844 protein-coding genes, 32 tRNA genes, 1 other RNA gene, 18 pseudogenes and 1 riboswitch (2 of these 896 running past the window's edge) are annotated in these 899,121 nt (G+C 67.2%); of the genes and pseudogenes, 364 read left to right on the forward strand and 531 right to left on the reverse strand.

Annotated elements, in window-relative coordinates; translation table 11 throughout:
* The 3 genes in view from acnB to LG380_RS04980 are tightly spaced (at most 44 nt apart) and all read right to left on the reverse strand, a layout consistent with a single transcriptional unit that may run on beyond the window.
* Window positions 1-1,100: the beginning of a bifunctional aconitate hydratase 2/2-methylisocitrate dehydratase gene (gene acnB, locus LG380_RS04970; RefSeq protein WP_225763868.1), read on the reverse strand. The gene continues 1,492 nt to the left of window position 1, outside the view; the window shows 1,100 of its 2,592 coding nt (coding positions 1-1,100); it begins with the start codon at window positions 1,098-1,100; its stop codon lies beyond the left edge, outside the window.
* Window positions 1,101-1,144: 44 nt separating this feature from the next.
* A complete protein-coding gene (locus LG380_RS04975) occupies window positions 1,145-1,546 on the reverse strand; it encodes a type II toxin-antitoxin system VapC family toxin (RefSeq protein WP_225763869.1) in 402 nt (133 codons plus the stop codon).
* Complete coding sequence (locus tag LG380_RS04980; RefSeq protein ID WP_225763870.1) at window positions 1,543-1,776, reverse strand: AbrB/MazE/SpoVT family DNA-binding domain-containing protein; 234 nt, start codon at window positions 1,774-1,776, stop codon at window positions 1,543-1,545. Before LG380_RS04980 ends, LG380_RS04975 begins: the two co-directional genes overlap by 4 nt.
* A gap of 192 nt (window positions 1,777-1,968) precedes the next feature.
* Here LG380_RS04980 and bamE point away from each other — a divergent pair, with 192 nt between their 5' ends.
* Window positions 1,969-2,334 (forward strand): outer membrane protein assembly factor BamE, encoded by a 366-nt coding sequence (gene bamE, locus LG380_RS04985; RefSeq protein ID WP_225763871.1) that lies wholly within the window; start codon window positions 1,969-1,971, stop codon window positions 2,332-2,334.
* A 211-nt stretch (window positions 2,335-2,545) separates the two neighbouring features.
* Window positions 2,546-5,302 carry an aconitate hydratase AcnA gene (gene acnA, locus LG380_RS04990; RefSeq protein ID WP_225763872.1) on the forward strand — a complete coding sequence of 919 codons (2,757 nt, stop codon included), beginning with the start codon at window positions 2,546-2,548 and terminating at the stop codon, window positions 5,300-5,302.
* A 103-nt stretch (window positions 5,303-5,405) separates the two neighbouring features.
* Here the strand turns inward: acnA and LG380_RS04995 are convergent, their stop codons facing one another.
* Complete coding sequence (locus LG380_RS04995) at window positions 5,406-5,846, reverse strand: nuclear transport factor 2 family protein (RefSeq protein ID WP_225763873.1); 441 nt, start codon at window positions 5,844-5,846, stop codon at window positions 5,406-5,408.
* Window positions 5,847-5,949: 103 nt separating this feature from the next.
* Between LG380_RS04995 and LG380_RS05000 the strand changes: the two genes are divergently transcribed.
* From LG380_RS05000 to LG380_RS05010, 3 genes are all read left to right on the forward strand, one after another.
* Window positions 5,950-7,626, forward strand: a complete 1,677-nt coding sequence (locus LG380_RS05000; RefSeq protein WP_225763874.1) for an AMP-binding protein — start codon at window positions 5,950-5,952, stop codon at window positions 7,624-7,626.
* Window positions 7,627-7,824: 198 nt separating this feature from the next.
* The gene (locus LG380_RS05005; RefSeq protein WP_225763875.1) at window positions 7,825-9,504 is read left to right on the forward strand and encodes a long-chain fatty acid--CoA ligase; all 1,680 of its coding nucleotides are present in this window, start codon (window positions 7,825-7,827) and stop codon (window positions 9,502-9,504) included.
* 166 nt (window positions 9,505-9,670) lie between these two features.
* Window positions 9,671-10,537, forward strand: a complete 867-nt coding sequence (locus LG380_RS05010; protein WP_225763876.1) for a crotonase/enoyl-CoA hydratase family protein — start codon at window positions 9,671-9,673, stop codon at window positions 10,535-10,537.
* 67 nt (window positions 10,538-10,604) lie between these two features.
* On the opposite strand, the gene LG380_RS05015 is transcribed toward LG380_RS05010, so the two are convergent.
* The 4 genes from LG380_RS05015 to prfB form a co-directional block, all read right to left on the reverse strand.
* Window positions 10,605-12,791, reverse strand: a complete 2,187-nt coding sequence (locus tag LG380_RS05015) for a response regulator (protein ID WP_225763877.1) — start codon at window positions 12,789-12,791, stop codon at window positions 10,605-10,607.
* A gap of 1 nt (window position 12,792) precedes the next feature.
* Window positions 12,793-13,848, reverse strand: a complete 1,056-nt coding sequence (locus LG380_RS05020) for a two-component system response regulator (RefSeq protein WP_318780093.1) — start codon at window positions 13,846-13,848, stop codon at window positions 12,793-12,795.
* A 389-nt stretch (window positions 13,849-14,237) separates the two neighbouring features.
* The gene (gene lysS, locus LG380_RS05025; protein WP_225763878.1) at window positions 14,238-15,755 is read right to left on the reverse strand and encodes a lysine--tRNA ligase; all 1,518 of its coding nucleotides are present in this window, start codon (window positions 15,753-15,755) and stop codon (window positions 14,238-14,240) included.
* Window positions 15,756-15,850: 95 nt separating this feature from the next.
* Window positions 15,851-16,976, reverse strand: a protein-coding gene (prfB, locus tag LG380_RS05030; protein ID WP_225763879.1) for a peptide chain release factor 2 whose coding sequence is annotated in 2 segments (ribosomal slippage) — window positions 15,851-16,900 and window positions 16,902-16,976 — 1,125 coding nt in all. Because the reading frame shifts where the segments join, the coding sequence is not laid out codon by codon here.
* Between the two features lie 165 nt (window positions 16,977-17,141).
* On the opposite strand from prfB, the gene LG380_RS05035 reads away from it, so the two are divergent.
* Window positions 17,142-18,284: an ABC transporter substrate-binding protein gene (locus LG380_RS05035; RefSeq protein WP_225763880.1), complete on the forward strand. Its 1,143-nt coding sequence runs from the start codon at window positions 17,142-17,144 to the stop codon at window positions 18,282-18,284.
* Window positions 18,285-18,423: 139 nt separating this feature from the next.
* On the opposite strand, the gene recJ is transcribed toward LG380_RS05035, so the two are convergent.
* The 7 genes from recJ to LG380_RS05070 form a co-directional block, all read right to left on the reverse strand.
* Window positions 18,424-20,202, reverse strand: a complete 1,779-nt coding sequence (recJ, locus tag LG380_RS05040; protein ID WP_225763881.1) for a single-stranded-DNA-specific exonuclease RecJ — start codon at window positions 20,200-20,202, stop codon at window positions 18,424-18,426.
* Window positions 20,203-20,309: 107 nt separating this feature from the next.
* Entirely contained in the window at window positions 20,310-21,230 is a 921-nt protein-coding gene (locus LG380_RS05045) for a phosphoglycerate mutase (protein WP_225763882.1), read from the reverse strand.
* 1 nt (window position 21,231) lies between these two features.
* The gene (greA, locus tag LG380_RS05050) at window positions 21,232-21,708 is read right to left on the reverse strand and encodes a transcription elongation factor GreA (protein WP_225763883.1); all 477 of its coding nucleotides are present in this window, start codon (window positions 21,706-21,708) and stop codon (window positions 21,232-21,234) included.
* Window positions 21,705-24,947 (reverse strand): carbamoyl-phosphate synthase large subunit, encoded by a 3,243-nt coding sequence (gene carB, locus LG380_RS05055; RefSeq protein ID WP_225763884.1) that lies wholly within the window; start codon window positions 24,945-24,947, stop codon window positions 21,705-21,707. The genes greA and carB overlap by 4 nt, the downstream gene beginning before the upstream one ends.
* Before the next feature lie 99 nt (window positions 24,948-25,046).
* On the reverse strand, window positions 25,047-26,174 hold the full coding sequence (gene carA / locus LG380_RS05060; RefSeq protein ID WP_225763885.1) for a glutamine-hydrolyzing carbamoyl-phosphate synthase small subunit: 1,128 nt from the start codon (window positions 26,172-26,174) through the stop codon (window positions 25,047-25,049).
* 207 nt (window positions 26,175-26,381) lie between these two features.
* On the reverse strand, window positions 26,382-27,098 hold the full coding sequence (dapB, locus tag LG380_RS05065; RefSeq protein ID WP_225763886.1) for a 4-hydroxy-tetrahydrodipicolinate reductase: 717 nt from the start codon (window positions 27,096-27,098) through the stop codon (window positions 26,382-26,384).
* Between the two features lie 62 nt (window positions 27,099-27,160).
* A complete protein-coding gene (locus LG380_RS05070) occupies window positions 27,161-27,667 on the reverse strand; it encodes a nuclear transport factor 2 family protein (protein WP_225763887.1) in 507 nt (168 codons plus the stop codon).
* Between the two features lie 82 nt (window positions 27,668-27,749).
* Between LG380_RS05070 and LG380_RS05075 the strand changes: the two genes are divergently transcribed.
* The gene (locus LG380_RS05075) at window positions 27,750-28,511 is read left to right on the forward strand and encodes a 3-oxoacyl-ACP reductase (RefSeq protein WP_225763888.1); all 762 of its coding nucleotides are present in this window, start codon (window positions 27,750-27,752) and stop codon (window positions 28,509-28,511) included.
* Between the two features lie 57 nt (window positions 28,512-28,568).
* Here LG380_RS05075 and LG380_RS05080 read toward each other — a convergent pair whose 3' ends face one another.
* The 3 genes from LG380_RS05080 to LG380_RS05090 are packed head-to-tail and all read right to left on the reverse strand — an operon-like array spanning window position 28,569 to window position 30,927.
* Window positions 28,569-28,823 carry a DUF6587 family protein gene (locus LG380_RS05080; protein ID WP_225763889.1) on the reverse strand — a complete coding sequence of 85 codons (255 nt, stop codon included), beginning with the start codon at window positions 28,821-28,823 and terminating at the stop codon, window positions 28,569-28,571.
* Window positions 28,824-28,825: 2 nt separating this feature from the next.
* Window positions 28,826-30,682 (reverse strand): ferrous iron transport protein B, encoded by a 1,857-nt coding sequence (gene feoB / locus LG380_RS05085; protein WP_225763890.1) that lies wholly within the window; start codon window positions 30,680-30,682, stop codon window positions 28,826-28,828.
* Window positions 30,679-30,927 carry a FeoA family protein gene (locus LG380_RS05090; RefSeq protein WP_225763891.1) on the reverse strand — a complete coding sequence of 83 codons (249 nt, stop codon included), beginning with the start codon at window positions 30,925-30,927 and terminating at the stop codon, window positions 30,679-30,681. The genes feoB and LG380_RS05090 overlap by 4 nt, the downstream gene beginning before the upstream one ends.
* A 122-nt stretch (window positions 30,928-31,049) precedes the next feature.
* Between LG380_RS05090 and LG380_RS05095 the strand changes: the two genes are divergently transcribed.
* The 5 genes from LG380_RS05095 (at window position 31,050) to yeiP (ending at window position 36,766) form a co-directional block, all read left to right on the forward strand.
* Complete coding sequence (locus LG380_RS05095) at window positions 31,050-31,838, forward strand: enoyl-CoA hydratase-related protein (protein WP_225763892.1); 789 nt, start codon at window positions 31,050-31,052, stop codon at window positions 31,836-31,838.
* Between the two features lie 22 nt (window positions 31,839-31,860).
* Window positions 31,861-32,754: a hydroxymethylglutaryl-CoA lyase gene (locus LG380_RS05100; RefSeq protein WP_225763893.1), complete on the forward strand. Its 894-nt coding sequence runs from the start codon at window positions 31,861-31,863 to the stop codon at window positions 32,752-32,754.
* 167 nt (window positions 32,755-32,921) lie between these two features.
* Window positions 32,922-35,303, forward strand: a complete 2,382-nt coding sequence (locus tag LG380_RS05105) for an EAL domain-containing protein (RefSeq protein WP_225763894.1) — start codon at window positions 32,922-32,924, stop codon at window positions 35,301-35,303.
* A gap of 69 nt (window positions 35,304-35,372) precedes the next feature.
* A complete protein-coding gene (locus LG380_RS05110) occupies window positions 35,373-36,143 on the forward strand; it encodes an SDR family NAD(P)-dependent oxidoreductase (RefSeq protein WP_225763895.1) in 771 nt (256 codons plus the stop codon).
* A gap of 56 nt (window positions 36,144-36,199) precedes the next feature.
* The gene (gene yeiP, locus LG380_RS05115) at window positions 36,200-36,766 is read left to right on the forward strand and encodes an elongation factor P-like protein YeiP (RefSeq protein WP_225763896.1); all 567 of its coding nucleotides are present in this window, start codon (window positions 36,200-36,202) and stop codon (window positions 36,764-36,766) included.
* Window positions 36,767-36,833: 67 nt separating this feature from the next.
* Here yeiP and LG380_RS05120 read toward each other — a convergent pair whose 3' ends face one another.
* Genes LG380_RS05120 through LG380_RS05130 form a run of 3 tightly spaced genes read right to left on the reverse strand, consistent with a single transcriptional unit; the run spans window position 36,834 to window position 40,362 of the window.
* Window positions 36,834-38,612 carry a DUF4105 domain-containing protein gene (locus LG380_RS05120; RefSeq protein WP_225763897.1) on the reverse strand — a complete coding sequence of 593 codons (1,779 nt, stop codon included), beginning with the start codon at window positions 38,610-38,612 and terminating at the stop codon, window positions 36,834-36,836.
* Entirely contained in the window at window positions 38,612-38,923 is a 312-nt protein-coding gene (locus LG380_RS05125; RefSeq protein WP_225763898.1) for a DUF2388 domain-containing protein, read from the reverse strand. The genes LG380_RS05120 and LG380_RS05125 overlap by 1 nt, the downstream gene beginning before the upstream one ends.
* 50 nt (window positions 38,924-38,973) lie before the next feature.
* Window positions 38,974-40,362 carry an FAD-binding oxidoreductase gene (locus LG380_RS05130; protein WP_225763899.1) on the reverse strand — a complete coding sequence of 463 codons (1,389 nt, stop codon included), beginning with the start codon at window positions 40,360-40,362 and terminating at the stop codon, window positions 38,974-38,976.
* Window positions 40,363-40,567: 205 nt separating this feature from the next.
* Here LG380_RS05130 and serA point away from each other — a divergent pair, with 205 nt between their 5' ends.
* Window positions 40,568-41,809: a phosphoglycerate dehydrogenase gene (serA, locus tag LG380_RS05135; RefSeq protein ID WP_225763900.1), complete on the forward strand. Its 1,242-nt coding sequence runs from the start codon at window positions 40,568-40,570 to the stop codon at window positions 41,807-41,809.
* An 18-nt stretch (window positions 41,810-41,827) separates the two neighbouring features.
* Here serA and LG380_RS05140 read toward each other — a convergent pair whose 3' ends face one another.
* Entirely contained in the window at window positions 41,828-42,382 is a 555-nt protein-coding gene (locus LG380_RS05140) for an NUDIX hydrolase (RefSeq protein ID WP_225763901.1), read from the reverse strand.
* 174 nt (window positions 42,383-42,556) lie between these two features.
* Between LG380_RS05140 and LG380_RS05145 the strand changes: the two genes are divergently transcribed.
* The 6 genes from LG380_RS05145 (at window position 42,557) to LG380_RS05170 (ending at window position 48,265) form a co-directional block, all read left to right on the forward strand.
* Entirely contained in the window at window positions 42,557-44,032 is a 1,476-nt protein-coding gene (locus tag LG380_RS05145; protein ID WP_225763902.1) for an amino acid permease, read from the forward strand.
* 55 nt (window positions 44,033-44,087) lie between these two features.
* Entirely contained in the window at window positions 44,088-45,533 is a 1,446-nt protein-coding gene (locus tag LG380_RS05150; protein ID WP_225763903.1) for an amino acid permease, read from the forward strand.
* Window positions 45,534-45,550: 17 nt separating this feature from the next.
* A complete protein-coding gene (locus tag LG380_RS05155; RefSeq protein ID WP_225763904.1) occupies window positions 45,551-46,192 on the forward strand; it encodes a methylthioribulose 1-phosphate dehydratase in 642 nt (213 codons plus the stop codon).
* 112 nt (window positions 46,193-46,304) lie between these two features.
* The gene (locus tag LG380_RS05160; protein ID WP_225763905.1) at window positions 46,305-46,871 is read left to right on the forward strand and encodes an acireductone dioxygenase; all 567 of its coding nucleotides are present in this window, start codon (window positions 46,305-46,307) and stop codon (window positions 46,869-46,871) included.
* A gap of 3 nt (window positions 46,872-46,874) precedes the next feature.
* Complete coding sequence (gene mtnC / locus LG380_RS05165; RefSeq protein ID WP_225763906.1) at window positions 46,875-47,576, forward strand: acireductone synthase; 702 nt, start codon at window positions 46,875-46,877, stop codon at window positions 47,574-47,576.
* A 194-nt stretch (window positions 47,577-47,770) separates the two neighbouring features.
* Window positions 47,771-48,265 (forward strand): MgtC/SapB family protein, encoded by a 495-nt coding sequence (locus LG380_RS05170; RefSeq protein ID WP_225763907.1) that lies wholly within the window; start codon window positions 47,771-47,773, stop codon window positions 48,263-48,265.
* A 3-nt stretch (window positions 48,266-48,268) separates the two neighbouring features.
* On the opposite strand, the gene LG380_RS05175 is transcribed toward LG380_RS05170, so the two are convergent.
* Both LG380_RS05175 and LG380_RS05180 read right to left on the reverse strand, forming a co-directional pair.
* Window positions 48,269-49,435, reverse strand: coding sequence for a metallophosphoesterase (locus LG380_RS05175; protein ID WP_225763908.1), 1,167 nt, complete (start codon window positions 49,433-49,435; stop codon window positions 48,269-48,271).
* A 176-nt stretch (window positions 49,436-49,611) separates the two neighbouring features.
* Window positions 49,612-51,429: a DUF885 family protein gene (locus LG380_RS05180; RefSeq protein ID WP_225763909.1), complete on the reverse strand. Its 1,818-nt coding sequence runs from the start codon at window positions 51,427-51,429 to the stop codon at window positions 49,612-49,614.
* 222 nt (window positions 51,430-51,651) lie between these two features.
* On the opposite strand from LG380_RS05180, the gene LG380_RS05185 reads away from it, so the two are divergent.
* The 3 genes from LG380_RS05185 to LG380_RS05200 all read left to right on the forward strand — a co-directional run bounded on the left by LG380_RS05185 (window position 51,652) and on the right by LG380_RS05200 (window position 56,367).
* Window positions 51,652-52,923, forward strand: a complete 1,272-nt coding sequence (locus LG380_RS05185; protein WP_225763910.1) for an amino acid permease — start codon at window positions 51,652-51,654, stop codon at window positions 52,921-52,923.
* Window positions 52,924-53,178: 255 nt separating this feature from the next.
* Window positions 53,179-55,404 carry a methyl-accepting chemotaxis protein gene (locus LG380_RS15830; RefSeq protein WP_318780077.1) on the forward strand — a complete coding sequence of 742 codons (2,226 nt, stop codon included), beginning with the start codon at window positions 53,179-53,181 and terminating at the stop codon, window positions 55,402-55,404.
* A 186-nt stretch (window positions 55,405-55,590) separates the two neighbouring features.
* Window positions 55,591-56,367, forward strand: coding sequence for an oxygenase MpaB family protein (locus tag LG380_RS05200; protein WP_225763911.1), 777 nt, complete (start codon window positions 55,591-55,593; stop codon window positions 56,365-56,367).
* Between the two features lie 22 nt (window positions 56,368-56,389).
* Here the strand turns inward: LG380_RS05200 and LG380_RS05205 are convergent, their stop codons facing one another.
* From LG380_RS05205 to LG380_RS05225, 5 genes are all read right to left on the reverse strand, one after another.
* Entirely contained in the window at window positions 56,390-57,079 is a 690-nt protein-coding gene (locus tag LG380_RS05205; protein ID WP_225763912.1) for a VIT family protein, read from the reverse strand.
* Between the two features lie 107 nt (window positions 57,080-57,186).
* Window positions 57,187-57,405 carry a polyprenyl synthetase gene (locus tag LG380_RS05210; protein WP_225763913.1) on the reverse strand — a complete coding sequence of 73 codons (219 nt, stop codon included), beginning with the start codon at window positions 57,403-57,405 and terminating at the stop codon, window positions 57,187-57,189.
* A gap of 138 nt (window positions 57,406-57,543) precedes the next feature.
* Window positions 57,544-57,750: a hypothetical protein gene (locus tag LG380_RS05215; RefSeq protein ID WP_225763914.1), complete on the reverse strand. Its 207-nt coding sequence runs from the start codon at window positions 57,748-57,750 to the stop codon at window positions 57,544-57,546.
* A gap of 207 nt (window positions 57,751-57,957) precedes the next feature.
* Window positions 57,958-60,081, reverse strand: a complete 2,124-nt coding sequence (locus LG380_RS05220) for a M13-type metalloendopeptidase (protein ID WP_225763915.1) — start codon at window positions 60,079-60,081, stop codon at window positions 57,958-57,960.
* A gap of 89 nt (window positions 60,082-60,170) precedes the next feature.
* Window positions 60,171-61,121 (reverse strand): IS481 family transposase, encoded by a 951-nt coding sequence (locus LG380_RS05225; RefSeq protein ID WP_225763916.1) that lies wholly within the window; start codon window positions 61,119-61,121, stop codon window positions 60,171-60,173.
* 131 nt (window positions 61,122-61,252) lie between these two features.
* Between LG380_RS05225 and LG380_RS05230 the strand changes: the two genes are divergently transcribed.
* Entirely contained in the window at window positions 61,253-62,200 is a 948-nt protein-coding gene (locus LG380_RS05230) for a C13 family peptidase (protein ID WP_225763917.1), read from the forward strand.
* Here the strand turns inward: LG380_RS05230 and LG380_RS05235 are convergent.
* From LG380_RS05235 to LG380_RS05285, 11 genes and pseudogenes are all read right to left on the reverse strand, one after another.
* Window positions 62,197-64,140, reverse strand: coding sequence for a hybrid sensor histidine kinase/response regulator (locus LG380_RS05235; RefSeq protein WP_225763918.1), 1,944 nt, complete (start codon window positions 64,138-64,140; stop codon window positions 62,197-62,199). The two genes, LG380_RS05230 and LG380_RS05235, sit on opposite strands and share 4 nt — an antisense overlap.
* Window positions 64,127-64,990 carry an ATP-binding protein gene (locus LG380_RS05240; protein WP_225763919.1) on the reverse strand — a complete coding sequence of 288 codons (864 nt, stop codon included), beginning with the start codon at window positions 64,988-64,990 and terminating at the stop codon, window positions 64,127-64,129. Before LG380_RS05240 ends, LG380_RS05235 begins: the two co-directional genes overlap by 14 nt.
* The gene (locus LG380_RS05245) at window positions 64,987-66,003 is read right to left on the reverse strand and encodes an ATP-binding protein (RefSeq protein ID WP_225763920.1); all 1,017 of its coding nucleotides are present in this window, start codon (window positions 66,001-66,003) and stop codon (window positions 64,987-64,989) included. The genes LG380_RS05240 and LG380_RS05245 overlap by 4 nt, the downstream gene beginning before the upstream one ends.
* Window positions 65,994-66,392: an anti-sigma regulatory factor gene (locus LG380_RS05250; RefSeq protein WP_225763921.1), complete on the reverse strand. Its 399-nt coding sequence runs from the start codon at window positions 66,390-66,392 to the stop codon at window positions 65,994-65,996. Before LG380_RS05250 ends, LG380_RS05245 begins: the two co-directional genes overlap by 10 nt.
* Complete coding sequence (locus LG380_RS05255) at window positions 66,389-66,754, reverse strand: STAS domain-containing protein (RefSeq protein WP_225763922.1); 366 nt, start codon at window positions 66,752-66,754, stop codon at window positions 66,389-66,391. The genes LG380_RS05250 and LG380_RS05255 overlap by 4 nt, the downstream gene beginning before the upstream one ends.
* A gap of 1 nt (window position 66,755) precedes the next feature.
* Window positions 66,756-67,598, reverse strand: coding sequence for an STAS domain-containing protein (locus LG380_RS05260; RefSeq protein WP_225763923.1), 843 nt, complete (start codon window positions 67,596-67,598; stop codon window positions 66,756-66,758).
* Window positions 67,599-67,802: 204 nt separating this feature from the next.
* On the reverse strand, window positions 67,803-68,639 hold the full coding sequence (locus LG380_RS05265; protein WP_225763924.1) for an aldose epimerase: 837 nt from the start codon (window positions 68,637-68,639) through the stop codon (window positions 67,803-67,805).
* Window positions 68,632-69,657: pseudogene (locus LG380_RS05270) on the reverse strand (glycoside hydrolase family 43 protein). Before LG380_RS05270 ends, LG380_RS05265 begins: the two are co-directional and overlap by 8 nt.
* Before the next feature lie 8 nt (window positions 69,658-69,665).
* Entirely contained in the window at window positions 69,666-71,156 is a 1,491-nt protein-coding gene (locus tag LG380_RS05275) for an MFS transporter (protein ID WP_225766453.1), read from the reverse strand.
* A 62-nt stretch (window positions 71,157-71,218) separates the two neighbouring features.
* A pseudogene (locus tag LG380_RS05280) lies at window positions 71,219-73,642 on the reverse strand (glycoside hydrolase family 3 C-terminal domain-containing protein); the annotation flags it as partial.
* A 184-nt stretch (window positions 73,643-73,826) separates the two neighbouring features.
* Window positions 73,827-75,359 carry a calcineurin-like phosphoesterase C-terminal domain-containing protein gene (locus LG380_RS05285; RefSeq protein ID WP_225763925.1) on the reverse strand — a complete coding sequence of 511 codons (1,533 nt, stop codon included), beginning with the start codon at window positions 75,357-75,359 and terminating at the stop codon, window positions 73,827-73,829.
* Window positions 75,360-75,467: 108 nt separating this feature from the next.
* Here LG380_RS05285 and LG380_RS05290 point away from each other — a divergent pair, with 108 nt between their 5' ends.
* Window positions 75,468-76,106, forward strand: a complete 639-nt coding sequence (locus tag LG380_RS05290) for a cation transporter (protein ID WP_225763926.1) — start codon at window positions 75,468-75,470, stop codon at window positions 76,104-76,106.
* Between the two features lie 34 nt (window positions 76,107-76,140).
* Here LG380_RS05290 and hisIE read toward each other — a convergent pair whose 3' ends face one another.
* From hisIE to LG380_RS05335, 9 genes are read right to left on the reverse strand one after another with little or no spacing between them, the layout of a single operon-like run.
* Entirely contained in the window at window positions 76,141-76,785 is a 645-nt protein-coding gene (hisIE, locus tag LG380_RS05295) for a bifunctional phosphoribosyl-AMP cyclohydrolase/phosphoribosyl-ATP diphosphatase HisIE (RefSeq protein WP_225763927.1), read from the reverse strand.
* Complete coding sequence (gene hisF / locus LG380_RS05300; RefSeq protein ID WP_225763928.1) at window positions 76,775-77,551, reverse strand: imidazole glycerol phosphate synthase subunit HisF; 777 nt, start codon at window positions 77,549-77,551, stop codon at window positions 76,775-76,777. Before hisF ends, hisIE begins: the two co-directional genes overlap by 11 nt.
* Window positions 77,545-78,279 carry a 1-(5-phosphoribosyl)-5-[(5-phosphoribosylamino)methylideneamino]imidazole-4-carboxamide isomerase gene (gene hisA, locus LG380_RS05305; protein ID WP_225763929.1) on the reverse strand — a complete coding sequence of 245 codons (735 nt, stop codon included), beginning with the start codon at window positions 78,277-78,279 and terminating at the stop codon, window positions 77,545-77,547. Before hisA ends, hisF begins: the two co-directional genes overlap by 7 nt.
* The gene (gene hisH, locus LG380_RS05310; protein WP_225766456.1) at window positions 78,276-78,872 is read right to left on the reverse strand and encodes an imidazole glycerol phosphate synthase subunit HisH; all 597 of its coding nucleotides are present in this window, start codon (window positions 78,870-78,872) and stop codon (window positions 78,276-78,278) included. Before hisH ends, hisA begins: the two co-directional genes overlap by 4 nt.
* 14 nt (window positions 78,873-78,886) lie before the next feature.
* Window positions 78,887-79,960 (reverse strand): bifunctional histidinol-phosphatase/imidazoleglycerol-phosphate dehydratase HisB, encoded by a 1,074-nt coding sequence (hisB, locus tag LG380_RS05315; RefSeq protein WP_225763930.1) that lies wholly within the window; start codon window positions 79,958-79,960, stop codon window positions 78,887-78,889.
* Window positions 79,957-81,039, reverse strand: coding sequence for a histidinol-phosphate transaminase (gene hisC / locus LG380_RS05320; protein ID WP_225763931.1), 1,083 nt, complete (start codon window positions 81,037-81,039; stop codon window positions 79,957-79,959). Before hisC ends, hisB begins: the two co-directional genes overlap by 4 nt.
* Window positions 81,036-82,331: a histidinol dehydrogenase gene (hisD, locus tag LG380_RS05325; RefSeq protein ID WP_225763932.1), complete on the reverse strand. Its 1,296-nt coding sequence runs from the start codon at window positions 82,329-82,331 to the stop codon at window positions 81,036-81,038. The genes hisC and hisD overlap by 4 nt, the downstream gene beginning before the upstream one ends.
* The gene (gene hisG / locus LG380_RS05330) at window positions 82,328-83,239 is read right to left on the reverse strand and encodes an ATP phosphoribosyltransferase (RefSeq protein ID WP_225763933.1); all 912 of its coding nucleotides are present in this window, start codon (window positions 83,237-83,239) and stop codon (window positions 82,328-82,330) included. Before hisG ends, hisD begins: the two co-directional genes overlap by 4 nt.
* 24 nt (window positions 83,240-83,263) lie before the next feature.
* Window positions 83,264-83,575: a YerC/YecD family TrpR-related protein gene (locus LG380_RS05335; RefSeq protein WP_225763934.1), complete on the reverse strand. Its 312-nt coding sequence runs from the start codon at window positions 83,573-83,575 to the stop codon at window positions 83,264-83,266.
* Window positions 83,576-83,915: 340 nt separating this feature from the next.
* On the opposite strand from LG380_RS05335, the gene LG380_RS05340 reads away from it, so the two are divergent.
* The 15 genes from LG380_RS05340 to brxL all read left to right on the forward strand — a co-directional run bounded on the left by LG380_RS05340 (window position 83,916) and on the right by brxL (window position 102,325).
* Window positions 83,916-84,281, forward strand: a complete 366-nt coding sequence (locus LG380_RS05340; protein ID WP_225763935.1) for a ribose-phosphate pyrophosphokinase-like domain-containing protein — start codon at window positions 83,916-83,918, stop codon at window positions 84,279-84,281.
* A 95-nt stretch (window positions 84,282-84,376) separates the two neighbouring features.
* On the forward strand, window positions 84,377-84,907 hold the full coding sequence (locus tag LG380_RS05345; RefSeq protein ID WP_225766458.1) for a phosphoribosyltransferase family protein: 531 nt from the start codon (window positions 84,377-84,379) through the stop codon (window positions 84,905-84,907).
* Window positions 84,858-86,014 (forward strand): IS3 family transposase gene (locus tag LG380_RS05350; protein ID WP_225763936.1). Its coding sequence is split into 2 segments (ribosomal slippage): window positions 84,858-85,098 and window positions 85,098-86,014, totalling 1,158 coding nucleotides; the frame shifts between segments, so codons are not numbered across the junction. The genes LG380_RS05345 and LG380_RS05350 overlap by 50 nt, the downstream gene beginning before the upstream one ends.
* Before the next feature lie 321 nt (window positions 86,015-86,335).
* Window positions 86,336-86,545, forward strand: coding sequence for a helix-turn-helix domain-containing protein (locus LG380_RS05355; RefSeq protein WP_225763937.1), 210 nt, complete (start codon window positions 86,336-86,338; stop codon window positions 86,543-86,545).
* Window positions 86,538-87,149, forward strand: coding sequence for a DUF1819 family protein (locus LG380_RS05360; RefSeq protein WP_225763938.1), 612 nt, complete (start codon window positions 86,538-86,540; stop codon window positions 87,147-87,149). The genes LG380_RS05355 and LG380_RS05360 overlap by 8 nt, the downstream gene beginning before the upstream one ends.
* Complete coding sequence (locus LG380_RS05365) at window positions 87,146-87,802, forward strand: DUF1788 domain-containing protein (protein WP_225763939.1); 657 nt, start codon at window positions 87,146-87,148, stop codon at window positions 87,800-87,802. The genes LG380_RS05360 and LG380_RS05365 overlap by 4 nt, the downstream gene beginning before the upstream one ends.
* A gap of 11 nt (window positions 87,803-87,813) precedes the next feature.
* Complete coding sequence (brxC, locus tag LG380_RS05370) at window positions 87,814-91,359, forward strand: BREX system P-loop protein BrxC (RefSeq protein WP_225763940.1); 3,546 nt, start codon at window positions 87,814-87,816, stop codon at window positions 91,357-91,359.
* Window positions 91,360-91,378: 19 nt separating this feature from the next.
* The gene (dinD, locus tag LG380_RS05375; protein ID WP_225763941.1) at window positions 91,379-92,239 is read left to right on the forward strand and encodes a DNA damage-inducible protein D; all 861 of its coding nucleotides are present in this window, start codon (window positions 91,379-91,381) and stop codon (window positions 92,237-92,239) included.
* A complete protein-coding gene (gene pglX / locus LG380_RS05380; RefSeq protein ID WP_225763942.1) occupies window positions 92,239-94,050 on the forward strand; it encodes a BREX-1 system adenine-specific DNA-methyltransferase PglX in 1,812 nt (603 codons plus the stop codon). Before dinD ends, pglX (LG380_RS05380) begins: the two co-directional genes overlap by 1 nt.
* Window positions 94,047-95,192, forward strand: a complete 1,146-nt coding sequence (locus LG380_RS05385; protein WP_225763943.1) for an AAA family ATPase — start codon at window positions 94,047-94,049, stop codon at window positions 95,190-95,192. The genes pglX (LG380_RS05380) and LG380_RS05385 overlap by 4 nt, the downstream gene beginning before the upstream one ends.
* On the forward strand, window positions 95,189-95,743 hold the full coding sequence (locus tag LG380_RS05390) for a hypothetical protein (protein WP_225763944.1): 555 nt from the start codon (window positions 95,189-95,191) through the stop codon (window positions 95,741-95,743). The genes LG380_RS05385 and LG380_RS05390 overlap by 4 nt, the downstream gene beginning before the upstream one ends.
* Window positions 95,736-95,960 carry a hypothetical protein gene (locus tag LG380_RS05395; protein WP_225763945.1) on the forward strand — a complete coding sequence of 75 codons (225 nt, stop codon included), beginning with the start codon at window positions 95,736-95,738 and terminating at the stop codon, window positions 95,958-95,960. Before LG380_RS05390 ends, LG380_RS05395 begins: the two co-directional genes overlap by 8 nt.
* Entirely contained in the window at window positions 95,957-97,726 is a 1,770-nt protein-coding gene (gene pglX, locus LG380_RS05400; protein WP_225763946.1) for a BREX-1 system adenine-specific DNA-methyltransferase PglX, read from the forward strand. Before LG380_RS05395 ends, pglX (LG380_RS05400) begins: the two co-directional genes overlap by 4 nt.
* A 1-nt stretch (window position 97,727) precedes the next feature.
* Window positions 97,728-100,235 (forward strand): BREX-1 system phosphatase PglZ type A, encoded by a 2,508-nt coding sequence (gene pglZ, locus LG380_RS05405; protein ID WP_225763947.1) that lies wholly within the window; start codon window positions 97,728-97,730, stop codon window positions 100,233-100,235.
* 11 nt (window positions 100,236-100,246) lie between these two features.
* Complete coding sequence (brxL, locus tag LG380_RS05410) at window positions 100,247-102,325, forward strand: BREX system Lon protease-like protein BrxL (RefSeq protein ID WP_225763948.1); 2,079 nt, start codon at window positions 100,247-100,249, stop codon at window positions 102,323-102,325.
* 203 nt (window positions 102,326-102,528) lie between these two features.
* On the opposite strand, the gene hisS is transcribed toward brxL, so the two are convergent.
* Window positions 102,529-103,929 (reverse strand): histidine--tRNA ligase, encoded by a 1,401-nt coding sequence (gene hisS, locus LG380_RS05415; RefSeq protein ID WP_225763949.1) that lies wholly within the window; start codon window positions 103,927-103,929, stop codon window positions 102,529-102,531.
* Window positions 103,930-104,039: 110 nt separating this feature from the next.
* On the opposite strand from hisS, the gene LG380_RS05420 reads away from it, so the two are divergent.
* Complete coding sequence (locus LG380_RS05420; RefSeq protein ID WP_225763950.1) at window positions 104,040-104,798, forward strand: helix-turn-helix domain-containing protein; 759 nt, start codon at window positions 104,040-104,042, stop codon at window positions 104,796-104,798.
* 228 nt (window positions 104,799-105,026) lie between these two features.
* On the opposite strand, the gene thrC is transcribed toward LG380_RS05420, so the two are convergent.
* The 5 genes from thrC to LG380_RS05445 form a co-directional block, all read right to left on the reverse strand.
* Window positions 105,027-106,331 (reverse strand): threonine synthase, encoded by a 1,305-nt coding sequence (thrC, locus tag LG380_RS05425; RefSeq protein ID WP_225763951.1) that lies wholly within the window; start codon window positions 106,329-106,331, stop codon window positions 105,027-105,029.
* Between the two features lie 25 nt (window positions 106,332-106,356).
* On the reverse strand, window positions 106,357-107,277 hold the full coding sequence (locus LG380_RS05430; protein ID WP_225763952.1) for a homoserine kinase: 921 nt from the start codon (window positions 107,275-107,277) through the stop codon (window positions 106,357-106,359).
* Window positions 107,274-109,781 carry a bifunctional aspartate kinase/homoserine dehydrogenase I gene (gene thrA, locus LG380_RS05435; RefSeq protein ID WP_225763953.1) on the reverse strand — a complete coding sequence of 836 codons (2,508 nt, stop codon included), beginning with the start codon at window positions 109,779-109,781 and terminating at the stop codon, window positions 107,274-107,276. The genes LG380_RS05430 and thrA overlap by 4 nt, the downstream gene beginning before the upstream one ends.
* A 475-nt stretch (window positions 109,782-110,256) precedes the next feature.
* The gene (locus LG380_RS05440) at window positions 110,257-111,201 is read right to left on the reverse strand and encodes a DMT family transporter (RefSeq protein ID WP_225763954.1); all 945 of its coding nucleotides are present in this window, start codon (window positions 111,199-111,201) and stop codon (window positions 110,257-110,259) included.
* Between the two features lie 162 nt (window positions 111,202-111,363).
* Window positions 111,364-111,440: transfer RNA gene (locus tag LG380_RS05445), tRNA-Arg, on the reverse strand.
* Window positions 111,441-111,589: 149 nt separating this feature from the next.
* Here LG380_RS05445 and LG380_RS05450 point away from each other — a divergent pair.
* The 5 genes from LG380_RS05450 (at window position 111,590) to LG380_RS05470 (ending at window position 116,698) form a co-directional block, all read left to right on the forward strand.
* The gene (locus tag LG380_RS05450) at window positions 111,590-113,122 is read left to right on the forward strand and encodes an aldehyde dehydrogenase family protein (RefSeq protein WP_225763955.1); all 1,533 of its coding nucleotides are present in this window, start codon (window positions 111,590-111,592) and stop codon (window positions 113,120-113,122) included.
* A 115-nt stretch (window positions 113,123-113,237) separates the two neighbouring features.
* The gene (locus tag LG380_RS05455) at window positions 113,238-113,519 is read left to right on the forward strand and encodes a DUF4190 domain-containing protein (RefSeq protein WP_225763956.1); all 282 of its coding nucleotides are present in this window, start codon (window positions 113,238-113,240) and stop codon (window positions 113,517-113,519) included.
* Window positions 113,520-113,685: 166 nt separating this feature from the next.
* Window positions 113,686-114,741, forward strand: coding sequence for a quinone-dependent dihydroorotate dehydrogenase (locus LG380_RS05460; protein ID WP_225763957.1), 1,056 nt, complete (start codon window positions 113,686-113,688; stop codon window positions 114,739-114,741).
* Complete coding sequence (gene murB / locus LG380_RS05465; RefSeq protein ID WP_225763958.1) at window positions 114,738-115,778, forward strand: UDP-N-acetylmuramate dehydrogenase; 1,041 nt, start codon at window positions 114,738-114,740, stop codon at window positions 115,776-115,778. The genes LG380_RS05460 and murB overlap by 4 nt, the downstream gene beginning before the upstream one ends.
* 20 nt (window positions 115,779-115,798) lie before the next feature.
* Window positions 115,799-116,698, forward strand: a complete 900-nt coding sequence (locus LG380_RS05470; RefSeq protein WP_225763959.1) for a DMT family transporter — start codon at window positions 115,799-115,801, stop codon at window positions 116,696-116,698.
* Between the two features lie 3 nt (window positions 116,699-116,701).
* Here LG380_RS05470 and LG380_RS05475 read toward each other — a convergent pair whose 3' ends face one another.
* Window positions 116,702-117,415 carry an LrgB family protein gene (locus LG380_RS05475; protein WP_225763960.1) on the reverse strand — a complete coding sequence of 238 codons (714 nt, stop codon included), beginning with the start codon at window positions 117,413-117,415 and terminating at the stop codon, window positions 116,702-116,704.
* Entirely contained in the window at window positions 117,405-117,824 is a 420-nt protein-coding gene (locus tag LG380_RS05480; protein WP_083490102.1) for a CidA/LrgA family protein, read from the reverse strand. The genes LG380_RS05475 and LG380_RS05480 overlap by 11 nt, the downstream gene beginning before the upstream one ends.
* Window positions 117,825-117,894: 70 nt before the next feature.
* On the opposite strand from LG380_RS05480, the gene LG380_RS05485 reads away from it, so the two are divergent.
* Both LG380_RS05485 and LG380_RS05490 read left to right on the forward strand, forming a co-directional pair.
* Entirely contained in the window at window positions 117,895-118,788 is an 894-nt protein-coding gene (locus LG380_RS05485; RefSeq protein WP_057640563.1) for a LysR substrate-binding domain-containing protein, read from the forward strand.
* Window positions 118,789-118,874: 86 nt separating this feature from the next.
* Window positions 118,875-119,078, forward strand: a complete 204-nt coding sequence (locus LG380_RS05490) for a hypothetical protein (RefSeq protein ID WP_225763961.1) — start codon at window positions 118,875-118,877, stop codon at window positions 119,076-119,078.
* 110 nt (window positions 119,079-119,188) lie between these two features.
* Here LG380_RS05490 and LG380_RS05495 read toward each other — a convergent pair whose 3' ends face one another.
* Window positions 119,189-119,827, reverse strand: a complete 639-nt coding sequence (locus LG380_RS05495) for a hypothetical protein (protein ID WP_225766460.1) — start codon at window positions 119,825-119,827, stop codon at window positions 119,189-119,191.
* A gap of 702 nt (window positions 119,828-120,529) precedes the next feature.
* Here LG380_RS05495 and LG380_RS05500 point away from each other — a divergent pair.
* Entirely contained in the window at window positions 120,530-121,498 is a 969-nt protein-coding gene (locus LG380_RS05500) for an IS5 family transposase (protein WP_225763962.1), read from the forward strand.
* A gap of 114 nt (window positions 121,499-121,612) precedes the next feature.
* On the opposite strand, the gene LG380_RS05505 is transcribed toward LG380_RS05500, so the two are convergent.
* Window positions 121,613-122,326 carry a hypothetical protein gene (locus tag LG380_RS05505; protein WP_225763963.1) on the reverse strand — a complete coding sequence of 238 codons (714 nt, stop codon included), beginning with the start codon at window positions 122,324-122,326 and terminating at the stop codon, window positions 121,613-121,615.
* Window positions 122,327-122,381: 55 nt separating this feature from the next.
* Between LG380_RS05505 and LG380_RS05510 the strand changes: the two genes are divergently transcribed.
* Window positions 122,382-123,143: an IS5 family transposase gene (locus LG380_RS05510; protein ID WP_137138293.1), complete on the forward strand. Its 762-nt coding sequence runs from the start codon at window positions 122,382-122,384 to the stop codon at window positions 123,141-123,143.
* Window positions 123,144-123,208: 65 nt separating this feature from the next.
* Here LG380_RS05510 and LG380_RS05515 read toward each other — a convergent pair.
* Window positions 123,209-124,105, reverse strand: a pseudogene (locus tag LG380_RS05515) (NADH-quinone oxidoreductase subunit M); the annotation flags it as partial.
* Window positions 124,106-124,360: 255 nt separating this feature from the next.
* Window positions 124,361-125,836, reverse strand: coding sequence for a transposase (locus LG380_RS05520; protein ID WP_225766461.1), 1,476 nt, complete (start codon window positions 125,834-125,836; stop codon window positions 124,361-124,363).
* Between the two features lie 109 nt (window positions 125,837-125,945).
* On the opposite strand from LG380_RS05520, the gene LG380_RS05525 reads away from it, so the two are divergent.
* Window positions 125,946-126,140 (forward strand): hypothetical protein, encoded by a 195-nt coding sequence (locus LG380_RS05525; RefSeq protein ID WP_019186234.1) that lies wholly within the window; start codon window positions 125,946-125,948, stop codon window positions 126,138-126,140.
* 57 nt (window positions 126,141-126,197) lie between these two features.
* Here the strand turns inward: LG380_RS05525 and LG380_RS05530 are convergent.
* Window positions 126,198-126,338 (reverse strand): annotated as a pseudogene (locus LG380_RS05530) (ATPase); the annotation flags it as partial.
* Window position 126,339: 1 nt separating this feature from the next.
* Here LG380_RS05530 and LG380_RS05535 point away from each other — a divergent pair.
* Window positions 126,340-126,909 (forward strand): YoaK family protein, encoded by a 570-nt coding sequence (locus LG380_RS05535; RefSeq protein ID WP_225763964.1) that lies wholly within the window; start codon window positions 126,340-126,342, stop codon window positions 126,907-126,909.
* 81 nt (window positions 126,910-126,990) lie between these two features.
* On the opposite strand, the gene LG380_RS05540 is transcribed toward LG380_RS05535, so the two are convergent.
* The 3 genes from LG380_RS05540 to LG380_RS05550 form a co-directional block, all read right to left on the reverse strand.
* Window positions 126,991-130,059 carry an efflux RND transporter permease subunit gene (locus LG380_RS05540; protein WP_053506937.1) on the reverse strand — a complete coding sequence of 1,023 codons (3,069 nt, stop codon included), beginning with the start codon at window positions 130,057-130,059 and terminating at the stop codon, window positions 126,991-126,993.
* Window positions 130,060-131,154 (reverse strand): efflux RND transporter periplasmic adaptor subunit, encoded by a 1,095-nt coding sequence (locus LG380_RS05545; protein ID WP_053506936.1) that lies wholly within the window; start codon window positions 131,152-131,154, stop codon window positions 130,060-130,062.
* A 298-nt stretch (window positions 131,155-131,452) separates the two neighbouring features.
* Window positions 131,453-131,557 carry an alpha/beta hydrolase-fold protein gene (locus LG380_RS05550; RefSeq protein WP_225763965.1) on the reverse strand — a complete coding sequence of 35 codons (105 nt, stop codon included), beginning with the start codon at window positions 131,555-131,557 and terminating at the stop codon, window positions 131,453-131,455.
* A gap of 10 nt (window positions 131,558-131,567) precedes the next feature.
* Between LG380_RS05550 and LG380_RS05555 the strand changes: the two are divergent.
* Window positions 131,568-131,732: pseudogene (locus LG380_RS05555) on the forward strand (VOC family protein); the annotation flags it as partial.
* 57 nt (window positions 131,733-131,789) lie between these two features.
* On the opposite strand, the gene LG380_RS05560 reads toward LG380_RS05555, so the two are convergent.
* From LG380_RS05560 to LG380_RS05580, 6 genes and pseudogenes are all read right to left on the reverse strand, one after another.
* Complete coding sequence (locus LG380_RS05560) at window positions 131,790-132,353, reverse strand: hypothetical protein (RefSeq protein ID WP_225763966.1); 564 nt, start codon at window positions 132,351-132,353, stop codon at window positions 131,790-131,792.
* Between the two features lie 313 nt (window positions 132,354-132,666).
* Window positions 132,667-133,269, reverse strand: a pseudogene (locus tag LG380_RS05565) (transposase); the annotation flags it as partial.
* Between the two features lie 246 nt (window positions 133,270-133,515).
* Window positions 133,516-133,860 carry a hypothetical protein gene (locus LG380_RS15920; RefSeq protein ID WP_343237797.1) on the reverse strand — a complete coding sequence of 115 codons (345 nt, stop codon included), beginning with the start codon at window positions 133,858-133,860 and terminating at the stop codon, window positions 133,516-133,518.
* Window positions 133,843-134,283, reverse strand: a pseudogene (locus tag LG380_RS15925) (mechanosensitive ion channel domain-containing protein); the annotation flags it as partial. The gene LG380_RS15920 and the pseudogene LG380_RS15925, both read right to left, overlap by 18 nt.
* 157 nt (window positions 134,284-134,440) lie before the next feature.
* On the reverse strand, window positions 134,441-134,860 hold the full coding sequence (locus tag LG380_RS15835; protein WP_080376624.1) for an OmpA family protein: 420 nt from the start codon (window positions 134,858-134,860) through the stop codon (window positions 134,441-134,443).
* A gap of 101 nt (window positions 134,861-134,961) precedes the next feature.
* Window positions 134,962-135,342: a hypothetical protein gene (locus LG380_RS05580; protein ID WP_263973776.1), complete on the reverse strand. Its 381-nt coding sequence runs from the start codon at window positions 135,340-135,342 to the stop codon at window positions 134,962-134,964.
* A gap of 77 nt (window positions 135,343-135,419) precedes the next feature.
* Here LG380_RS05580 and LG380_RS05585 point away from each other — a divergent pair, with 77 nt between their 5' ends.
* A complete protein-coding gene (locus LG380_RS05585) occupies window positions 135,420-135,842 on the forward strand; it encodes a hypothetical protein (RefSeq protein ID WP_053506971.1) in 423 nt (140 codons plus the stop codon).
* A gap of 55 nt (window positions 135,843-135,897) precedes the next feature.
* Here LG380_RS05585 and LG380_RS05590 read toward each other — a convergent pair whose 3' ends face one another.
* Window positions 135,898-136,299: a hypothetical protein gene (locus tag LG380_RS05590; protein ID WP_154583201.1), complete on the reverse strand. Its 402-nt coding sequence runs from the start codon at window positions 136,297-136,299 to the stop codon at window positions 135,898-135,900.
* Between the two features lie 50 nt (window positions 136,300-136,349).
* Between LG380_RS05590 and LG380_RS05595 the strand changes: the two genes are divergently transcribed.
* Entirely contained in the window at window positions 136,350-136,964 is a 615-nt protein-coding gene (locus LG380_RS05595; protein WP_053506972.1) for a glutathione S-transferase N-terminal domain-containing protein, read from the forward strand.
* A 102-nt stretch (window positions 136,965-137,066) separates the two neighbouring features.
* Here the strand turns inward: LG380_RS05595 and LG380_RS05600 are convergent, their stop codons facing one another.
* The 3 genes and pseudogenes from LG380_RS05600 to LG380_RS05610 form a co-directional block, all read right to left on the reverse strand.
* Window positions 137,067-137,558 (reverse strand): potassium channel family protein, encoded by a 492-nt coding sequence (locus LG380_RS05600; protein ID WP_225763968.1) that lies wholly within the window; start codon window positions 137,556-137,558, stop codon window positions 137,067-137,069.
* A gap of 19 nt (window positions 137,559-137,577) precedes the next feature.
* Window positions 137,578-137,821 (reverse strand): annotated as a pseudogene (locus LG380_RS05605) (citrate/2-methylcitrate synthase); the annotation flags it as partial.
* A 260-nt stretch (window positions 137,822-138,081) separates the two neighbouring features.
* Entirely contained in the window at window positions 138,082-138,510 is a 429-nt protein-coding gene (locus LG380_RS05610; RefSeq protein ID WP_225763969.1) for a hypothetical protein, read from the reverse strand.
* 12 nt (window positions 138,511-138,522) lie between these two features.
* Here LG380_RS05610 and LG380_RS05615 point away from each other — a divergent pair, with 12 nt between their 5' ends.
* Window positions 138,523-138,879, forward strand: coding sequence for a hypothetical protein (locus tag LG380_RS05615; protein ID WP_225763970.1), 357 nt, complete (start codon window positions 138,523-138,525; stop codon window positions 138,877-138,879).
* Between the two features lie 575 nt (window positions 138,880-139,454).
* Here LG380_RS05615 and LG380_RS05620 read toward each other — a convergent pair.
* From LG380_RS05620 to LG380_RS05675, 12 genes are all read right to left on the reverse strand, one after another.
* Window positions 139,455-139,847 carry a hypothetical protein gene (locus tag LG380_RS05620; RefSeq protein WP_047290294.1) on the reverse strand — a complete coding sequence of 131 codons (393 nt, stop codon included), beginning with the start codon at window positions 139,845-139,847 and terminating at the stop codon, window positions 139,455-139,457.
* A gap of 672 nt (window positions 139,848-140,519) precedes the next feature.
* Window positions 140,520-140,861 carry a monovalent cation/H(+) antiporter subunit G gene (locus LG380_RS05625; protein ID WP_047290293.1) on the reverse strand — a complete coding sequence of 114 codons (342 nt, stop codon included), beginning with the start codon at window positions 140,859-140,861 and terminating at the stop codon, window positions 140,520-140,522.
* Entirely contained in the window at window positions 140,858-141,169 is a 312-nt protein-coding gene (locus tag LG380_RS05630) for a monovalent cation/H+ antiporter complex subunit F (RefSeq protein WP_047290292.1), read from the reverse strand. The genes LG380_RS05625 and LG380_RS05630 overlap by 4 nt, the downstream gene beginning before the upstream one ends.
* Window positions 141,166-141,513, reverse strand: coding sequence for a Na+/H+ antiporter subunit E (locus LG380_RS05635; RefSeq protein WP_047290291.1), 348 nt, complete (start codon window positions 141,511-141,513; stop codon window positions 141,166-141,168). The genes LG380_RS05630 and LG380_RS05635 overlap by 4 nt, the downstream gene beginning before the upstream one ends.
* A 34-nt stretch (window positions 141,514-141,547) precedes the next feature.
* Window positions 141,548-143,011: a proton-conducting transporter membrane subunit gene (locus LG380_RS05640; protein ID WP_047290290.1), complete on the reverse strand. Its 1,464-nt coding sequence runs from the start codon at window positions 143,009-143,011 to the stop codon at window positions 141,548-141,550.
* On the reverse strand, window positions 143,008-143,436 hold the full coding sequence (locus LG380_RS05645; protein ID WP_047290289.1) for an NADH-quinone oxidoreductase subunit K: 429 nt from the start codon (window positions 143,434-143,436) through the stop codon (window positions 143,008-143,010). Before LG380_RS05645 ends, LG380_RS05640 begins: the two co-directional genes overlap by 4 nt.
* Window positions 143,433-143,876: an MnhB domain-containing protein gene (locus tag LG380_RS05650; RefSeq protein ID WP_225763971.1), complete on the reverse strand. Its 444-nt coding sequence runs from the start codon at window positions 143,874-143,876 to the stop codon at window positions 143,433-143,435. The genes LG380_RS05645 and LG380_RS05650 overlap by 4 nt, the downstream gene beginning before the upstream one ends.
* Window positions 143,873-146,164, reverse strand: coding sequence for a hydrogen gas-evolving membrane-bound hydrogenase subunit E (gene mbhE / locus LG380_RS05655; protein ID WP_263973777.1), 2,292 nt, complete (start codon window positions 146,162-146,164; stop codon window positions 143,873-143,875). The genes LG380_RS05650 and mbhE overlap by 4 nt, the downstream gene beginning before the upstream one ends.
* A gap of 2 nt (window positions 146,165-146,166) precedes the next feature.
* Complete coding sequence (locus LG380_RS05660; RefSeq protein WP_225763972.1) at window positions 146,167-147,252, reverse strand: calcium/sodium antiporter; 1,086 nt, start codon at window positions 147,250-147,252, stop codon at window positions 146,167-146,169.
* A 20-nt stretch (window positions 147,253-147,272) separates the two neighbouring features.
* Window positions 147,273-147,506, reverse strand: coding sequence for a lipopolysaccharide assembly protein LapA domain-containing protein (locus tag LG380_RS05665; RefSeq protein WP_047290286.1), 234 nt, complete (start codon window positions 147,504-147,506; stop codon window positions 147,273-147,275).
* 152 nt (window positions 147,507-147,658) lie between these two features.
* On the reverse strand, window positions 147,659-148,138 hold the full coding sequence (locus tag LG380_RS05670; RefSeq protein WP_047290285.1) for a TerB family tellurite resistance protein: 480 nt from the start codon (window positions 148,136-148,138) through the stop codon (window positions 147,659-147,661).
* 48 nt (window positions 148,139-148,186) lie between these two features.
* On the reverse strand, window positions 148,187-148,342 hold the full coding sequence (locus tag LG380_RS05675; protein WP_154583166.1) for a hypothetical protein: 156 nt from the start codon (window positions 148,340-148,342) through the stop codon (window positions 148,187-148,189).
* 72 nt (window positions 148,343-148,414) lie between these two features.
* Here LG380_RS05675 and LG380_RS05680 point away from each other — a divergent pair.
* Window positions 148,415-149,178, forward strand: a protein-coding gene (locus LG380_RS05680) for an IS5 family transposase (protein WP_225763973.1) whose coding sequence is annotated in 2 segments (ribosomal slippage) — window positions 148,415-148,730 and window positions 148,730-149,178 — 765 coding nt in all. Because the reading frame shifts where the segments join, the coding sequence is not laid out codon by codon here.
* Between the two features lie 341 nt (window positions 149,179-149,519).
* On the opposite strand, the gene LG380_RS05685 is transcribed toward LG380_RS05680, so the two are convergent.
* From LG380_RS05685 to LG380_RS05770, 18 genes are all read right to left on the reverse strand, one after another.
* A complete protein-coding gene (locus tag LG380_RS05685) occupies window positions 149,520-150,431 on the reverse strand; it encodes a nucleotidyl transferase AbiEii/AbiGii toxin family protein (protein ID WP_225763974.1) in 912 nt (303 codons plus the stop codon).
* Window positions 150,428-151,165 carry a type IV toxin-antitoxin system AbiEi family antitoxin gene (locus LG380_RS05690; protein ID WP_047290281.1) on the reverse strand — a complete coding sequence of 246 codons (738 nt, stop codon included), beginning with the start codon at window positions 151,163-151,165 and terminating at the stop codon, window positions 150,428-150,430. The genes LG380_RS05685 and LG380_RS05690 overlap by 4 nt, the downstream gene beginning before the upstream one ends.
* 94 nt (window positions 151,166-151,259) lie before the next feature.
* A complete protein-coding gene (locus LG380_RS05695; RefSeq protein WP_047290280.1) occupies window positions 151,260-151,520 on the reverse strand; it encodes a DUF2274 domain-containing protein in 261 nt (86 codons plus the stop codon).
* Window positions 151,517-152,794: a TrbI/VirB10 family protein gene (locus LG380_RS05700; RefSeq protein ID WP_047290279.1), complete on the reverse strand. Its 1,278-nt coding sequence runs from the start codon at window positions 152,792-152,794 to the stop codon at window positions 151,517-151,519. Before LG380_RS05700 ends, LG380_RS05695 begins: the two co-directional genes overlap by 4 nt.
* A gap of 2 nt (window positions 152,795-152,796) precedes the next feature.
* A complete protein-coding gene (trbG, locus tag LG380_RS05705; RefSeq protein WP_033979859.1) occupies window positions 152,797-153,789 on the reverse strand; it encodes a P-type conjugative transfer protein TrbG in 993 nt (330 codons plus the stop codon).
* Window positions 153,786-154,490, reverse strand: a complete 705-nt coding sequence (gene trbF / locus LG380_RS05710; RefSeq protein ID WP_012076301.1) for a conjugal transfer protein TrbF — start codon at window positions 154,488-154,490, stop codon at window positions 153,786-153,788. Before trbF ends, trbG begins: the two co-directional genes overlap by 4 nt.
* Window positions 154,491-154,502: 12 nt before the next feature.
* Window positions 154,503-155,888 (reverse strand): P-type conjugative transfer protein TrbL, encoded by a 1,386-nt coding sequence (trbL, locus tag LG380_RS05715; protein ID WP_033979860.1) that lies wholly within the window; start codon window positions 155,886-155,888, stop codon window positions 154,503-154,505.
* Entirely contained in the window at window positions 155,885-156,217 is a 333-nt protein-coding gene (locus LG380_RS05720; protein WP_033979861.1) for a hypothetical protein, read from the reverse strand. Before LG380_RS05720 ends, trbL begins: the two co-directional genes overlap by 4 nt.
* Window positions 156,218-156,229: 12 nt before the next feature.
* Window positions 156,230-156,955, reverse strand: coding sequence for a P-type conjugative transfer protein TrbJ (gene trbJ, locus LG380_RS05725; protein WP_033979862.1), 726 nt, complete (start codon window positions 156,953-156,955; stop codon window positions 156,230-156,232).
* The gene (gene trbE, locus LG380_RS05730) at window positions 156,952-159,405 is read right to left on the reverse strand and encodes a conjugal transfer protein TrbE (protein WP_225763975.1); all 2,454 of its coding nucleotides are present in this window, start codon (window positions 159,403-159,405) and stop codon (window positions 156,952-156,954) included. Before trbE ends, trbJ begins: the two co-directional genes overlap by 4 nt.
* Window positions 159,406-159,420: 15 nt before the next feature.
* A complete protein-coding gene (locus LG380_RS05735; RefSeq protein ID WP_016452334.1) occupies window positions 159,421-159,693 on the reverse strand; it encodes a VirB3 family type IV secretion system protein in 273 nt (90 codons plus the stop codon).
* Entirely contained in the window at window positions 159,690-160,073 is a 384-nt protein-coding gene (locus tag LG380_RS05740; RefSeq protein WP_044316518.1) for a TrbC/VirB2 family protein, read from the reverse strand. Before LG380_RS05740 ends, LG380_RS05735 begins: the two co-directional genes overlap by 4 nt.
* Window positions 160,070-161,134 carry a P-type conjugative transfer ATPase TrbB gene (gene trbB / locus LG380_RS05745; RefSeq protein ID WP_225763976.1) on the reverse strand — a complete coding sequence of 355 codons (1,065 nt, stop codon included), beginning with the start codon at window positions 161,132-161,134 and terminating at the stop codon, window positions 160,070-160,072. Before trbB ends, LG380_RS05740 begins: the two co-directional genes overlap by 4 nt.
* Complete coding sequence (locus LG380_RS05750) at window positions 161,131-161,595, reverse strand: CopG family transcriptional regulator (RefSeq protein ID WP_225763977.1); 465 nt, start codon at window positions 161,593-161,595, stop codon at window positions 161,131-161,133. The genes trbB and LG380_RS05750 overlap by 4 nt, the downstream gene beginning before the upstream one ends.
* Window positions 161,592-163,595 carry a conjugal transfer protein TraG gene (locus LG380_RS05755; RefSeq protein ID WP_225763978.1) on the reverse strand — a complete coding sequence of 668 codons (2,004 nt, stop codon included), beginning with the start codon at window positions 163,593-163,595 and terminating at the stop codon, window positions 161,592-161,594. Before LG380_RS05755 ends, LG380_RS05750 begins: the two co-directional genes overlap by 4 nt.
* A 235-nt stretch (window positions 163,596-163,830) precedes the next feature.
* Window positions 163,831-164,094, reverse strand: coding sequence for an EexN family lipoprotein (locus LG380_RS05760; protein ID WP_225763979.1), 264 nt, complete (start codon window positions 164,092-164,094; stop codon window positions 163,831-163,833).
* Window positions 164,091-165,035, reverse strand: coding sequence for a LysR substrate-binding domain-containing protein (locus LG380_RS05765; RefSeq protein WP_225766463.1), 945 nt, complete (start codon window positions 165,033-165,035; stop codon window positions 164,091-164,093). The genes LG380_RS05760 and LG380_RS05765 overlap by 4 nt, the downstream gene beginning before the upstream one ends.
* A 77-nt stretch (window positions 165,036-165,112) precedes the next feature.
* Entirely contained in the window at window positions 165,113-165,400 is a 288-nt protein-coding gene (locus tag LG380_RS05770) for a hypothetical protein (protein ID WP_225763980.1), read from the reverse strand.
* Between the two features lie 144 nt (window positions 165,401-165,544).
* On the opposite strand from LG380_RS05770, the gene LG380_RS05775 reads away from it, so the two are divergent.
* From LG380_RS05775 to LG380_RS05805, 7 genes are all read left to right on the forward strand, one after another.
* The gene (locus tag LG380_RS05775; RefSeq protein WP_225763981.1) at window positions 165,545-166,246 is read left to right on the forward strand and encodes a TorF family putative porin; all 702 of its coding nucleotides are present in this window, start codon (window positions 165,545-165,547) and stop codon (window positions 166,244-166,246) included.
* Window positions 166,247-166,301: 55 nt separating this feature from the next.
* On the forward strand, window positions 166,302-168,011 hold the full coding sequence (kdpA, locus tag LG380_RS05780) for a potassium-transporting ATPase subunit KdpA (RefSeq protein ID WP_225763982.1): 1,710 nt from the start codon (window positions 166,302-166,304) through the stop codon (window positions 168,009-168,011).
* A gap of 10 nt (window positions 168,012-168,021) precedes the next feature.
* Entirely contained in the window at window positions 168,022-170,061 is a 2,040-nt protein-coding gene (gene kdpB, locus LG380_RS05785) for a potassium-transporting ATPase subunit KdpB (RefSeq protein WP_225763983.1), read from the forward strand.
* Between the two features lie 10 nt (window positions 170,062-170,071).
* Window positions 170,072-170,716 (forward strand): potassium-transporting ATPase subunit KdpC, encoded by a 645-nt coding sequence (kdpC, locus tag LG380_RS05790; RefSeq protein WP_225763984.1) that lies wholly within the window; start codon window positions 170,072-170,074, stop codon window positions 170,714-170,716.
* Complete coding sequence (locus LG380_RS05795; RefSeq protein ID WP_225763985.1) at window positions 170,713-171,093, forward strand: PTS sugar transporter subunit IIA; 381 nt, start codon at window positions 170,713-170,715, stop codon at window positions 171,091-171,093. The genes kdpC and LG380_RS05795 overlap by 4 nt, the downstream gene beginning before the upstream one ends.
* A gap of 164 nt (window positions 171,094-171,257) precedes the next feature.
* Entirely contained in the window at window positions 171,258-174,002 is a 2,745-nt protein-coding gene (locus LG380_RS05800) for a sensor histidine kinase KdpD (protein WP_225763986.1), read from the forward strand.
* Complete coding sequence (locus LG380_RS05805) at window positions 173,983-174,717, forward strand: response regulator transcription factor (RefSeq protein ID WP_225763987.1); 735 nt, start codon at window positions 173,983-173,985, stop codon at window positions 174,715-174,717. The genes LG380_RS05800 and LG380_RS05805 overlap by 20 nt, the downstream gene beginning before the upstream one ends.
* A 42-nt stretch (window positions 174,718-174,759) precedes the next feature.
* Here the strand turns inward: LG380_RS05805 and LG380_RS05810 are convergent, their stop codons facing one another.
* From LG380_RS05810 to LG380_RS05850, 9 genes are all read right to left on the reverse strand, one after another.
* Window positions 174,760-176,742: a relaxase/mobilization nuclease and DUF3363 domain-containing protein gene (locus tag LG380_RS05810; protein ID WP_225763988.1), complete on the reverse strand. Its 1,983-nt coding sequence runs from the start codon at window positions 176,740-176,742 to the stop codon at window positions 174,760-174,762.
* A gap of 461 nt (window positions 176,743-177,203) precedes the next feature.
* Entirely contained in the window at window positions 177,204-177,803 is a 600-nt protein-coding gene (locus LG380_RS05815; protein WP_225763989.1) for a S26 family signal peptidase, read from the reverse strand.
* Window positions 177,800-178,357, reverse strand: a complete 558-nt coding sequence (locus tag LG380_RS05820; protein ID WP_225763990.1) for a DUF2840 domain-containing protein — start codon at window positions 178,355-178,357, stop codon at window positions 177,800-177,802. Before LG380_RS05820 ends, LG380_RS05815 begins: the two co-directional genes overlap by 4 nt.
* Entirely contained in the window at window positions 178,354-178,617 is a 264-nt protein-coding gene (locus LG380_RS05825) for a chromosome partitioning protein ParB (protein ID WP_197597097.1), read from the reverse strand. The genes LG380_RS05820 and LG380_RS05825 overlap by 4 nt, the downstream gene beginning before the upstream one ends.
* Window positions 178,614-179,252 (reverse strand): ParA family partition ATPase, encoded by a 639-nt coding sequence (gene parA / locus LG380_RS05830; RefSeq protein ID WP_225763991.1) that lies wholly within the window; start codon window positions 179,250-179,252, stop codon window positions 178,614-178,616. Before parA ends, LG380_RS05825 begins: the two co-directional genes overlap by 4 nt.
* Window positions 179,253-179,493: 241 nt before the next feature.
* Window positions 179,494-180,351 (reverse strand): replication initiator protein A, encoded by an 858-nt coding sequence (locus LG380_RS05835; protein WP_225763992.1) that lies wholly within the window; start codon window positions 180,349-180,351, stop codon window positions 179,494-179,496.
* A 26-nt stretch (window positions 180,352-180,377) separates the two neighbouring features.
* A complete protein-coding gene (locus LG380_RS05840) occupies window positions 180,378-180,659 on the reverse strand; it encodes a helix-turn-helix domain-containing protein (protein WP_041863808.1) in 282 nt (93 codons plus the stop codon).
* 83 nt (window positions 180,660-180,742) lie between these two features.
* Complete coding sequence (locus tag LG380_RS05845; protein ID WP_225763993.1) at window positions 180,743-181,513, reverse strand: DUF2285 domain-containing protein; 771 nt, start codon at window positions 181,511-181,513, stop codon at window positions 180,743-180,745.
* A 308-nt stretch (window positions 181,514-181,821) separates the two neighbouring features.
* A complete protein-coding gene (locus LG380_RS05850; RefSeq protein WP_114482147.1) occupies window positions 181,822-182,172 on the reverse strand; it encodes a DUF2958 domain-containing protein in 351 nt (116 codons plus the stop codon).
* Between the two features lie 243 nt (window positions 182,173-182,415).
* Between LG380_RS05850 and LG380_RS05855 the strand changes: the two genes are divergently transcribed.
* The 3 genes from LG380_RS05855 to LG380_RS05865 all read left to right on the forward strand — a co-directional run bounded on the left by LG380_RS05855 (window position 182,416) and on the right by LG380_RS05865 (window position 184,160).
* A complete protein-coding gene (locus LG380_RS05855; protein WP_114482148.1) occupies window positions 182,416-182,706 on the forward strand; it encodes a helix-turn-helix transcriptional regulator in 291 nt (96 codons plus the stop codon).
* Between the two features lie 89 nt (window positions 182,707-182,795).
* On the forward strand, window positions 182,796-183,167 hold the full coding sequence (locus LG380_RS05860) for a TIR domain-containing protein (RefSeq protein ID WP_114482149.1): 372 nt from the start codon (window positions 182,796-182,798) through the stop codon (window positions 183,165-183,167).
* Between the two features lie 18 nt (window positions 183,168-183,185).
* Window positions 183,186-184,160, forward strand: a complete 975-nt coding sequence (locus LG380_RS05865; RefSeq protein ID WP_114482150.1) for a caspase family protein — start codon at window positions 183,186-183,188, stop codon at window positions 184,158-184,160.
* Window positions 184,161-184,246: 86 nt separating this feature from the next.
* Here LG380_RS05865 and LG380_RS05870 read toward each other — a convergent pair whose 3' ends face one another.
* Entirely contained in the window at window positions 184,247-184,561 is a 315-nt protein-coding gene (locus tag LG380_RS05870) for a DUF736 domain-containing protein (protein WP_225766464.1), read from the reverse strand.
* 820 nt (window positions 184,562-185,381) lie between these two features.
* Here LG380_RS05870 and LG380_RS05875 point away from each other — a divergent pair.
* Window positions 185,382-185,684, forward strand: coding sequence for a PadR family transcriptional regulator (locus LG380_RS05875; protein ID WP_027457582.1), 303 nt, complete (start codon window positions 185,382-185,384; stop codon window positions 185,682-185,684).
* The gene (gene chrA, locus LG380_RS05880) at window positions 185,681-186,910 is read left to right on the forward strand and encodes a chromate efflux transporter (RefSeq protein WP_225763994.1); all 1,230 of its coding nucleotides are present in this window, start codon (window positions 185,681-185,683) and stop codon (window positions 186,908-186,910) included. Before LG380_RS05875 ends, chrA begins: the two co-directional genes overlap by 4 nt.
* 284 nt (window positions 186,911-187,194) lie before the next feature.
* Here the strand turns inward: chrA and LG380_RS05885 are convergent.
* The 3 genes and pseudogenes from LG380_RS05885 to LG380_RS05895 all read right to left on the reverse strand — a co-directional run bounded on the left by LG380_RS05885 (window position 187,195) and on the right by LG380_RS05895 (window position 190,432).
* Window positions 187,195-187,406, reverse strand: a pseudogene (locus LG380_RS05885) (hypothetical protein).
* A gap of 62 nt (window positions 187,407-187,468) precedes the next feature.
* The gene (locus LG380_RS05890) at window positions 187,469-189,529 is read right to left on the reverse strand and encodes a ParB/RepB/Spo0J family partition protein (RefSeq protein ID WP_043371610.1); all 2,061 of its coding nucleotides are present in this window, start codon (window positions 189,527-189,529) and stop codon (window positions 187,469-187,471) included.
* Window positions 189,530-189,607: 78 nt separating this feature from the next.
* On the reverse strand, window positions 189,608-190,432 hold the full coding sequence (locus tag LG380_RS05895) for a DUF932 domain-containing protein (protein WP_225763995.1): 825 nt from the start codon (window positions 190,430-190,432) through the stop codon (window positions 189,608-189,610).
* 526 nt (window positions 190,433-190,958) lie between these two features.
* Here LG380_RS05895 and LG380_RS05900 point away from each other — a divergent pair.
* Window positions 190,959-191,627 carry a hypothetical protein gene (locus LG380_RS05900; protein WP_047289089.1) on the forward strand — a complete coding sequence of 223 codons (669 nt, stop codon included), beginning with the start codon at window positions 190,959-190,961 and terminating at the stop codon, window positions 191,625-191,627.
* A gap of 29 nt (window positions 191,628-191,656) precedes the next feature.
* On the opposite strand, the gene LG380_RS05905 is transcribed toward LG380_RS05900, so the two are convergent.
* Both LG380_RS05905 and radC read right to left on the reverse strand, forming a co-directional pair.
* Window positions 191,657-192,007 (reverse strand): DUF2958 domain-containing protein, encoded by a 351-nt coding sequence (locus tag LG380_RS05905; RefSeq protein ID WP_047289092.1) that lies wholly within the window; start codon window positions 192,005-192,007, stop codon window positions 191,657-191,659.
* Window positions 192,008-192,284: 277 nt separating this feature from the next.
* On the reverse strand, window positions 192,285-192,794 hold the full coding sequence (gene radC / locus LG380_RS05910) for a DNA repair protein RadC (protein ID WP_047289094.1): 510 nt from the start codon (window positions 192,792-192,794) through the stop codon (window positions 192,285-192,287).
* Between the two features lie 424 nt (window positions 192,795-193,218).
* On the opposite strand from radC, the gene LG380_RS05915 reads away from it, so the two are divergent.
* Window positions 193,219-193,596, forward strand: coding sequence for an AlpA family phage regulatory protein (locus LG380_RS05915; RefSeq protein WP_047289095.1), 378 nt, complete (start codon window positions 193,219-193,221; stop codon window positions 193,594-193,596).
* A gap of 16 nt (window positions 193,597-193,612) precedes the next feature.
* Here the strand turns inward: LG380_RS05915 and LG380_RS05920 are convergent, their stop codons facing one another.
* The 15 genes from LG380_RS05920 to ndk form a co-directional block, all read right to left on the reverse strand.
* Entirely contained in the window at window positions 193,613-194,137 is a 525-nt protein-coding gene (locus LG380_RS05920) for a DNA-binding protein (protein ID WP_047289096.1), read from the reverse strand.
* Window positions 194,138-194,141: 4 nt separating this feature from the next.
* On the reverse strand, window positions 194,142-194,417 hold the full coding sequence (locus LG380_RS05925; RefSeq protein ID WP_047289098.1) for a hypothetical protein: 276 nt from the start codon (window positions 194,415-194,417) through the stop codon (window positions 194,142-194,144).
* A 60-nt stretch (window positions 194,418-194,477) separates the two neighbouring features.
* Window positions 194,478-195,734, reverse strand: a complete 1,257-nt coding sequence (locus LG380_RS05930) for a tyrosine-type recombinase/integrase (protein WP_047289100.1) — start codon at window positions 195,732-195,734, stop codon at window positions 194,478-194,480.
* A gap of 310 nt (window positions 195,735-196,044) precedes the next feature.
* Entirely contained in the window at window positions 196,045-197,610 is a 1,566-nt protein-coding gene (gene guaA, locus LG380_RS05935) for a glutamine-hydrolyzing GMP synthase (protein ID WP_225763996.1), read from the reverse strand.
* Between the two features lie 84 nt (window positions 197,611-197,694).
* Window positions 197,695-199,152, reverse strand: coding sequence for an IMP dehydrogenase (gene guaB, locus LG380_RS05940; protein ID WP_225763997.1), 1,458 nt, complete (start codon window positions 199,150-199,152; stop codon window positions 197,695-197,697).
* 108 nt (window positions 199,153-199,260) lie between these two features.
* Window positions 199,261-200,142 (reverse strand): bifunctional methylenetetrahydrofolate dehydrogenase/methenyltetrahydrofolate cyclohydrolase FolD, encoded by an 882-nt coding sequence (folD, locus tag LG380_RS05945; protein WP_225763998.1) that lies wholly within the window; start codon window positions 200,140-200,142, stop codon window positions 199,261-199,263.
* 42 nt (window positions 200,143-200,184) lie between these two features.
* The gene (locus LG380_RS05950; RefSeq protein ID WP_225763999.1) at window positions 200,185-202,044 is read right to left on the reverse strand and encodes a monovalent cation:proton antiporter-2 (CPA2) family protein; all 1,860 of its coding nucleotides are present in this window, start codon (window positions 202,042-202,044) and stop codon (window positions 200,185-200,187) included.
* A 69-nt stretch (window positions 202,045-202,113) separates the two neighbouring features.
* A complete protein-coding gene (gene moeB, locus LG380_RS05955; RefSeq protein ID WP_225764000.1) occupies window positions 202,114-203,250 on the reverse strand; it encodes a molybdopterin-synthase adenylyltransferase MoeB in 1,137 nt (378 codons plus the stop codon).
* Window positions 203,251-203,380: 130 nt separating this feature from the next.
* Window positions 203,381-204,778, reverse strand: a complete 1,398-nt coding sequence (gene der, locus LG380_RS05960; protein WP_225764001.1) for a ribosome biogenesis GTPase Der — start codon at window positions 204,776-204,778, stop codon at window positions 203,381-203,383.
* A gap of 11 nt (window positions 204,779-204,789) precedes the next feature.
* Window positions 204,790-205,998 (reverse strand): outer membrane protein assembly factor BamB, encoded by a 1,209-nt coding sequence (gene bamB / locus LG380_RS05965; protein WP_225764002.1) that lies wholly within the window; start codon window positions 205,996-205,998, stop codon window positions 204,790-204,792.
* On the reverse strand, window positions 205,998-206,639 hold the full coding sequence (locus tag LG380_RS05970; RefSeq protein ID WP_225764003.1) for a tetratricopeptide repeat protein: 642 nt from the start codon (window positions 206,637-206,639) through the stop codon (window positions 205,998-206,000). The genes bamB and LG380_RS05970 overlap by 1 nt, the downstream gene beginning before the upstream one ends.
* 60 nt (window positions 206,640-206,699) lie before the next feature.
* Window positions 206,700-207,533, reverse strand: a complete 834-nt coding sequence (locus LG380_RS05975; RefSeq protein ID WP_225764004.1) for a helix-turn-helix domain-containing protein — start codon at window positions 207,531-207,533, stop codon at window positions 206,700-206,702.
* A gap of 6 nt (window positions 207,534-207,539) precedes the next feature.
* Window positions 207,540-208,346, reverse strand: a complete 807-nt coding sequence (pilW, locus tag LG380_RS05980) for a type IV pilus biogenesis/stability protein PilW (RefSeq protein ID WP_225764005.1) — start codon at window positions 208,344-208,346, stop codon at window positions 207,540-207,542.
* Window positions 208,333-209,538, reverse strand: coding sequence for a 23S rRNA (adenine(2503)-C(2))-methyltransferase RlmN (rlmN, locus tag LG380_RS05985; protein WP_225764006.1), 1,206 nt, complete (start codon window positions 209,536-209,538; stop codon window positions 208,333-208,335). Before rlmN ends, pilW begins: the two co-directional genes overlap by 14 nt.
* A 15-nt stretch (window positions 209,539-209,553) precedes the next feature.
* Window positions 209,554-209,979, reverse strand: a complete 426-nt coding sequence (gene ndk / locus LG380_RS05990) for a nucleoside-diphosphate kinase (protein WP_225764007.1) — start codon at window positions 209,977-209,979, stop codon at window positions 209,554-209,556.
* A 231-nt stretch (window positions 209,980-210,210) separates the two neighbouring features.
* On the opposite strand from ndk, the gene LG380_RS05995 reads away from it, so the two are divergent.
* The 3 genes from LG380_RS05995 to LG380_RS06005 all read left to right on the forward strand — a co-directional run bounded on the left by LG380_RS05995 (window position 210,211) and on the right by LG380_RS06005 (window position 214,553).
* A complete protein-coding gene (locus tag LG380_RS05995; RefSeq protein ID WP_225764008.1) occupies window positions 210,211-210,870 on the forward strand; it encodes a TetR family transcriptional regulator in 660 nt (219 codons plus the stop codon).
* 27 nt (window positions 210,871-210,897) lie between these two features.
* The gene (locus LG380_RS06000; protein WP_225764009.1) at window positions 210,898-213,270 is read left to right on the forward strand and encodes a 3-hydroxyacyl-CoA dehydrogenase/enoyl-CoA hydratase family protein; all 2,373 of its coding nucleotides are present in this window, start codon (window positions 210,898-210,900) and stop codon (window positions 213,268-213,270) included.
* Window positions 213,271-213,347: 77 nt separating this feature from the next.
* On the forward strand, window positions 213,348-214,553 hold the full coding sequence (locus LG380_RS06005) for an acetyl-CoA C-acyltransferase (RefSeq protein WP_225764010.1): 1,206 nt from the start codon (window positions 213,348-213,350) through the stop codon (window positions 214,551-214,553).
* Between the two features lie 150 nt (window positions 214,554-214,703).
* Here the strand turns inward: LG380_RS06005 and galU are convergent, their stop codons facing one another.
* The 8 genes from galU to cmk form a co-directional block, all read right to left on the reverse strand.
* Window positions 214,704-215,579: a UTP--glucose-1-phosphate uridylyltransferase GalU gene (gene galU, locus LG380_RS06010; RefSeq protein ID WP_225764011.1), complete on the reverse strand. Its 876-nt coding sequence runs from the start codon at window positions 215,577-215,579 to the stop codon at window positions 214,704-214,706.
* 5 nt (window positions 215,580-215,584) lie between these two features.
* Window positions 215,585-217,489: a nucleoside-diphosphate sugar epimerase/dehydratase gene (locus LG380_RS06015; protein ID WP_225764012.1), complete on the reverse strand. Its 1,905-nt coding sequence runs from the start codon at window positions 217,487-217,489 to the stop codon at window positions 215,585-215,587.
* The gene (locus tag LG380_RS06020; protein WP_225764013.1) at window positions 217,486-218,475 is read right to left on the reverse strand and encodes a glycosyltransferase family 4 protein; all 990 of its coding nucleotides are present in this window, start codon (window positions 218,473-218,475) and stop codon (window positions 217,486-217,488) included. The genes LG380_RS06015 and LG380_RS06020 overlap by 4 nt, the downstream gene beginning before the upstream one ends.
* Window positions 218,475-219,653, reverse strand: coding sequence for a lipopolysaccharide assembly protein LapB (gene lapB / locus LG380_RS06025; protein WP_225764014.1), 1,179 nt, complete (start codon window positions 219,651-219,653; stop codon window positions 218,475-218,477). The genes LG380_RS06020 and lapB overlap by 1 nt, the downstream gene beginning before the upstream one ends.
* Window positions 219,654-219,659: 6 nt before the next feature.
* Complete coding sequence (locus LG380_RS06030; RefSeq protein WP_225764015.1) at window positions 219,660-219,953, reverse strand: hypothetical protein; 294 nt, start codon at window positions 219,951-219,953, stop codon at window positions 219,660-219,662.
* Between the two features lie 68 nt (window positions 219,954-220,021).
* Complete coding sequence (locus LG380_RS06035; RefSeq protein WP_225764016.1) at window positions 220,022-220,327, reverse strand: integration host factor subunit beta; 306 nt, start codon at window positions 220,325-220,327, stop codon at window positions 220,022-220,024.
* 83 nt (window positions 220,328-220,410) lie between these two features.
* The gene (gene rpsA, locus LG380_RS06040; RefSeq protein WP_225764017.1) at window positions 220,411-222,102 is read right to left on the reverse strand and encodes a 30S ribosomal protein S1; all 1,692 of its coding nucleotides are present in this window, start codon (window positions 222,100-222,102) and stop codon (window positions 220,411-220,413) included.
* Between the two features lie 195 nt (window positions 222,103-222,297).
* Complete coding sequence (gene cmk, locus LG380_RS06045) at window positions 222,298-222,975, reverse strand: (d)CMP kinase (RefSeq protein WP_225764018.1); 678 nt, start codon at window positions 222,973-222,975, stop codon at window positions 222,298-222,300.
* A gap of 183 nt (window positions 222,976-223,158) precedes the next feature.
* Here cmk and ykgO point away from each other — a divergent pair, with 183 nt between their 5' ends.
* The 6 genes from ykgO to LG380_RS06075 all read left to right on the forward strand — a co-directional run bounded on the left by ykgO (window position 223,159) and on the right by LG380_RS06075 (window position 227,647).
* The gene (gene ykgO / locus LG380_RS06050; protein ID WP_005409283.1) at window positions 223,159-223,284 is read left to right on the forward strand and encodes a type B 50S ribosomal protein L36; all 126 of its coding nucleotides are present in this window, start codon (window positions 223,159-223,161) and stop codon (window positions 223,282-223,284) included.
* A gap of 131 nt (window positions 223,285-223,415) precedes the next feature.
* Window positions 223,416-223,745, forward strand: coding sequence for a hypothetical protein (locus tag LG380_RS06055; protein WP_225764019.1), 330 nt, complete (start codon window positions 223,416-223,418; stop codon window positions 223,743-223,745).
* A gap of 75 nt (window positions 223,746-223,820) precedes the next feature.
* On the forward strand, window positions 223,821-224,861 hold the full coding sequence (locus LG380_RS06060; RefSeq protein ID WP_225764020.1) for an agmatine deiminase family protein: 1,041 nt from the start codon (window positions 223,821-223,823) through the stop codon (window positions 224,859-224,861).
* Between the two features lie 135 nt (window positions 224,862-224,996).
* A complete protein-coding gene (locus LG380_RS06065; RefSeq protein ID WP_225764021.1) occupies window positions 224,997-225,881 on the forward strand; it encodes a carbon-nitrogen hydrolase in 885 nt (294 codons plus the stop codon).
* A 9-nt stretch (window positions 225,882-225,890) separates the two neighbouring features.
* Window positions 225,891-226,421, forward strand: a complete 531-nt coding sequence (locus tag LG380_RS06070; protein ID WP_225764022.1) for a GNAT family N-acetyltransferase — start codon at window positions 225,891-225,893, stop codon at window positions 226,419-226,421.
* Window positions 226,422-226,426: 5 nt separating this feature from the next.
* The gene (locus LG380_RS06075) at window positions 226,427-227,647 is read left to right on the forward strand and encodes a TraB/GumN family protein (protein WP_225764023.1); all 1,221 of its coding nucleotides are present in this window, start codon (window positions 226,427-226,429) and stop codon (window positions 227,645-227,647) included.
* Between the two features lie 315 nt (window positions 227,648-227,962).
* Here the strand turns inward: LG380_RS06075 and LG380_RS06080 are convergent, their stop codons facing one another.
* From LG380_RS06080 to LG380_RS06090, 3 genes are read right to left on the reverse strand one after another with little or no spacing between them, the layout of a single operon-like run.
* The gene (locus LG380_RS06080; RefSeq protein WP_225764024.1) at window positions 227,963-231,040 is read right to left on the reverse strand and encodes an efflux RND transporter permease subunit; all 3,078 of its coding nucleotides are present in this window, start codon (window positions 231,038-231,040) and stop codon (window positions 227,963-227,965) included.
* Window positions 231,037-234,555 carry an efflux RND transporter permease subunit gene (locus LG380_RS06085; protein WP_225764025.1) on the reverse strand — a complete coding sequence of 1,173 codons (3,519 nt, stop codon included), beginning with the start codon at window positions 234,553-234,555 and terminating at the stop codon, window positions 231,037-231,039. Before LG380_RS06085 ends, LG380_RS06080 begins: the two co-directional genes overlap by 4 nt.
* Window positions 234,555-235,688, reverse strand: a complete 1,134-nt coding sequence (locus LG380_RS06090; RefSeq protein ID WP_225764026.1) for an efflux RND transporter periplasmic adaptor subunit — start codon at window positions 235,686-235,688, stop codon at window positions 234,555-234,557. The genes LG380_RS06085 and LG380_RS06090 overlap by 1 nt, the downstream gene beginning before the upstream one ends.
* A gap of 196 nt (window positions 235,689-235,884) precedes the next feature.
* Between LG380_RS06090 and LG380_RS06095 the strand changes: the two genes are divergently transcribed.
* Window positions 235,885-236,280 carry a c-type cytochrome gene (locus tag LG380_RS06095; protein WP_225764027.1) on the forward strand — a complete coding sequence of 132 codons (396 nt, stop codon included), beginning with the start codon at window positions 235,885-235,887 and terminating at the stop codon, window positions 236,278-236,280.
* A gap of 9 nt (window positions 236,281-236,289) precedes the next feature.
* On the forward strand, window positions 236,290-236,724 hold the full coding sequence (locus tag LG380_RS06100; RefSeq protein ID WP_225764028.1) for a cytochrome c: 435 nt from the start codon (window positions 236,290-236,292) through the stop codon (window positions 236,722-236,724).
* 47 nt (window positions 236,725-236,771) lie between these two features.
* Here the strand turns inward: LG380_RS06100 and LG380_RS06105 are convergent, their stop codons facing one another.
* Both LG380_RS06105 and LG380_RS06110 read right to left on the reverse strand, forming a co-directional pair.
* Window positions 236,772-238,508 (reverse strand): hypothetical protein, encoded by a 1,737-nt coding sequence (locus LG380_RS06105; protein WP_225764029.1) that lies wholly within the window; start codon window positions 238,506-238,508, stop codon window positions 236,772-236,774.
* A gap of 20 nt (window positions 238,509-238,528) precedes the next feature.
* A complete protein-coding gene (locus tag LG380_RS06110; RefSeq protein ID WP_225764030.1) occupies window positions 238,529-239,128 on the reverse strand; it encodes an NfuA family Fe-S biogenesis protein in 600 nt (199 codons plus the stop codon).
* Window positions 239,129-239,211: 83 nt separating this feature from the next.
* On the opposite strand from LG380_RS06110, the gene LG380_RS06115 reads away from it, so the two are divergent.
* The 3 genes from LG380_RS06115 to zupT all read left to right on the forward strand — a co-directional run bounded on the left by LG380_RS06115 (window position 239,212) and on the right by zupT (window position 240,844).
* Window positions 239,212-239,553, forward strand: a complete 342-nt coding sequence (locus LG380_RS06115; protein WP_225764031.1) for a 4a-hydroxytetrahydrobiopterin dehydratase — start codon at window positions 239,212-239,214, stop codon at window positions 239,551-239,553.
* Between the two features lie 3 nt (window positions 239,554-239,556).
* Entirely contained in the window at window positions 239,557-239,970 is a 414-nt protein-coding gene (locus LG380_RS06120; protein ID WP_225764032.1) for an energy transducer TonB, read from the forward strand.
* Between the two features lie 64 nt (window positions 239,971-240,034).
* Window positions 240,035-240,844: a zinc transporter ZupT gene (zupT, locus tag LG380_RS06125; protein WP_225764033.1), complete on the forward strand. Its 810-nt coding sequence runs from the start codon at window positions 240,035-240,037 to the stop codon at window positions 240,842-240,844.
* Between the two features lie 43 nt (window positions 240,845-240,887).
* On the opposite strand, the gene LG380_RS06130 is transcribed toward zupT, so the two are convergent.
* Window positions 240,888-241,862, reverse strand: a complete 975-nt coding sequence (locus tag LG380_RS06130; protein ID WP_225764034.1) for an RluA family pseudouridine synthase — start codon at window positions 241,860-241,862, stop codon at window positions 240,888-240,890.
* Window positions 241,863-242,267: 405 nt separating this feature from the next.
* Here LG380_RS06130 and rne point away from each other — a divergent pair, with 405 nt between their 5' ends.
* Window positions 242,268-245,399: a ribonuclease E gene (rne, locus tag LG380_RS06135; RefSeq protein WP_225764035.1), complete on the forward strand. Its 3,132-nt coding sequence runs from the start codon at window positions 242,268-242,270 to the stop codon at window positions 245,397-245,399.
* A gap of 424 nt (window positions 245,400-245,823) precedes the next feature.
* Here rne and LG380_RS06140 read toward each other — a convergent pair whose 3' ends face one another.
* The 3 genes from LG380_RS06140 to ispG all read right to left on the reverse strand — a co-directional run bounded on the left by LG380_RS06140 (window position 245,824) and on the right by ispG (window position 248,723).
* Window positions 245,824-246,471 (reverse strand): response regulator, encoded by a 648-nt coding sequence (locus tag LG380_RS06140; RefSeq protein WP_225764036.1) that lies wholly within the window; start codon window positions 246,469-246,471, stop codon window positions 245,824-245,826.
* A gap of 280 nt (window positions 246,472-246,751) precedes the next feature.
* A complete protein-coding gene (locus LG380_RS06145; RefSeq protein ID WP_225764037.1) occupies window positions 246,752-247,477 on the reverse strand; it encodes a phosphatase PAP2 family protein in 726 nt (241 codons plus the stop codon).
* Window positions 247,458-248,723, reverse strand: a complete 1,266-nt coding sequence (gene ispG / locus LG380_RS06150) for a flavodoxin-dependent (E)-4-hydroxy-3-methylbut-2-enyl-diphosphate synthase (RefSeq protein WP_225764038.1) — start codon at window positions 248,721-248,723, stop codon at window positions 247,458-247,460. The genes LG380_RS06145 and ispG overlap by 20 nt, the downstream gene beginning before the upstream one ends.
* A gap of 113 nt (window positions 248,724-248,836) precedes the next feature.
* On the opposite strand from ispG, the gene LG380_RS06155 reads away from it, so the two are divergent.
* Together LG380_RS06155 and LG380_RS06160 are read left to right on the forward strand one after the other, a co-directional pair.
* Complete coding sequence (locus LG380_RS06155; protein WP_225764039.1) at window positions 248,837-250,057, forward strand: ATP-binding protein; 1,221 nt, start codon at window positions 248,837-248,839, stop codon at window positions 250,055-250,057.
* Window positions 250,054-250,623 (forward strand): response regulator transcription factor, encoded by a 570-nt coding sequence (locus LG380_RS06160; RefSeq protein WP_225764040.1) that lies wholly within the window; start codon window positions 250,054-250,056, stop codon window positions 250,621-250,623. Before LG380_RS06155 ends, LG380_RS06160 begins: the two co-directional genes overlap by 4 nt.
* Window positions 250,624-250,659: 36 nt before the next feature.
* Here the strand turns inward: LG380_RS06160 and pgi are convergent, their stop codons facing one another.
* The 6 genes from pgi to pcnB all read right to left on the reverse strand — a co-directional run bounded on the left by pgi (window position 250,660) and on the right by pcnB (window position 256,202).
* Entirely contained in the window at window positions 250,660-252,174 is a 1,515-nt protein-coding gene (gene pgi / locus LG380_RS06165; RefSeq protein ID WP_225764041.1) for a glucose-6-phosphate isomerase, read from the reverse strand.
* Window positions 252,171-252,551 (reverse strand): aspartate 1-decarboxylase, encoded by a 381-nt coding sequence (gene panD / locus LG380_RS06170; RefSeq protein ID WP_225764042.1) that lies wholly within the window; start codon window positions 252,549-252,551, stop codon window positions 252,171-252,173. The genes pgi and panD overlap by 4 nt, the downstream gene beginning before the upstream one ends.
* Before the next feature lie 114 nt (window positions 252,552-252,665).
* Window positions 252,666-253,508 (reverse strand): pantoate--beta-alanine ligase, encoded by an 843-nt coding sequence (gene panC / locus LG380_RS06175; protein ID WP_225764043.1) that lies wholly within the window; start codon window positions 253,506-253,508, stop codon window positions 252,666-252,668.
* A complete protein-coding gene (gene panB / locus LG380_RS06180; protein ID WP_225764044.1) occupies window positions 253,505-254,320 on the reverse strand; it encodes a 3-methyl-2-oxobutanoate hydroxymethyltransferase in 816 nt (271 codons plus the stop codon). The genes panC and panB overlap by 4 nt, the downstream gene beginning before the upstream one ends.
* A gap of 34 nt (window positions 254,321-254,354) precedes the next feature.
* A complete protein-coding gene (folK, locus tag LG380_RS06185; RefSeq protein WP_225764045.1) occupies window positions 254,355-254,840 on the reverse strand; it encodes a 2-amino-4-hydroxy-6-hydroxymethyldihydropteridine diphosphokinase in 486 nt (161 codons plus the stop codon).
* A gap of 3 nt (window positions 254,841-254,843) precedes the next feature.
* Window positions 254,844-256,202: a polynucleotide adenylyltransferase PcnB gene (gene pcnB / locus LG380_RS06190; RefSeq protein ID WP_225766466.1), complete on the reverse strand. Its 1,359-nt coding sequence runs from the start codon at window positions 256,200-256,202 to the stop codon at window positions 254,844-254,846.
* Between the two features lie 55 nt (window positions 256,203-256,257).
* Here pcnB and LG380_RS06195 point away from each other — a divergent pair.
* Window positions 256,258-256,332 (forward strand) — tRNA-Glu (locus LG380_RS06195).
* 164 nt (window positions 256,333-256,496) lie between these two features.
* Window positions 256,497-256,820 (forward strand): ferredoxin FdxA, encoded by a 324-nt coding sequence (fdxA, locus tag LG380_RS06200; RefSeq protein WP_225764046.1) that lies wholly within the window; start codon window positions 256,497-256,499, stop codon window positions 256,818-256,820.
* 70 nt (window positions 256,821-256,890) lie between these two features.
* On the opposite strand, the gene LG380_RS06205 is transcribed toward fdxA, so the two are convergent.
* Window positions 256,891-257,397, reverse strand: coding sequence for a hypothetical protein (locus LG380_RS06205; RefSeq protein ID WP_225764047.1), 507 nt, complete (start codon window positions 257,395-257,397; stop codon window positions 256,891-256,893).
* Window positions 257,398-257,427: 30 nt separating this feature from the next.
* Entirely contained in the window at window positions 257,428-258,321 is an 894-nt protein-coding gene (gene dapA, locus LG380_RS06210; protein ID WP_225764048.1) for a 4-hydroxy-tetrahydrodipicolinate synthase, read from the reverse strand.
* 163 nt (window positions 258,322-258,484) lie between these two features.
* On the opposite strand from dapA, the gene LG380_RS06215 reads away from it, so the two are divergent.
* The 9 genes from LG380_RS06215 (at window position 258,485) to LG380_RS06255 (ending at window position 264,349) form a co-directional block, all read left to right on the forward strand.
* A complete protein-coding gene (locus LG380_RS06215) occupies window positions 258,485-259,045 on the forward strand; it encodes a glycine cleavage system protein R (protein WP_225764049.1) in 561 nt (186 codons plus the stop codon).
* A 71-nt stretch (window positions 259,046-259,116) separates the two neighbouring features.
* On the forward strand, window positions 259,117-259,596 hold the full coding sequence (locus tag LG380_RS06220; protein ID WP_225764050.1) for a peroxiredoxin: 480 nt from the start codon (window positions 259,117-259,119) through the stop codon (window positions 259,594-259,596).
* 81 nt (window positions 259,597-259,677) lie between these two features.
* A complete protein-coding gene (locus tag LG380_RS06225; protein WP_225764051.1) occupies window positions 259,678-261,078 on the forward strand; it encodes a PhoH family protein in 1,401 nt (466 codons plus the stop codon).
* Between the two features lie 186 nt (window positions 261,079-261,264).
* The gene (locus LG380_RS06230) at window positions 261,265-261,711 is read left to right on the forward strand and encodes a hypothetical protein (protein WP_225766468.1); all 447 of its coding nucleotides are present in this window, start codon (window positions 261,265-261,267) and stop codon (window positions 261,709-261,711) included.
* A 12-nt stretch (window positions 261,712-261,723) separates the two neighbouring features.
* Window positions 261,724-262,392: a YoaK family protein gene (locus tag LG380_RS06235; protein WP_225764052.1), complete on the forward strand. Its 669-nt coding sequence runs from the start codon at window positions 261,724-261,726 to the stop codon at window positions 262,390-262,392.
* A gap of 42 nt (window positions 262,393-262,434) precedes the next feature.
* Window positions 262,435-263,244, forward strand: coding sequence for a bifunctional hydroxymethylpyrimidine kinase/phosphomethylpyrimidine kinase (thiD, locus tag LG380_RS06240; protein ID WP_225764053.1), 810 nt, complete (start codon window positions 262,435-262,437; stop codon window positions 263,242-263,244).
* Window positions 263,241-264,101 carry an alpha/beta fold hydrolase gene (locus LG380_RS06245; protein WP_225764054.1) on the forward strand — a complete coding sequence of 287 codons (861 nt, stop codon included), beginning with the start codon at window positions 263,241-263,243 and terminating at the stop codon, window positions 264,099-264,101. Before thiD ends, LG380_RS06245 begins: the two co-directional genes overlap by 4 nt.
* 40 nt (window positions 264,102-264,141) lie before the next feature.
* Window positions 264,142-264,218: transfer RNA gene (locus tag LG380_RS06250), tRNA-Arg, on the forward strand.
* A 54-nt stretch (window positions 264,219-264,272) separates the two neighbouring features.
* A tRNA-Arg gene (locus LG380_RS06255) sits at window positions 264,273-264,349 on the forward strand.
* 582 nt (window positions 264,350-264,931) lie between these two features.
* Here LG380_RS06255 and LG380_RS06260 read toward each other — a convergent pair.
* The 6 genes from LG380_RS06260 to lexA form a co-directional block, all read right to left on the reverse strand.
* Window positions 264,932-265,024: transfer RNA gene (locus LG380_RS06260), tRNA-Ser, on the reverse strand.
* 74 nt (window positions 265,025-265,098) lie between these two features.
* Window positions 265,099-265,299 carry a carbon storage regulator CsrA gene (gene csrA / locus LG380_RS06265; protein WP_225764055.1) on the reverse strand — a complete coding sequence of 67 codons (201 nt, stop codon included), beginning with the start codon at window positions 265,297-265,299 and terminating at the stop codon, window positions 265,099-265,101.
* A gap of 151 nt (window positions 265,300-265,450) precedes the next feature.
* Window positions 265,451-268,105 carry an alanine--tRNA ligase gene (gene alaS / locus LG380_RS06270; protein ID WP_225764056.1) on the reverse strand — a complete coding sequence of 885 codons (2,655 nt, stop codon included), beginning with the start codon at window positions 268,103-268,105 and terminating at the stop codon, window positions 265,451-265,453.
* A gap of 103 nt (window positions 268,106-268,208) precedes the next feature.
* A complete protein-coding gene (recX, locus tag LG380_RS06275) occupies window positions 268,209-268,700 on the reverse strand; it encodes a recombination regulator RecX (protein ID WP_225764057.1) in 492 nt (163 codons plus the stop codon).
* A gap of 116 nt (window positions 268,701-268,816) precedes the next feature.
* Complete coding sequence (gene recA, locus LG380_RS06280; protein ID WP_225766470.1) at window positions 268,817-269,845, reverse strand: recombinase RecA; 1,029 nt, start codon at window positions 269,843-269,845, stop codon at window positions 268,817-268,819.
* Window positions 269,846-270,019: 174 nt separating this feature from the next.
* Window positions 270,020-270,661 carry a transcriptional repressor LexA gene (gene lexA / locus LG380_RS06285; RefSeq protein WP_225764058.1) on the reverse strand — a complete coding sequence of 214 codons (642 nt, stop codon included), beginning with the start codon at window positions 270,659-270,661 and terminating at the stop codon, window positions 270,020-270,022.
* A gap of 105 nt (window positions 270,662-270,766) precedes the next feature.
* Between lexA and LG380_RS06290 the strand changes: the two genes are divergently transcribed.
* Both LG380_RS06290 and LG380_RS06295 read left to right on the forward strand, forming a co-directional pair.
* The gene (locus LG380_RS06290; protein ID WP_225764059.1) at window positions 270,767-271,339 is read left to right on the forward strand and encodes a hypothetical protein; all 573 of its coding nucleotides are present in this window, start codon (window positions 270,767-270,769) and stop codon (window positions 271,337-271,339) included.
* The gene (locus LG380_RS06295) at window positions 271,339-271,569 is read left to right on the forward strand and encodes a helix-turn-helix transcriptional regulator (RefSeq protein WP_225764060.1); all 231 of its coding nucleotides are present in this window, start codon (window positions 271,339-271,341) and stop codon (window positions 271,567-271,569) included. Before LG380_RS06290 ends, LG380_RS06295 begins: the two co-directional genes overlap by 1 nt.
* A gap of 19 nt (window positions 271,570-271,588) precedes the next feature.
* Here LG380_RS06295 and ubiB read toward each other — a convergent pair whose 3' ends face one another.
* From ubiB to rlmE, 9 genes are all read right to left on the reverse strand, one after another.
* Window positions 271,589-273,268 carry a 2-polyprenylphenol 6-hydroxylase gene (gene ubiB / locus LG380_RS06300; RefSeq protein ID WP_225764061.1) on the reverse strand — a complete coding sequence of 560 codons (1,680 nt, stop codon included), beginning with the start codon at window positions 273,266-273,268 and terminating at the stop codon, window positions 271,589-271,591.
* A gap of 34 nt (window positions 273,269-273,302) precedes the next feature.
* On the reverse strand, window positions 273,303-273,797 hold the full coding sequence (locus tag LG380_RS06305) for a CinA family protein (protein ID WP_225764062.1): 495 nt from the start codon (window positions 273,795-273,797) through the stop codon (window positions 273,303-273,305).
* Between the two features lie 133 nt (window positions 273,798-273,930).
* A complete protein-coding gene (hflX, locus tag LG380_RS06310) occupies window positions 273,931-275,241 on the reverse strand; it encodes a ribosome rescue GTPase HflX (protein ID WP_225764063.1) in 1,311 nt (436 codons plus the stop codon).
* A 17-nt stretch (window positions 275,242-275,258) separates the two neighbouring features.
* Window positions 275,259-275,531, reverse strand: a complete 273-nt coding sequence (gene hfq, locus LG380_RS06315; RefSeq protein WP_225764064.1) for an RNA chaperone Hfq — start codon at window positions 275,529-275,531, stop codon at window positions 275,259-275,261.
* Between the two features lie 106 nt (window positions 275,532-275,637).
* Window positions 275,638-276,591, reverse strand: a complete 954-nt coding sequence (miaA, locus tag LG380_RS06320) for a tRNA (adenosine(37)-N6)-dimethylallyltransferase MiaA (RefSeq protein ID WP_225764065.1) — start codon at window positions 276,589-276,591, stop codon at window positions 275,638-275,640.
* A complete protein-coding gene (gene folP / locus LG380_RS06325) occupies window positions 276,591-277,487 on the reverse strand; it encodes a dihydropteroate synthase (protein ID WP_225764066.1) in 897 nt (298 codons plus the stop codon). Before folP ends, miaA begins: the two co-directional genes overlap by 1 nt.
* A 72-nt stretch (window positions 277,488-277,559) precedes the next feature.
* Complete coding sequence (locus tag LG380_RS06330) at window positions 277,560-277,745, reverse strand: hypothetical protein (RefSeq protein ID WP_225764067.1); 186 nt, start codon at window positions 277,743-277,745, stop codon at window positions 277,560-277,562.
* A 97-nt stretch (window positions 277,746-277,842) separates the two neighbouring features.
* Entirely contained in the window at window positions 277,843-279,786 is a 1,944-nt protein-coding gene (gene ftsH / locus LG380_RS06335) for an ATP-dependent zinc metalloprotease FtsH (protein WP_225764068.1), read from the reverse strand.
* 51 nt (window positions 279,787-279,837) lie between these two features.
* On the reverse strand, window positions 279,838-280,470 hold the full coding sequence (gene rlmE / locus LG380_RS06340) for a 23S rRNA (uridine(2552)-2'-O)-methyltransferase RlmE (protein WP_225764069.1): 633 nt from the start codon (window positions 280,468-280,470) through the stop codon (window positions 279,838-279,840).
* Window positions 280,471-280,536: 66 nt separating this feature from the next.
* On the opposite strand from rlmE, the gene yhbY reads away from it, so the two are divergent.
* Window positions 280,537-280,842 carry a ribosome assembly RNA-binding protein YhbY gene (gene yhbY / locus LG380_RS06345; protein WP_225764070.1) on the forward strand — a complete coding sequence of 102 codons (306 nt, stop codon included), beginning with the start codon at window positions 280,537-280,539 and terminating at the stop codon, window positions 280,840-280,842.
* 17 nt (window positions 280,843-280,859) lie between these two features.
* Entirely contained in the window at window positions 280,860-281,237 is a 378-nt protein-coding gene (locus tag LG380_RS06350; RefSeq protein WP_225764071.1) for an Mth938-like domain-containing protein, read from the forward strand.
* 92 nt (window positions 281,238-281,329) lie between these two features.
* Here LG380_RS06350 and LG380_RS06355 read toward each other — a convergent pair whose 3' ends face one another.
* Genes LG380_RS06355 through surE form a run of 4 tightly spaced genes read right to left on the reverse strand, consistent with a single transcriptional unit; the run spans window position 281,330 to window position 284,199 of the window.
* Window positions 281,330-282,115, reverse strand: a complete 786-nt coding sequence (locus LG380_RS06355; protein ID WP_225764072.1) for a peptidoglycan DD-metalloendopeptidase family protein — start codon at window positions 282,113-282,115, stop codon at window positions 281,330-281,332.
* The gene (locus LG380_RS06360) at window positions 282,112-282,726 is read right to left on the reverse strand and encodes a DedA family protein (RefSeq protein ID WP_225764073.1); all 615 of its coding nucleotides are present in this window, start codon (window positions 282,724-282,726) and stop codon (window positions 282,112-282,114) included. The genes LG380_RS06355 and LG380_RS06360 overlap by 4 nt, the downstream gene beginning before the upstream one ends.
* Window positions 282,727-282,745: 19 nt before the next feature.
* Window positions 282,746-283,423: a protein-L-isoaspartate(D-aspartate) O-methyltransferase gene (locus tag LG380_RS06365; RefSeq protein WP_225764074.1), complete on the reverse strand. Its 678-nt coding sequence runs from the start codon at window positions 283,421-283,423 to the stop codon at window positions 282,746-282,748.
* On the reverse strand, window positions 283,420-284,199 hold the full coding sequence (gene surE / locus LG380_RS06370) for a 5'/3'-nucleotidase SurE (RefSeq protein ID WP_225764075.1): 780 nt from the start codon (window positions 284,197-284,199) through the stop codon (window positions 283,420-283,422). Before surE ends, LG380_RS06365 begins: the two co-directional genes overlap by 4 nt.
* Window positions 284,200-284,298: 99 nt before the next feature.
* Between surE and LG380_RS06375 the strand changes: the two genes are divergently transcribed.
* Window positions 284,299-284,835, forward strand: a complete 537-nt coding sequence (locus LG380_RS06375) for a Smr/MutS family protein (protein ID WP_225764076.1) — start codon at window positions 284,299-284,301, stop codon at window positions 284,833-284,835.
* A 24-nt stretch (window positions 284,836-284,859) separates the two neighbouring features.
* Here the strand turns inward: LG380_RS06375 and truD are convergent, their stop codons facing one another.
* From truD to LG380_RS06415, 8 genes are all read right to left on the reverse strand, one after another.
* Window positions 284,860-285,891: a tRNA pseudouridine(13) synthase TruD gene (gene truD / locus LG380_RS06380; RefSeq protein ID WP_225764077.1), complete on the reverse strand. Its 1,032-nt coding sequence runs from the start codon at window positions 285,889-285,891 to the stop codon at window positions 284,860-284,862.
* Window positions 285,888-286,388 (reverse strand): 2-C-methyl-D-erythritol 2,4-cyclodiphosphate synthase, encoded by a 501-nt coding sequence (gene ispF, locus LG380_RS06385; protein WP_225766472.1) that lies wholly within the window; start codon window positions 286,386-286,388, stop codon window positions 285,888-285,890. The genes truD and ispF overlap by 4 nt, the downstream gene beginning before the upstream one ends.
* Before the next feature lie 52 nt (window positions 286,389-286,440).
* Window positions 286,441-287,139, reverse strand: a complete 699-nt coding sequence (gene ispD / locus LG380_RS06390; protein ID WP_225764078.1) for a 2-C-methyl-D-erythritol 4-phosphate cytidylyltransferase — start codon at window positions 287,137-287,139, stop codon at window positions 286,441-286,443.
* Window positions 287,136-287,486, reverse strand: coding sequence for a cell division protein FtsB (gene ftsB, locus LG380_RS06395; RefSeq protein ID WP_225764079.1), 351 nt, complete (start codon window positions 287,484-287,486; stop codon window positions 287,136-287,138). Before ftsB ends, ispD begins: the two co-directional genes overlap by 4 nt.
* Before the next feature lie 4 nt (window positions 287,487-287,490).
* On the reverse strand, window positions 287,491-288,783 hold the full coding sequence (eno, locus tag LG380_RS06400; protein WP_225764080.1) for a phosphopyruvate hydratase: 1,293 nt from the start codon (window positions 288,781-288,783) through the stop codon (window positions 287,491-287,493).
* A gap of 163 nt (window positions 288,784-288,946) precedes the next feature.
* On the reverse strand, window positions 288,947-289,777 hold the full coding sequence (gene kdsA / locus LG380_RS06405; RefSeq protein ID WP_225764081.1) for a 3-deoxy-8-phosphooctulonate synthase: 831 nt from the start codon (window positions 289,775-289,777) through the stop codon (window positions 288,947-288,949).
* Between the two features lie 90 nt (window positions 289,778-289,867).
* The gene (locus tag LG380_RS06410) at window positions 289,868-291,532 is read right to left on the reverse strand and encodes a CTP synthase (RefSeq protein ID WP_225764082.1); all 1,665 of its coding nucleotides are present in this window, start codon (window positions 291,530-291,532) and stop codon (window positions 289,868-289,870) included.
* A 125-nt stretch (window positions 291,533-291,657) separates the two neighbouring features.
* Window positions 291,658-291,903 carry a hypothetical protein gene (locus LG380_RS06415; RefSeq protein WP_225764083.1) on the reverse strand — a complete coding sequence of 82 codons (246 nt, stop codon included), beginning with the start codon at window positions 291,901-291,903 and terminating at the stop codon, window positions 291,658-291,660.
* A gap of 153 nt (window positions 291,904-292,056) precedes the next feature.
* On the opposite strand from LG380_RS06415, the gene parE reads away from it, so the two are divergent.
* Window positions 292,057-293,946: a DNA topoisomerase IV subunit B gene (gene parE / locus LG380_RS06420; protein ID WP_225764084.1), complete on the forward strand. Its 1,890-nt coding sequence runs from the start codon at window positions 292,057-292,059 to the stop codon at window positions 293,944-293,946.
* A gap of 187 nt (window positions 293,947-294,133) precedes the next feature.
* Here the strand turns inward: parE and LG380_RS06425 are convergent, their stop codons facing one another.
* Window positions 294,134-295,255: an inorganic phosphate transporter gene (locus tag LG380_RS06425; RefSeq protein ID WP_225764085.1), complete on the reverse strand. Its 1,122-nt coding sequence runs from the start codon at window positions 295,253-295,255 to the stop codon at window positions 294,134-294,136.
* Between the two features lie 12 nt (window positions 295,256-295,267).
* Window positions 295,268-295,894, reverse strand: a complete 627-nt coding sequence (locus tag LG380_RS06430) for a pit accessory protein (protein ID WP_225764086.1) — start codon at window positions 295,892-295,894, stop codon at window positions 295,268-295,270.
* Between the two features lie 282 nt (window positions 295,895-296,176).
* Here LG380_RS06430 and LG380_RS06435 point away from each other — a divergent pair, with 282 nt between their 5' ends.
* The gene (locus LG380_RS06435; protein ID WP_225764087.1) at window positions 296,177-297,487 is read left to right on the forward strand and encodes a hemolysin family protein; all 1,311 of its coding nucleotides are present in this window, start codon (window positions 296,177-296,179) and stop codon (window positions 297,485-297,487) included.
* Window positions 297,471-298,124, forward strand: a complete 654-nt coding sequence (locus tag LG380_RS06440) for an exopolysaccharide biosynthesis protein (RefSeq protein WP_225764088.1) — start codon at window positions 297,471-297,473, stop codon at window positions 298,122-298,124. The genes LG380_RS06435 and LG380_RS06440 overlap by 17 nt, the downstream gene beginning before the upstream one ends.
* A gap of 3 nt (window positions 298,125-298,127) precedes the next feature.
* Here LG380_RS06440 and LG380_RS06445 read toward each other — a convergent pair whose 3' ends face one another.
* The 4 genes from LG380_RS06445 to LG380_RS06460 all read right to left on the reverse strand — a co-directional run bounded on the left by LG380_RS06445 (window position 298,128) and on the right by LG380_RS06460 (window position 300,963).
* On the reverse strand, window positions 298,128-298,625 hold the full coding sequence (locus tag LG380_RS06445; protein ID WP_225764089.1) for a pyridoxamine 5'-phosphate oxidase family protein: 498 nt from the start codon (window positions 298,623-298,625) through the stop codon (window positions 298,128-298,130).
* Between the two features lie 71 nt (window positions 298,626-298,696).
* Window positions 298,697-299,689: an LLM class flavin-dependent oxidoreductase gene (locus tag LG380_RS06450; protein WP_225764090.1), complete on the reverse strand. Its 993-nt coding sequence runs from the start codon at window positions 299,687-299,689 to the stop codon at window positions 298,697-298,699.
* Between the two features lie 105 nt (window positions 299,690-299,794).
* A complete protein-coding gene (locus LG380_RS06455) occupies window positions 299,795-300,556 on the reverse strand; it encodes a sulfurtransferase (RefSeq protein ID WP_225764091.1) in 762 nt (253 codons plus the stop codon).
* Window positions 300,557-300,600: 44 nt separating this feature from the next.
* On the reverse strand, window positions 300,601-300,963 hold the full coding sequence (locus LG380_RS06460; protein ID WP_225764092.1) for a DUF6164 family protein: 363 nt from the start codon (window positions 300,961-300,963) through the stop codon (window positions 300,601-300,603).
* Between the two features lie 62 nt (window positions 300,964-301,025).
* Here LG380_RS06460 and LG380_RS06465 point away from each other — a divergent pair, with 62 nt between their 5' ends.
* Both LG380_RS06465 and LG380_RS06470 read left to right on the forward strand, forming a co-directional pair.
* Window positions 301,026-301,457: an FKBP-type peptidyl-prolyl cis-trans isomerase gene (locus tag LG380_RS06465; RefSeq protein WP_225764093.1), complete on the forward strand. Its 432-nt coding sequence runs from the start codon at window positions 301,026-301,028 to the stop codon at window positions 301,455-301,457.
* 8 nt (window positions 301,458-301,465) lie between these two features.
* Entirely contained in the window at window positions 301,466-302,710 is a 1,245-nt protein-coding gene (locus LG380_RS06470; protein ID WP_225764094.1) for a TIGR03862 family flavoprotein, read from the forward strand.
* 18 nt (window positions 302,711-302,728) lie between these two features.
* Here the strand turns inward: LG380_RS06470 and LG380_RS06475 are convergent, their stop codons facing one another.
* The 5 genes from LG380_RS06475 to LG380_RS06495 all read right to left on the reverse strand — a co-directional run bounded on the left by LG380_RS06475 (window position 302,729) and on the right by LG380_RS06495 (window position 307,773).
* Window positions 302,729-304,351: an FMN-binding glutamate synthase family protein gene (locus tag LG380_RS06475; RefSeq protein WP_225764095.1), complete on the reverse strand. Its 1,623-nt coding sequence runs from the start codon at window positions 304,349-304,351 to the stop codon at window positions 302,729-302,731.
* Window positions 304,352-304,378: 27 nt separating this feature from the next.
* Window positions 304,379-305,668 (reverse strand): nucleotide sugar dehydrogenase, encoded by a 1,290-nt coding sequence (locus LG380_RS06480; RefSeq protein WP_225764096.1) that lies wholly within the window; start codon window positions 305,666-305,668, stop codon window positions 304,379-304,381.
* Between the two features lie 57 nt (window positions 305,669-305,725).
* A tRNA-Leu gene (locus LG380_RS06485) sits at window positions 305,726-305,812 on the reverse strand.
* Between the two features lie 68 nt (window positions 305,813-305,880).
* Window positions 305,881-307,290, reverse strand: coding sequence for an oxygen-independent coproporphyrinogen III oxidase (gene hemN, locus LG380_RS06490; protein ID WP_225764097.1), 1,410 nt, complete (start codon window positions 307,288-307,290; stop codon window positions 305,881-305,883).
* A gap of 63 nt (window positions 307,291-307,353) precedes the next feature.
* On the reverse strand, window positions 307,354-307,773 hold the full coding sequence (locus tag LG380_RS06495) for a group III truncated hemoglobin (protein WP_225764098.1): 420 nt from the start codon (window positions 307,771-307,773) through the stop codon (window positions 307,354-307,356).
* Between the two features lie 185 nt (window positions 307,774-307,958).
* Between LG380_RS06495 and LG380_RS06500 the strand changes: the two genes are divergently transcribed.
* Window positions 307,959-308,267: a hypothetical protein gene (locus LG380_RS06500; protein ID WP_225764099.1), complete on the forward strand. Its 309-nt coding sequence runs from the start codon at window positions 307,959-307,961 to the stop codon at window positions 308,265-308,267.
* A complete protein-coding gene (locus LG380_RS06505; protein WP_225764100.1) occupies window positions 308,264-309,367 on the forward strand; it encodes a 4Fe-4S dicluster domain-containing protein in 1,104 nt (367 codons plus the stop codon). The genes LG380_RS06500 and LG380_RS06505 overlap by 4 nt, the downstream gene beginning before the upstream one ends.
* A gap of 108 nt (window positions 309,368-309,475) precedes the next feature.
* Here LG380_RS06505 and LG380_RS06510 read toward each other — a convergent pair.
* The 27 genes and pseudogenes from LG380_RS06510 to uvrB all read right to left on the reverse strand — a co-directional run bounded on the left by LG380_RS06510 (window position 309,476) and on the right by uvrB (window position 336,835).
* A tRNA-Cys gene (locus LG380_RS06510) sits at window positions 309,476-309,549 on the reverse strand.
* Window positions 309,550-309,629: 80 nt separating this feature from the next.
* Window positions 309,630-309,705 (reverse strand) — tRNA-Gly (locus LG380_RS06515).
* A 159-nt stretch (window positions 309,706-309,864) separates the two neighbouring features.
* Window positions 309,865-309,940 (reverse strand) — tRNA-Gly (locus tag LG380_RS06520).
* Window positions 309,941-309,991: 51 nt separating this feature from the next.
* Window positions 309,992-310,609 carry a CDP-diacylglycerol--glycerol-3-phosphate 3-phosphatidyltransferase gene (gene pgsA, locus LG380_RS06525; protein WP_225764101.1) on the reverse strand — a complete coding sequence of 206 codons (618 nt, stop codon included), beginning with the start codon at window positions 310,607-310,609 and terminating at the stop codon, window positions 309,992-309,994.
* Window positions 310,610-310,618: 9 nt separating this feature from the next.
* Entirely contained in the window at window positions 310,619-312,466 is a 1,848-nt protein-coding gene (gene uvrC / locus LG380_RS06530) for an excinuclease ABC subunit UvrC (protein WP_225764102.1), read from the reverse strand.
* Window positions 312,463-313,878, reverse strand: a complete 1,416-nt coding sequence (locus LG380_RS06535; protein ID WP_225764103.1) for a hypothetical protein — start codon at window positions 313,876-313,878, stop codon at window positions 312,463-312,465. The genes uvrC and LG380_RS06535 overlap by 4 nt, the downstream gene beginning before the upstream one ends.
* Window positions 313,875-314,363: a low molecular weight protein-tyrosine-phosphatase gene (locus tag LG380_RS06540; RefSeq protein WP_225764104.1), complete on the reverse strand. Its 489-nt coding sequence runs from the start codon at window positions 314,361-314,363 to the stop codon at window positions 313,875-313,877. Before LG380_RS06540 ends, LG380_RS06535 begins: the two co-directional genes overlap by 4 nt.
* On the reverse strand, window positions 314,360-315,145 hold the full coding sequence (gene kdsB, locus LG380_RS06545; protein ID WP_225764105.1) for a 3-deoxy-manno-octulosonate cytidylyltransferase: 786 nt from the start codon (window positions 315,143-315,145) through the stop codon (window positions 314,360-314,362). Before kdsB ends, LG380_RS06540 begins: the two co-directional genes overlap by 4 nt.
* 76 nt (window positions 315,146-315,221) lie before the next feature.
* Window positions 315,222-316,232, reverse strand: a complete 1,011-nt coding sequence (lpxK, locus tag LG380_RS06550) for a tetraacyldisaccharide 4'-kinase (protein ID WP_225764106.1) — start codon at window positions 316,230-316,232, stop codon at window positions 315,222-315,224.
* Window positions 316,232-317,977 carry a lipid A export permease/ATP-binding protein MsbA gene (gene msbA / locus LG380_RS06555; RefSeq protein ID WP_225764107.1) on the reverse strand — a complete coding sequence of 582 codons (1,746 nt, stop codon included), beginning with the start codon at window positions 317,975-317,977 and terminating at the stop codon, window positions 316,232-316,234. The genes lpxK and msbA overlap by 1 nt, the downstream gene beginning before the upstream one ends.
* Window positions 317,974-318,396, reverse strand: coding sequence for a biopolymer transporter ExbD (locus LG380_RS06560; RefSeq protein ID WP_225764108.1), 423 nt, complete (start codon window positions 318,394-318,396; stop codon window positions 317,974-317,976). The genes msbA and LG380_RS06560 overlap by 4 nt, the downstream gene beginning before the upstream one ends.
* A gap of 4 nt (window positions 318,397-318,400) precedes the next feature.
* Window positions 318,401-319,069 (reverse strand): MotA/TolQ/ExbB proton channel family protein, encoded by a 669-nt coding sequence (locus tag LG380_RS06565; RefSeq protein WP_225764109.1) that lies wholly within the window; start codon window positions 319,067-319,069, stop codon window positions 318,401-318,403.
* Window positions 318,963-321,436, reverse strand: a pseudogene (locus LG380_RS06570) (DNA internalization-related competence protein ComEC/Rec2). Before LG380_RS06570 ends, LG380_RS06565 begins: the two are co-directional and overlap by 107 nt.
* 147 nt (window positions 321,437-321,583) lie before the next feature.
* Entirely contained in the window at window positions 321,584-322,720 is a 1,137-nt protein-coding gene (locus LG380_RS06575) for a type IV secretion system protein (RefSeq protein ID WP_225764110.1), read from the reverse strand.
* A 74-nt stretch (window positions 322,721-322,794) separates the two neighbouring features.
* Window positions 322,795-323,553 carry a hypothetical protein gene (locus LG380_RS06580; RefSeq protein ID WP_225764111.1) on the reverse strand — a complete coding sequence of 253 codons (759 nt, stop codon included), beginning with the start codon at window positions 323,551-323,553 and terminating at the stop codon, window positions 322,795-322,797.
* Window positions 323,554-323,595: 42 nt separating this feature from the next.
* Complete coding sequence (locus tag LG380_RS06585) at window positions 323,596-326,037, reverse strand: VirB4 family type IV secretion/conjugal transfer ATPase (RefSeq protein ID WP_225764112.1); 2,442 nt, start codon at window positions 326,035-326,037, stop codon at window positions 323,596-323,598.
* Window positions 326,038-326,092: 55 nt separating this feature from the next.
* Window positions 326,093-326,398, reverse strand: a complete 306-nt coding sequence (locus LG380_RS06590; protein WP_225764113.1) for a VirB3 family type IV secretion system protein — start codon at window positions 326,396-326,398, stop codon at window positions 326,093-326,095.
* Window positions 326,391-326,780 (reverse strand): TrbC/VirB2 family protein, encoded by a 390-nt coding sequence (locus LG380_RS06595; RefSeq protein ID WP_225764114.1) that lies wholly within the window; start codon window positions 326,778-326,780, stop codon window positions 326,391-326,393. Before LG380_RS06595 ends, LG380_RS06590 begins: the two co-directional genes overlap by 8 nt.
* Window positions 326,781-326,848: 68 nt before the next feature.
* Window positions 326,849-327,712 carry a lytic transglycosylase domain-containing protein gene (locus tag LG380_RS06600; protein ID WP_225764115.1) on the reverse strand — a complete coding sequence of 288 codons (864 nt, stop codon included), beginning with the start codon at window positions 327,710-327,712 and terminating at the stop codon, window positions 326,849-326,851.
* A gap of 55 nt (window positions 327,713-327,767) precedes the next feature.
* Window positions 327,768-328,811 carry a P-type DNA transfer ATPase VirB11 gene (gene virB11, locus LG380_RS06605; RefSeq protein ID WP_225764116.1) on the reverse strand — a complete coding sequence of 348 codons (1,044 nt, stop codon included), beginning with the start codon at window positions 328,809-328,811 and terminating at the stop codon, window positions 327,768-327,770.
* Window positions 328,812-328,823: 12 nt separating this feature from the next.
* A complete protein-coding gene (locus tag LG380_RS06610; protein WP_225764117.1) occupies window positions 328,824-330,035 on the reverse strand; it encodes a TrbI/VirB10 family protein in 1,212 nt (403 codons plus the stop codon).
* A pseudogene (locus tag LG380_RS06615) lies at window positions 330,032-330,803 on the reverse strand (TrbG/VirB9 family P-type conjugative transfer protein). The gene LG380_RS06610 and the pseudogene LG380_RS06615 overlap by 4 nt, the downstream one beginning before the upstream one ends.
* On the reverse strand, window positions 330,800-331,738 hold the full coding sequence (locus tag LG380_RS06620; RefSeq protein WP_225764118.1) for a type IV secretion system protein: 939 nt from the start codon (window positions 331,736-331,738) through the stop codon (window positions 330,800-330,802). The pseudogene LG380_RS06615 and the gene LG380_RS06620 overlap by 4 nt, the downstream one beginning before the upstream one ends.
* Before the next feature lie 73 nt (window positions 331,739-331,811).
* Window positions 331,812-332,240 (reverse strand): hypothetical protein, encoded by a 429-nt coding sequence (locus LG380_RS06625; protein WP_225764119.1) that lies wholly within the window; start codon window positions 332,238-332,240, stop codon window positions 331,812-331,814.
* 405 nt (window positions 332,241-332,645) lie between these two features.
* On the reverse strand, window positions 332,646-334,316 hold the full coding sequence (locus LG380_RS06630; RefSeq protein ID WP_225764120.1) for a type IV secretory system conjugative DNA transfer family protein: 1,671 nt from the start codon (window positions 334,314-334,316) through the stop codon (window positions 332,646-332,648).
* A gap of 313 nt (window positions 334,317-334,629) precedes the next feature.
* Window positions 334,630-334,704, reverse strand: a tRNA-Val gene (locus LG380_RS06635).
* Between the two features lie 100 nt (window positions 334,705-334,804).
* Window positions 334,805-336,835, reverse strand: coding sequence for an excinuclease ABC subunit UvrB (gene uvrB / locus LG380_RS06640; protein WP_225764121.1), 2,031 nt, complete (start codon window positions 336,833-336,835; stop codon window positions 334,805-334,807).
* A 162-nt stretch (window positions 336,836-336,997) separates the two neighbouring features.
* Between uvrB and LG380_RS06645 the strand changes: the two genes are divergently transcribed.
* Together LG380_RS06645 and LG380_RS06650 are read left to right on the forward strand one after the other, a co-directional pair.
* Entirely contained in the window at window positions 336,998-337,552 is a 555-nt protein-coding gene (locus tag LG380_RS06645) for a GspH/FimT family pseudopilin (protein WP_225764122.1), read from the forward strand.
* A 61-nt stretch (window positions 337,553-337,613) separates the two neighbouring features.
* A tRNA-Asn gene (locus tag LG380_RS06650) sits at window positions 337,614-337,690 on the forward strand.
* Between the two features lie 6 nt (window positions 337,691-337,696).
* On the opposite strand, the gene LG380_RS06655 is transcribed toward LG380_RS06650, so the two are convergent.
* Window positions 337,697-338,692: a site-specific integrase gene (locus LG380_RS06655; RefSeq protein ID WP_225764123.1), complete on the reverse strand. Its 996-nt coding sequence runs from the start codon at window positions 338,690-338,692 to the stop codon at window positions 337,697-337,699.
* Between the two features lie 37 nt (window positions 338,693-338,729).
* Window positions 338,730-339,880 (reverse strand): IS3 family transposase gene (locus tag LG380_RS06660; protein WP_225764124.1). Its coding sequence is split into 2 segments (ribosomal slippage): window positions 338,730-339,634 and window positions 339,634-339,880, totalling 1,152 coding nucleotides; the frame shifts between segments, so codons are not numbered across the junction.
* Between the two features lie 184 nt (window positions 339,881-340,064).
* Between LG380_RS06660 and LG380_RS06665 the strand changes: the two genes are divergently transcribed.
* Together LG380_RS06665 and LG380_RS06670 are read left to right on the forward strand one after the other, a co-directional pair.
* Window positions 340,065-340,589, forward strand: coding sequence for a GspH/FimT family pseudopilin (locus LG380_RS06665; protein WP_225764125.1), 525 nt, complete (start codon window positions 340,065-340,067; stop codon window positions 340,587-340,589).
* A gap of 121 nt (window positions 340,590-340,710) precedes the next feature.
* A tRNA-Asn gene (locus tag LG380_RS06670) sits at window positions 340,711-340,787 on the forward strand.
* A 100-nt stretch (window positions 340,788-340,887) separates the two neighbouring features.
* On the opposite strand, the gene LG380_RS06675 is transcribed toward LG380_RS06670, so the two are convergent.
* The 11 genes from LG380_RS06675 to grxD form a co-directional block, all read right to left on the reverse strand.
* The gene (locus LG380_RS06675; RefSeq protein WP_343237792.1) at window positions 340,888-341,328 is read right to left on the reverse strand and encodes a type IV pilin protein; all 441 of its coding nucleotides are present in this window, start codon (window positions 341,326-341,328) and stop codon (window positions 340,888-340,890) included.
* Between the two features lie 14 nt (window positions 341,329-341,342).
* The gene (locus LG380_RS06680) at window positions 341,343-345,227 is read right to left on the reverse strand and encodes a PilC/PilY family type IV pilus protein (protein ID WP_225764126.1); all 3,885 of its coding nucleotides are present in this window, start codon (window positions 345,225-345,227) and stop codon (window positions 341,343-341,345) included.
* Window positions 345,228-345,237: 10 nt separating this feature from the next.
* Window positions 345,238-345,759: a PilX N-terminal domain-containing pilus assembly protein gene (locus tag LG380_RS06685; protein ID WP_225766502.1), complete on the reverse strand. Its 522-nt coding sequence runs from the start codon at window positions 345,757-345,759 to the stop codon at window positions 345,238-345,240.
* Window positions 345,760-345,778: 19 nt separating this feature from the next.
* Window positions 345,779-346,909, reverse strand: a complete 1,131-nt coding sequence (locus LG380_RS06690) for a PilW family protein (protein WP_225764127.1) — start codon at window positions 346,907-346,909, stop codon at window positions 345,779-345,781.
* Window positions 346,906-347,400 (reverse strand): type IV pilus modification protein PilV, encoded by a 495-nt coding sequence (gene pilV, locus LG380_RS06695; protein ID WP_225764128.1) that lies wholly within the window; start codon window positions 347,398-347,400, stop codon window positions 346,906-346,908. The genes LG380_RS06690 and pilV overlap by 4 nt, the downstream gene beginning before the upstream one ends.
* Window positions 347,401-347,412: 12 nt before the next feature.
* Entirely contained in the window at window positions 347,413-347,934 is a 522-nt protein-coding gene (locus LG380_RS06700) for a GspH/FimT family pseudopilin (RefSeq protein ID WP_225764129.1), read from the reverse strand.
* Window positions 347,935-348,094: 160 nt separating this feature from the next.
* The gene (ppnN, locus tag LG380_RS06705) at window positions 348,095-349,483 is read right to left on the reverse strand and encodes a nucleotide 5'-monophosphate nucleosidase PpnN (protein WP_225764130.1); all 1,389 of its coding nucleotides are present in this window, start codon (window positions 349,481-349,483) and stop codon (window positions 348,095-348,097) included.
* Between the two features lie 112 nt (window positions 349,484-349,595).
* Window positions 349,596-352,982, reverse strand: coding sequence for a carboxypeptidase regulatory-like domain-containing protein (locus LG380_RS06710; RefSeq protein ID WP_225764131.1), 3,387 nt, complete (start codon window positions 352,980-352,982; stop codon window positions 349,596-349,598).
* Between the two features lie 105 nt (window positions 352,983-353,087).
* Window positions 353,088-353,690, reverse strand: coding sequence for a YhgN family NAAT transporter (locus LG380_RS06715; protein WP_225764132.1), 603 nt, complete (start codon window positions 353,688-353,690; stop codon window positions 353,088-353,090).
* A complete protein-coding gene (locus tag LG380_RS06720) occupies window positions 353,687-354,418 on the reverse strand; it encodes an SDR family NAD(P)-dependent oxidoreductase (protein ID WP_225764133.1) in 732 nt (243 codons plus the stop codon). Before LG380_RS06720 ends, LG380_RS06715 begins: the two co-directional genes overlap by 4 nt.
* A 5-nt stretch (window positions 354,419-354,423) precedes the next feature.
* The gene (gene grxD / locus LG380_RS06725; protein WP_225764134.1) at window positions 354,424-354,741 is read right to left on the reverse strand and encodes a Grx4 family monothiol glutaredoxin; all 318 of its coding nucleotides are present in this window, start codon (window positions 354,739-354,741) and stop codon (window positions 354,424-354,426) included.
* Window positions 354,742-354,854: 113 nt separating this feature from the next.
* On the opposite strand from grxD, the gene LG380_RS06730 reads away from it, so the two are divergent.
* The gene (locus tag LG380_RS06730) at window positions 354,855-355,433 is read left to right on the forward strand and encodes a Fe-Mn family superoxide dismutase (protein ID WP_225764135.1); all 579 of its coding nucleotides are present in this window, start codon (window positions 354,855-354,857) and stop codon (window positions 355,431-355,433) included.
* Between the two features lie 33 nt (window positions 355,434-355,466).
* Here LG380_RS06730 and LG380_RS06735 read toward each other — a convergent pair whose 3' ends face one another.
* On the reverse strand, window positions 355,467-356,621 hold the full coding sequence (locus LG380_RS06735) for a 5-(carboxyamino)imidazole ribonucleotide synthase (protein ID WP_225764136.1): 1,155 nt from the start codon (window positions 356,619-356,621) through the stop codon (window positions 355,467-355,469).
* Window positions 356,618-357,121, reverse strand: coding sequence for a 5-(carboxyamino)imidazole ribonucleotide mutase (gene purE, locus LG380_RS06740; RefSeq protein WP_225764137.1), 504 nt, complete (start codon window positions 357,119-357,121; stop codon window positions 356,618-356,620). Before purE ends, LG380_RS06735 begins: the two co-directional genes overlap by 4 nt.
* A gap of 59 nt (window positions 357,122-357,180) precedes the next feature.
* Between purE and LG380_RS06745 the strand changes: the two genes are divergently transcribed.
* From LG380_RS06745 to LG380_RS06760, 4 genes are all read left to right on the forward strand, one after another.
* Window positions 357,181-357,450 carry a Trm112 family protein gene (locus LG380_RS06745; RefSeq protein ID WP_225764138.1) on the forward strand — a complete coding sequence of 90 codons (270 nt, stop codon included), beginning with the start codon at window positions 357,181-357,183 and terminating at the stop codon, window positions 357,448-357,450.
* On the forward strand, window positions 357,450-358,307 hold the full coding sequence (gene nadC, locus LG380_RS06750) for a carboxylating nicotinate-nucleotide diphosphorylase (protein WP_225764139.1): 858 nt from the start codon (window positions 357,450-357,452) through the stop codon (window positions 358,305-358,307). Before LG380_RS06745 ends, nadC begins: the two co-directional genes overlap by 1 nt.
* Window positions 358,308-358,372: 65 nt before the next feature.
* A complete protein-coding gene (locus tag LG380_RS06755; RefSeq protein WP_225764140.1) occupies window positions 358,373-359,284 on the forward strand; it encodes a DUF2272 domain-containing protein in 912 nt (303 codons plus the stop codon).
* 76 nt (window positions 359,285-359,360) lie between these two features.
* On the forward strand, window positions 359,361-359,711 hold the full coding sequence (locus LG380_RS06760; RefSeq protein ID WP_225764141.1) for a DUF3301 domain-containing protein: 351 nt from the start codon (window positions 359,361-359,363) through the stop codon (window positions 359,709-359,711).
* Between the two features lie 141 nt (window positions 359,712-359,852).
* On the opposite strand, the gene LG380_RS06765 is transcribed toward LG380_RS06760, so the two are convergent.
* The 6 genes from LG380_RS06765 to LG380_RS06790 all read right to left on the reverse strand — a co-directional run bounded on the left by LG380_RS06765 (window position 359,853) and on the right by LG380_RS06790 (window position 364,849).
* Window positions 359,853-360,293 carry a ClpXP protease specificity-enhancing factor gene (locus LG380_RS06765; RefSeq protein ID WP_225764142.1) on the reverse strand — a complete coding sequence of 147 codons (441 nt, stop codon included), beginning with the start codon at window positions 360,291-360,293 and terminating at the stop codon, window positions 359,853-359,855.
* Window positions 360,294-360,362: 69 nt separating this feature from the next.
* Window positions 360,363-360,998: a glutathione S-transferase N-terminal domain-containing protein gene (locus LG380_RS06770; protein ID WP_225764143.1), complete on the reverse strand. Its 636-nt coding sequence runs from the start codon at window positions 360,996-360,998 to the stop codon at window positions 360,363-360,365.
* A 169-nt stretch (window positions 360,999-361,167) separates the two neighbouring features.
* Complete coding sequence (locus tag LG380_RS06775) at window positions 361,168-361,911, reverse strand: cytochrome c1 (RefSeq protein ID WP_225764144.1); 744 nt, start codon at window positions 361,909-361,911, stop codon at window positions 361,168-361,170.
* On the reverse strand, window positions 361,904-363,166 hold the full coding sequence (locus LG380_RS06780; protein WP_225764145.1) for a cytochrome bc complex cytochrome b subunit: 1,263 nt from the start codon (window positions 363,164-363,166) through the stop codon (window positions 361,904-361,906). Before LG380_RS06780 ends, LG380_RS06775 begins: the two co-directional genes overlap by 8 nt.
* Before the next feature lie 2 nt (window positions 363,167-363,168).
* Window positions 363,169-363,789: a ubiquinol-cytochrome c reductase iron-sulfur subunit gene (petA, locus tag LG380_RS06785; RefSeq protein WP_225764146.1), complete on the reverse strand. Its 621-nt coding sequence runs from the start codon at window positions 363,787-363,789 to the stop codon at window positions 363,169-363,171.
* A 124-nt stretch (window positions 363,790-363,913) separates the two neighbouring features.
* Window positions 363,914-364,849, reverse strand: coding sequence for a lytic transglycosylase domain-containing protein (locus tag LG380_RS06790; RefSeq protein WP_225764147.1), 936 nt, complete (start codon window positions 364,847-364,849; stop codon window positions 363,914-363,916).
* Between the two features lie 241 nt (window positions 364,850-365,090).
* On the opposite strand from LG380_RS06790, the gene miaB reads away from it, so the two are divergent.
* From miaB to LG380_RS06825, 7 genes are all read left to right on the forward strand, one after another.
* Window positions 365,091-366,476 carry a tRNA (N6-isopentenyl adenosine(37)-C2)-methylthiotransferase MiaB gene (gene miaB, locus LG380_RS06795; protein ID WP_225764148.1) on the forward strand — a complete coding sequence of 462 codons (1,386 nt, stop codon included), beginning with the start codon at window positions 365,091-365,093 and terminating at the stop codon, window positions 366,474-366,476.
* A 224-nt stretch (window positions 366,477-366,700) separates the two neighbouring features.
* Window positions 366,701-367,687 carry a PhoH family protein gene (locus LG380_RS06800; RefSeq protein WP_225764149.1) on the forward strand — a complete coding sequence of 329 codons (987 nt, stop codon included), beginning with the start codon at window positions 366,701-366,703 and terminating at the stop codon, window positions 367,685-367,687.
* The gene (ybeY, locus tag LG380_RS06805; protein ID WP_225764150.1) at window positions 367,684-368,169 is read left to right on the forward strand and encodes an rRNA maturation RNase YbeY; all 486 of its coding nucleotides are present in this window, start codon (window positions 367,684-367,686) and stop codon (window positions 368,167-368,169) included. Before LG380_RS06800 ends, ybeY begins: the two co-directional genes overlap by 4 nt.
* Window positions 368,170-368,249: 80 nt before the next feature.
* Window positions 368,250-368,831, forward strand: coding sequence for a hypothetical protein (locus tag LG380_RS06810; protein ID WP_225764151.1), 582 nt, complete (start codon window positions 368,250-368,252; stop codon window positions 368,829-368,831).
* Window positions 368,832-368,901: 70 nt separating this feature from the next.
* Complete coding sequence (locus tag LG380_RS06815) at window positions 368,902-369,780, forward strand: transporter associated domain-containing protein (protein WP_225764152.1); 879 nt, start codon at window positions 368,902-368,904, stop codon at window positions 369,778-369,780.
* 47 nt (window positions 369,781-369,827) lie between these two features.
* Window positions 369,828-371,009 carry a DUF4105 domain-containing protein gene (locus LG380_RS06820; RefSeq protein ID WP_225766505.1) on the forward strand — a complete coding sequence of 394 codons (1,182 nt, stop codon included), beginning with the start codon at window positions 369,828-369,830 and terminating at the stop codon, window positions 371,007-371,009.
* A 15-nt stretch (window positions 371,010-371,024) separates the two neighbouring features.
* Window positions 371,025-372,029 (forward strand): magnesium and cobalt transport protein CorA, encoded by a 1,005-nt coding sequence (locus LG380_RS06825; RefSeq protein ID WP_225764153.1) that lies wholly within the window; start codon window positions 371,025-371,027, stop codon window positions 372,027-372,029.
* Between the two features lie 39 nt (window positions 372,030-372,068).
* Here the strand turns inward: LG380_RS06825 and LG380_RS06830 are convergent, their stop codons facing one another.
* From LG380_RS06830 to LG380_RS06865, 8 genes are all read right to left on the reverse strand, one after another.
* On the reverse strand, window positions 372,069-373,463 hold the full coding sequence (locus tag LG380_RS06830) for an NAD-dependent succinate-semialdehyde dehydrogenase (RefSeq protein ID WP_225764154.1): 1,395 nt from the start codon (window positions 373,461-373,463) through the stop codon (window positions 372,069-372,071).
* 59 nt (window positions 373,464-373,522) lie between these two features.
* Window positions 373,523-374,368 (reverse strand): ABC transporter permease subunit, encoded by an 846-nt coding sequence (locus LG380_RS06835; protein ID WP_225764155.1) that lies wholly within the window; start codon window positions 374,366-374,368, stop codon window positions 373,523-373,525.
* Window positions 374,365-375,276, reverse strand: coding sequence for an ABC transporter permease subunit (locus LG380_RS06840; RefSeq protein WP_225764156.1), 912 nt, complete (start codon window positions 375,274-375,276; stop codon window positions 374,365-374,367). Before LG380_RS06840 ends, LG380_RS06835 begins: the two co-directional genes overlap by 4 nt.
* Window positions 375,273-376,412 (reverse strand): polyamine ABC transporter ATP-binding protein, encoded by a 1,140-nt coding sequence (gene potA / locus LG380_RS06845; RefSeq protein ID WP_225764157.1) that lies wholly within the window; start codon window positions 376,410-376,412, stop codon window positions 375,273-375,275. Before potA ends, LG380_RS06840 begins: the two co-directional genes overlap by 4 nt.
* A 262-nt stretch (window positions 376,413-376,674) precedes the next feature.
* The gene (locus LG380_RS06850; RefSeq protein WP_225764158.1) at window positions 376,675-377,796 is read right to left on the reverse strand and encodes a polyamine ABC transporter substrate-binding protein; all 1,122 of its coding nucleotides are present in this window, start codon (window positions 377,794-377,796) and stop codon (window positions 376,675-376,677) included.
* Between the two features lie 73 nt (window positions 377,797-377,869).
* Window positions 377,870-379,234, reverse strand: coding sequence for an aspartate aminotransferase family protein (locus tag LG380_RS06855; protein ID WP_225764159.1), 1,365 nt, complete (start codon window positions 379,232-379,234; stop codon window positions 377,870-377,872).
* Between the two features lie 76 nt (window positions 379,235-379,310).
* The gene (locus LG380_RS06860; RefSeq protein WP_225764160.1) at window positions 379,311-380,702 is read right to left on the reverse strand and encodes a glutamine synthetase family protein; all 1,392 of its coding nucleotides are present in this window, start codon (window positions 380,700-380,702) and stop codon (window positions 379,311-379,313) included.
* 3 nt (window positions 380,703-380,705) lie between these two features.
* Window positions 380,706-381,461, reverse strand: coding sequence for a gamma-glutamyl-gamma-aminobutyrate hydrolase family protein (locus LG380_RS06865; RefSeq protein ID WP_225764161.1), 756 nt, complete (start codon window positions 381,459-381,461; stop codon window positions 380,706-380,708).
* Between the two features lie 121 nt (window positions 381,462-381,582).
* Between LG380_RS06865 and LG380_RS06870 the strand changes: the two genes are divergently transcribed.
* From LG380_RS06870 to LG380_RS06880, 3 genes are all read left to right on the forward strand, one after another.
* Window positions 381,583-382,962, forward strand: a complete 1,380-nt coding sequence (locus tag LG380_RS06870) for a glutamine synthetase family protein (protein WP_225764163.1) — start codon at window positions 381,583-381,585, stop codon at window positions 382,960-382,962.
* Window positions 382,962-384,263 (forward strand): FAD-binding oxidoreductase, encoded by a 1,302-nt coding sequence (locus LG380_RS06875; protein ID WP_225764165.1) that lies wholly within the window; start codon window positions 382,962-382,964, stop codon window positions 384,261-384,263. The genes LG380_RS06870 and LG380_RS06875 overlap by 1 nt, the downstream gene beginning before the upstream one ends.
* A gap of 67 nt (window positions 384,264-384,330) precedes the next feature.
* Window positions 384,331-385,653, forward strand: coding sequence for a diguanylate cyclase (locus LG380_RS06880; protein WP_225764167.1), 1,323 nt, complete (start codon window positions 384,331-384,333; stop codon window positions 385,651-385,653).
* Window positions 385,654-385,674: 21 nt separating this feature from the next.
* On the opposite strand, the gene LG380_RS06885 is transcribed toward LG380_RS06880, so the two are convergent.
* Window positions 385,675-386,988, reverse strand: coding sequence for an MFS transporter (locus tag LG380_RS06885; protein ID WP_225764170.1), 1,314 nt, complete (start codon window positions 386,986-386,988; stop codon window positions 385,675-385,677).
* A 149-nt stretch (window positions 386,989-387,137) separates the two neighbouring features.
* On the opposite strand from LG380_RS06885, the gene LG380_RS06890 reads away from it, so the two are divergent.
* The 3 genes from LG380_RS06890 (at window position 387,138) to LG380_RS06900 (ending at window position 389,151) form a co-directional block, all read left to right on the forward strand.
* The gene (locus tag LG380_RS06890; RefSeq protein ID WP_225766507.1) at window positions 387,138-387,560 is read left to right on the forward strand and encodes a YqaA family protein; all 423 of its coding nucleotides are present in this window, start codon (window positions 387,138-387,140) and stop codon (window positions 387,558-387,560) included.
* A 124-nt stretch (window positions 387,561-387,684) separates the two neighbouring features.
* Window positions 387,685-388,119: a PepSY domain-containing protein gene (locus LG380_RS06895; RefSeq protein WP_225764171.1), complete on the forward strand. Its 435-nt coding sequence runs from the start codon at window positions 387,685-387,687 to the stop codon at window positions 388,117-388,119.
* 168 nt (window positions 388,120-388,287) lie between these two features.
* Window positions 388,288-389,151: a PA4780 family RIO1-like protein kinase gene (locus LG380_RS06900; protein WP_225764172.1), complete on the forward strand. Its 864-nt coding sequence runs from the start codon at window positions 388,288-388,290 to the stop codon at window positions 389,149-389,151.
* A 51-nt stretch (window positions 389,152-389,202) separates the two neighbouring features.
* Here the strand turns inward: LG380_RS06900 and rlmF are convergent, their stop codons facing one another.
* The 3 genes from rlmF to LG380_RS06915 form a co-directional block, all read right to left on the reverse strand.
* The gene (gene rlmF, locus LG380_RS06905; RefSeq protein ID WP_225764173.1) at window positions 389,203-390,207 is read right to left on the reverse strand and encodes a 23S rRNA (adenine(1618)-N(6))-methyltransferase RlmF; all 1,005 of its coding nucleotides are present in this window, start codon (window positions 390,205-390,207) and stop codon (window positions 389,203-389,205) included.
* Between the two features lie 56 nt (window positions 390,208-390,263).
* Window positions 390,264-390,746, reverse strand: coding sequence for a hypothetical protein (locus LG380_RS06910; RefSeq protein WP_225764174.1), 483 nt, complete (start codon window positions 390,744-390,746; stop codon window positions 390,264-390,266).
* A gap of 94 nt (window positions 390,747-390,840) precedes the next feature.
* On the reverse strand, window positions 390,841-392,343 hold the full coding sequence (locus LG380_RS06915; RefSeq protein WP_225764175.1) for an aldehyde dehydrogenase: 1,503 nt from the start codon (window positions 392,341-392,343) through the stop codon (window positions 390,841-390,843).
* A gap of 162 nt (window positions 392,344-392,505) precedes the next feature.
* On the opposite strand from LG380_RS06915, the gene LG380_RS06920 reads away from it, so the two are divergent.
* The 7 genes from LG380_RS06920 to LG380_RS06950 all read left to right on the forward strand — a co-directional run bounded on the left by LG380_RS06920 (window position 392,506) and on the right by LG380_RS06950 (window position 398,893).
* Window positions 392,506-393,816 carry an aspartate aminotransferase family protein gene (locus LG380_RS06920; protein ID WP_225766509.1) on the forward strand — a complete coding sequence of 437 codons (1,311 nt, stop codon included), beginning with the start codon at window positions 392,506-392,508 and terminating at the stop codon, window positions 393,814-393,816.
* 27 nt (window positions 393,817-393,843) lie between these two features.
* Window positions 393,844-394,959, forward strand: a complete 1,116-nt coding sequence (gene ald / locus LG380_RS06925; RefSeq protein ID WP_225764176.1) for an alanine dehydrogenase — start codon at window positions 393,844-393,846, stop codon at window positions 394,957-394,959.
* A gap of 119 nt (window positions 394,960-395,078) precedes the next feature.
* Window positions 395,079-395,945, forward strand: coding sequence for a plasmid replication/partition related protein (locus LG380_RS06930; protein ID WP_225764178.1), 867 nt, complete (start codon window positions 395,079-395,081; stop codon window positions 395,943-395,945).
* Window positions 395,946-396,012: 67 nt separating this feature from the next.
* Complete coding sequence (locus LG380_RS06935; RefSeq protein WP_225764180.1) at window positions 396,013-396,657, forward strand: DUF5671 domain-containing protein; 645 nt, start codon at window positions 396,013-396,015, stop codon at window positions 396,655-396,657.
* Entirely contained in the window at window positions 396,654-397,115 is a 462-nt protein-coding gene (locus LG380_RS06940; protein ID WP_225764181.1) for a hypothetical protein, read from the forward strand. Before LG380_RS06935 ends, LG380_RS06940 begins: the two co-directional genes overlap by 4 nt.
* A gap of 10 nt (window positions 397,116-397,125) precedes the next feature.
* Window positions 397,126-398,436 (forward strand): DUF445 family protein, encoded by a 1,311-nt coding sequence (locus LG380_RS06945; RefSeq protein ID WP_225764182.1) that lies wholly within the window; start codon window positions 397,126-397,128, stop codon window positions 398,434-398,436.
* A gap of 61 nt (window positions 398,437-398,497) precedes the next feature.
* Window positions 398,498-398,893, forward strand: coding sequence for a DUF4124 domain-containing protein (locus LG380_RS06950; protein WP_225764183.1), 396 nt, complete (start codon window positions 398,498-398,500; stop codon window positions 398,891-398,893).
* 106 nt (window positions 398,894-398,999) lie between these two features.
* Here the strand turns inward: LG380_RS06950 and rlmKL are convergent, their stop codons facing one another.
* Together rlmKL and LG380_RS06960 are read right to left on the reverse strand one after the other, a co-directional pair.
* Window positions 399,000-401,141, reverse strand: a complete 2,142-nt coding sequence (gene rlmKL / locus LG380_RS06955) for a bifunctional 23S rRNA (guanine(2069)-N(7))-methyltransferase RlmK/23S rRNA (guanine(2445)-N(2))-methyltransferase RlmL (RefSeq protein ID WP_225764184.1) — start codon at window positions 401,139-401,141, stop codon at window positions 399,000-399,002.
* Between the two features lie 167 nt (window positions 401,142-401,308).
* Window positions 401,309-401,836, reverse strand: coding sequence for a hypothetical protein (locus tag LG380_RS06960; protein WP_225766511.1), 528 nt, complete (start codon window positions 401,834-401,836; stop codon window positions 401,309-401,311).
* Between the two features lie 51 nt (window positions 401,837-401,887).
* Here LG380_RS06960 and LG380_RS06965 point away from each other — a divergent pair, with 51 nt between their 5' ends.
* Window positions 401,888-402,454, forward strand: coding sequence for an N-acetylmuramoyl-L-alanine amidase (locus LG380_RS06965; protein ID WP_225764185.1), 567 nt, complete (start codon window positions 401,888-401,890; stop codon window positions 402,452-402,454).
* Window positions 402,455-402,463: 9 nt separating this feature from the next.
* Here LG380_RS06965 and LG380_RS06970 read toward each other — a convergent pair whose 3' ends face one another.
* The 4 genes from LG380_RS06970 to LG380_RS06985 all read right to left on the reverse strand — a co-directional run bounded on the left by LG380_RS06970 (window position 402,464) and on the right by LG380_RS06985 (window position 406,044).
* Window positions 402,464-403,420 (reverse strand): DUF1684 domain-containing protein, encoded by a 957-nt coding sequence (locus LG380_RS06970; protein ID WP_225764186.1) that lies wholly within the window; start codon window positions 403,418-403,420, stop codon window positions 402,464-402,466.
* 74 nt (window positions 403,421-403,494) lie between these two features.
* Window positions 403,495-404,391: a sulfurtransferase gene (locus LG380_RS06975; RefSeq protein ID WP_225764187.1), complete on the reverse strand. Its 897-nt coding sequence runs from the start codon at window positions 404,389-404,391 to the stop codon at window positions 403,495-403,497.
* The gene (locus LG380_RS06980; RefSeq protein WP_225764188.1) at window positions 404,388-405,191 is read right to left on the reverse strand and encodes a CoA pyrophosphatase; all 804 of its coding nucleotides are present in this window, start codon (window positions 405,189-405,191) and stop codon (window positions 404,388-404,390) included. Before LG380_RS06980 ends, LG380_RS06975 begins: the two co-directional genes overlap by 4 nt.
* Before the next feature lie 151 nt (window positions 405,192-405,342).
* Window positions 405,343-406,044 (reverse strand): FKBP-type peptidyl-prolyl cis-trans isomerase N-terminal domain-containing protein, encoded by a 702-nt coding sequence (locus LG380_RS06985; RefSeq protein WP_225764189.1) that lies wholly within the window; start codon window positions 406,042-406,044, stop codon window positions 405,343-405,345.
* 168 nt (window positions 406,045-406,212) lie between these two features.
* Here LG380_RS06985 and LG380_RS06990 point away from each other — a divergent pair, with 168 nt between their 5' ends.
* The 3 genes from LG380_RS06990 to nth are packed head-to-tail and all read left to right on the forward strand — an operon-like array spanning window position 406,213 to window position 408,046.
* On the forward strand, window positions 406,213-406,995 hold the full coding sequence (locus tag LG380_RS06990) for an enoyl-CoA hydratase-related protein (protein ID WP_225764190.1): 783 nt from the start codon (window positions 406,213-406,215) through the stop codon (window positions 406,993-406,995).
* 5 nt (window positions 406,996-407,000) lie between these two features.
* Window positions 407,001-407,369 (forward strand): hypothetical protein, encoded by a 369-nt coding sequence (locus LG380_RS06995; protein WP_225764192.1) that lies wholly within the window; start codon window positions 407,001-407,003, stop codon window positions 407,367-407,369.
* Entirely contained in the window at window positions 407,366-408,046 is a 681-nt protein-coding gene (gene nth / locus LG380_RS07000) for an endonuclease III (RefSeq protein WP_225764194.1), read from the forward strand. Before LG380_RS06995 ends, nth begins: the two co-directional genes overlap by 4 nt.
* A 22-nt stretch (window positions 408,047-408,068) precedes the next feature.
* On the opposite strand, the gene LG380_RS07005 is transcribed toward nth, so the two are convergent.
* Window positions 408,069-408,920, reverse strand: a complete 852-nt coding sequence (locus tag LG380_RS07005) for a 2OG-Fe(II) oxygenase (protein ID WP_225764196.1) — start codon at window positions 408,918-408,920, stop codon at window positions 408,069-408,071.
* A 163-nt stretch (window positions 408,921-409,083) separates the two neighbouring features.
* On the opposite strand from LG380_RS07005, the gene LG380_RS07010 reads away from it, so the two are divergent.
* From LG380_RS07010 to rnt, 20 genes are all read left to right on the forward strand, one after another.
* Entirely contained in the window at window positions 409,084-410,565 is a 1,482-nt protein-coding gene (locus tag LG380_RS07010; protein WP_225764198.1) for a hypothetical protein, read from the forward strand.
* 146 nt (window positions 410,566-410,711) lie between these two features.
* Window positions 410,712-413,348, forward strand: a complete 2,637-nt coding sequence (locus LG380_RS07015; protein WP_225764201.1) for a TonB-dependent receptor — start codon at window positions 410,712-410,714, stop codon at window positions 413,346-413,348.
* 361 nt (window positions 413,349-413,709) lie between these two features.
* Complete coding sequence (locus LG380_RS07020) at window positions 413,710-414,366, forward strand: hypothetical protein (protein WP_225764203.1); 657 nt, start codon at window positions 413,710-413,712, stop codon at window positions 414,364-414,366.
* Between the two features lie 26 nt (window positions 414,367-414,392).
* Window positions 414,393-416,429 (forward strand): type II secretion system secretin GspD, encoded by a 2,037-nt coding sequence (gene gspD, locus LG380_RS07025; RefSeq protein ID WP_225766513.1) that lies wholly within the window; start codon window positions 414,393-414,395, stop codon window positions 416,427-416,429.
* A complete protein-coding gene (locus LG380_RS07030; protein WP_225764204.1) occupies window positions 416,426-417,913 on the forward strand; it encodes an ATPase, T2SS/T4P/T4SS family in 1,488 nt (495 codons plus the stop codon). Before gspD ends, LG380_RS07030 begins: the two co-directional genes overlap by 4 nt.
* Window positions 417,910-419,103, forward strand: a complete 1,194-nt coding sequence (locus LG380_RS07035) for a type II secretion system F family protein (protein WP_225764206.1) — start codon at window positions 417,910-417,912, stop codon at window positions 419,101-419,103. Before LG380_RS07030 ends, LG380_RS07035 begins: the two co-directional genes overlap by 4 nt.
* Window positions 419,104-419,118: 15 nt before the next feature.
* Window positions 419,119-419,556 carry a type II secretion system major pseudopilin GspG gene (gene gspG, locus LG380_RS07040; RefSeq protein ID WP_225764208.1) on the forward strand — a complete coding sequence of 146 codons (438 nt, stop codon included), beginning with the start codon at window positions 419,119-419,121 and terminating at the stop codon, window positions 419,554-419,556.
* A gap of 3 nt (window positions 419,557-419,559) precedes the next feature.
* The gene (gene gspH, locus LG380_RS07045) at window positions 419,560-420,009 is read left to right on the forward strand and encodes a type II secretion system minor pseudopilin GspH (RefSeq protein ID WP_225764210.1); all 450 of its coding nucleotides are present in this window, start codon (window positions 419,560-419,562) and stop codon (window positions 420,007-420,009) included.
* Window positions 419,993-420,352, forward strand: a complete 360-nt coding sequence (gene gspI, locus LG380_RS07050; protein WP_225764212.1) for a type II secretion system minor pseudopilin GspI — start codon at window positions 419,993-419,995, stop codon at window positions 420,350-420,352. The genes gspH and gspI overlap by 17 nt, the downstream gene beginning before the upstream one ends.
* Window positions 420,349-420,957 (forward strand): type II secretion system minor pseudopilin GspJ, encoded by a 609-nt coding sequence (gene gspJ / locus LG380_RS07055; protein ID WP_225764213.1) that lies wholly within the window; start codon window positions 420,349-420,351, stop codon window positions 420,955-420,957. The genes gspI and gspJ overlap by 4 nt, the downstream gene beginning before the upstream one ends.
* Window positions 420,957-421,958, forward strand: a complete 1,002-nt coding sequence (gene gspK, locus LG380_RS07060; RefSeq protein ID WP_225764214.1) for a type II secretion system minor pseudopilin GspK — start codon at window positions 420,957-420,959, stop codon at window positions 421,956-421,958. The genes gspJ and gspK overlap by 1 nt, the downstream gene beginning before the upstream one ends.
* A complete protein-coding gene (gspL, locus tag LG380_RS07065; protein WP_225764215.1) occupies window positions 421,921-422,997 on the forward strand; it encodes a type II secretion system protein GspL in 1,077 nt (358 codons plus the stop codon). The genes gspK and gspL overlap by 38 nt, the downstream gene beginning before the upstream one ends.
* On the forward strand, window positions 422,994-423,515 hold the full coding sequence (gene gspM / locus LG380_RS07070; RefSeq protein WP_225764216.1) for a type II secretion system protein GspM: 522 nt from the start codon (window positions 422,994-422,996) through the stop codon (window positions 423,513-423,515). Before gspL ends, gspM begins: the two co-directional genes overlap by 4 nt.
* Window positions 423,516-423,603: 88 nt before the next feature.
* Complete coding sequence (locus tag LG380_RS07075) at window positions 423,604-424,749, forward strand: porin (protein WP_225764217.1); 1,146 nt, start codon at window positions 423,604-423,606, stop codon at window positions 424,747-424,749.
* A gap of 239 nt (window positions 424,750-424,988) precedes the next feature.
* Window positions 424,989-426,056 (forward strand): phosphate ABC transporter substrate-binding protein PstS, encoded by a 1,068-nt coding sequence (pstS, locus tag LG380_RS07080; RefSeq protein ID WP_225764218.1) that lies wholly within the window; start codon window positions 424,989-424,991, stop codon window positions 426,054-426,056.
* 81 nt (window positions 426,057-426,137) lie between these two features.
* Complete coding sequence (pstC, locus tag LG380_RS07085; protein WP_225764219.1) at window positions 426,138-427,103, forward strand: phosphate ABC transporter permease subunit PstC; 966 nt, start codon at window positions 426,138-426,140, stop codon at window positions 427,101-427,103.
* Window positions 427,103-427,960 carry a phosphate ABC transporter permease PstA gene (pstA, locus tag LG380_RS07090; RefSeq protein ID WP_225764220.1) on the forward strand — a complete coding sequence of 286 codons (858 nt, stop codon included), beginning with the start codon at window positions 427,103-427,105 and terminating at the stop codon, window positions 427,958-427,960. The genes pstC and pstA overlap by 1 nt, the downstream gene beginning before the upstream one ends.
* 19 nt (window positions 427,961-427,979) lie before the next feature.
* Window positions 427,980-428,810: a phosphate ABC transporter ATP-binding protein PstB gene (pstB, locus tag LG380_RS07095; RefSeq protein WP_057665758.1), complete on the forward strand. Its 831-nt coding sequence runs from the start codon at window positions 427,980-427,982 to the stop codon at window positions 428,808-428,810.
* Between the two features lie 124 nt (window positions 428,811-428,934).
* Window positions 428,935-429,657, forward strand: coding sequence for a phosphate signaling complex protein PhoU (phoU, locus tag LG380_RS07100; protein ID WP_225764222.1), 723 nt, complete (start codon window positions 428,935-428,937; stop codon window positions 429,655-429,657).
* A gap of 81 nt (window positions 429,658-429,738) precedes the next feature.
* Complete coding sequence (gene rnt / locus LG380_RS07105; protein ID WP_225764224.1) at window positions 429,739-430,371, forward strand: ribonuclease T; 633 nt, start codon at window positions 429,739-429,741, stop codon at window positions 430,369-430,371.
* A gap of 30 nt (window positions 430,372-430,401) precedes the next feature.
* Here the strand turns inward: rnt and LG380_RS07110 are convergent, their stop codons facing one another.
* From LG380_RS07110 to LG380_RS07120, 3 genes are all read right to left on the reverse strand, one after another.
* Window positions 430,402-433,422: a ligand-binding sensor domain-containing diguanylate cyclase gene (locus LG380_RS07110; RefSeq protein WP_225764226.1), complete on the reverse strand. Its 3,021-nt coding sequence runs from the start codon at window positions 433,420-433,422 to the stop codon at window positions 430,402-430,404.
* A 167-nt stretch (window positions 433,423-433,589) separates the two neighbouring features.
* The gene (locus LG380_RS07115) at window positions 433,590-434,996 is read right to left on the reverse strand and encodes an ATP-binding protein (RefSeq protein ID WP_225764228.1); all 1,407 of its coding nucleotides are present in this window, start codon (window positions 434,994-434,996) and stop codon (window positions 433,590-433,592) included.
* Entirely contained in the window at window positions 434,993-435,694 is a 702-nt protein-coding gene (locus LG380_RS07120) for a response regulator (RefSeq protein WP_225766515.1), read from the reverse strand. The genes LG380_RS07115 and LG380_RS07120 overlap by 4 nt, the downstream gene beginning before the upstream one ends.
* Before the next feature lie 223 nt (window positions 435,695-435,917).
* Between LG380_RS07120 and LG380_RS07125 the strand changes: the two genes are divergently transcribed.
* From LG380_RS07125 to LG380_RS07135, 3 genes and pseudogenes are all read left to right on the forward strand, one after another.
* On the forward strand, window positions 435,918-437,270 hold the full coding sequence (locus tag LG380_RS07125) for an efflux RND transporter periplasmic adaptor subunit (protein ID WP_225764231.1): 1,353 nt from the start codon (window positions 435,918-435,920) through the stop codon (window positions 437,268-437,270).
* Window positions 437,267-439,219, forward strand: coding sequence for a MacB family efflux pump subunit (locus tag LG380_RS07130; protein WP_225764232.1), 1,953 nt, complete (start codon window positions 437,267-437,269; stop codon window positions 439,217-439,219). The genes LG380_RS07125 and LG380_RS07130 overlap by 4 nt, the downstream gene beginning before the upstream one ends.
* Window positions 439,219-440,640 (forward strand): annotated as a pseudogene (locus LG380_RS07135) (efflux transporter outer membrane subunit). The gene LG380_RS07130 and the pseudogene LG380_RS07135 overlap by 1 nt, the downstream one beginning before the upstream one ends.
* Before the next feature lie 70 nt (window positions 440,641-440,710).
* Here LG380_RS07135 and rlmB read toward each other — a convergent pair.
* The 3 genes from rlmB to rnr are packed head-to-tail and all read right to left on the reverse strand — an operon-like array spanning window position 440,711 to window position 444,505.
* Window positions 440,711-441,457 (reverse strand): 23S rRNA (guanosine(2251)-2'-O)-methyltransferase RlmB, encoded by a 747-nt coding sequence (gene rlmB / locus LG380_RS07140; RefSeq protein WP_225764233.1) that lies wholly within the window; start codon window positions 441,455-441,457, stop codon window positions 440,711-440,713.
* Window positions 441,458-441,515: 58 nt separating this feature from the next.
* Window positions 441,516-441,995: a GFA family protein gene (locus LG380_RS07145; protein ID WP_225764234.1), complete on the reverse strand. Its 480-nt coding sequence runs from the start codon at window positions 441,993-441,995 to the stop codon at window positions 441,516-441,518.
* 50 nt (window positions 441,996-442,045) lie between these two features.
* Window positions 442,046-444,505, reverse strand: a complete 2,460-nt coding sequence (rnr, locus tag LG380_RS07150) for a ribonuclease R (RefSeq protein WP_225764235.1) — start codon at window positions 444,503-444,505, stop codon at window positions 442,046-442,048.
* Between the two features lie 113 nt (window positions 444,506-444,618).
* On the opposite strand from rnr, the gene LG380_RS07155 reads away from it, so the two are divergent.
* Window positions 444,619-444,703 (forward strand) — tRNA-Leu (locus tag LG380_RS07155).
* 121 nt (window positions 444,704-444,824) lie between these two features.
* A tRNA-Leu gene (locus LG380_RS07160) sits at window positions 444,825-444,909 on the forward strand.
* A gap of 174 nt (window positions 444,910-445,083) precedes the next feature.
* Here the strand turns inward: LG380_RS07160 and LG380_RS07170 are convergent.
* Window positions 445,084-445,662 carry a glutathione S-transferase gene (locus LG380_RS07170; RefSeq protein WP_225764236.1) on the reverse strand — a complete coding sequence of 193 codons (579 nt, stop codon included), beginning with the start codon at window positions 445,660-445,662 and terminating at the stop codon, window positions 445,084-445,086.
* A gap of 120 nt (window positions 445,663-445,782) precedes the next feature.
* Here LG380_RS07170 and LG380_RS07175 point away from each other — a divergent pair.
* Window positions 445,783-445,867, forward strand: a tRNA-Leu gene (locus LG380_RS07175).
* Window positions 445,868-445,993: 126 nt separating this feature from the next.
* On the opposite strand, the gene LG380_RS07180 is transcribed toward LG380_RS07175, so the two are convergent.
* Genes LG380_RS07180 through LG380_RS07195 form a run of 4 tightly spaced genes read right to left on the reverse strand, consistent with a single transcriptional unit; the run spans window position 445,994 to window position 450,680 of the window.
* A complete protein-coding gene (locus tag LG380_RS07180; RefSeq protein WP_225764237.1) occupies window positions 445,994-447,562 on the reverse strand; it encodes a DHA2 family efflux MFS transporter permease subunit in 1,569 nt (522 codons plus the stop codon).
* Between the two features lie 7 nt (window positions 447,563-447,569).
* The gene (locus LG380_RS07185; RefSeq protein ID WP_225764238.1) at window positions 447,570-448,748 is read right to left on the reverse strand and encodes an efflux RND transporter periplasmic adaptor subunit; all 1,179 of its coding nucleotides are present in this window, start codon (window positions 448,746-448,748) and stop codon (window positions 447,570-447,572) included.
* A 10-nt stretch (window positions 448,749-448,758) separates the two neighbouring features.
* Window positions 448,759-450,237, reverse strand: coding sequence for an efflux transporter outer membrane subunit (locus tag LG380_RS07190; protein WP_225764239.1), 1,479 nt, complete (start codon window positions 450,235-450,237; stop codon window positions 448,759-448,761).
* On the reverse strand, window positions 450,234-450,680 hold the full coding sequence (locus LG380_RS07195) for a MarR family transcriptional regulator (RefSeq protein WP_225764241.1): 447 nt from the start codon (window positions 450,678-450,680) through the stop codon (window positions 450,234-450,236). The genes LG380_RS07190 and LG380_RS07195 overlap by 4 nt, the downstream gene beginning before the upstream one ends.
* A 267-nt stretch (window positions 450,681-450,947) precedes the next feature.
* On the opposite strand from LG380_RS07195, the gene parC reads away from it, so the two are divergent.
* Complete coding sequence (gene parC / locus LG380_RS07200; RefSeq protein WP_225764243.1) at window positions 450,948-453,191, forward strand: DNA topoisomerase IV subunit A; 2,244 nt, start codon at window positions 450,948-450,950, stop codon at window positions 453,189-453,191.
* A gap of 272 nt (window positions 453,192-453,463) precedes the next feature.
* Here parC and bfr read toward each other — a convergent pair whose 3' ends face one another.
* Window positions 453,464-453,952: a bacterioferritin gene (gene bfr / locus LG380_RS07205; protein ID WP_225764245.1), complete on the reverse strand. Its 489-nt coding sequence runs from the start codon at window positions 453,950-453,952 to the stop codon at window positions 453,464-453,466.
* 133 nt (window positions 453,953-454,085) lie between these two features.
* Here bfr and LG380_RS07210 point away from each other — a divergent pair, with 133 nt between their 5' ends.
* Together LG380_RS07210 and LG380_RS07215 are read left to right on the forward strand one after the other, a co-directional pair.
* Window positions 454,086-456,422, forward strand: coding sequence for a penicillin acylase family protein (locus LG380_RS07210; protein ID WP_225764247.1), 2,337 nt, complete (start codon window positions 454,086-454,088; stop codon window positions 456,420-456,422).
* 133 nt (window positions 456,423-456,555) lie between these two features.
* Entirely contained in the window at window positions 456,556-457,665 is a 1,110-nt protein-coding gene (locus tag LG380_RS07215; protein WP_225766517.1) for an alkene reductase, read from the forward strand.
* A 75-nt stretch (window positions 457,666-457,740) separates the two neighbouring features.
* Here LG380_RS07215 and LG380_RS07220 read toward each other — a convergent pair whose 3' ends face one another.
* From LG380_RS07220 to map, 7 genes are all read right to left on the reverse strand, one after another.
* The gene (locus tag LG380_RS07220) at window positions 457,741-458,547 is read right to left on the reverse strand and encodes a hypothetical protein (RefSeq protein ID WP_225764250.1); all 807 of its coding nucleotides are present in this window, start codon (window positions 458,545-458,547) and stop codon (window positions 457,741-457,743) included.
* Between the two features lie 147 nt (window positions 458,548-458,694).
* Entirely contained in the window at window positions 458,695-460,392 is a 1,698-nt protein-coding gene (gene asnB, locus LG380_RS07225; RefSeq protein WP_225764253.1) for an asparagine synthase B, read from the reverse strand.
* 426 nt (window positions 460,393-460,818) lie between these two features.
* A complete protein-coding gene (gene dapE / locus LG380_RS07230; RefSeq protein WP_225764255.1) occupies window positions 460,819-461,946 on the reverse strand; it encodes a succinyl-diaminopimelate desuccinylase in 1,128 nt (375 codons plus the stop codon).
* A 56-nt stretch (window positions 461,947-462,002) separates the two neighbouring features.
* The gene (locus LG380_RS07235) at window positions 462,003-462,362 is read right to left on the reverse strand and encodes an arsenate reductase (protein ID WP_225764258.1); all 360 of its coding nucleotides are present in this window, start codon (window positions 462,360-462,362) and stop codon (window positions 462,003-462,005) included.
* A 12-nt stretch (window positions 462,363-462,374) separates the two neighbouring features.
* Window positions 462,375-463,454, reverse strand: a complete 1,080-nt coding sequence (gene dapD, locus LG380_RS07240) for a 2,3,4,5-tetrahydropyridine-2,6-dicarboxylate N-succinyltransferase (protein WP_225764260.1) — start codon at window positions 463,452-463,454, stop codon at window positions 462,375-462,377.
* The gene (locus LG380_RS07245) at window positions 463,454-466,090 is read right to left on the reverse strand and encodes a [protein-PII] uridylyltransferase (RefSeq protein ID WP_225766519.1); all 2,637 of its coding nucleotides are present in this window, start codon (window positions 466,088-466,090) and stop codon (window positions 463,454-463,456) included. The genes dapD and LG380_RS07245 overlap by 1 nt, the downstream gene beginning before the upstream one ends.
* Window positions 466,091-466,092: 2 nt before the next feature.
* Complete coding sequence (gene map, locus LG380_RS07250; RefSeq protein WP_225764262.1) at window positions 466,093-466,872, reverse strand: type I methionyl aminopeptidase; 780 nt, start codon at window positions 466,870-466,872, stop codon at window positions 466,093-466,095.
* A gap of 307 nt (window positions 466,873-467,179) precedes the next feature.
* On the opposite strand from map, the gene rpsB reads away from it, so the two are divergent.
* From rpsB to LG380_RS07345, 19 genes are all read left to right on the forward strand, one after another.
* Complete coding sequence (gene rpsB, locus LG380_RS07255) at window positions 467,180-467,980, forward strand: 30S ribosomal protein S2 (protein WP_225764264.1); 801 nt, start codon at window positions 467,180-467,182, stop codon at window positions 467,978-467,980.
* A 135-nt stretch (window positions 467,981-468,115) separates the two neighbouring features.
* A complete protein-coding gene (gene tsf, locus LG380_RS07260; RefSeq protein ID WP_225764266.1) occupies window positions 468,116-469,000 on the forward strand; it encodes a translation elongation factor Ts in 885 nt (294 codons plus the stop codon).
* Between the two features lie 134 nt (window positions 469,001-469,134).
* The gene (locus LG380_RS07265) at window positions 469,135-470,658 is read left to right on the forward strand and encodes a GGDEF domain-containing protein (protein WP_225766521.1); all 1,524 of its coding nucleotides are present in this window, start codon (window positions 469,135-469,137) and stop codon (window positions 470,656-470,658) included.
* Window positions 470,659-470,768: 110 nt separating this feature from the next.
* Complete coding sequence (gene pyrH, locus LG380_RS07270; protein WP_225764268.1) at window positions 470,769-471,497, forward strand: UMP kinase; 729 nt, start codon at window positions 470,769-470,771, stop codon at window positions 471,495-471,497.
* Between the two features lie 93 nt (window positions 471,498-471,590).
* On the forward strand, window positions 471,591-472,145 hold the full coding sequence (frr, locus tag LG380_RS07275; protein WP_225764270.1) for a ribosome recycling factor: 555 nt from the start codon (window positions 471,591-471,593) through the stop codon (window positions 472,143-472,145).
* Between the two features lie 13 nt (window positions 472,146-472,158).
* A complete protein-coding gene (gene uppS, locus LG380_RS07280) occupies window positions 472,159-472,917 on the forward strand; it encodes a polyprenyl diphosphate synthase (RefSeq protein WP_225764272.1) in 759 nt (252 codons plus the stop codon).
* A complete protein-coding gene (locus LG380_RS07285) occupies window positions 472,914-473,735 on the forward strand; it encodes a phosphatidate cytidylyltransferase (protein WP_225764273.1) in 822 nt (273 codons plus the stop codon). The genes uppS and LG380_RS07285 overlap by 4 nt, the downstream gene beginning before the upstream one ends.
* A gap of 2 nt (window positions 473,736-473,737) precedes the next feature.
* Complete coding sequence (locus tag LG380_RS07290; protein WP_225764274.1) at window positions 473,738-474,934, forward strand: 1-deoxy-D-xylulose-5-phosphate reductoisomerase; 1,197 nt, start codon at window positions 473,738-473,740, stop codon at window positions 474,932-474,934.
* A 26-nt stretch (window positions 474,935-474,960) separates the two neighbouring features.
* Window positions 474,961-476,319: an RIP metalloprotease RseP gene (gene rseP / locus LG380_RS07295; RefSeq protein ID WP_225764275.1), complete on the forward strand. Its 1,359-nt coding sequence runs from the start codon at window positions 474,961-474,963 to the stop codon at window positions 476,317-476,319.
* 72 nt (window positions 476,320-476,391) lie between these two features.
* Window positions 476,392-478,821, forward strand: coding sequence for an outer membrane protein assembly factor BamA (gene bamA / locus LG380_RS07300; protein ID WP_225764276.1), 2,430 nt, complete (start codon window positions 476,392-476,394; stop codon window positions 478,819-478,821).
* Window positions 478,822-478,899: 78 nt separating this feature from the next.
* Entirely contained in the window at window positions 478,900-479,958 is a 1,059-nt protein-coding gene (gene lpxD / locus LG380_RS07305) for a UDP-3-O-(3-hydroxymyristoyl)glucosamine N-acyltransferase (RefSeq protein ID WP_225764277.1), read from the forward strand.
* A complete protein-coding gene (gene fabZ / locus LG380_RS07310; RefSeq protein WP_225764278.1) occupies window positions 479,955-480,410 on the forward strand; it encodes a 3-hydroxyacyl-ACP dehydratase FabZ in 456 nt (151 codons plus the stop codon). Before lpxD ends, fabZ begins: the two co-directional genes overlap by 4 nt.
* A 10-nt stretch (window positions 480,411-480,420) precedes the next feature.
* Window positions 480,421-481,212 (forward strand): acyl-ACP--UDP-N-acetylglucosamine O-acyltransferase, encoded by a 792-nt coding sequence (gene lpxA, locus LG380_RS07315; protein WP_225764279.1) that lies wholly within the window; start codon window positions 480,421-480,423, stop codon window positions 481,210-481,212.
* A complete protein-coding gene (lpxB, locus tag LG380_RS07320) occupies window positions 481,209-482,468 on the forward strand; it encodes a lipid-A-disaccharide synthase (RefSeq protein ID WP_225764281.1) in 1,260 nt (419 codons plus the stop codon). Before lpxA ends, lpxB begins: the two co-directional genes overlap by 4 nt.
* On the forward strand, window positions 482,465-483,178 hold the full coding sequence (locus LG380_RS07325) for a ribonuclease HII (protein WP_225764283.1): 714 nt from the start codon (window positions 482,465-482,467) through the stop codon (window positions 483,176-483,178). The genes lpxB and LG380_RS07325 overlap by 4 nt, the downstream gene beginning before the upstream one ends.
* 120 nt (window positions 483,179-483,298) lie before the next feature.
* Window positions 483,299-486,886 (forward strand): DNA polymerase III subunit alpha, encoded by a 3,588-nt coding sequence (gene dnaE, locus LG380_RS07330; protein ID WP_225764285.1) that lies wholly within the window; start codon window positions 483,299-483,301, stop codon window positions 486,884-486,886.
* A gap of 73 nt (window positions 486,887-486,959) precedes the next feature.
* The gene (locus LG380_RS07335; RefSeq protein WP_225764287.1) at window positions 486,960-487,919 is read left to right on the forward strand and encodes an acetyl-CoA carboxylase carboxyltransferase subunit alpha; all 960 of its coding nucleotides are present in this window, start codon (window positions 486,960-486,962) and stop codon (window positions 487,917-487,919) included.
* Window positions 487,920-488,253: 334 nt separating this feature from the next.
* Window positions 488,254-488,916, forward strand: coding sequence for an alpha/beta fold hydrolase (locus LG380_RS07340; protein ID WP_225764289.1), 663 nt, complete (start codon window positions 488,254-488,256; stop codon window positions 488,914-488,916).
* Window positions 488,917-488,944: 28 nt separating this feature from the next.
* Window positions 488,945-489,103, forward strand: coding sequence for a hypothetical protein (locus tag LG380_RS07345; protein WP_225764291.1), 159 nt, complete (start codon window positions 488,945-488,947; stop codon window positions 489,101-489,103).
* 18 nt (window positions 489,104-489,121) lie between these two features.
* On the opposite strand, the gene LG380_RS07350 is transcribed toward LG380_RS07345, so the two are convergent.
* The gene (locus tag LG380_RS07350) at window positions 489,122-489,574 is read right to left on the reverse strand and encodes a CopD family protein (RefSeq protein WP_225764293.1); all 453 of its coding nucleotides are present in this window, start codon (window positions 489,572-489,574) and stop codon (window positions 489,122-489,124) included.
* Between the two features lie 160 nt (window positions 489,575-489,734).
* Here LG380_RS07350 and LG380_RS07355 point away from each other — a divergent pair, with 160 nt between their 5' ends.
* On the forward strand, window positions 489,735-490,328 hold the full coding sequence (locus LG380_RS07355) for a class I SAM-dependent methyltransferase (protein ID WP_225764294.1): 594 nt from the start codon (window positions 489,735-489,737) through the stop codon (window positions 490,326-490,328).
* A 112-nt stretch (window positions 490,329-490,440) separates the two neighbouring features.
* Window positions 490,441-491,670, forward strand: a pseudogene (phaZ, locus tag LG380_RS07360) (polyhydroxyalkanoate depolymerase); the annotation flags it as partial.
* Between the two features lie 182 nt (window positions 491,671-491,852).
* On the opposite strand, the gene LG380_RS07365 reads toward phaZ, so the two are convergent.
* From LG380_RS07365 to LG380_RS07390, 6 genes are all read right to left on the reverse strand, one after another.
* Window positions 491,853-493,253: an XVIPCD domain-containing protein gene (locus LG380_RS07365; protein WP_225764298.1), complete on the reverse strand. Its 1,401-nt coding sequence runs from the start codon at window positions 493,251-493,253 to the stop codon at window positions 491,853-491,855.
* Window positions 493,254-493,307: 54 nt separating this feature from the next.
* A protein-coding gene (locus tag LG380_RS07370) for an IS3 family transposase (RefSeq protein ID WP_164081901.1) occupies window positions 493,308-494,407 on the reverse strand; the annotation gives its coding sequence in 2 pieces (ribosomal slippage) (window positions 493,308-494,149 and window positions 494,149-494,407; 1,101 coding nt in all).
* A gap of 168 nt (window positions 494,408-494,575) precedes the next feature.
* Window positions 494,576-495,184, reverse strand: a complete 609-nt coding sequence (locus LG380_RS07375) for a hypothetical protein (RefSeq protein ID WP_225764299.1) — start codon at window positions 495,182-495,184, stop codon at window positions 494,576-494,578.
* Between the two features lie 150 nt (window positions 495,185-495,334).
* Complete coding sequence (locus LG380_RS07380) at window positions 495,335-495,559, reverse strand: DUF6289 family protein (protein ID WP_225764301.1); 225 nt, start codon at window positions 495,557-495,559, stop codon at window positions 495,335-495,337.
* 111 nt (window positions 495,560-495,670) lie between these two features.
* The gene (locus LG380_RS07385) at window positions 495,671-496,627 is read right to left on the reverse strand and encodes a sensor domain-containing protein (protein WP_225764303.1); all 957 of its coding nucleotides are present in this window, start codon (window positions 496,625-496,627) and stop codon (window positions 495,671-495,673) included.
* Window positions 496,624-496,989 (reverse strand): PadR family transcriptional regulator, encoded by a 366-nt coding sequence (locus LG380_RS07390; protein WP_225764305.1) that lies wholly within the window; start codon window positions 496,987-496,989, stop codon window positions 496,624-496,626. The genes LG380_RS07385 and LG380_RS07390 overlap by 4 nt, the downstream gene beginning before the upstream one ends.
* Before the next feature lie 144 nt (window positions 496,990-497,133).
* Between LG380_RS07390 and LG380_RS07395 the strand changes: the two genes are divergently transcribed.
* Together LG380_RS07395 and LG380_RS07400 are read left to right on the forward strand one after the other, a co-directional pair.
* Window positions 497,134-498,051, forward strand: a complete 918-nt coding sequence (locus LG380_RS07395) for a peptidylprolyl isomerase (protein WP_225764306.1) — start codon at window positions 497,134-497,136, stop codon at window positions 498,049-498,051.
* A gap of 140 nt (window positions 498,052-498,191) precedes the next feature.
* Complete coding sequence (locus tag LG380_RS07400; RefSeq protein WP_225764307.1) at window positions 498,192-498,485, forward strand: hypothetical protein; 294 nt, start codon at window positions 498,192-498,194, stop codon at window positions 498,483-498,485.
* Between the two features lie 54 nt (window positions 498,486-498,539).
* Here the strand turns inward: LG380_RS07400 and LG380_RS07405 are convergent, their stop codons facing one another.
* Window positions 498,540-498,896, reverse strand: a complete 357-nt coding sequence (locus tag LG380_RS07405; RefSeq protein WP_225764308.1) for a GFA family protein — start codon at window positions 498,894-498,896, stop codon at window positions 498,540-498,542.
* Between the two features lie 106 nt (window positions 498,897-499,002).
* A protein-coding gene (locus LG380_RS07410) for an IS3 family transposase (protein ID WP_225764309.1) occupies window positions 499,003-500,159 on the reverse strand; the annotation gives its coding sequence in 2 pieces (ribosomal slippage) (window positions 499,003-499,919 and window positions 499,919-500,159; 1,158 coding nt in all).
* A gap of 71 nt (window positions 500,160-500,230) precedes the next feature.
* On the opposite strand from LG380_RS07410, the gene LG380_RS07415 reads away from it, so the two are divergent.
* From LG380_RS07415 to LG380_RS07425, 3 genes are all read left to right on the forward strand, one after another.
* On the forward strand, window positions 500,231-502,033 hold the full coding sequence (locus LG380_RS07415) for a DUF885 domain-containing protein (RefSeq protein WP_225764310.1): 1,803 nt from the start codon (window positions 500,231-500,233) through the stop codon (window positions 502,031-502,033).
* A 293-nt stretch (window positions 502,034-502,326) separates the two neighbouring features.
* Window positions 502,327-502,623: a hypothetical protein gene (locus LG380_RS07420; protein ID WP_225764311.1), complete on the forward strand. Its 297-nt coding sequence runs from the start codon at window positions 502,327-502,329 to the stop codon at window positions 502,621-502,623.
* A gap of 70 nt (window positions 502,624-502,693) precedes the next feature.
* Window positions 502,694-503,884 carry a tetratricopeptide repeat protein gene (locus LG380_RS07425; RefSeq protein WP_225764312.1) on the forward strand — a complete coding sequence of 397 codons (1,191 nt, stop codon included), beginning with the start codon at window positions 502,694-502,696 and terminating at the stop codon, window positions 503,882-503,884.
* Between the two features lie 91 nt (window positions 503,885-503,975).
* Here LG380_RS07425 and LG380_RS07430 read toward each other — a convergent pair whose 3' ends face one another.
* Window positions 503,976-504,899 carry an IS110 family transposase gene (locus LG380_RS07430; RefSeq protein ID WP_225764313.1) on the reverse strand — a complete coding sequence of 308 codons (924 nt, stop codon included), beginning with the start codon at window positions 504,897-504,899 and terminating at the stop codon, window positions 503,976-503,978.
* Window positions 504,900-505,645: 746 nt separating this feature from the next.
* Between LG380_RS07430 and LG380_RS07435 the strand changes: the two genes are divergently transcribed.
* Window positions 505,646-506,062 (forward strand): OsmC family protein, encoded by a 417-nt coding sequence (locus LG380_RS07435; RefSeq protein WP_225764314.1) that lies wholly within the window; start codon window positions 505,646-505,648, stop codon window positions 506,060-506,062.
* Window positions 506,063-506,137: 75 nt separating this feature from the next.
* Window positions 506,138-506,617, forward strand: a complete 480-nt coding sequence (locus tag LG380_RS07440) for a nuclear transport factor 2 family protein (protein WP_225764315.1) — start codon at window positions 506,138-506,140, stop codon at window positions 506,615-506,617.
* 8 nt (window positions 506,618-506,625) lie between these two features.
* On the opposite strand, the gene LG380_RS07445 is transcribed toward LG380_RS07440, so the two are convergent.
* Together LG380_RS07445 and LG380_RS07450 are read right to left on the reverse strand one after the other, a co-directional pair.
* Window positions 506,626-507,669 carry an LD-carboxypeptidase gene (locus tag LG380_RS07445; RefSeq protein WP_225764316.1) on the reverse strand — a complete coding sequence of 348 codons (1,044 nt, stop codon included), beginning with the start codon at window positions 507,667-507,669 and terminating at the stop codon, window positions 506,626-506,628.
* Window positions 507,670-507,754: 85 nt separating this feature from the next.
* Entirely contained in the window at window positions 507,755-508,147 is a 393-nt protein-coding gene (locus LG380_RS07450) for a GFA family protein (RefSeq protein WP_225764318.1), read from the reverse strand.
* A gap of 119 nt (window positions 508,148-508,266) precedes the next feature.
* Here LG380_RS07450 and LG380_RS07455 point away from each other — a divergent pair, with 119 nt between their 5' ends.
* The gene (locus tag LG380_RS07455; RefSeq protein ID WP_225764319.1) at window positions 508,267-508,641 is read left to right on the forward strand and encodes a VOC family protein; all 375 of its coding nucleotides are present in this window, start codon (window positions 508,267-508,269) and stop codon (window positions 508,639-508,641) included.
* A 19-nt stretch (window positions 508,642-508,660) separates the two neighbouring features.
* The gene (locus LG380_RS07460; protein WP_225764320.1) at window positions 508,661-509,050 is read left to right on the forward strand and encodes a putative quinol monooxygenase; all 390 of its coding nucleotides are present in this window, start codon (window positions 508,661-508,663) and stop codon (window positions 509,048-509,050) included.
* Window positions 509,051-509,101: 51 nt separating this feature from the next.
* On the opposite strand, the gene LG380_RS07465 is transcribed toward LG380_RS07460, so the two are convergent.
* Window positions 509,102-510,640 carry a serine hydrolase gene (locus LG380_RS07465; protein ID WP_225764321.1) on the reverse strand — a complete coding sequence of 513 codons (1,539 nt, stop codon included), beginning with the start codon at window positions 510,638-510,640 and terminating at the stop codon, window positions 509,102-509,104.
* Window positions 510,641-510,777: 137 nt separating this feature from the next.
* Here LG380_RS07465 and LG380_RS07470 point away from each other — a divergent pair, with 137 nt between their 5' ends.
* The 3 genes from LG380_RS07470 to LG380_RS07480 all read left to right on the forward strand — a co-directional run bounded on the left by LG380_RS07470 (window position 510,778) and on the right by LG380_RS07480 (window position 513,105).
* On the forward strand, window positions 510,778-511,269 hold the full coding sequence (locus tag LG380_RS07470) for a VOC family protein (RefSeq protein WP_225764322.1): 492 nt from the start codon (window positions 510,778-510,780) through the stop codon (window positions 511,267-511,269).
* Complete coding sequence (locus tag LG380_RS07475; protein WP_225764323.1) at window positions 511,262-512,086, forward strand: DUF72 domain-containing protein; 825 nt, start codon at window positions 511,262-511,264, stop codon at window positions 512,084-512,086. The genes LG380_RS07470 and LG380_RS07475 overlap by 8 nt, the downstream gene beginning before the upstream one ends.
* Before the next feature lie 71 nt (window positions 512,087-512,157).
* Window positions 512,158-513,105, forward strand: a complete 948-nt coding sequence (locus tag LG380_RS07480) for a DMT family transporter (protein ID WP_225764324.1) — start codon at window positions 512,158-512,160, stop codon at window positions 513,103-513,105.
* Here the strand turns inward: LG380_RS07480 and LG380_RS07485 are convergent.
* From LG380_RS07485 to LG380_RS07510, 6 genes and pseudogenes are all read right to left on the reverse strand, one after another.
* Window positions 513,079-514,185, reverse strand: a complete 1,107-nt coding sequence (locus LG380_RS07485) for a sensor domain-containing diguanylate cyclase (RefSeq protein ID WP_225764325.1) — start codon at window positions 514,183-514,185, stop codon at window positions 513,079-513,081. The two genes, LG380_RS07480 and LG380_RS07485, sit on opposite strands and share 27 nt — an antisense overlap.
* 34 nt (window positions 514,186-514,219) lie before the next feature.
* Complete coding sequence (locus LG380_RS07490) at window positions 514,220-514,942, reverse strand: pseudouridine synthase (RefSeq protein ID WP_225764326.1); 723 nt, start codon at window positions 514,940-514,942, stop codon at window positions 514,220-514,222.
* Window positions 514,943-515,017: 75 nt separating this feature from the next.
* Entirely contained in the window at window positions 515,018-515,167 is a 150-nt protein-coding gene (locus LG380_RS07495; protein ID WP_225764327.1) for a hypothetical protein, read from the reverse strand.
* A gap of 61 nt (window positions 515,168-515,228) precedes the next feature.
* Window positions 515,229-516,146 (reverse strand): annotated as a pseudogene (locus tag LG380_RS07500) (GGDEF domain-containing phosphodiesterase); the annotation flags it as partial.
* Window positions 516,043-517,551, reverse strand: a pseudogene (locus LG380_RS15890) (sensor domain-containing diguanylate cyclase); the annotation flags it as partial. The pseudogenes LG380_RS07500 and LG380_RS15890, both read right to left, overlap by 104 nt.
* A 41-nt stretch (window positions 517,552-517,592) precedes the next feature.
* Complete coding sequence (locus tag LG380_RS07510; protein ID WP_225764328.1) at window positions 517,593-519,482, reverse strand: DEAD/DEAH box helicase; 1,890 nt, start codon at window positions 519,480-519,482, stop codon at window positions 517,593-517,595.
* A 211-nt stretch (window positions 519,483-519,693) separates the two neighbouring features.
* Here LG380_RS07510 and LG380_RS07515 point away from each other — a divergent pair, with 211 nt between their 5' ends.
* Window positions 519,694-519,912: an RNA-binding S4 domain-containing protein gene (locus LG380_RS07515; protein ID WP_225764329.1), complete on the forward strand. Its 219-nt coding sequence runs from the start codon at window positions 519,694-519,696 to the stop codon at window positions 519,910-519,912.
* Window positions 519,913-519,915: 3 nt separating this feature from the next.
* Here LG380_RS07515 and ubiM read toward each other — a convergent pair whose 3' ends face one another.
* The 4 genes from ubiM to LG380_RS07535 form a co-directional block, all read right to left on the reverse strand.
* Window positions 519,916-521,103, reverse strand: coding sequence for a 5-demethoxyubiquinol-8 5-hydroxylase UbiM (gene ubiM, locus LG380_RS07520; RefSeq protein ID WP_225764330.1), 1,188 nt, complete (start codon window positions 521,101-521,103; stop codon window positions 519,916-519,918).
* A 67-nt stretch (window positions 521,104-521,170) separates the two neighbouring features.
* A complete protein-coding gene (locus LG380_RS07525) occupies window positions 521,171-521,563 on the reverse strand; it encodes an MAPEG family protein (protein ID WP_225764331.1) in 393 nt (130 codons plus the stop codon).
* 60 nt (window positions 521,564-521,623) lie between these two features.
* Window positions 521,624-522,169: a DUF4019 domain-containing protein gene (locus LG380_RS07530; protein ID WP_225764332.1), complete on the reverse strand. Its 546-nt coding sequence runs from the start codon at window positions 522,167-522,169 to the stop codon at window positions 521,624-521,626.
* A gap of 65 nt (window positions 522,170-522,234) precedes the next feature.
* Window positions 522,235-523,347, reverse strand: a complete 1,113-nt coding sequence (locus LG380_RS07535; protein WP_225764333.1) for a hypothetical protein — start codon at window positions 523,345-523,347, stop codon at window positions 522,235-522,237.
* A 159-nt stretch (window positions 523,348-523,506) separates the two neighbouring features.
* Here LG380_RS07535 and LG380_RS07540 point away from each other — a divergent pair, with 159 nt between their 5' ends.
* Genes LG380_RS07540 through LG380_RS07550 form a run of 3 tightly spaced genes read left to right on the forward strand, consistent with a single transcriptional unit; the run spans window position 523,507 to window position 526,774 of the window.
* Window positions 523,507-524,982 carry a DNA-3-methyladenine glycosylase 2 gene (locus LG380_RS07540; RefSeq protein ID WP_225764334.1) on the forward strand — a complete coding sequence of 492 codons (1,476 nt, stop codon included), beginning with the start codon at window positions 523,507-523,509 and terminating at the stop codon, window positions 524,980-524,982.
* A complete protein-coding gene (locus LG380_RS07545; protein ID WP_225764335.1) occupies window positions 524,979-525,494 on the forward strand; it encodes a methylated-DNA--[protein]-cysteine S-methyltransferase in 516 nt (171 codons plus the stop codon). Before LG380_RS07540 ends, LG380_RS07545 begins: the two co-directional genes overlap by 4 nt.
* A 38-nt stretch (window positions 525,495-525,532) precedes the next feature.
* A complete protein-coding gene (locus LG380_RS07550; RefSeq protein ID WP_225764336.1) occupies window positions 525,533-526,774 on the forward strand; it encodes an ectonucleotide pyrophosphatase/phosphodiesterase in 1,242 nt (413 codons plus the stop codon).
* 101 nt (window positions 526,775-526,875) lie between these two features.
* Here LG380_RS07550 and LG380_RS07555 read toward each other — a convergent pair whose 3' ends face one another.
* Both LG380_RS07555 and LG380_RS07560 read right to left on the reverse strand, forming a co-directional pair.
* A complete protein-coding gene (locus LG380_RS07555; RefSeq protein WP_225764337.1) occupies window positions 526,876-527,058 on the reverse strand; it encodes a 30S ribosomal protein THX in 183 nt (60 codons plus the stop codon).
* 107 nt (window positions 527,059-527,165) lie between these two features.
* Complete coding sequence (locus LG380_RS07560; protein WP_225764339.1) at window positions 527,166-527,576, reverse strand: MerC domain-containing protein; 411 nt, start codon at window positions 527,574-527,576, stop codon at window positions 527,166-527,168.
* A 116-nt stretch (window positions 527,577-527,692) separates the two neighbouring features.
* Between LG380_RS07560 and LG380_RS07565 the strand changes: the two genes are divergently transcribed.
* The 5 genes from LG380_RS07565 (at window position 527,693) to LG380_RS07585 (ending at window position 534,665) form a co-directional block, all read left to right on the forward strand.
* A complete protein-coding gene (locus tag LG380_RS07565; protein ID WP_225764341.1) occupies window positions 527,693-529,906 on the forward strand; it encodes a TonB-dependent receptor in 2,214 nt (737 codons plus the stop codon).
* A gap of 151 nt (window positions 529,907-530,057) precedes the next feature.
* Window positions 530,058-530,621 carry a TetR/AcrR family transcriptional regulator gene (locus tag LG380_RS07570; RefSeq protein ID WP_225764343.1) on the forward strand — a complete coding sequence of 188 codons (564 nt, stop codon included), beginning with the start codon at window positions 530,058-530,060 and terminating at the stop codon, window positions 530,619-530,621.
* Entirely contained in the window at window positions 530,618-532,288 is a 1,671-nt protein-coding gene (locus LG380_RS07575) for an MFS transporter (RefSeq protein ID WP_225764344.1), read from the forward strand. The genes LG380_RS07570 and LG380_RS07575 overlap by 4 nt, the downstream gene beginning before the upstream one ends.
* On the forward strand, window positions 532,285-533,385 hold the full coding sequence (locus tag LG380_RS07580) for an HlyD family secretion protein (protein ID WP_225764345.1): 1,101 nt from the start codon (window positions 532,285-532,287) through the stop codon (window positions 533,383-533,385). Before LG380_RS07575 ends, LG380_RS07580 begins: the two co-directional genes overlap by 4 nt.
* A 374-nt stretch (window positions 533,386-533,759) precedes the next feature.
* The gene (locus LG380_RS07585; protein WP_225764346.1) at window positions 533,760-534,665 is read left to right on the forward strand and encodes a hypothetical protein; all 906 of its coding nucleotides are present in this window, start codon (window positions 533,760-533,762) and stop codon (window positions 534,663-534,665) included.
* 44 nt (window positions 534,666-534,709) lie between these two features.
* Here LG380_RS07585 and LG380_RS07590 read toward each other — a convergent pair whose 3' ends face one another.
* The 7 genes from LG380_RS07590 to creB all read right to left on the reverse strand — a co-directional run bounded on the left by LG380_RS07590 (window position 534,710) and on the right by creB (window position 542,407).
* Complete coding sequence (locus tag LG380_RS07590) at window positions 534,710-535,195, reverse strand: transcriptional repressor (RefSeq protein ID WP_225764347.1); 486 nt, start codon at window positions 535,193-535,195, stop codon at window positions 534,710-534,712.
* Window positions 535,196-535,211: 16 nt separating this feature from the next.
* Window positions 535,212-536,615, reverse strand: a complete 1,404-nt coding sequence (gene gltX, locus LG380_RS07595; protein WP_225764348.1) for a glutamate--tRNA ligase — start codon at window positions 536,613-536,615, stop codon at window positions 535,212-535,214.
* A 138-nt stretch (window positions 536,616-536,753) separates the two neighbouring features.
* Window positions 536,754-538,340 (reverse strand): M20/M25/M40 family metallo-hydrolase, encoded by a 1,587-nt coding sequence (locus tag LG380_RS07600; RefSeq protein WP_225764349.1) that lies wholly within the window; start codon window positions 538,338-538,340, stop codon window positions 536,754-536,756.
* A gap of 86 nt (window positions 538,341-538,426) precedes the next feature.
* Window positions 538,427-538,828: a hypothetical protein gene (locus LG380_RS07605; protein WP_225764350.1), complete on the reverse strand. Its 402-nt coding sequence runs from the start codon at window positions 538,826-538,828 to the stop codon at window positions 538,427-538,429.
* A gap of 8 nt (window positions 538,829-538,836) precedes the next feature.
* Entirely contained in the window at window positions 538,837-540,165 is a 1,329-nt protein-coding gene (creD, locus tag LG380_RS07610) for a cell envelope integrity protein CreD (RefSeq protein ID WP_225764352.1), read from the reverse strand.
* Window positions 540,166-540,246: 81 nt separating this feature from the next.
* Window positions 540,247-541,686 carry a two-component system sensor histidine kinase CreC gene (gene creC / locus LG380_RS07615; protein ID WP_225764354.1) on the reverse strand — a complete coding sequence of 480 codons (1,440 nt, stop codon included), beginning with the start codon at window positions 541,684-541,686 and terminating at the stop codon, window positions 540,247-540,249.
* 16 nt (window positions 541,687-541,702) lie between these two features.
* Window positions 541,703-542,407 (reverse strand): two-component system response regulator CreB, encoded by a 705-nt coding sequence (gene creB, locus LG380_RS07620; RefSeq protein ID WP_225764356.1) that lies wholly within the window; start codon window positions 542,405-542,407, stop codon window positions 541,703-541,705.
* Between the two features lie 35 nt (window positions 542,408-542,442).
* Here creB and rlmJ point away from each other — a divergent pair, with 35 nt between their 5' ends.
* The 4 genes from rlmJ (at window position 542,443) to LG380_RS07640 (ending at window position 548,269) form a co-directional block, all read left to right on the forward strand.
* Window positions 542,443-543,300: a 23S rRNA (adenine(2030)-N(6))-methyltransferase RlmJ gene (gene rlmJ / locus LG380_RS07625; RefSeq protein ID WP_225764358.1), complete on the forward strand. Its 858-nt coding sequence runs from the start codon at window positions 542,443-542,445 to the stop codon at window positions 543,298-543,300.
* 117 nt (window positions 543,301-543,417) lie between these two features.
* A complete protein-coding gene (locus tag LG380_RS07630) occupies window positions 543,418-543,966 on the forward strand; it encodes a GNAT family N-acetyltransferase (protein WP_225764360.1) in 549 nt (182 codons plus the stop codon).
* A gap of 136 nt (window positions 543,967-544,102) precedes the next feature.
* Window positions 544,103-547,585, forward strand: a complete 3,483-nt coding sequence (gene mfd, locus LG380_RS07635) for a transcription-repair coupling factor (RefSeq protein ID WP_225764361.1) — start codon at window positions 544,103-544,105, stop codon at window positions 547,583-547,585.
* A gap of 126 nt (window positions 547,586-547,711) precedes the next feature.
* Window positions 547,712-548,269: an HD domain-containing phosphohydrolase gene (locus tag LG380_RS07640; RefSeq protein WP_225766523.1), complete on the forward strand. Its 558-nt coding sequence runs from the start codon at window positions 547,712-547,714 to the stop codon at window positions 548,267-548,269.
* 103 nt (window positions 548,270-548,372) lie between these two features.
* Here LG380_RS07640 and LG380_RS07645 read toward each other — a convergent pair whose 3' ends face one another.
* Together LG380_RS07645 and gpmA are read right to left on the reverse strand one after the other, a co-directional pair.
* Window positions 548,373-550,454, reverse strand: a complete 2,082-nt coding sequence (locus LG380_RS07645; RefSeq protein WP_225764362.1) for a M13 family metallopeptidase — start codon at window positions 550,452-550,454, stop codon at window positions 548,373-548,375.
* 202 nt (window positions 550,455-550,656) lie between these two features.
* Window positions 550,657-551,406 carry a 2,3-diphosphoglycerate-dependent phosphoglycerate mutase gene (gpmA, locus tag LG380_RS07650; protein ID WP_225764363.1) on the reverse strand — a complete coding sequence of 250 codons (750 nt, stop codon included), beginning with the start codon at window positions 551,404-551,406 and terminating at the stop codon, window positions 550,657-550,659.
* 346 nt (window positions 551,407-551,752) lie between these two features.
* On the opposite strand from gpmA, the gene LG380_RS07655 reads away from it, so the two are divergent.
* The 4 genes from LG380_RS07655 to LG380_RS07670 all read left to right on the forward strand — a co-directional run bounded on the left by LG380_RS07655 (window position 551,753) and on the right by LG380_RS07670 (window position 555,635).
* Entirely contained in the window at window positions 551,753-552,214 is a 462-nt protein-coding gene (locus LG380_RS07655; RefSeq protein ID WP_225764364.1) for a hypothetical protein, read from the forward strand.
* Between the two features lie 227 nt (window positions 552,215-552,441).
* Window positions 552,442-554,511, forward strand: a complete 2,070-nt coding sequence (locus LG380_RS07660; RefSeq protein ID WP_225764365.1) for a carbon starvation CstA family protein — start codon at window positions 552,442-552,444, stop codon at window positions 554,509-554,511.
* A complete protein-coding gene (locus LG380_RS07665) occupies window positions 554,511-554,735 on the forward strand; it encodes a CstA-like transporter-associated (seleno)protein (RefSeq protein ID WP_225764366.1) in 225 nt (74 codons plus the stop codon). Before LG380_RS07660 ends, LG380_RS07665 begins: the two co-directional genes overlap by 1 nt.
* A 156-nt stretch (window positions 554,736-554,891) precedes the next feature.
* Complete coding sequence (locus LG380_RS07670; protein ID WP_225764367.1) at window positions 554,892-555,635, forward strand: ankyrin repeat domain-containing protein; 744 nt, start codon at window positions 554,892-554,894, stop codon at window positions 555,633-555,635.
* A gap of 81 nt (window positions 555,636-555,716) precedes the next feature.
* On the opposite strand, the gene LG380_RS07675 is transcribed toward LG380_RS07670, so the two are convergent.
* The 3 genes from LG380_RS07675 to LG380_RS07685 all read right to left on the reverse strand — a co-directional run bounded on the left by LG380_RS07675 (window position 555,717) and on the right by LG380_RS07685 (window position 561,220).
* Window positions 555,717-556,973, reverse strand: a complete 1,257-nt coding sequence (locus LG380_RS07675) for a DUF819 family protein (protein ID WP_225764368.1) — start codon at window positions 556,971-556,973, stop codon at window positions 555,717-555,719.
* A gap of 78 nt (window positions 556,974-557,051) precedes the next feature.
* Window positions 557,052-559,115 carry a S9 family peptidase gene (locus LG380_RS07680; protein ID WP_225764369.1) on the reverse strand — a complete coding sequence of 688 codons (2,064 nt, stop codon included), beginning with the start codon at window positions 559,113-559,115 and terminating at the stop codon, window positions 557,052-557,054.
* Between the two features lie 137 nt (window positions 559,116-559,252).
* Window positions 559,253-561,220, reverse strand: coding sequence for an oligopeptide transporter, OPT family (locus LG380_RS07685; RefSeq protein ID WP_225764370.1), 1,968 nt, complete (start codon window positions 561,218-561,220; stop codon window positions 559,253-559,255).
* Between the two features lie 143 nt (window positions 561,221-561,363).
* On the opposite strand from LG380_RS07685, the gene LG380_RS07690 reads away from it, so the two are divergent.
* Window positions 561,364-563,127 (forward strand): oligopeptide:H+ symporter, encoded by a 1,764-nt coding sequence (locus tag LG380_RS07690; RefSeq protein WP_225764371.1) that lies wholly within the window; start codon window positions 561,364-561,366, stop codon window positions 563,125-563,127.
* 65 nt (window positions 563,128-563,192) lie between these two features.
* Here the strand turns inward: LG380_RS07690 and LG380_RS07695 are convergent, their stop codons facing one another.
* The 3 genes from LG380_RS07695 to LG380_RS07705 form a co-directional block, all read right to left on the reverse strand.
* Window positions 563,193-565,580: a catalase gene (locus LG380_RS07695; RefSeq protein ID WP_225764372.1), complete on the reverse strand. Its 2,388-nt coding sequence runs from the start codon at window positions 565,578-565,580 to the stop codon at window positions 563,193-563,195.
* 109 nt (window positions 565,581-565,689) lie between these two features.
* Complete coding sequence (locus LG380_RS07700; RefSeq protein WP_225764373.1) at window positions 565,690-566,355, reverse strand: DUF6766 family protein; 666 nt, start codon at window positions 566,353-566,355, stop codon at window positions 565,690-565,692.
* A gap of 72 nt (window positions 566,356-566,427) precedes the next feature.
* Entirely contained in the window at window positions 566,428-567,444 is a 1,017-nt protein-coding gene (locus LG380_RS07705; protein WP_225764374.1) for a CorA family divalent cation transporter, read from the reverse strand.
* Between the two features lie 130 nt (window positions 567,445-567,574).
* On the opposite strand from LG380_RS07705, the gene LG380_RS07710 reads away from it, so the two are divergent.
* The gene (locus tag LG380_RS07710) at window positions 567,575-568,258 is read left to right on the forward strand and encodes a DNA-3-methyladenine glycosylase (RefSeq protein ID WP_225764375.1); all 684 of its coding nucleotides are present in this window, start codon (window positions 567,575-567,577) and stop codon (window positions 568,256-568,258) included.
* Between the two features lie 4 nt (window positions 568,259-568,262).
* On the opposite strand, the gene LG380_RS07715 is transcribed toward LG380_RS07710, so the two are convergent.
* From LG380_RS07715 to LG380_RS07725, 3 genes are all read right to left on the reverse strand, one after another.
* Entirely contained in the window at window positions 568,263-568,919 is a 657-nt protein-coding gene (locus LG380_RS07715; RefSeq protein WP_225764376.1) for an OBAP family protein, read from the reverse strand.
* 148 nt (window positions 568,920-569,067) lie between these two features.
* Window positions 569,068-571,737, reverse strand: a complete 2,670-nt coding sequence (gene ligD / locus LG380_RS07720; protein WP_225764377.1) for a DNA ligase D — start codon at window positions 571,735-571,737, stop codon at window positions 569,068-569,070.
* 11 nt (window positions 571,738-571,748) lie between these two features.
* Window positions 571,749-571,925 carry a DUF3606 domain-containing protein gene (locus tag LG380_RS07725; RefSeq protein ID WP_225764378.1) on the reverse strand — a complete coding sequence of 59 codons (177 nt, stop codon included), beginning with the start codon at window positions 571,923-571,925 and terminating at the stop codon, window positions 571,749-571,751.
* 172 nt (window positions 571,926-572,097) lie between these two features.
* Between LG380_RS07725 and LG380_RS07730 the strand changes: the two genes are divergently transcribed.
* Both LG380_RS07730 and LG380_RS07735 read left to right on the forward strand, forming a co-directional pair.
* The gene (locus LG380_RS07730) at window positions 572,098-573,252 is read left to right on the forward strand and encodes an ATP-binding protein (protein ID WP_225764379.1); all 1,155 of its coding nucleotides are present in this window, start codon (window positions 572,098-572,100) and stop codon (window positions 573,250-573,252) included.
* On the forward strand, window positions 573,249-573,596 hold the full coding sequence (locus LG380_RS07735; protein ID WP_225764380.1) for a response regulator: 348 nt from the start codon (window positions 573,249-573,251) through the stop codon (window positions 573,594-573,596). Before LG380_RS07730 ends, LG380_RS07735 begins: the two co-directional genes overlap by 4 nt.
* A gap of 88 nt (window positions 573,597-573,684) precedes the next feature.
* Here the strand turns inward: LG380_RS07735 and LG380_RS07740 are convergent, their stop codons facing one another.
* A complete protein-coding gene (locus tag LG380_RS07740; protein ID WP_225764381.1) occupies window positions 573,685-574,206 on the reverse strand; it encodes a single-stranded DNA-binding protein in 522 nt (173 codons plus the stop codon).
* A 266-nt stretch (window positions 574,207-574,472) separates the two neighbouring features.
* Here LG380_RS07740 and LG380_RS07745 point away from each other — a divergent pair, with 266 nt between their 5' ends.
* Complete coding sequence (locus LG380_RS07745) at window positions 574,473-575,471, forward strand: polyprenyl synthetase family protein (RefSeq protein ID WP_225764382.1); 999 nt, start codon at window positions 574,473-574,475, stop codon at window positions 575,469-575,471.
* Window positions 575,472-575,521: 50 nt separating this feature from the next.
* On the opposite strand, the gene murD is transcribed toward LG380_RS07745, so the two are convergent.
* The 3 genes from murD to LG380_RS07760 all read right to left on the reverse strand — a co-directional run bounded on the left by murD (window position 575,522) and on the right by LG380_RS07760 (window position 580,937).
* The gene (gene murD / locus LG380_RS07750) at window positions 575,522-576,931 is read right to left on the reverse strand and encodes a UDP-N-acetylmuramoyl-L-alanine--D-glutamate ligase (RefSeq protein ID WP_225764383.1); all 1,410 of its coding nucleotides are present in this window, start codon (window positions 576,929-576,931) and stop codon (window positions 575,522-575,524) included.
* A complete protein-coding gene (murL, locus tag LG380_RS07755) occupies window positions 576,912-578,264 on the reverse strand; it encodes a UDP-N-acetyl-alpha-D-muramoyl-L-alanyl-L-glutamate epimerase (protein WP_225764384.1) in 1,353 nt (450 codons plus the stop codon). The genes murD and murL overlap by 20 nt, the downstream gene beginning before the upstream one ends.
* A gap of 69 nt (window positions 578,265-578,333) precedes the next feature.
* Window positions 578,334-580,937 carry a bifunctional aspartate kinase/diaminopimelate decarboxylase gene (locus LG380_RS07760; protein ID WP_225764385.1) on the reverse strand — a complete coding sequence of 868 codons (2,604 nt, stop codon included), beginning with the start codon at window positions 580,935-580,937 and terminating at the stop codon, window positions 578,334-578,336.
* Window positions 580,938-581,080: 143 nt separating this feature from the next.
* On the opposite strand from LG380_RS07760, the gene LG380_RS07765 reads away from it, so the two are divergent.
* From LG380_RS07765 to LG380_RS07775, 3 genes are all read left to right on the forward strand, one after another.
* Window positions 581,081-581,938 carry a PhzF family phenazine biosynthesis protein gene (locus tag LG380_RS07765; protein ID WP_225764386.1) on the forward strand — a complete coding sequence of 286 codons (858 nt, stop codon included), beginning with the start codon at window positions 581,081-581,083 and terminating at the stop codon, window positions 581,936-581,938.
* Between the two features lie 33 nt (window positions 581,939-581,971).
* Window positions 581,972-582,850, forward strand: coding sequence for a PhzF family phenazine biosynthesis protein (locus LG380_RS07770; RefSeq protein WP_225764387.1), 879 nt, complete (start codon window positions 581,972-581,974; stop codon window positions 582,848-582,850).
* 162 nt (window positions 582,851-583,012) lie between these two features.
* Window positions 583,013-583,366: a response regulator gene (locus LG380_RS07775; protein WP_225764388.1), complete on the forward strand. Its 354-nt coding sequence runs from the start codon at window positions 583,013-583,015 to the stop codon at window positions 583,364-583,366.
* A gap of 45 nt (window positions 583,367-583,411) precedes the next feature.
* Here LG380_RS07775 and LG380_RS07780 read toward each other — a convergent pair whose 3' ends face one another.
* Together LG380_RS07780 and LG380_RS07785 are read right to left on the reverse strand one after the other, a co-directional pair.
* Entirely contained in the window at window positions 583,412-585,103 is a 1,692-nt protein-coding gene (locus LG380_RS07780; RefSeq protein ID WP_225764389.1) for an amidohydrolase, read from the reverse strand.
* 71 nt (window positions 585,104-585,174) lie between these two features.
* Complete coding sequence (locus tag LG380_RS07785) at window positions 585,175-585,609, reverse strand: OsmC family protein (RefSeq protein WP_225764390.1); 435 nt, start codon at window positions 585,607-585,609, stop codon at window positions 585,175-585,177.
* Between the two features lie 199 nt (window positions 585,610-585,808).
* On the opposite strand from LG380_RS07785, the gene fusA (LG380_RS07790) reads away from it, so the two are divergent.
* The 5 genes from fusA (LG380_RS07790) to LG380_RS07810 all read left to right on the forward strand — a co-directional run bounded on the left by fusA (LG380_RS07790) (window position 585,809) and on the right by LG380_RS07810 (window position 590,131).
* Entirely contained in the window at window positions 585,809-587,854 is a 2,046-nt protein-coding gene (gene fusA, locus LG380_RS07790) for an elongation factor G (RefSeq protein WP_225764391.1), read from the forward strand.
* A gap of 151 nt (window positions 587,855-588,005) precedes the next feature.
* Entirely contained in the window at window positions 588,006-588,404 is a 399-nt protein-coding gene (locus LG380_RS07795; protein WP_225764393.1) for an HU family DNA-binding protein, read from the forward strand.
* Between the two features lie 180 nt (window positions 588,405-588,584).
* Window positions 588,585-588,884, forward strand: a complete 300-nt coding sequence (locus tag LG380_RS07800) for a DUF3861 family protein (protein WP_225764395.1) — start codon at window positions 588,585-588,587, stop codon at window positions 588,882-588,884.
* A 50-nt stretch (window positions 588,885-588,934) separates the two neighbouring features.
* A complete protein-coding gene (locus LG380_RS07805) occupies window positions 588,935-589,465 on the forward strand; it encodes a hypothetical protein (RefSeq protein WP_225764396.1) in 531 nt (176 codons plus the stop codon).
* A gap of 75 nt (window positions 589,466-589,540) precedes the next feature.
* Window positions 589,541-590,131: a DUF1439 domain-containing protein gene (locus LG380_RS07810; protein ID WP_225764397.1), complete on the forward strand. Its 591-nt coding sequence runs from the start codon at window positions 589,541-589,543 to the stop codon at window positions 590,129-590,131.
* A 25-nt stretch (window positions 590,132-590,156) separates the two neighbouring features.
* Here the strand turns inward: LG380_RS07810 and LG380_RS07815 are convergent, their stop codons facing one another.
* A complete protein-coding gene (locus tag LG380_RS07815) occupies window positions 590,157-590,699 on the reverse strand; it encodes a type 1 glutamine amidotransferase domain-containing protein (RefSeq protein WP_225764398.1) in 543 nt (180 codons plus the stop codon).
* Window positions 590,700-590,830: 131 nt separating this feature from the next.
* Window positions 590,831-591,298, reverse strand: a complete 468-nt coding sequence (locus LG380_RS07820) for an SET domain-containing protein-lysine N-methyltransferase (protein WP_225764399.1) — start codon at window positions 591,296-591,298, stop codon at window positions 590,831-590,833.
* Between the two features lie 171 nt (window positions 591,299-591,469).
* On the opposite strand from LG380_RS07820, the gene LG380_RS07825 reads away from it, so the two are divergent.
* From LG380_RS07825 to LG380_RS07915, 19 genes are all read left to right on the forward strand, one after another.
* Entirely contained in the window at window positions 591,470-591,997 is a 528-nt protein-coding gene (locus tag LG380_RS07825; protein WP_225764400.1) for a cytochrome C, read from the forward strand.
* 70 nt (window positions 591,998-592,067) lie between these two features.
* A complete protein-coding gene (locus LG380_RS07830; protein WP_225764401.1) occupies window positions 592,068-592,517 on the forward strand; it encodes an SUF system Fe-S cluster assembly regulator in 450 nt (149 codons plus the stop codon).
* A 17-nt stretch (window positions 592,518-592,534) separates the two neighbouring features.
* Entirely contained in the window at window positions 592,535-594,010 is a 1,476-nt protein-coding gene (gene sufB, locus LG380_RS07835; RefSeq protein WP_225764402.1) for a Fe-S cluster assembly protein SufB, read from the forward strand.
* 65 nt (window positions 594,011-594,075) lie between these two features.
* On the forward strand, window positions 594,076-594,840 hold the full coding sequence (sufC, locus tag LG380_RS07840) for a Fe-S cluster assembly ATPase SufC (protein ID WP_225764403.1): 765 nt from the start codon (window positions 594,076-594,078) through the stop codon (window positions 594,838-594,840).
* Window positions 594,840-596,102 (forward strand): Fe-S cluster assembly protein SufD, encoded by a 1,263-nt coding sequence (gene sufD, locus LG380_RS07845; RefSeq protein WP_225764405.1) that lies wholly within the window; start codon window positions 594,840-594,842, stop codon window positions 596,100-596,102. The genes sufC and sufD overlap by 1 nt, the downstream gene beginning before the upstream one ends.
* Complete coding sequence (locus LG380_RS07850) at window positions 596,102-597,367, forward strand: cysteine desulfurase (RefSeq protein WP_225764406.1); 1,266 nt, start codon at window positions 596,102-596,104, stop codon at window positions 597,365-597,367. The genes sufD and LG380_RS07850 overlap by 1 nt, the downstream gene beginning before the upstream one ends.
* Window positions 597,368-597,484: 117 nt before the next feature.
* Entirely contained in the window at window positions 597,485-598,024 is a 540-nt protein-coding gene (locus tag LG380_RS07855) for a GNAT family N-acetyltransferase (protein ID WP_225764407.1), read from the forward strand.
* Window positions 598,021-598,353 carry a non-heme iron oxygenase ferredoxin subunit gene (locus LG380_RS07860; RefSeq protein ID WP_225764408.1) on the forward strand — a complete coding sequence of 111 codons (333 nt, stop codon included), beginning with the start codon at window positions 598,021-598,023 and terminating at the stop codon, window positions 598,351-598,353. Before LG380_RS07855 ends, LG380_RS07860 begins: the two co-directional genes overlap by 4 nt.
* A gap of 197 nt (window positions 598,354-598,550) precedes the next feature.
* Window positions 598,551-598,979, forward strand: a complete 429-nt coding sequence (locus LG380_RS07865; RefSeq protein ID WP_225764409.1) for a hypothetical protein — start codon at window positions 598,551-598,553, stop codon at window positions 598,977-598,979.
* 104 nt (window positions 598,980-599,083) lie between these two features.
* Window positions 599,084-601,390 (forward strand): TonB-dependent receptor, encoded by a 2,307-nt coding sequence (locus LG380_RS07870; protein WP_225764410.1) that lies wholly within the window; start codon window positions 599,084-599,086, stop codon window positions 601,388-601,390.
* 44 nt (window positions 601,391-601,434) lie between these two features.
* Window positions 601,435-602,154: a tetratricopeptide repeat protein gene (locus tag LG380_RS07875; protein ID WP_225764411.1), complete on the forward strand. Its 720-nt coding sequence runs from the start codon at window positions 601,435-601,437 to the stop codon at window positions 602,152-602,154.
* A gap of 9 nt (window positions 602,155-602,163) precedes the next feature.
* A complete protein-coding gene (locus LG380_RS07880; RefSeq protein ID WP_225764412.1) occupies window positions 602,164-602,841 on the forward strand; it encodes a Fe2+-dependent dioxygenase in 678 nt (225 codons plus the stop codon).
* Between the two features lie 248 nt (window positions 602,842-603,089).
* Window positions 603,090-605,558, forward strand: a complete 2,469-nt coding sequence (locus tag LG380_RS07885) for a TonB-dependent receptor (protein WP_225764414.1) — start codon at window positions 603,090-603,092, stop codon at window positions 605,556-605,558.
* 111 nt (window positions 605,559-605,669) lie between these two features.
* The gene (locus tag LG380_RS07890) at window positions 605,670-606,752 is read left to right on the forward strand and encodes an acyltransferase (protein WP_225764415.1); all 1,083 of its coding nucleotides are present in this window, start codon (window positions 605,670-605,672) and stop codon (window positions 606,750-606,752) included.
* A gap of 97 nt (window positions 606,753-606,849) precedes the next feature.
* Window positions 606,850-607,497, forward strand: coding sequence for a PepSY-associated TM helix domain-containing protein (locus tag LG380_RS07895; RefSeq protein ID WP_225764416.1), 648 nt, complete (start codon window positions 606,850-606,852; stop codon window positions 607,495-607,497).
* Between the two features lie 22 nt (window positions 607,498-607,519).
* Window positions 607,520-608,041, forward strand: a complete 522-nt coding sequence (locus LG380_RS07900; protein WP_225764417.1) for a DUF2271 domain-containing protein — start codon at window positions 607,520-607,522, stop codon at window positions 608,039-608,041.
* 30 nt (window positions 608,042-608,071) lie between these two features.
* Complete coding sequence (locus LG380_RS07905; protein WP_225764418.1) at window positions 608,072-608,875, forward strand: DUF4198 domain-containing protein; 804 nt, start codon at window positions 608,072-608,074, stop codon at window positions 608,873-608,875.
* A gap of 44 nt (window positions 608,876-608,919) precedes the next feature.
* Window positions 608,920-609,891, forward strand: coding sequence for an FAD:protein FMN transferase (locus tag LG380_RS07910; protein WP_225764419.1), 972 nt, complete (start codon window positions 608,920-608,922; stop codon window positions 609,889-609,891).
* Window positions 609,888-611,492: a sulfite reductase flavoprotein subunit alpha gene (locus tag LG380_RS07915; RefSeq protein ID WP_225764420.1), complete on the forward strand. Its 1,605-nt coding sequence runs from the start codon at window positions 609,888-609,890 to the stop codon at window positions 611,490-611,492. Before LG380_RS07910 ends, LG380_RS07915 begins: the two co-directional genes overlap by 4 nt.
* Window positions 611,493-611,499: 7 nt before the next feature.
* Here LG380_RS07915 and LG380_RS07920 read toward each other — a convergent pair whose 3' ends face one another.
* The 3 genes from LG380_RS07920 to LG380_RS07930 form a co-directional block, all read right to left on the reverse strand.
* Window positions 611,500-611,958, reverse strand: a complete 459-nt coding sequence (locus tag LG380_RS07920) for a GNAT family N-acetyltransferase (protein ID WP_225764421.1) — start codon at window positions 611,956-611,958, stop codon at window positions 611,500-611,502.
* Entirely contained in the window at window positions 611,958-612,557 is a 600-nt protein-coding gene (locus LG380_RS07925) for a HutD family protein (protein WP_225764423.1), read from the reverse strand. Before LG380_RS07925 ends, LG380_RS07920 begins: the two co-directional genes overlap by 1 nt.
* A gap of 95 nt (window positions 612,558-612,652) precedes the next feature.
* A complete protein-coding gene (locus LG380_RS07930) occupies window positions 612,653-614,488 on the reverse strand; it encodes a D-(-)-3-hydroxybutyrate oligomer hydrolase (RefSeq protein WP_225764425.1) in 1,836 nt (611 codons plus the stop codon).
* A 111-nt stretch (window positions 614,489-614,599) separates the two neighbouring features.
* Between LG380_RS07930 and LG380_RS07935 the strand changes: the two genes are divergently transcribed.
* Window positions 614,600-615,400: a 3-hydroxybutyrate dehydrogenase gene (locus tag LG380_RS07935; RefSeq protein ID WP_225764426.1), complete on the forward strand. Its 801-nt coding sequence runs from the start codon at window positions 614,600-614,602 to the stop codon at window positions 615,398-615,400.
* 17 nt (window positions 615,401-615,417) lie between these two features.
* A complete protein-coding gene (locus tag LG380_RS07940) occupies window positions 615,418-616,083 on the forward strand; it encodes a response regulator transcription factor (protein WP_225764427.1) in 666 nt (221 codons plus the stop codon).
* Between the two features lie 68 nt (window positions 616,084-616,151).
* Here the strand turns inward: LG380_RS07940 and LG380_RS07945 are convergent, their stop codons facing one another.
* The gene (locus LG380_RS07945; protein WP_225764428.1) at window positions 616,152-619,520 is read right to left on the reverse strand and encodes a PAS-domain containing protein; all 3,369 of its coding nucleotides are present in this window, start codon (window positions 619,518-619,520) and stop codon (window positions 616,152-616,154) included.
* 143 nt (window positions 619,521-619,663) lie between these two features.
* Window positions 619,664-621,907: a TonB-dependent receptor gene (locus tag LG380_RS07950; RefSeq protein ID WP_225764429.1), complete on the reverse strand. Its 2,244-nt coding sequence runs from the start codon at window positions 621,905-621,907 to the stop codon at window positions 619,664-619,666.
* Between the two features lie 164 nt (window positions 621,908-622,071).
* Here LG380_RS07950 and LG380_RS07955 point away from each other — a divergent pair, with 164 nt between their 5' ends.
* Complete coding sequence (locus LG380_RS07955; protein WP_225764430.1) at window positions 622,072-623,475, forward strand: GntP family permease; 1,404 nt, start codon at window positions 622,072-622,074, stop codon at window positions 623,473-623,475.
* A 562-nt stretch (window positions 623,476-624,037) separates the two neighbouring features.
* Here LG380_RS07955 and LG380_RS07960 read toward each other — a convergent pair.
* Both LG380_RS07960 and LG380_RS07965 read right to left on the reverse strand, forming a co-directional pair.
* A complete protein-coding gene (locus LG380_RS07960) occupies window positions 624,038-624,208 on the reverse strand; it encodes a hypothetical protein (protein WP_225764431.1) in 171 nt (56 codons plus the stop codon).
* A gap of 196 nt (window positions 624,209-624,404) precedes the next feature.
* Complete coding sequence (locus LG380_RS07965; RefSeq protein ID WP_225764432.1) at window positions 624,405-624,743, reverse strand: ComEA family DNA-binding protein; 339 nt, start codon at window positions 624,741-624,743, stop codon at window positions 624,405-624,407.
* A 198-nt stretch (window positions 624,744-624,941) separates the two neighbouring features.
* Here LG380_RS07965 and LG380_RS07970 point away from each other — a divergent pair, with 198 nt between their 5' ends.
* The 4 genes from LG380_RS07970 (at window position 624,942) to murU (ending at window position 628,563) form a co-directional block, all read left to right on the forward strand.
* Window positions 624,942-626,435 (forward strand): M20 family metallopeptidase, encoded by a 1,494-nt coding sequence (locus tag LG380_RS07970; protein WP_225764433.1) that lies wholly within the window; start codon window positions 624,942-624,944, stop codon window positions 626,433-626,435.
* A 76-nt stretch (window positions 626,436-626,511) separates the two neighbouring features.
* Window positions 626,512-626,787 carry a GlsB/YeaQ/YmgE family stress response membrane protein gene (locus LG380_RS07975; protein WP_225764434.1) on the forward strand — a complete coding sequence of 92 codons (276 nt, stop codon included), beginning with the start codon at window positions 626,512-626,514 and terminating at the stop codon, window positions 626,785-626,787.
* 49 nt (window positions 626,788-626,836) lie between these two features.
* Window positions 626,837-627,847, forward strand: a complete 1,011-nt coding sequence (locus LG380_RS07980; protein ID WP_225764436.1) for a phosphotransferase — start codon at window positions 626,837-626,839, stop codon at window positions 627,845-627,847.
* Window positions 627,844-628,563 carry an N-acetylmuramate alpha-1-phosphate uridylyltransferase MurU gene (gene murU / locus LG380_RS07985; RefSeq protein ID WP_225764439.1) on the forward strand — a complete coding sequence of 240 codons (720 nt, stop codon included), beginning with the start codon at window positions 627,844-627,846 and terminating at the stop codon, window positions 628,561-628,563. Before LG380_RS07980 ends, murU begins: the two co-directional genes overlap by 4 nt.
* Before the next feature lie 42 nt (window positions 628,564-628,605).
* Here murU and hda read toward each other — a convergent pair whose 3' ends face one another.
* From hda to LG380_RS08000, 3 genes are read right to left on the reverse strand one after another with little or no spacing between them, the layout of a single operon-like run.
* On the reverse strand, window positions 628,606-629,313 hold the full coding sequence (gene hda / locus LG380_RS07990; protein ID WP_225764441.1) for a DnaA regulatory inactivator Hda: 708 nt from the start codon (window positions 629,311-629,313) through the stop codon (window positions 628,606-628,608).
* Window positions 629,310-630,479: an AI-2E family transporter gene (locus LG380_RS07995; protein WP_225764443.1), complete on the reverse strand. Its 1,170-nt coding sequence runs from the start codon at window positions 630,477-630,479 to the stop codon at window positions 629,310-629,312. Before LG380_RS07995 ends, hda begins: the two co-directional genes overlap by 4 nt.
* Entirely contained in the window at window positions 630,476-631,606 is a 1,131-nt protein-coding gene (locus LG380_RS08000) for a DUF2066 domain-containing protein (RefSeq protein WP_225764445.1), read from the reverse strand. The genes LG380_RS07995 and LG380_RS08000 overlap by 4 nt, the downstream gene beginning before the upstream one ends.
* 98 nt (window positions 631,607-631,704) lie before the next feature.
* On the opposite strand from LG380_RS08000, the gene purM reads away from it, so the two are divergent.
* The 5 genes from purM to LG380_RS08025 all read left to right on the forward strand — a co-directional run bounded on the left by purM (window position 631,705) and on the right by LG380_RS08025 (window position 635,576).
* Window positions 631,705-632,763 carry a phosphoribosylformylglycinamidine cyclo-ligase gene (gene purM, locus LG380_RS08005; protein ID WP_225764447.1) on the forward strand — a complete coding sequence of 353 codons (1,059 nt, stop codon included), beginning with the start codon at window positions 631,705-631,707 and terminating at the stop codon, window positions 632,761-632,763.
* Window positions 632,764-632,775: 12 nt separating this feature from the next.
* Window positions 632,776-633,384 carry a DUF2238 domain-containing protein gene (locus tag LG380_RS08010; protein WP_225764449.1) on the forward strand — a complete coding sequence of 203 codons (609 nt, stop codon included), beginning with the start codon at window positions 632,776-632,778 and terminating at the stop codon, window positions 633,382-633,384.
* Window positions 633,381-634,064: a phosphoribosylglycinamide formyltransferase gene (gene purN, locus LG380_RS08015; RefSeq protein WP_225764451.1), complete on the forward strand. Its 684-nt coding sequence runs from the start codon at window positions 633,381-633,383 to the stop codon at window positions 634,062-634,064. The genes LG380_RS08010 and purN overlap by 4 nt, the downstream gene beginning before the upstream one ends.
* A 97-nt stretch (window positions 634,065-634,161) precedes the next feature.
* Complete coding sequence (locus tag LG380_RS08020) at window positions 634,162-634,887, forward strand: DUF3108 domain-containing protein (protein WP_225766527.1); 726 nt, start codon at window positions 634,162-634,164, stop codon at window positions 634,885-634,887.
* Between the two features lie 2 nt (window positions 634,888-634,889).
* Entirely contained in the window at window positions 634,890-635,576 is a 687-nt protein-coding gene (locus LG380_RS08025; protein WP_225764453.1) for a DUF3108 domain-containing protein, read from the forward strand.
* 53 nt (window positions 635,577-635,629) lie between these two features.
* Here LG380_RS08025 and LG380_RS08030 read toward each other — a convergent pair whose 3' ends face one another.
* Genes LG380_RS08030 through LG380_RS08040 form a run of 3 tightly spaced genes read right to left on the reverse strand, consistent with a single transcriptional unit; the run spans window position 635,630 to window position 637,459 of the window.
* On the reverse strand, window positions 635,630-635,938 hold the full coding sequence (locus LG380_RS08030) for an EF-hand domain-containing protein (protein WP_225764454.1): 309 nt from the start codon (window positions 635,936-635,938) through the stop codon (window positions 635,630-635,632).
* Entirely contained in the window at window positions 635,935-637,209 is a 1,275-nt protein-coding gene (gene murA / locus LG380_RS08035) for a UDP-N-acetylglucosamine 1-carboxyvinyltransferase (protein WP_225764455.1), read from the reverse strand. Before murA ends, LG380_RS08030 begins: the two co-directional genes overlap by 4 nt.
* Before the next feature lie 19 nt (window positions 637,210-637,228).
* Entirely contained in the window at window positions 637,229-637,459 is a 231-nt protein-coding gene (locus LG380_RS08040) for a BolA family protein (RefSeq protein ID WP_225764456.1), read from the reverse strand.
* 52 nt (window positions 637,460-637,511) lie between these two features.
* Between LG380_RS08040 and LG380_RS08045 the strand changes: the two genes are divergently transcribed.
* The 15 genes from LG380_RS08045 to LG380_RS08115 all read left to right on the forward strand — a co-directional run bounded on the left by LG380_RS08045 (window position 637,512) and on the right by LG380_RS08115 (window position 649,293).
* The gene (locus tag LG380_RS08045) at window positions 637,512-638,513 is read left to right on the forward strand and encodes a KpsF/GutQ family sugar-phosphate isomerase (RefSeq protein ID WP_225764457.1); all 1,002 of its coding nucleotides are present in this window, start codon (window positions 637,512-637,514) and stop codon (window positions 638,511-638,513) included.
* A gap of 33 nt (window positions 638,514-638,546) precedes the next feature.
* Entirely contained in the window at window positions 638,547-639,095 is a 549-nt protein-coding gene (locus LG380_RS08050; protein ID WP_225764458.1) for an HAD hydrolase family protein, read from the forward strand.
* The gene (lptC, locus tag LG380_RS08055; protein WP_225764459.1) at window positions 639,092-639,658 is read left to right on the forward strand and encodes an LPS export ABC transporter periplasmic protein LptC; all 567 of its coding nucleotides are present in this window, start codon (window positions 639,092-639,094) and stop codon (window positions 639,656-639,658) included. Before LG380_RS08050 ends, lptC begins: the two co-directional genes overlap by 4 nt.
* On the forward strand, window positions 639,636-640,166 hold the full coding sequence (gene lptA / locus LG380_RS08060) for a lipopolysaccharide transport periplasmic protein LptA (RefSeq protein ID WP_225764460.1): 531 nt from the start codon (window positions 639,636-639,638) through the stop codon (window positions 640,164-640,166). The genes lptC and lptA overlap by 23 nt, the downstream gene beginning before the upstream one ends.
* Window positions 640,166-640,885, forward strand: a complete 720-nt coding sequence (gene lptB, locus LG380_RS08065) for an LPS export ABC transporter ATP-binding protein (protein ID WP_225764463.1) — start codon at window positions 640,166-640,168, stop codon at window positions 640,883-640,885. The genes lptA and lptB overlap by 1 nt, the downstream gene beginning before the upstream one ends.
* A gap of 42 nt (window positions 640,886-640,927) precedes the next feature.
* A complete protein-coding gene (locus LG380_RS08070) occupies window positions 640,928-642,349 on the forward strand; it encodes an RNA polymerase factor sigma-54 (protein ID WP_225764464.1) in 1,422 nt (473 codons plus the stop codon).
* Window positions 642,350-642,401: 52 nt separating this feature from the next.
* Window positions 642,402-642,719, forward strand: a complete 318-nt coding sequence (raiA, locus tag LG380_RS08075) for a ribosome-associated translation inhibitor RaiA (protein WP_225764467.1) — start codon at window positions 642,402-642,404, stop codon at window positions 642,717-642,719.
* 18 nt (window positions 642,720-642,737) lie between these two features.
* Complete coding sequence (locus LG380_RS08080; protein ID WP_225764469.1) at window positions 642,738-643,190, forward strand: PTS sugar transporter subunit IIA; 453 nt, start codon at window positions 642,738-642,740, stop codon at window positions 643,188-643,190.
* Window positions 643,187-644,137 (forward strand): HPr(Ser) kinase/phosphatase, encoded by a 951-nt coding sequence (gene hprK, locus LG380_RS08085; RefSeq protein ID WP_225764471.1) that lies wholly within the window; start codon window positions 643,187-643,189, stop codon window positions 644,135-644,137. The genes LG380_RS08080 and hprK overlap by 4 nt, the downstream gene beginning before the upstream one ends.
* Window positions 644,134-645,012 (forward strand): RNase adapter RapZ, encoded by an 879-nt coding sequence (gene rapZ, locus LG380_RS08090; RefSeq protein WP_225764473.1) that lies wholly within the window; start codon window positions 644,134-644,136, stop codon window positions 645,010-645,012. The genes hprK and rapZ overlap by 4 nt, the downstream gene beginning before the upstream one ends.
* Window positions 645,013-645,077: 65 nt before the next feature.
* Complete coding sequence (locus LG380_RS08095; protein WP_225764475.1) at window positions 645,078-645,470, forward strand: PTS fructose IIA subunit family protein; 393 nt, start codon at window positions 645,078-645,080, stop codon at window positions 645,468-645,470.
* Entirely contained in the window at window positions 645,463-645,732 is a 270-nt protein-coding gene (locus tag LG380_RS08100) for an HPr family phosphocarrier protein (protein WP_225764476.1), read from the forward strand. The genes LG380_RS08095 and LG380_RS08100 overlap by 8 nt, the downstream gene beginning before the upstream one ends.
* Window positions 645,733-645,790: 58 nt before the next feature.
* Complete coding sequence (gene ptsP, locus LG380_RS08105) at window positions 645,791-647,512, forward strand: phosphoenolpyruvate--protein phosphotransferase (protein ID WP_225764478.1); 1,722 nt, start codon at window positions 645,791-645,793, stop codon at window positions 647,510-647,512.
* Between the two features lie 121 nt (window positions 647,513-647,633).
* A complete protein-coding gene (gene mgtE, locus LG380_RS08110) occupies window positions 647,634-648,995 on the forward strand; it encodes a magnesium transporter (protein WP_225764479.1) in 1,362 nt (453 codons plus the stop codon).
* 31 nt (window positions 648,996-649,026) lie between these two features.
* A complete protein-coding gene (locus LG380_RS08115; protein WP_225764481.1) occupies window positions 649,027-649,293 on the forward strand; it encodes a hypothetical protein in 267 nt (88 codons plus the stop codon).
* An 84-nt stretch (window positions 649,294-649,377) separates the two neighbouring features.
* On the opposite strand, the gene LG380_RS08120 is transcribed toward LG380_RS08115, so the two are convergent.
* The 3 genes from LG380_RS08120 to LG380_RS08130 are packed head-to-tail and all read right to left on the reverse strand — an operon-like array spanning window position 649,378 to window position 651,366.
* A complete protein-coding gene (locus LG380_RS08120; RefSeq protein WP_225764483.1) occupies window positions 649,378-650,325 on the reverse strand; it encodes an aspartate carbamoyltransferase catalytic subunit in 948 nt (315 codons plus the stop codon).
* Between the two features lie 17 nt (window positions 650,326-650,342).
* Window positions 650,343-650,807: a Holliday junction resolvase RuvX gene (gene ruvX, locus LG380_RS08125; RefSeq protein WP_225764486.1), complete on the reverse strand. Its 465-nt coding sequence runs from the start codon at window positions 650,805-650,807 to the stop codon at window positions 650,343-650,345.
* Window positions 650,800-651,366, reverse strand: coding sequence for a YqgE/AlgH family protein (locus LG380_RS08130; protein WP_225764488.1), 567 nt, complete (start codon window positions 651,364-651,366; stop codon window positions 650,800-650,802). Before LG380_RS08130 ends, ruvX begins: the two co-directional genes overlap by 8 nt.
* A gap of 86 nt (window positions 651,367-651,452) precedes the next feature.
* Here LG380_RS08130 and LG380_RS08135 point away from each other — a divergent pair, with 86 nt between their 5' ends.
* On the forward strand, window positions 651,453-651,992 hold the full coding sequence (locus tag LG380_RS08135; RefSeq protein ID WP_225764490.1) for a DNA-3-methyladenine glycosylase I: 540 nt from the start codon (window positions 651,453-651,455) through the stop codon (window positions 651,990-651,992).
* 49 nt (window positions 651,993-652,041) lie between these two features.
* A pseudogene (locus LG380_RS08140) lies at window positions 652,042-652,542 on the forward strand (DUF72 domain-containing protein); the annotation flags it as partial.
* A gap of 72 nt (window positions 652,543-652,614) precedes the next feature.
* Here LG380_RS08140 and LG380_RS08145 read toward each other — a convergent pair.
* The 3 genes from LG380_RS08145 to LG380_RS08155 form a co-directional block, all read right to left on the reverse strand.
* Window positions 652,615-653,385, reverse strand: coding sequence for a YitT family protein (locus LG380_RS08145; protein ID WP_225764492.1), 771 nt, complete (start codon window positions 653,383-653,385; stop codon window positions 652,615-652,617).
* A gap of 157 nt (window positions 653,386-653,542) precedes the next feature.
* Entirely contained in the window at window positions 653,543-654,673 is a 1,131-nt protein-coding gene (locus LG380_RS08150) for a PilT/PilU family type 4a pilus ATPase (protein ID WP_225764494.1), read from the reverse strand.
* A gap of 102 nt (window positions 654,674-654,775) precedes the next feature.
* Window positions 654,776-655,813: a type IV pilus twitching motility protein PilT gene (locus tag LG380_RS08155; protein ID WP_225764495.1), complete on the reverse strand. Its 1,038-nt coding sequence runs from the start codon at window positions 655,811-655,813 to the stop codon at window positions 654,776-654,778.
* 86 nt (window positions 655,814-655,899) lie between these two features.
* Here LG380_RS08155 and LG380_RS08160 point away from each other — a divergent pair, with 86 nt between their 5' ends.
* The 3 genes from LG380_RS08160 to LG380_RS08170 are packed head-to-tail and all read left to right on the forward strand — an operon-like array spanning window position 655,900 to window position 657,921.
* The gene (locus LG380_RS08160; protein WP_225764497.1) at window positions 655,900-656,577 is read left to right on the forward strand and encodes a YggS family pyridoxal phosphate-dependent enzyme; all 678 of its coding nucleotides are present in this window, start codon (window positions 655,900-655,902) and stop codon (window positions 656,575-656,577) included.
* Window positions 656,578-656,606: 29 nt separating this feature from the next.
* Window positions 656,607-657,449 carry a pyrroline-5-carboxylate reductase gene (gene proC, locus LG380_RS08165; RefSeq protein ID WP_225764499.1) on the forward strand — a complete coding sequence of 281 codons (843 nt, stop codon included), beginning with the start codon at window positions 656,607-656,609 and terminating at the stop codon, window positions 657,447-657,449.
* A gap of 7 nt (window positions 657,450-657,456) precedes the next feature.
* Window positions 657,457-657,921 (forward strand): DUF4426 domain-containing protein, encoded by a 465-nt coding sequence (locus LG380_RS08170; RefSeq protein WP_225764501.1) that lies wholly within the window; start codon window positions 657,457-657,459, stop codon window positions 657,919-657,921.
* Between the two features lie 8 nt (window positions 657,922-657,929).
* Here the strand turns inward: LG380_RS08170 and LG380_RS08175 are convergent, their stop codons facing one another.
* From LG380_RS08175 to LG380_RS08240, 14 genes are all read right to left on the reverse strand, one after another.
* The gene (locus LG380_RS08175) at window positions 657,930-659,906 is read right to left on the reverse strand and encodes an alpha/beta fold hydrolase (protein WP_225764503.1); all 1,977 of its coding nucleotides are present in this window, start codon (window positions 659,904-659,906) and stop codon (window positions 657,930-657,932) included.
* Window positions 659,903-660,916 (reverse strand): DUF4105 domain-containing protein, encoded by a 1,014-nt coding sequence (locus LG380_RS08180; RefSeq protein ID WP_225766529.1) that lies wholly within the window; start codon window positions 660,914-660,916, stop codon window positions 659,903-659,905. Before LG380_RS08180 ends, LG380_RS08175 begins: the two co-directional genes overlap by 4 nt.
* Before the next feature lie 273 nt (window positions 660,917-661,189).
* Window positions 661,190-661,264: transfer RNA gene (locus tag LG380_RS08185), tRNA-Val, on the reverse strand.
* Window positions 661,265-661,327: 63 nt separating this feature from the next.
* On the reverse strand, window positions 661,328-661,681 hold the full coding sequence (locus LG380_RS08190) for a PilZ domain-containing protein (protein WP_225764505.1): 354 nt from the start codon (window positions 661,679-661,681) through the stop codon (window positions 661,328-661,330).
* Window positions 661,678-662,637: a DNA polymerase III subunit delta' gene (locus tag LG380_RS08195; protein ID WP_225764507.1), complete on the reverse strand. Its 960-nt coding sequence runs from the start codon at window positions 662,635-662,637 to the stop codon at window positions 661,678-661,680. Before LG380_RS08195 ends, LG380_RS08190 begins: the two co-directional genes overlap by 4 nt.
* Window positions 662,634-663,686, reverse strand: coding sequence for an endolytic transglycosylase MltG (mltG, locus tag LG380_RS08200; RefSeq protein WP_225764509.1), 1,053 nt, complete (start codon window positions 663,684-663,686; stop codon window positions 662,634-662,636). Before mltG ends, LG380_RS08195 begins: the two co-directional genes overlap by 4 nt.
* Window positions 663,687-663,755: 69 nt before the next feature.
* Window positions 663,756-665,114, reverse strand: coding sequence for an aminodeoxychorismate synthase component I (locus LG380_RS08205; protein WP_225764511.1), 1,359 nt, complete (start codon window positions 665,112-665,114; stop codon window positions 663,756-663,758).
* A gap of 112 nt (window positions 665,115-665,226) precedes the next feature.
* Window positions 665,227-666,486: a beta-ketoacyl-ACP synthase II gene (fabF, locus tag LG380_RS08210; protein ID WP_225764513.1), complete on the reverse strand. Its 1,260-nt coding sequence runs from the start codon at window positions 666,484-666,486 to the stop codon at window positions 665,227-665,229.
* Between the two features lie 122 nt (window positions 666,487-666,608).
* Window positions 666,609-666,848, reverse strand: coding sequence for an acyl carrier protein (gene acpP, locus LG380_RS08215; protein ID WP_225764514.1), 240 nt, complete (start codon window positions 666,846-666,848; stop codon window positions 666,609-666,611).
* Between the two features lie 152 nt (window positions 666,849-667,000).
* Window positions 667,001-667,744 carry a 3-oxoacyl-ACP reductase FabG gene (gene fabG, locus LG380_RS08220; RefSeq protein ID WP_225764516.1) on the reverse strand — a complete coding sequence of 248 codons (744 nt, stop codon included), beginning with the start codon at window positions 667,742-667,744 and terminating at the stop codon, window positions 667,001-667,003.
* A gap of 82 nt (window positions 667,745-667,826) precedes the next feature.
* Window positions 667,827-668,771, reverse strand: coding sequence for an ACP S-malonyltransferase (gene fabD, locus LG380_RS08225; RefSeq protein ID WP_225764518.1), 945 nt, complete (start codon window positions 668,769-668,771; stop codon window positions 667,827-667,829).
* Window positions 668,772-669,143: 372 nt separating this feature from the next.
* Window positions 669,144-670,121 carry a beta-ketoacyl-ACP synthase III gene (locus LG380_RS08230; protein ID WP_225764520.1) on the reverse strand — a complete coding sequence of 326 codons (978 nt, stop codon included), beginning with the start codon at window positions 670,119-670,121 and terminating at the stop codon, window positions 669,144-669,146.
* Window positions 670,122-670,208: 87 nt separating this feature from the next.
* Window positions 670,209-670,406, reverse strand: a complete 198-nt coding sequence (gene rpmF, locus LG380_RS08235; RefSeq protein ID WP_225764522.1) for a 50S ribosomal protein L32 — start codon at window positions 670,404-670,406, stop codon at window positions 670,209-670,211.
* Window positions 670,407-670,511: 105 nt separating this feature from the next.
* Complete coding sequence (locus tag LG380_RS08240) at window positions 670,512-671,024, reverse strand: YceD family protein (protein WP_225764523.1); 513 nt, start codon at window positions 671,022-671,024, stop codon at window positions 670,512-670,514.
* A gap of 109 nt (window positions 671,025-671,133) precedes the next feature.
* Here LG380_RS08240 and LG380_RS08245 point away from each other — a divergent pair, with 109 nt between their 5' ends.
* Window positions 671,134-671,706, forward strand: a complete 573-nt coding sequence (locus LG380_RS08245) for a Maf family nucleotide pyrophosphatase (protein ID WP_225764524.1) — start codon at window positions 671,134-671,136, stop codon at window positions 671,704-671,706.
* A 26-nt stretch (window positions 671,707-671,732) separates the two neighbouring features.
* Here LG380_RS08245 and LG380_RS08250 read toward each other — a convergent pair whose 3' ends face one another.
* The gene (locus tag LG380_RS08250) at window positions 671,733-673,568 is read right to left on the reverse strand and encodes a glycosyltransferase family 39 protein (protein WP_225764525.1); all 1,836 of its coding nucleotides are present in this window, start codon (window positions 673,566-673,568) and stop codon (window positions 671,733-671,735) included.
* Window positions 673,569-673,610: 42 nt separating this feature from the next.
* Between LG380_RS08250 and LG380_RS08255 the strand changes: the two genes are divergently transcribed.
* The 4 genes from LG380_RS08255 to LG380_RS08270 are packed head-to-tail and all read left to right on the forward strand — an operon-like array spanning window position 673,611 to window position 677,989.
* A complete protein-coding gene (locus LG380_RS08255; RefSeq protein WP_225764526.1) occupies window positions 673,611-674,564 on the forward strand; it encodes an AAA family ATPase in 954 nt (317 codons plus the stop codon).
* Window positions 674,564-675,520 (forward strand): DUF58 domain-containing protein, encoded by a 957-nt coding sequence (locus LG380_RS08260; protein ID WP_225764527.1) that lies wholly within the window; start codon window positions 674,564-674,566, stop codon window positions 675,518-675,520. Before LG380_RS08255 ends, LG380_RS08260 begins: the two co-directional genes overlap by 1 nt.
* Window positions 675,513-677,468 carry a DUF3488 and transglutaminase-like domain-containing protein gene (locus tag LG380_RS08265; protein ID WP_225764528.1) on the forward strand — a complete coding sequence of 652 codons (1,956 nt, stop codon included), beginning with the start codon at window positions 675,513-675,515 and terminating at the stop codon, window positions 677,466-677,468. The genes LG380_RS08260 and LG380_RS08265 overlap by 8 nt, the downstream gene beginning before the upstream one ends.
* Window positions 677,465-677,989 carry a Slp family lipoprotein gene (locus LG380_RS08270; RefSeq protein WP_225764529.1) on the forward strand — a complete coding sequence of 175 codons (525 nt, stop codon included), beginning with the start codon at window positions 677,465-677,467 and terminating at the stop codon, window positions 677,987-677,989. Before LG380_RS08265 ends, LG380_RS08270 begins: the two co-directional genes overlap by 4 nt.
* A 70-nt stretch (window positions 677,990-678,059) precedes the next feature.
* Here LG380_RS08270 and LG380_RS08275 read toward each other — a convergent pair whose 3' ends face one another.
* The 4 genes from LG380_RS08275 to dnaX form a co-directional block, all read right to left on the reverse strand.
* Window positions 678,060-678,416, reverse strand: a complete 357-nt coding sequence (locus LG380_RS08275) for a histidine triad nucleotide-binding protein (RefSeq protein ID WP_225764530.1) — start codon at window positions 678,414-678,416, stop codon at window positions 678,060-678,062.
* Window positions 678,417-678,494: 78 nt separating this feature from the next.
* Window positions 678,495-679,094 carry a recombination mediator RecR gene (gene recR, locus LG380_RS08280; protein WP_225764531.1) on the reverse strand — a complete coding sequence of 200 codons (600 nt, stop codon included), beginning with the start codon at window positions 679,092-679,094 and terminating at the stop codon, window positions 678,495-678,497.
* Between the two features lie 91 nt (window positions 679,095-679,185).
* Window positions 679,186-679,506, reverse strand: coding sequence for a YbaB/EbfC family nucleoid-associated protein (locus LG380_RS08285; RefSeq protein WP_225764533.1), 321 nt, complete (start codon window positions 679,504-679,506; stop codon window positions 679,186-679,188).
* A gap of 6 nt (window positions 679,507-679,512) precedes the next feature.
* Window positions 679,513-681,375 carry a DNA polymerase III subunit gamma/tau gene (gene dnaX, locus LG380_RS08290; protein ID WP_225764534.1) on the reverse strand — a complete coding sequence of 621 codons (1,863 nt, stop codon included), beginning with the start codon at window positions 681,373-681,375 and terminating at the stop codon, window positions 679,513-679,515.
* A gap of 142 nt (window positions 681,376-681,517) precedes the next feature.
* On the opposite strand from dnaX, the gene LG380_RS08295 reads away from it, so the two are divergent.
* Window positions 681,518-681,610: transfer RNA gene (locus LG380_RS08295), tRNA-Ser, on the forward strand.
* A 91-nt stretch (window positions 681,611-681,701) separates the two neighbouring features.
* An RNA gene (ffs, locus tag LG380_RS08300) (signal recognition particle sRNA small type) lies at window positions 681,702-681,798 on the forward strand.
* Window positions 681,799-681,851: 53 nt separating this feature from the next.
* Here the strand turns inward: ffs and LG380_RS08305 are convergent.
* On the reverse strand, window positions 681,852-682,592 hold the full coding sequence (locus tag LG380_RS08305; RefSeq protein WP_225764535.1) for an MBL fold metallo-hydrolase: 741 nt from the start codon (window positions 682,590-682,592) through the stop codon (window positions 681,852-681,854).
* Complete coding sequence (locus LG380_RS08310) at window positions 682,592-683,341, reverse strand: 3-deoxy-D-manno-octulosonic acid kinase (protein ID WP_225764536.1); 750 nt, start codon at window positions 683,339-683,341, stop codon at window positions 682,592-682,594. Before LG380_RS08310 ends, LG380_RS08305 begins: the two co-directional genes overlap by 1 nt.
* A 21-nt stretch (window positions 683,342-683,362) precedes the next feature.
* On the opposite strand from LG380_RS08310, the gene LG380_RS08315 reads away from it, so the two are divergent.
* Window positions 683,363-684,406 carry a glycosyltransferase family 9 protein gene (locus LG380_RS08315; RefSeq protein WP_225764537.1) on the forward strand — a complete coding sequence of 348 codons (1,044 nt, stop codon included), beginning with the start codon at window positions 683,363-683,365 and terminating at the stop codon, window positions 684,404-684,406.
* 25 nt (window positions 684,407-684,431) lie between these two features.
* Here the strand turns inward: LG380_RS08315 and LG380_RS08320 are convergent, their stop codons facing one another.
* Entirely contained in the window at window positions 684,432-684,830 is a 399-nt protein-coding gene (locus tag LG380_RS08320) for a DUF6165 family protein (protein WP_225764538.1), read from the reverse strand.
* Between the two features lie 135 nt (window positions 684,831-684,965).
* Window positions 684,966-685,056 (reverse strand) — tRNA-Ser (locus LG380_RS08325).
* Window positions 685,057-685,250: 194 nt separating this feature from the next.
* Between LG380_RS08325 and LG380_RS08330 the strand changes: the two genes are divergently transcribed.
* The gene (locus LG380_RS08330) at window positions 685,251-685,955 is read left to right on the forward strand and encodes a protein phosphatase 2C domain-containing protein (protein WP_225764539.1); all 705 of its coding nucleotides are present in this window, start codon (window positions 685,251-685,253) and stop codon (window positions 685,953-685,955) included.
* Between the two features lie 10 nt (window positions 685,956-685,965).
* On the opposite strand, the gene dnaQ is transcribed toward LG380_RS08330, so the two are convergent.
* The 3 genes from dnaQ to LG380_RS08345 are packed head-to-tail and all read right to left on the reverse strand — an operon-like array spanning window position 685,966 to window position 687,747.
* Window positions 685,966-686,700: a DNA polymerase III subunit epsilon gene (gene dnaQ, locus LG380_RS08335; protein ID WP_225764540.1), complete on the reverse strand. Its 735-nt coding sequence runs from the start codon at window positions 686,698-686,700 to the stop codon at window positions 685,966-685,968.
* Between the two features lie 7 nt (window positions 686,701-686,707).
* Window positions 686,708-687,160 carry a ribonuclease HI gene (gene rnhA / locus LG380_RS08340; protein WP_225764541.1) on the reverse strand — a complete coding sequence of 151 codons (453 nt, stop codon included), beginning with the start codon at window positions 687,158-687,160 and terminating at the stop codon, window positions 686,708-686,710.
* Window positions 687,161-687,177: 17 nt separating this feature from the next.
* Entirely contained in the window at window positions 687,178-687,747 is a 570-nt protein-coding gene (locus LG380_RS08345) for a hypothetical protein (RefSeq protein WP_318780078.1), read from the reverse strand.
* A gap of 81 nt (window positions 687,748-687,828) precedes the next feature.
* Here LG380_RS08345 and gloB point away from each other — a divergent pair, with 81 nt between their 5' ends.
* Entirely contained in the window at window positions 687,829-688,593 is a 765-nt protein-coding gene (gloB, locus tag LG380_RS08350) for a hydroxyacylglutathione hydrolase (RefSeq protein WP_225764543.1), read from the forward strand.
* A complete protein-coding gene (locus LG380_RS08355) occupies window positions 688,590-689,792 on the forward strand; it encodes a lytic transglycosylase domain-containing protein (protein WP_225764545.1) in 1,203 nt (400 codons plus the stop codon). The genes gloB and LG380_RS08355 overlap by 4 nt, the downstream gene beginning before the upstream one ends.
* A gap of 272 nt (window positions 689,793-690,064) precedes the next feature.
* On the opposite strand, the gene LG380_RS08360 is transcribed toward LG380_RS08355, so the two are convergent.
* The 15 genes from LG380_RS08360 to LG380_RS08430 all read right to left on the reverse strand — a co-directional run bounded on the left by LG380_RS08360 (window position 690,065) and on the right by LG380_RS08430 (window position 699,959).
* Window positions 690,065-692,035, reverse strand: a complete 1,971-nt coding sequence (locus LG380_RS08360) for a peptidyl-prolyl cis-trans isomerase (RefSeq protein WP_225764547.1) — start codon at window positions 692,033-692,035, stop codon at window positions 690,065-690,067.
* A 152-nt stretch (window positions 692,036-692,187) separates the two neighbouring features.
* Window positions 692,188-692,264 (reverse strand) — tRNA-Asp (locus LG380_RS08365).
* Between the two features lie 49 nt (window positions 692,265-692,313).
* Window positions 692,314-692,390: transfer RNA gene (locus tag LG380_RS08370), tRNA-Asp, on the reverse strand.
* Between the two features lie 84 nt (window positions 692,391-692,474).
* A tRNA-Asp gene (locus LG380_RS08375) sits at window positions 692,475-692,551 on the reverse strand.
* Window positions 692,552-692,578: 27 nt separating this feature from the next.
* Window positions 692,579-692,653: transfer RNA gene (locus LG380_RS08380), tRNA-Val, on the reverse strand.
* A gap of 11 nt (window positions 692,654-692,664) precedes the next feature.
* Complete coding sequence (locus LG380_RS08385; protein WP_225764548.1) at window positions 692,665-692,937, reverse strand: HU family DNA-binding protein; 273 nt, start codon at window positions 692,935-692,937, stop codon at window positions 692,665-692,667.
* Between the two features lie 210 nt (window positions 692,938-693,147).
* Window positions 693,148-695,601: an endopeptidase La gene (gene lon / locus LG380_RS08390; RefSeq protein WP_225764549.1), complete on the reverse strand. Its 2,454-nt coding sequence runs from the start codon at window positions 695,599-695,601 to the stop codon at window positions 693,148-693,150.
* Window positions 695,602-695,749: 148 nt separating this feature from the next.
* Entirely contained in the window at window positions 695,750-697,039 is a 1,290-nt protein-coding gene (gene clpX, locus LG380_RS08395) for an ATP-dependent Clp protease ATP-binding subunit ClpX (protein WP_225764550.1), read from the reverse strand.
* A gap of 129 nt (window positions 697,040-697,168) precedes the next feature.
* Window positions 697,169-697,795 carry an ATP-dependent Clp endopeptidase proteolytic subunit ClpP gene (gene clpP / locus LG380_RS08400; protein ID WP_225764551.1) on the reverse strand — a complete coding sequence of 209 codons (627 nt, stop codon included), beginning with the start codon at window positions 697,793-697,795 and terminating at the stop codon, window positions 697,169-697,171.
* A 69-nt stretch (window positions 697,796-697,864) separates the two neighbouring features.
* Window positions 697,865-699,157, reverse strand: coding sequence for a trigger factor (gene tig, locus LG380_RS08405; protein ID WP_225764552.1), 1,293 nt, complete (start codon window positions 699,155-699,157; stop codon window positions 697,865-697,867).
* Between the two features lie 181 nt (window positions 699,158-699,338).
* Window positions 699,339-699,423, reverse strand: a tRNA-Leu gene (locus LG380_RS08410).
* A 76-nt stretch (window positions 699,424-699,499) separates the two neighbouring features.
* Window positions 699,500-699,575 (reverse strand) — tRNA-Lys (locus LG380_RS08415).
* Window positions 699,576-699,651: 76 nt separating this feature from the next.
* A tRNA-His gene (locus LG380_RS08420) sits at window positions 699,652-699,728 on the reverse strand.
* A gap of 33 nt (window positions 699,729-699,761) precedes the next feature.
* Window positions 699,762-699,838 (reverse strand) — tRNA-Arg (locus LG380_RS08425).
* 44 nt (window positions 699,839-699,882) lie between these two features.
* Window positions 699,883-699,959: transfer RNA gene (locus LG380_RS08430), tRNA-Pro, on the reverse strand.
* 151 nt (window positions 699,960-700,110) lie between these two features.
* Here LG380_RS08430 and LG380_RS08435 point away from each other — a divergent pair.
* Window positions 700,111-700,872: a Bax inhibitor-1/YccA family protein gene (locus LG380_RS08435; RefSeq protein WP_225764553.1), complete on the forward strand. Its 762-nt coding sequence runs from the start codon at window positions 700,111-700,113 to the stop codon at window positions 700,870-700,872.
* 114 nt (window positions 700,873-700,986) lie between these two features.
* Here LG380_RS08435 and LG380_RS08440 read toward each other — a convergent pair whose 3' ends face one another.
* The 3 genes from LG380_RS08440 to grxC form a co-directional block, all read right to left on the reverse strand.
* Complete coding sequence (locus LG380_RS08440) at window positions 700,987-701,991, reverse strand: isocitrate dehydrogenase (protein ID WP_225764554.1); 1,005 nt, start codon at window positions 701,989-701,991, stop codon at window positions 700,987-700,989.
* Between the two features lie 129 nt (window positions 701,992-702,120).
* Complete coding sequence (locus LG380_RS08445) at window positions 702,121-702,516, reverse strand: carboxymuconolactone decarboxylase family protein (RefSeq protein ID WP_225764556.1); 396 nt, start codon at window positions 702,514-702,516, stop codon at window positions 702,121-702,123.
* Between the two features lie 55 nt (window positions 702,517-702,571).
* A complete protein-coding gene (gene grxC / locus LG380_RS08450; protein ID WP_225764557.1) occupies window positions 702,572-702,844 on the reverse strand; it encodes a glutaredoxin 3 in 273 nt (90 codons plus the stop codon).
* Window positions 702,845-702,995: 151 nt separating this feature from the next.
* On the opposite strand from grxC, the gene LG380_RS08455 reads away from it, so the two are divergent.
* From LG380_RS08455 to lpxH, 6 genes are all read left to right on the forward strand, one after another.
* Complete coding sequence (locus LG380_RS08455; RefSeq protein ID WP_225764558.1) at window positions 702,996-704,642, forward strand: M48 family metalloprotease; 1,647 nt, start codon at window positions 702,996-702,998, stop codon at window positions 704,640-704,642.
* 70 nt (window positions 704,643-704,712) lie between these two features.
* Window positions 704,713-705,402, forward strand: a complete 690-nt coding sequence (phoB, locus tag LG380_RS08460) for a phosphate regulon transcriptional regulator PhoB (protein WP_225764559.1) — start codon at window positions 704,713-704,715, stop codon at window positions 705,400-705,402.
* Window positions 705,403-705,479: 77 nt separating this feature from the next.
* Complete coding sequence (phoR, locus tag LG380_RS08465) at window positions 705,480-706,811, forward strand: phosphate regulon sensor histidine kinase PhoR (protein ID WP_225764560.1); 1,332 nt, start codon at window positions 705,480-705,482, stop codon at window positions 706,809-706,811.
* A gap of 4 nt (window positions 706,812-706,815) precedes the next feature.
* Entirely contained in the window at window positions 706,816-708,900 is a 2,085-nt protein-coding gene (gene ppk1 / locus LG380_RS08470) for a polyphosphate kinase 1 (protein WP_225764561.1), read from the forward strand.
* A gap of 57 nt (window positions 708,901-708,957) precedes the next feature.
* Window positions 708,958-710,484: an exopolyphosphatase gene (ppx, locus tag LG380_RS08475; protein ID WP_225764562.1), complete on the forward strand. Its 1,527-nt coding sequence runs from the start codon at window positions 708,958-708,960 to the stop codon at window positions 710,482-710,484.
* A 60-nt stretch (window positions 710,485-710,544) separates the two neighbouring features.
* Window positions 710,545-711,291: a UDP-2,3-diacylglucosamine diphosphatase gene (gene lpxH / locus LG380_RS08480; protein ID WP_225764563.1), complete on the forward strand. Its 747-nt coding sequence runs from the start codon at window positions 710,545-710,547 to the stop codon at window positions 711,289-711,291.
* 30 nt (window positions 711,292-711,321) lie between these two features.
* Here the strand turns inward: lpxH and LG380_RS08485 are convergent, their stop codons facing one another.
* The 8 genes from LG380_RS08485 to LG380_RS08520 all read right to left on the reverse strand — a co-directional run bounded on the left by LG380_RS08485 (window position 711,322) and on the right by LG380_RS08520 (window position 720,586).
* Window positions 711,322-711,750: a hypothetical protein gene (locus tag LG380_RS08485; protein WP_225764564.1), complete on the reverse strand. Its 429-nt coding sequence runs from the start codon at window positions 711,748-711,750 to the stop codon at window positions 711,322-711,324.
* Window positions 711,751-711,875: 125 nt separating this feature from the next.
* Window positions 711,876-712,709, reverse strand: a complete 834-nt coding sequence (locus LG380_RS08490) for a ferritin-like domain-containing protein (RefSeq protein ID WP_225764566.1) — start codon at window positions 712,707-712,709, stop codon at window positions 711,876-711,878.
* Window positions 712,710-712,722: 13 nt separating this feature from the next.
* Window positions 712,723-714,180 (reverse strand): amidophosphoribosyltransferase, encoded by a 1,458-nt coding sequence (gene purF, locus LG380_RS08495; RefSeq protein WP_225764568.1) that lies wholly within the window; start codon window positions 714,178-714,180, stop codon window positions 712,723-712,725.
* A 29-nt stretch (window positions 714,181-714,209) separates the two neighbouring features.
* Window positions 714,210-714,950: a CvpA family protein gene (locus tag LG380_RS08500; RefSeq protein WP_225764570.1), complete on the reverse strand. Its 741-nt coding sequence runs from the start codon at window positions 714,948-714,950 to the stop codon at window positions 714,210-714,212.
* Window positions 714,951-715,026: 76 nt separating this feature from the next.
* The gene (locus LG380_RS08505; RefSeq protein ID WP_225764572.1) at window positions 715,027-716,052 is read right to left on the reverse strand and encodes an SPOR domain-containing protein; all 1,026 of its coding nucleotides are present in this window, start codon (window positions 716,050-716,052) and stop codon (window positions 715,027-715,029) included.
* A 63-nt stretch (window positions 716,053-716,115) separates the two neighbouring features.
* Window positions 716,116-717,378, reverse strand: a complete 1,263-nt coding sequence (gene folC / locus LG380_RS08510) for a bifunctional tetrahydrofolate synthase/dihydrofolate synthase (protein ID WP_225764574.1) — start codon at window positions 717,376-717,378, stop codon at window positions 716,116-716,118.
* A gap of 250 nt (window positions 717,379-717,628) precedes the next feature.
* Complete coding sequence (locus LG380_RS08515) at window positions 717,629-718,273, reverse strand: histidine phosphatase family protein (RefSeq protein WP_225764575.1); 645 nt, start codon at window positions 718,271-718,273, stop codon at window positions 717,629-717,631.
* Window positions 718,274-718,420: 147 nt separating this feature from the next.
* Window positions 718,421-720,586 carry a S46 family peptidase gene (locus LG380_RS08520; RefSeq protein ID WP_225764576.1) on the reverse strand — a complete coding sequence of 722 codons (2,166 nt, stop codon included), beginning with the start codon at window positions 720,584-720,586 and terminating at the stop codon, window positions 718,421-718,423.
* A gap of 149 nt (window positions 720,587-720,735) precedes the next feature.
* Here LG380_RS08520 and tdh point away from each other — a divergent pair, with 149 nt between their 5' ends.
* Window positions 720,736-721,770 carry an L-threonine 3-dehydrogenase gene (tdh, locus tag LG380_RS08525; RefSeq protein WP_225764577.1) on the forward strand — a complete coding sequence of 345 codons (1,035 nt, stop codon included), beginning with the start codon at window positions 720,736-720,738 and terminating at the stop codon, window positions 721,768-721,770.
* A gap of 94 nt (window positions 721,771-721,864) precedes the next feature.
* Here the strand turns inward: tdh and LG380_RS08530 are convergent, their stop codons facing one another.
* The 5 genes from LG380_RS08530 to LG380_RS08550 form a co-directional block, all read right to left on the reverse strand.
* Window positions 721,865-722,560 (reverse strand): TorF family putative porin, encoded by a 696-nt coding sequence (locus tag LG380_RS08530; RefSeq protein WP_225764578.1) that lies wholly within the window; start codon window positions 722,558-722,560, stop codon window positions 721,865-721,867.
* Between the two features lie 108 nt (window positions 722,561-722,668).
* On the reverse strand, window positions 722,669-723,697 hold the full coding sequence (locus LG380_RS08535) for a sulfate/molybdate ABC transporter ATP-binding protein (protein ID WP_225764579.1): 1,029 nt from the start codon (window positions 723,695-723,697) through the stop codon (window positions 722,669-722,671).
* A gap of 10 nt (window positions 723,698-723,707) precedes the next feature.
* Window positions 723,708-724,640: a sulfate ABC transporter permease subunit CysW gene (gene cysW, locus LG380_RS08540; protein WP_225764580.1), complete on the reverse strand. Its 933-nt coding sequence runs from the start codon at window positions 724,638-724,640 to the stop codon at window positions 723,708-723,710.
* Window positions 724,637-725,518, reverse strand: a complete 882-nt coding sequence (gene cysT, locus LG380_RS08545) for a sulfate ABC transporter permease subunit CysT (RefSeq protein ID WP_225764581.1) — start codon at window positions 725,516-725,518, stop codon at window positions 724,637-724,639. The genes cysW and cysT overlap by 4 nt, the downstream gene beginning before the upstream one ends.
* 37 nt (window positions 725,519-725,555) lie before the next feature.
* Entirely contained in the window at window positions 725,556-726,578 is a 1,023-nt protein-coding gene (locus LG380_RS08550) for a sulfate ABC transporter substrate-binding protein (protein ID WP_225764583.1), read from the reverse strand.
* 351 nt (window positions 726,579-726,929) lie between these two features.
* Here LG380_RS08550 and kbl point away from each other — a divergent pair, with 351 nt between their 5' ends.
* Window positions 726,930-728,129 (forward strand): glycine C-acetyltransferase, encoded by a 1,200-nt coding sequence (gene kbl, locus LG380_RS08555; RefSeq protein ID WP_225764585.1) that lies wholly within the window; start codon window positions 726,930-726,932, stop codon window positions 728,127-728,129.
* 52 nt (window positions 728,130-728,181) lie between these two features.
* Here the strand turns inward: kbl and LG380_RS08560 are convergent, their stop codons facing one another.
* The 4 genes from LG380_RS08560 to LG380_RS08575 all read right to left on the reverse strand — a co-directional run bounded on the left by LG380_RS08560 (window position 728,182) and on the right by LG380_RS08575 (window position 731,201).
* Complete coding sequence (locus LG380_RS08560) at window positions 728,182-728,499, reverse strand: hypothetical protein (RefSeq protein WP_225764587.1); 318 nt, start codon at window positions 728,497-728,499, stop codon at window positions 728,182-728,184.
* A gap of 100 nt (window positions 728,500-728,599) precedes the next feature.
* The gene (locus LG380_RS08565) at window positions 728,600-729,373 is read right to left on the reverse strand and encodes a pseudouridine synthase (RefSeq protein WP_225764590.1); all 774 of its coding nucleotides are present in this window, start codon (window positions 729,371-729,373) and stop codon (window positions 728,600-728,602) included.
* A gap of 27 nt (window positions 729,374-729,400) precedes the next feature.
* Window positions 729,401-729,898: a hypothetical protein gene (locus LG380_RS08570; protein ID WP_225764592.1), complete on the reverse strand. Its 498-nt coding sequence runs from the start codon at window positions 729,896-729,898 to the stop codon at window positions 729,401-729,403.
* Window positions 729,899-730,094: 196 nt separating this feature from the next.
* On the reverse strand, window positions 730,095-731,201 hold the full coding sequence (locus LG380_RS08575) for an OmpA family protein (RefSeq protein ID WP_225764594.1): 1,107 nt from the start codon (window positions 731,199-731,201) through the stop codon (window positions 730,095-730,097).
* A 350-nt stretch (window positions 731,202-731,551) separates the two neighbouring features.
* On the opposite strand from LG380_RS08575, the gene LG380_RS08580 reads away from it, so the two are divergent.
* From LG380_RS08580 to LG380_RS08595, 4 genes are all read left to right on the forward strand, one after another.
* Window positions 731,552-732,577 carry a zinc-binding alcohol dehydrogenase family protein gene (locus LG380_RS08580; RefSeq protein ID WP_225764595.1) on the forward strand — a complete coding sequence of 342 codons (1,026 nt, stop codon included), beginning with the start codon at window positions 731,552-731,554 and terminating at the stop codon, window positions 732,575-732,577.
* Between the two features lie 89 nt (window positions 732,578-732,666).
* Window positions 732,667-734,700: an NADPH-dependent 2,4-dienoyl-CoA reductase gene (locus tag LG380_RS08585; protein ID WP_225764596.1), complete on the forward strand. Its 2,034-nt coding sequence runs from the start codon at window positions 732,667-732,669 to the stop codon at window positions 734,698-734,700.
* Window positions 734,701-735,007: 307 nt separating this feature from the next.
* Window positions 735,008-735,466, forward strand: a complete 459-nt coding sequence (locus LG380_RS08590; RefSeq protein WP_225764597.1) for a cell wall hydrolase — start codon at window positions 735,008-735,010, stop codon at window positions 735,464-735,466.
* Between the two features lie 61 nt (window positions 735,467-735,527).
* A complete protein-coding gene (locus tag LG380_RS08595) occupies window positions 735,528-736,142 on the forward strand; it encodes a glutathione S-transferase N-terminal domain-containing protein (protein ID WP_225764598.1) in 615 nt (204 codons plus the stop codon).
* Window positions 736,143-736,220: 78 nt separating this feature from the next.
* On the opposite strand, the gene LG380_RS08600 is transcribed toward LG380_RS08595, so the two are convergent.
* The 4 genes from LG380_RS08600 to LG380_RS08615 all read right to left on the reverse strand — a co-directional run bounded on the left by LG380_RS08600 (window position 736,221) and on the right by LG380_RS08615 (window position 740,501).
* Window positions 736,221-736,706: a hypothetical protein gene (locus LG380_RS08600; protein ID WP_225764599.1), complete on the reverse strand. Its 486-nt coding sequence runs from the start codon at window positions 736,704-736,706 to the stop codon at window positions 736,221-736,223.
* A gap of 126 nt (window positions 736,707-736,832) precedes the next feature.
* On the reverse strand, window positions 736,833-738,707 hold the full coding sequence (prpE, locus tag LG380_RS08605; RefSeq protein WP_225764600.1) for a propionate--CoA ligase: 1,875 nt from the start codon (window positions 738,705-738,707) through the stop codon (window positions 736,833-736,835).
* A gap of 204 nt (window positions 738,708-738,911) precedes the next feature.
* Window positions 738,912-739,898: a malate dehydrogenase gene (locus tag LG380_RS08610; RefSeq protein WP_225764601.1), complete on the reverse strand. Its 987-nt coding sequence runs from the start codon at window positions 739,896-739,898 to the stop codon at window positions 738,912-738,914.
* Between the two features lie 108 nt (window positions 739,899-740,006).
* Window positions 740,007-740,501 (reverse strand): peptidylprolyl isomerase, encoded by a 495-nt coding sequence (locus LG380_RS08615; protein ID WP_225764602.1) that lies wholly within the window; start codon window positions 740,499-740,501, stop codon window positions 740,007-740,009.
* Between the two features lie 209 nt (window positions 740,502-740,710).
* On the opposite strand from LG380_RS08615, the gene typA reads away from it, so the two are divergent.
* The 3 genes from typA (at window position 740,711) to LG380_RS08630 (ending at window position 744,685) form a co-directional block, all read left to right on the forward strand.
* Entirely contained in the window at window positions 740,711-742,540 is a 1,830-nt protein-coding gene (gene typA / locus LG380_RS08620; protein ID WP_225764603.1) for a translational GTPase TypA, read from the forward strand.
* 68 nt (window positions 742,541-742,608) lie between these two features.
* Window positions 742,609-743,028 carry a DUF2127 domain-containing protein gene (locus LG380_RS08625; protein WP_225766531.1) on the forward strand — a complete coding sequence of 140 codons (420 nt, stop codon included), beginning with the start codon at window positions 742,609-742,611 and terminating at the stop codon, window positions 743,026-743,028.
* Between the two features lie 82 nt (window positions 743,029-743,110).
* Window positions 743,111-744,685: an amidase gene (locus tag LG380_RS08630; protein ID WP_225766533.1), complete on the forward strand. Its 1,575-nt coding sequence runs from the start codon at window positions 743,111-743,113 to the stop codon at window positions 744,683-744,685.
* Window positions 744,686-744,691: 6 nt separating this feature from the next.
* On the opposite strand, the gene LG380_RS08635 is transcribed toward LG380_RS08630, so the two are convergent.
* The 49 genes from LG380_RS08635 to LG380_RS08875 all read right to left on the reverse strand — a co-directional run bounded on the left by LG380_RS08635 (window position 744,692) and on the right by LG380_RS08875 (window position 783,523).
* Window positions 744,692-745,822: a mechanosensitive ion channel domain-containing protein gene (locus LG380_RS08635; RefSeq protein WP_225764605.1), complete on the reverse strand. Its 1,131-nt coding sequence runs from the start codon at window positions 745,820-745,822 to the stop codon at window positions 744,692-744,694.
* Window positions 745,823-745,879: 57 nt separating this feature from the next.
* On the reverse strand, window positions 745,880-747,289 hold the full coding sequence (locus tag LG380_RS08640; RefSeq protein WP_225764606.1) for a 3-deoxy-7-phosphoheptulonate synthase class II: 1,410 nt from the start codon (window positions 747,287-747,289) through the stop codon (window positions 745,880-745,882).
* 31 nt (window positions 747,290-747,320) lie between these two features.
* Window positions 747,321-747,836 (reverse strand): disulfide bond formation protein B, encoded by a 516-nt coding sequence (locus LG380_RS08645; protein WP_225764608.1) that lies wholly within the window; start codon window positions 747,834-747,836, stop codon window positions 747,321-747,323.
* 144 nt (window positions 747,837-747,980) lie between these two features.
* Window positions 747,981-748,364 (reverse strand): 50S ribosomal protein L17, encoded by a 384-nt coding sequence (gene rplQ / locus LG380_RS08650; RefSeq protein WP_225764609.1) that lies wholly within the window; start codon window positions 748,362-748,364, stop codon window positions 747,981-747,983.
* Window positions 748,365-748,564: 200 nt separating this feature from the next.
* The gene (gene rpoA / locus LG380_RS08655) at window positions 748,565-749,563 is read right to left on the reverse strand and encodes a DNA-directed RNA polymerase subunit alpha (protein ID WP_225764610.1); all 999 of its coding nucleotides are present in this window, start codon (window positions 749,561-749,563) and stop codon (window positions 748,565-748,567) included.
* A 54-nt stretch (window positions 749,564-749,617) separates the two neighbouring features.
* Window positions 749,618-750,247 carry a 30S ribosomal protein S4 gene (gene rpsD, locus LG380_RS08660; RefSeq protein ID WP_225764611.1) on the reverse strand — a complete coding sequence of 210 codons (630 nt, stop codon included), beginning with the start codon at window positions 750,245-750,247 and terminating at the stop codon, window positions 749,618-749,620.
* Between the two features lie 14 nt (window positions 750,248-750,261).
* The gene (gene rpsK, locus LG380_RS08665) at window positions 750,262-750,651 is read right to left on the reverse strand and encodes a 30S ribosomal protein S11 (RefSeq protein WP_225764612.1); all 390 of its coding nucleotides are present in this window, start codon (window positions 750,649-750,651) and stop codon (window positions 750,262-750,264) included.
* A gap of 12 nt (window positions 750,652-750,663) precedes the next feature.
* Entirely contained in the window at window positions 750,664-751,020 is a 357-nt protein-coding gene (gene rpsM, locus LG380_RS08670; RefSeq protein ID WP_225764613.1) for a 30S ribosomal protein S13, read from the reverse strand.
* A gap of 343 nt (window positions 751,021-751,363) precedes the next feature.
* On the reverse strand, window positions 751,364-752,719 hold the full coding sequence (gene secY, locus LG380_RS08675; protein ID WP_225764614.1) for a preprotein translocase subunit SecY: 1,356 nt from the start codon (window positions 752,717-752,719) through the stop codon (window positions 751,364-751,366).
* Between the two features lie 7 nt (window positions 752,720-752,726).
* Window positions 752,727-753,170 (reverse strand): 50S ribosomal protein L15, encoded by a 444-nt coding sequence (gene rplO, locus LG380_RS08680; RefSeq protein WP_225764615.1) that lies wholly within the window; start codon window positions 753,168-753,170, stop codon window positions 752,727-752,729.
* A gap of 6 nt (window positions 753,171-753,176) precedes the next feature.
* Entirely contained in the window at window positions 753,177-753,368 is a 192-nt protein-coding gene (gene rpmD, locus LG380_RS08685) for a 50S ribosomal protein L30 (RefSeq protein ID WP_225764616.1), read from the reverse strand.
* Entirely contained in the window at window positions 753,361-753,903 is a 543-nt protein-coding gene (gene rpsE, locus LG380_RS08690) for a 30S ribosomal protein S5 (protein WP_225764618.1), read from the reverse strand. Before rpsE ends, rpmD begins: the two co-directional genes overlap by 8 nt.
* A 158-nt stretch (window positions 753,904-754,061) precedes the next feature.
* Window positions 754,062-754,415 carry a 50S ribosomal protein L18 gene (gene rplR / locus LG380_RS08695; protein ID WP_225764620.1) on the reverse strand — a complete coding sequence of 118 codons (354 nt, stop codon included), beginning with the start codon at window positions 754,413-754,415 and terminating at the stop codon, window positions 754,062-754,064.
* A 32-nt stretch (window positions 754,416-754,447) separates the two neighbouring features.
* Window positions 754,448-754,975 (reverse strand): 50S ribosomal protein L6, encoded by a 528-nt coding sequence (gene rplF, locus LG380_RS08700; RefSeq protein ID WP_225764622.1) that lies wholly within the window; start codon window positions 754,973-754,975, stop codon window positions 754,448-754,450.
* Window positions 754,976-754,990: 15 nt separating this feature from the next.
* Entirely contained in the window at window positions 754,991-755,389 is a 399-nt protein-coding gene (gene rpsH, locus LG380_RS08705) for a 30S ribosomal protein S8 (RefSeq protein ID WP_225764624.1), read from the reverse strand.
* 215 nt (window positions 755,390-755,604) lie between these two features.
* Window positions 755,605-755,910, reverse strand: coding sequence for a 30S ribosomal protein S14 (gene rpsN / locus LG380_RS08710; RefSeq protein WP_225764626.1), 306 nt, complete (start codon window positions 755,908-755,910; stop codon window positions 755,605-755,607).
* 17 nt (window positions 755,911-755,927) lie between these two features.
* Window positions 755,928-756,470 carry a 50S ribosomal protein L5 gene (rplE, locus tag LG380_RS08715; protein WP_225764628.1) on the reverse strand — a complete coding sequence of 181 codons (543 nt, stop codon included), beginning with the start codon at window positions 756,468-756,470 and terminating at the stop codon, window positions 755,928-755,930.
* An 11-nt stretch (window positions 756,471-756,481) separates the two neighbouring features.
* Window positions 756,482-756,799 carry a 50S ribosomal protein L24 gene (rplX, locus tag LG380_RS08720; RefSeq protein WP_225764630.1) on the reverse strand — a complete coding sequence of 106 codons (318 nt, stop codon included), beginning with the start codon at window positions 756,797-756,799 and terminating at the stop codon, window positions 756,482-756,484.
* A gap of 16 nt (window positions 756,800-756,815) precedes the next feature.
* Entirely contained in the window at window positions 756,816-757,184 is a 369-nt protein-coding gene (gene rplN / locus LG380_RS08725; protein WP_019186153.1) for a 50S ribosomal protein L14, read from the reverse strand.
* Between the two features lie 13 nt (window positions 757,185-757,197).
* Entirely contained in the window at window positions 757,198-757,467 is a 270-nt protein-coding gene (rpsQ, locus tag LG380_RS08730; RefSeq protein WP_225764631.1) for a 30S ribosomal protein S17, read from the reverse strand.
* 11 nt (window positions 757,468-757,478) lie between these two features.
* Entirely contained in the window at window positions 757,479-757,664 is a 186-nt protein-coding gene (gene rpmC, locus LG380_RS08735) for a 50S ribosomal protein L29 (protein WP_225764632.1), read from the reverse strand.
* Complete coding sequence (rplP, locus tag LG380_RS08740; protein ID WP_225764633.1) at window positions 757,664-758,077, reverse strand: 50S ribosomal protein L16; 414 nt, start codon at window positions 758,075-758,077, stop codon at window positions 757,664-757,666. The genes rpmC and rplP overlap by 1 nt, the downstream gene beginning before the upstream one ends.
* Window positions 758,078-758,082: 5 nt before the next feature.
* Window positions 758,083-758,817: a 30S ribosomal protein S3 gene (gene rpsC, locus LG380_RS08745; protein WP_225764634.1), complete on the reverse strand. Its 735-nt coding sequence runs from the start codon at window positions 758,815-758,817 to the stop codon at window positions 758,083-758,085.
* Window positions 758,818-758,819: 2 nt separating this feature from the next.
* Complete coding sequence (rplV, locus tag LG380_RS08750; protein WP_028918209.1) at window positions 758,820-759,155, reverse strand: 50S ribosomal protein L22; 336 nt, start codon at window positions 759,153-759,155, stop codon at window positions 758,820-758,822.
* 12 nt (window positions 759,156-759,167) lie between these two features.
* The gene (gene rpsS, locus LG380_RS08755; RefSeq protein ID WP_225764635.1) at window positions 759,168-759,437 is read right to left on the reverse strand and encodes a 30S ribosomal protein S19; all 270 of its coding nucleotides are present in this window, start codon (window positions 759,435-759,437) and stop codon (window positions 759,168-759,170) included.
* A gap of 6 nt (window positions 759,438-759,443) precedes the next feature.
* Complete coding sequence (gene rplB, locus LG380_RS08760) at window positions 759,444-760,271, reverse strand: 50S ribosomal protein L2 (RefSeq protein ID WP_225764636.1); 828 nt, start codon at window positions 760,269-760,271, stop codon at window positions 759,444-759,446.
* Between the two features lie 10 nt (window positions 760,272-760,281).
* A complete protein-coding gene (gene rplW / locus LG380_RS08765; protein ID WP_225764637.1) occupies window positions 760,282-760,581 on the reverse strand; it encodes a 50S ribosomal protein L23 in 300 nt (99 codons plus the stop codon).
* Window positions 760,578-761,183, reverse strand: a complete 606-nt coding sequence (gene rplD, locus LG380_RS08770) for a 50S ribosomal protein L4 (RefSeq protein WP_225764638.1) — start codon at window positions 761,181-761,183, stop codon at window positions 760,578-760,580. The genes rplW and rplD overlap by 4 nt, the downstream gene beginning before the upstream one ends.
* Before the next feature lie 12 nt (window positions 761,184-761,195).
* Complete coding sequence (gene rplC / locus LG380_RS08775) at window positions 761,196-761,846, reverse strand: 50S ribosomal protein L3 (protein WP_225764639.1); 651 nt, start codon at window positions 761,844-761,846, stop codon at window positions 761,196-761,198.
* An 11-nt stretch (window positions 761,847-761,857) separates the two neighbouring features.
* Window positions 761,858-762,169 (reverse strand): 30S ribosomal protein S10, encoded by a 312-nt coding sequence (gene rpsJ / locus LG380_RS08780; RefSeq protein WP_225764640.1) that lies wholly within the window; start codon window positions 762,167-762,169, stop codon window positions 761,858-761,860.
* A gap of 333 nt (window positions 762,170-762,502) precedes the next feature.
* On the reverse strand, window positions 762,503-763,693 hold the full coding sequence (tuf, locus tag LG380_RS08785) for an elongation factor Tu (RefSeq protein ID WP_225764642.1): 1,191 nt from the start codon (window positions 763,691-763,693) through the stop codon (window positions 762,503-762,505).
* Window positions 763,694-763,742: 49 nt separating this feature from the next.
* Window positions 763,743-765,872 (reverse strand): elongation factor G, encoded by a 2,130-nt coding sequence (gene fusA, locus LG380_RS08790; RefSeq protein WP_225764644.1) that lies wholly within the window; start codon window positions 765,870-765,872, stop codon window positions 763,743-763,745.
* A 134-nt stretch (window positions 765,873-766,006) separates the two neighbouring features.
* Complete coding sequence (gene rpsG / locus LG380_RS08795; RefSeq protein WP_225764645.1) at window positions 766,007-766,474, reverse strand: 30S ribosomal protein S7; 468 nt, start codon at window positions 766,472-766,474, stop codon at window positions 766,007-766,009.
* Window positions 766,475-766,484: 10 nt separating this feature from the next.
* Window positions 766,485-766,859, reverse strand: coding sequence for a 30S ribosomal protein S12 (gene rpsL, locus LG380_RS08800; protein WP_004145320.1), 375 nt, complete (start codon window positions 766,857-766,859; stop codon window positions 766,485-766,487).
* A gap of 224 nt (window positions 766,860-767,083) precedes the next feature.
* Complete coding sequence (rpoC, locus tag LG380_RS08805) at window positions 767,084-771,316, reverse strand: DNA-directed RNA polymerase subunit beta' (protein WP_225764646.1); 4,233 nt, start codon at window positions 771,314-771,316, stop codon at window positions 767,084-767,086.
* Between the two features lie 89 nt (window positions 771,317-771,405).
* The gene (rpoB, locus tag LG380_RS08810) at window positions 771,406-775,596 is read right to left on the reverse strand and encodes a DNA-directed RNA polymerase subunit beta (protein WP_225764647.1); all 4,191 of its coding nucleotides are present in this window, start codon (window positions 775,594-775,596) and stop codon (window positions 771,406-771,408) included.
* A gap of 293 nt (window positions 775,597-775,889) precedes the next feature.
* On the reverse strand, window positions 775,890-776,258 hold the full coding sequence (gene rplL / locus LG380_RS08815; protein WP_225764648.1) for a 50S ribosomal protein L7/L12: 369 nt from the start codon (window positions 776,256-776,258) through the stop codon (window positions 775,890-775,892).
* A 64-nt stretch (window positions 776,259-776,322) separates the two neighbouring features.
* Window positions 776,323-776,856: a 50S ribosomal protein L10 gene (gene rplJ, locus LG380_RS08820; protein ID WP_225764649.1), complete on the reverse strand. Its 534-nt coding sequence runs from the start codon at window positions 776,854-776,856 to the stop codon at window positions 776,323-776,325.
* A gap of 385 nt (window positions 776,857-777,241) precedes the next feature.
* Window positions 777,242-777,940: a 50S ribosomal protein L1 gene (rplA, locus tag LG380_RS08825; RefSeq protein WP_225764650.1), complete on the reverse strand. Its 699-nt coding sequence runs from the start codon at window positions 777,938-777,940 to the stop codon at window positions 777,242-777,244.
* A 4-nt stretch (window positions 777,941-777,944) separates the two neighbouring features.
* Window positions 777,945-778,373, reverse strand: a complete 429-nt coding sequence (rplK, locus tag LG380_RS08830) for a 50S ribosomal protein L11 (RefSeq protein WP_225764651.1) — start codon at window positions 778,371-778,373, stop codon at window positions 777,945-777,947.
* Between the two features lie 190 nt (window positions 778,374-778,563).
* On the reverse strand, window positions 778,564-779,121 hold the full coding sequence (gene nusG / locus LG380_RS08835) for a transcription termination/antitermination protein NusG (protein ID WP_225764652.1): 558 nt from the start codon (window positions 779,119-779,121) through the stop codon (window positions 778,564-778,566).
* 10 nt (window positions 779,122-779,131) lie between these two features.
* Entirely contained in the window at window positions 779,132-779,539 is a 408-nt protein-coding gene (secE, locus tag LG380_RS08840; RefSeq protein WP_225764653.1) for a preprotein translocase subunit SecE, read from the reverse strand.
* 51 nt (window positions 779,540-779,590) lie between these two features.
* Window positions 779,591-779,666: transfer RNA gene (locus LG380_RS08845), tRNA-Trp, on the reverse strand.
* A 99-nt stretch (window positions 779,667-779,765) separates the two neighbouring features.
* The gene (tuf, locus tag LG380_RS08850) at window positions 779,766-780,956 is read right to left on the reverse strand and encodes an elongation factor Tu (protein WP_225764642.1); all 1,191 of its coding nucleotides are present in this window, start codon (window positions 780,954-780,956) and stop codon (window positions 779,766-779,768) included.
* A 45-nt stretch (window positions 780,957-781,001) separates the two neighbouring features.
* Window positions 781,002-781,077, reverse strand: a tRNA-Thr gene (locus LG380_RS08855).
* 32 nt (window positions 781,078-781,109) lie between these two features.
* Window positions 781,110-781,183: transfer RNA gene (locus LG380_RS08860), tRNA-Gly, on the reverse strand.
* Window positions 781,184-781,211: 28 nt separating this feature from the next.
* Window positions 781,212-781,297, reverse strand: a tRNA-Tyr gene (locus LG380_RS08865).
* A gap of 137 nt (window positions 781,298-781,434) precedes the next feature.
* Window positions 781,435-782,451 carry an isoaspartyl peptidase/L-asparaginase gene (locus tag LG380_RS08870; protein ID WP_225764654.1) on the reverse strand — a complete coding sequence of 339 codons (1,017 nt, stop codon included), beginning with the start codon at window positions 782,449-782,451 and terminating at the stop codon, window positions 781,435-781,437.
* Between the two features lie 64 nt (window positions 782,452-782,515).
* Entirely contained in the window at window positions 782,516-783,523 is a 1,008-nt protein-coding gene (locus LG380_RS08875; protein WP_225764656.1) for a cyanophycinase, read from the reverse strand.
* Window positions 783,524-783,693: 170 nt separating this feature from the next.
* Between LG380_RS08875 and LG380_RS08880 the strand changes: the two genes are divergently transcribed.
* Window positions 783,694-786,438 carry a TonB-dependent receptor gene (locus tag LG380_RS08880; RefSeq protein WP_225764658.1) on the forward strand — a complete coding sequence of 915 codons (2,745 nt, stop codon included), beginning with the start codon at window positions 783,694-783,696 and terminating at the stop codon, window positions 786,436-786,438.
* 254 nt (window positions 786,439-786,692) lie between these two features.
* Here the strand turns inward: LG380_RS08880 and ychF are convergent, their stop codons facing one another.
* The 8 genes from ychF to LG380_RS08920 all read right to left on the reverse strand — a co-directional run bounded on the left by ychF (window position 786,693) and on the right by LG380_RS08920 (window position 793,555).
* Window positions 786,693-787,784: a redox-regulated ATPase YchF gene (gene ychF / locus LG380_RS08885; RefSeq protein ID WP_225764659.1), complete on the reverse strand. Its 1,092-nt coding sequence runs from the start codon at window positions 787,782-787,784 to the stop codon at window positions 786,693-786,695.
* 76 nt (window positions 787,785-787,860) lie between these two features.
* Window positions 787,861-788,439 carry an aminoacyl-tRNA hydrolase gene (pth, locus tag LG380_RS08890; protein WP_225766535.1) on the reverse strand — a complete coding sequence of 193 codons (579 nt, stop codon included), beginning with the start codon at window positions 788,437-788,439 and terminating at the stop codon, window positions 787,861-787,863.
* Between the two features lie 51 nt (window positions 788,440-788,490).
* Window positions 788,491-789,099 carry a 50S ribosomal protein L25/general stress protein Ctc gene (locus LG380_RS08895; RefSeq protein ID WP_225764660.1) on the reverse strand — a complete coding sequence of 203 codons (609 nt, stop codon included), beginning with the start codon at window positions 789,097-789,099 and terminating at the stop codon, window positions 788,491-788,493.
* A 103-nt stretch (window positions 789,100-789,202) separates the two neighbouring features.
* Window positions 789,203-790,162, reverse strand: a complete 960-nt coding sequence (locus LG380_RS08900; protein ID WP_225764661.1) for a ribose-phosphate diphosphokinase — start codon at window positions 790,160-790,162, stop codon at window positions 789,203-789,205.
* A 96-nt stretch (window positions 790,163-790,258) separates the two neighbouring features.
* Window positions 790,259-790,335: transfer RNA gene (locus LG380_RS08905), tRNA-Gln, on the reverse strand.
* A gap of 3 nt (window positions 790,336-790,338) precedes the next feature.
* Window positions 790,339-791,211 (reverse strand): 4-(cytidine 5'-diphospho)-2-C-methyl-D-erythritol kinase, encoded by an 873-nt coding sequence (gene ispE, locus LG380_RS08910; RefSeq protein ID WP_225766537.1) that lies wholly within the window; start codon window positions 791,209-791,211, stop codon window positions 790,339-790,341.
* 5 nt (window positions 791,212-791,216) lie between these two features.
* Window positions 791,217-791,882, reverse strand: coding sequence for a lipoprotein insertase outer membrane protein LolB (gene lolB / locus LG380_RS08915; RefSeq protein ID WP_225764662.1), 666 nt, complete (start codon window positions 791,880-791,882; stop codon window positions 791,217-791,219).
* Window positions 791,879-793,555, reverse strand: coding sequence for a tetratricopeptide repeat protein (locus tag LG380_RS08920; protein ID WP_225764663.1), 1,677 nt, complete (start codon window positions 793,553-793,555; stop codon window positions 791,879-791,881). The genes lolB and LG380_RS08920 overlap by 4 nt, the downstream gene beginning before the upstream one ends.
* Before the next feature lie 66 nt (window positions 793,556-793,621).
* On the opposite strand from LG380_RS08920, the gene hemA reads away from it, so the two are divergent.
* From hemA to LG380_RS08935, 3 genes are read left to right on the forward strand one after another with little or no spacing between them, the layout of a single operon-like run.
* Window positions 793,622-794,905, forward strand: coding sequence for a glutamyl-tRNA reductase (gene hemA, locus LG380_RS08925; RefSeq protein ID WP_225764664.1), 1,284 nt, complete (start codon window positions 793,622-793,624; stop codon window positions 794,903-794,905).
* Window positions 794,883-795,965, forward strand: coding sequence for a peptide chain release factor 1 (prfA, locus tag LG380_RS08930; protein WP_225764665.1), 1,083 nt, complete (start codon window positions 794,883-794,885; stop codon window positions 795,963-795,965). The genes hemA and prfA overlap by 23 nt, the downstream gene beginning before the upstream one ends.
* Before the next feature lie 42 nt (window positions 795,966-796,007).
* Window positions 796,008-797,708, forward strand: coding sequence for a tetratricopeptide repeat protein (locus LG380_RS08935; protein WP_225764668.1), 1,701 nt, complete (start codon window positions 796,008-796,010; stop codon window positions 797,706-797,708).
* A gap of 27 nt (window positions 797,709-797,735) precedes the next feature.
* Here LG380_RS08935 and LG380_RS08940 read toward each other — a convergent pair whose 3' ends face one another.
* From LG380_RS08940 to LG380_RS08950, 3 genes are read right to left on the reverse strand one after another with little or no spacing between them, the layout of a single operon-like run.
* Complete coding sequence (locus tag LG380_RS08940; RefSeq protein ID WP_225764669.1) at window positions 797,736-798,002, reverse strand: acylphosphatase; 267 nt, start codon at window positions 798,000-798,002, stop codon at window positions 797,736-797,738.
* Window positions 798,002-798,571: a TlpA disulfide reductase family protein gene (locus tag LG380_RS08945; RefSeq protein WP_225764670.1), complete on the reverse strand. Its 570-nt coding sequence runs from the start codon at window positions 798,569-798,571 to the stop codon at window positions 798,002-798,004. Before LG380_RS08945 ends, LG380_RS08940 begins: the two co-directional genes overlap by 1 nt.
* Entirely contained in the window at window positions 798,568-799,842 is a 1,275-nt protein-coding gene (locus tag LG380_RS08950; RefSeq protein ID WP_225764671.1) for a YihY family inner membrane protein, read from the reverse strand. The genes LG380_RS08945 and LG380_RS08950 overlap by 4 nt, the downstream gene beginning before the upstream one ends.
* 77 nt (window positions 799,843-799,919) lie before the next feature.
* On the opposite strand from LG380_RS08950, the gene wrbA reads away from it, so the two are divergent.
* From wrbA to LG380_RS08965, 3 genes are all read left to right on the forward strand, one after another.
* Window positions 799,920-800,513 carry an NAD(P)H:quinone oxidoreductase gene (gene wrbA / locus LG380_RS08955; RefSeq protein ID WP_225764672.1) on the forward strand — a complete coding sequence of 198 codons (594 nt, stop codon included), beginning with the start codon at window positions 799,920-799,922 and terminating at the stop codon, window positions 800,511-800,513.
* Window positions 800,510-800,854, forward strand: coding sequence for a DUF2069 domain-containing protein (locus tag LG380_RS08960; RefSeq protein ID WP_225764673.1), 345 nt, complete (start codon window positions 800,510-800,512; stop codon window positions 800,852-800,854). Before wrbA ends, LG380_RS08960 begins: the two co-directional genes overlap by 4 nt.
* 102 nt (window positions 800,855-800,956) lie before the next feature.
* The gene (locus LG380_RS08965) at window positions 800,957-801,442 is read left to right on the forward strand and encodes an asparaginase domain-containing protein (protein WP_225764674.1); all 486 of its coding nucleotides are present in this window, start codon (window positions 800,957-800,959) and stop codon (window positions 801,440-801,442) included.
* A gap of 98 nt (window positions 801,443-801,540) precedes the next feature.
* On the opposite strand, the gene LG380_RS08970 is transcribed toward LG380_RS08965, so the two are convergent.
* The 3 genes from LG380_RS08970 to sufT all read right to left on the reverse strand — a co-directional run bounded on the left by LG380_RS08970 (window position 801,541) and on the right by sufT (window position 805,285).
* A complete protein-coding gene (locus LG380_RS08970) occupies window positions 801,541-803,265 on the reverse strand; it encodes a S8 family peptidase (RefSeq protein ID WP_225764675.1) in 1,725 nt (574 codons plus the stop codon).
* Window positions 803,266-803,574: 309 nt separating this feature from the next.
* On the reverse strand, window positions 803,575-804,672 hold the full coding sequence (locus tag LG380_RS08975; protein ID WP_225764676.1) for a branched-chain amino acid aminotransferase: 1,098 nt from the start codon (window positions 804,670-804,672) through the stop codon (window positions 803,575-803,577).
* 61 nt (window positions 804,673-804,733) lie between these two features.
* Window positions 804,734-805,285: a putative Fe-S cluster assembly protein SufT gene (gene sufT, locus LG380_RS08980; RefSeq protein WP_225764679.1), complete on the reverse strand. Its 552-nt coding sequence runs from the start codon at window positions 805,283-805,285 to the stop codon at window positions 804,734-804,736.
* Between the two features lie 107 nt (window positions 805,286-805,392).
* Here sufT and LG380_RS08985 point away from each other — a divergent pair, with 107 nt between their 5' ends.
* From LG380_RS08985 to LG380_RS08995, 3 genes are all read left to right on the forward strand, one after another.
* A complete protein-coding gene (locus LG380_RS08985; RefSeq protein ID WP_225764680.1) occupies window positions 805,393-805,809 on the forward strand; it encodes a hypothetical protein in 417 nt (138 codons plus the stop codon).
* A gap of 198 nt (window positions 805,810-806,007) precedes the next feature.
* Complete coding sequence (locus LG380_RS08990) at window positions 806,008-808,902, forward strand: TonB-dependent receptor (RefSeq protein WP_225764681.1); 2,895 nt, start codon at window positions 806,008-806,010, stop codon at window positions 808,900-808,902.
* A gap of 106 nt (window positions 808,903-809,008) precedes the next feature.
* Window positions 809,009-809,536 (forward strand): 2OG-Fe(II) oxygenase, encoded by a 528-nt coding sequence (locus tag LG380_RS08995; RefSeq protein WP_225764683.1) that lies wholly within the window; start codon window positions 809,009-809,011, stop codon window positions 809,534-809,536.
* Here the strand turns inward: LG380_RS08995 and LG380_RS09000 are convergent.
* Genes LG380_RS09000 through LG380_RS09010 form a run of 3 tightly spaced genes read right to left on the reverse strand, consistent with a single transcriptional unit; the run spans window position 809,521 to window position 811,579 of the window.
* Entirely contained in the window at window positions 809,521-809,742 is a 222-nt protein-coding gene (locus LG380_RS09000) for a hypothetical protein (RefSeq protein WP_225764685.1), read from the reverse strand. The two genes, LG380_RS08995 and LG380_RS09000, sit on opposite strands and share 16 nt — an antisense overlap.
* Window positions 809,742-810,185 carry a sulfotransferase gene (locus LG380_RS09005; RefSeq protein WP_225764686.1) on the reverse strand — a complete coding sequence of 148 codons (444 nt, stop codon included), beginning with the start codon at window positions 810,183-810,185 and terminating at the stop codon, window positions 809,742-809,744. Before LG380_RS09005 ends, LG380_RS09000 begins: the two co-directional genes overlap by 1 nt.
* Complete coding sequence (locus LG380_RS09010; protein WP_318780079.1) at window positions 810,182-811,579, reverse strand: tetratricopeptide repeat protein; 1,398 nt, start codon at window positions 811,577-811,579, stop codon at window positions 810,182-810,184. The genes LG380_RS09005 and LG380_RS09010 overlap by 4 nt, the downstream gene beginning before the upstream one ends.
* Window positions 811,580-811,703: 124 nt before the next feature.
* Here LG380_RS09010 and LG380_RS09015 point away from each other — a divergent pair, with 124 nt between their 5' ends.
* The gene (locus tag LG380_RS09015; protein WP_225764688.1) at window positions 811,704-812,597 is read left to right on the forward strand and encodes an AraC family transcriptional regulator; all 894 of its coding nucleotides are present in this window, start codon (window positions 811,704-811,706) and stop codon (window positions 812,595-812,597) included.
* Between the two features lie 18 nt (window positions 812,598-812,615).
* On the opposite strand, the gene LG380_RS09020 is transcribed toward LG380_RS09015, so the two are convergent.
* Genes LG380_RS09020 through LG380_RS09030 form a run of 3 tightly spaced genes read right to left on the reverse strand, consistent with a single transcriptional unit; the run spans window position 812,616 to window position 814,848 of the window.
* Window positions 812,616-814,055, reverse strand: coding sequence for an NAD(P)(+) transhydrogenase (Re/Si-specific) subunit beta (locus tag LG380_RS09020; RefSeq protein ID WP_225764689.1), 1,440 nt, complete (start codon window positions 814,053-814,055; stop codon window positions 812,616-812,618).
* Complete coding sequence (locus LG380_RS09025) at window positions 814,052-814,549, reverse strand: hypothetical protein (protein WP_225764690.1); 498 nt, start codon at window positions 814,547-814,549, stop codon at window positions 814,052-814,054. The genes LG380_RS09020 and LG380_RS09025 overlap by 4 nt, the downstream gene beginning before the upstream one ends.
* Window positions 814,546-814,848, reverse strand: coding sequence for an NAD(P) transhydrogenase subunit alpha (locus LG380_RS09030; protein ID WP_225764691.1), 303 nt, complete (start codon window positions 814,846-814,848; stop codon window positions 814,546-814,548). The genes LG380_RS09025 and LG380_RS09030 overlap by 4 nt, the downstream gene beginning before the upstream one ends.
* Window positions 814,849-814,971: 123 nt before the next feature.
* Here LG380_RS09030 and LG380_RS09035 point away from each other — a divergent pair, with 123 nt between their 5' ends.
* Genes LG380_RS09035 through LG380_RS09045 form a run of 3 tightly spaced genes read left to right on the forward strand, consistent with a single transcriptional unit; the run spans window position 814,972 to window position 816,292 of the window.
* Window positions 814,972-815,529: an RNA polymerase sigma factor gene (locus LG380_RS09035; RefSeq protein WP_225764692.1), complete on the forward strand. Its 558-nt coding sequence runs from the start codon at window positions 814,972-814,974 to the stop codon at window positions 815,527-815,529.
* Entirely contained in the window at window positions 815,526-815,873 is a 348-nt protein-coding gene (locus LG380_RS09040; RefSeq protein WP_225764693.1) for a hypothetical protein, read from the forward strand. The genes LG380_RS09035 and LG380_RS09040 overlap by 4 nt, the downstream gene beginning before the upstream one ends.
* 5 nt (window positions 815,874-815,878) lie before the next feature.
* Complete coding sequence (locus LG380_RS09045; RefSeq protein ID WP_225764694.1) at window positions 815,879-816,292, forward strand: DUF3106 domain-containing protein; 414 nt, start codon at window positions 815,879-815,881, stop codon at window positions 816,290-816,292.
* 35 nt (window positions 816,293-816,327) lie between these two features.
* Here the strand turns inward: LG380_RS09045 and LG380_RS09050 are convergent, their stop codons facing one another.
* Together LG380_RS09050 and LG380_RS09055 are read right to left on the reverse strand one after the other, a co-directional pair.
* Complete coding sequence (locus LG380_RS09050) at window positions 816,328-817,416, reverse strand: NAD(P) transhydrogenase subunit alpha (RefSeq protein WP_225764695.1); 1,089 nt, start codon at window positions 817,414-817,416, stop codon at window positions 816,328-816,330.
* A 127-nt stretch (window positions 817,417-817,543) separates the two neighbouring features.
* Window positions 817,544-819,838: a DUF1631 domain-containing protein gene (locus LG380_RS09055; RefSeq protein ID WP_225764697.1), complete on the reverse strand. Its 2,295-nt coding sequence runs from the start codon at window positions 819,836-819,838 to the stop codon at window positions 817,544-817,546.
* A 290-nt stretch (window positions 819,839-820,128) separates the two neighbouring features.
* Here LG380_RS09055 and LG380_RS09060 point away from each other — a divergent pair, with 290 nt between their 5' ends.
* Genes LG380_RS09060 through LG380_RS09075 form a run of 4 tightly spaced genes read left to right on the forward strand, consistent with a single transcriptional unit; the run spans window position 820,129 to window position 822,974 of the window.
* Window positions 820,129-820,704 (forward strand): nitroreductase, encoded by a 576-nt coding sequence (locus LG380_RS09060; RefSeq protein WP_225766539.1) that lies wholly within the window; start codon window positions 820,129-820,131, stop codon window positions 820,702-820,704.
* Window positions 820,704-821,651 (forward strand): 5'-3' exonuclease H3TH domain-containing protein, encoded by a 948-nt coding sequence (locus LG380_RS09065; protein WP_225764698.1) that lies wholly within the window; start codon window positions 820,704-820,706, stop codon window positions 821,649-821,651. The genes LG380_RS09060 and LG380_RS09065 overlap by 1 nt, the downstream gene beginning before the upstream one ends.
* Window positions 821,648-822,199: an NUDIX hydrolase gene (locus LG380_RS09070; protein ID WP_225764699.1), complete on the forward strand. Its 552-nt coding sequence runs from the start codon at window positions 821,648-821,650 to the stop codon at window positions 822,197-822,199. Before LG380_RS09065 ends, LG380_RS09070 begins: the two co-directional genes overlap by 4 nt.
* On the forward strand, window positions 822,180-822,974 hold the full coding sequence (locus LG380_RS09075; protein WP_225764700.1) for an N-formylglutamate amidohydrolase: 795 nt from the start codon (window positions 822,180-822,182) through the stop codon (window positions 822,972-822,974). The genes LG380_RS09070 and LG380_RS09075 overlap by 20 nt, the downstream gene beginning before the upstream one ends.
* 61 nt (window positions 822,975-823,035) lie before the next feature.
* Here LG380_RS09075 and pip read toward each other — a convergent pair whose 3' ends face one another.
* Together pip and prmC are read right to left on the reverse strand one after the other, a co-directional pair.
* Window positions 823,036-823,977 (reverse strand): prolyl aminopeptidase, encoded by a 942-nt coding sequence (pip, locus tag LG380_RS09080; protein WP_225764701.1) that lies wholly within the window; start codon window positions 823,975-823,977, stop codon window positions 823,036-823,038.
* Between the two features lie 67 nt (window positions 823,978-824,044).
* Window positions 824,045-824,881 carry a peptide chain release factor N(5)-glutamine methyltransferase gene (prmC, locus tag LG380_RS09085; RefSeq protein ID WP_225764702.1) on the reverse strand — a complete coding sequence of 279 codons (837 nt, stop codon included), beginning with the start codon at window positions 824,879-824,881 and terminating at the stop codon, window positions 824,045-824,047.
* A 293-nt stretch (window positions 824,882-825,174) separates the two neighbouring features.
* Here prmC and ahpC point away from each other — a divergent pair, with 293 nt between their 5' ends.
* From ahpC to LG380_RS09110, 5 genes are all read left to right on the forward strand, one after another.
* Window positions 825,175-825,738 carry an alkyl hydroperoxide reductase subunit C gene (ahpC, locus tag LG380_RS09090; protein ID WP_225764703.1) on the forward strand — a complete coding sequence of 188 codons (564 nt, stop codon included), beginning with the start codon at window positions 825,175-825,177 and terminating at the stop codon, window positions 825,736-825,738.
* 175 nt (window positions 825,739-825,913) lie between these two features.
* Window positions 825,914-827,506: an alkyl hydroperoxide reductase subunit F gene (gene ahpF, locus LG380_RS09095; protein ID WP_225764704.1), complete on the forward strand. Its 1,593-nt coding sequence runs from the start codon at window positions 825,914-825,916 to the stop codon at window positions 827,504-827,506.
* A 76-nt stretch (window positions 827,507-827,582) separates the two neighbouring features.
* Window positions 827,583-828,536 (forward strand): DNA-binding transcriptional regulator OxyR, encoded by a 954-nt coding sequence (gene oxyR, locus LG380_RS09100; RefSeq protein WP_225764705.1) that lies wholly within the window; start codon window positions 827,583-827,585, stop codon window positions 828,534-828,536.
* A gap of 131 nt (window positions 828,537-828,667) precedes the next feature.
* A complete protein-coding gene (rnk, locus tag LG380_RS09105) occupies window positions 828,668-829,093 on the forward strand; it encodes a nucleoside diphosphate kinase regulator (protein WP_225764707.1) in 426 nt (141 codons plus the stop codon).
* Window positions 829,094-829,129: 36 nt separating this feature from the next.
* Window positions 829,130-830,101 carry a transaldolase gene (locus LG380_RS09110; protein WP_225764709.1) on the forward strand — a complete coding sequence of 324 codons (972 nt, stop codon included), beginning with the start codon at window positions 829,130-829,132 and terminating at the stop codon, window positions 830,099-830,101.
* A gap of 71 nt (window positions 830,102-830,172) precedes the next feature.
* Here LG380_RS09110 and LG380_RS09115 read toward each other — a convergent pair whose 3' ends face one another.
* The 3 genes from LG380_RS09115 to LG380_RS09125 are packed head-to-tail and all read right to left on the reverse strand — an operon-like array spanning window position 830,173 to window position 831,624.
* Window positions 830,173-830,670 carry an NAD(P)H-dependent oxidoreductase gene (locus LG380_RS09115; protein ID WP_225764711.1) on the reverse strand — a complete coding sequence of 166 codons (498 nt, stop codon included), beginning with the start codon at window positions 830,668-830,670 and terminating at the stop codon, window positions 830,173-830,175.
* On the reverse strand, window positions 830,670-831,341 hold the full coding sequence (gene msrA / locus LG380_RS09120) for a peptide-methionine (S)-S-oxide reductase MsrA (RefSeq protein ID WP_225764713.1): 672 nt from the start codon (window positions 831,339-831,341) through the stop codon (window positions 830,670-830,672). The genes LG380_RS09115 and msrA overlap by 1 nt, the downstream gene beginning before the upstream one ends.
* Before the next feature lie 10 nt (window positions 831,342-831,351).
* Window positions 831,352-831,624 (reverse strand): DUF2007 domain-containing protein, encoded by a 273-nt coding sequence (locus tag LG380_RS09125; protein ID WP_225764716.1) that lies wholly within the window; start codon window positions 831,622-831,624, stop codon window positions 831,352-831,354.
* A 154-nt stretch (window positions 831,625-831,778) separates the two neighbouring features.
* Here LG380_RS09125 and LG380_RS09130 point away from each other — a divergent pair, with 154 nt between their 5' ends.
* From LG380_RS09130 to LG380_RS09155, 6 genes and pseudogenes are all read left to right on the forward strand, one after another.
* Window positions 831,779-833,530 (forward strand): glutamine--tRNA ligase/YqeY domain fusion protein, encoded by a 1,752-nt coding sequence (locus LG380_RS09130; RefSeq protein ID WP_225764717.1) that lies wholly within the window; start codon window positions 831,779-831,781, stop codon window positions 833,528-833,530.
* Between the two features lie 113 nt (window positions 833,531-833,643).
* Window positions 833,644-834,207: a nucleoside deaminase gene (locus LG380_RS09135; RefSeq protein WP_225764718.1), complete on the forward strand. Its 564-nt coding sequence runs from the start codon at window positions 833,644-833,646 to the stop codon at window positions 834,205-834,207.
* Window positions 834,208-834,240: 33 nt separating this feature from the next.
* Window positions 834,241-835,290, forward strand: coding sequence for a 23S rRNA (cytidine(2498)-2'-O)-methyltransferase RlmM (gene rlmM / locus LG380_RS09140; protein ID WP_225764719.1), 1,050 nt, complete (start codon window positions 834,241-834,243; stop codon window positions 835,288-835,290).
* A 119-nt stretch (window positions 835,291-835,409) separates the two neighbouring features.
* Window positions 835,410-836,132 (forward strand): hypothetical protein, encoded by a 723-nt coding sequence (locus LG380_RS09145; RefSeq protein WP_225764720.1) that lies wholly within the window; start codon window positions 835,410-835,412, stop codon window positions 836,130-836,132.
* Window positions 836,133-836,346: 214 nt separating this feature from the next.
* Window positions 836,347-836,550: pseudogene (locus tag LG380_RS09150) on the forward strand (EF-hand domain-containing protein); the annotation flags it as partial.
* A 76-nt stretch (window positions 836,551-836,626) separates the two neighbouring features.
* Window positions 836,627-837,001 carry an EF-hand domain-containing protein gene (locus LG380_RS09155; protein ID WP_225766541.1) on the forward strand — a complete coding sequence of 125 codons (375 nt, stop codon included), beginning with the start codon at window positions 836,627-836,629 and terminating at the stop codon, window positions 836,999-837,001.
* 15 nt (window positions 837,002-837,016) lie between these two features.
* Here LG380_RS09155 and LG380_RS09160 read toward each other — a convergent pair whose 3' ends face one another.
* Both LG380_RS09160 and ubiH read right to left on the reverse strand, forming a co-directional pair.
* On the reverse strand, window positions 837,017-838,195 hold the full coding sequence (locus tag LG380_RS09160; RefSeq protein ID WP_225764721.1) for a UbiH/UbiF family hydroxylase: 1,179 nt from the start codon (window positions 838,193-838,195) through the stop codon (window positions 837,017-837,019).
* Window positions 838,192-839,400, reverse strand: coding sequence for a 2-octaprenyl-6-methoxyphenyl hydroxylase (gene ubiH, locus LG380_RS09165; protein ID WP_225764722.1), 1,209 nt, complete (start codon window positions 839,398-839,400; stop codon window positions 838,192-838,194). The genes LG380_RS09160 and ubiH overlap by 4 nt, the downstream gene beginning before the upstream one ends.
* Window positions 839,401-839,492: 92 nt before the next feature.
* On the opposite strand from ubiH, the gene LG380_RS09170 reads away from it, so the two are divergent.
* From LG380_RS09170 to LG380_RS09210, 9 genes are all read left to right on the forward strand, one after another.
* Window positions 839,493-840,095 (forward strand): DUF6580 family putative transport protein, encoded by a 603-nt coding sequence (locus LG380_RS09170; protein WP_225764723.1) that lies wholly within the window; start codon window positions 839,493-839,495, stop codon window positions 840,093-840,095.
* 8 nt (window positions 840,096-840,103) lie between these two features.
* Entirely contained in the window at window positions 840,104-840,658 is a 555-nt protein-coding gene (locus LG380_RS09175; protein ID WP_225764724.1) for a cob(I)yrinic acid a,c-diamide adenosyltransferase, read from the forward strand.
* A gap of 24 nt (window positions 840,659-840,682) precedes the next feature.
* Complete coding sequence (locus LG380_RS09180; RefSeq protein WP_225764725.1) at window positions 840,683-841,594, forward strand: histone deacetylase family protein; 912 nt, start codon at window positions 840,683-840,685, stop codon at window positions 841,592-841,594.
* Between the two features lie 109 nt (window positions 841,595-841,703).
* Window positions 841,704-844,067, forward strand: a complete 2,364-nt coding sequence (gene lptD, locus LG380_RS09185) for an LPS-assembly protein LptD (RefSeq protein WP_225764727.1) — start codon at window positions 841,704-841,706, stop codon at window positions 844,065-844,067.
* Window positions 844,064-845,398, forward strand: a complete 1,335-nt coding sequence (locus LG380_RS09190; RefSeq protein WP_225764728.1) for a peptidylprolyl isomerase — start codon at window positions 844,064-844,066, stop codon at window positions 845,396-845,398. Before lptD ends, LG380_RS09190 begins: the two co-directional genes overlap by 4 nt.
* A gap of 3 nt (window positions 845,399-845,401) precedes the next feature.
* A complete protein-coding gene (pdxA, locus tag LG380_RS09195; protein ID WP_225764730.1) occupies window positions 845,402-846,382 on the forward strand; it encodes a 4-hydroxythreonine-4-phosphate dehydrogenase PdxA in 981 nt (326 codons plus the stop codon).
* Complete coding sequence (gene rsmA, locus LG380_RS09200; RefSeq protein WP_225764732.1) at window positions 846,379-847,179, forward strand: 16S rRNA (adenine(1518)-N(6)/adenine(1519)-N(6))-dimethyltransferase RsmA; 801 nt, start codon at window positions 846,379-846,381, stop codon at window positions 847,177-847,179. Before pdxA ends, rsmA begins: the two co-directional genes overlap by 4 nt.
* Before the next feature lie 38 nt (window positions 847,180-847,217).
* Window positions 847,218-847,601, forward strand: a complete 384-nt coding sequence (gene apaG / locus LG380_RS09205; RefSeq protein ID WP_225764734.1) for a Co2+/Mg2+ efflux protein ApaG — start codon at window positions 847,218-847,220, stop codon at window positions 847,599-847,601.
* Window positions 847,602-847,614: 13 nt separating this feature from the next.
* Entirely contained in the window at window positions 847,615-848,580 is a 966-nt protein-coding gene (locus tag LG380_RS09210; RefSeq protein ID WP_225764736.1) for a symmetrical bis(5'-nucleosyl)-tetraphosphatase, read from the forward strand.
* Between the two features lie 41 nt (window positions 848,581-848,621).
* Here LG380_RS09210 and LG380_RS09215 read toward each other — a convergent pair whose 3' ends face one another.
* The 10 genes from LG380_RS09215 to LG380_RS09260 form a co-directional block, all read right to left on the reverse strand.
* Complete coding sequence (locus LG380_RS09215; RefSeq protein WP_225764737.1) at window positions 848,622-849,125, reverse strand: dihydrofolate reductase; 504 nt, start codon at window positions 849,123-849,125, stop codon at window positions 848,622-848,624.
* Between the two features lie 8 nt (window positions 849,126-849,133).
* Complete coding sequence (locus LG380_RS09220; protein ID WP_225764738.1) at window positions 849,134-849,928, reverse strand: thymidylate synthase; 795 nt, start codon at window positions 849,926-849,928, stop codon at window positions 849,134-849,136.
* Complete coding sequence (gene lgt, locus LG380_RS09225) at window positions 849,925-850,812, reverse strand: prolipoprotein diacylglyceryl transferase (protein WP_225764739.1); 888 nt, start codon at window positions 850,810-850,812, stop codon at window positions 849,925-849,927. Before lgt ends, LG380_RS09220 begins: the two co-directional genes overlap by 4 nt.
* Window positions 850,813-850,876: 64 nt before the next feature.
* Window positions 850,877-851,368 (reverse strand): TPM domain-containing protein, encoded by a 492-nt coding sequence (locus LG380_RS09230; protein ID WP_225764740.1) that lies wholly within the window; start codon window positions 851,366-851,368, stop codon window positions 850,877-850,879.
* Window positions 851,368-852,282 carry a TPM domain-containing protein gene (locus tag LG380_RS09235; RefSeq protein ID WP_225766543.1) on the reverse strand — a complete coding sequence of 305 codons (915 nt, stop codon included), beginning with the start codon at window positions 852,280-852,282 and terminating at the stop codon, window positions 851,368-851,370. The genes LG380_RS09230 and LG380_RS09235 overlap by 1 nt, the downstream gene beginning before the upstream one ends.
* Window positions 852,283-852,289: 7 nt before the next feature.
* The gene (locus LG380_RS09240; protein ID WP_225764741.1) at window positions 852,290-852,895 is read right to left on the reverse strand and encodes a LemA family protein; all 606 of its coding nucleotides are present in this window, start codon (window positions 852,893-852,895) and stop codon (window positions 852,290-852,292) included.
* A 76-nt stretch (window positions 852,896-852,971) separates the two neighbouring features.
* Window positions 852,972-853,721 carry a TerC family protein gene (locus LG380_RS09245; protein ID WP_225764742.1) on the reverse strand — a complete coding sequence of 250 codons (750 nt, stop codon included), beginning with the start codon at window positions 853,719-853,721 and terminating at the stop codon, window positions 852,972-852,974.
* 31 nt (window positions 853,722-853,752) lie between these two features.
* A complete protein-coding gene (locus tag LG380_RS09250) occupies window positions 853,753-854,142 on the reverse strand; it encodes a diacylglycerol kinase (RefSeq protein ID WP_225764743.1) in 390 nt (129 codons plus the stop codon).
* Between the two features lie 166 nt (window positions 854,143-854,308).
* On the reverse strand, window positions 854,309-855,580 hold the full coding sequence (locus tag LG380_RS09255; protein ID WP_225766545.1) for a HAMP domain-containing sensor histidine kinase: 1,272 nt from the start codon (window positions 855,578-855,580) through the stop codon (window positions 854,309-854,311).
* A gap of 123 nt (window positions 855,581-855,703) precedes the next feature.
* Window positions 855,704-856,417 carry a response regulator transcription factor gene (locus LG380_RS09260; protein ID WP_225764744.1) on the reverse strand — a complete coding sequence of 238 codons (714 nt, stop codon included), beginning with the start codon at window positions 856,415-856,417 and terminating at the stop codon, window positions 855,704-855,706.
* Window positions 856,418-856,665: 248 nt separating this feature from the next.
* On the opposite strand from LG380_RS09260, the gene LG380_RS09265 reads away from it, so the two are divergent.
* The gene (locus LG380_RS09265) at window positions 856,666-857,019 is read left to right on the forward strand and encodes a DMT family protein (protein ID WP_225764745.1); all 354 of its coding nucleotides are present in this window, start codon (window positions 856,666-856,668) and stop codon (window positions 857,017-857,019) included.
* Between the two features lie 202 nt (window positions 857,020-857,221).
* Here the strand turns inward: LG380_RS09265 and LG380_RS09270 are convergent, their stop codons facing one another.
* Window positions 857,222-857,419: a hemin uptake protein HemP gene (locus LG380_RS09270; RefSeq protein ID WP_225764746.1), complete on the reverse strand. Its 198-nt coding sequence runs from the start codon at window positions 857,417-857,419 to the stop codon at window positions 857,222-857,224.
* Between the two features lie 72 nt (window positions 857,420-857,491).
* A complete protein-coding gene (locus LG380_RS09275) occupies window positions 857,492-858,463 on the reverse strand; it encodes an aldo/keto reductase (RefSeq protein ID WP_225764747.1) in 972 nt (323 codons plus the stop codon).
* 185 nt (window positions 858,464-858,648) lie between these two features.
* Between LG380_RS09275 and LG380_RS09280 the strand changes: the two genes are divergently transcribed.
* The 5 genes from LG380_RS09280 (at window position 858,649) to LG380_RS09300 (ending at window position 863,730) form a co-directional block, all read left to right on the forward strand.
* Complete coding sequence (locus tag LG380_RS09280) at window positions 858,649-859,947, forward strand: nucleoside transporter C-terminal domain-containing protein (RefSeq protein ID WP_225764748.1); 1,299 nt, start codon at window positions 858,649-858,651, stop codon at window positions 859,945-859,947.
* A 31-nt stretch (window positions 859,948-859,978) separates the two neighbouring features.
* Window positions 859,979-860,935, forward strand: a complete 957-nt coding sequence (locus LG380_RS09285) for a ribokinase (RefSeq protein ID WP_225764749.1) — start codon at window positions 859,979-859,981, stop codon at window positions 860,933-860,935.
* A 118-nt stretch (window positions 860,936-861,053) separates the two neighbouring features.
* Window positions 861,054-861,674, forward strand: coding sequence for a DUF4893 domain-containing protein (locus tag LG380_RS09290; RefSeq protein WP_225764750.1), 621 nt, complete (start codon window positions 861,054-861,056; stop codon window positions 861,672-861,674).
* A 54-nt stretch (window positions 861,675-861,728) separates the two neighbouring features.
* Entirely contained in the window at window positions 861,729-862,718 is a 990-nt protein-coding gene (gene dusB / locus LG380_RS09295) for a tRNA dihydrouridine synthase DusB (protein ID WP_225764751.1), read from the forward strand.
* Between the two features lie 190 nt (window positions 862,719-862,908).
* Window positions 862,909-863,730, forward strand: coding sequence for a methyltransferase domain-containing protein (locus LG380_RS09300; protein ID WP_225764752.1), 822 nt, complete (start codon window positions 862,909-862,911; stop codon window positions 863,728-863,730).
* Window positions 863,731-863,748: 18 nt separating this feature from the next.
* On the opposite strand, the gene LG380_RS09305 is transcribed toward LG380_RS09300, so the two are convergent.
* Entirely contained in the window at window positions 863,749-864,828 is a 1,080-nt protein-coding gene (locus tag LG380_RS09305) for a metal-dependent hydrolase (RefSeq protein ID WP_225764753.1), read from the reverse strand.
* 196 nt (window positions 864,829-865,024) lie between these two features.
* On the opposite strand from LG380_RS09305, the gene metK reads away from it, so the two are divergent.
* Together metK and LG380_RS09315 are read left to right on the forward strand one after the other, a co-directional pair.
* Window positions 865,025-866,260 (forward strand): methionine adenosyltransferase, encoded by a 1,236-nt coding sequence (gene metK, locus LG380_RS09310; RefSeq protein ID WP_225764754.1) that lies wholly within the window; start codon window positions 865,025-865,027, stop codon window positions 866,258-866,260.
* Between the two features lie 121 nt (window positions 866,261-866,381).
* Window positions 866,382-866,882, forward strand: coding sequence for an acyl-CoA thioesterase (locus tag LG380_RS09315; protein ID WP_225764755.1), 501 nt, complete (start codon window positions 866,382-866,384; stop codon window positions 866,880-866,882).
* A gap of 8 nt (window positions 866,883-866,890) precedes the next feature.
* Here LG380_RS09315 and ppc read toward each other — a convergent pair whose 3' ends face one another.
* Both ppc and LG380_RS09325 read right to left on the reverse strand, forming a co-directional pair.
* Window positions 866,891-869,602 (reverse strand): phosphoenolpyruvate carboxylase, encoded by a 2,712-nt coding sequence (gene ppc, locus LG380_RS09320; RefSeq protein WP_225764757.1) that lies wholly within the window; start codon window positions 869,600-869,602, stop codon window positions 866,891-866,893.
* A gap of 168 nt (window positions 869,603-869,770) precedes the next feature.
* Window positions 869,771-872,270, reverse strand: a pseudogene (locus LG380_RS09325) (prolyl oligopeptidase family serine peptidase).
* Between the two features lie 137 nt (window positions 872,271-872,407).
* A riboswitch (S-adenosyl-L-homocysteine riboswitch) is annotated at window positions 872,408-872,515 on the forward strand.
* Window positions 872,516-872,551: 36 nt separating this feature from the next.
* Here LG380_RS09325 and ahcY point away from each other — a divergent pair.
* Window positions 872,552-874,000, forward strand: a complete 1,449-nt coding sequence (ahcY, locus tag LG380_RS09330; RefSeq protein ID WP_225764758.1) for an adenosylhomocysteinase — start codon at window positions 872,552-872,554, stop codon at window positions 873,998-874,000.
* Window positions 874,001-874,088: 88 nt separating this feature from the next.
* On the opposite strand, the gene LG380_RS09335 is transcribed toward ahcY, so the two are convergent.
* Genes LG380_RS09335 through LG380_RS09345 form a run of 3 tightly spaced genes read right to left on the reverse strand, consistent with a single transcriptional unit; the run spans window position 874,089 to window position 875,679 of the window.
* Window positions 874,089-874,493 (reverse strand): hypothetical protein, encoded by a 405-nt coding sequence (locus LG380_RS09335; protein ID WP_225764759.1) that lies wholly within the window; start codon window positions 874,491-874,493, stop codon window positions 874,089-874,091.
* Between the two features lie 26 nt (window positions 874,494-874,519).
* Entirely contained in the window at window positions 874,520-875,341 is an 822-nt protein-coding gene (locus tag LG380_RS09340) for a zinc-binding dehydrogenase (protein ID WP_225764760.1), read from the reverse strand.
* Window positions 875,242-875,679 carry an alcohol dehydrogenase catalytic domain-containing protein gene (locus LG380_RS09345; protein WP_225764761.1) on the reverse strand — a complete coding sequence of 146 codons (438 nt, stop codon included), beginning with the start codon at window positions 875,677-875,679 and terminating at the stop codon, window positions 875,242-875,244. Before LG380_RS09345 ends, LG380_RS09340 begins: the two co-directional genes overlap by 100 nt.
* A gap of 374 nt (window positions 875,680-876,053) precedes the next feature.
* Between LG380_RS09345 and LG380_RS09350 the strand changes: the two genes are divergently transcribed.
* On the forward strand, window positions 876,054-876,668 hold the full coding sequence (locus tag LG380_RS09350; RefSeq protein WP_225764762.1) for a hypothetical protein: 615 nt from the start codon (window positions 876,054-876,056) through the stop codon (window positions 876,666-876,668).
* A gap of 28 nt (window positions 876,669-876,696) precedes the next feature.
* On the opposite strand, the gene LG380_RS09355 is transcribed toward LG380_RS09350, so the two are convergent.
* A complete protein-coding gene (locus tag LG380_RS09355; protein WP_225764763.1) occupies window positions 876,697-877,251 on the reverse strand; it encodes a DUF3228 family protein in 555 nt (184 codons plus the stop codon).
* A 473-nt stretch (window positions 877,252-877,724) separates the two neighbouring features.
* Here LG380_RS09355 and metF point away from each other — a divergent pair, with 473 nt between their 5' ends.
* Together metF and LG380_RS09365 are read left to right on the forward strand one after the other, a co-directional pair.
* Window positions 877,725-878,555, forward strand: coding sequence for a methylenetetrahydrofolate reductase [NAD(P)H] (metF, locus tag LG380_RS09360; protein WP_225764764.1), 831 nt, complete (start codon window positions 877,725-877,727; stop codon window positions 878,553-878,555).
* A 49-nt stretch (window positions 878,556-878,604) separates the two neighbouring features.
* Window positions 878,605-879,192: a DUF4124 domain-containing protein gene (locus tag LG380_RS09365; RefSeq protein WP_225764765.1), complete on the forward strand. Its 588-nt coding sequence runs from the start codon at window positions 878,605-878,607 to the stop codon at window positions 879,190-879,192.
* A gap of 9 nt (window positions 879,193-879,201) precedes the next feature.
* Here LG380_RS09365 and LG380_RS09370 read toward each other — a convergent pair whose 3' ends face one another.
* The 3 genes from LG380_RS09370 to LG380_RS09380 all read right to left on the reverse strand — a co-directional run bounded on the left by LG380_RS09370 (window position 879,202) and on the right by LG380_RS09380 (window position 884,086).
* Window positions 879,202-880,140: a Nudix family hydrolase gene (locus tag LG380_RS09370; RefSeq protein WP_225764766.1), complete on the reverse strand. Its 939-nt coding sequence runs from the start codon at window positions 880,138-880,140 to the stop codon at window positions 879,202-879,204.
* Between the two features lie 115 nt (window positions 880,141-880,255).
* A complete protein-coding gene (gene secA, locus LG380_RS09375) occupies window positions 880,256-882,985 on the reverse strand; it encodes a preprotein translocase subunit SecA (RefSeq protein ID WP_225764768.1) in 2,730 nt (909 codons plus the stop codon).
* 150 nt (window positions 882,986-883,135) lie between these two features.
* Entirely contained in the window at window positions 883,136-884,086 is a 951-nt protein-coding gene (locus LG380_RS09380; RefSeq protein ID WP_225764770.1) for a M23 family metallopeptidase, read from the reverse strand.
* Between the two features lie 12 nt (window positions 884,087-884,098).
* Between LG380_RS09380 and LG380_RS09385 the strand changes: the two genes are divergently transcribed.
* Complete coding sequence (locus LG380_RS09385) at window positions 884,099-884,521, forward strand: DciA family protein (RefSeq protein WP_225764772.1); 423 nt, start codon at window positions 884,099-884,101, stop codon at window positions 884,519-884,521.
* A 197-nt stretch (window positions 884,522-884,718) separates the two neighbouring features.
* Here the strand turns inward: LG380_RS09385 and lpxC are convergent, their stop codons facing one another.
* From lpxC to LG380_RS09445, 12 genes are all read right to left on the reverse strand, one after another.
* Window positions 884,719-885,630 (reverse strand): UDP-3-O-acyl-N-acetylglucosamine deacetylase, encoded by a 912-nt coding sequence (gene lpxC, locus LG380_RS09390; protein WP_225764773.1) that lies wholly within the window; start codon window positions 885,628-885,630, stop codon window positions 884,719-884,721.
* Between the two features lie 250 nt (window positions 885,631-885,880).
* Entirely contained in the window at window positions 885,881-887,098 is a 1,218-nt protein-coding gene (gene ftsZ / locus LG380_RS09395; RefSeq protein WP_225764775.1) for a cell division protein FtsZ, read from the reverse strand.
* Between the two features lie 210 nt (window positions 887,099-887,308).
* Window positions 887,309-888,544, reverse strand: a complete 1,236-nt coding sequence (ftsA, locus tag LG380_RS09400) for a cell division protein FtsA (RefSeq protein ID WP_225764776.1) — start codon at window positions 888,542-888,544, stop codon at window positions 887,309-887,311.
* Complete coding sequence (locus LG380_RS09405) at window positions 888,541-889,263, reverse strand: cell division protein FtsQ/DivIB (RefSeq protein ID WP_225764777.1); 723 nt, start codon at window positions 889,261-889,263, stop codon at window positions 888,541-888,543. Before LG380_RS09405 ends, ftsA begins: the two co-directional genes overlap by 4 nt.
* A complete protein-coding gene (locus LG380_RS09410) occupies window positions 889,260-890,228 on the reverse strand; it encodes a D-alanine--D-alanine ligase (RefSeq protein ID WP_225764778.1) in 969 nt (322 codons plus the stop codon). Before LG380_RS09410 ends, LG380_RS09405 begins: the two co-directional genes overlap by 4 nt.
* The gene (gene murC / locus LG380_RS09415; RefSeq protein WP_225764779.1) at window positions 890,228-891,661 is read right to left on the reverse strand and encodes a UDP-N-acetylmuramate--L-alanine ligase; all 1,434 of its coding nucleotides are present in this window, start codon (window positions 891,659-891,661) and stop codon (window positions 890,228-890,230) included. Before murC ends, LG380_RS09410 begins: the two co-directional genes overlap by 1 nt.
* Before the next feature lie 37 nt (window positions 891,662-891,698).
* Window positions 891,699-892,787, reverse strand: a complete 1,089-nt coding sequence (murG, locus tag LG380_RS09420; RefSeq protein ID WP_225764780.1) for an undecaprenyldiphospho-muramoylpentapeptide beta-N-acetylglucosaminyltransferase — start codon at window positions 892,785-892,787, stop codon at window positions 891,699-891,701.
* Window positions 892,784-894,088, reverse strand: coding sequence for a putative lipid II flippase FtsW (gene ftsW / locus LG380_RS09425; RefSeq protein ID WP_225764781.1), 1,305 nt, complete (start codon window positions 894,086-894,088; stop codon window positions 892,784-892,786). Before ftsW ends, murG begins: the two co-directional genes overlap by 4 nt.
* A complete protein-coding gene (mraY, locus tag LG380_RS09430) occupies window positions 894,088-895,173 on the reverse strand; it encodes a phospho-N-acetylmuramoyl-pentapeptide-transferase (RefSeq protein ID WP_225764782.1) in 1,086 nt (361 codons plus the stop codon). The genes ftsW and mraY overlap by 1 nt, the downstream gene beginning before the upstream one ends.
* Entirely contained in the window at window positions 895,163-896,557 is a 1,395-nt protein-coding gene (gene murF, locus LG380_RS09435; RefSeq protein WP_225764784.1) for a UDP-N-acetylmuramoyl-tripeptide--D-alanyl-D-alanine ligase, read from the reverse strand. Before murF ends, mraY begins: the two co-directional genes overlap by 11 nt.
* Complete coding sequence (locus LG380_RS09440) at window positions 896,554-898,038, reverse strand: UDP-N-acetylmuramoyl-L-alanyl-D-glutamate--2,6-diaminopimelate ligase (RefSeq protein WP_225764785.1); 1,485 nt, start codon at window positions 898,036-898,038, stop codon at window positions 896,554-896,556. Before LG380_RS09440 ends, murF begins: the two co-directional genes overlap by 4 nt.
* Window positions 898,035-899,121, reverse strand: partial view of a penicillin-binding protein 2 gene (locus tag LG380_RS09445; protein ID WP_225764788.1) — the 3' portion only. 758 nt of this gene lie beyond the right edge of the window; 1,087 of the gene's 1,845 nt are visible here — the last part of the coding sequence; the start codon falls outside the window, past its right edge; the stop codon is at window positions 898,035-898,037. Before LG380_RS09445 ends, LG380_RS09440 begins: the two co-directional genes overlap by 4 nt.

The following is an 899,121-nucleotide window of genomic DNA, read 5'->3' on the forward strand; positions in this document are numbered from 1 at the left end:
TCGGTGGCCGGCAGGCCCAGCGCCTCGCGGGCCTTGGCGGTCAGGCCGCGGCCGACGATCAGCGGGATGCGGCCACCGGCGCGCACTTCATCAAACAACACATCGGACTTGACCTTGAATTCGGCAATCACTTCACCGTTCTTCAGGGCCTTGCCTTCGTACGGGCGCAGCTCGACCACGTCGCCGTGGTTCATCTGCGACACGTCCAGCTCGATCGGCAGGGCGCCGGCATCTTCCATGGTGTTGTAGAAGATCGGAGCGATCTTGCCCCCCAGGCAGACGCCACCGGCGCGCTTGTTCGGGATGTACGGGATGTCATCGCCGGTCCACCACAGCACCGAGTTGGTGGCCGACTTGCGCGAGGAACCCGTACCGACCACGTCGCCGACGTAGGCGACCAGGTTGCCCTTTTCCTTCAGGCCCAGGATTTCCTGGATCGGGCCGCGCTTGCCGTCTTCTTCCGGCACGAACGGGGCATCGGGACGCTTGTTCTTCAGCATCGCCAGCGCGTGCATCGGGATGTCCGGGCGGGTGGTGGCGTCCGGGGCCGGCGACAGGTCGTCGGTGTTGGTCTCGCCCGGCACCTTGAACACGGTCACGGTCAGGCTGGCCGGCACTTCCGGGTTGGAGGTGAACCACTCGGCGTCGGCCCAGCTCTGCAGCACGGCACGGGCGTTGGCGTTGCCGGCCTTGGCCTTCTCCTCGACGTCGTGGAAGGCGTCGAACACCAGCAGGGTCTTCTTCAGGCCGTCAGCGGCGATCGCGCCGACGCTGGCATCGTCCAGCAGCTGGATCAGCGGGGCCACGTTGTAGCCGCCCAGCATGGTGCCCAGCAGCTCGGTGGCGCGCTCGCGCGAAATCAGCGCGTTCTTCTCGCTGCCAAAGGCGATGGCGGCCAGGTAGGAGGCCTTGACCTTGGCGGCGTCGTCCACGCCAGCCGGGACGCGGTGGGTGATCAGGTCGAGCAGGAACTCGGCCTCGCCTGCCGGCGGGTTCTTCAGCAGCTCGATGACGTCGGCGGTCTGCTGGGCAGACAGCGGCAGCGGCGGGATGCCAAGCGCGGCGCGCTCGGCGACGTGGTGGCGGTAGGCTTCCAACATGGACAACTCCCGGAGGGTACGGATAGGTAAGAAAGGGGTTGGGCTCAGGCTTGCGGCACGATCAGCTTCAGGCCCTTGAAGTAGTCGCGATAAAAGGTGTCGTTCCAGGTGATAAGACCGTCGCACTGGAGCATGGCGTGGGCGCCGACCATGAAATCGTCGATCCTGCGCGTGTCACCGGCATTGCGCTGGCGGTGGCGACGGTGCATCTCGCCGGCCCGCAGCGCGGATTTGGCTTCCAGCGGGCTGAAATGGATGCCCATTTCCTCCAGCGCCTCCTGCACCTCGGCGCCGCCGCGCAGGCTGGCGCAGATCTCGGCCAGGGTGGTGCCACAGACGACCACGCGGCCACTGACCAGGGCCTGGCGCAGGCAGGCTTCCACAGCGTCGGCACGTGGGCCGTCGCTGAGCAGTTCGATCAGGACCGGGGAATCGACAGCGATCACCCGTGGCTGTCCTCGTCACGCACGGTGCGCACGGCCTCTTCGGCCGACTCGAACCCGTCCAATGCGAACTTGCCGCGGGCCCGGGAAATGGCGTCGTCAACACTCTTGCGCAGGATGATCCGGCTGCCTTCCAGTTCGACCTTGAGCTGGGTGCCCTTGGTCAGGCCGAGGGCATCGCGAACGGCCTTGGGCAGCGTGATCTGACCGCGTTCAGCGACGGTGGCTTCCATGGGGGTAGGCCTCAAAAAGTATGCACGAATTATACATACCGAACGGATCCTTCACAAACCGGATATGTGATCGCGGCCCATTCGGGGAACACCCTCCCCGCTAGACTTCGCCGGCAGCCTTCAGGCTGCCCCCGGGCAGGAAGCCCCGGTGCCCTGTCCGGGCATTTCCCTATAAGAACAAGGAGGTTTTACATGCGGGCAATCACCCTCGCCCTGTTCCTTGCCGCCCCGCTGGCCCTTTCGGCCACCGACGCCCAGGCCTTCGGTGCCCACGTCACCGGCGTCCACATCACGGCCGCGCAATTGGATGCGCTCCAGGTCGGCACCACCCGCCAGGACGACATCCGCGGCCAGTTCGGCACCCCGGCGCGACGCGAGCAGGTCGGCGACACCCAGATCTGGTACTACGACTACGTGAAGATCCCGCCGTTCGGGAAGAACATCCAGGAATCCACGGTGTTCGAGTTCAATGCAAAGGGCGTGCTGGTCGCCAAATCCAAGACCAACGCCGTCGGCAAGACCGGCAACCCCCTGCTCGACGCCGCCAACGGCAAGTAAGCCGCAACACAGTGGTGCAGGCCGGTTCGGCCTGCACCACCTCCCTTCTGACGCCAAGGCTACATAAGCAGCGGTAATCTCCCATGGAGAGCCAGCTGCCTGGCCTTGGGATTCGTGGATACTGCGGCTCCGGGGCCGGAATCCCGCCGTCACACGCAAGCAGGCCCCTCGTGGGCCACTGCAAGCCATCCGCAAGAAGGAGCATCCCCGCATGAGCGATTCGTTCTCCACCCGCAGCCAGCTGCAAGTCGGCGGCCGGACCTACGATTACTTCAGCCTGCGCAGGCTCGGCGAGCGCTTCGACATCTCGCACCTGCCCTACTCCATGAAGATCCTGCTGGAGAACCTGCTCCGGCACGAGGACGGCGGCGCCACCGTGGGCAAGGACCACATCCAGGCCGTGGCGCAGTGGGATCCCACCGCCGAGCCGGATACCGAGATCGCCTTCATGCCGGCGCGCGTCGTGCTGCAGGACTTCACCGGCGTGCCGTGCGTGGTCGATCTGGCCGCCATGCGCGATGCCGTGGTCAAGCTCGGCGGCCGCCCGGAACAGATCAACCCGCAGATCCCCTCCGAACTGGTGATCGACCACTCGGTGCAGGTGGACGTGTTCGGCAAGCCCGGCGCGCTCGACCTCAACGGCAAGATCGAATTCCAGCGCAACCAGGAGCGTTACGGCTTCCTGCGCTGGGGCCAGAAGGCGTTCGACAACTTCAAGGTGGTGCCACCCAACACCGGCATCGTCCACCAGGTGAACCTGGAGCACCTAGCCCGGGTGGTGATGACGGCTGACAGCGATGGCGCGTCCATCGCCTACCCCGACACCGTGTTCGGCACCGACAGCCACACCACGATGATCAACGGCATCGGCGTGCTGGGCTGGGGCGTGGGCGGCATCGAGGCCGAGGCCGCCATGCTTGGCCAGCCCTCGTCGATGCTGATCCCGCAGGTGGTCGGCTTCAAGCTCACCGGCAAGCTGCCCGAGGGCGCGACCGCCACCGACCTGGTGCTGACGGTCACCCAGATGCTCCGCGCCCACGGCGTGGTCGGCAAGTTCGTCGAGTTCTACGGTGACGGCCTGCAGCACCTGCCGCTGGCCGACCGCGCGACCATCGGCAACATGGCACCGGAATACGGCGCCACCTGCGGCATCTTCCCCATCGATGCCGAATCGTTGAACTACCTGCGCCTGTCCGGGCGCGGCGAGGACCAGATCGCCCTGGTCGAGGCGTACGCCAAGGCCCAGGGCCTGTGGCACGAGCCAGGCAGCCCGCACGCCAGCTACAGCAGCACGCTCGAGCTGGACATGGGGCAGGTCAAGCCGTCGCTGGCCGGTCCCAAGCGCCCGCAGGACCGCGTGCTGCTGCAGGACGTAAAGGCCAATTACCGCGAAAGCCTGGCGCCGTTCGTCGCCACCCGCGACAAGCGCAGCCCGGAGGTGGCCACTTTCATCGCCGAGGGCGGCACTGCCGCGGTCGGCAACGAGGGCGTGCGCAAGGGTTCGGCCAACATCGAGATCGACGGCCAGCCGGTCAAGCTCAAGGACGGTGCGGTGGTGATCGCCGCGATCACCTCCTGCACCAACACATCCAACCCGGCGGTGATGCTCGCTGCCGGCCTGCTGGCGAAGAAGGCCGCCGCCCGTGGCCTGACCCGCCAGCCGTGGGTCAAGACCTCGCTCGGCCCGGGCTCGCTGGTGGTCACCGATTACCTGCGCAAGGCCGGCCTCCTGGAGGAACTGGAGAAGATCGGCTTCTACCTGGTCGGCTACGGCTGCACCACCTGCATCGGCAACTCCGGTCCGCTGCCGGCCGAAGTCAGCGCCGGCATCGCCGCAGGCGACCTGGTGGTGACCTCGGTGCTGTCGGGCAACCGCAACTTCGAGGGCCGCATCCACCCCGAAGTGAAGATGAACTACCTGGCCTCGCCGCCGCTGGTGGTCGCCTATGCCATCGCCGGCACCACCGACATCGACCTGACCACCGAGCCGCTGGGCACCGACAGCGACGGTCAGCCGGTCTACCTGCGCGACATCTGGCCGAGCAACAAGGAAATCGGCGACACCATCGCCGCGACCATCGGCCCGGAGATGTTCAAGCAGAACTACGCCGACGTGTTCAAGGGCGACAACCGCTGGAACACCATCCAGTCGCCCGACGGCGAACTGTACGAATGGGATGCCAGCTCGACCTACATCAAGAACCCGCCCTACTTCGAAGGTATGACCATGGACGTTGGCCACATCGCCGACATCCAGGGCGCTCGGATCATGGGTCTGTTCGGTGACTCGATCACCACCGACCACATCTCCCCGGCCGGCAACATCAAGAAGGACTCGCCGGCGGGCCGCTTCCTGCAGTCCCGTGGCGTGCAGCCGGCCGACTTCAACAGCTATGGCAGCCGCCGAGGCAACGATGACGTCATGGTCCGCGGCACCTTCGCCAACATCCGCATCAAAAACCTGATGCTCGGCGGCGAGGAAGGCGGCAACACCCTGTACTTCCCGCCGGGCGGCGGTGAACCGCAGAAGCTGGCGATCTACGACGCGGCCATGAAGTACAAGGCCGACGGCGTGCCGCTGGTGGTGCTGGCCGGCAAGGAATACGGCACCGGCTCCTCGCGCGACTGGGCGGCCAAGGGCACCAACCTGCTCGGGGTCAAGGCGGTGATCGCCGAAAGCTTCGAGCGCATCCACCGTTCCAACCTGGTGGGCATGGGCGTACTGCCGCTGCAGTTCCTCGATGGCCAGAACGTGCAGAGCCTGGGCCTGGACGGCTCGGAAACCGTCAGCATCGAAGGCCTGCGCGATGGCGCCAGCAAGCGTGCCACCGTGACCGCCACCGCAGCCGATGGCAGCCGCAAGACCTTCGAGGTCGCGGTGATGCTGCTGACCCCGAAGGAAGTGGAGTACTTCAGGCACGGTGGCCTGCTGCAGTACGTGCTCCGCCAGCTGGCCGCGCGCGGCTGACGGACCACCGGGCCTCCAATAAGACAAAAAGCCCCCGCTCGCGGGGGCTTTTTCATTGGGCCACGGGCCCGTAGTCATCGAGGAAAACACAGGCGGGCTGCGGCTATTCCCGGGCGTCCTCCCATCGGGCGTGGTACAGCTGCCACTGCCCGTCGACCTCGCGCCAACCGCTGGTGATGGCCAGCACGCGGCCCCGCTCGGGCAGCATACGGCCACTGCCGCCGGTCAGGGCGACCGTACAGCGCACGGTGGCCGAGCCCTGCTGCAGCTCGATCTGCAGCGGCCCCGGATGCACCCCGATCTTCGTATTGAGCAGCATCTGTGCACGCAGCATCCGCTGCAGTTGCTCCCGGTCCATGCCGCCATCGCCGACGAAGTCGGCAGCCACGTGGCGCAGGGCGCCGCGCTGGTCGCCCTCCTCCACCGCGGCCTGCATCTGCTCGATCGCCTGGCGCAGGCGCTGCTCCGGCGCAGCCCGGCTGCAGGCCAGCAGAAGCATCGAAACGCACGCCAGCAGCACCAGACAGCGGGTTTTTGTCTGCATCCCTCTTCGCCTTGTCCATTCGGGCAGGTATGCTGCCCCGTGCGGCGGGCGCCCCCGGTGCCCGCCTATACCAATAACTATATTCATTCCTGGAGGGGGAACCATGATGCAGGAACGTCCCTGGTTGCAGAGCTATCCGAACGGCGTGCCCGCCGAAATCGACATCAACGAGTTCCGCTCGATCTCGGCGGTCTTCGACTCCTCTGTGGCCAAGTTCCGTGATCGCGCAGCCCTTTCCAGCTTCGGCAAGGAACTGACCTACGGGCAGATGGAAGAAAAGGTGGAGCAGTTCGCCGCCTATCTGCAGTGCGAGCTCCAGCTCAAGAAGGGTGATCGGATCGCGATCATGATGCCCAACTGCCTGCAGTACCCGATCGCCATCTTCGCTGCGCTGCGCGCCGGCCTGACCGTGGTCAACGTCAACCCGCTGTACACCGCGCGCGAGCTCAAGCACCAGCTGTGCGACGCGCAGGCCAACGCCCTGCTGGTGGTCGACAACTTCGGCCACACGGTGCAGGAAGTGGCGGCCGAGCTGCCGGTGCGCCACATCATCACCACCGGCCTGGGCGATCTGCTCGGCGCGAAGGGCGCGATCGTCAATTTCGTCCTGAAGTACGTCAAGAAGATGGTCCCGGACTACGATCTGCCCGGCGCGGTGCGTTTCAAGCAGGCGCTGAAGCTGGGTGCCCGCCACCAGCGTCCGGCGGTGGTCACCGACCACGAGGACATCGCTTTCCTGCAGTACACCGGGGGCACCACCGGCGTGGCCAAGGGCGCGATCCTGACCCACCGCAACCTGATCGCCAACATGCAGCAGATCAGCGCCTGGATCGGACCGGCCAAGCTCAACCCCGGCGAGGAAGTGGGCATCACCGCGCTGCCGCTGTACCACATCTTCTCGCTGACGGTGAATGGCCTGGTGTTCACCAAGCTCGGCATCAAGAGCGTGCTGATCACCAATCCGCGCGACATGCCCGGCTTCATCAAGGAACTGGGCCAGCACAAGGTGAGCGTCATCACCGGCGTCAACACCCTGTTCAACGGCCTGCTCAACACCCCGGGCTTCGACGCGCTTGATTTCTCCAGGCTGCGCCTGAGCATCGGCGGCGGCATGGCGGTGCAGCGCGCCGTGGCCGAGCGCTGGCAGAAGGCCACCGGTTGCCCGTTGATCGAAGGCTACGGCCTGACCGAGACCTCCCCGGTTGCCTGCGTCAACCCGCTGGACGCCACCGAGTACAGCGGCGCCATCGGCCTGCCGCTGCCGTCCACCGATGTCTGCGTCAAGGACGACAACGGCCAGGTCCTGGGCGTCGGCGAGGTAGGCGAGCTGTGCGTGCGTGGCCCGCAGGTGATGCGCGGCTACTGGCAGCGTCCGGACGAGACCGCCGCCACCATCGACAGCGGCGGCTGGCTGCACACCGGCGACATGGCGCGGATGGAGGCGAACGGCTTCTTCTACATCGTCGACCGCAAGAAGGACATGATCCTGGTCTCCGGCTTCAACGTGTATCCCAACGAGGTCGAGGACGTGATCGCGATGATGCCCGGCGTGCTGGAAGTGGCCGCCGTGGGCGTGCCGGACGAGAAGTCCGGCGAAGTGGTCAAGGTCGTGATCGTCAGGAAGGATCCGGACCTGACCGCCGAGCAGGTCAAGGAGCACGCCCGTGCACACCTGACCGGTTACAAGCACCCGCGCGTCGTCGAGTTCCGCAAGGAACTGCCCAAGACCAACGTCGGCAAGATCCTGCGCCGCGAACTACGCGACGCACCGGCCCAGTAATACCGGCCGCCAACGCCGTTGGACCGAACGCCCCGGGTGCAAGCCCGGGGCGTTTTTTTGTATGGGTCGACGATCCAATCGACCGCACCGTATCTCTCCGGCGCTGGCCATGCTGCAGCCTGGTAAAGGTATGCTGGTCCCAGCGGCTGGCAGGGGCAGCGCCAGTCCAACAACGAATCACTTTCCTGGAGGGGGAATATGAGTCAGGACCGTCCTTGGTTGCAGAGCTATCCCGCCGGCGTGCCGGCCGAGATCGATGTAGACGAATTCAAGTCCGTCGGCGCCGTATTCGACGCCTCGGTCGCCAGGTTCCGCGACCGTCCTGCCTACTCGAACCTGGGCAAGACCGTCACCTACGGCCAGGCCGACGAGCTGGTGACCCGGTTCGCGTGCTACCTGCTCAACGAGCTCCAGCTCAAGAAGGGTGACCGCGTCGCCCTGATGATGCCCAACTGCCTGCAGTACCCGATCGCCACCTTCGGCATCCTGCGGGCTGGCCTGACCGTGGTGAACGTCAACCCGCTGTACACCGCGCGCGAGCTCAAGCACCAGCTGGTGGATTCGGGGGCCTCGGTGCTGGTCGTGATCGACAACTTCGGCCATACCGTGGCCGAGGTCATCGCCGACACCTCGGTCAAGCAGGTGATCACCACCGCGCTGGGGGACATGCTCGACTTCCCGAAGCGCCCGATCGTCAATTTCGTACTGAAATACGTCAAGAAGATGGTGCCCGATTACCACCTCCCCGGCGCGGTGCGTTTCCGTACCGCATTGGCGCTGGGCAACGGGCATGGCCTGCCGCAGGTGGAAGTCGACCACGATGACGTTGCGTTCCTGCAGTACACCGGCGGCACCACCGGCGTGTCCAAGGGCGCCATCCTCACCCACCGCAACCTGATCGCGAACATGCAGCAGGCCTCGGCCTGGATCGCGGGATCAGGCGTGAAGCCCGGCGAGGAGGTGATCATCACCGCGCTGCCGCTGTACCACATCTTCGCGTTGACGGCGAACGGACTGGTCTTCATGAAGCTCGGCGGCCTCAACCACCTGATCACCAATCCGCGGGACATGCCCGGCTTCGTCAAGGAGATCAGGAACCTCCGCTTCACCGCCATCACCGGCGTCAACACCCTGTTCAACGGCCTGCTCAACACCCCCGGCTTCGACCAGGTCGATTTTTCCGGCTTGAAGGTCACCCTGGGCGGTGGCATGGCCGTGCAGCGCGCCGTGGCCGAGAGATGGAAGATGGTCACCGGCGCGACCCTGGTCGAAGCGTACGGCCTGACAGAAACCTCGCCGGCCGCCTGCATCAACCCGCTGACCCTGGCCGAATTCAACGGCGCGATCGGCCTGCCGATTCCGTCCACCGACGCCTGCGTCAAGGATGACAACGGCCAGACCCTTCCGGTCGGCGAGATCGGCGAGCTGTGCATCCGTGGCCCGCAGGTGATGCGTGGCTACTGGCAGCGTCCGGAGGAGACCGCCGCCGCCATCGACAGCGAAGGCTGGCTGCACACCGGCGATATGGCGCGGATGGACGAGAACGGCTTCTTCTACATCGTCGACCGCAAGAAGGACATGATCCTGGTGTCCGGCTTCAACGTGTATCCCAACGAGATCGAGGACGTGATCGCGATGATGCCCGGCGTGCTGGAAGTCGCCGCCGTGGGCGTGCCCGACGACAAGTCCGGGGAAGCGGTCAAGGTCGTGATCGTCAGGAAGGATCCGAACCTCACTGCCGAGCAGGTCAAGGAGCACGCCCGTGCACACCTGACCGGATACAAGCATCCGCGCATTGTCGAGTTCCGCCAGGAGCTGCCCAAGACCAACGTCGGCAAGATCCTGCGCCGCGAACTGCGCGACGCCCCACCCGCCTGATCGCCCCATGCCGCCTCCCAGGTGGCATTGGCACCGAACGGCCCCTTCCGGCAACGGTCGGGCCGTTTCCTTTGGGGTGGCGGGGGCCAGTGTAGGATCGGCCCGTGGATAGCGCCTGCCCGCCGCCCACGCCCTCCTGCGGGCTACCTCCTGAAGGAACTCCCACATGAGCATGATCGACTCGCTGCCCCTCCGTCGGCTCTATTCCACCATCCGCGTCGATTCCAGCGCCGACCACGACGTGCATTGGCTCTACATGCATGCCGACGCGGCGCCGGGTGTCCGCCCGTGTTTCCGGCGTCCAATGATGGTGGACATGCACCAGTTCCTTGATTCGATCTCGCGCGAGGACCAGCGCCGTCCCGGCCGCCTGCAGCACCTGGTACTGGCCTCCGATGCCGGCGCCTTCAACCTGGGCGGCGACCTGGAAGTGTTCTCCGAGCTGATCCGCCAGCAGGATGGCGCGGCCCTGCTGCGCTATGCCCGCAGTTGCATCGACGGCGTTTACCGCTTCCACCAAGGCCTCAACGGGGACTTCCGCACCATCGCGCTGTTGCAGGGCGACGCGCTGGGCGGCGGTCTGGAAATGGCGCTTTCCTGCCACACCATCGTCGCCGAGGAAGGCGTGGGCATGGGCCTGCCGGAAGTGCTGTTCGGCCTGTTCCCGGGCATGGGCGCCTACAACTTCCTGTGCCGCCGGGTGTCGCCGCAGCTGGCCGAGCGCATCATCCTCGATGGCCGGGTCTACAGCAGCGAGGAAATGCACGCGATGGGCGTGGTCGACGTGCTGGTGCCGCGTGGCCAGGGCGAACAGGCGGTACGCGACCTGATCCGCCAGCAGCAGCGCATCCCGCACTCGTGCCTGGCCATGAACGCGGTGCGTCGCCTGTCCAACCCGGTGACCTACCAGGAACTGCTGGACATCACCCAGGTGTGGGTCGACACCGCACTGGCGCTGGGTGACAAGTCGCTGCGGACCATGGACCGCCTGGTACGTGCTCAGACCCGTCGCAGTGCGATGGATCACGCCTGATCGGGACCTGTCCTGCGGGGGAACCAGGCCCGGCGTAAGCGCCGGGCTTTCCTTTGCCTGCTCCGGCCTACTGCCGGTCGCGGTCGGTGTGCTTGGCCTGGGCGCGTTCGCGCGCCTCGAGCATCTGCCGGCCTTCGCCCAGGCAGCTGGTCAGCCGTGCGTGGCGCTGGCGCCATTCGGCCTTGAGCTGCCAGTCGGGCATGCGCATCAACTCGCCACCGTGGCTGGACACGCGCAGCAGGCCGAGGTTGCTGGCCACGCCCTTGATCGCATGCGCATGCTCGCGCAGACGCTCCCAGTTGCCTTCTTCCGCCGCATGGGCGATACCGCCCAGGCAGCCGTCGGCATCGTTGAGGCACTGGCGTATGAACTCCCGCTCGAAGCCCTCGCCCATGCCCAACGCGGCCAGTTCGTCGAGCACGCCCGGATCGAAGACGCCGTCGGGGCTGACCGGCGTCCGCACTGCGGGCGTTCCGGTGGCCGCGACGCGACCGTTGGACGCGATCTCGGCCAGCTGGTCCAGCAGCCGGTTGGCCACCACCGGCTTGGCCAGGAAGGCATGTGCGCCGGCCTGGTGGCAACGCTGGATGGCCTCGGGGGTGACGTCGGCACTGAGCACCACCACTGGTGTACGCGGCCCGCCACCGGCCTGCATCACCCGCAGCTCGCGCAGCATGTCCAGCCCGCTCATGCCAGGCATGTGGAGGTCGCAGATGACCGCGTCGAATTCGGAACCGGCCAGTGCCTCGAGTACCGCCTCGCCACCATCGACACAGGTCACCCGGTGTCCGGCCTTCTGCAGCAGACGCTGCAGCACCATGCGGTTGGCATGGTGATCGTCGGCCACGAGGATCTGCATGCTGCGAACGCGCGCGCGGTGGCGCAGGAACGGATCGGCAAAGGCGATGACGTTGCCGGTGTCGGGCTGGAGGGCTTCCTCCTCGCGCAATGCCGGGGTGGACTGAAGCGAATGACGGCGTTCGGCCGACAGCGGCGCGGCGAATGGCAGCTCGACCCGGAAGCGGCTGCCCGCCGGCTCATTGGGGCTGTAGGAGATGGTGCCGCCCAGCGCTTCGGCCAGCGCCTTGGCGATGGTGGTGCCCAGCCCGGTGCCCTCGTGGCGCCGGGCCATCGAGACGTCGGCCTGTTCGAACGCATCGAACAGCCGCGGGCGCAGCGCTTCGGCCACGCCGACACCGGTATCGATGATGTCAAAACGCAGGCGCTGGCCATCATCGCCGGTAATGCCCAGCGAGGTGACCTGCAGCTGGACGCTGCCGGTGTCGGTGAACTTGACCGCGTTGCCGGCCAGGTTGAGCAGGATCTGCCGCAGATGGTCCGGATCGCCGCGCAGGCGGTCCTGCACGTCCTCGGCCACCCAGACGCGGTAATCCAGCCGCTTGGCCTTGGCCTGCGGCAGCAGGATCAGGCCGATGGCGCGGATGATCTCCCCCAGCGAGAAGTCCTCCTGGCCCACGCGCAGCTTGCCGGCCTCGATCGCCGAGATGTCCAGCACCTCCTCCACCAGCGCCAGCAGGCTCCTGGCCGAGGCCTGGATGGTGCCCACGCACTCGCGCTGCTCGTCATCCAGGCGCGTGGTCGCCAGCAGTTCGGTCATGCCGGACAGACCATTGAGCGGCGTGCGGAACTCGTGGCTCATGTTGGCCAGGAACCGGCTCTTGGCCTCGCTGGCACGCCTGGCCGCCTCGGTTGCCTCGGTCAGCTGGCGCAGCAGGCTGGAGAAATACAGCGGGATCGCGGCCAGCCCAACCAGCAGGCCCACCCCCAGGCCCAGGTTGGCCCGCCAGTAGCTGCTGGTGGCCAGGGTGAAGCCGAAGCTGGCCGTTGCCATCGCCACCGCGAGCATCAGGTAACGATTGCCAAAGCGCATGCCGTTGCCGACCGTCACCCACATCACCACGACGTAGATGCAGGCCATCGGCTCGCCAATGGTGCTCATCGCCGCAGCCATCAGCCCGTAGTCGTTGACCATGCCCATGACGCGGCGCAGGTCCGAGCGTTCGGGCCTCCACAGCAGCCAACCCATCAGCACCAGCGAAAGCGCCTGCGCGGTGAGGATCAGGCCGACCACCAGGCGCAGTTCCTCTGCGGGCATCTTCCAGCGGCCGGCCGACAACAGCACGTAGCCCAGGATCAGCGCGATCATCACGATGCGGATGAACGCCTGTCCGTGTTCGCTGTCCTGGCGCTGCGCCAGGCGCTGCTTCACCCAATCCAGTAAGGTGATGGCCATCTCACGCCCCCGGCCTCGGCGAGGCGGTCGAGTGCTTGGCGCAGATCTGCTCAAGCGCCGGACGGCTGCGCATCAGCGCGTCCACGCAGCGCGGGCAGAACAGACGGCCACGCTGGGCATAGAGGTAGGCCAGCGCGGCATCCATGCTCCAGGCGTCCTTGTACGGGCGCGGCGACAGCAACGCGTCGAACACGTCGGCCACCGCCACGATCCGCGCCTCCAGCGGAATGGCCTCGCCGACCAGGCCATCGGGATAGCCGCTGCCGTCGTAGCGCTCGTGGTGGCGCAGGGCGATCAGGGCCGCGACCTGGATGAAACGGTTCTGGCTGCCACTGAGCAGCTCGTAGCCGATGCGCGGATGCCGGCGCATGACCGCCATCTCTTCCTCGTCGAGCTTGCCCGGCTTGAGCAGCACCGCGTCGGGAATGGCGATCTTGCCCATGTCGTGCAGCGGCGCGGCCATCTCGATGACCCGCACCTCTTCCTCGGGCAGGCCCAGCTGCTCGGCGATCAGGCCGGCCACGTGCGACATGCGTTCGAGGAAGGCGCTGGTGCCCGCGTCGCGGTACTCGATGGCGCGTGCCAGCCGCGACAGTGTCTCGCGCTCGCGCTCCTCGACCTCGTGCATGCTGGCCAGCAGGCGCTGCTCCAGCGAAAGCGCACGCTGCTTGACCGTTTCGGTCTGCTTCCGCAACCGCAGCAGATTGTGGCAACGGGCGCGTAGTTCGCGCGGGCGGATCGGCTTGACCAGAAAATCGATCACGCCGGCTTCCAGCGCGGCCTGGCGCACCGGCTCGTCGCCGACAACGGTGATCAGGATCACCGGGATGTCGCGGTTGCGCGGCAGGCGCCGGAAGCGGCGGGCGAATTCCAGCCCGTCCATGCCGGGCATGCGGTAATCCAGCAGCAGCAGGTCGACGCGATGGCTCTCGCACCATGACAACGCCGACAGCGGATCAGCGAAGTCGTGCACGACCAGCTCGGACGCGATGTCCTCGATCACGTGGCGCAGCATGGTGCGCGCCGACGTCTGGTCGTCGACGATGACGATATTCAACTCGCTGCCCGCGGCAGCGCCCCAATCGTGGGGACTGGCGGGGAAGCTGGCGGCCTGTGCGGCACCGCCCGGTGGACTGCTCTCGATCATCCCTCCCCCTCCCATGGCGTTGGTGACGTCGTGCGGTTGTTGCACTCTAGCGCCGTGGAGCCGGGGTTTCATCCATTGGCCCTGCCACGGCGCATCGGATTTTCCCTGACGTCCCCCTCCGCGATGCGAGCAAAAGCCCTCATCCGTACCGGGAATGCGGCGGACCGCGGCCGCGCGCCTTTCCCATTCAGATTCAGGCGGAAGGGCGGCCCAGAATAAAAACCCCCAGCGGGCGCCCGGCCTGGACCAGGACACCGTCGGGGGTGGACGCAGCGCGGACTACAGGCCCGCCGGGCCGGTCAGTTTTCCGGGCGCATGTACGGGAACAGCAGCACGTCACGGATCGAGCTGCTGCCGGTCAGCAGCATCACCAGGCGGTCGATGCCGATGCCCAGGCCGCCGGTCGGGGCCATGCCGTACTCGAGCGCGCGGATGTAGTCGGCGTCGAAATGCATGGCCTCGTCGTCGCCGGCATCCTTGGCCTCGACCTGGGCCTTGAAGCGCGCGGCCTGGTCTTCCGGGTCGTTCAACTCGGAGAAGCCGTTGGCCAGTTCCTTGCCGTTGATGAACAGTTCGAAGCGGTCGGTGTAGCCGGGCTCGGTGTCGCTGGAACGGGCCAGCGGCGAGACCTCGACCGGGTGGTCAGTGATGAAGGTCGGCTGCACCAGGTGGTGCTCGACGGTGGCCTCGAAGATCTCCAGGAGCAACTTGCCCCAGCCGTAGGACGGCTTGACCCGGATCTTCAGGCGCTCGCAGTGGCGTAGCAGCGCCTCGCGATCGGTGCAGTCGGCGGCGGTGATTTCCGGGTTGTAGTGGCGCACGGCCTCGTCCATGCGCCAGCGGCGGAACGCCGGGCCCAGGTCGATCTTCGCGCCGTCCCACTCCACTTCGGTGGTGCCCAGCACCTGCACGGCGACGTCGCGGATCACGCCTTCGGTCAGGTCCATGACCTCGTGGTACGTGGCGTAGGCCTCGTACAGCTCCATCATGGTGAATTCCGGGTTGTGGCGGGTGGACACGCCTTCGTTGCGGAAGTTGCGGTTGATCTCGTACACGCGCTCCAGGCCACCGACGACCAGGCGCTTGAGGTAGAGCTCCGGCGCCACGCGCAGGTACAGGTCCAGGTCCAGCGCGTTGTGGTGGGTGGTGAACGGCTTGGCCGTCGCGCCGCCGGGGATGTAATGCATCATCGGCGTCTCGACTTCGAGGAAGTCGCGGTTGTCCAGCCACGCGCGGATCGCACGGATGATCTTGGAGCGCTTGATGAAGACCTCGCGTGACTCGGGAGTCACGATCAGGTCGACATAACGCTGGCGGTAGCGCTGCTCCACATCGGCCAGGCCGTGGAACTTGTCCGGCAGCGGACGCAGCGACTTGACCAGCAGGCGGATCGCACTGGCCTTGACCGACAGCTCGCCGGTCTTGGTGCGGGTCAGCCCGCCCTCGACGGCGATGATGTCGCCGATGTCCCAGCCCTTGAAGGCGGCGTAGACATCACCCAGCGCGTTGGACTGCAGGAACAGCTGGATGCGGCCGGACTCGTCCTGGATCTGGGCGAAGCTGGCCTTGCCCATCACGCGCTTGGCCATCAGCCGGCCGGCCATCCTCACCGTACGGCCAGAGGCTTCCAACGCTTCGGCGCTCCACGTCTCCGCATCGGCGAACTCGGCCTGCAGCGGGCCGGCGAACTGCTCTCGGCGGAAGTCGTTGGGGTACGCGATGCCCTGCCCCCGCAGCGCGGTGAGTTTGGCCCGGCGTTCGGCGATGAGGCTGTTCTCGTCGACGGCGGGTTGCGGCGCGGGGTTCTGGTCGTTCATGGCGTTGGGTCAGCTATTGCGGGGGAAGGAAACAACCGGCCGTTCGGCCGGGATGGAACAAGGCAACGGCCGTCCGCGGGGACGGCCGTGCCCAATCACGCGTCGGCGCGTTTGGCGCCGGCCTGCAAGCCGGACTTCAGGCTGGCCTCGATGAACTCGTCGAGGTCGCCGTCGAGCACCTTCTGCGTATCGGTACGCTCGATGCCGGTACGCAGGTCCTTGATGCGGCTCTGGTCCAGCACGTAGTTGCGGATCTGGCTGCCCCAGCCGATGTCGGACTTGGTGGCTTCCACCGCATCGCGCTCGGCGTTGCGCTTCTGCACTTCCAGCTCGTACAGGCGCGCGGCCAGCATCTTCATCGCGCGGTCGCGGTTGGCGTGCTGGCTGCGTTCGGTCTGGCAGGCCACGACCACGCCGGTCGGCACGTGGGTGATGCGCACCGCCGACTCGGTCTTGTTCACGTGCTGGCCGCCGGCACCGGAGGAACGGTACACGTCGGTCTTCAGGTCGGCCGGGTTGATGTTCACTTCGATGCTGTCGTCGACTTCCGGCGACACGAACACCGAGGTGAAGCTGGTATGGCGACGGTTGTCCGAGTCGAACGGCGACTTGCGCACCAGGCGGTGCACGCCGGTCTCGGTCTTCAGCCAGCCATAGGCGAAATCGCCCTCGACGCGGAACGTCGCCGACTTGATGCCGGCCACGTCGCCGCCGGAGACTTCCAGCAGCTCGGTCTTCCAGCCACGGCTTTCGCACCAGCGCAGGTACATGCGCAGCAGGATCTCGGCCCAGTCCTGGGCTTCGGTACCACCGGCGCCGGCCTGGATGTCGACGAAGGCGCTGGCCGAGTCCATCTCACCGGAGAACATGCGCTGGAATTCCAGCTTCTCGATATGGGCCTGGTACTTGTCCAGGTCGGCGACCACCGCCAGCGCGGTCTCCTCGTCCTGTTCGGATTCGGCCAGCTCGAGCAGCTCGCTGCCCTCGGACAGGCCATCAAGGACCGAGGCGATGCCGAGCACGGTCTTTTCCAGGCTGGAACGCTCGCGACCCAGGTTCTGGGCGTATTCGGCGTTGTTCCAGACGTCGGGGCTTTCCAGCTCCCGGGTTACTTCCTCAAGACGCTCTTTCTTGGCGTCGTAGTCAAAGATACCCCCTGAGCGAGACCACGCGATCGGTCAGATCGGTGATTCGCTGGCGGATGGGATTGAGTTCGATCATGGGTCAATGCTTGGAAGGCAGACAAGGGCCAAATTCTAGCATCGCGCCGCCCTGCAGGCGCGGCTTGCGACCCGGCCTCGCCCCTCCACGACAGAGCGCTCGCCCGCGTAGAATTCCGCGCTTCGCGCCAGGCACGGCGCCTACTCCGACCCAAGGAAGCCCCGCTTGAACATCCGTCCCGCATTGCTGCTGCTCGCCCTGTCCCTGCCGCTGGCCGGGGTCTCCTGCAAGAAGGTCGACTTTGGCGCCCCTGCGAAACTGCAGACCGGCCAGACGGTTTCAGGCGAGATCACCTCCTCCAGCCCGCTCAACTACAACAACGGCAGCCACCACCGCGTCTACGAGCTCAGCATGCAGAAGGACCAGGCCGTGGCGCTGGAACTGACCGGCGCGCTGTCCGGCCAGCTGTCGGTGTTCGATGGGCGCTCGCTGTTGGCACGCGCCATTGACGCGGCAAATGGGGATGGCGAGGAAAGCCGCCGCGGCACCGTGGGCCTGGCCTTCCGCGCTCCGCACGACGGCAATTACCTGGTGGCGGTGAGCGGGGAAAGCGCCGACGCCTTTGGCCCGTTCCAGCTCTCCACCACCCGCATCACCCCGTACGAAGGCAAGCCGCTGCCGGTCGCGGGCGAGATCACCGACTGGATGCTGCAGGACAAACAGCAGTACACGCTGGAGGTCGAAAACGCTGGTCTCTACAAGATCAGCATGGACTCTGACGTGCTGGATCCGAAGCTGGCCCTGTCCGGCAAGGACGTCGAGGCCGAGGATGACGACGGCGGAGAGAACCTCAATGCGCGCATCAGGACCTACCTGCAGCCGGGCAAGTACACCGTCTCGGCGACTGCTGTGAACGGGAACACCGGTGAGTTCAAGCTGCGCATCGCATCCGATGCCACGGACCCGGCACTGGCCGTGCGCGACGGCACGGCGCTGGTGCCGGGCCAGGCCGTGCGTGGCGTGGTCGATTCGCGCGGGCGTCGCAGCTTCACCCTGGAGCTGAGCAAGATCACCGGCATCCAGCTGGATGCAATCTCCGATGATTTCGACACCGTGCTGTCGATCAGCGGCCCGGGCGTCCGTCAGGAAGACGACGATGGCGGGGCCGGCACCAATTCGCGCCTGGTCCTGGGCCTGGATCCGGGCCGCTACACCGTTACCGTGGCCAGCCTCGGCGACCGGCAGGGCACGTTCGAGCTGGAAGCGACCCTGCTGGACGCCTCCGACCTGCGGCGGATGATCTCGGAAGCCGCTGCGGAAGCAACTGCCGCTGCCGAGTCCGCAACTGCCGAAGCCGAAGCCGAGTAAGCCAGCTCAACCGCCCTCCCTTGTCCATTACAGGCAAGGAGTGGCCAGCGCGACGACGCCTACCCCGCGCGCCTTGATTCCAGCGCCTGCCGCAACAGCGGCAGGCAGCGGCGGCGTCGCGCGGCGCCACCGGCCTTGATCAGGCCGGAGTGGCTTCCATCCGTACGCCGGCAGCAACGCCGGCATCCTCGATCGCGGCGCAGTATTCGACGATCAGCTGGACCGCATCGCCACCTCGGTAATCGTCCTCGGCAAGACGGTAGGCCAGGTGCACGCGCGCTGACGGCGCCACGCCCTGCCAGCCACCGAAATGGATGGCGTTGAGCTCACGGCCACCGGCGGTACGCAGCACCAGCCTGAGGTGACGCTCCTTGAGCACGCGCCACTGCACGACCGAGAACACCCCATCAAACAGCGGCTCTTCAAAGCCCTGCCCCCACGGTCCGGCGGCACGCAACGCCCGCGCGTGCGAGGCATCCAGCTCGTGGTCGGCCAGTTCGCCATCGCTGAGCAGTTCGGCCTGCAGCTGGTGCGGTTGCAGACAGCGGCCTGCTTCGGCCTGGAAGGCGGCGGTGAACGCAGCCAGGTGTTCGGCAGGGAGACTCAGGCCCGCGGCCATGGCGTGGCCACCGAACTTGTCCATCAGCCCCGGCGCGAGCGCATTTACTGCTGCCAAGGCATCGCGGATGTGGAAGCCGGGAATCGAACGCGCCGAGCCGCGCAGCATCGTGCTGCCGGGTTCGGCCGGGGCGAAGGCGATCACCGGACGATAGAGCTGGTCCTTCATCTTCGAGGCGACCAGGCCGATCACGCCCGGGTGCCACTCCGGGTCATACAGGCAGGCCGCCAGCGGGCGGGAATCCAGTGACAGCCCCTGCACCCGTGCCACCGCCGCCTGCGCCTCATCGGTCATCTGCTGCTGGACCGCGCGACGTTCGCTGTTGATCTCTTCCAGCAGCTGGGCGATGTCGGCGGCACGCGCCGGGTCGTCGGTGAGCAGCAGCTCGATGCCCAGCGACATGTCTTCCAGGCGACCGGCGGCGTTGATGCGCGGGCCCAGTGCGAAGCCAATATCGCTGGCCGACAGCTTTGCCGCGTGGCGGCCACTGGCGCGGATCAGCGCCTGCAACCCGACACTGCCCTGCCCGGCACGCAGGCGGCGCAGGCCGGCGGCGACCAGGGCCCGGTTGTTGGCATCCAGCGGCACCAGATCGGCCACGGTGCCCACGGCCACCAGGTCCAGCAGCACGCCAAGGTCCGGTTCGGCACCGGGCGCGAACACGCCCTGGCGGCGCAGGTGCGCACGCAGGGCCAGCAGCACGTAGAACATCACGCCCACGCCGGCCAGCGCCTTGCTGGGAAAGCCGTCGTCGCCCCGGTTGGGATTGACGATGGCATCGGCCGGCGGCAACTGCGGACCGGGCAGATGGTGATCGGTGACCAGCACCTGCCAGCCCAGCGCCTTGGCCGCAGTGACCCCGGGCAGGCAGGCAATGCCGTGATCGACGGTCACGAGCAGGTCCGGCTGCAGCGCCGCCAGCTCGGCGACCAGTCCGACCGAGAGGCCGTAGCCATGTTCGATGCGGTTGGGCACCGCGTGCACCACGTCAGTGGCCCCCAGCAGGCGCAGGCCGCGGACTGCCAGCGCGGTGGCGGTCGCGCCATCGCAGTCGAAGTCGCCGACGACCAGGATGCGCTTGCGCTGGGAAATCGCCGTGGCCAGCAGTTCCACGGCGGCGTCGATGCCCTGCAGTTGTTCCGGCGGATGCAGCTGGGCCAGGCGCGGCTGCGCGAGGTGGGCGTCGGTGGCGCCGCGCGCGGCGTACAGCCGGCACAGCAGCGGCAACATCTGCGCAGGCCACTGCCCGGGATCAGGGATCGGGCGACGGCTGATGCGCGGACTATGGCTGGAATTCAAGGCAACAACTCACGGGGCGGTCGCCATGTGGCGACGGTTGGACGCAATGATAGCCGCGCGGTTTGCCGGCTCCCGCCGGTTCAGCCCAAGCGGCCGCGACGCGGCACTCAGGCCGCGTGCAGTTGCGCTGGACGACGCCAGAAACGCCAGCGCTGCGACGCTTCCAGGCTGTAGCGCGCGCCGTCGGCGAAATCCAGTACCAGCCGGCGCAGCTCACCACGCCCCAGAGCGGCCAGCAGCGGCGTGATCGCCTCGTTGCCAAGCTGGTCCAGCGAACGCAGGTGGCGCAGGTCCACCAGCGCATCGACCTGCTGGCGGTTGTCGACGTCGGCACCTGCGGCCTTGGCCAGCGCCTGCAGCAGGCTGTCGCGGCTGCGTACCTGCATGTGCGGCGAATCCACCGCCTGCGGCAGGCTGCCCGCGCCCCAGAACCACAGCGAATTGATCGCCGGTTTGCCCTGCGCCTTGCGCACGTGGTTCCACGGATGCTGGTGCAGCAGCACCTGCGCCTCGGTCAGCAGCGCACGCCAGCGGCGCGCGCCCTCGCCTTCGGGCAGGTAGGCGAACAGGTCATCGCCGAGCACTTCGTCCGGGCCGGTGAATACCGGCAACGCGGCATCGGCCGGCAGCCGTACGTACCAGCGCGACGGCACCGGTGCGTCGATCCCGAAACCGGCTTCGGCGAACAACGTCTGCAACGCCGGCAGCAGGGCGGCGGCGTCCTCTTCGGTCGGCGCCAGGGTCTCGCCATGGCCCATCAGCCGCGCACCCTGCATGTCCGGCACCACGTAGGCCGGATCGGCACGCAACCAGCAGGCCTCGGCGGCGTCGCCGACGTCGAGCTGGCGGGTCAGTGCGGCGACCGGCCAGCCGTCTGGGCTGATGCTGAAATGGCGACGCAACTGCGGCTGCTCGCCCGGCTGCTCCTGGCTGTGGTCGGAGCGGCCCAGTGCACGGGCCACGCCGTCCGGCAGCGCGGTGGCCGGAAACCGATCACGCGCCGGCAGCAGCAGCGTGGCCGTGGACATGTCAGTCGATGTACTCGACGGTGACGATCTCGTACTCGCGCTGTCCGGCCGGGGCGTCGATCACGATGGTGTCGCCTTCCTGCTTGCCGATCAGCGCACGCGCCACCGGCGAGGAGATCGCGATCAGGCCGAGCTTGATGTCGGCCTCGAGGTCGCCCACCAGCTGGTAGCGACGCTCCTCGTCGGTTTCCACGTCGGCCAGGGTGACGGTCGCGCCGAACACCACCTTGGTGCCCGCATTGAGCTTGCTGATGTCGATGATCTCGGCGTGCGAAAGCTCGCCTTCCAGCTGCTTGATGCGGCCTTCGATGAAGCCCTGCTCCTCGCGCGCGGCGTGGTACTCGGCGTTCTCCTTCAGGTCGCCATGCTCGCGCGCCTCGGCGATCGCGGCGATGACCTTCGGCCGCTTGACCGACTTCAGGTGTTCCAGCTCCTCACGCAGGCGCTGGGCGCCCTTTGCGGTGATCGGTGCCCTCATGCTTCCAGCTCCTTGTGCAGTTCCTGCAGGGCCCAGACCGGACCGGTGCCACGGAATTCCAGCGATTGCACCAGCGCCTTGGCGCCGGCGACGGTGGTCGAATAGGTCACGCGCGCCTGCAGCGCCTCGCGACGGATCGAGAACGAGTCAGTGATGGCCGAACGGCCCTCGGTCGTGTTGACGATATACACGATCTCGCCGTTCTTGATCGAATCGACGATGTGCGGACGGCCTTCGACCACCTTGTTGACGATTTCGCATTCCAGCCCGTTCTCCTGCAGCCACGCGCCGGTGCCACGGGTGGCGACCAGGGTGTAGCCGCGCTCGACCAGCGCCTGGGCGACCGGCAGCACGCGCTTCTTGTCCGGGTCACGCACCGACACGAACGCCTTCCCCAGCGGCGGGGTCTTGATGCCACCGGCTTCCTGCGCACGCGCGAAGGCGGCGCTGAAGGTGCGGCCCACGCCCATCACCTCGCCAGTGGAACGCATTTCCGGCCCGAGGATCGGGTCCACGCCCTGGAACTTGGCGAACGGGAAGATCGCTTCCTTGACCGAGTAGTAGTCCGGCACGATTTCCCGGGTCGCGCCCTGCTCGGCCAGCGTGGTGCCGGCCATGCAGCGGGCGGCGATCTTGGCCAGCGGCATGCCGGTGGCCTTGGACACGAACGGCACGGTGCGCGAGGCGCGTGGGTTCACTTCCAGCAGATAGACGACGTCGTTGCCGTCCTCGCCGACCTGGATCGCGAACTGGGTATTCATCAGGCCGACCACGTTCAGGGCCTTGGCCAGCTCCACCACCTGGCGGCGCAGCTCGGCCTGGGTGGCCGCCGACAGCGAGTACGGCGGCAGCGAGCACGAGGAGTCGCCCGAGTGCACGCCGGCTTCCTCGATGTGCTCCATCACGCCGCCGATCAGGACGTTGCCGTCCTTGTCGGCAATGATGTCCACGTCGCACTCGACCGCGGCATCGAGGAAGCGGTCCAGCAGCACTGGCGAATCATTGGACACCTTGACCGCGTCGCGCACGTAGCGCGCCAGGTCGGACTCGCCGTAGACGATCTCCATCGCGCGGCCACCGAGCACGTAGCTCGGGCGCACGACCAGCGGGTAGCCGATCTCGCGGGCCAGCACCAGCGCCTCGTCGGCGTTGCGGGCGATGCGGTTCGGCGGCTGCTTCAGGCCCAGCTTGTCGACCAGCTGCTGGAAGCGCTCGCGGTCCTCCGCCAGGTCGATCGAATCCGGACTGGTGCCGATCACCGGCACGCCGTTGGCTTCCAGCGCACGGGCGAGCTTGAGCGGGGTCTGGCCGCCGTACTGCACGATCACGCCCTTGGGCTGCTCGAGCTCGACGATCTCCAGCACGTCTTCCAGCGTCAGCGGCTCGAAGTACAGGCGGTCGGAGGTGTCGTAGTCGGTGGAAACCGTCTCCGGGTTGCAGTTGACCATGATGGTTTCATAGCCGTCCTCGCGCAGGGCGAGCGCGGCATGCACGCAGCAGTAGTCGAACTCGATACCCTGGCCGATGCGGTTCGGACCGCCGCCCAGGATCATGATCTTCTCGCGATTGCTCGGGTTGGCCTCGCACTCGTCCTCGTAGGTCGAGTACAGGTAGGCGGTGGAGGTGGCGAACTCGGCCGCACACGAGTCCACGCGCTTGTACACCGGGCGCACCTTGTGCGCGCGGCGCAGGGCACGGATCGCGGCCTCGTTGGTGCCGGTCAGCTGGGCCAGGCGGGCGTCGGAGAAACCGGCGCGCTTGAGCTTGCGCAGGCGCGCACCGTCCAGCGCGTCGATGCCTTCAGCGGCGACCTGCTGCTCGGCGGCGATGATTTCCTCGATCTGGTCCAGGAACCACGGGTCGATGAACGACAGGTTGTAGACCTCTTCCACGCTCATGCCGGCGCGGAACGCATCACCCACGTAGAACAGGCGCTCCGGGCCCGGGGCCTTGAGCTCGCGCTTGAGCGTGGTGATGTCGTCGGCGTTGGCCAGGTCCAGGCCGGTCGGGTCCAGGCCGATCTTGCCGGTCTCCAGGCCACGCAGCGCCTTCTGCAGCGACTCCTGGAAGGTGCGGCCCATGGCCATCACCTCGCCCACCGACTTCATCTGGGTGGTCAGGCGTGCATCGGCGGCCGGGAACTTCTCGAAGGCGAAACGCGGGATCTTGGTGACGACGTAGTCGATCGACGGCTCGAACGACGCCGGGGTCAGGCCGCCGGTGATCTCGTTCTTCAGCTCGGCCAGGGTGTAGCCGACGGCCAGTTTCGCGGCGACCTTGGCGATCGGGAAGCCGGTGGCCTTGGAGGCCAGCGCCGAGGAACGCGACACGCGCGGGTTCATCTCGATCACCACCACGCGGCCATTGCGCGGGTTGATGCCGAACTGCACGTTGGAACCGCCGGTGTCCACCCCGATCTTGCGCAGCACGGCGATGGAGGCATCGCGCAGGCGCTGGTATTCCTTGTCGGTCAGGGTCTGCGCCGGGGCCACGGTGATCGAGTCACCGGTGTGCACGCCCATCGGGTCCAGGTTCTCGATCGAGCAGACGATGATGCAGTTGTCCGCGGTGTCGCGGACCACTTCCATCTCGAATTCCTTCCAGCCCAGCACCGACTCTTCCACCAGCACCTCGGTGGTCGGCGACAGCTCCAGGCCGCGGTTCACGATCTCGATCAGTTCCTCGCGGTTGTAGGCGATGCCGCCACCGCTGCCGCCCAGGGTGAAGGACGGACGGATGATGGTCGGGTAGCCGACGGTAGCCTGGATCTCCAGCGCCTCTTCCAGGGTGTGGGCGACGGCGGCCTTCGGGCACTCCAAGCCGATCTCGCCCATGGCCACGCGGAACAGTTCGCGGTCCTCGGCCATGCGGATGGCTTCGCGCTTGGCGCCGATCAGCTCGACGTTGTACTTCTCCAGCACGCCGTGGTCGGCCAGGTCCAGCGCGCAGTTCAGCGCGGTCTGGCCGCCCATGGTCGGCAGCAGCGCGTCCGGGCGCTCCTTGGCGATGATCTTCTCGACGGTCTGCCAGTTGATCGGCTCGATGTAGACGGCGTCGGCCATCTCCGGGTCGGTCATGATCGTGGCCGGGTTCGAGTTCACCAGCACCACGCGGTAACCCTCGTCGCGCAGCGCCTTGCACGCCTGCGCGCCGGAATAGTCGAACTCGCAGGCCTGGCCGATGACGATCGGACCGGCGCCGATGATCAGGATGGTTTTTAGGTCGGTGCGCTTTGGCATCTTCGTACTCGAAATTTGGTGCGGCGGGACCGCAGGGGCGGCGTGGGCGCGAAGGCCCGGCGCCTACGACCCGCCGCACGCGGCGGACCAGGCAATGACTCAGGCGCGGGCGGCGGCCATCATCTCGACAAAACGGTCAAACAGCGGCGCCACGTCATGCGGACCCGGCGAGGCTTCCGGATGGCCCTGGAAGGAGAACGCCGGCACGTCGGTGCGGGCGATGCCCTGGTTGGTGCCGTCGAACAGCGAGCGGTGGGTCACGCGCAGGCTCGCCGGCAGGCTGGCCTCGTCCACGGCGAAACCGTGGTTCTGGGAGGTGATCATCACCCGGCCGCTGTCCAGGTCCTGGACCGGATGGTTGGCGCCGTGGTGGCCGTGGCCCATCTTGACCGTCTTGGCACCGGAGGCCAGCGCCAGCAACTGGTGGCCCAGGCAGATGCCGAAGGTCGGGATCTTCCTTTCGGTGAACACCTTGATCGCGGCGATCGCGTAGTCGCACGGCTCCGGGTCACCGGGGCCGTTGGACAGGAACACGCCGTCCGGATTCATCGCCAGCACGTCGGCGGCCGGGGTCTGCGCCGGCACCACGGTGACCTCGCAGCCGCGCTCGGCGAGCATGCGCAGGATGTTGGTCTTCACGCCGAAGTCGTAGGCCACCACCTTGTACTGCGGCGCGGCCTTGACGAACTCGTTGCGGTCCAGGTCCAGCTGGCCGTCCTTCCACGCGTACGGCTTGTCGGTGGACACGACCTTGGCCAGGTCCATGCCCTTCAGGCCCGGGAACTTGCGCGCTGCTTCCAGCGCCTTTTCCACGTCGATCTCGCCGGCCATCAGCGCGCCGTTCTGCGCGCCGCGCTCGCGCAGGATGCGCGTCAGCTTGCGGGTATCGATGCCGGCGATGGCGACCACGCCGCGCTGCACCAGCCAGTCCTGCAGCGACATCTGGCTGCGCCAGTTGCTGGGACGACGCGGTACGTCGCGCACGATCAGGCCCGCGGACCAGACCTTGGCGGCCTCGTCGTCCTGGTCGGTCATGCCGGTGTTGCCGATGTGCGGATAGGTCAGCGTGACCATCTGACGGGCGTAGGACGGATCGGTCAGGACTTCCTGGTAGCCGGTCATGGCGGTGTTGAACACCACCTCGCCGACGGACAGGCCGTTGGCGCCTACGGATTCGCCCTCGAACACGGTGCCGTCTTCGAGGACAAGGATTGCGGGTTGGGTCACGGGAATCTCGCTCTGTCTGCGGGGGACTCCGATGCGCACCGGGGCAAAAACCGGTTGCAGCAAAGCGCGGACGCAGTCCCAAGGACCGGTCCGACGCTGGGTTCGGGCAAGCGGGAATTGTAGCGACAAGGACCCGGCAGCACCAGTGTGAATGCGGTCGCGAGGCCGTGCGTGGTCACCCGCGACGACGCCGGTTCAGGCTGGCGATCAGTCCAGCAGGTCGCGCACCCGGTAGCTGCCGGGCGCCTTGCCCCGCAGACGCCTTGCGGCGTGGAGCGCGCCACGGGCGAAGATGTCGCGGTTGGTGGCGCGATGCACCAGTTCGATGCGCTCGCCCAGCCCGGTGAACTGCACCAGGTGCTCGCCGACGATGTCGCCGGCGCGCAGGCTGGCGTAATGCGGCTGTGCCCCGCCCCGCTGCGCCGCCGCCCCCAGGGTCAGGGCGGTGCCCGAAGGCGCGTCCTTCTTCTGGGTGTGGTGCGACTCGACGATGTCGCAGTCCCACGCGGCGAGCGCCTGGGCGGCACGCTCGACCAGCTCATCGAGCACGGCCACGCCGAGGCTGAAATTGGAGGCCCACACCAGCGGGATCTTCCCGGCCGAGGCGGCCAGGGCCTCGCGCTGGGCCGGGCTGATGCCGGTGGTGCCGGACACAAAGCCCGCGCCGCGGGCCACGCACAGGGCCAGGATAGGATCGAAGCCTTCGGGCAGGCTGAAATCTATCGCCACGTCGAAGGCCGGCGCCCCGCCCATTTCCCGGGCGGCGAAGTGTGGCACGCCGTCGATCACGCGCTGGCTCGGCGGCCGCCCGACCACGGCACCGACGACCTGCAGGCTTTCGTCCTCGGCCGCCAGCCGCAGCAGGGCCTTGCCCATGCGGCCGGAAGCACCGTGGATGAGTACGCGAAGTGGAGTGTTGTTCATCGCCGCACGCTAACGCCCCGGCGTGCCAGCGGCAAGGGTCGATGCGCCCCGATTGCTGCCACTCAGCGGTAGGCCGGGCCCATCAGGGTGGTGCCGGTGCTGCGCGTGGCAAGCATCTTCCAGCGCTTGCGCACCACCACGTCGCGCGTGCGCGAGGTCATGCGGATGCCGGGCATTTCCAGCGTGGAGCGGCTCTCCACCTCGGCCGAGCGCTTGTCCGGCGCGATCCTGATGCTGACCAGGGTGTACTTGAGCCGGACCGGCGAGCGCCCGCCCATCGCCCCCTGCAACTGGCGCAGCCGCGCCATCGTTTCGGCCGTGGCCCGGCAGTAACCCTCGCGGTCGAACGTTTCGCGCTGTTCCATCGACTCGATGCGGGTCACGCTGACCTGCTCGAAGTCCTCGTCCACCATCGCGCAAAGCCGCTCGTCGTCGAAGGCGAGCATCGCCTGCTCGGCACTGGCGTAGTAATCACGGACCTTCGCTTCGTCCAGGCGATTGCCGCCGACGTTGTAGAACACCACGGCAGCCACGAAAACCGCCAACAGCACCAGTACCCGCATTGCCATTCCCCCTTGATCCCGCTTCCTGCGATAGACGAAGTCTATATGGCTGCTACGCTTGCGTGCCATCCAATCGAGCGGATCGACCATGCAGATTTCCAGCCAGCTCGTCCTCGTCACCGGCGCGGCCCGGGGCCTGGGCCAGTCACTGGCACGCGCCTTTGCCGGCGAAGGTGCGCAGTTGCTGATCAACTACCACCGCAGCCACGACGCCGCCCAGGCGCTGGCCGCCGAGCTCGGCCCGCAGGCGCTGGCCATCGCCGCGGACGTGCGCGACCCGGCCCAGGTGCAGGCGATGGTGGCGAAGGCGGAGCAGCACTTCGGACGCCCGGTCAGCACCGTGGTCAACAACGCGCTGGTGGATTTTTCCTTCAACGGCGACGCGCGGCCAAAGCCGGACCGCATCGACTGGCAGGCGTTCAATGCCCAGTTCGAAGGCAGCGTGCGCGGCGCGCTCAATACCGTGCAGGCCGCCCTGCCCGGCATGCGCACGCAGAAGTTCGGGCGGGTGATCAACGTCGGTACCAACCTGTTCCAGAACCCGGTGGTGCCGTACCACGACTACACCGCCGGCAAGGCCGCCCTGCTCTCGCTGACCCGCACCCTGGCCGGCGATCTCGGGCCCGACGGGATCACGGTCAACATGGTGTCCGGTGGCCTGCTGCGTACCACCGACGCCAGCGCGGCCACGCCGGAAGCGGTGTTCGACTACATCGCCGCCAACACCCCGCTGCGCAGCGTGACCACGCCGGATGAGTTCGCCGATGCGGCGCTGTTCTTCGCCAGCCCGTGGTCGCGTGCGGTGACCGGGCAGAACCTGGTGGTCGACGGCGGCCTGGTCCGCGACTGAGTCGCGGGATTCCAGACTCAAGAAACAAGAAGCCGGCATTGCGCCGGCTTCCTTCATTCAGTGTTGCCGCGGCTTGGTCGGCCCGCAACTGTCGCAGCCACCACAGGCGCTGCCGCCCCCCACGGCGGGCGGTGCCAGCTTCCTGCCCAGCCGCCGCAGCCACGCCGCGCGCCCGTCGCGTACCAGCCACAGCGCCAGCGCACCGCGCAACGAGCGTTCCAGTCCCGGCGCACGTTTACGGACCACCACCGCGGCGCTGACCAGCACCGCGATCGCGATCACCACGTACTGCCAGAACAGCGCCGCGTCCATGCTCAGCCGGCCCCCAGCGCCACGGCCACCTGGTAGGTCACCAACGCGGCCAGACAGGCCAGGCCGAACAGGTAGAAGGTGGCAAAGCCGGTCTGCTTCCAGCTGTTGGTCTCGCGCTTGATGGTGGCCAGGGTGGAGATGCACATCGGCGCGTAGATGAACCAAACCAGCAGCGACAGGCCGGTGGCCAGCGACCAGCCATCGCTGATCACCGGCGACAGCGCCTCGATCGCCGCATCGTCATCGGCCGCCGACAGCGCGTACACCGTGGCCAGCGAGGACACCGCCACCTCGCGCGCCGCCATGCCCGGGATCAGCGCAATGCAGATCTGCCAGTTGAAGCCCAGCGGCGCGAAGAACACCGCCATCGCGTGGCCGATGCGGCCGGCGAAGCTGTAGTCGATGGCCGGCATCGTCGCATCGGCCGGCGCGGCCGGGAACGAGAGCAGGAACCACAGCAGGATGGTCAGCGCCAGGATGATGCCGCCCACGCGCTTGAGGAAGATCATGCCGCGCTCGTACAGGCCAACGGCAAGGTCGCGCGGATGCGGGATGCGGTAGGACGGCAGTTCCAGCAGCAGCGGGTGCTCGCCCTTGTCGCGGCGGAACTTCTTCATCACCCAGGACATGGCCAGCGCGCTGAGGATGCCGGCCACGTACAGCCCGAACAGCACCAGGCCCTGCAGGTTGAACCAGCCGACCTCGCGCGACGGGATGAAGGCGCCGATCAGCAGTGCGTAGACCGGCAGCCGCGCCGAACAGGTCATCAGCGGCGCCACCAGGATGGTGGCCAGGCGGTCACGCGGGTCCTGGATCGAGCGGGTGGACATGATTCCCGGCACCGCGCAGGCGAAGCTGGACAGCAGCGGGATGAACGAGCGCCCGGACAGGCCGGCGGCGGCCATCATCCGGTCCAGCAGGAACGCTGCGCGCGGCAGGTAACCCGATTCCTCCAGCGCGAGGATGAAAAGGAACAGGATCAGGATCTGCGGCAGGAAGATGATCACCCCGCCCAGGCCGGCAATGATGCCGTCGCTGATCAGGCTGGCCAGCGGGCCTTCGGGCAGGGTTGCCGCGGCCCACTCGCCCAGCGCGCCGGTGCCGGCGTCGATCAGGTCCATCAGTGGCGTGGCCCAGGCATAGACCGCCTGGAAGATCAGGAACATCACCACCGCCAGCGTGGCGAGGCCGGCAACCGGATGCAGCAGCCAGCGGTCCAGCGCGTCGTCCACGCGCGAGGTGCGCGTCGGCATGGTCACCGCGGCGGCGAGGATGTCGCGGACCTGGGCGTGGTAGTCCACGTCCTGGGCGGCCACGGCCACCGGCTCGGGCAGTTCGCTGCCGAGCGCGTCGATGCGTTCGACCAGGGCACGGGCGCCATTGCGCCGCACGGCCACCGTCTCCACCACCGGCACGCCCAGCGCCTGCTCCAGCGCGGCCACATCGACATGGATGCCACGGCGCTGCGCGGCGTCGACCATGTTCAGGGCCACGATCATCGGCCGGCCCAGCTCGCGCAGCTCCAGCGCAAAGCGCAGGTGCAGGCGCAGGTTGGTGGCGTCGATCACGCACACCAGGGCGTCCGGCGCGTCCTCGCCCGGGTAGAAACCCCGGCACAGGTCGCGGGTGATCGCCTCGTCCAGACTGGCCGGTTGCAGGCTGTAGGCGCCGGGCAGGTCCAGCACCGCGTATTCGCGGCCGGACGGCCCGCGCATGCGGCCTTCCTTGCGCTCCACGGTCACCCCCGTGTAGTTGGCCACCTTCTGGCGGCTGCCGGTGAGCTGGTTGAACAGCGCGGTCTTGCCGCTGTTCGGGTTGCCAACCAGGGCCAGGCGCAACATGCCGCTGGCAGCGCTCATGCAGCCGCTCCCGGGACCGTGACCTGGACCCGCGCCGCCTCGCTGCGACGCAGGGCGAACCGGGTGAAGCCGACCTGCACCAGCAGTGGCTCGGCGCCTACCGGACCACGGGCCACGACCTTCACTTCCTCTCCGTTGACGAAGCCAAGTTCCCTCAGCCTTCTGGCGATCGCATCGTTGGCGTGCAGTTCGCTTACCGACTCCACCAGCGCGGAGCCGTACAGCGGCAGGTCTGACAACATCACAGGGCTCAGGCCTTCACATTAATCAGGAATCGTTCTCATTCTAGCATCGCCGCGCCGCATCATGGCCGGGCCGCGGTGGCCCGCTATGATCCACGGCTGCCTTTATTCCGGATCAAACAAGAATGAGTGACGCCCTGCTGGTCGAGCTGCGTGGCCCGGTACTGGAACTGCGGTTGAACCGCCCCGACCTGCACAACGCCTTCGATGCCGGATTGATCGCCATCCTGACCCGCGCCCTGGAAGCCGCGGCCGACGACGAGCGCGTGCGCGCGGTTCTGCTCAGTGGCTCCGGCGCCTCGTTCTCGGCCGGCGCCGACCTGCAGTGGATGCGCGGCATGGCGGCGGCCAGCGAGGAGGAGAACCGCCAGGACTCGCTGGCGCTGGCCCGGCTGATGCGCACGCTGGACGAACTGCCCCGGCCCACCCTCGCCCGCGTCCACGGCCCGGCCTTCGGCGGCGGCGTCGGCCTGGTGGCCTGCTGCGACATTGCCATCGCCACCCCGCAGGCGCGCTTCGGGCTGACCGAAAGCCGGCTTGGCCTGCTGCCGGCGGTGATCTCGCCCTACGTGATCGACGCGATCGGCCCGCGCCAGGCACGGCGCTGGTTCGCCACCGGCGAACATTTCGATGCCGCCACCGCCCAGGCCATCGGCCTGGTGCACGAGGTGGTCGAGGCGGACGCGCTGGATGCGGCCATCGCCCGCCAGCTCGACCTGCTGGGCAAGGCTGGCCCGATTGCCGCGGCCTCGGCCAAGTCACTGGTCCGCCGAGTCCACGCCGGCACTGACCGCGACGTGCTGGATGCCGACAACGCCGCACTGATCGCCCGCCTGCGGGTCTCGCCCGAAGGCCAGGAAGGCCTGGGCGCCTTCCTCGAGAAGCGTGCGCCGTCCTGGACCACCCGGGGCTGAGCCTCCCGCAGGAAACATCGCCATGAACGATTTCGTCCGTATCGTCGAGGTCGGCCCGCGTGACGGGCTGCAGAACGAGAAGACCCATGTTGCCACCGCCGACAAGATCCAGCTGATCGGCCGGCTCTCGGCCACCGGCCTGAAGACCATCGAGGCCACCAGCTTCGTCAGCCCCAGGTGGGTGCCGCAGCTGGCCGACGCCGCCGAGGTCTATGCCGGCATCCAACGCCGGCCGGGGGTCGCCTATCCGGTACTGGTGCCCAACGAGCAGGGTTACGAGCGCGCCCTGGCCGTGGGCGTGCGCGAGGTCGCCGTGTTCACCGCGGCCTCCGAGCAGTTCAACCGCACCAATACCAACGCCGGCATCGACGAGTCGCTGCAGCGCTTCGCGCCGATTCTGGCCCGCGCCGCGGCCGACGGAGTCAAGGTGCGCGGCTACGTCTCCACCGTGCTCGGCTGCCCCTACCAGGGCGAGGTGCCGCTGGCCGACGTGGTGCGGGTGGCCGCGGCCCTGCACCGCATGGGCTGCTACGAGGTCTCGCTGGGCGACACCATCGGCGTGGGCACCCCGCGCAAGGCCCGGACCATGCTCAAGGCGGTTGCCGCCGAGGTCCCGGTCGACGCACTGGCCCTCCATTTCCACGACACCTATGGCCAGGCGCTGGCCAATATCGCGTCTTGTCTTGAAGAGGGGGTGCGCGTGGTGGACGCGGCGGTGTCCGGCGCCGGCGGCTGTCCCTATGCCCGTGGCGCAAGCGGCAATGTCGCCAGTGAAGATGTGGTGTATATGTTGCACGGAATGGGGATTGAGACTGGCGTCGACCTCCTGGCCCTGGCCGAAACCGGCCGGTGGCTGGCAGGCCGCCTCGGCCGGGAAACGGGAAGCAGGACAGGAAGGGCATTGGCGCCTACATGAGCACAGCCGACCAGCGCAACGACACGGATGCCGGTGACCACGTCACTGCCTAGCTTGATGCGCTGTCGGAGCTCGACCAGGCCCTCTCACATCCCCACCCGGCCAACCTGCACCGGCTGCTGCAGGCCGCACGCGATGCCCTGCAGCAGGCCATCGACGACCGCCGCTTGGCGCAGCCGCGCTACGCCGCCCTGTTCGACGCCCTGCCCGACCCGGTCAGCATCCTCAGCGAGACCGGCATCGTCCTGGAGGTCAACCGGGCCGGCATCAGGGCCTATGGCCGCCCGCGCGAGGAGATCGTCGGCCAGCCGATCGAGCTGCTCAATCCCGACCTGCCCCGCAACCACCTCGAGCCGGTCTGGGAAAAACTCAGCCACGGTGACACCTACGTCATCGAGGTCACCAACATGCGCGGCGACGGCAGCCGCTTCCCGGTGGAGGTGCACTCGGCCGCGCTCGAGCTGGACGGCCAGCGCGGCATCGTGGCGATTGCCCGTGACCTGAGCTCACGCTGGCAGGCCGAGTCGCGCCACCGGCTGCTGATGGAGTCCATCGACAAGGGCGTGCTGCTGTTCGACCGCGACATGAACGTGGTCTCGGCCAATCCGGCCGCGCACCGCATCCTCGGCATCGGCGACGAGGCGACCCTGCGTCTGACTGGTGCGCCGGAGGAATGGACCATCGTCGACGAGCACGGCCGCGCGCTGCCGGTCGCGCAGTTGCCGGCAAGCCTCGCCCTGGCGACCGGCCGCATCATCCGCAGTACCACCATCGGCATGTACCACCGCCCGCGTGGGCGGATGATCTGGATCTCGACCACCAACGTGCCGGTGTTCTCTCCCGGCCAGTCCACGCCGGACTTCGTGTTCGGGCTGTTCAGTGACATCACCGAGCTCAAGCGCGACAACGCCCTGTTCGACCGCGCGCAGTCGCTGGCGCATATCGGCGGCTGGGAATGGGACCGCAGCCAGTCGCGGCTGTACCTGACCGGCGAGGCCCGCCGCATCCTGGGCCAGCACCATCCCATGGAATGCATGGAAGACCTGATGCAGTGCCTGGGCCGCGACGACGAGCTGCGCCTGCAGCAGGCCCTGCAGGAAGCGATCGAGCATCGCGCCTGCTTCGAGCTGGAAATGCAGGGCCACCGCAGCGACGGGCATGCGTTCTGGGTGCGGATGATCGGCGAAGTGGAAGCCGGTGACCTGGCCTCCACGCGCATCGCCGGCACCCTGCAGGACATCACCGACCGCAAGCAGGCCGAGGAAACCCTGCGCATCCAGGCGCGTACCGATCCCCTGACCGGGATCATGAACCGCGATGCGGTACTGGGCGACCTGGCCACGCGCCTGGCCAACCCGACCCACGCCCAGGTCGCGGTGCTGTACATCGACCTGGACCGCTTCAAGACCGTCAACGACGTGCTTGGCCACAACGCCGGCGACGAACTGCTGGTCGAGGCTGCCCGCCGCATCGCCGCCGCGGTCGGCACCGAGGGCCTGATCGCCCGTTTCGGCGGCGACGAATTCCTCGTCGTGTGCGATGCACGCGACCGCCCGCAGCGCCCGCAGCAGCTGGCCGAGGCGATCAATGGCAACTTCGCCCCGCCGTTCCGCTTCGGCAAGGAGGAGTTCTCGGTCACCACCAGCATCGGCATCGCCCGCGCCCCGCAGGACGGCACCACGCCGCAGCAGCTGATCCAGAGCGGCGACGTGGCGATGTACGACTGCAAGCGCCGCACCCGCAACGGCTGGCAGTTGTTCTCGCCGGAGCTGGCGCAGCGCCAGCAGGACCGCCTGCAGATCGAGGGCCGGCTGCGCCGCGCGCTGGACACCAACGAGTTCCGGCTGGTCTACCAACCGCAGGTGGACCTGCGCCACGGCCGCGTGGTCGCTGCCGAGGCGCTGATCCGCTGGCAGAACGAGGAGCTCGGCGAGCTGCGCCCGGACCTTTTCATTTCCCACGCCGAAAGCACCGGCGACATCGTGCGCATCGGCGACTGGGTGCTGCGCGAGGCCTGCCGCCAGGTGCGGCAGTGGCTGGACCAGGGGCTGGGCGTGGTGCGCGTGGCGATCAACGTGTCCTACCGCCAGTTCACCGGCAACGACCTGGCGCGCAAGGTGCGCGCGGTGCTGGACGAGTTTGGCCTGCCGGGGACCGCGCTGGAACTGGAGTTCACCGAGCGGGTGCTGATCGAGGATGCACCGGCCACGCTGCAGACCTTCGCCGACCTGCGCGCGATGGGCGTGATGCTGACCATCGACGATTTCGGCGAGGGCTACAGCGCACTGAACTACCTGCGCCGGCTGCCGATCCACGGACTCAAGCTCAGCCAGCTGTTCGTCTCCGGCGTGCCCGGCAACCGCTCGGACGTGGCGGTGTGCGAGGCGGTGTGCGGCATTGCCCGCAGCCTGGGCCTGGCGCTGGTGGCCGAGGGCGTGGAATCCGAGGCGCAGCGGCAGTTCCTGCTGGAACTGGGCGTGCCCGTCGGCCAGGGCTTCCTGTTCGCGCCTGGCCTGCCGGCCGACGAACTGGCGCGGCGGCTGGCCTGATCGCGCTGCCGCAGAGCGAAAGCCCGCTTCGGCTAGAATCGGCGGTTCTTCATCCCGCAGGATTGCCTGATGCAGCTCGATACCGTCCGCGCCGTGATCACCGGCGGCGTCTCCGGCCTTGGACTGGCCGTGGCCCAGTACATCGTCGCCCATGGCGGCAAGGTCGCCCTGTTCGACCTCAATGACGATAAAGGTGCCGCCGCGGTGGCCGCGCTGGGCGAAGGCAATGCCCGCTACTTCAACACCAACGTCACCGACGAGGCCGGCGTGGTCGCCAGCCTCGCCGCCGCCCGCGAGTTCCTCGGCGGCCTGAACGTGGCCATGAACTGTGCCGGCATCCTCGGCGCCGGCCGCGTGCTGGGCAAGGAAGCGCCGATGCCGCTGGCCAACTTCCAGACCACGGTGATGGTGAACCTGGTCGGCAGCTTCAACGTGGCCAAGGCCGCGGCCAACCTGATGCAGCACAACGAACCGGGCCAGGATGGCGAGCGCGGCGTGATCATCAACACCGCCAGCGTCGCGGCCTACGAAGGCCAGATCGGCCAGGCCGCCTACTCCGCCTCCAAGGGCGGCGTGGTCGGCATGACCCTGCCGATGGCGCGCGAACTGGCCCGTTTCGGCATCCGCGTGATGACCATCGCCCCGGGCGTGTTCTGGACGCCGATGGTCGACGGCATGCCCGAGTCGGTGCAGCAGTCGCTGGCCGCCTCGATCCCGTTCCCCTCGCGCCTGGGCAAGCCGGAGGACTTCGCGTCCCTGGTCGGCCACATCGTCGGCAACCCGTACCTCAACGGCGAGACCATCCGCCTGGACGGCGCCACCCGGCTGGCTCCGAAGTAATCTTCCAGGGCGCCAGCGGCGCCCTTCCTCCCTTTACCCACCAGCGACCCAATCGCATGAAAGCCAGCGAAATCAAGAAAGGCAACGTCGTCGAGTTCAACAACGGCGTCTACCAGATCCGTGACATCGAGCGCTCCTCCCCGCAGGGCCGCGGCGGCAACGTCCGCTTCCGTTTCATCATGTACAGCGTGCCCGGTGGCACCAAGCTCGACGCCAGCTTCGATGCCGATGACCAGCTGACCGAAGTCGAGCTGCTGCGCCGCCAGTCCACCTTCTCGTACATGGACGGCACCGCGTTCGTGTTCATGGACGACGAGGACTACACCCCGTACACGCTGGATGCGGACGTGATCGGCGATGACGCCGGCTACATCACCGAAGGCCTGGCCGGCATCTACGTGCAGGTGATCGACGAACAGCCGGTCGCCATCCAGCTGCCGCAGCACGTCACCCTGGAAGTGGTCGAGACCCCGCCGGAACTGAAGGGCGGCACCGCGACCAAGCGTCCGAAGCCGGCCAAGCTCAACACCGGCATCGAGATCATGGTCCCGGAATACATCGCCAACGGCGAGAAGATCCTGGTCAACACCACCACCGGCGAGTTCGGCGGCCGCGCCGACTGATCCGGCGGCAATCGCTATTATCGACAACGGCGCCTGTGGGGGCCGTTGTCGTTTCAAGATAAACCGCTCAATCCTGCCCGGCAGCCAGCTCGCGCACCCGCGCGCCCAGCCAGGCCACGCGCTCGCGGGCCTGCGCGACCTGCAACCGGTCGCGCGCCGGCAGCGCGTCCTCGCCGGCCTGCTGCAGCTGCCGCCAGTGCGCGCTGGCCGACTGGTTCCACCCCGCCAGGGTGGCCGGCACCGTCTCCAGTTCGGCGGGCTGCGGTATGCCGTAGCCATCCCCCCGGATGACGTTGCCCGGTGCGGACAATGCGCCGAGGTGACCACTCCAGTCGCGTGCGTCCTCGCGCACCTGCGCCATCGCCGGGTCGCGGCGTGTCCATTGCCGCTTCAGCACGTCCGCCGCGCGCAGCTCGGCGCGCCTGAGCGCGGCGGTCTCCAGCACCAGCCACGCGGCAGCATGTTCGAGCGTGACGTCCGCCGGAACCTCCCCGCGGGTGGCGGCGTCGCTGTCCAGCCAGCGCTCCAGCGGCAGCGCCGGCAACTGCCCGGCCCCGCGCAGCATCGCATGCAGCTGCTGGTATTCGGCACGCGCCGATGGGAAATAACTGCCCTCGCGCTGCGCGGCATGCGCATCGTCATGCGCCGCCGGGTCGACCAGCCCATCCCTGGCCAGCACGCGCAGCACGCCGCGCGGGGTGGTCCGGCGGTAGTGGCGGCCGCGCTGCGGATCCAGGGCGAGGTCGAGCAGGCGACCGGTCTCGACCGCGCAGTTGTTGCCGACGAAGGTGTAGTCGCCGTCGTAGCTCCAGTGCGTGCGCGCCGCTGCCTCCAGCAGGCCGCCGATCTGTTTTCGGTCCAGCGCCAGTGGCCACGCGCGCAGGTCGCGCAGCTCGATGCGGTTGTATTCGTCGATGACCTGGTCCAGCGGCAGCATGAACAGCCGCGAGGGATAGCCGCCGGTCAGTCCGCGCCAGCTGGAAATCTGCACGTCGTCGACGAAGGCGCGGAAGGACAGCACCCGGTGGTGGGCCAGGTCCATGCGGCAGCGCGGACCGGGTTCGCGTCCGGGCGCGCAGACGACCAGGCGCAGCATGCTGTGGCCGAAACGGCTCATCGGTGGGCCGCCGCTGTCGGCCAGCAGGTAGTCCACGGCGTAGACCCGGGCCGGATCGAGGTCTTCCAGTGCCAGCGTGCCGGCCACGCTACCGGTGCCAAGCAGCGGCAGTCCACTGTCGCAGGGAGATCGCTCCAGCGGTGCCTGGCCCAGGGTGGACTCGAACCAGCGCGCCAGCGCCGGGCGGCGGCAGGCATAAGTCGGATCGAGCAGGTACCACTCGAGGTTCACCGCGAACGCTTCGGCCGGGCTGTGGCGTTCGTAGTCATCGGGACTGCGCAGGCGGTAGCGATTGACGCCGCCGATGCGGTCCCAGCCGGCGAGCCGGCGAAAACCCTGCTGCGCGGACCAGCCACCACCCTGACCGCGGTCGAAGGCATGGGCGATCTCGTGCAGCAGCGCCGCCAGTGCCGGGTCGTGCGGCGCATCCGGTGCCGGGGCATCCAGCAACCGCGTGGACAGGCGGAGTTCGCCGCGCCAATGGCGACCGGCGACATGTCTGGGAAGCTGTTCGTCGAAGACCACGCGCAGCGTGCGCGGGTCGGCCTGCCAGTCCGCTGGCAGGGCCGACACCGCCTGGCTGGCCACTGCTTCGGCACGCGACCGTGCAGCCGCCGGCAGATCGGCCAGCTGAAGGTCCAGTTCAACCGCGATGGCGGGCCGGGCCGCCAGCAGGCAAGCCAGCAGCAGCCCGCCCCACGCAGCGGCGCGGCGGGCGCCGGCAGGCATCAGCGTGCCAGGATGGCGCGGGCCAGCTCCAGGTCGCTGGCGTCGGTGGCAACGTTGCCCTGCTCGCGCAGGTGCAGCAGCGCGGCCTGCAGGCGCACGCCACGCACGGCGCCATTGGTTGCGACGAAGCCGGCGGCCTCCTCGCGGGCGGCGCGGACGATCTTGTCGTCACCGGAGCTGCTGCCGCTGGAGGCGGAGCTGCCATCGGAGGCGGAGTTGGCCGACGAACCGGCGGTTGTGCCGGCAAAGCTGGAGGCCAGCGCGGACAGCGGCAGGGCCAGGAGGGCGCACAGCAGGATCGAACGGGTCATTGCGGAAGCCAGACGACGTGAGGAAATCGTGAAGGTTAGCGTCCCGCGCCTCAGGCGTCGAACACCTTGCCCGGATTCAGCAAGCCACTGGGATCGAACGCACGTTTTACCCCCTGCATCAGGGCGATCTCGGCCCGGCTGCGGGTGCTCGACAGGTATGGCTTCTTGACCAGGCCGATGCCGTGTTCGGCCGAGATGCTGCCGTCATAACGTGCCAGCACCTGGGCCAGCAGCTTGGTGACGTGCTCGCACTGGCCGACGAAATCGGCGTCAGAAGTGTCGTCGGGCTTGAGCACGTTGATGTGCAGGTTGCCGTCGCCGATGTGTCCGAACCACACCACCTCGAAATGTGGGTAGGCGTCGCCGATCAGCGACTGGGTCTGGGCCAAGAATGCCGGCATTGCCGAGATCCGCACCGACACGTCGTTCTTGTAAGGCTTGTGGCGGGCCACGGCCTCGGTGATGCCCTCGCGCAGCCGCCAGATCTGCTTCGCCTGCTCGACCGAGGCACTGATCACCCCGTCCAGCACCCAGCCCTGTTCGGCGCAGTGCTCGAACGCGGCCATCGCCGCGGCCTCGCCGGCCTCATCGCCGCTGGCGTACTCGGTGACCACGTAGTACGGATACGTCTGCTCGAACGGATAGTGGGCGCCGTGGGATGTGGTGTGCCTGACCGCAAGGTCGGTGAAGAACTCGAAGGCTTCCAGCTGCAGCCGCTCGCGGAACGCGGAGAACACCTGCATCAGCACCTCGAACGAGGGCAGCGCCAGCAGCATCACGTTGCTGGCCGGCGGCGGGTCCGTCAGCCGCACGGTCGCCTCGACGATCACGCCCAGCGTGCCTTCCGAGCCAACAATCAGCTGGCGGAAGTCATATCCGCTGGAATTCTTGATCAGCCCCTTGTTGAGCTCCAGCACTTCGCCATCGACGGTCACCACCTTCAGCCCGGCCACCCACTCGCGGGTGTTGCCGTAGCGGATCACGCGGATGCCGCCGGCGTTGGTGGCGATGTTGCCGCCGATCGTGCACGAACCGCGCGCGGCGAAGTCCACCGGGTAGATCAGGCCGTGCTCAAGCGCGGCGTTGTGCAGGGCCTCCAGCGGCATGCCGGCCTGCACGGTCAGGGTGCGGTCCACGGCATTGAAGTCCAGGGCCTTGTTCATCCGCTCCAGGCTCAGCACCAGCTCGCCATTGGCTGCTACCGCGCCACCGGACAGGCCGGTGCGGCCGCCGGAGGGCACCACCGCCACCTTCTGTGCGCTGGCCCAGCGCAGCACCGCCTGCACTTCCTCCACCGTCGCCGGCAGGGCGATTCCCAGCGGCGCCGGGGTCCAGCGCCGGGTCCAGTCGCGACCGTAATGCTCCAGGTCGGCGGGATCGGTCTTCAGGCGCAGGCCGGGGCAGGCTTGCAGCAGGGACTCCAGGCGCGGGTCGTTCATGGGAGCGTTCGCTGGCAGCGTGAAAGCCAGCAAGCGTGCCAGCCGCGCCGCGGCGCGTCCAGCCTGCGTGGCCGGTACGCAGGCATCCCCGATCGCTGCAGATGAAACCTTTTGCCATCAAGGCGTTGCAGGGTTGCGCAGCGCACAAAAGGGCCGGCGCTTCTGGCATAGTGCGGTGCTTCCTCCTGTCGTTTTGCGTACCGCCATGTCGCCGAAGAAGACCTCGTTCCCGAAACAGGACATCCGCGTTTTGTTGGTCGAGGGGGTCAGCCCGACGGCGGTGGAGACCTTCAAGGCGGCCGGCTACTCGCAGATCGAGCTGCACGCCAAGTCGCTGCCGGAAGACGAGCTCATCGCGCGCATCGCCGAGGCCCACATCATCGGCATCCGCTCGCGCACCCAGCTCAGCGCCGAGGTGCTGTCGCACGCCAAGCGCCTGATCGCGGTGGGCTGCTTCTGCATCGGCACCAACCAGGTGGACCTGGAAGCAGCCGAGCTGGCCGGCATCCCGGTATTCAACGCGCCCTACTCCAACACCCGCTCGGTGGCCGAACTGGTGATCGCCGAGACCATCATGCTGACCCGCGGCATCCCGCAGAAGAACGCGCAGTGCCACCGCGGCGGCTGGTCCAAGTCGGCCGCCGGCAGCCACGAGGTGCGCGGCAAGACGCTGGGCATCATCGGCTACGGCCACATCGGCACCCAGGTCGGCGTGATGGCCGAGGCGCTGGGCATGCATGTGATCTTCCACGACATCGAGACCAAGCTGTCGCTGGGCAACGCCCATCCGGCGGCGAGCCTGGATGACCTGCTGGCGCGCTCGGACGTCGTGACCCTGCACGTGCCGGAAACCCCGGCCACGCAGTGGATGATCGGCGCCGACCAGCTGGCGAGGATGAAGAAGGGCGCGCACCTGATCAATGCCGCGCGCGGCACCGTGGTCGACATCGATGCGCTGGACGCGGCGCTGCGCTCGGGCCACCTCGGCGGCGCGGCGGTGGACGTGTTCCCGGTCGAGCCCAAGGGCAACGACGACCTGTTCGAAAGCCCCCTGACCGCGCACGACAACGTGATCCTGACCCCGCATGTCGGCGGTTCCACGCTGGAAGCGCAGGACAACATCGGCGTGGAAGTGGCGGCCAAGCTGGTGCGCTACAGCGACAACGGCAGCACCCTGTCGGCGGTGAACTTCCCCGAGGTCACCCTGCCCGAGCACGCCAACAGCCTGCGCCTGCTGCACATCCACCGCAACGTGCCGGGCGTGCTGTCCAGGGTCAACGAGATCTTCTCCCGCCACCACGTCAACATCGACGGCCAGTTCCTGCGCACCGACCCGAAGGTCGGCTACGTGGTGATCGACATCACTGCCACCGAGCAGCAGGCAGCCCTGGTCAAGGAAGAACTGGCGGCAATCCCGGGCACGCTGCGTACCCGCATCCTCTACTGACCCTCTCCGCGGGGCGGATCAGGCGCGGCCGGCGAGCCACTTGCCGGCCATGCGCCGCAGCGACCCGTCAGCCGCAGGGTCGGCGTGGATCCCGGCAACCGGCCGCCACGCCAGAGCCAGCGACTCGGCGCTGACCTTGAATCGTTCATCGGCACCGGCCCGCACCACGTAGCGGACGTCGTAATGCCAGTGCCCGGCCACTTCGCCCCGTGCGGGGATCCAGTGCCGGTCCAGGTCGAAGATCGCCGCTGATCCCAGCGACAGGCCCGGCAGTCCCGATTCTTCTTCTGCTTCGCGCAACGCCACCGCGGCCAGGTCGGCATCGCCATCGGCATGTCCGCCCAGCTGCAGCCACCGGTCAAGCTTGCGGTGATGGGTCAACAGCACGCGCTGTCCGTCGCCGCTGACCAGCCAGGCGCTGCCGGTGAAATGGCCGGCCATGCGCTCGCGCACGAACGGATCGGCGCCGTCGTCGAGCAGCGCAAGGAATTCCTCCACGACACCGGCTTCGTGCGGCGAGCGCCGGCGGTAGTCATGCAGTTGCTGCTGTAGCGCAAAACGAAGGACGGCCATCGGACAATGCCAGGGAAAGCGGCCGACGATTATCGCGGCGATGTTGCATCCGCGCTTGTGGAGGCCGTCGGGCTTTGGCAAGGTAGGGCGATTGCATAACCCGCGCTGAATGCGCACGTCCATCCGCCGTTCGTATGCCGTTCGGCGTTACCTAGAACCTGGGGAAGCTTGCGAATGCTGAAGTCTTTGTTGAGGGTCAAGCCGGTGGAGCCTGCCGGTCACGTCGATGCGGGTGAACCGATAGAAGGCAGCCTGGACGGCGAAGCGACACTCAAGAGGACTCTCACCGCACGCCACCTGGTCCTGCTGGGCATGGGCGCGGTGATTGGCGCCGGCATCTTCGTGGTCACCGGCCAGGCCGCGGCCAACCACGCCGGCCCGGCGATCATGCTGTCCTTCGTGCTGGCCGGCCTGGCCTGTGCCTTCGCCGGCCTGTGCTACGCCGAGTTCGCGGCGATGCTGCCGGTCTCCGGCAGCGCTTACTCGTATGCCTACGCCACCCTCGGCGAGGGCATGGCCTGGTTCATCGGCTGGTGCCTGGTACTGGAATACCTGTTCGCCTCGTCCAGCGTGGCGGTGGGCTGGTCGGCGTACATGATCAGCTTCCTCACAACGACGCTGCACCTGCCCTTCCCCGACGCGCTGACCGCCGCGCCGATCCTCTGGCAGGACGGCGAGTTCATCAGCTCCGGCAAGCTGTTCAACCTGCCGGCGGTACTGATCGTGCTGGCCATCGCCGGCCTGCTGTACGTCGGCGTGACCCAGTCCAGCTTCGTCAACGCGATCATCGTGGCGATCAAGGTCACGGTGATCTGCCTGTTCGTCGGCTTCGGCGCGATGTACGTGGACCCGGCCAACTGGACCCCGTTCATCCCGGAGAACACCGGCACCTTCGGCGAGTTCGGCTGGAGCGGCGTGCTGCGCGCGGCCTCGATCGTGTTCTTTGCCTACATCGGCTTTGACGCGGTCTCCACCGCCGCCGGCGAGACCAAGGACCCGCAGCGCAACATGCCGATCGGCCTGCTTGGCTCGCTGGCGGTGTGCACGCTGATCTACATCGTGGTCTGCGCGGTGATGACCGGCCTGATGTCCTACACCTCGCTGGGCACCGACAAGCCGGTGGCCACCGCGCTGCAGGCCTACGCGCAGCTGGGCTGGCTCAAGACCTGGGTGGAGATCGGCGCGATCGCCGGGCTGTCCTCGGTGATCCTGGTGATGATGATGGGCCAGACCCGCGTGGCCTACACCATCTCCCGCGACGGCCTGCTGCCGCCGGTGTTCGGCCGCGTGCATCCCAAGTTCCGTACCCCGCACCTGAGCACGATCGTGGTCGGGCTGATTGCCGCCACGCTGGCCGGCCTGGTGCCGTTGAGCGTGCTGGGTGAGCTGGTTGCCATGGGCACCCTGCTGGCCTTTGCCGCGGTGTGCATCGGCGTGCTGGTGCTGCGCCGCACCCGCCCGGACATGCACCGCGCCTTCCGCGTGCCTGCAGTGTGGTTCGTCGCACCGGCCGGCGCGCTGATCTGCCTGGGCCTGTTCGCGATGGCCTTTGCCGACCACTGGCAGGTGTTCGTGCTGTGGACCCTGCTGGGCCTGGTGATCTACTTCGGCTACGGCATCCGCCACAGCCGCCTGGCGCGCGGCGCCTGAGCCTGGGCGGGCCGCGCATGCGGCCCGTTCCGTCCCATCTTCCGGAATCGACTGCATGCTCAAGCAACTGTGGGCCACCAAGCATCCACACGCCGCGCACGAGGAGGCCAACGGCCTCAGCCTGCGCCGCACCCTGGGCCCGTGGGGGCTGACCGCGCTGGGCATCGGCGCGGTGATCGGCGGCGGCATCTTCGTGATCACCGGCCAGGCCGCGGCCAACCATGCCGGCCCGGCGATCATGCTGTCCTTCGTGCTGGCGGCCATCTGCTGCGCGTTCTGCGCGCTGGCCTACGCCGAGTTCGCCTCAATGGTGCCGGTCTCCGGCAGCGCCTACACCTACACCTACGCCACCTTCGGCGAGCTGTCGGCCTGGTTCATCGGCTGGATGCTGGTGCTCGAGTACGGGGTTTCGGCGTCGGCGGTGGCGGTGAGCTGGACCGGCTACTTCCTCAGCCTGCTCGACCAGTTCGACATCCACCTGCCCGCCGCCCTGGTCAGCGCACCGCTGGACGCACAGCTGCGTCCCACCGGCTCGATCGCCAACCTGCCGGCCGCCGCGCTGGTGCTGCTGCTTACCTGGCTGTGCTACGTCGGCATCCGCAAGTCCACCGCGATCAACATGGCGATGGTGGTGCTCAAGACCGGCTTGATCATCCTGGTGATCTTCGCCGGCTGGAAGTACATCGATCCGGGCAACTGGACCCCGTTCATCCCGGAGAACGAAGGCCCGGGCAAGTACGGTTTCGACGGCGTGCTGCGGGGCGCGGCGATGGTGTTCTTCGCCTACATCGGCTTCGAGGCGGTGTCGGTGGCGGCGCAGGAATCGCACCGCCCGCAGCGCGACATGCCCATCGGCATGCTGCTGTCGCTGGTGATCTGCACCATCCTCTACATCGCCATGGCCGCGGTGATGACCGGCCTGGTGCCTTACACCCTGCTGGGCACCGATGAGCCGGTGGTGACCGCGGTGGCGGCGCATCCGCAGCTGGGCTGGCTGCGCATCATCGTCGAGATCGGCGCGCTGATCGGCCTGTCCTCGGTGGTGCTGGTGATGGTCATCGGCCAGCCGCGCATCTTCATGATCATGGGCCGCGACGGCCTGCTGCCGCCGGTGTTCACCCGCATCCATCCCAAATACCGCACCCCGCACATCAATACGGTGATCACCGGCATCGGCATCGCGCTGCTGGCTGCGCTGTTCCCGCTGGACGTGCTGGGCGAGCTGACCTCGATGGGCACGCTGATCGCTTTCGCCGCGGTCTGCGCCGGCGTGCTGGTGCTGCGCTGCACCCGCCCGGAGCTGCCGCGTCCGTTCCGGATCCCCGCCGCGTGGCTGGTGTGCAGCCTGGGCGTGCTCAGCTGCCTGGCCCTGCTCAGCGCAATGACCCTGCACAACTGGATGCTGATGGGCGTGTGGACGGTGGCCGGCTTTGCCATCTATTTCCTGTACGGCTTCCGCAACTCGCGCCTGCGTGCGGGCGTCGGCAACGACGCCGGCTGACCAGTAGAATGGCGGGCATGAATGCACCCGCCATCCTTCCCTACGACGAACAGCGCCTGCAGGTGCTGGCGCAACTGCTGATCGACAACATCCGCGAGCTGGCCCAGGCCGGCTGGACGCCAGCCACCAGCAGCAATTTCTCGCACCGGCTCGATGACCGGCACGCGGCGATCACCGTGTCCGGCCGCGACAAGGGCCGGCTGGTGGAGGACGACATCATGGTGGTGGACATGGACGGCCAGGCCGTCGGTCGTCCGCTGCGCCCATCGGCCGAAACCCTGCTGCACACCCGCCTGTACCGCCGCTTCCCGGAAGTGGGCTGCGTGCTGCATACCCATTCGCCGGTGCAGACCATCGCTTCGCGCCTGTACGCGCCGCAGGGCCATATCCGCCTGGAAGGCTACGAGCTGCTCAAGGCGCTGCACGGCAACAGCACCCATGAAACCGCCGTCGACCTGCCGGTGTTCGCCAACACCCAGGACATGAACGTGCTGTCCGACCAGGTGGATGCGCTGCTGGACCAGCAGTCGATGTGGGGCTACCTGATCGACGGCCACGGTCTGTACGCCTGGGGCCGCGACATGGCCGAAGCCCGTCGCCACCTGGAAGCGTTCGAGTTCCTGCTGCACTGCGAACTCGAACTGCGCAAGCTGCGCTGAAACCACGCCCCCGCCGGCGCGCTGGCCCGAGGTGCTCCCGTTGCCGTACGTTGCCCCTGCAGTGGCAACTGCGCTGTACCCTTTCCCTCCCCCCACCGTCGAGGCCCCTGCCATGAGCCGCCTGCGCATCTTCAACGACACCGCCCCCGACGCTCCGCTGCTGGACAGCCGCGACGGCGACGTCATCGCTGCCGAGCTGAAGAAGATCGGCGTGACCTTCGAGCGCTGGCAGGCCAAACATCCGGTCGCGCCGGGCGCCAGCCAGGAAGAGATCTTCGCCGCCTACCGCGAGGACATCGACCGCCTGGTCGCACAGCACGGCTTCAAGAGCGTGGACGTGGCCTCGATCGGCCCGGACAACCCCAACCGCGAGGCAATGCGCCAGAAGTTCCTCGACGAACACTTCCACAAGGAAGACGAGGTGCGCTTCTTCGTCGCCGGCTCGGGCCTGTTCACCCTGCACGTGGACGACAAGGTCTACGAGGTGGAGTGCGTCAAGAACGACCTGATCGCGGTCCCGGACGGCACCACCCACTGGTTCGACATGGGCCCGGAGCCGAGCTTCGCCGCGATCCGCTTCTTCACCGAGCCCGATGGCTGGGTCGGCCATTTCACCGGCACCGACATCGCGCAGAAGTTCCCCCGCTACGAACCCTCCCACCGCGGCGGGGAAGGCTGATCCATGACCCGACCGCTCGCGATCCTGACCGACATCGAAGGCACCACCAGCAGCATCTCCTTCGTCAAGAACGTGCTGTTCCCGTACGCCCGCGCCGCCCTGCCCGGCTTCGTGCGCGAGCACGGCCAGCAGCCGGCGGTGCGCCGGTGGCTGGACGCTGTGGCCACCGAGATCGCCGCCAGCGCCTGCCAGGACGAGGTGATCGTGGAAACGCTGCAGGGCTGGATCGACCAGGACCGCAAGCACACCGCGCTCAAGGCCCTGCAGGGCATGATCTGGGACGCCGGCTACCGCAACGGCGACTACACCGCGCACCTGTACCCGGAAGTGGCCGCCGCGCTGCGCGGCTGGCATGCCGCGGGCATCCCGCTGTACGTGTATTCGTCCGGCTCGGTGGCCGCGCAGAAGCTGTTCTTCGGCTTCAGTGACGCCGGCGACCTGACCGCGCTGTTCTCGGGCAACTTCGACACCGAGATCGGCGGCAAGCGCGAGGCCGCCAGTTACGCGCGCATCGCCCAGGCCATCGGCACCGCGCCGCACCAGATCCTGTTCCTGTCCGACGTGGTCGAGGAACTGGATGCCGCCCGCGAGGCCGGCCTGCAGACGGTGCTGCTCGACCGCTTGGACGATTACCCAATGCCGCGCACCGGCGAGGCCGCCAATGGCCACACCCGGGCGGAGAACTTCGGCCAGATCACGCTCTGAGCCGCGTCCTGTAAAGCAACACCACGACGGGCCTGCGGGCCCGTCTTTTGTTGGGCAGGCCATCACCTGGTTCCCACCCGGCGCGGACCAGACTTCCCGGCATCATCGCCACCGGTCGCTGCCATGCACGCGCTGAATCCAATTGCTGCTGTCGTCCCAGATCCGGGCACCGTACTGCCGCGCGGGGTGCAGCAATGAGCCTGGGCGCGCAGATCAGCCAGGCACTGGCCACGGAGTTCGCGCTGCCGGAAGTGTCAACGGTCGTGACCATCGTCAGCCGCCTGCTGACCGCCTTCGTGCTGGGCGGCGCGCTGGGCCTGGAACGCGAGGCCAAGGGCCGGGCGGCCGGCCTGCGCACCCATATCCTGGTGTCGGTCGGTTCGGCACTGTTCGTGCTGGCGCCGCTGATGGCGGGCGCCTCGATGAACGACGCCACCCGCGTCATGCAGGGCATCGTCTCGGGCATCGGCTTCCTCGGCGCCGGCGCGATCCTCAAGCTGGACCGGACCGAGCGCGTGCAGGGGCTGACCACCGCCGCGGGCATCTGGCTGACCGCGGCCATCGGCATGGCCGCCGGCATGGGCATGGAGATGCTGGCGCTGGCGACCACCATCGCCGCCCTGCTGGTGGTCAGCGCACTGCCGCACGTCATGCCCGAAAGGCGCGACGACGCGGCCAGCGACCGCTGAAGCTCAGTCCCCGTCGCCTGCGCGTCGCAGCACCAGCACGTCGATGCTCGACGGGACGCCCAGCCGCGCGGTGAAGCCGTCCCACTGCCCCGCCCCGCTACTGACGAAAAGCACCATGTCCTCGACCTGGTAGCGCCCGCGCACGTAGCCATCGTTGAACGGCGCCACCAGCCAGCGGTCCATGCCCAGGATGTGGCCGCCATGGGTGTGGCCGGAAAGCTGCAGGTCCACCGAGCCGCTGGCCGCGCTGGCCCGCGCCTGCCTGGGCTGGTGGGCGAGCAGCAGGTGGAAGTCGGCATCGGCCGCCTGGTGGTTGACTGCCGCCAGGTCCGGGGCCAGTCCCCCCCTTGCACCGCCGGGTCCGCCCTTCAGCGCGGCAAGGTCACCGATGCCGGACACCGCCAGCGTTCGCCCATTGACCTGCAGCCGCACGCTCTGGTTTTCCAGCACGCCCAGGCCCAGCTCGCGGAAGTGCTGCATCCAGCGCACGTAGCCGTGGTAGTACTCGTGGTTGCCCGCGGCCAGCCACACGCCGTGCGGCGCCGACAGCCGCGCCAGGGCCGCCACGTGCGGCGCGCTGACGTCGACCTCGCCATCGACCATGTCGCCGGGCAGCACGATCAGGTCCGGACGTGCGGCCAGCACGTCGGCGACGATGCGCTCGGTGCGCCAGGCGCCCTTGGCCGGGCTGGCGTGGATGTCCGCCAGCACCGCCACGCGCAGCCCGTCCAGTTCCGCCGGCAGGCTGGCGACGACCAGCTCGCGCTCGTGCACGCGCGGCGGCTTGATCCCGTTCCAGATCGACAGCGTGGCAATGACCACGATCACCGCGATTGCCCAGCGGTTGAAGCGCAGCCCGTGCCACAGACTGATGCCCAGGTCGCGGCGCCCGCACAACCGCGACAGCAGCCAGCCGGCCTCGCGCAGCAGCAGGAACACCAGCAGCAGCACGAAGCCGACCAGCAGCCAGCCGAACGCCAGTTGCAACCGGGCGATCACGGCATAGCCGAGCACGTCCATGCGCCAGACCGCCGCGAAGGCCAGCGGCAACAGCGCCAGCAACGCGGTGAGTCCGACATGCCAGCGACGCTGGCGGCGGGACAGCGGATTGACGGGCCACCACAGCCAGACGGCCATCAGCGGCAGGATGAGGGAAACGATCAGCGACATGTGGGATAAGCGCGGCCACGGATGGGCGGCCGTGCCGGAACAGGTTCAGACGGGGGCGGCCACTTTCGCATGCCGGCCGGCGACACCGGCTGGCATGGGTGGAACAGTACGTGCGGCGGGACTGGACAAGCCTTCACGGGACACAGGCACGCGTGCCGGTGCCCCGCGCAGGTGGATCAGGCCTTCTGCGAGGCGATCCAGGCGTCGATCTTTTCTTCCAGCACATCCAGCGGCACCGAGCCGTCCTTGAGCACCTCGGCATGGAACTGGCGGATGTCGAAGCGCTCGCCCAGCTGCTGCTCGGCACGCCCACGCAGTTCCTTGATCTTCAGCTCGCCGGTCTTGTACGCCAGCGCCTGTCCCGGCCACGCGATGTAGCGCTCGGCCTCGGCGATGGCATCGGGCTCGCTCACCGAGGAGTTGGCGAACATGTAGTCCAGCACCTGCTGGCGGGTCCAGCCCTTGCTGTGCAGGCCGGTGTCGACCACCAGGCGCACCGCGCGCCACAGCTCGCCCTGCAGGCGGCCGAAGTAGCTGTACGGATCGGTGTACACGCCCAGGTCCTTGCCCAGGCTCTCGGCGTACAGGCCCCAGCCCTCGGCAAACGCGGTCTCGCCGCCGAAGCGGCGGAACGCCGGCACGCCTTCCAGTTCCTGCTGCAGGGCCAGCTGGAAGTGGTGGCCCGGGATGGCTTCATGCAGGAACAGATCCTCGGCATCCCAGGTCTTGCGCGTCGGCAGGTCGTAGGTGTTGACGTAGAAGATGCCCGGGCGGCTGCCGTCCTCGCTGGGGCTCATGTATTCGCCACCGGCCGCCGACTGCGCGCGGAACGCCTCGATCGGGCGGATCTCGAACGGCGACTTCGGCGTCAGCGAGAACAGTTCGGGGATGCGCTGGTTGATCCTGGCTTCCAGCCCGCGGTAGTGCGCCAGCAGCGCGTCCTCGTCCTTGAACTCGAACTGCTTGTCGGTCTGCATGAACTTGAAGAAGTCCTGCAGCGAGCCCTTGAAGCCGACCTGCTCCATCACCTGGCGGATCTCACCGTGGATGCGGGCGACCTCGTCCAGGCCGATCTGGTGGATCCGCTCGGGCGTCTGCTCGGTGGTGGTGCTCTGCCGCGCGGCGAATGCGTACCACGCCTTGCCGTCGGGCAGCGCGTCCAGGCCGACGCTGTCGCGGCAGGCCGGCAGGTACTCGCTGGCGATGAAGTCACGCTGCTTGCGGATCGCCGGCAGCAGCCTGCCGTCGATCAGCTCGCGATAGGCCTCGGTGAGCCGCTGCCTGTCCTCGGCGGAGAACTCCGCCGGCATCGCCTTGATGGGCCCCCAGAACTGGCTGTCCTCGGCCTTGCCGGCGAGGATCGCGTCCATCTGCGGCAGCACCTTCTCCATCACCACCTTCGGCTGCACCACGCCGGCCTTGATGCCCTCGCGCATGTTGGCGATGTCGGTGTCGATCAGCACCGGGATGCGCCCGGCACGCGCCAGCCAGTTCTCGTAGTCCTTGACCGTCTTGAACGGCTGCGCCACCTGGCCCGAGCCCAGCATCACCGCGTAGCTCACCAGGCTGCCCATCTGGTTGACCGGCATCATCCAGTCCGGGAATTTCTCCGCGTCCAGCGCGTTGCGCCGCTCGCGCACGAAGATGCGGTAGCTGAGCAGGTCCTGGCCCTGCAGGCCGTCCTCGCCGATCGCCTCGACCTTCTCAAGCCAGCGCTGGTTGAAGTCATGCATCTGCTGTCGGAACTCGGCCGAGCCGAAATCCGGCAACTGGTCGTTGTAGCGGTTGTCGCCCTGGAAGGTGGCCTGGATCGGGTTGAGCTTGAGCGTCTCTTCCCAGAAATCGGCATAGAGCGCGGTCAGCTGGCCCGCCTTGTCCGCCTGCTTGCTGCTGGCGGTTGTGGCACCACTGCCCTCCGGGGCGGACGGCGAACAGGCCACCAGGGCCGCAGCCAATGAAAGCGAAACAGCAAGGGCAATCGGGCGCATGCGCATGGGTCAGGTCCAACCGTCGGGATGATCGCCGCAGCGTCCACTTTCTCGCGGTACGGCGGCAACGGCCAAAGGTCACATGGCACTGCCCCCGGTGCCTGCGCCTGCCCAGTGGCCACGGCAGGCCGCATAATTGGCGCCCGCGCCGGCTCCCGGCCGCCCGCGTTCCCCCTTGTCTGGCCACCTGCCCTGCGCAGGCTGGCCCTTGCCATGCCTGCTTTCCGAATGAATACATCACGCCGCCCGCTGGGCTTCTGGTCCGCCACCGCCCTGGTCGTGGGCAGCATGATCGGCTCGGGCACCTTCCTGCTGCCTGCCGCCCTGGCCCCGTACGGCGCGGCGTCGATCCTGGGCTGGGGCATTACCTTGTGCGGCGCGCTGCTGCTGGCCATCACCTTCGCCCAGCTGGCGCGGCGCTGGCCGCAGACCGGTGGCCCGTACGTCTTCGCGCGCAACGCCTTCGGCGAGCTGCCCGGCTTCGTCATCGCCTGGAGCTACTGGATCTCGATCTGGTGCGCGATTGCCGCCATTGCAGTGGCCTTTGCCGGCAGCGTGGGCGCGATCTTTCCGGCCCTGACCGCCACGCCGGTGCGCGCCGCCGGCTGCGCCCTGGTGGCGCTGTGGCTGTGCGCCGGGGTCAACCTGCTGGGCGTGCGCGAGGCCGGCCGCATGCAGTTGCTGACCACGGTGCTGAAGGTGGTGCCGTTGCTGCTGTTCGGCGGTGTGGCGCTGTGGTTTGTCGACACCAGCCACTACGTGCCGTTCAACCGCAGCAGCGACAGCCTGCCCGCCGTCGCCAGCGCCACCGTCGCCCTGACCCTGTGGGCGATGATCGGACTGGAAGCGGCCACCGTGCCGGCCGAGGCCGTCGACGATGCGCCGCGTACCGTGTCCCGCGCCACCGTGGCCGGCACCGCGATTGCCGGCATCGCCACCATCCTGGCCTGCACCACGGTGATCGGCCTGCTGCCGGCCGACGTGCTGGAGAATTCCTCCGCGCCGATGGCCGATGCTGCTGCCTCACTGTGGGGGCCGACCTCGGGCACGCTGCTGGCGGTGGTGATGGCGATCTCCTGCCTGGGCGCGCTCAACGGCTGGATCCTGCTGTCGGCGCAACTGCCGATGGCCGCGGCACGTGACGGCGTGCTGCCGGCCGCCTTTGCCCGCCTCAACCCCCGTGGCACCCCGGCCTTCGGCGTGGTGGCCAGCAGCGTGCTGGCCACCGTGCTGGTGATCGCCAACTACAACCGCTCGCTGGTGCAGCTGTTCACCTTCTCGGTGCTGCTGTCCACCGCCGCCACCCTGTTGCCCTACGTCACCGGCGCGGCCGCGTGGGTGTGGCGTGGCACCGGCCTGACCACGCGTGTGCTGGCCGCCGGGGCGCTGGCCTACAGCCTGTATGCGGTGATCGGCGTTGGTGCCGAAGCGTTGCTGTGGGGTGCGGCGCTGGTGCTTGCCGGCCTGCCCATTTATTTCTGGCTGCGCTGCCGACGCTGATTTGTCTAGTCAAATCAGACACTTCGACAAACCCCCAACCCGGTCACAGGACCGGGTTTTTCGTATGCGACTTTGGTAGGCAGGACCTAAATAAGCAATTGAGCGTGTCGATACCCCACTGCCCCCGACAGTGGCGTCCGCGCGCTCTCCCGTGGATGGATGCTGGCCGGGGATCCATTCCCCCCGACGGCCACAGTTGCGCATGAAGTGCAGTGCGGCCGACGGCCAGTTTCGCCCCCACCCCCCAGGTCAGTCATGAACGAGTTCCTCCAACGCTTCACTGTCGGCAAGCGGATGTTTGCCGGCTTCGGCTTCCTGCTGGTGCTGATGGCCGCCATCGCCATAACGGCTGCATTCTCGTTGTCCACGCTGGAAGAGCACCTGCAGACCATCGCGGTCGAACGCACCACCAAGACCAAGCTGTCCAACGAGCTGTATGACGATGCCAACGAGCTGTACATCAGCCTGCAGGCCATCCTGCTGAGCGAGGACGAGGCGGGGCGCCAGGCGGCGCAGGATCACATCAAGCAGACACGCGCGAAGTTCGTCGCTTCCTACGACAAGCTCTCCGCCATGCCGGCGCGCGAGGAAGGCAAGAAGCTGGTGGCCGCCATCCAGGAGGCACGCCTGGCCGCCGCTCCGCTCAACGACGAGGTCGTCAACCTCGCCATGGCCGGCCAGCGTGACGAGGCGGTCGCCTACCTCAACCAGAAGGCCGTCCCCGGCCTGCAGGCCTGGCGTAACGCCGTCACCGCCAACCTGGAGCGCGAGTCCAGGCAGATGCAGATCGCCTACGACGAGGCCCAGCAGGCCGCCTCGCGCGCCCGCACGATCCTGTTCGTGGTACTGGGCCTGGCCATCCTCATCGGCGTGTTCCTGGGGGCCACCTTCACCCGCAGCCTGACTGGCCCGCTGGGCCGTGCCGCCGCCGCCGCGCGTGAACTGGCTGCTGGCAAGCTCGATGGCGAGCGCCTGGTGGGTGGCGCCGACGAGGCGGGCGAAGTGCTGCGTGCCGTGCAGGCCACGCGCGAATCGCTGCAGACCCTGATCACGGGCTTGGAGGAAGTGGGTCGCGAGCACGACCGGGGCAATATTTCCGTGCGCATGGATGCCAGCAGATTGCAGGGCGAGTACCGCAATCTGAGCGAGATCATCAACAACCAGCTGGGCGAACACATCGGCACTGCCATGGCCGCCGGCCGCCTGGCGGCCGCCTATGCCCGCGGCGACCTGCGCGAGGACTTCCCGCGCGTGCCGGGCGAAAAGGCTGTGGTCATGAACGCGCTGGACAGCGTCAAGGCCAACCTGCTGGCACTGAGCCAGGAAATCGGCACGATCAGTCAGGCCGCGGTCCATGGTGATTTCAGCCTGCGCGGCGACGAGTCGCGCTTCGAGTACGGCTTCCGCGACATGGTGGTCAACCTCAACCAGCTGATGGCCACCGCCGACGGCAGCCTGCAGTCGCTGTCGCACCTGCTCAAGGCCATCGCCAGCGGCGACCTGACCACCCGCATGGAAGGCAACTACGACGGCGTGTTCGCCGACATGCGCGATGATGCCAACGCTACCGTGCGCAACCTGACGGCGATCATCGGCCGCATCCAGGAAGCTTCGGCCAGCATCAACAACTCGGCTTCGGAAATCGCCGAGGGCAATGCCGACCTGTCGCGCCGTACCGAGCAGCAGGCCGCCAACCTCGAGGAAACGGCCGCCTCGATGGAGGAACTGACCTCCACCGTGCGCCAGAACGCCGAACACGCACGCCAGGCCAACCAGCTGGCGATCGGTGCGGCCGACGTCGCCTCCACCGGTGGCGCCGTGGTCGGCCAGGTCGTGGAGACCATGACCGCGATCGAGGCCTCCTCGAAGAAGATCGCCGACATCATCTCGGTCATCGACGGCATCGCGTTCCAGACCAACATCCTGGCGCTCAACGCTGCCGTGGAAGCCGCCCGTGCCGGTGAGCAGGGCCGCGGTTTTGCCGTGGTTGCCTCGGAAGTGCGCACCCTGGCACAGCGTTCGGCCGGCGCCGCCAAGGAGATCAAGTCGCTGATCGATGATTCGGTGGACAAGGTGGCCGATGGTTCGGCGCTGGTGCAGAAGGCCGGCTCGACCATGGCCGAGATCGTCAGCAGCGTGCAGCGCGTGACCAGCATCATGGCCGAGATCTCCGCGGCCTCGCAGGAGCAGACTGCCGGCATCGAGCAGGTCAGCCAGACCGTGGTGCAGATGGAACGAGACCACCCAGCAGAACGCCGCGCTGGTGGAAGAGGCCTCCGCCGCCGCCCGCTCGATGGAAGAGCAGGCCAACCAGCTGGTCGAGGCCGTCGCGGTGTTCCGCCTGGCGTCGGACGCGACGTCCGCCTTCGCCGCCCCGCGCCCGGCGGCGCGACCGGCTGCCCGCAGCGTTGCCGCTGCGCCGGCGCAACCTGCCCCGGTCCCGAAGGCTCGGGCGAAGGTCGAAGCCATTGCCTCGGCTGACGAGGGCGACTGGCAGGAGTTCTGAGCCTGCATTACGGCCGGGAGATGTCTTCCCTGCCCGACTGACAGAAACGCCGGTCACCGCGAGGTAGCCGGCGTTTTTTGTGCTCATACGCAGAACCCGAGTGCCGCAGCGGCCTCGGTGGGTTCAAAGGCCACTCACGCGCGACCACCCAGAATCGCGTGATGCCACGCCCCGCTTCCCCACCCACCCTGGCCACCATCAACCGCGAGGCCTACATCTATTTTGGCGCCGGCGTCACCGTGGCCTGGCAACTGGCCAATCCCGGCGTCGGCCGCGGCGTGGCGCGCCACAGCCGCACGCTGGACCATCCGCTGCAACGCCTGCGCGCCACCATGTCATACGTGTACGCGGTGACGCTGGGTACCGACGTGGATCGCGCCACCATTGCACGTCACGTCAACCACGCCCACCGTCCGGTGTCGGGTCCGGGGTACAACGCGTTCGACCAGGACCTGCAACTGTGGGTCGCCGCGACCCTGTATCGCGGCGCAGTGGATGTGTACGAGCTCTTCGTGGACCCGGTCCCGGCGCACGCTCGCGAGGGGCTGTACCGGGAAGGCTGGGCATTCGGCCGCAACCTGCAGGTACGCGACGCGCAATGGCCGGCCGACAGCGTGGGGTTTGACCGCTGGTGGCAGGCGCAGGAAGCCGGACTGACGGTGGACGACGAGGTACGTGCCTATTTCCAGGCAGTGCTGCGCGGCGGTCAGGCGCCCTGGTACCTCAAACCCGCCCTGCCCCTGCAGCGATTCGTCACCCGGGGATTGATGACGCCCCGCCTTCGCGAACTGTTCGGGCTGGCCTGGAGCACCCGTGACGAGCGCAACTGGCAGCGTTTCCGGCGCTGGGCACCACGCGTGTACTGGGCCATGCCGCATTGGCTGCGGCACTGGCCGGCGCGCCATTACCTGGCGCAACTGCGCAGGATGGCCACCTGAGCCATCCGTGCACCGGGGTGGATCAGGCCTGCACGCCGAACAGTGAACCCACGGCCGTGGTCAGGCCCATCGCCAGCGCACCCCAGAACGCGACACGCAGCACGGACCTCATTACCGGCGCACCCCCGGTACGCGCGGCCACCGCGCCCAGAGCGGCGAGGAACAGCACCGAGCTGGCACCCACGCCCCACATCAGGCCACTGCCCGGCAGCACCAGCACCGCCAGCAGCGGCAGCATCGCGCCGGCCGAAAACGCCGCGGCAGAGGCGAGCGCGGCCTGCACCGGGTTGGCAGCCAGCACTTCGGAGATACCCAGCTCATCACGGCCATGCGCCGCCAGTGCGTCCCTGGCCATCAGCTGGGTGGCGACCTGCTCGGCCAGTGGCCGGTCCAGTCCGCGCTGCATGTAGATGCCGACCAGCTCCTCGTGTTCCTGCTCCGGGAACTCGGCCAGTTCCCTGCGTTCGCGCTCGAGGTCAGAGCGTTCGGTGTCGGCCTGCGAGCTGACCGACACGTATTCGCCGGCCGCCATCGACATCGCACCGGCCACCAGGCCGGCGATGCCGGCCAGCATCACCGCGCGGGTTCCGGTACCGGCTGCCGCCACGCCCAGCACCAGGCTGGCGGTGGAGACGATGCCATCGTTGGCGCCCAGCACGGCGGCACGCAGCCAGCCGGTGCGCTGGGTGCGGTGTCTTTCACTGTGTCGCATCGGCTCCCCAGGGTTCAAAGAGGTCGCCGATAGCGTACGCCTTCCCGGTCGGGACGGCATGGATCACGCAAGGGGGCAGCGCCGCTGCAGCGCAACCCACCGGTGGATCAGGCCTGCAGGGCCCTGACGATCTCGCGGACCGACAGCCCGAGCTCCAGCTGCAGGCGCACGTATTCGCGTTCCTTGCGCGAAAGGTTGCGGCCCAGCTCGATCCGCACGTCCTCCGCTTCGAGGATGCGCATGATGCGCGGCAGCGCGGAGCCGATCGCGTCCTGGCTGTAGCCGGCTTCGCGCAGCGCGGCGGTGATGAGGTCTTCGGTTTCCATGACACATCCGGGGGAGACAGGGCTGCATTGTGCGCCCTTCCGGACCCGGCAACCCTGAACTTTCCGCGTGCCCAATGCGGGCCAACAAAAAAGGCAGGCCCGGAGGCCTGCCCTTGTCGTGCGAGCAGTAGAGGAAACTTATTCCTCTTCGTCGTTCATGCCGCCCTGCTGGCCCTGACCGCGCTGGTTCTGCTGCTGGCTCTGCTGGTCCTGCTGGTTCTGCTGGCGGTTCTGCTGGTTCTGGCCCTGGTTCTGGTCCTGCTGGTGCTGGCGCTGGCCCTGCTGGTCCTGCTGCCCCTGCTGGTCCTGACGATTGTTCTGGTTCTGCTGATTCTGGTTACCCATCTTCGCTTCTCCATCCGGCAGCGGAATGCCGCCGGTTGAGGGACATTCTGCGCATCGCCCCGTTAGCCACCCGTGCCAGATGCATCGCTGCCAGGTGAAAACCGCACACTCATGTTCGGCAGCCATGAATCCTTCAGCAGCCGGAGGCGGCCTTAAAAAAAACGGAGGCTCCGCAGAGCCTCCGTCCGTGGCCAACCGGCTGGCCGGTTACCAGATACGCACGCGGTCTTCCGGCGCGACGTACAGCGGGTCGTTGGCGGTCACGTTGAACGCTTCGTACCAGGCGTCGATGTTGCGCAGCGGGGCGAACGCACGGATGTGGCCCGGCGAGTGGGTGCCGTTGACCAGCTGCTGGCGCAGGGCGTCATCACGCCACAGGGTGCGCCATACCTGCGCCCAGCCCATGAACAGGCGCTGCTCGCCGGTGAAGCCGTCGATCACCGGCGCCGGCTTGCCGCCCAGCGAGCGACGGTAGGCTTCCAGCGCGATGGTCAGGCCGCCGAGGTCGCCGATGTTCTCGCCCATCGCGACCTTGCCGTTGATGTGCATGCCCGGCAGCTGCGGGAACTCGTAGGCCTCGTACTGCGCGCCCAGCTTGGCCGCCTGCACTTCGAACTTGGCCGCGTCATCTGCGGTCCACCAGTCACGCAGCACGCCGGCGCCATCGGACTTGCGGCCCTGGTCGTCGAAGCCGTGGATGATCTCGTGACCGATCACGCCACCGATGCCACCGTAGTTCACCGCCGGATCGGCGTCCGGATCGAAGAACGGCGGCTGCAGGATCGCGGCCGGGAACACGATCTCGTTCTTGACCGAGTTGTAGTAGGCATTGACCGTCTGCGGGGTCATGCCCCACTCGGCCTTGTCCACTTCCTTGCCGAGGCGGGCGCGGCGGTAATCCCATTCGAAGCGGCCGGCACGCAGGGCGTTGCCGAACACGTCGCCGTTGCGGATCTCCAGCGCGCTGTAGTCACGCCACTTTTCCGGGTGGCCGATCTTCAGGCCGAAGCCCTTGAGCTTGGCGTGGGCCTCGGCCTTGGTCGCCGGGCTCATCCACTCCAGCGCATCCAGGCGTGCGCCCATGGCGGCCTTCACGTTGGTCACCAGCGAATCCATCTTCGCCTTGGCGTCGGCCGGGAAGTACGTCTTGACGTAGTCGCGGCCGATGGCCTCGCCCATGATGCGCTCGGCGTAGGCCACCGCGTTCTTCCAGCGCGGGCGCGGCTCCGGCTGGCCGGACATGAACTTCGCACGGAACTCGTAGTTGGTATCGACGAAGGCCTTGCTCAGCAGCGGCGCGGCTTCATCGGTGGTGTGGAAGGCCTGCCACGCCTGCAGCGTGGCGACGTCGGTGGCGCCGAACACCTTGGCCATCGCCGGGATGGCGCTGGCCTGGCGCAGCACCACGCGCTCGGCCTGGCCGACGCCGGCGGCATCGAAGAACACGTCCCACGGGAACTGCGGCGCCTGCGCCTTCAGTTCGGCACGGGTCACCGGGTTGTAGGTCTTGTCGCGGTTGCGGCTCTCGGCGCGGGTCCAGTGGGCCTTGGCGATTTCGGTCTCTAACGCCATCACTTTGGCGGCGGCGTCAGCCGGCTTGTCCCAGCCGGCCATCCCCAGCAGTTGCTCGATGTAGGCGACATAACGCTCGCGCTGCGGCGCGAACTTCTCGTCCAGGTACATCTGGCGGTCGCCCAGGCCCAGCCCGGACTGGCCCATGTACAACGTGTAGCGATCCGGATCGCGCTGGTCGTCGGACACCGACAGGCCGAACAGGCTGGCGCCCATGCTGCCGTGGTTGGCCCCCATCAGGCGCGCCATCGCGGTCCTGTCCTTGCCGGCCCGGATGGTAACCAGCAGCGGCTTGAGCGGCTCGATACCGGCCTTCTCCACGGCGGCCTCGTCGAGGAAGCCACGGTACAGCGCGGCGATCTTGGCGCCGTCGCCATCGGTGGCCGGGTTGCCCAGCGCATAGCCTTCCAGCTGCTGGTGGACGCGCACTTCGGACAGGTCGCGCAGCATCATGAAGGAGCCGAAGCTGGACTTGTCCGACGGGATATCGGTGTTGCTCGCCCAGCTGCCGTTGACGTAGCCGAAGAAGTCCTCGCCCGGCTTGACCGAGGTGTCCATGCCAGCGGTATCGATGCCCCAGCTGCCGTAGCGCTGCGTGGTGCCTGCGGCACCGGCGCCGGTGGAGCCGGCCTCGTCGGCGAACAGCACCTGGCTTGCGCACGCCTGGTCCAGGCACTCGTGGGACGGATGGGCAACAGCGGTGCCGGCCAGGCCAAGGGCCAGTACGGTGGCCGAGGTCAGCAGGGTCTTCTTCAACATGGATGCTCCTGGTGGTTGGACGCGGCAGGCCGCGCAGTACTTCCCCCGACTTTAACCGCTGCCACGCCCGTACCCATGTGCTGGAAGGCCTAGCTGTGTAAACCCAGGACGTTGTTCAGTGGAAGCTGGATGCGGCTGATCGGGGGTTGGTAGCCAAGGCTGGCGTGCGGCCGGTGCCAGTTGTACTGGTGCAGCCAGCGAGGAAGAGCGTGCCGACGCTGCTCCGAGCTGTCGTAGGAGCGGGCATAGGCCCATTCGCGCAAAGCGGTCTGGACCAGGCGTTCGGCCTTGCCGTTGGTACGCGGGGTGTAGGGTCGCGTGCGCAGATGGCGCAGGCCCAAGCGGCGCAGGAGCCGGCGGAAGCGCCGGGACTTGTAGCAGGCACCGTTGTCGGTCATCACCCGGGTGAAGGTGACGCCCAGGCCGCGGTAGTAGCGCAGGGCTTGAAGCAGTGCGCGGCAGGCGCTGGATCCGCGCTCATCATCTTCGATGGTGCCGAAGGCGACTCGTGAGTGATCGTCGATGGCGAGGTGGACGAACTCCCAGCCTGCGCCATCGGAGGCGCCCTGGCGATCGCCCGTGACCCGATGGCCAGGGCGCCAGAAGCGACCCAGCATCTTGATATCAAGATGCAGCAGGTCCCCGGCCTGGTGATACTCGTAGCGATTGTCCGGGGGCGCAGGATCCAGCTCGGCCAACCGGTGCAGCCCGGCACGGCGCATCAGTCGGGCAATGGTGCTCAGGCCGACCGGCAGGGCCAATGCGCTCTGGCGGTAGGTCTCGCGTTGACGGCGCAGCGCGGTCACCTCGGCGGCCACCGATGGTGGGGTGGCATGCGGACAGCGGTGCGGGCGCGATGACCGGTCATCCAGGCCTGCCCAGCCTTCCTCGCGAAAGCGGCGCAGCCACTTGTAAGCGGTTCTGACGCTCACGCCCGCGGCATGCGCTGCCTCCTCGACCCGCAGGCCATGGTTGATCACTCGCTCCACAAGCAAGGCTCGACCGCGAGGCGTAAGACGGGCATGTTTATGCAGGTTCATCCGGGGCTCCTGGAGGGGTGGCTGATTCGCACCTCCAGTCTTCCGGGATCACCCCGGATGAACAACCTACTGAGAGATCACACCTAGCCGCGCGGCTGTACACCTTCCACCGGCTTGGGCACTCTTGCCGCATGCACCACGCCACTTTCCTGCCCGGGCTGATCCGTCGGCTGCGCCCGCTCGCGCTGGCCGCCGTACTGCTTGGCGGGGTGATGCCGATCCAGGCTGGCAATGGTGAGCCCGCGGCCTGGAAGCCCACCACGCCGGCGCTGGACCGCAGCGAACGCGCACGCCTGGAAGCCGGCCTTGCCGCGCTGGCGCCGCAACGCCCCGGCCTGACGGACATGTATGTACTGGGCGTGGCCGGCGACGCCGCCGAGGACGTGTTCCGCAACGAAGTCGCCTACCTGCAGGACCTGTTCGGCCAGCGCATGGGCAGCCGTGGCCGCACGCTCGCACTGGTCAACCATCCCGAACGTACGGGCACGGCCGCCATCGCCACCTGGGAAAGCCTGGGCGAGGCGCTGGACGCACTGGGCCGCACGCTCGACCCCGACGAGGACGTGCTGTTCCTGTACATGACCAGCCACGGGCTGGAGGACAGCAGCTTCTACCTGCAGACCGCACCCGGCCAGGAAGACGTGATCACGCCGGAGGACCTGGCACAGCTGCTGGATGAAGCCGACATCGGCAACACGGTGATCGTGGTCTCGGCCTGTTATTCGGGCGGCTTCGTGCCGGTGCTGGCCTCGCCGCAACGGTTGGTGATCACCGCCGCGCGCCACGATCGTCCATCGTTTGGTTGCGGCAATACCGACAGCGCGACCTGGTTCGGTCGCGCGTTCCTGGTCGAGGCGCTCAACCAGACCGCGGATTTCGTCGCCGCCTTCGAGCAGGCACGCAGCGAGGTCGCCCGCCGCGAGCAGGAACAGGGCGAGCTGCCTTCAGAGCCGCAGATCCATGCCGGTGAGGACATCCTGCCGGTGCTGGCGCGGTGGCGCTCGACCCTGGCCGGGACGCCGCCGCTGCCCTACCCGTTCGAGCAAGTCCCGCCCGACGCTGCCGCCGCTCCGCCCTAGCCGGCGCGTACTGGCTGGCGCCGGTCCAGGCTCTGGCGTACCGCGCGCAGCAGTTCGTTGAGGCTGAACGGCTTGGGCAGCATTTCCATGCCTTCGGCGAGGAACTCCTGACGGTTCTGCGCGTTCTCGGCGTAGCCGGTTATGAACAGCACCGGCATCTCGGGACGGCACTCGCGGATGCTGTCTGCCAGTTGCCGGCCGTTCATGCCGGGCAGGCCAACGTCGGTGAGCAGCAGGTCGAAATCACGTTCGCCGGCCGCATCCAGCGCGGCCGTGCCCTCGGAACAGGTGAACACGTCATAGCCGGCCTCGACCAGTACTTCCTGGGCCATGGCGCGGACCATCTCGTTGTCGTCGACCAGCAGGATGCTCTCGGCGCCGCCCTCGGCGACTTCCTCTTCCGGCTCGGGCTCCGCTTGCACGGCCTCGCCACGCGGCAGCAGCAGCTCGACCGTGGTGCCGTCCCCGACCGCACTGCGGATGCGCGCGGCGCCACCGCTCTGGCGGGCAAAGCCGTAGGTCATCGACAGGCCCAGGCCGGTACCCTCGCCAATCGGCTTGGTGGTGAAGAACGGCTCGAAGACCTTGTCGACGATGTCGGGCGGGATGCCCGGGCCATCGTCGCTGACCGACAACAGCACGTAATCGCCCGCGGCCACGTCACTGCCGCCTCCCACCGTCGCCGGACGCGCAGAAATGGTAATGCGGCCGACCCCCTTCATCGCGTCGCGCGCATTGAGCACGAGGTTCAGCACCACGTTTTCCAGCTGGTTGGCATCGGCCACCACCACCAGCCCCTCGCGCGGCATGTCGAACTCCAGCGCGATGTTCTCGCCGATGGTTCGGCCCAGCAGGTCGCTGAGCGAGGTGATCTGGGCACCGACGTCAAAGGCAGTGGTATCCAGCGACTGCTTGCGGGCGAAGGCGAGCATGCGCTGGGTCAGCGCCGCGGCGCGGTAGGCCGAGGTGGCCGCCATCTCGGCATAGCGCGGGACGCGCTCGACGTTGCCGCTGCTCACCGCCACGCTGATCATGTCCAGCGCGCCGATGATGCCGGTCAACATGTTGTTGAAATCGTGGGCGATGCCGCCGGTGAGCTTGCCCAGCGCATCCATCTTCATCGCCTGCTGCAGCTCGGCCTCGGTGCGCTCGCGCTCGGCGATCTGTACCGCCAGCTCGGAGGTGGCCGAATCCAGCTGCTGCCTGTGCTCGCGCTCGCGCGCGTGCTGTTCGGTCTGGTCCTCGACGTAGAGCAGGCCCACGCCACGCTCCTTGTACGGGGTGACGCGCCATTCGGTGATGCGCTCGCCGTTGGTGGTCTGCAACGAGAACATGCCGTTCCAGCTCCGGTCCTCGCGCAGCGCTTGCTGCAGCTCGACGGTGGACTGCTGACCGAACAGCTCGCGCAGCGTGGTCACGCCGGCGACGGACATCAGCTTGCGGAACGCCGGGTTGGCGTCGCGCACTTCCAGGTTCTCGGACACCGCGGCGATTGGCGCGCTGATGTTCTCGAAGATCTCGCGGAAGCGCGCTTCGTGGGTATGCAGTGCTTCCTCAGCCTTGCGCACGCGCAACAGGGTGCGCAGCGTGGCCAGCAGCACGTCATGGTCTACCGGATGGATCAGGTAGGCGTCGGCGCCGGCATTGAGGCCGGTGATCATGTCACCGGTGGCAATGGAAGCGGCCGAAACATGCACCACCGGCAGCAGGCTGGTACGCGGGGACTCGCGCAGCTTGCGCACCAGGTCAAAGCCGCTCATGTCCGGCAGGTTGACGTCCAGGATAAGGGCGTCGTAGGCCTCGGTGGACAGGCGCTCCAGGCCCTCGCCGCCGGTGCCGGCCTCGTCTACCTGGAAACCATGGTGTTCCAGCACGCGGCGCACCGAGTAGCGGGTGGCGACATTGTCGTCCACCACCAGGATGCGACTAACTTCGGTCATGCTCCGTCTCCGACTGCAACTTGATCGGCAGGGTCACGTGGAACTCCGACCCTTCCCCGACAACACTTTCCACCCCTACTTCCCCGCCCAGCAACTGGGCAAAACGCCGGCACAGCGCCAGGCCCAGTCCGGTCCCGCGCAGGCGCTTCTGGAGGGGCGAATCAACCTGGATGAAGTCCTCGAACAACGCGCCCAGCATGTGCTCGGGAATACCGATGCCGGTATCACGCACGCTGAAACGCACGTGGCCATCGCCTTCCGGACGCGCCGACACCCGCACATGGCCGCGCGGGGTGAACTTGAGCGCGTTGGAGATGAAGTTGCGCAGGATCTGCGCCAGCTTCTTGTCATCGGTGTACAGCATCGGCAGCGGGGGCGGATCCTCGAAGATCAGGTCCACGTTGCCGGCCCCCTCCACCAGCGGCCGGAACATGCCGCGCAGGGCCGAGAACAGGTCCATCAGGTCGAACCACCCCGGCGAGATCGAGATGCGGCCGGCCTCGATCTTGGCCAGGTCCAGCAGGTCGTCGACCATGTCGCGCAGCTCCATCGCGCCGGTACTGATGAAGCGCACCTGCTTGAGCTGTTCGTCATTGAGCTGGCCGTCCATGCCCTCTTCCAGCAGCCGGGTCATGCTCAGGATCGAGCCCAGCGGCGTACGGAACTCGTGGCTCATGTAGGACAGGAACCGGCTCTTGAGCTCGGAGACTTCCTTGAGCTGCTCTGCCTGCTGGTCAAGCTCGGCATACAGCGCCAGCACGCCCTGGTTGGTTTCCTCCAGCTCGGCGCGCAGCGCCTCGTTTTCCTCGCGCAACTGCTGCAGCTGCATGTCCGCGTCCAGCACGCTCATTGCAATCCTCCCAGTCGCACCACCAGGACCCCGGTATCATCCCTGCCCCTGTCGAAATCTCGATGAAGCACCGCCGCTACCACCGCCGGATGGCGGAAGAACAGGCCGTCGTACTGCTCCAGGTTCCATCGGGTCTGCAGGCCGTCGCTGTGCATCACCAGCAGCATCCCCGGCATCACCTGGGACAGGAACGGCTGCATGCGACGGTACTGGCCGCCCACGATCCCCGGATGCGACACCATGCCACGGGAAGGCACGCCCGGGCCATGCACCGAGGCGGAAATGTTGCCGATGCCGGCAAACTGCGCCGCTCCGGTGCCCAGCTCGCACGAGAACACCGCCACCGCACCACCGCGGGTACGCGACATGCGCGCATGGATGCGCTCGATCATTTCATTGGGTGGCAGCGGCCCAGCCTCGGCTGCCGCGGCCGTGCCCAGGTCGGCGGCCTCGCTGGCCAGCAGACCATGGCCAAGTCCATCGATCAGGGTAACTGTCAGGCGTCGATCCTGCCAGTCCAGGTGCCAACCATCGCCGCAGGCGCTTTCATAGCGCATCGGCACCCGCAGGCCGCCGTAGGCCAGGTCGTCACTGCCAGCGTGGTCGGGGTAGATACGGGACAGCACCACGGCGCCGGAAGCGTCGGACCAGGCGTCGAACACGGCGCTCTGGCGCTGGATCGCGCCGAGGCCCTGACCCTGGCTGCCAGCCGTGGAAAAGCCATCGGGAAGGCAGCGCGGCAGCGAGAAGCCAGGACCGCGGTCCACGCCACAGATCTCCACGCCCTGGCTGCTGCGGCCATGCACCAGCGACAGCATCACCCGCCCGCCCTGGCCATGGCGCAGCACGTTGGTGGCGATCTCGGTCGCCACCAGCGCCACGCGCCCCCCATCCACCTCATCGAACCCGGCCCGTACCGCGATCTGCGTGGCCTCGCGGCGCACCTGGCCAACCTGAGACGACTCTTCTACGGGGATGATGCGGGTGACCTGACCTGTAAAACTCATGCCCATTTGGTGATCGTCACCCGGGTACCGCGTCCGGGCCCGCTATCGAGCTCGAATGCATCCACCAGACGCCGCGAGCCGGACAGGCCCAGGCCCATGCCCTTGCCCGAGGTCCAGCCATCGGTGAGCGCCTGGTCGATGTCCGGAATGCCCGGCCCCTGGTCCACGAAATCCAGGCGCACGCCCTTGCGGATGCCGTCGATCACCACGTCCCACTGCATGTGGCCGCCGCCGCCATAGACGACGGTATTGCGGGCCAGCTCGCTGGCCGCGGTGATCAGCTTGGTCTGGTCGACAAGGCGCAGGCCGCAGGCGGCGGCTACCTGACGCGCGGCCTGGCGTGCGAGGACCACGTCCTGCTCGGTACGGATGGGCAACTGGCCGGAAGGATTCATCGGCGGTCGTCGCCCATCTCGCGCAGCAGTTTCATGCCGCGCTCCACGTTCAACGCGGTGCTTACCCCGGTCAGGTTGAGGCCCAGCTCGACCAGGGTGATCGCCACGGCCGGCTGCATGCCCACCACCACCGTGCGCGCATCCATGATCGCCGCCAGCGAGGAGATCGTGGCGATCATGCGGCCGATGAAGGAGTCGACGATATCCAGCGCGGAGATCTCGATCAGCACGCCCCGCGCCGAGGTGGCACGGATGCGTTCGGTGAGGTCGTCCTGCACGGTCAGTGCAAGCTGGTCATGCATGTCCACCTGGATCGTGACCAGGAGGATGTCGCCCATCTGCAGGATCGGAATCCGTTCCATGTCAGTCCGCCTTGGAGACGGTCAGGCCGACGCGCTTGAGGGCCAGGGCCAGTGCATCGGCCAGGTTGGCCTTGGTGACGATGCCCTGCAGGTCCAGGCCCAGGTGGACGATGGTCTGCGCGATCTGCGGGCGCACGCCGCTGATGATTGCATCGGCGCCCATCAGGCGGATCGCGGTGACGGTCTTGAGCAGGTGCTGGGCAACCAGCGTATCCACGGTCGGCACGCCGGTGATGTCGATGATCGCGATTTCCGAGCCGGTCTCGACGATCCGCTGCAGCAGCGATTCCATCACCAGCTGGGTACGCTGCGAATCCAGCGTGCCGATCATCGGCAGCGCCAGCACGCCGTCCCACAGTTTCACCACCGGGGTGGAGAGCTCGAGCATCTCCTCCTGCTGGCGCGCGATCACTTCCTCGCGCGACTTCTGGAAGGCCTTGACCGTATGCAGGCCCAGCATGTCCAGAAGCTCGGAAACGGTCCAGGTTTCGGAAGCCAGTTCCTGCGGCGAGTCCTTGTAGCCCTGCTGGACCAGGTCGAACAGCGGACGCTTGAGCGAGAAGATGAAGATCGCGGTCTCGGCCGAGTTGAAGCCCTTGAGTACGCGCTCGCGCGACAGGTCTTCCAGGAAACGGCGCATCTCTTCCCAGCCACGTCCTTCGAACTGGGCGGCATCCGTGGCGCCCACGGCGCCAAGGAACAGGGTCCAGAAATCACGGACCTGGGCCTCCAGCGAGACGCCGGAAGTGCTGTGGCCGGACTGGGCCAGCTGGGCTTTCCAAGCGTCGAGGATTTCCGCCTGACGGGCGGTGATGAGATCTACCGTGCGTTGTTTCAGTGCCATTGAATGGATCCCATGGAAAGAGCGGCCGGGGCCGCTGGAATGTGAACTGTGCGCCGAGGGTATATGAATTCCATACCCCCGTCAGCAATGTGTAGAAGAGGTGCGAAGGGAGCAGAAGCCACATGAAAATGGCGTGAAAGGCAATCACGCGATGAAGTGTTCAGCTCCTGCAGAAGTAGCGGCGGGTGCGAAGCCGCTGACTACCTACGCGCGTTCCCACTCAAGAGTCAGCCGCACCCTCATCCGCTGACCCGGGTGCAGGACATCCGGGCCGAGGTTGTAGGCATCCGGCGGACCGGTCTGTGGCTCCACACAGATGGCATGGGCGGTGCCGTCATAGACCACCCAGTGGGTGCAATCCGAGATCATGCGCAGCAGATAGCCATCGCGCTCCAGGGCGGCGCCGTCGTGGCTGATGAAGCAGTCATCCCACGGCCGGGGGGCCGGGGCCACGGTCGGCCGCAGCGCAATGCCCTCGGCATCACGCGGATACATCGCGCCTGGAGAAAACTGCAGCCGGGCCGGCTTGCGGAACCAGGGATGCCAACCCAGCACCACGGGCATGGACACGTGGCCGGCCTGTATCTCCAGCGTGAGGTGCAGGGACGAGTCCGCCAGCACGATCCGTTGCCGGGCGACGCCGCCAAAGGGCCAGCGGCTGTCGCATGGCAGCGGCAGCAGCAGCTCCGCACTGTCCTGCGTGCAGGACACCACCTGCCACGGCAGGACGAAGCCAATGCCGTGGATGGCGTGCCCGCCCAGGTTGGGCGGCAGCTGGTAACGGGTGCCAGCGACGTCAAAACGGCCGGCGCGTACCCGCCCTGCCCACGGCACCATCGGATAGCAGCCCCAGGCGATCGCGCCCGGCCAGCCGTCATCCGGGCCGACCAGCCACTTCTGTCCATCCACGCGGATCTGGGCAATGCGACCGCCAGTCTCGGGCGCAAGCTCGACCTCGAGCGCGCCACGCCGCAGGCGCAGCGTCCTGCCCGGCGGCAGCGGCGCCAGTGCGGCATCCTGCGGGAGTACGTGCTCAGCCACCGTAAGGGTCAATGGTGCGGATGCTGCCGTCGGCCTCGTGGTGCAGCTCGGTGCACTTGATCGAACGCAGGTGGGTGGCCCCGCCCGACTGCAGGCTGTCGTGATAGAACAGGTACCAGCGCCCGTCGACCTCGCAGATCGAATGGTGCGTGGTCCAGCCCACCACCGGCTTGAGGATCACGCCCCCGTAGGTGAACGGCCCGTACGGGTTGTCGCCCACCGCGTAACACAGCAGGTGGGTGTCGCCGGTGGAATACGAGAAGTAGTAGCGGCCACCGTGACGGTGCAGCCACGGCCCCTCGAAGTAGCGCCGCGCGTGGTCACCGGCACGCAAGGGCTGGCCCTGCTCGTCCAGGATCACCACCGCGCGGGTCGGCTCGGCGAGTGCGGTCATCCCGGCATCGAGCCGGGCCACGCGCGCGCCGAGCGCCGGCTCGTCGTCGCCGGGTTCGGCATGGGTGGCGGCATGGACATTGTCTCGGTAGTGCTGCAGTTGCCCGCCCCAGATCCCACCGAAGTACAGGTAGTGCGCGCCGTCCGCGTCCTCGAATACCGCCGGGTCGATCGAATAGGTGCCGGCGATGGGCTCGGGTTCGGCAACGAACGGGCCCTCGGGGCGATCGCCGCTGGCCACGCCGATGCGGAACAGACCGTCCGCGCACTTGGCCGGAAAGTACAGGTAGTAACGGCCGTCGCGCCGCGCCGCATCCGGTGCCCACATCTGTTGCGCGGCCCACGGTACGTCGCGCAGGTGCAGGGCCAGGCCACAGTCGGTGGCCGGACCGTCCGGCGAATCCAGGCGCAGGACGTGTTAGTCCTCCATCACGAAGTGCCCACCGTCATCATCGAACGCCGTGCCCCCATCGATGTCGTGCGAGCAGTAGATGTAGAGCCGCCCGTCGAACACGTGCGCGGAGGGATCGGCGGTGTAGATCGAGGTCAGCAGCGGCCTGGAGATGGCGCACGCGGCAAGGCGCTGCAGTTGCTCGTCCTGCAGCGACGGCCCCTGGTTGATCATGTGGTCGGTCATGGCCGTGCCTCCTGCTGCGACACTGACGCGCCGCGCCGGCGCTGGTTGAGCTCGCGCTCGATGCGGACCTCCAGGCGGTGGTCGATCTCGTAGGCGAACAGCAGGCCCACCGCGACCAGGAAGGGAATCGAGCGGTACACGCTCACGGTCATGCGGATGCCGTCGACCGCCACCTGTGGCTGCGTGGACGCGCCAGCCTGGTAGCCGTAATGGGCGAGGATGCCGGCGACCAGCGCGCCACCGACACTCAGGCCGATCTTCAGGCCGCACAGCATCGCCGAGAAGATGATGGCCGTGGCACGGCGGTGGTTCTTCCACTCCGAGTAGTCGGCCACGTCGGCGATCATCGCCCACAGCAGCGGGATGGTGATGCCGTAGCAGAAGCCGTGGGCCATGAAGGCCAGGAACACCGGCACGATGGCGGTCGGCGCGAACAGGTAGAACGCCAGCAGGAACACCGTGGGGACCAGCAGCGCGGCGCCGAACACATCGCGCTTGCCGAAGCGCTGGGCCAGCCGGCGCGAGAAACCGATGCCGATGATCATGCAGATGATGCCGCTGCCATTGAACAGCCTGACGGCCGAGGTGGCCGGATCTTCCGGCCACTGGAAGCCAGCCAGTCCGACGCGGGTCAAACCGGCGTTGAGCGCGGCGATCACGCCGTTGAAGCCGGAGTCCCGCAGGAAGCCGGCCAGCGCCGCTTCGTCGAGGTAGTACTGGAAGTAGTAGATGTAGGTGCCGCCCTTGAGCGCCAGGGTGACGAACACCAGCACGGTCAGCGCCAGCATCAGCTGCCAGGGTCGGTTGCGGGCCAGGTCGGAGAGGTCCTGCATGACCCCGCCGGACTGTTCGACCGTGGGCACCACGCGCTCGCGGGTGGTGGTGAAAGTGATCAGGAAGAACACGGTGCCGACGATGGCGAACACCGTCATCACGTTCTCGAAGCCGCGCACGCGGTCGCCATCGCCCAGTATCAGCACCAACGGCATCAGCAGCACCTGGATGATGAACTGGGCGATCATCACCGCCACGAAGCGGTAGGCCGACAGTCTGTTGCGCTGGTCCATGCTGCCGGTGAGCACGCCGCTCAGCGCCGAATACGGCAGGTTGTTGGCCGCATACACCATCACCAGCAGGCTGTAGGTGGTCAGCGCGTAGATCACCTTGCCGCGCTCGCCCAGGTCAGGGGTGCTGAAGGCCAGCAGCGACAGCACGCCGAACGGCACCGCCGTCCACAGGATCCACGGTCGGAACTTGCCCCAGCGGCTGCGGGTGCGGTCGGCGAGCACGCCAATGACCGGGGTGAACACGAGGGCGGCGCACAGGCCGACCACAAAGATGATCGTCGCCGCCGGCAGCCGGTAGACATCGGTATAGAAGAACGCCAGATAGGTGATCAGCGTCTGGAAGATCAGGTTCGCGGCCAGGTCACCGAGGCTGTAACCCAGCTTCTCGCTGACGGAAAGGCGCTGCTCGGTGCCGGACATCGGGACTTCCCCTTCGGTGGCGTTTGCACGCGGCCACGGGGCCGGTGCGGTCGTCGTTTCGCTCATCGTGCCTTCTCCACACGCAGTCGGGTACGGGCGCGGACGTCGGCGCTGGATGCGCCGACCTGCACTTCGTAATCGCCTGACGCCACCACGTAGGCCTGGGCGGCCTCGTCGTAATGGCGCAGGTCGCGGTCCACATCGATGGTGAAGGCCACGGTGCGGCGCTCATCGGGCTGCAGGTGCACTCGCTGTATGCCGCGAAGCTCCTTCAGCGCCCTGCCCTGCGCGGCCTGCAGCGGTCGCACGTAGAGCTGTACGACCTCGTCACCGGCGCGTTGGCCACTGTTGGCCACCTCCACCTGCACCTGCACGCGGCCATCGGCATGCACGCGGGGGGCATCCACGCGCAGGCCGCGGTAATCGAAGCGGGTGTAGGACAAGCCATGGCCGAACGGATACAGCGGCCTGCCCTGGAAGTAGCGGTAGGTGCGGCCGTCCATCGCGTAGTCGTCGAAGGCCGGCAGTTGCTCGTCGGCGCGGTAGAACGTCACCGGCAGGCGTCCTGCCGGATTGGTCTGGCCAAACAGCGCCTCGCCCACCGCGGTGCCGCCCTGCTGACCGGGATAGCACGCCATCAGGATCGCCGGCAGGTGCTGGTCGGCCCAGTCCACCGCCAGCGCCGAGCCGCCGGTGAGCACCAGCACCACCGGCTTGCCGATGGCCTGCAGCGCTTCCAGCAACGAGCGCTGGGTGGCGGGCAGGCGCAGGTCGGTGCGGTCCCCGCCGGCAAAGCCAGGATAGTTGACCGTCATCTCCTCGCCTTCGACATCGCCGGTCAGCCCGCCGGCGAACACCACCACGTCGGCATTGCGCGCGGCCTCCAGCGCCTCCTCGAACGGCGACCGGGCGCCGGGTTTGTCCCAGGCCAGGCGCACGGCGGCATCGCGTTCGCCGTCGTAGTACTCCAGTCGCAGGTCGTAAGCGCGGCCGGCCTCCAGGTCCAGCTCCACGCTGTCGGCGCGCATGCGGTCGGCCTTGCTCCAGTGGTCGAGCACGCGCCTGCCATCGACATACAGGCGGAAACCATCGTCAGCCGCGGCCTCCAGCCGGTAGCGACCGGATACCGGCGGCATCCGCTGGCCGGTCCAGCGGATGCTGAAGTGATCGTTCGGTACGCCCTGCCCCGGACCGGCCTCGCCGCGCGCCATCAGGTTGTCGGTGGGCGAGCCTCGGTCCCAGCGGAAGCCGATTTGCGCATCGGTGCGCACCAGCTTTGGCTTGCCGGCCAGGTCGGGGTTGTCGAAGTGTTCGCCGCGCAGCCCCCGCTCGGGTGAATCGACCGAAGGACGCAGGTAGGTGGCCTCGATCAGCGGCGTGGCCGTCGGGTCATCACGGCCTTCGACCAGGTCCACGCCACGCGCATAGGTGACTTCCACCGACGGTGCAGCCTTGCGGATACCGGCCAGGATCGTCACCGGCGCGGCCGGCGTGCCGAAGTAGTTGCCCAGCAGGGCCATGGTGTCGTCGGCGGTGGGGCCAACCACGGCGATGCGCCGGGTGTCGGCCGGCAACGGCAGGATGCCGTCGTTCTTCAGCAGTACCAGCGATTCGCGCGCGGCCTTCAGCGCCAGCGCGTCATGGGCGGGCGCCTGGTTGGCCGAGTACGGGATGCTGGCCCAGCGCACGCGCTCGGGCGGGTCGAACATGCCCAGGCGCATGCGCGCGGTGAACAGGCGGGTGACCGCATCATCCATTTCCGCCTCGCTGATCAATCCCTGCTTCACAGCGGCCGGCAGGGTCTCGTATTCCTGCCCGCATTCCAGCTCGGTGCCGTTCTTCACCGCCAGCGCCGCCGCTTCCTCGCGGGTGGCGGTGATCCTGTGGTGCTTCCAGATGTCGACGATGGCCCAGCAGTCCGAGACCACGTAACCCTTGAAGCCCCAGTCGCGGCGCAGCACGTCGCGCAGCAGGAACTGCCTGGCGCTGGCCGATTCGCCGTAGACGCGGTTGTAGGCGCCCATCACCGCATTGACCTCGCCCTCCTTCACCAGCGCCTCGAACGCGGGCAGGTAGGTGTCGTACAGATCGCGCCGACCCGGCTTCGCATCGAAGTGATGGCGGTCGGCCTCCGGTCCGCTGTGTACGGCAAAGTGCTTGGCGGTCGCATCGAGCTTGCGGTAGGTCGGGTCATCGCCCTGCAGCCCGCGCACGAAGGCCACGCCCATGCGCGCGGTCAGGCAGGGGGCCTCGCCGTAGGTTTCCTGCCCGCGGCCCCAGCGCGGATCGCGGAAGATGTTGATGTTCGGCGACCAGAAGGTCAGGCCCTGGTAGCGGCCGCGCGCGTGCCCGCGGGCGAACTGGTGGTGCTTGGCGCGGGCCTCGTCGCTGATCGCGCTGGCCACCTCGCCCATCAGCGGCACGTCGAAGGTTGCGGCCAGGCCGATGGCCTGCGGGAATACCGTGGCCTGGCCGGCCCGGGCCACACAGGCAAGCGGCGGCACATGGCCGTCGAGGCTTCCAAGGCAGCCAGGGCGGACAGACCTGCCCGGCTCCAATCTTCAGGAAAACCCTTTCTTAAGAGGCGGGACAGCGTCCGGAGACCGAGGGAGACGCAATCCCTCGCCCTGCCAGGCCGCCCGTCCAGTACGGACGGGACGGGCCGGAGGATCAGGGACCGGCATGCTGCAGCGCATAACGGGTCTGCGCACCTGCCTGGCCGCTGTCCAGCCGGGCGCGCACTTCGACCACGTGCTCGCCCACTTCCAGCGTGGTCGGCAGCGCGCCGCGCCAAAGATGCGAGGACGGGCTGGCCTCCGGCGAGCGGTCATAGCCACGCAGCACAGCGCTGGTGTCATCGGCCACGTTCTGCGCCAGCAGCCACGGATCGGGACGCAGCACCTTCTTCATCGGCGTCCACGGGCCACCGTCGACACGGAATTCGACCTCGGTGTCCTCGTGGCCCATGAACACATTGGCGTATACGCCCCATGCCGGATAGGCACCGCGCCGCAGTACCCTCGGCGCATGCAGGCGCATCTGCTCGCTGGCCTCGCCACGGGCGACCCGGTATTCCAGCATGTAGCGGCCGTCGGCCTGCACGGTGAGCAGGCCATGACCGTTGGGCGTGCCGTCGCTCATCGTGGTGTCCGGGATGCCCTGGGCATCCTTGACGCCGGACCAGAACGCGCCGCAGGCCGCACCGACGTTGTATTCGTGCAGCCGCCCCTCGCCCTTCCAGCCGGCGGCCACATCGTGGAAGACGTGCTGCTGCTGGTGGGTGTGGGCGCTGAGCACCAGCCGCTTCGGGAAGCGCGCCAGCAGGTCGAACAGGCGCTGGCGATCGGCTGGGCGGAACGACGGATCGAACAGCGGCATGTGCACGCCGATCACGACCAGCCGCGAGTCGTCCAGCCCGCCCAGGTACTGCTCGAGGAAGGTGAACTGTTCCTCGCGCAGGCCGGCGACGTAGGCCGGCTTCGTGCCGGGCCGGGCGATCACGTCGTCCAGGCCAATGAACACCATCTGCCGTTCTTCCCAGGCATAGGTGTCCGGGCCGAGATGGCGGTGGTAGCTGCGCAGCGAGTCGGCATCACTGGTGGCATCCACGTCCATGTCGTGGTTGCCGGGCACGTGCAGCCATGGCACGCCCAGCGACGTGGTCGCCGCCACCAGCGCGGGGTACAGCGACGGATCGTCGTTGGTGATGTCACCCAAGGTCATGCCCAGCTGGGCGCCGTGCCGGCCACGCAAGGGTTCGATGATGTCGCGGCGGAAGTAATCGACGTCCAGCTGCGAGGCGGTCTGGCTGTCGGCCATCACCAGTGCCTTCAGCGTCTGCGGCGCCCTGGGCTCGGGCACCAGCGCAAACGCGCGGCAGGCACCGGCTGCATCCGTATCTGCCTGCCCTGCCTGCCGCCAGATGTCCGGCAGGCCATCGGCGCGGGCCGCTGCGCGGTAGCCGGCCGGCTTGACCACGGTGACCATCGCCGCCTCGCCCGGCAGCTGGAAGCGGCCCTCTCTATCGGTCACCACTACCTGCGTGCCATCGCTGACGCGGATTCCGGCCAGCCCGCGCTCGCCGGCATCACGGCGGCCATTGCCGTTGCGGTCCTCGAACACGCTGCCCTGCTGGCAGGGCGAAGCGACGGCAACGACAGGGGCGATGGCCAGCAGCAACGCGGCCAGCAGCGGTGTACGCATGGGCAACTCCAGCAGTAACGAACGCGGCATTATCGCCCGTAACCTTCACTGGTTCCCCGCAGCGGCATCCGGCGCGATAATCCGCCTGTCATCCAGTGGATCCGGGCAATGGGCGAGTGTTGTGGCTGCAGCAAGGGCGTGGACGTGGCGGCGCTGGAGGCGCGGCAGAAGCGCGTGCTGAAGGCGGTGCTGGCGATCAACGTCGCCAGCTTCGCGCTGATGGCGCTGGCCGCCTGGCATGGCGGCTCCTCCTCGCTGCTGTCCGGCAGTCTGGACAGCCTCGGCGATGCGCTGACCTATGCGATCAGCCTGGCGGTGGTCGGCGCCAGCACCAGGGCCAAGGCCCGCGTGGCCCTGCTCAAGGGCGTGCTGATCATGGCTGCGGCGCTGTGCGTTGCCGTGCAGATCGGCTGGCGCCTGGCCCACCCGGGCACGCCGCTGTTCGAGACGATGGGGATCGCCGCCCTGCTCAATCTGGGCGCCAACCTGGTCTGCCTGTGGCTGCTGACGCCTTACCGCAGCGGCGACGTCAACCTGGCCTCGGCCTGGGAATGCTCGCGCAACGACATCTTCGAAGGCTGTGCCGTGCTGCTGGCAGCCGTGGCGGTGTGGATCTTCGGTGCGGGCTGGCCGGACCTGCTGATTGCCTCGGCCCTGCTGGTGCTGTTCCTGCGCTCGGCCCTGCGCGTGCTGCGCATGGCCTGGCGCGAACTGAAGGCCGCCCCGCGGGCAGCTGCCTCCGCCTGACGCGGGCACCGGCAAGGCCGGCGCCCTGCCCCGCTCAGCGGCGCGACTTCTCCGCTGCCTTGGCATGCCGTTCTTCCAGCACCGCCACCGCGTCGGCCAGCGACAGCCCGCGGGCACGCAGCAGCACGATCAGGTGGAACAGCAGGTCGGCCGATTCGCCCAGCAGTTCCTCGTCGCGCTGCACGACGCCGGCCAGCGCGGTCTCCACGCCCTCCTCGCCCACCTTCTGCGCGATACGGCGAATTCCCTTCTCGAACAGGCTGGTGGTGTAGCTGTTGATCGGGCGGTCGTGCTCGCGCTGCTTCACCAGCGCATCCAGTTCGCCAAGGAAGTTGCCCGGCACCTCGCCGAAGCAGCTGTTGCTGCCGGTATGGCAGGTCGGGCCATGCGGATAGGCGGTGACCAGCAGGGTGTCGCGGTCGCAATCGAGCTTGATGTCGACCACGTCCAGGCGGTTGCCCGAGCTTTCGCCCTTGGTCCACAGGCGCTGCTTGCTGCGGCTGTAGAAGGTGACCCTGCCGCTGCGACGGGTCTCGGCCAGCGCCTCGGCATTCATGTAGCCGAGCATCAGCACGCGCAGCGTGCCGGCGTCCTGCACGATCACCGGCAGCAGGCCATCACCCTTGGCCCAGTCGGGAGACAACATCGGGTCCACCGGACCGAACACTTCAAAGGACATCACGAACCTCGATCTGTTGCGTACGCAGGAACTGCTTGAGTTCCGGAATGGGAATGGCGCCGGAGTGGAACACGCTGGCAGCCAGCGCGCCGTCCACGTCGGCCTGGTCGAACACATTGGCGAAGTGGACCATCTCGCCGGCACCGCCCGAGGCAATCAGCGGCACCTTGCACAGCGAACGGGCCGCGCGCAGCTGGGCGATGTCGTAGCCACGACGCACCCCGTCGTTGTCCATGCAGTTGAGCACGATTTCGCCGGCACCGCGCTGCTGCACTTCCACCACCCAGTCCAGGGTGCGGCGGGCCTCGCTGCGGGTCTTGGCCGGATCGCCGGTGAACGAGCGCACGTGCCAGTGGCCGTCCTCCTCCTTCACCGAATCGATGCCGACCACCACGCACTGGCGGCCGAAGGCCTCGGCCAGCTCGCTGATCAGCGCCGGGCGCTGCAGTGCCGGGGTGTTGATCGAGATCTTGTCCGCACCGGCATGCAGGATGTCACGCGCGGTCTCCACGTCCTTGATGCCGCCGGCCACGCAGAACGGGATGTCGATCAGGCGGGCGACGCGCTCGATCCAGCTGCGGTCCACGCTGCGCCCTTCCGGGCTGGCGGTGATGTCGTAGAACACCAGCTCGTCGGCACCGTTGTCGCGGTAGCGCAGCGCCAGCTCGACGATGTCGCCCATGTCGACGTGGTCGCGGAACTTGACGCCCTTGACCACGCGGCCTTCGCGCACGTCCAGGCAGGGAATGATGCGGCGGCTCAGCATGCCAGTGCCTCCGTCAGCTGCAGGCGCCCTTCGAGCAGGGCCTTGCCGAGCACCGCGCCGCCACAGCCTGCGGCCTTGGCGGCGGCCACATCGGCCAGATCGCGCACGCCGCCGGAGGCTTGTACCGCGACGCCCGGCAACAGCGCGACCAGATGTTTGTAGAGATCGATGTTCGGCCCGGACAGCATGCCGTCGCGGGCGATGTCGGTGCACAACAGGTGCTTCATCCCGGCCTGCGCATAGCGGGTGGCCAGCTCGTCAAGGGTGACATCTCCGGTCTCGGTCCAGCCATGCACCGGCAGGTGCCACACACCGTCCTCGCCCTGGCGGGTATCCAGTGCGATGGTGATGCGCTCGGCACCGAACTCGGCCAGCCAGCCGATGACGGTGTCCGGATCGCGTACCGCGACCGAACCGACCACCACGCGCGAGGCGCCGGCGGACAGGATCGCGGCCACGTCATCGCGGCAGCGCACGCCACCGCCGGTCTGGATCTTCAGGCCGGTCTGCGCGCTGATCGCACCCAGCGTTCCGGCCAGGGTGTAACCGCCCGCCTTGGCGGCGTCCAGGTCGACCAGGTGCATCCAGGTCGCACCGGCATCGGCGAAGCCCTGCGCGCGTGGCAACACGTCGTCACCGTAGGTGGTCTGCTGGTTGTAGTCGCCCTGGACCAGGCGCACGACCGCGCCGTTGCGGATGTCCAGCGCGGGGTAAACGGTGAAACTCATGAGAAATCCATCGCAAGGAAGTTGCGCAGCAGGCGGTCACCGGCGGCGGCCGAGCGTTCGGGGTGGAACTGCGCGCCGCAGTAATGTCCGCGCTGGACGATGGCGGTGAACAGGCCACCGTGGTGGCAGGCCGCCACCGTGTCGCTGGTCACCGGCGCGGCGTAGCTGTGCACGAAATAGGCCGAGGACCCAGCCGGAATGCCGTCCAGCAGCGGCGACTCGCGCAGCGCCAGCAGCTTGTTCCAGCCCATATGCGGCACGCGGATGCCCACCGCAGGATGCAGGTGGCGCACGACGCCGGGCAGCAGGCCCAGTGCATCGACATTGCCTTCCTCGCTGGCCTCGAACAGCAGCTGCATGCCCAGGCAGATGCCCAGCAGCGGCTTGTCCAGCGCACGCAGCGGCTCGACCAGGCCCTGGCGGGTCAGCCGGCCCATGCCTTCGGCCGCGGCACCCACGCCGGGCAGGATCACCCGGTCGACGTTCTCCAGCTCCCCGGCCCCGCGCACCAGGCGCACGTCCACGCCGATCCGCTCCAGCGCATAGCGCACCGAGCCGAGGTTGGCGCCACCGGCATCAACCAGGCCGACAATCTGTTTGCCGTCGCTCACAACGCCCCCTTGGTGGAAGGCAGATCAGTGCCGGCACGGGCGATGGACTGGCGCAGCGCGCGTGCAAACGCCTTGAAGCCGGCTTCGATCTTGTGGTGGTCATTGTCCCCTTCCACCGTGAGGTGGAGGTTCATTCCCGATGCGTCGCACAACGAACGCCAGAAGTGTTCAACCAGCTCGGTCGGCAGGTCACCCACCTTCTCGCGCTTGAAATCGGTCCTGAAGACCAGGTACGGGCGACCCGAGAAATCCAGCGCGCACGAGGCCCGGGTCTCGTCCATTGGCAGGGTGAAGCCGTAGCGGCCGATGCCGCGCTTGTCGCCCAGTGCCTCACGCAGGGCCTGGCCCAGGGCCAGGGCGGTGTCTTCGACAGTGTGGTGCTCGTCGATATGCAGGTCCCCCTTGGCCACCACGTCCAGCGCAAAACCGCCGTGGCGGGCGATCTGCTCGAGCATGTGGTCAAAGAACGGCAGGCCGGTATCGAAGCGGCACGGGCCGGTCGCATCCAGATCCACGGCAATGCGGATCTGCGTTTCCTTGGTATTGCGCTGGACCACCGCGCGGCGCGGCGCATCGGCCAGTTCGTGGGCGATGCCGTCCCAGTCCCACTCACCGCCGAATTCGTCGGTCTTGAGCTGGAAGGCGCGGATCTTCATGTTGTCGGCGAACTGCACATCTGTCGGGCGGTCGCCGACCATGGCACTGCGCGGCCAGTCGATGCTGCGGTCCTGCAGGTAGCCGACCATCATGCCGATGCCCGGCTTGCGGTTGGCGCTGGCGTCGGCCGGGAAGCTCGGGTCGATCAGCACGTCGCGGAACGTGATGCCCTGGCTTTCGAACACCTGCATCATCAGCTTGTGCGGACCGTCGAAGCTCTCCTGCGGATAGGCCGGGGTGCCCAGGCCATCCTGGTTGGAGACGATGACGAACTGCCAGCCGGCGTCACGCAGCTTGATCAGCGCCGGGATGACGTTGCGCACGAAGCGCAGCTTCTCGAACGCATCGATCTGGTAGTCGGTCGGTTCCTCGATCAGGGTACCGTCGCGGTCGATGAACAGGATCGGGGTCATGCAGTGGCCTTCAGGGCGGAGAGCGTGGCGATCACGCAGTCATTCTGTTCGGGAGTACCCAAGGTGATGCGCAGGGCATCGCCCAGCTGCGGCGCGGCGCGCTGGTCACGGACCACGATGCCTGCCGCCAGCAGCGCCTGGAAGGCAGCCTCGGCATTCGCGAAGCGGACCAGCACGAAGTTGGCGTCCGAAGCGTACACCCGGCTCACGACCGGCAGCGCGGCTAGCGCATCCTGCAGCCGGGCACGTTCAGCACGCACCTCGGCCACACGGTTGGCGGTCAGTGCCAGCGCCTCAGGCGTCAGGCCGGCCAGTGCCAGCGCACTGCACGGGGCCGGGATCGGGTACGGCGCCTGCACCTTGCGCAGCAGCGCGACCAGGCCGGCATCGGCGACCAGCGTGCCGATGCGCGCCGCGGCCAGGCCATGGGCCTTGGACAGCGTGCGCAGCACGGCGATGTTGGCGTACTGGCCCATCAGCGTGACCGCGGACGGCTCATCGGCAAACTCGCCATAGGCCTCGTCAACGACGACCAGCGCGCGCCCGGCCAGCGCTTGCGCCACGCGCACGACGTCGGCCAGCGGCACGCTCCTGCCGCCCGGATTGGACGGCGAGCACAGGAACACCAGCTTGGCGTTGCCCTCGATGGCCGCAGTGATCACCGCCTCGATGTCCGGCACCAGACCGGCCTCGGTATCGAGCAGCGGCACCTCGATCGGCTTTGCCCCCTGCAGACGCGCGGAAACGGCGTACATGCCGAACACCGGCGGGGTGAACAGCACGCCATCGCGGCCGGGTTCGCACAGCGTGCGCACCAGCAGGTCGATGGCCTCGTCGCTGCCGCGACCGACCAGCACCTGTTCCGGCTGCGCGCCATACAAGGTGGCCAGTGCCTGCACCAGCGCCGGCGGCTGCGGCTCTGGATAACGGCGGCAACTGCCGTCGGCATCCCCGGGGTTGGCCCAGGCCGATTCGTTGGCGTTGAGCCAGACATCCCCGCTCAGCTTGGCGGTACGCGCCGAGGAATAGCCGCCGAAACCGGCAAGGTCCTCGCGCACCAGCGAAAGCACGTCGCTCACGGCTGTACTCCCAGGCGCAGCGCGACCGCGTTGGCGTGTGCGCCCAGACCTTCGGCGCGGGCCAGGGTCAGCGCGCACGGGCCGATCGCGGCCATGCCTTGCGCCGTGGCCGACTGCACCGAGATCTGGTTCTGGAAGCTGGCCACGCTGACGCCCGACCAGGCACGCGCGGCACCGGCGGTCGGTAGCACGTGGTTGGTGCCCGAGCAGTAGTCGCCCAGCGCCTCGGGGGTGTAATCGCCGAGGAACATCGAACCGGCGGCCTCGACCTGGTCGAGCCAGTTCTGCGGCTGGCGCAGGGCCAGGATCAGGTGCTCGGGCGCGTAGCGGTTGGAGATCGCGAAGGCTTCCTCCAGCGCCTCGACCTGGATCAGGCGCGAGGCGGCCAGCGCCTTGCGCGCTATGTCGGCACGCGCCAGCACTGCGACCTGCTTTTCGACCTCGTCGGCGACGGCGGCAATCAGGTCGTCGCTGTCCGACAGCAGCAGCACCTGCGAATCCGGGCCGTGCTCGGCCTGCGACAGCAGGTCGGCGGCGACAAACGCGGGATTGGCGCCGGCATCGGCGATCACCAGCACTTCGGACGGGCCGGCCGGCATGTCGATGGCCACCGCACCGTCCTGGGCCACCTGCTGCTTGGCCTCGGTGACGAAGGAATTGCCTGGCCCGAACAGCTTGTCGCTGGCCGGCACGCTTTCGGTGCCGTAGGCCATCGCCGCGATCGCCTGGGCGCCGCCGAGCTTGAACACGCGCTGCACGCCGGTCAGGCGCGCGGCCACCAGCACCGCCGGGTCGGCGCTGCCATCCTTGCGCGGCGGCGTGCACAGCACGACCTGGCGACAGCCGGCAAGCTGGGCGGGAACGCCAAGCATCATCGCGGTCGAGGGCAACGGCGCGCTGCCGGCCGGCACGTACAGGCCGACGCGGCCGATCGGACGGATCACCTTGCCGCAGTTCACGCCCGGCGCGGTCTGCACCGAATACGGCTGGGCCATGCCGGCCTGGTGGTAGGTACGGATGCGCGCAATCGCCTCCACCAGGGCCTGACGCAGTTCCGGCGACACCGCCGCTTCGGCGGCAGCGAATTCCTCCTCGCTGACTTCGAAGCTTTCCGGCGACACGCCATCGAAACGCTGGGTGATTGCACGTAGGGCGGCATCGCCGCCGGCGCGTACTTCGGCAATCAGGTCGGCCACGGCCTGGCGGGTCTGCGCGGCCACGGTCTGCACCGGGCGGGTCAGCGCGGCGGCCTGCTCATCCGGGGAAAGTTGGTTCCAGATCAGGGTGTTCATGCCAGCGACTTCTCCACGGCCAGCACCATCAGGCCCGAAGCCCCGGCGCGCTCGATCTCTTCCAGCTGCTGCCAGCTCAGGCCGGTCCCGCACATGGCCTGCAGGCGCAGGGAATCAGCGCCGCCGGGCAGGCGCACCACGTCGGCGCTGGCCGGCAGCAGCGCGGTGATCGCCGGCAGCCTGTCCTCGGCGGCGTTGAACATCAGCAGCTTCTGCTCGCGGGTGGCGTTGATGCCGTCCAGGCGGCGCAGCAGCATCGCCATCAGGTTGGCACGGCTGTCGTTGAGCTCGCGTACCGGACCGGCCAGCACCGCGGTCGATTCCATCAGCACTTCCACCGGCTTGAGCTGGTTGGCGCGCAGGGTCGCACCGGAGGACACCAGGTCGGCGATCAGGTCGGCCGTGCCCAGGCGCGGGGCGATTTCCACCGAACCGGACAGCTCGACCACGTCGGCGGCGATGCCTCGCTCGGCCAGCCAGGCGGTGAGGATGGCCGGGTAGCTGGTGGCAATGCGCTTGCCCTGCAGCATTTCCACGCCGGTCCACTCCCACTCCTCGGGAATGCCGAGCATGAGCCGGCACTCACCGAAGCCCAGTTCGCGCAGCGGGCGGTAGGCATCGGGCAGGCCGATCTGGCGACGCGCCTTGGCCTGCTCGTCGAGCTCGTTGAAGCCGACGATGCCGAGGTCGCAAACGCCATCGGCGATAAGGCCGGGGATGTCGTCATCGCGCACCAGCAGCAGGTCCACCGGCAACGATTCACCGAAGCAGAACAGCTTGTCGCGCGATTCGCGCCAGCTCAGCCCGCAGGCGGTCAGCAGGGCACGGGCCGGGTCGGCCAGGCGGCCCTTCTTCTGGATGGCAATGCGGAGGCGATCACGCGCCGGCGCGGCAGGGGTCGGGGACATGGGAACTCTCTGAAGAAAAAGGATTCAGCGCGCGGGAAGGCGTTCGATGGCCACGGCATAGCCGCCATGACCGGACTCCAGGGTGCGCGCCACGCGGCCGGTGGTGGTCACGCTGACCCCGGTGCGTTGATGGATGTCGCGATACGGCACGCCGTCGAGCAGCAACGGCACCACCCGCCAGCGGTCGACCATCGCTTCCAGCTCGGCCGGGGTGCACAGGTCGCGCAGGAACGCGATGCGTTCCTCGTCGGACACCAGCGTTCCGAGTGCCTGCACCAGGGGCAGCAGGGCTTCATCGGTCAGGCGCGGCAGGGGGGAAAGCGGACGGGGTTTCATGCGTATCAATGTAATAGCGTGCTGTTACATTACGCCGCGATGCAGCAATCGTCAATCGCCGCGGGGCTTCCCGGGACCGGGATTCAGCCGGCAGCGGGTCCGCGCGCTCCGGCGCTTGCTGATTGGGGTCAATGTCGCCGGCACCACAGGACTGGAATACTCGGCTTGCGTGGCGGGAGCCCATGCCCGCTGGTGCCGGGCAAGCCCGCCCCCACCGGCAACTTCCACTGGAGACAGCGATGAGCAGCATCGGCGCACCCCTTTTCCATCCGTTCCCGCCCCAGTCGGGGAACTGGCCGCTGGCCTGCCTGCCCGCTGCCGCTGCCATCAAGGCCGGCTGATGCAGCGCCTGATTCTCGCCGTCCCCGGCAACGAGACGTTCGCCGCGCAGCTGGTCGCAGCCACCGGTGCCGGGCACGGCCGTATCGAGGCCCGCCGCTTCCCCGATGGGGAGCATTACGTGCGCCTGCACGCCGACGTCGCCGGCAAGGTGGTCGACCTGGTCTGCACCCTCGCCCGCCCGGACGGGAACCTCACCACCCTGCTGTTCGCCGCCGACTGCGCGCGCGAACTTGGCGCGGCCGAAGTCAACCTGGTCGCACCGTACCTGGCCTACATGCGCCAGGACATCCGCTTCCAGCCCGGCGAGGCCGTCACCTCGCGAACCTTCGCACCCTGCTCTCGGCCCACTTCGATGCGCTGCTGACCGCCGACCCGCACCTGCACCGGCATCCGACGCTGGCGGCGATCTACACGATCCCGACCACGACCCTGCATGCCGCCCCGCTGCTGGCCGGGTGGATCGATGCCAACGTCCCGCGGCCATTGATCGTGGGCCCGGACGAGGAGAGCGAGCAGTGGGCCGGTGCCATCGCCGCCCACATCGGCGCCCCGCACACGGTCCTGCGCAAGGTCCGCAGTGGCGACCGCGACGTGGCCATCGCGCTGCCCGACTTGCGCCACTTCCGCGACCGCACCCCGGTGGTGGTCGACGACATCGCCTCCTCCGGCCGCACCCTGCTGGTGGCGGGCCGCCAGCTGATCGAACAGGGCCTGCCCACGCCCGAATGCGTGGTCGTCCACGCCCTGCTCGATGGCGAGGCACACGCGGAGCTTCTGCGGGTGTTCAGCCGGTTCACCTCCACCGATTCGGTGCCGCACCCGAGCAACCGCATCGCGCTGGCGCCACTGTTCGCCCGCGCTCCGCTCGAGGGCCAGCGGGGTTCACCCCCGTTTTCACGGACACTTGCAAGAAGGCCGATCCAGGCCATGAGGAGTGTTCATGTCGAAGCGAAGGAAGTTCAGCGCCGAGTTCAAGCGCGGCGCGGTTGAGCAGGCCAGCCAGCCGTGTGTGAGCTGTGCCCAGGTGGCCCGGGAGCTGGGGATCCGCGACACCCTGCTGACCCGCTGTAAGCGGGAGGCGCAGAGCCAGGGCAACACCTCCTTCGGCGGCACCGGCACGCCGCGGGACGAGGAACTGGCCCGGCTGAAGCGCGAGTTGGCCCGGATCAAGAAGGAACGGGATTTTTTGCGAGAAGCGGCGACGTTCTTTGCCAAGGGATCATCCTGAGGTATCAGGTGATCGAACGTTGCCGCGACGAGTTTCCGGTTCGACTGATGTGCCGTTGCCTGCGGGTGTCGGCCAGCGGTTACTACGACTGGAGCAAGCGCTTGCCCAGCGCCCGACAGCGCGACAACCAGCGCTTGGCCGTGCGCATCCGCGAGATGCACGAAGACAGCCGGGGCACTCTGGGCGCCGGGCGCATGCACGAAGACCTGGCCGACCAAGGCGAGAGCGCCAGCTTGAACCGGGTGGCGCGCCTGATGGCGGTCGAGGGCCTGCAGGGGTGGCCGCGTCCCAAGCGGCGTGGCCAGCGCGGCCAGCCGGCGCTGACGCCCCCGGGCGTGCGCAACCTGCTGGAGCGAGACTTCACCGCGCTGGAGCCGGAGACCAAGTGGGTCACCGACATCACCGAGATCAAGACCGGCCAAGGCAAGCTGTATCTGTGCATCGTGCTGGATTTGTTCGACCAGCGGGTGGTCGGCTGGTCGATGCATTACCGGCAGGACCGGCACATGGTGATCCGGGCGGTGCAGATGGCGGTCTGGCAGCGGCAAGGCAGCGGCCCGGTGATCCTGCATTCCGATCGCGGCAGTCAATTTCGAAGCGGCGACTACCAGCGGTATCTGGCGGCCAACGGTCTGGTGTGTTCGATGAGCGCGGTGGGTCACTGCGGCGACAACGCCGCCTGCGAAGGGTTCTTCGGAATGCTCAAGCGCGAACGCGTCTACCGCATGACGTACCCGACACTCGATGCGGCAAGGACTGATGTGTTCGAATACGTCGAGCGGTTCCACAACCCAAGGATGCGGCGACGGGTCGCCAGGCACGATCGGAAGTTCCAAGCTCTTTCACAACCGTCCGTGATTTCGGGGTAGAACCCCTTTGGTGCTGTACGAACCCGATCATCGACCCAGCCCAAGTCCTTGAATCCGGGTGTCGCCTTAACGCGTGACACTTGCGTTTAGCTTGAGAGCCAACCGCAGCCCGGCATTCGGGCCTTTGCAGGTTTCCAACTAGCAAAGCATTCCAGTTCGACTGGAGCTGCCTGTGCGCCTTTCTCGGGAGCTACCCCAGAATGCTGCTGGAGGTCGGCCACGCACAGGCCGCCCCTTTGATTTCCTGTTAAATCATGCCTGATCGTGTTAAATCCAGTAAAATCTCCTTCTTGTACACAAGACTGCTACGAATCCATTGCCATGTCCGACCGTTGGCTGAGCGTCGAAGAAATCACCGAACACCTCGGGGTCAGCAAGGACACCGTCTACGCCTGGATCGCCAAGCGCAACATGCCCGCCCATAAAGTGGGGAGGCTCTGGAAATTCCAGAAAGCGGAAGTCGACGCCTGGGTCAAGGCCGGCGGAGCCAGCGACAGTGACGATGCCCGGCAGGAGCGCGATGATGGTTGAGCGCTACCGCCTATCTTTCACCACAGGCGGTCTGTTCCTGCTCGAAGCCCCGGCGATTGCAGCGCACTACCTGACCACACAGGACTGGGAACAAACACGTTCGCATGTGCGTAGCGGGAACGTGCTGCAGGTCAGGACGGCTACCGCGTCCACCCGCATCAGCAAAGAGTTGATCGCGCGTCTTGAACTACTCGACTTTGAAGAGTTGGAAGTCCTAATCGACTCCAACTTGCGAGACCGCGCCTATCTGCTCTGGGTCGCTGCCTGCCGGCGCTACGCCTTTGTCCGTGACTTTGCCAGGGAAGTACTGCGGGAGAACCTTCTCGTTCTGCGACGTCAGTTGAGCGCGGCCGACTACGAGGCTTTCGTCAGCGCCAAAGCACTCTGGCATGACGAACTGGACGAATTGGCACCGTCCACCCAACGCAAGCTTAGGCAGAACCTGTTTCGCATGTTGCGCGAGGCTGAATTGGTCTCCGAGCAATTGCTGATCCAGCCAACGGTACTGACTCCACAGCTCGCTCTGCTGCTGGCTCGGCGGGGTGTCGATGAGCTTCTGGTGTTCCCGGCAAGTGACCAAGAGATCAAGAGGTGGCTGAAATGATCCAGAAGATCAGCCAGCAGCCGCTGGCAAAACGCTTCGACCATTTGCGCGAGGTCATTGCCAGTCCTCGATTCCTGCAAATGCGAGGGTTGAACAACGACCTGCCCTTTTACATCTGCGAGTTCAAGGCATCAGAGGCCTTCGAGATCCAGCGCATGCGTCGCCAGTTGGTCAACACATTGGCAGGCCTGCAGGTGGAATGCCTGCAGGGCCGGGGCGTCAAGGTACTGGAGATCAACCTCTACGACCTGACCATCGACATGCTCAAGGCGCGTGAAGGCAGCAGTGAGGGCAGCAATCTGTGGGATGAGATTCTTGCTGCCGAGCCGGAGGTCGAGAAAGAAGCCTTGCAAGAGCTGTTGCAGAACGTCATGGACATCAAGGGGCATCTGATCCCGCAGATCGGCGAGCGACTGGCGCAAAGTGACTACGACGTGCTGTTCCTCAGCGGGGTCGGTGAAGTCTTCCCCTATATCCGCTCGCACAACGTGCTGAACAACCTGCAGAGCACTGCCAAGGAGAAGCCCACCGTGATGTTCTTTCCGGGGGAGTACCGCCACTCGCTGGAACAAGGGGCGTCCCTGGAGTTGTTCGGGCTGCTGCACGACGACAAGTACTACCGCGCATTCAATATTTTCGACATCCAGGCGTGAGGAAACACCCGATGGAACTCAAAGGCATTTTCAAGCGCCCGGTCAGCCGCCCGATCGAAGGCGTCATCAAGGCAGACGATGAGGCCAGCCTGTACACCGAGCTCAGCGAGTACGTGCTGACCGACGAAGTCGCCAAGCGCCTCGAACACTTTCTCGATGCCTACACTGACTATCAGGTTGCCAACGGCGTGTGGGTATCTGGCTTCTTCGGCTCGGGCAAGTCGCATCTGCTGAAAATGCTGGCCTTGCTGCTGGAAAACCGTGAGGTCGGCGGCAGCACTGCACTGGATCTGTTTCTGCCCAAGATCCCTCAGGACGATGAACTGCTGCGCGCCAAGCTGAAGCAGGCCGTCGCCATTCCATCCAAAAGCATTCTGTTCAACATCGACCAGAAGGCCGACATCATCAGCAAGACCCAAGTCGATGCGCTGCTGTCGGTGTTCGTCAAGGTGTTCAACGAAACCTGCGGCTACTACGGCAAGCAGGGCTACATCGCGCAGTTCGAGCGCGACCTGGACGGGCGTAGCCAGTTCCAAGCGTTCAAGGCGGCCTACCAGGACCTGGCCAACAAGCCGTGGGAACGCGGCCGGGAACAGGCGTTGCTTGAATCCGGCAACATCACCAAAGCCTACGCTGAGGTCACCGGCGAAGACGCCGCGCATGCCAAGGGCATCCTGGACAAGTACCGCAGCCAGTACAGCGTGTCCATTGAGGATTTCGGCAATCAGGTCAAGGCCTGGCTCGACCAGCAACCGGCCGACTTCCGCCTGAACTTCTTCGTTGACGAAGTCGGGCAGTACATCGCCGACAACACCAAGCTCATGACCAACCTGCAGACGGTGGCCGAAAGCCTGGCCACCAAATGCCAAGGCCGCGCCTGGATCATCGTCACCGCCCAGGAGGACATGACCGACGTGCTGGGCGACATGAGCAAGCAGCAAAGCAACGACTTTTCCAGAATCCAGGCCCGCTTTGCCAACCGGCTCAAACTCACCAGTGCCGATGTGGCCGAGGTGATCCAGAAGCGCTTGCTGGCCAAAAACGATGACGGTCGCCAACTGCTGCAGGGCGTGTATGCGCAGCAGGCCAACAACTTCAAGACTCTGTTCGAGTTTGCCGATGGCGGCCAGCGCTATCAGAACTTCCGCGATGAAGAGCACTTCATCTACGCCTATCCCTTCGTTCCCTACCAATTCCCGCTGTTCCAGGCCGCCATTCGCGGGCTGTCGCTGCACAACGGCTTCGAAGGTAAGGCCAACTCAGTCGGCGAGCGCTCCATGCTTGGCGTCTTTCGCGATGTCGCCATGGCGATCGAGAACGAATCGGTCGGTCAGTTGGCCACTTTCGACCGCATGTTCGGGGGTATCCGCAGTGCACTGAAAGGCGGCATCCAGAGCGCCATCAACGTAGCCGAACGCAACCTCAACGACGCATACGCCGTGCGCGTCCTCAAGGCGCTGTTCCTGGTCAAGTACGTCAAGGAGTTCAAGGCCACACCGCGCAACCTGAGCGTGCTGATGCTGGAACGCTTTGGCGAGGACATTCCCGCCCAACACAAGAAGCTCGAAGCGGCGCTCAATCTGCTGGAGCAGCAGACCTACATTCAGCGCAATGGTGATGTCTATGAATACCTGACCGACGAAGAAAAAGACGTCGAACAGGAAATCAAGAACACCGACATCGAGAACGCCGACCTGGCCAAGGAGCTGGAGAAGCTGCTGTTCGATGGCGTCATCAAGCAGCGCAAGATCCGCCACAGCCACGGGCAGGACTATCCTTATACCCGCAAGCTCGACGATCGTGTGCTCAGCCGCGAGCATGAACTTGCCATCCATGTCATCTCGCCGCTGACCGACGGCTTTGACGATTCCGAAGGATTCCTCACGCAGCAACGCATGCAAAGCATGGGGCGCGATGAGTTGCGGGTGGTCCTGCCGGCCGATGCGCGCTTCATGCAAGACCTGGCCATGCACAAGCGCACCGAGAAATACATCCGCCAGAACAGCAATACCCAGCAAGAAACCGTCAAACGCATTCTCGACGCCAAGGGCTCCCAGAACACCGAGCGCCTGAACGATCTGCAGGTTCGCGCGCGTGTGCTGCTGGGCAAAGCCAGGCTCATCATCAACGCGTCAGACGTGGACGTTGGCGGCGAAGATGGCCAGATCCGCGTGCTCAAGGGCTTCGAGCAACTGGTGCAGACCGCATACCCCAACCTGCGCATGTTGCGCGACGACGTGGTATTTGCTGAAGCCGACATCGGCAAACACCTGCGCACAGCCAAGGACGGCTTGCTGGCCAACGATGCTGCCAGTCTGACCGAGCCGGAGCAGGAGCTGCTGGCCTTCATCCAGAGCAATGCCCGTGGCGGCGTGCGCACTACGGTCAAGAGCTTGCTTGAGCGCTTCGAGCGCAAGAATTACGGCTGGTATCACGCCGCCATCCTGTGCAACCTGGCCCTGTTGTGCGCCCGCGGCAAGGTCGAGGTCCGGCAGGACAGCAATCCGCTTGACGGCGATGCGCTGGAGCGCCGCTTGCTTAATACCCATGCCCATCCTTCGCTGGTGCTCGAGCCGCAGGTCGAGTTCAGTGCCTCGCAGCTGCGCACGCTCAAGGAGTTCTACGCTGAGTTCTTCGATCAGCCCGCCGCCGGCAACGAAGCCCGGGCACTGGCCCGTGAAACCGTCGATGCACTGAAAACGCTGGAAACCGAATTGAGCGCGCTGCACGGGCAAAAAGCGCAATACCCCTTCCTGAGCGCATTGGCGCCGGTGCTGACCACCTTGAAGGACATGGCCAGCAAAAACCCGAACTGGTTCCTTACGGATCTGGCCCGGGCCGAAGATGCACTGCTGGACACCAAGGAGAACATCATCGACCCGCTGCGGCGCTTCATGCGCAGCCCGCAGAAATCCATCTACGACCAGGCACGCCAGCTGGTTGCCGAGCAGGAAGACAACTTCGCCTACGTTGGCGCAACCGAAGTCGATGCGGTGCGCGGTTTGCTGGATGATAAAAGTCCCTGGCAAGGCAACCGCCTGCAGCAGCTCAAGCCGCAGTTGGACGCCCTGCAGCACGCCATTGACCAGCAGCTCGCGCAGGAGAAGACGCAAGCCAGCGAGCGCCTCTTGGAGCTGGAACAGCGCCTGCAAGACGCGGCGGAATTCGGCCAGCTGAACCCGACTGACCGCACGCGGCTCATCCAGCCCTTCGGTGACGCTCGGCAAAGCATCCAGGTCCACAAGCGCATCGCCATGATCCGCGATCAACTGCGCCGGTTTGAAGACGAGGACTACCCCCGGCTGCTGCTGCAACTGGAACAATTGGCCCGGCCAGCACCGTCCGGTGCTGCGCCAGAACCCGCATCACCCGGCCCAGACGGCGAGGCTCCCCCGCCCGTACAAGCACCCGAACCCAAGCTGGTGGCGGCACGCACCATCAAGGTCAGCTATGCCAAGCCGTGGCTGGCTTCGGAGGCCGAGCTGGACGACTACCTGCGAAAGCAGCGCGAAGCCTGGCTGAAGGAAATCCAGGCCGGCAATCGGGTACAGATCTGAGACAAAGGGAGACAGCGACATGGCCAACGAAGTCATCCAGCGCATGCAGAACCATCTGGATGCATTGGTGCAGGGGATGCCCGGTGAGAACATCGAGTTCTGGTACGCCCGCGACCTGCAGCAACCCCTGGACTATGCCCGCTGGGAGAACTTCATGACCGCCATCCGGCGGGCCATGGAGGCTTGTGAATCAACGGGTTACAGCGTGGACGACCATTTTCGTGGCGTCACGAAAATGGTCCCTCTTGGCAGCGGTGCCGAGCGCCCGGTCGACGACTTCATGCTCACCCGCTACGCCTGCTACCTGGTAGCCATGAACGGCGACCCCCGCAAGGAAGCCATTGCGTTCGCCCAGAGCTACTTCGCCACCCAGACCCGCAAGCAGGAGCTGATCGAGGAGCGCATGCGTCTGCAGGCTCGCCTGGATGCCCGCGACCGCCTGCGCGAATCGGAAAAAGCCCTATCCCAGAACATCTACGAACGGGGCGTGGACGATGCCGGCTTCGGTCGCATTCGCTCCAAGGGCGATACCGCCCTGTTCGGCGGCAACAGCACCCAGAAGATGAAAGACCGCCTGGGAGTTGCCCCGGCCCGGCCGCTGGCGGACTTCCTGCCAACCCTCACCATCGCGGCCAAGAACCTGGCCACGGAGATGACCAACCACAACGTGCAACAGGCGAATCTGCAAGGCGAAACCCGCATCACCGACGAACACGTGCAGAACAACCTCAGCGTGCGCGGCATGCTTGGCCAGCGCGGCATCCAACCGGAGCACCTGCCGGCAGAAGAGGACATCAAGAAGCTGGAGCGACGGGTGAAGGCCGACGAAAAGAAACTCGAAAAACGCTCGAGCAAGCTGCCCGGCAAGAAGGCCGATTGATGGACACCAGCAAACTCAAGAAATTCGCCCAGTTCGCCCGCCGCACCTTGCGCGAGCAGGTCAGTGCCAAGCTGGCCCTGGTGCTGTCGCCCAATAGCGCAGCCCGGCGCGAAAACCCGCAAGCCGTGAAGAAGCTGGAAGAAGCCATTGTGCAAAGCGATGGCCAGGATCCGGTCATCGAGCGCGTGGCCTACACCTGGTTCAACCGCTTCTGCGCCCTGCGTTTCATGGATGTGAACCGCTACACGCGCATTGGCGTGGTGTCGCCCGCTGAAGGCCAGTTTCAGCCGGAGATCCTGCTCGAAGCCAAGATGGGCCACTTCGACGAAGACATGGTGCCACCCAAGGTACAGCAGAAAATCGCCGATCTGCTGGCGGGCCGCACGCCCAGCCATGACGGCCAGGGCGAGGCTTACCGCCTGCTGGTGGTCGCCGCCTGTAATGCCTGGCATCAGGCCATGCCCTTCCTGTTCCAGCGCATCGACGATTACACCGAGCTGTTGATGCCCGACGACCTGCTCTCGGGTAACGCCATCCTGGCCTACACCCGCGAGGCCATGACGCCGGATGCCTGCAAAAGCGTGGAAGTCATCGGCTGGCTGTACCAGTTCTACATTTCGGAGAAGAAGGACGCCGTCTTCGAAGGGCTGAAGAAGAACCAGAAGATCACCCCGGACAACATCCCGGCGGCCACCCAGCTCTTCACCCCGCACTGGATCGTGCGCTATCTGGTGGATAACTCACTAGGCCGCCTGTGGCTGCTCAACCGCCCGGCATCAAAGCTGGCTGAGCAAATGGTGTACTACATTCCACCGGAAAAGCCCGAGACCGATTTCCTCCGCATCAACGGCCCGCAGGACATCAAGGTCTGCGACCCGGCCTGCGGCTCGGGCCACATGCTCACCTACGCCTTCGACCTGCTCTACGCCATGTACGAAGAGGACGGCGTCGACCCGGCGCAGATCCCGGAGCTGATCCTTACCCACAACCTGTTCGGCATCGAGCTGGACGAACGCGCGGGCGAACTGGCCGCTTTTGCGCTCAGCATGAAGGCACGCGCCCGCCAGCGGCGCTTTTTCAACAAGCGCATCAAGCCCAATATCTGCGTGCTGGAAAAGGTCAAGTTCGAGCGTGACGAGCTGGACGAGTACATGGGCCACACCGGCCGCGACCTGTTCACCCACGAGCTGCGCGAAACCCTGCAACAGTTCGGCGAGGCCGATAACTTCGGCTCGCTGATCCGGCCCCGGTTGGCCAGCGCGGCCGATGCACTGGCGACGCTGCAAGCTCAGGACATGGGCGGCAACCTGTTCCTGGCGGAAACCCACCGCAAGGTGCTGACCGTACTGCGTATGGCCGAGTACCTGAGCCCGCGCTATCACGTGGTCGTCGCCAACCCGCCGTACATGGGCAGCAAGGGCATGAATGGGCGGTTGAGCGCGTGGGCCAAGGAGAACTACCCCAACAGCAAGTCTGACCTGTTTGCGATGTTCATCGAGCGCAACCTGGACATGGCATTGCCGGGGGGCGCAGTGGCGATGATCACCATGCAAAGCTGGATGTTCCTGTCATCGTTCGAAGCTTTGCGCGGCCGCATCCTCAACCAGAACACCATTCTTTCCATGGCACACCTGGGCGCGCGGGCCTTCGACAGTATCGGTGGCGAAGTCGTTTCCACCACGGCGTTCGTGCTGGAGAACGCACACAAGCCGGACTATCGGGGCGCGTATCTGCGACTGGTGGATGGCAATTCGGAAGCGGAGAAGATGGAAATGCTGACCAAGGCGATTGAACAAGGAAGGACGAAATGATCAGCAAGCTGCACCTCAAAAATTTCATCGCCTTCACCGACCTGAGCATTGACTTCTCGCCAGGCATCAACATCGTCATCGGCGAGAACGGTACTGGCAAAACCCAACTGCTCAAGGCCATTCTGGCGCTAAGTGGGCCGGAGGCCCGTGGGGAACATGCTGATGAGCAGCTCGCCCGCAAGCTGTGCCGGCTCTATCACCCGCTGAGTGATCAAGTTGGCGAACTGCGCCGCGCTGGCGAACGCGGCGAGGCCATGCTGAGCGTCACCTTTGCATCCGGTCATGAAATCACCGCCCAGTTCAGCGGCGCCGCCACGGTGGTCAAAGTCAGCACCAACGCACAAGGTGAGGCTTCTCCCGCCATCTTCATTCCGACCAAAGAGGTGTTGTCACTGGTGCGCGGCCTCACGGCCGAACAGCCCCATCTGCCCACCATCGAACGCATCTTTGACGACGGCTATCTGGATCTGGCCAACCAGTTGGCCAAAGAAGGCACATCCGACCTGGACGCTAAAGTTCAACTCGATCCACGCTTTGCCAGCATCGTGCCTCGTCTGACCAATCTGATTGACGGGCAATACCGGCTGGAAAACGGCCGCTTCGTCTTCGAGGCTGGCCGCTACGTGGAGAAGGACGCCGCCACGCGCAGCAAAGCCCAGCACGCGCAGATGTACCAGGACAGCACCGAATGGAGATTCATGCCCAGCAGCAAGCAGCACCTGTCCAGCGGCATGACGGCCGAGGGCTTCCGAAAAATTGGCGTGCTTCAGCGCCTCCTCAGCAATGGCAGTCTTAACCCCGGCATCACTGGTCCACTGCTGTGGGATGAGCCCGAATCCAACCTCAACCCCAAGCTGATGAAGGATCTGGTGCAGGTGCTACTGGAACTGGCTCGCAACGGCCAGCAGATCATCCTTGCTACTCATGACTATGTACTGCTCAAGTGGTTTGACCTGTTGATGGACAAGGGCAAAGGGGATCAAGTGCGATTCTTCAGCCTTTATCGCGACTCCTCCACAAGAGACGTAAAAGCATCAACGACTGACGATTATCTTCACATTACTCCCAACCCCATTGATGACACTTTCGGCTATCTCATCAATCAGGAGATCGAGAATGACATGGGGGATCTTGGGAAATGAAGGTCGTTGTTGCCGATGGATTTGAGTTTCGCTTCTCTGATGCGATAGATGCCTATGTATTCGACGAGAAGGATAGCAGTAAGCCTACATTCCACGGTGCACCGATGAAGGGTGTCGATATCGTCGCAGAATTCGATGAGGCATACGTTTACGTCGAAATAAAGGACTATGACGATCCGTCTGCGTATGACGTGGCGAAGGCCGCGAATGATGATGAGCGCCAGGGACGCCAGGACAGTTTTAAGTGGCTTAAAGGCTACCTGAAATACAAATTCAGGGATTCGCATCTTTATCGTTATGCCGAAGGGAAAGTCGATAAGCCTGTCCATTACATCTGCGTCCTGACATTCGACAATGCCCTAAATAGCAGGATGCTCAATGAGCTAAAGCGCGAGCTCCCCGTCGGGAAAAAACCTAGGCGCTGGACTCAAGCGCTGGCGAAAAGTTGTCAAGTGGTGAATCTGGAAAAGTGGAACGAAGTATTCCCAAAGTGGCCTGCGAGTCGCGTCATGCCAGCCGCACCTATACCAGAGGAGGCTGGATATGCTTGATTACATCAGTGGTTTGTTCAGGGGGAGTTGGACGCGCGATGCGCTGAGCATCAAGGGCGGCGTCACCGACCATTGTGTGATCGGCGAGATCGACGTGAAGGCGCTGCGCCAGTTCCAGAGTGGCTACCGCTCGCGGGACAAGCCATTCAAGCCGGTGCCGGATGGATTCGAAATTGATGTTGGCCGCAAAGTGTTGCCGGCGGGAGAAGCAGAATGAGCAGAAATCAGAACAGCAGCCGTGAGCAGGGGGTGGAGAAGTATTTCTATCGAGCTTCAGCTGTTGATTTTAAGAAAATTCCGTCCAATCCAATTGCTTATTGGGCAAGAGAAGGAATCCTTGAGTCATTTGATAAAGACAAACTGATTGAAGATGTCGCTCAAGTAAAGATTGGAATGGGCACCGGGCGAAATGCGATATTTGTTAGAAACTGGTGGGAGGTAGGTCAAAATTTGATCGACTTCTCTTTGACTGATGTCACGCAATTGGAAGGCAGCAAGGCGCGATATTTTCCTTACAACAAAGGGGGGGACTTTAGGCTTTGGTATGGAAATCAGCAACACGTGCTCTGGTTTGATTCTGCTGGTCGCAACTACATGGATACCATGTCCGGGCACAGAGAGAATGGCGGATGGAGTCATTACTTTAGACAAGGATTGACGTGGTCATTCATCAGTTCATCTAAATTTGGAATTCGCTTCCTTCCAACGGGTTTTGCTTTTGATGTTGCAGGCTCCACACTTTTTCTTGATGCAAGAGATATTAAATATGTCCTTGGTTTCCTGTCTTCAGTGGTTTGCTTTGAAGTGCTCGCACTTCTTAATCCAACGCTAAATTATCAAGCTGGAAATTTAAAAAGCCTACCTATCAAGGTGGAAAATGAATCACGCGGGAAGGTTGAGAAAAATGTTGACAGCAATATTTCGTGCTCTCGCAGTGATTGGAACGCCTACGAAACCTCCTGGGACTTCACCGCCTTCCAACTACTGCATCCCGACTACCGCCAGTCGACTCTACAAGCCAGCTATCAATCCTTACGCACTCACTGGCGCGAGATGACGCTGGAAATGCAGCGTCTGGAAGAAGATAACAACCGCATCTTCATCGACGCCTACGGCCTGGAGGATGAACTGACGCCCGAGGTGCCGTTGGCGGAGATCACGCTCACCTGCAACCCACACTACCGCTATGGCGGTGACAAGAGCGAAGACGAACTGGAAGCCCTGTTGCTGGCCGACACCATGCGCGAGCTGGTGAGCTATGCCGTGGGCTGCATGTTCGGCCGCTACAGCTTGGACAAGCCGGGGCTGATCCTGGCCAACCAGGGCGACACGCTGGCTGATTACCTGGCCCAGGCGCCGCAGCCACGCTTTCCCGCCGATGACGACAACGTGATCCCCATGCTGGATGGCGACTGGTTCCCGGATGACGTCACGCTGCGGGTGCGCCAGTTCCTGCGCGTGGCGTTTGGCGACGCGCATTACGAGGACAACCTGGCGTTCATCGAGCAGGCGCTCAACATCAAGGGCAAGCGCAACTACGGCCTGCGCGATTACCTGCTGGGCGAGTTCTATGCCGAGCATGTGAAGCGCTACAAGAAGCGCCCAATTTACTGGCTGTTCTCCAGCCCCAAGGGCAGCTTCAATGCGCTGATCTACATGCACCGCTACCGCCCGGACACGGTGAGCGTGGTGCTGCGCTACCTGCGCGACTACCGCGAAAAGCTTGTCACCGAGAAAGAACGCCAAGCCGCCATCAGCATCAACCCGGCCATTAGCCAGGGCGACAAGACCCGTGCCTTGAAGGAAACCGATCGTCTGGCCAAGGTGCTGGCCGAACTGGAAGGCTACGAGCGCGATGTCCTCTACCCGCTGGCCACCCAGCAGGTACCGATCGACCTGGATGACGGGGTGAAGGTGAACTACCTCAAGTTCGAGGGTGCGCTGAAGAAGATTCCGGGCCTGGCCGCCAAGGACGAGGACTGACATGAGCAACAGCCGAATCCACGAGGCGTTGGCCAACCTGTTCGACAAGCAGCGCATCGTGTTCTGGTATGACACGCGCCGGGAATTCCGTAGCGCGTTCGAAACGCTGACGCTGCCCGAGGTGGAAAAGATCGAACTGGCCAACAACGAGTTCGGCGTGAAATACCGCGTGCTGCGTGAGCAGGCGCAGCAGAAGTTCCTGCTGTACCGGGAGGGGCCCGAGCCGGCCCATCTGGATAATTGGCTGCTGGACGTGCAGTTGGCCAGCGGGCGGATCTTCCAGACCGATCAGGTGGCCCTGTGGCTGGCGGAATTGGGCCTGGGGCCCAACGACTACACGCTGGTGGAAACGCACCAGGTCTTCTTTGAGTCTGCCAAGCGCCGCGACGCCCTGATGAAACTGCTGCAACCGGGCGATTCGCAAACACAGTTGCAGCGCAAGATGCTGGCCGTGTGCACGGGCGGCGAGCCTCGCCTGGATGCCATTCTGGAAACCTTGCTGGCCGAGCTGGCCCAGGGGCGTGATACCTGCATCAAGCTGATCGAACGCAGTCAATTGAATGACTATCTGTGGCAGCAGATCAAGCGTGCCTATGGTTATGACTCGCCGCAGCCGGGCCTGCAGGACTTTGTGATCGAGCTGTTCAAGAACAGCTTCCTGACCGGCATCGACCCTTCCTGCGTCAGCACCTTGTCCTCCGAGTCGCTGGTGTTCCTGCGCCGCTGGAAAGACAGCCGCTCGCACAAGGCCAGTTTTGAGGCGCTCTCCGGGCAGTGTGCGCAGCTCCTGCAAATCGACGAGAAACTGCAGGCGTTGGACTATCGAAAGTTGGCAGAACTGGATTACTTCGAGCTGATCGACCGCAAGGTTCTCAGCGAGTTGGTGCATGCGGTAGTGGCGCGCACCATCACCGCCGCCGAGGTGGAGCAATGGGTGCGCCTGCGCCGGCAGAGCCATTGGTTCGAGAACTTCGAACATGTGTACTTGGCACTGGAACACGCGGCCCAGTTCATGCATCTGCTGGACACCACGTCGCTGGAGATGCGTTCGCTGGATGATGGCGTGCGCAAGTACGCGGCCCACTGGTTCCGGCTGGATCAGCGCTATCGCAAGTTCATCTATCACATGCGCGAATCCGGACAGGCGTCGCTGCTGGGGCAACTGGCAACCAGCGTCGAGAACTTCTACAGCACCAACTATCTGACCCACCTCAACAACCAGTGGCAACAGCATGTGGACGCCGCGCAGCATTGGAAGGTGGAGTCGGTACCGCTGCAGCGTGACTTTGCCAAACGTTATGTCCAGCCTTTTCTGGAGCGCAAGGCCAAGGTATGCGTGCTGATTTCCGATGCTTTCCGTTACGAGGTGGGTGAAGAGCTGCAGAGCCTGATCCGGCAGGAAGACAAGTACGAGGCCAGCCTGGAGCCGATGCTGTCGATGTTGCCCAGCTACACGCAACTGGGCATGGCGGCGCTGTTGCCGAACACGCGCCTCGCACTGGCCGACGGCGACAGCGGTGATGCGCTGGTCGATGGCCAGAGCGCACAGGGTTCGGCTAACCGGCGCAAAATACTGGCCGCTGCAGTACCGGCCTCGACGGTGGTGCTGGCCAAGGACGTGCTGGCCATGGGCAAGGAAGATTCCCGCGCCTTGGTACGCGACCATGATGTGGTTTACGTCTATCACAACCTGATCGACAAGACCGGCGACACCCGGGATACCGAAGAGCGCGTGTTCGCCGCCGCGCAGGAGACGCTGGAAGAGCTGGTCGGGGTGATCAAGAAGCTGTTCAATGCCAATGCCAGCAATCTGCTGCTGACGGCAGACCACGGCTTCATCTATCAACATCACCCATTGCAGGAAAGCGACTTCCTCAGCAGTGAACCAGCGGGCGAGCAGATTCTTTATCGCGACCGGCGTTTCGTGCTGGGTAGGAGCCTGCGCGAAGGGCCGGGCTTCAAGACCTTCCGGCCCGCGCAACTGGGACTGGACGGCTCGTTGGAAGTGCAGATCCCGAAGTCCATCAACCGCCTGCGGCTCAAGGGTTCCGGCAGCCGGTTCGTGCATGGCGGTGCCACCTTGCAGGAGGTAGTGATCCCTCTGCTGCACATCAACAAGAAGCGCCAGAGTGATGTTGGACGCGTGGAGGTGGATTTCATTGGTGATGGGAGCAAGACCATCACCACGGGGCAATTGGCCGTGGTGCTGTACCAGCGTGAAGCCATCACGGAGAAACGCCAGCCTCGGCGTCTGCGTGCTGGCCTGTACACGCTCACGGGTGAGTTGATCTCTGGTCAGCATGAGCTGTTGTTCGATTTCACCTCAGACAATCCGCGCGAGCGCGAATTGCCGTTGCGCCTGCTGCTCAGCCGCAAGGCGGATACAGCGAACAATCAGCAGGTGGAGCTACGACTTGAGGAGCCCGTCGAGGGCACTTCGCATCACACCAAGTACAAGGCGGTGCGCTACTCCATCCGCCGATCCTTCACCAGCGAATTCGATTTCTAGGCAGACCGGTCATGACCCAGCTTGATGACAAGATCAACCAGCATTTTGCCGGTCTGGTGGTGCGCAAGGATTTGGTGAAAGCCGTCAAGGGCAACGCCATCGTGCCCACCTATGTGCTGGAGTACCTGTTGGGACAGTACTGCGCGACCAATGACGAGGCGACCATTCAGACCGGCATTGATACCGTCCGGGAGATCCTGCGCAAGCACTATGTGCACCGTAACGAAGCGGGCCTGGTGCGCTCGACGATCAAGGAAAAGGGCCGGCACAAGGTGATCGACCGCATCAGCGTGTCGCTCAACGACAAAGATGATGTCTATGAGGCCGAGTTCGCCAACCTTGGCATCAAAAAGGTATTGATCGACTCCGGCACAGTGAAATCGCACCAGAAATTGCTGGTGGGTGGCGTCTGGTGCATTGCCGATCTGGAATACGAATACACCGAGGACAAGTCCGCCTCGCCCTGGATACTGGCCTCGCTCAAGCCGATCCAGATCTCCCGTTTCGACCTGAACGGCTACCTGGAAGCCCGCCGGCAGTTCAGCACCGACGAGTGGATTGACCTGCTGATCCAAAGCATCGGCTTCAACCCGCAGATGTTCGGCAAGCGCAACAAGTTGCTGCAACTGATTCGCCTGATTCCGTTCTGCGAACGCAACTACAACCTGATCGAACTGGGGCCCAAAGGCACGGGCAAGTCGCATGTGTACTCGGAGTTTTCGCCGCACGGCATCTTGATCTCCGGTGGCGAGGTCACGGTTCCCAAGCTGTTCGTTCACAACGGTACCGGCAAGCTTGGACTGGTGGGTTACTGGGACGTGGTAGCCTTCGACGAGTTCGCCGGCAAGCAAAAGCGCGTGGACAAGGCGCTGGTGGACATCATGAAGAACTACATGGCGAACAAGTCATTCTCGCGTGGTGTGGAAACACTCGGGGCCGAAGCGAGCATGGTGTTTGTTGGCAACACCGACCACACCGTGCCCTACATGCTCAAACACAGTGATCTGTTCGATCCATTGCCTGAAAAATTCCACGATTCCGCCTTCCTCGATCGCATCCACAGCTACATCCCGGGCTGGGAGGTAGACGTGATTCGTGCAGAGATGTTCTCTGCGGGCTACGGGTTCGTGGTCGACTATCTGGCCGAGATCCTGCGCTCGCTGCGCAGCCACGATTACTCGGACCGCTACAAGGCGTTGTTCACGCTGGGTGACGATATCTCCACGCGAGACCGCGACGGCATCAACAAGACCTTCTCCGGGCTGATGAAGCTCTTGTTCCCTGACGGGCAGGCGAGCGATGCCGAGATCGAAGAAGTCTTGCGCTGCGCCATCGAAGGACGAAAGCGGGTCAAGGACCAATTGCTGCGCATCGATGCGACCTATCCCAAGGTGCGCTTCGCCTATTCGGATGCTGCTGGGCAGGAGCGCCTGGTGCATACGCTGGAGGAAGACGAGTATCCACACCAGTACCACCGCCGTGTGGCAGCCGATGATTCGGCCGAGGCAACAGCCGGTGCGCAAGGCGCTTCAGCAGCTGTCGAGCCTTCTCAAGGCGTACCGGCAGTCGAGCAGCGACCTCGCTCAAAGACCACTGACAACCCCCTGAAAGAGCAACATCTGGTTTTTCAGGAGAACCAGCGTGGTGTGAGCTTTGACAGCTTGTTCGGCCCGTATCTGGCTGGAGCTAAGCGGATCGTCGTGACCGACCCCTACTTGCGCATGTTCCACCAGCTGCGCAACCTGATGGAGTTGATGGAAACCATCAGCAAACTCCATGGCCCCGAGGATGAAGTCGCTGTGCATGTCGTTACCGTCGAAGACGAATTCAACGGGGATCGCCAGACGGAAAATCTGCAGAAAATCGCAGATGCCTGCGCGACCGTCGGCATTCAGTTCAGTTGGACCTACGACTCCACCGGTACCAAGCATGACCGGGACATCACAACCGACCAAGGGTGGAAGATCGTTCTCAGCCGTGGCCTCGACGTATTCCAACGCTTCGAGCTTAATGATGCGTTCAATTTCGCCAACAGATTGCAGCAGCAGCGGCAATGCAAGGAGTTCAATCTGACCTACGTTCGCCTGTAGGGACGGGGGCAGAGCTCTGTCGTGTGGCTGCCGATGACGCGCGTTCACTTCCGAGATGACCTGCTGACCTTGTCCCTGCACTTTGGCTAGGTAAGTCGTTGAAACCTCGGGATTTAGTACTCTCCTCCATAAGGGCGCCCCCGGGGCAAAAAAAACCCCCGCACCAGCGGGGGCTTCCTGCATCAGGCAGCTGCAAACGCGGCTCAGCGCGCCATCGCGCGGGCCTGCTCAAGCTCGACCTGCAGCGTGGTGGCCAGCTCCTCGCGGGCGACCTCGAACTGCTGCTCGCGCACCAGGTCCTTGACCGCGACCACGCCGCGGGAAATCTCGTCCTCGCCGGCCAGCACGACGAAGCGGATGCCGGCCTTGGCCGCGTACTGGAACTGCTTGCCTATCTTCTTCGGCTCCAGCTGCACCTCGGTGTTGATGCCACCGGCGCGCAGGCGGCGGGCGATGTCCAGCGACTGCACCATGCCGGCCTCATCCATCAGCGCCACCATCGCCTGCACGCTGGATTCGGCAATGCCGGCAATCAGCCCGGCCTCGCGCAGCTGCCAGAAGAGCCGGGTCAGGCCAATGGAGATCCCCACGCCCGGCAGCTTGCTCTTGGTGTAGTGGCTGGCCAGGTCCTCGTAACGGCCGCCCGAGCAGATCGAGCCGATCTCCGGGTGGTCTGTCAGCTGCGTCTCGTAGACGGTGCCGGTGTAGTAGTCCAGGCCACGGGCAATGGAGAAGTTCAGGCGGTAGGCGGTCTCCGGCACGCCCAGGCCACGCACCAGCTCGATCACCTCGCGCAGTTCGGCCACGCCGGCACGCAGCATGTCGGTGGCTTCCGGAGCGGCGACCAGCGCGTCCAGCTGGGCCAGCGCATCGGCATGCCCGTTCGAACGCACGGCGATGAACTCCAGGATCTTCGCCACCCGCTCGGCCGGCAGGTTGAAGCCCTCGCCCATGAGCGTGTCGCGCACGTAGTCGGCGCCGCGCTTGTCGATCTTGTCGACCTCGCGCAGCACGGCCAGCTGCAGCTCGCCCTCGGCCACGCCCTGCGACTCGAAGAAGCCACGCAGGAGCTTGCGGTTGTTCAGCTGCACGGCGAAGTCGCCGATGCCAAGCTCGGAGAACACCGCGTTGATCACCGCCAGCACCTCCGCGTCATAGCGGATGGACAGGGTGTCCTTGCCGATGACGTCAATGTCGCACTGGTAGAACTCGCGGAAACGGCCGCGCTGGGCACGCTCGCCGCGGTAGACGCGCTGCATCTGGTAGCGGCGGAACGGGAAGCTGAGTTCGTGCTCGTGCTCGGCCACGTAGCGCGCCAGCGGCACGGTCAGGTCGAAGCGCAGGGCCAGCTCGGGCAGCGACTTGTCGCCGGATTCGGCGGCGTTGGCCAGCGCGCCGGTGGACTGCACGAAATACACCTGGCGCTCGGTCTCGCCGCCGCTCTTGGTCAGCAGCACGTCGGAAAGCTCGAACACCGGGGTTTCCACCGGCAGGAACCCGAACCGCTCGTAGTTGCGGCGGATGACGTCCAGCATGCGCTGGAACGCGATCTGCTCGCGCGGCAGCAACTCCATGATGCCGGCGGGCGTACGGGGCTTGATCACGGGTGAAACTCCTGCAAAACGGGGGAAGGACAGGGACGCAATTCTAGCCGCACCGGCGCTGCCCCAGCTCCATGAAGTATCATTGGCGCCTTCCCCGCCCCGCTGATGCCATGACCCGGCCCTTTCCCGGCACCGCGACATCGCCTGCAGATTCCAGCTCCACGGAAGGCCCGGCGCTGCGCGAATGCCTGCATTGCCGTGTCCGGCACCTGTCGGTGTGCTCGGCGCTGTCCTGCGACGAGGTGCTGGCGCTTGAGAAGGTCACCGTCTCGGTGCCGGTCGCCATGGGCACCACCCTGGCCCACGCCGGCGATGAACGGACCCACGTCTACACCGTGACCGAAGGTGCGCTGCGCATCGTGCGCACGCTGGCCGACGGCCGCCGCCAGGTCAGCGGCTTTTTACTGCCGGGCGACTATCTGGGCCTGTCGGGCAGCGACCACCACCGCCACGACATCGAGGCCATCGCCGACAGCCGCGTCTGCCGCGTGGCCCTGTCGCACATGCGCGAGCTGCGCCTGCGCTACCCGCACCTGGAGCGCAAGCTGCTGCAGCGCGCCTGCCAGGAGCTGGATTCGGCCCAGGATGCCGCGCTGGCGCTGGCCCGCCTGCAGCCGACCGAGAAGCTGGCCGACTTCCTGCTGCGCCTGTCCGCACGCGAAGCCCTGCACGGCCATCCGGGCACCCGCGTGCCGCTGCCGATGGGCCGTGGCGACATCGCCGACCACCTGGGCCTGACCATGGAAACGGTGAGCCGCACCTTCACCAAGCTGCGCCAGGCCGGGCTGATCGCCCTGCCCCACCTGAACGTGGTGGAGCTGCTGGACGTGCCTGCGCTGCAGAAGCTGGCCGGCAGCGAGCAGTACTGAGTCCTGCCGGCCGCCCCGCACCGGCGCCCACAAGATCCCCGAAATCCTTGTGCCTTCGTTCCCACCTCGGGCGGCCGGGCCCTGCCGGTCTTTCCTCCCTGCCCGACCGGCTGGTGAAATTTTCACCATACCGTAGCGGATGCCCGGCACCGCTGGGCGGCCGGGCGGTTATCCACAGGCTTCCTGGACAACGCTCCACACCGGATGTGGACAACCGTGGTGGCCGGCTCAGGCCCAGTTGACCAGCCTGTCGCGCAGCTCGGCGAATGACGGTTGGCACGGCTCGGCATGGGCCGGACGGCGCAGCAGCGCGGCCAGTGCAGGCGGCACCTCGAGCTCTCGGCCGATCAGCGGCTCGACCACGCTCTCGAACTTGGCCGGATGTGCAGTGGCCGCCACCGCCCAGTCCTCGCCGGAGGCTGCCTGCCCGCTGGCCCGCAGCCGTTCCAGCACCCGCACCGCCGTGGCCGTGTGCGGGCAGAAAACCTCGCCGTGGCGCTGGTAACGCTCGCGGATGGTGTCGCGGATCTCCCCGTCGTCCACCCCCTGCGACGTGAAAGCCGCGCGCAGCGCCGCGTCGTCACCGCGGTACAGCCAGCGCAGCCGCTCGAAGTTGCTGGGCGCGCCCACATCCATGGCATTGGCCAGGGTCGCCACGGTGGGCTGCGGCCGGTACTCGTCGCCGCCAAAGTAGTCCGGCAGCACGCGGTTGGCATTGGTCGCCAGCACGATCCGTCCCAGCGGCACGCTCAGCCCGCGCGCCAGGATCGCGGCCATCGCATTGCCTAGGTTGCCGGTGGGAATGACGAAGTTGAGCTTGCGTCCGGTGCGCGCATGGTGGCCGATGGCGGCGTGGGCGTAATAGGACATCTGCGGCAGCAGCCGGCCGAGACTGATGCTGTTGGCCGAGCTCAGCGGCACATGCGCCTGCAGTTCCACGTCGCCCAGCGCCTGCTTGGCCATCGCCTGGCAGTCGTCGAAGGCGCCGGCCACGCGCAGCGCGCGGATGTTGTCCCCCAGGCAGCCGAGCTGGTGCGCCTGGCGAGGCGACACCCGGCCGTCGGGATACAGCACCAGCACCCGCAGGCCCGGCTGGCGGTGGAAGGCGGCAGCGACCGCGGCCCCGGTATCACCGGAGGTCGCCACCACGATGGTCAGCGGCCGCGCGTCGGCACGCGGCAGGCGCGCGAGGCTGCCGGCGAGGAAGCGCGCGCCGAAATCCTTGAACGCGGCGGTCGGCCCGTGGAACAGCTCCAGCACGTGGTCGCCCGGCGTGGCCAGCGGCTGCAGCGGCGCCGGGAAGTCGAAGGCCTGCTCGCAGATCGCCGCCAGCTCGGGTTCAAGCGCGTCGCCGGCAAAGAATGGCGTCAGCAGCGTGGTCGCGGTCCGTGCCAGCGAATCGGCCGGGGCCAGGGTGCGCGGCGCCGGCAGCGCCTCCGGCACGTACAGGCCGCCATCGGGCGCCAGCCCGGCGGCGATGGCCTGGCTGAGCGAGACTGCCGGCGCGTTGTTGCGGGTGGAAACGAAGTTCATCGGGACTCCAACGGATACGCCACGCTCAAAGTACGCAGGCGGCAGGGGAATTGAGCGGCGACACCCAGGCCTGGCTGTCGAACCCGGCCGCGGCAAAGGCCGCCTGCACCGGGGCGACAGCGGCCTCGGCCGCCTGGCGGGTCTGGAACCAGCCGAACACGCTGGGGCCGGCGCCGGAAATGCTCGCGCCCATCGCACCGGCGGCCAGGGCGGCCTGCTTGGCCTCGTTGAAACCGGCGATCAACGGTGCACGCCGCGGCTCGACCAGCACGTCGGCCAGGCCATCGCGCACCAGGTCGGCGCGCCCGGCATGGCAACCGGCCAGCACCAGCGCCAGGTTGGCGCTCTGCGCGACGAATTCCTTCAGCTCGTAGCTGCCGGCCAGTGCGGCGCGGGCACGGCGGGTTTCCAGCACCGCGTCCGGGTGCACCAGCAGGCTGTGCCAGGCATCGGGCACCGGGATGCGCACGATCCGCTGCGCGGTGGCCAGCACCAGTCCGCCCAGCAGCATCGGGCCGAGGTTGTCGCCATGCTGGCCGCCGCTGGCCACCGCCTCGCCGACCAGGGCGAAGGGATACAGGGCTTCGGGGGGCAGCGGCTGGTCCAGCAGCGCATTGGCCGCTACCAGCGCGGCCACGCACGAGGCGGCCGAGCCGCCCATGCCCGAACCGAGCGGGATGCCCTTCTCGATGCGGACCTCGAAGCCGTAGGGCAGTTCCAGCGCCTGGCGTAGTGCGATCAGCGCCGCACCAGCGGTATTGCCGACCGCCTCGCGCGGCAGGTCGACGGTGGCCCCGGTGATCGCGCTGATGCGCACCTCCGGCGCGTCGATCCGACGCACCGCCACGGTGTCGCCCACGCCCTCGATGCCGTGGCCGAGGATGTCGAAGCCCACCGCCACATTGCCGACCGAGGCCGGCGAGAACGCACGCACCCAACCACTCACAGGCGCGCTCCTTCACCGGCGGCCACCCGCAGCACGTCGGCGAACACACCGGCGGCGGTGACCTCCGGACCGGCACCCGGCCCCTGCACCACCAGCGGGTTGTCGCAGTAGCGGCGCGTGGTGAACTGCACCACGTTGTCGGTCAGCTGCAGGTTGGCGAAGGCATGGCTGGCCGGCAGTTCCACCAGGCCGACACTGGCCGGGCCGGACGCCGGCAGCTGGGCGACATAGCGCAGCACGTTGCCGCGATCACGCGCGGCCTGCAGGCGCGTGGCGAACGCCGCGTCGACCCCGTGCAGATGCTCCATGAAGTCCTCCACGCTGGACCGGCGCAGCGATTCGGGCACCAGGCTTTCCACCTGCACGTCCTCCAGGCTCAGGTCACGGCCGGCCTCGCGCGCCAGGATCACCAGCTTGCGCGCCACGTCCACGCCGGACAGGTCATCGCGCGGATCCGGCTCGGTGTAGCCCATCGCCCGCGCCTGCGCGACCAGCGCCGAGAACGGCACGCTGCCGTCGTACTTGTTGAACAGCCACGCCAGCGTGCCGGAGAAGATGCCGGCAATCGCGGTGACCTCGTCACCGGTATCGACCAGGTCCCGCAGCGTGGTGATCACCGGCAGGCCGGCACCGACCGTGGCCTCGTAGCGGAAGCGCGCGCCACTGGCGGCCGCTGCGGCGCGGATGGCGTGGAAGCGCGGCAGGGGACCGGCACCGGCCTGCTTGTTCGGGGTGACGACATGGATGCCGGCGGCCAGCCAGCCGGCGTAGCGATCGGCCACGTCGGCGCTGCCGCTGCAGTCGATGATCATCGCGTGCGGCAATCGCGCGGCAAGCAGGTGTTCGGTGAACTGGTCCAGGTCGGCCGGCGTGGTGCTGGCGGCAAATGCGCTGCGCCAGTCGCCCTCGACTGCACGTGGCTCCAGCAGCATGCGCTTGCGTGACAGCACCGCGCGCAGGCGCAGGTCCAGCCGCGCCTTGGACAGCAGCTGCGGCTGCGCCTTGTGCAGCTGGTCCAGCAGCGCCGCGCCGACGTTGCCCGGGCCGATCACACCGACTGAAAACGTCTGCGGCGATAGCCAGAAGCCGGCATGGGCGGCACGCAGTGCCTTGGTCGCATCGCGGCTGTCGATTGCCACCGAGATGTTGCGCTCGGATGAGCCCTGGGCAATGGCCAGGATGTTGACCTGGGCGCGGGCCAGCGACTCGAACAGGCGCGCGGCCACGCCCGGCTGGCCGGCCATGCCATCACCCACCGCCGCCAGCACGCTGATCCCCGGGGTCAGCTGCACCCGCTGCACGTGGCCGAGCGAGAGTTCATGGGCAAAGGCATGCAGCAGCGCGTCGCGTGCGCGCCCGGCCTCGCCCTGGCGCACCACGCAGCAGATCGAATGTTCCGAGGAGCCCTGCGAGATCATCACCACCGACACATGGGCGTTGCGCAGGGCGGCGAACACACGCTCGGCGGTGCCGGGCACGCCGATCAGGCCGGTACCTTCCAGGTTCAGCACCGCCAGGTCCGGGCTCAGGGTCAGCCCCTTGATCGGCCCGCTGGCGGTGGCACCGGCGGCGATGCGGGTGCCCGGATGTCCGGGCTGGAAGGTGTTGCGGATGATGATCGGCAGCCCGCGCTCCATCGCCGGCGACATGGTCTGCGGATGCACCACCTTTGCGCCGAAGTAGGCCAGTTCGCAGGCCTCGTCGTAGCTGAGCGTTTCCAGCTGTACCGCCTCGGGCACGACGCGCGGGTCGGCCGAAAGCACGCCGTCGACGTCGGTCCAGATGTGCAGTTCGTCGGCATTGAACAGGGCCGCGAAGATCGCGCCGGAGTAGTCGCTGCCGTTGCGGCCCAGGGTGGTGATGCGGTCATTGCGGTCGCGGGCGACGAAGCCGGTCACCACCACGCGCGATTGCGGGTGCGATTGGCGCCAGGTAGCCAGGCGCTGCGCACTGGTTTCCCAGCCCACGTCGACGCCGAGCTCGCCGCGGTCCACCACCAGGACGTCGCGCGCATCGAGCACGGCGCAATCCTCGCCAAGCGCGCGGAAATGCGCGCCCAGCAGGTGGGCCGAATACACCTCGCCCAGGCCCTGCACGCGGTCGAGCACCTCGTTGGGCAGCTCGCCGATCACCGCCAGCGCCTCGAGGATGCGGGCCAGGTGGTCGAAACGGTCATCCAGCCACTCCACCGTCCCGCCGGCGTGCTCGCCCAGCAGCGACACCGCCGCACCACGATGGCGCGCCCGTAGTTCGTGCCAGTGTTCGCGCCAGCGGGCGTCGTCGCGTGACGCCAGCAGGGCCAGTTCGATCAGCGCGTCGGTCACGCCCTTCATCGCCGACACCACGGTGACCTGGGTCGACTCGCCACGGGCCAGCAGCAACTGCGCCACGTGGCGGTAACGGTCGGCGTCGGCGACGGAGGTTCCGCCGAACTTGTGCACCACGGTGGCGGGCACGGCGGCGCTGGCGGAAGGAAGCGGTGCGGGTTCGACGGCGGCGGACATCGGAAAAACCTCGGTTGGAGGCCCCGGCGCACCGTCAGGTTCTGGGGATCGCCCCCCGCATCCTGATCCGGGTGCGGGGCCGTTGTGTTCGGGAAACTACGCGAAGACGACGGGCCGCACCGGGCTAGTGGTGACGGTAAGGGTGGTAATGGACATGGCACCAGTCGCGGCCAGCAGCGACTTCGGTCGCTGCGGAATGATGCTGGCGGTGGCGCGGACAGGCTGCATTGCCCAAGAGGACAACAGCGGTGAAGTCCGTGTCAAGTGCTGCGGCGCAAAAATCCCTTGCCGGGATCGTCAGTCAACGTGCCGGAAAAGTTGCAAATGTGATCATCTCGCGAACTTCCGGCATTTGACCCGCCGGACCACCGGAAGTGCGCGCAACGCGTTTGGAGCGGCTTCCAGGACCGAAGCGTCGAGCAGTGACGTCGGTGCCTCGTACCGACCGGGATGCAGGGCGCCAGTGCGCGGCCCCTCAGGCCGGGGTATGTACCGGCGGCGCCGGTCGGTGCGCTGCGGCGCACAGCACCACGCCCGCCACCAGGCAGACGATGGCCAGCACTTCCAGCGGGCTCGGCCAGCGCTGGTGCCACAGGAAGCCATAGAACAGCGCGAACAGCGTCTCGAACACGATCATCTGACCGCCCAGGGTCAGGGGCAGCATCCGGGTGGCGCGGTTCCAGCAGGCATTGCCGAGGATCGAGGCCAGCACCGCCACGCCGGTGGCGACCGCCCAGAACATCGCCCACTGCCCCGGCGCATGCCCGCCTGATCCACCGACAAAGGCGAACGGGGCCAACAGCAGCGCCAGCGCGCCGGTAGCCACGCCGGTGAGCAACGACCAGTCGTGGCCGGAAATATCCGGGCAACGCGCCAGCCAGCGGGCATTGGCCACCGAGTACGTCGTCCACGACAGCAGCGCACCCACGGCACACAACAGTCCCAGCGTGCGCCGCCACGGATCGCCGCCGGCATGCGAGCCGGCAACGGCCTCGTAGCCCATCAGCAACACCCCGGCCAGGCACAGCAGCAGCGAGGGCGCCAGCCGCGGCAGCGCGATCGCCCCGGCCTGGCGGCTGCCGGCCAGCGACACCAGCACCGGCACCATGCCCACGATCAGCGAGGCGGCGGCGCCGCCACTCCACTGCACGGCCATCGCCAGCAGCACGAAGTAGACGAGGTTGCCGAGCAGGCTCAGGCGCAGCAGCGCCATCCACTCCACCCTGCCAACGCGCGAGCGCACGGCCCTCCAGCGCGGCAGCAGCAGGGCGGCGGCGATCAGTCCGTAGACCAGGTAGCGGGCAGCGGCCAACTGCACCGGGGAAAACGCGGACAGCACCGCAGGCGCGAGGAACACCACGCCCCACAGGGCTCCGGAGGCCACTCCGTTGGCGATCCCGCCCCACATCCGACTCGTCATTGCTGCCACGCCTGTTGCGACGTGATCTTCGATGCACGCCCTGACCAAACCACCACCCGGAGGAAGAAGCCCTCAAGCACGAGCCTGCGCGATGCGCGCTGACGCCTTCCGGTCCCTGCCCGCGGGCACGCCGGACGCAGCAAAGGAAGGGAGGCAAGGCGATGGCGGCCCCGACACGATTCGAACGTGCGACCTGTCCCTTAGGAGGGGACCGCTCTATCCAGCTGAGCTACGGGGCCTGAGACGCGCATTGTCGCACGAGCCCCCGCCAGCCTGCATCCCACGGCAACAGGCCGGCGCGTGCGCTCTGCTAAAATCGCCGTTCTGCACGCCGCTCCCTACGGTTGCCCCGCGGCTGCGCCCACAACGCAATGCATCAGGAGATTACATGTCCTTTGACCTGCTCAAGGCGCTCGGCCTCGCCGCTTCCAACGCGGGCACCTACCTCGGCAACGGCGAATGGTCCGCCGCCACCGGGGCTGGCGTGATCAAGCCGACCAACCCGACCACCGGCGAAGTCATCGCCGAGGTCCAGGCCACCACCGACGCCGATTACGAGACGGTCATCGCCCGCGCCCAGGAAGCCTTCAAGGTCTGGCGCACCACTCCGGCCCCGCGCCGCGGCGAGGCCATCCGCCTGTGTGGCGAGGCCCTGCGCAAGCACAAGGACGCGCTGGGTTCGCTGGTCGCGCTGGAAATGGGCAAGTCCAAGGCCGAGGGCGATGGCGAAGTGCAGGAGATGATCGACATCGCCGACTTCGCCGTGGGCCAGAGCCGCATGCTCTACGGCTACACCATGCATTCCGAGCGCCCGGGCCACCGGATGTACGAGCAGTACCACCCGCTGGGTATCGTCGGCATCATCTCGGCCTTCAACTTCCCGGTCGCGGTGTGGAGCTGGAACAGTTTCCTGGCCGCGATCTGTGGTGACGTCTGCATCTGGAAGCCGTCCAACAAGACCCCGCTGACCGCGATCGCCTCGATGAAAATCTGCAACGAGGCGCTGAAGGAAGCCGGCTTCCCGGACATCTTCTTCCTCATCAACGACGCTGGCACCGCGCTGTCGGAGAAGCTGGTCGAAGACCGGCGCGTGCCGCTGATCAGCTTCACCGGCTCGACCCAGGTCGGCCGCATCGTCAACGAGAAGGTCGCCCGCCGCCTGGGCCGCTGCCTGCTGGAGCTGGGCGGCAACAACGCCATCATCCTGGACGAGACCGCGGACCTGAAGCTGGCGGTGCCGGGCATCGTGTTCGGCGCGGTCGGCACCGCCGGCCAGCGCTGCACGACCACCCGCCGCCTGATCGTGCATGAGTCGATCTACGACAACGTGCTCGACACCCTGGTCAAGGCCTACAAGCAGGTCGAGGGCAAGATCGGCGATCCGCTGGATACCGCCAACCTGATGGGCCCGCTCAACAGTGTCGAAGCCGTGCAGCAGTTCCTGGCCTCGGTCGAGAAGGCCAAGGCATCGGGCGGCACCGTGGTCACCGGCGGCGAGAAGCTGGACCGTCCGGGCCACTTCGTCCTGCCGACCATCATCACCGGCCTGCAGAACAGCGACGAGGTCGTGCAGCACGAGACCTTCGCCCCGATCCTGTACGTGATGAAGTACTCCTCGCTGGACGAGGCCATCGAGATGCAGAACGGCGTGCCGCAGGGCCTGTCCTCGTCGATCTTCACCACCAACCTCAAGTCGGCCGAGAAGTTCCTGTCGGCTGCCGGTAGCGACTGCGGCATCGCCAACGTCAACATCGGCACCTCGGGCGCGGAAATCGGTGGCGCCTTCGGTGGCGAGAAGGACACCGGCGGTGGTCGCGAGTCCGGTTCGGATGCGTGGAAGGTCTACATGCGCCGCCAGACCAACACCATCAACTACTCCGATTCGCTGCCGCTGGCCCAGGGCATCAAGTTCGACCTGTAAGAAACCGGCGGGGGTCCGCATGGCGGGCCCCTGCCTTCTGGAATAACCGCCTGCATCGGCAAACCATCAGCATGCGTTCCGGGCCAGGCTTGCCTCTTCGCGAAGGAACCCCGCAATGAACCAGATCCGCCAGACCAGCACCCTCGCCATTGTCAGCCTGGTTGCCGGCCTCCTCGGCTGGACCCTGTTGCCGATGGTCGGCTGCATCGCCGCGATCATCACCGGCCACATGGCGCGTGCCGAGATCCGCCGCGAACCGGAGCGGCTGGAAGGCGACGGGCTGGCCATCGCCGGGCTGATCCTGGGCTGGCTGGGCATCGCCGTGTCGGTGCTGGCCGTCGTGGCGATCTTCATGCTCTTCGGCGGCCTGGCCTGGTTTGCGGCCATGCAGTCCTGAGCCGGATGCCCGCCCTGCCCGCCAGTACCCGCTGCAGTGCCCGGGTCGCGGACCATGTCCGTGGCCATGGAACCGGAGCAATGCTGTCAGCCGCCCACGTACGCGACGGCCGTGCCACCCTCCAATACCGCACCCGTGCCGTTGCCGGTACGCCGACCTGATCGCCATGTACTCCCTTGCCCGCCCCTTCCTGTTCTCCTTCGATGCCGAACGCGCCCATGGCCTCGGTCTGTCGGCCCTGGAGCTGGCCTACCGCACGGGCGCATCCTCCCTGCTGACCCGCCGGATCAAGCCGATGCCGACACCGGCGTTCGGCCTGAGCTTCCCGAATCCGGTCGGCCTGGCCGCGGGCCTGGACAAGAACGGCGAGCACATCGATGCGCTTTTCGCACTGGGCTTTGGCTTTGTCGAGATCGGCACGGTCACTCCGCGCCCGCAGGCCGGCAACCCGCAGCCGCGGCTGTTCCGCCTGCGCGACCAGCTGGCGATCATCAACCGCATGGGTTTCAACAACGACGGCGTCGATGCGCTGGTGAGGAACGTCGAGCGCTCGCGCAAGCGCACCGGCCTGCTCGGCATCAACATCGGCAAGAACAAGGACACGCCCAACGAGAACGCGCTGGACGACTACCAGCACTGCCTGGAGCGCGTGTACCCGCTGGCCGACTACATCACCGTCAACATCTCCTCGCCCAACACCGCCGGCCTGCGCGAGCTGCAGGAAGAACAGGCGCTGCGCCAGCTGATCGGCAGCCTGCGCGAGTCGCAGGAAAAGCTCTCGGCCCAGCATGGCAAGCGCGTGCCGATGCTGGTCAAGGTGGCCCCGGACCTCAACGACCGTGATATCGACGCCGCCGCACGCGTGCTGACCGAGCTGACCGTCGATGGCGTCATCGCCACCAACACCACCGTTGCGCGGCCGCTGCTGGAGGATGTCGCGGCGGCACGCGAAACCGGCGGCCTGTCCGGTGCGCCACTGATGGGCCAGTCCACCCTGGTGCTGCGCCGGCTGCGCGCGCGCCTGCCCGAGGCCATCCCGCTGATCGGCGTGGGCGGCATCCTGTCCGGCGCCGACGCGGTGGCCAAGATGTCGGCCGGCGCCTCGCTGGTGCAGTGCTACACCGGCCTGGTCTACCGCGGCCCCGAACTGATCGGCGAGTGCGTGGAGGCAATCCGTCGCCGCCGCGAGGCCCCCAGCCGCGGAGCCGTTGCGCCGCTATGACCACACCTGGCTGGTTGTTGACCGAAAACGCCTCGCTGCAGGGTCTCAATACCTTCCACGTCGCCGCCACCGCACCGCGCCTGCTGGAGGTGTTCGACCCGGCATTGCTGCCGGAGGCGCTGACTGCCGTCGCCGGTGAGCCGTTGCTGGTGCTGGGCAGCGGCAGCAATGTGCTGCTGGCCGGTGATCCGCCAGGTGTGGTGCTGGTGTTCGGCAACCGCGACCTGTCCATCCTCGAACACCGTCCCGACCACGCCATCGTCCGCGCCGGTGCCGGCGTCAACTGGCACCAGCTGGTGATGTGGTCGCTGCAGCAGGGCCTGTCGGGGCTGGAGAACCTCGCGCTGATTCCCGGCACCGCCGGCGCCGCGCCGATCCAGAACATCGGCGCCTATGGCGCGCAGGTCGGCGAGTTCATCCACGTGGTCGAGGCCTGGGATACGGCGCAACAGGCGTTCGCGCGCCTGACCGCCGAGGAATGCGCCTTCGCCTATCGCGACAGCGTGTTCAAACGCGAGGCCGACCGCTTCCTGATCACCGCCATCGAACTGCGGCTGCCGCTGCTGCACGAGCTGCGCCTGGACTACGCCGGCATCGATGACGAGCTCAAGGCCATGGGCGTGGAACTGCCCGGGGCGATCGACGTGGCCAATGCGGTCATCGCCATCCGCCAGCGCAAGCTCCCGGACCCCGACGTGCTGGGAAACGCCGGCAGTTTCTTCAAGAACCCGATCCTGCCGGCCGCGCAGGTCGAGGCACTGCTGCAGGAGCACCCTGCCCTGCCGGTGTTCGCCACCGACGATCCGGGCCAGCGCAAGGTCTCGGCCGCCTGGCTGATCGAGGCCTGCGGCTGGAAGGGTCATCGCGAGGCCAGCGATGCCGGCGTCGCGCCCAGCCACGCGCTGGTACTGGTCAACCACGGCCAGGCCAGCGGTGCCGACCTGCTGGACCTGGCACAGCGGATCTCCGCCTCGGTGCAGGAAAGGTTCGGCGTGCCGCTGGAGCCCGAGCCGCGTCTGGTTGGCGCACGCTGGTGAGCACCGGGCAGGAAAAACAGATGTCGGCGCCTCTGCGCGCCGCGCTGTTGATGCTGGCCAGCACGATGGCCTTCGGCCTGATGGCGGTGACGATCCGCCTGGCCACCGCCCATGTGCCGACCCAGGAAGTGGCGTTCTTCCGCAACGCCTTTGGCCTGCTGGCGCTGCTGCCGATGCTGATGCGTCCCGGCCGGTCGCCATTGCGGACCCAGCAGTTGCCACGTTACTTCCTGCGCAGCGCCATCGGCCTGGGCTCGATGCTGTGCGGCTTCTGGGCCGTCGGCCACCTGCCGCTGTCACAGGCGGTATCGCTGTCCTATTCGACACCCCTGTTCGTGACCATCGCCGCGGTGCTGTGGCTGGGCGAGAAGGTCCGCATCCGTCGCTGGGCGGCGGTGATCGTCGGCTTCATCGGCGTGCTGGTGATCGTGCGCCCGGGCCACCACGGCTTCGAGCCGGGCACCCTGATCGCGGTGCTGGCGGCCGTGCTCAGCGCGCTGGTCGCCATCCAGATCAAGCAGCTCACCCGCGTCGATGGCGCCGACACCGTGGTGTTCTACACCTATGTGTTCTGGGTACCGCTGTCGCTGGTGCCGGCCCTGTTCGTGTGGACCTGGCCGACCGGCATCGCCTGGCTGTGGCTGGTGGCCACCGGCATCTTCGGTACCGCCGGGCAACTGCTGTGGACCCGCGCCCTGCGCCTGGGCGAGGTCTCCGCGCTCACCCCGATCAGCTTCATGCAGTTGCCACTGGTGGCGGCATGCGGCTGGCTGCTGTTCGGCGAGACCCTGGACCGCTGGACCGTCATCGGCGCGGCCATCATCCTCGGCTCCAACGCCTACATTGCCCACCGCGAGGCGGTGCTGGCGCGCCGTACCGCCACCCAGTCGCCCAGCGCCGCCGCCAAGCCCATCGAATGAGCCTTACAACAGCAGCGCCAGCAGCGGTGCCGCAGCGACGTTGACCAGGCCGGCCATCACCATCACCAGCCCGGCGATGGCGCCTTCGCTCTCCCCCAGCTCGCGCGCCTTGGACACGCCCATGCCGTGCGCGCCCATGCCGAACAGCGCACCACGCGCCATCGCGCTGCGTACCGGCAGCACCTTGAGCAGCAGTTGCCCGAACAGGGAGCCGCAGATGCCGGTGATCATCACGAACACAGCGGTCAACTCGGGGATGCCGCCGATGCGGCCGGACACGTCCATCGCGAACGGCGTGGTGATCGAACGCGGCGCCAGGCTCAGCCGCAGTTCCGGCGACAGGTGCAGGGCGGTGGCCATCCACCATGCGGCGGTGATGGCGATGCCACTGCCCACCAGCACCCCGGCACCGAGAACCTTCCAGTGCCGTGCGATCAAGGCCCGCTGCGCGTGAATGGGCACCGCGAAAGCCACCGTCGCCGGACCCAGCATCGCCATCAGCCAATGGGTACCGCGCAGGTAGTCGTGGTAACTGGCGTGCAGCACCGAGGCCAGCGCCAGCAGCGCCAATGGCGCGACGATCAGCGGCGATGCCCATGCCCGACCGCTGCGCAGGTACAGCTGCTTGGCGCCAAGGTAGGCCATGATCGTCGCCACGGCCCAGAACACCGGCCACAGCCACTGCGCCAAGTACGCAAACCCAGGGTCAGTGTTCATCCCGCTGGCTCCTGCGCAACAACAGTTCCACCGTCATCGCCGTAGCCGCCATCACCAGCAGCGTGCCGCCGACCACCACTGCCAGCAGCTTCAGGCCCAGCCAGCCGAACATCTGCCGGTTGTCGAGCAGGATCATCGCGGCCGGTACGAAGAACAGCAGCATCTCGGCCAGCAGCCAGCGCGCGCCACCGTTGAGGGTACGCGGTGACAACCAGCCCTGGCCGAAGGCGAGCAACAGCACGCACAAGCCGACGATGCCGCCCGGCACCGGTACGCCCCACTGCCGCACCAGGGCATCGGCCAGCAACCAGACCCCGACCAGCGCCAGGATCTGCAGCACGCGGCTGCGCCGAAAGCCACGCCGCAGGCCTGCCCGGTGACGGCGCAGGGAAACAAGGAAGGTATCCATGCCTTCCGTGTACGCCTGCCCATTGCATAATTAAAATGAATTGATTGAATCCAATAAATTCCAATCAAGAATGGATATTCGCCAACTCCGGATGCTGGTCGAAGTGGTCCGGCGGGACGGTTTCTCCGCCGCGGCCGAGACCTTGTTCGCCACCCAGCCCACGGTCAGCAAGGCCATCCGCCAGCTGGAAGAGGAGCTGGGTGAAACCCTGCTGGAGCGCTCCCGCCACGGCGTGCGGCTGACGCCCGCCGGGCAGATCGTCTACCGACGCGCCCTGGCCCTGCTCGGCGAGCGCGAGGACATGCTGCGCGAACTGGAAGAACTGCGCGGCCTGCAACGAGGCGCGCTTCACCTGGGCCTGGCCTCGCTGGGCAGCGACGTGTTGTTCGCGCCGGTGCTTGCACGCTTCCGCCAGCAGTACCCGCAGATCGAACTGCACGTGCAGCAGCGAGGCAGCGAGGCCCTGGAGGAAAGCCTGCGCGCCGGTGAGATCGAGCTGGCCGCCAGCCTGCTGCCCGTGGCCGACGACCTGGAATGGCAGGCCGTGCGCACCGAGCCGCTGGTCGCGCTGCTGCCGCAGGCGCACCCGCTGGCACGGCGGCCGTCGCTGCAGTTGCAGGACCTGGCGCAGGTGCCGTTCGTGCTGTTCGAAAAGGGCTTCATGCTCAACCGCCGCATCGCCCAGGCCTGCCTGGCGCACGGCTTCACGCCACGCGAGGCCACCCGCAGCGGCCAACCGGATTTCATCATCGCCCTGGTCGCCGCCGGCCTGGGCGTGGCCCTGCTGCCGCGCATGATCGCCGTGGCCCGGCCACGCCCGGACGTGGCCATCGTGCCGCTGGACGCGCCCGAACTGGACTGGAAGATGGCCCTGACCTGGCGCCGCGGCGGTTACCTGTCCGCCGCCGCCCAGGCCTGGTTGCAGCTGGTCGCCGAACTCGCCCAGGAAGCCGGGCCCGGCTGATGCGACGAGGCGGTGCCCGCACCGCATGGATTACCACGATGCCGCGACGCTCTCCGCGCGCACCCCGCGCGGGTCAGGCGACGCGTGTGCGGGCATCGAGACGGCTGTGCTTCGCACTGCACGGGCTGGGCATCGCCTACCTGCCAGACTTCGCCATCCGCGAGCCGCTGTCCGACGGACGCCTGCTGCCGTTGCTGGAAGACGCCATCGGCGCCACCGGCGTGTTCCACATCTCCTGGCCGGCCAGCAAGCACCCTCGCCGAAGCGGCGGGCACTGGTCGACTTCCTGAGCGAGCGGGTGTTCCCGGACAATCCGCAGACAGCGCGGCAATAGCGGGTAAATGCAACCGTCGCTGCTGCCGGCAACCAGGGACAGCGCGACGCACGGCGGCAATGGCCGTCAGAGATAGCGGACCACCATCGCGCCAAATACGCGGCACAACAACACGGTCATCGCAAAGGCGGCCGCGAAGGAAAACAGCCAGTTCGTCTCGGCCTGGAGCAACCGCTTGCCTTCTTCGTCGAGCAGCCCGGCGTCGCGCCGCCGCATCTGGCGTGACAGCAGCAGCATGGAAAGCAACAGGAGCAGGACCAGCGGCACCCAGGCGAACAGCAGGGTCGCAAGGCTCCCTGCCGACGCCCATCCGGCGCTGTACCGTGCCAGGAAGCCGCTGATGGCCATCTGGTTCCCGAAGGGCAGGAACACATGCAGCAACGTCGCCATGCCGATGACCCGCAGGACGCCATGGCGCAGGCGCAACCCCCACGGCCAGTGCACGGCCGGCGGCGGCAGTGCCCACGCGGCCTTCGACGGGAACGCGGTATCGACGGGGTGCATGCCGTCGACAGCGCGCTTGCGGTCCTGATGCCAGAACTGGCGATAGAGCGCGCGATGCAGCGCGAGGAACATGCAGGTCGCCATGAAGAAGACCAGCACGATATTGAAGGCAGCCGCCCCGGCATCACGATCGGTTGCCCCCCGCAGCAACGCGACGCCGATCCAGCCACCGAACAGCAGCGTCCATCCGCCCAGGAACATCCCCACGATGACCAGCCAACGTCGCTATTTCGGCCCACGCTGCCAGATGCGCAGGTGGTCTTCCTGCACGCCCGTGCCCCGTTTTTCGTCCATCGCGCCTTCCTCGTGCGTGCCCCTGTCGCCTGCCCGCCCCCGCCGTTCCGGACGGAGGCGCAGGATAGCCATGCCGCGTCACGGCCCACAAACGGGAACGGGCATCGACCTATCGCCAATGCCCGCCCGATTCACCCACCAGTGCCCCGATCAACGCGGCTTCGCGCGGTTCACTCCCACTCGATCATCAACAAGCCACGCAAGTCCGCGTGGTTAAAGGGTTTGGCTTTGATCGACATAGGCCCATACCGCCGCTTTTACCGTCAGGGAAACACGCCCTTTCCTGGCGCGGGTTTGCGCGGCATCGGCTCATCATCAATCAGCTTTAATCATACCGAACAAGGGGCCGAACTTCATCCTCTCGCCTCGCGCTGTGATTCCGCATACGAGAGCTTCTTTCGACCCATCATGCGATGCGATGCCGAACCCAAGTGGCTGCCTCTTCAACGGAAGACATGACCCGGCACGGGAAATCGCGTTCGATGCTCAAGTGCCGCTGCGTCAGAAGCGTGTGCATAGGCCCGTCCGTCAAAAGGACATCGCAGTAGCCTAAGGATGCTCTGAACAATTCCTCGGCGACAATAGCGCAAGGTTCGACGGATGACGACGATGCAGCTGAGCTTCGGGGACGCGGAACACACGGGCAAGCGGAAGAAGACGCGACGCGAGATCTTCCTGGCGGAGATGGAGCAGGTTGTGCCGTGGAACGCATTGCTGGCGCTGATCGCACCGCACTACCCGAAGATGGGCCAGCGTGGCCGGCAGCCGTACGCGCTGGCGACGATGCTGCGCATCCACTTTCTGCAGCAGTGGTACGCGCTGAGCGACCCGGGCATGGAAGAGGCGCTGTACGAGATGCCGGTGATGCGCCGCTTTGCCCGCCTGAGTGGGCTGGACAACATCCCGGACGAAACCACGATCCTCAACTTCCGCCGGCTGCTGGAGACGCATGATCTGGCGCCGCAGCTCCTGGAGCGCGTGAACGCGCACCTGGCGCGCAAGGGCCAGAGCTTGAAGGCCGGCACGATCGTCGATGCGACGATCATTGCGGCACCGAGCTCTACCAAGAACAGGGACGGCAAGCGCGACCCGGAGATGCATCAGACGAAGAAGGGCAACCAGTGGCACTTCGGGATGAAGGCGCACATTGGCGTGGACGAGGAGTCGGGCCTGGTGCACCACGTGGAGTGCACGGCGGCGAACGTCAACGACGTGACGCAGGTGCACAAGCTGCTGCACGGCAAGGAAGACACAATCTGCGGCGACAGCGGCTACACGGGCGCGGACAAGCGCGAGGAGCTGCAAGGCGTGGAGGCTGCGTTCTGGATCGCGGAGAAGCCGTCGAAGTTTCGTGCGATGAAGAACAAGCGTGATCGCAAATACGCCGAACGCTGGGAGCACTTCAAGGCCAGCCTGCGGGCGAAGGTGGAGCATCCGTTCCGAGTGGTGAAGCGGCAGTTCGGTTACACCAAGGTGCGCTATCGCGGGTTGGCGAAGAACACGGCGCAGGTGTTGACGCTGTTCGCGCTGTCGAATCTGTGGATGGCGCGGCGACGTCTGTTGCTGCCGACGGGTTAATCCGTCTGTTGGACGGGGAAAGCCGTCGAAAAGCGCCAGAAGTGGCGAGAAAGTGATCACATCGAGGTCGATCAGGCGCCTTGGCGCTGAAATCTAGGCATCAGCGCGCTTTGATCAGACCTTCCCTAACGCAGCGCCGGCATGATGAAAGTCGAATATGTCGTTGGCATTCAGCTTCTGCGTGCGATTCCAGCGTAGCGCCGCATGCAACAGAGCACCAACTTGCAGCGTGCGCAGAGCACGCCGACCGACTGGCTTCCGGACTGCTGCCCGTAGCAAGCCGAGACACTGCCTCGTGATTCCTTCCCGCTCATCTGCTGAAGGTTGGATGCCGAGGCCGAGCGACTTCACGGCCATGTCGTGCAGCACCTCGGCGGCGATCGGAGCTGCGAGTTCCAAGACACCATTAATCTCGTCGCGATAGACCTGCGCGAAGCTCTTCATCGACGGAGCGTGCGCCGCGTTGTCACGATTCAGCCGATCGGCAATGTCGACGAATGGCGAGGCGGGCGGCCAAGCGTCCCCGATGGTCTCAACCATCGTCGATAAAGAAACCTCCCAGAGGTGGTCGAAGAACGCCTTCTGAATGACGAGTCGCTCATCCTCTGGGAAGGCTGTGGCCACTGGATGCTGGACACCCAGGATGTACGGGACCTTGGTCCAGACCAAGTGTTCCAATGGATGAACGCTGTGCCCAACATTCGCATGGAGGAAATGCGCCACTTCCGTTGCCACGCGCGTCGGTTCGGGACTAAGCGTGATGCCGCAGCTCAGCTCGTCAATCAGTTCGGCCGTTGCACCCCGGGTTACTGGGTCCGACTGCTTCATTAGGGCGTGTTAACACTAATGGCGACGGCGACGATTGCGCCAGAAAATCTCCGACATGGAGATCACGCCCGAACAATTCGCTACCATTGAACACTGCCTGCCCAGGCAGCGTGGCAACGTCAGCCTGAGCAATCTGCAGGTGGTCAATGCGATCCTCTATGTGGCCGAACATGGTTGCAAGTGGCGCGGACTGCCCAAACGCTTCGGCAACTGGCACACGATTTACACGCGCATGAATCGCTGGACCAAAGCTGGCGTCCTGGATCGCATGTTCGAGGAGTTGCAGCGTGCGCAAGTCGTGCGTATCAGGATCGAAGCCGTCTCGCTGGACTCCACAAGCATCAAGGTCCATCCCGACGGCACAGGGGCACTAAAAAAAAGTCCGCAGTCCATCGGAAAGTCCCGAGGCGGATGGAACACCAAGATTCATATGGTTGCCGCGGATGCTCGAACGGCCGTGACGTTTTGCCTCTCGCCTGGGCAGGCGCACGACGCACCCGAAGGCCGGCGCCTGCTCAGCAGTCTTGGGCCGACCAGCAGACCGGTGCATTTGTTGATGGACCGTGCCTACGAAGGCAACGAGACACGGCAGCTGGCACTGGATCTGGGTTTCATTCCGGTGGTGCCACCAATGAAGACGCGGATCGAACCGTGGGACTACGACCGCGAGATGTACAAGCGCCGCAATGAGGTGGAGCGGTTGTTCCGTCGACTCAAAGGCTATCGCCGTATCTTCTCGCGGTTCGAGAAACTCGACCTCATGTTCCTGGGCTTCATCAGCTTCGTGCTCGTCGCTGATGGACTGAGGATGTGTTAACAGGCCCTAGTAAACGGCAGCGGATTTATCGAGCTTTGTTGGTTTTGCCCACCAGAGGTGGGTAGCACCATGAAGAAGGTGAACCACGGCATCACGTTGGCCACGCCGCCGTAGTCGCGGATCATGCGCGTGTGCATGCGGTCGTAGAGCACGCCGACGCAGGAGAACATCGCGCCGGAGATGAAGCCGTGCGAGATCATCTGCACCATCGCGCCCTGCAGCCCCAGGCGCGCCGCATCCTCGCCGCCGCTCACGTCGCGCATCAGCGAGAACGCGATGAACGTGCCCAGGGTCACGAAGCCCATGTGCGAGACCGAGGAGTACGCGATGAGCTTCTTCATGTCCTCCTGGACCAGCGCCACCAGGCCCACGTACACCACCGCGATCAGCGACAGCGCGATCACCAGCCAGGCCCATTCGTGGCCGGCGTCGGGCGTGATCGGCAGGCTGAAGCGCAGGAAGCCGTAGCCGCCGATCTTGAGCATGATCGCGGCCAGGATCACCGAGCCGCCGGTCGGCGCTTCCACGTGCGCGTCCGGCAGCCAGGTGTGCACCGGGAACATCGGCACCTTCACCGCGAAAGCGGCGAGGAAGGCGAAGAACAGCCACATCTGCTCGGTCGAGGTCAGCCGCAGCGCGTACAGGTCCGGCAACTGCCAGCTCCCGGCCTTCAGGTACAGGTAGATCAGGCCGACCAGCATGAAGATCGAGCCGAGGAACGTGTACAGGAAGAACTTGATCGACGCGTACACGCGTCGCGGACCGCCCCAGACGCCAATGATGATGAACATCGGGATCAGCATGGCCTCGAAGAACACGTAGAACAGCAGCGCGTCCACGGCCGAGAACACGCCGATCATCAGGCCTTCGAGGATCAGCATGGAACCGAAGTACTGGCTCACGCGCCGGTCGATCGAGGTCCATGCGCCCACCAGCACCAGCGCGGTGGTCAGCGCGGTGAGGGTATAGGAAGTTCAACCGCCCTTTTTTGCGAGTCTGGCGGGTAGGAAGCGGCCGCGCAAGCGCCGCTTTGGGCACAGATCGGGCACAGATCGGGGGTTCATGCGTGGGTTTTCGACATCGCGGGGCCGCGCAGCGGCTCAGTGCGTAGCCATTTCTCACCGAATCCCGGCACAGGGCCGAGCGCAGCCCTGCGGGGTCGTGGCCGCATCGGATCGGACTCTGGCTTGGCTGCCGGCTGTGTGGCCGGCGCCTCATCACGCGGCGGGCGGCGGGGCGCGCGCTGCGGGCCGGTAGTGCGCTTGCTCCAGCGCGCCGTGTTTCTCGAAGTGGGCGAGGATGGCGCGAATGGCCTTGGGGTCTTCGATGCTGGCGACGATCCGCACCGCGCCGCCGCAGTGGGCGCAGGTGGTGACGTCGATGGAAAAGACCCGCTTGAGCCGTTGCGCCCAGCTCATCGCACGGCGCTTCTGCTCGGGGCTGCGCGGCTCGTCGTGGGCGCTGACGTCCACTGGCACCGCATCGCCCGCAGGCCGCTTGCCGCGCCCCGAGGGCGTCAGCTGCGCGCGCAGGTTTGCATTCGGGGCAAACACACCGTGGAAACGGGTCAGGTGGGCGCGAGGTGGCGGGACCAGTGCGGCCAGTTTCGCGATGAAGTCGACCGCATCCCATTCGACATGGGTGGTGCCATTGCGCCATGGCGTCTTGAGCTGGTAACGCACCCTGCCCTGTGGCGAGATCGATAGCCGCTGCTCGCTGATCGCCGGGCGCGTGATGTAGCGGCACAGCTTTTCGAGCTTGTGGCTTTCGTGTGCTTCCGCGGCCACGCCGGCATGCAGCGAGAAGCCGCCGACCTTGCCGGCGTCGCCCTCCAGCGAGCCTGCGTCACCGGGCAATGTTTGCAGCGTGACGACCTTGCGGCCAGCGTCGCGACCGGTGGCGATGCGGTAGGTCATCGAACTCATCCGCAGCCCATCCATGCCGTCGTCGCTACCCGCGCTGTCGGACAGGAACACGGATTCGTCTTCGCCTTCGAGCCAGCCGCGGCGCGACAGGTGCCGGCACACGCGATGCGCGATGGTGTTGGCGAGCTGCGTCAGTTGCGCAGAGGTGGGGGCGCGGCGCAGGCGCGGTTTGCGCCGCGGGGGCTCGACGTTCGCGTCGTACACGCCGTCGAGCCACAGCATGTGGAAGTGAACATTCAGGTTCAGCGCGCTGCCGAAGCGCTGGATCAGGGTCACCGCACCGCATTGCGCCGTATCCCGCGGCACGCCGGCCTGATCGGCAAGCCAACCGGCGATCACACGATGCACGATGCCCAGCACCGGGCTGATGGCCTCCGGCTTGCTGGCGAACAGGAAGCGCAACGGGTAGGGGAAACTCAGCACCCATTGCCGCACCGGCCGCGGGCCGAACACCTCGTCCACCAGATGCCGCGCCGACTCGGCCATGCGCCGTGCGCCGCAGCTCGGGCACAGCCCGCGCTTCTTGCAGGAATACGCCACCAGCCTCTCGGCACGACAGTGCTCGCAGACCACGCGCAGGAAGCCGTGCTCGAGCACGCCGCAACGCAGGTAGGCATCGAACGCCTCGCGGACATATCCGGGCAGCGAGCGGCCCTCCGCTTCGATCCGTACAATGAAGTCCGGGTAGTGCGCCTCTACCAACGCGTACAGCAGCGTGCGCTCGGGCGCGTGGCGCGCGTACCGCGAACCGGTGTGGGCGGACGGCAGTGGCGCGCATCCCGCGGCTTGCCGCCGGGATGTGGCGAGGCGCGGCACGCAGCGCTCCGGTGCGGGGACGGCTGCTCAGTGTTGCGCCTGTGTTCGCACGTTCGTATCGGTGCGTTCTGATCTTCGCGTCAGACATTGCCGCGGCGACTCCCGCCTCGACCGCCTCGACACCCAGGTGCAGGGCGCGGCCCAGAGCGCCGAATCCGCCAATCAGGGCGCCCAGCGCGCCAACCAGCGCCTCGACCAGATCGAAGGCCGCGTGCAGCAGCTGGAATCGTCGCCGCGCCGCGTGCCGCGCGGGTGAGCACGCACTCCGCTTGACCGACCGGCGCGGGGATCCGTCGCCTGCGCGGCGCGGATGAACGTTGAACACCCGGGCGAAGGCATCCCGCTTCAAATGCGCCAGCCGCCCGGTGCGGTACGCCTGATCAGGCTTCATCAGGCCCGAACCCGACGGCGTTCCGCTGCGCTGCGGATCGCATTCGACCAAGGCCACGAAGCCCGTGCTCGGCGGCCTGGGCGGGGTGCTGTCCTTTATCCTCGGCGCCATCGCCTCGACCCTGCTGGTCAACTATTCGCGGCGTCGTCGCCTGCACAGCGAGAACGCCCTGCCGCTGCTCTGCGAGGCCGCATTGCTGCTGTGCTTCGGTTTGCTCGGCGCCACCCTGGCGAGCATCGAAGGCCTGTTCGTGCCGCTGACGGTGATGCTGCTGTGTTTCATCATGGGCCTGCAGAACGCCCTGATCACCAAGCTGTCGCGGGCGGAGATTCGCACCACCCATATCACCGGCATCGTCACCGATATCGGCATCGAGCTGGGCAAGCTGCTGTACTGGAACCGCCACGGCGAACAGTTCGGCCGGGTCCAGGTCGACCGCCAGCGTCTGCAGGTGCTGAGCCTGCTGGCCCTGTATTTCTTTATGGGCGGGATTGCCGGGGCCTTTGGCTTTAACCGCCTGGGCTATGTGTCCACGCTACCGCTGGCCTTGCTGCTGATCAGCCTGGCCCTGGTGCCGATGCTGGATGACCTGCGCTCGGGCTGGCGGCGTTTTAGGCGCGCCCGTCAGATGTAGCAGGGAATAACAGCGGGTGGACAAGCTGTGCGTTGCCCACCCTACGCCACGTCACGCCAGCATAGGGTGGACAACCGCCCCTCAGACTTCTGCCTTGGTCTGCGCCTTGATCCCGTAGAACACGCAATAGAGCACCGGCAGCACCACCAGGGTGAGCAGGGTGGCGAAGCCCAGGCCGAACATGATCACCACCGCCATGCTCTGGAAGAAGGCGTCGGTCAACAGCGGGCTCATGCCCAGGATGGTGGTCAGGGCGGCCATGGATACCGGGCGTACGCGGCTGATGGAGGCCTCTTCCACGGCCTGCAGGGCGTCCTTGCCGCTGGCCAGCTGCAGCTGGATTTCATCCACCAGGACGATGCCGTTCTTCACCAGCATGCCGCTCAGGCTGAGCAGGCCGAGCAGGGCCATAAAGCCGAAGGGAATGCCGGTCAGCAGAAAGCCCAGGGTCACGCCGATCATCGCCAGGGGCACGGTGAGCCAGATCACGGTGGCGCGCTTGAACGAGTCGAACAGCAGGATGGTGATCATAAACATCACCAGATAACCCAGGGGCAGGCTGCCGAATACCGCGCCCTTGGCATTGCGCGAGCTTTCGTATTCACCGCCCCACTCCAGGCTGTAGCCCTCGGGCAGGGGGATGGCCTCGACCTCGGGCTTGATGCGCTGGAACAGCTGGGCCGCGGTTTCCCCGCTGAGCAGGGCCGGATCGGCCTGCACGGTGAGGGTGCGCTTGCGGTCCAGGCGCATGATCAACGGGTCTTCCCATTCGGTGGCAAAGCCCTGCAGCACCTGCTCGATGGGCAGATAGCTGCCCCGGGCGTTGCTCCAGATCTGCAGATCACTGAGGCTGTCGGCATTCAGCCGCTCGTTGTCCGGGGTGCGCGCGACAATCGGCAGCAGGCGGGTGCCGTCGCGGTACAGGCCCACGTTCATGCCGGAGAAGCTCATGCGCAACAGGTCATCCAGTGCACTCTTGTCCACCCCCAGTTCACGGGCGCGGGCCTCGGCAAATTGTGGACGAACCAGCTTGGTGCGCTCGTGCCAGTCGTGCATCACCGCCGTGGCCACCGGGTCCTGGCGGATACGGCGGATGGCCTCGCCACCCAGGCGGCGTAGCACTTCGGGGTCGGGGCCGCTGAAGCGCGCCTCGATCTTGCTGTCGTTGCCAGGGCCAAGCATCAGCTGCTTGAACTTGGGTTTGACCTGCGGGTACTGCTCGGCAACATGCAGTTCCAGCTGGTTGATCAGCGGCTCGATGCGCTCCAGGTTGTCGGTGCGCACCAGCAGCTGGGCATAGTTGGGGTACTGCTTCTGCGGCGAGTAGGTGAGGATAAAGCGCAGGGCGCCCTGGCCGATGCTGCTGCTGACCGTGGTCACCCCTTCCTGCTGCAGTACATGCTGATCCAGCTCGGCCACCAGTTGCTCGGTGTAGCGGATATCGGTGCCCTGGGGCAGCCACAGGTCGATAAAGAACATCGGCGTGTTGGATGGCGGGAAGAAGCTCTGACGCACCTTGCCGAAACCGCCGATGGCCACCACCAGCAGCACCGCCAGCAGCCCGAGGGTCAGGCCACGGCGCTTGAGGGCAAAGTCCAGCAGGGCACGGTAGGCGGTGAAGATCACCCCGCCGTAGGGATCGCCCTGATCCTGGCTGGTCAGGGTCTGGTTATCGCGGAAGAACAGGCTGGCGAAGAAGGGCGTCAGGGTGATGGCGGTGACCCAGCTGAGCAGCAGGGAGATCAGCAGCACCTGGAACAGCGACAGGCAGAACTCGCCGGTGGAGTCGTCGGACAGGCCGATGGGGGCAAAGGCGATGATGGCGATCAGGGTGGCGCCGAGCAGCGGCAGGTTGGTCTGCTTGACGATGGCCCGCGCCGATTCCAGAGTGCTCTGGCCACGCTGGCGGCCGACCAGGATGCCTTCGACAATTACAATGGCGTTGTCCACCAGCATGCCCAGGGCGATCACCAGGGCGCCAAGGGAGATGCGCTGCAGTTCGATGCCCAGCAGGCGCATAAAGATAAAGCTGCCGAGCACCGTCAGGGCCAGGATCAGGCCGATCAGCAGGCCGCTGCGCAGGCCCATGAAGACCAGCAGCACGACGATGACAATGACCACCGAGGCGATGAAGTTGATCACGAAGTCACGCACCGAGCTTTCCACTTCGGCGGCCTGATCGTAGAACACCTGCAGCTGCATACCGGCGGGGCGCTGGTTGTCCAGCTCGGCCAGACGTGCATTGATCGCCGCGCCCACGTCCACCACGTTGACCTTGGGTGCGAAGGACACGCCCAGGGTCAGGGCCGGCTGGCCGTTCATGCGGTAGAGGTTGCCCGGGGTTTCGCTGAAGCCACGGCTGACCTGGGCGATATCGCCCAAGGTGATCTGCTGCGGGCTACCCGGATCACTGATGACCAGGCGTTCAAGTTCGCGTACGTCCTGCAGTTCTCCCGTGGGGTGCAGGCGGATCGATTCGCTGCCGGCGAGGATACGCCCGGCGTTGGACACCACGTTCTGCTGGCTGAGCACCTGAGCCAGACGCTGCGGGGCGATGCCCAGGCTGCTCATCTTGCTGCGCGAGATTTCCACCTGCACCTGTTCCTGGCGCACGCCGGCCAGGCTGACCTTGCCCACCCCCGGCAGCAGCACCAGCTCACGGCGCAGGTAGTCGGCGAAATCGCGCAGTTCCTGGGCGCTGTAGCCCTCGCCGGTGAGCAGCAGGAAGAAGCCGAATACATCGCTGAAATCATCCCGCACCTGCGGCGGGTTGACCCCCGGTGGCAGGTTGGGCTGCAAGTCGTTGATCTTGCGCCGCAGTTCATCCCAGATTTGCGGGATCTGCTCGGCCTTGTATTGGCTGTGCAGTTCCAGGCTGATCTGCGACAGCCCGGCACTGGAGATGGAGGTGACCTTCTTGATCGAGGGCAGCTGCTGGATGGCGTTCTCCAGCGGGTAGCTGACCTCTTCTTCCACCTGCTGCGGCGAGGCGCCGGGGTAGCTGGTGATGACCATGGCGTTCTTCAGGGTGAAGGACGGGTCTTCCAGGCGGCCGATTCCGAGAAAGGCCAGCAGCCCGCCGATGCCCAGCACCAGAGTGACCAGCCAGCTGGTGACGCGACGCTGGATAAAGTAGCCGGCGATATCCATTTACAGCCCCCGCTCGCGTACCCAGGGCCTTACCGCCTGGCCTTCCTCCAGCTCGGCGCCACCCACGGCAACGATCTGCTCGCCGGGTTCGATGCCGCTGAGTACTTCGATGCTGTTGCGGCTCAGCTGGCCCACCTCGACCTGGCGGGCCGTCAGGCGTAGCACGCCGTCCTGCTCGCGAGCCACCCACACCTGCTTGACCTCGGGGCCGCTGTCGTCCGGACTGAACACCGCCTCCACCGGCACCAGCAGGCGGCTACCCAGGTCACGGCTGACCTGGGCCAAGTCAACCTTGACCGTGGCACTCATCCCCGGTAGCAGGTTGAGACCCTCGGGACGCGGCATGGACAGGGTCACCTGATAGGTCAGGGTCTTGGGATCAGGCTGGGTGCTGTGCTCCTTATAGACCGCCTCGAACTCGCGGCCGGGCAGGCTGTCGAGAATCACGCTGGGGTGATAGTCGCGGTTCTCTTCACGGCTGCGCAGGTTGGTCAGCAGGTTTTCCGGCATCTGAAACAGCACATCCAGCTGATTGCCGCTCTGCAGGGTGACGATGGGCTGCTTGGCCTGTACCACCTGGAAGTTGTCCACATGGGTATTGGCCACCACCGCGTCGAAGGGCGCCAGAATCCGCGTGTACTCCAGCTCCTGGCGGGCCAGGCTGAGGGCCGCGCTGGCCGAGTCCAGGTTGGCCTTGCGCTGGTCATGCTCGGCGCGGGAGATCATCTGCCGCTCCAGCAGCTTGGCGATGCGCTGGAACTGCACGTTGGCCAGGTCATAGCTGGCCTGGCGATCACGCAGGCGCAGGCGCTGGTCGGCGTCATCCAGGCTGGCAATCAGCTGACCGCGTTTCACCGGCTGTCCCTGCAGCACGTTGAGGGTCTTCAGCTGGCCGCCGATACGGAACGACAGCTCGGCCTCCTCGGTGGCCTTCAGGCGCGCGGGGAATTCGCGCAGGCGCGCCCCGGCCGGATCTTCCACGGTAAACAGCTTGACCAGGCGCGGCGCCTGTTCCTGGGGGGCGGGAGCCTGGTCGCAGGCACTCAGCAGCAGGCCGGCGGGCAGGCACAGAAAAAGCAGGGGACGAAGGTTCAAGGTGGCTATCCCTAATCTGGCGAGATCAATAAAAAGGCAGCCGGGTATAGGAAGTTCAACCGCCCTTTTTTGCGAGTCTGGCGGGTAGGAAGCGGCCGCGCAAGCGCCGCTTTGGGCACAGATCGGGCACAGATCGGGGGTTCATGCGTGGGTTTTCGACATCGCGGGGCCGCGCAGCGGCTCAGTGCGTAGCCATTTCTCACCGAATCCCGGCACAGGGCCGAGCGCAGCCCTGCGGGGTCGTGGCCGCATCGGATCGGACTCTGGCTTGGCTGCCGGCTGTGTGGCCGGCACCTCGTCACGCGGCCGGCGGCGGCGCGCGCGCTGCGGGCCGGTAGTGCGCTTGCTCCAGCGCGCCGTGCCCGCCCATCGAATGCCCGCTGATCGCGCGCGCGTCGGTCACCGGGAAAGCCGCAGCGCTTGCCCATGGCGGCCGCGACAACGGCGCGCCGGGCGCGCGGCCCTACCACCCCGGCTACTACGCCGCCTTCGTGCTCGACCCCGACGGCAACAATATCGAGGCGGTTTATCATGGCGAGGCAAGACGCAGCGCGCCGTCGGTGGAGATTGCGTTTTAGCGGGCTCGGACGGCCTGCCCTTCATCCGCCTGCCGGCAGCTTGCTCGGTCCCTGGCCCTAGTTCTGGTCGGCGGGCGGCGCCGGCGGCACGATATCCTTCGGCGCGGCGGTGAGGCGGGTGCGGATGTCTTCCGCCCAGTGTCGGGCGTCCTCGTCCCGGAAAAAGCCTCCGAGATGCACGGTCACGCCATCGGGCATTTTCAGCGTGATGATCGCCGCATCGTTTGCGGGATGGTCGGCCTTCAGCTCGACCTTGGCGATCCGCACGGCCGCCAGCGGATAACGCGTCACGCGCGTGCGAAGGGGCGATTGCCGCCTAAGGATCGCCTCGGCCGAGCGGCTGTCCAGCCGCAACTCGATGCCGGCGCCGAGCAGCGCATAGCCGAGCAGAAGCCCCGAAAGGCCGAGGGGCAGGATCACGAGGCCGACGGTGGCCAGCACCGCGCCCGCGACCGGCGGGTCTGCCCAATCGACGGATTGCGCGCTGTCCAGGTAGAAGAGGATGAACGGGATGCACAGCAGCACCCAGGGCAGCAGGAAGATGCGCAGCCAGAGCGGAAACCTCCGCTCATAGCTTATGCCATCGTTATCGCGGGTGATGGTTTCTTCGCTCTTCCGCATCGACTTCGGTTCGCCATGACCTCCGGATCCGCGGGGTCAACGTTTCATCCACACGACATCCCTTTCCCGGAGTATAGGAAGTTCAAACGCTCTATTCGGGCAGTCTGTCGGGTAGCCGGCGGTCGCGCAAGCGCCGGTTCGGACACGGACTGGACGTTCGCAACGGGAACTTCGGCATAACGCGGACGCGCTGCCTCGCAATCCACGGCCGTTCGAACCGAATCCCGGCACAGGGCCGAGCGCAGCCCTGCGGGGTCGTGGCCGCATCGGATCGGACTCTGGCTTGGCTTCCGGCTGTGTGGCCGGCGCCTCATCACGCGGCGGGCGGCGGGGCGCGCGCTGCGGGCCGGTAGTGCGCTTGCTCCAGCGCGCCGTGTTTCTCGAAGTGGGCGAGGATGGCGCGAATGGCCTTGGGGTCTTCGATGCTGGCGACGATCCGCACCGCGCCGCCGCAGTGGGCGCAGGTGGTGACGTCGATGGAAAAGACCCGCTTGAGCCGTTGCGCCCAGCTCATCGCACGGCGCTTCTGCTCGGGGCTGCGCGGCTCGTCGTGGGCGCTTGCGTCAACCGGCGCCGCATCGCCCGCAGGCCGCCTGCCGCGCCCCGAGGGCGTCAGCTGCGCGCGCAGGTTTGCATTCGGGGCGAATACGCCGTGGAAGCGGGTGAGATGCGCGCGAGGTGGCGGGACCAGTGCCGCCAGCTTGGCGATGAAGTCCACCGCATCCCATTCGACATGCGTGGTCCCATTTCGCCACGGCGTCGTGAGCTGATACCGCACCCTACCCTGCGGTGAGATCGACAGCCGCTGCTCGCTGATCGCCGGGCGCGTGATGTAGCGGCACAGCTTTTCGAGCTTGTGGCTTTCGTGTGCTTCCGCGGCCACGCCGGCATGCAGCGAGAAGCCGCCGACCTTGCCGGCATCGCCCTCCAGCGAACCGTCGTCACCGGGCAGCGTTTGCAGCGTGAGCGAGGGATACCAAGACCAGCAGGGCGAGAAATGACTGGGTTTCGATTGTTTTGTACATAGACGCATCCAAGTGTCGCGAAGCGATCGCGGTAGAGGAGCGCTATCTTAACGTGAGCCCGATTTTTTTTACAGGCGCCGAAAATAAGTCTAAAGAACCTTGCCCGCTGCGCGCACGCAGCGGGCAAGGCTGCGACTTTATTCCTTTGGCAGCTTTTGTACGTGGACATCCATTTGCGGAAATGGAATTTCAATGCCGGTTTCATCAAAACGCTTTTTGATGGCCTCCATCAGGGCAAAGCGCACCGGCCAGAAGTCGGCTGTTCGCACCCATGGGCGCACGACAAAGTTGATGGAGGAGTCGGCGAAAGTCATGATGCCGACGGTGACATCTTTATCTTTCAAGACGCGCTCGTCCTCACGAGTGACGGCCAGTAGTTCACGTTTTACCACTTCAATATCGGAGCCGTAACTAACACCAATTTCCAGGTCGATACGTCTTTCTGCCTGCAGCGAATAATTGACAATGTTGCCATCGAGAATACCGCCATTCGGGACGGTTATGGTTTTGTTGTCCGGGGTGACAAAGGTCGAGGAAAAAATAGAAATTTATTTCACCACACCCGCTGTTCCCGCTGCTTCTATATAGTCTCCGGCGCGAAATGGACGAAACAGAATCAGCAGTACGCCTGCAGCAAAATTTGCTAATGAGCCTTGTAAAGCGAGGCCGATAGCAAGGCCGGCAGCACCAATGACCGCAATAAATGATGCCGTCTGCACACCCAGTTGTCCGAGCGCTGCTACGGCCACCACAATCAATAAGCCGTAGTAGGAAATTTGGCGGAAGAAGCTGGATACCGCGCCATCGACACCTCGATATTCGAGGCCTTTGCTGATCACTCGGGAAATGGTTTGTGCGAGCCATTTGCCGATAAAAAAGACGGCAAGGGCCAATAGGATTTTCATGCCGTACAAGGCGGTGAGTTCGGGAATTTGGTCAATAATGGCTTGGAAATTCTCTTGCACGGGTTACCTCTCCGTTTGGTGGGGAATTGTCGTCTTCACCAGAAAACCCGGTGAAGACAGCCGATCGCGGAACTGGAGTCCGCGATCGGCAGCGGGATCAACGCTTGATGGTTTCCACGTTGGCGCTGACTTTGGCAGTTACGCGACGGTTGCGTGCGCGGTTTTCGGCGGTGTCATTGCTGACGATGGGGCTGGATTCACCGTAACCGACAGAGCTCACCCGTGAGCGGTCGATACCAAAACGCTCAACCAACACACCTGCCACCGCTGCGGCACGTTTTTCGGACAACTGTTGGTTATAGGCTTCGGAACCACGATCATCCGTATGGCCTTCGAGTACAACTTTAGTCAGTGGATATTCGCGCATAAATTGGGCGTATAGGAAGTTCAAACGCCCTTTTCGGGCAGTCTGCTGGGTAGGCGGTGGTCGCGCAAGCCCCGTTTTGGGCACGGATCGGACGTCTGTGAGTGGGATTTCGGCATCGCGGGGCCACGCAGCGGCGTTGTCAGCAGCCATGCTTCGCTGATTCCCGACAGCGGGCCGAGCGCCGCCCTGCGGATCGTGGCCGCATCGGCTCGGATTCCGGTTTCGCCGTCGGCTGTGCAGCCGGCAGATCGTCACGCGGCTTGCACTGGCGGTGCGCGCGCTGCGGGCCTGTAGTGCGCTTCTTCCCGCGCGCCCTGCTTCACGAAGTGGCCAAGGATGGCGCGGATGGCGGCAGGTTCCTCGATGCTGGCGACGATCCGCACGGTGCCACCGCAGTGGACGCAGGCGGTGACGTCGATGGAAAAGACCCGCTTGAGCCGTTGCGCCCAGCTCATCGCACGGCGCTTCTGCACGGGGCTGCGCGGCTCGTCGTGGGCGCTGACGTCCACTGGCGCCGCATCACCCGCAGGCCGCTTGCCGCGCCCCGAGGGCGTCAGCTGCGCACGCAGGTTTGCATTCGGGGCGAATACGCCGTGGAAGCGGGTGAGATGCGCGCGAGGTGGCGGGACCAATGCCGCCAGCTTGGCGATACCAGTGCCGCCAGTACTGGGTCCAGAAGATCGGCTCTCGTTTCGGAGCCCACCCAACCGTGCGTCGCTACAACAGCAGTCGAGTTTTTGAGACCTTCCCCTTTCCGGAGGGGCTGACGCTGGATATTCCAGCTAACAAAGCCAAGTCAAACCCCCATGCCGAGACGATCGCCATAGCTGCCAGGGCGCTGGTCGAAGCCCGCGACAGGTGGCTGAACCCGCCGGAATGGGTCGAATGGGTTACGACCAAGGAAGGGAAAGCGTCCAGCTTCCCGGCACGCCCTGTGGCAAAGCCTGGACATGAGGCGGACCTGGCTGGACGTACCATTGCCGCGCTTTGCAACGAAAAGCCTGCCTGGCTTGTCGCTTTGCAGGAGGATCTGGACCGCGCCGTGGCGAAAGCCTACGGCTGGGATTGGCCAATGGAACGCGCCGAGGTGCTCAAGCGATTGTTGGAACTCAACTTGGCCAGAAGCGAATGAAACGCTTACTTGTGAGAGGGCCGCAGAAGCGGCCCTACGCACGAAATTGCAGCAACTATTCCTTCCTTAGCCACACTTCCCCAGGCTGTTCTTCAAGTCGGATCTCAAAAAACTCCAACTCATCATTGGTCAGGCCAATGTTATTGATCCGGTCATAAGCCATTTCCCACGCTTCGTCTCGTGTCGCTGCTTCAACCGTGAAGTATCCCCGTACGAGGGCCGTACCTATGGCTTGGACGTTCCATGTGGGGAATTTACTTTCGTGTTGCTTCCCCAGCAGTTTCCTTGACGCATTCTTTGCACGACCTTTCTTTACGAGCTTCTCTTCTCCTCGAAGAAGACTGGCCAGTTCACCTTCTTCATCACACCTTCTTCCGGGTGGATCGATTGCCGCCGCGTCGCCGCTGAGCAGCAGCTTGCGGCGCAACGGCGCGTTGCGGCAGGACTCACGCAGCATCGCGCTGCCGGAGGCATGATGACGCCCCCTGTCCCGACTGCGAGATCGTGATGAAGCTGTATTCCAAGCCCGGCGCCTGTTCAACGGCGGACCATATCGTCCTGGAATGGGCCGGCCAACCGTATGCAACCGAGATCGTGGATGCCCAGCGGCTGAAGTCGCCGGAATTCCTGGCGCTGAATCCGGCCGGTTCGGTGCCGGTGCTGGTGGATGGCGATTTCGTGCTGACCCAGAACGCCGCCATCCTGGGTTACATCGCCGATTCGACGCCCGAGTCCGGCCTGGTCGGCGACGGCAGTCCGCGCCAGCGTGCCGAGGCGATGCGCTGGATCGCGTTCGTCAATTCCGATCTGCATCCCGCCTTCAAGCCGCTGTTCGGGCCGGGCATGTTCATGCACGGCAGCGAGCACTACGACACGGTGAAACAGGTCGCGCGCGCACGCGTGCGCAAGCTGTTCGAGTCCGCGGATGCCCGCCTGGGCGTGACCGGCAACTGGCTGGCGGGCTTCCGCAGCGGTGCCGATGCGTACCTGTTCGTCACCCTGCTGTGGGCCGACAGGGTCGGCGTGGACCTGTCCGGTCTGTCGCATCTGGATGCATTCAGGCAGCGCATGCTGGCCGATGCGGCCGTGCAGAAGGTCCTGGAAGCCGAGGGGTTGGCCTGATCGGAAGCCGAGCCTGCATCGAGGCTGCCGGTTGGTGGCACTGCGGGCTTCCATCGCATCCGCATCCAACATGAGTGCGATGTCGATGCGGACAGGAAGCGGTCAGTCGTGCTGGTCCGGCCGCGTCCAGTGCTGGTGCATTTCCAGATAGGTGAACGAGGCCGACCAGGTGATCAGCAGCAACCCGGTCACCGCTTCCATGCCGCTGACCAGGCGGATCGCACCGACCGGCGACAGGTCGCCCAAGCCCAGCGTGGTGTAGATGGTGGCCGAGAAATAGATCGCATCGAACAGGGTGCGGATGCCGTGTTCGCCGTGCACGAATCCCATGTCCGGCTGGTGCTCCAGCCAGTAGTAGGCGATGCCGTAGCACCAGATTTCCAGCACGTGCAGCAGCAGCAGGGCGAAGATCAGGCCGATGAAGCCGCGCCGGTGGCGATGTCGTTCGCGGGCATGGTGGGTGCGCGGGCCGTAGCGGCGCGCCAACCATCGCAGTCCTTCGTAGTGCAGCAGCACCACCACGGCGGTCACCGCGGCGGTGACCAGGGTCACCTTGACGTGCTCGTCCAGCGTGCCGGGCGGAATCAGCGGCATCATCGTTTCGGCATCCGCGTCAGCGGCGCTCCAGCGGCACGTACGCGCGGTCTTCCGGTCCGGTGTAGTTCGCGCTGGGGCGGATGATCTTGCCGTCCTCGCGCTGCTCGATCACGTGCGCGGCACAGCCGGTGGTGCGGGCGATCACGAACAGCGGCGTGAACATCGGCGTGGGCACGCCCATCATGTGGTAGCTGGAGGCGCTGTACCAGTCCAGGTTGGGGGAACATCTTCTTGGTGTCCATCATCAGGTTCTCGATGCGGGTAGGGTATAGGAAGTTCAACCGCCCTTTTTGGCGAGTCTGGCGGGTAGGAAGCGGCCGCGCAAGCGCCGCTTTGGGCACAGATCGGGCACAGATCGGGGGTTCATGCGTGGGTTTTCGACATCGCGGGGCCACGCAGCGGCTCAGTGCGTAGCCATTTCTCACCGAATCCCGGCACAGGGCCGAGCGCAGCCCTGCGGGGTCGTGGCCGCATCGGATCGGACTCTGGCTTGGCTGCCGGCTGTGTGGCCGGCACCTCGTCACGCGGCCGGCGGCGGGGCGCGCGCTGCGGGCCGGTAGTGCGCTTGCTCCAGCGCGCGGTGTTTCTCGAAGTGGGCGAGGATGGCGCGAATGGCGGTGGGTTCCTCGATGCTGGCGACGATTCGTACCGCGCCGCCGCAGCGGGCGCAGGTGGTGATGTCGATGGAAAAGACCCGCTTGAGCCGTTGCGCCCAGCTCATCGCACGGCGCTTCTGCTCGGGGCTGCGCGGCTCGTCGTGGGCGCTGACGTTGACCACTTCCGGGCCCAGGCGCAGGAGCAAAGGGCACGCGAGCAACGTCAGCACGAACAGGCCCTTCAGGCGTTGCAGGTCGAACTCCGCCAGGCCGCGGACCAGGTCACCGCCAAGAACGCGGAGCTGCTGAGACTCAATCGTGATAACGGCCGCCTGCTTGAACAGACCACGCACCAGCAGAAGGCGTTGACGGAGGCCGAACGCGAGGTCCGCAAAGCTCGTGAAGAACTGGAATCCTTGCGACCGCTTCCGGCACAAGTGACATCCCTCGAACAGCGAACGGCAAAGGCGATCACAGACGCAGAGGTGCTGCAGTCCCACCTGGACCAGGCGAGATCGCAACTTGAGCAAACGCGCCGAGAGCTACGCGATTCCGAACTCGAACGCGAGCGAACCCAGGCTCGGTTTGAAGGCATGCAGGCCGCGTGGGCTCAGCGTGATGCGACATTGACGCCGGCGACGGAGCCCGTCGAGCGCACCGGCAAGCGTCGCGTGCGTCCGCCTGCAGCCGAAGAGGCGACCCAAGACCTTCCTCTGAAGTAATGGGCGCCAGCGGCGCGGCGAAGGAACACAACGTCTCACTGATCTGCGGTGGCGAAATTGCTGCAGCGACAATCGGTTACCGAAGATTGTCGGACTTTTCCCGAATTAACGGCCAACCCTCGGTAACGGTGTTCATGTGAAATCTCCTGTCCCACAAGGGGACCTTGTTCAAACAATGGAAGACATAGTGAAAAGGTTGGGAAGTCAGTCGTTGCTGTGCATGGGCGCTCTCCTTGGGTGTTGGGCTCCGCAGGGGCCGCGAAGCCCTTCGCGGCCATGGGCAGCAGCTGGGGCCGGCGCGGGTGCGCCGTCAAGGGAGGAAGCGAAGGCGCTGGCGCGGCCCGCAGGCGCAGCCGAGGACACGGGCGCCGCAGCGGCCCTTGACGGGGGGAGCGCCCGCAAAGGCCAGGCAAGCCGGTGAAACCGGCGCGCAGGGGGTGCGAATCGCGCAGCACTGCCGGAGAGAAAGGGGTCGGCCCATTGGGTTGAGGGTCAACCCCAACAGCGCAGCACAGCATCAGAAAAGCGCCGCTCCCGCGATGTACGGGGCGGCGCCACAAGGCCTCAACGCAGCGTCAATCTGTCGCAGGCACCATCGCCTGCAGTTGTTCGATCACGCCAAGCTCGACAAAGACACACGGCTGCTCGGCCGCGACCGGAACGTTGAACACCCGGGCGAAGGCATCCCGCTTCAAATGCGCCAGCCGCCCGGTGCGGTACGCCTGATCAGGCTTCATCAGGCCCGAACCCGACGGCGTTCCGCTGCGCTGCGGATCGCATTCGACCAAGGCCACGAAGCCCTCCGAAAACAGGCGCTGGTGCTTGGGACACAGCCCCCAGCCCGTCGTCGTGTGGTGCTTCATGCTCGCGCGCAGGCGCCGGTCGAGCAAGATGTTGCCGGTATCAAAAGCAGTGCCGCACACCAGACAAAGCTGCTGCTCCAGCGAAACGTGTGATTTGTCGTCCATGACCAACTCCGGTGATCGGGCGGGATTGCCCGAGACCGGAAACGGCACGCCGCAGCGCAGCGGTCACAGGTTCGAAGACGGCCGAACGGCCGCCAGCGACCACAGGACGCGCAGACCTTGACAGCGAGAACGGTGTGCAAGGATGAAGGGATCAGCAAGCCAGCCCCACCACACAAGCAGGCACGAAACAGGCAAGCGCAGCGCGCAGGCCGGGGGCCCACCGACGGCCGGAGTGCGTCAGAGATCGGAGCCGAATGGCTGCGACCCGCAGGGGCGCGGGGCGCAGCCCGCAGAGCCCGACGGAGGTACGCCGAGACGCGAACGCCAATCTCTCGCACCAAACAACATCAAGTTCTGCGAGAACCACCGATGTCAAAGAACAAGCTACAAACGAAAGCAATGAATACACCTCGACCCAGCGGGCCAAAGCACAGTACGTACAGGTGGCGCCAGCCATGCGCTCGACCAAGGTTTCCCTCGTAGCCGCCTGCACCAGACCCCATATTGCCGGGGACTTCTATACCGACAACCAGTTCGTCAGTCTCGTCACCGAAACCCCCGCGACTTCGGTGTATGCATGCTCGTTGTTCAGAATAACTGGCAGCTTGATTTGAACGGCAGCAATTCAACGCTCTTGGCTGAGTTCAATCAGGCGCTGACGGAACACCTGTTTCAGTCAGGCGTTCCGTCCCAGTCCGTGTTGGAGACGAACTCCGCCGCGTCGACCGCTTGAGCCAGACCCCCTTCGCGCACTGCAGCCCGTGCCAGCAGGTGAGAAGCCACCGGCAAGGTCGCCAGCAGAAAACCCAGGATCAGCAGCAGCCGCCAGGTCCAGGCCGTGTCCTGGGCCACGAGCAAGGCGCCCACGCACACGAGCGTCAGCGCCAACGTGCCCGCCTTCGTCGCCGCGTGCTGGCGGGCCAGTGCATCGGGCAACACGATCACGCCCCAGGCTGCGATCACCAGCAACACCGCGCCAGCAGCAAGCAGCAGCCCGCCCAGGGTCGTCATCATCGCCGCTCCTCCTGCGTATCGGACGGCGCCGACCGCTCGATCAAGCGTGCCCACCCCACCGTCCCCACGAAGCCGACCAGCGCAAGGCCGATGGCCACGTCGAGGAACACGGTGCGGCGGGTGGCCAGCGAGGCCGCAACGCACAGCGCCACGGCGGCCGCCAGGAAGATGTCGAGGGCCACCACGCGATCCGCATGCCGAGGCCCGCGCACGATGCGCACGGTGGCGATCAGGGTCGCGCACAGCGCCAGCAAGGTGAGCACGGCTGTGGCCCAGCCCACCGAGGCCGCGTTCAGCAGCCCGTTCATGCCGACTCTCCAAACCAGGCCAGCAGCGGCGGCTCGAAGTCGCGCCGGATGGCGTCGACCTCAGCCGCCGCGTTGTTCGCGTCGAGCATGTGCAGCACCATCTCCCGGCGCACCAGGTCGATGTCGATCACCGTCGTCCCCGGCGTCAGCGAGATCATGCAGACCAGCAGCGCAGCGCCCTGTGGACTCATCGGCGCGAAGCCGATGCGCACGAAGGTCGCCGCAGGCGCCGTGCCGATAGCCAGGCCGCGCCGAACGATCGCGGCAACCGTTTGCACGCCCGAGGCGAGCATCGCCCAGCCAAAGCGCAGTGGCAAAAGGACGGCGGCGGTGAGCTTGTTCATGCGGCACGGCAATTCATGTGGCGGCTCCTGCGGTTCATTTCCGGCCCAGCGTCGCGGCCGCGGCCTGCGCGAACTCGATCAGTGTCTGGGGTGCAAATCCGATCGCAAGCGTCACGGCCGCCAGGCTGACCGTCGCCGCCCAGGCCGGTGCGAGCGCCACGCGCCGCGCTGGCCATACACCTTCCGCATCGGCCAAGGGATGGGGCTTCCAGAAGGCCTCGGTCCAGATCTTCATCATCGAGTAGAGCGTCAGCACGCTCACCAGCAGGGCCAGCGCGGCCCACGTGTAGCGCCCCTGTGCAAAGGCCTCCTGCAGCACCAGCAGCTTGGCCCAGAAGCCCGACAGCGGCGGAATGCCTACCAGCGACAAGGCCATCACCGCGAACAGCAGCGCCAGCATCGGCCGTGCGGCGGCCAGACCACCGATGCGCCGCAGGTCGTAGCTGCCGGCCACGCTGGCCACCATGCCGGCGGTCAGGTACAGACTGGCCTTCACCAGGCTGTGGTGCAGCGTGTAGAACAGCGCCGCGGCATGGCCGGCCGGGCCGCCCAGTGCCACCGCCAGCAGCACGTAACCGATCTGGCTGACGCTGTGGAAGGCCAGGATGCGCCGCATGTCCCAGTGGTGCGCCGCGCCCAGCACACCAGCCACCATGGTGGCCACCGCCACCCAGCCCAGCACCTCGTACAGCGCCGCACCTTCGGGCATGAACACGTCGCCCAGCATGCGCAGCACGGCGTAGGCCGCCACCTTGCCCAGCAGCGCGGCGAACAGGGCCAGCACCGGCGCGGGCAGCGTGGGGTAGGACGCCGGCAGCCAGGCATACAGCGGAAAAGCCCCGGCCTTCAGCAGCAGCCCCACCGTCAGCGCCGCCAGCAACGTGTGCAGCAGGGCCGGGTCGAGCTGGCGCGCCGCCAGTGCCAGCCCGCCGTAGTTGAGCTGCCCTGTGGCGGCATAGAGCAGCCCGATGGCGGCCAGCAGCAGGAGCGTGCCGAACAGGTTCAGGCCCAGGTACTTGAAGGCGGCATCGAGCTGGTCGCGCCGGCCGCCCAGCGCGATCAGGCCCAGGGCGCAGATCAGCATCACCTCGAACCAGACATAGAGGTTGAACAGGTCGGCGGTGCTGAAGGCACCGGCCACGCCGGCCAGCGTGCCGTGCAGCAGCGGCAGCAGCAGCCGGTGGCGCGGACCGGGGTCGGCGTCGCTGCCCAGGAAGATCAGCGTGACCAGGCCCATCAGCGCCGTCAACAGCAGCAAGGCGGTGGACAGGCCGTCGAAGCGGAACTGAATGCCGTAGGGCGCGGGCCAATCGCCGAAGCTGACGCCGACCGGGCCGCTGGCGCTGACCTGCGCCAGCAGCGTCACCGCCGCCCCCAGGAAGCCCAGGACGCCGACGAAGCTGATGGCCTGCTGCGTGCGGGACCGGCCCGAGAACAGCGCCGTCAGGCCCGCGGTGGCCAGCGGCACGAGCACGGGTGCGGTGGCGACGATGCTCACGTGTCGGCCCTCTGCGGCCGCGCATCGTCGTCGGCATGGACGGCATCGAAGGCCAGCGGCGGCTTCACGGGGTCCGCCGGCTCGGGCTCCACCAGCCGCAGCGCCAGCGCATCGTCGGTGCCGACGCGCCGCACCAACTGCATGACCAGCACGAGCGCAAAGCACATCAGCGCGAACCCGATCACGATGGCGGTCAGCACCAGCGCCTGCGGCAGCGGGTTGGCCGCCTCCTGCAGCACCCGGCCGCCCGCCTCGATCACCGCCGGCTGCGCCGACCCCAGGCGGCCCGCGGCCAGCAGCAGCAGGTTCACCGCGCTGCCCAGCAGCGCCAGGCCCACCACGCAGCGCAGCACGTCGCGCGACAGCGCCAGGTACAGCCCTGCGGTCAACGTGATCCAGAGCGCGAAGGCGACGGCCCAGATCATTGCGCGCCCTCCTCCGCCTCGTCGCTGTCGAGCAGTGCGATGGCATAACCCCCCAGCGCACCCCACACGCACAGGTAGACGCCGAGATCAAACACCAGCACCGTGGACACCGGCAGCGTCGTGAAGCCCAGCGGCACACCGGCCCACAGGTGCGTAAGGTAGGCCTTGCCCATCAGCCAGGCCGGCAGGCCCGACAGCGCGCCGACCAGCACGCCCAGCGCCGCAAGCCGCACCGGCGAGCGCAGCGGCAGGCGCTGCGTGGCGGCATCGGGTCCGTGCGCGACGGCCCACAGCACGCTGGCGGTCACCGCCAGCAGGCCGCCGATGAAGCCGCCGCCGGGCTCGTTGTGGCCGCGCAGCAGGACCACCAGCGACGCGGCCAGGATCACCACGTACAGGGGCATAGCCACTACCTCCAGGATGACCAGCCGGCGGTTCATCGTCCGGCCTCCGTGTCGCGCCGGGTGCGCACAGCACGCAGCAACGGCACCGCCGCCAGCAGCGACAGCATCACGACCGTGATCTCGCCCAGCGTGTCCAGCGCTCGGAAGTCGACCAGGATCACGTTTACCACGTTGCGGCCCTGCGCGGCCGGCACACTGTGCTCGCCGAACCAGCGCGACAGCGTGTCGTCGAAGGGCAGCGCCACGGCGGCCAGCAGCAGCGCGGTCAGCACGGTGGCGAAGGCCAGCGACAGCACGAGCGCCATCGGGCGCCAGACCGGCTCGGGCACGCTCATGGCCTTGCCTTGGCGTTTCAACGCCAACAGCACCGCCGCAACGACGATGACGAACACCGTCTCAACGACCACCTGTGTGAAGGCGACGTCCGGCGCCCCCGCAAAGAGAAACAGCACTGCGCTGCCGTAGCCCACGAGACCGGCACCCAGCAGCAGCACCAGGCGGTCCTTCAGCGTGGCGGCCGCCATGGCGCCGACAGCGATCAGTAGCACGGCACCGGCCACGCCCAATGGCGGCGCAGACCAGGCCGGCCAGGCCAGCGTGGGCGCGGCTGCCACCAGCGGGAGCCCGATGGCCAGCACCGCCGCGGCCGCCGCCACGGCCATGTAACCTGGCGAGCGTCCGTGCTGCAACGCCCGCGTACTGAACGCAGCGAGACGCGGAATCCAGTCCAGGGAACGTTCGTAGAGCCTGGCAAGGCCGAAGGTGGCTAGCCGCGGGGCAACCGCATCCACCATGCGGTGCAGCACGTCCCACAGCAGATAGACGATCGCACCCAGCGCCAGCGTGGTGGCAAAGGTCAGCGACTCTGCCAGCAGTGCCCGCGCCAGCGGCGCCAGCACAGGGTCGTCGCCGGCGGTCATGGCCACCCCCGCAGCTTCTACCATCGGCTGGGCCCAAGCCGGGAACAGCCCCAGCGCGACGCCGAAGGCGGCCAGCACCATGGGCGGCAGCACCAGCGCGGGACCGGCCTCATGCACGCCGGTGAGCGCGGGCTCGGGCGCGCTGTGCCAGAACACGCGCACGGCGGCGACACCGGCCACGGCCACCGCGATGGCCGAGAACACCGTGTTGGCCAGCGGCGCGAAAGCCAGCACGTTGTCGGCCGCCTTGGCGTCGCCGATCAGGTCCTTCACCACGAAGCCGAACGACAAGGGGATGCCGGCCATCGACATGCCGGCCAGCGCCGCCGCCGCCGCGGTCCACGGCATGGCGTGGCGCAGGTTGCCCAGTCGGTCGATGATGCGGGTGCCGGTGCCATGATCGACATTGCCAGCGACGAAGAACAGCGGCGCCTTGTACAGCGCATGCGCCAGCAGCAGCGCGCCCACAGCCACCGCAGCACCTTCGCCTGGCATGCCCACCAGCGCCACCAAGGTGCCCAGCGTGGCCACCGTCGACCAGGCCAGGATGCGCTTGAGGTCGCGCTCGCGCAGCGCCAGCACCATGCCCCAGGCGGCGGTGATCGAACCCGCGCCCTGCAGCAGCACCTGCCACAGCAGCCAGTCGTCGAGGCCGGCGTCCAGCCGCGCCAGCAGGTACACACCCAGCTTCACCATCGTGGCCGAATGCAGGTAGGCCGACACCGGTGTTGGCGCGGCCATCGCGTTGGGAAGCCAGAAGTGGAACGGGAACTGCGCGCTCTTGGTGAAGGCGCCCACGATCACCAACAGGACACCCGCCGTCAGCAGCGGGGTGGGCGCGGTGGCCGGCAGGCGTTCGACGATCACGCTGATGGTGCTGGTGCCCATCACCTGCCCGATCAGGATCAAGCCCGCCAGCAGCGCCAGGCCGCCGGTGCCTGTCACCAGCAGCGCCTGCTGCGCCGCCTTGCGGCTGACCGCGCGTTCATGGTGGAAGCCGACGAGCAGGAAGGACAGCACGCTGGTGGCTTCCCAGAACAGGAAGAGCGTGAACAGATTGTCAGCAGTGACGCAGCCGATCATCGCCACCATGAACAGCGTGAGCTGCACGAACAGCCGCCGTTGCCCCGGGTGGCTTGCGAAGTAGCCGCCGGCGTAGACGAATACCGCGCTGCCCACAGCCGTGATCATCAGCAGCATCAGCACCGCCAGGCCGTCGATGCGCCAGGCCAGCGAGATGCCCAGCGCCGGTATCCACTCGAGCGCACCACCCGTCGGCAGCTGCAGCCACAACAACATGCCCACCACGACGCCCAGCGCGGCCAGAGGCAGCGCCGTGAAGGCGGCACGAGAGGCCAGCCCCATGCCGCCATCGGCCGCCGAGCTCAGAAGCGGCGTGCCCACGCTCAGCGCCCCGCCCGCCGCAACATCGTCACGCCCAGCGTGACGATGGTCAGCGGCACCACGAACCCCAGCATCGCGTCGCCGAAGGCCTGGACGCCGTCATGGCGCTGCGCCGCCAGCACCAGGTAGGCCACATACGCGACGTAGTAGCCCAAGAACAGGCCGCCCTCCCAACGGGCGATCTCGCGACCGGTCAGGAAGACCGGCAGGCAAGCCACCAGTGCGGCGAGCATGACCCACAGATCAAACCGGGCCACGTCCGGCGGCAGCGGCAGCGCGGCACCGGTGCCCACAGCCGCCACGACGGCCCCCAGGCCAACGACGCCAAAGAGGTTGAACACGCAACTGCCCACCACGTTGCCCACGGCGATGTCGCGTTCGCCCTTGAGGCTGGCCACTACCGATGCCGCCACCTCCGGCAGCGAAGTGCCCGAGGCGACGATGGTCAGGCCGATGATCACCTCCGACAGACCGAGTGCACGCGCGAAGATGACTGCCGCCTGCACCAGCCAATCCGATCCCAGCACGAGCAGCACCAGCCCGGCGACGATCAGACAGAGCTGTGCCGGCAGCCGGGCGTCCCACCGCCCCGCCTTGGCCGGCTGCAGTGTGTCGGCGTACTCGTCGGGACCGGTCGCGGCCGGCTCCGCGCGCGACTGCCGGACCAGGAACGCGGTGTAGGCCATCAGCAGGCCGAGCAGCAGCGATCCGTCGAACAGCCCCAACGATCCGTCCAGGCCCAGGACGATGAGCAACACGGCGCCGCCGATCATGATCGGCGCCTCCTGGCGGATGACTTGCCGGTGCACCGCCAGCGGCGTGATGAGCGCGGCCAGGCCCAGGACGAACAGCACGTTGAAGATGTTGCTGCCCACGGCGTTGCCCACCGCCAGCCCGCCCTGCCCGGCCAGCACTGCGCCGGTTGTCACGGCCATCTCCGGTGCACTGGTGCCAAAAGCCACCACCGTGAGACCCACCACCAGCGGCGACAGACCCAGGCGCAATGCCAGGAGCGACGCACCGCGCACGAGGATGAAGGCGCCGGCAACCAAGGCCAGGAGCCCCCCCGCGAACAGAAGAAAAGTCATTGCCGCAAAGTCGCCATGGCTCAGTTGCTCAAGGGAGGTTTCGAGGTGGCGCCGCGCACCCAGCTGCGAACCATGGACAGGAGCGTGCCTCCCGTCAGCATGCCCAGCACGTACACCGCCAGCAGCAGCAACGACAGCGGTAGCGTCAAGCTCGCAGACAGGAACTGCACGGTCACAGTGTCGAGGTTCTGGAACTTGAAGAGAAAAACGACAGCCGTCATGGCGAGCAGCAGGGCCAAGTAGACATGTTTCATGTTGTTCCTTCTTCGCACAGCAGACAAGCTGTTGCGGGAATTATACCTTTGTTGGTCAGCTCGACAAACAACAAGGCCGACAGCGCTGCAGCGCGGCCGGCCTCGGGAATGGAGAATGGGGGAAGGGGAATCGCCTGATGCTTGATCGAACGTTAGCCCGGCATCGAGATGCCAGGGCGCGGCACCACCTGAAAGTCGAGGCCGTAGACCAGTGGTTCGACACACTCCTGGTCTTCCATCGGCAGCACCCACCGCTCAAGTGCCGCGCGCAACAACATCGACTCGCCCGGGTGCACCTCGCCGTCGGCCTCGATGACTTGAGCGCAAAGCTTGATCACCAGCGCCTGCAACGCGACGTTATCGATCTCGTCCAGCCAGGCGGCGAGCGTCGGACCGTCGATCAGGATATCCCGCCCCGGGCGAACACCGGTCATCAGGTCCTGGCACAACTCGTCCAGAACGACATGCCATTGCAGGCCATGCAGATCGAGCCGTTCGAAGGCCTGCGTGTCGGCCAGTCGCTGCCATTCGACATCCTTGATGTCGCCGTTGGCCAGCAAGGCGGTGGCCAGGATGCGCCCGGCGGCCTGAGGGCTGTTGCGGGGGTAGTGCCGGAAAACTGGGTGGTTCATTGGCTTGGTCCTCCTTAAGGGGCCATGGAGAGCGGTGGATGGCGGTGGTCAGCCGAGCCTGAACACCACGAAGACGGTCAGCGTCATGGCCAGCAGTGTCCAACCAGCGGCTCGCGCCGCGGGGTGCCAGCGGGTGACCGATGGCGTGATGGCGATGGTGGTGGCACGTTGCTGCCGGGCGCGGTGGGAATGAAGATGGTGCATCGTGAAGCTCCTGGAGTTAGGGCGTGTTAACACTAATGGCGATTTCTGCGACTGCGCGGGACAATCTCTGGCATGGAGATCACACCCGAGCAATTCGCCACCATCGAGCACTGTCTGCCCAAGCAGCGCGGCAATGTCAGCCTGAGCAACCTGCAGGTAGTCAACGCCATCCTCTATGTGGCCGAGCATGGCTGCAAGTGGCGTGGACTGCCCAAACGGTTCGGCAACTGGCACACGATCTACACGCGCATGAACCGCTGGACCAAGGCCGGTGTACTCGATCGCATGTTCGAGGTATTGCAGCGAGCCCAGGTCGTGCGCATCAAGATCGAGGCGGTCTCGCTGGACTCCACCAGCATCAAGGTCCACCCAGACGGCACCGGAGCGTTAAAAAAAACGGCCCTCAGTCCATCGGCAAGTCCCGAGGCGGATGGAACACCAAGATTCATATGGTTGCCGCGGATGCTCGAACGGCCGTGACGTTCTGCCTCTCGCCAGGACAAGCGCACGACGCACCTGAAGGCAGGCGTTTGCTCAGCAGCCTCGGGGCGACAAGCCGACCCGTTCATTTGCTCATGGACCGGGCATACGAAGGCAATGAAACCCGCCAACTTGCTCTGGACCTGGGATTCATTCCGGTCGTGCCCCCGACCAGCAAGCGCCTTGATCCTTGGGAATACGACCGGGCCATGTACAAGCGCCGCAATGAGGTCGAGCGACTGTTTCGTCGCCTCAAGGGTTACCGGCGCATCTTCTCGCGCTTCGAGAAACTCGATCTCATGTTCCTCGGCTTCATCAGCTTCGTGCTTGTCGCAGATGGACTGAGAATGTGTTAACAGGCCCTAGTTCAAGAAACAGTACATCGCTGATGGGACACACCAACTGCCCGTTGGAGACACCAGCTACGAGGGCATCCAAAAGATCCGCCGCTCCCGGTGGACTCGACGCGAGCGTGCGTGCGGCGCGCAGGTGAATCCAGAAGCACTTGTCGAGGTAGATGCGGCCCCGCGCAGCCACCCACTCACCGAGTTCGATCACGCGGCGTCGCTCATACTCATCGACCGTGATCTGTGGCGTAGAACGATGGAACGCAAATCGGTCGGCAATGCGGGGAGAAGTCACTGGGTTTCGTGTCCATTTTTTAGCGGGTCAGGCCGGCTTGTGTTGAGGAATCCCCCTACCCCAACCTTGCGGCCAGCGCATCTGCTTGCTCGGCAAACTTCTTCGCATCGGCCTTCTGCAACTGCGCCAGGTTGTGCAGCTTCCAGCGGATGCCCGGCAGTTGTTCGAGGTGTGCGATGTCCAGCAATGACCACTCCGGCGTGCCAGCGGCCAGCGACAGCAGGAAGCGCCGCTCGTCGTCGTCCAAACCCTGCTGGATTTCGCGCACCATGCGTTCTCGCGCGTCGAGCAGCGCATCAAGCGGCACCGGCTCGGTCGTCATGCCTTGGAAGTTGTGCTCGTAGTCGTGCCGGATGTCTCGCAGCGGCGTGAACAACACTTCATGGATCGGCCGGTTGCTGCTGGCCAGATAGACCACGAAGGCGCGCCGGATGCCGGGCGTGATGCCCTCGTGCGCAAAGAGCTGCATCACGTCGAACAGATCACGCGGATGCTGCCGATCCAGCGCCGCCACCAGCTTGCCGCCGTACACTTCTTCCAGCGACACCACCGGAATCTCCAGATCGGCCATCAACACGTCACGGGCCATCGGCGTCAGCAAGGCGCGGCGCACCGGCTGCACCGTGCCGCGCATGACGAAGTTGACTTCGACCTTGACCTGAATCGAGCCGCGACGCACCAGCAACTTGGTTTCCCCTGCTGCTGCCGCTGGCGCGTGTGTGTGGAATCCTCGCTTCTTCAACCGCTCCGCAGCTTGCCGGATGGCCTCGTTGATGCGCGCCAGTGCCTCGTCGCGCGGCAAGGTGTGATCGGGAAAAACCAGATCGAGATCGACCGACAAGCGCGGCATGTCGCGCACGAACAGGTTGATCGTCGTACCGCCCTTCAGGGCAAAGGTATCGTCAACAAACACCAGCGGCGCGACCTGCGTCAGCAGGCGCGCGGTATCGAGATAGGTCTGGTTCATGGCTTGAGTACCAGCAGGCCATCGGCCGATCGAGACACCCAGGGACGGTCGCTACCCGTCGGCAGCGCGGCCGGATCGAGCTTGGCCGCCCAGGGCAATGACGCCTCGCGGCCGAGTTGCAGGCACAGCCGCACGGTCTTGACGTTTGTGCAGTGTTGCAACAGCTCGCGTAACACGTCGGGGCGCAGGCTATAGGCGCTCTCCACCAGTTCGCGGGCTTCCTGTAAGGGCTGGCGCACGCCAACCTCACTCAACAGTTCCAGCAAGGCGCGCTCCGGCGCGGACACCTGCGGCGCCCCGCTGCGCTTCTCGAACGCGCCAACGTGCAACAAGGCGGCCGGCTGCTCGTCGAACAGCCGTTTGCGGTGGTATTCAGCTGGGAATCGTTCCGTGAACCATTCCGGCAAGCGTGCGGCCTTCCAGCCATACAGATGCAGCACCGGCTGCTGCGCTACGTACTGCCGCACACCGTACCAGTCCAGCGCCGACTTGCCGCCGACGTGCAGCCCCTCGAACTGGCGCTGCAACAGCAGCAGGCTGGGATGAAGCGCCGGGGGATCGTTGGGGCGGCAGAACACCCCCCGCGCCAGGCGCTTGAGCCACCCTGCCCGGACGTAGTGAACAGCCAGGTCAGCAGAGATGCCCAACGCCGCCAAGTCCAGCGAGGTCAGCGGCGTTCCCGGTGCCAACCGGGTGTAGAGCACATTTAGTCTGCTTGAATTAGTCGTAGCCATACTACGATATATATATCTTTTCCAAGAAAACGTCAATTTGATATGGAACCACCAATCGTAGGCTGGATACGACAATGGAATCTAATCCAAACAATCACCCTTTCGGCATAGCCGTGCGGGAAGAAGGTCGGGTGTCATCTCCCCTGCCCCGCCGGAATCCTCGATCCCCAGCGATAAACGCCTCCAGCATATGCGGGATCAGCGTCATGGCATCGACCGTCTCGCCATACGCCTGCGCGTGCAGCGCGGCGTAGCGGTCAAGGTCGGCTTTCAAGCTGACCGGGCACGCAAAGGTCAGCTTGATGCTCTCGGTCTTGGGCAGCGGCCCGAGCCGCAGCTTCTTGGTTGTGCTCATTGCATCGCCCCCCGTTGGAAGAACATCGGCTGGTAAGGCCGCAACACCAAATCGCGGTTGACGATGATGCGCACCGGCAGGCCCGGCCGCGTGGTCAGCGTCGGCTGGATATTCATGTTGCGCCGGGTGATCTCTTGGCCGACCTGATTGATGCTGTCCTGCGCGCTGTCGCGCCCGGCAATCACAATGCGGTTGCCGTCCTGCCGGTTCTCCGGCGCGGCCAGTTCGGCGCCCACGCCCAGCAGCGTCGTCAACACCGCGCCCGCAACGATGCGATTCCAGTGCCAGTTCACGTCATCCTCCAGGCCAGCGTAGCCGGCCGGATCGGTGCCCACTAGGTTGTCGAGCGTCAGCGAAGACGTGTCGGGCAAGATGATCCGGTTCCACACTACTTGCACGCGGCTCTGCCCGTAGCTGACCTGGCTGTTGTAGCGCCCAAGGATGCGCGCCCCCTGCGGAATCAGCAGGAACTTGCCCGTGGCTGTGTCAAAGACTGGCTCTGTCACCGTGGCGATCACGTCGCCCGGCAAGTCCGACTTGATGCCTGTCACCAGCGCACCGGCGATCACCGTTCCGGCCATCACCTGATACGGCGACGCGGGCAGCGCCAGATTGCCGGAATTGCGGGTTTCCGTAGAACCGGCTTTCAGGAACGCCTCTTTCTGGTCTTGCCGGTTCTGCACGGCGGTCGGGTCGGCGGGCTGGGCCACCGTCGAGGCAGGTCCAGCAGCGAGCGGATCAAAGGCCGCAAGCGTGCTTGCAGCCCCCGGCGCCGCCTGCGCGACCGTGGCGTCGGTCTGCGCTTGGCCGCCCGAGCGGAAGAACACCGACGAGGCCGCCGCCGCGTCCGCCTCCTTGCGCAAGGCATCTTCGGGATCATGGCCTGGCGGCGAATAGCCTGGCGTCACCGGCTGCTGCGAAGCGACGATGGCCGGGCCAAGGTCGCCGGGCAACGGCGGCCCCAGCTCGGGCACATCGGGCGGCAAGGCTGGCGGCAGCTTCGAGTAGTCCGTCGGTAGCGCATCCAGCCCTTCGGACTTCGAGACGCGATCGACGTTGTAAAGCTCGGTTTGCTCGCCCGTACCGCGCCGCTGCGGTTGCAGCGACCAGATCGTGGCCCCAAGGACGGCGACCGACAGGCCGCCGACGAGGATGGCCAGCGTGCGCCGGTTCAAGCGAGTGACCGGGCGCGGCTGGGCGCGCAGCGCCACCGCTTCCGGCGCGACCTTGCCTGCCTGCGGCGTGGCGAGGTCGGGGGTGTCGTCCTGGCTCATGGTCAGTTCCTCCGCGCAACGCCGTCCGTGCGCTCAATTCGCACCACGTCGCCCTTGTCCCCGCCCAGGCGCAGTTCGGCGGCACCGAACAGCCGATCCACGATGTAGTACGGCGAGCGGAAGCGGTAGTTGACCAGTTGCCCGTCGCCTTCCGGCCCGATTACGAACAGCGGCGGCAGCTCGCCTTGCGCGATGCCGGCGGGGAACTGGATATAGACCTTCTGCCCGTCGTCGAAGGCGCGCAGCGGCTTCCACGGCGGGTTGCTACCGCTGACCGCGTAGCGGAAGCGCAGGTTTTCCAGCGACAAGCCGGAGTCCACCGGCGCGGCGGCGCTGGCCGCCTGCGCCTGGCGCTGCAAGGCCAGCATCCGGTCACGCGGATACTCCCAAGAAGCCGAGGCCATCCACGTCTTTTCCGTCGAAGCCAACTCCAGCAGGTACGTCCTGCGGCTGGTGGTGATGACGAGATTGGTCTTGAGGCCCGAGCGGATCGGCTTGACCAGCACATTGACGCGCAGGTCAGCACCGCTGCCGCTCGACGTATCGCCCACGATCCAGCGCACGGTATCGCCCGCCGCCACCGTCACCAGTTCCTCGCCCGGCTGGAGTGAAACCACGGTCACGCGGCCCACGGCCGCATAGACTTGGTAGAGCGCGCCATCGGTGAAGGGCCACACCTGAATCGCGTTGACGTAGCCCTCGCGCGTGGGTGCGACGCGCGCCTCGGCATTGGCCCGTGAGACGCGCACCTTCTCGTCGGCTGGCTCCGGCGTGGGCTTGGCGTCCTCGGCTTCGGGCAATGGCTTCAACTGCGCCGGCATCGGCAGCACCTCGGGCACCGCCACCACCTCCACCGGCGTGGGTGGCTCGGGTAGCGGCTGGGCCTGCACCGGCTCATCGAGCGAGATGGTCGGCGGTGGCTTGCCCTGCGTAGCGCAGCCCGCCAGGGCAAGCAAGATCACCGGCAAGGCGGATTTACGGAAAAGATCATTCATGGCTTGGCTCCTTCGGAAGAATCCAGTTCGCGGCTCCATGACAGGCCGTTGACGTAGATGCCCAGGGGGTTCTGGCGCAGGCGTTCTTCGGTGCGCGGCGGCTGGAGCACGATGGACACCACGGCCGTCCACCGCTCCAAGCCCGCCGCGGCGCCGTTGACGTAGCGGCGTTCCGTCCAGCGCACGTTGAAAGACGTGTCGCTGGCGCGCACGACGCTGGTGATCTGCACCGTCACCGACTCCTTGCCGATGCGCGCGAACGGGTCGTTGACCCGTGCGTAGTCGTTGAGCACGGCCGCGCCCTTGTCGGTCGTGTAGTCGTAGGCGTCCAGCCAGTTCTGGCGGACGACGATGGGGTCGATGGACAGCGAGCGCACCAGCGTCACGAAGCGCGCGATGTGGTGCGCGGTCTGCGCATCGTTGGGCCGGTATGGCGTGGCGGCTTCACCCACGGCGCGTACCTGGCCCGCGTTGTCCACCTCCACGACGTAGGGCGTCACGATGGATTGCGCCGAGCGCCACACCAGGCCGCCGGCCATCAGCAGCGCAAGCGTCAGGCAGCCGAAGGCCATCAGGCGCCAGTTCTTCGCCTGCACGCGCGGCGAGCCGATGCGCTCGTCCCACACTTGGCCGGCAGCTTGGTACGGCGTGGCAGGTTGCGGCGTGTCGGCGTAGCGCACCTGCGGTTTCTTGAATCGCATGGTCAGTTCTCCTTATGAATCGGAATCGCGCAGGCTCGGCCCCTGGCCGGAGCCGCCGCCATCGCCACCGCGCAGCGCGTGGGCGGTGGTGGTCGCGGCGTGGGTGAGTTGCTGGCGGCGATGCAGGCGCTTGGCCCAAGCGGGCTGTTCCTGTGTCTGCGCCGTAGCGGCGCCGGATGCGGCCTCGCCTGCGGCACCCTGACCGGATGCCGCACCCGCGCCGCCATCGGCAGCAGCGCCATTCCAGCCAGCGCGGAAGGGAGCGGCCATGCGTTGCCCGGCAGCGGAAGCGCGGGATGCAGCGCCTCGCCCGGCTGCCTGCGCGCCGGTCTTAGCGACGTTGCCCAGGCCCGCCATCGCGCCCTTTGCGCCGCCGCCAGCGGCGGCGGAACCGGCCTGGAACGCCGACTTCGCACTGCTGGCCGCCGACGTGGCGGCGCGCGCACCGCTACCGGCCAGCTTGGCGGCAGCCGGGGCCATGCGCGCACCAGCAGCCACGGCGCTACCCACGCCCGTCGCGGCGGCGCCGATGGCGACAGCCGTGCCGGCAGCGCCGACAGCAGCACCGGCCATTGCGCCAGCGCCGAGCTGCGGCGCACCGGACACGAGGCCCGTGGCGATGCCGGGGCCGAAGATCCCGAGCGCCAGCAAGGTGAGCGAGGCCAGCATGATGACCAGCGCGTGGTCGATAGACGGCTCGGCGGGATGGACTTGGAACTGAGCGAACAAGCCCGAGCCGATACCGACGATCACGGCCAGCACCAGAACCTTGACGCCGGAGGCCACTACGTTGCCCAAGACCTTTTCGGCGAGGAACGCGGTCTTGTTCCAGAGCGCGAATGGCACCAGCACGAATCCGGCGAGCGTGGTCAGCTTGAACTCGATCAACGTGATGAACAGTTGGATCGCCAGCACGAAGAAGCACAAGACCACGACCAGCCACGCGAGGAACATCACCACGATGGGGTCGAGGTTCACGAACACTTCGGGAAAGCCCGCCATCTCGCCGATCTGCTCCAGAATCGGCGCCCCAGCGTCGATACCGGTTTTCGCCAGCCGGCCCGGCTGCAAGAAGTTCTCCATCGTGATGGCCGAGCCGGTGGCGGTGATGCCCAATCCCGCAAACGAGCGGAACACGATGCTGGCCAGCCAGTTGAAGTTATTGATGATGTAGGCGAAGGCACCGACGTAGAGCACCTTGCGCAGCAGCTTGGCGATCACGTCCTCGCCCTGGCCGGTGGCATGGCTCATGGCCCAATACAGGCCGGCGATCGTCATGTCGATGACGATCAGCGTGGCCGTGAGGAACGCCACTTCGCCCCGCAGCAGCCCGAAACCCGAGTCGATATAAGCGGCAAAGGTGTTGAGGAATTGGTCGATGATGGTCACATCATTCATGGCGTGTCCTCCGGTTCGGCGGGAACGGCCGGCGCCATGCCATCGGCCGGTTCCTCGAAGCTGGGTGGGATCGGCGGCAGGTCGGCCAGCGTCTGGTATTCATCCGGCCCGGCCTCGCCGGAAAAGAAGCGCCGCCGGAAGGCTTCGGCGGCGGCGCGGCAGGCGTCCTCGCCCGTGGCCTGCCGGTCGGTTGCGCATTGCGCGCGCAATGCGTTGAGCCGCACGGGATCGGCGACTAGGGCTTCGGCAAGGGGGGCGGCCGGCTGCTCGCTGCAAGCGGCCAGCAGCGCCACAAGCAGCGAAACCGACAGGGCGAGGACGCATCGCATGGCGGCCTCCCGTCAGTTGCCGTAGAAGTTCACGGACTGCGGCGTGTACGGCGTGCCTTCGCCCAGGAAACGCCGCCGTACTTCGCGGGCGCGCTCCGTGGCCGCCGCCTGCCGCGCCAGCTCCAGCGACGCCGCCCGGTCTTGCGTGATCTGGAGCCGCTGCGACTGGATCGACTGCTTGGCCTGCAAGGCCAGCAACTGATTCATGGCCTGCATCGCCTGCAACGCACCTTCGGCCGACTGGCTCTTTCCCACGAGGTCGGCCAGCACGCTTTCGTCTTCACCCAGGTTCTGCGACACCTGGGCCTGCATCCGCATGGTGGTTTGCAGGCCATTGAGCGTGTTCCTCCAACGCTCCTGCGCGTCGCGGTACATCTGGTCGCCGCTCACGGTGGCGGCGTACTGCTCCGGGTACAGGCGCTGGAACTCCCGATCCAGATTCGTCACGTCGTAGGCCAAGCCGCGAGCCTGGGCGATCAGTCGCTCGGTCGTCGCCAGGTTGGCGCGCAACTGGTTCACCACGCTAGACGGCAGGCTGGCGAGGTTGCGCGCCTGGTTCATCAGCATCTGCGCTTCGTTCTGGAGCTGCTGGATCTGGTTGTTGATCTGCTCCAGCGTGCGGATCGCGGTCAGCGTGTTCTGCACGAGGTTGGTGGGATCGACCACGACCCATTGCGCATGGGCAGTGGCGGTGCAAAGCATGGCCGCGATGGCAGCGGCGATAAGACGCTTCTTCATGGCAGGTTCTCCAGGGGTTGGTCAGCGAGGGAACCCGGCGCAAGGCCGGGGAACGAGGGCAGCAGCTCGGCCGCCCAATCGAGGCCGCGATGGCGCAGCCAGGCGCCCGCGAAGCCGGGCACGCCGGCGTCCAGCAGCACGCGGTCTATGTCGCGCTGGTCTTGCGGCGTGGACGCGCCCGCAAACGCCAGCGCTGCCAGCCCCAGGTCGAGGTCGAACAGGCGGTTGCCGAGACGGGATTGGTAGTAGTAGTCGCGCTTGGGCTGCGCGGTGGCGACGATTTCGATCTGCCGCCTGTTGAGGCCGAAGCCCTCGTAGATCGTGCGAATCTGCGGCTCGGTCGCCTGCGGGTTGGGCAAGAAAATCCGACTCGCGCAGCTCTCGATGATCGCGGGCGCGATGCTCGAATCCTTGATGTCGGCCAGGCTCTGCGTGGCGAAGATGACGCTGACGTTCTTCTTCCTGAGCGTCTTGAGCCACTGCCGGATGCGCGCGGCAAACACCGGGTCATCGAGGAACAGCCACGCTTCATCGAGGATCAGCAGCGTGGGCGCACCGTCAAAGCGTTCATCGAAACGCGCAAAGAGGTAATGCAGCACGGCCATGACGGCGGCCTTGCTGTGCATCAGCTCCTCCATCTCGAAGCACTGCACGTCGGCCATGCCCAGCCGGTCGTGGTCGGCGTCCAGCAGCTTGCCGTGGGCGCCACCCAGCACATAGGGCGACAGCGCCTGCCGCAGCGTATTCGATTGCAGCAGCACGGAAAGTCCCGTCATCGTGCGCTGCTCCACCGGCGCACCGGCGAGACTGCCCAGCGCCGACCAGATAGCCGCCTTCTCGTCGGGGCCGACCGCCACGCCTTCGTGCAGCAAACGGCCTTCGATCCATTCGGCGGCCCACGTGCGGTAGCCCTCACGGTCGATGCGCGCGAGTGGCTGGAAGGCGATTTCGCCATCCGTGCCCAGGTCGTAGTGTTCGCCGCCCAGGCCGAGGATGGCGGCCCGCATGGAGCGGCCCATGTCGAAGGCGAAGATGCGCGAGCCGTGATAGCGGCGGAACTGCATCGCCAGCGTGGCGAGCAAGACCGACTTGCCCATGCCGGTCGGCCCCGCGACCAGCGTGTGGCCCACGTCGCCGATGTGCGTCACCAGCCGGAACGGCGTGGCGCCATCGGTGCGTGTGACGATCAGCGGCGGGCCGTCCAGATGCTCGTTCTTATCCGGCCCGGCCCATACCGCCGAAACCGGCATCATGTGCGCCAGGTTCAGTGTCGAGACAATGGGCTGACGCACGTTGGCGTAGGCGTTGCCCGGAAGCGATGACAGCCACGCATCCACGGCATTGAGCGTTTCGGGGATGGTCACGAACCCGCGCCCCTGGATGACGCGCTCCACCATGCGCAGCTTCTCGTCGGCTGCGCCAGCGTCCTCGTCCATGACGGTGACGGTCGCCGTCAGATAGCCGAAGGCGACTTGATCGCTGCCCAGCTCCTGCAAGGCTGCATCCGCGTCCGCCGCCTTGTTGTTCGCGTCGGTATCGACCAGCGGGCTTTCCTGCTGGAAGATCGTTTCGCGCAGCAGCGCGATGACATTCTTGCGCTTGGCGAACCACTGGCGGCGCAGGCGTCCCAACTCCCGTTCCGCCTCGGATTTGTCGAGGCAGAGAAAGCGCGTGCTCCAGCGGTAGGCAAAGCCGAGACGGTTGAGGTCGTCCAGAATCCCCGGCCAGGTCGAGGTCGGGAAACCCCGCACCGACACCACGCGCAGGTGCTGGTCGCCCAGCATGGGCGCCAGGCCGCCGACCAATGCGGAATCGGTCAGCAGCGCGTCGATGTGGAACGGCACTTCAGGCACGCCGACGCGATAGCGTCGCGTCGAGATGGTCGCGTGTAGGTAGGTCAGCGTCTGCGCGTCATCGAGCCAGTCAATTTCCGGCATCACGCCGCCGAGCAGGTCGAAGACACGATCGGTTTCCGCGACGAAGGCTTGCAGCCGCTCGCGCCAGTCCACGCCATTCGTCGGCGTGTTCTCGTAGAGCATCTTGGCTGCACGAGCGCGGGACTCCTCCGGCGGCAGGTACACCAGCGTCAGGTGGTAGCCACTCTCGAAGTCGTTGCCCGATTCCTCGAAGGTGGCGCGGCGCTCCTCGTCCACGAGCCACGACAGCGGCTCGGGAAACTCCGAGTGCGGATAGTCGGCGGCAGGCCGGCGCTCTGCTTCGATGAACAGTGCCCAGCCCGAACCCAGCCGGCGCAGCGCGTTGTTCAGACGCGCCGACGTGGCGATCAGCTCGCCTTGCGTGGCGCTGTCGAGATCAGGCCCACGAAACCGGACCGTGCGCTGGAAACTGCCGTCCTTGTTCAAGACGACGCCCGGCGCGATCAGCCCGGCCCAGGGCAGCCAGTCGGCAAGCAAGGCCGGGCGCTGGCGGTATTCGGCGAGGTTCAGCATCGCGGCGTCCTCCCCTCACACGTCCAGCAGCGGGCGGTGCTTGATGTGCCGGGCGAAGACCTGCATGAACTGCGGATCGACGCGCGCACCCCACACCGCCAGCGAATGGCCGACGATCCAGAGCACGACGCCAGGAATCCACAGTTGCAGGCCCAGCCCGACGGCGGCGGCCAGCGTGCCGTTGGCAATCGCCACGGTGCGCGGTGCGCCGCCCAGCAGGATCGGCTCGGTGAGCGAGCGATGCAGCGGCACCTCGAACCCGGCCGCGAAGCTGTCCGGGCCGCTCATACGACAGCCCCGCCAGAGAACGAAAAGAACGACAGGAAGAACGAGGACGCAGCGAAGGCGATGCTCAAGCCGAACACGATCTGGATCAGCTTGCGAAAGCCGCCCGACGTGTCGCCGAACGCGAGCGCGAGGCCCGTGGCGATGATGATGATGACCGCGACGATGCGCGCCACCGGCCCCTGGATGGATTCGAGGATGGATTGCAGCGGGCCTTCCCACGGCATCGAGGAACCGGCGGCCTGCGCGGTTCCAGCCAGGAACAGCAGCAGCGCGGCCAGCAGCAGCCCTTGCCCCGCAGGGCGGGCCAGGCAGCGCAGCCGTGCAAGGCGCAAAGCCGGATTTACGGAAACACGGAAAGCAGGAATAGTCATCTGCGTCATGGCAGTTCTCCAAGTTGGTCAGGGGACGAGGAAGTCGCCGCAGCGGGTGCGGCATCGGAGATCGGCGGCAGTTCGGGAAACGGCGCGTCCATCGCGTCGGCCGACCCATCCGCCAATCGGTAGCCCACGCCGTCGAAGCCGACGACACGGGCGATGCTCTCGATGCGGCGCTTGCGTCCGCGCCCGGCGATGTGGATCACCACGTTGACCGCCTCGGCGATCAGCGCACGGGGCGGATTCACCGCCACTTCGAGAATCAGTTGTTCCAGGCGCAGCAGCGCGCCGAGCGCGGAGCCGGCATGGATCGTGGCGATGCCGCCGGGGTGGCCGGTGCCCCACACCTTGATGAGATCCAGCGCCTCGGCGCCGCGCACCTCGCCGACGACGACGCGATCAGGCCGCAGGCGCATGGACGAGCGCACCAGCTCGGTCATCGACACCACGCCTGCGCGCGTGCGCAGCGGAACGTGGTCGCGGGCCGCGCATTGCAGCTCCACCGTGTCTTCGAGCACCAGCACGCGGTCGCCCGTGGCGGCGATCTCGGCTAGCAGCGCATTGGCCAAGGTCGTCTTGCCGCTGCTGGTGGCCCCGGCGATCAGGACGTTCTGGCGCTCGCGCACGGCGCGAACGAGAAAGCCCGCCTGGGCGCTGGTCATCATCCCGTCGATGACGTACCGCTCCAGCGGAATCACGCCGATGGCGCGCTTGCGCAGCGCAAAGGCCGGCCCCGGCGCTGCCGGCGGCAAGATGCCCTCGAAGCGTTCGCCGGTTTCGGGCAGCTCGGCGGAGAGCAGCGGCTGGCCGCGATGGACTTCCGCGCCGACGTGGGCCGCGACGAGGCGGATGATTCGCTCGCCATCGGCCTCGGGCATCTCGACGCCCATCGGCGCACGCCCACTGGAAAGCCGATCCACCCAAAGGGTGCGATCGGGATTCAGCATCACCTCCACCACGTCGGGGTCTTCAAGCGCCGCGGCGATCAGCGGCCCCATCGCCGTGCGCAGCATCTGGATGCGGCGGTCGAGCGACGTAGCGGTCATGGACTGCGGAACGGCGCTCATGACGCACGCTCCTGCGCTTGCGCGGCTGCCGCCGCGTCCTCCATCCGCATCAGGTCGGGGTGCAGTTCCTCCACCACGTCGCGCACCAGGCTTCGACCGCGCAGCAGGTGGCGACCCAACTGTTCAACGAACTGCTCGAAGCGCGCTTTGCCCTGGGCGCGAGCGGCCTCTTGGTGCGCCTCGGGGACTGGCGTGCTGACGGTCAGGTAGTAGCGGATGAACAGCGCCAGCGTTTCGATGGCGATGTTCTGATCGCGCTCCATGCGCTCGGCCTGGCGCGACAGGCGATCCAGCCGCTTGGCGATGGCCGCTTCGCGCTGGTCGGCGGCATCGGGCGATAGCCACGATGCGAGCGCCGCCGCGACGATGGACGACTTGGACAAGCCTTTCTTGGCGGCAAGCTCATCGAGCCGCTTGGCGTGCTCGGGCTGGATAAAGAGGTTCAGGCGGTAGTGGCTCATAGCTCGATTCCATCGTTGGGGTCGAGGGAAGCCAGCCGAGCCGTGCGCTGCATGGCGGGGTCAAGCTGGCGAGGAAGGGGAAGCGGCAGGTCGTCGTCGTCATCGAGCAGCGCGAGGTCGGCCGCAGGCACGGCCAACTCGGGGGCGTAGGCGACGGTTCCCGAGAGTTCGGGCTGACGGCGCGGGCCTCCGTCGTCGGCAGAGGCAGCGAAGCCCTCGGCGGCATCGGCCGTAGGCGCGACGGGCACAGCGGGAATGGCCAGGCCACTCCAGTCGTCAGGCCGCGATGGCGGCGCATCTGCGTACTGCCCGTCCGCCAGTGAAGGCGGTAGAAACACGCGGCGCTTGAAATTGCTGTCCGCGTAGTAGCGCAGCTTCTTCGCCTTGATCGGCGCGACGCTGGACACCATCACCACGGCTTCGTCCGGTGGAAGCTGCATCACCTCGCCCGGCGTCAGCAGCGGGCGCGCTGTTTCTTGGCGCGACACCATCAGATGCCCGAGCCATGGCGCGAGCCGGTGCCCCGCGTAGTTGCGCTGCGCACGCAGCTCGGTCGCGGTGCCCAGCGTCTCGGAAATACGCTTGGCCGTGCGTTCGTCGTTCGTCGCAAACGTCACGCGCACATGGCAGTTGTCCAGAATCGAGTGGTTCTGGCCGTAGGCTTTGTCGATCTGGTTCAGGCTCTGAGCGATGAGGAAGCTGCGGATGCCGTAGCCCGCCATGAAGGCCAAGGCCGTCTCGAAGAAGTCCAGGCGGCCCAGTGCCGGAAATTCGTCGAGCATCAGCAGCAGCCTGTGGCGGCGCTCGATGCCATAGGAGCCATCGAGCGATTCGGTGAGCCGTCGCCCGATCTGGTTGAGGATCAGGCGAATCAGCGGCTTCGTCCGCGAAATGTCCGAAGGCGGAACCACCAGATACAGCGACACCGGATGTTCGGCCGCGATCAGGTCTGCAATGCGCCAGTCGCAGCGCGAGGTGACTTCGGCCACCGTCGGGTCGCGGTACAGGCCGAGGAACGACATGGCCGTGGACAGCACGCCCGAGCGTTCGTTGTCGCTCTTGTTGAGGACTTCGCGTGCGGCGGATGCCACCACGGGATGCGGGCCATCGCCGAGGTGCGGCGTGGTCATCATCCGGTGCAGGGTCAGCTCGAACGGGCTGGCCGGGTCGGAAAGGAAGTTCGCAACGCCCCGCAGCGTCTTGTCCTTGCCTGCGTAGAGCACATGCAGGATCGCGCCGACCAACAGCGCGTGGCTGGTTTTCTCCCAATGGTTCCTGCGCTCCAACGCGCCTTCGGGATCAACCAAAATGTCCGCGATGTTCTGAACGTCGCGCACTTCATGCGCGCCGCGCCGAACCTCCAGCAGTGGGTTGTAGGCGGCCGACTTCGCATCGGTGGGGTTGAACAGCAGGCAATGCGAGAAGCGCGAGCGCCAGCCGGCGGTGATCTGCCAGTTCTCGCCCTTGATGTCGTGGATGACGGCCGATGCCGACCAGCTCAACAAGGTGGGCACCACCAGGCCAACGCCCTTGCCCGAGCGCGTGGGCGCGAAGGTCAGGACGTGTTCCGGGCCTTCATGCCGCAGGTACTGGCGATCGTGCAGGCCCAGGAACACGCCGGCAGGCTGCGTGAGGCCGGCCTTGCGAATGTCCTGCGCGTTCGCCCAGCGCGCAGAGCCGTAGGTCGTGACCAGGCGCGCTTGGCGCGAGCGCCAGACCGACATGGCGATGGCAACGCCCACGGCGACCATGCCGCTCGCGCCGGCAATGGCGCCGCCGGTGTCGAAGACTTCCGGCGCATAGGCGCCGAAGAAGAACCACCACTCAAACAGCTTCCACGGGTGGTAGATCGACGTGCCAAGAAAGTCGAACCAGGGCGAGCCAAGGCGTACTTGATAGCCAAGGGCCGCTGCTGTCCATTGTGTGGCGCTCCACACGCCGGCGATCACGATGCCGAATACGGCGGCGATCTGCCCGAACAGCACATTTGTTCCTTGCATGGCCCGGCTCCCGATTTCTCCTGCGCTGATTCCTCGCTCGAAAACGGCACGCATTCGTGCCGCACAGGCGAGGATCAGAGCTAGGCTCGGTGCCGGTCAAAGACCTTTATCGGGAGAAAGGTCGAGCAAAAAACAAGAGTTCGCGCAGTGGCGAAAGAAGAAAAAACGCCGCAAGCGCGGGCGCATTGCGGCGTGTAGAGAAATCTATTTTGAGTTTGTGGTGCGGAAGCTGCGATCAGAACTTCGGTGGCTTCTCGGGCGGCGTGTAGGGCACGGTTCCGTCCCCATAGAAGCGCTTGCGCGTGGCCTCGGCCACGCGGTTGCACAACTCATCACCCAGCTTGGCGCGATCGAGCTTGCACTGTTGGCGAAGCGCCTTGAGCCGTTCGGGGTTGGCCGCAAGTTCCTCGACCGTCGGCACAGCGGCCGACGTCGGTGTCTCGGACTGACCGCAAGCGGCCAGCACTGCGGTCAGCAGGAACGGTGTGATCTTGTTCATGGCTCACTGTCCTCCGAAACATGAGATTGAGGCCGGGACCTGGTCCTGGCGCCGTCGGGCGATTCGATGGAATGCACCCGCTCAATGAATCGCACCAAGGTTCTCGATGGCTCGCCGGCTGGGCGCAGCAGGTAGGTGGTCAGCACGGGCGAACGGCCTTCGAGGGGACGGGCGACCACGCCAGGCTCGCGGCTGGCCGCAATGTGTGCTGCCCCCGTCAGGCCCAAGGCAAAGCCGGCCGAAACCAGCGCCATCATCAGGTCGCAGGATGCCACTCGTTCGGCAATCAGCGGCTCCGTCTCCGCCCGTCGCAACACCCGCTCGATCTGCTTTGCGTGGCCCTCGCACACCTGCGGATCACACAGCACCAGCGGATGACGCAGGACTTCGTCCAAGGGGATGCGCTTGTATTTGAGCAGCGTATGCCGAGCCGGCACGGCCACCATCAGCGAATCGCTCCACACCGGCTCGGCGACAAGCGCTTCACCCACTTCATCCGATTGAGCGAATCCTACGTCGTACAAGTCCTCTTGCAAGCCCTTGATCTGCTGTGACAGCGGAACCTCGAACAAGCGAATCTCTATCTCGGGCTCCTCCTGGCGGCACAACGCCAGCAGGGTTGGCAGGCGCGAGGGTGTAATGCCGTCGGACAACGCGATGCGTATTTGGGCGTGAAAGCCGTTGGCCGCGGCCTTCACGCTGTCCCGCGCCTGCTGCAAGGCGGCGAAGACACGCGGCACATGCTCCAGAAACAACTTGCCCGCACGGGTCAGTCGGGTGCTGCGCGTGGTACGCGCGAACAGTCGCGCGCCCAATTCGTCTTCCAGTTCCTTGATGGTTCGTGATAGCGGAGACTGCTCTATGTGCAGCCGCTCGGCCGCACGAGCGAAGTGGAGTTCTTCTGCGACTGCGAGAAAACAACGAAGATGACGTAGCTCCATTCTCTTGATCTCATCACGCTGCATTGCCAGCCGAAACCGCATCCCCGCCAGAGAGACTGTTGCCTCCTCACGGAATACTATTTTTCGTGTGCGCCTTCTCGGCGCCTGCTGTGTGATGATGGCTTTCTAAAGTGATTCTCGAACCACTTTCCGGCTCCTTCGGATACGCGAAAGAGTGCGATAAAGGCGATCACGACAACAGCAACGAAGATGATGTCCTGCAATACCGAGGGCACCAACATCTCCAAGCATGCAAATCGGGAAACCATATCCGAGTCGCGGATGGTTCGCCGTAAATTCACCGTAAATTCCTGCCCGGCTGCTTCGTCCGAGGATCGGCCCGACATGCCCTTGCATTGCGGCATGTCTTCATCGTGCTTGGAAGGCTCAAGCCCCGCCTAAAGTTTACGCAGAATTTATGCGAGAGCCCTTTCTCTGAATGGAGAATTTACGGGCCTCTATCGAATACTTGAGTCTGGCTATTTCGCCATTGATTTGCGAAGCAAAACATGTCTCTCAAGAATATTCGTCCGACCGCCAATGTCGTTGCCGTCGCTGGGCTGTTGCTGGGAATGGCGAGCAGCGCGCAAGCGCAGGTTTCAGGCAACGCCGCGCTGACGTCGGACTACGTTTGGCGCGGTTCGTCTCAGACGCGCGAAAACCCTGCCATCCAGGCAGGTGGAAAGTACGCCCACGAGTCCGGACTGTATGTCTCTATCTGGGGGTCGAATGTCAAGTTCGAGCCGGACAACGGCGCGCGCAGCGAATTCGACTTCGCCGCAGGGTGGAGCGGAAAGATCGCCGCTGATTGGGCGTTGGATGTCTATCTCCTGCGCTACCAGTACCCCTCGGCGGACACCAATCTGAACTGGAACGAGATCAATGCCAGCCTCACGTGGCGCGACAACTACTGGCTGGCTGTAGGGCACTCGAACAACGCCATGGCCACGGACAGCACGGGCACGTATGCGCTTCTTGGTGCCCGCTATCCGATCAATGACCAGTGGCGCGTCGAAGGCAGCGTGGCCCGCTACGTCCTCGACGACGCCTATGCCGACAGCTACACGCACGGCTCGGTCGGTGTCGTCTGGACGTTCAATGCGCCGTTCGAGGTCCGCCTGACCCTGCATGGCACCGACTCGGCGGCCAAACGACTGTTCCCCGGCATGGCAGGCTCGCGCGCCGAGTTCGCCATCCAGGCTTCTTTCTGATGGGGGAGCGTGATGGCCACCACTCCCCCGCGCTACACGTTGATGGAGTCCGATCATGACTGAGTTTCTTCTGGTATTTGCCCTGGCGATCGGTCTCGGATGGCCGCTCGGTCGCTATCTGGCCGCGGTGATGCGCGGCGCCCCGATGCGCGGCGACGGGCTGTTCCTACGGTTGGAGCGGCCCTTCTACGCGCTGATCGGTACGAAACCTGAGCGCGGCATGAGCTGGCGCGGGTACGCAGGCGCTTTTCTGTTGAGCAACTTGGTGCTGGCCATCGTCGTGTGGCTGATCCTGATGACCCAGGCATGGCTACCGCTCAATCCCAATGGCGCGCCCAACATGAGCTGGGATCTGGCGCTGCACACCATGGTGTCCTTCCTGACCAACACCAACCAGCAGCACTACTCCGGGCAGGCCCAGCTCTCATACCTCGCCCACATGATGGGCATCGTGACCCTGCAGGTCATTACGCCGATGATGGGACTTGCGCTGGTCGTAGCGACGCTGCGTGGACTCTTCGGCGGCCGCAATGCGCAAGCGCGCAAGGCCGAGGGCCAGGATCAGGTGCCTGTGGACGTCGGCAACTACTGGGCCGACGTGATCCGCCCCACGCTGCGCTTCATGTTGCCGCTGTGCCTGCTGTGGTCGGTGCTGCTGACCAGCCAGGGCGTGCCGGCCACGCTGGACGGCGGCCCCGTGGTCGCGCCCGTCGATACGACGGTCGAGATGAAGGAGCAGAAGATTCCGCTGGGGCCGGTATCGCCCATGGTCGCCATCAAGCAGCTCGGCACCAACGGCGGCGGCTGGTATGGCCCCAACAGTGCGGTGCCTCTGGAGAATCCCACGCCGCTGTCGAATCTGCTTGAAACCTTGGCGCTCATTCTGGTGCCAGTCGCGGTGGTGTTCATGATCGGTGGACTGACCGGACGACGTAAGTTCGCCGGGTTGGTGTTCGGCACGATGTTGACGATGTCGGTCGTGTCAGCAGGCTTTGCCATCTGGTCCGAAGGCTTCTCCCCAACCTCGCAGGACATCGCGTTGATGGAAGGCAAGGAGGTCCGCTTCGGTGCTGGGCCTTCCGCGTTGTGGGCTGCATTGACGACACAGACGTCTAACGGCTCGGTCAATTCCATGCACGATTCGCTGGCTCCGCTGACCGGCCTGGTCACGATCAGCGACATGTTGATCAATGCGATCTGGGGTGGCATCGGCTGCGGCTTGCAGCAGTTCATCGTCTATCTCTTGCTCAGTGTGTTCCTGGCGGGCCTGATGACTGGACGCACGCCGGAATTGTTCGGACGCAAGATCGAAGCGCCAGAGGTGCGTCTGCTTGCGGTGCTCGTGCTGCTGCAGCCGTTGATCCTGCTGGGCTTGACCGCGGTTACGCTGGCCGTTCCCGGCTTGGCAGGAAACTCGAATCCGGGTTTCCACGCCATCAGCCAAGTGTTCTATGAGTACACCTCGGCCTTCGCCAATAACGGTTCCGGTTTCGAGGGACTGGGCGATGCCACCGTATGGTGGAACGTCACTACCAGCTTCGTGCTCGCCGCGGGTCGCTATCCGGCTCTCATCATCCCGCTGGTAATCGCAGCGATGCTCGCGCGCAAGCGCCAGGCCCCGGAGAGCACGGGAAGCCTGCAGATCGAAACCCCCACTTTTGCGCTCACGCTGATCGCCGTCATTCTCATCCTGACGCTGCTTCAGTTCATGCCCGTTCTGGTGCTAGGCCCTGTGGCCGATCACCTGAGCCTGATCGCGCGTTGAGGAAAATGTCATGAACCATACGACCTCCAAAGAACACGCGGGCCGCCGCTCGCGCCTGGATGAGCGCGGCTTCGCGCCTGCCCTGGTCAACGCCTTCATCAAGCTGGCGCCGCAGCACATCATCAAGAACCCCGTGATGGCCGTGGTCTGGCTCGGCACGCTGGTTACGGCGGTCGCCACCCTCGCGGGTTGGGCGCAACCCGGCTTCGGCTGGGCTGTGACCGCGATCCTGCTGATTACCGTGCTGTTCGGCAACTTCGCCGAAGCGGTGGCCGAGTCCCGCGGACGCGGACAGGCGGCGTCGCTGCGCCGAGCCCGCAAGGATTTGATGGCCCGGCGGCTGGACGCCGCCGGCGGCGAGAAGACGGTGCCGGCCGCCGAGCTGCGCCCCGGCGATCATGTCGTGATCGAAGAAGGCCAGTTGGTGCCTGCCGACGGCGAGATCGTCGAAGGTCTGGCGACGATCAACGAGGCCGCCGTGACCGGCGAGTCAGCGCCTGTGCTGCGCGAGGCCGGCACCGACCGTTCCGGCGTGATCGGCGGCACCAAGGTGCTGTCCGACCGCATCGTGGTGCGCGTCACCGCCGAGCCGGGCAACAGCTTCCTCGACCGCATGATCGCGCTGGTGGAAGGCTCCAACCGGCAGAAGACGCCCAACGAAATCGCCCTGGGCATCCTGCTCGGCGTGATGACGCTGACCTTCCTGATCGTCGTCGTGACGCTGCCCTTCATCGGTGGCTTCGTCGGCGTGAACGTCAACGTCGTGCTGCTGGTCGCCCTGCTGGTGTGCCTGATCCCAACCACCATCGGCGGGTTGCTGCCGGCCATCGGCATTGCCGGCATGAACCGCGCGCTACAGGCCAACGTGCTGGCCAAGTCGGGCAAGGCCGTGGAGGTCGCAGGCGACGTGGACGTGCTGCTGCTGGACAAGACCGGCACTATTACCCACGGCGATCGGCAGGCCACTGCGTTCCACGCGCTGGCCGGGGTGGACGCTGCGCAACTGCGTCAGGCGGCGCTGCTGGCCTCGCTGGCGGATCCGACGCCGGAAGGCAAGTCCATCGTCAAGCTCGCACGCGGCAAGAACGAGACGCTCGATGAACCCGAAGGCGCGCATTTCGTGCCGTTCTCCGCGCAATCGCGCATGTCGGGCGTGGACCTGCCTGGCGAGCGCGTCATACGCAAGGGTGCGATGGACGCGATCGCGCGGCATGTGCAGATGCTGGGCGGCGTCATCCCCGCAGAACTCGAAGCGCGTGTCGCGGATGTGGCTCGCAAGGGTGCCACGCCGCTCGTGGTCAGCGATGGCCGGCACGTGTTGGGCGTCATCGAACTGTCCGACGTGATCAAGCACGGCATCAAGGAGAGATTCGCCCGCCTGCGCGAGATGGGCGTCAAGACCGTGATGATTACGGGCGACAACCCGCTCACGGCGGCGAACATCGCGGCCGAGGCCGGTGTCGATGACTACATCGCCGAGGCGCGCCCGGAAGACAAGCTCGCGCGTATCCGTGCCGAACAGACTGGCGGTCGCTTGGTGGCGATGGTGGGCGACGGCACCAACGATGCGCCGGCGCTGGCCCAGGCCGACGTGGGCCTGGCGATGAACTCGGGCACGCAGGCGGCCAAAGAGGCCGGCAACATGGTCGATCTCGACTCCGATCCGGCCAAGTTGCTCGCCGTGGTGGAGATCGGTAAGCAGCAGCTCATCACGCGCGGCGCGCTGACTACCTTCTCGCTTGCCAACGACGTGTCCAAGTATTTCGCCATCCTGCCGGCGCTGTTCGCCGCAACGATCCCGCAGATGGCGGCGCTCAATGTCATGAACCTGTCGAGCCCGAACAGCGCCGTGCTGTCGGCGCTGATCTTCAACGCCATCATCATCCCGCTGCTGATTCCGCTGGCCCTGCGTGGCGTGCGCTTCAAGCCCGCGAGCGCGACGCAACTGCTGCGCAACAACATGCTGGTCTATGGCGTTGGTGGCGTCCTGCTGCCCTTCATCGCGATCAAGGTGATCGACGTTGCGATCTCCGCCATGTTCTCTCTCTGAGGATTCGATCATGTCTCATAACGCAATTACCACTCTCCGCACACCGGGTAATGTGTCCCCGACCATCTCCGACAAGGACCTGCTCCGCGGCTCCATCGGCCTGGCGATCATTTCGCTGGTCGGTTTCGGTCTGCTGTATCCGCTGGCCGGAGTCGGGCTCGGCCAGGCGCTGTTCCCGAGCACGGCCAATGGCAGCCTGATCGAGCGCGATGGCAAGGTCCTCGGCTCCTCATTGGTGGCGCAGCCGTTCTCGGACGATCGCTACTTCCAGTCGCGCCCCTCCGCGGCCAACTACGATGTGATGGCGGTGGCTGGGAGCAACCAGGCCCGTACCAATCCAGACTTGCGCAAGCGTGTCGATGAGACGCGAGCTGCCCTGGCGCAAAGGTATGGTGTCGAACCTTCCGCTATACCCAGCGATCTGGTCACTCAATCCGGCGGCGGCATCGACCCGCACATCAGTTCGCAAGCCGCCGCCATCCAGATTGATCGCGTGGCACATGCGCGCGGTGTTTCACGCGATGTCATCGAAGGCTTGGTGTCCCAGCATACGGAGGGAAAGCAACTGGGTTTGCTGGGCCAGCCTCGCGTGAATGTGCTGGAGTTGAATCTGGCGCTGGATGCGGTCGCCAAGACGCCTGTGGCCAAGCAATGACTGCACTGAGTCGCTATGTTCAGACCGAAGACCTGCTGCTCGGCTTGGAGGTCGCTGACAAGCGGCAATTGTTCCAGACCATTGGCCTGCATACTGAACGCATCGGCAATTTGCCCGCGGATGCCGTCGCCTCCGCTCTGATGCGACGAGAAATGGCAGGATCGACGGCGTTGGGTCTAGGCGTTGCCATTCCCCATGCCAGGGTAAGCGGTCTGAATCATATTCGCGCTCTGTACGTGCGTCTCGTGCCAGGACTGGACTTCGATGCCCCGGACGCGGGGCTCGTATCCGACGCCCTGGTGCTGCTGGTTCCCAGTCCGGCAAATCAGGAGCATCTTGAGCTTTTGGCTCATACGGCCTCGCTGTTCTCGGATTGAGCATTTCGAGGGGCCTTGCAAGCCTGCAAGAAACCTATTGAAATCAAAGCATTATTTGATGGATGGACGCCGGAGGCACTTGCGCGATGTGATCCATCACGGATCGGAAACGCAAGGTAAGACGATATGCAGGCAATGACAACACGTTGAGGATTGGGTCTGTCATGGGAACCGAACATGCGGGACAGGCCGACGCCCTATTGGGTGAACTCCGGCGCCAGACGGCGGGACGCCTGACGGTGTTCCTGGGCGCTGCCCCTGGCGTCGGCAAGACCTACGCCATGCTGGCACGCGCACGCGAACTCCACCGCCAGGGGGTGGATGTCGTCATTGGTATCGTCGAGACGCATGGTCGCAGCGAGACGCAGACGATGGTCGAGGGATTGCCGTTGCTGCCTCGCAAGAAGGTGGATTACCAAGGGCGGCAACTGGAGGAAATGGATCTGGATGGGCTGCTGGCACGCAAGCCGGCCATCGCCCTGGTCGATGAATTAGCCCATCGCAACGCCCCCGGAAGCCGCCATGAGCGACGCTGGCAGGACGTGGAGGAATTGCTCAACGCTGGTATCGACGTTTACACCACGGTCAATATCCAGCATCTGGAAAGCCTGAACGACGTGGTGCATCAGATCACCGGCGTTCGGGTGAGCGAGACCGTCCCAGACGCCGTCTTCGAGCGCCTGCGCGACATCCGCCTGGTCGATCTGCCCGCACGCGAACTGATCGAACGCCTGAACCAAGGCAAGGTGTACCTGCCCGAGCAGGCCGCCCAGGCGCTGCAAGCGTTCTTCTCTCCGTCGAATCTCACCGCGCTGCGCGAACTGGCGATGCAGACCGTGGCTGAGCACGTCGATGCTGACTTGCGCGAGACACGCGCTGCGCGCGGCCTGGAGGGCATTTCCATCCAGCGCCATGTGCTGATCGCCATTGACGGCCGGGGGCAGTCGGAATACCTCGTGAGAGCGGGCGCCCGAATTGCCGAGCGCCGGGGCGCTCCCTGGTCGGTGGTCACGGTGGAGACCGGGCGCTCGGCCGATGCCGCCTTGCACACTGACGACCTTGACCGGACGGCCCCCACGCTCAACATGGTTGCGCGTGCGGAGCAGGAGCGCTTGACCGAGATCGACAAGGCATTCGCGCTGGCGCGCAACCTGGGGGGCGAGACGGAAGTGCTACACAACACCGACGTCACCCAAGCCTTGCTCGATGCCGCCGAGGCGCGCGGCGCACGATCCATCGTGATCGGCCGCACGCGCGAGCGCCCCATCGCCCGCATCTTCAATCGCACGCTGACGCAGCAACTGTTGCAGCGCGGCGCACGCTACGAGCTGACGATCGTCAGCACGCCGCAGGCCCGGCAGCGGGCGATGCAGTTGCCAGGTCTTGCCGGCGGTGGCCTGACGAAGCGGGAGGCCTTGCTGATCCTGCTGGCCAGCGTCGGCGCTATCGGTGCAGCGGCCTTGGCCGAGCGCACGCTGGGCTTGCAGGATCTGTCCCTGATCTTTCTCGTGGCGGTCATGCTGGTCGCCTCACGGACCCGCATGCTCTCGGCCGTCATTACCGCCGGGCTGTGTTTCGTGGCATACAACTTCTTCTTCATCGAGCCGCGCTACACCTTCCTGATCAGTGCTCACCGTGGTGTGGCCACCGTGTTGCTGTTCTTGGCGGCGGCTCTGATTGCCGGGCGACTAGCTTCACAACTGCGCATGCAAGTCGTGGCGTTGCGAGCGGCGAACACGCATGCGACGGCCATGCAGAACCTGGGACGCCATCTCGCCAAGGCAGCCGATCTCGGGCAGGTCATCGCATCAGGCTCATCGGTTCTGCAATCGACCTTGCACGCCGAGGCGTGGATACGAATCAACGGCGAGTCCGGTCCCGCCGCTGCCGCGAGTCATCTGACCGAGAAGGATCTGATGGCGGCCGACTGGACGCAGCAGCACGGGCAGGCGAGTGGGCGCTACACGGACACCCTGACCCATTCGTCCTGGTTGTTTCTGCCGGTGCGCTCGGACAAAAACACGCTGGGCGTGGCCGGCTTGAGGTTCCCGTCGGGCATGGGGCGACTTTCGTTCGAGCAGCGCCGCCTGGCGGAAAGCATGGTGGAGGACATTGGCCAGGCCGCCCAGCGCACGCGGTTGGTGTCGGAACTGGAGGAAGCGCGCGTCACCGGAGAAACGGAGCGCCTGCGGTCTGCGCTGCTGTCGTCGGTGTCGCACGACCTGCGTTCGCCCCTGTCGTCGATGATCGGAGCGGCGGACAGCCTGGCTCGCTACGGCAAGGATATGGGGCCGGAAGATCAGCAAAGCCTGCTGGAGACCATCCATGTGGAAGGCGAGCGCCTGGATCGGTACATCCAGAACCTGCTCGACATGACCCGGCTCGGGCAGCAGGGACTGACGCTGACACGCGACTGGATCGGCATCGACGAACTGGTGGGCTCGGCGTCGCGGCGCCTGCAACGGTACGAGCCCGATGTCCGCATCGAACACGACATTCCACCGGATCTGCCTCCGATCCATGTCCACCCCGCGCTCATCGAGCAGGCTTTGTTCAACGTCATGGAGAACGCGGCGAAGTTCTCCCCTCCGGGGGTGCCTCTCAAGGTGCAAATTCGACGGACAGAGGACGATCAAGTGCAGATCGACATCTCGGATCGCGGGCCGGGCATTCCAGAGGAAGAACGACGGCGTATCTTCGATATGTTCTACAGCGTCGAACGTGGCGACCGAGGCAAGCAGGGAACCGGCCTGGGGTTGACGATCGTCCAAGGTATCGTAGGTGCCCACATGGGTAGCGTCGAGGCGCTGCCTGGCCCGGAAGGCCAAGGAACCACCATCCGCCTGACCCTGCCTTGGGGCGGATACGCGAATCAGGAGACGAAAGAGCATGATGGGACTTCCCAATGAATCGACTCCGGGTGCGTCGTCCGCCCGGATTCTTGTCGTCGATGACGAACCCCAGATCCGCAAGTTCATCGACATCAGCTTGCGGTCGCAGGGCTACGCGACCCTGCTGGCGGGAACAGGCCGGGAGGGCCTGACGCTGCTGGCCAGCAAAGGGGCCGACCTCGTCGTCCTAGACCTGGGGTTGCCGGATATGGACGGGAAGGACGTGCTCAAGGAACTGCGGCAATGGTCGCGCGTGCCCGTCATCGTGCTGACGGTACGCTCCGGCGAGGACGAAAAGGTGGCCCTGCTGGACGCAGGGGCCAACGACTACGTGACCAAGCCGTTCGGTGTCGAGGAACTGATGGCACGCATTCGCGCATTCCTGCGCACGGTGGCGACAGGGACGGAAGATGGCCCGATCTACGACGACGGGATTCTCCGAATCGACCTGGCGCAACGGGAAGTGGCCGTTCATGGAGAAGCCGTCACGCTGAGCCGCAAGGAGTTCTCTCTGCTGGCCTTGCTGGTCAGGCAACCGGGACGGCTGGTGACGCAGGCACAGATACTGCGGGAGATGTGGGGGCCGACGCATGAGGAAGATACCCACTACCTGCGCATTCTCGTGGGCAAGTTGCGCCACAAGCTGGGGGACGATGCCTCCGCTCCTCGCTACATCGTCACCGAACCTGGGGTTGGGTTGAGGTTCGTCTCGAAGGAACAGCAGCCGGCCTGACTCGTTCGCCGGGGATATCCAAAGTGGCGTTGCGAGTACGGCTCACCCCAGGGTCGGTCCACGCTGCCGTCCGATCTCCCAGGACACTCCGCCGCCGCGCACCGCCGCGGCGAGTTGCTGCCCAAGCCGCTGTTCGATGATGGGCTTCCACGGCACGAGGCTAAACCCTTTGCCGTCATCGAGCATCGCATAGCGCCCGCTGGCGAGCATGACCGAGCGTCGATAGATGCCGGCTACGCGCTGCCCATCCGTGACCGGGCGATGCTCCAGGCCGGTCTCGGCGGCAATGTCCTTCGCGGCTTGCGTCAGTTCCCGATGGCGCAGCGTCACCAGCAGATTGCGGGCCAGGATCACGTGCTGGCCGCGCTTCTCCGCCAGCCCCTGTCCGGCCAGGAAGTCGGCGCGCTGCTGCATGGCCTGCTTGGCGTCGCCACCAAAGCCCAGGTCGCCCAGCCCTTTGCCGCCGCCGATCAGTTGCTGGTCGAGCCAGGTGGCCCCGATCACGCGGGCCTGCCTCTCGATGGGCAGGTGCGATTTCAACTCCACGGCCACACCGCCGAGGCGCTGCGCGTCGTACTGGCGGCCATGTTCGGCCAGGTCGTCCGGCACCTTCCATAGCCCTTCGGCCACGCGCTCCACGATGCCGGCCCGGCGCAGGGCTTCCAGCCGGCGAACATGGGCCGCGACGACCTCCTGCGGGTTGCGGCCGGGCTTGGCTCGGCTATGCTCGATCGCTAGGTGATGAGCGGTGCGGTACAGGCCATGGCTCGCCAACGCGACGATGTTCTTGTCGGCCGCCCGCACCTCGGCTGAACCGCGTACCTCTACCACGGCTCCGGTGGGATAGTTCGCCAGTTCGTCGCGGGCGTTGAGTGCAACGTAGTGTGCCTTGCCGTCCACGCCGTCGATAACCAGATAGCCACGGTCGCGCAGCTCGTCGGCCAGCCCCTTCGCGGCTACGCGACCGAGGATGGTTCGGCCATCGTCGCCCGGCTCGAACACCGCCAGCTCGCGCGGCTCGCCGCGCATGGCCCGCTGCATGGTGCGGATGATGTCGCCACGCTCGCCGAGGGCGCGCAGGGTCTTTTTGGCATCGGCATGGACGGCCCAGGTGCCGGGCTGCGTCTCGTCGGCCAGGCCCAGGTGCTGCAAGCGTTGCAGCCGGCCGATCAGCAGCAGGCGCTGGCGTTGCAGCCGCGGTTCGTTGAACCGTTCGATCTGCACCCGGCCATCCTCGCCGGCCTCGCGCTGCAAGGTGCGATCCAGGCTAGTCCACCGCTCTTGCTCCACCTCGCGCTGCAGGGTCTGCTGGATCTCCAGCTCGGTGCGCGGCCCCAGCCATTCGGTCGCCAGTTCGGCGGCACGATGGCGGAAGCCATCGGCGATGTAGTCGCCCGCGATGATGAGGTCTTTGCCGGTGTCGTCGCGCCCGCGCACGATCAGGTGGGTGTGTGGGTTGTCGGTGTTCCAGTGATCTACCGCCACCCAATCCAGCCGCGTCCCCAAGTCGGCTTCCATCCGGTTCACCAGATGCCGGGTGTAGGTGCGCAGGTCGTCCAGCTCGGCGCCGTCCTCCGGGGAGACGATGAAGCGGAAATGGTGTCGGTCGTCGGCGGCCCGCTCCTTGAAGGCATCCAGGTCGGCTTCGTCGGTCTGCGGCCCGTAGGCTCGACCCGGCTCGCCATCGCGGCCGGCGCCGTCGCGCTCGATGTAGCGCAGGTGCTTGGCGAGCGACTGCGGGCTGGCGTTGCGCCGGTTGACCAGCAGGGTCTTGATGGTCACGCGCCGCGACATGGGCGTCAGCTTCGCCCCGGCGAAGCGCGCCGCCGTGTGGCCGCGCCCCAGGCGCGAGCCGGGGCGCTGGCCGGCGCTGCCAGTGGCAGGACGGCGCACCGCCGACTTGCCGCTGCTGGCCTTGCCTGCCTGCTTGAGCACCTTGGAAATGAAGCTCTGCCCCTGGCCCTTGCCCCGGTTCTTCGGGGCGCTGGGACGCACGCGGAAATCTTCGTCGCGGCGGTCGGTCATGGCTGCGCTCCCTGCAAGCTATGGCGTGTCCTGTCGTGCGAAGCACGCGGATATGCCTGCATTGGCGCGGGCCTCGCGCCGAACGCGGCACGGCGGCGAAGCCGCTCCGTGCCGCGTTCCCCCCATGTGCAGACAGGCTTTCGACGCGGCCCGGTGCCGCGTCCTTTTGTCTTGCCTTCCGCCTTTCCCCCTCGCTGTCGCTCCGGGCGTCGGCGGCCCGGCGGCGCTGCGCTGCTTGCAGCCAGCCCGCCGGGCGAACGCGCAGATGGACGCGATGGGGGCCACAGGTCGGGCGCGTTCGAGGCAAGACGCCTGCAGGTTGGACGGCTGCGCCGGATGTTGCGCGAGGTGCGGCACGAGTGCGCCCGCGCTGCACGCGCGACGACACGGCGGCAGCAGCCGGAACGGTATGCCCGATGGCACGATGAGAGGCACGGCAACGTGCAGCGAATCGGCGGCCATCATGGGCGTGCCTCCAGCCAAACGGGATGCGCGACGCCGATCACGGCGGATGCGCTGACCGGCCCGAAATAGCGGCTGTCGAACGATGCCGGATTGGTCACGCTCAACAGGAACAGCTCGCCCGGTTCAAGGCGGCGGCAAAGCTGCAAGGATGGCAGCGGCCGGCCCAGCCGGTCGGCAGGCAGCGCGGCGGCCGCAGGCACACCGTCGATGTGAACCTGGCCGGCGACGATGCAGACGTGTTGCGGCGCGACCGCGCCCACACGTTTGAGCAGCGGAACGCGGGTCGGCAGGTAGCCGCGCTGCGCAGCCAGCATGGCGGCCCTGTCGGGCAGAGGCACCAGCACGATGCTGTCCACGGACAACGGACGTGGCAGCGAGGCGGTGCGCGGGTCGAACGGTTCGATGCGATACCAGCCGACCGCCACGCTGTCGGACGGGTTGTAGGTCAGACGCGGCAGCGGCGACACGAAAGCCGCCCAGGCCAGCGCAGCGACGCCGACGGCGGCGAAGCCCGCCAGCGCGAGGCGAGCGCATCGACGCGAGCGAGGATGCGGCGCGGCTTCGTGCGTGCATGGGGTATTGGATTGGGTCGTCATGGCAGCGCCCTTCCGGCCAGCCAGGCGGCGTGCCGCTCGGCGGTGTATTCGGGCAGCGCCAGGCGGGCCGCCAGACGGTTGCCCAGCGTGCGCCAGTACGCGGGCGACACGTCGATGGCGGCGATGCCCTGCGCGTCGATGCCGTCGATGCGTTCCACCACGGCACGCACCGCGTTTTCGCCTTCGGCGTGCAGCAGCAGGCGTGCGCCTGGTCGCACGCCGGGGATGCGCTGCATGTCGTCCAGCGGCGTGGCGGCTTGCATCACCATGAGCTGCCAGCGGATCGTGCCGTAGTCGTTTGCCTCCCAGCGCACGCGACAGAACATTGCACGCGGCAGGAACACCGCGCAGCGCCGCCAGCGGTCGAGCCGTAGCGTGCGCGCCGGTTCGCCGAAACGCAGGTAGAGCTTGAAGCGCGGTTCGATGTAGGCGAGCGATACGCGAGTCAGCGGCACGCTGCCAGCCTGGCCGGCGAGCGTCGAAAGCGAAGGCGGCGGCGCAGCAGCCGGTGCAGCCGTCGCCGCGTGAGCGGCAGGCGAAGCGGATGCGTTCATGGCGTGTTCTCCCTGCGGTGTTCTGGAAACTCCCGTTCCAGTAGGCCGCGCAACAGCTCGGCCACGGTCACGCCCTGACCGAAGGCGGCGATCTTGATGCGCGCGCGCAGCGCGGGCGTCACGTCGAGCGTCAGGCGTGCGGTGTAGAGGTCGCCTTTGTTGAGCGCATCGGCATCGCCCTGGCGAATCCACGCCTCGGCGTGCGGATTCGCGGGCGGACGTGCGCCGATGCCGACGCGCTTGCTGCGCGGGCTGCTCATGTCGGCCACCGCAGCAGTTCATCGGTGAGCGCGGCGATCTCGCGCGCGGCGGCGCTGTCGGGCGCCGTCTCGCGGGCGAGTCGGCCAGCGGCCACGCTGTCGGCGAAGACGATGCGCTGGCGCACTTCGCTGCGCAGCGCCGGCAGCGGCTGTTCGGCCAGCGATTGCCGCGCTTCCCGGCCGATGATGGTGGTACTGACGCGCCGGTTGATGACGAAGGCCGCGCGCAGCGCAGGCCGGAACACCTGTGCCTCGCGAATCAGCGCCACCATCTCGGCGCTGGCCCACAGGTCATACGGGCTGGGCTGTACGGGAATCAGCACGCGCTCGGCCGCCAGCAGCGCGGAGCGCGCCAAGGCGGCGATGCGCGGCGGGCCGTCGATGATGACGTGATCGGCGCGGCGGGCCAGCTCCGGCGCTTCCTGATGCAGCGTTTCGCGGGCGAGGCCCACGGCGCTGAACAGCCGTGGCAAGCCCTGCTGGCTTCTGCGCTGCATCCAGTCGAGCGAAGAACCCTGCGGGTCGGCATCCAGCAGGATGACGTGCTGGCCGCGCATCGCCAGCTCGCCGGCGATGTGGGTGGCGAGCGTGGTCTTGCCGGCGCCGCCTTTCTGGTTGAGCAACGCGAGGATCATGGCGCGGCCCTCCGTACTGGAAAGCCGGCCTGGCCGTGCCGTTTCGTGGTTGTCCACCGAAACGGCGCGCTTCTACTAAAAGTTATGTATTTCTTGTTAGGTAAGTTAGAGGAAACGCAAACCCGCGCCGTTATTGGCTTTGCGGCGCTTTCGTACTCCTGATAGCACGAGGGTCGTACTCCTGATAGCACGATACCCGGTACTCCTGATAGCACGAGGCCGTCCACAGGCTTTACCGCAGTTATCCCCGTGCCGTATGCAGCACGGGCCGGAAGTTCAGCAGCTCGGTGTTGTCGTCCGGCATCCGCTCGATACCGAGGATGTAGCCGGGCAACGACTGCCGCGCCACCAGAACGCGCAGGTCGTAGGCGAAGTCCGAGAAGCGGGCCGCGCTGCCGGATTTGCGGTACAGGTGCCGGAAGTCGAATTGCCAACCGTGCTCCTGCCGCCCGCCGTGCTTGCGCACCAGGCGGTACAGCCACCGCTCGATGCCGCCTTTGAGGCGGAAGTACGCGGGGTCGATGGTCAGCACCAGGGCGGCATCGAGCACGCCGGCATAGAACCAGTCGGGCAAGATCAGCTCGATGCCCAGCGGCACGCCGCTGGCATCGGCCAGCTCGCGCCACTCGTTGATCCACGAGAAGCGGTGCAATCGTCTTCCCGTGGTTTCGCGGATGGATGTGGCCACCGTGGTCGATTGCAGCCGGTCGAGCGCGGCTTTGAGGCGCAGATAGTCGTGAAGCGACGTGCCGCGCCCGATGAAGCGCAGAATCTCGTAGGGCGTGGCGCGCATCAGCCGCGACGGGCGCAGGCCCGCGTCCTTTGCCTCCACGATCTGCGAAGCCGCCCATATCAGCACGTCCGCATCCCAGATCGTGGCGATGCCGTGCTCCTGCGTGCCTTCCACGCGGATCGTTACGTTGCCCGCACGGAAGTCGATGGGCTTGACCCGCTTGGACTTGCCGAGCGAGAAGAACGGATAGGCCATCAAATCCTGGCTGTCTCGCGGCGCCATGTCGCCGGGCAAGGCGCGGAACAGGTCGAGCTGTTCGCGCTCCTGCATCGGCCGCTGCCGGGACGGCAGCGCGGTGCTGGACATGGGGATGGTCTGCCGCGCGCCGCCGATCAGCGTGCACGGTTGTCGGCCGAGTGGTGCTCGGCGTACTCGGGATCGGAAGTCGTCTCGAAGCTGCGGTCGGCAGCCCAAGCATCGAGGTCGGCCACCGCGTACATGACGCGCCGGCCGAACTTGCGAAAGCGAGGGCCGCCACCGATCACGCGCTGCTTTTCCAGCGTGCGCGGCGACAGGCGCAGGTACTCGGCGGCTTCGTCGTTGGTGAGATAGCGTTGGGGCTGCGCGGCAGCGGTCGAGACAGTGGCGGCAGGTCGCAAGGGAGCGGGACGCATGGTGTGAGCCTCCATCGGTTGATAACGTCCGGCCACACAGCGCGACCGGATGGAGGCAGTCTCAAGAAGCGAGGGGTTTTGGATTAGGGCCGTTCTGCGTCTGCTTCAAGACGACCCTTCTCAAGCGACGGAAGCTGTGCTAGGTGGCGATAGCCGCCGCGCATCAGCGCATCGCCGCGCCGCACCAAGCGGCGCACCTTGGAGCGCAGGCCGCCGTCGCTGTACCAATCGGCCACGGCGTCGGCACCGAACAGCCCTTCGCCTACATCGCGCAAGGACGCGCCCGCCAGGGTCGCGTCGAGCGCCTGCAAGGTGTGCAGCTCCAGCAGAGCGGCGGGTGCTGGCCGGGGTTTGGCGACACCCAAGCCCACGCTGCGCGGTTGGTTGCGCGCAGGCGCGACAGCGACGCCGCGATGGGCATAGGCGACAGCCATGCCGTCTTCCAGGCCGGGCGCGAGCGCGAAGCGCAGGCAATGGCCTGGGCTGCGTGCGATCAGCGCCAGCCGTTTGCCGTCATGGAGCAGTTGCTTATGGCCGGGGATGCGCCAGAACGCGAAGATCGAGGCATCGGGTGGTGGATCTTCGTCCGGGTAAAGCTGCACCATCGCAGCGTGGCCGGGCAGCCAGGCCGGATGCGCGTCGCGCGCATCCAGGGCCGGGTCTTCCAGCAGGCGCAAGCCCCAGCGTTGCGCCGCTTCCTGTGCCGCCTGCGGCCGGCGACGATGGCGCAGCCAGTCGAGCCGGTAGTCGGGGTGCCTGCGCAGGTACTCCCAGGCGAGCGCAAGGCTGTCCAGATGCAGCACGTACAGATACGCGGCAGTCGGATACCAAGGCTCGGCGGCGCGGTCGGCCATGACGCAACCTCCTGGGAACAGGAATCGCCGCCACGGCTGGGCTACGCGCTACATCGCCATCGTCAGAACGTCATGGGTAAAAATGGTGGCTGAGGCTGTCAAGACCGATTGGCTCCGATGCGTTGCGGTATTCGTCTCAATGCTGCGGCGGCAGCGCCCCGATGTGGGGCGCCGTACAGGCCAGCCTGCCGCAGCCCACGCCAGGCATCATGTCTATTTGGATCAGACTGGTGCGGCTACGCCGCAAGAATCCCGATTGAGACTTACCCGGTATGACACCAGACTGGAAAAGTCACAGTAGGCCGTATTCAGTCCGGGATAGCCCCGTCGCGCTCGGCCAGCCGGGTGTATTCCGCAAGGGTGCGCACTGGCCGAAAATAGAGGTCGCGCAGCACGGGTCGTTTGAGCGGCCCGACGATGCCGGCCAGGTCGGACAGCTTCACTGTTCCCAGCTCCGGCATCCCCAGCCCGAGGTCGATCAGGCCGTAGGCCGTATCGCCGTCCGCAGGATCGAGCGCGGCCAGCAGCCAGATGAGGTGCGCGTCAGGGGTGAACAGCCGCACCACAGGCACAGGGTCGATGGCCCGGCCAGCGGCGCGGGCCTCGCCGTTGGCGAGCAGTTGCGCGCGCTCCGGGACGGTGGCAAGTGGCTGGGGCATGGTCGGCAATCCCACAAATCCAATGATGCACGGATGCGGTTTCACGCCGAAGCGCAGAACCGCCACACCGGATTTACGCCTTCGTGCGCAAGCACGGATGCGGTTCCATGGCTCTACAGGAACCCGCCGATGCGGATTTCTGTAAAGACACGAAAGCGGAGGGCGGCACCTAGTGAACACTATAGATTGTAGCCCTATAGAGCGCAATAGGTTGTCATCTTGGTTTTTGAAGGGAAACCATAGGTGGCGGCTCGGTACTCATTGGCAAAGGCGTTGAAGACGGTCAGGAAGGCGCGTGGCTTGAGCCAGGAAGCCTTCTCTGACGTGTCCAGCCGCACCTATATGAGCACCCTCGAACGCGACCTCAAAAGCCCGACCTTGAACAAGCTGGCCGAGCTGTGCGAGGTGATGGGTGTGCATCCGCTGACGCTGCTGACGCTGGCCTACATCGGCGACAGCCCACACAAGGCCGAGGAGCTGCTGGCGCAGGTGCGTCGGGAACTAGATGAAGTCGGCGACCCTGGCCAAGCGTAGCCCCCGGTCTGAGGCAAAAAACTTCTGTTACATTCGATTCGCAACATGCGAGAGAAGTTTCCCAAACCATTTCAATGAGAGGAGATCACATGGCAGATAAGAAAGTTATTTTTGTTGCATTCGCAATTGAAGACGAAAGGCAAAGAGACTTCTTGAAAGGCCAATCACTCCTTACGAACTCGCCATTTGAGTATATAGACATGTCCGTCAAGGAAGCCTATGCGTCGGAGTGGAAGGAAAAAGTCCGCACTCGCATTCGCCGATCAGACGGCGTGATTGCTCTCATTAGCAAAAACTCCCTGACATCAAGCGGGCAAAAATGGGAGATTGCGTGCGCGCGAGAAGAAGGAAAAAGGGTACTAGGCATCTGGGCCTACACCGATGATCGAACCAGAATTGAAGGCGTTAACACTGTTGTGTGGACGTGGGATGCCATCAAAAACTTTATCAATGGTCTTTGATACGTAAGGAGTGATGTCGTGCGTATAGCTCTTATAGTCGGCATCAATCACTACGAGCATGGTGGCTCTCTGTATGGATGCGTTGATGACGCCCACGCCGTGCAAGCTGTCCTGGCCCGGCATGGCGATGGGTCAGTCAACTTCGATTGCAAGATGTTCACTGGCACTGGCCCAACGGATCGCGTTGATCGGGCTTTGTTAAAAGATCGAGTAGAGGAGCTTTTCAAGGCGCAGGCTGATATTGCGCTATTTTACTTCGCCGGCCATGGGCACATTGAAGCAACGGGTGGATATCTACTTGCAACCGACTCTCGCCGTGGTGACGAAGGGGTATCGCTCTCCGAAGTTCTCACCGTGGCCAATAAATCTCCGGCTCGAAACAAGATAATCATTCTTGATAGTTGCCACTCAGGTATCGCCGGGACTCCCCCTGCCGCTGGGGAACTTGCCAGTCTATCTGAAGGATTGACTATTCTTACCGCCTCGGCTGCCGATCAGTATGCGACGGAAGAAAATGGCAGAGGAGTATTTACAACACTGTTAGTAGATGCGCTTCACGGTGGAGCAGCTAATCTCACTGGTGATATCACTCCAGGCAGTATTTACGCGCACGTTGACCAATCTTTGGGAGCCTGGGAGCAGCGTCCTATTTTCAAGACCAACGTTAGGCAGTTCGTTTCGCTTAGAAAAGTCAACCCACCCATCTCCCTTGACGATCTTCGGCGTATAACGGAATTTTTCCCTCAACGAGGCTATGAATATAAACTCGACCCCACATTTGAGCCGGAGTTGAAGGGAAGAGATCCGGACATGCCTCCCCCAAATCCAGAAAACACAAGAAAGTTCGCGCTGCTGCAACGATACAACCGCCTGAATCTGGTTGTACCCGTGGATGCGCCGCATATGTGGCACGCCGCAATGCAAAGTAAGACCTGCAAACTCACAGTGCTCGGCGAGCACTACCGCCGCCTTGTGGAAAAGCAACGCCTCTAGCAGGTTCAACTCAGTCTACGTCACTATGGCCACAGATCGATCCTTGGAAGGATGCGCCCCGCCGCAATAGCGGGGCGCTGCGGCGGTCACACCGCCTGGGGCTTGCTGCGCGACCAGATCAGGTCGTGCGTGCCGTTCTCGCCTTCGATCAGGCGCGCATAGACCGGTGCCGGAAACGAAGGATCGTCGAGGGTCACGGACAGGTAATCCCGCCCGGCCTCGCTGGTCTTCTTCCACGCCGCGCCGATGTCGTGACTGGCGGCCTGCAAGCGGAAGTCCGGGGCTTTCTCGTTGTCCCCCTTGTCGTTGGGAACCAGCTTGACCTTGACGTTGAGCGTCAGAGTGCGAAGCGTGCCGGTGAAGCCGTCTTTGTCTGCGGTGAAGGTGCCGATGTTGGCCATGATGTTTTCTCCTTTCGGTTGAACAAGGTTCGCGCCCATCGCGTCCTTGTTGTGATCCGGCCGGCGGGGGACGGGCTGGCTGCACCGCTTGCGGTCGCAACGCAGTGGAGAACCGGGAGGTGAAAAGAATTTGCTGCGCGAGGAAGCCGCGTAGCGGCGGGGAAATTGTTTTCGCTGGACGGTTGCAGCCATGAAGCCCGAGGCGCAGCCGTGCCCCCGCCAGGATTCACAACGAGACAAGGACTCCTTGGGCCGAACCGCTCCGAAAGGAGATGGGGCCGACTCGGCATCCCGCCCGAAGGCTTCTCCGGCTTGCCCACTAACGCGGGCCAGGTCAACCACCCGACGACAGGCGAGAACACTCCTGCCGCACCTTGCGGCGCCGCTCTTGAGGCGTGGCGTGGAAGCTCCATAGCGATGCCGGGCGGGTTGTCCGTGAACCGTCCTTCGTGACGTGATAGGCAGGAACCGCCAGCGTTGAGGACAGCACGCAACCGTGCAACCTGCCGCAGCAAGCGCCAGCGTGTTGGCCAGCGCCCCGTCCATCGTGGCGGGGCGCTGGCCAAGTCGATCCGGCGCAGCCGGTTCGGCGGCATCGAGGGGCGCCAAGCTGCTGCGGCGGGATAGCCCGCAGGGCTTTCCCCTGGAGGCAAGCGAAGCGCGCAGCGCCGTAGGCGCGAAGGCGTGAGCAACTGTCTTGAAAGTCAGACCTCCCAAGCGCGGCCGACCAGATTCGCCTTCTCGGAATGACTGCGAGTCGTGATAATATCGAATTTCGTTATCGTTATTCGATATGGAAGAAAAGCCGATACCCCACGCAATGGAGCACCACGATCTTTTGTCGGGGCTGATCCGCCTGCACGTCCTGCACCACGCGGCCGAGCAGGAGATCTACGGGCAGTGGATGATCGACGAGCTGGCCCACCACGGCTACCGTCTCTCTCCCGGAACGCTGTACCCGATGCTGCACAAGATGGAGCGAGACGGCTACCTCGTATCGCGCCAGGAGCGCGAGGGGCGAACCGTGCGCAAGCTCTACACGATCACGCCCAAGGGCAAGGAAGGCTTGGCGCTGGCCAAGGAACGCATCCGGGAGTTCACCGGGGAGGCGATGCATAAATGACTGATTCCACCAACACCTTGCAGCATGAGGCCGCAGCCGCGCGCGGCTCACCCGTCGAAGTCTTCGGCGCCTTCCTCAAGCTGGGGCTGACCTCCTTCGGCGGGCCGATCGCGCATCTAGGCTACTTCCGCTCGGAGTTCGTCGAACGCCGCCGCTGGCTGGATGACCGCAGCTATTCCGACCTGGTGGCCTTGTGCCAGTTCCTGCCGGGGCCGGCCAGCAGCCAGGTCGGCATGGCGCTGGGGCTGGGCCGCGCGGGTTGGCCGGGATTACTGGCGGCCTGGGCGGGGTTCACCCTGCCATCGGCCATTGCGCTGATCCTGTTTGCCTTTGGCATCGCCCAGGACCAGGGACTGGCCCAGTCAGGTTGGGTGCATGGGCTCAAGGTCGTCGCCGTGGCCATCGTTGCACAAGCCGTCTGGGGCATGGCCAAGTCGCTGTGCACAGATCGGCCGCGCGCTGCCCTGGCCATTCTGGCGGCGCTGCTGACCATGATTCTTCCCTCGGCGATGGGACAAATCGCCGCCATCGCGATAGCGGGATTGCTGGGCTGGTGGGGATTGAAGATCGCGCAGCCTGGCGGTGGCCATGCCCATAGCTACCCAGTCTCGCGCACGCTGGGCGTCGTGGCACTGCTGCTGTTTGCCGCACCGCTCGCCCTGCTGCCCCTGTGGGCGGCCGCCACGGGCTCGTCCACGATCGCGCTGTTGGAAGGGGTGTACCGCTCGGGTGCATTGGTCTTCGGTGGTGGACACGTCGTGCTGCCGCTGCTGCAGGCCTCGGTGGTGCCCAGCGGCGTCGTGAGCAACGCCGACTTCCTGGCCGGCTACGGTGCGGCGCAGGCCGTGCCGGGGCCACTGTTCACGTTCTCGGCCTACCTCGGCGCGGTCGCTCACGGTCCGCTGCATGGCTGGATCGGCGGGCTGGCGCTCTTGGGCACCATCTTCCTTCCAGCCTTCTTCATGTTGGTTGGCGCGCTACCGTTCTGGGCAGGGCTGCGCCACCGCGCGGGCATCCAGACGACCATGGCCGGCATCAATGCCGGTGTGGTCGGCATTCTGGTGTCCGCCCTGTACGACCCGGTGTGGACGAGTGCCATCCACGGCAAGGCGGATTTTGGGCTAGCGTTGCTCTCGTTCGGGATGCTGACGGTCGGGCGGGTGCCGCCTGCGCTCGTGGTTCTGCTGGCCGGTCTGGCAGGCTGGGTTATGGCGATGAGTATCTGAAGCCCATCCAATGCAGCGGCAGGCCGAAAGCCCGGCGGCGCCTTGCGCCCACAAGCCCAGGCCGTTCCAGATTTCCAAGCGGGGAAAGCGGACATGCTCTGATGAAATGGGTGCGGCCCACGCTGCGGGGTATGCACGCGGCAAGCCGAAAACTGCTGGTGATTCCCGCGCACGGCGGGTGCTTCGGCTGTTGACCTTGAACACCGGGCGCGGCCACTGCCGCGCCCGGATTTTCGTTTCACCGCGCCCAGGGCGGAACGGACTGGGCGCGGTGCTGATCGCGGTTATTCCTTCGTCTCGATGAGCCACCACACGGCGCGCGGCAAGGCGCGGCCCGTGATGGGATGAATATCGCGGTGAGGTCGGCGCATGCCGTCCAGCCCGAAGGCGGGCAGCAGCCGCGCACGTCGCCTGCGCCGTGCCAGCGGCGGGCGCGTACCGTGCCGAGGGCGTAGATCGCCGCCACGCGCGGGCGGCTGCTGGTAATGCGAGTCATGGGGACTTCTCCTTGCAGCGAAGCGCCCCGGTCGAGGCCGGGGCGCTCGCCTTCGGCGCGGGTCAAGCGGCCAGCGCCTCGGCGGGTTCATCCGCCATTGCTTCGGCATCCTCCGGGGCGTCCTGCTCCGGGCCGGCCTCCTGCGCGGTGTCCTGCGGGCCTTCGGCCTTGAAGATGGCAGGCATCCAGCCCGTGCCATCGGCCAGCCGCTCGGCCTCGCTGGCAATGTCGGCCTTCTTGAGTTTCGCCAGCCGGGTGACGGATTCCGGTGCAAACGCGCCCACGGCATCCAGAATCACGGCCTTGGAAACGTGCTTGAAGTAGCCTTCTGCGGTCGGCTTCCACCATGCGGCCATGTCGAGGCCCACGGCCTGCGCCAGTTCCGCGCCGGGCTGGTACGTCGTGGCGCGAGGCGTCACCACGTCCACCGTAGAGGCCACGCATACGGCCAGCAGCCGCACCAGTTCGTCTTGCGACTTCGCCAGCAGCACGGCGAACAGTTCGGCGCTGTCCTCCGGCAAGGCTTCACCGGCCACCTGTTGCAGTTCGCGCAGCGCCACGGCGGCGGGCGATTCCGGCCAGTCCGGGGCCATGCCTTCCAGCCGGTCTTGCGCCGTGAGGCGCACGCCGAGCGGCAGGCCATCGCCATAGGCGTCGGGATGCAAGACGGTCTGCACCATGCCATGCACCAGCGCGGCCAGCGCGACGTGCGGATGCCGGGCGACTTCGATTTGCAGCGCCGCCGTGCGGTGGGCGCTCAACCGCTGCGCCAGCCGGTCGGACAGGCTCGCGGCTTTGGGCGCGTCGTCGGCGTCCTCGTGCTCGTCGTTGGCGGCTTCGCCTTCGGCACTGCCGAAACCGCGCCGCAGCTTTTCAAGCGTGCGCAGCGCCTTCGCCTCGGCTTCGCGCAGCAGGCCGCGATGAATGACGGCCTCGCCGCTGCGGTCGATGGTGACGATGGCACCGGCCACCTCGCGCACTTCGGGGGCATAGCCTTGTAAGGCGTCCTCCGCGTCTTGCAGTTCCCCGACCACCTGATCGCGCCGCTGTTCCAGTTTCTCGGCCTTGGCCTCGTCCTCGCTGCTTTCAACTTGGCAGGCTTCTTCCAGTTCGGCTTCGATCTTTTCGAGGCGGGTTTCCAGCGAGGCGATGCGGCGAGCCTCGCGGCTGGTCGGCTCGCGGCGGTGGCGCGGGGCGTTCTGGAACGCCTGCCGTTCCTCGTAGGCCAGATGCGGCACGGCCTCCACCCATGCCCATCCCTCGGCGCGCACGTCCTCGGCCAGCATTGCCAGCTTGTCGCGCACCAGCGTTTCCAGCACTGCGGTATCGGTGAGGTAGGTTCCGGCATCGCCTTCTGCGAACAGGTCGCGGCGGATGCCGCCGCCTGCCTGCCGGTAGGCGTCCAGCCCGACGAAGCGCACCAGCGCGTGCGCGGCGTCGATTTCGCGCTCGGTCAGGCGCTCGCGCAGCTTGGACGGGCTGCGCTGCCATTCCGGCGCACCATAGAACGCGGCTTCCTGCGCGGTGTGGTCGTCGGTGATGGTCAAGGCCATCAACTGTTCCAGCGTCGCGGCTCCGGCGCGGTAATCGGCCAGCAGGCGCGGCGAGACGTTCGCCAGCTTCAAGCGGCGCTGCACCACCAGCGGGGACACGCCGAAGTCTGCGGCAATGTCCTCCACCGAGCGGCCTTCCTTGACCAGCGCGGCGAAGGCCGCGAACTGGTCGGCGGGGTGCATGTTCTCGCGCTGCACGTTCTCCGCGAGGCTGACGGTGCGGGCGGACGCATCGGCCACCAGCAGGCACGGCACTTCGTAGTCGGCGGGGATGCGCTTCTTCTTCGCCAGCAGCTTCAAGGCGGTCAGGCGACGGTCGCCTGCGACGACTTCGTATTGCTCGCCATCGGCGGCGAGGATGACGATCAGGTTTTGCAGCAGGCCGATGCGGGCAATGCTCGCGGCCAGTTCGGGGATGGATTGGCGCGGGGTCGTGCGGACGTTGCGCTTGGAGCGGCGCGGCAACAACTGCGAGAGGGGGACCAAGATCAGGTTCTTGGTCGGGTCGGCCACTTCCAGCGGTGCGGCGGCTTCGATGGCGACGGCTTCGGTTTTGAGTACGGCGTTCATGGTGATAACTCCTTGCGGTTGGGGTGCAGCAGCGAGAGAAGCGGCAAGGGCTGCTGCCTGCCCCTGCCGCGTGGGGATTCAGGCTTTCAACTGGCGCAGGCCATCGGCCAGCAGCCACAGGGAGCGGTTCAGGCGCACGTTTTGATCAATGCCTTGAACGGGGCGGGTTTGCTGGCGGCGTCCGTTGGCGCTTCGCCCGGACAGTCCGCCCTTGGTCAAGTTCTCCTGCGTGCGGTTGAACACACTCCACAGGTCGCGGCGGTCGTCGTCATGGCGGCGCGGCATCAGGATTTGCGATTCCGTGATGGGCGCGGGCTTGTCCTCGTCGTACTTCAACGCCAGCGCAGCGCGGGCGAACACTTCCGATTCCCCGGCGTCCAGCGTGATCGCGCGCATGGCATCGCGCGATTCCTGCGCCCGGTCGAAGCCGTGCAGGACTTCGTAAGCGCCTTCGATCACCTGCGCCGCCACGTCGCCCTTGTGCGGTACGCGCACGTCGGCCACGGTGTCACCGCAGACAAGGCCATTGCTGCAAACAAAGCGGAACATCCCGGCCAGCATCTGATAGCTGCTGGTGCCGTCATGGGAGTTCAGCAGGATGATTTCGTTGGCCTCGCGGCCGTTGATCTGGCTGGCGTGGCGCAGCCGGATCATGTGCTTGGTGTAGTCACGGCGGTCGTCGTGGCGCACGCGGGTTTGCGTCACCATGAAAGGCTCGAAGCCTTCCCCGCGCAGTTCTTGCAGCACGGTGGCGGTGGGGATGTAGCTGTACCGCTCGGAGCGGCTTTCGTGCGGGGCTTCCGCGTAGATGGACGGGGCCACGGCCCGGATTTGGTCATCGGACAAGGGACGTTCCGAACGCAGCACCGGGGAACGGGAAGCGAAGCGGGATGCGAGTTGCATGGCATTTCTCCTGACAAAGAAAAAAGGGTTTGCTGTTCACACCGCACACCGGATTCCTAGATTCGGAGCCCAGCCTTTCGGCTGTTTGGTGCGGTCGGCACGAGGAACCCGGTTGGCCCTGTTGCCACCGTCTTTCCTGAGTTCATCGCCCGCGACGGTCAGGAGCGCGCGGACGGGGGCCGTCAAGGAGGCAAGCGCAGGGTGGGTGCGGCCCGCAGGCGCAGCCGAGGACACGGCCCTGCGCGCCTTGACGGCACACGGGAGCGGGCTACGGTCGCGGGTAAGGTGATGAAGTCAGGGGAGACGGCTGGACAAGGCAACGGCCATCCCTGTGTGCCGACCGCACGCAAGCGAAGCGCGCAGGCCCGAAGCTGGAAGCCGGGCCGTAGGCGTCAGCCGAGCGGAGCGAGGGAACGATGGAAGCCCGTCAGGGGCGAGACGCCGCAGGCGGCTCGATGCGAAGCACGACAGCGCGACCGGCCATGTCTGCTTGGCCGGGGACGCACAACCGTCCTACCATCCCTCTATGGAAGAAACCATCCTCAACAACGACGACCCTTTGGAGCACATGCTTCACCGCTCCAATGCCTTGCACGAACGGCTGGATGAATTGCTGGGCAATGCCGAGTTCGATGGATCGCCCCGTGGCGAATCAGCCCTCGGCATGTGCTTGGTGGCTATGGAACATGCGGCGGCAATGCGAGCGTTGATGTCGCTGCGACTGCCCACGTCTGCCGTCGGCCTCATGCGCCTGCAGTTCGAGGCCCTGACACGGGCAATGTGGCTGCTCTACGCAGCTAGCGACGCAGCGATCGACAAGTTGCTGGCGCCACTGACGCAGCAGAGCGAACAGGCAGCCAAGAACTTGCCTGGCGCCAGCGAAATGATTGAGCAGATCGGCAAGCGAGTCGGACAAGGCGCGCCGGCAGCCGCGCACCAGATGCTGTTGCACTTCAAGGATGTGACCTGGCACGGCATGAACTCATTCGTGCATGGCGGCATTCATCCGCTGCGGCGTAGTGCCGACGGCTTCCCGGTCGATCTTGCGCTGCAAGTGCTGCGCAGCTCGAACGGTCTGACGACCATGACCGGCATGACGATGGCTGTCCTCACCGGCGATGAAGCCGTGGCCAAGCCGGTGAGCAAGATCCAGCCGGCATTCGCCGACTGCCTGCCGGATCTGCTGAGACCTTGAACGGGGCTTCTTGCGACGCCCCTCGCAAATCATTGGACGATTCGCCCGGCCAGGCGCGCATCACGCGCATAGGCGCTCAACCGCTTTTCGGCCCGGAAAGACAGGTCACGTTCGATTGGCAGGCCCAGCCCGCCGCGCACGGTCGCCAGTTCGCCCAGGCTAACCCAGCCGATTTCCGGCATCCCCAGGCCCAGGTCGCAAAGACCAAAGGCGTGGTCGTGGTCGTCGGGATCAATCTCGGTCAGCAGCCAGGTCGCGCCGGCATCCGGCGTGAACAGCTTGACCACGGGCGCCGGATCGAAGTCCGGGTTCTCCAGTGATTTGCGGCCATTGGCCAGCAGCACGACGCGCTGCTCGTCAGTGATGAGTGCGTTGTTCATGGTGAACTCCTGAAAGGTTGCCGGGCGGAGTTGCCCGACCCTTCCGGGGCACGGCGCAGCGCAAGCAGTCAGGGGTCAACGACGGCCGCCAGGACGCAAGCGCCATCGGCGCGCAGCCCTTGACGGCGAGCACGCCGTGGCACGATGAAGGGAACAGCAAGACCGCCTCCCTTGCACCTTCACGTTCCCCGGTTCTCGGCAAGCGAAGCGCGCAGGCCCGCGCGGGCCGGAGTTGCGCCACCGGACGCAGCAAAAAAGGGGGCCGAAGCCCCCTTGGTCAGATCAGGCCGCGTTCGGCGAATGATGTGGTGTTGCCGCCCGCGACGATGATGTGATCCAGAATGCGAACGTCCACAAGTGCCAGCGCCTCCTTGAGCCGCTGGGTCAGTGCTCTGTCGGCCGCGCTCGGCTCAGGATTCCCGCTCGGGTGGTTGTGCGAAACGATGACCGCCGCCGCATTGAGCCGCAGCGCCTGCTTGACCACTTCGCGCGGATACACCGATGCGCTATCGATGGTGCCTCGAAACATCTCGGCATATTCGATCAAGCAATGGTGCGTATCCAGGAACAGCACGGCGAACACCTCGTGCTCGAACCCAGCCAGCTTGGCGCGCAGGTACTCCTTGACCGCCACCGGCGAACTGAATGACGCACCGCGCTGCATCTTGTGCTCGATAGCCTGGCGCGCGGCCTCCAGAATCTGGTCAGTCGTCGCCAGCAGGTAGCGGCCCTGCGCATCACGCACCATCAGTGAGGTATCGAACGAGGAAAAAGACAGTTGCGACATGATCGTGCTCCGGTTGCTCGGGCGGAATTGCCCGGAACCGTCGCCAGCACGGCGCAGCGCAAGCAGTCAGGGGTCGCAGACGGCCGCCAGGACGCAAGCGCGCACAAGCGCGCGCCGCCCTTGACGGCGAGGACGCCGTGATATGGTGAAGGGAACAGCAAGACCGCCCACACCCCGCCCACTGCACACACCCGCCGTTGAGCAAGCGCAGCGCGCAGGCACGGATCAACGAGCCGGGCCGAAGGCGTCAGGGATCAAAGCCGAATGGCCGCGATTCGGCACGAAGCGCGGGGCACAGCCCGCGAGCCCGACGGCGGCACGCCGGGACGCAACATCCAAATACCACATCGAACCCGCTCCACTACGCCGCAGCAAGTTGTCCCGATAGGTATTGAACTTCACCATGTCTCCATGCAGCAGAACCATGGAGTCCGAGGTGGAACAGCTATCGCAAGCCCCCAATACCGCCGGCACCGATGTCGGCCTCCCCTTGCCAGGCACGGATGCCTACGAGGCTTTGCCGCAATTTCCAAAGCGCAGTGTCCTTCCCTTTCGTCGCACCATTCGCCGGCAGGAACTGCGGCAGATCGTTCCCCTCGCCGAAACGACGATCTACGAAATGGAGCGTCGCGGTGAGTTCCCACGCCGCTTCAACCTGACGCCACGCTGCGTCGTATGGGACTTGGCAGACGTGGAAGCCTGGGTCGAAGAACGAAAGCAGGCTCCGCGCACCGGCGTATCGAAACCGGATGTCCACCTACGAAAAACCCGCCCTGTCCGGGCGGGTTCGAGCGAGGCATAAGGCCAAACAGCGGCGCTCACCCAATCAAAGCCTCCAGTGCCTTGGATGTCGAGCGCGGCAATCGCCGCCCCTCCTTCGCCACGTTGACCTGCAAGGCCACCCGCGCCACCTCAAACACGTCTTTGGCCAGCGAGTAGCTGCCCTTGGCCTGCAACCACGCCAATACGTCCACCAAATGCCAGATCGACGCGCTGCCTTCATGCACCGGCGCCGGAAAGCTGCCCGGATGCGCCAGCATCAGCTTGCGCATGTTCTGCCGCGACACGCCAACAATGTCGGCCACGTCAGTCAGACCCACCAGATCCGGCGCTACTTCGATCAATCGCGCGGTCGGCGCGGCGCAGCGCACATCGGCCAGCGCGCTACGCACGGCCTCGTCCGCATCCGCTGCCTCGCGGGTGAATTCCAACGCCAACCGACCCGGCTGTCCAATGCCGACCAAGGCATCGTCGCAGCCGGCTTCGCCCAGGCGCTCCACCAGTGCATCCGCATCGCGGTCGTCGGCGGCGAGCTGATATTTCAGAGTGAAGGTGTATTCCATCGCGCTACTCCGTGGCACCATTGTCAGCGTCGCGCTGCGACCGGTGTGTAGTGCAGTTATCCACGACGCGCCGCAAGGCGCGCGCGTGGTTGCCGGGATTTTTCGGCGTGCTCCATACGCTGGTGATGCAGAACTCGCCGCAGCGACATTCTTCATCGTTGTAAGGGCAATACATCCGCCCCCAAGCGTGGCTGCCGCCGACTTCGACGCGCCAGCCCTGCCCTTCGGCGTGCCTGAGAGCTTCCTCGACCTCTTTCTTCGGATGAGGGGAACGAGCCATCGATGATCTCCAGTATGGGGATGATTGGCTTGGTTGTCAAGTGACAACCAAGCCACTGTTTCAGGCTATCGCGCTTAACGCCGGCACCACCACGTTCGCCGGCAACAGCTTCGGCACATAGGTCTGCCCACCGCCCCAGGCATCGACAAGGTTGGCCCACTCTTGCAGCATGTGGCGCCGCTGCTCGGCGTACTCGGCCTTGTTGTAAACCGAGCGCGAGGAACGCCCGTCCTCGTGCGCCAGGCACTTCTCGATCCAGTCGCGGTTGAAGCCGATTTCGTTCAACAGCGTCGAGCCGGTGCGGCGCAGGTCATGGACGGTGAAGGGTTGGAGCGGCAGCCCCTTGGTCTTTGCCGCCTCCACCACGAGCCCCGTGACGCGATTCAAAGTGGCGTTGGACATGCACCGCTCTGCGTCATAGCGAGACGGAAAAACGAACCTTGATCCCGCCGCGCAGGCGTGCAACGTCACGAAGATGTCGAGCGTCTGGCGCGAGAGATAGACCACGTGCGGGTTGCGCCCCTTCATCCGCTGCTTGGGAATCGTCCAGGTCTTGCTTTCGAAATCGACCTCATTCCAGGTGGCGTGGATCAGTTCGCTCTTGCGTACCAGCGTCAGCAGGATCAAGCGCAGCGCCAGCTTGATGGTCGGATAGGTCGCCACCGATTCCATCTGCTGCATGAACAGCCGAATCTCCAGCGGCGACAAGGCGCGATCTTTCGGCACAAAGGTGGCGATCGAGGCCGCGCCCACGCTGTCGGCGGGGTTGTCCACCTTCTCACCGTGGGCGATGGCGTAGATGTAGACCTGCTTCACGATATCCCGAATCTGTACCGCCGTGGCCGGCGCCCCACGCTCCTTGACCTTGTTGCACAAGGCCCGCAGGTCTTCGGCCTGGATTTCGGTCAGCAGGCGGTTTTGGAAGACCGGCAGGATGTCCCGGTCGATGATGTGCTTGCGCATGGCGCGGGTGCTGTCGGCCAGCCTTGCGTTGGCCAGCCACGTCTCCATCGCCGCGCCGAAGGTCTTGATGGCGACCACCCGGCGTTTCTCACGCTGCTTTTCCAGCGCGGGCGAGACACCCTTGAGAACGGCTTTGCGCGCGTCCAGCAGCAGTTCGCGCGCCATTGCCAGCGAGATGCCACCTGGACCATAGCGTCCGAGGGTCAGCGTCTCGCGGCGGCCGTGGAGCCGGTAGTCGTAGCGGAACGTGATCGTTCCGCCAGGCGATACCGTCACGTACATCCCGTCTCGGTCAGAAGCCTTATAAATCTTGGACTTAGGTTTGAAATTGCGTAGTGCAGCGTCGGTCAGCATCGAGGTTTCCTCCGGCATGTGACGGATTTACCGTCAGGTTTTACCGTCAGGGACCTGGAGACCTGCTGATGCCCGGAAAGCCCCATGAAACAAGCTTTCCCGAGAAGGCTTTTACCGTCAAAGACGGTAAAAGTCTGAATAGTGAACGAGAGTGTCTTAATCCGGCCTCGATTTTTACCGTCAGCTCTACCGTCAACTTTTTCTGCTGGCCGGCGATAGCTACCGATAGCTGCCGTGACGTATTTCTTTCAATATCAACACATTACGTTGGTTTCTCGATAGCTGGCGATAGCCCTCGAAGGACGTAAATTCACTCCCACTCGATCGTCGCCGGCGGCTTGCCGGAGATGTCGTAGACCACTCGGGAGACACCGCGCAGCTCGTTGATGATGCGGTTGGACACGGTGCCGAGGAAGTCGTACGGCAGGTGCGCCCAGTGCGCGGTCATGAAGTCGATGGTCTCCACCGCGCGCAGCGCGATGACCCACTCGTACGCACGCGCATCGCCAACCACGCCGACCGACTTCACCGGCAGGAACACCGCAAACGCCTGACTGGTCCTGTCGTACAGGTCGGCCTTGCGCAGCTCCTCGATGAAGATCGCATCGGCGCGGGCCAGCAGTTCGGCGTACTCGCGCTTGACCTCGCCGAGGATGCGCACGCCCAGGCCCGGGCCGGGGAACGGATGGCGGTAGACCATTGACCGCGGCAGGCCGAGCTCGACACCGAGGCGGCGCACCTCGTCCTTGAACAGCTCGCGCAGCGGCTCGACCAGGCCCAGCTTCATGTGCTCGGGCAGGCCGCCGACGTTGTGGTGGCTCTTGATCACGTGGGCCTTGCCGGTCTTGGAACCAGCCGACTCGATCACGTCCGGGTAGATCGTGCCCTGCGCCAGCCACTTGGCGTTGGACAGCTTGTTCGACTCCTCGTCGAAGATCTCCACGAACAGGTTGCCGATGATCTTGCGCTTGGCTTCCGGATCGGCCACGCCTTCGAGCGCCTTGAAATAGCGGTCGGCGGCGTTGACGCGGATGACCTTGACGCCCATGTGCTCGGCGAACATCGCCATCACCTGGTCACCTTCCTGCCAGCGCAGCAGGCCGGTGTCGACGAACACGCAGGTCAGCTTGTCGCCGATGGCCTTGTGCAGCAGCGCCGCGACCACCGAGGAATCGACGCCGCCGGACAGGCCCAGGATCACCTCGTCATCGCCGACCTGCTCGCGCACGCGGGCGATCTGGTCGTCGATGATGTTGGCTGCTGTCCACAGCGTGGCGCAGCCGCAGATGTCGACCACGAAGCGGCGCAGCAGCGCCTGGCCCTGCAGGGTGTGGGTCACTTCCGGGTGGAACTGCACGCCGTACCAGCGCTTGTCCTCGTTGGACATGGCCGCGACCGGGATGCGGTCGGTGGTGGCGGTAATGGTGAAGCCCGGCGGCACTTCGGCAACGTGGTCGCCGTGGCTCATCCACACGTCCAGGCGCGGCTCGCCGCCGTGGTCGCTCAGCCCGCGGAACAGCGCATCGGGGGCGATCACGTTCACCTCGGCATGGCCGAACTCACGCTGGTCGGCGGCCTCGGTGGCGCCGCCCAGCTGCGCGGCCAGGGTCTGCATGCCGTAGCAGATGCCCAGGATCGGCAGGCCGCTGTCGAACACTTCCTGCGGCGCTGCCGGGGCGCCCGGCAGCGTGGTCGATTCCGGGCCGCCGGACAGGATGATGCCCTTGGCACCGAACGCGGCGATCTCGGACGGGTCGTGGTCCCATGCCCAGATTTCGCAGTACACGCCGATTTCGCGGATGCGGCGGGCGATCAGCTGGGTGTACTGCGCGCCGAAATCGAGGATGAGGATCTTGTCGTTGTGGATGTTGGTCATGACGGCAATGGCCCGGTACTGCAGGAATGATGGATAAAAAAGAAGGGAAACGCAGGCGTTTCCCTTCTTGGTCCGGCGGGTGGATCAGCCGGCACGATAGTTCGGCGGTTCCTTCATGATCTGCACGTCATGGACGTGGCTCTCACGCTGGCCGGCACCGGAGATCTTGACGAACTTCGGCTTGGTGCGCATTTCCTCGATGGTCGCGCAGCCGACGTAACCCATGGTCGCGCGCAGGCCACCCACCAGCTGGTGGATGATGCCGCCGACCGGGCCGCGGTACGGCACGCGGCCTTCGATGCCCTCGGGCACCAGCTTGTCGGCGCTGGAGGCATCCTGGAAGTAGCGGTCCTTGGACCCCTTCTCCATCGCCGCCAGCGAGCCCATGCCGCGGTAGCTCTTGTACGAGCGGCCCTGGAACAGCTCGGTCTCGCCCGGCGATTCCTCGGTACCGGCCAGCAGGCCGCCGATCATCACGGTCGAGGCACCGGCTGCGAAGGCCTTGCCCAGGTCACCGGAGTAGCGGATGCCGCCATCGGCGATCAGCGGGATGCGTTCCTGCAGCGCCTCGGCCACCAGGTCGATGGCGGTGATCTGCGGCACGCCGACACCGGCGACCACGCGCGTGGTGCAGATCGAGCCGGGGCCGATACCGACCTTGACCGCGTCGGCGCCCGCATCGAGCAGGGCCAGCGCGGCATCGCCGGTGCAGATGTTGCCGCCGATGACCTGCACGTCCGGGAAGTTCTTCTTCACCCACGCCACGCGGTCCAGCACGCCCTGCGAATGGCCGTGGGCGGTGTCGACCACCACCACGTCCACGCCGGCGGCGACCAGCGCTTCGACGCGCTGGTCGGTATCGCCGCCCACGCCGACCGCGGCACCGACCAGCAGGCGGGTCGAGGCGTCCTTGGCGGCGTTCGGGTTGTCGGTCTTCTTCTGGATGTCCTTGACCGTGATCAGGCCGCGCAGGGCGAAGTCGTCGTTGACGACCAGCACCTTCTCGATGCGGTTCCTGTGCAGCAGCTGCAGCACCTCATCGGCACCGGCGCCTTCCTTGACCGTGATCAGGCGATCCTTCTTGGTCATGATGTGGCGGACCGGATCATCCAGCTCGGTCTCGAAGCGCATGTCGCGGTGGGTGACGATGCCCACCAGCTGGCCGCCATCGACCACCGGCACGCCGGAGATGTTGCTGGCGCGGGTCAGTGCCAGCACCTCGCGGATGGTGGTTTCCGGGCCGACCGTGATCGGGTCGCGGATCACGCCGGACTCGAACTTCTTGACCTTGGCCACTTCGGCGGCCTGCTGCTCCACGGTCAGGTTCTTGTGGATGATGCCGATGCCGCCGAGCTGGGCCATGGCGATGGCCAGGCGCGCTTCGGTCACGGTGTCCATCGCCGCCGAGACAATCGGCAGTTTCAGGCGCAGGTTGCGGGTGAGCCGCGATTCCAGGTTCACGTCCTTGGGCAGGACGATGGAATGGGCGGGGACGAGGGAGACGTCGTCGTAAGTGAGTGCTTCAGCCTGGATGCGCAGCATCGGCGTGCCCGTTATGTGGGGAAGCGCGACATTTTACCCCTAAACGCCCGCCGCGGCACCCTCGGGAGGCGGGCCGCGGGCAAAGCTGTGTTCCGCGTTGGCGGCGGCTCAGCCGAGCGCCTCGGCCGCTTCCAGTGTGTTCTGCATCAGGGTGGCCACGGTCATAGGCCCTACGCCACCGGGGACCGGGGTGATCCAGCTGGCGCGCTGGGCGGCGGCATCGAAGCCGACATCGCCAACCAGGCGGCCGTCATCGAGGCGGTTGATGCCGACGTCGATCACCACCGCGCCGGGCTTGACCCACTCGCCCGGGATCAGCCCCGGCCGGCCCACGGCCACCACCAGGATGTCGGCATTGCGCACGGCCTGTTCCAGCACGTCCGCCGGGGTGAACTTGTGGCAGCTGGTGACCGTGCAGCCGGCGATCAGCAGCTCCAGGCCCATCGGGCGGCCGACGTGGTTGCTGACGCCGACGATGGTGGCGTTGCGACCGCGCACCGGCTGGTCGGTATGGCTGAGCAGAGTGACGATGCCACGCGGCGTGCACGGCCGCAGGCCGAACTCGCGCAGCGCCAGGTGGCCGACGTTTTCCGGATGGAAACCATCCACATCCTTGCGCGGGTCGATACGCTGGATCAGCCGGCGCGCGTCGGGGATGCCCGGCAGCGGCAGCTGGATCAGGATGCCGTGGATCTTCGGGTCGGCGTTGAGCTGGTCGATCAGCGCCAGCAGCTCGTCCTCGGTGGTGCCCGCCGGCAGGTCGTAGTCATGCGCCTCGATGCCGACCTTCTCGGCCGCGCGGCGCTTGTTGCGCACGTACACGGTCGAGGCCGGATCGGCACCCACCAGCACCACGGCCAGGCCGGGGCGACTGCCACCAGCGGCCACGCGCGCGTCCACCCTTACCTTCAGGCTGTCGAGCAGGTCCTCGGCAATGCGGCGGCCATCGAGGATGCGTGCGGAACGGGAGTCGGAAGCAGGAGTGTTCATCGGAGGCAGGTGCGGGGGCGATGGACGCACATTGTCCCCGATTCAGCTCGCGCCGCCACCTGTCCCGCGATCGGAGCCCTTCCCCGCAGCCGGCACATCCTGCGGATTGAGCGTGCGTGCCGGGCGCCGCGGCGGGGTGAGCGGCGTCGGCGTCGGCACGTCCTTGCCGTCATTGCCGAACACCATGCGCGCACCGGCCATCATGCCCTCGGCCATTTCCAGTTCAAAGCGCTCGGCATCGCGGCGGCGGATCTGCTCGGCGATATCGCGCGCCTCGTCCTGCTGCACGCCCAGCTCCATCAGCGCGGCCTGGCCAAACGCCAGCGCCGACTCGAAGGTCTCGCGCACCTGGTAGTCGACCCCGGCGTGGATCAGTTCCAGCGCGTGCTCGCGGTCGTACGAACGCACCAGCACGGCGGCCTGCGGGAACTGCGTGCGCACCAGCTCGACGATGCGGTTGCTGGCGTCGCGGTCGTCCACGCACACCGCGATCGCCCGCGCCGAGCCGGCACCGGAAGCGCGCAGCACGTCCAGCCGGGTGCCGTCGCCGTAGTAGATGCGGAAGCCGAACCGTGCGGCGCTGTGGATCATCTCCACGTCGCTGTCGATGATGGTCACGTCCACGTCGCGCGCCAGCAGCGACTGACTGGCAACCTGGCCGAAACGACCAAAGCCGATCAGCAGCACGCTGCCATCCAGCCCCTCGGCCTTCTCCACCCCGTCGAGGTTGACCGTGGGCGTTGCAGCCAGGCGCCGGTGCAGCAGTACCACCAGGGGCGTCAGTGCCATCGACAGCACCACCACCGCGGTGAGGTTGGCATTGACCGGCTGGTCAATGACGCCGGCGGCCGCCGCCGCGGAGAACAGCACGAAGGCGAACTCGCCGCCCTGGGCCATCAACACGCCGCGGTCCAGCGCCTCGGCGTGGGTGCTCCCCATCAGCCGGGCCACGGCGTAGATGCAGGCGGCCTTGGCCGCCATCAGCGCCACCACCATGCCGAGGATCAGCGGCCAGTTCGCCGCCACCACGGGCAGGTCCAGCGTCATGCCGACACTGAGGAAGAAAAGGCCCAGCAGGATGCCGCGGAACGGTTCGATGTCCGCTTCGATCTGGTGGCGGAAGGTGGACTCGCTCAGCAGCACACCGGCCAGGAAGGCGCCCATCGCCATCGACAGGCCGCTGAGCTGCATCAGCAGCGCCGCGCCCAGCACCACCAGCAACGCCGCGGCGGTCATCACCTCGCGCGCCTTGGCGGCGGCCAGGATGCGGAACATCGGATTGAGCAGGAAGCGGCCCACCAGCACCAGGCCAACGATCGCCCCGACGCCGATGGCGGCCGGGACCCAGCGCGAGCCGTCCCCGGCTGCCGGCATGCTCGGGGCCATGAACGCGACAAGCGCCAGCAGCGGCACGATCAGCAGATCCTCGAACAACAGGATGGAGACGATCTTCTGCCCGTTCGGCAGTGCGATGTCACCGCGCTCGGCCAGCAGCTGCATCACCACCGCGGTGGAGGTCAGCACGAAGCCGGTGGCGCCGATGAAGGCCACCTGCCACGGCAGGCCGAACAATCGCGCGATCACCGTCAGCACAACGGCGCAGGTGGCGATCTGCAACGTACCCAGGCCGAAGATCTGGCCGCGCAGGCTCCACAGGTGCGAGGGCCGCATCTCCAGTCCGATCAGGAACAGGAACATCACCACGCCGAGCTCGGCGGTATGCAGGATCGCCTGGGGATCGGAAAACCACGCCAGCCCGAACGGGCCGATGGCCAGGCCCGCGGCGAAATAGCCCAGCACCGAGCCCAGGCCGAGCCTGCGGAACAGCGGCACCATGACCACCGCCGCGCCCAGCAGGGCCACCACCTTCACCAGCTCACTGGTCGCCGTTTCAACCGCCATCGCCTGCCTCCCGGACCCTTGGACCACCCACGATAGGACAAGCCCGGCGCCCGGCCCAGCCGGTCCGGCTCAGCCAGCACGGCAGAACGCCGCGTAATCGATGTAACCGGGGAAATCGCGCCCCGGCGCGCAGAGCGGACATCCCGGATCCGGATGGATGCGGGTTTCGCGGAACCTCGCGGTGAGCGCGTCGAAACGCAGCAGGCGCCCGACCAGTGGCTCACCGATGCCCAGCAGCAGCTTCAACACCTCGGTGGCCTGCATCACACCCGCCAGCCCGGGCAGCACGCCGAGCACGCCGGCTTCGGCACAGTTGGGCGCGAACTCCGGCGGCGGCGGTTCCGGGAACAGGCAGCGGTAGCAGGGCGCCACGCCACGGTGGCGGCCGGCATCGAACACGGAGACCTGCCCGTCGAAGCGTTCGATTGCCGCGTACACCAGCGGCTTTGCATGCTTGATGCAGGCATCGTTGAGCAGGTAGCGCAGCGGAAAGTTGTCCGAGCCGTCCAGCACCACGTCCACACCTTCGACCAGCGCATCGACGTTGGCCGAGCTTACCCGCTCGGCCACGGTTTCCACCTCGATGCCGGGGTTGAGGGCGAGCAGGCGTTCGCGCGCCGAGTCGACCTTGAGCGTGCCGATGCTGGCCTCGGTGTGCACCACCTGCCGCTGCAGGTTGCTGCGCTCGACGCGGTCATCGTCGGCAATGCGCAGGTGCCCCACCCCGGCCGCGGCCAGGTACAGCGCCGCTGGCGATCCCAGTCCCCCGGCACCCAGCAGCAGCACCCGCGAGCGCTGTAGCCTGCGCTGGCCCGCTTCACCAACGTGCGGCAGCAGCAGGTGGCGCGAATAGCGGTCGAAGAAATCCCTGTCCTCCGCACTCTGCACCGGCTGCACCAGCGGCAGGCCCTGCTGCCGCCATGCCACCGTGCCACCGGCCACCGAGGCGACCTGTGTGTAGCCGGCTTCGCGCAGCGCCTTGGCCGCGTCCAGCGAACGTCGGCCGCTCTGGCATATCAGCAGGATCTCCTGCCCGCGATGCGGGAGGTGGTCGGCCGGCGCGGCCTGCAGCTCGCCCTTGGCCACGCCACGCGCGCCTTCGGCCATGCCGCTGGCGCGCTCGTGGGCCTCGCGCACGTCGACCAGCACGGCGCCATGGGCCAGCCGTTCGCGGGCCTGTTCGGGGGTCAGCTCGGGGATATCCATGGCGGCATTATCGTCCAAGCTCCTGCCGGCCCGTTGCGCTGCAGCCCGACACTGCGTTGCAGCCGCAGCTGGCCGGGCCCAGACACAGAAAAGCCGGGCAAGCCCGGCTTTTCTACAATGCACGCAGGCCTTACTTGCGCTTGACGTGCTTCATCAGGCGGCGCTTGGCCTTGATCTGCCGCTCGGTCAGCGGGTTCTTCTTGCCCTCGTAGGGGTTTGCACCCTCGCGGAACAGGAAGTTCACCGGCGTGCCGATGAGCTTGAAGCGCTTGCGGAAGAAGTTCTCCAGATAGCGCTTGTACGAGTCCGGCAGTTCCTTGAGGCGGGTGCCGTGCACGATGAAGGTCGGCGGATTGGATCCGCCCGGGTGCACGTAGCGCAGCTTGGAAACATGCCCGCGAACGGACGGCGGCGGATTGCTCTCCACGGCCACTTCCAGGGTCTTGTTGACCTCGGCGGTGGAGAATTCCTTCGTCGCCGAGGCATGGGCGCGGTGGATGGCGGCAAACAGCTCGCGCATGCCCGAACCATGGGTCGCGGAAATGCGCACAGCCTCGGCCCACGGCACGAACGGGAACTTCAGGGTCAGCATGGTCTCGGCCTGCTCGCGCTCGTAGTCGGTGCGCCCATCCCACTTGTTCAGCGCGATCACCAGCGCCTTGCCCGCATCGAGCACGGCGCCGAGCACGGTGGCGTCCTGGTCGGTGACGCCCTCGGAGGCATCGAGCATCAGCACCGCGACCTGGGTGTACTCGATCGACTGCATGGTCTTGAAGACGGAAAACTTCTCCACCGCCTCGTCCACGCGCGAGCGCCGGCGCAGGCCGGCGGTGTCGATCAGTCGGTACTTCCTGCCATCACGCTCCAGGTCCACGGCGATCGAGTCGCGGGTGGTGCCGGGCACGTCGGAGGCGATCATGCGCTCCTCGCCCAGCAGGCGGTTGACCAGGGTCGACTTGCCCACGTTCGGGCGGCCGACGAAGGCAATGCGGATGCGCTCGGGATCGTCGTCCAGGGTCTCGGTCGTGCCTTCTTCGGGCAGCCGTGCGATGACCTCGTCCACGAGGTCGTCCAGGCCCTGACGGTGCGCCGCCGAGACCGTGAGCATCTCGCCGAAGCCGTAGCGGGCGAATTCCGCACGCACGGCCATCGAGTCGACACCATCGACCTTGTTGATCAGCAGCAGGGTCGGGCGCGACAGCTTGCGCAGCCAGGCCAGGATTTCATCGTCCAGCGCCGACGGGCCTTCGCGGCCATCGACGACGAACAGGATCAGGTCGGCTTCCGCGGCAGCGGCTCGGCTCTGGCGCGCGGTAGCACCGGCCAGGCCTTCTTCCTCACCGGCGATGCCGCCGGTATCCACGATCAGGAACGGGTTGTCGGCATCGAGCCGGCAGGTACCGTAATTGCGGTCACGGGTAACGCCCGGTTCGTCATGAACCAGGGCATCACGGGTGCGCGTGAGCGCATTGAACAGGGTGGACTTGCCGACATTCGGCCGTCCGACCAGGGCGACCAGAGGCAACATCCCTTAACTCCTTAATTGCCCAACCGGAAAGCGGTCAGGTCACCATCAACGTTCTGCACCAGCAGAATCCCGTCGGCCACCAGCGGTGGCGCAATCAGACGATCACCGCCAGCCCGGGCGCGGGCAGCCAGCTCGCCATTGTCCAGCCGCAGCCAGTGCAGGTAGCCCTTGTAGTCGCCGACCACGGCGTAGTCGCCATGGATGGCGGCACCGGTCAGCGAACGGCGGGCCAATGCCGGCTGCGACCACATGGCCGCGCCGCTGTTCTTGTCCAGCCCGAACACGCTGCCCTTCTCGTCGGCCACCACGGCCAGGCCCGAGGAAACGGCCACGCCGCCCGCGCCACCGTGGTCACGAACCCACAGCGGACGACCGGTCGGGCCCTCGATGGCCATGGTCTCGTTCTTGAAGCTGCTCACGTACAGGGTGTTGCCCTCGAGCACCGGGGCACCGTCGACGTCAGCCATGCGCTCCAGCTCGGTACGCCCTTCCGGCGTGCCAACCTGCTGGTCCCATACGGTGCGGCCGTCCTGCATCGCCAGCGTGGAGATCGAGCCGTCATCGTTGCCGATGAACAGCACGCCCGGGCCGGCAACCACCGGCGCGTTGCCACGCACGGTCAGGCTTGGCAGTTCGCGCGGATTGAACCAGCGACGCTCACCGGTGTTGGCGTCGAACGCGGTCACGCGACCGTCGTTGCTGCGCACGAAGACCATGCCCTGGCCCACCGCCGGAGCGGAAATCACCTCACCCGGAACCTTGGCGCGCCACTTCTCGCTGCCGTTGCTGGCATCCAGGGCGATCACCTGCCCGTCCAGCGCGCCGACCACGACCAGGCCATCGCCCACGCCCGGACCACCGGACAGGCGCAGCTTGGGCTGCTTCTTTTCCCTGGCCGGCTCGTACGTCCAGACCACCTTGCCGGTCTGCAGGTCCAGCGCATGCACGCCACCGACCACGGCAGCGGCATACACGCGGCCATCGGCCACGACCGGGGCCTGGCGGATGCCGATGCGGCCTTCGCCCTTGCCTACGCTACGCGACCAGACCTTGCTGACGCTGACGCTCGGCTCGAACTTGACCAGCTCCGCCGGCTCCAGCGCCTTCTTGGCTTCCGCATCCTTGCCAGCGAACCAGCCCTTGACCGTGCTGCAGCCAGACAACGCCACGCCCATGAGCATGACCGTGGCCACACGCTTGATCATCACACCCTGCTTCATCAGATCTGCTCCGCTTCAGGATCGGCGACGGTGCCGCCCGCGTCCATCAGTTTGGTTTCCAGCAGGCGACGCTGCGGTGCCGCCGAGTCCAGCGTCACCAGCGCCTTGCTGTACAGCTCGCGGGCCTCGTCGCGCTTGGCCAGCGCCATCAGCGCGTCGCCGCGGATTTCCAGGCTGGCGCTGTCGTCGCCATCCTTGAGCAGCGACAGGGCTTCATCGGCCTTGCCGGTCTCGATCAGGAGACGTGCGACGCGCTGGTCGATCAGGCGCTTGAATTCGCCTTCGACCTTGAGCCCGCGCAACGTGGCGATGGCGTCCTCGTGCTTGCCGGCTTCGACCTGGGCCTTGGCCAGTTCGAGCACCGCCAGGTCGCGGTAGATGCTGGCCTTGCCGGCCTCAAGCGCAGCAACGTCCTTGGCTGCCTGCTCCAGGTTGTCCGAGCGCAGGCTGCGGGTCACCGCGTCGTAACGCTGGTTGGCCTCGGCCAGCTTGGCCACCTGCTGGGTCTGCCACCACTGCCAGCCACTGATCGCGGCAATGGCCAACACCACGCCGCCAAGGATGCCGGCACCATTCTGCCGCAGCCAGTTGCGGACACGTTCACTTTGTTCGTGCTCGTCGAGCAGATCGTCGATCGCCATGCGTACTCTCGCCCCGCCCGACTGGGGGAGCCATTGGAATTAGTTGGAAACAGCCGCGGCTCAGTGCGAAACCGGGACCACCGAACCGTCAGAGGATACCGTAAAGCGTGCGACATTGGCTCGCTGGTACGGGGCCAGGTCAACGGCGGCACCCGCCTGTTGCACCTTGACGGCCGAGGCATTGCCCAGCACGACGCGGGACACCTCGCCCGCCTGGAAGCTGCGCTTCTCGCCGCCACGCACCAACGCTTTCTCCAGCGTGCGGCCGTCGGCGGCGGTGATGTCGACCCAGCTGTCGCCGGTGAAGTCCAGGGTCAGGGCCGCCACGGGTGCTTGGCGGACCGGCGTCATCGAGGCGATGTACGGCGCGGCGGGCCTGGGACGTGCCGGGGCAACGTCAACCGGCGCCTGCGCGATCGCCGCCGGAGCGGACACCGGGCCCGATTCGGGAACGATATCGAGCGAGGCGGTGCTGGGGGCGCGATCGGCGAACCCTCCCTTGGCCGCGTACCAGACCGGCACGGCCAGCACGGCGGTAATCACCACATACAACGCCCGGCGCCCCAGGTTCTCGGCGACGCGACGGATGCGCGGGGTATGCATGTGGCTGACCAGGGCCGGCGTTTCCATCCGGGCAATCGGCGATTGCTCCAGTACGCCACTGATATCCACCCCGAGCAGGCGCGCATAGCTGCGCAACTGCCCTTTCACGAATACCGGCGCGCCCAGCCGCTGCCACTGTTCCTCTTCCAGCGAGCGGACCACCTGCGCCGGCATGCGCAGTTGCGCGGAAACCTGCTCCAGCGAAAGGCCTGCCGCTTCGCGCGCCTGGCGAAGCATTTCACCGCACCCCACTGCAACGTCGAAAGCATTCACAGCTGGATCATTGATCACAATGCGTCAGTCCCGGGCTTTCATGGCTGCGTCCTCAGGAAACTCCTGGCGCAACCGCTGTTGATATCGACTGGCGGCAGCCTTGTCGCCCAGCCTGTCCTCAATATGAACGGCAAGTTGTAACACGGAACGTGACGCAGGCGCAGCCGCCAGTCGCCTTTGTGAAAAAGCGCGCGCCTCGAAAAAGCGACCTGCGTCGAATTCCAGGCGGGCCATCGCCTCCAGCGCCACCGAATTGGCTGGATCAAGTTCCAGTGCACGACGCAGGTCCAGGACGGCACGCTCCACCTGCCCGGCCTCCATCGCGCAGTCACCCGCATTGGCCAGCGCCGCGGCCGGACTTGGGTACCCCGGCGCTGCCAGCGCTCGATCGAACCAGACCAGCGCTTCTGCCGGATAGCCATTGCTACAAAGCCACGCGCCGTAGTTGTTCAGGACAGCGCCCTCGGCGGGAGCCATTTCCGCGGCCTGTCGATACAGCCGCCCCGCCTCGTCGGCCTGGCCACGCTGTCCGGCGATGGTCGCCAGGACGGTGTAGGCATCTGGCAGACGCGGTTCGAGCTTCAGGGCCGTCCGGGCATTGGTCTCGGCCTCGTCCAGTGCGCCCTGGCGCAGGCGATCCACGGCCATGCCCAGCACCTGGCGGAACTTGGTGCGTTTGCGCGACTCGCGACCGTCGTGGACGTCATAGACCTGCGCGACCTGCTGGACCTTGCGGACGCTGCCGGTACGCGCATTCTGCTGCGCGCTCCCGCACCCCACCAGGGTCAGGACCGCGATCGTCAGGAACAGGACGGCGTCAGGCCGCCGCATCCTTCCCATCCCCGCCCTCGAGCTGGCGGCGGAACTCGGCCTGGCGGCGGGTGCGATCCATCACCTGGCCCTTGAGCTGGCCACAGGCGGCATCGATGTCGTCACCGCGGGTACGGCGCACCATCGTCAGCACACCTGCGTCCAGCAGGATCTTCTGGAAGGCGCGGATCTGTTCTTCGTCCGAGCGCTCGTAGCGGGTGCCCGGGAACGGATTGAACGGGATCAGGTTGACCTTGCCCGAGTCCTTGGCCTGCACCGCGTTGTCGAACTGGCGCATCAGCCGCGCCAGCTGGCGGGCATGCTCGGGCTGGTCGTTGATCCCCTTCATCAGGGTGTATTCGAACGTCACCGAGTCGCGCTTCTTGTTGCCGCGCAGGTAGCGCGCACAGGACGCCATCAGCTCGGCGATCGGGTACTTCTTGTTGAGCGGAACCAGCGTCCCGCGCAGTTCGTCGTTGGGCGCATGCAAAGAGACGGCCAGCGAGACGTCGCTCTCCACCGACAGGCGATCGATCTGCGGCACCAGGCCGGAGGTCGAAAGCGTCACGCGCTTGTTGGCCAGGCCGTAGCCCAGGTCGTCGCGCATGATGCTCATGGCACGCACGACGTTGTCGAAGTTCATCAACGGCTCGCCCATGCCCATCATCACCACGTTGGTGAGGCGGCGCATCTGGTGCGGCACGTTACCCAGGTGGCGCGCCGCGACCCACACCTGGCCGATGATCTCGGCGGTGGTCAGGTTGCGGTTGAAGCCCTGGGTGGCGGTCGAGCAGAAGGTGCAGTTCAGGCCGCAGCCGACCTGCGAGGACACGCACAGCGTGCCGCGGGTCTTGTCCGGGATGTACACCGTCTCGATGGCGTTCTTGCCATCGACGCCCATCGCCAGCAGCCACTTGTGGGTGCCATCGGCGGAGGGCTTGTCGAACACCACGTTCGGGACGACGACCTCGGCATGGGCATGGAGCTTGGCCCGCAGCGCCTTGCCGAGGTCGGTCATCTCGTCGAAGTCGGTGACGTAGCGATGGTGGATCCACTTCATCACCTGGTGGGCACGGAACTTCGCCTCGCCGAGGGTCTCGACGAAGAACCGTTCCAGGCCCGCGCGATCGAGGTCGAGCAGGTTCTGCTTGCCAGCAGGCGCAGCCGACTTGGGCAGCGGCTGGATGGCGGGTGTCTGTATGACCTCGTTCACGACTTCACTTCACTCTCAGCGCGAAACCACTTCGGTGGCGGCGAAGAAGTAGGCGATTTCAATCGCGGCATTCTCGACCGAATCCGAACCATGGGCGGCATTGGCGTCGATCGACTCGGCGAAATCGGCGCGGATGGTGCCCGGAGCAGCTTCCTTCGGGTTGGTGGCACCCAGCAGGTCGCGGTGGGCCAGGACGGCGTTCTCGCCTTCCAGGGCCTGGATCATCACCGGGCCGGAGATCATGAACTCGACCAGCGCGTTGAAGAAGGGGCGCTCGCGGTGCACGGCATAGAAGCCTTCGGCCTCACGACGGGACAGCTGCTTGTACTTGGCAGCCACGACCTTCAGGCCGGCCTTCTCGAAGCGGCTGTAGATTTCGCCGATCACGTTCTTGGCAACGGCATCGGGCTTGATGATCGAAAGAGTGCGCTCCAGCGCCATGGGATGTCTCCAATGGATTCGGGCCGCAGGGACCCGAAGGTAACATGAAAAAAACCCGCGCCAAAACGCGGGCTTAGCTTGATAAACGTGCGCGGATTGTACGCCGGCCCGCCGGGTTTGCCCAGTTGCCGGGCGAGCCGGGCCAAGCACAATTCATGCTGCGGCGCACAATGCACCTACGCAACCGGAGGTCTATGATCAAACAATCGTTTGATTGAACCTGTTGCCGCCATGGCCAAAGCCGCCCATTTCTCGACCAAGGACCGCATCCTCGGTGCCGCCGAGGAACTGTTCGCCCAGCACGGCTTCGCCGGCACCTCGCTCCGGCAGGTCACCAGCCAGGCCGACGTCAATATTGCTGCGGTGAACTACCACTTCGGCTCGAAAGAAAACCTGGTCAACGAGGTGTTCCGCCGGCGCATGGATGAAATGAGCAGTGCGCGCCTCGCCCAGCTGGAGAAGGCACGCACGGAGCGTGCTGGCGAGCTGCGCCCGATCCTCGCCGCCTTCGTCGAACCCGCCCTGGCCATGGCCCAGGACCGGCAGAGCGGCGGCGCTTTCGTCCGCGTCATTGCCCGCGCCTACGCCGAGAAGAACGACAACCTGCGCAAGTTCCTCTCCGATCATTACGGCCATGTGCTGCGCGAGTTCGGCAAGGCCATCGCCGCCTGCGTGCCGGACCTGAGCAAGGAAGAGCTGTACTGGCGGCTGGACTTCCTCGCCGGGTCGCTGACCTACGCCATGGCCGACTTCGGCCTGATCAAGCGGCCGGCGGGCGTGACCGAAGCCACCCACCGCGCCCAGGCCGCCGCCGAGCTGATCCATTTTGCCGAGGCCGGGTTCCGCGCAGCCGCGCGGGGCACCCCGTCCTCATCCGACACCACCAAGTAATAGCAGACCAACAAAGGCCCCATTACCATGTCCAATTCCCTGCTAATCCGCCGCGCCGCCGTGCTGGGTGCCGGTGTCATGGGTGCGCAGATCGCCGCCCACCTGACCAATGCTGGCGTCGACACCGTGCTTTTCGACCTGCCCGCCAAGGAAGGTCCGGCCGACGGCATCGTGCTCAAGGCGATCGGCAACCTGGCCAAGCTGAGCCCGGCCCCGCTGGCCTCCAAATCGCTGGCCGCAGCCATCACTCCGGCCAACTACGAGACCGGCCTGGAACAGTTGCGTGACTGCGACCTGATCATCGAGGCCATTGCAGAACGCATGGACTGGAAGCAGGACCTGTACAAGAAGATCGCCCCGTTCGTGAACGACACCGCGGTGCTGGCTTCCAACACCTCGGGCCTGGGCATCAACAAGCTGGCCGACGTGCTGCCGGAGCAGCTGCGCCACCGCTTCTGCGGCGTGCACTTCTTCAACCCGCCGCGCTACATGCACCTGGCCGAGCTGATCCCGGCAAACACCACCGACAAGGCGGTGCTGGAGGGCCTGGAAACCTTCCTGGTGACCAACCTTGGCAAGGGCGTGGTCTATGCCAAGGACACCCCGAACTTCATCGGCAACCGCATTGGCGTGTTCTCGATCCTGTCCACCATCTTCCATACCCAGCAGTTCGGCCTGGGCTTTGACGAAGTGGACGGCCTGACGGGCCCGCTGATCGGCCGCGCCAAGTCGGCCACCTACCGCACCTCCGACGTGGTCGGCCTGGACACCATGGCCCACGTCATCAAGACCATGGGCGACACCCTGCCCAACGATCCGTGGCATGCCTTCTTCAAGTCACCGGCGTGGTTGGACGCCCTGATCGCCAAGGGCGCCCTGGGCCAGAAGACCCGCGGCGGCATCTTCCGTAAGGTCGGCAAGGACATCATGGTCCTGGACGTGGAAAAGCAGGACTACCGCCTGTCCGACCGTGGCGCCGCTCCGGAAGTGGTCGAGATCCTGAAGATCAAGAACCCGGCCGAGAAGTTCGCCCAGCTGCGTGCCAGCTCGCACCCGCAGGCGCAGTTCCTGTGGGCCCTGTTCCGCGACCTGTTCCATTACAGCGCCTACCACCTGGCCGACATTGCCGACACCGCCCGTGACGTGGACCTGGCCATCCGCTGGGGCTACGGCTGGAAGCTGGGTCCGTTCGAAACCTGGCAGGCCGCCGGCTGGCAGCAGATCGCGCAGTGGATCGCCGAGGACATCGCCGCCGGCAAGTCCATGGTCAATGCCCCGCTCCCGGCCTGGGTGCTGGACGGTCGTGACGGCGTGCATGCTGTCGAAGGCAGCTACAGCCCGACCGCCAATGCCCTCAAGCCGCGCTCGGACCTGGCCGTCTACCAGCGCCAGCGCTTCCCGGATCCGGTGCTGGGCGAGCAGTACGACGCCGGCCAGACCGTGTGGGAAAACGAAGGTGTGCGTCTGTGGACCGACGGCGATGGCGTCGGCGTGATCAGCTTCAAGACCAAGCTCAACACGGTTTCCGACCATGTCCTCAACGGCATCCAGGAAGCCATCACACTCGCCGAGAAGCAGTTCAAGGCGGTTGTGATCTGGCAGAACGGTGAGACCTTCTCGGCCGGTGCCGACCTGGCCGGTGCGATGGGCCTGATCAAGGAAGGCAGGATCGATCAGTTCGAAGAACTGGTGGCCAACTTCCAGCGCACCAGCCAGCGCATCAAGTACGCCCTGGTGCCGGTCGTTGCCGCCGTGCGTGGCATGGCCCTGGGCGGCGGCTGCGAATTCCAGATGCATTCGGCAAAGACCGTTGCCGCGCTGGAAAGCTACATCGGTTTGGTCGAGGCCGGCGTCGGCCTGCTGCCGGCCGGTGGCGGCCTGAAGGAATTCGCCCTGCGCGCCAGCCAGGCCGCTGGCAGCAACGGCGACGTGTTCGCCGAGCTGAAGAAGGTGTTCGAGACCGTGGCGATGGCCAAGGTCTCCAACTCGGCGGTCGATGCCCAGGAGCTGGGTCTGATGCGTGCCGGCGACCGCGTCGTGTTCAACGCCTACGAGCTGCTGCACATCGCCAAGGCCGAGGCGCTGGCACTGGCCGAGGCCGGCTACCGCCCGCCGCTGCCGGGCCGCCAGATCCGCGTGGCCGGCGACGTCGGCATCGCCACCTTCAAGATGATGCTGGTCAACATGCTCGAGGGCTATTTCGTCAGCGCCTACGACTACGAGATCGCCGAGCGCATCGCCACCATCGTCTGCGGCGACAAGGTTGACCGCAACGCCGTGGTCGACGAGCAGTGGCTGCTGGAGCTGGAGCGCAAGCACTTCGTCGAGCTGGCACAGCAGGAAAAGACCCAGGCCCGCATCGTCCACATGCTCACCACCGGCAAGCCGCTGCGCAACTGAGTGCGGCAAGAGCTGGCGGCCACCACCATGGCCGCCCTTCCCGCCCCTTGTCCGCACCCATTCGAGAGATTGAACAAATGACCAAGCAAATCCAGGACGCCTACATCGTCGCCGCCACCCGCACTCCGGTCGGCAAGGCCCCGAAAGGCATGTTCCGCAATACCCGCCCCGATGACATGCTCGCCCACGTGCTGCGCAGCGTCGTCGCCCAGGCCCCGGGCATCGATGTGAACCGCATCGATGACGCCATCATCGGCTGCGCCATGCCCGAAGCCGAGCAGGGCATGAACGTGGCCCGCATCGGCGTGCTGCTGGCCGGCCTGCCCAATACCGTTGCCGCCCAGACCGTCAACCGTTTCTGCTCCTCCGGCCTGCAGGCCGTGGCCATGGCCGCTGACCAGATCCGTCTGGGCAATGCCGACCTGATGCTGGCCGGCGGCACCGAATCGATGTCGATGGTGCCGATGATGGGCAACAAGATCGCCATGGCCCCGAGCGTGTTCGACAACGACCACGTCGCCATCGCCTACGGCATGGGCATCACCGCCGAGAAGGTGGCGGAAGAGTGGAAGGTCAGCCGCGAGGACCAGGACGCCTTCGCCCTGGCTTCGCACCAGAAGGCCCTGGCCGCGATCGCCAATGGTGAATTCAAGGACGAGATCAGCCCGTACGAGATCGTCTCGCACCTGCCGGATGCCGCCAGCGGCAAGATCATCACCCGCAACAAAACGGTGGATACCGATGAAGGCCCGCGCGCCGAGTCCTCGCTCGAGGGCCTGGCCAAGCTCAAGCCTGTGTTCCGCAACGGCGCTTTCGGCGGTTCGGTCACCGCCGGCAACTCCTCGCAGATGAGCGACGGTGCCGGTGCGGTGCTGCTGGCCTCCGAACAGGCGATCAAGGACTACGGCCTGACCCCGCTGGCTCGCTTTGTAAGCTTCTCGGTGGCCGGCGTGCGCCCGGAAGTGATGGGCATCGGCCCGATCGAGGCGATCCCGAAGGCACTCAAGCAGGCCGGCCTGAGCCAGGACCAGCTGGACTGGATCGAGCTCAACGAAGCCTTCGCTGCCCAGGCCCTGGCGGTGACCCGCACCTGCGGTCTGGACCCGGACAAGATCAACCCGCTGGGCGGCGCCATCGCCCTGGGCCACCCGCTGGGCGCCACCGGTGCGATCCGTACCGCCACCATTGTCCACGGCCTGCGCCGTCGCCAGCAGAAGTACGGCATGGTGACCATGTGCATTGGCACCGGCATGGGCGCAGCGGGGATCTTCGAATCACTGTAAGCAACGGGTCGTGATCCACGGAAAAGGCGGCCACTGGCCGCCTTTTCTTTTTAGGTTGGGTGGACTTAGTGATGTCCGCCGAGGAACGGCCAGCCAATACCTCGACAAAAAAGGCGGCCGTTGGGCCGCCTTTTTCAAACACGAGCTTGATCAGGAATCGGCCAGCATCTCGCGAAGCTTCTCTCGAGCCGGACGTGCCAGCTTGTCGCTCTCCAGCGCGAAACGGATCGTGGCTTCCACCAGGCCGAGGTGGGTACCGCAGTCAAAGCGGGTGCCCTCGAAGCGGTAAGCGTCCACCGCCTCTTCCTTCAGCAGCGCGGCGATCGCGTCGGTCAGCTGGATCTCCCCGCCGGCTCCGGTGCCGGTGGCTTCCAGCAGTTCAAAGATCTTCGGACTCAGGACATAGCGACCGACCACGGCCAGGTCACTCGGGGCATCTTCCGGCTTGGGCTTCTCGACGATCCCGGAGATGCGCCCCTTGCGGCCGTCAAACGCGTCGGTCGCCACGATGCCGTAGCTGGCGGTCTTGTCATGGGGCACGTCTTCGACGGCGATGACGCTTGCACCCGTCGCCTCGTTGACGTCCGCCATCTGCTTGAGCGCGCCGTCGCCACGGTTCCAGATCAGGTCGTCGGGCAGCAGCACGGCGAACGGCTCGTCGCCCACGATCGACTTCGCGCACAGCACGGCGTGGCCCAGGCCCAGCGCCTCGGCCTGGGTGACGAAAACCGCACGCACGCCCTTCGGCAGTACATCGCGGATCAGGTCAAGCTGTTCCTGCTTGCCGGCCTTCTCCAGCTTCTGCTCGAGCTCGTAGGCCTTATCGAAATAATCGGCGACCGCATGCTTGTAGCGGTTGGTAATGAAGATCAGGGTGTCGCATCCTGCTTCGATCGCCTCATCCACCGCGTACTGGATCAACGGCCGATCAATGATCGGCAGCATTTCCTTGGGGACGGTCTTGGTCGCGGGCAGGAACCGGGTGCCCAGCCCCGCGACAGGAAATACTGCTTTACGGACTCGCATGCGTTCTAAATCCTCTTCGCTTCTCGTGCAGGAAAGGGAACCACAGTAGCCGAACGATCGTCCCCGACATGTGACACCGGATGGAACTCCGGCATCGTGGCAAACAGGATCGAGCTCATGGCCTGGATGTCGTAGGTCGCCACCGCCTCGCGCAGCTTCGGAAGGTTGGTCAGCACCAGATCCCGGGAGAATGCCCGCGCTCCCGCCTCCAGTATCTTGGGATGGGCGGTTGGCCGATAGTCCTCGTCCGGGTAGAAGAGCGTTTCGTGCAACTTCTCGCCCGGGCGCAATCCGGTGTAGATGATAGAAATGTCCCGGCCCGGCTGCTTTCCCGCCAAGCGGATCATTTGTTCGGCGAGCACGCGGATCGGCACCGGCTCGCCCATGTCCAGGGTATAGACCGCGCCACGGGAGGCAGACGCTGCAGCCTGGAGGATCAGCTGGCATGCCTCGGGGATGGTCATGAAGAAGCGCGATACTTCGGGATCGGTAACCGTCACCGGCCCGCCCCTGAGTATCTGCTCACGGAAAAGCGGCACCACTGAGCCCGCGGAGTCCAGCACGTTGCCAAAACGCACCGCAACGAAACGGGTGGCACTCGCCTTCTGGTCCAACGCCTGGCAGATCATCTCCGCATAGCGCTTGGTTGCACCCAGTGCATTGGCCGGTTCAACGGCCTTGTCGGTAGAAATGAAGACCACGCTGGCCACTCCCGCCTCCGCGCAGGAGCGCGCCACGGTTTCCGTTGCCAGAATGTTGTTCTTGACTGCCGCGCGCAGTTGGCTTTCCAGCAACGGTACCTGCTTGTAGGCCGCGGCGTGGAAGACCGCATCGGGACGCGACTGCTTCAGTGCATGCTGGACAAGGGCAGGATCGCCACAATCGCCGAGCACGCAATCGACCTGCAGGTCAGGGAAACTGCGCTTCAGCTCGCCATGGATCTTGAGCAGAAGGAACTCGCTGATCTCGATAAGCATCAATCGCCCGGCACCGTGACGAGCGCACTGCCTGCACAGTTCCGAGCCGATCGAGCCGCCGGCGCCGGTGATCAGGACAGTGCGACCGCCCAGCCACCCACGGATCAGGGTCCAGTCCGGCATGATGGGCTTGCGGCCGAGCAGATCCTCGATGGCGACTTCCTTCAGTTCGCCCGGAAGCGAGTGGCCCTCAAGGATGTCATGCAGCTTCGGGACCGTGCGGAACGGGAGTCCGGTACTTTCGCAAATACCCACTACCCGCTGCATCCCAATGGCATCTAGGGTGGGGATCGCGATCACCAGCAATTTCGCCGCGGTCTCGCGCGCAACCAATCCCGCGTCATCCAACGTGCCAAGGATCGGCAGCCCTTGGAGCTTGGCTCCGTGCAGGTGTGGGGAATCGTCAAGGAAACCCACTGGTTGGTAGTTCCCGGACCGGCGCAGGTCGCGTACAAGCGCCTCTGCAGCCTGTCCAGCCCCGAGGATCAAAACCCGCTGCGCCCCGATATTGTTCTGCAGCGACTCGTGATCCTTCCAGGCCCGGTACAGCAGCCTTGGCGTACCGAGCAACGCCGACAAGGCGAACGGGTACATCACAAGCACTGAAAGCGGCACCCCGTCGAAACGCTTGTAGGCCAGCGCAAGAACGATGGCCACCAAGCCAATGAAGCTGGCTTTAAAGATGTTCATCAGGTCCGCGACGCTGGCGAAACGCCACAGGCCGCGGTACAACCCCACCCGCCAAAAAACAATGCCCTGAACGGCGAGCACGATGAGGGTGTCGATGTTCATCAGCGGCAGCGCTGGGGCGGCCGGCATCAGGGCGAAACGTCCGGCATGCAGCAGTTGCCAGCATGCCCAGACCATCGTCAGGTCATGCAGCACGATAGCCATGCGGGGGGCGGTTGCCCTGATACGTTCCCGGAAACTCATGGAGTACTTCCCTTTGATTCAAGATTCCTGCGCATGACCCACCACAGGACGGTGGCCACTGCTATCCATGCAGCCGCCGCCAGCGTGGCAAATGCCACAGGCGGACGGTATGCCACCAAGAATCCAGCGATTGTAACGCTAGCGACACTGAATACAGCATATGCCGAAGTTATAACGGCATGGCTTGAACCAACTTGAACAAGTCGTTGGTAAAGATGTTCGCGATGCGCTTCCATCCATCGCTTGCCGGAAAGCATGCGGGACATCAGCGTGAAGCTGGCGTCCACAAGAAATGCCGTCATCGGCATCACTAGCACCAGCCAGTTGAGCTCCGTGGTCAGGGTCGTGAGCGCCAAGAGAGCCGCAAGGGCATAGCCCAAGGCGCCGCTTCCCACGTCCCCGAGGAATATCCGTGCTTTGGGAAAGTTGAATGGCAAGAAACCCAGGCACGCTGCGGCGAGTATCCAGCCGATCCAAGCAAGGCCGACCGGTAGCGCCAAGGCCAGGGCGGTGGCGACAAGGATCGCCTGGGTCACCGCTAGGCCATTGATCCCATCCATGAAATTCCAGATGTTGATCAGCGAGGCTGTAAACACCGCCACGAGCACCGCATGGAACGGCCCCGCGCCGGCTCGCCAGAGCATCAGCGCAAGCAGCGCCGAGGCTGAAGCGTGCACAGCCAACCTCAACATTGCAGGAAGGGGCCGATGATCATCCCACCAGCCGATACCCGCCACCATCGCTAGGCCCACGGAGAAGCCACCCGCGTAAAGGGCTTGAGCCGGCCAGATGCAGGCTGCGGCCGCACTGGCCATCAACAGGACCAAGACGATCGCCACGCCCCCTCCCCGAGGAGTCGCAATCACGTGGCTGCGCCGATCATCCGGGTGGTCCAGCAGATTACGGCGCAGCGCGTAATGTCGCGCAAGGAAGGTGAACAGCGAGGCGGCCAAGACGGCCCCCGACAATACCAACGCCAGCGGCATCACAGAACCGCGAAATTGAGCAGGGGCTTGACCGAGCCCCACTCCTTGCAGCTCGGGCACTGCCAGTGATGGGTGCGGGCACCAAAGCCGCAGCGCGTGCAGCGATAGGCCGGGTTGCGCACCAGCAGCTGGTCGGTGATGTGCTTGAGGTCATGCAGCGTGGCAGTCGGGTCGGCGCCCTCGGCCAGGGTCAGGTCGATCAGGGCGGACTCGCCCCGAACAGAGGGACGATCCTTGAGCTGGGCCCCCAGATAGGCGCGCGCCGGGGCGACACCTTCCTGCTCCTCCATCAGCCGGGCCAGCGCCAGTACCGGGGCAATGCCACGGTAATGTTCGGTCATTTCCGACAGGAACGCCCGCGCACCGGCGATGTCGCCGACCTTGCGGTAGTTCTCCAGCAGCTTGGGCAGGATCTCGGGCAGGTAATCCGGATCGTTGCGGGCGGCCCGTTCGAACGCGCGCACGGAGGCCTCGGCATTGCCGGCGTCCGCTTCCAGGCGCCCTTCCAGGATGCCCGCGCGCACGGACATCGCATCGGCCGCGTAGGCGCGGGCGATGGCCGCCCTGGCCTGCTCGATCTCGCCCGCGCTGCGCAGGCGCTCGGCCAGTTCGCATTCGAACTGGCCAATCAGCTTGCCCATTGGCTCGCCGGTGACTTCCTCGTACCGGGTGGCGTTGTCGATTGCCTTCTCCCAGTCGCGCTCGGCCTGGTAGATACCGATCAGGTGCTTGAGCGCCTGCGGGGCGCGCTGGTCGATCTGCGCCAGGTCGGTGAACACCGTCTCGGCACGATCCAGCAGGCCGGACTTCATGTAGTCCTCGCCCAGTGCAAGCAGGGCCTGTACGCGCTGGGCGTCACTGAGGTCCATGCGCCCCACCAGCCCCTGGTGCAGGCGGATGGCACGGTCGACCTCACCGCGGCGACGGAACAGGTGGCCGAGCGCAAGCTGCGTCTCGAAGGTCTCCTTGTCCAGTTCGGCGATGTGCAGGAACAGCTCGATGGCCTTGTCAGGCTGCTCGTTGAGAAGGTAGTTCAGGCCACGGAAATAAGTACCCGACAGCCGGCTGACCTGGGTATCGCCATGACGCTGCCCGCCACGACGACCGATGACCCAGCCGCTCAGCGCCGCCAGCGGCAGGAACAGGAAAAACCAGAACCACTCGGAAACGAATTCCATCGGCGATCAATGTCCGTCAAAAGGATTGGGGATGGGAGCGGCAACCTGCGCCTGGTCGCGGACCTGCAGCGCCTTGTTGGCGCGACGCAGACGTGCGTAAAGCGGAATGACCACTCCTGCGGCCACCAGTGCACCACCCAGCAGGGTGCCCAGCACCAGGGAAACGATAATGGCGATACCCGACGTGGTGCGCAGCGCCCAGAAGCCGAGACTGACCTCGATGCTGTCGGAATTGAGCGAGCCGACGACCAGCCCGCCTACCAGCACGGCCAGCAATATCAAAAGGCGCACGACCTTCATGCGGAAACTCCAGTTCGGAAGCGGGAAGCTTATCCGACCAGGGAAACACCGTCTGGTGCCCTGCTGGATCAGCCTTGGTCTTCTTCCAGCGGAACCACGTCGCTGACGCGTTCGCGCAATTCCTTGCCAGGCTTGAAATGCGGGACATGCTTGCCCGGCAGCGCGACCGACTCACCGGTCTTGGGATTGCGACCCAGCCGCGGCGGACGGTAATGCAGCGAAAAACTGCCGAATCCACGGATCTCGATGCGGTCGCCGCCGGACAGCGCGCCACCCATCATCTCCAGCAACGACTTCACGGCCAGATCGACATCGTCCGACTTCAGATGCGCCTGTCGGCGCGCCAGGATTTCGATCAGCTCGGATTTGGTCATTGGGCTCTTCCTGGACTCCAACCCTGAAGCGGCCCGGACAGGGTCCGGGCCGCTCAGGCAAAACAACTACAGCGAAAGGCCGATTACTCGGACTTGTTGCCGTTCAGCTGCGCACGCAGCAGCGCACCCAGGCTGGTGGTACCGGTAGCGGCTTCGGTCGAGGTCTTGTTGAACTCGGCCAAGGCCTCCGCGGTCTCGGCTTCATCCTTGGCCTTGATCGACAGCTGCAGGGTACGGCCCTTGCGGTCCATGCCCACGAACTTGGCTTCGATCTTGTCGCCGACCTTCAGGTGCTGCGAGGCATCGTCGACGCGCTCGTAGGCGATGTCGCGGGCAGCGACGTAGCCTTCGATGCCATCGGCCAGCTCGATCACGGCGCCCTTGGCGTCCACTTCCTTGACGGTGCCTTCGACCTTGGTGCCCTTCGGGTTGGCGGCCATGTACTGGCCGAACGGATCCTGCTCCAGCTGCTTGACGCCCAGCGAGATGCGCTCACGCTCCGGATCAACGGCCAGCACGACCGCATCCAGGGTGTCGCCCTTCTTGAAGTTGCGCACGACGTCTTCGCCGGTGGTGTTCCAGCTGATGTCGGACAGATGGACCAGGCCGTCGATGCCGCCGTCCAGGCCGATGAAGATGCCGAAGTCGGTGATCGACTTGATCTGGCCCGACACCTTGTCGCCCTTCTTGTGGATCGCAGCGAAGGTTTCCCACGGGTTGGCGGCAACCTGCTTCATGCCCAGCGAGATGCGGCGACGCTCTTCGTCGACGTCCAGCACCATCACTTCGACTTCGTCACCCACCTGCACAACCTTGGACGGGTTGACGTTCTTGTTGGTCCAGTCCATCTCGGACACGTGCACCAGGCCTTCGACGCCCGGCTCGATCTCGACGAACGCGCCATAATCGGTGACGTTGGAGACCTTGCCGAACACGCGGCTGTTGGCCGGGTAACGACGGGCGATGTTGTCCCACGGATCCTCGCCCAGCTGCTTCAGGCCCAGCGAGACGCGGTTGCGCTCACGGTCGAACTTCAGCACGCGCACGTCCAGCTCGTCGCCGACGTTGACGACTTCGGACGGATGGCGCACGCGCTTCCACGCCATGTCGGTGATGTGCAGCAGGCCATCGATGCCACCCAGGTCCACGAACGCGCCGTAATCGGTCAGGTTCTTGACGACACCCTTCAGGATGGCGCCCTCGACCAGCTTGTCCATCAGCTGCTCGCGCTCTTCCGAGTGCTCGCTCTCGACGACAGCGCGGCGCGAGACCACGACGTTGTTGCGCTTGCGGTCCAGCTTGATGAGCTTGAACTCCAGCTCCTTGCCTTCCAGGTAGGCCGGGTCGCGCACCGGGCGCACATCGACCAGCGAACCCGGCAGGAACGCCCGGACATCCTTGATGTCGACGGTGAAACCACCCTTGACCTTGCCGCTGATGCGGCCGGTGATGGTTTCGTTCTTTTCCAACGCTTCTTCCAGCTCGTCCCACACCATCGCGCGCTTGGCCTTCTCGCGCGACAGGACGGTTTCGCCGAAACCGTTCTCGATCGAGTCAAGGGCGACCTTGACCTGGTCGCCTTCGGCGACGTCGATCTCGCCAGCGTCGTTACGGAACTGTTCGATCGGCACGATGCCTTCGGACTTCAGGCCGGCGTTGATGACGACGACGTCGCCGCGGACTTCCACGACGGTGCCGACGACGATGGCGCCGGGCTTCAGCTTGGCCAGGTTGGCTTGGCTGGCTTCAAACAGTTCGGCAAAAGATTCGGTCATTAGATTTACTCTGTTGAACACATGGGTCGGTCGCTCCCTCGTGGAATGCGTACCGCCCGCCTGTTGGTCGACCCCGGTAAAGCAGGTCGTGTGTGGATTGGAAAAATCCGCCACGCATCATTGCGCGACGGAGCCTTTGTTGCCTTGCGTTACGCGACGCACTCCAGTGTTCCGGAGGCTCTCCTGCAGGATGGATCAGGCACCCGAAGTCGGGATCAGATCCAGCACCCTGGCAACGACTTCGTCGATGCCGATACCACTGGTGTCGATGAGGACGGCATCGTCTGCCGGCTTCAGGGGCGCCACTGTGCGCTGTGCATCACGGGCGTCGCGGGCCATGATCTCGCGCAGGAGGTCGTCAAAGTTAACCGAAACCCCCTTGTCTTTCAACTGCTTATGCCTGCGCTGGGCGCGCTCCTCGGCACTGGCGGTCAGGAACACCTTGTACGGCGCGTCCGGGAAGATCACCGTGCCCATGTCGCGGCCGTCGGCCACCAAGCCCGGTTCGCGCCTGAATGCGCGCTGCCGCTCCTTGAGCGCGGCACGCACCTCGGGGATCGGCGCAATGGCCGATGCGACGGCGCCGGCCGTTTCCAGCCGCAGCTCATCGGTGGCATCCACGCCGTTGACCAGGACCCGCAGGCCCTGCTCGCCCTCGACGAAGTCCACCTTGGTGTCGAAGGTGCAGCGCACCAGCGCCGCGGCATCGGACATGTCCAGGTTGGCCCAGCTTGCCGCCACTCCCACCGCCCGGTACAGCGCACCGGAATCAAGGTAATGCCAGCCCAGGCGGCGCGACACGATGCGGCTTACGGTACCCTTGCCGGCCCCGGACGGGCCGTCGATGGTGAGTACGGGAGGAAGCTGGGACATGGGTTTCCTTGCTGTGGGGTACGGCCATTCTAGCCCCTCCCGGCAACCGCTCCCTGGATCCCTGTGCGCAAGCAGTTGAAAGCACGGCGAAAAGCCGGGTAGAATGGCGGGCTTGAACGAGCGTCAACCTGCATCCTGCGGCAACGCTCCCTGAGAATTCCAACGTTTACGCCGAGGTATGCCATGAAAGTCCTGTCCTCCCTGAAGTCGGCGAAGGCCCGTCACCGCGACTGCAAGGTCGTTCGTCGTCGCGGCAAGATCTTCGTGATCTGCAAGTCGAACCCGCGCTTCAAGGCTCGTCAGCGCTGAGCCTGGTCGGCCGACCGGCCGCCACTGGATCCCAAGGGCTCCAGAGCTTCTGACAGAAAGCCGCCTCCGGGCGGTTTTTTGTTGGCGTATTCTTCCGCAATCGCCAATTCGTGCACTGGGGAGTAGTGACCATGAAGCGTTTCCTGTATGCCCTGCCGCTGATCGCCCTGCTGGGTGCCAGCACCGCCGCCCAAGCCGACACCTTGCTGATCGACCGCAGCAAGGAAAAGCCGGCAGTTGCCCTTCCCGCCCGCGGCCAGACCATGGGCCAGGTCGAAGCGACCTTTGGCGCCCCGACGCAGCGGCTGGAGCCACGTGGCGGCCAGAAGCGCCAGTGGCCGACGATCCATCGCTGGGTCTACCCGGCCTTTACCGTCTACTTCGAGAAGCAGCGCGTGATCGACGTGGTGGCCAACCAGGCCAGCCCGGAAGAAGTCGGTCCGAAGCCGCCGATCCGCTGACCCGGACCCGGGGAGCCCCACGCGCTCCCATTCCCCCGCCGCGCGCCCCGGCGCGCGACATCCAATCTGGTGAAAATGAACGACACGCTCCGTTTTCCGGCCGAATGGGAATCCCAGTCTGCCGTGCTGATTGCCTGGCCCCATGCCGAGACCGACTGGGCCGAGCGCCTGGCCGAGGTCGAGGAAACCTACATCGCCCTGGTCGCGGCCATCACCCGCTTCCAGCCGGTGCTGGTCTGCGTGGCCGATGACGACCTGGAAACCTACGCGGAGATGCGCCTGCGCTCCAACCGCGTGGACATGGAACGCGTGCATTTCGTCACTGCCGAATACGACGACACCTGGTTGCGCGATTCCGGCCCGATCACGCTCAAGCGCGGCGATGGCGGCTTCCGTCTGCTGGATTTCCGCTTCACCGGCTGGGGCGGCAAGTTCGAGGCCAGCCGCGATGACCAGCTGGTCGGCGTGCTGCATGCCAGCGGCGTGTTTGCCGGCACTACCGATGTGGAAAGCATCCCGTTCGCACTCGAAGGCGGTGCCATCGACACCGACGGCGAAGGCACCCTGCTGACCACCTGGCAGTGCCTGCACGAACGCCATCCGCAGCGCTCGCGCGAATCGCTCGAGTACGACATGGCCCGCTGGCTGGTGCAGCAGCGCGTGTTGTGGCTGGACAACGGCCACCTGGAAGGCGACGACACCGACGCCCACGTCGATACCCTGGCCCGCTTCGCTTCGCCTGACAGCATCGTCTACCAGGCCTGCGATGACGCCAGCGACTCGCATTACGACGGGCTGCAGGCGATGGGCCGCGAGCTGGCGGCCCTGCGCACCCGCGACGGCCGCCCGTACCGCCTGTTCCCGCTGCCGTGGCCGCAGCCGGTGCTCGATGAGGGCCGCCGCCTGGCGGCCTCGTACGCGAACTTCCTGATCATCAACGGCGCGGTGCTGATGCCGGCCTACGGCGATGCCGCCGATGATGCGGCCCGCGATGTGCTGGCCCAGGCCTTCCCCGACCGCGAGATCGTGCAGGTGCCCTGCCGGTCGCTGATCTGGCAGAACGGCAGTCTGCACTGCATCACCATGCAGCTCCCGGCGGGTCTGCTGGCCCGTTGAGCAAGCGGGCGGACGCAAGCCGAGTTCACCCTGCCCTGCACTCCCCCGTCGCCCGCGACCCGTTCAGCGGGCAACACAGTGAGTGCGCACCGCACGCGATAACATCCCTCCTTTCCCTGCAGGACCCGCCACCGGATGAGCAGCAAAACCCTATCCGTCGCCTTGATCCAGGAAATCAACCACGGCGATGCCGAGGCCAACCTGGCCGTCATCGAATCGCGCGTTGCCGAGGCCGCCGCACAGGGTGCGAAGCTGGTCCTGCTGCAGGAGCTGCACAACGGCGCCTATTTCTGCCAGCACGAATCGGTAGGCGAATTCGACCTGGCCGAGCCGATTCCCGGCCCCAGCACCGAACGTCTGGGCGCGCTGGCGAAGAAGCACGGCGTGGTGATCGTGGCCTCCCTGTTCGAGCGCCGCGCCGCCGGCCTGTACCACAACACCGCCGTGGTGTTCGAGAAGGACGGCACCCTGCTGGGCAAGTACCGCAAGATGCACATCCCCGACGACCCGGGCTTCTACGAGAAGTTCTACTTCACCCCGGGCGACATCGGCTTCAAGCCGATCGACACCTCGGTCGGCCGCCTTGGCGTGCTGGTGTGCTGGGACCAGTGGTACCCGGAAGCGGCGCGCCTGATGGCGCTGGCCGGCGCCGAGCTGCTGCTGTACCCGACCGCCATCGGCTGGGATCCGGATGATGCTGACGATGAGAAGACCCGCCAGCGCGATGCCTGGGTGCTGAGCCACCGCGGCCACGCCGTAGCCAACGGCCTGCCGGTGCTGTCGTGCAACCGCGTCGGCCATGAGCCCTCGCCGCTGGGCGCCTCGGGCATCCAGTTCTGGGGCAACAGCCACGTGCTGGGCCCGCAGGGCGAGTTCATCGCCGAAGCCGGCACCGAACCGACCGTGCTGGTGTGCGAGGTCGACCTGCAGCGCAGCGAGCACGTGCGCCGCATCTGGCCGTTCCTGCGCGACCGCCGCATCGACGCCTACGGCGACCTGCTCAAGCGCTACATCGACTGAGAACTCCCGATGGCCGTGCACATCCGCGACGCCACGCCCGACGACATCCCCGCCATCGACGCGATCTACGCGGTGGAGGTGCGGGACCTGGTCAACACCTACGAGTACGAGGTGCCGGACGAGGCGGAGATGCTGCGGCGGATGCAGGCCATCACCGGCTCGGGGTTTCCCTACATCGTCGCCGAGGTCGAGGGGCAACTGGCGGGTTATGCCTACGCCGGTTCCTACCGCACCCGCATCGCCTACCAGTGGACCGTGGAGAACTCGGTCTACGTCGACGCCCGCTTCCAGGGCAAGGGCGTGGGCAGCGCGCTGATGCAGGCGCTGATCGATGCCTGCACCGCACGCGGCTACCGGCAGATGGTGGCGGTGATCGGCGAGCCCTCCAACACCGCCTCGATCAGGCTGCACGAGCGCTTCGGCTTCCACCTCGTCGGTGTGTTCAAGGGCCTGGGCCGCAAGCACGGCCGCTGGCTGGACACGGTGCAGATGCAGCGCGCGCTCGGCGAGGGTGCCGACAGCGCTCCAACCAATGAGTAACCCCCATGAGTGACATGCAGCCGGCGTCCGGCGAAGAACTGTTTGCCGGCCAGCCGGTGCGCGTGGTCGAGCGCGATGGCGTGCGCTACACCCTGCTGGGCACGGCCCACGTCTCCCATGCCAGCGTGCAGGCGGTGGAAGCGGCGATCGACAGCGGCCGTTTCGACGCCGTGGCGGTCGAGCTTGATCCGCAGCGCCTGCAGGCACTGAACGACCCGGACACGCTGGCCAAGCTCGACCTGGTGCAGGTGATCCGCAGCGGCCGCGTCGCGCTGTTTGCCGCCAACCTCGCCCTTGCCGCCTACCAGCGCCGGCTGGCCGAGCAGCTCGGCATCGAGCCGGGCGCCGAGCTCAAGCGCGCCGTATCGCTGGCCAATGAACGCGGCCTGCCGGTGCACCTGATCGACCGCGAGGTCGGGCTGACCTTCAAGCGCGCGTCGCGGAGGCTCGGCTTCTTCGGCAAGCTGAAACTGGTTGCCGGCCTGGCCGGCGGACTGTTTGCCTCCGAGGATGTCGGCGAGGACGAGATCGAAAAGCTCAAGCAGGGCGACATGCTCGAGGCCAGCTTCGGCGAATTCGCCAGCGAGAGCCCGGCCCTGTACGAGACCATCATTGGCGAGCGCGACCAGTACATGGCCACGCGCCTGCGCGAGGAGCACAACCCCGCCCAGCGCGAAGTCCTCGCGGTGGTCGGTGCAGGCCATCTGGCGGGTCTGGCCCGGCACCTGGAAGACGATATCGAAGCGCCGGGACCGTTGCGGCAGCAGCTGGAAGAAGTCGCCAGCAAGCGCAACATCCCCTGGATCACCCTGGGCATCCTGGCGATCGTGCTGGCCGGCATCGGCATCGGCTTCTGGCGTGGCGGCCTGGGAATGGGTGGTGAGATGCTGGCCACCTGGGCGATGTTCACCGGTGGACTGGCCGGTCTGGGTTGCCTCCTGGCAGGAGGCCATCCCTTGAGCATCCTTACCGCCATCGCGGTGGCGCCGTTCAAGCCGTTCCGCCTCAGCATCCCGACCGGCGCCTTCGCCGCACTGGTGGAAACGCGCCTGCGCAAACCGGCCTACCACGACTTCCTGCAGCTGCGCGACGATGCGCAGACGCTCAAGGGCTGGTACCGCAATCGCGTCACCCGGGTGGTGCTCACCTTCATGCTGACCAATCTGGGCAGCATGCTGGGCCTGTGGCTTACCGGCTTCACCGTCTACGGCAAGCTGGCCGGCTGACTGCGGTCACGCAGACTGGGTTGCCGTGACCGCACGGCGCCTGGCCGGACCCACAGAATCTGGCGTCCGCGTCCCGCTCCTCCAGACACGGGCGACCGCGCCGCCGGGTCGAACGGCCCGCTACGTGAGAGAAAGCCGCATCGCACTGCGAACAGCCCCCTACAGCCCGGAATCCGATCCGGCCGAAGAACGTCCTGTACAACCCGTTGTCGCCCATAGGGGGCGGCACCGCCGCTGGAAGCGAGCGCCGTGCCGCACCTGTCCACCGTTTGCTCATGAATGAGCGCAGCGTTGGCCGCCGCGCCCATCCTGGTTTCAGCCGGCCAGCTCCGCTGCGGCCACCGGGCGGCCGCGTGCGCGGCGCACCAGGCGGGACATGCCGTTGCTGAGGTCGTCCAGGATCGCGTAGATCGTCGGCAGGAACAGCAGGCTGACCACGGTGGAGAACGCCAGGCCGCCGGCAATCGCGCGGGCCATCGGGAAGTACGGCGGGCCGTCGCCGAACATCTGCGTGTCGGTCAGCGAGATCGGCACCATCGCCAGGATCGCCGTGCCCATGGTCATCATGATCGGCCGCAGGCGCTCGCGTGAACCTTCCACCAGCGCCTCGGTGCGACCCATGCCGCGCCGGCGCAGGTTGTTGATGTGCTCGATCATGACGATGCCGTTGTTCACCACCACGCCCATCAGCACCAGGATGCCGATGAAGGACATGATCCCGAACGAGGTGCCGGTGATCCAGAACAGCCAGAACACGCCGAAGATCGAGAACAGCACGCCGCTCATGATCGCCGCCGGGAACAGCAGCGATTCGAACACCGCGGCCATCACCACGTAGATCATCACCAGCGCGATGAGCAGGTTGAACATCATCTGCGCCATCGCCTCGTTGTCGTTCTGGTAGTTGCCGCCGTCGAAGGTGTAGCCGTAGCCGGCCGGGAAGCTCATCGGCTTGAGCGTCTCCTCCATCGCCTTGCGCGCCTCGGGCATGGTCACCTTCTCGGCCAGGTTGGCCTTGATGGTCAGCGTGGTCTGGCGGTTGGTGCGCGAAATCTGCGTGGCCGAGGGCCTGATCGCCACGTCCACCAGGCTCAGCAGCGGCACGGTCCGGCCATCCTTGGCCCGCACGGTGAAGCTGGACAGTTCTTCCGGGCTGCTCTGCTCGGCCCCTTCGAAGCGCACCCACACCGGGACTTCCGAATCGCCGCGGCGGAACTCGCGCAGCGGCGCGCCACGCAGGGCCAGGCCGACGAAGCTGGCCACCTGCTCGGCACTGAAGCCGAACGCCGCGGCCCGCTCGCGATCCACCCGCACCGCCAGCTCGCTGCTGCGGTCGCCGGCGTCCACGCGTACGTCGCGCAGCTCCTTGCGCCGCGTCAGCAGCGGCACTACGTCGTCGGCCATCTGCTGCAGCACCTGGGTGGAGTCGCCGACCAGCTGCACCTGCACGCTCTGGCTGCCGCCCTGGTCGTCGCCCTGGTTGCCGATGCTGTAGGTCACCCGTGCCGACTTCGGCATCTCGTTGCGGATCTGTTCCTGCAGCGAGGTCAGCTGCTTGGCATGTTCCGGATCGAAGGTGATCACGGTCATGCTGCCCTCCTGCTCGCTGAAGAACGAGTAGGTCTGGGTGATGTGGAAACGCTCGCGGTTGCGGTCCAAGTAGTCCTCGACCTTGGCCACCTCGGCCGACAGCTGCTCGCGGGTGTAGGAACCCTTCCACTGGTACTGGACGTAGGCTTCGTTGCCGCCTTCGCCGCCGAACATGTCGATTCTGGTCAGCTTCATCGGCACCAGGCTGACCGCGATCACCACCACGATGCCGGTGACCGACCAGCCGCGATGCTCCAGCGTCCAGCGCAGGAAGCCGGCATAGCGCCGCTGCACCCGGGCGATGAGGCCGGTGGAGGACGTCGCCAGGGTCGGCGTCTGCATGCGCGCGGACAGCATCGGGATCAGGCTTACCGCCACCAGCCACGAGGCCAGCAGCGATACCGAGATGGTGATCGCGATCTGCGCCATGAAGATGCTGATGTTGTTGGTCTCGCCGAACAGGTTGGGCACGAACACGATGCAGTGGCACAGCGTGCCGGCGCTCAGCGCGATGGCCACGTTGCGGGTACCCACCAGCGAGGCCAGCCTGGGCTGGTTGGGCATGCGCTCGCGTTCCTGGTAGATGCTCTCCACCACCACCACGGCGTTGTCCACCAGCATGCCCACGGCCAGCAGCAGGCCCATCATCGTCAGGATGTTGAGCGTGACCCCGGCGAAATACATGAAGCCCAGGGTGATGGTGAAGCAGATCGGGATGGCCAGCGTCACCATCAGCGTGGACGGCCAGTGGCGCAGGAAGAAGAACAGCACCGTGACCGACAGCAGCAGGCCGACCGCGCCTGCCTCGGCCAGCTCCAGCAGCGAGGAGGTCACGGTCTCGCCCTGGTTGGCAATGACCTTGACCTGCACGTCGCTCAGCGAAGGCTGCTTGCGGATGGCTTCCACCTCGGCCAGCGCTGCACGCGAGACTTCCACCAGGTTGGCACTGCGTTCCTTGTATATGTCCAGGCCGATGGCCGGGTTGCCGTCCAGGCGGCGGCCGTAGTTCATGCGCGTGGGCTTGAGCCGGATCTCGGCGATGTCGCCCAGGCGCAGGCCGCGGTTGTCGATCACCAGCTCGCGCAGCTGCTGCAGGTCGCTGAGCTCGCCCACCGGCTGCACGCGGATGCGCCGCCCGTTGTCGTCGATCTCGCCGGCCGACACCGAGAAGTTCAGTGCGGCCAGGCGCTCGTTCAGCTCGTTGAGCTGCAGGTTGTGCGCGGTCAGGCGGTCGGGGATCACCGCGATCTCGACCTCGTTCGGCGGCGCGCCGGAGATCGTCACCCGCGCCACGCCCGGAATCCGCTCCAGCCGCCGCTTGAACTCGCGGTCGATCATGTCGTACGAACCGGTCAGGTCCGCCTCACTGGCCAGGCGCACCTTGAGCACCGGTTCATCGCTGCTGGACCACTTGAACACGTTGTATCGCTGCAGGTCGTCGGGCAGCTCGCTGCGGATGGCGTCGATGCGCTCGCGCGCATCCGAGGCGGCGATGGCGATGTCCCGATCCCAGTCGGAGAACTCGATGAAGATGCTGGCGCCCTCGGCGGTGGCCGAGGAGCGCATGCGCTTGATCCCCGTCATCGTCGCCAGTGCTTCCTCGGTCGGCCGGATCAGGTTGCGCTCCACTTCCTCCGGCGTGGAGCCGGTGTAGGGCATCTGCACGAACAGGAACGGCGCGGAGATGTCCGGCAGCGCTTCCAGCGGCAGGCGGAAGGCCGCGATCAGCCCCACCACCACCAGCGACACGAAGCACATGATGGTGGTGACGGGACGGCGGATGCTGAAGGCTGCAACGCTCATGCGGACTCCAGTGCCGGTTCGTCGCCGGCGCCATCAGCGTGGCCGTGCGCGGCGCGCATACGGCGGCCGCGTTCCAGGTAGTAGGCATCGCTGCGGCGATCCATGCGGTCGTACACCACCGGGATCACCACCAGGGTCAGCAGGGTGGACACCAGCAGGCCGCCGATCACGGTGATCGCCATCGGGGAGCGCACCTCCGCGCCCTCGCCCATCGCCACCGCCAGCGGCAGGAAGCCGAACAGCGTGCACAGCGTGGTCATGATGATCGGCCGCAGGCGCGAGCGCGCTCCCTCCACCAGTGCCTCGTGCTTGGCCACCCCGGCCTCGCGCAGCTGGTTGACCTTGTCGATCAGGATGATCGCGTTCTTGGTCACCAGGCCCACCAGCAGGATCAGGCCGATGAACACCACCACCGAGATCGGCTTGCCGGTCAGCATCAGCGCCAGGATCGCGCCGACCAGTGCCAGCGGGATGGTGAACAGGATGACGAACGGGTGCAGCAGCGATTCGAACTGCGAGGCCATCACCAGGTAGACCAGGAAGATCGCCAGCGCGAAGGCAAACACCAGCGACTTGGCCGACTCGGCCAGTTCCTCGCCCTGCCCGCCGATGTGCATGCCGACGCCGGCGCCCAGCGGCTCGCGCGCCACCATCTGCTCGACCTCGCGCACCGCGGTGCCCAGGTCGATGTCGCGCAGGTTGGCCGAGACCACGGCGACCCGGGTCTGGTCGGCGCGATGGATCTCCGACGGACCGGTGGTGGCAACCACCTCGGCCACTGCATCCAGCGTCACCGGCCGCGTGCTGCCCGGGTTGACGATCAGCCGGCGGATGTCGTCCACGCTGGCGCGGTCGCTTTCCTGGGCGCGCACCAGCACGTCGATCTTGCGGTCGCGGAAGCTGTAGCGGGTGGCCACGTCACCGCGCACCTTCTTGACCACCACGTCGGCGATCTGCCGCGTGGTCAGGCCGAGCGCGCCTGCGCGTTCCTGGTCGAAGCGGATCTGCACTTCCGGGAAGCCCTCTTCCACGGTCGACTTGACGTCGGCGTAGTGCGGATTGGCGCGCAGCATCGTCGCCAGCCGCTGGCCGGCACGCTCCAGGGTTTCCATGTCCTGGCCGCGCAGCTCCACTTCCAGCGGCGTGGAGAAGCTGAAGAGCGCCGGGCGGGCAAAGTCCACCTGCACGCCGGGATACTGCTGCATGCTCGCGCGCAGGCGCTCGGTGATCGCCGCTTCCTGCTTCGCATTGCCGCCCCCGGACATGACCACGGTCAGCTTGCCGATGTTCTCGCCGCTCTCGGTCGGGTTGGCATCCAGCCGGGTGCCACTGCCACTGACGCCGTACAGCGAGGCGATCTGTTCGTCGCCGGCATGGGCCAGCTGCAGCTCGCGCACCAGCGCATCGGTGCGACGCAGCGGCGTGCCGGCCGGCAGCTTGGCAGTCATTTCGAAGCGGTCCTGCGCCAGCTGCGGGATCAGGTCCGCACCCAGCATCGGCACCACCGCCAGGGCCAGCACGAAGGCAACCGTCGCCGTGCCCAGCACCAGACCCGGATGGCGCAACGCGCTGGGCAGCAGCTTCAGGTAACCGCGTTCGGCGCGGGCATACGGTGCCATCGCCAGGTCACTGGCCTTGCGCATCACCGGCCCGATCACCTTGACCAGTCCACGCCAGGCACGCACCACCAGCCAGGCAATGCCGAACAGCAGCCCCCCGGTCAGCGCCACGATGCCACGGCGGCCGCCGGCCACCGGCCGCAGCCAGCGCTGGTGCGGCTGCCACTGCGGATGCGGCGGTTCTTCCGGGAACGCCAGCGGCGGACGACCCTTGAGCGAGCTCAGCATCGGGATCAGCGTCATCGACACCAGCAGCGAGATCGCAATGGCGATGGCCACGGTCAGCGCCTGGTCGCGGAACAGCTGGCCGGCGATGCCGTCGACGAACACCAGCGGCAGGAACACCGCGATGGTGGTCAGCGTGGAGGCGACCACGGCCATGCTCACCTCGCGGGTGCCGACGATGGCCGCCTCTAGGATGCCCAGTCCGCGTTCGCGTGCCTTGGCGATGGACTCCAGCACCACGATCGAGTCATCCACCACCAGGCCGGTGGCCAGCGCCAGGCCGCCGAGCGACATGACGTTCAGGCTCAGCCCCAGCTGCCCCATGAAGAAGAACGTGGCGATGATCGACACCGGCAGCGAAAGGCTGATGACGAAGGTGCTCCAGCCATCGCGCAGGAACAGGAAGATGATCAGGATCGCCAGCACGCCACCGATCACCGCGTCCTTCTTGACGTCGGCGATGGCGTGCTCGATGAAGCGCGACTGGTCCTCGATGGTGGTCAGTTCGGCATCGCCCGGGAAGGTGGCCTTGATCTGCTCCAGCCGCGCGCGCAGCGCCTCGGCCGTGGCCACGGTATTGGCGTCGCCTTCCTTGTAGATCGCCAGCTCGACCGCTTCCTTGCCACCCAGGCGGATGATCGCCTCGCGCTCCTTGAAGCCCTGGCGCACGGTGGCCACGTCCTTCAGCCGCACCGGCACGCCGTTGGCGACCACGCTGGACGAAGACGACGACGCGCTCTGCGCGGCGGCGGCCGCGGCAATGGCCGCTTCCGAGCCGGTCGAGGCGGCAATGGCATACATCTGCGCCATTGCCGAATCTGCCGCGCCGCCATTGGCACCCTGGGTGGTGACCAGCATGTTGCCGATCTCCTCCAGGTCGATGAACTGGTTGACCGTACGCACCAGGTAACGCTGCGAGCCCTCTTCCAGGCGTCCGCCGGAGATGTTGATGTTCTCCTCCTTGAGGCGGCTGATCACCGAATCGATCGGCAGGTTGAGCTGGGCCAGCTTCTGCTGGTCGATGTCGACCTGGATCTCGTCCTCCAAGCCACCACCGACCTTGACCGCGGCCACGCCGGCCACCGGTTCGAGCTTCTTCTTCAGGTCCTCGTCGGCGTAGCGGCGCAGCGTGGTCAGCTGGCGGATCGACCCGGCCTCGTCGGCGCTCTCCTCTTTCGCCGACAGCACCAGGCGCATGATCGGCTCGGTGGACGGATTGAAGCGCAGCAGCACCGGGGTCTTGGCCTCCAGCGGCAGGTTCAGCGCTTCCATCTTGTCGCGCACTTCCAGGCTGGCCTGGTCCATGTTGGTGCCCCAGGCAAACTCCAGCACCACATCGCTCTGCCCGGTGCGGGAGATCGACTTGAGCTTGCGCAGGTTCTTGACCACGCCCACGGCTTCTTCCACCGGCTCGGTGATCAGGGTTTCGATCTCGGCCGGCGCCGCGCCTGTGTACTCAGTGCGCAGGGTCAGGGTCGGATAGCTCAGGTCCGGCAGCAGGTTGACCTTGAGGCTGCCCAGCGCGATGAAGCCGAACAGCAACAGGGTGACGGTGAACATCGCCACGGTGACGCGGCGGCGGGTGGAGAACTCCACCAGCCCGCCACCCATGGACCCGGAAGGCCGCCCGTCGTGCGGGTCGTGGCCGTGGTCAGTGCCAGCGCTGCTCATCAGTGGCTCCCGTCCTTGGCCTCGCGCGCGGGCGCAGCCGCTACCGCGGGCGCGGCGGCGTCGATCACCTGCACCGCGGTGCCATCACGCAACGCCACCTTGCCGGCAGTCACCACCTGGTCGCCCTCGGACAGGCCCTCGCGAACTGCCACCCATTGGCCCTCGGCATAGCCCAGCTTGACCGGGGTGCGCTTGACCTTGCCTTCGGCGATGCGGAACACCGCCGGCTCGCCGTCGTCCAGCAGCGCCAGGCGCGGCACCACCAGCGCATCGGTGCGCTGGTCGTAATCGATGCGGATGCGGCCGAACATGCCCGGCTGCAGCGCCTCAGCGCCCTCGTCGAAGGCGCTGATCACGCGGAACGTGCCGCTGCCGGCATCGACCACCGGCGAGATGCGGTCGACCCGACCACTGAAGACGCGACCCGGCAGTGCGTCGACCACCAGCTGCACCGGCTGGCCGGCGCGCAGCGTCGCCAGTTCGCGCTCAGGCACGTTGAGCGTGGCTTCCAGCCGCGAGTCGTCGACGATGCGGAAGATCGGCGTGTTGATCTGCACGAAGTTGCCGGTCTTGATCGAGCGCGAGGCGATGACGCCGGAAATCGGCGCGACCACCGTGGCGTAGGACAGCTCCAGCCGCGCCAGGTTGTAGCTGGCGCGGGCGTTCTCCAGGTCAAAGCGCATCTGGTCCACTTCGCCGGCGCTGATCAGCTGCTGCGCCACCAGCTGGTTGGCGCGGCGGTAGTTGTTCTCCAGCTTGCGCAACTGTGCCTCGCTCTGCGCAAGGGCCAGACGCGCGCGATCCGGATCCAGCCGCACCAGCGGCTGTCCGGCGGTGACGTGCTGGCCTTCCTCCACCAGCACCGCCAGCGCCACGCCGGAAGTCTTGGCCACGACCTGGGACTCGGCCCGTGCCTCCAACGCCGCGGTGCCGGTATAGCTGGCTGCAACGCCGCGCCGTGCGGCGGCGGCGGCTTCCACCGGCACCGCATCGACCGCCTTCTGCTCCTGCTTGTCGGCAGCCTTGGCTTCATCGCCGCCCGGCTTGCAGCCGGCCAGCATCAGGGAAGAGGAAACAAGCAGTGCAGCGGCGCAGCGTCCAGCGGAGCCGTGCAGGAAGGAATGTCGCGACATCGTCGTATCCTGGATGCGGATCTGAGTGTTGTAGCAAAGTAATTCACCACCCCACTGCCACACCATATCCCAAAGGTCATGGTGACCTGCGGGCTCCCATCCGGGACTTCCCGAATGCGTGAATGCGCAGGCTATACTCGGGCCGTTCCGTGACCCCCACGGCGGAACGACCAGACCCGCACCGGACCAAGACACCATGCGCCCGCAGCCGCTCGCCGCTTGTCTCGCCCTGGCCGTCCTCCTGCCCTTTTCGGCAGCCGTGGCCACCCAGCAGTCTGAAACACCGCCGTCCGCTCCCGTTCCCGCCACCGCCGACACCCCAGCTGCCACGCCTTCGGTCACCGGCAACGCCGATGCCGGACGGATCCTGGCCTACACCTGCCAGGGCTGCCACGGCATCACCGGCTACAAGAACGCCTATCCCAGTTACCGGGTTCCCAGGATCGGCGGCCAGTCGGCCGAATACCTGGCCCAGGCGCTTACCGAATACCGCCAAGGCAAGCGCAAGCATCCCACCATGCAGGCGCAGTCGCTGAGCTTCAGCGAACAGGAGATCGCCGATCTCGCCGCCTACCTGTCCACCCTCAAGTAGGCATCGCCCATGTCGAAAGCCACGCACGCAATGCGCCGCCTCGCCGTCGTCCTGTTCGCTGCCTCCGCACTGGCCTCCTGCTCTTCGGAAACGTCCGGGCCGGAAGACGCCGGCCACGCCGCCAGCTCCTCGGCCGGCCTGCCCGATGGCCGCCCTGCCCATGGAGAGCAACTGGCACAGGCCAAGGGCAAGGCCACCGGCCAGAGCTGCATCGATTGCCACGGTGCCGATGGCAATGCACCGATCGATGCGACCTACCCGCGCCTGGGCGGCCAGTACCCGGACTACCTGGCCCACGCGCTGCAGGCCTACCGCTCGCAGGATCGCCAGCACGCGCTGATGACCCCGCAGGCGGCCGACCTGAGCGACCAGGACATTGCTGATCTGGCGGCCTACTTCGGTTCGCGACCGGGCCAGCTGCGCGACCTGCACGGGGTCAACTGACCGCGGCACCGCCCCACGTGATAACCAGGCAATGAAGAACGGCAGCCTCAACGGCTGCCGTTTTCTTCCTGCAGTTCCTTCTTGAACGGCACATCCGGCGGCGGTCGCGCCTGGGCCGGCTGCTCCTGCATGTTCGGATTGCTCAGGCCGCAGCCACCACCGAACTGCAGCAGCGACACCACGCAGGAAATGCGGGTATTGGTCCCGGGAATCGGGATCTCGATGTTCTTGATGCCCTTGCGCACCCACTCGGCCAGCAGCGATTCGCTCGGCACCCAGTACTTGTCGAACGAGGTCGGCGTGTGGTCGTAGGGCGGACGCTTGAGCCACGTGCCCGAGGCGGCAATGCGTTCGCGCGTCCAGGTATCCGAATCGCCACCGGGCGCGCCACGTTCAGCCTGGCCCGGGCCTTCGCCGGGCAGGCGCACGCTGCCGTCACGGTTGAACACGCCCTCGCCCCTGCCGGCAGATGGGCCTGCCCTCGAGGCCGTCGACCAGTCATCACCACGGGCCGGGCGCGACCAGTCATCGCTGGCACCGGTAGATGCTGCCGGCGCAGGCCTGCCGGCTGGCGCCCGCGCTTCCTCGCGCCCCGTCGTGGGCGACGCCGTCGGCGCCTGTCCCTGCGCCGAGGCCGGAGCCGTGCTGGCTGATGGAGCAGTGGCGGCGGTCGCCGGTGCTGCGGCGGTGCCGGAGGTGGCCGGTTGCGTCGCCGGCGTCGGCGCGGCGACCGCCGGCTGCTCGGCCTCGGCAGGCGGCGCCGGAATGGCGGCCGGCCTCTCCCGCAGCGGAATCTCGCGCTCGCGCACGGCGGCAACGCCCAGTTCGCGGACACGGGCCTGCACCTCGCGCTGCGGCACCCGGACCGGGGCAACGACCGGTGCCTGGACCAGGGTGATCTCGCGCTCTCGCACCTGTACTTCGGCTGGAGGCAGCGCGCGTGGTGCCAGCGCGGGCTCCCGCACCTGCACCACCGGCATTGGCGGACGCTCGACCAATGGGACCTCGCGTTCGCGCACCTGTACCTCGCGCGGACGCAGTTCGGCCGAGGTTACGACCGGAGCACGTACGGTCGGCGGCGGAACCTGGAATTCACCGACCGGCTCGGCAGTTTCAGTGACCTGCAACGGCTGGTCGGCCGCAGGCACCGACTCCACCGGCACAGGGGTAGCGGGCAGCTGCGGGGATGGCGGCACCGGCGGAGCGGCCTCGGCCAAAGCGGTCTGGTCAGGCGGCTCGGACGCGGCAGGTGCGGGAGACGGCTGCGGACGCGCCGGGCTCGCGCCTGCAGAAGCCGCAGCGGCGGACGCGGCCTCGGCCGGACTGGCCTCGCCCTCGGCGCCGCCTTCAGCCCCGCCCTCACCGATAAAGGCCACCTGCACGCGGCCGCCCTCGCCGCCTTCGGCATCGGGCTGGGAAGCGGCCATGCTGATCAGCGCCGCCCACACCAGCAGCGCCGCAAACAGGACATGCAGAAGGAAACTGGTCGCAGCCGCCGTCCAGCGCATCCAGCGCTGGTCATGTGGCGGCGGATCCCAGTCCTGCCAGAACAACTGGCGGAAGGCCCGCCACGGCGGCAGCATCGGCGCCACGCCACCGCTGGCCGCTGGCGGACGCTGCAGCATCTGCGCGACCACGTCGCCATCGTTGAAGGGCCGCGCCAGGGCCGGCAGCGAACGCAGCCAGATGCCCCACCCGTAGGGGAGCCCGGTCCTGCGCTCAAGGATGAGTCTGTCCGGCCGGCGGGCCAGCAGCAGTTGCAGGATGTCGTTGGCTCTCGTCACCTGCGCCCGGGGCCGGAAGATCAGGCAGCGCTGCCGCGCGGGATGTACGGCGCCTGGCCACTGTCGTGGTCAGTGGCGTCACGCACCGCGGTCACGCCAGGCACTCGGCCCATCAGGGTCTTTTCGATGCCCTGCTTGAGGGTGACATCGGCCATGCCGCAACCGTGGCAGCCACCACCAAAGCGCAGCAGCACCACGCCTTCGGCCGAGACTTCCTGCACCGCGACCTTGCCGCCGTGCGAAGCCAGCTGCGGGTTGATCTCGTTCTCCACCACCCACTGCACGCGCTCGACCATCGAGGCCGATTCGCCCGGCGCTGCGCCCTTGATCTTGGGCGCCTTGATGGTCAGCTGCTGGGCACCGGTGGCCTGGGTGACGAAGTCGATCTCGGCACCGTCCAGCCAGCCGACACTGTCGGCCGACACGTACAGGGTGAAGCCCTCGCAGTCCACCGCCCACTCGTCGCCGGCCAGGTCCGCCGGCTCGGCGAACTCCAGGCGGGCGTCGGCACGCGGCGTTCCCGGATCGACCGCACTCAGACGCACACCCATGCCGGGAATGGCCTCGCGTTCGATCAACTTGCGGAAGTGGCGCTGCGCGCTGTCTGAAATCTGGATCATCTGGTTATTCTAGCTTGTGATCGTGACGGCGCATTCGCCGCCACTGCGACACGATGTTCCAGCCCAAGGAAATGGAGATTGCGATGGCCGACCTGACTTCCCTTGCCCAGGCACACTGCGTGCCGCGCAAGGGCCCCGAACACAAACTCGGCGACGCCCGCGTTTCCGGACTGCTGGCGCAACTGCCGGGCTGGCAAGTGGTCGAGGACGGCCATGCCCTGTCGCGCACTTTCACCTTCCGCGACTACCACCACACCATGGCCTTCGTGAATGCGCTGGCATGGATTGCACACGCCGAGGACCATCATCCGGACCTGTCGGTCCACTACGACCGGGTGGTGGTGCGTTATTCCACCCATGACGTGGGCGGGCTGAGCGAGAACGACTTCATCTGTGCAGCCCGGGCTTCGGCCCTCGTGGAGTAGGACATGAACATGCGCATTGCACTGACCCTTGCCGCCACCGCCAGCGTGCTGGCCGCCTGCGGCAAATCCGAACCGCAGGCCCCGGCCATCGCCCCGACCCAGGTCGCCGCGGTGCAGACCCCGCCGCCGGAATACCCGATCGAGCTGGCCTGCACCGGCGTCGGCGGCAAAAGCGTGCTGACCGTCGTGGTCGGCGTCGAGGGCGCGCCGACCGACGTACGCCTGCAGGCCAGCAGCGGCAATGCCCAGCTGGATGAATCGGCGCAGCAGCGGGTGCGCGAATGGAAGTTCAAGCCGGCCACCCGCAATGGTCAGGCGGTGCCGACTACGATCCAGGTGCCGGTGAGCTTCAATCCACCGCAGCCCCGCCCGGACCAGTGCTTCGTCATCGAGGAACGCCTGCGCCGGGGCGGCTGACCGGCCTTGATCGCCGCTTCACCTGCTCCGGGCAAGGCTGCCCAACCCAGAACCGTTCCCGCGCATGATCGACATCCCCAGCGGCCACTTGTGGATCGCCTTCGCCGTAACAACCGCAGCGGGACTGGCCACCGGCCTGGGCAGCCTGATGGTGCTGTTCTCCAGCCGGCCGAACCCGCGCGTGCTGGCCTTCGGTCTGGCCTTCGCCGGCGGCGCCATGGTCTACGTGTCGCTGTCGGAGATCCTCAACAAATCCATCGCCGCATTCACTACTGCCTACAACGACAGGCTGGGCTTCACCTACGGCACGGCCGCCTTCCTTGCCGGCATGCTGTTGATCATGGCGATCGATCACCTGGTCCCCAATCCGCACGAGAGCCTGGACAAGAAGGATCCGGTGTTCGATGGCAGCAACCGCAGCTACATCAAGCGGGTCGGCCTGCTCACCGCGGTGGCGATCTCCGCGCACAACTTCCCCGAAGGCCTGGCGACCTTCTTCGCGACACTGGAAAGTCCGTCAGTCGGCATGCCGTTGGCCTTCGCGATTGCCATCCACAACGTGCCCGAGGGCATCGCCATCGCGGTGCCGGTCTACTTCGCCACCCGCAACAAGTTCTACGCCTTTGGCGCCAGCCTGCTCTCGGGCCTGGCCGAGCCGATTGGCGCCGCGCTGGGTTATTTCGCCCTGGCTGGTTCGCTGTCCCACGCCACCTTCGGCTGGGTGTTCGGCCTGATCGCCGGGATCATGGTGTTCCTGGCGCTGGACGAACTGCTGCCGGCCGCCAAGCGCTACGCCCGCGGGCACGAGACCGTGTACGGGCTGGTTTCGGGGATGGCGGTGCTGTCGATCAGCCTGGTGCTGTTCAAGTGGTGACACCGACGGGGCGGTACCAGCGCCCCCTGGCGGGCGCCATTCCTCAGCCCAGCCGGTCCAGAGCCTGGACCAGTTCCTCGGCCAGCGGTGCATTCAATACATAAGGTGTGTTGCCGCCATCGAGCGCGAATTCCAGCGAGGCGGCGTGCAGGAACAGGCGCTTCAGCCCGATCTGCTCACGAAGCCGCTTGTTGACGTCCGGATCGCCGTACTTGTCGTCACCGGCCACGGCATGACCGATGTGCTGGGCATGCACGCGGATCTGGTGGGTGCGACCGGTCTCGATGCGGACCTCGCAATAGGAATGCCCACCGCGCCGCTCGAGCACCTTGAAGTGGCTGACCGAAGGCTTGCCGATTGGGTTGACCTGGACGTGGCGCTCGCCGCCCTGGCGCAGGCCGACATGCAGCGGCGCATCGACGGTCATCACCCCGTCGGGCATGCGCCCGGCCAGCAGGGTCAGGTAGCGCTTCTGGATCCCGCCGTGGTCTTCCCGCATCAGTGCCTGCAGCTCGCTCAGCGCCGAACGCTTCTTGGCCATCACCAGCAGGCCGGAGGTGTCGCGGTCCAGCCGGTGCACCAGCTCCAGATTGCCCTGCGGACGCAGCACCCGCATGGTCTCGATCGCGCCGTGGCTGATGCCGCTGCCACCGTGCGAAGCCACGCCTGACGGCTTGTTGATCACCAGCAGGCGTGCATCCTCGAACACGATCGCCTGCTCCATCCGCGCCAGGAAGGCGTCGGGCGGCGGCGTCTTGTCGCCTGCCTCACTGAGATTGACTGGCGGGATACGGACCTCGTCGCCCCCTTCCAGCTTGCGCTCGGCCTTGGCCCGGCCGCCGTTGACCCGCACCTGGCCACTGCGCACCAGCTTGTAGACCAGGCTGCGCGGCGCGCCCTTGAGCTGGCCCAGCAGGAAGTTGTCCAGGCGCTGTCCGCCTCGGTCCTCGGGGACCTTGATCATGCGCACGCTGGTCTTGGCCGCAGGCGATTTGCGGTTGCTATCGGAGTCAATCATGGGGCTTGGTTTCTGCTACACTCGGGCCGCGAGATAAGGGATTGATTTCGTTGGAAGTTGACCAGGGCCAGAAGCCCCGCTTCCCGCGAATCCGGCACAGTGCGCGGCCACCGCCCCCGGGGCGGCCATGTTAGCGGCTCACCGGCGTTCCCGGCCATCGCCGGATGCCTGACAAGCATTCGCGCTGAACATGCCCCGCGCGGCGCCCCAGCCAGTCTGGAGCCGCCGCCGGCCCCGAAACACCTTGAAAAACATAGAGAAGCGCTCCCGCGGCCTGCCGTGGTGTCGTAGCGCTGGAAACCCAAGCCGCCCTCCCCGCGCATGCGCGAATGGGCGGCGAACCGTGTCCAGAGGCGAAGCCCCATGGCGTTCCGCGCGGTAGCAGCGCGCGAGGAACGCACAACAATGAAGCGAATGCTGATCAATGCCACGCAGGCAGAAGAACTGCGCGTGGCAATCGTGGACGGCCAGACCCTCTACGACATCGACATCGAACAGCCGTCCCGGGAACAGAAGAAGTCCAACATCTACAAGGGCCGCATCACCCGCCTCGAGCCGTCGCTGGAAGCGGCCTTTGTCGAATACGGCGGTGACCGCCACGGCTTCCTGCCGCTGAAGGAAATCTCCCGCGATTACTTCCAGGCCGGCGTCGACCACAACAAGGCGACGATCAAGGAACTGCTGCGCGAAGGCCAGGAAGTGGTCGTGCAGGTGGACAAGGAAGAGCGCGGCAACAAGGGCGCGGCGCTGACCACGTTCATCTCGCTGGCCGGCCGCTACATGGTGCTGATGCCGAACTCCCCGACCGCTGGCGGCGTTTCGCGCCGGATCGAGGGCGAGGACCGCGCTGCGCTGAAGGAAGCGCTGGACAAGCTGAACATCCCCGACGACATGGGCGTGATCATCCGCACCGCCGGCGTCGGCCGCGATGCGGAGGAACTGCAGTGGGACCTGGATTACCTTCTGCAGGTGTGGCGCTCGATCGCCGAGGCCGCGCTGACCAAGCCGGCTCCGTTCCTGATCTACCAGGAATCGCGGCTGATCGTCCGTGCCCTGCGTGACTACCTGCGTTCCGACATCGGCGAGATCCTGGTCGACACCGAGGAGCTGTACGAGACCGCGCGCGAGTTCATGCAGCAGGTGATGCCGCAGACCCTGCGCAAGCTCAAGCACTACAAGGACGACATACCGCTGTTCAACCGCTTCCAGATCGAATCGCAGATCGAGGCGATCTACGAGCGCAACGTGCGCCTGCCGTCCGGCGGCTCGATCGTTGTCGACCAGACCGAAGCGCTGACCGCCATCGACGTGAACTCCTCGCGCGCCACCAAGGGCAGCGACATCGAGGAGACCGCGTTCCAGACCAACCTGGAAGCGGCCGAGGAAGTGGCCCGCCAGCTGCGCCTGCGCGACCTGGGCGGCCTGGTGGTCATCGACTTCATCGACATGTCCTCGAACAAGCACCAGCGCGAAGTCGAGAACCGCCTGCAGAACGCCCTCAAGTACGACCGCGCCCGGGTCCAGCTCGGCCGCATCAGCCGCTTCGGCCTGATGGAAATGAGCCGCCAGCGCCTGCGCCCGAGCCTGGGTGAGTCCAGCCAGATCGTGTGCCCGCGTTGCGACGGCCATGGCCGCATGCGCAGCGTCGAATCGCTGTCGCTGTCGATCATCCGCGTCGCCGAAGAGCATGCGATGAAGGAGAACACCGGACAGGTGCTGGTCCAGGCCCCGGTGGAAATCGCCAACTTCCTGCTCAACGAGAAGCGCGGCGCGCTGCGCGAGATCGAGACCCGCCACGACGCGCCGATCATCATCGTTGCCGACGAGCAGATGCAGACCCCGCACTACGAGGTCACCCGCCTGCGCGAGAACGAGCTGGGCGAAGAGAGCAGCAAGCCGAGCTACCAGCGCGGCACCCCGCGCAAGCTGCCGGTGCATGCCCTGACCAAGGCCCAGCTGAACATCCCGCCGGCTCCGGCGGTGACCAACGTCAAGCACAGCTCGCCCGCCCCGGTGCGCGAGGTGGTGGAGCCGGAACCGGCGCCCGCCCCGGCCCCCGTGGCCGCGCCGGTCGCCGCTCCTGCAGCCGTGGGTGTCGTCGGCTGGCTCAAGCGCATCTTCGGCGGCGAACCGGCAGCGCCGGCCGCCCCGGCCCAGCGCCAGCAGCAGGACGGCAACCGCGGCAACCGCAACGATCGCGGCGACCGCAACCAGCGTCGTGACGGCAACCGCAACGGCAATGGTGCCCAGGGCCGCAATGGCCAGCCGCGCCGCGAGGAGCGCCGCGACGACCGTCGCCAGAACGGCACCCCGTCCCAGGCACCGGCCTCCGGCAATGCCGGCAGCGCCAACAATGCGCAGCGTCCGCAGAAGCAGAAGGGCGAGCAGCAGCAGCCCAAGCAGCGCAATGAGCCGCGTGGCGAACAGCAGCAGCCGAAGCTGAAGCAGGCCCGGCAGCCGCGTCCGCAGGATGGCGAGCGCCAGGTGCAGGGTGACAAGCCGGCCCGCCAGCCGCAGGACACCGAGAAGCAGCAGGCCCTGCCGGCGGCCGCCGAGGCCGCAACTGTGGCTCCGGCCGTAGCCGCCGCCACCGTGGCTGCCGCCCCGACCGTCCGTACCGAAGCACAGCCGAAGGCGGCCGAACAGGTCGCACCGGTTGAGGAAGTAGCGGAAGTCGCAGCCGCCTCCGAAGCCAGCCTCCCCAGCGCTCCGGGTGAGGAAGGTAATGGCGAAGGCAGCTCGCGCCGCCGTCGCGGCCGCCGCGGTGGTCGTCGTCGTCGTCGCGGTGGTGCCGAGGGCGAAGCCAGCAATGGCGATTCGCTGGATAACGGCGATGATTCCACTGACGATGCCGACAGTATCGAAGAAAGCGGACAGGCCAGCCGCGAGCCGGGCATGACCGTCAGCGGCAAGCAGCCGGAGTTCGATTTCGACGACGAGCTGGTTGCAACGCCGGCCACCGCGGCGGTCGAAGCGCCGCGCGAAGCCAAGGCCGAACAGGCCAAGGCAGCGCCGGCTCCGTCCAACGCTCCGGCCGGGGAAGCTGCAGCCGCCGCTCCGGCAGCAGTTGCCGCTACCGTGGTGGCAACCGACGCCAGCACTGAAGCGCTGGCCGCACCGGCCCCGCTCGTATCGGCCCCGGTCGTATCGGCCCCGGTCGAAGTTGCCGAACCCAAGTGGGCCGAAGCCCAGCCGCAGACTGCCAGCACCGACGCCGAAGCGCCGGTACGCAGCGAGCCGGTGCAGACCACGATGCTCGACGAACTGGCCGCGATCGAGCCGGCCAGGGTTGCCGAGCAGCGTGCACCTGCGCCCTCCCCGGCCCCGGTGACGGAAGTCGCCGTGGAAGCGCCCCCGGCCGTGCGCCCGTTCGAGGAAGTCAAGGCTCCGGCCGAACCGACGGAAGCCCCGGGCCCGGTGAAAATCACCGACGCCCCGGCCGCCGAGGTTGCCGCGCCGGCAGCCGAAGAAGCCGCTTCGGCTGCTGGCACCGAGCCGGCCGAGACCGAAGAGAAGAAGGAGCCCCACGCAGGCTGATCGGCCTGCAGGGCGCCGACGAAAAGAAGCGGCCTCCGGGCCGCTTCTTTTTTTCCAGGCTCCAAGGACGCGGTACGTGCTTGCCAATACGGCAACACCCTGGGTTCGCTGCCCACGCGAGAAGCGCATGCTCGTCCGAAAAAAAGCCGGGCCATCGGCGGCCACAGCCAGCACGGGGTCGCAACTCGAGCTTCGACAGCGTGCCGACACCTGCGTACGGCATGCCCGGCCCATGCTGGGGACCCCCTGGGTCAACCAGCGCAGACGGTGCATGTATGCCGGGGGCCGCCGGCGCATGGCAGGCACGCGATGCAGGTGACCGTAGCCCGCCTTGGGCCCCGATTGACTGCCCCATCAACAAGAAGGCCCGCGATGTGCGGGCCTTGTCACTGAAGTGCGCTGGTATCAGGGCGATACCCCAGCGTCAGATCGGACGCGCGGGCTCCAGCAGCCCGTACTGGCTGGCCAGACGGGCCAGCGCGATGCTGTCGCTGATGCCGATCTTCTCGAACAGCCGCGCCTTGTGGGTGTTGATGGTCTTGGCGCTCAGGCACAACCGACGGGCGATCTCTTCCTGGCGCAGGCCCTGGGTAAGCAGCAGCGCCACTTCCAGCTCGCGCGGCGACAGCGCATCGAACGGCGATTCGCTGCCTTCCAGGTTGGCCAGCGCGAGGTTCTGGGCAATGGTGGTACCGAGGTAGCGGCGCCCCATGGCAACGTCGTGCACGGCGCGCACCAGCTCCTGGGCATCGCCACCCTTGCCCACGTAGCCGGAGGCACCGGCCTCCAGCAGGCGCTTGGGCAGCGGGCCATCCTCCAGAACGGAGACGATGACGACCTTCGTTCCCAGTCCGCTGCGTACGATGCGCTCTGTCACTTCCAACCCGCTGACGCCGGGCAGGTGCAGGTCGCACAGGACGACATCGGGCTTGAGCTGGCGCACCAGCGGCAAGGCGCTCTCGCCGCTTTCGGCCTCGCCGACGACCTCGATGCCGGTTTCGCCGGCAAGGATCATCTTGATGCCGGTGCGCACCAGTGCGTGATCGTCGATCAAAAATACCCTGATAGTCATCCCTGTACTCCCCTACAGCAATAACGGGGGCAGCCTAGCCCCCAGGTAGATTCCGGACAAGCCAGATCCATGGCTTGCAGCCGCCCAGCATACGTCGCCGTTACGATGATGCAAATGGAGCAGTGTTCGGACAGGACCAAACCGGACTTCTTCAAGGCCCTGCCCGCAGGTTCGAATGACCGGGCCGGGCGTCTTGAGGACGTGGCCGGCTGCCTGAGGTTGGCCCCGGAATCCTCACCCCACTCCCTCCCCAGCGCCATCGGAACTTGCCCCCGAAGCGCTAGGAGTTTTCCGACCGTGCCCTGTCATTTTGCCTGTTATCGCGCGGGCGGTGCCGGCGCCCGAACAACAGCAGGTACACGCCCAGCACCCACGCCAGTGCCGCACACCAGCCGGCAAGGATGTCCGAGGGGTAATGCACCCCCAGGTACATACGCGACATCCCCACCGCCAGCACGAACGCGGCCGCCAATACCAGAACCGGCCAACGCCAGCGCGTGCGCCACGCCAGCATCACCAGTGTCACCGCCAGCGTCATCGAACCCATGGCATGGCCGCTGGGAAAGCTGAAGGTGCTCTCCGGGGCGATCGATTCCCACAGCCCGGGACGCTCGCGCTGGAACAGGTTCTTGGCACCGATGTTCAGCAGCGCCGAACCGATGAAGGCACTGGCAGCGAAGATCGACCGCCGCCAGCGACGCCGCAGCAACAGCACCAGCACCACCAGCACGTCCAGCGGGATCACGCCCCACTGGTAGCCGATCTTCGACACCACGACGAACAGTGCATCCAGTTCGGGCGAGGTGAGCGCGCGCATCCGCCACAGCAAGGCAATGTCCCGCCATGGGGTTTCCATGGCGTGGATTTCGTTGGCCAGCGTGACGAATGCGCCCAGCGGCAGCAGCACGCCGACGAACAACACGAAGAACCGCCAGGCATTGTGGCCCAGCCACCGGCCTAGGCCGGCATCCTCTGCGACGTCTTTGTTACCCGGCGTTACGGGCATATTTCTCTTCGACGTAGCTGTCGATCAGCGCGACGAATTCCTGGGCGATGTTCTCGCCACGCAGGGTCACCTTCTTCTCGCCATCGACGAACACCGGCGCAGCCGGCGCCTCGCCAGTCCCCGGCAGCGAGATGCCGATGTTGGCGTGGCGCGATTCGCCCGGTCCGTTGACCACGCAGCCCATCACCGCCAGGGTCATGTTCTCCGCGCCTGGGTGGCTGACCTTCCACACCGGCATCTTCTCGCGCACGTGGTTCTGCACGACCCTGGCCAGCTCCTGGAAGAACTCCGAGGTGGTGCGGCCGCAACCCGGGCATGCAGTCACCAGCGGGGTGAAGGCACGCTGGCCGGTGGTCTGCAGCAGCTCCTGGGCGACGATCACTTCCTGCGTGCGCGATTGCCCGGGCTCGGGCGTGAGCGAGATGCGGATGGTGTCGCCGATGCCTTCCTGCAGCAGCACGGCCAGTGCTGCCGACGAAGCAACGATGCCCTTGCTGCCGATGCCGGCTTCGGTCAGGCCCAGGTGCAGGGCGAAGTCCGAACGCTGGGCCAGGTCGCGATAGACGGCGATCAGTTCCTGCACGCCGCTGACCTTGGCCGACAGCACGATGCGATCGCGCGGCAGGCCGAGCTCGACGGCCTGTTCGGCCGAGTCCAGCGCCGACCGGATCAGCGCCTCGCGCAGCACGCGGCCGGCATCCCAGGGCTGCTGGCGACGGCTGTTCTCGTCCATCAGCTTCGCCGCCAGGGCCTGGTCCAGCGAACCCCAGTTCGCACCGATGCGCACCGGCTTGTCGTAGCGGATCGCGAACTCTATCAACTGGGCGAACTGGGTGTCCTTCTTCTTGCCGAAACCGACGTTGCCCGGGTTGATCCGGTACTTGGCCAGCGCCTCGGCACAGGCCGGCTCGGCGGCAAGCAGCTGGTGGCCGTTGTAGTGGAAGTCACCGATCAGCGGCACGTTGATGCCCATCATCGCCAGCTTGTCGACGATGCGCGGGATCGCCGCGGCCGATTCGGGATTGTTGACTGTCAGCCGCACCATTTCCGAGCCGGCCCGCCACAGCTCGGCGACCTGCTTGACGCTGGAGGCCACGTCGGCGGTATCGGTGTTGGTCATCGACTGCACGACCACGGGGCTGCCCCCGCCAACCTTTACCCCGCCGATGTCCACGGACTGGGTGATGCGGCGGGGCCAGGCAGTAGCGTTGCTGGGCGGAGTCGGCTGGGTGACGGCGTCGTGCATCCGCGCATTTTAGCGCGCCGCGGCCCCTGGCGAGGCGCTGCAGACCATCGATTCATGGCATGGAGGGTTGCGGCCGCGGGCAGCTGCGCAGGCGAACGAATACGATGGAGGCGATGAATCCATCCGACACCTCCTTCCTGCGCACCCTGTGCAGCCTGCGCTGGCTGGCTACCGCCGGCCAGGCGGCCACCATCGTGGCGGCAACCTGGCTGCTGGGCATGCAACTGCCCCAACTGCCGCTGTGGACCGGCGTGGCCTTCCTGGCCGTTTTCAACCTGCTGGTGCAGCTGCAGTTGCGCGCCGCCGAGGCCGATCCGGCGCCGGTGACCGCCTTCGGCCACATCCTGGTCGACGTCACCGTGCTGACCTGGATGGTGGGCTGGAGCGGCGGTATCGCCAATCCGTTCGGCTCGCTGTTCCTGATCCTGATTGCGCTGGCGGCTCTGGCCCTGCCGCTGCGCTGGGCCCTGGCGGTCGGCTTCAGTTGCGTGTTCGGCTATGGGGCCAGCGCGGTGTTCGGCGTGCCCTTGCCGCCCGGGAGGTTCCTGGCGATCGAGCTGCAGCAGTGGGGCGTGGCCGCCAACTTCCTGCTGTCCAGCGTCGTGGTGCTGGTGTTCTCCACCCGCCTGGCCGGCGCGCTGCGCGAACGTGAGCGCGAACTGGCCCTGCTGCGCGAGCGCTTCGTGCGCAACGAGGGCATCGTCGCACTGGCCACGCACGCCGCGTCCGTGGCGCATGAACTCAACACGCCGCTGGCAACCATGACCTTGCTGGCCGACGACATCGCCGAGCAGTGCGATACGCCGGAGCTGCGCGAGGACCTGGAAACCCTGCGCGACCTGCTGGTGCAGTGCCGCGAGCGGGTGCTCGCGCTGGCCGCGCCGGCCAATGACGCCAACACCCGCACCCGGCTGGTGCATGTGCTCGAGCAGTGGCGACTGGTGCGCCCCACCGTGCAGCTGCACCGTCACGACAGCACCGCCCAGGACCTGGTGCTGGAGCCCGGCGTGGGCCACCTGCTGATGGTGCTGCTCAACAACGCCGCCGACGCCAGCGAGCAGGCCGGGCGCGCCCAGGTGGACCTGTCGCTGCACGTGCAGGACGGCCAGCTGTTCGGCGAGGTGCGCGACTACGGGCGCGGCTTTGATGCCAACCAGGCCGTGCTGCCGGGTACCCTGTTCAACAGCGGCAAGACCGACGGGATGGGCGTGGGACTGGCCCTGTCGCATGCCACCATTGAACGGCTGCGCGGCGAGCTGTGGATGCGCCCGGCCGAAGGAACCGGCACCCGCGTCGGCTTCCGCCTGCCCATCAGTCCTGGAACCGATCCATGAACGAACCTTCCATCGCTGGACTGCTGGTCGACGACGACCCCCTGTACCTGCGCACCCTGCAGCGCAGCCTGGCCCGGCGCGGGCTGGAGGCGCAGACCGCCAGCGACACCGCCAGCGCCCTGCAGCTGGCGCGTGAACGGCCGCCAGCCTTTGCCCTGATCGACCTGAAGCTGGGCAGCGAGTCGGGCCTGTCGCTGATCCAGCCGCTGCGCGAGCTGCGTGCGGATATGCGCATCCTGCTGGTCACCGGCTACGCCAGCATTGCCACCGCGGTGGAGGCGATCAAGCTGGGCGCGGACGACTACCTGCCCAAGCCGGCGACGATGCCGATGATCCTGCGCGCGCTCGGCCAAGAGGACGACGAGGCCGGTGACGAAGCCGACGAGCCGGAACTGCCCGACGCGATGACCCCGATCAGCCGGCTGCAGTGGGAACACATCCAGCAGGCCATGCACGAGACTGGCGGTAATGTTTCGGCCGCCGCACGCCTGCTCGGCATGCATCGGCGCTCGCTGCAGCGCAAGCTCAGCAAGCGTCCCAGTCCGGAGCGCGATCCCACGCGTTGAAGGGTGGCTCCCGATCAGGGAGCCACACGGGAAGACTCAGCGGCGAAGCTGCTGCAGGATTTCGCGGGTCACCGGATCGTCCACGGCAACCGGCTCGCCCTGCAGCGCTGGCAGCAGCTGGTTGGCCAGCTGCTTGCCCAGCTCGACGCCGAACTGGTCGAAGGCGTTGATGTTCCAGATCACCGACTGCACGTACACCGCGTGCTCGTACATGGCGATCAGCGCGCCCAGGGCTTCGGGCGTCAGTGCATCCAGCAGGATCAGCGTGCTCGGCCGGCCGCCCGGGTAGTCGCGATGCGGATCATCGCTGCCCTGGCCGTTGGCCAGCGCCTCGGTCTGCGCCAACAGGTTGGCCAGCAGCGCCTGGTGGTTGAGTTGGTACGGATCGTCATGGCGGATGCAGCCGATGAAATCGGCCGGCACCACACTGGTGCCCTGGTGCAGGGCCTGGAAGAAGCTGTGCTGCACATCGGTACCCGCCCCACCCCACCACACCGGCACGGTGTCGCAGGTGACCGGACTGCCATCGCGCTGCACGCGCTTGCCCAGGCTCTCCATCACCAGCTGCTGCAGGTAGGCCGGCAGCAGCGCCAGGCGCTGGTCGTAAGTCATCACCGCGTGCGTGGCATGGCCAAGCAGGTTGCGGTTCCAGATATCGGTCAGTGCGTGCAACACCGGCAGGTTGCGCTCCAGCGGCGCACCGAGGGCATGCGCATCCATCTGCGCGGCACCAGCCAGCAGCTTCTCGAAATTTTCAAACCCGATCGCCAGTGCGATCGGCAGGCCGACCGAGGACCACAGCGAATAGCGGCCACCGACCCAGTCCCACATCGGCAGCACCTGCGCGGCGGGGATGGCAAAGGTCTGCGCCGCCCGTTCGGGATTGGCGCTGACCGCGAACAGGCGCTCGCTGCTGCCCAGCCACCCGTGCAGGATGCGGCCGTTGAGCAGCGTCTCCTGGGTGCCGAAGGTCTTGGAGATCAGGATGCCGGCCGTGGTGGCCGGATCCAGCGTGGCCAGCGTGCGCTGCATGGCCGCGCCATCCACGTTGGAAACGAAGTGCACGCGGAAGCGCGCGCCGCTGGCCGGACGCAGCGCATCGGCGACCAGCCGCGGGCCGAGGTCCGAACCGCCGATGCCCACGCTGACGATGTCGGTGACGCCGCTGGCTTCCAGCGACTGCACCAGCAGCGCCATGCGCTGCCGTACCTCGGTGGCAGCGGCATATGCCTGGGTGGCGACCGGGGCACCGGCCGGATCACCGCGCAACGCCGTGTGCAGGGCCGCGCGCCCTTCCGTCAGGTTGACCTGCTCGCCCCGGAACAGGCGCTGGAAACCGCCGGCAACGTCGCGCGCGGCGGCCAGTTCCAGCAGGGCATCCAGCGCCGCGCGGTCGTACTTCTGCCGCGCGAAGTTGACGTACAACGGACCGACCCGCAGCGCCAGGTCCTGCACGCGCCCAGGCTCGGCCTGCAGCAGTGAGGGAATGCCCGCTCCGCGGAGGCGGAGGGCGTGCTGGTGCAGCGAGGCGAATCCGTCGTCGTGGGTCATGCGGCCTGGGTCGGGATGCTGTTGTTCGTGTGGGTGATCTTGTTGGCCCCGTCGACATAGACCAGCTTGGGCTGGAACATCGCGGCCTCTTCCTCGCTCATGCTAGCGAAGGCGGCGATGATGATGATGTCACCGACCTGTACGTGACGCGCGGCGCCACCGTTGAGCGAGATCACGCCGCTGCCGGCTTCGGCGCGGATGGCATAGGTCGAGAAACGGCTGCCGTTGGTCACGTCCCAGATATGCACCTGCTCGAACTCGCGGATGCCGGTGGCTTCCAGCAGGTCGTCATCGATGGCGATCGAGCCTTCGTAGTTCAGCTCGGAATGGGTGACGGTGGCGCGGTGGATCTTGGTCTTGAGCAGGGAGAGTTGCATGTGGGGGTCCGGCAAACTGCGGAGGAAAGGGCGAAGTTTAGCACCGGCGTCCTGCAAGCCGGCTCCGCTCCGATGCCCCTGCCGACCGGGCGGCGCCCGGCCGGCACAACCCGATCAGAACTCGATGTTGTCGATCAGGCGGGTATTGCCGATCCTGGCGGCGACCAGCGCGACACGTGCGCCGCCCTGCCCGTCCTGCGGCTCACCCAGATCCGGCAGGCGCACCACGGCGTAGTCGACCTGGAAGCCGGCTTCCCGCAACTGGGCTTCGGCCTCGGCCTCGACCTGGTGACGGGCGGTGCCAGCCAGGCAGGCGTCGCGCATGGCCAGCAGGGTGCGGCGGATGTGCGCGGCCTGCGGGCGCGCAGCGCCGTCCAGGTACTGGTTGCGCGAACTCATCGCCAGGCCATCGGCCTCGCGCACGATCTCCCCCCCAATGATCTCGATCGGGAAGGCCAGGTCGGTGACCATCTGCTGGATCACCGCCAGTTGCTGGTAATCCTTGCGGCCAAACGCGGCCACGTCCGGCTGCACCTGGTTGAACAGGCGGCTGACCACCGTGCAGACGCCATCGAAATGGCCGGGGCGATGCGCGCCCTCGAGCACCGCGCTGACGCCGGGTACATGGACCTTGGCCGCCAGCTCCACGCCAAACGGATACATCGACTCAACCGTGGGCAGCCACAGCACGTCGCAGCCGGCGTCCTGCAGGCCGCTGGTGTCGGCCTCGGGCGTGCGCGGGTAGCGGGTGAAGTCCTCGTTCGGGCCGAACTGGGTCGGGTTGACGAACACGCTGGAGACCACGCGGTCGGCATGCTGGCGCGCCAGCTTGACCAGCGAATAGTGACCGGCATGCAGGTTGCCCATGGTGGGCACGAAGCCCACGCGCAGGCCTTCGCGCTTCCAGCCCGAGACGATGGCGCGTAGCCGGGAAAGTTCGGTGACGGTTTCGATCATGATGCGTATGCGTGTTCTGCGTCGGGGAAAGTACCGGCGCGAACGGCGTCGGTATAGGCACGGACGGCACCGGCAACGGACCCGCCCTCGGCGAGGAAATCCTTGACGAACTTCGGACGGCGGTGGCCACTGTCCAGTCCGAGGAAGTCGTGCAGCACCAGCACCTGGCCATCACAGCCGGGACCGGCGCCGATACCAATGGTGGGAATGCTGGATTCGGCGGTGACCTGGGCCGCCAGCGGGGTGGGCACGCATTCGAGCACCAGCAGGCTGGCACCGGCTTCGGCGACTTCGCGCGCCTGGCGGCGCAGCAGTTCGCCGGCTTCGCCACGGCCCTGCACCTTGTAACCGCCCAGGCGCAGCACCGATTGCGGGGTCAGGCCCAGGTGCGAGCACACCGGGATCTCGCGCTCGACCAAGTGGCGGATGATGTCCAGCTTGAAGCCGGCACCTTCGATCTTGACCATCTCCGCGCCGGCGCGCAGCAGTTGCAGCGAGGCATCCAGCGCACGCTCGGGGGTGGCGTCGGCACCGAACGGCAGGTCGGCCACCAGGAGCGCACGCTGCAGCACGCGGGACACGGCGGTGGTGTGGTAGACAACGTCGGCCACGGTGACCGGCAGGGTCGAATCCTGGCCCTGCACCACCATGCCCAGGGAGTCACCGATCAGGATCAGGTCCACGCCGTTGGCATCGAGCACCCGGGCAAATCCGGCGTCGTAGGCGGTCAACATCACCAGCTTGTCGCCGTTGCGCTTGGCCTCGGCCAGGGCGGGAACGGTCCAGGGCTTGCTGTCTGCGTGACTACTCATGAAGGAATAACCGGGAGCGATAAGCCGGTCATTATCACCCTATTACTGCGATGCCGCAGGACTCCACCGCCGCCGCAGCGTCACGCACCGTTCCGTAACCCGCGATCACCGCATCGGGCGCGATCTCGGCCAGCGGCAACAGGGCAAACGCGCGCTCGTGCAAGTAGGGGTGCGGCACGCGCAGGCCGGGCACGTCGATCACCTGCTGGCCGTACAGCAACAGGTCCAGGTCCAGGGTGCGCGGTCCCCAGCGTTCGCCGGGGACGCGGGTCCGGCCGAATTCCTGTTCGGCGCCGAGCAGGGCGTGCAGCAGCTCGATGGCCGGCAGCTGAGTTTCCACCACCGCCGCCGCATTGACGAATGGCGGCTGATCCTCCACGCCCCAGGCGGGGGTGCGGTAGAGCCGCGAGGCAGCCACGAGGCGGGTACGGGGAAGCGAGTCCAGCGCCTGCAGCGCTGCACGCACCGTACCCTCGGCATCGCCCAGATTGGCGCCGAGCCCGATGCAGGCTGTGCCCATGCCTTACTCCGCCTGGGCCCCGGCCCCACGACGGCGGCGACGGCGGCGCGGACGCCGGCCGCGGCCTTCGCCCTCTTCCTCGTGAACGGCGTCCAGCACCGCCTCCAGCTCGTGGCCCGACTGCTGCTGGGCCTCGCGCCAGAAGGCGATGTCGGCCTCGTGCTCGCTCGAAGCGACCTGGCGCAGCGCCAGGAAGTCGAACGCGGCGCGGAAACGCGGATGGGTCAGCGTGCGGAACACGCGCTTGCGCTGGCGCGAGCCAAAGCGCGACTGCAGCAGCCAGATTTCCTGCATCGGCAGCGAAAAACGGCGCGGCAGCGCGATGGTCCTGAGCTGGTTCAGGGTGACCCGGTCCGCCGCCCGGCGCTGGGCCTCTTCGGCGTGCACTCCCTGAGCCTGCAGGGTGATCAGCGAACGGCAGAACGCCGGCCACAGCAACAGCGCGAACAGGAAGGCCGGCGATACCGGCTCGTCGTTGGCGACGCGGGTATCGGTGTTGCGCAGGCCTTCGATCAGCATGCGACGTAGCGCACCGCTGCGATTCCCACGCAGCGCCGCGGCGCTTTCCGGGAACAGCACCGGCAGCAGGCCGTAACGCTCAAGCCCTTCGAAGCTCGCCACGCCATGGCCGGACAGGAACAGCTTGAGCACTTCCTCGAACAGGCGCGCCGGGGCCGCGTCGGCCAGCAGGCCCGCCAGGCGCGGGATCGGCTCGGCGGTAGCCGGATCGATGTCAAAGCCGAGCTTGGCCGCCAGGCGCACCGCGCGCAGCATGCGCACCGGGTCCTCCTGGTAACGCAGCTCCGGATCGCCGATCAGCTTCATCTTGCGTGCCTGCACGTCGTCGAAGCCGCCGGCGTAGTCGCGCACCGAGAAGTCCTCGATCGCGTAATAAAGAGCGTTGCAGGTGAAATCGCGGCGGATCGCGTCGTCCTCGATGGTGCCGTAGACGTTGTCACGCACCAGCATGCCGTTTTCCACCTCGCGGTCGCCGCTGCCGTCATCGCTGTTGGCGCGGAAGGTCGCGACCTCGATGATCTCGCGGCCGAACACGACATGGGCCAGGCGGAAGCGCCGGCCGATCAGCCGGCAATTGCGGAACAGCTGCTTGACCTGCTCGGGCGTGGCATCGGTGGCCACGTCGAAATCCTTGGGACGCCCGCCCACCAGCAGGTCGCGCACCGCGCCGCCGACCAGGTAGGCACCGAAGCCCTCATCACGCAGCCGGTAAAGCACGCGCAGCGCGTTGGGGCTGATGTCCTTGCGGGAAATGTTGTGCTGGTCGCGCGGAATCACGCGCAGGGTGAACGGGGTTGTAACTGTGGGATTGATGTTGGCGCTTCCGTGTGGGTTCCAGGGGATTGCCGAACGGCATCCATGTCCATATACTAGCGCGCTACGCCGGACGCGACAAAACGCTCCCTTCGTCTAGTGGTTAGGACGTGGCCCTCTCAAGGCTAAAACAGGGGTTCGAGTCCCCTAGGGAGCGCCAACTCCGTCAGCGTAATGAAAAGCCCCGCCCTGCGGGGCTTTTTGGTTTCGGAAACCGCGCCCCGCCGCCCTGCCCCGGGAGGCGCACGCCGGCCCACCGGATAACGGCAGGCCGCCCGGCGCCGGACTGTTCTAGAATCCCCAGGCTTACTGCTGGACTCCGTCATGCCCTTTGTCGTCACCGAAAACTGCATCAAGTGCAAACACACCGATTGCGTGGAAGTGTGTCCCGTGGATTGTTTCCACGAAGGCCCGAACTTCCTGGTGATCGACCCGGACGAATGCATCGACTGCACGCTGTGCGAGCCCGAGTGCCCGGTCAATGCCATCTACCCCGAGGATGACGTGCCCGCCGGGCAGGAAGTCTTCGTCGGCCTCAACGCCGAACTGGCCAAGGCCTGGCCGGTGCTGACCGTACGCAAGGAACCGCCGGCTGACCATGCCGAATGGGACGGCAAGCCGGACAAGCTCAAGTTGCTCGAGCGCTGAGCCTGACTTCCCGAAAAACAGAAAGGGCGCCGATGGCGCCCTTTCTTGTGCCTGACCGGCAACTGCCGGATCAGTTGCCCAGGCGCTGCTGCAACTCGGCAATCAGCTTGACCGGAGCGGCATCGGTGGCCGGCAGGCCACGCGGATCGACCGCCGAGACGTAGCTGCCCGCTTCCACGCCGACCACGCGCACCAGGAAGTTGCTGCCCTCGTAGGCCACGTCATAGGAGCCCAGCAACTGGGCGCGGCTGGCGATGGTCACGCCCTCGATCGACTCCAGGACCTGGCCGACCTTGCCAAACACCTCGTCGCGTGAGCCCGCGGCGGTGAAGCCACCGGCCGGCATCGCGCCCGCTGCTGCCTGCGCGGGACGCGCCACCGACGAAGCCAGCACCGATTCCTGCGGGGCACTGGCGCCGGGCAGGTTCAAGTCTGGCGGCACTTCCAGCGGGCGCATCTCCGGGGCCATCGCGTAGTCGCCACGCGCACCCTTGCCGAAACAGCCCGTGGTGGTGACAGCCACCACCGCCGACAGGGCAAGCGACAGCACGCGGACGGGGGTGTTGGAATCAGACATCGTGAATCTCCTGGGTCAGGCCGCCGATGCTCAGCGGCTGGAAAGCTCTTCCAACGCAACGGCGTCGGCAGCAAGTTGGTCGGCCGCGGCATGGTGCCCCGCGGACAGCGGCAGCAGCGGCAGCCGCAGGCCATGGCCGATGCCGGCGCGCTGCAGCAGCGCCTTCACCGGAATGGGGTTGGATTCGATACCACAGAAGGCGTGGAACGGTTGCAAACGTGCATCCCACGACCCGGTCGCCTCGCGCTCGCCGGCGCGGGCGAGGTCGCACAGGCGCCGGTAGGCCGCCGGCAACACGTTGGAGCCGACCGAGATCAGGCCATCGATCCCCGACAGCATGGAACGCGCCGCGGTGGCGTCGTCACCCCCGAGGATGGCGAACGAGTCACTGCGCAGCGCCAGCAGCGCATCGACTCGCGCGCTGTCCGACACCGCTTCCTTGATGCCAACGATGTTCGGGTGCGAGGCCAGCTCGGCCACGGTCTCCGGCAGCATGTCGCAACCGGTACGGCCCGGGACGTTGTATAGCACCACCGGCAGACCACCCTGCTCGGCGACCGCCCGGTAGTGGGCGATGAGCCCGGCCTGGGTCGGCCGCACATAAGGAGGCGTGACCACCAAGGCATGGGTGGCGCCATTGGCGGCCGCGCGCCGGGTCTGCTCGATGGTCTTGGCGGTGCCCGAGAGGCCGGTGCCGGCCAGCACCGGTATGCGCCCGCCGAGCACCTTGACCGCCGTGCGCAGCAGGCTGTCGTACTCGTCATCGGACAGCGTCGCCGCCTCGCCGGTCGAACCGGCCACGACCACGCCCTGGATGCCGCCGTTGATCTGTTTGCGCAGCAGTTCCAGCCAGCCGTCAGGGTCCAGTGCGCCGTCGGCGCGGAAAGGGGTGGCCAGGGCGGTGATGATGCCGGAAAGTGCCAAGGATCAAGTGCTCTTTGGAAGTGAACAGGCCTGCATCGCGCAGGTTCATGACGCCCGCATGTTACTTGCGGGCCGAAAGCGCGGGCAAGTATGCTGGACGTCGGCGAACAGCGCGTTTTCCGCGTGCCGTTCAGACTCAAATGAAAGTATCACCGGAATCGCCTTGACCGACACCACGCCGCGGCCGCAGCCGACTGAAAACCACCTCCTGATCAACGCCTACACGACGCATCCGGAGTCTCCCCTGCTGCCCGTCACCCGCCGCATCGCCGACAGCGGCTGCAACCTGGTCGATGCGCGACTGGCCACGGTGGGACGCGATGTCTCGGTCACCGCGCTGGCGACCGGCTCCTGGGATGCGGTGGCCAAGCTCGAAGCGATGATGACGCGGCTGGAGCGGGAGGAAGGCCTGAAGCTGGTGTGGTACCGCACCGGTGCCAAGCAGACCCAGTCCAACCTGCTGCCGTACATCGTCGAGGTGATTGCGGCCGACAAGCCCGGCATCCTGTTCCAGCTGGCGGATTTCTTTGATCGCCAGGGCATCACCATCGAGAACCTGCAAAGCACGCGCTACCGCGCCATGCAGACCGGCGCGGAGATGTTCTCGGCCCAGGTGACCATCGGCGTGCCGGCCAACATGCATATTGCCGCGCTGCGCGATGATTTCCTGGAATTCTGCGATCACCTCAACCTCGACGCGATCATGGATCCGATGAAGTTCTGATCGGCTGCCTGCGCGAATCCGTCACGCTCGCGCTGGCGTAATGGCAATACCCCGGGCTCCGGAAGCACCAGATGAATATCGGCGACACCCTGGACCGCAACACCCTCGACCTTCCGCTGGACCTGTCCGGCGGCGCCCGGACCACGCTGGGCGAGCAGGCCGGCCACTGGCTGGTGCTTTACTTCTATCCCAAGGACAGCACCCCGGGCTGCACCACCGAGGGCCTGGATTTCAACGCGCTGCTCCCGGCGTTCACGAAGGCCGGGGCCACGGTGTTCGGCGTATCGCGCGACTCGGTGAAGTCGCACGACAACTTCTGCGCCAGGCAGGGTTTTGCCTTCCCGCTGGTCAGCGATGGCGACGAGGCCCTGTGCACCGCCTTCGACGTGATCAAGCTCAAGAACATGTACGGCAAACAGGTGCGCGGCATCGAACGCAGCACCTTCCTCATTTCGCCCGAGGGCCGGGTCGTCCAGGCCTGGCGCAAGGTCAAGGTCGCCGGCCACGCCCAGGCCGTGCTCGACGCACTGAAGGTCGAACAGACCCGGTGACCACCCCTGTTCCACGAACCGGCCATCACCCTGCCCCGCAGGCGTGATGGCTTGCCCCTGCCCAGCCAACAGGAATCGACGATGACCCGAGGCAAGCGCATCTACGTACTGGATACCAACGTGCTGATGCACGATCCAACCGCGCTGTTCAAGTTCGAGGAGCACGATGTCTACCTGCCGATGCAGGTGATCGAGGAGCTGGACAACGGCAAGAAGGGAACCTCCGAGGCCAGCCGCAATGCCCGCCAGGTCAGCCGTTTCCTCAACGAGCTGGTCGAGGCCTCGGGCCTGGCCAACATGGCCGACGGCATTCCGCTGTCCCTGCCGCACGGCCTGCAGTTGCGTGGCAAGCATGCCGCCGGCCTGCTGCGGTTCCAGACCAGCCATTTCGAGGCGGGAAAGAGCTTCGGCGCGGTGATCCCGGACAACGCCATCCTCGGCGCGATCCTGGCGCTGAAGGAAGAACACCCCGAGGTCCCGGTGGTGTTCGTGTCCAAGGACATCAACCTGCGGATCAAGGCGGCCATCGCCGGGATCGTGTCGGAGGACTACGAGAACGACCGCGCCCTGGATGACTTCAGCCTGCTCTACACCGGCGCCAACGAGCTGCCGGAAGATTTCTGGAAGAAGCACACCGATGCGCTGCGCAGCTGGAGCGAGCGCGGCCGTACCCACTACGAGATCGACCAGGCCGACGACGAGGACTGGCATCCGAACCAGTACGTGTACCTGCCCGGCGACGACGACGTGGAGCTGCGCGTTTCGAAGGTAGGCGGGGATGGCCGCATCACCCTGTCCATCGTCGATGACTTCCGTCAACCGAGCCATTCGGTGTGGGGCATCACCGCGCGCAACCGCGAGCAGAACTTCGCGCTCAACGCACTGATGGACCCGGAGATCGACTTCGTCACCCTGCTGGGCACCGCCGGCACCGGCAAGACCCTGCTCGCGCTGGCTGCCGGCCTGGCGCAGACGATGGATACCCAGCGTTACCGGGAGATCATCATGACCCGCGCCACGGTCAGCGTTGGCGAGGACATCGGCTTCCTGCCCGGCACCGAGGAGGAAAAGATGACGCCGTGGATGGGCGCACTGACCGACAACCTGGAAGTGCTCACCCACAACCAGGAAGGCGGGGCATGGGGCCGTGCGGCGACCAATGACCTGCTGGCGAGCCGGATCAAGATCCGCTCGCTCAACTTCATGCGCGGCCGCACCTTCCTGTCGCGGTACCTGATCCTGGACGAGGCGCAGAACCTCACGCCCAAGCAGATGAAGACCCTGATCACCCGCGCCGGTCCCGGCACCAAGATCGTGTGCCTGGGCAACGTGGAGCAGATCGACACGCCGTACCTGACCGAGACCACCTCGGGCCTGACCTACGCGGTGGACCGCTTCAAGAAATGGCCGCACAGCGCGCACATCACCCTGCGTCGCGGCGAGCGCTCGCGCCTGGCCGACTATGCCTCGGAAGTGCTGTAACCCGGATTGCCCTGCGCACGGCGCAGGGCATCCGACCGGATGATCGCCGCGCGCGGCCTGACAACCCCTTGCCGCCTGCGCCGATCCGACTATCGTGGTCGACACCGCGCCACGCGCGATGCAACCCTCTGCCCAACGGAGATTCCAGTGAAACGCATCCCCGCCCTGCTCCTCGCCTCCGGCCTCGTGGCGCTGGCGGCCTGCACGCCGGCCAACGTCAAGCCCGGGGCCACTGTCCCGACCGCGATCAAGGCCGGGCAGTCCTGGGTCGTGACCCGCCCGGTGGTCGTTGCGCAGGTCCTGGATACCTGCTCGCGCGAAAGCCCGGCGCGCGATGGCCGCGTCACCGGCTACTGGGCCCCCAGCCGCGCCGACGTCGAACAGCTGGAATCGCGCCTGCCGTCGCTGTCACCGCAGGTCGCCAACCCAACCGACTCCAACCGACAGTACGTGGGCGTGGAGATCGATGGCCAGCGGCTGGTCTACATCAACGCATTCTCGCTGCCCGACCACGCCGACATCGACCCCTCGCGCGAGGCGGTGCGCGTGTGCGATGGCGGCGATCGCTTCTGGGGTGCGCTGTTCAATCCGAAGACCGGTGAGTTCAGCGGGATTGCCAGCAACGGCCGCTGAGGCGTTCCTGCCATGGGGATCCAACTTCCGCGCTGGGTGTGGATAGGCGCCGTACTGCTGTCCAGCGTGGCCGGCATGGTCAACGTGGTGGGCTTCCTGGGCTTCGAACACCTGTTCCTGAGCCACATGACCGGCACCACCAGCCAGCTCGGCATTGCCCTGGCGCATGGTGACTGGCGCTCGGTCGGCCAGCTGTGGGCACTGATCATCGCGTTCTGCCTGGGCGCCACCTGCAGCGGGCTTATCGTGCAGGACTCCACCCTCATCCTGGGCCGCCGCTACGGCGTGGTCCTTATCCTGGAAGCCATCCTCCTGCTCGCCGCCGTCTATCTGTTCAAGCAGCAGCAGATCTGGGGCGCGCTGTGCGCGGCTGCCGCCTGCGGCATGCAGAACGCGATGGCCACCACCTTCAGCGGCGCGATCATCCGCACCACCCACCTCACCGGCATGTTCACCGACCTCGGCATCGGCCTGGGCCATCTGCTGCGCGGCCTGCCGTTGCAGATGCGGCGCCTGACCCTGAGCGGCCTGATCGCCAGCGGCTTCCTGGCCGGCGGCATGATCGGGGCGCTGCTGTTCGATCGCCTCCAGTACGACGCCCTGCTTGCGCCCGCGCTGCTCACCGGCGCCACCGGCAGCGGCTACGTGATCTACCAGCACTGGACGCGGCGCCAACGTTGAGCTGCGGCAGCAATGCGCGGGCAAACATTGCACAATTGCCGGATGAACCCTTCGACCATTCTTTCCGCACTGACCATCGCCGGTTCGGACTCCGGCGGCGGTGCCGGCATCCAGGCCGACCTCAAGGCCTTTGCCGCCCACGGCGTGCATGGCCTGTCCGCCATCGCCGCGCTCACCGCACAGCACACCCGCGGCGTCACCGCGGTGCACGTGCCACCACTGGACTTCCTGCAGGCCCAGATCGACGCCTGTTTCGATGACTTCCAGGTCCACGCGGTGAAGCTCGGCATGCTCGCCAACGCCGATGTCATCCACCTGGTTGCCGATGCACTGGAGAAGTACCAGCCCACGCACGTGGTGCTGGACCCGGTCATGGTTGCCACCAGCGGCGCCAAGCTGCTCGAGGACAGCGCACTGCGTGCGATGCGCGAGCGCCTGCTGCCCTTGGCCACCCTGCTCACCCCCAACACGCCCGAGGCCGAACTGCTGCTGGATCGACGGATCGAAAGCGCGGAAAACGCCGAGGACGCCGCCGCCGCGCTGCTGGAACTGGGCACCGGCGCGGTCCTGCTCAAGGGCGGGCACCTGGCCGAAGGCCGGCAGGTAGTGGATCGCTACATCGATGGCGCCACCCGTGCCGAGTTCACCCATGCACGCCTCCCGGTCGATGCACACGGCACCGGCTGCACCCTGGCCTCGGCCATCGCCGCGCAACTTTGCAACGGGCTGCGGTTGCCCGACGCCTGCGAGTCGGCGATCGACTACATCGCGCGCGGCCTGCAGCGCGGCTATCACCCGGGCCGCAGCGAGGTGATGGTGCTGGACCATTTCGGCGCGTCGCGCCCTGCATGAGCAGGCAGGTCAACCTCACGGCCACCGCTGGCGATGGCCACGCGTGGGAGCTGATCGGCTGTGTGCCGGCAGCACGCAAGGCCACCGTGCTGTGGCTGCCGGCCCTCGGCGTCTCGGCGCGCAATTACCTGCCGCTTGCGCAGGCGCTTGCCGGACACGGCGTGGCGACCTTCGTGCACGAGTGGCGCGGTAACGGCAGTAGCAGCCTTCGGCCCTCGCGCACGGTGGACTGGGGCTACCGCGAGATCCTGCAGCTGGACCTGCCGGCCAGCCTGGCGGCGATCTCCGGCGAAGACACCGGCCCCGTTCTGCTGGGCGGGCACAGCCTCGGCGGCCAGCTCTCGTGTTGCTTTGCCGCGTTGCATCCCAATGCGTTCTCGGGGCTGCTGCTGGTGGCCAGCGGAACGCCGTGGTGGCGCAGCTTTCCCGCACCACGCCGTTTCCTGCTCCCGCTGGCCTATCGCTTCCTGCCCTGGCTTGCCCGTCACCAGGGCGTGCTGCACGGACGGCGGATCGGCTTTGGCGGCCGCGAGGCACGCGGCCTGATCGCCGACTGGGCGCGCGTCGGCCTCACCAACCGTTACGCTGCCCGCGACTGGGACGTTGACCTGGAGCAGGCCATCAGCCAACTGCAGGTTCCGGCCTCGGCGGTGGTGATGGACGAAGACTGGCTGGCACCGGAAAGCTCGATGCGCGCCCTCCTTGGCAAGATGCCGAACGCGTCCACGCAGCTTCAATGCCTGTCCGCCCAGGAAATCAGAACGCGGGCGGACCATTTCGCATGGATGAAACGTCCGGAAAGAGTGGCGCAAAGGCTGTTGGATTTTTCTGCACCGAATTTTTCACAAAAGCATTGACGCCCGCGCCTCACATCCGCATAATTCCGCTCCTGACGTTGCGCCCGTAGCTCAGTTGGATAGAGTACCTGGCTACGAACCAGGCGGTCGGGAGTTCGAATCTCTCCGGGCGCGCCATCATCAGGAAGCAGCTTTACCGCGGCTTCAGCAGTTCCAAAACTTGTCGTATACGCGCCCGTAGCTCAGTTGGATAGAGTACCTGGCTACGAACCAGGCGGTCGGGAGTTCGAATCTCTCCGGGCGCGCCAATACCGAAAAACCCACGACTGGTTCGTGGGTTTTTTTTGCCCTGCATTCCGTATGCGCCGCCCTACATGGCGCCCCACCGGAGCATCCGGATGGGTTGTCCCTCAGCGAGCCTGCACGGTCACGGCATGACAAGCGCCCAGCCACCCTCGCCTCCGCAACGACGACAGAAGCCACGCGCGGCATCGACATGCACACCGCCGGCAAGCGGCCGCTGCACGCGGCTGCGGCTGCGGCTGACCAAGACCTTCCCACGGCAAGAGGAGCCAACCGCACGGACGGCGCCCTCACTGCGACTGACAGGCTCGCCAGGGAGACGCGTACAGCCCGCAGAGCCGGTAGACAGAGGGCCCGAGCAGCGCCGCGCGCAATCCACCAGTACGAGCGTGGCACGCACCCAGCGAAGCTGGATAGAAATCAGCAAACATCCCGGACATGCATGGCCGACGATGCTAGTGCGGCCCACCACACAGCGAATCCGTCGCCGCGCCTGCCTTACGAAGACGGAAAAGAAATCAACACTGCAAAGTTTGAAGACATAAAAAAAGTCCGCGGATCATTCGATCTGCGGACTCTTTCGTAACTGGCGGAGTGAGAGGGATTCGAACCCTCGATAGAGCTTTTGACCCTATACTCCCTTAGCAGGGGAGCCCCTTCGGCCTCTCGGGCATCACTCCGGGTATTGGTGCCTGTCGTTGGTGCTCGTGACAGGCCGCGAAGAATACCGGTTAATGGGGCCTCACGTAAACCCTTATTCGGAAGTTTCTTCCGAAGAAGCGGCAGACTCATCTCCGCGCTGGATGCGCTGGAAGATTTCCTCGCGATGCACCGCCACATCCTTCGGCGCAGTGATGCCGATACGCACCTGGTTTCCCTTGACGCCGAGCACGGTCACGCTGACCGAGTCGCCAATCATCAGGGTTTCGCCAACGCGGCGAGTCAGGATCAACATTTTTGTAAATCTCCATGGAGCCGGGGGACTTCCCACCGGAATCGGCGCGCTTCAATGCGCCACGCGACAAAGGGAAAAGATTGGTCATCATAGCGACAGCCGTCGATCCCCTTCAAGGATCGGCGGCTACCGCGTTCAGGACAGGTGGAGCTTACGCCAGTTGCGGTGCAACCCACGCCACGACGCCCTGCAGGGCTGAGGCAAGGGCGGGCCCGTCCTCACCACCACCCTGGGCGAGGTCCGGGCGGCCGCCGCCCTTGCCTCCGATCTGACTGGCGACGTGGGACAGCAGTTCCCCGGCCTTGACCTTGCCCATTGCGCTGCCGTTCACGCCGGCCACGAGAGCGGCCTTGCCGTCGTGGGTACCGGCCAGGAGGATGACCGCATTGCCCAGCTGCTGCTTCAGGCGATCCATGGCCTCGCGCAGGGCCTTGGCGTCAAAGCCTTCCAGACGGACCGCCAGCACCTTGATGCCGGCCACGTCCACGGCCTGGCTGCCCAGGTCAGCAGTGGCGCCGGCGGCCTGCTTGGCCTTGAGTTGCTCGAGCTCGCGCTCCAGCTGCCTGGTACGGGCCGCCAACGAGCGGACCTTGTCCACGATCTCGGCGGACTGACCACCGACGATGGCAGCGACCTCCTGCAGGCGTGCCTCCTCTGCCGCGATCACGTCGAGCGCGCCCTGCCCGGTCACGGCCTCGATACGGCGCACGCCGGCCGAAACGCCACCTTCGCTGGTGATCTTGAACACGCCGATGTCGCCGGTGCGGCTGACATGGGTGCCACCACAAAGCTCGGTGGAATAGCCACCCATTTTCAGCACGCGCACGCGCTCGCCGTACTTCTCGCCGAACAGTGCCATGGCACCGAAGTCCAGCGCCTCCTGCATGCCCATGTGGTGCACTTCGGCGGCGTGGTTGGCGCGGATCTGCTCGTTGACCTTGCGCTCGATAATCGCCAGCTCTTCGGCCGTGATCGGCTGGAAGTGCGAGAAGTCAAAACGCAGGCGGTCCGGTGCCACCAGCGAGCCCTTCTGCTGCACGTGCGTGCCGAGCACCTCGCGCAGGGCGGCGTGCAGCAGGTGGGTCGCCGAGTGGTTGAGGATGGTCGCACTACGGCGGGCCACATCGATCTGGCCGGACAGGCTGTCGCCCAGCTTCAGCGCGCCCTGCTCCAGGGTCCCTACATGGCCGTGGAACTGGCCGGCGAACTTCTGGGTGTCGCTGACGGCAAAACGCACGCCTTCGCCAGTCAGCTCGCCGGTGTCACCGACCTGGCCGCCGGATTCGGCGTAGAACGGGGTGGCGGCAGTGAACACGATGGCCGAATCACCGGCCGAGATTGCATCAACCGGACGGCCATCCTTGAGGATGGCGACAACGGCCAGGGCATCGCCATTGTGGGATTCGTAGCCCAGGAACTGGGTCGGCTGCAGCTGGGCGACCAACTCGGCCGGGAGGCTAACGCCGCCGCCGAACTTGCCGGCCGCACGTGCGGTCTCACGCTGGTGCTCCATGGCCGCTTCGAAACCGGCCATGTCCACGGTCAGGCCGCGCTCGCGGGCGATGTCTGCGGTCAGGTCGACCGGAAACCCGTAGGTGTCATACAGGCGGAAGGCATCCGCGCCCGGGATCGTGGTCGCACCGGCCAGGCCGCCGACGATCTCGTCGAAGATCTTCATGCCGGCATCCAGGGTCTCGGCGAAACGCTCTTCCTCGGCCTGCAGGGCTTTTTCGACGGTGGCCTGCGCAGCCGCGAGTTCCGGATAGGCCTCGCCCATCAGCGCGACCAGGGTGGGTACCAACTTGTGGAAGAAACCACCACGCACGCCCAGCATCCAGCCGTGGCGCAGGGCGCGGCGGATGATGCGGCGCAGGACGTAGCCACGGCCTTCATTGGACGGCAGCACGCCATCGACGATCAGGAACGAGCAGGCGCGGATGTGGTCGGCGATCACGCGCAGCGACTTGTTCTCCAGGTCGGCGGTGCCGGTCAGCTCGCCAGCCTTGGCGATCAGCGTCTGGAACAGGTCGATCTCGTAGTTGGTGTGCACGTGCTGCAGGATCGCGGCCAGGCGCTCCAGACCCATGCCGGTGTCCACGCACGGTGCCGGCAGCGGCTGCAGGGTGCCGTCGGGTTGGCGATCGAACTGCATGAACACCAGGTTCCAGATCTCGATGTAGCGGTCACCATCCTCGTCCGGCGAGCCCGGGGGGCCGCCGGCGATGTGCTCGCCATGATCAAAGAAGATTTCGGTGCACGGGCCGCACGGGCCGGTATCGGCCATCTGCCAGAAGTTGTCCGACGCGTACGGGGCGCCCTTGTTGTCGCCAATGCGCACGATGCGCTCTTCCGGCACGCCGACCATGTCGCGCCACAGCGCATAGGCCTCGTCGTCGGTGTGGTAGACGGTGACCAGCAGGCGCTCGGCCGGCAGTTTCCAGACCCGGGTCAGCAGCTCCCAGGCCCAGGCAATGGCGTCCTTCTTGAAGTAGTCGCCGAACGACCAGTTGCCCAGCATCTCGAAGAAGGTGTGGTGGCGGGCGGTATAGCCCACCGAATCCAGATCGTTGTGCTTGCCGCCGGCGCGCAGGCAGCGCTGGACGTCGGCCGCGCGCACGTAGCTGCGCTTTTCCGCACCCAGGAACACATCCTTGAACTGCACCATGCCCGAGTTGGTGAACAGCAGGGTCGGGTCGTTGCCCGGGACCAGCGGCGCCGACGGCACGATGGTGTGGCCCTTGTTCCGGAAGAACTCGAGGAAATCGCTACGGATCTGGGAGGTGGTGATCTTGGCTGGAGTATTCATGGGGGGTGCTGGCAGTGAGCGGGCCGACCGCGGCGATCGACGCTGGCCATGGGCCGGCGTGACGGGGCTGTCGAAACCACCAAGATTATCAGGCCAGGCCCGCTCAGTCCTCAGGATCGTAGCGGGTGGCAGCGCGGATGCTGTCCCCGTCAAAGCCACGCCGCATCAGCAGCTCGGCAGCCTTGCGCCGCTGGGCCAGATCGGCTGGGCCCTGCTCGCGGAACCTGCGCTGCACCAGGTCCCGGGCATTCTCGGCCCAGTCCCCATCAAATGTGGCCATGGCAGCGGCGACCTGTTCGCTGTCCAGGCCGTGGGTGCCCAGTTCGGCACGGATATGCAGCGGACCATAGCCACTGCCAGCGCGGGAGCGGACCAGGAATTCTGCAAAGCGCCCGTCGTCCTGCCAACCGTCCTCGCGCAGCCGGTCAACCGCGGCGCTGGCTTCCTCGCGATCGACGCCCTTGGCTTGCAGCTTGCGCGTGAGTTCCTTGCGCGAGTGCTCGCGCCGGACCAGCAGGCCCAGCGCCCGCTGCAGCGGAGTCTGCTCGCGGACACGTCGCTTGCGTGCGGGGGGAGGCGACGCTGGATCGTTCATGGGTTCGGTTCGACCTTCGGAGATCGCGCCTTCCCTGGCGCCGGCCCTCCTGGCGTAAGGAAAACCCGCGGGGAAGCGGACGTCACTGACGGCGCCCCCTCCCCCGCAGGGAAAACTCACTCGGCGTCGTCGACTTCCTCGCGCGCCAGTTCAGCAGGCTGGAACTTCTCGCGCAGTTCGGCCTCGAGCTTGGCCGCCACCTGCGGGTTGTCGCGCAGGTAGCCGCGGGCGTTGTCCTTGCCCTGGCCAATGCGCTCGTCGCCGTAGCTGTACCAGGCACCGGCCTTGTCCACGAGCTTGGCATCCACGCCCATGTCGATCAGTTCGCCCTCGCGGCTGATGCCCTCGCCGTACAGGATCTCGGTGACGACCTGCTTGAACGGGGGGGCCAGCTTGTTCTTGACCACCTTGATCTTGGTCTGGTTGCCGATGATCTCGTCGCCCTTCTTGATCGCGCCGATGCGGCGGATGTCCAGGCGCACCGAGGCGTAGAACTTCAGCGCGTTGCCGCCAGTGGTGGTCTCCGGGCTCTGGCCCGGCATCATCACACCGATCTTGTGGCGCAGCTGGTTGATGAAGATCACCAGGGTGTTGGAGCGCTTGATGTTGCCGGTCAGCTTGCGCAGGGCCTGGCTCATCAGGCGGGCCTGCAGGCCCGGCAGCTGGTCACCCATCTCGCCTTCGATTTCGGCCTTGGGGGTCAGCGCGGCGACCGAGTCGACGACCAGGATGTCGACCGAGCCCGAGCGCACCAGCATGTCGGCGATTTCCAAGGCCTGTTCACCGGTATCGGGCTGGGACAGCAGCAGGTCGTCCACGTTCACGCCCAGCTTGGCGGCGTAGATCGGGTCCAGCGCGTGCTCGGCGTCGATGAAGGCCGCGGTACCGCCCATCTTCTGGCACTGCGCGATGGCCTGCAGGGTCAGGGTGGTCTTGCCCGAGGATTCCGGGCCGTAGATCTCGACCACGCGGCCCTTGGGCAGGCCGCCGATGCCCAGGGCGATGTCCAGCATCAGCGAGCCCGTCGGGATGGCCTCCACCGGCTCGACCACGCGGTCGCCCATGCGCATGACCGATCCCTTGCCGAACTGCTTTTCGATCTGGCTCAGAGCCGCGGAAAGGGCGCGCTTCTTGTTCTCGTCCATCGTGGTGGTCCTTGAAGAGGTCATTCGGGTATGGGGTTCACTTTATGGAGGACGCATCGCACAGGCTGAGACAGCAGGCGACAGCGGGAAAATATTTTGCGTGGCCGCGGCACAACAGCAGGGAAACCGCGCCGGCCAGGTCGGGGAAGCCCCCGCTGCGGCCCGCGCAAAGCCCTAGCGGTTGGGCCGCAGAAGCCCGCAGTACAGGCCCTCGATGGCGAAGTCCTGGTCGGGCAGCACCTCGATCGGGGCGTAGTCGGGATTGCGCGGCAACAGGCGGATGCGGTCCTTGCCGATCTTCAGCAGCTTGACCGTGATCTCGTCATCAATGCGCGCCACCACGATCTGGCCCGAGCGCGCATCGCGGGTACGGTGCACGCCGATCAGGTCGCCGTCGAAGATGCCTTCGTCGATCATCGAGTCTCCCTGCACCTTCAGCAGGTAATCCGGCGCCGGCGAGAAGAACACTCGGTCCAGCACGACGAAGTCGTCCGAGCCGATGTCCGCACCGATTGGCAGGCCAGCGGCCACGCGGCCCAGCACGGGCAGACGCAACACCTCCCTGTCGCCGGTGGCGGCAGAAGCCAGCCCGGCGTTCGTTGTGGGCTGGGCGACGATGCGGATGTTCCGCGCCTGGCCGGGCACGCGGCGGATTGCTCCAGCCTGCTCCAGTGCCTCGAGGTGGTACTGCGCCGCACGCACGCCCTTGAAGCCGAAGGCGCGCGCGATCTCGGTCTGCGACGGCGGGATGCCATCACGTTCGATGCGCTCGGCAATCATGGCGAGGATCGCCTGCTGGGTGTCGGTCAGGTTCATGGTTAGCAGTAATACTACTAACAGGGGCGGCGCGCAAGCGGACTTGATTAGAAGCTAAATTTATTTATTTTTTACATAAATTAATTTCTGCTGGCTTCCAGGCACATGGCGGAGAACCTGATGGATACGCGGCACCTGATCGGACAGCGTCATATCAAAGCGGGTGCTCAACGCCTGCGCCGGCTCGCGGTAGCTGGGCAAATTCTCCTGCTGGGGGCTGCGTGCTGGGTGGTCCATATGCTGTACTCGATCCAGCAACCTGCTGCTGGCATGGATCTTTGGACTTTCCTTGGCCATGCCTACGTGCACGGGGAGTTCGCGACAGCCAATCTGCACGGCGTACTGAAGCTAGTGGCATGGGTGGGAATGCTGGAATGCCTGCGGCGGCTGGGCTGCAGCCTGTCCCTGCCCTCGCCGCTGGGGGAACGTACTGCGCGCGCCCTTGGCCGGCTCGGCTGGGCGGTCATGGCGATGGCACTGGTGTACTCGCTGACAAGCTACGTCACCACCTCATGCTGGATTGACGGTTCCGCGCTGGGGAGCCGGCCCGACACCCACCTCGGCTTCACTGCCGGGCCGCTGTACTTCGCCGTGCTGGCGCTGATCGGCATCAACCTCCTGCAGCGTATCGTGCGCCACGCGGTGGAGCTGAAGGCCGACAACGAGGGTTTCGTCTGATGCCCATCGTCGTCAATCTCGACGTGATGCTGGCCCGGCGCAAGATGAAGTCGAAGGACCTGGCCGACGCGATCGGCATCAGCGAGACCAACCTGTCCCTGCTCAAGCAGGGGCACGTCAAGGGCGTGCGCTTTGCCACCCTGGAGGCGATCTGCCGGGTGCTGGAATGCCAACCCGGCGACCTGCTGGAATACCGGCCGGAACCGGGCAAGTCACCTTCCAGCGACTGACCAGCCCTTCCCTCGTGGATCAATCCGAACGCCCGCTGCGCAGGATCGAGACCAGTATCCAGATGCCGCACAGGGCAGCGCCGATGAAACCGGCCACCCCCATCGCCAGCAGCCAGCGGCTGGCACTGCCGCCGACGCTGTTCATCACGATCGACGAGCCAACGATCAGTGCGGCGGTGATCACACCCACGGTCAGCCGGTTGGCGGCGCGGTTGACCTGGTCGCCAAAGCCCTTGAGCGCCGGCGTCTCGACCTTGACCTGCATGCGGCCGCGGCGCGCGGCCTGGATCAGCCGGCGCAGGTCGCGCGGCATGTCCCCGACCAGATCCAGCGCGCCGAGCAGGCTGCGCCGTCCGCGGCGAAGCACCGCCGACGGCGCGTAACGCCGGCGCATCGTGCGCTCCAGGTAGGGGCGCGCTTCGCTGGCCATGTCGAAGTCCGGGTCCAGCTGCCGGCCCATGCCTTCCAGGGTCAGGAAGGTCTTGATCATCAGCGCCAGGTCCGACGGCAGGGTCAGCCCGTACTGGCGCAGTATCTGGGTGACGTCGCCCAGCATCAGGCCCATGCGCAGGTCCTTCAGCGGGACGCCGCGGTACTGGTCCACGAAGCTGCCGATGTCCTGCTGCAGTCGCTCTTCTTCCACTTCGATGCCGCCGGCCCACTCCAGCAGCACGTCGGTGACCAGTTCCGGATCCTGCGACACCAGGCCATACAGGAGCTGGGCGACCTGGAAGCGGCGCTGGTCGGACAGCCGCCCGACCATGCCGAAATCGATCACGGCGATGCGGCCGTCACGCATGTAGAAGATGTTTCCCGGGTGCGGGTCGGCGTGGAAGAAGCCGTCGTCGAGCACCATCTTCAGCACGATGCCGGCACCGGTGCGGGCCAGTGCGGCGCGATCCAGGCCAGCCGCATCCACCGCAGCCAGGTCGCGGCCGGGAATGCCCTGGATGAAGTCCTGCACGTTGAGGCTTTCGCAGGTCCACTGCCAGTGGACACGCGGGATCACGATGCCGTCATGGCCGCGGAAGTTGCCGGCTATGCGCTCGGCGTTGCGGCACTCGGCGGCGAAATCCAGCTCGCGGCGCAGCGACATGGTGAACTGCTGCACCACTTCGGATGGACGATAGCGGCGCAGGTCCGGCAGCCGCGTCTCGATGATCTCGGCCAGCCGGGCCAGCAGTCGCAGGTCGGCCTCGATGACGTCACGGATGCCCGGGCGGCGTACCTTGAGCACCACCGGGGTGCCGTCGTGCAGCCACGCGCGGTGCGCCTGGGCCAGCGAGGCGGCCGCCATCGGCACGTATTCCAGGCGGGCGAAGGCCTGTTCCGGCGGCTCGCCGAGGTCGGCTTCCAGCTGCGGGCGCACTGCCTCCCACGGCACCGCCGGCACCGCATTCTGCAGTTCGCTGAACTCGACGATCCAGTCCGGCGGGAACAGGTCCACGCGCGTGGCCAGTACCTGGCCGAGCTTGACGAAGGTGGGCCCCAGCTCCTCCATCGCCCGGCGCACGCGCAGCGGCGCGGACATCTGCAGCATCTGCTGCGGGTCGTTCCAGTGCAGCAGGCGGCCGGCACGCTGCAGCATGTCGGCCATGCCGACGCGGCGCACGATGTCGCCGAAGCCGTAGCGGATCAGGACCGAGGCGATTTCCTGCAGTCGCCCCAGGTCGCGGACGGTGCCCAGCGCCTCCCACATCAGCGCGTCCCTCCGCTTGTATGCGGTCGCAGGCTCACAGCAGATCCTCCAGTCCTTCCAGGGCGCGGGCCACGGTCTGTCGGCGTACCGCGTCGCGATCACCGGCAAAATGGAACAGCTCGGCGCGGGTGTAACCACCGCGTCGCTTCCAGCCGATCCATACCGTGCCGACCGGCTTGTCGGCGCTGCCGCCACCGGGACCGGCGATGCCGGTGACCGCCACCGCCACGCTGGCGCCGGAGTTCACCAGCGCCCCAGCGACCATTTCGATCACCGTCTCGCGGCTGACCGCGCCGAGCGTTTCCAGCGTCTGCGGATGTACGCCCAACAGGGCCTGCTTGGCCTCGTAGCTGTAGGCGACCATGCCGCAATCGAACCAGTCGGACGATCCGGCGATGCCCGTCAGCTCCTTGGCGATCCAGCCGCCGGTGCAGCTTTCGGCGGTGACCACGCGGTCGCGAGCGGCCAGCAGGCGGGAGCCCAGGCGTTCGGCCAGTTGCTGCAGTTCGGTGTCGGTGGGAATGGTCATGGGCGTCCACGCGGCAAGGCGCTTCGTTGTAGCGCAAAGCGTGGCAATTGTCTTTGCGCCGGGCCGGCAACTTGGGTTCGAACACGACGGGCGCGCAAAAAACAAAAGCCCCGCCGAAGCGGGGCCTTGGGTATCACCACTCCGGATCCGGCGTGGGCAGCATCGGGCGTATCCACTCTCCATCAGGACTGCCGGCCAGCTTCTCGGCCTCGCCGATGGGAATATCCACGTCCAGCAACCAGCCTTCCTCATCGCTGCGTTCGCTGCGCACCACTTCCAACTGGTGCAGGCGCGCGCGTAGGCGGCCGGCGCTGGGCGGCAGGCGCAGCTCGCCGGTGACGTGCTGCAGGCCCAGGCGCTTGCCCAGCACCGACTGCAGCAGGTCCAGGCCACGGCCATCCCGGGCCGAGATCCAGACCCGCTCGCGACGGGCATGGTCGGGGATGCCGTCCTGCGCGTCGTGGCGCACCTCCGCGCCGTCGATGCGGTCGATCTTGTTGAACACCAGCAACTGCGGCAGGTCGCCGGCACCGACCGCGGTCAACACCTCGTCGACCTGCGCGATGCGCTCCTCGCGGTGCGGATCGGCGGCGTCGACCAGATGCAGCAGCAGGTCGGCCTCGCGTGCCTCGGAAAGCGTGGAGCGGAACGCGGCGACCAGTTCGTGCGGCAGGTCGCGGACGAAACCCACGGTATCGGCCAGCACCACGCTGCCGCCGGGCAGCGCGATGCGGCGCACGGTCGGATCCAGCGTGGCGAACAGCTGGTCGGCCGCGTAAGCATCGGCCCCGGTCAGGGCGTTGAACAGGGTGGACTTGCCGGCATTGGTGTAGCCCACCAGGGCAACGCGCGGCAGCTCGCTGCGCACGCGGGCGCGACGCATCTGGGTTCGCTGCACCTCGACTTTTTCCAGCCGCTTCTGCAACTGCTCCACCCGCTTCTGCAGCAGGCGGCGGTCGGTTTCCAGCTGGGTCTCACCCGGGCCACGCAGGCCGATGGCACCACCGCGCTGGCGCTCCAGGTGGGTCCAGCCCCGCACCAGGCGGGTAGCCAGGTGGCGCAGCTGGGCCAGCTCGACCTGCAGCTTGCCTTCGTGGCTGCGCGCACGCTGGGCGAAGATGTCCAGGATCAGCCCGGTGCGGTCGATGACGCGACGCTCCAGGAAACGTTCCAGGTTGCGTTCCTGGCCCGGGGTCAGTGCGTGGTTGACCAGCACCAGGTCGGCACCGGAGGCATCGGCGGCAGCCTTGACCTCGTCGAGCTTGCCGCTGCCGATGAAGGTGGACGGGTTGGGACGATCAATGCGGGCGGTGACGGTCGCGGCGATGCTCGCCCCGGCCGACCGTGCCAGGTCGGTGAACTCCTCCAGCACGTCCTCTTCCAGGCGGCCGGCATGCGGCTGGATCAGCAACGCATGCTCGCCCTTCTTGGAGCGGTCAAACACCCGCGGTTACTCCGTTGTCAGGCACCGTCGTCATCCGCATCGGCACCCTCGCCCGGCTGGACGTAGCCGCCGCCCGGCCCCACGCGCACGTTGCGCGCCGGCACCACGGTGGAGATGGCGTGCTTGTAGACCATCTGGCTGACGGTGTTGCGCAGCAGGACGACGAACTGGTCGAAAGACTCGATCGTTCCCTGCAGCTTGATTCCATTGACCAGGTAAACCGATACCGGCACGCGCTCGCGACGCAGTGCATTCAGGAACGGATCCTGCAGAGATTGCCCCTTGGACATCTATGACTCCTCGTTATTGTTCTTATGGGACCGGTACTGCCCCAGCCTTCCCCAAGGCTGACCGGTATGCCCGATGTTACACGTGGCACGGCCACCATACATTGCTTCAATGGTCGACAAAGGCCGCCACCGCATCGAGCAGGCGCGCCCGTTCGCTTGCCGGGTCGAACCAGCGGGCATCGAGCTCGCCGCGCAGCCAGGTCAGCTGCCGCTTGGCCAGCTGGCGGGTGGCGAAGATGGCCCGGTCACGGAATTCGGCCGCGCCGCCCTCCCCGTCCAGGTACTGCCAGGCCTGGCGGTAGCCCACTGCACGGATCGCCGGCAGGTCCAGCGGCGCGGGGGCCGCCATCAGTTCCGGCAGGGCGCGCAGGCGCCGCACCTCATCGAGGAAACCCTGGGCCACCATCTGGTCGAAGCGCAGCTCGATGCGCAGGTGCAGCACCGCGCGGTCGGCAGGTGACAGCACCAGCTTGAGCACACGCAGCGGCGGCCGCTGCGCGCCGTGCGCGGCCTGCCACGCGCTGATCGGCTTGCCGGTCAGGCGGAAAACCTCCAGCGCCCGCTGGATGCGTTGCGGGTCGGTGGCATGGATGCGGGCGGCCGCCTTCGGGTCGACCTGCGTCAGCTGCGCATGCATGGCAGGCCAGCCTGCCCGTTCGGCTTCGGCGCTGATTTCCGCACGCAGCTGCGGATCCGCCTCGGGCATCGGCGACAGCCCTTCCAGCAGGGCACGGAAGTACAGTCCGGTGCCGCCGGCCAGGATCGGCATGCGCCCGCGGGCGACGATGTCATCCAGCGCCCGGCGCGCATCGTTGGCGAACTCGGCGGCCGAATAGCTCTCCCACGGATCGCGCAGGTCCAGCAGATGGTGCGGTGCGCGGGCGCGTTCGGCCGCATCCGGCTTGGCCGCACCGATATCCAGGCCACGATAGAGCAGCGCCGAGTCAACGCTGATGATCTCCCCGCCCAGTCGTTCGGCCAGTTCCAGGGCAGTGGCGGTCTTGCCCGAGGCGGTCGGCCCCATCAGGGCGATCGCCAGCGGGCGGGTATCGACGCCCATCAGTCCTCGTCCGGCCAGCGTGGCATTGCGGCGGCGGCCTTGCGCGCCGCCGGCACCGCGGCCACCGCCTCCCACACCTTCAGGGCATCGGCGGTGGCGGCCACGTCATGCACGCGCAACAGCCTGGCGCCGTTCTGCGCCGCCAGCAGGTGCGCCGCCACCGAGCCATGGATGCGCAGCCCGGGCACATCGCGCCCGGTGAGCTCCCCAATGCTGCGCTTGCGCGACAGGCCGGCCAGCATCGGCAGGCCCAGTTCCAGGAAATGGGCCGAGCGCGCCAGCAGGGTCATGTTGTGTTCCGTGGTCTTGCCAAAGCCGTAGCCCGGGTCGATGACCAGGTTCTTTTTCGCCACGCCGGCCATTTCCGCCGCAAAGATGCGCTCGGCGAGGAAGCGGTGGACCTCGGCGACCACATCGTCGTATTGCGGCGCCTGCTGCATCGTGCCCGGCTCGCCAAGCATGTGCATCAGTACCACCGGCACGCCCAGTTCCGCCGCCGCATCCAGCGCACCGGGCTGCCGCAGGGCGTAAATGTCATTGATCATGCCAGCGCCGGCAGCCACGGCCGCGCGCATCACGTCCGGCTTGAAGGTGTCCACGCTGATCGGCACCCCGGTCTCGCGGACCAGGCGCTCGATCACCGGGACAACACGGCGCAGCTCCTCCTCCACCGGTACCGGCTCGGCGCCTGGCCGGGTGGATTCGCCACCGATGTCCAGCACCTCGGCGCCCTCGGCCACCAGCTGCAGCGCATGGGCAACGGCAGCTTCGACGGTCGCGTGGCGGCCACCATCGGAGAACGAATCGGGCGTGACATTGACGATGCCCATGATGCGCGGGCGGTCCAGCCGCAGGATGCGGCCGGCGCAGTCCAGTTGGGGCGAGGTATCGAACATGGGGTTCCCGGGGAATGCGGAAGCGGCCGCCAGTTTACGGCCGGCCGCGGGGCGGTGAATCGCCCGAAAGGCTTAGCGCGGGCGGCGCTTGCGCTCCACGTACAGCGTCCTGGCCACGCTGAGCACGACGCCCAGGGCGATGCCGACACCGGCACCGAGCAGCAGGTTGTCCTGGTACAGGCCGACGGACGCACCGACCACGGTAGCGATCACCATTTCGGCGGTGTGGGAAACGGGCTGCGGCGGGGGCGTGGACATGGCGGCTCCGGAAAATGCGTCGATTGCCGGACACCGGTCCGACGGGGATAGGAAAAGCAGAAGGCCGGGTTTCCCCGGCCTTCGTGCTCATGCTGGTTCAGTGCTGTTCGGCTGGACCGGCGATGGGCGGCAAGGGACGCGGGTCACCGCCCTTGTCGTTCGGGCCACCATCCTTGCCCGGCTTGCTCCAGCCAGCCGGCGGCGGCGGCTCGCGCCCTTCCATGATCGCGTCGATCTGCGGCACGTCGATGGTCTCGTACTCGAGCAGCAGCTTGGACATGGCATGCAGCTTGTCCAGGTTGGCGGTCAGCAGCTCGGTGGTACGGGCGTAGGCCTTGTCCAGGATCTCGCGCACGACCTCGTCGATCTTGCGCGCGGTGTCGTCGGACACACTCTTGTGCTGGGTGACCGAACGACCCAGGAACACCTCGTCGTCCTCCTCGCCATAGGCGATCGGGCCGAGCTGCTCGGACAGGCCCCACTTGGTGACCATGTTGCGGGCCATCTTGGTGGCGCGCTCGATGTCGTTGGAAGCACCGGTGGTGACCTTGTCGGCACCGAAGATCAGCTCCTCGGCCACGCGACCGCCGTACAGCGAGCACAGCTGGGACTCGATGGCCACACGGTTCATCGAATACTTGTCGCCCTCGGGCAGGTACATGGTCACGCCCAGCGCACGACCGCGTGGGATGATCGTGACCTTGTAGACCGGGTCGTGCTCGGGCACCAAGCGGCCAACGATGGCGTGGCCGGCCTCGTGGTAGGCGGTGAGCGTCTTCTCGTCTTCGCTCATTGCCATGGAGCGGCGCTCGGCTCCCATCAGGATCTTGTCGCGGGCACGGTCGAAGTGGTCCATGCGGACTTCCTTCTCGTTGCCGCGCGCGGCGAACAGGGCGGCCTCGTTGCAGAGGTTGGCCAGGTCCGCACCGGAGAAGCCCGGGGTACCACGCGCGATCACCAGCGGCTCGACATCGTCGGCCAGCGGCAGCTTGCGCATGTGCACCTTGAGGATCTGCTCGCGGCCCTTGACGTCCGGCAGGCCCACCACGACCTGGCGGTCGAAGCGGCCCGGACGCAGCAGCGCCGGGTCCAGCACGTCCGGACGGTTGGTGGCGGCGATGACGATCACGCCCTCGCCTCCCTCGAAGCCGTCCATTTCAACCAGCAGCTGGTTCAGGGTCTGCTCGCGCTCGTCGTGACCGCCGCCCAGACCGGCGCCACGATGGCGGCCGACGGCGTCGATCTCGTCGATGAAGATGATGCACGGTGCGTGCTTCTTGGCCTGCTCGAACATGTCGCGCACGCGGCTGGCGCCAACGCCGACGAACATCTCTACGAAGTCCGAACCGGAGATCGAGAAGAACGGCACCTTGGCTTCGCCGGCAATGGCCTTGGCCAGCAGCGTCTTGCCGGTACCCGGCGGGCCCACCATCAGCACGCCGCGCGGAATCTTGCCGCCGAGCTTGGTGAACTTGGTCGGATCACGCAGGAAGTCGACCAGCTCGCCGACCTCTTCCTTGGCCTCGTCGCAGCCGGCAACGTCGGCAAAAGTCACCTTGATCTGGTCTTCGCCCTGCAGCTTGGCGCGCGACTTGCCGAAGGACATCGCGCCCTTCGCGCCGCCACCGCCGCCCTGCATCTGGCGCATCATGAAGATCCAGAAGCCGATCAGCAGCGCGATAGGCAGCAGGTTCAGGACGATGCCCCAGAACGTCGGGCCGGTACGCGGCTCCTCGCGGAACACCTCGATGTTCTTGCTGATCAGCTGGTCGACCAGCTTCTGGTCGGTCGGGCCGAATACCCGCCCCTCGCTGCCGTCGGCGCGCTTGTACCGGATCGAGTTGGCGGTCAGCGTGCCCTCGTCGGTGAACGTCACCGAGCGGATCCGCCCGGCGTCGACGTCCTGCACGAAGCGGGTGTAGCTGGCGCTCTCGCTGGTGCCGGCCGTGGTCGCGCCGCGCGGCGAAAAGCTCTGGAACACCACCATCAGCACGACGGCGACGACCACCCAAAGCAGCAGATTCTTGGTCAAGTCGTTCATCCTCATTGACTCCGGTGTTCCTCTCGTTGCAAAGCCTGTTCCATACCGAGCTTACTTGATCTGTGCACGCTTGCCCTGACCGAGGGCATAGACTTCCGGCGAGCGCTTGCGCGATGCCTCCGGCTTGCGGATCGAGACCTTGTGGTAGCGACGACGCAGCTCGCGTACGTATTCATCGAAACCCACACCCTGGAACAGCTTGATCAGGAATGCCCCACCCGGTTTGAGGTGGTTGTCGGCAAAATCCATGGCCAGTTCCGCCAGGTGCATCATCCGCGGCTGGTCGACCGCGTCCATGCCACTCTTATTGGGGGCCATATCCGAGAGGACAAGGTCTACCGGCTGGTCGCCGAGCATGGCTTCGAACTGGGATAGGACGGTTTCTTCCCTGAAGTCACCGTGAAGGAATTCGACCCCGGCCAGCGGCGGCATGTCGAGGATGTCCAAGGCCAGCACCCGGCCGCGGTCGCCCATGGACTTGCGCACCTGCTGGGACCAGCCACCCGGGGCCGCGCCCAGGTCGACAACGACCATGTCCGGCTTCAGCAGCCGGTCACGCTCAAGCAGCTCCTCGAGCTTGTAGGCGGCGCGCGAGCGCATGCCTTCGGCCTGGGCCTTTTTGACGAAGGGGTCGGAGAAGTGTTCCTTCAGCCAACGCTGACTGCTCTTGCTGCGGGATGCCATTGGGTTCAAGGCTGGAGGGAGGTGCCATGATACCCTGAACCCCCCTGATTACCGTTGCCCTACTGCATGTCCATCGTCTTGACCCCGGCCCAGAACCGTTTCCTGCGCGGCCAGGCGCACGATCTCAAAGCCCTGCTTCAGATCGGCGGCAAGGGGGTAACCCCGGCTTTCCTCGCAGAACTCGACGAAGTGCTGGAACGGCACGAGCTGGTCAAGGTGAAGGTTGCCGCCGAGGACCGCGAGGCCCGTGACGAGATGGTCACCGCGCTGGTGGAAGCCTCGGGCAGCGTGCTGGTGCAGCGTATCGGCCACGTGGCCGTCCTCTACCGTCCGGCCAGGGAAAAGCGCCAGATCGTCCTGCCGCGCGGCTGATCCAACCGGAGCCTGCGATGCAACTGAGCCAGGAACTGCCCGATTACAGCTACACCCTGCGTGCCGCCGATGGCGCCAGCGCCCGGGTGAACGAGCGTACGCTCACCGCCAGTTTCATCCTGGCCCCGGATACGCTGGTCGAGGACTGGCCGGTGGCGAGCATGGCCGAACTGACTCCCGCGCACCTCGAAGCGCTGGTGGCGCTCAACCCTGCCGTGATCCTGCTGGGGACCGGTGCAACGCAGGTGTTTCCCCCCGCTGCCGTAATGGCAGCCGCGCTGACGCGCGGGGTGGGCATGGAAGTGATGACCAATGCCTCGGCCGCGCGCACTTTCAACGTGCTCGCCGGCGAAGGCCGCAAGGTAGTGGCTGGCTTCATCCTCGCGGCGGGCTGACCCTCACCCGGCCGCCCGGGCCAAGGCCCGTACGCCACCCAACCCGACTGAAAACTGCAGGACCGGACCCCCATGGGCATCCGGTCGCACGCTTATTTCTGCGGCAGGTACTGCTGCGGATCGACCGGCTTGCCGTTGTAGCGGATCTCGAAGTGCAGCATGTCGCGATTGGAGCCGGTGCGGCCCATTTCGGCGATCTGCTCCCCCGCCTTGACGTTCTGGCCTTCGTTGACCAAGCGCTTGCGATTGTGGCCGTAGGCCGACAGCCACTGCTCGTTGTGCTTGATGATGATCAGTTCGCCATAGCCGACCAGGCCGGCACCGGAGTACACGACCACGCCATTGGCGGCCGCACGCACGGCCTGCCCGCTGGCGCCGGCGATGTCGATGCCCTGCTTGGCCGCATCACCGGCGACATAGCGGCCCACGACCACGCCATCGGCCGGCCAGCGCCAGCTGATGTTGCTCTTGACCGGTGCTGCGGCCGGCGCAATCGTCGTCGGCGCGCCCGGCGTGCTGGTCGAAGGCCTGGGAGTCTGGGCCGTGGTGGGGCGCGAGGGCGCGGCGGTTCCCGGGTAGAGCCGGATGACCTGGCCCGGATAGATCGTGTACGGCGGCTTCAGGCCATTCCACGTCGCCAGGTCGCCTGGCGTGATGTTGTGGATGCGGGCAAGGGCATACAGCGTGTCGCCCTTGCGCACCGTGGTGGTCTGGCCCGGCTTGGGAACGGACGTCTTCGGTGCGCTCGACGAGATGGACGCAGCAGTCCCGGTATTCCCCGACTTCACCACGGTGGCAGTACCGCAACCCACCAGCGCTGACAGGGCCGCCGCGGCGACACCCACCTTCAGCGTGACAGCCAACTTCCGGACACTCATGCGAATTTCGCCCTCCACACCAACCACGCCACAAGCCCAACCACCAACGCCGTCGCTACCCAACCCACCGGCTCGATCCAGCGCCGCATTGCCGTCGCCGCGCGCGCGCCGCCGAAACGGATCACCGCCGCCAGCAGGAACACACGCTTGCCGCGGCCGATCAGCATGCTCAGTACGTACTGCAGCATCGGCACGCCCACGATACCCGATGCCCAGGTGAAGACCTTCATGGGAATCGGCATGAAGCCCCCGAGCACCAGGAAGGTAAACACCGCCCACGGCGATTCGGCCATCTTTTCCTGGACCAGGGCAATGCCCGACTCGATGCCCGCGAGCATGCCCAGCGCGGCGAACAGCGGCTTGAGCGCCTCGAAGGCGAAATGACCCAGCGCATAACCCACCAGCGCGCCGGCCATCGAGCCGGCCAGGCTGAGGGTGGCGAACCACCAGCCGCGCCTGGGCTGGGCCACGCACATCGGCGCCAGCATCACTTCCGGCATCACCGGGAAAATGATCGCCTCGATGAAGCTGAGGATGGTCAGGTAGGTAGGCGCGCGCGGGTGCGCAGCCCAGCTGATGGCCCTGTCATACAGGGGCCCGAAGATCTTCATCGGATTGGATGCTCCTGGTTCAGTCCAGCATGCCCGACAGCAGCGGGACGAAAACAACGGGGGCCAGCACTTCCTGCTCGATGCTGCCATCGGCAGCACGGGTCAGTTGCACCAGCGATTGCGAGCCGGGACCGCCGACCGGGGCCACCAGGCGTCCGCCGACGGCGAGCTGGTCAACCAGCGCATCCACCAGCGCCGGCGCGGCGGCGGTGACGACAATGGCGTCGTACGGACCGTGTTCGGGCCAGCCGATGCGGCCGTCGTCGTGCTTGCTGCGCACGTTCATGCCCAGCTGGCGGAAGCGCTTGCGTGCCTGCCGGAGCAGGTCGCCGATGCGCTCGACGGTATGCACTTCCAGTCCCAGCGCAGCCAGCACCGCGGCCTGGTAGCCCGAGCCGGTGCCGACTTCCAGCACCTTCTTCGGGGCGACCTGCAGCACGGCCTCGGTCATGCGCGCCACCACCCATGGCTGGGAGATGGTCTGGCCATGGCCGATCGGCAGCGCAGTGTCCTCATAGGCACGTGAAGCCAGTGCCTCGTCGATGAACAAGTGGCGCGGCACGACGCGGATGGCGTTGAGCGTGGATTCGTCGCGGATGCCAGCCTCGCGCAGGCGCTCGACCAGGCGGTCGCGCACGCGCTGGGAGGTCATGCCGATACCGACGGCCTCCGGCTGCAGGCGCAGGCGCGGCGTCATGCCGGGCGTTCCAGCGACGCGGTCAGCCCGGCCACCCACGAGGCGACCTTCTCCAGTGCCTGGTAGCGGGTCAGGTCGACCTGGATCGGGGTGATGGAGATGTGGCCGGTACGCACCGCGTGGAAGTCGGTACCGGGGCCGGCGTCCTGCTCGGTGCCGGCCGGGCCGATCCAGTACACGGTGCCGCCGCGCGGATCGGTCTGCGCGATGCAGCCCTCGGCGCGGTGGCGGTTACCCAGGCGGGTGACCTCGAAGCCGCGGATATCGCTCCACGGCAGGTCAGGCACGTTGACGTTGAGGATGGTGTCGGCCGGCAGCGGATCGGCCTTCAGCCGCGCCACGATCTCAACCGCTGCACGCGCCGCGCTCTGGAAGTTCTTCGCTTCGTGGTTGCGGGTGACCAGTGACACCGCCACCGCAGGGAAGCCGAGGAAGCGGCCTTCCATCGCCGCCGACACGGTGCCGGAATAGATCACGTCATCGCCAAGGTTGGCGGCGTTGTTGATCCCCGACACCACGATGTCCGGCTCGTACTCGAGCATGCCGGTCAGCGCCAGGTGCACACAGTCGGTCGGCGTGCCGGCAACGCTGCAGGTGTAGTGGTCGATCCGCTTGAGCCGGATCGGCAGGTCCAGGGTCAGCGAGTTGCTGGCGCCGGAGCGGTCGCGATCAGGGGCCACGACCGTGACCTCGTGGCCGGCGCCACGCAGTTCCTCGGCCAGCATCCTGATGCCGGGGGCGTCGACACCATCGTCGTTTGAAACCAGTACGCGCATGGGACTCCTCGATAACCGCGCCATGATACCGGATGCGTCCGCCCCCTTCTCCCAACCTTCGGCGCTTGTATGCGACGCATGCCGCGTTACGCTGTGGGCATGTCGCATTCAGAAGACGAAGATCCGGCCGCCCTGTTCCGTGCGGCGATCGGCGAGGTCAAGCCACTGCGCAACGTCACCGAGCCGGGCGTGGCCAAGCCGCGGCCGAAGCCGCGCGCGCGCATGGCCGAACGCGACGAGGAGCTGGCGCAGGGCGAGTTCGCGCGGTTGCTGCGTGATTCCACGCCGCTGGAGGCCGGCGACACCGCCAGCTACCGGCGCGAGAACCTGCCGCCACGGATGTTCCAGCGGCTCAAGCGCGGCCAGTATTCGGTGCAGGACGAACTGGACCTGCACGGCGCCACCGCCATCCAGGCCGAATCGCTGCTTCGCCAGTTCCTGGCCGAGGCCCACGACCACGAGTTCGGCTGCGTGCGCATCATCCACGGCAAGGGCCTGCAGGGTGACGGCGGCGCGCCGGTGCTGAAGAACCTGGTGGACCGCATGCTGCGGCTGCGCAGCGACGTGCTGGCCTTCCACTCCGCACCGCCCGCGCAGGGTGGCACCGGCGCGGTACTGGTGCTGCTGGCGCACTGAACCGTCGCCAGCAGTCCGAATGCCCTAGCCGTTGTCGCTACCGACTTCGCCCAGTTCGTGCAGCAGCGCGGTGGCATAGCTGCCCGGCGGGAGCGCGAACACCAGTTCCAGCACATCGTCGGCCGGCCAGGTCCAGGCAAGACCACCGACGGGCAGGCGCAGCGCCCGCCGCTCCTGCTTCAGCCCGGCCTGCTCCAGCCCCTGACGCAGGCGCATGGCAACGTCATCCTCCAGTGCCGCCAGCTCGGTGGCCGCGGCCTCGCCCGTGCAGCGCAGCTCGCCCTCGCCCCACAGCGGGCCGGTGGGATGGATGTCAAAGGACGCCAGACGCTGGGCCAATTCCTCGCTCATCGGCTCGGGACCGAACACGCTGCGACTGCCGGCCAGCATCCACACCTCGCCGTCCAGTCCCCGTTCCCAACTGCCCTGCTCCACGCGCCGCGCCAGCACGCGATTGAACAGCTCCGAGCGCGCGGCCGAGAGCAGGATCGAGCGCTGCTCGCGCTTGACCCGCTGCCCGCCGAACATCGCCAGGGCCTGGCCGATATTGCCGCCACCGCGCCCAAAGCGCTGCTCGCCAAACCAGTTGGGGATACCGCGCGCGGCGATCTGCGCCAGCCGCTCGTCGAGTTGGGCGCGATCACCCTGCACCTGCCGCAGCACCAGGGTGAAGCGGTTGCCTGCCAGTGCGCCGCGCGGCAGCTTGCGGTTGTGCCACACGCTGTGGCGGACCTGCAGCGTTTCATCCTGCAGGGTGGCCAGGTCCGGGGCCACGCGCCTGGGCAGGTGCACGCTGAAACGCTGGGTGGTGACCGCGTGGCGGTCCTTGAGGCCGGCGTAGCCGATGCCGATCTCACCGATCCCGGCCCAGCGGGACAGACGGCGCGCCACCTCCGCGGTGTTGAGGCCGCGCTTCTCCACGGTCAGCAACAGGTGCTCGCCCTCGCCATGGGCCTCGAACGCGTCGATCTCGTCGACCCGGAAATCCTCCGGCTGCGAGCGGATCCGCGCCTGCAGCAGCGGTTCCCCGAAGGCGCGCGGCAGCGAATTGCTCATGCGCGCACCAGCAGCACCACTGCCTGCGCGGCGATGCCTTCGCCACGGCCGGTAAAGCCCAGCTTCTCCGAGGTGGTGGCCTTGACGCTGACCGCGTCCAACGGCAGTCCCAGCACCCCGGCGATGCGCTCGCGCATGCCCAGCGCATGCGGGCCGACCTTGGGGCGCTCGCAGATCACGGTGACGTCGGCATTGCCGACCCGCCAGCCGCGCTCGCCCAGAAGTTCGTTGCAGTGCTGCAGGAAGCGGGTGCTGTCGGCGCCCTTCCAGCGGTCATCGCTGGGCGGGAAGTGCTGGCCAATGTCGCCCAGCGCCAGCGCACCGAGCATGGCATCGCACAGCGCGTGCAGCACCACGTCGCCGTCGCTGTGGGCCAGCACGCCACAGCTGTGCGGCACGCGCACGCCGCCCAACATCACGTGGTCGCCCTCGCCGAAGGCATGCACGTCGTAGCCCTGGCCGATGCGGATGGCAGGCAGCGCGGAAGGATTGTTCATGGTCATGGATGTTTCCGTTTCTGGGCCGCGCGCGGCGCCCCGACAGCCGCTGTCAGGCCGTGCGGCGCGACAGCTCGAACTCGAAGCGGGCCAGGTCGGCCGGCGTGGTGATCTTGAAGTTGTCCTCGGCGCCCTCGACCAGCAGCGGTCGCTGGCCCAGGCGCTCCATGGCCATGGCCTCGTCGGTGACCTCGACGCCACCACCGCGGGCATCCTGCAGTGCGCGCGCCAGCTGGTGGCGGCGGAACAACTGCGGGGTCAACGCACGCCACAGGCGTTCGCGCGGTTCGGTACGGTCGATGCCACCGTCGTCGCCCGCACGCTTGAGGGTGTCGCGTACCGGCGCGGCGAGGATCGCACCGACCGGGTCCATGCGTCCGACTTCCAGCAGCCGGCCCAGGTCGGCCTGGGCCAGGTTCGGGCGGGCGGCGTCGTGGACAAGCACGAAATCATCGGCACGCACGGATTCGGGCAGCGCCAGAAGGCCAGCCAGCACCGAATCGGCACGGGTCGCGCCGCCGGTGCAGGTCAGCACCGGCTTGCCTGCGGCCTCGGTCCAGCCCGGCCAGTCGGCATCGTTCCCGCCGATGACCACCATCACCCCGGCAACCACCGGGTGCTGCAGCAGTGCGTCGAGGGTGTGCGCCAGGATCATGCGGCCGCCGGCCAGCAGGTACTGCTTGGGCAGCGCGGCACCAAAGCGGGTACCGCGACCGGCAGCCGGGACCACTGCCCAGACCGAACCGCTCACGGAATGTCCCCGACATTGGCCGCGGGCGCGGCGGCTGATGCCGACGCGGCCCCGGTGGTGGCCGGAGCGTTCTCGACCACGCGATAGAACTTCTCGCCCGGCTTGATCATGCCCAGCTCGCTGCGCGCACGCTCCTCGATCGCGGCCTCGCCTTCCTTGAGATCCTGGACCTCGGCGGCGAGCGCGTCGTTGCGTTGCTGCAGGCCGGCGTTGTCGCGCTTCTGATGTTCGACCTGGGTCTCCAGCATCATCACTTCGCCGGAATTGCCCGGGCCGAACCAGAAGCGGTACTGCAGCCATGCCAGCAGCACGGCCAGCACCAGCAGCAGCCAGCGCCAGTTACGCATCGGATCAGCGCTTGAGCGAAACGAAGGCGTCGCGGCCGGCGTAGCGCGCGGCGGCACCCAGTGCTTCCTCGATGCGCAGCAGCTGGTTGTACTTGGCCACGCGGTCGGAGCGGCACAGCGAACCGGTCTTGATCTGGGTCGCGGTGGTGGCCACGGCGATGTCGGCGATCGTGGTGTCCTCGGTCTCGCCCGAGCGGTGCGACACGATGGCCGCGTACTTCGCCTTGTCGGCCATGGCGATGGCTTCCAGGGTCTCGGTGAGGGTGCCGATCTGGTTGACCTTGATCAGGATCGCGTTGGCGGTGCCCGACTCGATGCCTTCGGCGAAGATCTTCGGATTGGTGACGAACAGGTCGTCGCCGACCAGCTGCACCTTGCCGCCGATGCGCTCGGTCAGCAGCTTCCAGCCGGCCCAGTCGTTCTCGGCCAGGCCGTCCTCGATGGTGACGATCGGGTACTGCGCGGTCCAGTCGGCCAGGAAGTCGACGAACTGCTCGGAGGTCAGGCGCTTGTTCTCGCCGACCAGGTTGTACTTGCCGTTCTCGTAGAACTCGCTGGAGGCCACGTCCAGGCCCAGCAGGATGTCCTCGCCAGCGGTGTAACCGGCCTTGCCGATGGCTTCCAGGATGGTGTCCAGCGCCTCGACATTGGAGCGGAAGTCCGGAGCAAAGCCGCCCTCGTCGCCCACCGCGGTGCTCAGGCCGTGGCCCTTGAGCACAGACTTGAGCGCGTGGAAGACCTCGGTGCCGGCGCGCAGCGCCTCGGAGAACGAGTCAAAGCCGACCGGCAGGACCATGAACTCCTGGAAGTCGACGTTGTTGTCGGCATGCGCGCCGCCGTTGATGATGTTCATCATCGGCACCGGCAGCGACGGCGTGGCGCCGGTCCTGCCGGCCAGGTACTGCCACAGCGCCTGCTTCTTCGAGGCGGCAACGGCATGGGCGGTGGCCATCGAAACACCCAGCAGGGCGTTGGCGCCGAGCCGGCCCTTGTTCTCGGTGCCGTCCAGGTCGATCAGGCGGCGGTCCAGGCCCTGCTGGTCCTCGGCATCGAAGCCAGCCAGCGCGGTGGCGATGGCGCCATTGACGTTGGCCACGGCATCGCGCACGCCCTTGCCCAGGTAACGGGTCTTGTCGCCGTCACGCAGCTCCACGGCTTCCTTGGTGCCGGTGGAAGCACCCGACGGCACCGCGGCGCGGCCGAAGGCGCCGTCGGCCAGGGTGACTTCGGCCTCCAGCGTGGGGTTACCACGGCTGTCGAGGATTTCACGGGCGTGGATGCTACGGATCGTCGTCATGGGATCTTGGCTTGTGGAAGTCGAGAAAGGGAAAGGACGCGGTGATGCCGTCCGGTGAAGCAAGGCCGACAAGGCTACCAGCCCGCGACGCCTGCGTCCGCCCGGACGAGGCCCGACGCCGCCCGGCCATCGGCCCGGGCAACGCCAATACACGAGGGTTCAATCAGGCAAAACGCTCGAAGCCGTGCTTCTTGGTGACCGTGTCGAGCTCGAGCAGGGTTTCCAGCAGTTCGGCCATGCGGTCCAGCGGCCACGCATTGGGGCCATCGGACAGCGCCTTGGACGGATCCGGGTGGGTCTCGGCGAACAGGCCGGACACGCCGACCGCAACGGCCGCGCGCGCCAGCACCGGCACGAACTCGCGCTGGCCGCCGGAACTGCTGCCCTGCCCGCCCGGCAGCTGCACCGAGTGGGTGGCGTCGAACACCACCGGGCAGCCGGTATCGCGCATCACCGCCAGCGAGCGCATGTCGCTGACCAGGTTGTTGTAGCCGAAGCTGGCGCCGCGCTCGCAGACCATGATGTCGTTGTTGCCGGTGGACTTGGCCTTCTCGACGACCGGCTTCATGTCCCACGGCGACAGGAACTGGCCCTTCTTGATGTTGACCGGCTTGCCGGCGGCGCAGACCTTTCTGATGAAATCGGTCTGGCGGACCAGGAAGGCGGGGGTCTGCAGCACGTCGACCACCGAGGCCACCTCGTCCATCGGGGTGTACTCGTGCACGTCGGTGAGCACCGGCACGCCGATCTGCTTCTTGACCTCGGCCAGCACCTTCAGACCTTCCTCCATGCCCGGGCCGCGGAACGCGGTGCCCGAGGTACGGTTGGCCTTGTCGAAGCTGGACTTGAAGATGAAGTTGATGCCCAGCTGGCTGGTGATTTCCTTCAGCCGGCCGGCCACGTCCAGCTGCAGCTGCATCGACTCGATCACGCACGGACCTGCGATCAGGAACAGGGGCTGGTCCAGCCCGACGTCGAATCCACACAGTTTCATGTCTTTTCCTTGATGTCCGCTTGGTGGCCGCGGGCATGATGCCCGCCGGCGGGTTTGTTGCAGGTGGAGGCGCGAGGCCTCCACCGCAAGTCAGGCACGGATTTCCTGCAGCAGCTTGCCGCCGGCCTTCTTCTCGCGCGCCGCCCGGATGAAGCCGATGAACAGCGGATGGCCCTCGCGCGGGGTGGAGAGGAACTCCGGGTGGGCCTGGCAGGCCAGGAACCACGGGTGCTGGTCGCGCGGCAGTTCCACCACTTCCACCAGGGTGTCGTCCATCGACTTGCCGGAGATCACCAGGCCGGCGTCTTCCAGCTGGGTGCGGTACCGGTTGTTGAACTCGTAGCGGTGGCGGTGGCGCTCGGCGACCACGTCCTTGCCGTACAGCTCGCGGGCCAGGGTGCCGGGCTTGAGCCGCTGTTCCTGCAGGCCCAGGCGCATGGTGCCGCCCAGGTCGCTCTTCTCGTCGCGCTTCTCGACCTCGCCGGTGGCGGTACGCCACTCGGTGATCAGGCCGATCACCGGATGCGGCGACTGGCGGTCGTTCTCGGTCGAGTTGGCGCCTTCCAGGCCCGCGACATGGCGGGCGAAATCGACCACCGCCGCCTGCATGCCATAGCAGATGCCGAAGTACGGCAGGCGGTGTTCGCGGGCGTACTGCGAGGTCATCACCTTGCCCTCGAAACCGCGGTCACCGAAGCCACCCGGCACCAGGATGCCGTCGACATCGGCCAGGGCCGACATGTCGGTGCTTTCCAGATCCTGCGCCTCCAGCCACTTCAGGTTGACCTTGGTGCGCTGGCGCAGGCCGCCATGCTTGAGCGCCTCGCCCACGGACTTGTAGGCGTCCTGGTGGTCGACGTACTTGCCGACCACCGCGATGGTGACCTCGTCCAGCGGGTGCAGGGTGGCATCCACCGCCGCTTCCCACTCGTGCAGGTCGGCCGGGCCGACCTTGTCGGCCAGCTTGAACTGGTTGATGACGATCTCGTCCAGGCCCTGGCGGTGCAGGCCCATCGGGATCTTGTACAGGACCTCCACGTCCGGCACCGAGATCACCGCGCGCTCGGGCACGTTGGTGAACAGCGAGATCTTGCGGCGTTCCGAGTCCGGGATGATGTGCTCGGAACGGCACAGCAGCACGTCCGGCTGGATACCGATCGAACGCAGCTCCTTGACCGAGTGCTGGGTCGGCTTGGTCTTCAGCTCGCCCGCCGCGCCGATGAACGGCACGAGGGTCAGGTGCATGAACAGCGCTTTCTCGGCGCCACGCTCGGTACGCACCTGGCGGATCGCCTCCAGGAACGGCAGCGACTCGATGTCGCCGACGGTGCCGCCGATCTCGACCAGCGCCACGTCGAAGCCCTCGGTGGCCTCGTCGATGCAGCGGCGGATCTCGTCGGTGATGTGCGGGATCACCTGCACGGTGGCGCCCAGGTAGTCGCCGCGGCGCTCCTTGCGGATCACGTTCTCGTAGATCCGGCCGGTGGTGACCGAGTTCTTTCGGCTGAGCCGGGTGCGGACGAAGCGTTCGTAGTGGCCCAGGTCCAGGTCGGTCTCGGCACCGTCATCGGTGACGTACACCTCGCCGTGCTGGAACGGGCTCATCGTGCCCGGATCGACGTTGATGTAGGGGTCCAGCTTCATCATCGTGACCTTCAGGCCACGAGCTTCGAGGATGGACGCAAGCGAAGCGGCCGCGATGCCCTTGCCAAGCGAGGACACGACGCCGCCAGTAACGAAAATAAGGGGGGTCATGAGTTGGGACTCCCGGAAAGCCATAGTTTAACGGCTGCGGCAGCAATGCCCAAGCGCCAGCGCAACGATCCAAAAAAAGACGCCCCGGACTGCTCCGGGGCGTCGCCAGATTCAGGGGACAGGGGTCAGCGCTTCTTCGCTTCTTCCTCTTCCTCGCGCTGGGCAGGCTTGTCCTCGCCGGCCTTGTGGCGGGCAGCGGCGGCGGCACGGCGCTTGGCCTTCTGGTCAGCCTCGGTCTGCGCCTTGTCTTCCTGCGCCTGCACGGTCTCGGCGGGCGGGGTCTTGCCCGCGTTCTGGGCCAGCGCCACCGGAACGGCGACCACGGCGACCAGTGCGGCGGCGACACCCATGAACAGCCTGTAGTTCTTCATTTCATCCTCCGGAGTTGGCCGGCACGGCCGGCACATCGTTTCCAGCGGGCACTAGGATATGCCCCCCGACCCGGCCACGGACTGAATGTCCCACGTGCAAAAAGGGCCGGCAGACCGCACACTCCCCCGTCGTTTCGCGCCAGCTCGAGATCCATGAATACCCGTTACAACGCCGCCGACATCGAAGTCCTCTCCGGTCTGGACCCGGTCAAGCGCCGGCCGGGCATGTACACCGATACCAGCCGCCCGAACCACCTGGCCCAGGAGGTTATCGACAACGCGGTGGACGAGGCCCTGGCTGGCCACGCGAAGACGGTCGAGGTGACCCTGTACAAGGACGGCAGTTGCGAGGTGTCCGATGACGGCCGCGGCATGCCGGTGGACATCCACCCCGAGGAAGGCATCCCCGGCGTGGAGCTGATCCTTACCCGCCTGCACGCGGGCGGCAAGTTCAGCAACAAGAACTACACCTTCTCCGGCGGCCTGCACGGCGTGGGCGTGAGCGTGGTCAACGCGCTGTCGACCCTGGTCGAGGTCCACATCAAGCGCGATGGCGCCGAGCACCGCATCACCTTCCGCAACGGCGACCGCGCGACCCCGCTGGAGGTCGTCGGCAGCGTCGGCAAGAAGAACACCGGCACCCGGGTGCGTTTCTGGGCCGACCCGAAGTACTTCGACACTCCCAAGTACGCCGTGCGCGCCCTGCGCCACCTGCTGCGCGCCAAGGCCGTGCTGTGCCCGGGCCTGACGGTCAAGCTGACCGACGAGGCCACCGGCGAGGTTGATACCTGGTATTTCGAGGATGGCCTGCGTGACTACCTCAAGGCCGAGCTGGGCGAGCTGGAAGTGCTGCCGGCCGAGCTGTTCGTCGGCCACCTGAAGAAGGACACCGAGGTGGTGGACTGGGCCGTGGCCTGGCTGCCGGAAGGCGAGCTGGTGCAGGAGAGCTACGTCAACCTGATTCCCACGGCCCAGCACGGCACCCACGTCAACGGCCTGCGCACCGGCCTGACCGAGGCGCTGCGCGAGTTCTGCGACTTCCGCAACCTGCTGCCGCGTGGCGTCAAGCTGGCCCCGGAAGACGTCTGGGACCGCGTGTCGTTCGTGCTGTCGCTGAAGATGACCGACCCTCAGTTCTCCGGCCAGACCAAGGAGCGGCTGTCCTCGCGCCAGGCGGCCGGTTTCGTTGAGGGCGCCGCGCATGACGCCTTCAGCCTGCTGCTGAACCAGAACGTCGAACTGGGCGAGAAGATCGCCCAGCTGGCGATCGAGCGCGCCAGCGCCCGCCTGAAGACCGAAAAGCTGGTCGTCCGCAAGAAGGTCACCCAGGGGCCGGCCCTGCCCGGCAAGCTGGCCGACTGCATCAGCCAGGACCTGTCGCGCACCGAGCTGTTCCTGGTGGAGGGCGACTCGGCCGGCGGCAGCGCCAAGCAGGCGCGCGACAAGGACTTCCAGGCGATCATGCCGCTGCGCGGCAAGATCCTGAACACCTGGGAAGTCAGCTCCGGCAGCGTGCTGGCCAGCGAGGAAGTGCACAACCTGGCCATCGCCATCGGCTGCGACCCGGGCAAGGACGACATCTCCGGCCTGCGCTACGGCAAGGTCGTGATCCTGGCCGATGCTGACTCCGACGGCCTGCACATCGCCACCTTGCTGACCGCGCTGTTCCTGAAGCACTTCCCCGCGCTGGTCGAGGCCGGCCACGTGTTCGTGGCGATGCCGCCGCTGTTCCGCGTGGACGTGGGCAAACAGGTGTTCTACGCGCTGGACGAGGAAGAGAAGCGCTCGATCCTGGAGCGGATCCAGCGCGAGAAGATGAAGGGCCAGGTCAACGTCACCCGCTTCAAGGGCCTGGGCGAGATGAACCCGTCGCAGTTGCGCGAGTCGACCATCCACCCGGATACCCGCCGCCTGGTGCAGCTGACCATCGACGACGGCGAGCAGACCCGCTCGTTGATGGACATGCTGCTGGCCAAGAAGCGCGCTTCTGACCGGAAGGGGTGGCTGGAGACCAAGGGCGACCTGGCCTCGCTGGAGGTCTGATCCCGGCCGGTCATCATCGCGGGCCGTGGCGACGGCGTTGGATCGCTGCGACCGGCAGGTGCTGCATGGCGCGGGCGACCTGGGTTCCCTGGAGGTCTGATTCGACCCCTCGAACCGACGTCTTGGCCGCGTCACCCGACAAAAAAGCCCACCTTCCGGTGGGCTTTTTCGTGCGCCGGGGGCTGGCTCAGTGCCAGCCGGCCAGCGAGAACAGCTGGAGGATCAGGTAGGCACAACCGGCCGCGGCCGGAATGGTCAGGATCCACGCCCATACGATGCGCTCAATCACCCCGAACCTCAGCGAACGGGGGTTCTTGGCAAAGCCCACGCCCATGATCGCCGTGGAGATGCTGTGGGTGGTGGAGACCGGCATGCCGAAGTGCGCGGCCAGGGTCAGGATCGTGGCCGAGCTGGTTTCCGCGGCAAAGCCGTGGATCGGGTGCAGCTTGACCATCTTGTGGCCCAGGGTCTTGATGATCTTCCAGCCGCCCGAGGCGGTGCCGGCGGCCATCACCACCGCACAGGTCAGCACGATCCACATCGCGATACCGTCGCCGGCGCTTGCGTCCGGGTGCATGAAGCCCAGCCAGGACGGCAGGTTGTCCAGCGCACCGGTGGCTTCGGCGCCGATCAGGGTCATGGCGATGATGCCCATGGTCTTCTGCGCGTCGTTGTGGCCATGGGCAAAGCCCATGTAGGCCGCCGAGACGATCTGGGCCTTGCCGAAGAAGGCGTTGACCCAGCGCGGACGCGCCAGCCGGCCAACCGCGCCGCCGACACGGGCCAGGCCGGCGATCATCGCCCACAGCGCCACCATCACCACGATGCCGAGCACGAAGCCGGCGATCGGCGAGGTGATCATCGGCAGGAACACCTTCCACAGCAGACCCTTGTTCTGCGCCCAGTTGCCCAGGCGCTCGGACCAGATCAGCGCGTCCCAGTTGTTGTGGGCCGCGGCCAGGCCGGCGCCGCACAGGCCGCCGATCAGTGCGTGCGAGGACGAGGACGGCAGGCCCTTCCACCAGGTGATCAGGTTCCAGACGATGCCACCCAGCAGCGCGCACAGGATCACCTGCGGCGTCACGGCGACCACGTCGGAATTGAGGATGCCATTGGCGATGGTCATGGCCACCGCGGTACCGGTCAGCGCGCCGATCAGGTTCATGCCCGCGGCCAGCATCACCGCCGAACCCGGGGACAGCACCTTGGTGGCAACCACCGTGGCAATGGAGTTGGCGGTGTCGTGGAAGCCGTTGATGAACTCGAAGACGAGCGCGGCCAGGATCACCACCAGCACTAGGGTGAGCATCAGTGATTCCCGTCAGCTGTTCTTGAGCACGATCTGGTAGGCGACGACGCCCGCCTCGCGGCAGCGGTCGATGGCCTTTTCCAGGATCTCGAAGAATTCCTTGAGCAGGAACATCTGCAGGTTGTCCAGGCGGCCGGAATAGATGTCGCGATACAGCTCGAGCATCAGCCGGTCGGCCTCGTTCTCCAGCGAGCGCAGCTTGTCGTTGAGCGTGGACATGCGGTCCAGGTTCATGTGGCGCAGGTCGGCCACCATTTCCACCACCACGCCGGCGGCCTGCTCGAGCATCGCCGCGCGGGGCGCGAAGTCGATGTGCTCCAGGTGCTGGATGGCCAGCGAGTAGCGATCGGCGAACTTCTCGATCTGCTTGGGGATCTTGTACAGCGCCGAACCCAGCGCCTCGATGTCCTCGCGCTCGATCGGGGTCATGAAGCTGTCCACCAGCGCCTGGCTGATCTTGTCCGAGGCCGCGCGCTCGCGCAGGCGGGCCAGCTTGAACGCATCCAGCGCCGGCTGGCGATCAGCTTCGCGCATCATCGCGTGGAGTGCCTTGGCACTGTCGAAGGCGGCCTGTGCGGCCTCGTCCAGCAAGGTATAGAACTGCTTGCCGGAACCGAAAATGGTCTGCAACGAGAACATGGGGAACCTATCAGCCGTCGCGGGGAGGACGGCGCCGGGCGGAATTATGACTGCTTGGGTACCCCCGTGGTAACCCGGGCCCCGACCCGGCCGCCGCGGCGTGAAGCAGGCGTTGCCGTCGCCCCGGGTGCTTTTGCTAAGATGCCCCGGCGCCCAAGGCGCATCCTATGGACGACGACCCTCATCCCCCGCCACGACATGGCGCCGCCGCTTCCGGCGGACAGTTCACGCAACTCGGCTTGACGCCGGCCGTTCCCCTGCCACCAACCGGGGACGACACCCGTGTTTGAATTCCTGATTGTCATCTGCCTGATCCTGCTCAACGGGTTCTTCGCCATGTCCGAGATGTCGGTCATGACTTCGCGCAAGAGCCGCCTCAAGCAGCAGGCCCTGCACAGCAAGCGCGCCGCCCGCGCCCTGGCCTTGGCCGAGAAGCCCGAGGCCTTCCTGTCCACGGTCCAGATCGGCATCACCCTGATCGGCATCCTGACCGGCGTGTTCGGCGGCGAGTCGATCGGCCGCAGCCTGGCCGGCTGGATCCACCTGGTATCGCCGGGCTTCACCTATGCCGAACCGGTCGGCAAGGGCGTGGCCGTGGCGCTGATCACCTACCTGACGCTGATCTTCGGCGAGCTGGTGCCCAAGCGCCTGGCGATTGCCCGTTCCGAGGACATTGCCGGGTTCGTCGCCCTGCCGATGCGCTTCCTGGCCGCCCTGGCCTACCCGTTCGTCTGGCTGCTGTCGCGCTCGACCCGGCTGGTGCTGCGCATGCTGGGCCTGGGCAAGGAACAGGCCGAGGCAGTGACCGAAGAGGAAATCCGCATGCTGGTGGCCGAAAGCCACGAGCAGGGCGTGATCGACGCCCACGAGCGCGACATGATGAACCGCGTCATGCGCCTGGGTGACCGCACCGCCGACAGCCTGATGACCCCGCGCAACCGCATCGCGTGGCTGGACATCAACGCCGAGGAGGAAAAGAACCTGCAGACCATGCGCGAACACGCGTTCTCGCGCTATCCGGTGTACCGCGACAGCGACCAGGACATCGTCGGCATCCTCGAGGTCAAGACGCTGGCTACCCATCTGCAGGATGGCGCACCGTCGCTGTTCACGCAGCTGCGCGACACCCTGTTCGTGTCCGAATCCACCCATGCGATGAAACTGCTGGAGATCTTCCGCGAGGAACAGCAGTCGATGGCGCTGGTGGTGGACGAATACGGGGAGATCCAGGGCCTGGTCACCGTGAGCGACCTGATGGGTGCGGTGCTGGGCCGGCTGCAGGCGGTGGAGAATACCGACGAGGACGCGCTGGTGGTGACCCGCGAGGACGGCTCGCTGCTGATCGATGGCTCGCTGCCGATCGACGAGCTGCGCGACCTGCTGGGCGGGGCCGACCTGCCGCACGCCGAGGAAGGCGACTACCACACGCTCGCCGGAATGTGCATCTACTACTTCGGCCGCATCCCGCACGTGGGCGAGTACTTCGACTGGGCGGGCTGGCGCATCGAGATCATCGACCTGGACGGGGCACGCATCGACAAGCTGCTGCTGCGGCCCGTGGCCGAGGACGCAGCCGATGACACCACCGGTTGAGCCCACGCCCGGCGGGCATACCGGTTACCGCAACGAGGGCATCCGCTCGTTGCTGGACATCTTCGCGCAGGGCGACCCGCAGGAGCACCTGGGCCTGGGTGACATCCTGGCCGACCTGCAGCAGGGGGCGTTCGGCGTATTCCTGTTCATCGCCATCCTGCCCTCCTTCGTGCCGATCCCGGGGGTGGGCGGCGCGGTAAGCGGCCCGCTTGTCATCATGATCGGCGTGCAGATGCTGCTGGGCCTGCGCAAGCCCTGGCTGCCGGGTTTCATCGGCCGACGCGGCCCCTACCGTAGTACCGTGCAGCGCTTCCTGCACCGGATCTCGCCGCCGCTGCGGCGGCTGGACCGCATGCTCAAGCCGCGGCTGGCCCTGCTGCTGGAGCCCCTGCCGGCGCAGATGCTCACCGGCCTGCTGCTGGTGCTGACCGGGGTGCTGCTGTCGTTGCCGATCCCCTTCACCAACTACCTGTTCGGCTTCCAGCTGTTGCTGTTCGCACTGGCCCTGCTGGAGCGCGACGGCGCGCTGATGCTGTTCAACTGGATCGGCGCGATCGCCGCCATCGTGTTCTTCGGCTTCAGCTCCGGGCACCTGATCGGCTTCCTTGCCGAGCTGTACCAGCGCTGGTTCGGCTGAACCTCAGCGCAGGTCGATGCGGCCGTTGTCGGCCATCGGCGCGTCGCCCTCGGTAGCGGCGGACAGGACGAACGACAGCGCCTTGCCCAGCCAGGTACCGGGACCATCCCAGTACTGCGCCGACAGCGCGCGCACGTGGATCAGGCGCAGCGACGGATCATCCTTGCCGCCCGGGAAAAACAGACCCATTGCCGGCGACCACAGTTGCTCGATCTTCGCGCGGTCATCGACCACCCGGGCGGTGCCGGACACGGACACGTAGGTATTGCCCGAGGGCGAGGCATAGGCGACGTTGACCCACGGGTTGCGCTGGATCTCGGCGACCTTGGGGCTGTCGACGGCGGTGGCGAACCACAGGTCGCCGTCGAAATCCACCTGCTGGGTACCCAGCGGACGGCTGTAAAGCTGCCCGTCCAGGCCGACGGTCGTCAACATCGCCACCTCCACGTCCTTGATCAGGCCCGCGAGGTGGGCAATGTGCTGCTGGCGTTCGTCGTTCATGGCAGGGCTCCGTTGAAGATCCTGCCGATGAGACCTTTTCTGCTGCCAAGGCAGCGTGAGTGCTGCGTGGGTCAGCCGCCCAGGTCGCGCCAGGCCTGCATGGCCAGTTCGAACGAGCGGAGCCGCGCGGCGTGGTCGAACACATTGGCGGTGAGCAGAAGCTCGTCCGGGCGATGGCGCTCGACAAACTCCGCCATGCCCTGCCCGACCTGCTCGCGGTCACCCAGCACGGTGCAGGACAGTGCACGCTCGACGCCAAACTTCTCGTGCGGCTCCCAGAAGTCCTCGATGTCATCCACCGGCGGCGGGATCAGTCCCGGCTGGCCGCGGCGCAGCCTGACGAAGCTCTGCTGCTGGCTGGTGAACAGGCGCTTGGATTCCTCCAGCGAATCGCTGGCAACCACGTTCAGCGCAAGGATCACGTAGGGCTTCTGCAGGCGCGATGACGGGCGGAACTCGCGGCGGTAGGCCTCCACCGCCTCGTCCATCGCATCCGGGGCGAAGTGCGAGGCAAAGGCGTACGGCAGGCCCATGGCCGCGGCCAGGCGCGCGCCGAACAGGCTCGACCCCAGCAGCCACACCGGCACCGGGATGCCGGCACCGGGCACCGCGCGCACAGCCTGCCCGGACTGTGCCGGCTCAAAGTAATGCAGCAGTTCGCGCACGTCCTGCGGGAACTGGTCGGCCGCGTCGAAATAGCGCCGCAGCGCGCGGGCGGTCGGCTGGTCGGTGCCCGGCGCGCGGCCCAGTCCCAGGTCGATGCGGTCCGGATACAGCGAGGCCAGCGTGCCGAACTGCTCGGCCACCTGCAGCGGCGAATGGTTGGGCAGCATGATGCCGCCGGCACCGACGCGGATGCGCGAGGTGCCGCCGGCGACATGGCCGATCAGCACCGCGGTGGCGGCGCTGGCGATGCCCGGCATGTTGTGGTGCTCGGCCAGCCAGTAACGGTGGTAGCCCAGGGCGTCGGCGCGCTGGGCCAGTTCGAGCATGTTGGCGAACGCCTGGGTGGGAGTGCTGCCCTCGCACACGGGGGCGAGGTCGAGAATCGACAACGGGATCATCAGCGGGTTTCCATCAGGTGACCTGCCCGACATGGGGCCTGGCCCCCACATTGCCAGCCTGCCGGTGCAGGTGGCGGCCACAACACTGAATCCCGCCGGCGAGCCTCAGGCGGCGCCAGCGGCCGGCTGCTCGATATCCACCAGCGGCCTGAGCTGCGGATCCAGGGCCACGCGCTCGTCGAACACGAAGCAGCGACCCTCGTACCCCTCCCCGCCCACGGCCTCGAAGTAGCCGAGGATGCCGCCATCGAGCTGCAGCACGTTGTCCATGCCGTCGTTGCGCATCCACAGCGCGGCCTTCTCGCAGCGGATGCCGCCAGTGCAGAAGCTGACCACGGTGCTGTCGCGCAAGGCCTCGCGGTGCGGGGCCAGTGCGGCCGGCAGGTCGGTGAACTTCTCGATCGGCAGGGTCAGTGCGCCGGCGAAGGTGCCGTGCTCGATTTCCTGGCCGTTGCGGGTATCAAGCATCACCACCGGCTTGCCATCGTCGTCGTGCCCCTGGCGCAGCCAGCGCCGCAGGGTTTCCGGGTCGACAGCGGGCGCACGTGGATAATCCAGCGGCTGGCCGTCATCGCGGCGGAAGCTGATGATTTCCGGCTTGACCTTGGCCTTGAGCCGCGCAAACGGCTGCATGTGGCTGTAGCTGTACTTGACCCGCATCGAAGCGAATCGCGCGTCGGCGTGCAGCGCGGCGTAGAAGGCATCGATGCCCTGCTCCGACCCGGCGAGGAACAGGTTCACGCCCTCGACGGCAACCAGGATGGTGCCGCGCAGGTCGTTGGCGCGCGCCGACTCCAGCAACTGGTCGGCCAGGGCCTGTGGGTCGTCGATGGGGGTGAAGTGGTAGGCAGCGGTATTGGCGATCATCCGCGCATTTTAGCCGGGGGCCGCCGCTGTCGCCGCCGCCGGGTTCAGCGCAGCAGCACGAACGGCAGCAGGACCAGCGAGGCCACCAGCAGCATCGCCAGCAGCGTGGACAGCACGTACAGCGGACGGCGGCGCAGCAGGCTGGCGAAGGTCTCCGCGCTGCCGTCCTCCAGTGCCTGCGCCCGTTCGGCGCGCACGCGCTGGGCCCGCTCACCCTGGTAGACGGCCATCAGCGCCTTCGCCCTCGGGTGGTCGGCATCCTCGCGCACCCAGATGCCGCCGGCCGAGATCCCCATCGGGCTGGGTTGGGTGGCATACCAGGCGATGCCGTTGGCATCGAGCAGCGCGCACACGTCATCGGCCTCGTCTTCGGCCACGTTGCGCAGGTTGAGCAGCAGTTTGGACATGCGCCGATGATACCCGCCGCCGATGCGCTAACCTTGCACGCCCCTCTCCACCGGATGCGACGATGCGCCGCCTGCTGATCCCGCTGCTGCTTTCCCTGCTGGCCGCCTGCACGCCTCCGGGTCCGCCGCCGGGCGGCACGATTGCCGAATTCCGGAAGCTCGACACCGAGGTCGGCAGCGGTGCCGAAGCGGTGCCGGGCACCAACGTCACCGTGCACTACACCGGCTGGCTGTACGACGAAAACGCCGCCGACAGGCACGGGCAGAAGTTCGACAGCTCGCTGGACCGCGGCGAGCCCTTCACCTTCCCCCTGGGCGGCGGCCGCGTGATCCGCGGCTGGGACGAGGGCGTGGCCGGGATGAAGGTCGGCGGCAAGCGCACCCTGATGATCCCGGCCGAATACGGCTACGGCGCACGTGGTGCCGGCGGCGTGATCCCGCCTAATGCCTCGCTGGTGTTCGACGTGGAGCTGCTGGGCGTCGCCCCACGCTGAGCCTTCTCATGAGCAGTACGCAAAACGTGCGGGTGGCCGTGGTCGGCGGCGGTCCGGCCGGGCTGATGGCCGCCGAGACCATCCGCGCCGCTGGCCATGCCGTGGACCTGTACGAGGCCAAGGGATCGCCGGGTCGCAAGTTCCTGATCGCCGGCAAGGGCGGCCTCAACCTGACCCATTCCGATCCGCGCCCGCTGTTCGACAGCCGTTACCGTGAGCGCACCAACGAGGTCGGCAGCTGGCTGGACGATTTCGACGCCGACGCGCTGCGCGACTGGGCGCGCGGCTTCGGTGTGGATACCTACGTCGGCAGTTCCGGCCGGGTGTTCCCGGTCGACCGCAAGGCCGCGCCGCTGTTGCGCGGCTGGGTGCGCCGGCTCAAGGACAACGGCGTGCAGTTCCATGTCCAGCACCGCTGGCTGGGTTGGGACGCGGATGGCGCATTGCGCTTTGCCACGCCCGAAGGTGAAACGACGGCCCACGCCGACGCCACCGTGCTGGCGCTGGGCGGCGGCAGCTGGCCGGAGCTGGGATCCGATGGCGCCTGGACCGGGGTACTGGCCGCGCGCGGCATCGACATTGCCCCACTGCAACCGGCCAACTGCGGGTTCGACGTGGCCTGGACGCCGTTCTTCAGCCAGCGCCATGCCGGCGCGCCGTTGAAGCCGGTCATCGCCCACTGGACCGACCTGGACGGCCAACCCCGCTCGCTGCAGGGAGAATGCGTGGTCACCACCACCGGCATCGAGGGCAGCCTGGTCTACGCGATCGCCGCCGACCTGCGCGACAGCCTGGTCCGCGACGGCCAGGTCCGCCTGCACCTGGACCTGGTGCCGGGCCAGTCCCACGAGACACTGCTGGAAAAACTGGCAAGGCCGCGCCAGGGCCGCAGCTTCGGCGAGCACCTGCGTCGCCAGGCCGGCGTGGACGGGGTCAAGGCTGCCCTGCTGTTCGAGGTGCTGGGCCGCGAGGCCGGACAGCACCCGCCTGAGGAAATCGCCCGCACGCTCAAGCACCTGCCGCTGGACCTGCTGCGTCCGCGACCGATGGCCGAGACAATCAGCACCGCCGGCGGCGTGCGGCTGGAGGCGCTGGACCAGCGGCTGATGCTGCGGCAACTGCCCGGCACCTTCTGCGCCGGCGAGATGCTGGACTGGGAAGCGCCGACCGGCGGCTACCTGCTCACCGCCTGCTTTGCCAGCGGGCTGCGCGCCGGGCGTGGCGTGCTGGACTGGCTGCAGCACCGCGCCTGATCGCCCGGCTGCCGAGCGTCAGCGGCTCTTGCTTGTCCGCAGGGCATGGATGCGCGCCGGCGGCCGGAACGAATCGCTTCGCGCGTCATGCCAGTAGTCGCGGAACACCGCGTGCTCGGGATGCCCGGTGAGCAGCTCGCCCGGCTCCAGGAAGCGGTACAGCGAGGCCAGCGAACGGATTTCCACCGGCGAGACGCGGCGGATGATGTGCTCCGGGCCCAGCTCGGCCGGCGAATTGAGCCCGGCCGCGCACAGCAGGTCACGCAGCGCGCGCACCGTGTTGAGGTGGTAGTGCTGCACGCGCGTGGCCTTGTCGGCCGGGTCCAGCTTGCCCCAGCGGCCGCGGTCCTGGGTGGCAATGCCGGTCGGGCAGCGGTCGGTGTGGCAGCTCAGCGACTGGATGCAGCCCAGCGCGAACATGAAACCACGCCCGGCATTGCACCAGTCCGCGCCCATGGCCATGGTCCGGGCGATGTCGAAAGCGCTGGTGACCTTGCCGGCAGCCCCGAGCCGGATGCGCTCGCGCAGGTCCAGCCCGACCAGGGTGTTGTGCACCAGCATCAACGCCTCGTGCATCGGCAGGCCGACGTGGTCGATGAACTCCGCCGGCGAGGCACCGGTCCCGCCTTCGGCACCGTCGACGACGATGAAGTCCGGCAGCAGCCCGGTTTCGTGCATGGCCTTGGCGATGCCGAACCATTCCCAGGGATGGCCAATGGCCAGCTTGAAGCCCACCGGCTTGCCGCCGGACAGCTCGCGCAGGCGGGCCACGAACTCCAGCAGGCCCACCGGGGTGGAGAACGCCGAATGCTTGGACGGGGAGACGCACTCCACGCCCACCGGCACGCCACGGGTCACCGCGATCTCGGGACTGACCTTGGCCGCGGGCAGCACCCCGCCATGGCCCGGCTTGGCGCCTTGCGAGAGCTTGATCTCGATCATCTTCACCTGGTCGAGCGTGGCGTTGGCCACGAAGCGCTCCTCGCTGAAACCGCCCCGCTCGTCGCGGCAGCCGAAGTAGCCCGAGCCGATTTCCCACACCAGGTCGCCGCCATTCTCGCGGTGGTAGGGCGAAATCGAGCCCTCGCCGGTGTCGTGGTAGAAGCCGCCGCGGCGCGCGCCTTCGTTGAGCGCACGCACGGCGTTGGCCGACAGCGAGCCGAAGCTCATCGCCGAGATGTTGAATACGCTGGCCGAATAAGGCTGGGCGCAGTCCGGCCCGACCAGCACGCGGAAGTCGTGGTCGACGATCTGGGTCGGCGCCAGCGAGTGGTTGATCCACTCGTAATCCACCGCGTAGGTGCTGCGCAGGGTGCCGAACGGCACCACGTCCATCTCGTTCTTGGCGCGCTGGTAGACCAGGGCGCGCTGCTGGCGCGAGAACGGCACGTCCTCGACATCGCTCTGCACGAAATACTGGCGGATCTCCGGGCCGATGGACTCCAGCCCGTAGCGGAAGTAGGCCAGCACCGGGTAGTTGCGGCGCAATGTGCTGCGCTTCTGCAGCACGTCCCAGGTACCCACCGCGGCGAGGAAGGCGAAGATCGCCACGCCCCAGCCCCAGGCCGGCCAGATCGGCGTCAGCGCCAGGGACAGCAACAGCATCGCAATGACGGCGACGTAACCCAGGTAACGGTGCATCGCGTTCCTCCAGGGGGGCAGCCCAGTCTACAACCGGTCGTCGACCGCCTCCCGCGGCCACGCCGACTTGACGTCGTAGACCACCGCGCCCGGCTTGCCGAGGTTGCGTACCTGCGGGGCGTCCATGGCGCGGTACTGCTCGTGGGCCACGGCCAGCACCACCGCGTCATAGCTGCCTGCCTCCGGCGCGGCGGCCAGCTCCACGCCATGGCGTCGCGCCAGCGCGACGTCGGCCCATGGATCGCAGGCATCGACGCGCGCGCCGTCGGCGGCCAGCGCCTGCACCAGCTCCAGCGCGCGGCTGTTGCGCAGGTCCGGGCAGTTCTCCTTGAAGGTGACGCCCAGCACCAGGATCCGCGCCTGCGCCACTTCGATGCCGCGCTCGCCCAGCAGGGTGCGCACCCGCTCCACCACGTGCGCGCCGACGCGGTTGTTGACCTGGCGCGCGGTGTGGATCAGGTCCGGGTGGTAGCCCACGCTCTCGGACTTGTGCAGCAGGTAGTACGGGTCCACGCCGATGCAGTGCCCACCGACCAGGCCGGGGCGGAACGGCAGGAAGTTCCACTTGGTGCCGGCGGCCTCGAGCACGTCCTGGGTATCGATGCCCAGCTTGTCGAAGATCAGCGCCAGCTCGTTGACCAGGGCAATGTTGACGTCACGCTGGATGTTCTCGATTACCTTGGCCGCCTCGGCCACGCGGATCGACGGCGCACGCCAGGTGCCGGCGGTGATGATCCGTGCGTACAGTGCATCGACCACGTCCGCGGCCAGCGGCGTGGAGCCGGAGGTGATCTTGCGGATGTCCGGCAGGCGCCGCTGCCGGTCGCCCGGGTTGATCCGTTCCGGGCTGTAGCCGCAGAAGAAGTCCTCGTTGAAGCGCAGGCCCGAACCGGCTTCCAGCAGCGGTACGCACACTTCCTCGGTGGTGCCCGGGTACACGGTGGATTCGTAGATCACCAGGTCGCCGCGCTTGAGCACCCGGGCGATCAGCGTGCTGGCATCACGCAGCGGCTGCAGGTCCGGCTGTTCGTAAGCGTCGATCGGCGTGGGCACGGTGACGATGAACACGTTGCGCCCGGCCAGCTCGTCCGGATCGGCGGTGTAGCGAGCATGCACGCCGGCGCGCAGCTCCTCGTCCTCCAGCTCCAGCGTGTGGTCATAGCCGGCCTGCAGCTGGGCGACGCGCGCGAGGTCGATGTCATAGCCCAGGGTGTCCAGTGACTTGCCGAATTCCACCGCCAGCGGCAGGCCCACGTAGCCCAGGCCGATGATGGCGATGCGCGGCGAGGCCGCGGCGGAAATCAAATCGGCGCTCATGCCGTTCCTTGCAGGTGGGATCGGCCCCGGCGATGGGCCGGAGCCTGGTAGCGATGATGGTGCCCGGAGCCGGAATCGAACCGGCATGGGGTCGCCCCCGGCGGATTTTAAGTCCGATGCGTCTACCAGTTTCGCCATCCGGGCATCGCGATAGCGTGCCTGATCCCCGCGGGATTGTGAAATCCCGCGTCCCGGAAACGTGTTCCAGGTGCTCAGATCGCCCGCGAATAGCGCGCCGGCTGCCCGGGCTGCTGCAGGTAGTGGTCAAAGCACATCGCCAGCAGGCGCAGCAGCGGGCGCCCGGCGGTGGTGGCACGGATCACGCCGGCGCGGTACTCGGCCAGGCCGTCATCCTGCAGCACCCGCAGCGCCTGCAGTTCGCCGGCGAAGTAGGCATCGAAATCAATGCCGTGGCGGGCGGCGAGCTTGCCGGTATCCACCATCCCCTGGCACATCAGCTGCTGGATCAGGTCCGCGCGCAGCAGGTCGTCGGACGACAGCTCCAGCCCGCGCCATACCGGGATCCGGCCCTCGTCCACTGCCGCTTCCCAGCCCGGCAGGTCGCGCGGGTTCTGGCTGTAGGTGTTGTCGATATGGCTGATCGCGCTGACGCCCAGCCCCACCAGGTCGGTCTGCGCATGGGTGGTGTAGCCCATGAAGTTGCGGTGCAGGCTGCCGGCGCGCTGGGCCAGCGACAGGTCCTCGCCAGGCAGCGCGAAGTGGTCCATGCCGATGTACTGGTAACCGGCCAGCGCCAGCCGCCGCACCGCCAGGCCGAGCAGCGCCAGCTTGCGTTCGGCGCTGGGCAGCTCGGCATCGGCGATCTGCCGCTGCGCGCGGAACATGTGCGGCAGGTGGGCGTAGCCGTAGATCGCCAGCCGGTCCGGGCGCACCGCGACCACGGTTTCCAGGGTGCGCCCAAAGCCCTGCAGCGATTGCCGCGGCAGGCCGTAGATCAGGTCGACGTTGACCGAGCGGATGCCGTACTTGCGGCAGGCCTCGATGATGGCCAGGGTCTGCTCCACCGACTGCTCGCGGTTGATCGCCTTCTGCACTTCCGCATCGAAGTCCTGCACGCCGAGGCTTGCACGGTTGAAGCCCAGCTTTGCCAGCACCGCAATGTCGTCGGGCGTGACGAAGCGCGGGTCCAGCTCGATGGAGAAGTCGCGCTCGGCGCGCTCGCTGAAGCGGAAGCGCTCGGCGAGCCCTTCGATGAGCATGGTCAGCAGTTGCGGCGACAGGAAGTTCGGCGTGCCGCCACCCAGGTGCAGCTGGATGACCTCGCGGCTTTCGTCGAACAAGGGCGCCACCGCATCGGCTTCGTGCAGCACGCGTTCGACATAGGCCTCGCCTTTGGACGCATCGCGGGTGATCACGCGGTTGCAGCCGCAGTAGAAACACGGGCTGCTGCAGTACGGGACATGCACGTACAGCGACAGCGCACGCCCGGACGCATTGCTGCGCGCTATCGCCTGGCCCAGTTCGGCGGCACCGAAGCCATCGTGGAAATGCGGCGCGGTCGGATAGGAGGTGTAGCGCGGACCGGGCCGGTCATGCCGGCGCAGCACCCGTGGATCGAAGGTCCAGCCAAGCGGGGACGGAATCGGGGTCATGGTGTCCATGCCCCCAGCTTGACGCCGGCCCCGCGCGCACGCCTTGAGCCAGATCAATCTCCGGCCCGGCGTTCAGGAACCGCGCCCGTGCAGCGGCAGTGTCGGCCAGCGCGACATCTGGAACCGCCGCCAGAAGTTGTCGGCAATCCGCGCGGCGGCTTCGTTGGCGACCTTCTCCATGCCGGGGTTGCCCAGGCTGGCAGCGGCCTGCCGGAACAGCTCCAGCCAGCGCTCGAACAGGGCCTGGCTGAGCTCGTCTATTGCCATGTGCTTGCCCATGGGCGAGCCATTGAACCGGCGCGTGCCTCGCAGCAGGGCCGACCAGAAATCCACCAGGTGGGCCATGTGCGCATCCCAGTCGTGCACGCGGGCGGCAAACACCGGCCCAAGCATGTCGTCCTCCCGCACCCGCGCATAGAAGCCGTGCACCAGGGCGGTGACTTCCTCCTCGCTGCAGAGGTCGGGGCCGGGTTGCGGGAGCGTGGTGTCCAAGGAGGGTTGCCATCAGGGGGCGCGCGAGCGCCAATGAACGGGGCCGCGAGGCCATTGATCATGATCAATGTCCCCCGGGGCACACCTGCCTAGTCTTCGCAGGGTCAGGTGGAGCGCCTGCACGGCGCCGACGCCTCCTCCCATGATATCGCCCGCGGTGTCGGGCCCGCCCCCCGGACTTTGCCATGAGCGACTTGGACTTCCTTCCGCAACGCCCTGCCCGCCGGCCGCTGGTCCAGCGGCTGGGCACGGTACTGTGGCCCAGTTTCCTGGCCGCAGCCCTCGCCACCGGCGCGTTCTTTGCCTTCGTCGACCCGCTGCAGCTGCGCGACATCACCTTCCCCGACCATTCGCTGAGCCGCGAGCTGGGCTATACCGGCGGCTTCTTCATGTTCTGGGCCGTTACCACGCTGTCCAGCGGCCTGACCAGCTTCCTGCAGCGCCCGCTGCAGGCCGGGGACGAGGGCGAAAACGAACAGGACACGCTGGAATGAGCTCGCTGCGCAACCTGCCCCTGCAACTGGTCCTGGTGGAGGAATCGGCCAGCGGGCAGAACCTGCCCACGCCGCCGGCCCAGGGGAGCAACCAGCGCTGGCAGCGGCGCCTGGCCGGTGCCCTGCTGCTGTTGTTCTACGGCCTGCCTTGGCTGGACTGGAATGGTCGCCAGGCCGTGCTGCTGGACCTTCCCGCCCGCCGCTTCGACTTCTTCGGCCTCACCCTGCTGCCGGGTGATTTCGGCTGGCTGGTGTGGGCCGCAGTGGTGGCAATCGCGGGCCTGTGCCTGCTCACCGCCAGCGCCGGACGCGTGTGGTGCGGGTTTGGCTGCCCGCAGACGATCATGAGCGGCATCTACCGCGCGATCGAACGCCGCACCGCCCCGGGTACTCCGCCGCAACTCGTTGCCCGGCACATCATCTGGGCCGCGATCGCGATCTGGACCGGCGTCACCTTCGTCGGCTTCTTCTCGCCGATCCGCGCCCTGCTCGCCCATACCTGGCCGCTGTCATGGAGCTCCTGGGAGATCTTCTGGGCCAGCTTCTATGCACTGGCAACCTGGGGCAACGCGGGGTTCCTGCGCGGCCAGGTCTGTACCTACCTGTGCCCCTACGCGCGGATGGAGCGCCTGCTGTGCGACCACGTCACGCCACGTGTCGGCTACGACCCGCGCCGCGGCGAACCACGCGGTCCGCACCAGCCAGGCCTGCCCAGCGTCCTGGAGCGTGCCCGCGGCCTGCTCGACCCCACCACGGCACGCGACTACGCCTTCCGTGCCACCCACGCCGAACTGGCCGGCCCGATGCCGCGCTTCAGTCCCGAGCACCTGGGCGACTGCGTCGATTGCCGGCAATGCGTGCAGGCCTGTCCGCAGGGCCTGGACATCCGCGCCGGCCGCGATGCGCACTGTACCGACTGTGGCGCCTGCATCGATGCGTGCAATACGCGCATGGCGCGCCTGCAATTCCCGACCGGGCTGATCCGCCGCGTTGGCAGCAGCGACGTGGCGCGCATGCGAAGGATGCGGCCGCGCATCGCCATTCCAACGGCGGCGCTGATCCTGTTGCTGCTGGGCGGGGCACTGGCCCTGCTGTTCTGAGCCGGGTCGGCGGCCGCCATGCCGGCAGCCGCCGCCGCGACAGGACAAGCGGCATTCCACCGGACGCCCAAACGAAAAAGCCCCCGCACTGCGGGGGCTTTTCGAATATGGAGGCCTGGGTCGGAATCGAACCGGCGTACGCGGATTTGCAATCCGCTGCATAACCACTCTGCTACCAGGCCGGTGCTTCTGGATTCTACCGAAAATCCGCTTTTGCGGACCCCGATATTACAAGACCCCGCGAGCGGGGTCTTGAAGAATCTGGAGCGGGAAACGAGACTCGAACTCGCGACCTCAACCTTGGCAAGGTTGCGCTCTACCAACTGAGCTATTCCCGCTTGGGAGCCACGCATTGTACAGATGAATCGTGCAGTGCGCCAGCTTTTTTAACAACTTTCTTCACTTTGCAGGTGTCTTCTTTCGAAGATCCGCATCGCCACCAGGCTGATGCGCTGCCTGCACCCCTGATCGAAAAATCCTTGGTGAAATCTTCGATCTGGAGCGGGAAACGAGACTCGAACTCGCGACCTCAACCTTGGCAAGGTTGCGCTCTACCAACTGAGCTATTCCCGCTTGGGGAGGCGAAATTCTACATGCTAACCATGCCCTGTCAACAGTCCTTTTTTACTTTTTTTTGCTCTGTTCGCGCGCGGCCTTTTCATCCTCGCGCAGGCTTGGCCATGCGGCGTGCAGGTACTGGATTCCGGACCACAACGTGAGCACCGCGGCGATAGCCAGCGTCCAGTCGCCGATATGGAAAATCGGCTCGCCCATCCAGATCTCGCGCGTGGCGGTCATGCCTGGCGTGACCGAGTACAGCAGGCACAGCAGCGCCACCATCTGCGCGGTGGTCTTGATCTTGCCGATCATCGCAACACGCACCTTGGCGCGCTGCCCGATCTCGGCCATCCACTCGCGCAGCGCCGATACCGCGATCTCGCGACCGACGATGACCGCCGCCCAGAACGCCATCCACGGCGTCGGGTGACCCTGCACGATCAGGAACAGCGCAACGGCCACCATCAGCTTGTCGGCCACCGGGTCCAGGAACGCGCCGAAGGCCGAATGCAGTTCGTAGCGACGCGCAATCCAGCCGTCCAGCCAGTCGGTGATGGCCGCCAGGCCGAAGATCGCGGCGCAGGCGAAGTTCGTCCACTTGTAGGGAAGATAGAACACCAGCACCAGCACCGGAATCATCACGATCCGCAGCAGGGTCAGCCAGGTGGGGACGGTCAATTTCATGTTGCAGCTTTACTCCGCCGCGGCATCGGGTACCGACAGTCCATGAAGGTTAGCGTAGATGCGGGCGGCCAGTGCGTCATTTATCCCCTCCACGCGCGCGATCTCGCCCTGTCCGGCGGCCTTGAGTCCGGCCAGGCCACCAAAGTGCTTCAGCAGGCTGGCACGACGACGCGGTCCGATGCCGGGGATGTCTTCCAGCTTGCTGGTCATGCGCGCCTTTTGCCGGCGACCGCGATGGCCGGTGATCGCAAAACGATGGGCCTCGTCACGCACCTGCTGGATGAACTGCAGCGCCGGTGAAGCGGCGCCCGGACGCAGCTCGCGACCATCGGGCAGCAGCAGTGCCTCGTGCCCGGCGCGGCGCTCCGCGCCCTTGGCCACGCCCACCAGCATCACGTTCTCCACGCCGAGGTCGGCCAGCGCGGCCTGGGCCTGGGCCAGCTGCCCTGCCCCGCCGTCGATCAGCAGGACATCGGGCAGCACCCCCTCCTCCTCCACCGCGCGACGGAAGCGGCGCTCGATCGCCTGGCGCATGGCCGCGTAGTCATCGCCCGGCTCGATGCCGCTGATGTTGTAGCGCCGGTACTGGCTGCGCACCGGGCCGGCGGCGTCGAACACCACGCACGATGCCACCGTGGCCTCGCCCATGGTGTGGCTGATGTCGAAACATTCGACCCGCTTTACCTGCTCGGCCAGCCCAAGCATCTCGCGCAGGGCCTCGCTGCGCGCGTGCTGCGCGCTGCGGCTGCCCACTTCGGTGACCAGGGTGATCTGTGCATTGCGGCTGGCCAGCTCGACGTAGCCGGCGCGTTCGCCGCGCACGTTCCACTTCAGCTGCACCTTGCGTTCGGCAGCGGTACACAGGGCGGCTTCGATCAGATCGGCGTCGGGTATCTCGCGGTCCAGCAGGATTTCCCGCGGCGGGGTCTGCTCGGCGTAGTACTGCGACACGAACGCAGCCAGCACCTCGTCCGCGCTGTCCTCGCCATTGGTGCGAGGGAAGAACGCGCGGGTACCGAGGTTGCGACCATCGCGGAAGGCCAGCAGCAGCACGCAGGCACTGCCGCCCTGCACCGCGCAGGCCAGCACGTCCAGGTCGGCGGCGCGACCATCCACGTACTGCCGGTTCTGCATGCTGCGCAGCGAGGCGATGAGGTCGCGCAGGCGCGCGGCGCGTTCGAACTCCAGCTCCTCGCTGGCGCGCTGCATGGACTGCACCAGTTCCTCGCCGAGCTGGTCGCTCTTGCCCTCCAGGAACATCGAGGCACGCCGCACCGCCTCGGCATATTCCTCGGCCGGCACCAGCCCTACGCAGGGCGCGCTGCAGCGGCCGATCTGGTACTGCAGGCATGGCCGCGAGCGGTTGCGGAACACGCTGTCCTCGCAACTGCGCAGCTTGAACAGCTTGTGCATCAGGTTGAGCGTCTCGCGCACCGCGGTCACGCCCGGATACGGCCCGAAGTAGCGACCCGGCACCGAACGCGGGCCGCGATGCAGGCCGATCCGCGGCCATTCGTCGCGGGTCAGCAGCACATGCGGATAAGTCTTGTCGTCGCGCAGGGAGACGTTGTACCGCGGCGAAAGCGACTTGATCAGCTGGTTTTCCAGCAGCAGCGCCTCGGCCTCGGTGCGGGTGACGGTCACGTCCATGCGCGCCACCTGCGAGAGCATCATCATGATCCGGGTGCTCTTGGGCGACCCGTTGAAGTAACTGCCGACGCGCTTGCGCAGCGCGCCGGCCTTGCCGACGTACAGCAGGGTGTCGTCGGCGGCGTACATCCGGTAAACCCCCGGGGCGGTACTCAGGTTGGCTGCAAACGCCTTGCCATCAAACGCCGGGGCTGCCTCACTGCTCATTCTTCGATTGGCACTTCGCCCAGCTCGCCGCTGTTGGGGTCATAGCAGAGCACAGCGTGGCCGTCGGTCTCGGCGATGAAGACCTTGCCCGCGGCCACCGCCAGGCCCGCCGGTGAATGCAGCCGCCGCGGCAGTTGCACGGTCGACAGCTCGCCGCCGCCCAGGCGCAGGGTGCGCAGCAGCCCGTTGCCAGCATCGGCGATCCACAGCACGGGCGCGTCGGCGCTGTGCGCGATCGCCTGCGGGAACTGCAGCAGGGCCTGGCTGCGCGGCCCGTCATGATTGCCGAACTCCCACGGACCCTGGCCAAGCAGGGTCTGCACCAGGTCGCCACGCAGCTGCATCGAGCGCACGGCCGAACCCAGCGCGTCGCAGACATACAGCACCTGCTGCACCGCGACCACGGCGCTGGGCTGGGCGAAGGCGGCCAGATGGCCGCTACCGTCACGTACCTCGATGCCCCCCGCGCCGGCACGCCAGGACAGCCTGTGGTTGCCCAGGTCGTAACTCCAGATGCGGTTGTCGCCGGCCATCGCGACCAGCAGCTGGTTCTCGGCCACGGCCACGCCCAGCGGATAGTGCAGCGGGCTGTCCCACGGCTGGGAAAGCTGGCCCTCGACCGGCGCACCGGGGCGGCCAGTGCCGCACAGCGTGTCGACCTGGCCGGAGAGCAGGTTGATCCGGCGCAGCGCGTGGTTGCCGGTGTCGGCCACGTACAGCACGTCGCGTCCCAGCGCCAGGCCGCGCGGCCGGTTGAAGGTGGCCTCGCTGGCACTGCCATTGACCATGTCCGCCGTACCCAGGCCGAACTGGCGCAGGATGCGGCCACCGTGGGTGCATTCCAGCACGCGGTGGTGACCGGTGTCGGACACGTACAGCCGGTCGGCGGTGGCCGCCAGGCCGGTCGGGAACCGCAGCGGCAGCCGCGGTTCGGCATTCATCTCGGCACCGCCGCGGATATCGTCTTCCAGCGGCGCGGAAAGTCCGTCGCACAGGCCATGCAGCGCGCGATCCAGCTCCCCGCCCAGACCGACCAGACGGTCGCGCTCGCGCCCCTGGGCGTCGATCAGCACCAGTGTCGGCCAGGCCTCGACCTTGAACCGGCGCCAGGTCTGCCAGTCGGCATCAAGCAGGATCGGGGCGGTGGCACCTGCCCGGCGCAGCAGCTTCAGCGCCTGCTGCGGCTGGCGCTCAAAGTCGAAGCGCGGCACCTGGACGATGACCAGCTGCAGCTTGCCGGGGTTGCGGGCCTGCCACAGCGCCAGTTCGGCCAGGCGCTGGGCGCACCATGCCGAAGCCGCGTTGACGAAGGCCAGCACCACGGGGCGTCCCCGGTGCTCCATCAGGGTTGAAGGCGCGGCATTGAGCCACGTTCCGAACTCCGGCAAGTCCTGTGCGGGTTGAACGTTCATGCCCCGATTATGCCGGACTCGGCGTCGTGCAACAGTCGCCGCACGGTTCCCACGGCCGCCGCGTCCACCAGTTGCCAGACCTGCTCGAAATGCGCGTGGCCGCCCGTGTAGGGATCCGGGATCGCCGCCGGCGCTTCCAGCCCGGCCCAGGGCAGCCACAGCGAAACCCGCCCGCGGGCGGCATCGGGCGCCAGCCGGTCCGCATCGCGCCGGTTGTCCGCATCCGCGCACAGCACCCAGTCGAACCGGCCGAAATCCGCGGGCTGCAACTGCCTGGCACGCAGCCCGGAAATGTCCACACCGTGCCGGGCTGCGCAGGCGATGGCGCGGTCATCCGGTCGCTGGCCGGCATGCCAACCTCCAGTCCCCGCCGAATCCACCTCCACCCGGCCAGCCAGCGGCGACTGTTCGAGCCGCGCCCGCAGCGCGCCCTCGGCCATGGGCGAGCGGCAGATGTTGCCCAGGCAGACCAGCAGCAGCCTCATGCCGGCGACTGCAGCCGCTTTTCGGCGCGGGCCAGGTCCTCGGGGGTGTCGATGCCCGGCGGGAATGGCTCGGGGGAGATTCCCACGGCGATGCGGTAGCCAGCCTCCAGCACCCGCAACTGCTCCAGCGATTCGATCTGCTCCAGCCGGCCCGGCGGCATGGCCGCGAAGGTGCGCAGGAAGCCTGCGGTGTAGGCGTAGATGCCGATGTGCCGCAACCACTCCTGCCCCGGCAGCGCCTGCCGGTCGCGGGCAAAGGCGTCGCGATGCCATGGAATGGGTGCGCGGCTGAAGTAAAGCGCGTCACCCTTCGCGTTGTGCACCAGCTTGACCACGTTGGGATCAAACAGGGTTTCCGCGTCCTCGACCGGCGTTCCCAGGGTAGCCATCTGGGCGCCGCTGTCGCGCAGCGCCGCCGCCACCGCGCGTATACCTGCCGCCGGTGCGAAAGGTTCGTCGCCCTGCAGGTTCACCACCACGGTGTCGTCGTCCCAGCCGGCCATCGCCGCGCATTCGGCCAGGCGGTCGGTGCCGGAGGCGTGCGCCGGATCCGTGATCGCCACGCGCACGTCGGCCAGGTCTTCCAGAGCAGTAGCAATGCGGGCGTCGTCGGTGGCGACCCACACTTCGCGGGCACCGGCCTGCAACGCGCGCCGCGCCACGTGCAGCACCATCGCCTCGCCGCCGATGGGCGCCAGCGGCTTGCCAGGCAGCCGGGTGGAGGCGAAACGGGCGGGAATGGCGACAACGAAGGCGCCGGGGAGACCGGAATCTGGCGACATGGGAACGTCCTGCTGTATGCAGACGCTAGTTTGCACCGCCATCCGTGATGCGGGGAGACCCCCCGCACGGTCATGCTCAGCCCTGGCCGAGCTTGCCCAGGCGATCGAGCAGCGCGATCCAGAACGCAGCCGGCAGATCGGCATGCAGCGGCACGCTGTAGTGCCAGTCCCGGGCAAATCCATGGCACTTGATCGCGTCCTTCTCGGTCATCAGCACCGGCAGCCCGCTGCCGAAATCCAGGTCTTCGGACTGGTAGCGGTGATGATCGGCAAAGGCATGCGGGACCACGCCGATGCCATGGCCACGCAGCATGGCGAAGAAGCGCTGCGGATGGCCGATGCCGGCCACGGCATGCACGCGCTGGCCGGAGAACGCCGACAGCGGACGTTCGCGACCGCCGGTCAGTGGCTGGGCGCCCTCGATCCGCACGCGCATCGGCCACTCACCGAACCCCGACTGCGGCGGTTCGGCGACCTGGCCAAGGTTGACCACGCGGAAATCGCATTCCCGTGCCCGTGCCACCGGCTCACGCAGCGGACCGGCCGGCAGCATCAGGCCGTTGCCGTAGCGACGCTGCGCATCCACCACCTCGATCTCGATGTCGCGGGCCAGCCGATAGTGCTGCAGGCCGTCATCGCAGACGATCACGTTGCAGCCAGCCTCGATCAGCGCCCGCGCCGCGGCCACCCGGTCGCGGTCCACACGCACCGGCACCCCGGTCTTGTGGGCGATCAGCAGCGGCTCGTCGCCGCCCAGTTCTACGGGGGTATCGGCATCGATCCAGCGTGCGCGGCTGGATTCCTCGCGGCCATAGCCACGGCTGGCCACGCCCGGGTTCCAGCCGGCCTCGCGCAGGCGCTGCACCAGGGCAATGGTCAGCGGGGTCTTGCCGGTGCCGCCGGCGGTGACGTTGCCGATGACGATGACCGGCACCGGCACCTGCCGGCGCCGCAGCAGGCCATGACGATAAAGCCAGCGGCGCAGCCCGATGGCCGCGCCGTACAGCGGCGCGACCAGCCGCGCCGGCAACGGCACCGGGCCGTCGTCATACCAGTACGACGGTGTCTGCGGACCAGGACGGGACATCAGGACCTTTCCCGGAACTGCATGTTGTGCAGGTGTTCGTACAGCCCACCCATCGCCAGCAGCTCCTGGTGGGTGCCGCGCTCGACGATCCGGCCCTGGTCCATCACCAGCACCTGGTCGGCATGTTCAATGGTGGACAGGCGATGCGCGATCACCAGGGTGGTGCGCTCGGGCATCAGCTTCTGCAGGGCATCCTGCACCAGCCGCTCGGACTCGTTGTCCAGCGCGGCCGTGGCCTCGTCCAGGATCAGGATCGGGGCGTCACGCAGGATCGCGCGGGCGATCGCCAGGCGCTGGCGCTGGCCACCGGACAACAGTGCGCCGTTCTCGCCGACCGGGGTCTGCAGCTGCTGCGGCAGGCGCTCGATGAACTCCCACGCATTGGCGGCTTCGGCCGCCGCGCGGATCTGTGCGTCGGTGGCATCGATGCCGTAGGCGATGTTGGCGGCGATGGTGTCGTCGAACAGCATGACCTTCTGCCCGACCAGGGCGATCTGCTTGCGCAGGTCGGCCAGGCGGTAATCGTGCAGTTCCACCCCGTCCAGGGTGATGTGGCCACCGCTGGGTTCATAGAAGCGCGGCACCAGCCGCACCAGGCTGGTCTTGCCGCTGCCGGAACGACCGACGATGGCCGTCACCGTGCCCGGCTGGGCGACGAAACTGATGTCGTCCAGCGCCAGCCCGCCATCCTGCTGGTAGCGCAGCATCACGTGATCGAAGCGCAGCTCGCCACGGGCACGCTGCACGGACCGGGTGCCGGTGTCGCGCTCGGCCTCCATGTCGAGGATGGAGAACAGGCGCTCGGCGGCGGCAACACCGCGCGAGATCGACGTCTGCACGCTGGTCAGGCGTCGCAGCGATGGAATGATGGCCATCATCGAGGCCATCAGCGCCATGAACTGGCCGGCGTTCAACCGTCCGGCCAGCGATTCACGGGTCGCCACCCACACGATCACCGCAAGCGCCAGCGCGGCCAGGAACTGCACCGTGCCCGACGCCGCGGCACGGGTGGTCTCCACCTTCATGTTCAGCCGCAGCATGCGGTTGGCCAGCGTGGCGTAGCGCGAAATCTCGTGCTGCTGCGCACCGTGGACCTTGACCTCCTGCTGCGCGGCCAGCGACTGCTCGGCGCTGTGTGCCATCGAGCCCATGCCGTCCTGGATGCCACGGCTGATGCGGCGGTAACGCTTGCCCACGTAGGACACGATCAGGCCGATCAGCGGCACCACCAGCAGCATGGCAAAGGTGACCTTGACGCTCATCTGCAGCATCACCGCCAGCATCGCGATGATGGTCAGGCCATCGGCGACGATGGTCTTGAGCGAGTCGGCGCTGGCCTGGGTGACCTGTTCGGTGTCGAAGTTGAGCCGGCTGACCATCACCGGCGTGGCCTCGCCATCGAAATGGGTCGACGGCAGATGCAGGTACTTCACCAGCACCTGCTCGCGCAGGTCGCGCACCACGCTGCGGCCGGTGCGCGCCATGCAGTAGTCACCGATGAAGGTGGCCAGGCTGCGCATCAGGAACAGGCCAAGGATCGCCAGCGGCAACAGCACGGCCATCCGCGGCTCGGGATTGACGAAGCCGCGGTTGAGCATCGGGTCCATCAACCGGGTGAAGCAGTAGCCGGCCGCGGCTTCCACCACCATCGCCACCAGCGCCAGGCCGAGGAAGGTCGAATAGGCGCGGGTGTATCCCAGCAGCCGACGGTAGATCGGCCACACCGGAGTCTGCTTGCCACTCATTGTTGGGGTTCCGGCGCGGTGGCGATGGCGATGCGGCGGAAGCCCAGCTGGCCCAGCGCGTCCTGGGCGGTGACCACGGCCTGGTACGGCGTGCGCGCGTCAGCGCGCAGCAGCACGGTCTGCTCGCGGTCATCGCCGGCGATCCGGGCGATGGTCTGCTTCACGGACTCCACGTCGGTGCGCAGCACTTCCTGGTCGTTGATGAAGTAGCGGCCGTCGGCATTGACCAGCACGCTCAGCGAGCGTGGCGGCTCGGGGTTGTTCTGGTCGCTGGCCGTCGGCAGCTGGATCTGCAGGGTGGAACGCGCATCGAACGTGGTCGTGACCACGAAGAAGATGATCAGCACCAGGATCACATCGATCAGGGGCACCAGATCGATATGCGGTTCGTCATGGGCGCGGTCGTCGCGAATGCGCATCCGCTCACCCCTTGGCCGGTGCCGGGGAACGCGGGGCCGCCGCCGGCTTGGCAGCAGCCGCCATCACCGCCGGGCGCCCGTCGAGTGCATCCAGCAGCGCGCTGGCCTCCTGCTCCATCTCGATCACGTAGCCGGTGATCCGGCCCTTGAAGTAGCGGTGGAACATCAGCGCCGGGATCGCCACGATCATGCCGGTGGCGGTGCACACCAGCGCCTTGCCGATACCACCGGCCAGCTGGTTCACGTCGCCCACGCCGTGGTCGAGGATGCCCAGGAACATCTGGATCATGCCGACCACGGTACCGAGCAGGCCCAGCAGCGGACCGGCCGAGGCCACGGTGCCCAGCGTGTTGAGGAAGCGCTCCATGCGGTGCACCAGGTGGCGGCCGGTGTCCTCGATGCGTTCGCGGATCTGGTCGCGTGGCCGGTTGCGTGCCTCCAGGGCCGCGGCCAGCAGGGCGCCCAGCGGGGAATTGGCCCGCAGCGACTCGATGTGCGAGCTGTCCAGCTTGCCGCGCGCGGCCCAGTTGCGGACTTCCTGGCCCAGCCCCGGGGGCAGGACCTCGTTACGCCGCAGGGTCCAGAAACGTTCCAGGACAATCGCCAGCGCCAGCACACCCAGCAACAGCAACGGCACCATCGGCCATCCGCCGGCCTTGACCAGTTCCCACACGTTTCAATCCTCCGGCACGCCGGCCGCCTGTTTGGAGGTCGATAGGATAGCAGCCGTCCGTGCCCGTCCGGCGGCGTCCCACAGGCGTCCGCGCCAGTGGCGGTAAGCCCGCAACTGCAGGCCGTCACGCCCCAGCCAGACCCTTGCCGCACCGGCCTCGGCGGTAGTGATCACCTCGGCACCAGCGTCCTCCCAACGCCGCACCACGTCGCGTCGCGGATGGCCAAAACGGTTGCCATGCCCGGTCGAGATCAGCACCAGCCGCGCGCCAGTAGCCTCGACGAATCCGGGCCGCGAGGAACCCGCGCTGCCGTGGTGGGGGGCCACCACCACATCGGCACGCAGCGCTTGCGGCGTGTCGCGCAGCAGGCGTTGCTCGATGACCTCGCCGATGTCGCCGGTCAGCAGCATCGCGCCATGTGCGGTCTCCACCCGCAGCACGCAGCTGGATTCATTGCGCAGGTACGGAAAGGCCAGCCCCGGATGCAGGAAGGAGAACACTACGCCATCCCACTGCCAGCGCTCGCCCGCCTCGCAGGGTTTCCCCGGAGGGATATCCAGCCCCGGAGGCGCACGCCAGTCATGGATCGGCGTCACCGCGGCCACGGCTTCCATGCCACCGGCGTGGTCATTGTCCCCGTGGCTGAGTACCGCCATGTCCAGCCGCGTCGAGCCCAGCGCACGCAGGGCCGGGACCACGGCGCGTTCGCCGGCGTCAAACCCATCCCGGATCGCCGGTCCTGCGTCATACAGCAAGGCGTGGCCTGCGGTACGCACCAGCAACGCCAGCCCCTGCCCCACGTCGATCATCACCAGCTCGGCCTCGCCATGCCGGGGCAGTTCGCGCGCAGGCCACAGCAGCGGCAGCCACAGCAGCAGGGCAAGCGGCTTGCCCGGCACCGGACGCGGCAACAGCAACCAGAACGCCCCCAGCAGTGCCAGCGGCAGCGCGGCGGCACGCGATTCCGGCAGCCACAGGAGTGAAAACCGTCCGCTTGCCAGCCACTGGAAGCCGGGCCAGGTGAGATCGAAACACCAGGCCGACGCCTGCCACGCCCAGCTGCCCCAACCGGCATGCACCGCCTCAAGACCCGTGCCGACCAAGGCCAGTGGCACCACCACCAGGCTCCACCAGGGAATGGCCACCAGGTTGGCCAGGGGGCCAGCCAGCGAGGCCTGCCCAAACAGCATCGCCGTCAATGGCAGCAGGCCGAGCGTGGCCACCCACTGCGCGGAAAGGAACCCCTTGACCAGGCCGTCGTCACTCCCGGGCAGGCACCAGGCCAGCCACGCGACCCCGGCGAAGCTGAGCCAGAAGCCGGGCGCAAGCACCGACAAGGGATCCACCAGCAGGACGGCCAGCGCGGCCAGGGCGAGTGATCCGGGCACGTCGATCGGCCGTCGCCAGCCCCGCGCCAGCACCACCACCGCGATCATCAGCACGGTGCGCACCGTGGGCAACGCAAAGCCCGCGACCGCGGCATAGCCGGTCGCCCCGAGCAGCGCCATTCCTGCGGCGGCGATGGGCCGGGGAATCCACCGGCCCAGTCGTGGCACCACTCGCCACGATCCCGCTCCGATCAAGGCGAAGAAGCCGGCCACCATCCCCACGTGGAACCCGGAAATCGCAATGAGGTGTGTCAGCCCGGTGGCGCGCAGGGCCTGCCAGTCCGCCTCCTGCAGTCCGCGCGTGTCTCCCAGTGCAAGCGCGGTGACATAGCGCGAGGACTCTGCCGGCACGGCCCGGGCGATGCGCCTTGCCATCCGGTCGCGCCATGCGTCGATGCCAGTCGCCGGCCCCAGCACGGTCGCGGTTTCCGGACTGCGGACATAACCCGTAGCAGCGATACGCTGGGCCAGTGCATGGCGCTCGCTGTCGAACCCGCCCGGATTGACCAGGCCACGCGGGGCCCGGACCCTGGCCTGGATCTGCCACCGCTCGCCGGCGCGCAGGGCGACGCGGGGGCCAGGCTCCGCTGCATCGAAATCGTCGTACCACGACAGCTGGACCGTGCGGCCCCGCAATGCCGTCGGCTGACCCGGCTCATCGTCGACCGCGAGCCTGAACCGTGTCCGCCGCGGCTGCACCTCCGGCAGGCCGGATACCACACCGGAAACCTGCACTTCCCTGCCCTCGTCTGCCAGCGGCAACTGCTGGCCCAGCACCCAGCCCGCATGCAACGAGGTCCACGCGAAGCCCACAAGCAGGGCGCCCAGCCAGCGGGCGTCGCGCCCGAACAACCATACGAAGACTCCCGCGGCCACGGTGAGGACCGCGACCCACAACGGCAGCAGCGCGGGCAGGCAGAACACCAGCAGCGCGCCGGCCAGCAGCGACGCCGCGGTGGCCCGGCCAGCCAAGGCCACCCTGGCCCCTTCCGGGGGCTGACCAGCAGATACAGGCTGCGACACGGTTGGACTCCATTCCAGAGGCGGGCACGGCGCGGATCCTTCCGCGCCGGCTTGAAGCGTGTGCAATATCGCCCGGGTAGATGACCCCTGCCCGGGCAGGGGTCAGGTATTGCCCAGCCCCCGTTGCCCCGGCGTGGTCGGCGCGGTCTCGGCCTGCGGCATTACCCGCGCCTGGGTGCCGATTGCTGGGGCGGGTGGCGGCTCCGGCGTCGCACGTGAGGCCATCAGGGCGGAGCCAGCGTGCATTCCCGGCGGCTGGCCACCGGGGCCGGGGTAACCCGCCGAGTTTCCACCAATCTGTGGATAGGCAGCGAACGTGCCCAATGTGCCCTGGAAGAACATTGCGGCCATCGGCGGGGCAGTCAGGATCAGGGTCGACAGGATCAGGCCCATCCCTCCCTGCTGCATGGCCTGGCTGGTCATGCCGTTGACGCTGCCAGGATCCTTGAGCAGGTAGGTGCTGGCCAGGGCGCTGAACCAGAACGCCTCCGATACCCGGACCACCATGTCCAGCGCGATGGACACCATCACCGCCAGCACCGCCATGGAGAACATCGTGCCTATTCCGTAGAGGAGCCAGCGCTGGAAAAGCGGCCTGGTCTGGTCGAACAGCAGGCACAGGATGAAGATCGGGCCCAGGCCAATGAACATCGCCATCGCCACCTGGTACAGCAGCAGCATCGCGCCTGCCGTGATCGCGGGCCCACCGGTTCCTACACCGATGAACCACTGGGCGCGGCTCTTGTCCTGCTGCAATGCTGCATCGTCATGCACCTGCAGCGCATCGATGCTCGACAGCGCGACCTGCATCCAGGCCAGGCTTTCGTCGATCTGCTTTTCGGGCTTCTTGTCCTTGCCCGTAACGACAACCGCGATCAAGCCGTTCAGGTCTTCGGTCAGGAAGTCGTGCACGTTGCGGCCGAACAGGCTCATGGTGGCCGCCACGCTGACGATCAGGGCGGCACGCGCAGTATTGGTCACCAGCACCATCATCGAGTCGCGGCTGCGCCCGGTGACGATGCGATACCCCTGGACCATCACCCACAGGGTCATCAAGGTCAGGGCAATGCCGGTTACCCATTTAATGGTGCGGCCGAGCATCGTGATTCCGAATTCAGCCACCTGGTCCCGGAGGAAATCCAGGATCAGGCGGAAGAACACAAAATCGCCGATCGATTGCGCCCGTACCATCCGGGCCAGCGCCTCGGTCATTTCGCTGGCCATTTCGAGACTTTCCATGTTCCCTGCCCATCCTTCCCTGGTTTCCCGCATTCCAGAACAGGCTCCGATGAGCCCCCTGGTCCTTGGCTGGCTTACTTCTTCAAGGCCATCTTCAACGCAGCCGTCTGTACAAGCTGGTTGGCCAGCGATCGCTTGTTCGAGCCTTTCAAAGCGATCCGGGCCAACGTGTTCTGGTTCAGCTGCATGACCCGGACGTAGCGGTCGTAGGCCTCCATCTGCGCGGCCCACTCATCCGCGGCCACCTGGATCTCGTTGGAGAAACGCGCCGCCTCGTTGTTCGCTGCCTGCACCGTCCCTTCCTTGTTGTTCCTCGAGCGCATCTCGAAGATTTTCCAGAGCGAACTCTCCATGCCAGCGACGGTCTTCTCCAGGAAATCGACCGACTCGTTGTACTGCAGGTTCTGGACCATGCGGATGTTCACGCAGAGCTGCCGCTGCTGCGCGAGCAGGTCACCGTTGAGATCGAAGACGACCTCCCGCAACACATCACCCCATCCCGCGGGGCCTTGCCCGCAGGTCTCCTCCACCATGTAGTCGGGCTCGATCTTCTCCAGCTTGGCGCCTGCCGGCCGTTTGAGCAGGTAGGTGGACGGATCGAAGATCGACATCGCCTGGTCGATCTGGTTCTTTACCTCCCTCCAGCGCTGGGCTTCCTGTGCGTACTCCCGCGCCTGCGAAATGTAGCCCTGGATGGCCTGGGTAATGGCGGTGTAGTCGATGACCGGCGTCCCTGCCGAGACACTGTTCGCCGAGCAGGCGATCACCAGTCCCAGCATCCATGCCGCCCGCCGCCGGGGCTGTCCCCTCCCTGCTGCGTCCTTGTGTTTCATTTCCATGATCGTCCTTGTCTGCTCTTGGTTGGGAACCGGCCATCAGGCCGCAGGGCGCTCAGCCACCGGTTTGCCGGAGCCCTTGCGCTGTACATAGAAATCGGTGAGCCATTGGTCGGGGCGAAGCTCGTCGATGGAGACTTGCTCGCGCGCAGCGGCGGTCGCCAGGATGCGGTGCATGATCTCGATGTTGTCAGTCGATGCCGAGATCACGGCGAGAATGTCGTCCATGCCGCGCAGGTTGAGCTGGCAGACGCTGGAAGCATGCCCCTGCTTTACCAGGAAGCACCGGGAACGCTCGTCAAGGGCGGTCACGACCTTGAACTCGGCCTCGGTGAGCTTGAGCCCGTCGATATAGTCGGTCTTGCTGGCATTGGGATTGGGCAGCAGGATCAGCGTTGCGGTCTGCTCGATCAGCGCCGCGGAAATGTCACTCCTGAGTGCATCCTCCGGGCTCTGCGTGGCAAAGATGCCCAGGCCATTCTGCTTGCGGATGGTCTTCTGCTTGTTCTTGGCGAACTCCTTCAGCCCCCCTTCGCCGTCCAGGATCTTCCAGAACTCGTCCATCACGTAGATCAACGGCCGGCCGTCGATCAGCGACTCCAGCCGATGCAGCAGGTAGCTGATGACCGGCACCCTCACTTCGGGATTGTCGATCACATCGGTGTAGTCGAACCCGATGATGCTGGCGCGCCCCAGGTCCACGGTGTCCACCGGGTTGTCGAACACCCATCCCAGCGAGTTGCCACAGGTCCAGCGGCGCAGCCGCGCATACAGCCCGTCGTCGCCCATGTTGGGCAGGCTCTTCTGGAAGTTGCCCATGGTGCGCAGGTGCATCGGCGTATCCAGCATGCTCGCCACCGCACGGAAGATATCTTCCTCCTCGCGCGCGCTGTACTCGTGCTTGCCTGCCAGCACCTTGACCAGATCGGCCAGGAACTGGACGTTGGCCTCGGTATTTTCGCACTGGAAGGGATTGAAGCCGGTCGGCCGGCCGTTCTCCAGGGCAAGGTAGTTGCCGCCGCAGGCACGGACGAAGATCTCCGCGCCCCGATCCTTGTCGAAGAAAAAGATGGTGGGGACCGGGTCATACTTCTGCACCTGGCTCAACAGAAAGTTGATCAGGGCTGTCTTGCCCGTACCCGACTTGCCGATGACCATCGTGTTGGCAATGGCCTTCTCCCCGACTGAGTTCTCCGAAGGGTGGGTGGCGTGGAAATTGAAGTAATAGGGCTGGCCATTGGTGGTCTGCAGCGTGGTGACGCAGTCTCCCCACGGGTTGTTGGATTGCTTGCCAATGGCGAAATTGTGCAGGGGCGCGAGCCCGAGGAAGTTGAGTGAGCTGACGTTGGCCAGCCGCGTGCGGTAGCGCCAGTTGGCCGGGATCTGCGAGTAGAACGACGACGTCACCGCCAGGTCTTCCTTGGCAGACACGAAACCGGCGTTGGACAGCTCAGCACGGGTGGCCGCCACGTTCTGCGACAGCTTCTGCTGGCTGTCGGCGTACACGGCGACGATGAAGTGGTACTCGCCCAGCACGAAGTTGCCCGAGGACAGCTGGTCCATCGCCTGGTCAAGCTCGATGATCTGGCTGACTGCCTTGTCCCCGGAGGAAATCATCATGCCCTTGGTGCGATCCAGCACCCTGAGCGCATCCTGGCGCCCCATCGGGCTGAAGGAATGGGTGATGACGTACTCGAAGTCCAAGTACTTCAGCCCGTTGAGGATCCCCGGGTACGTCCCTTCGGCGTACTCCTTGATGTTGAGCATCGCCCCGAAGTGGTTCACGCCGGTCGGGGTGCTGATCGCGAAGTCGCCGGTCCTGGCCGAGAACAGGTGCCGGCTGACAGGCAGGTAATCCTTCACCGGCGCGGACAGCACCGGTACGGGCTCATCGATGCGATTGATCAGGTAGCCCAGGAACTCCAGGGTCTCGGAGAACACCATGCCGTTGCGCGCCTCGTACATCCCCAGACGGTACGGCGCGTAGTCGCGGATCACCGCCTCCACATTCCCTGCCAGCTCCAGCAGCTTCACCACCGCCTGCTCCTGCTCCGCCTGCAGGCGGGCAATGTCGGCCGACTTCTCCACGAAGCGCTTACCCGCGACGACAGGACGGTAGATCATGGTCAGGTACAGCTCGTTCTGCATTATCCGCTGGGAGGACAACATCTCCATGTAATTGTCGGAGAGTTCCTGGTTGAAGCACTGCCTGAAGGACGGCCGTCCCTTCACCTGCCTGCGCCGGCGGATGTCGTGCACCCAGAACGCAACGTTGACGAAATCCGGTGCCCTCAGCGTCTGCAGCAGCCGGTTGAAGGTGTTGTGGCGGTGTTCCAGTTCCCATTCCTCGCGACCGACAAAGGGCAGCCCTTCCAGATGCCAGGTCAACAGGTAGTCGCCGCCGGTCGTCTTGACCACCGAGGTGGCCACGTGTGACGACAGCGGGATGAATTCACTGATCGAGGTGTCGGGCGTGAACATGGGCGGCCTCCGGCCAAGGACGGGAAGCCGGACAGGAAGACCTGTCCGGCGCGGATCAACTCCTGGGTGGGCGTTGGCGGTAGTGGTTGGGCGTGAATACCCACATCCCCTCATGCTCCTGCAGGTTGCGCGCCCTGAACTTGAACATCAGGCGAAGTCCCAGCAGGCGGAAGATCATCTCGTCACGCCGCGCCATCTGACGCATGGCCAGCACCACCACCGGGATCAGGGCCAGCAGCCGCATGTCCAGGTACATGGCCAGCAACAGGCTGCCGCCCGCACCCATGAAGAAGGGCACGTACGGCACGCCCAGGAACATCGCCGGCCGCGTACAGCCCCGGAACAGCACGTTCTTATGCACCGTAGTACCTGACGGCATCGACCAGCATCGCGGTGCAAGCGGAAGTGTTTTCGCTACCGAGCAGCATCTTGGCGATCTGGCCGGCCGCGCCAATCAGCAGGCCACCCACCAGAATCGGGGCAACGTCCGCGATGCGCTTGTGCGCGAACGCTATCTGGTAGCCGGCGAAGATCACCGCGATGGTGACCACCGCGATGGAGGCAATGTTGAGCAGCCCGTTGATGCTGCTGAAAAAGCCACAGACCTTCTTGTCGGTACCGCCAAAGTCGACTCCCTGGGCGAGCACGTCGGGAGCGACCATCAGGGCAAGGCAGGCAGTGGCCATCAGCATTGCCTTCAAGGTGCGCTGCGCGGTATCGGGAGTGTGGAGCGAATGGTTCATGGTGGTTTCCTTGGTTGGTCAATCGAACTGGATCGCCCTTGACAGGGACGACTGCCCTGAAGCCCCCGTCAGAAGACGAAGGCCGAATCCCATGCGGGAATCTGGTTGGTCTGGAACACGGGGGCTTCGTTGCCGGACTGCACAGGCCCCGCCCATGGCTTGAGCACCACTGGAGTGCTTAGCTGCGGGTGGTCCCGGTCCACCCCAAGTGCCATGGCACTCCCGGCACTCCCGGCACTCCGATCACCTGATCGCTCCGAACCGACCGAGGCGGCCGCGCTACGCGCCTGCGGCGGAGGGTCCATCGCCGGTTCGGCCATCGAGGCAGGTAACGGGAACCTGGCATTGAATGCCCACGCGGGATCCCCATCCGCGCCGCCAGAAGGGCGACTATCGCCCGCCATCCGGTTCCTTACGATGGTGGTGCCCGCACTGCTGCCAGCCGACCTGCGCGGATTTGCAGTGATGGCAATGGGCTCCCCTCTGCCCGTCCGGACTTCCCGATCGATCGACCGGAATATCTTCTGGACGTAGCCGTGGCGGAACCCGGTTTCGAAATTGCCTGAGTAGTAGCAGCTGAATGACTTGCCCCAGTCGTTGCCGGAGCGGCTGTAACACTCGGCCAGGATCCGCGCGCCCGCCTGCAGGTTGGGACAGATCTGGAATGCGCGTTCGTAGGAGTCCAGCCCGTACCTGGCCAGATTGTGGCGGTTGACCTGGGCCAGGCCGACCGAAAAGTTGTAGCCCTTCTCCTCGAGCATGCGCACGGTCGCCAGCGCCTCGTCCAGGTGTTGTGGCTGGCGCACCAGCGCGCCGCCAACCACGCCTATCGCGAATGGATTGCGAGAGGACTCGACGTTGACCACGTGCTGCATGACGTCCATGGAAACGGCCATGTCCGGACATGCCACGGCCTCCAGCCCGGGCAGCATCAGGCACCCCTCCTTCTGGCTCCCGACGGTCCCATGCCTGGGATCCAAAGCCATCTCATGCGGCTTCTCCCTGCGTCCGTGCCGGGTTGAAATCTATGCCGGTGATGTAACGGCGTCCGGCGTGGGCCTTGATATGCACCACCACGTCGATGGTCATCATCAACAGGCGCTTGATCACCTCGAACTCCAGCCCGGCCCCTTCGGTCGAAGCCTTCACCATCAGCGCCAGCTGGTCCCAGGTCTGCTCCGGACTGCCGGCATGGCAACTGGTGATAGAGCCGGGATGGCCGGAGGCGCAATTGCGTATGAAATAGAACGCCTCGTCGCCGCGCAGCTCAGCCAGGATGATGCGGTCCGGCTTCATGCGCAGACAGGCCTCCATGCAGCTTTTGGCAGTGACACTGCTGGTGCTCTGCCCACCCTTGGAATACAGCAGGTGGACCACGTTGGGCTGACTGATGAACAGTTCCCGTGCGTCCTCGATGGTGACGAGGCGCTCGTTGGCCGGGATGTGGTTGACCAGGGCCTTCATGAAGGTGGTCTTGCCCGAGCCCGTGGCGCCAGACACCACGATGTTCTTCCGGCCCAGTACCGCCTGGCGGAAGAAACCGGCGTAGTCACGCGCCCGGCGCAGCTCCAGCAGCTCTCGGTCGATCTCGCTCACCCCACCGTCGACCTCGAGGATCTGGTCGAAGAAGCCATCTTCCTGGTACTGCAACAGGGTCTTGGTGTGCCGTGATGGGAGGCGGATGGTGATCGACACCTTGCCCGCGTCACACGCCGGCGGGATGACGAACTGGGCACGCTGCCCGGTCGGGAATGTCAGCGACACCACCGGGTCCGCATCGGTAATGCGCTGACCGGTGTTGCTCTCGTTGACCACGGCCGTGCAGAACTGGCGCGCGCGTTCGAATGTCAGGCCCGGCACTTCCCTGCGCTCCCAGCCTCCACGGGTTTCGAGGTAAAGCTCTCCTGGACGGTTGATGCAGATTTCCGTCACGTCAGGCGAAGCCATGAAGTCCACGATGCCCAGCACTTCGTACTGGTAGCTCAGGAAGTCGCTGGAAATCCGGGAGACAGGGGCCACTTCGGCATCCATTGGTCGTCCCCGTCAGCGCCGACGAGCCAGGACTTCGGAGAAATCCACGTCCCGGGCCACGTACACGTTGATGATCTCGCCCTGGTTGATGGTGACCGTGGGCGGCCGCCGCTGTGCTAGGGCGTCGTTGGCCAGCCGTTCCATGCTGCGGGCGGTCGCGCTCTCGTAGGGCGAGCGCACCGCCAGCCCACCACCGGTAACCGTCGTGCTTTCGGGACCGTTCTCGGCGGCGGCATATTTGAAGGCATCGGCGATCAGGCTGATCATCAGCGCCGAGGCAATCCGGCTTCCCCAGTGCGCGCTGTAGTCACCCGGTAGCCCCGCACCGCCGAGTCCGTCGACACCGGGGCTGGACATGGCCACATCCAGGCCATTGGGCGTGGTGATCCGATCCCATATCACCTCGACGCGCTCACCCACCGGCCCACCACCATAGGCGCCATAGATCTTCGAGCCCTTGGGCAGCAGCAAGGTACGCCCGTTGATCGAGTACACCGGCTCGGTGAGCAGGCAGGAAGTGAATCCTGCGAAATCGGTGATGATCCGTGTTTCCAGTACGCAGCGCAGGTAGGTGCCCCGCACAAGCAGCGCATCGGGGCTGCGGATGAAGGCTGCACTGGAGGCATCCTCCAGCTCCGGCCCACGCTGCGTCCGTTGCGGTGCCGCGGGCTGGTTTCCCGCCTGCATCGCGGCCAGCATGGTTTGGGTGTACTCCCTCATGCCCAGGCCGCCGTCTGCCTCATCCTGCCCTGCGGTGCCTTCCGAACCGATGCGCCTGTCGACCAGCGATGGACCGCGATCCGCTACAGGTTCCGCGGTCGGCCCAGTACTGAAGAGCGGCGCTACCGGCGGCGTAGCGTCACGACCGGCCTGTGCGGTGGGCAACATCGGGATGGGCTCTGCCGGCGGCAGTGGCAGCGGAACGCTGGCTACGGGCAACTCGGGTGTACTGACCCGGGCCGCTTCCACGCCTTTGCGCGGCGCCTCTGCGCCAGTGTCCGTCTTGCGCATGACCAGAAAGCCCATCGTCATGACCAGGGCAAGGATTCCCCCGAGGAACATCAGCGCCTTGCGGTTCAGGCGCTGCTCTTCGGCTGATCGCAGCTGTGGAGCTGCGGCATCCAGATCAGGATCGGGCCGGGCATGTGCGTTTCCATAGTACGGATTGGCATGCTCCGGAGCGTGGACAGCCTCGCCGGAACCCGGATGGAAGGTCTGGTTCATTTCTTTGCGTTCCTTCGCAAGCCAACGACGTTTTCCCCGTGACGGATCACCAGGTAGGGGTGGGTGCCGTGCACGACCAGTGTGTTGCCTTCCACGGTGGTATTGACGACGAAGTCCTCGCCGCTTTCCGTCTCGCGCCCGAACACCGCTGGGAAGATGCCGGTCTTGTATTCCGGCGACGCGGGCAGCTTGAGATAGGTGAACCGGCCATCGTCATAGGCGTTTACCGGGATCAACCACCCCATCCGCTTCACCTGCTGGGTGGAATAGGAGTAGTCGAAGTTGTACACGCGGTCCCTGGCCAGTCCGGTGCTCAGCAGCGGACTGGCCTCTTCCTCGACAGCCTCCTGTGCTACACGGAACTGGGCATCGTCGGGATAGGTAAAGGAAACCTTGTACTGCACCCCGGCACGGCGGGCCTGCTCCAGTTGCCGCCAGTCAGTGGCCACGACCTTCAGCTCGAAGATGTAGGAGTGCGTTTCCGTGCGCACCATCATGTTGGTGTCCACGTCCACGTCCTTCGGCTTCAGATAGAAAACGTTCTCTCGACGGGTCAGTTCCCACCCGTTGCTGAAGCCGGTGCTGTAGTCGAGGATCTTCTCGCTGGGGCTCAACTCGATCTGGGTAGTAAGGCCCAGGCCGGTACGGACCGGGTAGATGCCATCCTTCTCGTAGGTACCGATCGACAGCCTGCGCCAGCACCGGGGCCGGCATCATGCCGAACACGGCCAGCAACATTGGCACTGCTCCACGTTTGCAACTGCTCATCGATTGCCAGCTCCCTCGGCGGTTCCCGTGCTGATCCCTGTTACGCCGGAAGCCGGCGAAAGCCCCGGGACGGCCGGTACCCGGGATGCCGGATCGGCCACGGCAGCCCCGACGGGCGCGCCCGGGTCATGCGTGTCCTGCCCTGCCTGCGCCGCCGCCTGCTGGGCCTGTGCCTGCAAAGCGCTTTCATCCGGCACCGGCACTCCGTGGGCGTAATCGTTGTCCACGCGGTACTCGGAGACCTGGAACGAAAGCGGATTCAGGATGCGGTCCTGCTCGGAAAGGGCCAGGTCGTTCCGGTACTCAAATCTGAGGGTGACCAGCTGGTTGTCCAGATAGGTCGTGCTTCCGGTGCGTTTGTCCAGCAGGCTGCGCTGGATCCGCACCGACGCGCCGCGGAAGCTGCCATTGGGCTCGGCTCCCAGCGGGGTGATGCTCAGGATGCGGACACGGATGGCCTTCTCGCGTCCGTACATGTGGAATGGATTCTGGGGATTGTTGCTCACGTAACGTGCCCGATGGCTGGCCGCGACCGGCTCGGCGGACATGGTGAACACCAGCTCCCAGTCCCGTAGTCCCATGACCGCCGAATCGTAGGACTCCCGCGCAAGTACATACTGGGCAACATTGCTGCGATTGATCGCCTCGCTGGCCGTGATGGCCTGCGCCTGGAAGTCGCCCACCAGGCGGGCCACCGTCGCGGTGCCCGTATACGCATCGGCCATCACCAGAAACGGCACTTTCTCCTTGAGCGGCAGCATGTAGTAGTAGCCACCGGCCAGTGCCAGCGACATCAGCAATGCCGCCGAGGCCACCCACCAGGCGCGACGCTCGCTGCGGCGGGCCAGGTCGGCCACCGTCAGCTCGTAGCTCACTGCCCTGCTGATGGCCTGCTCGACCCGCTGGCTGTTACCGCTGTCTTTCTTGCCGAACATGAAGTCATCCAGGCTGCATGGGAGAAAGGGAAAAGCTCACGGCGAAAGGAAACGGTCCCCGGTAATCGCGCGCTCAGCCGCCGGTACCGACGTTACTGGCCCCCGCAGCACCCTCTGCCTGGGCGACAATGCGGTTGCCATCAATCGACACACGGATCCCCTGGGTGGCAAAGGCCGAACTGATGCCCTCCACGGCAAGCCGCGCGTCGGGTGTGGAGATACCGGCGACCGCCTGGTGCAACGTGAAGTCCGAGCCAAGCTGGTAGTCGAGCGCCATTCCGGAGTCAGTCGCCCAGCGCTCAAGCATCGCTTTCAGCGTGCCGTCCATGGGCGAGGCCTGGAACACATAGGTGCCGTGCAGCGGGATCTCGGTGGTGGTAGCGGCGAACCGGTTGACCGGCTTCCAGCGCCCCCCGAAATCCGGAGCCGGACGTGTGGCGCACGCGGCAAGCGACACCACGGCCAAGATGATCACCACGCGCAACAGATGCACTTGCCTCACACTCGATCTCCCTGTGCTGGCGAACTGCGGCGACGGAACACGGCACGACCGGAAGACCGGTCATGACAGCGGAATTCAGGGGTGGATGGCCGCGGCCACCCGGCCGGACCGGCGCGCAACACTGTCCCGGCCGCGATAAAAGAGGCGATAGGCAGCACACATCCCGCCGCCATGGGCGGGCATGCAATAGCGAACTTCCATGTCCAGCTTCCCCGTTGCTGCGCCGGCGGAGCGCCTGGCGCGTCATGTTTGGACCGCACGCGTCATCCTTCGACGCGGCGGCAAATCTGCCCGTGGGCAATACGCAGGTCAACGGATCCGTGTGAAATTCAGCAAATTCCTACACGCCCTGCATCGTTTGTTCGACACGCATCACACCACGCCATGGCACGACGTCACCTTCGCTCACAACTGCAGCGGCGGGAGATCCACGGCCGCGCGCAGTCGCGAAGTGAAGTGGCGGTCCTTGTAGTAGCGGATCTTCGAGCACTTCACCGGATGGGAAAGCCCCTCGTACAGGAATACTTCCTGCTCCTGCCCCATCGCTTTCAGCTCCTGGGGCAGCATCAGCGCCCGGCGCTCCTCGGAGTAGCTGTGGCTGGTCTCCCTGCCCCTGGTGACATTCTTGCGGCGTACGGTGGTGTAGCCGAGCATGTCCGAATAGTCGTTGGCGTCCTGCTGTTCCCGTGGCGCATAGAGGATCTGCAGCGCGTGGTTGGTGATGATCGTTCGCGAGACATCCTTGCCATATGTCGCATCGAGCTGCGCCACGGACTGGATGATCGGCAGCAGGCGGATGTTGTAGCCGGCCATGTACGCTACTGCCGAGGCGATGATGTCCACCCGCCCGATGGCGGTGAATTCATCCATCAACAACAGGACCTGATGCCTGAGTTCCGGGTTGGCCTGGGGAAGCTCGCGGGTGTTGAGGTTGATGACCTGGCTGAAGAACAGGTTGATGATCAGACGGGCCTCGGCAAGCTTGTTGGGCTGGATGCCAACGTAGATGGTCATCCGCTTGCGCCGGAGGTCGGTGAGCCGGAAGTCGTCGGCACTGGTGGCCGCGTCCAGGACCGGGTTGATCCATGGATTGAGCGGCTCCTTGAACGTCCCCATGATCGAAGCAAAGGTCTCATCGGCCTGCGACAACAGGCTGGCGAAGGCCGAGCGCGCACCAGCAGTCAGGAAGGGTCGCGACGAAAGCTGCTGCAGGTACTTGCGCAGGTCCGACCCATCGCCCGTGGACAGGCGATGAATACCTCCCAGCGTCGGCGCACCGCTGCCGGGAAAGCCGATGGCGCGTTCATCGTCGCGGTTCTCGAACAGGTACAACGCAAAGGCCATGAAGGCGTTGCGCGCCTGCCCCACCCAGAACTTCTGCTCGTCCGCGCCATCGGGATACAGCATGGTCGCGATGGCCATCAGGTCCGACACGCGGAAAGCCGGATCATCGGAGACGTAACTGAGCGGGTTCCAGCGATGTGTGCGGCGGTCCTCGGCAAACGGATTGAACAGGAACACTTCCTGCCCCTGGCTCGCGCGCCAGCCGCTGGTCAGGCTGAAGTTCTCCTGCTTGATGTCCAGGACCACCACCGACTCCTGGTACTCGAGCAGGTTGGGGATCACCACGCCGACGCCCTTGCCCGAGCGCGTGGGCGCCGCGAGGATCGCGAACTGCTGGCCGGAAAGCCGGACCAGACGACGGCCGAACCTTCCCACCACCAGCGAATCCGTCGTGCGTTTGAACAGTCCATGCCGGGCCAGGTCCGCTGCACTGGCGAACCTGGCATCCCCATGCAGTCCGCGCTTGCGCGGCCTGTATCGCAGCACAAGGGCGCCCAAGGCGAGCAGCGCCGGCACGCCGAATCCCACTGCACCGGCAGCCTTGATCCTGCCCGCGAACGGCGTCACCTGCGGCAGCGGCAATGCCCGGACATACTCGTAGTAGGTGGCAGGGCCGAACAGCCCCGTGTCCAGCCCCAGGAACACCAGCACCAGGTAACCGGAAAGCAGATAGCCCAGCAGCAGGGTCGCCAGTACGGCACCCAGTGCGATTGCAGTCCTGTTGTACAGCACGTCCAGATCCTCCCTGATCCGTCGCCGAAGGCGACCATTCCCTGTGATCGCAGCAATTCGCTGCGAGCAGCTCCATCGACAGCAGGTCCATGGTGCAGCATCACCTCGCGCTCGCAATACCGCGGAGTGCGGGACATTCCGGAAATGCGACACGGCGCACTGCAATAGGTACGCGCCGGGGGAGGGAGAACGAGCCACTTTTCGCGTGGCGCAGTGCCGTGCACGGCATGCAGCCGCCAGGCCGGCTTCCGGGCACAAAAAAAACGGCGCTTGTGCAGGCCGCTTTTCTGTCTTTTCCACCTCGCCGTGTAGGTGGTGGGCGGTACAGGGTTCGAACCTGTGACCCCTACCATGTCAAGGTAGTGCTCTACCGCTGAGCTAACCGCCCGTTGTTTCCCGCGCTGAATTGCTCGTTGCGGGGCGCGCATTGTAGACCGACTTTCACCGGAAGGACAACACTTTCCGAAAAAATTTTTCGCACGCCCCAGTCAACCCAGGCTGGCCTCCTTCAACTGCCTGATCTGGTCGCGTACGCGGGCCGCGTCCTCGAACTCCAGGTCCCGGGCATGCTGGTACATCTGCTGCTCCAGGGCCTTGAGCCGACTGGCAATCTGGGCCGGATCCATGGACTGGTAATCCGCGACCTCCTCGGCAACCTTGCGCGCCTTGCCCTTCCCTCCCTTGCCGGCCTTGCCCTCGTTGGCGGCGGCCTCCGAACGGGCGCCCTCCAGGACGTCGGTGATCGGCCGGGCAACGGACTTGGGCACGATGCCGTGCAGCTCGTTGTATTCAACCTGCTTCTGACGGCGCCGGTCGGTCTCGTCGATGGCGGCCTGCATCGAGCGGGTCACGCGGTCGGCGTACAGGATGGCCTTGCCGCGCAGGTTGCGAGCGGCGCGGCCGATGGTCTGGATCAGCGAGCCGGTCGAACGCAGGAAGCCTTCCTTGTCCGCATCCAGAATCGCCACCAGGGAGACCTCGGGCATGTCCAGGCCCTCGCGCAGCAGGTTGATGCCCACCAGCACGTCGAACTTGCCCAGGCGCAGGTCACGGATGATCTCCACGCGCTCAACGGTGTCGACGTCCGAATGCAGGTAACGCACGCGAATGCCGTGCTCGCCCAGGTACTCGGTAAGGTTCTCCGCCATCCGCTTGGTCAGCGTCGTCACCAGCACGCGGTCACCGAGCTTGATGCGCTCGTTGACCTCGCCCATCAGGTCGTCGACCTGTGTGCCCACCGGGCGGATTTCCACCACCGGATCGATCAGACCGGTTGGCCGGACCACCAGCTCGGTGATCTCGTCACCGGACTCGCGCAGTTCGTAAGGACCCGGCGTAGCCGATACATAGATGCTGCGCGGCGAGCGCGCCTCCCACTCCTCGAAGCGCAATGGGCGGTTGTCCAGCGCCGATGGCAGGCGGAAACCGAACTCCACCAGCGTCTCCTTGCGCGAGCGGTCGCCCTTGAACATGGCGCCGATCTGCGGAATGGTCACATGCGATTCGTCGATCACCAGCAGCGCATCGGGCGGCAGGTAATCGAACAGTGTCGGCGGTGGCTCGCCCGGCGCCTTGCCGGTGAGATGCCGGGAGTAGTTCTCGATGCCGTTGCAGTACCCCACCTCGGCCATCATTTCCAGGTCGAACTGGGTACGTTGCGCCAGGCGCTGCGCCTCGACCAGCTTGTTCTGCGCGTACAGCTGCTCAAGGCGCTCCTTGAGCTCGAGCTTGATGGTATCCACCGCGCTGAGCACCCGCTCCCGCGTGGTCGCGTAGTGCGTCTTCGGATACACCGTGTAGCGCATCATCTTGCGGAGGCTTTCGCCGGTGAGCGGATCGAACATGCTCAGCTGCTCCACCTCACCATCGAACAGCTCGATCCGCAGCGCCTCACTGTCGGATTCCGCCGGGAACACGTCGATCACCTCGCCCCGGACGCGGAACGTGCCGCGATGCAGCTCGTACTCATTGCGCGTGTACTGCAGCTGGGTCAGGTGGTTGATCAGGTCGCGCTGCTCGATCCGCTCACCCTTGGAGAGGATCAACCGCAACGACAGATAGTCCTCCGGCGCGCCCAGGCCGTAGATAGCCGATACCGTGGCCACCACCAGCGCATCGGGCCGCGACAGCAGGGTCTTGGTCGCCGCCAGCCGCATCTGCTCGATGTGCTCGTTGATCGAGCTGTCCTTCTCGATGAAGGTATCCGACGACGGCACATAAGCCTCGGGCTGGTAATAGTCGTAGTAGCTGACGAAGTACTCCACCGCGTTGTGCGGGAAGAACGACTTGAACTCGCCGTACAGCTGCGCGGCCAGGGTCTTGTTCGGCGCCATCACCAGGGTCGGCTTCTGGATGCGCTCAACCACGTTGGCGATGGTGTAGGTCTTGCCGGAGCCGGTCACACCCAGCAGGGTCTGTTTGGCCACCCCCGCCTCGAAATTGGACACCAGCTTCTCGATCGCCAACGGCTGGTCGCCGGCCGGTGAATAGGGAGACACAAGCTGGAAGCGGTCTGACATGGAAGCGACCTGTAAGCGGGATCATCAAGTATAGCGAGCGGGTGTTTACGGCCCGTCGCGCACTTTTCCTACGCCGAGCCGGGACGCCATCCGATGCAGCCAGCGCCCCGACCGACGCACCATGACCCCGCACCCTGAACCGGGGGGCTACCAGGAAGGATCATGGCAAGGACGCCACTTATCCCCCGGTCCGATGTCCGATCGTCGTTCGCCGGGTTTACGCTGGTCGAGCTGCTCACCACGGTGACCATCCTCGGCATTGTGCTGGCGACGGGCACACCCGCCCTGCGGGAGCTGCACCAGCGACAGCGGGCCATTGCGCTCACCAACTTACTGGTGACCCACCTCCACCACGCCCGGCTGCACGCCATCACCCACCGTGTGCCGACCGTGCTCTGCCCCACCACCGACGGGCTCGCCTGCAGCGAGAACTCGGACTGGACCGGCGGATGGGCGATCTTCCCGCAGCCAGAACGCGCCAAGCCGGCTGAAGCCTCGCCGGCGCTACTCGTAGAAGCCACGACACGCGGCCGCGGAACAACCATCACCTCCTCCGGCGGTCGCAAGCAGATCCGTTACCTTCCGGACGGGCGGAGCTCGGGCAGCAACACCACGATCTCGATCTGCCTGGATGGCTTCCAGGCACGCCAGGTGATCATCAACAACGCCGGTCGCGTAAGGACTTCCGTGCCCGCGGCTGGCATGCCGTGCAGCTGAAGAAAAAATTTTTCACGAAGGTGTTGCACAACAAATCATCTCCCCATAGAATGCACGCCTCGCCCGAATAGCTCAGCCGGTTAGAGCACTTGACTGTTAATCAGGGGGTCGTTGGTTCGAGTCCAACTTCGGGCGCCAGTTACATCAAGGACATAGGGTCGCTTCGGCGGCCCTTCGTTTTTCTAGCGTAGCCAAATCGTAGCCAGTCACCGGTTGCTGTATCCGCACCTGCTCCGCGTAGCGTTTCAGGTCATCCATGCCGAGGTGGGCGTACCGCTGCACCATCGCTGGCGTCTGCCAACCTCCGAGCTTCTGCAAGACGTGCATCGGCGTCCCGCCTTGCGCGTGCCAGCTTGCCCAGGTGTGCCGCAGATCGTGCCAGCGGAAGTTCTCGATGCCCGCACGCTTGAGCGCATTTCGCCACGCCTTCGTGCTGGTCTTGAACTCCACCGGCTTGCCCCGGAACGTGAACACCCACTCGGGGTTCTTCCCGCGTTGCTCTGCGATGACCTGCATGGCTTCGGTGTTCAACGGCACTGGAATGGCCCGCTTTCCCTTGGCCTCGCTTGCGTCCACCCACGCCGCCTTGCGCTCGAAGTCAACCTTCGACCATCGCAGCCCCTTGACGTTGCCTTGCCGCAGCCCCGTAGCCAACGAGAACCGCGCCATTGCCCGCAGGTGTTCCGGCAACTCGGCCAGCAGTCGTGCCGCTTCACCGCGTGTCAGGTAGCGCACCCGGCCTTGCGGCTCTTTCAGCAAACGGAACCGAGGCAGCCTGTCGAGCCATTCCCATTCCAGATGTGCTCGACGCAGGATGGCTCGCAGCACTTGAATCCGCCGGTTCGTCGTGGCGTTGCTGACGCCGGTGTTCTGGCTTTCCTGCCGCAGTCCATCCACCACGTCGCGGGTGATCTGCGCCAAGTCCATGCCTTCCAGTCGGGGTTGCAGCCACCGCAGATGCAGCTTGTCGTCACCGACCGATTTCTTGTTCACCTCCTCGTTCAAGTAGCGAACCACGGCTTCATCCCATATGCGGCGCGGCTTTACGCCGAGACGCTCCTGTTCCCACAGTTCGGCTTTGCGCTTGTCGTGGAACTCTTGAGCCTGCCGCTTGTTGGCAGTCCCAGAGCTTTGCGACACGCGGCGACCACTGGACCGCCCAGAGTTTCATAGACACTCATCGGCCGCTTTGCGCGTAGCGCCTTTCGAACTCTACCGGTGAGACATCGCCAGCGGAACCATGCCGACGAACCGGGTTGTAGAACATCTCGATGTAGTCGAACACGTCCGAGGCCGCCGCGGCCCTGGTCGGGTAGATCCGCCGCTTGATCCGCTCCTTTTTCAGGACGCTGAAGAAGCTCTCGGCCACCGCGTTGTCGTGGCAGTTCCCGCGGCGGCTCATGCTCGGCACCATCCGGTGCACCTTCAGGAACGATTGCCAGTCGCTGCTGGTGAACTGGCTGCCCTGGTCGGAGTGCACCATGACGCCCGGTCCCGGCTTGCGCCGCCATGCCGCCGCCACCAGGGCCTGCAGCACCAGGTCGCTGGTCATCGTCGGCGCCGTGGCCCAACCCACGATCTGCCGCGAGTACAGGTCCATCACCGCCGCCAGGAACAGCCAGCCCTCGTAGGTGCGGATGTAGGTGATGTCGGTGACCCAGACCTTGTGCGGCGCGGCGGGGGCGAAGTCGCGGTGGAGCGCGTTGTCGACCGCACCCACCGGGCCACCGCGATGTCGCGGCTTGCTCCCGTAGCCGACCTGCGCCCGCAGACCCTCGGCCTTCATCAGCCGCTGCACGCGGTGGCGGCTGCAGGTCTCGCCCGCTTCGCGCAGGTCAAGCGTGATCTTGCGGTGGCCATACACGCCACCGCTGGCCAGCCAGAAGTGCTTGATCAGCCCCAGCAGCCGCTGATCCTCGCGCTCACGCAGGCTGGCCGACTGCCGGACCCAGGCGTAGTAGCCGCTGCGGTGCACGCCCAGCACCCGGCACATCGCGACCAGTCGGAACTCGCCGATGTGCGCACGCATGAACGCGTACTTCGCCCTTACCCCTTGGCAAAGTACGCGGCGGCTTTTTTTAGAATGTCGCGCTCCTCGGTCACGCGCCGGAGCTCGGCCTTGAGGCGGCGTATCTCCGCCGAGTCGGTCCCCACCAACGCAGAGCCTGCGGCTGCCTTCCCGGCCTTCTTCGCCTTCTGCACCCAGTCGTACAGCGTGTGCTTGGGGATCCCGATCCGCGCGGCCACATCCGCCACCGTAAAGCCCCGCTCGAGCACCTGCTTCACCGCCTCCGCCCTGAACTCATCCGTGTATCGCTTGCTGCTCATGAACACCTCTGCTGTAGCCATGAATTATGGCCTGCGGGTGTCTACAAAAGGCTGGGCGGTCCAGACCACAACCGGTTTCCGACCATAGCAGCCGGTTCATTCCCACTCCGCGAAGCGGCGGCTACCGAAGCCGAACACCCGCTGCAGAGGCCAGTCTTTCGGTTCCTGGCCGCAAGGACGCGCCATGTCGCACCCCAACGGATTCACCCTTGTCGAAACGCTGGCGACGCTCGCCATTCTCGCCGTGCTGCTCGCCATCGGCCTGCCCGGCTTCAGCGACGTGCTCGCGCGGCATCAGGTGCGGACCACGATTCACCTGATCAGCACCGACCTCGCAATGGCCCGCAGCAGCGCGATCATGCGCCGCGCGCCGGTCGTGGCCTGCCCGGGCACCGGCATGGACGGCTGCAGCGGCGGCGCCGACTGGAGCGGCGGCTGGATCGTGTTCGCCGACCCCGACGGCAACCGCAGGCCGGACACGGTGGCCGAGCTGTTGCGGGTCTCCGATGCGCCTTCCGGCGCCGGCGGCAGGCTCCGGCTCGGCGCGACCCGCCACTTCGTGCGCTATCAGCGGGATGGCCGCAGCGCCGGCACCAATCTCACCGTGCGGGTGTGCAGCGGCGAAGCGCTCGCCGGCGAGGTCATCGTCAACAACCTGGGCCGGGTGCGCAGCGCGCGCCCGCAGCCGCCGCGCCCCTGCCCGCTCTGAACATCGCCGTGCTGCGCCATGCGCCCGGATCCGCCACGCGGACACCCCGCGAAAATTTCCCGCCCCGCGCCGTCCCGCGAGGCTTGACCCCCGCCGACAACCGACTAGAATGTGCGTCCCCGCCCGAATAGCTCAGCCGGTTAGAGCACTTGACTGTTAATCAGGGGGTCGTTGGTTCGAGTCCAACTTCGGGCGCCAGAATACCGAAAAGCCTGTGCAGCGATGCGCAGGCTTTTTTTGTGCTTGTTAACGGGCGTAAAAAAAAGCCGCGGAGCGATCCGCGGCTTTTCTGTGGGTGTTACCAGCATTCGGATAGAGGCGCCGACCCCGACTTGCCCTTCGCGCCCGCGCTGGACAGGGTCAATGTTCCACAACGGTCGCTCGCTTGGCCGCCGATGGGCGTCGCCGTCAGCACGAACGACTGGGCTCCCGCCGCAAGGGAAGCCGGCGTGATGTTGTAATGCGTCGTGCTGCCGGGGTCCTTGGGGGACACGGTGTAGGGCAATGCCCCCGCATACGAGTTGTTGACCGTGTGCCGGCGCTCCAGTAGCTGCGCAAGCTCCACGAGATCGGCCTTCGCCTGGCCACGCCGCGCCTTGCGCACCGAGTCCTGGTAGTTGGGAACGGCGATCGCCGCAAGGATCGCGATCACCGCGACCACGACCATCAACTCGATCAGCGTGAACCCGCGCGCGTGCAACGGCCGGCCCCTGGCGATGCTGTTGCTGGATGACTTCACGACCTCTCTCCTGATCATCGAATCTGCCGCCATGACTGCCGCCCGCATGCGCGCGGCATGTACAGCGGCGGTGCGCCTGCCACCTGCACCAGCATCGAGCACTGTGCGGCGAGAGCGGCGTCCAGCTCGGCCGCCGTCGCACCCGCTGCCAGCGGCGGCAAGCGTGGCGACGTCAGCACCGCGACTTCCTTGACCGGCGCGGTGCCGCCGGTCGCCAGCGCGACCGCACCTGTCGCAGCGCCATACGGATCACCGGTCGGCGAACCCACGGACACCCCGCTCAGTGCGGCTCCTCCGCTCAATGCGTTGAGGCCGTACAGCCAGTTGTTGCCGAGGCCACTGCAGCCGTCCGAGACGGCAGGATCGTAGGTGGGCATGAAGACGATGCCGTTCTCGATCCGCGGATGCGACACCATCCGTTCGCCCGCCGGCAGATCCACATACCATCCGCGGGAGCCCGCGCTCATCGCATTCCTGGTGACGACCCGGGACGTACTCCCGGCCGGGCCGACGGTGACAGTCTGCGCCGTGAGGTTGGAGCGGTCCAGCGTCGTCGACAGCCCGCGGTCGATGACGCCGTACAGCGACTGCATGCTGAGATCTTCCTTGTCGCCGACGAACGAGAAGCTGCCGGTGCCGAAGTAGACCATTACGCCACCACCAGGTGCGAGCGCAGCCGTCAGGCCGCCCGTGATCGGCTGCCGGTAGCCATCGGGCTGCGTGGCGGTGACGAACACCGGCGCGCTGGAAACGGTGGGTGTGGTCGGGCGCAGGTCGAACCGCCAGAGCGCACCCTTCTGGTCCGCCGCGTAGACCGTATCGGCGTAGCCGTCGCGACCGGTGAGGTTCAGCGTCGCGTTGTCGCCCGTGTACCGGTCGACGGCGACGATATTGCCGATACCGTTGCTCGACCCTGCCGGCGCCACGCTTTCGTTGGCCTGGATCCGCTGCACCGCCCCCGTGGCGATATCCACGACGAACAGGACCGCGTTGCCGTTGGGGCTGCCGTAGCCGTTGCCGAAGATCGCCTTCCAGCTCACGGCGCCGCCGATGCTCTTCACCGGCACCACGACCGGCTTTCCGAGTACGTGACCGAGATCACGCTGGATTGCAATGTCGGAATGCGGGCCGAGCTCCCAGAGTCGGCTCCCCGCGTTGAAACCGGCAGGATCGGACACGTTCAACGCGAATACGCTGCGCCCACCTGCACCCGCCGTCCCGACCAGCACCGTCTTCCAGCCCGAACCGCCACCGCCCCAGGTGGCGCCGTGATAGGCATCGGCGACCGTGATCGGGCCGTCGACGAAATAGCGGTGCTTGAAGTCCGGATCATTGTCCTTGCCCGCGAGCGGCAGCAGCAGGTTGCCCATGTGGCCGAGCGCGGTCGAAGGAATGTAGGCGAAACGCTCGATGCCGCCGTTGGCGTCGCTGCGTCCGTCGAATGCATGCAGCATGCCGTCATTCGCGCCGACATAGATCATCGGCGGCCGCGCGCTCTTTACCGCGAGATACGCGGAATAGTTGAAGCGATCGGATACCGGCGGGTCATCCGTGCTCATCAACGCCCGGTACCCGAAGTCGTCGGTCGGCGAGCTGAGCACCGGCGAGGAGTTGATGATGCTGCCGAGCCGTGTCGTCCGGAACCTCAACTTGCCGGTCCCGCCGGTGCGGCCTTCCTCGTTGGTCTGGTCGCCGAGCAGATAGGTGATTGCCTGGCCGACATCGACGCCGATGTTGCTGGTGATCGACGCGGCGGTGCACAGCGAATGCGTCGACGGGCTGTTGCACAGGTCGTCGAGCGACAGCGAGGCCGTCGATCTGAACTGCGCGGGCGTCGCACCTGCTCTCGAGTACCAGACGTTGCGCGCGGCGGGGGCGGGCAGGAGCGCGCTCGCCTCCCAAGCGTGCACATAGTTGACCTCGCCCGTGATCGGGTGGGTCTCCGGACGCTGCGCCGTCAATGTGCTGTACCAGTCCGTCGCGAAGTTGCGCGACTCGTAGAACGGCTCGACCGACAGCGAACCCGAGCCGATCCGGGCGCCGGTGATGCCGATGCTGCCGGACGGCGTGGTGCCTTCGGCCACCGCACCGAGGATCTGACGCATGGCCGCGGTGATGTCCGCCGGCGTGCGGGCATTGATCAGCTGGCCGCGCGTATTGACCGCCGCGTGCCAGATATCGTCGATGGTGCTGCGGTTGTCGTTCTGGCGTGCTGGCCAGTGGTTGTAGACCGCCGGATTGGTGTACGGATCCAGCAGGTTGTCCGGATCGTAGAGGTTGCCCCGCCCGTTGAGCGTTACCCCGTAGAAATTGACGTGCAGATTGCTCTGGCAGTCGATCGACGGATCGGTCGACGGACAGCCGGAGGGCACCCGCACCTGTCCGGCAGGCAGGTCCGTGCGCAGCGGCGACTGGCCCGATCCGGTATTCAGGTAATAGGTCGCGGCGATGTCCGCGAGGGTATTGTCATGCCCGTCGGAGAACGGCGTTCCCATCGCCGTATCGATGTTGCCGACCGTCGGACCATCGTTGTTGCTGTAGCCGTCGGTGAACAGCATCATCGCGTTCTTCTGGCACGCCAGCTGCACCGGCGCACCGCCCTGGAGCGAGTTCGTGGGATCTGTGCGCTTGAACTGCTGGCCGGCCGCGTACACCGCCTGACGATTGGTTGTACCACTCCAGGCCGGCCTGGCCAGGACCTGCGTATAGATCGCCTGCTTGTCCGTCGGAACTTCCATGTGGCGCATGTGCACGCGCTCATGGCCGGACGGATTGAGGGCCGTGGTGACATCCGGCTGGTCGAACGAGCCGTGCTGGCTGATGCGGAAGTAGCCGATCCGCATGTTGTTGACGTCGACCAGCGAATGGGTCAGGCCGGCGATCAGGGATTTGTGCCGGTTGTTGTAATACTGGAACCAGTTGGCGAAGTTCTGCATTGCGACCGCATCGGCCGCACCGATCGTGTACTTCCACATGTTGCAGCCGGTGCCGCAGGCATTGTTCACCAGCTCGCGGGCCACGCCGGCGTAACCGGCCGGTACCGGAGTCGATTCCTTCAGGAAGAAGGTCGGCAGGTAGTGCTCGATGAAGACGACGCAGGTCGTGTTTGCCGGAATTGCGATATCCGTGGTGGCGGTGACCCAGACGCCGCCGCCGGTCAGGCCGCCGCACCCCGCCGAAGCCTCGGTCTGATACTTGGTGCCCGCCGGCACCACCATCTGCGCCTTCAATACATAGCGATCATCCAGTCTTCCGTTGGTAGTCCCGACAAAAGTCCGGTCATACGGCTGGGTCAGATCGAGCGTCCAGTTGGCGTCGGAACCGCCTGCCGCAGACTTGACGTGGCCGGTCGGGTCGATCAGCACAGCCCTGGGATCGGCCTGCGCATAGGACGTGCCGTCATAATTCAACCATGGCTCATACGTGGTTTCCGGATCGAAATAAGCCGGGTTGAACTCGGGCGATCGCGCGAAACCGAACCGGTCAATGGGAACAAGCCCGACATAATTGTTGCCCGTAGCGGAATGGTTTCCCGGCAGCCGGTAGGTGCCGCCATACGAGTACGCGTAATTGCAGACATGGCCTGCTGCCGTATTGCTGGTTCTGCGGGTGGCATACAGCTGACCGGCCGGATTGAAGAAACTGAGCGGCTGACCATCCGCTGGATTGGTCCAGCACGCCTTGCCGTCCGCGCCGGGGAACTGGTTGTGGAACTGCATCGAACCCGAGTCGTCGGCCGCGATGATGAACGCCGGCGTGACCTGCGACTCGAAGTTCAACGGCGCCTGGGCCAGCGCCCCCTGCCCCTGCACCGCGAATGCCGAATAGACGAAATAGCCGCCCGCCGCGAGGACGGCAACCGTCAGCGACGAGATCAGTTTGGTTCTGCGCGAAGCCATGGCGCGGCCCTCAGGGCTTGAAGATGGTGTCGATCGCCGCGGACGCAGACGCGCTGCTGCCGTTGTCGGTCGAATAGGTGGTGACCTGATAGATCGGATTCGGGTCTTCGTTGATCGGCGCGCCCATCGCGATCGGCGCGTTGCCGGAAATGCAGGGACCGATCAGGCGGGCGTTGACCTTCTGGTGATCGCCAGCGGACAGGCCGAAAGGCCTGGCCCAGTCCACCGGATCGAAGCCCTCTTCGCAGACCTGGTTGATGTTGCCGGCAGAAATCGCATCGCAGCCGGGCGTCGATCCGGTCCGGTTGACGATGTCCTCCAGCACGCACTCGACATTGCGGGCGGTGGCCTCGGCGTTCTGGAACGCGATGTTGACCGCGCGGTAGTTGGCCGACATGCGTTCCTGCATGCTGGCGACCTGCATGCCGACGATGCCGATCAGTGCCAGCAGGATCAGCATGATCAGGGCCACGTACAGCACGGCGCCGCGTTGCGCGTGCGGCGATGGCGGACGGGAGGCGTTGCGCGGCATGGTCATCGCATCGGTTCCATCAGTTGCCGAACAGACGGTTGCGCAGGGCGACCGTGGTTTCGTAGGTGGCGCGGAAATGCGTGTCGCCGGTCGGCGGCGCGAACGCGACGCCCATCACCTGGCGGTTGGTGGTGGGCTGCGCCGATGCGGCCCGGTTCGGGCTGCTGGCCAGGATGCCCACCTGGACCGTACCGACCCGGCGCCACTGCTCCGCGGTGTCGGTGATCGTGGAGGCGCTGCGGTAGTCGTCGATGTATCCGCTGGGCGCGGTGGTGTCGACCGTCGTCACCCGGTCGAGCCCGTAGATGAACTGCAGGCTTTCGATGCCTTCCACGAGTTCTTCGCGGCCCGTCGCGGGATAGGCGCCGCTGTTGTCGGCCCGGGCCCGCCACAGTGACCGCCCGCCGCCCGCGCCCGGCGCGACGTAATAGACCAGCGATTCGGCGCGATAGAGCATCGTCTGCCCCGCCGGCTGCGGCGTATAGCGATCGATCGTGGCATTCAGCGTGACCGTACCCCCGGTCGCGTTGACTGCCGATGCCGGGAAAAGGTCCGCAAACGTGCAGTCGGCGATCCCGAACATCGTCGGGTTGGCAACGCCATCGGTGGTCAGCGCGTTCCAGCGCGCAGGCGGCACACTGATCAGGGTGCTCGAGGTCGTCGGATGGGTGATCGTGCTCACCGGCACGCCCTGGTTGCCCAGGTAACGCAGTTCGATGATGTCGCTGCCCGCGAGCGCGCCCAGGTCGTCGAACGCTGTCGGCAGACCGGGCGTCCAGCCTGCTGCAGGCGTGGCGAGATTGATCGAGCCTCCCGGCGCCGAGCCGGTCGCATCGTAGCCGCGGATCGAGACCGGGAACCCTGCCGAAGCGGCGGTATGGTTGACCAGCGCCCCCGGCGTCAACAGATGCGCCTGATCGTTGACGCAACCGAAATGCCCGGCCATGCGCAGGTCGCGCTGCAGGTAGTCCATCGCGAACCGTGCATTCTCCTGCACGCGTGCCATTCCCTCCGAGGTCTGGGACGCCGCGCGCGAGGCGGAAAACACCTGCACCAGGGCCAGCAGCAGGATCGAGCCGATCAGCAGCGCGATCATCACCTCGATCAGCGACAGGCCACGCATCCGTCCACGCATCAGATGGGCGCTCATAGGCGGGTGCTCACGGCGAAGGTGGTGGGAGAGCCGCTCTCGACGCGCTCGGCCCACGTGATCGCCACATTGGCGACCCCGTCGGCATAGCTGACGTTCGCTGCCGCGCCCGGGCCGAGCGCGTCGGCCACGCTGCATTTCCAGCGCGCGATGCTCTGTGCGGCGGTCACGCGGCTTGCAGGTCCCGTGGTCGTGGGCCGGGTACAGCCTCCGGCCGGAACCGTCACCGATCCCGCGGTGAAGCTCGACGTGCTGCCGTACAGCTCGACGGACAGACGGTTGGCGCGCATCTGGTCGAGAAGATCGTGCGCGAGGTTGGTCGCGACGGTCCGGTAGTTCGCGCTCTGGGTGTAACGGAGGTTCATCGTCTGCAGCAGCGCATACCCGAGCAGGCCCAGGGCCAGCACGAGGATCGCGATCAGCACTTCGATCAGGCTGAAGCCTGCGACGGACCTGCGCGGCCCGGAGCTCCGGCGGATGGGTCGAGTCATCGGTTCACCAGTTCAGGTGGTACAGGTGGTTCGGGCGACCCGGGCCTGTCCGGTTGCGGACACGGTCAGGACGCGTTTCAGATCGGTACCGGATGCGCATTCGCTCGGCTGCACGGTGAATTCGCGGGCGCCGCCCGCCTGACGGCCGCGATTGTCGAAGCGGATCGGGGCGGACGTGCCACCGACCAGGATCCGGTTTCTCGCCTGCACGTAGCGCACCACGCGCTCGGTGCCGTCGATCGCGCCGTTGCCGTTCAGATCGATCCAGACAGCCCAGCCGTCTCCCCAGGCGCCCGACGCATCGCAGCTCGTTCCGTTCGCGCTGGGGCAGATCGCGGCGCCGGTGGGGTTGCGGATCGCCTCCGAGCGGGCCAGCGCCAAGGAGCCGATCAGCTCGTTGGTCGTGGTCGCCACGCGGTTGGAGCGGAGCGTGTACTCGAAATTCGGAAACGCGATCGCGGCCAGGATCGCGACGATCGCGATCGTGACCATCAGCTCGACGAGCGTGAAACCCGCTGTACGTATGCGGCGCATTCCTTCTCCCCGAGACACCTGACCGAGTCCTGCAATCCGGAAGTCTAGGCGGGTGGGCATCCGGTGCAACCGTCGCCGGATGGACGGTCGCAAAGGGGTGACGAACGTATCCGGCGCCCCGTCTGCAACAGTCCCGGCCGTGCCTGGACCGCCCGCGCCCTCAGGCCACGACCTCGTAGCACGGCTTGTAATCCCCGGAGATCTTCATCCGCCGCTGCTCCACGAACGCACGCAGCAGCGCGTCGAGCGACTGCATGATGTCGCGGTCGCCGTTGATGCGGAACGGGCCGAATTCCTCGACCCGGCGCAGGCCGTCTTCCTTGACGTTGCCGGCGACGATGCCCGAGAACGCGCGGCGCAGGTCGGCAGCCAGTTCGTGCGGCTTGCGGCCGTGGTGCAGGTCGAGCGCGGCCATCGCCTCGTGGGTCGGGACAAAGGGCTGCTGCAGGTCCAGCGGGATCGACAGCGACCAGTTGAAGTAGAACGAGTCCTTGTGTGCGACCCGGTATTCCTTGACCTTGCGGATGCCGGCCGACATCCGCCGGGCCACGGCTTCCGGATCCGCCACGATGATCTCGTAGCGCGACGCGGCCACGTCGCCGAGCGTCAGCCGGATGAACTGGTCGATCTGCTCGAAGTACGGCGCAGACGCGGTCGGGCCGGTCAGGATGAAGGGGAACGGGATGTCGCGGTTCTCTTCCTGCAGCAGCAGGCCCAGCAGGTAGAGGATTTCCTCGGCCGTGCCGACGCCGCCGGGGAACACGATGATGCCGTGGCCGAGGCGCACGAAGGATTCGAGGCGCTTCTCGATGTCCGGCATGATCACCAGCTGGTTGACGATCGGGTTCGGCGACTCGGCGGCGATGATGCCCGGCTCGGTAATGCCGATGTAGCGCGTGGGATGCTTGCGCTGCTTGGCATGCGCGATGGTCGCGCCCTTCATCGGCCCCTTCATTGCACCCGGACCGCAACCGGTGCAGATATCCAGCCCGCGCAGGCCCAGCTCGTAACCCACCTGCTTGGTGTACAGATATTCGTCACGCGGGATGGAGTGGCCGCCCCAGCACACCACCAGGTTCGGGTCTCCAGGCTGCAGGCCGCGCGCATTGCGCATCAAGCCGAATACCGCATTGGTGATGCCCTCCGACGACTCCAGCTCGGCCGCATATTCCGGCCCCAGCTCGATCGCTGTATAGGCCAGGTCGCGCACCACGGCATACAGCAGCTCGGCAATGCCCTTGATGATGACGCCATCGACAAACGCCTGCGCCGGCGCATTGACCAGGTCGATCAACACGCCGCGGTCCTGCTGGGTCACCTGGATATCAAAATCCGGGTACAGGTCCGACGCCGCACGCGGATCGTCCGAAGCACTGCCGCTGGTCAGCACCGCCAGCGCACAACGGCGCAGCAGCTCGTGCATGCCGCCGCTGGAAGCATCACGCAGCCGTGCCACCTCCGCACGCGACAGCACATCCAGCCCGCCACGCGGGTAGATACGCGCATCCTGCACCGGCAGCGCACGCGCCATACCTTCCTTCCTGCTCATTTCCATCGTCATTCCATCCATATCGGTGATCGACTTTAGCGCCGCCCCCACAAAAAGGAAAACGGCCGGGTTGCCCCGGCCGTTCTCGGTTTACATCCGATCAGTCAAGCGATCAGAACTTGTAGCGGAAGCCGAGCTGCAGCGACCAGCGCGACTCCCAATCGGTCCATGCCTCCTTGGTCACACGGCTCGGGTCGAAATTGTAGATGTACTTGCCGGTAGCCTGATCCACACCTTGGAAATCCACGGCGACACGGTCGCCATAGGCCGAGTTGTACTGGATGCGACCCCAGTCCTTGTTGATCAGATTGCCGACGTTCATCACGTCCAGCCAGATTTCCGACTTGTGTCCCTTGAAGAACGCCGGCAGCTCCTGGCTGATGCGCAGATCGAACTGATTCACCCACGAATTGCGCAGGCCATTACGCTCGACAACGCCACCCTTGTAGCCGGCCAGTCCGTTCGCATTGACCCACTCGAAGAAGGCTGCTTCCATCTCCGCGCCACCGGTGAACAGCACTTCACCCGCACCACCCGGAATGTAAAGCAGGTCGTTGGTGTAGCCATCGCCGTTCATGTCATTGGCGAAGCGCCAGCTGTGCGGAGCACCCGAGCGACCTTCGTAGAACGTCGAGATCGTGGTCGCATAATCGCCGAAGAAGGATTTGCGGAACTGCAAGCTGCCAACGATACGGTCCTTGATTTCGTAGTTGGAAGTCGCAGCCGCATCCGAGTTCGGATCGAAAACAGCCTTGTTCGACCAGTTCGAGATGGCGCGCGAGCTGGTCAGCGGATTGACTTCGGTGGCATTGGTGTAGGTGTAGTGCAGCGACCAGCCCCAGGTATCAAGCAAGGGTTTGTTGAGGCCAACCGTGAACTGTGCACTGCGACCCTTGTCCGTGTTTTTCATCAGGATCACACCATCACCCGCCCAGCCCGTCACATTTTCGTAGCCGGGAATGGTGTCGGCCAGATCTGCGACGCCAACGCTGCCATTGGCACGCGAGCGGTTCGAACTGCCGGGCGGGGCATAGACGTTGGCCGAATAGAAGGTCCGGCCATCGTTCTGCGAATCGACGTAGGTCGGCGCCCCCAGGTCAAGGCGTTCAAAATGCAGGCCCTTGTTGACCTTGGTGTACAGGAACTCTGCCGACGCAACGATACCGTGCCACGGCAGCTCGGTATCGAACGCCAGGTTGGTCTTCCATACCGACGGCTGCTCGAAGTCGCGGTCCATCAGGTTGACCATCATGCCGTATCCGCTGGCCGGATCAGGCTTGGGCATGTTGTTCACGTCATCCAGCACCACCGGCAGCCAGCCATCGGCCGTATTGCGGTCGTTGTAACCGATCAAGCCGAAACCGGTGTTCTGGTACGAGTTGCCCACCCACACGTTCGCTGCAGAACCCTGGAACAGACCAACACCACCGCGCAACTGGGTGGGGCGCTCACTGTCGAAGGTGTAATTGAAGCCGAAGCGCGGCTGGACCAGTACATCGTCCATCTTTGCACGGTTGTCGTAACCGAAATACTGCTGCACCAACTGGTTGTGCACCGGCACGTCATCCATGCTCGGCAGATCGGCGCGCAGGCCGAACATCAGCGTCAGGTTGTAATTCACCGCCCAGCTGTCCTGCACGAACAGGCCGGTATTGGCGTGCTTGTAACGCATTGCCACCGAGTCCAGGTCATTACCCGGAATCGGCGCATTGAGGTCATAGACCGAGTACTGGCCATTGCGGAACGCATCCAGTCCGGCAAACACATACGTGCCCCAGATGTTCTGGGCGTACAGGTTGTAGACGTCGTTGCGCTCCCAATCGAAGCCGAACTTCAGCGTATGGTCACCGACGTACCAGGTAGCCGCACCGAAGGCGTTGTCGGTAGTGGTGTTGATCTGGTTGCCATGACGGAACTCGTCCGTACCGAAGTTAAGGTACGGCGGGGCCACGCCCGTATCGCCAAAGGTGATGATGACCTGTGGCAAAGTCGAGTACACGCTGCTCAGCGAATCGTAGGTGCGGCGGCCGACCTTGAATTCGGTCGAGAAGTTGTCACTCCAATCACTGAACAACTGCACCACCGAGGTTTCGACGTTCTTGGTGATGTCATACCAACGGCTGTTCAGGCCCAGGCCCGGGCCACGGATGCCAACGTTGTGGCTGTTGTAATTCATGCTGTTGCTGGAGCCAGCCAGGTTAGGCTCGACCTGCTCAAGCTTGGAGAAGCGCGCCGACAGACGGTGATCTTCGTTGATGTTCCAGTCGATCTTGGCAGCGTACTCTTCGACTTCATTCTTGATGCTGGGGGGGGACTCCATGCTACCGATGTCCACGCCGTACTGGTCGCGGCCAATCTGCTGCGCTTCGGCGATCTGGGCCTCGGTGATGCCAACAATGGTGTTGGCACCGGAGCCGATCGGACCATAGGAAGAGCCCGCACGGTCGCGGCTGAACTTCTCGTAGTTTACGAAGAAGAACAGCTTGTCCTTGACGATCGGGCCACCGAAGGTCGCGCCATAGGTCTGCTCGTCGTTGAAGCCGTTGAAGTCGGCACCGGACACCGGATGCTTACCCCACCAGCCGCCATCACGGTAAGCGCCATACACCGAGCCATGGAACTCGTTGGTGCCGGACTTGGTCACCGCATCGATCACCGCGCCCGTGGCACCGGTGATGGTGGTGTCGTAGTTGGAGATGTCGACGTTGATCGCCTCAATGGCGTCCATCGACACCGGCTGGCGCATGGTCGGGAAGTTGTTCGACTCCAGGCCGAACGAATCGCTGGTGTTGATGCCGTCAATGCGAATGGCGTTATAGCGCGGGTTCTGACCGCCGACACTGAGCTCACCGCGCGATTTGTCGCTCTGGGCGATACGCGGATCCATCCGGACATAATCCTGGATGTTGCGGTTGGCCGAGGGCAGCGCCTCGATCTGCTGCTGCGAGAGGCTGGTACCAGCCCCCATCTTGTTGGCACTGAACACATCCGAACCACCGGCAATAGCCATGACCTGCACCGCTTCCAGGGTGGTAGCGGCGAGGTCACCACTCAGCGTCCCATTGATCGTATTGGCTTGGCTCAGGCTCAGGTAGACGCCCTCTTCGGTCTTGGTGCCTTCACCCGGCTTGGTGATGGTGATGGTGTACGGGCCACCCACGCGCAGGCCGCGGGCGTTGTAACGGCCGCTGGCATCGGTGGTGGCACGGCTCACGGTGCCCGACTCGACGTGGGTGATGGTGACTTCAGCACCGGTTACCGGCTGGCCGGCAGCGGAAACGACCTGACCGCCAACACCTGCGGAGGTGCTCTGGGCGATGGCGGGAGCGGTTGCCAGGGCAGCGATAAGGCCCAGGGCAAGTTTGGACATCCGGAAACCGGGGTGATTCATTGGGTAGCCTCGATACGAGTTGGCGATTGGAGAAAAACGCGATCCATCAGCCCCGGGTTCCACCGGGCGCCTGATCGGCTGAATCTGAGGTGCCTTTCCGCGCAGCAAGGCAGCCGCAGCGGTTAACAACAGGTTAACACGATAGGCCTCTTTTGTGACGGAATCGCAACAACTTTTTTGCGTTGCAACACCTCACAGAGAGGCCACTGCGGATCACATCGCAGCTGCGGGCGAGCGCAGGTAAGCACTTATTCCATCAAGGAACATCTGCACGGAGATGGCGACCAGCAGCATGCCCATCAGCCGCTCCAGTGCGGTCAGCGCACGGGCGCCAAGCAGGCGGTAAAGCAGGGGCGCGCAGAGCAGGATCGCCGCCGTCGCGCCCCATGCCAGCAGCAGGGCCATGCTCCAGTCGGCAAGCCGGGTCGGTTCGTTGCTGCCCATCAGCATCACCGCTGCCATTCCGGAGGGACCGGCGACCAACGGGATGGCCATCGGCACGATGAAGGGCTCGCCGTCCGGCAGCGCCCCCATCAGCCCTTCCGGTCGCGGGAAAATCATGCGGATGCCGATCAGGAACAGCACGATGCCGCCGGCGATGGCCACCGATTCCTGGCGCAGGTGCATCAACTCCAGCACGTACTTGCCGCCCCAGAGGAAGCCCATGAGGACGACCAACGCGATCAGCAGCTCGCGCACTAGCACGATCCGTTGGCGGTGTGCCGGTAGCGGCTTGAGCAGGCTGAGGAAGACCGGAATGTTGCCCAGCGGATCCAGGATCAGGAACAGGAGCAACGCGGCCGAAAGCACGGTCATGCCTGCAGCACCCTCACCTGGCCGCGATACGGCGCGCCGGCCGGCGACAGCAGTTCGACGCAGGCGTCGGCGTAGACGGCCGGCGAATCGGCAGCGCCATCCTCGTCCAGGCTGAAAGCCCGGGCCCGCAGGGCGGTTCGCATCGGCCCCGGCTGCAGACCACTGACCCGTACCGGGCTGTTTTCCAGTTCGTGGGCCAGCGAGGAAAGCAGGCCGCGCAGGCCGTGCTGGGCCGCGCCATACCCGCCCCAGTACGCCTGCGCCGTTCGCTGCGGATCATCCAGTGCGAATACCACGGCCGCGTCGTCCTGCCTGCGCAGCAGCGGCAGACAGGACTGGGTCAACCACGCGCGGGCAGTGAGGTTCACGTGGATGGCCCGGGCGAAGGCCGCCGGGTCGCCGAGCTCGAACGGAGTCAGGCCGGCAAAGTCGGCCGCGCAATGCAGCAGACCGTCCAGTCGCCCGAGCTCCGACTCCAGTCGCTGCGCCAGCTCCTGGTAATCGTCGGGAGTGGCGCCCTCCAGGTCCATCGGATAGAGCAAGGGCTCGATCCCGGCCTGGGCCACCGCGTCATAGACGCGATTGAGGCGCGCAGGCTTGCGACCCAGCAGAACCACGGTAGCCCCGGCCGCCGAACAGGCGGTCGCGGCGGCGCTGCCCAGACCACCTCCGGCGCCGGCGACCAGCACCACCCGGCCGGCCAACGCGCCGGCATGCGGCTGGAGCATGGCGCTCACTGCTGGCCGGCCTCGGCCACGATGCGCTTGAGCTCGCCGGATTCGAACAGCTCCATGATGATGTCGCAACCGCCGATCAGCTCGCCATTGATAAAGAACTGCGGGAACGTCGGCCAGTTGGAGTAACGCGGCAGGTTGGCCCGGATTTCCGGATCCTCCAGTACGTTGATCGTGCGCAGGTGCTCGGCGCCCGCGGCCATCAAGGCCTGCACGGCGCGACTGGAATACCCGCACATCGGGTATTGGGGAGTGCCCTTCATGAACAGGACGAGGGGATGCTGGTCGACCTCGGCCTGGATGTTTCCCATCGGCATTTGCTACCTCCCGGAGAAAGCGAGAGAACCCACCGTCCTGGTCGGATAGACTCCCGTAGCCGGTCATTGTAAGCCACCTCCCGACCGCGCGCCTTCAAAGCACCTCATTCCCGATGCCTGTCGAACTGCCCGATCTCCCGTTCCTGCCTAGTTCCCTGCAACCCCACCTGTCCGCCGAGGCCGTGAACCGGCGCCAAACCATCCATCGCGCCTACGTCGAGCAGGTCAATGCGAGCATCGCCGGGACCGATCTGGAGCACGCCGGACTGGAAGAGATCCTCAGGCAGGCGCAGGGGAAGTTGTTCGAGGCCGCCGCCCAGGCCTGGAACCTTGGATTCCAGTGGCAATGCCTGACCTCGCCACGGGCCGGCGTGGAGCCCGGGGATGCGCTGGGCCAACTCATCACGCGCCACTTCGGCGACAGCAACCGCCTGCGTGAGGAATTCAACCGGATCGCACAGTCCACCGACGCACCGGGATGGGCATGGCTGGTGCAGCACCCGGACGGGACGCTCGGAGTCGTACGCTCGCTGCATGCGGCCACGCCGCTGACCGGCCCGGGCAACCCGCTGCTGGCCTGCGACCTGTGGGAACACGCCTACCAGACCGACTACCAGCAGGACCGCACGCGTTATCTCGACGGCTTCTGGAAGCTGGTCAACTGGACGTTCGTGGCCTCGCTACTGCGCTGACCGCACGGCCGGCGCAGTACGACCGGGCGTCGATCAGCCGGCAGATCCGTCGCGCAGCAGCGCGACGACCGGCCCCACCTGCGACTGGCGACCCAGCGCCTGTCCGACCTGCTCCAGCGCCTGGGCCAGTGCCTGCGGTGAATCCTCGCGCAGCGTGGCGTGGCCGACCTTGCGGCCATCACGCGGCTGCTTGCCGTAGTCGTGCCAGTGACCGCCGGCCTGCGACAGCACGGCACTCGCCTCGGGCATCGCCCCCAGCCAATTGAGCATGCAGGCATGCCCGATCATGCGGGTGTCGCCCAGCGGCAGGCCCAGCACCGCGCGCAGGTGGTTCTGGAACTGCGAGGTCTCGGCGCCCTCGCTGGTCCAGTGGCCGGAATTGTGTACGCGCGGAGCCATTTCGTTGGCCAGCAGCTCGCCATCGCGGCAGAACAGTTCCAGCGCGAACACGCCGACGTAGTCCAGGCGCTCGGCCAGGCGACGGGCATGGCCGATGGCCGCCTCGTGCTGGGCCGGGGTCACCTGCGCCGGCGCCAGGCTCGCCGACAGCACGCCGTCGACATGCCAGTTCCGGGTCAGCGGAAAGGCGCGGAACTCACCATCGCGAGCACGCACGGCGACCACGCTGAGTTCGCGCTCGAAGGCGACGAAGCCTTCCAGGATCAGGCCGGTGCGTTCTACCTGCCCACCCAGCTCGGCCCACGCGGGATCCACGTCCGCGGCCCCGCGGATACGGAACTGGCCCTTGCCGTCGTAGCCCAGGCGGCGGGTCTTGAGGATGCACGGCGTGCCGAACTCGGCCACACGCGCCGCCAGTTCCTCGCGACTGCGGATGTCGGCAAACGGCGGCAGCGGGATGCCCAGCTCCTGGAACAGGGTCTTCTCGCTGAGCCGGTCCTGCGCCACCGCCAGCGCGTCCGGATTGGGAAATACCGGACGCCGCTGCGCCAGCCACTGGGCACTGCCGGCCGGCACGTTCTCGAAATCGAAGGTGATGACATCGACCCTGTCGGCGAACTCCGCCAGTGCCTGCTGGTCATCGAAGGCACCGACCTGCAGCGGCGCGACCTGGCCTGCACAGGCGTCGGCGGCCGGATCGAACACCACGAAACGCAGGCCCAGCGGTGCGCCCGCCAGCACCATCATGCGGGCCAGCTGCCCGCCACCGAGGATGCCGACCGTGGTCATTTGCGCGGGTCGTCGCTGGCCATGACGCCCTCGGTCTGGCGCTGGCGGAACTGCGCCAAGGCCTGACCGATGGCCGGGTGATCCACCGCCAGCATCGCGGCGGCGAACAGGCCGGCGTTGGCGGCACCGGCGTTGCCGATGGCAAAGGTCGCCACCGGGATGCCGGCCGGCATCTGCACGATCGACAGCAGCGAATCCATGCCGTTGAGCGCCTTGGACTGCACCGGCACGCCCAGCACTGGCACCGCGGTCTTGGCGGCCAGCATGCCCGGCAGGTGCGCTGCGCCGCCGGCGCCGGCGATGATCGCGCGCAGCCCGCGCTGTCCGGCCTGTTCGGCGTACTGGAACAGCACGTCCGGCGTGCGGTGCGCGGACACCACCTTGACCTCGTACGGAACACCCAGCGCGTCGAGCTTCTGGGCTGCGTTCTGCATGGTCTCCCAGTCGGAGCGGGAGCCCATCACGATGCCGACAAGCGGCGCGGATTGGTTGGGGTTCATTGGCCGTCGCCTAGCTCAAAGACGTATTCTAGCCGCCTTCCCAGCAAGACCAAGACCCGATGGATCGCAAACTGCTCGACCTGCTGTGCTCGCCCGACACCCGCCAGCCCCTGTCGCTCCTGGACGCGCGTGGCCTGGAGGCCCTCAACCAGGCCATCGCCACCGGCAGCGTGACCAGGGCCGACGGCAGCGCGCAGACCCAGCCGCTGCGCGAGGCGCTGGTCACCCGCGACCGCAAGCAGGTGTTCCGCGTGGACGACGGCATCCCGGTGCTGCTGGCCGAAGAGGCCATCGCCACCGCGCAGATCGCCGACTTCCCCGCGGCGTGATGTCGCCCCGTCCGCTGCCCGCGGTGGACCCGGCCCAGGTCGAGGCCGACGTGGCCCGCGCTCTGGCCGAGGACATCGGCACGGGCGATGTCACCGCCGCCCTGCTGCCCGACCTGGCCGACATCGCCTACCTGCTGTGCAAGCAGGACGCGGTCATTGCCGGCCGCCCCTGGTTCGATGCCACCCATCGCGCGCTCGACCCGCAGGTCCGCATCGACTGGCGCGTGGCAGAGGGTGACCCGGTGGTCGCGGGCACGGTGCTGGCCACCCTGCGGGGCCGCAGCCGCAGCCTGGTCAGCGCCGAGCGCACCTCGCTCAATTTCCTGCAGACGCTGTCGGGCACCGCGACCACCACGGCGCGCTATGTGCAGGCCGTGGCCGGTACCGGCGCGCGCATCCTCGACACCCGCAAGACCCTGCCCGGCCTGCGCATCGCGCAGAAGTACGCCGTGCGTTGCGGCGGCGGCGACAACCACCGCATCGGCCTGTTCGACACGGTGATGCTCAAGGAAAACCATATCCGCGCCGCCGGCTCGCTGACCGCCGCGGTACACGCCGCCCGCGCGCAGCAGCCCAGCCTGCCGCTGGTGGTGGAAGTGGAAGACATGGAGCAGCTGCGCGAGGCCCTCGAGGTTGGCTGCGAACGCATCCTGATCGATGACTTCACCGCCGACATGCGTCGCGAAGCGGTGCGTATCGCCGCCGGTCGAATCCCGCTGGAAGTATCCGGCAGCGTCGACCTGGCCAGCGTGCGCGCCATTGCCGAAGATGGCGTGGACTGCATCTCGATTGGCGGCCTGACCAAGCATGTGCAGGCAATCGACCTGTCGCTGAAACTCGGCCCACCACCTGGCTGACTTCACGGCGCGGGAACGCCGACCTCTGCAAGGCTTGTGGCTCCCTGTCCACCCGTGCCTTGCAGATGCCATTCCGCCACCTTGCCCTCGGGCTGGTGCTGTGCGTGCTCGCAGTACCTGCCCTCGCTGCCGACGTCTGTGACCTGCCACCGCGCTACGGCCTCTCGGCCAGGGCGCAGGCCGTCATCCGCACCGCCTGCAACGAGCACCGGCTGTGGTATCGCAGCTTCATCGACCGCGAGGGCCGCATCGCGCGGCTGGAAGTCACCGAGGCCGAAGCGGTGGACCTGTCCGACCAGGGGATGATCGCGTGGCAGCGCGTGGCCAGTTACTGGCGCGAGGGCGGCACCCTGGGCGCGATGGCCGAAATTCCCGGCGCGTCCAGCTGCGAAGCCCCCTGGGGATCGCGTTACCTTGAATCGGACTGCCGCGCCTTCGTGCTGGACAACCCCTGGTCTGCCGCCTTCATTTCCTGGGTGATGGGCCGCGCCAGCGTGATGGGGTTCCAGGCGTCGCCGCGCCATATCGATTACATCCGCCAGGCCTTCAACCCCGCCCCCGGCGCCCCGTACCGGCTCGAGGACCCAGCCACCGGCAAGCCGGAGCCGGGCGACCTGCTGTGCTTCCTGCGCGATCGCGACCAGCCGCTGGGATATGCAGGCCTGCGCCAGGCGCTGGCCGAGGACCGCACTGCCAACTGGAAGACCCATTGCGATGTCGTCGTTGCCACCAACATCGGCGGGGACCGCACGGCCTACATCATTGGCGGCAACGTGATGAACACCGTGATGATGCGGATGCTGCCGCTGGATCGGGCCGGACGCCTGCAGCCCGCGACCGAGGGAACGGGTGCCGCCACCAGCGTGTTGCACGCGGAGTGCTCGCCGGGCCAGCCGCAACTGTGCGATCTCAACCGCAAGGACTGGGCGGCACTGCTGAAACTGCAGTCCACGATCCCGGCACAGCCTGCGCGATGAGCTGCCATGAGGGCCGTTGGCCGGGACGCTGTCGCCGCCCTTCCCTTCTACGCAGCCCGCCACCTAAAGTAGCGGCATGCCTAGTCTTATCCTGCTGATGATTGCCGGCGCCGCCGTTTACGGATTCTGGAATTCCTCGCGCGCGGCCGCCGAACGCGCCGGCGAACTCGGACGCAACGCCTGCCGTGCCGCCGACGTGCAGTGGCTGGACCAGGCTGTGCACGCCACACGGCTGCGCCTGTGCCGCCTGCCAAGCGGCTGGCTGGGTTTCGAGCGCACCTTCAACTTCGAATATTCGTATGACGGCATCGACCGCCACAGCGGCCGCATGGTCCTGCGTGGCGACGAGCTGGTGTCCTTTATCGGCCCGGGAGCCGCGCGCATCAGTCAGATCCGACGCGATACCGGGGACGCACAGGACCTCTGATTCGGCGCCCCGGACCAGCTCAGCCCCGAACAGGCATCCTGAAACGGAAAAACCGCGCCCCAGGGCGCGGTTTTTCATTGAGCCTTCCGGCACCGCAGCGCACCGCATCACGGTGCAGACAACTGACGTGCAGGCTACGGCTTACTTCACCACGCGCAGGTGCGGGCGCTTGCCCGGAGTCGGCGTGTCATCCGGCGTTGCCGGCGGATCCGGCGGCAGCTCGTCGTCCGGCGGCGTGGGATCGGAACCGTAGATGTCATCCGGCAGCGCCATGCCCTGCCCGGTCTCGCGCGCATACACCGCAAGCACGGCCTGGATCGGGACATGCACCGGGAAGCTGACACCGGAGAAGCGTGCGGTGAAGCTCACCGCCTCGTTGTCGATATGCAGGCGGACCACCGCCCGCTCGGCGATGTTCAGCACCACCCGGCCGTCCTTGACCGCGCTGGACGGCACCTGCACGCCCGGCATGCCCGCATCCACCAGGATGTGCGGGGTCAGGTCGTTGTCGTTGATCCACTCCACCAGCGCCCGCAGCAGGTAGGGGCGATGGCTGCTCATACGGAAAGTTTCTTCGCTCATGCGCCAAGTGTAAGCGCCGCGCGCGCCATCCGGGCGCGCGCATCACATCCAATCACTTTGCGTACAGCGTCAGGCCGGCAGGTCGCGCAGCTTGCGCTCCTGGTCGGTCAGGCTGCGGATGAAACCCGGGTTGCGGAAGATGCGGTTGCCGTAGTCCTCGATCGCCTTGCCATCCTTGGGCAGCGGAATGTCCAGCGACTGCAGGCGCCAGATGATCGGGGCCATCGCGCAGTCGGCCAGGCTCATCTCCGGGTTGAGGAAGAACTTGCTGGCCTTGAACAGCGGCACCGATGCAGTCAGCAGTTCCTTCAGGCGCTTGCGGCCGGCCTCGGCCTGGGTCTTGTTGCCCAGCTGGATGGCCTGGACCTCCGGCACCCAGTCATGCTCGATGCGCAACATCGCCAACCGCAGCCGCGCTCGCGACAGCGGATCGACCGGCATCAGTGGCGGATGCGGATAGCGCTCGTCCAGGTATTCGCTGACCACCGAGGCCGCGTACAGCACCAGCTCGCGTTCAACCAGGGTGGGCACCGAGTGGTAGGGATTGAGGTCGATCAGGTCCTCGGGTGGGTTCTGGGCATCGACCGGCACGAAGTCGTAGGTGACCCCCTTGGCGGCCAGCACCAGGCGGACCCGGTGGCACAGGACATCGTCGTTGGAGGAAAACAGGGTCAAGGTATTCCGCATACGCACACTCGCCGCCATTCAGAAGACTCTCCAACGGCCGGAATCCGCCGGCCGCATCGACGCCATCGGCCCACTGCCGATGGTCGTCACGGTCCCCGAGTGTGCAATCCGGCGCTGCCGGTGCCAAGGGTCAAAAGCTGGGTAGCTCCTGTCCGCCTCAGGCCATGCCACCCGGGACATCACTGTGTCAGTGCACGTCCTTCCAGTATTCCTTCTTGACCAGATAGGCCAGGAAGGTCAACAGCGCCAGGAACAGGATCACCCACACACCCAGTTGCTGGCGCTTGATCGCAGCCGGCTCGCCGGCGTATTCGAGGAAGTTGGTGATGTCGCGCACCGTCTGGTCGAACTCCTGCGCACTCTGCGTGCCTGCGGACTCGACCTTCAGGCCCAGCACCGGACGTTCCCCGGTGGACGCGTCCGGCTCACCGAACGCCGCGTGCTGCAACCCCTGCTGCTGCCACAGCGGATTGGGCATCGACGCGTTGGGGAACACCGTGTTGTTCCAACCCAGTGGGCGCGACTCGTCCAGGTAGAACGACTTGAGGTAGCTGTAGATCCAGTCGCTGCCACGCACCCGCGCGGTGAGCGAGAGATCCGGCGGCATCTTGCCGAACCACTTCTCCGCCTGCTCCTTCGGCATCGATACCTGGATCGGCTCGCCGACCGCGGCTCCGGTGAAGTTGAGGTGGGCCATCACCTCTTCCTCGCTCAGCCCCAGGTCCTCGGCCATGCGTGAGTAACGCAGGTACTTGAGCGAATGGCAGCCCGAGCAGTAGTTCATGTAGGCTTGGGCGCCACGCTGCAGCGAAGCGCGGTCACCCAGGTCATTGCCGGCCTGCATCAGGCTGCCACCGCCGGCGGCCGAGGCCATCCCGGAGAACAGCAGGGCGGCCACGCAGGCCAGCCGCACAATCCACGTGTCAGTCATGCGTCGTCACCCGTTCCGGAACCGGCTTGGTCTTGTCCAGCCTCGTCCACACCGGCATGGTGATGAAGAAGGCGAAGTACAGGAAGGTCAGCACGCGTCCGACCCAGGTTTCCCAGATGGCCGTGCCCGGACCTGAGCCGATCACGCCCAGCCAGACGAAGCACACCGCCAGCATGGCCAGCATCACCTTCGAGATCCAGCCACGGTAACGGATCGACTTGACCCTGGCCTTGTCCAGCCACGGCACCAGGAACAGGATCGCGATGGCCGAGAACATCACCAGCACGCCGCTGAGCTTGTGCGGCACCACGCGCAACATCGCGTAGTACGGCGTGTAGTACCACACCGGCTTGATGTGCTCCGGCGTCACCAGCCGGTTGGCCTCGGTGAAGTTGTCATGCTCCAGGAACAGGCCACCGAAGCCCGGTGCGAAGAAGATGATGAAGGCGGCCAGGATCAGCAGGAAACCGACGCCTACCATGTCCTTGACCGTGTAGTACGGGTGGAAGGGAATGCCGTCTGCCGGCTTGCCTGGATCCCAGCGATTGCCCTTCGGGCCCTTCTTGATCTCCACGCCGTCGGGGTTGTTGGACCCGACCTCGTGCAGCGCGCCCAGGTGCAGCACCACCAGCAGCAGCAGTACCAGCGGCAGGGCGATGACATGCAGGGCGAAGAAGCGGTTGAGGGTGGCGTCGCCGGGCAGGTAGTCGCCCATGATCCACTCGGTCAGCCCCTGCCCAATCACCGGGATCGCGCCGAACAGGGAAATGATGACCTTGGCGCCCCAGAACGACATCTGGCCCCACGGCAGCACGTAGCCCATGAAGGCCTCGGCCATCAGCACCAGGTAGATCAGCATGCCCAGGATCCACACCAGCTCGCGCGGCTTCTGGTAACTGCCGTACATCAGCCCGCGGAACATGTGCAGGTAGACGACGATGAAGAACAGCGAGGCGCCGGTGCTGTGCATGTAGCGGATCAGCCAGCCCCACTCCACGTCGCGCATGATGTACTCGACCGAGGCGAACGCCTCGGCGGCACTGGGCTTGAAGTGCATGGTCAGGAAGATCCCCGTCAGGATCTGGTTGACCAGCACTACCAGCGCAAGCGAGCCGAAGTAGTACCAGACGTTGAAGTTCTTCGGCGCGTAGTACTCGCTGACGTGCTTGCGGTAGACCGGCATCAGGCCGGGCGCGCGCTCGTTGATCCAGCTGGACACGCCACCCGCGGCGCGGGTCAGGAAATTGTTGGCCATGGTTACGCTGCCCCCTGCGGATCAACGCCGATGACGATGGTGTTGTCGTCCTGGTAGTGATGCGGCGGCACCAGCAGGTTGGTCGGCGCCGGCACGTCGCGGAACACGCGGCCGGACATGTCGAAGCGCGACTTGTGGCAGGGGCAGAAGTAGCCGCCCTTCCACTCCGGATCGTATGGCTCGGGGCGGATCTCGGCCACCATCTCCGGCGCGCAGCCCAGGTGCGTGCACAGGCCGACCAGCACCGAGATCTCGGGCTTGATCGAGCGGAATTCGGGCTTTTCGGAGAGGACGTAACCCGGCTGCTGGTCGGCGTTTTCCGACCCGGGATCCTTGAGCCGCTCCTCAAGCGTGGGCAACGCATCGAGCAGGGCCCTGGAACGCTTGACGATCCAGATAGGTTGGCCGCGCCACTCCAGTACAAGGCGTTGGCCTTCCTGCAGGGCGCTGATGTCGGCTATCACCGGGGCGCCGGCCAACTTGGCCCGGGTACTGGGATTCCATGACTTGATGAAAGGAACTGCCGCGAACCCTGCGCCGACTGCCCCCACCACAGCCGTAGTGGTCGTAAGAAATCGTCGACGTCCGGTGTTTACTGGATCGTTTACCCCATCGTTGGCCATCCGGCACTCCGATAATGATTAGGTAGCTTGAGGCTGCCATTGGACCGGTGGGGGCCAGTCCACATTTGAATCGTCGTTCGAGTGTAGCGGAAGCCTTAACGGCCGCACAATGCGGCCGCAAGACTTACTGCACGGAAGCCAGCGCCCCGCGGTAACGGTCGGCCAGCTGCGCCACGCGCTGCACGTAATACCGGGTTTCGCTGTACGGCGGGACGCCGCCGTGGCGATCAACGGCCCCTTCGCCGGCGTTGTAACCGGCCGCAGCCAGGGTCAGGTCGCCGTTGAAGCGCTTGAGCAGCCACGACAGGTACTGCACGCCACCGCGGATGTTCTGCGCCGCGTCATACGAATCACTGACGCCGAAACGACGGGCCGTCGGCGGCATCAGCTGCATCAGCCCCTGGGCGCCCGCGCGGCTGAGGGCCATCGGGTTGAACGCGGACTCGGCATGGATCACCGCGCGTACAACGGCCTCTTCCACGCCGAACTCGCGCGCGGCCGCGGCGATCTCGTTCTGGTAGGCGGTGGTATTGAGGCGGACCGAGCCGAAGTTCACGCCGGGATTGGCGCCACACGCATAACAGCGTTCGATGAAGCTGTAGCGGATCGTGCGCACCTCGGCGCTGGCGACCTGCTGCGGACGGCTGCTGCTGTAATGGCGCACGCCATCCTTCATGTAGGAGTACACCTGCCCGCTGACGAGCTTGCCTGCGCGTGAGGAGCTACTGGCAGCAGGCTTCGGTACCGGTGCAGGCGCAGGCTGGGTGGAGGCGGCAGGCGCGATGGCGGCGGTGGCCACCACGGCAGGGGCCTGCGACGTATTACTGGCCGGTGCCGGAGTGGAGGCCACGGGTCTTGCGACCGGGGCGGCCGGGCGGTTGGCGCGGTTGCGGCTCGGGCTGTAGCTGGTGACCACGCTGCAACTGGCGCCGGAGATACGCTTGCTGACATAGCTGGGAACGCCGTCACCGCTGAGGCACTTGTACAGGGTGCCCGCACTGGCCGGCGCAGCCGACAGCGTGGCAAGCAAAAGCCCCGATATCCCCAAGATCCCCTTCATGGGCGGCGAGTGTCCCAACTTCACGCCGTCTTGCCAAGTGCCTGAATGTGAAAGGCTCAGGAAGCGCCAATCCCTTCACATTCGCCTTGTCGCGGTGAAAGCCGCCTTCACGCGATACACTATGCGGCTTACCGCAGCCGGCCCTGGCTGCCCTTCCCACCCGACTGGAATAAGCGCCATGACCGGGACGCCAGCTTCCCCCGTGCCGGCCGCGGCCGGCACCGCCGCGCCTGCCATTGAAATGACCACACCTGCTCTCGTGCCCCTGCCCGGCCAGCGCTCGCCCGTTGCCGGCGGTGCGCGCGGCAAGCTCTACATCAAGACCCACGGGTGCCAGATGAATGAGTACGACTCGGCCAAGATGGCCGACGTGCTCGCCGCCTCCGAAGGGCTGGAACTGACCGACAACCCCGAAGAAGCCGACGTCGTCCTGGTCAACACCTGCTCGATCCGCGAAAAGGCGCAGGAAAAGGTGTTCAGCCAGCTCGGCCGCTGGAAGGAGCTGAAGAAGGACGGCCGTGACGTGATCATCGGCGTCGGTGGCTGCGTGGCCTCGCAGGAAGGCGAGGCGATCATCAAGCGCGCACCGTATGTGGACCTGGTGTTCGGACCGCAGACCCTGCACCGCCTGCCCGAGCTGATCGCCGCCCGACGCGCCGAGAAGAAACCGCAGGTGGACATTTCCTTCCCGGAAATCGAGAAGTTCGACAGGCTGCCCGAGCCGCGCGCCGAAGGCCCGTCGGCCTTTGTCTCGATCATGGAAGGCTGCTCCAAGTACTGCAGCTTCTGCGTGGTGCCCTACACCCGTGGCACCGAGGTCAGCCGCCCGTTCGAGGACGTGCTGGTGGAATGCGCCCAGCTCGCCGCCCAGGGCGTGCGCGAGATCAACCTGCTTGGCCAGAACGTCAATGCCTATCGCGGCCCTTATGGCGATGGCGAGTTGGCCGACCTCGGCCTGCTGATCCGTGCCATTGCTGAAATTGATGGTATTGGCCGCATCCGCTTCACCACCTCCCATCCGCTGGAGTTCTCCGACTCGCTGGTCGATGCCTACCGCGACGTGCCCAAGCTGGCCAACTTCCTGCACCTGCCGGTGCAGGCCGGCAGCGACCGCATCCTGTCGGCGATGAAGCGCGGCTACACCGCGCTGGAATTCAAGTCCAGGATCCGCAAGCTGCGCGCGGTGCGCCCGGACATCTCGATCTCCTCGGACTTCATCGTCGGCTTTCCCGGCGAGACCGAGGCCGACTTCGAGAAGACCATGAAGCTGATCGAGGACGTAGGCTTCGACCAGAGCTTCTCCTTCATCTACTCGCGCCGCCCGGGCACGCCGGCCGCCGACCTGCCCGATGACGTCAGCGATGCCGACAAGCACGCGCGCCTGAGCCGGCTGCAGGCTGCGATCAACGCCAAGGCCGCCGAGATCTCGGCCTCGATGGTCGGCAGCGTGCAGACCGTGCTGGTCGAAGGCCCTTCGCGCAAGGATCCCAACGAGCTGACCGGCAAGACCGAGAACATGCGCTCGGTGAACTTCCCCGGCCATCCGCGCCTGATCGGCCAGTTCGTCGACGTGGTGATCACCGAGGCGCTGACCAACTCGCTGCGCGGCCGGGTCGCCGTCGCCTGAGTGCACAAATGACGGCGGGCAGTGGCCCGCCGTCGTTCTTCCGGGGCACTGGACCGCCCCGGTGGCCGCCCTCCAATCGCGGACGCGACGGGTCCCGCGACGGGCTCACCGGCCAGCAAACCCGCCATCGCCCACCTATGTCACTTCTAGCTGTTCGCTTAATGGTCGGCGAGCTACCCTTTGCGCTTCGCTTAAGGAAGCGCCGGTTGCGGCGCCAGACATTGATGACCAAGACCTCCCAGCGCGATTTCATCCTTGAGCCAGCCGACAACGAGCGCCTGGCCAACCTCGCCGGTCCGTTCGACGAGCACCTGCGCCAGATCGAATTGAAGATGGGCGTGGAAATCGCCAACCGCGGCAACGTGTTCCGCGTCACCGGCCCTGAGAAGGCCGCCGAAGAGGCGGAAAGGTTGCTGCACGCGCTGTACAAGGAAGCCGGGGAGGCGGTGTTCGACAATCACACTATTCACCTGTGGCTGAGCGCGGCCAACGTGGAAAAGGTTGCCGAGCGCGCCTACGAGGCCCAGGAAGTGGCGGTCAAGGTCAAGCGCGGGACCGTGCGCGGCCGCGGCGCCAACCAGTCCAAGTACCTGCACCAGATCGCCACCCACGACATCAACTTCGGCATCGGCCCGGCCGGTACCGGCAAGACCTTCCTTGCGGTGGCGATGGCGGTGGATGCACTCAACGAATCGCGCGTGCAGCGGCTGATCCTGGTGCGCCCGGCGGTCGAGGCCGGCGAGAAGCTCGGCTTCCTGCCCGGCGACCTGACGCAGAAGGTCGACCCCTACCTGCGCCCGTTGTACGACGCCCTGTACGAGATGCTGGGCGTGGAGAAGGTGGTCAAGCTGCTGGAGAAGAACGTCATCGAGATCGCGCCGCTGGCCTACATGCGCGGCCGCACCCTGAACGATGCGTTCGTGATCCTGGACGAGGCCCAGAACACCACCATCGAGCAGATGAAGATGTTCCTGACCCGCCTGGGGTTCGGCTCCACCGCGGTGGTGACCGGCGACCTGACCCAGACCGACCTGCCCAAGCACATCCGCTCGGGCCTGCGCGACGCGATCGACGTGCTGCGCGAGGTCGAGGGCGTCAGCTTCACCTTCTTCGAATCGCGCGACGTCGTGCGCCATCCGCTGGTGGCGCGCATCGTCAGTGCCTATGACCGCCGCGACCTGCACCAGGTCCAGCCGGGAGCCAACCCGTGACCCGCGGCCCGGTGCGACTGGACGTCGCCGTCAGCTATGCCCTGCCCCGCGCCGGCCTGCCGTCGGCGGTGAGCTTCCGCAAGTGGGTCGCCGCCGCGCTCAAGGGCCGGATCCGCGAGGCCGACGTGGCCATCCGCCTGGTCGATGCGCCCGAGGGCCAGTCGCTCAACCGCCACTACCGCGGCAAGGACTACGCCACCAACGTGCTCTCGTTCCCGGCCGAGGTGCCAGAAGGCCTGCCCAAGGGGGTCAAGTTCCCCCTGCTGGGCGACCTGATCATCTGCGCCCCGGTGGTCGCCCGTGAGGCGGCTGAACAGGGCAAGGCGCTCAGCGCCCACTACGCCCATCTCACCGTGCATGGCGTACTGCACCTGCTCGGCTGGGACCACATGGACGACAAGGAAGCCGACGCGATGGAGCAGCTCGAGCGCGAGATCCTGGCCGACCTCGGCATCGCCGATCCGTACGCCGGCGAGCGCTGAGCAGTTTGCCGCCAGCACGGGGTTATAAGCACGGCGGGCCCCGGGCTAACATCGCCCCTTGCCCACCGCCGTCGTCCGCCATGCTGAAGTCCCGCCTGCTGCCCCTGCTCCTGCTGTCCGCCACGCCGCTGGCCTCGGCGTCGCCGCCGGACCTGGTGGCGCTGATCGAATGCCGCCAGAGCGTGAGCGACTTCGCCCAGCTGGCCCCGATCGTGGCTGACCCGCTCAAGGCCGTTGCACTGGGCTGGCAGCCACTGCCGCAGACCAACCTGTTCATGGCCGAGTACCGGCTCAACACGCCGCTGACCGTCTTCGGCCACAGCAGCGACCACATCGCGCTGGCGGGCGGCACCATCGTCGCCCTGCTCGACCTGCCCGACCCACGCCCGCTGGCGGCCGAACTTGCGCTCGAAGAGGGGGTAAACACCCCCGAAAAGGCCATGTACGGCCGCGAACTGGTGAGCCGCGACGTGATCGACGCGATGACCGGCGAGGCCCTGATCGAGTCGGTGATCCTGAGCGTGTCCAACGTCAAGTCGCATCCGGGCAAGACCCTGGCCGGCTGCACCTACAGCCTGGACCTGCCCGCCGAAGACGAAGTGCCCGCCCCGGCCGAGCCGGCAATTGACGCACAGCCCGCGGAGCCGGTCACAGCCAGCTGATGAGGCCGCCCGGGACATCCTGCTAGACTGCGGATACCGCCCGGCGCGCCGGGTGCCGTTTCCCCTAGAGATGTCCGAAGACGACAGTAGTACCCCGGCGGAACATGCCGAAAAGAAGCGCGGCTGGCTTGACCGACTGGCCGCCGCGTTCTCCAGCGAACCCCATACCCGCGACGAGCTGGTTGCGGTCCTGCACAACGCGCAGGAAGAGGGGGTCATCGCTGCCGATACCCTGAAGATGATGGAAGGCGCCATTTCGGTGGCCGAGCTAACCGTGGGCGACGTGATGGTCTCGCGTTCGCAGATGGTCTCGCTGCCGGTGGAGGCGCCCTTCCTGGAATTGATGAAGCAGGTGGTCGAGACCGGCCATTCGCGCTTCCCGGTCCATGGCGAGAACAAGGACGACATCCTTGGCATCCTGCTGGCCAAGGACCTGCTGCGTGGCGTGGTCGCCGATCATGGCCCGGGCAGCATCCGCGAGCTGCTGCGCCCCGCCGTGCTCATCCCCGAATCGAAGAAGCTCAATGTCCTGCTCAAGGAGTTCCGGCTCTCGCGCAACCACATGGCAATCGTGGTCGACGAATACGGCGGCGTGGCCGGCCTGGTGACCATTGAGGACGTGCTGGAGCAGATCGTCGGCGAGATCGACGACGAGCACGACGAGGCCGAGGACCACACCGCGCAGATCGCCATCCAGGCCGACGGCCAGTACGTTGTCGACGCGCTGACCGCGATCGGCGATTTCAACGACCGCTTCAGCGCCGACTTCCCCGATGACGACTACGACACCATCGGCGGCCTGGTGACCGAGGCCATCGGGCACCTGCCCGAAACCGGCGACGAGCTGACCCTGGACCGCTTCGTGTTTCGCGTCGCCCGGGCCGACGCGCGCCGCGTGCAGGCCTTCCACGTCACCGTGCTGCCGCCCGAAGAACAGGTGGAAGATTGATCCGCGCCCGGGTTTTCCGGTCGTTTGCCCCGCTGCTGGCCGTGCTCCTGGCCCTGCTGTCCTTCGCCGCGCTGGCGCAGGACGGGCAGGCCCCGGCCGGCGTGGAGGCGCCGCGGATCGGCGTGGTGACGATGCAGCCGGGCGAGGTGTTCTTCGAACGCTTCGGCCATGACGCCATCGTGGTCCTGGACCCGCGCAGCGGCCAGGCCATCTCCTACAACTTCGGTTACTTCGACCCGGGCGAGGACGACTTCATCGGCCGCTTCGTGCGCGGGGAGATGATGTATTACCTGGTCGCCCTGCCGCTGGAGCAGGACCTGGCCCAGTACCGCGACAGCGGCCGTGGCGCCAGCATCCAGTGGCTGGACCTGCGCCCCCAGCAGGCCATCGCGCTGGCAGATGCACTGGCCGAACGTTCGCGCCCGGAAAACGCCCGCTACCGCTACGACTACTACACCGCCAACTGCGCCACGATGGTCCGCGATGCCATCGACCAGGCCCTCGGTGGCGCGCTGCATTCGCAGCTGTCCGGGCGCTCGCGCGGCAATACCTACCGCGGCGAATCGGTCCGCCTGGCCTCGCCGGCACCATGGATGTGGCTGGGCTTCGACCTCGGCCTGGGGCCGTATGCCGACCAGCCGCTGTCGCGCTGGCAGGAGGCCTTCGTACCGATGCGCCTGGCCGACAGCCTGAGGCAGGCCCGCAACAGCGATGGACGTCCGCTGGTACAGGCCGAATACGAACTGCTACCGCACCACCTCGCTCCCGAGCCGGCCGAAAGCGTTCGCCGCTGGTGGCCTTGGCTGCTGTGCGGCGTGGTGGTCGCGTTGGGCCTGGCGTGGTTGCAGCGTCGCCATCGCCGTGTCGTTGGCGCCTTCGCCCTGCCGTTCTGGCTGTTGTGCGCGGCAGCCGGCCTGGTGCTGGCCTGGCTGTGGGGCATGACCGCGCACCAGGCCGCGTGGGGCAACCGCAACCTGCTGCTGCTCAACCCGCTGTGCCTTGGCTTGCTGCCCGCGGCATGGGCATGGCTGCGTGGCCGCGCGCCGGCACGCTGGGCGGCATGGCTGGCGTGGATGGTGGTGGCGTGCTCGGTCATTGCGCTGCTGGTCCAGTGGCTCTCACCGCAACCGCAGTTCAACCTGCAGTGGATCGTGCTGCTGCTGCCAATCCATGTGGCACTGGCCTGGGCCGCACACGTACAGCACCGCTTGCCGCTCCCGGCACGCTGACGCACGATGCGGGGCATGCAGCAGCCCATCCCCGCATCCCCGCTCAATCCGCCCTGTGTCATCAACTGCGCCTGGTATGACGACCGCGGCGGCCGTCGCCATATCGCGCTGGACGACATCGACGAATACCTCGCGCGCGAGGACGGCTTCGTCTGGGTCGGCCTGTACGAGCCGGACGATGCGGTGCTGGCGATCGTGCAGCGCGAGTTCGGCCTGCACGAACTGGCCATCGAGGACACCCGCAAGGCGCACCAGCGACCCAAGGCCGAGTACTATGGCAACTCGCTGTTCGTGGTGGTCCACACCGCGCAGATGGTCGAGGAGCGCATCCGCTACGGCGAGACCCACGCCTTCCTCGGCCCGCGCTTCCTGATGACGGTGCGCCACGGGGCCTCGCTGCCCTATACCTCCGTGCGGGCACGGCTGGAGCGCGAGCCGGAAATGCAGGCGCTGGGGCCGTCGTTCCCGCTGTACGCGGTACTCGACGCGGTGGTGGACAACTACCTGCCGATCACCGACCGCTTCGGCGAGACCCTGGACCTGCTGGAGAAGGACATCTTCTCCGAGAGCTACCGCCGGCAGACCGTGATGCGGCTGTACGAGCTCAAGCGCGAGCTCAACAAGATGCGGCTGGCGGTGTCCCCGCTGCAGGACGTGCTGGCGCAGATCCAGCGCAACCCGGGGCTGCTGATGCACGACGAGGTGCGCCCCTACCTGCGCGACGTGCTCGACCACGCCGTGCGCATCGATGATTCGATCGACACCCTGCGCGAGATGCTGGGCACCGCGCTCAGCGTGAACCTGTCGCTGGTGACGCTGGCGCAAGGCGAGACGATGAAGCGCCTGGGTGCATGGGCTGCGCTGCTGGCCGCCCCCACCCTGATCACCAGCTGGTACGGCATGAACTTCCAGCACATGCCCGAACTCGGCCGTCCCTGGGCCTACCCGGCGATGATCCTCGGCGTGGGCGTGGCCTGCTTCGTGCTGTATCGGCTGTTCAAGCGCGCCCGCTGGCTGTGAGCGGCGGGGCGCCCGGCCCCGCCCCTCCCGCGGCGTGACTCAGGCGACGTAGACCGTCTTGATGTTGGTGAACTCACGGATGCCGTGCACCCCCAGTTCGCGGCCATAGCCGGAGCGCTTCACGCCACCGAACGGCAGCCGCACGTCGCTCTTGACCACGGCATTGACGAAGGCGGCGCCGCACTGCAGCTGGCAGGCGACCGCCTCGCCCCGCTGGGCATCGGCCGTCCACACGCTGCCGCCCAGGCCGTAGCGGGTGTCGTTGGCCACGCGCACTGCCTCGGCTTCGTCCCTGACCCGGATGATTGCCGCCACCGGGCCGAACAGTTCCTCGTCATAGGCCGGCATGCCGGGGCCGACGTTGTCCAGGATCGAAGCCGCATATCCGGCATGCGAGCCGGCTACCGGTTCGCAGCCCAGCAGGGGCTTGGCACCGCGTTCGATGCTGGCCTGCACCTGCTTGTGCAGCTCATCGCGCAGGTCGGCGCGGGCCAGCGGCGCCAGCGTGGTTTCTTCCCGGGTGGGATCGCCGTACACGCGCTTGCTGGCGGCGGCGACGAAGCGCTCGACGAAGGCATCGGCGATCGCATCCACCACGATGAAACGCTTGGCCGCGATGCAGGTCTGGCCGCTGTTGTCGAAACGCGAGCGCACGGCCGCGTCCACCGTACTGTCCAGGTCCGCGTCCTCGAGCACGATGAAGGCGTCGCTGCCGCCCAGTTCCATCACGCACTTCTTGATCTGCTCGCCGGCATTGGCCGCGATCGAGCGCCCTGCCCGCTCCGAGCCGGTCAGGGTGACGGCCACTACCCGGTCATCGCGCAGGACCTGCGCCGCCTGCTCGTTGTCGATGTGCAGCACGCCAAGCACGCCCTCGGGCGCACCGGCGGCCTGCAGCAGCTCGCCGATGGCATCGGCACAGCGCGGCACGTTGCTGGCGTGCTTGAGCAGGGCGACATTGCCGGCCATCAGCGCCGGGGCAAGGAAGCGGAACACCTGCCAGTACGGGAAATTCCACGGCATCACCGCCAGCACGCAGCCCAGCGGCTCGTAGCGCACGTAGCTGCGCTGCGCCTCGGTGGCGATGTCCTCGGACTGCAGGTAGCCGGCAGCGTGCGCGGCGTAGTGGTCGCAGACGGTGGCGCATTTGTCGATCTCGGCCAGCGCCTCGCGGCGCAGCTTGCCCATCTCGGCGGTCATCAGCTGCGCCAGGTCCTCGCGGCGCGAACGCAGCTCGCCAGCCACCTTGCGCAGCACGGCGCCGCGTTCCTCCAGCCGACGCGAGGACCAGGCCGGGAAGGCCCCGGCGGCGGCCCGCAGCCGGGCTTCCACCGCCGCCGCATCCAGCAGCGGTACGCGATGCTCCACCTTGCCGGTGGCGGGATTGATGCTTTCCTGGTGTTTCATGGTCGACTCCTGGAACGATTCCGCCATGCTAATGCGGCACAGGTTGTGGCCGCGTCAGCACCCCACCCGTGGGCGGGGCACCGGAGTCAGCCGTTCTCCTGCTGGGCCAGGGCGATGTCGCGCTGGCGGCGCTTGTCGGCACGGGCCATCAGCCACCAGCCGACAAAGGCGGCGATCGACACCGCCAGCACCATCAGGGTGGCCAGGGCGTTGATCTTGGGGCTCACGCCCAGGCGCACCGAGGAGAAGATCTTCATCGGCAACGTGGTCGAACTGGGGCCGGCGACGAAGCTGGCGATCACCACGTCGTCCAGCGACAGGGTGAAGGCCAGCAGCCAGCCGGAGACCAGGGCGGGCGCGATGATCGGCAGGGTAATCAGGAAGAACACCTTGAGCCGGTTGGCGCCCAGGTCCATCGCCGCCTCCTCCAGCGAGCGGTCCAGCTCCTGCAGGCGCGAGGACACCACCACGGTGACGAAGGAGATGGTGAAGGTGACATGGGCCATCCAGATCGCGACCACGCCCTTGGACGGCAGGCCGAACAACCCGCCCATTGATACCAGCATCAGCAGGATCGACAGGCCGATGATCACCTCGGGCATCACCAGCGGTGCGGTGACCAGCGCGCCGAACAGCGTCTTGCCCGGGAAGCGCTTGAAGCGGGTCATCGTCATCGCGGCCATGGTGCCGATCACCATTGCCGCGGTGGCGGTCCAGAACGCGATCTTCAGGCTGACCCAGGCCGCTTCCAGCAGTTGCCGGTCGCGGAACAGTTCGCCGTACCACTTCACCGAGAACCCGGCCCACACCGTGGCCAGGCGCGAGGAGTTGAACGAGTACAGCATCAGCAACAGGATCGGCAGGTACAGGAAGCCGAAGCCCAGCGCGAGGATGCCCCAGCCCAGCCAGGGGCGGCGGTTGGCCATGCTCATGCCAGCTTCCCTTCCAGCGCGCGCTGCTGGTGGCGGTTGAATATCAGGATCGGCACCAGCAGCAGGGCCAGCATCACGATGGCCACCGCCGAGGCCGCCGGCCAGTCGCGGTTGCTGAAGAACTCGCCCCACAGCACGCGGCCGATCATCAGCGTGTCAGGCCCGCCCAGCATTTCCGGGATCACGAACTCGCCAACCGCCGGGATCATCACCAGCATGCAGCCGGCGATGATGCCGCTGCGCGACAGCGGCAGGGTGATCCTGAGGAACGCCTTCCACGGGCGCGCGCCCAGGTCGTAGGCGGCCTCGAGCAGGCGCTGATCGAGCTTGACCAGGTTGGCGTACAGCGGCAGCACCATGAACGGCAGGTAGCAGTAGACGATGCCGATGTAGGCCGCCACCGGGGTGTAGAGGATGCGCAGTGGCTCGTCGACCAGGCCGATCGCCATCAGCCAGCGGTTGAGGATGCCGTTGGTGTCCAGGATGCCGATCCAGGCGTAGACGCGGATCAGGAACGAGGTCCACGACGGCAGTACCACCAGCATCATCGCGATGTTGCGCGCCGACGGGCTCATCCGCGAAATCACGTAGGCCATCGGGTAGCCGATCAACAGGGTCAGCAGCGTGGCCACCACCGCGATCTTGATCGAGCTCAGGTAGGCGACCACGTACTGGCTGTCGGTCACCAGGGCCACGTAGTTGCCCAGGTTGAGCTTGAGCGACAGCGCGTTGTCCACGTACTCGACGATCGGGCTGTACGGCGGCATGGCGATGGCCAGCCGCGCGAAGGAGATCTTCAGCACGATCAGGAACGGGATCGCGAAGAACAGCAGCAGCCACAGGTAGGGCACCGCGATCACGCCGGCGCGCGCGCCCGGCAGCCAACGCTTCCAGCCGGTCGCGCTCATGAGGTCAGCACCACGCCGTCGTTGTCGTCCCAGCACACCCAGACCTCGTCGTTCCAGGTGATGCCGTCGCTGTCCCAGCGCTTCATGTTGGCGAAGTTGGACAGGATCTTGGCCCCGGACGGCAGGCGCACGTGGTAGACCGAATGGCTGCCGAAATAGGCGATGTCCTCGACCACGCCGCGGGCCTTGTTGGTCTCGCCTTCCGGCTCTTCCTTGCCGATGTGCACCTTCTCCGGGCGCAGGGCGAAAGCCACCGGCTGGCCCTCGTAGCCGGTGATGCCGTGGCCGACGTAGATCGGCGCCGGAAAGTCCGGGGTACGCACAGTGACGTACTCGGGCAGGTCCTCGTCGATCACGCCCTCGATCAGGTTGACCGAGCCGATGAAGCCGGCGACGAAGCGGTTGGCCGGCTGCTCGTAGATGTCGTCGGGCTTGCCGACCTGCTGGATCCAGCCCTGGTCCATCACCGCGATGCGGGTGGCCATGGTCATCGCCTCTTCCTGGTCATGGGTGACCATGACGCAGGTGACGCCAGACTGCTCGATGATGTTGACCAGCTCCAGCTGCATCTTCGAGCGCAGTTTCTTGTCCAGCGCGCCCATCGGCTCGTCCAGCAGCAGCAGCTTGGGCCCCTTGGCCAGCGAGCGGGCCAGCGCCACGCGCTGCTGCTGGCCGCCGGAGAGCTGGTGCGGCTTGCGTTTGGCCAGCTTGCCCAGCTGCACCAGCTCCAGCATCTCGGCCACGCGGGCGCGGATGGCGTCCCTGGACAGGCCGTCCTGCTTGAGCCCGAAGGCGATGTTCTGCTCCACCGTCATGTGCGGAAACAGCGCATAGGACTGGAACATCATGTTGATCGGCCGCTCGTAGGGCGGCAGGTCGGTGATCGGCTGGCCGTCCAGGTAGATCCGGCCCCTGGTCGGGGTCTCGAAGCCGGCCAGGCAGCGCAGCAGGGTGGATTTGCCGCTGCCCGAGCCGCCGAGCAGGGCGAAGATCTCGCCCTTGCGGATCTTCAGGGACACATCGTCCACGGCGACGAAGCCGTCGAACTCCTTGCGCACGCCTTCCAGCGACAGGTAGGCCTCGTCGCCGCCGGTGGCTGCCGGCGCGCGCTCCAGTGTTGCCTCGGTTGTTGCCATGGACCTCGTCTCGGCCGGGATAGGAAATCGATCCGGTGGCGCGTGCCCGCGGCACCGCCAGCGGTACATGATCGCAAAAGGCGGCCGATGCTGCACCGCCGCAAACCTGTTGCCGCCATCGGCCGACGATGACACCCCAGCCAGGTGTTAGCCCGGGTGAAACGCCGGCCTTGCCACGCCGGCCCATGAAAGCACCCGCCCGGGCCGATGGCAAAAGAAAAGGGCCGGCAATGCCGGCCCTTCCCTCTCAACCCCGCATCGCTCAGCGACCGGTCTTGATCTCGGTCCACAGCCGGGTATAGAGCTTGTCCACTTCCGGAGTGTTGATCGAGTAGGTGAACATCTTGGCCGCCACGTCCGCCGGCGGGTAGATGGTCTGGTCCTCACGAATGTCCTCGTCCACCAGCGGCGTGGCCGCGGTCACCGGGTTGGCGTACTGGATGAAGTTGGTGTTGGCCGCGGCCACTTCCGGCTGCAGCAGGTAGTTGATGAAGGCGTAGGCCGCTTCCGGATGCTTGGCATCCTTCGGGATCGCCAGCATGTCGAACCACTGCGGGGCGCCTTCCTTCGGGATCGAGTAGGCCACTTCCACGCCGTTCCCGGCCTCTTCGGCGCGGTCACGGGCCTGGATGATGTCACCCGACCAGCCCACCACCAGGCAGGTGCTGCCATTGGCCAGCGAACCGACGTACTGGCTGGAGTGGAAGTTCTGCACGTACGGGCGGATCGACTTCAGCAGGTCGGCGGCCTTCTGGATCGCGGCCGGGTCGTTGCTGTGCGGATCCTCGCCCAGGTAATGCAGGGCGATCGGGATCATGTCGGCCGGGGTGTCCAGGACGGTCACGCCGCAGTCCTTCATCCTGGCGATGTTCTCCGGCTTGAACACCAGGTCCCAGGAGCTGGCGATCTCGGTGCTGCCGCCGAAGCGCTCCTTGAGCTTTTCGACGTTGTAGCCGATGCCGGTGGTGCCGATCATGTACGGCACGCCGTACTTGTTCTCCGGGTCCTGGGTGGCGATGCGCGCCATCACGTCCGGATCCAGGTTGGCCAGGTTCGGGATCTTGCTCTTGTCCAGCGGCAGGAACACGCCGGCCTGGATCTGGCGGCCGAAGAAGTTCAGCGTCGGCACGACGATGTCGTAGCCGCTGTTGCCGGTCAGCAGCTTGGTCTCGACCATCTCGTCGCTGTCGAACACATCGTAGGTCACCTTGATGCCGGTGGCCTTCTCGAAGTTCGGGATGGTGTCCTCGGCGATGTAGTCCGAGTAGTTGTAGACGTTGAGGACCTTTTCCTCGCCGCCTTGAGCGGTCTCGCCCTTGCTGTCATTGCCGCCACAGGCGGCCAGCAGGGAGGCGACGCCCAGGGTCAGGATTCGCAGCTTCATGGGTTCTCCAGTATTCCGGATGGGAGGGGGACCGGCCGGGCCGGCAGCGGCCGCCAGCGTAACGGTGAAGGACCTATTTGCCCAGCATTTGCGCCGTTTCCTGCAGCGCGGACCAGGCCTTGTCGAACAGCTCGTCCACCTGCGCACGGCTGATCACCAGCGGTGGCTCCAGCAGCATCGCATCGGCGGTGGCGCGCAGGATCAGCCCGTGGCGCAGGGCGATGTCGCGGCACAGGCCGCCCACCCGGCCGGCGTCCGGGAACGGCGCGCGCGAGCGCTTGTCCGGCACCAGCTCCAGCGCGCCCATCAGCCCGGCGATACGCGCCTCGCCCACCAGCGGATGCTCGCCCAGCTCGGCCCAGCGCTGGGCCAGGTACGGCGCGATGTCCTCGCGGGCGTGCTCGACGATGCGCTCCTCGCCCAGGATGCGCAGGTTCTCCAGCGCCACCGCCGCGCATACCGGGTGCCCGGAATAGGTGCAGCCGTGGGCCAGTTCCCCGCCCTGCTCCTTCAGCACGCCGGCCACGCGGTCGTTGAACATCGCCGCGCCCAGCGGCAGGTAGCCCGAGGTGATGCCCTTGGCCAGGGTCATGACGTCGGGCTGGAAACCGAACTGCTGGCAGCCGAACCACTGCCCGGTGCGGCCGAAGCCGCAGATCACCTCGTCGGCCACCAGCAGCACGTCGTACTGGCGGCAGATGCGCTCGATCTCCGGCCAGTAGCTCGGCGGCGGAATGTGCACGCCGATGGCCCCCATCACCGGCTCGCCAATGAAGGCGGCGACCCGTTCCGGCCCCAGCTCGAGGATCTTCCGTTCCAGCCGCCGCGCGGCCAGCAGGCCGTACTCGTCCGGCTCCAGCTCACCGCCATCGCCGAACCAGAACGGCGGATCGATGTGCTCGATGCCGGCGATCGGCAGCCCGCCCTGCCCGTGCATTGCCTTCATCCCGCCCAGGCTGGCCCCGCCCATGGTGGTGCCGTGGTAGCCATTGTGGCGGCCGATGAAGATGCTCTTTTCCGGCTGGCCCTGCACCGCCCAGAAGTGCCGCACCAGGCGCAGGATGGTGTCGTTGGCCTCCGAGCCGGAATTGGTGAAGAAGGCATGGTTGAGGTCGCCCGGCGCGAGTTCGGCCAGCTGCGCAGCCAGTGCGATGGTGGGTTCGGTCGTGCACTGGAAGAAGCTGTTGTAGTACGCCAGTTGCTCCATCTGCGCCGCGGCGACCGCCGCCAGTTCGCGGCGGCCGTAGCCGATGTTGACGCACCACAGCCCGGCGAAGGCATCCAGCAGCTGGTTGCCCTCGGCATCCCAGACATGACAGCCCTGGCCGCGGGTGAGGATGCGGGTGCCCTTTTTCGCCAGCGCGGCGTTGTCGTTGAACGGATGCAGGTGGTGGGCGGCGTCGAGCGCCTGCAGCGTACGCGTGTCCAACGATCCCATGGCTCTCCCCTCGCGGCGGCGGGAGCCGGGTGGCGCCCGCAACGAACAGGCAACGGCAGGCGCCGGGTCGGCGCGCTTACACGTTCAACAGCAGGAACTCCCGCTCCCACGAGCTGATCACCCGGAAGAAGGTCTCGTATTCCTTGCGCTTGACCGAGATGTAGGCGCGGGTGAAACGCGCGCCCATCAGCTCCTGCAGTTCCTGGCAGCCCTCCAGCCCGTCCAGGGCCTCGCCCAGCGAGCGCGGCAGGTCGTAGCCCATCTCCTTGGCGTTGCCGCTGATCGGCGTGGTCGGCTGCAGCTTCTGGCGGATGCCAAGCAACCCGCAGGCCAGGGTCGCGGCCATGGCCAGGTAGGGGTTGGCGTCGGATCCGGCAAAGCGGCTCTCCACGCGCATGTTCTCCAGCGAGTCGATCGGCACGCGCAGGCCGCAGGTGCGGTTATCGAATCCCCAATGCACGTTGCTCGGCGAGACCTCGCCGAACACGAGGCGGCGGTAGGAGTTCACGTTGGGCGCGAAGAACGCCATCGCCATCGGCACGTACTTCTGCAGGCCGGCCAGGTAGTGGCTGAAGGTCTCGCTGTACTCGCCATCGCGCTCGCCACTGAACACATTGGTGCCGTCGCTCTCGCGCAGCAGGCTCTGGTGGATGTGCATGGCGCTGCCGGGCTCGGTCTCCATCGGCTTGGCCAGGAAGGTCGCGTAGACACCGTGGCGCATCGCCGACTCACGCATCGTTCGCTTGAACAGGAACACCTGGTCGGCCAGCGACATCGCGTCGGCATGGGTGAAGTTGACCTCCAGCTGCGCGGCGCCGGACTCGTGGATCAGGGTGTCCACGTCCAGCTCCATCGCGTCGCAGTAGTCGTACATCAGGTCCAGGATCGGGTCGAACTCGTTGACCGCGTCGATCGAGTAGGACTGCCGCGCGGTCTCCGGGCGTCCGGAGCGGCCGGCCGGCGGCAGCAGCGGAAAGTCCGGGTCGGTGTTCTTCTGCACCAGGAAGAATTCCAGCTCCGGCGCGACCACCGGGCGCAGGCCGAGGTCGGCGTATTCCTGCAGCACGCGGCGCAGCACGTTGCGTGGCGCCAGCTCGTGAGGTTGCCCGGCCTTGGTGTAACAGTCGTGGATGATCTGCGCGGTCGGGTCGGTGGCCCACGGCACCATACGCACGGTGTCCGGGTCCGGGCGCAGGATCATGTCCGAGTCCGACGGCGAGGTCAGCTCGTAGTAGTCGTCGGGGAAGTCGCCGGTGACGGTGGTGGCGAAGATACCTTCCGGCAGGCGGGTGCCGTAGTCGTGGCTGAACTTGTCGGCCGGGATGATCTTGCCGCGGGCGTTGCCGGTGAAGTCCGGCACCAGGCACTCCACCTCGGTGATGTGTCGCTCCTTGAGCCAGCGCAGCAATGCGCTTTCCGGTTCGACGGGAGCGGCGGCAGCCTTGCGCGAGCGCGGGGTCGACTTCATGGGTCAGCTTCTTTTCTGTATCTGGTAGCGGCGACATGCCTCGCCGAAGGCCTGGAAGATGCCAAGGTAGAACGGGTTCTCCCGCACCCTCCATTCAGGATGCCACTGTACTCCCAGCAGGAATGAAGGACCGGGGCCGCGCACCGCTTCCACCAGCCCATCCGGGGCCGTGGCCTCCACCACCAGCCCGCCGCCGAGCCGGGCGATGCCCTGCCCGTGCACCGAATTGACCCGTGCCATCGGGGCGCCGGCGATGCCGGCCAGCAGGCCGCCCTCGGCCAGGCGCACCTCGTGGGCCGGGGCGTACTGCACCTCGACATCGGCCTGCGGGTCCTCGCGATGGTCCGCCAGCCCGGGCACCTCGTGCACCTTCTGGTGCAGGCTGCCACCCAGGGCGACGTTGACCTCCTGGAAACCGCGGCAGATCGCCAGTATCGGCATGCCACGCGCCAGTGCCTGCGGGATCAGCCCCAGCACGTTGGCGTCGCGGGCGGGGTCGTGCAGGTTGCCTTCCCAGCTGGGCTCGGGGCCGTAATGGTGCGGCTCGATGTTGCTGGTGGCGCCGGTCAGCAGCAGGCCGTCGAGCAGGTCCAGCCACGTCGCGGCCGGCAGCGGCGGTTGCAACATCGGCAGCAGCAGCGGCGTGGCGCCGGCACCGTCGACCACGGCACGCACGTACTTTTCCCCGGCGGCGAGGAAGGGATGGTGACCGACAGGCTTGCGGTCGGTAGGCAGACCGACCAGTGGAAGACTGGCCATGCATGGGATCCGGATGGCTTGCGGCCACGTTACCGCCGGCCCCGTCGCAGGCGCAACCGCGCCGCCACGGCCGCTCGCCTGCCCCTGCTAAGCTGCCCGCGTCGCGTCCACGGACCCTGCCATGACCGACCCCGACGCTTTCCCGCACCTGCCCGGCGCCGACCGCCAGGCCCTGCGGGCGATCGATGGCTGCAGCCAGGTGGACCTGCTGCTTCCCGACACCAACGGCGTGCTGCGCGGCAAGCGCATTGGCATCGAGGCGCTGGACAAGGCCTTCGGCGATGGCATCTGCCTGCCAATGTCGCTGGTGGCCAGCGACATCACCGGCAATACCGTCGAGGAGACCGGCCTGGGTTATGACATCGGCGACCAGGACCGCGTCTGCCGCCCGATTGCCGGCTCGCTGCGGCCGGTGCCGTGGACGGCCACGCCCACCGCGCAACTGCTGCTGGCGATGGAGGACGACGCCGGTGGCCAGTTTGCCGCGCAGCCGCGGCAGGTGCTGGCCCGGGTGCTGGAGGGGTTCAAGGCGCTGGGGCTGGTCCCGGTGCTCGCAGTGGAGCTGGAGTTCTACCTGTTCGACGCCCGTCCCGATGCGCAAGGCCGCCCGCAACCTGCGCTGGATCCGGTCACCGGCCAGCGCAGCTGCAGCACGCAGGTCTATTCGATCGACGAGCTCGATGTGCAGCACGTGTTCCTGGAGGCGGTCGCCGCCGCCTGCCGGGCCCAGCGCATCCCTGCCGAGGCCGCCGTGGCCGAGTACGCGCCGGGCCAGTTCGAGATCAACCTGCACCACCGTGCCGATGCGCTGCTGGCCTGCGACGAGGCGGTACTGCTCAAGCGCACGATCAAGGCCATCGCCCGCCAGCAGGGACTGCTGGCCAGTTTCATGGCCAAGCCGCTGGCCGGGCAGGCCGGCAGCGGCCTGCACCTGCACGTGAGCCTGCTCGACCGCGATGGCCACAACGTATTGACTGGAAGCGAGCAGGCCGCGGCCGGGGCGCTGCGCCATGCGGTCGGCGGCCTGCAGCGCAGCGCGCAGGACTGCCTGCTGCTGTTCGCCCCGCACGCCAACAGCTACCGCCGCTTCGTCGCGAACGCCTTCGTCCCGCTCAACGATGCCTGGGGCTTCAACAACCGCACCGTGGCCATGCGCGTGCCCCGCAGCGATGCGGCCAATACCCGCATCGAACATCGCATTGCCGGGGCCGACGCCAATCCCTATCTGGTCGCCGCGGCGGTGCTGGCCGGGATGCTGGACGGGCTGTACCACCGCCATGATCCCGGCCCGCCGGTCATCGGCAACGCCTATGCGCAGCAGCCGGCATGGCAGCCGCACTGGCTGGGCGCGATCGAGCGCTTCCAGTCCAGCGACTTCATTGCCGGGCACCTAGGCGAGACGTTCCGCCACGTCTACGCGCAGCAGAAGCTGCGCGAGCTGCGTGACTTCCAGGCGCAGGTGGTGGATCTGGATTACGCCTGGTACCTGGGGACCGTATGATGGCGGCGGTGTCTTCCGCTCCATCCCCTTCCGACTTTCCGCCCAGCTGGTATGCCGCCAGCGAGCCGTTGCGGCCGGCCCAGCCTGCCCTGCGCGACGATGCCGTGGCCGACGTCTGCATCCTTGGCGCCGGCTACACCGGGCTGACTGCCGCCCTGGCGCTGGCCGAGGCCGGCTACCGCGTCACCGTGCTGGAAGCCGAGCGCATCGGCTGGGGGGCGTCCGGCCGCAATGGCGGCCAGGCCATCGTCGGTTATGGCTGCGAGCAGGACGTGCTGGAACGGCTGGTCGGGGAGGGCGAGGCGCGCCTGCTGTTCGACTTTTCCCGCGACGGCATGACGATGCTCAAACGGCGCATCGAGCGCCATGCCATTGCCTGCGACTGGCGCGACGGCTACGCCAGCGTGGCGATCCGCCCGCGACAGGAACGCGCCCTGCGCGCCTGGGTCGACGAGATGGGCCAACGCTACGACTACCCGCTGCAGTGGTGGAACCGCGACCAGCTGCGCCAGCAGCTGGCGAGCAACCGCTACCTCGGCGCGGCGTTCGACCCGGCCAGTGGCCACCTGCATCCACTGGCCTACGCCAACGGACTGGCCGCTGCCGCGCTGGCCGCGGGCGTGGTGATCCACGAGCACTCGCCGGTGGTCGAACTGCGGCGGGGTGCGCGGCCGCAACTGCGTACCGCGCACGGCTCGGTAACCGCCGACTTCGTGGTGCTGGCCGGCAACGCCTGGCTGCGCGGCATTGCGCCGGAACTGGAATCACGCGTGATGCCGGTGGGCACCTACATCGGCGCGACCATGCCGCTGGGCGAGGAGCGTGCCCGGTCGCTGATCCGCAATGACATGGCGGTGTCCGACGTGAACTGGGCGCTGGACTACTTCCGCCTCAGCCGCGACCACCGCCTGCTGTTCGGCGGCCGCGCCAGCTATTCGGCGCTGCCCCCGCCCGGCCTGCGCGGGGTGATGACCCGGCGCATGCACCGGGTGTTCCCGCAGCTGTGCGACGTGGCGCTGGAATACGTCTGGGGCGGCTACATCGACATCACCCGCAACCGCGCCCCGCACTGGGGCCGGCTCACGCCCAATGTCTATTTCGCCCAGGGCTTCTCCGGGCATGGCGTGGCTTCCACCGGTCTGGCGGGGGAAGCCATCGCCGCGGCCATCGCCGGGCAGTCGCAGCGGCTGGACGCCTTCGCGCGCATCCCGCACCAGCCCTTCCCCGGCGGCCGCGCCCTGCGCATGCCGCTGCTGGTGGCCGCGATGTCCTGGTACAAGCTGCGCGACGCGCTGTGGTAGCCGCGACCCGACTAAAGTTCCCTCAGGCCCGGCCGCTAACCACTGCGACAACCAGAAACCTGAGCCCATGCCAGTCATGTTGCAGGCCGTCACAGAAGACGACGAGGTAGCCCCCGCACTCCCGCAGCGTGTCCTGCTGGTGGAGAACTCGCGCACCTTCACGAACATGCTGCGTGAGGCGATCGAGCAGCGACTGGAACTGCCGGTCAGCGTGGCCTCCAGCCTGGCCGAAGCGGCCGAACTGCTGGACCGCGAGCAGGGCTGGTTCCTGGTGCTGACCGGACTGGTGCTGGCCGACGGGGCCCGCGACCAGGTGCTGGATTTCTTCGTTTCCCGCGGCCTGCCCACCGTGGTGGTCAGCGGCGTCTACGACGAGGACCTGCGCAAGCGTGCCCTGCAGCAGCAGGTCATCGACTACGTGCTGAAGAACACGCCCGGTAGCATCGACTACCTGGTGTGGCTGGTGCAGCGCATGGACCGCAACCGGCGCATCTCGGCGCTGGTGGTGGACGACTCGCCCTCGGCCCGCGCCCACGCCTCGGCGCTGCTGTCGCTGTATGGCTACAAGGTGATCCAGGCCGCCGACGGCCACGCCGGGCTCAAGGCGGTGGAAGCCAATCCCTCCATCCGCCTGGCCGTGGTCGACCAGGAGATGCCCGGCATGGAGGGCGTGGAATTCACCCGTCGCCTGCGCGCAATCCGCTCGCGGGACAAGGTCGCGGTGATCGGCATTTCCGGCAACAACGACGCCTCGCTGATCCCGCGCTTCCTCAAGAACGGTGCCAACGACTTCCTGCGCAAGCCCTACTCGCGCGAGGAGTTCTTCTGCCGCGTGTCGCAGAACGTGGACCAGCTCGAGCTGATCGGCACCCTGCAGGACCTCGCCACCCGCGACTTCCTGACCGGCCTGCCCAATCGCCGCAGCTTCCTGGAGCACAGCCAGCGCCTGCTGCCGCAGTTGCAGGCCAAGGGCCAACGGGTGGCGGTGGCGATGATCGACATCGACCACTTCAAGCACATCAACGACACCTACGGCCACGAGGGCGGTGACCAGGCCCTGCGTGCGGTGGCCGCGGTGGTCAATACCCACGCCCGGCCGCAGGACCTTTACGCCCGCTTCGGCGGCGAGGAGTTCTGCCTGATGGTGCCGGACATGGACGAGGCCGAGGTGGACCACTACTTCGAGCGCCTGCGCCGGGCCATCGCCGGGATCAGCGTCGAGCTGGACGGGCAGACCCTGCGCATGACCGCCAGCATCGGCGTCAGCTACCTGCCGGCGCAGGGCGATTCGCTGCACCACCTGATCACCGAGGCCGACCGCCAGCTCTACCTGGCCAAGGCCGGCGGCCGCAACCAGGTCAAGCGGCTGGAAGACCAGCAGGTCGCCTGAGGGCGGCCTGCGGCACCGGGCTCAGCCGCCGGCGCAGGTATCGAGCGCGGCCTGCCGCGACGTGCCACGCCGCTGGATCGCCAGCAACGCCAGCGCGGTGGCCACCGCCACCGCGCACAGGTAATAGCCCACCGCGGCCAGGCTGTAGTGCGAGGCCAGCCAGGTTGCCACGTACGGGGCCGGGGCCGCGCCGAGGATGCCGGCCAGGTTGAACGACAGCGACGCCCCGGTGTAGCGCACCTGCACCGGGTACAGGCTGGCCAGCATGGTCCCGCACGGGCCGTAGGTCAGGCCCATCAGGAACAGGCCCACGGCCAGGAACAGCATCACCTGCACCGCGTGGCCGGCCTGGAACATCGGCTGGAACAGCAGGCCGAAGGCGAAGATGCCCACCGTCGCCACGAGCATGGCCTTCACCGTGCCATGGCGGTCGCCATAGAGCGCGGCCAGCGGGATGCCGGCGGCAAAGAACAGGATCCCCACCATCTGCATCAGCAGGAAGTCCTCGCGGGTGTAACCCAGCTTTGCGGTGCCATGGCCGAGGGTGAACACCGTCATCAGGTAGAACAGCACGAAGGTGGCAAAGCCGGCCAGGGTGCCGACCACCACCGCGAAACCGTGGCGGCGCAGCACGTCGGCCATCGGCAGGCGCACGCGCTGGCCACTCTGCAGGGCGCGGCGGAAGTCCGGGGTCTCGTGGATGTTCAGACGCACCCACAGGCCGACGATCACCAGCAGCGCGCTGGCCAGGAACGGCACGCGCCAGCCCCAGGACAGGAACGCTGCGTCGTCCAGCACCCGGCCCAGCAGCAGGAACACGCTGGCCGAAAGCAGGAAGCCCAGCGGCGCACCCAGCTGCGGGAACATCCCGTACCAGGCGCGTTTTTCCGGCGGCGCGTTCTCTGTGGCCAGCAGCACGGCACCGCCCCATTCGCCGCCCAGACCCAGTCCCTGGCCGAAACGGCACAGCGCGAGCATCGCCGGTGCCAGCAGGCCGATGCTCGCGTGGGTCGGCAGCAGGCCGATCACCACGGTGGAGATGCCCATGGTCAACAGCGCCGCCACCAGGGTGGCCTTGCGGCCGATGCGGTCGCCGTAGTGGCCGAACACCGCCGAGCCCACCGGCCGCGCGATGAAGGCCACCGCGAACGTGGCCAGTGACTGCAGCAGCGCGGCGCTCTCGCTGCTGGCCGGGAAGAACAGCTTCGGGAACACCAGCACCGCGGCGGTGGCGTAGATGTAGAAGTCGTAGAACTCGATGGTGGTGCCGACCAGGCTGGCCAGCAGCACGCGGCTGGGCGAGTTGGCAGGCGACTGGCTGGGCTTGGCGGTCATCGACTCTGTTCGGCAGCGGGACCGGCCGATTCTGGCAGACCCGGGCGATGGCGTGACCGGTATTGCGCGCTCCCCCTGTTGTCAGCAAGCAGTCGGTCTTGGCCGGAGCCGAAGCGCTACCCTGCGGGGCCGTGTTTCGTGCGTCCAACGTGTCCTACCTCGGCCTGTTCCTTGCCGCCTTGCTTGCCGCCACCCTCCTCCCGGCCCAGTCCGAGACCGTACTGGTGGCGCTGCTGCTGGGCGGCCATCCGGCGTGGCTGCTGGTGGTCGTGGCCAGCGCCGGCAACATCCTCGGATCACTGGTGAACTGGTGGCTGGGGCGCGGCGTGGCCCACTACAGCGACCGGCGCTGGTTCCCGGTCAAGCCGGCGGCGCTGGAGCGGGCACGCGGCTGGTACACGCGCTACGGACGCTGGTCGCTGCTGCTGAGCTGGGCGCCAGTCATCGGCGATCCACTGACCCTGGCCGCCGGCGTGATGCGCGAACCGCTGCGCTGGTTCCTGCCGCTGGTGGCGCTGGCCAAGGCCGGTCGCTATCTGGTACTGGCCGCGGTGACCCTGCACTACGTCTGAGGTGGTTAACCGCGCTTCGACATCGATGAATCCTCCTGACGGCATACGGCCGGATTTCACAGGTGGCTCCAGCATCGCTGGCTAGCGTGGGCCTCCCGAAAGCTGTCCGCCGAAGGAGACGCCCATGCGCCACTCCCCGATCCGCACCGCCCTGCTCGCAGCGGCCCTTGCCGTCGCCACCACGGGCATTGCCCAGGCCCAGGACGCGCTGACGGCACCGAAGGTGCGCGCCCAGCTGGAAGCGCAGGGCTACACCAAGATCAAGGACGTGAAGTTCGATGACGGCCTGTGGGAGGCCGATGCCACCAGCGCCAACGGCAAGCGCGTCGACGTGCGGCTGGATCCGGCCACCGGCACCATCTATCCGGAAACGAGCGTGTCGCAGCTGAGCGAGGCCGACATCCGCGCCCAGCTCTCCGCCGCCGGCTACACCAGGGTCAAGGACGTCAAGTTCGATGATGGCCTGTGGAAGGCCGAGGCCACCGATGCGAACGGGCAGAAGCTCGAACTTCGCCTCGACCCGACCAACGGCAAGGTCATCGGTCGCACCCACGACTGACTTCTCCGTATCTACAGACACGCGCCGGCATTGCCGGCGCCTGTCGTTTCCGGGCTCCTGAACCGCCCGGGCTGCCGCTGGCCATCGTCCATGGCCTTGCGCCGGCCAAGATGCGACCATGGCCGGCCGGGCCGCGCTGCATCAGCGGGGCCGCCATGACGAGAACACGTGAAGACACCCCAGGGACTGCAGGCGCTGCTCGACGATGGCGTCATCGACGAAGTGCTGCGACCGCTCAAGAGCGGCAAGGAAGCGGCGGTCTACGTCGTGCGCAGCGGCGATGAGGTCCGTTGCGCGAAGGTCTACAAGGACATGGCGCAACGCAGTTTCCAGCAGCGCGTGCAGTATCAGGAAGGGCGCAAGGTGCGTGGCAGCCGCGAGTCGCGCGCCATCGCCAAGGCCAGCAAGTACGGCCGCAAGCAGCAGGAAACGGCCTGGAAGAACACCGAGGTCGACGCGCTGTACCAGCTGCGCGACGCCGGCGCGCGCGTGCCCGAGCCGTTCGGCTATTTCCACGGCGTGCTGGTGATGGAACTGGTCACCGATGCCGACGGCTACAGCGCACCGCGCCTGGGCGAGATCGAGCCGGGTGCCGGACAGGCTCGTGGGTACCACGCCGTGCTGGTGCAGCAGGTCAAGCTGATGCTCTGCTGCGGCCTGATCCACGGCGACCTGTCGCCGTACAACGTGCTGGTCGGCCCGGACGGCCCGGTGGTGATCGACTTCCCGCAGGTGGTCAGCGCCGCCGGCAACAACGCCGCCCGCGCCATGCTGCTGCGCGACGTCAACAACCTCACCGCCTACCTCGGCCGCTGGGCGCCGGAGCTGCTCGACACCTGGTACGGCGAGGAGATGTGGGAGCTGTTCGAGGCGGGCGACCTGCTGCCGGACACCGTGCTGACCGGCCGGTTCACGCCGGACGAGCGCCATGTCGACCTGGACAGCGTGCGCGATGCGATCAACGACGCCCGCGAACTGGCGCTGATCCGCGAACAGGGCCGCCAGGCCGCCGCCGAATTCGACGACGACTGAGCCGCGCTGCCAGCGCGCACCGGCGTGCTACCCATTCCCCGGAATCCGTTGTCAGTTGGCAGCGACCCGCCACCACTCCGTGCGCGCGCCCGCATCGTGGAAGCTCCACGCCACGAAGCGGCTCTGCTTGTTGCCCTGGGCCATCGGCACCTCGCGCACCTCGACCGCACCGACCTTCGCCAGTTGCCTGCGGATGTCCGGCAGGTGCTCGCTTCTGGCGACCAGGCTGCTGAACCACAGCACCTGCGTCTGCAGTTCGGCGCTCTCGCCGATCATCCGTCGCAGGAACGCGGCCTCGCCACCGGGGCACCACAGCTCGTTGGCCTGGCCGCCGAAGTTGAGCGTCAGGCCCTTGCCGCCGCGCGCAGGCGCGGACTTCGGATCGCCGCCCAGGTTGCGCAGCTTGCGCCGCGTGCCTTGCGCCGCCTCGGCCGCGGAGGTGTGGAACGGCGGATTGCACAGGGTCAGCGCAAAGTGCTCGCCCGGCTGCACCACCCCCTTGAACAGGCTGGCGGCCGCGTGCTGCTGGCGCAGCTCGATCATCTTCTGCAGGCTGTTCGCCTGCACCGTGGCTGTCGCGGCCTTCAGCGCCGCCGCATCGATATCGCTGCCGACAAAGCGCCAGCCGTACTCGGCGTGGCCAAGCAGCGGATAGATCACATTGGCGCCGGTGCCGACATCTAGCACGCGTACCGAGGCGCCGCGCGGGATCTCGCCACCGTTGTCCGCAGCCAACAGGTCGGCCAGGCCATGCAGGTAGTCGGCACGGCCGGGCACCGGCGGGCACAGGTAGCCGGCAGGGATATCCCAGGACGCGATGCCGTAGTCGGCGGCCAGCAGCGCGCGATTGAGCTCGCGCACCGCCTGCGGATTGCCGAAATCAATGCTCTCGCCGGCTGGGGTCCGCACCAGGTGAGGACGCAGTGAGGGATTGGTCGCGACCAGCCGCGCCAGGTCGTAGCGACCCTGGTGGCGGTTGCGTGGATGCAGGGGTGTCGGTGCCGGCAGGGTCTTGCGTGCCTGCGGCGGACGCGGCCCGGAGGGGGAGGATTTCATGGCGGAATTAGACGCCACCGTCGCGCGGTGGGCAAAGATTGTTCGGTCCTACCGTTTCACTGACCGGCTTCAGCAGGGAGTGCCCCAAAGTTGATGTAGGCACAGTCTCCGCGCATTACTGACGCCTTGGAGATGAAAACCGAATCACCTGCACGACTCAAGGTGTGGATGTACTCAAGCTTTCCTGACGTGGTCCTGAGAAAGGTATAGACCTCCGCGGTTTTACCCGGGTACACGACCAGTACTGAGAAGACATCCTCCCCACGATTGAGCGGAACCACGAGGGCGCCATCCTGGAGAGCGGAGACGATCTCGTTGCGGACATCAACAAACAGGACGTCATAGCCGCCGTCTGCCTGTCTGACCAGCTTGGTGATGCCGTTGGTAATCCTCTCATCCTCCCAACCACTGTCCTGGGCGGAAATGATGCCTTTTTCGGGGTAGTAGCCCTTTCCACTGGGGTTGGAGCAAGAGGCGATATCGGCTGCGCAAGCACCTGAGCTGAGCAGCGTCAGGAATAGAGCTGAGGCAAGTTTCATGATTTCCTTTTTTAGGTCTGCCAAGACCGCGCTTGAACTAAATCAACTTTCGGAACTTATCCCAGCGGTTCTACCGCGCAAGCATCCCCGCACGTCAGTCAGCCAGGTTGATCCACGTCGCCTTGACCTCGGTGTACTTGTCGAAGGCGTGCAGCGACTTGTCGCGGCCATTGCCGGATTGCTTGTAGCCGCCGAACGGCGCGGTCATGTCGCCGCCATCCCAGTAATTGACCCAGACGCTGCCGGCACGCAGGCCGCGCGCGACGCGGTGCGCACGGGACAGGTTGGCCGTCCACACCCCGGCGGCCAGGCCGTACTCGGTGTCGTTGGCGATGCGCAGCGCCTGCGCCTCGTCGTCGAACGGGATCACCGCCAGCACCGGGCCGAAGATCTCCTCGCGCGAGATCGTGTGCTCGGGCCGCACGTCGTTGAACACGGTCGGCTCGACATAGCAGCCACCTTCCACCGGCGAGATGCGCTTGCCGCCCAGGGCCAGCGTGGCGCCCTCGGCCTGGCCCCTGGCGATGTATTCGAGCACGCGCCTGGTCTGGGTTTCGTCTACCAGCGCGCCCATCGGCGCGCCGGGTTCGAGCGGATGGCGCGGCTGCATCTCCCTGCCGGCCTCGATCACGCGGGCGACGAACTCCTCGTGGATGGCCCGCTCCACCAGCAGGCGCGAGGCCGCGGTGCAGACCTCGCCTTGGTTGTAGAAGACACCCATCGCCGCGGCCTCGGCGGCCTTGCCCAGGTCCGGGGCATCGGCGAAGACGATGTTCGGGCTCTTGCCGCCACACTCCATGTAGGCGCGTTTCATGTTCGACAGGCCGGCGCACTGCAGCAGGCGCTTGCCCACCGCGGTCGATCCGGTGAACACCAGTCCGTCCACGTCCATGTGCAGGGCCAGCGGCTCGCCGGTGTCCTTGCCGGTGCCCGGCAGCACGTTGAACACGCCTTCGGGGACGCCGGCCTCGGCGACCAGTTCGGCCAGGCGCAACGCACTCAGGGGTGACTTCTCCGACGGCTTGAGCACCACCGAGTTGCCCATCGCCAGTGCCGGGGCAATCTTCCACGCGGCCATCAGCAGCGGAAAATTCCACGGCACGATGGCGGCGACCACGCCCAGCGGCTCGCGGGTAACCAGGCCCAGCTCGTCCTGTCCGGTCGGCGCGATCTCGCCATAGACCTTGTCCAGCGCCTCGGCGGTCCAGCCAAAGCAGCGGATGGTGGCGGCGATGTCGACGTTGCGGGCATCGTCGATCGGCTTGCCCATGTCCAGGGTTTCCAGCAGGGCCAGCTCGTCGGCGTGGCGCTCGATCAACGCGACCAGCTTCTGCAGGGTCTTCTTGCGGTGCACCGGCCGCGCCCGCGACCAGTGCCCGGCATCGAAGGCGCGCCGCGCCGCACGGACGGCGGCATCGACGTCGCGCTCGCCACAGGAGGCGACCTGGCCAAGCACGCGGCCGTCGATCGGGCTGGTGCAGTCGAAGGTGCGGCCATCGGCAGCATCGACATGGCGGCCATCGATCCAGGCTTTGGTGCGCAGCGACAGGCCGTCGGCCATCGCCTGCCAGTCGGCGCGGGTGCGGGGTGCGTTCATCGGCAAGGTCCGTGTGCGGGCATCGGTCGATGGTACCGCCGCGACCGTGACCACCACGCCGGCCGCCGATGCCTGCGGTAGAGTCAGGCGATCCGTCCCCAGGAGCCCACCATGCGCACCGACGCGTTACCCGAGGACTTTGGCCAGCACCCGGCCACGGCGATGCCGCCATCGCTGGACGCGTTCTGGATGCCCTTCACCGCCAACCGCCAGTTCAAGGCCGCACCGCGCCTGCTGGCCAGTGCGTCGGGCATGTACTACCGCGACGTGGAGGGCCGGCAGGTCCTCGATGGTGCCGCCGGCCTGTGGTGCTGCAACGCCGGCCACACCCGCGAGCGCATCGTGCAGGCGGTGCAGCACCAGGTCGCCACGCTGGATTTCGCGCCCAACTTCCAGATGAGCTCGCCCCTGCCGTTCGTGCTGGCCGAGCGGCTGGCGGCAATCGCGCCGGACGGGCTGGACCACGTGTTCTACGCCAACTCCGGCTCGGAGGCGGTGGACAGCGCGATGAAGATCGCCCTGGCCTGGCACCGCCTGCGTGGCGAGGGCCAGCGCACCCGTTTCATCGGCCGCGAGAAGGCCTACCACGGCGTCGGCTTCGGCGGCCTGTCGATTGGCGGCCTGCCCAACAACCGCAAGTGGTTCGGCCCGCTGCTGCCGGGCGTGGCGCACATGCGGCACACCCTGGACGTCGGCCGCAATGCCTTCAGCCGTGGCCTGCCCGTGCACGGGGTGGAACTGGCCGAGGACCTGGAGCGGCTGATCGCGCTCAACGACGCGTCCACCATCGCCGCGGTGTTCGTCGAGCCGATCTCCGGTTCGGCCGGCGTGATCCTTCCGCCCGAGGGCTACCTGCAGCGGGTGCGCGAGATCTGCGACCGCCACGGCATCCTGCTGGTGTTCGACGAGGTCATCACCGGCTTTGGCCGTGTCGGCAAGGCCTTTGCCGCGCAGCGCTTCGGCGTCACCCCGGACATGATCACCTGCGCCAAGGGGCTGACCAACGGCACCATCCCGATGGGCGCGGTGTTGCTGTCCAGCGCGATCCACGATGCCTTCATGCAGGGACCGCCGGCGGCGATCGACCTGTTCCACGGCTACACCTATTCCGGCCACCCGATGGCCTGCGCCGCTGCCCTGGCCACGCTGGACATCTACGCCGAGGAAAACCTGTTCGAGCGCGCGATCGAGCTCGAGGACTACTGGGCCGATGCGATCCACGCGCTCAGGGGCCTGCCCAACGTCATCGACATCCGCAACTTCGGCCTGATCGGCGCGGTCGAGTTCGCCCCGCGCGAGGGCGCGCCGGGCAGCCGTGGCTACGAGGTGTTCGAGCGCTGCTTCCGCGAGGGCGACCTGCTGGTGCGCGTCACCGGCGACACCATCGCGCTGTCGCCGCCGCTGATCATCGACAAGGCGCAGATCGACCGCATCTTCGATGTGCTCGCCAGGATGATCCGCGCCACCGCCTGACCTGCCCGCAGCTCCAGGAGAACGTCCATGCTTGTCGGCGTACCCACCGAGATCAAGAACCACGAGTACCGCGTCGGCCTGACCCCGGCCGGTGTGCGCGAACTCGCTTCCCATGGCCACCAGGTGCTGGTGCAGCGCGGTGCCGGCCAGGCCATCGGCCTGTCCGATGCCGACTACGAGGCGGCCGGCGCACAGCTGGCCGACGATGCGGCCACGGTGTTTGCGCGGGCGGAGATGATCGTCAAGGTCAAGGAACCGCAGCCGGCCGAGTGCGCGATGCTGCGGCCGGGCCAGGTGCTCTTCACCTACCTGCACCTGGCTCCGGATCCGGCGCAGGCCACCGCCCTGCTCGCCTCCGGCTGCACCGCCATCGCCTACGAGACGGTCACCGATGAACGCGGCGGGCTGCCGTTGCTTGCGCCGATGAGCGAGGTGGCCGGGCGGATGTCGATCCAGGCCGGCGCCCACGCGCTGCAGAAGGCGCAGGGCGGCTCGGGCATCCTGCTCGGCGGCGTGCCGGGCGTCGCCCCGGGCGAGGTGCTGGTGCTGGGCGGCGGCGTGGTCGGCATCAACGCCGCGCGCATGGCGCTGGGCCTGGGCGCTCGGGTGACGGTGCTGGACCGCTCGCTGGAACGGCTGCGCCAGCTCGACGAGCTCTACGGCCCGCAACTGTCCACGGTGTTCTCCACCCGTGACGCGATCGAGGCACGGCTGCCGCACGCCGACCTGGTGATCGGCGCGGTGCTGATCCCCGGCGCCGCCGCGCCCAAGCTGGTGTCACGCGCGCAGCTGGCGCTGATGCGCCCCGGCTCGGTGCTGGTGGACGTGGCCATCGACCAGGGCGGCTGCTTCGAGACCAGCCACCCCACCACCCACCAGGACCCGACCTACGAGGTCGACGGCATCGTCCACTACTGCGTGGCCAACATGCCCGGCGGCGTGGCCCGCACCTCCACCTTCGCCCTGACCCAGGCCACCCTGCCCCACGTGCTGGCCCTGGCCGACAAGGGCGCGCGCCAGGCGCTGCTGGACGACACCGGCCTGCGCAACGGCCTGAACGTCCATGCCGGCCGGCTGACCCACCGCGCGGTGGCGCAGGCACTGGGCCTCGACTACGCGAGGGCGGCCGAGGCACTGGGCTGAGCGCAACCGCCGGCCACGTTTGCCGATGAAGCCCGCCGGATGCGCGCTGATCGCGGCCGTCCGGAACAGCGGGGCGCGACTCACTACAATGCCGGCCCCCACGCAGCACCGGCACCGCAATGGACATTGTCGTCAACGAAGAACTCAAGGCCTACATCGATCCGCTGACCCCGGACGAGCATGAGGCGCTGGAGCGCAGCATCCTGGCCGAGGGCTGCCGCGACGCGCTGGTGCTGTGGGGCAACGTGCTGATCGACGGACACAACCGCTACGGCATCTGCAGCAAGCACGGCATCCCCTTCAACACCGTGCAGAACACCCGCTTCCAGTCGATGGAAGACGTGCACCTGTGGATGATCGAACAGCACCTGGGCCGCCGCAGCGTCTCCGACTTCCAGCGCGGCGTGCTGGCCTTGCGCAAGCGGGCGATCATCGAGGCCCGCCACCACGCCGAGCAGGAACAGCTGCGCCGCGAGAGCGAAGGCGAGGCGCCGGCCGAAACCGAGGACGCCGACAGCCCGCCGTGGGAGCCGGCGCCGAAGCTGAGCAAGGCCGACCTCGCCCGCCAGGCCAAGCTCAGCGCCAGCCAGGTGACGATGATCGAGAAGATCCACACCCAGGCCGCGCCAGAAGTGGTGGAAGCCGTGCGCAGTGGCGCGATCTCGATCAGCGCCGCCGCGGTGGTTGCCAGCCTGCCGGAAGAGGAACAGCGCGCGGCCGCACTGGCCGGCAAGGATGAGCTGAAGCAGGCCGCACGCCGCGCGCGCGAAGCGCGGCGCAAGCCCAGGGCGGCCGCGCAGGCAGAGGCCGGTACCGAGGCAAGCGAGCAGACACCGGCAGCCGCCGCCGGCCACGACTACAGCAGCGAACTGCAGGCCCTGCGCCAGCGCGTGTCGCTGCTGGAGGAAGAAAACGCCCACCTGCGCCGCCAGCTGGCCGCGCTGCAGGCCGGGCAGGAAGAACAGGTCGAAGTGGCCGAGGCCTGAGCCATTGCGCTTGTAGCGCCGCCACGGCGGCGTCTACCCTGCGCGCTGGCCGCAACGGAGGCGCGACATGGCATCGGCGACGCAGGAACTGGACGTGTTCGTCCGCGAGGCACTGCTTCGCGGCCACGGACGCGAGGAGATTGGCCAGGCGCTGGTCGCCGCCGGCTGGAGCCGCGAACAGGCCGACAGCGCGCTGGCCAGCTATGCCGACGTGACCTTCCCGATCCCGGTGCCACGGCCACGCGCCTCGCTGTCCGCGCGCGAGGCCTTCCTCTACCTGGTGATGTTCAGCGCCCTGTACTTCACCGCGTACAACCTGGGCAGCCTGCTATTCAAGCTGCTGGAACTGGCCCTGCCCGATCCGGCCGATCCGACCTACCGGCAGTTGCAGCTCGATCATTCGATGCGCTGGTCGATCGCCGCGGTGACCATCGCCTTCCCGGTGTTCGCCTGGGTCTCGCGGCTGGTCAGCCGTGAACTGGCGCGCCAGCCGATCAAGCGCCTGTCCCCGGTGCGACGCTGGCTGACCTACCTGACCCTGTTCCTGGCCTCGTGCATCCTGGTCGGTGACCTGACCACGCTGGTGTACAACCTGCTCGGTGGTGAACTGAGCCTGCGCTTTGTGCTCAAGTTACTGGTGGTCGGGGCCATCGCCGGGAGCATCTTTGGCTACTACCTGCACGACCTGCGCCGCGAGGAAACCGAAGCATGAGCCGCCCTGCCCCCGGCACCATGCTGATGTGGGCGGCCGGGCTGGTGATCGCCACTGCGGTGGTGGTGGGCATCCTCGCCACCGGCTCGCCGCGACAGCAGCGCCTGTTCCGGCTGGACGCCGTACGCACCAGCCACCTGGCCAGCCTGCAGCATGCCGTGCAGTCCTTCCACGAACGCCAGGGCCGCCTGCCTTCCAGCCTGGCCGAGGTCGACGCCCAGCCTGGCATCGGCCTGGAGCTGCTCGATCCCGGCGACCACCCGCCGTATCGCTATAGCGCCCTCGATGCCGACCGGTTCGAGCTGTGCGCGGTGTTCGACACCGACACCGCCGCGCGGCCACGACATCTACCGCCGGATGACGGCTGGGCACACGGCATCGGCGAACAGTGCTTTGCGCTGGATGCCCGCCCCCACGGCAGGCGCGCCGATGACAGCGCCATGATCGACGCCGACTAGACTGGCTGGCATGAGTGAATCCACCGGCCCTTCCGCCTCCCCGTCCGTCGATCCCCGCCGCGCCCAGTTGCGCCGCCTGCAGCTGATCGCGCTGGCCATGCTGCTGGCGATGGTCGCCGGCTTCGTACTCAGCCACGTATACGGGGAGCGCGGGATCTGGGCCTGGGTGGCCGCGTTCTGCGAGGCCGCCACGGTCGGTGCGCTGGCCGACTGGTTTGCGGTGGTGGCGCTGTTCCGCCATCCACTGGGCCTGCCGATCCCGCACACGGCCATCATTCCGCACAACAAGGCGCGCATCGCCGACAGCCTGGCGGTGTTCGTGCGTGACCATTTCCTCGAGCCGCAGGCACTGCTGGCGCGGTTGCAGGTATTCGATCCCGCCACCCGGCTGGGGCAATGGATCTCCGAGCCCGAGCAGGCCAGGAAGCTGGCCGGGCTGGCGCGCGGCTGGACCCTGCAGGCGCTGGACCTGCTCGACGAGACCGCCGTGCGCCGGGCGATCCAGGGCTTCGTGGTCGAGCAGCTGCGCAACTGGAACGCGGCGGGCACCGCCGGGGAGCTGCTGACCGCACTGACCGCCGACAACCGCCACCAGCGCGTGCTCGACGAAGGCCTGCGCCGCATTGCCGACTGGCTGGACGACGAATCGATCAAGCAGCGCGCCTCAGCGCTGATCGTGCGTTACATCCGCAAGGAGTGGCCGACCCTGGCCAGCACCGTGGACTGGGTCAAGCCGATCGACGAGATCGGCGACAGCCTGGCCGAGCGCCTGGCCAGCGCCGCGCTGGAGGAACTGCAGCAGGTGCTGTCCGAGCCGGAACACCCGCTGCGCCAGGACTATGCACGCTGGGTCGGCGAATACATCGAGCGCCTGCGCCACGACCCGGAGCTGGCAGTGCAGGTGGATGCGATCAAGCAGCGGATGATCGACCACCCCGCCGTGCAGGACTATGTCTCCAGCCTGTGGCGGCGCATCCACGACGCGCTGCGCGAGGACCTCGAACGCCCCGACTCGGCCCTGGCCGGGCACCTGGAACGCGGCCTTGTATCGCTGGGCAAGGCCCTGGGCCGCGACGCCGCACTGCGCGACGCGCTCAACCAGCACATGCTCAGCGGCGCGGAGCGACTGACCGTGCGCCTGCGCAGCAGCGTCACCGAACACATCTCGCAGACGGTCAAGGGCTGGGACGAGCGCAAGCTGGTCGAGCAGCTGGAACTGAGCGTGGGCCGCGACCTGCAGTACATCCGCTTCAACGGCACCCTGGTCGGCGGCCTGATCGGCCTGATCCTGCACGCGCTGACCGGCTGGCTCCGGTTCTAACCAGCCCCTGCCGCCGGGCGCTGCCGGTGCAGTAAGCTTCGCCGGATAAGGGAGGGATCCAATGAAATTCAAGCTCATGGTGCTTGCCACCTGCGCGCTGGCGGCCGAGGCCAGCGCCCAGCAGGTTTACAAGTGCGTCAACGGCCGTGAAACCATCTACCAGTCCCTGCCGTGTCCGAAGGAACAGGACACCGGCGTGACCCACAAGGTGGTGCGCGACCCGCGTCTGACCAGCGAGGAGCGCTACCGCAACGAGCTGATGCTGCGCCAGGCGCGTGCGCGCATGCAGGCCGAAGCCGGGCGTGGGCAGCCGAAGGTTCGCGGCACGGTGATCGATGCCGCGGCCGATCCGGATCGCTGCGAACAGGCGCGCTGGCGTCACGAGCTGGCTGAAACCTTTGCCCGTCCGGATACGCAGAGGCTGGAACGCGAAGCCAAGGAAGCCTGCCGGCCCTGAGCCGCGCCACGACCCCCCTATTCCCGATGCCCGGCGCCCAGCCGGGCATCGTCGTTACTGGGCGGCCACCGCCGCCCCACGACTCATGCCAACTGCGAGCGGTGCCTCAGGCGCCGGGTCGGCGCAGCTCCCAGGCACGGTGGATGCGCGGATTGCGCTCGAAGTCCGGGCCGATGGTCTGCGCGCTGATTTCGCGGCAGTCGGCGAATTCTGCGATCGCGTTCTCTTCCAGCCGGAAACGGCGGAAGTTGTTGGAGAAGTACAGCACGCCATCGGGCGTGAGCCGGGCCACGGCCGCACGCAACAGGCGCACGTGCTCCTTCTGGATGTCGAAGTCGTCGGCGCGCGCGGAATTGGAGAAGGTCGGCGGGTCGCAGAAGATCACGTCGTAGCGGTTCTTCTCGGCCTCCAGCCAGGTCACCGCGTCGGCCTGCACCAGCCGGTGCTGCACGCCGCCCTTGCCGTTGAAGGCCAGGTTGTCGGCGCACCACTGCAGATAGGTGCCGGACAGGTCCACGCTGGTGGTCGAATCGGCCCCGGCCACCGCCGCCTGCACGCTGGCCACGCCGGTGTAGCAGAACAGGTTGAGGAAGCGCTTGCCGCGCGCCTGCTGGGCCATGTGCCGGCGCAGCGGACGGTGGTCCAGGAACAGGCCGGTGTCCAGGTAGTCGAACAGGTTCACCCGCAGCAGCGCGTCGTTCTCGCGCACCACGATGAACTCGCCGCGCTGCTCGAAGCGGCCGTACTTGCTGCCACCCTTGCCGCGCTCGCGGGTCTTGAGCGCGACCTGCTCGGCCGGCACGCCGAACACCTCGCGCGCGGCGGCCAGCAGCTCGTTGCGGCGACGGCGCACGTCCACGTCCGGGATCGAGGCCGGCGCGGCATATTCCTGCACGTGCAGGAAGGTGCGGCCCTTGCCGCCGTCTTCCTGGTAGACGTCGATGGCCGCCGCGTACTCGGGCAGGTCGGCGTCATAGGCGCGGTAGCAGGTGATGTCCTCGCGGGCACGCCAGTTCTTGAACTTCTTCAGGTTCTTGCGCAGGCGGTTGGCCACCATCTGCGCGCCTTCGCTGAGCTCGCGCGGCTGCGCGTCCTCGCGCTGCGGCACCGCGATCGGGTCGCAGACGATCAGCGCGCATTCGATGGCGCCGTTGAACAGCTGGTAGGTCTTGCGCGCGCGCAGGCCGGTGGCAAAAGCCAGCTCACCACTGCCGCACAGGATGCTGGCCCGCCACTGCGGCACCGCGCGCTTGAGCGCATCACCGAGGCGGCGGTACAGCACCGCGTCGGCGGCCAGGCGCTCGTCGTAGGGCGGATTGCAGACCACGCAGCCGGTTTCCTGCGGCGGGACCTGCAGGTCGCCAACCTCGCGCACGCCGAACCAGATCGCCTCGGCGACGCCGGCCACCTCGGCGTTTTCCCTGGCCGCGCGGATCGCAAGCGGATCCAGATCGCTGCCGTGGATGACCTGCCTGAGCGCAGCGCGGCCAACGGCCTCGCGTTCGCGCGCCTCGGCCATCAGTGCCTTCCAGCCGTCACGGTCGAAACCCAGCCAGCGGCTGGGAGGGATGCTGCCGTGGCGCTGCAGGCCCGGGGCGACGTCGGCGGCCATCAGCGCGCCTTCGATCAGCAGCGTGCCGCTGCCGCACATCGGGTCGAGCAGGCCGCCGCCTTCGGAATGGATCTTCGGCCAGTTGGCGCGCAGCAGCACCGCCGCGGCCAGGTTCTCCTTCAGCGGCGCGTCGTTCTGCGCCATGCGCCAGCCGCGCCGGTGCATCGGGCCGCCACTGAGGTCGATGGAGATGGTGGCCTTGCCCTTGCGCAGCGACAGGTTGATGCGCACGTCCGGGAACTCGACGTTCACCGACGGCCGTTCCAGACCCTTGGCGCGCAGGCTGTCGACCACGCCGTCCTTGACCCGCTGCGCGGCAAAGCGCGCGTGGGTGATCTCGGTGCCCGACACATGGGCGTCCACCGACAGGGTCAGCTCCGGATCGATGTGCTGCTCCCACGGCATCGCCGCCACGCCCTGGTACAGCGAACCCTCGTCCGGGCAGTCGAACTCGGCCAGCGGCCACAGCACGCGGCTGGCCAGGCGCGACCACAGCACCACGCGCAGGGCATCGATCAGTTCGCCTTCGGCGTTGACGCCGGCGATGGTGGCGGTGGCCTTCGGCAGGCCGAGGGCCGACAGTTCGTCGGCCAGCAGGTATTCCAGGCCCTTGGCGCAGGAGACGAAGAATTTCACGGTATGGGTTTTCGCAGGTCGACGGATGCGGGACAGCCGGACCCATCAAGACGGACCAACGGCAGGTGACGATGCCCGGGCCAGCCGGGGTGGCCATTGTATCCGCAGCGCGGCGCCCGCCCCGTGCCCCGGACCGGGCCGATCAGGTGGCGATCAGGCCCGCAGGCTCAGACCCGGCCCAGCAGCAGCTCGAATTCCAGCGCCGTGGTCTCGACGTGGTCGGTCAGGCGGTGGCCGTCGTCGAGCATCAGCAGCCGGGCCGAGCGCGCACGGCACCACTCGATCACCCCGGCCGCGGGCACCACGTCGTCATGCCAGGCATGGACCACGCTGGTCGGCACCGACGCGGCGTCCAGTGCCGGCATCGGGCCCATTGTGGTCGGCGGCACCATCAGGAACAGGCCGCGCACCGGCACCTGCAGCGAGGCGATGGCCGAGATGTAGGCACCCAGGCTGGAGCCGGCCAGCACCACAGGGCCCCGCTGGACGGCGGCCGTGGCCAGCCCGACCAGGCGACGCAGGCGTTCGGGCACGTCACCGACGCGGCTTATCTCATGGCGGGCGTCCAGGTCGGTGTAATCCGGACGCTCGTGGGTCCAGCCCAGGCGCTCGGCGACATCGGCCAGGGCGGTCACCTTGGTCGCGTCCGGACCGCTCTCGAAACCGTGGGAAAGGATGCAGTGGCCGCGGCTCATCGCGGCAAACCGGTGGCAATCGAAGTCATCGGTGAATGCTAGCATCCGCGCATGTCGCAGACCCCTCCGCCGATCCAGTACGCCCCCCTGCCCTACCAGCCCCTGCTGGGCACGCGCGTACCGGCGGATATCGACCTGGTGGTGATCCACTGCACCGAACTGCCCGACCTGGCCATGGCCCGCGAGTACGGCGAGCGCGTGCTCTATGACAGCGGCACCGGCAACAGTGGCCACTTCTACATCGACCGCGACGGCAGCATCCACCAGTACGTGGACATCGCCCGCATCGCCCACCACGTGCGCGGCCACAACCCACGCTCGGTCGGCATCGAGCTGGTCAACCGCGGGCGCTATCCGCACTGGCTGGATTCGCGCCACCAGGCGATGGACGAGCCCTACACCGAGGCCCAGCTGCAGGCGCTGCAGGCGCTGCTGCAGTGGATGGCCCAAACGCTGCCCTCGCTGCGCTGGATCGCCGGCCACGAGGAACTGGATACGACGTTCGAACCGGCAAGCGACGATCCGACCGTGCAGGTACCACGCAAACGCGATCCCGGCCCGCTGTTCCCGTGGCCGCGCGTGCTGGGCTCGACCCGGTTGCAGCCGCTGCCACGCTGAGCGGCCGGCTTACTGCGGCAGGTAGTTCTTCTCGCCGGCGGTGACCGCCAGGTCCAGGCGGTTGGACGGTGGCGCGATCGGGCACACCACGTGCGGCGTCAGCGCGCACGGCGGGTTCTCGGCGCGGTTGAAATCCAGCACCAGCTTGCCGTCGCGGGCCGGCGCGGTGAACAGGTAACGCGCACCGCCGTAGCTTTCCTTTCCGCTGGTGCGGTCCACGAACGGGATGAACCACTCCGGGTCCTTCTCGTAGACCACCGGCTGCAGGCGGAAGGTGCGGCCCTCCACGGTGAACACCGCCTCGCCGGGCACCATCGCCTGCAGCGGGGTGCCGATCGAGGTCAGCAGGGTGACCTCGCGCGGGGTGGCGAACGGCTGCCAGTCGGCGACCACCCGCCAGCGCAGGTCCACCGGGAAATGCTCCACGCCGCGGAAGCGGCTCCGCATCGGCGCGTCCGGATCGCGGTAGCGCCAGTTGGTGAGCTTGCCGGTCCGCACCAGGTAGAACTCCGCGGCGCCCAGCCGCACCCGCGTGGCCTCGCGTTCGGCGACGATGCCGGCGACCAGTTCGGTGCGGTCCAGCGGGCGGCCGTTGACCGTCGCCCCACTGCCGGACACACCCTCGAGCACCGCGCGCCCGTCGCGATCCAGGTGCAGCGTTCCCAGCCGCGACGGGCCACCCGGCAGCTGGATGTCATTGCCCGGGCCGCTGCCCACGCTGAAACGGCCCGGACGCAACCGCCCCGAGCCCGTGTAGCTGAGCCAGCCGTCGGCCGCGCGCAGGTTCTCGATGCGCCGCGCCCGCCACTGCTCGACCTGCCGCATGTACTCGCGCAGCTCCGGCGCCGCATGCGGGGCAACGGCCTCTTCCTTGCCATTGCCCGCAGTCCCGGGCTGGCACCCGGCCAGCAGCCACGCGCACGCGGCCAGCAGCGCCGCCGCGCGCAGCCGGTTTCCCCGCAGCAATCCCCAGACCGCGATGTCTATCGGATTTCCCCTCAAACCTGTCCCGCTGTTGTCCATGATGACCTGTCAGGACATCAGCCGGTTGCGACCGGCCTCGAAGAATCGGCCAGCCAGCCGCTCCACGAACCCGCAAACACCCGTGGCCCCTGCAGTCCGGCCACTTCCATCGCCAGCAGCAGGTGGCAGGCGGTCACCCCCGAGCCGCACATCAGCACCACGTCCGATGGCCCGTGCTCGCCCAGCAGCGGCGCCAGTTCGGCGCGCAGCTCGTCGGCCGGGCGCAGCCGGCCCTCGCGCACGTTCAGTGCGAACGGCCGGTTGACCGCGCCGGGCACGTGACCGGCCACCGGGTCCAGTGGCTCGACCTCGCCCCGGAAGCGCTCGCCGGCCCGGGCATCGATCAGCCAGCCCGGCGCCTGCGACAGGCGCTGCAGCACTTCGTCGGCGGACACGATGCGCCCTTCATCGAAACGGCCCGGATACGGCGGCAGTGCCTGGGGTGCGACCACCCCGGTGGCCAGCGGCAGGCCGGCGGCCTGCCATGCGGCCAGTCCGCCATCGAGTACGGCCACGGCCTGGTGGCCCAGCAACCTGAGCATCCACCACAGGCGCGCCGCGGCCATCGCGCCGTCGCCGGCGTCGTACACCACCACCTGGGTCTGCGGGCCAATGCCCCATTCGCCCAGCCGGCGGGTGAAGTCTCCCTCGCGAGGCAACGGGTGCCGGCCCAGTCCCTGGCGGGCGTGGTCGGACAGGTCGCGGTCGAGGTCGGCACGCACCGCGCCGGGGATGTGCCCGGTGGCATACGCCTGGGCGGCCGAGGCCGGATCGGCCAGCGAGGCGCGCGCGTCGATCACGCGCAGCGTGCTGGCCACCGCGCGGGCATCCATCACGCGGGTGGCGCCACCGAGCGCGGCCGCCAGGTCATCGACGCCGACCAGCGTGGTCCACGGCGGATCGATCATGCTCATGGCAGTTGCTCCAGGCGGCGGCGCAGGTTGTAGAGGATGGCGGCGGTCGCGCCCCAGATGCGCTGGCCCGGCCAGGAATATTCCAGGACATGGCGGATCCGGCCGCGGTGCTCGATCTCGATGCTGCGCAGGTTGCCCGGATCCATCAGGTAGGACAGCGGCACTTCGAACACCTCGGCCACCTCGTCGGGCTGGGGCTGCGGCACGAACGCCGGATCGACCACCGCCACCACCGGCATCACCCGGAAACCGGTGATGGTGACGAACGGATCCAGGTATCCCAGCGGACGCACCTGCCCCGGCTTGAGCGCGATTTCCTCGTCGCTCTCGCGGATCGCCGCGGCGACCGGATCGATGTCATCCGGCTCGATGCGGCCACCCGGAAAGCCCACCTGGCCACCGTGGTGGCGCAGCGTTTCGGTGCGACGGGTCAGCAGCACCTGGGTGCCGCCCTCGCGCGGCACCAGCCCGGCCAGCACCGCGGCTTCGGCCAGTGGCGTGTCGGGCAGGATGTCGGCCAGTTCGGGGTGGTTCCAGCCAGGCCCGGACGGCGGCGCGTCGGCCGGATGCAGCGCGCGCAGCAGACGCTCGCGTTCCTGCAGACGGGCGGCGAAGGCCTGGCGGGCCAGCGCACGCGACGGCAGGGTCTCGCGCATGAGGCGTTGCCGGTGGTCCTCGCTCATCCGCGACCACCCCGCGATCTCGTCGATGTGGCGCAGGCAGCCTTCGCAGACGCCGTCGCTGTCCAGCGTGCACACGGCGATGCAGGGACTGGCGATGGCACGGGACGAGGCATCCATCAGGGGAGACAGCTGCAAAGCCTAACCGAATGTAGGAGTATCCCTGCATTGTCGCCGCATGGGCGGCAACCCGCCACGGCTGCGTTGCCCCGGAAAGCAAAACGCCGGCGATTGCTCGCCGGCGCCTGCTTCTGGACCTTGCTGCTGCGCGTTACTTGACGCTGACCAGCTTGATCTCGAACTGCACGGCCACGTTCGGCGGGAATGGGGTGCGCGGATCGGCACCGTAGGCCTTTTCCGGCGGCAGGGTGACTTCCCACTTCGAGCCGGCCGGCATCTGCAGCAGGGTCTCGCGCATGGCCTGCATCTCGACTTCGCTGACCTTGATCGACGGGATCTGCTGGGCCGGGCGGGCTTCGGTCGGACGCTGGCCGTACGGATACGGACCGGCCACTTCCAGCTGCACGGTGCTGGCCTGGGTCGGCTTGGCGCCCTTGCCGGCTTCGATCACGCGGTACTGCACGCCCGACGGCAGGGTCTGCACGCCAGCCTTGGCCTTGTTGGCGGCCATGAACTGGTCGCTGCGGGTCTTGTTTTCGGCAGCGGCCTTTTCGTACTCGGCCTTGGCGGCCTGGGCACGGCCCTGCTCGCGCTTCTGGAAGGCTTCAACGGCCGGCTTCAGCTGCTCGGCGGTGATCGCCGGCTGCTTCTTCGCGTAAGCGTCCTGCAGGCCCTTGATCACCGAATTGATGTCCAGCTGCTCTCCGCGCGCGGTCAGCTCGGCGAGGTTGTTGCCGTAGTCGTAACCGAAGTAATAGCTCAGCTTGCCCTTTTCGGACGAGGTGTCCTGGGCGAATGCATTGCCCGTCAGGGCCAGGGCCGCAACGGCGACCGCGATAGAACGCAACTTCATCAAACAATTCTCCAGGGAGGGTGACTCAAGGCGAACATGCCGCCCGAGGCGACGGGTTAGGATAGCCGCGCCAACGGCGGACCGCCACTGACGACCAGAGCTATGACCAGCAATGGTTTGCGGAGTTCCCCGCTTACTTTTTCTTAACTTCACGCAGGAGTTTTCCGGATGTCCGACGCCCCGGTCTCGATCCACACCCAGGACGGCGTACGCACGCTCACCATCCAGCGCCCGGAGAAGCTGAATGCGCTGAACGGCGCCACCCTGCAGGCGCTGGATTCAGCGTTTGCCGAGGCTGCAACCGATGAATCGGTGCGCGTGGTGGTCCTGACCGGCGCCGGCAGCAAGGCCTTCGTCGCCGGTGCGGACATCGCCGAGATGAACACCCTCACGCCGGTGCAGGGCCGCGACTTCTCCCTGCTCGGCCAGCAACTGATGCGCCGGATCGAACGCATGTCCAAGCCGGTGATCGCGATGGTCAATGGCTTTGCGCTGGGCGGCGGGCTGGAACTGGCGATGGCCTGCCACCTGCGCATTGCTGCCGACAGCGCCAAGCTCGGCCAGCCGGAGATCAACCTCGGCCTGATCCCGGGCTTCGGCGGCACCCAGCGCCTGCTGCGCCTGGCCGGCCGCGGCGCCGCGCTGGAGCTGTGCCTGCTCGGCACGCCGATCGACGCCGCACGCGCCCAGCAACTGGGCATCGTCAACAAGGTGGTACCGGCGGCCGAACTGGAAGAAGAAACCCGCCGCATCGCCAACCAGCTGGCGCAGGCGGCGCCGCTGGCGCTGCGCGGCATCCTTGATGCCATCCAGGTCGGTGGCGAGTGCGGCATCGGCGAAGGACTGGAATACGAAAGCGCGCAGTTCGGCCTGATGTTCGCCACCGAGGACATGCGCGAGGGCACCAGCGCCTTTCTCGAACGCCGCAAGCCGGCCTTCCGCAACCGTTGATTCCCATGCAGGACCCGATTTCCCCCGCACTGCCGCCACAGCAACTGCTGCAGTTGCTGCTGGAGGACGATATCGACGCCGCCCTGCGCGGCGGCCTGATGGCCTACCAGCCCGCGCCCGATGACGCGTTGCTGGTAGCCGGATATCCGGACCTGCCCGAACGGCTGCAGCAGGCGCAGCAGCGCCTGCGCCGCGCCTGGGCCGCTCGCGAGCGCTACCAGGCCCGGGCCGCGCGACTGGCACGGCGTGCTGCCGAGCGCGAGGCACGTCGCGCACCGCCCGTGACCCCGGATCGCAAGCCGGCGCTGCCGCCGGCCGCGGCGGCGATCCTTGCGCGGGCCAAGGCCAAGGCAGCGGGACGTCCGCTGTCATGAGTCCTGTTGCCAGCGTGAAGTCGCGGCGGGCCAGAAAGCTCAGCCGCGCGGAAATCCATGAGCTGTTCTCGCGCCTGCGTGAGCTCAACCCCAAGCCCAAGACCGAGCTGGAATACAGCACGCCGTTCGAGCTGCTGGTGGCCGTGGCGCTGTCGGCGCAGGCCACCGATGTCGGCGTGAACAAGGCCACGCGCAAGCTGTTCCCGGTGGCCAATACGCCCGAGGCGATCCTCGCGCTGGGCGAGGACGGCCTGAAGCGTTACATCAATACCATCGGCCTGTTCAACGCCAAGGCGGCCAACGTGATCGCCGCCTGCCGCATCCTGGTCGAGAAGCATGGCAGCCAGGTGCCGCAGACCCGCGAGGAACTGGAAGCACTGCCGGGCGTGGGCCGCAAGACCGCCAACGTCGTGCTCAACACCGCCTTCGGCCAGCCGGCGATGGCGGTGGACACGCACATCTTCCGCGTCTCCAACCGCACCGGCCTGGCCCCGGGCAAGGACGTGCGCGCGGTCGAGGACAACCTGATGAAGGCGGTGCCGGCCGAGTTCCTGCTCGACGCCCACCACTGGCTGATCCTCCACGGACGCTACGTGTGCAAGGCGCGCAAGCCTGACTGCGGCGGCTGCGTGATTGCCGACCTGTGCCGCTACCCGGACAAGACCACCGCGGCTTGAACCTGGCCTGCGCGGGCGCCGCTCAGCCGAAGCGGCGCTCGCGGAACCAGCGGGTCAGCACCCACTTCTCACCGGCGACCACTGGCGCACCGGCATGCAGGGTGCGGCTGGACGGGTGGGCGCGGTCGTAGCTGAAAAACACCGCGTTGCCCTGCACCGCTGCGAACTCCAGGCCGGCATCGGGGAAGGTGGTGGCCCCGCCGGACAGCGGGGTATTGAGATAGGTGACCAGGGTGGCCACGCGCTGGCCGCCATGGCGCAGCGCTGCCTCGGCACCGGGACCATCGGGGTCGAAATAATCGTAATGCGGCAGGTATTCGGCGCCCGGGCCGTAGTGCAGCACCTGCAGCGGCTCGGCCTGTTCCAGTGGCCAGCCTACCAGCGCGGCGATGCGCTGCTCGATGCGCGCCACCAGCGGCGTACACGCCGTGGGCAGGTAGGTGCCATCACTGGTGCGCGACTGGTGCGCCTCGTTGGCGCCGGTCACCGCATTGAAGGTTGCCGAACGCTGCAACCGGCCGCGCGCGGTGGCAATCAGCTGTGCGCATTCTTCGCCACTGAGGACATTGCCCAGCAGCACCACCCGCGGGTGCAGGCTGCTGCCCAGCACATGGATGGCCTGGCCATCGATCTGGATCTGTGAAGGCCCGTTGAGCTGGAACGGTGCCGGTACCGGCACCGCTGGTGGCAGCCCCTGGCGTTGGCCCTGCTCGGCGACAAAACGGCGCAGCACCGCATCCACCGCGGTGCTGGCAGCATCCTCGTCCCAGCCGGCCTGCAGCAGCGGCGCGATCAACTGCTCCGGGCGCGCACCGGCCTGGGCCTGGGTGACCAACCACTGGGAAAACTCGGGAGAAAGGGCATCGGCGTTCATCGCCACAGTGTGCACCAGCACACGCCGTTGTGGCAGCGCGCAGGCACTGCCTTGGCACTGACACATCCGTGCAAGCCCGCTGTCATCTGCAGCACCTATAAATCGCTCCCAACCTGCGCTCATCCCTTGACGGCGCCCAATTCACTGATCTGGAGCAAGACCCATGGCTGTTGCATCCACCCGTAACCTGATGATGTCCATCGGCGCCGTACTCGCCCTGTCGGCCTGTGGCGGCGGCGCTGACCGCGTCGCTTCGCCAGGCGAAGGTGCTTTCCCGCCGGCCCCGGCTCCCGCACCGGCACCGGGCCCTGCCCCCGCACCGGCACCGGCACCGGGCCCGGTCGCCGGTTGCCCGACTGGTTTCAGCGATGTCGGCACCATCGCCGGCAAGACCAACTGCCGCCTGCCGGCGCTGATCGTGGAAAACACCACGGTGCCGTATGTGGATGGCGTGCTGTATTCGATCAGCGGCTACACCCGCGTCGGTGAGGACGTCGGTGGCGACGCCGCCAACCCGCGCGCCAACCAGCGCAGCGCCACCCTGACCATCGAGCCGGGCGTGACCATCTTCGGCTCCAGCGGCCAGGACGCCCTGGTGGTCAACCGCGGTTCGAAGATCAATGCCGTCGGCGAGAAGACCAAGCCGATCGTGTTCACCAGCCGCCAGAGCGTGGAAGGCACCACCTACGTCGATTCGATCGGCCAGTGGGGCGGCCTGGTGCTGCTCGGCCGCGCACCGACGGCCAACTGCATCGGCTCGGTCACTCCGGGCACCGCCGCCTGCGAGGCGGAAGTGGAAGGCGTCACCGGCGCCTACTACGGCGGCAACGCCCCGGGTGACAGCACCGGCACGCTGAAGTACGTGCGCGTGATGCACTCCGGCTTTGAAGTGCTGCCCAACGTCGAACTCAACGGCATCACCCTGGCCGGCCTGGGCAGTGGCACCTCGATCGAGTACGTGCAGGTGCACAACAGCTCCGACGACGGCTTTGAGTGGTTCGGCGGCACCGTCAACAACCGTTACCTGGTGGCCACCGGCAACGACGACGACTCCATCGATACCGACACCGGTTTCAGCGGCGCGATCCAGTTCGCCATCGTGATGCAGCGCGGCCAGAAGGCAGCTTCGGGCGACCGCGGCGACCGCATCAACGAGATGAGCGCGGCCGGTTCCAGTGCACTGCCGTCCAACCCGAAACTGGTCAACGTGACCTTCGTCGGCGCCCCGGCGCATGACCGTTCGGCGATGGTGCTCAACTCCGGCACCCACGTGGAGTACTACAACGCGGTGGTGACCGGCTCCAACAACTGCGCCGAGATCGATACCGCCGGCAACGCCAACACCCGCGGCACCTTCGCCTCGGTGTTCTTCTCCTGCGGTGCGCCGTTCCACAACGATGCCGCCGGCGCCCAGCTGGCCGCCTTCACCGCCAATGCCAACAACGTGGCCAACGGTACTTCCAGCCTGAGCGGCTTCACCAACGGTGCCAACGAAAACGCGGTGGCCGCGGCCGACCTGTCGGGCCTGATCACCCGCAGCGGTGGCTTCGTGCGCCAGGTCAACTACATCGGCGCGGTCAAGGACAGCAACGACACCTGGTGGCAGGGCTGGACCTGCGGCCTGCCGGGCACCCCGTCCTGCTGATCGACCGCGATGGCGGCAGCACGCATGACCGTCATCCAGCCACGCCGCGGACCTGCCGCGGCGTGGCTTTATCCAAGGCTGGCGGCCACGCCAGGCCGGACGCAAGCACGTCCTCCCCGCCGCATGTTCCCTTCAAGGCTCCCCTGATGACACACGCTCCCCTTGCCCGCTCCAGCCTGTCGCTGGCCATTGCCGCGCTGCTGGTTCCCACTTTCGCCGCTGCCAACCCGGTCAGCGCCACCGACAGCACCGCCGCCAGCGCCGCAGATGCGGTACCGACCAGCCTGGATGCGATCCAGGTGCGCGGTGAACACATCCCCGAGCCGATGCTGCTCAGCTCCCAGGTGATGAGCCTGGTCAGCAAGGAAGACATCGACCGCCAGGGCGCCAGCACCGCTGCCGATGCGCTGGGGCGGGTGGCCGGCATGAGCGTGTCGCAGGGCAAGTATGTGACCGTGCGTGGCCTGAACGAGCGCTACTCGCAGGCCCTGCTCAACCGCTCGCCGCTGCCCAGCCCGGAACCGCTCAAGCGCGTGGTACCGCTGGACCTGTTCCCGACCAACGTGCTGGAAACCATCGAGGTGCAGAAGACCTATTCGGCGCGCTACCCGGGTGAGTTCGGTGGCGGCGTGATCAACCTGTCCACTGCGGTGGTGCCCGAGGCACCGTTCCTGAAACTGTCCTATGGCCTGTCCGGCAACTCCGAAACCACCACCCAGCCGGGCCTGACCTATTACGGCGGCGGCGATTCGGACCTGCTCGGCTACGACGACGGCACCCGCAAGGTGCGCGAGCCCTTCGCCCAGGCCCTGGCCAGCGGGCAGATGATCAGCGTCGGCGAGCACTTCAGCCGCGAGCAGCTGGCCGCGATCGGTGCTTCCATGCCCAATGCCGCGATCAACCTGCTGCAGACCAGCGACTCGATCAACCCCAACCACAGCGGCTCGGTTGCTGCCGGCACCACCCTGGAATTTGCCGAGGATTCACGCCTGGGCGTGGTTGCCAGCGCCGCGCTGAGCAACAGCTGGCGCAGCCGCAACGGTGTGCAGCAGTATGGCGAGGCACGCACCGGCACCGCTGAGGTCCTCTCCCAGCAGCAGTACCTGAGCACCAGCAACGAGGCCAGGCTCAATGGCCTGCTGGCTCTGACCTGGGAAGTGGGCAAGCACACCCTCGGCGCCAGCACGCTGTATGTGCACGACACCGAAAAGCAGGCGCGCTCGCGCGAGGGTTTCACCTGGCAGGCATCGCAGGTACGCCGCAACGATGCCACCCGCTGGATCGAGCGCGAGATGCTCAACCACCAGTTCACCGGCAAGCATGTGTTCGGCGAGTACGACGACCTGACCGTGAGCTGGCGCGGTGGCCATGCCCGTGCCAGCCGGCAGTCGCCGTTCGAACGCGAGATCAACTATTTCCAGGACGACTTCGGGTTCTGGCGCCACCTCAACAACACCGTCAGCCTGGGCGATGTCAACGAGCGCATTGACAGCGCTGCAGTGGACGTGGACTGGCGCCTGCCCAGCGAGCGCGAAATCATCCTCTCGGCCGGCTACGCCTGGTCACAGACCGAACGCGATGCACGCACGCGTGACTTCTCCTTCCTGATCACCGATACGGCGCCGTTCTACAACGGCTACCAGCGTCCGGACTACCTGTTCTCCGACTACAACCTCTACCAGGGCTACCTGGAGCTGCGCGAGAACACCGGTGCCAACGGCGCCTCGGCCTACACCGCCAGCCTGGACAACGATGCGGCCTATCTGGAGCTGGAAAGCCAGCTCACCGGCACCGTGCGCGCCACCGCCGGCCTGCGTTGGGAACAGGCCACCCAGGGCGTGAACCCGCGAAACCTGTTCCAGGGCGGCAGCACCCTGCCAGGCAACACCCTGGACAACGACTACCTGCTGCCGGCGCTGTCGCTGACCTGGAACTTCGCCGACAACCTGCAGCTGCGCCTGGCCGCCTCGCAGACCATCGCCCGTCCGCAGTTCCGCGAGCTCTCGCCGCTGCAGTACCTGGACCTGGAACTGGACCGCATGACGGTGGGCAACCCGTACCTGCAGGATACGGAGATGCTCAACCTCGACGCACGCCTGGAGTGGTACTTCAACAGCGGCGAGTACTTCCATGCCGGCCTGTTCGCCAAGCAGCTGGACAAGCCGATCGAGGCGGTGGTTTCCGACGACGTCTCCTTCCTGCGCCAGAGCTTTGTCAATGCACCGAAAGCCAGCCTGTACGGGCTGGAGCTGGATTACCGCAAGTACCTGACCCCGGCAGTGTCCTGGCTGGGTGACAAGCGGATCTTCTTCAATGCCAACTACACCTACACCGATTCCAAGGTCAGTGCCGGCGCCAGTGACCAGGTGCTGCTGTACAACGGCAGCGCGCTGGCCGCGCCGCTGGTGGTGCGTGACGGCAGCCAGATGCAGGGCCAGAGCGACCACCTGGCCAACCTGTCGCTGGGCCTGGAAAGCGGCAATGGCGACCAGCTGACCCTGCTGGTGGGCTATGCCAGCGAGCGCATCTCCGCCCGTGGCACCTTCGATGCCAACGGCGTGCAGCGCCAGCCGGCGCTGATGCAGGACCCGGGCCTGAGCCTGGACCTGGTCGGGCGCAAGCACTTCACCCTGTGGGACATGCCGATGAGCGTGAGCCTGGAAGCGCGCAACCTGCTGGGCGAGGAATACCACGAGTATCAGCAGCTGGGCGGTGGCCGCATCGACGTCAACCGCTACGAGCTGGGCCGCAGCTTCGGTGCCAGCATCGAGGCACGCTTCTAAGCCTGGGCCTGCCTGATCAATGCCCCGCCCTCCGGCCTGGCAGGCCGGGCGGCGCGGGCCAATGCACACCATCGGTGGCGGCTGGGGAGTCCTGCCGATGGTTACCAGCCCGTCGACATCCGGTCGACGGGCTTGGTTCTTTTACGGCCCTGGCAGGGCCGGCGGACCTGCTGCCGGCAATCGCCGATGACAGTGGCGGTCAACAATTATGGCAGTGCCATGTCGTTTGAAATCATAGTGTCATCGTGCCGTCGCATGATCGCCACGTCCCCACCCTGAGTTGCCCGGCGTGATCGTGCTGCCACCCGCTGTGATCATTGTGATCAACCGCCTGCTTCCCAAAGGCCTGTGGGTGTTGGCCGTGGCACTGCCCCTGCTGGCACTGCTGCTGGGCCTGCGCACACCGAGTGCCGCGCCGCTCGCCAGGTCTGTGCCGGCAACGGCCGGCAGCGATCCGCTGGCGTGGCCGGAGCAGGACCTTTTCCACCGTCAGGCCGGCAACCACACCGCCCCCGGCACCGGCACATGGACCCTGCACGGGATCCGCCTGGGCGGCGCGCAGGCCAGTGCCATCCTGGGCAACGAGGCCGGCCAGCAGGATTCTTATGCCGAAGGCGAACAGATTGCCGCGGGCTGGCAGCTGCAACAGGTTGCCGCCAGTGGCGTGCGTCTGCTCGGCCCGGGCGGCCTGGTCGAGCTGAGCCTGCCTGCCCAGGCCGACAGCCTGCTGCGCAGCGCAGCGACGCCCACCGCCGTAGAGCCCGCCGCCCAGCAGCCCGCCAGCGATACCGCGCTGCCGGCTGATGCCGCCCCGCGACTGCAGGCCGGCACGCCGCTGGCCCTGTGGCTGCAGACCCAGGGCCTGCGCGTGGGCGATGAACTGCTGGCCGTCGATGGCCAGCCACTGACGCGGCTCGATGCCGATGCCCTGCGCGCCCGGCTGCAGGGGCGCGACAGCGTGCGCCTGCAATGGCGCCGCGATGGCCAGACCCATACCTCTGTTTTGCGGATGCCCTGATGACCTGCTCCCTGCCGCGCCTTGCCCTGCCGATCGTGCTGCCCATCGGCCTGCTGGCTGGCGCACTTTGCTGCGCACTGCCCGGCCCTGCCTGGGCCACCGCCAATCCGGCGCCGGGCAACACCCTGGATGTGCGGGGTGCCGACATCCGCGCCTTCATCCAGGATGTCGCCCGTGCCACCGGCACCAGCTTCATCGTCGACCCGGCCGTCCAGGGCACGGTCGATTACAGCAACCCGCAGTCGATGTCACAGGCGGACATGCTCGGGGTGCTGCTGACCATCCTGCGCAGCCATGGCCTGGTTGCGGTTCCAGCCGGACACGGCACCTACCGCGTGGTGCCCGACCAGGGCGCGGCCGGCCAGGGGACCGGCAGCAATGCACACTTTGCCACCCAGGTGATCGGTCTGCGCCGGATCGATGCACGGATCGCCGCCGAAACCCTCAAGCCCCTGCTCGGCCGTGGCGGGGTGGTCATTGCCACCCCGCAGGGCAACAGCCTGCTGGTGGCCGATTACAGCGACAACATCGCGCGCATCCGCTCACTGGTGGCGCAGGTCGACAGCGACAACGCCAGCATCGACACCCTGACCCTGCGCAACAGCTCGGCGCGCGAGATTGCCGCCACCCTCAACGCGCTGTTCGGTGTGCGTGGCGAAGGCGGCAGCCAGGTGCTGTCGATCCTGCCGGTGGAGAGCAGCAACTCGATCGTGATCCGCGGCGATGCCGGGGTGGTCCAGCGCGCCATGAACATGGCCGCCGAGCTGGACCGGCGCGCCGAAAGCACCGGCGATGTGCGCGTGGTCAAGCTGCAGCACGCCAGCGCCGAACAGTTGCTGCCGGTGCTGCAGCAGCTGATCGGCCAAGGCGAAGGCAGCAGCAACGCCCCGGCCAGCGGCAGCGCCACTGCCACGAGCAACGGCAGCAGCACGGTGGACCCCAACCAGGCGGTGCTGATCACCCCGGCCGGCGGCAAGCGCCCGACCCTGGCGCGCGCGCCGGGCCAGAACGCGCTGATCATCAATGCCGACCCGGAAACCCAGCGCACCCTGATGGAAGTGATCACCCAGCTGGACACCCGCCGCGAGCAGGTGCTGGTCGAGGCGGTGGTGGTGGAAATCTCCGATGAGGCCTCGCGCAAGCTCGGCGTGCAGCTGGCCGCAGCCGGGCGCAACGGCGACATCCCGCTGCTGGGCACCCAGTTCCCGTCCAGCCAGCCCGGGATCATGGGCCTGATCGCCGGCGCGGCGGCCGGCAGCGATGACTCGGCCTGGGCGCAGAGCGCACGCAGTGCCGCAGCCAACTCCCTGCTCGGCCTGTCCGGCGGGCTGGCCGGGATCGCCGGCCAGGCCGGCGATGTATTGTTCGGCGCGATCATCACCGCCGTGCGCAGCGACACCGGCTCCAACCTGCTGTCCACCCCGTCGATCCTGACCCTGGACAACGAGCCGGCACGCATCCTGGTCGGCCAGGAAGTGCCGCTGACCTCCGGCGAGGTGCTCGGCGATGCCAACTCCAACCCATTCCGCACCATCGAGCGCCAGGACGTGGGCATCGCGCTGGAGGTCACCCCGCAGATCAACGCCGGCGGTGGCATCACCCTGAAGCTGCGCCAGGAAGTGTCCTCGGTGGCCGGTCCGGTCTCGGCCAGCTACAACGAGCTGATCCTGAACAAGCGTGAGATCGACACCCGGGTGCTGGTCGATGACGGCGCGATCGTGGTGCTGGGCGGGCTGCTGGACCAGCAGCAGCGCCAGACCCGCGACAAGGTGCCCGGGCTGGGCGACATCCCGCTGCTGGGCCGGCTGTTCCGCTCCGATGCCAACAGCGACACCCGCACCAACCTGATGGTGTTCCTGCGCCCGACCATCATCCGCGACCGCGCCGATGCCCAGCGCATCACCGCGCCGCGCTTTGACTGGATGCGCGATGCCCAGCTGGCCCTGCCGGGCCAGCCGCGTGGCGGCGAGGCGGCGCTGGATGCACTGGTGCGTGACTACCTGCGCAGCGCCCCGCCGCAGCTGCCGGCCCCCACAGACGCCGCTGCGGGTACGCCGCAATGAGCCTGCCCGGGCGCCTGCCGTATGCCTTTGCCCGCCGCCATGGCCTGCTGCTTGCCGGCACCGAGGATGCCGGCGATGGCGTGACGGTGTGGCTGCACCCGCAGGCGCATGCGCCGGCACTGGCCGAACTGCGCCGGGTGGCAGGATGTGCGCTGCAGTTGCAGCCACTGCCGGCCGAGCTGTTCGACCAGCAGCTGGCGCGGGTGTATGCCGACAGCGTGGATGGCGGCGATGACAGCGTGCTGGCGCTGGAAGCCGGCAGCGGCCTGGAAGCGCTGCTGGACGAGCTACCGCCCGCCGCCGACCTGCTGGCCGCCGCCGATGATGCACCGGTGATCCGCCTGATCAACGGGCTGATTGCCGAGGGCGCACGCCAGGGTGCCTCGGACATCCATGTCGAACCGTTTGAATCGATGCTGCGGGTACGCCTGCGCGTGGACGGGGTGCTGCGTACCGCCGCCAGCCTGCCACCGCGGCTGGCGCCACTGCTGGTGTCGCGGATCAAGGTGATGGCGCGGCTGGACATCGCCGAAAAACGCGTGCCACAGGATGGCCGGATCTCGCTGCGGATGGGCAACCAGGCACTGGATGTGCGTGTGTCCACCCTGCCCGCGCGTGATGGCGAGCGCGTGGTGCTGCGCCTGCTGGCCAAGCAGGCCGGCACCCTGGAGCTGGCACAGCTGGGGCTGTCGCCAACGGTTGCGGCCAGGCTGCAGGGCGCGCTGGCCCAGCCCAACGGCATCGTGCTGGTCACCGGCCCCACCGGCTCGGGCAAGACCACCACGCTGTATGCGGCGCTGGCCGCTCTCAATGACGGCCAGCGCAACATCCTTACCGCCGAGGACCCGGTCGAATATGCCATCGACGGCATCGGCCAGACCCCCGTCAATGCCAAGGTCGGGATGAGCTTTGCCGCCGGCCTGCGCGCGATCCTGCGCCAGGACCCGGATGTGGTGATGGTCGGCGAGATCCGCGATGTGGAAACGGCGCAGATTGCGGTGCAGGCCAGCCTGACCGGCCACCTGGTGCTGTCCACCGTGCATACCAACGATGCGATCGGTGCGATCACCCGCCTGCGCGACATGGGCAGCGAGTCCTTCCTGCTGGCCAGCACCCTGCGCCTGGTGCTGGCCCAGCGCCTGGTGCGCCGGCTGTGCCCGCAGTGCCGCCAGCCCTGTGCGGCCGATGATCCACTGGCCGCACGCCTGTTTGCCGGCCAGCCGGTGCCGCCGCAGTTCCGTGCCGCCGGCTGCGCCGCCTGCGAACACACCGGGCACAGCGGACGGATGGCGCTGTATGAGGCGGTAGCGATCGATGAACCGCTGCGCCGGCTGATCGTGGCCGAGGCCGATGAGGATCAGCTCGCCGCGCAGGCGTTTGCCGAGGGCGGCACCCTGCTTGATGCCGGGCGTGCTGCGGTGGCCGCCGGCCTGACCTGTGCCAGTGAAGTGCTGCGGGTAGCCCGCGCGCAGGCCGGCCGATGATCGCATTTTCCTACCAGGCCGTGGACACCGCCGGGCGCACCCGGCACGGCCAGCTGCGCGCCAGCAATGCCCAGGCCGCGACCGCGCAGCTGCTGGGCAAGCGCTGGCTGGTGCTGCAGCTGGCCCCGGCCGTAGCCGAGCCAGGTCGCCCGGTCCGCCTGCCGGCGCGCGAGCTGGCCCTGTTCACCCGCCAGCTGGCCGCCCTCACTGCCAGCCTGCCGCTGGCCCAGGCGCTGCAGGCAATCAGCCAGCAGGCCGGGCAGCGCCGGCTGCGCCAGGCCGTGCAGAGCACCCAGACCCGGCTGGCCGAAGGCTTTGCGCTGGCCGAGGCCATGACCGCACAGCCACGCGCGTTCCCGCCGCTGTACCGGGCGATGATTGCCGCAGGCGAAGCCTCCGGTGCGCTGCCGCAGCTGCTGGCCCGGCTGGCCGACCTGCTCGAACAGCAGCAGCAGGTCCGCGCCCGGCTGGCCACCGCACTGATCTACCCGGCCACCCTGGCGCTGACCGCCTGCGCGGTGGTGATCGCACTGATGACCCTGGTGGTGCCGCGGGTGGTCGAACAATTCGATGCGATGGGCCGCCAGTTGCCGCTGCTGACCCGGATCGTGGTCGGCAGCAGCGAGCTGCTGGCCACCCTGGCCCCCTGGCTGGGCGCTGCACTGCTGGCCCTGCTGCTGGCCGCGCCAGTGGCGCTGCGCCGCCCCGGCCTGCGCCTGGCCGTGGACCGCCTGATCCTGCGCCTGCCGCTGGCCGGCAACCTGCTGCGCCAGGTGCATGCCGCCCAGCTGGCACGCACGCTGGCGATCATGCTCGCCGCCGGCCTGCCGCTGATCGACGGCCTGCGCGCCAGTGCGCGCACCATCGCCAACACGGTGCTGCGCAATGCCACCGCGCAGATGGCCACGGTGATCGATGAGGGCGGCAGCCTGAGCACCGCGATGCGGCTGGCGGCGGTGTTTCCCTCCACCCTGCTGCACATGGCCAGCAGTGGCGAGGACAGCGGCCAGCTGGCACCGATGCTGGAAAGCGCGGCCGATTACCTGGAGCGCCAGTCGCAGACCACCACCCAGGTCGCGATGGGCCTGCTCGAGCCGCTGATCATCATCGTCCTGGGCGTGGTGGTCGGGGTGATCGTGCTGGCGATCCTGCTGCCGATCCTGCAATTCAATTCCCTTGTCCTTGGCTGACCTCTGGAGTCCTGCATGTCCGTTCCATCAACCCAGCGCCAACGTGGTTTCACCCTGATCGAACTGATGGTGGTGATCGTCATCCTCGGCCTGCTGGCCACCGTGGTCACCCTGAATGTGATGCCCAGCCAGGACCGGGCGATGGTCGAAAAGGCCCGCGCCGACATCGCCGTGCTGGAGCAGGCCCTGGAAACCTATCGGCTGGACAACCTGGCCTATCCAAGCAGCGGCCAGGGCCTGGCGGCGCTGCAGCGCGCACCGCAGGACCTGCCCCAGCCGCAGCGCTACCGTCCCGGTGGTTATGTCCGCCGGCTGCCCGCTGACCCGTGGGGCAACCCCTACCAGTACCGTCAGCCGGGCAACGATGGCCGCAGCTTCGATGTCTGGTCGCAGGGCGCCGATGGTACGGACGGCGGCAGTGATGACAATGCCGACATCGGCAACTGGCAATAAGCCATGCAAGGGCGTGCGGCCGGCTTCAGCCTGATCGAGCTGCTGGTGGTGCTGGTGCTGCTGGCCCTGGCCAGCGCTGCGGTGGTGCTCAGCGTGCCGCCGGCCGATCCGCTGCGCGAGCCGGTGCAGCGGCTGGCCGCCCGCCTGGCCCACGCGCAGGATCAGGCCGTGCTGCGCAACCAGAGCCTGCGGGTACTGCTCGATGGCCATGGTTACCGCTTTGAACACCGCCAGCAGGGCCAGTGGCAGCCCAGCAGCGACCCGGCACTGGCCGCGCAGCCATGGCCGGCGCCGACCACCCTGGTGTTTGCCGGCCAGGCCAGCGAACAGCTGCAGCTGATCCTGGACCCGGCAGGCAATACCCTGCCCGGCCTGCTGGAACTGCACAGCGGGCAGCAGCGCTGGCAGCTGCAGCTGCACGCCGATGGGAGCATCGATGTCCAGCCCCGCTAGCAGACAACAGGGGTTGAGCCTGCTCGAACTGATGGTCGCAGTGGCCGTGCTGGCACTGGCAGTGGTGGCCCTGCTGCACCTGGGCAGCCAGAGCACCCGCAGCGCCCAGCACAGCGAACAGCAGGCCCTGGCCCTGATCGTGCTGCAGAACCTGGCCGCCAGCGCCGAGCTGTCGCCTGAGTGGGGCAACCAGGGCCAGGTCGAACTGGCCGGCCGCCAGTGGCACTGGCAGCGCCGGCCGGTACAGGGCGCGCTGCCCGGCATCCAGGGCTGGCACTGGGCGGTGCTGGCCGACAGCGGCCAGCAGGTGGCCGAACTGACCAGCTGGCAGGCCGCGCCATGAGCGCACAACGCGGTTTTACCCTGATCGAGGCGCTGGTCGCGCTGGCGGTGTTTGCACTGCTGGCCAGCAGCGGCGTACTGGTGCTGCGCCAGTCACTGGACAACCAGCAGGCGGTGCAGCAGCGCATCGACAGCGCGGCCCGGCTGCAGCGGCTGGACAACCTGCTGCGTGCCGACCTGGGCCAGGCCACCCGCCGCAGCGTGCGCCAGGTCGACGGCCAGCCGGCCACCGCCGTATTTACCGGCGCCACCGATGGCGATGCCGCGGCCTGGTCCGGGCGCAGCGCCTTGTTTGCCTTCACCCGCGGCGGCTGGGACAACCCTGCCCAGCCACGGCCAGAGCTGCTGCATGTGCAGTACCGGCTGCAGGGACAGGCGCTGGTGCGGCTGAGCCGGGACCGTCTGGATGGCAGCAACCACTGGCAACAGCAGGTCCTGCTCGATGAGGTGCAGCAGCTGCAACTGGCCTACCACGACGGCAGCGGCTGGAACCGCGGCTGGCCGGGTGGGCTGGACCAGCTGCCACGGGCACTGCGCCTGCGTTATCACCACCGCGATTTCGGGGTGGTCGAGCATGTGCTGGCACTGCCAGCGGAGGGGCGCTGATGGCCAGCCGGCAACGCGGCGCCGCCCTGCTCACGGTACTGCTGCTGGTGGCGGTGATCGCGCTGGTGGCCAGCACCCAGCTGGACCTGATCGGGCTGGACCTGGCGCGCGCGCGCAACAACCAATCGCTGGTGCAGGCCCGTGCCCATGCACTGGGCGCCGAACAGCTGGCTGTCCGCCAGGTCGGCCGGCTGGCGCAGCTGCCGCCGGCCCAGCTCGGCCAGTGGCATGGACGCGTGCAGCCGCTGGTCCTGGCCGAAGGCCAGCTGCAGTACCGGCTGCGCGATGCCAGCAGCTGTTTCAACCTCAATGCGGTGGTCATCGGTGCCCCCGGGCAATGGCAACGCTCCGAAACCGGGGTGGCACAGCTGCTGGCACTGCTGCAGGCGCTGCAGCTGCCAGCGTCACAGGCCCAGGCCTTGAGCGACAGCCTGGTCGACTGGATTGACCACGACAGCGTGGCCAGCGCCGCCGGCGCCGAAGACGCCTATTACCGCCTGCAGGTACCGGCCTATCTCAGCGCCGCGGCGCTGTTGAACGATCCCAGCGAGCTGCTGGCGCTGGCCGGCATGGATGCCGCGCTTTACCAGCGCCTGCGCCCGTGGCTGTGTGCGCTGCCCGACAACGCGCCCACCCCGGTCAATGTCAATGCCCTCAGCCCGCACCAGGCGCCGCTGCTGGTGATGCTCAGCCAAGGCGCGATGTCCCTGCCTGAGGCGCAGCAATGGCTGGCACAGCGGCCTGCCGGTGGCTGGCGCCAGCGCAGCGCCTTCCTGGCCCACCCTGCGCTGCAGTCACTGGCCGGCGATGCCGGGCTTGCCAGCCAGATCCGGCTGCAACCCACGCTGTTCGAGCTGCAGGTGCAGGTGCTGCTCGATGGCAGCCAGGCCGAACTGACCAGCCTGCTCAGCACCGATACCCCTGACCACGCCCGTTTGTTGTCACGCCGCTGGATGCTCCGCAATGAAACCGATCTGTCTGCTCGTTTTACCCCGCAATGACCAGCACCCGGCGCACTGGTGGCGGCTGGCCGATGACCAGCTCCAGCACGGCCAGCTGCTGGCTGGCCAGCGCCTGCCGGCCGGGCCGGACAATGAACATGTGGTGCTGGCCCTTTCCGGCGAGCAGGTAGTGGTGCGCTGGCTGGACCTCCCCGCGCACAGCCCGGCCCAGGCGCGCACCGCCGGCGCCAATGCCCTGGCCGATGACCTGCTTGCCCCGCCCGAGACCCTGCACGCAGCAGCCCAGCGCGATGGCACGCACTGGCAACTGATGCTGTGCGCCCCGCAGGTGCTGGAGGACGCACTGGCCCGGGCCCGGGCCCTTGGTGTCAGCCCGGCACAGGTGATTCCCGACAGCCTGTTGTTGCCGGTCAATGCCGACAGCGCTGATGGCGTCCTGGCCGAGCACCAGGGGCTGTGGCTCTGGCGCAGCCAGCAGCAGGCGGTGACGGCCGAGCCGGCGCTGATCCAGCGCTGCCTGACCCAGACACCGGCAACGGTGCTGCCACTGGCCGCACAGCTGGACCTGCATCGACTGCCGGAGAGCAACTTGCTGCAGGGCCGCTTTGCCCCCGGCCAGCAGCAGGTGCCGCTGGCCGGACGCCGGCTCGGCATCGCCGTGGCCGCACTGGTGCTGGCACTGCCGCTGGTCATTGCCGCCCATGGCGCCGGCCTGCGCTGGCAAGCCAGCCAGACCCAGCAGCAGAGCCTGGCGCTGGCCCGCCAGCATCCGGGCATTGGCGCCGACAACCCCGACCCGATCGCCAGCGTGCATGCACGGGCCGCGCAACGGGAACAGCGCCAGCAGCAGTGGTCGTTGCTGCGTGCCGGACTGCAGGCGGTGCAGGCCAGCCCGGACGTGGCGCTGGAACAGCTGCAACTGGGTGATGGCCGTTTGATCCTGGAGCTGCAACCGGCCACGGCCACCGCGCTGGCGCAGCTGCACACGCAACTGCGCCAGCAGGGGCTGGCCGCCCAGTCGTCCGCCGACCCGGCCACCAGCACCACGCTGATCATCACTGCCCAGGAGCTGCCATGAACCTTTCCAGTGCAACCGGCCAGCAGCGCAGCGCTGGCCTTTCCCGCCTGCAGGGCTGGTGGCAGCAGCGCGCCCGGCGTGAACAGGCCATGCTGTTGACGATGCTGCTGGCGATCAGCGGCTTTGTGGCCTGGTACGGCCTGCTGGCCCCGCTGCTGCGTTGGCAGACCCAGGGCCAGCAGCAGCTTGACCAGGCCCGCCGGCAACAGCAGCAACTGCACAGCAGCCTGCAGGCGCTGGAGCAACACACCCAGCAACCGGAGGTCCTGCTGCAGCAGTGGCAGGCTTCGTTGGCCGACAGCGGTCTGCAACTGGCACAGCACAGCAGCGATGCCGGACAGGGGCTGAGCATGGAAACCGCCCCTGGCAAGGCGCAGGCACTGACCGGCTGGCTGGCGCAACTGCCTGCCGCGCAACTGCCCGACCAGCTGCAGCTGTGGCGCGGCAATGGTTCACTGCAGGCGCGGCTGCAGCGCCAGCCAGTCGGCAGCCATGCCACACCGACGTCACAAAAATGACTCTCGCCTGTCATTGACGACAGATTCCGTCATCTTTTTGCAATCTAGCGTTCATAACCTGCGCCCTACCCCAGCCGCAAGAACGCCCATGAACCGTACAACCCCGTTGTACCTGGCATTTGTCGCCAGTCTGCTCGCCGTGCCTGCCACCCAGGCGGCGGTGAAGATCGGCAGCGTCGGTCAGACCGACCTCAGCCTCGAAGGCCTGCTCCAGGCCGATGGCAACTGGTATTCCTCCGACCAGCGCGACCTGGGCGATGACCGCCTGCGCATGCGCCGGGCCGAGCTGGTGCTCAAGGGCGATGGCCCCGGCCCGCTGGACTGGACCCTGGGCTGGGATGCCAAGGCCGAAAAATTCCTCGATGCCAATGTGCGTGCGCGCTGGCAGGACGCTGACCTCAAGCACAGCCTGCGCGTGGGCCAGTTCAAGCAGCCCAACTCGCTGGAAGAGCTCAGCAGCACCGGCGCCAACGATTTCATCGCCAAGGCCACGGCCACCTCGACCTACGCGATCGGCCGGCGGCTGGGCCTGGGCTACGAGCTGGGCGGCCAGCGCTGGGGCATCAGCGCCAGTGTGTTCGGCGATGAGCTGACCAACGGCCTGGCTGAAGGCAATGGCCAGGCACTACGCGGCTGGTGGCTGCCGCATGCCGGCGCCGGCAACACCGTGCACCTGGGCATCAACCATGCCCGCCATGACCTGCCGGCCGACACCCTACGGCTACGTGCCCGCCCCAATGCCGACCTGGCTGATGTGCGCCTGATCGACACCGGCCGCCTGCCCGGCACCGACCGCCTGGCCACCACCGGGGTGGAGGCGCTGTGGCTGGCCGGGCCGTGGAAGCTGCAGGGCGAATACTTCACTGCCACCGGCAAACGCCAGGCCGGCGCCGATTTGGACAGCCACGGTGGCTACGCAAGCGCGGTCTACAACCTCGGCGGCCACGCCTGGAGCTACAGCGGCGGGGTTCCCTCCCCGCCCAAGGCCGGCTCGCTGGCCGGCGGGCTGTGGCAGCTCGGTGCCCGTTACGACCAGCTGGACCTGGATGACGGTACGGTGGCCGGCGGCAAGCAGCAGGCCCTGACCCTGGGCGTGAATTACTGGTACGGCGCCCATTCAAAATTCGCCCTGAACTGGGTCAAACTGCGCAGTGAGCGCTTCGATGCCGCCACCGGCAGCACGCTTTCCGATGATCCGGACATCCTCGAGGCGCGCATTCAGCTGTACTGGTAAGGGACGTCATCGCGCTGTCACCCGAACGCCGCCGTAGTGTCACACGGCGGCGTTTTACTTGTCCGGCGCACAAACCGCAGCCAGCAGCAGACCCGGTGTACAGCCCCCGGCCCCTGTGTCTGGCTGCCAGGACACCGCGTATGACAATTTCTCCTTCGCCCGTCATACACGTGTAACAAAAACATCATTCCATAGTCGCAACCTGCTTGAACCCCATCGTTGTGTCTATGGAGACCACCATGAAATTGCGCACCACCGGCCTTGCTGCCCTTTCCCTGGCCATTGCCCTGGGCCTGTCGGCCTGTGGCGGCTCACAACCACCGCAAGGCGAACAGGCAGGCAGCAGCGAGCGCATCAGCACCGAAGTATCCGGTGCCGGCGCTTCCTTCATCTTCCCGCTGGTCTCCAAGTGGTCGGCCGATTACAACGCCGCCACCGGTGCCAAGATCAACTACCAGTCCATCGGTTCGGGCGGCGGCATCGCCCAGATCAAGGCCGGCACGGTGGACTTCGGCTCCTCCGACAAGCCGCTGCCCAGCGATGAGCTGGCCGCGGCCAACCTGGGCCAGTTCCCGTCGGCCATCGGCGGCGTGGTTCCGGTGGTCAACCTGGAAGGCATGGCCCCGGGCCAGCTGCGCCTGAGCGGCGAACTGCTGGCTGACATCTACCTGGGCAAGGTCACGTTGTGGAACGATGCGGCCATCGCCGCACTGAACCCGGAACTGTCCCTGCCGGCCGAGAAGATCACCCTGGTCCACCGCTCCGACGGTTCGGGCACCACCTTCAATTTCACCAACTACCTGTCCAAGGTCAGCAGCGGCTGGAAGGACAGCGTCGGCGAAGGCACTTCGGTGCAGTGGCCGGCCGGTGTCGGCGGCAAGGGCAACGAGGGCGTGGCCTCGTACGTGAAGCAGATCAAGGGCGCGATCGGCTATGTCGAACTGGCCTATGCCACCCAGAACGCGATGCCGTATGCCTCCATGCGCAATGCCGATGGCAACTGGGTCCAGCCCAGCGCCGAGACCTTCGCCGCCGCCGCGGCCAATGCCGACTGGGCCAATGCGGCCGACTTCAACCTGGTCATCACCAATGCGGCTGGTGCCAATTCCTGGCCGATCACCGCCACCAACTTCATGCTGATGAGCAAGCAGCCCAAGGATCCGGCGCGCAACCAGGCCGCACTGGATTTCTTCAAGTGGGCCTTCCACAACGGTCAGGCACAGGCCAACGAGCTGCACTACGTGCCGCTGCCGGCCGAACTGGTCACCCAGATCGAAGCCTACTGGGCGGCAGAGTTCAGCAAGTAACAGCGCCGGTGCCCGCGTCTGACGCGGGCACCGTCCTTGCGGCCTGTCCGCACAGTGCTCCACTACCGGCTTTAGTGACCGATGACATCCCCCTCTTCTACCGCTGCACCGTCGCCAAACGAACGGCGCGATGCGCGCAATGACCGCATTTTCCGCGCGATCCTGATGACCACCGTGGGTCTGGTCCTGGTGGCGCTGGTCTGTGCGGCACTGTCCATGCTCTGGGGCGGGCGCCATGCGCTGGCCAGCCAGGGCCTGAGCTTTTTCACCTCGGCCGACTGGAATCCGGTCGAGAACCGGTTCGGCGCACTGGCACCGATCTACGGCACCCTGGTCACTGCCGTGATCGCGATGCTGATCGCGGTGCCGGTGTCCTTCGGCATTGCCTTCTTCCTGACCGAAGTGGCGCCGCGCTGGCTGCGCGGCCCGGTCGGCACCGCGGTGGAACTGCTGGCCGGCATCCCGTCGATCATCTACGGCATGTGGGGCCTGTTCGTGCTGGTGCCGGTGATGACCGAGTACGTCACCCCGCTGCTCAATGACCACCTCGGCACGCTGCCGCTGGTCGGCGTGCTGTTCCAGGGCCCGCCGCTGGGCATCGGCATGCTCACCGCCGGTTTCGTGCTGGCGATCATGGTGATCCCGTTCATTTCCTCGGTGATGCGCGAGGTGTTCCTGACCGTGCCGACCCGGCTGAAGGAATCGGCCTATGCGCTGGGCTCCACCCGCTGGGAAGTGACCTGGGACATCGTGCTGCCCTACACCCGCTCGGCGGTGATCGGCGGCATCTTCCTTGGCCTGGGCCGCGCCCTGGGCGAGACCATGGCGGTGGCCTTCGTGATCGGCAACTCGGTACGCCTGACGCCCTCGCTGCTGGAGCCGGGCACCACCATCGCCGCGCTGATTGCCAATGACTTTGGCGAAGCCACCGAAACCTACCGCTCGGCCCTGCTGCTGCTGGGCTTTGTCCTGTTCATCGTCACCTTCGTGGTGCTGGCCATCGCCCGCCTGATGCTGATGCGCCTGTCCCGCAAGGAGGGCAACTGATGTCCACGTCCTCGCTATACCTGCGCCGCCGCCTGGCCAATGTGCTGGCCATCGGCCTGGGCTGTGCCACGGCCCTGTTCGGCCTGTTCTTCCTGGGCTGGATCCTGTGGACCCTGATCAGCCGTGGCCTGCCCGGCATCAACTGGGCACTGTTCACCCAGATGACCCCGGCCCCGATGCAGGAAGGCGGCCTGGCCAATGCCTTCTTCGGCTCGGCAGTGATGTGCGCGCTGGCCATCGCCATCGGTACCCCGCTGGGCGTGCTGGCCGGTACCTGGCTGGCCGAGTACGGCAATGCGCGCAAGGCCGGCACGGTGGTGCGCTTTGTCAATGACATCCTGCTCTCGGCACCGTCGATCGTGCTGGGCCTGTTCGTCTACACCCTTTACGTGATGCAGACCGGCGGGCGTTTTTCCGCCTTTGCCGGTGCGCTGGCACTGGCCTTCATCGTGCTGCCGGTGGTGATCCGCACCACCGACGAGATGCTGCGCCTGGTGCCTTCGCAGATGCGCGAAGCGGCGCTGTCACTGGGGATCCCGCAGTGGAAGGTGATCGTGCAGGTGCTCTATCGCAGCGCCGCGGCCGGCATCGTCACCGGCATCCTGCTTGCGCTGGCGCGCATTTCCGGCGAGACCGCACCACTGCTGTTCACCGCCTTCGGCAACCAGTACTGGAACAGCGACGTGTTCGCGCCGATGGCCTCGGTGCCGGTGGTGATGAACCAGTTCGCCGGCAGCCCCTACGAATCGTGGCAGGTGCTGGCCTGGGCCGGCGCCTTGGTGCTGACCCTGTTCGTGCTGCTGGTCAGCCTGACCGCCCGTGGCCTGTTGCTGCGCAACCGCATCTCCCATGACTGATCTTTCCGCCGAGCCGACCATGAACAACACTTCCCACAGCGTGCCGATGCAGCGCATCAACGTGCCCAGCCACAACGGCATCGTGCTGCCGGATGCACCGGTCAAGCTGGCTGCGCGCAACCTGAACTTCTACTACAACGGCTTCCATGCGCTGAAGAACATCAACCTGGATGTGCCGGAAAAGCGCGTCACCGCGCTGATCGGCCCGTCCGGCTGCGGCAAGTCGACCCTGCTGCGCATCTTCAACCGCATCTACAACCTGTATCCGAAGCTGGAAGCCAAGGGCGAGGTGCTGCTGGACGGGGAGAACATCCTGGCGCCCAAGTACCCGATGAGCCGCCTGCGCTCCAAGGTCGGCATGGTGTTCCAGAAGCCGGTGCCGTTCCCGATGACCATCTTCGAGAACGTCGCCTACGGCATCCGCCACCACGAGAAGCTGTCCAAGGCCGAGATGGCCGACCGGGTCGAACAGGCGCTGCGCCAGGGCGCGCTGTGGGACGAGGTCAAGGACAAGCTGGGCCAGAGCGCGCTGGGGCTGTCCGGCGGCCAGCAGCAGCGCCTGTGCATCGCCCGTGCGGTGGCCCTGCGCCCGGAGGTGCTGCTGCTGGACGAGCCCACCTCGGCGCTGGACCCGATCTCCACCAGCCGCATCGAACAGCTGGTGGAAGAACTCAAGAGCGATTACACCATCCTGATCGTCACCCACAACATGCAGCAGGCCGCGCGCGTGTCCGATTACACCGCCTTCATGTACCTGGGCGACCTGATCGAGCATGACCGCACCGAGGTGATCTTCTCCCAGCCCAGCAAGCAGCAGACCGAGGATTACATCACCGGCCGCTTCGGCTGAGCTGCCTGGCTGCACGCCAGCCGTGCAGCCATCCCCGCGGCATTGCCAGGCCGGCACAGACACACCGTTGCCGCCCTGCTGCACCAGACACGGGCGCATTGCCGCCCCACCCTCCACCGGACACATGACCATGCCCAACGAGCACATCGTCAAGAGCTACGACGAAGAACTGCAACGCCTGACCCAGGAAATCACCCGCATGGGCCGGATGGCCGTAGCCCAGCTGGAATCGGCACTGGATGTGATCGAACGTTTCGACCCGCTCGCAGCCGAACGGATCATCGCCAATGATGTCGAGATCGATGCCCTGGAGCAGTCCATTGCCCATGACGTGATGCGGCTGGCGCTGCGCGGCCCGCTGGCGCGTGACCTGCGCGAGATCCTGGTCGGCGTGCGGGTGCCTGCCGAGCTGGAGCGGATTGGCGACCACGCGGCCAATGTGGCCAAGCGCTCGCGGGTGCTGGCGCAGATGCCGCCGGCCAACCAGCCGACCCCGCCGCAGATCCAGGGGCTGCGCGCGGTCGGCAAGCTGGCCGCCAGCCAGGTGCTGCGCGCCATTGATGCCTACGAAAAGCGCGATGTGCAGGCGGCCATGGCCATGCGCGAGGACGATGCCCGGCTCGATGCGCTGTATACCGCGCTGTTCCGCGAGCTGTTGACCTACATGATGGAAGACCCGCGCAACATCACCTCCTGCACCCACCTGCTGTTCATGGCCAAGAACCTGGAACGGGTTGGCGACCACGCCACCAACATCGCCGAGAACGTGTGGTTCCTGGTCCACGGCGACCAGCCGCTGCCGCCCCGCGAAAAAAGGGACGGAACCAGCGCGGCCGGAACCAACTGACCCGGCACGTCCCCACCATCCCTGGGCCGCCAGGCTTCAGGTCATCGGGCCCTCCACGGAGCGCTCTGGTAACCTTGCCGGATGTCCGAAACCAGTGAAACCCCGCCGTTGGCGGCTGATGTGATCCCGATGTCGCGGCGCTTCCGTGGCTTCCTGCCGGTGGTGGTGGACGTGGAGACCGGCGGTTTCGACTGGAACCGGCACGCCCTGCTGGAAATTGCCGCGGTACCGATCGAGATGGACGAGAACGGCATCCTGTTCCCGGGCCAGACCGCCAGCGCGCATGTCATCCCGGCGCCGGGCACCGAGATCGACCCGCGCTCGCTGGAAGTGACCGGCATCATCCTCGACCACCCGTTCCGGCTGGCCAAGCCCGAGCGCGAGGCGCTGGACCACATCTTCACCCCGGTGCGTGCGGCGATGAAGAAGTACGGCTGCCAGCGCGCGATCCTGGTCGGGCACAACGCGCATTTCGACCTGAGCTTCCTCAACGCCACCGTGGCGCGAGTCGACCACAAGCGCAATCCGTTCCATCCCTTCAGCGTGTTCGACACGGTGACCCTGGCCGGCATCGCCTATGGCCAGACCGTGCTCGCCCGTGCCGTGCAGGCCGCCGGCTTCGAGTGGGACGCCGAGGAAGCGCACAGCGCGGTCTACGACACCGAGCAGACCGCGAAACTGTTCTGCAAGATCGCCAACGCCTGGCCGCGCTGAGACCGGGCTGCCAGGCCGCACTTGTCCGGCTCAGTCGGTACAGATGCGGTCGCGGCCACCGCGCTTGGCCTGGTAAAGCGCACGGTCGGCCCGCTGGTAGAGCATCGACGGCGATCGGTCGCCCTCGCCCAGCTCGACCAGGCCGGCACTGAAGGTCACCCGGAGCCCCGCCACGCCGCCCCAGTCGCCGTGCGCATGGAACAGCGTGCGCAGCCGCTCGCAGATCTTCTCCGCTTCGGCGATCCGCGTGTCGTTGAGCAGCAGCGCGAATTCCTCGCCGCCGGTGCGCGCGGACATGTCCGAATCGCGGCAGGCCGAATCCAGCAGCAGCGCCACCTCGGCCAGCACGGCATCGCCGACGCTGTGGCTGTAGCGGTCGTTGACGTGCTTGAAATGATCGATGTCCAGCACCACCAGGCACAGCGGGTGGCCGCTGCGCCGGGCACGGGCGAAATCGCGCCCCAGCACCTCGTCGAACGCACGACGGTTGGCCAGGCCGGTCAATGCATCCTCGCGCGCCTGCCGCTCGAACGCCTCGGCCTGCCGCGCCAGGCGCTCGGCCAGCTCGGTCTTTTCCAGGTTCAGTGACTGCAGGTGCAGGGTCTGGGCCTGCAGGTCGGCGGTCGCCTCTTCCACGCGCCGGGCCAGGCGCAGGTTGCTGACGCGGTAGCGATGCAGCCGGAAACGGTACAGCGCCACCCCGCCGACCAGCAACAGCACCCCGGCCAGCACCTGCACGCTGGTGCGCTGCCACCAGAACGGCTGCACGGTGAAGTGCCAGGCGGCGACCTGCCGTCCCCAGTCACCGCCCGGATGGGCCGCGGCCACGTGCAGGGTGTAGTCGCCCGGCGGCAGGCCGATGTATTCGACCGCACGCTGGTTGCCGCGTTCGACCCAGCCCTGGTCCAGGCCCTCGAGCCGGGTGCGGTAACGGATGCGATCGGACATCAGGTAACTCAGGCCGACGTAGCTCACTGCCAGCCGCGTTCCGCCGGGGATCGAGGTCGCCTCGCGGCCATTCCACGCCTCCAGCTGGCCGTCCACGCGCACGGTTTCGATCACCGCCGGCGGTGCCATGCGGTCGCGGAAGCGTTCGCGCCGCTGCGGATCGACCGTGCTCAAGCCGCCCGCGGTCACCACCCAGAAGCTGCCATCGGCCCGCAGCAGCGCCGACGGCCCGGAACTTCCGTTGGCCTGCGAGTTGGCCATGCCGTCGATCTCGCTGTAACGCTCGACGCTGATGCGCCCGGCGCGGCCGTCGGCGACCTCGTTGAGCGCCGCCATGTCGGTACGCAGCACGCCACGGTTGCTGCTGATCCACACGCTACCCAGCTGGTCGGGCACCAGCTGGAATACCGTGTCCACCGGCATGCCCTGCTCCAGGCCCACGCGCGCCAGCTGGCCGTCCCGCCAGCGGTACAGCCCGCGATCGCTGCTGATCCACATCGCAGGGCCGACCTGCTGGAAGCCGAACACGCTCCGTCCCCCGCCCAGCGGTTCCAGGTCGATACGCTGCACCTTGTCGCCGCGCAGCACCGCCACGCCCTCGATGGTGCCGATCCACAGGGCGCCGGATGGATCGTGCGCCAGCGCGGTGATCAGTCCGTCCGGCATGCCGGCCAGGCTTGCCGCATGCGCACCATTGGCATCGATGTAGCTCACGCCCTGCTGGGTGCCGGCCCAGACCGTGCCGCGGGCATCGATGCTCAGGGCGCGGATGTTGCCGCCGAGCAGCCCCTCGGCACTGCCATAGGCATGGCGCAGGCTGCCGTCGGGCGCCAGGCGGAAGATGCCGTCGGCAAAGGTGCCGACCCAGATATCGCCGTCCGGGCCCTGGGCCAGGCTCAGTACCGAGGGCGGCTTGCCGGCACCGTTGCGCAGCGGCACCGGTACGAAGCGGCCGTCGGCCAGCTGCCGGTCCAGGCCACTGGCACTGCCCACCCACAGTCGCCGGTCGCGGTCTTCCAGCACCGCGCGCACGTAATCACCGCTGAGTCCGTCGCGCGTCCCATAGCTGGTGAACAGGGTTTCGCGCAGCCGGTACAGGCCGCCATTGGCGCCGACCCAGATGCTGCCCTCGGCGTCCTCGCGCAGGCTGACCACCCGTCCGCCTGGCAGCTTGAGGCTGGCCGGCAAACGCTCCACGCCCCGGTTGCCAACGCGCAGCACGCCCTGGTTCTCGGTGCCCAGCCACAGCTCGCCGTAACGGTCCTGCAGCATCGCGGTGATGTGCACCGGCTCCGGCAGGCGGTGGACCAGCTCCGGCCTATCACCGCGCAGGCGGTACAGCCGCTGGCCGGCGGCAATCCAGATCACGCCATCCGGGGCGCGGTATGGCCACACCAGGCCCTGTCCCAGCCCCCACGCTGCCGGGGCACGCTTGATCACGCCATCCACGTCGCGCAGCACCAGGCCGTCGAGCGTGCCGATCCAGACCCGGTCCCGGGCATCGACCGCGATCTTGGTGAAGCTCATCGGCATCGGTACGCCAGCCGGCGCGGTCTCGAAATGCAGGCGCCCCGCCGGGTCCAGGCAGCCCAGGCCCTTGGCCTCGTACAGCAGCCACAGCCGGTCGTGGCTGTCCATCTGCATGGCCTGCACCAGTACCTTGGGCATGTCGTCCCGCGGCGACCAGTGCTGCCACTGGCCGATGCCGGTACGGCGGCTGACGTTGCCGCGCGAGTCGCTGATCCACAACGCACCCTGGCGGTCCACATACAGCGCGCCAATGCCGTTGTCGCGCAGCCCGGCCTGGCTGCCGCGGTCGAACACGGTGAAGTCCAGGCCGTTGTAGCGGACCAGTCCCTCCCAGGTGGCGAACCACAGGTGGCCTTCCGGGGTCTGGGCTATGTCACGCAACGAGTTGTGCGGCAGCCCGTTGCGTGAGGTCCATACGTCCACTGCGTAATCCCGCAAGGGGGGACGGACCTGCGCCGCAAGCGGTGCCACGGCCAGCAGCGTGCACGCCAGCAGGAAGCCGCGCAGTAGCGACTGCCAGCGCCGGGCGATGCGTGGCGCGCCGGCGCGGGGTGCATGCTTTCCGGAATTCATGGGTGGTGATGCATGCAACGGCCAGCACCGGATCCGGTACGGAAACACTGCCGGCTCGCGAATGGCGCACCGGCACGAACGGGCTGGCTCATTGGGACAGTGATCCGGAAGATCGGCGGATGATAGGGAAAAACCCGGCGGCCGGTGTAAACCGCGCCGCCGCGGGGTCAGCCGCGGTTACCGCCAGCCCGCGGTGGCTGCGACCACTCGACCACCGCTACCAGTCCGCCTTCGGGATGGTTCTCCAGCCACAGCCGCGCACCATCCTTCTCGGCGAGGGCACGGGCGATGGTCAGGCCCAACCCGGCCCCGCCGGTCTCCCGCGAGCGCGAGGTTTCCAGCCGCAGGAACGGATCGAACACCGCTTCCAGTTCGTCCGGCGCCAGGCCCGGGCCGCGGTCGCGGATGCGCACCACCACCGTTCCGCCATGGCTTTGCGCCGAAACCCGGGCGCTGTGCCCGTACTGCACGGCGTTGTCGACCAGGTTGGAGAACAACCGGTGCATGGCCAGCGGGCGCAGCAGCAGCACCTCGCCGCAGCCCTGTTCGAACTCCACCTCGGCGCCGGACTCGGCCGCGTCCTCGACGATGCTTTCCAGCAGCGAATCCAGGTCCAGCGGCGCCGGCTTCTCGGCGCTCTCGGAGCTGCGGGCAAGCTCCAGGCCTTCGCGGATCAGCGCCTGCATCGCGGCCAGGTCAGCGATCAGCCGCTCGCGCAGCGCCTCGTCGGCCACGTTTTCAAGGCGCAGGCGCAGCCGAGTGACGGGCGTCTGCAGGTCATGGGTGATGGCGGCCAGCATCTGCGTGCGCTCGCCAAGATGGCGCTGCAAGCGCTTCTGCATGGCATTGAAGGCCTCGGCCGCGCGACGCACCTCCAGCGGGCCGCTGACCGGCAGCGGGTCGCGCTGCAGGTCCTGGCCCAGCTGGGCGGCGGCCGAGGCCAGGCGCTGCAGCGGCGCACTGGCCATGCGCGCGACCACGTAGGCCAGCACTGCGATGGCCAGGCCCAGCAGCGACAGGAACAGCGGATCGAAGGCCTGCGCCGAATCGCGCGCCACCGCCGGGGTCTCCATCACCAGCCGCAACGGGGTGCCGTCGCCCAGGCGCAGCTCGACCAGCCGGCAACCCGGCGGCGCGAACGCGGGATCACGCTGGCGCATGCGGCGACGCTGCATCTGCTCGTCGGTGCGCGGCACGATGTCCGGCAGCCGGGGCACGCAGGCACGGAAGTTGGCCGCATGTACCTGCGCGCTGGACACCGGCCCGCTGCGCTGCGCCAGCACGGCGGTCAGCGCCGCGTCGGCCGTGCCGACCCGCACTTCTTCCGGGGCCAGCCGCACGTTCGGGCCGCCGGCCTGCAGCAGGCGTTCGCGCAGTTCGGGATTGTTGTCCAGCAGGTTCACATAGCCCTGCAGGCGATCGGCCAGGCGCACCAGGATCTGTCGGTCGAGGTCCTGCTGGCGCTTGGCGGTGGCCACCAGGGTCGCGCCCATCGCCGCCACGCTCATGCCGAGCAGCAGGATCACGAACAGGCGGCCTGCCATCGAGGACAGGAACAGGCGCAGGCGCTTCATTCCAGGCCCACCGCGGTGGCGAACACATAGCCTTCGTTGCGCACGGTCTTGACCAGGCTGCCGGCCTCGCCAAGCTTCTGCCGCAGGCGGCTGACCTGCAGGTCGATCGCGCGGTCCTGGGCCTCGTAGTTGCGGCCCGAGCTCAGCGACACCAGCTGCTCGCGCGAGAGCACCTTGTTGGCATGGGCCACGAACACCCGCAGCAGGCGGAACTCGGCGCCGGACAGCACCACCACGCGACCGTCCGGATCAACCAGGTGGCGATGCTCCAGGTCGAAGGTCCAGTCGGAAAAGCGCGCGCGGCGGATCGACAGCGGCTCCAGGTTGGCCGGCAGCGCCTCGGTCCGGCGCAGCACGTTGCGGATGCGGGCCAGCAGCTCGCGCGGTTCGAACGGCTTGGCCAGATAATCGTCGGCGCCCATTTCCAGCCCGAGCACGCGGTCGATCGGCTCGCTGCGCGCGGTGAGCATGATCACCGGGGTGGACGAGCGCGCACGCAGGTCGCGGCACAGGGTCAGCCCGTCCTCGCGCGGCAGGTTGAGGTCGAGCACGATCAGGTCGATGTGCTCGCGCTCGAGCACGCGGCGCATCTCGGCGCCAGCGCCGGCCGTGCTGACCTGGTAGCCGGCACGGCCGAGCTGCTCGGCCAGCAGCGAGCGGATGTCGATGTCATCGTCGACCACCAGCAGGCGGTGCATGGTCTGGAATTCCGTCATGGCCTGAATGATCCATCGTATCCGATCGCCCTGCGCGCTCCGGTTGGCATCGCACTGTGTCGACCACCTCCACCGATACATTTCGTTACATCCCGCCCGCGGCCGGATACACAGCGACACAAACCGAGCATTGAGCCAGCACCCCCGCTTGCCCACACTGGCTGCCATCGCCGCACGAGCGGCCATCCATGAGTCGAACCCCACTGTGAAGCCTTCACTCCCCCGGACCCGACGCGGCCGCGTGCTGCTTGCCGCCGCCATCGCTGTGCTGGTCGCGATCATCGTCGCGTGGGCACTGCGCAAGCCCGAGGCCCCCACCGTGGCCACCTCGCCGGTGGTGCGCGGTGACCTGGAACAGACCGTGGACGCCACCGGCGTCATCGATGCCTACAAGCTGGTCACCGTGGGTGCGCAGGCGTCCGGCCGCATCACCTCGCTGAAGGTGCAGCTGGGTGATGTGGTCAAGGCTGGCGACCTGATCGCCGAGATCGACTCGACCACCCAGGAAAACAGCCTGCGCAACGCCGAGGCCGCGCTGGAGAACATCCGCGCCCAGCGCGCGGTGCAGGAAGCGACGCTGCGCGAGGCCGAGCTGGCCTTCCAGCGCCAGAAGACCATGCTGGCCGAGGAAGCCACCTCGCGCGCCGAGTACGAAAGCGCGCAGGCCCGCCTTGCCACCTCGCAGGCGCAGATCCGCGCGCTGGACGCACAGATCAAGCAGCGCGAGACCGAGCTGGGCACCGCCCGCGCCAACCTGGGCTACACCCGCATCACCGCACCGATCGACGGCACCGTGGTCGCGGTGGTGGCCGAGGAAGGCCGCACGGTGAACGCCAACCAGTCGGCGCCGACCATCGTCAAGCTGGCGCGCCTGGACCTGGTCACGGTCAATGCCGAGATCTCAGAGGCCGACGTGGTCAAGATCAAGCCCGGCATGCCGGTGTACTTCACCACGCTGGGCGAACCGGACCGCAAGTACCGCGGCACCCTGCGCACGATCAACCCGGCGCCGGCCTCCATCGCCACCGAGTCGACCAGCAGCAGCGGCAGCTCCAGCGCCAGCACAGCGGTCTACTACAACGCGCTGTTCGACGTGGAAAACCCCGACGGCACCCTGCGCATCGACATGACCGCCCAGGTCTCGGTGCAGCTGGCCGAGGCCAAGGGCGTGCTGCTGGTCCCGGCCGTCGCGCTGGGCCCCAAGGCCGGCGCCGAAGGCCCTGGCCCGCGTGGCGCTGCCGGCCCGGGCGCAGGTGGCGAACGCGGCCAGCGTCCGGCCGACGCCGCTGCCCCGCAGCGCCCGGCCGCTGCGCCGGGCGAAGCTGCCGGCAAGCCGGCTGCCGACGGCAACTGGTACATGGTCCGCGTGCTCGGCAAGAACGGCCAGCCGGAGCCGCGCCGGATCAGGATCGGCCTGAACAATGGCTCCAACGTCGAGGTGCTTGAAGGCCTGGCCGAGGGTGACAAGGTCGTGGTTGGCGAAGTGACCGCCGCCGAGAGCGCAGCCCGCGGCGGCAACAACCGCAACCCGATGATGATGGGTGGGCCGCGTCGATGAGTACGCCCCTGCTGCGCGTGCGCGACCTGCGCCGCGAGTTCCCGGCCGGCGATGAAACCATCGCCGTGCTCAAGGACATCAACCTGGACATCGAGGCCGGCGAGATGGTCGCCATCGTCGGCCAGTCCGGTTCGGGCAAGTCGACGCTGATGAACATCCTCGGCTGCCTGGACCGCCCGACCCGCGGCAGCTACCAGGTGGCCGGCCGCGAGACCGGGAAGATGCTGCCCGACGAGCTGGCCGAACTGCGCCGCGAGCACTTCGGCTTCATCTTCCAGCGCTACCACCTGCTGGGTGACCTGGATGCGCGCGGCAACGTCGAGGTGCCAGCGGTATATGCCGGCGTGCCGGCCGAGGCGCGCAATGCCCGCGCCGAGCAACTGCTGGCGCGGCTGGGCCTGTCCGAGCGCATGGGCCACAAGCCCGGGCAGCTGTCCGGCGGCCAGCAGCAGCGCGTGTCGATCGCGCGTGCGCTGATGAACGGCGGCGAGGTGATCCTGGCCGACGAGCCCACCGGCGCGCTGGACACGCACTCGGGCGAGGAAGTGATGAAGATCCTCGGCGAGCTGCATGCCGAGGGCCACACCATCATCCTGGTCACCCACGACATGCAGGTGGCCGAGCACGCCCAGCGCATCATCGAGATCCGCGACGGCGAGATCATCGCCGACCGCCGCAACCAATCGGCACCGAGCCATCGCGCCACGCGCGCCGCGGCCCCGGCCAATCGCCCTGGCAGCCGCTTCCAGGCCGCACGCGACCGTTTCACCGAGGCGTTCCGCATGGCCCTGCTGGCGATGAACGCCCACCGCCTGCGTACCTTCCTGACCATGCTCGGCATCATCATCGGCATCGCCTCGGTGGTGTCGGTGGTGGCGATGGGCAACGGCTCGCAGGCGCAGATCATGGAGAACATCTCCGCGCTGGGCACCAACACCATCGACGTCTACCCCGGCCGCGGCTTCGGCGACATGCGCTCTGGCCGCGTGCGCACGCTCAAGGCCTCGGACGTGGACGCGCTGTCGCAGCAGAGTTACGTCGACAGCGCCACGCCGTCGGTGTCGTCCTCGGTCACCGCGCGCCTGGGCAACAAGGCCGCCAACGCCCAGGTCACCGGTGTGGGCGAGCAGTTCTTCCGGGTCAAGGGCGTCAACATCGTGTCCGGCAGGCTGTTCAACGCCGACGAAGTCAGGTCGCTGGCCCAGGTCGCGGTGATCGACGAGAACACGAGGATGCAGCTGTTCGGCAGCGATGATCCGCTGGGCCAGATCGTGCTGCTGGGCAATGTCCCGGTGCGCGTGATCGGCGTGGCCAAGCGCCAGTCGATGGGCATGGGTGGCAACACCAATCTCACCGTGTGGGCCCCGCACACCACGGTGATGGCACGCATGCTCGGCCAGAACTACGTCAGCTCGATCACCGTGCGCGTCAAGGACGACACCCCGATGCCGGCTGCGCAGTCGGCCATCACCAAGCTGCTGCTGATGCGCCACGGCACCGAGGACTTCTTCCTCAACAACACCGCCGAGATCCGCGAGACCATCGAGTCGACCAGCAAGACCATGACCCTGCTGATCGGTGCGATCGCGGCGATCGCGCTGATCGTCGGCGGCATCGGCGTGATGAACATCATGCTGGTGTCGGTGACCGAGCGTACCCGCGAGATCGGCGTGCGCATGGCCGTCGGCGCCCGCCAGAGCGACATCCGCCAGCAGTTCCTGATCGAGGCGGTGCTGGTGTGCCTGCTCGGCGGCATCCTCGGCATCCTGCTGGCGCTGCTGATCGGCTGGGGTTTCAAGACCTTCGGCGGCAGCTTCACCCTGTTGTTCTCGACCTCGTCGATCGTGGCGGCCTTTGCCTGCTCCACCCTGATCGGCGTGGGATTTGGTTTCCTGCCCGCAAGCAACGCGGCGCAACTCGACCCCGTGGAGGCGCTGGCGCGCGAATGATGACTTCCTACAAGATCCTGCGGCCGCTGCTGCTGTCCGGCGCACTGGCGGCCGCCCTCGCCGGCTGCGCCACTCCCGGCGCCTCGTCGGTGTCCGACCTGCGCGTCCCGGCCCGGTTCGGGCGTGGCGACGCGGTGGCCAATGCCCCGGTCGAGCGCGTCGAGCTGGGCGTCACCGCGCCGGCCACCGACGCGGCCAGCGATGCCTGGTGGCAGGGCTTTGGCGATCCCGGGCTCAATGCCCTGATCGAACGCACGCTGGCGGTCAACACCGACCTGGCCAGCGCCGGCCTGCGCCTGGAGCGCGCGCGCGTGCAGGCCGGGCTGGCCTCGGCCAGCCTGTTCCCGCAGGCTTCGGGCTCGGTCAGCACCAGCGCCAGCCGCGACCTGGACGGCAGCGACGACTGGTCCCGCAACAACAGCGCCGGCGTGTCGCTGGGCTGGGAGCTGGACCTGTGGGGCAAGCTGCGGGCGCAGCGCGACATCGCGCAGTGGGAAGCGCAGGCCAGCGCGCAGGACCTGCAGAACACCCGGCTGCTGCTGGTCGGCCAGGCCGCCGAGCTGTACTGGCAGCTGGGTTACCTCAACCTTGCCATCGAAACCGGCCAGGCCAACCTGGAGCGCCTGCAGCGCACCGCCACCCTGGTGCAGTCGCAGTTCAATGCGGGTGCGGTGTCGCGGCTGGAAGTGCGCCAGGCGCAGCAGAACGTCGAGAGCCAGCGTGCCGCCCAGGCGCAGCTGGAACAGCAGCGCGTGGAGGCACGCAATGCCCTGACGGTGCTGCTCGACGGCCAGCCGTGGCCGGCGGAGAGCGAGCCGAGGAACCTGGACGGCTTCACCCATCCGGACGTGCGCGAAGGCCTGCCGGCCGAATTGCTGGCACGCCGCCCGGACCTGCGCGCGGCCGAGCTGCGCCTGCGGCAGGCGCTGGCCTCGATCAAGGTCACCGCCACCAGCTACTACCCCACCCTCAGCCTGACCGGCTCGGTCGGCAGCTCCAGTCCTTCGCTGGGTGACGTGCTGAGCAATCCGGTGGCCACGCTGGGTGCCGGCCTGAGCCTGCCGTTCCTGCGCTTCCGGCAAATGCAGCTGGACATCGATTCGGCCGACCTGTCCTAGCAGATCGCCGCCAACGACTTCCGCAGGACGCTGTACACCGCGCTGGCCGAAGTGGACAACGCACTGTCGGCACGCCAGCGGCTGGCCGAACAGGTCGCAGCGGCCGAGCGTTCCTATGCCGAGGCTGTGGAGATCGAGCGCCTGTACGAGGTGCGCTACCGTGCCGGCGCCACCGACCTGCGCAACTGGCTGGACGCGCAACAGACCCGGCGCAATGCCGAACTGTCGCTGGCCCAGGCCCGTCGCAGCCAGCTCGGCAACGACGTTACCCTGGTCAAGGCACTGGGCGGCGCGGCCAACTGAGCCACCCCGCGGCCGGATACGAAAAGGCCCCGCTTCGGCGGGGCCTTTTTTCTTGCAGCAACCGGGGGGATCAGCCCAGGCGCTGGCGCACTGCCTCGAACAGGCTGACGCCGGCGGCCACCGACACGTTCAGGCTCTCGATGTCGCCCGGCATCGGGATCTTGACCAGCGCATCGCAGTTCTCGCGGGTCAGGCGGCGCATGCCGTCGGCTTCGCCGCCCATCACCAGCGCCACGTTGCCGCGCAGGTCCACCGAGTACAACGAACCACTGGCCTCGCCGGCCAGGCCGTAGATCCACACGCCCTGCTTCTGCAGGTCCTTCAGGCAGCGCGACAGGTTGGTGACCGCGACCACCGGGATGCGGTCGGCTGCACCGGCCGAAACCTTGCGCACGGTGGCGTTTACCGAGGCCGACTTGTCCTTGGGGATCACCACCGCGGTGGCACCGGCAGCAGCCGCACTGCGCAGGCAGGCACCGAGGTTGTGCGGGTCCTGCACTTCATCCAGCACCAGTAGCAGGGCCTTGCCCTCGGCAGCCTCGACCAGGCCCTGCAGCTCGTTCTCGCTGTAGGTCTTCGCGGCGACATAGCGCGCCGCCACACCCTGGTGGCGGGTGGACCCGGCCACGCCGGACAGGGCCTGCTCGTTGACCTTGCGGACATCGATGCCCTTGCGCCGAGCGTTCTCCTCGATCTCGACCAGCCGCGGGTTCTTCGCGCCGGCCTCGACCAGCACCTCGCGGACGTTCTCGGCATCGTTGTCGATGGAGGAAGCGACGGCGTTGACGCCGACGATCCACTGGGTTGGCTTGCTCATTGCGGGGCGGGACCGGAAAGGGGGCGGTAATGGTAGGGGTTATCGACGCCGCCCGCACTCAGTCCGCGGGCGACCACTGCTCGGTGTCATGGTCCGGATGCTGGCGCGGGACCAGCCTGGCCAGGAAATCCTGGACACCGGCGTCCTCGTCGGTACGTCGCGCCGGCAGGGTGTGCAGGGCGTCGACGGAGGGGAGTTTTCCCTCAACGCCGTACTGGATCGTCGGCGGCACCCGCCCCGGCTCGTCAAAGGCGCCGGCAGCCACCGAGACCCCGTCCGGTGTCTCGTAGGTCAGCGGCGTTCCACAGTCGGCGCAGAAACCGCGCCGCACCAGGTTGGATGAGGCGAAGCGTCTGGGCTCGCCGCGAGTCCAGCGGAACTCGGCCTCGCTCACTGTCACCAGTGGCGCGTAGTAGGCGCCGAAGGCCTTCTGGCACATCCGGCAATGGCAGATCGAACTGTGCTCGAGCTGCCCACGGACGTGGAACCGGACGGCCCCGCACTGGCAGCCACCGCCGTATTCGGGCTGTGCTGACATCGCTACCTCCTGCCGACGCTGGGCGCCGGCAGGACGCCGGCGCCCTGGACTCAGTACTTCTTCTTGGTGCGCTTGGCCGGCCTGGCGCGCGGCGGGGGCATCGGACCGCTCTGCCCGTCATCAACGCGCTCGTCCTTGCCGACCAGGCGGAAGTCGATCTTGCGCTCTTCCATGCTGGCCTTGAGTACCAGGATGCGCACGCGGTCACCAAGGCGGAACTCGCTGCCACGGCGCTCGCCGCTGAGCGTCTTGCGCACCGCGTCGAACTGGTAATAGTCCTGCGGCAGCTGGGTGACGTGGACCAGGCCGTTGACCTTGGATTCGTCCAGCTCGACGAACAGACCAAAGCTGGTCACGCCGCTGATCACGCCGTCGAACTGGCCGCCGACGTGCTTTTCCATCCATGCGGCGCGGTAGCGCTCGTCGACCTCGCGCTCGGCCTCGTCGGCACGGCGCTCGCGCTCGGAGCACTGCAGTGCCAGCGCCGCCATCTGGTGCGGCGTGTACTGGTACTTTTCCGGGCGACCACCGGTGAGCATGTACTTCAGCGCGCGGTGCACCAGCAGGTCCGGGTAACGGCGGATCGGCGAGGTGAAGTGGGCATAGGCCTCCAGCGCCAGGCCGAAGTGGCCGCTGTTGTCGGCCGAATACACCGCCAGGCTCTGGCTGCGGAGCAGCACCGATTCCAGCAGGGCGGCGTCCGGGCGCTCGCGCACCTTCTTCAGCAGCTTGGTGTAGTCACCCGGCACCACCTTGGACCATGGCGGCAGGCTCAGCTTGAATTCCTTGAGGAATTCCAGCAGGTCGGCGTACTTGGCTTCCGGCGGCTTCTCGTGGATGCGGTACGGCGCCGGCACGTGCGCGGCCATCAGGTGCATGGCGGCCTGCACGTTGGCGGCGATCATGCATTCCTCGATCAGCTTGTGCGCGTCGTTGCGCACCAGCATGCCGGCCTGGGTGACCTCGCCGGTGTTGTCCAGCACGAAGCGGACTTCGGAGGTTTCAAACTCGATCGCGCCACGGCGGGCACGGGCCTTGGCCAGCACCTGGTAGAGCTGGTGCAGGCGCTGGATCTGCGGCAGCAGCGGGCCGATGAAGGCCTTGGCGTCCGGGTCATCCTCGCCCACCGCCTGCCACACCTGGGTGTAGGTCAGGCGTGCGTGCGAGTTCATCACCGCCTCGTAGAAGCGCGATTCGGTCACTTCGCCGGCGCGGTTCACCTGCATGTCGCAGACGAAGCACATGCGGTCGACCTTCGGCATCAGCGAGCAGATGCCGTTGGACAGGGTCTCCGGCAGCATCGGCACCACGAAGCCCGGGAAATACACCGAGGTGGCGCGCTTGATCGCCTCGTCGTCCAGCGGGCTGCCGGGGCGCACGTAATTGGAGACGTCGGCGATGGCCACCACCAGGCGGAAGCCATCGGCATTGGGCTCGCAGTAGACCGCGTCGTCGAAGTCCTTGGCGTCCTCGCCGTCGATGGTCACCAGCGGCATCTGCCGCAGGTCCACACGGCTGCCGATCATCGAGGGCTCGACCACCAGCGGTACCGCGGCGGCCTCGTCCAGTACTTCCTGCGGGAATTCGTGCGGCAGCTCGTGGCCGTGGATGGCGGCCTCGACCAGCAGCGACGGAGTCAGCTTGTCGCCGAGCACGGCGATGATGCGGCCGATCGGCGGCCGGCGCGAATCCGGCGCATGCACCAGTTCGCAGACCACCAGCTGGCCGTCGCGTGCGCCACCGGTCTGGTCCGGCGGGACCTGGACGTTGCGCTGCACACGCTTGTCGTCCGGCACCACGAAGTTGATGCCCATCTCGACACTGAAACGGCCGATCAGGCGGTTCATGCCGCGCTCGAGCACGCGGGCAATGCTGCCCTCGCGGCGGCCGCGGCGGTCGATACCGGTGACGTTGGCGAGCACGCGGTCGCCGTGCATCACCTTGCGCATTTCATACGGCGGCAGGAACAGGTCGTCGCCCCCATCGATGGTGCGCAGGAAGCCGAAGCCTTCCGGATTGGCTATCACCGTGCCCTGGATCAGGTTGACCGCCTGCACCGGGGCAAAGCCACCGCGGCGGTTCTGCACCAGCTGGCCGTCACGCACCATCGCGCCCAGGCGCTTGCCCAGCGCGTCGAAACGGTCCGGCTCGAGCAGGCCCAGGTGCGCGGCGATTTCCTCGGCGTTCTGCGGGCCATCGCAGCGGTCCAGCAGCGCCAGGATGGCCTCGCGGCTGGCGATGGGCTGGGCGTAGCGCTCGGCCTCGCGTGCGGCCTGCGGATCCTCGAAGCCGGATTCCAGCGGTGCAGGCGGGCGCCGGCGCCTGGGGGCCGGATTGGCCGCACCGGGCTTGCTGGAGTGGTTCAGCGGCAGCGCGGCGGCGCGGCTGAAGCTTTCAGGCAGCCACCCCGGCAGCCTCTTTTCGTCGCGGGCCTTGCCCGGTCCAGTGGCCGGCGAGTCGCCGGAACGCTTGCGGGCATTGGCCCGGTTGGGAGATTTTTTCTTCATCAAGGCCGCATGGTACTCCCTGAACAAGTATAGAAACGGTGTTCGCCCGACGCGCGGTTAAGCCGGGTACCGATTGACAACTCGCCCTACCATGCCCAGAATCGCCGGCTCGATGTGCCCAGGTGGCGGAATTGGTAGACGCACTAGTTTCAGGTACTAGCGGGTAAAACCGTGGAGGTTCGAGTCCTCTCCTGGGCACCAAGAGTTTCAGCAGAAAACCCGCGAAAGCGGGTTTTTTCGTTTCCGGCACACGCTGTCCTTTTTCGCTGGCGAAAGTCGTTGACAGCCTTCTGTTGCACAGGCACAATTTCGCTCCTGAGTCGCCCAGGTGGCGGAATTGGTAGACGCACTAGTTTCAGGTACTAGCGGGTAAAACCGTGGAGGTTCGAGTCCTCTCCTGGGCACCAAGACTCAAGTGATCAAACCCGCGAAAGCGGGTTTTTTCGTTTCCGGCTTCCGGAAGAGATGCGTCGCTCAGGCAGACGGGTCGTAGAAACGCCGTGCCAGTCCAGCGCGCCCCGGAAACATGCCGAACCACGGTCGCGCCGCATCCACCACGACGACCACGTCGCCGTGCTCCATCAAACGGTCGAAGTACGCGGCCAGATGCGGCACCTCGGCGGGGAACGGAACGTAGGCCACCGCATAGAACAGGGCCGGTGCCGCCGCGCAGTCGGCGAGACTGAAGTCCCCGCCCGCAAGCCAGGTCGTCGCCGCAGTTGCCGGTCCAGCACGCCGTAGGCCTTGAGCAGGGTCGCCGTCGCCGCAGCGGACGCGTCAACGCTGCGACTGTCCGGCGCCCTCAACCGCTCGGCAGTGAGTGCCTGCATAGGGGTCATCACGTAGAAGTCGCAGAAGCGATCCCAGAAGCGCACCTGCAGCGCCGCGTCCGTCTCCTGCGGAATAAGCCTCGCATCGCCAGCCGCGTGATGCAGCTGCAGGTACTCGATGATGATGCTGGTCTCGGCCACCACCCTGCCCGCATCCTCGAGCAGCGGCATCTTGCCCATGGGCGACAGGGCGAGGAAGGCCGCGCGCTGAGTGGCATCGGAGAAATCCAGCATCCGCTGCTCCAGCTCCACGCCCAGCGCGTGCGCGGCGATCAGCACCTTCTGGCAGCAGGACGACAGCGGATGGGCATGCAGCACCGGCGCAACCATGGCAGCAATCTCCTCGCGGGGTCGGGCGAATATTGCACCCGTCATGCGGGAGCAGCGTACGAAGCCTTCATCATGCGTTGACAGCCCCGCAATGCTTGCCCATAATTCGCGGCCTGAAATGCCCAGGTGGCGGAATTGGTAGACGCACTAGTTTCAGGTACTAGCGGGTAAAACCGTGGAGGTTCGAGTCCTCTCCTGGGCACCAAGAGTTTCAAGCAGAAAACCCGCGAAAGCGGGTTTTTTCATATCCCGCCCTTGCCTGCGAACAGCGGCCAACGCGCAATGAAAAGCCCCGCCTTGCAGCGGGGCTTTTGCTTTCCAGCATGCCGGCTCAGTGGCCGCCGCCAGTTGCCGCACCCCCGGCACCCGCACCGAACGGCGGTTTGGCCAGCCACAGGAAAGTGATGATGGCCAGGAAGATCCAGCCCAGCAGGTAGAAGATGTCGTTGAAGCCCAGTTGCGAGGCCTGGTGGTTGATCATGCTGTTGAGCACCGCCGCACCGTGCTGCAGGTCGCCCTGCCCCATCGCCGCCACCTGGTCCTGGATGCCCGGCGTATAGGCCGAGATGTGCTCGGTCAGGTGCGCATGGTGTTCCTGCGTGCGCCGTGCCCACAGCCAGGTGGTGAGCGATGCGGCAAAGCTGCCGCCCAGGGTTCGCAGGAAGGTCGCCAGGCCCGAGCCGGCGGCGACCTCGCGGCCCTCCAGGTCCGACAGCAGGATCTGCAACACCGGCATGAAGAACAGCGCCACGCCCACACCCATGATCAGCTGCACGCCGGCCACGTGCCGGAAGTCCACGTCCAGATTGAAGCCCGAGCGCAGGAAGCTGGTGAAGGACAGGAACACGAAGGCAATCGAGGCCAGCATGCGCATGTCGAACCGCGAGGCGTACTTGCCGACGAACGGGGTCAGGATCACCGGCAGCACGCCGATCGGCGCGGTGGCCAGGCCGGCCCAGATCGCGGTGTAGCCCATGTCACGCTGCAGCCACTGCGGGATCAGCAGGGCCACGCTGAAGAACGCCGCGTAGGCCACCACCATCGCCAGCGTGCCGGCGCGGAAGTTGCGGTGGCGGAACAGGCGCAGGTCGACGATGGGGTCCTTGTCGGTGAGCTCCCAGATCAGGAACACCGCCAGCGCGACCACGGCCACGCAGGCCAGCACCACGATCATCTGCGAGTTGAACCAGTCGTGCTCGTTGCCCAGGTCCAGCACCAGCTGCAGCGCACCGACGCCGATCACCAGGGTGACCAGGCCGACGTAGTCCATCTTCGGCCGCTCGGTGTGCTCGGGCCGGCCCTTGAGCTGGCTGCCCACCACCAGCGCGGCGAAGATGCCCAGCGGCACGTTGATCAGGAAGATCCATTCCCAGCTGTAGTTGTCGGTGATCCAGCCACCGAGGATCGGCCCGGCGATGGGCGCGACCACGGTGATCATTGCCAGCAGTGCCAGCGCCTGCCCGCGTTTCTCGCGCGGGTAGATCGACACCAGCAAGGACTGGGTGATCGGGTACATCGGCCCGGCGACGAAGCCCTGCAGCGCACGCGAGACCACCAGCATGCCCATGTTCTGGGCCAGGCCACACAGCAGCGAGGCGATGGTGAAGGCCAGCGTGGCCCACACGAACAGCCGGGTTTCGCCGAACCGGCGGCTCAGCCAGCCGGTCAGCGGCAGCGCGATGGCGGTGCTGACCGCGAACGAGGTGATCACCCACGTCGCCTGCTGCGAACTGGCGCCGAGGTTGCCGGCGATGGTCGGCAGCGAGACGTTGGCGATGGTGGTGTCGAGCACCTGCATGAACGACGCCATCGCCAGGCCGGCCGTGCACAGCGCGACGCTGGGCGGGGCGAAGCCGGCACTGGCACCGGCTGCCGGCGCGGCGGGAGCTTGCGCGGACATGGCCGCCTCAGCCCGCCTTGGACTGCGGCAGGTTGCCCTGGATGATCCGCTGGATCACCTCGTCGGCCTCGTGCAGCTGCCTGGCGTAGACGTCGGTATCGAATACCGCGCCCTGCGCCGGCTTGCTCGGCAGCACTTCGCCGCCCTGCTCGTGCAGGTTGACCTCGGCCTTCATCGACAGGCCGATGCGCAGCGGATGCTCGGCCAGCTGCTTCTCGTCGATGGCGATGCGCACCGGCACGCGCTGCACGATCTTGATCCAGTTGCCGCTGGCGTTCTGCGCCGGCAGCAGCGAGAACGCCGAGCCGGTGCCCAGGCCCAGGCTGGTGATGCGGCCCTTGTAGCGCACGTCGCCACCGTACAGGTCGGACTCCAGCTCCACTTCCTGGCCCAGGCGCATGTGGCGCAGCTGGGTTTCCTTGAAGTTGGCTTCCACCCACATCTGTTCGGCCGGCACCACCGCCATCAGCGCCGCACCTGGCTGCACGCGCTGGCCAACCTGCACCGAGCGACGGGCGACATAGCCGGTCACCGGCGAGACGATGCCGGCGCGGGCATTGTTGAGCCAGGCCTGGCGCAGCTGGGCGGCAGCGGCCTGCACGTCCGGCTGGGTGGCCACGACGGTGTCATCGACCAGCGCGCGGTTGCGCTCGACCGCCTCGCGCGAGCCGGCCACGGCGGCTTCGGCTGCGGCCAGTTCATCCCGCACGTGGGCCAGCTCCTCATCGGAGATGGCGCCCGTGGCGCCCAGGTCCTTGCGTCGTGCGTAGTCCTGGCGCAGGCGCTTGAGGGTGACCTGGCGGGCATTGAGGTCGGCCTGCGCGCCTTCGACGCTGCGGTACAGGCCGCGGACCTGGCGCACGGTGCTGGCCAGCCTGGCCTCGGCCTGCTGCAGGGCGACTTCGGTATCGGCCGGATCCAGCTGCACCAGCAGCTGGCCGCGCTCCACGCGCATCCCGTCATCGGCGGCGATGGACACCACGGTACCAGCCACCAGCGGGGTGATCTGCACCTGGTTGCCCTGCACGTAGGCATCGTCGGTGCCTTCGGACCAGCGGCCGACCAGGAAGTACCAGATGGCAGCGGCGGCCAGCAGCAGCACGACGATGAAAAGCAGTCCGCGCAGCAGCTTGCCGCGACGGCTCGGGGTCGCGGCAGCGGCCGCGGCGTTGGGGGTCTGGCTCATGGAGTCACGCTCAGGAATTCGGGGAATCGGAAAGCAATGCGGCGGCGCGGCCGTCGGCCGGGGGCTCGAAGCCACCGCCCAGCGCCTGGCTCAGGCGTACCGAGGACAGCACCTGCTGGGACTGCAGCCCGGCCAGCTGCTGCTGGGACTGCAGCAGCGTGGCCTGCGCGGTCAGCACCTCGAGGTAGTTGCCGATGCCGGCGCGGTAGCGCTGTTCGGCCAGGTCGTAGGCGGAGGTGGCCACGTCGACCACTTCCCGCTGCGACTGCACCTGGGCCTGCAGCGAGCGCACCGCGCTGACCTGGTCGGCCACTTCGCGCAGCGCGCCGACCACGCGCTGGTTGTAGCTGGCCACGGCCAGGTCGTACTGCGCGTCGCTGTTGTCCAGGTTCGCCCGCAGGCGGCCACCGTCGAAGATCGGCAGGCTCAGCGCCGGGCCGAGGTAGCCGAAGGTGGAGCTGCCCTGCAGCAGGTCGCCCAGATCCGGCGCGACCACGCCGGCCAGCGCGGTGAGGTTGAAGCTGGGATAGAAGCGGGTTTTCGCCGCCTCGATCTGCTTGCCGGCGGCCTCCACCCGCCAGCGCGCGGCAATGATGTCCGGGCGACGACCCAGCAGTTCGCTGGGCAATACGCCGGGCAGGCGCAGGGCCAGCGGATCCAGCGCGCGCGGACGTTCGATCTGCTGGCCGCGATCCGGGCCCTGCCCGACCAGCGCCGCCAAGGCGATGCGCGCGGCGTCGATCTGCTGCTGCGCGGCCTGCAGTTGCTGGCGCGCCGCCGGCACCCGGGCCTGGGCCTGGCGCACCTGCAACTGGCTGTCGATGCCGGCTGCATGGCGTTGTTCGGTCAGCTGCAGTGCCTTGCTCGAGCGTGCGAGCTCCTGTCCGGCCACGTCATGCAGGCGCCAGGCATGTTCCAGCGCGACATAGGCCTGGACGATGCCGGCCGACAGCTCCAGCCGCGCGGCCCGCGCATCGACTTCCGCCGCACGGGCGCTGTCCACGGCGGCTTCCCAGGCGGCGCGCTTGCCGCCCCACAGGTCCACGCCGTAGCTGAAATCCAGCGCCAGCTGGGTGCTGCCCATGTAGTGGCCACCGTTCTCCTCGCCGAGCATCGACTCGGGCAGGAGCACGCCGCCGTAGCCGCCGGACACCGACAGGCTCGGCAGCTGGTCGGCACGGGCCACGCCCAGCTGCGCGCGGGCCTGGCGCAGGCGTGCATCGGCGGCGGCAAGGCTTGGATGGCTGGACAGGCCTTCGTTGACCAGCGCATCGAGCTGCGGGTCACCCAGCGCCGTCCACCAGTGCGCATCGGGAAAACCGGATGTGTCCAGGTCGGCGGCGGCGAGGCTGCGCTCACTGCCGAGGGAATCGGCCTGCAGCAGCTGGCCTTCGGGCTGCAGGCCACGGCTGCTGGCACAGGCGGCCAGGGCCAGGGCCAGCGCCGACACCAGCAGTGGCCGCGAGAATCGGGGAGAGATGGAAATCATGGAGTCGTCAGGGAATCGCGGATGCGGGTAAGCAGGTTCATCAGCAGCTCGCGCTCCTCCGGGGCGAGGTCGCGCATGGCGAAGTCGATCACCGCGTCGCCACGACGCTTGAGCCGCTTCCACAGCCCATGGCCTTCGTCGGTCACCACGATCTGCAGGGCACGGCGGTCGCTGGCGTGGGCCTCGCGGCGCACGCATCCCAGCGATTCGAGCTTGTCCAGCAGTCGGGTCACGGCGCTGGGGGCCTGGTCGATGGCCTGGGCCAGCTCGTTGGCGGTACAGGGCGCGCCCATGCCGACCAGCACCTTCAGGCCGATGTAATGGCTGAAACCGAGTCCAAGGCCTTCCTCGGCAATCGATACGTCGAGCTGGCGGACGAGACCGTCGCGCACCTGGCGCAACAACAGGCCGAAGCTGGGATTGGGAGGATTGCAGGGGGTCATGGGCCGGGATTTTATTCCCGGAAGATATATTTCTCAATGGAAATATTCTCCAGAGAATGAATTGGGGCATCAGTGCCAATTGGAGGCAGCTCGTGCTTGTATCGATCCACGATGGTCGTGCCTTTTGGGCGCCCGGGCTGCACGGCGACCGGGTGCAGCCATCGCGATCAACCCACTTCACGCGGCTTGGCATCCCCGCCTGCATCCGGATAATCGACCGCTTGCGGTGCGCCCGGCGCCCGCCTCAGCCACAGGTAACAACCCCGCATGACCGATCTTGCCCGCCCCGTGTTCCACGGCTTCGAGCAGCTGCCGCTGCGCGAATACGCCGAACGCGCGTACCTCGACTACTCCATGTACGTGGTGCTGGACCGCGCCCTGCCCTTCATCGGCGACGGCCTCAAGCCGGTGCAGCGGCGCATCATCTATTCGATGAGCGAGCTGGGGCTCAACGCCGCGGCCAAGCCGAAGAAGTCCGCGCGCACCGTCGGTGACGTGATCGGTAAGTACCACCCGCACGGCGACAGCGCGTGCTACGAGGCGCTGGTGCTGATGGCCCAGCCGTTCTCCTACCGCTATCCGCTGATCGAGGGCCAGGGCAACTTTGGTTCGACCGACGATCCCAAGTCGTTCGCGGCCATGCGTTACACCGAGTCCAAGCTGACCCCGATCGCCGAGGTGCTGCTGGGCGAGCTGGGCCACGGCACCACCGACTGGGCACCCAACTTCGACGGCACCCTGCAGGAACCGACCTGGATGCCGGCGCGGCTGCCGCACCTGCTGCTCAATGGCACCACCGGCATTGCGGTCGGCATGGCCACCGACGTGCCGCCGCACAACCTCAACGAGATCGTGCACGCCCTGGTCCACCTGCTCGACCATCCGGACGCAAGCGTGGCCGAGCTGTGCGAATACGTGCAGGGCCCGGACTATCCCAGCAGTGCGGAGATCATCACCGCGCCGTCGGACCTGCGGACGATGTACGAAACCGGCAACGGCAGCGTGCGCGCACGCGCCACCTTCCTCAAGGAAGCCGGCAACATCGTCGTCACCGCCCTGCCCTACCAGGTGTCGCCGTCCAAGGTGATCGAGCAGATCGCCGCGCAGATGCGCGCCAAGAAGCTGCCGTGGCTGGAGGACATCCGCGACGAGTCCGACCACGCCAACCCGGTGCGGGTGGTGCTGGTGCCGCGCTCCAACCGCGTCGATGCCGACCAGCTGATGGGGCACCTCTTCGCCACGACCGACCTGGAGAAGAGCTACCGGGTCAACCTCAACGTGATCGGCCTGGACGGGCGTCCGCAGGTGAAGAACCTGAAGATGCTGCTGACCGAGTGGCTGCAGTTCCGCTCCAACACCGTCACCCGGCGCCTGAACCACCGGCTGGACAAGGTCGAGCGCCGCCTGCACCTGTTGGAAGGCTTGCTGGTGGCGTTCCTCAACCTGGACGAGGTGATCCACATCATCCGTACCGAGGACGAGCCCAAGGCCGCGCTGATTGCGCGCTTCGCGCTGAGCGAGGAGCAGGCCGACTACATCCTCGATACCCGCCTCAAGCAGTTGGCGCGCCTGGAGGAAATGAAGATCCGCGGCGAGCAGGACGAACTGCTGGCCGAGCGCGAGAAGATCCAGGGCATCCTGGCCAGCAAGGCCAAGCTGCAGAAGCTGATCAAGGACGAGCTGATCGCCGATGCGCGCAAGTTCGGCGATGACCGCCGCTCACCGCTGGTGCAGCGCGAGGCCGCCCAGGCCATCGACGAGACCGAGCTGGTGCCCAGCGAGCCGATGACCGTGGTGCTGTCGCAGAAGGGCTGGGTGCGTGCGGCCAAGGGCCACGACGTCGATGCTGCCGGCATGTCCTACCGCGAGGGCGACGGCCTGCAGGGCGCGGTGCGCACGCGAAGTACCCACCAGGTGGCGTTCCTGGACAGCGAGGGACGTGCGTATTCGACGCCGGTCCACACCCTGCCCTCGGCGCGCGGCAACGGCGAGCCGCTGACCGGGCGCTTCTCGCCGGCGGCGGGCACCTCGTTCGTGGCCCTGGCCAGCGGCGAGGGCGAGAACCGCTTCGTGCTCGCCTCGACCCACGGCTACGGCTTCGTCACCCGTTTCGAGAACCTGATCGGACGCAACAAGGCCGGCAAGGCGATGCTCAACCTGTCGCCGGGTTCCAGCGTGCTGCAGCCAGCCCTCGTCGCCAATCCGCAGACCGACCGCATCGTCGCGGTGACCAGCGCCGGCAACCTGCTGGCGATCGCCGCCAGCGACCTGCCGGAACTGGACAAGGGCAAGGGCAACAAGATCATCGACATCCCCAAGGCCAAGCTCGCCACCGAGCGCGTGGTCGCGGTGGCGGCGGTGTCGCCGGGCAGCACCCTGCAGGTGCACAGCGGCCAGCGCACGATGAACCTGTCCTTCAAGGAACTGGAAACCTACCTGGGCAGCCGGGCAACGCGTGGGCACCTGTTGCCGCGTGGGTGGCAGAAAGTCGACGGACTGTCTGTGGAGTAACCGCAAAGCCCACTGCATGCACGGACGCGCGGCGGCGCGTTCCTCATTCCTGCTGCTTCCGGTCCTACCTGGCGCGGCAGAAGGTGGACGGCCTGTCGGTGGAATAACCGCAAGACCTACTGCTCCGTGCCTGGACGCGCGGCGGTGCGCTCGTCGCTTCGGCCGCTTCCAGTCCTGCTTGGCGCGAGGTGGACGGTCTTCCAGCCGAGCACTGCCCAAAGAAAAGGCCGGGATCTTCCCGGCCTTTTTTCTTGCACCGACGGCAGGACAACTCAGTGCGCCGGCGTGCCCTTGGCGTCGATCTTGCTGACCTGGTACAGCTCCAGGCCGAGCCGCTTGATCAGGCCCAGCTGCTGCTCCAGCCACCAGGCGTGGTCTTCCTCGGTATCCTTGAGCTGGGCCAGCAGGATGTCGCGGCTCACGTAGTCCTGGTGTTCCTCGCACAGCTTCATGCCCGCGGCCAGGTTGGCACGCACCGCGTACTCGGTCTGCAGGTCCTTTTCCAGCATCTCCACCAGGGTCTGGCCCGGCTCGAAGGCGTGCGGGCGCATGTCCGGGGTACCACCCAGGAACAGGATCCGGCGCAGCAGCGCGTCGGCATGCTGGGTCTCCTCCTCCATCTCGTGGTTGATGCGCTCGTACAGCGCCATCAGCCCCTGATCCTCGTACTGGCGGGAGTGGATGAAGTACTGGTCGCGGGCGGCGAGCTCGCCGCGCAGCAGTTCCTTCAGGCAGGCGATGACGTCGGGGTGGCCTTTCATGGGGAGGTCCTTGCAGATCGATGCGCCCATGGTGCCGCAACTGCGGTGACGATGATCTAATCGGAATCACTTTCAGTTGCGCTCGCGCCTGCGCGGGTGCCGGCCTGCGGGCCACATAGCTCGGGGAGCGGACATGCGGCGTTGGATCAGGCGGTTGCTGTGGCTGGTGCTGGGTCTGGTGATGGTCGTGGCCGGCGGCGCGACCTGGCTGCTGCGCGGCAGCCTGCCGGTGCTGGCCGGTGAGCAGTCCCTGGCCGGGCTGAGCGCGCCGGTCCAGATCGAACGCGACGAACTGGGCGTGGTCACCCTGCAGGCCGCCAACGAGATCGATGCCGCGCGCGCCCTGGGCTACGTGCATGCGCAGGAGCGCTATTTCGAGATGGACCTGATGCGCCGGTCCGCGGCCGGCGAGCTGGCCGCGCTGTTCGGCCCGCAGGCGCTGCCGCTGGACCGCCAGGCGCGCATGCACCGGCTGCGTGCGCGCGTGCGCGAGCACCTGTCCGCCTCCGTGGGCAATCACCAGGCCGCGCTGGAGGCCTACCGCGACGGCGTCAACGCCGGCCTGGCCGACCTGCACGTGCGGCCGTGGCCCTACCTGCTGCTGCGGCAGGCGCCCGAGCCCTGGCAGGTCGAGGATTCGGTACTGGCCGGTCTGGCGATGTATGCCGACCTGCAGGACGGCCGCAACCAGGACGAACTGGCACGGGCCCGCCTGCGCGAGGTGATGCCCGCGCCGCTGATGGCCCTGCTCGACCACGACGGCAGCCGGTGGGACGCGCCGCTGTCCGGTGAAGCGCGTGGCGACGCCGTGCTGCCCGACGCGGCCACGCTGGACCTGCGCGGGCTGCTGGCCGGCACTCCCATTTCCGGTGTGCGTCGCGACGAACCCGACGTGGTCGGCAGCAACAATTACGCCGTCGCTGGCGCGCTGACCGCCGATGGCCGCGCCATCCTCGCCGATGACATGCACCTGGGCTTGCGCGCCCCCAACATTTGGTTCCGTGCGCGCCTGCGCTACCCCGATGCCGCCGCGCCGGCCGGCCGCGTGGATGTAGCCGGCTTCACCCTGCCCGGCCTGCCAGCGGTGATCGTGGGCAGCAACGGCCACATCGCCTGGGGCTTCACCAACGCCTACATCGACACCGCCGACTTCGCCCGCATCGCGGCCGATGACCCGTCACTGCGCCAGCATCGCGAAACGCTCAAGGTGGCCGGTGGGGAATCCGAAGTGCTGGAAGTGCGCGAAAGCGCGTGGGGCCCGGTGCTGCATGAGGAGGCCGACGGCAGCCTGCTGGCGCTGCGCTGGACCGCGCAGTTGCCGGGCGCGGTGAGCATGGATTTCGCCGGCATGGCCAGGGCGGCTGACCTCGATGCCGCGCAGGCCGTGGCCGACCGTGCCGGCGTTCCCGCACAGAACCTGATGCTGGCCGATCGCCACGGCCGGATCGGCTGGCGCATCATCGGCCCGCGTCCCGACCGCGGCCCCGGCTGCGCGCCGGCGGCCATCGCCGATCCCGCCGCCTGTGCACCGTGGCCGCTGCGCAAGGACGCCGCACCCGCGCTGGTCAATCCGCCGGAACACCGCCTGTGGACCGCCAACAATCGGCTGGTCGATGGCGAAACGCTGGAGCAGCTCGGCAATGGCGGCTACGACCTGGGTGCACGCGCCGCGCAGATCCGCGACGGCCTGCGCGCACGCGATCGCTTCACCGAGGCCGAGCTGCTGGCGATCCAGCTCGACGACCGGGCGTTGTTCCTGGAGCGCTGGTGGAAGCTGCTGCGGCAGACCATTGAGCATAGCGATGACCCGGCGTTGCAGCGGCTGGAAGCGGCCACCCGCCACTGGGACGGGCACGCTTCGGTGGAGTCGGTCAGCTACCGCGTGGCCCGCGGCTTCCGCGGGCTCACCCTGGACACGATCGAAGCGGCGCTGCTGGCACCGGGCCGCGCCGCACTGGGCGATGACTTCATCGCTCCCCGCCTGTCGCAACTGGAAGGCGTGGTCTGGCCGATGATCGAACAGCACCCGCTCCACCTGTTGCCGCCGCCGTTCACCAGCTGGGACGAACTGCTGGCCGACAGCGCGCGGCGGCTGGAAGCCGACCTGGGTAAACAGGGGACCGACCTGTCACAGCGCACCTGGGGCGAACGCAATACCACCGCGATCTGCCACCCGGTTTCGCGCGCCCTGCCCCGCTTCACCCAGCGTTGGCTGTGCGCGCCGGCCCGTGCACTGCCCGGTGACAGCAACATGCCGCGCGTGCAGGGCCCGGCGTTCGGCGCCTCGCAGCGCATGGTGGTATCGCCCGGCCACGAAGCCGACGGCGTCGTGCACATGCCCGGCGGCCAGAGCGGCCACCCGCTGTCGCCGTTCTGGACCGCTGGCCACCGCGACTGGGAAGAAGGCAGACCCTCGCCGTTCCTGCCCGGCCCGGCCCGGTACACGCTGGTGCTTGCGCCGCCACGCTGAGTCCGCAGGCACCCGCATTGCGCCAGCGCGGCAGCCGGCGCACTCCATCCGGAACGCTCCATTGCACCGCCCACCCCGGACAGCGCAGCGGGGCTGTGCAACCCTCTGCGCCCTCCCCATGTCGCCGGATGCACTGATGACCTCGCTGTTCACCCCGTACCAGATGGCCGGCCTCGCGCTGGCCAACCGCATCGTGATGGCGCCGATGACGCGCTCGCGCAACCCGGACCTGATCGCCAACGAACTCACCGCGACCTACTACGCGCAACGCGCCAGCGCCGGCCTGATCGTTTCCGAAGGCACCCCGGTCACTCCGTCCGGCCAGGGCTATGCCGGCGTCCCCGGCATCTGGTCCGACGCGCAGGTCGCCGGCTGGCGCCAGGTCACCGACCGGGTCCATGCCGCAGGCGGCCGCATCTTTGCGCAGATCTGGCACGTGGGCCGCATGTCGCACTCGGCGCTGCAGCCCGATGGCGGCGCACCGGTCAGCGCCAGCGCGGTAGCGGTGGCCGAAAGCCCGTACAGCATGGCCTTCATCACCCAGCCCGACGGCAGCACCGCGCGCGTACCCCCGACCCCGCCGCGTGCGCTGGAAACGGCCGAGGTCCAGCAGCTGGTGCAGGTATTTGCCGACGGCGCCGCCAACGCGATCAGCGCCGGCTTTGATGGCGTCGAGATCCACGCCGCCAACGGCTACCTGTTCGAGCAGTTCCTCAACCCCAACGTCAACCAGCGCACCGACCAGTACGGCGGCAGCCGCGAGAACCGCCTGCGCTTCACGCTGGAAGTGGTCGACGCGATCGTCGCCCGCATCGGTGCCGGCAGGGTCGGCATCCGCGTGTCCCCGAACGGCTTCGTGTTCGACATGCGCCCGTATGCGGACAACACCGAGACCTATCTCCAGCTTGCCCGCGAGCTGGACGCGCGCGGCATCGCCTACCTGCACCTGTCCGACAACGGCAGCGCCGATGGCGCCCCGCATGCGATCGACGAGGCGCTGCTGGCGCGCATCCGTGCTGCGTTCACCAGGACCCTGATCCTGGCCGGCAAGATGACCGCCGAACGGGCGCAGCACCTGGTCGATGCGGGGCTGATCGACCTGCCCGCCTTTGGCCAGCCGTTCATCAGCAATCCGGACCTGGTACGTCGCCTGCGCGAAGACATGCCGCTGGCAGAACCCGACCGCGGCACGTACTACGGTGGCGACGAGCGCGGCTACACCGACTACCCCTTTGCAGGCTGAGCCGGGCCGAAGGCCCCACGAGCACCGGGCCGCCATGCGGCCCGGTGTCGTTTCAGGCAGTGGACGCGATACCGGTCACGTCACCAGCTCACGTCGGCTACTCCTGCTGAAGAGCGGCAGGGTCCCGAGCCGGATGCCGGAGACATCCATCCCCTGCACGTCCGGCTGGTCAGGCAGGACGCCATCGCGGTAGGCCACCAGCATCGTCAGCCCCAGGGACTTGCGGCCGGTGTCGACGGCGATCTGCCAGAGCGGCCAGGAGGCCTCGTCGAACAGCTTTTCCAGCATTTCACTTGCCGAACAGGCGCCCTCCAGCGTTGGGGCCTGCGTGATCACGAGCGCGCCGCCGTAGTGGCTTCCTGTACCGGGCTCAAGCCGTGCAGCCAGCGCGCCGGTCAACCACCGGGTCGAATCCACAGCCAGCTCGACCAGCCGCACGTATCCGGATCTGCGCGGAAACACCGACCGCAATTCGCCGTAATCGCTGTGAAACAGGCCCTCCAGGTTGAGGAAGAGCGCATAAGGCAGACCCCTCCAGCTGGCAACGTCGGCAAGGTCACAGGCAAATCGGGGCAACTCCCACGCAGCGCACGCGGCCATGCACTGGGCCGACGGATGCAGCAGGAATGCCAGCGGGTGGAGCACGTTGCCCTGGAGCAGCCGTTCCATCCACTCCCGGCAGGACGGGCTGCCGTCGTAGAAGAGGAAGTCGATGAAGGTGCACAGCGCGCTTTCCGGCGCAGCTTCGGGCAGCGCACCCTCGCGCACGATTTCGAAGGTGGCCTCCCACGGCAAGGTCCCCAGGCCAGCCGTGTCCACCGCAAGGTCGGCCGGCACAAACAGTCGGGCCCGGCTCCGGAATTCAGGAAATTCGATGATCATCGCGCCACGATAAGAACTGCACTGCTCAGGGGGCGAGACTGTCCCTCGCATCACGGCCAGCACCCCACAGCAGCATCGGCTGCTTCCGCACCCATCGACAACGGGCCGCGAAAGCGGCCCGTTGGATCCCATCAGTTGGCGATCAGGTCAGACCTTCTCCACCGCCTGTTCGTGCACCCCGGCCACGGCGCGGCCGGACGGATCGGCCATGTTCGCGAAGCTGGCATCCCAGGCAATCGCCGCCGGCGTGGAGCAGGCAATCGACTTGCCGCCGGGCACGGTCTCGGCCGCGGCCGGGGTCGGGAAGAACTGCTCGAACAGCGTGCGGTAGTAGTACGCCTCCTTGGTCTGCGGCGGGTTGACCGGGAAGCGCTTGTCGGCGGCAGCCAGCTCACGATCGGACACCTGCGCCTCGGCATGCGCCTTGAGCCCATCGATCCAGCCATAGCCCACGCCGTCGGAGAACTGCTCCTTCTGCCGCCACAGGATCTCGTGCGGCAGATAGCCCTCGAACGCCGCGCGCAGGATGCCCTTCTCCATGCGCTGCGGGCCGCTGCTGGCCTTGTCGACCATCTTGTACTTGGCGTCGAAGGCCATCGCCACGTCCATGAACTCACGGTCCAGGAACGGCACGCGCGGCTCCACGCCCCAGGCCATCATCGACTTGTTGGCGCGCAGGCAGTCGTAGTTGTTCAGTGCATCGAGCTTGCGGATCAGCTCCTCGTGGAACTCGCGAGCGTCGGGCGCCTTGTGGAAGTACAGGTAGCCACCGAAGATCTCGTCGCTGCCCTCGCCGGAGAGCACCATCTTCACCCCCATCGCCTTGATGCGGCGGGCGAGCAGGAACATCGGCGTGGACGCGCGGATCGAGGTGACGTCATAGGTCTCGATATGGCGGATCACCTCGGGCAATGCATCCAGGCCTTCCTCGAAGGTGTATTCGAAGCCGTGGTGCACAGTACCCAGATGATCCGCGGCAACCTGCGCGGCCGCCAGGTCGGGCGAGCCCTTCAGGCCGATGGCGAAGCTGTGCAGGCGCGGCCACCAGGCCTCGGTCCTGCCCTCGTCCTCGACGCGGTGGCGGGCATAGCGCGCGGCCACCGCGGCCACCAGCGAGGAGTCCAGTCCGCCAGAAAGCAGCACGCCGTACGGCACATCGGTCATCAGCTGGCGGTGCACGGCGGCCTCGAACGCCTCGCGCAGTTTCCTGGTATCGGCGGCCACGCCCTCCACGGCGGCATAGTCGCGCCACGGACGGTTGTAGTACTTGCGCAGCTGCCCGGTGGCGCTGTCGTACCAGTGGCCCGGCGGGAACTGCGCCACATCGGCACAGGTATCAACCAGCGACTTCATTTCCGAAGCCACCCGCAGGCGGCCTTCCCGGTCATGGCCCCAGTACAGCGGCACCACGCCGATGGTGTCGCGCGCGATCAGCACCCGGCCCTTGGCCTTGTCCCACAGCGCAAAGGCGAAGATGCCGTTGAGACGGTTGAGGAACGACTCCGGCTCGTCCTCGCGATACAGCGCGTTGATCACCTCGCAGTCCGATTCGGTCTGGAAGGCATAGGCCTGCTTCAGCTCGCCCTTGAGCTGCTTGTGGTTGTAGATCTCCCCGTTCACCGCCAGCGCCTGCTGCCCGTCCGCCGACAACAGCGGCTGCGAACCGCCAGCCGGATCGACGATGGCCAGGCGCTCGTGCACCAGGATCGCGCCGTCATCGACATACACGCCGCTCCAGTCCGGCCCGCGGTGGCGCTGGCGCTGGGAATGCTCAAGGGACTGGCGGCGCAGCGCGGCCAGGTCGTCGCCGGGTTGCAGGCCGAAGATGCCGAAGATCGAACACATGGGGGACTCCAGATCAGGGGTGGGACGGGAAGGTGGTTGCAAAGCCATGAAACAAAAAACCCGCATCCTGGGATGCGGGTTCCTGGGGGGCTGGCGCCGTTGCTGCTCTATGCCAGTGCGTGGGTCCGCATCCTGCCCACGCGATTGAACGCAATCGCGTTATTGCGATTGTTCGAATTGTTCGCGTTGGCAAGCTTGGCGGAGCGCATTGGACCAACCCTACCCCCGTCCACTCCGCACCGCAACGGTTTCATTGGCAACCGCCGCGGCCGGTAACAGCTGCTTCTTGTCCACCCTGCCGGCCTGGAAGCCCCAGCCGTCCCAGAAGACAAGGCAGCGCCAGCCACCACGGAAAGAACGAGCCCTCCCGGCCACTTCGCATGCACGGCCGCAAAAACAAAGCCCGGCTTTCACCGGGCTTTGTCTTCAATCCAGCAGGCGCTCGATCAATTGCCGATACAGTTCCGGCAGGCGCTCCAGGTCATCCACCGCCACGCACTCGTTGACCTGGTGGATGGTGGCATTGACCGGGCCGACCTCGATGCACTGCGCACCCAGCGGGGCGATGAAGCGCGCGTCCGAGGTCCCGCCCCCGGTGCTTTCCTCCGGCGGCCGCCCGGCGAACCGGGCCAGCACCTCGCGCGCGACCGAACGCAGGCGTCCTTCCGGGCTGTAGAACGGCCCACCGCTGCGGTGCCACCTGATGGCATAGTCCAGGCCGTGGCGATCGAGCAACGCGTGGATCTCGGCCTCCAGCGCATCGGCATTCCACAGCGGGGTGTAGCGGAGGTTGAACACCACCTCCAGCGTGCCGGGAATGACATTGGACGCGCCGGTACCGGCATGGATGTTGGACACCTGCAGGCTGGTCGGCGGAAAGCTCTCGTAACCCTCGTCCCAGCGACGACCGGTCAGCTCGGCCAGTGCCTGCGCCGCCAGGTGGATGGGATTCCTCGCCTTGTCCGGATACGCCACGTGCCCCTGCACGCCGCGCACGGTGAGCGTGCCGGTCAGCGAACCGCGACGGCCCACGCGCAGCAGGTCACCGAGCACGGCGGTGGAGGACGGCTCGCCGGTGATGCACCAGTCGATGCGCTGGCCGCGCTGGGCAAAAAGCCGCGCGACATGGCGCACTCCATCGATGGCATCGCCTTCCTCGTCGCTGGTCAGCAGGACCGCCAGCGTGCCGGGATGGGCGGGATGGGCGGCAACGAACTGCTCGGCGGCCACCACGAACGCAGCCACGCTGCCCTTCATGTCGGCCGCGCCACGGCCGTACAGCATGCCGTCGCGGATCTGCGGGACGAACGGATCGCTGCTCCACGCCTCGCACGGGCCGGGCGGCACCACGTCGGTATGGCCAAGCAACACCAGGACCGGCGCGCCGCTGCCGTGCGTGGCCCAGAGGTTGTCGACCTCGCCCAGCCTCATGTGTTCGCAGGCAAAGCCGGCAGCCTGCAGGCGCTCGCCGATCAGGGCCTGGCACCCGGCATCGTCGGGGGTCACCGACGGACGGGAAATGAGTTCACAGGTGAGGTCGAGGACGTCGCTCATGGTGTTTCCATCAGGTGACCGCGCGCAGCCCGCCGGGCGGCACGTGGCCGGAGGCATCAGGCGATGCCGAACAGCTTCTTGAACCCGTTATCCGAAAAGCCCTGGCTCACGCTGCCATCTTCCCGGACCACCAGCGGGCGCTTGATCAGCTGCGGATACTCACGCAGCAGCAGCTTCCACTCGGCATCGGACGCAGCCGCCTTGCGGTTGTCGGGCAGCTGCCGCCAGGTGGTCGAGGACCGGTTGACCATCGCGCCGAGGCCGCCCAGCTGGCTGGCCCACTCCATCAGCGTTTCCGGCGAGGGCTTGTTGTCGCGGTAGTCAACGAACACGTACGGCACGCCGAAGCGGTCCAGCCACTTGGTCGCCTTCTTGCAGGTATCGCAGTTCTTCAGTCCGTAGACGGTGGTGGTCATCGTCCCGCCCCGTCAATCGGCCAGGCCGCGCAGCAGCTCGTTGACGCTGGTCTTGGAGCGCGTCTTGGCATCGACCTGCTTGACGATCACCGCGCAGTACAGCGAGTGCGACCCGTCCTTGGCCGGCAGCTGGCCGGACACCACCACGCTGTACGGCGGCACGTAGCCGTAGCTGATCTCGCCGGTGGCGCGGTTGTAGATGCGGGTGGACTGGCCGATGAACACGCCCATGCCGATCACGCTGTGGTGACCGACGACCACGCCCTCGACGATCTCCGAACGTGCACCGATGAAGCAGTGGTCCTCGATGATGGTCGGGCTGGCCTGCAGCGGCTCGAGCACGCCGCCGATGCCGGCGCCGCCGGACAGGTGGCAGTGCTTGCCGACCTGCGCGCACGAACCCACCGTGGCCCAGGTGTCGACCATCGTGCCCTCGCCCACGTGCGCGCCGATGTTGGTGAAACTCGGCATCAGCACCACGTCCTTGCCGAAATAGGTGCCGCGACGGGCGATCGCGCCCGGCACCACGCGCACGCCTGCCTCGCGGAACTTCTCCGCGCCGTAGCCGGCAAAACGGGCCTCGACCTTGTCCCAGTACGGCGCCGGGCTGGCGTCTGTCACCGTCATGTCGTTGACCCGGAAGTACAGCAGCACCGCCTTCTTCAGCCACTCGTTGACCTTCCAGCCGCCGTGCCCGTCGGGCTCGGCAACGCGGAACTCGCCCGACTCCAGGCCGTCGATGACACGCTCGACCAGCGGGCGGGTCGAACCCTCGACCTCGTCCATGGTCAGCATGGTGCGCCGCTCGAACGCGCTTTCGATGCTGAAGCGCAGCTCTTCCACGCCCGGTGCCGGCGGCTTGCGCAGGCTCTTGCCGGCGATGTCCAGGGCGCGCGACCGCGTGGCCTTGGCGGCAGCCGAAGGGGTCTTTACGGCGGTCTTCGCCGGAGCGGACTTCTTCGCCGCGACCGGCTTGCGCGCAACAACCTTGGTCGTCTTGGCGGCCTTGGCAACCTTCTTGACCGGGCCGGCCGCCTTCTTCGCGGGCGCCTTGGCGGCAGTGGTCTTCTTGGACGTCGGCTTGGTGGCCATCAGGGGGTATCTCCGGGCTTTCTGTCAGGGTCCAGGCAGACCAGCAGCGCCTCGCGCAGCGCCTGCCTGGATGTTTCGGTAAGGGGAAGATCGCGCTTGTCGGTCAGCTGGAACTGGTCCTCCACGCGTTCGCCGAAGGTGGCGATGCGCGCATCCTGCACCCGCAGGTGCTGGCACCGCAGGACATGGGCCACGTCGGCCAGCAGACCGGGACGATCCGGGGCAACCAGGTTCAGCAGGGTCCGCCCCTGCGCGGCGTTGTCGATGAAGTCGATGCGCGGGGCGAAGCGGAAATGCCGCAACTGCCGCGGTGCCACCCGGCGCGCGGGACGCACCTGTTCCAGGTCACCGGACAGCGCCTGGCGCAGCGCCTGTTCGAGCCGCGCCGGGTCGCCATCGGCAAACGAGTCCGCCGGGATCACCTCGAAGGTATCGAAGATGGTGCCGACCGGGCCGTCCAGCACGCGCGCGCGGTGGATGCCGAAACCCTTGCGGTCCAGCGTCATCACGATCGCGGCGAACAGGCCATCGCGGTCGGGCGAATGCACGAACACTTCCAGCGCATCACTGTCGGCGGTGATGCGTCGCACCTTGACCAGGGTATCGCCGGGACGCACGTCCACCAGCGCCTCGGCCTGCCAGGCCAGCTGCTCGGGACGGAACCGCAGGAAGCCCTCGTCGGGCATGTGCACGAACTGGCGGTCGATGGTCGCATCGTCCAGGCCGCGCCCGTGCAGCTGCGCACGCACGCTGTCGCGCGCCTCCTGCACCAGTTCGTCGGCCGGGGTCGGATTTTCCAGCCCCTGCCGCAGTGCGCGCCGGGTGGCGAAGTACAGGTCGGCCAGCAGCCGGTCCTTCCACGCGTTCCACAGCTTGGGGCTGGTGCCGGCGATATCGGCGCAGGTCAGCAGGTACAGGTAGTCCAGGCGTTCGCGGCTGCCGACCAGGGTGGCGAAGGCGTGGATCACGTCCGGGTCGCTGATGTCCTGCTTCTGCGCGGTGACTGACATGCGCAGGTGCTGCTCGACCAGCCAGCTGACCAGGTCGGTGTCCGCAACGCTCAGGCCGTGGGCCTGGCAGAACTGGCGCGCGTCGACCGCACCGAGTTCGGAATGGTCGCCGCCACGGCCCTTGGCGATGTCATGGAACAGGCCGGCCAGCAGCAGCAGTTCGGGCTTGCGCAGGCGCGGCCACACTTCGTGGGCGATGGAAAAGCGTTCGTCGGCCCTGCCACTGGCAAAGGTGGCGATGTTGCGCAGGACCATCAGCGTGTGCTGGTCGACGGTATAGACATGGAACAGGTCGAACTGCATGCGCCCGGATACCTGGGCGAAGGCCGGGATCCACTGCCCGAGCACGCCCAGGCGCGCCATCCGCGCCAGCGTGTCGATGCCACCGGGCGCGCGCATCAGCGCCATGAAGCGCTCGCGCACGGCCGGCTCGACCTCGGTATAGGCCGGGATCTCGTCGAGCATCTCGGCCACCGCGCGTGCGGTCAGCGAATGCAGCCCGCGCACCTGCGGGGTCGCCGCCCACATCGCGAACAGCTCGAACAGCCGCGCCATGTCACCATGCGGCCAGTCCGCATCGTCGGCGGCCAGGTAGCCGCGGCGCAGCGAGAAGCCACCGCCCAGCGGCTGCGGCTGGACCTCGCCGTCGAACTGCTCCTCGAAGCGCTGCAGCAGGCGGTCGCTGATCCGGCGCACCACCGCGGCGCTCCGGTAGAAGCCCTGCATCATCTTCTCGACGGCCAGACTCTCGCCGCAGTCCTCGAAGCCCAGACGCTGGGCCAGGGCCTTCTGGTAATCAAAGCGCAGGCGTTCTTCCGGCCGGCCGGCGACCAGGTGCAGGCCAAAGCGCAGCCGCGCCAGCTGGCGACGCTCGCGCCCCAGTGCCGCCGCTTCGTCCAGGCCGAGATGGCCCAGGCCGACGAGCGCCTCGAGGTCGCGCACGCCAAACGCGCGCAGCGCCATCCAGCCCAGGGTGTTGAGGTCACGCAGGCCACCGGGGCCGTCCTTCAGGTCCGGCTCCAGGTTGTCGGCCGTATCGCCAAAGCGCTGGTGGCGGGCCTGCAGCTCCTCGCGCTTGGCCAGGAAGAACTCGCGCGCCGGCCACACCCGTGCCGGCGAGATGGCCAGCTGCAGCGCCTTCTGCGCGGCGTCGTCCGCGCATAGCGGGCGCGCCTCCATCAGCGCGGTGAACACGCTCTGGTCGGCAGCGGCCTCGGTGCACTGGCCAGGCGAGCGCACGGCGTGGCTGGCCGGCAGGCCAGCATCCCACAGCAGCGCGAACAGGCGCGCCAGCGATTCCTCGCAGCGGCACTGCGTCGCCTCATCGGCCAGCACCAGCAGGTCGATATCCGAGCGCGGGAACAGCTCGCCACGGCCATAGCCGCCCACTGCGAACAGGGCCAGGCCACAGGCATCCTCGCCCAGGCAGCGCTGCCACGCCTGGCGGATCAGCTGGTCGGCGGCACGCGCGCGCAGTGCCAGCAGGCGCTCGATGTTGTCGCCCTGGTCGAAGCGGCGGTGCAGGCGCGCATCGGCCTGGGCCAGCTGCTCGCGTGCGGCCGCAGCCCATTCACCGTCGCCGGAGGGGCCGGCCGGCGTGTCCGCAATCGGGCTCGCCGGCAGCATGCTCATTGCCCCGGGATCGTCGCGCCAGGCGACAGGGTCAGCACGTCCACGCCGTCCTCGGTGACGGCAATCATGTGCTCCCACTGTGCCGAGAGCTTGCGGTCCTTGGTGACCACGGTCCAGCCATCGGGCAGCACCTTGGTATAGCGGGTGCCTTCGTTGATCATCGGCTCGATGGTGAAGGTCATGCCCGGCTTGAGCACCAGGCCCTGCCCCGGACGACCGTAATGCAGCACCTGCGGCTCGTCGTGGTAGACCTTGCCGATGCCGTGGCCGCAGTACTCGCGCACCACCGAGAAACGCTCGGACTCGGCGTATTCCTGGATCGCATGGCCAACGTCGCCCAGGGTGGCGCCCGGCTTGACCGCGCGGATGCCGCGCCACATGGCCTCGTAGGTGGTCTCGACCAGGCGCCTGGCCATCACCGACGGGGTGCCGACGTAGTACATGCGGCTGGTGTCGCCGTGCCAGCCGTCCTTGATCACGGTGACGTCGATGTTGACGATGTCGCCGTCCTTCAGGACCTTGGCCTCGCTGGGGATGCCGTGGCAGATGACGTTGTTGACCGAGGTACACACGGTCTTGGGGAACCCGCGGTAACCGACGTTGGCCGGAATCGCACCCTGCACCTTGGTGATGTGCTCGTAGCAGATGCGGTCCAGCTCTTCGGTGGTGACACCGGGCTTGACGTGGGGGGCAACGATGTCGAGCACCTCGGCCGCCAGACGGCCGGCAATGCGCATCTTCTCGATTTCTTCCGGGGTTTTAAGATTCACGCTCATGGGTGCCATTATCACCCATCCGGGCGAGCCTGAACGCGCCCGTTCCCCCTCCCACCGATCCGTCGATTTGCGCCGGCCCGCCGGCCGGGCGTACAATCCCGCGGCTAGCTGCAGCCCATCCGGGCCAAGGCAACCGTCAACGCCGGACGTCACCGGTGAATCCACACCTTTCGCCCCCCATCCGTGCCGGGGTGCCCCTTGCGGGGTTCGGCCACGGAGGCGTCAGGGAAGCCCAACCCCGGAACCAGCGCCCTTCGCGCACCGCCACCACTTCTCCGGCGGCCGGTTCCCCATCAGGAGTTTTGCAATGCCCCAGGTCACCATGCGTCAGATGCTGGAAGCCGGCGTCCACTTCGGCCACCAGACCCGTTACTGGAACCCCAAGATGGGCCAGTACATCTTCGGCGCCCGCGGCAAGATCCACATCATCAACCTGGAAAAGACCGTTCCGCTGTTCAACGACGCGATGAACTTCATTTCCAGCGTTGCGCAGAAGCGCGGCACCATCCTGTTCCTGGGCACCAAGCGTTCGGCCCGTGAAGCGATCAAGGAAGAAGCCGAGCGTTGCGGCATGCCGTACATGAACCAGCGTTGGCTGGGCGGCACCCTGACCAACTTCCGCACCGTGAAGCAGTCCGTTTCGCGCCTGAAGGAGCTGGAAGCCGGTGAAACCGACGGCACCTTCGACAAGCTGGTCAAGCACGAAGTGCTGGGTCTGCGCCGCGAGCGCGACAAGCTGGAAGCCTCGCTGGGTGGCATCAAGGAAATGAGCCGCCTGCCGGACGCCATCTTCGTCATCGACATCGGCCACGAAGACATCGCCATCAAGGAAGCCAAGAAGCTCGGCATCCCGGTGATCGCCGTGGTTGATACCAACTACAACCCGGAGCTGGTCGACTACGCGATCCCGGGCAACGACGACGCCATCCGCGCCGTGCAGCTGTACGCCCGTGCCGCCGCCGACGCCGTGCTGGAAGGCAAGGCTGCTGCCCCGAACGCTGCTTCGGTGCGCGAGGAAGACTTTGCTGACGCCGAAGCCGGTGAAGAAGCCAAGCCGGCCCGCCGCGCTCCGGCCAAGAAGGCCGCCAAGAAGGGCGACGAAGCCTGATCTGGCATGCGGGTACGCCAGCCGCACCCGCTCCCCTGCCGCGCTGCCCCTCCGGCACGCGCCACTGACAGGGCCACGTAACAAGGGCCGGCAACCATTGCCGGCCTACCCCTTTCTATATGCGAGGTAATTCCAATGGCTGAAATCACCGCCTCCCTGGTCAAGGAACTGCGCGAGCGCACCGGCGCCGGCATGATGGAGTGCAAGAAGGCTCTGTCGGAAACCAACGGCGACATCGACGCAGCGGCTGAAGCCCTGCGCAAGTCCGGCGCCGCCAAGGCCGACAAGAAGGCCGACCGCGTCACCGCCGAAGGCCGCGTTGGCGTGGCTTCCGAAGGTGGCAAGGCCGTGCTGGTCGAAGTCAACTCGGAAACCGACTTCGTTGCCAACGACGTCAACTTCAAGACCTTCGTCGACACCGTTGCCAAGGCCGCCCTGGCCTCCGGCGCCGCTGACGTGGAAGCCCTGAAGGCTGCCGCTTTCGGCACCGAAGGCACCGTCGAGGAAGCCCGTACCGCCGCGATCCAGAAGCTGGGTGAGAACATCCAGATCCGTCGCCTGGTCAAGGTCGAAGGCAGCAACACCGTCGGTACCTACGTCCACAGCAACGGCAAGATCGGCGTGCTGGTCGACCTGGCCGGTGGCAGCATCGAGCTGGCCAATGGCCTGGCCATGCACATCGCCGCGATGAACCCGCCGTACAACAAGGCTGCCGACGTGCCGGCCGAGTTCGTGGCCAAGGAAAAGGAAATCGAACTGGCCAAGATGTCCGAGAAGGACAAGTCCAAGCCGGCCGAAATCCTGGAAAAGATCATGGCCGGCAAGACCGCCAAGATCGTCAACGACGTGACCCTGTACGGCCAGTCCTATGTGCTGGACACCGACGGCCGCGCCGTGGAAGCCGTGGTCAAGGCTGCCGGCGCCGACGTGGTCGGCTTCACCCGCCTGGTCGTGGGCGAAGGCATCGAGAAGGTCCAGGAAGACTACCTGGCCGAAGTCGCCAAGGCGATGCAGGTCTGACCTGTCGCCATCGGTGATTGAAGGAAGCCGCGGGCAACCGCGGCTTCTTTTTTATCCTCCTCCTGCAGGCCGCGACATGGATTCCATGTCGCGCCCCCGATGTATTCTTGGCTGAACGCACCCGCCGACCGCACATGTCTCCCGAGCTGATCGACGCCCTGGCCCAGTGCCGCAACCTGCCCTCCCCGCCCGGCATCGCGATGCGGGTGATCGAGCTTGCGCAGGATCCTGAAGCTGACCTGGCCAGCGCCGCCGAGGTCATCGCCCTGGACATGGCACTGAGCGCGCGCATGCTGCGCATTGCCAATTCCCCGCTGTACGCCAGTCGCCGCCGGATCAACAACCTCGGCCAGGCGCTGCCCATGCTCGGCCTCAATGCCACCCTGCAGCTGGCACTGGGCCTGTCCATCAGCCAGTGCCTGCAGCAGCAGGACCCGCGCGGCGGCAACGGCATGGCCGGACAGCTGTGGCGGCGCAGCGTGCTCAACGCGCTGGCCGCACGCCAACTGGGCCAGGCCTGCGGCGTGCGCCGTACCGAGGAGCTGATGCTGGCCGGCCTGCTGCAGGACATCGGCATCCTCGCCCTGCTCCAGGTCGAGTCCGAACGCTATCCGCAGTTGCTGGCACAGGCAGACTCCAACGCGGCCCTGGTCCGGCTCGAACGCGAGCAGCTGGGCTTCACCCACGCCGATGCCGGCGCCGCCGTGGCATCGGAGTGGAACCTGCCGCAGTACTTGGTGGACGCGATCGCCGCCAGCGAATCCACGGAAACACCGGCCGACACCTTCCAGGCCTGCGTGGCGCTGTCGCGCTGGCTCAGCGATATCTGGTTCGCCGACGATGCCGATGCCGCGCGCGAAACCGCCCTGCGCCAGACCGATGCGCAGCTGCACCTGGCCTGCCCGCGCTTTGACGAGGTCATCGCCCAGATCGATGAGCTGCTGCCGGACATCAGCTCGCTGTTCGAGGTACCGATGCTGACCCCGGCCCGGGTCGCCAACCTGATCGAACATGCACGCGAACTGGCAATGCTGCGCACCCTGCGCGAGCAGCAGGACCTGATGCTCAGCCAGCAGCGCGCCCTGGAGTTGGAACAGCGCGCCAGCCGCATGGCCGAACTGGCCCATCGCGATGCGCTGACCGGCGTGCTCAACCGCCGCCAGCTCGAGGTGGTGCTGGACCACGAATTCGCCCGCGCCAGCCGTGACGATACGCCGCTGTCGCTGGCCTTCATCGACCTGGACGACTTCAAGAAGATCAACGACATGTACGGCCACCTGGTCGGCGACGAGGTCCTGCGCGCATTCGCCGGGAAGCTGCAGCAGACGCTGCGCGAGGGCGACACCGTGGCCCGTTTCGGAGGCGAGGAGTTCATCGTGCTGATGCCCGGCACGCCCGAGGATGTCGCGCTCGACGTGATGCGCCGGCTGCTCGCCACGCTCGCCGCCACGCCCATGCACACGCTGCAGGACGGCACGCTGTTCGTCACCTTCTCCGCCGGCGTGGCCACCCATGGCGGCTACGAGCGCTTTGCCGACATGCAGGAACTGCTCAAGGCCGCCGACGACGTGGTGTACCGCTCCAAGAACCAGGGACGCAACCGCGTCATTGCGCGCGGCCCGCAGCGCGAGGCATCCCCAGCCCCGGCAGTTAGCTGAACGGGACCCCCGGAACGATTGCCGGGGTCGCTGCATTGCAGCAAAACACCGCGGCGAGGGGACGCCCCTTCAGCTAGAATTCCCCGCGTTTCCCGTACCCAGAGGCCAACATGTCCAAACTCACCCACCGCCGCATCCTTCTGAAACTTTCCGGGGAGGCGCTGATGGGAGACGAGGACTACGGCATCGACCCCAAGGTCATCCACCGCCTGGCCGCCGAAGTGATGGAGGCGCAGCAGGCAGGCGCCGAGATCGCGCTGGTCGTCGGTGGCGGCAACATCTTCCGTGGCGCCGGCCTGGCGGCAGGCGGCATGGACCGGGTGACCGGTGACCACATGGGCATGCTGGCCACGGTGATCAACGCGCTGGCCATGCAGGACGCGCTGGAGAAGCTCGGCGGCAAGGCCCGGGTGATGAGCGCGATCAAGATCAACGACGTGTGCGAGGACTACATCCGCCGCCGCGCGATCCGCCACCTGGAGAAGGGCCGCCTGGTGATCTTCGCCGCCGGCACCGGCAACCCGTTCTTCACCACCGATTCCGGTGCCGCCCTGCGCGCGATCGAGATCGGTGCCGACCTCCTGCTCAAGGCAACCAAGGTCGACGGCATCTACGACAAGGACCCGAACAAGTACGCCGACGCGGTGCGCTTTGACTCGCTCACCTATGACGAAGTGATCAACCGCGGCCTGGAAGTGATGGACACCGCCGCCTTCGCCCTGGCCCGCGACAGCAACCTGCCGCTGCGCGTGTTCGACATGAGCCAGCCCGGCGAGCTGCTGAAGATCCTCCACGGCGAGCACATCGGCACCTTGGTCCAGGGCCGTACCGGCGCCTGACCGCCGCCCGCGAATGCGCCGGCCGGGAGTCCGGCCGATGCACGTCTTCGCCTATAATCGACCGATTCCCAGTAGCACCCAGGATTTACGGCGATGATCAACGACATCAAGCAAGATGCGCAGGCGCGCATGGCCAAGAGCATCGACGCTCTGCGCCAGACCCTCACCTCGATCCGCACCGGCCGCGCCTCGCCGGCACTGCTGGACCGCGTGACCGTCAACGCCTACGGCAACCCCAGCACGCCCCTCAACCAGGTCGCCTCGGTGTCCAACGCTGACGCGCACTCGCTGCTCGTGACCCCGTTTGACAAGGGCATGGTCAAGGAGATCGAGAAGGGCCTGTACAACGCCGAGCTGACCCCGAACACCCTGGGCACCACCATCCGCATCAACCTCCCGCCGCCGACCGAAGAGCGCCGCAAGGAGCTGGTCAAGCAGGTGCAGAAGGAAGGCGAAGGTGCCAAGATCGCCGTGCGCAACATCCGCCAGGACGCCAACAAGGAAATCGGCAGGCTGCTGAAGGACAAGTCCATCAGCGAGGACGACAAGAAGCGCGGCGAGGACGATATCCAGAAGATCACCGACAAGGCGATCAAGGATGTCGACGACGTCGTCAAGCAGAAAGAACAGGAACTGATGGCGGTCTGAGCCGATGCCGGCAATGACCCAGGGTCCTGCCCCGTCGCTGCCGCGGCACCTTGCCATCATCATGGATGGCAATGGCCGCTGGGCGCAGCAACGTCGCCGCCCGCGCCTGATCGGCCACCGTGCCGGGGCGCGTGCGGTCAACCGCACCATCGACTTCTGCCTGGAGCGCGGCATCGCCTCGCTCACCCTGTTTGCCTTCTCCAGCGAGAACTGGGGCCGGCCGGCCGAGGAAGTCGAGGGGCTGATGAAGCTGTTCCTCAACGCGCTCGACCGCGAGGTCGACGAGCTGCACCGGCGCGGCGTGCGCGTGCGTTTCATCGGCGAGCGCGAGCGGTTCTCGGCCGGCATCGTCAGCCGCATGCAGCTGGCCGAACAGCGCACTGCCGGCAACACCGCCATGACCCTGAGCATCGCCGCCAGCTACGGTGGTCGCCTGGACATCGTCCATGCCACCCGCGAACTGGCCCGCGAGGTCGCCGCCGGCCGCCTGCGGCCGGAGGACATCGACGAAGCGATGATCGGCCAGCGCGTGGCACTGTCCGACCTGCCGCCGCCGGACCTGTTCATCCGTACCGGTGGCGATATCCGCATCAGCAATTTCCTGCTGTGGCAGCTCGCCTACACCGAGCTGTGGTTCACCGACATCCTGTGGCCGGACTTCACCGCCGGGGTGCTGCAGCAGGCCCTGGATGATTACGCCCGACGCGAGCGCCGCTTCGGCCTGACCAGCGCCCAGATCGCCGCCGCGGCGGCCGAGACCCGATCCCCATGACCCAGACCCGAGTCATTGCCGCGCTGATCATGGCCCCGGCGGCCATCTGCGCCATCCTCCTGTTGCCCACGCAGTGGTTGGCCGTCCTGGCTGCGCTGGTCCTTCTGGTCGGACTGTGGGAATGGCTGCGCCTGGCCGATGTCGACGGCCTGCCCCGCACCATCCTGCTGGCGCTGAACCTGGCACTGATGGTGCTGCTGGTCTGGGCCTCTGCCGGCAGCCTGGTGCTGTTCCAGCTGACCACCCTGGTCGGCGTGGGCGCCTGGCTGCTGTTCCTGCTGTGGCTGCGCTTCTTCAATTTCGGGGCCGACCCCGACAGCCCGGCCAAGGTGCTCAAACTGGCTGCCGCCACCCTCGCACTGGTTCCGGCCTGGACGGCGATGGTGCTGGTCCACGCTGGCGAGAACCACGGCAACCGCTGGCTGCTGACCGCGCTGACGATTGTCTGGGCCGCTGATTCGGGCGCCTATTTCGCCGGCCGCCGATTCGGCAAGCACAAGCTTGCCCCGCGCGTGAGCCCCAACAAGACCATCGAGGGTCTGGTGGGCGGTCTCGTTGCCGGCCTGCTGGCGGCACTGGCCTTCGGCTGGATCGCCGGCGTGCAGCCTGTGCAGATCGGCGGGCTGGTGATCGTCGCCGCGGTAACGGTGCTGGCCTCGGTCGTTGGCGACCTGTTCGAGAGCATGCTCAAGCGCCATGCCGGCGCCAAGGACTCGGGCACCATCATTCCCGGCCACGGTGGCGTGCTTGACCGCATCGACGGCGTACTCGCCGCCCTGCCGGTGTTCGCCCTGGGCAAGGAAATCTTCGGCTTCTGACCATGGCTGCAGTGAACTCTCCGCGCCAGGTCGCGGTACTCGGCGCCACCGGCTCCATCGGCGCCTCGGCGCTGGACGTGATCGCCCGCCATCCCGGGCAGATGCAGGCCAGCATCCTGGCCGCCGGCCGCGACGTCGACGGCCTGCTCAAGCTGTGCGTCCGCCACCGCCCGCGCCACGCGGCGATTGCTGACCCGGCTCTCTACCCCGCCCTGCGTGACGGCCTGCGCGATGCCGGACTGCCTACCGGGGCCCACGCCGGGGCCGAGGCCATCGACGCACTGGCTGCGAGCGATGACTGCGACACCGTGGTCGCCGCCATCGTCGGTGCCGCGGGCCTGTCCTCGACCCTGGCCGCTGCCCGTGCCGGCAAGCGCCTGCTGCTGGCCAACAAGGAATCACTGGTGCTGGCCGGTGAGCTGCTGACCCGCGAGGCTGCCCGTGCCGGCAGCGAGATCATCCCGATCGACAGCGAGCACAACGCGATCTTCCAGTGCCTGCGCTCGCGCGATGCGAGTGAGGGCGCTGGGGTGCGCCGGATCATCCTCACCGCCTCGGGCGGGCCGTTCCGGGGCCGCAGCCGCGCCGAGCTCGAGGCCGTCACCCCGGCCCAGGCCGTGGCCCACCCGAAGTGGTCGATGGGGCCGAAGATCTCGGTCGACTCGGCCACCCTGATGAACAAGGGGCTCGAGGTCATCGAGGCGCACCACCTGTTCAACGTGCCCGGCGAGCGCATCGACGTGCTGGTGCATCCGCAGAGCCTGGTGCACTCGCTGGTCGAGTTCATCGACGGCTCGACCCTGGCCCAGCTGGGCCTGCCGGACATGCGCACCACCCTGGCCGTGGGCCTGGGCTGGCCACGGCGCATTGAATCGGGCGTGTCCGGGCTGGACCTGCTCACCCAGGGCCGGCTGGATTTCGAAGCCCCCGACCTCGATGCCTTCCCCTGCCTGCGCATGGCCTGGCGCGCCATGGAGGCCGGCGGCACCGCTCCGGCGGTGCTGAACGCGGCCAACGAAGTGGCGGTTTCATCGTTTCTTCAGGGCCGCATCGGTTTCCTGTCGATCCCCGCGCTGGTCGACCATGCCCTCTCCACCCTGCCCTGCGCACGTGCCGATACACTGGAAACCCTGCTGGCCGCCGACGCGCAGGCCCGCCGGATCACCGAAGACGCCATCGCCCGACTGCCCAATGCCTGACCCCGAACCCCAACCGAGCCGCGCACATGGGTGACTTCATTGGTTCCGTCTGGTGGATGATCGTCAGCCTTGGCGTGCTGGTGACGTTCCATGAGTTCGGCCACTACTGGGTAGCACGACGCTGCGGGGTCAAGGTACTGCGCTTCTCGATCGGCTTCGGCAAGCCGCTGTGGTCACGGCGCAACCGCGAGGGTACCGAGTTCGCCATCGCCGCCATCCCGCTGGGCGGCTACGTCAAGATGCTCGACGAGCGGGAGGGCACGGTGCATCCGGCCGAGCGCGGCAAGGCCTTCAACCACAAGGGCGTGTGGCAGCGCATCGCCATCGTCGCCGCCGGCCCGATCGCCAACCTGGTGCTGTGCCTGGCCCTGCTGTGGGCCGTGTTCGTGATCGGCAAGCAGGATTATTCGGCCACCGTGGGCCGTGCCACGGGGCTGGCCGCCTCCGCAGGCTTCGCCCATGGCGACCGCCTGCTGTCGGTGGATGGCCGGCAGGTATTCACTTGGGCCGACGCCAGCATGGCGCTGACCACCGCGGCGATGGACCGGCAGGACGCGCGCGTGGAAGTGCGCGATGCCAACGACAACACCGCAACCCGCACCCTGCCGCTGTCGCAGCTGGAGCCCGGTTTCGACGAACGCCAGGTGCCGGTGCTGGCTGGTCTGCGCTGGGATTTCTGGATCCAGCCGGCGTTGGTCGGCAAGGTCACCCCGGGCAGTGCGGCCGAGGACCTGCTGCAGCCGGGCGACCGCATCCTCGCCGTCGATGGCCAGCGTGTGGATGGCGCCGACCAGGTGGCGGCCGAGGTCCAGCGGCTGGGCGACCGGGGTGGCCCGGGCATGATCGAGGTCGAGCGCGGAGGCGAGCGGCTGGCCCTGGAGTTCGCGCCGAAGGCCAATCCCGACCCTGAACACCCGCAGCGCTGGGTGCTGGGCATTGAGTTCGAGCGCGGACAGGCCCCGGCCTACGATGCCCGCCGCCAGTACGGCCCGTTGGCCGCGGTGCCGGTGGCGATCCAGGAAACCGCGCGCATGGCCAGCGATTCGCTGGGCATGATGCGACGCATGCTCACCGGCAATGCCTCGGTACAGAACATTTCCGGGCCGGTCACCATCGCCCGCGTCGCCAACGCCTCGGCCCAGCGCGGCGCGGACTGGTTCCTGTATTTCCTGGCCCTGCTGTCGCTGAGCCTGTGCATCATCAACCTGCTGCCGATCCCGATCTTGGACGGCGGACACTTGCTGTATTACCTTATCGAGTTGGTCAAGGGCAGCCCGCTGAGCGAGCGCGCCGTCGCCGCCGGCCAGTACATCGGCCTGGCGTTGCTGGCCGGGCTGATGGGGTTGGCGTTCTACAACGACTTACTTGGCCTGTTCCCGCGATGAACTTTTACATGCTGTCGCCGTCATAAGCCGGCATCTACCGCACCACCGAAATCGAATCCAACCGGACGTGACATGACGCGACTTCCCAATCGCCGCCTGCTAGCCCTTGCCCTCGCTGCGAGCCTGGCCGTTCCTGCCCTGGCGCAGGCGGCCGAGCCGTTCACCGTCAGCGACATCCGCGTCGACGGCCTGCAGCGCATTTCCTCCGGCACGGTATTCACCTACCTGCCGGTCGAGCGCGGCGAAACCATCGACGACACCAAGGTCGGCGACACCATCCGCGCGCTCTACAAGACCGGCTTCTTCGAGGACGTGCAGCTGGACCGCCAGGGCGACATCCTGGTCGTCACGGTCAAGGAACGCCCCTCGATCAACAAGCTGACCGTCACCGGCAACAAGGACATCAAGTCCGAGCAGCTGCTCAAGGGCCTGTCGGACATCGGCCTGAGCGAGGGTGGCACCTTCGACCGCCTGAGCCTGGACCGCGTGACCCAGGAACTGCGCCGCCAGTACAACGACCGCGGCAAGTACACGGTCGAGATCACCCCGACGGTGAGCCCGCTGGACCGCAACCGCGTGGACATCGCCATCGCGATCAAGGAAGGCAAGGCCGCCAAGATCCGTCATATCAACCTGGTGGGCACCGAGACCTTCCCGTCCGAAGCGATCCTGGACACCTGGGAATCGCGGGAGCACAACTGGGCCTCGTGGTACCGCCGCGATGACCAGTACTCCAAGGAAAAGCTGTCCGGCGACCTGGAGAAGCTCAACTCCTGGTACCTGGACCGCGGCTATGTCGACTTCAGCATCGATTCCACCCAGGTCTCGATCAGCCCCGACAAGCGCGACATGTTCATCACCGCCGGCGTGACCGAGGGTGAGCAGTACAAGATCTCCGAGATCAAGGTGACCGGCGACACCATCCTCCCGCAGGAAGATGTCGAGAAGATGGTGTTCCAGAAGGAAGGCGATACGTTCTCGCGCGCCCTGCTCGAATTCAGCGCCGACGCCATCACCAACACGCTGTCCAACATCGGTTATGCCTTCGCCAAGGTGAACCCGATCCCGACCACCAACCGTGCCGACCGCACGGTGGCCATCAACATGCAGGTCGTCCCCGGCCCGCGTGTATCGGTGCGCCGGATCGTGTTCAAGGGCAACACGCGCACCTCCGACGAGGTTTTGCGCCGTGAGATGCGCCAGTTCGAGAACAGCTGGTACTCGCAGGCCGCGATCGACCGTTCCAAGATCCGCCTGCAGCGCCTGGGCTACTTCGAGACCGTCGAGGTCGAGACCCCGGCCGTGACCGGCAGCAACGACCTGGTCGACGTCGTCTACAACGTCAAGGAAACCACTTCGGGCAGCTTCGTGTTCGGCCTGGGCTATTCGCAGTCCTATGGCATGACCACCTCGGTGCAGCTGTCGCAGAACAACTTCCTGGGCGGCGGCAACCGCGTGTCGGTCGAGGCCTCGCGCAGCAGCTACATGCAGCGGTACGGCTTCTCCTACATGAACCCGTACTTCACCGACGAGGGCGTGTCGCTGGGCTACAACCTGTCCTGGCGCGAGCTGGACTACTCCGACTTCAACACCGCGCAGTACAACAGCACCAACGGTGCCGCGCAGATGGTCTTCGGCGTGCCGATCACCGAGAACGACACCGTCTCGCTGATGTTCGGCATCGACAGCAACCAGATCACCACCTACCAGGGCAGCACGCCGCAGTCGATCATCGACTACATCGACGCGATGGGCACGCGCACCTTCCACGCCTGGCGCACCGAGCTGGGCTGGGCACGCGATACCCGCAACGACTACTTCATGCCGACCCGCGGCACCTACCAGCGCGTGGGCCTGGAAACCACCCTGCCGGGCTCGACCGCCGAGTACTACAAGCTCAACTACCAGATCTCCAAGTACTGGCCGATCATTCCGGCGCTGGTGATCAACACCCGCCTGGAGCTGGGCTACGGCGACTCGTACGGCGATGACAAGGTGCGTGACATCTGCTGGAACGAGATCCCGGCAACCGACACCACCAGTGCCACCACCCAGGTCGTGGACTGCGCCACCAACCCGACCGCCAACCACCGCCAGGTGAGGGCTTCCGGCCTGCCGTTCTACGAGCACTTCTATGCCGGCGGCACCAACTCGGTGCGCGGCTTCGAGGACAACACCCTGGGCCCGCGTTCGGAGCCCATTGCCGGCTACTACAACGGCCAGCCGCTGGGTGGCTCGCTCAAGACCGTCGGTTCGATCGAGGCCTACTTCCCGAAGCTGTTCGACAGCCCCTCTGCACGCGTGTCGGCCTTCCTCGACGTCGGCAACGTGTACAACGGCACGGACAACTTCAAGGCCAAGGAGCTGCGTGCCTCGGCCGGCGTGGCCCTGCTGTGGCGCGCCCCGGTCGGCCCGATCTCGATCAGCTACGCCATCCCGCTGCGCAAGCAGGAAGGCGACGAGATCGAACGCCTGCAGTTCACCTTCGGCGGGCAGTTCTGACCGGCGACCGCCATCGCAACGTGACAGGGCCCGGGCAACCGGGCCCTGTCGTATCCGCCTTCCTACATCCGGTGCCGCATGTCCGCCTTTGCCGGAGCGGCTAAACTTGGCGGCGTGAATACTCCCTCCTATACCGCTCAACAGCTCGCCGACCAGTTCGGCCTGACCGTCCATGGCGATGGCAGCACTGCCATCCATGGTGTCGCCACCCTGGCCAACGCCGGCGCCGGGCAGCTCACCTTCCTGGCCAACCCGCGCTACCGCCCGCAACTGGAAGCCAGCCGCGCCTCGATCGTGGTGCTGCGCGCCGACGATGCCGACGCTGCGCCGGGCACGGCCCTGGTCGCCCGGGACCCGTACACCAGCTTCGCCAGGATCGCCGCGCTGTTCGACAGCATGCCGCTGCGCGAGCCGGGCATCCATCCCAGCGCGGTGATCGATCCGAGCGCCAGCGTGGCCGCCAGCGCCCACATCGGCCCGTTCGTCACCATCGGCGCGCGCAGCGTGGTCGGCGAGAACTGCATCGTCGGCAGTGGCAGCGTGATCGGCGAGGACTGCGCGCTGGACACCGGCTGCGAGCTGATCGCCCGGGTCACCCTGGTCACCCGGGTCCGGCTCGGCAAGCGCGTGCGCATCCACCCGGGCGCGGTGCTAGGCGCCGACGGGTTCGGCCTGGCGATGGACGCCGGCAAGTGGATCAAGGTGCCGCAGCTGGGCGGCGTGCGCATCGGCGATGACTGCGAGATCGGCGCCAACACCTGTATCGACCGCGGCGCACTGGAAGACACCGTGCTCGACGAGGACGTGCGCGTGGACAACCTGGTGCAGATCGCGCACAACGTGCAGATCGGCGCCCACACCGCGATCGCCGGCAGCACCGGCATCGCCGGCAGTGCCAAGATCGGCCGCTACTGTCTGCTGGGCGGCGCCGTCGGCGTCGTCGGCCACCTCGAGATCTGCGACAAGGTCGTGGTCACCGGCCGTTCGGTGGTCCGCAACTCCATCCACGAGCCGGGCGAGTATTCCTCCGGCACCCCCCTGACCGACAACCGCACGTGGCGCAAGAACGCCGCGCGCTTCAAGCAGCTGGACAGCCTGGCACGGCGAATCCTGTCTGTGAGCAAGGAGAAGGAATGAACGCACCGCAGTTGCCGATCGACGTCGTCACCATCCAGACCCTGATTCCCCACCGCTATCCGTTCCTGCTGGTGGACAAGGTGGTGGAGCTGGACGTCGAGGCCAAGCGCATCGTTGCGCACAAGAACGTGACCTTCAACGAGCCGTTCTTCCAGGGCCACTTCCCGGGGCAGCCGATCATGCCGGGCGTGCTCATCATCGAGGCGCTGGCCCAGGCCGGCGGCGTGCTGACCCAGCTTTCACTGGGGCGCGATGCGCAGTCCAAGCTGTTCTACCTGGTCAAGGTCGACAACGTGCGCTTCATCAGGCAGGTGGTGCCGGGCGACGTGCTCGAGCTGCACGTGCAGGTCAAGCGCGTGATCCGCAACATGGCCGTGTACTACGGCGAGGCCAAGGTTGCCGGCGAGGTCGTGGCCCACGCCGAAGTGCTGTGCGCGGGCACCCGCGAGTAAGGGATCCGAGATGAGTGACAACACCCCACTGATCCACCCCACCGCGGTCATCGACCCGAGCGCCAAGCTCGGCGCCAACGTGCGCGTCGGCGCCTTCACCCTGATCGGGCCGGACGTCGAGATCGGCGACGGCACCGAGATCGGTCCACACTGCAGCATCCATGGCCCGACCCGCATCGGTCGCGACAACCGCTTCATCGGCCACGCCGCGATCGGTGGCGAGCCGCAGGACAAGAAGTTCGCCGGCGAGCGCACCGAGCTGGTGATTGGCGATCGCAACCTGGTTCGCGAGTTCGTGACCATCAACCGCGGCACCGGTGGCGGCGGCGGCATCACCCGCGTCGGCGATGACAACTGGTTCCTGGCCTACGTGCACATCGCCCACGACTGCCACGTCGGCAACAACTGCGTGTTCTCCAACAACACCACGCTGGCCGGCCACGTCACCGTCGGCAACTGGGTGATCATCAGCGGCTTCGGTGGTGCCCACCAGTTCTGCCGCATCGGCGACCACGCCTTCATCGGCATGGGCGCGCTGACCAACGGCGATGTGCCGCCGTTCACCATGGTCGGCAGCGATTCGCTGGGCCGCCCGCGCGGCATCAACAGCGAAGGCCTCAAGCGCCGCGGTTTCGATGCCGAGCGCATCTCGGCGATCAAGCGCGCCTACCGCACGCTCTACGTGGCCGGGCTGCCGCTGGCCGAGGCCAAGCAGCAGCTGGCCGAACAGGCGCAAACCAGCGACGACGTGCGCGGCCTGCTCGAGTTCATCGAGAGCACCGAGCGTCCGCTGCTGCGATGAACACCAGCGTCCCGCCTGTTGCCGTCGATCCTCGCGTTGACGTCCGCGTCGTTGGGCCGGCACCGGTGCCGGGCAACGGCGGCGGTCGTCCGCTGCGTATCGCCCTGGTGGCTGGGGAGGCATCCGGGGACGGCCTCGGTGCCGGCCTGGTCAACGCGCTGCGCGAGCGTTTCCCCGATGCCCAGTTCGCCGGCATCGGTGGCGATGCGATGCGCAACGCTGGCTGCGAGACCTGGTTCGACGCCAGCGAGCTGTCGGTGATGGGCCTGGCCGAGATCCTGCGCCACCTGCCGCGCCTGCTGAAGCTGCGTAGGCAGTACCGCGAGCGCGTGCTGGAGTGGCAGCCGGACGTGTTCATCGGGATCGATGCACCCGACTTCAACCTGGGCGTGGAGAAGTGGCTCAAGGAGCGCGGCATCCGCACCGTGCACTACGTCAGTCCGTCGGTCTGGGCTTGGCGCGAGAAGCGCGCCGAGAAGATCGGTGCCAGCGCCGACCTGGTGCTGTGCCTGTTCCCGATGGAGCCGCCGATCTACGCCCGCCACGGCATCGACGCGCGCTTCGTCGGCCACCCGATGGCCGACGAGATTCCCGGCGAGTGCGACCGCATGCGGGCCCGCGCCGAACTCGGCCTGTCCTCCGGCGCGAAGGTGCTGGCGGTCCTGCCGGGCAGCCGCCTGGGCGAGGTCACCCGGCTGGGCAATGACTTCTTCGAAGCCGCCTGGCAGGTACACGAACGCATCCCCGGGCTGCATGTGGTGGTACCGGCAGCCAATGCCGCCTGCCGCGCGGTGATTGCTGAACAACTGTCGGCCTCGGCCCTGCCGGTGGCGCACTCGCACCTGATCGACGGCCAGGCGCGCACCGCCATGGTCGCCGCCGACGTGGTGCTGCTGGCCTCGGGCACCGCGACGCTGGAAACCATGCTGGTCAAGCGGCCGATGGTGGTCGGCTACCGCGTGGCCGAACTGACCTACCGCCTGGTCAAGGCGCTGGGCCTGCTCAAGGTCGACCGCTACGCCCTGCCCAACGTGCTGGCCGGCAAGGACCTGGCCCCGGAACTGATGCAGCACGACTGCACGCCGGAAAACCTGTCGGCCGCCCTGCTGCGCTGGTTTGAACAACCGCAGCAGGTGCAGGCGCTGCAGCCGGAGTACGACCGCCTGCACCGCGAGCTGTGCCAGGACGCCTCGGCGCGTGCCGCCGATGCGGTGGCCGAACTGCTTGCAACCCCACGCAGTGGTGCAACGGCATGACCTCGCGCCGCAAGCCCGCCGCCACCAGTCCCGGCTCGCTGGCCCTGTTCGACGACGCCGCGCTGCAGATCAACATCCCGCGCCTGGTCGCCGGCGTCGACGAGGCCGGGCGAGGCCCGCTGGCCGGTCCGGTCGCCGTGGCCGCAGTGGTGTTCGACCCGGCGCGCCCGCGCATCAACGGCCTGGACGACTCCAAGCAGCTCACCGCGGCCCGCCGCGAGGTGCTGTACGAACGCATCGTCGAGCGCGCCCTGGCCTGGCACGTGGTGCTGATGCAGGTCGAGGAGATCGACCAGCTCAACATCTACCAGGCGACCATGCTCGGCATGCGCCGTGCGGTGGAGGCGGTGTCCCACGTGGCCGACTTCGCCCGCATCGACGGCAACCGGCTTCCCAAGGGCCTGCCCTGCCCGGCCGAGGCCATCGTCGGCGGCGACGCGGTGGACCGTTCGATCATGGCCGCCTCGATCCTGGCCAAGGTCACCCGAGACCGGCTCATGCTGGAGTTGCACCAGCAGCACCCCGAGTACGGCTTCGACGTGCACAAGGGATACGCCACCCCGGCACACCTGGCCGCGCTGCGCACCCGTGGCCCGTGCCCGCACCACCGCCGCAGCTTTGCCCCGGTCGGTGCCTGCCTGGCCCCGGTGGCCGCCGAAATCGCCGAAGCGGCCGAACCCATCGACGTGGTCGAAGCCGCCACCGCCTGATCCAGCCGGGCCCCTGCCGCAGGGTCCGGAACCGTTCCCGGCCCTTCCCCAGCAGCCCTGTCAAGCCTTGGCAGCACCTGCCGCCACCGCTACCCTGCCCGGGCACCATTCTGGTTCGGCATGTCCACTTCCCGCTTCGTCCATCTCCACGTCCACACCGAGTTTTCGCTGGCGGATTCGACCATCCGTGTCCCGGCGAAGCCGGATCAGGCTGATCCCAAGAAAGCCAAGCAGGCCAACCTGCTCTCGCGCTCGGTCGAACTCGGCCTGCCGGCACTGGCGGTGACCGACCTCAACAACCTGTTCGCCCTGGTCAAGTTCTACAAGGCCGCCGAAGGCGTGGGCATCAAGCCCATCGCCGGCGCCGACGTGGTGATCAGCGATGGCGAGCAGGATCCGTGGCGGATGACCCTGCTGTGCCGCGACCGCGAGGGCTACCTGAGCCTGTCGCGTCTGCTGACCCGCGCCTGGATGGAAGGTCACCGCCCCGAGGGCGGCGTGGCCGTGCATCCGCAATGGCTCAAGGACAGCTGCCACAACCTGTTCGCACTGGCCGGCCGCGACAGCCTGGCCGGGCGCCTGGCCCGCGACGGTCGCCATGACCTGGCCGAGCAGCAGCTCGCCGACTGGCAACGCGTGTTCGGCGATGGCCTGCACCTGGAGCTGACCCGCACCGGCCGGGAGGGCGAGGAGGCCTTCAACCAGTTCGCGCTGATGGCCGCCGGCCAGCGCGGCCTGCCGGTGGTCGCCAGCAACGACGTGCGCTTCCTGTCGCCGGACGACTACGAGGCCCACGAGGCCCGCGTGTGCATCTCCACCGGCCGCGTGCTCGATGACCCGAAGCGCCCGCGCGAGTACAGCCGCGAGCAGTATCTGAAGTCGGGCGAGCAGATGTGCGAACTGTTCGCCGACATTCCCGACGCGATCGACAACACGCTCGAGCTGGCCCAGCGCTGCAACATCGAGATGCGGCTGGGCACCTACTTCCTGCCCAACTATCCGGTGCCCGACGACGAGACGCTGGATACCTGGATCCAGAAGCAGTCGCGCGAGGGCCTGGAAGAGCGCCTGGCTAAGAATCCGCTGGCACCGGGCAAGACCCGCGAGGATTACTTCGAGCGGCTGGAATTCGAGCTCGACACCATCATCAAGATGGGGTTCCCGGGCTACTTCCTGATCGTTGCCGACTTCATCCAGTGGGGCAAGAACCAGGGCATCCCGATCGGGCCGGGCCGTGGTTCGGGTGCCGGCTCGCTGGTGGCGTGGGCGCTGAAGATCACCGACCTCGACCCCCTGCCCTACAACCTGCTGTTCGAGCGGTTCCTCAATCCCGAACGCGTGTCGATGCCCGACTTCGACATCGACTTCTGCATGGACCGGCGCGACGAGGTCATCGACTACGTCGCCCGCAAGTACGGGCGCGAGCGCGTCAGCCAGATCATCACCTACGGCACCATGGCCGCAAAGGCGGTGGTGCGCGATGCCGGCCGCGTGCTGGGCTTTCCGTATGGCCTGGTGGATGGCGTTTCCAAGCTCATCCCCAACATCCTCGGCATCCACCTGAAGGATGCGCTGGGCAAGGGCAAGGAAGGCCTGGACTCGGAGATGGCCAGCCCCGAGCTGATCGCCCGCTACCAGAGCGAGGACGACGTCCGCGACCTGATCGACCTCGCCCTGCAGCTGGAAGACCTGACCCGCAACGCCGGCAAGCACGCCGGCGGCGTGGTCATCGGGCCCGAGCCGCTGAGCGAGTTCTGCCCGCTGTACGCCGAACACGACGAGGGCGGCCGCGGCAAGAACCCGGTCACCCAGTTCGACAAGAACGACGTGGAAGAAGTCGGCCTGGTGAAGTTCGACTTCCTCGGCCTGCGCACGCTGACGATCATCGACTGGGCAGTGAAGGCGATCAACAAGCGCCACGCCCGCGCCGGCATCCCGCCGGTGGACATCGCCGCGATCCCGCTCGACGACGCGGCCACCTACAAGGACATCTTCGCCAACGGCAACACCGGCGCGGTGTTCCAGTTCGAATCCTCCGGCATGCGCCGCCTGCTGAAGGACGCGCGCCCGGACCGTTTCGAAGACCTGATCGCCCTGGTGTCGCTGTACCGCCCGGGCCCGATGGACCTGATCCCCTCGTTCAACGCGCGAAAGCACGGCCAGGAGGAGATCGTCTATCCGGACCCGCGCACCGAAGCCATCCTGAAGGACACCTACGGCATCATGGTGTACCAGGAGCAGGTCATGCAGATGGCGCAGATCGTCGGCGGCTACTCGCTGGGCGGCGCCGACCTGCTGCGCCGTGCAATGGGCAAGAAGGTGCCGGCCGAAATGGCCAAGCACCGCGAGATCTTCCGCGAGGGCGCGGCCAAGGGCGGCGTCGACGGCCCCAAGGCCGACGAGATCTTCGATCTGATGGAGAAGTTCGCCGGCTACGGCTTCAACAAGTCGCACGCCGCCGCCTACGCGCTCGTCTCCTACCAGACCGCCTGGCTCAAGCGTCACTACCCGGCCGAATTCATGGCCGCGACGCTGTCCTCGGACATGGACAACACCGACAAGGTGGTCGGCTTCCTCGACGAGGTGCGCAACCTCGGCCTGAAGGTGCTGCCGCCGCGGGTCAATGATTCGGCCTACATGTTCGAGGCGGCGACGCCGGACACCATCCAGTACGGCCTGGGCGCGATCAAGGGCGTGGGCCAGGGCGCCTGCGAAGCGGTGGTCGAGGAGCGCCTGCGCAACGGGCCGTACACCGACCTGATGGATTTCTGCACGCGCATCGAGTCGGCCAAGCTCAACCGCCGCACGCTCGAGGCGATGATCAACTGCGGCGCGCTCGATGGCCTGGGCAAGAACCGCGCCTCGCTGATGCTCCAGCTGCCCGAGGTGCTCAAGGCCACTGAGCAGATGGCGCGCGAGAAGGCCGCCGGGCAGAACTCGCTGTTCGGCGCGCCGGATGCGGCCAGCGCCAGGATGCAGCTGGACCTGCCGGAAAGCCGCGAGTGGCCGCTGGGCCAGTTGCTGGGCGGTGAACGCGAGACGCTGGGCTTCTACCTGTCCGGCCATCCGTTCGATCCGTACCGCGCCGACGTCAGGGACCTGGTCGGCACCGACCTGGGTTCGCTGGACAAGCTGGTCACCCCGGCACAACCGGCACGCGAGGGCGAAAAGCGCGCCTGGCGCCAGGAGGCGCAGGTGATCCTTGCCGGCCAGGTGGTCGGCGTGCGCCGCAAGGGCGACAGCCAGGTGTTCGTGCAGCTGGAGGATGGCCGCGGCCGCGTGGAGTGCAGCGCGTTCTCCGATGCGATGGCCGAGTTCGGCCACCTGCTCACCCGCGACCGCATCCTGATCGTCAAGGGTGGCCTGCGCGAGGACGAGTTCAACGGCGGCTATGCGCTGCGCATCCGCCAGTGCTGGGACTACGAACAGGTCTGCGCCGACTACGCGCTGCGCCTGTCGCTGCGCGTGGACCTGCGCCAGCGCAGCGCGTGGCCGCGGATCGAAGCGATCCTCGCCGCCCACCGTCCCGGCCGCACGCCGGTACGGCTGGACGTGCTGCTCGGCTCGACGCAGGGCTGCGTCGCCGGCATGCTCGACCTGGGCGGGAGCAACGGCGTGCGGGTCACCCCGCAACTGCTGGAAGAGCTGCGCGCCGATCCCGCCGTACGCATGCTGAAGGCCAAGCACGGCGCGCCTTGGGCCACCTGAGGCCCGGACGGGCGCGTACGGGGTCTTCTGATACGTTCGGCTACACTTCCCTCTTTAATCGCGACGGCTGCCGATGAATCCGAATTACCTAGACTTCGAGCAACCCATTGCCGATCTGGAAGCCAAGATCCAGGAGCTGCGCAATGCCAGCACCGGCCCGGCGGTCAACGTCGAGGCCGAGGTCAACGCCCTGCGCAACAAGCTGCGCGTGCGTACCGCTCAGATCTTCCGCGATCTGAGCCCGTGGCAGGTCTCGCAGATGGCGCGCCATCCGCAGCGCCCCTACACCCTGGATTACATCCGCATCATGTGCGACGAGTTCCAGGAGCTGGCCGGCGACCGCGCCTACGCGGACGACAAGGCCATCGTCGGTGGTCTGGGCCGCATCAACGGCCAGCCGGTGATGATCATCGGCCACCAGAAGGGCCGCGACACCAAGACCAAGGTGATGCGCAACTTCGGCATGCCGCGCCCGGAGGGCTACCGCAAGGCGCTGCGCCTGATGAAGATGGCCGAGCGCTTCAAGCTGCCACTGATCACCTTCATCGACACCCCCGGCGCCTACCCCGGCATCGGCGCCGAGGAGCGCGGCCAGTCCGAGGCCATCGCCCGCAACCTGCTGGAAATGGCCGAGCTGAAGATCCCGGTGATCTGCACCGTGATCGGCGAAGGCGGTTCTGGCGGCGCCCTGGCCATCGGCGTGGGTGACCGCACCCTGATGCTCGAATACGGCACCTACTCGGTGATCTCGCCCGAGGGCTGCGCCTCGATCCTGTGGAAGGACGCGGCCAAGGCCAAGGACGCCGCCGAACAGCTGGGCCTGACCGCCAAGCGCCTGAAGTCGCTGGGCCTGGTCGACAAGGTGGTGCGCGAGCCCACCGGTGGCGCCCACCGCAATCCGCAGCAGATGGGCAAGCGGCTCAAGGCCGTGATCCTCAACGAGCTCGAGGAGCTGCAGCAGTTGCCGGTCGAGCAGTTGCTGGCCAGGCGCTACGAGCGCCTGCGCAGCTACGGCGCCTACGAGGCTGCGTAAGGCCGGCCGGACGCGGACGGGACGACATGGGATCGAACCATGCCGGTCTGGATGTAATCACTGCCGCTGTTCGTACTGCCGGTGCTGGTGGCAATGGGGATCCAATCTCGTGCGTCGCCGCCGCCTTATCGACATGAACATGGTCCTGGCCTGGTTCATCGCGGTGTGCTGGATCATCGCCACCGCAGTGATCTGGGTAACGGCCCGCTGAGGCGGCGCCATGGAACGACAAAGCCGGCCACTTGGCCGGCTTTTTTCTGCGCGGGTGCCATCCCCACCCAGCCTCCACCTGCCACCGGCGATGATCGCGACATACAACACGGGATGGAGCAGCATGAACAGGACCTCGAGGATCGTCGCCGGCGCCGCTACCGCGGCCTCGACGCTTTACCTGCTGGCATGTGGCGTACTCGGCTACAACGCCCGCAGCCTGCTCTACCATCCCACCCCGCGCAGCGGCGACGTAGCCAACTGGCGTTTTTCCCGGCCCGGCGCGGACATCGTGGTCAGCGGCACACAGCGCGAGTCCGACCATCTGGTGCTGTACTTCGGCGGCAATGCCGAGGATGTGTCCCTGACCCTGCCGATGCTGGAGCAGGTCTACCCGCAGGCAGCCATCCACGCGATGCATTACCGCGGATACGGCGGCAGCACCGGCGTGCCGACCGAACGCGATCTGGTGGCCGATGCCCTCGCCCTGCACGACGCACTGGCCGCACCGGGTACCCGGGTCACGATAGTGGGGCGCAGCCTCGGTACCGGCATCGCGATCCAGCTTGCCGCTGCCCGCCCCAGCGAGCGGCTGGTGCTGATCACGCCCTACAACAGCATCGCCGAGCTGGGCCAGCAGCGTTTCCCGATCTTTCCGGTGCGCCTGCTGCTGCGTGACCGCTACGAATCGTGGCGCTACGCCCCCCGGCATCCGCACGCCCACCACGATCGTCGTCGCCGGCAAGGACGAGGTGATCTGCAACGAGAGTTCGTGGCGGCTGGCTGACTGTTTCCCACCCGGCGTCGCCCGTGTATTGGATTTCCCGGAAGCCGACCACACCACCGCGTTGGGGCTGCTGGGTGAGGCGGTCAAGGAGAACGGCATGCCGGCCGGCGTGCGTACGTTCGAGATGCCGCTGCCGCCTGCCCCGACGCTGCCCGCCCGCGCGGTGGCGACGGCCAGCGCGGCCTGAGCTGCGGCGCGGCCGCGCTCAGAACGGCTTGGCCAGCACCAGGTAGACCACGCCAATGAACAGGAGCAGCGGAAGCTCGTTGAACCAGCGCAGCGCGCGCGAGGACGGCAGTGCCTTGCCGTTACCGGCGGCCTTTAGCCAGCGCCCGGTGACGCTGTAGTAGATCACCAGCAGCACCACCAGGCCGAGCTTGGCGTGCAGCCAGCCGGCCCCGGCACCGACCATGGTCGGGAAGTCCGGCAACACGCGGTAGCCCAGCCACAGCACCAGACCAAGGATGAAGGCGAGCCCAAACATCGTGTGGCCGAAGCGGTACAGGCGGCGGCCCATCAACTGCAGCCGCTCGAGCACCTGCGCCTGGCCGGCGGCTTCGCTGAGATTGACCAGGATGCGCGGCAGGTAGAACACAGAGGCCATCCATGCCACCACGAACACCAGGTGGAAGGTCTTGATCCACAGATAGGCCTGCATGCGTTTGCTCCGTTGGCTGGCGAGGAAGATCAGCGCGGATTCTCGCCCAATCTCCCGCCCTGCGCACCCATCGGTGAATCGATGGCACGTGCCGCACGCCCGGACGTACATCCCTGCGGCGTGGCGTCGTAGCATGTGCGCCTTTCGCGCGGCGGACGTCATGGACAAACACTACGATCAGTCCTATTTCCAGCGCTGGTACCGGCGCGAGGACATTGGTGGCAGCGCGCGGCTGGCGCGTAAGGTCGCCATGGCCGTGGCGATGGCCGAGTACTACCTGGAACGCCCGATCCGCAGCGTGCTAGATGTCGGCTGCGGCGAAGGCGCCTGGCGTGCCCCGCTGCTCAAGTTGCGCCCGAAGCTGCAGTACATGGGCTTCGACAGCAGCGACTATGCGGTGCAGCGCTATGGCCGCACCCGCAACCTGCACCCTGCACGCTTTGGCGATTTCGCCTGGCTGCGCCCGTGCGCGCCGGTGGACCTGCTGGTGTGCTCGGACGTGATGCACTACCTGCCCAATCGCGAACTGCGCCGGGGCCTGCCCGGTTTGGCCGAGCTGTGCGGCGGCGTGGCGTTCCTGGAGACCTTTGCCGCCGAGGATGAGTTCGAAGGTGACCACGATGGCTTCCAGGCGCGTCCGGCCAGCTGGTACCGCCGCCAGTTCGCCAGCGTCGGCTTCACCGGGGTGGGCTCGCACTGCTGGCTCTCGCCTGCGCTGCAGGGCGAGGCCGCTGCCCTGGAGGCCTCGCGCTGACGGGCGTTGGGCAGGATGAACCGTTCCGGGCCGGGGCCCGGACCCTTAACCTGTCGCCGGCGGCTTTACGTTATGCTGCACGGCAACATAAGACTGTACATTTTGGTCGGTAATGCTTTACCAACTCCATGAGTTGACCCGGAACCTGCTCGCCCCCTGGGTGCATCAGGCTCAGGCCAACGCCGCGTTCTTCTCCAAGCAGGGTCATTGGTGGTCGTCCCTGCCCGGCGCTGACCGGGTGGCGGCGGTCAACGAGCTGTTCCACCGTATCGGCAAGGACTACGAGAAGCCGGAGTGGGACATCTACGGGATTGAGCTGGACGGCGAGATCGTGCCGGTAGCCGAACTGACCGAGCTGGAAAAGCCGTTCTGCCGGCTGGTGCGCTTCAAGCGCCACAGCAACGAGTCGCCCAGGGTCGAGGCCATGCTTCAGCAGCCGGCCGTGCTGGTCGTCGCGCCGCTGTCCGGGCATCACGCCACCCTGCTGCGCGACACCGTGCGCACGCTGCTGCGTGACCACCGGGTCTATGTCACCGACTGGATCGACGCACGCATGGTGCCGCTGGATGCCGGCGACTTCGGCCTGGAGGATTACATCGAGTACGTGCAGGAGTTCATCCGCCACCTGGGCGCGGACAAGGTGCACGTGGTCAGCGTCTGCCAGCCCACCGTGCCGGTACTGGCGGCGGTCTCGCTGATGGCCAGCCGCGGTGAGCCGACGCCGCCCTCGCTGGTGATGATGGGCGGACCTATCGACGCACGACGCAGCCCCACCGCGGTCAACAACCTGGCCACACGCAACCCGCTGTCGTGGTTCGAGAACAACCTCATACACACCGTGCCGCCGCCGTATCCGGGCCACGGCCGGCAGGTGTATCCGGGCTTCCTGCAGCACGCCGGTTTCCTGTCGATGAATCCCAGCCGCCACCTGATGTCGCACTGGGATTTTTATACCGACCTGGTCAAGGGCGACATGGACGACGCCGACGCCCACCGTCGTTTCTACGACGAGTACAACGCGGTGCTGGACATGCCGGCGCAGTACTACCTGGACACCATCCGCATCGTGTTCCAGGAGTTCCTGCTGCCGCGTGGCGAGTGGCATGTCCGTGGCGAGCGCGTGGACCCGTCGGCGATCCGCGACACCGCGCTGCTCAGCATCGAGGGCGAGCTGGACGACATCGCCGGCCTTGGGCAGACCGAAGCCGCGCACGAACTGTGCACCGGCATTCCGGATGAACAGCGCAGCCACATCGTCGTCGAAGGCGCCGGCCACTACGGTATCTTCAGCGGCCGCCGCTGGCGCGAGGAGGTCTACCCGCGTGTGCGCGACTTCATCGCCGCTGCCGCGAGGCCGGCCTCGGCCATGCCCCGCAAGGCGGCCAAGCGCAAAGCCAGCGTCGCAGCCCCTGCGAAGCCGCGAAAGAAAAGCCAGGCGAGCGCCTGAGAAATGAAGGCCCTGCAATCGCAGGGCCTTTTTTCGCGCCGACGGATTGATCCAGCCGGTGCCAGTGGAACGGACACTCAGTGCAGGACCGGGCTGCGGGCCTGCTCCTGCATGCGTTGCGTCTCGCGCTCCTGCACGGCCATGTCGCGGACCAGCTCTTCGACTCCCTGTTCCAACGGTCGGTCGACGGCCTGCTGCCGGTCCGATACCGAGCGCAGCCGCACGCCGGTGTCCTGGATCTCCTGGAAGGCCGCCAGCGCCGTTCCCTCCTTGACCGGGACAATTCCGTCCACACGCTGCAGGCCATCGATCCGCGCCTGCGCCGCGACGGACACGGCCATGTGTTCCACCTCCCGCTGGCTGCGGTAACCGGCGACATCCGGACCCAATTCCTGCAGCGCCGCAAGCGACTGCTGGTACAGCGGCATCGCCTGCACGGAAGGCGGCACCTGCGGCGCAGCCGTCCTGCGCTCGACCAGTGAGTCCAGCGTCGGATCGATGGGATCGCGGCGCTGTACTCCCGGCAGGGGCGAAAGATCATCCACATGGCTGCGCACGCCATTCCGGTCGTACTGGCGGGTGCCGTAGATCCCGCCCAGGTGCTGCTCGGAACGATGGATCACGTAGTGCGCCTCTTTCTCCGGCAGGGCCTGCTTCCTGAGGAAAGGCTGGTCGCTGAGGCGGTTGAGGAAGTCCACGCCGAGGTTGAAACTCATCACCCCCAGCCCATTGAGCTGGTAGGTATTGCCGGCACCGCTGTGGCTGGTGTTGACCTCGGCATTGAGGTCGCGATCGTCGTTGCTCAGTCCCGGATCGGCGTGACGGGTAACCGGGAACAGGTCCCGCCTCTCCCGCGTGGCGGTGATCTGGAACGTACTCAGCGTGGAAGCCGGCAGCCGCCGTTCCTCGTCCATGACGCCGGTGGCAACCGGGTCGTACAGCAACGCGGCCTGGAGGGTCTGGCGAGGGGGGGCGAGCAGTGGCTTGTCCGCGTAAACAATGTGCTGGACGAGTCCGTCCCGGTCGAACCTGACCGTTGCGCCTTCCGGATTGCGGATACCCCGTTCGTCGATCAGCCGCAGCAAGGTTGCGGTCTGCTCCGCGCCGCGGCTGAAGCCGACGCCTACTACGCGGATCTGAGCGCGAGGATCCTCGTCCAGCCATGACTTCGCCCTGAGGCACAGGTGGTAATAAGCCGTCTCCACCCGCTCCTCGTAGGAGTGGCCGAAGCGCCCATCGATCATTCTCGACGGAGCTCGAAGTAGTCCTTCCTGGGTAAAAGTTCCTTCTACGTACCCACCCGCTATGTGGGTAATGCCCTGGTTCTGGGCCAAGTCCACCACTTGGGCAAACGTGCGTGCAACTACACTCCACTTCCCTGGAACGTCGTTGAGCATGCTGTTGCCGGTTCCATCAAGCGCCGCTACGTAGAGGCGCTGATGCGGATCCCTGCTATCCAGCAGCAATGGGATCCGCATATGGTCGAGCTGTTCCTGCGCCCGACGTCCCCCCGCTTTCAGTAGCGGGGCGATTTAGAGTCCGGGGTGGATGGTAGTGGATGCCAGTTGCTTCGCGTAGGCGCTCGGTGTCAGTCCGCCCAATGCCTTTTTTGGCCGCTCCTCGTTGTATTCCCGGCGCCAGGTTTCGATGACGGTCCGCGCGTGCAGCAGGTGGGTGAACCAGTGTTCGTTGAGGCACTCGTCGCGCAGGCGGCCGTTGAAGGATTCAACGTAGGCGTTCTGGTTCGGCTTGCCGGGTTGGATCAGGCGCAGTTGCACGCCGCGCTCGTACGCCCAGGTGATCATGGCCTTGCCGCAGAACTCCTTACCGTTGTCGGTGCGGATCACCTGCGGCAGGCCACGGGCGAGCGCCAGACGGTCGAGCACGCGCGTCACGCCCAATCCGGAGATCGCGCGCTCGACCTCGATCGCGATGGCCTCGTGGGTGGCGTCGTCGACGATCGTCAGGCACTTGATGACCCTACCTTCGGCGGTGCGGTCGAACACGAAGTCCATCGACCACACCTGATTGGCCGCCAGCGGCCGGATCAGCGGCTGGCGCTCGCCCGGCAACACCTTCTTGCGCTTGCGGCGCCGCACCTGCAGCTTCGCCTCCTGGTACAGCCGTTCAACGCGCTTGTAGTTCACGAGCAGCCCCGCTTGCCTGAGCTTGAGGTGGATCATCCCGACGCCGTAGCGCTTGTGCCGCTGCGCCAGCGCCAGAATCCGCGCCCGCAACTCAATGTTGCGGTCCGGACGTGGCGCATAGCGGTAGGCGCTGGCGCTCATGCGCACCACCGCCAGCGATCGTCGCTCGCTCAGCCCCTTGTCCACCAGATGCCGCACCAGCTCGCGTCGAGCCGGTGCGGTCACCACTTTTTTCGCAGGGCGTCCTTGATCACGTCGTTCTCGAACATCTGCTCGGCCAGCAGCTTCTTCAGCCGGGTGTTCTCCGCCTCCAGCTCCTTGAGGCGCTTGGCGTCGGGCACGCTCATGCCGCCGAACTTGCTGCGCCACAGGTAGTACGAGGCTTCGCTGAAGCCGTGCCGGCGGCACAGGTCCTTGACCGGCAGGCCGGCCTCGGCCTCACGCAGGAAGCCGATGATCTGTTCTTCGGTAAAACGCTTCTTCACGTCCAATCTCCTTGTCGTTGGGGATTGGACTCCAGATCGCGGCGCTACTCAAAGGTGGGGGGACGTCGCGCCCGCGCGAACGTCTCCAGATCCTCGGCCGTGGCCAGGTCTGCAGCAACACCATCGCCTCGACGTTCCTTGTCGGTCGAACCCATGCCGCCTCCGTGACTAGTAAGTCCGCGTGTACACCTTAATCAGGTCGTCCCTGAAATCGCTGTGCGGGTTGCCGGGTTTCTGCAGTTCCCGAGTGGAAATATGGGCCCGCATGTAGACGTTGATGGTCCGATCATTCACCTCAAGAATGATGCCGGGCATCGTCCCCGGCCCCACACCTTCGGTCGATACCTCATCGCGCTTGAGGTTATGGCGCACGAGCTGGTCACTGAATATCTCGCCAATGTCGACTTCTGCTTCCAGCGGAGTTCCGTCACTGGAAATCCAGCTGACCCGGGCGGGCTCTGGGAAGTTGCGGATGGGCCCCATGTTCGCAGTCAGGATATTCGGGTACTTGTCACCCAGCCGAGCAGACGAGCCCTGCAGCTCATCTTCCGGATCAAGCCGCCGCCACATGTTCGAGTAATAGACCTTGCAGCCGCGCGTACTGAAGCTGTACGCATTGAAGTAATGCACCTGGAACTTCAGCGGCCACTCGACCGGCTCGCGTTTCTCGTCGGGCTTGGCGATGGAGGCGATGGGGGCTTTGGAAGTCATCGCGGAAGAACATCCTGTCATGATCAGCGAAAGGGCCAGCGTTGCCGGGCCCACGTAGTTAAGCATCGGAGCGTCCTTTATGTCCGGTGGCCGATTCTAGGCAGGTACGGACGTGCAGGACAGTGACGCAGGGCAAGAACGACGCGGCAAATGCATGGTCCCCAAAACGCAGGGCCCCGCCGAAGCGGGGCCCTGTGACACGGGGAGTTCTGGCGATTACCAGGCCACACTGCAGCCCTGGATGAAGGTCTTCCTGGACGTGGTCTCGCCCCAGCGGCCATCGGCCTCGCCGCATCCTGCGGTCCAGCTGCCGACCAGCGCGCCTTCGGCGTTGTAGTACAGCCACGTGCCCTGCCATGCGGCCTGGGTGGTGGCCGAAACACCGGCCAGCAGTGCCAGCCCCAGCAAACGGATGAAGATTTTCCTGCCCTTGCGATGCATTGGTTCTTCTCCAGTTGGCGCGATCGGATGACCGCGCCGCCACGCCAGGAGGAAACCACGCGAAACCACGCCGGCTTCTGTTAACCGGTTCCCAGACCGGGACATCGCCCCTCAGACCACCCGCGAGCTCACCAGCAGGCGCTTGGCCACCAGGCCGTGGACCTTGCCCACCCCGCGCGCCAGGTGCAGGGTCAGGAACAGCAGCAGCACGCCGCCCAGCATCATCAGCACCGTGTGCAGGAAGGACAGCTGCTCGCCATCCCAGTAGATCGCGCCATAGGTGTCGAACAGCACGCCCACCGGGGCCCAGATCAGGCCGATCGAGGTGGCCAGCAAGGTCACCGTCACCGTGAAGTAGGCGATGCCCAGCGGCAGCATCAGCACGAAGTACAGCATCGTCAGCCAGGTGCGGCTGTCGGTGAACATGTCGCCGATGCGCTGCAACCAGCCGCGGCTGCGGTCGGTGTAGGTGGGACGACGCGGCATGCGTTCGCCCAGCAGCACCTCCACCAGACGCCCTTCCAGCAGCGCCAGGCCACGCACCGAGCCGAAGAACAGCACCGTCACCGGGATGCCGATGATCAGGATCATCAGGCCAAACGACAGTGACAGGCCGGTGATCACCCAGCTGAAGAAGAACACGCCGGTGGCCAGCGACAGCAGCATGTAGAACAGCGCGCCGTAGGTGTGCGGATCCACCGCCACGCCAAAGAAGCGGGCCAGCAGCGAGCGCGGCTTCGGGGGCGAAGGCGGTGCACCGGCAGGCTTGCGTGCCGGCGCGGCCGACACTACCGGCGTACGCAGCGCGCGGCTGACGGTGATCTCGGTCTCGCGGTAGATCTCGGCCACTTCTTCCGGCGCGCCGTAGCTGCTGGCCACGCCGGCGATCACCTCGGCCTCGCTCCTGCCGGGCTGCTCGGCCAGTTCGGAGCGCAGGTACTCCTCGGCGTCGTACAGCGCGTCCTGGATCATCGCCGGGTCGGCCCCGGCCAGGGCTTCGCGCAGCTGTGCCAGGTACTGCGGGATCGTCGTCGGCAAGGGCCGTCCGTTTTGGATGTGTTCGTTCATGCGTTTGTCCCTCCCAGCACGGAATCCACGGAATCGCGGGTCGCATCCCACGCCGCGGCCCACTGCCGCAGCGCTGCACGCCCGTCGTCATTGATGCGGTAGTAGCGCCGCGGCGGCCCGGAGACCGAGGGCTCCACGTGGCTCTCCAGCAGGCCGGCGCCTTCCAGGTTGCGCAGCACCGGGTACAGCGCGCTCTGCTTGCCGCTGAGTACCCCGCCGCCGATGCGCTCGAGTTCCTTGGCGATGAGATAGCCGTACAGCGGCTCCTTCGCCTTGGCCAGCACCGCCAGCAGCACCAGCGACACCGTCCCGGCGCTCAACTCCTTCTGGAACTTCTTCAGATGGGCTTCGATATCGGTCATCGCCCCGCTCCCGGACTAGCTTGAAGGCAATACTAGTGTTGAGTTCGGTATAGCGGATGTGCTGTTAGTCATGGCCGTGCATGGCTGGCCCGTGCGGGAGCCGATCGCGCAGAATCGGGCGATTCACCCAGCCGGAAGCGCCCGATGACCCTCCGCCCTGCCCTGCTTGCCTGCGCCCTCACCCTGGCCACCCTGTCGACCACCGCACCGGCGGCGGAGAAGTACCGCAGCGCCCAGGAAATCCTGTCGCAGTCACCGGCCAGCGACTGGCGTACCCTGGACCCGGCCAACACCCTGTACATGGACCTGGAAGGCGGCACCGTGGTGATCGAGCTGGCCCCGGCGTTCGCGCCGGAGCATGTCGACAACATCCGCACCCTGGCCCGCGGTGGCTTCTGGGACGGGCTGAACATCTACCGCTCGCAGGACAACTTCGTCGTGCAGTTCGGCGATCCCGACGGCGAGAATCCGGCCAAGGCGCGCTCGCTGGGCAAGGCGAAGACCAAACTGCCGGCCGAGTTCCAGCGCCCGTCCAAGGGCCTGGACTTCACCGCCCTGCCCGATTCCGACGGCTGGGCCGATGAAGTCGGTTTCGTCGATGGCTTCCCGGTCGGCCGCGACCCGAAGGACGGCACCACCTGGCTGGCCCACTGCTACGGTGCGCTCGGGGCCGGCCGCAATACCGACGAGGACAGCAGCATCGGCGCCGAGCTGTACGTGGTCACCGGCCAGTCGCCGCGCCAGCTGGACCGCAACATCACCGTGGTCGGCCGCGTGGTGAAGGGCATGGAACTGCTCAGCGTGATCCCGCGCGGTCCCGAGCCGATGGGCTTCTACGAGGACCCGGCGCAGCGCACGCCGATCCGCGCCATCCGCCTGGCCAGCGAGGTTCCGGCGGCCGAGCGCATCCCGCTGCAGGTGCTGCGCACCGATTCGAAGACCTTCGCCGACGCCACCGAAGCCCGCCGCAATCGCCGCGACGATTTCTACAAGCGCCCGGCCGGCCACATCGACCTGTGCAACGTGCCGCTGCCGGTGCGCATGGCACCGGGGAGCAAGTAAGCACTGCAGCACTGGCCCGGCGCAATGCCGGGCCATTCGGTTCCAGCGGGTGCCGTGGCAAGGCGTCCGGCGGTTTCGCTTCACCTGCCCTTTGCCGGGTTTCGGCCACCCTGCCGGTCCCGAGAAATGGAAGGACCACCATGCCCACCCTGCGCATCCGCATCACCGGCAGCGACGACGATTCGCGCGCCATCAGCAACCTGCTGCAGAGCCTGGACGGCGTCGAGCATGTCGAGGAAACCGACGACCTGATGCCCCACCTGGACGACGAGGATTCCAGCTCGGCCGGGCTGTCCGACGACGAAGGCCCGGGCATGAGCGAGTTCGAAGTGGAAGTCGGCAACGAAGCCACGGCCGAGAAGGTGCGCACCGCGGTCGAGATTCTGGCCCGCGAGCTGGAAGTGTTTGTCGAGTTCGAACAGGACGAGGGCTGAGCCCCGTCCCGGCAGGCTTCGCCACCCCGGCGAACGCCTGCCCGCGGCGCGGCCTCAGAGGCTGGCGCCGTCCACCTGCTTGACCGTCAGCGTGGCCAGGTCCAGCTCCGGCAGGCAGCGCACGTTGACCGCCACCATCGCCTCGCCATTGCCCGGGTTCCGGCCCTCACTGAACGGGGCGATGCCGCACACCGGGCAGTGATGGTGGTCGATGTGCTTCTTGTTGAACTGGTAGGTGCCCAGGTCCGCCCGGTCGGTATGCAGGGTCAGCGCCGCGGCCGGCGCAAACCACAGCAGGCCGCCGCGGCGACGGCACATCGAGCAGTTGCAGTCGTAGACCTCGGTGATGCCGTCGCCGGCGTCCACGGTGAAGGCGGTCTTTCCGCAATGGCAGCTTCCGTCGTACTTCATGGCGCACTCCTGGCTGGGAAAGCGCCAGCCTAAGCCAACCAACGGCATGTGTGCCCGATCGCAGGCACCGCCTATGCTGGCGGCCTTCCGTCACCACAGGAGGGTTCTACCCCGAAATCACGGACTGTTTGGAAAGGGCTGAAAACTTCTGGTCCTGCTTGCCCCGGCGCCGTCGCATCCTGGGGTTGTGGCGGCGCTCGATATATTCGAACACATCGGACCGGGCGGCATCGAGTGTGGGATACGTTGTGCGATAGATCCGCTCGCGCTTGAGCAATCCGAAAAAGCCCTCGCAGGCTGCATTGTCGCCACAATGCCCCACCGCACTCATCGAGCAAAGCAGGCCATTGGCGGCCAGGTAGCCCTGGTAATCGCCGCTACGAAATTGACTGCCGCGGTCGGAGTGCAGGATCAGCGGATGCCGCTCCTGCCGTTGCCAAACCGCCATCTGCACCGCTCTGATCACCATCTGCCGGTCCTGCCGATGATGCATGGACCAGCCCACAATGCGCTGATCAAAAAGGTCCAGCACGACGCATAGATACAGCTTGGCCTGCTGGGTCTTGATCTCGGTGATGTCGGTCACCCACTTGGTTTCCGGCTCCAGGGCGCTGAAATCACGCTCCAGCAGGTTGCGCACGCCCGGCGGCGTCAGTGTCGGTTGAGCGCGCTGGCCACGCCGTTTCGGGCGTGGCCAGCCCTGCAGGCCCGCTGCCGCCATCAATCGGGCAACCCGGTTCCGACTGGCCATCAACCCTTCCTCGACCAGATCCTCCTGCATGCGGCCGGCCCCCAGCGTGCCCCGGCTGTCCTGGTGCAGCGCATGGATACGGCTCAGCAAGCGCTCGTTGTCGTGCTGTCGAGCACTGGGCAGTCGCTTGCTCCAGTCGTAGTAGCCACTGGTCGATACCCGCAGGCAACGGCACATCAGGCGAATCGGAAACTCATCGCGGCAACGTTCGATCACCTGATACCTCAGGATGATCCCTTGGCAAAGAACGTCGCCGCTTCTCGCAAAAAATCCCGCTCCTTGGTGATCCGGGCCAACTCGCGCTTGAGCCGGGCAACTTCCTCGTCACGCGGGCTACCGGTGCCAACAAAGGCGGCTTTTCCCACCGCCTGTGCCTCCCGCTTCCAGCGAGTCAGCAGGCTGTCACGGATGCCCAGCTCACGGGCTACCTGAGCGCAGCTGACACCTGGCCGACTGGCTTGCTCCACCGCACCACGCTTGAACTCGGCACTGAACTTACGACGCTTTGACATGAACACTCCTCATGGCCTGAATCGGCCTTCTTGTAAGTGTCCGTGAAAACGGGGGTGAACCCGGACCACCGATGCGCAAGCAACTGCTCGCCGCCGCCCTGCTCGCCGCCCTGACCGGCTGCCAGAACGACAAGGCGCCCACCGCCGAAACCCCGACCGCCGCCGCGGCCTCGCAGAGCCAGGCCGACGCCCGCTTTGCCGAGCTCTCGCAGAAGGCGCTCGACACCTGGATGCAGCTCTCGCCGACCAGCGCCACCCAGATCGGCGACCACCGCTATGACGGCGAGATCGACGACATGTCCGAGGCCGGCCAGCAGAAGGGCCTGGAACTGACCAAGGCCCTGCTTGCCGAGCTGGACGCGATCGACGTGGCCCAGCTCTCGCGCGAGAACCAGGTCGACGCCGCCATCCTGCGCAACCAGCTGCAGTCCGATATCTGGAACGTGGAAACCCTGCAGTCCTGGAAGTGGGACCCGCAGGTCTACAACGGCCTGGCCGGTGGCGCGATCTACAGCCTGATGGCGCGTGAGTTCGCCCCGCTGCCGGAGCGGATGAAGTCGGCCATCTCGCGCATCGAGAAGGTCCCGCAGGTCTACGCCGCCGCCCGCGCCAACCTGGACCCGGCGCGCGTGCCGAAGATCCACGCCGAAACCGTGGCCAAGCAGAACCGCGGCATCCTCAGCCTGGTCGACAGCTTCATCGTCCCGCACATCGGCGAGCTGGAAGCCGCCGACCAGCAGCGCCTCAACGCCGCTCTCGAGACCCTGCGCAGCGAAGTGGCCAGCTACCAGGAATGGCTGGACAAGACCCTGGTGCCCAACGCCAAGGGCGAGTTCCGCATCGGCGCCGAGCTGTACGACCAGAAGCTGAAGTTCTCGCTCAACTCCTCGCTCTCGCGCGCCGAGATCGGCGAGCGCGCCCGCGCCGAACTGACCCGCGTGCGCCAGGACATGTACCGCATCGCCCAGACGGTGCTCAAGGACAAGCCCGGCGCCCCGGCCCTGCCCGACCAGCCCAGTGACGACCAGCAGCAGAAGGCCATCGAGGCCGCGCTGGAACTGGCCTATGCCGAGAAGCCGGCGCGCGACAAGGTGGTCGACGACGCCAAGGCCTCGCTCGAGCACGCCACCGAGTTCGTGCGCAGCAAAGACCTGATGACCCTGCCCGACGCGCCGGTGGACATCATCCTGATGCCCGAATTCCAGCGCGGCGTGGCCGTGGCCTATTGCGACTCGCCCGGCCCACTCGACAAGAACCTCAAGACCTTCTACGCGGTCTCGCCGATTCCCGACGAATGGAACGATGAGCAGGTCGATTCGTTCCTGCGCGAATACAACAGCCGCATGATCCACCTACTCTCCATCCACGAGGGCACGCCGGGCCATTACCTGGAAGGCTGGCACTCGGGCAAGTTCCCCTCCACCCTGCGCGCCGTGCTGCGCTCGGGCCTGTTCGCCGAAGGCTGGGCGGTCTACACCGAGCGGATGATGCAGCAGGAGGGCTACCTGGATAACGACCCGCTGTTCCACCTGGTGCAGCTCAAGTTCTACCTGCGCACCATCGCCAACGCGATCCTCGACCAGGGCGTGCACGTGGACAACTGGAGCCGCGAGCAGGCCATGCACCTGATGACCCACGACGCCTTCCAGCAGGAAAGCGAAGCGGCCGGTAAGTGGATCCGCGCCCAGCTCACCTCCGCCCAGCTGCCGACCTACTTCGTCGGCGCGCAGGAACACTTCGACACCCGCAAGACGGTCGAGGAAAAGCAGGGCGCGAACTTCAACCTCAAGGCCTACCACGACCAGATCCTGTCCTACGGTGCCCCGCCGGTACGGTTCGCCCGCCAGCTGATGCTGGACCAGCCGATTGAGTGATGGGTTGGTGCAGTGATGTGAGGTGGTGAAAAGCCCGGCGTTTGCCGGGCTTTTTCTTGTCCATGAGAACTCCGGCGGCGGCGTTATCCCCCGTTTTCGAGGTGATAAGTGCTTATCCAGCAAAAATGGGGTTTTACACGGAGGATCGCCGGCTGGGCCGGTCTCTCGCAAAGCGCCCAAGGCATTGACCCTGCAAGGCCTGCCGCCGCTTCCCAACCCCAGAGCATCGGGCGATACTCCATGCTACACCCCACTTCTGGGGTCTACTTAGAGTTAGGCGGCATGGAGAGATCATGAATCGCTTGATAAATTTCATAAGCAACAACGCACTTGTTTCGACGCTGGTTGGGGCGGCGATTGTGGGGAGCATTGGATGGGTTGCTAAGGCTCACAGAGATCGTCGTGACAGCGCGACCATCTACGAATTCTTGAGCAACTCCAAATCCTCCACTGGCTTTGATTTCCGCAGCACTGCCGCGATTGCATCTAATACCAATCTATCGGAGAGCCGCGTTGCAACTCTTTGCGCGGCCCACCCACGGATCCGCCGCAATGAAAAACAATTGCAATCCTGGACACTGACCGAGTGAGCGGAACGCGCAAACATCTAGCACACTTACAGTAAGTCACTGGCGCGTTCGCATTTCCGACGAGACTGATATGACCAAAACGATCACATTGTTCAAGTACATAGCAACCATCCTCTTGGTGTTTGGCATATCGACTTTTAACGCAGCTCAAAGCGCAGATCGCGATCCCAAGCCGGGTTCCGAGTGGATAGATGAGGCCATAGCTCTAGAAAAGAGCAAGGACTGGAGCGGTCTTGCTAAGCATGCAAGCGCATGGACAGAAGCGCGGCCGTCGGATGAGTTTTCTTGGTATTCCTTGTACATAGCTCTTGAACGGCAGGACGATTCTTCTGGCGCAATAAACTCTGTTTCACGTTCAATTAGAGAACGGCCGGAACTGCTCGATTTTTGGATACGCCTTTCAGATAAATCGATTGAGAGCAAAGAAAACTACGACGCAGTAAACATCTCCAGTGGAATCTTGAAGGTCATAAACTCCATGCCCGCTCTAAAAAACTTAGGGTACGGACAAATGAGGACTGGACGCTATATCGAGGCTGCACGGAGCCTTGAACAGTATGTCGAGTTCGACCCAAACGACAAAACAGCACTCCTTTACCTTGGCCTGATATACGACAACTCTCGTCAGTACGACTCGGCAATAGACTATTTTCGCCGAGCCTTGAAGAACGACCCAGACTACGCTTCCGCTTGGTACTACTTGGCCTACACATATCACAAGCTTGACGGCGATAATGATCGAGCTACAGAGGCCTATGACAAGCTCAAAAAGCTGGACCCAGAGCGAGCGTCTGAGTTAGCTAGTCTGATCCGTTTAGAAGAGCCATCAGCACTATCGCCATCTACAGATACATCGCGGAGCAGGGCGTTAGGGGCGTTCGGTCAGGTGCTTTCTGCACCGCGCCAGCGATCAGCTCCGCAGCAAAACATCTGTAACTGCAAGGGGTACGCCGGACCCGGCGGCCCTTGCTACAACGGACCAGGCGGGGCCGCCTATGACGGTCCCGGTGGACCTGCTTATCGTGGTGCAGGCGGAGCATGTTATGCAGGCCCGGGCGGGCCTGAATACGACGGCCCCGGTGGCCCGGCATACAAAGGACCCGGTGGAGCCCGCTATGACGGGCCAGGCGGCCCTGCATATGATGGCCCCGGTGGACCTGCATATTCCGGGCCAGGTGGCGCTTGTTACGCAGGCCCAGGGGGGCCTTGTTACTCGGGTCCGGGAGGAACAGGCAAAACGTGCCCAGCGATCTGCAAGTGACAGATCAACATCGCAGCCGCCTAACAATTCATTCAAGCCGACGCCGCTTCGCGGCGCGGCTTAATTCAGCAACTGTCTTGAAGCGCGCCGCTCAAGCCAGCGCCAAGCCTTCCATCCTGAGCTCGTCACGTCGCTTGGCGTTGACGATGCCAAGCAGCTTGCGCATGCACGCCACCAACGCAACCTTGCCCAACTTCCCGCGTGCCCTGAGCTGCTGGTAGTGCGCCTTCATCAGCGGATCCCAACGCACCGCCGAGAGCGTGGCCATGTACAGCGCGACGCGGACCGGAGCGCGCCCACCCCGGATCCGGCGTTTGCCTTGTCCTTGGCCGCTGTCCCGGTTCATCGGCGCCACGCCGGTGAGTTTGGCGATCTGACGACGGTCGAGGTGGCCAAGCTCCGGCAGTAGCGCAAGGACGGTGGCCTGGAACACCGGCCCGAGACCTTTGCTTGAACGCAGCGCGGGTGAAGCGTGTTCCTGGATCAAGGCCTTCATCGACCGCTCGATGGCGGCAAGTTCCCGGGTCAGTGCGGCCACGGTCCGTGCAACCAGCTTGCGGACCTCCGGTGGGGCCATGGCCGCCTGTTGCTTCTGCGCCTGAAGCAGCACGACCACCTGGCCACGGCGCCGAAGCCAGTCGCGGAGCTCCCGCTGCCATGCGGGCGGTGCCACATGGCCGCGCAGGCGATCACCGAACATCCCGGCCCTCCGCGCCAGGAGCCTGGCATCGATGGCGTCGGTCTTGGCCAGCTCACCGGTGGCCCGGGCGAAATCCCGCGCCTGACGCGGGTTGACCCGCGCAATCCAGAGCCCGGCATCGCAACAGGCCTCAAGTAGCGGCTCTTCGTAACCGCCGGTGGCCTCGACCACGATCCGCTGCACGTCCATTGCCTCCAGGCGCTTGATCAGCTTGGTGATCCCCGCCCGGTTGTTGGCGAAGCGGTCCACGCCCGGCTGCCCATCTACGGCCAGATCCAGATTGGCCTTGCCCACGTCGATCCCTGCTGCCCGCATGCCCGTTCTCCGCTAGAGTTGGCCGGTCGAGAGCATCGCGCCCGAGGCCCACGCTTATCAGTTCGAGGGCAACCTCGATCAACTGTTCGGGCGCAGGGCGCGAGATCCGGCGTGCGGCCCCTGCTGAATTACGGTGGTGCTGACACCGAGGCGTTATCGGGCGCGCACGCCGGGCTCTCGGCTCTTAGGCTAGGGGAAACTCAAGACATAAGGCGTTAGGCGCGTACCCACTGCTCCGGAAAATCAATGAACCGATGGAACATTCCAAGTTGGCTTGAGGCGGAAGTAATCGCACGCGACACTGATTGCGTTTATTGCCGATCTCCTTTTTCCGATCGGGATGGCCCAAAGCGGAGCCGCCCAAGCTGGGAGCACATCATCAATGACATGCGCATTGTCACGCGCGAGAACATTGTCTTGTGCTGCATAGGCTGCAACGCCAGCAAGGGCGCTAGGGAGTTGCAGGCCTGGCTTGCCTCTCCCTATTGTCAGATGCGGGGCATCGGCCCCCACACTGTGGCGCCCGTTGTGCAAGACGCCATTTCCAGGTGCTATCCCGCCAGCGCGGGCGGCGCCTAAAAAAACTGGGGGAGATTAAAACCGGGGTCAGAGTCGCGTTTCCTCGCAACACGCTCCATAACTGCCTGCTCGAGTCGTACTCGTGAGGCTGATCAACGGCGCCTGCACCTGGCCAGTCTGTGCTGCGTTTTGCGTTCGGATCGATTTCCGCCTTGGGAAGAACGCACGTGGAAATCTCGGCAAAGGTCGTCAGTAGCCTTGATGGGGTTGAGGTACGGGTCGCCACCGGTGCATCCCTGCAGACCCTGGCAGTTCCCGCGAAGGCCACGGGCCGCGGCAGCGCGGTGAATGGAGGCGAGTTCCTCGCCTTGGCGGTGGCTACCTGCTATTGCAACGATCTTTACCGCGAAGCGGAGCGGCTGGGCATTGCCATTTCCGCGTGCGAAGTGATTGCCACCGCCCTTTTCAACGGCATCGGCCAGGGCGCCGCGTCGATCCGCTACGCGGCACGGGTGGAATCCAGCGCAGCCCTAGAACGGATTGAACAACTGCTGTCGGAGACAGACCGGCGGGCCGAGGTGCACAACACACTGCGGGCAGGCTGTGCCGTCGAACGGGTTGCACGGCACGATCCGGCGGACTGACCCGGCCGCTTCGGTGTGGTCGTGCCATGCATGTTTTCGCGTTTCCCATCGCATCCACCCGCCCGGAGAACCGCCATGTCCCCTGCCTGGTCGTCGCGCCTGCTGGCGTTGGCTTTGCCGTTGTTTGCCTGGTCGTCCTCCGTGGTGGCCGGGCCGCCAACGTCGGCACGTGATCAGGTCTGGGAGGCCGAGAAGGCGTTCGCACGCAGCATGGCCAAACGTGACCTTGCGGCCTTTGGACGCTTCATTGCCGACGACGCGCTGTTCTTCTCCGGCACCACCGCCGTGCATGGCAAGGCCGCGGTGGTCCAGGAGTGGTCGGCGTTCTTCCAGGGTGAGTCGGCGCCGTTTTCCTGGGAGCCGGACCAGGTGGAAGTACTGCAATCCGGAACGCTGGCAGTAAGCACCGGGCCGGTCCGTGACCCTAACGGCAAGGTGGTGGCGCGCTTCAACTCGGTCTGGCGGCTGGAAGCGCCCGGGACGTGGCGGGTGATCATCGACAAGGGCAGCCCGCCTTCGCCCGGCCCGCAGGTGGGCGAGTCGGGCGCTGACTGACCGGCGGCTCAATCCGCCGCCAGCACCGGCTCCAGCAGGCGGAACGTCCCGGCCGTTGCATCCATCTCCACCTTGCCGCCGACCGGCACGATGAACTGCTCGGGGATGTGGCCGATCATCGCGCCGCGGTAGGCGGGGATCTTCAGCGGCAGGATGTAGTCGTCGAGGATCTCGTCCAGGGTCAATGAGCCGTAACCGTCGCCCGGGCTGCAGTCGCTGCACTCGCCGAAGATGAAGCCGGCGATCTGGTCGAGCGCGCCCATCAGCTTCAAGGTGCTGAACATGCGGTCAACGCGGTACGGCGCCTCGCCCACGTCCTCCAGGAACAGTATCTTGCCGCGGAAGTCCGGCAGGTAAGGCGAGCCGGCCAGCGCGGTGAGGACGGTCAGGTTGCCGCCGACCAGCTCGCCACGCGCGATGCCCGGGCGGAGGGTCAGGGTGCGGTTCCTGCGCGGCACCAGCTCGCCGTCGTGGTCGACCTTGTTGCGGTACTCCATCAGCTCGCGCTGGAAGAACAGCCGTTCGAACTGGTCGGCGTTGAAGCGGTTCCAGCTGCCGGCGCCGATCTGGCCGTGAAAGGTGACCAACCCGGTCTTCGCGTGGATGGCGCTGTGCAGCGCGGTGATGTCCGAGTACCCGAGCAACACCTTGGGATTGCGGCGGATCAGTTCGTAATCCAGCAGCGGCAGCAGGCGCGCGGCACCCGAGCCGCCACGTACGCAGACGATGGCCTTGACCTGCCTGTCGGCGAACATCGCGTTGAGGTCACCGGCGCGCTCGGCATCGGTGCCGGCCAGGTGGCCATGGCGCGCGGCGTAGTGCTCGCCGGTCTTTACCTTGAAGCCGAGCGCTTCCATCTGCTCGCGGGCCAGCTGCAGGCCCAGCCGGTCGGCAGTGGCAGAGGATGGACTGACCAGGCCCACGGTGTCGCCCTTGTTGAGCGCAGGTGCCAGCAGCCGGCCCCTGGGCGATGCCGCCATGGCGCCGCGCAGGCCGATCAGGGGAAGCGTGGCCGCCAGCGCGGTGCCCGCAATGAATCGCCGTCTATCCATCGAGTCTGGTTCCGAAAGTTCGCACGGCAATCTAGCAATACCGGCGTGGCACGGCCAACAGGAGAACGCGGGGCTGCGGACAACGCTACGGCTGCTCCCTGCCCAGTACCTCCCGGTCGCGCTCGTAGTGCTGACGTAGCGGGAATGGCGGCAGCCACGACTCACGACGCACGGTCCAACCCTCGTAGGTCGGCATGAGCTGGTCGGGCGCATCGAGCGCGCCCAGGTGGATTTCGACCTCGTCGTCGGTACGGGCGAACACCGACGAGCCACAGGCCGGGCAGAAATGCCGGGCCTTGTAGTCGTGCAGCTCGCCTTCGACGCTGACCGCGTCCTCGGGAAAGATTGCCGAGGCGCTGAACAGCGCGCCGTGGTGCTTGCGGCAACCCAGGCAGTGGCAGATGCCGACCCGCCAGGGTGTGCCGGTGGCCACTAACCTCACGTTGCCGCACTGGCAGCCGCCATTGAACCGATCCATGCCCACTCCTCGCGTCTCAGCCGGAGGCTCATGCTAGCGGCGGCGTGCGCCCGGCGTGGCTGAACAAGGGGCTGGCCGGGACGCGCGTATCGTTCGCCCGTCGCCCTGCGGGACTGACCATGGCCACCATCACCCAGGTCCGCTTCACCCTGGCCGAGCCCGACCTTGCCCGCGCCACGGCCTGGTACACCTCGGCGCTGGGGATGGCGGTGGATTTCACTGCGCCGGGCTGGAGCTTCCTGTCACGTGGCGCCTTTAGGGTGATGCTGGGCGAATGCCCGGATGCGTTGCCGGCCGATGCCCTGGGCGACCACAGCTGGTACGGCTATGTCACCGTGGATGACGCGGGCGCGCTGTTCGACGAATATCGCGCGGCCGGGGTGGAGTTCACCCAGTTGCTGGCCGACAAGCCCTGGGGCATGCGTGAGTTCGGCATCCGCACACCCGATGGTCACCGCCTGATGTTCGGCCAGGAGCTGCAGGCTGGTCGCTAGCGGCTTGACGAGGAGTGCCATGCACATCAGCAGACGTGGTTTCATCGTTGCCACTGCCGGGGCAGTGATTGCCAGCGCCGGCGCGACATCCATTACCCAGGGCGGAAACATGTACGGACTGATCGGAAAGATGCGGGCGGTGCCCGGCCAGCGCGATGCGCTGATCCAGATCCTGCTCGAAGGCGTCAGCGGCATGCCGGGATGCCTGAGCTATGTGGTGGCGCGTGACCCCGGCGACGGGGATGCGATCTGGATCACCGAGGTCTGGGACAACGCGGCCAGCCACAAGGCCTCGCTGTCGCTGCCGTCGGTGCAGGACGCGATCGCGCGGGGTCGCCCGCTGATTGCCGGCTTCGACCAGCACATCGAAACCGCGCCGGTAGGCGGCCACGGGCTCCCCGTGGCCTGACGATACCTGCGGCATCCGGGCGGCACGCAGCCGGCCCGGATGCCGGTGGTCTCACTTCTTCTCCGGCACCGGACGCAGCAGCAGGTCCTGGAAGTCGAAGCTGAAATCGGTCAGCGAGGACACCGCCTGCATGCGCACCTCGCGCACCTTGCCGTCCGGATCGAGGCTGAAATTGACGAAGGCATCGGCGTTGAGCGCGCGGTCGTCCCAGCGCACGATGAAGGTGTCGTGCTGCCAGTGCTCCAGTGTGCCGACCAGCTGGTCGGTATTGGCAAAGCGCATGCGCAGCTGCCTGCCCTGCTGCTGGATGGCGATGTCGCCGTACCAGGCGTCGCGGTAATTGCCGGCATAGCCGGACAGCGGGAGCGACGGTTTGGAGCGCGTGTTGCGGGCTTCCACGTGCTTGCGCCACTGCTCGTCGGCATTGTCCTTCGACTTGGCCACCGAGGCGGCATAGGCGGCAACCCAGTCGGTTTCGGGCGCATCGAGGAAGGCGTCGAGCACGCTCATGGTGATGGCGTTGAAGGCCGCGCCGACTTCCTGGTTGGTCAGCACCACCACGCCCAGCTCCTTGCCCGGCACCAGGGTCAGGCGCGAGACCTGGCCCGGCCAGCCGCCGGTGTGCCAGACCAGTTTGTTGCCGCGGTAGTCGCTCAGGCTCCAGCCCTGGCCGTAGCCGGCGTAGTTGGGCATGGCCGCTTCCAGCTGCGGCACGTTCGGCTTGCTCACCACCTGCGGGATGAGCATCTGCCACATCTGCTGCTGGGTCTTTTCGGTGAACAGCGGCGTGCCGTCGGCGAGCTTGCCCTCGGCCAGCTGCACCTTCATCCACCTGGCCATGTCATGGACGCTGGAATAGATGCCACCGGCGCCGGCCGCATTGGACCAGGTCAGCGGCGGCACGGTGCGCAGGTCGGTGAAGTCGTACTTGGCGTGTCCGATGGCGGCCTTGTCGCCCGGGCGCAGGTGGTCGGCGTTGTAGCGGGTGCCGTCCATGCCGACCTTGTCGAAGATGCGCTGCTGCAGGAAGTCGGCGAACGACTGCCCGGACACGCGCTCGATCACCTGCTGGGCCACGGCGTAGAGGATGTTGTCGTAGGCGTAGCGGTCGCGGAAGCCACCCTTGAGCGGGACATTGGCCAGGCGCTGCACCACCTCGGCATTGCTGTAGCGCGTGGCCGGCCAGAACAGCAGGTCGCCGGCGCCCAGGGTCAGCCCGCTGCGGTGGGCCAACAGGTCGCGGATGCGCATCTCGCCGGTGACATAGGGATCGGACATGCGGAACGAGGGCAGGTGTTCGATCACCCGGTCGTCCATCGTGAGCTTGCCTTCCTCGGCCAGCAGGTTCAGCGCGGTGGCGGTGAAAGCCTTGGTGTTGGAGGCGATCGCAAACAGCGTGTCCGGCTCGACCGGTTCGGGCTTGCCCAGCTCGCGCACGCCCCAGCCACGCTCCAGAACCACTTCGCCGTCCTTGACCACGGCCACGGCGATGCCCGGGACATCGAATTCGGCCCGCACCCGCTCGATGGTCTCGTCCAGCTGCTGCAGGCGGGCCGGCACTTCGGCCGCCGCCGTCGGGATACAGGCCATCAGCAACACTCCCCCAAACCACGACTTGTTCAACACGCTTCTCCGGTTGTAGCGGGCGCAGCACCGGCCCGCGGGCATTCGCACGATGGTAACGCGGCAGTGCACACGCTCGACCTCCCGTGCCCCGGAGAAAGCCGATGTCGCAGCCGGCCGATACCATCGCCACCCTCATTCCCTGCCTGCGCTATCGCGAAGCCCCGGCCGCGATCGAGTGGCTGTGCCGGGCCTTCGGTTTCGAGCGCCACGCCGTGTACCAGGACGGCGACACCGTGCACCACGCCGAGCTGGTGTACGGCCGCGGGATGATCATGCTCGGCTCGGCCGGCGGCCACAGCGTCTGGGGCAAGGCCATCGTCCAGCCCGACGAGATCGGCCTGCGCGAGACCCAGAGCGCCTGCGTGATCGTGGCCGATGCCGACGCGCATTACGCCCGCGCCACCGCGGCCGGCGCGCAGGTGGTGATCGACATCGCCGACCAGGACTACGGTGGCCGCGGCTATGCCTGCCGCGACCTGGAAGGCCACCTCTGGTGGTTCGGCACCTACGATCCGTGGCTGGCGCACGGATCGACCGCCAGCGACGCGGCACAATCGCCCTCTCCTGCCCAGCCACGGCCCGCCCATGACTGACCTGTTCGATCCCGCCCCGCCCCGCCTCGACGGCATCCATGTCGGCATTGGCGGCTGGACCTTCGCGCCGTGGCGCGGCGGCATGTTCTATCCCGAAGGCCTGGTGCAGCGGCGCGAGCTGGAATACGCCAGCCGCCAGCTGACTGCCATCGAGATCAACGGCACCTACTACGGCACGCAGAAGGCCGAGACCTACGCACGCTGGCGCGACGAGACCCCGGAGGGCTTCGTGTTCACCGCCAAGGCGCCCAAGCGCATCACCGCCTCGCGCAAGCTCTCCAGCACCGGCCCCCAGGTGGACGATTTCATCGGCGGCATCGCCACCCTCGGTGATCGCCTGGCCGCGCTGCTGTGGCAGTTCGCCGAGGGCTACCGGATGGATGCCGACGAGTTCGCCGCCTTCCTGCAGTTGCTGCCGGCCCGCGCCGGTCGTCATGCATTGCGCCATGCGGTGGAGATCCGCGACCCGGGTTTCGTGGACGAGGCGGTGCTGGCGCAGCTGCGCGCCCACAACGTGGCACTGGTGTTCACCGATTCGCAGGATCACCCGTCCCATGCCGATCTGACCGCGGACTTCTGCTACGCCCGGCTGATGCGCAGCCGCGACATTGCCACCGGCTACACCGCGCCGGAGCTGGCCAAGTGGGCCGACCGCCTGCATCGCTGGCGCGCCGGCGAGGACCTGGCCGAGCTGCCCCACGTGGACTCGGTGCAGGCCAAGGGCAGCAAGCGCGAGGTGTTCACCTTCTTCATCAGCTCGGCCAAGCACCGCAATCCGGCCGCGGCGATGAAACTGCAGCAACTGCTGACTGGCTGAAACCACGACCCCGGCCCGGGGATGGGACCGATGGCACTGCCCGCGCGCGGGCGACGGGCGATAATGCGCCGATGCCAATCACCGATACCCGCAAGGCGCTGCTGCAAATCCACTTCTGCGTGCTGTTGTGGGGCATCACCGCCATCCTCGGCAAGCTGATCACCCTGCCCGCCCTGCCCCTGGTGTGGTGGCGGATGCTGCTGGTGGTGGCGATGCTGGCACTGATCCCGCGCGTGTGGCGCGGCCTGTCGGCGCTCAACCCGAAGCTGGCGCTGGCCTACTGCGGCATCGGCGCGCTGGTCGCCCTGCACTGGCTCACATTCTACGGCGCGGTGAAGCTGGCCAATGCGTCGGTGGCGGCCACCTGCATCGCGCTTGCGCCGGTATTTACCTCGATCATCGAACCCTGGGTTGCGCGGCGGCCGTTCCAGTTGCGCGAGCTGGCCTTTGGCATCGCGGTGCTGCCGGGCGTGGCGCTGGTGGTTGGCGGCGTGCCGGACGGCATGCGCCTGGGCGTGGCGGTGGGGGCGGCCTCGGCGCTGCTCGTGGGCCTGTTCGGCTCGTTCAACAAGCGCATGGTCGCCCATGCCGACCCGCTGACCGTGACCGCGCTGGAACTGGGCGCCGGCACCCTGACCCTGACCCTGCTGGCACCGCTGCTGCCGTTCCTGCTGCCGGCGCTGGCCGCCGACCTGTGGGTGGTACCCGACCTGCATGACGGCCTGCTGCTGTTGCTGCTGTCGGGCGTCTGTACCCTGCTGCCGTTTGCCCTGGCGCTGGTGGCGCTGCATCACCTCAGCGCCTACACCGTGCAGCTGGTTACCAATCTGGAACCGGTGTACGCGATCGTGCTGGCGATGCTGTTGCTGGGCGAACAGCGCGAGCTGACCCCGCAGTTCTACCTGGGCGTGGCCATCATCCTGGCTGCAGTGTTCCTGCATCCGCTGCTCAACCGGCGGCGCCCGGTGCAGCACGCCGAACTGCTGGCGACCTCAGAGGCGCGCAACGTCGGAGAATGAGCCGTCGGTGGTCTCGCTGACGGCCACCCGGTCGCGACCATCACGCTTGGCCAGGTAGAGCGCCTGGTCGGCGCGACGGATGCCGTGTTCGGCCGCTTCGCCACGCTGCAGCTGGGCCACGCCGATGCTGACGGTCACCGGCAGGTTCAGCGGCAGCAACTTGACCTGCTCGCGCAGCAGCTCGCAGTGCAGCCGGGCCTGGTCCAGGTTGCGGTCCGGCAGCAGCATCACGAATTCCTCGCCGCCGAAACGGGCGATCATGCCGCAGCCGGCCGCACTGGCACGCAGCAGCGCGGCCAGCTCCACCAGCACCTGGTCACCGACGTCGTGGCCGTGGAAGTCGTTGACCTGCTTGAAGTGGTCGATGTCGATCATCGCCACCGATACCGGCTGGCCGGTGCGCTGGCCCTGCTCCACCGCCGTGGCCAGCGATGCGGTGAACGCACGCCGGTTGGGCAGCCCGGTCAATGGATCAGTGCGGGTCTGCTCGGCCAGGTCGGCGTTCTGCGCTTCCAGCCTGGCGTAGTAGTCGGCCAGCTGCTTTTCGTACCAGTCGTGTTCGCGCTGGTAGAAATCGATCTGGCGCGCCAGCTGGCGCATCTCCATCATCCGGCTCACCTGGCGCGACAGCGCCAGCAGCGCCCCGGTCTGCTGCGGACCCAGCGGCCGCGGTTCCGGGTCGAATACGCACAGCGTGCCCAGCGCGTAGCCATCGCTGCTCAGCAAAGGCGCGCCGGCATAGAAGCGGATGTGCGGCTCGCCGGTCACCAGCGGGTTGTCGTGGAAGCGCTCGTCGCGGAGGGCGTCCTCCACCACCATCAGGTGCTCAGGCTGCATGATGGCGTGGCCACAGAAGGACACGTCACGCGAGGTCGAACCCGCCTCCAGCCCGACCACCGACTTGAGCCACTGCAACTCGGAGTCGATCAGGGTCACCGCCCCCATGGCCGTGCCACACAACGTGGTGGCGATCATCACCAGGTCGTCGAAGGCCTGCCCGCGCTCGCCATCGAGCAGGCGGTAACGGTGCAGCGCCTGCAGGCGCTCGGCTTCGTTATCGGGGACCGGGGGCTTGATCATGGGTTCTCCATGGCGAGGCGGGTCTGACCGGGGATCACCAGTCCTGGTGCTTTGGCAGCAGCATACGCAGTTCGGCGTCGGTGAGGTTGCGCCACTGCCCGGGCCTGAGCGCGCCCAGCTTGATGTTGTCGACGCGCACGCGCCGCAGCTGGGTGACCCGGTAGCCGAAGGCGGCGGCCATCAGGCGGATCTGTCGGTTCAGCCCCTGCTGCAGGGTGATGCGGAAGCCGTACTTGGCCAGCTTGCTGGTACGGCACGGCAGGGTCATCTGGTCGTGGATGCGGACCCCGCGGGCCATGCCGCGCAGGAATTCATCGGTGACCGGCTTGTTGACCTCGACCAGGTACTCCTTCTGGTGGCCGTTCTCGGCACGCAGGATCTGGTTGACGATGTCGCCGTTGCTGGTCATCAGGATCAGGCCTTCCGAATCCTTGTCCAGACGGCCGATCGGGAAGATGCGCTGCTCGTGGCCGACGAAGTCGACGATGTTGCCCTTGACCGAGCTTTCGGTAGTACAGGTGATGCCCACCGGCTTGTACAGGGCAATGTAGACGTGGCGGCGGGCGCCGGGCTTCTTGGCCTCGCGGGCGCGCAACGGCCGGCCGTCAACACGGACCTCGTCGCCCTCGCCGAACACCGCGCCGGTGCCGGCGGGGATGCCATTGACGGTGACGCGGCGTTCGCCGATCAGGCGGTCGGCTTCGCGCCGGGAGCAGAAGCCGGTTTCGGCGATGTGTTTGTTGAGTCGGGTCGTCATGCGGCAATTATCCGCGATCCCCGTCCCCGCCGGTGGTGTGCGCGCACCAGCCCGTGTTGCCGGCGCAGTTTCCATTCACGCCGCAGGTGTCCTGGCGACCTCGGCCAGCAAGTCTGCCAGCGGGCACGGCACGTGGATGGCGTGTCCCTGCAGCCCGTCCACGCCCATCTGGCACAGCGGCTTGATCAGGGTCTCGCGCTCCACCCACTCGGCCACCACCCGCATGTCCCAGGTCGCGGGCCAGGCCGACGATGGCGCGCACGGTGGCGCGGCTGACCTCGTTGGTGTCCAGGTCAAGCACGAAGCTGCCGTCGATCTTGAGCACGTCCGGCGAGAGCTGGCGCAGGAAGGACAGCGAGGACAGGCCGTTGCCGAAGTCGTCCAGCGCGATATGGCAGCCCAGCTCGCGCACGGCCGCGATGAAGCGCCGGGCCTGGGCGAAGTTGCCGACGGCCGAGGTCTCGGTGATCTCGAAGCAGATGCGCCGGGCCAGTTCCGGCTCGCTGGACAGCTCGGCCATGACGAAATCCAGGAACTCGGCCTGCCCCACCGACAGCGCGGACAGGTTGACGTTGCAGCGCTGCAGCCGGGCCAGTTTCCGCGGTGCCTGCCGCAGTTCCTTCAGCACGCAGGACAGCACGTGCCGGTCCACCGACGTGCCCATGCCGTCGCGCTCGACCACCGGCAGGAATTCGGCCGGCGAGCGCAGCTGGCCCTGGTCGTCGCGCAGGCGCAGCAGCACCTCGCAAGACAGCGCCTGCGGCTGGGCCACGCAGCGGATCTTCTGCGCGAACAGCACCAGCCGGTCCTCGGCGATGGCGCGGCGCACGTTGTCCAGCCAGCGGCCCTCGTGCTGGCGCTCGAGCAGCGGGTCGTTGCCGCGGAAGTAGTGCACGCGGTTGCGGCCGGCCTGCTTGGCCGCGTAGCAGGCGTTGTCGCAGGCGCGCATCAGCCAGTTGAGGTCGGCCACTCGCTGGTTGATCTCGACCACGCCGATGCTGCAGCCCACCCCTGGCGTGGCCGTGGCCCTCGCCAAAGAGCTCGTTGCGCAGCGCGTCGTTGATGCGCTTGAGCACCGCCTCCGCACCGTCCAGGGTGGTGTCCGGCAGCACCAGCACGAACTCGTCGCCACCGTAGCGACCCAGCCAGTCGTCCTGGCGCAGCTGTGCCTGCACGGTGGCGGCGAAGCGGCACAGGAAGGCATCGCCGGCGCCGTGGCCGAAGGTGTCGTTGACCTGCTTGAAGTGGTCCAGGTCCAGCACGCACAGCACATGGCGGGTGCCGCGGCTGCGCGTCTGCTGCAGCAGTTGCTGCAGTTCCTTCTCGATCTGGCGGCGGTTGATCAGCCCGGTGAGCACGTCATGGCTGGCGTGGCAGGCCACTTCCTCGGCCAGCGCGTGGGCCTGGGATACGTCCTCGACGATGGCCATCACCCGTGTCTCGCCGTCCTCGGCAGTCACAGTCGAGGCGCTCCAGCGTGCCCACAGGGTGCTGCCATCGGCGCGGCAGAAACGTCGCTCGCCCGGCTGCAGCTGGACCGGCCAGTCGATGCCGCCGTCGGTGGCAGCCAGCTCGTCCGGGTGCAGCAGCTCGACCAGCGACATGCCGCGCAGGGTGGCTGGCGGCCGGTCCAGGATCGTGGCCAGCGCGCGGTTGGCCTCCAGCACCCGGCCGTCGGAGGCGAGCTTCATCATGCCCACCGTGGCCTGGTGGAAGGCGGCGCGGAAGCGGCTTTCGTTCTGCGCCAGATGGTTGCGGATGCGGCGGATCAGCAGCACCGACAGCAGCGCCAGTGCCATCAGCGATACCGCCGACAACAGCAGCGTGGCCTGGCGTGCGGCGCGGGCACCATCGAGCAGCGACTGCGAGAACGCCATCTCCAGCACGCGCAGCTCGTTGTCCAGCACCTGCAACCGTTGCTGGAATTCCTCGATCTGCTCAGCCGACAACGGTCCTTGCCGGTAGGCGGCCTCCAGTTCGTAGGCCATGGTCTGCAGCTGCAGGATGTCGACCTCGCCCTGCCGCCACAGCTGCACCGCGTCGCGGAAGTAAGACCAGTTGCGTGCGTAGCGGAAGCTGGAGATCAGCCGCGGAATGTTGCGGGGATGGTTGCCGCCCTCGAGGAAGCCCTGGCGGGCGACTTCCAGGTCGGGCGGATCCTGCTCCAGCGCCAGCCGCCCGACGCGGTCGCCCAGTGGCGCCTGCAGGGCGTAATGCGCGTCGGCCAGGTCCTCGGCTCTGCCGTGCTGGGCGTAGCGGTAGAGCGCATGCACGGCCTGCTGCTGGCCCTTGGACCAGGCACCCTCGCCGGCAATCCAGGCAATCGAGCTGGCCTGCAGTTCCATCATCAGGGCCGAGAGGCCGCCCAGGCCCGCGGCAACAACAAGCAGCAAGAGGAAACGCCGGGTCAGCCATCCGGCGGCACGATCGGTACGCGTGCTGTGGCGAGCGACTTCCCCGCGCGTGCTCATTGCTTCCCCCTGCCAGGGTCCTTGGCTTGGACCGCCTGCCGCACACCCTTGCCAAGGGCACCCGGTGACTCCGGGAGCGGCCCGCGCGATCAACCGGCCAAGGCTGCCCCGGGCATGTGTGGATCCCGTCACGATCATGGACGCGAAAGCCCCGGCTTGGGGGCGGGGCTTTCAGGGGTTCAACGGTCGGAAGCTGCGCGGCCCTTGGGCTTGAAGCCATCGCGGCGCGGTGGGCGCGGCCCGGTCGGAGCACCGGGGCCACGGCCGCCGGGCTTGCCGCCGAACTTCGGCTTGAACGGGCGCGGGGCCGACGGTGCCGAGGCCAGGTTCTCGCCCGGCTCGACCCGGCGCATCTGCAGCTGCTGGCCGGACACCCACACCTTCTTCAGGTGCTGCAGGGTGTCGGTCGGCATGTCCGCCGGCAGGTCCAGTACCGAGAAGTCGTCATGGATGTCGATGCGGCCGATGAAGCGGCTTTCCAGGCCAGCCTCGTTGGCGATGGCGCCGACGATGTTGGACGGCTTCACACCGTGCGCGTGGCCGACCTCGATGCGGTAGGTCTCCATGCCGAACTCCGGTTCGCCACGCGGCGGCATTTCACGACGCGGACGCGGCTCGAAGCCGGCATCGTCCTGGCGCGGGCCACGCTCGAAACGGGCCGGACGCTCGCCACGTTCCTCACGGCGCGGGAAGCCACCGTCGCGGGCCGGGCGCTCGGTGCGTTCCGGGCGCGGGGTGCGCACCGGCGGGGTCAGCAGGAACGGGGCATCGCCCTGCAGCAGCTTGGCCAGCGCGGCGGCAATGTCGATCGCCGGCACGTTGCGCTCGCCTTCGTAGCGCTGCAGCAGCTCGCGGAAGAACTCCAGGTCACCGCCGGCCAGGGTCTCGCTGATGCGGTCCATGAACTTGGTCACGCGGTGATCGTTGACCGCATCCACGCTCGGCAGCTGCATTTCCTCGATCGGCTGGCGGGTAGCGCGCTCGATTGAACGCAGCATGCCCTTCTCGCGCGGGGTGACGAACAGGATCGCCTCGCCGCTGCGGCCGGCACGGCCGGTACGGCCGATGCGGTGCACGTAGCTTTCGGTGTCGTACGGGATGTCGTAGTTCAGCACGTGGCTGATGCGCTCCACGTCCAGGCCGCGGGCGGCCACGTCGGTGGCGACGAGGATGTCGAGCTTGCCGTCCTTGAGCTGCTGGATGGTGCGCTCGCGCTGGGCCTGCTGCATGTCGCCGTTGATGGCGGCAGCGGCCATGCCACGGGCCTGCAGCTTCTCGGCCAGTTCCTCGGTGCCGGCCTTGGTGCGCGCGAAGATGATCATCGCGTCGAACGGCTCGACCTCGAGGATGCGGGTCAGCGCATCGAGCTTGTGCATGCCGGCCACCCACCAGTAACGCTGGCGGATGTTGGCGCTGGTGGTGGTCTTGGACGCGATCGTGACTTCGGTCGGATCCTTCAGGTAGGTCTGGGCGATGCGGCGGATGGCCGGCGGCATCGTCGCCGAGAACAGCGCAACCTGGCGCTGCTCGGGCAGCTTCTTCAGCACGGCCTCGACGTCGTCGATGAAGCCCATGCGCAGCATTTCATCGGCTTCGTCCAGCACCAGGGTCTTGAGCTCGGACAGGTCCAGGGTGCCGCGGTCCAGGTGGTCGATCACGCGGCCCGGGGTACCGACCACGACGTGCACGCCGCGGCGCAGCGAGGACAGCTGCTGGCCATAGGGCTGGCCGCCGTAGATCGGCAGCACGCGGAAGCCGGGAATGGCCGCCGAATAGGTCTGGAACGCCTCGGCGACCTGGATGGCCAGCTCGCGGGTCGGGGCCAGCACCAGCACCTGCGGCTTCTGCGCGTTCAGGTCGATGTTGGACAGCGACGGCAGCGCGAACGCGGCGGTCTTGCCGGTGCCGGTCTGCGCGGTGCCGAGCACGTCACGGCCGGCCAGCAGCGCGGGGATGGTGGCGGCCTGGATCGGCGAGGGGGTTTCGTAGCCGACGTCGGCTACCGCCTTCATCACGGCCTCGGACAGGCCAAGGTCTGCGAAGCGCAGGGCGGGGGTTTCCTGGGACATGGGGGTAACTCCGGGTAGCACGTCGCGGAAAACGCGAACGGGCAAGGTAAGGCGCAACGATTGCGCCCTGGGCGGACTGCCAGGGGAACTGTCAGGAAAACGATCAGGGCACGAATGGAACTGAGGCCCTACCGCTGCACGCCGGAAGTACGGTTAGACCCGAGGAAAGGGAGGATAATGCATTTTTGCCCACTACAGCGTTAACAAAGACATGACAACCGCCGTATTCACGCTCCAGGGCGAGTACATCGAACTGAAGGCCCTGCTCAAGCTGACCGACCTGGTCAGCAGCGGCGGCGAGGCCAAGATGCTGATCAGCGAAGGCCAGGTGCTGGTCGACGGCGAGGTCGAGATGCGCAAGGCCTGCAAGATCCGCGCGGGCCAGCAGGTCCAGCTCGGCGACATGCTGATCCAGGTCAACGCTGCCTGAGCCTCACCGGGCCAGCGCGCGGCGCTGGGTCAGATGGCCGGTGATCAACCGGCGGAACGGCCCCACCCCGCTGGCCACCCGCAGGGCGGCATCGCGCAGCAGCCGCGCCGGCAGCCGCGAATCGTTGTACAGGCCGGCGATGGCATTGGTGGCCTCGTACAGCGGCCGCGTCGCCAACCGGTGCCGACGCTGGTAGCCGGCCAGCAGCGGGGCCGCGCCGATGTCCCGCCCTGCCGCGGCGGCCTTGCACACGATCCCGGCCAGCCGCTGCTGGCTCTGCAGGCCGAAGTTGAAGCCATGCGCGGTGACCGGATGCATGCCCACCGCGGCATCGCCCACCAGTGCATAGCGGTGGCCGACGAAGGCGTGGGCGTAGACCGCCACCAGCGGGTACACGTGGCGGCTGGCGACCGGCTCCATCGCCCCGAGCCGGCCCTCGAACAGCGTGGTCACTTCCTGGCCGAAGCGTGCCTCGTCCATCGCCATCAACGCCTGCACGGGCTGCGGCGGCAGGGTGATCACCGCCGAGGCGCAGTTGTCGTGCAGCGGCAGCAGGGCCAGCGTGCGACCGTGGCCGAACCATTCCCAGGCCGCATGCCCGTGCGGGATCTCGTGACGCATCCGGCACACCAGCATCGACTTGCCAAAGTCACGCGTCTGCGCACCGATGCCCATCATCCGCCGGGTCGCGGAGAAGCGGCTGTCGGCCGCAGCCACCAGCCGTGCGGAGACCTGCTGCCCGCACTTGAGCGTGAGCACGTTGCGTTCGGCGCCGGTCCCGATGTGGGTAACGCTGCGGCCGTCGAACACTTCCAGCCCGGCCTGGCCCTGCACCACCTCCCATGCCGCGCGGCGGATCAGGTGGTTGGGCACCAGCCAGCCCAGGTCCTGCCCCGCCGCGCGGCTACTGGTGAAATTGAGCGCGAACGACGAGGTACCGTTCATTACCCGGGCACTGCGCATCGGCGAGATCTCCCCAGGGGGAATGCGCTGCCAGATGCCGAGTGATTCGAGGATCTGCCGCGAGGCGTGGGTCAGGGCGATCTCGCGGCCATCAAAGGCGGCTTCGGCCAGCGCCTGCCGCAACTGCGGCTCGATCAGCGCTACCGAAAGACCGCTGCGCGCCAGCGACCGCGCCAGGCACAGCCCGGCCGGTCCGGCCCCGGCGATGGCGACATCCACTTCCTGCATGACCCACTCCCGCTATCGGCTAGCGGCGCAGGCTAGCGGCCGGCCCACACCGGCTCCTTGATCTGGATCAGCCCAGCAGGGTCCACAGCAGCATGGCGATGCCCAGCATCGATACGCCCCATACCGCGCTGCGCAGGTACGGGATGCCGGCCGCGTACACCGGCACGTAGAGCACGCGCGCCCAGAAATACAGCTGCACGGCCAGCGCGCTGGTCTCGCCCTGGCGCCCGGTGGCGATCACCGCCAGCACCGCGGCGGCGAAGAACGGGAACGTCTCCAGGAAATTCCGCCAGGCCCGGTCCAGGCGACCGGGCACGCCGGCCAGCGGCCTGGCCTCGCCATCGCGGGCCGACGCATTCCACTTCACCCCGCGTTGGGTGGTCATCCCCGCGGCGGCGAGCAGCAACTGGACCAGGCCCAGCACCACTGTCCAGGCCAACATGCGGATCTCGATATCCATGCCTGCTCCTCGATCGTGGAAGACGGCGGCCGCAGTCGGCCACCGCCGGGTGACGCCTGCTTACTTGCTGGCCGCGCGCACGCTGTAGCCGGACACGCGCCAGACGCGGTCCTCGTCCAGCCGGAACGAGACCAGCTCGCGGATCGGCTGGGCATCGTTGGCGAAACGGGTCGGGAAGCTGACGTTGATGTACAGGCCTTCCGGCACCGGCGCGCCGGCGCCGTACTGCACGCGCGTCACCGACGGCTGCCCGCGCGAGACCAGCGCGCCGAGGCGGCCCCGGTCAGCAGCAATATGGCTGGCAAACGCGTCGCGGGTAACCGCCTTGCGGGCAACCGCCGAAGCGCCGTCCCAGACTTCGCCCGCGCGGTTGCCATCGACCAGCTGCGCGACCTTGAGCGCGGCCTGGCCCATTTCCTGGTCCTGCCTGGCCTGCTGTTCCTGCTGGGCCGGGGTGAGTGCGCCGGCGCGGCTACCGGCCGGCGCGGGTGCGCGGGTGGCGGGTTGCTGCTGTGGCGTGGGCTGGGCCGGGGCGGTGGACTGGGCCAGCGCGGTGCCGGCAACCAGTGACAGGGAGGACAGCAGCAAAACCGCGTTCAACCGCATGGCACCACTCCGTGTTTGGACAGTGCGCCGCAGTCTACGGCAGCGCACATGCGCACGGCATCACGTCAGCGGCCGGCACCCGGCGTGGCCGCGGCGGTTGGGGCCGAGGCAGTGGCGGCCGGCGGGGCCGGCGTGGGCAGCATCATCGCGGTGTCGATTTCCGACAGCGGGCTTTCCTCGGGGCAGGTCTCGTCCGGGAAACCGTATTTTTCCTTCAGCGCCTGGCCGCAGGCCACCAGCGCTTCCATCTCGTTGGCTTCGGCCTTGCACTGCTGGTCGAAGGCGACCAGGAAGGCGTCCTTGCGGCGCACGAAGTCATCGCCGCACTTGCGCATCTGCTTGATCCGGTCAAGGTCGTCCTGCACCGCGTTGGTGCCGTCCAGGCCGAACTGCTTGAGCTCGTCCTCGGTGAGCAGACGCACGCTGCGGTTGGGCACGGTCATCATCAGGTCGGCCACGCCCACGGCCACGCCATTGCGCTGCAGGTAGTCCTTGACGTTGTCGTAGACCTCCTGCAGCTCCTGGTTGAGCTCGGCGCGCGAGGTTGCCTTGGAACTGATGCGCATCATCCGGTGGATGCCGACCTTGCCGGAGATCAGCCGGTTGTCGCCGGCGGCCATGACGAACACGCAGGCACTGTGGCAGATCGAGCCTTCACGCACCCAGATCGTCCAGTTCGACTCGCCGATACTGTCGCCGGCCACGATCGCCGCCTCCACCTGGCCGCCACTGGAATCCAGGTCCAGGATGCGGCGCGGGATCTGCTGCGCATCGGCCACGGTGGCCAGGCGCCGCATCATTTCCGAGAACGCCGGGTTGATCTTGCCGGTGTAGCGCACGCGCAGCAGGCCGCGCTCCTGGCAGGGCTGCAACGCCTGCTCGATCGACTCGCGGTCCAGCGCCGGCAGTTGTTCACCATCGCCGGTTTCGTCCAGGTAGTCAGTGCCGCAACTGATGAAGGCCTTGCCATCGTCCAGTTCGATATCATGCCACTGCTTGGACCGCACCGGTGGCGGCGCTTCGACGTCGGCGGCGTTGATCGAGACCAGGTTGTTGCCATCGACCACGGCGGCAACCGGCAACTCCGTGTCGGCCGTGACCTGCGCGGCAGTTTCCGGCCTGGAGCAGGCGACAAGTCCCAGACACAACAGCAATGACCAGCTCGACTTTGGCAGCATGGACAACATCGGCATCCAACGGGGCGCAGCGCGCCAGGCCCTCCAGTCTAGTGCCGATTCCGGTGCCCACCGGAACCTGCCCTAAACCGCACGCGGCATCGAACATTGATGTCCGGAAATGGCCAGTCCGGCACGGTCGGCGCGTCTAGACTGGCCCCCATGCATCCGGCCTCCCTGCCCACCTATGAGCTGTGCGAACAGGCCCGTCTTGCCCGCGACGCGCGGTTCGACGGCGTGTTCTTCACCGCAGTGCGCAGTACCGGCATCTATTGCCGGCCAGTGTGCCCGGCGCCGCCGCCGCGCTGGCACAACGTGGATTACTACCCCACCGCCGCCGCTGCGGCCGCTGCCGGCTTCCGTCCCTGTCTGCGCTGCCGCCCGGAACTGGCACCGGAGGCACAGCAGCACCTGCAGGAGGAAACCCTGCGTCGCGGGCTGGGACTGATCGCCGAGGGCCTGCTGCAGGAGCAGCCGGTCACTGCGCTGGCCGCACGCCTGGGCCTGAGCGCGCGCCAGCTGCAGCGCCTGTTCGTTGCCCGGCTTGGCGCCACCCCGGCGCAGATCCACGCCAACCGTCGCCTGCTGCTGGCCAAGCAGCTGCTGACCGAGACCGCGTTGTCGGCCACCGATGTGGCAATGGCGGCCGGCTTCAACAGCCTGCGCCGCTTCAACGACGCCTTCCTGCGCGGCTGCGGCATGCCGCCAACCGCGATCCGGCGCCAGCGTGGCCAGGTGCCCGGTGGCGAGCTGGTGTTGCGGCTCGGCTACCGGCCGCCGCTGGATTTCGCGGCGATGCTGGAATTCCTGCGCAGGCGCGCGATTCCCGGCATCGAAGTGATCGACAGTGCGGTGTACCGGCGCGTGGTCGGCAGCCCGGGCCGGGCGAGCGTGCTGGAGGTCCGGGCCGACCCACGCCGGCCGGAACTGCTGCTGCGGTTGGGCGACGTGGATCCGCGCAGCATTCCCGAGCTGGTGAGGCGGGTGCGGCGCCTGTTTGATCTGGATGCCGACCTGCGCACGGTGCACGCCACGCTGGCGCGTGATCCGCTGCTGGCCGGTGCAATCGGGCAGCGCCCCGGCCTGCGTGTGCCCGGTGGCTGGGACGGTTTCGAGGTCGCGGTGCGTGCGGTGCTGGGCCAGCAGGTCAGTGTCGCCGCAGCGACCACCCTGGCCAGCCGCCTGGTACAGCAGTTCGGCGAACCGCTGGCTGGCATGCCCGAGGGGCTGGACCGCCAGTTCCCCTCACCCGCCCAAGTCGCCGACGCGCCACTGGAAGGCATCGGCCTGCCCCGTACGCGTGCCGCCACGCTGCGTGCGCTGGCCATCGCCTGCCGCGACGGGCAGCTGGATTTCAGCAGCGGACAGGGTCTGGAAGACTTCGTGCAGCGCTGCGTGGCCCTGCCCGGCATTGGCCCGTGGACCGCGCACTACATCGCCCTGCGCGCCCTGTCCTTGCCCGATGCCTTCCCCGCTGGCGACCTGGTGCTGCAGCAGGTCCTCGGCCAGGGCGCCCGCCTCAGCGAACGCGCCACTGAAGCCCGCTCGCAGGCGTGGCGGCCGTGGCGCGCCTACGCCGTGCTGCACCTCTGGCATCTGGCCGCCAACCCAGCCCCGCTCAAGGGAGACCCGCCGTGACCCTCGCCTTCGACACCTTCGACTCCCCGATCGGACCGCTCACCGTGGCCGCCGACGATGCAGCCATCCGCCACATCCTGTTTCCGCGCAACCGCCATGACGCGCGCGGCCGTGAACTGTGGCGCCACGATCCGGGCCAGCCGCTGCTGCAGGCAGCCCGCGCGCAGTTGCTGCAGTACCTGCACGGCGAGCGCACCGCCTTCGAACTGCCGCTGCAGCCGCAGGGCACGCCGTTCCAGCTGCGGGTGTGGCAGGCGCTGGCCGCCATTCCGTTCGGCCAGACCTGGAGCTACGTGCAGCTGGCACGCCACATCGGCCAGCCCACCGCCAGCCGTGCGGTCGGCGCGGCCAATGGACGCAATCCGCTGCCGCTGGTGCTGCCCTGCCATCGCGTGATCGGCAGTGGCGGCGCACTCACCGGCTTTGGCGGCGGCGTGGAAACCAAGGCGTTCCTGCTCAACCTGGAAAGTGGCCTGGAAACCGGCAAGAACCAGTTGTTCGGCAATACCTGAGCCGGCGTCCGGGGCGTCGCCGGGGCTATCATGTACGGATGATTTCGATCCGTTTTGTCCTGGCGCTGGCCGTCGCCGCCCTTTCCACGGCCTGCAGCACCGCGCCTGCTCCAGCCGCCGCCGTTTCGCCGCCGACACTGGTGCTGGTGTCCATCGACGGCCTGCGCGCGGACATGCTCGATCGCGGTGCTACCCCGAACCTGCAGCAGCTCGCGCGTGAGGGCGTCCATGCCGAGGGCATGCGGCCGTCCTATCCGTCGCTGACCTTCCCCAACCATTACACGATCGTTACCGGCCTGCGCCCGGACCGCCACGGCATCGTCCACAACAGCATGTGGGAAGACGGCCTGGGCATGTTCCGGCTCGGCGACCGCGATGCGGTGACCGACGCGCGCTGGTGGGGTGGCGAACCGCTGTGGGTCAGCGCCGAGAAGGCCGGGCTCCCGACCGCGACCTGGTCGTGGCCGGGCAGCGAAGCGCCGATCCAGGGCGTGCGTCCGCGCCAGTGGCGCATCTACGACGAATCGGTTTCCCTTCCTGACCGCGTCGCGCAGGTACTGGGCTGGCTCCAGCAACCGGGCAGCGAGCGTCCGCGCCTGGTCACGCTGTACATGGAGCACGTCGACAAGGCCGGGCATGACCATGGCCCGGATTCGGCCGAATACCGCGCGGCACTGGAAGTGGTCGACAGCGCGATCGGCCTGCTGCTCGATGGGCTGCGCGACCGCCAGCTGCTCGATCGCGTGGACCTGGTGGTGGTGTCCGACCACGGCATGGCCGCGGTGCCCGATGGCCATGCTGTGATCACCGAGGACATGGTGCCGCCGACCGTGGCCAGGGTGGTGTCCGCCGGCCAGTCGGTTGGCTTCACCCCGCTGCCCGGCCAGGAGGAAGCGGCCGAGCGCCATCTGCTCGGCGAGCACGAGCACTACGCCTGCTGGCGTCGCGAACAGCTGCCAGGGCGCTGGCACTACGGCAGCCATCCGCGGATCCCCGCCATCGTCTGCCAGATGGAGGAAGGCTGGGCCGCGATGCCCGCCGCCTACCGCCCCCGACTCAAGCCCGGCACCCGCGGTGCACACGGTTACGACCCGGCGCTGCCCTCGATGCAGGCGGTGTTCGTGGCCAAGGGCCCGTCGTTCCGCGAGCGCACTACGCTTCCGGTGTTCGACAACGTCGATGTCTATCCGCTGCTGACCCGCCTGCTTGGCCTGTCGGTTCCACCCAACGACGGCAATCCGCAGACCCTGCTGCCGGCCCTGCGCCAGTCGACGCCCTGAGGCGTCGCGGCCACCCGGTAGACCGCATCCTTGCCCCGGATTGCGGGCATAAAAAAACGCGGCGCCAGGCGCCGCGTTCTTCAAACCACCGGCCGCTGTTGTCAGCTGGCCTTGGCGACGGTCTTCTTGGCAACGGCCTTCTTGGCCGGGGCCTTGGCGACGGTCTTCTTGGCAACCGGAGCGCCTGCGCCCACGGCCACCTTGCTCAGCACGTGCTTGCGCGAATTGCCGTAGCTGGCGTTGTAGCGCTTGCCCTTGGCGGTCTTGCGGTCACCCTTACCCATGTCGTCGCTCCTTTAGTCTGAAAATCAATTTACCCCGTTCTGACACGGGTTTGGCGAGGCCGCACACGGCGCCCCCGCGCAAGATCGGGAAGCCTAACATGGCCGCCTCAATGCGCGCAGCTGGCGTCGTGAACGTGACTGTGGTTGAGGCGCAGGTTCATCAGGTGGGCGATACCGACCAGCGCGCCACCTGCCGTCATCACGATCGCATGCGGTACCAGTGACAGGTGCAGCGGTTCGTACAGCAGCCCGGCCCACAACGCGATCAGCCCGGGCACCAGCACGGCCAGCGCGCGGATCACGCGATGGCGGCGGTATCCCCAGACCAGGCTGGTCAGCCCCAGCAGCGACACGAACACCACCAGCGCACGCTCGGTGTCCTCGCCCAGCCACAGGGCAAACCCCAGCGACGGCGCCAGGGCCAGCAGCAGCGGGATGACGGCGCAGTGGGCCGCGCACAGCAGCGAACCGGTTGCTCCGAAACGGTCCAGCAGATGGCGCAACGGGGTGTGGGGCATGACTTCCAGCATTGGGCGGCGACTCGTTATGGAATAATATAACATCATTCCACGCCCTCCCCTCACGCCTGCTTGACGGGTCGGCGCGCCCCACGACTGATACACAGTAACAGACCATGCCCTCCACTTCCCCGCTTCCGTTCCAGCGCCACGCGTTGTCCATTGCATTGACTGCCCTGTGTTCTCCCTGGGCGATGGCCGCGAACGAACCGCCCGCCTCCCGCCACGACCAGCACATGACCGAGCTGAGCACCGTCCAGGTGACCGCCTCGCCGCTGGCCGGCACGGCCGAGTCACTGGCACGCCCGGTGGAGGTGCTCAGTGGCGAGGAGCTGGACCGGCTCAAGGCTGCCACCCTCGGTGACACCGTCGGCAAGCTGCCCGGCGTGCAGACCAGCTACTTCGGCCCGGGCGTGGGCCGGCCGATCATCCGCGGACAGGAAGGTCCGCGCGTGCAGGTGCTGTCCAACGGCGTTGCCAATACCGATGCCTCCACCGTCAGCGCCGACCACGGCACCAGCGTCGAGCCCTTCCTCGCCGACCAGATCGAAGTCCTGAAGGGCCCGGCGACCCTGCTGTTCGGCAGCGGCGCCATCGGCGGTGCGGTCAACGTCGTGGACGGCCGCATCGCCAGCGAGCTGCCGGATCGTCCGCTCAGTGGTCGCGCCGAGCTGCGCGGCAATACGCTGAACGGCGAGCGCAGCGGCATGTTCCGGCTTGATGGCGTCAACCGCGACTGGGTGCTGCACGTGGATGGTCTGGTCCGCAACGGCGATGACTACCGAATCCCCGGCGTGGCCCAGCTCGAACACCACGACGGCGATGGGCACGACGATCACGATCACGACCATGAGGCCGACACGCAGCGCCGCGGCCGTCTGGACAACAGTTCGATCCGCACCCACGCCGGTGGTGTCGGTGCGACCTGGCTCGGCGAGGGCGCGTGGTTTGGCCTGGCGGCAAGCACCTACCGCAGCAACTACGGCATCCCCGATGGTGCCCACGTCCACACCGACGATGACCACGATCACGATCACGATCACGACGACGACCACGGCCACGACGCGGAAGCCGGCGACCACCACGTGCGCGTGGACATGGTGCAGAACCGCCTGGACCTGAAGACCGGCATCCGCGACCCGCTGCCGGCACTGAAGAACATCAACCTGCGCGCGGCGTACACCGACTACGAGCACGTCGAGCTGGAGGACGGCAGTGCCTCCACCCGCTTCAGCAACCGCGGCCTGGAAGGCCGGCTGGAAGCCGTCCAGCAGGAACTCGGCGGCTGGAATGGCGCCTTCGGCCTGCAGTTCTCGCGCAGTGACTTCGGCGCGCTGGGCGATGAGGCCTTCGTGCCCGATACCGATACCGATTCTCTGGGCCTGTTCGTGCTGCAGGAAAAGCGCTTCGGGCCGGTCAAGCTGGAAGTGGGCGGCCGCCACGAGCGCGTGCGCCTGACCCCGGACGGGACCCTGCCACGCCGCAGCTTCAACGCCACCAACCTGTCGGCCGCCGGCATCTGGGCGGTGACTCCAGCCGTCGACCTGCGCTTTGGCGTGGACAGCTCCGAGCGTGCGCCGACCAACGAGGAGCTGTATGCCGCCGGCCCGCACGTGGCCACCCGCTCGCTGGAAATCGGCGATGCCGGGCTGCGTACCGAGCGCGGCCACCGCGTGGAGCTGGGCCTGCACACGCACACCGATCGCCTGGACGTGCAGGCCTCGGTCTACCAGACCCGTTTCAGCGACTTCATCTACCTGGCCGACACCGGTGTGGTCGAGGACGCGCTGCCGGTGCGGCTGTGGACCCAGCAGGACGCTACCTTCCGCGGCGTGGAAGCCGAGGCGCTGCTGCACCTGGTTGACGGCGGCCGCAGCGGCGACTGGGACCTGCGCCTGTTCGGCGACCATGTCCACGCCAGGCTCGATGGCAGCGGCGCGCGCGTGGCCGACGTGGCCGTGCCGCACGGCGACCACGCCCACCATTACACCGTGGAGCTGGCCAACGGCGGCCATCTGCCGCGCATCGCCCCCACCCGCTTCGGCGCCGACCTGCGCTGGTCGCGCGAAGGCTGGCGCGCGTCGCTCGGCGCGGTGCGTTACAGCGCACAGGACAATGTCGCTGCCGACGAGGCGCCCAGCCCGGGTTACACCCTGGTCGATGTGCACCTGGCGTATCGCTGGGACCGCAGCGGGGACAACAGCTTCGAGCTGTTCCTCGATGGCAGCAACCTGACCAACCGCGAGGTCCGTCCACATACCTCGCTGCTGCGCGATTACGCCCCGCTGCCCGGTCGCGGCGTGGCCTTCGGCCTGCGCGCCTGGTTCTGACCGCGTAATCCGGCCCTCCCGGAGCCCGTTGCCCCCTGGCGGCGGGCTTCGTCGTTTTCTGCTCCCCGATCGCGGCGGCGGCTGAACCCCGCCCCCATGGCGATACCCGGCTGCCTTGGAATCGGACACTTTTGTCCGGATAATGAGCGCCATGACCTCGCTACGTTCCGATGCCGCCGCCCGTCGTGCGCAGATCCTCGACGCGGCCGACGCGGTGTTCGGGGAGCACGGCATCACCGCGCCACTGGACCTGGTGGTCGAGCGCGCCGGCGTCGGCCGCGCCACCCTGTACCGCAACTTCCCCGACCGCACCGCGCTGGTGGAGGCAATGCTCCAGCGCACGGTGGAAAGGATCCGCGCCCACATCGCCGAACTCGGCGACCGCGATGACGCCCTGTTCGAACTGCTCGGCGGCATGGCCGGGCGCATCGTGCAGTCACCGGCGCTGGCCGATTACTGGCGCGCGGTCGACCAGAACGATCCGGCGATCCGCAAGGCGCGCCAGCAGATCCTGGACCTGATGGCCGGTCCGCTGCAGCGGGCCAAGGACGCCGGCCTGTGCCGCGGTGACCTGCAGGTGGCCGACATCTCGCTGGTCTCCAGCATGCTGGGCGCCGCCCTGCGCGGCCGCAGCCGCAGCGAACGCGCGCAGCTGGCGCGGCGGGCACTGGAACTGTTGCGCCCCGGCCTGTCCGCAACGGACACGCCGGCGTGAGCGAGTACCTCAGGCCTGTCCCGGACTGGGAGGAACACGAGAAGCCGGCACTGCCCGGCACCGCGTCCTACCCGTGGCATCCGCCGCACCGGCACGCGGCCTACGCCGCGATCGCCGTGCTGGTCGCGCTCACCGGCGGCCTCGGCAACGCGCTGGTCAGCGCCAATCTGCCCCAGATCCAGGGCCAGCTCGGGCTGAGCCCGGCCGAGGGCAACTGGCTGCTGGCCGCCTACCTGATGGCCAACGTCTCGGCCAACCTGCTGCTGTTCAAGTTCCGCCAGCAGTACGGCATGCGCCTGTTCGCCGAGCTGGGGCTGGGCATCTACGCGGCGCTGGCGGTGCTGCACCTGTTCGTCGGCAGCCCCGCCACCACCCTGGCGGTGCGCGCGGCCAGTGGTTTCGCCGGTGCGGCCTGCACCACGCTGGGCACGCTGTACATGCTGCAGGCGATGCCGCGCCGGTACGTGGCCAGGATGCTGATCATCGGCGTCGGGCTGGCCCAGCTGGCGGTGCCGGTGGCCTGGCTGATCTCACCCACGCTGATGGACCTGGGGCAGTGGCACAACCTGTACCTGTTCGAGGCCGGGATGGCGCTGTGCTCGTTCGCCGCGGTGGTGGTGCTCAAGCTGCCGCCGGGCATCCAGACCCGGGTGCTGGAGCGCAAGGACTTCCTCACCTTCGCCCTGCTCGCCCCCGCGCTGGCGATCCTGGTCGCGGTGCTGTGCCAGGGCTACGTGCGCTGGTGGCTGGACACGCCGTGGCTGGGTTGGGCGCTGTGCGTGGCGCTGGCCCTGGGCTGGGCCGCCTTCCTGGTCGAGCATCACCGCGAGCGGCCGCTGCTGCAGATCCGCTGGATCTTCAGCCCGACGATGCTGCAGTTCATGCTTGGCGCCTTCGTGCTGCGCCTGCTCACCAACGAGCAGAGCTACGGCATGGTCGGGCTGATGCGCACCCTGGGCATGGGCCCGGAGCAGATGGCGCCGTTGTTCGCGGTGATCCTGGCCGGCGTGGTGATCGGTATTGCCGCCAGTGCGCTGACGTTCGGCCCGAAGTCGCTGATCCCGCAGCTGGCGGCGTCGGTGCTGCTGATCGGCACCGCCGCCCTGCTCGACCAGCACCGCACCAGCATGGACCGGCCGATGGACTTCGCCCTGAGCCAGTTCCTCGGCGCGGTGGGTGCCGGCATGTTCATGGGGCCGCTGATGCTGATCGGCTTCCGCCATACCCTGGCCCGCGGTACCGACCATGTGGTGTCGTTCATCGTGCTGCTGTCGCTGACCCAGACCTTCGGTGGCCTGGCCGGTTCGGCCGCGCTGGGCAGCTACCAGCTGCACCGCGAGCACCTGCATTCGGCCCAGCTCACCGCACACCTGCAACGTGGCGACGCCGTGGTCGAGCAGCGCCTGCGGCAGCTGCAACCGCTGCTGGCCACGCAGACCACCGACCCGCTGCAGCAGCAGGCCCTTGCCGCCGCGCAGCTGGCCCAGGGCGCACGCCGCGAGGCCAACGTGCGCGCCTACAACGACGTATTCGCGTTCAGTGGCTGGATCGCGCTGGGCTACCTGCTCGGCAGCGTCGCCCTGACCTGGATCTGGCGCCGCCTGCGCCCCCTGTTCCTGCGACCGGCCACCAGCGCCGGCCCCGTTCCCGAGGTTGAGAGACGATGACATCCCCCACCGCCCCGGCGCCTGCCACCGGCACCGCGCCCAAGTACATCCTTCCCAGCCGGCGCTCGGTCTGGCTGATGGCGTTCGTGGCCGTGGCCGGCGTGCTGCTGATCCTGCGCGCCTGGCAGATCGGCCCGTTCCAGAGCACTCATGTGCGTACCGACGATGCCTACGTGCGTGGCCAGGTCACGGTGCTGGCACCGCAGGTCATCGGCTATGTGACCGAGGTGCTGGTCAGCGACTTCGACCACGTGCGCCGCGGCCAGCCGCTGCTGAAGATCGACGACCGTGTCTACCGCGAGAAGGTCGAACAGGCCGAGGCCGAGCTGGCCGCCGCCCGCGCCGCGCTGGCCAACTCCGACCAGAGCCAGGCGCAGGGCCGCGCACAGATCGCCGCCGCGCGCGCCGACCTCTCCGCCGGCCAGGCCGAGCAGCAGCGCAGCCGCACCGAACTGCAGCGCTACGAGCAACTGGCCGCACAGCAGCTGGTCTCGGCCAGCGACCGCGACCGGCTGCGCAGCAGCGCCCAGGTGGCCCGCGCCGGGGTGGTGCAGTCGCAGGCGGCCATCCGCATCGCCGAGGAAAACCTCACTGCCACCCGCGTCGCCCGCCAGGGCCTGGAGGCCCGCGTCGCCACCGCCGAGGCCGCACTGGAAATGGCACGGATCGACCTGGAGAACACCGTCATCCGTGCCCCGCGCGACGGCCAGCTGTCCGAGGCCAGCGTGCGCCTGGGCCAGTACGTCACCGCCGGCAGCCAGCTGCTGTTCCTGGTGCCGGACACCCTGTGGGTGGTGGCCAACTTCAAGGAAGGCCAGACCTGGCAGATGGCGCCCGGCCAGCCGGCCACGTTCCGCGTCGATGCCTTCCAGGGCCAGGAACTGCACGGCCGCATCGAGCAGCTGGCCCCGGCCACCGGCTCGGAATTCGCCGTGCTCAAGGCCGACAACGCCAGCGGCAACTTCACCAAGGTCGTGCAGCGCCTGCCGGTCCGCATCGCCATCGACCCCGACCAGCCGCTGGCCGCACGCCTGCGCCCGGGCATGTCGGTGGTGGTGGACGTGGACACCGCTGCCGATCCCTCCAGTCACAGCTGAACCCTGATGGCGGACCAAAAGCCGCGCGTTGCGCGGCTTTGTTCACTTCCCGCTGCCTGACTGCTGCACACGGCATACCGCGGAAATGGCGACCGGGTACCTCGATTCGATCCGGACAGCATCCCGCCTTTGCACAAACGCAATCATCGAGCAGGACGACCTGCATAAGGGTTGCGCCCTCGCTCTCCCACCTATAAAAGGTGGCGCACTGGGCGCCCTTACAACGGAAAAGGTTCCGGCTCGTGCCCGCCGATCAACCATCAAGGACGGTGGACCATGCCCGCACCCAGCCACCATCCCGTGATGACCGGCTACCGCCGCCAGCTAGCAGCACGTACCTGCGAGCCCTTGGTGCCATCCAGGAGAGAGCGCTGATGCAAATCAGGAACCTGATCCGCACCGCAATATTCTGTGTGGGATCCCTGCTGGTCCACGGCGCGGCTGCAGCCCAGCCTGTCGGGGAGGGCGGGCCGCTGTACAGCGAACTGATGGCGCTGAACTTCCAGTTGCGCGAGGAAACCGGACAACAGCGTGCGTCCACCGTTGTTGAGCGATATCGCAGCCTGGTTGGCAATCTCGACCCCTGTTCGCACCCGGTTGCCGATGCGGTGCGGGCCGATGACCTGTTCAGGGCGACTTGGCTTGCCCAGTTCTATTCGCTTTCGGCAGCCGACACGGATGCCCTCGGCTGCCTGTACCGGCAGTTTGCGCGGGCCGGCGCCGCAACGGACTTCCACACCCGCAGCTACGCCGAAGCCCTCATCTCCATGGCGCGTTTTGCCGAAGCCAACGTCCTGCTGGAAAAGGTGGAAGACGGGGATAGACCCGCGTTGCCGCAGATCACGCCGGATCCCGTCCCCGCCGGAAACGGACCGTGGCGATTGCTGTCGCTGCAGAACGCCAGCCAGGCAGTCGTGAGTAACTGGACACCGGTGCCGGGCCGCCTGCAGGTCATTGCCGTGGTGCATCCGGCATGTCATTTCTCGGCCGCCGCGTTGGCAGAGATCACGTCCAGCAACAGCCTGGCCTGGCTGCGCGAACGCATGCTCCTGCTGGTGCCGGCCGGCGGACATTTCCCGGGAACAGGCATGCTTGACTGGAACCGCTCGCATCCAGAGCTGCCGATGCAGCGCATGTACAGCCGGGATGACTGGAAGCCGATCACCAGCGTGGACACCCCAACTTTCTACCTGATGAAGGGCGCCGAGGTCGTGCAGACATTCGAGGGATGGCCCAACGTCGACGGGGTGGAACGGCTGCGGGCCGCCCTGGCCCGCTGAAGCCCGCGCAACCTACCAGCAGTAACCCTTCACGCCTGGCTGTGTCAGCCGGCGCAGTCCGCGCACAGCCCGTGCACTTCCAGGGTCTGCGCCTGCGGCCTGAAGCCCAGCTCCTTGGCCCGCTTCTCCAGCTGGCTGACGATGTCGCGGTCTTCCAGCTCGACCGCGTTGTGGCAGCGGTCGCAGATCAGGAACGGCACCGAGTGCTGGTGGCTGGACGGGTGGTGGCAGGCGACGAAGGAGTTGACCGAGGCCAGCTTGTGCACGAAGCCGTTGGCCATCAGGAAGTCCAGCGCGCGGTACACCGTGGGCGGGGCATCGGCGCCGACGCTCTTGCCGGCGCGCACCAGTTCCAGCAGCTCGTAGGCCTTGACCGGCTTGCCGGCCTCGGCGATCAACCGCAGCACGTTGGCGCGGATCGGGGTCAGCCGCAGCCCGCGCTCGATGCAGACGCGCTCCACCACGGTGACGAACGCAGCGGCGTCGTCGACGTGGTGGTGGGGTGCGGTGCAGCCGTGCGGGTTGGACATTGCGACTCCCGGGATATCAGCCCTGTGCAACCTTGATGAGTGCCGCGTCGATGCGTTTCAAGGCTTCCTCGCGACCGGCCAGGTAAACCGTATGGGAAATGTCCGGGCTGACCTGGGTGCCGGTGATGGCCACGCGCAGCGGCTGGGCGACCTTGCCCATGCCGGTTTCCAGCGCGGCGGCCACGTCATGCAGCGCCACGCCCACGGCTTCGGCGGTCCACTCCGGCAGGGCCGCGAGCAACTCGCGGGCCTTGGCCAGCGGAGCCTGGGCGGCAGCCTTGAGGTGCTTGGCCACGGCGGTTTCGTCGTACTCGGTCAATGGCGTGTACCAGACCACTGCCTTCTCGGCCATTTCCTTCAGGGTCTGCACGCGCTCGCGCAGGGCGATGACCACGTCCACCGGCGCCGGGCCGGCCGCCACGTCCAGCCCCAGCTTCTGGAGCTGGTAGACCAGGTGCGGGGCGATGCTGGCCGGGTCCTCGGTCTTGAGGAAATGCTGGTTGACCCAGCCCAGCTTGGCCATGTCCAGGCGCGAGGCCTTGGAATTGCAGTGGGTGACGTCGAACAGCTCGATCAGCTCAGCGCGGCTGAACAGCTCCTGGTCGCCATGTGACCAGCCCAGCCGGGCCAGGTAGCTCAGCAGCGCGTCGGGCAGGTAACCGGCGTCCTTGTACTGCATGACATCGGCCGCGCCGGTGCGCTTGGACAGCTTGGCGCCCTGCTCGTCCAGGATCATCGGCATGTGGCCGAACTTTGGCACCGGCGCGCCGATGGCCTCGTACAGGTTGATCTGGCGCGGGGTGTTGTTGATGTGGTCGTCGCCGCGGATGACCTCGGTGATGCCCATGTCCCAGTCGTCGACCACGACCGCGAAGTTGTAGGTCGGGTAGCCGTCCGGGCGGAAGATCACCATGTCGTCGAGCTCGCTGTTGGCGATCTCGATGCGGCCCTTGATCAGGTCGTCGAACACGACCACGCCGTCAAGCGGATTCTTGAAGCGGATCACCCGGTTCGGGTCGTCTCGGTACGGCAGGTTCAGCTCGCGCGCGGCGCCGTTGTAGCGCGGCTTTTCCTGCCTGGCCATGGCGGCCTCGCGCATGGCGTCGAGCTCTTCCTTGGTCTCGTAGGCGTAGTAGGCCTTGCCCTGCGCGATCAGCTGCTCGGCCACTTCCCTGTAACGGGCGACGCGGTCGGTCTGGTAGATCGGGCCTTCGTCGTAGTCCAGGCCCAGCCAGTCCATCGCCTCGAGGATGGCGTCGATCGCGGCCTGGGTGCTGCGCTCGCGGTCGGTGTCCTCGATGCGCAGCACGAACTTGCCGCCGCGGTGGCGTGCCTCCAGCCAGCAGTACAGCGCGGTACGGGCGCCGCCGATGTGCAGGTAACCGGTGGGACTGGGGGCAAAGCGGGTGCGGCAGGTCATGGAACGCTCGGATGCGGAAATATCCGGCGATTTTACCCGCCCCCGCCCCGCCCTGCCTGCCCCGGCCAGGCGCCACCGGGTTCCGGAAACGGAACGGGCCGGCTTGCGCCGGCCCGTCGTGGTGGATCCGTGGCTCCCTTACGGGGTCGCCAGCGGCTTGCGCGGCAGTTTCTCCTCACGCATGGCGGCGTGGTAGACGAAGCTGGCCACGATCGCGGCGGCCTGCTTCAGGTCCTCCGGCTCGGCGTGGTCCCAGGTGTCCAGGTGGCTGTGGTGGACGTTGGAGAAGTAGTCCAGACGGTCCTGGATGAACTGGAAGCCCGGCAGGCCGACGCGGTCGAAGCTGATGTGGTCGGTCGAGCCGGTGTTGCGGGTGACCACGGTGGTCGCGCCGACGTCATGGAACGGCTTGAGCCAGGCCTCGAAGATCGGCATGGCCGCCATGTTCTCCTGTGCGTAGATGCCGCGGAAACGACCCGAGCCGTTGTCCATGTTGAAGTAGGCCGAGAACCTGTCGTAATCCCGCATCTTCTGCAGTGCGCCGGTGGGCTCGCGCAGCGAGGCCGGCAGCGCCTTCTGCGCCGGGTCGGTCGGTTCCGGGTAGCGTGCGAAGGTGCGGGACACGTAGTCCTGCGAGCCGATCAGGCCCTGCTCCTCGCCACTCCACAGCGCCACGCGGATGGTGCGCCTGGGCTTGGCACCGACGGCCTTGAGGATGCGCATGGCTTCCATCATCACCGCCACGCCGGCGCCGTTGTCGGCCGCACCGGTACCGGTGTGCCAGGAGTCCATGTGCGCGCCGAGCATGACGATCTCGCCGGCCTTGCTGCCGGAGCCCGGGATCTCGGCGAGGGTGTTGTAGCCCGGCTGGTCGGCCTCGTCGGTGAAACGGGCATCCACGCGCACGCGCAGCTTGATGGTTTCCTTGGCCTCGAGCGAGCGCACCAGCGGGTTGAAGTGCTCGGCGATCATCGCCAGCTCGGGGATGCCGGCCGACTCACCGGCCTTGCGCGAACCGCCCCCGGCGACGCGGATGATGCCGTTGTCCCAGCCGGAGATCGAGATCGCGGCCAGCGCGCCCTCGGCGACGAAGAACTCGTTGATCGCGCGGCCCAGTTCCTGGCGCTCCTTGAACTCCTTCAGACGCTTGGCGCGATCGGCATTGGCGGTCCTGGGAACGGTGAACTCCTGCAGGCCTTCCAGCGAGGTCGCGTCGTGGCGGTGGCTGTCCGCCTCGGTGCCGCGCTTGTACTCGCGGGCGTCGCCCAGCAGCAGGATCTTGCCGCCCAGCTTGCCCTTGTACTGCTCCAGGTCGGCCATCTTCTTGATGTTGACGCGGACCAGCTCGCCTTCGACGGTGCCGTCGGTGCCCGGGGTCCAGGCCTTGGGCAGGGCGTGCAGCGGCAGCACGCGGTCACCGATCATCTCGACGCTGGCGTGGGTGAACTCCCAGCCGCGGCCGAAATCGGCAAACGCATCGTTGTGCACGTTGGCCAGGCCCCACTCCCTGAACTTGGAGCCGGCCCAGTCGTTGGCCTTGGCCATGGACGGGGAGTTGGTCAGGCGCGGACCGATGTTCTCGGTCAGGTGGCTGAGGTGGTCCATCACCTGCGAGCGATGGAAAGCCTCCTGGCGGATGCGGCTGACCATGTCCAGGTCCACCGGCTCCTGCGCCAGCGTGACACCGGGCAACAGCCCACCCAGGCCCATGCAGGCCACCAACATGCATTGCTTGATCACGCGTTCCCCCGAGGTCTTCCCCACTGCAAACCCCCGAGTCTAGCCAGCCCTCCGGCCCCCCTCCCCCCCCATCAGTCACGGTCAAGCTGCCGGATTGCCCGCCGGTCGTCCCAGGCATAGACCAGCAGCCGCCGCGCCGGGAGCAGGCACAGGGCCGCGTGGCCATCGCCGCGCTGGCTGACGTAACGCAGGCCCCGGCCCTGCCCGTACGCCTGCCAAGGTCCGTAACCGGGACACGCCCGGTCACGCGGCTGCCGCGCCTGCTGCAGGCAGGCGCCAGGCGAGTGGGCCAGCCGCTCCAGGGTGGCAGCGGCCAGTACGAAGCGCAGGCTGCCGCGGCGGTCATGCCCCAGCGGCAGCAGCAACCGGGCGATCCGCGCCGGCGTGGCTTCCCGCAGCAGCAGCCCGGAGGTCTGCAGTGCGGCGGGAAGCACGCGGCTGGCACGGCGATGCAACGAGGCCAGGTCAAGCATGGCCGGCCTCAGCGCAGCCCCGAGCCAATTTCGTACCAGTCGACCTTGCGGGTGACCCACATGATCGCGGCGAGGATGCCGAACAGCAGCAGCGAGCCCATCAGCAGCGCGTTGTCCTCCGATACCAGCAGGCCGTAGAGCACGCCGTAAAGCGCAGTCAACATCGTGGCAAAGCCGGCAGCCCGCCGGCGGCTGTGCAGGACCCCGGCCAGGTAGAAGCCCTGCAGCCCGATGCAGGCCAGCGCCGACACCACGTAGGCCTGCCAGAACGCGATGTGCTCGGACAGGCTGAGCAGCAGCAGGAAGAACAGCGCCAGCGCCAGGCCGACCAGCAGGTACTGCAGGGGGTGGATCCTGAGCTGCTTGATCAGCTCGAACAGGGCGAAGCCGACGAAGGTCAGCACCACGAACAGCAGGCCATACTTGGTGGCGCGGTTGGCCTGGGTGTACACGTCGACCGGATCGACCAGCGATACCTGCAGCCTCTCCACCGCCGAGCCACCCTTCAGTGCGGCGCGCAGTTGCGACTGCGCGGCCGAGGCCAGCGAGGACACCGCCCACTCCGCCTTGAAGCCGCTGCCGTCCACCTGCCGCTCGTAAGGCAGGAAGCTGCCGCCGAACTGTGGATGCGGCCAGCTGGAGTCCAGTGCGACGCGGGTGTCGTCGCCGACCGGCACCACCGCCAGCGAACGGGTGCCATCGAGCACGAACTCCAGCTCCACCTTGCGGCCACCGGCCAGCGCGCCTTCGTACTCGTTGTCCAGCGCACCCAGATTCGCGTGCAGGCCCTTGTAGGCCCGCTCCAGTGCCAGCGAACCGGGCTCGAGCTGCAGCGCCTGCCCGTCCACGCGCAGGTTGGGCGTGCCGACCAGGCCGCGCACGTCGGCAATGCCGATCGCCAGGTAGGGCTGGCCATAAACGCGACCGGCCTCGGCCCGGTACGGCAGGTCGTCGAACTCGGCCTGCACCTTTGCCTGCCAGCTGTAGACCGGCACCCGGAACTGGCCGACACGGCGCTCATCCGGGCGCAGCTGGCCATCGACCTTGAGCCGTCGCGGCATCTGCAGCTCGTAACCGTGCTCGAGCTGCAGCTCGGTCTTGCGCATGCCCCGCGGATCGGTCACTTCCACTTCCCTGTGCTGGGTCCACGGCAGTACCCGCACCGGCCCTACCAGCGACTGCTCGCCGGCCCGGCTCTGCGCGACCCGCGACTGGGCCTGGTCGCGGTAGCGTTCGCGCTCGGCAATGGTGCCGCGGATCATCGCCAGCGGGATCAGCAGCAACAGGATCAGCCCGCCGACGACGGCGAGGCGCAACAGCAGTTTCAGCGATTTCATGTCGGGTCCTCGTTTGGGAGGACGGCAGGGTCGCTGTGGATCGTGTGGAAGGTTTGAGCCGGATTTGAAGCGAATGTGAAGTCAGGCCAGCGGCAGTTCGAGCAGCGCGCGCGCCCCGGGCGTTTCGCGGTTCTCCAGCCGCGCAGTGCCGCCATGCAGGCGCGCGACCTCGCGCACGAACGGCAGGCCCAGCCCGGAGCTGCGCTGGCCGCTGCCAGGCCTCGCCAGCGAGTAGAAGCGGTCGAACACCTTGCCCAGCGCGTAATCGGGCACGCCTGGGCCCTCATCCTCGATGACCAGGCTGAGCCGGCCATCGCTGGCCTGCGCCGACAGCGCGATCCTTCCACCGGCCGGCGAGAACGCCATCGCGTTCTCCAGCAGGTTGGACAGCGCCTGGCGCAGCAGCCAGGCATCACCGCGCACCTGCACATTGGCTGGGGGGGATACCCACTGCAACTGCAGGCCAGCGTGCTGCAGACGCGGGGCGAACTCCGCGGCCAGTTCGCGGCACAGCGCGTCCACGTCCACCATTTCGCGGCGCTGCAGCCAACCGTGCTGTTCCACCTCGGCCAGCGCCAGCAGCTTGTCGATGGTTCCAGTCAGGCGCTGCTGCTGCTCGACGATGCTGCGGGCAAAGCGGGCGCGCTCGGTTTCGGGCAGCGGCTCCTGCAGCAGTTCGGCTGCGCCGCGGATTGCCGCCAGCGGGCTTTTCATCTCGTGGGTCAGCGACTGCACGTACTGCTCGACGTAGGCCTTGCCCTCGAGCTTGCGGCGCATGGTTTCCAGCGCGCGGCCAAGGTCGCCGATCTCGTCGCGACGCGGCCGCGGCGGTGGCACCGGCTCTCCGGCGCTGACCGCCTGGGCGTAGCGGTTCAGCCCGCCGATGCCCCGCATCAGCCAGGCCGTGATCAGGATCCCGATCAGCGCCGACAGGCCGATCAGCCAGGCGCCGCGCTGCATGATCGCGCGCTGGCTGGCCGTGATGAACGGCTCGATGCTCTGGTTGGGCTGGGCCAGGGTCAGCACCCCGATCAGGGTGCGGCCATCGTCCGGATCGAACACCGGCGCGGCCACGTGCATGACGGTGTTGTGGTCGTCGCCCGGCTGCACCGGGCTGGAGCGGGCGCCGTACTCGCCGCGCAGGGTGCGGTAGACGTCGTTCCAGCGCGAGTTGTCGCGGCCCAGGTCCCGCCCGCGCGAGTCATAGACGACGATGCCGCGCGCATCGGTGATGGTGACCCGGTAATCGACGCTGCGCTTGGGGAAGCTCCACACCAGCGCCTTCGGGTCGCGCTGCTGGGCCAGCGCCACCTGGCTGGCGAAGCGGCCGCCGTTGATCGTCCCGGCCTTGAGGTCGTCGGCGGCGAGCTGCGCCAGCACGTTGGCCGCATCGACCAGGGTCGACTCCATGGCCTGGCGCACGCCGGGCTTGATCTCGTTGACGAACACGCGCATCACGAAGAACGCGGCAATGCCCACGATCAGGAAGAAGCCGAGAAACAGTTTCAGGCCCAGGCGCATGGGTCAGCGCCGTAGCTCAGGCGTGGATCGCATAGCCAAGCCCGCGGTGGGTCTGGATCGGGTCACCCACCGCGCCGGCCGCGCGCAGCTTGGCGCGCAGGGTCTTGATGTGGGTGTCGACGGTTCGGTCGGCGCTGTCGGCCTCGGCGTCCCAGCCGCGGTCCATGAGCTGGGCGCGGCTGAGGATGGCGCCGGGGCGCTGCAGCAGCGCGGCCAGCACCGCGTACTCGTAGCGGGTCAGCTCCAGCAGCGTCTCGCCGTAGCGGATGCGCCGGCCCTCGCGGTCGATGGCGAACACACCGTGCTGGCGCCAGCCGTCGTCCCCGGCCGGGCTGGCAACCTGGCGCCGCAGCCGCGCCCGCACCCGCGCCACCAGCTCACGCGGCGAGAACGGCTTGGCCATGTAGTCGTCCGCGCCCAGCTCCAGGCCGAGTACGCGGTCGATCTCGTCGTTGCGGGCGGTCAGGAAGATCACCGGCACCTGGCTGAAACCGCGCAACTGCCGGCACACCTCGAAGCCGTTGATGTCCGGCAGGCCCACGTCCAGCACCACCAGCTCGAATCCGCCCTCTTCCAGCAGCTCCAGCGCCTGCCGGCCGAGCAGGCAGTGGCGGGCGCCATAGCCTTCGCTGCGCAGCGCGTAGAGCACGGTGTCGGCGATGGCGGCCTCGTCCTCGACCACCAGTACGTTGGCAACGGGGGATGTCATGCGCACCAGCATAGCCGGCACCCGGCGCCCCCCGTACACTGCCGGCCATGAACTACCGCCACGCCTTCCACGCCGGCAACCATGCCGACGTGCTCAAGCACATCGTCCTGCTCGCGCTGGTCGACTCCTTCAAGCGCAAGGACAGCCCGTTCTTCGTGCTCGACACCCACGCCGGCCGCGGCCGCTACCTGCTGTCCAGCGAGGAAAGCCGCAAGACGCTGGAGGCCGAGGACGGGGTGATGCGGCTGATGGCCCAACCGCAGTTGCCGGAGCTCGTCGAGCGCTACCTCAAGGCGGTGCAGGCCGACAACCCGGTCGGCGCGATGGTGGCCTACCCCGGCTCGCCGCTGCTGGTGGCCCAGGCCCTGCGCGCGCAGGACCGCATGGCCGCCTGCGAGCTGCAGGAAGAGGAAGCGGCCGCGCTCAAGGCGCTGTTCGAGCATGACGGCCGCGTCGGCGTGCACCCGGGCGATGGCTACGCCATGATCCGCGCCCTGCTGCCGCCGAAGGTCAACGGCACCAAGATCGGCCGCGGCCTGGTCCTGATCGACCCGCCCTACGAGGTCCAGGACGCCGAATACCCGCGCATCCTTGCCGCCCTGGGCGAAACTCTGACCCGCTGGCCGCAGGCCACCTGCGCGGTGTGGTTCCCGATCAAGCAGCGCCGCAGCATCCTGCACTTCTTCCGCAAGGCCGCGGCCCTGCCGATCAAGTCGGCCCTGCTGGTGGAACTGCTGGTCCGCCCGGACGATTCGCCGCTGCGGCTCAACGGCAGTGGAATGCTGCTGCTGAACCCTCCGTACCAGTTCGACAGGGTCCTGGCTCCGGCCATGCCGGCGCTGAAGACCCATCTGGGGGAGAAGGGGGCATCCACCCGGCTGGAGTGGCTCAAGCAGCCGGCCTGAACAGGCCCGGGCCGCTGATGGGGTCTGGGTCGCCGGTCTTGACTGCGACATAACTGCCGTTCACGGCAGACTTCAACATGAATGACAGAATCTTCCGACTTCCGAGGAGTGTCGGACATGGCTACCCGCAACCGCATGCCGCCCTGGCATGAAAACTTCAAAGCCCCCAGCGGCCGCGAGCTGCTGATCCGTCCCATCCGGCCGGAGGACAGTGCCCCGCTGCAGGGCGCCTTCAGCCTGTTCGGGCCGGAAGAGGTGCGCGACCGTTTCCTGCAGTCGGTCAACGAGCTGTCCGACGAGACGGCCCAGCGCCTGACCCACCCCAATCCCAAGACCGAGATCTCGCTGGTCGCGGCCGAGCCGCTGCCGCCGGGCGAGGCCGTGGTCGGCGCCATTGCCCGCGCCTCGATCATCCCCGGCACCCGCGAGGCCGAGTACGCGATCCTGGTCAGCCGCTTCCTGCTGGGCCAGGGCCTGGGCCGGCAGTTGATGCGCAAGCTGGTGAAGTGGGCGCGCGGCAAGTACCTGGACCGCCTGTACGGCTACGTCGCCGAGGACAACGTGCCGATGATGCAGCTGGCGCAGTCGCTGGGCTTCCAGCGCGCGGACAACCATCCCGCCGCGGCCCCCGGGCTGGTGCGGATGGTGCTCGAGCTCGACACCTGAGCCTGGCGGTGCCGTCCTTGCGACGGCACCCGACCTGATTGACCGTCCACGGCCGCGTAGGCCCCGGTCCCTGCCATCCGACGCCACCGCGGTGTATTCGCGCCGCTGACAACCGCCACGATAAAATCGGCGGTTCATGACGTCTTCCAACTTCCCCTCTCCGCCGCTGCCGCGTTCCGGCCAGCTCCGCGCCTGGTGGCGCGCTCCCGCATCGCCGACCGCGCTGGCGTGGTACGTCGCCCGCGCCGCCGAGGCGCACGATGGCCCGTTGCTGGTGGTCGCCCGCGACAACCAGGGCGCGCACCAGCTCGCCGGCGACCTGCAGACCCTGCTCGGCGAGCGTGGCGACCTGCCGGTGGTGCCGTTCCCCGACTGGGAGACCCTGCCCTACGACCAGTTCAGCCCGCACCCGGACATCATCAGCCAGCGCCTGGCCGCACTGCACCGCCTGCCCACCCTCAGGCGCGGCATCGTGGTGCTGCCGGTGCAGACCCTGCTGCAGCGCCTGGCCCCGCTGAAGTACATCGTCGGCGGCAGCTTCGACCTCAAGGTTGGCCAGCGCCTGGACATGGAGGCGGAGAAGCGCCGGCTGGAAAGCGCCGGCTACCGCAACGTGCCGCAGGTGATGGACCCGGGTGATTTCGCGGTGCGCGGCGGCCTGCTCGACGTCTACCCGATGGGCGCCGACGCGCCGCTGCGCGTGGAACTGCTGGACGAGGACATCGATTCGATCCGCGAATTCGACCCCGAATCGCAGCGCTCGCTGGACAAGGTGCCGGCGGTGAAGATGCTCCCCGGTCGCGAAGTGCCGTCCGACGATGCCGCCCTGGAAAAGGTGATGGCTGCGCTGCGCGAGCGCTTTGACGTCGATACCCGGCGCAGTCCGCTGTACCAGGACCTCAAGGCCGGCGTGCTGCCCTCGGGCATCGAGTACTTCCTGCCGCTGTTCTTCGACAGGACCGCCACCCTGTTCGACTACTTGGGCGAGGGCGTGCTGACCGTGGTGACGCCGGGCGTATCCAACGCCGCCGACGCGTTCTGGACCCAGACCCAGAACCGCTACGAGCAGCGCCGCCACGACCTCGAGCGCCCGCTGCTGCCGCCCGAAGAGCTGTACCAGAGCCCGGACACGCTGCGCGAGCAGTTCAACCGCGTGCCGCGCATCGAGGTGTGGCCACCGGAGCACGCGCGCCTGGACGAGGCGCAGCCGCTGGGCGACCAGCCGCTGCCGCCGCTGCCGGTCGCCGCCAAGGACGCCCCGGCCGGCGAAGCGTTGAAATCCTTCCTCGGCCACTACCCGGGCCGGGTGCTGGTCGCCGCCGATTCGCCGGGACGCCGCGAGGCCCTGCTGGAAGTGCTGCAGGCCGCCGACCTGAAGCCACCGGTGGTGCCCGATCTGCCAGCGTTCCTCGCCGGCAAGGAACGCTTTGCGATCACCGTGGCGGTACTGGAAGACGGCTTTGCCATCGACACGCCGCCGCTGGCGGTGCTGACCGAGCGCCAGTTGTTCCCCGAGCGTGCCGGCCAGCCGCGCCGCCAGCGCCGCGCCGGCCGCGAACCCGAAGCGATCATCCGTGACCTCGGCGAGCTGACCGAAGGCGCGCCCATCGTCCACGAGGACCACGGCGTGGGCCGTTACCGCGGCCTGATCGCGATGGATGTGGGCGGCATGCCCGGCGAATTCCTCGAGATCGAATACGCCAAGGGCGACCGCCTGTACGTGCCGGTCGCGCAGCTGCACCTGATCAGCCGATACTCCGGCGCATCGGCCGAGACCGCACCGCTGCATTCGCTCGGCGGCGAGCAGTGGACCAAGGCCAAGCGCAAGGCGGCGGAGAAGGTGCGCGACGTCGCCGCCGAGCTGCTGGAAATCCAGGCCCGCCGCCGTGCGCGTGCCGGGCTGGCGCTGCAGGTGGACCGGGCGATGTATGAGCCCTTCGCTGCGGGCTTCCCGTTCGAGGAAACCCCCGACCAGCTGGCCGCGATCGAGGCGACCCTGCGCGACCTGGCCAGCAGCCAGCCGATGGACCGCGTGGTCTGCGGCGACGTCGGCTTCGGCAAGACCGAGGTTGCCGTGCGCGCCGCGTTTGCCGCGGCCAGCGGCGGCAAGCAGGTGGCGGTGCTGGTGCCCACCACCCTGCTGGCCGAACAGCACTACCGCAATTTCCGCGACCGTTTCGCCGACTGGCCGATCAGGGTCGAGGTGCTGTCGCGCTTCAAGTCGACCAAGGAGATCAAGGCCGAGCTGGAGAAGGTGGCCGAAGGCACGATCGACGTGATCATCGGCACCCACCGCCTGCTGCAGCCGGACGTGAAGTTCAAGGACCTGGGCCTGGTCATCGTCGACGAGGAGCAGCGCTTTGGCGTGCGCCAGAAGGAAGCGCTCAAGGCGCTGCGCGCCAACGTGCACCTGCTGACCCTGACCGCCACGCCGATCCCGCGCACGCTCAACATGGCCATGGCCGGCCTGCGCGACCTGTCGATCATCGCCACCCCGCCGCCGAACCGGCTGGCGGTGCAGACCTTCATCACCCCGTGGGATCCGGCGCTGCTGCGCGAGGCCTTCCAGCGCGAGCTCTCGCGCGGCGGCCAGCTGTACTTCCTGCACAACGACGTGGAAAGCATGGGCCGGATGCAGCGCGAGCTGTCCGAGCTGGTGCCCGAGGCGCGCATCGGCGTGGCCCACGGGCAGATGCCCGAGCGCGAGCTGGAACGGGTGATGCTCGACTTCCAGAAGCAGCGCTTCAACGTGCTGCTGGCCTCGACCATCATCGAGTCCGGCATCGACATCCCCAACGCCAACACCATCATCATCAACCGCGCCGACAAGTTCGGCCTGGCCCAGCTGCACCAGCTGCGTGGCCGCGTCGGTCGTTCGCACCACCGCGCCTACGCCTACCTGGTGGTGCCGCCGGACAAGCGCTCGATCACCGCCGATGCGCACAAGCGTCTGGACGCGATTGCCTCGATGGACGAACTGGGCGCCGGCTTCACCCTGGCCACCCACGACCTGGAAATCCGCGGCGCCGGCGAGCTGCTGGGCGAGGACCAGAGCGGGCAGATGGCCGAGATCGGCTTCAGCCTGTACACCGAGATGCTGGAGCGCGCGGTGCGTGCGATCCGCTCGGGCAAGCTCACCAGCGTGGACATCGGCGAGGAGCCGCGCGGCGCCGAGGTCACCCTCAACGTGCCGACCTTGATTCCGGAGGACTACCTGCCGGACGTGCACACCCGTCTGACCCTGTACAAGCGCATCTCCAGCGCGCGTGACAGCGCGGCGCTGCGCGAGCTGCAGGTGGAGATGATCGATCGCTTCGGCCTGCTGCCGGATCCGGCCAGGTACCTGTTCGCGATCGCCGAGCTCAAGCTGCAGGCCGACGCACTGGGCATCACCAAGCTGGAGCTGGGCGAAGCCGGTGGTCGCATCGTGTTCGCCGCCCAGCCCAACGTCGACCCGATGGCGGTGATCACGATGATCCAGAAGCAGCCCCGGCTCTACCAGATGGACGGGCCGGACAAGCTGCGCATCAAGCACCCCCTGCCCGAGCCCGAGGACCGCTTCAACGCCGCACGCGCCCTGCTGACCACACTGGCGCCGGGCGGGACGCCATCGCGCTGAAAGGGTTTGCGTGAGGACGGTGGGGGCAAGACAACAGCGGCCCCCACCGCAGTACCGCGCCGGTTCCGGCGCGCACATCCCCATGCTTTCCCCCACCCCAGCCGCCGAGCTTGCGCCCCTGGTGACCTGTCGGCGTCCCTTGTCGCGCTCGCCACCACGCTCGAACTGCGTGACGCCGACACCGACCACCACTGCGACCGGGTCAGCCGGCTCGCCTTCCGCCTGGGCCGCCATTGCGGGCTGGACGATGCCGCGCTGGGCCACCTGGCCCTGGCCGCGCGCTTCCACGACATCGGCAAGATCGGCATCCCCGATGCCGTGCTGCTCAAGCCGGCGCGGCTGGACGAGGCCGAACGCGAGGTCATGCGCAGCCACCCGTTGCGCGGCGAGGAGGTATTCCTGGCTACGGGGCGCGAGGATGCGGTGCCGGTTGGCCGGCTGATCCGCCAGCATCACGAAGCCTGGGACGGCCGCGGTTATCCCGATGGCCTGCGCGGCGAGGAAATCGCCATCGAGGCGCGGATCCTGTGCATCGTCGATGGCTACGACGCGCTGACCTCCACCCGCCCCTACCGCCGCCCGATGGCCACGTCCGCGGCACTGGAGATCCTGTCGGCCGAATCCGGCCGCCTGATCGACCCGCGGCTGTTCGACGAGTTCACCGGACTGCTGCAGGCCGGCTGAGCCGGGTCGCCGGTCCGCCCGGCCACCGCCTCACTGCACCGACAGGAAAGGAAAAGGCCCGGCAATGCCGGGCCTTTCGCTGTTGCAACGTTGCGCTGGCGAGTCACCAGATCACCACGCGCTGGTCCTCGGCGCGGACCATCGGGTCCCCGGCCTTGCACTGGAATGCGGCGGCGAAGGCCGGCATGTTCGACGGCGCACCGTTGGCACGGAAGTTCGCCGGGGCATGCGGATCGGTGTTCAGGCGCACGCGCAGCTCGCCGTCGGTGAAGTTGCGGCGCCACACCGTGGCCCAGTTCATGAAGAAGCGCTGGTCCTGGGTGTAGCCATCGACTTCCACGTTCTTCGACGGGTCTTCCTTGAGCGCCATCTGCAGCGCGTCGTAGGCCACGGTCAGGCCGCCGAGGTCGCCGATGTTCTCGCCCAGGGTCAGCTTGCCCTTGACGTTGATCCCCGGGATCGCCTCGTAACCGTCGAACTGCGCCACCAGCTGGTCGGCACGGCTGGTGAAGGCGCTGCGGTCGGCATCGGTCCACCAGTTGTCGAAGTTGCCGTTGGCGGCGAACTGGCTGCCCGAGTCGTCGTAGCCGTGCATCATCTCGTGGCCGATGACCGCGCCGATGCCGCCGTAGTTGAGCGCCGGGTCGGCCTTGGCGTCGAAGAACGGCGGCTGCAGGATCGCGGCCGGGAACACGATCTCGTTCTTGGTCGGGTTGTAGTAGGCGTTGACCGTCTGCGGGGTCATGCCCCACTCGGTGCGGTCCACCGGCTTGCCGATCTTGTCGAGCATGTAGCGGTAGTTGAACGCACGCGCGGCCTGGATGTTGGCCAGGTAGCTGTCGCCGCTGGTCTGCAGGCCCGACCAGTCACGCCACTTGTCCGGGTAACCGATCTTCGGGTTGAAGCTGGCCCACTTCTCCAGCGCCTTCTTCTTCGTTTCCTCGCCCATCCACGGCAGGGTCTCCAGGCGCGCCTTCAGCGCGGTCGACAGGTTCTCGACCAGGTGCTGCATCTGCTCCTTGGATTCGGCCGGGAACACCGCATCCACGTACAGCTGGCCCAGCGCCTCGCCCATGCTGCCGTTGACCGCCTCGAGCACCCGCTTCCAGCGCGGCTGCATTTCCTGCTGGCCGCGCAGGGTCTTGCTGTAGAAGTCGAAGTTGGCCTGCTCGAAATCCTTGCTCAGGTACGGCGCGGCGTTGTCCACGACGTGGAAGCGCAGGTAGGCCTGCCAGGTGGTAGCCGGCACGTCGGCCAGCATCCTGTCGACCTCGGCGAAGAACTCCGGCTGGGCCAGCGAGAACTTGTCCTTGGCCGGCACCTGCAGGGTGTCGAACAGCGCGGTCCAGCTGAAGTTCGGGGTCAGCCTGTCGGCTTCGGCGGCGCTGACCGGGTTGTAGCGCCTGGACGGGTCACGCATCTCGATGCGCGACAGCGAGGCCTTGGCCAGGCGGGTCTCGAACTCCATCACCGCCTGCGCCTGCTGTTTGGCCTGTCCGGGGTCCACGCCCGACAGGGCAAGCAGGCGCTCGATGTAGGCCACGTAGGCCTCGCGGATGGCCGCCTGCGACTCGTCGAAGTAGTAATCCTTCTCGGGCAGGCCCAGGCCACCCTGGCCGACGTAGGCGATGACGGTGCCCGAGTCCTTGTAGTCGCCATTGGCGAACAGCGAGAACAGGAAGCCCTGGCCCTTGGCGTAGCTGTCGCGCAGGTAGTGGCTGATCGCGGCGGCATCGTCAAGCGCGGCAATCTGCTCCAGCGCCGGCTGCAGCGGTGCGATGCCGGCAGCCTCGATCGCGGCCTCGTTGGTACCGGTGTTCCAGATGTCGCCGATCTTGGCCTCGGTCGAACCGGCCTTGGCCTTGTTGGCGGCAACCTGCTCGACCAGCTTGTGCTGCACTTCCAGCGAACGCTCGCGCAGGATCTCGAAGCTGCCCCAGGTCACCTGGTCACCCGGCACCGGGTTGGCCGCCAGCCACTTGCCGTTGACGAAGGCATTGAGATCGGTACAGGCGTTTGCCGACGGATCCAGGTCGGCGACCTCCAGCGAGATCAGCGGGGTCTTGACCTGCGACAGGTCGAACGCCGGCTTGTCGCCGGCAGCGGCTTCGGTCTTGCTGCAGGCCGGCAGCGACGCGGCAACGGCGACCGCCAGGGTCAGGGGGGCGAGTTTGCGGAATGACATTGGAGGCTCCAGCCAGGCAGGAAAATCACGCGTTGAACGCGAGGCCTGCGAGGGTAGGCGATGGGAAACGGCAGCGGATAGCCCAAAGGTCATGCGCAGCGGCACCCGGCGTGCACGGGCCGACCGCGCATGTCGGGCCTCCTGGCAGAGACAACAAAAAACCCGGCCCAGGCCGGGTTTTTTGTTGGATCGGGTGATGCTGTTACTTCGCCTTGCCCTGGTTGGCCACGGCCTCGGCCGCGCGCCTGGCTGCTTCCGGATCGCCCAGGTAGCGGAACGACTGCACGCTCAGGTCGTCATTCAATTCGAACAGCAGCGGGATACCGGTCGGGATGTTGAGCTCGAGGATCTCATCCTTGCCGACGTTGTTGAGGTACTTGTACAGCGCACGCAGCGAGTTGCCGTGGGCGGTGACCAGCACGGTGCTGCCCTGCTTCAGCTGCGGGGCGATGGCGTCATGCCAGTACGGCAGCACGCGTTCCAGCGTGGTGGCCAGCGACTCGGTGGCCGGCAGCGCATTGCGGTCCAGACTGGCGTAACGACGGTCATGCACCGGATGGCCCGGATCCTCCAGGTCCATTGCCGGCGGCGGGATGTCATAGGAACGGCGCCAGATCTTGACCTGGTCCTCGCCGTGTTTGGCCGCGGTCTCGGCCTTGTCCAGGCCCTGCAGGCCGCCGTAGTGTCGCTCGTTGAGGCGCCAGCTCTTGTTTACCGGGAGCCAGTCCTGCTGCAGCTCGGCCAGGGCACCCTGCAGGGTGTGGATGGCGCGCTTGAGCACCGAGGTGTGGGCGAAATCGAACTGCAGCCCCTCCTTCTTCATCATCCGGCCGGCGGCAGCGGCCTCGGCACGACCCTGCTCGGTCAGGTCCACGTCCACCCAGCCGGTGAAGCGGTTGTCCAGGTTCCACTGGCTCTGGCCGTGGCGCAACAGTACGAGTTTACGGGTCACTGCAGGGTCTCCGGGATCGGGCATGAGGCGTGGAATTGTAACGGTTCGACGTCATCGACCGTGTCCGCGACGCCAGGCAGGCCAGCGGCTGACCGATTGGCCCGGCAGACCTGATCCACAACCGCGGAAAACGCGCAAGTTGTCCAACCGAGAAATCAATCACGGTTTGTAATGCTGCAGTGCGTGTAATAAGGTCAGAAGCCGATCACACAAGTGATGGATCGGGGCACAGGCGCATGGGGATGCGCACTTAAGGCCAGGGGATGCATCGGCCACCGCACCAAACACTGTCACCTTCGAACCAACACCCTCGGCCTCTGGCCGACGCTCATGGGGGAACGCACGCGTGAAGAATGTCACTGCTGTATCCGGCCTGTTGCTGTCACTGGCCTCCTTGCCCGCGTTGGCGCAGCCAGCCCTGGATTGCCCGTCCCTGCCTGCTCACGCCTCGCTGCAGTGGGAGCGGAACGCGCAGAACGACTTCGTCCTGTGCAAGGCCGCGACCGAGGACGGACGCCATGTACTGAACATGATGCTCACCACCCGCGATCCCGGCCTGGCGCTGAGCCGCTCGCTTCGCCAGGAAAAGGGAAGCTTCGCCGGCGAATCCTTCTACTGGTACACGCCCGATCTTGGCGGTCGGGAGATGCCGGGACTGGAAGCCCGCCGCATCACCGTGGTCAAGCTGGCCAAGGACCGCTACGCGCAGATCTGGATCGACGCGGCCGACACCCGCGAACTGGCCAGCCTGCAGTCGGTCACCGGATCAATGAGCCTCAACACCACCGCACTGGCCGGCGGCAACTGACGCACCGGTTGGCCTCACCGTAGATATCTGGTCACGGCCGCCTATGGCGGCCGTTTTTTTTTCGGAGGAAAAGGCTGCGGCTTTGATCCGCGTCGCCGCAAGCACCGGCTCTGCCCTAGTTGCGCGCCGCAGCATTCGACCAAAGTCGCAACTGACCCAACATGAATCGCGATTGACCGTTCACAAGCATGGGTAGACCCTAGGGCCATCTCATGCCGGGGTTTCTCATGAAAGGTTTCTCGAAGCTGGGCTGGGCAGCCCTTTCACTGCTGGGCGCTTTCTGCCTTGGCGTGGTTGCCCTGCGTCGTGGCGAACACATCAACGCGCTGTGGATCGTCATCGCCGCGGTCTCCATCTACCTGGTGGCGTTCCGCTATTACGGCCTGTTCATCGCCAACAAGGTGCTGGGCGTGGACCGGACCCGCGCCACGCCGGCCTACCTCAACAATGACGGCCTGGACTACGTGCCCACCAACAAGCACGTGCTTTTCGGCCACCACTTCGCCGCCATCGCCGGCGCCGGCCCGCTGGTCGGTCCGGTACTGGCCGCGCAGATGGGCTACCTGCCGGGCACGCTGTGGCTGATCGCCGGCGTGGTGCTGGCCGGTGCGGTGCAGGACTTCATGATCCTGTTCATCTCCAACCGGCGTAACGGCCGCTCGCTGGGCGACCTGGTGCGCGAGGAAATGGGACCGGTGCCCGGCACCATCGCCCTGTTCGGCGTATTCATGATCATGATCATCATCCTTGCAGTGCTGGCGATGATCGTGGTCAAGGCACTGGAAGGCAGCCCCTGGGGCATGTTCACCGTGATCGCGACGATGCCGATCGCGATCCTGATGGGCGTGTACATGCGCTACATCCGCCCGGGCAAGATCGGCGAGATCTCGGTTGTCGGCCTGATCCTGTTGCTGCTGGCGATCTGGTACGGTGGCAAGGTCGCCACCGACCCGGTGATGGGCCCGATGTTCACCTTCACCGGCGTGCAGATCACCTGGATGCTGATCGGCTACGGCTTCGTCGCCGCGGTACTGCCGGTGTGGCTGCTGCTGGCCCCGCGTGACTACCTGTCCACCTTCCTCAAGATCGGCACCATCGTCGGCCTGGCGATCGGCATCCTGATCGTCATGCCGGAACTGAAGATGCCGGCGCTGACCCAGTTCACCGACGGCACCGGCCCGGTGTGGAAGGGCAGCATGTTCCCGTTCCTGTTCATCACCATTGCCTGCGGCGCGGTGTCCGGCTTCCATGCCCTGATCAGCTCGGGCACCACGCCCAAGCTGCTGGCCAATGAAGGCCACGCTGCCTACATCGGCTACGGCGGCATGCTGATGGAATCGTTCGTGGCGATCATGGCGATGGTGGCGGCCTCGATCATCGAGCCGGGCATCTACTTCGCAATGAACAGCCCGGCCGCGGTGATCGGTACCGACGTGGTCACCGCCGCGGCGCACATCACAAACGAGTGGGGCTTTGCGATCAGTCCCGACGTGCTGACCGCCACCGCCGCGGACATTGGCGAGTCGAGCATCCTGTCGCGCGCCGGTGGTGCACCGACGCTGGCGGTGGGCATCGCCCAGATCCTGCACGCGGTCATCCCGGGCGACGGCATGATGGCGTTCTGGTACCACTTCGCGATCCTGTTCGAAGCGCTGTTCATCCTCACCGCGGTCGATGCCGGCACGCGTTCGGGCCGCTTCATGCTGCAGGACCTGCTGGGCAACTTCATCCCGGCCCTGCGCCGCACCGACTCGTGGGGCGCCAACATCATCGCCACCGCCGGCTGCGTGGCGCTGTGGGGTTACTTCCTGTACCAGGGTGTCACCGATCCGCTGGGCGGCATCAACATGCTGTGGCCGCTGTTCGGCATCGCCAACCAGATGCTGGCCGGCGTGGCGCTGATGCTGTGCGCGGTGGTGCTGTTCAAGATGAAGAAGGACCGCTACGCCTGGGTGCCGGTGATCCCGGCGATCTGGCTGCTGATCTGCACCACGGCTGCCGGCCTGATCAAGTTGTTCTCCAGCGTCCCGGCCGTGGGCTTCGTCGCCCAGGCGCACAAGTACCGTGATGCGATCGCCGCTGGCGAGCTGCTGGCCCCGTCCAAGGACTTCGGGCAGATGAAGCAGATCATGATCAACAACTACATCAACGCCGGCCTGACCGTGCTGTTCCTGTTCGTTGTGTTCGCGGTGCTGGTCTACTCGATCAGGACGATCATGGCTGCGCGTCGCTCGCCGCAGCGTACGGACCATGAAACCCCGTACGTGGCACTGAAGCCGCACGAGATGGAGGCCTGATGGCCGGGGCACTCGTCCCGGCCGGGCAGCACCAGGCGTTCCGCCGCACCTGGCGGCGCCTGGTGCAGACCGCGCGGCTGTGCTGCGGGGTGCCCGACTACGACAACTACGTGCGGCACATGCGCGAGAAGCATCCGGACCGGGAGGTCATGGACTACAAGACCTTCTTCCGCGAACGCCAGGAAGCCCGGTTCGGCGGACGCAGCGGCTTCCGCTGTTGCTGATCCACGACCTGCAATGAAACGGGGAACGGCGGAGCAAAGGCTCCGCCGTTTTCTTTTGGGTGAGGGTCACATGCCCGGTGATGGCTGCCGGCAGTTGCTAGCATCACCGGCGCCCGGCCGAGGTGCCGGCGTCGCCACGGACAAGGAGGAGTCCCCATGCGCAGGCTGCTGACCACGGTCGTGATCGCCAGCTCGATGTTGCTGGCGTGCAGCGCCACGGCTCTCGCGGGAGCGACGGAGCGCCCTCCCGTTGCCGATGCCAAGCCCGCCATCGCCTTTGCCGATCCGGCAATCCGGCCGCTGGCCGATGCCGTGGCGGCCGACAAGGTCGCGCGGATCAGGGAGCTGGTGCCGCACAGCAATCTTGCCGCCCGCGGCGACCAGGGGGTGACCCTGCTGGAATGGGCGATCTGGAACCGCCGGCCGCGCGCCCTGGTCGCCCTGCTCCAAGCCAGTGCCGACCCGTCATTGCCGGGCATGGACGGGGAGACCGTGGTGCACATGGCGGCGATGGTCGGGGACCCGGTGTACCTGGAGGTACTTCTCGCGCACGGCGCTCCGGTGGACGTGGTCCGCCAGGGCAATGGCTGGACGCCGCTGTTCCGCGCCGTGCTGCACCGGCGCCACGCGCAGCGCGAGGCACTGGTCGCCGCCGGAGCGGACATCAACCACCGCGACAGTACCGGTCGCGGCCTGCTGCACCTGGCAGCCGATGATTCGGCCACCGTGCTGCGGCTGCTGGAGCTGGGCGTGGATCCGCAGGCACGCGACAACACCGGCGCCACCTTCCAGCGCACGTTCTTCCGGGCCCCGGAGCGGGTGCTGAACGACAGGGCCAAGGCCAATCGTGACCGTGTCCGGGCGTGGCTGCGGGCCAGGGGCATCGCCCCGGAAGGCTGAGCAGGGCGCCAGCGAGCGCGGGCTCCGGGAAGAAGAAAGGGCCGCTTTGGCGGCCCTTTCCCTGTGCGTTCCTGCAGGGGCTCAGCCCTGCCCTGCCATCCAGCGCAGGGTAAGGCCGGTGATGTAGGCCAGCACCGTGCCGGTGGCGTAGCCCACCGTGCCCAGCAGCACGCCCACCGGGGCCAGGCTCGGGTGGAAGGCCGCGGCCACCACTGGTGCCGAGGCCGCCGCGCCGACGTTGCCCTGCGAGCCGATGGCCAGGAAGAACATCGGTGCCTTCAGCAGCCGGCCGACCACGTACAGCAGCAGCACGTGGGTCGCCATCCAGATCACGCCGAGCAGGAACAGCATAGGACGGTCGGCCAGCGCGGCCAGGTCCATCTGCATGCCGATGCAGGCGATCAGGAAGTACAGGAACAGCGTGCCGACCTTGGACGCGCCGGCCGCTTCCAGGTCGCGGGCACGGGTAAAGCTCAGGGCCAGGCCGGCGAACGTGGACAGCATCACCACCCACACGAAGGTCGAGTCCAACGACGCCTGCCGGGCGAAGCTGATGTTCTCCGCGCACCAGGCCGAAGCGACGCCGCCGATGGCATGTGCGCCGCCGACGATGCCCAGGCCGACGCCGACGATCACCATCAGGTCGGTCAGGGTCGGGATGCGCGAGTTCTTCGCCTGGTAGTCGGCGATGCGTCGCTTCATGTCATCGATGGCGGCAGTGTCCGCACCGCTACGCGCATCGATCTTCTCGGCGCGGCCACCCAGCCAGATCAGCGCCGGCATCAGCAGCAGGCTGGCGCACAGCACGTCGACCACGGCGAACTGGCCGAAGGTGGTGGCATCGACATTGAAGGTTTCGCGCATGGCGGCCATGTTGGCGCCGCCGCCGATCCAGCTGCCGGCCAGCGCGGCCATGCCGGCCCAGGTATCGCCTTCCATCGTGGCCGGGCTGATCAGCTTCATCACCTGGAACGAGACCACCGCGCCGAGCATGATGCCGACCGTACCGGTGACGAACATGGCCAGCAGTTTCGGACCCAGACGCAGGATGCCCTTGATGTCGATCGACAGGGTCAGCAGCACCAGCGCCGCCGGCAGCAGCACGTCACGCGCGACCGGGTTGTAGAGCTTGGTGGCGTGGCCGTCGAGGATGCCGAAGGTGTTGTACAGCGCCGGGATGAAGTAGCACAGCAGCAGCGCCGGGATGACGGCGAAGAATTTCGCCCAGATCCCTGCGTTCTTGCTGGAGAGATGGAAGATCAGCGCCAGGGTGGCGGCGATCAGGCCGAGGCCGACGATGTCGTTGGTGATCAGGGTGGTACTGCTTTCGGGCGTCATCGCCACTCCGTGGAGTTGGGAGGCAGGCCGCCGGCGCATCAGCTGACACGCCGGCGGTGTTGCGGAGGCCGATGCTCGTTACTGGCCGATGTGCTGCTTCAGCCAGGCATTGACGGTGTCATGCCACTGCACGCTGTTGTGTGGCTTGAGCACCCAGTGGTTCTCGTCCGGGAAGTACAGGAACTTGGACTCGATGCCCTGGCGCTGCAACGCGGTGAACGCGCCCAGGCCCTGTTCGACCGGGATGCGGTAGTCCAGCTGGCCGTGGATCACCAGCATCGGCTTGTTCCACTTGGCCACGTGGTTGACCGGATTGAACTTCTCGTAGGCCTCGGGCTTCTCGTACGGCGTGCCGCCCTGCTCCCACTCGGTGAACCACAGCTCCTCGGTGGCGTAGCCCATCATGCGCTGGTCGAACACGCCGTCGTGGTTGACCAGGCACTTCCACGGCTCGTTCCAGTTGCCGGCGATCCAGTTGACCATGAAGCCGCCGTAGCTGGCGCCCAGCGCGCAGGCCTTGTCGCCGTCGAGGAAGGTGTACTTCTGCTGCGCGGCAGCCCAGCCCTTCTTCAGGTCTTCCAGCGGGCGGTCGCCCCAGTGCTGGCTGATCGCATCGGTGAAGGCCTGGCCGTAGCCGGTGGAACCGTGGAAGTCGATCATCACCACCGCGTAGCCCTGGCCGGCATAGGTCTGCGGGTTCCAGCGGTAGCTCCAGCCGTTGCCGAAGCTGCCCTGCGGGCCACCGTGGATCAGGAACGCGACCGGGTACTTCCTGCCTTCCTCGTAGTTGTGCGGCTTGACCACGTAACCGTGCACGGTCTCGTTGTTCCAGCCCTTGAAGCTGAATTGTTCGAAGTCGCCGAACGTCACTTCCGGCAGCACCTCGCCGGCGCTGGGAGTGATCGCGCGCAGCGGCGCGCCGGCCTCGGGGCTGGTGGCGTAGATCACGTCACCGGACTTGAGCGAGTTGCGCGACAGCACCATCGTCGAGCCGGCGATGTCGAAGGCGGTCACGGTGCCGTCGGCCACCACGCGACTGGCTTCGCCGCTGGCGATGTCCACCGCGAACAGCGGGTGCTCGCCCATGTCCTGGGCGGTGGTGTACAGGGTCTTGCCGTCGGCCGAGAGCACGATGCCGTCGGCCGAGCGGTCCCACTTCGGTGCGATCTCGCGCATCTTGCCGCTGTCCAGGTCCAGCGCCATCAGGCCGTAGCGGTCGGCCTCGAAGCCCGGGCGCTTCATCGCGCGGTAGTACAGGGTCTTGCCGTCCAGGCTGAACACCGGGCCGGCATCCCAGGCCGGGTTGGCGGCGGTCAGGTTCTTCGGTGCGGCCTTGCCGGCGGCATCGAGCTGGTACAGGTCGAAGTTGGTCGACCACGGTTCCTCGCGGCCGGCCACGCGGATGCTGGCGACGACGCTGCTGCCGTCGGGCGACCACACGAAGTCCTCGTTGCCGCCGAACGGCTTGGACGGGGCGTCACCTTCGATGGTGGCGCTCAGCGCCGATGCACCCTTGGCCGGCTGGCCCTTGGCACCCAGCGGGGCCACGAACAGGGTGTTGCGGCGACCGTCATTCCAAGTGTCCCAGTGGCGCACGAACATGCTGTCGAACACCACGCCGCTGGTCTTGCCGGCCTTGGTCGTTTCCACGCGCTTGCGGGTGCAGTCCAGGTCCGAGCCGCACTCCTGGAAGGCGGCAGCGCTGAACAGCACGCGGTCGTCCTGCGGGGAAACGCGGTAGCTGTCCACGTCCAGCGCGAAGTCGGTCAGCTGGGTCGGGGTGCCGCCGGCCAGCGGGATCGAATACAACTGCTGGCTGCCGTTCTTGGCGCTGAGGAAGTAGACGGTGCGGCCATCGGCCGACAGCGAGGGCGAGTTGACGCTCCAGCCCTCGGGGGTCAGGCGCTTGGGCGGGGCCATGTCGCGGGTGAGCAGGTTGCGCACCCACAGGCTGCTGCTGGCCTTGAGATCGGCATCGACCACGCGCTTGGCAAACACGACGTGGGAACCATCGGCGGTCAGCTGCGGTGCGGAGACGCGGTCCAGCGCCACCATGTCGCGGACCTCGAATCCGCGGGCCGAGGCCAGCGAAGGCAGGGCGGCCAGCAGGCACAGCGTCAGCAGGGCTTGGCGAAGTTTCATCGGCATCTCCGGATGAGGGCAAAGCGCCGATGGTAGGGCCGGGCGCGGTTGCCGGCAAAGGCCATCGGTCATGGCGGCCGACCGCCAGAAACAACAAACCCCGCCGCGGCGGGGTTTGTCGTTGGCTCTGGGCCCGGTCAGACCGCCGATGCCTTCCTGCCGGTGCGGTAGATCAGCCAGCCCACCAGGAACAGCACGGCCAGGCCGATCCACTGCGCGGCCGGCAGGTGGAACGGCACCGCCAGCACGTCGGCCCGGCTGCTGACCACGATCGGCACGGCGATGGCGATGCCCATCAGCGCCTCACCGGTGATCAGGCCGGCGGCGAACAGCACGCCCGGCTTGTGCACGCGGTCGCGGCCCTCTTCGTCATCGGCGCGCACCTTGTGGAAACGCTCGACCAGGTGGGCGATCAGGCCACCCAGGAAGATCGGCACCATCAGTTCCAGCGGCAGGTAGATGCCGATGGCCGCGGCCAGCACCGGCACGCGGAAGCGCTTGCCGGTGGCCTTGAGCCAGCTGTCCAGGGCGATGATGGCCGCGCCGACCAGCGCGCCGATGCCGATGAAGGTCCACGGCAGTTCACCACCGAACAGGCCCTTGGCCACAGACGCCATCAGGTTGGCCTGCGGGGCGGCCAGCGCGTTGGGGTGCAGCTCGGTCTTGACGCCGATGCCGTAGGCCGTGGCCAGCAGGTTCAGCACCGGGGCCATGATCAGCGCGCACGAGAACGCGCCGATGCCCAGCATCAGCTGCTGCTTCCACGGGGTGGCACCGACGATGTAGCCGGCCTTGAGGTCCTGCAGGTTGTCGCCACCGACCGCCGCGGCGCAGCACACCACCGCGCCGATCATGATCGCGGCGACCGCACCCAGGGGCGCGCCGCCGACACCGACCGGGACCAGGCCATCGGCGCCCAGCAGCACCACCAGCACCGCCGAGGCGAACAGGATGGTGGAGATGGTGATGCCCGAGACCGGGTTGTTGGACGAACCGATCAGGCCGGCCAGGTAGGCCGAGACGGACACGAACAGGAAGCCGGCGACGATCATGATGATGGTCATCGGGATCGACACGTGCCACTGGCCGACGATGGCCTGGTACAGGGCCAGCAGCGGCAGCACGAAGGCGACCAGCGCGATCAGCATCCACTTCATCGGCAGGTCGCGCTCGGTGTGCGCCAGCACCGGGCCGCCGGTGCTCTTGCGGGCGGCGGCAAAGCCGCTCCTGATGCCGTTGAGCAGCGACTTTCGCAGCGAGATCAGCGTCCAGATGCCGCCGATCAGCATCGCGCCCACGCCCAGGTAACGCATCTTCGCGCCCCAGATGGCGAACGCGGCCTCGGTGGACGAGGCGGTGGCGATCGACGCGGCCAGCGCCGGGTCGGTGTCCATGAAGAACGCCTGGTACAGCGGGATGGCGATGTGCCAGGTCAGGATCGAGCCGGACACCACCACGATGCCGACGTTGAGGCCGACGATGTAGCCCACGCCCAGCAGCGCCGGCGACAGGTTGGTGCCGATGAAGGCGGTGACCTTCGAGCTGCCAACATAGGCCGAGGTGGCCCAGGCATCGGGGATCAGGCGCATGCCGCTTTCGGCGGCCAGCTTCACGAACGCACCGATCACCGCCGACAGGCCGAGGATCTTCAGGCCCGGACCGGGGTTCTCGCCGGCCTTGAGCACTTCGGCCGCGGCCTTGCCTTCGGGGAACGGCAGCGGGTCCTCGACGATCATCGAGCGGCGCAGCGGCACCGAGAACAGCACGCCGAGCAGGCCGCCGAGACCGGCGATGCCCAGCACCCACCAGTACTTGAAGTCCGGCCAGTAGCCCATGATCACCAGCGCCGGGATGGTGAAGATCACGCCGGCGGCGATCGACGAGCCGGCCGAGGCGCCGGTCTGGACGATGTTGTTCTCGAGGATGGAACCGCCCCCGAGCAGTCGCAGCACGCCCATGGAAATCACGGCGGCCGGAATGGCGGTGGCGATGGTCAGGCCCGCGAACAGGCCGAGGTAGGCATTGGCGGCGGACAGGATCACCGCCAGCACGATGGCAAGGGCCACCGCGCGGAAGGTGAGCTGCCGCGGTGAGGCGTCAGACATGGGATTCCCCGGGAAAAAAGCCGTCCAACGCTAGCGCCGGTGCCGGCGCAAGTCCAGCCACGCTGTGTTCCGGCGGCGCGGCCGGTCCAGCCAGGGCATGGCCCGGGCCTATACTCCGCGGCTTTCGCCCCAGCCCCGGTCCCATGGCCACAACCCCCCTGCCCGCCCACGGGGGCGACGATTTCCTCGGCCACCCCAAGGGGGTCTACGTCTGTTTCTTCACCGAGATGTGGGAGCGCTTCTCCTTCTACGGAATGAAGGCGCTGCTGCTGCTGTACCTGACCAAGTACCACCTGTTCGGCGACAAGGCCGGGCTGGACCTGCTCGGTGCCTACGGCGGCCTGGTGTACTGCATCCCGGTGTTCGGCGGCCTGCTGGCCGACCGCTGGCTCGGCATGCGCAAGGCCGTGGTGTTCGGTGGCATCCTGCTGGTGCTGGGCCATGTCGGCATGGCGTTCGAGGGGCAGGCCGCGCAGCGCGTGGCCGGCGACGTGGTACGCGACGAGGGCGCGCTGGCGGTGACCTACGTGTCGCTGGCGCTGATCATCATGGGCGTGGGTTTCCTCAAGCCCAACATCTCCACCATCGTCGGCAAGCTCTATGCGGAGAACGACCCGCGTCGTGACTCGGGCTTCTCGCTGTTCTACGCCGGCATCAACCTCGGTGCGCTGTTCGCCTCGCTGATCTGCGGCTTCCTCGGCGAGGCCTACGGCTGGAAGTACGGTTTTGGTGCGGCCGGCATCGGCATGCTGGCCGGCCTGGCGATGTTCCTGTGGGGCCAGAAATACCTGCACGGCCATGCCGAACCGGCCGAACCGGCGCGCCTGCGCGAGCGCATCGCCGGGTTGCCGCGCGAATGGCTGATCTACCTCGGCGCACTGCTGGGCGTGGTGCCGCTGGCGGCGCTGATGTGGGCCGCGGCCAACGGCGCGTTCGCGCTCGGCGGCGAGCTGAGCCTGGCGCTGATGCTGATGCTGGTGGTGCTGGCCGCGGTGCTGCTGTGGTTTGCCTGGTTCACCGGCACCCAGTGCACGCCGGTGCAGCGCCAGCAGATGATCGCGCTGATGGCGCTGATCTTCATGGCGCTGGTGTTCTTCACCCTGTACGAGCAGTCCTACGGTTCGTGGGTCACCTTTACCGACCGCCTGCTGACCAAGGACGTGGTGCCGGCGCTGGTGATCCGGGACGGCACGCCGCTGCCGTGGTCGATCGCCTCGCTGCTGCTCGCGCCGCTGGCGTTCGTGGCCAGTGCCCGGCTGTCCGAACGGCGCCCCGGCTCCGGGGCCGCGCGCAGCCTGTTCGTGGCCATCGCGCTGGTGATCGCCGTGCTGCTGGTGCGCGACTGCCTGGTGATCCCGCAGACCGCCGGCTCGCTGACCTATCTCGGTGGCCTGTTCCTGGTGCTGCTGGCGCCGCTGTTCGCGTTGCTGTGGGCCTGGCTGGACCGTCGCGGCCTGGAACCGGGCAAGCCGCTGAAGTCCTCGCTGGGCCTGGTGCTGGGTGCGCTGGCCTTCGTGCCGCTGGCGCTGGCCGCGCAGCAGGCCGGCGCCAGTGGGCAGATGGCCAGCGTGTGGTGGCTGGTGCTGGCCTACCTCCTGCTGGCCAGCGGCGAGATGTGCCTGTCGCCGGTGGGCCTGTCGGCGGTGACCCAGCTGGCCGCGCCGCGCGTGGTCAGCCTGATGATGGGCACCTGGTTCCTGGCCACTGCTTTCTCCGAAACGCTGGCCGCGCTGTTCGGCAAGCTGGCCGCTATCGACGTGCCCGAGGGCGAGGTGATGGACCTGGTCCAGGCCGCGGCACGCTACGAGCACCTGTTCTGGCTGCTGATGTGGATCGGCCTGGGCTGCGCGGTGCTGGCCCTGCTGGCGACCCCGGTGCTGAAGCGGATGATGCACGGCGTGCGCTGATCTGCAGCGACACACACAACAACGGCGCCCTCGGGCGCCGTTGTTGTTTCCGCTGGATTGACCGCTTACGAGGTGACCAGCGCCGGCTCGCGCTCGAAGGTACGCGGCGCGACGATGGCCTGGGCGAAGGTCGCCAGCTCGGACTCGCCGGTGCCGGCGGCAAACACCAGGCCCGGATCGTTGGCCACGTCGACCTGGGCCAGGCCCAGCGCGTCCCACACCTTGCGGCCCTCGCTGACGAACAGCAGCGGCTTGCCGTGGCGGTAGGCATCACGCACGTGCTCCAGGGCGCGCACGTCGCCGACCAGCGTCTGCACCGCTGCGTCGCCGCCGACCACCGCCAGCGCGTCGAACAGCACGCCCGGCTCGTTTTCCAGCGAGGCATCGGCATCGATGCTGTCGCCGTCCTCGCCCAGCAGCTTGCCCACGTGCGGGCCCATCAGCCGCACCATCGCACCCTGCGCGGTCAGCGCCTCGTGGATGGCCAAGGCCTCGACCAGGCGGCTGCCATCGGCCAGCAGCACCGCGATGCGGCGGCTGCGGATGCCACCTTCGCCAGGACGGGCCAGCATCGACAGCGCTGGCGACACCGCCACCTCCGGCTGCACCTCGCCCTGGAAGATGCGCGGCATCGGCTCCGGCAGCTCCATGCCCAGGCCCTTGGCGACGGCGCTGGCCAGTACGTCGGAGACGTTGCGCAGCATCGACACCACGCGCTGGCGGACGGCCGGCACGGTGACCTTGCTCAGCTCGAAGCGGAACGCATCGATGATGTGGCGCTGTTCCACCGCGCTCTGGCTTTCCCAGAACAGGGTGGCCTGGGCGAAGTGCTCGGCGAACTTCTCCGGCTTGGCCCGCACCTCGTCACCCTGCGGTGCCTCGGCAAAGGAAACGAAGCCGGCGGCACCGGCCTGGAACGGACAACCACCGCCCAGCGAGTTCGGTTCGTACGACACACGGCCGCGGTTGATGGTCTGGCGGTGCATGCCATCGCGCTGGTTGTTGTGGACCGGCGCGACCGGGGCGTTGATCGGCAGCTCGTGGAAGTTCGGACCACCCAGGCGGCTGATCTGGGTATCCACGTAGGAGTGGATGCGCCCGGCCAGCAGCGGGTCATTGGTGAAGTCGATGCCCGGGATCACGTGCGCGGTGCAGAAGGCGACCTGCTCGGTCTCGGCGAAGAAGTTGTCCGGATTGCGGTTAAGCACCATCCGTCCCAGCGGCTGGATCGGCACCAGCTCCTCCGGCACGATCTTGGTCGCATCGAGCACGTCGAAGCTGAACCTGTCGGCGTCTTCCTCGGTAAACACCTGCACGCCCAGTTCGTATTCCGGGTACTCGCCGGCCTCGATCGCTTCCCACAGGTCGCGGCGGTGGAAGTCCGGATCGGCACCGGAGATCTTGACCGCCTCGTCCCACGCCAGCGCGTGGGTGCCCAGCTTCGGCGTCCAGTGGAACTTGCAGAACACCGACTGTCCCTGCGCGTTGACCAGGCGGAAGGTGTGCACGCCGAAGCCCTGCATCATCCGGTAGCTGCGCGGGATGGCGCGGTCGGACATCTGCCACAGCAGCATGTGGGTGGACTCGGGCATCAGCGACACGAAGTCCCAGAACGTGTCGTGCGCCGAGGCCGCCTGCGGCATGGCGTGGTGCGGCTCGGGCTTCACCGCGTGCACCAGGTCGGGGAACTTGATCGCGTCCTGGATGAAGAACACCGGGATGTTGTTGCCCACCAGGTCCCAGTTGCCTTCGTCGGTATAGAACTTGACCGCGAAGCCACGCACGTCGCGCGCGGTGTCCTTGGAGCCGCGCTCGCCCTGCACGGTGGAAAAGCGCACGAACACCGGGGTCTTCTTGCCCTTGCCCTGGAACGGCGCGGCACGGGTGAGGTCGGAAAAGTCACCGTAGGACTCGAAGTAACCGTGGGCACCGGAGCCGCGCGCATGCACGATGCGCTCGGGAATGCGCTCGTGGTCGAAGTGGGTGATCTTCTCGCGGAGGATGAAGTCCTTCAGCAGGGCCGGACCGCGCAGGCCGGCCTTGAGGCTGTTCTGATTGTCGGCAAGCGGCACGCCCTGGTTGGTGGTCAGGCGCTGGCCGGTGCCGTCATTGCGCACGCGGGTCAGCGGACCGGTGGTGGCGTCCTCGCCGGGAATGGCCTGGGTACCGGTCTTGCCGGTCTCGTTGCCCTCGCTGACGGTGCTGGCCGTGGCAGCGGCAGTCGGCGGCGCATGGTGCTTGCCTTCCGGCGGAGTCAGAGCACCCGCGCGACCATGCTCGGCGGCCTTGTTGGCGTTGAACGGGCAGCGGGTTGCCATCTCGTTGATCGCACCGGGCACTTCGTCCAGCGCGCGCGCCGGCGTCTCGGAGGCGGTGGAGGCCGGACCACCGTCGGAGCGGGCGGCGGCCTTGTTCTTTGGGCTGGAAGGCGGATTGGTCGATTTGCTGGCCATGGGAATCTCGCTGCAAGGGGAGCTCCCCAACCTAGCCAGAGTCGATGAAACCGATGTGATCCATCCCTGATTGATTGTTCACGGCGCCGTCGCGATTCGTACTGACGCTTCAGGTCCCCGTTTGCGAGTTCGGCGCGGCCAGCGGCTTGGATTCCGGCGACTGGTCCTGCCGCAGGTAGATGCTCAGCACCACGATCGAGAGCACGGCAAGGAACTCGCTTTGCCAGTTCTGCATCGACTCGAACCAGAACTGCGCGCTGGCCACATGGTGGCCAAACGAAACCGGGGCCAGCCCGTGCGCGCTGCGCTCCTCGACTTCGTGCAGCCAGCTGCCCCACGCGTGACCGAGGAACGCCAGGCCAAACAGCGCCGCATACGCCAGAGACAGCGAATTGGCATAGAGCCGCGCCCACCAGCCGCCCTTGCGCAGTGGCCACGGCGCTGGACCCGGATCAATACGCTCCTCCTCTTCCGCAGGATCAAGCGGCCGTGACTCGGCCGATCCCTTCTGCCGCAGCTTCACCGTCAGCAGCACGTACATGCCCATCTGCAGGAATTCGCTTTCCCAGTTCTCGAACGTGGCCGAGATGAAGTGGCCGCTGGCCAGGTATTGCGCCAGCGACTCGGGCAGCAGGCCCTGCTCGATGCGCTCGGCATTGCTGACCTCCATGCCGGTCAACACCTGGCCCACCAGGAAGACGAGGAACAGCAGCAACAGCACCAGTGAAAGCCCGTTGCGCTGCAGGAACGAGGGCGACCGTGCATTGCGGGTCATGGCGGCACTCCAGCGTGCGGTGGAGCCCACCATCTGCCCGCCTGCCACAAGGCGTCGTGAAGTCCGGTCGGATCAGAACCAGCGTCGCGCCTTGCCCAGCGCGAATGCGCCGAGCGCGAAGCAGAACAGGCCACCGACCACCAGCCAGAACGCGCCGTCCCTGAACTGGAAGAAGCTGGCGTCGAAGTTCATGCCCAGCGCGCCGACGAAGGTCGCCATCAGGCCGGTGATCACGGTGACGAAGGTCAGCATCCGCATCGAATCGCTGGTGCGCAGCGCGGTCTGGCTGCTGAACAGTTCGAAGCTGCCAATCACCAGGTCGCGCGCGTTCTCCACCATGTCCATCGCCCGCTCGAAGCGGGTATCGAGCGCGACGAAATGGCGTGCGGCCAGGGTGTTGTCGCTGTGCCGGAAGTCCGGCCGCGACATCACCCCGAACACGCTGCGGTGCGGGGCCAGCATGCGCCGCAATCGCGATGCCCAGCGGCGCAGCCGTTGCAGCTCGGCGATGTTGTCGCCCACCGCGCGGTCGAGCATCTCGACCTCGAGGTGCTCGATCGCGCCCTCGTAGTCACTCACCGCCTGGAAGTAGCCGGCCAGCTGCCGGTCCAGCACGGTAGCCACGAAGCTCTCCGCGCACATGCCGCCCAGCACCACCTCGCGGCAGGTGTGGCGCAGCTCGGTCAGGAATTCGACCTCGCCACGGTGCAGGGTGACCACGCGGTTGGGTCCGGCCACGCAGACCAGCACCACGCCGGACATCAGTTCCTTCTGCTGCTGGTCATTGATGGCCACGCAACGCACCCAGAAACAGTCGCCGGCCTGGCCCACCCCGGGCGTGGTACCGCCCTCGATGAAGGCCATTGCCTGGTCCGGGAACCCGCAGGCCTCCCACACCTGCTGCAGCAACTCGTCCGATGGGTCCTCCAGGTCCACCCAGAGCAGCTCGCTGTCGCTGGGCGGGTGCTCGCCCAGCAGACGGTCATCCAGCGCGCGCGGCGGGGCGTCGGACTGGAACAGCCGCGCGAAGAACCCGTCTGGTCCGGTGGGCACGTCCGGCGTGGAAGCAGGCAGTTCGATGTCGGGCAAGCTTGGGCTCCTCTTTATACCGGCCCTGTGTAGCGCGTGCTCCGCGGAAAAGGCGTGACGGCCCGGGATGTTGACGCCGGCACGATGGACGAGCGGACAATCTGTCGCCCCGCTCCCACCCGTGCTGCCGATGAACCCGGATTCCCCCGCCCCTGGCCCTGCTTGGCTGTCGCCACTGGCCGAGTCCATCGGCGTCCGCTGGGACGTGCTGCCGCGAGGTTTCTATGCCCGCCATCCCACCGAGGTGGCACCGGAACTGTTGAACAAGATCCTGGTCCGCGCCGACGGGCGGGCAGCGCGCATCGTCGAGGTCGAGGCCTACGCCGGCAGCGAGGACGCCGCGGCGCACTCCTTCCGTGGCCAGACCGCGCGCAATGCCACCATGTTCGGTGAGGCCGGGCACCTGTATGTCTACTTCACCTACGGGATGCACTGGGGAAGCAATGCCGTGTGCGGCCAGCTCGACGAAGGCATGGGGGTGCTGCTGCGGGCGATGGAGCCCCTGCATGGCGTGGAAGCGATGCGTGGATTACGCCCGGCCGCCCGCCGGGAGCAGGACCTGGGCAGTGGCCCGGGCAAGCTGTCACAGGCCTTTGGCATCACCGGCGAGCTGGATGGCGCGGACCTGGTGACGGGCGACTTGGGCATCGCCATCGTCAGTGATGGCGTGCCGCCTCCGCTGGACCCGGTGGTCGGGCCGCGGGTCGGCATCAGCCGGGCGATGGATTTCCCGTGGCGGTGGCATGTGCCCGGGCATGCCCACGTCTCCCGGGCACGCCCGGCCCCCCTGCCGAAACGACGCACGCCACGCTGAGGCTTCAACGCCCCGAACTGCAAGCGTTTTGCTCCGGTGAGGACTCGCCTGCGGGCCGGGCGTCGTGTGGATCACCGGTGGGGTCGGCAATCTGCACCACCTTGCCTGCCTGCCAGGCGTCGGCGCCAGGCTTGATCGGCGGCGCCTGGATGTCTGCACGCTCGGCACGACGCTCGTTGCTGTCCACGCCAAGGCGACGGTCGCGCGCGGCCACCATCGCCATGTCGGTCTGTCCGTCCGCGGTGAAGCCCATCATCAGTTGCGGCACGCCCAGCGGCAATTCCTTGTCCAGATCGGTATGCCAGGTGTGCCAGGTCTTGCCATAGGTGCCGACCAGTTTCTCCATCAATGCCTTTTCGGCCACGCGTGGCAGGCCGGGGGCCACCAGCTGGCCGGACTTCACTTCATGCACGTGGCTGTGCCAGAGCGGCTTCTCGGCCTCGGGCAGGCGCTCGAACAGCTCGCCGGCGATGATGTACTCCACGCCCATGATCCGCGCCTCGCGCACGTTGCCGTCATGGATCACGCACTGGATGACATCCTCGTTGAGCACCGAACAGTAGTGGTGCGCCTCCATCTGCGACTGCATGCGCCCGTTGTAGAAGTGGAAGCCATCCAGGTAGGCATTGATCGCCTCGATCGGCAGCTTGTCCCGCAGCACCGCGGCGCCTGCATCAAGCGCCTGGGTCTCGCCGATTCGGACTGGCCCGGGACGTCCACCGGCGACTCGGTGTCGCCGCCCCCGCAGCCTGCCAGCCCCAGGACCACCATCGGTATCGCCACGACTCCACGCATGTATCCGCTCCCTGTCATTCGCTGTCGCGCGCCCAGCGCGCGAGGTTCTGCCTGACCTTGTCGATACCGTCCCACGGGTCCTTGCGACGGCGCCGCAACCTGGCCGGCACGTCCTTCAGGGTGAACGCGTCCGGGCGCTTGAGCTTGGACAGCTCGCTCCACGCCAGCGGCATGGCCACCGGCGCGCCGGGGCGGGCACGCAGCGAATACGAAGCCACTGCGGTGGCCCCGCGGCCATTGCGCAGGTAATCAACGAAGATGCGCTTGTTGCGCAGGCGCTTGGTCGCCGTGGCCAGGAAGCGGTCCGGCTCCGAGCGTGCCAGCGCGTCGGCAAAGCTGTGGGCGAAGCGCTTGGTCAGGTCCCAGTCGCAGCCCGGGCTCAGCGGCACCACCACGTGCAGGCCCTTGCCGCCCGAGGCACGCACGAACGACTCCAGTTCCAGCTGCTTGAGCAGCTTGCGGATGTCGACCGCCGCCTTTTTCACTTCAGAGAACGGCACGCCTTCTCCCGGGTCCAGGTCGAACACCACCCGGTCGGCACGGTCCGGCTCGGCGGCGTGGGACCCCCAGGGGTGGAATTCCAGCGCGTTGAACTGCACCAGCTCCATCAACCCGGCCAGGTCCTCGACCACCAGGTAATTGGCGGCAGTGCCGGATTCTTCCTTCAGCTTGGCCGTGGACACCCGCTCCAGCCCGGCGGTCAGGTGCTTCTGGAAGAAGCACGGTCGCCCGGTGCCCGCGGGGCATCGGATCACGGACAGCGGCCGGCCGGTGATTTCCGGCAGCAGGTGATCGGCCACCGCCAGGTAGTAGTCCCACACCTGCTGCTTGGTGATGCGGTCGTCCGGGAACAGCACCTTGGTCGGGCTTGACAGCTTTGGCAGCTCGTCCGTAGCGCCGCGCTTGCGCGCGGCTGCCGGCTTGGCCGCCTTCGTTGTCTTCGTTGCCGTCGTTGCCTTCGCCGCCGTGGCCGCCTTGCTGGCCTTCTTCGTGGCGGCCCTGGCGGTGGTCTTCTTCGCCGGCCTGGACCGGGTGGCCTGCTCGACATCCACGGGTTCGGTCTCCTTGATCGGCGTGCGATCCGAATCGGCCAGGTCCGCCACGTCCTTGTCCGGCCGCAGCGTCTTCAGCGAGGGCTGGCGCAACAGCTGCTGGCGGCCAATGCCGCGGTAGAACACTTCAACCACGAAGCGCGGCGCAAACCAGGTCGCGGTCCTCAGGTCGGTGTCGGTGGTGCCGACGTGGGCGGTGGGCTTCTTGCCACCACCGCGCGTGAGCTTTGCCGTCACCTGGCGCATCAGTTCGTCGTTGAACCCGCTGCCGACGCGGCCGACGTATAGCCAGCCATGTTCGGGGTCGGGTTTGGCCAGCAACAGCGAGCCGAAGCCGGTGCGGCTGCCCTTGGGCGCGGTGTAGCCGACGACCGCGAATTCGTCGCTGGCCAGCTGCTTGGTCTTGCGCCAGTCATCCCCACGGCCGCCGCGATACGGACGGTCGGCACGCTTGGAGATGATGCCCTCGAAGTCGCGCTTGCCCGCCAGCTCGTAGGCGGCCTCGCCATCACCTTCGATGTGCGAGCTGAAGGCCAGGTGCGCCGGCGCGTCGACCAGCAGCTCCTGCAGCAGCGCCTTGCGTTCGAGCAACGGCGCATCGGCAATGTCCACGCCGTTGATGTGCAGCAGGTCGAACAGGGCAAAGGCCAGCTTGCCCTGGCGTTCGCCCGAGAGCGTGGACTGCAGCAGGTTGAAATCCTCGCGCGAACCGGTGCCGGCGATCAGTTCGCCATCCAGCGCCAGGGATTCCAGGCCCAGCTGCTCGATGGCCTCGCGGATGTCGGGCAGCTTGGCGGTCCAGTCCAGCGCATTGCGCGACCATAACTGCACCTGGCCCTCGGTCGCCGTGGCCAGGATGCGGTAGCCATCCCACTTCAATTCGTGGATCCACTGCGCGCCGCTGGGCGGCGCATCGCCGAGCTTGGCCAGTTGCGGTTCGAATGGCCCGTCCGGTGCCTTGGCCTTCTTCGCGCCGGTCAGCGCCATTGCCTTGCGCGCCCAGTTCTTGCGCCGGCCCTTGCGCCGGCCCTTGCGCGGCGCCGGCACGGTCGCCAGGCGCTTCTTGTTGGCCTTGCCGGCACCGGCCCGCTTGAGGTCGTCGGCCGGCGGCGGCGATACATCGGCCAGCAGGTCGTCGGCTTCCAGCTTGCTGGCGTGTTCGTCCTTCTCCTTGAACAGCAGCCACTGCGGCTGCCGTGCCGGCTTGCCCGAACGCACCAGGTGCCAGCCGCCCTTGAGCTTGCTGCCAAACAACTCGAAGCGCAGGTGACCCTTGGCCAGTTGCTCCTCGACATCGTGTTCGGTCGACCACACGCCCTGGTCGAAACGGGCGACGTGGCCGCCACCGTACTGGCCCTTGGGGATCTCGCCTTCAAAACCGGCGTAGTCGACCGGGTGGTCCTCCACCTCCACCGCCATGCGCTTGACCGACGGGTCATAGCTTGGCCCCTTGGGTACGGCCCAGCTCTTGAGCGCGTCACCGACCTGCAGGCGGAAGTCGTAGTGGCGACGGCTGGCATGGTGGAGCTGGACCACGAAGATCGGCCGCTGCCCACGCGGCGGGCGCTTGCCCGGCTCCGGCTCGCGGGTGTTGTCGAAACTGCGCTTGCGTCGGTAGTCGGCCAAGCTCATCGCGCTGCCGCTTACTTGCCCAGGTGCTGGCGCACAGCCTCGGCCATTGGGCCCACGGCCTTGACCGCTGCGCGCAGTTCGTCGGCGCTCACGCCCAGCGCCTGGGTCCAGTAACGCAGCTCGTAGTCCTCGTTGACGTTGATGCGGGTGCGGTCTGCCGGACCGGCCTTGCTCTTGTCATCGCTCATGGCATGCCTCCTCGGGTTTTGCGGCCTTGGTACACCCGGTCCCGTGGATCGTGCGTGATCACTACGCGGCAAGTGCTGAAGACCGCTTTTTCCTGTAGGAAAACCCCGCATTTAACGACCCCTTCACCGCGCAGGTCCTAGGGTGCCCCACCGGGGAATGCAAGAAAACGACATGAACCCAGCATCTGCACCCGGGTCGGCGGACCTGAGCGACACCTCCCGGCAACTCGAGCTGCTGGTCAACTCGGTCACCGACTACGCGATCTACATGCTTGATCCGCACGGCGTGATCCGCACCTGGAACCGCGGCGGCGAACGCATCAAGGGCTACCAGGCCTCGGAAGTCATCGGAACCCACTTCTCCCGGTTCTACACCGCCGAGGAGATCGACGCCGGCCTGCCCGCGCTCAATCTCTCCATCGCCGCGGCCAATGGCCGCTATGCCGGTGAAGGCTGGCGGTTACGCAAGGACGGCACGCAACTGCGCGCCAGTGTGGTGATCGACCCCATCTTCGACGGCGACCAACTGATCGGCTACGCCAAGGTCACCCGCGACATCACCGAACGCTACGAGGCCGAGCAGCGGCTGCAGGCCGCCCAGCACGCCCTGATGCAGGCGCAGAAGATGGAGGCCATCGGCAAACTGACACTTGGCCTGGCCCACGACTTCAACAACCTGCTGACCATTGTGATGAACAGCCTGGACCTGATCAGCACCCGCGTGCCCGATCCCAGGGTGCAGCAGCTGACCGACACGGCGATGCGCGCAGCCGAGCGCGGCACCCTGCTCACCCGCCAGCTGCTGACCTTTGGCCGCGGCAACGCGCTGGTGAGCGAACAGCTGGACGTCAATGCGTTGCTGCGTGACTCACGCGAGCTGCTGAACCGTTCGGTCGGCGATACGGTCGCGGTTTCATTCGATCTTGGCGACGGCTTGCCTATCGTGGAGCTGGACAAGAACCAGTTCGAAGCAGCCGTGCTCAACCTCGTATGCAATAGCCGCGATGCGATGCCCAACGGCGGCAGCATCACCATTTCCACGCGCCTGTGCCGCGCCCGCAAACCGTCGGAGAGCGAAAGTCCCGAGGAGGATTTCCTGAGCGTGGAAGTGCGCGACACCGGCGAAGGCATCCCCTACGAAAACCAGTCCCGGGTATTCGAGCCCTTCTTCACCACGAAGGAGGTCGGGCGCGGCAGCGGCCTCGGGCTCAGCCAGGTATTCGGCTTTGCGATGCAATCCGGCGGGTTCGCGCTGCTGGAAAGCCAGCCCGGGCAGGGCACCTCGGTGCGCATGCTGCTGCCGGTGGAAAATCGGGCCGGCAAATGAGCAACGTGCTTTTCGTGGAGGACGAAGCCGACCTCCGCACCCTGATGTTCGAAGCACTCTCGGACCAGGGCTACACCGTCACCTTGGCCCGCAACGGTCGCGAAGCGCTCCTCGCCCTTGGCGGCGAGGTGACGTTCTCCCACGTGATTAGCGACATCAGCATGCCCGAGGGCGTCACCGGCATCGACGTGGCCAACCAGGCCGCACAGATGCAGCCGGGCGTCCGGATCGTGCTTGCCTCAGGCTACCAGCGCTCGCAACTGCCGCCGCTGCCGCCGGGCACCCGCTTCCTGTCCAAGCCCTACCGTATCCGCCAGCTGATCAACGCGCTGCAGGACCTTTGACCGCGGGCGCAGGCCAACGCAGTTTCTGAAAGCTAAAAACCCCGGCAGGAACCTGCCGGGGTTTTGTTATTTACGCGGGATCGGCCGATCAGAACGGGATGTCGTCGTCGGCGAAATCGTCCATCGGCGGGGCCGACTGCTGCGGCGGGGCCTGGCGCTGCGGGCGCTGGCCGTAGCCGCCGCCCTGGTCCTGGCCACCGTAGCCGCCACCGCCGCCACCCTGGCGCGGGGCCGCGGATCGGGCCGGACGGTCGCCGCCACCGCCGCCGCCTTCGCCACGGCCGCCGAGCATCTGCATCTCGTTGGCGACGATGTCGGTGCTGTACTTCTCCACGCCATCCTGGCTGGTGTACTTGTCGTAGCGCAGCTCGCCTTCGACGTAGACCTGGGAGCCCTTGCGCAGGTACTCACCGGCGATCTCGCCGAGCTTGCCAAAGAACACCAGGCGGTGCCACTCGGTGCGCTCCTGCTGGTTGCCGTCGCGATCCTTGCGCACGCTGGTGGTGGCCAGGCTGACGCGGGTGATCGCCATGCCGGCCTGGGTGTACTTGGTTTCGGGGTCGTTGCCGAGGTTGCCGACGAGGATGACTTTGTTGATGCCGCGGGCCATTGGGTTCTTCCGTCTGTGTCGCCCACTGGCGCGGGCGCGGGGTGAGGCTGGTTGGCTGCTGATGGTAACCGATTCGCCCTCCCCGTCCGCCGGTCCGGGCCGGGACACAGTGTCGTCCGCGGCCGCGCGGCGGCATCGGAGAAATCCGCTTCGCCTGCCAGCGGACCTTGCCTGGCGGGCCTTCGCAGCCATTGCCGGAGCCACGGCGACGGGCGCATCGCCCCCATGGCACCTATAATTCCGGCCACGTCACCTCAGTAGCGCGCATGACCATCCTCGAAGACACCCGCCCTGCCCTGGACCTGCCGCAGGTCCAGGCGCTCGCCGCCGCCGACATGGCCGCGGTGGACGCGCTGATCCGCCGCCGCCTGTCCTCGGACGTGGTGCTGATCAACCAGATCGCCGACCACATCATTTCCGCCGGCGGCAAGCGTCTGCGGCCGATGCTGGTGACGCTGGCCGGGCGCGCGGTCGGCGGAGCCGGTCCGGACCACCACCAGCTGGCGGCGATCATCGAGTTCATCCACACCTCGACCCTGCTGCACGACGACGTGGTCGACGAATCGGACCTGCGCCGCGGCCGCAGCACCGCCAACGCACTGTGGGGCAATGCACCCAGTGTGCTGGTCGGTGACTTCCTCTATTCCCGCAGCTTCCAGCTGATGGTCGAGCTGGACCGCATGGAGGTGATGCAGATCCTGGCCGACACCACCAACCGCATCGCCGAAGGCGAGGTGCTGCAGCTGCTGCACGTCCACAACCCGGATACCGACGAAGCGGCCTACCTGCGCGTGATCGAGCGCAAGACCGCGGTGCTGTTCGCCGCCGGCACCCGCCTGGGCGCGCTGGCCACCGGCGTCGATGCCGCCACCCAGCAGGCGCTGTACGACTACGGCATGCACCTGGGCTACGCGTTCCAGATCGCCGACGACGTGCTGGACTACTCGGCCAACGCCGACGAGCTGGGCAAGAACCTGGGCGACGACCTGGCCGAGGGCAAGGCGACCCTGCCCCTGATCCACGCGATGGCGCATTCGGACGCCACCACCCGCGATCGCCTGCGCGGGATCGTGCAGAACGGCGACGCCTCGGCGATGCCGGAAGTGCTGGCAGCGATCCACGCCACCGGCGGCCTGGAGTACAGCCGCCAGCGGGCGATGGAATACGCCGAAGCGGCCGAACGCGCCCTCGATGGCCTGGCGGAGAACGAAGCCGTGGCCGCGCTGCGTGGCCTGGCCCGTTACGCGGTGCAGCGCACGCACTGAGCCATCCGTGCCCGGGCGGCGTCAGCTGACGCCGCCTTCCTGCACGTCACTCAGGCGATTCCCAGCCCCGGAATCGCCGTGATCGCATCGGGGTCAAACCCCGCCAGCTCGGCGAAGTGCCGCCCGCGAGCGACATAGTCGCGATAGGCGCCGAAGCTCGGCGCACCCGGTGACAGCAGCACTACCCCGCCCTCCCGGCCCAGCGCATTGCAGGCCAGGCGCACCGCCTCGGGCAGGTCGCCAGCGGCGTGCAGGCCGAAGCGGCCGGCGTCGGCCAGCGGCTGCAGCAGCGCGTGGATGCGCGGCCCGTTGGCCCCCATGGTGACGATCTCCACCGGCGGCTGGTCCGCGCCCATGTGCGCGACGAAGTCGTGCCAGTCCAGGCCGCGGTCGTGGCCACCGACCAGCAGCGCGATCCGCTCGCCGCGGAAGCACTCCAGCGCGGCCAGCGAGGCATGCGGCGTGGTGCTGATCGAATCATTGACGAAGCGCAGGTTTCCGCGAAGGCCGAGGGTCTGCAGGCGGTTGGGCAACGGCCGGAACGACTGCACGGCGGGCGCCAGCGCCACTGCGTCCAGCCCCAGCGCCTCGATCGCGGCCAGCACCGCGCACAGGTTGCCGCGGTTGTGGCGGCCGGGCAGCGGTGTGTCCGAGGTATCGAACACGGCCTGCGCGCCGCGATGCACGACCTCGCCGACCATGTGCCAGCCGGCGGGCTGGTTGAACCACACGATCTCGGTCTCAGGCAGTTCCAGCGCAGCCAGGTGCGGATCGGCGGCATTGAGCACGGCGATGCGCGGCATCGCCGCGGTCACCAGCCGCAGCTTGTCGGCGATGTAGCGCTGCTCGCTGCCGTGCCAGTCCAGGTGTTCGGGAAACAGGTTGAGTACGATTGCCACCTGCGGGCGCGCGCCGCTGCGGGCGACATCGCCGGTCTGGTAGCTGGACAGCTCCACCGCCCAGTACTGCGGTGCCGGCTGCGGGTCCAGGGCTTCGAGCAGCGGCAGGCCGATGTTGCCGACCAGGCCGGTGCGTGCGCCGGAGGCGCGCAGCAGGTGCGCCAGCAGCGAAGTCGTGGTGCTCTTGCCCTTGGTGCCGGTCACGCACACGGTGTCGCGCACCACGCCGTCGGCGTTGGCATGTTCGGCAAACCACAGGCTGGTACCGCCAATGAAACGCGTACCGCTGCGCGCAGCTGCCTGGGCGGCCTCACCGTAGGGGCTGATGCCCGGCGACTTGATCACCACCTCGAACGCGGCCAGCGCCTGCCCGGTCACGTCCGACCGCACCTCCAGCGCGCCGCCGGTTTCCTCGCGTGCACCGGCGGCTTCGGCCTCCGGGCAGAACAGGGTCAGCGGCAGGTCGGGCAGGCGCTGGCGCAGCACGCGGTAGGCGGCACGGCCTTCGCGGCCCCAGCCCCACAGCGCGACGCGCCTGCCTTCAAGCTGCGAAATCCGCACGCAGGCGCTCCCAGGTCGCGGCCGGGATGCGGTGTTCACCCTGCGGCTCGAGCAGCAGCTCGATCTGCAGTTCGGCCGGATCCAGCTGCGGCTGGATCTGCGCGATGAAGCGCTTCACCAGCACGTCTTCCTTCCATTCCGGGCGCTGCGCCAGGGTGGCCATCGCCGCGCGCGATTCCTTGCCCTCGCCCACGCACTCGAACGGCTTGTGGTCCTGGAACTCGAGCAGCGCGTCGAAACCGCCGGCCTGCTCGGCATCGTCCAGCAGGTTGCGGCCGAAGATGCGCACCAGCCGGGTCTTGGGCATGAACGGCGCCAGCGCCAGGAACACGAAGTGGCACTTCGGGCAGATGCCGCACCAGCGGTTGACCGGGCGCTCGCCGAGGATGTGGAAGTTGCGGTTGCAGCTGGAGAAATGCGCGTCGTAATGGTCGCCCTTGGCGAACTGGCGGGCTACTGCCAGCTCGGACAGTGGCCGCAGCAACGAGTAGTAGTGCAGGTCGGCGGCCACGTGCTTTTCCACATGCTCGCCGAAGGCCTGCTCGAACGCCCAGCCCTTGGACCACTGGTGGTTGACCTCGCCGCTGCCGGGGATCTGGCTGCCGTAGCTGGCCGAGCGCTCGTTGGAGAACACCACCTGGCCGGCACCGGTGACCAGCGCGGCGAACACCATGATCGCCGAGTTCACCGCGGTGACCGGGATGTGGCCGTTCCAGGCCCCCTGGCGGTTGAGCTCGAACAGCTCCGGCGCCAGCTGGCGGCCGAGGTTGAGCATCGGCAGGCCGGTGCGCTCGGCGCACGCACGGATCAGCTGCGAGCCGCCGATCCAGGTCACCGTCTGCTCCACGCCCAGCTTGCGCAGCGCCTCGATGCTGACCAGCGAATCCTTGCCGCCGCCAATGGCCACCAGCGCGCGTTCGCCCAGCTGCAGTGCCGGCGCGGCCTGCACCTGGCCGGCGACCGGCAGTTTGAAGCGGCCACGCAGGTCCAGCCCGTTGCGGTAGGCGAACTCGCCCAGGCCATGCTGGTAGATGGTCTCCACCAGGGCGGCGGTGTCGGCGTCGATGTCATAGCCATCGATCTGCACCTGCCCCGGCACCGCGGCCTTGTAGTAGCTGACGCCGGCGATCAGGTGCAGCAGGCGCAGTGCGCGCTGCGAGGCGGCGGCGCGTTCGCCTTCCAGCACGAACGGCGCGCCGGGAATGGACACCGTCTCCACCAGCTCCGGGCCGTCGTCGAAGGCATAGACCAACCGCGCCACGCCGGTATCGGCGGCGAAATCGCAGTGCACGAAGCGGAAGCGGGTGATCTGGGTTTTGTCGAAAGCAGTCATGGTGTATCCGGTCAGGCGATGCGTTTGCGCGACGGCGCGCAGGGGCTGGCGGGTGCAGGAGTCAGGACGTCAGCCCGCATCTTCGATCACGTCCTCGCGCGGCAGTTCGCGCTGGTTGTAGGTGTTGGACATCACGTAGCCGTAGGCGCCGGCGTCGGCGACCAGCATCACGTCGCCCGGGGCGGTGTCGCCCGGCAGGCGCCGGCGGCGGCCGAACACGTCGGAGGATTCGCAGATCGGGCCGACCACGTCGAACACCGCATCGGCCGGCGCATCCAGCCGGCTGAGGTTCTCGATGTCGTGCCAGGCGTCGTACAGCGCCGGGCGCATCAGCACGTTCATGCCCGAATCCAGGCCGACGCGGTGGATGCCGTCCTTCTCCACCACCTGGGTGGCATGGGCCAGCAGCACGCCGGACTCGGCCACCAGGTAGCGGCCGGGTTCGATCGCCAGGCGGAAGGCCGGGTGCACCGCCTTGACCTCGGCCAGGCCGGCGGCCCAGGCGTCCAGGTCGAACGGCTCGTCGTCGGCGCTGTAGGGAATCGGCAGGCCGCCGCCGATGTCGATGACCTGCACCGAGCCGATGCGGCGGGCAAAGCCGGCCAGCTCGTCGCACATCAGGCGCCAGTGCTGCGAGGTTTCCACGCCGCTGCCCAGGTGCGCATGCAGGCCGACCACGCGGCTGCCCAGCTCGGTGGCCAGGCGCACGAACTCGTCCACGCGCGCGGCCGGCAGGCCGAACTTGGAATCCTTGCCGCCGGTACGGACCTTGGCGTGGTGGCCTTCGCCACGGCCCAGGTCCACGCGCAGCCACAGCTCGCGGTTGCTGAACAGTTCCGGCCAGCGCTGCAGCGCCTCGACGTTGTCGATGGTGACGGTCACGCCCAGCGCGAACGCGGCTTCGTACTCGGACTTTGGCGCAAAGCTCGGGGTGAACAGCACGCGCCGCGGCGACAGCTCCGGCATCACGCTGAAGACATGCTTGAGCTCGCCGTAGGACACGCATTCCAGCCCGAAGCCTTCCTGCACCAGCGCCTCGAGGATGGCCGGATGCGAGTTGGCCTTGATCGCGTAGTAGCGCTGGTCGATCGCGGGAATCGCCGCCAGCGCGCGGGCGCGGGCTCGCACCGTGGGCAGGTGGTAGACATAGCGCGGCGTGCCGGCCTGGGCCAGCTGCAACAGGTGCTCGCGCTGGTCGCGCCACCACGGCGTGCCGCGCGGGCGCACGGTGCCGGCGATCTCGCGCCAGCGCGGACCGAACACCTCGCCTTCCTCCACCGGCATCGCGCCGCTGTCGATCAACTCGGCGTGCAGGATCGGCAGCAGGCCATCGGCGTCGGCCTCGTCGATGACGAAGGTCAGGTTCAGGTCGTTGGACGACTGGCTGATCATGTGCACGCGCTCCTTGCCGAACGTGGCCCACACGTCCGAGAGCTTGTGCAGCAGCGAGCGCATGCCGCGGCCGACCAGGGTGATGGCCGCGCACGGCACGATGACCTTGACCTTGCAGATCTTCGCCAGGTCGGCCGACAGCGCGGTGAGCACGTCGGTGTTGACCAGGTTCTCGGACGGATCCAGCGACACGGTGACGTTGGTCTCGGCCGAACCGATCAGGTCTACCGATAGCCCGTGCTTCTTGAACAGGCCGAACACGTCGGCCAGGAAGCCGACCTGCTGCCACATGCCGATGCCTTCCATCGACACCAGCACGATGCCGTTGCGGCGGCTGATCGCCTTGACCCCCGGCACCGGCGCGGCGCTGCCGTCGATACTGGTACCCGGCATGTCCGGGCGCTCCGTATCGAGGATCGCCATCGGCACGCCGGCGTCGCGACATGGCTTGATCGAGCGCGGGTGCAGCACCTTGGCGCCGGTGGTGGCGATTTCCTGCGCCTCGTAATAGTCCAGCCGGGTCAACAGGCGCGCGTCGGGCACGTCCTTCGGGTTGGCCGAGAACATGCCCGGCACGTCGGTCCAGATTTCCACGCGGCTGGCGCCGAGGAGCGCGCCGAAGTACGCGGCGGAGGTATCCGAGCCGCCACGGCCGAGGATGGCGGTGCCGCCGTCAGCGTGGCGGGCGATGAAGCCCTGGGTGATCAGCAAGCGGGTCGGCTGTGCGTTGAAGCGTTCGCCCCAGCCGGCCTCGCCCTGCCACTGGCAGTTCACCGACAGCCGCTGCGACCAGGCGCTCTGGTTGGGTTGCGGCGGCAGCGCGGCCAGCCACTGGCGCGCGTCCATCCAGCCCATGTCCAGGCCGCTGGCGTGCAGATAGGCCGCGCCCAGGGTAGAGGACAGCAGTTCGCCCTGGCCCAGCACTTCGGCCTGCCAGTCCAGCGGGCGCGACGCCGCGCGCGGGTCGTCGAGCAGGCCGCGCAGCGTGGCCAGGCGTTCGCCCAGCACGGATTCGGGCAGTTCCAGTTCGGCGAGGAATTCGAGGTGGCGCGCCACCAGCGCCTCGACCCGCTCGCGACTGTCGGCGGCACCGTCGGCAATGGCGGTCAGTTCGTTGGTCACTCCCGACAGCGCCGAGACCACCACCAGCACGCGGCCGCCGGTCTCGTCTGCGCGTTTTTTCACCAGCTTCCCGATCGTGTCCCAGCGATGACGACGCGACACCGAAGTGCCACCGAACTTGAGCACGACCCAGCGGTCGGCGTGTGGGGAAGTGGGCATTGGTCTAAGGGCTTCAGCGAGAAAAGGCCCGGCAGGCGGGCAGGGTCCACGATTCTATGCCAACGCTGCCGCGGCGGCCGCCCGGACGCAGGCCGCGCGGCGGTTGTTAAGCTGCCCGGCCCGCCACTGCCCCGTCGATTGCCATGGCTTCCCGTCGTTTCCTGCAGCTTGATGTGTTCGCTTCCGATCCCGGCAACGGCAACCCGCTGGCGGTGGTGGTCGATGCCGACGGCCTGGATGCCGCGCGCATGCAGGCCATCGCCGCATGGCTGAACCTGTCCGAGACCGTGTTCTTCCTGCCGCCGGATGCGGGCGCCGATTACCACGTGCGTATCTTCACCCCGAAGATGGAGCTGCCCTTCGCCGGCCATCCCAGCGTCGGCGCGGCCTGGGCCGCGGTGGAACTGGGGCTGGCCACGCCGCGTGACGGTGAGCTGGTGCAGCAGTGCGCCGCCGGCCTGCTGCCGGTGCGCGTGCACGGCAGCCCGCGCTACCGGCAGGTCCATGTGCGCAGCCCGCGGGCCGATCGCCGCGAAGAAGCCAGCTTCGGCGCGATGCCGCCGGGCCTGGCTGCCTTCGTCCATCCGCAGAACGCGCCGGTGCTGTGGAGCAACGGGCCGGACTGGTGGGTGCTGGAAGCCCGCAGCGAGGCCGAACTGCGCCGTTACCGCCCCGAAGTAGCCGCCATCGCCGCCCTGCCGGCCGGCAAGCTGGCGGTGTTCGCCCATGCCGATCGCCCGGATGTCGGCTACCAGTACGTGGTGCGTGCCTTCGCCCCGGGCGTGGGCATTGCCGAGGACCCGGTAACCGGCAGCGCCAATGCGCTGGTCGCCGCGCACCTGCTGTCGCAGGGCCGCCTGCGTCCGGGCGATCGCTACCTGGCCAGCCAGGGGCGCGAACTCGGCCGCCGTGGCGAGGTGGACGTGCAGGTCGATGCCGAAGGCCAGGTCTGGATCGGTGGCAGCGTGCAGCAGGTCATCGCCGGGCAGATGGACTGGTAGAGTCGCGCCCCCGCCCGATTGTGGATTCCGCCCATGACCAGCCGCCGTTTCCTGCAGCTCGACGTCTTCGCCCCGCGCCCCGGTACCGGCAATCCGCTGGCGGTGGTGCTCGATGCCGAAGGCCTGGACGAAGCGGCGATGCAGGCCATCGCCCGCTGGACCCGGCTGCCGGAGACGACCTTCCTGTTCGCGCCGACCACGCCGGAAGCGAGCTACCGGGTGCGCATGTTCAGCCCACAGAAGGAAGTGCCGTTTGCCGGCCACCCCAGCGTCGGCAGCGCCCACGCGGTGCTGGAAGCCGGACTGGCCACGCCACGCGAGGGCGTGCTGGTGCAGGAAGGCGCCGCCGGCCTGCTGCCGCTGCGCGTGGATGAGCGCGATGACCGGCGCACGATTGCGATCCGCACCCCGCGCGCCAGCGTGGTCGAGGTGACCAACGCCGACGACGCCCGCCTGCAGACGGTCATCGGTGGCTGGACGCTCGGCCAGCTGCCGCCGGCGCTGATGGATGGTGGACGCCGCTGGTGGGTGGTGGAACTGGCCGGCGAGGCCACGCTGCGCGGCCTGTCACCGGACTGGGACGCGATTGCCGCCCTGGCCGAATCTACCGGCGCGATGGGCGTGTTTGCCTATGCCCGCGCCGCAGCAGGTGAGTCGCACGACCTGGCGGTGCGCGCATTCGTCGGCAATGGCCGCCGCTTCGAGGACGCCGCCTCCGGCGCGGCCAACGCGGTACTGGCCGCGTGGCTGGACAGCCGCGACGCCCTGCCCGGCCGCGACCGCCGCTACGTCGTCAGCCAGGGCCGCGAGGTTGGCCACGACGCGCAGCTGGAGCTGCACATCGACGACGCCGGGGACGTGTTGTCCGGCGGCCAGGTGCAGACGGTGATCCGCGGCACCATCGACTGGTAAGTGCGGGACGGCACCGCGTTCACTGCAGGTGCAGTGCTCTCACGGAGCAGATCGCCCCGTCGAACTGAACCGCAGCGCGTGGACCCGGGGCACAATCCGGGCCGATCACCGACAATGCCCACGGGCAGGCAAGACCGCCACGCCGTTGCAAGGAGCCGAGGAATGAGCAGACGTGTTCTCGTGGTCGAAGACGAATCCCTGATCGCGATGCTGATCGAGGACCTGATCGCCGATGTTGGATTCCAGGTCCAGCACATGACCGCCACCGTCGATGCCGCGCTGTCCGCGCTGGCGCAGGGCGATATCGACCTCGCCCTGCTGGACGTGAACCTCGCCGGCACGCCGTCGTTCCCGGTGGCCGAGAAGCTGATCGAGCGCGGCATCCCGTTCGTGTTCACCACCGGCTACGGCCAGGCCGGCGTGCCCGGGCAGTTCAGCAATGTGCCGGTGCTGCAGAAGCCGTTCCGTCGCGCCGAACTGGAAGCGGCGCTGGTCGCCTGCCTGCCGCAGCAGTAAGCGGAACGCAGCCGCCCTGTACGGCTGCACCCCTGCATCGGCGGCTCAGCCGCCGGTAGCGGTGCCAGCCTCGTACACCGGCTGGCCGTCGATCCAGGTCGACAGCACCTTGAGGTCATCCAGTTCGCTGCCGGGCACCGCCAGCGGGTCGCGGTCGAGCACCACGAAGTCCGCGCGCAGCCCTTCGACCAGACGCCCAACCTGCTTCTCGTCCCTGCCGGCCCAGGCCGCATCGACGGTGAAGCCGCGCAATGCTTCCGACGCACTGAGCCGCTGCTCCGGCTGCCAGCCGCCCGGCGGCTCGCCTTCACGGTCCTGCCGGGTCACGGCGGCGTACAGCCCCAGGCGCGGATCGACCGATTCGACCGGGAAGTCCGAACCCAGCGCCAGCCGCGCGCCGGAATGCAGCAGCCGCTGCCAGGCGTAGGCCCCCTTGATGCGCTCGGCACCGACGCGCTGCTCGGCCCAGCCCATATCCGACGTCGCGTGGGTCGGCTGCATCGAGGCGATCACGCCCAGCGGGGCGAAACGTTCGATGTCTTCCGGCGCGAGGATCTGCGCATGTTCGACGCGCCAGCGGTGGTCGCTGCCCTTGCGATCGCCCAGCACCTTCTCGTAGGTGTCGAGCACGATGCGGTTGCCGCGATCGCCAATGGCGTGGGTGGCCACCTGCACACCGCAGCCGGCGGCCTTGCGCACCGCGGCCTCGTGTTCCTCCGGGCTCATCATCAGCAGGCCGTGGTTGTGGGGGTCGTCGCTGTAGGGCGCGAGCAGCGCGGCGCCGCGGCTGCCCAGCGCGCCGTCCATGAACAGCTTGACCCCCTCCATCTGCAGGCGACCGCCAGCGTGGCGGTACAGGCCGTCGCGGCACAGGTCATCCAGCGCATCGCCATTGCCGTTGGCATAGGCCTCGATGCGCAGCGACAGGCGTCCGGCATCGGCGAACTTCTTCATCACCGCCAGGTCCTCGCGCGACACGCCCATGTCGTGCACGCCGGTCAGGCCGTTCTCCGCGGACTTGCGCAGCGCGCGCTCCAGCGCCTGCTCGCGGTAGCTGTCATCCATCGGCGGCATCACGGCGGTCACCAGCGCCATCGCGCCATCGACCATGACCCCGGTGGCCTTGCCGGCCGCATCGCGCTCGATGCGCCCGCCCTCGGGCTGCCAGTTACCTTCCAGTGATCGTGCGCCGGGCCTTGCCGCCACCGCTCGCAGCGCGGCGCTGTTGGCCCAGCCGGCGTGGCCGTCGACGCGCTCCAGCCACACCGGACGATCCGGGAAGGCGGCATCCAGGTCGGCGGCGGTCGGGAAGGCCTTTTCCGGCCACAGGTTCTGGTCCCAGCCATTGCCACGCAGCCACTCGCCTTCCGGCAGGTCGGCGGCAAAGCGCTGCAGCCGCTGGACGATCTCCTGCTTGCTGCGCGCACCGACCAGGTCGGCCTGCATCAGCGCATAGCCGAGCTGCAGCAGATGGGCGTGGGCGTCGATCAGGCCGGGAATGACCACGGCCTGGCCGAGGTCGGTTGAGCGGGCCTTGGGGAAACGCTTGAGCACGGCCTTGCGCTGTCCCGCAGCGAGGACGCGGCCGCTGTCAGTGTCGAATGCCAGCGCGGTAACCGGGGCCGAATCGGGTCCCCCGGTATGGATCGCCGCGGCGGTAATCACCCGCACTTCGGCGTTGGCGGCAAGGGGCAACAGGCACGGCAGAAGCAGGGAAAGACAGGCCAGGCGGCGCATGCGGTGGCTCCACGGGACGGACCCCGACTATGCCGGCGTCCGTCCGCCACGACAAACGCCGCCCGCGGCGATCAGCTGCCCAGTTCGGCTTCCATGCTGATCGGCACAGCGCTCAGCGCCTTGGACACCGGGCAGTTCTGCTTGGCGTCATCGGCAATGGCGCGGAAGCGCGTGGCCTCGATGCCCGGCACCACGGCCTTGACCTTGAGCCTGATCTGCGAGAGCTGCGGGCCACCTTCCATCGACAGGTCCACGTCGGCGCGGGTATCGATCGAGGTCGGCGGGAAGCCGGCTTCGGTCAGCTTGGCCGACAGCGCCATGGTGAAGCAGCCGGCGTGCGCGGCGGCGATCAGTTCTTCCGGGTTGGTGCCCTTCTCGTCGCCGAAGCGGCTGCTGAAGGCGTAGCGGGTGTTGTCCATCAGCCCGCTCGCCGGGGTGCTGAGCTGGCCCTTGCCGGTCTTGAGGTCGCCTTCCCAGTGGGCCTGGGCGTAACGCAAGATACCCATGCGTCGTCTCCTGTGGTGGATGGAAGCCCACCATAGCCAGCCCCGTGTTACGGGCTTGTGCGTCGCAACGTGCGGCTGCCGACGGCCGCGCTACATTGCCGGTTCCGCCATGACCGCCCTGCGAGCCGCACGCTCCGGGCCGCTCCGCATGGACAGCCATGACGCCTTTCGACCCAGCACCCACCTGGAGGAACGGCTCATGTCCTACAGCACACGGCAAATCCGCAACGTGGCCCTGGCAGGCCACCCTGGCGCCGGCAAAACCACCCTGTTCGAAGCCCTGCTGCTTGCCGGCGGCACCCTGCAGACGGCAGGCAGCATTGAACGCGGCACCACGGTCTCCGACCACGATCCGCTGGAAAAGCAGCGCGGCCACTCGATCGATACCGCCATCGCCAGCGTCGACCGCCCGGACCTGCGACTGAACCTGATCGACACCCCCGGCTACCCGGAATTCCGCGGCGCGGCACTGTCGGCCGCAGCCGTGGTGGAGACGGCGATGATCGTGGTCGATGCCAGCCGCGGCATCGAACACGGCACCCGCAGGTTGATGCTGCGCGCACAGGAGCGGCAGCTGTGCCGGGTGATCGTGGTCAACAAGATCGACCACGAGGGCTGCGACTGCGCGCGCATGCTGGAAGACCTGCGCAGCGAGTTCGGCCCACAGGTGCTGCCGCTCAACCTGCCGGCCGACAATGGCACGCGGGTGCTGGACTGCTTCTCGCATGACGGCGGCGACAGCGACGTCGGCCCGGTGGCGACCTGGCACCAGCGCATCCTCGACCAGGTGGTGGAGATCGACGAGGGGGTGATGGAGCGCTACCTGGAGGCCGGTGAGAAGGGGCTGTCGGGGGTCGAGCTGCACGCCGCCTTCGAGCAGTGCCTGCGCGAGGGCCACCTGGTGCCGGTGTGCTTCGTATCCGCCCGCACCGGGGTGGGCGTGGAGGAACTGCTGGGCATCGCCCACGACCTGCTTCCCGATCCCAGCGAGGGCAACCCGCCGTTGTTCGTCAGCCACGAGAACGGTGGCCTGCGCCCGGTCCATGTCACGCCCGATCCACAGGCGCCGGTGGTGGCCGACGTGTTCCGCATCATCAACGATCCCTTCGTCGGCAAGGTCGGCGTGTTCCGGCTGTACCAGGGCACCCTGCACAGGGACATGACCCTGCTGGTGGATGACCAGAGGAAGCCGGTCAAGGCGACCCACCTGTTCCGGGTGATGGGCAAGGAACACGTGCCGGTGGACATGGTGGTGGCCGGCGACATTGCCGCGGTGGCCAAGATCGAGGAGATCCACTACGACGCGGTGCTGCACGACCGCCACGAGCAGGACCACCTGCGGCTGGCGCCGATCGCCTTCCCGCGGCCAATGGCGGCGCTGGCGATTTCCCCGGCCAGTCGTGGCCAGGAGCAGAAGCTGGCGACCGCGCTCGAACGCCTGGCCCAGGAGGATCCCGCCCTGCGCATCGAACAGGACCACGACACCCACGAGACCGTGCTGCGCGGCATGTCCGACCTGCACCTGCGGATCGTGCTCGAACGCCTGTCCAGCCGCCACGGCGTGGAAGTGGTCACCGGCACGCCGCGCATTCCCTACCGCGAGACGATCTCCTCGCCCGCCGAGGGCCACTACCGGCACAAGAAGCAGACCGGCGGCGCCGGCCAGTTCGGCGAGGTGTTCCTGCGCGTGGCTCCCCTGCCGCGTGGCAGCGGCTTCGAGTTCGTCGACGAGGTCAAGGGCGGCACCATCCCCGGGCAGTTCATGCCGGCGGTGGAAAAAGGCGTGCGCCAGGTGCTGGAAAGCGGCGCGGTCGCCGGCTATCCGCTGCAGGACATCCGCGTCACTGTCCACGACGGACGCCACCATCCGGTGGACAGCAAGGAGGTCGCCTTCGTCACCGCCGCGCGCAAGGCCTTCCTCGACGCGATCGCCAAGGCCGGGCCGCAGATCCTCGAACCGGTGGTGTCGCTGGACATCACCGCGCCCGAAGCCCAGGCCGGCGACATCACCGGTGGGCTGGCCAGCAAGCGTGCGCGCATCAACGGCACCGATTCGGCGCCGGGGGAGATCGTGATCCACGCCCACGTGCCGCTGTCCGAGCTGACCGACTACGCCACCGAGCTGAAATCGGCCACTGCCGGACGCGGCCGCTATTCGCTGGATTTCAGCCATTACGAGCCGGTGCCGGCGCCGGTCCAGCAGCGCCTGATGGCCGCCCACCAGCCGCAGATCGAGGAGGACTGAGCCCCCCGGATGCCATGGAAGGCACCCCGGCGGCGGTTTTCAGGGCTTTTTTTGCCGGTTTCCTATTGGCGGCACGCAGGACTTGCCCTACATTTCGCTTGCCGACGGGGTTCGGCGATCAAACAACCAACCGATCACGGAACAGGAAATCATGGCTAAGACCGCTAAGAAGGCTGCCCCGAAAAAGGCAGTGAAGAAAGTCGCTACGAAGGCAGCTGCCAAGCCGGCCGCTCCCAAGCCGATCAAGGAAGCCCTGACCAAGTCGGGTCTGGTTGCACACATCGCCGAAACCTCCGCTGTTGCTGCCAAGGACGTGCGTGCCGTGCTCGCCGCCCTGGAAAGCGCCGTTGCCTCTTCGGTGCACAAGAAGGGCGCTGGCAGCTTCACCCTGCCGGGCCTGCTGAAGATCACCACCGTCAACGTGCCGGCCAAGCCGAAGCGCAAGGGCATCAACCCGTTCACCAAGGAAGAGCAGTGGTTCGCCGCCAAGCCGGCCACCACCAAGCTGAAGGTGCGTCCGCTCAAGAAGCTCAAGGACGCCGCGCTCTGATCGCAGCGGCCTGATGCAACATCCGGAACGGGACGGCCATGCCGTCCCGTTTCCTTTTGTGCGGCGGGGAAGCACGCACCGCCGCGCCGGGGTGGAACACAGCGTCATGGGTCGGTCCCTCCCCTCGCCGCTGGCGCGGGCCTATGGTGGGCGCTCCCCCGACCACCGGACACTTCCCCCATGTCCACCCAGATCCATCGCTACCGCATTACCGTCACCCCGATCGAGAAGGACGGCATGCAGTGCAGCGGCCGCTGCACGCTCGAGTTCGACCAGCGCAGTCCCGAGCACTGGATGCGCCTGCTGGAATCCGCCCAGCAAAACCGCGCCCTCCCGGCCGACCAGCACGCCGCCCTCCTCGTGGCGCGCCAGTTGCTGGAAGGCCTGTTGCGTGACCGCAGCGACGATCCAGGCGCCCTGGCCGTCATTCGTGAGCAGCTCGGCGAAGCGCTCGCACGGCTGGAACTGCCGCGGAAGTAACAGGGCTTTGGCGCGGGCTACACTGCAGGCTCTCCACCGGGAAGTCGCCCATGCGTCGCTGGCCGCTGCTGATCCTCGTCCTTCTGGCCGCCTGCTCGCAAGGGACGCCCACCCACAGCGATGCCGGACTCTCCCTGACGTCGCCGGATGCAGCCAGCGACCCGGCCGGCGACCCAACCGCCAGAACGTCCGGAAGCGACCCGCAAATCGGGCAGCCCTCGCCTGCTGCACACGAGGCGCGCACTGCCGCCGCCAGCAACCTGCACCGCTACCTGCAACTGTTGGTGCAGGGCGATCGCCGCGGGTCGGACGCATTCTGGAGTGGTGGCAAGCCCCCGCCGCAACCGGATGATGCAGTGCTTCGGGCGATGACCGACATCCGCACCCTGCGGGTGGACAACCAGGCGGCCATTGCCCTGGATCAGGAAGACCCACCCCGCTCGCTGGAGATCCCGGTGCGCCTGCGCCTGGGCACCAGCCAAGGCAACCGGATCCTGCTGGGCTGGTACCGGATGCGTCCGCGAGTGGATGGAACGGGCTGGGAAATCACCTCCGCGTCCCTGCAACCGGCCATCGACTGAGTCAGCGGCATCGCTAACCCGGGATTCACCGCCAATGCTTATCGTGGCGCTCTGCCACTGACGCGGAGTCCCGCGATGCCTGTTCGCCGCCTGCTGTTGACCGCCGTGCTCGCAGCCGCCTGCGGTTTGTCGCCCGTGCTTGCCGCGCCACAGATCCAGGGCAACCGCGTCGCCGTTGCGGCGCCGGACGTGCAAGGTTATCTCGACGGGAATTTCCCGCGTACCGAGCAGGCGCTGGGCGGATTGCTGAGCCTGACGATCAGCGAGCCGAAGGTGGACCTGCCGCCCGGCAACCGCCTGGCGCTGGCATTCGACCTGGCCATGGCCACGCTGGGCGGTGCGCCGGTGCCGGTAGGCAACGTGCAGCTGACCAGTGGCCTTCGCTACGACGCGAACACGCAGGGCTTCCATCTGGAGCAGCCGAGCATTGATGGTTTCCGCCCGGCCACCCCGGGTGCCCAGCTCGATCCGCGTGCGCGGGGCCTGCTCAATGCATGGCTGGCCGATTACGCAAGGCAGGAACCGGTCTACCGCATCGATCCCGCGCTGGGCCAGCTGCTGGGTGCGCTGCAGGTACGCTCGGCCAGGGTCGAGAACGGCAAGGTGGTGCTGGAGTTCAACCAGGACCTGGACAAGCTCGGACCGGCCTACCTGCTGGACGAGTGAGCCCGTCCAGCAGGCATCGGGCGGATCAGCCGGCCAGTGCCCTGGCCACCGCGTCGGTGAAGGCCGGGATGTCGTCCGGCTTGCGGCTGGTGATCACCTGGCCGTCGACCACGACCTCCTCGTCGGTCCACTTGCCGCCGGCGTTGCCCAGGTCGGCCTTGAGCGACGGCCACGAGGTCACCTTCCGGTCCTTGGCCAGGCCCGAATCGATCAGCATCCACGGGCCATGACAGATCGCGGCCACCGGCTTGCCGGCATCGGCAAAGGCGCGGACGAAGGACACGGCCTTTTCTTCCATGCGCAGCTTGTCGGGATTGATCACGCCACCGGGCAGGACCAGCGCGTCGTAGTCGGAGGCGTTTGCGCCATCGAGCTGCTGGTCGACCTTCACCGACTCGCCCCAGTCGCCGCCCTTCCAGCCGCGGATACTGTCCTCCTTGCCCGGTGCAACCACGATGCACTGCGCGCCCCAGGACTCGAGCAGGCGCTTGGGCTCCTGCAGTTCGGACTGCTCGAAACCGTTGGTGGAAAGGATGGCGACCTTCTTGCCGTTCAATGCATGGCCCATGTGGTTCTCCTTCAAGTGGGGAACCGACAGTCTGGCGGCGGCGGCATTGGCCGCCGGTGACCGCAACGTGTACGTCGCGTTTGTTGGGCAACGCTGGCTCCGGGCGCGGCGCGCCCGGAAAGCAACACAGGTCAGCGCTTGGGCTGCAGCATCGTGCCGGTGCAGTTCTTCGCACCGCAGCGGCAGGCCCAGATCTTCTTCAGCCGCGGCGTGTGCCGCTCGGACAGGGTGATGCCGTAGTTGTAGGTCAGCTCCTCGCCCGGGCGGATGTCGCGCAGCGCCTCGATCACCACCTTGTCCCGGGTGCGGTCATCGCCGTCATGCTCGACGATCAGCGCCTCGCAGTTCGGCGAGCAACTGTGGTTGATCCAGCGCGCGTCATTGCCGCCGTAGTTGGCATCGATGACGTAATCATCGTTGAGGGTGAACAGGAAGGTGTGCCCGCTTTCCACATCGCCGCTGTCATCGGCGTCCACCTCGGCGTGGGTACGACGCTTGCCCTTGTACTCGATGACCAGCTCGCCCTTCTTGATCGGGGCCACCGCGAATACGCCATTGCCATGGATGGGGGATTTGCGGGCTTGGATCTTCTTGGGCATGTGCCTTTGCCATGACGGGTTGGAGGGGGGATTCTCGCTCATGCCTGCGCCAACACCAATGCATGGCCTGCGATGAGGTATCCGACAGCCGCAGCGCCGGGTGGCATCGCGCGTCCTGCATCGGTTGAGGTTGCCGTTTGCCATGGCATCCCTCCTGCCATCGACCGGTCCATGATCCCATCCCGTCCTTCGTATGCCGTCGCCGCCCTGCTGCTGGCCGTCCTGCCGGGCTGCCACCGCGACCCCGCTCCGGCCCAGCAGGTGGCCGGCCCGGATCCGCTCATCGCCCGGGGCGAATACTTGGTGCGTACCTCCGGCTGCAACGACTGCCACACCTCCGGCTACCCCGAGCGCCAGGGCGAGGTACCGGTGGAGCAGTGGCTGACCGGTTCGCCGCTGGGTTACCACGGACCGTGGGGGACCACGTACGCGACCAACCTGCGGCTGCGCATGCAGGAACTGGACGAGCCCCAGTGGCTGCAGTACAGCGGCAACCTGCGCACCCGGCCGCTGATGCCCGATTTCGCGGTGCGGGCGATGAGCGAGGACGACCGTCGCGCCATCTACCGTTTCGTGCGTTCGCTGGGAGCGGCCGGCGAGCCCGCCCCGCCAGCACTGGCCCCGGGCGTGACGCCCCCGGAGCCCTATCTGGCGCTGGTCGCCGGGTCGCCGCCCCCGCCCGGGCCGACCGGAAACTGAACAGGGAAACTTGGACCGGGGACACCTAAAGCGTACAATTTCGGTCCGCTTTGGAAATCCGTCCCCGGCCATGCTCCGCGTCACCAAACTCACTGACTACGCCACCGTCGTGCTGACCGTGCTCGCGTCGCGGCCGGGCGAGGTGCTGAGCGCGACCGACCTGGCCGAATCGGCCGGGCTGGAGCCCCCCACCGTCAGCAAGCTGCTCAAGCTGCTGGGCCAGGCCGGCCTGGTCAAGGCCCAGCGCGGCGTGCACGGCGGCTATCGACTTGCCCGCGATGCGGCCGATATCAGCCTGATAGAGATCGTCGAGGCGATGGAAGGCCCGCTGGCGATCACCGAATGCAGCCACCAGGAAAGCCAGTGCGGCATTGCCCAGCAATGCGGCATGCGCTCGAACTGGCGCCTGATCAACGACGTGGTGGCCGACGCGCTGCGCGGCTTCACCCTGGCGCAGATGCTGCACCCCATTCCCCCCTCCGGACGACGACGTTCCATCGACGTCAGCGTCGTCTCCTGAAACCGTAGGCAGCCCCCATGGCCACCGAACCCCTAGACAACATCGCTCCTGCCGAGACTCCGAACCGCGAGATCCACGAACAGCTGGGTCGCAAGTACGAGGCCGGCTTCGTCACCGACATCGAATCCGAATCCCTGCCCCCGGGCCTGGACGAGGACGTGATCCGTGCGTTGTCGGCCAAGAAGAACGAGCCGGAGTGGATGACGCAGTGGCGCCTGGACGCCTACCGCCAGTTCCTGAAGATGCCGCAGCCTGACTGGGCCAAGCTCGAGATCGGCCCGATCGACCTGCAGGCGCTGAGCTACTACTCCGCGCCCAAGGGCCCGAAGTACAAGTCGCTGGACGAGGTGCCCCAGGAACTGCTCGATACCTACGACAAGCTGGGCGTGCCGCTGCACGAGCGGGCGAAGCTGGCCGGCGTGGCGGTGGACGCGGTGTTCGACTCGGTCTCCGTCGGCACCACCTTCCGCAAGGAACTGGCCGAGAAGGGCGTGGTGTTCTGCTCGATCTCCGAGGCCGTGCACGAGCATCCCGAGCTGGTGAAGAAGTACCTGGGCTCGGTCGTGCCGGTCGGTGACAACTACTTCGCCGCGCTGAACTCTGCGGTGTTCTCCGACGGCAGCTTCGTGTTCATCCCCAAGGGCGTGCGTTGCCCGATGGAGCTGAGCACCTACTTCCGCATCAATGCCGGCAACACCGGCCAGTTCGAGCGCACGCTGATCATCTGCGAGGAGAAGGCCTACGTCTCCTACCTGGAAGGCTGCACCGCGCCGATGCGCGACGAGAACCAGCTGCACGCGGCGGTGGTCGAGCTGGTCGCGCTGGAAGACGCCGAGATCAAGTATTCGACGGTGCAGAACTGGTACCCGGGCGACGAGAACGGCGTCGGCGGCATCTACAACTTCGTCACCAAGCGTGCCGAATGCCGTGGCGCGCGCTCCAAGGTGACCTGGACCCAGGTCGAGACCGGTTCGGCGATCACCTGGAAGTACCCGTCCTGCGTGCTGCTGGGCGACGACTCGGTGGGCGAGTTCCACTCGGTGGCGCTGACCCACCACCGCCAGCAGGCCGATACCGGCACCAAGATGATCCACGTCGGCAAGCGCACCAAGAGCAAGATCGTCTCCAAGGGCATCAGCGCCGGCCGCGGCCAGAACACCTACCGCGGCCTGGTCAAGGTGGACCGCAACGCCGAGGGCGCGCGCAACTACACCCAGTGCGACTCCCTGCTGATCGGCAAGAAGTGCGGCGCGCACACCTTCCCCTACATCGAGGTGAAGAACCCCAGCGCGACCGTCGAGCACGAGGCCACCACCTCCAAGATCAGCGACGACCAGCTGTTCTATTGCCGTTCGCGCGGCATCGACCAGGAAAACGCGGTGTCGATGATCGTCGACGGCTTCTGCAAGCAGGTCTTCCGCGAGCTGCCGATGGAATTCGCGGTCGAGGCCAAGAAGCTGCTGGAAGTCTCGCTGGAAGGCTCGGTCGGCTGACCGCCCTGCCCGTACGCACTGTTCAAAATTCAGGCGGCCAGCGTGCCGCCCAACGGAAAACCACCATGCTGAAGATCGAAAACCTCCACGCCAGCATCGCCGGCAAGGAAATCCTCAAGGGCCTGTCGCTGGAAGTGAAGCCCGGCGAAGTGCACGCCATCATGGGCCCCAACGGCGCCGGCAAGTCCACCCTGGGCAATGTGCTGGCTGGCCGCGAGGGCTATGAGGTCACCGGCGGCAGCGTCGCCTTCGACGACAAGGCGCTGCTGGAACTGGAACCGGAAGAACGTGCCGCCGCCGGCCTGTTCCTGGCCTTCCAGTACCCGGTGGAAATCCCCGGCGTCAACAACACCTACTTCCTGCGCGCCGCGCTCAACGCGCAGCGCAAGTCGCGCGGCGAGGAAGAGCTGGACTCGATGCAGTTCCTCAAGCTGGTGCGCCAGAAGCTGGCCGTGCTGCACCTGAAGGACGAGCTGCTGCACCGCGGCGTCAACGAAGGGTTCTCCGGCGGCGAGAAGAAGCGCAACGAGATCTTCCAGCTGGCCGTGCTCGAGCCCAAGCTGGCCATCCTCGACGAGACCGACTCGGGCCTGGACATCGACGCGCTCAAGTCGGTGGCCGATGGCGTCAATGCGCTGCGCAGCCCGGAGCGTTCACTCCTGGTCATCACCCACTACCAGCGCCTGCTCGACTACATCAAGCCGGACGTGGTGCACGTGCTGGCCGACGGCAAGATCGTGCGGACCGGTGGCCCGGAACTGGCGCTGGAACTGGAAGCCCACGGCTATGACTTCCTGAAGGATCGCGTGGTGCCGGAGGCCGCCGTCTGATGAGCGCACTGCTCGACTCCCTGGCCAGCGGCTTCAACGGCAGCGACGAGCGTCGCGCCGTGCTCGACGCGGCCCTGCGCGACGGCCTGCCCGGTCCGCGCACCGAAGCCTGGAAGTACACCTCGCTGCGCCAGCTCGAACGCCGCAGCTTCGCGCCCGCGCCGATGGCGCCGGCGGCCATCGAAGCCAGCCTGCTGGCCGGCATTCCGGCGCCGCGCCTGGTGTTCGTCAACGGCCGCGTCAGTGATGCCCACAGCGACCTGTCCGGCCTGCCGGCCGGTGTGCAGGTCGAGCCCCTGTCGGCCGCGCTGGCCGCCGGCGAGCAGGCCGCGCGCTTCCTCGGCCGTCGCTACGAGCGCGCCGACGAGATCTTCGCCCGGCTCAACGCTGCGCTGGCCGACGAGGGCGTGCTGGTGCGCATGGACGAGGCCGTGCAGGCCGACGCACCGCTGCACCTGGTGTTCGTCAGTGCCGAGACCGGCAGCGACCTGGCCTGGCACCACCGCCACCTGGTGGAACTGCGCGCCGGCGCCAGCCTCGGCGTGGTCGAGCACCGCCTGCATGCCGGCGATGCCGCCCACCTGGACAACACCGTGGTTCACGTCCACCTGGCCCAGGGCGCGGTGTTCAAGCACGCCCGCGTGCAGGCCGAGGGCCCGCGCCAGACCAGCCTGCTGCGCACCGATGCGGTGCTGGCCCGCGATGCGCAGTACCTGCGCGTGGACCTGGAGCTGGGCGCCGCCCTGAGCCGCCACGAGCTCAACGTGCGGCTGGAAGGCGACAACGCCCGCCTGGCCGCCAATGGCGTGCTGCTCGGCAACGGCCGCCGCCATGTGGACACCCGCCTGGGCATCGAGCACATCGCCCGCGACACCAGCGCCGACCTGCTGTGGCGCGGAGTGGCCGCCAACCGCAGCCGCGTGGTGTTCCATGGCGGCATCCACATCCGCGAAGGCGCCGATGGCACCGACGCCAACCTGTCCAACAAGAACCTGCTGCTGTCGGCCGATGCCGAGATCGATACCCAGCCGACGCTGGTGATCGATGCCGACGAGGTCAAGGCCGCGCACGGCGCCACCGTCGGCCAGCTCGACGCCAATGCGCTGTTCTACCTGCGCTCGCGCGGCCTGCCGCAGGCGCAGGCGCAGGCACTGCTGAGCGCGGCGTTCTGCCACGAGCCACTGGCTGCCGTGCCGGCGGCACTGCGCGAGCAACTGGCGCGCCAGCTTGACCGCGCCCTGTCCGAAGCAGGAGTCGCCTGATGAACCTGTCCACGCCGCGACCGCACGGCCCGCACGGCCCGCACGAGCTGGCCCCGGACTGGGCCCGGGTGCGCCTGGACTTCCCGCTGCTGATGCGCGAGGTCCACGGCAAGCCGCTGGTGTACTTCGACAATGCCAACACCGGCCAGAAGCCGATGGAGGTCATCGCAGCGCTGGACGAGTACTACCGCCGCTATAACGCCAATGTCAGCCGTGCGGTGCACGCGCTCGGCACCGAGTCCACCGAGGCCTACGAAGGCGCTCGGGCCAAGCTGGCGCGCTTCCTCAACGTACGGGGCAGCGAGCTGGTGCTGTGCAGTGGCACCACTTTCGCCATCAACCTGGTGGCGTATTCGTGGGCGCTGCCGCGGCTGAAGGCCGGTGACGTGATCCTGGTGTCGCGCATGGAGCACCACGCCAACATCGTGCCGTGGCAGCTGGTGGCCCAGCGCACCGGTGCGACCATCCGCGTGGCCGGGATAACCCCGGACGGCGCCCTGGACATGGACGCGCTGCGTGCGGCGATGACCCCGGAGGTCAAGCTGCTGGCCGTGGCCCACGTCTCCAACGTGCTGGGCACGGTCAATCCGGTGCGCGAGATCTGCCGCGAGGCGCGCAAGCGCGGCATCGTCACCGTGGTCGACGGCTCGCAGGCCGCGCCGCACCGCAAGATCGACATCCCCGCCATCGGCTGCGATTTCTACGCCATCACCGGCCACAAGATGTGCGGCCCGACCGGCACCGGTGCACTGTGGGCGCGCCGCGAGCACCTGGACGCGATGCCGCCGTTCCTCGGCGGCGGCGAGATGATCAAGGAAGTCAGCTTCGACGGCACCGTGTTCAACGACGCGCCGCACAAGTTCGAGGCGGGTACGCCGAACATCTCCGGCTTCATCGGCCTGGGCGTGGCGGTGGACTACCTGGAATCGCTGGGCATGGAGCACGTGGAAGCACGCGAGGCCGAGCTGCTGGCGCACTTCACCGAGGAGCTGCAGAAGGTCGACGGCCTGCGCATCTTCGGCACCACGCCGGACAAGGCTGCGGTGGTGTCCTTCCTGGTCGAAGGCGCGCATGCGCATGACCTGGCCACCCTGCTCGACCTGGAAGGCGTGGCCGTGCGCTCGGGCCAGCACTGCGCCCACCCGCTGCTGCAGTACTACGGCGTGGCCGCCACCTGCCGCGCCTCACTGGCCTTCTACAACACCCACGAGGAGATCGAGCAGTTCATCGTGGCGTTGAACAAGGTGCGCAAGCTGCTGGGGTGATCCGCCCCGCATGACCAGCACCGGGATGCCGCGGGAAACCGCGGCATCCGCGTTTTCCGGCCCCCGCAGGCAACGATGCCGCTGCTGTTCACCACCATCGCCAACTAGAATGGCGGCATGAGCAACCTGACCTTCCGCGCCGCCACGCCGGCCGACATTCCCGCCCTGGTCCAGCTGGTCACCTCGGCCTACCGCGGCGAGGCCAGCCGCGCCGGCTGGACTACCGAAGCCGACATCCTTGATGGCCAGCGCGTGGATGCCGAGGCGATCAATGCCGACCTGGCGCGCGAGCGCAGCACCATCCTGGTCGCCGAGGATGCGCAGGGCCGCCTGCTGGCCTGCTGCCACGTCGCCGACGAGGACGGGCACGGCTACTTCGGCATGTTCGCCGTGGCCCCGGGCCTGCAGGGCGGCGGCATCGGCAAGCAGTTGATGCAGGCGGCCGAAACACATGTGGTCCGCGAGTGGGGCCTGGCGACGATGCAGATGACGGTGATCGACTGCCGCGAGGAGCTGATGGCTTTCTACGAGCGCCGCGGCTATGCGCGCACCGGGATCAAGAAGCCGTTTCCGTATGGCGACGAGCGCTTCGGCATCCCCAGGCGCGATGACCTGCGCTTCGAGGTCATGGAGAAGCCGCTGGGAGCGGGCGCATGAGCGGGACCTGGACCTTCGTCTGCGCCAGCGAGGAGCTGCTGCCCGGCGAAATGAAGACCGCCTGGGACGAGGTCACCGGCGCGCCGATCGTGGTGTTCAACATCGATGGCGAGCTGTACGCGCTGGAGGACCAGTGCACGCACGAGGAGTTCGAACTGTCTTCCGGGCCGTTCGACCCGGCGACCGGGACCGTGGAGTGCGTGCTGCACGGTGCACGCTTCGACGTGCGTGACGGGCGTGCCCTGTGCGCCCCGGCCTACACCCCCGTGCCGCGCTTCCCGGTCAAGCGCGAACACGGTGGCATCTGGGCCCGCGACGACCGGGAGTAAGCACGGCGAGCCTGCCTCCACCCCACCACCATCGCCCCTTGGACCCCGCCCCGCGCGGGGTTCGTGCTTGCTGGCGTGGGATCACAGGGTGTGGCCTGGCCAAGCCTGAAAAATCCGGCGAACCGTATTGCGAACGCGAATGGTTCTCAATAAACTACGCACACTGCATTCCGCAGCGCATCGGCCCCTCACCCCTCATGACCGCCCAGCCTGTCCAGGCCGCGCAGTACCGACACTCCGGCCCACAGGGCTGGCGGGTCGCGCGCCTGGCGCTGTCCGTCATGCTGCTGGTGTGGGGACTGGGCCTGGCACAGGCTGCGCTGGCATCGAACGTCATGGGGCCCCCTGCCATGCCGGTCGCCCAGGCCGTGCCCGAACCATTGCCGATGCCGGTCCCGTCGCAGATGGCCGCCGTGTACGAATCCAGCGTGGCGTCTGCGCAACCTGCAAAGTCTTCCCGTGGGCCGCATCCCGCAAACAGCCACACGCTGCGCAGTGGTGAGGTGTTCGTATGCGCCGCCCGCACTGCGCGGCGCCAGCAGGCCGTGGCGCACGAGCAGCAGCATCCGTCTGCCCCGCACCTGCGGATGAATCCCGGCCACGCCCCTCCCCTGCGCCAGGCTTGAGCTTTACGTACTGCGCCACGCAGTACGCGGTCTTCCAACGCCCTTTCTCCGCGGCTCCCGAGCCACGGCAGCCCCTGCTTTGACCCTTTTTGCCGGAACCCTTCATGTCCCACATCAAGACCCGCAAGTACGCCCCCCGCGTCCCCATGCTCGCCACCGCCACGCTGGCCGCCGGCTTCTCGCCGCTGGGCGCGCTCGCCGCCGAGGTCGACTCCGCCAGCGCCAGTGCCAGCGCCACCGCCATGGGCGATGCCACCGAGCTGGACAAGGTCGAGGTGCGGGGCAGCTGGTTTGCACCGTCCTCGCAGAAATTCACCGCGACGCTGCTGGACACCCCCAAGTCGGTGTCGGTGGTGGGGGAGCAGACGATCCAGGAAATCGGCGCGACCACCCTGGTCGATGCGCTACGCATGGTCCCGGGCATCACCTTCGGCGCCGGCGAAGGCGGCAACTCCACCGGCGACCGCCCGTTCCTGCGTGGCTTCGACGGCCAGAGCAACATGTTCGTCGATGGCCTGCGCGACGTCGGCAGCCAGACCCGCGAAGTATTCGCGCTGGAACAGCTGGAAGTGGTCAAGGGCCCGAGCTCGGCCTACGGCGGTCGTGACTCCGGCGGTGGCAGCATCAACCTGGTCAGCAAGACGCCCAAGCTCAAGGACGAAACCAGGATCAGCATGGGCGTGGGCACCGACAGCTATGCCCGCGGTACCGTTGACGCCAACCATGTGCTCGGCGACGGCATCGCCGCACGGGTGAACCTGCTCAAGCACGACAGCGATATCGCCGGCCGCGACGAGGTCAACAACAGCCGCTGGGGCATCGCCCCGTCGATCGCCTTCGGCCTCAATGGCCCGCTCCAGCTCATCGCCAGCCACTACCACCTGGAGACCGACGACCTGCCCGATGCCGGCGGCTTCCCGTATGCCGATCCGGTGGCGAAAACCACCACTGGCCGCCCGCTGGTGCCGGACCGCAACAACTTCTACGGGCTGGTCGACCGTGACTTCCAGCGCACCCGGGCCGACATCTCCACGCTCGACGCCAGCTATGACCTGGGTGGCCACAAGCTGCGCAATGTCGCCCGCCTCGGCAACACCAGCAACGACTACCTGTGGACCCAGCCGGACGACAGCAAGAACAACCCCAACCTCTACGGCACCCTGTGGCGCCGTACCAACAGCCGCGCCATCGATACGAAGACCTTCGCCGACCAGCTGAGCCTGACCGGCGCCTTCCAGACCGGCGCGCTCCGCCACAGCTACAGCGCTGGCGTTGAGTACAGCGAGGAGAAGAGCAGCAAGGGCAGCTACGTGCTCGGCGGGGGCGGCACCAACAATCCGCTGACTGGCAACCAGGCCTGCGCGACCACCGGCGCGGCCACCGGCTACAACTGCACCGATTTCGCCAACCCGAACCCGCACGACCCGTGGGCGGCCACCCATCCGGTGACCCGTAGCGACAAGGCGCTGGATATCGAGCAGACCACCGTCACCAAATCGGTCTATGCCTTCGACACCATTGAGCTGAGCGAGCGCTGGCTGCTCAACCTCGGCCTGCGCTGGGACGACTTCGATACCGAGCAGGTCACCCCGGTGGCCGGCGCCGCGCCGACGGTGATCGGCAATGCCGACACCTTCCTCAACTACCAGGCGGGTGTGGTGTTCAAGCCCACCGCCAATGGCAGCGTGTACCTGTCCTGGGGCACCTCCTCCACGCCGCCCGGCATGGACAGCGGCGAAGGCAACGACGCCATCAGCGCGGCCAACGCCGAGCTCGAGCCGCAGCAGACCCGCAACCTGGAACTGGGCACGAAGTGGGACCTGCTGGCCGGCCGCATGAACCTGACCGCCGCCATCTTCCACACCGAGATGGACAACGCCCGCGTCACCATCGACAACGGCACCACCCGCAATGCCGGCCGGAAGGTGATCGAAGGCGTCGAGCTGGGTATCAACGGCCAGCTGACCCGCAACTGGAACGTCTCGGCCGGCTACACGTACATGCAGTCCGAGCTCAAGGACAACGGCTACGTCTGTTCGATCTCCAGCCGCACCGGCTGCCCGGCCCCGGGCGTGTGGGTGGTCTCGCCGAACAACGGCAACGAATTCCCCAATACCCCGAAGCATGCGGCCACGGTGTGGAGCACCTACCGCTTCCCGTTCGGCCTGGTCGTCGGCGGCGGCGCCAGCTACGTCGACAGGCAGTACGGCGATGCGGCCAACAGCAAGTGGATCCCGGCCTACACCCGCTGGGATGCGATGGCCAGCTACGCGGTGCAGGACAACATCAGCGTGCAGCTCAACGTGCAGAACCTGACCGATCGGGTCTACTTCACCAAGGCCTACTCCTCGCACTACGCGACCATCGCCCCGGGCCGCTCGGCCACGCTGTCGTTGAACGTGGCGTTCTGAGCCTTCGGCGGCGGAGACCCGATGGCTCCGCCGCATTCCCAGCCATGCCCACTTCTGCCCGCTTCGATCCACAGGCACTGTCCCGGCAACTGCGCGACGACCCGCAGGCCGCGTTCGCCACCGCAAACGCCGCAGCGCAGGCCGGCGATGCCAACGCGCAGCTGCTGCTGGCGCAGCTGTACATGGAAGGCGCCGGCACCGGCCGCGATGAGCCTGCAGCGCTGCTCTGGTATGAGACCGCAGCCAACAACGGCCATCCGCTGGCAATGAACCAGCTCGGCCGCTGCCACGAACTTGGCCGCGGCTGCACCGTGGATTTCGCCTTGGCCGCGGTCTGGTACCGGCGCGCGGCCGAGGCCGGGCTGGACTGGGGCATGTACAACTTCGCCAACCTGCTGGCGACCGGTCGCGGCGTCGCGCAGGACCTGCCCCGCGCGCTGGCCTTGTACACGCAGGCCGCGCACAGGGGCCACGCCAAGTCGATGAACCTGCTGGCACGGCACCTGGAGGAAGGGCTGGAAACCCAAGCCGACCCCGATGGCGCCCTGGCCTGGTACCGGCGTTCGGCCGAAGCCGGCGACTTCCGCGGCCAGGCCAACTACGCTTCGATCCTGGTCCAGGGCGGACAGATGGACGAGGCCGTGCACTGGCTGCGCCTGGCACTGGAGCATGGCAGCCCGGCCTTTCTGGCGCAGATCGTGCCGCAGCTGGCCGCCTCTCCCCATCCCCGGATCCGCGCGCTGGTCGCGCAGGCCCAAGACTGAGGTCGTCCCATGCTGCTGCACATCCCCAACGTGCTTTCCCCCGAACAGGTCGCAGAGTTCCGTCGCAGGCTCGAGAGCGCCAGCTGGACCGACGGGCGCGAGACCGTGGGCCACCTCGGTACCCACGCCAAGCGCAATGAACAACTGCCGGAGAGTTCGCCGCTGCGCCGCGAGCTGGGCGAGACGGTGCTGCTGGCGCTGGCCAGCAACCCGCTGTTCTTCAGCGCCGCGCTGCCGCTGAAGTACCTGCCGCCGCGCTTCAACCGCTACACCGGCGGCGGCACCTACGGTTTCCACGTCGATGGCGCGGTGATGAACCTCGCCCAGGGCGAACAGCTGCGCTCCGACCTGTCCTGCACGCTGTTCCTGTGCGGACCGGAGGAGTACGAAGGCGGCGAACTGGTCATTGCCGACACCTACGGCGAGCACGAGGTGAAGCTGCCTGCGGGGGACCTGATCCTCTACCCGTCCAGCAGCCTGCATCAGGTCCGGCCGGTGACGCGCGGCGCCCGCCTGGCCTCGTTTTTCTGGGTGCAGAGCATGGTCCGCGACGACGGCCAGCGCCGCATGCTGTGGGAACTGGACACCGCCATTGGCCGCCTGCGCCAGACCGGCGCCGACGACGGTGCGGTACTGCAGCTGACCGGCCTGTACCACAACCTGCTGCGGCAGTGGGCCGACACCTGAGCAAACCACCATTCCTCATGCCCCGGGGCCTCCTGCACTGCAGGGGCCTTTTTTATTGGCGGCCGCCGCTGCCGCAAGGTAAAAACGGCCGCCTTGATGCAAATCAATTGCTGTTGCGACTGATTCTCACTAAGATGCGAGCCCTTGTCGGGAGATGAATGCGGTCACGACCGCCCGCTCCCGTATCGCTTGCCTGGATGGTCAGCCGTCGCCCACCTCCAGCTCCAACTGCTGGGACCCCAATCTCGATGACTGCTCGCTCCCCTAACTTTCCCGCCCATACCGCGCTGGGCCTGGCCCTGGCCTGCGTGCTGGCCGTACCGCTGCCGGCCCTGGCCGCGCCCGAAATCGACACCCAGACCCTGGACAAGGTGGTGGTGACTGCCTCGGGCTTCGAACAGAAGCTCACCGATGCGCCGGCCTCGATCTCGGTCATCACCGCCGAGGAACTGGTCTCCCGCCCCTACATCACCCTGCTCGACGCCGTCCGCCAGCTCGAGGGCGTGGACATCGGCGAGACCCGTGACAAGACCGGCCAGGGGACGATCTCCATGCGCGGCATGGGCAGCGACTACACCCTGATCCTGATCAACGGCCGCCGCCAGAACAACCACGGCGACATCTATCCGAACAGCTTCGGCGGCAACCAGTTCAACCACATCCCGCCGCTGGACGCGATCGAGCGCATCGAGGTCATCCGTGGCCCGATGTCCACGCTGTACGGCGCCGATGCAATGGGCGGCGTGATCAACGTGATCACCAAGCGCGAACTGGACAGCTGGTCCGGCTCGCTGACGGCCGGCCGCACCTTCGAGACCAACAGCGACTACGGGGACGACAGCACCGTCGATGCCTTCGTCACCGGCCCGCTGGTGCCCGGCAGGCTCAACCTCAGCGCCCGCGCCAGCCGCTACCAGCGTGATGCCTCCAATCCCACCTACGGCGATGTCATCGATCCGGCCGGGGAAACCCATAGCCGTGCACTGGGCTTTGGCGGCGGTGGCAAGACCGTGGACAACACCAACAGGTCCGCCGGCCTGACCCTGGCCTGGTACCTGTCCGACAGGCAGACGCTGACCGTCGACGTGGACACCTCGCGCCAGCAGTACGACAACGCGATCAGGATCAACGATGCGGGCGTGGAGGAATACCCCGTCGGCACCGTCGACAACTACGGCGCGATGCTGCGCGTGGGCAACAACGGCCGCATCGAGCCGCGCGCCGGTTATGCGCCGCAGCAGGAATTCAGCCGCGACAACTGGTCGATCAGCCACGAAGGCGTCTGGAGCTTCGGCAACTCGCTGGTGACCCTGTCGCGCGTGGAGACCGACAACAGCGGCCGTACCCTCCCCTACACCGTGACCGAGCGCCAAGGGCTGCAGCAGCTGTGGAATACGGCCTGCGCCAACCTTGGCGGCAGCATCAATGCCGGCTACTGCGCACCGTCGGCGGCAATGGGCTATCGCAACGCCAATGCCTGGAACAACCTGTCCGAGGCGCAGAAGCTGGCGGTGATGCAGGCCAACCTGTCGGCTGACCAGTTCACCGCATTGCAGGGTTACCTGCCGCGCCCGCAGCGCACCCTGGAAAGCAGCCAGTACACGCTGGATGCAAAGCTCGACATCCCGTTCCAGGCCGCCGGCGAGCACACCGCCGTGGTCGGCGCCCAGATCATCCGCGGCGAGCTGGTCGATGGTGTGTTCGGCATGGAAACCAGCCACCCGGGCGGCAAGCAGGAACACAACATGTTCTCCGTATTCGCCGAGGACACGTGGAAGATCAGCGCCCCGTTCGCGCTGACCGGCGGCCTTCGCTACGACAACCACCAGGTTTTCGGTGGCCACGTCAGCCCGCGCCTGTACGGCGTCTACACCCTCGGTGACCGCTGGACGCTGAAGGGTGGCGCCAGCACCGGCTTCAAGACCCCCAAGACCACCCAGCTGTACGACGGCGTGGTCGGCTTCGGCGGCCAGGGCACCAGCCCGCAGTTCGGCAATCCGGACCTGCAGCCGGAAACCAGCACCTCCTTCGAGCTGGCCGTGTACTGGCATCACGCCGACGGTCACAGCTTCGATGCCACCGCGTTCCGCAACGTGTTCGATGACAAGATCAGCTCCCAGCCCTGCGGTGCCGGCCTGCTGGTCGAGTGCGCCGCGCCGGGCGACTACGCGCAGATCGGTTACGGCCCTTCAGCCACGCGCATGGTCAACATCGACAAGGTGGTGACCCAGGGCGTGGAGCTGGCCGGGCACTGGCAGTTCACCCCGTCCTTCAGCCTGCGCGGCAACTACACGTACACCGATTCGGAGCAGCGCAGCGGCGCGGAAAAGGGCCTGCCGCTGGGCGACGTCGCCCGCCACATGGCCAACGCCACCGCCAGCTGGCAGCTCAGCGAGGCGGTCAACCTGTTCCTGACCAGCGAGACCCGTTCCAGGCGCTTCGAGGGCGTGTCGGCGATCAGCGGGCAGCCGCAGTACTACCGCGACTACACCGTGTTGCACCTGGGCGGCTCGTGGGCGATCAACCGGTTCGTCACCCTCAACGCGCGCATCAACAACCTGCTCGACCGCGACTTCACCACCTACTCGGCCGAGTTCAACGACCTCGATGGCGACGGCGTGTACGAGGACGACACCGACGAAGTGATCTACCGCGACCACTTCAACAACAAGGACAAGGCGCGCAGCCTCTGGATGAGCGTCAACGTGCGCTTCTGATCCAACCGTGCATGAACCGGGGGCCCGCCGGCTGTCGCGGGCCCTGGCGCGGCCTGCGGCGGTGCGGCCGGGCGCAGTGTAGAGTGCCGCCACCTTTCCGCCGTGCCGACGATGAGCCGACCCGTCTTCCACTCCATCCAGGTGCTGCGCGGCCTGGCCGCCCTGCTGGTGGTGCTGTTCCACCTGCGCATCGTCGAGGGCAAGTACGGTCAGGGGCCACTGCTGCTGGGTACACCTGTGGGCTATGCCTACAACGGCGTGGACCTGTTTTTCGTTCTCTCGGGCTTCGTGATGACCACCATCGCCGCCGGGAGCTACGGCTCCCCGCGCGAAGCCGGGCGCTTCCTGCTGCGCCGTGGCTGGCGGATCCTGCCGCTGTACTGGCTCTACACCACCGTGGTGCTGGTGCTGACGCTGGTGGCACCGGGCATGGCCAACACTTCCTCTCACGAGCAGAGCGTCCTTGCCTCATACCTGCTGTGGCCGCAGGCCGAGCTGCCGCTGTTGACCGTGGGGTGGACGCTGACCCACGAGGCGTTCTTCTACCTGCTGATGGCCGTGGCCATCGCCTTCGCGCGTGCACGCCACCTGCCATGGCTGCTGGGCGGATGGGCCGTGGCCACCGTGCTCGCGCATGCCTGGCCCCCGGCCAGCAGCACGCCCTGGGCGGCGGTGCTATCCAGCCCGCTGTCACTGGAATTCATCGCCGGCGCGTTCGTTGGCCTGTACTGGCGGCAACTTCCCGCGTGGCTGGCGCTGCCCGTCATGGCGCTGGGCCTGGCCATCTTCCTCGGCGCGATGGTGTGGTTCGCCGGTCCGCCGGCACAGGACGTACCGGTGCTGCAGCGGGCGCTATGGTTCGGCCTGACCTCGAGCCTGCTCGTACTCGGTGCGGTGCGCTGGGAGCAGCAGGCCCGGCCACGGTTTCCACGGGTGCTCACGCTCATTGGCGACAGCTCGTTCTCGCTGTACCTGGGCCATGTGTTCGTGATCTCCGCCGCCGGTCGCCTGTGGCAGTACAGCGGCTGGAACAGTGCTCCGTGGCAGCACGCTGCCTTCGTGCTGGTTGCGGTCGTTGCCAGCGTGGTCGTGGGCTGGGTTTCGTGGCGGTTGCTGGAACTGCCATTGCAGCGCATGGCCCGGCGTCGGGAGGCGGGCGAGGTAGCCGCGACTCCGACCGCCCGCGCCGGCTGACCGCCAGCGCGCGGGTCGATACACAGCGACACAAATTGCGAATCATTCTCATTGGTGGTGTAATCAGCGGCCCGCATACAGCTTCAAGCGAGTCCTCTTGGCACCCGCCCGTCCTCCTGCCGCCGCTGCCGTCCAGCAACAACCCAGCCGGGGCTTCTGGCTGCGGACCCTGCACCAGTGGCACTGGATCAGTTCGGCGGTCTGCCTGGTCGGCATGCTGCTGTTCGCCATCACCGGCATCACCCTCAACCACGCCTCGCGCATCGAGGCCAGCCCGCAGGTGGATACCCGCCAGCTGGAGATGCCTGGCGAGCTGCTTGAGGCCCTGGGCGGGCGCGAGGACGGCAACGCGCCGCTGCCGCGCGAGACCGTGCGCTGGCTGGACCGCGAGCTCGAGGTCTCGATCGGCCGCCGCCCCGCCGAGTGGTCGGCCGACGAGATCTACCTGTCGATGCCCGGCCCCGGCGCCGATGCCTGGCTGAGCATCGACCGCGGGACCGGCGCGGTGGAATACGAAAGCACCCGTCGCGGCTGGGTGTCCTACTTCAACGACCTGCACAAGGGACGCAACGCAGGACCGGCCTGGGGCTGGTTCCTGGACATCTTCGCCGTGGCCTGCCTGGTGTTCTGCATCACCGGCCTGTTCCTGCTGCACCTGCATGCGCGGCAGCGCCGCATGACCTGGCCGCTGGTCGGCCTGGGCCTGGTGGTGCCGCTGCTGATCGCCCTGCTCCTCATCCACTGAACCGCCTTCCCGGAGTCGCACGATGCGCGTCACCCTCACCATCGCCCTCAGCGGCCTGCTGGCCGCCTCCCCGGCCTACGCGGCCACGCTCGACGTCAATGTCGAGATCCCCAAGCTCAGCGTGGCCGAGTACCACCGCCCGTACGTGGCGATCTGGATCGAAGGCGGCGATGGCAAGTCGGCCGCCGACCTGGCCGTGTGGTACCAGCAGACCGCCAACGCCGAGGGCCACGGCACCAAGTGGCTGCCCGACCTGCGCCAGTGGTGGCGCAAGAGCGGCCGCAACCTGCAGGTGCCGGTGGACGGCGTGACCGGCCCGACCCGCCCGGCCGGCAAGCACGCGCTGTCGTTCAGCGACAGGCAGCAGCCGCAACTGAAGAAGCTGCCCGCCGGCGACTACACCCTGGTGGTGGAAGCCGTGCGCGAAGTCGGCGGCCGCGAGCTGCTCAAGATTCCTTTCAGCTGGCCGGCCAAGGCCGCCCAGAACGGCCGCGCGCAGGGTTCGACCGAACTCGGCGCGGTGTCCCTGGCCATCAAGCCCTGATCCCCCTTGCCTGACCCTGGAGCATTCCCGATGAAGCGTTCGCTTGTCCTGGCCGCCGCACTGGCCGCCGCCCTCCCGTTCGCCGCCAATGCGCACAAGGCCTGGCTGCTGCCGTCGCAGACCGTGATCGCCGGTAGCAATCCGTGGATCACCGTCGATGGCGCCATCTCCAACGACCTGTTCTATTTCAATCACGTGCCGGCACGCCTGGAATCGGTGGTGATCACCGCCCCGGACGGCAGTAGCGTGCAGCCGCAGAACGGCGCCACCGGCAAGCTGCGCAGCGTGTTCGACATCGAACTCAAGCAGCAGGGCACCTACCGCATCGCCACCGTCAATGACGGCCTGTCGGCGACCTACGAGCTCAACGGCGAGCGCAAGCGCTGGCGCGGCACCGCCGCCACCCTCGGCGAGCTTCCGAAGGATGCGAAGAACCTGCAGGTGTCGCAGGCCGTCGGCCGCGTGGAGACCTTCGTCACCAACGGCAAGCCCAACGACACCGCGCTCAAGCCGACCAACCGCGGCATCGAGCTGGTCGCCGACGGCCACCCGAACGACCTGTTCGCCGGCGAGGAATCCACCTTCCGCGTGCTGGTGGACGGCAAGCCGGCCGCGGGCCTGGAGTTCGAGATCGTGCGCGGCGCCACCCGCTATCGCAACGCGCAGGACGAGATCAAGGTTACCAGCGACGCCAACGGGCAGATCCGCGTGACCTGGCCGGAAGCCGGCATGTACTGGCTGGAAACCGGCACCGAGGACGACAAGACCTCGGTGCCGCAGGCCAGGCAGCGTCGCCTCAGCTACGTGGCCACGCTGGAAGTGCTGCCGCAGTAATGCGACCGGCCGGGAGTGCAAAACGCTCCCGGCCCGCCTCTCCCATGCCCGATCCCACGCTCGATATCGCCAGCCTCGGTGGCCACACCATGGGCACCCAGTGGAGCGCCCGGCTGGTGCTGCCGCGGCACCGTGACCTGCATCCGCTGCACGCCGGCATCCAGGCGCAGCTGGACGGAGTGGTCGCGCAGATGAGCACCTGGGAACCGGGTTCGGACATCAGCCGCTTCAACCGCGCCGCCGCCGGCAGCTGGCACGTGCTCCCGGAAGGTTTCTTCCAGGTACTGGAAACGGCGGTGGATGTCGCCCGCCGCAGTGACGGCGCGTTCGATCCCAGCATCGGCCCGCTGGTCGCGCTGTGGGGATTCGGCGCGCATGCGCGACAGCCGCGACTGCCCTCGCCCGAGGCGCTGGCCGCCGTGGCCGCACGCTGTGGCTGGCAGCGCCTGCAACTTCGTGCGGAGAGCCGCCAGGCCCTGCAGCCCGGTGGACTGGAGCTGGACCTGTCGGCGATCGCCAAGGGTTTCGGCGTCGACCAGGCCAGCCGCTGGCTGCGCGCAGCCGGCATCACCGCCGCGCTGGTCGAGGTCGGCGGCGAACTGCATGGCTACGGCAGCAAACCCGATGGCCAGCCGTGGCGGGTGCTGGTGGAACCCGGCCCGGACGAGGACGCGCTGGATGCACCGCCGCGCGTGCTCGCCCTGGACGGCCTTGCCGTGGCCACCTCCGGTGACCGCTGGCACCACCACGACATCGACGGCCAGCGCTACAGCCACACCCTGGATCCGCGCAGCGCCCGCCCGGTGCCACATGCCACCGCCGCGGTCACCGTCATCGCGCCCACCGCGATGGAGGCCGATGCCTGGGCCACGGTGCTGACGGTGATGGGCGCCGCCGAAGGGCTGGCCTTCGCCACCACCCACGACCTGGCCGCTCGCTTCGTCAGCCGCAGCGCCGAGGGCATTGTCGAGACACTCAGCCCGGCCTTCGTCCGTCACCTGGACGCCAGCGCATGAGCCGGCTCACGCCTTCCCGCGCCACGCTGGGCAACCTCGCGGTCATCGCGCTGCTGCTGGTCGCCGCCGCGCTGCTGTTGCGCCTGCACCTGGGCGAGGACTGGTGGCCGGCGCCGCCACTGGCCCGCCACTGGCAATGGGCCGCCGCCACGCTGGCCGCCTACACGGCCGGCTGCGCGGCACTGTGGTGGCGCAACCGGCCCCGCGCCGACCAGCTGCCCGATGATGGCCCGGCGCCGGTACTGGTCGCCTGGGCCAGCCAGACCGGCTTTGCCTGCGACCTGGCACAGCGCACCGCCGATGCGCTGCGCGCCAGCGGCCTGCCGGTGCGTGTTCGCGCAATCGACAGGCTCGACGCCGCCACCCTTGCCGCCAGCCAGCAGGCGCTGTTCATCGCCAGCACCACCGGCGAGGGCGACGCGCCGGATCACGCTGCCGCCTTCGTGCAGGGGCTGATGGCCAGTGCCCTGTCGCTGTCGCACCTGCAGTACGGCGTGCTGGCGCTGGGCGACCGCAGCTACCAGCACTACTGCGCCTTCGGCCACCGGCTCGACGACTGGCTGCGCCAGCGCGGCGCACACCGGTTGTTCGACACGCTGGAAGTGGACAACGCCGACCCAGCCACGCTGCGCCACTGGAAGGAGCTGCTTGGCCAGCTCGGCGGTGATGCCAGCGCGATCCCCGACTGGACCGCGCCGCAGTACCAGCGCTGGCGTCTGCAGCAGCGACGGCTGCTCAATCCCGGCAGCGTCGGGGCCGGCGTCCACCTCCTGTCGCTGGTCCCGGCCGATGGCGCGCTGCCGGCGTGGGAAGCCGGCGACATCGCCGAGATCGGCCCGCGCAATGCGCCGCAGCGCGTCGAGCAGTGGCTGGCCGCGCACGCGCTCGATGGCGACACCGTGGTCGCCGGGCAGCCGCTGCGCGAATGGCTGTCGCGCTCGCATCTCCCGGGCGGGGCCAGCGCCGATCCGGCCGCACTGGTCGCGGCACTGGAGCCGCTGCCGCACCGTGCCTACTCCATCGCCTCGGTACCGGCCGATGGCGACCTGCAGCTGCTGCTGCGCCTGCAGCGCCAGCCCGACGGCACGCCCGGCCTCGGCAGCGGCTGGCTGTGCGAACACGCCGTCATCGGCAGCAGCATCGACCTGCGCCTGCGCGGCAATCCCGCCTTCCATCCGCCAGCCCCGACGCAGCCGCTGGCCCTGGTCGGCAACGGCACCGGCATCGCCGGCCTGCGCGCGCAGTTGCGGGCCCGCATCGAGGCCGGGGCACGCCGCAACTGGCTGGTGTTTGGCGAACGCAACGCCGCGCACGACTTCCATTTCGGCGACGAGCTGCGCCAGTGGCACGCCGACGGCTGGATCGAGCGGCTGGACGTGGTGTTCAGCCGCGATGGCGAAGAACGCCGCTACGTGCAGCACGCGCTGGCCGCGGCCAGCGACACGCTGCGGCAATGGGTGGACGACGGCGCCACGGTGATGGTGTGCGGCAGCCTGCAGGGCATGGCGCCGGGTGTGGATGCGGTGATCGAACAAACCCTGGGCATGGCCGGCAAGGAACAGCTGATCCTGCAGGGCCGCTACCGCCGCGACGTCTACTGATCGTGCTTCAGCCCAGCGGCAGGTGCCAGAAGCAGCTCCACGGATCCGCGACGTAATCGCCGAAAGGCCCGCAGGGCTGGAAGCCATGCCGCGCATACAGGCGATGTGCGGGCACGAACGCCGGCGCGGTGCCGGTTTCCAGCCACAGCGCGTGATAGCCGCGGGCCCTGGCCGTCTGGATGATGTGCACCAGCAGCGCCGAGCCAACGCCGCGGCGCTGCTGGCCGCCGGCGGTGCGCATCGACTTGATCTCGCCGTTCCCTGCGTCGAGCTGCTTCAACGCTCCGCAGCCCAGCAGCTGCCCGTCTTCCCAGGCACTCCAGAAACTGATCGAGGGCTGCCGCAGTGCTTCCAGGTCGAGCGCATGGATGCTGCAGGCCGGCGAATGCCGGCGCATGTCGTCGACGTGATCGCGCAGCAGTGCGGCAATTTCCCGCCCACGCAGGTCGTCGAGCCGGATCTCCATCAGCCCTCCCCGCGCGGGCTCACCCGCACCGCCAGCAGCTCGCCGCCTCCACGCAGCGCGTAGCGACGCCGCGGGCCGGCGCCGAGCCAGGCACTGTCACCGACCTGCAGCGGCGGCAGCCCGGGTTCGCCGTCGAACTCGGCCTGGCCGGACAGCAGGTGGATCGCCCATGCCGTCTGCGGTTCGCTGAAGAAGAACATCGAGCCGACCAGCGGCCGGTGCAGCAGCTCGGCATCAAGCACGCCGCGGCGCCACATCAGGTTGAAGTCGTGGGTGGTGCCGTCGATCAGTTCACCGCGCACTACGTCCTCGCCGGCGAAACGCAGGCGGTCATGCGGCGGATTGAGGGTGTGGCAGCGACCGTCCCCGAAGCGCAGGCGCAGGCCCTCGCCACGCAGCAGCACCAGCTCGCGCTCGATGCCGGGGAAGGCCGAGAAATCGGCGTCCTGCTCGATCTCGGCAATCGACAGCCGCAGCGCCCAGTCGCCCTGTCCGGGAATGCGCAGGATCTCGCGGGTCCAGCCGAGGCCGTTGCGCCAGCGCTCGCGGCGGTAGTCGTAGGCGGGAATCACCCGCGCGGGCAGGGTCAGGGCATCCATTGCGCCATTCTGCCCGAGCCATGGTGGTTTCTGCCGCTCCAGAAAACTAGGGACGACGGGATCGCTCCCGCCGCCCCCCCTCCCGGATGCGGAACTCAGCGCGGCATGGCCAGGCTGTCGGCGGTAAGCGGCTTGCCCGGGCCGCGCGGCACGGTATTGATCGTGCCATCGGCCGGCAGCGCGGCGCCGCTGTCCAGGTGCGCCTGCACCCGGTCCAGCGCGGCATACACGTACGGCAGCAGCGGCACGTAGCGCGCGGCGTAGTCCGGCAGGCCCAGGAAACCATCGAAGTGCTGGGCGTTGCGCACCTTCCAGTAGCGCACGTCGCGACCGGCCGACTGCGCGGCGGCCACATAGGGCGCACTGCTGAACGCCGGCGGGATCAGGCCGTCGTCCAGACCGTGCACCACCATCACCGGCAGACCCTTGCGCGGCAGGCCGGCGCGGGTCTGTTCGATGCCGGCACGCACGCGCCTGGCGTCCTCGCCCTGCCCGTCCCAAAGCGCGCGCAGGCACTGCAGGCCGGCCAGGGTGACGTCGGGCATGGCGAACTTGCTGTCGATGATGCCGACGCCGGCACCGGGCGGAATGCCGCTGCCATCGGCGATCCACGCCGCACGCTCGGCCGCGGTGGAGGCACGCGCACTGAGGTCAGGGTTCAGGGCGGCGAACGAGTAACCGCACGGGTGTTCATCGACGCCGTAACGACCATAGGCCGACGCGTAGGTGACCGCCACCGCGCGCCACAGGTCGAAGGCCACCGACAGCGCGCCGGCGCGCAGCGCCTCGTCGGTCCAGCCGCGGCTGCGCATCAGCTCATGCGCCGAGCGCGCCTGCTCGGCAGTAGTGGCACCGCTGACCTGGCCGCCAGCCGCCAGCGAGGCACAGCGCACCGCGGCGCCGGCCTGCACGGCGGCAGGCAGCGGCGGCTGTGGCAGCTTGTCCACGTCCAGCAGCGCGCACGGCATCAGCAACGCCGCTTCGGTGGTGTAGTCGTACAGCGCGCGGGCGCCGTGACCATTGGCCAGCACGTTGGGCTCGCCGGCGACCACGGCGTCGAGCCAGTCGCCTTCCAGTTCGGCCGCACGCAGCACCGCGCCGCCGCCGTTGGAAATGCCCACCGCAATGATGCGGGTGTTGTCGAAGGTGAACGGCGCGGCCTGCGGGTACGCTTGGTCCAGCGCATGCAGGGCGAACTGCGCCGCCTGTTTCACGTGGCGACCCCAGTCCGCTTCCGGGTTTTCCTGCGAATGCGCATGCTTGAATGCCACGCCGGACGCACCGGTCGGCGCCTCCGGCACGAAGGCCAGGTCATCCGCCGCATCCACGGCGGCCACGCTGCCGTCGGCGCGCACGCCCTGCTGCGCGTCCAGGTCGAAGTAATCGCTGCCGGCGCCCTTGTCGGTGTAGACCACGGCGCAGCCCCTGGGCAGGCCCCAGGCCGCCGCGACCGACACCGCACCGTAGATGCCGCGCGAACCGGACGACGGCGCGACCAGCACGCAGCGCTTGCCGGTGTCGAACGCATCGGGCACCTGCGCCAGCACGCGGTGCGGCTGGCGTGCGCCCGGCAGCCTGGCGTAGGCGGAGAACTCGCGACCCGGCACCGCGCCCAGGCTGCCGAACAGCTCGCCGTAACCGCCGCCCGGGGCGAGGTCGGCGATGCCGCGCCAGCTGCTCCACAGCGCGCGGCGACGCAGTTCCTCCACGGTCGGTGCATTGGCATCGGCAAAGGCCGGCGGCCCCATGCTGCGCAGGCCGGCCAGGCCGAGCCCGCCGGTCAGCAGGTCATCGCCATCGCGATGCACGCTGCTGCGCTCGTTGCTGAACATGGAAGCCCCGGCAGGACCGCTGGCAGGGCGGCTGGCGCACGAGGCCAGCGAGAGTCCGACAATCAGGCCGCAAGCGGCGCGCAGGATGGGCTTGTTCATGCCACGACACTAGCAAAGCGACCAGCGGCGTTCATCGTACTTTGGTACCACGCGCGCGGCCGCTCCCCCCTGCTACCTTGCCGCCCATCCCCCTGTTTCATGGAGTTTTCGATGGACCGCTTCCTGCAAGGCCGCACCGCGCTGGTGACCGGCAGCACCTCGGGCATCGGCCTGGCCATCGCGCAGACGCTGGCCGCGGCCGGTGCAAGCGTGGCCATCAACGGCCTCGGCAGCGACGACCAGATCGCCCAGGCGCTGGACAGCGTGCGCCAGGCCGGCGGCGGCGAAGCCCGCCACTTCAATGCCGACCTGCGCGATGCCGAACAGATCAGCGCGATGCTGGCCGACGTGCAGGCGTGGTCACCGGTGGACGTGCTGGTCAACAACGCCGGCATCCAGCATGCCGCGCCGCTGGCCGAGCAGCCGGTGCAGAAGTGGAACGACATCATCGCCATCAACCTCAGCGCCGCCTTCCACACCATGCAGCACCTGCTGCCGGGGATGGCCGGGCGTGGCTACGGCCGCGTGGTCAACATCGCCTCGGTGCACGGCCTGGTCGCCTCGAAGAACAAGGCGCCGTACGTGGCCAGCAAGTTCGGCATCGTCGGCCTGAGCAAGGTGGCGGCGCTGGAATATGCCGCGGCCGGCAGCCGCGCCAGCGGTGGCGTCACCGTCAACTGCGTATGCCCGGGCTGGGTGGAGACGCCGCTGATCGAGCCGCAGATCCAGGCCCACCGCAACGGCGGCTCGCGCGACGACGGCGTGCGCGCACTGCTGGAAGAGAAGCAGCCGAGCCTGCGCATGTCCCTGCCCTCGGACATCGCGGCGATGGTCGCTTGGCTTTGCCGCGACGAAGCGCACAATGTCACCGGCGCCAGCTTCCCGATGGATGGCGGTTGGACGTCCCAGTAACCACTTCCGGATTGCCCATGCCCACCCTGCTGATCGCCGATGACCACCCGCTGTTCCGTGCCGCCCTGCGGCAGGCCGCCAGCGAGGCGGTGGCGGCGATGGCGGTGCGCGAGGCCGAATCGCTGGACGGGGTACTGGCCGCACTCGATGCCGAGCCGGACATCGACCTCATCCTGCTGGACCTGCACATGCCGGGCAACCACGGCCTGGCCGGGCTGGCAGCGATCCGCGCGCAGCATCCGGGCGTGGCGGTGATCGTGGTCTCGGCCAACGACGACCCGCGCGTGGTGCGCCGCGCGCTGGACCACGGCGCGGCCGGCTACCTGCCCAAGAGCGCCGGCCTGGACGACCTGCGCGAGGCGATCCGCAGCGTGATGGCCTGCGAGCAATGGCTGCCGCCGTCGCTGCGCGCGGCGGTGTCGCGCGCGCAGTCCTCCAGCCACGACAGTGAACTGGCCGCGCGCCTGGCCAGCCTGTCGCCACAGCAGTTCCGGGTGCTGGTGCTGGTGGCCCAGGGCCTGCTCAACAAGCAGATCGCCGACCGCCTGGACGTGCAGGAACGCACGGTCAAGGCGCACCTGTCGGCGATCTTCGAACGACTGGGCGTGCGCAACCGTACCCAGGCCAGCGTGGTGCTGCGCGAGCTGGAACTGAGCGACCCGGCGCGGCAGATCGAGGTCTGATCCGGCGGCACAACCCCGGGCCCATCCGGCTGAGTGAACCACGGCCCGCGATTGCGGGCCGTGCCGGTTTACGGCTCCCCGTCGCTGCGCCCGGCGGCAGCCGCCGCCACGGCACTGGAGGCCAGCATCCGGTCCAGGATCGATTTCAGTGCCAGCGGCCGCACCGGCTTGTGCAGCAGGGTCAGGCCCTGCTCGAGCACCTCGCGACGCGTGGCCAGGCTGTCGGCGGCACTGAGGATCAGCGTCGGCCGCGGCCCGAAGCGCTCGCCCAGCCGGAACTGCAGTGCGGTTCCGGTATCGCCGTCGTCGAGGTTGTAGTCCAGCAGCCACAGCGCCGCCGGTCGCGCCTCCATCGCCGCAAACGCCTGCGCGTCGCCGTTGGCCTCGGCCACCTCGCAGCCCCAGCCGCGCAGCAGCGTGGCCAGTGCCTGCAGCGAGGCCGGATCGTTGTCGACCACCAGCACCGGCACGCCCCGCAGGCCGCCGCCCCGCGCGACCGGTGCCGCCACGGCCACCGGACGCTGCACCTGGGGCAGCGACAGCGCGAACACCGTGCCGCGTCCCTGCTGGCTGCGCAGCTGCAACGGCGCTTGCAGCAGCCGCGAGATACGGTCGGCGATCGCCAGACCCAGGCCGAGCCCCTGCCCACCGGCGCCATCGCCACGGCGGAACTCGTCGAAGATCGCCATGCGCTCGGACTCGGCAATGCCCGGGCCGGTGTCGTGCACCTCGATGCGCAGGCGCCCGCCTTCGCGGCGCACGCCCAGCAGCACGCCGCCGCGCTCCGTGTAGCGCACCGCATTGGCCAGGAAGTTCTGCAGCACGCGGCGCAGCAGTTGCGGGTCGCTGTGCACCCATGCGGTGGTGGCGACGTGGTGGAACGCCAGTCCACGGGCATTGGCCAGCGCGCGGAATTCGGAAGCCAGTGGATCAAGCACCTCGGCCAGCGGGAAATCACGCGGCTGCGGTACCAGGCCGCCAGCTTCCAGCCGCGACATGTCGAAAAGGCCGGTCAGCAGGTCGGTGGTCGAATCCAGTGCGCCGCGGATCTGCTCCACGGCCTGCCGCTGCGGCGGCGACTCCAGCTGCTGGGCCAGGGTGTCGGTGAACAGGTGCGCGGCGTGCAGCGGCTGCAGCAGGTCGTGGCCGACCGCGGCCAGGAAGCGGCTCTTGGCATCGTTGGCCCGCTCGGCCTCGCGCTTGGCCGATTCCAGCAGCGCGGTGCGCTCGCCCACGCGCTGCTCCAGGGTCTCGTTGGCCAGTTTCAGTTCGCGCTCGTTACGGCGGAATTCGGTGACGTCGGTGAAGGTCGCCACGAAGCCGCCACCGGGCATCGGGTTGCCGCGGATCTCGACGATGCGCCCGTCGGGGAACACACGCTCGGTCAGGTGCGGCGTGCCCGCGCGCATGAAGGCAAGACGCCGGTCAACCGCACGCTCGTCGTCGCCACGGCCGGGCATCACCTGCAGTGCCCAGCGGGTCAGGTCGACGACCGGCCGCCCGACCTGCAGCAGTTCCTCGGGGAAACCGAACAACCGCGCGTACGGCCGGTTCCACGCGACCAGCCGCTGTTCGCGGTCGATCACGCTGATGCCCTGGCTCATGTTCTGCAGGGCGGCCTCGAGCACCTGCTGGTTGAAGCGCAGGTCCTGCGACGCCTCGCTGACGATCGCCGCGACCGTGGCCAGTTCGCCGCTTTCGCGGCGCGCGGCATCGAGCAGCAGGCGCGCGGAAGCCGCGCCCAGCACGGCGGACAGCTCGCGCTCGACACTGGCCTCGATCGCCGCCGGCACCGGGCCATGGCGCGGTGCTCCGGCCAGCAGCTGCTCCACGCGCTTGTGCGACAGGAAGCGGCGACCGGCATCGCGCAGCACGTCGGCCTCGAGGTTGCGGCTGGTGCGGTCGGGCGTGTCGCGCCGCCACGACATCACCAGCAGCGTCGCCACGGTGCCGACGAACAGGCTGGCGCCGACCGCACGTCCCAGCGGCGTCCATCCGGTCAGCCCGAACAGGCCTTCCGGCGCCAGCCATGCCCAGCCCAGCGGACCCTGCGACAACCACGCCGGCGCACGCCCCGCATCGGCCAGCAGTGACGGCACCAGCAGCACCCAGGCCCAGGTGATGAAGCCGGCGACGATCCCCACGATGGCCGCGCGAGGCGGCGTCTGCGGACGCCAGATTGCAAAGCCCAACACTGGCAGCAGCGTGGCCAGCGCCGAGAACGACACCGCACCGACGTCGGCCAGCACATTGCTGCCACCGATCAGCCGGCTGTAGGCCCAGGCCAGCAGCATGATCACGCAGATGCCGGCGCGCCGTAGCCACAGCACCTCGTGGCGCCGGTCACCGCTGCCGACCTTCGACCACGCACCGCGCAGCAGGCCCGGCGCGAACCAGTGGTTGCCGATCATCAGGCTCAGGGTCAGCGTGCTGACCACGACCATGCCGGTAGCGGCACTGAGTCCGCCAAGGAAGGCGATCAGCGCCACTCCGCCCTGCCCCTGCGAGAACGGCAGGGCCAGCGTGTACATGTCCGTCGGTACGCTGTCGCCCAGCCACGCGCTGCCGGCGCGTGCCAGCGGCAGGATCGGCAAGGCGATCAGCAGCAGGTACAGCGGGAACAGCCAGCGCGCAGTGCGCACGTCGCGCGGATCGCGGCATTCGACCACGGCCACGTGGAACTGGTGTGGCAGCAGGAACATCGCCATCGCGCCCAGGATCACCAGCGGGATCACGCCGCCGCCCGGCGCCACCGGTGGCGGGGGAGCGGTCACTTCGGGCAGCGCCTCCAGCCCGAACCAGACGAAGCCACCCAGCACCAGCATCGCCAGCAGCTTGAACAGCGATTCCACCGCCATCGCCAGCACCAGGCCGCGGTTGTGCTCGGCCACGTTGGCGCGGCGCGCGCCGAACAGCATCGCGAACAGCGCCATCGCCAGCGCCACGTACAGCGCACTGTCGCGCCACGGCATGCCGGAATGGCCACGCCCGGTGACGCCATCGGTGACCATGTCAAAGCTCATCGTCACTGCCTTGAGCTGCAGCGCGATGTAGGGAATCAGGCCCAGCGCGGCCACCAGGGTCACGGTGGCCGCCAGCCACGCATCGCGGCCCAAGCGGGCGGCGATCAGGTCGGCCAGCGAGGTGGCATTGGTTTCGCGCGCCAGCCGAAGCAAGCGCAGCATCAGTCCGAAGGCCAGCGCGTAGAACAGCACTGCACCGACGAAGGTGGGCGGCAGTGGCCAGCCATGGCGTGCGGCCTGGGTGACCGTGCCGTAGAACGTCCACGAGGTGCAGTGCACCGCCAGCGACAGCGCGTAGACGTAGTGCCAATGGCGGGTGAAGGCGGTCGGCCGCCGCTCGCCGTACAAGGCCGCACCAAACATCAGCGCCAGCCAGGCCATGCCGGCCAGCACCACGGTGATCAAACTCAGCATCTGTGTCGCGTCCCCCGGACTTCCCGCCGCCACCCTGCGCGGACTCAGGATACGGGAACGGCGGCATGCCAGGCATGCCGCCGTTGTTCATTGCTTCCGTGCAGCCGGCACCCTTCAGGCCGGCTGCAATCCAGTGGCCCGGATCAGAAGTTGTAGCGCAGCGACACGTACCAGTTGCGCGGCAGGCCGTAGTACGCGGTCTGGATGTTGCCGACGCTGGCGAACTCCTGGCCTTCGACCTTGTAGCTCTCATCGGTCAGGTTGCGTACGCCCGCACGCACCTGCCATGCCAGCTGCGGCGAATCCCACACCCCGTACAGGCCGACCAGGGTGTAGGCGTCCTGGCTCAGCACGTCGCGGTTGTCCACGCTCAACCAGGTGTCGCCGCGGTAGGAGACGTCGCCGCCGAGGGTCAGGCTGCCGTTGTCGCCCAGCTGGAACACGTGCTGGAGGGCCACGCGTGCGCTCCAGTCCGGCGAGAACGGCACGTGGTCATGGTTCACGTTGGGATCGAAGCCCGGGTAGGTCGGATCCAGGCGGAAGTCATCGAAACGGTCGTACTTGGCATCCAGCCAGGACACCTGGCCGCTCAGGGTGGTGGCCGCGCCGAGCATCGCCGAGCCTTCCAGCTCCAGGCCCTTGATGTTCATCTCCGCGGCGTTGAGGACCGGGAAGGTGCCCACGTCCTGCGACACGCGCGCCTGGAAGTCGCTGTACTTGCTGTAGAAGGCGGTGGCGCTGCCGCGCAAGCGGCGGTCGCTGGAGCTGCCCTTGACGCCCACTTCGTAGGTCCAGACGTATTCCGGATCGAACCTGGCGTTCTGGGTGTCATAGACGGTATTGGCGCGGCCGTTGAAGCCACCGCTCTTGAAGCCGCGGTTGGCCGACACGTAGCCCATCAGGTTGTCGCTGAATTCCTTCTGCAGGCTGATCGACGGCGTCACCGCGGTCCAGTCGGCCTTGGCGGCAAAAGCGACGGTCTCGTTGATCACGTTGTACGGCGCGCCCCAGAAGGTGCTGGTGCTGCGGTCGTACTCCTTGCTGTCCTTGGTCCAGCGCACGCCGGCGGCCAGCGTCCAGGTCGGGATGAACTCCCAGTTGACGTGGGCGAAGGCGGCCTTGGAGGTGGTGCTCAGGTCGTCCTCGATGGTGCGAAGGAACGGCAGCGGCGCACCGAGCAGCTGGAACAGGTCATCGGCATAGGCCTCCTGGTAGGAGGGCACGTTTTCCTTCATGTAGTACGCGCCGAAGGTGGCGTGCAGGTTGCTGCCATTGTCGTAGTGCAGCTGGAATTCCTGGCTCTTCTGGTCCTGGTCCAGCGCCACCAGCACGTCGCCCAGCTCGTACTCGGACGCATCGATGTCGATGTAGGACTCGGTCTTGAGCTTGCGGTAGGAGGTGATGGACTTGAGCTGCAGTTGCTCGTTGAGGTCCCACTCCATCGCCAGCGATGCACCGTCGTGCTTGAGCTTCTGGCCCTGGTCGGGGTCGAAGGAGGTGCGCGCGGTGTGGTTCCAGTCGCCGGTCTGGCCCGGCAGCAGCACCACCACGCCGGCCGGGGCCAGGCTGGTGGCGCGCAGGTCGGCCATCGGACGGCCCATGGTCAGCGCGGCGTCCTGCTTGGTGTGGTCGACACTGATGGTCGCGCGGAAGTCTTCGGTCGGGCTCAGCGCCAGCTTGAAGCGCAGGGCTTCGGTGTCGTCGTCGTTGAAGCGACGGCCGGTCTCCGGATCCTTGACGTAACCGTCGTTGGTGATCTTGGCGCCGGCAATGCTGGCGGCCACGGAGTCGCTCAGCTTGCCCGAGACATAGAAGCGCCCTTCGGCGCGGCCGTAGTCACCGGCGGTCAGCTCGACCGCGCCACCCTCGTTGTCGAAGGGGTTCTTGGTGGTCAGCTTGATCGCGCCACCGGTGGAGTTCTTGCCGTACAGCGTGCCCTGCGGGCCACGCAGCACTTCCAGCTGCTGGATGTCGAACAGCGAGAACAGGGCACCGTTGATGCGCGAGTAGTAGACGTCGTCAACGTACATGCCCACGCCCGGGTCGAAGGTCTGCAGCGCGTCCGGCTGGCCGATGCCACGGATGGCGACGTTGACCGAGTTGGCCGAGCCGCGGCCCTGGGCGATGTTCATGTTCGGAACGGCGCCCTGCAGGCCCTCGACGGTGGTCGCCTGCAGGTCCTTGAGCTGTTCCTCGCCGAAGGCGGACACCGCCACCGGCACGTCCATGATCGATTCGCTGCGGCGGCGCGCGGTAACGGTCACTTCGTCCAGCGTGGTGGCCTGGCTGCCGGCCTGCGTACTGGCGGCCGGTGCATCCTGGGCCATGGCAATGGCCGGTGCCAGCAGCACGCCACCGATGGCCATGCAAAGAGTCTTGCGCTTCATATCGGTCTCCCCTCCTCCCGGGTATGACATGGCGACACACGGATGCCGCCGATGCTGCGCAAGTTAGCCGCCGGCCTTGGCGCGGCGTACTGTCCATTCGTACAGTGGGCCGATCGCCCCCCCGCTCCGGATACTCCCGGCCACTGTTTTGCCGGGAGGCGGGGATGTCGTTTCTGATCGTGTTGACCGCGTTGGTCTTCCTCATGTTCGTGGCCTATCGCGGCTACAGCGTGATCCTGTTCGCCCCGATCGCCGCACTGGGCGCGGTGCTGCTCACCGACCCGGCACTGGTCCAGCCGATGTTCACCGGCCTTTTCATGGACAAGATGGTCGGCTTCCTCAAGCTGTACTTCCCGGTGTTCCTGCTCGGCGCGGTGTTCGGCAAGCTGATCGAGGTCTCGGGGTTCTCAAAGGCCATCGTCAGCGCAACCATCAGGCTGGTCGGCGCCCAGCGCGCCATGCTGTCCATCGTGCTGGTCTGCGGCCTGTTGACCTACGGCGGCGTGTCGCTGTTCGTGGTGGTGTTCGCGGTCTACCCGTTCGCCGCCGAGCTGTTCCGCCAGTCCAACATCCCCAAGCGGCTGATCCCCGGCACCATCGCCCTGGGCGCCTTCACCTTCACCATGGACGCGCTGCCGGGCACGCCGCAGATCCAGAACATCATCCCGACCAGTTTCTTCGGCACCACCAGCTGGGCAGCGCCGACCCTGGGCGTGATCGGCACCCTGATCATCCTTGCCTTGGGCCTGAGCTACCTGGAGTGGCGCCGCCGCGCCGCGCTGGCTGCCGGCGAGGGCTATGCCGGCAGCGAAGCGCTGCTCAACGAACCGGCACCGTTTGCCGGCGAGAAGCTGGCCCATCCGCTGGTTGCCCTGCTGCCACTGCTGCTGGTGGGCGTGTCCAACTACCTGTTCACCGGCTGGATCCCGGACTGGTACGGCGACGCCACCTCGTTCGTGCCGGCGGTGATCGGCAACCCGGCGCCGGTCGTGCAGGAAACCGCCAAGCTCGGCGCGATCTGGGCGGTGCAGGCCGCGCTGCTGGTCGGCATCCTGTCAGTGATCGCGCTGGCCTGGCAGCCGGTGGTCACCGCCTTCTCCGAAGGGACGAAAAGTGCCATCGGTGGCGCAATGCTGGCCTCGATGAACACCGCTTCCGAATACGGATTCGGCGCGGTCATCGCCGCCCTGCCGGGCTTCCTCGTCGTGGCCAACGCGCTGGGCTCGATTCCCAACCCGCTGGTCAACGAGGCCATCTCGGTCACCGCGATGGCCGGCATCACCGGCTCGGCCTCGGGCGGCATGTCCATCGCGCTGGCGGCCATGGCCGACAGCTTCATCGCCAACGCCCAGGCCGCCGGCATCCCGATGGAGGTGCTCCACCGCGTGGCCTCGATGGCCTCCGGCGGCATGGACACCCTGCCCCACAACGGCGCGGTGATCACCGTGCTGGCGGTCACCGGCCTGACCCACCGCCAGTCCTACAAGGACATCTTCGCCATCACCGTCATCAAGACCCTGGCGGTGTTCGCGATCATCGGCGTGTACTACGCCACCGGCTGGGTCTGAGGCCCGGCCATCGCCACAGCGGCGCCGGCCGTTGTGTGGGGGCCCACACGGTGAGGTTCGTGTTGCCAACCATGCCCATTGCCTGGCCCTTGGCCACGCCGATCACGCGAACCGGGTCGGCTCCTGCAGGGTGCCGTCGAAGTTGGGCGCCACTCGGTGCCGCCGGGGCCGGTCCGCCCAGCGGCACCTCGGCGTCCGGGGTCAGCCTGGGCCCGGTGTAGTGGCCGATCAGAAGTCGGCACGCCGGCAGTGCTATCACCCGCGGAACCAAAGGCTCCAAGCACCAGCTCGCGCCCCCTGGCCCATGGGCTTCGGTCCGACCGGAAGCAAGCACTTCCGGGACCCGGAGACTCCGGGGCACTCAGGCACTCGGGGACTCGGGGACTCCGGGCACTCGGGCACTCGGGCACTCCGGGGCACTCGGGCACTCCGGGGCACTCCGGGGCACTCCGGGGCACTCGGGCACTCGGGCACTCGGGCACTCGGGCACTCCGGGGCACTTGGGGCACTTGGGGCACTTGGGGCACTTGGGGGACTCCGGGGGGACCTGGAGGCTCGGGGGTCAGGAGGAAAGAGGGATCGGCAGTCTGGCCCGGGTGGAGGCCACCGCCAGCGTCCGAGCGGCGCGATCCACCACCTGCCCGTGGTGGCCGCGAGCGGCGGCCGTGCCGGAGCCGGCCTGCTCGGTAGCGGTGCCGCTGGAGGCGCACACCGCCTGGCCGAACTGTTCCAACAGTCCACTGGCCGGGGTGTCCGCACCCCGCGTTTATCGAGGCCCAAAAAGAAATCGCCCGGGCTGCACGTCACTGTGCAACACCGGGCGATCGTCACATCCCTGTCAGCATCCTTGCTTGTAGCTGGCGTCCTGCCCCCAAATGGATCCGACCCTGGCGTCCTGCCCAGACCGTATACCGTTGCATCCTTACCAGTCAGCGCCTTTCCACCGGTTTGGGCTTGGAGGCTGCCGTCGTGGCGGCCTTCCCTGCAGGCGCCTTCCCCGCGCCCACTTCGATCAGGTCCCGATTCCGTTCGACCGTCTTCAAACCGATTCCCTTCACCAGCGCCAGCTCCTCGGCGCTCTTGAAAGGTCCGTTCGCGTCCCGGAAATCGACGATCGCCTGGGCCTTTGCCGCCCCCACGTTCACCAGTACCCGGTCCAGCTCCGCCGCGTCAGCGGTATTGATGTTCACCTTTTCCGCCGCCAGGGCGGACCCGGCCAGCAGCAGGCTCAATACCAGTGACTTCAACGTCACGGTGAAAAACTTCATGGCAACACTCCTTGTGGCTTGGGAAGAGTCTCCGTCGACATCCTCGTCGACCGGGCCAGTGTCCCGCGCCACATGCAGGGATCGTATCGTCCACGCGCCATCCACACAGCAGGTGAATCGCCCGACCCCTTGTAGGAAAATTCGTACACAAGCCGGGGCGTACAATGGGCCCCTTACACCTGCTACCGGAGTTACCAGATGGACAGCGCCAAGATCGGCCAATTCGTCAGCGACAAATGGGACAACGACATCGTCCCGCAACTGGTCGATTACATCCGCATCCCCAACAAGTCGCCGATGTTTGACGCGAACTGGGTCCAGAACGGCTACATGGCCCAGGCCGTGACCCTGATGGAGACCTGGGCGCGCAACCAGAAGGTGGCCGGGTTGCAGGTGGAAGTGGTGCAGCTGGAAGGCCGCACCCCGCTGATCTTCCTGGAAATCCCGGCCTCGGGCCCGGACACCGGCGAGGACACCGTGCTGCTGTACGGCCATCTGGACAAGCAGCCGGAAATGACCGGCTGGGACCCGGACCTGGGGCCGTGGAAGCCGGTGCTGCGTGGCGACAAGCTGTACGGCCGCGGCGGCGCCGATGACGGCTACGCGATCTTCGGTTCGCTGGCGGCCATCCTCGCCCTGCAGGAGCAGGGCCTGTCGCACGCCCGCTGCGTGATCCTGATCGAGGCCTGCGAGGAATCCGGCTCCTACGACCTGCCGGCCTATGTCGACCACCTGGCCGACCGCATCGGCCAGCCGTCGCTGGTAGTGTGCCTGGATTCGGGTTGCGCCAACTACGACCAGCTGTGGTGCACCACCTCGCTGCGCGGCCTGGCCGGCGGCAACTTCACCGTCAAGGTGCTGGAGGAGGGCGTGCACTCCGGTGACGCCTCCGGCGTGGTGCCGTCGTCGTTCCGTCTGCTGCGCCAGCTGCTGTCGCGCATCGAGGACGAGAACACCGGCCGCATCCTGCTCGACGGCCTGCACGTGGAGATCCCGGAAGAGCGCCTGGAACAGGCCAAGCGCGCGGCCGAAGTGGTGGATACCGCCATCTTCGACAAGTTCCCGCTGGTCGAAGGCCTCAAGCCGATGAGCGAGGAGCTGACCGAGCTGGTGCTCAACCGCACCTGGCGACCGGCGCTGTCGGTGACCGGTATCGGCGGCATGCCGCCGCTGGAGTCGGCCGGCAACGTGCTGCGCCCGGAAACCGCGGTGAAGCTGTCGCTGCGCCTGCCCCCGACCGCGAACGGCAAACAGTGCGGCGAGCTGCTCAAGGAAGCGCTGCTGCGTGATCCGCCCAACGGCGCGCACGTCAGCCTGGAGCTGGAAAAGGCCTCCACCGGCTGGAACGCGCCGGCGATGGCACCGTGGCTGGAGAAAGCGATCGACGACGCCTCGCAGGCGTTCTTCGGCAAGCCGGCCATGTACATGGGCGAAGGTGGCTCGATCCCGTTCATGGGCATGCTCGGCGAGAAGTTCCCGGGCGCGCAGTTCATGATCACTGGCGTGCTGGGTCCGCATTCCAACGCGCACGGCCCGAACGAGTTCCTGCACATCCCGATGGGCAAGAAGGTCACTGCCTGCGTGGCCAAGGTGCTCAGCGACCACCACGCCGCCAGCCTGCGTGGCGAGACCAGCGGTTCGAAGGTGCATGCCGACAGCGGCACCCGCCACGGCGGCCACGGCTGCTGCTGAGCCACGCCCTGATGGCTTGATGACGGACGCAGCCTGGCCTTGCTAGGCTGCGTCTTTCCTTTTGTGGCGTACCGGCATGAGCGGATTGTTCGGCAGCGAGAGCTGGCTCTACATCATCCTGATCGGCTTCTTCGTCGGCCTGTTCGGGCGGTTCTTCATGCCCGGCAACAACCGCATGGGCTGCCTGCTGACCATCGTGCTGGGCATTGCCGGCGCCGTGTTCGCCGGCTGGTTCGGGCGTGAGATGGGCTGGTATGCCGCAGGGCAACCGGCCGGCTTCCTCGGCTCGATCCTAGGCGCGGTTGCCATCCTTGCCCTGTTGCGGCTGGTCAGCGGCGGCAAACGTCGCTGAGCCCGCGCCTACCCTGATGGCGCCGCCGGCGCCTTACCGGCTTTTCCCAATGAACGACCCTGCTTCCGACCCGTTGCGCGCCAAACAGCGCCTGCACTGGGCCCGTGCCGCGCTCGGCGACGCTGCTGCCACGCTGCAACGCGCCTCCACCGATGCCGGCTTCCGCAGCTACTGGCGCGCCAGCAGCGCGCGCGGCAGCCACATCGTGATGGACTCGCCGCCATCATTGGAGGACGTGCGCCCGTGGCTGCGCATGCACGACCTGCTCGAACCCACTGGCGTGCGAGTCCCGCAGGTGCTGGCCCGCGAGCCCGAACAGGGCTTCCTGCTGCTGGAAGACCTCGGTATTCCCACCCTCGCCCGCCAGATCAACGAGGACAACGCCGATGACTGGTTCGAGGCGGCCTTTGACCAGCTGCTGCGGCTGCAGGCCATTGACGTGCCTGAAGGCTTCGGCGTCTTCGGCGAAGCGCTGCTGCAGCGTGATGCCGGGTTGTTCGAGGAGTGGTTCCTGCAGCGCCACCTTGGCCTGCAGCTGGACTGCGGCGAAGTGGAACGACTGCAGCTGGTGCAGCGTCGCCTGATGGACAACGCGCTGGCGCAAGGACAGGTACTGACGCACCGCGACTTCATGCCGCGCAACCTGATGCCGGTCGGCGACGCGCTGGCGGTGCTGGATTTCCAGGACCTGGTGCGCGGACCGATTGCCTACGACCCGGCCAGCCTGTTCAAGGACGCGTTCCTGAGCTGGCCACTGGAACGGGTCGACGGCTGGCTGGCGCGCTACCACGCCCGTGCCCGCACCGCCGGGCTGCCGGTGCCGGCATGGCCGCAGTTCCTGCGCGATGCCGACTGGATGGGCGTCCAGCGCCACCTGAAGATCCTCGGCATCTTCGTGCGCCTGCGCGACCGCGACGGCAAGCCGCACTACTTCGCCGACGCGCCGCGCTTCATCCGCTACCTGGAAGAAGTGCTTCCGCGCTACACGGAGCTCGCGCCGCTGCATGACCTGCTCCAACGCCGGATCAAGCCGGCCATGGCCGAAAAGGATCCCGCATGAAGGCGCTGGTCTTTGCCGCCGGACTCGGTGAGCGCATGCGTCCGCTGACCGAGCACACGCCCAAGCCGCTCCTGCCGGCCGGCGGCAAGCCGCTGATCGCTTGGCACCTGGAAAAGCTGGCGGCGATCGGCGTGCGCGAGGTCGTGGTCAACACCTCGTGGCTGGCCGATCGTTTCCCGCAGGTGCTGGGTGATGGCAGCCAGTGGGGCCTGCGCGTGCACTATTCCTACGAAGGCCACACGCCGCTGGAAACTGGCGGCGGCATGCTGCATGCGCTCGCCCTGCTGGATGAAGCGGACACGGATATGCCTTTCATCGCGGTCAATGGTGATATCTGGTGCGATGCCGATTTCGCTGAGCTGCCCGACCAGCCGGCTGGCGAAGCTCACCTGGTGCTGGTCGACAATCCCGCGCACAACCCCGGCGGCGACTTCGTACTCGACCACGGCCGCGTGCTCAGTGACGGTGATGCGGCGCGGCTGACCTTCGCCGGGCTGGGGGTATATCGACCCTCGCTGCTGCGCGACTGGCGCCAGGTCATCGGCAATGCCGACGGCGTGGAGGCCAATCCGCCACGCTTCAAGCTGGCCCCGCTGCTGCGCGCGGCGATGATGGAAGGACGCGTCAGTGGCGAACACCATCGTGGCCGCTGGACCGACGTGGGAACCCCGCAGCGCCTGCAGGCGCTGGATGCGGAACTGCGCGGCGGCCAGTAAGTTACGGCAATGCCGGTGGCGAACGCCTGCCGGCGAATCTGCTCAGGCGGCGGGCTTGCCGCCCTCGACCACCCGGCGCAGGAACGGCACGGTGACGCGGCGCTGGGCCGCCAGCGATTCGCGGTCCAGCCGATCCAGCAGGCCCAGCAGGCCGCCCAGGTCACGGCCGGTGCGGGTCAGCATCCAGCCGATGGCCGCCTCTTCCAGCACCAGGCCACGGCGCTGCGCCCGTTCGCGCAGCACCGCGGCGCGGCCGGCATCGTCGAGCACATCGAGCATCACCCGACCGCACTGGGACAGGCGCGATCGCAGATCCGGCAGCACCAGGCCCAGCGCGTCGGGCGTGTGCCGCGCGGTGTAGATCAACGTCACCCCTGCGGCACGGGCACGATTGTGGAAATCGAACAGGGCAACTTCGTCCTCGCGCTGGCCGGCAATGGCCTCCAGCCCATCCAGCGCCACCACGTCCCTGCCCTCGAGCGCCTCCAGCGCATCCCGCAGGCGACCGGCGGCGGCCACCAGCGGCAGGTAGGCGGCCGAGCGCCCGGCGCCCTCGGCGGCAGCGCACACCGCCAGCGCGAGATGGGTCTTGCCGGTTCCGGCCGGGCCGGTCACGTAGACCCAGTCCGACGCAGCGCCACGGGCAATGGCGTCCAACTGTGCCAGTACCCCATCGGGGGCACCGACGAAACTTCCAAGGCGCTGGTCCGGCGGATACCGCAGGGCCAGCGGCAACTGCGGCACGCTCACTTCGGTTCAACATCCTTCGGCGGGACGACGATGTCGCCCGGCCTGTCGATATAGGGGTCCAGCACGATCGCCGGCGCAGGGCCGGCATACAGCTCGCTCTCGCGGTAGCGCTCATGCGCATAGCGCAGCAGCACGTTGATCACCGCCGCCGCCGGCAGGGCCAGCAGCATGCCGAGGAAGCCGAACAGCTGGCCGCCGGCCATCACCGCGAAGATCACCGCCACCGGGTGCAGTCCGATCTTGTCGCCGACGATGCGAGGGGTCAGCACGTAGCTTTCCAGCAGCTGGCCGATGGTGAACACCACGGTCATGCCGACCAGCAGCTTCAGGTCGAAGCCCTGCGCCTGCACCAGCGCGGCCAGCACCGCCATCACCACGCCGGTGGTCGCACCGAGGTAAGGAATGAAGCTGATCAGGCCGGCCACCAGGCCGATCAGCAGCCCCAGGTTCAGGCCGATGAGGCTCAGGCCGACGGCGTAGATCACGCCCAGCGCCACCATCACCACGATCTGGCCGCGGATGAAGGCACCGAGCACCTCGTCCGATTCGCGCGCCAGGCGCGACACCGTGGCCACGTGGTTGCGCGGGATCAGCGAGACCGCCCGCTCCACCAGGATGTCCCAGTCGCGCAGAAAGTAGAAGGTGAGGATCGGCAGCAGCACGATGTTGATCACCCAGGCCACCATCGCAAAGCCCGAGCGCGAGACGTAGCCGAAGAAGGTCTTGGCCATGCCGCCGGCCTGCTGCCAGTGGCTGCGCGTCCACTCCACCAGGCGCTCGGGATCCAGCCAGCCCATCAACTCCATCCCGGTCTTCTGCTCCAGCCATGGCACCGCGGTACCGACCACCCATTCCTGGGTCTGCGGCACGGCGGCAACCAGCGTGCCCACCTGGCGCTCGACCAGCGGCACCAGGATCAGCAGGGCCAGCGCCAGCAGCAGCACCATCAGCACGAACACCAGCACGACGGCGGTATTGCGTGAACGCCCGGCCGCTTCCAGCCGATCCACCAGCGGATCACCCAGCCAGGCCAGCATCAGGGCGAGCACGAACGGGGTCAGGATCGGCGCCAGCGCCCACACCACCCACAGCGCAAGCAATGTCACCCCGCCCCATTGCAGGCGGCGCAGGAACTTGGAAATCTCAACGTCGGCCGAAGCGATCATCGGATGCGGTACTCGGCGCGACTGCCCGACGGCACCGGAACCGGCTCGCCATCCAGCGTGGACGGCGCAGAGGCCGGCACCAGCACGCCGTTGTCGCCGAGCATGCGGTTGAAGCCCGGCAGGCCGGTCGCCAGCTCGAGGTCCAGCTCCAGCATGTCGCCGCTCGCCTTCACTGGAACGATGGTCTTGACCACCGGCAACGCCTGCAGCGCCGCGGACAGGCGCAGGTAATCATCGGCGCTGCGGATACCGCTCACCGCCACCCGATACACCCCATGGGCGCCCAGCGCCTCGGCCTTGGCGTAGCGCTTGACCAGCGCGTCGGCCGCGCCGTCGGCACCCCCGGCCATCGCCCGCCGCGCATCGCCCTCGCGCGTGCTCCAGCGCGCCAGCTCGCGGCCGCCGTCGACGAAGATCCAGTCGGCCACCCAGCCGCTGCCACCCTGGGCCCGGTAGAGCTTGCCGATCAGCTGCATCGGTGGTGCGTAGCGCGAGGAGGCGCGCGCTACCGTCGCCACGTCCTGGCGCCAGATCGCGCCGACCAGCGCCTGTTCGGCGGCGCCGCCGCCGGGCAGGCCGAGGCGGTAACCACGCTCGATGGCACGGTCCAGCAGCGGCCGGGCGGCATTGGTCTGCTGCACGCTTACCAGGCGCGGGCCACTGCCGTCATCGATGGCCAGCCACACCACCGGCTTGGGCCGCGGCTGCGGCCACACCGGCAGGCCCAGCGCACCGACCAGTGCATCGACGTCGCTGGCGCGGAAACGCGCCACCAGCATGGTGCGGAAGCTCGGCGCGCCGGTGGACGAGGTGCCCTGGTCCTGGCGGTAGTCGTAGCTTTCGACGTAATCGCGCGCGTTGCGCAACATCTGCGCCACGCCCGGGCGGGTCATCGCGCTGCGGTCGCCGGAAATCTTGCCCAGCACCGCGCCCAGCGCGCGTGCCAGCGCGCCATTGCGGTCAGCCTCACTCTGGCTGTTGACCGGCACTTCGGCCTCGTACACGCCGCTGGCACTGGCAACATCGCCCTCGGTGCGCAGGCCGGACTGGGCGGAGGCAAGGCCCGCGGGGACGCAGAGCGCCAGGATCAGGAGTAGGGCCAGGCTGCGACGCATTGAAGATTCCATTGCTCGACGGTTCCGGGGTGAATTGTTGCCCGAATGCGGCCTAAGCGCCAACGTGGGCTGGTAAAATCGCCAGTTCACTCCGCCAGTGCAGCCCGCCCGTGACCAGCACCCCGACCTCCAGCAACACTCCCCTGACCTATCGTGATGCCGGTGTCGACATCGACGCGGGCAATGAACTGGTCGAGCGCATCAAGCCGCTGGTCAAGCGCAGCTTCCGTCCGGAAGTGATGGGCGGACTGGGCGGTTTCGGCGCCCTGTTCGACCTGTCGGGCAAGTACCGCGAGCCGGTGCTGGTGTCCGGTACCGACGGCGTCGGCACCAAGCTCAAGCTGGCCCAGCAGCTGGGTCGCCACGACACCATCGGCATCGACCTGGTGGCCATGTGCGTCAACGACGTGCTGGTGCAGGGCGCCGAGCCGCTGTTCTTCCTGGACTACTTCGCCACCGGCAAGCTCGACGTGGACACCGCCGCGGCCGTGGTCGGCGGCATCGCCAACGGCTGCACCGAAGCCGGCTGCGCGCTGATCGGCGGCGAGACCGCCGAGATGCCGGACATGTACGCCCCGGGCGAGTACGACCTGGCCGGCTTCACCGTGGCCGCAGTTGAAAAGAGCGAACTCAAGGACGGCTCGACCGTGGCCGCAGGCGACGTGTTGATCGGTATCGCTTCCTCCGGCCCGCATTCCAACGGCTACTCGCTGATCCGCAGGATCTACGAGCGCGCCGGTTCGCCGGCTGACCTGGAGCTGGAAGGCGGCGTCAAGCTGGTCGATGCGCTGATGGCGCCGACCCGCCTGTACGTCAAGCCGATCCTGTCGCTGCTCAAGCAGCACGGCGCGGCGATCCACGGCATGGCCCACATCACCGGTGGCGGCCTGACCGAGAACATCATCCGCGTGGTGCCCGAGGGCCTGGGCCTGGACATCCGCGCCGGCAGCTGGCCGCTGCCGCCGGTGTTCCAGTGGCTGCAGGCCGAAGGTGCGGTAGCCGACAGCGAGATGTGGCGCACCTTCAACTGCGGCGTGGGCTTCGTGCTGATCGTGCCGGCCGCCGAAGTGGCTGCGGTCAATGCCTCGCTCGACGCGCTGGAGCTGGCCCACTGGCAAATCGGCGAGGTCGTCCCCGCCCAGGGCAACGAGCGCGTGCGCATCGGCTGAGGGCCCGCGCCCATGTCCGCCGCCAAGAAGGCTGCGTTCTGCGCGGTACTGGCCGTGTTCGTGGCCAGCTGGATCCTGCCGCCCTGGCCGCTGGAACAGGCCCTGCACAGTTCACTGACCGTGGTCGGACTGGCAGCGCTGTGGTGGGTGGACCGGCGCTGGCCACTGGGCAACGGCGCCCATGCCGCGATCTGCGTGTTCATCGCCCTGCACTGCCTTGGCGCGCGCTGGCTGTATTCCAACGTGCCCTACGACGCATGGATGCAGGCCTCGTTCGGCTGGTCGCCGGGCGCGGCGTTGGGCTGGCAGCGCAACCACTTCGACCGTCTGGTCCACCTGCTCTATGGCGCCTGCTTCACCCCGGCGCTGGCGCAGTGGGCCCGCCAACTGTGGCCCGCGCTGCGTGCCGGTCACGCCTTTACCCTGGCGGTGATGGCGATCATGTGTTCCAGCCTGGTCTACGAGTGGATGGAATGGGGCATTGCCCTGGCCCTGTCACCCGAAGCCGCCGAATCCTACAACGGCCAGCAGGGCGACGCCTGGGACGCCCATGCGGACATGGCCCTGGCCACGCTGGGCAGCCTGCTGGCGTGGCCCTTTGCCCGGAAACAAGCCCGATGACCCGACCTTCCCGCATCGCCGTGCTGGCCTCCGGCCGCGGCAGCAACCTGCAGTGCCTGCTGGACGCGATCAGCGCCGGGCAACTGGACGCCGGGATCGTCGGCGTGTTCTCCGACAGGCCCGCTGCCGCCGCGCTGGAAAAGGTGCCCGGGGAACTGCGCTGGGCGCGCTCTCCCAGGGACTACGCCGACCGCGACGCATTCGACCTGGCGCTGGGCGATGCCGTGGCTGCAAGCCAGCCGGACTGGATCGTCTGCGCCGGCTACATGCGCATCCTCGGCGGCGGCTTCGTCAGCCGGTTCCAGGGCCAGCTGATCAACATCCATCCCTCGCTGCTGCCGCGCTACAAGGGCCTGCACACCCACGCCCGCGCCCTGGAAGCCGGCGAGTTCGAGCATGGTGCCAGCGTGCATTTCGTCGTGCCCGAGCTCGATGCCGGCAACGTGATCGCCCAGGCCCGGGTACCGGTGCTGGCCGGCGACACCCCGGAAACCCTGGCTGCGCGCGTGCTAGAAGTCGAGCATCCCTTGCTGCTGGCCACCACGCGACTGCTCGTCGCCGGGCGCGTAGCTGAATGCGGAGCTCAGGTTCACTTCGATGGTCAGCCGCTGTTGGGCCCCCTGCTCCTAGATTCGGCCGGGCAGCTCGTGCGCGCAGAAGCCGTTTCCACACCGCGCTGATCCGCGCACTGGCATGCTCCCCTCCCTTTCCTCAGTCCCCCACCGCATGCCGCTGACCGCTTCACTCAAGCTCCTGCCCCTGGCTGCCCTCACCCTGATGGTGGGGCTGGGCCATGCCCAGGAAACGCCCGCCCCCGTTGTGCCGGCACCCGAATCCACCGAGTGGACCCCGCCGCCGCTGGAACCGTTCGTTGCCACCTACCAGGCCTTCTACAAAGGCAAGGAAGCCGGTGATGCGACCATGCGCGTCGCCCATGGCGGGGGCCCGCAGTGGCGGGTGGACATGGCCGTGCACGGCCGCAAGGGGTTTGCCGGCGTGCTCGGACTGAACCTCGAACAGAGCACGGTGTTCAACAACGACGGCGGGAGTTACGTGCCGCTGAGCCAGAGCACGGTGCGCAAGGGCCTGTTCATTGGCAAGAAGGTCACCGGCACCTACAACTGGTCCTCCGGCACCGCGCAATGGACCGGCGACCTGAAGAAGGAACGCCGCCAGCCCATCACCCTGCAGCCGGGCGACCAGAGTGCCCTGCTGCTCAACCTGGCACTGGTGCGCGATGCCCGCCCCGGCAAGGCGCTCAGCTATCGCTACGTCGACGTTGGCCGGGTGCGCCAGTACGAGTACCGCGCCGCCGACGCCACCGAGATCGTGCAGGTCGGCGATCTCAGCTACGACGCCCTGCGCGTCTACCGCACCAATGGCGGCAACGACGAAACCATCCTGTGGATCGCCAACGGCGTTCCGACGCCAGTTCGCATCCTGCAACGCGAAGACGGCCAGGACAGCATCGACCTGCGCCTGATCGAATACCAAGGAGCCTGACCATGAAGACCCTGACCCGATTCCTGCCGCGTGCCGCGCTGGCCACCGCCGTCGTCCTGGCCGCGCTGCCGGCCATGGCGCTGGAGCCGTTCAAGGCCGACTACCAGGCCAGCTACATGGGAATGAAGGCCGACGGCGTGATGACGCTGGCCGCCGAAGCCGGCAACAAGTGGCGCTACAGCCTCAGGGTCAAGAACCAGCTGGCCGACCTGAGCCAGAGCACGCTGTTCGAGGAGGCCAATGGCCGCCTGCGTCCGCTCAGCAGCAAGGACAGTTCGGTGCTGCTGGTGAAAAAGCGCAACGTCGAGGCCAACTACGACTGGAACGCCAGGCAGGCCACCTGGAGCGGCGACATCAAGCCCGAGCGCAGCGGCCCGGTGGCGCTGAAGGCCGGCGACATGGACGCGCTGCTGATCAATCTGGCCATCGCCCGCGACCTGGCGGCCGGCAAGCCGTTGAACTACCGCATGGTCGACGAGGGCCGGGTCAAGCCGATGTCCTACCGAGTGGTCGGCAAGGAGAACATCACCGTCAACGGCCGCTCGCAGGAGGCAACCAAGGTTTCGCGCACCGACGGCAACAAGGAACTGATCGCCTGGATCGTCCCGGACCTGCCGGTGCCGGCGCGCCTGCTGCAGCGTGAGGACGGCAAGGACGCGCTGGACCTGACGGTGAAGTCGGTCCACTGACCAACCCTGCGGCAACAGATAAAAACGCCCGCTTTCGCGGGCGTTTTTCTTGCTCAGGGCGTTTCTTCCTGCTTGAACACCGTGCGGCAGTCCACCCGGATCTGCTCGCCGCTGGCGCGCCAGTAGAAGCTGCGGCAGTGTCGGTTGCCCTCCTGGCTCTCGCGCACGCTGACCGCATGGAAGGCCTGCAGCCATTCGCGTTGGCTGGCGATGCCATCGCCATTCCAGTCCATGTCGCGCTGTTCCAGCCCCTGGGTGATGGCCAGGCCGGCATGCCAGGCGTAGCCCAGCCAGCCGAGCACCACCAGCACGATGATCAGCAGCGCCTTGCGGCGACGGGTGAAACGGCCGCGCAGGATCATTGCACCCGCCGGATGCTGGCCCCGAGCGCACCGAGCTTCTCCTCGATGTTCTCGTAGCCGCGGTCGAGGTGGTAGATGCGGTCGATCGTGGTGTCGCCCTGCGCCACCAGGCCGGCCAGGATGAGGCATGCCGAGGCACGCAGGTCGGTGGCCATCACCGGCGCCCCGGACAGGCGCTCCACACCACGCACGATCGCGGTGTGGCCCTCGACCTGGATGTCGGCGCCCAGGCGCAGCAGTTCGTTGACGTGCATGAAACGGTTTTCGAAGATCGTTTCGGTGATCACGCCCACGCCGTCAGCCACACAGTTGAGCGCCATGAGCTGCGCCTGCATGTCGGTCGGGAAGGCCGGATGCGGTGCGGTGGTCAGGTTGACCGCCTTCGGCCGCCTGCCCTGCATGTCCAGGGTGATGCTGGTCTCCCCGGTCTCGATGTGCGCGCCGGCTTCCTTGAGCTTGGCCAGCACCGCGTCCATGGTGTCCGGACGGGCGTTGCTTGCGGTGACCCTGCCACCGGTCATCGCCGCGGCCACCAGGAAGGTGCCGGTCTCGATGCGGTCCGGCAACACCGAATGGCAGCCACCGGACAGGCGCTCGACGCCATGGATGGTGATGCGCGGGGTGCCTGCGCCCTCGATGCGTGCGCCCAGCGTGTTGAGACAGACAGCCAGGTCGATGACCTCCGGCTCCATCGCCGCGTTCTCCAGCACCGTGGTGCCTTCGGCCAGCGTCGCGGCGGCCATCACGTTCTCGGTGCCGGTCACGCTGACCATGTCGAAGGTGTAGCGACCACCCTTCAGGCGCCCGTTGACGCGCGCCTTGATGAAGCCGTTCTCGACGCTGATCTCCGCACCCAGTGCCTGCAGACCCTTGATGTGCTGGTCCACTGGGCGCGAGCCGATCGCGCAGCCGCCGGGCAGCGAGACCTCGGCCGCGCCATGGCGCGCGAGCAGCGGGCCCAGCACGAGGATCGAGGCGCGCATGGTCTTGACCAGCTCGTACGGGGCAACGACCTGGTTGACGCTGCTCGGGTCCACCACGATCGCGCTGCCTCGCGACAGCGTGCCCTGGTCGACGGTCACCCTGGCGCCCAGCTCGCCGAGCAGCTTCACCGTGGTGATCACGTCGTGCAGGTGCGGCACGTTGGTGATCTCCACCGGCGCATCGGCCAGCAGGGTCGCGCACAGGATGGGCAGCACCGCGTTCTTGGCGCCGGAAATATGGACTTCACCGTTCAGCACATTGCCGCCGGTCACTACGATCTTCGCCATGGAGTGGGCTCTTTGCGGATCAGCCGGCTTCGGCCGGGGTGAGGGTTTTCAGGGCCAGCGCGTGGATGGCGCCCCCCATCAGTTCGCCCAGCGTTGCGTAGACCATGCGGTGGCGCGCCAGCGGCAGCTTGCCGGCAAAGGCTTCGCACACCACGGTGGCCTCGAAATGCACGCCATCATCGCCATGCACGTCGGCACGGGCGCCAGGCAGGCCGGTTTCGATCAGATTGCGGATGGTCTCGGCGTCCAACGGGCTTTCCTAATAAAATGAACGCCCATTCTACTCTCCGACCGGCATCCACATGGCCGTTCCACCCCGTTCCAGCGGTGCCCCCGATGACGCCAGCTTGATTGCCAGCGGCCAGCGGGTCATCGAGATCGAGCGCGACGCCCTGGCCACCGTCGGTGGCCGCATCGGCGAGGAATTCGCCCGCGCCTGCCGGATGATCCTCGGGTCCCGCGGCCGCGTGGTCGCCACCGGCATGGGCAAGTCGGGTCATATCGCCCGCAAGATCGCCGCCACCCTGGCCTCGACCGGCACCCCGGCGTTCTTCGTCCATCCCGGCGAAGCCGGCCATGGCGACCTGGGCATGATCACCGAAGCCGACGTGGTCCTGGCCCTGTCCTACTCCGGGGAATCGGACGAAGTGCTGATGCTGCTGCCGGTGCTCAAGCGCCAGGGCAACCACGTGATTGCGATGACCGGCCGGCCGCAGTCCAGCCTGGCCCGCGCCGCCGACGTCCACCTGGATGTCAGCGTGGCCCACGAGGCCTGCCCGCTGGCCCTGGCCCCGACCTCGAGCACCACCGCCTCGCTGGCGATCGGCGATGCGCTGGCCGTCGCCCTGCTGGACGCGCGCGGCTTCACCGCCGATGACTTCGCCCGTTCGCACCCGGCCGGCAGCCTGGGCCGCCGCCTGCTGCTGCACATCACCGACGTCATGCACAGCGGCGACGAGCTGCCTCGCGTGTACGACGATGCCAGCCTCAGCGAGGCGCTGGTGGAAATGAGCCGCAAGCGACTGGGCATGACCGCCGTGGTCGATCGCGAAGGCCGTCTGGTCGGCCTGTTCACCGACGGCGACCTGCGCCGCGCACTGGACAGTGAGCTGGACGTGCGCAGCGCGCGCATAGCCGATGTCATGACCCGGCAACCGCGCACCATCGGCGCCGACCAGCTTGCGGTAGAGGCGGCGCGGCTGATGGAGACCCACAAGATCAACGGCCTGATCGTCGTCGATGGCGACCAGCGCGCGGTGGGCGCCCTGAACATTCATGACCTGTTGCGGGCAAAAGTGGTTTAACCACCCCCATTCACTATCCGGATCTCCCTCCCGATGCCCTACGACCCGCTGGCCGCCTTTCCGCCGGAACTGCTTGCCGCCGCCCGGAACATCCGCATGGCCTGTTTCGACGTCGACGGCACGCTCACCGATGGCCGTCTCTACTACGACCACGACGGCAACGAGAGCAAGGCGTACTTCGTGCATGACGGTCTGGGCCTGAAACTGCTGCAGCAGCACGGCATCCACCCGGTGCTGATCACCGCGCGCAACAGCCTGTCGGCGATGCGCCGCGGCAACGACCTGGGCATCGACACCCAGATCGCGGTCGGCGACAAGCTGGCCAGCGTGCGCAAGCTGTGCGAGCTGCGCGACATCGGCATGGAGCAGGTGGCCTTCATGGGTGATGACCTGCCCGATCTCGCCCCGATTTCGGCGGCCGGGCTGGCCGTCGCGCCGGCCAACGCGCATCCGTGGATCGCCGAGCGCGTGCACTGGATCACCCGCGCCGAAGGTGGACGCGGCGCCGCCCGCGAGCTGTGCGACGTGCTGCTCGCCGCGCAGGGCCGGATCGACGCGGTGCTGGCGAGGTATTCGGCGTGAGCTGGCGCGGCATCCTCGGTGGTGTCCTGCTGCTGGCGGCGCTGGTCAGCGGCTGGTCCGCCTGGCGCCACCGCGCCGGCATCACCACCCCGCCCGATGACACCAGCAGTTCGGACTACATCCTCGGCGATTTCGAGATCGTGGCGCTGGACAAGGACGGCAAGGAGGCCACGACGCTGCGCGCGCCTTCGATGCAGCGCAACCGCGCCGACGAGACGATGACCATCCAGACGCCGCTGTTCCTGCTGCCCGACGACAACGGCCGGCACTGGCAACTGCGCGCCGATACCGCATGGGTCAGCGCAAAGGGCGAGGAAATGCGCCTGCGCGGCAACGTCAACGGCGACAGCCCGCAGGATGGCACCACGCCACCGACCACCTTCCGCACCACCAGCCTGGATGTGTTCCCGGAGCGCAACGTGGCCCGGACCGATGACAAGGTCACCATGACCCGCCCGGGTATCATCCACAGTGGCGTCGGTTTCGAAGCCGACCTCAAATCCAGCCAGTACAAATTCCTTTCCCAGGCCAAGACCCGCTATGAACCCAAAGCTGCCCGCTAGGCTCGCTCCGCTCGCCCTGCTCGCCGCCCTGCTCGCAGCCGGGCCCGTGCTGGCCAAGAAGTCCGACCGCAACCAGCCGATGACCATCGATGCCGGCGCCCAGTCCGGCTCGTTCGACGGGGCCGGCAAGACCGTGCTGTCCCAGGGCGTGGAAATCAACCAGGGCACGATGGAGCTGCGCTCCAACGAGGCCGAGCTCTACATGTCCGACGGTGAAATCGTCCGTGCCATCTTCATCGGCAAGCAGGCCAAGCTGAAGCAGCAGATGGACGACGGCACCTGGATGAATGCCACAGCCAACCGCATCGAGTACGACATCAGGAACGACACCCTCACCCTGATTGGCGACTACAAGGTAGAGAGCGAGCGCGGCAGCAATGCCGGCCAGCGCATGGTCTACAACATCGCCACCGGCAACATGCAGTCCGGCGGCGACGGCACCCGCGTGCGCACCGTGATCCAGCCCAAGAACAAGACCGCCGCGCCGGCCGCCAAGGAGAGCAAGTAATGCTCGTTGCCGAGGGCCTGCGCAAGAACTACAAGAAGCGCGAGGTGGTCCGCGAGTTCGCCCTGACCCTGGATGCGGGCGAGGTGGTTGGCCTGCTCGGTCCCAACGGCGCGGGCAAGACCACCTGCTTCTACATGATCGTGGGTCTGGTCGAGGCCGACGCCGGCCGCATCGTCCTCGACGGCCAGGACATCACCGCCGAACCGATGTACCGCCGCGCCAAGCTCGGCGTGGGCTACCTGCCTCAGGAACCGTCGGTGTTCCGCAAGCTGACCGTGGCCGACAACATCCGCCTGGTGCTCGAGCTGCGCGAGGACCTGGATGCCGCCGGCCGCGAGCGCGAGCTGTCCTCGCTGCTGGACGAACTGCAGATCGGCCATGTCTCCGACCAGCTCGGCGCCAGCCTGTCCGGCGGCGAGCGTCGCCGCTGCGAGATCGCCCGGGCCCTTGCCGCACGGCCGCGCCTGATCCTGCTCGACGAGCCGTTCGCCGGCGTCGATCCGATTTCGGTGGGCGAGATCCAGCGTATCGTGAGCCACCTCAAGCAACGTGGCATCGGCGTGCTGATCACCGACCACAACGTGCGCGAGACCTTGGGAATCTGCGACCGCGCGTATATCCTCAATGAAGGCAGCGTGCTGGCGCAGGGGGCACCGGACGAATTGCTGTCGAACACCGACGTCCGTCGCGTCTACCTCGGGGATAGCTTCCGACTCTGATTCCGCGGCAGGCCGTCCCGCTCCCTGTTGACCGGTACAGGCATGAAAGCACGGCTGCAGACATCGTTGGGACAGCAACTGGTGATGACGCCGCAGCTGCGTCAGGCCATCAAGTTGCTGCAGATGTCCAGCGCCGAGCTGGAAGTGGAAATTGCCGAAGCGGTGGAAACCAATCCGCTGCTGGAATGGGCCGAGAACGACGCCTCGCTGCCGGCCTCCGGACAGGAAGACAAGGCCGACGGCAACAGCGGGGACCACGACGACTCCGCGCCCACCGATGACTGGATGCCCGACACCGACTGGACCTCGGGCAACGGTGGCGGCGGCTCCTTCGATGACGAGGAACCGGGCAGCGCCACCGACCGCATGGTCGAGCCGGAGACCCTGGCCGACCACCTGCTGTGGCAATTGCACCTGTCGCACCTGTCGCTGCGCGACCGCCGTATCGGTGCCGCGCTCATCAACGCGATGGACGAGGACGGCTACCTGCGCGAACCCCTGCCCGCCATCGCAGAGGCGCTGCGCCCGGACGTGGTCGCCAGCGAAGAGGAAATCCTCACCGTGCTGCACCAGATCCAGCGTTTCGACCCGGTCGGGGTCGGTGCACGGACCCTGGGCGAATGCCTGGCGCTGCAACTGGACGTACTGCCGCCGCAGACCCCGGGACTGGAGCTGGCCCGCCTGATCGCGGCCGGCCCGCTGGAAAAGCTGCCGCGCAGCGGCGTGGCCGGCGTGGCGCAGGAACTGCGCCAGCCGGTCGACCAGGTCGAGGAAGCCGTGCAGCTGCTGCGCACCCTTGATCCGCGGCCCGGCAAGCAGCTGGGCGAGCCGGCCTCGGACACCTACGTCGTCCCCGACTGCGTGGTCTGGCGCCACCGCGGCGTATGGCGCGCGGCCCTGGCTGGCCATGCCGCACCCAAGGTGGTGATCCACCGCGGCTATGAGCAGATGATCCGCAACTGCGGCGAGGCCGACGCCAGTTACCTGCGCACCCAGCTGCAGGAAGCCCGCTGGTTGCTCAGGGGCCTGGAGGCACGCGGCGAAACCCTGCTGAAGGTGGTCCGCTGCCTGCTGCTGCAGCAGTCCGGATTCCTCGAATTCGGTGAACAGGCGCTGCGCCCGCTGACCCTGCGCGAGGTTGCCAGCGAACTGGGCCTGCACGAATCCACCATTTCCCGTGCCATCGCCCGCAAGTACGTGCGCACCCCGCGCGGCACCCTGCCGTTGCGCGCGTTCTTCGCCTCGGGCATCGATACCGACGGCGGTGGCGAGGCTTCCAGCACCGCGATCCAGGCCATGATCCGCCGCCTGATCGAGGCCGAAAACCCACGCAAGCCGCTTTCTGACGCCAAGCTGGCTGACCTGCTCAAGGCCTCCGGCATACCGGTGGCGCGGCGCACCGTGGCGAAGTATCGTGAAGCCATGAACATTTCCGCCTCCCACGAGAGAGTACGCATAGCCTGACCAGCTCCAGGCGGCGGATGGTTCATGCAACCCCGACCAAAGGAGGTACCCGATGCGCATCGAAACGTACGGCCAGCAGATCGAAGTCACGCCCGCCCTCAAGGAATACGTCGAGAGCAAGCTGCAGCGACTGGAACGGCACTTCGACCAGCACTGCGAAGTGCGCACCCAGCTGTCAGTGCGCAAGCCGGACCACCACGTCGTTGCCACGGTCAACCTTCCCGGCCGAACCCTGCACGCCGACGCCAGCGGGCAGACGATGTACGCGGCGATCGACCTGCTCGCCGACAAGCTCGACCGCCTTGTCATCAAGCACAAGGAAAAGAGCCTGCCCCACGCGCCGCACGCATTGCGCGACAATGGGGAATGACCCCCAGTCCCATCACCAATGCCCTTGACTGACCTTCTGGTGGCCGTGCGCACGCAGGTGCTCACGGCCACCAATCGTGACGACACCCTGCAGGCCGCGTCCCGTTTGCTGGCCTGCGACCAGGCCGGTGCCGAGGAAATCCATCGCAGCCTCTGCCAGCGCGAGGACCTGGGCAGCACCGCCATCGGCCACGGCGTGGCCATCCCGCACGGCCGTGCCCCCGCCCTGGACAAGCCCCGTGGCGCGCTGCTGCGACTGGAGCAGCCGGTGGATTTCGGCGGCAGCGAACCGGTGGACCTGGTGTTCGCCATCGCCGTACCGGCGCACTACACCCACCAGCACCTGATGCTGCTGTCCGAACTGGCCGAACTGTTTTCCGATCCGCAGACACGCGACGCACTGCGTCACGCGCCCGATGGCCCTGCCCTGACCCGCCTTCTCGACCTTTCCTCCCGGACCAGCGCTGCATGAATACCAGCATCACCGCCCGCGAACTGTTCGACCAGCAGAAGGACAAGCTCGCCCTGCGCTGGGTCGCCGGCCAGGGCGGTGCGCAGCGCGAGCTGGAGGCCGGCAATACCGTGTCGCGGCGCCCGTCGCTTGCCGGGTACCTCAATGCGATCTACCCCAACAAGGTGCAGATCCTCGGTTCAGAGGAGCTGAGCTGGCTGGACTCGCTGGACTCGCGCCAGCGCTGGGAGACGATCGAGAAGATCATGCAGTCCCATCCGCTGGCGCTGGTCATCACCAAGAACCAGCCCTGCCCGGAAGACCTGCGCGCGGCTGCCGATGAGTCGGCCACGCCGCTGTGGATCTCGCCCAAGCGCGGCCACGAACTGCTCAACCACATCTCCTACCACCTGGCGCGCACGCTGGCGCCGCGGGTCACCCTGCATGGGGTGTTCATGGAGATCTATTCGATCGGCGTACTGATCACCGGCGAGGCGGGCTCGGGCAAGAGCGAGCTGGCGCTGGAGCTGCTCAGCCGCGGCCACCGCCTGGTGGCTGATGACGCCCCGGAGTTCACCCAGGTCGCCCCGGACGTGCTCGACGGCACCTGTCCCGAGCTGCTGCAGGACCTGCTGGAAGTGCGCGGGCTGGGCGTGCTCAACGTCCGCCAGATGTTCGGCGACACCGCAGTCAAGAAGAACAAGTACCTGCGCCTGATCGTGCACCTGACCAAGCCGATGACCGAGCCGACCCCGCATGGCTATGAACGGCTGACCGGTGACTCGGGCAAGCGCCACGTGCTCGACCTGGACGTGCCGCTGATCACCCTGCCGGTGATGCCCGGGCGCAACCTCGCCGTGCTGACCGAGGCGGCCACCCGTTTGCATATCCTGCGTACCAAAGGCATCGACCCGGCCGCGATGTTCATCGCGCGGCACAGCAACCTGCTCGAACAGCGCTCGCCATGAACCACGCCACCTCCCCTGTCCTGGTCATCATCAGCGGCCTGTCCGGCTCGGGAAAGTCGGTGGCGCTCAAGACGTTCGAGGACCTGGACTACTACTGCTCGGACAACCTGCCGGTGGATCTGCTGCCGGACTTCGTGCGCAGCGTGATGACCCGCGCCGACACCGATCCGCCACGCCAGCTCGCGGTGGGTGTGGACGTGCGTGGCCGCAGCGACCTGGGCCAGCTTTCGCGCTGGCGCGAGACCGCCCACAAGCATGGCATCGAGGTCCAGGTCCTGTTCTTCGAGGCGGAGGAGGAGGCGCTGCTCAAACGCTACGCCGACACCCGCAGGCGGCATCCGCTCAGCCACCTGGGGCTGTCGCTGCCCGAGGCGATCGAACGCGAACGCGAACTCACCGCGCCACTGCGCAGCCAGGCCGACCACGTCATCGACACCACCGGCCTGAACGTGCACCAGTTGCGCCGTCGGATCGTCACCGAGTTCGCGCTCAGCCACGGCAATACCCTGTCGCTGCTGTTCGAATCGTTCGCTTACAAGCATGGCGTGCCGGCCGAGGCCGACTTCGTGTTCGATGCACGGGTGCTGCCCAATCCGCACTGGGATCCGGCGCTGCGCCCTCTGTCCGGTCGCGACATACCGGTGCGCGACTACCTCGATGCGCAGACCGAAGTGGTGCTGTACGTGCGCCAGCTCACCGACTTCCTCGATACCTGGCTGCCGCGCCTGCGCAATGACACCCGTGCGTACGTGACGGTGGCCTTCGGCTGTACCGGTGGCAAGCACCGCTCGGTGTACCTGGCCGAGCGCATGGCAAGGCACGCCCGCGAACAGGGCTGGCCGGAAGTGGCCACGTTCCATCGCCAGCTCGACTGAGCACTGCGCGACGCGTATTCATCGACACTGTTCGCAGGCCCGCCGCGACCTGTTAACGTTCGTTGATGACCTGTGGCATTCTCCTCGTTACCCATCCCGGAATCGGGTCCTCGCTGCTGGCAGTGGCGACCCGGCTCCTGCGGCAATTGCCGCTGAAGACAGAAGCTTTCGAAGTACCGTTCGATGCGGACCTGGACGTCCTGCTACCCCAGGCCTCGGCGGCGTTGCGCCGGGTCGATGGCGGCAATGGCGTGCTGGTGCTGACCGACCTGTACGGCGCCAGCCCCAGCAACCTGGCCAGTGCCCTGGCCCGCCTGGGCACGCCGGTGCGGCGGGTTTCCGCCTTGAGCCTGCCGATGCTGCTGCGAGTGATGAACTATCCGGAACAGGGACTGGACCAACTGCCGGCGACCGCGGCCGCCGGCACCCGCAATGGAGCGATCATCGACGATGCTTGAACGTGAACTCACTGTTTCCAACCGCCTCGGGCTGCATGCCCGGGCCACCGCGAAGCTGGTGCAGCTGCTGTCCGGTTTCCGCTGCAACGCCACGCTGGTAGCCAAGGGCCGTGAGGTCAATGCCAAGAGCATCATGGGCGTGATGCTGCTGGCTGCCGCCCAGGGCACCCCCGTCACCGTCCGCCTGGATGGCGAGGACGAAGCTGCCGCCATGGAAGCAGTGGCCGACCTGTTCGAGCGACGCTTCGACGAGGACAGCTGATGCGGCGCGTGCGGCCATCGCGGCTCCATCCCGGCGCCCTGCCGGCAGGGGAACACTGATGTCCGCGCGCCTGTCAGGCCACGGCGCTGCCCGGGGCACCGCGATGGGGCGGGCGCGGGTCCGCGTCACCCATGCGCTGGAAGTCGCCGAACAGCGCATCCCGGCTTCCCGGGTCAACGAAGAACTGGACCGCCTGCACAAGGCCGTCGATGCCGCCCGGGCGGAGATGCGTGACCTGCGGCACCGCCTGCGCGGAGCGCTTCCGGCCGAGGTCGGCGAATTCCTCGACCTGCATGCGCTGCTGCTGGACGACCCGGAACTGCTGCTCGCGCTGGACGAGCTGGTCCGCAGCGGTCGCTACAGCGCCAGCTATGCCCTTCGCCTGCAGCGCGACCGGCTGGCCGCGGTGTTCCAGGGCATGGAAGACCCCTACCTGAAGGCGCGCCTGGATGACCTGGACCATGTCATCAGCCGGCTCCACGCTTTCCTGCAGCAGCGCCCGCCCGAGGTGAAGGGCCTGGCCGGCGAGATCCTGGTCTGCGAAAACATCGCCCCGTCCGAGCTGGCGCAACTGCAGGCCCACGGCGTGGTCGGCATCGTCACCACCGCCGGCAGCACGCTTTCGCACAGCGCCATCCTGGCGCGCAGCCTCCACCTGCCGCTGGTCGTCGGCGTGACCAACGCGCTGCAGAGGATCAACAACGGCGACGTGCTGATCGTCGATGGCGGCAGCGGCCAGGTCATCGTGGATCCCGCAGCCGAGGACCTGCGCAACTACCGCCAGCGGCTGCGCGAACTGGCCCGCGAGCAGCGCGACCTGGGCCGGCTGCGCAGCAAGCCGACCCGCACCCGCGACGGCGTGGACATCACCCTGCTGGCCAATGCCGAATCGCACGAGGATGTGTCCCAGGCCCACGCGATGGGCGCCCACGGGCTGGGCCTGTACCGCACCGAGTTCCTGTTCCTGCAGCGCAACGAGCTGCCCAGCGAGGAGGAACAGTTCCAGATCTACCGCGACACCGCGCTGGGCATGAGTGGACGCCCGGTCACCATCCGCACCCTGGACCTGGGCGCGGACAAGGCCGACCACACCGGCCTGACCCTGGGCAGCGAGGAAAACCCCGCGCTCGGCCTGCGCGGCGTGCGCCTGTCGCTGGCCCACCCCAGGGTCGCCGATGCGCAGCTGCGCGCGATCCTGCGCGCGTCGGGCTATGGTCCGGTGCGGGTACTGGTGCCGATGGTCACCATGCGCGAGGAACTGGTGGCGGTGCGCCGGCGCATGGCCAGACTGGCGGCAGCGCTGCGCGCCGAGGGCCACGAGATTGCCGAGCGCGTACCGCTGGGCGCGATGATCGAGGTGCCTGCCGCGGCGATCGCGCTGGAGGACTTCATCGACGTGGTGGACTTCCTGTCCATCGGCACCAACGACCTGGTCCAGTATCTGCTGGCTGCCGACCGCAACAACGACGCGGTGGCCGAACTGTATTCGCCGCTGCATCCGGCGGTGCTGCGCTTGCTGTCGCAGGTCATCGCCACCGCGCAGGCGCACGACAAGCCGGTGGCGGTATGCGGCGAGATCGCCGGCGACCCGCAGCTCACGCGGTTGCTGCTGGCACTGGGCCTCACCGAGTTCAGCCTGCATCCGGCCACCCTGCTCGAGGTCCGACGCACCATCCGCGATTCCGACCTGGGGCAACTGGCCAGTCGCCGCCGCAAGCTGTTGCAGGCCCGCGACCGCCGCGGCATTGAACGCTGGATCGCGGGACTGCAGGCCCCCTGACCGCGCTGCCTGCTGCAACCGGTGCATCGGACCGGCATGCGCGCAATAATGACGCGCTGAGCACCACCAGTGCCGCATCCTTGCCGGATAGCGGCCTTTTATTTTCTCCGGGGAGCTGTGCATGGCAGAGGCCATCCGCCACGACAAGACCGCACGCCAGCTACGCCTGCTGTCCGATGCGCTCGACAGTGGTCGGCTCGGTCCTGTCCGTCGCCTGGTCAACACCCTGGCTCCGGCGGAAATCGGCAACCTGCTCGAATCGCTGCCGCCGGGCAAGCGCGAGGTGGTGTGGGGACTGGTCGATCCGGAGGACGATGGCGAGGTGCTGGTCCACGTCGGCGACGAGGTCCGTGAAAGCCTGCTGGCCGACATGGATCCGGACGAGATCATCGCCGCGGTCGAGGACCTGGACATCGACGACCTCGCCGACCTGGTCGAGGACCTGCCGGACACCGTCATCGACGAAGTCCTCAAGTCGATGGACCGCGAAAACCGCGAGCGCCTGGAGCAGGTGCTGTCCTATCCGGAGGACACCGCCGGCCGCCTGATGAACCCGGACGTGGTCACCGTGCGTGCCGACGTCAACGTCGACGTGGTGCTGCGCTACCTGCGCCTGCGCGGCGAGCTGCCCGACCACACCGACCACCTGTTCGTGGTCAGCCGTCGCCACCAGTACCTGGGCCGGGTCTCGCTGGCCGCGCTGGTCACCCACGAGGACTACACCCCGATCAACCGCTTGATCGATGACGAGCAGCCGGCCATCGACGTGGGCGAGAGCGCCGAGGAAGTGGCGCGCCGCTTCTCCGACCATGACTGGGTGTCGGCGCCGGTGGTGGATGACAACAACATCCTGCTCGGCCGCATCACCATCGATGACGTGGTGGACATCATCCGGGCACAGGCCGAACACCAGGCCCTGGGCGCGGCCGGCCTGGACGAAGAGGAAGACCTGTTCTCGCCAATCAAGCGCGCCGTGCGCGGCCGCGTGGTGTGGCTGGGCATCAACCTGGCCACCGCCTTCCTGGCCGCCAGCGTGATCAGCCAGTTCGATGCCACGCTGGAGAAGATCGTGGCGCTGGCCGTGCTGATGCCCATCGTCGCCGGCATCGGCGGCAACGCCGCGGTGCAGGTGCTGACGCTGATGGTGCGCGGCCTTGCGCTGGGCCAGGTGGGCGCCAGCAACTCGCGCATCCTGCTGTGGAAGGAAATCCGGGTTGCGTTGATCAACGGCGTGCTGATCGGCGGCATCGTCGGCCTGATCGCCCTGGTCTGGTTCCGAAGTCCGCTGCTGTCGCTGGTGATCGCGCTGGCACTGGTGATCAACTTCTGCTCGGCCGCGCTGGCCGGCGTGCTCCTGCCATTGTTCCTGAAGCGGATGAATGTCGACCCGGCAGTGGCCGGCACCGTGGTGGTCACCGCGGTGACCGACGTGATGGGCTTCTTCAGCTTCCTCGGCCTGGCCACGGTCATCCTGCTGCACTGAGCCGGCCTGCCCTCCCTTCCCGGAAACTAGGATGACCACCACGATCAACGACTACTACCAGCCCGGCTGGCGCGAGCAGCTCCACACCTGCCCGGCCTGCGACTGGCAGGGCAACTCGCGTGCGATGGAAATGGAACTGCACGACGAGCAGACCGAATACGCCTGCCCGGGATGCGAGATGCCACTGCTGATCGTGCTGCACCCCGGGATCGAACAGATCCGCGCCGCGGCCGAAGCTGGGAACGCCGAAGCGCGGGAGCAGCTGGACCTGATCGCCGCCTACCACCAGCGCGACTGACGCCGCGATCCAGGAGTCCGCGCAGAAGGCCTATCGGCCGCGGCGATGAAGCAAAAGCCGCCGCCTGCGCGACGGCGACCCACGTCAGGCCAGCAGCGTCTCCAGCACCGCCATGCGCACGGCCACGCCATTGGCGACCTGGCGCAGGATCCACGACTGGCTGCAGTCAGCCACCTCATCGGTGATCTCCACGCCGCGGTTGATCGGGCCGGGGTGCATCACTGCGGCGTCGGCCGCGGCACGCGACAGGCGCTCGCGGGTCAGGCCGAACTGGGCGTGGTACTGCTCCAGCGACGGCACCAGACCCTCCTCCATGCGCTCACGCTGCAGGCGCAGCATCATCAGCGCGTCCGCGCCCTCGAGCATGGCATCGAAATCCTGGCCGACCACGCAGCCCTTGAGCGTCTCGTCATCGGGCAGCAGCGACTGCGGACCGCAGACGCGGATCTCGCCCACGCCCAGGGTACGCAGGGCGTGCAGGTCGGTACGCGCCACGCGCGAGTGCTTGACGTCGCCGACGATCAGCACCTTGAGCCTGGAGAAATCATTGCCCTTGGCCTGGCGCAGGGTGAGCATGTCCAGCAGGCCCTGGGTGGGATGGGCGCTGCGGCCATCACCAGCGTTGACCAGCGCAGTGCCCTCGCCCGCGGCGGCGGCCAGCTCGGCCACCGCGCCATCATCGGGATGGCGCACGACGAAGCCACGCACGCCCATCGCTTCCAGGTTGCGCATGGTGTCGGTGGCGGTCTCGCCCTTGCGGGTGGAGGACGTGGACGCATCGAAACTCAGCACGTCCGCGCCCAGGCGCTGCGCGGCCAGCTGGAACGAGCTGCGGGTGCGGGTGGACGGCTCGAAGAACAGCGTGCACACGGCGGTACCCGCCAGCACGTTGCGCTTGCCGACGCGGCCCACCGCGGCGTCGCGGATCTGGCCGGCACGATCGAGCAGTTGCAGCAGGGTCTGGCGCGGCAGCCCTTCCAGGGTCAGCAGGTGGCGAAGGCGGCCGTCGGAATCGGTTTGCGAAACGGTCATGGCGGGTCCGGCAAGGGTCAGGAAACGGGGGTGGCGTCGTCCGGTGCCGACAGCCAGCGCTCGATGATCACCGCGGCGGCCACGGCATCGAGGTTGGCGGCGTCGCGGCGGCGCTTGCGGCCTTCGGCGCGCTCGGTGGCGAAGATGCGGGCGGCCTCGACGGAGCTGGAGCGCTCGTCCACCAGCACCACCGGCAGCTGGTAGCGCTGCCTGAGCTGGCGGGCAAAGGCGTGCGCGCGCTTGCGGTTGGGCTGGTCGTCGCCTTCAAGGGTGAGCGGATCGCCCACCACCATACCGCCCGGACGCCATTCGCGGTGCAGCTTGTCCAGCGCGTTCCAGTCCGGGCCGGTGGCAGTGACATCGACCACGGCCACGGCGCGGGCGTTCATGCCGAACGCGCTGCCGATGGCTACGCCGATGCGCCGGGAGCCCACGTCGAAACCGAGCACCGTCGCATCACGGCGCAGCGTTGCATCAGGCATGGCCGCTGTAGTCCGTCAGCCGGAACAGGTCCACGCCGATGCGTGCGGCAGCACTCTGCCAGCGTTCTTCCAGCGGGGTCTGGAACAGCAGCGCCGGGTCGGACGGCACCGTCAGCCAGCTGTTGTCGGCCAGCTCCTGTTCCAGCTGGCCGGCGGTCCAGCCGGCGCAGCCCAGTGCGACCATCGAATTGCGTGGGCCGTTGCCATGCGCCATCGCCTCGAGGATGTCGCGCGAGGTCGTCAGGTACAGGCCCTCGCCCACCACCAGGCTCGAATCCCAGGGCCGCGGGTCGTCATGGATCACGAACCCACGCTCAGGATGCACCGGGCCGCCATTGAGCACGGGGCGGCCACGCAGCACGGCATCGTCGGTATGGATGTCCATCTGCGACAGCACTTCGCCCAGGGTGTAATCAGAGGGCTGGTTGACCAGCACGCCCATGGCACCGCTTTCATCGTGCTGGCAGATCAGCGCCACGCTGCGCGCGAAATTCGGATCGGCCAGCGATGGCAGGGCGACCAGAAGCTGGTTGGCAAGTGGTGTGCTGAGCGCGGACATGTGGGCATTCTATCGTCTGTACGGTGAGGAACGTGCCATATGCGCAGCGGATGCCGTACCCATCCTCCTTCCGCAGGTCTCCCACCATGAGCAGCTACTGCGACATCGCCCCGGGTCATCCCTTGCATGGCCCCTACCACGACCACGAATACGGCGTGCCGCAGCGTGACGAGGCCGGGCTGTTCGAGCGCCTGGTGCTGGAGATCAACCAGGCCGGGCTGAGCTGGAAGACCATCCTGCGCAAGCGTGCCGGTTTCCAGCGCGCCTATCACGGCTTCGACGTGGACCGCGTGGCGGCGTATGGCGACGATGACGTGGCGCGGCTGCTGGCCGATGCCGGGATCATCCGCAACCGGCTCAAGGTGCTGGCGGCCATCCAGAATGCGCGGGTCATCCAGCAGTTGCGCGACACCCACGGCGGCTTCGCGCAATGGCTCGATGCCCACCACCCTCGCAACCGGGCCGCCTGGGTGAAGCTGTTCAAGCAGACCTTCCGCTTCACCGGCGGCGAGATCACCGGTGAGTTCCTGATGAGCCTGGGCTACCTGCCGGGCGCGCATCGTTCCGACTGCCCAGCCTACCGACGCATCGCCACGATGGCGCCGCCGTGGATGCAGGCTGGCTGAGCGGCAGGATTCACCCCGTCGTGTCGGCCCCCGGCGCGATCATGCCGGCATGGCCATCCACATCGGCATTTCCGGCTGGCGCTATGCGCCATGGCGCGGCGTGTTCTATCCCTCCGGACTGCCGCAGCGGCGGGAGCTGGAGTACGCCGCGCACAGCTTTGCCAGCATCGAGATCAACGGCTCGTTCTACTCGCTGCAGTCCCCGCGCAGCTGGTCGACGTGGGCCGCGCAGGTACCGCCACGCTTCGTGTTCGCAGTAAAGGGGCCACGCTACGTCACCCACATCCTGCGCCTGCGCGCGGTGGAGACCGCGCTGGCCAACTTCTTCGCCCCGGGCGTGCTGCTGCTCGGCCAGCACCTGGGCCCGTTCCTGTGGCAACTGCCGCCCAACCTGCGTTATTCCGCAGAGGAACTCGAGGCCTTCCTCACCCTGCTGCCACGCGATACCGATGCCGCCCTGGCCCTCGCACGCCGCCACGAGCCCGGGCGCATGGCCGGACGCTGCGCCCTGCCATCCCAGCCCAACCGGCCATTGCGGCATGCCCTGGAGGCGCCCTTCGACGCATTGCGTCTTTACGGGTTGCTCGCCGACCGCCGGGCCGGGGCCTGAGCCCGCACCGGCTTAGACACCCATGTAGCGGCCGGGACGGTGGTTGAACATCAGCACCAGGCTCAGCACCATCGCCCCCAGTGCCGAATACAGCACCTGCATCGGCGACATCACCGACAGCGCCACCAGCATCAGCGCCGTGTCGAACGCCATCTGCACCTTGCCCGCACTCCAGCCGCGACTGCGCTGCAGGTGCACGGCCAGGATGCCGATGCCGCCCAGGCTGGCTCGGTGGCGGATGAAGAACAGGATGCCCAGCCCCGACAGCGCGCCGCCGACCAGGGCGGCGAACAACTGGCTCATGCGCGCAAACTCCATCCAGCGCGGCAGCAGGTCAGTCAGCAGGCCACAGGCCGTGACCGCGGCGAAGGTCTTGAGGGTGAACTCCCAGCCCATCCGCCGCACCGCCAGCCAGTAGAACGGCAGGTTCACCAGCACGAACACCAGACCGAAATTCCAGCCCAGCGCGTAGTGCGTGAGGAAGGCGACGCCGGCCATGCCGCCGATCATCAGCCCGCCCTGGGCGAAGACTGCCAAGCCAAGCGAGGCGACCAGCGTAGCCAGCACCATGCCCTGCACGTCGTCAGCGACGCTGTGGCGCAGGGCCTTGGCGTCGGCCGGGGTACCGGCGCTGTCCGGCGGCGGGGTCAGCGGGCCGGCCGTGACCAGATGGCCGTCATCCTCGCGCTGCCCGTCCACCGGGTCATTGGCGGCCGCCAGGGCGGCAGGATCGGCGGGAGAGGAAGAAGCGATATCGATTGCCGGGGAAGCGGGCTGCGGCATGTCGGTCCGTGCACGGCGGGGGGGCGCCGTATTAGACACAAATGCGCGTGATTATGCTGCAACCGCACAAAGCAATGCCCGGCACTGGGCCGGGCATCGGAGAGGAGCAAGGCCAGCGGCTCGCCGGGGCACCCGGCCCGCCGGAATCGGCCGGAACTCAGCGGACTTCGGCGATCTCCACGCCATCCAGGCCCTGGGCCAGGGTCTTGGCATCGCCGCCCTGGGAGAGCTTGATACGCAGGCGCACCTCGTTCTGGGAGTCGGCGTAACGCAGCGCGTCCTCGTAACTGATCTCGCCGGCCTGGTACAACTCGAACAGGCTCTGGTCGAAGGTCTTCATGCCCAGCTGGACCGATTCCTTCATCACTTCCTTGAGCTTGTGGATCTCGCCGTCGCGGATGTAGTCCTGCACCAGCGGCGTGCCCAGCAGGATCTCCATCGCCACCTTGCGACCCTTGCCGTCCGGGGTCGGCACCAGCTGCTGGGCGACCACGCCCTTGAGGTTCAGCGACAGGTCCATCAGCAGCTGGCTGCGGCGGTCTTCCGGGAAGAAGTTGATGATGCGGTCCATCGCCTGGTTGGCGTTGTTGGCGTGCAGCGTGCACAGCACCAGGTGGCCGGTTTCGGCAAAGGCGATCGCGTGGTCCATGCCTTCGCGGGTACGCACCTCGCCGATCATGATCACGTCCGGCGCCTGGCGCAGGGTGTTCTTCAGGGCCGCATCCCAGCTGTCGGTGTCGATGCCGACCTCGCGCTGGGTGATGATGCAGCCCTCGTGCTTGTGCACGAATTCAATCGGGTCCTCGATGGTGATGATGTGCCCGGTCGAGTTCTGGTTGCGGTAGCCGATCATCGCCGCCAGCGAGGTCGACTTACCGGTACCGGTGGCACCGACGAAGATGATGATGCCGCGCTTGGTCATCGCCAGCGTCTTGATGATCGGCGGCAGGTTCAGCTCTTCCACCGTCGGGATCTTGGTCTCGATCCGGCGCAGCACCATGCCCACCTGGTTGCGCTGGTAGAAGCAGGAGACACGGAAACGGCCCACGCCGGCCACGCCAATGGCAAAGTTGCACTCGTGGGTCTTCTCGAACTCCTCGCGCTGCGAGGGGGTCATCACGTTGAGCACCATGTCGCGGCTCTGCTGCGGCGTCAGCGGCGTCTGCGTGATCGGGGTGATCTTGCCGTGCACCTTCATTGAAGGCGGCATGCCGGAGGTGATGAAAAGGTCCGACGCCTTCTGGTGCGCCATCAGCTTGAGGAACGAGGTGAAGTCGATGGTGCTCATCGCTTTGCTCCGGAGAGGGTGCTATGCCGTGAAGCCGATGCCGGCAGCCCTGCGTGCCGGCAACCCGTCTGCGCGCGACGCCGCGGGCGGCGCCGCCCCGCGTCATTCGAACAGGCGCTTGTCCTTGGCGTATTCCTTGGCCTGGTTGCGGGTGATCAGGCTGCGCTTGACCAGGTCCTGCAGGTTCTGGTCGAGGGTCTGCATACCCACCGACTGGCCGGTCTGGATGGCCGAATACATCTGCGCGACCTTGTCCTCGCGGATCAGGTTACGGATGGCCGGCGTGGCCACCATGATCTCGTGCGAGGCGATGCGGCCGCCGCCGACGCGCTTGAGCAGCGCCTGCGAAATCACCGCCCGCAGCGACTCGGACAGCATCGAGCGCACCATCGGCTTCTCGCCGGCCGGGAACACGTCGATGATGCGGTCGATGGTCTTGGCCGCCGAGCTGGTGTGCAGGGTGCCGAACACCAGATGGCCGGTTTCCGCGGCCGTCAGCGCCAGGCGGATGGTTTCCAGGTCGCGCAACTCGCCGACCAGGATGATGTCCGGGTCCTCGCGCAGCGCCGAGCGCAGCGCTTCGTTGAAGCCGTGGGTATCACGGTGCACTTCGCGCTGGTTGATCAGGCACTTCTGCGAGGTGTGCACGAACTCGATCGGATCCTCGACGGTGAGGATGTGGCCGTATTCGTTCTTATTGATGTGGTCGATCATCGCCGCCAGCGTGGTCGACTTGCCCGAACCGGTCGGCCCGGTCACCAGGATCAGGCCCTGTGGCTGTTCGATCAGCTGGCGGAACACCGGCGGGCAGCCCAGGTCTTCCAGGGTCAGCACTTCGGAGGGAATGGTACGAAACACCGCACCGGCGCCACGGTTCTGGTTGAACGCGTTGACGCGGAAGCGGGCCAGCGACGGGATCTCGAACGAGAAGTCGACCTCGAGGAATTCCTCATAGTCGCGGCGCTGCTTGTCCGACATGATGTCGTACACCAGCGCATGGACCTGCTTGTGGTCCAGGGCCGGAATGTTGATGCGGCGGACGTCGCCATCCACGCGGATCATCGGCGGCAGCCCTGCGGACAGGTGCAGGTCCGACGCCTTGTTCTTCACTGAAAACGCCAACAGTTCGGCGATATCCATACGCTGCTCTGCTCCCCGGTGCTGCGACTGGAAGGATCTTTCCCCAGGCCGCAGTATAGCGTTCTTGCCTCCACTGGAACGCACCCTTGCCGGCCGTCCCGCTGTCTACCATCGTCGAAGAAATACACAACGCGAGCCAGGCCGCACAGCGGCCAGACGCCCGCCTGCTGGCGGTGTCCAAGGCCCAGCCGGCCGAGGCGGTGGCGGCGCTCGCGGCGCAGGGACAGCGTGCCTTCGGCGAGAACTACGTGCAGGAAGCGGCGGTCAAGATTGCCGCGCTGGCCGGCCTGCAGCTGGAGTGGCACCTGATCGGCCACCTGCAGTCCAACAAGGCCGAGCAGGCCGCGGCACTGTTCGACTGGGTGCAGAGCGTGGACCGGCCCAAGCTGGTCGGTGCACTGGCCCGCCATCGCCCGGCCGACCGGGATCCGCTGAACGTGCTGATCCAGGTCAACGTCGATGACGAGGACAGCAAGCATGGTTGCGCTCCCGGCGATATCGATGCACTGGCCGATGCGATCGCCGCCGAGCCGCGGCTGCGGCTGCGCGGGCTGATGGCGATCCCGGCGCCGTTCCCTGACCAGACGCGCAGGCGCGCCGCCTTCGTGCGCATGCGTGGCCTGTTCGAGGCACTGCGGGCCCGGTATCCGGGCGTCGACACCCTGTCGATGGGCATGAGCGGCGACTTCGCCCTGGCCATCGCCGAAGGCGCGACGATGGTCCGGGTCGGCACGGCCCTGTTCGGCGAACGCCAGGCCTCCTGACACTCCCTTCCGCAATCACAGGTCACCGCATGAACGCGACGGCATCGGCATCCACTCCACCGCAAGTGGCCTTCATCGGCGGCGGCAACATGGCCCGCAGCCTGATCGCCGGGCTGGTCCGCCAGGGCGTGCACGGCAGCGCCATCCACGTGGCCGAGCCGGTCGAGGCGCTGCGCCAGGCATTGGAGCAGGACTTCGGCGTGGCCACCTTCGCCGGGGCCAGCGACGCCGTTGCCCATGCGCCGCTGTGGGTGCTGGCGGTCAAGCCGCAGGTCATGCGCGAGGTCTGTGCCGGGCTGGCCGATGCAGCGCGCGCACAATCGCCGCTGGTCGTGTCCATTGCCGCCGGCATCACCGCCGGGCAGCTGGACCGCTGGCTGGGCGGCGGCAACGTGGTGGTCCGCGCCATGCCCAACACCCCTGCCCTGCTGGGCGCCGGCGTGACCGGCCTGTTCGCCAACGAACGGGTCAGCGCCACGCAGCGTGCGCGCGCCGAACAGGTACTGGCCAGCGCTGGCAGGACCGTGTGGATCGAGGACGAGGCACTGATCGATGCGGTGACCGCCGTGTCCGGCAGCGGCCCGGCCTATGTATTCCTGCTGGCCGAGGCGATGGAGGCGGCAGCCCTGCAACAGGGTCTTCCTGCCGACGCCGCGCGCATCCTGGTGCAGGACACCCTGCTCGGTGCCGCACGGATGCTGGTCGAGGCCGGCGAGGCACCGGCGGAGCTGCGCCGACGGGTCACTTCGCCGGGCGGCACCACGCAGGCGGCGATCGAGACCTTCCAGGCCGGCGGTTTCGAGGCGCTGGCCGCACGCGCCATCGAGGCGGCCACCGTGCGGGGCCGCGAACTGTCAGCGGCAAACGACTGAGCCGGCGATGCGACGCCTGCTGCCGCGCCTGGCACTCCTCACGCTGGCCAGCGCCCTGGCTGCCTGTACCAGCAGCGAGGCGCCGCGGCCGGCCACGGTGATCGAGGCCGCGCCCAGTTACAGCGACCTCGGTGCATTGCGTGTCCACTACAACGTGTTGCCGACCCTGGCGATGAACCGCGCCATGGCCGCCAGCTACGGTGTGCCACAGGCAGCCGACCAGGCGCTGCTGGTGGTGGCCCTGCGGCACCGCGTGGATGGCGATGAACTGCCTGCCGATGGGACGGTCAGGGCCAGCGCGGTGGACCTGTCAGGTCGCCGCCAGCAGATCGCCCTGCGCCCGGTGCGCACCGGCGAGTACACCGACCACGTGGGCCTGGTCACGGTGAGCCGCCACGACACCCTGCGCTTTGAACTGCAGGTGCAGTCGGCCCACGGCGGCGGCATGGCCAGGTTCCAGCGCAGCTACTGAGCCCGCTGTCACCTGCCGGCGTGGGGCGCGCTGCCGTGTTCGTCCAGGTCCTCATGCAGGATGCGGCGGATCTCGAGGATCGCCTGCGGCGTCTCCTGCACGCTGTGCCCGGAGATGATCACCTTCTCCGACAGGGCTCCGTCCAGGTGCGAGCTCCAGTACGGCACCAGCCCGTCCTGCGACTCGGCCAGCGGGACTTCCGCCTTGTTCTGGGCCACGATCGAATGGAACTTCAGGCCCGGGCGCAGCGGCAGGTTCGCCGCCGAGCGGATGAACGGGTCATCGGACTTGAGGTTGTCGATGCTGTTGGGAATGCGCGGCTTGGCCGGCTTGCCATCGTCACCGTTCGGATCGACCAGCATCTCGAACACATCACCGAACTTGCCGAGGATGGTGACCGGCAGGCGCACCAGCTTGCCGACCAGGCGACCGAAGCCCTTGCTGGCGGCATCGGTGCCGCGGTGCGGCGCGGCAATGAAGATCGCCCGGCCCACGTCCTTGCGCGCATCGAAATGCAGCAGCGGCCCGAGCTTGGACTTCACCTTCTTCAGCCGCTCGCCGCGCAGTTCATAACGCTGCAGCAGATCGTCCCAGAGCGTCTCTCCGGAGGAGGACACCAGCAGCCGCGACAGCACGCCGCCCATGCTGTGGCCGATGATCACGATGTCGCGCGAGGCCGGTGCCTTGCCGCCGGGATCGAAGTGGCGCAGGGTCTCGTCCAGCGCGCGGTTGATCTCGTGGCGGTTCAACGCGATCGGCGCATTGGTCGGGTAATAGACCATCCACACCTGGAACTTCTCGCGCAGCACCGGGTCGCCCATGATCTCGTTGGCCACGTTGACCCAGGCCTCTGGACTGCTGCCCAGGCCATGCAGCATGAAGATGATCCGGCGGTTCGGATCGTAGGGCTGCATCAGGTAGATGTGCGGGGCGCGGATGCCCTCGCCGCGGCCGAACAGGGTGCGCAGCGACTGCGTGGCGAAACCCGACTGCGCCTGCCACAGGCCATAGGCCGCGGTGAAGTTGGCGGCCAGCGGCACCTGCTCGCCGTGCAGTTCGGTGTGGGTGCTTCTTTCCAGCTCGTAGGCCTCGACCATCACCTCGCGCGTGGCCAGCACTTCCTCCATCGAGTCGCCGCGGAAACGCAGCAGCGCCGTCGCCGCCACCGAGGGCATCTCGCTGAACACCGGGCCGCGCAGGCGCTCCTCCTCCTGCTCGTCCTCGAGGCCAGCCGGCACTGCGAGCTGAGGGCCCTCGAGCTCGACCACCAGCTCGGCGCCGAAGCCATCGCGGCGGTAGGTGCTGCGCATGCCGGCAAAGCTGATCGTCGAGGCCGACAGCACACGCTTGGGAACCTGGTCAATGCGCAACTGGCTGAAGTCCACCGCCAGCGTCCAGTCACCGGCCTGCACCGGGCGGTCCAGCGCCTCTCCCTCCTGTGCGCGCTTGCGCACGTACTGGAACACCGTGGCCGCGGTCTGGTCGGCAGCGTAGTTGTAGTAGTCGCGCACCTGGGTCTGGCGTTCCTCGAAGGCGCGCTCTGTGGGCGAGCGCCCGCTGAAGAACAGATAGGCATACGCGTGACGGGCGGCCTGCAGCCACGCGTCCAGCGCCTCGGGCGACAGCGGTGGCCGCTCCTGAAGTTTGACCTCCGGCGTCATCTGCAGCGCGGCCCAGGTCCACAGCTCAGCCTGGGTGGCGAGGCGCTGCTCGCTCGGCATGCCCTCGGTTTCGGCCAGCGAGCGCTGGCAGGCCGGGACGTCCTTCTGGCACTGGTCCAGGTCCAGCCCGATCATGCTCAGCGCTTCCTGGCTGGCACTGCTGAGCCGGCCATCGGTGAGCACGTCGCCGCGCTTGAGTGCCATGTATTTGGTCGAGGCCACCGGCTTGACGGTGACCTTCGCGCAGCCGCTGCCCAGCAGCAGGGTGACGCACAGCAGGGCGAAGGCGGCCAGCTGTCGGGGACGGAAGGTGGTAGAGCTCATCGGCTTGCCTGCTCGGTTCCTGGAATACCGCGCCGGATCACGCGGCTGAAGTCATCGTTGTCGCCACTGGCACGGGCACGCGCGGTGATGCGGCCGCGTTCACGCAGGGTCTGCAGATCGTAGCCGGGCTGCAGGCCACCGACATCGTGGGCATAGCCGGCCAGGTAACCCGATGCCAGCAGGCGCCAGTCCAGCGGCAGGCCTGGGGCGATACCGCGGACCAGATCGAACACCACGGTGGTGCAGTTGCTGGTCAGCGTGTTGTAGAAGGCCGGCCGTGCCCGCAATGCGTCGCCCTGGGCTACATAGGAACGCAGCAGATCGCGCAGCTCCCCGCGCGAAAGCCCATGCAACCGGTAGAGATAGACGTCCTCCTCGCGCACATTGCTGCGCACGCGCACGATGTCACGCTCGTCCGACGCCACCAGCACCGCTTCGAACTTGCGGAAGAACCCGCCCAGCGCGGAGAACGATTCATCGCGCTCCTTGCGGATCTCCAGCGAGAACACCAGGTGGCGACCATCCTCGAAGCCGAACGACACCAGGGTGTGGGCGATGGCGGGCACCGTCCAGTAGGAAAGGATCATGTCGGCCGAGACCACCTGGCCGAGGTCGTACTCGCGATGCTCCCAGGCGATGTCGTAATCGTCCTGGCTGCGCCAGTGGAAGTTGCGCACGTTCTCGATCACCAGCCGCTCGCCTTCCAGCCGTGCCTGCAACGGCCGGGCGACGTCATCGGCCCAGTCGCGGTCCTGCCGCGGCTCGATGCCGCTCCACCACACCAGCAGCAAGGCCAGGGTAGCGCCGAAAGGCAACAATCCACGCCAGCGCCGGCACGGGGCCAGGCTGCTGCGCAGGGCGATGACCGCAAGGCCGGTCCAGACCAGTAACGCCAGGACCTTCAGGACCAAGCCGCCGGGAAGCTGGAACCACAACGCGCCCAGTCCCCAGACCAGGGCGACTGTGCAGGCCAGCACCAGCAGCCCACTCCCGCCCCGGACCAAGGCCATGCGCAGTGCGCGCTGCAACGCACCCGGCGTGCTCATCGCCGCCCCACGATCCAGCCTGCGCGGACCACCGCCGGCGGGCGCAAACCAGGGACAAGGGACACACGCAGGGACAACAACGCAGGCTTGGGCGGCATCGTCTTTCAAAAGGCAAAGGAGGGAATGACGCGGTGCTGGCGGAGCCGCCAGCCCGGCAACATTAGCCGGAGATGCGCATGCGGGGCGTGGAGGCCAGATACGAAAAAACCGGCTCGAGGCCGGTTCCTTCTATTCGCTTGGTGGGCGGTGCAGGGATCGAACCTGCGACCCTTGCCGTGTGAAGGCAATGCTCTACCGCTGAGCTAACCGCCCGTGTTGCGAGCCGCCCATTATAGGGAGGCCGACAAATTCGTCAACGGATTCGTGCAACTTTTTTCACATCGTGTTCGTGGGCTTGTCTGCACTGAGCGTGCCGGCCAGCATCGTCTCGATCTTGTTGCGGATCGCCTCGCCCTCGTTCCCTTCGGCCAGCTGCACGCCGATACCGGCGGTGCGGTTGCCCTGCGCGCCAGCCGGTGTCACCCAGATCACCTTGCCGGCCACCGGCAGGCGCTCGCTGGAATCAGGCAGGGTCAGCAGCAGGAACACCTCGTCGCCAAGGAAGTAACGCTTGGGCGTCGGTACGAAGATGCCGCCGTTCTTCACAAACGGCATGTAGGCCGCATAAAGCGCGGCCTTGTCCTTGACCGCCAGGGACAGGATGCCCTGGCGGGCGGTTGTCGCACTCATCTCAGGTTCCCCTTGGGTTGCCGCTCGTTCGCCGCGGACCAGGCCATCAACAGTTCCACCATCGCCAGGTCGGGGCGGACGGTGGTGCGCAGCAGGTCGCGGGTACGGTTCGCGGCGTCAAACCAGGCGGCCAGCTTGTGCAATCGCGACGGCTCGGTCAAGCCGGAAGACGAGGCCTGCGCCAATGCCAGATCGGCCGCGTGGCGCAGGCGAAGATCGGCGTGTTCGTCAGCCGCCCAGCGCTGGGCCAGTTCCACCGCACCGAGGCGGCCGCTGGCAACCTGTTCCAGGTCGCTGGCGACCTGCTTGCGCAGCGTCAGGCCATCATCGCGCAGCCACCGTGCGGCCAGGCCCGGATGGCCGCGGGCGGCATCCAGTCCTTCGGCGGCCGCGGCTTCGGCATGGCCCTGCGCCAGCAGCCACGCCATCGCCTCGGCGCGCGGCGGCAGCTTGAATTCCAAGCGCTGGCATCGGCTGCGGATGGTCGCCGGCAGGCGCGCCGGATCGGAGCTGATCAGCCACAGATAGCGGCCGGGGGCGGGTTCTTCCAGGGTCTTGAGCAGCGCGTTGCAGGCGGCGCGGTTGATCGCGTCTGCCGGGTCGACCACCACCACCTGCGCCGCTCCGTATTGCGGGGTGAGCGCCAGCTTCTGCGAGATCTCGCGCACCTGCTCGATGACGATCTCGGTGCGCAGCTTGTCGCCTGACTTGTTCGGTATGAACGACACCAGCTGCAGGTCCGGATGGGTGCCGGCAGCGATCAGTTGCTGGCTGCGGCGGGCGGCCGCTTCGTCGCCACGACCGAGCACGTGCCCGGCCAGCGCCAGCGCCACCTCGCGCTTGCCCAAGCCAGCAGGTCCGCAGATCAGCAGGCCATGGCCGAGACGACCGGCATCCAGTGCCGCCACCGTCTGGTCATAGGCGCGCTGCTGCCACGGGGAAAACGTATTGCTCATTCCTGCTGCGCCTGGCGGCTGGCACGCAGGCGCTGCAGGTAGCGCGCCACGGCGGCGGTATGTTCGGCATAGGTGGCGCTGAACTCGTGCGCGCCACTGCCATCACCGACGGCAACGAAGTACAGCGCATCGCCCGGCGCCGGATTGGCCGCGGCCCTGAGCGCGTCGCGGCTGGGCATCGCGATCGGCGTGGGCGTCAGGCCGGCACGGGTGTAGGTGTTGTACGGCGTGTCGGTGCTCAGGTGGATCTTGCGGATGTTGCCGTCATAGGCGCTGCCGATGCCGTAGATCACGGTCGGATCGGTCTGCAGGCGCATGCCCATCTTCAGCCGGCGGGCGAATACCCCGGCAATCTGCGGGCGTTCGGACGCCAGTCCGGTTTCCTTCTCGATGATCGAGGCCAGGGTCAACAACTGGTAGGGCGATTCGAGCGGCAGGTCGTCGGCGCGCGATTCCCAGGCCGAGGCCAGCTCCTTTTCCATTGCCGCATGCGCGCGCTTGAGCACGTCCAGGTCGCTGTCACCACGCTGGTAGACGTAGGTTTCCGGCAGGAAGCGCCCTTCCGGATGCTGGTCCGGGAAGCCCAGCGCGGCCATCAGTGCCGCATCGTCCAGGTCGGTGGTCTTGTGCTCAAGCGGGCTGGCCTTGGCCAGTGCCGCGCGCAGCTGGCGGATGTTCCAGCCCTCGATGATGGTGACCTTGTGCTGGATGACCTTGCCCTGGCGCATGCGCTGCAGCAGCTCGCGCGGGGTCGGTGCCGGATCCAGGCTGTACTCGCCGACCTTCAGCTTGCCGGCGGCATCGAGCTGGCGCGCAAGCAACTGCCATTGCAGGTCGTTGCCCTCATCCACCCCGGCTTCGCGCAGCTTGCCCAGCACGGTGCTGAAGGAATCGCCGGACGCGATCACCACGCTGGGCGCATCGGGGGTCAGCGCCGTGTCGGCGAAACCGCGCTGCTGCCACCACCAGGCGCCGGCGGCGGCCAGCGCGAGCATCAGCACCAGCACGAACGCCACTACGGCAAGACAACCCCGCTTAGCACCCGCCATGAACACCTCGATCCAATTCGTCGCCGGTCAGGATACCGCGCGCGCCGCCGCGACGACCAAGCGCCGGGTTCACGCCGGCTCCATGGCCCGCAGCAGGCCGCGCGCCTTGGCCCGGGTCTCGTCCAGTTCACGCTCGGGCACCGAATCGACGACGATGCCGGCACCGGTGCGGAACCTGGCCGTGTCGCCAGCGACCTCGGCGGTGCGGATCAGGATGTTCAGGTCCATGTCGCCGTCGCGGTTGAGCCAGCCAAATGCGCCGGTATAGGCACCCCGCGCCTGCTGCTCCAGCTCGGCAATGATCTGCATGCAGCGCACCTTGGGACAGCCGGTGATGGTGCCGCCGGGGAAGGTCGCGGCGATCACCTGTCCTGGCGTGGTGCCCTCACGCAGCACGCCACGCACGTTGCTGACGATGTGGTGCACGTGGGCGTAGCTCTCCACCGTCATCAGCTCGTCCACCAGCACGCTGCCCGGCGCGCAGATGCGCCCGAGGTCATTGCGCTCCAGGTCGATCAGCATCACGTGCTCGGCGCGCTCCTTGGGATGGCCGACCAGCTCGCGGATGCGCGCAGCATCGTCGTCACCGGCAAAGCGCGGGCGGGTGCCGGCGATCGGACGGGTCTGCACCATCTCGCCATGCACCGAGACCAGGCGCTCGGGGGACGAGCTGACTACCGCCCTGCCCTGTCCGACGAACAGGCCGGCAAACGGTGCGGGGTTGGCCACACGCAGCCGTGCATACAGCGCGAACGGCGACAGTGGCGCGGCGAACCCGGCTTCCCAGCGGCGCGAGAGGTTCACCTGGAACACATCGCCGGCACGCAGGTAGTCGATCACCCGCTCCACGCCCGCGGTGAAGCGCTGCGGCGCATCCTCGCGCCACTGCATCGGCGGTTGCCACTCCGGCAGCGGTTCCTGCGCTGGCAGCCCGGCCAGATCCTCTTGCAGGCGCTGCAACATCGCCTGCCGCCCGTCCTCGCAGATCGCGTGGCACTGGCCGCTGCTGCGGTCACGCAGGATCGCCGCCGGACAACGCAGGGCCAGCGCGACCGGCAGGCCATCCTCGCGCACAGGCAGGCGCAGTACCGGCTCGATCTGCCCGGCCAGTTCGTAATCCAGCAGCAGTGCCCAGCCACCGCGGAACGGCAGCGTCGCGTCGCCACGCGGCGTGCGCAGCGCCTGCCACTGTGCATCCAGTGCGGCCAGGAAATCCCCGGCCTGCGCTTTGCCCTGCAGGTCGCGCACCGTGCCATCGGGCGACAGCGAAATGCCCTGTCCGTCGGCCATCAGCAGCAGGTCCCAGCGCCCCTGCGCCGTGCCCGAGGCGGTGGATTCCATCAGCAGCGGATAGCGCTGCGGCGCGGCGCGTTGCAGCGCCAGCAGGTCGACACCGGCCGGCAGCGGAAGGATGTGCGGTTCGGTCATGTCGTCAGGTACCGGCAGCGGAGGCAGGTGGAAGTGTCCAGGGCACGACGCCTTTCCCCGGATGCGCCAAGGCCGCCCTTAAGGCGGCCTTGGACACGGGGCAGGCGGGCGGTCAGATGCGCTTGAACACCAGCGTGCCGTTGGTGCCGCCGAAGCCAAAGCCGTTGGACATGGTCACGTCCACCTGCTTCTCGCGCGCGGTGTGCGGGACGTAATCCAGGTCGCAGCCCTCGCCCGGCTCGTCCAGGTTGATGGTCGGCGGGATAATGCCGGTTTCCAGCGCCTTGATCGCGAAGATCGCCTCCACGCCACCGGCCGCACCCAGCAGGTGGCCGGTCATCGACTTGGTCGAGCTGACCAGGGTGCGGTAGGCGTGCTCGCCCAGCGCGGTCTTCATCGCCAGGGTCTCGCCCACGTCGCCCAGCGGCGTGGAGGTGCCATGCGCGTTGAGGTAACCGACCTGTTCCGGGTTGACCTTGGCATCCTTCATCGCCGCGACCATGCAGCGCGCGGCGCCCTCGCCGTTCTCGCTCGGCGCGGTCATGTGGAAGGCATCGGAGCTGGCGCCAAAGCCGGCCAGTTCGCAGTAGATGCGCGCGCCACGCGCCCTGGCGTGCTCGTACTCCTCCAGCACCAGCAGGCCGGCACCGTCGCCCAGCACGAAGCCGTCGCGGTCCTTGTCCCACGGCCTCGAGGCACGGGTCGGGTCGTCGTTGCGGGTGGACATGGCCTTCATCGCGCAGAAACCGCCCACGGCGGTCGGCGAGGAGCCACGCTCGGCGCCGCCGGCGATCATGACGTCGGCATCGCCGTACTGGATCATGCGCATCGCGGTGCCGATGGAATGGTTGGAGGTGGCGCAGGCCGACACCGCCGAGAACGACGGCCCCTTCAACCCGGTGATGATGCTCAGCTGGCCCGGCAGCATGTTGATAATGGTGCTGGGCACATAGAACGGCGAAATCTTGCGCGCGCCGCCCTCGTGGAATTTGATGGTCTGCTCCTCGATCCCCAGCAGGCCGCCGATGCCGGCGCCGATGATGGCACCCACGCGTTCGGCATTGGCTCCGGTGATCTCCAGCCCGGCATCGTGCAGCGCCATGAAGGCGGCGCCCAGGCCGTAGTGGATGAAGGAGTCCATTTTCTTGGCGTCCTTGGCGGACACCTGGTACTTGCCGTACAGCGGGTTTTCGGCAGTGATGTCGAAACCCTTCACCTCGCCGGCGATCCTGGTGGTGAACTGCGACGCATCGATCTGCGTGATCGGGCCGATACCCGAACGTCCATTGATGATGCCTTCCCAGCTGCTGGCCAGATCATTGCCCAGCGGCGACACCATGCCCAGGCCGGTAACGACGACACGACGACTCATTAGCAGATTCTCCTGACCCCGGATCGGGCGGGTTGACGCTTAAAAGCACAGGGCCGCATCAGCGGCCCCATGGATTTGCAACGCGGACGGTGCCTGTGCCCCGGCCGCGTCCAAGGCAGGCATCAGGCCTTGACGTGGGCCTTGACGTAGTCGATGGCCTGCTGCACCGAGGTGATCTTCTCGGCTTCTTCGTCCGGGATCTCGCACTCGAACTCTTCTTCCAGAGCCATCACCAGCTCGACGGTGTCCAGCGAGTCGGCGCCCAGGTCATCGACGAACGATGCGTTGGTGGTGACTTCCTCTTCCTTGACGCCAAGCTGTTCAACAACAATCTTCTTGACGCGTTCTTCGATGGTGCTCATTGGATATCGCTCCAGATGGAGTAGGGGTTGTTCGAAAAGGCCATCGTCCTGCGACAGCCGCTTGGATAGTGTAGTGGAAAGCGCCCGGGCCTTGCATCGCTGCTTAAACTCCGTTCGATCAGCCACTTAAGCGCGATCCCTGCGCCTCCTGCTCACGGCATGTACATGCCGCCATTCACATGCAGGGTTTCGCCGGTGATGTAGCTGGCCGACGGACCGGCCAGGAACGCTACCGCACGCGCGATGTCTGCCGGGTCGCCGAGGCGGCCCAGCGCGATCTGGCCGAGCATCGCGGTCTTCGCGTCCTCGGGCAGGTCCTTGGTCATGTCGGTGTTGATGAAGCCCGGCGCGACCACGTTGACGGTCACACCGCGCGAGCCGATTTCCTTGGCCAGCGACTTGGAGAAGGCAATGATGCCGGCCTTGGCCGCGGCGTAGTTGGCCTGTCCGGCATTGCCGGTCACGCCGATCACCGAGGCGATGTTGATGATGCGGCCCTTGCGCGCCTTCATCATGCCGCGCATCACCGCCTTGGAAGTGCGGTAGACGCTGGTGAGGTTGGTATCGAGGATGGCCTGCCAGTCCTCGTCCTTCATCCGCATCAGCAGGTTGTCGCGGGTGATGCCGGCGTTGTTGACCAGGATGGTGACGGCGCCGAATTCCTTGGATACCGAATCGATCAGTGCCTCGACCGCGCCCGGCTCGGTCACGTTCAGCGCGCGACCATGCCCCCCGACGGCAGCCAGTCGCTCGCCAATGGCGGCAGCGCCGGATTCGGTGGTGGCGGTGCCGATGACGGTCGCGCCCTGCGCGGCCAGTTCGTCGGCGATGGCGGCACCGATGCCGCGGCTGGCACCGGTGACCAAGGCAATCTCACCCTGCAATGGCTTGTTCATGCATGTTCCCTCGATGGCGGGCGCTGGCCTTGCTGCCGGCGCCGGTCGTGAATGCCGATGGCCGCCGTGGCGGCCGGGTGACTCAGTGGACCCACTCGTCCTGCGCAGCGGCCAGTTCGGCCGCCGAACCCAGGGCGCGTGCCTCAAGCGACTTGTCGATGCGCTTGACCAGGCCGGTCAGGACCTTGCCCGGGCCGCATTCGGCCACGCGGGTCACGCCGCGCGCGGCCAGCGCCTGCACGCATTCTGTCCAGCGCACCGGCAGGTACAGCTGGCGAACCAGCGCATCACGGATGGCGTCCACGCTGTCGTGCACCTGGGCATCAACGTTCTGCACCACCGGCAGCGCCGGCACCTGCCACTGCAGGTCAGCCATGGCCACGGCCAGGCGGTCGGCCGCCTCGCGCATCAGCGGGGTGTGCGAGGGCACGCTCACCGCCAGCTTCACCGCCTTGCGCACGCCGCGTTCGGCCAGCAGCGACAGGGCGCGGTCCACCGCTTCGGCGTCGCCACCGATCACGATCTGGCCCGGGGAATTGAAGTTGGCCGGCACGACGACCTGGCTGCCGGAGGCCTGCGTACAGACGTCCTGCACCACGGCATCGTCGGCGCCGAGCACGGCGGCCATCGCGCCCACGCCGGCGGGAGCGGCTTCCTGCATCAGCTGGCCACGCAGGCGCACCAGCCTGGCGCCATCGGGCAGAGACAGTGCACCAGCGGCGACCAGAGCGGTGTATTCGCCCAGGCTGTGGCCTGCCAGAACCGACGGGCGGTGCACGCGCCCGGCATTCCACAGGCGCCATACCGCGATACCCGCGGCCAGCAGCGCCGGCTGGGTGTATTCGGTGCGGTTGAGCATGTCTTCCGGGCCGTCCTGCGAGATCGCCCACAGGTCCACGCCCGCACCTTCGGAAGCTTCCTGGAAGGTCTCGAGCACCTCGGGGTGCTGCTGGGCCAGATCGGCCAGCATGCCGAGCGACTGGGATCCCTGGCCGGGAAAAACAAAGGCTAGTGTGGATTCGGTCACGCGTGGTTCGCCTGCAAAATCGAGCGGGGCATCATAAGGGCGAAAACCCGTATACGTCTGTACTACCCAGTATGCAGCATCGCTCGCAGAGGGCCGTAAATACCCTGCGGGCAGGGCCCTGCCGCCCGATCGCCCTTGATCACAACGGATGGCGGATTGCTGGACGGGGATCAACCGCACGACCATCGCCCTGCCCGGCCGCATGAAACAACATGCACTGAAACTGTCACACGTCCGTTTCGTACGGGCAGCGGCGCAGCACTGGATTCCATTCCACGGGAAAAATCCATGCATGACGAAAGCCCGCGCCGGAAACCGGGCAGGCCTGTCCAAAACATCAAAGGTGCTGGCGGACGACGCCGCGCCAGGGAATCAGTAGCGCAGCAGCGCCGAGCCCCAGGTGAAGCCGCCACCGAAAGCTTCCAGCAGCAGCAGTTGCCCGCGCTCGACACGGCCCGAACGCACCGCTTCATCCAGCGCCAGCGGCACCGAGCCGGACGAGGTATTGCCGTGGCGGTCGACGGTGACCACTACCTGGTCCATCGACATGTCCAGCCGCTTGGCGGTGGCCTCGATGATGCGCAGGTTCGCCTGGTGCGGGATCAGCCAGTCCAGGTCGGACTTGTCCAGCCCGTTGGCCTCAAGGGTTTCGTCAACCACCGAGTCCAGCGCCTTGACGGCGTACTTGAACACGTCGTTGCCCTTCATGTTGATGGTGCCGCCACCGCCGGGGCCTTCCTTGAAGCCCACGGAGACGCCCACCGGGTTCCACAGCAGCTCCTTCTTGCTGCCATCGGCATGCAGGTGGGTGCTGAGGATGCCGGTTTCCTCATCGGCCTTGAGCACGACCGCGCCAGCGCCGTCGCCGAACAGCACGCACGTGGTGCGGTCGCTCCAGTCGACGATGCGGGTCAGGGTTTCGGCACCGATCACCAGCACATGGCGGGCGTCGCCACTGCGGATGAACTTGTCGGCGATGCTCAGCGCGTACAGGAAACCGGAACAGGCCGCGTTGACGTCGAACGCCGCGCAGCCGGTCGCGCCCAGCCGCGCCTGGATCAGGCAGGCGGTGGACGGGAAAATCAGGTCAGGCGTGGTGGTGCCCACCACGATCATGTCAAGCTGCGACGCTTCGATCCCGGCCGCTTCCAGCGCACGCAATGCGGCGTTGTAGCCCAGGTCGCCGGTGGTCTCGCCCTCGGCAGCCATGTGCCGCTCGCGGATACCGGTGCGCGTCTGGATCCACTCGTCGTTGGTGTCGACAATCCTGGCCAGATCGTCGTTGGTCAACACCTTCTCGGGCAAATAGCTACCGGTGCCCGCGATCCTCGAGTAGATCCGCTTGCTCATGCTTGTTCCTGTTGCAGGGGCGGCCATGCGGCAACCCCGAAGAAAGGAGCAAGGGCCACCATCCGGACGGATGGCGGCCCTTACGGATCAATCTTCTTCGACGACCGAGTCGGCCTTGGTCGAGATCACCTTCTTGCCACGGTAGAAACCGTCGGCGGTGACGTGGTGACGCAGATGCACTTCACCGGTGGTCGGATCGGTCGACAGCTGCTTGGCGCTCAGGGCGTCATGCGAACGGCGCTGGCCGCGGCGGGACGGGGTAACACGGGATTTCTGCACAGCCATGGGATTGCTCCAAACTCGGTTCGTTTTGCTTCGTCGTTTCGTCGCACAGGACGCCAGCGCCCGGCACTCTTTGCTTTCGCCGCAGCCGCCGACGACAACCGGCTGCTATTGTTTCTTCTTCAATGCCGCCAGCGCCGCGAACGGGCTGGCCTTGCCAACTTCTTCCTGCGGCGGCGCCCATTCCTGGTCGACCGCATCCCCTTCGGGGGACAACGGCACCACCGGCACCGCCAGCACGAGTTCATCTTCCACCAGGTCCAGCGGCCGCAGGTTGCCGTCTTCCGGCACCAGCAGCGCTTCGTAATCCGGCGGCAGCGAGGACTCCTCTTCCTCGTCCCGGATCAGACCGAGACGCTGCACAACCGAGACCGGCAACAGGAAACGCTGCAGGCTGCGCTGACAGGTCAGCGGCAGCGCGGTATCGATGGACAGTTCGACATAGGATACCCGCAATACCTCGTCGCGACCGAATTCGAGTGCGAATCGACACTCGCCATCGGTATCGGCGACCAGTCCTTGCAGGCGGGTCAACTCAGCCAGGGGAACCTGGCCGTCGAAGCGCCTACGCGCTGCGACCATCCGCCAGGCATCCAGCATTTCGGGCACGTTCGCGGACATAAGCCGCTGAATTTTAAGGATGGGTCAAGGCACTGTCAAATGCCCTGCTGACGATTGCCTGACCCGGGGCCCCGAACGCAGACTGCGGGCCCCGCACCCAAGGACTGCAATGGCTTCCCTGATCCTCGCCTCGACCTCGGTCTATCGTCGGGAACTGCTGGAGCGGCTGCGCCTGCCGTTCGACTGCGCACGCCCTGACGTTGATGAACAGCCTCGCGAGGGCGAGCCGCCGGTCGTGCTGGCGCAACGCCTGGCCAGGGAAAAGGCAATGGCGGCGGCAGCCACCTCCCCCGGCGCCTGGGTAATCGGCTCGGACCAGGTCGCCGACCTGGACGGCCACCCGCTGGGCAAGCCCGGCGATGCCGCTTCCGCACGTGCGCAACTGGCGGCCATGTCCGGGGGCGTGGTGCGCTTCCACACCGCCGTGCACCTGCACGGACCGGGCGCAAGCTGGGACGCGCTCGATACCACCGAAGTGCATTTCCGTCAGCTCGGCCGCGAAGAAATCGCCAGCTATATCGAGGCCGAACAACCGCTGGACTGCGCCGGCAGCTTCAAGTGCGAAGGTCTGGGCATCAGCCTGTTCGACGCCATCCGCACCTCGGACCCGACCGCCCTGGTGGGCCTGCCACTGATCGCCTTGTCACGACTGCTGCGCCAGGCCGGCTTCACCCTGCCCTAAGGCAACCTCGGAGGAGGCACCGTGTGTTAGCGGATGCGTAGCGGCTGCTCGGCCCAGTCCTCGACGCTGCCGTCGTTGCCGTGCAGGCGCAGGCCAAGCCAGTGGCGCCCAGGCGCCTGGCCAGACAGGTCCAGCGTGGCGCGGAAACCGACGTTGGGGTGCTGCGGGTCGGTGGATATCTCCCAGAAGCCGGTGACGTCGTAGGCGATGCCGTATTCGGCTTCGGCCACCACCACGCCATCGAGCAGCAGTTCGACCCGCGACAGGCCCACGCCATCCTTGAATGCCCAGCCTGCGATTTCCAGCTTTTCGTCCACCTTCGCATTCGGCAGCGGGGTATCGATCCACGCCATCGCCGGTGTCACGCAGGGTCCCTCGACACGCTTTTCCGGCAATGCGAACAACAGGAAACGCTGGTAGCCGTGGTCGCTGGAAACCACCCGCGGTGGCGGCAGAGGGCCGACCATTTCGCACACGGCGTGGTAGCGCACCAGCAGGTCGCGATAGCGCTGGTCACCGGGAGCAAGCACCAGCAATTGCGGGTGCTGCCACGCACCGTCATGGAGCAGCCCCCACTGCGCGAGCTGCGCCGTGCGCCCGTGATGGTCGTTGAGCTCATGCGGCAGGACGCGGATGGATGGATCACGCAGCTGGAAGCCCAGCTCGGCCCCGATCTTGAAGTTGCTGGCCAGTACCCGGGTGCCCTCGGGCATGCGCGCCAGCTCCTCGCGCACCGCAGCGGCCAACGGATCCCAGCCGGCGAAGTTGCGTGGGTAGTACTTGTTGCCGACCAGCTCCTCGCGCATTGCCGGGGTTGCTGCCACGAGGTAATAACCAAACGCGCAGGCCAGGCCAGTCCCGGCCACCCACAGGGTGATGCGGCGCAGGCGCCGCGACCATCCATGCAGCACTACCGGCGCGGCCACCAGCAGCGCGAAGTAACCCGGCAGCGGCCAGTGGAAACTGATGCGCTCCACGTCGGTGAAGAAGCCCAGCACGAAGATCGCCAGCGTGGAGACGCCACCGACCAGCGCGAAATACCGCCACTGCACACGCGTGCCGCCGCCATCGCGCGCCCCGGCGATGGCCACCTTCCACAGTGCGATGCACAGCAGTGGCGTCACCAGCAGCGGCTGGATCAACAGGAACCACAGGCCGGTCCATTCGAACTGCCACGGATGGCGTTCGACCAGCTGGAATTTCAGGCCGGCATCATGGTTGTCGGCGTTCCAGGCCAGCAGTGGCAACCACGCCAGCACGCCGAAGGCCAGCGCCACCCACACCCGCGGATCCCGCAGCATGCGCCGCCCTTCCGGCAGCAGCAGCAATGCGATGAAACCCACGCCGATCACACCGATGAAACGGTAGTGGCTGAGCGCGCCGATCAGCAAGCCGAGTGCCAGGTTGATCGCGCCGGAGGCATCGACCTGGCGCAGCAGTCGCGCACCGGCATCCAGGCACAGCACCGAGGCCAGTGCCAGCGGCACGTCGGGAACGGCAAGGATGCCGAGCGTGGCCGACAGCGGCATCAGCGAGGTCAGTGCGCCGGCCTGCCAGCCAGCCACCGCGCCGAACCAGCGCGCGGAGATGCGCACGATCAACCACGGCAGCAATGCGGCAATGACCAGGAACGGCAGGCGCAGTGCCAGCACATGCTGGCCACCGATCTCCACGCCCAGCCGCGCCAGCCATGCGGTGAGTCCGGGCAGGTCCGAATAGGCCGCTGCCAGATGCTGGCCTTCCTGCCAGTAGAACGCTTCGTCCACGAACAGCGGCAGGCGTGCAGCCACCACCAGCTTGGCGGCGGTGACGATTGCCCACAGCGTCATGAAGATCGTCCGTGCCCGTTGTTCCCTCTGCATTGGCCTTTACACTCCCTTGGACCCATCGACACGAGACGACACATGTCTACCGCGCCTCATGAACAGGGAATCCTAACTGATGCGTTGCGAAGGGCCCTTCAACGCGCCCAGGAGCAGGTCAACTCGCTGGTGTTGGGTAAACCGCACGAGGTCCGGCTGGCGTTCGTCGCCCTGCTCTCCGACGGGCACCTGCTGATCGAGGACCTGCCCGGTCTGGGCAAGACCACGTTGGCACACGCCCTGGCATCCACGCTGGGCCTTGGGTTCCAGCGCGTGCAGTTCACCTCCGACCTGCTGCCGGCCGATGTGCTGGGCGTGTCGGTCTACGATGCGCAGACGCGGCAGTTCCAGTTCCATCCCGGCCCGGTGTTCACCCATGTCCTGCTCGCCGACGAGATCAACCGCGCGCCACCGCGTACCCAGAGTGCCCTGCTCGAGGCGATGGCCGAGCACCAGGTGACGCTCGACGGCGTGACCCATGCGTTGCCAGATCCGTTCTTCGTCATCGCCACGCAGAATCCGGTAGACCTGTCTGGCACCTTCCCGTTGCCGGACTCGCAGCTGGACCGCTTCCTGCTGCGGCTGGCGCTGGGCTACCCGAATCCCGAGGCCGAGCGCGCCCTGCTTGCCGGCAGCGATCGCCGCGACCTGATCTCCCGGGCCATCCCGCAACTGTCCGACGACGACGTGCGTACCCTGCGTGCGGCCGTGCAACAGGTCCATGCCAGCGAGGCACTGATTGACTACGTGCAGGCGCTGCTGACCCGCAGCCGCCAGCATGCAGGCGTGCGCGTGGGCCTGTCGCCGCGCGCCGGCATCGCCCTGCTGCGTGCCGCGCGTGCGTATGCGCTGCTGCTCGGCCGCAATCACGTACTGCCCGAGGACGTGCAGGCGCTGTTCGTGGCCGTGGCTGGCCATCGGCTGGTGGCTGAAGCCGAATCCTCTTCCGATCCCGCCCTGGCCCGCGCGATCCTGCACAGCGTGCAGGTGGACTGATGCGGCGGGCGTTGCGTGCACGCTGGCAGGCACTGCAGTTGCTGGCCCGGCCGCGCGCGACCGAGCCGCTGCCGGTCCAGTTGCGCCGCAACCGCATCTACGTACTGCCCACCGGCTTTGGCTGGTTCGTCGCGCTGCTGTTGCTGGTGATGCTGCTGGGCGCCTTGAACTACAACAACAACCCGGCGTTGCTGCTGGCGCTGCTGCTCTCGGCGATCGGCATTGCCAGCACCATCATGGCCCACCTGCAGCTGTCCGGACTCCGGCTGGAAGCAATGTCGGCCGAACCGGTGCCGGCCGGTTCTCCGATCAAGCTCCGGCTGACCCTGGCCCGCGACGATGCACGCATGCGGCGCGGATTGCGGCTGGAGCACCCCGGCGCCGAACCGGTGCACGCGGACCTGGACGAGTCGCGCATTGAGGTCGACCTGTTCCTGCCGACCCGACAACGCGGCTGGCTGGACCTGCAGCGCGTCCGCATCTCCACCACCCAGCCACTGGGCCTGGTCCGCGCCTGGGCCTGGGTGTGGCCGGAAACCCCGTTGCTGGTCTACCCCAGAGCTGAAAAGGCGGGACCGCCACTGCCCGAGAGCGATGGCGCCGCCGCCCGCACCCGGGCCCATCCGCTGGGCGAGGAACTCCAGCAGTTGCGCAGCTATCGTCCCGGCGACGCCCTCCAGGCCATCTCCTGGAAGCATTCGGCACGGCGTGACTCCCTGCTGGTCCGCGAGTACGAGCGTCCGCTGGGCCTGGAGCTGACGCTGGACTGGCACGCCCTCGTTCCGATGCCACCGGAGCAGCGCATCGCGCGCCTGGCGCGCTGGGTCAACGAGGCCGAACGCGAGAACCGTCGCTACCGGCTCAACCTGCCCGGCCAGTTGCCGTTCGGACCGGGCAATGGCGATGCGCACCGCCACCTGTGCCTGCGCGCCCTGGCGCTGCTGCCCCATGACTGACGCGCCCGTGCCCCTTTCACCGGGCAACCGCAACCGCAGCCTGGTGACCACGGCACTGGCACTGCTGCCGTTGCTGCTGCAGCTGCCTTCGCTGCTGGCCAGCGGCTTCGGGCTGGTTGCGGCGGCTGTCGCAGCGCTGTCCTGGCGGCGGCCGCTGCCGGCAGTGCTGCGCGCACTGCTGGTCCTGGCGATGCTGGGCCTGATCTACTGGCAGATGGGCGCACGTCCCGGGCGCGACACCGGCTGCGCACTGCTGGCGGCGATGCTGGCGATCAAGTCCTCGGAACTGCGCAGCCTGCGCGATGCCCGTAGCCTCCTCGGCTTCGCCCTGTTCGCGCCGTTCTCGGCCTTCCTGCTCGACCAGGGCCCGTTGACCCTCGCGCTGGCCATCGCCGCCGTGCTCAGCGCGCTGTGGACGCTGCAGTGCATGGCCGACGAGGAAGGCCGCGGCGCCACCGCCGCGCCCGGTGAACACCTGCGCGGCATCGGCCGCCTGGTACTGCTGGCCCTGCCACTGGCGCTGGCCGCGTTCTGGCTGTTCCCGCGACTGGCGACGCCGCTGTGGGGCATCCCCGAACGCACCCTCGCCCGTCCGGGCCTGTCCGACTCGATGCATCCGGGCGAATGGATCGACCTGATGGCCGATGACTCGCCGGCGCTGCGTGCGCAGTTCTTCGGCCCGGTGCCCGAGCCGCAGCAGCGTTACTGGCGGGGGCCGGTACTCACCGATTTCGATGGACGCAGCTGGCGCCGGCCGCGCTGGCGTCCGGAGCGCGAACCGCCCCCTACCGTGCCCGGTGCCCCGCGCTGGGATTACCGCATCGAATACGAGCCCACCGACAGCCGCCAGCTGGTGGCCCTGGACCTGCCGCTGCAGCCGCCCGAAGGCACGCGCCTGGATGCCGACTACAGCCTGTACAGCCATCGCCCGTTGAGCGCGATGACCCGGTGGCACCTGCAGTCGGCCGCGCCGGTCCAGTTCCAGCCCGAACTGTCCGCGGCGTCCCGACGCCAGGCGCTGGCCCTGCCGGAGGGGTTCAACCCGCGTACCCGCGTCCTGGGCCAGCAGTGGCGGCAACAGGCCGGCGCCGATGATGCCGCGATCGTCAACCGCGCACTGGCCTGGATCCGCGCCGAGTTCGGCTACACCCTTTCCACCCCGCTACCCGGCCGCCATGGCGTGGACGAGTTCCTGTTCCAGCACAAGGCCGGCTTCTGTGAACACTTCAGCTCGGCCTTCGTGGTGCTGATGCGCAGCGCCGGCATTCCCGCACGCGTGGTCACCGGCTATGCCGGCGGCGTGCGCAACCGCTTCGGCGATTACTGGGTGGTGCGGCGCATGGATGCCCATGCCTGGGCCGAGGTGTGGCTGCCGGAACGCGGCTGGGTGCGGGTTGACCCGACCGCGGCGGTCGCCCCCGAGCGCATCTACGACACGCTGGAGAACCGGCTGGGCCAGGGCGGTGCCGAGGGCGCCGTGACCCTTGGCGACCGCTTGCTGCAAGTGACCCAGTTCGCCGACTGGATGCGTCGCGGCTGGAACGAGCTGGTGCTTTCCTTCGATGCCGAGCGCCAGCAGCGCATGTTGCGCCCACTGGGAATCGAGCGGTTGGAGCCCTCCCACCTCATCGCCCTGTTCGCTTTGGCTGCGGCGGCGATGCTCGGCTGGATGGCGTGGCTGCTGGCCCGCGGCGAACGCGAGCGCGATCCGCTGCTGCGCGCCTGGCACCATCTCGGGCGCCGTTATGCCCGCCGCGGCCTGGGCCGGCAGCCGCACGAGCCGGCACTGGAATGGGCGCGCCGCGTCGATGCCATCGCCCCGGATCCGGGGCTGGTCGCACTCAGCGGGCGTTTCGCTGCCGCACGCTACGCTGGCGCCGATCCCCAGCCTGCTTCATTGTTGCGTGACCTGCGCAGGCACCGACCGAACCCCGGAGCACGTCCATGAAGATCCGCCATCTGCTTCCCCTCGTCGCCACGCTGACGCTGGCGGCCTGCGCCACCGCCCCCAAGCCGCTGCAAGGCCAGTTCAGCGAGGTTTCGCCACGCGACTCGGTGGCCCAACAGCAGACCGGCACGCCGGTGCGCTGGGGCGGTCGCATCATCGAAACCACCCCGGGCCCGGGCGAAACCTGCTTCCAGCTGATTTCGCGCCCGCTCAACGGCACCGGCCGCCCGGTGACCGCTTCCAGCGATGCCAGCGACGGCCGTTTCCTGGCCTGCCGTGCGGGTTTCTATGATCCGGCGGTGTTCGAGCCCGGCCGCGACGTGACCTTCATCGGCCGCGTCACCGGCTATGAAACCACCCGTATCGGTGAGTACGACTACCAGCTGCCGCGCCTGCAGGCCGACGTGGTCTACCTGTGGCCGGTGCAGCGCGAGGTGGAGGTCGTTCCGGCCTATCCCTATGGCCCGTGGGGCCCGGCGTGGGGCCCGCGCTGGGGCTGGGGCTATCGCGGCTGGTGGTGAGCACATCTCCCCGACAACAACGCAAAACGCCGCCCCAGGGCGGCGTTTTCGTATCCGCAACCTGGACGGATCAGGGGGTGCCGAAGCGTCCCAGCGGCGCGCCGGCCAGCAGGTGCAGGTGGATGTGGAACACGGTCTGCCCGGCGTGCTCGCGACAGTTCATGACCACCCGGTAGCCATCCTTGTGCAGGCCCTGCTCGCGGGCATAGGCGGCGGCGGCGACCACCAGCTTGCCGACCAGCGCCCCCTGCTCCGGGGTCAAGTCATCAAGGGTCGGGATGACCTCGTTCTTGGGAATGAACAGCACGTGCACCGGCGCCTGCGGTGCGATGTCCTTGAAGCCCAGCACGTCCTCGTCCTCGTAGACGATGGTGGCGGGAATTTCGCGGCGGATGATCTTGCCGAAGATCGTGTCGGTGTCGGTCATGGCGGAAGTCACATCGGGAAACCAGCCGACAGCTTAGACGCTCGCGCAAGGCGTGCGCACGCGCTGCGCAACGCGGGCTTATTCGGGCACTTCGCTGCGGCTGCCGAAGGCATGCGACAGCGTGCCGCGATCCACGTATTCCAGTTCGCCCCCCAGCGGCAGCCCCTGGGCGAGCCGGCTCGGGCGCACGTGGTGGCGACGTGCCAGCTGCGCCAGGTAGTGCGCGGTGGCCTCGCCCTCGACGGTGGAGTTGGTGGCGATGATCAGTTCCTGCACCTCGCCCTGCTGCAGGCGCTGCTCGAGCTGGTCCAGGCCCAGTTCGCGCGGGCCTATGCCGTCCAGCGGCGACAACCGTCCCTGCAGCACGAAATACAGGCCGCGGTAGCCGGTGGCGTGCTCGATCGCCAGACGATCGGCCGGCGATTCGATCACGCACAGCTGCTGGCGCTCGCGGCTGGCGCTGGCGCACACCGGGCACACCTCGCTCTCGCTGAAGTCACGGCACTGCACGCAGTGGCCGATGCGCTCGATCGCCGCAGCCAGCGCCGAGGACAGCCGCTGGCCGCCCTCGCGCTCGCGCTCGAGCACGTGGTAGGCCATGCGCTGCGCGGTCTTCTGCCCCACGCCGGGCAGCACCCGGAAGGCCTCGATCAGTTGTTCGAGCAGCGGCACGCTCATCGGTCATCCACTCCGTGAAACGCACGCGCGAAACCCGGAGGCTTCGCGCGCAGGTACGACAAGATCGGCGGCACCGGGCCGCCGGTGCCGGTCAGAACGGCAGCTTCATGCCCGGCGGCAGCTGCATGCCGGCCGTGGCCGAGCCCATACGGGCCTTGGATTCGACGTCGACCTTGTTGGAGGCGTCGTTGAAGGCAGCGGCGATCAGGTCCTCGACCATCTCCTGGTCGGACAGGATGCTCGGGTCGATGCGCACCTTGCGGCACTCCTTGGCGCCGGTGAGGGTCACGCTGACCATGCCCGCGCCGGCGCTGCCGGTGACCTCGAGCTTGGCCAGTTCTTCCTGGGCGCGCTGCAGGTTTTCCTGCATCTTCTGCGCCTGCTGCATCAGTTGGGCGATATTGCCACGCATGTTCGTTCACTCTTCAAAGGGACGGATGGAATCAGGCACGACCCGCGCGCCATGCTGCTGCACCAGCAGCTGCACCGTCGGGTCTGCCATGAACGCGGTCTCGGCCGCGCTCTGCCGCTCGCCGCGCTGGCGGTCAGCGCGCTCGTGCAGGGTTTCGGCGTCGGCACGTCCGGTCTCGATGACGATCTTCGGTGCCTGGCCCAAGGCCCTGGCCAGCGCCTGTGACAGGTCGCCCACCGAACGTTCCGACTGCAGGTATTCAAAACCCGGCGACAGCGCCAGGCGCAGGGTGCCGCGTTCGTAACGGACGAAGGCGGAATTGGCTGCCAGCTGTCGCGAAGGGCCGGTTAGGCCACTGGCGGCGACCAGGTCCAGCCACTGCTCGGCGTTGCCCAGTACGAACATGCCATCGGCGTCCTGCGACACGGCGGCCGCAGCCGGCACCTGCGCAGGAGCCGGCGCGGCAGGCGCAGGACGGGCCTGCGGCTCGTCGGGCCAGGGCGCGGCCATGGCAGCTTCGGGCGCGGGCGCCAGCGCGGCGGCCAGCGCCTCGTCTTCGCGCGAGGCGGCATTGCGGCCGGGGATTTCCCATGGCGGCGCATCGTTTCCGCTTGCAGCCGGTTCGGCCACCGGGGCTACCGGAACAACCGGCGCCTGCTTCGGCAGCGACGGCTCGGGCGCCGGAACTGCCGGAGCCGGGCTTGCCTCCACCGGTGCAGCGGCGCGGGTCGGCGCTGCCGGCACGGGGTCGGCCGCCGGCATGCCTTCCTTGGGCACGCCGGGGATGCCGCCGGTCGGACGGAAGGCGAGCATGCGCAGCACCGCCATCTCGAAGCCGGCACGCGGACTGGGGGCCAGGTGCAGGTCGCGACGGCCGGACAGCGCCATCTGGTACCAGAGCTGCACCACTTCCGGGCGCAGGCGGGTGGCGAACGCGGCCATGTCCACGCCATCGCCGGCCACGGCGGCTTCGGGCACCAGCTGCCTCACCTGGGTGCGATGCAGGGCCTCGGCCAGCGCCTCCAGCACCCCGCTCCAGTCCGGCGAGAATTCAGCCAGGGTGGCGACCACCTGCAGCAGGCGCACGCCATCGCCATCGGCCAGCGCGTCGAGCATCGCCCCGACCTGGGTGCGGTCCACGGTGCCGAGCATGGTCCGCACCACGTCCTCGCGCAGCGCGCCGCCGGCATAGGCGATGGCCTGGTCCAGCAGCGAGAGGCCGTCGCGCAGCGAACCATCGGCGGCCTTGGCCAGCTGCGCGATCGCCGACGGATCCGACTCGATGCCCTCGGCACCGAGGATCCTGGTCATCTGTCCGCGGATCTGCTCCTCGTCCAGGCGCTTGAGGTTGAACTGCAGGCAGCGGCTGAGCACGGTCACCGGCAGCTTCTGCGGGTCGGTGGTGGCCAGCAGGAACTTCACGTGCTCCGGCGGCTCCTCCAGCGTCTTCAGCAGCGCGTTGAACGCTGCCTTGGACAGCATGTGCACCTCGTCGATCAGGTAGACCTTGTACTTGCCCCGACTGGGCATGTACTGGGCGTTCTCGATCACCTCGCGCACGTCATCCACGCCGGTGTTGGACGCGGCGTCGATCTCCAGCAGGTCGATGTAGCGGCCGGCGTCGATGTCCTGGCAGGCGGCGCACTGGCCGCACGGGTCGGCGCTGGTGCCATGCTCGCAGTTCAGCGACTTGGCGAAGATGCGGGCGATGGTGGTCTTGCCCACGCCGCGGGTACCCGTGAACAGGAAGGCGTGGTGCACGCGCCCGCTGTCCAGCGCATTGCTCAGTGCGCGGACCACGTGCTCCTGGCCCACCAGTTCTGCAAAACGCTTCGGACGCCACTTGCGGGCTAGGACGAGATAGGACATCGGGCAACCGTCTTCATCTGAATCGCCATTGTGCCATGGCCGTCAACACCCACCCCGGTCGTGAAAATCGTGCTTGTGGCAAAGCCCGCGGACCTATAGAATCTGCGGCCCTGCCGGGGTCCACGGACCTTTGGCAGGACCCGGAGAGGTGTCCGAGTGGTTGAAGGAGCACGCCTGGAAAGTGTGTAAGCGTCTAAACCGCGCTTCGGGGGTTCGAATCCCCCTCTCTCCGCCAGACTTGCGGGTTTACCCGCCCCGTCCGTACCCACATGTACGGATGAACAAAACCCGGGCCGCGCTCAGCGCGGCCCGCGTCTATGGAGGCCCCGTCGGCCCCTCGCGACGCTAGGTCGAAAATCCCGCCAGGGCCGGAAGGCAGCAACGGTATCGATCGACGCGGGCGCCGAGGTCAGCCGGCGGGGCTTCCACCCTTTCTGGGCCCGGACTTTCGTTCCCTGCACGCCTCGGCGCGGGAATCAGGCCGCAGGCGCCGCCAGCGCCAGGCATTCACCCGGCATGGCGACACGATGCCCGCGTGCGCGCATCGCCTCCCCGTCCGCCGCACTGGCGTAGTGGTACAGCACCATGCGCGCGCGCAGCCTGGCGTCGTACTCGCGCTCCAGGTCCTCCACCCCGGTATGGGAGGGGTTGCCAAGCAGACCGCAGTCATGGGCGATCAGTTCGCCGGCGTCGGCAAAGCGCGCCAGCATCTCCGGGATCGGGCGGGTATCGCCGGTCCACACCAGCGACTGGCGCAGGCGCAGGCCATAGGCCGTTTCCGGCCAGTGATGGCGCACCGGGAATACCTCCAGCCGCAGCTCCTCGTGCCAGAACGCATCGCCGACCGGGATCAGCTGGAACGCATCCCAGAAGTTCGCCCCGCCCTCGGCAAGCACATTGGGGTAGTCGGCCACCCGCCGGTGCAGCAGCGGCACCACGGTCGCCGGCACGTACAGCCGGATCCGCCCGCGCAGCTCTGGATTGAAGTAGCTGCCGACGAACAGGCGCTCGAAGCCTGCAACGTGGTCCAGGTGCACGTGGGTGACGAACACCGCCGAGGGCAGCGCGCCGTATCGGGCCTGGTAGGCGGTCAGGCCTTCGCCGCCGCAGTCGATCGCCAGCCACGGCTGGCCATCGCGCTCGATCACCGCATTGGGTGATCCGAGCTCCACCGCCGATGCATTGCCCACGCCCAGGAAGCGCAGCGCCCAGTCCATCAGTAGCCCCGGCTCCAGGCCAGGTCGTAGGCACGACGCAGGCGGGCGTAGTCCTTCTCCACGTCCTCGCGGCTGCGCTCGCCGCGCAGCTTCAACAGCGAACGCAGCAGGCGCTTGAGGTTGCGCTCGCGCCAGCGCGTGGCCGGGATGCGCAGCTGGCTGCGGTCGAAATCGATCAGCCAGCCATGGCCGTTGGCATCGAAGAGGATGTTGTGTGCGTTGAGGTCGGCGTGGTCCAGGCCGGCGCGATGGAAGCACGCGATCAGGCGCCCGGCCTCTTCCCACGGCGCGCCGCGACCAGCCACCAGCGCGCGGTCGGCCAGCGAGCGCACGCCCTCCAGCCGTTCCATCAGGATCGCAGCGCGGTAGCGCACGCCCTCGCGCATGTAGAAGGCCGCCAGCGGCCGCGGCACCGGCAGCTTGCGGGCCAGCAGCGCACGCATCAGCCGGAACTCGGCGAAGCTGCGGGTGCGGTCGGCACGCTGCCACAGGTAGAGGTCATGACTGAGCCGTGCGGCCAGGCCGCCACGCAGGTAGTGGCGCAGCACGCACGGACCGAACGGCGCCTCGACGAACCAGGCGCCACCGCGTCCGCCATCGCCTACCGGCCGCGCCTTCTCGCCCCAGTGCGTGGGCGAAAACAGCGAGGCGTCGGCTTGCCGCAGCCGTTCGCGGTCGAACAGAATGGCCCCATATCCGCGGCCCTCGCGGCAAGGCGTCAGCGCTTCAGTGGCGTCAAATGCGACCATTCCTTCGAGTCTAACAACACCATGCCCCAGACGTCCTCATCCCTGTGCCTTTTGCGTTTGTCAGCGCTCGGGGACGTGACCCATGTGGTGCCGCTGGTGCGGACGCTGCAGCGCGCGATGCCCGGGACCAGCCTGCACTGGGTGATCGACAAAGGCGGCTACAAGCTGCTCGAGGAACTGCCGGGCGTGGTCTTCCACACCTATGACAAGAGCACCGGCCTGGCCGGGATGCGGGCGCTGCGCGCGCAACTGCCCAACCGCTTCGATGCGCTGCTGCAGATGCAGGTCGCGTTCCGCGCCAACGTGCTGTCGGCGTTCATCCCGGCCCGCCGGCGCATCGGCTACGACCGCTCCCGCTCCAAGGACCTGCATGGGCTCTTCATCAACGAGCGCATCGCCGACCGCCCCGGTATCCATGTGCTCGATGCGATCGGCAGCTTCTGCGAACCGCTGGGCCTGCAGCAGACCGAAGTGAGCTGGGACCTGGCCACCCCGCTGGCCGCGCGCGAGTGGGCCCGGGCGCAATGGGACGACGACGGGCGCCCGGTGCTGATGATCTCGCCGTGCTCCAGCCACGTGCGCCGCAACTGGTATGCCGACCGCTACGCGGCGGTGGCCGACCACGCCGCCTCGCGTGGCTGGCGCGTGGTGCTGTGTGGTGGCCGCAGCGAACTGGAGCGCAGCACCACCGACGCAATCCTGGCGGCGATGCAGCACCCGGCGCTGGACCTGGTCGGCAAGGACACGCTCAAGCAACTGCCGGCGCTGCTGGAACGCGCCTCGCTGCTGATGACGCCGGACTCGGGACCAATGCACATCGCCAATGCGGTCGGCACCAAGGTGCTGGGCCTGCATGCGGCCAGCAACCCGCACCGCAGCGGCCCGTACTCGGACCGGCGCTACTGCGTGGACCGCTACGACGATGCGGCGCGCAAGTACCTGGGCAAGCCGGCCAGCGAACTCAAATGGGGCGCCAAGGTCGAGTTCGACGGGGTGATGGAGCTGGTCACGGTGGACGACGCCATCGCCGCGTTCGAGCGCTACTGCAGCGACAACGGCCGCTGATCGGTGCCAGTGGGCGGGGCCAGCCTCAGCCTGCGCGGTAGTCCTGGTAGGACTTCTCTTCCACGTACGACGAGCCCAGCGCCAGGTTGATCTGCTTCTTGATCCGGGCGCGCTCGTCATTCTCGAAGTAGACGCTGCGCGCCAGCTGCACGAACTCCTCGTCGAAGGCCTGGGCCTTTTCCTTGAGGCGGATGTCGTCCTCGATCGTCCACAGCTTCTCGTTGACCGCCTTGAGCTCGGCACGCAGCCGTGCGATGTCCTTGACCGCGGCCGGATGTGACATCCAGGTCTTCTCCAGCGCGCCCAGCTCCTTGCGCACGTTGGCCAGCTTGGCCTCGTCGCTCATCCGCTCGGACTTGATCTGCAGGATGGCGATCTTGTCCAGCAGTTCGCCAAAGGATACGGGGACGAGGATCTCGGACATGGGGATTTCCACGAAGGACAGGACGGCAGTTTAGAGGCGCCGAGCGGGGGCGCGGAAGTTCGCCCATGGCCGGGCGCCGGCAAGCGCAACACCGGAAACGAAACAGGCCGCCCGAAGGCGGCCTGTTCCTGCATCTGGCGGAGAGGGGGGGATTCGAACCCCCGAGGCGCTATAAACGCCTGCCTGATTTCGAGTCAGGTACATTCAACCACTCTGCCACCTCTCCGGGTGGTCCCGGCGAACCGGGGAGCGAATGATACGGGGACAACGCGCCGTGGACAAGCCATCGGCCACCGGTTTGTTGATTTCGTTGCAACCACCACTTGATGCGGGTCACGCAGGCCGCGCTTGCCGGATGTCCGGCCGCCCGCGATGATGCCGTTGTCACCTACCGCAAAACCCGACCGCCAGCGGTCCCCCATGATCGAATTCGGACACCTCACCCACGTCGGCCTGCGCCGCGAACTCAACGAAGACACCTATTACGGTGACAGCGAACTGGGGCTGTGGCTGGTGGCCGACGGCATGGGTGGGCACGCCTGTGGCGAGGTGGCCAGCGCACTGGCCCGGGAAACGATCGTGCGCGAGATCCGCAACGGCACGCCGCTGGCCCAGGCCATCCGCGTGGCCGACGAAGAGATCATCCGCACTTCGCGGCGCCGCAACGACACCCTGCCGATGGGCACCACCGTGGTCGCCGCGCGCGTGCAGGGCAACCGTTTCGAAGTGGCCTGGGTAGGCGACAGCCGCGCCTACCTGTGGCGCGCCGGCAAGCTCGCCCAGCTCAGCCAGGACCACAGTTTCGTCCAGGAACTGGTCGCACAGGGCAACCTGACCGCCGAACAGGCCCGCGCCCATCCGCACCGCAACGTGGTGACCCAGGCACTGGGGGTCACCGATCCGATGCACCTCAATGTGGCGACGATGACCGGCGAACTACGCTCGGGCATGCAGCTGCTGCTGTGCAGCGACGGCCTGACCGAGGAAGTGGACGACACCAGCATCGCCGCGACCCTGGACCAGGGCGACTGCAGCGCGCAGGAGTGCGTGGACACGCTGATCGCCGCTGCCCTGGACGGCGGCGGCACGGACAACGTCACCGCGATCCTGGTGCGCTGCCACTGAAGCCGCAGGCTCAGGCCTGCGCTTCTGCCACCGCTTCCGGCTCGCCGTCCCACAGCGCACGGCCGGCCTTCTTGCGCAGCCGCTCGAGCCGTGCGTTGTGCGCTTCCAGCTCCGAAGCCGTCACCACCACCCGCGGGCGCGGCAGCAGCAGCGCCGGATTGAACTCCACCGTAGCCGCATCGGCCGACGGCGAGCTGCTCTCGGCCAGGCCAAAGCCAATCTCCTCCTGGCCGGAGGTCAGCGCGATGTAGACGTCGCCCAGGATCTGGGCATCGAGCAGCGCACCGTGCAGCTGGCGGTGCGAGTTGTCCACGCCCAGGCGCTTGCACAGCGCGTCCAGCGAATTGCGCTGGCCCGGAAACTGCTCGCGCGCCATTGCCAGGGTGTCGACCACCGTGGCCCGGTCGGTGATGCGGCCGTACTGCGGGCCGAGCAGCGACAGCTCGTAGTCCAGGAAGCCCAGGTCGAACGCCGCGTTGTGGATGATCAGCTCGGCGCCGTCGATGTAGGCCAGGAATTCCTCGGCGATCTCGGCAAAGCCCGGCTTGTCGGCAAGGAACTCCAGGGTCAGGCCGGTGACTTCCTGCGCGCCAGCCTCGAAGTCGCAATCCGGCTTGAGGTAGCGGTGGAAGTTGTTGCCGCTGGGGCGGCGCTCGAGCAGCTCGACGCAGCCGATCTCGACCACGCGGTTGCCCTTCTTCCATTCCAGGCCGGTGGTTTCGGTATCAAGGATGATCTGGCGCATGCGGGGCTCAGTTTACCGGCGATGCGGCGCGGATCCGAATCGCCTCGTCGCGGGCCAGCACGTCCACGCGCTCGTTGTCCGGATTTCCGGAGTGCCCCTTCACCCAGCGCCAGTCGATCTGGTGGCGCTGGGTCGCCGCGTGCAGCCGCTCCCACAGTTCACGGTTCTTGACTGGATCACCGCCGGAAGTACGCCAGTTGCGCTTGACCCAGCCCGGCATCCATTCGGTGATGCCCTGGCGCACGTACTGCGAATCGGTGTGCAGCACGATGTGACATGGCTCGGTCAGGCTCTCCAGCGCCATGATCGCGGCCATCAGTTCCATGCGGTTGTTGGTGGTATGGGCTTCGGCCCCAACCACCTCGCGTTCGTGGCCCTTGTAGCGCAGCAGTGCGGCCCAGCCGCCGGGACCGGGATTGCCCAGGCAGGCCCCGTCGGTGTGTATCTCGATGGTCTTCATTTCGTTCCGATAAGTGATCAGGTCGCCACCGGCGCGCGCCAGCGCACCGGTGCCGGGATCGGCCCCACCATGGCACCGACCCGTTTCTCCGCCTCAAGCACGCAACTGGCGCGCAGCAGCCCCGGGCCGCGACTGCGCCCGTCCGTTCCCCACAGCGAGCCCAGGTAGCGGGCATCGCCGCAGTGCAGGCCACTGCGGACCAGTGCCGCCCGCCAGCGTAACGGCAAGGCGGCCGCCGGGCGCTGGTGCTGCCAGCGCAGCCGATACGGACTACAGGGATTGAGCGTGGTCACCCACAGCCGCCCGCCCGGCATCAGGACGCGCTCGCACTCGGCCAGCAGGGCGGTGCTGGAGGCCAGCGGCAGGTGCTGCAGGACGATGGCATTGACCGACTCCGATGCCAGCGGCAGCGGCACGTCGCAGTGCACGTCGCCGACATAGCCCGCGCCTTGGCGGAAGAGGCGTATGCCTCGTCCAGCAGGCACCGGATCCGGCCACCAGCCGGCACCCGGCGACAGCCAGATCCAGGGCTGGGCAGGCAGTCGCGCCAGCGCTCCGGCGAGGAAGTGGTGCTCGACGCGGCACATTGCGCGCGCCGCAGGCGTGTCAAACCACGATGAGACTGCGGCTTGACGGGGGCTCGGGGCGACAGGCATGGTCCCAATTCTATGCGACTGACCGCCCTGCCAGCATTCGACGACAACTACATCTGGGCGCTGCAGGACAGCGACGGGCGGGCGGTGATCGTGGATCCCGGCCAGGCCGGACCAGTCCTGGAAGCTGCCGCCAACGGCATGGAACCGGCGGCGATCCTGCTGACCCACCACCACGGCGACCATATCGGCGGGGTGCCGGAGTTGCTGGCCCGCTGGCCCTCGCTGCCGGTATTCGCCCCGGACGATCCCCGCATCCCACTGGATTGCAACCGGGTCCGAGACGGGGACCCGGTATCATTGGCCGGTTGGTCCTTCGAGGTGCTGTCCGTCCCGGGACACACCACCAGCCACATCGCCTATGTCGGCCATGGCCGACTGTTCTGCGGCGATGCGTTGTTCAGCCTCGGCTGTGGGCGGATGTTCGAAGGTACCGCGCCGCAGATGCTGGCCTCGCTCAGGCGCCTGGCCAGCCTGCCCGCCGACACCCTTGTCTGCTGCGGGCATGAGTACACGCTGGCCAACGCCGCTTTCGCACGGCAGGTCGATCCCACCAACGCGGCATTGCAACGCCGCCAACTGGAAGTCCTGGACATGCGCCGACAACTCCTCGCCACCGTTCCGGTTCCGCTCGCCTCCGAGCTGGCCACCAATCCGTTCCTGCGTACCCGCGAGGCCGCCGTGGTTTCAGCGGTTGAAGCACGGCTGGGCCGCCGCGCGGCCGACGAAGTGGAAGTATTCGCCGAATTGCGGCGGTGGAAAGACGGTTTCGTCGCATGATGCGGCGCGGCCTGGCGGCCGGGGTGATGCTGGCACTGTCCAGCCTCCTGTCTGCCCAAGCACAACCCGTGGCCGCAGTTGCCGGCGTCGCCCAGAACCTCGGATCCACCACCGCCCTCGGCGGCGGGACCGCCCTGCCACCGCCGATGGTGCGTAACGGGCAGGAGATCCTGGTCAACTTCCGCGAAGGACTTGCAGCGCCGGAGTGCGAGGGTGACGCCACCTCGCCCCGCTGGCGCGCGCACTTTGCCCATGTCCCGGCGCGGCTGGGCAATGGCCAGGACGACGTGCTGCCGCTGTTTGGCTATGTCGTGGACGAACTGCGGGCGGCCAACCTGCCGACCGAGTTCGCATTGATTCCCTTCGTGGAGAGCGGCTACCGTCCCGGCGCCCGCAGTCCGAGCGGTCCGGCCGGGCTGTGGCAGTTCATCGCCAGCACCGCGCGCAACCACCGGCTGGTGGTCGACAAGGGCTTCGATGCGCGCCTCTCGCCGGTGGATTCCACCCGTGCGGCGGTGCGCTACCTCAAGACCCTGCACGGGATGTTCGGCGGCGACTGGCGACTGGCCGTCATGGCCTACAACGCCGGCGAGTACCGCGTGCTGCAGTCGCTGCGCCGGGCCGGCATGAACGCCCAGAACGCCAGGCCGGCCGAACTTCCGGGCATGTCGCCGATCACCCACGCCTATGTCGAGAAGCTCCACGCGCTGGCCTGCGTGCTGGAGCACGCCGAGACCGAGGGCGAGCTGATGGCCAGGCTGGATCGGCCGGTTCCGGTCCTGCAGGCGCACAGCGTGCCTGCGGGTACTTCGCTGGCCAGCTGGGCCGGAAAGCGCGCCCTGGATCCGAGCCTGGTCAGCCGCCTGAACCCTGCGCTCAAGCAGGGCCGCACCGGCACCGGCGTGCTTGCACCGGTGACGCCGGAAAGCTTCCTCGCGACGCTGGAATCCTCGCAGGAAACCGTCACGACGGTGGCCGCCGCGGAGCCGCCGCCTCCCGCCCCCGCGTCCGCCGCTGCTTCGACGTCAACGACCGTGGCGGCGCGCGAGCGGCGGCACACCGTGCGCAATGGCGAGTCCGCATGGACCATCGCCAAGCGTTACGGGATCCCCGTCAAGGCCCTGCTGGCCTTCAACGGCCTGGGCGCGAGCAGCGTACTCAAGCCCGGCATGGTCCTGCGCTTCCAGGACAAGGACTGATCGCAGGAACACCTCGATAGCGGCCCCGCGGCAGTTACTCCTGCGGGGCCTGTTGATCTGATGGGTTGGGCCGCGGCAGCGGTAACGGGCTGCACGGCTCCAGAGCGGACCAGCACTGCCGCCAGTGCAGGCGACCAACCGCACGAACCAACTGTCGCCACCAAGGTCCCCAGCGCGATCCACGCGCATGCCATTCACGACCATGTCCAGGCAGGGCCGCTCCTGCAACAAAAAAGCCCGGCTTTCGCCGGGCTTTTTACGGACTGCCTCGCTTACAGCTGCGATTCGTCGGTCTTGATGCGGAAGCGCTTGCGCATCGCCTCGACGTAGGCCTTGGCCGCCGCCGCGCCGTCGATCTGGCTCAACTGCTGCTTCAGCATGGCCTGCTGCTCGGCCGGGATCTCGGCGAGGTTACCGGGCGTGACCTTGCTGACCGCGAATACCGCGTAACGCCCATCCTCGAGCTTGACCTTGCCATGGGTGGCCTTGCCCTCGGCCGGAGCAGCGGCGGCGAAGATGGCACGGCTCGCCGCCGGGCTAGGCAGCTGTGCCATGCGCGGCAGCCCCGGCATCGGCATCAGCTGCAGGTTTTCGCTGGCTGCCAGCGCCGGCAGCGCCTGGCCTTCGGCCAGCTTCTTGAGCAGTGCATCGGCCGCGGCCAGCGACTGCTTCTCCGCGCGGTCCTTGCGGATCGCGGCGATGACCTGGTCACGGGCCTGCTCCAGCGGCAGCGCCTGCTCCGGCGAGTGCTCGGTCACGCGGATCATCACCGTGTGGTTCGGCGACAGCTCGATCGGATCGCTGACCGTGCCGTCCTGGACCAGGATGTCCGAGAACGCCGCACGCAGCACGGCCGGGTTGGCGGCAATGCCGGTGGCGTTGTCACGGGTGAACGGACCCAGCGTCTGCACCTGCACGCCAACCTCCTCCGCGGCCGGCGTCAGCGCGGTCGGGTTCTTGTAGACCAGGTCGACCAGGCGGCCACTGAGCTCGTTGAACGCACGCTCCTGGTCAGCCTGGCGCTGTTCGGCGGCCAGCTGCTCGCGCACGTCCTCGAACGCCTTGCCCTGCCCGCCCTGCACCTCGCGCAGCTTCAGCACGTGGTAGCCGAATTCGGTCTCCACCGGACCGGCCACCTCGCCGACCTGCATCGCAAACAGTGCATCCTCGAAGGCCTTGACCATCACGCCCTTCTCCACCCAACCCAGGTCACCGCCCTCGGCCTTGGAACCCGGGTCATCGGAATTGGCCGTGGCCAGCGCGGCAAAGTCCGCGCCCGGCTGGCGGGCCTGTTCGGCCAGCTTCGCGGCCTTGGCCTGCGCGACTTTCTTCGCTGCCTCGTCGGCACCGGCCTGGATCAGGATGTGCGAGGCCAGGCGCTGTTCCGGCGCAACGAAGCGCGCCTTCTCGTCCTCGTAACGACGGCGCAACGTGGCCTCGTCGGCCGCCGGCACCGGCGGCAGGTCCCTGCCACGGAGCTCGACGTATTCGATACTGACGGTTTCCGGCTGGCGGAAATCCCCGGTATTGGCGTCGTACCACTGCTTGACCTGCTCGTCGGTCACCGGCGTGGTGTCCTCGGCCGGCTCGGGCAGCAGCGCGATTTCCACGTCACGGGTTTCACCCAGCAGCTTGAGCAGGCGCTCGGTCTCACCCTTGGTGGCGAAACCCGATTCGGCCAGCGCGGTCGGGATGATCGACTGCTGCAGGCTGGTGCGCACGAGCTGCTCGAACTGGGCCGGCGTGCGCGGCGGCGCGCTCTGCGCCAGCACCACGCGGTACTGGTCCACGTCGAACTTGCCGTCACGCTGGAAGGCGGGAATGTTGGCGATGTAATCGCGCACCGTGGCGTCGCTGATGACGATGCCCACGTCTTCCGAGGCCAGGCGCAGCACCTGTTCGTCAATCAGCTGGTCCAGCACGGCCAGCTTGTTTTCCACGCTCTCGAACTCGCGCGGATCGAAGGCATCACCCTGCTCCTGGCGTGCCTGCATGCGGGCCTGCTCGAAACGGGTACGGAATTCCTCGGTGCTGACTTCGTGGTGCTGCCACAGCAGCGACACCGGCCACCACGACGGCGCCGAGCTCCACCACTTCGGCGGCGCCTGCACCTTGGCCACGTTGTTCGCACCCACGCCACCGAGGTAGCTGTTGTCGATGACGAACAGGAACGGAATCATCAACAGGCCCAGGATCACCGTGGCAATCCAGCCCGAGGTCTTGTCGCGTAGTTTCTGCAGCATGGGTATGAGACGGCCTGATGGCGAGCCGCGCAGTTTAACCCGCTTCGCCCCTGCACACCCAATGCCGCGACGGCGTGTAGCCCATGAATACGGTGCCGCCGTGGGGTAGGCGAAAAAAAACCCCGTGCGATGCACGGGGTTTTTCGAACAACTGGCGGAGCGGACGGGACTCGAACCCGCGACCTCCGGCGTGACAGGCCAGCATTCTAACCAGCTGAACTACCGCTCCGCATTGAAACTGAAACTGCATTCCCGGCCAGGCCGGGAGGACTCAAAACTGGCGGAGCGGACGGGACTCGAACCCGCGACCTCCGGCGTGACAGGCCAGCATTCTAACCAGCTGAACTACCGCTCCGTGTTTTGATCCTTACATCCGTTTCCCGAGATGTATCACTTCGAGAAAACAAGGCCCCCGATCTCTCAGGGGCCTTCTTGAAACTGGCGGAGCGGACGGGACTCGAACCCGCGACCTCCGGCGTGACAGGCCAGCATTCTAACCAGCTGAACTACCGCTCCACTTTCAAAACTGCAACTGACGGTGCTTGGTGGGTGCTGAGGGTTTCGAACCCCCGACCCTCTCCTTGTAAGGGAGACGCTCTACCGCTGAGCTAAGCACCCCAGCAAGCCGCTTAGTTTACGGCATCCTTCAGAGCTTTACCAGCCTTGAAGGACGGATTCTTCGAAGCAGCGATCTTGATGGTGTCGCCGGTCTTCGGGTTGCGACCGGTACGCTCGGCGCGCTCGCGCACCTGGAACGTGCCGAAGCCCACCAGCGTCACCGCGTCGCCCTTCTTCAGCGCCTTGGTGATTTCGCCGATGACGGCGTCGACAGCGCGGCCAGCTTCAGCCTTGGACAGATCAGCAGCAGCGGCAACGCCATCGATCAATTCGGTCTTGTTCATTCTGTAAAACTCCCTTTGCGGAGGTCCGCGGTATAGAAGAGTAGGTGGCCGCGTGCTCTTGTCAGCGAACACCTGGAGTGTTGTTCCCGGACATCCACATACGCTTTCGCATGCAGTGTTCGCGAGTCGTGCTTTTATACCAGCCGTTCACAGGCCACGCAACTGAAAAGCCAGTAATGGCGCGGGTTTCCAGCGTTTTCCGCACGCGGGTCAGTGCTTGACGCGCGTGCTCGGAGTCGCCTTCGCACGGCCGCGCACCGCAACACGCTGCGTGCTCTTGCGCACCTTCTTCGGCGTCAGCGGTCGCTCCAGCGCCAGGTCGAGCACTTCCTCGATGTACTTCACCGGCACGATCCGCAGGTCGCGCGTGACGTTGGCCGGGATGTCGGCCAGGTCCTTGCGGTTCTCCTCGGGAATGATGACCGTGCGGATGCCGCCGCGCAGGGCGGCCAGCAGCTTCTCCTTCAGGCCACCGATCGCGGTGACGCGACCGCGCAGGGTGATCTCGCCGGTCATCGCCACATCGGCCTTGACCGGCACCTTGGTCAGCATCGACACCAGCGAGGTCACCATCGCGATGCCGGCGCTGGGGCCATCCTTGGGCGTGGCGCCGTCGGGCACGTGCACGTGCACGTCGTGCTTCTGCAGGAAGTCCGGATCGATGCCCAGCCGGTCCACGCGCGAACGCACCACCGACAGCGCAGCCGAAGCCGATTCCTTCATGACGTTGCCGAGCTGGCCGGTCAGGATCAGCTGGCCCTTGCCCGGAACCAGGGTGGATTCGATCTGCAGCAGGTCGCCGCCGACCTCGGTCCACGCCAGACCGGTGACCAGGCCGATCTCGTTCTGCTCCTCGGCCCGACCGAAGTCGAACCGGCGCACGCCCAGGTACTTGTCCAGGTTCCCGCCCGACACCGTGACCAGGGCCTTGGGCTTGCGTGCGCCCTTCTTTGCCTTGGCCGCCGGCTGCGGGCCGGCCAGCGCGATTTCCTTGACCACCTTGCGGCAGATCTTGGCGATCTCGCGTTCAAGGTTGCGCACGCCGGATTCGCGCGTGTAGTAGCGCACGATGTCCTGGATCGCTTCGGCCTCTATTTCCAGTTCCGCCGGCTGCAGGCCATTGGCCTTGAGCTGCTTGGGCACCAGGTAGCGCATGGCGATGTTGAGCTTCTCATCCTCGGTGTAGCCGGGGATGCGGATCACCTCCATGCGGTCCAGCAGCGGGCCCGGAATGTTGAGCGAGTTGGAGGTGGCGATGAACATCACCTCCGACAGGTCCAGGTCCACTTCCAGGTAGTGGTCGTTGAAGGCATTGTTCTGCTCCGGATCGAGCACCTCCAGCAGCGCCGAGGACGGATCGCCACGGAAGTCCATCGACATCTTGTCGATCTCGTCGAGCACGAACAGCGCGTTCTTGCTGCCCACCTTGTTGAGGTTCTGCACGATGCGACCCGGCATCGAACCGACGTAGGTGCGACGGTGGCCACGGATCTCGGCCTCGTCGCGCACGCCACCCAGACTCATGCGCACGAACTTGCGGTTGGTCGCCTTGGCGATGGACTGGCCAAGCGAGGTCTTGCCCACGCCCGGAGGGCCGACCAGACACAGGATCGGGCCCTTCATCTGCTTCACGCGCGACTGCACGGCGAGGTATTCGAGGATGCGGTCCTTGACCTTGTCCAGGCCGAAGTGATCGGCGTCCAGGGTTTCCTGCGCGACCTTGAGGTCCTTGCGCACCTTGGTGCGTTTCTTCCACGGCACACCCAGCAGCCAGTCGAGATAGTTGCGCACCACCGCCGCTTCGGCCGACATCGGCGACATCTGCTTGAGCTTGTTGAGCTCGGCCTTGGCCTTGGTTTCCACGGCCTTGGGCATGCCGGCCTCGGCGATCTTGCGCGCAAGCTCTTCCAGCTCGCCCGGCGCATCGTCCAGGTCACCCAGTTCCTTCTGGATGGCCTTCATCTGTTCGTTGAGGTAGTACTCGCGCTGGCTCTTCTCCATCTGCGACTTCACCCGGCCGCGGATGCGCTTTTCCATCTGCTGCACGTCGATCTCGCCATCGACCAGGCCGACCAGCATCTCCAGCCGCTCGCCGACCTGCAGGGTCTCGAGCAGGCGCTGCTTGTCGGCCAGGCGCACGCCGATGTGCGCGGCGATGGTATCGGCCAGGCGCGCGGGCTCGTCGATGCCGGCCAGGGTCTGCAGCAGTTCCGGCGGCAGCTTGCGATTGGTCTTGACGTACTGCTCGAACAGCGACATCAGCGAACGGGCGATGGCCTCGATCTCGCGCGGTTCGCGCTTGTCTTCGGCCTCGACCTCGGTGGCGCGGCCTTCAAGCGCGCCGTCATGTTCGGCGACCTTGTCCACGCGCACGCGCGACAGGCCTTCGACCAGCACCTTGATCGTGCCGTCGGGCAGCTTCAGCAACTGCAGGACCTGGGCCAGGGTGCCCACGGTGTACAGGTCGGCCGCGCCGGGGTCGTCGGTCTCGGCCGACTTCTGCGCCACCAGCAGGATGCGCTTGTCCGTCTCCATCGCGCGCTCCAGCGCGCGCATGGACTTGTCCCGCCCGACGAACAGCGGAATCACCATGTGCGGGAACACCACCACGTCGCGCAGCGGCAGCACGGGCAGGTCGAGTACTTCGGTATGGGAATGGGCCATTGAGGGCTCCGCAGGGAATCTGGAAAAGGCAGGCAATAAAAAAGCCGATGACCCCGTTATGGGGCCATCGGCGTGGTGTTGCAAGAGCTGTCAGGACCTGGCGTAACGCCCGTTCAGAGGACGGGCGACCCATGGGAAAACCGCCTGTTCAGTCTCCGGAAGCAGCCTTCGGCGGGGCGGCCGGCGGCGTCTGGTAGATCAGGTACGGCTCGGACTTGTGCTCGATGACGGACTCATCGACCACCACCTTGCTGACGTTCTCCAGCGACGGCAGTTCATACATCGTGTCCAGCAGCACGGACTCGACGATGGTGCGCAGGCCGCGGGCGCCGGTCTTGCGCTTGAGCGCCTTCTTGGCGATGGCCGACAGCGCGTCCGGACGGAACTCCAGTTCCACCTCTTCCATCTCGAACAGCTTCTTGAACTGCTTGGTGATGGCGTTCTTCGGCTCGGTCAGGATCTTGATCAGTGCCGGCTCGTCCAGCTCCTCCAGCGTCGCCACGACCGGAAGGCGGCCGATGAACTCGGGAATCAGGCCGAACTTGATCAGGTCTTCCGGCTCGACTTCAGCCAGGATCTTGCCCACTTCCTGCTTGCGCTCGGTGCTCTTGACCTTGGCGCCGAAACCAATGCCGCCAGCATCGTTGGAACGCTGCTGGATCACCTTGTCCAGGCCGGCGAACGCGCCGCCGCAGATGAACAGGATGTTCTTGGTATCGACCTGCAGGAATTCCTGCTGCGGGTGCTTGCGGCCACCCTGCGGCGGCACCGAAGCCACGGTCCCTTCGATCAGCTTCAGCAGCGCCTGCTGCACGCCCTCGCCGGACACGTCGCGGGTGATCGACGGGTTCTCGCTCTTGCGCGAGATCTTGTCGATTTCATCGATGTAGACGATGCCCTGCTGCGCCTTCTCGACGTCGTAGTCGCACTTCTGCAGCAGCTTCTGGATGATGTTTTCCACGTCCTCGCCCACGTAACCGGCTTCGGTCAGCGTGGTCGCATCGGCGATGGTGAACGGCACGTTGAGCAGGCGCGCCAGCGTTTCGGCCAGCAGCGTCTTGCCCGAGCCGGTCGGGCCGACCAGCAGGATGTTGGACTTGGACAGCTCGACGTCGTCGCTCTTCTGACGGCTCTCGATGCGCTTGTAGTGGTTGTACACGGCCACGGCCAGCGTGCGCTTGGCGCGGTTCTGGCCAATCACGTACTGGTCCAGGACCTCGAGGATCTCCTTCGGCTTGGGCAGCGAACTGCGTGCCGACTGGGCCTTTTCCTCAAGTTCCTCACGGATGATGTCGTTGCAGAGCTCCACGCATTCATCGCAGATGAACACGCTCGGGCCCGCGATCAGCTTGCGTACCTCATGCTGACTCTTGCCGCAGAACGAGCAGTAGAGAATCTTGCCGCTGTCTCCGGAACGACCTTGCCGGTCTTCGCTCATGCTTCGCTTACCCAGTTACTCGACCCGATGAACGGGGCGATTCGATTTCGAGAATAACACAGGGCCGGAGGGACGACAGTCCAACCCCGACCCTGCGGAAAAACCTGTGTTTTCACACAGTTGCCACCATTACGACGGCTGGATCGACTCTTCCGGACGACGCTCCAGGACCTGGTCGACCAGACCATAGGCCTGGGCTTCGACGGCGCTCTTGAAGTTGTCGCGCTCGGTGTCGCGGGCGATGGTTTCCAGCGACTGTCCGGTGTGCTTTGCCAGCACGTCGTTCAGACGCGCACGCAGGGTCAGGATCTCGCGGGCGTGGATGTCGATGTCCGACGCCTGGCCCTGGAAGCCGCCCAGCGGCTGGTGGATCATCACGCGCGAGTTCGGCAGTGCGTAACGCTTTCCGGCGGCACCGGCAGCCAGCAGCAGCGCGCCCATCGAGGCGGCCTGGCCGACGCAGATGGTGCTCACGTCCGGCTTGATGTACTGCATGGTGTCGTAGATCGCCATGCCGGCGGTGACCACGCCACCCGGCGAGTTGATGTAGATGCTGATGTCCTTTTCCGGGTTTTCCGCTTCCAGGAACAGCAGCTGCGCCACCACCAGGTTGGCCATGTGATCGTCGATCGGGCCCACCAGGAAGATCAGGCGCTCCTTCAGCAGGCGCGAGTAGATGTCATAGGCACGCTCGCCGCGGCTGGTCTGTTCGACCACCATCGGAACCAGGTTCAGGGCTTTGGTTCGGTTGTCCATTACGTGAGGCACCTATCTTGAAGGGAACATCTCCCCGCGCCTTCCGGCGCGGGGCGGTAGGAGCGCCGCTTACTGGCGGATCGCTTCCTGGAACGACAGGGACTGCTCGGTGTGCTGGGCACGCTCGGCGATCCAGTCGATCACCTGCTCTTCCATCACGCGGTTCTGCAGGCCACCCATCAGCTGGGGGTCGTTGCGGTACATCTCAATGACCTGCTGCGGCTCCTCGTAGGTGGAGGCGATCAGGTTCAGGGTTTCGTTCAGACGCTTCGGATCCAGGCGCAGTTCATTGCGCAGGGCGACTTCGCCGACCAGCAGGCCGACCAGCACACGCTTGCGCGCCGGCTCCACGAAGCCCTGGTGCGCATCGGCCGGGATCTGGCCCGGGTTGCCACCCTGGCGACGGATCTGCTCGACCTGCTGCTGCAGCATGGCGCGGGCTTCGTTCTCGACCAGGCGCGGCGGCAGTTCGACCGAGCTGTAGGCGGCAACCAGTTGCTCGCCGACTTCGCGGCGCAGACGGTTCATCAGCGCACCCTTGAGCTCACGCTCCAGGTTGGCACGGATGTCCTTGCGGAACTGCTCCATGTCGCCGCCCTTGACGCCGAAGCTCTTGATGAAGGCCGCATCGACTTCCGGCAGCACCGGCTCGGAAACCTCGGTCGCCTTGACCGTGACCTGAACCTGCTTGCCGGCCAGTGCCGGGACGCGCCATTCGGCTGGGAAGTCGACCGTGAGGGTCTTCTCCTCGCCCTTGGCCAGGCCGACCAGGCCCTTTTCGATCTGCTCGAACATCATGCCCGAGCCGATGATCACGTTGCCCTTCTCGGTGCCTTCAGCCGGCAGGCGCTCGTCACCGGCCTGCGACCAGGTCTCCAGCGCGACCAGGTCACCTTCCTTGGCGCCACGGGTGACGGGCTGCCAGGTGCGGCGCTGCATGCGCAGGTTCTCGATCATCTGGTCGATGTCGGCGTCGGTGATCTCTGCGGTGTGGCGGACCACGGCCAGCTTGGAGACGTCGATGTCGCCGAAGTCCGGCACCAGTTCGATGGTGGCGACGAAATCCATCTCGCCCTCGCCGCGGTCGATGCGCGGGGTACCCGCGATGCGCAGCTGGTGCTCACGCACGGCGGCATCGAAGGTCTCGCGCAGCAGGCCGTCCATCGCCTCGGCACGTACCTGCTGGCCGAAACGCTGCTCGATCACCTTGGCCGGCACCTTGCCCGGACGGAAGCCCTTGATCCGCGCAGTGCGTGCGATCTCGCCCAGGCGACCCTTGACGTGGGTCTGCAGGCGCTCCTCCGGCAGGGAGAAGGTCAGGCGGCGTTCCAGGTTGCCGGTGGGTTCGATCGAAGCTTGCATGTTGACTCCTGCCACCGGCGGCCCTTTGGCCCCGGCAAGATGTGGTAGAGAAAGCGGGTTGGCGCGGACGTGGTGTATCCGCCGCAGCCCGGTAGTTTCGCCGATTCCGGCTGGCGCTGCCAGCCTGCCCGGACGCGGCGCTGCGAACGGCCGCGGGCACTACACGCGGCGCACGTCGTGTTGGTGCGAAAGGGGGGACTCGAACCCCCACGCCTTGCGGCACTGGAACCTAAATCCAGGGCGTCTACCAATTCCGCCACTTTCGCCTGCGACCTGCCCTGCGGATTGTTGCAGGGCCAGGCATAAAGAAAAAGGCACCCGCCGGAGCGGGTGCCTTTGTCTTGGTGGGCCGTCAAGGATTCGAACCTTGGACCTATTGATTAAGAGTCAACTGCTCTACCAACTGAGCTAACGGCCCGTGAAACTAGACGCACATTGTATCGTGCTTTTTCTCTTTTGCAACACCCGATTTCAAAAAAAATCGGTTTTGTCAGTGGGGTGGCTGAGGGGATTCGAACCCCCGACCACCGGAATCACAATCCGGTACTCTAACCAACTGAGCTACAGCCACCACTGAAACCTTGTCCTGCCGCTTGCACCGCAATGGCGCGCCCGACAGGAATCGAACCTGTAACCGCCGGCTTAGAAGGCCGGTGCTCTATCCAGTTGAGCTACGGGCGCCCGGACTGGATTGTCGCACTCTAATCCCGTTCTGAGCAGCGGATTGGTCGGGGTAGAGGGATTCGAACCCCCGACATCCTGCTCCCAAAGCAGGCGCGCTACCAGACTGCGCTATACCCCGGCGGTGAATCTCTCGAGGTTACCCCCCGAAAGGTCGGCTATTGTGGGAACACTCGCCGATCCTGTCAACGCCTACGCGACGTTTTCCTGCTTTTCGTTATGCTGGCACCAAGCGGCCACCGGGCCGCGCCACCGCGAAGGGAGCAAGACAGATGCGCAGCGGCAATCCTGCACTGAAGGAATCCACTTTCCTCGACCTTGGCAGCGGCACGGTGGTGTCGCGCAATGCGGGGGCGATGACCCTCAACGGCACCGTCAACAAGACCGGCTTCCTGCTCCTGCTGGCCGTGCTCACGGCCGCCTTTGCATGGAACAACACCTTCACCGCGACCGGTGAGCTGGCGCCGGCCGCGATGGTCTACATGTGGGGTGGCCTGATCGGCGGCCTGATCCTGGCACTGGTGACCATCTTCAAGAAGACCTGGGCTCCTGTGAGCGCCCCGCTCTACGCGCTGTTCGAAGGCTTCTTTCTCGGTGCGATCTCGGCGGTGTTCGAAGCACGCTATCCGGGCATCGTGTTCCAGGCCGTGCTGCTGACCTTCGGCACGTTGTTCGCGCTGCTGATGGTCTACCGCAGCGGCCTGATCAAGGCGACCGAGAACTTCAAGCTGGGCGTGGTCGCAGCCACCGGCGGCATCGCCCTGGTGTACCTGGCCACCATCGTGCTGGGCTTCTTCAACATCCAGATTCCGCTGATCCACGAGTCCGGCCTGGTTGGCATTGGTTTCAGCCTGTTCGTGGTGGTGATCGCGGCGCTGAACCTGGTGCTGGACTTCGACTTCATCGAGAGCGGGGTCGATGCCGGCGCTCCGAAGTACATGGAGTGGTATGGCGCCTTCGGCCTGATGGTCACGCTGGTGTGGCTGTACGTGGAATTCCTGCGCCTGCTGTCCAAGCTGCAGTCGCGCAACTGACACTTGCAATCGGCAGACGCGGAGGGCGCCGCAGGCGCCCTTTCTTCTTGTCCTGCGCGGATCGATGCAACAAAAAGGGCGCCTTGCGGCGCCCTTTTTGTTTACTGCCAAGCCTTAGAGGCGGCTGGCAATGGCCTGGGCAAAGCCCATGGTGGTGCCGGTGCCACCCAGGTCGCCGGTCAGCGAGTCCTTGGCCTCCATCGTGGAGACGATGGCCTTGCGCAGGCGCTCGGCGTTTTCCGGCTGGCCGACGTGGTCGAGCATCTGCGCGGCCGCCAACATCAGGGCGACCGGGTTGGCCTTGCCCTGGCCGGCGATGTCCGGGGCGGTGCCGTGCACGGCTTCGAAGATCGCCGCGTTCTCACCGATGTTGGCGCCCGGGGCCAGGCCCAGGCCGCCGACCAGGCCGGCGCACAGGTCGGAGATGATGTCGCCGAACAGGTTGGTGGTGACCAGGATGTCGAACTGTTCCGGACGCATCACCAGCTGCATGCAGGCGTTGTCGACGATCATTTCCTGGAATTCGATTTCCGGGTACTTGGCGGCGACTTCGCGGGCGACGTTCAGGAACAGGCCCGAGGTCGACTTGATGATGTTGGCCTTGTGCACGGCAGTGACCTTCTTGCGGCCGGTGCTGCGGGCCAGCTCGAAGGCGTAACGCACGATGCGCTCGGAACCCTTGCGGGTGATGCGGGTGCCGGAGAACGCGGTCTCGCCGTCGGCCGACACTTCCTGACCCTCGGCCAGGTAGGCGCCTTCGGTGTTCTCGCGCACGGTGATCATGTTGATCCCTTCGTAGCGCGACTTGGTGTTCGGGAACGAGATCGCCGGACGCACGTTGGCGTACAGGTCGAACTGGCGGCGCAGGGCCACGTTGATCGAGCTGAAGCCGCCACCGACCGGGGTGGTCAGCGGGCTCTTCAGGGCGACCTTGTTCGTGGTGATCGACTCCAGGGTGGAAGCCGGGATCAGCTCACCGTGCTTCTCGAGGGCCACCAGGCCGGCGTCGGCGAATTCGTAGGTCAGGCCGGCATTGAGCTTGTCCAGTACGAACAAGGTGGCGTCCATGATTTCCGGGCCGATGCCATCGCCACGGATGACGGTGATTGTCTGCGTCATTGATAGGTATTCCGAACAGGGAGGGAGTTGCGCCGCCCGGCAGCCCGGAGTCCCGGCGCAAGAAAAGGTTTCACCCGGTAATTATGCCCGACCGGGGCCCCTCCCCCCAAGCCAGACCTTGGTCGGGCTTCAGCTGTGGTCGTGCCCGGCCGGGACCTCGGCCTGGCCGTTTTCCAGCTGGTCGAGAAAGTCCACCGCCCGGCGCAGGTGCGGGATCACGATCGAGCCGCCGACCACCAGGCCCACCGAAAAGGTCTCGAAGAATTCCTCGCGGCTGACGCCGGCGTCCTTGCACTGGGCCACGTGGTAGCTGATGCAGTCGTCGCAGCGCAGGACCAGCGAGGCCACCAGGCCCAGCAGCTCCTTGGTCTTCACGTCCAGCGCGCCGGCCTGGTAGGTCTGGGTATCCAGGGCGAAGAAGCGCCGCACCACCTGGTTGGGCTCGGCCAGGATGCGCTGGTTCATGCGCTGGCGGAATTCGGTGAACTCGGCGATGCGGTCGCCGGCCTTGCTGTTGTCGCTCATTGGGGATCCGGTAGGGAGGAACGGTCCGGGTCAGGCGCGGCCCGGCAGGACTGGCTCAGGCGGCCAGCAGGGGCTCGAGCGTGCCGGCGCGGTGCATGGCCATCATGTCGTCGTAGCCACCGACATGGACATCGCCGATGAAGATCTGCGGCACGCTGGTGCGGCGGGTCAGGTCCATCATCTTCTGGCGCTCGGCCGGGTCCAGGTCCACGCGGACCTCGGTCCAGGACAGGCCCTTGCTCTTGAGGAAGTTCTTGGCAGCCACGCAGTACGGGCATACGGCGGTGGAGTAGATGGTGATCGCGGGTGCGGAGGATTGCTGTGTCACGGGAAACTCCACGGTGGAAACCAGGTCTGTATATGGTACCGGCCGGGTGGAAATTCGATGTCACCACCGCAACACTGCGGATTAACCATGGCTTCACCCCGCCATCGTGCTTTGCGGCCATGCTCGGCCAACCTGTCCCTGGAGTGCCTGCTTGCGTCCCCTCCTGCTCGCCACCGCCCTGACCCTGGCCATCGCCCTGCCCCACGCAGCCGCGCAGGAGAACTCGCTGCCGGACATCGGCTCCTCGGCCGGTGAGCTGCTGACCCCGGCACGCCAGGCCGAATACGGCGGGATGCTGCTGCGCGAGCTGCGCAACTACGGCTACCTCGTCGATGACCCGCTGGTGGACGAATGGCTGCAGGCCATGGGCACCCGCCTGGGGTCGAACAGCGCACAGCCGCGGCAGCCCTACACGTTCTTCATGCTCAAGGACCGGCAGATCAACGCCTTCGCCACGCTCGGCGGCTACATCGGCGTCAATGCCGGCCTGGTGCTGACCGCGCAGCGCGAGGACGAGGTGGCCGCAGTGCTGTCGCACGAGATCGCCCACGTCACCCAGCAGCACGTGCTGCGCGGGGTGGAGCGCGCCCAGCGTGACCAGATACCGATCCTGCTCGGCATGCTGGCCGCGATCGTGGCCGCCCAGCAGGCCGGCGGCAGTTCGGCCGGCGAGGCGACCATGGCCAGCATCACCAGCGCAATGGGGCTGATGCAACAGCGCCAGATCAACTACACCCGCTCCAACGAATCGGAGGCCGACCGCATCGGCATCCGCACCCTGGCCCGCAGCGGCTACGACGTCGATGCGATGGCCGGCTTCTTCGAGCGCATGGCCCAGGTGATGCGCGGCAACGAGGGCGGCTACAGCACCCCGGACTTCCTGCGCACCCACCCGGTCACCACCACCCGCATCAGCGAGGCCAAGTCGCGTGCCGAGCAGATCCGCAAGGACACCGTGGTGCTGACCACCAGCACCCCGACCGGCGTGCGCCAGGAGCGTGTGGACCCGAAGGATCCCTCGCTGTCGCTGCCACCGGTGCGCAGCGACAACCCGTTGCTGCCCGCCTCGATGCAGCTGTCGGTGCCGATGCAGAGCCTGGTCCGCGGCGAGAGCGGCCAGTTCGCCTGGGCGCGCGAGCGCCTGCGCGTGCTCAGCTCCGAGACTCCCTCGGCCCTGCAGCGCGAGTATGAGAACCTGCGCCGCAGCCAGGCCGGAGGGCTGGATGCCGCGCAGCGTTACGGCGCCGCGCTGGCGCAGCTGCGCAGTGGCTCGGCCCAGTCGGCGCTGAAGGAGCTGCGCAGCCTGCACGAGGCCGAACCGGAGAACCTGTGGGTGGCCCTCGCGCTGGGCGAGGCGGAGTCGCGGGCCGGCCAGCACGCCCAGGCCAACCAGCGTTTCGAGACGTTGCTGCGGAGCCTTCCCAACAACCGGCCCGTGGCCCTGACCTACGCCGCGGTGCTCAACGAACAGGGTGGGCAACAGGCGGGCCAGCGCGCACAGGCGATGCTGCGCCCGCTGCTTGGCCGCTCGGGCAATGATCCGGTGTTCCAGCGCACCTACGCACGGGCCAGCGAACTGGCCGGCGATACCGCCCGCGCTGCCGAGGCCTATGCCGAAGCCGCGTTCCTGAGCGGCCGTCCCGAGCAGGCCCTGCTGCAGCTACAGGCATTGAAGAAGAACCAGGAGCTGGACTACGTGGCGCGGGCGCGGGTGGATGCGCGGATCGAGGCCATCACCCCGACGGTCCTTGAACTGCGCCGCCAGGGCATCCGCGACCCGGACCTGCAGCGGCGCTGACCGGCAGTCACCAAACTGTCATCAAACCGTAGTCTACTGGCCGGCATCCGCCTTTCCGCCCCGGTGATACGTGCAGAAACGCATCCTGATCGTCGATGACGAACCCGCGATCCGCGACATGGTCGCCTTTGCCTTGCGCAAGGGCGACTACGAGCCGGTCCATGCCGGCGATGCACGCCAGGCACAGACCGCCATCGTCGACCAGGTCCCGGACCTGATCCTGCTGGACTGGATGCTGCCCGGCACCAGCGGCATCGACCTGGCCCGGCGCTGGCGCAAGGAAGCCCTGACCCGCGACATCCCGATCATCATGCTCACCGCCCGCGGCGAGGAGAACGACCGCGTCGGCGGCCTGGAAGCCGGCGTGGATGACTACGTGGTCAAGCCGTTCTCCGCGCGCGAGCTGCTGGCGCGGATCCGCGCGGTGATGCGGCGCTCCCGCGACGATGACGAGGACGGGAGCGTCAGCGTCGGTGCGCTGCGCATCGACGGCGCGGCGCACCGGGTGTTCGCCGGCGACGCACCAGTGGTGATCGGCCCGACCGAGTACCGGCTGCTGCATTTCTTCATGACCCACCCCGAGCGCGTCTACAGCCGCGCACAGCTGCTGGACCATGTCTGGGGTGGCAGCGTCTACGTGGAGGAACGCACCATCGACGTGCACATCCGCCGCCTGCGCAAGACGCTCGAACCGTTCGGCGTACATGACATGGTGCAGACCGTGCGTGGTGCAGGCTATCGGTTCTCCGCATCCCCCTGAGCCGGGCGCCAAAAGCATCGCGGCTCCTGCTATAAGTCCGGGTTCGCCGGACGCGGTTTCCCTCCACAGAGAGTGCAATGCCCCGCCCCATCCGATCCGCCTGGTTGAAGACGCTGGCCACCGTGGCCGCGGTCGTGTTGCTGGCGGCAATCGTGGGCCGGGCACTGGGGCAGCCGGCGCTGGCCATCGCCATCGCGGCACTACTGGTTCTGGCGTGGCACTACTGGCGGCTGCGCCGCGTGCTGCAGCGACTTGTCGCCCGACAGCGCCGGGAACCCTCCCAGGGCGGCAGCGTGTGGGACGAGCTGGACCGCCTGCTCCATCGCAACCAGCGGGAAATGCGTGCGCGCAAGCAGCGCCTGCTCGGCATGCTGCGCAGCTACCGCGCCGCGGCGGCCGCGCTGCCCGACGCGGTGGTGGTGCTGGATCGCAACAGCCAGCGCGTGCAGTGGTTCAACGAGGCCGCCACCACGCTGCTCGGGCTCCGGCATCCGCGTGACCTGGGCCGTGGACTGGTCGATAGCCTGCAGCCCATGCCGCTGGCCCACTGGCTGGCAGGCGGCCGCAACGCCGAGCCGATCCTGGACATCGCCTCGCCGGTGGATCCGGCAATCCGCCTCAACCTGCGGCTGATCCCCTATTCGGCCGAGCACTGGCTGCTGATCGGCCGCGACGTCACCCGGCTGCTGCAGCTGGAACAGGTGCGGCGCGATTTCGTGGCCAACGTCTCGCACGAACTGCGCACGCCGCTGACCGTCGTGCATGGCTACCTGGACATGCTCGACCCGGAGGATTTCCCCGGCAATCCGGAAATGCTCGAGGAGATGCGCCACCAGTCGCAGCGCATGGCCCGGCTGGTCGAGGACCTGCTGACCCTGTCGCGACTGGAGTCGCAGCAGCACAGCCAGGAAGAGGAGCCGGTGGCGATGGTGCCGATGCTGGCCACGCTGCGCCGCGAGGCCGAGGCGCACAGCCAGGGCCGCCACGACATCCACGTCGAGGACGAAGCCGGGATCGACTTGGTCGGTTCGCCGCGGGAGCTGCACAGCGCGTTCTCCAACCTGGTCAGCAACGCGGTGCGTTACACGCCCGCCGGCGGCCAGGTAGTGGTGCGCCTGCGCCGCGAGCACGACGGCGCGGTGCTTGAAGTGCGCGACACCGGTCATGGCATCCCGGCCGACCACCTGCCGCGGCTGACCGAACGCTTCTACCGCGTGTCCAGCAGCCGCTCGCGCGAGAGCGGCGGCACCGGGCTGGGCCTGTCGATCGTCAAGCACATCCTTGGCCTGCACGGCGCCCGCCTGCAGATCGAGAGCGAGGTCGGCAAGGGTTCGGTGTTCTCGTGCCATTTCGATGCCGCGCGCGTGCGAAAACGCGAGCCGGCCTTCCCGACCACCGTTGTAGAGTGACTGCATGAACAGCTCCGGTTCCCTGCCCCACCCCGCCACGGATTGCGAGGCCCTGCGCGACCCGGCGCTGTACATCAACCGCGAGCTGTCGCAACTGGACTTCAACTTCCGCGTGCTGGCCCAGGCGCTGGACCCGCAGGTGCCCTTGCTCGAGCGCCTGCGCTTCATGTGCATCTCCTGCACCAACCTGGACGAGTTCTTCGAGATCCGCGCCGCGGCGGTGCGCCACGCGCAGGAATTCGGGCTGCCGCCGGCGCCGGACGGCATGGGGCCGCAGGCCATTCTCAATGCCATCCACGAGCGCGCCACAGTGCTGGTGGAACAGCAATACCACTGCTGGAACGAGGTGCTGCGACCGGCGCTGCGGGAAGCCGGCATCGGCGTGCCCGGGCGCAATTCGTGGGACGCACGGCAGAACCGCTGGCTGCGCGCCTACTTCCGCCACGAGATCATGCCGGTGCTGTCGCCGCTGGGGCTGGATCCGTCGCATCCGTTCCCGAAGATCCTCAACAAGTCGCTCAACATCGTGGTGATGCTCAAGGGCACCGATGCGTTCGGCCGCGCCGGGCACATGGCCATCGTGCGCGCGCCACGCTCGCTGCCACGCATCATCCAGCTGCCGGAAAAACTCGGCGGCCCGCAGGATTACGTGTTCCTGTCCTCGGTGCTGTCGGCCTTCGTCGGCGAGCTGTTCCCGGGCATGGAGGTCCAGGGCGCCTGGCAGTTCCGCGTGACCCGCAACTCCGAGCTGGTGGTGGACGAGGAGGAAGTGGAGAACCTGGCGCTGGCGCTGCGCGACGAGCTGGTCGACCGCGGCTATCGTCCAGCCGTGCGGCTGGAGATCGCCAAGGACTGCCCGCGCGAGGTCGTGCGCTCCCTGCTGCACAACTTCGGCCTGCCCGACAACGCGGTGTACCCGATCGACGGGCCGGTGAACCTCAACCGCATCATCCAGCTGTACGACGTCATCCAGCGCCCCGAGCTGAAGTACCCGCCGCTGAACCCGCGCACGCTGCGCGACAGCGACGGCATTTTCGACATCGTCTCGCGCAAGGACGTGCTGCTGCACCATCCGTTCGATGCGTTCACCGCGGTTCTGGACCTGATCCGGCAGGCAGCGGTGGATCCGGGGGTGCTGGCGATCAAGCAGACCCTGTACCGCACCGGGAAGGATTCGCCGATCGTCGAGGCGCTGATCCAGGCCGCTCGCAACGGCAAGGACGTGACGGTGGTGGTGGAGCTGCGTGCGCGCTTCGACGAGGAAGCCAACCTCGGCCTGGCCGACCGCCTGCAGGAAGCCGGCGTGCAGGTGGTCTACGGCGTGGTCGGCTTCAAGACCCACGCCAAGATGCTGCTGATCGTGCGCCGCGAGGGCCGCAAGCTGCGCCGCTACGTGCACCTGGGCACCGGCAACTACCACAGCGGCACCGCCCGGGCCTACACCGACCTGAGCCTGATCACCGCCGAGCCGGACATCGGCAACGACGTGCACCTGCTGTTCCAGCAGCTGTCCGGGCTGGCTTCGTCCACGGAGCTGCGGCGCCTGCTGCAGTCGCCCTTCACCCTGCATGCCGGGATGCTGCAGCGGATCGAACGCGAGGCCCGGCTGGCGCGCGAAGGCCGGCCGGCGCGCATCATCGCCAAGATGAACGCCCTCAACGAGCCGCAGGTGGTGCGCGCGCTCTACGCCGCCTCGCAGGCCGGCGTGCAGATCGACCTGATCGTGCGCGGCGCCTGCACCCTGCGCCCGGGTGTGCCGGGGGTGTCGGACAACATCCGCGTGCGCTCGATCGTCGGCCGCTTCCTCGAGCACAGCCGCGTGTACTGGTTCGGCAACGATGGCCAGCCCGAGCTGTTCTGCGCCAGCGCCGACTGGCTCGAGCGCAACCTGCTGCGGCGGGTGGAGATCTGCTTCCCGATCCTGGACGCGGACCTGGTCGAGCGCGTGCACCGCGAGGTGCTGCAGAACTACCTGGACGACAACCTCAACGCCTGGGAACTGGACGCCTCCGGTGCCTACCACAAGCGTGGCCCCGCCACGGACGAGCGTCCGCATTCGGCCCAGCAGGCCCTGCTCGACGGACTTTGAGCGCGGGTGGCGGTCGCCGATGCCGCCATCACCCGGCCTTCGTTTACCATTCGCGCCATGCCCCAGTCCCAACCGACTTCCCCGCCGCTGCAGGACGGCGACCTGCTGGCCGCCATCGACCTGGGGTCCAACAGCTTCCACATGGTGATCGCGCGCTACCTGCTCGGGCAGCTGCGCGTGGTCGACCGCCTGCGCGAAACCGTGCGCATGGCCGATGGCCTGGACGGCAAGGGCGGCCTGTCGCCGCAGGCACGCCAGCGTGCGCTCGAGTCCCTGGCCCGCTTCGGCCAGCGCATCCGCGATATCCCGCCCTACCGGGTCCGCGCCCTGGCCACCAACTCGGTACGCAAGCTGCGCGAACCGCTGGCCTTCCTGATGCCGGCCGAAACCGCGTTGGGCCATGCCATCGAAGTGGTCAGCGGCCGCGAGGAGGCCCGCCTGATCTACCTTGGGGTAGCCCACGCACAGCCACCCAAGCCGGACCAGCACCGGCTGGTGATCGATATCGGCGGCGGCTCGACCGAATTCATCATCGGCCGCGGCATGGAGACGCTGGAACGCGAGAGCCTGCAGGCCGGCTGCATCGCCAGCACGCGCCGCTTCTTCCCCGGCGGCAAGCTGAGCAAGAAACGCTGGAAGGACGCGCTGACCGAAATCGGCGCCGAGTTCCAGCCGTTCGCGGTCAAGTACAGGGCGCTCGGCTGGCAGGAGGCCCTGGGCTCTTCCGGCACGCACAAGGCGATCAGCGAGATCTGCGCGGCGATGAAGCTGAGCAAGGGCGCGATCACCGCCGAGGCGCTGCCACAGCTGCGCGAGGAACTGCTGCGCGCAAGGCACATCGACGACATCAACCTGCCGACGCTGTCCAGCGAGCGGCGCCCGATCATCGCCGGCGGCATCCTCGTGCTCGAGGCCGCGTTCCAGGCGCTGGCCCTGCAGAAGCTGCTGGTCAGCAAGGCGGCGATGCGCGAGGGCATCCTCCACGACATCATCGGCCGCAGCAGCGACAACGACCCGCGCGATGCCTCGGTGGAGGCGCTGACCGTGCGCTATGGCATCGATGCCGCGCAGGCCGCGCGCGTGCAGGCCACCGCCGAGCGCATGTTCGAGCAGGTGGCCGAGCCGTGGCAGCTCGATGCCGACGATGCGCGGATGCTGGGCTGGGCTGCGCGCCTGCACGAGCTGGGCCTGATGATCGCGCACAGCGGCTACCACACCCACGGCAGCTACGTGATCGAGCACTCGGACATCGCCGGCTTCTCGCGGCAGGAACAGCAGATGCTGGCCGCGCTGATCCGCACCCATCGCCGCAACGTGCCCAGGAGCGCGTTCGACGCACTGCCGGACCGACTGGTGCAACCGGCACGGCGCACCGCCGCCCTGCTGCGTCTGGCCGTGCTGCTGCACCGGGCACACGAGCAGCACCCGATTCCGACGCTGGAACTGTCGGTGGACGGCAACGTGCTGTCGCTGGTCCTGGACAGGGACTACCTCGACGCGCGGCCGCTGCTGCGCGCCGACCTGATCGGCGAGGTCGAGGGCATGGCCGGGCTGGGCTTCGACTTCCGCCCTTCAGTCACCTGAGGCCATCGCCGGCCTGCCGGTGACGCGCGCAGCGGATGGGCTCGCGCCTACAATGCGTGCATGACGACCCTGTTCATTTCCGACCTGCACCTGGACCCCAGCCGCCCGGCCATCACCGAGCTGTTCCTGGCGTTCCTGCGCGATGACGCGCGCGATGCCGAAGCGCTGTACATCCTCGGCGACCTGTTTGAAGCCTGGATCGGCGATGACACGCCCTCGCCGGCGGCCGACGCGGTCGCCGTGGCGCTGCGCGGACTGACCGACACCGGCGTGCAGGTGTACTTCATCCGCGGCAACCGCGACTTCCTGCTCGGCGAGGACTACGCGCGCCGCGCCGGCCTGCGCATCCTGCACGACCCGAGCGTGATCGAGCTGTACGGCCGCGCGGTGCTGCTGCAGCACGGCGACCTGCTGTGTACCGACGACACCGCCTACCAGGCCTTCCGTGCGCAGACCCGCGACCCGGCCTTCATCGCGCAGTTCCTGTCGCAGCCGCTGCCGGCGCGCATCGCCTTCGCCCAGCAGGCACGTGCGGCCAGCCAGGCGCGACAGTCGGAAATGAAGCAGGACGACCGCGCGCAGTTCGAGACGGTCACCGATGTGGCACCGGCCGAAGTGGCCTCCACCTTCGTGCGCTACGGCGTGGACACCATGATCCATGGCCACACCCACCGCCCTGCGGTGCACACGCTGGAAGCGGGCGGGCGCACCTGCACCCGCATCGTGCTCGGCGACTGGTACGAACAGGGATCGGTACTGCGCGTGGATGCCGACGGTTACCGGCTGGAAACGCTGGGCACGGCCTGAGGGCTGCCCGGCTCCCGTGCGCCGCTGGCCCTACTGCGGCGCCATCTCGACCGACGAATCCCGTGCGCAACCCTGCAGCGTCTGCGCGCCGGACACGAATTCGGCCAGGTAGGGATATTCGATATCGGACATCCCGTCCGAACATGGTTCGCGCCGCACATCGAGCGCGAACGCGTCCTCGCCCTCCTGCCCGGTGAAGTGCAGGCCATCGCCATCGACCCGCCGCGCGCCCTCCAGCCGGCGCGGCGCATCGATCGTTTCCGGCGTGCTGTAGAGCAAGATTTCCCCGTCGATGCGGATGCCCCAGAACGGCTCGGTGCCGACCACCTGCAGTCTGGCCGGAAAGTCATCGACGATGGCCGGTGCACCCGTGTCTTCGTTGTTGGCCGGCTGCGGCTGCGGTGTGCAGGCACACACGCCAAGCACCAGCAGCAGGAAAGGAACACGCGGCAGGTTCATCACGGATCACCTCGTTGGCTGTCACGCAGTGCCGGCGACACCTGGCACCCTGACCTTCAATGCTGGCATACCGCAGCCAAGGCCCTGCGAAGGGGGCTGCGTATACCCGGAAGCCGGTAGCCCGGTCAGTTCCGCGCCGGCTCGACCAGCAGCAGCAACTCGTCCTCGGCAAAGCCGGCCAGCAGGCGCGCCTCGTCGTTGAACGGGCCGTGCAGGTAGCCACCGGCGTATTGGTGCAGCAGCTCGCGGAAGCGCGTGCGCGGCTCGACCCCGGCCTGGCGGCAGTACCAGTGGTACCAGCGGGTACCGGCGGCCACGTGGGCCACTTCCTCGCGCAGGATGATCTCCAGCACGTCGGCGGTTTCGCCATCACCCAGCGCACGCAGTCTGTCGATCATGCCCGGGGTGACATCCAGCCCGCGCGCCTCGAGCACGCGCGGCACCAGGGCCATGCGTGCCAGGCCATCGTGGGCGGTCTTCTCGCACATGTCCCACAGCCCGTTGTGTGCCGGCAGCTCGCCATAGTCCGCGCCGTGGGCGAGCAGGCGCGCACGCAGCAGCAGGAAATGGCGCGACTCGTCGTCGGCGCAGCTCACCCAGTCCGAGCAGAACGAGGACGGCAGGCCGCGGAAGCGGTACACCGCGTCCCAGGCCAGGTCGATCGCATTGAGTTCGATATGGGCGATGGCGTGGATGAAGGCGGCACGGCCTTCCACGCTGCCCAGGCCACGGCGCGGCAGTTTGCTCGGATGCACCAGCTGCAGCTGCGGCGGCCGGCCCGGCATGCGGATCGGTTCCGGCCCGGGCGCATCGGCCGGCAGCTTGAGCCGGCCATCGCGATACTGCGCGGCGAAATGACGGCTGAGCGCGGCCTTGCGCCACGGATCCGGCTCGGCCAGGCAGGCCTGGGCGGCGCGCAACAGGTCGCCGCCGACGTCAGGGAATGCCGCCTCGCTCACTGCCACGCCCGGCTCAGGCGCGGCGCTTGTTCTTGGCGTCGTCCGAACGCAGCTGCTGGATGCGCTCGAAGTAGCCCGGCTCGATGCCGGTGACGTACTGGCCGTTGAAGCAGGACGAGTCGAACTGGGTCAGCGCCTGGTTGCCCTCGCGCACGGCGGCTTCCAGGTCTTCCAGGTCCTGGTAGATCAGCCAGTCGCAGCCCAGGTGCTTCTCGATTTCCTCGATGCTGCGGTTGTGCGCGACCAGTTCCTCGGCCGCCGGCATGTCGATGCCGTAGATGTTGGGATGCCGCACCGGCGGCGCGGCGCTGGCCAGGTAGACCTTGCGCGCACCGGCGTCGCGGGCCATCTGCACGATCTGCTGGCTGGTGGTGCCACGCACGATCGAGTCATCGACCAGCAGCACCACGCGGTTGCGGAACTCCAGGTGGATCGGGTTGAGCTTGCGGCGCACCGACTTAACGCGCTCGCCCTGCCCCGGCATGATGAAGGTGCGGCCGACGTAGCGGTTCTTGACGAAGCCCTCGCGGTACTTCACGCCGAGCACGTTGGACATCTCCAGCGCGACGTCGCGCGAGGTGTCCGGGATCGGGATGATGGTGTCGATGTCGTGGTCCGGGCGCAGGCGCAGGATCTTCTCGCCCAGCTTGGTGCCCATGCGCATGCGCGCCTTGTGCACCGAGACGTTGTCGATCATCGAGTCCGGGCGCGCGAAGTACACGTACTCGAAGATGCACGGCGACATCTTCGTCTCGGTCGCGCAGATCTCGCTGTACAGCTGGCCGTCGTTGGTGATCACCAGCGCCTCGCCCGGGGCGAGGTCGCGCACGCGCTCGAAACCGAGCACGTCCAGCGCCACCGATTCGGAAGCCACGATGTATTCGGCGTCGCCACGCTTGCCCAGCACCAGCGGACGGATGCCGTGCGGATCGCGGAACGCGACCAGGCCCAGGCCCAGCACCACGCTGACCACGGCGTAGCCGCCCTTGCAGCGGCGGTGCACGCCGGCCACGGCGCGGATCGCGGCCTCGGGGGTGAGCATGCGCTGCGCATCGAGTTCGTAGGCGAACACGTTCAGCAGCACTTCGCTGTCCGACTCGGTGTTGACGTTGCGGCGGTCGGCCTCGAACACCTGCTGGCGCAGCGCCTCGGTGTTGATCAGGTTGCCGTTGTGGGCCAGGGCGATGCCGTAGGGCGAGTTGACGTAGAACGGCTGCGCCTCGTCCAGGCCTTCGGAACCGGCAGTGGGGTAGCGCACGTGAGCGATGCCGACGCAGCCGCGCAGCACCGACATGCGGGTCTCGTCGAACACGTCGCGGACCAGTCCGTTGCCCTTCTGCACCCGCAGGCGGGTGCCGTCCGCGGTAGCGATGCCCGCCGCGTCCTGGCCACGATGCTGGAGGACGGTCAGGCCGTCATACAGTTGCCCGGCGACGTTTTCGTTGCCGACGATACCGACGATGCCACACATCTTGCGCGCTCTCCGCGGGCGTGCGCCCGTTACCTTGAGGATGGCCGTGCCTGGCCGGGGGACTCGACCCGTGCCGGGTCGGCTTGATCCGGGCGCACCTGCGCCGGATCGATGTTGGGAGGCAGTCCCCGTGCGGGGTCCCTTGGGTCTTCCGCGCTGGCGTCGTCGTTGCGGCCCTGTCCCAGCGCCTTCGACACCGCCTGCTGCAACCCGCTGCCCGATACCATGTCGTCGAAGCCGGCATTATCGCCTGCCAGGGGCAGCTTGCCCAAGTCCACCCCGGGCAGTGCGCGCACGTTCACATCCGGCATCGAGAAGTCCGGCAACTGCGCGCGCATCCAGTGCGCGACCGGCAACAGCACCGGCAACAGCCTGGATTGCTGCCACGCTTCCTCGCGCGGCAGCGGGGTAAAGCCCATCAGCAGCACCAGCACGCAGCTGAACAGGCCGCCGCGCAGCACCCCAAGGCCGAAACCCAGCGCGCGATCTGTACCGTTCAGCCGGGTCGCATCCACCGCGCTGCGCAGGATCATGCCGACCACGGCCACCACCACCATCACCGCGACGAAGGTCAGCGCATAGCCGCCCAGGTAGTGGGTCACGGTGGGCGGGCCGTCGGCCAGCCAGTGCGTGGTGCTGTCGCCAAACTGGAACGCGGCCCAGCCGGAGAGCAGCCACGACAGGGTTCCGACGACGATGCCGACGAAGCCCCTGATCAGCCCGAGCAGGGCCGACACGCCGATCACCGTCAACAGCACCAGGTCAATCATGCAAGGCGCTCCCTGCCCGTCGAGATTCCCGACCCGCTGCGGGCCAGGGTGTTGCTGCGCCCGTCATGCGCGCAGCTCAAGGATGCGGCACCACCATGCCGGTGATGCCCACCCGGGCGGCGACCTGGGCCTTGATCTGCTCGGCCTCGGCGCGGTTGGCCACTGGCCCGACCCGCACGCGGCTCAGGGTGCCCTTGTCGGTACGCACCTGCTCGACGAAGGCGCTGAAGCCGGCCGCACGCACGCGGTCACGCAGCGCGGTGGCGTCACCGGCCTGGGCAAAGGCACCCAGCTGCACGGCAAAGCCCACGCTGCTGGCCGCCGGGGCCTTTGGTTCGGCCACGGCAGGCTTGTCCGGGCTGGCCGGCTGGGCGGCGACCTTGGGAGTTTCGGGCTTGGCCGGTTCCGGCGCGGGCTTGGCCGGCTGTGGCTTGGGTGGCTCGACCTTGGCCGGAGCCGGCTTCGGCGGCTCCGGTGCCGGCTGCGGCGTGGCGGCAACCGGTGCAGGAGCCGGGGCGGCGGGAGTCGCGGGCACCGCCGCGGCCGGGGCCGGCCCGGGTTCGGCGTTGAGCGTCACGACCTTGGCGTCGACGTCGCTGCGCAGGCCGGCCGCCTGCAGGCGCACCGACTCTGCCTGTGCACGGTCGGCGTAGGGACCGATGCGCACGCGCCAGGCCTGACGGCCATTGATCGTGTCGGCCTGGCGGAAGCCGGGAAGTTGGGATTTCTTCAGGAAGGCAATAACCGCATCGGCATCGGCCTCGGTGGCATAGGCGCCGAAGCTCACCGCGTAATTGCCCGCGGCCACGGCCGGAGCGGCCGCATCCTGGCCGGTACTGGCCGGGTCGGCGGCATCGGGATTGCCCGCCTGCGCGGTGGCCGGCATGCCCAGCGCGCCCTCGCCTGTCGCTCCTGCCGGGGCAACCAGCGGCAGTTCGCGGGTCTGGAACTGGCCTTCGGCCGGTGCCGCCGGTGCCTTGAGCGGAACGTCGCGCACGCCACTGTCAGGGGCGGGCCCCTTGACCAGCATCGGCAGGAAGATGACAGCCAACGCCACCAGGACGATGGCACCAATCAGTCGCTGTTTCAGGGAAGTATCCACGTAGCTTGCTGGCGGCAGGGCGGAATGCCGCCGCGATTATAGCGGGCGTGCCCGCGGCCCATGTCAGCGCGTCGTATCCAGCACGTGCAACGCTGCTGCGACGGTATGGAACGAACCGAACACCAGCACGCGATCGCCTGCCCGTGCCTGTTCCAGTGCCTGCTGCAATGCCTGTCCAACGCTGTCGTGCACGGGCGCCACGGCGGCCGCGGTGTCCTGCAGCCGCGCCTGCAGCGCCTGCGCGGACTGGCCCCGGCTGCCCTCGCCATCCAGCCCGGCCAGCAGCCACTGGTCCACGCGCGGCTGCAGCGCCTGGACCACGCCGTGCACGTCCTTGTCGACCAGCGCGGCGTACACCGCCAGGGTACGACTGCTGGCTGGCCGCGCGGCCAGCGCCGCAGCCAGTTCGCGCGCGGCCTGCGGGTTGTGGCCGACATCCACCAGGATCTCGACACCGTCGCGCTCGAAGGCCTGCAGGCGGCCGGCCAGCGTGGCCGAGGCGATGCCCTCGGCCCACGCGGCCTGCGGAATCACCAGCTCCGAAGCCGAGAGCGCGGCGATCGCCGCGGCGGCATTGGCGCGCTGCACCGGCGCCCACAACTGCGGCTGCGGCAGTTCCAGCGTCGTGGACACATCGCGCCAGCGCCAGCTCGTTTCGTCGATCGGCTCGGCGAAGTAGTCGCTGCCAAAGCGGATGGCGTTGGCACCGACCAGGTAAGCACGGCGCAGCACGCTGGAGGGCGGATCGATCTCGCCCAGCACCACCGGCTTCCAGCCGCGGATGATCCCGGCTTTCTCCATGCCGATGGCCTCGCGGTCATCGCCGAGCCAGTCGCGGTGGTCGATGTCCACCGTGGTGATCACCGCTACGTCGGCATCGACGATATTGACCGCGTCCAGCCGCCCGCCGAGACCGACCTCGAGCACGGCCAGGTCCAGGCCTTCGCGCTGGAACAGCCACAGCGCGGCCAGCGTGCCGTATTCGAAATAGGTCAGCGGGGTGTCGCCGCGTGCCGCCTCGACCGCCTCGAAGGCCTCGACCAGCCCGGCGTCATCGGCCTCGGCGCCATCGATGCGCACGCGCTCGTTGTAGCGCAGCAGGTGCGGCGAGGTGTAGGTGCCGACCCGGTAACCGGCCGCGCGTCCGATCGCCTCGATGAAGGCCACCGTCGACCCCTTGCCGTTGGTGCCACCCACCACGATGGTATGCGCGGCCGGCTGGCCGAGCTGCATCCGCGTGGCGACCTCGCGCACGCGCTCCAGCCCGAGGGCGATGTTCTGCGGGTGCTGGCCTTCGATATGGGCCAGCCATTGTTCGATGTTCATTGCAGTGTTCCTGGCCACCCACGCGGGCAGGTGGCATCTGGTCGTTCGGGCCGCGCGTGGCTTGCCGGGCCATCAGGCTCCAGTCTCGGTATTTACGCCAGCTGCGGCTGCCGTCCAAGCCCGGGCCGCGCGGATACTGGAGCTGACCGGTATGGACAGCCTGGCATCAGAAGGATCGGCGCGGTCCGGTTATCGGCAGTGCCGGGGCCGCAAGCCTTCGTTGCTGGACCGGCGGCAACAGCCGCCGCAGTTACAGCGCGCGGTGCTTGGCCTCGCCGAAGAACGGGGTGTGGTGGGCACAGTCATTCAGGCGCACCACTTCCAGGCTGTCCACATCGGGGCCTTCGAGCAGGTTCAGCGTGGTCGGCGCCTGGCGGAAGGTCCACAGCTTGCCGATCGGCAGGCCCAGCACCTTGCACAGCAGTACGCGGTTGACCGCGTCATGGGCCACCACCAGCAGGGTGTCGTGCTCGCCCAGGCCTTCGGCGGCGCGGGCCAGGCCACGCCAGCTGCGGTCCAGTACCTGGCGCAGCGATTCGCCGCCGGGCATCAGCACGGTGTCCGGCTCCTCGCGCCAGGCACGCAGGCGGGCCGGGTCCTTGTCATTGATCTCGCTGGCCAGCAGCCCTTCCCACTCGCCGTGGGCGATTTCCTGCAGGTCGGCATCGGTCTGCAGCATCGATTCACGATCCGCACCCAGCGCCAGCCTGGCCGTGGTCTGCGCGCGCGACAGCGGCGAGGCCACCGCGCGGGCGATGTCCACCGACTTAAGCCGTTCGCCCAGCGCCTTTGCCTGCGCCTCGCCAATCGGCGACAGGGGAATGTCGATCTGGCCCTGGTAGCGGCCTTCGGCGTTCCACGGCGTTTCGCCGTGACGGGCAAGCAGGATGCGCATGCAGCGTGGTTCCTCTGGATGGGGGCCTCCGGCAACGGAGGGACCGGCATCATACCGCGACGCAGCACTGCCCTTCCCGGAGGTCTGCAACGCGCACAAAAAAGCCCCGGACCGGCGGGTGCCGGGTCCGGGGCTCGAGGGTCCGGCTTACTTCGCCAGGTCCAGTTCCTTCAGCAGCTGCGGCGCCGGGGCCACTTCCTGCATGATCCACTGCATGTAGCGGCTGTCGACCGCGATCATGCGGGTCATCACCGGATCGAACACCCAGTTCGAGCTCACCGACTCCCAGTTGCCGTCGAAGGCCAGGCCGACCAGCTTGCCGTTGGCATCAAGCACCGGCGAGCCGGAGTTGCCGCCGGTGATGTCCAGGTTGGACAGGAAGTTCACCGGCACCGAGCCGATGCGCTTGTCTTCCAGGCCGCCGTAGCGCTTGGCCTTGACCGCATCGAGCAGGGCCTTGGGCGCATCGAACGGATCCACGCCCGTGTCCTTGGCCGGGATGCCCTCCAGCGTGGTGAACGGGGTGTAGGCCACGCCGTCCTTGGGCTCGTAGCCCATCACGTTGCCGAAGGTGATGCGCAGGGACAGGTTGGCGTCCGGATAGACGAAGCCGCCCTGGCTCTTCTTGTAGTCGGCCACGGCCTGCAGGTAGGTGGCGCGCGCGGTCAGCGCCTCGCCGGCGCGGGTCTTGCGCTTGGCTTCCTGCTCCAGCAGCGCCGGCATCACCGCCACCGCGTACTGGATCGCCGGGTCATCGCTGGACTCGAACGCCGCCTTGTCGGCGTTGAACCACTTCAGGCGCTCTTCCAGCGAGCCCAGCTTCGAGCCGGCCAGCTTACCGACCAGTGCGTCGACGGCCGCGGCATCGTGGCCGCCCAGCCACTGGTTCAGCACCGGGTTGTTGCGCTGGGCCTCGGGCAGGGCCACGTACTGCTGCAGGAAATAGGCCTGCAGTTGCTGGTCCATGGCCGGCACGTAGCGGCGGTCCATCTGCTTGAGGCCACCTTCGATGGTGGTCAGGTCGCGCTGCTGGAAGCCGGGCTCGCGCTCGGCGTCCGGCTTGGCCTTCTCGATCGCCAGCCGGTACAGGGTGATGGCCGAGGACAGCACCGGGGTGCTGTTGAACTGGCCGACGAAGAAGTCACGCTCGCGGGTGCTGCCGGTGGCCTTGCCGTGGCCGACCAGCTGCGCGTGCGCGGCCAGCGCAGCCTTGCCGGACTTGCCCTGGCCCTTCAGCCAGGCCAGCACGGCTGCTTCCTCGGCCTGCTTGGTGGCGGCGGCATCGATGCGCTTGAAGCCTTCCAGCTGGCCTTCGTAATTCTTGGTGACGTTGTTCCAGGACGCCATCGAGGCGGCGTACTTGACCTTGATGTCCGGATCCTTGGCACCGGCTTTCTCGACCAGGTCGATCACCGCGCCGACGTGCTTGATGGTCAGCGGGAAGGTCTGCCCGGCGGCTTCGTCGAACTCGCTGGCCAGCGCGTAACGGTTGGTGCGGCCCGGGTAGCCGGCCACCATCACGAAATCACCGGCGCCCAGCGGCTGGTCGGCGAACTTCAGGTGGTGTCTGGGCTGGTAGGGAACGTTGTCCTCGCTGTAGGCGGCCGGCTTGCCGTCCTTGCCGACGTAGGCGCGGTAGAAGGCGAAGTCGCCGGTGTGGCGCGGCCACATCCAGTTGTCGACGTCGCCGCCGTACTTGCCGACGCTGCCCGGGGGCGCATAGGCCAGGCGCACGTCGCGGATTTCCAGGTTCTTGAACAGGCGGTAGGTGTTGCCGCCGGAGAAGCTGTACAGGCGGCAGCGGAAGCCTTCCCCGGATTCGCAGGCGGCGATCTGGGCCTTCTCGAAGGCCTCCAGCGCGCGCATGCGGGCCAGGCCATCCTTGCCGGCGCCTTCGATGGCGGCCTTGGCCTGGGCGGTGACGTCGGTGATCTCGTCGAGCACGAACACGCGGGCGTTCGGGCCGGCGCTCAGCTCGTCCTTGAAGGTTGGCGCGTTGAAGCCGTCCTGGATCAGGTTCTTCTCGGCGGTGGAGTTCAGCTGGATCGCGCCATACGCGCAGTGGTGGTTGGTGACCACCAGGCCCTGTGGCGAGACGAAGCTGGCGGTGCAGCCGCCCAGTGCCACCACCGCGCCCATCGGATCGCCGGTCAGGTTGGACAGCTGCTCGGGGGAGAGCTTCAGCCCGGCGTCCTTCAGCGGGCCGGCGATCTCCGGCAGCTGCTGCGGCACCCACATGCCTTCGGCGGCATGGGCAAGCTGGGCCAGACCGAGGCTGGCGACGATGGACAAGGCAAGGAGGTTGGAGCGCATCTGGCGGCCCTGGATGAATGGAACCGCCGATTGTAGCCCCCCGCCCCGGTCCGGCCGACCGTGCCATAGGGCATGACCGCCGCGCACGGGAAGTTACAGATGAAAGCTTATAATCGGCGCCCTTATCCAACCTGCGGGACCGGCCGGCAATGGCACAGACGATGAAGGCGCTGGTGAAGCGCGAGGCGAGCAAGGGCATCTGGCTGGAGGACGTGCCGGTCCCCACGCCGGGCCCGAACGAGGTGCTGATCAAGCTGGAAAAGACCGCCATCTGCGGTACCGACCTGCACATCTACCTGTGGGACGAGTGGAGCCAGCGCACGATCAAGCCCGGCCTGACCATCGGCCATGAGTTTGTCGGCCGCATCGCCGCGCTGGGCTCGGCGGTCACCGGCTATGAGGTCGGCCAGCGCGTCTCGGCCGAAGGCCACATCGTCTGCGGCCACTGCCGCAACTGCCGTGGCGGCCGCCAGCACCTGTGCCCGAACACCGTCGGCATCGGCGTCAACGTCAACGGCGCCTTCGCCGAGTACATGGTGATGCCGGCCACCAACCTGTGGCCGATCCCCGACCAGATCCCGTCCGAGCTGGCCGCCTTCTTCGACCCGTACGGCAACGCCGCGCACTGCGCGCTGGAGTTCAATGTGATCGGCGAGGACGTGCTGATCACCGGTGCCGGCCCGATCGGCATCATCGCCGCCGGCATCTGCAAGCACATCGGCGCGCGCAACGTGGTGGTCACCGACGTCAACGACTTCCGCCTGAAGCTGGCCGCCGACATGGGCGCCACCCGCGTGGTCAATGTCGCCAAGACCCCGCTCAAGGACGTGATGGCCGAGCTGCACATGGAAGGCTTCGACGTCGGCCTGGAGATGAGCGGAAACCCGCACGCCTTCAACGACATGCTCGACTGCATGTACCACGGCGGCAAGATCGCCATGCTCGGCATCATGCCCAAGGGCGCGGGCTGCGACTGGGACAAGATCATCTTCAAGGGCCTGACCGTGCAGGGCATCTACGGCCGCAAGATGTACGAGACCTGGTACAAGATGACCCAGCTGGTGCTTTCCGGCTTCCCGCTGGGCAAAGTGCTGACCCACCAGTTGCCGATCGAGCGCTTCCAGGAAGGTTTCGACCTGATGGAAGCCGGCAAGGCCGGCAAGGTCGTGCTCAGCTGGAACTGAAGTCGCGGACCAGCCGGGGCGCGCACCCAGCGCCCCGGCACTCCCATGAAAAAAGGCGCCTTTCGGCGCCTTTTTCCGTTACGCGGGCTGGAACTTACATGCCCACGTTGAGGGTCAGCACGACGCGGCTGGAGGCCAGCTCGCCGTAGATGTCGCGGCCGTTGCCGTCGACGCCCACGTAGGCCAGCGACGCGCTGACGGCGCCGAAGCTCTTGCTCACGCCGACGCTCCAGTCCAGGTAGTTCTCCGAGTACTCGCGCTCGAAGAAGCTGCGGCCGACCGAGAAGTCCAGGCTGTAGTCCTGCGGCAGGCCGTAGCTGGCGGCGCCGTTGATGTAGAAGGCATCGGTTTCCGAGCCGCCGAAGTCATTGCTGTACGCCAGGGTCACGCTGTAGTCCTCGGCGAACGTGGTCTTGGCGATCAGCTCGTTGAAGTTCAGCTCCGACGCACCCGGGTAGGTATAGCGGTTGAGCAGGATGTCGAAGTTGACCGTCTCGTTGAGGTCGACGTTGTAACCGACGAAGTAGTCCAGTTCGTAATCCGGGTCGCCGTCGCCGAAGTCCACGCCCGAAGCCCACGCACCGGCGTAGATGCCCACCGGCGAGGTGTAGGTGAAGCCGGCCTGGGCGGTCGGGTTCTCGTCGGTCTGGGAAACGCCGCGCCAGACGTAATCCGAAACACCGGTGATGTTCCAGCTGAAGGGCGACGACGCCTCATCCTGCGCGGAAGCGGCAAACGGGGCGGTCAACAGTGCAAACAGGGCAGAAGCCAGGATTCGTTTGCTGTTCATTGCAGGTCTCCATGAGGCGGTCGGGTGGCGTGACCGCGACGGCGTTCACGATTTTTTAACCGCATCGATATTGCGTCGCAACAATGCCCGTCGTCAACACTGTGTGAATCAGTCGGTGAAAGCACGGTAGCGACGTGGCTGGAGATGCACCAGCGCCCCGGACCTCCACCCAGGTCCGACGGCCGGAAGTTCGACCTCGACCTCGCTGCCTTCGTGCAGGCGCGCCCGCATCCGCTGGCGCGAGCCACTGCGCAGCACCGAGACCACCGTGGCCGGCCAGCCCTCGCTGCCGGGCTGGAGGTCCTCGGGCCGCACATAGAGCTGGGCCGGGCCGGAAAGGTCGGCTCCCTCCGGCAAAGGCAGCGGGACATCGCCCACCCACAGTTGCCCGTCCCGGGCCTGGGCCTGCAGCCGGTTCACATCACCGACAAAGCCGTACACGAAGGGCGTGCCCGGCAGGTCATACACCTCGTCCGGAGTGCCGACCTGCTCAATGCGCCCCCTGTTGAGGATCGCGACGCGGTCGGCCAGCTCCAGCGCCTCTTCCTGGTCGTGGGTGACGAACAGCGTGGTCAGCCCGGTCTGCTCGTGCAGTTCGCGCAGCCAGCGGCGCAGTTCACGACGTACCTGCGCATCGAGCGCGCCGAACGGTTCGTCCAGCAGCAGCACCCTCGGTTCGATTGCCAGCGCGCGGGCCAGTGCCACGCGCTGTCGCTGGCCGCCGGACAGCTGGGCCGGATAGCGGCTGCCCAGGCCCTGCAGCTGCACCAGGGCCAGCAGCTCGTCCACCCGCGAATCGATGCGCGCGCCCGGCCAGCGCTTGGCACCACGCCGCACCCGCAGGCCGAAGGCCACGTTGTCGTGCACGGTCATGTGCCGGAACAGCGCATAATGCTGGAACACGAAACCGGCCTGCCGCTCCTGCACGCTGAGCCCGGTGGCGTCCTCGCCATCGAACAGGATGCGTCCGGCGTCCACCGGCTCCAGCCCCGCGATGGCCCGCAGCAAGGTGGTCTTGCCCGAGCCGGACGGCCCGAGCAGGGCCAGCAGCTCGCCGCTGCGCACCTGCAGGCTGGCACCGTCCAGCGCATTGGTGCCGGCGAAGTGGCGGGCCACGTTTTCGATGCTGATTTCCATGGGTCGTCCGTCAGTGCCTGTGCCCGGCGGCCAGGGCCTCGCCGTGGCGCCACTCGAGGAAGGACTTCAGCGCCAGCGTCACCAGCGCGCTGGCCGCCAGAATCGAGGCCGCGGCGAAGGCGGCGCTGAAGGCGTATTCGTTGTAGAGGATCTCCACGTGCAGGGAGAGCGTATTGGTGCGCCCGCGGATATGCCCAGACACCACCGATACCGCGCCGAACTCCCCCAGCGCACGGGCACTGCACAGCAGCACGCCATACAGCAGTGCCCAGCGGATGTTCGGCAGGGTGACGCGCCAGAAGGTCTGCCAGCCACTGGCGCCCAGCGTCATCGCCGCCAGCTCCTCGTCCACGCCCTGTTGCTCCATCAGCGGCATCAGCTCGCGGGCAATGAACGGAAACGTCACGAACACCGTGGCCAGCACGATCCCCGGCAGCGCGAACACCACTGGCGGCAGGCGCAGGGTGAGCTCGCCCAGCAGCGGCAGGTTGACGGTAACGCCGGGGTCGATCAGCGGCCATGCCCAGCCCTGCGCGCCGAAGATCAGGATGAATACCAGGCCGGCCACTACCGGGGACACCGCGAACGGCAGGTCGATCAGCGAGACCAGCCAGCGCTTGCCGGGGAACTGGTGCTTGCCCACCGCCCACGCCGCCGCCACGCCGAATACCAGGTTCAACGGCACCGCGATCGCGGCCACCAGCAGGGTCAGGCGCACCGCGGCCAGTGCTTCGGGCGCGGTAACCGCAGCGATGAATGCCTGCAGGCCGGCGCGCAGCGCCTCGGTGAACACCAGCAGCAGCGGCAGCAGCAGGAACGACAGCAGGAAGGCCAGCGCCCCCAGCACCATCAGCGCGCGGACCCACGCCGGCTCGGTGGTCGCCGAAGGTCGGCGCCCGGTGGAACGGGCATCCGTTGAGCTCCGGGGAGTCGAAGCGCTCATCCCACCCTCCCGGAGCTGGTGCGCTGCAGCCGCGACTGCAGCGTATTGATCAGCAGCAGCAGCACGAACGAGAGCAGCAGCATCAGCGCCGCGATCGCGGTGGCGCCAGCGTAGTCGAACTCCTCCAGCTTGATGGTGATCAGCAGCGGGGCGATCTCCGAGACCTGCGGCAGGTTGCCGGCGATGAAGATCACCGATCCGTACTCACCGACGCCACGGGCGAAGGCCAGCGCGAAACCCGCCAGCACCGCCGGCCACAGCCCGGGCAGGATGACCCGCCACACCACCTGCCAGCGGTTCGCGCCCAGGGTCGCGGCGGCCTCCTCCATTTCCCGCTCGCTCTCGGCCAGCACTGGCTGCACCACCCGCACCACGAACGGCAATCCGATGAATACCAGGGCCACGGTGATGCCCAGCGGGGTGTAGGCGACCTGGATGCCGATCGCCTCCAGCCAGCGGCCCATCCAGCCATTGGGGCCATACAGCGCGGCCAGTGCGATGCCGGCCACGGCGGTGGGCAGGGCGAACGGCAGGTCGATCATCGCGTCGAACAGGCGCCGGCCCGGAAAGCGGTAGCGCACGAACACCCATGCCACCCAGGTGCCCATCACTGCATTGAAGGCGGCTGCTGCCAGCGAGGTGGTGAAACTTACGCGCAGTGCCGACAGCACCCTCGGCTCGGTCCAGATGCGCCAAAGTTCGCCCGGCCCCAGCTGCGCGGCATGCAGGAACACGCCCGCCAGCGGGATCAGCACGATCAGACCGAGCCAGCTCAGCGTGTAGCCCAGGCTGAGCCCGAAGCCGGGCACGACCCGGCGACGGCGCACGCGCCCTGCCCCGCCCGCGGCGGGTTGCTGCTGCGATCCGGGTGGGGTCATCTACGCCCGCCTGCACATGGCGATGCCAAGGCCAGCCTCACTTGCGCGCCAGGATCTGGTCGAACTGGCCGCCATCGGTGAAGTGGCGCTGGTGCGCCTGGGCCCAGGACCCGAACGCACTTTCGATCGTCACCAGCTGCACCTTCGGGAAACGCGCGATGTCGGCCGGATCGGCGTGTTCGGGATGACGCGGGCGGTAATAGTGCCTGGCCGCCAGTTTCTGCCCGGCCGGGGCGTACAGGTAATCCAGGTAGGCCTGGGCCACCTCGCGGGTGCCGTGCTTGTCGACGTTGCGGTCGACCAGCGCCACGGGCGGCTCGGCCAGGATCGACAGCGACGGCACGACGATGTCGAACTTGTCCGGGCCCAGTTCCTCGATGGACAGGAACGCCTCGTTCTCCCACGCCAGCAGCACGTCACCGATGCCGCGCTGGACGAAAGTGGTGGTCGCGCCACGCGCGCCGGTATCGAGCACCGGCACGTTGCGGAACAGCGCGGTCATGAAACGCAGGATCTTCGTTTCATCGCCCTTGAAGATGTGGTCGGCAAACGCCCAGGCCGCAAGGTAGTTCCAGCGCGCGCCGCCGGACGTCTTCGGGTTGGGGGTGATCACCGAGACATTGGCACGCAGCAGGTCCGGCCAGTTGCGGATGTTCTTCGGATTGCCCTTGCGCACCAGGAACACCACGGTGGAGGTGTACGGCGAGCTGTTCTGCGGCAGCCGCTTCTGCCAGTCGGTCGGCAACAGCTTCGCCCGCTCGGCGATCGAGTCGATATCGTAGGCCAGCGCCAGCGTCACCACGTCCGCCTCCAGGCCATCGATGACCGCACGCGCCTGCTTGCCCGACCCGCCGTGCGAGGCCTCGATCTGCACCTTCTGCCCCTTGGCCTGATGCCAGTGCGCGGCAAAGGCGGCATTGAACTCGCGGTAGAACTCGCGGGTCGGGTCGTAGGACACATTGAGCAGCTTTAGGTCCTTGGCCCCGGCGCCCACGGCCAGGGTCAGGGCAAATCCCACCAGGATGGCGCGCAGCGCGGCGCGGGTTCGCATGAGCTTCATTCGCATTCTCCGGTCAGGCCAGAAGAAGACCTGCAGTCGAGTGAAAACCGTGTTCTCGCCCGGCCGCCCGAACCGGCTTGCCTCCACGAAGGGAGCAGCAAGCAGGCGTTGGACAGCAACCTTGGCGACGATGTCGGTGGCTGAGTTTATCCGACGGCCACTGCCGGGCCTTGCATCGGATCAACTGCAAGCACGCATCGGTGCCTGCCGTTCCGGATGCTGGGCAGGTGCAGTGGGCCTGGGAAATGGCTTGCCCCGCCGATCTCATTCGAAATGCGCATATGCCATGCCCGATCAAGGGACGCGCCAGGTGGCAGGGTAAAATGGGACCTTTCCCACTGCCCTTTCGCCATGTCCGCCTCCCTGACCCAGCACTACGCCGACGAACTCGACGCCATCCGCGCCCAGGGCCTGTTCAAGTCCGAGCGTGTCATCACCAGCCCGCAGTCGGCCGAGATCACCCTGGCCGATGGCCGCACGGTGCTGAACTTCTGCGCCAACAACTACCTGGGCCTGGCCGACCACCCGGACCTGATCCAGGCCGCCAAGGATGCGCTGGACACCCACGGCTTCGGCATGGCCTCGGTGCGCTTCATCTGCGGGACCCAGGACCTGCACAAGCAACTGGAAGCGCAGATCGCCGGCTTCTTCGGCAAGGACGACACCATCCTCTACGCCGCCTGCTTCGACGCCAACGGCGGCCTGTTCGAGCCGCTGCTGGGCGAGAACGACGCGATCATCTCCGATGCCCTCAACCACGCCTCGATCATCGACGGCGTGCGCCTGTGCAAGGCAAAGCGCTACCGCTACGCCAACTGCGACATGGCCGACCTGGAAAAGCAGCTGCAGCAGGCAAAGGCCGACGGCGCCCGGACCATCCTGATCACCACCGACGGGGTGTTCTCGATGGACGGCTTCATCGCCCCGCTCGACGAGATCACCGCGCTGGCCGAAAAGTACGGTGCGCTGGTGCACATCGACGAGTGCCACGCCACCGGCTTCCTCGGCGATACCGGCCGTGGGTCGGCCGAGGTCAAGGGCGTGCTGGAAAAGATCGACATCATCACCGGTACCCTCGGCAAGGCCATGGGCGGCGCGCTGGGTGGTTTCACCACCGGCAAGGCCGAGGTGATCGAGATGCTGCGCCAGCGTTCGCGCCCCTACCTGTTCTCCAACTCGCTGCCGCCGCACGTGGTCGCCGCCGGCATCAAGGCCTTCGACATGCTCGACAAGGCCGGCGACCTGCGCGAGCGCCTGAAGGAAAACACCGCCTACTTCCGCTCGCAGATGACCGCCGCCGGCTTCGACATCAAGCCGGGCGTGCATCCGATCAGCCCGGTGATGCTGTACGACGCGCCGTTGGCGCAGAAGTTCGCCGAGCGCCTGCTGGAAGAAGGCATCTATGCGATCGGCTTCTTCTTCCCGGTCGTGCCCAAGGGACAGGCCCGCATCCGCACCCAGATCAGCGCGGCGCACACCCGCGAGCACCTGGACCGGGCCATTGATGCGTTCACCCGCATTGGCAGGGAGCTGGGCGTGATCAAGGCCTGATCCGCCCCGGGCCCGGAAAACAAAAAGGCGCCGGTTCCGGCGCCTTTTTTTCTTACTTGTCCTTCGCCGCGTTGGCCAGGCCAGCGTCATCACCACCGCCGGCTGCGGGCTTGCCCTTGGCCACGCGGATGCCGTTGGACTTCATCCATGCGTCGAATTCTTCGGCGCTCATCTTGCGTCCTTCCTGCTGCATGTGGAAACGGTAGGCACCGCGACCATCACGCGCTTCGGGCGCCGGCTGCTGGGCTTGCCCGGCTGCCGGCCTGGCTTCGGTCGCCTCGGGCTTTGCGGCCTGCGAAGCGCCGGCCACGGCCAGACCCATTATGAAAAGGGCAACGCCCGTTGCCTTGCGGATTGCTGCTGACTGCATTGGTAATTCTCCCCGGATGGATCCCCCGGCCAAGACTCTAGCCAAGGTCCACCTCCAGGAATCACACCGCCCTCACATTTCGTGCACGCGGAATTAGCAATCAGCGCAGCGCCGCCAATTCAGCTGGATCGAGCTCGCGCCACTGCCCCTTGCCCAGCTCGCCCAGCTGGACCGGGCCGATCGCCACCCGCACCAGCCGCAGCACGTCCAGCCCCAGCGTGGCCAGCAGGCGGCGGATATGCCGGTTGCGGCCCTCGTCCAGTGCCACCTCCAGCCACGCATTGCGGGTGCCCGAGCGCAGCAGGGTCACGCGGCTGGCCGCCAGGTGCTCGCCGGCATCAACCACGCCGGCGCACATGGCTTGCAGTTGTTCGGCCGTCGGCACGGCATCGACCTGCACGTGATAGGTCTTTTCCGGACCGGTGCGCGGATCGGTCAGACGCGCCGCCCACTCCGGGTCATTGCTGAAGAACAGCAGTCCTTCGCTGGCCTTGTCCAGCCGGCCGACCGGTGCCAGCCACGGCAGGCCGGCGCCATCCAAGCAGCGGTAGACTGTGTCGCGGCCGCGCTCGTCCTGCACCGTCGTCACCAGGCCGCGCGGCTTGTTGAGCATCAGGTACCAGCGCCTGCCCTCATGCAGCGGCGCGCCATCGACACTGACGCGTTGGCGCTCGCGGATGACGGGGAATTCGGGATCACGGATGACACGGCCATCAACGCTGACCCGCCCGGCCTCGATCCAGCGCGCGGCCTCGCTGCGCGAGCACAGCCCGGCCTTGGAAAGCACACGGGCAAGGCCATGGCGCACGCCATCGGCCGGCGCCGCGGGGCGCCGGGTCGTGGAACGTACAGGGGGATGGCGTCGCTCGGCCATGCCTGATGGCCGCCAGCGGGCAGCCGCTTACTTGGTTTCGACGGGCGTCTCGGCCGGAGCTCCGGCCACCGGGGCCACCGGGGCCGCCGGGCGCGCCTTGACCACGCGCACGCCACGCGACTTCATCCAGGCGTCGAATTCCTCGGCGGTCATGCGCTTGCCGTTCTGGCTCATGTCAAAGCGCCACGGCGTGTTGTCGAACTCGGTCTGCGGCTTGTAGGCGGCCGGCTCGTTGGCGCTGATCGCCGGCTGTGCTGGCGCAGCCGCGGCCAGCGTGCGGCAGTCTTCGACCTGCGCGCGCATCAGCACCTGGTCCACCGACTGCTCCTGGCTGTCAGTGGAGCTCAGCACGCCGGCCGGTGCACCCAGCTGGGCCGGGCGGGTGTGCAGCTCGGAAGCCACCGGCGCGACAACGGTTTCGGGCAGGGTCACCGGCTTGATGCTGGTGGCCGTGCAGTCGACAGCCGCATGGGCGGCGGGGATCAGGGCCAGGCCAATCACGCCAGCCATCACGGTACGCAGCATCGGGGAACTTCCATTGCACGGGGGACGCGGCGAGTGTAGGCACCCCCCGTTTTGCTTTCAAGCATTTGCGGGGCATTCCTGCGGCGCAACGCGGGGTTCCGGGCCGCTCATCGCCAAGTCCGCATCGCATTTTCCAAGGCGCAAAAAAACAGGGCCCGGCAATGCCGGGCCCTGTCTGGATCACTGCAACGTCAGATCAGTTCTGGACGTTCAGCTCGGTGCGACGGTTCTTCGCACGGCCTTCCGGATTGTCCGAACCATCCTCGTTGGTGTTCGGGGCAATCGGGCGGCTCTCGCCGTAGCCGATCGGGCCGACCATGCGCGAGGCATCGACGCCGTTCTGCTGCAGGTAGTTGTACACGGCGGTAGCGCGACGCTCCGACAGCTTCTGGTTGTACTCGTCGGTACCCTTCGAGTCGGTGTGGCCGGCGACTTCAACGCGCAGGTCCGGGTAACGCTTCAGGATCTCGGCGGCTTCGCCCAGGATCGCCACGGCGTCCGGACGCAGGGTGGCCTTGTCAAAGTCGAAGTTGACGCCCTTCAGGTCGATCGAGACCGGCACCGGGCAGCCGTCCGGACCGATGGTCTGACCGGGCTGCGAATCCGGGCAGCGGTCGTCGCAGTTGTTGACGCCGTCACCGTCGTCGTCCAGGTCGGCGCAGCTCGGGGCGACCGGAGCCGGGGCCGGGGCCGGGGCAGCAGCCGGGGCCGGGCCCAGCGGGATCACGACGCCGACCGAAGCCAGCACGTCACCGAACCAGTCTTCCTCGTTGCCAGCCAGGGTCGGGTTGACGCTGGTGTCGTCGAAGTCGGCGCGGTAGGCCAGCTCGGCGCGAACAGCGACGCGCTTGTCGAAGGTCGTCTGCAGACCGACACCGACCTTGGCAGCCAGGTTGCCGTCTTCGCGCTGCGCCGGCGAGGCCGGGCTGTTGATCACGTACTCTTCTTCAGCCTTCTGGTAGCCCAGGCCCATCAGGATGTAGGGATTCCAACCGCGGCCTTCCTGGATGAAGTGGCGACGCAGGTCCAGCGAGATGCCGTACTGGCTCCAGTTCAGATCCTGGTTGGCATCGAAATTCGGGTTCTGATAGTTCAGCTCGCCGTCCAGCGACCAGGTCGGGCTGATGAACTTGCCCAGGCCCAGGGTGACGAACGGAGCGTCGTTGGTCAGACGGTCGCTGTCCTGGAAGTTGAAGCCGGCCGAACCGGTCAGGTACCAGCGGTCATCGAACTCCTGCGCCGAAGCCGCCTGCGCGAACGCCAGGCTGCCCAGCAGTGCAGCGGTAAGAATCTTCTTGTTCATGAATACAACTCCTTTTCGGGGGTATTAAACCGGTGGAGGCTTGGTCCAGCTAATTGTTTCGTCGTGTGGGGACGGCCGTTTCCAACGCCATCGCGGCGAACCTTATGCTCTGGGAAGTGAAGACCACGTTAACGGCCCCATAACATCACTCTTTCCATTCCGCGCCGAACCTGCGCAACGTATACAGCTTGGTGAAAAACGGCAAGAGGCCGGCGCACCAAGACATTGCGCAGCACCCCACCCATCGCATCCGCCTGCGTACGTCGCCAGCCAAGGAATGACGGTCCAGGCTCAATGGGGCAAACGCGATAACCGTATGATCCGGTTACCCGTTTTGTTCAGGAGTGGCGATGAAAGCCGTTGGTCTGACGCATTACCTGCCCATTGAAAACCCCGATTCGCTGATCGACGTGGAAATTCCACACCCCGGCCAGCCGCAGGGCCAGGACCTGCTGGTGCGCGTGGAGGCGATCTCGGTAAATCCGGTCGACACCAAACTGCGTGCGCCCAGGCCAGGCGTCGAGCCGGCTCCGCGCGTGCTCGGGTTTGATGCTGCCGGCGTGGTCGAGGCGGTGGGCCCCGATGTCACTGCCTTTGCCCCGGGCGACGAGGTCTATTACGCCGGCGACGTCACCCGTCCCGGCAGCAACGCGCAATACCAGCTGGCGGACGAGCGCATCGTTGCGCGCAAGCCGGCGACGCTGGATTTTGTCGAGGCCGCAGCGCTGCCGCTGACCACGCTGACGGCGTGGGAACTGATGTTCCAGCGCATGCCGCTGCAGTTCGACGGCGCGCACCACCGTGGAGAGCACCTGCTGGTGGTTGCTGGCGCCGGCGGCGTCGGTTCCATCGCCATCCAGCTGGGCAAACATGCCGGCTTTACCGTCATTGCCACTGCGTCGCGCGAGGAAAGCCAGGCGTGGTGCCGGCAGATGGGTGCCGACCACGTGATCGACCATCGCCAGCCCCTGCAGCCGCAACTGGCAGCGCTCGGTGTGCAGCAGGTGGAAGTTGCGCTGAATTTCGCCAGCACCGACGCGTACTGGCAGCAGCTGGGTGAGCTGTTGGCACCGCAGGGACACGTGGGCCTGATCGTGGAGCCGGCCAGCGAGTTGCGCATCGGCGATCCATACAAGGCCAAGTGCATCGGCATCCACTGGGAATTCATGTTCGCCCGCGCGCGCTTCCGCACTGCCGACATGATCGAGCAGCACCGCATCCTCGCCCGTACCGCCAGCCTGGTGGATGCCGGGGAGCTGCGCACCACGCTGACCGAAACCCTGAAGCCGATCAACGCGACCAACCTGCGTGAAGCCCACCGCCGGCTGGAGTCGGGGCGGACCGTCGGCAAGCTCGCCCTGGCCGGCTGGCCGTAAGCGCTCGCACCGGCGGTCGCGCCGCCTGCCCTTGCCAGCCCGGGGATTTGACGGCACCCTGCCGCCTCCCGTACGCAAGCGTATCCATCATGTCGCCAGCCGCCGAATCCGCCGCCTACCCGCATCTGTTCAGCCCGCTGGACCTGGGGTTCACCCAGATCCGCAACCGCGTGCTGATGGGCTCCATGCACACCGGGCTGGAAGACCGCGCGGCCGATTTCCCCAAGCTGGCGGCCTACTTCGCCGAGCGCGCCGCCGGCGGCGTCGGACTGATCGTGACCGGGGGCTTCGCCCCGAACCTGGTGGGCTGGCTGGCGCCATTCGGCAGCAAGCTGTCCTGGCCGTGGGAAGTGGGCCGGCATCGCCAGGTGACCGCTGCCGTGCACGAACACGGCAGCAGGATCTGCCTGCAGTTGCTGCACGCCGGACGTTATGGCTACCACCCGCTGCAGGTGGCGCCGTCGAAGCTGAAGGCGCCGATCAATCCGTTCACCCCGCGCGCGCTCAGCGCGCGGGGGGTCGAGCGCCACATTGCCGACTACGCCCGGGCGGCCCGGCTCGCGCGCGAGGCCGGCTATGACGGTGTGGAGGTCATGGGCTCGGAGGGCTACCTGATCAACCAGTTCATCGCCGCGCGTACCAACAAGCGCGACGACGCCTGGGGCGGCGATCCTGGTCGCCGCATGCGCTTTGCGGTGGAGATCGTGCGCCGCATCCGCGAGGCCTGCGGCCCGGACTTCATCATCATCTACCGGCTGTCGTTGCTTGACCTGGTCGAGGACGGCAGCAACTGGGAGGAAATCGTGCAGCAGGCCAAGGCGATCGAAGCCGCCGGTGCCACGATCATCAATTCCGGCATCGGCTGGCACGAGGCGCGCATCCCGACCATCGCCACCTCGGTGCCGCGCGCGGCCTTTGCCGGGGTCACCGCCAAGCTGCGCCCGCACGTGAACGTGCCGGTGGTGGCGGTCAACCGCATCAACATGCCCGAGGTGGCCGAGCGCATCCTCGCCGAGGGCCAGGCCGACATGGTGTCGCTGGCGCGCCCGCTGCTGGCCGATCCGCAGTGGCCGAACAAGGCGCGCGCCGGCAAGCCCGAAAGCATCAACACCTGCATTGCCTGCAACCAGGCCTGCCTGGACCACGTGTTCGCCAACAAGCGCGCCACCTGCCTGGTCAACCCGCGTGCCGGCTACGAGACCGAGCTGAACTACCTGCCGACCAGTGCGCCGAAGAAGCTCGCCGTGGTCGGCGCAGGCCCCGCCGGCCTGGCCTGCGCGACCGTGGCCGCCCAACGCGGCCACCACGTCACCCTGTTCGACGCGGCCAGCGAGATCGGCGGACAGTTCAACGTGGCCAAGCGCATCCCCGGCAAGGAGGAGTTCCACGAGACGCTGCGCTACTTCCGCTACAAGCTGGCCGAAACCGGCGTCGAGGTGCGGCTGGATACCAAGGTGGATGCCGCGGCGCTGGCGGGGTTCGACGAAGTGGTGCTGGCCACCGGCATCGTGCCGCGCAAGGTCGACTTCCCCGGTGCGGACCACCCGATGGTCGTCAGCTACCTGGACGTGTTGCTGGGGCGGGTGGAGGCTGCCGGCAAGGTCGCCATCATTGGCGCCGGCGGCATCGGCTTTGACGTCGGCGAGTTCCTGGTCCACGAGGGCGAATCGCCGTCGCTGGATACCAGCCGCTGGATGGCCGAATGGGGGGTGGACCCCAGCTTCGAGGCGCGCGGCGCGCTGACCAGGCCAGTACCGGAGGCTCCGGCGCGGCAGGTGTGGCTGCTGCAGCGCAGCCCCGGCAAGCCGGGCGCACGGCTGGGCAAGACCACCGGCTGGATCCATCGCAGCACGCTCAAGGCCAAGGGCGTGAAGATGCTGGGCGGTGTGGAGTACCTCGGCGTGGACGACAGCGGCCTCCACATCCGCGTCCACGGCAGCGAGCAGACCCTGGACGTGGGCACCGTGGTCGTCTGTGCCGGCCAGGAGCCGCGGCGCGATCTGGTCGATGACCTGACCGCGCTGGGCAAGACTTCGCACCTGATCGGCGGCGCCGATGTGGCCGCCGAACTGGACGCCAAGCGAGCGATCAACCAGGGCAGCAGGCTCGCCGCGACCCTGTAAATGTGATGGATTTCGTGGTTTTTGCCGCCTTCGCCGCCTTTTCCGGAGTAGCGGATGGGCCTCGACCGGCCGGAACTCCCGGCTGAATGTCAACAAGCCCCATTCAGGAACGATTTGGGGTAAGCCCCCTACCTTGCGCGCACTTCGCTCACCAGCCAGTTCCGGTGAGCCGGCGCGGCCCTCCACGAGGGACCGCCACGGGGTGGCCCCGATGGCCACCTCCCCATGACGCCAAGCCGGTGTCCTCTTCCCTCTCCCACCCACGTGGTGACAGGGCGGGCACGGCCCACACGGAGCAAGGAGAAACATGAAACTGGCCTGGATCCTCTGGCTGTCGCAAGTCCTGCCGCAGCCGGCCGCCGACTCGTTGTGCCTCAGCACGACCGTCTACCTGGAAGCCCGCGACCAGACCCCGCGCGGCCAGCAGGCTGTCGCCGAGGTCGCACTGCGCCGGCTTGAAAGCGGGCTGTGGGGTGACTCGATGTGCCAGGTGGTCACTGCCCGCAAGCAGTTCGCTCCGACCATCGTGGCCCCGGGCACCCGCCTGAAGAACACCGACGCCTGGGTGGAAGCGATGAACGTCGCCTTCGCCGCCGAGCGCAACTGGTCGCTGCCGGCTGACAAGCGCCAGGAGATCGTCCCGGGCGCCAGCCACTTCGCCGCGCTGTCGATCGCCAGCCCGAGCTGGCGTAACGCCTACCAGGTGGCGACCATCGGCAGCCACACCTTCTACAAGGTGCAGACGCTCAGGCCGCGCGCCTCCTGAGGCACTGTGCCGGCCCGCGCGGGCGCTGGATAACCCCGGTCCCCTTCACCAAGGATTGTCCATGAAGCTCTACACCAAGCCCGGTGCCTGCTCCCTGGCCGACCACATCGCCCTGCAGTGGTCTGGCCTGCCCTTCGAGGTGCAGGTGGTGGATGCGGCGACGATGAAGTCGCCCGAATACCTCAAGCTCAACCCCGCCGGCGCCGTGCCGGTGCTGGTGGACGGCGACTGGGTGCTGACCCAGAACGCGGCGATCCTGCACTACATCGCCGAGAAGGCGCCGGATGCGGCGCTGGACGGCGGTAGGGACGCGCGCCAGCGGGCAGAGGTCAACCGCTGGCTGTCGCTGGCCAATGCCGACATCCACCCGGCGTTCCATCCGATCTTCGGTTCGACCCGCTACCTGGAAGACGCGGCGATGATCGCCCGCACCCAGGAACATGCCCGCCAGCGCCTGCGCGGCCTGTACGAGCGCGTGGACGCACAGCTGGCCGGCAACGCGTGGATTGCCGGCGGCCAGCGTTCGATCGCCGACGCTTATATATATGTCACCGCACGCTGGGCCCGCGCCACCGGCGTGAACCTCGATGGCCTGGACGCCCTGCAGCGCTTCGAGCAGAAGATGGTGCAGGACGCCGGGGTGCAGGCCGCGCTGCGTACCGAGGGCCTGGCCTGAGCACGGGCGCCCGCTGCGCCACCGCTACGCGGGTCAATTGAATGCCGGACGGCCGCCCCAGAGGGCGGCCGTCCGCGTTCAGGCGTACTGCAGCACCCGCTGGCGGGTTTCTTCCAGCCAGCGCGAGGCAAAGGCGTGGCTCTTGGCCCGGGCAAAGGCATCAGCCACGTCCGGCCACAGCTTTTCCAGCTCGATGGCGGTCTGCGCCCGCTCGATCTTCAACTGCAGGAAATAGCCCTTCAGGCCCAGATTCCTGCGCACCGACTCGCTCATCCAGTCGTACAGCTCACGGTAGCGGTCCGGATCATTGGCGATGGTGGCCGTGGCCAGCACGACCGGGGCTGCGGCGGGCTTGCCGCCGACCACCTCGATCAGCCCCATCTCGGCCAGCTGCGCCACCGCGTCATCCGGCGCGCGCAGGTTCAGCCCCATTTGCCTGAGTTCATCCTCGTTACGGCTGCCATCGACCATCAGCAGGATCGAACGCAACGCCAGCGGCAGCCGCCGCCCCCGATCCTCGATTTCCTGACGGCCAGCCTCGGTCTTGGCATAGATCAGTGCCATTCCCAGTTCCCCCTGTGTCACGGCATTCGCATGTCAAAGACGCCACGCGGCGCAGGCACTTTCCTGCCACCGGCGCGGCCCCTTCCCCCTTGCGATCGCCGGCACGGCCGTGCCTGGATCGCCGCGCTACTTCCCCAGTGCGCGGCGGATTTCCTCCAGTGCCCCGGGATCGTCGAGCGTCGACAGGTCGCCGGGGTCACGCTGCTCGGCCAGTGCCTGCAGCGAACGCCGCAACAGCTTACCTGAACGGGTCTTCGGGAGTGCATTGACCACATGCACGTGGGCCGGGCGTGCGACGGCGCCGAGCTGTTCGACCACCCTGGCCACCATCTGCGACACCGCCTCGCGGGGATCATCGCGCGACTGCTTCAGGGTGACGAAGGCCATAGGTACCTGGCCCTTGAGCTCGTCCTTGACGCCGATGACCGCGGCCTCGGCAACCGCCGGGTGCCCGGAGATGGCCTCCTCGATCTCGCGCGTGCCCAGCCGGTGCCCGGCGACATTGATGACGTCGTCGGTGCGGCCAAGGATGAAGGTGTAGCCGTCCTCGTCGCGGATCGCCCAGTCCAGCGAGCTGTACAGCAGCTCCCTGAAGTGGCTGAAGTAGCTGTCGAGGAAGCGCTGGTCGTCCTGCCAGACCGTGCTCATGCACCCCGGCGGCAGCGGCGGCTGGATCACCAGCACGCCCTTCTGGCCCGGCCGGACCTCGTCGCCGGTCTGCTCGTCGATCACCTTCATCCGGTAACCGAGGTTGGGGAAGCCCGGCGAACCGAACTTCACCGGTTTCATGTCCAGCCCCGGCAACAGGGTAAGCGCTGGCCAGCCGGTCTCGGTCTGCCAGTAGTTGTCGATCACCGGCTTGCCGAGCACGTCGCTGATCCAGGTCGCGGTGGGCTCGTCCAGCGGCTCGCCGGCCAGGAACAGGTACTTGAGCGCGGACAGGTCACGGCGCTCGATGAAAGACGGATCGTGCTTCTTCAGCACGCGGATCGCCGTGGGCGAGGAGAACAGCGTGCGCACGCCGTACTTCTCGCACAGCGACCACCAGATGCCCGCATCCGGATTGACCGGCAGCCCCTCGTACAGCAGCGAGGTGCAGCCGCCGATCAGCGGGCCGTAGACGTTGTAGGAGTGGCCCACCGCCCAGCCGACGTCGGAGGTGGTGAACATCACCTGCCCCGGCGCGCAGTCGAACACGGTGCGCATCGACTGCGCCATCGCCACCGCATAGCCGCCGACGTCGCGCTGCACGCCCTTGGGCTTGCCGGTGGTGCCGGAGGTGTACAGCAGGTAGCTGGGCTCGTTGGACTCCAGCCACTGCACGGGCACCTCGGCATCTCCAACCTTGGCGCGGAGGCTGGCGTAGTCGTGGTCGCGGCCGGCCAGGCGCGGCTCGGCCGGGTCCAGCCCGCGCGACACGATCAGCACGTTCGGCGGCGGGCTCTTGGCCTCGGCGCAGGCGGTATCGACCATGGCCTTGTACGGGATCACCTTGCCGCCGCGCATGCCGGCATCGGCGGCGATCAGCAGCTTGGGCCGGGCATCGTCGATGCGCAGTGCCAGGTTGTGCGCGGCAAAGCCGCCGAACACCACCGAGTGGATGGCGCCGATGCGGGCGCAGGCCAGCATCGCGTACACCGCCTCGGCCATGTTGGGCATGTAGATGACGACGCGGTCGCCGCGCTGTACGTCCAGGCGCTGCAGCACGGCGGCAAAGGCGTTCACTTCGCGATACAGCTGGCGGTAGGTGACCTCGTGGGTAACCCCGGTCTCGGTGGATACCGCCACCAGCGCCAGCTGGTCGGGGCGACCGGCCAGGTGCCGGTCCACCGCGTTGTAGCAGAGGTTGGTTTCCCCGCCGACGAACCAGCGCCGGAACGGCGGGTTGGAATAATCCAGGATCTGCTGCGGCGGCCTGTGCCAGTAAATGGCCTGCGCCTGCTCGGCCCAGAATGCCACCGGCTCCTCGATGGAACGGCGGTAGACCTCTTCGTATCCCACGATTCCTCCCGCACTGCGTTGTGTGCGATCGAGCATACGCCCGGCAAATCGGGGGCTCCTTCCGACAATGGTCGTAGGGTGACAGGCGGTGGTCGCAGTTCCGCGGCAGGGCTGCCAGCACGGGCGGAACCCGCGCTTGCGTATGGCGCAAAAGGAAAACGCCGGGCAAGCCCGGCGTTTTCGGTGTCGCGTTTGCGGGGCGGGTCAGCCCAGCAGGTCGGCCACGCCGGCGCGCTCTTCTTCCAGCTCGGCCAGGGTGATGTCGATGTACTTCTTGGAGAAGTCGTCGATCGGCAGGTCCTTGACGATGGTGTACTTGCCGTTCTCGGTGGTCACCGGGAAGCCGAACATCACGCCTTCCGGGATGCCGTAGGAACCATCGGACGGAACGCCCATGGTGACCCACTTGCCGTTCGAACCCAGCACCCAGTCATGGATGTGGTCGATGGCGGCGTTGGCAGCCGAGGCAGCCGAGGACAGGCCACGGGCGGCGATGATCGCGGCGCCGCGCTTGCCGACGGTCGGGATGAAGGTGTTGGCGTTCCATTCCTGGTCGTTGATCAGCTCGGCGACCGAGGCACCGCCGGTGGTGGCAAAGCGGTAGTCCGGGTACATGGTCGGGCTGTGGTTGCCCCACACGGTGAACTTCTCGAACGAGTCGACGGTCTTGCCGGTCTTGGCGGCCAGCTGCGACAGCGCGCGGTTGTGGTCCAGGCGCAGCATCGCGGTGAAGTTCTTCGGATCCAGGTCCGGGGCCGACTTCATGGCGATGTAGGCGTTGGTGTTGGCCGGGTTGCCGACCACCAGCACCTTGACGTCACGCTTGGCGACGGCGTTCAGGGCCTTGCCCTGCACGGTGAAGATCTTGGCGTTTTCCAGCAGCAGGTCCTTGCGCTCCATGCCCGGGCCGCGCGGACGGGCGCCGACCAGCAGGGCGACGTCGACGTCCTTGAAGGCGACCAGCGGGTCGGCGGTGGTGACCACGCCGGCCAGCAGCGGGAACGCGCAGTCTTCCAGCTCCATCACCACGCCCTGCAGCGCGGCCTGGGCCTTCTCATTGTCCAGCTCGAGCAACTGCAGGATGACCGGCTGGTCCTTGCCCAGCATTTCGCCGGAAGCGATGCGGAACAGCAGGGCGTAGCCGATCTGGCCGGCAGCGCCGGTCACGGCGACACGTACGGGTGCTTTCATGGGGGATTTCCTCTGCTATGTAACTTGGTGGTGTGGACAGGGGGCGGCGCGGGTGCCATGCCACATGCCCGGGTCGGGATGGCCACTCGGATGGGTGGCCGATTTGATTCAGGCGGCGAGGATCTTGTTCCACTCGGCGACGCGGTCGGCCTTGGCGGCCAGCGCGGCGTCGACGTCACCCTCGATGGTGATCTTGTTGATGGCGTCGCCCTGCTTGACCGCATCGACCACGTCCTGGCCTTCCAGCACCTTGCCGAACACGGTGTGGCGGCCGTCCAGCCAGTCGGTCTTGATGTGGGTGATGAAGAACTGCGAGCCGTTGGTGTTCGGGCCGGCATTGGCCATCGACAGCGAACCGCGCTCGTGCTTCACGCCATTGTTGGTCTCGTCCTCGAAACGGTAGCCCGGGCCACCGCGGCCCGAACCTTCCGGGCAGCCGCCCTGGATCATGAAATCGGCAATCACCCGGTGGAAGTTGAGGCCGTCGTAGAAACCGCGCTGGACGAGGTTCACGAAGTTGGCCACGGTCAGCGGCGCCTTGTCGGCGAACAGCTCGACCTTGATCAGGCCGCGGGAGGTGTCGAAATTGGCGATCAGGGACATGGAGATCCTTGGGTACGGGCGTTTTATGAGCCCAATAGGATACACCCGCCGACCCGGCCGGGCGCCGCGGGAACAGCGCCGAGCGGGCGTTCCGGGCCCAGCTGAATGGGCCAAGGACCCTGCAGTGAAGCGGTTTCCGCGAATGGCCCGTGATTCCGTATAATACTCGGCTTCCTTTTCCCCTCCGGCGCCGACTGGCCCCCTTTCGCATGTCCATCGAAAACCTTCGCAACATCGCCATCGTCGCCCACGTCGACCACGGCAAGACCACCCTCGTCGACCAGCTCCTGAAGCAGTCCGGCACCCTGTCCGAACGCACCGTGCTGGCCGAACGCGTGATGGACAGCAATGACCAGGAAAAGGAACGCGGCATCACCATCCTGGCCAAGAACACCGCCATCACCTGGCAGGGCAACCGCATCAACATCGTCGACACCCCCGGACACGCCGACTTCGGCGGCGAGGTGGAGCGCGTGCTGTCGATGGTCGACTCGGTGCTGATCCTGGTCGACGCGATGGACGGCCCGATGCCGCAGACCCGCTTCGTGACCCAGAAGGCCTTCGCGATGGGCTTCAAGCCGATCGTCGTGGTCAACAAGGTGGACCGTCCGGGCGCGCGTCCGGAGTGGGTGATCGACCAGGTGTTCGACCTGTTCGACAAGCTCGGCGCCACCAATGAGCAGCTGGACTTCCCGATCGTCTACGCCTCGGGCCTGAACGGCTACGCCGGCCTGGAAGACACCGTGCGCGACGGCGACATGACCCCGCTGTACGAAGCGATCATGAAGTACGTGCCGGCGCCGCAGGTCGAGGCCGATGGCCCGTTCCAGATGCGCATCAGCCAGCTGGACTACAACAACTTCGTCGGCGTGATCGGCATTGGCCGCATCCAGCGCGGCAAGGTCAGGAAGAACCAGCCGGTGATCGTGATCGACCGTGAGGGCAAGAAGCGCCAGGGCAAGGTCCTGCAGGTGCTGGGCTTCATGGGCCTGGAACGCATCGAGGTCGAGGAGGCCCAGGCCGGCGACATCGTTGCCATCTCCGGCATCGCCGAGCTCACCATCTCCGACACCGTGTGCGCGCTGGAAGCCCCGGAAGCGCTGCCGGCGCTGACCGTCGACGAGCCGACCATCTCCATGACCTTCCAGGTCAACAACTCGCCGTTCGCCGGCAACAAGGACCTGTCCGGTGGCAAGTTCCTGACCAGCCGCCAGCTCAAGGAGCGCCTGGAACGCGAGACCGTGCACAACGTCGCGCTGAAGGTCGAGCAGCTGGAAGACGCTGACAAGTTCCTGGTTTCCGGCCGTGGCGAGCTGCACCTGTCGGTGCTGATCGAGAACATGCGCCGCGAAGGCTACGAGCTGGCCGTGTCGCGTCCGGAAGTGATCATCAAGCAGATCGACGGCCAGTGGATGGAGCCGATCGAGCAGCTGGTGGTGGACATCGAGGAGCAGCACCAGGGCGGCGTGATGGAGAAGCTCGGCACCCGCAAGGCGATCCTCGAGAACATGGAGCCGGACGGCAAGGGCCGCGTGCGCCTGGACTTCAAGATCCCGGCGCGTGGCCTGATCGGCTTCCAGAACGAGTTCAAGACCCTGACCCAGGGTTCGGGCCTGCTGTTCCACGTGTTCGACCATTACGGCCCGAAGGAACAGGGCGCCATCGCAAAGCGCCAGAACGGCGTAATGATTGCCAACGCCCCGGGCACCACCCCCGCCTATTCGCTGGGGCCGCTGCAGGAACGCGGCAAGCTGTTCGCTGCTGAAGGCGACAACGTGTACGAAGGCCAGCTGATCGGTATCCATTCCAAGGACAACGACCTGACCGTCAATGCGATCAAGACCAAGCCGCTGACCAACATGCGCGCTTCGGGCAAGGACGATGCGATCCAGCTGACCCCGGCGATCAAGTTCACCCTGGAACAGGCACTGGACTTCATCGACGACGACGAGCTGGTGGAAATCACCCCGAAGGAAATCCGCCTGCGCAAGAAGTTCCTGACCGAAAGCGACCGCAAGAAGGCCTCGCGCGCCGGTTGATCGGCATGCGGGGAAGGGGCACTCCCGCCGGCAATGCCGTGCGCAACCCGGGAGTGCTGGCCATCGCAATGATGGAAGCCGGCAAGGCGATACTCGCCCTGCTGGCCGCGGCCGGACTGGCCCTCGCCGGTCCGCAACCGCTTCGCCACGGCGTGCACGAGCTGCTCGCACGCCTGGGCCTGGACGCCGAACGCGGCGCAACCGTGTCCGTACTGGACCAGATCACCCCCGATGCCGTGAACCTGGCCGCCGCCCTGCTGGCGGTGTACGGGCTCGTCCGCGTGGCCGAGGCCTGGGGCCTGTGGCGCTCGCGCGCCTGGGCGTCGTGGCTGGGCTGCATCTCCGCGGCGATCTACCTGCCGCTGGACGTCTACGCCATCGTCCGCCATCCCGGCGTGGCCTCGTCCGCGCTGCTGGCCGTGAACCTGCTGGTGGTGGCGGTCCTGGCGCAGGACCTGCGCCGGCGCCGCAGCCCCATCGCCGCGTGAGCGGCATCCACGTTTGCCAAGCCGATACCTGCTGGTTAGCCTGCTGGCTTCCAGAGGGAATCCGATGATCCGTCGCCTTGCAATGCCACTGGTCATTGCTGCCGCGCTGTGCGGCTGCCAGGCCGAAGCCCCCCAGGCCGCCGCCAGCGGCACCACTGCGTCCACCGCCCCCTTCGCCTATGCCGAAGTCGACATCACCGGGCTGCAGGCGCGCATGACCGCCGGTGAAGTGGACAGCACCACCCTCACCCGTGCCTACCTGGACCGCATCGCCGCGATCGATCGCGCCGGCCCGCGGCTGCGCGCGATCATCGAGCTCAACCCCGATGCCCTGAAGGAGGCGGCCAGGCTGGACGAGGAGCGCCGCAATGGCCGCCTGCGCGGCCCACTGCATGGCATCCCGCTGGTGATCAAGGACAACATCGGCGCGCTGCCCATGAGCACCACGGCCGGCTCGCTGGCACTGGAAGGCTTCCGCCCGGAGGACGCCTTCGTGGTCAGCCGCCTGCGCGACGCCGGGGCGGTGATCCTGGGCAAGACAAACCTGAGCGAGTGGGCCAACTTCCGCTCCACTCGCTCGACCTCCGGCTGGAGCGCCCGTGGCGGGCAGACCCGCAATCCGTATTCGCTGACGCACAACCCGTGCGGCTCCAGTTCGGGTACGGCGGCCGCAGTGGCAGCCAACCTGGCCGTCGCCGGCGTGGGCACGGAGACCGACGGCAGCATCGCCTGCCCGGCGGCGGTGACCGGCCTGGTCGGGCTCAAGCCGACGGTAGGACTGGTCAGCCGCAGCGGCATCATCCCGATCTCCTTCAGCCAGGACACGGCCGGGCCCATGACCCGCAGCGTCCGTGATGCCGCCCTGCTGCTGTCAGCGATGGCCGGGCATGATCCGGAGGATCCGGCCACCGCCACCCGCCCCGGCCAGGCGGTGTTCGACCTTGCCGCTCGACTGGACGAGGGCGCACTGCGCGGTGCGCGACTTGGCCTGGTGCGCAATCCGCTCAACGAGCACCCGGCCGTGGCCGCCACCTTGGACCAGGCCATGCAGGTCCTGCGCGATGCCGGCGCCACGGTGATCCAGACCGCGCTGCCCACCGACGGGGAGTGGGACGAGGCCGAGCTGCAGGTGCTGCTGGCCGAGTTCAAGGCCGGACTGGAGCGCTACCTGGTCAACCACGAGGCGCCCATCCAGTCGCTGGCCGAGCTGATCGAGTTCAACCAGCGCAATGCCGACCGGGAACTGGCGTTCTTCGGCCAGGAGCTGCTGGAACAGGCGCAGGCCGCCCCCGGCCTCTCCGACCCGGCCTACATCGGGGCGCGCATGCAGGCGCGACGGCTGGCCGGCCCGCAGGGCATCGACGCCGCGCTGCAGGCCGACCGGCTGGATGCGCTGATCGTCCCCACTACCGGTCCGGCCTGGGTCACCGACCCGGTCAATGGCGACGACTTCCCCGGCGCCGGCTACAGCGCAGCAGCGGTGGCCGGCTATCCCAGCATCACCGTACCGATGGGCAGCACCAATGGGCTGCCGCTGGGCCTGCTGTTCATGGGCAAGGCCTGGAGCGAGCCGCGCCTGCTCAACCTCGCCTACGCCTATGAGCAGCGCACCCGGGCACGGGTGCCGCCGGCGCTGGACTCCGCGCCGCTTCCCTGACCGTCCTCAGGCTTCCGGCACCACCGCCGGCGGCCCGTCCTCGGCACCGGGCGAACGCACGCCATCGCCCGAGGGCCGGCGCAGGCTCGGCGCCGGTCCCACCTCCGTTTCCACCTGCGCGCGCAGCCGCGGCAAGGCGTACGGGTGCTCGCGCACGAGGAAGTCGATCATGCGTTCGCGCACCAGGCAGCGCAGGTCGAAGGCGTCGCCGGAATTGCGCGCGCTCACCAGCAGTCGCACCTGGATGGTCTGTTCGCTGGTCTCGGTGACCTGGGTAACGCAGACCCGGCCGTCCCACAGCGGCTCGTTGTGGCAGATGCGCTCCAGCTCCTGGCGCACCGCCGCCACCGGCGTGCGGTAATCCAGCCACAGGAAGGCGGTACCCAGCAGGTCGGCGCTGCGCCGGGTCCAGTTCTGGAACGGGTTCTCGATGAACCACGACAGCGGCACCACCATGCGCCGCTCGTCCCAGATCCGCACCACCACGTAGGAACTGCCGATCTCCTCGATGCGGCCCCACTCGCCCTCGACGATCACCACGTCGTCCAGGCGGATCGGCTGGGTCAACGCGATCTGCAGGCCAGCGATCAGGTTGCCGAACACCGGCTTTGCCGCGATACCGGCGACCAGGCCGACGATGCCGGCCGAGGCCAGCAGGGTGCGGCCGATCTGCTTCACCGGGTCGAAGCTGAGCAGCACGATCGAGGTGCCGAGCAGGATGATCGCGCCCATCAGCACGCGCGAGATTACCCGGGTCTGGGTCTGGATGCGCCGCGCCTCGAGATTGTCCACCACGTCGATGGGATGGCTGCGGCGGATCGCCAGTTCGACCGCGGCCACCACCCGCACCAGCAGCCAGGTCACGCAGCCGACCAGGCCGATCTGCAGCACGTGGCGGGTGGCCTCAAGCGTCCTGCCCGCCAGCGGCGTGGCCTCGACAGCGGCGTTGAGGAACAGCAGCGGCAGCGCGAATGCCAGCGGCAGGCTGAGCACGCGGATGATGCGAGCCCGCCGGTAATCGCGGCCCTGCATGCGTTTGAACAGCCACAGCAGCAGTGACCAGCCCACCATGCCCGCCAGTACCGCCGCACCCAGCGGCAGTACGTAGGGCTGCAGCATTTCCCAGTCCGTCATCACGCCAGCGTTCCCTTCAGGAAAGTCAGGCGCTACAGGATGCCCGGACGGGAATGAGCGTTACGTCGTCGCCGGCCCCTGCGCCCCGGCGTCCTGCAGCTGGCGCTGCTTGCGCACGATGGCCATGGCGATCTCCAGCGACTGCTCGTAGTTCAGGCGGGGATCGACGGTAGAGCGGTAGGCACGCTCCAGGTCGCGCTCGGTCAGCTCGCGTGCGCCACCGGTGCATTCGGTGACATCCTCGCCGGTCAGCTCCATGTGCACGCCGCCCAGGCGGGTGCCAGCCGCGGCGTGCAGCTCGAACGACTGCTCCAGTTCCTGCAGGATGTTGCCGAAGCGCCGCGTCTTGTAGCCGTTGGCGGTGCTCTCCGTATTCCCGTGCATGGCATCGCAGACCCACAGCACCCGGCGGCCGTCACGGCGCACCGATTCCAGCAGCGGCGGCAGCCTGTCGGCGATCTGCGCCGCGCCCATGCGGTGGATGAAGGTCAGGCGGCCCGGCTCGTCGTCCGGGTTGAGCGCGTCGATCAGGCGCAGCAGCTGGTCCGGCTGCACCGACGGGCCGACCTTGATCGCGATCGGGTTGCGGATGCCGCGGAAGTACTCCACGTGCGCACCATCGAGCGCGGCGGTGCGCATGCCGATCCAAGGATAATGGGTGGACAGGTTGAACCAGCCCGACTGGCGCGGCACCTGCCGGGTCAGCGCTTCCTCGTACGGCAGCAGCAGGGCCTCGTGCGAGGTGTAGAAATCTATGCGGTTGAGGTTGTGCACCTGCGAGCCGGACAGCGTCTCCATGAAGTGCACCGCATCGCCGATGTCGGCCACCATCTTCTGGTACTCGCCGGCCAGCGGCGAATAGCGCACCCAGTTGAGGTTCCAGTATTCGGGATGGTGCAGGTCGGCAAAGCCGCCGTCGATCAGCGCCCGCACGAAGTTCATGGTCATGGCCGAGCGCGAGTGCGCGCTGATCATGCGCCGCGGATCGGGCGTGCGCGCCTCGGCGGTGAAGGCCGGGCCGTTGACCACGTCGCCGCGGTAGCTGGGCAGGGTCACGCCATCGCGGGTCTCGGTGTCGGCCGAACGCGGCTTGGCGTACTGCCCGGCGAAGCGGCCGACGCGGATCACCGGCTTGCGCAGGCCGTGCACCAGCACCAGGCTCATCTGCAGCAGGACCTTGAGCCGGTTGGAGATGGTGCCCGACTCGCAATCGCTGAAGTTCTCGGCGCAGTCCCCGCCCTGCAGCAGGAAGCGACGCCCCTCCTGCGCCTCGGCCAGCTGCTGCTTGAGCGCGAAGATCTCCCACGAGGTCACCAGCGGTGGCAACTGGCGCAGCTCGGACAGCGCCGCGTCCAGCGCGGCGGCGTCCGGGTAGGTCGGCATCTGCAGGCCCACGCGGCCACGCCAGCTGTCCGGCGCCCACGCGACCGGCAGGTGGAGGGGCGAAGGACTGCGATCCGGGGAATTCATCAGGGTGTTTCCAGTAGGGGGTATAAAAAGGTCAGGCAAGGCGCGGCGCACGACGGCGCCAGCCGGCTACCAGCGCCCATGCGGCGAGCAGCACGAACCACACCAGGCTCCACATCGGCATGCTCAGGCCCACGAAGGTCCAGTCGATGTTGCCGCAGTCGGCGGTGCCGGTAAGCACGGTACGGAGCACTTCCAGCGGGCCCATGGTCTCGCTCAGGAAGCTCAGCGGCGGGCCGCAGCTGGACATCGCATCGCGCGGCATCACCTGCACCCACACGTGGCGACCGGCGATGCCGATACCGATGGCCGCGGCGATGAAGGCCAGCGTGCCGTAGGTCTTGCGCCCTGCCCCGTCGGCCGGGCCATGCAGCGCGCCGATCAGGAACAGCAGGCCCAGCGCGGCGAATGCCAGCCGCTGGAAAATGCACAGCGGGCAAGGTTCCAGGCCCATCTGCAGCTGCATGAAGATCGCATAGCCCAGCAGGCCCGCACACACCAGGAAACCCAGCAGGAACTGGCTACGGAAACTCCAACGCAACGGATTCATCAGCAACGCTCGCTAGGATCAGACGGCAAGATTAACAGGCCACTCCCCGCCTGCCAGCCGCCGTATGCAACTGACTGGCGCCAGAGATGGAAAAGCCCGGGACGGGCCCGGGCTTCTCGCAGACATCTGTCGGACAGCTACCGATTACTCGGCCACTTCCTCGGAAACGGCCGGACGGTCAACCAGCTCGACGTAGGCCATCGGAGCGTTGTCGCCAGCGCGGAAGCCGCACTTCAGGATGCGCAGGTAGCCACCCGGACGGTTCGCGTAGCGCGGACCCAAGGTGGTGAACAGGGTGCCGACCGCTTCCTTGTCGCGCAGGCGCGCAAAGGCCAGGCGGCGGTTGGCGACGCTGTCAACCTTGGCCAGGGTGATCAGCGGCTCGGCGACGCGGCGCAGTTCCTTGGCCTTCGGCAGGGTGGTCTTGATCAGCTCGTGCTTGATCAGCGAGGCCGCCATGTTCTTGAACATCGCTTCGCGATGGGCGCTGGTGCGGCTGAACTTGCGGCCGGATTTCTGGTGACGCATGGTCGTTGTTTCCTATGGATGAATGGTGTGGCTGTTGTGGATCGCTGTCGCCTTCCAGGCGTTGCAACATGGACTGCGGATGGTCCTGGTCATCCCTCCTGGACAACCTGCCGCGGACTTTGTGTCCGTCGGACGGGTAAAGCCTGAAACAAATACGACGCCCTGCATGTCATCCATGCAGGGCGCCGGATTCTACATCATCAACCCAGCATGCCGTGGCTGGCGACGCCAGCCGGCGGCCAGTTCTCCAGCTTCATGCCGAGCGACAGGCCACGCTGGGCCAGCACTTCCTTGATCTCGGTGAGCGACTTCTTGCCGAGGTTCGGGGTCTTGAGCAGCTCCACTTCGGTCTTCTGGATCAGATCACCAATATAGTAGATGCTCTCGGCCTTCAGGCAGTTGGCCGAACGCACGGTCAGCTCGAGGTCGTCGATCGGGCGCAGCAGCACCGGATCCACGCCGTTGTTGGCCGGCTTGGCTGCACCGCGGTCGCGGTGGGTGAAGTCACCGAACACCGACAGCTGGTCGCTGAGGATGTCGGCGGCGGTGCGCACGGCTTCCTCGGCGTCAATCGTGCCGTTGGTCTCGATGTCCAGCACCAGCTTGTCCAGATTGGTACGCTGCTCGACGCGCGCCGCTTCCACGGCGTAGGCGACACGGCGCACCGGCGAGAACGAGGCGTCCAGGACCAGACGGCCGATGGCACGGGTTTCTTCGTCCGGACGACGGCGCGAGGCAGCCGGCTGGTAGCCGAAGCCGCGCTCGACCTTCAGGCGCATGTTCAGCGCCACGTCCTTGGTCAGGTGGCAGATCACGTGATCGCCATTGATGACCTCGACGTTGTGGTCGACCTTGATGTCGGCCGCGGTAACGATGCCCGGGCCCTGCTTGGACAGCGACAGGGTGGCGCTGTCACCGGAATGCATGCGGATTGCCACGTCCTTCAGGTTCAGCAGGACTTCGAGCACGTCCTCCTGCAACCCTTCGACGGTGGTGTACTCGTGCAGCACGCCGTCGATCTCGACTTCAGTGATGGCGAAGCCCGGGATGGACGACAGCAGCACGCGACGCAGGGCGTTGCCCAGCGTATGCCCGTAACCACGCTCCAAGGGCTCGATGACGACCTTGGCGCGGGTCTCGGTAAGGCGTTCGATCTGCGGACCGCGAGGACGCAGAACCTGGTTGGCGGTAACCGTCATGTTGCGGGTTCTCCTGCGAACCTCCGGTGCGGCCCGGAGGTTCTCCAATGTGAATTACTTCGAATACAACTCGACGATCAGCGCTTCGTTGATATCCGAAGGCAGGTCGGCGCGATCCGGAACAGCCTTGAAGATGCCGCTGAACTTCTTGGCATCGACCTCAACCCAGGACGGGCTCATGTCGTGCTGTTCGGCCACGGTCAGGGCTTCCTGCACGCGCAGCTGCTTCTGGGCCTTCTCCGACAGGGCGATCGCGTCGCCAGCCTTGACCTGGTACGAAGCCAGGTTCACGGACTTGCCGTTGACGGTGACGCCGCGGTGGCTGACCAGCTGGCGGGCAGCCGGACGGGTGACGGCGAAGCCCATACGGTAGACGACGTTGTCCAGACGGGTTTCCAGCAGCTGCAGCAGGTTCTCGCCGGTGTTGCCCTTCTTGGTCGAGGCCTTCTTGTAGTAGTTGCGGAACTGGCGCTCCAGCAGGCCGTAGATACGCTTGACCTTCTGCTTTTCACGCAGCTGGGTGGCGTAGTCGGACAGTTTGCCCTTGCGGGCGGTGGCGCCGTGCTGGCCGGGCTTCTGCTCCAGCTTGCACTTGGAGTCCAGGGCGCGGGCCGGGCTCTTCAGCGAGAGGTCGGCGCCTTCGCGACGGGCGAGCTTACAGGTAGGACCGATATAACGAGCCATTTCTTATCGCTCCTTTAGACGCGACGCTTCTTCGGCGGACGGCACCCGTTGTGCGGGATAGGCGTCACGTCGATGATGTTGGTGATCTTGTAGCCGACGTTGTTCAGCGAACGCACGGCCGACTCACGGCCCGGACCCGGACCCTTGATGCGGACTTCCAGCGACTTCACGCCGTAGTCCAGCGCAGCCTTGCCGGCCTTTTCGGCGGCAACCTGGGCGGCAAACGGGGTCGACTTGCGGGAACCACGGAAACCGGCACCACCCGAGGTCGCCCAGGAAAGCGCATTGCCCTGGCGGTCGGTGATGGTGACGATGGTGTTGTTGAAAGAAGCGTGGACGTGGGCGACGCCATCAGTGATGACGCGCTTGATCTTCTTCTTGGTCTTAGCAGCAGGCTTGGCCATTTTCTATGTCCCTTACTTCTTGATCGCCTTGCGCGGACCCTTGCGGGTGCGGGCGTTGGTACGGGTACGCTGGCCACGCAGCGGCAGGCCGCGACGGTGACGCAGACCGCGGTAGCAGCCCAGGTCCATCAGGCGCTTGATGGCAATGCCGATCTCGCGACGCAGGTCACCCTCGACGATGTACTTGCCGACCTCGGCGCGCAGGCGCTCGATTTCCGGCTCCGACAGATCGCGGATCTTGGTGGTCGAAGCAACGCCTGCGGATTCGCAGACCTTCTTCGAACGGGTACGGCCGATGCCGTAAATGCTTTGCAACCCGACCCAGACGTGCTTCTGGGCTGGCAGGTTGACGCCTGCAATACGCGCCATGACGCGGTTCTCCAGCTGAGTGATGGCCGAACGCGCGCGAGGGCACGCCAATCCGGCAGGATGGATCAAAAAAGTGAACTAGCGATTCTAACAAGGTTCCGGTTTATCTGGAAGTCCGTGGAACCAGAAGGTTCCATGGACCCGGCATGGGGAGTGTGCCCATGCTCCGGCGCCGGATGTCGTTGGTGATGGCAAACCCCGCCACCGCCGCCCGCGCTACTCCCGCGCGGAACCACCACATCACACCCCCACCCGGAACCGCTGCAGGGGCCGCCCTTCTGTCTGGAAGGCCGCGACCGGGAACCGGGGGCCTTCACGCAAGGAGACGGAATCTTACAGTAAATCAGCCGCGAGCGAAACCGCCGCGATTGCCACCCTTGAGGTTGGCCTTCTTGAGCAGGCTTTCGTACTGGTGGCTCATCAGGTGCGACTGGATCTGTGCGATGAAGTCCATCACCACCACCACCACGATCAGCAGCGAGGTGCCGCCGAAGTAGAACGAGGCGTTGAGCTGGGTGCGCATGATCTCCGGCAACAGGCAGACGATCACCAGGTACAGCGAGCCGGCCGCGGTCAGACGCGTCAGGACGCCATCGATGTACTCGGAGGTTGCCTTGCCCGGACGGATGCCCGGAATCAGCGCCCCGGACTTCTTCAGGTTGTCGGCGGTCTCCTGGCTGTTGAACACCAGCGCGGTATAGAAGAACGCAAAGCCGGTGATCAGACCCGCGAACACGATCATGTGCAGCGGCTCGCCCGGGCCCAGCGCATTGGCGATGCGCTGCAGCCAGGTCGCCTGGCTGGCCTGGCCGGACCACATCGCCAGCGTCGCCGGGAAGGCCAGGATCGACGAGGCGAAAATCGCCGGGATCACGCCTGCCATGTTGAGCTTCAGCGGCAGGAACGAGGTCTGGTTCATGTACGCGTTGCGGCCACCCTGGCGGCGCGCGTAGTTCACCGTGATCCGGCGCTGGCCACGCTCGACGAACACCACGAAATAGGTGAACGCCAGCACCAGCAGCGCGATGATCAGCAGCGAGATGAAGCTCATGTTGCCGTCGCGGTAGGCCTCGACGGTCTGGATCACGGCGGCCGGCAGGCCGGCCACGATGCCGGCGAAGATGATCAGCGAAACACCGTTGCCGATGCCGCGCTCGGTAACCTGCTCGCCAACCCACATCAGGAAGATGGTGCCGGCGGTCAGCGCGATCACCGCGGTCAGCACGAAGCCCATGCCGGGTGCGTACACGACCGGGGCGCCGCCCGGAGAAACCTGGTTCTGCAGGGCCATGGCGATACTGCCGCCCTGCACCACTGCCAGCAGCACCGCGCCGATGCGCGAGTACTGGGTGATCTTGCGCCGGCCGGACTCACCCTCCTTCTGCAGCGCCTTGAGCGCCGGGAAGATGTGCACCGCCAGCTGCATCACGATCGATGCCGAGATGTACGGCATCACGTTCAGCGCAAAGATGCTGAAACGGTGCAGGGCGCCGCCCGAGAACATGTTGAACATGTCCACGATACCGCCGCCCTGCGCCTGCATCAGCGCAAGCATGGCATCGGGATTGACGCCCGGCACCGGCACGTAGCAGCCGATGCGATAGACGAGCAATGCCCCGAGTACGAACAGAAGACGCTGGCGAAGTTCAGTGAACTTGCCCATCCCGCCCGCGAGGTTACCGATGCCAGCTTGCGCCATTTCCCACTTACTCCTGTACGCTGCCGCCGGCAGCTTCGATCGCAGCCTTGGCACCCGCCGTGGCAGCAATGCCCTTCAGCGTGAAGGCCTTGGTCAGCTCGCCCTTGAGGACGATCTTGGCCTTCTTGGCGCTGGTCGGCACCAGCTTGGCAGCACGCAGGGCGGCGAAATCGATCTCGCCGGCCGGCAGCTTGTCCAGTGCGTACAGCAGCACCTCAGCGGTGTCCTTGGCGATCGGCGAACGGAAGCCGATCTTCGGCAGACGGCGCTGCATGGGGGTCTGGCCGCCTTCGAAGCCAGCCTTGATCTTGCCGCCACCCTTGCGGGCGAACGAACCCTTGTGGCCGCGGCCGGCGGTCTTGCCCAGGCCGGAGCCGATACCACGACCGACGCGGGTGCGCTCGGTGCGGGCGCCCGGAGCCGGGCTCAGTTCATTGAGACGCAGAGTCATGGTCGATTACTCCTCAACCTGGACGAGATAGTGAACCTTGTTGATCAGGCCGCGAACCTGCGGGCTGTCCTTGAGTTCACGCACATCGTTGAGCTTGTTCAGGCCCAGCGCCTTGACCGACAGGCGGTGACGCGACTGGGTTCCACGCAGGCCGCGCACCAGGCGCACCTTCACGGTCTTGTTGGACTCATTAGCCATGGTTGAGTTCCTCCACCTTCTTGCCGCGCTTGGCCGCGATGCGGGCCGGCGACTGCATGCCGGCCAGACCCTTCAGGGTGGCGCGAACCAGGTTGATCGGGTTACGCGAACCGACGGCCTTGGCCAGGACGTTCTTGACGCCAACGGCTTCCAGCACGGCGCGCATGGCACCGCCGGCGATCACACCGGTACCTTCCGAAGCCGGCTGCATGAACACGCGGGCCGCACCATGGCCGTCCTTGACGGCGTGCCACAGGGTGCCGTTGTTCAGGTCAACGTTGACCAGGTTCTTGCGGGCCTGCTCCATCGACTTCTGGATGGCGACCGGCACTTCGCGCGCCTTGCCATAGCCGAAACCGACCTTGCCCTCGCCATCGCCGACCACGGTCAGCGCGGTGAAGGTGAACTGGCGGCCGCCCTTGACGGTCTTGCTGACGCGGTTGACCGCGACCAGCTTTTCGATCATGCCGTCGTCTACTTTCTCTTCGCGGTTACGGTCGCGATCACGACCCCGCGGTGCACGCTCTTCTGCCATCTCTATTCCTTGGTTGATTGGGTATGCACGGCTTGCAGCCGCTTATTGTTGTGGCGTGTTGCGTTGAACCGGCCACCGTTGCAGAAGAACGGCGCCGTCCGGCACGACCCGTGCCGGCGGGCAGGACGGAGGCGGGGCATGCCCCGCCTCCTGATTCCTCAGAACTGCAGACCGCCTTCGCGGGCAGCGTCAGCCAGGGCCTTGATGCGGCCGTGGTAACGGTAGCCCGAGCGATCGAACGCGACCTTCTCGATGCCAGCGGCCTTGGCGCGCTCGGCAACCATACGGCCGACCTTGGCGGCGGCGTCGCTGTTCTTGCCGTTCTTCAGGCCTTCCTTCACGTCGGCCTGCAGGGTGTTGGCCGAAGCCAGCACCTTGGAACCGTCGGCGGTGAAGACCTGCGCGTACAGGTGCTGGCCGGTGCGCAGCACGGACAGGCGCGGCACGCCCAGTTCGCGGATGTGCGCACGGGTCGACTTGGCGCGACGCAGACGAGCAATGTTCTTGTTCATGATCTTTTTCCTTGGAAAGCTGAGGGCCTGGATTAGGCCTTCTTGGCTTCCTTGCGAATGATGACTTCACCGGCGTACTTCACACCCTTGCCCTTGTAGGGCTCCGGCGGACGGTAACCGCGGATCTTGGCAGCAACCTGGCCGACGGCCTGCTTGTCGGCGCCCTGCACCAGCACTTCGGTCTGGGTCGGGGTGGACAGGGTGATGCCTTCCGGCGCTTCGAACACCACCGGGTGCGAGAAGCCCAGCGACAGGTTCAGGTCCTTGCCCTGCATGGCAGCGCGGTAACCCACGCCGACCAGCTCCAGCTTCTTCTCGAAGCCTTCGGACACGCCCTTGACCATGTTGGCCACGATCGCACGCAGGGTACCGGTCAGCGCGACCAGGTCGGCATTCTCGGTCTTCAGGGTGGCAACGCCGTCTTCGATGACGACATCGATGCCAGCAACCTTCGGCACGGTCAGGGTGCCCTTCGGGCCCTTGACGGTGATCAGTTCCGGAGCAACGTTCAGTTCAACACCCTTGGCCAGGGTGACCGGCTTCTTGGCAACGCGGGACATTATCTGGTTACTCCCTTAGGCCACGAAGCACAGGACTTCACCGCCGACGCCCAGCTGGCGCGCCTGCGCATCGGTCATGATGCCCTTGGAGGTGGAAATGATGGCGATACCCAGGCCGTTCATGACCTTCGGCAGCTCGGCCTTGCCGCGGTACTGGCGCAGACCCGAACGCGAGTAGCGCTTCAGGGTGGCGATGACCGGCTTGCCTTCGAAATACTTCAGGACGATTTCGAGCTCAGCTTTGTTGTTTTCGGTCGGGATGACGCGCAGGTCGCTGATGTAGCCCTCGGCCTTCAGCACCTCTGCAATTGCCACCTTGATCTTGGAGGACGGCGCTTTCACCGTCTGCTTGCCAACCGCGGCCGCATTCTTGATGCGGACCAGCAGGTCGGCGATGGGATCAGTCATGCTCATAGTGAGTCCTTTGAGTGCACCGATATCCGCTTTCGCGAAAATCTCGTGTTTTCCTGGGGTGGGCCAGGGCCCTTGGTACCCTGCCACCGGTTTTCCGGCGGGCAAGAAGCGGGATTATACGACAAAAGAGCCCGACTTGCGTCGGACTCCTTGTCTGATGCCTTGGCGATTGCCCGCCGGGCACCCGGACCGCCCGCTGGCGGTCCGGTGAGCTGTTACCAGCTGGCCTTGCGCAGGCCCGGAACGTCACCGCGCATGGTGGCTTCGCGCAGCTTGTTGCGGCCGAGGCCGAACTTGCTGTACACGCCACGCGAGCGGCCCGACATTTCGCAGCGGTTGCGGTAGCGGCACGGCGACGAATCGCGCGGCAGCTTGGACAGCTTGGTTGCGGCTTCGATCTTCTCCTCGTAGCTCGCGTCCACAGAAGAAACAATCTTCTTCAGGGCAGCGCGCTTCTCGGCGTACTTCTCGGCCAGCTTCTTCCGCTTGATGTCGCGGTTGACCATGGAGGTCTTTGCCATATCGGTATCCTCGACTATCAGTTACGGAACGGGAACTTGAACGCTGCGAGCAGCGCCTTCGCTTCCGCGTCGGTCTTGGCAGTGGTGGTGATGGCGATATCCATACCGCGGATCGCGTCGACGGCGTCGAAGTCGATTTCCGGGAAGATGATCTGCTCCTTCACACCCATGTTGAAGTTGCCGCGACCGTCGAAGGAACGACCGGAAACACCACGGAAGTCGCGCACGCGCGGCAGCGAGATGTTGATCAGGCGGTCCAGGAACTCATACATCTTTTCACGACGCAGAGTGGTCTTGCAGCCGATCGGCCAACCATCGCGGATCTTGAACGACGCCACCGAGACACGCGACTTGGTGACCACCGGCTTCTGGCCGGAGACCTTGGCCATGTCGGCGACGGCGTTTTCCAGGATCTTCTTGTTGGTAGCGGCTTCGCCCACGCCCATGTTCAGCGTGATCTTGACCAGCTTCGGCACTTCCATCGGATTGGTGTAGCCGAACTGCTTCATCAGCGCCGGCACCACTTCTTCCTTGTAGATCTTTTCGAGACGGGAATTCATCAGATCATTCCTCAGGCGTCAAGCGCCTCACCGCTGGAGCGGAACACACGCAGTTTGCGTCCATCCTCCAGCACCTTGAAGCCAACGCGCTCGCCCTTGCCCGTTGCCGGGTTGACCACTGCCACGTTGGAGATATGGATCGAAGCTTCACGCTCGACCACGCCGCCGGCAACACCTGCCTGCGGGTTCGGCTTGGTGTGGCGCTTGACGATGTTCACGTTGGCCACGACCACGCGGTCGCCATCAACGCGGACGACTTCGCCCTGCTTGCCCTTGTCCTTGCCGGTGTTGACGACGACCAGGTCGCCCTTCTTGATACGGTTAGCCATGATTATCTCCTGGCGCTCACAGAACTTCGGGAGCGAGCGAGACGATCTTCATGAACTTCTCGGAACGAAGTTCACGGGTCACCGGCCCGAAGATGCGGGTGCCGATCGGCTCTTGCTTGTTGTTAAGCAGGACCGCGGCGTTGCCGTCGAAGCGGATCAGCGAACCGTCGGCGCGACGCACACCCTTGCGGGTACGCACCACGACAGCGTCATACACTTCACCCTTCTTGACCTTGCCGCGCGGGATCGCGTCCTTCACGGTGACCTTGATGATGTCGCCGATGTGGGCATAACGGCGCTTGGAACCACCCAGCACCTTGATGCACATCAGTTCCTTGGCACCGGAGTTGTCCGCGGCGTCGAGGTAGCTCTGCATCTGGATCATGATTCAGATCTCCTTATTCAGCCGCACGCGCGATGACTTCCACCACGCGCCAGTTCTTGGTCTTGGACATCGGAGCAATCTCGGTCACGCGCACGACATCGCCTTCCTTGCAGGCGTTGTCAGCATCGTGAGCGTGCAGCTTGGTCGAGCGCTTGATGTACTTGCCGTACAGGGCGTGCTTGACCTGGCGCTCCACCAACACGGTGACCGTCTTGTCCATCTTGTTGCTGACGACACGGCCTTCGACCGTGCGCAGCGTCTTCTTTTCAGTATTGTCGCTCATCGCGGCCATCCTTACTTCGTGCTGCCGATCAGGTGCTTGACGCGAGCAATCTCGCGGCGCACCCGGCGGGTTTCATGGGTCTTCGGCAGCTGGCCAGTGGCGGCCTGCATGCGGAGCGAGAACTGCTCCTTGCGCAGGTCGATCAGGTGGGCCTTGAGTTCGTCAGCCGACTTTTCGCGGAGTTGTTTGATGTCCATCAGCGCACCGTCCGGGTCACGAAAGTGGTGGTGACCGACAGCTTGGCAGCGGCCAGGCGGAAAGCCTCGCGTGCCACGTCTTCGGGAACACCTTCGATTTCATAGATCATGCGGCCCGGCTGGATCTGGGCGACCCAGTACTCCACGCCACCCTTACCGGCACCCATTCGGACTTCGATGGGCTTCTTGGTGATGGGCTTGTCCGGGAAAACGCGGATCCACATCTTGCCGCCACGCTTCACGTAACGGCTGATCGAACGACGGGCCGCCTCGATCTGGCGAGCGGTGAGCTGACCGTGGGCGGTTGCCTTCAGGCCGTACTCGCCGAAGCTGACGGCGTTAGCGCTCCAGCTCAGGCCGTCGTTGCGGCCCTTGAACATCTTGCGGTATTTGGTTCGCTTGGGTTGCAACATTGCCGTTACCTCGCTTCACGAGCCGGGCGCGACGGACGGTCGTTGCGGTCGCCGCGGTCACCGCGGTCGCCACGCGGACTGTCGTCCTGCTTTTCCTGGCCAACCTGGGAGAAATCGAAGATCTCGCCCTTGTAGATCCAGACCTTGATGCCGATGATGCCGTAGGTCGTCTTGGCTTCAGCGAAGCCGTAGTCGATGTCGGCACGCAGGGTGTGCAGCGGCACGCGGCCTTCGCGGTACCACTCCGAACGGGCGATTTCCGCGCCATTCAGACGGCCAGCCACGTTGACCTTGATGCCCAGGGCACCCAGGCGCATCGCGTTGCCCACCGAGCGCTTCATCGCGCGGCGGAACATGATGCGACGCTCCAGCTGCTGCGCGATCGACTCGGCGACCAGCTGCGCATCCAGCTCCGGCTTGCGCACTTCGGTGACGTTGATGTGCGCCGGGACGCCCATCATCTCGCTCACTTCCTTGCGCAGCTTCTCGATGTCCTCACCACGCTTGCCGATCACCACGCCCGGACGGGCGGTGTGGATCGTCACGCGCGCGGTCTTGGCCGGACGCTCGATCAGGATCTTGCTGATACCCGCTTGTGCCAGCTTCTTGCGCAGCATTTCGCGGACCTTGAGGTCGGCTGCCAGGTAGCTGGCGAACTCGGCCTTGTTGGCGTACCACTTGGAGTTCCAGTCCTTGGCGATGCCCAGGCGGATGCCAATCGGATGTACTTTGTGACCCATCGTTATTTGCCCTCGCCCACGACCACGGTGATGTGGCTGGTGCGCTTGAGAATGCGCGTGCCGCGGCCCTTGGCGCGGGCCATGAAACGCTTCAGGGTCGGACCTTCATCAACCATGATGGTCTTGACCTTGAGCGCGTCGACGTCGGCGCCCTGGTTGTTCTCGGCATTTGCAATCGCCGACTCGACCACCTTCTTGATGAGGGCGGCAGCCTTCTTGTCCGAGAACTTCAGCAGGTTGACGGCGCGTTCGGCCGGCAGGCCGCGCACCTGGTCAGCGACCAGGCGAGCCTTCTGCGGGGAGATGCGCGCAGTGCGCAGGATTGCTTTCGCTTCCATGGTCATCTCTCCTTACCTGCCCGACTTCTTGTCGCCACCGTGACCCTTGAAGGTACGGGTGACGGCGAATTCGCCGAGCTTGTGGCCCACCATGTTCTCGTTGACGAGCACCGGAACGTGGTTCTTGCCGTTATGCACAGCGATGGTGACGCCTACCATTTCCGGCAGGATCATCGAACGGCGCGACCAGGTCTTGATCGGCTTCTTGCTACCCGCGGCGGCCTCCACCTTCTTGATGAGGTGGTGATCGACGAACGGGCCCTTCTTGAGTGAACGTGCCATGGTCGATTAGCCCCTACGATCGCGGACGATGAACTGCTGGGTGCGCTTGTTATGGCGCGTCTTGTAGCCCTTGGTCGGGACACCCCACGGGGTGACCGGATGCGGGTTACCCTGGCCAGCCTTGGCCTCACCACCACCGTGCGGGTGGTCGACCGGGTTCATGGCAGCACCGCGGACCGTCGGACGCACACCGCGCCAACGCTTCGCACCGGCCTTGCCCAGCTTTTCCAGGTTGTGCTCGTCGTTGCCGACTTCGCCGATGGTGGCGCGGCACTCGACCGGCACCTTGCGCATTTCACCCGAGCGCAGGCGCAGGGTGGCGTAGATGCCTTCACGGGCAACCAGCTGCACGGCCGCACCGGCGGCACGGGCGATCTGGGCACCCTTGCCCGGCTTCAGCTCGATTCCATGGACGGTGGTACCGACCGGGATGTTGCGCAGCGGCAGGGTGTTGCCGGTCTTGATCGGAGCATCCGAACCAGCAATGACCTGGTCGCCAGCCTTCAGGCCCTTCGGGGCGATGATGTAGCGACGCTCGCCGTCGACGTAGCACAGCAGGGCGATGTGGGCGGTGCGGTTCGGATCGTATTCGATGCGTTCCACGCGCGCCGGAATGCCTTCCTTGTTGCGCTTGAAGTCGATGACGCGGTAGTGCTGCTTGTGGCCACCACCAACGTGACGGGTGGTGATGCGGCCGTGGTGGTTACGACCACCGGACTTGCTCTGCGGCTCCAGCAACGCTGCGTGCGGGGCGCCCTTGTGCAGATCGGGCGTGACCACGCGCACGGCCGAACGACGGCCTGCGGAGGTGGGCTTGAATTTCATCAATGGCATGGGATGTACCTCAGGCCTTGGCCGTTACGTCGATGGACTGGCCATCGGCCAGGCGCACGTACGCCTTGCGCCAATCGCCGCGGCGGCCAGCACGGTTACGGAAGGACTTGTTCTTGCCCTTGACGTTGACCACGTTGACAGCTTCGACCTTGACTTCGAACAGCGCTTCAACCGCGGCCTTTACATCGGCCTTGGTGGCTTCGTTCGAGACTTCGAAGACGTACTGGTTGGAAAGTTCCTGCAGGCGCGCGGTCTTTTCGGAGACTCGCGGAGCGCGCAGCACGCTGAAGATTTTTTCGTTGCTGCTCATGCCAGCCACTCCTCGACCTTCTTGACCGCATCGGCGGTGATCACCACCGTGTCGGCGCCAACCAGGGCAACCGGATCCAGGCCCTGGACGTCACGCACCTGCACGTACGGCAGATTGCGGGCGGACAGGTACAGGTTCTCCGAAGCGTCCTCGGTCACGATCAGCGGGCGCTTGCCCACCGACAGACCAGCCAGCTTCTCGATCAGACCCTTGGTCTTGACAGCATCGACGTCGAACGACTCGACGACGGTGATGCGACCCTGACGGTTCAGCTCGGACAGGATGGCGCACATGGCGGCGCGATACTGCTTGCGGTTGACCTTCTGGTCGAACGAACGCGGCTTGGCCGCGAAGGTGACGCCACCGCCGACGAAGATCGGAGCGGTCAGGGCGCCGTGACGAGCACCGCCACCCTTCTGCTTCTTCGACTTCTTGGTGGTGCCAGCCACTTCCGAGCGCGTCTTCTGCGCCTTGGTGCCGGCGCGAGCGGCGTTGCGGTACGCGACGACGACCTGGTGAACCAGATCCTCGCTGAAATCGCGGCCGAACACGGCGTCGGAGACCGAGACCTTGTTGTTGCTACCCGTGATAACGAGTTCCATCGTCATCTCTCCTTATGCCTTGCTCGCCGGACGCACGATCACGTCGCCACCGGCTGCGCCAGGCACGGCGCCGCGGATGGCAATCAGACCACGCTCGACGTCGACCTTGACCACTTCCAGGTTCTGCGTGCTCTGCTGCACAGCACCCATGTGGCCGGACATCTTCTTGCCCGGGAAAACGCGACCCGGGGTCTGGCGCTGACCCAGCGAACCCGGCGCGCGATGCGACAGCGAGTTACCGTGGGTTGCATCGCCCATACGGAAGTTGTGGCGCTTGATGGTGCCCTGGAAGCCCTTGCCCTTGGTGACACCCTGGACGTCGACCCTCTGGCCAACCTCGAAGATGTCCGCCTTGACTTCGCCACCGACGGTGAAATCACCGACCTGGCCGTCCTCAACGCGGAATTCCCACAGGCCACGACCAGCTTCGACCTTCGCCTTGGCGAAGTGACCAGCTTCCGGCTTGTTGACCAGAGCGGCGCGACGGGCGCCAACGGTCACCTGCACGGCGGAGTAGCCGTCGGTTTCGACGGTCTTGATCTGCGCGATGCGGTTCGGGGTGGCTTCAATCAGGGTCACCGGGATGGACTGGCCATCTTCGGTGAAGACTCGGCTCATGCCGGCCTTGCGGCCCACGAAGCCCAACGAATATTTCTTCGTCATGGTCGTAGTCCTCAGGTCAACTTGATCTGAACGTCGACGCCGGCAGCCAGTTCGAGCTTCATCAGCGCGTCCACGGTCTTGTCGTTGGGGTCGACGATGTCAAGCACGCGCTTGTGCGTGCGGGTCTCGTACTGGTCACGCGCGTCCTTGTCGACGTGCGGGGAAACCAGGACGGTGAAACGTTCAATCTTGGTCGGCAGCGGGATCGGGCCACGCACTTGCGCGCCGGTCCGCTTAGCCGTCTCAACGATCTCGCTGGCCGAACGGTCGATCAAACGATGATCGAACGCCTTCAGCCGAATCCGGATCTTTTGGTCCGCCATGACGGGGGTATCCTTCGTTAAAAGAGCGACGGGCAAGGCCTCTGGGATGCCTGCCCCGGTTGATTTCCTGAATAAAGGCCGCCGCCTGTCCTGCGCGACGCCAAGGCCAGTCCGTAGGCCTCAAAAACTGAGGCAGACCAGTTACCCGGTCTGCCCAGACGAAAAAGTATAGCGCGCGTGCAAAGCAGCCGTCAACAGCAGCGCCATTGACTGTGCCTGAACGGCGCGACCTTCCCGGTCTGGCGAACACGAGGCGCTTCCTGCACCTCTTTTCGCATTTGTAGCGGACCCGATGCCCTACCCAGGCAACACCGGGCCGCGCATTCTACACGATTACTTGGTGATCTTCGAGACCACGCCGGCGCCGACGGTGCGGCCGCCTTCGCGGATTGCGAAGCGCAGGCCTTCGTCCATGGCGACCGGGTTGATCAGGGTGACGGCCATCTTGACGTTGTCACCCGGCATCACCATCTCCACGCCTTCCGGCAGCTCGACCGCACCGGTGATGTCGGTGGTACGGAAGTAGAACTGCGGACGGTAGCCCTTGAAGAACGGGGTGTGACGGCCGCCTTCGTCCTTCGACAGCACGTAGACTTCGGCGTCGAACTGGGTGTGCGGCTGGATCGAACCCGGCTTGGCCAGGACCTGGCCACGCTCGACTTCGTCACGCTTGGTGCCGCGCAGCAGCAGACCGGCGTTGTCACCTGCCTGACCCTGGTCCAGCAGCTTGCGGAACATTTCCACGCCGGTGACGGTGGTCTTCTGGGTCGGACGGATACCGACGATTTCGATTTCGTCGCCCACCTTGATGATGCCGCGCTCGATACGACCGGTCACCACGGTGCCGCGGCCCGAGATCGAGAACACGTCTTCCACCGGCATCAGGAACGGCTTGTCGACGTCACGCTCCGGGGTCGGGATCCAGGAATCCAGGGCCTCGACCAGCTTGATGATGGCCGGAACGCCGATGTCGGACTGGTCGCCTTCCAGGGCCAGACGGGCCGAACCGTGGATGATCGGGGTGTCGTCGCCCGGGAAGTCGTACTTGGAGAGCAGCTCGCGCACTTCCATTTCGACCAGTTCCAGCAGCTCGGCGTCGTCCACCATGTCAGCCTTGTTCAGGAACACGACGATGTACGGCACGCCAACCTGGCGCGACAGCAGGATGTGCTCGCGGGTCTGCGGCATCGGGCCGTCAGCGGCCGAGCAGACCAGGATCGCGCCGTCCATCTGGGCGGCACCGGTGATCATGTTCTTGACGTAGTCGGCGTGGCCCGGGCAGTCAACGTGGGCGTAGTGACGGGTCGGGGATTCGTACTCGACGTGGGCGGTCGAGATCGTGATACCACGAGCCTTCTCTTCCGGAGCGGCGTCGATCGAGGAGTAGTCCTTGAATTCGCCACCGAAACGCTCGGCACCGATCTTGGTCAGCGCAGCGGTCAGCGTGGTCTTGCCATGGTCGACGTGGCCGATGGTGCCGACGTTGACGTGCGGCTTGGTACGTTCGAACTTACCCTTGGACATTGTCTTGGATCCTTATGTAAATGCGGAGGGGAAATCCCGAGCGTCAGGCTCAGGACTTCTTGATGACGGTGTCGGCGATGTTGGACGGCGCCGGCTCGTAGTGGTCGAATTCCATGGTGAAGGTGGCACGGCCCTGGGTCTGCGAACGCAGCGAGGTCGCGTAACCGAACATTTCACCCAGCGGGATCATCGCGTTGATGACCTTGCCCGACGGGGTTTCGTCCGAACCCTGCAGCACGCCGCGACGACGGCTCACGTCGCCCATCACGTCACCCAGGTAATCCTCCGGCGTGACGATCTCGACCTTCATGATCGGCTCCAGCAGGACCGGCGAAGCCTTGGCGAAGCCCTGCTTGAACGCCATCGAGGCGGCCAGCTTGAACGCCATTTCCGAGGAGTCGACGTCGTGGTACGAACCGAATACCAGCTTGACCTTCACGCCCACGACCGGGAAGCCGGCCAGCGGACCGGAGGTAATGGTCTCGCGCAGGCCCTTTTCGACCGACGGGATGAATTCCTTGGGAATCACGCCACCGGTGATCTCGTTCAGGAACAGGAAGTCGTCCTTGATGTCGGCGGCATGCTTCTCGCGGTCTTCGGCGGTCAGCGGCGACAGCTCGATCACGACGTGACCGTACTGGCCCTTACCACCGGACTGCTTGGCGTGCTTGTAATCCGACTTGACGTCAGCCTTCTGGATGGTTTCGCGGTAGGCCACCTGCGGCTTGCCGACGTTGGCCTCGACGTTGAACTCGCGCTTCATGCGGTCAACGATGATGTCCAGGTGCAGCTCGCCCATGCCCGAGATGATGGTCTGGCCGGACTCTTCGTCGGTACGCACGCGGAAGGACGGATCTTCCTGGGCCAGGCGGCTCAGGGCGTTGCCCATCTTTTCCTGGTCCGACTTGGTCTTCGGCTCGACGGCCATCGAGATCACCGGCTCCGGGAACGTCATGCGCTCGAGGATGATCGGCGCGTCCTGGGCGCACAGGGTGTCACCGGTGGTGACGTCCTTCAGGCCCACGGCCGCGGCGATGTCACCGGCCAGCACTTCCTTGATCTCGTCGCGGTTGTTGGAGTGCATCTGCAGCAGGCGGCCGATGCGCTCCTTCTTGCCCTTGACCGAGTTCAGCACTTGGTCGCCGGCGTTCAACGAACCGGAGTAAACGCGGAAGAAGGTCAGCGAACCCACGAACGGGTCGGTCATGATCTTGAACGCCAGCGCCGAGAACGGGGCCTTGTCGCTGGACTCGCGGGTCAGCTCCTTGGTCTCGTCGTCCACGTCGGTGCCCTTCACCGCCGGCACGTCGACCGGCGACGGCAGCAGGCGGATGACGCCGTCGAGCATGGCCTGCACGCCCTTGTTTTTGAACGCCGAGCCGCAGAACATCGGCACGATTTCGGTGTTCAGGGTGCGGGTACGCAGGGCTTCATAGATCTCGTCCTCGGTCAGCTCTTCGCCGCCCAGGTACTTCTCCATCAGCTCTTCGGACGCCTCGGCAGCCGACTCGACCATGTAGGCGCGGGCTTCGTTGGCGATCTCGACCAGGTCGGCCGGGATGTCCTTGTACTCGAAGGTCATGCCCTGGGTCTTGTCGTCCCATGCAATGGCCTTCATCTTCACCAGGTCAACCACACCCTGGAAGTTGTCTTCGGCACCGATCGGCACCTGCATCGGCACCGGCACGGCGCCCAGGCGGGCCTTCAGCTGGTCACGGACCTTGAAGAAGTTGGCACCGGTGCGGTCCATCTTGTTGACGAACGCGATGCGCGGCACGTGGTACTTGTTGGCCTGGCGCCACACGGTTTCCGACTGCGGCTGGACGCCACCGACGGCGCACAGCACGAACACCGCACCGTCGAGCACGCGCAGCGAGCGCTCCACTTCGATGGTGAAGTCGACGTGCCCGGGGGTGTCGATGATGTTGAAGCGGTGTTCGGCGAAGGACTTGTCCATGCCCTTCCAGAACGCGGTGGTAGCAGCGGACTGGATCGTGATGCCACGCTCCTGCTCCTGCTCCATCCAGTCCATGGTGGCGGCGCCGTCGTGGACTTCACCGATCTTGTGGCTCTTGCCGGTGTAGAACAGGATGCGCTCGGACGTCGTGGTCTTGCCGGCATCGATGTGGGCCATGATGCCGAAGTTGCGGTAACGCTCGATGGGAGTGGAACGGGCCACAGGGAGCCTCTCAATTTCTCGGAATTCGGATGGCCGAACGCCGCCTTGCGGCGGCCTTCGGATTGGCGTGGCGCGCTGGGCGCCACGAGTGGCACATGTACTGTGCCAAAGGCCCTGCTAGCAGGGCCGAAACATCACCAGCGGTAGTGCGCGAACGCCTTGTTCGCTTCCGCCATGCGGTGGGTTTCTTCACGCTTCTTGATGGCGCCGCCGCGGCTTTCCGAAGCATCCAGCAGCTCGGCAGCCAGCTTCTTCGGCATGGTGTTCTCGCCGCGCTTGCGGGCCGAGTCGATCAGCCAGCGCATGGCCAGGGCCATACGACGCGACGAACGCACTTCGACCGGCACCTGGTAGGTGGCACCACCGACGCGGCGGGACTTGACTTCGACCGCCGGGGCGACGTTGTCGAGGGCCTTCTGCACCAGTTCGATCGGGTTCGGGTTCTTTTCGCCGATGACGTCCATGGCACCGTACACGATCTTCTCAGCGACGGACTTCTTGCCACTCAGCATGACCATGTTGATGAAACGGGCGATGGTTTCGCTTCCGTGCTTCGGATCCGGCAGGACGGAACGCTGGGGGGTATTACCTTTACGCGACATAGTCTATTCCTCAGGCCTTCGGACGCTTTGCGCCGTACTTGGAACGGGCCTGGCGACGCTTGGCGACACCAGCGGCATCGAGCGAGCCACGGACGGTGTGGTAACGCACACCCGGCAGGTCCTTGACGCGACCGCCGCGGATCAGGACCACGGAGTGCTCCTGCAGGTTGTGGCCTTCACCACCGATGTAGCTGATGACCTCTTCCTGGTTGGTCAGGCGCACCTTGGCGACCTTGCGCAGGGCCGAGTTCGGCTTCTTCGGAGTGGTGGTGTAGACGCGCGTGCAGACGCCACGGCGCTGCGGGCACTTGTCGAGCGCCGGCGAGGCACTCTTGTAGGTGGTCGCTTGCCGCGGCTTGCGGACCAGCTGGTTGATCGTCGCCATCAGTAGGTTCTTCTGAGTGGGGCCAGTTGCCCGGCCATAAATGCGGAAATGGAAGCAGGCCAATGAAAAATTGGCCCGCAGAGACAGACGATTGTAGCGACCCCTCCGAACGCAATCAACCGCGCCCATCGGAGCCCGACCCTGATCCCGGGTCGTTACAGGGGGGCCTCCATGTACCCCGTACAGAAAGGACCGCCAGCCGGCTGGCCGGCGGCCCCTATTACTTACTCCTCGCCGGCCTGTTCAGGCTGCTCGGAGACTTCCGGAGCGGCCACCTCGGCCTCGACCGCCAGGGCGGTGCCAGCCAGGGTTTCCATCTCCGACTCGGTCAGGCCCGAAGCGCCGCGACGGCGCTGGGTGTGGTAAGCCAGACCCGTACCGGCCGGGATCAGGCGCCCGACGATGACGTTTTCCTTCAGGCCGCGCAGGTTGTCGCGGGTACCGCGGACAGCTGCTTCGGTCAGCACGCGGGTGGTTTCCTGGAAGGAAGCCGCCGAGATGAACGACTCGGTCGCCAGCGAGGCTTTGGTGATGCCCAGCAGCACCGGCTCATACCTGGCCGGGAGCTCATTGCGGACCGCAAGGCGGGCATTCTCCTCGATAACGCGCTGGCGTTCCACCTGCTCGCCATTCAGGAACTTGCTGTTGCCCTGGTCGGTAATCTCAACCTTGCGCAGCATCTGGCGGGTGATGACCTCGATGTGCTTGTCGTTGATCTTCACGCCCTGCAGGCGGTACACGTCCTGGATTTCCTTGACCAGGTAGGCGGCCAGGTCCTCGATGCCCTTCAGGCGCAGGATGTCCTGCGGGCTCGGCTCGCCGTCCACGATGGTCTCGCCCTTGGACACGTGCTCGCCTTCGAACACGATGACCTGGCGGTACTTCGGAATCAGCTCCTCGTGCTCGGAACCATCGGTGTCCTTGATGATCAGGCGCTGCTTGCCCTTGGTGTCCTTGCCGAAGCTGATGATGCCCGAGCGCTCGGCCAGGATCGCCGGATCCTTCGGCTTGCGTGCTTCGAACAGGTCGGCCACGCGCGGCAGACCACCGGTGATGTCGCGGGTCTTGGACGCTTCCTGCGGGATCTTGGCGACCACGTCACCCACGCCGACGGGCGAGCCGTCCTGCAGGTTGACGATCGAGCGCGGCGGCAGCAGGTACTGCGCCGGCAGGTCGGTACCCGGGATGGTCAGGTCGTTGCCGGCCTTGTCCACGATGCGCACCAGCGGACGCAGGTCCTTGCCCTGCGAGCCACGACGCTTCGGATCGGTGATCTCGCGCGAAGCCAGGCCGGTCAGTTCGTCGGTCTTCTCGATGACGGTGACGCCGTCGATGAAGTCGATGAAGCGCACGAAACCCGCCACTTCCGACACGATCGGGTGGTTATGCGGATCCCAGTTGGCCACGGTCTGGCCGGCCTTGACCGCCTCGCCGTCCTTGGAGGTGATGGTGGCGCCGTACGGCAGCTTGTAGCGCTCGCGCTCGCGGCCATGGGCATCGAGCACCGAGATTTCGCCCGAACGCGACACGGCCACCAGGGTGCCGTTGCCGTGTTCGACGTGCTTGAGGTTGTTGAACTTCACCGAACCGGTGGTCTTGACGGTGATGTTGTCCACCGCCGCCGCACGCGAAGCCGCACCACCGATGTGGAACGTACGCATGGTCAGCTGGGTACCCGGCTCACCGATGGACTGGGCGGCGATGACGCCGACCGCTTCACCGATGTTGACCAGGTGGCCACGGGCCAGGTCGCGACCGTAGCAGCGCGAGCACACGCCGAAGGCCGATTCGCAGCTGATGGTCGAACGGACCTTGATCGACTGCACGCCGGCTTCTTCCAGGCGGGCCACCCACTGCTCGTCGAGCAGGGTGTTGCGGGTCACGATCGGATCCTCGTCGTTGCCCGGCAGGAACACGTCCTCGGCCACGACGCGGCCCAGCACGCGGTCCTTCAACGGCTCCACGACGTCGCCGCCTTCCACGATCGGGGTCATGGTCAGGCCTTCGGTGGTGCCGCAGTCGACCTCGGTGATCACCACGTCCTGCGCCACGTCGACCAGTCGACGGGTCAGGTAACCGGAGTTGGCGGTCTTCAGCGCGGTATCGGCCAGACCCTTACGGGCACCGTGGGTGGAGTTGAAGTACTCCTGCACGTTCAGGCCTTCGCGGAAGTTCGCCTTGATGGGCGTCTCGATGATCGAGCCGTCCGGGCGGGCCATCAGGCCACGCATGCCGGCCAGCTGGCGGATCTGCGCCTGGCTACCACGCGCACCGGAGTCGGCCATGATGTACAGCGAGTTCATCGACTTCTGGTCGATGGTCTCGCCCTTGGCATTGACGACCTTCTCGGTACCGATGGTTTCCATCATCGCCTTGGCGATGCGCTCGTTGGTGCGCGACCAGATGTCGACCACCTTGTTGTAGCGCTCGCCGGCGGTGACCAGACCCGACTGGTACTGCTCCTGGATTTCCAGCACCTCGGCCTCGGCCTCGGACAGGATGCCCTTCTTCTCGTCCGGGATCAGCATGTCGTCGATACCGATCGACACGCCAGCGCGGGTTGCGTAGGCAAAGCCGGTGTACATCAGCTTGTCGGCGAACACGACCGTGTCCTTCAGACCCAGGCGACGGTAGCTGGAGTTGATCAGGCGGCTGATGTTCTTCTTGGTCAGATCGGTGTTGGCCAGCTCGAACGGCAGGCCTTCCGGCAGGATTTCGGCCAGCAGGGCGCGACCGACCGTGGTGTCCACGATCGAGGTCTTCTTGCTCTTGTTGCCTTCCTCGTCGGTCACCACCTCGGTGATGCGGACCTTGACCTTGGCGTGCAGCTCGACCGCACGGTTGTCATAGGCGCGCTTGACCTCGGCCAGATTGGCGAAGGCCATGCCCTCGCCCTTCTTGTTCTCCAGCGCACGGGTCATGTAGTACAGACCCAGCACCACGTCCTGCGACGGCACGATGATCGGCTCGCCGTTGGCCGGCGACAGGATGTTGTTGGTGGACATCATCAGCGCACGCGCTTCCAGCTGGGCTTCCAGCGAGAGCGGCACGTGGACGGCCATCTGGTCACCGTCGAAGTCGGCGTTGAAGGCGGTACACACCAGCGGGTGCAGCTGGATGGCCTTGCCTTCGATCAGCACCGGTTCGAACGCCTGGATGCCCAGGCGGTGCAGGGTCGGCGCACGGTTCAGCATCACCGGGTGTTCGCGGATGACTTCTTCCAGGATGTCCCAGACTTCCGCCTCTTCGCGCTCGACCAGCTTCTTGGCAGCCTTGATGGTGGTGGCCAGGCCGCGACGCTGCAGCTTGGCGAACACGAACGGCTTGAACAGCTCCAGCGCCATCTTCTTCGGCAGGCCGCACTGGTGGAGGCGCAGGTACGGACCGACCACGATGACCGAACGGCCCGAGTAGTCCACGCGCTTGCCCAGCAGGTTCTGGCGGAAACGGCCCTGCTTGCCCTTGATCATGTCGGCCAGCGACTTGAGCGGGCGCTTGTTGGTGCCGGTGATGGCACGGCCGCGGCGGCCGTTGTCCAGCAGCGCGTCAACCGATTCCTGCAGCATGCGCTTTTCGTTGCGCACGATGATGTCCGGAGCGTTGAGCTCCAGCAGGCGGCGCAGGCGGTTGTTGCGGTTGATGACGCGGCGGTACAGGTCGTTCAGGTCGGAGGTCGCGAAGCGGCCGCCGTCCAGCGGCACCAGCGGACGCAGGTCCGGCGGCAGCACCGGCAGCACGGTCATGACCATCCACTCCGGGCGGTTGCCCGATTCCAGGAAGGCCTCGACCAGCTTGATGCGCTTGGTCAGTCGCTTGAGCTTGGTTTCCGAACCGGTGCTGGCGATCTCCTCGCGCAGGCGGGTCATTTCCGACTGCAGGTCGATGGTGCGCAGCAGCTCGTACACGGCCTCGGCGCCCATGGCGGCGTCGAAGTCATCGCCATGCTCCTGGCGGGCCTGCAGGTACTGCTCTTCGGTGAGCAGCTGGCGGCGCTCCAGGGCAGTCAGGCCCGGCTCGGTCACCACGTAGGCTTCGAAGTACAGCACGCGCTCGATGTCGCGCAGGGTCATGTCCAGCATCAGGCCGATGCGCGACGGCAGCGACTTCAGGAACCAGATGTGGGCGACCGGCGAAGCCAGGTCGATGTGGCCCATGCGCTCGCGGCGCACCTTGGCCAGGGTCACTTCGGTGCCGCACTTCTCGCACACGACGCCGCGGTGCTTCATGCGCTTGTACTTGCCGCACAGGCACTCGTAGTCCTTGACCGGTCCGAAGATCGCGGCGCAGAACAGGCCGTCACGCTCCGGCTTGAAGGTGCGGTAGTTGATGGTTTCCGGCTTCTTCACTTCGCCGAAGGACCACGAACGGATCAGGTCCGGCGAAGCCAGCGCGATCTTGATCGCGTCGAAATCCAGCGTCTGGCGCTGCTGGTTGAAGAGGTTGAGCAGGTCTTTCATGGTGTTCTCCGAAAGGAGGAATGCTTTGTCGATGGGCTGTCGGTCACTGCTGGCGGCGCTGGCGCGTCATCGCGCCAGCGCCTGCTCGATCAGTTGTCTTCCAGTTCCATGTTGATGGCCAGCGAGCGGATTTCCTTCACCAGGACGTTGAAGGACTCCGGCATGCCCGCGACCATCTCGTGCTCACCGTCGACGATGTTCTTGTACATCTGGTTGCGGCCCTGCACGTCATCGGACTTCACCGTCAGCATTTCCTGCAGGGTGTAGGCCGCGCCGTAGGCTTCCAGCGCCCAGACTTCCATTTCACCGAAGCGCTGGCCGCCGAACTGCGCCTTGCCGCCCAGCGGCTGCTGCGTGACGAGCGAGTACGGGCCGGTCGAACGGGCGTGCATCTTGTCATCGACCAGGTGGTTCAGCTTCAGGTAGTGCATGTAGCCGACCGTGGTCTTGCGATCGAACGCCTCGCCGGTGCGGCCGTCATACAGCTGCATCTGCGTCTTGCTGGCGTTGAAGCCCAGCTTCTCGGTCACGGCATCGCCGTCCGGGTAGGCCAGGTTCAGCATCTCGCGGATCTCGTCCTCGACCGCACCGTCGAACACCGGGGTGGCCATCGGCACGCCGTCGGTCAGGTTCTGTGCCAGGCGGATCAGTTCCTCGTCGCTGAACTGCGACAGGTCGACGCGATCACCGGACACGGCACTGTCGTGGTTGTAGATCTTGCCCAGGAACTCACGCAGTTCGCTCACCGCACGCTGCTCTTCCAGCATCTTCTGGATGCGCTTGCCCAGGCCCTTCGCGGCCCAGCCAAGGTGCACTTCCAGGATCTGGCCGATGTTCATACGCGACGGCACGCCCAGCGGGTTGAGGCAGATGTCTACCGAGGTGCCATCGGCCATGTACGGCATGTCCTCGACCGGCACCACGTTGGAGACCACACCCTTGTTGCCGTGGCGGCCTGCCATCTTGTCGCCCGGCTGGATGCGGCGCTTCACGGCCATGAACACCTTGACCATCTTCAGCACGCCCGGGGCCAGGTCGTCGCCCTGGGTGATCTTGCCGCGCTTGTCGGCGAACCGGGCTTCGAATTCCTTCTCGTGCGCCTGGATCTGCTTCTGCGCGCGCTCGATGGCTTCCGAAGCGTCCTCGTCCTTCATGCGCAGGGCGAACCAGTCAGCCTTCTTCAGGCCGTCCAGGTAGGCGTCGGTGATCACGTCGCCCTTCTTCAGGCCGACGCCGCCGTTGGCGACCTTGCCCACGATCTGCGAGCGCAGGCGGGCATAGATGGCGCCTTCCAGGATGCGGAACTGGTCGTCGAAGTCCTTCTTGACGCGCTTGATCTCCGATTCCTCGATCTGGCGCGCGCGCTTGTCCTTCTCGATGCCGTCGCGGGTGAAGACCTGCACGTCGATGACGGTGCCGTCCATGCCCGGCGGAACGCGCAGCGAGCTGTCCTTAACGTCGGAAGCCTTCTCGCCGAAGATCGCGCGCAGCAGCTTCTCTTCCGGGGTCAGCTGGCTTTCGCCCTTCGGGGTGACCTTGCCGACCAGGATGTCGCCGGCCCGCACCTCGGCGCCGATGTACACCACGCCGCTCTCGTCCAGGCGATTCAGCGCCTGCTCGGAGACGTTCGGGATGTCGGCCGAGATTTCCTCCGGCCCCAGCTTGGTGTCACGCGCAACGCAGGTCAGCTCCTCGATGTGGATCGTGGTGTAGCGATCCTCTTCCACCACGCGCTCGGACAGCAGGATGGAGTCTTCGAAGTTGTAGCCGTTCCACGGCATGAACGCGATCAGCATGTTCTGGCCCAGGGCCAGCTCGCCGATGTCGGTGGACGGGCCGTCGGCCAGCACGTCGCCGCGCGCGATCACGTCACCCACGTTCACCAGCGGACGCTGGTTGATGCAGGTGTTCTGGTTGGAACGGGTGTACTTGATCAGGTTGTAGATGTCGACGCCGGCGTCGGTGGCGTTGGTGATCTCGTCCTCGTTGACCTTGACCACGATGCGGCCAGCGTCGATCTGCACGATTTCACCGCCGCGACGGGCGTTGACGGTCACACCAGAGTCACGCGCCACGGCGCGCTCAATGCCGGTACCGACCAGCGGCTTCTGCGCACGCAGGGTCGGCACGGCCTGGCGCTGCATGTTCGCGCCCATCAGTGCGCGGTTGGCGTCATCGTGCTCCAGGAACGGGACCAGCGCGGCAGCGATGGACACGGTCTGCATCGGCGAGACGTCCATGTAGTGGACTTCCGCCGGCGGCTTGAGCAGCGACTCACCCTGGAAGCGGCACGGCACGAACTGCTCGGTGAGCATGTTCTTGGCATCGGTCAGGGCGTTGGCCTGGGCGATGACGTACTCGTTTTCCTCGATCGCCGACAGGTACTCGACCTCGTCGGTCACGCGACCGTCCACGACCTTGCGGTACGGGGTCTCGAGGAAGCCGTACTGGTTGGTGCGGGCGAACACGGCCAGCGAGTTGATCAGGCCGATGTTCGGGCCTTCCGGGGTTTCGATGGTGCAGACGCGGCCGTAATGGGTCGGGTGCACGTCGCGCACTTCGAAGCCGGCGCGCTCGCGGGTCAGGCCGCCCGGGCCCAGGGCCGAAACGCGACGCTTGTGGGTCACTTCCGACAGCGGGTTGTTCTGGTCCATGAACTGCGACAGCTGCGAGGAGCCGAAGAACTCCTTGATCGCGGCAGCCACCGGCTTGGCGTTGATCAGCTCCTGCGGGGTCAGGCCCTCGGACTCGGCCATGGACAGGCGTTCCTTGACCGCGCGCTCGACGCGGACCAGGCCCACGCGGAACACGTTCTCGGCCATCTCGCCGACCGAACGCACGCGGCGGTTGCCCAGGTGGTCGATGTCGTCGACCACGCCGCGGCCGTTGCGGATCTCGGTCAGGACCTTGATCACGTCCAGGATGTCGGAGCTTTCGCCGTGCTCGGCGACCAGGCGCTTGGACTCTTCGTCGTTGCGCTCGCCGAAATACTTGCGGTCGTACAGCACCGCTTCGCCGGTGACTTCCTTGCGGCCGACACGGCGGTTGAACTTCATGCGGCCGACGGTGGACAGGTCGTAGCGTTCGAAGGTGAAGAACAGGTTGTGGAACAGGTTCTGCGCGGCGTCCTTGGTCGGCGGCTCGCCCGGGCGCATCATGCGGTAGATCTCGACCAGGGCCTCGAGCTGGGTCTTGGTCGGGTCGATGCGCAGGGTGTTGGACAGGTACGGGCCACGATCCAGGTCGTTCACCCACAGGGTGCCCACGGCATCCACGCCGGCCTTGCGGAAGGCCTGCAGCTGCTCGTCGGTGATCTCGTCATTGGCCTGGGCCAGCAGTTCGCCGGTGGAGGCATCGACCACGTCGTGCGACAGGATGCGGCCCACCAGGTATTCATCCGGCACGGCCAGCGCGGCGATGCCCGAGGCTTCCAGCTGCTTGACGTGGCGCGCGGTGATGCGCTTGCCGGCCTCGACAATGACCTTGTCGCCATCGGCCAGGTCGAAGTTCAGGGTCTCGCCACGCAGGCGCTCGGGCACCAGCTCCAGCTGGACGCCCTCGTCCGGATTGATGTGGAAGGTGTTGATCTCGAAGAACTCGGCCAGCATCTCTTCGTTGCTGTAGCCAAGCGCACGCAGCAGGATCGACACCGGCAGCTTGCGGCGACGGTCGATACGGGTGAACAGCGCGTCCTTCGGGTCGAACTCGAAGTCCAGCCACGAGCCGCGGTAGGGGATGATGCGGGCGCTGTACAGCAGCTTGCCCGAGCTGTGGGTCTTGCCACGGTCATGGTCGAAGAACACGCCCGGCGAACGGTGCAGCTGCGACACGATGACGCGCTCGGTACCGTTGACGATGAAGGTGCCGTTCTCGGTCATGAGCGGGATCTCGCCCAGGTAGACCTCCTGCTCCTTCACGTACTTGATGGCCTTGGTCGACGACTCTCGGTCGTAGATCACCAGGCGCACGGTCACGCGCAGCGGCGCGCCGTAGCTCATGCCACGCTGGCGGCACTCACGCTCGTCGAACACCGGATCGCCCAGCTTGTAGCCGACGTATTCCAGGGCGGCGTTGCCGCTGTAGCTCGAAATCGGGAACACCGACTTCAGCGCGGCGTGCAGGCCCAGATCCTTGCGCTTGGCCGGATCAACGTTTTCCTGCAGGAACTCGCGGTAGGAATCCACCTGGATGGCGAGCAGGAACGGCACCTCGAGGATCGAGCTCTGCTTGCCGAAATCCTTGCGGATGCGCTTCTTTTCGGTGAACGAATATGACGTCATGGGGTCTTCCGCCTTGGCTGTGCAGGCCGCGCGTCCGCGGCCCGAAAGGAACATTAAATTGTCAGTTGGAAGTCGCTGGTATTGCCGGCACCAGCACGCCTTCTCCCGCTACTTCCAACTGCCAACTCGCGTGGATCGGGAGTTGGACTTCCCGCGTCGCGGCCGTCACTGGCCGAATCCGCTGGTTACCCTTGCCCGCAATCCATTTGCGGCTTGAAACGGCCAAAGGCCGGGGACTTACGTCCCCAGCCTTTGCTGCATCGCCGTGTTTCGATGGCGACGCAAGGAAGTGCTTACTTGACTTCGACAGTCGCGCCAGCAGCTTCCAGGTCCTTCTTGATCTTGTCGGCTTCTTCCTTCGAAGCGCCTTCCTTCACGACGCCACCGGCTTCGGCCAGATCCTTCGCTTCCTTCAGGCCCAGGCCGGTGATGGCGCGAACGGTCTTGATGACCTCGACCTTCTTGGCGCCGGCATCCTTCAGGATGATGTTGAACTCGGTCTGCTCTTCGACAGCGGCAGCCGGGCCAGCAGCGGCGACGGCCATGACCGGAGCGGCGGCGGAGACGCCGAACTTCTCTTCGATGGCCTTGACCAGCTCCATCACTTCCATCAGGGACTTCTCGGCGATGGCGTCGACGATCTGCTCGTTGGTAAGGGACATTTTGATTACCTTTGAATGATTTTCTGGATTAGGTTCCCGTCAGGGAACCAGGAAAACGTCGAACTCAGGCGGTCTCGGCGGCCGGCTCGGCAGCGGCGGCTTCTTCGCCACCACCCTGCTTCTCGCCAACGGCCTTGATGGCGCGCGCGAACATCGTGACCGGCTCGGCCAGGACGCGGGCCAGCATGGCCAGGGCCTGGTCACGGGTCGGCAGCGACGCCAGCACTTCCACGTGGCTGGCCGGGAAAACTTCCCCGCCGATGGCCACGACCTTCGCCTGCAGCTTGTCGTTGCTCTTGGCAAATTCCTTGATCAGGCGACCGGCAGCGCCGGGCTCCTCGAGCGAGAACGCGTACAGCAGCGGACCAACCAGCTTGTCCTGTGCACATGCGAACTCGGTGCCTTCAACGGCGCGCGAAGCCAGGGTGTTCTTGACAACCTTCAAGAAAACACCGGTTTCGCGGGCCTGCTTGCGCATCGCGGTCATCTGGGCGACCGTGGTGCCAGCGTATTCGGCTGCGATCAAGGAGTGGGCCTTGGCGGCGACGTCTGCCAGCTCGGCGACTACTTCTTGCTTCTGGGACAGATTGAGAGCCATTGCACTCCTCCAATTGAACTCCGCTTACGGCTCCTGCCGTGTGCGGTCCTGGGCGGCATCCGTCCTGGACGCCGGGAACATCACGTGATGTTCCGGTGGTGGCCGTTCTAGACCTGGAGTGGGCCAACCCGGGAAGATCCCAGACGTGCGTGAACCAGAAAAACTCCAGAAGGGCGACACCATCTACGCAGGGTGGATCCGGGGACCCGATTAAGCCATCTGCGTTACGGTCGGCGGCGACTCCATGCCAGATCGAGCTTCCGTGCCCGTCGCCGACTGTTGCAGACCGCGCCTGCGGTCTTTGACGGCTACCGCGGCGGAACCGCCACGGCGCCTTCAAATGTCACGGACGGGGCATCAGGGACGCGCCGTCCGTTTGAAACGATTACTTCAGCGACAGCGAGGACTGGTCGACGGTCACGCCCGGGCCCATCGTCGAGCTGACCGAAACCTTCTGCAGGTAGGTGCCCTTCGAGGTGGCCGGCTTGGCCTTGATCAGGTCCAGCAGCAGCGCCTGCAGGTTCGACTTCAGCGCTTCGTCATCGAAGCTGGCCTTGCCGATGGTGCAGTGGATGATGCCGGCCTTGTCGGTGCGGTAACGGACCTGGCCCGACTTGGCGTTCTTCACGGCTTCGCCCGGGTTCGGGGAAACGGTGCCGACCTTCGGGTTCGGCATCAGGCCGCGCGGGCCCAGCACGGTGCCCAGCTTGCCGACGACGCGCATGGCGTCCGGGGTGGCGATGACCACGTCGTAGTTCAGGTCGCCGGCCATCATCTTCTCGGCCAGGTCGTCCATGCCGACGGCCTCGGCGCCAGCGGCCAGGGCTTCGTCAGCCTTGGCACCGGCCGGGGCGAACACGGCAACGCGCACGCTCTTGCCGGTACCGGCCGGCAGCACGGTCGAACCACGGACCTGCTGGTCGGACTTCTTGGCGTCCACGCCCAGGCGCACGGCGACGTCGATCGACTCGACGAACTTGGCCTTGGTGGCGGTCTTCAGGATCTTGATCGCGTCCTCGAAGGCATATGCCTTGCCCGGGACGACGGCGGCCTTGATGGCCTTCTCACGCTTGCTCTGTGCCATCCGATTAACCCTCCACCACCAAGCCCATGGAACGGGCAGAGCCCGCGATCGTACGCACAGCGGCGTCGAGGTCAGCCGCGGTCAGATCGGGCTCCTTCGCCTTGGCGATTTCTTCCAGCTGCTTGCGGGTCACCTTGCCGACCTTGTCGGTGTTGGGCTTCTTCGAGCCCGAGGTGATACCAGCAGCCTTCTTCAGCAGGGTGGTGGCCGGGGTGCTCTTGGTGATGAAGGTGAAGGTACGGTCCGAATAGGCCGTAATGATCACCGGCACCGGCAGGCCCGGCTCCAGCTTCTGCGTGGCGGCGTTGAAGGCCTTGCAGAATTCCATGATGTTCAGGCCGCGCTGGCCCAGGGCCGGACCGACCGGCGGCGACGGGTTGGCCTGACCGGCCTTCACCTGCAGCTTGATGTAACCGACAACTTTCTTTGCCATTTGAGTGCTCTCCGGGTGCTAGCGCCTTGCGACAACAGGCTCCCCATCGGACCGGGAATCACGCGTCCCGGCATCGCGTTTTTTGAATCACGCAGAAGGCCACCTTGCGGCGGCCATCTGTCTTCGGACTCCAAAGGAGCCGCGCAGTATATCAGGATTTTGTGAAGCCGCCTGAACGGGGCGACTGGACTCAGGCCTTTTCGACCTGGCCGAATTCCAGCTCCACCGGGGTGGAACGACCGAAGATCAACACCGCCACGCGCACGCGGCTCTTCTCGTAGTTGACTTCCTCGACCACACCGTTGAAATCGTTGAACGGACCGTCGATGACGCGGACCATCTGGCCCGGCTCGAACAGCACCTTCGGACGGGGCTTTTCCACACCTTCCTGGACGCGATCCAGGATGGCGGCAGCCTCGGCGTCGCTGATCGGCAGCGGACGGTCGGCAGTGCCGCCGATGAAGCCCATGACCTTGGAGGTGTCCTTCACCAGGTGCCACGACTCGCTGTCGATGCGCGGGATGCCGTTCTCTTCGTGGGTCTCGATCTGGACCAGCACGTAACCCGGGAAGAACTTGCGCTCGGAACGGCGCTTCTGGCCGGAACGCATTTCCACCACTTCCTCGGTCGGAACCAGGACGTCGCCGAAGCGCTCCTCCATTCCATCACGCACGATGCGGTCGCGCAGGGCCTGCGCCACCGACTTTTCGAAGCCCGAATAGGCGTGGACGACGTACCAACGCTTCACAGCATTCTCCTCAGCGCCCCAGGAACCACTGGGTAAGTCTCGAGATGACGAAATCGAACCCGCCCAGCAGCAGACTCAGGATGATGACGACCACGATCACGACCCACGTGGTGCGGATCGCTTCCTGGCGGGTCGGCCACACAACCTTGCGCAGCTCGAACCGGGACTCGGACAGGAATTCGCGGGTATCGCGGCCCTTGCCGCTCAGCATGAACACGGCGCCGCCGGCAATGAGGCCGATGATGACAACCAGGCCACGGAGCTGCGAGCTCCAGGCACCCAGCTGGGCGGCACGCTCGGGAGCGGAGAACCAGAACCAGAAGAACAGACCCGCCAGCACCAGCAACGCAGCGACTACGTACTTGACGATATCGCCACCCGGGGAGGCGCTCTTGGAAGGTTCGATCTTGCTGTTCATCCGACTCTTGCTGCTGATGCGACCAAGGTCACTGGATAGAGAGTGGGCAAGTGGCACGCCAGGAGGGACTCGAACCCCCAACCTGCGGTTTTGGAGACCGCTGCTCTGCCAATTGAGCTACTGGCGTGTGGCTTGCTGATGCACTTCCCTTAGACGGCGAAGGCGGACCGAGAACCCCGGCCCGCCGTTCGCGTGCCCGGCGGCATGAACCACCGGTGATGCAGGCTTACTTGGTGATCTTGGAGACCACGCCGGCGCCGACGGTGCGGCCGCCTTCGCGGATTGCGAAGCGCAGCCCTTCGTCCATGGCGACCGGGTTGATCAGGGTGACGGCCATCTTGACGTTGTCACCCGGCATCACCATCTCCACGCCTTCCGGCAGCTCGACCGCACCGGTGATGTCGGTGGTACGGAAGTAGAACTGCGGACGGTAGCCCTTGAAGAACGGGGTGTGACGGCCGCCTTCGTCCTTCGACAGCACGTAGACTTCGGCGTCGAACTGGGTGTGCGGCTGGATCGAACCCGGCTTGGCCAGGACCTGGCCACGCTCGACTTCGTCACGCTTGGTGCCGCGCAGCAGCAGACCGGCGTTGTCACCTGCCTGACCCTGGTCCAGCAGCTTGCGGAACATTTCCACGCCGGTGACGGTGGTCTTCTGGGTCGGACGGATACCGACGATTTCGATTTCGTCGCCCACCTTGATGATGCCGCGCTCGATACGGCCGGTCACCACGGTGCCGCGGCCCGAGATCGAGAACACGTCTTCCACCGGCATCAGGAACGGCTTGTCGACGTCACGCTCCGGGGTCGGGATCCAGGAATCCAGGGCCTCGACCAGCTTGATGATGGCCGGAACGCCGATGTCGGACTGGTCGCCTTCCAGGGCCAGACGGGCCGAACCGTGGATGATCGGGGTGTCGTCGCCCGGGAAGTCGTACTTGGAGAGCAGCTCGCGCACTTCCATTTCGACCAGTTCCAGCAGCTCGGCGTCGTCCACCATGTCGGCCTTGTTCAGGAACACGACGATGTACGGCACGCCGACCTGGCGCGACAGCAGGATGTGCTCGCGCGTCTGCGGCATCGGGCCGTCGGCGGCCGAGCAGACCAGGATCGCGCCGTCCATCTGGGCGGCACCGGTGATCATGTTCTTGACGTAGTCGGCGTGGCCCGGGCAGTCAACGTGGGCGTAGTGACGGGTCGGGGATTCGTACTCGACGTGGGCGGTCGAGATCGTGATACCACGAGCCTTCTCTTCCGGAGCGGCGTCGATCGAGGAGTAGTCCTTGAACTCGCCACCGAAACGCTCGGCACCGATCTTGGTCAGCGCAGCGGTCAGCGTGGTCTTGCCATGGTCGACGTGGCCGATGGTGCCGACGTTGACGTGCGGCTTGGTACGCTCGAACTTACCCTTGGACATGGCTGCTTCTTCTCGGTAACAGGTTGGATGTGTTGCGTCGGAATATGGTGCTCACGAAAGGAATCGAACCTTCGACCTCTTCCTTACCAAGGAAGTGCTCTACCGACTGAGCTACGTGAGCGAGCTTTCTATTATGGCATACTTTGAATTCAATGGAGCGGGAGACGGGAATCGAACCCGCACCATCAGCTTGGAAGGCTGAGGTTCTACCATTGAACTACTCCCGCACCGGGGTTGCAGCCACAACTTTAAAACTGGTGGAGGGAGGTGGATTCGAACCACCGAAGGCGTAAGCCAGCAGATTTACAGTCTGCCCCCGTTGGCCGCTTGGGTATCCCTCCTTTACCGCGTACCGATCAGGCCGGAGCCGGAAAACAGTGCGTGGTGAAGAGCCCGCAATTCTGGTGATGAAAGCCCACCTTGTCAACAAAAATTTTTCATTCGAAACAAAAAATTTTCACGGGGTGGGCGGCCTCCCTCACTCCGGCGGCAGGGGCAGTTTTTCCCCGGCATAGATCGCCACGTGCGGCACGCCGTCGGCGCCGATCCAGCCGCGGTACATGCCCTGCGTATTGAACGGCAGACCGATGCGCCCCTTCGCATCCAGCACGATCGCACCACCGTCGCCACCCATCTGCGGGATGCGCTTGTTGATGACCTCCTCCCCGGCCCGGGCAGGGCTTTCCTGCAGGTAGGCGATGCGCGTGCAGATCTGGTGCGCAGCGGCGGCGCGGATGTAGAACTCACCCCAGCCGGTGCCTGACACCGCGCATTCCGCATCGGCCCAGGTGCCGGCGCCGATGACCGGCGAATCCCCCACCCGACCGTAACGCTTGTTGGTCATGCCACCGGTGGAGGTACCCGCGGCCAGCCTGCCCTGGATGTCCCGCGCCACCGCGCCGACGGTGCCGAAGTGCCTGGCGGTTTCCAGGTCGGCATGCGCCTGCCCTGCTGCCTCCTCACGCAGGGCACGCTGCAGCTGCTGCCAGCGGCGATCGGTGCGGAACCACGATGGATCCACCAGCTCGATGCCCTGCTCGCGGGCAAAGGTCTCGGCGCCCTCGCCGACCATCATCACGTGCTCGGATTTCTCCATCACCGCCCGTGCCAGCAGGATGGGATTGCGGACACGGCTGACCCCGGCCACCGCACCAGCGCGCTGGGTGGCGCCATCCATCAGCGAGGAATCCAGTTCGTTGCGGCCGTCATGGGTAAATACCGCGCCGCGACCGGCGTTGAAGGTCGGATCATCCTCGAGCAGGGTGATCGCCGCAGTCACCGCGTCCAGTGCCGGCCGGCCCGCTTTCAGTTGTTCGTATCCCCTACGCAGCGCGGCCTCCAGCGCGGACCGCGCGGCGCGCTCCTCGTCGGCATTGAGGTCGCCCCGCTCCACCCCGGCGCCACCGTGGATGACCAGCAGTGGATCGGACGCGGCGGCGGCCGCTCCGGGCGTTGCAATCAGGGCGGCCAGCACGGCCGAGCGCAGCAGTCCCATTTCAGGCTCCAAACAAGGAATTCCCCGATTCTAGGCAGGGCCCGGTGCCGGAAACCAGCAGGCTTCAGTCGTAGGCCAGGCGCAGCTGTCCGCCGCTCGCCTCGGCCACGGCGGTGAAGGCCGGCCGCTGCACGCGGAAGCCATCCAGGTGCACCACGCCGTCGGCGCCGACGCCGGTCACCGGCACCGACCGGAATTCCAGTGGCTGCCCTGGCTCCAGCCGGGCCGCCGAGTGCTCCGGGCGGACCAGCCACACGTAGCCGTTGTCCAGGCTGTATACGCGGCCGCGGCCGTCGGCCTCAACACACAGGGCGGTGTCCTCGTCCACGCCCAGCCCGACCACGTCGTCGTTGCCGCGCTCCCGGGCCGCGCGCGCCACGAACACGATCAGCCGGCCCAGGCGGTCGCGCCGGGCGAAATGGGTGTCGGTGACGACGTTGGACAGGAACGGCATGTGCAGGAAATCACTGTCCATCGTCACCTGACTGCCGGTCGGGTCGGCCAGGGCGGCCGGCGAGGTGACGCTGCCGCCGTCCAGTGCGCCATAGCTGTAGCCACCGAGGATCGCCAGCCCGGCGCTGGTGCCGGCAATCGGCTTGCCGGCGCGGACGTGCTCGTTGAGCACCTCGTTGAGCCGCGTTCCCTTCCAGAAACGGATGTAGCGGGACTGGTCGCCGCCGGCGATGAAGATCGCATCGGCGCCCCGCACCACCCGCAGCACCGCCGGGTCATCCGCCGCGCGGCGATGGGTGAACACCAGCGTCTGGACCGAAGTGACACCGCCGATGTCGCGGTACAGGCGCTCCTGCAGCTCGCTGTCACCGGAGGCGCGCAGCACCACGACGCGGCCATTGCCAGCGCGGCGCAGCCACCAGTCAAAGGCTTCGGGGACCCACTCGCCGCCACCCATCAGCATCATCGCCGGCTCGGTGGAGCCCGGCCGCGGCGCCTCGACGTTGCCGATCTCGAAATAGCGGTACGCGGGCCGTGACAGCTCCTGGCCCATGACCCCGCCGGCCAGCAGCAGGGCGCAGACCGCAAGGATTGATCGACAGGCTGAACGCAGACCCATATGACCTCTCCTGAAAGCACCTTGTAAACGGTTACATCCCTGATGCCACGAACAACTGGCATAGTCAACCGGCGAAAAAAGGAGTTAGATGCACCGCCCCTATTCAGGTGCGCAACCGCCTCCCCGGACTGGCTCCCGGAGGCCTCGAAAACCCACCCGAGAATGCCCTCATGCGTAGAAACGCATTGATGTACTCACTCCAGATCGCCCTGATGGCGCTGGCCGCTCCGCTGGCCGCCCAGGAAGCCTCTCCCGACGCCGTGCAGGACCTGTCGGCCGTCCAGGTCACCGGTTCGCGCATCCCGCGCGCGCAGGTGGAAGGCCCGGCGCCGGTTGCCGTGATCACCGCCCAGGAAATCCAGGCCAGCGGCTTCACCAGCGTGCCCGACGTGCTGCGCGCGATGACCCAGAACGGCGGCGAGACCCAGAGCCAGCAGTCCTCCAGCGGCGCCGACTTCTCCCCCGGTGCGCAGCAGGTCGACCTGCGCGGCCTCGGCCCCAACCACACCCTGGTGCTGGTCAATGGCCGCCGCATCGCCGACTTCCCGATGCCGTTCAAGGGCCGCAGCAACTTCACCGACATCTCCAACATCCCGATCGGGATGATCGACCGCATCGAAGTACTCACCGGCAGCGCCTCGGCGATCTACGGCTCCGATGCGATCTCCGGCGTGGTCAACTTCATCCTGAAGAACAACACCGACGGCATCACCGTCGACGTGCGCATGGGCACCACCAGCGAAGGCGGCGGCGAGTCGTTCGATGCGTCGCTGGTTGGCGGTTTCGAGAAGGGTGGCCTGAGCGGCATCTACAGCGTCGAGCTGCAGTCGCAGACGCCGCTGTGGGCCTACGAGCGCGACATCCAGGACTCCTCGCAGGACGCGCCGACCGCGCGCACCCGCATCGCCCGCCGCGGCTGGCTGCGCACCGACTGGTGGGATGACTACATCGACCCGGGCGAGGCCACCTGCGACCGCCTGGCCGGCCAGAACGGCGGCACCACCTACTACGCCGAGCGCCCGGCCTACGGCATGTACTGCGGCTCGGACGAAGCCATCGGCTACGGCACGATCCTTAGCGAGCGCCGTGGTGCCAATGCCTACGCCTCGCTCAGCTACGCCTTCGACAATGGCACCGAATGGTTCGCCGACGTGCAACTGGGCCGCCACGAGGTCGCGCTGTTCCGCGACGTCACCGCGTGGTCGCACATGGCCGCCGATGGCAACGAGGAAGGCTATTTCTGGAACCGGAACACCGACCAGATCGAGTTCTGGCAGCGCCAGTTCACCCCCGAGGAAATCGGCGGGCTCAACCGCAACATGATCGAGACCACGCAGAAGACCTACGGCCTGACCACCGGCTTCAAGGGCAGCTTCGCCGACGCGTGGGACTACGAGGCCGCGCTGAGCTGGTCGCGCTACAACGCCACCATCAGCTGGCCGCAGATCATCGCGGCCAGGGCCAATGACCTGTTCCTCGGGCCGCAACTGGGCACCGAGACCTGGCGCGGTGGCGAGTATCCGGTGTACGCGGCCAATCCGGACCGCCTGTACACCCCGCTCATCCGCGCCGAGTACGACGCCATTGCGGCCCGCTCGGTCTACCGGCCCGAGTCGGAGAACGGCACGCTGGCCCTGACCGTCAGCCGCGGCGACCTGCTCCAGGCCCCGGGGGGCGATGTCGGCTTTGCCGGCACCATCGAAGTGGGCCACCAGAGCTATGCGCTCAATCCCGACCCGCTGGCCACGCAGTACTACTACTACAGCTGGAAGGACTCCGACGGTCACGGCAGCCGCAACCGCTGGGCCGGCGCGGGCGAGCTGCGCATCCCGCTGCACGAGCGCCTGAACTGGTCGGTGGCCGGTCGCTACGACGAGTACCGCTACTCCGGCAATTCAGTCGGCAAGGGCACCTGGAGCACCGGTCTGGAATGGCGTCCGTTCGATTCGCTGCTGGTCCGCGGCTCCTACGGCACCGCATTCCGCGCGCCGGACCTGCACTACGTCTATGCCGGTATCGGCAACGACGAGACCAGCGGCGTGGACTGGTACAACTATTTCCTAGAGGGCGGTGACGATCCGGAGGATTACGAGGAAGGCCTGATCCGCACCCGTTCGGGCAACCGCAACCTGGATCCGGAAACCAGCACCTCCTGGACCGCCGGCCTGGTGTGGTCGCCGATCGAGGGCCTTGACCTGACCGCGGACTGGTTCGACATCGACATGCGCGACCAGGTGCAGGACATGAGCGTGGACTCGATCCTGCGCGACGAGGCGGCCTGCCGCCTGGGCCAGCTCAGCGCCACCTCGCCGACCTGCGTGGATGCGGTGGGCCGCGTCACCCGCTCCGCCAATGGCTCGCTGTACGGCATCTACGTCAATCCGATCAATGTCGCCCGCGAATCCACCGAAGGCGTGGACCTGAGCATCCGCTACCGCTTCGACACCGGCATCGGCCGCTTCACGCTCGCCGGCACCCACACGTGGGTGAAGTCGCACGACTTCCAGCAGTACGAGGGCGACCTCGTCGAGGACCAGTTCGCGATCAACAGCGGCTTCGACATCCCGCGCACCAAGTCCAGCGTGTCACTGGGCTGGGAACGCAACGGCTGGAGCGCCACCGTGCACGGCCAGCGACTGGGCCGCCTGCCCAACGGCTGGTCGTATGACCAGGTCTGGGAAGAAGGCGATTCCGGTCCGTGGGTGTCGGCCACCTGGCGCTTCAACGCCTCGCTGGGCTACCGCTTCAGCGACCATACGCGCTTGGCCGTGTCGGTGGTCAACGTCGCCAACAAGATGCCGCCGAAGGATCCGACCTACACCGCCTACCCGTACTATGACGTGTCCTGGTTCGACAGCCTGGGCCGGCAGGTCAACCTGCAGTTCACCCACAAGTTCGGTGGCAGCGCGCTGTAAGCCAGCCCAATCCGTGGAAAAGGAAAAACCCGCCGCGGCGGGTTTTTTCCTGCCTGTCCGTGGCCAGTGCGGCCGATGGACTTCTCCACAGTGCAGGTGGGCAGCTGCCGGTACAAGATGTGGATAACATCCGCGGCGCCAGGCGTGGCAGGCCTTTGCCGGCACTGCTCATTTTTTCACCACTTGCGCAGCCACCCCCGGAAACAAGAACGCCCCGCACTGCGGGGCGTTCCTGCATCCAGCGCGCGAACGCGTCAGACGTTGAAGCGGAAGTGCAGCACGTCGCCTTCCTGGACAATGTAGTCCTTGCCTTCCAGGCGCAGGCGGCCAGCTTCCTTGGCCCCGGCTTCACCCTTGTACTTGATGAAGTCGTCGTAGCCGATCGTCTCGGCGCGGATGAAGCCGCGCTCGAAGTCGGTGTGGATCACGCCGGCGGCCTGCGGCGCGGTCGAACCGGCACGCAGCTGCCACGCGCGGACTTCCTTCACGCCAGCGGTGAAGTAGGTCTGCAGGCCCAGCAGCCTGTAGCCAGCGCGGATCACGCGGTTCAGGCCCGGCTCGTCCAGGCCCAGGTCCTTGAGGAACTCGTCGCGGTCGGCGTCTTCCAGCTGCGACATCTCCTCCTCGATCGCCGCGCACACCGGCACCACCTCGGCGCCCTCTTCCTTGGCACGGGCGCGCACCGCGTCCAGGTGCGGGTTGTTCTCGAACCCGTCCTCGGACACGTTGGCGATGTACATCAGCGGCTTGAGCGTGATCAGGAACAGGTCGCGGACCAGCGCCTTCTCCTCGGCATCCAGGCCGGCCGAACGCGCCGAACGACCCTGGTCGAGCACCGCGGCCAGCTTTTCCAGTACCGGCTTGCGGGCCAGCGCTTCCTTGTCGGCCGCCTTGGCCGCGCGGGTGGCCCGGTCCAGCGCCTTGAGCACCGATTCCAGGTCGGCCAGCGCCAGCTCGGTATCGATGGTCTCGATGTCGGCGATCGGGTCGACCTTGTTGGCCACGTGGATCACGTTGCCGTTCTCGAAGCAGCGCACCACGTGGGCGATGGCGTCGGTTTCGCGGATGTGGGCCAGGAACTTGTTGCCCAGGCCTTCGCCCTTGGACGCACCGGCGACCAGGCCGGCGATGTCCACGAACTCCATCGTGGTCGGGATCACGCGCTCGGGCTTGACGATGGCGGCCAGCGCCTCAAGGCGCGGATCCGGCACCGGCACGATGCCGGTGTTCGGCTCGATCGTGCAGAACGGGAAGTTCGCCGCGGCGATACCCGCCTTGGTCAGCGCGTTGAACAGGGTCGACTTGCCCACGTTGGGCAGACCGACGATGCCGCATTTGATACCCATCTTCTACATCCCCTGGGATGAAAGTGATTGGTGAAACAGCGCCGCGGCGCCGCTTGGCCCATCACTCTCGGCCGGTTTACCTGCGGGTGTGCAGGCGCTTCATCGCCTCGTTGAAGTCACCGCGCACGGCCAGCGGCAGCACGTCGATGGCATCGTCGATGGCGCGGTCGATCAGCACCTCGTCGTCCTTGCCCGGGCGGCCCAGTACCCACGGCACCACACGGTCCTTGTGGCCGGGATGGCCGATGCCGATACGCAGGCGGTGGAACCTGCCATGTCCGAGTAGGCGGATGGTATCGCGCAGGCCGTTCTGCCCGCCGTGGCCACCATCGAACTTGAGCCGCGCCACGCCGGGCGGCAGGTCCAGTTCGTCATGGGCCAGCAGGGTCTGCTCCGGCTCGATCTTCCAGAACCGCTGCGCGGCGGTGACCGACTTGCCGGAAAGATTCATGAAGGTGGCCGGCTTGAGCAGCCATACCGACTGGCCGTCGATGTCGACCCTGGCGGTTTCGCCGAACAGCTTGGCGTCCACGCTCCAGCGTGCCCCTGCCTTTTCGGCCAGGGCCTCAACGAAATGAAACCCGGCGTTGTGCCGGGTCCGGGCGTGTTCGGTTCCGGGGTTGCCCAGACCGACGATCAGTCGCAAGCCAGTCATTGCCATCCAGCATCCGTTGCGCCCACCCGGAAGTGGGCGCAACGATGACGATTACTCGGCAGCCGCTTCGGCGGCGTCTTCCTTGCCGGCCTTGGCGGTGACCACGGCGTCGTCGTGGTCCTTGCCCAGCTTCAGGGCCGGGATTTCAACACCCTTCGGCAGCTTGAGGTCGGACAGCTTGATGATGTCGCCGGCCTTCAGCTCGGCCAGGTCAACCACGATCGACTCCGGCAGGTCGCCCGGCAGGCAGGCGATGTTCACTTCCTTCAGTTCGTGGGTGACGGCCACGTCGGCGGCCTTGCCGGCCGGCGAGATTTCCTCGTTGATGAAGCTCAGCGGCACCGCGGCGTGCAGCACTTCGTTGGCGTTCACGCGCTGGAAGTCCAGGTGCATGATCAGCTGTTTGTACGGGTGGCGCTGCATGTCACGCAGCAGCACCTTGTACACGGTGCCATCCAGGTTCAGGTCGATGATCGACGAGTAGAACCAGTCGTTCTGCTGGGCCAGCCACACTTCGTTGTGGTTGAGCTGGATGTTGGCCGGCTCGCGGTCGCCACCGTAGACGACTGCCGGGATCAGACCTTCGCGACGCAGGCGGCGGCTCGCACCCTGCCCTTGCACTTCGCGACGCTGGACCTTGATTTCATGACTCTTGGCCATTTCTTTGACTACCTAGGTTGTTGATCGCCATGGCGATCGTTTTGATGGTTTCCCCGCGACCAGGGAAACCGGAAACGCCACCCGTTGCCGGGTGGCGGGAAAATCAATCGACGTACAGCGAGCTGACCGACTCACCGAAGGCGATGCGGCGCATCGTCTCGGCCAGCATCTCGGCCACGCTGATCTGGCGGATCTTGCTGCACACCCGCGCCGCATCGGACAGCGGGATGGTGTCGGTCACCACCAGCTCGTCGAGCTGGGAATTGTTGAGGTTGTCAACCGCCGGGCCCGAGAGCACGGCGTGGGTGCAGTAGGCGGCGACCTTGAGCGCACCGCGCGCCTTGAGGGCAGCGGCAGCGGCACACAGGGTGCCGGCGGTATCGACGATGTCGTCGACCATGACGCAGGTCTTGCCTTCGACGTCACCGATGATGTTCATCACCGTGGACACGTTGGCGCGCGGGCGGCGCTTGTCGATGATCGCCAGGTCGGCGTCATCCAGGCGCTTGGCCACCGCACGGGCGCGGACCACGCCGCCCACGTCCGGGCTGACCACGATCAGATTGTCGGTGCCGTAGGCACGCCAGATGTCGGCCAGCAGCAGCGGCGACGCATAGACGTTGTCCACCGGCATATCGAAGAAGCCCTGGATCTGGTCGGCATGCAGGTCGACCGTGAGGATCTGGTCGGTATGCACGGCCGAGAACATCTTGGCCGCCACCTTGGCCGTGATCGGCACGCGCGAGGAGCGCATGCGGCGATCCTGGCGGGCGTAGCCGAAGTACGGCACCACCGCGGTGACGCTGGAGGCCGACGCGCGCTTGAGCGCATCGATGATCACCAGCAGCTCCATCAGGTGCTCGGCACTGGGCGCGCAGGTCGGCTGGACCACGAACACGTCCTGCTTGCGCACGTTCTCCTGGATCTCCACCTGCACTTCGCCGTCGGAGAAGCTGGACACCAGGGCCTTGCCCGGCCGCACGCCCAGTTCCTTGCAGATGCTCTGCGCAAGGTGCTTGTTGGCATTGCCGGAAAAAACCAGCAGGTTGGGCGAGGTTTGCATGTGGGCTTCTCGGGATCGGCGCGTGGCGGGGAACGTGAGCTTTACTGCGGAACCACAGGTGACCCGGTCTCCCGCCTGGGCGGGGATCTTCCGGAGTGGCAGGGGCGGTAGGATTCGAACCTACGAATGCCAGGATCAAAACCTGGTGCCTTGGGCCTCTTGGCGACGCCCCTGCATCAAATCCGCTTCAACTGTTCCAGCGTGTCGAGCAGCGGCGAGCGCGCTGCGCCTGCCACCACCCACGCCCGCAGCCGTCCCGGCAACTGCGCCAGCGCCTGCTCGGCGGCAGCGCGCGTGGCGAACTCGACGAAACAACCGCTGCCCGACCCGGTCAGCTGCGGCCGGCCGATGCTGGACAAGGCCTGGAACACGCCTTCGATGGCGGGTTCACGGCGGCGCAGCACTGGCTCGAACGCATTACCGAGCAGGGCCCCGGAAGCGAAGTCCGATATTTTCGCGGGTGCAGCATCCCGCGTCAAATCGGCGGACTGGAAAAGTGCGGCGGTCGGCACATGCACGCCCGGGTCGACCAGCAGGTACCAGGCCGGCGGCAGGTCCAGCGGGACCAGCTCCTCGCCCACCCCCTCGGCCCAGGCGTTGTGCCCGCGCACGAACACCGGCACGTCCGCGCCCAGTGACAGGCCCAGCGTGGCCAGCGCGTCGACATCCAGCCCGGCGCTCCACAGCGCGTTGAGCGCGACCAGCACGGTTGCCGCATCCGACGATCCACCGCCAAAACCGCCACCGGCAGGAATACGCTTTTCGATACGGATATCCGCACCTTGCGCGATGTTCGCCGACTTTTTAAGAAGGATGGCTGCGCGAACGGCGAGGTCATCGGCCTCGGCCACGCCGGCGACCGAGCCGCCCTCGCGGCGGATCTGGCCATCGGGCCGCACCCGCAGGGCGATGTCGTCGCCCCAGTTGAGGATACGGAACACGGTCTGCAGCTGGTGGTAGCCGTCGGGACGGCGGCCAGTGATGTGCAGGAACAGGTTCAGCTTGGCCGGGGCGGGCCACAGCGACCAGCCGGCCGGATCAACAACCACGGGGCTCATGGGATTTCCAGGTTCCACTGGTCCACGATCAGCCGCACCCTGGCATCGCCGCGACTGGCCTCGATGCGCCGCGGCAGCGCTGGACGGCCGGTTTCGGCCTCGGCCGGGTGCCAGTCCATGAATTCGATGTTCCAGCCGCGCTGCAGCAGCCGGCGCGGACGGCCCCCGATGTCGCTGCCCAGGTGTTCCGGGGCTTCGCCCTCGGCCGCGGCCAGGCCGCGGACCCAGTCCGACAGCGGCCCGACCGGGATGTCCCAGCCGGTGGCCTGCAGCAGCAGTTGCTGGGCGTCATCGGCACCGCGCGGGCCACCGTCCAGTCCTTCCAGGCGCGCACCCGGGCGGGTGCTGTCGCCGGACAGCCGCCAGCTCTGGCGGGTCACCGGCGCGGCCAGCTGGATCTCGTAGCCGGTGCCCTGCTGCTGCCACTCGATGCGACCGTTGCCGCCATCACGGCCGCGGCTGACTGCCACCCGGCCGCTGAACGACCAGTCCGGCAGCGCGCGCAGGGAGGCCTGGCGCCCGGCCTCGGCCTGGCGTGCGGCTTCGGGCACCTCGGCCACCTCGTCGCTGGACGGCGTCCTGCGCGGCCCCATCGAGGTGCAGGCGGTGAGGGAAATCAATGCCAGCGCCAGCAGCGGCGCCCGCAGGATGGAATGCGTCATGTACCCAGTTTCTCGGTGGCGCGCTGCAGGGCGCGGTTCTCGGGATCGAGCTTGCGGGCCTCGTCGAAGTAGTGGCGGGCCTCGTCCTCGCGCCCCAGCACCCACAGCACCTCGCCGACGTGCGCGGCGATTTCCGGATCCTTGGCCAGCGTCCAGGCGCGGCGCAGGTGCACCAGCGCCTCCTCGTTGCGGCCGAGCCGGTACAGCACCCAGCCATAGCTGTCGACGATGGCCGCGTTGTCCGGCTCGGCCACGCGGGCGCGGTCGATCAGCTCCAGCGCCTCCTGGTAGCGGGTGGTGCGGTCGGCCAGGGTGTAACCCAGCGCGTTGAGCGCGGCCACGTTTTCCGGTTCGCTGACCAGGAGCCGGCGCAGGTCGGCCTCGGCCCGCTCGATGTCGTCGGCACGCTCCCAGGCCAGCGCCCGGGCGTACAGCAGCGCGCCCTCGTCCGGCCAGGCGGCCAGGCCGCGGCCAAGCACCTCGATCTCGGCGGCGGGCTGGTTGCTGCGCTGGTGCAGCTCAGCCTCCAGCAGGTAGGCGTCACGGCGCACGTCATCCTCGACCGAGGCATCGGCCTGCAGCGCGCGCACCTGGGTCAGCGCAACCTGGCGGTCGCCGAGCTCGTGGCGGGCGTTGATCGCACGCAGCCTCGCCTCGCTGCGATGCGGACCCTGCGGCACGGCCTCGTACCAGGCCACGGCCTCCTGATGGCGCTTGAGGAACTCGGCGATCTTGCCCAGCAGCAGCTGATGGGCGGCATCCGGCTCGGGCTCGGCCTTGACCAGGCCCTCGTACAGATCAGCCAGGGCGGTCTTGTCCTGCTGCTTGGCCAGCAGCGAGGCACGCATGCCCCAGCTCTGCAGGTCCTGCTCGCCGGTGGCCAGCACGCGCTCGGCGGCGGCAGCATCACCGACCGCGTCGTAGGCGAAGGCCAGCGCGTTGCGCAGCTCCAGGTCACCCTCGATGCGCGGCTCGACGCCGGCCAGCACCTCCAGCGCCTCGTCGCGGCGACCGTCCTGGTTGAGCTGGGTGGCATGCAGCAGGGCGACCCGTGGCTCGTCGGGGAAACGCCTGACCACCTCGGCCACCATGCGCCTGGTCAGCTGGGGCTGGTCCAGCCGCAGGGCCAGGCGGCCGAATTCCTGCCAGGCCTCGATGTCATCGGGAATGGCACCGGCATCGACCAGCTCGGCCAGCAGTGTTGCCGGCGCGCCCGGATCACGCACGCCGGAAGCCAGCGCGACCAGCGCAAAGCGCCAGCCGGTCGGATCGCGATGGCGCAGCAGGGCCAGCAGGTCACGGCGCGCCGGACGCAGCTGGCCCTTGCCCAGGGCCAGCGCGGCCCGGCTGGCGAGCATGCCCAAGGCGTCGGGATCACGCCTGGCCCACAGCGCGACGGCCTGGCTGGAGCGCGCGTCGTCACCGGCCAGCATTGCGATGCGGGTGGCACGTTCGGCCAGCCCGGCGTCGCCATCGACGGCCTTGGCGGCCTCCAGGTACCAGCGCGCCGCATCGGCCAGCTTGCCGGCCTGCAGGGCGAATTCGCCGGCCAGGATGGGCTCCAGCGGGACCGGATCGGCAGCCACGGGCGCCCGTTCGGCCGCAGCCAGCGGCGACAGGGCGAGCATTGGCAACATCAATGCACCGCAGAGGATGCGAATCAGTACGGGCATCGTGGGCGTACGGACCGTAAAATGGCGGCTTGGACAGCCAGCAGCTTATCGCAAGCAACTGAACAGATGACCCTTTGGGTGCTCGGACTGAATCACCAGACCGCGCCGGTGGAACTGCGCGAGCGCGCTTCCTTCGGCGGCGACGCCCTGCCCCGTGCACTGGATTCGCTGCGCCAGTCATCCCAGCTCAACGAATCGGTCCTGCTGTCCACCTGCAACCGCACCGAGCTCTATGCGGTGAGTGAAAGCGGCGATGCGCTGACCCGGTGGCTGGAAGGCCAGGCCGGCGGGCTGCAGGGCTTCGTCTACCAGCATCGCGACGCCGACGCCGTGCGCCACCTGTTCCGGGTCGCCACCGGGCTGGACTCGATGGTGCTGGGCGAACCGCAGATCCTGGGCCAGGTGAAGGATGCCTGGGCGCTGGCGCGCGAGTCGGGGATCCTCGGCCACGAGCTGGACCGGCTGTTCCAGCAGACCTTCTCGGTGGCCAAGCGTGCGCGCACCGACACCCGCATCGGCGCCAACCCGGTGTCGGTGGCCTCGACCGCGGTACGCCTGGCGCAGAGTTCCTTCGCGCGGCTGGATGAATCCACTGTGCTGCTGGTCGGTGCCGGCGAGACCATCGAGCTGGCCGCCAAGCACCTGACCGAAGGCGGGGTGAAGCGGCTGCTGGTCGCCAACCGCACGCTGGCCAATGGCCAGGAACTGGCCAGCCGCCATGGTGGCGTGGCGCTGCCGTTGGCCGAATTGGACCGCCACCTGGCCGAGGCCGACATCGTATTCTCGGCCACCGCCGCGCGCGATCCGGTGATCACTGCCGCACAGGTCTCGGACGCGCTGCGCCAGCGCCGGCACAAACCGATGCTGCTGTTCGACCTGGCGGTGCCGCGCGACATCGAGACCGAGGTCGGCAAGCTGTCCGACGCCTTCCTCTACACCGTCGACGACCTCGAACGAGCGGTGGAGGAGAACCGGCGCAGCCGCCGCGAGGCCGCGGCCGAGGCGGAGGCCATTATCGAGCTGCAGGTGCAGCGCTATTTCGAATCGCTGCAGGCCAGCAGCCGCCAGGCACCGATCAAGCAACTGCGCGCCTTTGGCGAGGCCACCCGCGCCGAACTGCTGGCCAAGGCACACCAGCAGCTGGCCCACGGCCGCCCGGCCGCCGAAGTGCTCGAGCAGCTCGCCCACGGCCTGACCAACCGCCTGCTGCATCCGCCGACCGCCGCGCTGCGCCAGGCCGCGCTGGAAGGCGACACCGAACTCACCCGCGCCGCCGAGCGCCTGTTCCCGGCCACGCCGGGCTACCACCATCCCCTAGCGAGCCGCGATGACGCCGACCCTGCGCCGTAAGCTTGAAGCGCTGGCCGAGCGCCGCGAAGAACTCGAACGCCTGCTGTCAGACCCGGAAGTGCTCGCCGACAACGAGCGCTTCCGCAATTTCTCGCGCGAGTTTTCCCAGCTCGAGCCTATCGCCGCCGCACTGGCCGACGAAGCCAGGGCCAAGGCCGACCTGGCCTCGGCCGAGGCGATGCGCGCCGATCCGGAACTGCGCGAACTGGCCGAGGAGGAAATCGCCGACGCACAGGCGCGGCTGCAGGCGCTGGACGAGCAGCTTGCGCTGCTGCTGGTGCCACGTGATCCGCGCGATGACGGCAACCTGTTCCTGGAAGTGCGCGCCGGCACTGGTGGCGACGAGGCGGCAATTTTCGCCGGTGACCTGTTCCGCATGTACACCCGCTATGCCGAGCGCCAGGGCTGGAAGGTGGAGATCGAATCGGACAGCCCCGGCGAGCACGGCGGCTTCAAGGAAATCGTGGCGCGCATCGTTGGCCGCGGCGCGTACTCGAAACTGAAATTCGAATCGGGCACCCATCGGGTGCAGCGCGTGCCGGCCACCGAATCGCAGGGCCGCATCCACACCTCGGCCGCGACGGTGGCCATCATTCCCGAAGCCGATGACGTGGAAGACATCGCCATCAACCCGGCCGACCTGAAGGTGGACACCTTCCGTTCGTCAGGTGCCGGCGGCCAGCACGTCAACAAGACCGAATCGGCCATCCGCATCACCCACGTGCCGACCGGCGTGGTGGTCGAATGCCAGACCGAACGCAGCCAGCACGCCAACCGCGACAAGGCGATGAAGCGGCTCAAGGCACAGCTGCTCGACGCCGAGCGCAGCCGCCAGGCGGCCGCCGAGGCGCAGACGCGCAAGCTGCAGGTCGGCAGCGGCGACCGCAGCCAGCGCATCCGCACCTACAACTTTCCGCAGGGCCGGATCACCGACCACCGCATCGAAGGCCTGACCCTGTACGACCTGCCCAACATCATCGAGGGCAACCTCGACGAGCTGATCGGCCGGCTGCTGCACGAGCACCAGGTCGACGAGCTCGCCCGCCTGTCCGAGAGCTGAGGCCAAGGTGGCGACTTCCCTGCACCTTCCCCGGGACCTGCGATGAACGCCACGCCCGAACTGTTGCAACTGCGCGCGGCCGTGCGCCGGCAACCGGGCGACTTCATCGCCTGGGTGATGCTGGCCGACGCCGAACTGGGCATGGGCGACATCGATGCCGGCGAGGCCGCCGCGCAGCAGGCACTGCGGCTGCGCCCCGGCCATCCCGAGGCGCTGGCACGACTGGGCCGCACGCGCTGGATGCAGGCCCGCCACGGCGAGGCCGCAGCCCTGCTGCAGCAGGCGTCCAACATCGTCCCGCAGCACCCGGGCATCGCGCTGTGGCTGGGCCACGCCCTGGAAGACGCCGGCCAGGCCGAGGCCGCCGCGCAGGCCTACCAGCGCGCCCACACCCTGCTGCCGACCGAGCCCTACATCGCCGCGCACCTGCTCAACTGGCGGCGCAAGCTGTGTGACTGGCGCGATCTGGACCTCCTGTCGCGGCAGGTGCGCAGCGCCGTCGCCCAAGGCCATCCCGGGGTGGAGCCGTTCGCCTTCCTCAGCGAGGACGCCGGCGCCAGCGAACAACTGGCCTGCGCGCGACTGCGGGCGCAGCCGCTGGCCGCGCACATCCCGCGGCTGGCGGCCACGCGGGTGCGCCAGGGCGGTCCACTGCGGCTGGGTTTTCTCTCCAACGGCTTCGGCGCACATCCCACGGGATTGCTCACCGTCGCCCTGTTCGAGGCGCTGCAGTCGCAACCATCGGTGCAGGCGCACCTGTTCGCACTCAATGCCGATGACGGCAGCCCGATCCGCCAGCGCCTGCGCGCGGCGACCACGCTGCACGACGTCTCAGGTCGTCGCCATGGCGACATCGCCGGCACGATCCGCGGGGCCGGCATCGACGTGCTGTTCGACCTGCGCGGCTGGGGCGGCGGCGGTGCCCCTGAGGTACTGGCGATGCGCCCGGCCCCGCTGCAGGTGAACTGGCTGGCCTATCCCGGCACCTCCGGCGCGCCGTGGATGGACTGCGTGCTGGCCGACGGCTTCGTGCTGCCCCCTGCCCTGGAGGCTGGCTTCAGTGAGCAGGTGCTGCGCCTGCCGCGCGCCTTCCAGCCCTCGGACAATACCCGCCGGGTCGGGCAACCACCTTCCCGCGTGGACTGCGGCCTGCCGGAAAGCGGCGTGGTGTTCTGCAGCTTCAACAACAGCTACAAGTTCAATCCGCGCAGCATGGCGCGGATGTTCGCGGTGCTGGCCCAGGTGCCGGGCAGCGTGCTGTGGCTGCTGTCAGGGCCTGGCCAGGCCGATGCGCGCTTGCGCGAGGCCGCCCGCCAGGCCAGGCTGGATCCGGCGCGGCTGGTATTCATGCCCAAGCTGCCGCATGCCGAGTACCTGGCCCGTTACCGCCACGCCGACCTGTTCCTGGATACCCATCCCTACAACGCCCACACCACCGCCTCCGATGCGCTGTGGGCCGGTTGCCCGGTGCTGACCACACCCGGCCAGACTTTCGCCGCGCGCGTGGCCGGCAGCCTCAACCATCATCTGGGGCTGGGAGGGATGAACGTCGATTCCGACGAGGCCTTCATCGCCACCGCGGCGCGACTGGGTAACGAGCCAGCGGCCTTGATGGAACTGCGGCAGCGGCTGGCAAGGCATCGCGACGGTGCCGGCGTGTTCGACATGCAGGGCTTTGCTGCTGATTTCACTGCCGTGGTGACCACGCTGGCCACCCGGCACGGCTGGCAAGGCATCGACTGACAGGTCCGCCAGTCAGGCGCGATGCGATCAGCCCACGCTGAAACCTTCGCCCACGGCTGCGCTCCACTCCTCGCGCAGCACCTGGTCCACGCGCGCCGCCGGCGGGCCATCGGCCAGCCACTGCGCCAGTGTCTCCAGTGCTTCGGCCGGGCCACTGGCGATGACCTCGACCCGGCCATCGTCCAGGTTGCGGGCGCTGCCCTGCAGTCCCAGCGCGCGCGCCTGCTCACGGGTGGAGGCGCGGAAGTACACGCCCTGTACCCGTCCGCTGACGAAGAAGCGCGCGGCAGGCATCAGCCGGCTCCGCCGCCGGCGATGGCCGCCTCGATGTCCGGTGCGGTGACCGGGCCGAGGAACTGGCGGGCAACCTTGCCGTCCGGCGCGATCAGGTAGGTCATCGGCAGGCCACGCGGGGTGGCGAAGTCCTTCGGCGGATCGTAGGTGTCGATGATCGCGATCGGATAGGCCACCGGATGTTTCTCCAGGAAGGCGCGCATGTCGGCCGGTTCGATGTCCTCGTAGGCCAGCCCGACGACCTCGATGTTGCTGCGCATGGCGTGCAGTGCCGACAGCTCGGGCATCTCCTTCAGGCATGGAGAGCACCAGGTCGCCCAGAAATTCACCACCACCCACTTGCCGCGGTGTTCGGCCAGGTCATACCGGCCGCCGTCGACGGCATCCACCTGCAGGGTCGGGATGTCAGCGGTCTGCTGCACTACCGGGGTGGCTTCGGCCACCGCAATGTCGGGCGTGCTGGCCTCGGGCCCGGCTTGCGGGGAGGAGGCAGGCTGTGGCGCCGGCGCGGGCTGGCAGCCGCCCAGCAACAGACCCAGGGCCAGGACCGGCAGCGGTGGGAATTTCATGGTGTTTCTCCGGGTAACTCGTAGATGTCGCCAACTTTGCGCTTGAGCAGCTCACGCAGTGGCATGCGCAGTTCGTCCAGCGCCTGGCAGGCGGTGCGGCCCAGCGTGTCGTCGCGCGCCGGCAGGTAGGTCTCGCTCACGGGAATGCGCAGTTGCGAGGCTTCGTAAAGCTCCTGCAGCGTCACCTGGTCCAGGTCACGCGCCAGTAGCCACTTGCCCGACTCGGCACGGCTGACGACGCGGATCTGCTCCAGCGCACACAGCAGCTCCTGCAGCAGGGAATCGGTGAGCAGCGGTTCCAGCGCGAGGATGTCCTCCTCGCCCAGCCCGTTGCCGTCCGCGCGCGCCTCGCGGAAACGGCCAAGCAGGCGCAGCAGCGCGTAGAACTCGCCGTCCTGCGGCAGGCGCAGTGCCACCGGCTGGTAGCGGAACGCGGCGACCGAGGAGGACAGCGAGGCGCCCAGCAGCACCGAAACCCAGCCCAGGTAGATCCACAGCAGCAGGATCGGCACGAACGCCACCGTGCCGTAGAGCTTCTGGTAGGACTGGAAGCTGCCCAGGTAGATGCCCATGCCCCACTTCACCAGCTCCAGCATCAGTGCCGCCAGCAACGCGCCGGGTACGGCGTGGCGCCACTTCACCGAATGGTGCGGGACCACGCGGAAGGCCAGCATGATGCACAGGAACTCGATCAGCACCGGCGCCATCCGCAGGGACAGGTCGGCCAGCCAGCGCCCTTCGCTGGTGCCGAACAGCGGCAGCGACAGCACCTTGGCCGAGATCGACAGCGAGGCGGCAGCGAGCATCGCGCCCAGGGTCAGCACCGTCCAGTACACCAGGAAGCGGCCCAGCCGCGGCCGCGACGAGGACACCCGCCAGATGCGGTTGAAGGTCTGTTCGACGCTGTTGAGGGTGATCAGCAGCGACACCACCAGGGCGATGAAGCCGGCCGCGGTGAGCTGCCCGGCACTGGCCGAGAACTGGCGCAGGTAGGTTTCGGCCGCACGCGCGGCGCTGGGCACGAAGTTGGAGAATACGTAGTCGCTGAGCGCCTCGCTCCAGCGGTCGAACACCGGGAACGCCGACAGCACGCCGAACACCACGATCGCCAGCGGCACCAGCGCGAACACCGTGGTGTAGGCCAGCGAGCCGGCGGCCTGGAACAGGCGGTCGTCGAGGAAGCGTCGCCACAGGAAACGCCCGAAGCTGGTCACGCGCGCCCGGTCGCGCACGCGCTCCATCCATAGGTTGAGCGTATCCAGAGGTTCCATCGGGCAAAGAGTACCCGATGCATTCCACGCCGGGCATCGCCGATACTGGCCACTCCCGTGAGACGAATGGACGAGAGATGGCGGAAATCCTGGTGCTGTACTACAGCCGTGGCGGATCGGTGGCGCGGCTGGCGCGGCAGATCGCGCGCGGCATCGGCGAGGTCCCGGGCATGAGCGCACGTCTGCGCACGGTGCCGCCGGTCGCCGCCGTCACCCAGGCCGCCGCTCCGCCGGTTCCCGATGATGGCGCGCCGTACGTGGACAGGTCCGACCTGGCCGAGTGCAGCGGCCTGCTGCTGGGCAGCCCCACCCGCTTCGGCAACATGGCCGCGCCAATGAAGCACTTCCTCGACTGCCTCGGCGCCGAATGGGCCAGCGGCACCCTGGCCGGCAAGCCGGCGGCGGTCTTCACCTCGACCGCGTCGATGCATGGCGGGCAGGAAGCCACCCTGCTGTCGATGCACCTGCCGTTGCTGCACCACGGCTGCCTGCTCGTGGGCATTCCGTTCACCGAACCGGCGCTGGGCCACACCCGCACTGGCGGCACGCCCTATGGCGCCAGCCACGTGTCCGGCGCGGAGGACGACCCGCAACCCAGTGAGGACGAGGCACTGCTGGCCCGCGCGCTGGGCCGGCGCGTGGCCGATATCGCCCGGCGCCTGGGCACATGAGCCCGCGCCTGCGCGATGCGCTGCTCGTGGCCAGCCTGCTGGCACTGTCGGCGCTGTTCGCGTGGTGGTTCCGCGCCGATCGGCACCTCGTGGCGACGCTCGTCGTATTCACCGCGCCACCGCTGCTGCTGGGCATCGGCGTGCTGCTGTGCCGGCCCACGGCACGCTTCTGGTCCGGCGTGCTGGCCCTGGGCTGGTTCAGCCATGGCGTCATGAGCGCCTGGAGCCATCGCGATACCGCAGCCCTTGCCGCACTGGAGATCGTCCTGGCGCTGGTTATCGTGCTGCTGGTCAGCCTTCCCGGCCTGCAGGCCCGCTTCGCCCGCCGCCGCGCATCCTGAAGCCACGACCTCGCCTCGATCCGCGAGGATGCCGGGCGCGTGGCGATTTATCATTGTCGGCTTACGTCGCAACACGGCCAGCCGGCCCGCAAGGACTACGCAATGGAAGAGCTCCTGATCGTCACCACCGGTGGCACGATCGACAAGATCTACTTCGACGACAAATCGGACTACCAGATCGGCGATCCGCAGATCGGCATGATCCTGCGCGAGCTGGGCGTGACGTTCCGTTTCCACATCATCCCGATCCTGCGCAAGGACTCGCTGCACATCACCGACGAGGACCGCGAACTGGTCCGCGCCACCATCGCCGCGCAGCCGGCCAGGCACGTGCTGGTCACCCATGGCACCGACTCGATGGTGCAGACCGGCAAGGTGCTGTCCAGCATCAAGGACAAGACCATCGTGATGACCGGCGCACTGAGCCCCGCCCGCTTCCGCGGTTCGGACGCCGAATTCAACATCGGCTGCGCGATCGGTGCGGTGCAGTCGCTGCCCAACGGCGTCTACATCGCCATGAACGGCCGCATCTGGGATCCGGCCAGGGTGCGCAAGAACGTGGCCGAGAACCGCTTCGAAGCCGCCTGAGCGACGGCCACCGGGCAGTCACGCCGCTTTCCCGGCCGCAAATGAAAAGCGCCGGAGCCCTCGGGCTCCGGCGCTTGCCTGCCGGGAGGGAGGCAGGTTTACCAGTTCGCCTTCAGGCTGACGCCACTGAAGGCCGAGTAGCCACGGATCATCACGTAGTACGTGCCCGACGCGCCGGAGAAGGTGCATGTCTCGTTGTTGCCGTTCAGGTACGGGCGGCAGTTGTAGGTCCAGGTGGTCGGCTGGCTGCCCTTGCGGACGTACAGGTCCGCATCACCGGTGCCACCGCTCATGGTGATCACCAGCGAACTGCCACTGGGCACGGTCACGGTGTAGTACTGGGCGCTGTTGGCGGCACCGGACAGGCCGGTCCTGGCCACGTTCTTCTGCAGCGCGTTGCCCGTGCCCGGATCCGGATCCGGATTGGGGTTGCCGCCACCGCCGCCGGCAGCGGCCTGCACCGCGGCGTAGGCATTGACGATGCCGGCACCGATGGGCTGCGACGGCGTGGACGGGAACGGCGTGGCCGTGGACTTGATGATCGATTCCACCTGCGCCGGGGTCAGCGGCGTCGGCGCCACCGACTGCATCAGGGCCACCACGCCGGCCACGTGCGGGGTCGCCATCGAGGTGCCGTTGTACGAGGCGTAGCTTTCGCTGCCCGGGCCCTGGGTCCCGCTGTTGAGGGTCGAATAGATGTTCGAGCCCGGAGCGGCGATGTCGATCAGCGCGCCGTAGTTGGAGAAGCTCGAACGCGCGCCGGTGCTGGTGGTCGAGCCCACCGCGATCACGTTGTTGCAGTTGGCCGGCGAGGCGTTGGAGACGTTGGCGTTGGAGTTGCCGGCAGCGATGACAACGGTGGTGCCGCGGCTGACCGCGCCGTTGATCGCGTTCTGGGTAGTGGTACCGCACGCGCCCGAGCCGCCCAGCGAGAGGTTGATCACCTTGGCCGGGTTCGGATTGGCCGGCACGCCGGAGACAGTGCCTCCCGATGCCCAGATGATGCCGTCGGCGATGTCGGAGGTGTAACCACCGCCACGACCCAGCACGCGCACCGGCACGACCTTGGCCTGCGGCGCGGTACCGGCGACACCCTTGCCGTTGTTGGTCACCGCAGCGACGGTGCCGGCCACGTGGGTGCCGTGCCAGCTCGAGGCACTGCCGTCGTAGTAGTCGCCCGGATCAGCCGGATTGCTGTCGCGGCCATTGCCGTCACCGGCAACGGTGGTGTCGCTGATGAAGTCATAGCCACCGATGACGTTGGCGCTCAGGTCCGAGTGGGTGGTGATGCCGGTATCCAGCACCGCGACCAGCTGGCCAGCACCCTTGGTGATGTCCCACGCCTGCTGTGCCTTGATGCCGTAGGTACCGTTGAAGCCCCACTGCTGCGAATAGGACGGGTCGTTCGGGGTCCAGGTCGGATACATGATCTGGTCGACTTCCACGTACTCGACATCCGGATCGGCAGCCAGCTGGCGCATCAGCTGGGCCGCTTCGGCCTGGTCCAGCTCGCGGTCGGCCTTGATCACCGCTGGACCGATGGCCAGGTCACGCAGCTTCTGCAGGCCAACCCCCCGGCCGGTCCGCGCCGGTACCGCGGCGGCGGCGGACTTGAGCGACCGTGCCAGCACGCTGGCCTGGGCCGGCGCGGCACTGTCGCGGTACTTCACGATGAAACGCTGGTGGGTGGACGCCGAGGCCAGGCCGTCCAGGTGTGCCTCACCGGCGACGGCCGGTGCGACGAGCAGCATCGAGGTAAGGGTGGAGACTCCGAGAACGGCCAATAGACCCGGACGCGCGCGGCGTTGCGAATACTTCGACATCGGGTTGTTTCCTTTCTGCAATGAGTAGGTGCCGCAGACAGCGGCAACGCTCCGCCCGGCTCAGCGGTTGCTATCGGGTGGTGGTCTGAAGCGGGAGGAGGCCCGGACCGGTCCCCTGCTACCGTCCGTGCGCCGACGCTAGAAGGTTTGTCGCCCCGGGACAATGCAGGGACAGGAGTTTTCCTACCCGGATCGCGGATTTGTGACTGCTGTCAACTGGACGAAAGGGCAATCTCCGTCATCCGCCCAAAAGCAAAGGCCCGCCGGGGTCGCCGGCGGGCCTTCTGTCAACTCACATGGCTGTACGGTTCAGCCGTCGAGGCGCGCCAGCCAGCCGTGGCGGTCGGGAATCCGGCCGTACTGGATGTCGGTCAGTTCCTTGCGCAGGGACATGGTCACTTCGCCAGCCGGAGCGTTGATGTCGCCGACCGAGAAGCCTTCGCCCCTGAGCTGGCCGATCGGGGTCACCACCGCGGCGGTGCCGCAGGCAAAGACCTCGGTGACAGCGCCGGAGGTGACGCCATCCTTCCACTCGTCGATGCTGACCTTGCGCTCGACCACCTTCATGCCGCGGTCGCGGGCCAGCTGCAGGATGCTCTCGCGGGTGATGCCTTCCAGGATGCTGCCCGACAGTTCCGGGGTCACCAGCGTCCCGTCCTTGTAGACCAGGAACACGTTCATGCCGCCCAGTTCTTCCAGGTACTTGCCCTCGACCGGATCGAGGAACAGCACCTGCGAGCAGCCCTGGGCCTGCGCCTTCTGCTGCGGCAGCAGCGAGGCGGCGTAGTTGCCACCGCACTTGGCCGCGCCGGTGCCGCCCTTGGCCGCACGCGCGTATTCGGTGGACAGCCAGATCGAGACCGGGGCCACGCCCTTGGCGAAGTACGGGCCGGCCGGGCTGGCGATCACGTAGTAGCCGGCCTTGTGTGCGCCGCGCACGCCGAGGAAGGCCTCGTCCCCGATCATGAAGGGGCGGAAGTACAGGCTGGACTCTTCGGCCGACGGCACCCAGTCCTTGTCCACGGCGACCAGCTGGCGCAGCGACTCGACGAAGATGTCGACCGGCAGTTCCGGCAGTGCCAGACGGGCGGCCGAGCGCTGCAGGCGCGCGCCGTTGGCCTGCGGACGGAACGTCCACACCGACCCATCGGCATGGCGGTAGGCCTTGATGCCCTCGAAGATCTCCTGGCCGTAGTGCAGCACCGCGGCGGCCGGGTCCAGCAGCAGCGGACCGTAGGGACGCACCTCGGCGTCATGCCAGCCGGTGTCCTTGTCCCAGCGCACGGCCACCATGTGGTCGGTGAAGTGCACGCCGAAGCCGGGCGCGGCGAGGATGCGCTCGCGCTCTTCGGCACTGCGCGGCTGCGTGGAACGGGTGACGCGGAAGCTCGGGGTTGACTGGGACACCAGATATTTCCTTCCAGGTTTACGGGATGGACACCCGGCCCCGCCGTCGCGGGTGCCGGGGCTACAGCATGCCGGTTTCGAGCCGCGCTTCCTCGGACATCATGTGCTTGCCCCACGGCGGATCGAACACCAGCTCGACGTCGGCCTGGGCCACCGTCGGGATCATTTCCAGCTTGCTGCGGACATCGTCGACCAGGATCTCGCCCATGCCGCAGCCGGGCGCGGTCAGGGTCATCTTGACGTCGACCTCGCGCTGGCCATCGTCCAGGTGCTTGAGGTCGACCTCGTAGATCAGCCCCAGGTCGACGATGTTGAACGGGATTTCCGGGTCGAAGCAGGTGCGCAACTGCTGCCAGACCAGCTTTTCCACTTCCTCGTCGCCGGCGTTCTCGGGCAGTTCCAGTCCCGGCGGCGGCTCCTTGCCGATGGCATCGCCATCCTTGCCGGCGATGCGGAACAGGTTGCCTTCAACGAACACGGTGTAGCTGCCGCCCAGCGCCTGGGTGATGTACCCATAGCTGCCGGCGGGCAGGGTCACGGTATCGCCCTGCGGGACCATGACGGCCTCGCAATCGCGCTCGAAGTGGACGGGTTCACTGCTGCGGGAATACATGGGACTGGATATGGGGACGCGGTCGACTCCCGCAAGCCGCCTATTCTATCGAACTGGGCCGTCCCCCCGCTGAGCGGCTATCCTGTCGGGCCCTTCCAGGAGCTCCCATGCCCCCACGACCCGCACCGGCCAGCGTGCACTGGCTCTGGCCCCTGCTGTTGCTGCTCGGCAGCCTGACGGTCGCCGTGGCGTGGGTACTGGTGGCGCTGAATACGCGGGGCATGGCCGCGCCGATGGCGCTGGCCGCGGGACTGGAGACTGCATGGATGCTGCGCCTGGGCACGCTGCGCGGCGGCCCGCTGCGGATCACGCTGGCCGTCACCGCGACGCTGCTGGTCACCCTCGCCAGCTGCTGGGTGATCGTGGCCGCGCACATGGGCGGAATGATGGGGCTGGACCCACTGCAGTCCTCGCTGCGCATGGGCCCGCGCCTGGCCTGGACGATGGTGTCACTGGCCAGCTCGCCGTTCGACCTGCTCTGGCTGTTGGGCGGACTGCTGCTGGCCTGGCGCCTGGCGCGCTGATTCCTCGCCAATCCGGCCAGCTGGTAGAAAAACGCAACATGCGCAATTCCAGCGGCAAATTCGTGCACATCTTTTCAGGCGCGGACCGCACATAAACCAAGGTTAAGGATTCGTAATTCTTGCTCCACACCGTCATCGTGGAGTGCTGCTGTGAAGATCCAGACCTTGAGCGAGGCCGTCCGCTGTGCCCTGTTGCCCATGTCCACCGCCGTACTGGCGCTGGGCGCAACGCCAGCGGCAGCCCAGGACGCCCCCCCACAGGGGGAACAGGCCACGACCCTGGACCGCATCGAGGTCACCGGCTCGCGCATCAAGCGTGCCGACCTTGAAACCTCCAGCCCGGTGTTCGTGATTGACCGGCAGAACATCGAGAATTCCGGCGCTGCGACGGTCGGCGAATTCCTGCAGCGGACCCCGGCCATCGCCGGCGCAGCGACCAATCCCCAGGTGAACAATGGCGGCGGCGCCGGCGCAGCCACGGTCGACCTGCGCGGGCTGGGCGTGAACCGCTCGCTGGTGCTGGTCGATGGCAAGCGCTGGATCGGCACCGTAAGCAACGCCAACGGTGCGGTGGACATCAACTCGATCCCGATGACCCTGATCGAGCGCGTCGAGGTCCTCAAGGATGGCGCTTCGGCGATCTACGGTTCCGATGCCATCGGCGGCGTGGTCAACTTCATCCTGCGCCGTGATTTCCAGGGCCTGGAGGCCAGCGCCTACTACGGCATTTCCTCGCGGGGTGACGCCGGTACCGAGCGTTACGACGCCACCTTCGGCATGACCGGCGACAAGGGCAACGTCGTGCTGGGCGTGAGCTACGACAAGGAGGACTCGGTCAGCGCCGCTGACCGCGCCTACTCCAGCCAGCCCTACCAGCTGTACGCCGGCGAGCACGGCATCGGCGGTACCAGCCGCATCCTGACCGGCCGCTACGTGGTGCCGCGTTCGGCCGCCACCGGCGTGAACCTGAGCGACCCCAACTGCGGCAGCGGCGCCAATGTCGTGCTGACCCGCATCGACGGCCGCCCGGGCACCTCCACCTCGGACTTCCGCTGCTTCGACAACCTCAACGACGTCTACAACTTCCAGGCCGACGGCAACCTCAACCTGACGCCGCAGGAACGTACCGCGATGTTCGTCAGCGGCAACTACCAGCTCAGCGAGAACGTCGAGGCCTTCGTGCTGGGTTCGTGGCTGAAGACCGAATCCTCGTTCTTCATCGCGCCGCTGCCGTTCGACGGCCGCGCCGCCGTGGACAACGTGCCGATCAGCGGCGACAGCATCTACAACCCGTTCGGCGTGGACATCACCGACGCCCGGCTGCGCCTGCGCGACTTCATCCCGACCCGTACCACCCGCTTCGAGACCGATACCTACCAGATCACCGCCGGCCTGCGCGGCAACTTCGGCGACAGCAGCTGGAGCTGGGATGCGTCCTACGGCTATGGCCGCACGCCGCAGTCCCAGTCGGTGCGCGGCTATCTGTACAGCCCGGGCCTGACCGATGCGCTGGGGCCGTCGATGATCGACCCGGCCACCGGCAACCCCATCTGCGTACGCACGCCGGGCGACCCGAGCACCGCCATCGCCGGCTGCCTGCCGGTCAACTTCCTTGGCCCGCCGCCGGATCCCAACAGTCCGGCCGGCCAGGCCCAGCTGGCGGCGTTGAACCTGATCAATCCGACCATCACCAACACCAACGAGAACGACCTCAAGGTGTTCAATGCCAACATCACCGGCGACCTGTTCGAGTTGCCGGCGGGCATGGTCTCGCTGGCCGGCGGTGTGGAACGCCGCGAGGAATCGGCCAGTGCGACCTCCGACTTCCTGACCCTGATCCCGCCGGGCGAGACCGTCTGCCTGATCACCCAGGAAGCCTGCACCTTCGGCGACATCGCCGGCTCGTTCGACGTGAACGAGATCTACCTCGAGGCCCTGGTGCCGCTGCTGGCGGACGTGCCCTTCGCCGAGAAGCTGAACGTGTCGCTGGGCACGCGCTATTCGGATTACTCCAACTTCGGCGGCACCACCAACTCCAAGATCGGCCTGGAGTGGAAGCCGTTCTCCGACCTGCTGGTCCGCGCCACCTACGCCGACGTGTTCCGCGCGCCGACCATCGGTGACCTGTATGCACCGACGGTTCCCAGCGCCAACACCTATACCGATCCCTGCAACGGCTACACCGGCCAGCCGACGCCGGATCCGCGCGCCTGTGCCGGCGTGCCGACCGACGGCTCCTTCCAGCAGAGCAACAACCAGGTCACCTCGTTCCAGGTCGCCGATCCCAACCTGCAGCCGGAAGAAGGCGACGTCTTCACCTATGGGTTCGTCTACAGCCCGGGCTGGCTGGAAGGCTTCAGCATCACCGCCGACTACTGGCGGGTGAAGCTGGAGCAGTTCATCACCAACCTGCCCGAGAACGTGATGCTCAACCAGTGCTTCAACTTCGGGCGCTACTGCGACACCTTCATCCGCGACGACGCCGGCGACGTGGCGCAGATGACCAACGTCATCGGCAACTTCGGCCGGCTGCAGAGCAGTGGCCTGGACGTGGGCCTGCGCTACCTGTTCGCGGAAACCGGCTGGGGCCGCTTTGCCTGGAACCTGGATGCCAGCTACATCGCCGAGTACAACGTGCGGCTGCTGGCCGACGACCCGGACAGCGACGTCGGCGCGTTCCCGGGCATCCCGCAGAGCACCGGCCTGGCAGGCACCTTCGTCGACAACGCCTCCTCCGGTTTCGGCAACCTGGCCCGCTGGCGCGCGCTCAACGACATCAGCTGGTCGCTGGGCAACTTCAGCGCCAGCCTGACCACCCGCTACGTGCACCACGTCTACGAGGCGCCGGACGTGGCCGACGTCACTGAACCAGGCTATGTGGCCAAGCGGCGTGTGCCCTCATTCACCCAGACCGACCTGCAGATCGGCTACCAGTTCGAGGAACTCAACAACAGTTCGATCCAGATCGGCGTACGCAACCTGACGGATCGCCAGCCGCCGTTGATCTATTCTGGCTTCAACGCCTCAACCGACATGCGGACCTACGATGCCATCGGCCGGTACTACTGGATGCGCTGGACTGCGAAGTTCTGAGGAAACGCCCCACCCGTCCGCCGCGGCCGGTGCCGCGGCGGACGCTGCCCCGGGCCACGACCTCCGCCATTACATCCGTACCTACGACCATAGCCTGCCGGCGGAGATGTGCGCCAAGCTGGTCGAGTCGTTCAACCTGCTGGAACGGTTCCAGCAGCGCAATGGACGTGGCGTGCGTCCTGGCCTGGATGACAGCGCCTGGACCGAGATGGACATCAGCCGGCTGTCCGATGCCGGCTTTCTGGCGTTCTTCCGCCAGCAGGTCAGCCAGGCCCTGCAGCGCTACAACCAGGATGTCGGCCTGCCGATCCCGGTGCCCGACAGCCCGCTGCTCAGCCCGCTGATCCTCAAGCGCTACCGCGCAGGCAACGAGGAAAGGTTCCAGACCCATTTCGACTCGATCAACGAGGTCTGCGACCGCTACCTGGTCTTCCTCTGGTACCTCAATGACGTGGAGCAAGGCGGGCATACGTGGTTCCCGGGCCTTTGCACCGGCGTGGCGCCGCGAGCCGGCCGGCTGCTGATGTTCCCGCCCTACTGGATGTATGCCCACCAGGGACAGGCCGCGCCGTTGCAGGACAAGTACATCCTTTCCACCTACCTCCGGTTTCCACAGGCTCAGTCCAGGCGGTAACCGTAGCGTTCCACCCAGGGCCGTAGCAGTCCCAGCACCGGCGGGGTGAAGTGGTCGCGGTATCGGCGCCAGCGCTCCACCGCGCCGGCATGCAGGGGCTCGGTCACCTGGGCATAGCTGGGGGTGTTGATCCGCCGCCCGCGTGTCGCTGCCTGGCGGGCAAAATGGGCCTGGCCCGGCTCCCATTCCAGGCCGAGGCCGGCCATTACCAGCTCGACCTGCGCGCGCAGGTCCTGACCATGTCTTCGTAGCGCAACACATGGACCGGCGTCACCACCCGCTGCCGCTGCGTCTCCCAGTACGTCATCACCCGGTCGTAGGTCCAGGCCGTCGAATCGAGGTTTTCAAATGCCAGCACCCCGCCGTTCAGTCCGAACGCCTGCATGTGGCAGCTGAGCACGCAGTCGCAGGGATGGCGCAGCAGCAACAACCAGTGCGCGCGCGGGAACAGCCGGGCCACGTAAGGCACCCGGGTGAGGGTCAGCGGATACTTGTCCACCAGTTGCAGGCCGGTTTCAGGCACGTGCCTGCGGACTGCATGCCAGTAGCGCGCCCGCGCCTGGTGCAGAGCGCTGTCATCCAGCCGGTCGAGGGCGGCAAGCAGCTCGGCATCCTGCCAGCCGGGCGACTGCCGCAGGCTGGCGATCACTTCCTCCAGCGCCGGTCGCTCGTCCAGCACCTGGAGGCGGGAATGGGCGGCGAGGACGGTTTCAGCAGGGTGGTCCCCGACCGCAGGACCCCCACCAGGAACCATGGATCGGCCGGCAGCCCATCGGACCGCGGGGCCTGCCAGGTGGCCGGCGCAGGTCCACCAAGGACCTGGTCCAGCCAGGCCAGTGAAGCCTGCGAGGCGGGATCGGGGTGACGGCGGGCCAGGGCCACGCCCGCCAGCTGATGGGCATGGGCCAGCGCCGCCATCACCGCATCGACGTCGCCGGCAGCATCCAGTGCCTTGGCCTGCTCGAAACGCAGTTGCGCGCCCATTTCGCAGGAATCGCCCCGCCCCGCCCCCTCGGCCAGCACCTGCGCTGCCTCCGCATGGCGGCCTTGGCGACGCATCACCCGGCCCAGTGCCAACGCCTTCATCGCGTCCAGCGGCGCGGTGGCCACCGGCGCTTCCTCGAGCAGGCGCGCAGCCCGCTCCACCTGGTTGCGGCGCTCCAGCAGCAGCGCCAGCTGCAAGCGCGGCTCCACTGCCTGCGGGGCTTCATCCAGCACCTGCCGGTAAAGCGCCAGCGCGCGCTCGTCCTCACCGGCCTGGGCGAACAACCAGGCCAGTGCCCGTCGCTGCCCCGGGGCCAGTGAGGCCGGACGGAGATGCCCGATGCAGGGAGCGATCTCGCCAAAGCGCTCCAGTCCGGCCAGGCACTGGGCCCAGGCAAGACTCGTGTCTGCCGCCTGCGGTTCCTGCCGCCATGCCTGTGACAACAGGGCCTGCGCCTGCAGCAGACGTCCGCACCCCAGGTGCGCCAGGCCCAGCCCCAGCAGCAGCGGAACCCCGCTGGCACCCAGCTCCCCGGCGCGCAGGAAGGCGGCATGGGCCTGTTCGGCGTCGCCACAGTCAAGGCTGGCATTGCCCAGGTTGAGCCAGTGCGCGGGCTCACCGGGCTGGAGCCTGGTCAGCTGCACGAAGGCTTGCCGCGCCTCGTCCGGACGGTCCTGGGCCAGCAGGCTGATCGCCAGCAGCTGCCAAGCGTCCGGGCGTGCTCCATTCCTGCGGCCAGTGCATCGCGAACGAGCCGCTCGGCCTGCGCCGGCTGGCCGCTTTGCAGCATCTGTGCGGCGGATTGGAGACCTGCGGACACGAAGGCTTTCATGACGGTAACCGTGGAAGGATAGCAACGGCAGGAATGCGCGAATCCGCAAGGAATGGCAACAGCGTTGCGCAGGCCGGCACACCAGGGACGAGGCAAGGGAGCGAGGATTGAGGTGTCCGGATGCACGGCCTCCTCTCCAGCCGTAACGCCCCTCGCGCCCCGCGAGGCGCAAGGACAGTGCCCGGCCCACCGCCGGGCTTTTTTCACGCCGCCTGCACACCTCCACTCCACAAGATGCCGGCGGCAGTCAAGGCAGTGTGAGCAGCCTGGCACGCGGAGCGGCCGCACAGGGGCGCCCCCTCCACGATTCCTCCCATCACCAGCGGGCGCTGCCCGTCCGTGGAGTTGTCGTGCAGATCAAGATCCATTCCCTCCACGCCACCCGCTCGCTGGACATGACACAGCTGCCGGGCGATTGCCTGCATGCGGTACGCGGCCGCGGTCGCGGCGGTCGCATCCTGGTCCCACAGGGCTGGCTGAGCATGGTGCTGGCACTCCACGGCAGGCTGGACCTGCAATCCCAGCACGCCGAGTGGCAGCTGCGGCCGCGTCGACTGCAGATCTGGCTCGACGGCCCCCTGCACGCCAGCAATCGCGCCGGTTGCTGGTGGATCATGCTCACCGCACCGGCCGGGCTGTGGTCACACGGGCATGGCAGCAAACCGGAAGCCACCATCTTCCCGTGGGAGACCCCCTGTCCCCGTGATATCGCCCGCCCGCTGGTCCATCTGGCCCGACCACGGTGGACCGAGGAAGACGAAGGCGCCGGGCTGGGTGAGGTGCTCGGCACCCTGCTCCGGGCCGTCGCGGATCACGAGGCCGAACTGCAGGCCTGCCTGGCCCGCTGCAGCGGTCGCACCCTGCTGCGCCGGCAGCAGACGCTGCTGCGCCTGCTTCGCGTCCAGCACCTGATCCGCTCCACCCTGGACGGCCGCATGGACCTGGCCCGGCTGGCGGCCAGCGCCAATTACTCACCGTGCCACCTGCTCCGCGTCTACCGGGAAGTCTTTGGCGAGACCCCGAGCGAGTACGCCGCCCGCCTGCGCTACGAGCGTGCCTGGCAGCTGGTGCGCGAGAGCAGCCTGTCCGTCTGCGAGATTTCCCAGACCCTGGGCTTCGAAAGCGAAAGCGCCTTCTGCCGGGCGTTCAAGCACATCTTCGGCTGCACCACCAGCGAAGCGCGCCGGGGCTGCCCACCGCGCGCGGAAGGCAGCCAGGTCGCCGAGGCACTGTGCCTGGCCTGAGCGTGCGGCACTTGCGGCTCAGTGCCCGCCGTCGAGCGCCTTCAGCTCGCTCACCAGCTCGCTGGCCACACCAGCGCCATCGCCGTAGAGCATGCGGGTGTTGTCGGCGTAGAACAGCGCGTTCTCGATGCCCGCAAAACCGGTGCCCTTGCCACGCTTGATGACGATCGTGTTGCGCGACTGCACCACGTCCAGGATCGGCATGCCGTAGATGGGGCTGGATGGATCGGTTTTGGCCACCGGATTGACCACGTCATTGGCGCCGATCACCAGCGAGACGTCGGTGACGGCGAACTCCGGGTTGATGTCGTCCATGTCCGCGATCAGGTCATACGGCACACCGGCCTCGGCCAGGAGCACGTTCATGTGGCCGGGCATGCGGCCGGCAACCGGGTGGATGGCGAACTTCACCTTGACCCCGCGGTCGATCAGTCGCTGCGCCAGCTCCCAGATTTTGTGCTGGGCCTGGGCCACGGCCATGCCGTAACCGGGCACGATCACCACGCGCTCCGCGAACGCCAGCATCGCGGCCACGTCCGGGGCCTCGATCGGCTTCTGCGCACCTTCGATCTGCGCACCTTCGCCACTGCCGCCGCCGAAGTTGGAGAACAGCACGCCGCTGATCGGGCGGTTCATCGCCTTGGCCATCAACCGGGTCAGCAGGATGCCGGCCGCGCCGACCATCATGCCGGCGATGATCAGCGCCTGGTTGCCGAGCACGTAGCCTTCAAACGACACCGCCAGCCCGGTCAGCGCGTTGTACAGCGAGATCACCACCGGCATGTCGGCGCCGCCGATGGGCAGGGTCATCAGCACGCCCAGCGCCAGCGCCGCGACGAAGAAACCGATGATCACCGCCGGCTGCAGGCTGATGGCCGCCCACACGCCCAGCACCACCATGGCCACCGCGACCAGCAGATTGAAGGCCTGTTGGCCGGGGAAGATCACGCGGCGGTCGAGCCGGCCGTCGAGCTTGGCCCAGGCGATGACCGAACCGGACAGCGACACCGCGCCGATCGCCGCACCGATGACCGCCAGCGCCAGCACCGTGGCCGAAGGCTGGCGTGCAGCGAGGTCGGCGATGGCCTGCGCGCTCCAGTGGCTGGTGTCGCGCAGGGCCAGGTCGGAAAAACGCAGCAGCTCCACCGCGCCGATGGCCGCGGCCGAACCACCGCCCATGCCGTTGTACAGCGCCACCATCTGCGGCATGTCGGTGATGGCCACCTTCCTTGCCGACACCCACGCCATGCCAGTGCCCAGCAGCAGCGCCACCAGGATCAGCGCCAGGTTGTGCAGGCCCGGCAGGAAGAACGTGGCGACGGTGGCCAGCACCATGCCCAAGCCCGCCCACTGGATACCGCTGCGGGCGGTCGCCGGCGATGCCATGCGCTGCAGGCCCAGCAGGAACAGCGTCGCGGCCACCAGGTAACTCGCGTTCACCAGCATCGTCAGGCTCATGCACTCTCCTCCATGTCGGTCGCCGCGCCGGCGATGGCGCGCTTGTCCAGGCGATGGCGCTCGCGCATCACGATCGCCGTCTTCAACAACCCGAGCATGCCCAGGCCGTAGGCCACGAACCCCCACGACAGCTGGGATAAAGCAGTGGAGCTGGCCAGCGCCGTGCCCAGCAGGCCGAGCACGATAGGCAGCAGGGCCGACAGCGCCAGCACCCACAGCATCAGGTAGGCCTTGCGGGGATCTTCCCAGACCCGGCGCGACATCTCGTTCTGGGTCTTGTCCGGGTCCTGCAGCGAGGACAGTCCCACGCCCACGCCGAGGTACAGCAGCGCGCTGTTGTAGGCCTCGAGCATGCCGTCCATGCCGTTGAACAACGGCCGCGCGGCACTGGCAAGGCCGGCCAGCATTGCCGGGTACTGCAGGTAGCTGAGCGCCTGGAACACCTGCCGCGGCTCGAGCTGGCGGACGCCGGAGACCCTCGCGCGCAGGCTCATTGATCCTTACCGCCCGGCTTCTTGGAGGTCCTGAACATCTCCAGCATGCGCTCGGTGACCACGTAGCCGCCTGCCGCATTGCCCGCGCCCAGCACGACGGCGATGAAGCCAATCGCCTTCTCCAGCGTGGTATCGGCGTGGCCGAGCACGACCATCGCGCCAATCAGCACGATGCCGTGGATGAAGTTGGATCCGGACATCAGCGGCGTGTGCAGGATCACCGGCACCCGCGAAATGATCACATGGCCGGCGATGGCCGCCAGCATGAAGATGTACAACGCCACGAAACCGTCGCCCATTGCGTGCTCTCCGTCGGGGATCCCCGCCCGCATCATAACCACGGCTGAACCTGTGCAGCCCGCCGGTCAACGCTCTTGGCCCCGGGGCGTTTGATACGGCATCCCTACCGAGACCGCTAAGCTGTGCTGGTGAGCCCATCCCCTGCCCCGACCGACGCCGCTGCGCCCGACCTCCCGGCGTCGCTGGAGGCCTTCCTGGCCGGCATCGGGACACGTGCGTTCCGCTTCGCCGAAGCCGGACTGCGACAGCGCGAGGATGCGCTGGACGCGGTGCAGGACACGATGGAGCGCATGCTCGGCTATGCCGACCGCCCGGCAGGAGAATGGACGCCGCTGTTCTGGAGCATCCTGCGCCGTCGCATCATCGACGTGCAGCGCCGCAGCAACTTCCGCCTGCGGTTCTGGGCCCCGGCCACCACCGGCGACCAGGACGACATCGACTGGGCCGACCAGGGGCCGGGTCCGGCCGAACAGCAGGAACAGCAGCAGCAGTACGCCCGCCTGGTACAGGCCCTGCGCACCCTGCCGGCACGGCAGCGCGAAGCCTTCACCCTGCGCGTGCTGCAGGAGCTGGACGTGGCCATCACCGCCACGGTGATGGGCTGTTCGGAAGGCTCGGTAAAGACCCACCTGTCGCGTGCGCGCGACGCCCTGCAGCAACAACTGGAGAGTTCCCCGTGAACCGCCACCAAGATCCCGGGATGTTCGACCAGGCAATGCGCGGCCTGCATGCCGATGCGCTGGCCTCGGTGTCCCCCGCCACCCTGGCCCGCCTGCGCAGCGCGCGGCACCAGGCCACCGCCCCTGCCGCCCGTCGCGGCCGCGCATGGATGGTGGCCACCGCCTGTTCGGGGGTGCTGGCCGTCGCCCTCGGCGTGGACTACCTCAAGCAGCCGCACTATCCGGCCGTGCCGGACGAAGCCGCCCTGCTGGCCACGGCGCTGGGCGAGGATGCCGGCCTGCTCGACGAGAACCCCGACCTCTACCTGTGGCTGGCCTCGGACAGCTACCTGGCGATGGAATGACGATGATGAAAGCGCACTGGATCCTGGTTCTCCTGCTGGCCGCAGGCCTCCCGCTGGCCGCGCACGCCGAGCCGCTGCCCGCCTGGGAGCAGCTCACCGAACAGCAACGCCAGCACCTGCTCGCGCCGGTGCGAGAGCGCTGGAATGCGGCTTCCCCGGAACAGCGCCAGCGCATGTACGACCGCGCCCGACGCTGGGAAGCGCTGAGCCCGGACCAGCGCAGGCAGGCGCGCGAAGGCATGAACCGTTTCGAGCGGATGTCGCCGCAGCAGCGCGAACAGGCACGCGTGCTGTTCCAGCAGATGCGCGCGATGACGCCGGCGCAGCGCGACGAGTTGCGCGCCCGGTGGAAGCAGATGTCCGCGCAGCAACGACGCGAGTGGGTCGAGCAGCACCGGACCGCCGCACCCGGGCGCTGATGCCCTGGGCACCCCGTCCGGCCACATCTTCCGGATCAGCCGGCTTCGGCGCTCCAGCGCGTGCGCGCCAGCAGCTCGTCGTCCCAGTCGTAGGCGATGGTCCCGTCCCTGAGGAACAGCGCGACGAAGTTGTAGACGTTGCGTGCGTACATCTCGCTGGCGTGCACCGCGCCCTGGCTGGCCAGGTTGAGCGGGCCGGCGACAGTCACGCCGTCATGCTCGAAGATCTCGCCGGGACGGGTCAGTTCGCAGTTGCCACCGGTTTCGGCGGCGAGGTCGACGATCACGGCGCCGGGCTTCATTCCTTCCACCATTGCCGCACTGATGACGCGTGGGGCGGCGCGCCCGGGAACGGCCGCGGTGCTGATGACCACGTCCACCCCGCGCAGGTGCTCGCCCAGCCGGCGCTGCTGCTCGGCCAGTTCCGCGGCGGTGAGCTGGCGCGCGTAACCGCCTTCGCCAGCCGCACTCATGCCCAGGTCAAGGAAGCGTCCGCCCAGGGATTCGATCTGCTCGCGGGTTTCCGGCCGCACGTCGAAGCCTTCCACTTGCGCGCCCAGGCGCCGCGCCGTGGCGATTGCCTGCAGGCCCGCAACGCCGGCGCCGATCACCAGCACCTTGCTCGGACGGATGGTGCCGGCGGCCGTGGTCAGCATCGGGAAGAAACGCGGCGCCAGTTGCGCGGCGATCAGCGTGGCCTTGTAGCCGGCCATGCCGGCCTGCGAACTGAGCACGTCCATCGCCTGCGCGCGCGTGGTGCGTGGCAGCCGTTCCAGCGGGAAGGCAGCCAGCTGGCCATCGTGGAAGGCACTGGCACGCGCCGGCTCGGCCGCCGGAAACAGCATGCCGACCACCGCCGCTCCCGGCTTCAACGCCTGCAGCCTGGCCGGTGGGGGGCACTGCACGCACAGCACGATGTCCGCGCGGGCGGCCAGGTCATCGGCGGCCGGATGGGCACCGGCTTTGAGGTAGGCCTGGTCGCTGAAACCTGCCGCGGCGCCAGCGCCCGGTTCGAACCAGACGTTGGCACCCAGTGCCGCCAGCTTCCTTGCGGTCTCGGGGGTAGCGGCCACGCGCCGCTCGCCTGCCGCACTTTCCTTGATCACCAGCACTTCCACGGCCATGTACGTCCCCGCGCATCAGTGGATGCCCGGATCGTAACAGCCGCCCACGCCACACGCAGGTCGCCTGACGCGTGTGGCTATCCGGGGATATCGAAGGAGGGGACAAGGCGCACGGGGCGCCCCGGGGTCAGTGGACCGTCGGCGAAGCCAGGGGGTCGAGGCGGTCGATCACGCCCTGCATCGCGCTGTCGAAGGCACCGTCGTTGACGTGCGCACGCAGGCGACCCAGCCGCACCATCACCGCCAGTTCCTCGGGCGAGGCCACGCAGAAGCGCACGCCACGGCGGTTGACGAACAGCAGGCGCGAGGAAATCGGGCTGATCCACGACAGCTTGCCGGCCTGGACCTTGCCGTCCTTGTCGACGAAATCCAGCCAGGTCCCGATGGCCATGCCGCGGAAGCGGTCGGCATCGGCATTGTCGAAATCATCGGTGTCGGCGACGCCGGACAGCTCTACCGTGGGAGTCTCGGCCGGCGGGGCCGACGGCAACACCACCTGCGGCAGTTCGGGCAGGTCGCGTTCCAGCTCCGGCCGGGCTTCGGCGATGGACTGCAGGGTGTCATGCAGCGCATCGATGGCGCTGGTGCTGGCATCCCCGTGCAGCCCGACACTGGCAAATACCTTGCGAAGCGCTGGCTGCCAGGCCTGCAGCCATGGCTTGCCGACAATGTGGCGGCGCGCCTCGGACAGTTCCTCGAGCACGCCATCGGCCAGCTGCAGCGCTTCCTGCACGCCCGCCCCTTCATCGCCTTCGCGCAGCAGGGTCAGGGTCAGGTGATGGGTCCACGGCTGGCGCAGGAATTCCTCGATCGCCTTGGGCAGGGAGCCCGGCTCGCCGGTACGGCTGTCCAGCTCGGTGCCGGCACGGCTGCGGGCCAGCTCGAGCTTCTCCTGGCCGCGCTGGGTTTCGGCGGCGCGGCGCTCGGCGATCTCGATGCGGCGACGGTGCTGGGCGAGGAATTCGCGGAACTCCTCCTCCAGGGTCAGGAAGATCGCCAGGTTCTCGTTGAACTCGGCCACCAGGCGCTCGATGATTTCCTCGACCTTGCCCATCAGCACGCGCTCGGCAGGGCTCTCGCCGGTATTGCCCTCGCAGGCCTCGGCCAGCGAGTTGAGCAGCTTGCGCGCCGGGTGGGTCTTCTGCACGAACATGCGGCGGTCGAGCATCGCCACCTTCACGAACGGCACTACCAGACGGCCGATCAGCTCGCGCGAACGGCCTTCCAGGTCGCGCTCGTCGAGCATGACGTCAAACAGCATGCCGACCAGGTCGATCGCGTCCTCGTCCTGCGGATCCAACCGCGCGGTCGAGGGCTCGACGCCCAGCTGGGTGGCATTGGAAAGCACTTCGCTCTTCAGCCGCTGGGCCAGCGACTCGCCGTTCTCGCCGATGGCGGCGTTGAGCGTGGCACTTGGCGTTGCCTGCAGCAGCGACAGCACCGACAGCATCTCGCGCTGGGTCAGCGGGCGCTGCTGGCCGACGGCGGTGGTCGCCGCGGCCGTGGTGTCCTCGCGCACGCTGCGGGTCTGGGCCAGCAGCTCGTGCAGGGCATCGAGCAGCACCGCCTGGTCTGGCGGACCGGACTGGCGCTCGGCGCTGCGCCCCCCCATGCCCTGCATGCGACCGCGGCTCTCGGCCCAGCGGTCGACGAAGCGGCGGGCCCAGGCCGGAGCGTACTGGTCCTCGTACTTGTCCTCGGCCGCCTCGGGTTCGTTCCCGGCAACCGGTGCCGGCCGCGGGCGCGGCGCCGGCCGCTGCGGGCGGCTGATGTTCGGCATCACGCCTTCCTGGGCGAGCTTCTCGTCCAGGTCCTCGTAGAGCTTGCCGATGCTGGCGGCGAGGTCACGCTCGCACAGCTTGATCAGCACCAGGCGCACTTCCGGCGCCAGGTCGCTGGTGGCGAAGGCCTCATGGATGGCCACGCCGATGTGTTCGGGGCCGATCGGGTTGTTGTCGGCGTCCAGCTCCAGGCCACCGGCGATCCAGCCCAGGCGGCGGTCCAGGCGCGCGAGCACGGCCTTGAAGTCGCGCAGCAGCACGGTGGCGAGGTTGCGCACCGCCAGGCGCGACTCGAGCACGTGCTCGGGCACCAGGCTCAGGCCACTGCCCTCGACTTGGCCGGCCAGGGCCTTCTCGGCCGAGACCAGGGTGCCGGCCTCCAGCCCGTCCCAGGCAAGTGCCAGGTGCGAGCGGAAACGGGTGGAGATTTCCTCGCGGCGGCGACGCAGTTCACGCATGCCGTCCAGGAACAGCAATTGCGAGGAACCCGCGCTTTCGGCACGGTCGAACAGCACGTCGTCAAAACGCGCGACCACCGAGGCGAATGTCTTCCCCAGCACCGGCAACGCGGCTTCGCGCGCGAGTGCCAGCAAGCGCTGGTCGCGGCCACCGTGGGCGGTCGGAATGGGGTTGGACATCATGCGCAAAAAATCCCGGCCTTCGCGGGCCCGATACTAGGTGGGAAACGGAGTGTGACGCAGATGCGGTTCCCCTTGTTCCGCTTGGTGATGGTAGGTAACCAAGCTGAATGGGACAGTGACGGGGTCCGCACTTTGGCCCTCCTCGCCGGCCCCCCGGCAATGTCCGTATCGTAAGCGCGCACATGATGTGAAGCGAGTGAAGAAGACTTCGTGAAGACCGCGCGACGTCACAGAAAATGGGTGCGACCGGCGACGCCTATAATCCCGTGGTTTCCACGCGCCAGGACACCATGGCCCTCGCCCATTCATTGCAGGCGCTCGACCAGCGCCGCTCCGTCCCCTCCCGCCAGCTCGCCGGGCCCGGCCCTGACGATGCCACGTTGATGCAGATCCTCGCCTCGGCCGTGCGCGTGCCCGACCACGGCAAGCTGGTCCCGTTCCGCTTCCTGCGCATCCAGGGCGAGGCCCGGTACGCCCTTGGCCGGTTCGTCGCGGCACGCTCGAAGGCCCGCAATCCGGAGGCCAGTGAGGCGGTGCTGGACAAGGACCGCCAGCGGTTCTCGCATGCGCCGCTGGTCATCGCCGTCATCGCGCGAGTGGATTCCCAGCACAAGGTGCCCGCGCAGGAACAGTTGCTCACCGCCGGCTGCGTGTGCTTTGCGCTGCTGCAGGCCGCGCAGGCCCATGGTTTCGGCGCGCAATGGCTGACCGCATGGATGGCCTATGACGAGGAGGTCGCCCGCCATCTCGGCCTGTCGGCGAACGAGCGCGTGGTCGGCTTCATCCATATCGGCACGGCGCAGACCGAGGTGCCCGAACGGCCGCGCCCCGACCCGGCCGCGCTGCTGCAGGACTGGACGCCCTGATGGATGTCGTGGCCGCCACGGCGCCGCGCTCGCCGCTCTACCTGGTCGATGCCAGCCTGTACGTGTTCCGCGCCTGGCATTCGATGCCTGACGAGTTCCGCGACGCGCAGGGCTGGCCGACCAACGCGGTGCATGGGTTTGCCCGTTTCCTGCTCGACCTGCTCGAGCGCGAGCGCCCGCGGCACATCGCCATCGCCTTCGACGAGGCGCTGGACAGCTGCTTCCGCCATCGCATCTACGCCGGCTACAAGGGCAACCGCGAGCCGGCGCCTGACGAGCTGCGCCGCCAGTTCGCCCACTGCAAGGCGCTGTGCGCCGCGCTGGGCCTGGGCGTGCTGGCCCACCACGAATACGAGGCCGACGACCTGATCGGTACCGCCCTGCATGCGCATCGCGATGCCGGCTTCCGCGGCGTGATCATCTCCGCCGACAAGGACCTGTCGCAGCTGCTGTACGAACACGACGAGCAGTGGGACTACGCGCGCAACCAGCGCTGGGGCATGTCCGGGGTCAAGGCGCGCCACGGTGTGCACGCCCACCAGATCGCCGACTACCTGGCGCTGTGCGGCGATGCGGTGGACAACATTCCCGGCGTCACCGGCATCGGCGCCAAGTCCGCCGCCGTGCTGCTGGCGCACTTCGGCAGCCTCGACGCGATGCTCGAGCGCATCGACGAGGTCCCGTTCCTGCGGCTGCGCGGCGCCGCAGCCATGGCCATACGCCTGCGCGAGCAGCGCGAACATGCGCTTCTGTGGCGGCAGCTGACCACGATCGCGCTGGATGCGCCGCTGCCGGCCGATGCCGCGCAGTTCGTCCGGGTGCAGGCCGATGCCGACATGCTCGGCGGCCTGTGCGAGGCGCTGCGCTTCGGCCCACTGACCCGGCGCCGCCTGTTCGCTGCGGCCGGCCTGGAAACCCTCTCCCCACCTGCCCACGAATTCGCATGAATCCCAACAACGCCCCGCCCCGCGTCGTCTACGAAGGCAAGTACCAGCGCATGGTGGTGCGCGGCACCTGGGAATACTCCGAGCGCACCCACGCCGGCGGCCTGGCCGCGATCATCATCGCGGTGACCCCGGCCGACGAGGTGCTGTTCGTCGAGCAGTTCCGCGTGCCGCTGCAGGCCAAGTGCATCGAGATGCCGGCCGGGCTGGTGGGCGACATCCATGCCGGTGAGTCGATCGAGGCTTCGGCGATCCGCGAACTGGAAGAGGAAACCGGCTGGACCGCCGAACACGCCGAGGTGCTGATGATCGGCCCGACCTCGGCCGGCGCCAGCAGCGAGAAGATCGCCTTCGTCCGCGCCAGCGGCCTGAGCAAGGTCGGCGAAGGCGGCGGCGATGAAACCGAGGACATCTTCGTCCACCACGTGCCGCGCACGCGTGCCGCGGCCTGGCTGGTGGAAAAGATGGGCCAGGGCTACCAGCTCGACGCCAAGCTCTGGGCCGGGCTGTGGATGATCGAACACGAACTGGATGGCACGCCGCGTGGCTGATTCAGGCTTTTCTGCCGTGCTCCCGCTGCTGGGCCGCGACGACCCGGCGCCCTTCGTCGTCCACCGCGAACACGGTGGCTCCCCCTTCGTGTTGATCGCCGACCATGCCGGCCAGGCAGTGCCGGCCGCGCTGCAGGGCCTGGGCATCGCCCGGGCCGAACTGGACCGCCACATCGGCTGGGACATCGGCATCTCCGGCACCACAAGGGCGCTGGCCGGGCTGCTGGATGCGTGGATGATCGAACAGGTCTATTCGCGACTGGTGATCGACTGCAACCGCCCGCTGCCGTCGCCGACCCTGATTCCGGCGCTCAGCGACGGCACCGCGATTCCCGCCAACGCTTGCATTTCAGAGGCGGCCCGCAAGGCGCGAGTGGAGGCGATCCATGCGCCCTACCACGCCCGCATCAGCGCCGAACTGGCGGCCCGCGCCGCCGCCGGCCGCGACACCGTGCTGGTGCTGATGCACAGCTTCACCCCGGTGATGAATGGCCAGGCGCGGCCGTGGCATTGCGGCGTGCTGTACAACCGCGACGACCGCCTGGCCCGCCGCCTGCTTGCCGCGCTGCGCGCCGAAGGCGACCTGGTGGTCGGCGACAACCAGCCGTACTCGGTCAGCGATGACAGCGATTACGGCGCCAACGTGCACGCCGAGGCGCGTGGACTGCCCTACGTGGAACTGGAAATCCGCCAGGACCTGATTGCCGATACCGCCGGTCAGCAAGCGTGGGCACAACGCTTGGCCCGGCTGTTGCCGGGCCTGCTCACCGATTGAGCGGCGGAAACAGAAAGGGCGGCCAGTGGCCGCCCTTCTTCATGCCTTGCGTCGCAGGTGATCAGGCGAAGCGGTCGGTTGCCTCGACCAGCGCGTGTACGTTCTCGGCCTCGAAGGCCGAATGGCCACTGGCCGGATTGATCACCAGCTGCGCCTTCGGCCAGGCCTTGTGCAGGTCCCAGGCGTTGGCCAGCGGGCAGACCACGTCGTAGCGGCCATGCACAATCACGCCGGGGATGTCGGCGATTTTGTGCGCGTCGCGCAGCAGCTGGTCCTCGACCTCGAAGAAGCCGCCGTTGACGAAGTAGTGGTTCTCGATGCGGGCGAAGGCCAGCGCGAAGTGGGGGTCTTCGTGGCTGTTGATGAAGTCCTCGTCCACGTGCAGATAGCTGGTGGCGCCCTCCCACACGCTCCACGCCCTGGCCGCGGCCAGGCGGGTGGCTTCGTCCTCGCTGGTCAGACGGCGGTGGAAGGCCGAGATCAGGTCGTGTCGCTCCACCGGCGGGATCGCCTTGATGTAGTGCTCCCAGGCATCCGGGAACAGGCGGTTGGCCCCTTCCTGGTAGAACCACTCCAGCTCCCAGCGGCGCAGCATGAAGATGCCGCGCAGCACCAGCTCGGTCACCCGTTGCGGGTGGGTTTCGGCGTAGGCCAGGGCCAGGGTCGAGCCCCAGCTCCCGCCGAACACCTGCCACTGGTCGATGCCCAGGTGTTCGCGCAGCTTCTCGATGTCGGCGACCAGGTCCCAGGTGGTGTTGTCGACCAGGTCCGCGTGCGGGGTCGAGCGGCCCGAGCCGCGCTGGTCGAACAGCACGATGCGGTATTTGGCCGGGTCGTGGAAGCGGCGCATCTTGTCGGTGCAGCCGCCGCCCGGGCCGCCGTGCAGCATCACCACCGGCTTGCCGTCGGGATTGCCGCACTGCTCGAAATACAGTGTGTGGCGGTCATCGACCTTCAGCGAGCCGACGTCGTAGGGGGTGATCTCGGGATGGAGGGTGCGCATGGCGGTACAGGCTTCGGAACAGGCCCACAGTCTAGCCCAGCCGAAAAAACCCTCCCCCGCCGACGCCTCAGCCCGGCAGCCTGCCTAATGTCACGCGGTCGCGCTGTTCCAGGTCCTGCACGGTGGCGACCTCGACGAAGCCACGCTGCTCCAGCAGCGTGCGGATCGCCGGGCCCTGGTCCCAGCCGTGTTCAAGCAGCAGCCAGCCGCCGGGAACCAGATGGCCCGGGGCGCCGGCCACGATCTCGCGGATCGCATCCAGCCCGTCGGCACCGGCGGAAAGTGCTGCGGGCGGTTCGAAACGCAGATCGCCCTGCTCCAGGTGCGGATCGGCGGCGGCGATGTAGGGTGGGTTGCTGACGATCATGTCGAAGCGCTCCCTGCCCAGCGCGGTGTACCAGCTACCGCGGCGGAACCAGACGTTCTCGATGCCGTGGTCGCGGGCATTGCGCACCGCCATGGCCAGGGTCGGGCCGAGCAGGTCGGTGGCGATGACGCTGGTGGCCGGGCGCTCGCTGGCGATGGCCAGGGCGATCGCGCCGCTGCCGGTGCCCAGGTCGGCCACCCGCAGGGGTTCGCCATCGGGCAACCGGGCCAAGGCCTGTTCGACCAGCAGCTCGGTCTCCGGGCGCGGGATCAGGGTGTCGCCGCTGACCTGCAGGTCCAGGGTCCAGAAGCCACGGCGGCCGGTCAGGTAGGCCAGCGGGCGCCCCGCCGCACGCTGGGTGACCAGGTCGTGGAAGCGCTCCACGCCCTCGCCTTCGATCTCGTCGCGGTCATGGGCGAACAGCCAGGCGCGGTCCTTGCCCAGGGCATGCATCAGCAGCAGCCCGGCTTCGTGGCGGGGCTCATCGCCGGGCAGTTGGCGGGCAGCTTGCTGGAGCAGATCGGCGACGCTGGGCACGCGGGTTCTCGGCAGGGACGGGGCGGCAAGGATACGCGCCGGGCCCGCCCTTGCCGCGCCGGAGCAGACCCGCCGTGGAGTGGTAACGAATCACCGCATCTATCGGCGCCACCGGCTACCGGGGCTTGGAACGGGGCCATCCGGCCCGATATCGAGGGTTGGGGCAGCTGAACAGGCTGATCAATAGCCAATATCTATTGATACGATCTAATCAATCCATTTGTTTGATTAGGCAAAGCCTATTAATCTGGCCACCAAGTTCTCCACCCACCCTGCAACACAGAGGAAATCTGATGTCCTTGATCAACACCCAGGTCCAGCCGTTCAAGACCCAGGCCTTCCACAATGGCCAGTTCGTCGAAGTCTCCAACGAGACCATGAAGGGCAAGTGGTCGGTTGTGATCTTCATGCCGGCTGCCTTCACCTTCAACTGCCCGACCGAGATCGAAGACGCCGCTGACAACTACGCCGAGTTCCAGAAGGCCGGCGCCGAGGTCTACATCGTCACCACCGATACCCACTTCTCGCACAAGGTGTGGCACGAGACCTCGCAGGCCGTGGGCAAGGCCAAGTTCCCGCTGGTCGGCGACCCGACCCACCAGATGACCAAGGCGTTCAACGTCCATATCGACGAAGAAGGCCTGGCCCTGCGCGGCACCTTCGTGATCAACCCGGAAGGCGTGATCAAGACCATGGAAGTGCACTCCAACGAGATCGCACGTGACGTCTCCGAAACCCTGCGCAAGCTGAAGGCTGCCCAGTTCACCGCCGCCAACCCGAACCAGGTGTGCCCGGCCAAGTGGAAGGAAGGCGCTGCCACCCTGACCCCGTCGCTGGACCTGGTCGGCAAGATCTAAAGCCGCACCCCATCCCCATTCCGCTTTGGCGGAGTGGGGGTGAACCGCAGCGTGTTGGCCCCGCCCGCCACACGCCAGCCAGCCCAGCGCGCTGCGGTTCCCCCCTACGTCTTCCGGTGCGCAGCCTGATCGCCGCGCCCTCCCCCCCGCTTTGCCTCGACCAAGGAACCTTGCCGTGCTCGATGACACCCTCAAGTCCCAGCTCCAGCAGTACATGGGTCTGCTGCGCCAGCCGCTGCGCCTGATCGCCTCGCTCGATGACAGCGCCACCTCGCAGGAAATGCGCGGGTTGCTGGATGACATCGTCGCCGCCGGCAACGGCAGGATTTCGCTGGACACCAGCGGCAGCGATGCGCGCCGCCCGTCGTTCGTGATCGCCCGCGAAGGCGAGTCCACCGGCGTGCGCTTTGCCGGCCTGCCGCTGGGCCACGAGTTCACCTCCCTGGTGCTGGCCCTGCTGTGGACCGGCGGCCACCCGCCGAAGGTCGAGCAGGACGTGATCGACAGCATCAAGGCGATCGAGGGCGAGCACGACTTCGACGTCTACATGTCGCTGACCTGCCACAACTGCCCGGACGTGGTGCAGGCGCTGTCGCTGATGGCGATCCTCAACCCGAACATCCGCACCACCGTGATCGAAGGCGGCGCGTTCCAGGCCGAAGTCGAGCAGCGCCAGGTCATGGCGGTGCCGATGGTGTTCCGCGGCGGCGAGATGTTCGACTCGGGCCGCATGAGCGTGGAGCAGATCGTGGCCAGGCTGGACACCGGCGCGGCCAAGCGCGATGCCGCCCGCCTCTCGGCCAAGGACGCCTTCGACGTGCTGGTGGTGGGCGGTGGCCCGGCCGGTTCGGCCGCGGCGATCTACGCCGCCCGCAAGGGCATCCGCACCGGCGTGGCCGCCGAGCGCTTTGGTGGCCAGGTGCTGGACACCATGGCGATCGAGAACTTCATCTCGGTCAAGGAAACCGAAGGCCCGAAGCTGGCCTCGGCGCTGGAAGAGCACGTCAAACAGTACGACGTGGACATCATGAATCTGCAGCGCGCCACCGAACTGGTCCCGGCCGGCGCCGATGGCCTGGTCGAGGTCAAGCTGGAGAATGGCGGTTCACTGAAGTCCAGGACCGTGATCCTGTCCACCGGTGCACGCTGGCGGCAGATGAACGTGCCGGGCGAGGACCAGTACCGCAACAAGGGCGTGGCCTACTGCCCGCACTGCGATGGCCCGCTGTTCAAGGGCAAGCGCGTGGCGGTGATCGGCGGCGGCAACTCCGGCGTCGAGGCCGCGATCGACCTGGCCGGCATCGTCGCCCACGTCACCCTGTTCGAGTTCGACTCCAAGCTGCGTGCCGACCAGGTGTTGCAGGACAAGCTGCGCAGCCTGTCCAACGTCACCATCATCACCAGCGCGCTGACCACCGAGGTGCTGGGTGACGGCCAGAAGGTGACCGGCCTGGTCTACACCGACCGCGTCGGCGGCGATTCGCACCGCGTCGAGCTGGAAGGCATCTTCGTCCAGATCGGCCTGCTGCCGAACACCGAATGGCTCAAGGGCACGGTCGAGCTGAGCAACCGCGGCGAGATCGTCATCGACGACCGCGGCCAGACCAACGTGCCGGGCGTGTTCGCCGCCGGTGACTGCACCACGGTGCCGTACAAGCAGATCATCATCGCCATGGGTGCCGGCGCCACCGCCTCGCTCAGCGCATTCGACCACCTCATCCGCACCTCGACCCCGGCGCCGGCGGCCGCGGTGGCCGAAGCCTCCTGACCTGCCCCTGTCGCAGGCGCCCCTCACGGGGCGTCTGCGATGATCCGGGCGGTGGTCGCCTTCCACGGAATCCACCATGAACCTGCGTGACCTCAAATACCTGGTGGCGCTGGCCGAGCACAAGCATTTCGGCCGCGCCGCGGCCGCCTGCTTCGTCAGCCAGCCCACCCTGTCCACCCAGATCCGCAAGCTGGAGGATGAACTGGGCGTACCGCTGGTCGAGCGCGCCCCGCGCAAGGTCATGCTGACCCCGGCCGGTCGCGAGGCCGCCGCACGTGCGCGCGGCATCGTCGCCGAGGTCGAGCAGATGAAGGAGGCGGCACGCCGCAGCCGCGACCCGGAGGCCGGCACCGTGCGCCTGGGCATCTTCCCCACGCTGGGCCCGTACCTGCTGCCGCACGTGATCCCGAGCATCCGCGAGCGTTTCCCGCAGCTGGAGCTGCTGCTGGTCGAGGAAAAGAGCGACCTGCTGCTGGAGCAGCTGCGCAATGGCCGCCTGGACGCCGCCCTGCTCGCCCTGCCAGTGGCCGATGACCAGCTGCACGCCGAGTTCCTGTTCGAGGAGCCCTTCGTGGTGGCGGTCCCCGACAGCCACCCGCTGGCCGCGCGCCCGGGCCTGGACCTGGACGAGCTGTCCCAGCACCGCCTGCTGCTGCTGCAGGACGGCCACTGCCTGCGCGACCAGGCGCTGGATGTCTGCCACATGGCCGGCGCCCAGGAGAAGCCCGAGTTCCAGGCCACCAGCCTGGAGACGCTGCGGCAGATGGTCGCGGCCAATGTCGGCATCACCCTGATGCCGATGCTGGCGGTGCAGCCGCCGGTGGCGCAGTCGGAGAACATCCACCTGCTTGGCTTTACCGGCCCGGTCCGCCCCAGCCGCCGCATCGGCATGGTCTGGCGCCGCAGCTCGGCCATGGGCAGCTTCCTGGAGCAACTGGCGCAGCTGTTCCAGTCGCTGCCGCAGGAACTGTTCGCCCTGCCGGCCGAGCGCCCGGCCCGCGACCAGACACCGCTGCGGCGCGCCTCCTGAAGGCTTGCCGGGAACCCCCGGCCCCCGGGTCGCATCCGGCCCGCATTGCCAGCACAATAGCCAAGGGGCGGTACCCACGCGGTGCCGCCTTTTTGCTGTTTCTTTTTTTTCAACACCAAGGAGTTCCTGCAATGCCGACCAACAGTGGTCTTCCCCCGTCAATCACCGTGTCCAGCCGTGACCTGGCCCGCCTCGAGGCCATGCTTGAATCCCCCGCGCTGAGCCGGCACCCGGCCGCGATCGCGCTGGGCGAAGAACTGAACCGGGCTACGATCCTTGCGCCCGAAGAGATTCCCGACGGCATCGTCACCATGCATTCGCAGGTTGAATGCGAGGACGAGCTGCAGAATGAGAAGCACATCCTGACCCTGGTCTATCCGCACGAGGCGGACGTGGACAAGGGCCGGGTGTCGGTACTGGCCCCGGTCGGCAGCGCCCTGCTCGGCCTGTCGGTTGGCCAGTCCATTGACTGGGTCGCGCCCGGAGGCCGCAAATTGCGCCTGCGCGTGACCGCCGTCCATTACCAGCCCGAGTCCGCGGGCGACCTCCACCGCTGAGCGCGTGCGCCGGCGACGAACCTACAGGAAGTGCCAATGAGCCAGACCCCGCCCTCCAAGCTTTCCCGGTTGCGTGACCTTTCGGTCGTCGTGGCCGATACCGGCGACTACGAGGCGATCAAGCGACTGCGCCCGGTGGACTGCACCACCAATCCGACCCTGGTGAAGAAGGCGCTGGACCTGCCGGTCTACGAGGACCTTATCGCCCGCGAACTGGCCTGGGGCCGCACCCAGGCCGGCCCCCGCGAGACCGTGGTCAATGCCGTCGCCGACCGCCTGACCGTGGGCGTGGGCGCGCTGCTGTCGGAACTGGTGCCGGGTCGTGTCTCCACCGAGGTCGACGCCGACCTGGCCCATGACACCGCCGCCACCGTGGAAAAGGCACGGCAGTTCATCGCCATGTACGCCGAAGCCGGGGTGCCGCGCGGGAAGGTGCTGATCAAGATTGCCGCCACCTGGGCCGGCGTGGAGGCCGCGCGCGTGCTGCAGGCCGAAGGCATCGACTGCAACCTGACGCTGATCTTCAACCCGACCCAGGCGCTGGCCTGCGCCGAGGCCGGGGCGTTCCTGATCTCGCCGTTCGTCGGCCGCATCCTGGACTGGCACGTGGCCAAGGGCCAGGTTCCGGCCAGCATCGACGAGGACCCGGGCGTGCAGTTCGTGCGCGGCGTCTACGACACCTTCAAGCAGCGCGGCCTGGCGACCGTGGTGATGGGCGCCTCGTTCCGCTCCACCGCGCAGATCGAGGCGCTTGCCGGTTGCGACCGGCTGACGATCTCGCCGGACCTGCTGGAAAAGCTGGACGCCGACCACGGCGAGCTGACCCGCAAGCTGCATCCGGCGACCGTCCAGGCTGCCGGCCAGCATGTGCCGGTGGACAGCGCGCGCTTTGCCGCCGATCTGGCCGCCGACGCGATGGCTACCGAGAAGCTGGCTACCGGTATCGAGGCCTTCGCCAAGGACCTGGACGCGCTGCGCGCCCGCATCGCCGGCGAACTGGCCGCCTGAGCCAGCGCGGCGTGGCGCCTGCCGGCGCTGCGCCGCTGTTTTCCTTCCTGCCTGTTCCTATCCGGCGCGCATCACCAGATGCCCAGCGCCAGCCCGGCCGCGAGGGTACGGCCCAGTTCCCGGGCCTGTTCGAGCGCCTCTTCCGGCGGATGCTTTGCCGCCTGGATCGCCTCCGGACCCTGCGCATGGGTGCAGACCAGCAGTGGCTCGGCCACTTCGCGCAGACGCAGGCCGGTGGCGATCCGCCGCAACTGGGCGATGCTGGGCTGCCCATCGGAGCCGGCGCACACCACCAGCGCGCAAGGCTTGCCCTCGCAGCGTCCCAGCAGCGGGTAATAGCTGCGGTCGAAGAAATCCTTGAGCTGGCCGCTGATCGCGGCCAGGCACTCCGGCGTGGCGAACACCACGCCATCGGCGGCCAGCACGTCGCTGGCGCAGGCCTGCGCGGCCGGCAGTCCACGCACGCGCACGCCGCCTTCGGCCTGCGCACCCGCCACCAGCGCGCGGACCAGCGCGGCGGTGCCGCCGGTCTGGCTGTGCCAGACCACCAGCAGGAGCGGCTCCGCCATCAGGCGATGAGGCCGATCGGGCAGCTCACGCCGGTGCCGCCGATGCCGCAGTAACCGTTGGGATTCTTCGCCAGGTACTGCTGGTGGGGGTCCTCGGCGTAGTAGAACGGCGCGGCCGGGAACACAACCTCGGTGGTGATGTCGCCATGGCCGGCGGCATGCAGCTGCTGCTGGTACAGCGCGCGGCTGGCGATTGCCGCCTCATGCTGGGCCTGGTCGTGGCAGTGGATCACCGAGCGGTACTGGGTGCCGGTGTCATTGCCCTGGCGCATGCCCTGGGTCGGGTCGTGGTTCTCCCAGAACGTGCGCAGCACCTGCTCGCGGCTGACCTTGCCCGGATCGAACACCACGCGCACCACCTCGGCATGCCCGGTCAGGCCCGAGCACACTTCCTCGTAGGTGGGATTGGGGGTGACCCCGCCCTGGTAGCCGACCGCGGTGCTGACCACGCCCGGCAGTTGCCAGAACTTGCGCTCGGCGCCCCAGAAACAGCCCATGCCCACGTCCAGCACTTCCAGACCGGCAAATTCCGCGCGCAGCGGCTGGCCGTTGACGTAATGCACGTTGTGCAGCGGCAGTGGCGTGTAACGTCCGGGCAGTGCCTCCTCCGGGCGCGGCAGTCGCTGCTTGAACGCGCCGATGCCCAGCAGTCCGCTTCCGATTCCCAACATGGCTGTCTCCTCAGGCCGGCAGGATGCCGGACGTTCCTTCCTCCCAGATGGGGTCGGCGTCGTCACCGGCCAAGTCGGCCGGGACCAGCGCCGCGATGACCGCCTGCGCCTGCTCCCCCGCCGAATCAGGCACGCAGACCCGCAGCACGCCGAACAAGGGCAGCTCGCCCATGCCACCGAGCAGTGATTCACCCAGCACGAAGGCCGGGATGCCGGCATCCTCCAGCGCGTGCTTGACCATATGGGCATCGAACAGGTTGTCGGCCTGGTAGACCAGCTGCATGGGGGCTCCGGGGCGATCGGCGGGGTCCCATCATGCCCGCGCAGGCGGGCACCGGCGTGAGCATGTCCGGCCGCCTGCCAGCGGCGCCGTGGCCACCGGCAGGGCCGCGCCGGCTCGGCTAAACTTGTGGTTTGCCTGCCGACATCCCCCCGCCATGTCCGAAACCACTGCCCCCGCCGCCGATGCTGCGCCGGAAACCGCGCCGGAGAAGCGTGACTTCATCCGACAGATCGTCCGCGAGGACCTGGCCAGCGGCAAGCACACCGCGATCAAGACCCGTTTCCCGCCCGAGCCCAATGGCTACCTGCATATCGGCCATGCCAAGTCGATCTGCCTGAACTTCGGCATCGCCGGCGAGTTCAACGGCGTGTGCAACCTGCGCTTCGACGACACCAACCCGGCCAGGGAAGATCCCGAATACGTCGCCGCGATCCAGGATGACGTGCGCTGGCTGGGCTTTGAGTGGAACGAGCTGCGCCACGCCTCGGATTACTTCGAGGCCTATTACCTGGCCGCGCAGAAGCTGATCCGCGAGGGCAAGGCCTATGTCTGTGACCTGTCGGCCGAGGAAGTGCGCGCCTACCGCGGCTCGCTGACCGAGCCGGGCCGCGAGTCGCCGTACCGCAACCGCAGCGTCGAGGAGAACCTGGACCTGTTCGCGCGCATGCGCGCCGGCGAGTTCCCCGATGGCAGCCGCACCCTGCGCGCCAGGATCGACATGGCCAGCGGCAACATCAACCTGCGCGACCCGGCGATCTACCGGATCAAGCACGTCGAGCACCAGAACACCGGCAACGCGTGGCCGATCTATCCGATGTACGACTTCGCCCACGCGCTGGGTGATTCGCTCGAGGGCATCACCCACTCGCTGTGCACGCTCGAGTTCGAGGACCACCGCCCGCTGTATGACTGGTGCGTGGACAACGTCGACTTCGCCCATGACGACGCGCTGACCCAGCCGCTGGTCGACAAGGGCCTGCCGCGCGAGGCCGGCAAGCCGCGCCAGATCGAGTTCTCGCGCCTGAACATCAATTACACGGTGATGAGCAAGCGCAAGCTGATGGCGCTGGTCACCGAGAAGCTGGTCGATGGCTGGGACGACCCGCGCATGCCGACCCTGCAGGGCCTGCGCCGTCGCGGCTACACCGCCGGTGCGATGCGCCTGTTCGCCGAGCGCGTGGGCATTTCCAAGCAGAACTCGATGATCGACTTCTCGGTACTCGAGGGCGCGCTGCGCGAGGACCTGGACAGTGCCGCCGCGCGCCGCATGGCCGTGATCGAGCCACTGAAGCTGGTGCTGACCAACCTGCCCGAAGGCCACGAAGAGTCGCTGACCTTCGCCAACCACCCCAAGGATGAGTCCTTCGGCAGCCGCCAGGTGCCGTTCGGCCGCGAGCTGTGGATCGAGCGCGAGGACTTCGCCGAAGTCCCGCCCAAGGGCTGGAAGCGCCTGGTGCCGGGCGGTGAGATCCGCCTGCGCGGCGCCGGCATCGCCCGCGTCGACGAGGTCATCAAGGACGAGGCCGGCAACGTGGTCGAGCTGCGCGGCTGGCTGGATCCGGAATCGCGCCCGGGCATGGAAGGCGCCAACCGCAAGGTCAAGGGCACCATCCACTGGGTCAGCGCCGCGCACGCGGTGCCGGCCGAGATCCGCCTGTACGACCGCCTGTTCTCGGTCGAGAACCCGGACGACGAATCCGAGGGCAAGACCTACCGCGACTACCTGAATCCGGAATCGCGCAAGGTCGTCATCGGCTATGTCGAGCCGGCCGCGGCCGAGGCCTCGCCGGAGACCTCGTTCCAGTTCGAGCGCACCGGCTACTTCGTCGCCGACCGCCGCGACCACCGCGCCGACAGGCCGGTGTTCAACCGCTCGGTCACCCTGCGCGATACCTGGGCCCGATAAGGCCCGACGCTGCCCCGCGCCACGGCCGGGGCGCACCCAACCAGGACGGACCGGCCCGTGCCGGTCCGTTTCCACGTCCGGCTGTTGTCGGGCCGTACGAGAAAGGAGTTCCCATGCTGCAAGCCCAGGTCCATATCACCCTGCCGGTTTGGGTCCACGACCTCGTGGACCTGTCGGCCACCTACCCCGGCGACGAGGCCAAGGTCGCGCTGGCCATCGCACTGTCGCGGCACAACGTGGAGCACGCCAGCGGCGGCCCGTTCGGAGCGGTGCTGTTCGATGCCAACGACCGCGTGATCGCCGCCGGCGTGAACCGCGTGGTGCCCCAGGCCACCTCGCTGGCCCACGCCGAGAACATGGCCTACATGTTGGCCCAGCAGAAGCTGCAGAGCCCGCGGATCAACGACGTGCTGGACGGGCCGGTCACCCTGGCCACGTCCTCGCAGCCATGCTGCCAGTGCTACGGTGCCACCGTCTGGGCGGGCATCGACCGCCTGCTGATTGGCGCCCGCGCCGAGGACGTGATGGAACTGACCGAATTCGACGAAGGCCCGCTGCCGGCCGACTGGGTCGGCGAGCTGGGCAAGCGCGGCATCGAGGTGGTGCGTGACGTGCTGCGCGACGACGCGCGCGCGGTGCTGCGCCAGTACGGGGAAGCCGGTGGCGACCGTTATTGATCTCGCCACCCCGGTCCGTCGCGCGGTGCGCGCATGAGCGGCCTGCTGTGCCTGTGCCGCCAGGGCTTCGAGCCGGAACTGGCCGGTGAACTGACCGCCCGCGCCGGTACGGCCGGCTTCTACGGCTATGCCCGCACCCAGCGCAACGACGGCTACGTCGTCTTCGCCTGCGACCAGGCCGAGGCACTGGACCGTGCCCTGCCCTGGCGCGGGCTGATCTTCGCCCGGCAGAAGCTGCGGATACTGGCCGAGCTGCCTCAGCTCGATCACGCCGACCGGATCACCCCGATCATTGCCGCGCTGGATGGCCAGGCCCGCTTCGGCGACGTCTGGGTCGAGCATCCCGACTCGGACGCGGGCAAGCCGCTGGCCGGGCTGGCCCGCAGCTTCGGCAATGCACTGCGCCCGGCGCTGCGCAAGGCCGGCCTGCTCACCGACAAGCCCAACGAGCGCTATCCGCGGCTGCACGTGGTGTTCATTGCCGGCACCCACGCCTTCGTGGCGGTGGCCGATACCCGCGACAGCGCGCCGTGGGCGCTGGGCATCCCGCGCCTGAAGCTGCTGCCCGAGGCGCCCTCGCGCTCGGCGCTGAAGCTGGACGAGGCGCTGCTGACCCTGATGACGCCGGAAGAGCGGCAGGCCCTGGTCATGCCGGGCATGCGCGCGGCCGACCTGGGCGCTGCGCCCGGCGGCTGGACCTGGGTACTGACCCGCCAGCACCTGCACGTCACCAGCGTCGACAATGGCCCGCTACGCCAGCACGTGCTGGACACCGGCCTGGTCGAACACCTGCGCGCCGACGGCTTCCACTGGAAGCCCGAGCAGCCGCTGGACTGGATGGTCTGCGACATGGTCGAGCAACCGCGCCGGGTCGCCGAGCGCATGGCCACCTGGATCCGCGAAGGCTGGTGCCGCCACACCATCTTCAACCTCAAGCTGCCGATGAAGAAGCGCTGGGACGAGACCGCGCTGTGCCTGGACCTGTTCGCCGAACAGGCCGGCAAACCGCTGGATATCCGCGCCAAGCAGCTCTACCACGACCGCGAGGAAATCACGGTCCTGGCCACGCCGCGCCAGCGCTGAGCCCTGCCTCCCCGGCCCACCGCGGCCGGGGCTTCCCCAACGCGTTCACCTTGCCGCGCGGGGCTTCGCAGCCAATGCGACACTGCGGTCGCACGCTGTCCGTCCATCAGGGAGGCAAGATGCAGACCATCCAACTCAAGGACCCCGCCAGCTTTGGCGAGGAGTTCCTGCGACTGACCCTGCTCCAGGGGTTCCAGTCACTGACCAAACGCGACCTGGAGCTTTTGATCTTCGTGCTGCTCGAGCGCGACGGGGCGATTTCCCGCAGCGATTCCAACGCCACCGTGGCCCTGCAGTTGCGGGTGACCCCGGCCAAGGTGAAGGGCCTGCGCCGCGACGGCTACGCGCGCTGGCGGGCACTGGTGCCAGAGGAAGGCGAGGCGGCGTTGCAGCGCATCGTTGCCAGCGTGCTGACCGAGGCCAACCTTGGCGCCGGGGCAAAGCACGTCAGCGAGCGCAGTCGCAAGGAAGGCTTCCTGGCCATCCGCATCGAACACCCGGACGATGCCCAGCAGTTCGAACAGGCCATCCTCGAGGTCGGCGCGATCCCGGTTTACGAGCGCAACCGCGACGTGGTGGCGGTGCGCTTTGACACCCTGGTCAACATCGCCGAGCGCTGGGGTTACCTGCAGCCGGATCCGGAAAGGACCCTCCAGGCGCTGAAGAAGCTGGCGCCCACTGCCGAGGAAGTGGCCGACCTGCTGAAGAAGGACGTCACCCATCTGCGTTGGGACGAGGTCCGGCGTGCCCTCAACAGCCTCGGCGCGAAGGCGGTGGCGTCGACCGCCGAGGGTGGGCTCAAGGGTCTATTGAAGCTGGTGTTCCCGTTCATTCCCGGCTGACGCAGTTGAACCGCCAGCAACGTTCGCGCCCCCTGCACGGAGGTTTGAACACCGCCTAACCCACCGCGCCCGAGGATGGCCACGCGGCATCCCGCCGCGCCATCGGGCATTTGCCATGAGTCTTTCGCTCTCGACGCTGGTGATGCTGACCACCAGCCTCCCTGCCCTGGCCCAGGAAACCGGTCGGGTCGTGATGGTCGACCGGATCGAGCCGGTCATCGTCACCTCCTCGACGCCGGATTCGGTCCGCGGCCATTACCATATCGACTTCCCCAGCCTCGACCGCGACCAGGACCGCTACATCAGCCGTGAGGAGGCCCGCGCCAATCCCACCCTGGACCGCGAATTCGATGCGCTAGATACCCAACGCAGCGGCCGCCTGGACCGCGAGCAGCTCAAGGGTTGGTTGCACGAGTAAGCCGCGCGGCGGGGCTGGCAGTACGACCACAGACCCGAGGTGCCCCGTGACCCATGCCATCCGCCCCGCCCTGCTGCTGATCGCCGGCCTGCTGCCCTTGGCGGCAGTGGCCCAGTCCAAGGCCCCGCGCGATTCCGCGCTCACTGCGCCGTTGACCGAAGTGCCGGTCAATGTCCGCGCCCAGCCGCTGGCCACCGGCGAGGTCACCCACCAGGCCCGCGTCCGCGTGCCCGAGGGCGAGGCGCCGGTGACCGTGCGCAGCATCCAGCCTGACAGCGTGGTCGGCAATTACCGCATCGACTTCGGGCAGATGGACGTCGATGGCGACGGTTTCATCAGCCGCGAGGAAGCACAGGCCAACCCGGCCCTCGCCGACGAATTCAACGCGCTCGATACCGCGCGCCGCGGCAAGCTCGCACGCGAGCAACTGGCCGGCTGGCTGCGGGACTGAGGCAGGGGCCCGCGGTCACAGGCCGGAGGCGCGCTTCCAGAACATCGACAGCAGCGGTGGCATCCGGCCGACCGTGCCCAGCGCCGGGCCGCGGGCCAGGGTCAGGTGCATCTCGTCGGTGGAGAACAGCCTGTTGATCGCCTCGAAGCCGTACGCCGCCACGGTGTTCTCGCTGCGGCGGCTGCGCGCCCAGCGCTGCAGGCGATGGGGCGAGGCCCAATCCTGCCGGCGCTTGCCGGCATCGTGCACCATTTGGCGCAGTGCGGCGACATCGCGCAGCCCCAGGTTCACGCCCTGCCCGGCCAGAGGATGCACCACGTGGGCGGCATCGCCGAGCACCAGCACGCGGCCGGCGACGTACTCGCGGGCCAGTTGCCGGCGCAGCGGGAAGGCCGCGCGCGCCGAGGCCAGCCGCATCGCCCCCAGCCGGCCGGCGAAGGCATTGGTCAGCTCCCGCGCGAATGCCTCCTCGTCCAGCGCCAGCACCCGTTCGGCCTCGGCGTCGGGCAGGGTCCAGACAATCGAGCTGCGATGGCGCTCGACCGGCAGCACCGCCAGCGGCCCGGTTGCCAGGAAGCGCTGCCAGGCCGTGCTCTCGTTGGGTAGTTCGCTGTCGACATAGGCGACCACGCCGCGCTGGCCGTAGTCATGGCGGCAAACCTCCATCCCGGCCAGCTGGCGCAGGGTGGACTCGGCGCCGTCGGCGGCGATGGCGATGCCGGCTTCAAGCCTGCGCCCATCATCCAGCCGCAGCCGCACGCCGTCGGCATCCTGTTCCAGCGCCTCGACCCGTGCCGGGCAATGCACCTCCACGCCGGCTGCCGGCAGTGCCGCCCACAGGCGATCGACCAGCAGGTTGTTCTCCACGATCCAGCCCAGTTGCGGGCGGCCCAGCGCATCGGCATCGAACGCCAGCTCCCCGCCACCGGCGGCGTCCCATACCCGCATGCGCCGGTAGGGCAGGGCGCGGCTGCCACGCACCGCGCTCCACGCACCCAGCGAATCGAGCAGGGCCGCGTTGTCGGCGGCAAAGGCGTACACGCGCAGGTCCGGCTGCTGCACCGACCACAGGGCCGGCGCCCGGCCTTCGACCAGGGCCACCTGCAGACCGGCATCGGCCAGGGCCAGCGCACACGTGGTGCCGACCACGCCGCCACCCACCACCACCGCATCCAGTCGCTTGCGACGATTCATCCGTTGGCCTCCCGGCACAGTTCCGGTACGTCGCCGCGGAAGCCCATCGCCCCGCCAACCAGCCACGACTGCAGCGGTGCGGCCTGCGCGGCGGCCATCAGGCCGGCGCTGCGCAGCGGCCGCAGCAGCGGCGCGGGATTGCCGGTGAGGTTGGCCAGGCCGCTGGAGAAGGCCACGGTCCGATGGCGATCCTCCTCGCGGCGGGCAACGTAGTTCCGCAGCAGATCATCAGCCCCCGGATCGGCACTTTCGCCCGCCAGTTCGGCCAGGGTCAGCGCATCGCGCAGGCCCAGGTTGAAGCCCTGGGCCCCCAGCGGATGGATGGTCTGCGCGGCATTGCCCAGCAGCACCGTGCGCTGCCCGACCAGCAACTGCGCCAGCACCTGCACGATCGGATAGGCGCTGCGCGGCCCGCTTTCCAGCACGCGGCCGGCGCGCCAGCCGATGGCCTGCTGCAGTCGGCCCAGCCAGCCGGCGTCATCCAGCGCGAGCACGGCATCGGCCTCATCGCGCGGCACGCCATGGACCACGCCGTAATGGCGGTCGCCGCGTGGCAGCAGCGCGGTCGGGCCGCTGTCGGTGAAACGCTCGTAGGCGGTGCCGTCCGGCGCCTGCGAGGTGCGCAGCCGCGCCACCAGCAGGGTCTGCTGGAAATCGTGGCGGTCCACCGCGATGCCCAGCGCTTCGCGCACCATGCTGGCGGTGCCGTCGGCGCCGACCACCAGCTTCGCCTGCAGGCTGCGCGTGCCGTCGGCATCGGCCACCACCACGGCGCGGCGGCCGTCGGCCACCCCGCCCAGCCGCACGAAACGGGCCGGCCGGTAGCGGGTCAGGCGCTGCAGCGCCGACAGGCTGGCTTCCAATGCCTCGCCGAAATCGCGCGCCACCACCACCTGGCCGAAGGCCGCGCGGCCGTAGTCGGCCGCGTCCAGCTTCACCCGGCCGAAATCACCGGCACGGCTGACATGGATGCGGAGGATCGGTCCGGTCGGCGCACGCAGCCTTGCCATCACCCCCAGCGCCTGCAGGGCGTTGACGGTGGCGGCGGCAAAACTGAGGTTGCGCTGGTCGAACACCGGCGGCAGGCCCCCGGCCGGGGTCGCTTCCACCAAGGCCACGTCCACGCCCATCCGGTCCAGCGCGATCGCCAGGCTGGCACCGACCAGGCCGCCGCCCACGATCACCACGTCATGAAATTCGCTCATCCGCGCATGATAACGGCCCGGCCGCGACGGCAGGCCTCACCGCGGTGCGCTGGGTTATGCTTGCGCATCCTTTTTTCCTGCAGCCCTTCGACATGAACCGGCCCGCCTCCGACTCTTCTTCCTTCCTCGCCTCCGGCCCACTGGTGCTCGCCGGCCTGATCGTGCTGGCCGCGCTGAGCCGGATGCTGCCGCACCCGCCGAACTTCTCGCCGGTCGAGGCCGTGGCCCTGTTCGGTGGCGCCTACTTCGCCTCGCGCCGCTGGGCGATGCTGGTGCCGCTGCTGGCGATGCTGGCCTCCGACGTGGTACTGGGCCTGGTCAAGGGCGCCACCTACGTGCAGTACCTGACCAGCAGCGCCTACCTGCCGAGCCTCGTGGCGGTCTACGCCTGCGTCGCACTCGGCACCGTGCTGGGCTTTGGCCTGCGCGGCCGCGTCACTGGCGCCCGCGTGCTGGGCTACTCGCTGGCCGGCTCGGTGCTGTTCTTCATCGTCAGCAACCTCGCCACCTGGCTGACCGCCTTTACCGTGCCTGGCTACCCGGCCTGCACCGCCGGCCTGGCCGCGTGCTATGTCGCCGCCGTGCCGTTCTTCAAGTGGACCGTGCTGGGCACGCTGTTCTACTCGGCGCTGCTGTTCGGCGGCTTCGCCCTGCTGCGCCAGCGCCTGCCGGCCCTGCGCGCGCAGACCGTCTGATCCGCTGCATGGGCAACCGGCTTTCGCGGATCTATACCCGCACCGGCGATGACGGCAGCACCGGGCTCGGTGATGGCAGCCGTACCGGCAAGGACGCGGCCCGGGTGGCCGCCTTTGGCACCGTCGACGAGGCCAACTCGGCCATCGGCCTGGTGCTGGCGGCGAAACTGCCCGATGACGTCCGCGTGCTGCTGACCACCCTGCAGCACCAGTTGTTCGACCTGGGCGGGGAGCTGTGCATCCCCGGCCACGCGGCGATCCAGGACCGCGACATCGAGGCACTGGAAGCCTGCCTGGATCATTACAACGAATCGCTGCCGGTGCTGAAGGAATTCATCCTGCCCGGCGGCGGCGAATCGGCGGCGCGCTGCCACCTGGCCCGCACGATCGTGCGCCGCGCCGAGCGCGAGGCCGTGGCGCTGTCGCGGATCGAGGAGGTACGCCCGCAGGCGCTGCGCTACCTCAACCGTCTCTCGGACCTGCTGTTCGTACTGGCCCGCGTCCTGTCCCGGTTCGAGGGCCAGGGCGAGGTGCTGTGGGACCACCAGCGCCGCCACGCCTGAGCGGCTGCGGTTACAGTTCACGGCATGCTGGTATTCACCCATCCCGCCTGCCTGCAGCACGATCCCGGTCCGGACCATCCCGAATCGCCCGAGCGCCTTGCCGTCGTGCTCGAGGCGCTGCGCGCGGCATTCCCCGGCCAGCTGCAATGGCGCGAGGCGCCGGCGGCCAAGTTCGGCGAACTGGCCCGGGTGCATGACCGCGAACTGATCGACTCGCTGCTGCAGCCGCAGCAGCAGCCGCTGCGCAACATCGACATGGACACCCGCATGTCGCCGGGCTCGGCCACCGCGGCCGTGCATGCGGCCGGCGCCGGCGTGGCCGCGGTCGATGCGGTGATGCTCGGCGATGACCCGCGCGCCTTCTGCGCGGTGCGACCGCCCGGCCACCACGCCACTGCCAGCACCGCAATGGGGTTCTGCCTTTTCAACAACATCGCCATCGCCGCGGCCTACGCCCGCGACCGCCACGGACTGGAGCGCGTGGCGGTGGTGGATTTCGACGTGCACCACGGCAACGGCACCCAGGCCATCTTCGTGCAGGACCCGGCGGTGGGTTACTTCAGCACCCACCAGTCGGGGCTGTTCCCGCACTCGGGAAACATGCGCGAACGCGGGGTCGGCAACATCCGCAACGTGCTGCTGCCCCCCGGCAGCGGCGGTTTCCGTTTCCGCAACGTCTGGGCCGAGGAAATGCTGCCGGCCATCGATGCCTTCGAGCCGCAACTGCTGCTGATCTCCGCCGGCTTCGATGCGCACATGCGTGACCCGCAGGCCGACCTGATGCTGGAAACCGAGGACTTTGCCTGGCTCAGCGCCGAGCTGGCGGCCATTGCCCGCCACCGCTGCGGTGGCCGGCTGGTGTCCATGCTCGAGGGCGGCTATGACCTGCAGGCGCTGCGCGAGTGCGCCGTGGCCCACGTCGGCGCCCTGCTCTGAGCAGCGCAAACAGCGGATGAACCCCGGCCCCGCCACCGGCCGGACCTTCATTGCCCCTATGCAGGTGATACGGCAAGCTACCCGCCGTTTAACCTGAATCCGACCCCGCGTGCGCCCAGTCCTCCGATTGCTGCCCCTGCCCCTGGCCATTGCGGTCTGCCTCCCGGCCATGGCCGACGACAAGCCGGTCAACTGGGGGCTCTGCCCGGCAACCGAGACGTTGCCTGCATTCGACGATGCTCCCGCCGCCGACCCGGTGGCCGCCGGCAGTCGCGACCAGCTGCCGACCGACATCGAGGGCGACGAGCTTTCCGGCACCAACACCACGCCGCAATACCAGGGCAACGTCGCACTCAAACGCGGTGACCAGTTCCTTGGCACGGACAACCTGCGTTTCGATACCGAGACCGGCAACTACATCGCCGAGGGCAACGTCCGTTACTCCGACTCCTCGATCCGCCTCGTCGCCGAGCGCGCCGAAGGCAACCAGGAAGCAGACACGCACAAGATCAGCAACATCCGTTACCAACTGGTGTCGCGTCGCGGCAACGGCGGCGCGGATTCGATCGACCTGCAGGGTTCAATCGGGCAGATGCACAATTCCACCTACACCACCTGTGACCCGTCGCAGCCGGTGTGGAAGCTGGACGCGCCGCACATCGAGGTGGACAACGACGAAGGCTTCGGCACCGCGCGCAACGCGGTGCTGCGCATCGGCAAGGTGCCGGTGCTGTGGGCCCCGTACTTCAAGTTCCCGATCGATGACCGCCGTCAGACCGGCCTGCTCTATCCCAAGCTCAGCGTCTCCGGGCGCAACGGCCTGGACTACGCGCAGCCGATCTACTTCAACCTGGCGCCGAACTACGACGACACCCTGACCCCGCGCTACATGAGCAAGCGCGGACTGATGCTCGACAACGAGTTCCGCTACCTCTACGGCAATGGCCGCGGGCAGCTGGATACGACCTACCTGCCCAACGACAAGCTGCGCGATCGCGACCGAAGCCAGGTCGAATACAGCGGGTACCACAATGTCGATGAGAACTGGCAAGCCCGCGCCAACATCGGCTGGGTCAGCGACGAGCGCTACTTCGAGGACTTCTCCAACCGGTTGCTCGGCGTAACCAATTCCACGCTGCAGAGCACCGCCGGCATTTACGGCACCGGCAGGAACTGGACGGCGGGGCTGATGGCCGATTACTGGCAGCTGGCCGACTACACCCTCACCGAGGCCGCGCTGCCGTACAACAGGCAGCCGCGCCTGTTCGCTACCTGGGACCAACCGCTGGGCCGCTGGTTCGAAGCCGGCGTGTATGCCGAGGCGGTCAATTTCGTGCATGACGACATCCATCTGAAGGATGCGGACTACGAACGAACCGGCGTGACCGTGGAGCGCCCGGGTGGCGCACGACTGGACGTCAAGCCGTACCTGTCGATGCCACTTGCCGGCGCAGCGTGGTATGTCACCCCGACGCTGGCCTGGCGCTACACCGCCTACCAGCTGGACAAGGACCTCGCCGCCCAGCTCGGGGGCGAACGCACCCCGACCCGCAGCATGCCGATCACCACGATCGACGCCGGCCTGTTCTTCGACCGCGAGACCAAGCTCGGCGGCGATACCTACCTGCATACGCTGGAACCGCGGATCTACTACCTCAACGCGCCGTACCGGGAGCAGAGCCAGCTCCCCTTGTTTGACACCCGCGCCTTCACCTTCAGCTGGGGCCAGCTGTTCCGCGACACGCGTTATACCGGTGCCGATCGCCAGAACGATGCCAACCAGCTGACCGCCGCACTGACCACGCGGCTGCTGCGCCAGGCCGATGGCCGCGAGAAACTGTCGGCCAGCATCGGGCAGATCACCTACTTCGATGACTCGCGGGTGACGCTCAACAACGCCGAGGCGATCGTCGAGAAGGGCAAGTCGGCCTGGGTGGCCGACGTCAACTGGGCCATCAATGACCGCTGGACCGTCGGCACCACTTACCAGTGGGATCCGACCTACAAGCGCGAGGACCTGGCCAGCATCCGCGCCCGCTACCTGATGCCGCAGGACGGCGTCGTCAATCTGAATTACCGCTACCGGCGCAATACCAGTACCGGCAGCGACCAGCTTGAACAGGTTGACCTGTCCTTCCTGTACCCGATCAACCCGTCGTGGAGCGTGGTTGGCCGTTACTACTACTCGCTGCTGGACAACAAGCCGCTGGAGATCATCGGCGGCGTGCAGTGGGAAAGCTGCTGCCTGGCGGTGCGCGCACTGGCCCGCCGCTACGTGCGCAACCGCGAAGGCGAGCTCAACAACTCCTTCCAGGTCGAGTTCGTGCTCAAGGGTCTGGGCTCGGCCGGCCAGGACACGGACCGGACCCTGCGCCGTGCTATTCTCGGCTACAACCGCGACGACCTGTACCTCGTGCCCCCCAGCAACATCGCGGGCGCCGAGGACGACTACGATCCGAACCTGATTCCATGACCAAGACCCTGCCCGTCCTCCTCGCCAGCCTGCTGGCGTTCTCCAGCGTGTCCATCCCGGTGGCCGCACAGCAAGCGCTGCAACCGCTGGACCGTATCGCCGCGATCGTCGACGAGGACGTGATCCTGCACAGCGAACTGCAGCGCGCGGTCAACAACATCCGCTCCCAGTACGCCGGCCGCGAGCACCAGCTGCCGCCGGCCAACGTGCTCGAGCGCCAGGTGCTGGAGCGCCTGGTACTGGTCAAGCTGCAGGTTGCCCGCGCCCAGGGCAGCGGCATCCGCGTCGCCGATGACGAACTGAACTACGCGATCAACAGCATCGCCCAGCAGAACGGCGCCTCGGTGGACGTGCTGCGCCAGCGCCTGGCCGCCGACGGCATCACCTTCGAGGACTTCCGCCGCTCGGTGCGCGAGGAAATCATCGTCCAGCGCCTGCGCCAGAGCTTTGCGCAGAGCCGGATCAGCGTCAGCGAGGGCGAGGTGGATGCCGCGCTGGCGATGGAAAACAATGCCGGCGCCCAGTACCACCTGGCCCACATCCTGGTCGCCCTGCCCGAGGGTGCCACCGCCGAGCAGATCGCCACCGCCCAGAGCAAGGTCGATGGCATCAAGGCGCTGCTGGACAAGGGCGAGCTCGATTTTGCCGCCGCCGCCGTGCGTTACTCGGACAGCCCCAACGCGCTGGAAGGCGGTGACCTGGGTTGGCGCAGCACCGACGAGATCCCTAACGCCTTTGCCCAGCTGGTGCGCGAGCACCGCGCCGGCGACGTGATCGGCCCGATCCGCGGTCCCAGCGGCTTCCAGTTGCTCAAGATCGTGGAGCTGCGTGACGCCAGCGCGGGCGGCACCCGCACCGTTACCGAATACAACGCCCGCCACATCCTGGTCCGCATCAACGAGAACCAGAATGCCGAGCAGGCCAAGGCCAAGATCGAGACGCTGCGCGCGCGCATCGTCGGCGGTGCCGACTTCCAGGCCGTGGCCAGGGAGTCCTCCGAGGATGCCAACAGCCGTGGCCAGGGCGGTGACCTGGGCTGGTTCCCGGCCGACGCCTTCGGCCCGGGCTTCGGCCAGCAGGTGCAGGCCCTCGACGACAACGGCGTGAGTGCTCCGTTCCGCACCGATGCCGGCTGGCACATCGTCCAGCGCGTGGCTTCGCGCCAGACCGACGTCACCGACGACTCCAAGCGCGCTGCCGTGCGTGACACCATCGGCCGCCGCAAGCTGGAAGAGGAATACAACCGCTTCCTGCAGGAACTGCGTGGCGAGGCGTATGTCAGCTTCCGCAGTGGCGACCGCGCCGAGAACACGGCCGAGCCGCAGTCCTGAGCCATGATCCCGCAGCTCGCTCTGGTTCCGGGCGAGCCCGCCGGGATCGGCCCCGAACTCTGTATCCGTCTGGTCCAGCAGCCCCGGCACGATTGCCGGCTGCTGGCCTTTGCCGACCCTGACACCCTGCAGGCCGCGGCCCACGCGCTGGGCCTGCCGCTGCGGCTGCTCGACGAACACGACACCGCAACCCGCCCGGGCGATCTGCGCCTACGCCCGGTGCGCAATGCCGTCCCCAGCCAGTTCGGCCAGACCCATCCGGCCAATGCCCGCGCGGTAATCGATGCCCTGGTGCAGGGCGCCGGCGCCTGCCTGGCCGGCGAACTGGATGGCATCGTCACCGGCCCGGTGCACAAGGCGGTGATCAACGACGGCGGCATCCCCTACACCGGCACCACCGAACTGCTGGCCCACCAGGCCGGCGTGGACGTGGTGATGATGCTGGCCAACGACACCCTGCGCGTGGCGCTGGCGACCACCCACCTGCCCTTGCGCGCGGTGGCCGACGCGCTGGACGCCGCCTCCCTGGCCCACACCCTGCGGACCGTGCACGCCGCCCTGCGGCGCGACTTCGGCATCGACCAGCCGCGCATCGCGGTGCTGGGGCTGAACCCGCACGCGGGCGAGGATGGCCACCTCGGCATGGAGGAGATCGAGCTGATCATCCCGCTGCTGGAGCGGCTGCGCGGCGAAGGCATGGACCTGGTCGGACCGCTGCCGGCCGATACCGCCTTCCTGCCGGCCAGACTCGCCGGTTTCGACACAGTGCTGGCGATGTACCACGACCAGGGCCTGCCGGTGCTCAAGTACAGCGGCTTCGAGCAGGCGGTGAACATCACCCTGGGCCTGCCCTATCCGCGCGTCGCGGTCGACCACGGCACCGCGCTGGAGCTGGCCGGCAGGGGCTTGGCCGATCCATCCAGCCTGCTGGCGGCCACCTCGCTGTGTGCCCGGCTGGCTGCGCAACGTAAACTGCACCGATGAATTCCCCGCATTCCACCGGCTTCACCGCCCCGCCGAAGAAGCAGCTCGGCCAGCACTTCCTCGCCGACCGCCACTACATCGACCGCATCGTCATGGCGGTCAACCCGAAGGAAGGCGACTTCATGGTCGAGATCGGCCCGGGCCAGGGCGCGATCACCCTGCCGCTGCTGCGCCAGCATCCGCGCCTGACCGTGATCGAGTTCGACCGCGACCTGATCGCGCCGCTGACCGCCGCGGCCGCGCCACTCGGCGAGCTGACCATCGTCCACCGCGACGTGCTGCAGGTCGACTTCACCGAACTGGCTGGCGAGGGCAAGCTGCGCCTGGTCGGCAACCTGCCCTACAACATTTCCTCGCCGATCCTGTTCCACGCGCTGGACCACGCCGCGGCGATCTCGGACATGACCTTCATGCTGCAGAAGGAGGTGGTCGACCGCATGGCCGCCGCGCCGGGCAGCAAGGTCTATGGCCGCCTGAGCGTGATGCTGCAGGCCTGGTGTGAGGTCACTTCGCTGTTCTTGGTGCCGCCGGGCGCGTTCCGGCCGCCGCCGAAGGTCGATTCGGCAGTGGCGCGGCTGGTGCCGCGTGACCCGGCCAAGGTCGGCATCGAGGATCCGCAGCGATTCGCCGCCGTGGTCAAGGCCGCCTTCGGCCAGCGCCGCAAGACCCTGCGCAACGCGCTGGATGGCGTCTGTTGTCCGGCCCAGTTCGAGGCCGCCGGCGTGCGCAGCGATGCACGTGCCGAGCAGCTGGAAGTCCCCGATTTCATCGCGCTGGCCAATGCACCACGCGATTGACGCGGCCTGATCACCTGCTTTTGCTTACACTGTCACGCATGGAAGATTCCGCCCACTACGCGATCGACGTCGAAGTCTCGCCGCGTTTCCTCGACGAGCAGTCCGAGCCCCTGGAAGGGCGTTTCGCGTTCGCCTACACCGTCCGCATCCACAACCGTGGCGGCATCGCCGCGCGGCTGGTTGCACGCCACTGGCAGATCACCGACGGCCTCGGCCGTACCGAGAATGTCGACGGCGAGGGCGTGGTCGGCGAGCAGCCGCGGCTGCAGCCGGGCGAGGATTTCAGCTACACCTCCGGGGTGATGCTGCAGACCGACCACGGCACCATGCAGGGCCACTACGACATGGTGGCCGACGACGGCACCGAGTTCATCGCCCCGGTTGCGCCATTCGCGCTGTCGATCCCGCGGACGCTGCACTGATGGGGGCGCAGGCATGAGCGTCTGGGCCATCGGCGACCTGCAGGGTTGCTACGACGTCACCCAGCGCTTGCTGGAGAAGATCCGCTTCGACCCGGCCGTGGACCGCCTGTGGTTCTGCGGCGACCTGGTCAACCGCGGCGGCCAGTCGCTGGAAACACTGCGCCTGGTGCATTCGCTGCGCGAACAGAGCGTGGTGGTGCTGGGCAACCACGACCTGTCGCTGCTGGCCATCGGTGCGCGCAGCGAGGAGGAACAGCGCAAGGTCAACCCGGACCTGCAGCGCATCGTGCTGGCCGAGGATCGCGACGCACTGCTGACCTGGCTGCGCATGCAGAAGCTGCTGCACGCCGACCGCGAACTGGGCTGGATGATGATCCACGCGGGGCTGGCGCCGAAGTGGACCACCACCCTGGCCGAGAAGCACGCGCGCGAGATCGAGCAGCAGTTGCACGGCAACGGCTACCGCAAGCTGTTCCGCAACATGTATGGCGACAAGCCGAGCTGGTCGCCCGGTCTGACCGGTTACGACCGCTCGCGCGCGATCATCAACCTGTTCACGCGGATGCGTTACTGCACGCCGCGCGGGCGCATCGCGATCGAGGAAAAAGGCACGCCCGGCACCCAGGCGCAGGGCCTGTACCCGTGGTTCGAGGTCCCGGGCCGCGCCGAGCGCGACCTGAAGATCGTTTGCGGCCACTGGTCCTCGCTGGGCCTGACCATCACCCAGGGCGTGCACGCCATCGATACCGGCGCGGTGTGGGGCGGCAAGCTCACCGCACTGCAGCTGGACAGCGAGGACCTGCGCGTCGTGCAGGTACCCGGCCGCGAGGTCTCCGGGCCGCCGCCGATCCCGCGTGCATCGTCGCGCCAGGGCAACGAGCGCGGTGGGCGTTCGCGCCCGCCACGTGGTCAGCGTGGGGAAAACCCGCAGGCCAGCACCGCGCCCTCCGTCATCGAAGCCGAGCCCGATCCGGACTGATCGGGCGCTGAGGCCGACTGCCGGCCGGAGGGTGTGCCGGGTCAGGCCGCCCTGGAATTGCGGCGGTAATGCACGAAGCGGAATGCAAAGGCGTGGCGTTCGTCGGCCGGATGCGGCTGGCTGTCCACTTCCCGCCAGTCGCCCGGATCGAACGCCGGGAAGCGCGTGTCCGCCTCCACTTCGGTATCCACCCAGGTCAGGTACAGGTCGGTCGCCTGGCCCAGCAGCAGCGCGTAGATCTCGCCGCCTCCGATCACGCACAACTCGTCGGCGCCTTCGGTTTCGGCCACCGCAACCGCCTGCGGCAGCGACTCCACCACCCGCATCCCGGCAAAGGGCGCGGTGCCCTGCCGGCTCATCACCAGGTTGGTGCGGCCGGGCAGCGCGCGGCCCAGTGACTGCGCGGTCTTGCGCCCCATCAGCACCGGCTTGCCGACCGTCAGCGCCTTGAAGTGCTTCAGGTCGTCGGGCAGGTGCCAGGGCAGTCCGTTGTCACGGCCGATGCCACGGTTGCGGTCCAGCGCGGCGATGAGGGAAACCTTCATCGCCCCGCTCACACCGCCACCGGCGCCTTGATCGGCGGATGCGGGTCGTAGCCATCGATGCGGATGTCGTCGAAGCCGAAGGCGAACAGGTCGGTGACCTCGGGATTGAGCCACAGCGTGGGCAACGCCCGCGGCTCGCGCGAGAGCTGCTCGCGGGCCTGCTCGTAGTGGTTGGAGTACAGGTGGGCATCGCCCAGCGTGTGCACGAAATCGCCCACGCCCAGGCCGGTTGCCTGCGCGACCATGTGGGTCAGCAGCGCGTAGCTGGCGATGTTGAACGGCACGCCGAGGAAAATGTCGCCGCTGCGCTGGTACAGCTGGCAGCTGAGCTTGCCGTCGACCACGTAGAACTGGAAGAGCGAGTGGCAGGGCATCAGCGCCATCTGCGGCAGCTCGCCCACGTTCCAGGCGCTGATCACCAGCCGGCGCGAGTCCGGGTTGCGCTTGATCTCGTCGACCAGCCACTGCATCTGGTCGACTTCCCGCCCGTCGGCCGTGGCCCAGCGCCGCCACTGCTTGCCGTAGACCGGACCGAGGTCGCCATTGGCGTCGGCCCATTCGTCCCAGATGGTGACCTTGTTCTCGCGCAGGTAGGCGATGTTGGTATCGCCCTTCAGGAACCACAGCAGCTCGTGGATGATCGAGCGCAGGTGCAGCTTCTTGGTGGTGACCAGCGGGAAGCCCTGGTTGAGGTCGAAGCGCATCTGCCAGCCGAATACGCTACGCGTCCCGGTGCCGGTGCGGTCGGACTTCTCCGCGCCGTACTCGAGCACATGCGAAAGCAGGTCCAGATAGGCCTTCATGCCTTGCCCTCCGGTGCCGGCACTGGCCGGGGCTGCAACACCGGGGCGCGGCGCGACATCACCAGCAGCAGCACACCCAGCACCACCAGCGGCAGGCTCAGGATCTGGCCGCGGGTGAGCCAGTCGAAGGCCACGTAGACGCCGTTGTCGGGCATCCGCACGAACTCCACGGCGAAACGGAACACGCCGTACAGCAGCGCGAACATGCCCGACACCGCGTAGCGTGCGCGCGGTTTGGCCGAGAACCACCACAGCACGAAGAACATCACCAGGCCTTCGAGCAGTGCCTCGTACAGCTGCGAGGGATGGCGCGCGTAGCGGTCCAGCTCGCCGGCCTCGTACAGCACGCGCAGCGTGTCCATGTCGGTACTGCGCAGCGGCTCGGGCAGCCCGCTGCGGAAGATCACGCCCCAGCCGGACCCGGTGTACTTGCCCCACAGCTCGGCGCCGATGAAGTTGCCGAAGCGGCCGAACATCAGGCCAAGCGGCACCAGCGGCGCGGCGAAATCGACGGTGTCGAAGAAGTGCAGGCCGCGCCTGCGCGACCACCACCAGGCCGCGGCCAGCACGCCCAGCAGGCCGCCGTGGAAGCTCATGCCGCCTTCCCAGACCTTGAACAGCGACAGCGGATTGGCCAGTAGCTCGGACAGCCCGTAGAACAGCATGTAGCCGACGCGGCCGCCGACCACCACGCCGAGCATGGAATAGAACAGCAGGTCGGAAAAACCGTTGAGGTCCACGCCGGGCAGGCGGCCGGCCTGGGTGCGCATCCGCCCCAGCCACCACGCGGTGAGGAAGGCCAGCAGGTACATGATCCCGTACCAGTGCACCTGGATCGGCCCCAGCGAAATGGCGATGGGATCGATGTCGTGGAAATAGATCATGGGCAGGTGGACCGTGCGGGTAAGCGCCCATTCTCACGTAGCGTCATGGGATGCTCAACACGGCTCAACCCAGCAGGTGCGGACGGTCAGGCAGTTCGTTGTCCGGCGCATGCCCCGGCTGGCGCGGGAACCGTGCGGCCACCAGCGCGGAAATCCCTTCCAGCGCATCGATCACCGCCGCCTCCAGCTCGTCGCCGTCGCGCAGGCGCTCGCGCATGCGTTCGCACACCTGCCGCCACTGCGCCGCCGGCACCGGATCGAGGCCACGATCGGCCACGATCTCGATGGCGTGGTCGACCAGCTCCAGATACAGCAGTACGCCGTTGTTGGCTTCGGTATCCCAGGTCCGCAGGGTGGCGAAGGCCTGTTCGGCACGCTCGCGGGCACTGGTACCACGCCACAGCGCCGACAGCGGCAGGTCCGCCTCCACGGCGAACATCACCTGTCCGGTGTGGCTGCGCTCGCCTTTGGCGATGGTCGCGGCAATACGCTGCAGGCTGGGCTCGGGGAAATACGAATGCGCCGGGCGCGCGAGCAGGTGACGTAGCCAGCGCATCACCAGCCTCCCGACGCGCCGCCGCCGCCGGAACGGCCACCGCCGCCACCCCAGCCGCCACCACCAGCCACCACCGCCCCGAAACCGCCGCCGCGCCTGCCTCCGCCCCAGCTGCCGCCGAATCCGCCACTGCCCCAACCCCCGCCACCGACGTAGCGACCCGGGCTGGCCGAGGACAGGCCGACCAGCAGGCCGGCAACCCCCGCCAGGCCACTGGCCAGCGGCAGCGAGGACACCAGCCAGGCCACGCCACCGGCCGCGGCGCCAGCAAGCACGCCTCGTATTGGTCGCGGCAACCAGCCCAGCAGGGCACGGGCGAAGCTGGCGGCCATGAAACCGGCGAACAGAGCCACCATCAGCCGCTCGCCGCCGTTACTGCGACGGGACGCGGCGGCGTGGTCGCTGACCGGCGGCGGCAGTGCCTCGCCATCGATCAGCTTGACCAGTACCGCGGTCGCCGCGGCGATGCCGCCGGCGTAGTCCTCCTGGCGGAAGTGCGGCACCAGGTATTCCTGGATCACCCGGTTGGCCACCGCGTCGGGGATCGCGCCTTCCAGCCCGTAGCCCGGCTCGATGCGAACGCGGCGGTCCTGCTTGGCCACCACCAGCAGCACGCCATCATCGACGCCCTTGCGGCCGAGCTGCCATTGCTCGAACACCCGCACCGTGTACTGGGCGATGTCCTCCGGCTGCGTGGTCGGGACCATCAGCACCTGCAGCTGGCTGCCCTTGCGCTGCTGCAGGGCCAGGGCCTGCTGTTCCAGCGCCTGTTTCTGTGCCGCATCCAGGGTGCCGGTGGTATCGACCACCGGGGAGTCGAGCTTTGGAATGGGCGCAAGCGACTGCGCCTGGGCGCCCGCTGCGCCCAGCAGCAGTCCCAGCAGGAGCAGCGCGCGCGGCCAGACCTTCATCAGCGCGGGCTCAGTTGGCCGGTGCCGGGTCGCGGTTGCCAAAATCCACCGTCGGCGGCTCGGCAATGCGCGCCTCGTCCTCGACGGTGAAGTTGGGCTTGGTCTTGTAGCCGAACAGCTTGGCGGTGACGACCTGCGGGAAGGAGCGGATGTAGGTGTTGTAGTCCTGCACCAGCTGGATGTAGCGGCCGCGTGCCACGGTGATGCGGTTCTCGGTGCCTTCCAGCTGCGCCTGCAGGTCGCGGAAGGACTGGTCGGACTTCAGGTCCGGATAGTTCTCGGTGACCACGAGCAGCCGCGACAGCGCGCCGGACAACTCGCCCTGCGCCTGCTGGAACTGGCGCAGCGAGGCCTCGTCATCGGCATTGACGTTGACTTGGCCGACCCGGGCGCGTGCGTTGGTGACCTCGGTCAGCACCTGGCGTTCCTGCTGGGCGTAGCCCTGCACGGTGTTGACCAGGTTGGGGATGAGGTCGGCGCGGCGCTTGTACTGGTTCAGCACTTCCGACCAGCCGGCCTTGACCGCCTCGTCCTTCTGCTGGATGGCGTTGTAGCCGCAACCGGACAGCCCGCCGGCAAGGACGATCAACAGCAGAAGGCGAAGGAACTGGGGCATGGCACGACTCCGGTCCGGGAGAAGCGGAGCATGCCATGCCTTCGATGACGGCGCCGCATGGGCGCCGTCGGGGCGATCACCACTGGCCGGCGCCGGGGACCTTGTGCTCCAGCGCGCGACGGCGCATCAGCAGGTTCAACCACTCCACCAGCACCGAGAAACCCATCGCGGCGTAGATGTAGGGCTTGGGCACATGGACGTCCAGGCCGTCGAGCACCAGCACGGCGCCGACCAGCAGGATGAAGGCCAGGGCCAGCATCTTCACCGTGGGGTTGGCATCGATGAAGCGGCCCAGCGGGTTGGCCGCCAGCAGCATCACCGCCACGGCCAGCAGGATCGCGGCCACCATCACCGGGATGTGGTCGGCGATGCCCACCGCGGTGATCACCGAATCCAGCGAGAACACGATGTCGATGATGGCGATCTGCAGGATCACCATGCCGAACACAGCCGAGGCCTTGGTGGTGGTCGGGTCCTCGTCCTCGCCGCCGGTGATCAGCTCGCGGATTTCCTTGGTGCCCTTGATCAGCAGGAACAGGCCGCCAATGATCAGCACCAGGTCGCGGATGGAGATGCCCATGCCGGCGACGGTGAAAAGCTCGGCCTGCATGTGCGCCAGGTAGGCCAGCGAGACCAGCAGGCCGATGCGGGTGATGCAGGCCACGGCGATGCCCAGGCGGCGGGCGAACGGGCGACGCTCCTCCGGCAGGCGGCTGACCGCAATCGAAATGAACACCAGGTTGTCGATGCCCAGCACGATTTCCAGCGCGCTAAGCATGAACAGGGTGCCCCATACATTGGGGTCGGCAAGAAACTCCAGGGACATCGATCAATCCTTCAACAGAAAGCGGACGGGTTCACGCCGCGGGAAACAGGCGCGGCGCCAGGATCAGGCCCCAGCACAGCAGCACATTCATCATCAACACGAACACCGCGGCCGACCCCATGTCCTTGGCCCGGCCGGCCAACTCGTGGTACTCGGCTCCGTAGCGTTCGATCACGGCCTCGATGGCCGAATTGGCCAGTTCCATGGCCAGCACCAGCAACAACGAGCCTGCAAGCAATACGCGCTCGACCGGGGTCTGGCCCAGCCAAAGCGCCAGCGGCCCCATCACGACCAGCAGGCAGACCTCCAGCCGGAAGGAGGATTCGTGCAGCCACGCCGCCCGCAGGCCCTGCCAGGACCACTGTGCCGCCTTGAAGATGCGCCGCGGTCCCCGTGGCATGTGTCCGAGCTGATCGGCCACGGCTCAGGTCCTGGCCCCATGGGACAGCAGCACCGGTTGTTGCAGACAGCGCAGGGGCATCGGGAAAGCAGACCGGCCAGTTGGACAGGGCGCGATTCTGCCACAAGCCCCCTGCTACTGCGGGCGTGGAACCTGCCGAGCAGGTCCCGCTCGTGTTCCACGGGGGTCAGGCGAAGCGGATCGTCGCCACCGTCCCGCGCCCCGGCTCGCTGCTCAGCTCCACATCCCAGCCGAATCGGTCGCACAGCCTGCGCACGATCGACAGGCCCAGGCCGGTGCCTTGCGGGCGGCTCGGGTCGGTCCGGTAGAACGGCTCGAACACCTTGGCCAGTTCCTCGGCGGACATGCCGATGCCGGTATCGCGGATCACGACACGGTCCGGGGCCACCTCGACATCGATGCGGCCTTGGTTGGTATAGCTGCAGGCATTGCGCAGCAGGTTGCCGACCACCACCTGCATCACCCGCGGCGGCGCGTGCAGCTGGTTGGGACCGGTGACCTCGAGGTTCAGCTCGACCGGGCGCCCGGCCAGCATCTCGCGCGCGCTGTCGACCTCGTGACGGACCACGTCGGCGACTTCGAACAGTTCGCTCTGCGGTTCGATGTCCGATTCGCGCGCCAGGATCAGGAAGGCATCGATCACCGCCTCCATGTCACGGCCCGCACGCTGGATACGCTGCAGGCCACGCTGCAGCCGCGGCGGCAGGTCCGGGTCGCCCAGGGCCATGTCGCTGGCAACGCGGATCACGGTCAGCGGCGTGCGCAGCTCGTGGCTGGCGTCGCGGGTGAAATTGCGCTCGCGGGAGACATGCTCGCTGACGCGCGTGGCCAGCGAATGCAGCGAGGCGGCCAGCTGGCGGGTTTCGCCCTGCACGTCGGCGGGCAGACGGTCCGGCGCCAGTTCGCTGGCGTCAGGATTGCGCGGATCCCAGTGCGAGATGCGCCGGGCCAGCCAGTTGACCGGCGACACCAGCCGTCGCGAGGATCGGTAGGTGATCCACGACACGGCATAGACCGCCAGCAGGATCAGCAGCACCGGCACGATGCCGAACCAGAACGCCAGCCGTTCGGCCTGCGAACGCAGGAACACCAGGTACAGGCGGCCGGCCGGGCGCTCGTCAACGAGTACCAGCTGGTCCGAGCCTTCCAGCTCATGGAAGCCGACCGGCAGCTCACGCAGGTTGGACGGCAGGTTGAGGCTGGACTGGCCGGTGGGGACCAGGTAGCCGCGGATGTTCTGGGTATTGGGCGGCGGCTGCACCGGCGAGGCCGAATGCAGGCTCCAGTAGTAGTTCGCTTCTTCCTGAAGCACGGTGTTGATCAGGCCGTGCTTGATCACCAGCGACACCAGGAAGCCGCCCAGCACGATCGCCAGACTGGCCAGCACGGCCTGCAGCAAGAAGGCGATACGGATCTTGCGCGGCAACCCGTGCGGCATCTTCGAACTCATGGAAAAGGGTCGCCAGTATAGAAATGGCGAGCGTGATCCCACCGTGGATGTGGCGGGACAGGCATGTCACCGGCCCCGGACGGCGGCGGCCGTCCCGGGCCACGACGGGGCTCAGTTCATCGGCTGGGCGATGTCGGCAATGCGGTAGCCGGCGCTCTGCACGGTGTGCAGCAGCGGACGGTCGAACGGCTTGTCGATGATCTTGCGCAGGTTGTACAGGTGGCTGCGCAGGGTGTCCGAATCGGGCAGGCCATTGCCCCAGATCTCGCGCTCGATTTCCTGGCGGGTCACCACGCGGGGCGATTCGCGCATGAGGATGGTCAGCAGCTTCAGCCCGATCGGCGAGAGCTGCAGCTCGGTGCCGGCGCGGGTGGCACGCATGCTCACCGGGTCCAGCACCAGGTCGGCCACCTTCAGCACTTCCGAACCAACCTGGCGACGCTCGCGGCGGATGAGGGCACGCAGGCGCGCTTCCAGCTCCTGGATCGCGAACGGCTTGGTCAGGTAGTCGTCGGCACCGAAGCCCAGGCCGGTCAGCTTGTCGTCCAGCGTGTCGCGGGCAGTCAGCATCAGCACCGGGGTCGACTTGCGTGCGTCGTTGCGCAGGCGGCGGCACACCTCGATGCCGTCCAGGCGCGGCAGCATCAGGTCCAGCACGACGACGTCGTAGCTGTTCTCGGCCGCCAGGCGATAACCGTCAAGGCCGTCGCAGGCGTAGTCCACTTCGAAACCACGGCCTTCCAGGTATTCCCCGATCATCTCGGAGATGTTGCGGTTGTCTTCGACCACAAGAACCAGGCCGGACGTTTCCTTTGTCTGTCGCATGGGCATCCCTCAAGTCTTCAGCTTTGTGAAACATGCCGAACCGTCGGTGGAGGGAGCGTGAAGCCGCGTGAATCCGCAATAGCCGATGTGAAACCAGACAGAATCCATTCAGGTTGAGGGCCTCGGGAGCGCGCCGCCGGGAGAGCGAGTCCGCCAGACCCGGGACCGCATGAAGGCTTGGATGGCTGGCCCGGCGCAAGTGTGCAGCGCGGCGCTATGCTGCGCGCCCGTTCCCGGCCAGTCCCGCCATGCCCACCGTGCCCTTTACCAGCTACCTGTATCCGGTCCTGCTGCTGATCGCCAGCAACGTGTTCATGACTTTCGCCTGGTACGGGCACCTCAAGTACAAGAGCGCGCCCCTGACCACGGTGGTGCTGGTCAGCTGGGGCATCGCGTTCTTCGAGTACTGCCTGCAGGTGCCGGGTAACCGGCTCGGCAGCGCGGTGTACTCGGCCCCGCAGCTCAAGGGCATGCAGGAAGCGATCACCCTGCTGGTGTTCGCGGTGTTCTCCGCCACCTACCTCGGGCAGCCACTGAAGTGGAACCACTGGGCCGCGTTCGCGCTGATCCTGGTGGCTGTGCTGCTGATGTTCAAGGAGTAACGAGGCGCGTCGTCAAAACACCCATGGCGCTGCCAGTGGGCAGCGCCGAACGGCAATTACCGCTCATTGGGTGGCGCCAAGGCAGCGCTGAAGCGGTGCATGTTAAACGCCCGCGCCGGGACTGCGACCCGCCACGGCCGCATCATTCAGACTGCGTCCACGCTGCGCGCAGGGCGGGTAGCCACCGCGGCTGCGGGCAGGACTACTTGGTGAGGATCAGCTTGTCGTTGCTGGTATGGCGTAGCCGGTAGACGCGGTCGCCGTGCTGGATCAATACCTCGCGCTGCCCCTTGAGCAGAGCTCCGCTCTCGAGGACCTGCCCGTCAGGGGCAACGCGGGAGGGACGGTGCTCACCCAGGGTCAGGACACGCGGGCGCAACACGGCAGGCTGGGAATTCATCGGTCATGGCTCCGTAGGGGACGGGTTGATGATAATGATTCTCAATTCAACAGCAAGCGGGGGGTTGCCTGCTCAGGCGAAGGCCGCCTCGACCCGCTGCCATTCCGCACCCCCCAGGCGCCCCAACACCGCCAGCGCACCAAGGTTCTGCTCCAGTTGCGGGACCCGGCTGGCGCCGAGGATCACGCTGGACACGTGCGGGTTGCGCAGGCACCAGGCAATGGCCAGCTGCGCCGGGGTCTCCCCCAGCTCGGCGGCCAGTGCGGTGAATGCCCGTACCTTGTGCAGGCGCTGCTCGGCCGGGTCACCCAGTACCGAGGCCTGCAGCCACTGCAGCGATTCCTGGCCCAGGCGCGAGGCCGGGTCGATGCCGTCGTTGTACTTGCCGGTCAGCAGGCCCGAGGCCAGCGGCGACCAGATCGTGGTGCCCAGCCCGGGATCGGCGTACAGGTCCGCGTACTCGCGCTCCACCCGCTCGCGGTGCAGCAGGTTGTACTGCGGCTGCTCCATCGACGGCAGGTGCAGGTGGTTGGCGCGGGCGAAGGCTACCGCCTCGGCGATCTGCGCGGCCGACCACTCCGAGGTGCCCCAGTACAGCACCTTGCCCTGGCGGATCAGGGTGTCCATGGCCAGCGCGGTCTCGCCGATCGGGGCATCCGGGTCCGGGCGGTGGCAGTAGAACAGGTCCAGGTAATCGACCCGCAGGCGCTTGAGCGCAGCGTGGCAGGCATCGGTGACGTGCTTGCGCGACAGCCCGCGCTGGGTCGGGCGCGGCTCGGCCACCGCGCCGAAGTACACCTTGCTGGAGACGCAGTAGCCGTCGCGCGGCAGCCGCAGGTCGGCAATCACGTCACCCATGACCTGCTCGGCGCGGCCATGGGTGTAAACCTCGGCGTTGTCGAAGAAGTTGACGCCGTTGTCCCATGCAGTGGCGACCAGGTCGCGGGCCACGTCGCGCGGGACCTGCCCGCCGAAGGTCACCCAGGCGCCGAAGGACAGCGCGGACAACTGCAGGCCGGTGGATCCAAGACGACGGTATTGCATGGCAGGCTCCTGGTGACGGGGCGGCGGTGGCCGCTTCGCCGCGCAGTGTAGCCGGGGTGCCCTGCCGCCCGGCCTTGCCGAACCCGGCCAATGGCCGGCAAACGCCTGTGCGGCAAGGATTTTCCTTGTTCCCCCAGCCGCGCTGTTCTACGCTTTCCGTTTTGCGGCACCCTCGGGGAATTCTCATGGTCGAAGGTTTGGGCAGGATCGGCTTCGGCCTGTTCGGTTTGGCGGTGCTGATCGGCATCACCTGGTTGTTTTCCAACAACAAGCGTGCGGTGGACTGGAAGCTCATCGCCACCGGCATTGCGCTGCAGATCGGCTTCGCCGCACTGGTATTGCTGGTGCCCGGCGGACGCGACGTGTTCGACCTGCTCGGCCGCGGCTTCGTCCGCATCCTGAGCTTCGTCAACGAAGGCTCAGGCTTCATCTTCGGCAGCCTGATGAACACCGAGACCTACGGTTTCATCTTCGCCTTCCAGGTGCTGCCGACCATCATCTTCTTCGCCGCGCTGATGGGCGTGATGTACCACCTGGGCGTGATGCAGGCGATCGTGCGCGCGATGGCCTGGGCGATTACCAAGGTGATGCGCGTGTCCGGGGCCGAGACCACCAGCGTCTGCGCCAGCGTCTTCATCGGCCAGACCGAAGCGCCGCTGACCGTGCGCCCCTACATCAGTCGCATGACCCAGTCCGAGCTGCTGACCATGATGATCGGCGGCATGGCCCACATCGCCGGTGGCGTGCTCGCCGCCTACGTAGGCATGCTCGGCGGCGGTGATCCGACCGCGCAGGCGTTCTACGCCAAGCACCTGCTGGCCGCCTCGATCATGGCCGCGCCGGCCACCCTGGTGATCGCCAAGCTGCTGGTGCCGGAAACCGGCACCCCGCTGACCCGCGGCACGGTGAAGATGGAAGTGGAGAAGACCTCGTCCAACATCATCGACGCCGCCGCTGCCGGCGCCGCGGACGGCCTGAAGCTGGCGCTGAACATCGGCGCGATGCTGCTGGCCTTCATTGCCCTGATCGCCCTGCTCAACGCCCCGCTGACCTGGATCGGTGAAGTCACCGGCCTGGCCCAGGCGCTGGGCAAGCCGACCAACCTGGCCACCATCTTTGGCTACGTGCTGGCCCCACTGGCGTGGGTGATCGGCACCCCGTGGGCCGATGCGACCACGGTCGGTTCGCTGATCGGCCAGAAGGTCGTGATCAACGAGTTCGTGGCTTACCTGCAGTTGTCGGAAATCATCAACGGCAACGTCGCCGGCGTGACCCTGAGCGACGAAGGCCGGCTGATCGCAACCTACGCGCTGTGCGGCTTCGCCAACTTCAGCTCGATCGCGATCCAGATCGGCGGCATCGGCGGCCTGGCCCCGGAGCGTCGTTCGGACCTGGCCAAATTCGGCCTGCGTGCGGTGCTTGGCGGTACCATCGCCACCCTGATGACGGCGACCATCGCCGGCGTGCTGACCCATTTCGGCTGATTCCCTGCCCCAACATCGAGAAGTCGATTCCATGAGTTCTGTCGTAGTAGCTGGTTCCTTCAATGTCGATCACGTCTGGCGTTGCGACACCCTGCCCGCGCCGGGTGCGACCATTGCCGGCCGCTACAGCACCGGCCCCGGCGGCAAGGGCTTCAACCAGGCCGTGGCCGCGCGCCGTGCCGGTGCGGACACCACGTTCCTGTGCGCGCTTGGCGATGACGCCGGCGGCGCGATGGCACGCGGGCTGGCCGCGCAGGACGGTTTTGCCGTCGTGGCCGAACCCAGCAGCGAAGCCACCGGCACGGGCGGCATCTATGTCGACAGCCGCGGCCGCAACACCATCGTCATCGGCCCCGGTGCCAATGCCGCGCTGAGCACGGAGTTCATCGAGGCCCAGCGCGCGCTGCTGGCCGGGGCCGGCGTGGTGCTGGCCCAGCTGGAATCGCCGGTGGAGACCATCGAGGCGGTGCTGGCCGCCGCACGCGAAGCCGGTGTCACCACCGTACTCAATGCCGCACCGGCCGATGCGCCCTCCAGCATCGGCCTGCTCAAGCTGGCCGACGTGCTGACCCCGAACGAGACCGAGTTCGCCGCCCTGCTCAGCCGCCATGTCGGCGAGCGCGTGGAAGCCGACAACGTGGCCACGCTGGACGGCGCCACGCTGCACGGCCTGTGCCGCAAGCTGGTCGGCAACGGCACCGTGGTGGTGACCCTTGGCGCGGTGGGCGTATTCGTCTCCCATGCGGAGGAGAACCTTCGCGGCGACACCCAGCCCTACTACCGGGTTGGCGCCGAACAGGTCCAGGCCATCGACACCACCGGCGCCGGCGATGCCTTCAATGGTGCTCTGGCGGCCTCGATCGCACAGTCGCCGGAGGCACCGTTCGCCCGCCACGTACGCTTTGCCAACCAGTTCGCCGGGCGCTCCACCGAGAAGGAAGGCGCAGCGGTGGCGATGCCACACTTCACTCCGGCCGACGCCGGCTGATGGAACCCCACCGGGCCCGCGCAAGCGGGCCTTGTTGCATCTGCTCCCCCGAAACGTGGATTGCGCCGGCCCCGGCCTGCGCCGACAGTGGCAACCCGTGTCCAAGCCGGAGACTGCAATGCCCTCCCCGTCCGTAATCCCCGCCGTCCTGCTGCTGACGCTCGCCGCCAGCCTGCCGCTGTCGCTGCGCGCGGCCGAACCTGCCGGCTGCGACTGGCGCGAACGCGCCCTGCCGGCCGATGCCGACCTGATCGACTCGCGCGGACTCGGACTGGAGGAGCGGCTGCTGCCCATCGGCGACCAGCCCGAGGCCGCCGAGCTGCTGGCCCTGCTCGAGCGCCCGGCCCTGCCACTGGGCGACCTGCAGGGCCGGTGGCGGGTACGCTCGCTGCAGTTCTCGCGCCTGTTCGGCGACGCCGGCCAGGTGTTCGCCTATCCGTTCTTCAACGCGTTGATCGACCGCAACCCCTGCGGCTACCACCTGGCCAAGACCTCCGGCTCGCAGCGCCGCAGCGGCCAGTTGTATCCGCTGCAGGGCGAACCGATGCTGGCCTTCCTCGGCGCGGCCACGATCAACGCCCAGACCCCGGCCGACTACGATCCGCAGCGGCCGGCCGAAAGCCAGGCCCCGGGCGACGGCAACAGCGCCGGCGTGCTGCGCCGGATCGGTGCCGACGAGCTGTTGCTGGTGCTTGACGCCACCGGTGACGACTTCGAGGTCTACCACTTCAAGCGCTGAACGCCCGCGGCAGGCGCACTCGCCGCCGCCGGCCACGGCTGCGACAATGCGCGCATGCAGATCGGCCCCTACACCATCGCCCCGAACGTCGTCCTGGCGCCCATGGCGGGCGTGACCGACAAGCCGTTCCGGCAGTTGTGCAAGCAGCTGGGCGCGGGGCTGGCTGCCTCGGAGATGACGATTTCCGATCCGCGCTTCTGGAACACCCGCAAGTCGATCCACCGCATGGACCACGCCGGCGAACCGGCGCCGATCAGCGTGCAGATCGCCGGCACCGAGCCGCGGCAGCTGGCCGAGGCGGCGCGCTACAACGTGGACAACGGCGCGCAGATCATCGACATCAACATGGGCTGCCCGGCGAAGAAGGTGTGCAACGCCTGGGCCGGCTCGGCGCTGATGCGCGACGAGCAGCTGGTCGCGCGCATCCTCGAGGCGGTGGTTGCCGCGGTCCAGGTGCCGGTGACGCTGAAGATCCGCACCGGCTGGTGCGCCGAGGTGCGCAACGCGCCGACCATCGCGCATATCGCAGAGAGTTCCGGCATCGCCGCGCTGGCCATCCACGGCCGCACCCGCAACCAGCACTACACCGGTGAAGCCGAGTACGACACCATCGCCGCGATCAAGGCGCAGCTGTCGATCCCGGTGATTGCCAACGGCGACATCGACTCGCCGCGCAAGGCCGCGCTCGTGCTCAAGCACACCGGTGCCGATGCGGTAATGGTCGGCCGCGCCGCCCAGGGCCGGCCGTGGATCTTCCGCGAGATCGCCCACTACCTGGCCACTGGCCAGGAACTGCCGCCGCCGTCGCTGGCCGAGGTGCGCGACATCCTGCTTGGCCACCTCACCCACCTGCACGCCTTCTACGGCGAACCGCAGGGCGTGCGCATCGCCCGCAAGCACCTGGGCTGGTACGCGAAGGACCGCCCGGAGAACGCCGCCTTCCGCGCGGTGGTCAACCGCGCCGAGACTCCGGAAGAACAGCTCCGCCTCACCGCCGACTACTTCGACGCGCTGATCGCCGACGAACACGCACAGGCGGCCTGAAGCCACGCTACTGCCGTGGTCATCACCATTGGTGATGAGCTCAGGAGACACCGCCATCTGGATGGCGTCGTGGCAAACCCTTGCGGCGCCACGATAGGCGCCTCCACGGCAACACTGCTTCCCTGGCGCGTGCACATCGCGTCGGGAACGGGGGCACGATACTGCCGGGCTTCCTACACGATCCCGTGCCATGACCCGCAACGACTTCCCCTACCTGCATGGCTTCTCGGCCACCGAACAGGCGCGACTGCGCAAGCAGGCCAGACTGTTCGAGCCGACGATCTTCCACGACATCGACTTCTGCAATTCGCGCCACGTGCTGGAAGTGGGCAGCGGCGTCGGTGCGCAGACCGAGATCCTGCTGCGCCGCTTCCCCGAGCTGCGCGTGACCGGCATCGACCTCAACGAGCGCCAGCTTGGCGCGGCCATCGAACAGCTCGGCACCATGCCGTGGCTGCAGGGCCGCTACGAGTTCCAGCAGGCCGATGCCACCAACCTGCCGTTCGATGCACGCAGCTTCGATGGGGCCTTCCTGTGCTGGGTGCTGGAGCACGTGCCCTCGCCGGCCCGCGCGCTGGCCGAAGTGCGGCGCGTGCTCAGCCCCGGCTCGCCGGTGTACCTGACCGAGGTGATGAACGCCTCGTTCCTGCTCGATCCGTATTCGCCCAACCTGTGGCGCTACTGGATGGCATTCAACGATTTCCAGATCGACAGCGGCGGCGACCCCTTCGTCGGTGCCAAGCTCGGCAACCTGCTGCTGGCCGGTGGCTTCCGCGACGTGCAGACCCAGACCCGCACCCTGCACCTGGACAACCGCGAACCGGCCCGGCGCAAGGTGATGTTCGCGCTGTGGGAGGAACTGCTGCTGTCGGCGGCCGACCAGCTGCTGGCCGCCGAGAAGGTGGACCAGGCCACGGTCGATGGCATGCGCCGGGAGTTCAGCCAGGTCCAGAACGATCCGGACGCGGTGTTCTTCTATTCCTTCGTGCAGGCCCGGGCCACGGTCTACTGATCGTGGCACGGCGCCAGGTCATCGCGACGGGGCGCCCACCGCCGGCGCAGCAGCCGCTTCGCCGGCAGGCGGCGGCATGGTCCAGATGCGCTGCCACATCGCGTGCAGCCGCTGCTTGAGCAGCTCGCGCCCGCCCTCGCTGCGATACGCTGGCGGGCGCGATTGCGGGGGCATCTGGCGCCAGCCCTGCCCGTCAGCCCGGGCCACGGCGAAGTTGAAGTTGTAGTCCGGCTCCAGGCCCATGCGCAGGTCACTGAGCACCAGCTCGCCATCCACCACCCGGGCGCGCATGAAGCCGCGGTTGAACCATTGCAGCCGGGCAACGGCCGGGATCGACTGCGCCTGGCGCAGTGCCTGCACGTTGGACGGATGGCCCTCGAAGTGCATCGGACCCTCGTCGGCCCACAGCGAGCGGTCGCCGACCACGTAGCCCTGCGGCGTCATCGCCACCACCCGCCACAGCAGGGTGTTGAAGGGCATTGGCACCGAGAAGCGCGGCGCATCGCCCAGGCCGATCGCGGCAAGGCTGCGTTGGGCCTCCCGTTCGACCATGCCCTTGGCCAGCAGCGACCAGCCCAGGTAGCCGCTGCTGAGCAGCAGACCGGCCACCAGCGCGCGCTGCGCCGACGGCCGTGCCCGCGCAAACCACGCCACCGCGCAGCCGACCAGCAGCCACACCGTGTACAACGGATCGATGATGAACACGCTCGACCACATCGTCGGCGACGGCATGAAGGGCCACCACAGCTGAGTGCCGTACACGGTGAAGGCATCGAGCAGCGGGTGGGTCACCAGCGCCAGCACGATGACCCACCACCAGCGCCGCGGCGCCTGTGCCACGCGGCCATGGCCAAAACGCAGGTACAGCCACCAGATCAGCGTGCCCAGCAGCGGCAGCACCAGCAGCGAATGGCTGAAGCTGCGGTGCACGGTCATCAGCATCACCGGGTCGCGGGTGAACGCGGCGATGAGCAGGCCGTCCAGGTCGGGCAAGGTGCCCAGTCCGGCCCCGGCCAGCAGGGCCGCGCGGCGATGTCCGGCGGGTGCAATGGCGGCGGCGACGGCGCCGCCCAGGACGATCTGGCTGATGGAATCCATCGGCCGATGCTAGCAGCCGCGGCCGGTCCGCCGCCCGGTCACCCCCACGTAACGCCGCGGGTGGAGACTGGTCCGGGCCTGCGTCCCGGTGCGGACTTAACTTTCGGCAACACCTGAAGACGGGGAATGCATGCAGGGCGCGGCGCGTGTATCATGCGCGCCCATCTTTCCATCCGAATCAAGGGATATTGCCTTAATGTCCAGCTACCTGTTCACTTCCGAATCGGTGTCCGAAGGCCATCCGGACAAGATTGCCGACCAGATCTCCGATGCGGTCCTGGACGCGATCCTGACCCAGGACAAGCGCGCCCGCGTGGCCTGCGAAACCCTGGTCAAGACCGGTGCGGCCATCGTCGCCGGCGAAGTCACCACCTCGGCCTGGGTCGACATCGAGGAGCTGACCCGCAACGTCATCAACCAGATCGGTTATGACAACTCCAACGTCGGCTTCGACGGCCATACCTGCGCCATCATCAACATGCTGGGCAAGCAGTCGCCGGACATCGCCGCTGGCGTCGACGGCACCGACCGCAAGGCCAAGAAGCCGGAAGAACAGGGCGCGGGCGACCAGGGCCTGATGTTCGGCTATGCCTGCAACGAGGCCCCGGAATTCATGCCGGCCCCGATCTACTACTCGCACCGACTGGTCGAGCAGCAGGCCAAGGTCCGCAAGAAGAAGAACTCGCCGCTGCCGTGGCTGCGTCCGGATGCCAAGAGCCAGGTCACCCTGCGCTACAGCGAGGACGGCCGCATCGCCGGCCTGGATGCCGTGGTGCTGTCGACCCAGCACGACCCGGGCGTGAAGCAGAAGGACCTTATCGAGGCCGTGCGCGAGTACATCCTCAAGCCGGTGTTGCCGAAGGCGTGGCTGGATTCGCTGCCGAAGAACAAGGTGCATATCAACCCGACCGGCATATTCGTCATCGGTGGTCCGGTGGGCGACTGCGGCCTGACCGGCCGCAAGATCATCGTCGACACCTACGGCGGCATGGCCCGCCACGGTGGTGGTGCGTTCTCGGGCAAGGATCCGTCCAAGGTTGACCGTTCGGCCGCCTACGCCGCCCGCTACGTCGCCAAGAACGTGGTCGCCGCCGGCCTGGCCGACAAGTGCGAAGTGCAGGTCTCCTACGCCATCGGCGTGGCCGAGCCGACCTCGATCTCGGTCACCACCTTCGGCACCGGCAAGATCCCGGACGCGCAGATCGAGAAGCTGATCCGTGCGCACTTCGACCTGCGCCCGTACGGCATCATCAAGATGCTCGACCTGATCCACCCGATGTACCAGCAGACCGCGGCCTACGGCCACTTCGGCCGCAAGCCGAAGGAGTTCTCGTACATCGACGGCGAGGGCAAGACCCAGAACGCGACCGCCTTCTCCTGGGAGAAGACCGACCGCGCCGAGGCACTGCGCAAGGCCGCCAAGCTCAAGTAAGCGAGCCGACCGCATCACCCACGAAGCCCCGCCCCGTGCGGGGCTTCGTCGTTTCCGGGCAATGCAGGGATGTGGTCGCGGCTTTGGTAGCCTGCAGGCCACTCCTGCCGCCACCGCACCCATGAGCGAACTCAAGTCCCACCATCTGTCGATGACCGTGCTGATGTCCCCGGAGATGGCCAACTTCTCCGGCAAGGTCCACGGTGGCGCGATCCTGCGCCTGCTCGACCAGGTCGCCTATGCCTGCGCCAGCCGCTATGCCGGGCACTACGTCGTCACCCTGTCGGTGGACCAGGTGATGTTCCGCCAGCCCATCGCCGTCGGCGAGCTGGTCACCTTCCTGGCCTCGGTCAACTACACCGGCACCTCGTCGATGGAAGTGGGCATCAAGGTGGTGGCCGAGGACATCCTCAACCGCAGCGTGCGCCACGCCAACAGTTGCTTCTTCACCATGGTCGCGGTCGATGACGACGGCAGGCCGACCCCGGTGCCGGCGCTGCATCCCCAGGGCCCGGACGAGGAACGCCGCTACGCGGCGGCGCAGATCCGCCGGCAGTTGCGCCAGGAGATGGAGCAGCGCCACCTGGAACTGCTGCAGGCCGCGCCGACCGGGATCGTGTAAGCCGCGGCTCAGCCGGTGTTCTGCACGCCCTGCGAGACGCCGTTGACGCAGGCCACCAGCGCGCGCAGCAGCTCCTCGTCCTCGCGCCCGCTGTCGCGCCAGCGCTTGAGCAGGTCCACCTGCAGCACGCTGATCGGGTCGATGTAGGGATTGCGCAGGCGGATGGACAGGGCCAGCCGCGGGTCGTGGTCGAGCAGCCCGGCCTGGCCGCTCAGGCGCGTGAGCCAGCGCGCGGTCAACGCCAGCTCGGCGCGGATCAACGGGAAGAAGATCCCGTGCAGCGGGCCGGACAGGCGGGAGAACTGTTCGGCGATGTTGAGGTCGCCCTTGCTCAGCACCATCGCGATGTCATCGAGGAAGGTCTCGAAGAATGGCCAGTCGTGGGCCATCTCGCGCAGGGTGGCCTCGTGCCCGGCATCGGCCGCGGCCTGCAGGCCGCTGCCGACGCCGAACCAACCCGGGATCACCGCGCGCGACTGGCTCCAGGCGAACACCCACGGGATCGCGCGCAGGTTTGACAGCGCGGCGTCCTCGCCCAGCCGGCGCGAGGGCCGCGAGCCCAGGGTCATGCGCTCGATCACGTCGATCGGCGTGGCGGTGCGGAAGTAGTTCATGAAATCGCCGTGGCCGACGAAGGCGCGGTAGGCACGCGAGCTTTCCGCGGCCACCACGTCCATCACCGGGCGCCACTGTTCCTCGCGCGGCTCGGGCGCGCGCGGGCGCAGGCTCGAGGCCAGCACCGCGCCGGTGGCCTGCTCCAGCGAGCGCAGCGCCAGCGCGCGGATGCCGTACTTGCGATGGATCACCTCGCCCTGCTCGGTCACGCGCAGGCGGCCGTCGATGCTGCCGCGCGGCGAAGCGTCGACCGCATGGGTGGTCTTGCCACCGCCGCGGCTGATCGAGCCCCCACGGCCATGGAAGAAGGTCAGGCGCACACCGGCCGCCGATGCCACTTCCAGCAGTTCCACCTGCGCGCGCTGCAGGCCCCAGCGCGAGGCGGCGATGCCACCATCCTTGCCGCTGTCCGAGTAGCCCAGCATCACCATCTGCGTGTTGCCGCGCGCTTGCAGGTGGGCGCGGTAGACCGGGTCGGACAGCAGGTCGCGCACGGTGTCGTTGCCGCGCTTGAGGTCATCCACAGTCTCGAACAGCGGCACGATGTCCAGCGGCACCTGCCCATCGTCGTCGACCAGTCCGCCACGCCGGGCCAGCGCCAGCACCGCCAGCACGTCGCTGCGGTCATGCGCCATGGAGATGATGTAGTTGCCCAGCGCATCGGGGCCATGGCGCCGGCGCGCGTCGGCGAGCGCGGCGAACACCGCGTCCAGGCGCTGGCCGGTTTCGTCGTCGCCCTGCACCAGCACCTGCTTGCCGCTGGCCGGGTCGGCCAGCTGGTCCGCACGCCCGGCTGCGTCCAGCACGTCCCAGGCCTCCTCGCCACCGAGCACCGCCGCCAGCGCACGCGCGTGCACCGAGGACTCCTGGCGCACGTCCAGCCGCGCCAGGTGGAAGCCGAAGGTGCGCGCGCGCCACAGCAGGCGCCGCACCGAGAACCAGCCGGCATGGATGCCCCGGTTGTTCTCCAGGCTGTGCAGGATCAGCTCGATGTCGTCGATGAACTCCTGCGGCGAGCCATAACCGCCGTCGGCATCGTCAAGCGTCGCCTGCAGGCGCGCGCGCATCAGGTCGTTGAGCTGGCGGTACGGCATGTCGCCATGGCGCGGTCGCGAGCTCACCTCCGGCAGCAGCGTACGGTAGTGCGCGATGCGCTCGTTCACCGCCTCGTCCACGCCGACCAGCGCGGTGGACTGGCTGAGCACGCTGGCAAGCTGCAGCAGCTCCTGCTGGTACAGGCCGAGCACCGACTGGCGCTGTGCATCGAGCGTGGCGGTGATGGTCGTGGCATCGACGTTGGGATTGCCGTCCATGTCCCCGCCCACCCAGGTACCGAAACGCAGCAAGCGCGGCAGCGGCAGGCTGCGGCCCCAGGTGTCGACCAGTGCCCGGTCAAGGGTTTCGTACAGCACCGGGATGACCCGGTACAGCACGCGGGTGAGGTAGAAGCCGACGTGCTCGCGTTCGTCATCGACGGTGGGCCGCACCGGCGAGGAATCGGTGGTCTGCCAGCCGGAGGTCAGCGCCATGCGGAAGCGCGCCATGTCCGCGGCGCGTTCGCCGGGCGTGCGCTGTCCATCCAGGTCGGCCACCAGACTGGCGACCATCAGCTGCTCCTTCTCCAGCAGCACGCGGCGCATAGCCTCGGTGGGATGGGCAGTGAACACCGGCTCGATATCGATGCGCGGCAGCCAGCCCGCCAGCTCCTCCAGGCTCACGCCCTTGGCCTTGAGCTTGCTGAAGGTGTCATGCAGGCCATCGGGCTGCGGGCGACGGGTGCCGGCGCGCTGGTAGTCACGGCGGCGGCGGATGCGGTGCACGCGCTCGGCGATGTTCACCACCTGGAAGTAGGTGCTGAACGCACGCACCAGCGATTCGGCCTCGCGGGGGGAACGTCCGGCCAGGCCTTCGCTCAGCGATTGCAGAGGCGCCTGGCTTTCGCGCCGGGCAATGGCGGTGGTGCGCACCTGCTCGACCTCGTCGAGGAACCCCTCGGACACCTGCTCGGCAAGCAGTTCGCCGACCATCGCGCCGAGGCGGCGCACGTCATCGCGCAATGGCAGGTCCGGGGTCGCAAACACGATGCTGCTGCGGTACTCGTTCATCCACACACGCTCTGATCGGGTTCGACCCAAGCCTAGCGCAACGCAGGTGTGTTTCTCGCCATGCAGTACCCGGCGGAAAGGTTGCAGTTGAATCCAGTCGCGCAGCGGTTCCCGGACAGCAGGACGGGGCCGCTCGGGCCCCGTCCTGTCGTGCCGCGAGGCCATGGATCAGCGACGCTTGCTGCTGTCCTTCGCCTCGACCTTGCCCACGTGCTGCTCCAGCCAGCGCTCGGTCTCGGCCAGCATGTGCAGGATCGACTCGCGCGCGCGGTAGCCGTGCGATTCGTTGGGCAGCATCACCAGCCGCGCATTGCCGCCGAGGCCCTTGATCGCGGCGAACATGCGCTCGCTCTGGATCGGGAAGGTGCCGGAGTTGTTGTCCTGTTCGCCATGGATGAACAGGATCGGATCCTTGATCCGGTCGGCATGGTTGAACGGCGACATCTTCAGGTAGGTGTCCTGCGCCTGCCAGTAGTTGCGCTCCTCGGCCTGGAAACCGAACGGGGTCAGCGTGCGGTTGTAGGCGCCGCTGCGGGCGATGCCAGCGGCGAACAGCCGGGTGTGCGCCAGCAGGTTGGCGGTCATGAACGCACCGTAGGAATGGCCGCCGACGGCGATCCTGCCGCGCTCACCCACGCCACGCTTCTCCAGCTCGGACACCGCGGCCTCGGCCGAGGCGACCAGCTGCTCGACGTAGGTGTCGTTGGGTTCGGCATCGCCTTCGCCGATGATCGGCATCGACGGGTCGTTGAGCACCACCCAGCCCTTGGCCAGCATCGCCTGCGGGCCCCAGTAGGAAGGCGTGTTGAAGCGGTACTTCGACCCGCTGACCTGCGAGGCGGCATCGGCGGATTTGAACTCGCCCGGGTAGGCCCACATCAGCACCGGGCGCGGGCCGTCCTTCTTCGGGTCGTAGCCCGGCGGCAGCAGGAGTTCGGCGGTGAGCTGCACGCCGTCGGCACGCGGATAGCGGATCTGCTCCTTGCGCACGCCGGCCAGCGACGGCACCGGGTGGCGCACGTCGGTCAGCTTCAGCTCGGTGCCCTTGGCCTGGTCGAGCACGAAGATGTTGGACGGCACGTCCGGGGTTTCGCGGGTCACCACCAGCTTCTGCCCACGGTCATCGAGCACCGCGACCGGCGCGCTGTAGCTGCCCTCGGCCGGCGACTGGAAGATGCGCTGCTTCTGGCCGCTGGCCAGGTTGTAGCGGTCCACGAACGGACGGTCGCCTTCAGCCGAGGCACCAGCACCGGCCAGGAAGATCGACTCGCCATCCTCGGCAAACTGCAGCAGCGCGCGGCCATTGGCGCCGACGGCCATCATCGGCGTGCCCGGGTCGTTGTAGCGGTCCTGCGAGGAACGGTCGTCCAGCAACCTGGGCTCGTTGCCCGGCTGGTCCGGGGCGATCAGCCAGGTCTTGCTCCAGCGGGTCTTGAACCAGCGCTCGCCCAGGATCGCCACGTCACCGCGGCCCCAGCGGATGCCGCCGTAACGGCTGCCGAGCTGGGCCAGGGTGACCGGCTTGCCGTCGAACGGCGCCGGCAGCGACAGCACGGCGTCGCGGATGGTAGCCTCGCGCGCCGGATCGCCGCCGTCCTGGGCCTCGGCCCACACCAGGGTGGCATCGGCATCGCCGCGCCAGCTGACCGAACGCGGGCCGGTCGGCACCGCATCGTTGCCAGTCGGCAGGCCTTCGACCAGCGGCAGGCTGGCCAGGCGATGGACCAGCTTGCCGCTGCGGTCCAGCACCTCGATCACGCGCGGGAAGCCGGACACCGGCACCAGGTAGGAATACGGGCGCTGCACGCGCTGGCTGAGCAGGTACTTGCCATCGGGCGACAGCGACAGGGCCAGGTAGATGCCCGGCTGGGCGATGTGCTGCACCTGCCCGCCCAGCGACACCAGTGCCGGCTGCACGGTGGCGTAGTGGTCAAAGCGTGCGGCGTCATTCTCGTTGGCCAGCAGGTCCTGGTAGGTGCGGATCGCCCGCACCTCGCCGGTGGCACCGGTCTGCTGGATCGCCGGGCCCGTCGGCACGGTGCTTTCCGGCGGCGGGGTGCGGCCCTCGGGCTGCAGCTGCACCATCAGGCCGGAGCTGTCCGGCAGCCACTGGTAGCCATCGTCGAGCACGGTGTTCAACCCGCCGAGCAGGCGGCGCGCGCTGGCGCTGCCGATATCCACCAGCCACAGTTCGTTGCCGCCGTTGGCCGCATCGATGTGGTTGAACGCAAGGAAGCGCTGGTCAGGCGACCACGCCAGCGAGGCCACGGCCAGGTCCTGCGGCAGGCCCTTGATCGGGCGCTCGCTGGCATCGGCCACCGACTTCAGAACCAGCGAGTTGCCGAAGCTGAAGCGGCTTTCCGAATAGGTGCGCGGATGGATGCGCAGCCCCGCCAGCTTCAGTTCCGGCTGCGCCACCTGCGCGATCGATGGCAGCGATGGCGTGCCCCATCTGCACGGCCAGGTCCCGGCGCGGCGACAGGAACAGCGACGGCGCACGTGGGGCATCGACGATGGCCTTCAACGCGGCCGAGGGCAGCTGGTAGCCGGACTGGGCCTGGGTGGCCAGCGAGGGCGGCGCCTCGGCCCACACCGGGGCAGCCATGAGCAGGGAGGAGGCCAGCAGGAGAGCCGTCGGCCATCGACGGGGGCAACGCGACACGGTCATCGGCACACTCGGTAGACAGGTGAGGAAGCCGTGAACCTTAACAGGGCCGCCGGCCGTGGCCCCCTGTCGATGGTTGGGTCGCCCGCCCGGGGCGATTCATCCGGCACCGATGGGCCCCGGTATAATCGGCAGTCCCCTTCGCCGAGGGGCGCTGCGACCATGGACATCGCGGGAGCCGGCCACGCCGCCCTGCAACCACGGCCAGGCTCGGCGCAGGCTCACGCAACAAACGGCGCCCGGCGAAACGCGAGTGTTCTCGCACCACACCGGAGCTATTCCCAATGAATGCTGTTGCCAAGACCTTCTCCACCGAAGGCGATTACAAGGTTGCCGATATTTCCCTGGCCGACTGGGGCCGCAAGGAAATCGACATCGCCGAACACGAAATGCCGGGCCTGATGGCCATCCGTCGCAAGCATGCCGCCACCAGGCCGCTCAATGGTGTGCGCGTGACCGGCTCGCTGCACATGACCATCCAGACCGCGGTGCTGATCGAGACCCTGAAGGACATCGGCGCCGACGTGCGCTGGGCCTCGTGCAACATCTTCTCCACCCAGGACCAGGCCGCCGCCGCCATCGCCGCCACCGGCACCCCGGTGTTCGCGTGGAAGGGCGAGACCCTGGAGGAATACTGGGACTGCACCCTGGACGCGCTGACCTTCACCCTGCCCGACGGCACCCTGACCGGCCCGCAGCTGGTGGTCGACGACGGTGGCGACGTCACCCTGCTGATCCACAAGGGTTACGAGCTGGAACAGGGCGATGACAGCTGGGTCAACTCGGCTTCCGGCTCGCACGAGGAACAGGTCATCAAGAACCTGCTCAAGCGCGTGGCCGTCGAGCGCCCGGGCTACTGGACCCGCGTGGTTGCCGACTGGAAGGGCGTGTCCGAGGAGACCACCACCGGCGTGCACCGCCTGTACCAGATTGCCGAACAGGGCAAGCTGCTGGTGCCGGCAATCAACGTCAATGACTCGGTCACCAAGAGCAAGTTCGACAACCTGTACGGCTGCCGCGAGTCGCTGGCCGATGGCCTCAAGCGTGCGCTGGACGTGATGCTGGCCGGCAAGGTGGCCGTGGTCTGCGGCTACGGCGACGTCGGCAAGGGTTCGGCCGCTTCTCTGCGCGCCTACGGCGCCCGCGTCATCGTCACCGAGATCGACCCGATCTGCGCGCTGCAGGCGGCGATGGAAGGCTATGAGGTGAACACGGTCGAATCGACCCTGGGCACCGCCGACATCTATGTCACCACCACCGGCAACAAGGACATCATCCGCGTCGAACACCTCAGCGCGATGAAGGACCAGGCCATCGTCTGCAACATCGGCCACTTCGACAACGAGATCCAGGTCGATGCGATGAAGGCACTGCCGGGCCTGGTACACACCAACATCAAGCCGCAGGTGGACAAGTACACCTTCGCCAACGGCAACAGCATCTTCCTGCTGGCCGAAGGCCGCCTGGTGAACCTGGGCTGCGCCACCGGCCACCCGAGCTTCGTGATGTCCAACTCGTTCGCCAACCAGACCCTGGCTCAGATTGACCTGTGGGCGAACAAGGACACCTACGAGAAGACCGTCTACCGCCTGCCCAAGCAGCTGGACGAGGAAGTGGCCCGCCTGCACCTGGAAAAAATCGGCGTGGTGCTGACCAAGCTGTCCACCGAGCAGGCCGACTACCTCGGCGTGCCGGTGGAAGGTCCGTACAAGCCGGACCACTACCGCTACTGAGTGGCGCCGGCCCCGGCCGGATCATGCAGAAAGCAGAACGGGCGCCGCGAGGCGCCCGTTTTTTGTCATGCACTCCAGTGCGGCTTTGTCAGTCACGCAGCAGCCACCAGGCCGCCAGCGCTGCGCCAACACCGACGAGCGCGGCTTTCCCCGGCGAGCGCCTGACGTCCTCGCACAAGCCCTCGACCACGTTGACCCGGTCGGCGGCAATCAGCGTCAGCCAGTGGCCGATGTCGTTCTCGCTGCGCTTGAACGCCGCGCGGCGGATCACGCCGCTCAGGCCCTTGGGCGGCAGGCGGGTGCCGAAGGTACGCGAATGCTCGGGACGTTCGACCGACTTGAGCACTTCCACCGTCATCGGCTGCGCCGGAGGCGGATTGCTCCACGGCACGTCCAGCCGCGGCGGCGTGCGCTCCATGGGAACTGCCGGGCGGTTCTCACGCTCGAGGTCCGAGCCCCAGCCGGGGATATGGGCAAACTTGCTGCGATCCATGGGGTTCTCCTGTGCGGTGCCGGCCATCAGCTGTCGTTCCTCGCCGACGGCGGGATCAGTACCGGCTTGATGCAGTTGTCGCGCTTGTTGACGAAGATGTCGTAGGCGTCGGCCACGTCTTCAAGCGGAATGCGGTGCGTGATGATCTCGCGCGGGGAGATGTGGCCGGCGCGGATGTGCTCGATCAGGCGAGGCAGGTGGCGCTTCACGCTGGCCTGGTTCATGCGCAGGGTCAGGCCCTTGTTCACCGCATTGCCGATCGGAATCATGTTGAAGGTCGGCCCGTAGACGCCGACGATCGAGATGCGTCCGCCCTTGCGCACGCTGTTGATCGCCCAGTGCAGTGCAATCGGCGAGCCGGCCTGCAGCATCAGGATCTTGCCGGTCACCCCGTGGAAGGTGCTGCCAGTGGCATCGCAGCCCACCGCGTCGATGCACACATCCGCGCCCATCCAGTCGGTCATCTTCTTCAGGTGCGTGGCCATGTCATCGACCTCGCGGAAGTTGACGGTTTCGGCGTGCGCGAACTTCTGCGCGAACTCCAGGCGGTAGTCCTCGCAATCGACCACGATCACCCGGCCGGCACCGAAGAACCACGCGCTCTTGGCCGCGAACAGGCCCACCGGACCGGCACCGAACACCACCACGGTGTCGCCCTCGCGGATGCTCCCCATCTCCGCGGCCTGGTAGCCGGTGGGAAAGGCATCGGTCAGCAGCACCGCGTCCTCGATGTGGATGTCATCCGGGATCACGGTCGGGCCGACGTCGGCGAAGGGCACGCGCACGTACTCGGCCTGGCCACCGTCGTAGCCGCCGGCGGTATGGGTGTAACCGTAGAAGCCGCCCATCGCGCTGGCCTGCGAATTGACGTTGTGGCAGTGCCGTAGAGCTCCTTCTGGCAGAACTCGCAACTGCCGCAGAAGATGTTGAACGGCACCAGCACGCGGTCACCGACCTTGAGGTTCTGCACCGAGGGGCCGACTTCCTCGACCACGCCGCAAAACTCGTGGCCGATGATCGAACCCACGCGCGTGTCCGGCACCAGTCCGTTGTAGATGTGGATGTCCGAGCCGCAGATGCAGGAACGGGTGACGCGGACGATGGCGTCATTGGGATGCTCGATTTCGGGCTCTGCGACGTGTTCGATCCGCATCGTGCGCGGTCGGCGATAGCTGGTGGCCAGCATGGGCGTCTCCGTTCAAGGCGCGGGCTGGCATTGCCGGCGGGAACACTGACCTTCGCCTGCGAGCCGTGAACAGCGTGGCTGAGCATCGTTGCGGCCGCGTGGATTCGATGTACGTGGCCGTCACATGTAGACGACGAGCTGCGTCATCGTGGCGCACCGAACATTTCAGACACGCGCCATCGACACCATGGGGACAGGGTTTCTACGCTTGCTGATCGGACTGAACACTTCCATGCCAGCACGGAAACCCGCACTGAATGCCACGGCAGCGGATTGATGGATTCAGTTGGGATTCCCGGATTTCGGACGCGACGTCGACGGTGGCGCTTCGAACATCGTCGCGTGCCACTCAAGGCATGCCAGGAATCACCGTCATGCGTCCGCTCATCCTCTCCGCCCTCGCCTGTGCCACCCTCTCTGCCGCCAGCCTGGTTTCCCCCCAGGGCACTGCCGAAGCCTCGACCGGTGTTGACCGCTACAAGATGCCGGATGGAAGCGTCGCCTACACCAATGTCTCTTGCGCCAGCATGGGGGGGCGCCACGTCGCAATGGCGGCCGATGTCCAGAACCGCATCCGCCGCGAACATCTGCGCGAGGCGGAACTGACCGGCTACCTGCCCCCGGAAGGCCTGCTGGCCACCCCGCATGCGTTCTCGTCGCGTCCCAAGGGGCTGGGTTGCGCGACCACTCCGCAGCAGCTTGCCGCGGACCTGGGTGCCTCGATGGCCGAAGGTGACGTCAACCGCATCGCCGAAAGCTTCGACTGGGTAGGCATGTCACATGGCCAGGCGATGCAGATGATGACGCGGCTGGAGCGGCTGGGTGGGCTGTCGTTGATCGACGCTGAATTCTTCGGCGCAGGCACGCAGCTGGCCAGCGCCGGTACCCTGCAGGTGGTCCTGCAGGAGGCAGGCACGCAGAAGGTCGCCGACTTCGACATCCGCCGCCACGAAGGCTGCTATTTCCTGCAGCACCAGTGGTCGGTCTGAGTAGCGGCCGGCTTTTCGGAGGGTAGGTTCAACGCCAATTGGCGTTGTGCTCCCAGAACTCGACTGCGCGCAGGTACGCGTCGCGGTCGATCGCAACACCCGAGCCGCCCTCCTCCACGCCGAGCGCATTGCGCATCATCGTGATCGGCGCCATCGGCACCTCTTCCGGCTCCATCGTGTAGATGCAGCCGACCACGCCCCAGTCGGCGTCGATCGGTGAACCTTCCCTGGCCAGCTGCTCGGCGCTGTACAGGATCACCACCAGGTACTTGGCCACCGGCGGCACTACGCCCTCGAACCAACGTACCAGCACCGGCAGCTCGGCTTTGTTGCGTGCTTCATAGCTGCTGCGCAGCAGATGGCGGTTGTCGTCGGTGATCGGCACGGTCAGGCAGCGCGTACTGGTCCAGTTTTCAAAGACGTGGAGCTTGCAGAACGGCGCATAGCCGTCGAGCACCCTGTATGGCGCATTGGCGTTGAGGTGGGCGACGAACTGATCGGCCGTCACGTCCTGGATCGTGTTCGGCCGCGGCGTGCGCGGGAACAGACGGGGACGGGCGAACTCGGTCATCACGATCGGCATGGCACACAACTCTTCGGCATTGCAGGGGCGGCCAGCCTAGCCGATCCCCTGCTGGAGGTCACAGGGCCAGTCGCTCGCGCAGCTCGCGCGCCTGCCGGCGCGAGACCTCAACCACGCTGCCGTCGGCCAGCTGCTCCGTCGAACCAGAACTGGGCATAGTTGCCATCGACCACGACGCGGCTGATGGGGCATCTGGAGAAAGCGCCAGCGCTCTTCCTCGCCCAGGGAACACCGGGCTTCGGCCGCCCGTTCCTCCACTGTCGGCGCTCGCGGACTGCACCCGTTCCAGCGTGCACGCCAGGCCCGCGCCGGCGTGGCGAATTCGTGAGCGGTGGTCGACACGGTCCACGAACGGTCGCAGCAGGCGCACCAAGTGGAGACGGGCCCGGCAAATCCCGACAGGCGAACCAAGAACTGCATCCATCGCGATAAAGAGATATATTCACCACTCCTCCCCGGCCCCACCACCGCGTATGACTGCCCTGAGCTTTGAGTTCTACCCGCCCAAGACCGACGAACAGCGCGCCCAGCTGGACCGGACCACGGCGCGACTCAAGGCCTATGACCCGGAATACGTGTCGTGCACCTTTGGCGCGGGCGGCTCGACGCTGAGCTACACCTCCGAAACCGTGCGTCATCTCAAGCAGCACCATGGCGTGGAGGCGGTGCCGCACCTGTCCTGCGTCGGCGGCACCCAGCAGGAGATCCGCGAGCTGCTCAAGCTGTACCGCGCAATCGGGGTAAAGCGCATCATCGCCCTTCGCGGCGACATGCCCTCCGGCATGGGTTTCCCCGGCGAGATGCGCTATGCCTCCGAGCTGATCGCCTTCATCCGCGCCGAGCATGGCGATGCCTTCCGCATCGAGGTCGGCGCCTATCCCGAGACCCATCCCCAGGCCGAGGACGCGCTGGCTGACCTGCGCCACTTCAAGGCCAAGATCGATGCCGGCGCCAATGCTGCCATCACCCAGTACTTCTACAACCCCGACGCCTACTTCCACTTCGTCGACGCGGTGCGCAAGCTCGGGGTGGAGGTGCCGATCATTCCCGGGATCATGCCGATCGCCAATTTCAGCCAGCTGCGGCGCTTCTCCGAGCAGTGCGGGGCCGAGATCCCGCGCTGGATCGCCCGCAGGATGCAGGCCTACGGCGATGATGCCGAATCGGTGAAGTCCTTCGGCGCGGACGTGGTCGCCGGCCTGTGCGAACGCCTGCTCGCCGGCGGTGCGCCCTCGCTGCACTTCTACACGCTCAACCTCGCCAGACCGACCACGGCCGTGCTGCAACGCCTGGGACATCGCTGAAGCCTTATCGCCGCTTCCTGCATCGGCGGAGGCGGGCTACCCTTGTTCGATGCTGCTTCGTTTCCGGCCTGTCCTCTGCCTCCTGCTGCTTGCCAGCGCCGCTCCGGCGGCTGCGCAGCGCATCCACCGCTGCACCGACGCCGACGGCGCCACCGTCTACAGCGACCGTAGTTGCGAGGCACTGGGCGCGGTCAACCGCCTGCCCAGCGCCCCTCCCGCCGGCGCGGCCGGTCTGTACCGCGATGGCTGCACGCGCCGGCTCAGTGACCTGGTGTGGCAGATCCGCACGGCGGTCGACGCGCGCGACGTCAACCAGCTGTCCGGCATCTACCTGTGGAATGGCCTCTCCGATGCCGCCGCCAGCCGTGTCCTCGACCGGCTCGAGGCGATCGTGCAGCGACCGCTGGTCGACATCGCCCCGGTCTATGCCGAGGCTGCACCGGTGGCGCCGGTCGCCGATCCACTGCCGCCGGCAGTGGGCGACCACTTCCCCGCAGGCGAAACCGTGCCCGCGCCGACGGCGCGACGGCGCCCGATCGGGCTGCGGCTGGAGCAGGTCATGGCCAACGGCAGCACGCCTTCGCGCACCGTGCTCGGCCTGCGCCGACAGTACAACTGTTTCTGGATCAGCCTCTAGCCGCGTCGCTCAGGCCGGCCACAGCGAGCGGATCGCGGCCACGCCCTGCGCGCCGTGACGGCGCGCCTCGGCCACCTGGCCGGCATCCATTCCGCCGATCGCGTACAGCGGCAGCGACACCTGCTCGCGCAGGCGCTCGAATCCTTGCCAGCCCAGCGGCTTCGCACTCGGATGGCTGGCCGTGGCCTGCACCGGGCCAAGCACGGCGAAGTCACAGCCCAGCTTCTGCGCGGCCTGCAGCTGCGCCAGATCGTGGCAGGACGCGCCCACCGGGACGCTCACCGGCAGTGGACGCTTTTCCAGCGAGGCCAGCTGCTCGCTGCCCAGGTGCACGCCCACGCCCAGTTCGCGGGCCAGCGCGATGTCACGGTTGACCAGCAGCTCGGCACGGCGTGCGTACTGCTCGGTGGCGGCGCGGGCCAGCTCGCTGCGGCGTGCATGGGCCGGTGTGCGCAGCTGGATCCGCGACACGCCGGCAGCCAGCGACTGGCCAATCCCGTCCAGCCAGGCCTGTTCGTCAACCGGCTCGGGCGTGACCAGGTACCGGTCGGGCTGGCGCAGCATCGCCACCACCGGCACGTCGGCCGGCGGCATCGAATAGCGTGGCAGTTTCTCCGGGGCCACCCAGGTGATGGCCTGGCCTTCGCGGCCACGCGCCTTGCCGTTCCAGCTACGGATGCGCCGCACCTCCAGGCGCAGGCGCTTGTCCGGGTACAACTGCGGCACTTCCATCAGCCATTCGCCGACCTCGGCCTCGATCCCCAGCTCCTCGCGCAGCTCGCGCACCAGCGCCTGTTCGGAGGTCTCACCCGGCTCGCGCTTGCCGCCGGGAAATTCCCACAGGCCGACCATGTCACGGTCGCCGGCACGGCGGTTGAGAAGGAGGCGGCCGCGGGCATCGGTGATGACCCCGGCGACGACGTGGATGGAGCGGAGGGAAGCGGTCATGCACCGCAGCATGCCGAAAACCCGTGCGCCTGCGCAACGACACGGCACGCCGGAAACGCACACGCCGAGGCGCGCCCCGCAACGACGAAGCCCCGCTTTCGCGGGGCTTCGGGGCTCAGGTCAGCTGGCCGTGGCAGTGCTTGTACTTCTTGCCGCTGCCGCAGGGGCACGGGTCGTTGCGTCCGACCTTCGGGCCCTCGCTGGCGGCGGCCTGGGCGGCGCGCGCAGCCTCCACCTGCCCGGCTTCCTCGTCGGCGCTGTAACCGCCGGTGTCCTGGTGCTGGAACTGCGACATGCGCAGGCGTGCCTCGGCCTGCTGGCGTTCGGCGGCTTCCAGCGCGGCCACTTCCTCCTCGCTGCGGATGCGCACGCGCGACAGCAGGGTCACCACTTCGCGCTTGACGTGCTCCAGCATCTCGGAGAACAGCTGGAAGGCTTCCTTCTTGTACTCCTGCTTGGGCTGCTTCTGAGCGTAGCCGCGCAGGTAGATGCCCTGGCGCAGGTAATCCATGCGTGCCAGGTGTTCCTTCCAGCTCTGGTCGAGCACGGTCAGCATCACGTGCTTCTCCAGCGCACGCATGGTCTCCTCGCCGACCCCGGCTTCCTTCTGCGCGAAGTGCTCGTCGACGCGGGCGACGACCTTCTCGGCGATGCCCTCGGCGTCCAGTTCCTCGTGCTGCTTGACCAGCTCGGTCACCGCCATGTCCACGCCGAACTCGGAGGCCAGCGTGGCTTCCAGGCCCGGCAGGTCCCACTGGTCATCGATCGAGTTCGGTGGCACGAAGCGGGCGACCACGTCGTAGATCACGTCGGCGCGGATGCCGTCGACATTCTCCTTGACCGACTCGGCTTCCAGCAGCTCGTCGCGCTGGGCGTAGATCACCTTGCGCTGGTCGTTGTTGACGTCGTCGAAGTCCAGCAGGTTCTTGCGGATGTCGAAGTTGTGGGCCTCGACCTTGCGCTGCGCCTTCTCGATCTGGCGGCTGACCAGGCGGTCCTCGACGACATCGTCTTCCTTCATGCCCATCATGCGCATCGCCTTCTGCACCCAGTCGGAGGCGAAGATGCGCATCAGGTTGTCTTCCAGCGACAGGTAGAAGCGGGACGAACCCGGATCACCCTGGCGGCCGGAACGGCCACGCAGCTGGTTGTCGATACGGCGGCTCTCGTGGCGCTCGGTACCGATGATGTGCAGGCCACCGGCCTCCTTGACCGCCTCGTGGCGACGCTGCCATTCGGTGCGCACCTTGAAGCGCTGGTCCTCGCTGGCGTCCTCGCCCAGTGCGGCCAGCTCGGCCTCCAGCGAGCCGCCGAGCACGATGTCGGTACCGCGGCCGGCCATGTTGGTGGCGATGGTCACCGCGCCCGGCATGCCGGCGTTGGCGACGATCTGGGCCTCGCGGTCATGCTGCTTGGCGTTGAGCACCTCGTGGGCGACACCGGCCTTGCGCAGGTGCTCGGACAGCATCTCCGAGGTCTCGATCGAGGTCGTGCCAACCAGCACCGGCTGGCCGCGCTTGTTGCACTCCTGGATGTCGGCCAGCACCGCGTTGAACTTGCCGGCGCGGTTGAGGAACACCTGGTCCGGCCAGTCCTTGCGGATGGTTGGCTTGTTGGTCGGGATAACCACCACTTCCAGGCCGTAGATGCTCTGGAACTCGAACGCTTCGGTATCCGCCGTACCGGTCATGCCGGACAGCTTCTTGTACATGCGGAACAGGTTCTGGAAGGTGATGCTGGCCAGCGTCTGGTTCTCGCGCTGGACCGGCACGCCCTCCTTGGCCTCCACCGCCTGGTGCAGGCCGTCGGACCAGCGGCGGCCGGCCAGGGTACGGCCGGTGAATTCATCCACGATCACCACCTCGCCGTCGCGGACGATGTAGTCCACGTCGCGCTGGTACAGCGCGTGCGCACGCAGCGCGGCATTGAGGTGATGGACCACGGTCAGGTTCTGCGCCGCGTACAGGCCACCGGTCTCGCCGGACAGGATGCCGGCCTCGACCAGCAGCTCCTCGGCGTGCTCCATGCCCGCCTCGGACAGGTGCACCTGCTTGCCCTTCTCGTCGACCCAGAAGTCACCCTCGCCGTCCTCGGTCTCCTGGCGGACCAGGCGCGGGACCACGCGGTTGACGCGGATGTACAGCTCCGGGGAATCATCGGCCGGGCCGGAAATGATCAGCGGCGTGCGGGCCTCGTCGATCAGGATCGAGTCGACCTCGTCGACGATCGCGTAATGCAGGCCACGCTGGTGGCGGTCGGCCTTGCTCAGCGCCATGTTGTCGCGCAGGTAGTCGAAGCCGAACTCGTTGTTGGTGCCGTAGGTGATGTCGGCGTTGTAGGCCTCGCGCTTGTCGCCGTGCGGCATGCCCGGGTAGACCACGCCCACGCTCAGGCCCAGCCAGTTGTACAGCTTGCCCATCTGCGCGGCGTCGCGGCGGGCCAGGTAGTCGTTGACGGTGACCACGTGCACGCCCTTGCCTTCCAGCGCGTTGAGGTACACCGGCAGGGTCGCCACCAGGGTCTTGCCTTCACCGGTGCGCATCTCGGCGATCTTGCCCAGGTGCAGCACCATGCCGCCGATCAGCTGCACGTCATAGTGGCGCATGCCCAGCACGCGCCTGGACGCCTCGCGGCACACCGCGAATGCTTCGGGCAGGATCTTGTCCAGGGTCTCGCCGTCGGCGATGCGCTTGCGGAACTCCGGGGTCCTTGCCTTCAGCTCGTCGTCAGAGAGCTTCTCGATGTCCGGCTCCAGGGCGTTGATCCTGGCGACGATGCGGTTGAGCTGGCGCAGCTGGCGGTCGTTGCTACTGCCGAAGACGCGGGTAAGCAGGCTGTTGATCATTGAAGGAACCGGTTGGAATTGAATGCCGCGCGCCCGGCCCGTCTCCGGGAACCAGTCGCCGCAAATGAAACAGGGCGCAATGCGCCCTGTCGTTGGCAACGCCCATTGTAGCTTGGGGCGCGTATCTGGCGATTCAAGCGCCCGATCGGATCAGGCGCGTCCGCTGCGGCCCACCGGGGCCTTGCTGCCATTGCCCAGGAACTTGCGCGGGTTGACCACCTGCCCGTTCTGGAACACCTCGAAGTGCACGTGCGCGCCGGTGGAGCGACCGGTCGAACCGGCCTTGGCCACTTCCTGCCCGGCACGCACCAGGTCGCCGACCTTCACGGTCAGGCGCGAATTGTGCGCGTACAGGGTCCGGTAGCCATTGCCGTGGTCGACCTCGACCACGTTGCCGTAACCGCCCTTGACCCCGGAGTAGCTGACCACGCCATCGGCCACCGACATCACCGGGTCGCCGACCTTGGCATGGAAGTCCATGCCCTTGTGGTTGCCGCGGCCGCGGCCGAACGGGTCGGTGCGGGTACCGAAGCCGGAGGTGACGTAGCTGTTGCGGATCGGCATGCGCGAGGGCACGGCGTTCTGCTCCAGCTTGTGGTCGAACAGCAGCGACTCCATCACCGACAGCTGGCGACCGGAAGCAGCAAAGCGCTGCTCCAGCATCTGTAATTCGCTGTTGACCTCGCCGACCGGGATGTCCTGGGTCGGGCCGCTGGCGCCTTCACCGAGGCCGGGGGTCTCGTTGAAGTCGAACTCGCCGTCTTCCAGCTGGCCCATCTGCGTCAGGCGCTCACCCAGCGCATTGAGGCGGGTGGCCTGGGCCTGCAGTTCGCCCAGCCGCGCAGCCAGGGCGTTGACCTCGGTCTGCGCCTGCTGGCGCACTTTCTGCAAATCAAGTTCCTGTTGTTCGACCTTGGCGTGGAGGGCCGAATCACCCACCATGCCTACCGCTGCACTGGCGCCGAACCCCATCAGGCACCCCAGCCCCAGCATGGCGCCGAGCAGCGCCTGCGGACGGTCCTCGAAGAAGCGGCGTACACGCGCAACCGGCGTCTTTGCCTGCCCTTCACGGGTTTTGATTACGATCTTTCTCAATGTCATCGATAAGTTCTTATGTCTGAGCCGAAATCCAGTGTTCGTTCGCCTTCCGCGCCAAAGCAGGCGCTGGAAGCCGTCATGGCGGACAAGGCTGGCAACCCGCTGCGTCGTGCGCTGTGGCTCGATGCGTTGGATCGGCAGCTACGCCCCCATCTACCGTCCGCGCTGGCCGGTCGTTGCCGGCTGGCCAATGTGGATGGCGAACACCTCGTTTTCCTCGTCGAATCGCCGGTCTGGCACGCCAGACTGAGGCTGGCCGAACACGGCTTGCTCGACGCGGCCCGCTCCATCGGGCTGAAGGTCACCAAGGTGACCATCAAGACTGCATCTGCGCCCCTGCACTCCCCAGCGCAGGACGAACAGCGCAGAACGAAAGCAGTATCGGCAGCCACGCACAAAGGCCTGCGTGACGCCCTGGCCTGCCTCGAGGATGTCTGACCCCGGGGCCGGGGGACCGGTTCCTGGTCCCGCTCCTGGCACCGCGCATACGCACAAACACCAGAAGTCCGGCCAGAATCCTAGCCGCCACGTCCCGGGCAATAGTTAGGGTTTCGTTAAATTGGCGTGGAGTTCAGGCTTCACGCCCGGCTGCGTTCACGGTTTCGTGACGCGCGACCCGTTAGGAAACGGGGTGGTCAGGCGTGCGCCGGAGCGCCGTAAATAACCGGATCCGGACCCGCCGGAGACTCGTAGGTCGCCCATTCCCAGGCCGTTTCGTCGGCCAGCAGGGCCCGCACGAGCTTGTTGTTGAGGGCGTGCCCGGACTTGAAGCCTTCATACGCACCCAGCACTTGGCCGCCGGCCAGATAGAGGTCGCCGATGGCGTCCAGGATCTTGTGGCGCACGAACTCGTCGGCGTAACGCAGGCCGTCGTCGTTGAGCACGCGGAACTCGTCCAGCACGATGGCGTTGTCCATCGAACCGCCCAGGCCCAGGTTGCGCTCGCGCATGTACTCCAGGTCGCGCATGAAGCCGAAGGTGCGTGCGCGGGAGATTTCCTTGGTATAGGCCGCGGTCGAGAACTCGATCTCCGCGCGCGACTGGCGTGCCGGGATCATCGGGTGGTCGAACTGGATGGTGAAGCCCAGCTTGTAGCCCTCGTACGGGGTGAAGCGGGCGACCTTGTCGCCGTCGGTCACCTCGACCGTCCTGAGGATGCGGATGAAACGCTTGGGCGCGTCCTGCTCGACGATGCCCGCCGACTGCAGCAGGAACACGAACGGACCCGAGGAACCGTCCATGATCGGCAGTTCGGCCGAGGACAGTTCCACGATGCAGTTGTCCACGCCCAGCCCGGCCAGCGCGGACATCAGGTGCTCGACGGTCTGGATCTTGGCGTTGTCGCAGGTCAGCCCGGTGCACAGGGTGACCTCGGTGACCAGCTCGGCCCTGGCCGGCACTTCCACCACCGGGTCCAGGTCGACGCGGCGGAACACGATGCCCTGGTTGACCGGTGCCGGACGCAGGGTCATGTAGACCTTGTCGCCACTGTGCAGGCCAACGCCGGTGGCGCGGATCGTGTTCTTGAGGGTGCGTTGCTGGATCATCGGAGGCGATCGTTGGGGATGGCACCGGCGCAAACCGGCGACAAACAAGAATAACACGCACCTGCATGCGCCCCGGCTGTACGGAACGGCAACGCAGCGTGCGCCTGCAGCGGGAAAATGCCGCCGGGCCGATCCTGGCCCGGCAGCAAGGGACATGGTGTTGCCACCAGGGAGGACAACCCTGGCGTTACCTCATCCGTCGGTACCTCCGCGGCCGGAGCGTTGCCCCGGACCGCCAGGGTGCCAGCGGTCAGTCAGCCTGGCGGCGCAGGAACGCCGGGATGTCCAGGTAATCGCTCGGCAGTTCGGCAGCCGCCGGGGCCGGGGTCGAAGCAGCAGCGGTGTCGGCGCTGGGACGACGCAGGCCCATGCCCATGTTGCCCACGGCCTTGGACACGGCGTCGGCGCCGTTGTCGTAGTCGCCGAACTCGGCCTGGCCGGTGGTGGCGTTGCGCACCAGCTTGATCGGGGCACGCTCGCCCGGACGCTGCGCGGTCTTGGCGGCGGCGCGGTTCAGGCCGGTGGCCACCACGGTCACGCGCACTTCGTCCTGCATGTCCGGGTCGAGCACGGTGCCGACCACGACGGTGGCGTCTTCCGAGGCGAAGCCATCGATGGTGCGGCCGATCTCGTCGAACTCGGCCATGGTGAAGTCGGCGCCGGCGGTGATGTTGACCAGGATGCCGTTGGCACCGGCCAGGTTCACGTCGTCCAGCAGCGGGTTCTGGATGGCGGCCTCGGCGGCGGCCTGGGCGCGGTCATCGCCACGGGCGGTGCCGGTGCCCATCATCGCCAGGCCCATTTCGGACATGACGGTGCGCACGTCGGCAAAGTCGACGTTGATCAGGCCCGGACGCACGATCAGGTCGGCGATGCCCTGCACCGCACCCTGCAGCACGTCGTTGGCGGCACGGAAGGCCTGCACCATGGTGGCGTTGCGGCCGAGCACGGTGATCAGCTTCTCGTTGGGAATGGTGATCAGCGAGTCGACGTGCTGGCTCAGTTCCTCGATGCCCTTGAGCGCGACCTGCATGCGGCGACGGCCCTCGAACGGGAACGGCTTGGTCACCACGGCCACGGTCAGGATGCCCATTTCCTTGGCCAGCTGGGCCACGACCGGGGCAGCGCCAGTGCCGGTGCCACCGCCCATGCCGGCGGTGATGAACACCATGTCCGCACCCTGCAGCGCGTCCATGATGCGTTCGCGGTCTTCCAGCGCGGCCTGGCGGCCGACTTCCGGGTTGGCGCCTGCGCCCAGGCCCTTGGTGACATTGGTGCCCAGCTGCAGCTGCAGCTTGGCGCCACAATTCTTGATGGCCTGCGAGTCGGTATTGGCAGTGATGAATTCCACGCCGTCCACGCTGGTGTTGACCATGTGCGCCACGGCGTTGCCGCCGCCGCCGCCCACGCCCACAACCTTGATCACCGCGTTGGGTGCCATCTTTTCGATCAGTTCAAAGTGCGCCATGTCCATGTCCTCTTCAATGCCGTGATGTGGCTGCAACGTTCGGGAAGATCCCTTCTCCGTCCCGTCCGCCCGTACCGGCGAGTTGTTGTTGGTGTTCCGCCAGGGGTTCATGCCCCGGGCGGTGGTTGCTGCGTACTGCGGGTACCGCGCTTGCTGTCCTGACTGCCTGTTGTTGCTGTTGCCCTGCTCCTGCTCCCCATGCACCGCGGCTCAGAACTCGCCGCGGAACCAGGTCTTCACCTTCTTGAAAATCGTGCCCGCCCGGCCCATCGGCAACGACGGCCGGCGCGGATGTTCGATCTGGCTGCCCATCAGCAGCAGGCCCACGCCGGTGGCGTGCACCGGGTTGCCAACCACTTCGCCCAGGCCGGTGACGTGCTGCGGGATGCCCACGCGAACCGGCATCTGCAGCATTTCCTCGGCCAGCTCGACCACGCCTTCCATCTTCGAGGCGCCACCGGTGAGCACCATGCCGGCGCGCACCAGTTCCTCGAAGCCGGAGCGACGCAGCTCGGCCTGGACCATCTCGAAGATTTCCTCGTAGCGGCCCTGCACTGCCTGCGCCAGCGAATGGCGCGGCATGCGGCGCGGCGGACGATCGCCGACGCTGGGTACCTGGATGCTTTCCTCGGCGGTGGCCAGCTGCGCCAGCGCGCAGGCGTAGCGCACCTTGATCTGCTCGGCTTCCGGGGTTGGCGTGCGCAGCATGTGCGCGATGTCGTTGGTCACGTGGTCGCCAGCGATCGGCAGCGAGGCGGTGTGGCAGATCGCGCCCTGCACGAACACCGCCACGTCGGTGGTGCCGGCGCCCATGTCCACCAGTACCACGCCCAGCTCGCGCTCGTCGGCGGTCAGCACCGCCACGCTCGACGCCAGCGAGGACAGCACCAGGTCGTCGACCTGAAGGCCGCAGCGCTGCACGCACTTGCTGATGTTGGCCGCGGCCGACTGCGCGCAGGTCACCAGGTGCGCGTGTACCTCCAGGCGCACGCCGGTCATGCCGACCGGGTTGCGGATGCCTTCCTGCGAGTCGTCCAGCACGTACTCGCGCGGGATCGCATGCAGGATCTTCTGGTCGGCCGGGATGGCCACGGCCTTGGCAGCGTCCAGCACGCGGTCCAGGTCGTTCCAGGTGACCTCGCCATCGCGGATCGGCTGGATGCCCTGCGAATTGCGGCACTGCACGTGGTTGCCGGAGATCGAGGCGTAGACCGAACGGATCTCGCAGCCGGCCATCAGCTCGGCTTCCTCGACCGCGCGCTGGATGGACTGCACGGTCGACTCGATGTCGACCACGACGCCCTTCTTCAGTCCGCGCGATTCGTGCGAGCCGATGCCGATCACCTCGATGGGGTTGCCCGGCGAGTATTCACCCACCAACGCCACCACCTTGGAGGTGCCGATGTCGAGGCCGACGATCAGCGATTTGTCACCCTTTCGATTCATGTCCTGTCCTGCGTCTGCTTCGGTGCCGGCTTGCCCCAGCTGAGCGTGAAACCATTGGTGTAGCGGAGGTCGGCGCGTTCGATCGGCATGTCCTGGTTGGCCAGCTGCGGCAGCACGCGCACGAAGCGCTGCAGCCGCGAGCGGGCGTCGGTGCGGCCGATCACCACCTCGATGCCGTTGTCCAGCGCCAGCGACCAGCTGCCGCGCGGATCCATGGCCAGGCGCTGCACATCCATGCCCACCGGAGCGAACAGCGCGCGCGATTCGTTGTAGAGGGCAACCACTTCGGCGGTCTGGGTATCCGGGCCATCGAGCTCGGGCAGCGGCACGTCTTCCAGCCCACGCGGCACGGCAAACAGCTCGCCCTGCTCGGACAACAGCCGGTCCTCGCCCCAGCGGGCGAAGGGCTTGTGCTCGACCACATCGATCTGCAGCACGTCCGGCCAGTGCTTGCTGACCTTGGCGGCCTGCACCCACGGCAGGCGCTCGACCGCGTCCTGCGCGTCCTGCAGCTTGACCGCGAAGAAGCCGGACTGCGCGTACGGCAGCACCGCCTCGCGCAGTTGCTCGGCCGGCACGCGCTTGAACTCGCCGTTGACCCGCAGCCTCGACAGCGGCCAGCGCTCGGCGCCGACCCAGCCGTTGAGCACGGCCACGACCGGCAGCGCGACCAGCCCGATGGCCAGCAACCAGGCGCACAGGCGCAGCAGGGCGTTCATCGCGCGCCCTCCATGTCCAGCGTCTGCTCGAGCACGCGCCAGACCAGTTCCTCGAAGCCGATACCGGCCTGGCCGGCGGCCTTGGGCACCAGCGAGTGGCTGGTCATGCCCGGGGCGGTGTTGACCTCGAGCAGGAAGAAGCGACCGCTGTCACGGTCACGCATCACGTCCACCCGGCCCCAGCCGCGGCAGCCGGCGGCGCGGAACGCGGCCAGCGCCAGCGCGCGGAGCTCTTCCTCGGCCCCGCCTTCCAGGCCCGGGCACAGGTACTGGGTGTCCTCGGCGATGTACTTGGCGTTGTAGTCGTACCACTGGCCCTTGGGCACGATCCGGATCGACGGCAGCGCCACCTCGCCGAGGATGCCGACGGTCAGTTCGTCGCCGACCACCATCTGCTCCATCAGCAGCTGGCCGTCATAGCGCGCAGCCAGGGCGACCGCGTCGGCCAGCCCGGAAGCGTCGGTGACGCGGCTGATGCCGACGCTGGAACCTTCGTTGGCCGGCTTGACCACCACCGGCAGGCCGAGTCCGTCGGCCGCGGCGTGCACTTCGTCCTGGCTGTGCAGCGCGACGAAGCGCGGGGTCGGCAGGCCCAGCGACTGCCACACCTGCTTGGTGCGGATCTTGTCCATGCTCAGCGCCGAACCAAGCACGTCCGAACCGGTGTACGGAACGCCGAAGGCCTCGAGCAGGCCCTGCACCACGCCATCCTCGCCACCACCGTTGTGGCCGTGCAGGATGTTGAACACGCGATCGATGCCGCCTTCGGCCAGCGCCCTTGCCAGCGCCGGGATGCCGTCCACCGCCACCGCATCCACGCCACGCGCACGCAGCGCTTCCAGCACATTGCGGCCGGAATCAAGCGAGACCTCGCGTTCGCTGGAGGTCCCGCCCAGCAGCACGGCGACGCGGCCGAACACGGCCGGATCGGTGCAACGCAGCGGCGGGAACACGGGCTGGCTCATCAGGCCGAGGCCTCCTTGAAGCCTTCGCGTGCGAGCTGCTGGGCGACGTAGCCGATGTCACCCGCCCCCATCATCAGCAGCAGGTCGCCGTCCTGCAGGACGTCCGGCAGCACGCTGGCCAGTTCGTCGGCCTGGCCGACGACCACCGGCTCGCTGCGGCCACGGGCGCGGATGGCACGGGCCAGCGAACGCGCATCGGCGCCCGGGATCGGCGCCTCGCCGGCCGGATAGACCTCGCTGAGCACCAGCGCATCGACGCTGCTGAGCACCGCGGCAAACGCGTCGAACTGGTCGCGGGTGCGGCTGTAGCGGTGCGGCTGGAAGGCCACCACCAGGCGCTTGTCCGGCCAGCCGCCACGGGCGGCGGCGAACACCGCTTCCAGTTCGCGCGGATGATGGCCGTAGTCATCGACCACGCGCACGCGCGCGCCACTGCTGGTGGTGACCTCGCCCAGATCGTTGAAGCGACGGCCGATGCCGGCAAAGCTTTCCAGCGCGCGGGCGATGGCCTCCGGGGCCACGCCCAGCTGCCAGCCCACCGCGGCGGCGGCCAGCGCATTGAGCACGTTGTGCCTGCCCGGCAGCGCCAGGGTCACCGGGAGGCTGGTGCCTTCGGGCAGGCGCAGGGTGAAACGCATGCGCGGACCGTCCTGCACCACGTCCTCGGCGCGCACGTCGGCATTGGCGCTCAGGCCATAGCTCATCACGTGGCGCGGGGTCTTCGCCGCCAGCGCGGCCACTTCCGGATCATCGATGCACAGCACCGCCAGACCGTAGAACGGCAGGCGCTGCAGGAATTCGGCAAAGGCGGCCTGCACGCGGGCGAAGTCGTTGCCGTAGTTTTCCAGGTGATCGGCGTCGATGTTGGTGATCACCGACATCAGCGGGTTCAGGCGCAGGAAGCTGCCGTCGCTCTCGTCGGCCTCGGCCACCAGCCACTGGCCACCGCCAAGCTTGGCGTTGGCGCCGGCGGCCAGCAGCTGGCCACCGATGACGAAGGTCGGGTCCAGCCCGCCTTCGCTGAGCACCGCGGCAGTCAGCGAGGTGGTGGTGGTCTTGCCGTGGGTACCGGCCACGGCGATGCCGCGGCGGAAGCGCATCAGCTCGGCCAGCATCGCCGCGCGCGGCATGATCGGGATGCGTTGGCTGCGCGCTTCCATCAGTTCGGGGTTGTCCTCGCGGATGGCGCTGGAAACGACCACGCAGTCGGTGCCGAGCACGTTGGCAGCCGAATGCCCGCGCATCACCCGCGCGCCCAGCCCGGCCAGGCGGCGGGTGGCGGCGTTGTCGGCGTTGTCCGAGCCGGAGACTTCATAACCCAGGGTCAGCATGACCTCGGCGATGCCGCTCATGCCGGTGCCGCCGATGCCGACGAAATGCACGCGCGGGAAGGCGCGCACCAGGTCGGTGGTGTCGTGCAGGCGACGGATCATGCGCAACCCCGCTGGTGCTGGGCGCGGACGTGGGTGTTCATGCGGATTCCTCGAGAATGATGTCGGCGATGCGCTCGGCGGCATCGACCTTGGCCAGCCCGCGGGCGGCCTGCGCCATCGACATGCGACGGGCGGGATCTTCATGCAGGCTGCGCAGCACGCCCTGCAGGTTGGTTGCAAGCGCCTCGTCCTGCTTCAGCAGGGTGGCGGCGCCACGCCCGACCAGGTATTCGGCGTTGCGGGTCTGGTGGTCATCGACCGCCGCGGCGAACGGCACCAGCACGCTGCCCACGCCGGCGGCACACAGCTCGGCCAGGGTGGAAGCGCCGGCACGGCACACCACCAGGTCGGCCCAGGCGAAGGCCTGCGCCATGTCGGCAATGAACGGCGTGACTTCGGCTTCCACGCCGGCCTCGCGATAGGCCGCCAGCGCTTCGCCGTGCAGCTTCTCGCCACTCTGGTGGCGCACCTGGATCTGCACCGAATCGCCCAGTGCGGCAATGGCCGCCGGCACCGCGTTGTTCAGCACGCGCGCACCCTGGCTGCCACCGAGCACCAGCAGGCGCAGCGGACCGCTGCGGCCGGCCAGGCGGGTCTGCGGCGCCTCGATGGCGGCGATCTCGGCACGCACCGGGTTGCCAACCGCTTCCTCGCCGGTCGCGAAGCTGCCCGGGAAACCGGTCAGCAGGCGGCGCGCGAAGCGGGACAGGACGCGGTTGGTCATTCCCGGTGCACGGTTCTGCTCATGCACCAGCAGCGGCAGGCCATGCAGTCGCGCGGCAATGCCGCCCGGCCCGGAGGCAAATCCGCCAAAGGCGATCACCGCCCGCGGCTTGCGGTCGCCGATCACGAAGCCGGCGGCGCGGATCGCGCGCATCACCCGGAACGGCGCGCCCAGCAGGGCCAGCTTGCCCTTGCCGCGCAGGCCGCCGATTTGCAGCGTATCCAGCGGGATGTCGTGCTGCGGGACCAGCCGGGTTTCCATCGCCCCGGCCGCGCCCATCCAGACCACCGGCACGCCGCGGGCACGCAGCACCTTGGCCACGGCCAGTGCCGGGAAGATGTGGCCACCGGTGCCGCCGGCCAGGATCATCACCGGGCGCGGGCTGGAAGCAACGGCGCTCATGCCAGGCCTCCGAAGGTCGGTTCGACGCGTGGCTGCACGCGGCTCGTGCCACGCGAGGGCAGCGGCGCCACGGTACGGGCAGCCACGGGGGCGACCGCTGCCGGCGCATCGCTGTCGGCAGCCGGGCGCGCCGGGGTGGCAGCCTCGTCCATGCGGAACGCATGGCGGCGCACGGCGCGGTCGTACTCATAGGAGACCCGCAGCAACAGGCCGATGGCCACGCAGGTCATCATCACGCTGGAGCCGCCCGAGGAAATCAGCGGCAGGGTCAGGCCCTTGGTCGGCAGCAGACCCAGGTTCACGCCGATCGATACGAAGGTCTGCATTGCCATCCACAGCGCCACGCCAAAGGCGATGTAACCGGAGAAGTGGCGCTTCATTTCGACGCAGCGCGCGCCCAGCCACAGCGCACGGCCGACCAGCACCGCGTACAGCACCAGCACCATGCACACGCCGAGGAAGCCCAGCTCCTCGGCGATCACCGAGAAGATGAAGTCGGTATGCGCTTCGGGCAGGTAGTTCAGCTTCTGGATCGAGGCACCCAGGCCGACGCCGGTCCATTCGCCGCGACCGATGGCCATCAGCGCGTTGGACAGCTGGTAACCGGAGCCCAGCTGGTCGGCCCACGGATCGACGAACGAGGTCACGCGGCGCATGCGGTACGGCTCGAAGTACACCAGTGCGGCCAGTACCGGCACGAGCAGCGAGATCGGGCCGACGATGCGCTTGATCGGCGCACCACCCAGGAACAGCATGCCGCCGGTGATGCCCAGCAGCAGCATCGACGAGCCGAAGTCCGGCTGGAACATCAGCAGCAGCACCAGCGCCAGCACCATGCCGATCGGCTTGAGCATCGCGATCCAGGTCGCGTTGACCTCGTCGCGGAAGCGCACCAGGTAGCTGGACAGCCACACCACGTACAGCACCTTGACCGCTTCCACGGTCTGGAAGCGTGAGAAGCCGAGGTTGACCCAGCGCCGCGCACCGTTGACGGTGCTGCCCAGGCCCGGGATGAACACCACCAGCAGCAGCGCGAAGCAGCCCAGCAGCAGAAGCTGGTTGTGCTTCTCGATCGACTTCAGGTCGGTGCGCATCGCCGCCACCGCCATCGCCACGCCCAGCCCGATGAACACCAGGTGGCGGATCAGGTAGTGGAACGGATTGGCGGTCATCGCGATCGAGCTGGAGGCCACCATCACCACGCCGAGGCCGGCCAGGGACACGGCCGCGCCGAGCAGCCACTTGTCGTAGCTGCCCTCGATGGCGTCGAGTCGGGTTGCCTGGCGCGACAGGTCATTCATCAGCGCACCTTCAGCGTCGCCAGGCCGATCAGCACCAGCACCACCGAGATGATCCAGAAGCGCACGATCACGCGCGGCTCCGGCCAGCCCTTGAGTTCGAAGTGGTGGTGGATCGGCGCCATGCGGAACACGCGCTTGCCGGTCAGCTTGAAGCTGGCCACCTGGATCATGACCGAGAGCGTCTCGATCACGAAGATGCCGCCCATGATCACCAGCACCAGCTCCTGGCGCACGATCACCGCGATGGTGCCGAGCACGGCGCCCAGCGCCAGCGCACCGATGTCACCCATGAACACCATCGCCGGATAGGTGTTGAACCACAGGAAACCCAGGCCGGCGCCGGCAATGGCGGCGCAGATGATCACCAGTTCGCCCGAGCCGGGGATGCGCGGGATCTGCAGGTATTCGGCGAACTGGGCGTGGCCGGAGGCATAGGCGAACACGCCCAGCGCACAGGCCACCAGCACCGTGGGCATGATCGCCAGACCATCGAGGCCGTCGGTCAGGTTGACCGCGTTGGAGAAGCCGACGATCCACAAGTAGGCCAGGGCCACGAAGGTCACGCCGGCCAGCGGCAGCGCGAAGGCCTTGAACATCGGGATATAGAAGGTCAGCTCGGCCGGCACGTCGGCGGTGAAATACAGGAACAGGCCGGCGGCCAGCCCGAAGATCGACTGCAGCAGGTATTTCCAGCGCGACTTCAGGCCGTTCGGGTCGCGGCGGACGATCTTGATCCAGTCGTCGTACCAGCCGATCGCGCCGAAGCACAGCATCACCACCAGCACCACCCACACATAGCGGTTGCGCAGGTCGCCCCACATCAGCACCGAGAGCAGTACGGTGACCAGGATCAGGCCGCCGCCCATGGTCGGGGTACCAGCCTTGGAGAAGTGCGACTGCGGGCCGTCCTTGCGGATCGGTTGGCCCCCCTTGAGCTGGGCCAGGCGGCGGATTGCGGCCGGGCCGAACCACAGCGAAAGGCCAAGCGCGGTCAGCGCCGCCAGGATGCCGCGGAAGGTCAGGTAGTTGAACAGCCCGAACAGGCTCTCCAACTGCTGCAGCCAACGGGCCAGTTCAAGCAACATGCGGGGTTTCCTCGCCGCGCGACAGAAGCGCGGTCACGATCTTGTCCATGGCGCTGCCGCGCGAGCCCTTGACCAGGCAACGCACGCCAGCATGAAGTTCGGCTTCCAGCGCCTGTGCCAGCGCGGCGTGGCTGTCGAAGTGGCGGCCACCCTCGCCGAAGGCGGCAGCGGCGGCGGCACTCAGCGGGCCCAGCGCGTACAGGCGCTTCAGCCCCGCCTGGCGTGCGCGGCACCCGGCCTGGGCGTGCAGCGCCTCGGCATCGGCGCCAAGTTCGCGCATGTCGCCCAGCACCAGCCAGCCCTCTTCCGGCGCGGCGGCCAGCGCATCGATCGCGCTGGCCAGCGAACCCGGGTTGGCGTTGTAGCTGTCATCCACCAGCACCGCGCCACCGGGCAGCACGTGCGCGATCTGGCGGCCGGGCACCGGCTGCGCGTGGGCCAGGCCCTCGGCGATCAGCGCAGGCTCCAGTCCGGCGGCCAGCGCCATCGAGGCGGCGGCCAGCGCGTTGAGGACGTTGTGGCGGCCCGGCAATGCCAGCGTCACCTCGGCCTCGCCGGCCGGGGTCACCAGTACGAAGTGCGAGCCGTTCGGGGCCAGCTGCAACGCACGTGCGGTGACCTGCGCGCTGTGGTCCAGGCCGAAGCGCAGCACCTGGCAGCGCGCCGGGGTGCCGACGCAGTGCTGCTCGAACCACGGTGCGAACGCGTCGTCGGCATTGATGATGGCCACGCCATCGGCCGGCAGCGCGGCGTAGATCGCGCCCTTGGTCTCGGCCACGCCGAGCAGGCTGCCCAGGCGCTCGAGGTGGGCGGCGGCAATGTTGTTGACCAGCGCATAGCGCGGACGGGCGATGTCGGTCAGGTAGGCGATGTCGCCCGGCTTGCCGGCGCCCATCTCGTAGATGGCCACGTCGGCATCTTCGGGTGCGTCGATCACCGCCAGCGGCAGGCCGATCTCGTTGTTGCGGTTGCCCGGGTTGGCGTAGACGCGCCAGCCGCGGACCAGCGCCGCACGCTCCAGGATCGACAGCAGCAGCGACTTGACGCTGGTCTTGCCGTTGCTGCCGGTCAGCGCGAACACCGCCGTGTCGCGGTCGCGCTGCATGCCGGCGGCGATGCGGGCCAGCGCCAGTTCGGCGTCGGCCACCAGCACCTGAGGCAGTTCCACCTCGAGCAGGCGCTCGACCAGCAGCGCGCTGGCACCGCGCATCACCGCGTCGGCGGCGAAGTCATGGCCGTCGAAGCGCTCCCCGCGCAGCGCCACGTACAGGCTGCCGCCGGCCAGGGTACGGGTGTCGTTGCTGATGGCGTCGATGGTGGTGTCCTCGCCATGCAGTTCGCCACCGGCCCAGTGGGCGATCAGGGACAGGGGGGTGCGCTTCATGCCAGCCCCCCGGTTGCGCGGGCGGCCAGTGCGCTGGCGGCGACCTCGCTGTCGTCGAACGGATGCTTGATGCCTGCGATCTCCTGGTACGGCTCGTGGCCCTTGCCGGCCACCAGCACGATGTCCCCGGGGCCCGCCTGGGCGATGGCCTGGGCGATGGCCTGCGCGCGGTCGCGCTGCACGGTCACGCTGCCGGGGTTGTCGAATCCTTTGAGGATGTCGGCGACGATGCGGTCGCCATCCTCGGTGCGTGGGTTGTCGTCGGTGACGATCACCACGTCGGCATGGCGCTGGGCGATGGTCGCCATCTGCGGGCGCTTGCCGGTATCACGGTCGCCGCCGCAGCCGAACACGCACGTCAGCCGGCCGGCGACGTGGTCGCGCAGACTGAGCAGCGCCTGCTCCAGCGCGTCGGGGGTGTGGGCGTAATCGACCACCACCAGCGGCTGGCCATCACCACCGCCGAGGCGGTTCATGCGGCCATGGATGGGCTGCAGCTGGGACAGCACCGCGGCCACGCGCGAGGGCTCGTGGTCGAGCGCCAGCAGGGTCGCGGCCACGGCCAGCAGGTTGTCGACGTTGAAGCGGCCCAGCAGCGGCGAGCGCACGGCATGGGCGTGGCCATCTATGACCAGGTCGAAGCCGATGCCACGGCCGTCGAGCTGCAGCGACTGCGCGCAGACCCGTGCCGCAGTGTGGCCACGCGAACTCACGCCCAGCACCTGCACCTCGGCATCGATTCCGGCGGTCAGCTCGACGCCGAACGCGTCGTCCAGGTTCACCACCGCCGTCTTCAGCGCCGGACGGTGGAACAGGCGGGCCTTGGCCGCGCCGTAGCTGGCCATGTCGCCGTGGTAATCGAGATGGTCACGGGTGAGGTTGGTAAACACCGCCACGTCGTAGTGCACGCCGTCCACGCGGCCCTGGTCGAGCGCGTGCGAGCTGACTTCCATCGCCACCGCCTGCGCGCCCTGGTCGCGCAGCTGGGCCAGCACCTCGTGGGTCTGCAGCACCAGCGGCGTGGTGAAACCGGTCGGCACCACCTGCCCGTACAGGCCGACACCCAGCGTGCCGACGCTGCCGCTGCGCACACCCAGCAGTTGCCAGGCCTGGCCGAGCAGCTGCACGGTGGAGGTCTTGCCGTTGGTGCCCGTAACGCCAACCATCGTCATCACGTGCGAGGGATGGCCATGGAACTTGTCGGCCATCGCGCCGAGGCGGCCGCGCAGCCCCGGCACGGCAATGGCGTCGGTCGGCGCCGGCAGTCCGGCCGGGGCCGGTGGTTCGAACAGGATCGCGCTGGCACCGGCCGCGCGCGCCTGTTCGACGAAACCCAGGCCATGCGCACCAAAACCGGCGATCGCCACGAAGGCATCGCCCGGGCGCACGGCGCGGCTGTCCAGCACCAGGCCGGAGATCGCCGGGTCATGGGCCAGCGCGACGTCCGGCAGCAGGTGCGACAGCGGCATCGTGCGGCTCACTGGCGCGCCTCCTGCGCCTGGGCCGGCGCCGCCGCGGCGGTGGGCAGCGCGGCGTCGAACTCGGCGGCCGGATCGGGCAGGTCCTGGGCTTCCGGCGCGGTCGGCAGGATGCTGGCGGCGTGGCCGATCTTGCCCGAGGCCTGCGCAGCCAGCCACGACTGGATGTCGTCCGGCGGTACGTCCATCAGCCGCAGCGCACCCTCCATCACGTGGTGGAATACCGGTGCGGAGACCAGGCCGCCGTAGTACGTGCCGCCCTGCGGGTCATTGACGACGATCACCGTGGCAAAGCGCGGGTTGGTCGCCGGCACCACGCCGGCAAACAGCGAGTTGTAGTGGTTGCGCACATAGCCGCCCGGGCCGGCCTTGCGCGCGGTACCGGTCTTGCCGGCCACGTGGTAGCCGAGGATGCCGGCCTGCTTGGCGCCGCCCTGGGTGACCACCGTTTCCATCATCCGCACCACGTCGGTGGCGATCTTCGGATCGATGACCTGGCGCGCCTCGTTGCGCTGGCCCTTGATGAAGGTCGGCGGGATCAGCTTGCCGCCGTTGCCGAGCGCGGCATAAGCCTGGGCAATCTGCAGCGGGGTGACATTGAGGCCGTAGCCATAGGACATCGTCGCCTTCTGCAGGCCGTTCCAGCGCCCTGGCGGCGCCAGCATGCCGGCGGCCTCGCCCGGGAAGCCGCTCTGCGGCGCAACGCCATAGCCAAAGTTGCGCAGCGAATCGTAGAAGGTCTGGTTCGGCACCTTGTCGACGATCTTGGCCGCGCCGATGTTGGAGCTGCGGGTGATCACGCCGGTCACGTCGAGCACGCCGTTGTTACGCGGTACGTCCTTGATCGTGTAGCGGCCCAGGGCCATGTAGCCCGGATTGGTGTCGATGATGGTGGCAGGCGAGACCACCCCGGCCTGCAGCGCGGTGGCCACGGTCAGCGGCTTCATCGTCGAGCCAGGCTCGACCAGGTCGGTGACCGCGCGGTTGCGGCGTGCGTCCGGCTTGGCGTTGCCCACGGCGTTGGGGTTGTAGGTCGGCAGGTTGGCCATGGCCAGCACCTCGCCGGTGGCCACGTCCATGACCACG

Origin of the sequence: Stenotrophomonas sp. Marseille-Q4652 (assembly GCF_916618915.1) — a bacterium.
GTDB lineage: Bacteria > Pseudomonadota > Gammaproteobacteria > Xanthomonadales > Xanthomonadaceae > Stenotrophomonas.

Coding starts and splice junctions, on each gene's coding strand:
- fabZ (WP_225764278.1), top strand. CDS start 479,955: ATGAACGCACCGCAGTTGCCGATCGACGTCGTCACCATCCAGACCCTG.
- LG380_RS06100 (WP_225764028.1), top strand. CDS start 236,290: ATGTCGAAAGCCACGCACGCAATGCGCCGCCTCGCCGTCGTCCTGTTC.
- LG380_RS06035 (WP_225764016.1), bottom strand. CDS start 220,327: ATGACCAAATCCGAGCTGATCGAAATCCTGGCGCGCCGACAGGCGCAT.
- LG380_RS06585 (WP_225764112.1), bottom strand. CDS start 326,037: ATGTTCACGCCCGACACCTCGATCAGTGAATTCATCCCGCTGTCGTCA.
- LG380_RS09050 (WP_225764695.1), bottom strand. CDS start 817,416: ATGGCCGTGGAAGTGCTGGTGATCAAGGAAAGTGCGGCAGGCGAGCGG.
- LG380_RS05675 (WP_154583166.1), bottom strand. CDS start 148,342: ATGCACCATCTTCATTCCCACCGCGCCCGGCAGCAACGTGCCACCACC.
- rplW (WP_225764637.1), bottom strand. CDS start 760,581: ATGAGCAGCAACGAAAAAATCTTCAGCGTGCTGCGCGCTCCGCGAGTC.
- LG380_RS09075 (WP_225764700.1), top strand. CDS start 822,180: ATGGCACGCCGCGTGGCTGATTCAGGCTTTTCTGCCGTGCTCCCGCTG.
- rpsD (WP_225764611.1), bottom strand. CDS start 750,247: ATGGCTCGTTATATCGGTCCTACCTGTAAGCTCGCCCGTCGCGAAGGC.
- LG380_RS05120 (WP_225763897.1), bottom strand. CDS start 38,612: ATGCCTGCCGGCGCCCGCCGCGCCGCTGCGTGGGGCGGGCTGCTGCTG.
- LG380_RS05805 (WP_225763987.1), top strand. CDS start 173,983: ATGATGGGACTTCCCAATGAATCGACTCCGGGTGCGTCGTCCGCCCGG.
- LG380_RS09405 (WP_225764777.1), bottom strand. CDS start 889,263: ATGAACGCCCTGCTGCGCCTGTGCGCCTGGTTGCTGGCCATCGGGCTG.
- LG380_RS09370 (WP_225764766.1), bottom strand. CDS start 880,140: ATGACCGCTTCCCTCCGCTCCATCCACGTCGTCGCCGGGGTCATCACC.
- LG380_RS05735 (WP_016452334.1), bottom strand. CDS start 159,693: ATGAGCGGCCCGGACAGCTTCGCGGCCGGGTTCGAGGTGCCGCTGCAT.
- LG380_RS07350 (WP_225764293.1), bottom strand. CDS start 489,574: ATGCAGGCCTATCTGTGGATCAAGACCTTCCACCTGGTGTTCGTGGTG.
- miaA (WP_225764065.1), bottom strand. CDS start 276,591: ATGGGCGTCGATACCCGCCCGCTGGCGATCGCCCTGATGGGGCCGACC.
- rseP (WP_225764275.1), top strand. CDS start 474,961: ATGGGTGACTTCATTGGTTCCGTCTGGTGGATGATCGTCAGCCTTGGC.
- LG380_RS08960 (WP_225764673.1), top strand. CDS start 800,510: ATGAGCCCGCGCCTGCGCGATGCGCTGCTCGTGGCCAGCCTGCTGGCA.
- rpmF (WP_225764522.1), bottom strand. CDS start 670,406: ATGGCTGTGCAGAAATCCCGTGTTACCCCGTCCCGCCGCGGCCAGCGC.
- LG380_RS09280 (WP_225764748.1), top strand. CDS start 858,649: ATGGTCGAAGGTTTGGGCAGGATCGGCTTCGGCCTGTTCGGTTTGGCG.
- LG380_RS08360 (WP_225764547.1), bottom strand. CDS start 692,035: ATGCTGCAGAAACTACGCGACAAGACCTCGGGCTGGATTGCCACGGTG.
- LG380_RS08895 (WP_225764660.1), bottom strand. CDS start 789,099: ATGGCCAAGAGTCATGAAATCAAGGTCCAGCGTCGCGAAGTGCAAGGG.
- LG380_RS05075 (WP_225763888.1), top strand. CDS start 27,750: ATGCAGATTTCCAGCCAGCTCGTCCTCGTCACCGGCGCGGCCCGGGGC.
- LG380_RS08000 (WP_225764445.1), bottom strand. CDS start 631,606: ATGGAATCTTCAATGCGTCGCAGCCTGGCCCTACTCCTGATCCTGGCG.
- LG380_RS07820 (WP_225764399.1), bottom strand. CDS start 591,298: ATGCCCAAGAAGATCCAAGCCCGCAAATCCCCCATCCATGGCAATGGC.
- panD (WP_225764042.1), bottom strand. CDS start 252,551: ATGCAACTCTCCCTGCTCAAGACCAAGATCCACCGCGCCACCGTCACC.
- oxyR (WP_225764705.1), top strand. CDS start 827,583: ATGAACCTGCGTGACCTCAAATACCTGGTGGCGCTGGCCGAGCACAAG.
- LG380_RS07665 (WP_225764366.1), top strand. CDS start 554,511: ATGGCCGGGGCACTCGTCCCGGCCGGGCAGCACCAGGCGTTCCGCCGC.
- LG380_RS08535 (WP_225764579.1), bottom strand. CDS start 723,697: ATGGAAATCAGCATCGAAAACGTGGCCCGCCACTTCGCCGGCACCAAT.
- folD (WP_225763998.1), bottom strand. CDS start 200,142: ATGAACACTCCTGCTTCCGACTCCCGTTCCGCACGCATCCTCGATGGC.
- LG380_RS09215 (WP_225764737.1), bottom strand. CDS start 849,125: ATGAAGGTTTCCCTCATCGCCGCGCTGGACCGCAACCGTGGCATCGGC.
- LG380_RS05150 (WP_225763903.1), top strand. CDS start 44,088: ATGCTCAAGCAACTGTGGGCCACCAAGCATCCACACGCCGCGCACGAG.
- LG380_RS08875 (WP_225764656.1), bottom strand. CDS start 783,523: ATGGGTCTGCGTTCAGCCTGTCGATCAATCCTTGCGGTCTGCGCCCTG.
- LG380_RS06790 (WP_225764147.1), bottom strand. CDS start 364,849: ATGAAGGGGATCTTGGGGATATCGGGGCTTTTGCTTGCCACGCTGTCG.
- LG380_RS07905 (WP_225764418.1), top strand. CDS start 608,072: ATGAAGCGTTCGCTTGTCCTGGCCGCCGCACTGGCCGCCGCCCTCCCG.
- purN (WP_225764451.1), top strand. CDS start 633,381: ATGACCCGACCTTCCCGCATCGCCGTGCTGGCCTCCGGCCGCGGCAGC.
- LG380_RS06015 (WP_225764012.1), bottom strand. CDS start 217,489: ATGAGTTTCCGGGAACGTATCAGGGCAACCGCCCCCCGCATGGCTATC.
- hisG (WP_225763933.1), bottom strand. CDS start 83,239: ATGTCCCCGACCCCTGCCGCGCCGGCGCGTGATCGCCTCCGCATTGCC.
- rsmA (WP_225764732.1), top strand. CDS start 846,379: ATGAATTCCCCGCATTCCACCGGCTTCACCGCCCCGCCGAAGAAGCAG.
- LG380_RS05355 (WP_225763937.1), top strand. CDS start 86,336: ATGTCCGACCGTTGGCTGAGCGTCGAAGAAATCACCGAACACCTCGGG.
- msbA (WP_225764107.1), bottom strand. CDS start 317,977: ATGAGTGGCAAGCAGACTCCGGTGTGGCCGATCTACCGTCGGCTGCTG.
- LG380_RS06505 (WP_225764100.1), top strand. CDS start 308,264: ATGAGCTCGCTGCGCAACCTGCCCCTGCAACTGGTCCTGGTGGAGGAA.
- LG380_RS06000 (WP_225764009.1), top strand. CDS start 210,898: ATGTCCAATTCCCTGCTAATCCGCCGCGCCGCCGTGCTGGGTGCCGGT.
- LG380_RS08355 (WP_225764545.1), top strand. CDS start 688,590: ATGATGCGGCGCGGCCTGGCGGCCGGGGTGATGCTGGCACTGTCCAGC.
- LG380_RS08240 (WP_225764523.1), bottom strand. CDS start 671,024: ATGTCCGCGAACGTGCCCGAAATGCTGGATGCCTGGCGGATGGTCGCA.
- LG380_RS06455 (WP_225764091.1), bottom strand. CDS start 300,556: ATGATCGCCAATACCGCTGCCTACCACTTCACCCCCATCGACGACCCA.
- LG380_RS05385 (WP_225763943.1), top strand. CDS start 94,047: ATGATCAGCAAGCTGCACCTCAAAAATTTCATCGCCTTCACCGACCTG.
- LG380_RS08155 (WP_225764495.1), bottom strand. CDS start 655,813: ATGGATATCGCCGAACTGTTGGCGTTTTCAGTGAAGAACAAGGCGTCG.
- LG380_RS08445 (WP_225764556.1), bottom strand. CDS start 702,516: ATGAGCGACAACAGCAAGGCCGGCGACCGCATCGCCGAGTTCACCGAA.
- LG380_RS06365 (WP_225764074.1), bottom strand. CDS start 283,423: ATGACGCCGCGCCTGCGCCTGCAGCCGGAGGCCGTCGGTATCGGCATG.
- LG380_RS07365 (WP_225764298.1), bottom strand. CDS start 493,253: ATGCGGATCCCATTGCTGCTGGATAGCAGGGATCCGCATCAGCGCCTC.
- rplC (WP_225764639.1), bottom strand. CDS start 761,846: ATGACGAAGAAATATTCGTTGGGCTTCGTGGGCCGCAAGGCCGGCATG.
- rplO (WP_225764615.1), bottom strand. CDS start 753,170: ATGACTCTGCGTCTCAATGAACTGAGCCCGGCTCCGGGCGCCCGCACC.
- LG380_RS08610 (WP_225764601.1), bottom strand. CDS start 739,898: ATGAAAGCACCCGTACGTGTCGCCGTGACCGGCGCTGCCGGCCAGATC.
- LG380_RS07075 (WP_225764217.1), top strand. CDS start 423,604: ATGAACCGTACAACCCCGTTGTACCTGGCATTTGTCGCCAGTCTGCTC.
- hisB (WP_225763930.1), bottom strand. CDS start 79,960: ATGACCCCGATCCTGTTCATCGACCGCGACGGTACCCTGATCGAGGAA.
- pgi (WP_225764041.1), bottom strand. CDS start 252,174: ATGACCCACGACGACGGATTCGCCTCGCTGCACCAGCACGCCCTCCGC.
- LG380_RS09335 (WP_225764759.1), bottom strand. CDS start 874,493: ATGGATCGCAGCAAGTTTGCCCATATCCCCGGCTGGGGCTCGGACCTC.
- LG380_RS06295 (WP_225764060.1), top strand. CDS start 271,339: ATGCCCATCGTCGTCAATCTCGACGTGATGCTGGCCCGGCGCAAGATG.
- dapE (WP_225764255.1), bottom strand. CDS start 461,946: ATGAGCGACGTCCTCGACCTCACCTGTGAACTCATTTCCCGTCCGTCG.
- LG380_RS06665 (WP_225764125.1), top strand. CDS start 340,065: ATGTCGCACCCCAACGGATTCACCCTTGTCGAAACGCTGGCGACGCTC.
- LG380_RS07355 (WP_225764294.1), top strand. CDS start 489,735: ATGGACAAACACTACGATCAGTCCTATTTCCAGCGCTGGTACCGGCGC.
- LG380_RS07030 (WP_225764204.1), top strand. CDS start 416,426: ATGAGCCTGCCCGGGCGCCTGCCGTATGCCTTTGCCCGCCGCCATGGC.
- LG380_RS05870 (WP_225766464.1), bottom strand. CDS start 184,561: ATGGCCAACATCGGCACCTTCACCGCAGACAAAGACGGCTTCACCGGC.
- LG380_RS06850 (WP_225764158.1), bottom strand. CDS start 377,796: ATGAAGCTGCGAATCCTGACCCTGGGCGTCGCCTCCCTGCTGGCCGCC.
- LG380_RS05620 (WP_047290294.1), bottom strand. CDS start 139,847: ATGGACGACAAATCACACGTTTCGCTGGAGCAGCAGCTTTGTCTGGTG.
- lysS (WP_225763878.1), bottom strand. CDS start 15,755: ATGAACGACCAGAACCCCGCGCCGCAACCCGCCGTCGACGAGAACAGC.
- LG380_RS06220 (WP_225764050.1), top strand. CDS start 259,117: ATGAATATCGGCGACACCCTGGACCGCAACACCCTCGACCTTCCGCTG.
- hfq (WP_225764064.1), bottom strand. CDS start 275,531: ATGTCCAAGGGGCAATCTCTGCAGGATCCGTTCCTGAATGCACTGCGT.
- LG380_RS08990 (WP_225764681.1), top strand. CDS start 806,008: ATGTCCACCGCCGTACTGGCGCTGGGCGCAACGCCAGCGGCAGCCCAG.
- LG380_RS05795 (WP_225763985.1), top strand. CDS start 170,713: ATGACTGCACTGAGTCGCTATGTTCAGACCGAAGACCTGCTGCTCGGC.
- LG380_RS06825 (WP_225764153.1), top strand. CDS start 371,025: ATGCAGCAGCCCATCCCCGCATCCCCGCTCAATCCGCCCTGTGTCATC.
- LG380_RS09145 (WP_225764720.1), top strand. CDS start 835,410: ATGCAGACCATCCAACTCAAGGACCCCGCCAGCTTTGGCGAGGAGTTC.
- LG380_RS07180 (WP_225764237.1), bottom strand. CDS start 447,562: ATGTCCGCGCAAGCTCCCGCCGCGCCGGCAGCCGGTGCCAGTGCCGGC.
- metK (WP_225764754.1), top strand. CDS start 865,025: ATGTCCAGCTACCTGTTCACTTCCGAATCGGTGTCCGAAGGCCATCCG.
- LG380_RS07375 (WP_225764299.1), bottom strand. CDS start 495,184: ATGCTTAACTACGTGGGCCCGGCAACGCTGGCCCTTTCGCTGATCATG.
- sufD (WP_225764405.1), top strand. CDS start 594,840: ATGAGCGCACTGCTCGACTCCCTGGCCAGCGGCTTCAACGGCAGCGAC.
- hisD (WP_225763932.1), bottom strand. CDS start 82,331: ATGAACACCCTGATCTGGAACCAACTTTCCCCGGATGAGCAGGCCGCC.
- LG380_RS07510 (WP_225764328.1), bottom strand. CDS start 519,482: ATGTCCCAGGAAACCCCCGCCCTGCGCTTCGCAGACCTTGGCCTGTCC.
- dnaE (WP_225764285.1), top strand. CDS start 483,299: ATGTCCACTTCCCGCTTCGTCCATCTCCACGTCCACACCGAGTTTTCG.
- murA (WP_225764455.1), bottom strand. CDS start 637,209: ATGGCGAAGATCGTAGTGACCGGCGGCAATGTGCTGAACGGTGAAGTC.
- LG380_RS07265 (WP_225766521.1), top strand. CDS start 469,135: ATGTCTCCCGAGCTGATCGACGCCCTGGCCCAGTGCCGCAACCTGCCC.
- LG380_RS07385 (WP_225764303.1), bottom strand. CDS start 496,627: ATGAACGAACACATCCAAAACGGACGGCCCTTGCCGACGACGATCCCG.
- LG380_RS07945 (WP_225764428.1), bottom strand. CDS start 619,520: ATGCTGAGTTTGATCACCGTGGTGCTGGCCGGCATGGCCTGGCTGGCG.
- LG380_RS07390 (WP_225764305.1), bottom strand. CDS start 496,989: ATGACCGATATCGAAGCCCATCTGAAGAAGTTCCAGAAGGAGTTGAGC.
- LG380_RS08630 (WP_225766533.1), top strand. CDS start 743,111: ATGCCACTGGTCATTGCTGCCGCGCTGTGCGGCTGCCAGGCCGAAGCC.
- LG380_RS08180 (WP_225766529.1), bottom strand. CDS start 660,916: ATGGCCTTGGTCCGGGGCGGGAGTGGGCTGCTGGTGCTGGCCTGCACA.
- LG380_RS07975 (WP_225764434.1), top strand. CDS start 626,512: ATGAGCGGATTGTTCGGCAGCGAGAGCTGGCTCTACATCATCCTGATC.
- bamA (WP_225764276.1), top strand. CDS start 476,392: ATGACGCGACTTCCCAATCGCCGCCTGCTAGCCCTTGCCCTCGCTGCG.
- LG380_RS07115 (WP_225764228.1), bottom strand. CDS start 434,996: ATGAAGCGCCTGCGCCTGTTCCTGTCCTCGATGGCAGGCCGCCTGTTC.
- LG380_RS07440 (WP_225764315.1), top strand. CDS start 506,138: ATGTCCCCTGCCTGGTCGTCGCGCCTGCTGGCGTTGGCTTTGCCGTTG.
- murC (WP_225764779.1), bottom strand. CDS start 891,661: ATGATCCGTCGCCTGCACGACACCACCGACCTGGTGCGCGCCTTCCCG.
- ahcY (WP_225764758.1), top strand. CDS start 872,552: ATGAATGCTGTTGCCAAGACCTTCTCCACCGAAGGCGATTACAAGGTT.
- LG380_RS06475 (WP_225764095.1), bottom strand. CDS start 304,351: ATGCACCGTTACCTGGGTTACGTCGCCGTCATTGCGATGCTGTTGCTG.
- secA (WP_225764768.1), bottom strand. CDS start 882,985: ATGATCAACAGCCTGCTTACCCGCGTCTTCGGCAGTAGCAACGACCGC.
- LG380_RS08010 (WP_225764449.1), top strand. CDS start 632,776: ATGTCCGCCGCCAAGAAGGCTGCGTTCTGCGCGGTACTGGCCGTGTTC.
- ftsW (WP_225764781.1), bottom strand. CDS start 894,088: ATGAATGACCTGTCGCGCCAGGCAACCCGACTCGACGCCATCGAGGGC.
- LG380_RS09285 (WP_225764749.1), top strand. CDS start 859,979: ATGAGTTCTGTCGTAGTAGCTGGTTCCTTCAATGTCGATCACGTCTGG.
- hisF (WP_225763928.1), bottom strand. CDS start 77,551: ATGCTGAGCCGCCGCATCATTCCCTGCCTGGACGTGCGCGAAGGCCGC.
- LG380_RS06540 (WP_225764104.1), bottom strand. CDS start 314,363: ATGAGGCTGCTGCTGGTCTGCCTGGGCAACATCTGCCGCTCGCCCATG.
- LG380_RS07195 (WP_225764241.1), bottom strand. CDS start 450,680: ATGACCCCCTGCAATCCTCCCAATCCCAGCTTCGGCCTGTTGTTGCGC.
- LG380_RS05750 (WP_225763977.1), bottom strand. CDS start 161,595: ATGAGCCACTACCGCCTGAACCTCTTTATCCAGCCCGAGCACGCCAAG.
- rplV (WP_028918209.1), bottom strand. CDS start 759,155: ATGGAAGCGAAAGCAATCCTGCGCACTGCGCGCATCTCCCCGCAGAAG.
- LG380_RS06020 (WP_225764013.1), bottom strand. CDS start 218,475: ATGCCGCTGGCGTTGGTATTGTCGGGGGCCGTCTTGGCCGCCTCGCTG.
- LG380_RS09410 (WP_225764778.1), bottom strand. CDS start 890,228: ATGAGCCAGCCCGTGTTCCCGCCGCTGCGTTGCACCGATCCGGCCGTG.
- tig (WP_225764552.1), bottom strand. CDS start 699,157: ATGCAAGCTTCGATCGAACCCACCGGCAACCTGGAACGCCGCCTGACC.
- LG380_RS07850 (WP_225764406.1), top strand. CDS start 596,102: ATGAACCTGTCCACGCCGCGACCGCACGGCCCGCACGGCCCGCACGAG.
- LG380_RS07675 (WP_225764368.1), bottom strand. CDS start 556,973: ATGACGCCCGAAAGCAGTACCACCCTGATCACCAACGACATCGTCGGC.
- LG380_RS08565 (WP_225764590.1), bottom strand. CDS start 729,373: ATGGCCGAGCGACGCCATCCCCCTGTACGTTCCACGACCCGGCGCCCC.
- fusA (WP_225764391.1), top strand. CDS start 585,809: ATGTCCTACAGCACACGGCAAATCCGCAACGTGGCCCTGGCAGGCCAC.
- LG380_RS05930 (WP_047289100.1), bottom strand. CDS start 195,734: ATGCTGACCGACGCTGCACTACGCAATTTCAAACCTAAGTCCAAGATT.
- potA (WP_225764157.1), bottom strand. CDS start 376,412: ATGGCAACAACCGAGGCAACACTGGAGCGCGCGCCGGCAGCCACCGGC.
- LG380_RS07430 (WP_225764313.1), bottom strand. CDS start 504,899: ATGCGGGCAGCAGGGATCGACGTGGGCAAGGCCAATCTGGATCTGGCC.
- pglZ (WP_225763947.1), top strand. CDS start 97,728: ATGAGCAACAGCCGAATCCACGAGGCGTTGGCCAACCTGTTCGACAAG.
- yeiP (WP_225763896.1), top strand. CDS start 36,200: ATGAAAGCCAGCGAAATCAAGAAAGGCAACGTCGTCGAGTTCAACAAC.
- LG380_RS07190 (WP_225764239.1), bottom strand. CDS start 450,237: ATGATTTCCATCTCTCCCCGATTCTCGCGGCCACTGCTGGTGTCGGCG.
- LG380_RS06860 (WP_225764160.1), bottom strand. CDS start 380,702: ATGAAGTCGACCCCGCGCTCGCGCAAGGCTGCCGCCGCTCCCGTCGAA.
- LG380_RS05235 (WP_225763918.1), bottom strand. CDS start 64,140: ATGACCGAAGTTAGTCGCATCCTGGTGGTGGACGACAATGTCGCCACC.
- LG380_RS09305 (WP_225764753.1), bottom strand. CDS start 864,828: ATGGATTCCATCAGCCAGATCGTCCTGGGCGGCGCCGTCGCCGCCGCC.
- bfr (WP_225764245.1), bottom strand. CDS start 453,952: ATGAAAGGCCACCCCGACGTCATCGCCTGCCTGAAGGAACTGCTGCGC.
- LG380_RS07035 (WP_225764206.1), top strand. CDS start 417,910: ATGATCGCATTTTCCTACCAGGCCGTGGACACCGCCGGGCGCACCCGG.
- ruvX (WP_225764486.1), bottom strand. CDS start 650,807: ATGCCTGATGCAACGCTGCGCCGTGATGCGACGGTGCTCGGTTTCGAC.
- rplR (WP_225764620.1), bottom strand. CDS start 754,415: ATGAACAAGAACATTGCTCGTCTGCGTCGCGCCAAGTCGACCCGTGCG.
- rplK (WP_225764651.1), bottom strand. CDS start 778,373: ATGGCAAAGAAAGTTGTCGGTTACATCAAGCTGCAGGTGAAGGCCGGT.
- LG380_RS05210 (WP_225763913.1), bottom strand. CDS start 57,405: ATGGAAACCGAAGACCTCATCACCGCCGCGCTGCGCGAAGCCGGCTAC.
- LG380_RS05360 (WP_225763938.1), top strand. CDS start 86,538: ATGGTTGAGCGCTACCGCCTATCTTTCACCACAGGCGGTCTGTTCCTG.
- LG380_RS05200 (WP_225763911.1), top strand. CDS start 55,591: ATGCCACGCCCCGCTTCCCCACCCACCCTGGCCACCATCAACCGCGAG.
- LG380_RS05815 (WP_225763989.1), bottom strand. CDS start 177,803: ATGACGACCCAATCCAATACCCCATGCACGCACGAAGCCGCGCCGCAT.
- lpxD (WP_225764277.1), top strand. CDS start 478,900: ATGTCCGCCTTTGCCGGAGCGGCTAAACTTGGCGGCGTGAATACTCCC.
- cysW (WP_225764580.1), bottom strand. CDS start 724,640: ATGAGCGCTTCGACTCCCCGGAGCTCAACGGATGCCCGTTCCACCGGG.
- LG380_RS06535 (WP_225764103.1), bottom strand. CDS start 313,878: ATGAACGTTCAACCCGCACAGGACTTGCCGGAGTTCGGAACGTGGCTC.
- LG380_RS06060 (WP_225764020.1), top strand. CDS start 223,821: ATGAACGACACGCTCCGTTTTCCGGCCGAATGGGAATCCCAGTCTGCC.
- hisIE (WP_225763927.1), bottom strand. CDS start 76,785: ATGTCCTTTGAAGTGTTCGGTCCGGTGGACCCGATGTTGTCTCCCGAC.
- LG380_RS06930 (WP_225764178.1), top strand. CDS start 395,079: ATGGACATTGTCGTCAACGAAGAACTCAAGGCCTACATCGATCCGCTG.
- LG380_RS06730 (WP_225764135.1), top strand. CDS start 354,855: ATGCCTGTCGAACTGCCCGATCTCCCGTTCCTGCCTAGTTCCCTGCAA.
- LG380_RS09000 (WP_225764685.1), bottom strand. CDS start 809,742: ATGGCCGGCCTCGGCCTGGAATGGGAGCCGGGCCAGGCCCATTTTGCC.
- LG380_RS08330 (WP_225764539.1), top strand. CDS start 685,251: ATGATCGAATTCGGACACCTCACCCACGTCGGCCTGCGCCGCGAACTC.
- rlmF (WP_225764173.1), bottom strand. CDS start 390,207: ATGAAATCCTCCCCCTCCGGGCCGCGTCCGCCGCAGGCACGCAAGACC.
- LG380_RS07540 (WP_225764334.1), top strand. CDS start 523,507: ATGCATCCGGCCTCCCTGCCCACCTATGAGCTGTGCGAACAGGCCCGT.
- rpsK (WP_225764612.1), bottom strand. CDS start 750,651: ATGGCCAAGCCTGCTGCTAAGACCAAGAAGAAGATCAAGCGCGTCATC.
- ychF (WP_225764659.1), bottom strand. CDS start 787,784: ATGGGTATCAAATGCGGCATCGTCGGTCTGCCCAACGTGGGCAAGTCG.
- LG380_RS05810 (WP_225763988.1), bottom strand. CDS start 176,742: ATGACCGACCGCCGCGACGAAGATTTCCGCGTGCGTCCCAGCGCCCCG.
- kbl (WP_225764585.1), top strand. CDS start 726,930: ATGTCCGCCTCCCTGACCCAGCACTACGCCGACGAACTCGACGCCATC.
- LG380_RS07580 (WP_225764345.1), top strand. CDS start 532,285: ATGACATCCCCCACCGCCCCGGCGCCTGCCACCGGCACCGCGCCCAAG.
- LG380_RS06995 (WP_225764192.1), top strand. CDS start 407,001: ATGCAGGACCCGATTTCCCCCGCACTGCCGCCACAGCAACTGCTGCAG.
- ahpC (WP_225764703.1), top strand. CDS start 825,175: ATGTCCTTGATCAACACCCAGGTCCAGCCGTTCAAGACCCAGGCCTTC.
- LG380_RS09230 (WP_225764740.1), bottom strand. CDS start 851,368: ATGCGCTGGCTACGTCACCTGCTCGCGCGCCCGGCGCATTCGTATTTC.
- gltX (WP_225764348.1), bottom strand. CDS start 536,615: ATGACCTGCCGCACCCGCTTTGCCCCCAGTCCCACCGGTTACCTGCAC.
- LG380_RS06330 (WP_225764067.1), bottom strand. CDS start 277,745: ATGTCCACGCCCCCGCCGCAGCCCGTTTCCCACACCGCCGAAATGGTG.
- LG380_RS07950 (WP_225764429.1), bottom strand. CDS start 621,907: ATGAAGCGCAAGACTCTTTGCATGGCCATCGGTGGCGTGCTGCTGGCA.
- LG380_RS05485 (WP_057640563.1), top strand. CDS start 117,895: ATGGATATTCGCCAACTCCGGATGCTGGTCGAAGTGGTCCGGCGGGAC.
- cysT (WP_225764581.1), bottom strand. CDS start 725,518: ATGACCCCACCCGGATCGCAGCAGCAACCCGCCGCGGGCGGGGCAGGG.
- LG380_RS06610 (WP_225764117.1), bottom strand. CDS start 330,035: ATGAACCAGACCTTCCATCCGGGTTCCGGCGAGGCTGTCCACGCTCCG.
- LG380_RS09260 (WP_225764744.1), bottom strand. CDS start 856,417: ATGCGACAGACAAAGGAAACGTCCGGCCTGGTTCTTGTGGTCGAAGAC.
- LG380_RS06145 (WP_225764037.1), bottom strand. CDS start 247,477: ATGCCCGTAACGCCGGGTAACAAAGACGTCGCAGAGGATGCCGGCCTA.
- ispG (WP_225764038.1), bottom strand. CDS start 248,723: ATGCACGACGCCGTCACCCAGCCGACTCCGCCCAGCAACGCTACTGCC.
- LG380_RS05180 (WP_225763909.1), bottom strand. CDS start 51,429: ATGCGCATGCGCCCGATTGCCCTTGCTGTTTCGCTTTCATTGGCTGCG.
- LG380_RS08600 (WP_225764599.1), bottom strand. CDS start 736,706: ATGGCACTGATCTATGCCAAGACCGAGGCTGGCCGTCAGGAAATCGAG.
- LG380_RS07420 (WP_225764311.1), top strand. CDS start 502,327: ATGAATCGCTTGATAAATTTCATAAGCAACAACGCACTTGTTTCGACG.
- LG380_RS05600 (WP_225763968.1), bottom strand. CDS start 137,558: ATGCCGCTGATTCCGCCCGGCACGCTGGACGAGCACGTCAAGGTGACC.
- LG380_RS05835 (WP_225763992.1), bottom strand. CDS start 180,351: ATGTCCAGCACCGCGCTGCCGTCCCGGCAGCGGCCGATGCAGGAGCGC.
- LG380_RS06700 (WP_225764129.1), bottom strand. CDS start 347,934: ATGCGCCGCATACGTACAGCGGGTTTCACGCTCGTCGAGCTGATGGTC.
- trbE (WP_225763975.1), bottom strand. CDS start 159,405: ATGCTGAACCTCGCCGAATACCGCCAGCGCCCGGCCTTGCTTGCCGAC.
- LG380_RS06575 (WP_225764110.1), bottom strand. CDS start 322,720: ATGGAAAGTCTCGAAATGGCCAGCGAAATGACCGAGGCGCTGGCCCGG.
- LG380_RS07900 (WP_225764417.1), top strand. CDS start 607,520: ATGCGCGTCACCCTCACCATCGCCCTCAGCGGCCTGCTGGCCGCCTCC.
- LG380_RS08920 (WP_225764663.1), bottom strand. CDS start 793,555: ATGCCCGTACTGATTCGCATCCTCTGCGGTGCATTGATGTTGCCAATG.
- LG380_RS05175 (WP_225763908.1), bottom strand. CDS start 49,435: ATGTCGCTGATCGTTTCCCTCATCCTGCCGCTGATGGCCGTCTGGCTG.
- LG380_RS07930 (WP_225764425.1), bottom strand. CDS start 614,488: ATGAACAAGCCCATCCTGCGCGCCGCTTGCGGCCTGATTGTCGGACTC.
- LG380_RS06115 (WP_225764031.1), top strand. CDS start 239,212: ATGGCCGACCTGACTTCCCTTGCCCAGGCACACTGCGTGCCGCGCAAG.
- LG380_RS05500 (WP_225763962.1), top strand. CDS start 120,530: ATGCAGCTGAGCTTCGGGGACGCGGAACACACGGGCAAGCGGAAGAAG.
- typA (WP_225764603.1), top strand. CDS start 740,711: ATGTCCATCGAAAACCTTCGCAACATCGCCATCGTCGCCCACGTCGAC.
- LG380_RS07725 (WP_225764378.1), bottom strand. CDS start 571,925: ATGAGCGATGACAAGAGCAAGGCCGGTCCGGCAGACCGCACCCGCATC.
- LG380_RS06225 (WP_225764051.1), top strand. CDS start 259,678: ATGACCCGAGGCAAGCGCATCTACGTACTGGATACCAACGTGCTGATG.
- LG380_RS07875 (WP_225764411.1), top strand. CDS start 601,435: ATGCCCACTTCTGCCCGCTTCGATCCACAGGCACTGTCCCGGCAACTG.
- sufB (WP_225764402.1), top strand. CDS start 592,535: ATGGCCACCGAACCCCTAGACAACATCGCTCCTGCCGAGACTCCGAAC.
- LG380_RS07235 (WP_225764258.1), bottom strand. CDS start 462,362: ATGACCACCACCGTCTACGGACTGAAGAACTGCGATACCTGCAAGAAG.
- LG380_RS06130 (WP_225764034.1), bottom strand. CDS start 241,862: ATGATTGACTCCGATAGCAACCGCAAATCGCCTGCGGCCAAGACCAGC.
- carB (WP_225763884.1), bottom strand. CDS start 24,947: ATGCCAAAGCGCACCGACCTAAAAACCATCCTGATCATCGGCGCCGGT.
- LG380_RS05155 (WP_225763904.1), top strand. CDS start 45,551: ATGAATGCACCCGCCATCCTTCCCTACGACGAACAGCGCCTGCAGGTG.
- LG380_RS07490 (WP_225764326.1), bottom strand. CDS start 514,942: ATGACGACCCGACTCAACAAACACATCGCCGAAACCGGCTTCTGCTCC.
- LG380_RS05080 (WP_225763889.1), bottom strand. CDS start 28,823: ATGGACGCGGCGCTGTTCTGGCAGTACGTGGTGATCGCGATCGCGGTG.
- LG380_RS08120 (WP_225764483.1), bottom strand. CDS start 650,325: ATGACCGTTTCGCAAACCGATTCCGACGGCCGCCTTCGCCACCTGCTG.
- LG380_RS06685 (WP_225766502.1), bottom strand. CDS start 345,759: ATGCCGCGCAACGCCTCCCGTCCGCCATCGCCGCACGCGCAACGCGGC.
- LG380_RS06290 (WP_225764059.1), top strand. CDS start 270,767: ATGGCGGAGAACCTGATGGATACGCGGCACCTGATCGGACAGCGTCAT.
- LG380_RS07550 (WP_225764336.1), top strand. CDS start 525,533: ATGATTTCGATCCGTTTTGTCCTGGCGCTGGCCGTCGCCGCCCTTTCC.
- LG380_RS07855 (WP_225764407.1), top strand. CDS start 597,485: ATGAGCAACCTGACCTTCCGCGCCGCCACGCCGGCCGACATTCCCGCC.
- LG380_RS08195 (WP_225764507.1), bottom strand. CDS start 662,637: ATGAGCAATACGTTTTCCCCGTGGCAGCAGCGCGCCTATGACCAGACG.
- LG380_RS07765 (WP_225764386.1), top strand. CDS start 581,081: ATGGCTTCCCGTCGTTTCCTGCAGCTTGATGTGTTCGCTTCCGATCCC.
- LG380_RS06430 (WP_225764086.1), bottom strand. CDS start 295,894: ATGTTCTCGTTGCAGACCATTTTCGGTTCCGGCAAGCAGTTCTATACC.
- rnk (WP_225764707.1), top strand. CDS start 828,668: ATGCCGACCAACAGTGGTCTTCCCCCGTCAATCACCGTGTCCAGCCGT.
- LG380_RS09275 (WP_225764747.1), bottom strand. CDS start 858,463: ATGCAATACCGTCGTCTTGGATCCACCGGCCTGCAGTTGTCCGCGCTG.
- LG380_RS05645 (WP_047290289.1), bottom strand. CDS start 143,436: ATGATCTGGGCCGTCGCCTTCGCGCTCTGGATCACGTTGACCGCAGGG.
- LG380_RS07680 (WP_225764369.1), bottom strand. CDS start 559,115: ATGAAACTTCGCCAAGCCCTGCTGACGCTGTGCCTGCTGGCCGCCCTG.
- rpsG (WP_225764645.1), bottom strand. CDS start 766,474: ATGTCGCGTAAAGGTAATACCCCCCAGCGTTCCGTCCTGCCGGATCCG.
- gspH (WP_225764210.1), top strand. CDS start 419,560: ATGCAAGGGCGTGCGGCCGGCTTCAGCCTGATCGAGCTGCTGGTGGTG.
- LG380_RS07870 (WP_225764410.1), top strand. CDS start 599,084: ATGTCCCACATCAAGACCCGCAAGTACGCCCCCCGCGTCCCCATGCTC.
- LG380_RS06595 (WP_225764114.1), bottom strand. CDS start 326,780: ATGAACCATTCGCTCCACACTCCCGATACCGCGCAGCGCACCTTGAAG.
- raiA (WP_225764467.1), top strand. CDS start 642,402: ATGCGCATCGAAACGTACGGCCAGCAGATCGAAGTCACGCCCGCCCTC.
- trbG (WP_033979859.1), bottom strand. CDS start 153,789: ATGAATGATCTTTTCCGTAAATCCGCCTTGCCGGTGATCTTGCTTGCC.
- LG380_RS07470 (WP_225764322.1), top strand. CDS start 510,778: ATGTCGCAGCCGGCCGATACCATCGCCACCCTCATTCCCTGCCTGCGC.
- LG380_RS08245 (WP_225764524.1), top strand. CDS start 671,134: ATGGCTTCCCTGATCCTCGCCTCGACCTCGGTCTATCGTCGGGAACTG.
- LG380_RS07685 (WP_225764370.1), bottom strand. CDS start 561,220: ATGTCTGACGCCTCACCGCGGCAGCTCACCTTCCGCGCGGTGGCCCTT.
- rlmE (WP_225764069.1), bottom strand. CDS start 280,470: ATGGCATCCCGCAGCAAGAGCAGTCAGCGTTGGCTGAAGGAACACTTC.
- LG380_RS05635 (WP_047290291.1), bottom strand. CDS start 141,513: ATGAACAAGCTCACCGCCGCCGTCCTTTTGCCACTGCGCTTTGGCTGG.
- LG380_RS08970 (WP_225764675.1), bottom strand. CDS start 803,265: ATGTCGAAGTATTCGCAACGCCGCGCGCGTCCGGGTCTATTGGCCGTT.
- ligD (WP_225764377.1), bottom strand. CDS start 571,737: ATGAGCTTGGCCGACTACCGACGCAAGCGCAGTTTCGACAACACCCGC.
- pglX (WP_225763946.1), top strand. CDS start 95,957: ATGAGCAGAAATCAGAACAGCAGCCGTGAGCAGGGGGTGGAGAAGTAT.
- LG380_RS06755 (WP_225764140.1), top strand. CDS start 358,373: ATGCCATTCCGCCACCTTGCCCTCGGGCTGGTGCTGTGCGTGCTCGCA.
- gspJ (WP_225764213.1), top strand. CDS start 420,349: ATGAGCGCACAACGCGGTTTTACCCTGATCGAGGCGCTGGTCGCGCTG.
- rplN (WP_019186153.1), bottom strand. CDS start 757,184: ATGATCCAGATGCAGAGCTACCTCGACGCCGCGGACAACTCCGGTGCC.
- LG380_RS07570 (WP_225764343.1), top strand. CDS start 530,058: ATGACCTCGCTACGTTCCGATGCCGCCGCCCGTCGTGCGCAGATCCTC.
- ppnN (WP_225764130.1), bottom strand. CDS start 349,483: ATGAGCAGGAAGGAAGGTATGGCGCGTGCGCTGCCGGTGCAGGATGCG.
- LG380_RS08175 (WP_225764503.1), bottom strand. CDS start 659,906: ATGAGCTCTACCACCTTCCGTCCCCGACAGCTGGCCGCCTTCGCCCTG.
- petA (WP_225764146.1), bottom strand. CDS start 363,789: ATGGCCAACGATGGGGTAAACGATCCAGTAAACACCGGACGTCGACGA.
- pstS (WP_225764218.1), top strand. CDS start 424,989: ATGAAATTGCGCACCACCGGCCTTGCTGCCCTTTCCCTGGCCATTGCC.
- LG380_RS09190 (WP_225764728.1), top strand. CDS start 844,064: ATGACCAAGACCCTGCCCGTCCTCCTCGCCAGCCTGCTGGCGTTCTCC.
- LG380_RS07670 (WP_225764367.1), top strand. CDS start 554,892: ATGCGCAGGCTGCTGACCACGGTCGTGATCGCCAGCTCGATGTTGCTG.
- fdxA (WP_225764046.1), top strand. CDS start 256,497: ATGCCCTTTGTCGTCACCGAAAACTGCATCAAGTGCAAACACACCGAT.
- LG380_RS07515 (WP_225764329.1), top strand. CDS start 519,694: ATGACAACCGCCGTATTCACGCTCCAGGGCGAGTACATCGAACTGAAG.
- LG380_RS06440 (WP_225764088.1), top strand. CDS start 297,471: ATGACACCACCGGTTGAGCCCACGCCCGGCGGGCATACCGGTTACCGC.
- LG380_RS06770 (WP_225764143.1), bottom strand. CDS start 360,998: ATGGCGGCGAGTGTGCGTATGCGGAATACCTTGACCCTGTTTTCCTCC.
- LG380_RS06305 (WP_225764062.1), bottom strand. CDS start 273,797: ATGACCATTCCCACCGACACCGAACTGCAGCAACTGGCCGAACGCCTG.
- LG380_RS07815 (WP_225764398.1), bottom strand. CDS start 590,699: ATGGGCCATGCATTGAACGGCAAGAAGGTCGCCATCCTTTCCACCAAC.
- nth (WP_225764194.1), top strand. CDS start 407,366: ATGAGTCCTGTTGCCAGCGTGAAGTCGCGGCGGGCCAGAAAGCTCAGC.
- LG380_RS07830 (WP_225764401.1), top strand. CDS start 592,068: ATGCTCCGCGTCACCAAACTCACTGACTACGCCACCGTCGTGCTGACC.
- LG380_RS06445 (WP_225764089.1), bottom strand. CDS start 298,625: ATGAACGACGAACGCCAGCAGCACATTGCCCACCTCGCGGGCCTGATC.
- trbL (WP_033979860.1), bottom strand. CDS start 155,888: ATGAATGATGTGACCATCATCGACCAATTCCTCAACACCTTTGCCGCT.
- LG380_RS07775 (WP_225764388.1), top strand. CDS start 583,013: ATGAGCAGACGTGTTCTCGTGGTCGAAGACGAATCCCTGATCGCGATG.
- LG380_RS07980 (WP_225764436.1), top strand. CDS start 626,837: ATGAACGACCCTGCTTCCGACCCGTTGCGCGCCAAACAGCGCCTGCAC.
- LG380_RS06915 (WP_225764175.1), bottom strand. CDS start 392,343: ATGAACGCACCCCGCACCCGCGCCGACTGGCAGGCGATGGCCGACGGC.
- ppk1 (WP_225764561.1), top strand. CDS start 706,816: ATGAACAGCTCCGGTTCCCTGCCCCACCCCGCCACGGATTGCGAGGCC.
- lpxC (WP_225764773.1), bottom strand. CDS start 885,630: ATGATCCAGCAACGCACCCTCAAGAACACGATCCGCGCCACCGGCGTT.
- LG380_RS07935 (WP_225764426.1), top strand. CDS start 614,600: ATGGACCGCTTCCTGCAAGGCCGCACCGCGCTGGTGACCGGCAGCACC.
- LG380_RS07805 (WP_225764396.1), top strand. CDS start 588,935: ATGCGTCGCTGGCCGCTGCTGATCCTCGTCCTTCTGGCCGCCTGCTCG.
- LG380_RS07785 (WP_225764390.1), bottom strand. CDS start 585,609: ATGGGTATCTTGCGTTACGCCCAGGCCCACTGGGAAGGCGACCTCAAG.
- eno (WP_225764080.1), bottom strand. CDS start 288,783: ATGACGACGATCCGTAGCATCCACGCCCGTGAAATCCTCGACAGCCGT.
- rplF (WP_225764622.1), bottom strand. CDS start 754,975: ATGTCCCGCGTTGCCAAGAAGCCGGTCACCCTGGCCAAGGGTGTTGAA.
- LG380_RS08515 (WP_225764575.1), bottom strand. CDS start 718,273: ATGCGCATCCTGCTTGCCCGTCACGGCGAAACGCCGTGGAACGCCGAA.
- rpsE (WP_225764618.1), bottom strand. CDS start 753,903: ATGGCAGAAGAGCGTGCACCGCGGGGTCGTGATCGCGACCGTAACCGC.
- LG380_RS06985 (WP_225764189.1), bottom strand. CDS start 406,044: ATGAAGTTGCGTTCTATCGCGGTCGCCGTTGCGGCCCTGGCCCTGACG.
- LG380_RS08115 (WP_225764481.1), top strand. CDS start 649,027: ATGACCACCACGATCAACGACTACTACCAGCCCGGCTGGCGCGAGCAG.
- LG380_RS09160 (WP_225764721.1), bottom strand. CDS start 838,195: ATGAATCGTCGCAAGCGACTGGATGCGGTGGTGGTGGGTGGCGGCGTG.
- LG380_RS06155 (WP_225764039.1), top strand. CDS start 248,837: ATGAATCCATCCGACACCTCCTTCCTGCGCACCCTGTGCAGCCTGCGC.
- der (WP_225764001.1), bottom strand. CDS start 204,778: ATGTTGCCTCTGGTCGCCCTGGTCGGACGGCCGAATGTCGGCAAGTCC.
- LG380_RS07600 (WP_225764349.1), bottom strand. CDS start 538,340: ATGTTGGTGGCCTGCATGGGCCTGGGTGGGCTGTTGCCCGGTGTCACG.
- LG380_RS09110 (WP_225764709.1), top strand. CDS start 829,130: ATGAGCCAGACCCCGCCCTCCAAGCTTTCCCGGTTGCGTGACCTTTCG.
- rpmD (WP_225764616.1), bottom strand. CDS start 753,368: ATGGCTAATGAGTCCAACAAGACCGTGAAGGTGCGCCTGGTGCGCGGC.
- LG380_RS09065 (WP_225764698.1), top strand. CDS start 820,704: ATGGATGTCGTGGCCGCCACGGCGCCGCGCTCGCCGCTCTACCTGGTC.
- rplA (WP_225764650.1), bottom strand. CDS start 777,940: ATGGCACAGAGCAAGCGTGAGAAGGCCATCAAGGCCGCCGTCGTCCCG.
- LG380_RS08900 (WP_225764661.1), bottom strand. CDS start 790,162: ATGCAAACCTCGCCCAACCTGCTGGTTTTTTCCGGCAATGCCAACAAG.
- LG380_RS05800 (WP_225763986.1), top strand. CDS start 171,258: ATGGGAACCGAACATGCGGGACAGGCCGACGCCCTATTGGGTGAACTC.
- tdh (WP_225764577.1), top strand. CDS start 720,736: ATGGCACAGACGATGAAGGCGCTGGTGAAGCGCGAGGCGAGCAAGGGC.
- dinD (WP_225763941.1), top strand. CDS start 91,379: ATGGCCAACGAAGTCATCCAGCGCATGCAGAACCATCTGGATGCATTG.
- LG380_RS05825 (WP_197597097.1), bottom strand. CDS start 178,617: ATGAGCAGCCCGCGCAGCAAGCGCGTCGGCATCGGCGCACGTCCGCCC.
- LG380_RS06690 (WP_225764127.1), bottom strand. CDS start 346,909: ATGAGCGCCCATCTGATGCGTGGACGGATGCGTGGCCTGTCGCTGATC.
- LG380_RS07120 (WP_225766515.1), bottom strand. CDS start 435,694: ATGCACCGCCTGCTGGTGGTCGACGATGACATCGACATCCGCTCGCTG.
- LG380_RS09365 (WP_225764765.1), top strand. CDS start 878,605: ATGCTGCTTCGTTTCCGGCCTGTCCTCTGCCTCCTGCTGCTTGCCAGC.
- LG380_RS05995 (WP_225764008.1), top strand. CDS start 210,211: ATGGCCAAAGCCGCCCATTTCTCGACCAAGGACCGCATCCTCGGTGCC.
- LG380_RS05775 (WP_225763981.1), top strand. CDS start 165,545: ATGTCTCTCAAGAATATTCGTCCGACCGCCAATGTCGTTGCCGTCGCT.
- proC (WP_225764499.1), top strand. CDS start 656,607: ATGAACGCGACGGCATCGGCATCCACTCCACCGCAAGTGGCCTTCATC.
- lpxK (WP_225764106.1), bottom strand. CDS start 316,232: ATGTCCCGTCCTGGTCCGCAGACACCGTCGTACTGGTATGACGACGGC.
- LG380_RS08020 (WP_225766527.1), top strand. CDS start 634,162: ATGGTGGGGCTGGGCCATGCCCAGGAAACGCCCGCCCCCGTTGTGCCG.
- miaB (WP_225764148.1), top strand. CDS start 365,091: ATGACCACACCTGCTCTCGTGCCCCTGCCCGGCCAGCGCTCGCCCGTT.
- ftsA (WP_225764776.1), bottom strand. CDS start 888,544: ATGAATCGAAAGGGTGACAAATCGCTGATCGTCGGCCTCGACATCGGC.
- LG380_RS05950 (WP_225763999.1), bottom strand. CDS start 202,044: ATGGCGGTTGAAACGGCGACCAGTGAGCTGGTGAAGGTGGTGGCCCTG.
- LG380_RS05450 (WP_225763955.1), top strand. CDS start 111,590: ATGTCCTTTGACCTGCTCAAGGCGCTCGGCCTCGCCGCTTCCAACGCG.
- sufT (WP_225764679.1), bottom strand. CDS start 805,285: ATGTATTCCCGCAGCAGTGAACCCGTCCACTTCGAGCGCGATTGCGAG.
- LG380_RS07690 (WP_225764371.1), top strand. CDS start 561,364: ATGGCCACAACCCCCCTGCCCGCCCACGGGGGCGACGATTTCCTCGGC.
- LG380_RS07795 (WP_225764393.1), top strand. CDS start 588,006: ATGGCTAAGACCGCTAAGAAGGCTGCCCCGAAAAAGGCAGTGAAGAAA.
- LG380_RS06080 (WP_225764024.1), bottom strand. CDS start 231,040: ATGAGCGTTGCAGCCTTCAGCATCCGCCGTCCCGTCACCACCATCATG.
- LG380_RS05510 (WP_137138293.1), top strand. CDS start 122,382: ATGGAGATCACGCCCGAACAATTCGCTACCATTGAACACTGCCTGCCC.
- LG380_RS05215 (WP_225763914.1), bottom strand. CDS start 57,750: ATGGGTAACCAGAATCAGCAGAACCAGAACAATCGTCAGGACCAGCAG.
- LG380_RS07780 (WP_225764389.1), bottom strand. CDS start 585,103: ATGCGCCGCCTGGCCTGTCTTTCCCTGCTTCTGCCGTGCCTGTTGCCC.
- rne (WP_225764035.1), top strand. CDS start 242,268: ATGAAGCGAATGCTGATCAATGCCACGCAGGCAGAAGAACTGCGCGTG.
- LG380_RS08485 (WP_225764564.1), bottom strand. CDS start 711,750: ATGAACCTGCCGCGTGTTCCTTTCCTGCTGCTGGTGCTTGGCGTGTGT.
- LG380_RS07740 (WP_225764381.1), bottom strand. CDS start 574,206: ATGGCCCGCGGCATCAACAAAGTCATCCTCGTCGGCAACCTCGGCAAC.
- LG380_RS08640 (WP_225764606.1), bottom strand. CDS start 747,289: ATGAATTCCCCGGATCGCAGTCCTTCGCCCCTCCACCTGCCGGTCGCG.
- folK (WP_225764045.1), bottom strand. CDS start 254,840: ATGGGCACAGCCTGCATCGGGCTCGGCGCCAATCTGGGCGATGCCGAG.
- LG380_RS06885 (WP_225764170.1), bottom strand. CDS start 386,988: ATGACCGCCAAGCCCAGCCAGTCGCCTGCCAACTCGCCCAGCCGCGTG.
- LG380_RS09170 (WP_225764723.1), top strand. CDS start 839,493: ATGAACCGGCCCGCCTCCGACTCTTCTTCCTTCCTCGCCTCCGGCCCA.
- LG380_RS07485 (WP_225764325.1), bottom strand. CDS start 514,185: ATGATCAAGCCCCCGGTCCCCGATAACGAAGCCGAGCGCCTGCAGGCG.
- LG380_RS09060 (WP_225766539.1), top strand. CDS start 820,129: ATGGCCCTCGCCCATTCATTGCAGGCGCTCGACCAGCGCCGCTCCGTC.
- LG380_RS07110 (WP_225764226.1), bottom strand. CDS start 433,422: ATGAATTCCGGAAAGCATGCACCCCGCGCCGGCGCGCCACGCATCGCC.
- LG380_RS06735 (WP_225764136.1), bottom strand. CDS start 356,621: ATGACCACGGTCGGCATCCTCGGTGGCGGGCAGCTGGCCCGCATGATG.
- LG380_RS05125 (WP_225763898.1), bottom strand. CDS start 38,923: ATGACCCGTTCGATCCTGCTGTGCGCCCTCCTGGCCCTGCCGCTGTCC.
- rpoB (WP_225764647.1), bottom strand. CDS start 775,596: ATGACGTCATATTCGTTCACCGAAAAGAAGCGCATCCGCAAGGATTTC.
- LG380_RS07925 (WP_225764423.1), bottom strand. CDS start 612,557: ATGGATGCCCTGACCCTGCCCGCGCGGGTGATTCCCGCCTACGACTAC.
- guaB (WP_225763997.1), bottom strand. CDS start 199,152: ATGCTGCGCATCCAGGCTGAAGCACTCACTTACGACGACGTCTCCCTC.
- LG380_RS08345 (WP_318780078.1), bottom strand. CDS start 687,747: ATGTGCCGCGTCGAGCACCACTTCCTCGCCGGAGCGCTGGCGCGACTG.
- LG380_RS09300 (WP_225764752.1), top strand. CDS start 862,909: ATGACCCGCAACGACTTCCCCTACCTGCATGGCTTCTCGGCCACCGAA.
- murL (WP_225764384.1), bottom strand. CDS start 578,264: ATGACTGCTTTCGACAAAACCCAGATCACCCGCTTCCGCTTCGTGCAC.
- fabF (WP_225764513.1), bottom strand. CDS start 666,486: ATGAGTCGTCGTGTCGTCGTTACCGGCCTGGGCATGGTGTCGCCGCTG.
- LG380_RS05840 (WP_041863808.1), bottom strand. CDS start 180,659: ATGCGTCCCGCTCCCTTGCGACCTGCCGCCACTGTCTCGACCGCTGCC.
- LG380_RS08530 (WP_225764578.1), bottom strand. CDS start 722,560: ATGAACAGCAAACGAATCCTGGCTTCTGCCCTGTTTGCACTGTTGACC.
- LG380_RS09385 (WP_225764772.1), top strand. CDS start 884,099: ATGTCTGAGCCGAAATCCAGTGTTCGTTCGCCTTCCGCGCCAAAGCAG.
- dnaX (WP_225764534.1), bottom strand. CDS start 681,375: ATGTCCTATCTCGTCCTAGCCCGCAAGTGGCGTCCGAAGCGTTTTGCA.
- LG380_RS06620 (WP_225764118.1), bottom strand. CDS start 331,738: ATGTTCGGCAAGAAAGACAGCGGTAACAGCCAGCGGGTCGAGCAGGCC.
- secE (WP_225764653.1), bottom strand. CDS start 779,539: ATGAACAGCAAGATCGAACCTTCCAAGAGCGCCTCCCCGGGTGGCGAT.
- clpX (WP_225764550.1), bottom strand. CDS start 697,039: ATGAGCGAAGACCGGCAAGGTCGTTCCGGAGACAGCGGCAAGATTCTC.
- rpsA (WP_225764017.1), bottom strand. CDS start 222,102: ATGACCGAATCTTTTGCCGAACTGTTTGAAGCCAGCCAAGCCAACCTG.
- LG380_RS07425 (WP_225764312.1), top strand. CDS start 502,694: ATGACCAAAACGATCACATTGTTCAAGTACATAGCAACCATCCTCTTG.
- LG380_RS07660 (WP_225764365.1), top strand. CDS start 552,442: ATGAAAGGTTTCTCGAAGCTGGGCTGGGCAGCCCTTTCACTGCTGGGC.
- LG380_RS05145 (WP_225763902.1), top strand. CDS start 42,557: ATGCTGAAGTCTTTGTTGAGGGTCAAGCCGGTGGAGCCTGCCGGTCAC.
- LG380_RS05690 (WP_047290281.1), bottom strand. CDS start 151,165: ATGGCTACGACTAATTCAAGCAGACTAAATGTGCTCTACACCCGGTTG.
- LG380_RS05110 (WP_225763895.1), top strand. CDS start 35,373: ATGCAGCTCGATACCGTCCGCGCCGTGATCACCGGCGGCGTCTCCGGC.
- LG380_RS05245 (WP_225763920.1), bottom strand. CDS start 66,003: ATGGGCATGAGTTTTACAGGTCAGGTCACCCGCATCATCCCCGTAGAA.
- purF (WP_225764568.1), bottom strand. CDS start 714,180: ATGTGTGGCATCGTCGGTATCGTCGGCAACGAAAACGTCGCCGGGCAA.
- LG380_RS07005 (WP_225764196.1), bottom strand. CDS start 408,920: ATGAACGCCGATGCCCTTTCTCCCGAGTTTTCCCAGTGGTTGGTCACC.
- LG380_RS05000 (WP_225763874.1), top strand. CDS start 5,950: ATGATGCAGGAACGTCCCTGGTTGCAGAGCTATCCGAACGGCGTGCCC.
- LG380_RS06775 (WP_225764144.1), bottom strand. CDS start 361,911: ATGACTGACACGTGGATTGTGCGGCTGGCCTGCGTGGCCGCCCTGCTG.
- lpxB (WP_225764281.1), top strand. CDS start 481,209: ATGAACACCAGCGTCCCGCCTGTTGCCGTCGATCCTCGCGTTGACGTC.
- LG380_RS05920 (WP_047289096.1), bottom strand. CDS start 194,137: ATGGAATACACCTTCACTCTGAAATATCAGCTCGCCGCCGACGACCGC.
- LG380_RS07695 (WP_225764372.1), bottom strand. CDS start 565,580: ATGGCCAGCAAATCGACCAATCCGCCTTCCAGCCCAAAGAACAAGGCC.
- LG380_RS05340 (WP_225763935.1), top strand. CDS start 83,916: ATGCAGCGCCTGATTCTCGCCGTCCCCGGCAACGAGACGTTCGCCGCG.
- uppS (WP_225764272.1), top strand. CDS start 472,159: ATGACCCAGGGTCCTGCCCCGTCGCTGCCGCGGCACCTTGCCATCATC.
- ftsB (WP_225764079.1), bottom strand. CDS start 287,486: ATGCGTAACTGGCGCTGGCTGCTGCTGGTGCTGGCCGTGCTGCTGGCA.
- LG380_RS06865 (WP_225764161.1), bottom strand. CDS start 381,461: ATGGCCAGTCTTCCACTGGTCGGTCTGCCTACCGACCGCAAGCCTGTC.
- LG380_RS07530 (WP_225764332.1), bottom strand. CDS start 522,169: ATGCGGTTGAACGCGGTTTTGCTGCTGTCCTCCCTGTCACTGGTTGCC.
- LG380_RS09070 (WP_225764699.1), top strand. CDS start 821,648: ATGAATCCCAACAACGCCCCGCCCCGCGTCGTCTACGAAGGCAAGTAC.
- recX (WP_225764057.1), bottom strand. CDS start 268,700: ATGAACGATCCAGCGTCGCCTCCCCCCGCACGCAAGCGACGTGTCCGC.
- LG380_RS09350 (WP_225764762.1), top strand. CDS start 876,054: ATGCGTCCGCTCATCCTCTCCGCCCTCGCCTGTGCCACCCTCTCTGCC.
- LG380_RS07955 (WP_225764430.1), top strand. CDS start 622,072: ATGTCGTTTCTGATCGTGTTGACCGCGTTGGTCTTCCTCATGTTCGTG.
- LG380_RS07290 (WP_225764274.1), top strand. CDS start 473,738: ATGGCTGCAGTGAACTCTCCGCGCCAGGTCGCGGTACTCGGCGCCACC.
- LG380_RS08080 (WP_225764469.1), top strand. CDS start 642,738: ATGCCCTTGACTGACCTTCTGGTGGCCGTGCGCACGCAGGTGCTCACG.
- LG380_RS06205 (WP_225764047.1), bottom strand. CDS start 257,397: ATGTCTGATTCCAACACCCCCGTCCGCGTGCTGTCGCTTGCCCTGTCG.
- LG380_RS05160 (WP_225763905.1), top strand. CDS start 46,305: ATGAGCCGCCTGCGCATCTTCAACGACACCGCCCCCGACGCTCCGCTG.
- lpxH (WP_225764563.1), top strand. CDS start 710,545: ATGACGACCCTGTTCATTTCCGACCTGCACCTGGACCCCAGCCGCCCG.
- metF (WP_225764764.1), top strand. CDS start 877,725: ATGACTGCCCTGAGCTTTGAGTTCTACCCGCCCAAGACCGACGAACAG.
- feoB (WP_225763890.1), bottom strand. CDS start 30,682: ATGAGCGCTGCCAGCGGCATGTTGCGCCTGGCCCTGGTTGGCAACCCG.
- LG380_RS09030 (WP_225764691.1), bottom strand. CDS start 814,848: ATGGGCGACGGTTTCGTGGCGTTGTACATCTTCATGCTGGCGGCCATC.
- rpsL (WP_004145320.1), bottom strand. CDS start 766,859: ATGGCGACGATCAACCAGCTGGTCCGCAAGCCGCGGCAAGCGACCACC.
- rplP (WP_225764633.1), bottom strand. CDS start 758,077: ATGTTGCAACCCAAGCGAACCAAATACCGCAAGATGTTCAAGGGCCGC.
- dapD (WP_225764260.1), bottom strand. CDS start 463,454: ATGGCCACCAAGCCGACGTCCAAGAAGACCACTGCCGCCAAGGCGCCC.
- LG380_RS05250 (WP_225763921.1), bottom strand. CDS start 66,392: ATGAATCCTTCCGGCCAGTTGCCCATCCGTACCGAGCAGGACGTGGTC.
- trbF (WP_012076301.1), bottom strand. CDS start 154,490: ATGCGATTCAAGAAACCGCAGGTGCGCTACGCCGACACGCCGCAACCT.
- LG380_RS07210 (WP_225764247.1), top strand. CDS start 454,086: ATGCGGCGTTGGATCAGGCGGTTGCTGTGGCTGGTGCTGGGTCTGGTG.
- kdpB (WP_225763983.1), top strand. CDS start 168,022: ATGAACCATACGACCTCCAAAGAACACGCGGGCCGCCGCTCGCGCCTG.
- LG380_RS08025 (WP_225764453.1), top strand. CDS start 634,890: ATGAAGACCCTGACCCGATTCCTGCCGCGTGCCGCGCTGGCCACCGCC.
- LG380_RS08250 (WP_225764525.1), bottom strand. CDS start 673,568: ATGCAGAGGGAACAACGGGCACGGACGATCTTCATGACGCTGTGGGCA.
- LG380_RS07405 (WP_225764308.1), bottom strand. CDS start 498,896: ATGAAGTACGACGGAAGCTGCCATTGCGGAAAGACCGCCTTCACCGTG.
- mfd (WP_225764361.1), top strand. CDS start 544,103: ATGACGTCTTCCAACTTCCCCTCTCCGCCGCTGCCGCGTTCCGGCCAG.
- pilV (WP_225764128.1), bottom strand. CDS start 347,400: ATGACTCGACCCATCCGCCGGAGCTCCGGGCCGCGCAGGTCCGTCGCA.
- LG380_RS09115 (WP_225764711.1), bottom strand. CDS start 830,670: ATGGCGGAGCCGCTCCTGCTGGTGGTCTGGCACAGCCAGACCGGCGGC.
- LG380_RS07285 (WP_225764273.1), top strand. CDS start 472,914: ATGACCCAGACCCGAGTCATTGCCGCGCTGATCATGGCCCCGGCGGCC.
- LG380_RS04980 (WP_225763870.1), bottom strand. CDS start 1,776: ATGGAAGCCACCGTCGCTGAACGCGGTCAGATCACGCTGCCCAAGGCC.
- mltG (WP_225764509.1), bottom strand. CDS start 663,686: ATGGCGGGTGCTAAGCGGGGTTGTCTTGCCGTAGTGGCGTTCGTGCTG.
- LG380_RS15830 (WP_318780077.1), top strand. CDS start 53,179: ATGAACGAGTTCCTCCAACGCTTCACTGTCGGCAAGCGGATGTTTGCC.
- LG380_RS07800 (WP_225764395.1), top strand. CDS start 588,585: ATGTCCACCCAGATCCATCGCTACCGCATTACCGTCACCCCGATCGAG.
- LG380_RS07015 (WP_225764201.1), top strand. CDS start 410,712: ATGACACACGCTCCCCTTGCCCGCTCCAGCCTGTCGCTGGCCATTGCC.
- asnB (WP_225764253.1), bottom strand. CDS start 460,392: ATGTGTTCGATCTTCGGCATCTTCGGCCTGCAACCCGGCGACGACCTG.
- LG380_RS06875 (WP_225764165.1), top strand. CDS start 382,962: ATGGCGGCGGTGTCTTCCGCTCCATCCCCTTCCGACTTTCCGCCCAGC.
- guaA (WP_225763996.1), bottom strand. CDS start 197,610: ATGACCAACATCCACAACGACAAGATCCTCATCCTCGATTTCGGCGCG.
- LG380_RS07860 (WP_225764408.1), top strand. CDS start 598,021: ATGAGCGGGACCTGGACCTTCGTCTGCGCCAGCGAGGAGCTGCTGCCC.
- moeB (WP_225764000.1), bottom strand. CDS start 203,250: ATGGATATCCCCGAGCTGACCCCCGAACAGGCCCGCGAACGGCTGGCC.
- LG380_RS05670 (WP_047290285.1), bottom strand. CDS start 148,138: ATGAACCACCCAGTTTTCCGGCACTACCCCCGCAACAGCCCTCAGGCC.
- LG380_RS05685 (WP_225763974.1), bottom strand. CDS start 150,431: ATGAACCAGACCTATCTCGATACCGCGCGCCTGCTGACGCAGGTCGCG.
- lpxA (WP_225764279.1), top strand. CDS start 480,421: ATGAGTGACAACACCCCACTGATCCACCCCACCGCGGTCATCGACCCG.
- LG380_RS05100 (WP_225763893.1), top strand. CDS start 31,861: ATGAACGATTTCGTCCGTATCGTCGAGGTCGGCCCGCGTGACGGGCTG.
- phoU (WP_225764222.1), top strand. CDS start 428,935: ATGACCATGCCCAACGAGCACATCGTCAAGAGCTACGACGAAGAACTG.
- mtnC (WP_225763906.1), top strand. CDS start 46,875: ATGACCCGACCGCTCGCGATCCTGACCGACATCGAAGGCACCACCAGC.
- LG380_RS07760 (WP_225764385.1), bottom strand. CDS start 580,937: ATGCCCACTTCCCCACACGCCGACCGCTGGGTCGTGCTCAAGTTCGGT.
- LG380_RS08130 (WP_225764488.1), bottom strand. CDS start 651,366: ATGTCCGCGCTCAGCACACCACTTGCCAACCAGCTTCTGGTCGCCCTG.
- LG380_RS06085 (WP_225764025.1), bottom strand. CDS start 234,555: ATGAGCAGCGCTGGCACTGACCACGGCCACGACCCGCACGACGGGCGG.
- LG380_RS07745 (WP_225764382.1), top strand. CDS start 574,473: ATGACCATCCTCGAAGACACCCGCCCTGCCCTGGACCTGCCGCAGGTC.
- LG380_RS08265 (WP_225764528.1), top strand. CDS start 675,513: ATGACTGACGCGCCCGTGCCCCTTTCACCGGGCAACCGCAACCGCAGC.
- LG380_RS07880 (WP_225764412.1), top strand. CDS start 602,164: ATGCTGCTGCACATCCCCAACGTGCTTTCCCCCGAACAGGTCGCAGAG.
- LG380_RS08305 (WP_225764535.1), bottom strand. CDS start 682,592: ATGGACTGGGCGCTGCGCTTCCTGGGCGTGGGCAATGCATCGGCGGTG.
- LG380_RS06500 (WP_225764099.1), top strand. CDS start 307,959: ATGAGCGACTTGGACTTCCTTCCGCAACGCCCTGCCCGCCGGCCGCTG.
- LG380_RS05760 (WP_225763979.1), bottom strand. CDS start 164,094: ATGAACAAGATCACACCGTTCCTGCTGACCGCAGTGCTGGCCGCTTGC.
- pilW (WP_225764005.1), bottom strand. CDS start 208,346: ATGCGGCGGCCTGACGCCGTCCTGTTCCTGACGATCGCGGTCCTGACC.
- LG380_RS09125 (WP_225764716.1), bottom strand. CDS start 831,624: ATGCAGCTGGTCTACCAGGCCGACAACCTGTTCGATGCCCATATGGTC.
- LG380_RS06645 (WP_225764122.1), top strand. CDS start 336,998: ATGGCAAGGACGCCACTTATCCCCCGGTCCGATGTCCGATCGTCGTTC.
- LG380_RS07585 (WP_225764346.1), top strand. CDS start 533,760: ATGCAAATCAGGAACCTGATCCGCACCGCAATATTCTGTGTGGGATCC.
- LG380_RS05720 (WP_033979861.1), bottom strand. CDS start 156,217: ATGCGATGCGTCCTCGCCCTGTCGGTTTCGCTGCTTGTGGCGCTGCTG.
- LG380_RS07460 (WP_225764320.1), top strand. CDS start 508,661: ATGCACATCAGCAGACGTGGTTTCATCGTTGCCACTGCCGGGGCAGTG.
- LG380_RS06960 (WP_225766511.1), bottom strand. CDS start 401,836: ATGAGCCGCGGCCACTGCATCCTTTCCCACGGTTTCGAGAGCGGTCCG.
- LG380_RS06835 (WP_225764155.1), bottom strand. CDS start 374,368: ATGAGCATGGCCAACCGCCGCCCCTGGCTGGGCTGGGGCATCCTCGCG.
- LG380_RS05895 (WP_225763995.1), bottom strand. CDS start 190,432: ATGCAACTCGCATCCCGCTTCGCTTCCCGTTCCCCGGTGCTGCGTTCG.
- LG380_RS06235 (WP_225764052.1), top strand. CDS start 261,724: ATGGGGATCCAACTTCCGCGCTGGGTGTGGATAGGCGCCGTACTGCTG.
- gloB (WP_225764543.1), top strand. CDS start 687,829: ATGCGACTGACCGCCCTGCCAGCATTCGACGACAACTACATCTGGGCG.
- tuf (WP_225764642.1), bottom strand. CDS start 780,956: ATGTCCAAGGGTAAGTTCGAGCGTACCAAGCCGCACGTCAACGTCGGC.
- LG380_RS05700 (WP_047290279.1), bottom strand. CDS start 152,794: ATGAGCCAGGACGACACCCCCGACCTCGCCACGCCGCAGGCAGGCAAG.
- folP (WP_225764066.1), bottom strand. CDS start 277,487: ATGTTCGATACCTCGCCCCAACTGGACTGCGCCGGCCGCATCCTGCGG.
- LG380_RS07495 (WP_225764327.1), bottom strand. CDS start 515,167: ATGCGGGTGGTGGCCGAGTGGGTGGAGCGCGAGACCCTGATCAAGCCG.
- LG380_RS09220 (WP_225764738.1), bottom strand. CDS start 849,928: ATGAAGGCCTATCTGGACCTGCTTTCGCATGTGCTCGAGTACGGCGCG.
- LG380_RS08310 (WP_225764536.1), bottom strand. CDS start 683,341: ATGGTCGCATTTGACGCCACTGAAGCGCTGACGCCTTGCCGCGAGGGC.
- LG380_RS06965 (WP_225764185.1), top strand. CDS start 401,888: ATGTCGCAGACCCCTCCGCCGATCCAGTACGCCCCCCTGCCCTACCAG.
- LG380_RS08205 (WP_225764511.1), bottom strand. CDS start 665,114: ATGACCGAACCGCACATCCTTCCGCTGCCGGCCGGTGTCGACCTGCTG.
- pglX (WP_225763942.1), top strand. CDS start 92,239: ATGGACACCAGCAAACTCAAGAAATTCGCCCAGTTCGCCCGCCGCACC.
- LG380_RS05475 (WP_225763960.1), bottom strand. CDS start 117,415: ATGAACACTGACCCTGGGTTTGCGTACTTGGCGCAGTGGCTGTGGCCG.
- rplX (WP_225764630.1), bottom strand. CDS start 756,799: ATGGCTAACCGTATCAAGAAGGGCGACCTGGTCGTCGTCAACACCGGC.
- LG380_RS07525 (WP_225764331.1), bottom strand. CDS start 521,563: ATGGATATCGAGATCCGCATGTTGGCCTGGACAGTGGTGCTGGGCCTG.
- LG380_RS05755 (WP_225763978.1), bottom strand. CDS start 163,595: ATGCAAGGAACAAATGTGCTGTTCGGGCAGATCGCCGCCGTATTCGGC.
- LG380_RS09270 (WP_225764746.1), bottom strand. CDS start 857,419: ATGAATTCCCAGCCTGCCGTGTTGCGCCCGCGTGTCCTGACCCTGGGT.
- LG380_RS09055 (WP_225764697.1), bottom strand. CDS start 819,838: ATGATGTCCAACCCCATTCCGACCGCCCACGGTGGCCGCGACCAGCGC.
- fabG (WP_225764516.1), bottom strand. CDS start 667,744: ATGAACAAGCCATTGCAGGGTGAGATTGCCTTGGTCACCGGTGCCAGC.
- rlmB (WP_225764233.1), bottom strand. CDS start 441,457: ATGAGCAAGCCAACCCAGTGGATCGTCGGCGTCAACGCCGTCGCTTCC.
- LG380_RS05970 (WP_225764003.1), bottom strand. CDS start 206,639: ATGGCGATCGACGATCTGCTCGACGAGCACGAACAAAGTGAACGTGTC.
- LG380_RS08645 (WP_225764608.1), bottom strand. CDS start 747,836: ATGAATCCGTTGCGTTGGAGTTTCCGTAGCCAGTTCCTGCTGGGTTTC.
- apaG (WP_225764734.1), top strand. CDS start 847,218: ATGGAAGATTCCGCCCACTACGCGATCGACGTCGAAGTCTCGCCGCGT.
- LG380_RS05170 (WP_225763907.1), top strand. CDS start 47,771: ATGAGCCTGGGCGCGCAGATCAGCCAGGCACTGGCCACGGAGTTCGCG.
- LG380_RS08625 (WP_225766531.1), top strand. CDS start 742,609: ATGATGGAAGCCGGCAAGGCGATACTCGCCCTGCTGGCCGCGGCCGGA.
- gspL (WP_225764215.1), top strand. CDS start 421,921: ATGAAACCGATCTGTCTGCTCGTTTTACCCCGCAATGACCAGCACCCG.
- LG380_RS08100 (WP_225764476.1), top strand. CDS start 645,463: ATGCTTGAACGTGAACTCACTGTTTCCAACCGCCTCGGGCTGCATGCC.
- brxL (WP_225763948.1), top strand. CDS start 100,247: ATGACCCAGCTTGATGACAAGATCAACCAGCATTTTGCCGGTCTGGTG.
- LG380_RS08440 (WP_225764554.1), bottom strand. CDS start 701,991: ATGACGCAGACAATCACCGTCATCCGTGGCGATGGCATCGGCCCGGAA.
- LG380_RS06760 (WP_225764141.1), top strand. CDS start 359,361: ATGCCTAGTCTTATCCTGCTGATGATTGCCGGCGCCGCCGTTTACGGA.
- LG380_RS06800 (WP_225764149.1), top strand. CDS start 366,701: ATGACCAAGACCTCCCAGCGCGATTTCATCCTTGAGCCAGCCGACAAC.
- LG380_RS05275 (WP_225766453.1), bottom strand. CDS start 71,156: ATGTCCGGCACCGAGCAGCGCCTTTCCGTCAGCGAGAAGCTGGGTTAC.
- LG380_RS08880 (WP_225764658.1), top strand. CDS start 783,694: ATGCGTAGAAACGCATTGATGTACTCACTCCAGATCGCCCTGATGGCG.
- creD (WP_225764352.1), bottom strand. CDS start 540,165: ATGAAATCGCTGAAACTGCTGTTGCGCCTCGCCGTCGTCGGCGGGCTG.
- LG380_RS08435 (WP_225764553.1), top strand. CDS start 700,111: ATGCGCAGCGGCAATCCTGCACTGAAGGAATCCACTTTCCTCGACCTT.
- LG380_RS05185 (WP_225763910.1), top strand. CDS start 51,652: ATGAATACATCACGCCGCCCGCTGGGCTTCTGGTCCGCCACCGCCCTG.
- LG380_RS06880 (WP_225764167.1), top strand. CDS start 384,331: ATGCCAGTCATGTTGCAGGCCGTCACAGAAGACGACGAGGTAGCCCCC.
- rplJ (WP_225764649.1), bottom strand. CDS start 776,856: ATGGCTCTCAATCTGTCCCAGAAGCAAGAAGTAGTCGCCGAGCTGGCA.
- rlmJ (WP_225764358.1), top strand. CDS start 542,443: ATGAACTACCGCCACGCCTTCCACGCCGGCAACCATGCCGACGTGCTC.
- hemN (WP_225764097.1), bottom strand. CDS start 307,290: ATGGACACCATGACCCCGATTCCGTCCCCGCTTGGCTGGACCTTCGAT.
- LG380_RS05595 (WP_053506972.1), top strand. CDS start 136,350: ATGAAGCTGTATTCCAAGCCCGGCGCCTGTTCAACGGCGGACCATATC.
- LG380_RS08045 (WP_225764457.1), top strand. CDS start 637,512: ATGGCCGTTCCACCCCGTTCCAGCGGTGCCCCCGATGACGCCAGCTTG.
- LG380_RS07710 (WP_225764375.1), top strand. CDS start 567,575: ATGAACCCGGATTCCCCCGCCCCTGGCCCTGCTTGGCTGTCGCCACTG.
- thrC (WP_225763951.1), bottom strand. CDS start 106,331: ATGAACTTCGTTTCCACCCGCAACAACGCGCCGGCAGTCTCGCTCAGC.
- ndk (WP_225764007.1), bottom strand. CDS start 209,979: ATGGCGCTGGAGCGCACTCTTTCGATCATCAAGCCCGATGCCGTTGCC.
- LG380_RS07605 (WP_225764350.1), bottom strand. CDS start 538,828: ATGCTTGACCTGGCCTCGTTGCATCGCCGTGCCAGCCGCGTGCTTCCC.
- LG380_RS05650 (WP_225763971.1), bottom strand. CDS start 143,876: ATGAACCGCCGGCTGGTCATCCTGGAGGTAGTGGCTATGCCCCTGTAC.
- creC (WP_225764354.1), bottom strand. CDS start 541,686: ATGCGCCTGGGCCTGAAACTGTTTCTCGGCTTCTTCCTGATCGTGGGC.
- sufC (WP_225764403.1), top strand. CDS start 594,076: ATGCTGAAGATCGAAAACCTCCACGCCAGCATCGCCGGCAAGGAAATC.
- LG380_RS06980 (WP_225764188.1), bottom strand. CDS start 405,191: ATGGATGCCTCGTCCCGTGCCATCGCCAGTCCCTGCATCGCCGTGTGC.
- LG380_RS08170 (WP_225764501.1), top strand. CDS start 657,457: ATGCGACGCCTGCTGCCGCGCCTGGCACTCCTCACGCTGGCCAGCGCC.
- LG380_RS05395 (WP_225763945.1), top strand. CDS start 95,736: ATGCTTGATTACATCAGTGGTTTGTTCAGGGGGAGTTGGACGCGCGAT.
- rplQ (WP_225764609.1), bottom strand. CDS start 748,364: ATGCGTCACCAGAAATCCGGCCGCAAGTTCAGCCGCACCAGCGCCCAT.
- LG380_RS07590 (WP_225764347.1), bottom strand. CDS start 535,195: ATGTCCAACCCGCACGGCTGCACCGCACCCCACCACCACGTCGACGAC.
- LG380_RS07735 (WP_225764380.1), top strand. CDS start 573,249: ATGAGCAACGTGCTTTTCGTGGAGGACGAAGCCGACCTCCGCACCCTG.
- LG380_RS07010 (WP_225764198.1), top strand. CDS start 409,084: ATGGCTGTTGCATCCACCCGTAACCTGATGATGTCCATCGGCGCCGTA.
- ftsH (WP_225764068.1), bottom strand. CDS start 279,786: ATGAACGACTTGACCAAGAATCTGCTGCTTTGGGTGGTCGTCGCCGTC.
- LG380_RS05505 (WP_225763963.1), bottom strand. CDS start 122,326: ATGAAGCAGTCGGACCCAGTAACCCGGGGTGCAACGGCCGAACTGATT.
- purE (WP_225764137.1), bottom strand. CDS start 357,121: ATGAACCCCAACCAATCCGCGCCGCTTGTCGGCATCGTGATGGGCTCC.
- LG380_RS09345 (WP_225764761.1), bottom strand. CDS start 875,679: ATGCTGGCCACCAGCTATCGCCGACCGCGCACGATGCGGATCGAACAC.
- LG380_RS07415 (WP_225764310.1), top strand. CDS start 500,231: ATGCGCAAGCAACTGCTCGCCGCCGCCCTGCTCGCCGCCCTGACCGGC.
- LG380_RS05460 (WP_225763957.1), top strand. CDS start 113,686: ATGTACTCCCTTGCCCGCCCCTTCCTGTTCTCCTTCGATGCCGAACGC.
- LG380_RS08270 (WP_225764529.1), top strand. CDS start 677,465: ATGAAGATCCGCCATCTGCTTCCCCTCGTCGCCACGCTGACGCTGGCG.
- LG380_RS05205 (WP_225763912.1), bottom strand. CDS start 57,079: ATGCGACACAGTGAAAGACACCGCACCCAGCGCACCGGCTGGCTGCGT.
- rpsS (WP_225764635.1), bottom strand. CDS start 759,437: ATGGCACGTTCACTCAAGAAGGGCCCGTTCGTCGATCACCACCTCATC.
- bamB (WP_225764002.1), bottom strand. CDS start 205,998: ATGAAGCAGGGTGTGATGATCAAGCGTGTGGCCACGGTCATGCTCATG.
- grxD (WP_225764134.1), bottom strand. CDS start 354,741: ATGCCGATGGGAAACATCCAGGCCGAGGTCGACCAGCATCCCCTCGTC.
- LG380_RS06600 (WP_225764115.1), bottom strand. CDS start 327,712: ATGCTGCCCGGGCTGGAGGCCGTGGCATGTCCGGACATGGCCGTTTCC.
- LG380_RS07535 (WP_225764333.1), bottom strand. CDS start 523,347: ATGCTGCCAAAGTCGAGCTGGTCATTGCTGTTGTGTCTGGGACTTGTC.
- LG380_RS06870 (WP_225764163.1), top strand. CDS start 381,583: ATGACCGACCCCGACGCTTTCCCGCACCTGCCCGGCGCCGACCGCCAG.
- LG380_RS07915 (WP_225764420.1), top strand. CDS start 609,888: ATGAGCCGGCTCACGCCTTCCCGCGCCACGCTGGGCAACCTCGCGGTC.
- LG380_RS08050 (WP_225764458.1), top strand. CDS start 638,547: ATGCCCTACGACCCGCTGGCCGCCTTTCCGCCGGAACTGCTTGCCGCC.
- rpoC (WP_225764646.1), bottom strand. CDS start 771,316: ATGAAAGACCTGCTCAACCTCTTCAACCAGCAGCGCCAGACGCTGGAT.
- parA (WP_225763991.1), bottom strand. CDS start 179,252: ATGATCCTCGCGTTGCTCAACCAGAAAGGCGGCGCCGGCAAGACCACG.
- LG380_RS09340 (WP_225764760.1), bottom strand. CDS start 875,341: ATGGGCGGCTTCTACGGTTACACCCATACCGCCGGCGGCTACGACGGT.
- LG380_RS08575 (WP_225764594.1), bottom strand. CDS start 731,201: ATGAACAAGAAGATTCTTACCGCTGCACTGCTGGGCAGCCTGGCGTTC.
- LG380_RS08985 (WP_225764680.1), top strand. CDS start 805,393: ATGCCCCCACGACCCGCACCGGCCAGCGTGCACTGGCTCTGGCCCCTG.
- radC (WP_047289094.1), bottom strand. CDS start 192,794: ATGTCGCAACTGTCTTTTTCCTCGTTCGATACCTCACTGATGGTGCGT.
- trbJ (WP_033979862.1), bottom strand. CDS start 156,955: ATGAAGAAGCGTCTTATCGCCGCTGCCATCGCGGCCATGCTTTGCACC.
- LG380_RS06090 (WP_225764026.1), bottom strand. CDS start 235,688: ATGTCGCGACATTCCTTCCTGCACGGCTCCGCTGGACGCTGCGCCGCT.
- dnaQ (WP_225764540.1), bottom strand. CDS start 686,700: ATGCGCCAGATCATCCTTGATACCGAAACCACCGGCCTGGAATGGAAG.
- LG380_RS05335 (WP_225763934.1), bottom strand. CDS start 83,575: ATGAAACCCCGTCCGCTTTCCCCCCTGCCGCGCCTGACCGATGAAGCC.
- lgt (WP_225764739.1), bottom strand. CDS start 850,812: ATGATCTATTTCCACGACATCGATCCCATCGCCATTTCGCTGGGGCCG.
- greA (WP_225763883.1), bottom strand. CDS start 21,708: ATGAGGGCACCGATCACCGCAAAGGGCGCCCAGCGCCTGCGTGAGGAG.
- ald (WP_225764176.1), top strand. CDS start 393,844: ATGCTTGTCGGCGTACCCACCGAGATCAAGAACCACGAGTACCGCGTC.
- LG380_RS05665 (WP_047290286.1), bottom strand. CDS start 147,506: ATGAAACATGTCTACTTGGCCCTGCTGCTCGCCATGACGGCTGTCGTT.
- LG380_RS08520 (WP_225764576.1), bottom strand. CDS start 720,586: ATGCGCTCCAACCTCCTTGCCTTGTCCATCGTCGCCAGCCTCGGTCTG.
- ispF (WP_225766472.1), bottom strand. CDS start 286,388: ATGAACAATCCTTCCGCGCTGCCTGCCATCCGCATCGGCCAGGGCTAC.
- rplB (WP_225764636.1), bottom strand. CDS start 760,271: ATGCCATTGATGAAATTCAAGCCCACCTCCGCAGGCCGTCGTTCGGCC.
- LG380_RS05630 (WP_047290292.1), bottom strand. CDS start 141,169: ATGAACGGGCTGCTGAACGCGGCCTCGGTGGGCTGGGCCACAGCCGTG.
- rpsH (WP_225764624.1), bottom strand. CDS start 755,389: ATGAGCATGACTGATCCCATCGCCGACCTGCTGGTCCGCATCAAGAAT.
- LG380_RS08580 (WP_225764595.1), top strand. CDS start 731,552: ATGAAAGCCGTTGGTCTGACGCATTACCTGCCCATTGAAAACCCCGAT.
- ubiB (WP_225764061.1), bottom strand. CDS start 273,268: ATGTGGGAGGCGCTGGGCACCGTCCGCGACCTGGGGCGACTGCAGGAA.
- thiD (WP_225764053.1), top strand. CDS start 262,435: ATGAACCCTTCGACCATTCTTTCCGCACTGACCATCGCCGGTTCGGAC.
- pyrH (WP_225764268.1), top strand. CDS start 470,769: ATGTCCAAACTCACCCACCGCCGCATCCTTCTGAAACTTTCCGGGGAG.
- LG380_RS07325 (WP_225764283.1), top strand. CDS start 482,465: ATGACCTCGCGCCGCAAGCCCGCCGCCACCAGTCCCGGCTCGCTGGCC.
- LG380_RS05225 (WP_225763916.1), bottom strand. CDS start 61,121: ATGAACCTGCATAAACATGCCCGTCTTACGCCTCGCGGTCGAGCCTTG.
- LG380_RS08070 (WP_225764464.1), top strand. CDS start 640,928: ATGAAAGCACGGCTGCAGACATCGTTGGGACAGCAACTGGTGATGACG.
- LG380_RS05130 (WP_225763899.1), bottom strand. CDS start 40,362: ATGAACGACCCGCGCCTGGAGTCCCTGCTGCAAGCCTGCCCCGGCCTG.
- LG380_RS06005 (WP_225764010.1), top strand. CDS start 213,348: ATGACCAAGCAAATCCAGGACGCCTACATCGTCGCCGCCACCCGCACT.
- gspK (WP_225764214.1), top strand. CDS start 420,957: ATGGCCAGCCGGCAACGCGGCGCCGCCCTGCTCACGGTACTGCTGCTG.
- gspG (WP_225764208.1), top strand. CDS start 419,119: ATGTCCGTTCCATCAACCCAGCGCCAACGTGGTTTCACCCTGATCGAA.
- LG380_RS07480 (WP_225764324.1), top strand. CDS start 512,158: ATGCCAATCACCGATACCCGCAAGGCGCTGCTGCAAATCCACTTCTGC.
- LG380_RS05140 (WP_225763901.1), bottom strand. CDS start 42,382: ATGGCCGTCCTTCGTTTTGCGCTACAGCAGCAACTGCATGACTACCGC.
- LG380_RS04995 (WP_225763873.1), bottom strand. CDS start 5,846: ATGCAGACAAAAACCCGCTGTCTGGTGCTGCTGGCGTGCGTTTCGATG.
- LG380_RS09290 (WP_225764750.1), top strand. CDS start 861,054: ATGCCCTCCCCGTCCGTAATCCCCGCCGTCCTGCTGCTGACGCTCGCC.
- LG380_RS07455 (WP_225764319.1), top strand. CDS start 508,267: ATGGCCACCATCACCCAGGTCCGCTTCACCCTGGCCGAGCCCGACCTT.
- msrA (WP_225764713.1), bottom strand. CDS start 831,341: ATGTTGGGAATCGGAAGCGGACTGCTGGGCATCGGCGCGTTCAAGCAG.
- galU (WP_225764011.1), bottom strand. CDS start 215,579: ATGCGAGTCCGTAAAGCAGTATTTCCTGTCGCGGGGCTGGGCACCCGG.
- LG380_RS05480 (WP_083490102.1), bottom strand. CDS start 117,824: ATGGATACCTTCCTTGTTTCCCTGCGCCGTCACCGGGCAGGCCTGCGG.
- tsf (WP_225764266.1), top strand. CDS start 468,116: ATGGCTGAAATCACCGCCTCCCTGGTCAAGGAACTGCGCGAGCGCACC.
- LG380_RS06465 (WP_225764093.1), top strand. CDS start 301,026: ATGCGCCGCCTGCTGATCCCGCTGCTGCTTTCCCTGCTGGCCGCCTGC.
- LG380_RS08995 (WP_225764683.1), top strand. CDS start 809,009: ATGTGCGCCAAGCTGGTCGAGTCGTTCAACCTGCTGGAACGGTTCCAG.
- kdsA (WP_225764081.1), bottom strand. CDS start 289,777: ATGAAACTGTGTGGATTCGACGTCGGGCTGGACCAGCCCCTGTTCCTG.
- surE (WP_225764075.1), bottom strand. CDS start 284,199: ATGCGCGTACTGGTTTCAAACGACGATGGTGTCGACGCCCCCGGCATC.
- LG380_RS06140 (WP_225764036.1), bottom strand. CDS start 246,471: ATGACTATCAGGGTATTTTTGATCGACGATCACGCACTGGTGCGCACC.
- ykgO (WP_005409283.1), top strand. CDS start 223,159: ATGAAAGTCCTGTCCTCCCTGAAGTCGGCGAAGGCCCGTCACCGCGAC.
- LG380_RS08570 (WP_225764592.1), bottom strand. CDS start 729,898: ATGCTGCGTACCGTGATGGCTGGCGTGATTGGCCTGGCCCTGATCCCC.
- LG380_RS05915 (WP_047289095.1), top strand. CDS start 193,219: ATGGAGTCCGAGGTGGAACAGCTATCGCAAGCCCCCAATACCGCCGGC.
- LG380_RS09255 (WP_225766545.1), bottom strand. CDS start 855,580: ATGCCGCACGGGTTGCCGCGCAAGATCCGTATCGCCTTCTTGCTGCAG.
- LG380_RS09355 (WP_225764763.1), bottom strand. CDS start 877,251: ATGCCGATCGTGATGACCGAGTTCGCCCGTCCCCGTCTGTTCCCGCGC.
- LG380_RS07400 (WP_225764307.1), top strand. CDS start 498,192: ATGCCCACCCTGCGCATCCGCATCACCGGCAGCGACGACGATTCGCGC.
- ppc (WP_225764757.1), bottom strand. CDS start 869,602: ATGAACGAGTACCGCAGCAGCATCGTGTTTGCGACCCCGGACCTGCCA.
- LG380_RS05925 (WP_047289098.1), bottom strand. CDS start 194,417: ATGGCTCGTTCCCCTCATCCGAAGAAAGAGGTCGAGGAAGCTCTCAGG.
- LG380_RS09180 (WP_225764725.1), top strand. CDS start 840,683: ATGCTGGTATTCACCCATCCCGCCTGCCTGCAGCACGATCCCGGTCCG.
- LG380_RS06745 (WP_225764138.1), top strand. CDS start 357,181: ATGGATCGCAAACTGCTCGACCTGCTGTGCTCGCCCGACACCCGCCAG.
- LG380_RS09130 (WP_225764717.1), top strand. CDS start 831,779: ATGTCCGAAACCACTGCCCCCGCCGCCGATGCTGCGCCGGAAACCGCG.
- pdxA (WP_225764730.1), top strand. CDS start 845,402: ATGATCCCGCAGCTCGCTCTGGTTCCGGGCGAGCCCGCCGGGATCGGC.
- LG380_RS08560 (WP_225764587.1), bottom strand. CDS start 728,499: ATGCAGTCAGCAGCAATCCGCAAGGCAACGGGCGTTGCCCTTTTCATA.
- LG380_RS08150 (WP_225764494.1), bottom strand. CDS start 654,673: ATGAGCACCATCGACTTCACCTCGTTCCTCAAGCTGATGGCGCACCAG.
- LG380_RS05560 (WP_225763966.1), bottom strand. CDS start 132,353: ATGCGGAAGAGCGAAGAAACCATCACCCGCGATAACGATGGCATAAGC.
- LG380_RS08145 (WP_225764492.1), bottom strand. CDS start 653,385: ATGCCGCAGCCCGCTTCCCCGGCAATCGATATCGCTTCTTCCTCTCCC.
- ppx (WP_225764562.1), top strand. CDS start 708,958: ATGCCCCAGTCCCAACCGACTTCCCCGCCGCTGCAGGACGGCGACCTG.
- rapZ (WP_225764473.1), top strand. CDS start 644,134: ATGAACCACGCCACCTCCCCTGTCCTGGTCATCATCAGCGGCCTGTCC.
- LG380_RS08315 (WP_225764537.1), top strand. CDS start 683,363: ATGCCCCAGACGTCCTCATCCCTGTGCCTTTTGCGTTTGTCAGCGCTC.
- uvrC (WP_225764102.1), bottom strand. CDS start 312,466: ATGAGCAGTGAGGCAGCCCCGGCGTTTGATGGCAAGGCGTTTGCAGCC.
- parE (WP_225764084.1), top strand. CDS start 292,057: ATGAATACCCGTTACAACGCCGCCGACATCGAAGTCCTCTCCGGTCTG.
- LG380_RS06410 (WP_225764082.1), bottom strand. CDS start 291,532: ATGACCCCCCTTATTTTCGTTACTGGCGGCGTCGTGTCCTCGCTTGGC.
- LG380_RS09265 (WP_225764745.1), top strand. CDS start 856,666: ATGCCCACCGTGCCCTTTACCAGCTACCTGTATCCGGTCCTGCTGCTG.
- LG380_RS07730 (WP_225764379.1), top strand. CDS start 572,098: ATGAACCCAGCATCTGCACCCGGGTCGGCGGACCTGAGCGACACCTCC.
- lexA (WP_225764058.1), bottom strand. CDS start 270,661: ATGAACCTGACCGACACCCAGCAGGCGATCCTCGCCATGATTGCCGAG.
- LG380_RS07770 (WP_225764387.1), top strand. CDS start 581,972: ATGACCAGCCGCCGTTTCCTGCAGCTCGACGTCTTCGCCCCGCGCCCC.
- kdsB (WP_225764105.1), bottom strand. CDS start 315,145: ATGTCGCCAGATTCCGGTCTCCCCGGCGCCTTCGTTGTCGCCATTCCC.
- LG380_RS05845 (WP_225763993.1), bottom strand. CDS start 181,513: ATGGCCGACCGCGCCGCCGAGCCTTGGTATCCGACTGCCGCGTATCTG.
- LG380_RS07970 (WP_225764433.1), top strand. CDS start 624,942: ATGGACAGCGCCAAGATCGGCCAATTCGTCAGCGACAAATGGGACAAC.
- LG380_RS06480 (WP_225764096.1), bottom strand. CDS start 305,668: ATGAGCGCCGATTTGATTTCCGCCGCGGCCTCGCCGCGCATCGCCATC.
- LG380_RS07245 (WP_225766519.1), bottom strand. CDS start 466,090: ATGCTGCCGGCGAGCCCGATTGCGGACACGCCGGCCGGCCCCTCCGGC.
- LG380_RS05390 (WP_225763944.1), top strand. CDS start 95,189: ATGAAGGTCGTTGTTGCCGATGGATTTGAGTTTCGCTTCTCTGATGCG.
- LG380_RS05260 (WP_225763923.1), bottom strand. CDS start 67,598: ATGGCACTGAAACAACGCACGGTAGATCTCATCACCGCCCGTCAGGCG.
- LG380_RS06855 (WP_225764159.1), bottom strand. CDS start 379,234: ATGGGATCGTTGGACACGCGTACGCTGCAGGCGCTCGACGCCGCCCAC.
- LG380_RS06065 (WP_225764021.1), top strand. CDS start 224,997: ATGAGCAGCAAAACCCTATCCGTCGCCTTGATCCAGGAAATCAACCAC.
- LG380_RS07645 (WP_225764362.1), bottom strand. CDS start 550,454: ATGTCATTCCGCAAACTCGCCCCCCTGACCCTGGCGGTCGCCGTTGCC.
- LG380_RS06990 (WP_225764190.1), top strand. CDS start 406,213: ATGTCCGACGCCCCGGTCTCGATCCACACCCAGGACGGCGTACGCACG.
- LG380_RS07220 (WP_225764250.1), bottom strand. CDS start 458,547: ATGATCATCGAATTTCCTGAATTCCGGAGCCGGGCCCGACTGTTTGTG.
- LG380_RS07965 (WP_225764432.1), bottom strand. CDS start 624,743: ATGAAGTTTTTCACCGTGACGTTGAAGTCACTGGTATTGAGCCTGCTG.
- acnA (WP_225763872.1), top strand. CDS start 2,546: ATGAGCGATTCGTTCTCCACCCGCAGCCAGCTGCAAGTCGGCGGCCGG.
- dusB (WP_225764751.1), top strand. CDS start 861,729: ATGCAGATCGGCCCCTACACCATCGCCCCGAACGTCGTCCTGGCGCCC.
- LG380_RS07810 (WP_225764397.1), top strand. CDS start 589,541: ATGCCTGTTCGCCGCCTGCTGTTGACCGCCGTGCTCGCAGCCGCCTGC.
- LG380_RS06030 (WP_225764015.1), bottom strand. CDS start 219,953: ATGAAGGTCGTGCGCCTTTTGATATTGCTGGCCGTGCTGGTAGGCGGG.
- LG380_RS06830 (WP_225764154.1), bottom strand. CDS start 373,463: ATGGCGGAATCGTTCCAGGAGTCGACCATGAAACACCAGGAAAGCATC.
- LG380_RS05905 (WP_047289092.1), bottom strand. CDS start 192,007: ATGAACAACGCACTCATCACTGACGAGCAGCGCGTCGTGCTGCTGGCC.
- phoR (WP_225764560.1), top strand. CDS start 705,480: ATGCCCCGCCCCATCCGATCCGCCTGGTTGAAGACGCTGGCCACCGTG.
- rpsN (WP_225764626.1), bottom strand. CDS start 755,910: ATGGCAAAGACCTCCATGGTCAACCGCGACATCAAGCGGAAGAAGCTG.
- LG380_RS06840 (WP_225764156.1), bottom strand. CDS start 375,276: ATGAGCGCGACCGGCTGGAAGCGTTGGCTGCCGGGCGCGCGCGCCGGC.
- clpP (WP_225764551.1), bottom strand. CDS start 697,795: ATGGACAACCGAACCAAAGCCCTGAACCTGGTTCCGATGGTGGTCGAA.
- yhbY (WP_225764070.1), top strand. CDS start 280,537: ATGTCCATCGTCTTGACCCCGGCCCAGAACCGTTTCCTGCGCGGCCAG.
- LG380_RS05590 (WP_154583201.1), bottom strand. CDS start 136,299: ATGCTGCGTGAGTCCTGCCGCAACGCGCCGTTGCGCCGCAAGCTGCTG.
- LG380_RS07825 (WP_225764400.1), top strand. CDS start 591,470: ATGATCCCATCCCGTCCTTCGTATGCCGTCGCCGCCCTGCTGCTGGCC.
- LG380_RS05220 (WP_225763915.1), bottom strand. CDS start 60,081: ATGTTGAAGAAGACCCTGCTGACCTCGGCCACCGTACTGGCCCTTGGC.
- LG380_RS08965 (WP_225764674.1), top strand. CDS start 800,957: ATGGAAGAGCTCCTGATCGTCACCACCGGTGGCACGATCGACAAGATC.
- pgsA (WP_225764101.1), bottom strand. CDS start 310,609: ATGAAATTGACCGTCCCCACCTGGCTGACCCTGCTGCGGATCGTGATG.
- murU (WP_225764439.1), top strand. CDS start 627,844: ATGAAGGCGCTGGTCTTTGCCGCCGGACTCGGTGAGCGCATGCGTCCG.
- LG380_RS05495 (WP_225766460.1), bottom strand. CDS start 119,827: ATGTTCCTGGGCGGATGGACGCTGCTGTTCGGTGGCTGGATCGGCGTC.
- LG380_RS06580 (WP_225764111.1), bottom strand. CDS start 323,553: ATGAAACACAAGGACGCAGCAGGGAGGGGACAGCCCCGGCGGCGGGCG.
- LG380_RS08935 (WP_225764668.1), top strand. CDS start 796,008: ATGAACGCCACGCCCGAACTGTTGCAACTGCGCGCGGCCGTGCGCCGG.
- hprK (WP_225764471.1), top strand. CDS start 643,187: ATGAATACCAGCATCACCGCCCGCGAACTGTTCGACCAGCAGAAGGAC.
- creB (WP_225764356.1), bottom strand. CDS start 542,407: ATGCTGGTGCGCATGACATCCCCCGTTGCCAACGTACTGGTGGTCGAG.
- hisA (WP_225763929.1), bottom strand. CDS start 78,279: ATGAGTTTCACCGTTTACCCCGCGCTGGACATCCGCAACGGCGCGGTC.
- recA (WP_225766470.1), bottom strand. CDS start 269,845: ATGGACGAGAACAAGAAGCGCGCCCTTTCCGCGGCTCTGAGCCAGATC.
- LG380_RS06425 (WP_225764085.1), bottom strand. CDS start 295,255: ATGCTCACCCTAGTGCTGGTGGTGATCCTGGCCGCGCTCGTCTTCGAG.
- LG380_RS08320 (WP_225764538.1), bottom strand. CDS start 684,830: ATGTCCGAGATCCTCGTCCCCGTATCCTTTGGCGAACTGCTGGACAAG.
- LG380_RS08500 (WP_225764570.1), bottom strand. CDS start 714,950: ATGATTGACCTGGTGCTGTTGACGGTGATCGGCGTGTCGGCCCTGCTC.
- LG380_RS06375 (WP_225764076.1), top strand. CDS start 284,299: ATGTCGCATTCAGAAGACGAAGATCCGGCCGCCCTGTTCCGTGCGGCG.
- csrA (WP_225764055.1), bottom strand. CDS start 265,299: ATGTTGATCCTGACTCGCCGCGTTGGCGAAACCCTGATGATTGGCGAC.
- LG380_RS06120 (WP_225764032.1), top strand. CDS start 239,557: ATGAACATGCGCATTGCACTGACCCTTGCCGCCACCGCCAGCGTGCTG.
- LG380_RS05820 (WP_225763990.1), bottom strand. CDS start 178,357: ATGAACGCATCCGCTTCGCCTGCCGCTCACGCGGCGACGGCTGCACCG.
- LG380_RS06075 (WP_225764023.1), top strand. CDS start 226,427: ATGAGTGACATGCAGCCGGCGTCCGGCGAAGAACTGTTTGCCGGCCAG.
- lolB (WP_225764662.1), bottom strand. CDS start 791,882: ATGACGCATTCCATCCTGCGGGCGCCGCTGCTGGCGCTGGCATTGATT.
- LG380_RS07630 (WP_225764360.1), top strand. CDS start 543,418: ATGGCTACCCGCAACCGCATGCCGCCCTGGCATGAAAACTTCAAAGCC.
- LG380_RS05455 (WP_225763956.1), top strand. CDS start 113,238: ATGAACCAGATCCGCCAGACCAGCACCCTCGCCATTGTCAGCCTGGTT.
- kdpA (WP_225763982.1), top strand. CDS start 166,302: ATGACTGAGTTTCTTCTGGTATTTGCCCTGGCGATCGGTCTCGGATGG.
- rnhA (WP_225764541.1), bottom strand. CDS start 687,160: ATGAAGACCATCGAGATACACACCGACGGGGCCTGCCTGGGCAATCCC.
- LG380_RS06245 (WP_225764054.1), top strand. CDS start 263,241: ATGAGCAGGCAGGTCAACCTCACGGCCACCGCTGGCGATGGCCACGCG.
- alaS (WP_225764056.1), bottom strand. CDS start 268,105: ATGAATACTCCAGCCAAGATCACCACCTCCCAGATCCGTAGCGATTTC.
- LG380_RS09210 (WP_225764736.1), top strand. CDS start 847,615: ATGAGCGTCTGGGCCATCGGCGACCTGCAGGGTTGCTACGACGTCACC.
- LG380_RS09245 (WP_225764742.1), bottom strand. CDS start 853,721: ATGTCCCTGGAGTTTCTTGCCGACCCCAATGTATGGGGCACCCTGTTC.
- LG380_RS08135 (WP_225764490.1), top strand. CDS start 651,453: ATGAGCAGCTACTGCGACATCGCCCCGGGTCATCCCTTGCATGGCCCC.
- LG380_RS09135 (WP_225764718.1), top strand. CDS start 833,644: ATGCTGCAAGCCCAGGTCCATATCACCCTGCCGGTTTGGGTCCACGAC.
- LG380_RS08190 (WP_225764505.1), bottom strand. CDS start 661,681: ATGAGTGCGACAACCGCCCGCCAGGGCATCCTGTCCCTGGCGGTCAAG.
- LG380_RS08550 (WP_225764583.1), bottom strand. CDS start 726,578: ATGAAGCTCATGCGAACCCGCGCCGCGCTGCGCGCCATCCTGGTGGGA.
- LG380_RS07565 (WP_225764341.1), top strand. CDS start 527,693: ATGCCCTCCACTTCCCCGCTTCCGTTCCAGCGCCACGCGTTGTCCATT.
- LG380_RS05875 (WP_027457582.1), top strand. CDS start 185,382: ATGGAGCACCACGATCTTTTGTCGGGGCTGATCCGCCTGCACGTCCTG.
- ptsP (WP_225764478.1), top strand. CDS start 645,791: ATGTCCGCGCGCCTGTCAGGCCACGGCGCTGCCCGGGGCACCGCGATG.
- ubiH (WP_225764722.1), bottom strand. CDS start 839,400: ATGAGCGAATTTCATGACGTGGTGATCGTGGGCGGCGGCCTGGTCGGT.
- LG380_RS05625 (WP_047290293.1), bottom strand. CDS start 140,861: ATGATGACGACCCTGGGCGGGCTGCTGCTTGCTGCTGGCGCGGTGTTG.
- LG380_RS06940 (WP_225764181.1), top strand. CDS start 396,654: ATGAGCCGCCCTGCCCCCGGCACCATGCTGATGTGGGCGGCCGGGCTG.
- LG380_RS07700 (WP_225764373.1), bottom strand. CDS start 566,355: ATGACCCGCAATGCACGGTCGCCCTCGTTCCTGCAGCGCAACGGGCTT.
- folC (WP_225764574.1), bottom strand. CDS start 717,378: ATGAACATCGAACAATGGCTGGCCCATATCGAAGGCCAGCACCCGCAG.
- LG380_RS06895 (WP_225764171.1), top strand. CDS start 387,685: ATGCGCCACTCCCCGATCCGCACCGCCCTGCTCGCAGCGGCCCTTGCC.
- LG380_RS08285 (WP_225764533.1), bottom strand. CDS start 679,506: ATGCGTGGCAATATCGCCCAACTGATGCAGCAGGCGCAGAAGATGCAG.
- LG380_RS05770 (WP_225763980.1), bottom strand. CDS start 165,400: ATGCCGCAATGCAAGGGCATGTCGGGCCGATCCTCGGACGAAGCAGCC.
- cmk (WP_225764018.1), bottom strand. CDS start 222,975: ATGTCCCAGCTTCCTCCCGTACTCACCATCGACGGCCCGTCCGGGGCC.
- zupT (WP_225764033.1), top strand. CDS start 240,035: ATGATCGACATCCCCAGCGGCCACTTGTGGATCGCCTTCGCCGTAACA.
- LG380_RS08255 (WP_225764526.1), top strand. CDS start 673,611: ATGTCTACCGCGCCTCATGAACAGGGAATCCTAACTGATGCGTTGCGA.
- LG380_RS07130 (WP_225764232.1), top strand. CDS start 437,267: ATGAGTACGCCCCTGCTGCGCGTGCGCGACCTGCGCCGCGAGTTCCCG.
- pstA (WP_225764220.1), top strand. CDS start 427,103: ATGTCCACGTCCTCGCTATACCTGCGCCGCCGCCTGGCCAATGTGCTG.
- LG380_RS06560 (WP_225764108.1), bottom strand. CDS start 318,396: ATGCGCATTCGCGACGACCGCGCCCATGACGAACCGCATATCGATCTG.
- wrbA (WP_225764672.1), top strand. CDS start 799,920: ATGGCGGAAATCCTGGTGCTGTACTACAGCCGTGGCGGATCGGTGGCG.
- LG380_RS06095 (WP_225764027.1), top strand. CDS start 235,885: ATGCGCCCGCAGCCGCTCGCCGCTTGTCTCGCCCTGGCCGTCCTCCTG.
- LG380_RS06715 (WP_225764132.1), bottom strand. CDS start 353,690: ATGACCGTGCTTTCGGCCGCGTTGCTCCTGTTCCTGATCCTGGATCCG.
- ubiM (WP_225764330.1), bottom strand. CDS start 521,103: ATGCAGGAAGTGGATGTCGCCATCGCCGGGGCCGGACCGGCCGGGCTG.
- LG380_RS05070 (WP_225763887.1), bottom strand. CDS start 27,667: ATGGCAATGCGGGTACTGGTGCTGTTGGCGGTTTTCGTGGCTGCCGTG.
- LG380_RS05010 (WP_225763876.1), top strand. CDS start 9,671: ATGAGCATGATCGACTCGCTGCCCCTCCGTCGGCTCTATTCCACCATC.
- lon (WP_225764549.1), bottom strand. CDS start 695,601: ATGGCCCATTCCCATACCGAAGTACTCGACCTGCCCGTGCTGCCGCTG.
- LG380_RS06360 (WP_225764073.1), bottom strand. CDS start 282,726: ATGAAGATCTTCGGGCCCCTGTATGACAGGGCCATCAGCTGGGCTGCG.
- murF (WP_225764784.1), bottom strand. CDS start 896,557: ATGAAGCGCACCCCCCTGTCCCTGATCGCCCACTGGGCCGGTGGCGAA.
- hemA (WP_225764664.1), top strand. CDS start 793,622: ATGACCCTTTGGGTGCTCGGACTGAATCACCAGACCGCGCCGGTGGAA.
- LG380_RS05290 (WP_225763926.1), top strand. CDS start 75,468: ATGGGCGAGTGTTGTGGCTGCAGCAAGGGCGTGGACGTGGCGGCGCTG.
- LG380_RS06945 (WP_225764182.1), top strand. CDS start 397,126: ATGAGTGAATCCACCGGCCCTTCCGCCTCCCCGTCCGTCGATCCCCGC.
- lptA (WP_225764460.1), top strand. CDS start 639,636: ATGAACCCAAAGCTGCCCGCTAGGCTCGCTCCGCTCGCCCTGCTCGCC.
- LG380_RS08585 (WP_225764596.1), top strand. CDS start 732,667: ATGTCGCCAGCCGCCGAATCCGCCGCCTACCCGCATCTGTTCAGCCCG.
- truD (WP_225764077.1), bottom strand. CDS start 285,891: ATGAGCAATTCGCTGCCGCGCGCCTTCGGGGAACCGCTGCTGCAGGCG.
- LG380_RS07170 (WP_225764236.1), bottom strand. CDS start 445,662: ATGGTTGCGCCGGTGCTGCATGCCCATCCGCTGTCGTCCTGCTGCCAG.
- lptB (WP_225764463.1), top strand. CDS start 640,166: ATGCTCGTTGCCGAGGGCCTGCGCAAGAACTACAAGAAGCGCGAGGTG.
- LG380_RS05765 (WP_225766463.1), bottom strand. CDS start 165,035: ATGGAGCTACGTCATCTTCGTTGTTTTCTCGCAGTCGCAGAAGAACTC.
- LG380_RS08595 (WP_225764598.1), top strand. CDS start 735,528: ATGAAGCTCTACACCAAGCCCGGTGCCTGCTCCCTGGCCGACCACATC.
- ftsZ (WP_225764775.1), bottom strand. CDS start 887,098: ATGGCGCACTTTGAACTGATCGAAAAGATGGCACCCAACGCGGTGATC.
- LG380_RS05285 (WP_225763925.1), bottom strand. CDS start 75,359: ATGCGTACACCGCTGCTGGCCGCGTTGCTGCTGGCCATCGCCCCTGTC.
- rlmM (WP_225764719.1), top strand. CDS start 834,241: ATGAGCGGCCTGCTGTGCCTGTGCCGCCAGGGCTTCGAGCCGGAACTG.
- acpP (WP_225764514.1), bottom strand. CDS start 666,848: ATGAGCACCATCGAAGAACGCGTCAAGAAGATTGTTGTTGAACAGCTT.
- LG380_RS05900 (WP_047289089.1), top strand. CDS start 190,959: ATGGAAGAAACCATCCTCAACAACGACGACCCTTTGGAGCACATGCTT.
- LG380_RS06765 (WP_225764142.1), bottom strand. CDS start 360,293: ATGAGCGAAGAAACTTTCCGTATGAGCAGCCATCGCCCCTACCTGCTG.
- LG380_RS06910 (WP_225764174.1), bottom strand. CDS start 390,746: ATGAAACTTGCCTCAGCTCTATTCCTGACGCTGCTCAGCTCAGGTGCT.
- LG380_RS05695 (WP_047290280.1), bottom strand. CDS start 151,520: ATGAGCACAACCAAGAAGCTGCGGCTCGGGCCGCTGCCCAAGACCGAG.
- LG380_RS06815 (WP_225764152.1), top strand. CDS start 368,902: ATGTCCGAAGACGACAGTAGTACCCCGGCGGAACATGCCGAAAAGAAG.
- LG380_RS08095 (WP_225764475.1), top strand. CDS start 645,078: ATGACCTGTGGCATTCTCCTCGTTACCCATCCCGGAATCGGGTCCTCG.
- murG (WP_225764780.1), bottom strand. CDS start 892,787: ATGAGCGCCGTTGCTTCCAGCCCGCGCCCGGTGATGATCCTGGCCGGC.
- bamE (WP_225763871.1), top strand. CDS start 1,969: ATGCGGGCAATCACCCTCGCCCTGTTCCTTGCCGCCCCGCTGGCCCTT.
- rpsJ (WP_225764640.1), bottom strand. CDS start 762,169: ATGGCGGACCAAAAGATCCGGATTCGGCTGAAGGCGTTCGATCATCGT.
- LG380_RS06950 (WP_225764183.1), top strand. CDS start 398,498: ATGAAATTCAAGCTCATGGTGCTTGCCACCTGCGCGCTGGCGGCCGAG.
- LG380_RS06055 (WP_225764019.1), top strand. CDS start 223,416: ATGAAGCGTTTCCTGTATGCCCTGCCGCTGATCGCCCTGCTGGGTGCC.
- LG380_RS08945 (WP_225764670.1), bottom strand. CDS start 798,571: ATGAAATTCCCACCGCTGCCGGTCCTGGCCCTGGGTCTGTTGCTGGGC.
- LG380_RS06460 (WP_225764092.1), bottom strand. CDS start 300,963: ATGTCCAAACTGCTGCTCAACCTGCGCAACGTGGCCGAAGACGAGGCC.
- brxC (WP_225763940.1), top strand. CDS start 87,814: ATGGAACTCAAAGGCATTTTCAAGCGCCCGGTCAGCCGCCCGATCGAA.
- LG380_RS08615 (WP_225764602.1), bottom strand. CDS start 740,501: ATGTCCCTGATCGCCAATTTCGACACCTCCCGCGGCCTGATCAAGGTC.
- LG380_RS08260 (WP_225764527.1), top strand. CDS start 674,564: ATGCGGCGGGCGTTGCGTGCACGCTGGCAGGCACTGCAGTTGCTGGCC.
- tuf (WP_225764642.1), bottom strand. CDS start 763,693: ATGTCCAAGGGTAAGTTCGAACGTACCAAGCCGCACGTCAACGTCGGC.
- LG380_RS07445 (WP_225764316.1), bottom strand. CDS start 507,669: ATGGATAGACGGCGATTCATTGCGGGCACCGCGCTGGCGGCCACGCTT.
- LG380_RS07340 (WP_225764289.1), top strand. CDS start 488,254: ATGAACAGGACCTCGAGGATCGTCGCCGGCGCCGCTACCGCGGCCTCG.
- LG380_RS07380 (WP_225764301.1), bottom strand. CDS start 495,559: ATGCATCGCAAGGGCAGGAAAATCTTCATCCGTTTGCTGGGGCTGGCA.
- LG380_RS05740 (WP_044316518.1), bottom strand. CDS start 160,073: ATGACGCAGATGACTATTCCTGCTTTCCGTGTTTCCGTAAATCCGGCT.
- LG380_RS05850 (WP_114482147.1), bottom strand. CDS start 182,172: ATGCCCCAGCCACTTGCCACCGTCCCGGAGCGCGCGCAACTGCTCGCC.
- LG380_RS05045 (WP_225763882.1), bottom strand. CDS start 21,230: ATGTCCACGGCCACGCTGCTGCTGCCGGCGCGTGATCGGTTTCCGGCC.
- LG380_RS07560 (WP_225764339.1), bottom strand. CDS start 527,576: ATGCCCCACACCCCGTTGCGCCATCTGCTGGACCGTTTCGGAGCAACC.
- LG380_RS05240 (WP_225763919.1), bottom strand. CDS start 64,990: ATGAGCGTGCTGGACGCGGACATGCAGCTGCAGCAGTTGCGCGAGGAA.
- mraY (WP_225764782.1), bottom strand. CDS start 895,173: ATGTTGCTTGAACTGGCCCGTTGGCTGCAGCAGTTGGAGAGCCTGTTC.
- LG380_RS07865 (WP_225764409.1), top strand. CDS start 598,551: ATGACCGCCCAGCCTGTCCAGGCCGCGCAGTACCGACACTCCGGCCCA.
- LG380_RS07890 (WP_225764415.1), top strand. CDS start 605,670: ATGAGCCGACCCGTCTTCCACTCCATCCAGGTGCTGCGCGGCCTGGCC.
- LG380_RS06975 (WP_225764187.1), bottom strand. CDS start 404,391: ATGAGCATGATCGATCCGCCGTGGACCACGCTGGTCGGCGTCGATGAC.
- frr (WP_225764270.1), top strand. CDS start 471,591: ATGATCAACGACATCAAGCAAGATGCGCAGGCGCGCATGGCCAAGAGC.
- LG380_RS06680 (WP_225764126.1), bottom strand. CDS start 345,227: ATGGCTTCGCGCAGAACCAAACTGATCTCGTCGCTGACGGTTGCCGTC.
- panC (WP_225764043.1), bottom strand. CDS start 253,508: ATGATCGAAACCGTCACCGAACTTTCCCGGCTACGCGCCATCGTCTCG.
- map (WP_225764262.1), bottom strand. CDS start 466,872: ATGAGCGTGAATCTTAAAACCCCGGAAGAAATCGAGAAGATGCGCATT.
- LG380_RS06110 (WP_225764030.1), bottom strand. CDS start 239,128: ATGATCCAGATTTCAGACAGCGCGCAGCGCCACTTCCGCAAGTTGATC.
- LG380_RS08275 (WP_225764530.1), bottom strand. CDS start 678,416: ATGACCGACACCGACACGATCTTCGGCAAGATCATCCGCCGCGAAATT.
- LG380_RS05660 (WP_225763972.1), bottom strand. CDS start 147,252: ATGACTTTTCTTCTGTTCGCGGGGGGGCTCCTGGCCTTGGTTGCCGGC.
- panB (WP_225764044.1), bottom strand. CDS start 254,320: ATGAGTAGTCACGCAGACAGCAAGCCCTGGACCGTTCCCGCCCTGGCC.
- LG380_RS05890 (WP_043371610.1), bottom strand. CDS start 189,529: ATGAACGCCGTACTCAAAACCGAAGCCGTCGCCATCGAAGCCGCCGCA.
- nadC (WP_225764139.1), top strand. CDS start 357,450: ATGTCGCCCCGTCCGCTGCCCGCGGTGGACCCGGCCCAGGTCGAGGCC.
- rpsQ (WP_225764631.1), bottom strand. CDS start 757,467: ATGAGCGACAATACTGAAAAGAAGACGCTGCGCACGGTCGAAGGCCGT.
- LG380_RS07995 (WP_225764443.1), bottom strand. CDS start 630,479: ATGATCGCTTCGGCCGACGTTGAGATTTCCAAGTTCCTGCGCCGCCTG.
- LG380_RS05015 (WP_225763877.1), bottom strand. CDS start 12,791: ATGGCCATCACCTTACTGGATTGGGTGAAGCAGCGCCTGGCGCAGCGC.
- LG380_RS06720 (WP_225764133.1), bottom strand. CDS start 354,418: ATGCTCCAGCCGCATGCCGGCGCGTTGGCCGGCCGGGTGGTGCTGGTC.
- LG380_RS07185 (WP_225764238.1), bottom strand. CDS start 448,748: ATGAGCCAGACCCCCAACGCCGCGGCCGCTGCCGCGACCCCGAGCCGT.
- LG380_RS07145 (WP_225764234.1), bottom strand. CDS start 441,995: ATGTCAGCACAGCCCGAATACGGCGGTGGCTGCCAGTGCGGGGCCGTC.
- LG380_RS09240 (WP_225764741.1), bottom strand. CDS start 852,895: ATGCCCCAGTTCCTTCGCCTTCTGCTGTTGATCGTCCTTGCCGGCGGG.
- rpoA (WP_225764610.1), bottom strand. CDS start 749,563: ATGACGGTTACCGCCAACCAGGTTCTGCGTCCTCGCGGTCCGCAGATC.
- pstB (WP_057665758.1), top strand. CDS start 427,980: ATGAACAACACTTCCCACAGCGTGCCGATGCAGCGCATCAACGTGCCC.
- LG380_RS07910 (WP_225764419.1), top strand. CDS start 608,920: ATGCCCGATCCCACGCTCGATATCGCCAGCCTCGGTGGCCACACCATG.
- LG380_RS06415 (WP_225764083.1), bottom strand. CDS start 291,903: ATGAAGAACTACAGGCTGTTCATGGGTGTCGCCGCCGCACTGGTCGCC.
- chrA (WP_225763994.1), top strand. CDS start 185,681: ATGACTGATTCCACCAACACCTTGCAGCATGAGGCCGCAGCCGCGCGC.
- LG380_RS06355 (WP_225764072.1), bottom strand. CDS start 282,115: ATGAGTGTCCGGAAGTTGGCTGTCACGCTGAAGGTGGGTGTCGCCGCG.
- dapB (WP_225763886.1), bottom strand. CDS start 27,098: ATGAACAACACTCCACTTCGCGTACTCATCCACGGTGCTTCCGGCCGC.
- LG380_RS08030 (WP_225764454.1), bottom strand. CDS start 635,938: ATGATCCTGCGCGGCCGTTTCACCCGTCGCCGCAAGGCGCTGCTGATC.
- rpsC (WP_225764634.1), bottom strand. CDS start 758,817: ATGGGTCACAAAGTACATCCGATTGGCATCCGCCTGGGCATCGCCAAG.
- uvrB (WP_225764121.1), bottom strand. CDS start 336,835: ATGTCAGACCGCTTCCAGCTTGTGTCTCCCTATTCACCGGCCGGCGAC.
- mgtE (WP_225764479.1), top strand. CDS start 647,634: ATGGCAGAGGCCATCCGCCACGACAAGACCGCACGCCAGCTACGCCTG.
- LG380_RS07465 (WP_225764321.1), bottom strand. CDS start 510,640: ATGGCCTGTATCCCGACGGCGGCGGCCGAAGTGCCGGCCCGCCTGCAG.
- gspM (WP_225764216.1), top strand. CDS start 422,994: ATGAACCTTTCCAGTGCAACCGGCCAGCAGCGCAGCGCTGGCCTTTCC.
- LG380_RS08385 (WP_225764548.1), bottom strand. CDS start 692,937: ATGAACAAGACCGAATTGATCGATGGCGTTGCCGCTGCTGCTGATCTG.
- LG380_RS06780 (WP_225764145.1), bottom strand. CDS start 363,166: ATGGCCAACAATTTCCTGACCCGCGCCGCGGGTGGCGTGTCCAGCTGG.
- LG380_RS15835 (WP_080376624.1), bottom strand. CDS start 134,860: ATGGCTGCTGACAACGCCGCTGCGTGGCCCCGCGATGCCGAAATCCCA.
- trbB (WP_225763976.1), bottom strand. CDS start 161,134: ATGAGCGCCGTTCCGCAGTCCATGACCGCTACGTCGCTCGACCGCCGC.
- rpsM (WP_225764613.1), bottom strand. CDS start 751,020: ATGGCGCGTATTGCAGGCGTCAACCTGCCAGCCCAGAAGCACGTCTGG.
- LG380_RS08950 (WP_225764671.1), bottom strand. CDS start 799,842: ATGGAACCTCTGGATACGCTCAACCTATGGATGGAGCGCGTGCGCGAC.
- LG380_RS08870 (WP_225764654.1), bottom strand. CDS start 782,451: ATGGGACTGCTGCGCTCGGCCGTGCTGGCCGCCCTGATTGCAACGCCC.
- lapB (WP_225764014.1), bottom strand. CDS start 219,653: ATGGAATTCGTTTCCGAGTGGTTCTGGTTTTTCCTGTTCCTGCCGCTG.
- LG380_RS07395 (WP_225764306.1), top strand. CDS start 497,134: ATGACCCTCCGCCCTGCCCTGCTTGCCTGCGCCCTCACCCTGGCCACC.
- LG380_RS06160 (WP_225764040.1), top strand. CDS start 250,054: ATGAACGAACCTTCCATCGCTGGACTGCTGGTCGACGACGACCCCCTG.
- LG380_RS07940 (WP_225764427.1), top strand. CDS start 615,418: ATGCCCACCCTGCTGATCGCCGATGACCACCCGCTGTTCCGTGCCGCC.
- LG380_RS07475 (WP_225764323.1), top strand. CDS start 511,262: ATGACTGACCTGTTCGATCCCGCCCCGCCCCGCCTCGACGGCATCCAT.
- rpsB (WP_225764264.1), top strand. CDS start 467,180: ATGCCCCAGGTCACCATGCGTCAGATGCTGGAAGCCGGCGTCCACTTC.
- pstC (WP_225764219.1), top strand. CDS start 426,138: ATGACATCCCCCTCTTCTACCGCTGCACCGTCGCCAAACGAACGGCGC.
- LG380_RS06450 (WP_225764090.1), bottom strand. CDS start 299,689: ATGATCCCGTTGTCGATTCTCGACCTCGCCCCCGTGTGCGAGGGCAGC.
- LG380_RS06935 (WP_225764180.1), top strand. CDS start 396,013: ATGGCATCGGCGACGCAGGAACTGGACGTGTTCGTCCGCGAGGCACTG.
- LG380_RS06070 (WP_225764022.1), top strand. CDS start 225,891: ATGGCCGTGCACATCCGCGACGCCACGCCCGACGACATCCCCGCCATC.
- LG380_RS08940 (WP_225764669.1), bottom strand. CDS start 798,002: ATGCCTGCCGCGCGCTTCTTCGTCAGCGGACGGGTACAGGGCGTGTAC.
- LG380_RS08230 (WP_225764520.1), bottom strand. CDS start 670,121: ATGAGCAAGCGGATCTACTCGAGGATCGCGGGCACCGGTAGCTATTTG.
- LG380_RS07920 (WP_225764421.1), bottom strand. CDS start 611,958: ATGGAGATCCGGCTCGACGACCTGCGTGGGCGGGAAATTGCCGCACTG.
- secY (WP_225764614.1), bottom strand. CDS start 752,719: ATGGCGCAAGCTGGCATCGGTAACCTCGCGGGCGGGATGGGCAAGTTC.
- prfA (WP_225764665.1), top strand. CDS start 794,883: ATGACGCCGACCCTGCGCCGTAAGCTTGAAGCGCTGGCCGAGCGCCGC.
- virB11 (WP_225764116.1), bottom strand. CDS start 328,811: ATGGATGCCGAAGTGGCCCCTGTCTCCCGGATTTCCAGCGACTTCCTG.
- murB (WP_225763958.1), top strand. CDS start 114,738: ATGACCACACCTGGCTGGTTGTTGACCGAAAACGCCTCGCTGCAGGGT.
- LG380_RS09020 (WP_225764689.1), bottom strand. CDS start 814,055: ATGAGCCTGACGATGCTGGTGAACGCGAGTTACCTGGTGGCCGCGACG.
- LG380_RS05095 (WP_225763892.1), top strand. CDS start 31,050: ATGAGTGACGCCCTGCTGGTCGAGCTGCGTGGCCCGGTACTGGAACTG.
- LG380_RS08590 (WP_225764597.1), top strand. CDS start 735,008: ATGAAACTGGCCTGGATCCTCTGGCTGTCGCAAGTCCTGCCGCAGCCG.
- LG380_RS06470 (WP_225764094.1), top strand. CDS start 301,466: ATGAGCAGTACGCAAAACGTGCGGGTGGCCGTGGTCGGCGGCGGTCCG.
- serA (WP_225763900.1), top strand. CDS start 40,568: ATGTCGCCGAAGAAGACCTCGTTCCCGAAACAGGACATCCGCGTTTTG.
- LG380_RS09025 (WP_225764690.1), bottom strand. CDS start 814,549: ATGAGCCTGCGCGCGAGGGTCTCCGGCGTCCGCCAGCTCGAGCCGCGG.
- LG380_RS05365 (WP_225763939.1), top strand. CDS start 87,146: ATGATCCAGAAGATCAGCCAGCAGCCGCTGGCAAAACGCTTCGACCAT.
- kdpC (WP_225763984.1), top strand. CDS start 170,072: ATGTCTCATAACGCAATTACCACTCTCCGCACACCGGGTAATGTGTCC.
- LG380_RS05230 (WP_225763917.1), top strand. CDS start 61,253: ATGCACCACGCCACTTTCCTGCCCGGGCTGATCCGTCGGCTGCGCCCG.
- LG380_RS09045 (WP_225764694.1), top strand. CDS start 815,879: ATGAAAGCGCACTGGATCCTGGTTCTCCTGCTGGCCGCAGGCCTCCCG.
- rpmC (WP_225764632.1), bottom strand. CDS start 757,664: ATGGACATCAAACAACTCCGCGAAAAGTCGGCTGACGAACTCAAGGCC.
- LG380_RS07335 (WP_225764287.1), top strand. CDS start 486,960: ATGAATCCGAATTACCTAGACTTCGAGCAACCCATTGCCGATCTGGAA.
- LG380_RS05255 (WP_225763922.1), bottom strand. CDS start 66,754: ATGGAACGGATTCCGATCCTGCAGATGGGCGACATCCTCCTGGTCACG.
- pth (WP_225766535.1), bottom strand. CDS start 788,439: ATGACTGGCTTGCGACTGATCGTCGGTCTGGGCAACCCCGGAACCGAA.
- rplD (WP_225764638.1), bottom strand. CDS start 761,183: ATGGAACTCGTTATCACGGGTAGCAACAACAAGGTCTCGGTCTCCGAC.
- LG380_RS07450 (WP_225764318.1), bottom strand. CDS start 508,147: ATGGATCGGTTCAATGGCGGCTGCCAGTGCGGCAACGTGAGGTTAGTG.
- thrA (WP_225763953.1), bottom strand. CDS start 109,781: ATGTCCGCCGCCGTCGAACCCGCACCGCTTCCTTCCGCCAGCGCCGCC.
- LG380_RS05440 (WP_225763954.1), bottom strand. CDS start 111,201: ATGACGAGTCGGATGTGGGGCGGGATCGCCAACGGAGTGGCCTCCGGA.
- LG380_RS05420 (WP_225763950.1), top strand. CDS start 104,040: ATGACCCGGCCCTTTCCCGGCACCGCGACATCGCCTGCAGATTCCAGC.
- LG380_RS05540 (WP_053506937.1), bottom strand. CDS start 130,059: ATGGATATCGCCGGCTACTTTATCCAGCGTCGCGTCACCAGCTGGCTG.
- rplE (WP_225764628.1), bottom strand. CDS start 756,470: ATGAATTCCCGTCTCGAAAAGATCTACAAGGAAGAAGTGGTGCCGGCG.
- LG380_RS06810 (WP_225764151.1), top strand. CDS start 368,250: ATGCTGAAGTCCCGCCTGCTGCCCCTGCTCCTGCTGTCCGCCACGCCG.
- LG380_RS09380 (WP_225764770.1), bottom strand. CDS start 884,086: ATGACATTGAGAAAGATCGTAATCAAAACCCGTGAAGGGCAGGCAAAG.
- LG380_RS06350 (WP_225764071.1), top strand. CDS start 280,860: ATGCAACTGAGCCAGGAACTGCCCGATTACAGCTACACCCTGCGTGCC.
- rplL (WP_225764648.1), bottom strand. CDS start 776,258: ATGTCCCTTACCAACGAGCAGATCGTCGACGCCATCGCCGAGAAGTCC.
- LG380_RS09175 (WP_225764724.1), top strand. CDS start 840,104: ATGGGCAACCGGCTTTCGCGGATCTATACCCGCACCGGCGATGACGGC.
- LG380_RS06920 (WP_225766509.1), top strand. CDS start 392,506: ATGCCGCCATCGCTGGACGCGTTCTGGATGCCCTTCACCGCCAACCGC.
- rnt (WP_225764224.1), top strand. CDS start 429,739: ATGTCCGAAACCAGTGAAACCCCGCCGTTGGCGGCTGATGTGATCCCG.
- recR (WP_225764531.1), bottom strand. CDS start 679,094: ATGAGCGTGCCGCTGCTCGAACAACTGATCGAGGCCTTCCGGGTGCTG.
- LG380_RS09315 (WP_225764755.1), top strand. CDS start 866,382: ATGAGCGAACTCAAGTCCCACCATCTGTCGATGACCGTGCTGATGTCC.
- LG380_RS07555 (WP_225764337.1), bottom strand. CDS start 527,058: ATGGGTAAGGGTGACCGCAAGACCGCCAAGGGCAAGCGCTACAACGCC.
- LG380_RS05470 (WP_225763959.1), top strand. CDS start 115,799: ATGTCGGCGCCTCTGCGCGCCGCGCTGTTGATGCTGGCCAGCACGATG.
- LG380_RS05860 (WP_114482149.1), top strand. CDS start 182,796: ATGGCAGATAAGAAAGTTATTTTTGTTGCATTCGCAATTGAAGACGAA.
- pip (WP_225764701.1), bottom strand. CDS start 823,977: ATGCGCACCCTCCATCCCGAGATCACCCCCTACGACGTCGGCTCGCTG.
- parC (WP_225764243.1), top strand. CDS start 450,948: ATGACCGATCTTGCCCGCCCCGTGTTCCACGGCTTCGAGCAGCTGCCG.
- LG380_RS07885 (WP_225764414.1), top strand. CDS start 603,090: ATGACTGCTCGCTCCCCTAACTTTCCCGCCCATACCGCGCTGGGCCTG.
- LG380_RS05005 (WP_225763875.1), top strand. CDS start 7,825: ATGAGTCAGGACCGTCCTTGGTTGCAGAGCTATCCCGCCGGCGTGCCG.
- gspI (WP_225764212.1), top strand. CDS start 419,993: ATGTCCAGCCCCGCTAGCAGACAACAGGGGTTGAGCCTGCTCGAACTG.